Here is a 922,746-nt window from a genome sequence, read left to right as displayed (position 1 = left end):
AGTTAATATCAGTAACGCCATTTTACGACTTATGCCTTTACGGTCACTTAGCGTAGCTGTTGGCACCTCAACGATGGATACCAACGAGGTAATTGCAGCAAAAAATACCAGCAAGAAAAACACAAACGCAACAATTGATGCACCAACATAGCCAATATCAGTTTGTAGCGCGAGTAAAATCTTTGGTAAAAACTCAAAAATCATCGACACAGATGAGTCAGACAATTTAGTAGGATCAGTATCTGGGTTAAAACTAAAGATAGCTGGTAGCACCATAAGACCGGCAATAAACGCCACCAGTGAATCAGTCAGTGCAACCATTTTAGCACTGCCAACAATGTCATCCTTTTTCGAGATATATGAAGCGTAAGTCATCAATATACCCATACCCAACGACAATGAGAAAAACGCTTGCGCTAATGCACCGTTCAAGACACTGGCATTCATCTTAGAAAAATCAGGGATAATATAGTACTTAACGCCAGCCATAGCATTGTCTAGCGTCAATACATACGCCACTAATGCGATTAGCAATACGAACAATGCTGGCATTAAAAACTTAGCTGCTTTTTCAATCCCTTGCTTAACACCACCGACTAAAATCAAATTAACAATTAATGCCACAGCAGCCATATACGCAAACACGCTGGAACTATTAATAAACACCCCAAAGCTTTTTGGATCAGCCAACACATCTAAGTTACCAACCGCAACTTGGCTTAAATAACCAAAAATCCATACCGTGATAACCATATAAAACACAGCAATCATAAACGGGGTTAATACTGCTAAAAAGCCAGCAAAACTCCACTTAGTATCATTACCAGATAATAACTTGTAAGAGCCTAATGGATCTTTTTGTGCTTGGCGTCCCATTGCCATCTCTGCCATCATTACTGGCAAACAAATAAACACAACAAACAGCGCGTAAACGAGCAAAAAAGCACCACCACCATTTTTTGTTGCTGAGACTGGAAAACCAACCAAGTTACCAATACCGACCGCAGAGCCAGCAGCTGCTAATATAAATCCAAGGCGGGAGCTAAAATGCTCACGAGTATCGCTCATTTAAAAACCTTATTATTATTTTGTACCATTCAAGCGACTCTACCAGTGTTGTGCTGGGCTTTTCAAGCAGATTCCGCTTAAAAATATAATGATACTGTAAACCTTAGAGGTTGTTGTTCTTTTAAGATTAAAATTTGTTCAAGCTAACAGTGATTAAATCGCAGCATCAATTTACAGCCTCGAAAGTTAACTAAAAACTGCGTAAAGCTTTCGCGCTTTAATAGCGCTCTAAACTAATCGTAATTTATTCGCCTATTAATTTTGCTGTGCTAATATCAGCATAATTCCAATAATATTCAAATCCAGAGAACACACCATGTTGTATATGATTTACTCAACTGATGTTGAAAATAGCTTAGAATTAAGAAAAGCCGCCCGCCCTGCTCATTTAGCACGCTTACAAGAATTAGACGAGCAAGGCCGATTACTGACAGCAGGTCCATTACCTGCCATTGATAGCGCCGAGCCAGCTGACGCTGGTTTTACTGGTTCTTTAGTGATTGCAGAATTTAGCTCATTAGAAGCAGCTCGCGAATGGGCTGCAGCAGATCCTTACGTCAACGGCGGCGTATATGAAAACTCACAAGTTAAACCGTTTAAAAAAGTTTTTCCTGGCTAAGTAAAACCAACAATCAAACAGGATTATACTATTTAAATGAACCAGATTTTAATGCAATGGGTATAAGACTTTGAGTCAAATCACCACAATTCAGTGTTTGTTCACCGGATGTTAATTAAACTCTGCTGCATTGAATCATCAGATTTAGTGATTTTTCACTTGAATTATAGCTACTTGGTTCATTAAACTATTCAGGTCTGGTTTAGGAGTTTCTCATCATGCGTACTGTGTTAGCTCTCAGCGTCGCCATCACTGTGCTATTTTCGAGTGTTTTTTCGACTAGTAGCCAAGCTGCATCTCAAGTCAATAAAGCTGAGATAAATAAAAAACAAGCTGTTGAGCTTGCTAAAAAAGTCGAAGATGGTAAAACTCTTAAAATTACCGTACTTAACGATATTTATACTGTAAGAATATTAAAATCGGACGGCCATGTCGTCGACGTTCATGTCAATAAAAAGACCGGCGAAGTGAAGAAGGATTAAGAAATGCGAATTTTAGTAATTGAAGATGATTTACACTTAGCAGACAATCTGCGTAATGCATTAGAAAAAGAACGTTATAGTGTCGATCTCTGTCATGATGGCGAAGCTGGTTTATTTCACATCACAGAATATCCTCTTGATATGGCGGTAGTTGATTTAGGCTTACCAAAAATTGACGGTATTGAACTGATCAATAAAGCCCGCGCACAAGGGATTACAATTCCAATTCTGATTTTAACAGCACGTGACCGTTGGCAAGATAAAGTTGAAGGACTTGATGCTGGTGCTGATGACTATTTAACTAAACCATTTCATGTTGAAGAGTTAATAGCCCGGTGTAACGCGTTGATCCGTCGTAGCGCAGGCAAAGCAAATCCTGAAATGACTGCTGGGCCTATTAAAATTCACACCCGCTCACAACAAGTGTGGGTTGATGACCGAGAGCTAAGTCTCACCGCATACGAATACAAAGTGCTTGAGTATTTAATGGTTAATCCACAAAAAGTGATTTCCAAATCTGAGCTAACAGAGCACATATACGATCAGGACTTTGATTTAGATTCAAATGTAATCGAAGTATTCGTACTGCGCTTACGTAAAAAGCTTGACCCTGATGGTACTTTAAACCCAGTAGAAACACTACGCGGACGCGGTTACAGGCTTAAAAGTCAGTGGTAGCATCGCAAATACCGTTAAAAGTAAGGCAAGGATTTATCCTTGTCTTTGTTTTATTAGTCGCTTTACCCATTTTATTCTTCTCTATTGGTAAGGCATACTATGCTTCGTTAGTCGAAGCCACCGAAAAAACCCTCGAAGCCCATTTATATTCTTTAATTTCAGAAGTCGATTTTACTGAGCGCGGCATTATCATGCCCAGCACTATTTTAGCTCCTGAATTGAATCGTTTAAATTCTGATACTTATGCGATGATCTATCGTGAAGAACAGCCTGTATGGCACTCTGAGTCGGCGGTAAATGTTAACTTTGTGCCTGACGAACTAGAAACCAAAGCAGGCGCTGCCGACTTTCGTCGTGTGGAATATAAAAATACCGTGTATTGGCAACTTAGCCTAACCGTTATTTTAAATAACATTGACCAGTCAGAGCATGCTCGCTTTATTTTATTAAAACGCAACGATGCTCTACTGCGCTTAATGGATGGTTTTAAGCAAACCCTTGTAAACTGGATGTACGTCATGGGTGTAGCCATTGCAGCATTAATGGCTGTGGGCTTTGTGTGGAGCGCGCGGCCGTTGCAACGACTGGATAAAGAAATAAAAGCCATTGAGTCAGGTGATATTCAAGAAATTAAAGGACTTTATCCTGTTGAGCTGCAAACTATAAAAGCCGATTTAAATTTACTACTCGAAACTCAGCAACGCCAAAAAGAGCGCTATCGTGCGTCTTTAAGCGACTTAGCTCACGCACTTAAAACGCCACTGGCAGTATTAAAATCGAGCCCGCTTGCCAACGATGCCGATGCCCAAGAGCAGCTTGACCGTATAAATGTGATGATCGAACACCAATTAAAACGCGCTGCAACGGGTGCAGCTGATACATGGAAAAAACAAACAGCCATTAAGCCGGTGCTAGATTCAATCCTCAATGCAATGAGTAAAGTTTACCGCGATAAAGATATTATTTTTACCCATGCGGTTAAAGACAAAGATTACTTTTTAGGTGACAAAACTGATTTACTCGAACTACTCGGTAACTTAATTGATAACGCCTGTAAAGCTTGTCGCTCACAAGTCGATATCCAAGTCATTCAAAAACGCAACCTCACTATCGCTATTAGTGATGATGGACCCGGTGTGCCGGTTGATAAACGCGAATCCCTGCTTACTCGTGGTACCCGCTTGGACACCTACGAAAGCGGACACGGTGTCGGTATGGCGATTGTGTCAGATTTAGTAAAGTCGTATCACGGTACCCTGACTATTTTAGATGCTGATACCTTAGGCGGCGCGAAATTTATTTTAGAGTTTAATTATAATGATAAAAAATAACTGGTTAATAGCTGTATCTGGGCTGCTTTTAGCACTGAGTACAACAACGTTTGCAGCAGAAGAGCAATGTACAGTCGTTGAGCAAGCAACACCTGATGAAGCTAAAAAATATATTCAATGTTTAGATAAACAGATAGAGACCTTAACCCGTATTCAACAAACCTGGATAAATAAAATCACTTTAGATTTAAATAAGATCCAAGAAGATACCGGTAACTCTCAGTTGCTACCAATTTTTAAACGTAGCATTATCAATTACCAAAAATACCTGGAAGACAGCTGTAAATGGCGTTATTTACACAAAGTACCCAACGCCACCCAGGCTGCAATTGTATATAAGCGCTGTGAATTGCGTATATTAGAGCAGCACATTACTGTATTAAAACAACCTATCTGACCACCACGGTGGTTATTTAGAAGGTGACTCGATTTCTTCACCATTACCTAACAGAGTCGCTAACCAGCGCCCTTCGTCGCTGGCTTCTAAGGCTATTTTAACAATCATCGTCAATGGCACCGATAACAACATACCTACCGTGCCAATCAGCCAACCCCAAAAGATGAGTGATAAAAATACCACTAAGGTCGACAGTCCTAAACCTTTACCCATGTACTTTGGTTCAACTATATTACCCATCACGGTATTAATAGTTAAATACCCTACTGCTACAATCCCTGCGACCAATGGTCCTTGCGTGATCAAAGCTAATAAAACTGCTGGGATAGCAGCAATAATAGAGCCAATATTAGGAATGTAATTAAACATAAATGCCATTACCCCCATAACACGAAGTAGTCAACATTTAAGATCCACAGTAGTAGCCCAGCTAATATGCCTGTACCAACGCTTACCACTGTTTTGATCGCTAAATAAGAGTTAATAGAATTTAAAAAACGGTCTATTTGCTGCATTTTCATATCAGGATCGTCTAATGCCATATGAATTTTATGACTAAGCATAGGCCCTTCAAAAAGCATAAATACCACAGTTAAAATAATTAAGAACAAATTTGCCATCACGCCACCTAAGCCAGTCAGCATACCGGTGGCAACATCAATCATTTTTCCCGGGTCGAACATTGATATAACTTGCTCTTTATTGAGCAAAATATTGTACTTGGCAGCAACATCAACCAGCCAAATAAACTCATCCTGTAACTTACTTTTATATTCAGGTAAATGCTGTGAAAAGTCAGTCAATGATTGCCCGACTAAGCTGGCAAGGCTAACCCCTAAGCCAACCACCATCAACATCACTAGCATGATCGCGATGCCTTTAGGTATTTTGTAACGACCAAAAAACTTAATAAAGGACTACAAATAATGGCAATAAATGCTGCAAGTACAAACGGAATGACAATAACACTTGCCGCTTTAATACCAGCTAAAGCAATCACCAACGCTGCAAAGATAACTAAACTTTTGTTTACCCCAGTTAAACTAGCCAAACTACAATCCTTTAAAATATAAACTGCAGCTAGTGTATGTGAAAAGTCTGTAAAATGAAATATTTGCAAAGTGATCAAAGCAGCCTACTCTACGTATAACGATTACATAATTACTAAAAGAGTTTTATTGCTATGCATATCTTAATAACCGGCGCAACAGGCCTGATCGGTCGTCATTTGTGCCCTGAGCTAAACAAAGAACATCAATTGACAGTGCTCACCCGCAATCCTGCAAATGCGACAAAACTGTTAGGTGAGAACATTAATGCGACTGACTCCCTTGAAGAGGTTGATTTTAACAATCTCGATTGCGTTATCAATTTAGCCGGTGAACCCATAGTAAATAAACGCTGGAGTGAAAAACAAAAACAAATACTGCGAGACAGCCGTATTACGATCACTCAACAAATTAGCGCTGCAATTAACCAATGCGATACACCGCCGCATACTTACATATCAGGCAGTGCGGTCGGATTTTACGGTCGCCAATCAACCACCGTAATTGACGAAAGCTTTGTTGATGTGACCCCTGAATTTAGTCATCAGCTATGCCATGATTGGGAACAAGCCGCCCTGCAAGCAGAATCAATCAATACTCGAGTATGTTTATTACGTACAGGTATCGTTTTAGCTAACAATGGTGGTGCATTAGCCAAAATGTTACCGCCATTTAAATTAGCACTAGGTGGTCCTATTGCTGATGGCCAGCAAGGCATGTCATGGATACATATCGAGGATATGATTAATTTAATTATACAGATTATCAATAACGTGCAACTCAGTGGCGCAATTAATATGACCGCCCCAACACCTGTATCAAATAGCGAATTTAGTCAAAGCTTAGGTAAAGTATTAAATCGACCAGCAAAAATAACTATGCCTGCATGGGTTCTAAAATTAGTAATGGGTGAAATGGCAGATTTGCTGCTTTACGGACAATATGTACAACCAACTAAAGCTCTTGAAAGCAGCTATTGCTTTCGTTATAAGACATTAGATACTGCACTTACGAATTTATTAAAGTGAACGCAGTATTTATGCTAGATTACTATATGGCAATAGAACTAGTCAAAATGGGCTAGTTGGCCGGTATTTCTCATAATGTTTTCATTACTTAATGTTAAGGTCCACATTATGAGATACGATATTAAGCGAATTTACAGCATCTATCTAGAGCTCTATCGGAAGCTTCTAAAACGTTTATTTAGCTATAAGTATCTTTTTACATCTCGATTAGATGGTAGTTTAGCGTAAAATAACTAACGGCAATAGCGTGTTTTCTATCATTTTTAGGGTGTTACTGCCCAAAAAAGCATGTGCTATTTTTGAATGCGAAAAGGCCCCCATTACCAGCATTGCTATTTTATTTTTTAGTTTTATATGCCATTAAAGAACTAAAAATATTACCCTCTAAAATACTTGATTTGACTTCAAAACCACTTTCAATAAGCAACGCTTCGGTGCGTTTAAATTTTTCCAACAAATCATGTTTGCCATTTTCTACAGTCACCAAATGACACGTTAAATGATGCAACAAACCACCAGCAATAATCTGTTTAACCATTTTATCTGCTGTTTCTCGTCCATCATAAGCAAGCATAAAGTTGTTCGGCTCACTGAAGTGACGATTGGCAATTAAAATAGGTGTATGAACATGGCGAATAACCTGCTCAATATGCGACCCAATAGCTTTAAAATTCTGTTCGTGAGTTTTACCGCTTCGGCCAATAACAATCAGTCGCGCTGCATCTTCAAGGTCGCAAATTGCCTCAACAATACCGCTATGGCGCTGCTTACTTTCAATTGACTTACACCCTTGTTGGCTAGCAAATACACTCGCGTGATCTAACATTTCTTTGCCTATTTGCAATGCTAATTTACTGCGTTGCTCATCCAGTGTCGCCATCTCTGATAATAATGATGTAGTTGCACCAAAACCAATTATGCCACTTAAGTCGTCAATCACAGCAGCGTTTTGTTTTTCTATGGCATGCAAAAATAGCATCGATTTATTAAGTTTCTTGGCCGCCCAAATCCCCGCCTTACACACATCATCTGTGTAAACTGAGCCATCTATACAAGTAATAATTTTATTCATTGTGCTCTCCTTAATGGCCTGTCATGAGTTTTTCAACTTCTTCAGGGTCATTGTGAACGCCAAATTTGTCAACAATCGTTGCTGTCGCGTCGCTCATACCAATAATCTCGACCTCTGCACCTTCGCGTCTAAATTTAATCACAACTTTATCAAGCGACGACACTGCCGTAATATCCCAAAAATGCGAATGAGTTAAGTCAATCACTACTTTAGCAACGACCTCTTTAAAGTCAAACGACTCAATAAACTGCTCTGAGGATGCAAAAAACACCTGTCCAACAACCTGGTATACTCGTTCATCAGCCGATGATTGCGCTGGCTTTACAACCATAAAACGACCAATTTTATTGGCGAAGAATAGTGTCGCCAATAGCACACCGACCAATACTCCCATGGCCAAATTATGCGTTGCGACAACAACAACGACCGTAGCAACCATTACGATGCTACTTGATAATGGGTTTTTCTTTAAATCTCGCAGTGAATTCCAAGAAAAGGTGCCAATCGACACCATTATCATCACGGCAACCAGTGCCGCCATTGGAATTTGCTTTAGCCATTCATCTAAAAACACCACCATAAGTAGCAGAAAAGTACCCGCGGTAAAACTTGATAAGCGGCCACGTCCCCCTGATTTTACATTAATGATCGACTGGCCAATCATCGCGCAGCCGGCCATTCCTCCCATTAAACCTGAACCTATGTTCGCGATCCCTTGACCTTTACATTCACGATTTTTATCACTAGCGGTATCGGTTAAGTCGTCAACAATTGTCGCTGTCATCATCGACTCCAATAAACCAACGACAGCAAGGCCAAATGAATAAGGAAGAATTATTAGCAGTGTGTCGAGGTTAAAAGGCACATCAGGCCATAAAAATATTGGTAAGGTATCTGGTAACTGGCCCATATCGCCAACAGTTCGAATCTCAAGTCCTACCAACATTGCAACCAAAGTTAAAACCACGATACACACTAGTGGTGATGGAATTGTTCTGCCTATCACCGGTAAGTAAGGGAATAAATAAATGATCCCAAGACCCGCAGCCGTCATCGCATATACATGCCATGTTACATTCGTCAGCTCCGGCAGCTGTGCCATAAAAATAAGAATTGCCAACGCATTTACAAAGCCTGTAACCACGGAGCGAGACACAAAGCGCATTAAACTCCCCAGTTTTAAATAGCCTGCAATAATTTGTATCACACCGGTGAGTAATGTCGCCGCCAAAAGGTATTCTAAACCATGCTCTTTAACTAAGGTAACCATCAGTAAAGCCATAGCGCCAGTAGCGGCAGAAATCATCCCTGGTCGTCCACCCACTATCGAAATAACCACGGCAATACAAAATGAAGCATACAAACCGACTTTAGGATCCACGCCCGCTATAATAGAAAAAGCAATCGCTTCTGGTATGAGCGCAAGCGCCACCACAGTACCTGCTAGTAAGTCCCCTCGGATGTTAAAAAGCCAATCTCGTTTTATTTTTTCTAACATAAAAAACCTTGTCATGTAGTTAACATTAACGCCCATACAGCAGTCAATAAAACACCGACAATGCTTTTACTAAACGATGACAACCGCATTTTCATTAATGTTTTTTTATTTATTAAAACGGCACATAAGCGCCTACCAATGTTTGGTATATAGGTATCACGCAGCGGTGATTTAGAGGAGGAATAACTTAGGGCGGCGTTAAACGCAAAACATTGTTCCTTATGTAGAATGAATAAATTGTCGTCTTTATTCTTGCATCTAACGTATTTTTAAGCAAGCCAAGTAACTTTTGTGTAGGCGCTGACAGCTGCTGTCACTCCTTACCTTGCCAATAAAAACACATAAAAAAACATGCCATCATTTACCCGTTCCTTCTCAAACGGCTGCAACGATAAACATTGTAAATACATTTTAGTTATCGTCTTTTTAAGTTGTTAAATACATATATGCGACTAAACTTTAAGAATAATTACAAAAACTTATCAAATAAATGAAAAAGTACTTAGTCTTTCTATTGTTGTTTAGTGGATTCGCGAAAGCGACTATGACCCCTGTTTCTTACCAAGTCGGTGATCAAACAATCGTTGCTCCAGCAGTACGATATGAATATGGCTATGCTTACAATATTGAAGCAAAGAAACTTTTAAAACTAGTCACTTTAAATTGGCCCCCTTATATTGATGAATCACTTTGTAACAACGGTTGGCTATTTCAACTAACCGTTAAACTACTACTACAAAAAGGTTATGGAGTGCATATAGAGTTTCTCCCATGGGCCCGAGCACTAAGAGCGGCCGAATTAGGTCATGCAGATATTTTATTTCCTGAGTATTTTATTGATAATAATGTTATGTCAGAGAATAAGCCAAATAAAACGCGCAATGATTTAATGGCTTTATCCTCGGCTATTCCAGGTGGAAACTTGTCACTAGTCGCACTAAATGGCAGCCACTCAAACTATGACGGCAGTGTAGAGTCTATAAAAGATCAAATTATTGGTGTTGTCCGAGCATATAAAAACACCCCAGAACTCGATAAACTAATTGACTCAAAACAAATTAATACCATTGTTGCCAATAATGAGTTTCAGCAAATTCATTTACTTATGGGCCTACGGGTAGACCTAATTGTAGCTGATTTTGACGTGTTGATTGCCAGCATTGAAAAGTCTGCTGCCTCCGAAAAAGAAAAACAGCAAATGAAAACTGCTCTAATGGTATTGTCCCCACCTTTAGGTTACAAACCCCTCTATTACACAGTAAGTAAAGCAAACCCATATTGGCAGGAAATTTTAGCCGATCTCAATAACGAGATAAAAAAAATGAAAGAGCAAGGAGCACTTTCAAGCTATATTGAAGAAAAAAAACAATGTAGCAGCTAAAAATAAGGCGCTTAAATGTTAGCAAATAAACGCCTATATATTATTAAAACAACGACTCAAATGTCCCATCAGGAAATAATATACCAGGAACCCCTCTTACCGCTGTTACATCTGCGATTTGTGTATCGCCAAAATATAATCCACCACTGTAGTTTCGACCTTTTTGCTTAACATCTAACCAGCGACCTTGAGCACCGTGGATCACGGCATTAATATTATTGCCAACAGTACGTAAGTTAATTTCAAGTGCTCTATCCTTTAGCCGTAAGGCAATCTCTGCATTGCTAATATCAGCTAAACGATTCAAACGACCAACATAAGCAAACTGAAAATCCGGTGCGCCATTTAATGGCGTTATCAATTGCACAGCAAATGCAAGATTCTGTGTAGCTTCATTTATAAATGGCGTTGCTTCTATTGCTTGTAGGTTAAACTGTGTCGTTTGATTTTCACTAACAAGCTGACCTTTAAAGTCAAAGCCAGATACCACTGTCACAAGCTCTTCAAAAGGAGTAACGAAGCGATCAGCGTTTAGCTTTATATCACCGGTTAAGACGCCGCTATTGGCACTTTCTAATGAAACCTTTGTCTCTATATTCAGCTGCCCGAGTTGTTTCACTTTGATCATTTGAAAATGGATCGTCAGTTCCATCAAATGACAACACTAAATCACTCACATCGGCGTTTAGTTGAGCATCTTTGCCTATCACTTTCGCACTAATAATACCGGATACTTTATTACCCAGCAGTCCACTTACTTGCCATTGTGGAATATTTAAATCTAGCTGTACGTCATGCTCATCATACTGGCCACTAATAGCCCAAGAATAAGGGGATTGTTGGTAGTTTATTGTCAGTCCCTGTAAATTATAAACTCCTGCGTCGGTATTATTTAATGGCGAAAAGTTATAGAGCACGTCATAAAGCACATTCGCTAAAACGATAATAGTTTGTTGCGAGTCTTCGCCTAATATTATTTCAAATTCAGTTAGCTTTTGTTTGAGCTCATCACTATACGTTTGCTCTTGTAAGCGTGCCACACCTATTATATTACGCACATCTTCGAGTAACTCACGAGAGTGTAATTGCTCTTCATCTCGTTCTAGTGGCGAAATATTGCTAGCATTCCCAATCATAACTAGCTTTTGTTTGACCTCTCCAACGACGGATTGCAATAATTGATTACCATCTTCATTAAGTAAATTCTCTGACACATAGCGATCTGCAAAAGTACGATAAAGTGGCAAACTTGCTAACTGGGCCTGTTGTTCTACCACCGTATTATTGGCTGTATTTAAACTCGCCTCGATATCCGCAGCTCTTTTTAAGATCACACCAAAAGTCAGTGCATTAGTAAGCAACTCAGCTTCAAGGCTGTCATTCAACTGACTATGAGTGAGGTGATAAAAAGGTGTCGCACTCAAGCTTTGTGTGGTTATGCTTATGTCTAAGTTATTGTCGCTAATCACTGAGCTGATCGGCGATAAATAGACCTTATTTTCGCCCGGGGCTGCAAAAAAATCAGCACGGTAACTTAATGTCATATCCATCACTTCTTGATAATCAATGCGACGATTAGAATTCTGATCATTCGGGTTGTTTCTCACTGTGCGACCACAACCTGCAAAACTTGGACATGTTAACGTCGTTGCATTTGAGGTAAATTCAACATGATGAAAATTTAAAGTTGTGGTTGGTAAAGTCACATCATTAATATTTGCAACGTCAATATTTTCTATAGAGCCCGTGTTATCATTAATGAGTGTTAACGTACCCGCAGTGGATTGCCAAGGCGCAATATAAAAGCTTACCGAGGAGGACGTCAGCATGACAGGCAAAGTGTTTGTTGTGCCATTATCTGATGAGTCACCACAACCAACTAATGACATAAGTAAACTAACTGATATAAGTTTTTTAAACATCACAAGTCCTTAAAACGCTAACTTCAGAGTACCAATTTACATTGGCATAATACGCTTTATCAATATCGAGATTATCGGTCTGTATATTAAAACCAAAATAATCGTTCTCAATACCCAGCAAAAATGCTTCACTTTTTATTTCATAACCACCAATAACTGCCCAATGATCCCAAAAGTGCATGCGTGCTTTTAATTGAGAAAACGTATCTTGATCAAATTGTTTAACCATCAGCTCTGAAGAAAACAAATCATTAATACGATAATCCGCATAAACCTTAACGCGCACCGGCATATCAAATTTATGTGTAACTTCATTACCATACTCTGACGTTGCTAAGCGTATTGTAGGCTCAGTAGCAATATCGCCATCATCGTTTTCAGTAAACGGGAGCTCTGTTGTATAACCATTTGCAAAACCACTTTTTTATACTCGGTTTCATACAGTAAGTCTTGTGCGAGAAGGCCGATGGTTAAGTCTTGATTTATTTTCCAATTAACTGCTAAATCAACGCTGTACCCTAAGCCGGATGGGTTCTCATCAGGAGTAAATCGCTTAAATAAAATATCTTTCGAAAAATAAGAGTCAACTGTTAATGCGCCTTGGATCTCATCACTATAAACTGTACCTTCTACATTTATATCTTGAAAATGCGTACTAGCAAAAACCGTTAATTTAGGCGTTATTGTTAATGCGTCAGAGTCTAAAAATTTGAAATCATATGAAACAAACAATCCATTGGTGGTTGATTGCTTACCGTCTAGGTAATAAACATAATTTCTATCTTCAAAAGGAAGGTCATTTTTTTCGGTATGAAAGTAAACAGCAGTATCCGGATCAAAACTTAAAACATAATCAAAACGACTTTGATAACCGACTTTAAAATTTCCATAACCAACGCCAAACTCAAACACATTATAAGTAAATGCGCTATCACCTGATGTAAGTGGAGCATCAAAGTCGTCAATAAAGGCAGTGACAGGTTGTGCTTCTGTATACACTTCTGAATCGAATGTGGTAAAGACTTGAAACTGCTCTGCAGCGTAACTAATAGGGGTAATTAAAAAAGCGGAAAATCCTAACGTGAGAATTTTTTTCATACTTATTTCACTTGTTATTATTTAAGAGGGAGAACGACTCTCCCTCTTATTTTTACGTTACTTCGATGAATCTAAAAAACTAATATCAGTGTAATCGATAACTTCACCATCAATATACTCTACAGAAATACCATTTGTGATCTCTGTTACTGTACCAAACTTCATCATCGCACCTGCGAAGTTAGCATTTACGCTACCCATAAAGTCCTCCCCTCTTCTGCCATCAAAGATAGTGTATAGCCAATACTATTATGTAACTCGATATCAACGGCATAATTATCATTTTCATTTGCCCAATCAACAGATAACATCGCAGTGAAATCAATATCACCTGTAACACCTGTTGCGCTGATCATGCCAAGCTCTGTTACATCTGCGCCAGATATGCTTAATGTACCAATAAATCCTGAATCACCGTCAACTATTTCAACACGACTCCAGCCATCTACTGATAACACATTTCCATCAACAGCCGTATCGCTTGAAACTTCCTCTTCAAAGTTAATTACTAAACAAGAATCTGATAGATCTTTAGGAATAGTCCCACTGTTAGCGTCGATACAATTCTGTAAAGCCTCACCCATATCATCAAGTGTTTCAATACTAACTTTTGCACCATCAACTGTTTCAATCATACCGCCAAACGCAAATACAATTGCTTTATTATTGATAGAACCATTAACGTTGATCTTATTGCCATTTTCACTATTAACAAGATTTAGCTCTAATGCATCTTTATCAAAGCTATACGTCCAATTAGGATATCGTGTAGAAACAACACCAGTGGCTTCATCTCCTAAGTCCCAAGCTTCTGTTAGCACATCATAAATAACTTCGGCAGTATCAAATAATGCCCGACCGCCTGTTTTCGTTACCAAAGTTGCATTTCGAATACTCTCAGTGCCTGCTTTAACATCAACTAATACTGTAAATGTTGCAATTGCTGCTTGGGCATCAGATTCAAGTGAGGTTGCACTGCTCAAAGCAGTATCTGCTTCGTTGCTAACGCTTGTGGCTAATGTAGCACTGAGTTTAGCTTCTGCAGATAAATTTGTAGCAATCTCTTTATCACTCGCTTCAGCGGCAATATCCATTAATGCAGCAGCAGCAACCTCAGCTTGTACTGCCGCATTAGCGAGTTCGGCTGCTTTTGCACTAGTCGCTGTAGCCACGGTAATTGCAGCTTGAGCGGATGACAAAGCAAGTTCTGCATTAGCTTTGTTGTCAATCGCTGCAGCGGCAACTGCAATCATAGCTGTTGCTAAATCACTTTGCGCAATCATTGCCGCAGAATCAGCAGCATCTAGGTTATTGCTTGCGATAGTCACATTGCTTTTTGCAACGTCGATATCGATGCCTAATGCAGTCACAGCCTCATTAGAGCGAACCACCTCAGCATCAATCCCCGTAATTAAAGTTGAAACCGCTGCGAGTTGGGTTGCAACAGCGCTACTTAACGAGTTTGCTTTATCAACTAATTGTTGATATTGCTCACCTAAACTTGCGGCGGTTGTTGCAATCCCTTGTGTTGAAGCAAGTGCAGCAGAAAGCTCTACTTGTAACTGGCTATATTCCGCCTTGCTCCCTGATAACGTAAACACATCAGCACTGTAAGCCAAAACCTGCTCGGTTGTTTCTAAACCAGCATCACCCAACGTTTTAACTTTTGTCAATTCAGCAGTACCAACAGCGATTGAGTCGGTAGACGTAGTTAATGCAGCAGTTGTTGCAGTAACTTGTAATTCTAACTCAGCCGCTACTTTAGCTGTTAGATCATCACCAGCATCACAGTTATCTTCACAGCCAATTTTCTCTAATGCTTTTTTAACTTCTTTTGCGGTTTCTTTTAAATCTTTATCAAGCCCTTTATCTTTTGCTTTTGCTTGCACATCTTCAACAGCTTTGGTGGCTTTATTTTTGAGTTTTGCAATTTCATCAGGATCGGTAATACCTAAGTTTTCAGCAACTTTAGCAAATGCTTCATCAATACCTTCACCTGTAACTACTGCGGCAAAAATAAGGCTGGTATTCTCAACTGCTTTTTGTAACTCAGCTGCAATCTTCTGGACAATTTCATTGTCACTGTTGCTTACTTTGCCTTCTTTAACAGCTGCAGATAGACTTGCAATCAGGTCTTTTAATGAGCCATTGGCACCCGCCCCCGCGACAGACTGCAATGAAACGGCAGTTTGAACTAACGCCAAAGTACCTGCATCCAGTGAATCACCTTCGCCAATATCACTGAAATCAACCGCACCACCAAGAGAAATATCACCAAGTAAAGAAGCGGCTTTAATTGCTGTATCAGGCCCTAATACTTGAATTAATGTTTTTAAACTTGCCGCTGCAACTGCTTCATCTGAGACTGCTGAACCATCTTTAGCACCGTCTAACAACATTTTTGCTGCGATACTCGTATATAAAGTCACATTAGCAAAGTACTGCTGCACACCAGTACCATCACCCTCCGCGAAATTAATACCACGAGCACTTGCTGGTGCTGGTGAAGCTTTAATAAACTTAACAACTTGTAATTCAAGATCATCTTTGTACCATTCGCCAAAATCAATCGCGGCATCGCCATTATTGATCATCCCAGCGACTTCAGATGCTGCTGGGGTTTCATCATAGCTGCCACAACCGGTAAATGAATCACACTTGACCATGCTGTCATCTTCTTTCGACGTACTCACCGTAATATAAAGCGGACCCGAAAAGCCGTCTTCTAGATAAATATTATAGGCACCACTGGTTGACGTCATTGTCTCTGTTGGATTAGCTGCCGCAACCAATGCCAATGCTTTGGCATCAGCGTCTGCTTGTGAAGTTGTCGATTCTGCAGTATAGCTTGCATCAGATGCAGCCTCTAAACGATAAGCTACTGGGACAGATTCCCCCGCATCATCAACAGTAGATACTGTCACTTTGGCATTTTTTAACGCGCCTTTTACAGCTTTCCCCGATACTTGGGTATTAAAATTAGTGCTGACTTCGCCTTTGTATACTGTAACTGGTTCAGGCTTGTTATAGTTATTATCATTTTCTGAGCCACAACCGGTCAGGCCGAGAGTCAATGCAACCGAGGCTGCAATTGGGGTAAATTTAATTATTCTTTTCGCCATGAAAATCTCCTAGGGTGCTTGTTAGCAAATAGCATTACTGAAATCGTAGCCTATATTAATATCAACAGTCATTTAAGTTAAAATTATGTATAAAACCGTATCAAATTAACGTAATTAACCACATTATTATTACATGTTATCAACTTACCACCAATATATGACAATTTATAAAAAAATGTAATTTTAATTACACCTGTAAATATGCATCTAACTAGCACTGCCATTTTTAACACAAGTTAAAAGAAATAAAATAAAAAACATTTAAAAACAAAGAATTAAAAAAACACTGTTTTTTTTTGAAACTCATTGAGGGACTAACTTTAGGGGAAATATCAACCAAAGAATACAATTTGACGCAATGCTGTTTACATTTTTTCACATAAATATGGATGTAAAAGTGGCCTGACTGCCACTTTTAGTTTTATTTCACTAATTAATTGACCTCAGGTACTCGGACAACGCCTTCCATTAGCACACGAGCACTGCGACTCATACTGGCCTTGGTAACCTGCCACTTACCGTTTTGAAGTATCGCTTGCGCGCCTACAGTTAATGTACCTGACGGATGACCAAAGTTAACTTCGCTCAACTGACCGCCACCAGCTGCAAGATTAACGAGCGATCCTGCTATCGCAGCTGCGGTGCCGATTGCAACAGCGGCAGTACCCATCATGGCATGATGAAGTTTCCCCATCGACATGGCACGTACCAGTAGGTTGATATTATCACTGTGAATTTCTTTACCGCTTGAAGCTAGATATGTCATCGGTTTATTAATAAATGCCACTTTTGGTGTATGTTGACGCGCTGCCGCCTCACTAATATGAGCGATCAAGCCCATTTTAACTGCCCCATGCGCTCTAATAGACTCAAGCTTAGCTAATGCTTGTTCGTCATTATTTATATCATCTTGAAGTTCAGTGCCGGTATAGCCGATATCTGCTGCATTAACAAAAATAGTAGGGATACCCGCGTTGATCATAGTGGCTCTAAGTACACCAAACTCAGGGACTGCTAGTTCATCTACCACATTGCCTGTTGGAAATAGCGCACCATCGCCGTCCGCTGGATCAATGAACTCTAATTTCACCTCAGCGGCGGGAAATGTCACCCCGTCGAGTTCAAAGTCACCCGTTTCTTGTACTTCACCGTTGGTCATTGGCACATGCACTAAAATGCTTTTTTTAATATTAGCTTGCCAAACTCGCACTATAGCCACACCGTTTTCTGGAATACGGCTAGCATCAACAAGACCATTACTAATTGCAAATGCGCCAACTGCAGAAGTTAAATTGCCGCAGTTCCCGCTCCAATCAACAAACGCTTTATCAATAGCAACTTGGCCAAATAAGTAATCAACATCGTGATCAGCTTGCTCACTTTTACTTAAAATAACGGTTTTACTGGTACTAGAAGTAGCCCCCCCATACCATCGGTTTGTTTGCCATATGGATCTGGGCTACCAATCACTCGCAGCAATAAATTATCTCGCCCAGAACCTGCCACTTGTGCAGCCTCTGGTAAATCGCTGAGATTAAAGAATACCCCTTTACTAGTGCCACCGCGCATGTAGGTGGCAGGTACTTTAATTTGTGGTTTAAATGTCATGACTGTTTTCCTTATACACTTTGCGTGGCTTCTAAAAAGTCTTGAGCAAAGCGTTGTAATACGCCACCTGCAGCATAAATGGATAGTTCTTCTTGAGTATCAATACGGCACTTTGTTGGCACATTTAATACTTCACCATTAGTGCGGGTAATCGTTAAATTAACGCTCGCACCTGGTGTTAATTCACCAGTTACATCGTAACTTTCACTACCATCTAGCTTAAGCGTTTTACGGGTGGTGCCCGCTTTAAATTCCAGCGGTAATACACCCATACCAATTAAGTTAGTACGGTGTATACGCTCAAAACCTTCTGCAGCAATAACTTCAACGCCTGCTAAACGCACGCCTTTGGCTGCCCAATCACGAGAAGAACCTTGTCCATAGTCAGCTCCTGCAACAATAATTAATGGTTGTTTGCGCTGCATATAGGTTTCGATTGCTTCCCACATCCGAGTAACTGTGCCCTCAGGCTCAATACGGGCATATGAGCCTTGTTTCACTTCGCCATTTTCAATCACCATTTCATTAAGTAATTTAGGATTAGCAAAGGTTGCACGTTGCGCAGTTAAATGGTCGCCGCGGTGCGTTGCGTACGAGTTAAAGTCTTCTTCTGGCACACCCATATGCGTTAAGTACTCACCTGCTGCACTACTGGCCATAATTGCATTTGACGGTGATAAATGATCAGTTGTGATGTTATCGCCAAGTACCGCTAATGCGCGCATACCTTTCATGGTACGCTCACCAGCGAGTGCGCCTTCCCAATATGGCGGGCGGCGAATATAAGTACTTTGTGGGCGCCAATCGTAAAGTGGGTCGTTATCTTCACCGTAATCAACGGTTAAATTAAACATCGGCTCGTAAACCTTCTTATACTGCTCAGGTTTTACGCTTTGTTTAATCACTGCGTCAATCTCTTCATCTGATGGCCAAATATCTTTTAAGGTTACATCATTGCCCTGCTGGTCTTGTCCGAGTACGTCTTTTTCAATATCAAAACGAATAGTTCCTGCAATAGCATAGGCAACTACTAATGGCGGAGACGCTAAAAATGCTTGCTTAGCGTATGGGTGAATACGGCCATCAAAATTACGATTACCAGAGAGCACAGCCGTGGCGTATAGGTCGCGATCAATCACTTCTTGTTGAATAACGGGATCAAGCGCACCACTCATACCGTTGCACGTAGTGCACGCAAAGCCAACAATACCAAAACCAAGTTGCTCTAATTCTGACAGTAATTTTGCATCTTCAAGATACGATTGCACTGTTTTTGAACCCGGTGCTAATGAGGTTTTAACCCATGGCTTGCGAGTTAAGCCCTTCGCATTTGCATTACGCGCAATAAGACCAGCTGCTATGACGTTACGTGGATTACTGGTATTCGTACAACTAGTGATAGCAGCAATAATACAGGCACCGTCCGGCATTAAACCGTCTTCATTTTCAACAACCCCAGAGATCCCCTGCGCTGCCAAATCACTGGTTGAAACACGGCGATGCGGATTTGACGGTCCAGCAATATTGCGGCCAACGCTTGATAGATCAAATTTTAATACCCGATCGTACTGCGCTGTTTTTAGGCTGTCGCTCCACAGACCGGTAGTTTTTGCGTAATTTTCAACTAAGGCAATTTGCTCTTCTTCACGTCCTGTTAGGCGTAAGTAATCAATGGTCATCTGGTCGATATAAAACATCGCTGCGGTGGCACCAAATTCTGGTGTCATATTTGAGATAGTAGCGCGATCGCCTAATGTCAATGCATCTGCGCCTTCACCATAAAACTCTAAATAGCTTGATACGACACGCTGGCCACGTAAAAACTCAGTGATCGCAAGCACGATATCCGTTGCTGTAATACCCGGTTGACGTTTGCCACTGAGTTCAACACCAATAATATCAGGCAAACGCATATAAGAGGCGCGGCCAAGCATCACGCTTTCGGCTTCAAGGCCGCCAACACCTACTGCAATGACACCTAACGCATCAACATGCGGTGTGTGGCTATCAGTACCGACTAAGGTATCAGGAAAAGCAATCCCATCGCGGCTTTGGATCACCGGCGACATTTTCTCAAGGTTGATTTGATGCATAATGCCGTTACCAGGTGGGATCACATCAATATTTTTAAACGCAGTTTTGGTCCAATTAATAAAGTGGAAACGGTCATCGTTGCGTCTATCTTCAATAGCGCGGTTTTTTTCAAATGCATCAGGATCAAACCCTGCGTATTCAACGGCTAATGAGTGATCAACAATCAGCTGTGTTGGTACTACTGGGTTAACTTTAGCTGGATCGCCGCCTTTGGCTGCAATGGCATCACGCAAGCCAGCTAAATCAACCAGCGCTGTTTGTCCCAAAATATCGTGACAGACTACGCGCGCGGGATACCAAGGAAATCTAAATCTTGTTTGCGCTCGATAAGCTGCGACAGTGCTGCGGTTAGCATTTGCGGCTCACAGCGGCGTACTAAATTCTCTGCTAAAACACGTGATGTATAGGGTAAGGCTGCGTACGCACCAGCCTTAATTTCATCAATTGCAGCTTGGGTGTCAAAATAATCGACATTAGAGTTAGGTAAGGGTTTTCTGTATTTAGTATTGTTTATGATAGTCATTACAAGACTCGCTAATTTGGTGACGGTGGTCGCACACGTATAGCGTGTTTAAGGGATGTATGAAAAAAGAGGCCTTAAAAACTATGCGCTAGTGGCAATGTGCAAAAAATAAAAGGTGAGCGTATTTTCGCCCACCTTTAATAGTCTTAACGTGATTCGATTGGCGTATAACTACGCGCTTCTGGCCCAGTGTAATCTGCACTTGGGCGAATAATACGGTTATTAGCGCGTTGCTCTTTTACGTGTGCGGTCCAGCCTGTTACACGGCTCATAACAAAAATAGGGGTGAATAACTTAGTTGGAATGCCCATAAAGTGATACGCCGATGCATGGAAAAAGTCTGCGTTACAAAATAACTTCTTCTCACGCCACATAATTTCTTCACAGCGCACTGATACTGGATAAAGTACCTCGTCGCCTAGCTCTGCAGCGAGTTTTTCAGACCACTTTTTAATGATCACATTACGTGGATCTGATTCGCGATAGATTGCGTGACCAAAGCCCATAATTTTATCTTTACGCTCCAGCATGCCCATGATTTCTTGCTCTGCATGGTCTGCATCTTTAAAGCCTTCAATCATATCCATTGCCGCTTCATTCGCGCCGCCATGTAATGGGCCACGTAACGTACCAATTGCACCTGTTACACAAGAGTGAATGTCAGATAATGTCGATGCACAAACGCGACCAGTAAAGGTTGAGGCATTAAATTCATGCTCTGCATATAAAATCAGCGATACATTCATCACTTGAGCAAATAACTCTGATGGCGCTTTATCATGTAGTAGCGTTAAAAAATGCGCGCCAACTGAGTCATCATCAGTTTGTGTTTCAATGCGCACACCGTCGTGAGTAAAACGATACCAGTAACAAATAATGCTTGGGAATACCGCAACCATACGGTCAATGGCATCATTAGCCTGACTAAAGTCATGCTCCATTTCAAGGTTACCTAGCATAGAGCAACCTGTACGCATGACATCCATTGGGTGCGCGTCTTTTGGAATGTTTTCAAGTACAGTTTTCAGTGCCGGTGGTAAACCACGTAAACTTTTTAGTTTAGCTTTGTATTCGCTAAGCTCTGCAGAGGTCGGTAATTCACCGCGCGAAAGTAGGAAAGATACTTCTTCAAACTGCGCTTTTTCAGCAAGCTCTGCAATGTCGTAACCACAATACGTTAAGCCTGAACCGGTTTGCCCTACTGTACAAAGTGCTGTTTGGCCTGCTACTTGTCCGCGAAGTCCTGCGCCGCCTAATGCTTTATCTACCATGATGTGTCTCCTGTTGAATTTATTATTATTTATCAGATTTTGCTGAAAAAAGGTTATCGAGTGTATTTTCATACGAGTGATAATCTAAAAAGTCATAAAGCTCAGCACGTGTTTGCATATTTTCAATTTGGCTCTGTTGAGAGCCTTCATTTAAAATTGCTGAATAGACGTTAAGTGCCGCTTTATTCATTGCTCTGAACGCGCTGAGTGGGTAAAGCACCATTTCTACGCCTACATCACTTAGTTGCTCTTTAGTATAAATTGGCGTTTGGCCAAACTCAGTAATGTTGGCCAAAATAGGCACATTAATCGCTTTGGTAAAGGCTTGATAGTCGGCAAGATCGTGTACGGCTTCTGCAAAAATCGCATCGGCGCCAGCTTCAACACAGGCTGCTGCACGTTCAATCGCGGCATTTAAGCCTTCTTTTTGAAACGCATCAGTACGCGCCATAATGTAAAAGTCACTGTCAGTTTTAGCATCAACAGCCGCTTTAATACGGTCAACCATCTCGCTTTGCGAGACAATTTCTTTGTTCGGGCGATGGCCGCACCGCTTTTGCGCTACTTGATCTTCAATATGAAACCCCGCCGCGCCGGCTTTGGTCATCTCTTTGACTGTGCGAGCAATATTAAATGCTCCACCCCAACCAGTATCGGCATCAACAAGTAATGGTAAATCGCTGGCACCTGTGATGCGGCGAATATCTTCCAAAACATTATCAAGACTGGTCATCCCCAAATCAGGCATACCAAATGAAGCATTCGCGACACCTGCACCTGAAAGGTAAATTGCTTGATGACCCATTTTTTCAGCCATCATCGCCGTGTAAGCGTTGATTGTGCCGACGACTTGTAATGGATGATTATTGGCAATCGCCTGTTTAAATTTTAATCCTGCTGACATTACATTCTCCTAACTTTGAACGGGGTTGCTTTATGACAACTTATATTTTTTAATGGTTTAATATGACGTTTTTACTGCTCCGCGCGCTCATTTTGCGCGGCATGTAAATTAAACTTCGTTTGTATATTGGCTTGCGATGCACTGATATGGCGCTTCATCAATAACTCAGCTAATTCCCCATCATGGTTTTCAATCGCATTAATAATGGCTAAGTGCTCATCAAACGCTTTTTGATACGCGAGGCCCAACCATGCCCATTTGCACACGATACATACGAATTAACTGATAAAGTCCGTTACTCAATAAGTGAATAAGGTGGTCGTTTTTACTGCCTTTAATAATGCGATAATGAAAATCCAGATCGCCGGCTTCTTGATAGTAAGACTCACCCTCTTTTACACGTTGTGTTTTCAGATGCTGATTAAGTAATTGCTTTAAACTTTGCACTTCATCCGGTGCCATATTGTCGGCAGCTAAACGACACGCTAAACCTTCAAGCGCACTGCGAACTTGATATACTTCTATTAAACGTTCAGCTGTAAGTGCCACAACACGACAACCCACATTCGCTTTACGCTCAACTAAATAACAACTTTCAAGGCGGTTAAGCGCTTCACGAAGCGTTGCACGGCTTACACCATAACGCTTTGCCAGTTCTGGCTCGGATATCTTGCTACCTTGAACAATACTGCCTTCGACAATTTCTCGACGCATATCCACAAATACCTGATCTGAGGCGGTAGTAATAGGTGTTTCACTAAAAGCATCTTGCGTCATTGTTCACCTTCTAAGATTGTCGACAATTTACGGATACACTATGGTCTTTAGCTGTAAATGTGTCAACCCTAAATCAGTAAAAACTGCGTTTAAAAACGGCTATTGTCGACATAAGTATAATAAATAATGTTTAAAAACACTTAAAACACACATTTATGCACCAAGTGTCGACAGGTTTGTATACTTTAAAAGATTATTTAAGGCACTGCTCTGAGCCACTAATAATGCTAGAATACAACTTTAAAATTCTCTGTGAGCACTGCCTTGGACGCCAATACCTATATTCCCCAGCATTTTATAGATGACGTAAAGACCTATTTACCAGCACACCTAACATTGGATGACTTTCTCAATGCCTGTCGCAGACCGCTTCGTAAATCTGTACGTGTCAATACGCTTAAAATGTCGGTTGAGGATTTTCAGCAGTATGCCCTTGATAGAGGCTGGACATTAAGCCCAATCCCATGGTGTAGCGAAGGTTTTTGGTTAGAGCGCAGTGAACATGAAGAGCAAGCTCTGGCACTGGGTAACACGGATCTACATTTAAGTGGCGCTATGTATGTACAAGAAGCCAGTTCGATGCTGCCACCAATAGCACTTAAAGACGCATTAACTGATGCAACTCATGTGCTCGACATGGCATCCGCTCCTGGCTCTAAAACTTCTCAATTAGCAGCATTAATGAATAATCACGGGGTATTGGTTGCCAATGAACTGTCGTCATCTCGTTTAAAAGTACTCAGCGCAACCTTAAAGCGTATGGGAGTTGGCAATTGTGCATTGTCGCATTTTGATGGGGCTATTTTTGGCGATTATATGTATGAATGCTTTGACAGTATTTTACTCGATGCCCCATGCTCTGGCGAAGGTACGGTTCGAAAAGATGCTGATGCCTTAAAGAATTGGTCAATTGAGTCAAACATTGATATTGCCAAAGTGCAAAAAAACTTAATAAAAAGCGCTTTCTATGCATTAAAACCAGGCGGTACATTAGTCTATTCAACCTGTACTTTAACCCCGCTCGAAAATCAGCAAGTGTGCGAATATCTTCTCACTGAGTTTGCAGAGCATCTTGAAATACAACCATTAGATCATTTGTTTGCAGGTGCGGAGCGAGCCACAACCAGCGAAGGCTATTTGCATGTCTGGCCGCAAACATTCGACAGCGAAGGCTTTTTTATTGCTAAGTTTAAAAAGCTTGCTAGCTGCGATAATCCAAATCAAAAAGTAAAAAAAGGTGCATTCCCTTTTCAGCCGTTTGACAAAAAATCCAGCCAAGCATTTTACACTGAGCTAAAAAAACAATTTGACCTGACATCACTCAGCGGCTCACTAATGCAGCGCGATAAAGAACTGTGGCTATTCCCTGAGCAGTTTGCCGCCATTGAAAACAAAATAAAATACGCGCGACTTGGTATCCACCTCGGCATGATCCACAAAAATGGGGTGCGTCTTAACCACGAATTTGCCACCGTATTTGGTGGCCAATGTAAGGCTAATGTAATTGCACTAAGTAACGAGCAGGCCAATGACTACTTTCAAGGTAAAGATATTCGTTTAAGCGAACCTAGCAACGCACTTGGCGAAGTGGTTTTAACCCTTTGTGGCTGTCCGATAGGGCTTGGAAAATGGCAAAAAAATAAAATTAAAAACTCCTTACCTCGAGATTTAGTACAAAACACTCAACTGATCAGCTGGTGATAATAATAAGGTGTGGATAAGTTGGCAACAACCAATGTATAAAATTTAAGCTTTGCGCTTCGTTTTAAGACAAACAGTTGTTTTATAAGCAGTATAAAAAATCATCATTTATTGGGTTTTTTTACATATGTTAACTACACTTAATATTACTTTCTACTTCTCCCTTAATGAACTTAGAAGGTGTTTTTAAAGTTAGCGCAGGCTCATTAGAGCCATCCCTAAGCCCAGAACAATGCGGATTCGTTCTGGGCGTTTTTTTGTCTATAAATAAGCTATCGTCTTGAAATTTATTCAGTCTCAGTCACATAGGTAATCATTGCTTTATTACACATAACTTGTTTCTATATATAGACTAAGAAAGTGTAAGGACTACCATGTTAAAAATATCTTCATTGATCATGACTATTTCAGTACTGTCATTCTCTGTTATTGCCAATCCTGAGTCGCAAAAATACCTTGGTTTTAATTACCCGCATAAAGCGCAAAATGCTGTGAGTATCACGTTTGATGATGCCCGTCACAGCCAAGTCGATGTTGGCGCTGCGATTTTGAACAGGCACCAAGTCAAAGCAACTTTTTATGTTTCCCCTTTTAACGTCAAGCAGCGCCTAACTCAGTGGCAAGACGCGGTAAAATCGGGCCATGAAATTGCAAATCATACCAGCAGCCACGTATGTACAGGGAATTTTGAATGGTTAAGAGCACAAGACTTATCACTTGAACACACTACACTCAAGTGGCTTGAAAATGATATTTTATCAGCGCAGCAATACCTAAAAGATCATTTAGGAGTGACCCCTCGCGCCTTTGCTTATCCGTGCGGCAATACATTTGTTGGCCAGGGCATTGATACTAAGAGCTACGTGCCTTTAATCGCTAAACATTTTGACAGCGGCCGAACTTGGTTAGATGAGTCAGCTAATAATCCTAATTTTACTGATTTTGCACAGCTAACAGGACTTAGGATCGACGGAATGAGTTTTGATGAAATCATTACCATGCTGGATCAATTACGGGAAAATAATGCTTGGTTGATTTTAGCGGGCCATGAAATTGGTAACGGAGATCAATATACCACTGACGCAAAAGTACTCGAGCAATTGCTTGTTTATCTGAAAGATCCTGCTAACGGTTATTGGTTAGATACAGTAAGTAACGTTAGCGACTATGTAAGACAACAGCGCAAACCATTAAATTAATCATTGCTTAAATCAAACTCTGTGGTGCGATTATCGGGATGGAGTAACTGATAACGCGCCAGCTTTCCTTGTTGTAATTCAATCAAACTAATCGCTGAATCACTCACCAAGTATTTTTGCCCCTCCCCGATGGTTTGATGTTTATCGACTTCCATCTGCCAACGCTTTGTAAAAAAGTTTAACGGGCTTTTCGGCGCGTATAAAATCGAGTCTAACTTATCCAGCACGTTAATTAATCTACGCGGAAACTCATTTTTAATACCACTGGCAGTAAGTTGCCAAATTCTATTGGGGTGCTTACCAAAGCGTTTCTGTACGGAAAAACAGAATGAGTAATGTACATCACCCGATAAAATAAGCGTTTCTTTAGGGGTATCGTCACGGCGAAAGGTATCCAGTAACTTTTTAGCTGAGCCTTCGTGGGCCATCCAGTTTTCAACATCAACTAATAATGGCTGTCCGCAAATATTAAACAATGACTGAATAGCTTCAATTGATTTAACGCCAAACACCGGTGCGGGTGAGACAATGATCACTTGTTCATGAGTCACTAAACTGCCTTCTAGCTCAGTGAGACGCTCCCAATCAAGTAGACCAGAGGGCTCATTAAAGTTTTGCTCATTACGCCAACGATGAGTGCGGGTATCCAGCACGACCACTTTAGGCACAGTATTCAGCTCATAATGCCAATGATTAAACTCGAGAATGGTTTTATCAAACGCTTTAAATTGCCATTGTTTTTGCTCAGAAAAACTCGTCTTAAACGCATCAAGTAAAGCGGCTGTTTTATGACCTGCATCATTGCCAAAGCCTTGCATCAGCCAATAACTGATCAAGCCATTATTAACAATACGGCGGCTAACTGGATGTTGGTAAATAACCTGCTCCCAACCAGCCGTCAAGTTCCAATCATCGGTAACATCATGATCGTCAAACATCATTAACGTTGAAATATTTGCCAGTAGCACCTGAACGTGTACTAAGCCATTTTTAAAATCCGTTAAAGCTGCTTTTTCATTATCAAAAACTTGCTGGCATTTGGGCGAGCTTGCTTGATAGCTAATACTATCAAAGTCAATTAAGTCCCACAGTAACGGGCTAAAATTGAGTAAATAAAGGGCTATAAACTCTTCAAAAAAGATCAAGTGATTTGCAGCTTTTAAGCTTGAAAAATGTGGCTCATCTTTTTTTAGCCAATAGCCAACCCCTATTTTATTGCGTTTTTGCCAAGGGACCGTCGGTAAATATAAGTGGCGCTGATAAAGTTGTTCACTTAACTGTGCAGGTAAATCAATTGCCAGTGGTTGCTCTTGGTATATTCCTAATACGCTGATCAGTCGTTCAATTGCTAATAACATCGCACCAGCAACATCATCGGCATACACTTGATCACCAGAGAGCAGTAAAACATCCGCCCCGGTTTGATTTACACTGCGATTTTGCTGTTGAAAATCATTCGCAGCCACTAAGCTATCTTTTGCAGGATGATGTGGGTTACGGCATGAGCCATGTAAAATCTGCTCAAGTTTTTGCGGGATCACAAATTCAGGGGTGGCTTTTCCTTGATAACAAAAATCACTTAAATCAACGTCTAAGTTGCTGTTTAATAGGCGGTAGCTGATCAGCTGATTAACAGGCAATGTTGCGGCAATCGGTTTTACGATCACAAAGTGCAAGTAAAGATGAGTACCTAAAGCAATGCTCTGTTGCTCACTAAAAACGTCTATATCATCAAATTCAATACTAAATTGTGATGCTACCGACGTTGCAAACTGTATGCAAACCTCTGCAGCATCAGCTCGGCGCACCATCGGCCCCATTATTAATAGAGGGAGTGATGCTGTGCTCATATGCTAATTAACCTTTGTTCACTAAGTTGAACAATGAGTAGAAGTTTTCCGTAGTCGCTTTGGCTAGCTCTTTGTAGCTAATACCTTTTAAATCAGCAATGTAATAAGCAACATCTTGCACATAAGCGGGCTGATTAGTTTTCCCACGATACGGTACTGGCGCTAGATAAGGCGAGTCTGTTTCGATTAATAATCTATCAAGAGGGATTTGTTTAACAACATCTTTAAGCTCTACGGCATTTTTAAAGGTCACAATGCCAGAGATAGAAATATAAAAGCCTAAGTCGATGGCTTTTTTAGCCATATCCCAATCTTCAGTAAAGCAATGCAATACACCACCACACTTTTGTGCGTTATGTTCACGCATTAAGTTTATGGTGTCGTCGCGCGCATCGCGAGTATGAATTATAAGTGGTTTTTGTAACTCGTTCGCCACTTCAATATGACCCACAAAACTTGCTTGTTGCACGGCATGGGTGTCTTTCGAATAATAGTAATCAAGCCCTGTTTCGCCAATTGCTACTACTTTATCGTGGCTTGCTAAATCAATTAAGCGTTGTTTATCAAGTGCGTCTTTTTGATCAAGCGGGTGAACACCACACGAGGCAGAGACATCACTATAGCCTTGAATTTTTTCTAGCATACTAGGGAATTGATCAAGTGTGACACTCACACATAAAAAGTGTTCAACTTGTTTAGCCCGTGCACTATCAAGTACTTGGTCTAAGTTTAAATCGAGTTTATCAAAATCGAGTCGGTCTAAATGGCAATGAGAATCTACAATCATGTTACTGCTTACTACATGGTATAAGTTGGATTACCAGAGTTTAACATAGTCCCTAGTAGTTTTTCGATCTTCACATTTAGGTTAGTTTTATCATCGATAAAACTAATACCAATGCCCAGTGGGTTAGAACTTTGCGCGCCTTGTGGCGTGATCCATGTAACTTTTCCGGTTATTACATCATCTTCAAGCGCATCCGGTAATGTCACTTTTAATGCCAATGAATGACCCATCTCATAACGCATATTAGTGCGCACAAATAGTCCACCATTTTTTAAATACGGCATATAGCAGCGGTATAATTCATCTAGATCATCTAAATCGACTAATAATTCTTGCACAATAATCCTACTTATAGCTTTTACGTAAACGATACGCTAAACGAGACACTGCCAACGGCAAGTTCAATCCTAATATCTGTGTACTGTTTTGCACAAATTCGGCCAATGCATTTTGCGCACTCTGATATGAATCAAAATCCATTCCAGCAATGAGTTGTTGTTTTAATTGTTCGCTTAAAAATAAACAAAAGATGCGAACACGCTCTGTATCTTTACTGATAATATCAACTAACGCACTGAAATTATGGCCTTGTTTTAGCTCAGTTGCAAACTTATACAATTCATCGATGACCTCCAGCTGCTCATCTTGTTGCCAACGGGCAATCAATAATGGCTGCTGGGTAAACATTTTTAACCATGGATATGCAGGAACGTGCAGTTGGGAAATCCAATTCATAGCAACATTGGCGTCATTCACTTTTACTTGTGTAAGCGCGCAGCGACTTAAAATAGTGGCCGGTAATTGCGTTGTCGCACTCGTTGTTAGTAACAAAAATCGCTGCGGGCTAGGCTCTTCTAACGTTTTAAGTAAGGCATTGGCCGCCGCGGTGGTCATTTTATGGCAATCATTGATCACCACCACTTTATTGGCATTTTGCGCCGCTGATTGATGCATGAAATCGCTGACACTGCGAATATCATCCACACCAATGCTTTGTCCATCAGCTTGCACTACATATTTGTCAGGATGAGTAACCGCTTGATTTAAATGGCAGCTCTTACAATGCCCACAAGGGACTAAGTTAGTTGCAGACAAGCACAATAATGCATTAGCCAGCTGCTCCACTAAGGCGCGCTTACCAACACCTTGTTGACCATTAAATAATTGTCCATGGTGAAAACGCCCAGCATTAAAACTGGCTGCTAATTGCTGCTCAACATTGCTAAGCCAAGGATAAATCATGTTAATTGTTACTTTTCATAAATTGTTCAAGCACGGTAATAATATCTTGATGTACTAATTGCATACTTTGACCTGCATTAACTGTTTTAATAGTGTCATCACTATTTGCGAGTTCTAAATAGCGTGCGCGGGTACGTTCAAAAAAACTCAATGCTTGTTGTTCTATACGATCCAGTTCACCGCGTCCTTTCGCACGGGCAAGGCCCACCGCAGGTTCAATGTCCAAATAAATGGTCAGATCTGGTTTTAAACCTTTTAATACAATATTGGCGAGAGAATCTAACGTAGTAGCGGCAATTTCACGTCCGCCGCCTTGGTAAGCCTGCGATGATAGATCGTGACGATCGCCTAATACCCATTGTCCTTTAGCAAGTGCTGGACGAATAACATTATGTAGCAGTTGCGAACGGGCTGCATACATCAGCAGTAATTCTGTTTCGCTGGCAATCTGTTCGACATGGTTATCTTTTACAATAGTGCGCAGTGCTTCAGCGATGGGTGTGCCGCCGGGCTCGCGTACATTAATAAAATCAACTTTGTGCTGCTCTAAAAACTGTTGGCAAATTGCTATAGCTGTCGATTTACCGGCCCCTTCTAAGCCTTCAATCACAATAAATTTTGCTGCTGTCATGATCTCTCTTTTTAGTTTGAAAAAGCATTAATCGGCTTTCTCGTTTTATATTCTTTACTCTGATTTGCTTAACTGTTTTTGATAACGTAAGTAATCTTGTACTGCTTTGTTATGTTCTTTTAAGGTTTTAGAAAATTGATGGCTACCATCGCCTTTGGCAACAAAATAAAGGTACTCAGACTCAGGTGGATTGACTGCTGCAAGTATTGCCGCTTTTGACGGCATAGCAATCGGCGTAGGCGGTAAGCCATTAATTTTATATGTATTATACGGAGTATGATTAGTTAAATCTTTACGTTTTATATCACCATCAAAGTCAGCACCAATGCCATAAATCACGGTTGGATCAGTTTGCAAGCGCATTTTTGTATTTAGTCTATTAGTAAATACAGAGGCTATTAATGGCCGTTCGCTGGCAAGGCCTGTTTCTTTTTCAATAATTGAGGCCATAATCAATGCTTCGTAGGCCGTTTTAAACGGTAAATCAGCAGCCCTGTTTTGCCAAGCCTCATCAAGTACATTTTGCATTATTTTATGCGCTCGTTTGAGCACTGAGCTTGTCGTATCATTAGCATGATAATAATAGGTATCAGGAAATAACCACCCTTCTAAATGCTGCTCAGAGCCGACTATTTGCTGAGATAACTCACCAAGACTTAAATCTTGACGAAGATACTGGGCTTTACTTATTGCCGCTAAAACGTCACGAAGTGACTGACCTTCAATAATTGTAAAACTAAAGCTTACTTGTTTACCTTGATTGATTTGCCGAATGTTATCAAGCACCGTGGCGTTATTAAGTTGATATAAACCAGCTTTTAAATCCGTCAGTGTCGGATCGAGTTTCGCGAGTATCTGATAACGTAAGCACCCATCTAACCATTTTTTAGCTTGCCACTGTTGGCAGAGTTGATTAAACCCCGTGCCTTTTTTAACTTCAAACAACGTATTCGCTGGCGCTTTTAAACTACTGTTAATAGTAGCTTGCAACTGTTGATAACCAACTCCAGTTACCAATAATGCTAGCAACACAATCGATATAATCACTCTTAACACGCATACTCCTTGGTAAATAAACCATGCAATAATACTAAACTATTTGCTAACTCAAATTGCATACCATCAATCGCTGTAACAGGCACAATTCCCATTAAGCTATTACAACTAAATACTGCCTCCATTTGCAGCAATTGTTCTAGCTTAATATCAGTAAATTCAATGGTTAACTTATCACACAGTGATTGCAGATAAACCCCTTGAATGCCACAGTTTTGCAAACTTGGACTAAAAACTCGACCATTTTTAATAGCAAAAATATTTGCCGCAGAGGTTTCAATCACATTATTGTGATAATCACACACCAGTACATCATCACAATCTTGCCCTTGCATGGCGCGTTTGATCATTACTTGCTCTAAACGATTTAACGTTTTCAAACCAGCAAGCAATGGTTGCGATGCAAGTTGCACAGGGCTAATAGCGAGTTTAATACCTTGTTGTGCTAATTGAGCGTAGTGTGAAGGAAACGGTAATAGCGACAGTACAATCAATAAATTGCTTTGTTCAGGAAGGCCATAACCACGCCCTCCTTCACCACGTGTAACCACTATTTTTAATACGCCCAGCGAAACCGTCTTAATATACTCAGCGATTGCTTGCTGCAGCGCCGATAAATCCAGCTCACCAAAACTAAGTCGCTGCGCGCATTCAACTAATCGTGCACTGTGAAGTGGCCAATGCTCTACTTGAGCATCAACTATTTTTGCAGTTGTAAAAAAGCCATCGCCATAATTAAAGCCGCGATCATTGCTACTTATGCTAACGCCTTGCTGTGGCGTGACTAATTTTATTGTTTGCGCTATGTGAGTTTTTTGTTTTGGCATATTTTGCATATAAAAAAGCCCAGTAACAACTGGGCTCTTATTTTGTCTCGTTGTTAAAAAAGATTATACCTTTTTAAATACCAACGAGCCATTAGTACCACCAAAACCAAATGAGTTACATAATGCGTAATCAAGTTTCGCATCACGAGCCGTGTGTGGAACGTAGTCCAGATCACAGCCTTCATCAGGGTTATCAAGATTAATTGTTGGTGTTACTTTTTGATCTTGTAACGACAAAATAGTGATAATTGATTCAACAGAGCCTGCTGCACCGAGTAAATGACCCATCATAGATTTTGATGAACTCACCATCACATCTTTGGCAGCATTACCAAAAATTGACTTAACCGCAGAGGTTTCTGCTTTATCGCCAGCGTTAGTCGATGTACCGTGAGCATTAATATAACCCACTTGATCTGCATTGATTTGCGCATCGTTTAAAGCATTTTCCATCGCCAAGGCTGCACCGGCACCATCTTCTGGTGGCGACGTCATGTGATAAGCGTCACCGCTCATACCAAAACCAACCAACTCAGAGTAGATTTTTGCACCTCGGGCTTTCGCATGCTCGTATTCTTCAAGTACGATAACACCAGCACCATCAGCAAGTACAAAGCCATCACGGTCTTTGTCCCATGGACGTGATGCAGCTTGCGGATCATCGTTTCGGGTTGATAACGCACGTGCAGCGTTAAAACCACCCATACCAATTGGCGTTGAAGCTTTCTCTGCACCACCGGCAACCATCGCATCAGCATCACCATAAGCAATCATGCGCGCAGCGTGACCAATGTTGTGTAAACCTGTTGTACAGGCTGTCACGATAGAGATATTTGGACCACGTAGACCGTGCATAATCGATAAATGACCAGAGATCATATTGATAATGGTCGACGGCACGTAAAAAGGAGAAAGCTTACGTGGGCCACTGTTTAATAACTTTATGTGGTTTTCTTCAATAAGCGTTAAACCACCAATGCCCGAACCCACAGCAACACCAACGCGGGCTGCGTTTTGCTCTGTGATCTCAAGGCCAGAATCTTGTAGTGCTTGTACACCTGCTGCAATGCCATACTGGATGAACAAATCCATTTTTTTAGCATCTTTTGCCGGCATATAGGCTGACGCATCAAAATCATTCAGCAAACCAGCGAACTTGGTGCCAAAACTAGATGTATCAAAATGAGTGATAGTTTGGATACCACTTTTGCCATTTAACAAGCCTTGCCAGGTTGATTCAACATCATTACCTAGCGGCGTCAACATTCCTAAGCCAGTTACGACGACTCGACGTTTAGCCACGGTTTGCCTCCAATAAGGGAATTATTATTTTTCTGGTGGGTATTAATACCCAAATGCGTGGAAATACAGGGTATAGATAGATTAAGGGCAGCGAACGCTGCCCTTAATATGCGATTGATTACTCAGCGTGAGCCGTTACGTAATCGATTGCAGCTTGTACTGTAGTGATCTTTTCAGCTTCTTCATCTGGGATCTCAGTATCGAACTCTTCTTCAAGAGCCATTACTAATTCAACAGTATCAAGTGAATCTGCGCCTAAGTCATCAACGAAAGAAGCTTCATGCTTTACTTCTTCTTCTTTAACACCTAGTTGCTCAATGATGATTTTCTTTACGCGTTCTTGGATGTCGCTCATTCTTCTTTCCTTTATTAAAAACGCCAATGCGTTATTTTCAGATTGCGGCGTAGTTTACGGCGCATAATTCTGTGATTCAAGGATTTGCTGATAATTTTTTATCTGGTCAAACCTCTTGACGGTTATTTGTGTCTTTTATCGCTTATTTTCAGCACGAATTCAAGTATGTTTAAAGCAAGTTAACAAAAAATTCAACATTTTTCGACAAGCCGCCTCAAAACAAAATAGGAACAAAGTTCCTTACACCATGTACATCGCACCATTTACGTGCAAAGTTTCGCCTGAAACATACGCTGCTGCATCAGATGCTAAGTAACATACTGCGGCGGCAATTTCATCCGGTTGGCCTAAACGCCCAGCAGGAACATTAGCAAGCGTAGCTGCTTTTTGCTCGTCAGTTAAGCTGTCGGTCATATCTGTTTGAATAAAACCAGGAGCAACTACGTTGACTGTAATACCACGAGAAGCAACTTCACGCGCTAACGACTTAGAAAAACCAATTACACCCGCTTTAGCTGCTGCGTAGTTAGCTTGCCCTGCATTACCCATTGTACCAACAACTGAACCTATATTGATAATTCGACCGTTTTTCTTTTTCATCATCGGGCGTAACACTGCTTTAGATAAACGAAAAACTGAGCTCAAGTTAGTATCAATGATATCGTCCCACTCTGCATCTTTCATACGCATAAGTAAGTTATCGCGGGTAATACCGGCATTATTTACTAATACGTCGATATCGCCTAAATCGGCTTTTATCGCAGCAAGTGTCGCCTCGATCGACGCAGGATCAGTTACGTTTAACGCATAACCTTTACCATTCTCGCCTAAGTATTCGCTGATATTTGCAGCACCGGGCTCGCTGGTTGCAGTACCGGCAACTTTAGCACCTTGTGCTACCAATGTAGTAGCGATTGCTTTACCAATACCGCGACTAGCGCCTGTAATTAGGACAACTTTGCCCTCTAACGAAAATAAATTTGCCATTTTTTCCTACTCTTATTTTGCTTCGTCAATGGCAGTTTGGCTATTCACCGAACCACATACCATTGCTTTATCAATGCGTTTAGCAAGACCCGTTAACACCTTCCCAGGACCAAACTCGTAGCTTTGGGTAATGCCCTGCGCTACCAATGCTTGTACTGTTTCTGTCCATCGTACTGGACTGTATAGTTGACGTACTAATGCATCTTTAATAGCATCCGCTGAACTTGCAGCTGTTACATCAACATTATTAATTACATCACACTTAGGTGTATTAAATGTTAAAGCAGCTAAATCTTTTGCTAATTTTTCTGCCGCTGGTTTCATTAGTTCACAATGTGAAGGTACGCTTACCGATAAAGGCAACGCACGTTTTGCACCGGCTTCTTTACACGCTTCTGATGCTCTGTCTACTGCGGCTTTATGACCTGCAATCACAACTTGACCCGGTGAGTTATAGTTTACTGGTGCAACCACTTCACCTTGTGCTGATGCCAAGCACGCGGCTTTAATTTCGTCATCACCTAAACCAATGATCGCAGCCATTGAACCCACGCCTGCTGGCACAGCTTCTTGCATATATAAACCACGGTTTTCAACCAATTTTACAGCTTCGCCTAAGCTCAACACATCAGCACATACCAGCGCTGAGTATTCACCTAAACTGTGACCTGCCATCGTTACGTCTGCATCTGGATTTGCAGCAAGCCATTGGCGGTAAATTGCCACTGATGCTGTTAATAATGCCGGTTGCGTACGATGGGTTTGATTTAATTCTTGTTCTGGACCATTAAGTACTAATGCAGCCAAATCATAACCAAGTGCCGCTGATGCTTGCGCAAACGTCGCTTTAACAATATCAGATTGCTCTAATAGTTCACTTAACATACCCACAGATTGTGAGCCTTGACCCGGAAAAACAAGTGCAATTTTTTGTGCCATACTTTGCTCTTTTAATTAAACAAATAAATAAATGTTTAAGTACACACCTGACATAGTAATTAATCGTCAGTTGCGACTTTTTTAGTTGAATGTGTTTGCTCGAAGATAGCTGCAATTTTTTCAGGAAGTTGACGTTCCACCTCTCTAGCAGCTTCGTCGATAGCAGCATGAAATGCTTTAGCTGAGGCATTTCCATGGCTTTTTACGACAATACCGCGCAATCCTACCAGAGAAGCGCCGTTATACTGGTCGGGGTTCACCCGTTTATAGAGTTTTTTTATTACTGGCTGTAACATAAATGCTAAACATTTATAGAAAAAGTGCTTTTGCAGTGCTTTAGTAAGCTTAAACATAATCAGCTTGGCAATCCCTTCACAGGTTTTCAAAGCCACATTGCCCACAAAACCTTCACAGACGATCACATCTGACTTACCAGTAAAAATATCACTACCTTCGCTGTAACCAGTATAATTAAGGTAGCTACATTGTTGCATCAGTTGTGCAGCTTGTTTGATATCTTCATGACCCTTAATGTCTTCGGAGCCAATATTTAATAAACTCACTTTTGGACTATCACAGCCCAGTGCTTGCCCTGCGACAACCGAGCCCATAATGCCAAATTGATATAAGGTTTGTGCATCACAATGCACGTTCGCACCTAAATCAAGTAAGTAAACCGGATTTTTTCGCTCAGTTGGCACAGCCGAGATCAATGCAGGACGTTTTACGCCTGGCAACATTTTCAGCACATAGTGAGCCATAAATAATAATGCACCGGTATTTCCGGCACTAACGCACGCTTGTGCCTCACCTGATTTAACTAAATCAAGGGCAACGCGCATTGAGGAATCTTTTTTAGATCGCACAGCAGAAGACGGTTCACAGCTATTGGTGACTACTTGACTACAATGACGAATTATTAAACGAGGATGAGATAGAGAATCGAGAGACTCGAGTTCTTTAGATATTACTTGTTCGTTGCCACATAAGATCAATCTTAGATTGGCATTTGCATTTACCGCGTTAACGGCTGCGGGGATAGATGAACGGGGGCCATAATCGCCCCCCATCATATCTAACGCAATTGTTAGATTGGTCAGCATAAAAGCAATCTCTTATTTAGAAATTACTTGAACGCCTTTGTAGTAACCATCTGCAGTCACATGGTGACGACGATGAGTCTCACCAGATGTTTGGTCTACAGTTAAAGTTGGACCACTGATCGCATCGTGTGAACGGCGCATGCCGCGTCTTGCACGAGACTTTTTGCTTTTTGTACAGCCATAGTCTTCTCCTAAGAATCTTTCTTAAGTTGTTTCAAAATATCAAATGGATTTGGTTTATCATCTTCCGCTTTTAAAACACCAAAGCTGGCAGGCTTTGCTGAATAACTGCATGAAGCTTCGTTGTGGGTAGCAACTAATGGCACGGCTAAAATTAGTTCGTCTTCGATTAAATCAAAAACGTTAACTTCACCATTTTCATCAAGCGCTACTTCATCGTAGTCTTCTGGAAAAATCTCTAACTCTGTATCCTCACCGACTGGTGAATAAACAAAGTCTTGAACCAAATCCAACCCTAAATCACCATTACAACGTTGACAAGTGACAGTAACATGTGTGGACAAATTGCCTCTAATCACAGCGAAACCTTGATCATCGTTTTTGCAATGAATTTTTACCGCTATTTCACCTACTTCTTCCTGCACAACTTCCCGTAAACGGGTAAGTTTTTCAAGCGGTACAATGCCGTTATACTTTAAACGGTGTTGCGCTGCCTTGCCTGGATGAAGAGTGATGGGAATTTTCACCTTTTGCATAGGGGCTGCATCATATAGATAGTTACTTGGTTAGTCAAAGTAAAAAACCAATTTTAGCTGGTTTTTCGCGATTCATTTCTTTGTTTTGCCAACGGATCTGATTTATCCTAACTCAATCTAATTTTCATTAGGAAAACAATCCATGCAGCACCCGCTTATTTTAGCCTCAAGTTCACCCTTTCGTCAGTCTTTATTGCAAAAATTTAATCTGCCGTTCGACAGTTTTTCACCTGATATTGACGAATCAGCACTACCCAATGAAGCCCCTGTTGAACTTGTAAAACGCTTAAGTGAACTCAAAGCACGCGCAGCCACTGCCCTTTTTAAACAAGGCTTAGTAATTGGCTCTGATCAAGTTGCCGTATTTGAGCAACAAATCTTAGGTAAACCACACAACAAAGAAAATGCCATTAAACAACTGAGTTTATTTAGCGGTAATACAGTCACATTTCTAACGGGCTTATGTGTTTATGATATTCAAAGCAATAAAACAAAAACCCTAGTTGAACCCTTTAATGTTACATTTAGAACACTGACACAAGCACAAATATCTGCTTACTGTGACGCAGAGCAACCCTACAATTGTGCAGGCAGCTTTAAAAGCGAAGGCTTAGGTATTTGTTTATTTGAAAAGCTTAGCGGTGATGACCCTAATAGCTTGATTGGTTTACCACTTATCAAACTCAGCCAATTATTGACTGAGTTTGGTATGGATGTGTTAAGTAATCAAGACTAACTATTTATTCACTACGACTTAAACTAAACGCGCAGCTAGTTGCTGATACGAATCAACTGTCGCAATCGGTGTAAACTCGTTTAGCTGCTGGGCGTTATGCACCCCCATAGTTACACCTAAACGGTCAATATTGGCCGCTTTTGCCATAGCCATATCTATTTTGGTGTCGCCAATCATCAGCGCATCATCATGGCTAATATTGAGTTCATCGAGCAGTTGCAACAACATATCAGGAGCTGGTTTTGACAATGCATCATCACTGGTGCGGGTCGCTACAAAGTAATCCCGTAACTGTGTTTCATCCAGCAAGCGTTCAAGGCCGACTCGGCTTTTTCCGGTAGCAACAGCTAACAATACGCCACGGTTTTTTAATGCCGCTAAAGTCTGTTCTACATCAGCAAATAAAGGCGTAGGCGTGTTATCAAGATGTTTATACTGATGCTTATAACCGGCGATTAAATCAGCGTGTAAATGGCTCTGCTGAGGAAATAACACCGTCACGGCCTGCTCAAGTGATAAACCAATGATATTTTTAACCGCCTCGTCAGTGGGGCAAACTACACCACAGACTCTCGCGGATTGATGCATACAGTTAACTATTTTAGCCACTGAATCCATCACCGTGCCATCCCAATCAAATATAACTAATTTATAGGGTTTCACGGTTTTGCGGCACGTAACGTTTTAATACAATTAGCCAGCGCTTTATCAAGCGGCGCTTCTACTCGCATAGTAGTTTCATTTTTTGGATGATAAAAACTCAAATCGTGCGCATGTAAAAATAATCGCCCTAATCCCACTTTACGCATCGCCGCATCAAATGCTTGGTTGCCATATTTATCATCACAAGCAATTGCATGACCTTTACATTGTGTATGCACACGAATTTGGTGAGTACGACCGGTTACTGGTGATGCCTGCACTAACGAACATTCAGCAAAGCGCTCCAGTACTTTAAAACGAGTATGTGAAGGTTTACCTTCAACGTTATCCACACGTACTACTCGTTCACCTGATTGTAGGGTGTTTTTACGCAGCCCTTCGGTGACATTTTTAGTTTTAGAATCCCATTGCCCATCAACCAATGCCCAGTAATTCTTTTCCATGGTTTTTTCACGTAACTGTTCATGCAAGCTGGTCAACACTGAACGACGTTTCGAGATTAACAAACAGCCTGATGTATCACGGTCTAAACGATGTACAAGCTCTAAACTGCGCTCATCTGGGCGCAATACGCGCAATGCTTCAATTAAACCATAACTGAGCCCACTGCCGCCATGCACAGCCATGCCTGATGGTTTGTTAATGACGATAAGGTATTTATCTTCAAATAAAATAGCCTCTTCAAGTTTGGTCACTACATCAAGATTTTTAGGCACAAACTCTTCACGTTCAGCTATTTGTATTGGTGGAATACGAACGATGTCATCGAGTTGTAATTTATACACAGGTTTGATGCGTTTTTTATTAACCCGCACTTCCCCTTTGCGAAGAATTCGATACACAGCGCTTTTAGGCACCCCTTTTAAATGAGTAATAAGAAAGTTATCAATCCGTTGACCTAAATGGTCTTCGGTAATCGTGACGAAAGATACTTGTAAGCCGGTTTTTTCTGACATTGCCTAATCACTGATTTAAGTAAAATAATTTTAGTTGCTAACACAGTTATAATAATGGGATAATCACCGTCGCAAATATATATTTGCAAATAACAACGGTGCTTTTTAACACATTAAAACATTCGTGATGCACATTCTGGGTAATTGATCATACAGATCCGAGATAAGTTTTCCAAAGCTTTTATACATACCCAGTTTACACGTGCCTTCAATTAACTCCGATGCGTGTAATATATCGCCAGTTAAGTTTGAGCATGAAGTGTTATTTAATGTTGATGAAAAAAGCAATTTGAACAGATAATTTGTCTGATCGTGACGGCGTACAATACGCCGTTCAGCAGATGTGTTGTAACCGTACAAGTTAATTTAATTAATGGTCGACTCTGGACAGAACTCGAATACGTCACTGTAAAAAAACAGCCGATAGTTTTGGCACCATAATAGAATTTAATAACGTGACAACACGTTATTGTCAGCCAGCACCATAAAGATACTTAGAGCACGGATACAGTACCAAGCTCCCCCACAGACCCAGTCGTGAGATTGTACAAAAAGAAGCGATGGGAGCAACTGAACAGGCGAAAAGTTTCGTCATGTCAGAGACATAACACAGTAGAGTAACAATATGAAACGTATGCTAATCAATGCGACGCAGCAAGAAGAAATGCGCGTAGCACTGGTTGATGGCCAGCGCCTGTATGATTTAGATATCGAAAGCCCGGGTCACGAACAAAAAAAGCCAATATTTATAAAGGCAAAATCACTCGTATAGAACCGTCATTAGAAGCCGCCTTTGTTGATTACGGCGCTGATCGTCACGGATTCCTTCCTTTAAAAGAAATAGCCCGTACTTACTTCCCACAAGGTTATACTTTCCATGGTCGTCCGAATATTCGTGACGTGATCAAAGAAGGTCAAGAAGTTATTGTCCAAGTAGACAAAGAAGAACGCGGCCAAAAAGGCGCAGCCCTCACCACTTTCATTAGTGTTGCAGGTAGCTACTTAGTCTTAATGCCTAATAACCCTCGTGCTGGCGGTATTTCTCGTCGTATCGAAGGTGATGAACGCACTGAACTTAAAGAAGCTTTAAGCCGTTTAGAACTGCCTAAAGGCATGGGTTTAATCGTGCGTACTGCCGGTGTTGGTAAATCGTTTGAAGAACTAAACTACGATTTAAAAGCGCTGCTTGTTCATTGGGATGCGATTCAGCAAGCCTCTGATGGCGGTAAAGCACCGTTCTTAATTCATCAAGAAAGCAACGTGATTTTCCGTGCGATTCGCGATTATTTACGCCGTGACATCGGTGAGATCCTAATTGATAAAGCCCGTGTATTTGAAGAGGCTAAAGCGCACATTGAGCGTTTTCGCCCTGACTTCATGAGCCGTGTAAAACTTTATCAAGGTGAAGTGCCTCTTTTTACTCATTATCAAATCGAAAGCCAAATTGAGTCTGCGTTTCAACGTGAAGTACGCTTACCTTCTGGTGGTTCAATTGTTATTGACCCAACTGAAGCACTTACTTCTATCGATATCAACTCATCTAAAGCCACTAAAGGCGGCGATATCGAAGAAACTGCGCTTAATACCAACTTAGAAGCTGCAGACGAAATTGCTCGCCAATTACGTTTACGCGACTTAGGTGGCTTAATCGTTATCGACTTCATTGATATGACACCACCGCGCCATCAACGTGAAGTAGAAAATCGCTTAAAAGATGCTGTTCGTCCAGATCGTGCCCGTGTACAAATTGGTAAAATTTCGCGTTTTGGCTTACTTGAAATGTCGCGTCAGCGCCTACGCCCTTCATTAGGTGAAGCGAGCCAAGGCCCATGCCCACGTTGTAGTGGTCAAGGTACTATTCGTTCAAACGAGTCGATTGCATTGTCAATCCTACGTTTAATCGAAGAAGAAGCGATTAAAGACAATACCTCACAAGTTAATGCCCAAGTACCTGTAGCGGTTGCCTCATATCTGTTAAATGAGCAACGCCGTAGCGTGCATCGCATCGAAAAACGTCATAACTGTGATGTGGTGATCATTCCAAATCAACATATGGATACACCACATTATGAAGTAATGCGTTTGCGTAAAGATGAAACAATTGAAGCAGCAAGCTACGAGCAAATCACATTACCTGAACAAGAAGTGTATGAAACATCAAAAACACCAACGGTCGCGGTACGTGAAGAGCCGGTGTTAAAAGGCGTAGTTATGCCATCGACACCAGCACCACAAGCTCAGGCTCAAGCAGCCCCAGCAGCGGCACAACAAAGTGTTGCAGCCCAGCCGCAGGTAAGTTTATTTACTACCATCAGCAATTGGTTTAAGGCTTTATTTGCAACGCCTGCTGAGCAAACAGAAAGTGAAGAGCAACAGCAGCAAAAAACAGCGAGTGAATCTCGTAATAATCCACGTCGTAAAAATGACGGTGATACACGTCGTCGTAATAACCAACGTCGTCGTAACAATAATTCACGTACTAAACCGCAAAGCGAGCGTACAGAAAGCGTAGCTGAAGAAACGCCAGCAGTTGAAAACACGCAAAACAACGAGCAACAGGAAAGAAACGATAACCGTAACAAACGTCGTCGCAATCCTAACTCACGTAAGCGTAACGATAACCGTAACGATGACAGCAAAGTAGTAGCAGAAAAAACCGAAGCAAAAGCTGACGTAAAAGACGTTGCACCAAGCCAAGATGTCGTTGTTGAAGCAACGGATCAAAAACCTAAGGTTCGTCGTCAGCGCCGTAACTTACGTAAAAAAGTTCGCCTACAAGATGAAAATGCACAACCGGCTACAACCAACAATGACGCAGAGCAACAAGCTACGCCAGTTGTTGATGACAAGCCAACTAAGCCAGTTGTAACTCAAACTGAAGAAGTTAAAGCACCTGTTGAGGCTACTGCTGTTGAAACAACGGCTGTTGAAGCGCCTGAGCAAAAAGCTGAACAGAGGGCACCAAACGAGCAAGAGACAGTAACATCGACTGATGAAGAGCAAGGCCAAACGCGTACGCGTTCACGCCGTTCTCCACGTCATTTACGTGCTGCTGGGCAACGCCGTCGTCGTCCTGAGGGTGAAGAAGCTACGCCAACGCAAGGTACACAACCACCAGCATTTATTCCAGTTGCAGATCAAGCCGCTGCTGAATATGAAGCTGAGTTAAAAGCCAAGCAAAATAAGCAAGCTGCAGAAGTAGTTGAAGAAAAACCTGCCGTTGCTGAATCAGCTCCAGAAGTGGTTGAACAAGCACCTGTTGCTGCTGAACCTACTCCAGAAGCGGTTGAACAAGCACCTGTTGCTACTGAACCTACTGAAGAAGTGGCTGAACAAGCGCCTGTTGCTGCAGAACCTACTGAAGAAGTGGTTGAACAAGCACCAGTTGCTGCTGAACCTACTGAAGAAGTGGTTGAACAAGCGCCAGTTGCTGCTGAGGCAACTGAAGAAGTGGTTGAACAAGCGCCAGTTGCTGCTGAACCTACTGAAGAAGTGGTTGAACAAGCACCTGTTGCTGCTGAACCTACTGAAGAAGTGGTTGAACAAGCACCTGTTGCTGCTGAAGCAACTGAAGAAGTGGTTGAACAAGCACCAGTTGCTGCTGAACCTACTGAAGAAGTGGTTGAACAAGCGCCTGTTGCTGTAGAACCAACTCCAGAAGTGGTTGAACAAGCGCCTGTTGCTGCTGAAGCAACTGAAGAAGTGGTTGAACAAGCGCCTGTTGCTGTAGAACCAACTGAAGAAGTGGTTGAACAAGCACCAGTTGCTGTAGAACCAACTCCAGAAGTGGTTGAACAAGCGCATGTTGCTGCTGAACCTACTCCAGAAGTAGTTGTTGAGGAAGCACCAATGGCAGAGACTAAGCCTACTGCAAAACCTGTAGCACACACTAAAACAGTGATCACTTCAGGTAAAGCAAGTGCGCCAATGGCACAACCTACTGCTGTTGCAGATAGCGAAGTCGCCCATACGCCAAAAGCGATGGCACACGACAAACGTGACGCTATTCCAGATAGCGGCTTACGTGCCGGTTCTATCAAACCAGCTGGTCGCGCGAATGCTGCAATGACTAAAACCATGAGTGTTGACTAACACTTTTGGTTTAGCTTAAAAGCACACTAAAAAGCCGCGTAAATGAAAATTAACGCGGCTTTTTTAATAGCAGTTTTAAGGTTAAAGAGAACGATTTACTAGGCTCTAGCTAAAGCAAACTAGCCTAAGCAGATATATTAGATAAATAGTGATGGAAAAACAAACAGCACATTGCACTTGTTATTTATAAAAAGCGCATGAAGGATAATGCTATATTTATCCTTGTTTTAGCATATACTCATGCAGCAATTCAGGAAACTTTTCTTGCGGTGGAAACTTACAAAAACTGTGCTTTGCCCCCGTACTCGCCCACTCAAGTTTTTCATCCGTGTAAGTTTCAATGAATGGTTTGTAGGTGCGAGAGTCATCTAGCATTGTTGAGCGAACATTTACAAAATCATCCAAACCTTCTAGGTGGGTAAATAACCAGCTCATACAATGTCCACAAAAAAAGTGCTGCGTACTACTGTCATGCAGCCCGCCAATAACAGGCGCTCCAGATGTAATAGAAAAGGCAGCTCGTTGAAATAATGAGCTTAAGCTAAATGCGCTAGACGTCATTTTCTGACAGCCAGTGCAATGACAAGCCATAGTGATCATTGGCTTTGCGCTAACTTCAAACTTTACCTGTCCACAACGACAATGGCCTTTTGTTTTATGAGATGTACTGTCCATTATAATCTTCCTTTAAGTTCAATTTTATCAACGCCGATGCTACGTTGAATGTATCACAAATAACCTTAGCACATGCTACAGGGTTTGATTGCGCTATAAAATGTCCGCCTTCAATCTCAACTTGGCTGAAGCTGGAACACATTGACGCTAAGTACTTCACCGCACTCGCGCTTACCAGTAAATCTCTACTAGGGCGAATATAAGTCACTGGGCAATCTAACTCGCACTGTTGTTTTGAAAGGCCAGCTATGTTGCCTAATCTTAATTTGAGTTTACGTTTATTCGCTGTTTGCAGCGAAGCAAATACAGGATAAACCAACGTTTGGCCACCCGTTAAACTAAAACCAAACAGATAAAGTAGCTTTTTACTTAAATAATTTGCTGACAGTAAGCTAACAGGTAAAAAGCCTGCCAACTTAGATAACAAAGAAGGCGCTGAGATAAAGCTGGCCAAAAATACGATGCCTTTCACACGACTGCCAAGTAGCTTATAAAGCTCACAAGCCACCGGCCCAGAATAAGACTCCGCGACAATATAAATATCAGTATCTTTAAAACGCTTTGATATTTCTGCCGCTTGTTTAGCATAAGTTACGCCTTCAAGTGATTCATATGAGATCACTTCAGTATTTATATTTTCAGGCAAGTTTTTTGTCAATTTAGCAAACAGACGGCCAGTACCATCAAGGCCAGGAAGCAGTATAATTTTCATATTTAAATTCAGCACCCAACGTTAGCATTCAAATACTTGAACTTTGATTTTGGCCAAGTGCTTTTGTGCACAAAAATCATGAGCAAGAAATATGAAAAGTGTAAAAACAATTTAGCTTTGCTCATAAACACCTAGACTCGTTAAATTATACAGTAACTAATTGATTATCTAAAACGATGGCAAGTCGAAGGCTCATATTATTAGGGATGTTTGTTATTTTTTCTTTTCTTGTATTGCGGTGCCAACTGAAAGACCAATGCCAGCGCCAACAGCAATGCCAATAGCTAAACTAAAATGTAATATGTTAAATATTACACCAATAACCACACCGATAGCAGAGCCAACTCCACACCCTATTGCCATATATACACCTAAGGTTTTATTTGCTGATTTACCTTCCTTTTTATTACTCATATCAGTCCTTAAATCATCACAGCTATATCGGCTTATCTACAAGTCTAAAAAATGACTCGATTTGATTTATTTTCATTTGTAAACCAAACACAGCCTAGTTACTATTTTGGTTAAATTATTTGTAAGCACATAGCTAACTATACCGTCTCATCGCTTACTGCAGCGGCAAATCATGTAAATCAATTCCTGCATTTATTAGTCTTTAATTCTTTTCAATAATTCAATTACTTCTTGCACCACCCTATCTGGTTCATCATTTTGAGGATAATGATAGCTCTTATCTGTTAATACAGCTTTACCTTGTGGAAAAGACTCAGCCGAAGTTGAATGCAATTCGCCCCACATTTTTCGGCCTTCATCGGTAAAAAAGAGTAATGGCGGATTTTTATACTTTTTCACGGATGCAATAACGGTTACAGGAATATCTGGGATCTGTGGATAATCTGGCAATGGTCTTTTCCCCAAAAGTCCAGATACTGGTTGGACATACCATTAGCCATATCGCCTAATTTCACTTGTGCTATTTCTTTCTCAGCTTTTGCAAGATCAATTTGGCGCATGATATCAACATCATGCTCCAAAGCAGGCTCAATCAGCATGAGGGCTGAAACCCACTCAGGGTAAGTTGCAGCGAATCGTCTTGCGATATAAGCACCATATGAATGAGCAATATAGACGATTGGTTTTTCAACGTGTAACGCTTCAAGTAGCATGAGAGCTTCGTTTGCATACTCTTCCGAGCTGTAGTTTTTTCTCAATTGCGTAGAACCGCCGTTACCAATTTTTAAATAACGAATGATGCGGGCTTCCTTTGCAAGCTTTTCAAAAACCGGCTCCCAATCAAATAACCCCGCAGAGCCACCAGCCTCTAAAAATAGAGTATGCTTGCCACTCCACGCGATTTCGTACTCAATATCATAGCCATTAACCTTAATAAAATTAGGCTTGGCAAACACACTTGCCGTGACAAAAAACAGCAAAACATTAATCCAAATTTCACTTTTCCTCCTTAACGACTAAACCTGTAGATAAACTCATTTTATAATTCACTTTTATTAATAAACCATAGCCAAGTTACTATTTTGGTTAAATTATTTTTTGTATTAAAAGCTAGAGTAATAATCTTATTCGCGGTGGTTTTTTCAGACAACTTAATTAATTTAGTATCGACTGTAACTATGCTTCGGCACACAGCAAAAACAAGAAAGCGCGGTGTAAACACCACGCTTTCAACTAATTCAAATCTGCTTAAAACTTACTGCTTATGGCTTATGGCTCTAATCTTCACTTTCCATAAACCGTTGCAATTGGTCTTTAAGGTTCGGCGGTATGCCTTTAATAACTAACGTATCAGTGGCCTCGTTGTACATTACCCGTTCGCCTAAGTGTTTGCGCTCAAAGCTGATGCTAACACCGCCGCCAAGGCCAGAGAATTTAACCATACTGGTAACTGTTTTTTTATCGACCAGGAATGACTCTTCTAAATCATAGCTTTGCTCTTTGCAAAAGCTTTCAAATGGGTTGTCGTCACCTTTGGTAAGCGTTGCTGATAACTCGCTGACGTTAGCATCTTCACCAGTAGTAACGCAGTCATTACAGTAATCAAATACTTGTTTACGCAGATCGTCTTTTTCAGATTTATCAAATTGTTGCTCTGATAAATAATCTTCAACTGCATTGAGCATTACTTGGCTTTGCTGTTTAGGATCGATGCCTTCTTCGCAACCTAAAAAGTCTAAGAAGAAGTCGGCGACTTTGCGCCCTGCTCGGCCTTTAATAAATGAGATATAACGATTGTCTTCTGCTTGGGTGTCCCACGCAGTTAAATCGATGCGTGCAGCTAGTTGCATGCGGGAAATATCTAAATGGCGTGACGAGGCTAAATCAAGCTCCGAGGTAATAGAGTAATGCTCTTTGATGTTGATCATTGCAATCAGCATATAATCGGTTGCTACGTATTGATAATGACAAAATACTAAATAGCCAGTTTCGTTAAACGCGTACTTATCAAGTTCCTCTTTAAGTACAGCTGAAGCTTGCTCTGTCATGTGCCAAAAGCCAAGCTCGCTGTTGCGGTAACTTTGCATGGCTGATGCAACTACAGAGTTTTTATCACCACTAAAAGCACAGTACCCTTTTCCTGGTTTGCCGTTGTATGCGTGATGAAGTTGCTCGATGAATACAGCGACTTTATCATTCACTGCCATTTCGTCATTGCGCAAATGAATTTGCGTATCGTCGTCTTTTTTGTCTACATAATGAACGACTAACTTTTTAACATCTATTGCCATCTTTGTTTTTCACGCCTCTGGTGTTAAAATGTGAGAATATAACTCTTTTATTGAACCAACTGATGCCAATCTTATCAAAATATTCTAATGATGAAGTAGAACAAATCGTCGATCAGCTCATTGATGTGTTAACTAAGCACAATGCGCCGGTTGATTTAAGTCTTATGTGTTTAGGAAATTCTATCACGCATATCTTAAAAGAGCATGTACCAACAGGGAAAAGACAAGCGGTTGCAGACAATTTTGCCAAAGCACTTGCGCAATCGGTTAAATAGACTTTATGAATTTATCGCAGCACAATCAGTTTTCGTCTAAAGCGAGTCAATTATTAAGTTGGGGGCATTTGTTTACTTTTGCCAATATCGGCTTAGTGTTGCTCATAAGTTTAAGTTACTTATTTGCTGACTCTCCACCTACCAGCTTTATGGGTATTCTTTATATGCTAGTGACATGGCTTAGTCACACTAGTTTTATTACCTTTATTGCCTTTGTACTGACGATATTTCCGCTAAGTTTAATATTTCCTTATCCACGTCATATCCGCGGTATGGCTGCAATATTTGCCACTTGTGGTGCATCACTACTGACGCTTGATGCCTATGTGTATTTTAACTTAGGCTACCATTTAAGTAGCTCTGCGTTACCTGAGATTATTACCTTATTGTGGCATCGTTTAACTAGCTCTCCAGCGCTGACAACCCTGCTCGCTGGGGGAATTGTAATGCTTATTTTTGCATTTCAGTTATTAGCAAGTAACTATACATGGCACCATTTAGCTCGCTTAAAACAATATAAATTTGCTCGCTACGCCGGCTCATTGTTATTGGTATGTTTTGCGATGAGCCACAGTATTCATATTTGGGCTGATGCAAATTTGAAGTTTGACATTACTAAGCAAGATAATGTTTTACCCTTGTCCTACCCAACGACAGCAAAAAGTTTATTGGCAAAAAATGATTTACTTGATATTGAAAGTTACGAGCAAGCACATAACGTAAAGGTTAATACACAAAATGTAGATTACACGGCTCCAACACCAATTGCTCGCTGTGAAGACTTTAATGCTGCGACAGTCGATATTTTAGTGTTTAGCTCTGCACCTGCGTTAACTAATTTTGCTAAACAGCACAAAAATTTAAATAAAACAGAGCAGTTTTTACAACCCGTTCACCATCAAGATGTACTATTTAGCTTGATTTACGGTTTACCTGCATACTACAAGCCAGCCTTAATGACAGAGCAAACATTGCCGGTGTGGCAAAGTAATCGTCGTAGTATTAGTGTCAGTGGCTTTGATGATTTTAACTATATCAATAATACAACAGCGGGTGATGCAGCAATTCGTATCATTAAAGCCGATGAAAACACTGCGCTTCGAGAGGGAGTCAATCAAGTATTTGCATTTAGTTTAGCCGATGTTGATCACGGTATTGTGAGTGCTTCATCTTTATACAGCACAGATAGAAAAGTAACCCGCACTGAAGGCTTGATCCAGCCAAGCGATTTAATTGCCACAAGCGTTGGCCAATATTTAAATTGTGCTGATATCGCAAAGCAAAGCATGCTAGGCGTTAATCTGTATAACAAAAAAGGCGATATGGGCGTTAATTATTCGCAAGGCGTATTTATTGCCTATAAGAAAGACCGTATTACATTAATTGATTCTGATGGTAATTATAAAAATATCTCTGCTGCTCAAGGCTTTTCAATAGAGCAAGGTTTAGATATTCCGTTTTTAGCACAAAGCATTAAAAAGCTAAAAACCTTTACCGAATAACTGCCACTGGCAATTTACCCAAGTTAGGTTATAGTTTTTGTATATGATTATGCCCTAACTAGGGAAGGCTAGCGTAATGAAACTGTGTACTCTTTTCGTTATTTTTATTAGTTTGCTATTTGTTGCTGATCAGGCGGCTTCCGCAGATCAATATTACAAGTGCGTAACCGACAGAGGTACTACTTTTAGCCAATTTCCCTGTGGCGGGCAGGCAACGCAACATAAAATAGCAGTGTCGCCCAACGTCACTCCGGCTACTGTAAATCATGTCAAAGCGCTTAATTCCCTTGAGCGTGAACAAATTATTCGTAATCTCAACGCTGAGATACGCAGCGTTAAATATAAACTCGCCATTTTGAGTCGCGACCGTGACCGTGCTGAATACGAGCAACTGCAACGGCTTAATCGTTTAATGAGTGATGATGATAAAAAAAAGCTTAGTAAAGAGATAAAAAAGCAGCTAAAAGTGATCAATAAAACGTTTGCCAAAAACACCAAAACGACCAACAAACAGCTCTCTGCACTCGAAAAAAACTGAAACGTTATGAATAAACTATTGGGTTTTACCAATATTTAGCATACTCTTAACATGTGTAGAGCATATACTCTACAGGTCATTTTGGAGTACCCGTTCATGCAACCACAAAACATTGCCGAGCTAATTTTAAATGGCTTTAAAAAGCATTATAAATTATTTCAGCAGATCACCGCACAAGCACCTCTGGCATTTGCAAATAAAAACTGGACAAAAATGCACGACATTAGTCGCTTGCGGATCACTTATTACGATGATCGGGTTAACGAAACCACCCAGCAACTACAAAATCAGCAATTAGCCAATCAACTGGATGAATCACTCTGGCTGCAAACAAAACAAACCTACCAGCACTTTTTAACGTTTCATCCACAAGCAGAATTAGCCGAAACATTTTATAACTCTGTGTTTTGCCGCTTATTTCATCGACGTTATTTTAATAATGATTTTATTTTTGTAAAAGCCACCTTAGCAGATGCCCCTGCGCTTCCTGTAGAAGCAGAATACCGCAGCTACTTTCCTGTTGTAGACGGCTTAAAGCCCACTATCCGTAAAATAATTAATCAATTTGATTTTAAAGCCGATTTTGTTAATTTAGAGCGCGATATACGACTTTTAGTAAAGGCGTTTTATAAACAAGCACCCGACACCCATCACCGTGCGTGGCAAATGCGCTTTGACATATTACAAACGCCGTTTTATCGCAACAAAGCAGCCTATATTGTCGGCCGTGTGGTATCACAAAGTGGTGTGCAGCCATTTATTATTGCGGTGTTACATCATCAAGAGCAAGGTCTGTATCTCGATGCTTTACTGACTAACTCATCGCAAATGCGGGTTATTTTTGGCTTTGCTCGCGCTTATTTTATGGTTGAAACCCACGCTCCTTCCGCATTAGTTCGGTTTTTAAACCAACTAATGCCCAACAAAACCTTAGCAGAGCTTTACAATGCCATTGGCTTTCATAAACAAGGTAAAACCGAGTTCTATCGCGAGTTTTTAACCCATTTACAACGCTCCAGTGATGATTTTGTGATTGCCCCTGGCACACCGGGCATGGTGATGATGGTATTTACCCTACCTTCATTTGATTATGTATTTAAAATAATTAAAGACAAATTTGGTGAAAGTAAACCATTTGGCCGCGATACCGTTCTCAAACGCTACCAATTAGTTAAAAGCCATGATCGGGTTGGTCGTATGGCAGATACCATAGAGTATTCTAACGTCGTATTCCCTGTTGCGCGTTTTAACGCTACATTGCTTGCACAGCTTAAACAAACTATTGGTTCATCAATGATCATCGAAGGCGACTTACTGATCATCAAACATATGTATATTGAGCGACGCATGACGCCACTGAATTTATATTTAGAAAAAGCTAATACTGAAGATGCCGCTGTTGCCATTGCAGAATATGGCCAAGCACTCAAGGAAATGATCGCCGTTAATATTTTCCCAGGCGATATGTTACTTAAAAACTTTGGTGTCAGTAAACACAAACGCATTATTTTTTATGATTATGATGAAGTGCAATATTTAACAGACATGAACTTTAGGGCATTGCCTAAAGCAAAAAGTTATGATGACTACTTAACCAATGAGCAAAGTTACTCTGTGGCACCACAAGATGTATTTCCAGAGCAGTTATGCACTTTTGTAATGCCAAACCCGCAATACAAAGCAGTTTTCAGCCAAACACATCCAGAACTATTAGACGTCGCATTTTGGCAGCAAGCGCAACGAAATATAAAAGCAGGGGTCGTTAGCCATATCTACCCTTATCCAGCAGCGCAGCGTTTTATCCATCAATGGTAGACGAAAGGACACACAATGAATATCAGTAAAATAGATTTAAACTTACTCGTTTATCTCGACACCTTATTACGCGAATGTAATGTTACTCGCGCCGCAAACCAGCTTAGCATTACACAGCCGGCAATGAGTAATGGTTTAAAACGTTTACGTAACCTGTTTAACGATCCGATCTTAGTACGCACCAGTGATGGTATGGTGCCCACTGAACGAGCTATTGAATTGCAGCCGGTGATCCGTGGCATCTTAATGACATTAGAAGAAACGCTTGCACCAAACCGTGAATTTGAGGCCAGCCAAAGCAAACGGGTATTTAGGATTATGGCCAGTGACTATGCTGCCAGCACCTTAGCACCTAAGCTACTGAGTAAATTACACGATGAAGCGCCGGATACCACACTCGATATTCTCACTCCAAGTGATGTTACTTTTCATGATGTAGAAAACGGTAAAGTTGATATGGCAATAAATCGTTTCGAAAACCTACCGCAGTCGTTTCATCACAAACGTATTTGGAAAGATAGCTTTTGTTGTTTAGTAAAAGCTGACAACCCGATCATTGAAAATTTTAGCCTCGATAGTTATTTAAAAGCGCGGCATATTTGGGTAAGTAAAACAGGTTTTGGTGTCGGGGTTGGTATGGATCCTAAAGACGTACAAAAACTTGGCTGGGTTGATGAAGCGCTCGCCCACTTTGGTAAACACCGAAATATTGCCACATTCACCCGTAATTACCACGTTGCAATACATCTAGCGAAAGAGAAGAACCTGATTGCGACACTCCCTTCAAAAGCCGCTAATATTTATTTAGATGATCCTGGTTTAAAAATTTTGGAACCTCCCTTCCCTATACCACCATTTGAGTTAGATATGATTTGGAGCCCATTACTTCACAGGGATGCCAGCCATATTTGGTTACGCCAAAAAGTAGCCGAAGTTGCAGATGAATTAAAGTAACGCTCTTACAAAAGCCCTGTAAAATTTGCTTACTGGTATTTTCAAGTAAGCAAACATCAATTTAAAAGTATTAATAATCATGATGTTAAAATAATTTAAAAATGGAATAGCAATTGCTTTAAGTTACTTGAACTTTAATATTCATTTAACTTAAAGAGGTCAATATTATGAATGCCCAGCAAGGAAACGAAGTAAATCATATCACTGACATTATCCAAGTAATGAACAGCGGCATCGACTTTTATGAAAAGGCGCAGGAAAAAGTACAAGATCCAGCCATTGGTGCGCTATTTCAGCGTATGATAGACGCACGTAAAGTCAGCGTTGAAAACTTACAGCCTTACGCTATTAATCAGCAAGGTGAACGAGAAGATGGTTCGTCTTTTGCTGTTGAAGCTCGCCGAGCATATACCGCACTGATCACAAAATTTAGTGCCAACAACGACCAAATTTATGTCAAAGAGCTTGAAGAAGTGGAAGATAAAACACTTGAAGAAATTAAAGCTGCCATGAAAAAACCACAACCGCACGATTGTGAAGCCGCCCTCGCTAAAGTATTACTGACCATGCAAAGCTGTCATACGGAGATGAGCCGTATGCAGAAGCATTAACCACAATGCTTAAATGAAAGCCCTGCCACGCGCTGGGCTTTTTTATGCTCATAATTATAGTCAAATGATTTTTATAACAAAACAATGCAAATAATTAATAAAAATAGCATATTTATTTAACCACAGCATGATTTTAATCGTCTAGGCTTATTAATAGGTACCTACTATCCCGCTGTGGCGCCGCAGCATTTTATCAAAAATAACAAGGTTCCATTATGAGAAATAAACAACATGTAAACCCACAAAACGCTGACGTTGATATGACGCCGATGCTTGATATTGTATTTATACTTTTAATATTTTTTATTGTTACAACTTCATTTGTAAAACCTGTGGCAATAGAGCTGCAACGGCCTGTAGATAAACCCAGTATTGATAAACAAACTAAAAGTGCTCATTTTAGTATTGACCAAAGCAATGCGGTGTATTTTGCGGGGCGATTAATTGACTTAAACCAAGTTGCCACTAACCTTGCGATGTTTGCTGCGAAGTATAATATCGCCACAGTACAAATAGCCGCTGACGAAAACAGTACGCATCAAACTTTAATGACAGTAATGAATAATATCAAAGAGTATGATAACTACCCCATCGCACTCACATCACACTAAAAGCAAAAAAAGGGCCAGACGGCCCTTCAAAACTAAATAACGTAGGAGAAGTTATTTTTAGAATCGGTATTCAGCACCTACATAGTAGTAAGCACCGTTAAAACCAAATGGTGCTGAACGGCGTGAGTACTCAAATACACCGGTTGAACTGATAATAGTATTACCAGAAGCATCAACAATTGTGCCTGAGCGAGAATTACCTATGGTATTTTTATCAGGGTAAACGTCAAATAAATTGTTTGCACCAATATTTAGTGACAAGTTGTCTGTGACAAAATAATTTACTTTTATATCGGTAAGAATTTCAGCGCCGTAAGTCTGGCGACCGCCATCTTCAACCGTGTATTCGCCATAACGATTGAGCGATAAGTTTACCGTCCAATCTTCAAGGCGATATAATGCACTTAAGTTTACTCTGTCTTGTGGTTGCCATTCTTCGATGATTGAGGTTTCTTGCGAAGAAAATACATCTTCGACAGGGATCGTTTCCAAACCACTGCCCGCAGGAGTAAATAAATCAACCACATCGGTTTCAGTAAAGTTAGCCGCTAATGTAAAATCTAGGGTACCGCCTAAGCCTTCCGTGTTCCATGTCGCAACAAAATCCACACCTTGCGTTTCGGTATCTGCACCATTTAAGAAAAACTGCCCTGCACCTGCGCCAGAACTAACCAATGCAGCATCTAGCGTTGATGACAACCCTTTACCTAAACGGTTACTGATCACAATACGGTCGTCAATATCAATTGAATAATAATCAACGGTAACATTAATATTATCCGTCACGTTATACACAATACCTAAGCTCATGTTTTGTGACTTTTCTTCTTTAAGTTTTGGAATACCAATACTCTGTGCAAGCGTGCTGTCGTTTCTAAAAGTACCAACTTCTTCTGCAATTAGATCGCCATTAGGACCAACTACAAACTGGGTACTGATATTATTGAAATACAATTGCTGCATTGATGGTGCTCTAAAACCAGTACTCACCGCACCGCGCAGTGAAACGTCATCAGTCACCGACCAGTTACCCGCTAACTTAAAGTTAACCGTATCACCAAAGCCTTTGTAGTTATCGTAACGCAGTGCGCCAGAGATAATTACATCATCAATAATGTAAGTTTCAGCATCAAGGTAAAACGAAATCACATCACGTGATTCATCCACAGAAGATTCCGGCGATGAACCACCAAAACCTTGTGTACCACCTGCTGCATTTTCGCTGCCAATACCACCGCTCATACCATCGTAAATATTAACACCATTATTAGTATCATAATCACGGTAAGCGTATTCACTGCCTTCTAAAATACGATATTCATCGGTGCGAAGCTCGGCACCCATTGCCAGTGAAAAATTATCATAGTCTTGTGTAAAATCAAGATTGATTGTTTGCAGTGATAACTCCATGCCATACGCATACGCTTGGCGAGGAATAGTGGCACGAATATCATCAGCACTTAAACCTTGATCATAACGTAATAAATTAGCGTATGAACCATTGATAGTGTCACTAGTGGTATAATCGATGCTGTTTTCACCATAGGTGTATGACAGGTCAAGACTAGAGCTATTATCAAACTCTTTTTTAAAGCCAAAGTTATACGAGATATCATCAATGGTGGTGTTGATCATTGGCAAAAAGCCCATCGGGATCACCGCATCACCATCTTGTAAAACTGGGTTGCCATCAGCATTGGCATTATGACGGAAGAACGCCGCTGATTCATTATCTCGGGTTGAATAAGTAATAAAGCCATAGAGCTCACCACCAGCAAGTTCATAACCGGTATTCACCGTTAAAGCAAATTGTTGCGAGTCTGCATCGCCAATTCTAAATGTATCACGTGGTGCAGTCAGCTCACGAGGATCGCCCGCTAACAGCGTGCCATCATCAAGCTCTGTGCAACCATAAAACTGGCAAGAGCCATGTAAACCGGCACGATTTGTAGGTGCTCGGTCGCGGTAGTTGATAGTGGTATTTAAATAACCATCATCGCCTAAGGCAAAGCCTTTATTAAAATCAACCGTAACGGTTTCGCCATCACCTTCAGAATACTGGCCATAATTAACCGCGGCTTTACCGCCTTCATCAGCATCTTTTAATACGATGTTGATAACACCCGCAATCGCATCTGAACCATATTGCGCAGCCGCACCATCACGTAATACTTCGATACGTTTAATTGCAGCAGCTGGGATCGCATTCATATCTGTACCTGCGGTACCACGACCTACAGATGTATTAATATGGATAATGCTGGCCTGGTGACGACGTTTACCATTGATAAGTACTAATGTTTGATCTGGCCCTAAGCCACGTAAAGTAGCAGGTCGTAGTGCATCAGTACCGTCACTGATCGATGAACTTGAAAAGTTAAAAGACGGTGCGATAGCTTGTAACATACGGCCGACTTCTGTTTGTCCGGTATTTTCTAGCGCTTCAGCACTTAAAATATCAACAGGTACGGGTAAGTCTTCGACCGAACGCCCTGCTACACGGCTACCAACGATGGCGATTTTTTCAATATTTTCTTGAGCGGCTTGTTCTTGTGCATTAGCAACTTGGCTATTGGTTGCCATTAAAAGTGGTATTACAGCAGCACTGACCCCTGAAAGCTTTCTCATGTTGTTATCATTCCTATTGATTTGTTTGAGTTTTATACTCAGTAAACCATTTTGATCAACAACCGCATCGAGTTCAGTATTTTTCAGCATTGTACTAAGCGCTTCTAACTGAGTGTAATAACCATACACTGATTGAGCTTGGTATTGTTTTGCTAAATCAAACGAAAAAACCACGGTTTGTTCTGTTTGTTTTGCAAACTCTATCAATGCTTGATCTGCTCGCTGCGCTTTTATATCAAATTGTACCATCTGTGGATTTGCAGCCTCAGCCTGAACTTTTAGGCTAAATACTAAAGGTGCTAATACAATTAACCCACAAATTGGATACGTTTGGTTACTGCGCAACTTATACAAACAGTTGAGAAAGAATAATCCGCTATGCAATCCTATTTTTTTATTAATTATTTTTTTACTTTTTATATTTACCATTGTAACTTCTGACACTTTAAATCAAAGAGCAAGCATAAAGCTTAGCTGTGATCACCGTGTTTTAGGCTTACGATATGTTCACCTAAACGTTCATGCTCAATGGCTAAATTGATACGCAGGCTATCAAGTAAACCGATAATATCACCGGCTTTAAACACCCCAGCCACTTTTAAAGAAGCTAATGCAGGATCAGCAAGTTCAAAACGCGTTGCGGTATAGCGACTCACTTCTTGCAGTGCTTCGCTTAACGACTCGCCATTAAAAATTAGCATACCTTGTTGCCATGCTAGATCCCGTTGTACATCATCTTGTGTTAACCGTTTGATTGGCTTGGTAATACTTTCTTTAATTAATGCTTTTTCGCCAGAGATAACAATACTAGCATTAATTTTTTTCACACTGTCTGTATCATTACTAGCACTTTGTAATTGTACAAAATCATCAGCATTTACGGCAACCGAAGGATCCGTGATCATCACTTTACCCTCAGTAACAACCAGCTCAAGATCCGATGCTGCATTACGTTGCACATTAAAAACAGTCCCCAGTGCGGTAAATGACTTATCGCCTGCCATCACCGTAAATGGACGTGCGGCATCTTTAGCAACATTAAAACGTCCTTCGCCTCGACTTAAAATCAGTTGTCGGCGGTTTTTTGTATACGCAACTTCTAATAAGCTATTGGTATTTAATTGCACAATCGTACTATCTGGTAGCACAAACGTTGCTTGCTCACCGACTTTAGTACGGTAAATTTTACTGTACTTGGCTTGTTCTTGTGGTGTTGTTGGCCACTGCTCAATACCAACAAATATAAAGCTGGCAACTAGCAATGCGGCAAAGACACTTGCCGCAATCGAAAAATTAATTTCTCTGCGGGCAGGCTTATTGATGCTGTTTTTATTGGGAAATAAGCTACTCAACTCATTTAATACGCTCAGTTCATCCCATAACTGGGCTAACTCAAATACCGCATCTTGATGGGCTTTATTTTGTTGCACCCAGTGCTGAAATTGCATACGTTCTTGCTTTGATAAGCCCCTATCCATAGCACTTATCCAACGACTGGCATCTGCTTGAATAGCATCTTTAGACGAAAATTGATGGATATTACTCATTTTCCCACCCTCCTGGCAGGTTCAATAGTGGCACTGCTGTGCTCACCTAACTGCTCATGTTGCTGCATGTAGCGCATAGATTGTAACAAACCTTTGGCAATATGTTTTTCAACCGTACTTTCACTTAACTTCATTTGCGCTGCGATTTCTTTTTGGCTCATGCCATATACTTTCTTTAAAATAAAACATTTTCGCACTGGCTGGCTTAGTTGCTCAGTAGCACGGCAAAACAATAAAAAGCGCTCTTTTGAGGTCACTTCATCCTCAAGCTGCATAGATCGCAACGACTGCTGATAATCATCAGAGGTATCTAATGAATCGCAATGCTGATTATCCCATTTAGCAATGTGGTTAAGCGCCAAATGCTTAGCAGTCTTTAGCATATAACTGCGTGTATATTTAATATCTTGTTTTAAATCAGCTTGATAGCTCTTAACAAAGGTTTCTTGTACTATATCTTCCACGTCATCTGGTTGTACAATGCGCGAAACAAAACGTCGCAACTGTGAAGACAGATCAATAAATGTTGTAGATAATGTCGGCTTGCGCGTCATTATTAACTTTACCCTTGCTATTATTATTACTCCTAGGGTACGAGTTTTAGCGCCAATTACAAGGCAATTTGTTAATTTTGTGGTTATTAAAGCTGTTTCGCTAACAAAGCACTTACAGCACTTTATAATTAAGCTATTGTCATACAAAGTAATGACTTCATTACTTTATAAACAGCTTTACAGAATATCTAAATTCTAAGGTATCAAACTACTTTGAGCTTTAAAAAATACTGAAAAATAAACACGAGCCTGTACCTGTAAAAATTTAGGGTATACACTCGTATGTAACTAAGCTATAGGGATTAAGCACCACGTAAGCCATGCTTTTAGCTTATAAAACATTATAAATTATTCATACTTAACAATTGGAACTGTGGAGTAACCATGCGTCTGTCTTTCGCACTATCAAAATTATCTTTATTCTTATTTACTTCGGCTTCGCTGTTTCTACAAGGTTGTAGTGAAGCACCTAAAACTGAGCAAGCAGCAATGCATCCAGCAGCTGTGGCAACAACTATAGCAACCTATGAAGATGCCCCATTCACTATTGAACTACCGGCAACCTTATCAGGTTCTAAAGAAGTTCAAGTACGTGCCAGAGTAACGGGGATCCTAGAATCTCGTAACTTTGATGAAGGCCAGACAGTTAAGCAAGGGCAGTCACTTTTCACTATAGATTTAGCCCCTTACCAATTGGCGGTTGAAAGCGCGCAAGCTGCTCTTAATGGTGCAAAAGCATCTTTAGTGCAAGCCGAACGTGAAGTGAAACGATTAGCCAAACTACGTGCTGAGAAATCAGTCTCACAACGAGATTACGATAACGCCAGCTCCACCCAAGATATTGCTAACACGACGTTAGAGGCCGCGAAAGTTGCATTAAAAGAAGCCCAACTGAATTTACAATATGCGCAAGTAAAAGCGCCTGTCGCTGGAGTAATGGGCCGTGAATTTGTGTCGGTAGGCACTTTTGTATCAGGTCCCGATCTATTATTAACGCAAATTACCCAGTTTGACCCTATTCGTTTACGATTTGGTATTTCTGAGCGTGAACAATTACAAATGCGTCAAGATGTTGCAAATGGCTCATTAACGCTGCCAGAAAAAGGTCAGTGGCACACGAGCATTAAATTGCAAGACGGTTCACTCTCCAATAAAAGTGGCAAAGTTAACTTCTCCGATGTACGTATTAACCCAAATACCGGCACCAGCGAACTACAAGCAATTATCCCCAACACTGATTTCGAACTTCGCCCAGGTCAATTTGTGCGAGTGATGTTAAGTGGTGCGGTACGCAAAAATGCATTTGTAATACCGCAACGTGCGGTACTTGATAATGGCACTGGTAAATTTGTTTATGTAGTTGCTAAAAATGAACAAGGCAGCACGATTGCGCGCCCAGCTCCCGTTGAAGTAGGTGAGTGGATCCAAAAGCCAGATAATCAAGGTGATAAAAACTTTTGGTTGATTAAATCAGGCATACAGCAAGGCGATGAAGTGATCATCGATGGTATGGCAAAGATTTTCTTCCCGGGCATGCCAGTGGCCGTTAACAATGCAACAAACAACGTAAGCGCAGAATAGGCGCAGGGAGTTTTATGTTTTCTCGTTATTTTATCGACAGACCTATTTTTGCGTTTGTGATCTCAATTGTTATTGTGCTGGCGGGCCTGGCTGCCATGCGCAGCTTGCCGATCGCACAATACCCTGAAATTGCCCCACCCGTTGTGCAAGTGACAGCAGCCTATCCGGGTGCGTCGGCTGAAGTACTCGAACAAACCGTAGCCGCGCCGATTGAAAATGCGATTACCGGTGTTGAAGGCATGATGTATATGTCTTCAACCTCGACAAGCTCTGGTGCAACAACCATTGAAATAACGTTTGAAATTGGCACCGATATTGACCAAGCAGCAGTTAACGTCAATAACCGTGTAAAGCAAGTTGAAGCTCGTTTACCTGAAGAAACACGGCGCCAAGGCGTGGTGGTGCAAAAAGGTTCATCGAGTTTTTTGCAAGTTCATGCGTTTTATTCACCGGACGGCACTCGTGATAGTCTATGGACTTCAAACTATGTCACCCTGAATATTTTAGACCGTATTAAACGTGTTCCTGGTACAACGAGCGTACAAATTTTTGGCGCGAAAGATTACGCCATGCGTATTTGGCTGCGCCCTGATGTAATGAGTCAGCTCGGTGTTACTGTTGAAGAAGTCGCAGGGGCAGTTCGCAGCCAAAACTCTCAATATGCAGCAGGTTCGATTGGTGCAACCCCCACTTCACAATCAGCGCAAGAGCTGGTTTACAGTGTTACCGCTCAAGGGCGTTTATCAGAGCCTGAACAATTTGAAGAAATCATTATTCGTTCAAACCTTGATGGCAGTAGCTTACGTTTAAAAGACATTGCCCGTGTTGAACTTGGTGCAAAAGATTATAACTTCAGAGGCACTATCAACGGCAAAGAAGCAGTATTATTAGGTATTTTCCTACAACCTGGTGCCAATGCACTTGATGTAGCAGCAGAAGTTAATGGCGTATTAGCAGAGTTAACTCAGCAATTTCCCACTGGACTTGCTCACTTAAATTCGTACGATACCACCCGTTTTGTTGAAGTCTCGATCCGCGAAGTAGTGAAAACACTACTTGAAGCAATGGTGCTGGTTTTCTTAGTGGTGTTCTTATTTTTACAAAATTGGCGCGCCACACTGATCCCAACTCTTGCCGTACCGGTGTCATTACTTGGTACGTTTGCTGGCATGTATATGCTTGGTTATTCTATTAACTCATTGACTTTATTTGGTATGGTACTGTCTATTGGTATCGTAGTGGATGACGCCATAGTGGTACTTGAAAACGTAGAGCGTATCATGCACGAAGAGCATGTGAGCGCCCATGAAGCCGCAATAAAAGCAATGAAAGAAGTATCAGGACCTGTTGTTGCTATTGTTCTAGTACTTTGCTCAGTGTTTGTGCCAATTGCATTTCTAGGTGGCTTAACTGGCGAACTATTCCGTCAGTTTGCGATCACCATTTCAATTGCTGTGAGCTTATCTGGCATAGTTGCACTAACAATGACCCCTGCTTTATGTGTGCTTATTTTAAAACAAGAGCATAAACAAACCGCAAGCTTCTTTTTATGGTTCAACCGTGTATTTACTAAAATAACCAGTAAGTATGTGGGTGCTGTTGGTTTTATGGTGCGCCGTGGCGCATTAGGTTTATTGCTGATGATTGGTATGGTGTCAATTACCATTGGCCTTTGGAAAAGCACTCCAGGTTCATTAGTGCCTGATGAGGACCAAGGCTACTATATTTCAGCTATTTTCTTACCTGATGGCTCATCCCTTGAGCGTACAGAAAAAGTAGTGGCTGAAGTTATTAGCGCCGTACAATCTAATCCTGCCAATGAAAATGTGGTGGCATTTACAGGCTTTGATTTTATTGGCGGCGGTTATAAAAACAGTGCAGCCACCTTATTCGTCACCCAAAAACATTGGGATGAACGAGAGATTGATACTAAAAGTTTGGTTAATGAGCTGTTTATGAAAACTGCGCATATCAACGAAGCACTTGTTTTAGCGTTTAACCCCCCTGCTATTTTTGGTTTAGGGAGCACTGGCGGATTTGAATTTTATATTCAAAACAAAGGCGCAGGTGGCCCAGAAAAACTGCAACAAGCCATGGGCTCAATGATGGCTGAAGCACAAAAAAGCCCTATTTTAAGTGGCCTACAAACGTTGTGGCGACCAAATGCACCGCAACTTAAAGTTGATGTAGATCGTGAACAAGCCCGCGCGATGGGCATTGAAATTGACGATGCCTTTACAGCCCTTGCCGGCACACTGGGTACATATTATGTGAACGACTTCAATAAGTTTGGCCGAGCTTGGCAAGTACTTATGTCAGCAGAAGCTGAATTTAGAATGAAGCCTGATGACATTGGACGAATTTATGTAAAAAATAGTCAAGGTACTATGGTTCCTATGTCTGCGTTTACTAATATTGAATATAGTCGCGGACCAGAAAGTCTAAATCGTTATAATAACTTGCCTGCGGTAAAACTGCTCGGTAATGCTGCACCTGGTTACAGCTCTGGCCAAGCAATTGCTGAAGTTGAACGTATTGCAAAAGCAGTATTACCACCTGATATGACCTACGACTGGACCGGCTCTGCGTATCAAGAAAAACGCAGCTCAGGTACCACAGGAATTGCTTTAGGCCTTGCGGTGATCATGGTTTTCTTAATCCTTGCAGCACTGTATGAGCGTTGGTCATTGCCACTCTCGGTGATGCTAGCATTGCCATTTGGAACCTTTGGCGCATTGGTATCAATCTGGTTAGTAGGCATGACTAACGATGTGTACTTCCAAATCGGCTTAGTGACCTTACTTGGTTTAGCCAGTAAAAATGCCATTTTGATTGTTGAATATGCATTGATGAAACATCAACAAGGTTGGAGCGCAAGCGCTGCAGCACTTGAAGCTGCCCGTCTTCGATTTAGACCCATCATCATGACTTCGATGGCCTTTATTTTAGGTGTAGTGCCATTAGTATTGAGCTCAGGCGCCGGTGCAGGTGCACGTCATAGCGTTGGTACTGGCGTTATGGGCGGCATGATGGCAGCAACCTTCCTTGCCGTGTTCTTTGTACCACTGTTCTTTTATTGGTTAACTGAGCGCAAACTTACTGAAAAACGCTCGCGAGCAGATTTATCCGATGAAATTGCAAGCCACCACAAGCGTGAACATGTCGACACCCAAGAGGGTAATTTATGATTTAAGCTCAGCTACAAAAATATAAGGGCAAACAGTGGTTTGCCCTTTTTTATGGTAATTTGATAACTAGCAATTTTATACTGTCGGCGCTACTATTAAACTATTGCGTCGAGGAGCCTTATGATGAATAGTGAAAAATTAACCGAGTTTGAGCAGTACTTTCAGATTGATGAAAGTAATCGAGTAAATTTATTTGCTGTTGACGATAGCAAAGTGCCTACTACCTTAGCGCAACTAGAAGCAGATATCCCACCGTTATTTAAATTGGCCAATGAGGTTAGTGAATTAGAGCAAAGCTCGTTAAGACCATTGCGTAGCCTTGGTGATTTGGCACAAGAGCTTGCCGTATTTTTACAAGCACAATCGCGTAAAATCGACTTGATCATGAGCCATATATTGGCCTCAGAGCAGCCCGAAGATAACGCCATTTATTGTGATAGCTACGGCGGTGGCGGTGTCAAACTAACCGATACAAAAGTCTACTCTATTGGCCAAGCATTTCGCACTAAATTATTTTTACAGCATGAAGCCTCTGCTATTTATTGTTACACCGAGGTAGTTGCAGTTAATAAGATTGACGATGAATACTACCAATACACCCTACTTTTTAAAGCCATCCGCGATACTGATCAAGAACTTGTGGTACGTGCTAGTTTACATGCACAAACCAGACAACTGAAAAAGCGTCAGCTGCTGCAACATGAAAGCGACAACTTTGATACCCAAGACACAACAGAGCCAACAAAACCAGAATAATATAGCTACTAGCAACCCTCATTTTGAAGTGGCTTGGCTATAGTTGAAATGCTAAACTAATAGCACCTTTGTTTGTTTATTAAATTCATGAACTTTAGACTTTTACCCGAATGGGCTGAGCAAGACGCCGTTATGCTCACTTGGCCACACCAAGCCACTGATTGGTGCGACAATTTAACCGCTGTAGAGCCTGTATACGTGCAATTATGTCAGCATATTTGTAATGCAGAGCAATTAGTGATCATCGCTCATGATGAAGCCTTAAAAACACACATTAGCCAATTATTGCGCAACAACGCTGTTGATTTGAGCCGCGTGCATTTTGTTGTTACTCCCTGTAACGATACGTGGGCACGTGATCATGGCCCATTAACCTGCGCCGCAGTTGCTGATAATAGCCAACTAAAAATTGTTGATTTTATCTTTAATGGCTGGGGTAATAAATTTACCAGTGAATTAGATAATAAAATTAATGCGGTACTAGTTAAACAACTTGCCGATACGCGCAATCAATACCAAGCGCTTGATTTGGTTCTTGAAGGTGGCGGTGTAGAGATTGATCAACACGGTGTACTATTGACCACCAGTGAATGTTTGCTTAATCCAAATCGTAATCCAGATCTAACCCAACAAGACATTGAACAGTGCTTGCGTGAACAACTTGGCGCCACCGACTTTTTATGGGTTGATCATGGCTATTTAGCTGGTGACGATACCGACAGTCATATCGACACTTTAGTGCGTTTTGCGCCTAATGATACCTTAGTGTATGTAAAGTGTGATGATAAAAATGACCAACACTTCAGCGCTCTTGATGCCATGGAAAAGCAGTTACAAGGTTTTAAAGCAACAACAGGTAAACCTTATACCTTAATTGATTTACCATGGCCAAAAGCCGTATTTAATGATGATGGCGACAGGTTACCTGCCACCTACGCAAATTATTTAATCATTAATGGAGCTGTACTTGTGCCTATTTATGCTGATGCCAATGACGAATTAGCCTTAGCACAAATTCAAACGGCCTACCCTGAGCATCAAATAATAGGCGTAAACTGCTTACCAATTATTCATCAATTTGGTAGTTTACACTGCATTACTATGCAATTACCCCGTGGATTTTTAGCTGGAGCATCATTATGAGCAGCCCTGCAAATTTAACCGTTGCCTTAGTGCAGCAAAGTAACAGTGATAATGCCGCACAAAACATGGCAAAATCAATTGCCGGTATTCGCGATGCCGCAAGCCAAGGTGCACAACTGGTGGTGTTACAAGAATTACATCGCAGTCTGTACTTTTGTCAAACCGAAGATGTTGATGTATTTGATTTGGCAGAGACTATTCCGGGCCCAAGTAGCGACACTTTAGCTGAGCTTGCAAAAGAATTAAGCATTGTTATTGTTGCCTCTTTATTTGAAAAACGTGCCACAGGGCTTTATCACAATACTGCGGTAGTGCTTGAAAAAGACGGCACAATTGCGGGTAAATACCGTAAAATGCATATCCCTGACGATCCAGGCTTTTACGAAAAGTTTTATTTCACTCCGGGTGATTTAGGTTTCGAACCAATTCAAACTTCTGTCGGCAAACTTGGTGTCTTAGTGTGTTGGGATCAATGGTTTCCAGAGGCTGCGCGTTTAATGGCAATGGCCGGTGCTGAACTATTAATTTACCCAACCGCAATTGGCTGGGATCCACGTGATGACGAAGGCGAGAAAACACGTCAAAAAGATGCTTGGGTAATATCGCAACGCGCACATGCGGTTGCCAATGGCGTACCCGTGATTAGTTGTAATCGTGTCGGTCATGAAAGTGATCCAAGTGGTCAAAGTGAAGGTATTCAATTTTGGGGTAACTCGTTTATAGCGGGTCCTCAAGGTGAACTGCTAGCAGAAGCCAACAACACTGATGAGCAACTGTTACTTGTTGAACTTGATCAAAAGCGTTCTGAAAATGTAAGACGCATTTGGCCGTACCTACGCGACCGTCGTATAGATCATTACCACGATTTAACCAAAATATATCGCGATTAAGAATAAATTAGCGCCTCACTAGAGGCGCATTAAAGGAGTAGTAAATGGCGTTTGCGCAATGGGCAGCCTTGCCTTGGGTAAAATCTCAAAAAGATAAAATTCAATGGGGGCAACTCACTGGCAGTGGTTTAAGTATTGCCATTGCACAAGGGGTTAAACAACAAGATGGCTTAGTGCTTATTGTTACCCCTGATACACCCAGTGCATTGCGCCTTGAAACAGAGTTGGAGTGCTTGCTACCCGAGCATCCAGTAATGATATTCCCTGATTGGGAAACGTTGCCTTACGATCATTTCTCACCCCATCAAGATATAATTTCATCGCGCTTAGCCACCTTAAATACTTTAAAAAAAGAACAACAAAGTGTATTAATTGTGCCTGTGTCTACCTTGATGCTACGTACCGCCCCTGCTTCGTTTATTTATGGTTCAACCATTAATTTTAAAGTCGGTGATATTCTCGATACCCACAAACTTCGCAGTAACTTAGAGCAAGCAGGCTATTTGCATGTGCAACAAGTCATGGAGCATGGTGAATACGCCATTCGTGGCTCGATTGTTGATTTATATCCAATGGGCAGTCCGCATCCATTTAGACTCGATTTTCTTGATGACGAACTTGATACCATTCGTTTATTTGATGTTGAAAGCCAACGCTCGGATGAAAAAGTCGATAAAATTGAATTACTACCTGCTCATGAGTTCCCTACCAACGAAGCCGATATTGAACGATTTAGAATAAACTACCGTGAAAAATTTGGTGCCAGCTCATCGCAAGATTCCGTGTATATGCAAGTGACCAAAGGCAATTGGCCTGCTGGTATCGAATATTATATGCCGCTGTTTTTTGAGCAATTAGCCACTATCTTTGATTACCTGCCAGATACTGCAACAGTGATGCAACTAGGAGATTTAGAAGATGCTGCGGAGCATTTTTGGCATGATATTAATGTGCGTTATGAAAACCGTCGAGTCGATCCATTGCGCCCGTTACTTGAGCCAGTTGCACTTTATCAACCCATTAATGAACTGTTTGAAAATTTAGGCAACTTTGCTCGCATTCGGTTATCGCAAGCAAAACTCGCGACAAAAGCAGGCAATAAAAATCTAGTCACCAGCGAGTTACCCGCAATACGCATTGATCATAAACTACATGAACCCTATCAAGCATTTATAAATTATGTAGCAGCGCAAAAGAAACAAAAAGGCCGTATCTTACTGTCAGTAGAATCCGATGGTCGCCGTGAATCTCTGCTCGCTATACTTAAACCCAGCGGCTTAAAGTTTAAAGAGTTTTCATCATTCGATGAATTTGTAAATAGCAGTAGCGATGTTGGCTTAATTGTCAGCCCACTAGAACAAAGTGTAGTACTTGGTACAAAGCCCGCATTATCCATAGTTACTGAACAAGAATTACTTGGCATTAAAGTATCCCAGCGTCGCCGTCGTAAACATAAATACGAAGCTAGCCAAGATGCGCTCATCCGTAACTTAGCTGAACTTAAAGTTGGCCAACCGATTGTACACTTGGACCACGGTGTAGGCCGCTACCAAGGTCTGCAAACGATTGATGCGGCGGGACTGATCACTGAGTTTGTAACCATTACCTATGCCAATGAAGCAAAGTTGTATGTGCCAGTGTCAGCCCTGCATATGCTCAGTCGTTATTCTGGTGGCGAAGAAGCCAGTGCACCGCTGCATAAACTGGGATCTGATGCTTGGGAGAAAGCGAAAAAACGCGCGGCTGAAAAGGTACGTGATGTGGCCGCTGAATTACTCGATATTTACGCCCAGCGTCAAGCTAAAGCTGGTAATGCATTTGCCCTTGATGGTGCTGCTTATCGCGTATTTAGTGATGGGTTTCCATTTGAAGAAACTGACGATCAGCGTAACGCTATCGAAGCTGTGCTAGGTGATATGCAAAGTAAACAAGCAATGGATAGGTTAGTCTGTGGTGATGTAGGTTTTGGCAAAACTGAAGTTGCGATGCGCGCCGCCTTTGTTGCTGTAAACGACAATAAACAAGTAGCGGTTTTAGTACCAACTACCTTGCTTGCACAACAACACTTTGAAAACTTTAAAGATCGATTTGCCGACTTACCCATTGAAGTCGGTGTGCTGTCTCGCTTTAATTCGCCTAAAGAACAAAAAGACACCCTAGAAAAAATGGCTAAAGGTACCTTGGACATCGTCATTGGTACTCACAAATTGATCCAAGCCGATATTATATTTAAAGATCTTGGCTTGCTCATTGTCGATGAAGAACACCGGTTTGGGGTACGTCAAAAAGAGAAGATAAAATCACTGCGTGCCGATGTTGACATTTTAACACTCACTGCAACACCAATCCCACGTACATTAAATATGGCCATGAGTGGTATGCGTGATCTTTCAATCATCGCGACCCCTCCTGCAAAACGCTTAGCGGTTAAAACATTTGTTCGTCAACGCGATGCAGATTTGATCAGAGAGGCGGTATTGCGGGAAATAAAGCGCGGTGGCCAAGTATACTTTTTACATAATAACGTTGAAACTATTGACCGCGTGGCAGAAGAAATTAGTGAGTGGGTACCTGAGGCAAGCGTCGCTTCTGCCCATGGCCAAATGCGCGAACGTGATTTAGAACAACTGATGAGCGAATTTTACCACCAGAAATACAACGTACTCGTATGTACTACCATCATTGAAACGGGAATTGATATCCCCACAGCCAATACAATTATTATGGATAGAGCCGATAAACTAGGCTTAGCGCAGTTACATCAGTTACGGGGTCGAGTTGGTCGCAGCCATCATCAAGCTTATGCTTACTTATTAACGGGTAATCCTAAAGGGCTGTCGAAAGATGCTGTAAAACGCCTTGAAGCCATCGAGTCACTGGAAGATTTAGGTGCCGGTTTTGCACTCGCAACCCACGATTTAGAGATCCGTGGTGCTGGTGAGTTGCTTGGTGATGATCAATCAGGACAAATGCAAACCATCGGCTTTAGCTTATATATGGAAATGCTTGAGCAAGCTGTGAAATCTCTTCGTGAAGGCAAGGAGCCTACCCTTGATAACTTGCTACAACAACAAAGTGAAGTGGACTTAAAATTAGCCGCTTTACTCCCTGAAGATTATATTCACGATGTAAATGCGCGACTAGGTATTTACAAACGGGTTGCCAGCTGCGCTAACCTAGATGATATGGACGAATTACAAGTTGAGCTGATTGATCGCTTCGGTCTGCTGCCTGATGCAACTAAAAACCTATTTAGTTTGCAGCAACTGAAACTCAAAGCCAGCGAATTAGGCATCAAAAAAATTGAAGCAAATCCAAAAGGTGGCTATTTTGAGTTTAGTCAACATACTAAGGTTAACCCTAGCTTCATTATAGGTTTGATACAAAGTGCACCTAAGGTGTATAAAATGGATGGTGCAAATAAGTTGCGCTTTGCGATCAATGAAGCGAATGCCCGCGAACGCTTAAAAATGGTCACTGCAATGATTGCGGATTTCGAAAAAAGGTTAGCCATTAATGTTGCTTAAAAAATCTCTTATCCTACTATGCTGTGTATTTAGTAGCACAGCATTTGCAGAACGTTGGTTTGAAGTAGAAATACTGATATTCAAACAGCGCCCAGCCCCTTATTTGCAAGAAGACTTTAGCTTAGCTAAAGAACCAATTAACGCTAAACGTAGCATTGATTTACTGACACCACTTTATATTGAACAAGCTAAGCAGGAATGTATCAACGGCGACACTCGCTTTAATTCACAGTCGTTAACCGATTCTGTGATTGGTGTAAACCGCTCTAATTTGTGCGATAACAACATCGATTACCTGCGCAGTTATTCAGTGTTACCACTGAGCCCATTAGCGCCTGTTAAAGATGATATGGAGCAAACCTACTTACTTGCTCCCGAACAGCTACAATTTACATCACAGCAACAAGAACTACTGCGTAAAGGCCTCAAACCTATACTTCACACCGGGTGGCGTTTTGAAGGGGCGAGCCAATCTCGTTCTGAAAGTATTAAACTGTTTGGTGGTAAATTATTGCACGCACCTGTGATTGCGCAAACGCCACAGTATACAAATAATGACTTTATTAGTTTAGTCAGTCCTAATCAGTTCATAGCCCCTGCAATTGAGCAAAATGCAGATAAGTGGGAATTAGATGGCACTTTTAATATTTATTTGCGCCATTATTTATTTATTAATGCCAGCTTTGACGTAAATGAAATCCAAGTAACTGGTGAAATCCAACACGCTCGGTTCTCACAATTCAAACGTGTGATAAGTGGCGACATTCATTATTTTGATCATCCAAAAATGGGCATGATTGTACAAATTAGAAAATTTAACCACTAAATAAAGGAAGATGACCGAATGAAAAAACTTTTAATTATTGCTGCAACATTAAGCCTAGCAGCTTGCTCAAAAGTAAACTTAGATAATTACGAGAAAATCGAAATTGGCATGGACAAAACTGCAGTAGAAGCAATTTTAGGAAGCGCTGATAATTGTGTAGAAAAACCCTACACACAAATTGCACATGGGGCGATGACAGTAAAAACATTGAAATAACCTTGGTATCAAACAAAGTATCTTTGTATAGTAAAACTGGTTTAGAAAAATAAACCATTGCAGTAGGTAGTAACGATGTTGCCACCTACTGACAGTTATTACCACCAATAGACAGGATAATGACGCTTAGGGTTACGTGATAAATTATTAACTAGCAACCCAACTAACAGCATAATTGTCGTACCAAACAATACAGGGCTTACGACATAGTAATAACCTAGCTGTTGTATACCGCTACCACCAATAACCGCAATCAAAGCAGTAGCGCCACCCGGTGGATGCAAAGTACGCGTTAAGTGCATAACCGCAACTGATAGTGAAACAGCCAAAGCACTTGCCAACATTAAATCGGCAGTTAGCAGTTTTGCCACAGTAACACCCACCAACGCACTGAGAACATGACCGCCAATAAGATTACGCGGTTGAGAAAACTCTGCCAATGGCGCACCGTAAACAAGCACAGCAGTTGCACCTAAAGAACCAATTAAAAATAAATTAGTTAACGGATCAAACTGTAAGCTTTTGCCAATTATTGCAACTAAATAAATGCCTAAAAATGACCCAATTAAAGACCAGATGATTTTACTCATCGGTTTACGTGGTGGACATTGACTGGTTGCGGCCATCCTGAAATCAGAAAGCGCATATCACTCCCCTCAAGCTGTGTAAAAAGAGGGAGATAATACCTGATAGATAAGAAAATCGACGACAACATTTATTCCATTTCGCTATAAATCAGTTCAATGCTAACTATTTTACTTCTATTTAAGGTGATTTTATAACGCTGGTACTTTATCTCTTCGTCATTTTGATATGAAAGCACTACATTTAGTTGATAGCGCCGCTCCACACTTTGTTTAGATATTTTATTATTATCAAGATGATACAGTTTACCTTCGCCTTTTTTTAAGTTCCGCGCAAACGCCGCTAAACTAAACTGCAAGGTCTGTTGCAAGCTATCATAACCAGGTAAGAACTCTTTTGCATTAACCCGTATTTCACTGGCAAAGTGCAGCCATTGCGCTGCTTGTTTATTTTGTTGACGTCGTTTTGAAAATATTTTTCGTACATCCTCTGGAATATGTTTAAAGCGTGTATATTCAAGCCAGATGTATTGTGTAGCTATTTTATCCTTGGTTACACTATTTCGAAATTGAAATCGCCATTTTGGGCGCCCTTTCACAATAGCTCGCCAAATAACTCGTGTTATGTCTTCTTTAAAAATTTCTCGCATCCCGTAAATAGCGCCCAAAATGATCACTAATGTTGCAGTCACTTCGGTAAATGAGATCCGCGCATTCAGAACCACAACCATAACAAGCGCCATTATAATCGCTGTAACGGTTCCTTTAACCAATCGTTTTAAATAACTATTAAGGTAACGAGTATTACGATTTAACACCACACCATGCTCAATCAAACGCTGTAGAAGACGCATCTTATTGGTGATCCGGTTTGCATCCTGAAGGGTTGATTCCGAGTTATATTGCAGCTCATGTCGATAATCTTGCTCGGCTTTACAAAAATTCATCAGATCATTACGCTCTTTCGCGTAATCACTGCTACGTGGCCCTTCGTCAAGTAATTTTAAAAACGACTGCTCAATATGCCAACTCAGATAGTTATCTGCATTGGTATAAAACGAGATCAGTTTTTCATCATCAGGTGTGTAACGCCTTAGCTTTTTAAGTAAGCTTTGACTTTGTTCACATAATTCAATAGCGCGCTGATAAAACTCATCAACTTCTTCAATCTTTATTGTATCTTTGATATCAGTATCAATCGCTAGGCGGACTTGATAACAATACAAATTGAGGTTTTGCCGATAGTCTTGTTGTTCACCTTTATTTTTACTAACAAAGCGACTGCGCACTAAAGGTAAATGGATATTATTGGCGTTATACGCTAAATACGATTTGAAGTGGTTATTAAAATACGATTCTTCTGTTAACGTTTGCGGATTGATGCCCATTTCATTCGGAATAGAAAAGTACATATCAATGCGCTGTTCAGAGCGCGGGCTCAATTCAGGTTCAATTATAAAGGATAAGTTTTCATCCTGTTTTAGCAATCAGCTCTCCTAATAAGTAAAAAGATGCATCTAGTTTACTGCCACACTTTCATTTGTTCAATAAAAAAGGCCTAGTAAACTAGGCCTTCATAAGAATCCAATATTCTTTCTAATTAGAATTTAACATTCACACCAGCGAAGAAACGACGACCCAGTACATCGTATGTGTACGGGTCAGTGTTTGAATCATTATTACCTGTGTAGTAAGGAGGTTGCTTATCAAATAAGTTGTTTACACCTGCAGATAATGCAACAGTTTCATTGATCATGTATGAACCACTGATGTCATGGTAGATAACAGTTGGTGTAGACGGCGCATAACACGTGTCTTTACCGATACATGAGTAACTATCCATACCAGAGATGTAACGAGCTTGATACTGTGCATCCCAGTTGTCGCCAGCTGCATTTAGTGTAAAGTTAGACTTAAGATCTGCATAGCCACCAATGTTTGAAGTTATCAAACCAGCGTAATCAACAGTATCATCAAGAACAGTTACAACATACTCGTCTAGGTAAGTAGTGTCTAAACCTGCTTTCCAGTTAAGGCCTGCAACTTCAAAGCTATATGATAAGTTTAAATCTACGCCAGACGTTTCCTCAGCACCAACATTTTGCAGCTGATTGTTGAAACTAATTCGACCTGTGCTATCCATGCCGATATTAGCTGACTGACATAATACAGAATCAGCATTTGCAGTTGTTGCTAAACATTGATCGACAATATATTGCTCGTTAACTGATGCAATCGCATTATCAATCTCAATTTTGTAATAATCAATTGTCATGCTGGAAGCCGTCAAACCACTCTGGCTCGTATACGATACCTGCTGTGAAAGTATCCGCTTCTTCAGGAGTAAGTAATGAGTTACCACCTACTGTTACTTCAGCTTGATCTTGTGCACCAGGGAAAGTTACACGTTCAAAAGAAGGTGAATTACCTGAATAAAGCTCAGAAACGGTTGGTGCTCGGAATGCTGTAGATACTACACTACGGAACATTAGTTCGTCATTTGCTTTCCATGTTAAACCTAGCTTCCATGTTTCGTCAGAACCAAATGTGCTGTAATCAAACGCACGGATTGCAGCGCTAAGCTCTACGTTTTGAGCAAATGGTGCATCAGCAAGTAATGGGATTGCAAATTCAACATACGCTTCATTTACGTCAAAGCCGCCAGCGGTTGGTTCAACCATAGGGTCATTTGCAAGGCCTTGCGCTGTTAGTGAATCTGGTGTGTACCATGCTTTCTCTTGACGGTGCTCAACGCCCGCAGCAAAAGCAGCATAACCTGCTGGTAATTCAAACATTTCACCTGATACAGATGCTGAAACTATAAATAACTGACTACCACCATTGTTTACTTCAGTGTAAACATTTTTACGGAAATCTTCAGATGTCCATGCAGCTTGATCAAGCGGGTTAAATGTACCTTCAGTGATTTGTTCTTGGATAGCACCCATATTGTGAAGGTTGGCTGTCTTATCAACAGAATCGTTACGACCGAAGTTAGCTGACACATCCCATGAGTAATCACCTACAAAACCTTCTGCACCAATTACCGCACGAACAGTGTCTACTGACTGTTCGAAATAACGAGGGCCAGTGTCTGACATACGACGCCCATAAGAGATATCATCACCATATGCGTAATTTAATGTGTCAGTAATATATTTACCGTCTGCATCACGATCTGCAAGACCATCGCCATTGCGGTCAACTTTACCTACATAAGTTTGACCAAGTAATGAATCGCCCATATTTTCATTGTACTTGAAATCAAACCATACTGGCTGTGCAGCCATTTGCTGTTGCGACCAACGTTTTGTGTAGGTAAATTCCGTAAATACACGTGTATCGTTTGAAATTTCATAACTTGCAAGGCCAGTTAAGTTCAAACGCTCCATTGGCGTGTATAAGTAGCTATCTGGCGCAAAGTTATAAAGGTCTGAATCTGTATACGGATGGAGTCCACCAAGGCCGCCTAAACCATCATCGGTTGGGGCAAGACCTGAAGTAACAGGGTTACCATCAGCATCAACTGTTGAACCATCTTCATTTACATCACCAATTACACCACCTTGCCAAATATGGCCACCTGGGCTGTATGGAGAACCACCGTTACAATTTAGACCGTTAGCACCTTCTGCAATAGGACAACTTGAGAAATCACGATCTGATTGCTTTGCTTTACCACGGTCAGTGTACTGCATACCGATAACAATGTTACCTTTATCGAATGAAGAACCAACTGTAAAATCGAATGAACTTTCAGTTGCATCGCCTTCGCCTGTGATTGCCGAGTTGACGTTCATATCAAGGCCTTCGAAATCATCTTTTAGGATGATATTCACAACACCTGCAACCGCATCCGTACCATATACAGCAGATGCACCATCTTTAAGTACTTCTACAGATTTGATCATTGAAACAGGGATCGTGTTTAGGTCAACAGTTGATGCAGCGCCAGTACCTGAGGCAATCATACGACGACCGTTTACAAGTACTAATGTTCTACTAGAACCTAGTCCACGTAAATCAATACGTGCATTACCACCAGAACCATTGTTAACGCCAGGGTTTGTCATTGCACCGCCTGTGGCGGTCATTTTTTGTAATACGCTATCGATGCTTGTGGCACCCATTGCTTTAATATCATCTGCGCCAATTAATGTAACTGGGCTAGCGTTTTCCATATCTGAACGCTTAATGCGAGAGCCCGTAACTTGGATTTTTTCAATTGATTGGGCGCCATCTTCCGCAGCCACTGCTTGCATTGTTGAAAACATAGGGATAGCTGTAACTACAGCTAAACCGATAATAGATTTTTTCATGTGAAACCCTACTTGTTGGAGAAATACCTTGCTCAGGTAGCGCTCGTTTTATTTGAGAATATCGAGTCAGCGAGGGCAACTTAGGCGGACTTAACTGAATGAAATCTGAATGAGCGGTTAATAATTACCTTCGAAATTATTGATAAACCCACAATAGGTACATTGGTTAATGAATGTTTCATTGTTAACTAGTTAATACATTTTATATTCATATACTTAAGTGCAAAGAAAAACATTTTAAACATGTATGAAATCAAACTAATGGACTTTGTAATTATATGTAATTAACGTATAAAAATACCTAAATCAGAAAATTTCACAAGTTAATCACATCATTTTATTAAAACTGCAAAACTGACCAACAACTGCTAACCATAGTTATGCAATAATTTTGCGTATTTAAGCTCTATGCAACTTTTTTGATAGCAATATAGTGGGGTTTAGCTTTGTTCATTGCAGCTTAATGTCAAAATAAGGTGGTTTTATGCGCACTCTATAAATTTAACTGAAAATATAAAAATTCAAGGCGAGACTTAAACTAGAAACCCTGATTTACAAATAGATACTCAACTTAATATTCAGCGTATTATTTCAGTAAATATTGCTTTGAAGTGTTTTGAACCGTTAAAGGATCAATTAAGAAATGGGCCCAGTGCATTGTTAATGCATTAAGTCAGTTAATACTTAGCAAATGAAGGTAACAAAAATAGCGTGTTTGGATAGGTAGAATAAGTGATAACGGACATTTGTAACTCTATGCCCTAAGCTTCGGATAGCAACTTTCTTAACCAACACTCCGATTTAATATGGATTAAACTGATATCAATAAGTCGCATCAAAGTAATAAAATACATGCTTAAGTTGACCCTGTGGATTTTTAACTTCGAGTGTCAATTTCCAGGTCATATTGCGCTCAGAACAAATACCAACCATACTTTGTGCGACAAAAATATCGTCAAGCGGCTTAAACAACACCGGAATATATCCCATATACATAGTGATGCCTTCAAGTTTTGCACTGTGAACTAACAATGAGCTTGGTAACGATAAATTTATCTCAAAAGGCGTTTCTGGCGTTATTTGTTGCTCACTCAACCAAATTTTCACCTGATTATCATACTCGCATAACTGATTTGGCTGACAGCTTGCACCTTGGCGTTGCTCTTCTATACTTAGCGATTGTGGGCCACATGCAATTAACAGGTTCAATACGCTTAAAAACACAACTAAAAGCTTAATTGGCATAATATTCCCTAGATAAAGTAAAGGCTGATACTAATCAGCGCAGTGTTAAAATACAACCACAGAACTAAATTCTTACACAAATGTACAAAAGTGCATCAAAAAATAACCAACTGCATGTGAAAAATTGATTGATGTCATAATTTTATGCAATTGACCTATCTTTTTTAGGCCAAAAATTTTATCATTTCCCCGCAAAAATAAGGGTTTCTCGAGTTTGTTTTCTGAAGCAGTCAAAGCTTTGAGGGTTTTTGATAACATACTTAAGAATAATAGTAGGCCCCACTTTATATAGTGGGTAATTCATTTCTAAACGCATTTATTGCAGCGGAAGCCAGAAAATGAGCCAAACAGTAGCATCACAAACTGAGTACAACTATAAGGTTGTACGCCAATTCGCTATTATGACAGTGATTTGGGGCATCGTTGGCATGAGTATTGGGGTTCTGATTGCTGCCCAATTAGCTTGGCCAGCACTTAACTTTGATACACCATGGTTAACATACTCTCGACTACGTCCGTTACACACGAACGCAGTTATTTTCGCATTTGGTACAAGTGCACTATTCGCGACATCATATTATGTCGTGCAACGTACTTGCCAGACGCGCCTTCTCTCAGACAAATTAGCCGCCTTTACCTTCTGGGGTTGGCAGTTAGTTATCGTACTTGCGGTAATCACTCTACCTCTAGGTATAACAAGTTCAAAAGAATATGCTGAGCTTGAGTGGCCAATCGATATCTTAATTGCTGTAGTGTGGGTTACCTATGCGGTTGTGTTTATGGGCACCATAGCTAAGCGTAAAGTATCGCACATTTATGTCGCTAACTGGTTTTATGCTGGCTTTATCATTACTGTTGCAGTGCTTCACATTGTAAATAGTATGGCTGTGCCTGTATCGTTAACTAAATCATACTCAATCTACGCAGGTGCAGTAGATGCGATGGTTCAGTGGTGGTACGGTCATAACGCTGTAGGTTTCTTATTAACGGCTGGTTTCTTAGGTATGATGTATTACTTTGTACCAAAACAAGCAGGTCGCCCAGTTTATTCTTACCGTTTATCTGTTGTTCACTTTTGGGCTTTAGTATCACTTTATATTTGGGCAGGCCCTCACCACTTACACTACACTGCACTTCCTGATTGGACACAGAGTTTAGGTATGGTTATGTCAATCATCTTATTCGTTCCTTCTTGGGGTGGTATGATCAACGGTATCATGACGCTATCTGGCGCATGGCATAAACTACGTACTGATCCAGTACTACGCTTCTTAGTTGTTTCATTGTCTTTCTATGGTATGTCTACCTTTGAAGGCCCGATGATGGCGATCAAGTCTGTAAATGCCCTTTCTCATTACACTGATTGGACTGTTGGTCATGTTCATTCTGGTGCACTTGGTTGGGTTGCGATGATTTCTATCGGTGCTATTTACCACCTTATCCCAGCATTATTTTCTCAAGGTCGTATGTATAGTATTAAACTGGTTAACACACACTTTTGGTTACATACTGTAGGTGTTGTTTTATACATTGTAGCAATGTGGATTTCAGGGGTTATGCAAGGTCTAATGTGGCGCGCAGTAAATGCTGACGGTACATTAATGTACAGCTTTGTGCAGTCACTTCAAGCATCACATCCATTCTATGTTATGCGCTTCCTAGGCGGTGTGTTCATCGTGGTAGGCATGCTGGTTATGGCTTATAACGTTTACCGTACTATTTCTGCGAAGAATGATTCGTTGAAATTAGATGCGCAAGCACAGTTAGCATAACGGAGTGAGATGATGAGCAATAATAATTCACAAAACAAACATGAAATAGTCGAAAAAAATATCGGCCTTATGGCTATCTTGACTGTTTTTGCTATCAGCTTCGGCGCACTAGTAGAGATAACTCCACTGATGTTCCAAGATGATACAACAAAGCCAGTCGATGGTTTACGCCCACTAAACGCGCTTGAAATGGAAGGCCGTGATATCTATGTACGTGAAGGTTGTTATAACTGTCACTCACAAATGATCCGCCCTTTCCGTGACGAAGTTGAACGTTATGGTCACTACTCGGTTGCTGGTGAGTCGGTTTGGGATCACCCATTTCAATGGGGTTCTAAACGAACTGGTCCAGACCTAGCACGTGTGGGCAAACGTTACTCGGATGACTGGCATTATGCTCACTTAGTGAATCCACGTGCTGTGGTTCCTGAGTCAAACATGCCAGGTTTTCCTTGGTTAGCAGAGGATCGCGTTGATACTAGCCTTACTCTGAAAAAGCTTAAAATTTTCCGTGATACATTTGCTATTAATCCACAAAATCCAGCTCACCCTGGTTTAGGATATGGTAGTGATGAAGAACTAATCGCTGACGTTGCTAAAGTTGATGCTATGAATGACGGTAAGGGTGCAACAGAAATGCAAGCCCTCATTGCTTACTTGCAACAACTTGGCACGCACTTGAAGTAATTAATTATGGATTACGGAACATACAGAGGCATTTTAACTCTGGTAATTTTAGTACTATTTATTGTCATTGTTGTGTGGGCATATAGTAAGCGTAGTAAAACACGTTTTAAAGACGCCGCTAATGTCATCTTTGAAGATGAGAAAAAACATAATGATACAATCTCTAACGAGGAAAAGGGGTCTGAGAAATGACTAGCTTTTGGAGTATATGGGTTATTGTATTAACCCTTGCATGCTTATTTATCATTTTTGGATTACTAGTGTGGAATTTAACAAACTACACTGGTGTTAAAGAAGGTGAAAGCTGCGGGCACGAATTTGATGGTATTGAAGAACTAAATAATCCACTACCTAAGTGGTGGACTTACATGTTCTTTGCAACATTTGTATGGTCAGTTTATTACTTAGCAGCATATCCTGGCCTAGGTAACTGGGAAGGTATTGCTAAGTGGAGCAGTTCTAACCAGGGTATAACCTCTTTAGCTGAATCTAAAAAAGCAGTTGAAGAAGCTAAAGCGAATGGCGAATTTGTAAAGCTTGATGCGGAATATCGCGCTGCAGATGAGCGTTTTGGTCCTATTTTTGCGGCTTATGCTCAGCAAGATATTGAAACACTTGTTACTGATGAAAAAGCACTGGAAATTGGTCAGCGTTTATTTGCTCAAAACTGTTCACAGTGTCATGGTTCTGATGCTCGTGGTGGTCAAGGCTTCCCTAACCTAACTGATAAAGATTGGTTATATGGCGGCACGCCAGATAAAATCAAAGAAACACTTTTATATGGTCGTATTGCTGCAATGCCACCTTGGGGTGCTGCATTGGGTGAGCAAGGCGTTAAAGAAATGACTGCTCATGTACTAAGCTTATCAGGTCGTACCGTTAACCAGAAAGATGCAGCAGCAGGCGCAGCTAAGTTTGCAATGTGTGCCGCGTGTCATGGTGCTGATGGTAAAGGTTCAGTTGCACATAACTTACCGTTTGGTGCACCTAACTTAACTGATAACATCTGGCTGTATGGTGGTTCTCAACGTGCTGTTGAAGAAACACTTAATAACGGCCGTGCCGGTGTTATGCCTGCGTGGAAAGATATTTTAGGTGAAGAAAAAATCCACCTATTAACTGCATACGTTTATAGTTTATCGCAAGATAAATAATTAAAATGTTAATGGGTTGTTTATATTTTAATGTTTTAATTCAATAGATTAATTAAGATCAAAAAAGCCTCCATCTGGAGGCTTTTTTTAGTCTTTTCAATTTAAATCCTATAAAATGCCCTTATCGCAAAACAAATTAAGTGTATTTATGACCTCTACTCCTTGGTATAAAAATTTCTGGCCGTGGTTTTTAATCTTTTTTCCGCTAGTTGCCATCATTGGCTGTATTTCCCTCTTTATAACTGCGATCGGCAATGGCCCTGATATGGTGGTTGATGATTACTATAAAAAAGGCAAAGCAATTAATTTAGAATTGAGCAAATTTGATAAAGCCAAAGCGTTATATTTACATGGGGAATTAAACGTCGAAACAGACAAAGTAAGCTTTAAATTCAATAAAGGGGATACCAGTAATATCCATTCTTTAAAGCTATCGTTTTACCACCGTACAATCCAGGCCCATGATTTTAGTACTCATTTAACCCCTAATGCAAATGGTGAATTTACAGCAATTATTGATCCATATAGTGATGGTACTTATACTGTATTTATTGAGCCAATAGACGGTAGTTGGAAGTTAAAAGAAAACATCACTTTGCCAAGTAAGCAAAGTATTACCATAAGTCCTGAATATAAGTAGTAAAGCTATCATGTCTAATAACTGCTTTCATTGCCTTGAAAGTGTACCATCTGGTTTTAGCGCGACTGTTGTTATAGACGCAAGCGCGCAACCGATGTGTTGCATTGGCTGTCAAACCGTTGCCGAGACAATTGTTGCTCAAGGTATGACAGATTATTATAAATTCAGAACCGTACGCGCTGGTAAAGTAGAACAGCTAGTACCAGAGCAATTAGCATTTATTAGCAGTTACGATAATCCAGATATTCAAGACGAGTTTATTTCTCAAACCAACGACATCAGTGAAGTGTTATTGACCGTTGAAGGGATCACTTGTGCCGCCTGTGCATGGTTGATTGAAAGGCAGCTGTTAAATATACCCGCAATCAAACGCGTTGACGTAAATACATCAACAAACCGTGCGATGATCCAATGGCATAAAGATCAGACACCACTAAGCGACATTATCAAATCGTTATTAGAAATTGGCTACAAGGCCTACCCGTTTCAAGTCGATATTGAAGCAAGTCAAAAGCAGCTAGTTGCCAAATCGTACATTCGCAGGCTCGGCGTAGCAGGCTTAATGACAATGCAAGTGATGATGTTTGCTTTCGCCATGTACTTTGGCATGTTTTCTGGCATGGAAGAAAGCTTTGAACAGTATTTTCGATGGATCAGCTTAATACTCGCTTCACCGGTTATTTTATACAGTGCTATGCCCTTTTTAACCAATGCAATTAATGGCTTAAAAGCCAAGCAGTTAAACATGGATCTTCCTGTATCCCTGGCTATTTTTGGCGCATATGGCGCAAGTAGTTACGCCACAGTGATGGCCGTGGGCGAAGTGTATTTTGAATCAATTTGTATGTTCACCTTCTTATTATTGCTAGGTAAATATTTAGAGTTTAGGGCTCGACTGAAAGCCAGTGAGTTTACTGCTAACTTACAAAAGTTATTACCACTTACAGCCCGTACTTTGGATGAAAACGGCCACGAACATATTATTGCAGCTAAAAAATTAAAACTCGGTGACCGAGTCTTAATTAAAGCCGGAGAAACAATTCCTGCAGATGGTGTTATTTGCTCTGGCAGCACCACCGTTGATGAAGCAATGATGACAGGTGAGCATTTACCAGTTAGTAAGTACATTGATCATCAAGTTTTTGCCGGTACCGTGAATCATGATGGTGTAATTGAAATCCTTATCAATAAAATTGGTCAAAATACTCTTTTAAACCAAATAATTAAATTGCAGCACAGTGCGCTTGCCACCCGTCCTAAACTGGTGGAAATCACCGACAAAGTGGCACAGTGGTTTGTTGCCTGCTTGCTGGTATTTGCCTCACTTACCGCCATCGGCTGGTATCAAGTTGACCCTGAACATGCCTTTTGGATCACCATTGCGGTCCTTGTTGCAACTTGCCCATGTGCGCTAAGTTTAGCAATTCCAACCGCCTTAACCTGCGCGGTGGCTACCTTAACCCGCAAAGGAATACTCATTAAGCAGTCTCATGTGCTAGAAACACTACCACAATTAACGCGCGTTGCTTTTGATAAAACAGGCACGTTAACACAGGGGCGTTTTAGCCTAGATGCTGTGGACTTATTAGCAAATTCTTTATCTAAAAAACAGATTTTGGCTCTTGCAGCACAACTTGAAAGTTACTCCGAACACCCTATTGCGACTGCATTTAATGAGTTCACACCCACACAGCGCGACTTAACGAATATTAAAATTCATCCTGGCTGTGGCATCACCGGTGAAGATGACAATCATAACTATGCAATTGGTAAAAGTGGTTGGTTCAACAGTAAAAAAGTAATGCTCAAGCAACGTTCTACATTGATCAACAACCGGTTGCTAATTTTTACTTTGTAGATGAAGTAAAAAGTAATGCTGCAAACTTAATTACCTCTTTACAACAGCAAGGCTTAACCTGCCACATGCTAACTGGGGACGCCTCAAATGCAGGGCAACAAATTGCTAAGAAGCTCAAACTTGATAGCTTTAAAGTAGGCTGTCTACCAGAGGATAAACAAAGCGAAGTGAAGCTGTGGTCAAGCCAAGGTGAAATTGTTGCCATGGTAGGAGATGGTGTCAACGACAGTCCAGTGTTTAATAGCGCACATTTATCTATCGCAATGGAAACCGGCGCTGATATTTCCAAAAACACCGCCGATGTGGTATTACTCAATAGTGATTTAGCCGCTATAGAGCATTTATTGACGGTATCGAAAAAAACACGCCGAATAATAAAGCAAAATTTAGCGCTTTCATTGCTCTATAATGGTTCAATCTTACCGCTTGCGGCATTAGGCCTAGTTGCACCTTGGATGGCTGTGATTGGGATGTCTGCCAGTTCCATCATTGTGATCAGTAACTCACTAAGGTTATTAAAATTATGAGTATAATTTATATTCTAGTTCCAATTGCTATTTTATTTGTACTGATCGCGATTGGAGTGTTTTTTTGGGCCGTTCGCGGTGAACAATTTTCAGATTTAAACAAACAAGGTCATAGCATTTTGTTTGAAGATGATAAAGAGCAGCACAAAAAAAGTAATGATTGACCCCTTATTTGTCAGCGCTTTTATCATGGGCCTTATTGGCAGCGGACATTGCATAGCAATGTGTGGTGGTATTGCCAGCTCCTTACAATTAGCCACAGATAAAACCCGACCATTGCAGTACTCCATTGCGTATAACATCGGTCGTGCCGGCAGTTATATGCTCGCAGGGGCGCTCGTTGCTGGGATCAGCAGCCATTTTGCCACCCAAAGTCATTGGTTCGCGTTAATTTTAGCGTTTTTAAGTGGCCTGTTTATGATTTTGGTTGGCTTGTATATCATGCGGTTAGGCGCAAGCTTACAATGGCTGGAATCGCTAGGGAAAACCTTGGTGTGGCAGCACTTGGTAAAACTAAATCGTTTTATAATGCCAATCAACTCATTACCTAAAGCAATGGCTTATGGCGCATTATGGGGTTGGTTACCCTGTGGTTTAGTTTATTCAGCGCTAACCTGGGCGATGACCAGCAACACAGCCCTTGATGGCGCTCTAGTCATGCTATTTTTCGCGCTTGGTACGTTTCCCGCGATGTTAAGTATCGGCATGGGCGCACAAGTATTACATAAAGTATTAAATCACCCATGGGCACGAATAGCACTGGGCAGTGTACTTATTTGGTACGGGATTTATTTACTTATCATTGCAACTGACAAGCTGCTGCATTAATCTTAACAAATTAATGTGACAACATTTAATGGACTGAACTAATGGATTTATATCAAAACAAAGCCAAAAATAATTGCACAATCAGCTGCAATGACTGCAGCATAAGTCAACTGTGCTTGCCTTTTACCCTCAATGGGCAAGAAATGGATAAACTTGATGAAATCATTGAGCGTAAAAAACCATTACACAAAGGGGATTTTCTTTTTGAATCAGGAGCGCCACTGAACGCTATTTTTGCTGTTCGTTCTGGTTCATTTAAGTCCTACACCCTTTCAGAGCAAGGTGACGAGCAAATTACTGGCTTTCACCTCGCAGGAGATTTAATCGGCTTTGATGCAATAAATAAAATGGCACACCAAAGCTTTTCTCAAGCGCTCGAAACCTCAATGGTATGCGAAATTCCATTTGAAACACTTGATGATCTAGCGGGTAAATTACCAAAACTACGCCAGCAGATTATGCGCCTGATGAGCAGTGAAATTAACTACGACCAAGAAATGTTTTTGTCACTGAATAAAAAATCAGCCGAAGAGCGCTTAGCTAGTTTTATCTACAACTTGTCAAATCGCTTTGGCGAACGCGGGTTTTCTCGTAAAGAGTTTCGCTTTACCATGACCCGGGTGAAATTGGTAATTACCTTGGTTTAACCGTTGAAACGATTAGTCGTTTACTGAGTCGTTTTCAAAAAGCTGCTTTAATAAAAGTGGAAGGTAAATTTATCACTATTCTAGATAGTGATGGGTTATCCGCAGCTGCAGCAATTCACCCAAAATAAACTTGATCTAGCGCAACAAGTTGTTAGCTGTTACTTTAACTACTCACGTTATACGTTACACTCTAGCTATAAAGTAGTTAAAGGAGCAGCTTATGAACACCATCAAACAAATACTCGCCATTATTGATCCAACCGCTGAGTCTCAGCATGGTTTATCTCGCTCTATCGAATTAGCCAAAAAGTCCGGGGCCAGTATAACCGCCTTTATGAGCATTTATGATTTTTCCTATGAGATGACGACCATGCTCTCTGGCGATGAGCGCGAGGCAATGCGCAATGCCGTCGTTAAAGACCGTCAGTTATGGCTGGATGAAATTTTGCAACACTACCCAGACGTCGATATTAACAGTCAAGTGGTTTGGCATAATCGCACTTATGAAGCGATCATCGATACGGTAATAGACCAACAGTTTGATTTGGTTGTAAAAGGAACTCACCAGCACGATACACTTAAGTCAGTAATTTTTACTCCAACCGATTGGCATTTAATTCGTAAATGCCCAGCCCTGGTATTATTGGTAAAAGAACACGCTTGGCCTTCGCAGGGTAATATTTTAGCTGCTGTTAACGCTGTAAGTGAAAACCAACAGCACCTTGATTTAAACCATCGTATTATTCAAGATGCGCAGTTTTTATGTGAACTGGCTAACGCAAGCCTTAGTATCGTTAACGCCTACCCTGCGACACCGGTAAACATTGCAATTGAAATCCCTGAGTTTAACCCCAGTATTTATAATGAGTCGGTTAAAAAGCACCATATAGAATCGACCCATGAGTTAGCAGCTAGTCATCAAATCGCCCAGCAAAACTGTGTCATAGAAGAAGGTTTACCAGAGGACGTGATCCTGGATGTAGCAAAGCGCCTTAATAGTGAATTAGTGGTGATTGGTACGGTTGGCCGCACTGGATTAAGTGCAGCCTTAGTAGGTAACACCGCAGAGCATGTCATTGACAGCCTTGATTGTGACGTATTAGCCTTAAAACCCGACGGCTATGTGAGCCCGCTGGCAAAAGATTAAATAAATTTTGTTGATTGAAACTTTAGGCATATAATACGCCCCTTTATTTTACCCATAGTTCTAAAGGGGGCGTAATGTCGCATTCTGTTCAAGCCAAAGCTCAACATAGCTTATCTAAGTTACAAAAACGCTTACGTCGTCAAACCGGTCAAGCGGTGATGGACTTCAATATGATTGAAGAAGGCGACCGTATCATGGTGTGCCTCTCTGGTGGAAAAGACAGTTATACTCTACTTGACATGCTGCAGCATTTACAGCGTGTTGCACCTATTAAATTTGATTTGTTTGTTGTTAACCTTGATCAAAAGCAACCAGGCTTTCCTGAACATGTATTGCCAGCATATTTAGACACTCAGAATATTGAATACAAAATTGTTGAAGAAGACACCTACAGTATAGTGACTGATATTATTCCTGAAGGTAAAACAACCTGTTCGCTATGCTCACGCTTACGTCGCGGCATTTTATACCGTACCGCAAATGAAATGGGAGCCACTAAAATCGCCTTAGGTCATCATCGCGACGATATGATCGAAACCCTATTCTTAAATATGTTTTATGGTGGCAAACTGAAAAGCATGCCAGCTAAATTAATGAGCGATAACGGCGAGCACATGGTAATTCGTCCATTAGCCTACTGTAAAGAAACAGATATTGAACAATATGCTATCAGCCAAGCATACCCTATCATTCCATGTAATCTGTGTGGCTCACAAGAAAATCTGCAACGCAAACATACAAAAGCGATGCTTGCACAGTGGGATATTGAGCACCCTGGTCGTATTGAGAGTATTTTTACTGCAATGCAAAATGTTGTGCCTTCGCATCTAGCAGATAATGAGTTATTTGATTTCACCAACTTAAAAACCGGTGAAGTAATTGATGGCGGCGATATTGCGCTTGATAAACCAGACATACCAAAACAACCTGTACTTAACGATGATGAAACAGCTGATGTTGTGACAATTAATTTAAGTTAACAAATTAACTTAAAGAATAACAATGCCGCGTATATCGCGGCATTTTTGTTTTCCGTTGATAAAGTCAGTTACGGCATATCCATCAACGCTTGGCTTTGCTCATCGACCTTAACTTGATAGTTTTCATGCCTTAAACCAAGTAACTGTGGTAACGTTGCAGCAATACAAATTGACGATAATGTTCCCACAACAATTCCTACAAATAGTGCGATAGAAAACCCCTGTAACGGCGCACCAGCCAATAACCACACACTCGCCACTGTTGCAAGAGTAGTGCCTGAGGTGATTAAAGTACGGGTCAAAGTGCTCTTAATTGATTCATTGATCACCGTATTCACGCTAGCTTGTTGTGTTGTGGAATCTAAGCGCAGTAGCTCGCGTACCCTGTCACCGACAATAATTGAATCATTTAATGAATAACCAATGATTGCCAGTAAACTCGCTAATACGGTTAAGTTAAAATCAAGCTGTAACCATGCAAATAAACCAACTACCACCACCACGTCATGCATTAAAGCCACAACCGATCCCAACGCTAAACGCCACTCAAACCGTAGCGCTAAATAAATCATCACGGCAACCATTGCCGCAAATAATGCCAAACAGCCTTGTTCAAATAATTCATCGCCAACTTGTGAGCCTAAGTAAGAAGATGACAACACTTCAGCACCCAATGTCTCATCTTGCGTAAGCGTTGCTAACCAAGGCGATGTACTGGCTTGCTCTGCCTCTCTTAACTGAAAGTGCTGGCTAGATTGAGCGCTTAAGGCAAAGTCATCATGGTGATAATAACTAATTTTTTTCGCCAGCTCAGCCTCACTAATTGGCACTGCAGTGGTAAACTCCGTTAAATAGCCACCAGTAAAATCAAGGCCGAAATTCAATCCTTTTGTAGCAACCCCTATTACAGAGAGCAGCACTAGTAGGATAGATAAAACCAACCCCGATAAACGTAAGCGGGTTGTGGTGCTCATTTTTTCATTTGAATTGCTCATGCGCGAGCTCCTCGCTTATTTGCCAATTTTAAATACAAAGTCTGACTCAACGCCTTAGAAACATACACCCCGGTAAATACGCTAGTTATTAGCCCTAACGCCAGCGTAATTGCAAAGCCTTTGATTGGCCCATAGCCAATACCATATAAAATAATTGCCGTGATCATAGTGGTAATATTAGCATCAAAAATTGTCGCAAATGCTTGTTGGTAGCCCTGCTCTATCGCTTGATATGGTGCTCGGCCTTTACGGCGCTCTTCTTTGATCCGCTCAAAAATAATAACATTAGTATCAACAGCCATACCGATTGTCAGTACCAGCTCGGCTATGCCCGGTAAAGTTAGCACCACACCAGGCAGCAGTGACATTAATCCTACTAAAGCTGTTAAATTCAATAATAAGGCAATATTTGCCACCAGCCCTAAACGTCGATACCACAGCGCCATAAAGGCTAATGTAATACCCATTCCCAACATTAAGGCCGCGAGCCCATTATGTATGTTATCTGCGCCCAAGCTTGGCCCAATGGTTTGTTCTTGTACGATTGTCACCGGCGCAGTTAATGAACCTGCACGTAATAGCAATGCTAAATCCTGCGCCGCTTGTGGGCTTTGCATATTAGTAATACTAAATTGGCTACTCAAATGTTGAGCTATATTGGCAACATTAATCACTTCACTTTTTTAACTACTTCACCTTTGACATTTTTATAATATTCAGAATACACCGTTGCCATTGGTTTACCGATATTACGTTTGGAAAATGCCGACATCGCCTCGCCACCTTGGCTATCAAGGCTAAGTTGCACTAGCGGCTTGCCCCATTCATCGCGCCCTGCATGGGCATTATTGATGTGTTGTCCCGAAAAAATAGCAATTGGGTCTAAATTGATCGAGCCACCATTTTGCAGGTTAAAGGTTTTTCCGCCGATTTCTTTAAGCTGATAAAAATCAAGCGACGCTGTTGCACCTATAATACGTTTTGCTTCACTTGGATCTTGTACACCGGGTAACTCAATACGAATACGTTGTTTACCTTGGCGCTGGGTAACTGCTTCAGTAATGCCTAATTCTTCAATACGGCCTCTTAAAGTGGTTAAGGTTTGACTCATTACTTCTTTATCAAACGCATTACTACCTTGTTCACTAAAACTAAATGCCACCGTTGTTAAATTACCCTGTGAATGCGCAGTTGCAATTAAACGCTCAAAACGCTTTAGTACATTCGCCTGTACTGCGGCTAAGTCACTTTTAGCAGCAGGCAACGCATGTAATTCAAAACCATGGGCATTTTTTTGTACACGAACACCTCTGGCTTTTTCATCACGAATAATTGTTTTAGTTTGTTCATACGCACTATCAAGTTGCTCTTGTTGCGCTTTCACTAAATCAACATCTAAAACAAATAACACACCACCATTAAGATCAAGACCTAATTTTATAGGTGCTAATCCTAAGCTTTGTAACCAATCGGGACTTGTTTGATGCGTAACTATTTTTGCATTCAACTGCGTAAATTCACTTTTTAACGCTTGTTGCGCTGCGGCACTTTTGGTTGGCTCTTGTAGTAACACATTTAATGAAAGGCTGTTTTGCGCCACTTGAATTGATTGCTCAACCAGAAACCCATGTTGATTTAAAAAATCAATAACAGATTTTTGCGAAGGAGTATTCGCTAGTAACTGCTGTGAATGTTGCTGGCTCTGCGTTGTACTCAGATGCAGCCACGATTTTGCTGGATATAAATTTGGTAAGGCACTGATAGCTAATAATACCAGCGCCAAAAACATCGCCATATAGCTTATTTTAAAACGCTGTAGCTGCGGTTTTTTTGATGAATTTTTTAACATATTGCTTCCTTTAAACCAATGCAAGCATCGGTTTCTCGCCTCATAGGCGCAGTAATTTATTTGCTTTAGTTGAATGACTAAAACATCGAAAAAATTAGTAGGAAGAGTTAACTGAAGTAAGTAAGTACTGCACGGTATTGTAAGTTGGCGTCTTTCCAACCACTAATCCGTGATTTTTTACCTTCGTAGGCTACAAACCAAGGTAATGTTATTGGCGGTTCAAGGGGTTGTAAGTAAAGTTGGCGCGCAAGGCTAGGTACAAAAAACTCAAATATTGCCACATAACTTGGCTCAACTTGGCTTTGATACAGAAATAACGATGAATTACTCGCTGAAAAGCGTGGCTGTAAAGACTCAAACCCCGCGCCTTCTGTTTGTTGATCAGCCGCCGTAATTGGTATCTTCTTGGTAAAAGGGGTGCTATCTGATACTGAAGTATCAAATACCTTAACCTCTAAAACACTCAAATCACATAACATCGCCGACTGAAAAAAAGCGGTAGGCTGGCTCACATTAGTCTCAGCGTTGCTCACAGCATTAGCCTGCACACTAAAAAGTGCAGTAAACAGCAGTAATACAGTAAGGACTAAGCGAAAACGGATCATTTTATTATCTAAATAGTAAGCTGGTATTATAAATGGGGAGTAATTGCCCTATTTCAATAGCTAATTTGCAATTGAACAAAAAAAACCGCAAGTAAAACTACTTACGGCCAAAAATCACAGTCGATAATTAAGCGACTTCAAGTGAGGACATGTCAATGACATAACGATGAGACAAGTCACCTTCTTTTAAGCGTTCAAAAGCCTGATTAATGTCTGCCATGTTGATCATCTCTACTTCCGGTAAAATATTATGTAGCGCACAGAAATTAAGAATTTCTTGAGTTTGTGCAATACCACCAATCAAAGAGCCAGCCACGCGGCGACGCCCCAATAATAATGGCACCGAGTTTGATTCAGCCATCTCACCCACTTGTCCTACTAATACTTGAGTACCATCAATATCTAATAGAGGCATATAAGGGGTAAAGTCATGCTTAACTGGAATAGTATTAATGATCACATCAAACTGATTAGCGTATGCTTTCATGGCTTGTTCGTCTTTAGATACCAGTAAACCTTCAGCGCCATATTCCAACGCTTGCTGTTTTTTATCATCTGATCGACTAATAGCTGTCACATGGGCCCCCATTGCCGCAGCGATTTTAATTGCCATATGGCCTAACCCACCTAAGCCAATAACGCCAACTCGGCTACCAGGCCCGACATTAAAAGTACGTAGCGGCGAATACGTGGTAATACCCGCGCATAAAATTGGCGCACACTTAGCAAGATCAAGTGATTCTGGAACGTTTAAAACAAACTCTTCGCGCACTACAATGTGTTTGGCGTAGCCACCTTTGGTTGATTCACCAATGATACGATCTTTTCCTGAATAAGTTCCGACCATGCCTTCGCGACAAAATTGCTCTTCGCCTTTGTGGCATTGGTCACACTCAAGGCAGCTATCAACCATACAACCAACTGCTACATTATCGCTAACTTTGTATTTAGTCACTTTGCTGCCAACCTCAGTGACACGACCGACAATCTCATGTCCTGGTAAAATTGGGTAACTGGTGCCACCCCAATCATTATTTACGGTATGTAGATCTGAATGGCACACCCCGCAATATAAGATTTCAATCGCAACATCTTCATCGCGCAAATCGCGTCTTTCAAAATGAAATGGCTCTAATGGCGTATTAGCTTGATGTGCTGCGTATCCGATAGTTTTCATCTGCTTTCCCTTCTATGTTAAAAAACTGAGTTTAATTAACCACTCTAAAACATTGTCTTAAGCTGCCTAAACTGTACTATGTGCTGTTAGTAGTATAGCCCTAGATACAAACTGTTAAAGTTTATACTCTAGGCTACTAGAAAAAGTTTAATGCAGACTTAATAGAGTTAGAGAAAATATGCGCGGAATGGGTAAACAAGAAGCAATAAAACATCATGATGCGATGAATTTAAAGCAAAGCATTGTCACCTTGTGGCCTTACTTAGTTGCTTTTAAAGGCCGTGTAACACTTGCAACACTGGCATTGATCGCCGCAAAGGGTGCCACTTTATTAATGCCATGGGCGCTGAAAGAAATAATCGACAGTGTTGATCCAAGTTTACAAAATATAGTCATCGTACCCATAGCTTTACTGTTACTGTATGGCGGACTACGTTTTGCGAGTGTGTTTTTTGGTGAAGTACGTGATGCGTTGTTTGGTCGTGTAACTGAACATGCTATGCGCCATATTGGCCTAAAAGTATTTAATCACCTACACAGCCTTGAGTTGTCGTTTCATCTTGATAGGCAAACTGGCGGCATTAGCCGTGATATAGAGCGTGGCACCAGTGGCTTAAGCTTCTTAATGCGCTTTTTAATGTTCAATATTGTGCCAACTTTATTTGAAATAGCCGTAGTTGCGATTATTTTTGCAACTTTATTTTCGCCGTGGTTTGCCGTAGTTACCCTGCTTGCAGTGGCTTTATATATTACCTTCACGGTTGTTGTAACACAGTGGCGCAACCGCTTTATTCGCGAAGCAAACCAAGCCGATAATAATAGTAACAGCCGTGCTATTGACAGCTTACTTAATTATGAAACCGTTAAATATTTTAATAATGAAAAGCATGAAGCACAAACATATGATGGCTTTTTAGCTAGTTGGGAGCAAGCCTGGCTTAAAAACCGCTTATCGTTGCTTGCCCTTAATTCAGGTCAAGCCTTGATCATAGCAGCAGCGATCACCGCTTTAATGTGGCTTGCTAGTATTGAAGTGGTTAAAGGCACACTCTCTATTGGTGAGTTGGTAATGATCAACGCCTATATGATCCAATTATTTTTACCGCTCAATTTTTTAGGCTTTGTTTATCGAGAAATTCGCCGCGCCTTAACCGACCTTGAAAATATGCTCGGACTATTAACCCGTAAACCACTCATTTCAGATAAAGCAAATGCACAACAGCTCAATATACAACACGCTGATATAGAATTTAAAAACGTTAACTTTGGCTACCATCCATCAAGACCTATCATTAAGCAGCTTAGTTTTTCTATTAAAGCAGGCAGCAAAGTCGCGGTGGTGGGCGCCAGCGGTGCAGGAAAAAGCACCCTAGCCCGTTTACTGTATCGCTTTTATGATATTGACAGCGGTGAAATACATATTGATGGTCAACAACTTACTAGCGTCACACTCAACAGCTTGCGACAAGCGATTGCCATTGTGCCACAAGATACTGTGTTATTTAATACCAGCATTCGCGACAACATTGCTTATGGCCGTCCAGATGCTACAGCACAAGACATTGATAATGCTATTAATATGGCGCATTTACGCAGCTTTATTGATAGTTTAGATAAAGGTGATCAAACCCTCGTTGGTGAACGAGGTTTAAAAGTTTCAGGCGGTGAAAAACAACGCATTGCCATAGCCCGAGCCATTTTAAAACGCTCCCCTATTATCATTTTTGACGAAGCAACATCAGCGCTAGACTCTCATTCCGAGCAAGCAATATTAAAAGCCATGTCTGCACTAGCCTCTAATCATACCAGTTTAGTTATTGCCCATCGCTTATCAACAATAACAGATGCAGATACGATTATTGTGCTCAAAGAGGGCCAGTTGATCGAGCAAGGCAAACATGATGAGTTACTTAAATTCAATGGTGAATATGCGCGCATGTGGGAACTTCAACAAAAAACAGCATAAACATGGAGACTCATCTTCGGCGCGGGATACACACTGTATGCCGCGTAGTTTGTTGTTTCACCTAACTGAGAAGTAATTCACCTCAAAAGTTTGTCTGTTTTTAGGTTATCAATAACAATCTGAGTTAGAAAACGTGCAATAAAAATAATTAAATTACATTCAGGGGAAGTCCAATGAAAAAAACACTTATTGCAGCAACACTTGCTGCCACATTTCTGACCGGCTGTTCAGAGCCTAAAACAACACAAGCGCAACAGCCTAGTACCGAAACCCAGCCAGCAAAAGCTGAATTAGGTGGCTTTGGGGTAGATTTAACAGCCCGCAATGAAGCCATAAAACCAGGTGATGACTTTTTCATGTACGCCAGTGGCACATGGTATGACAACTACGTTATGCCTGCCGATAAAACTCGCTACGGTGCATTTGCAGGATTGGCAGAACGTAGCGAAGAGCGTGTTAAGGCAATTATTGAAGAGATCGCAGCCCGTAAAGATTTAAATACTGAAGAAAAGTTAGTTGCCGATTTCTATAACGCGTATATGGATACCGATACCCTTAATAAGCTTGGTGTGTCGCCAATTAAACCACTACTAACGGAAATTAGTAACGTTTCATCAACCGATGATCTAACCAAATTATTTGGCCAATCGTGGTTAACGGGCGTTAACTCGCCTATTGGTGGTGGCATGTGGTTTAACCGCTTAGACCCAAATAAATATGAAATGTCATTAGGCGCTGGCGGCTTAGGTTTACCAGATCGTTCTTACTACCTTGAAGATTCTGAACGTTTTGTTAAAACTCGTACTGCTTATGTAGCCCATATCGCCGACATGCTTAAATTTGCAGGTGTTGACAATACAACTGAACGTGCTGAGGCAATTTTAGCCCTTGAAACCAAAATAGCACAAGGCCACTGGCCACGAGAAAAACGTCGTAACCGCGACCTTACCCTAAATCAAATCGAACGCAGCGAGCTGAGCTCTAGCTACCCTGATTTTAATTGGGATCTGTATTTTGAACAAACAGGATACCAAGTACCACAGTTAAATGTATCGCAACCAGAGCCGATCAAAGCCATGATTGCATTGATCAATCAAGAAGATGTTACTGTATGGAAAGATTACTTAACCTATCACGCACTAAGCTCTAATGCAGAGCTACTGTCTGAAGATGTATTCAATACTAACTTCGCATTTTACGGAAAAGAGCTAAATGGCCAGCAAGAGCCTCGCCCACGCTGGAAACGCGCTATCAGCCAAATGTCGAGCACTGATTCATTAGGTTTTGCCATTGGTAAAGTGTATGTAGCACGCTACTTCCCTGAATCATCAAAACAACAAATGTCAGCATTGGTAGAAAACCTGCGAACAGCTCTGGGCGAACGTATTGACAACCTAGACTGGATGGGAGCAGAAACGAAAGTAAATGCCCGCGCTAAACTCGCTGCGTTTGTGCCTAAAATTGGCTATCCCGATGTATGGCAATCATTTGATGGTTTAAGCATAAGTAGCAATGATTTGATGGGCAACATCAAAAATACCCGCGAGTTTTTCCGAGCTGAAAGCGCTGCAAAAGAATTGCAAAAAACCGACCGTAACCGCTGGGGCATGACACCACAACGTGTTAACGCTTACTACAACAGTTCGTTTAACGAAATTGTATTCCCTGCAGCAATTCTACAACCACCATTTTTCGATCCTAATGCCGATCCGGCAGTAAACTATGGTGGCATTGGTGCCGTGATTGGTCATGAAATGGGCCATGGTTTTGACGATCAAGGCTCTAAATCAGATGCTAACGGCGTACAACGTAACTGGTGGACAGATGCCGATCGTGCTGCATTTGATGCCAAAGCCGACCAACTTGCTGCACAATACAGTCAATACGAGCCAATCCCTGGTAACTTCGTTAATGGTCGTAATAGCTTAGGTGAAAACATCGGTGACGTGGGTGGGTTAGCAATGGCTTATCACGCTTACAAACTCAGCCTAAACGGTAAAGAAGCGCCTATTATTGACGGCCTTACGGGCGATCAACGGTTCTTCCTAGCCTGGGCACAAGTATGGAAAGAAAAACGCACTGAGCAAAGCATGTTAAACCAGCTTCGTGGTGGCACACATGCACCCGGTCGCTTTAGAGCACAAGCACCACGTAACCACGATGCATGGTACAAAGCATTCAATGTACAACCGGGTGATGCCTTGTATTTACCAGAAGATCAACGCGTACGTATTTGGTAATAACCCGATACATTTCGATTGAAAATATAACCCGCAACTGCGGGTTATATTTTTTGTGCTGCTTGCTCACTCAAAGCAACTTTAATTCCCACTGAATTCTGTATTTCCAAGCGAGTTGGGTATAGAATACGGCACTACAAAATTTATACTTTTAAAAACATATTTAAGGCGAAACGCAGATGGGAAGAGCTTACCAAAACAAAAAAGATTCAATGGCTAAGACTGCGGGTGCTAAAACTAAAGTTTACTCAAAGTACGGTAAAGAAATTTATATTTGCGCAAAAAATGGTGGTATTGATCCCGATGGCAACCTATCGCTACGTCGTTTAATTGAACGCGCTAAAAAAGATCAAGTACCAGCACACGTAATTGACCGCGCAATTGATAAAGCCAAAGGCGGCGGCGGTGAAGACTACTCAGCAACTCGTTACGAAGGCTATGGCCCTGGTAACTGCATGATCATTGTTGATTGCTTAACTGACAACAACAAACGTACCTTTGCTGATGTACGTGTATGTTTTACTAAAGCAAACGCTAAAATTGGTGCACAAAACTCGGTATCTCACCTATTTGATCATTTGGCTATTTTTGTATTTGATGGCGATGATGACGAAGCCGTGCTTGAAGCACTAATGATGGCTGACGTTGATGTTACTGACGTAGAAGTTGAAGCCGGCAAAGTCACTGTTTTTGCTCCGCATACTGAGTACAACAACACCCGTACCGCACTTGAAGAAATGGGCGTTACTGAGTTTGATGAAGATTTGATCTCTTTTGTGCCGCAAGTTGAAGCACCAATTGCAGGCGAAGACGTAGAAGTAATGGAACGCTTTTTAGCGATGCTTGAAGATTGTGACGACGTACAAAACGTGTATCACAACGCACAATTTTAATTTTATTGACTAAAATTATGACTAAGGCCAACTTGATTGGCCTTTTTATTTTCTTATTGTTAAACCCCTAAATAAATGGATTTGTATTTTGAATACCGTTGAACAGCTTCGTAGTGGTAAATTAGCTGGCACTAAACGTTTACAGCTAGTTGAAGAGCTAACCACATTCCCAGACGAAATTTTTACCCTTGCAGATACCCTCGAAGTACTCGATTTATCAAATAATAACTTATCTGATTTGCCCGACGAATTTGCTAGTTTAACTAAATTAAAGCGGGTGTTTTTATCATTCAATCAGTTCCAGCATATTCCTGCTGTATTGGCAAAATGCCCTTCCCTTATTATGATTGCATTTAAAGGCAATAAAATCAGTGAATTTACCGAGCATAGTTTGCCGCTTTCGACACAATGGTTAATTTTAACTGACAACCATATTGAACAATTGCCAGACTCTTTTGGTGAACTTACGCAACTGCGTAAACTTGCCCTTGCTGGTAATCGACTAACGACTTTGCCACACAGCATGCAGCAGTGCCAAGCGCTTGAACTCGTGCGTTTATCTGCGAATAACTTAACTGATGTTAATGACTGGCTGTTTGAATTACCAAAACTCAGTTGGCTGGCTTTTGCAGGCAATGACTTTAATAAAGCACAAAGTTTACAACAAGTTCAATTAGCAGCCGTACAACTAAACGAGTTTTCACTTGTTGAAAAAATTGGTGAAGGTGCGTCTGGGATTATTCACTTAGCACAGTGGCAGCACAATAATGTGGCGTTAAAACTGTTTAAAGGCGCGATCACCAGTGATGGCTATCCACTTGATGAAGTAAACTGTTGCTTGCAAGCGGGCGAACATAAAAACCTAATAAACGTTCTCGCCTATATCGATAACCCAGAGCAACTTGGTCTGGTTATGGAGCTTATCAGCAAGGACTATCAAAACCTCGGCTTACCGCCGTCACTTGATACTTGCACCCGCGATACCTTTTTTGAGCATACACAGTTTACTGCTCACGCCATTAAACACATAGCTAAGCAAATGGTCAGCACCCTTGCCCACTTACATATCAACAACGTAAGTCATGGCGATGTATATGCGCACAACACCATGATAAACGATGAATACACAGTATTGTTTGGTGACTTTGGCGCAGCAACTAACTTAGACTCTCTGACCGACTATCAGCGCCAACAAATGCAGCGTATTGAAGTCAGAGCGATTGGCTGCTTAATTGATGATTTACTGAGCGTGTGTTCTGAAGTTACGAGCGATGCAACACAGCTAAGAACACTTGCTCAACAATGTATGAATGCAGATATGAGCCAACGACCAACTCTTAAAGCACTAATAGAAAAACTATAACTTTTATGCGCGACTCTACCTCTGAGTCGTGCTTTACCGCCTTGCTTTGCTACATAGCTATAAAATAAAACTGAATATAAATAAGCCTTGGTCTACTTATATGGCTTTCGTGTCTGGTATGCTTTTATAATATCAGTAACTTTACTGAGCTTTGGTCAAACTAATTCACCCAAAGCTCAGTTGGTTAATAAAATAGCGTTAATCAAGCGTTATTGTAATGACTTCGTTGGCAAATTCGCTATACACCACAAGGTGTTTTTCAGAAATAGTCTCAAAATGAAAGTCTTTCATTGAATAACTTTCCCATGACACATCAGCTTTGATCAAATACTCTTTATCCGCAGATAGGGCCCACAGTTGCCCCGTAGATTGATTAGATGACGCATCACCTACATAAACCAATAAATAGCCTTGTTCACTCACAATAGGAGTTATTTTTTTAGTATTACTTCGTGCATAACTCGCAATTGTGCGCCATGTTTCATTATAAACTCTGATCGGTTGAGTGGTATTTAACCGTGATTGCAACTGCAATTCTGACTGCTCTGTACCAGCCTTACGTAAATATTTAAGCACGGCATATTTTATCGATGCTGTCTCAACAAAATCACCCGCTAGTAAAGTATCTAAGTCGCCGCCAATCCAATCAGGAGTTATTTGTCTTAACGCGGTTAAATCGAATGCAGTACTTGTCTCTACTTGTTCTCGTGTGAATTTAAACTGTTCAATGCCACTGTCTTGGTTTGTAAATAAGAACTGGTTATTACCATTTTGCCAAATAGTAGCATTGCGTACATTATTCAATGAAAACACAGCGTCATCGCGCGCACTTGGTATAACGTCCATTACATTTATAAGCAACTGCTCATCAGTACCAAAACCTAGACCAAATGTGATGTCATCATATTCAAAAAATGGTGTATGACTAAATGTACTGATCTGCTTACTCAATACAGTTCTCCCTCGGATCTGAGCATTTATGATCTGTATATACGATTTTGATGAAACCTCATTATTATCTTCAAGCGCTAGATAATGGTCTTGATTATTTGCAATAAATTCACTTTTCAAAACCCCATCGTTGATTAGGTTAGATACTGCTTTCCATTTACCACTTTGCCAACTATAAACACCATCAGGAAAAGACGTTAACGCAAATAGTTTACCGCCTGAAATAGCTAGACTTGAAGCGTTAATATCATGGATTTTATAATTACCTAATTGGCCATTATCAAAAGAAGCAGAGTGTAATTTGTATTGCGTAGAGGCGCCTTCAGTAATAAACCAAACTTGCTCATCAAACCATAAATATTCAGATTCAATTAACCGCTCTTTGTCGGGGTTATCAAACAATAATTGCTTTTCTTGTTCACTAAACACCAAATACAATTTACGTTTTTCATACACCACAGTATAAGGACGGCAAGCTACTTTAAACTTAAGATTAGAGGAGTCATCAACTTCACAAATCTGTGGCCCGCCAAGCGCTGTAATTTCAGGCTCAATCATTGTAAGTGGTGGAACCGAGACTGGAGAGTCTTTTAACTGAATACTTTGCTCGCCATAACGAATAGTTACAGGGTATGAATAAGGGGTTGTTTGCGCAAAACTCGCCTGAGAAGATACACATTTAACAGCAAGGCTATAATTCAACGTTGTTGTATTGCTCAGCTGTGTGTCGCACGTGATACTTTCTGGTATAGCTAATAAGGTTGGTTGTACAAATGTTTTTGACGTTGCGCTCAGTTCAATAACCTTGTCTGCAGTAAGCTTCGCTTTGTTATCCATCCATGACACTTCAAGTCCTGCGGCAACACCATTGGCTGTTATTTTGAGCGTAAACGTTTGCTCTGAAATAGCAGGTGGCTTTGTGTCTTGACTGTCTCCAGAAGAGCCACCGCATCCACTTGCGGCTAAAATAGATAAGCTCACTAAAAATGATTTAAATTGCAAAATAGAATCCTTGTGTTTAATTAGTTTCAAAAAAGTCGCTAGTAATACATATTCCTTCAGTTATCAATTATTACTACTAGTACCTTTTTTAGCAATATATTTTTTGGTTATTATCTGTCCATACCAATACTCGATAAAATATGACTACTATCGAAAACACTAAATTGAAAGGATTCCCATATCGCGACTATTTTTGCTTTTTAAACGGAAACAGCTGCTGTTTTAACATCCCAGTTGGTACATAGTCCCCGACTACGCCATAAGCTTCTGGCCATTCTTGTTGGCCTTTTACGGCTGTGCCAAAAACATAATCTAACAATGAAAAGTGCGCAGCATAATTACGGTCAATGGCCGCTTTATCTGAAGAGTGATGCCAATGATGAAACTGTGGCGTAACCAATAAATATTTCAACCAACCAAATTTCACCCGTACATTGGCATGGTTAAATACCGCCTGAAAACCCACGATTATCACATATAAGCTGATCACTTGTTGCGAAAAACCCAGCACGAAAATAGGCGTAAGTACTAAACTGCGCGTCACTAAAATCTCTAAAATGTGCTGGCGAGAGCCTGCAAGCCAGTCCATTTCTTTTGCACTGTGATGAATACCATGAAAACGCCATAAATAAGGCACTTCATGATAAGCGCGGTGTACAAAGTACTGCATCAAATCAGCGACTAAAATAATTAACAGCACTTGCAATATAAAAGGTAATTTACTGATGTAGCCCTGCACAGTGCTTGACACTGCCCAACCAAAACCATAATGCACAAAGTGATTAGTCACTAATAACACAAACCCAATAATCAAATGGTTAACAAAAAAGTGGTTTAGATCACCGCGCCATTCACTACGTAATATCTTTTGTTCTTTGCGGTGCGGTAACAGCTTTTCAATGAGAATAAATATTAAGGTTGAACCCAATAAATCTAATATAAACCAGTCTAGGCCTATATAGGGTGTGTTATCAGCAAAATCATTCACCTCAACATTAGGGCCGCCAAACGCAATGGCCAGCACAATAAAAAACCACGCAGTTGCACCTAAACGTTTATTTTTGTTACGTACAAAGTTAAGTAATCCCAAACTACCGGCCACGATAAGCGCACCAAACATCAGTTGACGTAAAAATTCTACACTGTAGCTCTTTCTCAGTTCCGGTGTGGTTAAATATTCTGGAAAATGAAAGGCGAGCACGCCTAAACAAGACAGCATCGCTAAAAAGCAGCCGATATAACCGCTAATATTACCTTCACCTATTTGTAGGTGGTTAGTACGGAACAGGTGAGTTTTTAGAGTATTTTTCATTAGTAATTCCTTTTATACCAATCGTGTTAAGTTACTAACCATTTATAGCGACAGATAAATACAGTGATAACAAGGCGTAAATTTTGACATGTAGTTGTTCTACATGAAAATCATAACGCAGATAGCGCTTTATTTAGCTCGCTAGCATGGTTAAATATTTAAGTCGATTGGTATTAAAACAGCTCGCAGAATACCATATCTACAGCCCAGCGCTAGACACAAAAAAGCCGCGATAGTCGCGGCTTGGTTGGATAAAGCTAAATTTTTACGTAGTACTTATTACAAGTACTGACCTAACGCTTTAACTTGGTCTAACATACGGTTTGAGAAACCCCATTCGTTATCGTACCAAGCCATCACTTTAACTAGTTTGCCATCAGCTTTCGTTTGCGTAGAATCAAAGATTGACGACGCTGGGTTATGGTTAAAGTCAATAGAAACAAGCGGTAGCTCGTTGTATTGTAAAATATCTTTCATAGAACCAACAGATGCTGCTTTCATGATTTCATTGATTTCTGTAGCAGTTGTTTCACGCTTTGTAATAAACGTAAAATCAACCAATGATACGTTGATTGTAGGTACACGAACTGACATACCATCAAGTTTACCAGCAAGCTCAGGTAACACTAAACCAACCGCTTTAGCAGCACCAGTTTTAGTTGGGATCATTGACTGCGTTGCACTTCGCGCTCGATACAGATCAGGATGATAAACGTCTGACAAGTTTTGGTCATTAGTGTAAGCATGGATTGTCGTCATGCTACCTTGCTCAATACCGACTGTATCGTTAATTGCTTTGGCAATTGGTGCTAAACAGTTAGTTGTACATGAAGCATTAGAAATAATGTTGCTATCTGCAGTGATCACATCACTGTTTACACCGTGAACAACAGTTGCATCTAAATCAGTACCAGGGGCTGAAACGATTACTTTTTTCGCGCCCGCTGTAATATGTTTTGCAGCATCTTCACGCTTAGTGAAAAAACCCGTACATTCTAAAACGATATCAACGTTTAATGCTTTCCATGGTAGGTTAGCTGGATCGCGTTCTTGGGTAAGAGTAATAACGTCGTCGCCAATCAGCATGGTGTTATCAGCAAGCGTTACTTTATGAGAAAATTGCCCATGCACTGAATCATATTGTGTTAAATGTGCATTAACATTAGCGGGTGCTAAGTCGTTAATTGCGACAATTTTAATTTCATTATTTTGTGCAGACTCATAAAGCGCGCGTAGAACATTGCGACCGATACGGCCATAGCCATTAATTGCTACATTAATCATTTCAAAACTCCACTTAAATTATTTAACTTCACTTGCTTGGCGAGCAAGCGCTTCAATGGCTTGCCAGTCTTTATTTTCAATTAGTTGTTTATCTAGCATCCAGGTACCACCAACACAAATAACATTGCTAAGTGCTAAGTAACTTGGTGCTGTTGCTAGGCTAATGCCACCGGTTGGACAAAATGTTACTTGTGGTAATGGCCCACCAATCGATTTAAGCATTGCTGTTCCACCTGCAACTTCTGCTGGAAAGAACTTTAAAAACTTAAATCCGTGACTGGCTAATTTCATCACTTCACTTGGCGTTGCGGCGCCCGGTAGAAATGGAATATCAGTGCCTTTTGCCAGTGCTAAAAGTTCATCATTTACGCCTGGGCTCACCATAAAATCAGCACCTGCGGCAACTGATGCATCAAAGCTTGCTTTATCTACCACAGTCCCGGTGCCAACATAGGCTTCTGGTACTTCGGCTTTCATTAGCTTTACAGCTTCTGCAGCAATCGGTGTACGCAGTGTAATTTCAAGTGCTTTTAGACCGCCGTTATATAGCGCTCTTGCTAGTGGCGCTGCATCTTCTAAATTATCAATTACCACCACTGGCACTACCGGTGCCGATGATAATATTTTTTCTATGCTCATAGTGTGTTCCTCATACCCAGTTTGGCGAATTATTATTCTATTCCAAAGGCGCTAGCGCCCATGTCTGCGCTACTTACGATATTTCTAAATCCGGTGAACAACTCTCGGCCCGTACCAAACGTTAAGCTAGGTACGCTAAGTTGTAATTCACGTTGTGCTAATTCTTCATCACTTACATGTACTCTTAAGATACCTGCTGGTGCATCAAGAGTAATTAAATCACCTTCCTGAATCTTAGCAATAATGCCGCCTTCAACAGCCTCTGGTGCTAAGTGGATTGCCGCTGGCACTTTACCTGATGCGCCTGACATACGACCATCAGTTACGATCGCTACTTTGTAACCTTCATCTTGCAAGGTTGCCATTACTGGCGTGAGCTTATGCAGCTCTGGCATGCCTTTGGCTTTTGGACCTTGCTCTTTCAGTACAGCAATAAAGTCTTGGTTTAGCTCACCGCGTGTATAGGCTTCTTGTAATGCACTTTGTGAAGCAAAAACTTTTGCTGGTGCTGTAACAACTTGATGTTCAACTGCAACCGCAGACACTTTGATCACGGCTTTACCTAAGTTACCAGTTAGTAACTGTAAGCCACCTTGTTTACTGAATGGGTTGTCAATTGGACGAAGCACATCTTCGTCTAATGAATTCTCTGGACACGGTACCCATTTAACTTTGCTTGGGCCTGTTGCGCTCGTCATGATCAGGTTACTGTCAGTATCTAAACGTGGTTCTTGGGTATACGCCTCGAGACCTTCGCCAACAATGGTTTTAACGTCATTGTGCAAGAACCCTGCACCAACGAGTTCTCTCATAAGGAAACCCATGCCGCCGGCTGCTTGGAAATGATTTACATCAGCAGAACCATTTGGATAAATACGTGTTAGCAGTGGCACCACTTCTGATAAATCCGACATATCTTTCCATGTCAGCTCAACGCCTGCCGCTTTGGCAATTGCCACTAAGTGAATTGCATGATTCGTAGAGCCACCCGTTGCTAACAAACCAACTAAACCATTAATAATGGTTTTTTCAGTTACAACATCCGCTAAGCAATTAGCATCTTTACTTTGAATCAATTGTTTAAGCATGGTTTCTACCGCATTACCGGTTAAACCATCACGCAATTCTGTATATGGATTGATGAACGAGCTACCAGGAAGGTGCAAGCCCATAATTTCCATCAACATTTGGTTACTGTTTGCAGTACCGTAAAACGTACAAGTACCCGCGCTGTGATAAGACGCACTCTCCGCTTCTAAAAGCTCATCACGGCTTACTAAGCCTTGAGCAAACTTTTGACGAATACGGGCTTTTTCTTTATTTGGAATGCCTGACTGCATCGGGCCTGCTGGCAAAAAGTACACCGGTAGATGACCAAATGATAAAGCACCAATTAATAGACCAGGGACAATTTTGTCACACACACCTAAGCAAAATACGCCATCAAACACATCGTGTGATAATGAAATAGCTGTCGACATCGCAATTACATCACGAGAAAAAAGTGATAACTCCATGCCATCACGGCCCTGAGTTACGCCATCACACATGGCTGGCACGCCGCCTGCAACTTGAGCTGTGGCATCGTACTTTGTAGCAATGTCTTTAATTAAATCTGGATAATCTTTGTATGGCACGTGCGCAGATAGCATATCGTTATATGAATTGATAATCGCTAAGTTTGGTTGCTCATCAGCTTTTAAACGTGCTTTATCATCACTGCTACACGCAGCCATAACATGGGCGATATTGCCACAACCTAAACCAGAACGAACTCTTGTTTGTTTTTTTGCATGATTGATGCGTTCTAAATAGGCTTGGCGAGTAGCTTTACTGCGTTCAATGACGCGTTCGGTGACTTCTTGAATACGAGGATGTAACATAAAATTCGACTCATCTCTAAGGTTAGAGGATAAAGGCTCAGTGGCAAGTGCATACTCCACGAATGAACTTGCACTGAGCATCTTTGATTTACCCGTTCAAAGGTATACGTTGGCAGGTTGTCTCTCACAATCAACCTGACACCGGTGTCACTGTATTAACGCATGACTGTGACACCGGTGTCAACCCTATCCTATAAATTTAGTTTAAATATTTTAAATGACCAAATAATGAACGAAAATAATTTTTCATAAGGGGATCTAGCTTGGTCGCTAAATTGTGTTGCTGGAGTGCTAGAAAATGTGAGGAGTTTTTACTTTAATTTATTGATTATAATATCTTTTTATAATCTAAATGATATCAATCGTAAGTACCTATGAGCGGATAAAAAACCCAGATAGCAACAACATGCAGACTACTTTGTTAAGCAAAAAAATGCCCGAGTAAGCGTCACTCAAACTCGGGCAACTGTGAAAAGCCTTTATCTAACTTGTGCGGTAGACTCGCGTGTGATTAATCGCGCTTCAAGCGTAACCTGATACGGTTGCTCTTGCGGATCACCAATATGCTCAATCAGTTTAGTAACCGCTTGTTTAGTCATTTCTTCAACCGGTTGCGCTATGGTAGTAAGACCAGGCCAAATATGACGAGCGATTGGCGCATTATCAAACCCCGCGATAGAAATATCATCGGGTACTTTAAATTGACGTTGTGTTGCCAATTTTAATACCGCCGCAGCCATGTAATCATTTGATGCAAATACCGCGGTTGGACGTGGGGTTAAGTCTAAAATGCTGCGCGCACTATCGACCCCAGAATGATAACTAAAGTTACCCTCTTCAACCAAACGTTCATTAAATTCAATGCCGTGCGTACTAAGTGCTCTGCGATAACCTTTGAAACGCTGCTCAGTGGCACTGTGATCTGGGTGGCCTTTAATAAACGCGATCGCTTTATGACCAAGCTTAATTAAGTGCTCAGTGATCTCAAATGCGCCCTGCTCATCATTACTGCGTACTGAAATTGAATCGTCTTCAAGCACTGCTGATGCAACTCGTGCATACGGAATTTTTTTACTTTTGAGAAAATCGACTAATACCTTAAAATCTGAAAATGGCGGCGTCAATACCAAGCCATCAAGACGAGAAAGATTGTAGTAAATGCTCAATATTACTGATCAACGCATCACCACGTAAATCACATGGGTGGATTAACAAGTTATAGTTGTTTTCTTGACACGCAGCAAGCGCACCGGTTTGCACCTGGGTGATATAACTTTTACTCGGGTTATCGTAAATGCAACCAATAATAAAACTACGATTTTGCGCCAAACCGCGGGCGATCGGGTTAGGAGTGTAATCTAGCTCTTTAAAAACCTTAAGAACTTTTTCACGGGTTGCATCACTAACATTAGGTTCATTATTTAAAACCCGAGACACGGTTTTTTTAGAGACCCCAGCATAACTTGCAACACTATTTATTGTAACTTTCTTCATCCAACCTTCCCAATAACACCCCTATGAGCGATGTATTATGACTGCTCATTGACGTGCAAACATGCAGCAGCACCAATAAGTGGAATATTATCTTGTGTGACTAACGTCACTGGTATTTGGCTCACATACTGCGACATGATCCCTTTAGCACCAAAACGCTCAACAAAACGACTAGCAAGTAAACGAGCTTGCATACGCGGTAAAATACCGCCACCAATATACACACCACCTAACGCACCAAATGCCAGTGCTAAATCGCCTGCGACACTGCCAATCCAATCACAAAATTGATTTAACGTAGCATCGCAAATTGCACATTCACCACTATTTGCTAATTCGCTAATTTGTGCAGCGGTTAAATTCTTAGCATCGACACCTTTTACAGCTGCCATGGCTTGATACAAATGAGCAATACCCGGCCCTGAAAATACTGTTTCGACCGATACATGTGGCAATAGCTTACGTAACTCGATGATCAGCTGAGTATCTAATTCACTCACTGACGCCAACGTTATATGCCCACCTTCACAACTCAAAACAGCACGTGATTGGCTAGTACGTACTAAACACGCCGCACCAAAACCAGTGCCCGGACCCATGACTGCAATATTTGCATCAGTATCGGCTTGTCCTGCTTTAACTGCAATGTTTTGTTGTGGATCTAAATAAGGTGCTGCATAGGCAAACGCAGCAAAATCGTTGATCACTTCCAGTTGAGCTAAATTAAACTCAGCTTTTACTTGTTCGACACTAAAGTGCCAACCTAAATTAGTTAAATGTACTTGGCCTGCTTTTATCGGTCCAGCCACGGCTAGACACGCGCGTCGAGGTTGAATATGACTAACTTGAGATAAATAATGCGTTATTGCCGCTTCCAATGAACCAAAATTGGCACTGGGGAAAATGATATTATGCTCAATAACGAATTGTTTTTCTTGTAGGTTAAAAGCAGTAATTAAAGCAAAACGGGCATTAGTGCCGCCGATGTCGGCCACTAAGATAGGATCGAATTCTGAATTTGGCTTGGAGTTCATCGTGTTTTCTCTTTTGTCTAAGCGGTTTATATACTTAGCTATAACCGTGCTTATTATTTTAATTTCAATGGTCTTGCTATCGCTATGAGATAAACTTTGAGCTATCACCTCAAAGTAGTTACTCTAGTATAAAAAATGCTGCCCAACTAAATGGGCAGCCAATACGTTTTGACAACAAAATGATAAAACACCCGCATTATGACACCGGTGTCAGGGTTGAATCAATAAAAATTTTAAATTACTGATAAATTACTGATAAATAGCTTGTAAAAATCAGCAAATAAACGAGAATGACACGAGTTATTTGCACTTTAGTTAATTGAAATAGTTAGGTTGTGTATGAAAGGTAAAGCTACATCGTTTGACATTGCACACTACGCAGGGGTATCACAATCCACTGTCTCGCGCGCCTTGCGCAACAGTCCATTGGTTAATGAAGAAACCCGCAAACGTGTTTTTGAGGTAGCCAAACAGCTTAACTACAAAGTAGATAAAAATGCGAGTAACCTTCGAACTCAACAAAGTAGTACATTGGCTTTGTTACTGTTTGAAGATCCCACAGCAGATGAATCACAAATCAATCCGTTCTTTTTAGCGATGCTGGGCAGCATAACGCGTGCTTGCGCAAAAGAAGGGTATGACTTATTGGTATCGTTTCAATCTGCAAGCTCAGATTGGCAAGCGGACTACGAAGACAGTCACCGTGCTGATGGTATTATTTTATTAGGTTATGGCGATTACATTGATTTTCAGCCTAAGTTTAATACCTTGCTTGAACAAAACACCAAATTTGTATGCTGGGGAGCAACGGTAGATAATCGTGCCGATTTAACAATTAGCTGTGATAACTATGGCGGCGGCCAACTTGCTGCTACGCATTTAATTTCCCAAAACCGCACAGACTGCGCTTTTATTGGTGATGCATCTGATCATAGCCCTGAATTTTTTGCCCGTTTTAATGGCTTTAAAGACAAGTTAAAACAACATGCTATTACCTTAAGCGAGCGAAAAATAGCGAATGCGATTTCGACCGAAGAGTCTGGTTATCATGCCACACGTTCGCTTATTGCCAACAATACTACCTTTAATGCCCTTTTCGCAGCTAGCGATCTGATTGCTATAGGTGCAATACGCGCCTTAAAAGAAGCCAATATTAACGTGCCAAAAGATGTAGCCGTGATAGGTTTTGATAATATTTCGATTGCCAGCTATGTAAACCCGCCACTCACAACCATAGAGCAAAACACCACAATTGCAGGACAAATGTTAGTTGAAAACTTACTAAAACTAATTCGTGGTGAACAAGTGCAAAGCACCCTACTAACGCCACGATTAATTGCACGAGGTTCCAGCTAACTACATATATTTTATTACATTATTTACGGTCTTTTGTCCTTATTTTTTTATAATTACACGCTAGGTAAACGTGCTATTAACAGCCAATTCACACGTTAATTTCACATTAGTTTTTTTTATCTGAAACTGAGCATTTTTAGTGTAATTTCTCACTCGTCTTTTTATTAGTTTCTCTCTACAATCGCACTTTTATTTTTGCTCTTAAAAATTCAAGTGAATATCTTATGCTATTAACTATTGTTTATATTATTGGTATTACAGCCGAAGCCATGACCGGTGCGCTGAGTGCTGGGCGCAGAAACATGGATTGGTTTGGGGTTATGTTAGTAGCCAGTGCCACTGCAATTGGTGGTGGCAGCGTACGCGATATTTTACTTGGCAATTACCCTTTAACTTGGGTAAAACATCCAGAATATTTATTGATCACCTGCGTTGCCGGTATTATTACAACTTGGCTTGCAAAATGGGTGGTTAAATTTAAAGGCATTTTTATGCGTTTAGATGCCCTTGGGCTTGCCGCATTTAGTATTATTGGCTGCCAAGTAGGGCTTAATATGGGTTTGCACTATGGTATTTGTGTAGTCGCTGCTATTGTTACCGGCCTATTTGGTGGATTATTACGTGATTTAATTTGTCGCCAAGCGCCGCTAGTATTACATCATGAGCTTTACGCCAGCGTAGCACTGATTGTAGCTTGTTTATATCTAGCACTACACCACTACAACATTGATGACAACATCAGCGTTATTACAAGCCTAGTTGTAGGGTATTTAATACGCATGGCATCGGTACGCTTCAAATGGCGCTTACCGACGTTTAGTTTATTAGAACCAGCTAATTTGAAAAATGAACAGTAAAGGCAGTCGTTTATTAACCCCTGCTCATAAGCTTTTCAATAGTCCAATTACTTTTTAGGCTATTGAAACAGCCAAAAAATATTATTTTCATACGTTAAAACTAAATAGTTTTACCGGCTGTTTTATTTTGAAAGTAATTATTGAGTAATAAAGATTGCAATAAACTTGTACCACTTGATGTTGCCCAATATAAACCAATAGCAGAGGGGAAGTTTATTAAGGTAATAACACAAATCACAGCTGGAATAATAAATAATAAGGTACTGGTTTGCTCAGCAGTTCCAGGCATCATCGCCATAGAAAAATAAGTGATCACACCCACCAACAATGAAAGTGCAATATCGGGTTTTGCTATGCTCGCAATCCACGCAAACTTACTATTAAACACGATTTGTTGAAGAGCTTGAAACGTACCAAAGCCAAATAAACCTTGACCTGCCATATTTAACACACTCTTTTTATCAATAAATTTAATGTTGTGCTTTTTATAGAGCGCCATTGTAGATTTAGCTATTGCACTGGGTTGATCTTTATATTTGTTTTTTATTTCATCAAGCTCAGGCTTTAATACAGCTATCGCCTTTTTGTTACTAACGGTTTTGGCCATCGCTAACAAGTTAATCGGCATTAAAACTAAGCGACCAATTAGTGTAAATAAAATAATAGCTAAAGCTTGGCTTAGCCCGACTTCTTGAGTAAAAAAGGCGATAGACTGCACGATAAAGTTCGTAAAAAAATTCCAAAGTTCCATTTAAACTTCCCTTTCAGTTTGATGTATTAAAAGTAAACACCTCGACATATTATGTCAAGCAGTTTATTAATGTCCATTATCGCGCTGATGGATCTTTTTTAATGATATTTACCAAATAAGGCTATTTTTTATCATGATAAAGACATTTAAACGTTTCTTACTTATGAGCTATATCGAGTTTCTAAAGCTGAGCAAATAACCTCAAGTAAGCGAAGATTGGGAGCTAGTTTAACTCTCGATCACTTATTGCTAACTAATATTTGCACAATAAATTCAAGTAAATTATTCACTGCAGGGAAGATTAACGAATTTTGTATTAAGATCGTTTTCTAGCTCAACCCAGTACTTAACTTCTATATTTAACACAGCCTTTGAAACTAATTTCTCCTTAAAAATCATGGGTATGTTGTGAATCTGCTTTTAAGTAGATGACATTTCCTTTAGTAAGCCCAGAGGCGGATAAGCAGTAGTCGTAGTAATAAATAGCAATGTTTTCTGTGATGCACAGAACAAATTCTTTAGTTATTTCACATAAAATCATGAACCTAAATGACACCATCAGTACTTGATAGCATATAGTTATTTAATAAGAGGGTGTTGCAAGCATAGGGTAAGTAAATAAGAAAAAGTGAAACACATTAACGAACCAATGGCATAAAATAGCCCACTCTAAACGCTGAGTTTTATAAAAAATGTATCCATAGCCAAACCTGCAACAGCTGCCACTAGCATGTAACTAGCTCCAGCTGAAAAGTGTGCGAGTGAAAATAAACCAGTAGTGACCACAGGCGCTAGTAATGCAAACCGAGCCGAGATTATCACTTTCGAAAGCTTAGTTTGTATTATCCCTCTAAATAACGCCTCTTCTGCAACGCAGGTAAAAAATAGATTAATTGCTATAAATAAAAACCAAAATTCGGGTACTTTAGGCGCAAACTCCATAAGGCCCAATATTAAAGCAGTGATGAGTGCAGCTAAAATCGTGATAGCAATAATCAAAAGTGGATGCCCTACCATTATTGGTTTTAGCGTTTTATTTTTTGTAAAAAAATAAGCGCTCAGCATCAAACCCGCTAATGCTTTATCGAAATTAGCATACAGGGTAAATGTAATCGCATTGCTAGTAAGCTGTTCATTAACAACAATAGGCTGGTTATTAAAACCGGAACCAATGTAAGGCTAAACCAAGTGAGGCTATTACAAATAAAGGCGTTAAGATACTGCGTATTAACGCAGAGGTTGCAGATACCGAAAAGTGCAATAAGCCTAAATAAAACACAATAACAATAACTGCGTATAAGTTTATATATTCCTGATAATAGGCAGTTATAACACTTAGCAGCAGTAAGTATTGCCAAATTGGTTAGCGTAAAATTACTATCTTACAAAATGGAAAAACGCATAAAATAGATAGCGCTAGGAAACAAAAAGCCATGAATGTGTAATCTTATGTTTTAGATTTTAAAAAGGCTTTTTACTTTAATTAACGCCTTTTACAGATCCGACCAGCAGCATGGCATTTATAAAAGTAAAAAAGTTCTATCCGCTTTTTGCATTTAATATCAATGATACAAAGCACTATAAATGGCATTAGTATCGAAATAAATAACACCATTGAAGTACCAATAGCGCTAAAAATAGGGCTACCACCAGTAACTACGTCCCATTGCTTACATCTGGAAAATTATGGCGATTTTAAATTCAGTACCAATAAGTAATAAAATATAAAAACCGCCAGATACTTGAAGATAACTATTAACGCCATAACTTATTTGTTAGGGCTGTGATTCAAGGGACTGCTTTTCTTTGAGGTAAAGATAAAGTGGAAGCCCAAACGACACACCCACAAACAACGTGCCCAGCACAGCAAAATATCGATATGTCACTTTATTTCTGCGACCATCGACAATGATAAAAACCAACAAAACAACGGCAGACACTACAACATCAAGCCAAGCAAATACGCTGATAGAATTTGTCACCGCATCATTAAACAAGAGACCAAGATCTAAGCCATTTGTAACTACCCAAGGAACAAATGCGCCATAGGGCAATAAAATGCCTAATAAAGTAAGTACTAGATAAAACCTAACCATTTCACCATCCTTGCAACTATTTTTAGTAAGCCATAATCAATCTGTAGAATAACTCGTATTTAATTTATTTTTATTGATAGTTTAACCATAGGCGAGTTCCTATTTTGATTCAATCGGTTACTTCGATTTACGTAAAATATAAAAGGTTGTCATTGCCTCATTGACAGTCTATTTTGACCATGAATTTATCTAACAAGTTAACCGTAGGTTTAGAATAATATTTATTACGGAAGATGAACCATCCACTGCACTTCCTGTTAATTAAAAGCGCATCATAGATGTTGTTGGGCTAGGGATTAGAAAGCTCAGGCTAACCGATTATCTGCTCTTTTCTGGAGCGGAGGTAAAGACTATATTTATCACTACTTTTTTGTCTGCTTTACTTATATTTGAAATATCAAACGGTTCCTATACTTAAATAGCTTTTAACGCTTCTTTTTCTAGCTATTTTTAGCCTGTAGAACACACAACTTAGAAAAATTTAGATAACCATTATCTTCAAGGTTTATATGTACCTGCACTTTTTGACCAAAACAAGTTTCGCAAACAAATAAATGTGATTCAATTATACTCTTATTCTTACTAGCCCAATTTGGAACATCAGATTTCTCGTTAAAATCCACAACCTTTCTAGTTGAGAACTTCCTCCAGGTAGTTAATGCTTCATGGTTGAAGCACAGCCTATCATGAGCAAAACAAGATATAGTTTGATTAGATGTTTCATAATTCGCTAGAGCATATATCAAGCCAATTACTTGATTTAAATTTGACCGTCACGGTATGAGGACGGCCAAAAAAACTCTAATGTCTAATGACAGTAGTTAAGATCAATATATGCTATATTTTTGTGACTAGCTCTGTTTTTACAGGAGCAATTAACTCTTTAAATTTAGGGTGTGTAATTAAATCGCGAATCAAAAGCTGAACAGCAGGTGAAAATTCTTGAGCAACTTGTTGACAGGCTTTATCTGCGACCCAATTGGTTGAAAACTCATGTCTGGTCGATATTTTCACAGCGTTATCATTGTTTGATGATGCCGTAAGTTCAAACATCCATTTCCCATTGCCTATATTGGAGTTGAAGTCTATTTCAGTAAAATGTCCATTTAAAATAATCTCCGATTGCTCTTCGTATACACCTGCAACTTTCAACTCTGAAACAAATGCACTGTGAATGTAACTTTCAAAAGACTCTTTATTAGGAGTCTCAACTGAGCCAGCTCCTCTACATGATATGCCACTTTGTCCTGGCTTTACTGATGTAAATGGCTTAACAGCAACTTGTACACCCTTATAATTTTTAAGTGTCTCTATATTTTCAAACGATGCGCCATATTTTGAGGCATGGAAAGAACAACCTGAAATATATATAGCAGTAATCCCTATAATCATTATTTTTATTGTTTTATGCATTCTACCTTCCCTTTTGTATTTAAAAAATTCAGTTTACGACCAAATTAAATAAAAAATATAACGAGCCTATAGAATTACTCGTTTTAAATTTATTTTTATTGATGTACCGACCATAGCTGAGTTCCTATTTTGATTCAATCAGTTACTGCTATTTCACGTAAAATAAAGAGGACTTAGCTATGTTTTAATTGTTTTTTGCAAGGTGTTAGAGTGACGTCTTTGAGTGGATAAGCACTTCCCTTTCTTAATGTATCGTGTTTTGCAGTGTTTCTAGAAAATAGAATAAATAAAAAGAGTAAATAAAAAGAGTAAATAAAAAGGACAGACACATATTTTGTGTCAGAAAATTTAGCACCTCTTCCGTTGTGGGTAACCGTATCATTATTTTTTTGCACACTGCACACTGCACACTGCACACTGTTAGTTACAGAACTTAGAATTCAGTGGCTTGGAAGGAGTTTTAGGCAAATAAAGGCAAAGCTAGGTCATCACTTTATTTAATATCGTGTTTTTTAAACAAACCAATAAAGATGCAACTGTTCAACCTGCGCCTTTGTACCATTTTACATCGTTGCTGGCGGCTTGCTGCTTTAACCGTTGTTTGCTGCCTGCAAAATTTGAGTACTGCTGCCTGAAACGTTGAATTGATTCAAGCCATTGCGCTTCTTCTATATTCAACGTCAGGAGCACTTTTGGTATGCTTTTGTTGATATGCCCTTTTTTCTTTGGATCTATCTGGCGGCCACTCCAGTCGACTAATTCAATGTAATCCAGTAAGGCAAAGGGGATCGTGCCTTTAATATGATTACCACCAAATTGCTTTAGCTGTGCTGGTTGACTTTCATGTTGAACAGTATCTTTTTGTTTGAGGGGTTTATTTGCTTTGACCGTGTCTGTGGTAAAGGCTTTGAAATGCGCTATACGCTCTTGAATTGAGGTAAAATCACTGTCTTCAAGCGTATCGGCTATGTTTGCTCTGATAGGATTCAAATCAACGTAGGCCATGCAACTGAGTACTGCGGTTTGATCTAATAATGCCTGTGACTTATAGCGCCCTTCCCAGTACTTGCCCGTGCAGTTATCTTCCTTATTGGCCTCGCGGGCAATGTACTCATTAAGGTTTTTCATATACCAGCTGATGTCATAAAGCCTTGCGCGCCATTTAGCGATGATCTCATCAAAAAAGAGCACACTCGCCTTATCTAGCTGCTCACCATTTAAGTAACGATCAACTAAAACATGGCCGTTATAAAGTTGATACCAGCGTTCAATTACTTCATCATCAGACCAATCAAGTGCTTGACGTCTATTGACGTTCACAACAAGGTGGTAGTGATTGCTCATTATCGCGTAGGCAGCTATCTCTATAGCGAAAACGCTACTTAGTAACTTAATTCGCTCTACTAACCACACTCTACGGTGATCAAAGTTTTTACCTGTGTATTTATCATCACCACACAAAAACGCTCGCCTAACGCATCGTGAAATTAAGTGATAATAAGATGTGGACGCTAAATCAATAAGCTTTTTCTTGCCCGAGTCATACATAGCAACTCCTGTTAAACTGTATATAAAAACAGTAGTTGATACTATGGATTTTGCAAAAAATTTGCAAAAAAATGCGCCTGTCCTATTTTTCTGCTCCTTTTCCAGATATACATCTAAAAAAACGAATACCATTACAAGCGTCACTTGGACAATGCAGCTGAATGTCAGGTGTATTCAAGATGTTACGGCAGTAACCATTAACAGACTTATGCTCAGAAAGATCTGAAATATGCGACACACGATTTGGCGGCGTGGCTTCTAGGAAATCCGAGACGTTTTCAAATTTCGGCTCTTCAGCTACATCCTGTCCTTTTTCTTCTGACATGTTCTCTATTACTCTCAGATAAGGCTAACGCATACAATAACGGGAAAAGCCGAGTGCTTGGCACGAAGTGCCAGCGAGGCTTGTTCCCAATGAGCGAAGCGAATGATGTTTATTGTTTTGTTAGTGTTCATTGTCTGATTCAACCGTTTCAAACTCAATACCACCAACACGCTTTGCAATAAAATTGTACCCGAAACACATGAGTCTATTCATTATGTAAAACATAAAACCGTATAGTAATGGTGCTAATGCAAAAATTAAAAACGGAAAATTAGGAATACTTTCACCAGTGCTTGTTTTCATTTCTGGAGCGACGAAAAAACCAATGACTCCCATTATGGAAAAAGGAATTGTGAATAGTGCGAACGCTAAAGCAATAACTTTACTAGTTTGGTGCGATGAGAAAGATTTTATCTGGACTTTCATATTTCCTCCATGAACACTAACGCTTGCCGTAAACGGCACAAAATAGCAGGCTAAAATTGGCGACGAAGGAGCACAAGCCTGCTGTTTTGTGTCCACGGTTTTACGGCCTTGTTAGCATTCAGATCACTCCGAGCTGACACTCGGTATGCCTAAATTTTTAACTAAGGTTGTAAACTGCTCGTTTGTATATGGCCCAAACACAAATTCGTTGTGCTCTGCAAACTCGTGATCTTTGGTTTTATCGATGTAATAAAAAGAACAAGTTTTATATGGGCAAGCATAAACTGATATGTATTTTTTATTAGCATTAATATTTATAGGCTCATCAATGCGACCAATATATGCACCTTTACCAATGCTATAACCTAACGTTTTAGTACCATCAATGTAGTAAACTTCGTACGGCGTCTCTTCCCAAACTGGTGAGCAACCAATCAGAGTTAATGACACCAAAACTAGAATTATTCTCAAAAACTTCCCTGAATGCTAACGCTTTGCTAAGGGGCAAATTATGGTTGGTTATAATGCGCGAAGCGCCAACCAACTGTAATTTGTCCGTTTGAGCAACTTGTTAGCTGCTTGATTTATTGACTATAACTGAAAGTTCTTTACCGCCAATATTTATAGTTGCTTCTTTACCTAGCTCCACAACTAGAGAAGGTGCTATATGCTCTCCACCTAACTCTAATTCGGTTGCCAAATTTACCGTTGAATCATCGACTGGTGTCAATGTAAGAGAAAAACTATATAAATCATCAATTGAAATCGATGCTTCCTTGTTTGGGTTAACAACTAAAGTTGGTGAACCAATCAGTTTTTTATTATCATAAAATTTTGCGTTTACTGTAAAGTTATCATTTGCTTGAGCAATTGTAATAAAGCCAAATAAAGCAACTAATCCGATTAATTTTTTCATTATTATCTCCGTATATTGAATGATACTGCTTAAAGCAGCTAACAGCTTATTGAACACCCAGGGCAAGATCACGAACTTTACCTTGACTTAAAAGTATGATCTTATACTCCTTTTTAAGGAGCCCCCATGCCTGATATTCAACTATTTAAATATTTCGAATCAATTGACGACCCTCGCCAGCAGGGTAAAGTTGTCCATAAACTTTTTGATATCATATTCTTAGCTGTCAGCGCTGTCATATCTGGGTGCCAAGGCTGGGAAGATATTGAAGATTTTGGCCATGATAGATTAGATTGGCTCAGGAAGTACGTTCCTCTTGAGCAAGGTATCCCTCGCCATGACACAATCGCTCGTGTGATGAGTCGCATTGATATGACGCAGTTTCAAGATTCTTTTTCTTCTTGGATGAAAGACTGCTCTAAATTAACTCATGGCGATGTAGTTGCGATTGATGGTAAGCGATTGAAAGGTTCATTTAATCAGTCAGATAGGCGCGATGCACTTTATATGGTCAGTGCATTTGCGTGCGAAAATGGTGTTGTTTTGGCGCAATGCCCTGTTGATAAAAAGTCGAATGAAATAACAGCGTTACCAGAGCTTCTTGAATTACTGGAGATAAAAGGCTGCTTAGTCACGATTGACGCGATGGGGTGTCAAAAATCAATTGCAGAGACAATAGTGGATAAACAAGCCGATTACCTACTTGCAGTAAAAGCGAACCATAAAGGACTACTGTCACAAATAGAGAATGCTTTATTACCTGAGGTCACACGACAAGCGTCCGAAGGAGTTTTGTTTAATGAAGCCGATTATCATAAAAACAGAGAAGAATTCAGGTGTTGTGCTGTTAGTCATAACGTAAGTGATTTATCAGAAACGAGCAATTGGAAAGATGCTAAAACAGTGGGAGTTATTGTTTCTTATAGGAAAGAAAAAAACAAAGTAAGCAATGAGTTATGCTATAGATACTACATCAGTTCAGCATATTTATCGGCGGAAGAACTCGCAAGATCCGCACGGCAACATTGGCAAATAGAGAATGGATTACATTGGCGTTTAGATGTCGGATTTAAAGAAGATGATTGCCGAATTAGGCGTGAAGGTGCAGCACCTGTATTTGCGGGGCTGAGACACATCGCATTTAATCAGCTAAAAGCAGAAACAAGCTTTAATAAAGGCATGCCCGCAAAACAGAAAAAAGCTATGCGCAGTACAGATTACCTTGAAAAGATATTGAAATCATAGATTTTTTTCATGCTCTTGCCCTGATTGAACACCACTTTGGGGGATTATAACACCCCAAAACGGCGTATATTACATAGCTCAATAATTCCACTAAATAACTCAATTGTAAACATGTAATTACGTGCTATATAAAATAACTCTTGTGCAATTACACCAAAACGACTTTTAATAATGTTATTGGACAAAACACTAACAACTGTCTATACATACAGTACCTTTTTATTGGAAATTGAATATTATTTATGAAATCTCTTTTTCTAAACATGATTCAAGAGCATATGTATAGCAAGCGTTATGCTAAGAGCACCATTGAGGCTTATCTTTTTTGGATAGCTGCCTATATTCGCTTTAATAATATGCAACATCCAAGTTGTATGGGGGATACGGAAGTCGAATTATATTTAAACCATTTAGTAAACACCCAAAATGTTGCTCAAGGCACACAAGCTCAGGCGTTGAATGCGCTTAGCTTTCTATATAAAGAAATAATTAAGAACCCTCTGTCGTTATCATTAAATTTTGTAAAAAGTGAGCGTCCGAGAAAATTACCCGTTGTGCTTACGCAAACTGAAGTAACCGCACTATTTAAACACTGTATTACAAAGCACTATTTAGCTTGTGCGCTACTTTATGGCAGCGGTATGCGGCTAATGGAAGCACTACGTTTACGGGTACAAGATATTGACTTTGATTATAGCTGTGTTCGAATTTGGGATGGAAAAGGAGGCAAAAACCTAGTTGTAACACTGGCAATAGAGCTTGTTCCACAGTTGCAAACGCAAATACAATTAGTTGATAGTTACCTACAACTGGATCTTAACAACCCTTTATATAGTGGCGTTTATATGCCCCACTTATTACGTAAAAAATACCCAAATCATAACAAGCAGCTGGGATGGCAATATTTATTTCCATCTTATAAGCTCAGTGTTGATCCTGAAAGTAAACTGTTGAGAAGGCATCATATAGATGAAAAGCAAGTACAGCGTGCGGTTAAAAAAGCAGCTAAGGATGCCAACATTAATAAACACGTTACCCCACATACTTTACGCCATTCTTTCGCTACGCACTTACTCCAAAGTGGCGCTGATATTCGAACGGTTCAGGTACAATTAGGTCACACTGATGTGAGAACAACCCAAATTTACACGCATGTTTTGCAGCAAGGCGCCAATGGCGTAATTAGCCCATTTTCACGAATTGGGGCTAACATATGTTAGCCCCAACGGATAAATTTTATTTAAAGTGTGTTATTCAATAACAACAAACCATAAGCTGCGAGTTGCTCGTCATTGAGATCGTGTTGCCAGCTAGGCGTTAACCCCTGACGTTTTATACCGCTGATGCTTTGCGGGTTAGCGGTTAAATTAAGTATAAACATCGATTTACTGCCGTTTAACTCGCGGGTTATTTCAACTAGGCCGTTATCGTATTGAGTTAACGCATAACTGCCTTTTATACCCAGCTCTGGGCGCTGTTTTTTCTGCGAAATTAAGTGCTGATATAAACGCCAAAGTGAATCAGAGTCTGCTTGCTGTACTTTAACATTGCGATCGCCTGCGCTAAGCTGCTCGGCTAAAAATTCAGGCCACCAGCTGGTAAAGTCTTTACCAAATAATTCACTTTGTTCAACCCAGCTCGTTTTAGCTTTGGTAAAACCGGCTTGATTGCTGTTGTCCCATTGCATAGGCGCACGTTTATAAACATCATGGCCTGTGCCACCTTGTGTTAAGCCAATTTCTTCGCCGTAATAAATATACGGTGTACCAGGGGAGCTAAATAACATCGCAGCGGCAAGTTTTGCTTTATCGTCGTGCTCTGCAAGTTGATAAGCGATACGTTCTTGGTCGTGATTAGTTAAAAACGGCGCAAAAAAATCAAGCGGTGCGGCTGAGTCAATACGTTGCTGTAAATTTTGTTTGAGCACATTGGCATCAACTGCGTTGATTTGTTGGTTAGATTGCATGGTGCCAAATTGCGCTTCGCCACTGGCATCTGGTTTTAACAAACCCAGTATTTTATAGCCCACTTCAAAATCAAAGCCCTGATCAAGCCCCTTCCCTGCACCATAATACTTGGCTGCCACAGGAATATCGGCCCAGGCTTCACCTACTAAATACGCCTCAGGGTTCACACTTTTTACATACTGATTAAAGTGCTGCCAGTAAGCTATGGTTTCGTCTGTGTCGGCCTGTGCATTGCCGCCGCTTTCCATGGCAAAGCGCACAGCGTCTAACCTAAAGCCAGCAACACCTTTATCAAGCCAAAACTTGGCCATTTTTTCCATTTCAGCAATAACATCAGGGTGGCGTAAATTTAAATCAGGTTGGCTTGCACCAAACGCACCGTAGTAATACTGCTGGCGGGTTTCATTCCAATGCCATACGGCATTGGCCTGGTCGTTATCACTCCATGCGTGGCCCCAACCGCTACCGGCTTTTGGCATATCGTCGCGCCAAATAAAGTAATCAGCAAAAGGGGCTTGTTGTTTTGCTGAACGCTGAAACCATTCATGGTTACTTGATATATGGTTTATAACTAAATCAAGTATGACTTTCATGCCTTTGTCGTCAGCAGCTTTTATAAAGGCTTCAAACTCTGCCATGCTGCCGTAGTCTTTTTCTACTTGGTAAAATTCAGTAAAATCATAACCATGATACGACGGTGCTTCAAACATCGGGGTTAACCACAATGCGTTAACGCCGAGCTCTTGTAGATACGGGAGCTTTTGGGTCATACCATTAAAATCACCATGGCCATCAGCATCGCTGTCGTAAAAACTGCGGGGCCAAATTTGGTAAAAAATGGCGCTTTCCCACCACGGGCTTGCTTGTTGTTTAGTATTTAATTGCGATGTTTCGGTGTTATTCGTGTTGTTATTTAATGATGGTGCGCTTTGGCAGCCTGTTAGCATGATTGCTAATGCTAATGCGCTCAAGGTAAATGTTTTCATTTCAGCCTCGTTATTATTGTAATAAATAACATAGCCGTATTTTACTACGGCTATGTTAATTAACCTGAACTGCGGATAGTTTGTGGTTATTTTAGTGCTTTAGTTACCACCGGATAATGATCCCATACTTGCTTGTCACTTAGTGAGCGCACTAGCTTCACGTATTCAGCATGCGTCCACGCCAGTGGTGTGGCTGAGTTAGTGCCCTCGCCTAACGTGTATCCTGCTTTATTTACGCCTACGCCATCCCATACTTGTTCTGGTAGCATCATGCCTTCGTTAGCAAAATGCTCTAGCCCTTTTACATAGCTATTTTTAATAGCCTGCTGTTTAGTTGAATCCAACGTATTATTGGCATTTGCGGCGGCAATTTCATAATGGCCCCGTTCACCGGTAAAAAATGGCCAAACTCGCCCACGTTGCCCTGGGCTGTTTTTTCCGCCTTGCGCATAATTAGCGCCGGTTACTTCATCTTCACCGTATCCGTCGTTACCATAACGGCGGTAGCCTGCAAATGTGCCGCTGCCATCAGTAAACTCAAAGCTGTATTTAACTTGTAGGTTATCGATGAGCGTTTCATCGTCGTACTCAGGTAAGGTTTTAACTATGCTGGGCGCTAGCGCATCACGTACGCCATAGCGAACTAACTCTAAAAAGCCACCATCAAGTATTTGCTTTTTATTAAACCCGTCACGGCCATTATTAGCGTTAATTTTGGTATTTGAGTTGGCGTTTTTATCTTGGCCAATGCGAATAAAATACTCGCCGTCTGAAGCGTTTGATTCTAAATTACCTGCGGTGGTAAACATCATACTTTCTATATCGGCGTTGTAACTTTTTGCTGTCGCAAGGTAGCGTTTAGCATTCACCTCATCTCCTGCCATTTTTGCAATATCAGCAGCGGTAATTAAACCGGCAACAACAGCAGCGGTGGTTGATGGTGAATACCCTGCTTGCTCTTCCCAACGCTCTTGTTGAGTCGCAGGTGGGGTTATTTGCATGTCGTTCCATAGGATTTTAGCGCGCCCACCGCCTACCAAAAAGTCAGCGGCCGGTTTTAACATGCGGGTATACCAATCAGTTAGCTCAGCATCACTTAATACATCAGCCTGATGAAGCTTCCACGCTAGCATAATAGGCATAGCGGTTTGGTCTAGCTGTACGCCTACCCATTCAAGTTCGCCATCTACGTGTGTTTTTTGTAAAAACCACCCTGTGTCGCCGTTGTTGCCCGGGTTTTGCTGTTTACTTGTACTTTTTCAAGGTATTCAAATGCGGTTTTGGCTGTTGCAGTATCGCCCATGGCCATAAATGCCATGGCAACTTGATAAAAGTCGCGTACCCATACCGCTTTGTAACCAGTAGAGCCGGTTTTAGCAGATACGGTTTCGCCCCATGGGTTAGATAAAGACGCAATAAGCGCCCCTGCATGGGTTTTGTCTTCTTGGGCTTTTAACACCATAGCACTGGTATAAAGTAACTTGCCGTTATCAGCGGTTTGCTCGCTCATGCTAGTCAGTGGTGCAAGGCTTTGCAGGTAGTCTTGCCAACCAAGGGCTTCGCCTTTACCGTTGTAATTATCAAGCACAGCTTGGTAACCTTTGGCTAGCGTAGCTTGGCCTTGTTTAAAGCTTGCTTGCTGGTTGTTGCCAAAACTTAGGCTTAAATCGAATTGACTGTTTTTACCAATTTCACCTAGCTCTGCTAATAAACTAACATTCCCCGATTGTTCACCGGTAGTTTTATAAACGCGGGTAAGCTGCTGAGTTGTTTTAAGCTGGCTTAAACCATCACTCACGCCCGTAAAACCGACACTTGTTTGTTTAAATGGCTGTGCACCTTGCAATGACAAGTAATTATCGCCCTGCCACGCTACCAATCCTTGCTCGGTGGTTTTTGCAAAGTCATCTAAGCCGTTGTTGTTTATATACGGGTTAACCGTTACATAAGCTTTTACACCGTCGAGCTGGGTATTAAAAATACTGCGTACAAATAAGCTTTGCCCGTCTGGATCGGTAAATATATGTTTTTCTAGGCTAAAGCGACCTTGTTTGTCTTTGCTTACTACTTTGTATGCTAATGATAACGGGCGGCCTTTATCGTCTTTGTATAAGTAGTCAATAGTAACGTCTAAATCATCAGCTTCGGTGACTGTAAAATCTTTTCCTACTACAACAAATTGCATGTCTTTAATTTGCGCTTGATGAATAAGCCCAAACATGGTTTCGGTGATCATCCCTTTAGCAATCGAAAACCATACTTTTGACACTTTAGCTGTTGGCGCGTCGTCACTGTAATGGCCATTTTGGTATTGCTCAAAAGACGTGCCTATCCCGGTTTTACCTGCGTATGCCCAAAATGGGGCTTCGCCTGGTGCGCCTGGCGCATTCACTGATGTTTGCGCTTCTGTGCTGGTTTGCGTATTTTGCACGCCACAACCGACAAGGCCTGCGGCCAATATTGTCGCGGTAATTAGGTTATATTTTTTCATTTTAGACCCTTAAATTAAGACTGTTTAACACGCAGTACGGCAACCGCTGCAAGTACAAAAGACACAGCACCTAGCATCAATGCGTAAATAGGTTGATTTTGGAAAAAGTGACGAAGTATCAGGCCAAGGACACTGGCGGCTAATAATTGTGGGATCACAATAAAAAAGTTAAATATTCCCATATACACACCCATTTTATGACTCGGTACTGAGGTACTTAACATGGCGTAAGGCAAAGACAAAATAGACGCCCACGCAAAACCAATACCTATCATTGGCCAAATAAGTAAGCTCGGATCTTGTATAAACATAAAGCTCGCCAAACCTAACGCACCTAAAATAAGGTTAAGTGCATGCGCTAGTTTTAAACCAACACGCTTAACGATGATCGGGATACATAAAGCCGCCAATGCAGCAAAACCGTTGTAAGCCGCAAATAAAATACCCACCCAGTCTGCACCATTGTTATACGCCGCTGAACTTGTGTCGCTGCTACCATAATGAAAACTGGTTACCGCTGAGGTGGTGTAAATCCACATGGCAAATAATGCAAACCAGCTAAAAAACTGTACCCAAGCAAGTTGTTTCATCGCCTCTGGCATAGTGAATACATCGTTAACGACTTGGTAAAAGCCACCGCTGGTGTGGTTTTTTGCCTGAAGTGTGGCTGCAATAAATTGAATTACGCCAAAACTCACTAAGCCAGCTGCCAATAGGTACAGCTCTTTTTCTAGGTTTAATCCCATGACTAAACCAAGTACGGCAAGCCCTAAAACAGTAAATACACTGCCGCCTTTACTAAAGTTAATTTGTGCAGATACAGCCTGTTCAGCCTCAGTTTGCTCTTGTTGATTAAATGCGGCCAATTCTTCAGGTGAATATTCTTTGGTGGTTATAATTGTCCAGCCCACTGCGACCAGCAATACAACTGCACCAAAGTAAAACGAGTACTTTACTGAATCAGGAATTTGCCCTGCAGCGGCGGTGTTGGCAATATCAAACCAGTTCGTCATCATCCAAGGGAGTGCAGAAGCAACCACGGCGCCTACGCCTATAAAAAAGCTTTGCATTGCATAGCCAGTAGCACGCTGTTTGTTTGGTAGGTTATCGCCTACAAGGGCGCGAAATGGTTCCATAGTGACGTTAATCGATGCATCCATGATCCATAACATGCCCGCTGCAATCCAAAGTGTTGGTGAGTTTGGCATAATAAATAACGATAATGTGGTTAAAATAGCGCCGTATAAAAAACGGACGACGGCGGCCTAATTTGCCCCAGGTTTTATCGCTCCAGTAACCAATAATTGGCTGTACAATTAACCCTGTGAGTGGTGCTGCTACCCACAAAATAGGAATGTCATCTACATTAGCCCCAAGGGTTTGAAATATTCGGCTTACATTACCGTTTTGCAGTGCAAAGCCAAATTGAATGCCTAAAAAGCCAAAGCACATGTTCCATATTTGCCAAAAACTTAAATCTGGTTTGTTATTTTTCATTATGAGCTCCAGTGGTTAATACTGCACTGCTAAGCGCATTTAAAGTTAAACTAATGTGTGCCTGCTCAGCTGTAATAGTTAGCTCGGCGTTTTGATTCGCCTCTAGCAAATCAAGCAATTGTAATTTTTCGCTGGTATTTTGCATCAGTGTGTTAAGTGGAATATCAATACTGATCTGACTGACTTGCTCAGCAAAATTACTCACCACCCAAATTTGTTGATTACCGATACTGCGGCTAAACGCAGCAACTTTTTCGCTGCCAGTAACCATCAGTGGTTGCATGTCACCAGCTACAACTGCTGGATGTTCACTCAACGCCATAACGGCTTTGTAATATTCACGTAATTGACCTTGTGCCGGTGTTAATAAAGCACCATCAAACTTGCCGTTGTTCATCCACGCTTGATGCGCTGGCACGCCAATGTAGTCAAAAATACTGGTGCGAGTTGGTTTGCCAAAGCCGGCATCTTCAGAGCCATCTTCACCCACATCTTGAGCAAAATATAATAGTGTTGGCGCACGGCTAATAAGGTTTGATACTACTAATGCGGGTTTGCCCTTTTCACTACTACCTGCAAAGTCAGGGCTGGCGATACGTTGTTCGTCATGGTTTTCTAAAAAGTGCAGCATATGCTGCTCTATGTCAGCCACTTTTTGCTGAGCATTAAAAATAGTGTCTGCCGGTTGCGTGCCTTGCATAACAGCTTTTAAGGTGTCGTAAAAGCCGACTTTATCGTACAAGTAATCCATTTTTCCTTGCTGGATATACGGGCGATATAGTGCGGGATTGTATACTTCGGCTAGTAAAAATGCCTCTGGGTTGTGCATCTTGATTGATGAGTTTAGAAAGCTCCAAAACTCTACAGGTACCATTTCGGCCATATCATAGCGAAAGCCATCTACGCCTTTATCGAGCCAATATAGCGCGATATCACGAAACTTATACCAGCTGTTTGGCAACTCTTTATCCTGCCAAAACTCAAAGTGCGCGCGTAAATCTTTAGTAGCATACTCATCGGGCAGAGTTGGAAAGTCATAACTACCGTCAGGTTTTACGCCATAATTTACTTTAACTGTTTCGTACCAGTCGTTTATATCAGGCTTAGCAGCACGGGCACCATTACCAGTCCATTTTGCAGGCGTTTCAGCAAATAAGCTATCAGCAAGTGGGTGGGCATTACCGCCTAGCACTTGGTAGTTTTCAATGGTTGGTACTTGAAATGACTGCCCAGTAACGTAATAAAAGTTATTATCGCGGGCATACTCTACGCTGGTGTCATCTTGCTCACCAAAATCTTTAACTCCAGCGGGTTTAGCGGTTGATTGATAATGACGCGCCACATGATTTGGCACAATATCAATGACCACTTTCATACCGTGTTGATGGGTGCGCTCAATTAATGCAGCAAACTCTTCGAGGCGGCGCTCTGGATTAATGGCTAAATCTGGGTTTACATCGTAATAATCTTTAATTGCATACGGCGAGCCGGCACGACCTTTCACTACATCCGGATCATCTTGGCTAATTCCATATTGGCTGTAATCGCCTACCAAAGCATGGTGTAACACGCCGGTATACCAAATATGGGTGGTACCAAGTTCTTTAATGCCACTTAAAGCAGCATCATTAAAGTCACTAAATGTGCCTACGCCATTTTGCTCTTTGGTTCCCCACGGAATATTGACTGTTTGCGTATTACCAAATAAGCGCGTGAATACCTGATACACAACCGGCTTTGAATGCTCGTTAACTTGTTCAGCTACCTTTTTGTCAGTACTGGGGGTTGTGGGCTCATCTGAGCAGCTCGACAATAACAAGCTACTAGCTAATACCCATGAGCCATATTTGAATGTACTAATTGTGGTTTTATTTGTTGTCATAATGTTCTTACTTAGATCTGACGTTTTAATGGGTTGTCATTTAAACGTCATTTTTATTATAAATTTAATACTAAAGTGAACTGCCACTGACTGACAGCGGCTGCATACGTATTCACACAGGCTTTATTCAATTATTAATACCGTTGCACTCATAGGCGCTAAGGTCACTGTATCTGTTATATTTATTTGCTGTTCAGTAAAAAGACTCACAGCCTGTTTGTATTGCCCAATAACCTCTTGCAGATACGCTAATGACCAGTTTTTTGCTGCGGTATTTTTATTTAAAAACACCAACAAAGTTTGCTGTTCACTTATCCGCGCGTAACTGTATATACCTGATTTAGGACTAAAATGAACCAGTTTACCTTGCGCTATTGCTGGGCTTTGCTTTCTAAAATTAAGTAAGGTGGTGATGGTTTGCTGCATATCACGCTGCTCATCTGATAACCCTTGTCCTGTAAAAGCATTACTTGGCTGACCTTTAAAACCACCGGGAAATCAATACGGATATCACCGTGATCATTACTGCCCGTATTATCAAGCAATACTTCGGTGCCATAATACACTTGTGCAATACCACGAGTGGTAAGCAACATAGTCATCGCCATTTTCGTTTTAGCAAGATCTTGCTTAAGCTGAGTGTAAACTCGGCTCATATCGTGGTTATCGGCAAACACGAGCAAGTTGTCTGGATTTGGGTATAAAAAGTCATTGGCGATTGATTGATACACTTTTACCCAGCCAGTGTTCCAACTCTCCTCTTCATTAAGTGCTTGAATAAGTGACTCTTGTAATGAAAAATCCATCACGCTTGGTAAGCTTGAGGTATAGCCGTCGTTATTTACCTTTCCTGCTTGCCAATATGAAGCAATCGCAGGATTGGTGGTCCACTCTTCGCCAACAATATTAAAAGCGGGATACTCAGTCATTATGGCTTTAGTCCAGTCAGCTAAAAAGGCTTTGTCTGAATATGAATAGGTATCAACGCGAATACCGCTTAAGTCGGCGTATTCAATCCACCAAATAGCATTTTGGATAAGGTAGTTTGCTAATAACGGTTGCCGCTGGTTTAGATCCGGCATTGTGGCTACAAACCAGCCATCGCTAAACTGGCGTTTATCAAACTCACTTGCATGTGGGTCTTGAATGGTTTGACGAGCATGGCTGGTAGCATGTTTACCGTTTGCAAACTCGCCATTAAAATTGATCCAATCTGATGTGGGTTTATCTGTCATCCATTCATGCTCAGAGCCAAAGTGATTAAGCACTAGGTCCATCACTATACCAATACCGTGTTGTTTCGCTTTGGCTGATAACTCGCGATATAACTCATTTGAGCCCATGCGTGGGTCGATAGTGTAAAAATCGGTAATTGCATAACCGTGATAAGAGTAGCTGGGCATATCATTTTCAAGCGGTGGTGTTAACCAAAGCTGGGTTACGCCCAGTTTTTGCAAATACGGCAGTGCGTTAATTACACCTTGAATGTCGCCACCGTGACGCCCACCTCGCTCAATTGGATTTGCAGCCTCAAGCATTCCTTTTACTGTGTCGTTGCTGCTATCGCCATTAGCAAAGCGATCCGGATTAATTAAGTAAATGGTATCACTGCTATCAAAACCGTTACGTTTACTGCTATTAGCTTTACGTGCATGCAATTGATACTCAAAACGCTCCCCTGATTTGCTGCTAAACACTAAAACACCTGGCTTTGCGATTGGATTTATTTCAATATTTAAAAAAGCGTAATTTGGGTTATCTGTTTTAGTTACACTTTTTAAACTCACCCCTGAGTAAGATGCTAATTGCCATTGTTGCTTAGCAATACCTTGATCATGCAGCATAATTTGCAAGGTATTATTTTGCATACCAACCCACCAGTTTTGTGGTGATATAGTTATTGCATTGGCGTTTAAACACATCCCTAAAAGCGTGCTTAATAAAAAGATATGAATGAGTGATTTCATATTAATTATTTTTCATCCTCGCTAAAAATTCACTATGAGTCGGCAATTTGTTTACCGTACCACTAATCAGAGTTTTTAAATTACCAAATAACTCTGCGAGTTGTTCATCACTCAGTGCATCTGCGAGTGGGTGATAATCCTGCGCTCCAAGCCCTTGACCTATCATTACTTGCTGCCATGCAACTTCGGCAAAAAGTTCATCATCTTCTCTAATTAATTTACCTGTTTGCTTAAATAAATCGATTTTAGTTTGCAGTGATTTAGGTATATTCATTTGCTTACACTGGCGCCAAAATGCGCTGTCAGTGCGCTCAGTCAATTTGTAATGCAAAATAATAAAGTCGCGGATCCGCTCAATTTCGATTTGGCTTTGCATGTTATATGCATCTATTAATGACTGCTTAATTCCATTATTCGGAAAAAACTTTATTAACCGAATCACGGCGGTTTGAATAAGGTGGATACTGGTCGATTCTAACGGCTCTAAAAAGCCGCTAGATAAACCAATAGCGACCACATTTTTATGCCATTGCTTTCGCCTTCGCCCTGTTTTGAAACGAATCACTCTAGGCTCTGTAATTGGTTCACCGGAATATTATCAAGCAGTTTCAGCTTCGCTTGCTCATCGGTTAAGTGTCGACTTGAATATACTAGGCCATTACCTACACGATGTTGTAATGGTATTTGCCACTGCCAGCCTGCGCTATGTGCAATAGAACGCGTATAAGGCACTGGCTCTGTAGCCGTTTTAGTTTGTACCGCAATAGCACTATCACATGGCAGCCAATGTGACCAATCCTCAAACCCCGTATTTAAGGTCTTTTCGATTAGCAGTGCGCTTAGCCCTGTGCAATCTATAAATAAATCGCCTGAAATTATTTGCCCATCTAACAGCTCAAGTGCCTTTACAAAACCGGTCTCTGGGCATTGCTGAACATCAGCAATTTTACCCTCAATGCGTTTAACACCGCGTGATATAGTCAGCTCTTTTAAAAATTCTCCGTACAAGGTGGCGTCAAAATGATAAGCATAACTTAGACCTGCTAGCTGTGTATTAGGTATGTATTTTAAATGAGTAAACTTATGCTGTTTTGCTGCTTGATAGTTAAGTGAAAAGTCCCAAAAATCTGTCTCACTACCTTGCTGCTTAGCCTTCAGCCAAAAGTGGTAAAACTCACAAAATGGGAAGTCTTTCCCAACATCACCAAAAGCATGCATATATTTGTGATGCTTTTCGCGCCAATTTTCAAACTCAATGCCGAGCTTAATTGTTGCTTGTGTTGCTTTGATAAACTCACTCTCGTGGATTCCTAATGCCGCGTTTAGGTGAAGTATCGGCGGAATACTAGCTTCCCCAACTCCGACCGTACCAATTTGATCCGACTCAATGAGGGTGATATTAACTACTTTACCTAGCACTTTATTAAGTAACGCCGCAGTGATCCAACCTGCAGTACCACCACCGGCAATAATTATGTGTTTTAACTTTTGCTTTTGCATTCACGCTTCCACCGTTATGTACTTTTATCAGTGTAGTTGAGCGATATAAAAAAGCCCTTGTAAAACAAATTACAAGGGCCTTTCAACGCTAAAAAAATTATAGCTTATAGCTAAAGCCAAGTAGGAAAGTACGGCCGTAATCTTGGTAATCACGTACTTGTAAATCACTGTTGCCTTGAAGCGATACAAATGGTTCTTCAGTGATATTTTGCACTTGGAACGTAACACTCAAGCCGTTCAAACTTTCAATGCTACCTTCACTAAAGTCATAACCAATTTGAGCATCCCAGATAGTTTCGCCTTTGATATCAACCTGTGTTGTCGCAAAACCCAAACCGTAAACATCGCCTTTGAAGTCGCTACGTTTTCTCATACTTGTACGTGCTTGAAAAACCGCTACGCTCAAAATAAACCGTTAAGCTGTCAATTTGGTCTGATAACCCTGGTAGTTCATACTCGTTACCATTTTGATCAGTCAGGTCTTGCTCTACACCAGTATGACTTGCAATTAAGCCAAAACCCTCTAACGATGAGTGAAAAATATTAAACGGTAATGCCAGTGATAGTTCGTAACCCCAAAGATCACCTTCGCCACCATTTACTTTACCTGAGCCAGAGCCAGTTGAGTTAGCCGGAATTTGACCTGTTGATGGGTCTGCAACTCCAGACATATCAACTTCATAACTACCATCAAAAATCCATTGCGTAATATCTTTATAGAAAAACGCTGCAGCAAAGTAACCTTCTGCATTAAAGTAATTTTCATAGCTTATATCTAAACCTGTGGCTTCTTTAGGCTCAAGCTTCGGATTACCACCTGATACGCTCCAATAATTACCATTTTCATCTGGTTGCTGATTATATGAAGCATTAATTGATGCATTCATTTCGTCAAGACGAGCACGTGAAATAGTTTTTGCAGCACCAAAACGAATGGTTTGGTCTTCATCAATTGCAAACGATAGATTTATACTTGGTAAAAAGTGGCTATAGTCATGACTTACATCTGTAGATGAAACAACCACTAGACCATCAACAGTATTTGCTGCAAAACCTTGCGAGGATTGATCTGTTTGTACATAGCGAGCACCAATATTACCTCTGACCGGTATTGATCCGAGTTCAGCATTGATATCGAGTTGTGCGAATACTGCAGTAACTTCTTCTTTGACTGTCCAAGATTGCGTTTTATGTTTTTGATCAGTCAGGCTTTCTTGTAGTAAATCATAGTAACCGTCGTTTACTAAACCGTTAGTGTCATAAGCAACCATGTTGCCCATGCCGATAAAATCAAGGCTAGCTGTACCTTTACGATATTGTTCAGGAATCGATAGCATACCTGGGTTTGATAATGAAAAGTCTTTTAAAGTCATGAAGTAACCTTCAGACACTTTACTCTTTTCGCGGTCACGGTATGAAATACCAAAGCTTACTTTACTAAAATACTCGTTTTCAAGTAATTTGCTTGCCGCTAACTTTAATGTAATTAGTTCATCATTAATTTCAGGGGCATTAATAAAGCCATCTTGTGCAGTATTTTCGTAAGCTGTTCCTGATAAGCCATATTTATTGTTTAGAGCTGCACTTTGACCCCCATGATAATGGACCACCTAATTGAATTAAGCCATAATCACTGTAGTCTAGCTGAGGAGAAAACTGTGCACCGGTGTTCCCACCATCAAACTCATAACCAATGTTATCAGCAATACCATTTGCATCGCCTCGGCCAGTACCAGAATAGCTTTCGATACTCCAAATTTGGCGTTCAACTTCAGAGCGGCTGGCGTCAAGTTCAACTGACCAAGAATCATCTATGTTATATTTAGTGTTAAAACCAAACTGCGTTAAATCAGCATTACGCTCTTCGTAGTCATTACGTACTACTACACGTTGGCCTTGGGTTACAGCACTAGTAATAAAGCCACTTTCAGAGTCAACTACGGCTGAGTTAGGATCAATTGTACCTTGTCCCCATGCAAATGGAACTTCAATACCACGAAGGATTTTTTCATCTGAAAAATCAACATAAAGCGCATCAAATGTCATACTTAAACGATCAGTTGGTGCTGCTTCAACGACTAACATTGCAGAATCGCGTTCTAGAGTAGATGATCGCACGAACGGTTTTGCACCACCGAGTATTGAATACGTTTGGCCGTCATCACCCGTAAACTCAGGATAACCCCAAGAGTTCCAGCGTTTTTCTTGGTTTGGTGAGCTCATTTTGTTGTAAGCAAATGCAACACCAATTGTATCGTCTGCAAATTGGTCGATATAAGATACTGTACCTCGAAAACCTTGGTCATCACCATCTGGATTTAATTTATCAAAACCTGTTTGCTCTAATTGACCATTAAACATGATCACGCGCTCACCTTTACTTAAAGGCTTTACAGTTTGCATGTCGATAACACCGGCGATACCTTCCGCGTCTAGGCTTGCACTTGGCGTTTTATATACGGTTACACCGCTCATTATTTCTGACGGATAAAGGTCAAACTCAACACCACGATTGTCACCAATCGATACTTGCTCACGACCATTAAAGGTTGTAGCACTTTCATTTTCGCTAAAACCACGCACACTTACTCGGCTTGCTCGACCATCTAAACGCTGTGCAGTAAGGCCTGGTAAACGGGCAATTGACTCTGCAATTGATGAGTCTGGTAATTTACCAATATCTTCTGCAGAGATAGATTCAACCACCTCTGAAGAAAAACGCTTTGTATTGATTGACTCTACAACGCTGCCGCGAAAACCTTTAACTTCGATGACTTCAACGTCATTCTTTGCGGTTTGTTGCTCTTCTTGTGCGTATGAAGAGAAACTGCTAATACCTGCGGTTGCAAGTGCAATTGTTAATATACTTGGTTTGAACATAGACATGATGTGTTTCCCGTTACCCAATTTTATATTACTAACTTTTAGCGAGTTGCTTGTGATAGAAGCAAACCATTTGTTAGCTATTTTGTTGTCAGGATGAATATTAACGCCCGTTTTATTTTATTAACAACTTTATGCATACGTATTCAGACTAGTGCAAAACCAATAACTTTAACAAAAAATTCACACAAATAATGGCAACACCTTGTTTTTATAGGTATAAAGATGAGGCAATTGATCATTCTATTTTATAAAAGAAATATGCACTGCTTCGAGCTCCTTTGGTGCGGCAATTTACAGTTTAATACCTTAATTATTAGTGCATTCACACTTTACATTCGAGTCCTGCTCGCTCCTCTTACAAAATGCCAATTGGTAAGACCATTAATTGCAATGCACCATAACGCTACAGAACCCATATAATATGCACCAAGTTGGATTTGCTACTTTGTTAATGATACGAAAACGAGAATTGGTAAACATTCATTTGCCGCTCACATACCTTTATTCGTAGGTTTTTCAGAAGCTGTTTTCCTTATTAAAGCGATCTATTTAGCATGCATACGTATGCATCCTTTTTACAGTATCAAGCCCTTCACGTATGCTTTTTAAAAAATAACGTAGTTCGTTTCAATCGAACTGCTAACAAGATTACGAACACACCATTTCTAAACAGTAATAATTAAATGGGAAGTGTTGTCACGATGGAGAAAAAAATGGCTCAACAGCAGTGGTATAAGGGCGCCGTGATTTATCAGGTTTATCCGCGCAGTTTTCAAGATACCAACGGTGACGGCATTGGTGATTTAAAAGGGATCATCAGCCGGATAGACTATATTAAAAGTCTGGGTGTTGATGCTATTTGGATCTCACCATTTTTTAAATCACCAATGAAAGACTTTGGCTATGATATCAGCGATTATCGTGACGTAGACCCTCTTTTTGGCGATCTTAATGACTTTGACGAGCTCATTGCACAAGCTCATCAACGTGATATTAAAATTATTATTGATCAAGTATTGAGCCACACATCAGACCAACATCAATGGTTTTTAGATAGCCGAGAAGACAAAACTAACGACAGATCTGATTGGTATGTATGGGCTGATGCAAAACCAGATGGCACCCAGCCAAACAACTGGCTTTCAATTTTTGGTGGCCCTGCTTGGCAATGGGAGCCTCGTCGTGGCCAGTATTATTTACACAACTTTTTTACTGAACAACCGGATCTTAATTTTCACAATCCAGATGTACGTCAAGCAGTATTAGATAATGTTGAGTTTTGGCTTAAAAAAGGCGTAGATGGTTTTCGCCTAGATGCAATTAACTTTTGTTATCACGATGCACAGCTACGTGATAACCCAGCCAAACCGCCAGAAAAACGCCAAGGCCGTGGTTTTAGCGAAGATAATCCATATGCATTTCAGTATCATCATTATAATAATACCCAACCTGAAAATATCAGCTTTATGCAAGATATTCGTACCCTGTTAGACAAATACCCTGGTACCGTGTCTTTGGGTGAAATATCATCCGAGGATTCACTTGCTACTATGGCTGAATACACAGCTGGTGGCGATAAATTGCATATGGGTTACAGTTTTGAGCTACTAACCAATGATTATAGCAGTGAGTATATTCGTACAACAGTTAAAACATTGGAAGAACGAATGACAGAAGGCTGGCCATGCTGGGCCTTTAGTAACCATGATGTAGAACGTGTTGCTAGTCGTTGGAGTAACAATGGTGAAGTAAACTCAGAGCAGTGTAAAATGCTTACCGCCCTACTCGCTTCATTGCGCGGTAGTGTATGTATGTACCAAGGTGAAGAGCTAGGTCTTGGCGAAGCAAGTGTGGCGTTTGAAGACTTACAAGACCCATATGGGATAACTTTTTGGCCAAACTTTAAAGGCCGAGATGGCTGTCGTACGCCTATGCCATGGCACAATGATGACGGTGAACAGGCCGGATTTTCTGCAACGAAACCTTGGTTACCTGTTGACGAAAACCACAAACGCCAGACTGTAAGCAAACAAGATAGCGATAGCGATTCGATTCTAAATGCGTTCCGCCATTTTATGACATGGCGTAAGCAACAAGCTATCTTACTCGAAGGCGATATTGAATTTATTAATACCCCTGAGCCATTGTTAGCTTTTTACCGTCGTTTTGCAGGCGAGACTATGTTGTGCGTATTTAACCTAGCTCAAGAGCCTGCAAGCCTCAACATTGAACACACTGATATTGTGCAACATACAGAATTGAATCATCACAATGGCAGCTTAGAGAAACAAACCCTTACCCTACTCGGTTTTGGTTGTTTTTACGCAGCAGTTAGTTAATTCCTGTTTTAAAGTAAAAATACTTGATGCTCTTATTAATGAGGTTATGGAAAAATAATCGGTCATAATCTGTATTATGGCCGTTTTTGTGGTTTGTTTATAACACTGAGAAGATATAAATAATTAATCTAAGTTCAGCTTGGTAAACAACCAATTAATTGATATATAATCACTTAATTAACTATCACTTTTTTCATTCGCGATAATTAAAAACTAAATGAAGCGAGTTCTGATTTTACGGTCACTGAATGGTGTCGTACTTTAGAGGTCAAAACAAGTTCAGTGACAAATTAACTAGACAGCATGAAGAAAGATTAAGTACCGTATGATTATAGCTAAGTACACCTAGCCTTACTTAATGTTCCAAGGCAATATCTGGCTGCTCGACAAGGTGCTATTAACAAATAGAAATATAGTCATACATCATAAGATTGTTAGCCTTTGTAGTTTCAACAAGACTATAAAGCATGGCGCTGCCATGTGCATAATTACTGATATCTGAGAACAGCCAGTTTTTGCCGCCTATTACGAATTCTTTCATTGCTCGCTCTGTCCAGTTGTTATCAATACTGACCAAGCGGCCATCAAAGTAACGCCGAAATTTTTCAAACTGATTTATCGCGTAGTTGATGGCTTTCCCAAGCGCCATTTGGGATGGGACTTTATCTTTGTGCTTGAGCTGCCATTGGTACAATTCACCAACGATTAGTTTGGCCTTTTGCTGTTTAATGATAAATTTTAATCGCTCGTTTTATCTTTGATCGCTTACTAAGTCACATAGAACATCACGATGTAAGTAAATAGCTTCAGGTTTAACAGTCATTATCACCAAGCAAACTAGGGTAACAATTGGCTAAGGTAAGATACAGGCACTTTTTGCTTTTCCAAGTATGCAGATGATTGAGTATTGCTGCACGGTGGCGTCAAGGTGTTTAGTTACTTTGCGCTCTTATGAGGTATCAAGCCTACTTCGCACAGCATAAAAAGTTTTTTTATAATGAATACTGCTGGCAAAATTCAGTAATAGTTAAATCGCTGGCCTGTTTTTCTTCGATAATGTTCTACCACTGCTCAAGGCTGCGTGTTTTTCTCATGCCTATATCCTAATTAAAATTTAGAAATAGCTTAATAGTTTTGCGTGAACTGCAGCATATTGGGCTTTAAATTATAACTATTAAAAAAATGTGATCCGGTTCTAATGTGTGACCTACCTACTCTTGCTTTCCTTGGTTAGAAAAAGCTTGCAGGCGGAGTTAGAATAAATATTATTTACACATTGTTTTTAATCCCATGAAGCATGTATGAAAATACTTTATTCTCTATTAATACAGGTTCAACTTTTATTTCTATACCTTCTTCAATAAATTTACTAATCAAAGTGTCCATACTATCGGCATCAAAACCTACATCCATCTGCTGTTTTATTCTAATTTTATAATATCTATAGTTTTCCCATGTGGCTTCTAGTTGCGATAACGATACTCTCTCATTCGAAATATTAATAAAGGCAAAATATCTTCTACAACGCCAGAACTTGCTACGCCGCCATTACTTAAAACATCAATATTTTTAAGCTCGTCAATTATCTGTTTTGCAAGTTTGAGAATACCATCTTTATTTTTTTCCTCCTTCCGTGCTAGCTTCAAACTTATTATCTGAAAAATATTATTATATAACTCTTTATTTTCTTGAATTTTTTCTAAAGCATCATAAATACTGGTGGAGACATCGGATACCAAAGAACAATTTGAATGGACATTATACAAGAAACAACCACCAGGTTTTAGTACTCTAGCAGTCTGTTTAATAGCCTTTGAAGTCTCTGCGTATTCAAATGCGAAGTTTGAAAATAATACATTTATTGAACTGCTTTCATAAGGCATTAACTCAATTGATGTTTCGTGGACAATATTTACTTTATTATTTTTTTTAATCAGTAAATCATTAAGTTGAACTTTACTATAATCCATAACGTTTAATGTAAAATTTTTATCAGCAAGCGTATCGATTATAATCGAAGTTAAAAAACCATTGCCGCAGCCTAACTCTAATAAACAAGCATTACCTGGTATTTCAATTTGGTTAATGGCTTTCCTCCACGTTAGCTCTAATTGCTTATCCGCAGTGCTGTTTTTAGGGAAACAACTTTGCAAACCAGAACTCCAATAATTCTCCCATGCTTTTTCTGACATATACCCGTACCTAAAATTAAATTCCACTTATAAAAGTAATGCAATTAAAATCATTTTAAGAAATGGAGCCGAATTTCATTTGACCCATTGCTTCTAAATAATTTTAATTAATAATAACAAGTTTACATTTCTTTACTATGTTACTTATTACAAACTGTGCTTCAAAGCATATAAAAAAGGGGGAAGCAAAGCCCCCCTAAATATTATTTAGCTAGATATTAGAACTTAATACTATACCTGGCGAATAACTCTCGGCCATAGTGGCCGCGTATGTAAAGAGAATTATCTATCCAGTTATCATTGTCATCACGAAGTATACCTTTATCAAAAATATTACGTGCACCAACAGTAACTCTACCGAATTTATCAAAATCATAAGCTGCTGTTACATTATGTGTAATATAAGTAGGCCTATTACCTGTAGACTCATTTAAAATAGAACCATCAGCGTTGATTACAGGAGCACTAACCATACCTGTAGAGGCTATTGCATCTGTAACCCAGTTCACACTTAAGTTGTCGATATTATAACCTAATTCAAACTGCGAACGCCATTTTGGATAACCTGGGTGTCCTTTATAATCCTGAGAAGGACCTCCAAAGTATATATCTTCTAAAACTTCTATCATGTAAGTAGTTTGAGAGCGAAGACGGAATTCACCGAAGTCAGTTTCTAGTCTGTAAGTTAGCTCTGAGATCTAAGCCAGTACGACCACTTACTGCCCCGTTATCCGATGTCGTGACTATATTCTCAGAAAAAGCGCCATTTTGATCGCGTTCATACGATAATGTAGGATAATTTGTTAATAATTTGTCTAATACACCACCGAACTCTGCATACATTAAATCTTGAACTGTAATATCTGCTACAACATCTTCAACTTCTACATCGAAATAATCAAGTTTAACCGTCAAATCTTCTATACCCGAGTAAACAACGCCAAGATTCATATATGTTGAAGTTTCTGGTTTAAGATTACTATTACTTTTAATTGTATTATCATACTGAGCTTCTGCACACTTATTTAGCTCAATGTTTTGCGCTTTACATGCATTGTAGTCGGTTGCAAACGTCGCAGAAAAAGAATCCTGTCCCAGAAGCTCATCCAATGAAGGTGCTCGGAAACCTTTAGAATAAGAACCGCGAATTAGTAGATCATCCATTGGGCGATATTCAACTTTAAAGCTTGGCACACCTTTTGAACCAACATCGCTATAATCGTCATAACGGTAAGCACCAGATAATAAGATTTCCTCAGTTACTGGTAAGCTTATCTCATAAAAATATGCATCGTTTGTTCGGCTTCCAGCTGAACTATTACCTGCACTACCACCTACTAATCCAGCTTCAGACTGAGAATCGAAAGTTGAACTATACTGAGTTTCATAACGCTCGATACCTACGTAGTGAGATATCATTCCGCCTGATAATTCACCTAGCTCAAAACCAGCACCCGCAAAGATGTGATCAAAAACATTTTGGTTTTTACGATATGTGGTCAATGACATATTAGCCTGACCTTCATCAGTACCTAAAGAAATATCATTAGCAAGGTTGTAATATAAACCACCGTAGCTTAGGTAATCACGACCCGTATCATGGTAATCTAACTTAGCTCTATGGTAAGAAACTTCCCATTCAACGCTATCAGCTAACATACCTCTGAAACCAACAATGTAATCTTGCTGATAATCTTCAATTAGCGTTCCACGTGGACCTATGCCGTACCAACGGAAATTACCTTTAATTTCAACATTATATGGGTTATGTTCATTACCTACAGGAATACCATCCCAGTTTGCAGCTGCTGGCGCATACTGACCATACGATTCGTTTTTACTAAACATTGCACGTGCATAGATTTCTACATCATCAAGGATTTCATAATCCATAGATGTCATTACCGCATCACGTTTGGTAGAAGCGCTGTTAGTTGATACATTTGCGTAAGCGTATCCACAGACTTCACCGCCACCTATACCACCTTCCCAGGTTCCTTGGTCAATTGCACCAACAAAGCCTGGTACTGTAGCTGCTAATTGGTCACAGATTGGTGATGCTTCTTTTTTACCCGTTATAGGGTTAATTATTGTTGCACCGTACTTGCTAATACCAACTGTATCATCAGCAAGTGAAATTATTCCATCACCATTTTTATCTACCATAGACGCTGACGTATAATCACGCATTGAATCTGAAATCAAACCTTGTTCTTGATGATCATATACAAATGTAATGCTGCCTTTGTCACTGGAAACACCTGCAGTAAAGGACATTGTTTTTGTGTCCCCGCCATCTGCGTCCGGTCGACCAAATGACATATCGAAATTAATACCTTCGAAATCTTTTTTCAAAATTACATTAATTACGCCAGCGATAGCATCAGAGCCATAAATAGCAGAAGCGCCATCTTTTAACACTTCGATTCTTTCAACAGCAGCTGCTGGAATACTACTTAGGTTGGCGGTTGAACCACCTAAACTTGGAGAACCGGCTAATCTCTTACCGTCTAATAAGACTAGTGTACGACCTGAGCCAATACCAAGTAAGTTAATAGTTGATTGTGATTGAGCTCCTGAACCTGAGCTTGGTAGCGTAGCACCAAAACTATTACCAGTTAGCGATTGGAGAGCATCAGATACAGATAAACGACCTGCATCTTTCATATCACTAAAAGTAATCACTTCTACTGGCGATGCACCTTCAATATCAGTGCGTTTAATGCGAGACCCAGTAACTTGAATACGCTCAACTTTTTCTACTTTTTCTTCTTCTGCTGCAAAGAACTTGCTGAAAATACAGCTGTTGATGCTGCACCAAAAGCGATCGCTAAGCGAACTGCTTTTGAAACTTTGTTATTTAACATTTGATTCTCCCTGGTCATATTAATATATGATTTTATTAGTTTTAATTACTCATAAAAAAGCTAATAAGTATCCATAAAAGATACTAAGTACCTAATTGAGCGAAGGAATAGTAATATCAGGTACAGCCAAAGGTCAACACTTATTTAACTTTAAATCCATCAACTTTACAGTTAAGGAACAAAAAAACACAACTAATAAACAATATAAGCAACTGTTTTTATTGATTATTAATTTTATATTTACATTTATCGAAAAGACTAATACAAATAAATTAACAAGTAATACATTCAATAATTGAATCAAAACCCTTAATTCTTTAATTTTATTAGTTAAGACGATTTCTGTATGAAGGAATAAAACTGAGTTAGCGGCAAATTGACGGAGATTTTTCAAAAGGTAGTTTTGTAACAGTATTTGAAGACCATACCTCATCATTCAATAATTTAAGACAGAATTTTGCTACATGTTATATGACTCCGTTTAATATTTTTTCAAATACTGAAAGGTAAAAACTTAGTTGAAAATCAGACATAACTATTAAAAGGCGTTATACATGTAATAGCATCATAAACTAGTAATTCTACATTGGTTATTAACAGTTCTACTTAGCTTTTTTCAGTATTGAATAAAACATAACAATAATTAACGAATTTAAAAAAGTTAACCTAGTTTAATATCGATAAGTTTTTCTTAATGTAAACTTACCCTTCATTTATACCACTTCAATTAAAATAATTTTTAGTCAATTAAATACAAGCCGAAAACTACCATATTTTCGTTATAATACTAATTAATTATCGCTGCTTAAATTTAGGTAAGTTCCCGACCTGCTTTAATAAAAAAATAAAAACCAAAAGATGCCTTAAATATAAGGCTAAATTACATTAAACCAACCAGTAATAGAATATCTTGGATACTTTGCGAAAGGTGTTACGTAACTTACTGAATGTGGTAAATTTACATCAAATAAACTAAGAGTATTATTTTTCGGAAAAAACGTATCAATCATCCCCCTTCAGCATTAAAAAGTGTAGTAAACCACCCCAATCAGGATGCCAGTTTGGTGTAAAACCAAATACATAGGCAATAGCTCTACCTTCACTAGGTAGCACATCATTATGCCTTGTTAAAAAATTACCTGATATATAGCGTGTCACTTGTACACTTGCACTAATTACATTTTCATTACCAGTGATCTCGTCGAATAAAATTAAGGCAAACATCTGAATTCAGATAATTAAAAAGAGCTTTATATAAAGAAAATTCTGTATTTTTATTGATATTATGTCGCCCATAAAAAAGCCAATTCCATTTGAAGCATCTTTATAGATTGTCCTTTGGAGTTCTCTTTTTCTTCTGTAGTCATATTCCCTAATTCACGATCTGAAGATTGAATATATTTACCATCTATAGCAAAAGCATTTAGAAAACTCGTCTTATTTTCGATCGCTTCGTGCAAAAGTGATGCACTTTCATCTGTCCATACGTCTGAGAGCATGACCCTTTTATTTTTCATATACTCTTCTTGTATACTCTCCAGCTTTTCACTTATATTTTTTAACTCAACCATTTTTTACCTCATAAAAAAAGCCACTCTAGAGTGGCTTTAAATTAAATTAAATTAAATTATTAATAATGCATTAAAATTTAATAGTTGCTCGTAAATATACAAAGCGATCCATATTTACATCATACTCAGTAACTGAGAAGTTGTTTGTAGATATTGCTACATCGTTATTGCTATATTCTGGTGATGGTTCTTTAGCGAATAAATTCTCAATACCTAGTGTTAACTTAGTATTATAAGCATCTAATGCGTAGCCTACTGAAACATCATGTACAAAGTAAGAACCGATCTCCGCTGCCATACCTGGGTAGTTTTCAGCACCATATAAAACATCGTAATAGTTCTGTAAACGATCTACATAACGAGTTTGCCAATGAGCGTCAAAATCACCCATCGACCAATCAACTGCAAATGTACCTTTATATTCAGGGTAACCAGCATCACCATACTGAATCCCAACTTGATCTTCACCATCAAATTCATTCGTCATCACATATGACAAGTCTAGTGACGTTTTAAAGCTACCGTATTCAGTATCAAATTTATAGGCTGTAAAGAAGTCAATACCTTCTACGTTGTATGAACCTGAATTTTGTAGGAAGTTACGTAAATCAACAACATTACCGTTTGCATCGCGATCAATATAATCACAAGACTGAGCATTATCACCTGTTGAACATTCATTCAGAAGTCTTGAAGCACCATAACGACCGATTGAGTTTGTAACTTCAATATCATAATAATCGATTGTGAATTCTAAACCATCAACATAACTTGGGTTATAAACAATACCAAATGTTTTTGATTCTGACTCTTCCGGCTTAAGATCTGGCGATGATACATTTGTAATACGAATTTGAGTATTTGCTTGTGCATAACCATCTGGTACACCAGCACAACCTGGAAGGTTAGGAACTGCACCCTCAACTGAATTACATGGATCTGTTAGTGTTGGATATGAATCAGCATTACCTGCATATAAATCCGAAATTGAAGGAGCTCTATAACCTTCAGCCCATGTACCACGAAGTAAAATGTCGTCGATTGGACGGTATTCTACACCCACTTTAGCAGTAGAGTTGCTACCATATGCACTGTGATCTGAGAATCGAATTGCTGGTGAAATAGTTAAGCCTTCAATAACAGGAATTGATAGCTCAACATATGCCTCGTCTAAGCGGAAACCACCAGAAGTAGCATCACGTTGGTTACCTGACGTTTCACCACTTTGCGTTAGTGGATCTGGAGTATCATAACCACTCTCTTCACGACGCTCTAAACCGATAGCCATACCAACTACACCAGCTGGTAATTCAAATGCATCACCCGCAAAGTTTAATGTGTAATCTTTTAGCTCTAAACCTTCACGCGATACGCTATCAAACGTTACGAAATCAACCATTTCCGGTGTAATTGAACCAGCACCACCAAATAAGTTAAGCGGTACACATGACGTTGATGCGTTACAGTTATCACCAAGTGCCTGATTAATACGCGTTAAATTTAATAGACCTGTTGTTAATACGTCTTGGCTATTTTTACCGTATATATATGATGCATCCCAAACCCAAGATGTATCGCCAACATTACCCTCTAAACCAACCATTGCGCGGTATGTTGTATCATTTTGTTTGTAAATACGATTACCCGCTTCTACAAATCGACGTTGACCTGCATAAGGTACATATCCGTCAACACCAGAACGTGCGCCATCACCATATAAAGTTTCACCGAAAGGGTTATAGATATTATTTGCATGAATATCTACTTTACTTGCAGATGCACCAAAAGACGCACCAATAGTAAGTGGCATTGCAGCTAATAACTGAGATGACTCACGGTTTGTCATCATGAAATCAGATACTACTCTAAGATCATCAGAAAGGTCATAAAAAGCTTGTACGTACATACTATTACGTACTTGTGGAGTCGACAAATAGTTTTCTGGTGCATAGTTATACACATCACCACTGCGATCTCTGAATGAATCAATGCCTACACCTGAACCAGCACCATTTGGAACTAAATCGAAGCCAGCATTAGATTTTCCAGCGTTATTTTCAGTATAACCTTGAGCTAGCAAATCATTTCGAAGTGAATCAGAAATAGCACTAGATGTTAAACGAAGACGGCCTTTTTCTGTTGTTGAACTGTTACCCATTGATGAGATATCACGATCACCAGCCCAAATTTCAGCTTGAGTAACGTGGCTAAGGTTCATCATTAAGCCACCTTTATCAGAGGTGGTACCAATTGTTAAATCAGCTGAATATTGACGGCCATCATTATATTTTAAGTTTTCACCACCATAAACTGAAAGCTCTGCACCTTCAAAATCTTTACGTGTGATGATGTTCACAACACCGGCTATCGCATCTGAACCGTAAATTGCTGATGCGCCATCTTTAACAACTTCAACACGTTCAATTGATGCTGCTGGAATGGTATTTAAATCAACTGTTGAACCTAAAGATGATATCCAACGTTTGCCATTCACTAAAACCAATAGACGCTGTGCACCTAGGTTACGCAAATCCATGTTAGTGGCACCGTTACCGCCATTATTAAATGCAGTATTCAACGCAGCACCTGCGGCAGGGATTTGCTGTAAGATATTACCGATACTGATCTGGCCACTTGCAGCAATATCTGAACGGTCTAGTACAAGTACAGGACTAGCACTTTCTAAATCGGTTCGTTTAATACGAGAACCAGTAACTTGGATACGTTCTACTTTATCAACACCTTCTTCTTCTGCTGCGAATGAAGTTGCTGAAAATGCAGCTGTTGATGCTGCACCAAAAGCGATCGCTAAGCGAACTGCCTTTGAAATTTTATTATTTAACATTTGATTCTCCCTGGACCACTATATTGTGGGTTATTTTTATTTAGTTTTTGTAAACTATCGCAACACTTAATGTTGCAACTGCACAATGATAGTAAACAAAAAAACCAAGATGCCAACATTTGTTCACATTAATTTAATTTAAATGTGGGGTAAAATCGATAACATACTGAAAAAAGGTACTAAAACGACTAAAATAGCAACAGTGATATTTAAAACACTTTCCTATGTATACTTTTTAGCAACAAAAACAGCTCAATAATACCCATATTTGGAACTATCTAAAGGAGTTGTAATTGTATTTTATTAGACGAGTTAAAATCTTTATTCAAGGGAAGCAGGATCATTTGTGCGATTGGTTTGAGTTGTTTTTCTACATAAATTGCATAGTCATATTTTTGACTTGTCTGGGTTTGCTGCATGTTTGCATAGAGCTCTGCACCAATATGGGTGTACACATATTCAACAATTTGGCCTTTATTAATGACAAACTCAGGGTGAATTGCTTGGTATTTTTTGACAGCTTGGACTTGAGGAGGGATGTTTTTTTGATAATCAGCCAAGTGTTGGCCGAGTTTTTTTCTGTATACGAGTTTGTCGTCAAATTCCCCAGCATACAAACGCGTAATGTAACTTTCAATAATCGGTGTTAACATTTCAACAGTAAAACTGTCGCTGAATAAAGTTTCAAACAGTTTGGTTTGAAATTCATGCGCTAATTCTGTCCAGTCACTTCGCACGGTTTCCATGCCTTTGAAAATTAGCTCTTTTTTATCTTCGCATTGTACCTGGCCAACATAACGTTTTTTTGAGCCAGTGGTTTTGCCACGGATAGTCGGCATAAAGAATGGGCTATAAAGTGTTTCGAATTCTATTTCTAAATAACTTTGTGTCGCAAAGCGCTGTTTTATTGTTTGCTGCCATTTTTCATTAATAGTATTCGCTAATTGCTTGCCAATTTCTTTGCAGTTATCTGAATCAAGTTCATCTGGTAGGCTCACAAATGTTGAATCGGTGTCACCATAAATAACAGTATAACCAAGCTCTTCGATCCACAGTCTGCTAGTTTGCATTATTTCATGACCACGCAAAGTAATAGAGCTTGATAAGCGTGGATCGTAAAAACGACACCCTTTGAACCTAACACCCCATATAAACTGTTCATGATGATTTTTATAGCTTGCGATAGCATGGGCTGAGCAGTGTTTTTTGCATGTTGCCTTGATGAGGCTAACTTTTTTATTAAATTAGGAAGGTGATGCTCAGTGCGAGAAAAAAAGCGTCTTTAAAACCTGCAATCGCGTTATCAGGCTCCTCTAAGCCGCGAATTAACCCAAGCGGATCAATACAAAACGTTTGCATAATCGATGGATACAAGCTTTTAAAATCCAACACGATAACATTTTTATAAAGCCCAGGAATTGACTCCATCACAAAACCGCCAGGGCTTTCAAACGATAAGCCATGATCGCCTAGATTCGGTGCAACATAACCGCTTCGATGCAATAACGGTAAATATAAGTTAGTAAAAGCAGCCACTGAGCCACCCATTCGTTCTAACTCTAATCCTGTTAACTGCGTGCGAACAATAGCAAATTCAATGAGTTTTAACTTTGCAAAGATACGATTAACTAACACACAATCTTGACGATTATACGCCGCTAGCGAGAGCTTATCTTCATTATATTGACGAATAATTTCACTCAAGCGGTTATCGCTTTGGATTAACTTTTTCTCGCCTAGTATTTTATGGCTCACATTAGCCAGTGAGAAACTATCAAAATGATAAGTAGCATTTTTTAGCGTATCTATGCCATCGATAACACAGCGCCCAGGCAGAGTTAAACGGGTAAAATGTCCTTCTCTGATCTGTAATTGACCATTACCTCGACCCAATAATAATTTAACGCCAAGGGCATCCGCGCGTCGATTAAGTACATTAAAATCAAATTCAATGACGTTCCAACCAATAATAATGTCAGGATCTGCTTGTTGTACCAGCTGTTGTAATTGAGTCAGCAAATCAATTTCATCATGGCACCAATGAATAGTCTGTTCACTCTGTTGTGGCTCGCCAACCATAATAACGCAATCAATCCCCTCACTTACTAAACCAACTGAAAACAACACGCCTTCACCACTGCACTCAATATCCAATGACAGCGTTTTAAAACGTGGTTTATACGAATCAGCTGCTTTTAACTGGGCATTGTCGATTTGGATAAAGCCAACTTGTTGAGTAACGTCGCCTGTCACCCACACCCCACCTCGAATAAAACGCTCCATTAAAAAGCGATCGCTGTGGCGTACATCACCTTCATATACTGTGATCTGGTTTTCTAGGGGTTGGTTTTCTAAAAGCTGCCTTGCTTGATATAACGCTTGTGAGCTTGAAAAATAGCAAGCGATGCATTGTTCGCCACTAAAGTGTTTAATCGCAACGTCTTTAAATTCGACATTGATATTGTGCTTTGATAACAACTGAGCAGCTAAAGCACGTTGTTTTATTAAAATAAAAAATACCGCTTGTTGATTTGGCACTAACACTTTTATTGGACCGTGATCAGAGCTTAGCCAATAGCACAGTGTGATCCCGCTATGGCGGCTATACTTATCAGCAGAATATTGTTGCCTAGAAAGTATAAAGCCTTGATAGATTGCTTGTGTCAATGTTCGATCCCAATTAATATACAGCACTGTGATTATATACATACTTTAGGTTATTAACCCATGCTTTCTGATGCATTAAAAACAACGATAAGAAAAATTCACAAGCATGTGGCCGATAACCTCAGTGATTATCGCCCTCGCAGTAGCCAAAATTACTTAGTAGCCGAAATTGCAAAAACACTGGCGGGCGAGTACCACAAAAAACAGCGGATCTGTGTTATTGAAGCTGGTACTGGTACGGGTAAATCGCTGGCCTATTGTTTAGGTGCATTACCGCTGGCGCTTGCACAAAAAGAAGTTAATTATTTCTACTGCAACGGTAGCCCTTCAAGAGCAATTAATAAGTAAAGAACTCCCCTTTTTTAAAAAATATTCAGGCCTTGATTTCAAGTTTGATTTAGTCAAAGGCCGCCAGCGCTACCTATGTGCTCACAAACTACATAACGCGGTCAACGGTGATAATCAAACGCAAATGGACTTTATGCCCACCCTTACTTCGCCACTGAGTGCGATGGAAACTAAATGTTTGCAGCAACTCTATGATGCTTACACCAATAAAAAGTGGCAAGGCGATCGAGACAGCTGGGCAGATACTATCCCTGATCGCGTTTGGGGATTAATTGCTTGCGATAAACATGCTTGTCAAAGACAAATGAAAGCACATCAAACCTGCCCTTTTCAACTTGCTCGTCAACGCTTGATGCAAATGGATGTATTAGTGATTAACCATTCATTATTATTAGCTGATCTTGATTTAGGTGGCGGGAAAATTCTGCCCGAGCCAGATAATAGTATTTACGTTATTGATGAAGCTCATCATCTTGCGCATATTACGCGTGACTTTTCATCTGCCGCAGCGACGATTAAAGGCACCATTGATTGGCTTGATAAACTCACTAAATTTAGTGGCAAAATGGCCAAAGTATTAGTAGGTCAAAAAGCCATTGGGCAAAATTTTAAGCTCTGTGACAGTATTAATGATGCCAATAAAGACTTAAAAGTTGTTCGCGATATTTTGGATAATGCCAATTTTAACTATTCAAAAGACGATACATACCGATTTGAACATGGTGAAATACCTGAATCGTTACACGCTAAAGCCAAAGATATCAGCGAGGCGACCCTCGATGCTCTGCGCTGCTTAAATAAAATGCACGATACCTTAGTACAAGATGTCAGTGATGGTGATATCAAACCCTATGTTGCCGATCCTATTTTAGGCGAAAGCGGTCATTACATTAATCGTTTAGAGCAACTAAACAAACTTTGGTATAGCTACGCCACCAAGGGTGAAGGCACACCACATGCACGTTGGATAAAGCGTTTAGAATACAAAAACCATCACGACCATCTACTCAGCGATTGCCCTATTGAAGTTGGCTACTATTTAAAAGATAAACTGTGGCGACAATGTGCCGGTGCGGTTTTATGCTCAGCGACCCTGACTGCACTTGGTTCATTCGATCATTTTGCTTACGAAAGCGGTCTTACTAAAGAAGAAGGTGTAAAATACTTAAAAGTACCTTCTCCGTTTGATTATCCTAATCAAGCCACTTTGCACATACCAACATCACACATCGAGCCGACCGATAAAGAATTTAGTGATCATCTGGCCAAAGTATTGCCGGATCACTTAAATACGCAACATGCTAATTTAGTGTTGTTTGCGTCTTACTGGCAAATGGATCATGTAGTAAAAGCTTTGCGCGCTAAACACCTCGACATTTTAGTACAAGGTGAAATGTCGCGTGAAGCACTGTTAAAGCAACATACAAAGAATATAGATGCGGGTAAAGGCAGTATTTTATTTGGCACACAAAGCTTATCCGAAGGACTCGACTTACCGGGTAAATACCTTGAGAACTTAGTGATCACTAAAATTCCATTCGCGGTACCCACCTCCCCCATTGAAGAGGCACAAGCAGAGTTTGTACAAAGTAAAGGGGGTAATCCGTTTTTATCTATCACGGTGCCTGATGCGGCTAAGAAATTAGTGCAAAGCTGTGGTAGACTGCTGCGTAAAGAGAACGATCAAGGGCGCATTACAATCCTAGATCGCCGTTTAGTGACCAAGCGATATGGCAAAGCCATGCTTGACACATTACCACCCTTTAAAAGACAAATAGATTATTAATGTTTGAACTTGCACTAGACCCAACAACCTGGGCACTTCTTTGCGCAGTGGCACTTGCCGCAGGCTTTATAGACGCAATAGCCGGTGGTGGTGGCATGTTAACCGTGCCAGCACTTTTAACAGCAGGATTGCCGCCCCATTTAACACTTGGCACTAACAAATTAGCCGCTAGCTTTGGCTCACTCACAGCAAGTGTTACTTACTTCCGTAAGCAATTATTTAATCCTCGATTCTGGGCAGCGTCAATTATAGCAACCGCCATTGGCGCTTTACTTGGTACCCTTATTGTTGACTACCTGAGTATTGAATTTTTAAACAAACTACTGCCTATTGTTATCATTATGGTAGCCTGCTACAGCTTATTTGGCAGTTTAAGTACGGTAGAACATGATCAATTACCACCATTGAACAAAACAACTAAAATAAAACAATGGCTACAAGGCTTAAGCTTAGGGTTTTTTGATGGCTTGGCAGGCCCTGGGACCGGGACTTTTTGGACTGCATCAAATAGTTTACTCTACAAAATGAGTTTACTGCTAAACTGTGGTTTAGCCCGTTCAATGAATTTTGTGTCAAATTTTGTATCACTGATTACTTTTGTAGCGCTTGGTCATGTTAACTTTTTACTCGGTATCACAATGGGCTTCTTTTTGATGTTTGGAGCCTGGCTTGGAGCTCATTCAGCAATTCGGTTTGGCAGTAAGTTTATTCGTCCTGTTTTTAATACTGTGGTGATAATTTTAGCGTTAAAACTAATTTACGAGGCTTATTTATAAAATGCGAACAGCTTCTTTTGATAAGCTTTGCCAACAAGTTGCAACCTTAAAGCAGCATGCTGAGCAATTTGATAAAGCCAAGTTATTTGCTAAAAACCGCTATATGCAGGCACAACCCAGTTTATTTGACCGAGGTGTGTTTACTACTAAAAGCATGAAATTAGTTGATTATGTGTTAGAAATTGAAGATGAAGTTAATAGCCTTCCACCACTGGAGCGTCGCCATGCTCATAATTATGCTTTAGAGCGTATCGGTAATCAGGTGCAAGCCGTATTTAACGTCATTAAATCAACCCCTATTTGGGAAAAAGAAAACAAAAGCACTTACAAACCCCGTAGTAAAACCAATAATAAATCGGCACCTTACCAACAAGCTGTAAAACAAATTATGCAACCCGCCCATGAGCTATATGACGAACTCAAACAAAATCATGAGTTCGAGCGTCGCTTAGTGCTAATGGTTGAAGAATGTAAGCTAAGAATGCAAAATGTGGGTCCTGTAAAAGCAAAAGCCATTAATTTAGAGATCCTTGCTCTTCATGGCCGCCTTGGTCGCTGCCGTAAGGCAATATCTGCCACCGAAGAAAAAATTCAAATAGTTGAAAAACAACAATTACGCTAGCTATGACTGTTTTTTATCATCCACTATACTCTGCGCTTGAACTGCCTTTACGACATCGTTTTCCAATCGCTAAATATAAATTGCTAAAACAAGAAATTGCAGAGCTTGGTTTTACTGACTTTATTAGCCCAAATAAAGCGACTAATGAACAGCTCCAGCTTTGCCACAGCCATGAGTATGTTGAACGCTTTATTAGCGGGCAGTTAACTGACAAAGAAATAAAGAAAATGGGTTTCCCATGGTCAAATCAACTGGTAGAGCGCACTTTATTTTCTGTTGGTGCAAGTATTCAAGCCTCTGAATACGCTTTAAAAACGCAGCTGGCGGTAAATCTCAGCGGCGGATATCATCATGCTTATAATGCTTACGGCAGTGGTTTTTGTATTTTCAACGACCTCGCGGTTGCCGCCGCTCATCTCATTAACACTGAGCAAGCATCAAAGGTGCTGATTTTTGATTGTGATGTACACCAAGGTGATGGCACAGCAGAAATTTGTGGCTCTCTTGATGGAGTGATTAGCTGTTCGATTCATTGTCAGCAAAACTTTCCACGTTTAAAGCAGCATTCTGATTATGATTTCTCACTCAACACTGGTTGCAGCGATAATGAATATTTAAAAACAGTCGCTAATGCCTTGGATTTTTGTATCCGTCTTCATCAGCCTGATATTATTTTATATAACGCCGGAGCTGATATTTGTAGCCAAGACGAATTAGGCTATTTTGATGTTAGTTTAGAGGGTGTATATCAACGCGATTCGCTGGTTTTAGCAACCTGCAAACAGCACTCAATTCCTTTAATGTGCGCGCTCGGTGGCGGTTATCAGCGAGATACACAAAAGTTAGTTGAGGTTCATAAGTTGCTTTTTCAAGCGATTGTCGATTTATACCCGCACTTGGTATAAACTAAAAACAGCTTAATACTACCAAGGTAGATAACACAGTGCGATTACATGACGACATACACAATTACTATGAAAAAATTATGATTGAAGAAATCATTAAACGACAACTTGAAAAGCATTATAATGAAGACGTAATGGCTGATTTTTGCTGTACTGTATTAAACCAACTACCTGCCCGATACATTCGTTATGATGTGGATATGGAATTTTACTTACCACAGGTCGAACGGATCCATATGGAGGAACGAGTAAATATTGCCATTGATGTAGCAATCAGCCAAATAGCGAAAAAAAGGGCGGACATGAGTAAAGAGTTAACCCAAGCACCTACACACGTAAAATTAGCCGTAGACTTAATAATGCTGCTTGAACAACATGAAGTTGCCGCTGATGATGTGCTCAAAGCACTTGAAATAATCAAAAGCGATTATGAAAAAAAGCGCCTCAATACTAACATACAGCCAGCATAATTTTCTGGCTGTAGTACATTTGCATAATCGTATTATTCGTCTTTAAAAATTGCCACGTAGGTCGCTTGCGTATTCGATTTACTGGCCCGATACATACCACTAGTATTAAACGGTAAACTGATATTACCTTTACCATCAACGATGATCACTCCTCCAGTACCACCAATGGGCTTTAGCACACTATTAATCACTTCATCACCCGCTTGTGTAATAGTCTTACTTTGATATTTAACTCGTGCGCAAATATCAGCCGCGACGTTATAACGAATGAAATACTCGCCGTGGCCAGTGGCAGATACCGCACATGACGCATTTTCAGCAAATGTACCTGCACCAATTACAGGGGCATCACCAATGCGACCAAAACGCTTTGCAGTCATCCCACCCGTTGAAGTACCTGCCGCCAAGTTACCATTTTTATCAAGTGCAACAGCACCCACAGTGCCCATTTTATAATTGACGGGTAACGCCTGATGCGCAGCTTGATAATCTTTACTGGTAGCTTTGGCTTTATCTAGTTTTTCTTTTGCTTTTAATAACGCTTTATAACGGTTATCCGTATCAAATAAGTTATTTTCGACCAATGGAACGCCCTGCTCTTTGGCAAACTCTTCAGCACCTTGACCACTGAGCATCACATGAACCGATTCTTCCATCACCAAGCGCGCTAAATTAATCGGGTTTTCAATATGTTTAACACCCGCAACAGCGCCCGCTTGACGATCACGACCATCCATAATTGACGCATCTAATTCATGGCCGCCGTCATAGGTATATACCGCACCTCGACCGGCATTAAAGTATGGCGAGTTTTCTAATACATTGATTGCAGCGGTTACTGCATCTAGGCTTTCGCCACCTTGCTCAAGTACTTTATAGCCAGTTTCTACCGCCTCTTTGAGTTTAGAGCGATAAGCTTTTTCTTGCTCTGGAGTAAAACGGCTTTTTTCAATCGTGCCCGCCCCACCGTGAATAGCTATAGCCAAAGGTGTACTAGCGCTTATGGCTAATGGGCTAAACGTTATACAGCACGCACTAACTAAAGCGCTAAAAAGTGACTTGTTCATACAGGTAGCTTGTGTTGGAAATAAGTATAACCAATGTGAATAAATTGGCGCTAAATTACAACCCTAACCAGATAAAAGACATAAAAAAAGCGCCCAAAGGCGCTTTTTAATATTTCGTTTAAATTACGCTTGTTGCGCTTTCAAACGAGCTAAACGTGCTACTTGATGCGTAGACGTTAAGAAAGAGAAAATAGGCGCTAAATAACCACGCTTACGAAGCTCTAAAAAGTCTTCGTCGCTTAACTCGTTAAGCTTTTTCTCATCAATAAGGTAAATACCATTGATGTCTTTTTTCTCGCCTTTAATATCAACTGTTAGTGTTTGCGCTACTAAAAGCTCTTTATCAGCAAGATATTTTGTGAATGCTTCAGTTACATGAGAAAACTCAATAAATGATACAAGTGCTTCTTTACGACGTTTTAAGTAATCTGTCTCTTCACCGTTTTCAAATAATGCATTTCCTTCAGTTTCACCCACTAATGGGCTTGCTTCGTCAATCACAATACCATATTGATCTTCTTGTGGGTGTTTAACTAGACCCAGTGGGTAGCGTGTTGTTGCCATAGGAGCAAACGCTGCAGTCCACTTACCGTCTTTTACAAAAGGTTTTCGCCAGGCTCTAAACCAAACATAGCTACAGCTTGAAATTGACCAGTCTCGTTATTTTTTACGAAAGACATTGGAAACTCATTTGCTACACGCGCGAACTCATGTGCAACGACAGGCACTAAGTGTTGAGTTTTTAAAAATTCTACATTGATGCCGTTTTGAATTTTAGTGTTGGCATGCTTTTCATTGTGTAAAGGCTGTACTTGTTGCTCCGCCATGTTACTGCTCCGTTATTAATAAGTTTATATTTTTGCTGTTAGTACCCTAAGGCTAAAGGTTTTGCTACAAAAATGGAAGTGAAAATTTTGTGTCAATTTGCATGTTACCAAGTAAAATAAGCCTCTCAAACAGTTGCATACAGATAAAAAGTTTATCGTTGTTTTATAGCTTCCTAAAAAGTATATGGCTGGTAATAACCATTTTTAAAAAAGCTATGAATTAATTAGTTGACGTTGAGTACTATTAGCTAAATTCCTTAATACTGCTCTCTGTATAGCTTTTTCTTAAATCAATTATATTTTATTCATAAAAAATAAAATTACTGTTAATTTTAATTTTAATTTTTCGTTATATTAAGTATTTGCAGATAAATCTATAACACGTTGAAATTGACCAAGTGAAACAAGGTGTGAATATATCGCCTCTAGCATCCCTTGTTTTTGCAAAGATAATAAAGACTCATCATCTAGAGATTTTAATAAATCCCTATCAACAGAATAAAGGCCTGAAATTTGCTTTTTTTGACCATCACCTAAATCAAATTTAAAAGAACATTCAGTGAGTAGCCCAAGTTCTACCAGTCGACTAGTGAACTGTGTTGATAACTCCTCTTGTCGAGCAAGTTCTTTTAGTTCAACTTGCTTATAAATCAAATAGTCAGAAGGTTCTCCTACATTGTCAAATAGTGCTTCACCATTTTTTTCTGTATTTAATGCAGCGGTTTCAACAGCAAGAAAAACTTGACCTTCTGGGGTTTTAGCTAGCGTGAATGGGTGTTTTTTAACATGTTGAGGCACGTACATTGCTTTGAAATGACCATCGTTGTAAAAAACATTTCGACCCGATTCAAGCCCTAAAATAGCAACCATTTTAAATGGGTTCTCATCGCTTGATTTCATAAAGCATACAGGAAAATTGAGTGCTACTTTTGCAATTTCAATAGGGGTGATAGGAACAACATGCTGATCCTTTATATGTGAAAAATTAGCATCAACTTTTACATACTGCCCTTTGTGTTTTTCCACGTTAAAAATTTCAAATTTATCTGACATTAAACACCTATTAATATATTATTATTTACTTAAAAATAGCACGTATAAGAGGTAATTTAAAGTATGCAAATAGATAGATTAAGTATTAATAACATAAAAAATATACAAGAATTTTTGTGCAATTTAAATGAGCCAATTATAATAACAGATTTATTTTCTAATTGGCCAAGTGTTACACTTGCAAAACAATCACCTTTAGCACTTCTTAGAAGCCTTGTTACTCAAGCATCTACTGAATTAGTGGATACTTTAATTATTGACAAGAAGTATAAAGGCCTAATTGGTTATACTGATAATAAATTTAAAAATTACACTTTCGAAAAACACAATGCACCACTTATTTCTGTACTTAAAAAATTAATAATTAATTTTAATAATCAAGGTTCAGATACTATTGCAGTGCAAAGTGCACTAATAAATGAATGTTTACCTGATTTTTGTATTAAGAACTCTGCACCTAAATTTTTAGCTAACGTTCCTCCTCGTATCTGGCTAGGCAATGCTGCTACGGTTCCTGGACATTATGACACTGAACATAATATAGCCCTAAACCTCTGTGGTAAAAGAACTTTTTATTTGTTACCCGCAAATGAAATAAAAAATCTTTACGTAGCACCCATTGATAGAACTGTGGCTGGCCCTGCAATCAGCTTAGTGGATTTTGAAAACCCTGATTTTGAAAAGTATCCAAAGTTTAAAGCCACAAAGGAGAAAGTGTTAACTGCAAGTTTAGAGATCGGTGAAGCTCTCTATATACCTCCACTTTGGTGGCATAATGTAAAAGCCATTGATCCTGTTAATATACTAGTAAATTATTGGTGGGATCCGACATCTACAAAATCGGATTTAGGATTAGAGGCAACAGATAGTTTATTACATAGTATATTAACACTTCGTAATTTGCCTGAATCACAGAGACTTGCTTGGCAAGCTATTTTTTCTCATTATGTATTTGAGAAAACAGATGAATTTAAAAATAAAAGTAATGAATATCACGGTATTCTTTCAAACTCTCATGAAAGTCTAAAGTCAGTTGCAAGTGCATTAAAAGAAAGAATGAAATAGTAAAAATAAAAATGCCGCTATACAGCGGCATTTTTTTACACTCTGTTCAATTAGAATCGGAAGTTTGCACCTAGTACGAATCTACGACCATTTTGGTAGATAGATAGTACACGATCTTCACTAGTGTTGAACTCAACAACTTTTTCATCAGTTAAGTTTATAGCTTCTAATACAACCGAAATATTTTCAGTTACATTATAAGTAGTACTAAAATCTAACTGACCGTAGTCATCATTCCACAATTCTGTACCTGATGAATGAAGTCCTTTGTACCATTTAGTACGATAGTTATACATTGCACGAACAGAAAACATATCATTTTCATAAAATGCAGAAGCGTTTAACATATTTTCTGATGCGCCCATAACTAAACCTGAACCAGGATTTGCTACATCACGTTCGCCATCATTATTTGCATCTGTGTATGTATAGTTAGCAGACACACCAAAACCATTACCTAAATCATACTGAAGTGATGCTTCTAAACCTGTTGTAGTACCACCTTCACCATTTGCAGGACGAGAAACTGTTGCTGTAACCCAGCTAGAAGTTTGCTGATCATAAAAATCTTGTGAAGATGTAGCTGTAGTTTGATAACTTTCAATATCTTTATAGAATAACGTTACAGCGAATAATGACGCATCATCAAAATAGAACTCCCAAGCGGCATCAAACTGATTTGCTATTTGTGGAGCTAGATTAGGATTACCGGCTTGTGCTGTAGGGTTGGTTTCACCTAAATCACCAGGCGCTGTAATTGGTGATATATCAAAGAAGTTAGGACGAGCCATTGTTCTAGCAGCAGAAAGGCGGACAATTTGGTCTTCGGCTAAGTCATATGACAAGTTAAAGTTAGGTAAAATCTCTGTATAGCTGCGAGATTCAGTAACCCATTCTAGTGTCGCAGGTGCTAAATCTGCATTTTCACCTGGATTTTTAACTGTTAATAGACTAAAAGAGTCTGAAGAGTATAAGTAACCTGAAGAGTCTTGATCTGTTCTCGCTACACGAATACCGATATTACCGCGGTAATCATCGCCAGAAAAATCACCTTGTACATAATAAGATGTTTTCTTTTCAACTACCTCAAAGATCTCGCCTAAATTTTTATGTACAGCATAAGATGCATTTGGACCTAAGCCAAGTTCTATCATTTGAGCGCTGTTATGGGTTAATTGTTGAGTGATATCACCGTTAACAACATCGGCACCAACGCTATCAGTACCTACCGCAAGATCACATTTAGCTAAGGTATCACATTGGGAAGACAAAATCTGGGCCATGTAATTAGGGCTTGTACCATCAGTTGCAACACCCCAATGCCAGCTATATGCATTTCTGTCTTGTGTACGTTTTTGATCGCGATATTTCACACCAAATTTAACAGCTGTGAATGCACCTAACTCTACAGGAACATCAAAGTCTACTTGTCCATATGACTCATCATCAGTTGTTGGTTTATTTCCACCCCAAATCCAACCACCATTAAATTTAGAAGGATCAGTACCATCAACCCCAGCATTTACTGTAGGTGTAGAGCCTGTTAGATCGAAGTTATAGTCACCTTGTCCACCATATTCCCATGATGTTTCATTCAAAGTACCACCTTCAGCTGCAGTAGTACCTAACTCAACATTCATAGAGAAAGAATCAGTTGCAAAGTCAACATCTAGGTGAATTGAGTTTGTATCTGTTTTTGAAATACGGTTGATGTGGTTCCAGCGAACATCGGTACCACCAGTGCCTTTTACTGCATTACTGCCTACGTATGTTAAGTCAGCCCCTGCGCCAGGATTCATAAGTAAGAAATTAGAGTTAGTGTTATTAACATCCATTTTCGAATCTAAGATGTTTAATGTTGCGCTAAAATCATCAGAAGGTGCAAACTGAATTGAACTGAAGAAAGTTGTTCTTTCACGATCTTGACGGAAAACAGGAACGCCCATAGTACGTGGAGTATAAGTACCGTCTGCTGAATTTGCATCCCAACCTAGTACTTCAAAACCTTCACGACGAACTGTACGGTCAGATTTTGAACCTGAGATCAAAATACCAAACTTTTCGTCTTCGTTTTTCCAAGAATAAAAGCCTTCAACTAATGGATCATGTTCTTCTGATGATTCTGAGTACTGGCTCTGTAACGTGATATGAGTAGTGCCAGAATCTAAATCGAGTGGTTTACGAGTTCTTAAAATAACAGTACCACCAATTGAACCTTCATCTAAGCGGGCTTCTGGTGATTTGTATACTTCAAGGCTACTTACAAGTGAAGAAGGTAGCATAGTGAAGTTGAAACTACGAGATGGGTTATCAAGTATAAACCAATCTGCTGTACCTACGTTTTGACCATTTAATAAAGTACGGTTTTTAGTCGGATCTGAACCACGAACAGTAATTTTTTCACCTTCACCAAACTCACGGCTAACACCAACACCTGTAATACGTGAAAGTGATTCAGCAACGTTTTTATCTGGGAATTTACCAATATCTTCTGCAGTAATGGAGTCGACAACAGCATTTGCAAAACGCTTATTGTTAATATCAGCTTTAGCTGAAGCGCGAATACCACGTACCTCAATGACTTCTACGTCTTCTTGAACTTTTACTTCATCAGCTGCGAATGCAGCACCAGTTAATCCGGCACTCATTACAAGACCGATATTTACTGCTAATAAGCTTTTTTAAAATTTTTAGCTAACACAGGATTCCCCTTGAATCATTTTGTTTGTTTTATTTATCACTTCTGCCCAGTGATGATGACAGCGTTGTCATCTAGTAACAAACCATACACTCTAAATTACATTTGTGCTACATCTTTTTAGCCGTTTTGTGCAAAAAAATAGCTATAAAAATGCTAACCAATTGAATATTAATAGATTAAAAAAATAGAGTTTATAAATTGTTACAGTTTTACGGCGGGAATATAGCATGGTTAAGTTCAAAAAGAGAAAACCAAATGCACTGTATTAGGTAATTTTATGATTTTAGATAAGTCTTAGTGTAAAAAAACGTTCCACTTCAACTATACAGAAATGACATTTCGCTTATTTGCTGATAAAGATATAACTTTAGCTGGATGAACAAAAACACATCTTTTCACATTAATATTGCAGAAAAATTAGGGCAAATAATTTATCAAGGGGAATTTATTAATAGTTATCAATATCAATGACAGCGTTGTCATTTTGTATTTTAAAGAGTTACGCTATTAATGTCTACCTTTATTTTCCCCCATAGCCTACCCTTTTCATTGAAAATTTTAGAGAGCTATAGGAACCGTGAAAATTACTCATATAATTGTTCTATATGGATAATTTTTAATGTAGTTAGTGAAGTTTTTTAAACCACTAAGATGCTCATGTTTTTAATAAAGTAGGCATAAGTAGCCACATTTCAACAAACAACTAGTTAACTCACACTATTTGTGAGGCTTGTTATTTAGTGAAGATAAGTCACTTACAGATAGATCACATTACGCTCCAAACTTAATAATTGCCGGGCGTTATATAATAACAATCGACTTAAATATTTAACCATTCTAGCGAAGCTATAAATGGTCAGTAACTTAACACGATTGTATAACTGTTGTTTTCGATAAAAATAAATAAGCGAAAATAATAAAGATCTTGCAAGTGCGATACAGATAAATTTAGAAGAGAAACAAAAATGCAGGCTTTATAGCCTGCATTTTAAAGTTTGGGTCGATTGGGGTCGTTACGGAGCCCAATAAACTTCAATATTTATTGTTGGGTGATTTAAAACTGCACGTAGTGGCATGTCGTTTTCATCTCCACCGGCTTTTGCTGCTTTATATACAGCAAGCTTTTCTTCTCCACTGATCAGTAACTTAACCACTTTAGACTGCGCAATCGCTGCTAAAGTTAACGTCATACGTTCGGTAATATTCCCTGTTACTTCACTTTCAATAGCATTAATTGCACATACCAATTGTGATGTTTCAAGCCCTTGCTGTAAACCGCCCGCATGTGGAAATAATGAAGCGGTATGACCATCCGGTCCCATGCCTAATATAGTAACATCAAATGGACGTTTCAGTTGTTGGTACGCAGCTTCACATTCTGCACTACCCTGTTGCGCAGTCTCGGCATTATTTTTCATAGTAATGAAGTTAGCTGCCGCGCCATGATTTTGTAATAACGTGCTCTTAATAAACGCTTCATTACTTTTTTCATGTGCTACATCAACCCAACGTTCATCAACCATAGCAACATCTATCTTTGCCCAATCTAATGCTAGATTAGATAAGTGCTTATAAGCGGGTGCAGGTGATGAACCACCTGATACCATCAGTACGGCACGGCCATCAGCTTCAATACCGCTGACTAAACTTTGTTCAAGTGTTGTAGATAACTCAGCGGTTAATGCATCTTTTGAATCAAAAAATTTCTCTACGATGGTTGCCATTGTTATGCCTTATCGCCAGTGTTAAACCAAACATGGTTATTTTCAGCTAATAGTTCATCAGCATCATCAGGCCCCCAGCTACCAGCACGGTATAAAGCAGGCTTACCTTTTTCTTGCCAGCGCTCGATAATTGGGTCAATCCATTTCCAAGCTTGACGTACTTCATCACGGTGAATAAACAGGGATGGATTATTTGCAGCCGCATCTAACATCAAGCGCTTGTAAGCATCTGAATGGAAACCATTGCTATAAGCTTGCGATAGTTCAATGTTCATGGTTACCGGCTCTAATTGCATCTCTAAATTATCAAGACGCTTTGACATCAAGGTTAATTGAATTGTCTCTTCAGGCTGAAGGCGGATAACCAAACGGTTTGGTTCAATATTGCCAACATTATCACCGTAAACATTGTGTGATACTTTTTTGTATTCAACGACAATTTCGGCACAACGTTTTGCCATACGTTTACCTGTACGAAGGTAAAATGGCACGCCCGCCCAACGCCAGTTATCAATATGAGCACGAATAGCAACAAATGTTTCTGTTTTACTTGAACCTTCATTTAACTCTTCTAAGTAACCTGGGACAATTTTGCCATCCAAATCACCGGGTACATATTGACCACGAATGATGTTGTCATCTACATCCGTTGCAACAAGTGGGCGCAATGATTCTAATACTTTCAGCTTTTCGGTGCGAATGCTGTTTGCATTAAGTTTATTTGGTGATTCCATCGCGACTAAACATAACAATTGTAATAAATGGTTTTGCACCATGTCACGTAAAGCGCCGGCTTTATCATAAAAACCAGCACGGCTTTCAAGGCCAACAGTTTCAGATAAACTGATTTGAATATTATCGATTGATTTAGCATCCCACATATTTTCAAATAATGAATTTGAAAAACGCAGTGCCATTAAGTTTTGTACCGTTTCTTTACCTAAGTAATGATCAATACGGAAGATTTGCTCTTCGCTAAAATATTCAGCAATTTTTGCATTGATCTCTTCTGCTGAATTACCGCAATAACCAATTGGTTTTTCAACAACGACACGTGATGTAGCAGTGATCAGACCTTTGCTAGACAGTATTTCACAGCAGCTACCATATACCGCAGGTGGAAGTGATAAATAGAACACCCGAGATTTGTCTGCATCATGCTCATCTAGTATTGTTTTTAATTTATCCCAATCATCGTCTGCTTCGGTTACATTCGTGACTACTGGCACCAAGCACGCTGAAAAAGCTTTCCAATCTTTGGCATTAAACTCACCTTTACCTAAAAATTCTTTTAGTGCTTGATGAGCTGTTTCTATGTATTCCGCACGTTTACTTTTCTTCACGAACCGTCGGTAAAATACGCGAACCTTGTGGAAGGTTGCCTTCTTGATATGCGCGATACATTGCAGGTAATAATTTGCGTAATGCAAGATCACCACCGCCCCCAAAAATTACAATATCAAAAGGATTTAGCATAATTTACTCTCTACGTTTGCTATGCCCCGTTGTCGACTATCCACTATTGATAGTGCGGGCATACATTCTTGTTGTTTAGTTGATGTCAGCTTTTTGGCATCGTACTCGAGAAAAAGCCTGTTGAATTCGCTTGTTTTATCGCTGAATATTGGTTCAGCTGTATTCATTTCAAACTGGTAATTAAATGAGTCTTAGGGGCTCTGTATATCCTCTCACAAATATACAGGCCCTAAGAACTCCAGCGCTACCCGTTCAAAGGTATTTGGTTGCACAGCACAATTGATTGTGCTGTGCGAATTTTTTACTGCTCTCGACGTTGTTTATAATAGCTCATTAAGCCATTTGTCGAACTATCATGTGGATGGTTTATATTATCATCCAGTAACTCAGCTTCAATTTTTGAGGCTAAGCCTTTACCAAGTTCAACACCCCATTGATCGAAAGAACAGATCTCTAAAATGATGCCTTGGCAGAAAATTTTATGCTCATATAAGGCAATTAAGCGACCCACCGTTTTTGCATCAACCGTATCTAACAGCATTGATGTTGTAGGACGGTTACCACGGTGGATTTTATGATCAATTAGCGCGGCTATTTCAGCCTCTGATTTACCTTTTGCGGTTAAATCAGCGCGAACTTGCTCTGCATCAACCCCCATCATCATCGCTTCTGTTTGTGCAAAAAAGTTCGATAATAAAATGTCGTGATGCTGACCAATATTAACCTGAGGTTTAATAGAGGCAATAAAATCAGCCGGTACAATCACATTGCCTTGGTGCAAACACTGATAAAAAGCATGTTGACCATTAATTCCGGTCATACCCCAAATAATTGGCACTGTAGTATACGGTACGGTATTACCCGCAAAATTAACGTGCTTACCATTACTTTCCATTTCACCTTGCTGCAAATAAGCTGGCAACATGTGTAATGCTTGATCGTAAGGTAAAATAACCTGTGAGTCGAAACCTAAAAAGCTGGTATTCCATACGCTCAACAAAGCCATTAATAATGGTACATTTTCTGCAAATTCGGCCGTTTTAAAGTGTTCATCAACTTCAAAAGCGCCTTCAAGAATCGCTTCAAATGCATCAAAGCCTAAATACAATGCAATTGGTAAGCCTATCGCACTCCATAATGAAAAGCGACCACCTACCCAATCCCACATTGTGAATACGTTTTCATCAGCAATACCAAACGCTGCCGTTTTTTCTAAATTAGTGCTCACTGCTACAAAGTGCTTAGCAATAGCTTGCTTGTCATCGGCTGACTCTAAAAACCATGCAACGGCGGTTTTTGCATTGGTCATGGTTTCAGATGTAGTAAAGGTTTTTGACGAAATCACAAACAAAGTTGTTTCAGGATCGATGTCTTTCAATACTGACGCAATTTGTACGCCATCAACATTTGAAACGTAATGTACTTTTAATGAGTCATCTGCATAGCTTTTTAGTGCTTCAGTGGCCATTTGTGGGCCTAAGTTTGAACCACCAACACCAATGCTCACAACATCTTTCACGGCTTTACCGGTATAACCTAACCATTTCCCGCTACGTACTTTTTCAACGAACAACTTAATTTTTTGTAATTCAGCGTTAACCACCGAACTTACATTCTCGCCATCTACAACTAATGATGATGCACTACGGTTACGAAGTGCAGTATGAAGCACGGCTCTATCTTCGGTGATATTAATTTTTTCACCGCTGAACATTTTATCTCGCCAGTTAGCGATATCGCACTCTTGTGCTAAAGACAGTAACTGTGTCATCACACTGTTATCAATCAATTGTTTTGAATAATCAAATAAAACACCTGGGATCTGAGTCGAAAATTGCTCGAATCGCGTGCTGTCATTGGCAAATAAATCTTTAAGATGAACTTCCTTCATCTTATTTGCACTTATTTTTAATGCTTGCCAACTAGCTAACTGTGAACGACAACTCATTTTTAACATCCCCTTAAACTTGCAACAAACTGATTTATAACTATGTTTATATTAATAAAGTGAACTGATAGCGTATTAACTTACAAAGAAAATTAACGATAAGTTAGAATGACAACGCTGTCAACAAGCTACTTTTATATTTTACAATCGAGATAATAACGCACTTTTACTCATTTGACACCGGTATCATAAAAATTATCTCAATTATTTTACTGCTAATTTTACTGAACATTAGATACACTAACTGGTCTTGATGAAGAAATAATGAATAACACGTTTGTTAAGTCTACTTAGGTGTATTCTTATCAGGACCATGACAACACTAAAACAATAACCTAAAAGTAACTCTATGAAAGTAACTATAAATGATGTAGCGAGGCTCGCCAGGGTTTCGATGAAAACGGTTTCACGGGTAATAAATAAAGAACCATCTGTTCGTAAAAAAACTTACGATACAGTCATGGATGCTGTAAAAGAGCTGAACTATCAGCCAAATCTTGCAGCACGAAACCTAGCTGGTACGTCATCATTTACGGTAGGCTTAGTTTATGACAATCCTAATGCGTATTATGTGATTGATATGCAAAATGGTGTGCTTTCTCGCTGTAAAGATGAAGGCTATGAATTGGTGATCCATCCATGCACTTATACAGATGCAAACATGAAAGATGAATTTATTACCATGATAAAGCGCTCTCGCTTAGCTGGGCTTGTACTTACACCGCCATTGTCAGAGCAAAGTAGCATCACCAATTTACTCGATGAGTTAAATATTCATTACGTTAGGGTGTTATCTGGGCGACCATCAGATGATGATCAAGACACCTGTATTTATGTTAACGATTATAAAGCCGCGTATGAGATCACCACTCACCTTTTAACTCATGGACATGAAAATATTGGCTTTATCTGTGGCGATAAAGAACATAAATCGACGTCTGAACGCCTTGAAGGTTATAAAGCAGCGCTGGCAGATCATCATAAAGAATTTGATAAACGCTTTATTTACGATGGTAAATATTCGTTTGAGTCGGGTGTTGAAGGTGCAAAGCATTTGTTAGCAGAGAATAACACCTTGGCTATTACTGCTATATTAGGTGGCAATGATGAAATGGCCGCTGGCGCTCTATTTGCGTCACGCTTAATGGGTATTGCCATTCCTGAACAGTTATCTATTACTGGCTTTGAGGATTCTCCTTTCTCCCGTCAGACATGGCCAAAGTTAACTACCGCTCATCAAGCAAACGATGTTATCTCTCAACATGCAGCACGGTTATTATTTACCAAAACTCGCGGTGCTCGTAACCAAGATAAAGACATCATCACATCATTTACACCATCAATTGTGATCCGTGAAAGTTCAGGGCCTAAACAGTAGCTACAGCCTTCACTGATAATAAATAAGGCGCTAAAAAGCGCCTTATTTCCCTGTAGTCAATCGCCAGTCTTCTACACTTGTTATTATAACAGTGCCATTCCACCGCTGAGATTATACACGTCAGTAAAGCCAAGCTGAGATAAGTTAGTTGCCGCTTGTTTTGAACGATTACCACTGCGACAAAGTAAAATATACTTACCCTGTGGGCTCAATTGCCTGTCCACTAATGCATTTGCCATTCTACTTAGCGGAATATTCATCACTCGCGCAGGGCTAACTGCAAATAACTGAGGAATATTGTTTGCCCCATGTTCATATGGTTCACGGGTATCAATTAAATATACATCGCTTGCAGTTAACATATCTTTTGCTTGCACGGCGTTCAGTTCGTAAGCTCTACTGTATTTCAAACTGTCAGCATAACCACACAAAGTTGCAAATTTACATAAATTGTCTTCATCGCTGCGCTGCTTGTTGTTAGCAAATTCAGTATCACTTAGTTCATTGTTCAATAATGCATGCAATAACGGCGTTTGCTGCTGTTGAACTTGCCAATTAATAGCAAAACATTGCTGGTAGTCATGACCAGAACAAATAACTGTCGACTCTGCTAAGCATGTTGATAGTTGACGTAATGAGTGTGCCATAGCTAACGCATCCCCACCGTCAATTGCAGTATTACCAAGCCCAGCAGGCAGCAGCAAATCACCGCAAAAGCAAAATAGCACTTGTTGAGAGTTGTTACACCGTAATAAATAACTAACACTATCTTGGCTGTGCCCGGGTGTTGCTAAGCGCTCAATGGTGCATTCAGGTAATGCAATACTCGTTTGCTGCACTGGCCACCCCAATTCATGCTCGTCTTGCAAACTGAATTTTAAGGCCTGAGCCAACAATGTAGTCGCACAGCATCGCTCTTGATGGGCATGTGTGTCTAAAATGGCTGCTACCGTTAAATTTTGTGTGTGTACTATTTTTTCAAGCCGCGGGATAAGCTCAATAATTGGGTCAATGATCACTGCTTGTTTATCTTGACTGACATACAACCAACAACACGCACCTTGATGTCTAAATTGTGTTAACCCTAATGCACACGCTTCTTGCTGTGGTGATGACGAATCTGAAACCACCAAACAATTAGCTTGTAATATTGGTTTAAGTGAACGAATACGCGCACAGGCAGTGGTTATTTCAGCCTGTGTTGTCGCCGGTCCAAATGATAAACGTATTGCATTTTCACTACGCCAATCACTCACGCCCATGGCATCTAACACAAAACTACGATTTGCGCCTGAGCTACAGGCTGAGCCACCACTGATACGAATACCTGCCGCATCGAACAAATCCATCACTTCTTTACTACTGAGTTCATCAACAGCAAAATTTAACGTTGTTGGTACTGACAATGCAAAAGTATGATTAAAGGTTATATTACCAAAGGTATCTACTAAAGCCTGATGTAATTGTTCACGATAGCCGTTTAACACATCGATTGATTTAAACGTATCGTTTGTTTTATCCAGCAATAAACAAAACAGTTTGTTAAGACCTGCTATACCTGGCAGGTTTTCAGTACCGGAGCGCATGCCACTTTCTTGACCACCACCGGCAATAAATGGCGTATAAGCACTGCCTTGACGAATATACAACACGCCTATACCTTTCGGCGCGTAAAGTTTATGGCCTGAAAATGGCGCGTAGTCAATCGTTGTATCACTAAGGGCCAATGCGGTTTTCCCTAGCGCTTGTACGCAATCCACCATCCACGCAACTTCCGTGTTATGTGCTCGTATTACCTTTTCAATCGCTTTTAAATCTTGATAAACACCGGTTTCATTGTTAACCGCCATGGTACAAATCATCAGTGCATCACCAGCGTGTTGAGCAATAAAATCTAAATCTAAAAGGCCATCACTCGATACCAGGATCGCAAGCACGGTTGCGTTTATACCCAATACGGCATTCCAATGTATTAATGTATTAGGTACTGCTTTATGTTCAGTCGCGCCATACAGTAATACTGGATTTGGTTTAGCATGATCTTTAGCTGCTATGAGCGTAGACACAACAGCTGTTTGAATTCCTTCGGTAGCCCCAGAAGTGAATAAAATATCCCCCTGCTGTGCACCTATCACATCACGTGCTTTTTGACGTGTTTGCTCTAATAAGTGTTTAGCTTGAATACCGGTAATGTGTGAAGAAGAAGGGTTACCAAAGCAGATTTGCATAGTATGCGAAACAACCTCTGCAATACAAGGTAGCACCGGTGTTGTTGCGTTTGCATCAAGGTAAATTTGTGACGATGAGTCAGTAGGTAATATTAAATCAGACATTAAAAAACGCACCATATTACTAAAAGATATATCTTATAACCCATTCTACATAAAATTAATGGGCCGCGTAAGAATCAATTAGTCTCTCAGGTGCGTTTTCTATACCATTTGATACTATACCCAAAATACCTAAATCTTCAGGTGATTTAGGTATAAAGCTAATTAACCAAAGTTCGTGTTAGCTATGCTCAATCAGTTGTTCTTCTTGTTTCGTTGACCAAGCATTGAGTAAGGCTTTTACCAATGACGCTAGTGGAATTGCAAAAAACACGCCCCAAAAACCCCATAAGCCACCAAAAAACAGTACCGCAACAATAATAAATACCGGGTTCAGATCAACCGCTTCAGAAAATAGTAACGGCACCAGCACATTACCATCTAATGCTTGAATAATGCCGTAGATGATCAGTATGGTCCAAAACTGGGTTTCTAAACCAAATTGAAATAATGCCACGGCCGCAACCGGTATGGTAACAAGTGCCGCACCCACAAAAGGGATCAATACTGATAAACCCACTAATACGCCCAATAGCGCTGCATAACGTAAATCAAAAATAGTGAACGCGATAAACGATACTGAGCCTACAATCAAAATTTCAAACACCTTACCACGAATATAATTCATGATTTGTTGGTTCATTTCGTGCCATACCTGCAGGATTAAGCGTCTTTGTTTTGGAACGAGTTTTTCTGCACTTCTGATCAACTCCAGCTTATCTTTGAGCATAAAGAACACCAGTAATGGTACTAAAATAAGATAGATCAACCACGCCACTACATCTTTTAATGATGTCAACGAGACCGACAATAGTACTTGGCCAAACTCAATTGCTTTGGCTTCAACGCTGCTGACCACTGATTGTACTTGCTCTGCATTAATTAAACTGGGGTATTGCTCAGGCAAGTGCAGTAGAAAAGATTTTCCCTGTTCTATCATGTGCGGGCTTTCTTGCACTAAATTACTTGCTTGCTGCCACAGTATTGGACCCATGCCGATCACTAAGGTCAGCATCAACCCTGAAAAAATTAACATCACAATAATAGTGGCAGTAAAGCGGTGTAAACCAAAACGCTCTAAATGCGCAACCGGCCAATCAAGCAGATAAGCAATCACTAAAGCAATCAAAACAGGTACAATAAGTGCACCAAAGAAATAAAACATCGCCATTAAAGCGAGTAATAAAAACAATAGAGTTACTGAATGTGGATCTGAAAACTTCCTTTCGTACCAAATTTTTACATATTCAAACACGATTTAGCTCCACGATTAACAACCCACGTTGTTGATCTAATTTGTACGGATAATGATTTTTTAGCAAAAAGCGCTCCATATCTTGAGTTGGTTGATCCACTAATAATGTAAACTTTATCGGTTGCGCAGTTGCTAAAGCTTGGCGTAAAGTCAACTTAAACTGGATAAATTGCTGCGGACATTTGAATCCGCGCAAGTCTTGCTCTAGCATAACCAATTATCTGCCCTATAAAAATGAATAATAATACGGTCTTTGTCAGCGTTGTTAATAACAAATGTAACTTTTTCTTAAAACACGCATCGCAATAGTTTATCCTTATAGCATAGTTAGTAGTAAGGATAAGTTAATGTCTGGCACGCATAATAAAGCGCAACTACCGAGTAATCCAACTCTTAAAGAAATTAACTGGTATAAAAAACAAATAAACTGGGGCGAACTTCCGCCCTTCTATCACCTTGTCGCCTCATCAGTGAGCGAGTCAGAGGGGATATTAGAACATGGTTTTGATAATGCCGTAAAAAAAATAATTGATAGGCGCAATTGGAACCTCGATTTACTCGGAGGTCATGAAGACGCTCTTGGAGAGATATATTGTGAAAACAAGCCAAGAATTGCGCTGCACCAAGTATTTACCGACCAGGGCTTTGAATTATGGGCACTGCCTTATGCAAAAGACGTTACAATAGATAAATACGTAAAAGATAACCGCTTTATAGAGTTTAACGAGTGGGATCCAGTGTCAATGAAAAGTTTGATTCGGATTAATCAATTACATAAGTTTATTGGCTTTTACTTTGAGCGTGGTGACAAAGCAGATAAAGCACTTATTCTTCATGCGCACAAAGTAGTACATAAAATCATTAGTTTTTTACAACGAGAATTGAACGTTGTAAAGCTAGATGGGGTCACAATCAAAGAATTGTATCAATTGTGCGAACGAGATAGCAGAGCATGCAGTGATGAAATTGACATTGCTAAACTCATGCTAGGTGAAGATCATAACAAGGAATAAAATGCAGCTTAAATCAGCCTTTATTACATTACTCACTACACTTTTAACTTTTAGTGTGCTGGTAAGTGAGCCATTAAAGGCACAAACTAATTTTACATTACCCGATCTTGGTACTTCAGCATTGCAAGCTTTGCCTCTAGAAAAAGAGCAAGCAATCGGGAAAGTAATGATGATGCAAATTCGTGGCTCATCACCGGTTGTTAATGATCCTGTGCTTGATGAGTATTTAACAACGATCGGCCACAAGCTGGTTGCTAATGCAAATGATGTTCGCTTTCCGTTTTCATTTTTTGGATCAACAATCCGGAAATAAACGCATTTGCTTTTTATGGTGGCCATGTTGGGGTACACACCGGTTTAATTGCACAGTCCGATAACGAAAGTCAGTTTGCCTCAGTACTTGGTCACGAAATTGCCCACGTTACCCAGCGCCATCTTGCACGTCGCATGCAACAACAACAAGATAACAGCGCCCTCACTATTGCCGGTATGATTGCCGGTATTTTAGCATCAGTTGTGTCACCAGATGCCGGTATCGCGATTATCTCAGCTAGTCAAACACAAAGCGCATTTAGTCAACTCACTCACAGCCGTTCAGCTGAGCAAGAAGCCGATCGAATTGGTATGCAAACACTCAATAATGCAGGATTTGACCCATACGCATCCAGTGAATTCTTAACCAAACTTGCTGCGCAAATTCGTTATAAATACAAGCCACCGGCCTTTTTACTTACTCACCCATTACCTGAGAGCCGCGTGTCTGATGTGCGCTTGCGTGCACAGCAATTTGAAAAACGCCAACTTCCGGATAGCTTAGAATTTAATCTTGCCAAAAGCCGCGTGATTGCTCGCTACCACCAAACACCAGAAGCAGCTGAAAATTTCTTTAGAAAGCTCATACGTGAAAACAGTTTTTATAATAAAACAGCGCTTAATTATGGCTTGGGTATTAGTTTATTGGATCAAAAAAAGCTCGATGAAGCGGCGCCTATTTTAGACGAACTTTTAAAGTCTGATCCTAAAAATTTATTCTACATTGATACGCATACTGATCTACTGATAGCACAAAAAAAGCCGCCGAGGCAGTAAAATTTTTAGCCGCATTGCATGAAAATCGTCCTAACAATCAAGTTATTACCTTAAACCTTGCCAATGCAGCACTTGAAGCTGAGCAATACGATGTTGCAGTGCAAATATTAAAATCATTTTTACTCGAAAAACCTGAACATAATTTAGGCATGCAACTTCTTGCAGATGCCTATAAAAAGCAAGATAACTTAGCCGCTTATCATGAAGCAAATGCCGACGTTCTTGCACAATACGGCGCCTACTTAAAAGCCGCTGACGAAGTACAAAAAGCACTCAACTTTGTAGAACCGCAAGAGCTAATTAAACAACAACGTCTCAAAGCATTGTTAACGCAATACCGACAAATGCAAAAAGAGCTCGCAAGACTTTAAGTCTGGTGCTGCTTGCCCTAAAATAGCCTTACTTTATCTAATTGGATTGTTACTATGTCTGTTACTATTTTTCATAATCCACGTTGTTCAAAATCGCGTGAAACATTAGCTCTACTTGAACAAAAATCGATTCAGCCAGAGATAATCGAATACTTAAAAACTCCACTGAATCATGAGCAAATCAGCATTTTAGTTAAACAGTTAGGGTTTTCTTCAGTTCGTGAACTAATGCGCACTAAAGAAGATATTTACAAAGACCTAGACCTTAAAAATGAGCATGATGAAAACGTACTCATTGCAGCCATGGTTAGCAATCCAAAATTAATTGAGCGCCCTATTGTGGTAAATGACAATAAAGCCGCTCTGGGTCGCCCACCAGAAAACGTACTAAGCGTACTTTAATGAGCGTCACTATTGTTGTGTTGTATCATTCAAGTCACGGCTCTGTTGCAGCCATGGCACATGAGATTGCAGAGTCGATTGAATGCCAAGGCGGTACTGCACTGCTAAGAACCTTTGTAGCAAGAGAACCTCACGATATTGTGATCAGCAAAGATGACTTAATCCAGTGTGATGGGTTAGCATTTGGCACCCCTACTCGCTTTGGTATGATGGCCTCACAAGCCAAAGCTTTTTGGGAAACCACCAGCGACTTATGGTTAAAAGGGCAATTAATAGATAAACCAGCCTGTGTATTCTCATCATCAAGTAGCATGCATGGTGGCAATGAAGCAACGTTGCTTAATTTGTCACTGCCGTTATTACACCACGGTATGCTGTTAATGGGTGTGCCGTATGAAGTACCTGAGTTACTTGCCACACAAACCGGTGGCACTCCCTATGGTGCAAGCCATGTTGCTGGTGCACAAAATAGCGCGCAATTAAGTAAAGACGAAATTAAAATTTGCCAAAGCGTTGGCCAACGCTTAGTTAAAATTACGAGAAAATTACAATGACATCGCACAGCGATTTAAACCCACAACTGACGCCGAAAAAGGCTATCACTATCCGTTTTCAACGTATTGCAATAATTGGTTATATTGGCTTGTTACTGCTGATGCCACTTTGGTTGTTTTTATTAGAGCCTAGAGAAGGTCATAGCAATGGATTTATTTTTGTTGTGTATATTCTGCCGCTTTTACTGCCGCTAAAAGGCATCATTCAAGATAAACCTTATACGTATGCGTGGGCAAACTTTATCGTTATGTTTTATTTTATTCACGGTTTTACCCTACTGTGGGTCGCACAAGAACAACTAATATGGGTCGTTTTAGAGCTGCTGTTCGCCAGTATGATGTTTATTGGTTGTACTTATTATGCACGTCACCGCGGTCAAGAGCTGGGACTAAAAATTCAAAAACTAAAAGATGAGTTAGCAACAGAAAAAGCGGCTCATGAATTTAATAAAAAAGACTAAAGTTAATACCAAACGACTTAAATATTTAACCATTCTAGCGAGCTAAATGGTCAGTAACTTAACACGATTGGTATAACAACTAAAAAACGCGCTTAATTAGCGCGTTTTTGTCTACGGTGCATGCAAGAAGCTTAAACAACTTCACTTAACGTTGCCAATGCCACAATACTTGCTAAGCCTAGCTGCCCAACTAAACTGATCAATGAGCAACAACGCAGTACAAATAACCCCCATGGGTGTTTAATATGCGGGTATAAAGCGCAGCGCTTCAAACTCATTGCAAAAAAGAAGCAAACTATAGCTAATATAGTCAAGCAAAGCGTCAACTCACTTTTAATCGCAAGTGTATCATCAAAAAAGAAAAACAACTGTAGCGGCAACAATAAAGTCACGATGGCATGTAAGGCGTGAACTTTTTTGATCCGCGAAAATTGTCCATCCGGCGATAATTCTTTAATACCAAAATCACGCTCTAAGCATTTCACTAACTGACTGGCTTTAACACTCACTGCTAAACGATAACAACTTAAGCCATCACAGTTACGAACACGAAAGTCATAGCCAGACTTCAATAATAGCACCATCAAAGGTTCATTTTTTGCTAGTACCGCATAATGTAAAGCACTGTTACCAAGGGCATCACGTTGTTTTTTATCTTGTTTATCTAATAAGGTTTGTACTAAATTAACAAACCCTTTTTCAACTGCCCACATAAAGGCCGTTTTACCATTTTCATCCGCCAACGTGCCTGTTGCACCTTGCTCTATAAAACGCATCGCCATCGTTTGTTTAGCTGTGTCAAAACGCAAATGCGCCAACAGTGCTTGTTCTAATAGCACCACTGAGTCAACATCTGGTGATACTTGGGTCAATAAGGTGAAATAATCCTTTCCACCAGCAACTTTTTTCGCCGCTAATTCACTTAACGCATTAACGTCATCGATTGAGTCAGGTATAAAGGTGCTAAAACGTTCACGAAAATCAACTTCTTTCCACAGTGCCAAAGCATCTTCAGCACTCATTTTACTGCCCGCATTGAGCGCATACTCGATGATTGTAAAATAGCGTTTTGAGAATAACTGAGATAATAACGTAACGGGTGTTTCTATCGTTGTTTGTGACGCTACAGCTGCATATTTTTCAAGGCGTTGGCAAAGTAATAGCACTAAACTCTCTGGGCTATACTCGTTATCAAAATAGTAATCTTTAGCTGCCGAAATATACTGTTGAGCGGCTTCATCATATTCACAGATATGTTGGAAAAAACACTCTTCAAATGGCTCAAGGGGAGTTAACCAGGTTAAATAATAGATAGGCGGTAGCACAGTGGTACACACGCCATTGTCTTCTTCAGTCGAGCGACAAGCCGGCCATGCTTCTAAAGCGTCTAAAATAAATGCACCGTTTTGCTCAATAAGTCCTTTGACTAATAACGGGTATTCTTTAGGCCAAATAAGTACATTTTCCATTAAAAAAACACAACTCCAGTGTCTATCTTGCTCGGTACAAAGGTCAGTAAAAGAGTTTAACAACTACAAACTGACACTGCGCTTAATATAATTTTAAGTACCCCAGTAAATTAGTGATACCAGTGGGTATGTAAGCGCTTATTCTAGCATACCCAAAACCACACGCTATAGCCAAACAGTGTGATTTTAAAAGAAAATAACAAAGCACCATGCAGTTAACACTGCATGGTGCTTTAGGTTGGAGACTTACTTGGAAATGATTACTTACTGTTAAGCTCAGCTGTCACTTGGTCAAGGCCAACTTCTGAAATTCGTTGAATAACTTCTTTTTGCTTTGCACTGAGTAACGAAATACCTTCAGCGACAATATCATATACTTTCCAGCTACCATCTTTACCTTGGCGAAGCTTAAAGTGTAAGTCAATCGTTGGCGCATTATCTGCAATAATTTGCGTCTTAACCGTGGCAAACTCACCCTCTGCAGCATCGTTACTCTCTTCGAATTTTATTTCTTGCCCGGTATATTTCATTAATGCACTAGCATAGGTAGTGGTTAAGTAATGCTCCACTGCACTTATAAATGCAGTCGCTTGTTGGCGATCGATACCTTTAATGTGCTTACCTAATAATTTATAGGAAACAAATTTAACATCTATATTAGGCATTAAATACTGATCAACAATGTGTGCCATGTCACTTTTACTCGCTGTGCCTTGGCTGTTTATTTTGCCAATTTCACTAAACAGCTGATCGCCTACCTGAGTTAATAACTGATTAGGTGACTGTTGTGTTTGCGCAAACAAGGAAGCACTAAAAACTAGCGCGATTAATAATAAATAACGACCAAGTGAAATCATTGTTGATAAGTCCTAAGTAAATCTTGTAGCGTAATTTACGCTGTTCATAAGAGATTAAAAAGCCTCAAAATAGCACCTTATTAGTGCCAGCATGGCATCAATTGATTTAATCTTTTTATTTCATATTGTTAGCTAAGCTCATGCAATAACACACAGAGTCTGTGAATTTATGCCACTTGAATTAGCCTCCCCCACGCCCTTATTTTGTAAATAACGTTTTCATCTAAAGAGCTTTACCATGTTATTTAAAACATTAACTGTATTGATTTTATTATCTATTTCCATGTTCAGCAGACTATCTTATGGTGCGCCCTATACACTTTCCCCTCATGGCTATGCCATTGATTACATTCAGGGGGAAGGTGATGTTAAAGGCTTAAAATTGGCATACCAATACCATGCTCCGGCACTACAATCATTAATTGAAAATACCCATATTTACTTAGAATCAAGTATTAATATTTGGGAATACGGCGCAGATAATAGCCATCAGACAAATGTTGTCCTTGCAATGTCCCCGGTATTTCAACATCTGATCAGCTCAGTGCGCAGTATTCCTCTGTATTTCGAAGCCGGCATAGGAATTTCATTAGTCAATGACACTCACTTCGCCGGCAAAAATGTGAGTACCCACTACCAGTTTGAAGACCGACTAGGCTTTATTGCTGATTTTGGAAAAACCAAAGCTGCGGTGCGTTATTTACACTATTCAAATGCAGGGTTTAAAAGACCAAACCCAGGTCTTGATTTTATTTCGCTGTCGTTTTCTAGACGTTTTTAACCCTAGAAATCTTTGCTACACTGAGTACTTATAAATGACTCATTAGAGATCACCATGCAAATTTGGCATATACTCATCATCATCTTAGTGTTGGCAATCATTATCGGTAATATTTTGCTGATCAAACACTCAGCAAAAATGGATTTTAAAAAACCAACCGATGAAGATGAACTAAAATCAGAGCAACAAAAAAAGCCCTAACTAAGTTTTGTTAGGGCTTTACATCGTAGGAGATGTTCTTTACTGCAGCTCCTCACGCAGCTCTTTGGTTGCTTTAACCATATTATCAAGAGCTTGTCGCGTTTCTTCCCAACCACGGGTTTTCAAACCACAGTCCGGGTTTACCCATAAACGCGCAACCGGTATTTTTCGTGCGGCTTTATGGATCAACGTTTTCATCCATGCAATATCCGGTACATTCGGAGTGTGAATATCATATACACCTGGACCAATATCATTTGGATAATCAAAATTCTCAAATGCTTCAAGTAGTTCCATGTTAGAACGTGAGGTTTCAATGGTGATCACATCGGCATCCATATCTGCAATCGCGGCAATAATACCGTTAAATTCGGCGTAACACATGTGAGTATGAATTTGTGTTTCATCTTTCACACCGCTTGCTGAGACCCTAAATGCATACGCTGCCCATTCTAAATATGCTTGCCATTGGCTACATTTAAGCGGCATACCTTCACGAAATGCAGGTTCATCAATTTGAATAATATCAATACCGGCATTTTGTAAATCGACCACTTCATCACGTAACGCAAGTGCAATTTGATTAGCGATGGTGGGTTTGTCTAAATCATCACGAATGAATGACCAAAACAGAATAGTTACAGGACCTGTTAGCATGCCTTTCATTTTCTTACTCGTCAGCGACTGTGCGTATTTTGTCCACTGAACCGTCATCGCTTGTTCACGTGATACATCCCCCCAAATTACAGGTGGTTTCACACATCGCGAGCCGTAGCTTTGCACCCAACCAAACTGGGTAAAAGCAAAGCCTTCTAATAGTTCAGCAAAGTATTCAACCATGTCATTACGCTCCGCTTCGCCGTGCACTAACACATCTAAATCAAGCGCCTCTTGCTCTTCAACAGCGTAACGAATTTCTGCTTTCATTTGCCTTTGATAATCATCCGCAGATAATTCACCGGCTTTATAATCACGGCGTGCTTGACGAATTACTTGAGTTTGTGGAAATGATCCTATGGTGGTGGTCGGCAGTAGCGGTAAATTAAGTGCTGCATGTTGTTTTTCAATACGTTGAGAAAATGCATGATTACGCTTACCGTCTTTTGCGGTGAGTGCAGTTACACGCTTTTGTACAGCTGTATTATTTACACGAGTAGAGGTTAAGCGTGCTTTAATAGGTGCTGAATAAGCAACGAGCTCACTGCTATCATTGCTTTCAAGCGCGGCTTTTAATAATGACAACTCTTGGCCTTTTTGTTTTGCAAATGCAAGCCATGAACAAAGCTCATCATCGAGCTTTTCTTCTTGCTCTAAATCAACCGGTGTATGCAGTAAAGAACAAGATGGAGCAAGCCATAGATTATCACCGCGCTTTAGCGCAATGTCTTTTATGCTATTAAATACAACCTCTAAATCAGTACGCCAAATATTACGGCCATTTACTACGCCTAATGATAAAACTTGATCTGTACTTAATAATATATCTAGTTTTGCAACATCAACATTTGTTGCAACACAATCAAAATGTACGCCATCAACAGGGTAACCTGCAATATCATCAAAGTAGGCAGTGACCGAGTCAAAATAACTAGCAAGTAACAACTTCACGCCTTGACCTGCAAGTGCACGAAAGCTTGTTTTTAATGCCTCTTGATAATCTTCTGTCAGCTCTAAACCTAATATAGGCTCATCAACCTGTACCCATTCAATCCCTTGCTGCGCTAATTTAGCGAACACGTGTTGATAAACAGCTAATAGTTTTTCAAGTAAGCTAAGTTTATCAAACTCCTCACCTGCACTTTTTGCTAAGTAAAGATAAGTGACTGGGCCGACCAATACTACTTTTGCATTGTGCCCCAATGCTTGTGCTTGAGTAACTTGCTCGAATAACTCAGTCCAGGTTAGTTGAAACTGCTGATCATGAGTTAGCTCTGGAACTATGTAATGATAATTAGTATTAAACCACTTTGTCATTTCGCTTGCTGCACATGAACAACCGCTTGGTGCGCGACCACGCCCAATACGAAATAATGTATCAAGATCAATGCTACCATCCGCTTTTTGATGACGCTTGGGCACTGCGCCAATCAATAAAGAGGTAGATAACACATGGTCATACCAAGCAAAGTCACCTACCGGTAATAAATCAATCCCAGCATCTGCTTGAAGAGCCCAATTTTCTGCGCGGATCGTCTTACCTTGTTCAAGCAACTGCGCTTGGCTGATTTTACCAGCCCAGTATGATTCTACTGCAAATTTTAGTTCACGCTTTCTACCTATGCGAGGAAAACCTAAGTTATGTAATTGTGCCATGTTGAAATTCCCTTCCAGCTGTTTAGATAGCTAAAACCATAAACCTATACCTGACATCAAACAATTGATGCTTCCTCAGTTTCAACTTGAGGTAAATTCATGGAAATATTTTTTTGCAAACTCAAAAAATATAATGACAACGCTGTCAAATATGATGCTATGGTATATTTGTAAATTTCACGTAAAAAAATGGGGTTTATAGCCATCTAGACGTTGATGCATCTTAATTTAAGGCGTATTATGGCTGTAATCTGAGTTAAACTCACCTTTACCATGAGAATTATTAAAGATGATTGATGTAAAACACTTAAAGACCATCGCAACCTTGAAAGAAACCGGTTCCTTGGTAAATACTGCGCGCGAATTATTTTTGACTCAATCCGCTTTGTCTCATCAAATCAAAGATTTAGAAAACAAACTTGATTGCCAACTATTTGAACGTAAAACTCAACCGGTGCGCTTTACCCCACAAGGTATGCTATTACTTGAACTTGCCAGCGAAGTACTCCCGCGTGTTGAAGCAACCAAATGCCGTTTAAAAGAAAGTCTTAATCAACCAATTTCACAATTACGACTTAGTGTTGAATGCCATGCTTGTTTTCATTGGTTATTACCAACAATTAAAGAATTCAATAACTTTTGGCCTGATATCAAAGTTGATTATGAGCGCGGCTTTAGTTATGACGCTATTCCTGATCTGCTCAGTGATGAATTAGATTTAGTACTCACTTCAGACATTCGTGAACCAGATAAACTTGAATACGCACATTTATTTGATTTTAAACTTAAATTAATTGTTGCTCCTGATCATGAACTAGCGAAAAAAGCCTATGTAACGGCACTTGATTTGAAAAACGAGACGATTATTTCGTACCCTATTCCACGAGAGCGTCAGGATATCTTCAAACATTTTATTCAAAATGCACGTTTTGATGGCACCTTGAAAACCGTAGATCAGGGCTTGCTCATTTTTCAGCTTGTCAGTGCCGGAATGGGGGTTGCAGCATTACCGGATTGGTTAGTAACACCATATGAAAGCCAAGGACTCATTAAGTCGATTCCATTAGGCGCACTGGGATTAACCCGTCCAATGTATTTAGCCATGAAAAAGAATATGAAAGATAACCCAGTGTATCGCCACTTTTTAAATACCTGTAAGTTAAATAACGGTCGATAAAATAGGTTTAACCCAGTAGCATACAGAAAACCCCTTTATGTGTGCTACTGTGATGTTTGAACTGAAAAAAATCCTCGGTGCAATGCTGATGCCATTGCCTCTGTTTGCTCTACTGTGCTTTGTTTGCTTATTAATCGCACTGCGTACCAAGAAAGTCAGCGTATTTGTTGGTTTAATCGCAATCACCAGTTTATTGCTGATTAGTACCCCTTTTATTGGTCAAAAAATAATTGCTCCAAATTCACAGTTAAAGTATATTTTTGATACAAGTAAACAGCCGATACTCGATAAAATAGTGGTACTTGGTTGTGATATAAATCCTAACCCAAAACTTAACGCCAATAGCCAACTTGGTAATTGTGCTAAAAGCCGCCTAATCGAAGGTATGCGCTTAGCATATGTGTACCCACAAGCTCAACTTATTGTTTCAGGTGGCGGTTACAATAAAGTGACCAACAGTAGTTTGATGCAACAAACCGCGATAAGTTTAGGTATTGATGCGCAGCGTATTAAACAAAATCCTACGGCTATGGATACCGCCGATGAAGCACGGCTTTTAGCACCTGCTCTAGTTGATTTTAAAGTTGCACTGGTAACTTCGGCAAGTCACATGGCACGAGCAAAAGATCTATTTAATAGCCAAGGCGTTGATGTTATTCCCGCCGCCACTGATTTTTACGATTTCTCAGCGTGGCCTCATCGCAAACAATATATTCCGAGTGTTGAAGTATTAAAGGCAGTCACAAGTTATTGGCATGAAGTAATCGGTAGTACGTGGATAAGTGTGCGCCGCTGGATTGATCCAGAAGCGCTTTAACATCTCACTCACTTAAAGTGAAGTAGCTGGCAACTCAAACTGGGTTGTCTATATCAATAAAGGTTACATCAAAGCCATGTTGCTCAGCCAATAACTCACCGAGCGCTTTTATGCCATAGCGTTCGGTGGCGTGATGGCCTGCGGCAAAAAAATCGATCTTTTGCTCACGAGAACTGTGAATGGTCTGCTCTGAAGCCTCGCCTGTTAAATAGGCATCAATCCCCTGGCTAGCAGCCAAATCAATATAACCTTGACCACCTCCAGTACACCAAGCGATGGTCTCAATTAGCTCATCACGTACTAGGCTAACTAAAGGTTCACGAGCGAGCACTGTTGATATTTTTTGTGCAAATTGCTCACCACTCATTGGGATTTTTAAACGCCCTTTGACTGCGACACTATTTGCTACAGGCTCCAAACCATCGAGTATTTCTAAATCAAGTAGCTGTGCTAATTGCGCGTTATTACCGATTGCTGGATGCACATCAAGAGGTAAATGATAGGCAAATAAATTGATATCATGATTAAGTAACGCAGCTATGCGACGCTTTTTCATACCGGTAATAGGTTGCGCTTCACCTTTCCAGAAGTAACCATGATGAACCAATATTGTATCTGCGCCATGTGCAATTGCAGCATCGATTAATGCTTGACTAGCAGTGACACCTGTAACAATTTTTTTAATCTGTTCACGTCCTTCGACTTGTAGCCCATTTGGGCAAAAGTCTTGAATAGAATCAGGTCTTAAAATGGTATTTAGTAATTGGTTAAATTCTCTGCGCTGCATTTTTTTATTCCAGATTAGCGTTAAATTTTGTGCAAATTTTGGCGTTTATAGGGCTAAAATGGAAGGAAAATCGCAAAAAATTGAAAAGTAAGTCAAAAATAGGTATAAATAAATATTCTCAATCTGTGTTTACAACGTATAGGGCCTCTGATGAGCAAACTAGACAAAACAGAAGTATTAAATGCCTTTGAAGCAGCATACCAAGCAGCCAATGGTAAGAAACCTGAAATCACCAGCAAACCTGGTTGGTACAGCATCGACGGCGGCAAAAACTTGCGCCTTGCAGAAGTTGCTGAATTAACAGAGCAGCTAACTTCAGGCAATACGTCTGCACAACCTGCAGCAACAGCACCGGCTAAGAAAACTAAAACTAAATCAGCAGTGCCAGCTAAAGCAGCTGTTAAAAAACCACCATTTACTATAACAACAGCTAATGAAGAAGGTTACACTGCCGAAGAGTTTTGGATTGTGTACCTAGCTAAAAAAGATCACGATTGCCGCTTACCTCGCGGTGTTGTGTAATAACTTTAGACTCGTAGCATAAAAAAACCGCTTTTAAGCGGTTTTTTTATGGCCAACAACGTTGAGTTTTGTATTCAACCACCCTGATATATACCCACAGATAACAATAAACACGGTACCAACAAGAACTGGCATAATCAAAAAGTCCCAACTTTGACCACTGACCATAATCAAAATAGGGTTGGCCCCTGTTGCAGGATGTATGGTGTTAGTCAACATCATTACGGTCACAGCTAATCCAGTCGCAATAGCAATACTGATCGGATCCACGCCTATAAAACTAATAAAAACCAAACCTATCACGGCAGTGATGAAATGCCCTACAATAACATTTTTTGCTTTTGCTAAAGGGCTGTTTGGTACACCAAACACCAGTACCGCAGTTGCGCCAAATGGTGCCATAAGCCATACACCATAATTCCCTAAACTTTCTAAATATGCTAATACCGAAAGTGTCAGTGCTGAAAAGATACCCGCGATAACGGCTTTGTAAAATACATCATTCATTAATATTACTTCCTTCAGAGGTAGACCGACTTGTCTACATTTAGATGATAGACAAGTCGGTCTACTTATGTCAAGCTTACTTTTTGACTAGGAGCAACCATGGATAAACGTACCCAGATAATTAATACCGCACTCAGTGCGTTCTATCAAAGAGGGATCCATGCGGTAGGCATTAATGAAATACTTAAAGAAGCAGGTGTTGCAAAAAAAACGCTTTATAATCATTTTGTCAGTAAAGATGAGTTGATCTGTGCGTGTTTAGAGCTCAGAGATCAGCGCTTTAATCAGTGGTTGTATGAACAATTAGAAAACTGCAATACCCCTTCGAAGTGGCTGATGCACTTTTTAGCGCACTCTCCGCTTGGATAGACAATAAAGTCTCTGAGCTTGGACCTTTTAATGGCTGTTTTTTTATTAATACTGCAGCGGAGTTTCCACACAGCGAGCACCCTATCGCGATGCTTTGCAAAGCACACAAAGAATCAGTTTTACAGTTATTGTTCGATAAACTCTCACACACAGAACAACTTAAAGGTCAGTTAGAAAAAACCATACAGTTAGCACAATTATTAATGACCTTAAAAGAAGGTATGATCTGTCAGGCTAGAGTGACGCACTCCAGTAATACACTAATGCAAGACCCAGTATTATTACGCCAACTTATAGCAAGTAGCATATAAAAAAAGCGGCTATTCAGCCGCTTTTGATTGGTTTATAACACTAATAATTACTTATCTTCAAAGTACAATTTGTCGCGTGCTTTTTTGCCAACTTCATTCATAGTCGCGGCATCAAATAACCGACCGTTGATCATCGTATAATCAACTTTATCTGTATCACGAATATTAGTCAGTGGATTACCATCGATCACCATTAAGTCAGCCAGTTTACCGACTTCCAATGAGCCGATATTCTGATCAAGGCCGATGTACTTGGCCGGATCAAGCGTCGCCGCACGAATAGCTTCCAGTGGACTCATACCACCTTGAGCAAACATCCAAATCTCCCAGTGCGCTGCAAGGCCTTCGCGCTGACCATGTGCACCTAGATTCACTAAAACACCTAAATCTTGTAGCTCTTTTGCTACCCGTGCATTGTTAAAGTGATTATAGTGGTGATCGGGTGCTTTAACACGGCGCATTGAACGTGGTAGTAATTGGTTTTTTGGCACAAATTTACTTAAGCGCGGGTGATTCCACACATCAGTCTTATCATACCAATAGTTTTCTCCCCAGATGCCCCCATATGCCACACCAAGTGTTGGCGTGTAGCCTACATCACTTTGTGACCAAAGCTGCTTGATATCATCATAAATATTCGCCACGGGAATTGAGTGCTCAATGCCCGTATGACCATCAACCACCATCGTTAAATTATGCTGTAATAATGAACCACCTTCTGGCACCACCATCATTTCAAGCTCTCGGCCAGCTTCAATTACTTGTTGGCGTTGTTCACGTCGTGGTTGGTTGTATGATTTAACACTAAACGCGCCAACTTTCTTTAATCGCTCTAAGTGAAATTTAGCATCATCTAACGAATCAATGTGTGATGTATAACCTGGCATATTGGCACCATATAAAATAGTACCGGTTGAGAAAATACGTGGGCCTACAATAGTCCCCGCTTTTTGCATTTCGCTGGCTGTAAAAATCTCTGTTGTATCGTTTGATGGATCGTGAATTGTCGTGACGCCTAACGATAGGCCCGCTAAGTTTTTCCAATTTTGCTCAGGAATGATCTCATCGCTGCCTTGTGAACCATGCGCATGCGCGTCAACAATTCCTGGCATAATTGTTTTGCCAGATACATCAATTACCTGTGCGCCTTTTGGAATGTTAATATCAGCAGCTGTGCCAACGGCTTTAATATGTTTACCATCGGTTAATAGTATTCCATTTTCAATGACTTGCTCACCTTTCATGGTAATAATACGTGCGCCCGTTAAAGCTATCATGCCTTTTGGTTCAGCCATTTTGCTACTAAAGCCAATGTTATCGCCACTTTTTACTTTGAAGTCAGCGTCATCCGCTTTATTGATATCAAATAAACCTGCCAAACTTGCATGATAAAGCTCTGGGCCTAGCGTCCAATACAGTTTATCGCTGCTGGCGCTCCAGCTGATATTCTCACCGGCACGAACAGATAACTGCTCAATCGGAAATTGGCTGTCTTTAGGACCAATATTGATGGTTTTACCACTTTGCACTAATGGCGTAACAAACACTTTAAAACGTTCAGCAAAAGCGAGGTACTTGCCATCAGGCGATACTCTAAACTCAGTAGCATGCTCTGACTCATAAAGCTTAGTGATTTTTTTCGAATCAAGTTCAACCACACTTAGCGTTGGCTTAGGCCATGGGCTCATCACAAAAACTCGATCATTAGCTGATGCAAACTGCGGCTGATAACCACTTTTAGAAATCAACTCAGCTTTCCCGCCTTTGCTACTCACTGCATAAATACCCGGATGCAGTGACCAATCAGGGTTTAAGATGCTGCCTCCTGAGGCTTTACGGTACACCACTGTTTTGCCATCAGGGCTGAATGTTGGCTCAACATATTTACCTGGCTCTGTGGTAATATCATCACCGCGACCACTACGCGCAGAGACAACTCGAACAGCACCCTGTTCGTTATCATCCCAGGTTACATAAACTATTTTTTTACCATCACGGGAAAACTGCGGGAACAACTCAAAGTGGTCATCTTGTTTAGTTAAACGCTTTATTTTTCCTGACTCTAAATCGCGTTTATAAATATGTCCTAGCGCTTCAAAAATTGCTGTTTCACCATCCGGCGAAATCTGTACATTACGCAACATTTTTACAGCAAATTCATCGCTATCAATGTTTTGTGTAAAACGCACTGCTTGTTGAATTTTTTTACTGGTTTTTACTTCAAATGGTACGGTTTCTACATCGCCATCTTGCACATCAAGTTTATGAATAGTACCGCCAGCCCAAAATACCAGTTGGTTATTATCTGGTGTCCATGCAATGGTTGGATACACGCCATGAATAGCCCAAGTCTCTTGCATATCACGTTCAAGCTTGTCATATAGCTTAGTATGCTTACCGCTGGTTAAGTCATATAGGTAGAGGCTAGTTTGAAAATCATCTCGTTTAATATACGCAAGCTTCTTACCGTCTGCCGACGGGGTTGGTCTAATCGCGCCGCCCATACCATCAATAATCGTTTCTATCTCACCCGTTTCGCGATCGTAACGCTTGATTTTATAAATGCCAGCAACCGAATCTTTTGAATAATGAAAGGTTTTACCCGGCGTCGCATCATGTGAAAAATAAACATATCGGCCATCAGGTGAAAACATCGGCTCACCTAAATCTTTTTGATCATTCTCACGTTTAGTGAGTTGTACACCTTTGCCACCCGCTTTATGATAAAGCCATACTTCACCTGCGCCTAATGAACGGCTCGCTGTAAAATGCTTACGAGCAACAATATAGTCGCCGTCGGGACTCCATGCGGGACTGTTCAATAAGCGAAACGTTTCATCGGTTACCGCGGTTTGATTCTCACCGTTTAAATCCATCAACCAGATATTATCGCCGCCACCTTGATCAGAGGTAAACGCAATATGTTTACCATCAGGACTAAAACGCGGTTGCATTTGCCATGCGATATCAGAGGTCAGTTGAGTGGCAGTGCCACCAGCCATCGGCATAGTGTAAATATCGCCCAGCAAATCAAACACAATGGTTTTGCCATCAGGACTGACATCGATATTCATCCAAGTGCCTTGAGAGACACTAATATTAGCATCAACAAATTGCCCTTGTGGCGCATCCACTTGCCATTTTTTGTCATCATTATCTTGTGCCTGAGCCTGACCATATAGCGCCAGTGACACAGCTACAGCCATTGCTGTATGAAGCATTTTTTTCATCGCCTTCTCGCTTATTTTTATTGCGGTTTTCATCTTATAAACATGATTGCAACAAAAACGGCAGCAAGTTACCAGCGATATCTGATAAAGCGTCGTTATTTGGCGGTTAATGCCATTTTATTGGATCAAACTGATAATAGCCGACCAATAAACTGTATATTTCAGGATCATAATGGCGCAGCTCACTGGGCTTTTCGAGAAAAGTTTCGGTGATCACGGCAAAAAATTCGGCTTCATTTGTTGCACCATAACTATGAATAACATGCGGCATATTATACGCAACATGCGTTTTTAACTGATTATAAGCGCGGCTAAAAACACGCCCCCACTGTTTATAATCTACTTCTTTAGCTAATATAGGCGTGCCTGTGGTTTTACCTGTTTCTTGATCGAGTTGGTGAGCAAATTCATGAAACACTAAATTATGTCCGTCACTGGGTAAGCGGTTCCCTTCAAGCACATCGTGCCAGCTCAGCACTAAAGTCCCTCCAGGCCATGACTCGCCTTGACGAACAGTATTATGATAGCTTACTAATCCGGCACTATCACGAGATGTCTGCGGCGCGTAATAAGCACTTGGGTACAGCAAAATTTCTTTCACATTTTGATAAAGTGGCCATGGTTTATTAAGCACCAACACACACGCATCCGCAGCAATTATTAACTTCATACTCTCGTTAAGAATTAAACCATCACAACCAATAAAGCGTTTTTCATTTAGAAACCAGACAATATGACGCTCTAATTTTTCCCGATCAGCATCCGTCATTTTTTGATAGATAGGCATATACCGTAACAATAATGTTTTTTGCTTTTCATCTAAACGATAATCTTGATACTTTTTTTGCCACAAGCGGTTTTGAATAACCGGCCAACGCCAATAAACAACTACAAACGCAATCAGCGCAAATATTAATAATCCATTTACCATTAAAAGGTCCTATCAACAGGTGTAGCTTATTAATATGTCCTGTGAGGATAAAATTCAATCATCTAGTCTAGCAACAGCTAAAAAAACCGCCCATAACTATGTTATAGGCGGTCAGCTATATTATTTCGTAAAATCAATTATATTAACGATATAAACGGTCCCAAGCACAAGTACGGTAGCCATTACGTTCAAAGTAAAAGTTATTACAATTGTCATCGTAGTTGCTATTGCCGACATCAATACGATGACCACTAATATATTGATTATGTAATGACACCTGCTGGCCGTTATACAACAAAGTAAAATGCACGTGAGGACCTGATGATTGTCCCCCTTCACATAGTGCTTGGTAATAATTGTTCGCATAACGACCGAGCCATGCACCTGGCTGCACAAAATCACCGCTACTATACTGCAGATTAGACATATGATAATAGTTGGTTGAATAACCACTCGAATGCGTTACGCGGATATTACATGACGAAAAACGTGTGATAGTACCACCATGCGCCGCTTGAACATATGGTGTATTTGCGCCCCAACCACCAGAGCCATTATTAAAATCAAGCGATGAATATGGATAACCAGAGCCAGTATTAGAGTGAGCCCCACCGCTGTACCAATAATAACCTGATGACCATGGTAAGTTCATTGAAAAACTAGCCGCAGCAAACTGCTGATTGCTACTTTGTAGTGCACTTTTAGAGGATCTTTGTAACTGAGCGCGACTATCAGGGAATAGACGCTCAAACGTCGCTAAAAAGCCGGTCAGATCGCTCTTAGCGAAATTAACATTATCTTTGCTTAATGCTTGTTTTTTAAGAACACTGACCAATGCTACTGTCGCTGCAGTACTGCTGTTGGTATTGACTCTATTCGTGATTTCCTCGCCCGCATACTTTGATGTTTCCGGGGTGGCTTGGCTATCTTGCCACTGTTTATATGCATAAAAACGTTGACTTAACATCATTACCACATCTTCTAGCTGGGCATCAAAACCGTGTTCGTCCGATAAACCTGCAAAAGCATTATTAAGATCTGCGTCAGGATCAGAAAGTAAGCCACTTTGCAGCTCAATCAAGGCTAAGATAACTTTAGCGTTGATACTTGTATAACCTGCCCAGTGCAAAACACGCTCTTTTTTATCTTCCAGTACTGGCGCATGCAGAGCAAAGAAATTATCCCAATCTTCACGCAACAAGTCATTATTGAACACAAACTGAGTATCGTCCACAGCCACCAAGGAGGTTAACTTAAGTGACTCAATGGACTGTGCAGTAAAGTTAAAATCATTCTGCTTATGGCCTTGTGCAAACACCGCTGGCGACACACCTAAAACACCTGCTAATGCTACATATATCATCTTACTTTTCATCTTTTGTTCCTTCTGTTCACATCAAAAGACCCCAAAACGGGAACAAAAGGTATAGCATCAAACCCAATTAAATGTTAATAAAATGTTTTAATATATGTATTAGTATATATTATGTACCCGAAAAGCAATGGCCTGTAGCGTGTTTTCCTAAATACTCTACTATAACTTTTAGAGTGTTATAACTTCGACTCGATTTCGCCCATTACTTTTTGCTTGATAAAGCGCTTGATCAGCTTGCGCCAGTAACCTGTCATAGTCATTAACTGCCAATGAATCAGCGACTCCAAAACTAACCGTTACCGATAACCCGCTAGCGATGTTTGAAAAATCGTAGTTTGCAATTTGCACACGTAATTCTTCACATAATTGAGCGGCTTGTTGCGCGGTTTTATGAGGGAATAGTAATGTAAATTCTTCACCTCCCCAGCGAGCAACTTGACTATCATCACTCTCATTGAGCTCTCCTAGCATATGAGCAACCACACAAATTACACGGTCGCCAACAATATGTGACCACCCATCATTAATTCGCTTAAAATGATCAATATCCATAATCGCAATAGCGAGAGGTGAACCATGCTGTTTAAAATCAGCAAAATTGTCCGCAAGCCAACAGTCAAAGGCACGACGGTTTGGTAAATCAGTTAGTTGATCATGGGTTGCTTGATGAGCAAAGGCATCTGTTTGTTGTTGCAGATCATTAGTTTGTTGCTCAACCCGCTTAATCAACTCTATCTCTATTTTTTTATAATGATAAAGCCGGTATCTATAAAGCCCGTAGACTAATGCTAATAAACCGATAAAAACCATTATTTTAAAAGTAGTTTTTTGCCAAAAATATGACTGAATCACAAACGTTAAGGTTTTATCATTATTTTGCCATTGCCCATTAGGGTAGCCCGAACGTACCTTAAAAGTATACTTTCCCGGTGGTAAATTAGTGTATTCCGTAATGGTTAATTGATTACGATTAACCCACACATTATTATAACCAGTCAATTGGGTCTGGTAATTCAACCGATGAGGCATAATAAAACTTAGGCCAGCATAATGAAAAGAGAGCCGCGAAACACCAAGCGGTAAAATAATTTCTTCATCTTGCTGCACCAAGGGGGTCATTTTGCCATCTACATACATTGCCTCAATAATTGTCGGTAATGTTTTCTTTGTAGCTTGCTTTAATCGTTCAGGGACGATAGTACTTGCCCCTTGCGCTGTAGCAATCCAAATACTGCCATCTTTGTGCAGCACTGCAGAAGGATTAGACCCGCCATTAGCCTGAGCGCTTAGCATGCCATCTCCTTCATCATATAGCTGATACTGGATTGGCAACGCATTATTTTGTGCTAACTGCGCTAGCCGCTGTTTGACCTGTTTTTGATTTACTTGGATCACACCGCGATTACTAGATAACCAAAACGAATCTCCCTGTGCCACAACTTGAAACAACTTATCAACTGGCAAGCCTTGTTCACGCCCAAGAATACTCATTTCTCCAGTTGGGATATGACACCGGACAAGACCACGGTCTGTCGCCATCCAAATATATTCAGATTCAGCATAAAAACCAAAAGCATATTCAGCATCAAAATGGGCAGGAAACACTTTAGCCGTAAATTTTTCTAAATTTGGGCTAAAAGATGCTACTCCAACGCCGGTTCCAATCCATACATTGCCATAATTGTCTTCACTAAGGGCTATAATAAAATCACCAGGTAAACCATCTGTACTTGAAAACTGCTTCAGAGAGCCATCCACGTCTATTCGTGTCAAACCTGCTGCAGTTCCCACCCATAAGCGCCCTGAACTATCAAATAACAACGCCCTAACTTCATTACTGGCTAAGCCATTTTGACGATCCAGAACAGGATAAACTTTACCATTGATAATCCGCATCAAACCTGAGGTATAGGTCCCGAGCCAAATTTGACCTTGCGCATCTTCGGCTAAACTTAAAACCGATAACGGATCATTCCCATAAGCAGGAGGGAATGTGTTTACTTTATTATCTTCAATGCGATTTAAACCAAGGCTGCTGCCTACCCATAAGCTACCATCAGAATGCGACAACACGGTACGGACATAATCGCCTGTCAACCCTCGTTTTGTGGTCCAAGTCGAAAAAGCGGCTTCACGCAATCGGTATAAACCGCCATTTGTGCCAACCCAAATACTATTTTCACGATCTTGTAATAACGATAAAATCCGATTTGCAGGTAAACCAGCGTCAGCATCAAGTTGTTCAAGTCCTAACGGGCTTAATCGAAACACCCCTTTATTGATCGTACCAAACCAAAGATCATCATGGTCATCTTGTAAAATACTTGAGATAGCCTCATTTTTAAGTTGAGCATGAATACTGATAAAACGATTGTTTACCTGTTTCCATGCACCTTGTTCACTGCCGACTATGAGCTCACCTTGGCGGGTCAAATACAAGGTGTATATTGGGCTTTGTGGTAAACCGGAATCGGGAGTGATTAAACGCGCTGTTTTATTATTAATTTGATACAAGCCATTGCTGGTTGCAACCCAGATAATACCTGCATTGTCTTCTATTAGACGATAAGCACTGAGGTTTTCTAAAATCGCCGTGTCCGGCGCACTATCAAACTCTCGATATACAACACCTTGGCCCTCAAGGGCTAACCAAGTTTCATCTGAAGGCGTTTTTAATACGTGATTTACCATCGCAGTCGCATTTGGCTTGGCATGCCATTGCCCTTGATATAAATGACTGATCCCCCTCGAGCGCCCACTATGTATAGACCGCCATCAGCTTGTGGGGCTAAACTACGTAAACCAGAATCTGGTAAACCAGTTATTTCCGTACGTGTAAACAGTTTAAACTCTCGGCCATTAAATCGGGCTAATCCTTCCCAAGTGGCAATCCACACGTAACCATCATTTGTTTGTACCACGCTATTGATACTATTATGAGGCAAACCAGAACGGGTATTCCAGGTTTCAGCAAAGTAGTCATTAAGAGGTAAGCGGGTTTGCTCAGCAGCAAAGCAACTAAAAACAACAAAAAAGAAAAAGCAAAGACCTAAACGAATCATTATACTAAACGCCTTCGTAATTATGGCGAGCTAACAACTTAGCATGAACGCAAATTAAATAGATAATGATTTTCCAGTAGTTAACTATCATTATGTTTTCTTGTATATGAATTATACTAACATAGTCTGAGTTTTATTTTCATTAACTAAATAACACAATTCGTTTACGGCCACGCTAAGCACACAGAGCGTCTATACTCTGCTGCAGCTGTTCAATAAACTTCGCTACATGTAAACCATCCATCAATGCATGGTGCACATCTATTGAGATAGGCATTGTCCCCTTTTGTGCATCAAACTGTCCAAACACTAATTTAGGAATGCCGAAATGATTACCTTGTGTATGTGCATGAGAGAAGCTTGTAAAGTTCAACCACGGTAAAACCGAAATATGGATCAAATCAGTCTGACCTTCGGTTTGCGCAAAAGCAGTTGAGAATAATGGCTGTTGCTTTGCCGCTAAGCTAACTCTGTTTGCATGTATTTGAAAGTCGTTCAACGTAGCTTGTTGTGAAAAGTAGCTAAACCTAAAGGTATCATCATCAGCAAGCTCTACAACACTGGCACGTTGAGCAGCTAGTTGCCAAGGTACACCGTCAATGATCCTCAGTAACATTGGTTGATAAGTATTACTTGCCTGCAATGTCGCATAGATATAGGCATGAAAAAAAGAGCATTGCTGTGATTTACAATGCTGATACAACGCCCCCATATCTAATTGTACACATACATTAAAGTAGGGTTGCGTAAACTCTTTAAACAGTGAGAAATGTTGTTCGCGTGGCCATGTGGCTAAATCGATGGGCGTCATATCTTTAAAAACTATACAGGTCAGGATGACCGTATCGTGAGGGATTTACTGAATAATGTAAAGGCGTGCAATTGCACGCCTATAACGCGTTTATTATAAACCGTTTTTGATGATCTCTTGTGCGAGTTCGTCTGCGATCAAATGCGTTGATTTTTGCTCTTTCTCACTTCGCGAAAAAATTTCAGTTAAGGTTTTGAAGATCCCCTCAACATGTTTATTTGATGCCTCAGCACTGTAACCTTCTGGCGCTGTTTCATAATAAACATTAATAATACCACCTGCGTTAATCACATAATCTGGTGCGTATAAAATACCTTTTTCACGAATGATCTCACCGTGACGAGACTCGGCTAATTGGTTATTTGCACAACCAGCAATAATTGTCGCTTTAATGCGTGGAATAGTCGCATCATTTACTGTTGCACCAAGTGCACACGGTGCATATACATCGACATCAAGGTCGTATATTTCATCAATGCCTACAGCAGTCGCTGCAAAATCATTCACGACTCGATCAATTGCCACTTGGTTGATATCAGTTACAAACAAGGCCGCACCCGCGTCATGCAAATGTTTACACAAGCCATAAGCAACAGCGCCTAAGCCTTGTACTGCCACTTTAATGCCACTCAAGTCTTGGTGACCACGTTGATGTTGTAACGCCGCTTTAATTCCTAAAAATGTGCCATACGCTGTAAATGGTGATGGGTTACCACTTTTACCTTCAAGGCCTAATACATAGTTAGTTTCTTTATTCATGATAGCCACATCATCACAGGTGATGTTTACATCTTCAACGGAATAGTAACTACCATTTAAGCGCTCTAATTGGCGACCAAATGCACGGAATAATTGTTCAGACTTAATTTCTTTGGCATTTCCAATGATCACAGATTTACCACCACCAAATGGTAAACGTGCTACCGCATTTTTGTAGGTCATACCCTTTGATAAACGAAGCGCATCGACAACAGCGTCGTCATCACTTGCGTAATCCCACATTCTGCAACCACCAACAGCAGGACCTAAATTAGTATTATGAACGGCAATAATTGCACGAAGGCCTGATTCTTTATCTGAACAAAAAACCACTTGTTCGTGGTTATCAAAATCAACTCGATTGAACACAGCCACTTTATCTTACTCCGAAATTTGTAACCCGTGAGAGGGTATGCACGCTGAAATTGCCGAGACTCTACCACTTCATATTACAGCTTGCCACTATATGAGATGATAAAACCTATCAATATCAGGCGCCGTAATGAACAAGCTAAATTATCGCAATTTTAAACATTTTAAATTCAAAAATAGTCACTTTTTAGAATAGTTAATTAACTTAACTAAAAATATAGCATGATAACGTTTACGTGAACGTCAATTTAAATATTATTGTAAAGTTTAAATTACAAGGCAATAAACAGCAACAAGAGAGTAATGATGGGTCTTTGCGGGAGGTTAGGTGGTTTACATCCAACTGGTCAGAGCTGATAAGCGGTATCTGAGAAAACTCAAATACCGCATAATAAAGCGAATACTTATTTTAATTTAGCGTCTAACTCTGCAATTTTAGCTTTCCAAATTGCTGGGCCTTGGGTATGCGCATTTGCGCCTTCACTATCCACTGCGACAGTGACTGGCATATCTTCTACTTCAAATTCATAGATAGCTTCCATACCTAAATCTTCAAATGCCACTACACGGGCTTTTTTGATTGCTTTAGATACTAAGTAAGCTGCTCCACCTACGGCCATCAAATACACAGATTTATTGTTTTTGATAGACTCAACTGTTGCAGGGCCACGTTCCGCTTTACCAATCATGCCAATAATGCCAGTTTTTTCTAGCATCATGTCAGTGAATTTATCCATCCGCGTTGCTGTTGTAGGACCCGCTGGGCCCACTGCTTCATCACGTACCGCGTCAACTGGGCCAACGTAGTAAATAAACTTATTATCAAAATCAACACCTGCAGGTAACCCTTCACCAGAATTGATCATATCTTGCAGACGTTTATGCGCTGCATCACGACCAGTTAATATAGTCCCTGACAGTAATACTGTTTCGCCCATTTTCCATTCATGCGTGTCTTCTTTAGTTAGCGTATTTAAGTCAACACGACGCGTGCCCTCACCCACTTCAAATGTGACTTCTGGCCAATCTTCAAGTTTTGGCGCTTTTAAGTTTGCAGGACCTGAACCATCTAATGTGAAATGTACATGGCGAGTCGCCGCACAATTAGGGATCATAACCACAGGTTTTGAGGCCGCATGAGTCGGTGCGGTTTTTATTTTCACATCAACCACTGTTGTTAAACCGCCAAGGCCTTGTGCGCCAATACCGAGCTTATTTGCGCGCTCAAATATTTCTAAACGAAGTTTCTCTTCGGTGGTTTCTGCGCCACGTTCCATAAGCTCATGGATATCAACTGGATCCATAAGTGATTCTTTTGCCATTACTGCGGCTTTTTCTGCCGTTCCGCCAATACCTATACCTAGCATGCCTGGTGGACACCAACCAGCGCCCATGGTCGGCAAGGTCTTTTCGACCCATTCAGCCACATCATCAGATGGATTAAGCATCACCATTTTACTTTTATTTTCAGAGCCGCCGCCTTTTGCTGCCACCATTACTTCAACATTGCCGCCTGCCACTAAATCAATGTGCACGACCGAAGGCGTATTATCTTTGGTGTTTTTACGGCTACCTGCAGGATCTGCAACAATAGATGCACGTAATGGATTATCTGGATTCAAATAAGCACGACGCGTCCCTTCGTCAACCATTTGCTGTACGGTTAAATCTGTTTTGTCCCACTTAACATCCATACCTACTTTCACAAAACAAGTAATAATACCTGTGTCTTGGCACAAAGGACGTTTGCCTTCTGCCGACATCCGCGAGTTAATTAAAATCTGCGCAATGGCATCTTTTGCCGCTTTACTTTGTTCTTTGTTATAGGCTTTTTCGAGCGCTTGAACAAAATCAAGTGGATGATAAAACGAAATATACTGCAATGCATCTTCAATGCTATCAATAAAGTCTTGCTGACGAATTGTACTCATAGGGGTTCCTTAAATTACCTTTACGTGAGAACACGTAAACTAGGCCAAACCAGTGACGGTGGTTTGTACAGCGCTTAGGCAACGTCACTAAACGCTGCCAAAAAATTATAACTTATGATACCCTCCTAGCCCGTTTCGAGCCAGTTCTTCAGGGTAAAAAAATAGATGATAAAGCAACAAAAAACCTGTATTCAATTAGACATTTCGCTCAACTGCCTAGAGGTTTTCGCCTATTTTGCCCATTTACCTTATGCCGTTCTGCTGGATTCAGCCAACAGCGACCATATAAATAGTCGTTACGATCTGATTGCTATTGCGCCAAAAATGCGCCTAGAAGTTAAAAATAACCACACGTTTATTGATGACAAGGCAACTGAACAAGATTGTTTTAGTATCATTAAAGCACAGCTAAATACTCTAGATAGCAGTAAAACTAAGCCTAACCTACCTTTTAGTGGCGGCTGGCTCGGGTATTTTGGTTACGACCTTGGCCGAGTCATTGAAAAACTTCCCAGCCAAGCTATCGATGATATCGATATGCCACAACTAGCTATTGGTCTCTATATGGATGCACTTATCTATGATAAAAAGCTGCACAGTTGGTTTTATGTCGCACAGCCTGATGTTGATAGATCAGCAATGTATCTACAGGAGTTAGCTCACGCCTCTCCAATTACCTCGCCATTTGAAATCACCCGAGGCTGGTCATCAAATATGAGCCGCGCACAATACAGCGCTAAGTTTGCAAGAATTCAGGGATATTTAAAAAGTGGCGATTGTTATCAAATTAACTTAGCACAGCGTTTTACAGCGCAGTATCAAGGCTCACCGTGGCATGCTTATTGTACTTTGCGCGAAGCTAACAAAGCACCATTTTCAAGTTTTATTAATCATCCTGATGGCGCTATTTTATCTATTTCCCCTGAGCGCTTTATTGCCATTAATGATAATCAGGTTGAAACCAAGCCAATCAAAGGAACGCTGCCACGGTGTCTTGATAAAAAAGAAGATGCGTTACAAGCAACTCGATTACAAAATTCAGCGAAAGATCGCGCTGAGAATGTGATGATTGTTGATTTACTGCGCAACGACTTAGGTAAAGTTGCCAAACCTGGTACCGTGCAAGTCCCGTCACTCTTTGCGATTGAGAGTTTTCCTGCAGTACACCACTTAGTCAGTACCGTGACAGCGCAGTTAGCTGACGATAAAACTGCGGTTGATCAGTTGTATGCTGCTTTTCCGGGAGGGTCAATCACCGGTGCACCCAAAATTCGTGCGATGGAAATCATTGAAGAATTAGAACCGCATCGGCGCAGTATTTACTGTGGTTCAATCGGTTATTTAAGCGCTTGTGGCAATATGGATACCAGTATTACCATCCGAACTTTAGTGTGTCACAAACAGCATATTTATTGTTGGGCTGGCGGCGGCATTGTTGCTGATTCACAAGTGGATTTGGAATACCAAGAAACTTACGATAAAGTAAATAAAATCTTACCTTTTATTGAAGTAACCTGTGTGAATAGCAAACAGCTTATGGCTCGTTTTCAGCTAACTGCGCCTGCCAATGAGTATATACAGCCAGCTGATAAGGAGACATTTTAAACAACGTCCTCAACGAGCCAGTGCCGTTATGTTACCGCTGATTGATGTAGATAACAGCGCGCACATATTACTATGCAAACGCCCAATGTTCTTAAATCACCATCCTGGGGAAATTTGCTTACCAGGCGGTAAGCATGAGTTGAGCGATGCAAACTTACGCCATACTGCACTGCGTGAACTAAGTGAAGAGCTAAATATCGCCCCATCAAATGTCACTGTCATCGGTCAATTAGGCGATTACTCTACTCTTACCGGCTTTACGATTACACCGTTTGTTGGTGTATTAGCCCCAGATACACATTGGCATGCAGACCAAAATGAAGTGGCCGCCAGTTTTTTGCTGCCCGTCAGCGCACTCGCTGATGTAAACAATTGGCAACCCTTACCTTTTCATCGCTTTGGCAAAACTATTACTTTACAAGGTTTTTCAACTCCTTACGGACTACTTTGGGGAGCCACTGCTAGCATTATAAAAAACTTTACAAAACAGCTTGCCATACCAGTTTAAATCTCTATTGCAAAGGGTTACAAGGGTACAATTACGCGTTATTATGTGCGACCGTTCAAAGGCAGCAATCGTGCTGAGTAAAAGTAGAGTAAAGTTATTATGATCAGTGCATTCGATATGTTTAGTATTGGCATTGGCCCGTCATCATCACACACCGTCGGCCCAATGCGCGCATCGCGTTTATTTGTTAACGAACTACAACAACAAAACTTGTTAACCGATGTCACCAGCATTAAAGTTGAGCTATATGGCTCATTGGGACAAACAGGTATCGGCCATGGCTCAGGCAAAGCAGTTATCCTCGGACTTGCGGGTTATGATCCGGAAACCATTGATGCCGATTTAGTAGACGATATTCTCGCTAAAATTGAAAATGAACAAGTGATCCACTTAAATCAAGTGCATCAAGCAAAGTTTCCAAAACAAGGAGCGATTGTATTCCACCGTCGTAAAACTTTGCCAAAACACTCAAATGCAATGGAGATCATTGCTTTTAAAGGCGACGAAAAACTCCATAGTAAAGTTTACTATTCAATTGGCGGCGGTTTTATTGTTACCGATGAAGAATTTGAAAACGAAAAACAAGCTGCGCTCACTGTCCGTGAAGAAAACCCAGCCCTTTCCATTTGGCAGTGCCAAAGAATTATTAGAAATGTGTAAGGAGTCAGGTTATAGCGTATCAAGCTTGATGATGAAAAATGAAAAAACCTTACGCACAGAAGATGAAATAAAAGATGAACTATTCAATATTTGGCAAGTAATGAAAGCCTGTATTGAACGCGGTATGCGCACCGAAGGAATTTTACCTGGTGGTTTGAAAGTAAAACGTCGCGCCCCTAGCCTGTACTTAAAGCTCAATATTGAAGTCAGCAATGACCCCCTTCGCGCAATGGACTGGGTGGATTTATTTGCCCTTGCTGTTAATGAAGAAAACGCTGCAGGTGGCCGTGTAGTTACAGCACCAACTAATGGCGCAGCAGGTATTTTACCTGCGGTATTAATGTACTACCACACATTCATTAAAGAAATAGACCGCGATATTGCAACTCGTTATTTATTAACTGCCGCCGCAATTGGCATCTTATATAAAAAGAATGCCTCAATTTCAGGTGCTGAAGTTGGTTGCCAAGGCGAAGTTGGCGTCGCATGTTCAATGGCTGCTGGTGCACTGACTGAAATTGTCGGTGGCAGTGTATTACAAGTAGAAAATGCCGCGGAAATTGGCATGGAGCATAACTTAGGGTTAACCTGCGATCCTGTCGGTGGATTAGTACAAGTGCCGTGCATTGAACGTAATGCTATGGGAGCTATCAAAGCAATTAATGCATCGCGTTTGGCTATTCGTGGTAGTGGCGAGCAAAAAGTATCATTGGATAAAGTTATTAAAACCATGCTTGATACTGGTAACGATATGAAAACTAAATATAAAGAAACCGCTCGCGGTGGCTTAGCTGTAAATATAATTGAGTGTTAGGTTTATAGTCATTAAAAAAGCCGCAATATGCGGCTTTTTTGTTTTCAACAGATTAAAGTCACTTAACCGGTAATTCTATATCTTCAAACAGCTTATCTACGTCATCTTGATTACGTAGTAAACTCGCTCGCTCAACCCGCTCTTTGGTCAGATGTGGTGCAAAACGCTCTATAAAGTCATACATATACGTACGTAAAAAGCTGCCTTTTCTAAAGCCAATTTTAGTGGTGCTGGCTTCAAATAAATGGCTGGCATCAATACACACTAAATCGGTATCTGCAATTTGATCAATCGCCATTGATGCTACAACACCCACACCTAAACCTAAGCGTACATAGGTTTTAATCACATCGGCGTCAGTTGCAGTAAATACAATGTGTGGTTCAAGTCCCTGCGCATTAAATGCTTTATCAAGTTCTGAACGGCCAGTAAAACCAAATACATAAGTAATAAGTGGATACTGGGCAATATCGGCAACGGTTAGCGACTCTGCTTTTTTAGCTAGTGGATGGTCTTTTGCCACCACAATACTGCGATTCCAGTGATAGCAAGGTAACATCACTAAATCAGAATATAAATGTAGTGCTTCAGTGGCAATTGCAAAATCAGCATCGCCACGAGCAGCAGCATCAGAAATTTGCTGCGGCGTACCTTGGTGCATGTGCAATGACACCGCAGGGTACTTTTTCATAAATCCTTGGATCACACTTGGCAGTGCATACCGTGCTTGGGTATGTGTGGTGGCAATATTCAACTTACCTTGATCAGGTAGTGTATGCTCATTTGCAACCGCTTTAATACCCTCTACTTTAGAAAGGATCTCACGGGAAATATTAATTATTTCAGTGCCCGCGCTGGTAACATGGGTTAAGTGTTTTCCACTTCGCCCAAAAATCTGCACGCCCAACTCATCTTCCAACATACGTACTTGCTTAGAAATACCTGGCTGTGAGGTAAACAAACTTTCAGCGGTTGCTGAAACATTAAGTTTATGATTTTGGACTTCGACGATGTATCTGAGTTGTTGTAATTTCATGGCTGCATTTTTTAGTGTAGTTATACTGCTTATTTATAAATGCTACATCGCGTCAAGCCAAGTTTTTTCTGATTAACAATAGAAAAAGGCTGTCTGGAATCGTATTTATAAGGTTATCTGCTTAGGCTAGCATAATCCCTCGCCTTGAGGTAGCCATCTTTTAAGCTGATGCTCAAAATGAAAAAATATCATACGCAGATAGTAATAAATGATGAGAAAGTGAATTCTTTTACATAAGCCGCGCAAAACTATCCTGTTAGCATATATTTAATGTAAGATTAAAATTATTAGTTTGTGAAATTTGAGACCTAAACCATGATCGTTTCTATTATTATTATGTTGATTGTTGCACTGATTGTCATTGCCCTCTGGGTCAGTGCGGTACAACAGCATAAAGAGAAACAAGAAACAGAACGCCGCAAAGACTTAACCAAACAAAAAAAATCATTGAAGAATCAGAAGACGTTCTATTAAATAGCGCAAACATCCCTATGTCAGAACATATTTTACGTATTCTACAACGGCGTATTCATGATGCTTTAGTCGCTATGGTGCAGCTATCACCCAATTCGAAAGAGTTAAAGAATCGCTTAAAGGAAGCAAAAGAACGTTTAGGAGACTCAATCGACACCACTAACTTAGAAAATTTAGTGTTACCCGATAACGACAAGCAATTAATAGCACTAATCCAAGGTATTAAGAAAGTACGCGCAGTACTTCGTTCAGAGCATGGCAAAGGGAAAGTAGACAGCCAAATTTTTATTGCTGAAGACAAGCGCTTAGAAAAACTCCAATTACGAATTAATATTGAAAGCCAGATTAAACGAGGTATCTCCGCACGCTCTGCGAATATGGTCGGTTCTGCACGCCAATACTTTGAAAAAGCCTACGCTACTGTATCTGCAGTCGCTTATAGCGATGACTATATAACCACTAAACGCCAAGAGCTCGAAGGTTATTTAGAAGCAATAAGCACAGAGCTTAAAGCATCTAATGCAACAGCACTGAAGAAAAAGCAGAGCAAGAACAAGACGATTTAGACGTACTTTTTGCACCAAAGAAAAAGTGGTAAACCACTTTTTCTTTGTATTAACTTAGGGTCTGTTGACCTTTGCGGATTAATATTTGTTCAAACTAGGGGCAATTTAATCGCGGCGCGAGGTTTGTAACCTAGTGGGCTAAGTAAAAACCGAGCAAAGCTTCCGCGTCCTGCTCACGCCCCTTACTTACATCCAAAGTAACAAAGAGTTAATTGCCCCTAGGCAGAACCCTTCGGGCAGCGCCTGTTTGGCATTGATGCTGCGTTATCACCTATTTATGGGGAATGACCACATCACATAGGTTCTGCCTTGCCTAAATACCAAACAGACTGCTGAAAATTCAACCTTGATAAGTCAACAGACCCTAGTAACTCACTAAGATAAAAACGCAAATTTGATCACAAACATCGCAGTCAATATCCACACACTGATGCTTACTTGTTCTCGTTTACCACACAATACTTTAACGACTGTATAAGAAATAAAGCCCAGTGCAATGCCATGAGCAATGGAGAATGTTAGCGGTGTCATCAGTAATACCACACTCACTGGAATGGCATCTGTCATATCATCCCAATTTACAAACTTAAGGTTTTGTAGCATTAGCACCGACACATATAAAATAGCTCCCGCAGTTGCATAAGCTGGCACCATTTTCGCCAAGGGTGCAAAAAACATCATCAATAAAAAGCACATTCCTACAACCACAGCTGTAAGTCCGGTTCTGCCACCCACAGATACTCCTGCAACTGACTCTATATATGAGGTTGTGGTCGAAGTGCCCAATACTGAACCGGCAATGGTTGCGGCGCTATCAGCACTTAATGCTCGTCCTAAACGAGGCATATTACCTTGTTCATCAGCAAGACCTGCTTTTTGAGTTACCGCAACTAAGGTGCCTGATGTATCAAATAAATCAACGAACAACAATGCAAAAATGACGCTAAGCATTGACAACTCAAACGCCGCTGAAAAATCAAGTTGCATAAAAGTAGGCGCAATTGAAGGAGGCATAGATATCACGCCTTGATACTCTACCAAACCCAGACTTAGCGCGATCACAGTTACTAATAAAATGCTGATCAAAACACCACTTTTAAAATCACGATAAAGTAGCGCTGCAATAACAAAAAAGCTAAAAATAGCCAACAATGGACCGGCAGCCGTTATATCACCCAGTTGCACTAATGTTGCAGGGCTGGCCACAATGATCCCGGCATTTTTAAGCGCAATTAACGCTAAGAACGCTCCAATTCCTGTTGCAATGGCTTGCTTTAACACCAATGGAATAGCATTAATTATCCACTCCCTGACTTTGAACAAACTCAGGAACAAGAAAATACAGCCCGACATAAACACAGCCCCTAATGCTGCTTGCCAGGTATAGCCCATGCCTAACACAACACCATAAGTAAAAAAGGCATTAAGCCCCATACCAGGAGCCAAAGCTAACGGATAATTTGCCCAAAAGCCCATGATAAAACAGCCAATAGCCGCAGCAATACAAGTTGCCACAAACGCAGCACCTTGATCCATACCAGCTTCAGCCAACATAGCAGGGTTGACAAACACAATATAAACCATAGTAATAAAGGTAGTGAGGCCGGCAATACATTCGCGGCGCACAGTCGAGTTGTGGTCGCTAATTTTAAATAACGCGTCGAGCATAAGTGAGTTTCATTTTAGATGACAATAATTGCGTGATTTTATCATATATTTCAAGAATAACAGGACAATTAACCTGATATTAGACTAAACTGAGCAGGTAAATGACAACAATAATATGTGTGGCACTATGACAGATACCTCGCCAATTGGCTTAGATTTAGAACAACAGTTAGAAAACGTATTATCGTTTATCACCCAACCGAGCAAAGCCCCACACAGTGCGGTTAAAGCTGATACTCCTGATAACACTGTTAATAAAGCCCTGTATTATTTAAAAAATGATCAACCTCCTCTCGCTGCTAAATGGATGCGCTTAGCTGCAATGTCAGGTAATCAGCGAGCCCAATTTTATCTAGGATTATTTTTTATCAAAGGCCAGGGCGTACCTACTAGTGTTTTTCATGGCGCAGTATGGCTAAGTTTAGCCAGTAGCCAAGGCTATGAGCCTGCAACAACCGCCTTAACTGATTTACGTAAACATCTAGCCACCCGCCGCTTTAAAGATGCCCAGTGTTATGCTGCAACACTGTATGAACAAATACACCAACAGCAGTTTGCTCACCTGATCCCCAACTCACCTTGAAAAGGGACTAATCTACCCTTTTCGTTAAAATCAATTGCCACCTCAATTTAAATAATTAATACATTGTTTTGTATAGTATTATTTAATTTTCTGCACATTTTCAAAGCTGATGGTATCAAATAAATTTAAAAATCGTTCAAAAAGATAGCAAAAAACACTTGCACACAAACACTGTATAAACTACTGTATATGAGTACTGTATAAACAACCAGTGAGTGAAACTTATGTTACAGCCAATTACCATCAGAACAGTTAAAAGCTATCAACAAGATAATTTAAGCGCATCAGTAAATTTGATTCAGATAGAAGATGAGATCTCTGCAACTTTTGAACTTCTAAAGGTGTTACACCATTACAATAATAAAAACGCATGGACGTTACTGATTGCACCGGATCACGTACCAAGTAAAGCTTTACTTGATTCATGTTCTATTGATACCAGTAAACTATTAGTGATTAGGCAAAAGCATCTGGTTAATTTAGAGTATGTACTAAATTCAGCACTACATAACGGTAACTTTGCAGCGGTGATCACCTGGACAGACATTGTGAAAGACAATCAAATAGCTAACCTGTCATTAAAGTTAGACCAAGCGAGTGCAAAACTATACTGTTTTACTAAAACCCAACAAGCTACAGAGATAGCATTAGCACAATAAGCTGTTAAAATGCCGTTTTTTAATAAAGCGTATTTTATTTATGACCTCACTCACTGACAGTCTTTGCTTATGTGGCAGCGAACAAAGCTATAGCGATTGCTGTGAAAAATTGCACTTAGGCAATATACAAGCAACAAGCCCAGAGCAACTAATGCGCTCTCGCTTTGTTGCTTATGCCTTAAAAAATGCTAAGTATATTTACCAAACTTATGCACAAAAAAAACAAGCAGCAAACCCAATCAAAGAAATTGCTGATTTTGCTAATAGTTGCCGCTTTATAAAATTAGCTGTGATCAGTGCAGACCAGCAAGAATACACTGGTTGTGTTGAATTTTGTGTTAGCTATTTTTATCAAAACTTGTTTTGCCAGCTGCATGAAAAATCAAGCTTCATAAAAGAAGATGGCCAGTGGCGTTATCTCGATGGTGAGATCTTCCCTGTTGCAGATATAAAAATTAGCCGCAATGATGAATGCCCGTGTGGTAGTGGTAAAAAATATAAAAAATGCCACAGCGTGTAACACTTTCTTAGAGTATAGTTTTTACCGTAAGTATTTATAAATAATCATAAATTCAAAAAACTCGCAAGCCAACGTGGTCTGTCTAAGTGCGATTAACTCTTTGTTGCTTAACCTAAATTTTGGTTCATGTGTTTTCTAACGCATTGATTTAAAGCACTAATATTACTTTTACTCTCCAGCCAAAATTTTCAGGGAAAATAAGGCGAATTTACGCGTCAATAGCATGCCTATTACAAATAAATTCAACGCAGTTAACATTGAAAAATAGCCGCTGGAGATAGATTTATTATCCGAAGCTCAGATTACTTCCGCCAGTAGAATAACGCGGTAGCAGTAGCGAGCCCACTAGGTTAAAAACCTCTTGTCACGATTAAATCACTCCTAGATTAAACAAATTTTAATTCTGAAAGGTCAACATACTCTAGTACTTCACAACAACACCTGTAAACAACTAACTCATCCATAAAGCATATCAATATTGCGTTAGAACCAGCCCCGTAACATGCAAATATCTAGTCATATCAAAAAACAATAAAGGAACAAATGTTAACTAAATTTCAAGTATCAAAAAACACTATAATAAAAACTAGAAAATAAATCGTTATTATTTTTATATTTTTTAAAATAATTAAAACAAAACCTAACCCATTAATTTTAATTAAATATATTTATTTAAAACGCATAAAAACAAAACTAAATGATGAAATTAAAACTAATCAATCAGTAATTAGCATTGCAGAAAGTCATTTTTAGCGCAATAATGCCACCGGTAGCACTGCGGTACAAGCATAAACAGGACTTGATTGTGTTAACATTTTTAACAATTAATTTATTTGATTGTTTTGATCTGAACATACAGTAATTAGGAACAACCAATGAATAAACGTACGTTATTTAAATATTCTTTGCATGCTTTGGCCATAACAACTGCTATATATGGAAACAGTGCACTTGCTAATGCGTCAGGCTTTGCCGCAACGAATGGTGGTACAACAGGTGGTGCTGGTGGCGATGTTGTTTATGCAACAACTGGAACCCAAATTCATCAGGCTTTATGTAACCGAGCATCAAGTGACACACCAATTATCATCCACGTTGAAGGCACCATAAATCATGGCAACACCAGTAAAGTATCTGGAGATAGTTGCAATACTGGGCCAGATCTAATTGAACTAAAAGAAATTAGTAATGTTTCTATTATCGGTGTTGGTAGCGGTGCTCTTTTTGACCAATTAGGCATCCATATTCGTTCATCTTCAAATATCATTATTCAAAATGTTCACGTTAGAAACGTCAAAAAATCAGGCTCCCCCACCTCCAACGGCGGTGATGCAATTGGCATGGAGTCAAACGTCAGAAATATTTGGGTCGATCACGTTACACTTGAGGCCAGTGGTGGCGAAAGTTCAGGATATGATGCTTTGTTCGATATGAAGAGTAATACCAAATACGTGACATTATCTTACAGTATTTTGCGCAACTCTGGACGGGGTGGTCTCGTTGGCTCAAGTGATAGTGACGATACTAACGGCCCTGTTACTTTTCATCACAATTACTATGAAAATATTAATTCTCGCACGCCTTTACTAAGACACGCGACAGCGCATGCTTACAACAACTACTACTATGGACTCGTGTCATCGGGCATGAATCCACGAATTGGCGGTAAAATGCGCGCCGAAAACAACTACTTTAAAAATTCCAAAGATCCACTCGGCACTTTTTATACAAATGACATGGGTTACTGGCAAGTCAGCGGCAACATTTGGGATAATATCGATTGGTCTGAACAAGAAAACAAGCTTCACCCAGCAGGCCCTAATCCAACCTCAACCACAACAATCAACATCCCTTATAACTATCAGCTTGATAATGCACAGTGTATACCCAACATCATTGCAGCAACGGCTGGCGCGAACAAAGGCTTGCAAACATCGAATGGCCAATGTGGCTCGACTACCCCAACTGATCCAACACCGGATCCAGATCCAATACCTGAGCCAACGCCATCAGGGGAAAATCTTGCTATTAGTGCCGGTGTTGATGGCAGTTCTAAAGCCAGTGGCTCGAGTTATGGCAATGTGAACGACGGCGATATGTCAACTTACTGGTCACCGTCAGCTACCACGGGCACGATCAATATTAAAAACCTTAACACCACCATAAATGCGATTAAAATAATTGAAACCCCAGCCAGTAAAGGAAGCATTACAGCTTGGTCTTTAGTGAACTACGATACAGGTGTAACACTTACTAACGGTGGTGCTGTGCCAAATGTAATCACTTTTTCTAACACTAACTTATCCAAAGTAAGTTTTGTGATTCATTCCGCCAATGGCGTACCGCAAATTGCAGAGTTTGAAATCTACAATGGTTATACCGACGGCAATAATGGCAACCCAACCAATACACAAGTCAATGGTACTTACCGCATTACCCCAAAACACAGTGGTGCATCATTAGATATTGCTAACTGTCAAAGTGAAGATGGGGCAAATGTTAGGCAGTGGTCTTGGCTTAATAATGATTGCCAAAAATTTAATATTTCAACAGTCGATGGGGTGTGGCATCGTATTTCACCTGTCAATGCTCCTTCTAAAGGGTTAGAGGTCTATACGCATTCAACTACAGCGGGTGAAAATATCAATATCTGGACATACACAGGGAGCTATAACCAGCAGTTTCGTTTGCAAAGTGCCGGCTCTGGTAAGTGGCGTATCATCAACCGAAATAGTGAGTTGTGCTTAGACGTCGCAGGTAGCAAAACTGCCGATGATGCTAATATTCTGCAATGGACATGTACCTCAGGAGCAGAAAATCAAATGTTTGAGTTAACCAGACAATAACTAACATTTACTGTGAAGGGCTTTGTTAAGCTCTTCATTATTAACCATGTTCAGTCAGCGCCTCACGGGTAAAGCGTTGTTTATGTAGTCTGTAGATAGTCGATATATTAATAACAATTACAGTCGCTTCCAATAACACGCCGCCAATAGATCCAACAATTATATTATTTGCCAACCATAGGCACGATCCTGCAAACAGCAAAACACGCATTTTGATGCCCGTTAAGCAAAATAGTGCAAAACAACCCAAACAAGCGGCAACAATCGCAAGGTAATCCGTCCATTGCTGGGCTGTTAGATAACCGATAACCACGGTTAAAATAATAAAAATGGCTGCTATCCACACCGATTTTACCCGCATTGATACGGCTGTACGCCCCGCTGAAAATAAACAGCACAATGATGAAGTGATAGCATTGAGTAAATAAAAGTGCAGTGCATGATTTAGATTCATCACCACCATCATTATTTTTAAACGACGATCATCCTTTTGATAAAAGCACACCAATGCTAAAACAAAGCTGAGTAAACCAAACCCTTGGGCAATCCAACTATCAACCACCAGCACTACACCTCACTAAAATAAATATCTCAACCGCTATTGTGGTTAATATACAATCAAACATCTACACGCTATTACAGATTATTTTCAATCATGGTTTTAATGATCCGCGCTTTAACAAAGTGATCTAATTGGTGGGTTTGTATCCACCATGTCGCAGCTTCCATAAGTAATTCTGGATCATCATTTTTGTTGGCAAAAAAAGCATAAAACGACAGCCCAACATTATCTCCCTTCGCCGCTATTTTTTTGTCGCAAACTTGAATGATCTTAGTCCTTAATTCGTCGCGCATTACGGCGTTACCTCACTTCACTTTTTAAACTGCATTGCATTTCAATAAGTTGGTGTTCGCCAACTATTTCAACATCTTTAATATATTTAAAACCATAACTTTCGTAATAGCCTTGCAAATAGGCATGTGCATGAATTTCAATGATCTCAAGGCCAATTTTACTAGCATGTGATAACAAGGCATTAATAACCAATTTAGCAATGCCGGATCCTCGGTATTGCTTTAACACTGCAATCCTTGCCATAACGCCACACCGTCGATTACGTTTCACTAACCGCGCAGTAGCGACTAAAGCACCGCCATCTGTTACCACCACATGCACAGCTCGTTCGTCGAAACCGTCTAAATCTAACTGCTTAGGAATACTTTGTTCGATCACAAATACCTGGTGGCGAATAGCATGCGCTTGCGCAATCAGTTCAGGGCTAGTGCCTAGCGTAACATCCATTTATTGTGACCTCTTAAACATAATCAACGAGCTAATTTTACTGTAATTGTTGTAGTAGCTGAGCTATTTCAGCCTTCAGCGCTTTATCAGGAATTTTATTTGCGCTAACCTGCGCAGCTTGTAAACTTACGATAGCAGCTTCGGTTTGCCCTAGTTCAACATGCATAGTTGCCATCGCATAACCAATTGACGACATATAATCTTTCGCATTGATGGCGTTAGCTTTAGCTAATGCTTTTTCATAGACCAACAACGCATCGGCAAACTCATCGGTAAAATCAGCGAGCGTTTCCCACTGTACAGGATGATCTTTCTCAGTATTTTCATGCTCAATACACAGTGCTTTTAGCTGCCCATAGAGTGAATCGAACGTAACTTGATCTTGCTGCTGTGCAGCATTCATTAGCTCACCGGCTAAGTTCAATACTGATTTATACAGTTTTGTATTCATTATTCTTTCATTACCTTTTGTTAGAAATTACAGCCAAATTAACTATCTTGCATGGCTAAGAACAACAACTCAAAGCGAAACGAAAGAAAATACAAGGCCGAGAGCGTACTATTCTAATACACTCGAGACTAAAATGATTCATTCTAAAGCGTATCAAGCCTAAGGCGGGGAAAAAATCTCAGCTCAAATCAGGTGATAACCCCCTGTTACAAGTTATCACCTCAGCCAAATTTTTATTGTTTCAAGGCTAACTCTCAGTTTTTGCTGTATCTTTACCACTTGCATGAATAAAATACAGCGCAATACCCAAACATATTACAGCGCCAATACGACTTGGCGAAAAAGCAATCACATCGTTACCAAGCCAACCAAAATTATCAATTAACATACTCATAAATAATTGACCGAATATTACCGCAACCGTTGCGACTGCGGTGCCAATTCGCTGCACAGCAAACACCATTATCACGATATAGGGTACTCCACACATTGCCCCTAATAATTGCCACTTTGGCACATCCAACAGGGTTAGCGCATGCCTAGGTTCAAAATAAAAGATAAGTAACACGGTGATCAACGCCCCCACCGAAAAGGTTAAAAATGCGCAGCGAAAAACACCTACTTTACTTCCTAATTGGCCATTAATGGCAGCCTGAATACTCAAGGTTGCACCACCAATCACCGCCAGAATTATCATAATTATAGTCATTAGCGTCCCCTAACCTTGTGCCATCAGAATTAATGCAATGACAATAAAAAATAGTGCCATAAGCCGTTTACGGTCAATCTGGCGATGTTGACTACCAAATAAACCACAATGATCTATCAGCAAACTTTTCGCTATTTGTCCCATCAAGATACTGATCATCGTCATAGCAATACCTATCACAGGTGCTGTGAACGTCAATATAACGACATAAACAGGCCCCAACACGCCACCTAACAATGTCCATGATGGTTGTTTGAAAAAAGATGGGCTATTGCGAGGACTAAAAAATAGCATCAACATAAAGGTAAGAGCAGCACCAACACCAAACACACTAAATGTGGCCCATAATTCTCCAACCTCACCACCTAAAGGGCCCAATAAGCCTGCTTCTACAGACAGCCCCATTCCTCCCATAACGACAATTAAAATCAAAATAAACTGCATGCAAATCTCCTATTAATAAGGAATAAATAATAACCTAGAGCTTTAACGCGAAAAATGGGATTATATAAGAAACACTTTTGCAGGATTTGCACAAATGAATGATTTCAGTTCGATCAATATCAGAGCGTTAAAATTTTTTATCGCCGTGTATAAATGTAAAAGCTTTTCTGTTGTTGCTCGACATGAAAATGTATCGCCTTCTATGGTCTCTAGAGTAATTTTGCAACTTGAAGATGCCCTTGGTCAGCAACTTTTTTACCGTAACACAAGAGCAATAATGCCAACCGAAGCGGGCCGAATTTTTCATGATTATGCGCGCTCAATGACCGAGCAACTCAACGAAGTACGTAACGAGCTGCAAGATAGAGCAACTCAACCCAAAGGGTTAATAAGAATTAATGCGCCGGTTTTTTTCGGACAAAAACACATAGCGCCTTGGCTTGGTGAGTTTTTAAATCGCTATCCGAAAATTCAAGTAGAGTTGACTCAAACCGATGATTTTATCGATCCGCATATTGATGCCGCTGACGTGATTTTTCGTATCGGATCTCTTGCAGATTCATCGTTACATGCTAAAACATTAGGACTGCAAACTTATCATTTAGCCGCATCCCCTGCTTATCTGAAAAAATATGGCACACCAAAAGTACCGGCTGATCTTAGTCAGCATCAGGGCTTAATTTATAGCGGTTCATCGGGGCAAAATCGTTGGTTATTCAAAATTAATTCGTCATGGCAGCAGCAAAGTGTAATACCGACTTTAGTATCTAACAACGCTGAAACGCTGTTTATCGGGGCTTTGAACGACATGGGAATTGTATTATTCCCTGATTGGTTAATTGGTGAAAGCTTAAAAACAGGCGCTCTTGTTTCACTCTTAAGTGAATTTGCGCCAACAATAAAAACAGGACCACAAAACATTACTGCAATTTACCCTAATACACGACAACCACCGTTAAATGTTCGAGTATGTATTGATTACTTTAGTGAAGTTTATGGCAACCCGCCGTACTGGAAATACCAAAATTAAGTATCTGCGTTATGCTCTAACGGGTGCAAACAGACCAATAGTGATACCTAAAAAAACACACCCGCTCAGCACACAATTGCATGTAGCTAAGTGACGCAGTTACTCACTGATTTTTTGGTGAATAATTTAGTCTGAGGGTAGATTTATACACTACAACTAGGGGTATACTGGAAATAGGTTTTCAATTGTGGAAAATAGTATGCTCCCAACAACACACCCTATTTTTTGGCGCGACCCCGAGTTACCATTTGTAGAGCTGCGCCAAGTATTAGATGGCCGCAAAGTCACTTATGCTCCCCACTCCCACCAGCAATGGTCAATTGGCGCAATTTTAGCGGGGCAAAGTGAATTCATTTGTGAAGATCGTCTACATCAAGTAACACATGGTAATTTAGTATTAATGAACCCTGATGAAGTCCACGCCTGTAATCCAAAGCAAAACTCAGTGTGGGCTTATTACATGATGCATATAGATAAAAATTGGTTAGCAGCGTTATTGTTCGAGTCTGGCGTCACAAAGCAACAAAACTGGCAAGGAAGTCGCTTGGATACAGTGCTACTACCACAGCTTTATCAGGACTTTGTTATCTTGTGCCAAAACCTAATGACAAATACGTTTACCGCAGCACAAAAGCGCACGTTGCTAAGTAGTTACTTCGTGCAATTATTTACGTACCTTGATTGCGTTGAGCCATTACACGAGCAAACGTTATTACCTGCAAATAAGCTATATCAAGTAGCGAACTACCTGAATGAGCACTGTTTTGAAGACCAATCAATTAACGCAATCAGTAAACTTTTTGGCTTTAGCAGCAGTTATTTAGTGCGCGCTTTTAAACGTCATTTTAATATGACTCCGCACGCTTATCGGTTAAATCGTCGTATTCAATTAGGTCAGCAAGCACTAAAACAAGGCCAGCCAATAGCAAGTATCGCTCACAGTGCAGGCTTTAGTGATCAAGCGCATTTTCAGCGGGTCTTTAAACAACGCGTAGCGGCAACTCCCGAGCAATATCGCCGTACTTTATCACTGTAAATTAAAACCACTAAATCAATAATAAAAAGCAGCTGCCAGCCAGTAATAGTGCAAGAATTTTATTCATCACTCGCATTTTAGCTGGGCTTTGAAAATGCTGCCCGAGCCGTATACCTAGCCAAACCCAACAGCCAAGTGATAACCAACAAATAGGTAAATATAAACTTGCAAAAGTAACCAGTTCAAATCCTTGCGCCCCTGGACTATATGCTGCAATGCCTGATAAAGAAGCCAACCACGCTTTAGGGTTAAGCCATTGCATGATCACACCTGTCATAAAGGTAGGGGCATTTTGCTTAGCGTCAGCTGTGAGGCCGCCATCATCGATAAATAATTGATAACTGAGATAAAGTAAAAAAGCGATACCGAGCCACTGTAATACACCAGTGATCCAGGCTAATTGCGCAATGAGATAATGCAAACTAAAACCAATAAACAAAAATAATGCAATGAAACCAAAGGTAGCACCAGTCACAAATATTAAGCCTCTTTTTGCCCCATATCGCGCACTACTACTTAACGAAACAAGGTTAACTGGCCCGGGTGATATAGACGCCGCCAAGGCAAATAGTGCCATTGAGATGATCACTGATAAAGTCATAACGTATACTTAGGTTATTTAAAGTGGCGTTTATTATCTGTTGTTGCAATAAGCCATGTATTGAACAAAATTGACCTTGTTGTAAATAAAATAGCATCTGACAAATTACCCCTGCAAAAACACAGCTGCACTAAAAACAATCGGTGATACACTAGAATTAGTCCATCTTACAAATTAGCGAACCATGAAAGAATGTAATCAATGTGGTAAATGCTGTATTAAATACGGTGGTGGCGATCTGAGCGCCACGCAAGAAGAGATTGATCTATGGGAGATATTTAACCCCGAAATCTTTGAGTTCGTTAAAAATAACCAAATATGGCACGACCCACAATCGGGAGTAAAACTAAGCCAATGCCCTTTTCTTGAAATAGCACCAAAAATAAATCCCCTCGCCGCAAATAAATATACCTGCAGTATTTATTTAGACCGCCCTGAAGATTGCCGCCACTATCCTAGCCTTATCACCGAAATGGTAAGAGACGAATGCGAAATGATTGAAGTAATCGATTTAGATAACTATAAAAAAGCACAAAGAAAACTTGATCTATTAATGCAAGACAGTCGCCCTGGCGGCTATACAGAATAAAACAGAGCTTAGCTTTGAGTGAGCTCCTAGCCATTAGACTAAAGACTTAGCACCCAGTAATTCATTAATGCGTGCCGTATAACTGGCTTTTTTAAAGCAATAAACAACAAATATGAAAATAAGGTATTGATTATTAACAATAGAAATTAACTTTTGAATATTTTCTTCTCTGCTGGCTATACCTGCGCCAAGCTACTTTAATCCGTCATGCTCGACCTTTGCCTAATCGTAATTGATAAACCTCTACTTTATTCTATCGATTCAATATTCATTGCTTTATACAAGCTGTTTTTTTATTTTGAGTTAGCAACAATGTTGCAGGAGAATTCATGACAACCACGCCAAAAGATGACACGTCATCCCAAGCTGAGCAGGTAAGCGATACTCAAACCGTTTCCGATAGCTATAAAAATCTTCATAAACCAAGCTCTGAGTTTGCCAGTCGAGACGATTATCTCGAGCATGAACTGCAAATTATGCAGCCAAAGCGCTGGCGTCCTAACTTGCCTTTTCGGGATTACCGCTTCGAATTTGAAGACACAATTCCCGCGATGGCAGGGACAATTGGTAAAGTTGTTATGGTAGGCGCTATTGCCGCCACCTTTGCCGCACCGCTTGGTTTAAGTGACGCCTTTGTGTTAGAAAACGTACGCTATGAGTTACTCATAGTGGCTATTTTTATCATCTTGTTTTCAGGTTTTATTTTACCCACTGCTAACTTAGCGGGAACCCACGGACCACTCATTCCATTAATTCCCATTGTTGTTGCGGCAGGCGGACACCCAATGGCATTCGGGCTACTCATTGGCGCCTTAGGGTTACTGCTTGCCATCAGTAAAGGCGGCAGTTTGTTGGCACGACTAACCAGTAAAGGGGTGTGCGGCGGATTATTACTTTACTTAGGATTCATAGGCACTATATCGCAAGTAAAGAAACTGTTTGCATGGGCTGAACAAATTCAAATGACCCACATTGCCTTCATCGTTATTTTGGCCACTATTTTACTGTACGCGCTACTCGAACATTTTAAAAAACGTTGGTTAGCTGTGCCGCTCAGCTGCCTTATTGGTGGTTTAACGGCCTTTGCCTTAGGTGCGCCGTTTGAATTTAAAACCGCCCCGGGTTACCAAATATGAACCCTATGTATTGGTGGGGTGAAAACACCGGTTGGATGTTAGGTTTGCCGACTCTTGAAAGCTTTGTAGTCGTATTGCCCTTTGCCATACTGGCAGTGGCCATGTGGTCGCCAGACTTTTTAGGCCATCAAGTATTCCAAAAGATCAGCTACCCAAAACGTACTGAAAAAGTGCAAATGAACATTGACGATACTATGCTCAGTGCATCAGTTAGGCAAACCTTTGGCTCTATTTTAGGTGGGTCTAACTTCACCTCATCATGGGGCACGTATATTGTGCCTGCCGCGATTGCTAAGCGCCCTATTCCAGCGGGTGCAATTTTAACCGCACTTTTTTGTGTAATTGCAGGTATATGGGGTTATCCAATGGATCTCGCCATTTGGCAACCGGTACTGTGTGTAGCGTTAATAGTGGGTGTATTTATCCCACTGCTTGAGGCGGGTATGGAAATGACTCGCGAAGGTAAAACCACGCAATCAGCAGCTATTGTGGTATTTGCTTCAACGTTAGTAAACCCAGCGTTTGGCTGGTCACTGACCATGCTGCTCGATAACTTAGGCTTAATTGGCTGTAAAGAGCGCAGCTCTGAGCTGACCCATATGAGTCGCTGGATCATTCCGCTGTTTATGTTTGTATTATTGACCAGTGTTATGGCCATGGTGGGCATGCTGCCAGGTATTCCAGCGTTGCTAGAAAACTTTAGGCACTAATACAAAAAGGGGGAAGCCAGTACAGCGCTCCCCCTTTTTAATAACCGTGACTTCGTTTTATTCGTCTTGCAACGCCATAGCAGCAAGTTTCATGGTACTTGCAAATGATTCTGCGCCTGCGATAAACAAGCCATTGTGGCAAAACATTGCGTCATCAATGCCCGTTTGCGCTTGAAATGCAGCATCTGATAAACCAGCCCATGCTTTTGGTAGTGACTTTCTGTCTTCAAATGAACCCGGTTCAACAGGCACCGTTTGCAAAATCCATTTGCCTGAATGCGATGGATAAACCATGTATAACGCTTCTTGCGATAAAGCATGCACGGTTTTTTTCCACGGCGTGTATTGCTCTAATACAATCACTCTTGCATCATCTGCGTTATCAATCGCTTTAGCGACGATTGCTTTAGCATTAATGCCGCCACTGGCTGCTGCAATAAAACGTGTTAAAACACGCGATGCAAATTCAACCGCCTCATCAAAACAACGATCAAAGTCACTTTCCTCTTGCCATGTTGGGTTAAACATTGAAATTGTTTGGCTAAGACTAATCCCTTTCGATACACCTTCAACATGACCGCAATCAATCGCATCAATGGTCGATACCAAACCAGCATCAACTGCATTCGCAACATCTTGGTCACCCTGACACAGCTCTAAACCATATTTTTGCCAAATTAAACCAAATGATGAGTATGGGATGCCATTTTCACGCTCACCGGCACCGCCACGTTGGTGATGATCAAAACGTCCAGCAGCTGGGTCATATTCGCCGCCAACATCAATCACTATGTCAGCTTGCGCGATTAATTCTAAATCACGGGTACGTATAAGTTTAAAAGTAGGAAGAATATGCCTAAGTGCGGCGATACTAAACACATCATCCGCATGAAAATTACCGTTATGAGTTGCTACTGTTATATCATTCATTTATTTAATATCATTTTAGAAAGGAGTAAGAAGACGGCGAAATTTAAACTGATCCGTTAGCACAAAATAGATAAGTCAAAATTACAAGCACAACAGTATACGCTATCGGCGAGCAGCCCACAAAAACAGTGAACCACTTTGTGGTAATTAATCGTCTAGAGGAAGATAAGCGACAGTAATAACAAAGCAACAGTAGATTGATGGTAAAAACATAACCAATCCATACATGAACTGTCTTCAGTAAAACTTTCTCCTCGAGCGATACCTCAGTCTTTGCTAAATAAAATTGCCGAACCCACGGCCATTAAACTAAGTATATTATTTAAAGAGCAAGTTAAATAATATTGTTGCCTTGCTCAGGATCGCGAGAGCGCTCAGCTTGTTCACGAATTTCATCAGCATCACTGCTCACATCATCAATACCAGCATCCAGATGCGCAATCGGTTTGACTTTTTGATCTTGCGTAGTGGGTTGTTCCGGAGTCTTTTGTGCTTGCTCACTTGGTGCATTTAAAATAATCCGTTCACGAGCATCATCAGGCATACTAATACCATGCGCGTTAAAGCTATTAACCATTTCACGCATCAATTGCGACGCTACCTTAACCGGGCTGTTTTGCTCACTATTAACCCAAAAGTAAATACTGAGATTGATAGTGGCTGAGCCTAATTCATCAAGTAACACCTGTGGGGCCGGATCTTTTAGCACAGCAGCTTGTTTATCCATTAAACTCAGCGCTAACTGCTGAGTGTTACGTATATCGTTATCGTAACCTATGCCTATTTTATAGTGACCGCGCATTTTCGGATTAGCAGTAAGGTTTTTAATCACATTTTTATAAACAGTCGCATTAGGTATTTGAATATGATTACCATCAAAATCAACTAATGTGGTCGCCCGCGCAGTGACCTTTTTACTACCCCTAAGCAGCCATCGACTTCAATAACATCATCAATACGAAAAGGACGTTGCACACTTAATAGCATGCTCGATATAAAGTTCTCTGCAATATCACGAAATGCAAAACCTAAGATTAGCCCGACTAATCCAGTACCGCTCATTATCGCCACGGCAAATTCACTTAAGCCTGCTAAGCGTAAAAATAAATAAACTCCAAACAAAATGATCACAGTACTAATAAAGCGACGAGCAACAACATGCAATAACCGCCTTTCACTTACATAGCCAATAGGTTTCACTAATAAATAAGACACAGGCTTTGCTAAAAAATAGCACACGATTATTGCTGCTATACCTAAAGTGAGAGCGGGTAACATTTGCCAAGCACTTTGTAAAAAATGCGCAATTTGTGAGTTTATACCTTGCCAAGATACTGGCGCTAAAGGATCCGCGTTGGTACTCGTTGTTTGTATTTTTAATGCGCTAATAATTTGATTATTAATACTATTCATTATTTCCATATGTAACTCATGCGCTCTTTATTGATGAAACCATTAATTCTGTAGAAGCAAATTAAACGCCAACTTAAGCTGGCAAGCACCTTGCACCCTAACTTCTAATAAATAGTGACTAATAACCATCAGCAAGGAATAAAATATGGCACATAAACCACGTGGCTACACAGCAGATAAACCAACCGAGATCCCCTTGCTGGGCTGGTGGGATATCAGCAAGCGGGTATATCAAAGTATGTCGCAAGATAACTTATCCTTTGTTGCCGCTGGTGTCGCCTTTTACGCATTACTCGCTATTTTTCCAGCACTGGCAGCCTGTGTTTCGCTGTATGCTTATTTCGCCTCTACGGCGGATGTTAGTGAACAGATTAGTAAGTTTATTACTTTATTGCCACCAAGCAGCCGAGAAATCGTTCTACAACAGGTATCTGAAGTTACCCAACAATCACAAAAAGTGTTAAGTGTTAGTGCAATAAGCACGTTGTTATTAACCACATGGAGTAGCAGTAAGGGCTGCCAAGCACTGATCACAGCCTGCAATATTACCTACCATGAGCAAACCAAAAGGCAGTTTTTCAAAGCGCTTTTAGTACGCTTTCTATTCTCTATTGGCGCTATATTGGTCGCAGTAATCGCATTATTAATCATTGGTATATTGCCTATCGCACTCAATATTGTTGGTCTAGAAAACAGTATCGATACGGTGATCAAATTACTCACTTGGCTATTACTAGCAGCGACTTTTCATTTTGCTTTAGCTTTTGTATATCGTTATGCACCCCATAGAAAAGCGGCAAAGTGGCGTTGGGTTACAACTGGTTCAGTAATGGCGACAGGACTTTGGATCATCGCATCATTAGGGTTTTCATATTATGTGTCACAGTTTGCTTCATACAATGAAACGTATGGTTCGTTAGGCGGGGTCGTGATCATGTTGATGTGGTTGTATATCAGCGCCTATATTATTATTTTTGGCGCTGCGATTAATGCCAGCACCGAACAACAAACCATGGTTGATAGCACCGTAGGACCTGCACATCAGTCTGGCAATCGCGGGGCTTTTGTAGCGGATAACCTAACGAAAAAACAAAAATCAGAACGTTCTGTTAAAACGAATGAATAGTGCTATTTTTACCCATGGTTGTTTAATTTTATTGTGTTTAAATAATACCATACAAGATTCGGAGCAAAGCAATGAAAGTAATAAAGCAACTCAATAGCCATGCAACCCAAGATGGTGATGGCGTAAATATTAGCCGGATACCAGGCTTTGATGGTAAGCATTTAGATCCTTTTTTAATGATCGACGAATTAAAATCCGACGATCACAGTGACTTTATGGGTGGGTTTCCTGCCCACCCGCATCGTGGTATCGAAACCTTTACCTACATTATTAAAGGCGGCTTTGAACACCAAGATCAAATGGGCAATAAAAAAGCTATTCGCGCAGGTGATGTGCAATGGATGAGTACCGGCTTTGGCGTTATCCATAGCGAAATGCCACTTGCCGATGCGATTGAGGGGATGCATGGCTTTCAAATTTGGCTCAATATGCCAAGCACTGAAAAGCTCAGAGCACCGAAATATCAAGATACTACTGAGCACCCTGCACCTGAACATAAAAATAGTCAAGGTGTTGAACTAAAAGCACTGGCTGGCAATTGGCAATTTGACCAGCAAACTCAGGTTTCAAGCCTACAAGAACTAGCAGCCAATGGCATGCTAGCAGATGTAACATTACCTGTAGGCACTGAGTTTGCTCATCCACCACTGACACAAAGCAAGGTGATGATTTATATTCATACCGGCTCAATCAACACCGAACAAGGTGGTCCAGTAATGGCTGGCAGCCTACTTATTTTAGAGCCCGGTAGTGATATTAAATTTAGCTCGCAAAGCGGCGCTGGGGTACTTATTTTAGCCGGTGATCCGCTTAATGAACCTATTGCTCACATGGGCCCGTTTGTGATGAATACGCAAGATCAATTACGAGAAGCAATTAGTGATTACCAAAGCGGTAAATTTGGTAGCTTTTAAAACACGATATAGGAGTCAATTATGGGATTACTAGTCAACGGTAAATGGCAAGATAAATGGTACGACACCGATAAAAGCGATGGTGAGTTTAAACGCGAGTCTGCACAATTACGTAACTGGGTAACCAAAGATGGCAGCGCAGGCCCAACTGGTGAGGCGGGCTTTAAGGCACAGAAAGGCCGTTATCATTTATATGTTTCATTAGCATGCCCATGGGCGCACCGCACCTTGATTTTTAGAAAATTAAAAGGCCTTGAAGACTATATTGATGTCTCTGTGGTTAGCCCAGATATGTTAAATAACGGTTGGACGTTTGATAAAAACAACCACAGCACTGGAGATGCACTTTTTGATAAACAATTTATGCATCAAATATACACCGAAAATAAAGCAGATTATTCCGGAAGAGTAACTGTGCCTGTGCTTTGGGATAAACAGCAAAATAAAATAGTCAGTAATGAATCTGCTGAAATCATTCGCATGTTTAACAGCGCCTTCAATGAGTTAACTGGCAATAAACTAGACTTTTACCCAAATAACTTGCACGCTGAAATCGATGCAATTAATGAGCTGGTGTACAACAACATTAATAATGGCGTGTATCGTACTGGGTTTGCGACCACTCAAAAAGCCTATGAAGAGGCATTTAATGACTTATTCACTGCATTAGACAAAGTCGAAAGTATTTTACTCAAGCAGCGTTATTTGGTGGGCAACACCCTAACCGAAGCAGATTGGCGATTATTCACCACTCTAATACGCTTTGACAGTGTGTATGTTGGGCATTTTAAATGTAATCTGCGTACTATCGAAAATTACTCGGCACTGAGTGAATACTTACGTGAGCTTTATCAAGTTGCTGGCGTTAAAGAAACCGTTGATTTTTATCATATCAAACGACATTATTATTTTAGTCATACCATGATCAACCCAACGCAAATCGTCCCTAAAGGGCCCAATATTGATTACGCTCGCGAGCATAATCGCGGTTAACCAATTTATACTACCCCTGCAAAATGGCAGGGGTAGTTTAAGCCTTTTATAACCACCACAAATCACAATAATGCCTTTTAAAGCTTTGATCACCACTGTATTGTATTGATAATATAACCAAAATAACTTTTTTCACCGACCAGATTTACTCTTTTATTCTTGAGCGTTAATAATTCAGCTTTATCTAAATACCATCTTATTGAATGTGTTTCTTCACTTGCTAAATCGGAAAACTTTAATTCTACGCAGTGCGGCTCATAGTCACTACTACATGTTGTTGCCTCAACTAATAAATATTCTTGCGACCAATACTCAGCCAATTGATAATTTGCCCATAACTGTATTGGGATATTAATGAATGTCCAAAAGTAAAAGTAAATAAACACTGGACTAAAAAGCAGCGTAAAATACTTAACTAAACGTCCCTCAGCAATAAAATGCTCATCTAAACTTTCCTTCACTTGAGCAAAATTCTTATACTGACTAAAAAGGTAACCAATCGTCAGCACTGTCAGCGAGGGTAAAACCCATTGTAAAATAAAATTGTAATTAGCATTAGGGATAAATGCGGGATCCACACTTTCATACCAGATGAAAAAACCGCAAGGCATAAAACAGGTAATCAATAATATTAAAATAATCCAAAAAAGCTGAGGTTTTGCCATAGAAATTTAAAATCCTTATAAATTATGACCTGAGATAGCGTAACAAATGCCTATTATACAAACTGTTGCAGTTATAGTTTAATACTCTCAATATTAATATATTTATTATTTGAACAAACTCTTTAAATTTTTACTATAGGTACGACTGACTTTAAGTGTTTTACCACTTTGTAATACAGCCGTGTATTCAGAGTTTCTAAGTGGGTTAAGTTGCTTTATATGGCTTAAATTTACAATCGTTGATTTATGTATTCGCAGGAAATCTTCAGGCAAGGTGTTTTTTTCAAGCTCTTTTAAACGCGCCCGCATTACGTGTGTTTCAGCAGGTGTGTGTACACACATATAATCCCCCGCCGCATCAATCCATAAAATATCTTTAAACGGAATAATTTGAATTGGGTTTTTAGCATCTTGAATAACTAAATTCTCAGCTTCAAACTTATAGTCAGAATTACCCGCCACTTCAAGTGGTTGCGATTCATTGATCACCAGCGATTGGTGCACTTCAATAAGTTCGGTTTTTCTGTTTAGCTTTTCTGTTTTAATAACTCTTTCAATGGCTTCTGCAAGGCGAGCTAACTTAACGGGCTTAAGTAAATAATCCAGCGCCCTCACCTCAAAAGCTTTAACAGCATGTTGATGAAATGCCGTAACAAAGATAACCGCAGGGCAGCTCTCTGGTTGAAAATGTTTAATTAATTCAAAACCTGACTTTGTTGGCATTTCTATATCTAGAAACACTAAATCTACATCATATTCGTTAAGTACTTTAATTGCTTCATCAACACTTTGTGCACTGCCAATCACTTCAATTTCAGCAAAGGCTTCTAAGCGAATACGCAAACCTTCAATAGCACTGTATTCGTCATCAACGAGTAACGTTTTTAATTGAATCATGATTGCAAACCATTAATTGGAAGAGAGATACAAAACCACGCACCACCGGTAGTCGCATTGCCTTTTTCAATTCGGTGACTATTACCATATATTAATTTTAAGCGTTGCTCACAATTAGCCAAGCCGATGCCTCTTTTGGTTTTTTTATTATCATCAAAGCCTTTACCAGTATCAGCAACTTTAATGAGCAATGCGGATTTTGTTTTTTCAACATTAATTGTGATCACCATTTTTTGATCTGCTCGCATACCATGTTTTAACGCGTTTTCTACCAATGGTTGAATTAATAAAGAAGGTATTAATAAATCGTTGCATGGTTCATCAACGCTAATATTAACCTCTAGCTTGTCAGCAAATCGGCATTGTTCAATATCTAGGTAGGTTCTTAACATTGCGATTTCTTCTTTGATAGCTACTTTTTCAAGTGGGTCGGTATATAAACTATGGCGCAATAAGTCACATAGTTTTTCAAGCATGTTTACTGCCTGCAAGCTTTCTTTTTTCAATATTAACGTGCAAATGGCGTTAATACTATTGAACATAAAATGCGGGTTAAGCTGATATCGAAGCATTTTTAGCTGTGACTCTTTCGCTAAATGGGTTGCTTCTGCGGCCTTTTGAGTTTGCTCAAGATTATCTAAATAAATTTTGATCCCGTAATAAAAGGCAGTCCATGTTGAAAGCATGGTTAACGAGGCTGACGTCCATGTACCAAAGTCAAACCATGACATTGAAAGCCACCAGTTACCATATAACCACTGCAAGGAAATCCATTTAATTTGCGTCCAGAGTAATGTTGCAATTAGAAGCAGCATAATACGTAACGCGACTTTAACTTTGAGCTCTTGCTGACTAAAACAGTTGTAAAATCGTCTTAACGTTAAAGTGATCAAAAAGCCACACGCTACATCAATAATTAAATGCGGTATATGTATTGTCCATGGCTCTTCGCTTGGTATTTTTATCATTAATTCGGTCAGCATTGCATAGACAATCCAACCACAACTTTGGAATAACCAGAACAACTGACTTCTAGGGTTATTACTATTCACATTATTAAATCCAATGTTATAGGCTGTTGATTAATAAACGTTAATCAACAGCCATAGAGTATTACTTTGCACACGTTAATGATAATGAGTCATTACTCGGTTTTATAGTCAACGCCACATCAGCAATTGCTAAACTTAAATTTTGACTGGTAATGCGCAGCGCGTCTGTTATTTTTTGCTCAGCAAGTCCGCTATCACCACAGTGCAAAGGGATTGCTAGAGTATGCCAACTTTTGTCTGTCATTAATTGTGAAAACGATGAAAAATCAATATTCCTTAAGCAATGATTTTCGCTACACATGACTTGCAAGTTTGCTCCTTGTTCAGGAGCTTTATCTATGCGCATTTTTAATTCAAGGTAACCTGCACTAAATTTACTATCTAGCTGTTTAGGCTCTAGGTGACTCAAGCTAACAGCGGCTTGTGCGCGCCAATTAAAGCCACGGCCATCTTCTTGATAAGATAAATTGACTGATTGCATAAGTAAACTTTGTTTATCGCCACTGGTTGCTGATGCACCACTGGCTAACACCTTTTCTGTGCTTGTATCTGCCAGTTGCCAAGTCATATTTTTGGCTAAGTTTCTTACAAACAGGGGATGTGAGTCACTATTAACCATTTTTTTAGGGCTGGTTTTCTCACTCAAAACAGACACATTTATTTTGTCCTGATAAGTTAAGCCATAGCCATAAGCAAATAATGGATCATAGTCAGCATCGTTTAAGTTTAACGTAAATTGGTCATCATATTTAGGCCATGAAAAACTCAACTTACCGCTGAAATCAAACTGGGCTTTACCTTGGCTATTAGTTAATAGTACATCTGCAACGCCCTCACCTTCAGAGCCTGGTAGCCAAGCAGCAACAAAGGCATCCGATGCGTTGAGCTCTTTATTAACCCACAACGGGCGGCCGCTTAAGAATACCGTTACTACAGGAATATTATCAGCTTTAAGCTGCTTTAATAACGCAAGTGCATGTTTAGTTTCATGCTGAAACTCAAGCATCTCGATGTCACCAAACCATTCTGCATAAGGTTCTTCACCAATAACAACAATGGCTACATCTGGCTTGGTTTTATACTCACCAGACTCGCTCAAAGTGATCTCACCACCCGCTTTTGTTACTTGCGACTGTAAACCCGCATAAATAGAGGTTGCATTTGGAAAGTCACTATTGGTATTGTCTGTGCCCTGCCAAGAAACACTCCAGCCTCCTGCTTGCATATTGATTGCATTTGCGCCTTTGCCGGCAACTAAGATGCGGCTACTCGCTTTGATTGGCAGCACGTTTTCGTTGTTTTTTAATAGAACGAGTGACTTACGAACCGCTTCTCTTGCCAAAGTACGATGCTCATTAGCACCTAACCACTGCGGGTGTTGTGATTCAGGTCGCGCTGATGGTTTACCCTTTGTAAACACACCCCAACGGATTTTAGCCCTTAAAAAGCGCCTAACGGCATCGTTAATTCTTGATTCTGCGATTACACCGTCTTTCACTTGCTTAACAGTATTATGATAAAACGCTTCAAAATGCTCTGGCACCATGATCACATCAACGCCCGCGTTAATTGCTTGCGCACATTGCTCTAAATCGCAGCCTTCTACAAACTTGTGAGCATTCCAATCACTGACTACAAACCCATCAAAACCAAGTTGGTTTTTAAGTACATCCGTTAATAAATGTTTATCGCCATGTACACGTTTGCCATTCCAACTATTAAATGATGCCATCACTGATTGCACACCTTCATTAATAGCCGAAAAATAACCTGCGCTGTGAATATCTCTTAATCCTTTTTCATCGATAAGCGTATTTCCGCGATCAACGCCTCGCTCTGTACCACCATCGCCCACAAAATGTTTTGCGGTTGCAATACGGTTACTGCCTTTTAAAAAGTCAGCGCCTATATCACCTTGAATACCTGTCACCATACTACCTGCATACAGCCTAACTAATTCAGGGTCTTCTGAGTAACTTTCATAGGTTCTGCCCCAGCGTTCATCTCTGACTACAGCGACAGTAGGAGCAAAACTCCATTCAATCCCAGTGGCTGAGACTTCTTTCGCTGTTGCTTGGCCTATGCGCTTAATTAAGTCGGCATCATGCGCAGCTCCTAAGCCAATATTGTGCGGAAATAACGTAGCGCCATACACATTGCTATGTCCATGCATGGCATCAGTACCCCAAATAGTCGGTATTGCAATACCGTCTTTCGTTGAGTCCATTGATGCTAGGTACATTTCATCGGCATATTTTAGCCATGTCGCCTGATCAGCGCGTTTGTCGCCATAGGGCGCAGTATTACCGCCATTGAGGTATGAACCAAACCCATATTTGCGCATTTGTTCAACACTTAAATAACCAATTTCGGGCTGAATCATTTGCGCCACTTTTTGCTCTATGGTCATCTTTGCGAGCAGTTGTTCAATTTGCGCTTCTACAGCGGGATCGCGTTTGAGCTTAGTGTTCACATTCGGCCAGTTGACTTGCTCACGCTCTGCACTGAATGAATATTGACAAGTAAGCGCCCCAACTACGGGCAATAAGCAAAATAATAATTTAGAATATTTGATTTGAGACATTAAAAACCTTCGAGATTAAATTCTATTTATAGATACAAACTTCTTAATTTTATTGGGGAATGTACTCAATAAAATCATAGTACGCCCACGAAGGGCTGCCATAGTATTGACTAGGGAAGTAATAGCCTTCGGTTGAGTTATCACCATTCCATTGGTTAATCATTATTTTTGTATTATCCATCGGCCATGCATACGCGGGAATTTCATTTTCAGCTAAATGACCATCGCCATTGTCTTTGTAGAGCACTCTTAATGTTTGCTCATTTCCTTGAGCGTCGTAAAGGTACCAACGAATCGAGTTGCTAGACCAATCAAAGCCAATAGTTAATAAGTTTTCTCTGTAATCAAGTCCGTATTGACTTAAGTCGATGTCCTTTTCCCAGCTTTGATAAGTGCCACCTTGCGGCTGATAAATCACATTGGTATGAACAACGTTCCCAAGGGAGGGTAAAAGCTCAATATCTATCTCTTGCCATGCTCTGCCGGGTGAATCCCACCACGATGTGTAAGTAAAAATGGAAGACACAGTGCCTTGCGTATTCCCTGACTTAACACTGCCTTGCACCTTGCCAAAGCCATAGAAATTATTACTTTGCAGCTCAGCACATGCGCCTTGTGATAATGAAAGCGTGATCCCCTGTTGGCTTGGGTTAATCATGGCAGGGGAAAATTCACAGCCAAAAGGCGAGCCATTGTCGCCACTTCGCGCATTCCAAATGGCATTATCGTAACCCCATGAAAAATTATCTTTAAAATAATTGGCATATGTAAAAGGTGAGATAAACACACAACCTGCAACTAACGAGCTAATAAGCTTAGTTTTCATTATTGATCCTTATTTAAATTGTACACCTCCCACAGTGGTATATTGACTGTGGGAAGTTTAATTGGGGTTAGGTTATCTAGAATGAAAAACCAGCTCTTACACCGTAATACCTTGGCATGCCAAAGCTGCCTTTTGGAATTCCTTTGCTAGTATTATTCCAATATTGAATAGTTTCATCAGAGGCATTATTAACGAATACTTCTGCGTACCAGCTTTGTCCTTGCGGCTCATATTTAATTGACGCGTTATAGACTGCAAATGCATCTCGGCTATCGTCAATGTATTTTGTCGCCTCGTCCGACACGCTAAAGTCCATATCATCTAAGTGTTTATCAACATTCCATACTGTTGAGTACGATTCATCTTTCCAGCTCGCATTAAGCCAACTATGGATAAAACCATATTCACCTAAATCAAATGTATGTGTGTAGCTGATGTTTGCCGTGAACTTAGGCGTCATCGCTAGGTTATTGCCTTTAAGATTGGTTGATAGCAGTGTATTTTCAGGATTTTTTGATTCCTCATAAGAAATATCAAAAAGATACTCAGCATCGTAATCCCACTTAGTATTCCAATCGTCCGTCACTTTGGCATCGGTCCAGGTTACATAACCGGTGATACGCCCACTTGGATATGGCTTCCAATCAAACTCAAGCTCAATACCTTTGATTGTTGAACTAGGAACATTTTGTGTGTAATAAGCAATCACAGGCTTGTTTTGAAAATCAAGTACAGGCTCGCCATTGCTATCTAAAACGGGAGAGCCATCTTCATCTTCTACCACAGATAAACGTTCTACGTTACCGATTGAGCCCACTGATGCGTATTGCATGTCGGTGTAATCTGTGTAGAAAAACGCGGCTTTTAAGTTTAATGAATTATCAAAAAAGCTCGATTTAGCGCCAAGCTCCCATGTAAGTACTTCTTCTGGGTCGAACTTAGTTTCAAAGCGTGTTACGTCGCCGGTTCTATCATTTACGACTTCATATACATCACCAATTCCGCCGGCTTTAAAACCACTGGCAAGATAGGTATAAACCATCGTTTCAGGTGAAATGTCGTAGTCTAAACCAACACGAAAGTCATGATGCTGCCAACTTCCTTTATTATCGTTTGCAAAGTATGACGCATAAATTGAAGGATCTTCGTAGTAATCAACTGGTAAGTTATTTAGATCTGTTCTATTTAACCAACCAACAGCGCAACCATCGGCATTAGAGCAGCGGTATGTTTTGCCTCCTTTATCTTCTTTCGTTTCATCACTAAAACGATAACCAAGTGTTAGATGTAATTTTTCAGTTAAATTGTATGTACCTTGGCCAAACAAAGCGAATGCGTCTGTAGAGCGATCAGGTTGATCCCAAAAGGCTTTATCGTCCATTGGGTTATCGTAATAACCTAAGGTCGTGGTTTTTTCGTGGAAATAGTTAGCACCAACAATCCAAATAAAATCGCCGTATTCGTCAGATTGTAATTGCACTTCTGTAGAAAAAGATTCAGCACCAGTGCCATCTAAAAAGTACGTTGCCCCATCCCAAGGATCGAGGCCGACTTCGCTATCTTGTGCTGAAGAGCGTTCCATATCCTCATAGCCAAGTAGCCACACAAGCGAATATTCATCATTTATGTCGTAATTAAGGGTATTTCTAAGATAGGTGATATCTAAATTAAGCTTACCTGGCACATTCACAACAGCTTGATATGTATTATCACTGGGTAAAAAGTTTGTGCAATCGCCGCCCAGCTCTTCACTTCTACCACGAATTTTATCGCAGTTAACTAAATCGAGATTGTTATTGCTGTTATTAACGTACTTTTGAAAAACGGTATGATTTGAAAAGCCACCATCTAACGGCTCCCAAAGCGTACTAATTCTAAAAGAGTATTCATCAGCGTTGTTATAAAAGTCGTCTTTTTCTGCGGGGGTTAATTGGCGAACTTTTTGCGCCTCTGGATTTGTGCCTGCGCCATCTATCCACCAGTTTTCTCGCTGCGTGACTGTTTGACCAATACCTTGATAAGAATCCTCTGAGATAACAGGAGCATTGAGTATATCGTCGCTTAATCGTCTTGAGTCGTATTGGTTAGGATCGTAGTAACCCTCAAGGTAAGAATCTCGTTTTAATCCTTTGCCAGAAAACCGTACTGCAAATTCGTCATTAATTGGAATATTAATTACGCCATCAATATTTTTGCTGTTGTATTTTCCTGCTTCAACGTTCACATTGCCGTATAAATGAGTGAATTCAGGCTTTGCTGAAATAACATTAATACTACCAACTGTAGAGTTTCGACCAAATAATGTGCCTTGTGGCCCCCTTAATGCCTCAACTCGTTCAATGTCATACATTAAAGCAAGTGCACCTTGCATTCTTGGTGAGTAAATACCGTCAAGGTGAACGCCAACAGCGGGGTCGCCAAGCTCAGTAATATTGGTCGAGCGTACGCCACGCATAGAAATAACTGGAGCTGATTGATCGGTAGCTGTGGAGATATCTAACCCTGGCACTAGGTTGGCAATATCTTTAACACTATTTACGCCATTTTGCCTGAGCTCAGCCTCCGTTAATGCTGTAATAGCAACAGGGGTTTCCATTAACTTTGTTTTACGTTTGGTTGCTGTTACAGAGATAATCTCTAAGGAGGTACTTTGTTCTTGCGCAGTGTTGCTTTCATTCGTATTTGTTGGATTATTCGTAGCAGCTTGTTGGGCATGTAACGGGAATGAGCAAGCCAATGCTACCGCAATTGATAATGCTTTTTTATTTATTGTGTGCATATTCGACCTTTTGATGTGTGTGTAAAACGTTAAGCTTTGTTACTTTTATTTAACAGTCTCACAGTATCCATAGGGTCTTTTTTGATTACTAGTCAAATACGCTAAGGCGAGTTAGATATAATACAAGCCGAAATTAAATCTTGGACAATAAATAAACTGACTCCTTGATTTAGTATCAACAGTCAAAAAACTTAAAAATTTATTGCATGAAAGTAAAACTGACCACCGATGCCATAAACACAAATAAAGCGGATATAATCAGTGAGCGATGAAAAATACCATGGCATAACTTTATATACCCAAAAACGCAGGTCAATACATTAGGTAAGTTATCAAGGCTCACTCATTGTCACCTGCTAAGGCGTGATTAAAGCCATGCTTAACATGCTAAGCTCGATATAAAATACGTGGCTTTAAACACTGCCCCTATATACCCAAACCACCTCAAGATGCGAGTTTCAGTTGGAATTAAAAGCGATTTAGGCAAGGCATTGATTGCAAATAATAGTGGTTCTATTGTTAAAATCAATAACGCAGTATAAATCGCTTTTAAACCAATCCTTTAGGCGTTTCACAGGCACTTACTCTCAGCGTTGTTACTTCTTAAAAGGGACGGCCATTCTTGCAAAGTAACGCCTTGATATTAAGCACCTGTGAAACGCTGAATTCTGCATCTTGAGGTGGTTTGGGTATATTATTAACCAATCGTTTTATACACATCAATATTACTGTGAGTAAGTAGAGCACCAGCCTGTTCACCAAACGTTTTAAAATGTGGCGCTAACTTATGCTCTTCAAAGTGCTCATTTGTAGCCCATTGTTCAGTTACAATGTAATCTGTTTGCGTGTCATTATTTTTCACAGCCAGCTCGTAGCGTAAACACCCTACTTCTTTGCGCGATAACTTTTGTAAGTTATCAAGTGCACTAAGTAACGTAGCTGCATCAGCGTTTTTACATGACAGCATTGCTATAACGGTTAACATAGTTATTCCTTTGCATTAAAAAGTGCAGACTCACTGCACTTTATATTGAACACGCTTAAAACGTGTCTTGATCCCACTGCGGTGCAAAACTTGGGGTTGCTTGACGGTCGCCGCAATCGAGAGCATCAATACGCGCAATGTCTTCTTCATCAAGCTTTACGGCTTTATCATTAAAGTTATCTTCAAGATTTTTACGCTTAGTTGATGACGGAATGGTCGTCATACCCTTGGCGTTTACCCATGCAATAACTACTTGTGCAGGGCTTGCATCATGCTTCTTAGCAATATCAATAATGGTATGATCGTTTAACACTTTACCTACCACAAATGGCATATAGGCGGTGACATGAATGTCATGCTGCTGACAAAAAGCACGTAGCTTGGTATTGGTTAAATAAGGGTGTACTTCTATTTGGTTGGTGAATATTTCACGTGAGTCCAGTGTTTGCATGGCTTCTTTTAAATTCGCAATAGTGAAGTTCGATACACCAATATGCTTAGTTAATCCAAGCTGCTTTGCCGTTAATAACTCAGTTAAATACTCGCTCATTGGTTCATCGTTTGATGGCGCAGGCCAATGGATCAACAATAAATCGACAGAATCGAGTTGCAGCTTGTTAAGAGACTCTTTCACACTGGCGATAAAATCGCTTTTATTCAGTTTGTTATTCCACACTTTGGTGGTAATAAATAGCTCGTTTCTAGGGATATTGCTGTCTTTTATCGCTTGGCCAACTTGCTCTTCATTGCCATAAATCTGTGCGGTATCAATATGGCGAAAGCCAACTTCTAATGCCATTTTTACAGATTCATAAGCTGTTTTTCCTTCTAAGCGGAATGTCCCCATGCCTAAGTCTGGCATTTCAATTACACGTTGTGTCATAACTTTATCCTTATAAAAATAATCGGTTTAAATACAAACTTATTAGATTTCTAACCTAAGTTTTTCGAAATACACCTGTTACTTTGTTCATTTAAAAATTTTTGACCTCGTAAAAGGTATGAGGCCATTAACCTTAGTTTCAAGGGCTAGAGCCTATTTATCTTTCACAGTTACTTTTACATCCGTATGTTTGGTTTTTAGATAAGCCAGTATTAATGTAGCTAGAGAGCCAGAATAAAGTGCGGAAGTTTTACTTAATTTTTTACTTAATCCACCAGATTAAAAACCTAGCGCCGTGATCAAACAGCTTATAAATTGAACAGCTTTTAATCCTGTGAGGTTAACCGGCCCTAGAACCTAATAATTATATTTATAAATGGCTGCTTTAAAAAAATTGAAAGTGCATCTCTCAAGGCCGCTATTTTCAACACTGTTAGCGCTGAAAGTAGTGGCTCAAAGTCGATTTATTCTACTGCGCTTTAGTTACTTATCTCTATGTTTTTGTAACATTTTCATTTCACTGTAGCTGCTGTGTTCCATCATTTGATCCATCATCACTTGCATCATTCTCAGCTGACCTTCCATTTTATTGATACGTTCATCGCCCTCAGTTTCTGACTTTGAATCATCACCATTTCCATTTAGGTCGTTTATCATCCGCATATTTGCACGCATTGAGTTCATATGTTGTTCCATTAGCTGCTCACGCTTTTGTGGATTATTTTCGTTTTCGATCTGTTGCATTAGCGAAAACATTTGCCGCATTTTTGGTTCCATATGCGATGTTTCTTTATCATGCATCATCTTGCCCATCATCATATGGTGTTCGCCTTCGCGTTCATCTTCTTGGGCAACTGCTGTAACAGCAAAAACAGCGGTTATAAACCCCACGATTAGATATCCTTTCATAACGAACTCCTTTTCACAGTCAGTTCATCATGAATAGCATGCGTACCTTCAGCACCTTTGGCGATTAACATTGCTGAGTCAATTTGGCTTTGGCTATCAACAATACCAATTAAACGCACATCACCTTTATTCGTAATGACTTCGATATTAAATGCTCTGAGAATAGGATCATTCATTAAAGCCATTTTAACGTTTGTAGTTACATCGATATCTAAAACATTGTTAGCCACCGTACTTTTTGGCGGCTTTTCCGCAGCAATTTCTGGGGATTTATAGCAACCAGTTAATTGTGAAACCATCAGTATTGCAACAACACATAGTATTTTTGAAAAGTATTTATCCATTAGGATATCCTCAGTATTAAGTGGAGCGATCACCATCGGCGGTAAAGTGTATTCTTCACTACCTACCATCACTTTATTATGTAAGAGGCTAACGTTCTGTTCGTTATCGAACTCAAAACAACTGTGTGTCAATAATAAAAAGCAGCGATTCATACTGGTCATTACTGCATTCATGTAATTAACTCGCTAATTTGGCTGTGTACTGCAGCGCACAGACAACCGCGGCAAATAAGCTAAAACTAAAGCGGTTCATTCAAATCATCGCCTAGTTGGCAACCTCAATATCAGCTCTAAAACACGCCAACACTTTATACTGTCGACCCCATTAAAAAGGATAACTACTATGTTACGTAGCATGAAAGATCTTGAAAATTGCGCTATCGCTGCTACCGATGGTGTGATCGGTAAAGAAAAAGATTTTCTATTCGATGATTTAGCATGGGTGATCCGCTATTTTGTTGTTGAAACAGGTTCTTGGCTATCCAGCCGTCAGGTTTTGATCTCACCAATTGCGGTTCAAAAACCAAACTGGATAGAAAAAATTCTGCCAGTGTTGATCAGTAAAGAACAAGTTAAAAACAGCCCAACTATCGATAACGATAAACCCGTGTCACGGCAAAATGAGGCCAGCTTACTCGATTATTATGGCTACCCTTATTATTGGGTAGGCGAAGGATTTTGGGGAGGCGGTATTTACCCTTATTTATTGTACCGTGACCACCAACACCTCCCACATACAGAAGCAGGTGCACGCAGCGCACAACTAACTCACCATAATGTTAAAAGTGAAGATAATAAAAAAGCCGATCCAAATTTACGCAGTTGCAAAGAGGTTATTGGCTATCATATGAATGCAAATGATGGTGATATTGGTCATGTATCTGGATTATTAGTAGAAGAAACAACGTGGGCGGTGCGTTATCTGATCATCGATACCAGTAATTGGTGGGGTGGACATAAAGTGCTAGTGCCACCAGAGTGGATCAGCGAAGTATGCTGGCTCGACAATACCATCAGCGTTGATCTCAACCGCCAAGTAATAAAAGATGCGCCAGAGTATGATTATAACCTGCAAATAACTCCCGAGTTTGAAACAGCTATATATCAACATTACGAACTAGCGGGTTACTGGGCAAAAGTAGCCAAAGCTAAAAAGCTGGCAACCAATTAAACAAAACATCCCCCAAAACGCCAGCTTGCTGGCGTTTACTGTCATCTCACTAACCTTCCTATTTACACTGTGACCTGCGACTAATTATTGCCTGGTATTGGTTGTGTATCGGTGTTTTTTAAATACTTAAATAGCTCACTGTCGGTTGATAATACCAGTGTCGTATTGTCATTGAGTACCAACTCATATGCTTGTAATGAGCGAATAAACGCATAAAATGCAACCGCTTGTGCATTTTGATTATAAGCGTCGGCATAAATCGCCGCAGCTTTTGCATCGGCTAAACCACGGATCTCTTCTACTGCGCGGTATGCTTCTGACTGAATTTTATTTAAATCTCGCTCACGATTACCTAAAATTCTAGCCGCTTCACCTTTACCTTCTGATAAAAAGCGTTCAGCTATTTGCCGACGCTCGCTGATCATTCGCTCATAAATTTTCGGGCGGACACTCTCATTATAATTAATACGCTTAAAACGAATATCGAGTAACTCAATACCAAACACTTTGACTTTTTCTGCCGCTGCATTAAATATATCTTGCTCCACCAGCAAACGACCAATATGTATTGGTACTAAACTTCCAATATCTTGCGCCTTTTCGGCCTCAGTCAATAGCTTATCACGAAGAGGCTGGCGGTCTTTAGAGGTACGAATAATTTCAATCAGCTCATGTTTAGCAACTGCATTACGTGTTTCACTGCCAAAAATATCATCGAGCCTTGATTGTGCACTGCGTTCATCACCTAACCGTAAAAAGTATTGTAATGCATCGGTCACTCGCCAACGGGCAAACAAACTGACTGAAATATAAAGCTTATCTTTAGTTGGCATATCAGAAGGAGTGCCTTCCCATTCCAGCACACGTTTATCAATTGAGTTTACTTGTTGAATAAATGGCATTTTAATTTTGATACCCGCATCAGTGATAGGGTTGCCAACAGGACGGCCAAACTGAGTAATAATAACTTGCTCTACTTCGTTAACTGTATACAAAGCGTTATTTAATGCCGCTAAAATAAATGCTAATAAAATACCAAGAAAAAACAATAGATAATGTCTCATGCTCACTGGCCTTTAAGTGGTGTTAGATTAAGCAAAGGCAGTACATCTAGCGCACTGCTATCAATGATGATTTTTTCGCTAACTGTGGGCATTACTTTTTGCATTGTTTCTAAATAAATACGCTTTCGAGTCACCTCAGGCGCTTTTTCAAACTGAGCAAATAAGGCGTTAAAGCGCAGCGCATCACCCTGCGATTCATTTACACGTTTTAGTCGGTAGCCATCAGCCGCACGGATACGTTGGTCACGCTCACCTTCAGCCAATGGAATAATGCGATTGTAATCACGTCGCGCTTCGTTGATCAGCTTTTCTTTTTCTTGTTGCGCTTGGTTTACTTCATTAAAAGATGCTTGTACGGCTTTTGGTGGATTAATATTTTTTAGCTGCACTTGGTCAATGCTGATCCCCATCACATATTTACTCGCTAATGCTTGCATCTTACGCAGTGCTTCAACTTCAATCTCTTGACGACCAATGGTAATAACTTCATCAACGGTACGATCGCCGACTACTTCTCGCATCACCGATTCTGATACATAGCGCAAGGTACCGGCAGGATCACGCACTTCAAACAAATAATTTTTAGGATTTGCAATACGATATTGGATCACCCACTCAACAAGGGCTGTATTTAAATCGCCAGTCACCATTTGCGTTTCGCCCAATTGATTACGTAACTGCACGTCACGGCGCTTGCCAGTAAAGAATATATTATTATTAATAGTCACATTTTGATTAGGATCGGTTGCGCCTGGAGTAGAAAAGCCAAACTCTTGTTTTAGTTGGCGTTTGATTGGCACAATATGAACTCTATCGATACCAAGAGGCAGTTTAAAGTGTAAACCCGATGGTAAAATAGTGCTAAATTTGCCAAATCTTAATACTACCGCCACCGAATCACTGGGTACAGTAAACAAAGCGGTGTATAAAGCACTAAAGCAAAACAGCACTGCTAAAATAACAAAGCTGGTTTTATACTTGCCATTGGGAAGCCACAACTGATATTTACCTAGCCGTTTAATTAGACCATTACTTTCATTATTTTTGTCTTCTGTTATTAATGACATAGCGCTCTCAGTAGCCTTAAACAACAAGAATATGATCCCTCACCAACGAGTGAAGAACCACAAATAGTAGAGAACATCTATTATCTAGCTCCTTGTATATTTATCGAATTTACCTGTCGATAATGCCACTCAATCCTTAATTAAGCTCAAATAATGCTTTGCGAAAACTGGTTAGATAATTAACGACTCTATTATTTTTGCTGGGGTTTTCTGTATGATTTTTTCGTGTCAGGTTCTAAAGCTGCGCGCTTGCTTGCCGCTTCTTTTTTTAGTGTTTCAGCAGACTTTTTATCATCTACTTTTTTATCATGAGTTGGATTTTGCATAGTTGCCTCAGAGTTCTCGCCTCTCACGTTAATGTAAAAGGCCGAGATTTAAAGCCTAGTTTATAAAGCTCCCCAACTCTGTGCGCTACAACACTTAAATACTATATTTGGTTTTATTTTCGCTGGGTGCTCAATGGACGCTGATTTATCACTACTATGCTCGCGACCTGCATGAACGATGGTGTGATAACTGGAGGTTAGAAACCTCAGGCTAGCCGATTATGTTTCGTGAAACCTATGTTAGTTTTATTTTAAATTCTTCTGATGTTTACGAAACTCTTTTACTTTCATATCACCTAACTCCTAAATAGGTGTCTAGTTTATAGCTACTGTAAATTTTGAAAAAATTTGTATCAGCCCTTTTTATATCTGACCCATGTTGTTACATCATGAGTATAATTCGCCTCAATAACTTAAAAGTAAGCCTCTGAATAAGTTTATCTTTAGATAACAACGACAACTCAAACCTTAACAAAAACATATAAATAAAGTGCAATCTGCTGTTATACTGTTTTTATTCAGAGAGGGTCTTATTCTAGTATGGTTACAATTAAGCAAGTCGCTGTTCACGCAGGTGTTTCATTTAAAACTGTATCGCGAGTGGTCAATAATGATCCAACAGTCAAAGATATTAACCGCGAGAAGGTTCTTAAAGCGATAAAAGAATTAGGTTATCGTCCTAATCGTGCGGCAAGTTTAACGCGACGTAAAAACTCAAACATTTACGCAATTATTGCTGATGAACTGCTTAGTGTTCCTTATACTTTTGATATTATTCGTGGTGCCCAAGAAATTGCGTGGCAAAAAAACAAAGAATTATTAATTCTCAATGTTAACGAAACCCAAGCGAGTATAGACAGAGCTATAGAAAGCCTTTTAGAGTATCGCGTAGAGGGCGTTATATATTCAGCAATGTATCATCGCCAAGTTGTGGTAGCTGATGAACTAAAAAAAATACCAACAATTTTAGCTAACTGTTTTCCTGCTTTGAATAATTTTCCTTGTGTAGTCCCTGATGAACAGCAAGCAGGTGAAGATATTACCGATGCATTAATATGCAAAGGCTATCGCCGCATTGCTTTTTTAAACTTAAATGAGCATATAATTGCAGCCAAAGGTCGCAAACAAGGCGTTATAAATTCATTTAAAAAGCACGGCTTACCACTCGATGATTTACTCATTGAATCGGTGATTATTGGTCAAGCCGATGGTAGTGAGATTTCTACTTCGAGAGAGTCTGCAGCGAGAGTAATAGACGAGTTTAAACCTGATGCTATTATTTGTGGTCAAGATCCCATGGCGCTAGAAATTTACTTTGTTGTGCATGATAAAGGAATGATCGTTGGTAAGGATATTGGTATAGCAAGTTTTGATGATTGGGGCAGTATTCCACAATTATTACAACCGAATTTAACTACCATGGCATTACCCCATCATGCAATGGGACGTTGGGCAATGGAATACCTCATAGACCAGCGTACTGATATTGTTCATCACAGCCTACCGTTTAAATTGATTGCTCGTGATTCGTTTTAATAACATCTTTTTTTAATGTAAAAAGCGATAATACAATAAACACACAGATAACCAAACCCAAATACTGGTAGGCTAACGCAAAGCCTACATGATCATATACAACACCTACCGCGACGGCTAACATTGACGCCACCAATTGCGTAGTAAATTGAAAGCCAATGATATAGATCATCGCTGAATAGCGCGCGTCAAAATGCATATTTATATATTTAAATAACGCAATCAGCATCAGCGGTAATTCAATGGCGTGTAATAATTTCAATAAACTAATGCTGATAGAGTCACTAACAATCCCCGAGCAATATATTCGTATCGCCATCAATACACCACTTAACAGCAACGAATTTTTAATGCCCACATAATTCACCCATTTAACAGCTAAATACAAAATAGCCGCTTCAAGAATAACTTGCGCTGAAGTTAAATAGCCAAAAAACTCTCGACCTTGCTCTGGGGTGTCAAAAAAAGAGGTGTAATAAATAGCAAATTGCTGATCAAATACCGCATAAATACAACTAACACCGATCACAAATACACTTAAACGCCAAAGCCCTGCGATTTTAAAAAATGCTGTAAGCTGTTTTACAGGAGAAAAAGTTCGAGAAGGCGCTATTTCACGCTGATTTTGTGCGACCTTAACAAAGGCTAAAAAACCCATTAAGCAAACCGCCGCAATGCTTGATAACCAATAATTTAAACTAGGAGATAAATTAAAGGATAAACCGGCAAAGTAGCTTGCCATAGCCCAACCCAGTGACCCCCACATTCGAGCTTTACCAAATTCAAAGTTGGTCGAGCGACTTTGTTTATCAATATAACTTTCAAGCGTTCCTACTCCAGCTAAAAATGCACATGAAAAAACGGCACCGCCTAAAATAGCAGCCAGATAAAACTGCGTTTGTAGTAGTGGCGCGTATACAAAACTTACAAACGGGCCAATCAACATGATGAAAAATGCAATGAAGTAAAGCAGTGTTTTTTGTAAACCGAGTTTATCTTGCAAAATGCCGTAACAAGGCATCACGAGTAAAGCCATGATGGAATTAATGCTAAAGATAATCCCGACTTTAGCACTATTGAGGCCGACTTCTTGACTAAGCCAAATAGGAAATAATGAAAATGAAAAAGACCATGCCATAAAATAAACAAACAAAATGACACTTAATAGTCGATAATTGCTACTCATATATCGCATAGCCTTAGAGAATGATTAATGACTCTATAATAATATAGAGTCATTTTGGAAGTTATTTTTCTATTGCTATATTATTTAACTTAACGTCACTAAGCGACAAAGGCTGCTCAGCACTCACTTGTATTTTATTGTAAGGAGAGGTTGGAAAAACAATCGACGTCATAGAGCTAACCCCTTTATTTACAAACACTTCTACCGACGCTTTATCTACCCATATCTCAACATCGTAATACTCAAGGCCTTTTTGTAATGGCGCTGTTTGTAAAGAAGCAAACCCATCTTCAAAGTCTTTTAAACCCGATTGTCTACGGTCAAGTACAAGTTGTCCTTGAGCTGGGTTTAACTGCAGCTTAGTGTATTCACCTTTATCAGAGCTAAGCACAATATCAGTAACTTGCTCAGCGTTTGATAAACTAAAGCTCACCTTAAATTGCCCAGGTTCGACAGTAAAAAGCTCATCTAACTGGTAGCTATTTGTGCCAGTTAGGGTTGCCTTTTGCTGTGTGTTACTCAGTAAACTATCGAGTTCTTTGATAGGTTGAGATGCCAAACGCACTCCTGCTGGCGTTTGTAATAACTTTAATTCTCTGGGAATCGTCATTGCACTGCGCCATACCTCAGTCGGTACTTGGTTTGCGTATTGCCAGTTACTCATCCATCCCATAAATAAGTGTCTACCGTCTTGAGCATCAGAAAAAGTCACGCCAGCATAATTATCTGTTCCGTAGTCTAGCCATATTGACGGTTCATACTTTTCTTTTGCTGCTTTATCAGAAAATACGATATCAGCAATTTTTATATGCCCCCAATCACCTCGTTCATTGTCTACCACTTTAATATAAGCTTGCTGGCCTTTTAATTGACTCACGTTCCAAGAACGCTCGGTCATTGTACCTGTATTGTTTCCGCTTGCGGTTTTAACTATTTCACCATTAACTAACAACTGTATTGCGGTACTGTTATGATGCTTTCCGCCTGCAATTTTAAAGTTAATGAAATCATGATCAATCGCAAATGATTTTGAGGTTAAGGTACCAATTGCCTCATCCGAGCCTTTAAAAGAACTGGCAATGGTATTTGCTGGTTGATCATTTACTATATGAAATGCTTCACCCGATACTTGCCAATTTTTTAAGCCATTTTTGAAGTTAGAAAAATCAAGCCCTTGAGGGAAAACGGCAGGTGTTGTTGTAAGCATTTTTTGATAATCGCTATCCAACACAAATTTTTCACCGTCGAAATCGCCAACAAAATATTGTGTACCAGAGCCGCCATTTGGCGCGCCAGGGTTGATACTCACTAATAAAACATATTTATATTCATCGGTGCCTTCAATACGCACGCGAATAAGATCTGGACACTCCCATACACCTGCGTGACTTCCCCAATCAGCGCCAAAGTTACTTTCAAATTGCCATGTTTTTAAATCTTTTGAGCTGTAAAAGCCGATATGATCATCTTGCGCTAATACCATGACCCATTGCTGAGTATCTTCATGCCAACTTACTTTAGGATCACGGAAATCGCGGATCCCAGGGTTTTTTAATACCGGATTATTAGCGTATTTTATCCATGTACGGCCTTTATCGGTGCTATATGCTATACCTTGCGTTTGAAAATCAATCGCCCCTTGTGCCGCCTTTTTATCATCGTGATAGGTAAATATAGCCACTAATGGTGGGTTTTCTTTACTGCCAAAGCCGCTGCTATTTTGCCAATCAACCACCGCACTGCCAGAGAAGATAGTACCGTGCTCATCAGGAAACAACTTAATTTCTTGATGCTGCCAATTAACCATATCTTTACTAATTGCATGTCCCCAATGCATTGGCCCCCATACCGATGAGTCAGGATTATGCTGGTAAAACAGATGATATTCGCCTTGGTAGTAAACCATACCATTAGGATCGTTCATCCAATGCTTTTCAGGAGTAAAATGAAAAGCAGGTCTAAACGCCTCTTTGCTCGGTTTATCTGCCCCCTTAAGGGCTGTTTGTTCAGTTGGGTTTGTCATGCTACATGCTGCCAAAAATGATGAAATTAAAACTAAATTAACGGTTCGCATCTAATGCTCCATGCTTATTATTGGTATCTAATGAAATTGCTTCTAAAGAACGCCCTTTTGTTTCTGGCATAAACCACGCAACAAAAATCAATTGCCCTAACATCATTAAAGTAAAGAAAGTGAATACTTCAGTGGCACTAAAACGTTCTAAGAAAAATGGCATAAGTAAAGTGATTGCTGCGGCAAAAAACCAATGCGTACCGGAGCCTAAAGACTGCCCTTTTGAACGTACTTTGTTCGGGAATATTTCTGCAATGAAGACCCAAATAACGGTACCTTGGCCAATGGCATGAGCGGCAATAAACACAAATACAAACGCTACAACCGTTAAGCCTCCAGAGTCAGTACTAAATGCCCACGCCACAACAGAGAGGAAATAACGTAGCCAATTGAGCCGATATACATCAGCGAACGTCGGCCAAATTTATCAATCAACGATAAACCCAGCATGGTAAAACATAAGTTAACCACGCCAATTCCAGCGCCTGAAAGTAAGGATTGATTTACATCCAATCCTGCAAGTTCAAATACGCGCGGTGCATAATAAATAATAAAGTTGATGCCAGATAATTGATTAAATGCGGCAAATAAAAATGCAAATAAAGCCGCCTTATTGTAACTACCACCAAATAGCTTTGATTGACTGTTTTGTAACTTGTCGCGTTCAATGTCATTTAATACTTGGTCTGGGTTTTGTTCACCTAAAGTCACTAAGATTGAACGCGCTTTAGCTTTTTCGTTTTTCTTTTGCACTAACCAACGTGGGCTTTCAGGTGCCTTAATGATCATTAATAAATAAGCTAAGGCCGGTATTGCCTCCACGCCTAACATTAAACGCCAGTCAATTGCTGATGTTCCTGCAATTAAAAAATTAGAAACAAACGCAACTAAAATACCAAATACAATTTGAAACTGATAAAGCGCGACCAAACGCCCACGGTACTTAGCAGGTGCAATCTCAGAAATATAAGCAGGTACAACAATTGAAGAAATACCCACTCCCACGCCACCAATAAACCGTAGTAAGGCGAAGCTATATGCGTCAGGCGCCATGGCGGAGCCAAGCGCCGAAACTAAAAATAACACACCGACTAAAATCAATGTGGGTTTTCTACCCCACTTATCGCATGGGTAATTACCAGTTAAGGCACCAAGTAGTGTTCCCCATAAAGCTGAAGACATAATAAATAAGCCATGAAATAACGAGCTCGTATTCCATAATGCTTGAATAGGTTTATCCGCACCGGATATAACAGCAGTATCAAAGCCGAATAAAAAACCAGCAACTGCAACAGTGACTGACCAGTAAATAATTTTTTTCATAATCACTCTTAAAACTTAAAGCTTAAAAGGTGGGCCGAAACCCACCACTATTAATAACCTGGGTTTTGTGTGTACGACCCACCACTTAAAATAATTTGCTGGTTTGGAATAGGTAAATACTCATGCTTACCTTTAGTGAAAATAGCATCGACTAAATAAGGTTTACGTACAGCTTCAATTGCCAAGTAACTATCAATAGTTTCTTTTGCTATTCCCCAACGCACTAAGTCAAAAAAGCGATGTCCTTCAAGCCCTAACTCTAAACGTCGCTCAAAGCGCAGTGCTGCTCTTGCTTGTTCTTTAGAACCAAAACTTGTATATAAGCCAATGTTATAAATACTCGCGTTATGCAATTTATCGGTGCTTTGTTTAGCGCGTTCACGAATACGGTTAATGATTGGCAATGCTTCGTCATATCTGTCTAACTCAATTAATGCTTCTGCTTTCCAAAGCAATACTTCAGCGTAACGAATGAGTGGGGTATTTAATGAAAAGATAGGAAAAGGGCCATTCTCACCACGACAACTACAGTCAGGGTGTTCAAGATCTTTCATTGCCGTAAAGTTGCCATATATACCAGGGGCACGTGCCCAGCTATCACCGCCATGGATCAAATTTTCGTCATACTTAAATGGTTTACCTTCCATTGCCACAGTGTGATCTAGGCGAGGGTCAACTGAGTCAGTCGTCATGTCATAATTAAAGTCGTTAAAAGAGCCAAATAACGGCAAGCCTTGTTGGTCTGTTTTAAACGCATTAACAAAATTTTCTGTTGGTACATGAAAACCACAACAGCCAAAACCACCAGCCATTGGCGCATTTAATGCACTAGGCCAGCTACCACGTCCATCTGGAGAGCCGTCATTTAGAGAGCGCTGAATAGCAAAAACTGACTCTTTACCATTCTCACTTTCAAACAAGAAGTTATTCGCGTAATCATCAAATAAGCCATAGACGCCGGCCTCTTCAATTTCATCAACTAGAGCCACTACTTTTACAAGTTTATCTTTATTAATATTGATAACTTCATGTAGCTCATTCTGCTCATACGCTTGGTAGAGCAATGTTTTAGCTAGATATGCCTTAGCTGATAACGCTGAAGCGCGCCCTACATCTTCTTGGGTTTGTGGTAAATTGTTTGCAGCAAACTCAAAATCTGCGGCAATTTTATCCCATAGCTCCTGATCGCTCAGCTCACGATTAGTAGCGCTAAGAATTTGATCTTGAGTCATTGTTTCATCAATCCACGGGATATGCTTATGATGTATTTTTAAATCAAAGTAGAAAATACTGCGAATGAACCGCAGTTCGGATTGTTTTGCAGCACTGTTTTCAATAGCATCTGGCGCATTTGCGATTACCGCTAATGCTGAGTTTGCTCTTGAAATACCGGTGTAATTACGTACCCATTTCTTATTGTTCAAATCAATCAAATCTGGCGGGAAAGACTCCATATCAGGCACTATTGGTTGATATAGAGACAAAGCATGATAAGCAAAGATATCACCAGGTCCATTACCGCCTTTGTGAGCGTCTCCGGCACGTAAGTTTCCTGTCGGCCATAAAAAGTTAGGGGCAGTATAATGATCATTGCCTAGATATGAGTAGGCAGCAATGACCAAAGCATCTATATTTTCACTGTTAGAAACTTGCTCTTCGGTTAATACCCCAGAAGGTGCAACATCAAGATCAGAACCACCACACGATGCTAAAGAAAGCGCGAGTGTAGCTGCTGTAAATAGTGTTTTAATTTTATTCATAATATGTGCTCGTATCGTTGTCGTTTTAATAAATCAAAAAGAAAGGTTCACGCCTAACGTGATACGTTTTGGAATTGGGAAGTTGCCGTTTGGAGTTTCTGGATCTTGGCTTAGCGTCCCCGATGGCGTAATGGTCAATAAGTTACTGCCCTGCAAATAAATTCGTGCAGAACTAATACCGTATTGATTTAACCACTGTTCATCAGGTGTATAACCGATAGATAAGTTGCGAAGCTTGAGGTAGCTACCATCTTCCCAAAACAAACTTGATTGACGGCCTTCACCATTGTTATCGATTAAAGTTAACGCCGGTACATTACTGTCAGTATTATTAACTGACCATGCATCAAGAACGCGATCACCGTAGTTAGAACCTATATTTAATGATGTAAAGTCAGTAAACCCACGCCAGCTATTACGTATCTCACCTCCCTGAACACCTTGCCAGAACATATTGAAATCCCAATTTTTGTATTTGAAATTCATGTTCAATCCATACATAAAGTCAGGATCAGTATCGGTGAAAAAGCTTTGATCGTTTTCATCAATCACGCCATTACCGTCTAAATCTTTCCAGCGAACTCGACCTAAACCGGCCCCAGATTGCGCTGCGTGAGCATCTATTTCATCTTGATTTTGGAATAACCCATCAGCGACATAACCATAAATAGAGTTAATAGAATGACCAACAATCGTTTTATCAACTCCATTGCCACCAAATGAATTCACAACGTCTCCAGGTAACGAAACAACCTTATTTTTAGCCGAAGAAATGTTAAAGCTAATATCGACATCGATATCACCATCTAAGCTATCAAAAGTAAGATAGTCGGCGTAGCCAATAAGAAACTCAAAACCAGAGTTTTCAATTGTGCCACCATTAACCCATTGCTGAGCACCTTCGCCCAATGTTGCAAGCGGATTGGTTAACGTTAAAATATCTTCTGTGGTTTTTTCAAACCAATCGATACTGCCGTATATGGTTTCGTAACGCATACCAAAATCAAGACCAATGTTTGTTTGCGTTGATGTTTCCCACTTTAGGTCATCATTCCCTGTCTGTGCTTTTACAAACCCAGATGGAAGCGTGCCGCCATTAGCACCGCCTATATCATAAGCGGTCCCTTCATCTTGCCGATCAGTGAATAATGACTGTGTTGCATAACGACTTAAATACGTTGTGTATGTTGCATCGGTAGGTATCTCTTGATTACCCGTTTTGCCCCAACTAGCACGAAGCTTTAAGGTAGATAAAAATTCAATATCATAGAATGATTCATTGCTGATCACCCAACCTGCAGAGATAGCTGGGAAATTTCCATAACTATTATTACTACCAAAACGAGATGAGCCATCACGACGTATTGTTAAGCCTGCTAAATAGCGGTCATCAAAGTTATAGTCCATACGCGCAAAATAAGAATTAAGAGACCATTTATCACCATCCCCTTCTACACGAACATCACCTGTTGCTTGTGATAAATGTGCGTAATCACGATCATCAGACGCAAAACCTGAACCAAAACCAACAGACCCTTCATACTCATAATCTATTTGTTCTGTACCGATCAAAAACGTAAAATGATTTTCGTTTAAATCAAGCTTATATTCGGCGGTATTAGTCCAGCTAAAACTACTATTCCAATTTTCTGTCACTGACAGCTGATCACCATAATTTAGTGAGCCTGCTTGAAAAGCACGGGTATAGTTTCTGAAGTAATATTGCCCGTAGTCTAAACCGATAGAGCTTTTTAACGTTAAGTCCTCTATTGCTTCATATTCAACAAAAATATTTCCCATTAATTTATTGAACCTACTAACATTATCACGGTTCATTTCGATAATTCTGACAGGGTTATCTCGGTCAGTTACGCCAGGAACCGGTCCTCCCCAGCCACCTACCTCGTTGTACACAGGAACGATAGATTGTTGCTCTATAGCCAAACCCAATATTTCACCAGCTCTAGCATTGATTAGGTTTGACTCTTGATTGGTTACAGTGAAATTTTCACCTATTTTTAATTTATCTGTTAGTTGGTAATCAGAATTGACCCTAAAACTAATGCGTTCAAATTCAGAACCATCAACAACACCTTCTGAATTAAAGTAACCTAATGAACTATAAATAGAGGCGTTCTCAGAACCACCTGAAACTGAAAAGTTAAGATCAGTGACCTTAGCTGTACGAGTGACCTCATCAAACCAGTTAGTGTCAGCAGGACGCTGAACTTGTTGAGGATCGGTATACGTGGGCAATATTACTGAGTTTAGCTGTGGGTTATTGTAGTCACCATTCCAATCATAGCTATATAATGGGCTCGCTGCATTTGGATCTGAACCATCGTTAACAGCAGCCTGCCATACAACCTGCCCACGTTGTTTGGTATTTAGCGGATTTAGGTCATAACTATAGGCATCTTGAGATTGATTAACTGAAAAATTGAAATCCAGCCCTTCATTCCCTTTTTTGGTTGTGATAATTATGACTCCATTACCAGAGCGAGCACCAAAAATACTTGCAGCTGCTGCATCTCTTAGTACCTGTATATCAGCAATATCATGGCTATTAAGTTCATGCATTCCAGATTTAGTTGGTACGCCATCAATAACATATAATGGATCGTTATTTCCAAGTGGCCCTAAGCCTTGACCACGTATTCGTACCGTCGCAGTAGAGTCAGGTGAACCATTCGTTGTAATTTGTAGACCTGGCACCCTCCCTTGCAAGTTTTGCATTATATTGCCTGAAGGCTGGTCTACTAAATCTTCAAGGTCAACCGTACTCACTGCGCCTGTTAAATCTTGTTTTTTAACACTTCCATAACCATATGAAACTTCAATAACTTCAATACCAATCTTGGCCGACTCTTCTTCTTGCAGTTGTTCAGCAGCGAAGCTGTTGGATGGCAGCCAACAGCCTAACAATAATGTACTAACACTCGCAGCAAGCTGGTTTTTCCTAAATCTGAGCATTGTGTGTGTCCTCATTTTAATTTTATTTTTTAATGTTGATTTCATCAGTCAAATTAACAACGTTGTCTTTTTAGTGCAAAAAATATCTTTTTACATTTTGTTGTTTAGCTTGGCAGGCCCAATAAAAATAAACAACGTTGTCTTTTTAACATTAAAAAAACATCTATTCAATATAAATAACAAAATATTTTGTTAAAAATATGTATAACTTGAAATACAACACTATACGCTAACATGGTTCAATAAATTCTAGGATTTGCTGATACGTTATATCTGGTGTTGCCCCTGGCTGCTGAGCAACCATAGCTCCGGCAGCACAAGCAAAATCAATTGCCTGCTGCGGATCGTTTTGAATGCACAGTTGATAAATTAAAGCCCCCAAAAACGAATCCCCTGCACCAACAGTATCCACAACATCGATCAGGTAGCCTGAGTTATAGTAGTTTTTACCTTTAATCGATAATAAAGCACCATGGTTTCCTTTCGTCACGCACAAAAACTCTGTGTTGGTTTGCTTTGCTATAAATGCTAAGTTTTGCTCTAATGAATGGTATTTACACCCCATTCCTTTTGCTATTTCATATAGCTCTTCATCATTGAGCTTGATAAAGTCAGCTTTATTCATCAACTTAATTAAGCTTTCTAACTGATAGTGAGGTGCACGTAAATTTACATCAAACACTTTAAATTTTGCCAAATCTAAAAGTTGCTCTAATGAACTCATAGAGCTTTCTGTTCGAGCAATTAAACTACCAAATACAAACACATCTGCACTTTGCACCTTATCTATAACTCGTTGCGATAAACTTATATTGTCCCATGCAGTATCAAGCACAATCTGATAATTGGCCGATCCGCTCTGATCAAGCTTCACTTCAACCACACTCGTTGGCTTAGACTCATGAACATAAATAAACTCTTTAGAGAGCCCTTTTTGCTCAATCTCAGATAGTAGTGCTTCACCTAATTTGTCATTACCAACAGCACTTATCATATGTGCCTTTAGGCCTAGTGAATTAAAACGAAAGCACATGTTTAAAGGAGCACCACCTAAACGCATACCGGACTCAAAGCAATCCCACAGTACCTCTCCAAAACATGTTAAATTAATTTCTTCAGCCTTTTTGCTGCTTATTACAATACTCACCGAGTTGCTCCCTTTATTATTTAGACCATTTCCAAATAAATTTTCACACTATAAATTCGTAACAATATCCTCTAGATAAATCAGGGAGAAATGGCCACGAATAGTAAAAGTTGTATTTAAATACACAATTACAGCCATTGTGTAAAATACATGTTGCAAAAAATAAAGATAACATCTACCTTAAAAAAAGACAACGTTGTTTATTTTAAAAGTATTACTCTGTAACAATAAGAAAAGTTAAGGAAATAAAGTTTTTAACCAATACATTCAATAACTTAAACACACAAAACACAACAATAATAGTTGTGGAGGAATAAGCATGAAAACAAAGCAAGACATAGCACTTTGCTGGAAAAAAACGGGGCTCGCGTTACTTATATCTTTAACGACAGCCTGCTCTGGTGATCACAAAAACCAACAAGAAGATGATTACAAACTGATCATTCTAGAAGAAGGACAAACCGCTGCTGACGTTATTAATAAAGATGAAAGCGACAGTGATGATGAACCAAATACAGATGACATTCCAATAACTTCCAACCCTGAAAGCGAAGGTCAACCATTATTTTACAACCCTGAAAATACAGAGCAAGTACTATCTGGCTTTGAGTTTTGTTGTGGTGGTAATAACACCTTTCAAGCTCATGGGTTTGATAAATTAACAGGTGATTTTTCTAAATTTGATGGTGGTTTTTGGGCTGCAGATATTTCAGGTCATTTAGGTGAGCGCGTATTTTCGAGCTTTGCGGATGGCTTTGATTTAGAAGGTGAAGCACTTGGGCAACTAGGCTTTTCCGCTACAGGTTCGATGATAAGTCCTAAATTTACAATACAATCAAACTATATCAATTTTTTAATTGGTGGTGGCAATAATGGCATAACAGACGCAAATACAACCGCAATTGCACTTGTTGTTGATAATAAGATAGTTCGTCAAGCAAGTGGAAGCAATACTGCAATGCAAGTTGACTGGCAAACATGGGATGTCAGCGAGTTTAGCTCTCAAGAAGGGCAAATTAAATTTATTGACCATCATGCTGATGATAATTCAGATACTGACTTACCATATTTATTAGTCGACGAAATTCGCCAAGCCGACAGTGCAGCCAAAGTTCCTAGTCAAAATAGTAAGTTGATAAAGAAAATAAAAAAACCACCGCACCTGCTAGTACTGGCCAATCCGCATTCACTCGTGTATCAAATGCTGAGCAAAATATTGCGGGTTTTGAATTTTGTTGCGGTAAATTTAATACCTACGCAAACCATGACTTTAGAGCAACTGGCGATATGGCCAAATTAGATGGTGGTTGGTGGGTTGCAGACATCACAAACCATGTTGGTGAGAGAGTTTTTTCTAGCCGCGCCGATGGTTTTTTAGCAGATGGGAGCCAATTAGGCTGGATTGGTAACGAAGCTACCGGCACACTTTCTTCGCCCCCATTCACGATTACACATGACTATGTAAACTTTCTAATTGGTGGTGGTACAAACCCATTTGATACTGAAAAAGCGACAGCAATTGTCCTGCGAATAAATGGCAAAATTGTCAGGCATGCCACAGGTAACGGGCAATCAGATAAGCTCGATTGGTTTACTTGGGATGTTAATAGCTTAATCGGTGAAACAGCTGTTATTGAAATCATTGATCAGGATGACACTGCAGACGAAACTGCACTTGCATTTATTATGGCTGATGAATTTAAATTATCAGAGTATGCAGCCGTTGACCCGTCGAGTGAAAGTATTGTCACCCAACTGGATCAACACACGATACCTTTACCATTAACGATGGCTGACCCTAACCCTGTATTTTTAAACGGTGAGTTTTATATTTATTATTTAATTGATACCGCATTTCATGATTGGTATCTAACCCGAACCACAGATCTAATTAATGGTACATTCCCACAACGTGTTCTAGAAGCGACGGGAGATGCACAAACACAAGACCAATGGACCGGATCTGGTAGTGTTATTAAAGATAAAGACAATGTAGCTCATTTATTTTACTCAGGACACAATCTCGATTTTTCTCCTGTCGAAGCTGTTATGCATGCAAAAGCAACAGATAACACGCTGACTAAATGGGAAAAACAAGTTAATAGCACATTCAGTGGTACAGGATCATATAGCGACTTTGACTTTCGTGATCCTGACGTTTTTTATAACGAACAAAGCAACAACTATTGGATGTTATTAACTAGTCGATATAACGCAGATGCAGCTATTGCTCTTTATACTTCGAGCGATCTCAAAACTTGGGAAGCGCAAGAGCCGATTTATACTGCAAACAAACCACTTAACTTTGAGGTTCCTGATTGGGTGAGCTTCAATAACGGACAAGCAATAATTTACTCTGATCAAAATAATAATGAGCGCGATGTAAAATATTTAGTAAAGAATGAAGACACATGGGTACCTGGTCAATACCCTTCACTAGATGGAGAATTTTACTACGCAGGAAGAACTGCAAGCTCCCCTACTCAAACCCTGATGTTTGGTTGGGTCGCCCATAAAAATACCCGCTCAAATATAGGCAGTGCTGATTTTGGTGGTGACTTAGCAATTCATCAAGTATCAATGACAGAATCGGGAGAACTAGCGGTATCAATTCCCGAGCAATACTTAAGCGCATTAGCAACACCAATAGATGAAAATGCACAAACCAATAATGATAATTCACTATTAGTCTCACCAGGTGATCAAGTATTACTAGGTAGTAACAATAAAATCAACCGTCTTCACTTTAGTATTTCGAGTGAAGATACCGACAACCGATTTGGTCTGATATTTCCCGCTTATGAAGAGACTACGCAAACGGCTAGTATAGAAATAAACACAGCCACAGAAACAGCTACTTTTTACTTCGGCGATTCACTTACTCAATCAAACTCTAACATCACCCTCACACCTGAACTAGAAGGCAAACCTCTATTCAATCGAGAGGAAGACCTGACTCAGTATATAGCTGGTTTTGAATTTTGCTGCGGCGGTTATAACACCCTCCAAGCCCACGGTTTTAATAATCTAACTGGAGACTTCTCTAAACTAGATGGAGGTTGGTGGGGGGCCGATGTAAACAACAACGTTGGCGAACGAGTTTTTTCCAGCTTTGCAGATGGCTATGATGAAGATGGAACTGCATTAGGGTGGATAGGTTACTCAGCAACAGGAAAAATGGATAGCCCGTCATTTGTAATCTCACAGCAATATATTAATTTCAAGATAGGTGGGGGTTCAAATCAGTTTGACCACCCTAAAGCAACTGCAGTTGTGCTTATAGTGGACGGTAAAGTTGTACGTAGCCAATCTGGTAAAAATACACAACCCGATGAGAATAATAAACTAACAATGCAATGGGCAACCTGGGATGTTGAAGAATTCATAGGGAAAACAGCCTTTATACAGTTTATTGATCTTCATAATGACGATGGCTCAGACAACAGCTTAGCTTACCTTCTAGCTGATGAATTCAGGGCAGCAGCATTACCTGCGGTACTGGGTGAGCAATCTGCACCTACTTCAGAAAGTCGAATCGACTCACAAGTTACTGTTCCTATCAATTTACAACAAGGGGTAACCGTGGATCTTCTTTTACAACCAGAAAGTGGCTTTGGTACCGCATATATCAATGATTTTAGAGCACTAACCTTTAGGCTTTATGACTTAGATAAACGCCAAGTAGGCATCTATAGTAAACAAGGTACACTCAACGTAAGTGAAATGTCACGCTTCTCTGAGGCAGTAAACCCTTAATAAACTACCTCAGAGGTTTGCAACTAGAGCCTCTGAGGTTTAATTCCTATATTGTAATGCCATGAAAAATTTTGCTTTGCTGATTTGCGGCCCATATCAGTAAGGCACTAACCATGTAACGATCGACTAGTTTTGGCCAACATTGAAATACATTGACACCCACCATAATTATTTTTTGAAAACAATAAACACATTTTGTATGGGAGATGAACCGCCCATTGCACTTCCTACTAATAAAAAGTGCATGTTAGATGCTGTGGTGCTCCCCCTGTGTCAGGATAATTGTGCATTTACTTTCGTTTGTCCGCGCAAGGTCAACTGCTCATGCTTTTACCAATAATGAAACCAGCGCCTTGAATAATGCCATGATGAGGTTAACCGATGAATGTCTCGGCTCTGGCATCCTGCTTCGCTCTACCTTCTAAATCCATTTAGTCGTAGTGCCCCAGCGACCCCAAAAGGATATGGGAAAAACCTGGCTGCGATGAGCTCGCAATAATCGATTACTGCGTAACGCACATTATATGTGTTTGCCGTAAGCTACTTGCTTAACCGCCGCATCGGCCGACGAAGTAAACGAATTTGTTTATTGAATTAGAGTTGATTTTGAATTGACCGTCAACTTATAAAAACGGTCAAAAAAGATACTAGTGCCTATTGACAGAGTTAAGGCTCATATGTGTTAGTTGCCTGGTACTATGAACCTTTATTTTTTAAAAACTAAAATCAGACTAAAAAATTGCAGGGTCAGTCACATCCCATATTTTAAGTTTAGTTAGGATTTTCGGTATTTCGTAAGTAAAAACATTTGCATCGAGTGAAGAGCTATTACACATACCAACAAAGGCTACTTGCTCCTTGGGTCTACGGATATAACTAGTGCTTGTACCCATCCATCCGCCATTGTGCAGCGTATAATTCGGCTCTATATATTGCCCATTAGCATAAAAAGTTATTCCATTGTTTTCGAATGAGTGTTGACTATTTGGCGTATTAAATTGAGCCATCAATTTGTTAGGAGCATCACCTAATTTCGGGGTATAAAAGTGATTATCCCAAATCAACATATCTTCGAGTGTCGTGTAAAGACCACCGTCACCCACAACAAAAATATTTGTTTCATAACGTTTTAATCCAATATCTTTGAATGTTCTATACCCTTCGGCACGGTTAGGTACTATCTCTCGCATATCATCAGCGAAAAAAGTGTCGTGCATACCAAGCGGTTCAAATATATATTTTGTAGTGTACTCCCGCATGGACATGCCGCTGACTTTAGCGACTAACTCCGACAATAAAAAATAAGCGAAGTTACTATAAGCCTGTTGCGTATCAGGCTGATGCTCTAAAGGAAGCGATTTTATGACATCGTAGTATTCTTCTTTGGTCAGGTAGTCCTCATCACCAAGTCTGAACGGACCACCTGCGGTCGACAGTAGTGGTTTGGGTAAGAGCGATTGAAGTGTATCGTAATCTGCCATTCCTGAAACGTGACCTAACATTGAGTTGATAGTTACTTTTACACCGTAGTCTTTCAAATCAGTAAGATATTTCCGTATATCATCATCAAGGTTAATTTCCCCTTTTTCTGCTAACAACAATACCGCAAGTCCGGTGAATTGTTTGGATACAGAAGCCATACGAAATACTGATATTGAACTGAGTGGAACCTGATGTTCGATGTTTGCCAAACCATAGCTTTTCTTGAATAAAAATTGCTGATTCTTAATAACACCTACAGAGCATCCCGGTCCATTAACAGGTATAGACTCTCCTGCAATTCTATCAATTTCCTTTTCCAGTAGTGTTAATTGTGTTTCGCTTCCCATAACGGCAAATGAAAATAACAAAAGAACCCCAGCGATTGCTTGAATACTTTTATACATTAATTTCCCCTTTTTTATTATTAACTATTCTAATAGCTGAATAGTTTCAACACTTCCCTTTACAGCAATCAGTCCAATTATCTACGCACTTCTTCGTAGGTTGGCTTTTTTTGTTGAAAAAGTCAACAAAGTGATGAAATGAGCAAAATCGGATGATCACAATTATTGTTATTGGCACTGAAGACATATTTCGAAATTTTGATTACGGCAGCTTTAGCCTTACAGTGCCTTAAAATTAATAAATATCAGATTTTCTCTTGCCAACACTTACATTTAAAAGTGGCAAACCAAAATGCAATTGGATGGTTAGGCTTGATGCAATTGAGTGGCACTAATGGTAGATATTTTCCATCAAAACTCGATGCCTACGCCTAGGGCAACTAACGCTTTGCTAATGGGCAAAATACCGTTTGCTAAAATTGGCGAGGTACGAGCCGAGCAAACTGTTTTTTGTCCTGTTGAGCAACTTGTGTACGCCCGACATGGGCATTGACTTATGAGGTGAAAGTCCTCTGTAGGAAGATCACCGTTTAAATAACATTCTGTTATTAAACGATAACTACTAGCGAATGGCAAGGGCTAAATCGCGAGAGATAGTCTGGAGGAAGCCGTTAGCAAATCTGCGAGCTGATGAACAAAAACATCATATGAGGCGTAGGCTGAAGACGAGCTAGCACAAGATAGCGAAGTCATGTGATCTAACGGCCACCGTAAATGATGCAGTTGTGCAGAGAAAGTCGATGCACCTTATTCGGGGAGATCTGATAAACACGCATCCGCGCTAACGCTTGGAGGTTACCAGTTAGGGGCTGGTTGATCAACCCTTGGCGCTCTGGTTGCTGCGACCTACAGCGAGCGAAATAGCAGTAAACAAGCGTTAGTTTAGACGCGCTTTATCGAGTAATCGCTAGAGTGATTTATCAGAAGTCAGCAGACGGCATAGTAGCCAAACGCCCATCGTAATGGAGGGGACACGGTGAAGGCCTGAACATCTTAACCAGAGGAGATACTACAAATGAACTTGAATTCACATAGATCACCGTGTTGTGATGGTGATGAACAGCGTTCGACTGTGAATAATACCTCGAATGAATATAGCCAAACAGATCATGACCTGATGACAAGGGTACTAAGCAACCACAATATTAGTGCAGCATGGCAACATGTTAAGCGCAATAAAGGGGCTGCGGGTATTGATAATATGAGTATTGAAGAGTTTAATCACTTCGCTAAGTTACATTGGCTGGGTATTAAACAACAATTACTTAACGGCACTTATCAACCCTTGCCAGTCAAACGCGTGATGATACCCAAACCCGATGGCGGTGAGCGAATGCTTGGGATCCCTGCTGTTATCGACAGAGTGATCCAACAAGCCATTGCTCAAGTGATCAGCCCTTACTTTGAGCCTCAATTTTCACCACATAGTTATGGTTATCGCCCTCATAAAAGAGCCAGTCAAGCAGTGAACCATGTTCAATTTTGTGTTAAACAAGGTTATAAAACAGCGGTTGATATCGACTTGTCTAAGTTCTTTGATGAAGTAAACCATGACATGCTGATGAATCGTGTTGGTCGTAAAATCAAAGACAAAGCACTCATGCGCCTACTCGGTAAATACCTACGAGCGGGAGTAGCAGAGTGCGAAACAGGTCTGTGGTTTGAGTCAACCAAAGGAGTCCCTCAAGGTGGGCCATTATCCCCTTTACTTTCCAATATTTTACTCGATGAATTAGATAAGAAGCTAGCCTACAAACACCTTAAGTTTGCCCGTTACGCTGATGACATAATCATTTTAGTAAAAACGAAAAGCGAAGGACTAATAATCCAACGGGAAATTACTGCGTTCATCACTAAGCGATTAAAACTCAAAGTGAATGAATCGAAAAGTCGGGTCGGTCCAGTATCAGGCTCGAAATTTCTCGGGTTTACCTTCCGCTACGGTCAAGTGCAGATCCACGAACAGGCGCTAAAGAAATTTAAAGCAAATGTCAGGGAGCTCACTAACCGCAACTGGGGGATCTCAATGACCCTACAAATTCATAAACTCACACAGTATTTGCGCGGCTGGGGACACTACTACCTAATAGCCAACGCTTATCAGCTAACGGTGGATTTAGATCACTGGATCCGCCGTAGGATAAGAATGTGCTACTGGCGGCAATGGCGTAAACCTCGCACCAAAGTACGCAGTTTAATGAAATTGGGTGTTAGCGAACGACTCGCCATTGCATGTGGTATCACCAGTACCAAAAGTAGGCGCTTGGAAGCGAAGGTCCTTGTAGAAGCTCAAAAACAAAAGGAATTAACATTGCGATAGGCAATGACTATCTAGCGTCACAAGGTTTAGCGTCATTAAGAGATATTTGGATAAATATTCATTACGGGAGATGAACCGCTCATTGCACTTCCTACTAATAAAAAGTGCATGTTAGATGATGTGGGGGCTCCCCTGTGTCAGGATTTGTGCATTCACTTCTATTTGTCCGCGCAAGGTCAATTTATTCAGCGAAATTGATTGGAATGAATTTATTTTGGTAGGATAAGTCTCGCTTGACTCCTCACCCAACGAAAGAGCCATAACGATTTACCGTGGGTGAATAATATTTACTAGATCATAGCTTGATAGTAGATTCAAGGTTAAAAGTTGAACAACTAAAAGTAGGTGCATTCGTTCCTGTAAAGAGTAATTCTACAGCCTCAACGCCCGCCATCTGCCGCGCGGGGTAAGATAAGAACGTCAGCTGCATGGCATTGTTATAGCGAAACAGGTTCATCACGCATTTTTTCCCATGTTTGTACCATAAGCTTCTTGGCTGGCCCCCAACGGTAACCACCAAGTGCACCACTGTGCTGTATTACCCGATGGCAGGGGATCAGTAAAGCAACAGGATTTGCTCCAATGGCGTTACCAACCGCTCTTGCAGATTGGGGCGCATTGAGTGCTGTGGCTACCTGAGAATAGCTAGCCACTGCGCCCGGTGGTATTTTCAGCAGCGCCCGCCACACAGCTACCTGAAAATTCGTACCTTTCACATGAAGCGACAGCGGACCATGTTTGGCAGCTGTATCACTACTAAAAAACGCATCAATAACATAGTGCGTAGATGTGATGCTTTCAACAATCGAACTCAATGGCCAAGCGTTACGCAAGTCATCCAGCAGCTCTTCAATGTAATTGAAGTCCATGAACTCAACCCTACAAACACCACGCTGTGTTACAGCTACAAACATAGGCCCCAGTGGTGTAGGGTGCACACCGTATTCGATACGTAGCTCCTTACCCTTATTTTTATACTCCCCTGGTGTCACTGCCTCCAGCTGCACAAAGTGATCATGCAACCTTGAACTACCGCTTAAGCCAATCTCATGTGAAACGTCGAGCAGAGAGCGGGATTTATCCAACAACTCCTTGCTACGCTCCAATGTCAGGACCTGCAAAAACCGCTTTGGCGTGGTACCCGCCCAACGACAAAACAACCTCTGAAAATGATACGGACTCAGATGCACATGGGCGGCTATCTCTTCTAGAGCGGGCTGGGTAGTTGCACGATCTACCAAGTATGCCATAGCACGTGCGATACGGTCATAGTCTGACACACTCTGCCTCTCAGACACGATTTATGGATACACCGCCATCTACCAACATCGCAGAACCAGTTGTGAAACTGGATGCATCGGATGCTAAGTACAATGCGGATTGAGCAATTTCATCTGGTGTCGCCATACGCTTGAGCGCATGCAGGTTACGCACAAACGCCAATGCTTCTGGCGTATTAGCAAACTCACGTCCCGCTGGCGTATCAGTACCACCAGGCAAAAGGGCATTGACCCGGATATTCTGAGGCCCATGCTCTGACGCCAGCACTTGAGTCAAACCAATAAGACCAGCCTTACTGGCTGCGTAGGCAGCCATGCCTGGCATACCTGCGGTGTAACCAACGAAGGTAGAGGTGAAAATTAACGAACCTCCTTTTCGGGCAGCCATGGCGGGCAGCTGGTACTTTGCGCCCAAAAATGCACTGGTTAAGTTGGTCGCAATAACTTGATTCCAGTCCGTGAGCGACATCTGCGGCACAGGGCACATAGCACCCAGAATGGCAGCATTGTTAAAAGCGATATCCAGGCCACCAAAGTGGCTTACAGCCTTATCTACCAAAGCTTTGGCAAAAGCTTCTTCGCCAACATCACCGGCTAGTGCCAGTGCCTGCCCACCTTCAGTCTTGATTAATTCCACCAGTTCATCAAGCTCCTTCTGTCGCCTTGCTGCCACCACTACGGCAGCACCTTCTCTCGCAAAAAGCTTCGCGGCTGCGTAGCCAATGCCGGTGCTGGCACCAGTAACAATAGCAACTTTGTTGGCCAATATGTTCATCGATTATTTCTCCTAGCTCTGCTGACAATTAAAGGGCATATGCCCGAACAGATGCTATATTAGGAGGCCGAACGATTAATGCCGACCCGAATCTTGCTGAATTTCAATTGCGCTATAACATTTTAGTATTTATGCGACACGCAGTTTGTGTTGCATAATCGCTTGTCGGACTGAGGCGCTACCTGCTCGATGTGTAGAGTTGGTGTTGTTTATGCTATGGACTTTACATATATAGAAAGGCTTTTTATGACCTAAGCTATAGCAAACAAATTTAATTAGTGTGCCTGTCGTATCTATGCTGTCCCTGCGTTACTCAGTGTTTATTATCTATCCATTAAACCTAATGTTTAACCCTTAAGCAATTATATTTTTCGTATGCACAGTCGTTACTGACCTGAGCAGTTAAGCAGGTTAATTAGCTGATTTGATGCAGCAAGCTAGGCCGCTAACTCGTTCGAACTATTTAATTTGTCGCTACATCTAAATTAATCGCAACATACTAGCTTGGCAGTGCTGGCAACTTATTAGCTTGTCTAATCAATGCTTCGATTACTGGCTTTGTTTTATTACTAGGTACTTTCGCTAGCATTACATACCTAGAATGTCGTTCAACTAAGGTCGCGATAAAGCTGTTTTCTGAGCCTTGGTTCAAGTCCACCTCCCAGTGATCTGGAACAGCTCTGTCTTCAACATTTGATGACCTTTCACTATTGGTACAGCGTCGACTATCTTTCCTAACCCTTTACCTTTCAGCAGCAACTAAATAAGAGAGCCACTCTAATTGAACAAATAAAACTGTGTCACTAAATTTACTTTTCAGGTTCAGAATTTATCTTTTATTGCGGGGTTATTTTTATTTCACCTATTAAATAAGTCATTAGCCCTATTAAACCTAAATTACACGCATGAAGATGACTGCAGAAATAGAAACGGAAATAAAAAGGACAGACACATATTTTGTGTCAGAAAATTTAGCACCTCTCCCGTTGTGGGTAACCGTATCATTATTTTTTCACATACTGTTAGTGTTAGTTACAGAGCTTAGAATTGAGGTGCTTGGAAAGGATTTTAGGCAAAAAAAGGCAAAGCTAGGCCGTCACTTTGTTCAATAGTGTATTTTTAAAACAACCTAATAAAGATGCAACTGTTCAGCCTGCGCCTTTGTACCATTTTACATCGTTGCTGGCGGCTTGCTGCTTTAACCGTTGTTTGCTGCCTGCAAAATTTGAGTACTGCTGCCTGAAACGTTGAATTGATTCAAGCCATTGCGCTTCTTCTATATTCAAAGTCAGGAGCACTTTTGGCATAGTTTTGTTGATATGCCCTTTTTTCTTTGGATCTATGTGGCGGCCGCTCCAGTCGACTAATTCAATATAATCCAGTAAGGCAAAGGGGATCCTGTGTTTAATGTGATTGCCGCCAAATGGTTTTAGCTGTGCTGGTTGGCTTTCATGCTGAATATTATCTTTTTGTTTGAGAAGCTTATTCGCTTTAACCGTGTCTGTGGTAAAGGCTTTAAAGTGCGCTATACGTTCTTGAATTGAGGTGAAATCACGGTCTTCAAGCGTATCGGCTATGTTTGCTCTGATAGAGTTCAAATCAACGTAGGCCATGCAACTGAGCACTGCGGTTTCATCTAATAATGCTTGCGACTATTCTTTATAAGTAATGCGCCCTTCCCTCAAATTTATAAGGAATAAATTTGAATGCCGTCAGGCAGCCCGAAGGGTGAGCGCCAAGGATGGCAGCGAATAATACTTACCCGTGCAGTTATCTTCTTTATTGGCCTCGCGGGCAATGTACTCATTGAGGTTTTTCATATACCAGCTGATGTCATACAATCTTTCTCGCCATTAGCGATGATCTCATTAAAAAAGAGCAAACTTGGCTTATCTAACTGCTCACCTTTTAAAAGGCGGTCGACTAAAAAGTGGTCGTTATAAAGCTGATACCAGCGGTTAATTACTTCATCATCAGACCAATCAAGTGCTTGACGCCTATTGACGTTCACAACAAGGTGATAGTGATTGCTCATAATCGCGTAGGCAGCAATTTCAATGGCAAACACACTACTTAATAACTTAATTCGCTCTACTAACCACTCCCTACGGTGAGCAAAGTTTTTACCTGTGTATTTATCATCACCACACAAGAATGCACGTCTCACGCATCGTGAGATTAAGTGATAATAAGATGTCGATGCTAAATCAATAAGCTTTTTTCTTGCGCGAGTCACAACACACCAACCACTGTATGTAATGACAGTGGTTAATACTATGATTTTTGCAAAAAATGTGCCTGTCCTTTTTTACTCGTAGCCACCATCAATAACTGCAATTTTCTTAATAATCACACTAATAATCTCTCTTGTTGATATGTATATAAATTAAAATGACGATAAATGGTCTGATCAATCAATGTCACTGTTTGGCGACAGCGGTTCCCAAGTGCAATATAATGCTAAACCCACTGATTTTGCCACTGAGATTGAAGCCTCATTATCCTGTTGGCAACGATACTGCGGTTCAAAATTTTGCGCGCAAATATCATGACTTATCGCTCGAACAACTCTAGTTGCATAACTTTTTCCCGTTCAGTCGGCAACGTAATGACACCAATATCAGCCATCTTATCGTTCTCTCCGTGATAAGCACTCGCGATACAAACTAAGCGGCCATCATTAAATAAACCGTAGACCATCCAGTCATCGAGCTCGACGGAAGCATTATCGAGTTCGGACTCAGAACATTGACGTTGAAACTCAGAAAAATCGGCGGCATCATCTTGGTTAAGCTGACGCACTGCGACATCAGGAGCAAGTGTTAGCTTCTGTGTGGCGCTAAAGTAAAAAATGTAATCTGCGCTATGCAGAATCAAGCCAGCCTTAGCCAGTTCACTGCGTAATTGTGATAAATTAACAGACTGAGTACGATTTAAACACGGTAATTGAGCTGCAATTTCAGGTAGCATTATTGCCTTATCCGGCCCAGTAACTGTGCCCAAAAGCATAAACCGCTCCTCTGCCTCTAACTTAGTATTGCTACGTACCTCAATACTAGAAGTGGTTAACACATCATCACCTGTAGCAAATCGAGCCTGCCAATATTTCGCAACTTCAACTGATGCTTCCGTTGCCTTAAGCAGCGGAAGGTTATCAAAACTATCTTTCTGATTATGGTTTAACTGCCCCATATTTATCTCTCTTATTATATTAATTTGGCTAAAACAGCTGTCAACCAACCGCTCCGACCAAATGATGGAATCACCTTTAAATAAAGGTGATCACTGTTTTATATCTATTAGTAATTGATCCAATTAAGAACGCTACCAAAGGCGCAAACTTGACTCCATTTTATGATATCTCTTCTGCTTCGCAAAAGATCACCTCTCCCAAATCCTCTATTAAAGTGTCTGGTTCACGGCTCACACCCCGCCTCAATGGGAGACAATGAAGTCGAACGCTATTTAGAGTCCTTAGTGAAATGCCAAACAAATAGAATCCAAATCCTTTCTGACTCTAAAATTTCAGAATATGATTCATTACTTAAATACTCTAATATGGATCGAATTGTTGTTTGAAGCATAAGTTGACATAAGAACATACGTTTTTACTGGGCTACAGCGCCGTAAGTGAAGTGTAACTTGGCATAAAATTGAAGCATATAATGCCATAAAGTTACCAAATACAGGCTTTATGAGGTCAATCCCATAAAAATACTGCCAAGTTTAGTTGGCTGCTATGTGCCATGAGCGGACGGTCAGGAGAATAATGTCTGAAGTCAAAATTTGATCCCTCAGGCCATGGGCAAAATTGGAGCGCAGCGGAAATTTTGTCCCAATGCCTGCGGTTGTTAGGCATTTAAGCTACCACCTTAGTCAAAGTTCTTGGTTCAGATACAATTTTGTTTTCGGCTTTTCCATGAAAAGTAGCCATACCAAGCATGGTAGTACCATCATTTTGTACAGTAAAAACATATGTACCGGTGTCGAATCCGACTCCTTTTACGTCCTCAAACATGAGAGTAATTTGCTTGCCGCAAGTAAAACCGTGATATTTGAAGTGCCTCTCAGATTTTTTGCCATCACGTGTTTTCGTTCGGGTACTTGACCCAGTTATGATGCGACCTTTCTGTTTTAAATGAATCTTACCCGCCTTGATAGTTTTACCATTTCGCTCTTCCGAAATTTCCCATGTTCCAGCGACCCGAATACCCTTGTATAAGCACTTATCTTGAAAGCTAGGCCATATCCATTTTGTGACTGCCGCAATAATTATTGCTGTCACGATACCTGCAAGTATGGCCATAGAAAATTCGATCATATTTGGTATTCCCTCGGGGTAAAGATGCCTAACGAGGCTGTAGATAACTCCAACACCCAAATTCATTTAAAAAACGAGCACCTGAAATCAACGCTAAGCGCATTTAAAGCATTAGGTAATGTATTTTGGAACCCATAAAACAAGCTGTTTTATAAAAAAAGAGTAATTCTACAACCTCAACGCCCCACTAAGAGGCGAGTAATTGTTGGCTAAAATGTGTAGCGAAGCGGAACCGAGCCAACTGTTACGAGTCCTGCTTTAGTAGTTAGTTTGGTGCGTTGTTAACCAAAAAACCAAAGTCTATGCCAAACTCTTTTACACTAGTAATTTCAGTTTTGAATACATCAAAAACTGTAGGCATAATAATACTTGAAAACTCCAATCTAGACATTAAAACATTTTGCACATCTTGATCAGACAATTCTAATAACTCAAAGAATAAATAATCAATAAACTCAGATACAGCTTTTAAAACTTTTAGCGAGCTATCTGCTGACCAAAACAAACCTCGTTTGGGGATTATTAAACCTTTCCATTGATCCCCCGTTAATTCCATTAGTAATGAATATTGCTCGCCAATGTCTTCCATTTGACCAATTTCTGTTTTTATACTGGCAACTTTAGGATGAACAAATTCATTTCGCAGTTTTATCAACTCTACAATTTTTTCTACTTTATTATTGCCTCGATCAAACGTAGCAACATTGTTAAACCTTAGATAAGTTTCGAACTTTGCAAGAACGGTAAGTTTATCTATATCTCCACCTAACTTAGACGAAATATCCAGCGAATTTAGTAAGCAGTTTGCACAGCTTTCTATTACAAGAGCTGAAGAAATAATTGATGATCTAGCGTGCCTATTTTCATAAAAGGAATTTGATTCCTTATCAGCTAACTTATGCTGATATATGGCATCACATACTAAATCATAGAAACCTGGGTATTTGAAATCTGCTGGAATTTTCATTAGCACCTAAAAGCTTTATCAGAGGACACTTTCCCTATTTTAGTGCGAAAACGTACTTATTCTGTGAACTCACATTAATAGCAAATAGTGTAAGTTATTGCCAGATATAAATATTATACTTTATGTAGCTTATATAAACATGTAAAAAGAGGAAAGTTTCTTTTTATCTTTACTGAGTTAATGACGACTCACCTGAATGTCCGATTATCGCTCCTAAGCCGAACTTCGCAATTGTGCCATGAGAGGGCATTAGTAACGCTTTGCTAAGCGACTAAAATTTTTGTGGAAAGTGGGCTCCACCTCAGGTTGGATTGTTATGTGACTTGTAGTTTTAGCCCTGATTGTCCTTTACACACTTATCGAATTGTAAATTCCAAATTTTTTCACTTGTATTTCCTTGTAAGCTTATTGCTTTGCTAATAGATTCTATTTCAAGCTCTTTAACGAGCTTTAAAGTAGCTTTCTCCGCAGCACCTTTAGTTATATTTTGGTGATTTTTAATGGCAATAACCATAGGTGAGAAATCTTTAGAAGTTACTTTATTGAGTTCTTCTATTGATGCTGCAACAGCTATCGATTTTTTAAGGAATGTTAGCTCATTTAAAGGTAATTCAGATAACTTCCGAATAGAATCTATTTGGGCTTGGCACCATTGGTATTCATCAACATCGGCTATTGAACTAAAACTAAAAAAACTGTGATTAATACAAATAAAGGTTTCAATTAACTCCCCCTGATAAAGTCACATAATAATTTATCGAGCACCATTTTGGTAGTTTATAGCACACCAAAATGACGTATATTAAATACTCTGATAATTCACCAATAATTACATTTGTAAACAAGTAATTAAAATGACTATAAATTAAGCATGTTATTTTGCCCCTAAACGGCGTTTAATAATGTTATTGGACAAAATTAGGCTCCTACTCGAAAGAGCGGGGAAAATTTAATTTTTTCAGTGTCCGGTAATCACTCAAAGCTAGCTTCAGCAAAGTGGCAAAAGCGGTCATATTGGACGCTAGAAAAGCTGGTTTGACGATCTTGTTTGCCCCCATTGCGTCTATAGGTCTATGCATCAGGAACTAACCGTTTGTTGAACATTTAAGTAGGTTGTTCCATTTTGGAACATACTGCAAATGTGTACAATTTGCGACCTCAAGATTTGATCCATTTGAGTTTGGGATTTTAAAATAGTCGAATTCGACCAGTTTGATTATTAGATCGCAATATAATCCGACTGACAACTGATCGCTCTTTGCCGAAGTTCGGCTCAGTGCCATTTGCAGTCATTCATGATCAACTCGTTTCTGCCCCAAGATGAGTTAACGTAATTGCTCTTAAAACCAGCTTTGAGCGAAGCAGGCATTCAAAGTGTTAATGTATAAATAATCATTTCTCGTTAAAATTTTCATAAAATTTAAGCTACTAATTTCCATGCTATTTTTTATGCTTGTTCTCGTAATGTAATTCTATCCATTCTCGAATAAGTAAATTCTCGGTTATAGAGTAGCCTAAACAATTGTAATTCCTTTTGGTTATGTGTAAGTTATTAATAATTAGATTATTAATAACTGTATTTTATATTTCTGGAAATTGATACATTGAGTGTTAACGGGAATTCTCGGTAATACACTGTTAAGCGCCTATCAAGTATTGTGCATAAGGATTGAGCATGAGTAATCACCAAATAATAATTTTTGCAAATTCAGTGAAGCATCACCAACACTGTGTAGCAGGTAAAACGTTAGATGGTAAATATTGGGTCAGGCCTGTTTCTAATAGAGAAGGTGGTGAATTAGACCACGAACAAGCAAAATGCAGAAACCCACATGGCTTATTCAATGTAAAGCCACTGCAAAAAGTTACAATTGGTCTTGCAGAACATGTCTCTCTAATAAATCAACCAGAAAACTATTTAATCGATGATAGCGAGTGGCGACAAAACTATCGATTGGATGAAAGTGAAATTGTCAATTATCTCGAAAGCCCAAATGATATTTGGGGAGCAGGTGACAGGGTTGATTTTTCATTAATTAAATCTGGGGTTACAAAGATTGAGCAATCTTTGTATTTGGTAAAAGTTTGCAATTTGAAACTTTTCGTTAATCAATACAACAAGCGTAGAGCTTCGTTTTCATATAATAATATTGCATATGAGTTGGCGGTGACAGATCCTCTTTTTGACCAAATTATTGCAAATAATACCGAATGCAAAGGTATACTTTGTGTTAGTTTAGGTGAGGCATTTGAAGGCTGTTGTTACAAATTGGTAGCTACAATTTTCTAAGGTGAAGTTATGGATATATTTACAATAGGTTTTACAAAAAAATGCAGAGACATTTTTTAACTTTTTACAATCATCGAAAGTAAAAACACTGATCGATGTAAGGCTAAACAATGTCTCACAGCTAGCTGGTTTTGCAAAAAGAGATGACCTTAAATATTTCTTGAAAGAACTTTGCAATGCTGAGTATGTGCACTCACCAGAGTTGGCACCAACAAAAGACATTCTAAATGCTTACAAGAAAGGTGATATGCCTTGGAATGTATATGAAGATAAATTTTTAAACTTAATGGGACAGAGAAATATTGAGAAATCAATAAAACCCGTACTACTTGATCACGGTTGCCTATTGTGTAGTGAGCATGAACCGCACCTTTGTCACAGACGACTTGTTGTTGAATACCTTAATCAACATTCAGATTTAGACTTAAAAGTTAAGCATTTGTACTAATGGCTAGTATTCTAATCCTGTATCCTAAACAATTTCATTGTTATTCCAAATTCGCGAGAAAAGTTAGGAAAATAACTTCTACTCTTGAAAATGTCTCATTTATCTGCCCATACGACCATAATGCTTTTGTAGAAAAGCTTTGCAATGAAGACTGTGAAAAGAGCTTTAATGCGGATTTGGTTGACTGGAATATTAACGAAATAACTCACGCTATCGTTTTTGACGATGGAGAGGAATTTGTTGAAGAAACAGCCCAATTAAAAGCGTGTGGTAAGCCATTTAGGCTTATTCAAATAACTATAACAAGAGTTATAAATATCAAAATAGAGACTGAATTCCAAGCACAGAAAAGCACACCAACTTACGAGTATATCGGGCGGGGATCATATTGGGGTAATCCCTACTCTATGTATGAGGAAGGTGATGATCGTGACGAAGTTATAAGAAAATACAAATATGATTTTGATTATGAGAAGTTCCCGAATAAAGAGAAATCGGAAGTATTCAAATTAGCTGGTAAACGGTTGGGTTGTTTCTGTAAGCCGCAATCCTGTCATGGTGATATTCTTGCAGATTTTCTAAATGCATGGGATGACGGGCAGTAGGCGCTTAACAAGCGCCTCAACAAGGACGAAAAAAGCTTTGCTTGCGCTCCTTCGTCGCTAATTATAGCCAAACCTTTTGCGCCTGTTAGGCAGTCGTTAGCCATAGAAATATGAACCTTAAACTCACATTTAGCACGAAAATCCTAACTAGGATCTGTCCAAAAATGAGTTTACATGACCGTCTGCTTCTCGCTCTAACCCGACTATCAGCTGGATAGCAGGAGTGCGATTATTAAATATAACTTTTATTTGGCTTTAAGGTATGTATGCCTAGCGATATTCAACCTAGTGCTAATCATAAATTTGTAGAGATGCTCAGCAATGGAAAAGTTAATTTAAGCTCAAGCCCTTTAGATGAAATTGAATTAATTCATCGTGGTTTAGGTATTAACAATGTTGAGAAGTTTAGGCTTGAGTTACGTTGGGATATTCAAGAGGATTCAACTAAACAGGTAGATTTATTTTTTTGACTAGCAAATTTATGGAGGTTTTTTACACGGGAGTGTTTGAGTTTTCTTCTGTACATGTGAGTCAACCATCTAACCATTTGGTTAAATACTAGACTATGCCACCTTATACTTCCAATTTATGCCATCTTTTAGTACAAATATGTCAACTTATACTTCAAACAACACCAAATGAGGAATTTGGGTGGCAGTCTTACCAGCCACATCTCGGCACACACGTCACAAACTGTGGCTGCTCCCTTCCGGGCCTGACCAGGTTCGCCTGCTAGTGTTGCGAGAGGACCAATAAGACTACCATTGAGGGCCTTGGTTGGCGCGGGAGAGATTATCTCTACTTTTGCTGTGTTATTCAAGGGGAAACACAAAAAGAAAGTGCGATTGCATGTTAAACATACAATCGCACTGTTTTTTAAACGATTTAAGTAAGATTATTGATTATCTAACTCTTTTTTTACGTTACGTAGTACAGCTTTTATTTTTTTCATGTTTTCAGGGCCCATGCGTAGCAGTTGTTTTTGTGCCGCCGGTAGGCGTTCCCATTCTGAGTAAGCATATTGATAAGTTACTGAATCACGTAACAGTGGCATATCCCCTTTTGGCTCTGGGGTATCTAGCAGCAATTCTATGGCGTCAGTAAGTGTTTGATTAAACGCATCACCTTGATAGCCAATTTCTGTATACGCATCATTGATAAGTGGTTTGTACTCATCGTATAAACGTACGATTTGTGCTGCACTCATGCTAGTAAAGATTTTTACATAAGGGGTATAACGCTCATAGCTGTTTGGATCAATGGTAAGAATATCACCCTCTACTACACTAAAGCCTTCTTCTAACTTAATAACAGGAGTGTGTTTTTGGGCAATTTTACCTTTGGCAAGATTATCTATAAATACCACACCGCGACGAATAACATCGTCGTTTATAACCAAACTCATAGCTGCATCACCTAAGTATTCGTCTAACTTAGCAACAACGACAGGATCGCTTTCATCAAGAGTAGGTAGTGGTTCTACTTGCGGCTCAGGCTCTACTGGGCGTGGTGTTGGCACGGCTAAATCAGCAGGCTTTTCAGGATTAACAGATGGGGCATTAACAACCGGATCGTTCTCTGGTTTTAGCTCCATCATGGGGCGCTCTGCTACGGGTTGCTCAACTTCGGTTGCTGTTTGTGACTCATCACTTGAGTTTAATAACACAAACGCTGCAGCAATAATGATAATAATTAAAATGATGCCTGCAAATAAAAGGTTATTATTCGGTGGACGTTTTTGAACATCTGACGCTGATGGTTGATCTGACATACGAACTCCATAAATATTAAAATGCGATAACAGTAAGAGTACCCTAAATGGATTTAATTCATAGCCTACACTAATAATTATTAACGTAGCTAAGGTATCCTTTGATTCTTCTAGCTTAAAGACTTACAGTTAATAAATAAAGTAAAGACGCTTAACCGCTTAATTGCAACGACGAAACTCAACTATGAAAATCAAGCAAATCGATAAAAACAAACCTAAAGTTGCTCTGTTACTGACCGGTGGTGGTGCACGTGCCGCTTACCAAGTTGGGGTTCTTAAAGCGCTCGCGCAAAGTATGCCGCGTACCGCCCCGCTGCCATTTACTATTATTAATGGTACATCTGCCGGAGCGATCAATTCAGCTGCGCTAGCAAGCTATGCTTCATGCACCCATTTGGCGGTACGTAAACTGGAATCTGTTTGGAAAAACTTTTCTACGTCAATGGTATATAAAAGTGATTTTATCAGCGTGTTTGGCCATTTAATGCGTAACATGCTGACTAGTTTTCAATCTGAACATATTAATCATCCACCAGCGAGCTTGTTGAATAATCAGCCTTTACGTAATTTACTTAATGAAATTTTAGATTTAACTCGCATTGAGCGTAATTTACACCGAAATTATTTAGATGCGCTGTCAATCACCGCATCAAGCTATACCACGGGTGATTCTGTGGCGTTTTTTCAATCTAATACACAGTCACCTTGGCGGCGCGCTAAACGCGAAGGCCAAGCGGCACGTATTAACGTTGAACATTTAATGGCGTCCAGTGCAATTCCTATGGTGTTTCCGAGCGTAAATGTATACAACCACTACTTTGGTGATGGCTCTATTCACCAATTATCGCCACTGAGTCCATGTGTCCATTTAGGCGCTGAAAAAATATTTATTATTGGTGTTGATCAGCCCAAAGAAGCTCATCCGCCAGGTTATCTACCTCACTTCCCAGGGTTATCCTCGATTGCGGGCCATTTGCTCGACAGTGTGTTTACCGACACCTTACAGTCAGATCTTGAGCGCCTTGAACGAATTAACCGAACTTTAGGTTTGTTACCTGGGCGTGATAAACACCAAGAATTAAAGCAAATACAAAGTTTTGTGATCAATCCATCAGAAAACTTTAATGCCATTGCTGCAAACTATTACAGTGATATGCCTTTAGCCATTAAAATATTACTGCGCATGATCGGGGTTAAAAAACGTTCTCAATCGAGTTTAACCAGTTACTTATTGTTTGAAAAACGCTATACCCAGCATTTGATTGAAATTGGTTATAAAGATGGTTTAGAGAAACTGCCACAGATACGCGAATTTTTAGAGCTCGATTAACAGTTAACTATTCACTAATCCGTACCATCGAGTAAATAGCACTCTACCCGCTCTACTCGTCGGGGTTTACCTTGTAGTACAAGAATATCTCCGGCGAGTAAAACAGTGTGCAGCGATGGACTATCAATTTCACGGTCTTTGCGTCGTAATGCTCGCACTGATACTTTACGTTTTTCGAGATTTAATTCATTAATATTTTTAGCAACCGCAAAGGCGTTTTCTGGCAGTGCCATAACGTGTAAATACTCAAGCCGCTCGGCGTTGTTTTCTTCACTATCAAATTGATCTCCAGCAAAAAAACCATGTAAAAATTGGTAACGGTTACGCCGCTCTTTGCTAACCCGCCTAACAATACGCGACATCGGCACGCCCGACATAGACAACACGTGCGACACTAACATTAAGCTCGCTTCCAGTGTTTCTGGCACCACCTCAGTCACGCCAAGCTCTTTGAGTGCTTCGAGATGACTATCATCGCGCATGCGTACCAGTATTTTCACGTCAGGAGCTATTTGCTTTATCGCATCGATCACGATTTGCGCATGTTCAAAATCGGTGAAAGTAATGATCACTAGTCGAGCTCGTTCGACTCCTGCTGATTTTAAAATATCTTTTTGTTTTACATGACCAAAAATAACGGGCTCTCCAGCTGCTTTGGCCTCTTGAACTAGTATTGGGTTACTTTCAACAGCAACGTACTCTATTGCTTCTGGCTTTAAAAACCGCGCAATAGTTTGCCCAACCCGAGAGAACCCACAGATCACTACATGGTTTTGATACAAGGTGCTACTGTTAGGCTGTTGCTGCCACTCACCGTTGGGATTTTTTAATACCCCAAGTTGTTTTAATAACCAAGGCGTCGATTCTATTAAATAAGGCGTTAAGCCCATCGACATGACTGCAATAGCAATTAAAAATGAGGCGTGATCTAAAGCTAATAATTGGTGTTTAGTAGCAAGCGCAATTAATACAAAACCAAACTCGCCCATTTGCCATAGCATGATGCCTGCTGCAATTGCATCTTGTTTTCGCTCGCCCATCAGTTGCGCTAAAAAAGTAATAACACCAATTTTTAATACTAGCATTAGCGCTAATGCAGCCACTATCCAATACCATACGCCAAACACATATAAAATATCGAGCTGCATACCGACAGTGACAAAAAATAGGCCCATTAAAATATCGCGAAATGGTCGAATATCAGCTTCTAATTGATGTCGGTACTGGCTTTCGCCGAGCATCATTCCTGCTAAAAATGCGCCCAGCGCCATCGATAAGCCAAATAAATACGTTAAGCCTGCGGCAAATAAGGCAACCACTAAGGTGGTCAAAACAAACAATTCATCGGTGCGCATTAATGCAACTTCGCTAAAGACTTTTGGCAATACCCACTTGCCTATCATCCATAACAATAAACATACAAATGCGCCTTTAGTTAAAGCGAAAGTCAGGGCCCAGGCAATGCCTTCAGTATCACTGCTTTGGGCCAGTAAAGGTAAAGTAATCAGTAACGGCACCACCGCAATATCTTGAAATAATAACATTCCGATAGCGAGCTGCCCTCGCCGCTGTTTAAGTTCGCCGGTTTCTTTAAGTAATTTAACCACCACCGCTGTTGATGACAGCGCCATTAATGTCGCAATAGTGAAACTGCTCAACAAAGACAAATCCATCAACAATAAAATCAGCATAAACACAATACTTGTGACAATTACTTGCAACGTGCCCAAGCCAAATACAATATTGCGCATTGCCATTAAGCGGCCAACAGAAAACTCCAGCCCTAAACTAAATAATAAAAATACAATACCAAGCTCAGCTACAAAATGTATTTCATGACTTTGCGCCATCCAGCCAATGCCATGACTACCCGCTAATAAGCCAGTAGCAAGGTAGGCGAGGATCGGCGGTAAGCCAATGCGCTTAAATAACCATACCAGCACCACAGCAGCCAGTAATAAGCCAAATATTTGAGCCAATACACTTTGCAAATAAACCTCCTATTTATACTGTTGCCATACCGTCAAAATTTTAGCTACTTAAGAGTTAACTATAGCAACTATCTGTTTTTCAGCCAGTTTGGAATAGTGGCACAAAAATCGCTTAGAAAAGTAATAACAAACTCCTAGGGGAGAAAACCATGGAAAATGTCCATATTTTGACGCAGCGCATCTCGGCACGTGGCGAGTTTCTGCCGTTTTCGGCAGAGCATTACCGTAATAATGAACCTGCTGCTATTCATAGTTTGCTCGAAAAACTGCAAACAACGTTAAATATAGAAGAGCTATTAACTATTTATGCTGAGCATGCAAAACAAATCATAAATTTTTCAGGCTTGCAGTTTCAGTCGTCTCTTGGAGTGGCACAAATCCCTAATAGTGATAATAGTAAACCGCCATATTCATTTAATTTAGACATAAATAATGAACATTTAGGGCAGCTTATCTATTTTTGCCAATACCCGCTTTCGGGAAGTATCAAGCAAAAGTTAGTTGGCTTACACAGCGTATTGGTTTATCCATTACGTAATGCATTAATGTATAGCCGCGTGCTAAAGCTAGCTACTAAAGACACTTTAACAGGACTTAATAATCGTAGTCAGTTTGATGCTATTTTGGCTCAGAAATTAGAGCGTTTTCGCCGCCATCATCGTCCATTTAGTCTAATGTTGTTAGATTTAGATAACTTTAAACAAGTTAATGATAGCTACGGTCATAAAATTGGCGATGACGTATTACAAGAGTTTGCCAACGTTTTATGCAGTAGTATTCGCGGGACTGATTCTGTATTTCGTTTTGGTGGTGATGAGTTTGCAGTATTAATCGATGATCCTGAATTTACCACAAATAAAGTGATTGCTCAGCGAGTAATGCAGTTAGTGACTCAGTCAAGTTTAATGAAACAATATGAAGTCACCACCAGCATTGGATTTACTTTGGCAAACAGCAAAGATTGTGAGAATGAGATTTTTGCCCGCGCCGATAAAGGTTTATACAAGGCCAAAGCATCAGGGCGTAACTGCGCTAAAGCGTATTAATTAAAGGTAAGCCTAGTTCCCCCACTAGGCTTTCTTTTATAATTATACTAATTATCTGACTTGGCTAATAACTTATAACCTAATAGTGCTAAGCAAAAACCAAAAAAGAAACCACTAATTAGGTATAACAAAGCAGCCATGCTGGTTAGTGGTACAACAATGACCATTAATAATGGAATACTCACCCCAACAATAAAAAATAGTCCACCTTTACCTAACCAGTACGCAATTAAAATAATTGCACACACCAAACCACCTAAAACCGAATACGCTAACGTTAATAGCTCAAGCTCAAATATTACCGTGGCAATGCCCGCTATAACGGCTGTAACTATTAGCCCTAACGGTGCTTTATTGACTAGTGATAAACCAACGTGTGGCTGTGACGTTGTCATGTTTTTATCTCCCAAAATATACCTTTTTCATCGGCGTGTTCTGCACTTATAAAATGCCCTACGACATAAACTAATTGCTCATTATAAAAAATAAGTGGCACATTAGCACGTAACCATGGCGCTACTTTTGCATCTTTAAACCAATGTTTAATGCTGTTGTGACCCGGTTTTTTAAGCGGTTTAATACGCGCCTGTGGACAATTAAACTGGACAGAAACGTGTTCATCAAGCAATGGTTTTCTAACTCCTATACCTGATAATTGTATTAGGGTACGACCATCTGAAAGTAACTGATTTTGAGCAGTTAGTGATTGGCTGTCAGGAACGGTTGTTTCACGTACAAAATATAAAAATTTTTGATGCCGGCGAACTTGCCCTTCGGTTAACTGAATAAGTAGCTGCGCATCAGCTTTTGCTGTTAAACCTTGTGTAAGTATTTGCTGAGTTTGTTGTTGTGATGGCATAAGCGTCGTAAATTGTCCAAGCCAACAACGCAAAACATTTGCTTGGCGCGCAGCGCTAAAATTTGCTAGCTGTAAACAACTTAACCCTTGCTGGGTGTTTTGGCATTGCCTTAAATCTAACTGAGTGTATTCATCAAGTACATCTTGCTGCTGTTGAAGAAGGTTAACACTACGCGCTGCGCTTTTCTCAAAGCCGGTAAATCGTTCACTTAATAGAGGCACTATTTGCTGACGAATAAAGTTGCGATCAAAGCGCTCATCCGTATTTGAATCATCGGTAATATGATCAAGCTTAAACTCGGTAGCAAATTGTTCAATACTGTGTCGTGTGGTGTTCAGCAGTGGCCTTAAACATTCTCGCCCAGAACTCAAGGTGCGAGTTTGCCGCATCGATGCTAAGCCTTGTAATCCTGAGCCCCGTTTTAGTCTCAATAAGAACGTTTCTAGTTGATCATTTAAGTGCTGCCCTAGCAAAATAATACTGCCGCTTGGGCTATGCTGATCAAGTGCCTGATACCGAGCATCGCGGGCGAGCTCTTCTAGACTCGTGCGTGATTTATTGGTGATTTTTACCTGAGCCGAGTAAAAAGGAACTTTTACTATTGCACATAGTTTTTCGCAAAAATGCTGCCAATCGTCGCCATACTGACTTAAACCATGATTAACATAAACTGCGCTTAATTGCAGTTGCGGTATTTCAGCTTTTAGCGCATTCATTATATGCAGTAATACCACCGAATCCACACCACCAGAGAGCGCTACCGTAAATGCGGTTTTGTGCTCATCGGTATAAGGCGTAATGGCATTTTTTACTTGTTGGTATAACGATGTTGTTTGCATGAGTAACCATCAACTTAAATTTAGTAGTGCTCCAAGCTCCAAAGCATTCTAAAACAAAAAAGCCGCAATAGCGGCTTTTTTTCATCAATTTGGTTGTTTTGTTTATCTTAACAATAGCCAAACGACATTAAACGTTTATAGCGTTGATCAAGCATCTCATCCAGTGACAGAGCTTGTAAATCAGCTAAATCGCGCTTAAGTTGATTTTTCAGGTTACGCGCCATACCTTCGTAGTTACGGTGTGCGCCACCTAATGGCTCTTCAACTAAGCTGTTGATCAAATCAAGCTCTTTAACACGCTCAGCGGTTACACCCATCGCTTCTGCAGCAAGAGGGGCTTTATCAGCGCTCTTCCACAAAATTGATGCACAACCTTCTGGTGAAATCACCGAGTAAGTACTGTACTGCAACATGTTAACGCGATCACCTACACCAATGGCTAGAGCGCCACCTGAGCCACCTTCACCAATAACCGTACAAATTGTTGGCACTTTTAATGCTGCCATCACTTTAAGGTTACGTGCGATTGCTTCAGATTGGCCTCGCTCTTCAGCGCCAACACCAGGGTATGCACCTGGGGTGTCGATAAAGGTCATAATTGGCATTTTAAAACGCTCTGCCATTTCCATTAAGCGTAATGCTTTACGGTAACCTTCAGGCTTTGGCATACCAAAGTTGCGTTTAATTTTTTCAGCTGTGTCACGGCCTTTTTGTTGGCCAATAACCATCACTGGTTGACCTTCAAAGCGTGCAACACCGCCTAAAATTGCCGGATCATTCGCAAAAGTACGATCGCCAGCAAACTCGTCAAATTCCGTGAAAATACGCTCGATATAATCTCGAGTATAAGGACGCAACGGATGACGGGCTAACTGAGAAACCTGCCAAGCACCTAATTTAGAGAATATTTCCTCTTTCATTTTAGCGCTTTTCTCTTTTAATCGACTGACTTCCTCTTCTAACTCAAGGTCTAAATCGCCAGCGCGGCTTATATTTTGTAACTCTTCAATTTTTGCTTCTAACTCTGCGATTGGAAGCTCAAAATCAAGATAATTGAGGCTCATGCTCTAAACTACCTAATTAGTTAAATTCTAGTTCTACATCTTGCGCCGCCATTAACGATAACTTATGAATTAAGTCATCGCTAGGCGTAACACACCATTCTGTCCCGAGGGTTAACTGTGCCAACGCATCTGGACGCTGATAGTAAACCTTAATCGGACAAGTACCAAACTTATAAGGTTCGAGTACTTTTTGTAATTTATCGAAGAAGTTGGCTTCGATTTGCACCATATTTAGCGTCATTTTAATCGCTTTAATACGTTTTTCGCGCGCTTGCGCGATGGTGCATATGTCTCTGGCGGTCATTGTAATACCACCGGAGAAGTTATCAAAGCTGACCTGTCCAGATATTACCAAGATATTGTTGATTTGCAGCATATCTTGGTACATTTCAAACTGTTCTGGGAATAAGCGTACATCAATACGGGCACTCTTGTCATCTAAAGTTACAAGCCCCCAACGATTTCCTTTTTATTTACTAGTGTACGTGCAGCTATAACAAGGCCTGCAGCGGTTGATTGCACATCACGATTAGTTGGCTGTAAATCCACTAATTTACCACTGGTGTAATATTTCAGCTCTTTACGATACTGATTTATTGGGTGCCCGGTTAAATATAAGCCTAAGGTTTCTTTTTCCCCATCAAGCCATTGGTTATCAGTCAGTGGCGTGGCTTTTATAAATGCTTGCTCGACTTCATCCGGCTCTGTCGCTAATAAACCAAATAAATCAGTTTGCCCTAACGACTCTGCTTTATGATGCTGATCAGCCGCTTTCATGGCGTCTTTTAAGCTTGCCAATAACGTAGCACGCGCTGGTTGCGTTTTCTCGGGACCGAGTTGATCAAGCGCACCGGCGTAAATAAGTTTTTCGGTTACGCGTTTATTGATACGTTTTAAATCTACCCGCGCACAAAAATCGAATAGGTCTTTAAATGGCCCACCGTTACTTCGCGCTTCTAAAATTGCATCTACAGGCGCTTCACCCACGCCTTTGATAGCACCAATACCATAAACAATTTCACCATTGAGGTTTACTGTAAACTTATAGGCACCGGCATTTACATCAGGCGGTAATAAAGTGAGTTTCATATTCTCACATTCATCAACCAAGGTGACGATTTTTTCAGTGTTATCCATATCAGCCGACATCACCGCCGCCATAAATTCAGCAGGATAATGGGTTTTCATCCACAGCGTTTGGTACGATACTAACGCATAGGCTGCGGAGTGCGATTTATTGAAACCGTAGCCTGCGAACTTCTCTACCAAGTCGAAGATTTTAATCGCCAGTTCGCCGTCAATGCCGTTATTTCGCGCACCATCTTCAAATGTTGAACGCTGTTTTGCCATCTCTTCTGGCTTTTTCTTACCCATTGCACGACGTAACATATCGGCGCCACCTAGGGTGTAACCAGCCAGTACCTGAGCAATTTGCATTACTTGTTCTTGATACAAGATAATGCCGTAAGTCGGCTCCAAAATAGGCTTTAAGCTTTCGTGTTGATATTGTGCATCTGGATAAGAAATTTCTTCGCGACCAAGTTTTCGGTCGATAAAGTTATCTACCATGCCTGACTGCAATGGCCCAGGACGAAACAAGGCTACCAAGGCGATCATATCTTCAAAGCAATCGGGCTTTAAGCGCCTTACTAAGTCTTTCATACCACGGGATTCAAGTTGGAATACCGCGGTAGTTTCTGCTCTTAATAGCAGCTCTATACTCTTTTTATCATTCAGTGGAATGGTGTTGATATCTATTGACTCTTTGCCCTCTCGGGTTAAGCGCTCATTAGTCATATCAACTGCCCATTGCAAAATGGTCAGGGTTCGTAGACCTAAGAAGTCAAACTTTACTAATCCGGCTGTCTCTACGTCATTTTTATCAAACTGAGTAACCGGAAACTTACCTTCATCGTCACAATACAGGGCGGCAAAATCAGTAATTGTAGTCGGTGAAATAACCACACCACCGGCATGTTTACCAGCGTTACGTGTACAGCCTTCAAGGATGCGACACATATCGATTAAGTCTTTTACTTCTGTATCGCCATCGTAAGCTTCTTGCAGGCGCGGCTCAACATCAAACGCTTTTGCCAACGTCATGCCAGGATCGCCTGGGATCAGTTTTGATATACGGTCAACAAATCCGTACGGGTGGCCAAGTACTCGGCCAACATCGCGTATTACCGCTTTTGCTGCCATAGTACCAAAAGTAATGATCTGTGATACCGCGTCTCGTCCATATAGAGCCGATACGTGATCGATTACTTCATCGCGTCTATCCATACAGAAATCGACGTCGAAATCCGGCATTGATACACGTTCAGGGTTCAAGAAGCGCTCGAAAAGTAAATCAAATTCAAGCGGATCAAGATCGGTAATTTTCAGCGCGTACGCCACTAACGAACCCGCACCTGAACCACGCCCTGGCCCAACTGGAATATTGTTATCTTTACTCCACTGGATGAACTCCATTACGATCAAGAAGTAACCAGGGAAACCCATTTGGTTAATTACATCGAGCTCGATTTGTAAACGCTCGTCGTATTCAACACGTTTTTCTGCTCGGTCAGCTTCATCAGGGAATAAAAACTGTAGGCGCTCTTCAAGACCGTCTCGGGATACTTTCACCAAGAAGTCTTCAATTTTTAATGAGCCGGTTGGGTAATCTGGTAAGAAATACGTACCAAGCTGCACCGTCACATTACAGCGTTTGGCGATTTCCACACTGTTTTGCAGCGCTTCTGGGATATCACTAAACAGCTCAGCCATTTGTGCTGGGGTTTTTAAGTACTGCTCTTCAGAGAAGCGCTTTGGTCGGCGTTTATCATCAAGCGTATAGCCGTCAAATATTGCTACGCGTATTTCGTGGGCCTCGAAGTTTTCAGGCTTCAAAAATACCACTTCGTTGGTAGCCACAACTGGCAATTGCTCAACGGTTGCAAGCTCAACCGCTAAGTGTAAATAGTCTTCTTCTTGTGTACGCTTAGTACGTATCAACTCAATATAGTAGTTATCACTAAAATGCTGTTTATAAAAACTAACCACCGACTCAACTGTGGCTGGGTTGCCTTTTAATAGCGCTTTACCTAAATCGCCATCTTTGGCACCAGAGAGTAAAATAAGCCCTTCTTTGTGCTCAACTAACCAATCTCGTTCAATAACAGGGCGATGAAATAAATGCCCACGTTGATACGCTTTAGAGATTAAAAGGGTAAGATTTTTATAACCGACATTATCTTTAGCTAAAATAACTAACCGACAAGGCCCTTCTGGAAACTCTGGGCTGTGTAACCAAAAATCAGCACCAACAATTGGTTTAATACCCGCATTATGAGCGGTGTCATAAAAGCGCACTAAACCACATAAGTTCATTTGGTCGGTAATGGCCAATGCCGGTAATTGTAATTCCTGCGCTTTGGCGACAATCGGTTTAGTTTTCGCTAAACCATCGACCATTGAAAAGTCTGAATGTACCCGTAAATGCACAAAATCTGGAGCTGCCATTACTTCTCCTGCATCGCCAGTACACGTTGTACTGGTTTAAAGCTTTTACGATGTTCACTAATGGCGCCGTACTGCTCAAGAGCAGCAAAATGTGCCTTGGTTGGGTAGCCTTTATGACCTGCAAAACCATATTCTGGATAGCGTTTATCAAGCTCAATCATTTCATCATCACGGGCAACTTTAGCAATAATGGATGCTGCTGAGATCTCTGCCACTAGACTGTCGCCTTTTATTACGGCTTGTGCCGGCATACTGAGCGCAGGTAGGCGATTGCCATCGACAAATACAAACTCAGGGGTGGTACTTAAGCCTTCAACCGCACGAGTCATTGCCAGCATAGTGGCATGGAGAATATTTAACTCGTCGATTTCTGTGGGGCTACATCGGCCAATGGACCAACACAGCGCTTTTTCTTTGATCTCAATTGCCAGTGCTTGGCGTTTTTTATCGGTTAACTTTTTTGAATCCGCAAGACCAGCTATCGGTTTAGCTGGATCGAGGATCACCGCAGCGGTCACTACATCGCCAACTAATGGCCCACGGCCGACTTCGTCAACGCCAGCGATAAAGCTGAGGTTAGGTCGTTCAATTTGCATCTATAATCTCCGCAACAGCAGTGGCTGCTTGCTCACTAGCATTTAAGCGTATTTGCTGGTGAATGGCTAAAAAACGCGCTTTTAACTCGCGATTATCACTATTTAGCATTGGTTCAAGGGCGTTCGTTAGGTTTTCAACGCTGCAATCATGCTGCATAAATTCAGGCACTAGCTCTTCGTCAGCTAATAAGTTTGGTAACGAAAAGTATTTAATATTAAAAGTGAATAAACTTTTAAAAATCCAATAACTTAGGGCTTTTATTTTATAGCCAACCACCATAGGTTTTTTATAAAGCATCCCTTCCAGGGTCGCGGTACCTGATGCAATTAAAATCACATCTGCCGCTTGCATTGCAAGGTTCGATTGCCCATCCAACAACTGAATATTTAGTTGTGGCGCTGTAGCTGCCAAAATAGCACTAAATTGTGCTTTGCGTTGCTCATTTACTAATGGCACCACTATTTTTAAATCAGGATTTTTAGCTTGTAGCCCGCCGCTGTTTTAAGGTAAGTTTCACTAAGCAACCCTACTTCTGAGCCTCGACTACCTGGCAATAATGCCAGTACTTTATCATCAAGGCTTAAACCCAATTGTTGACGCGCTGCGCTGTCGTCATGCTCAAGGGCAATATCATCAGCCAGTGTATGGCCAACAAAAGTACATGGCACATTATGTTTATCATAAAATGCTTTTTCAAACGGTAATAAAGCCAGCACCATATTGGTTGCAGCGCTGATTTTGTGGATACGTTTTTCTCGCCATGCCCACACTGATGGACTTACATATTGAATCGTTTTAATCCCAGCATCTTTTAACGGCTTTTCAACCCGTAAATTAAAGTCAGGTGCATCAATACCTATATAAACGTCTGGCGGGTTATCAATAAAGTGTTGGACTAGTTGCTTGCGAATTTTTAATAACCGCGGTAATCGGCCTAGCACTTCCACTAAGCCCATTACAGCTAACTCTTCCATATCAAATAAGCTACTACAGCCTTGCGCCTGCATTTTCGGCCCTGCAATACCTTCAAAAATGGCATCAGGGTAGCGCTGTTTCAATGCTTTAATTAGGCCTTCACCTAAAATATCACCAGAGAGCTCTCCAACTACAATCGCTATACGTAGTGGCTGTTTATCTTTATTCATGGCTGTTTTTTATTCACAAGTCAACAAGACGGTCATAGGCAGTAGTCTAGCTTGTTTTACTGCGCGATTAAATGACACACCCTGAATAAATTAGAGAAACCTTCAGCAACGTACCTTTACTGATACAATCAGAACTATTTGCCTGTTTTTCAAACATATATTGGTAAATAGTTAAGCTCTGTGTTTCACTAACTAAAGCCGATTAAAAAGCGTCGCATTAATCATAATGGGGTAATATTTATCCATGTTGTGATTGACAATAATTAACCAAAAGAGAATAATGCATAAAGTTTCAATAATTACTGAAACTTAATTAACTAACTTTTGCTTACTTTATTTGTTTTGTGACTCGCCCGCACATACAAGGAGCTATAAAAAATGATAGATGAAACCTTTGTGGATCTATCGCGATTACAGTTTGCTGTCACCGCCCTGTTTCACTTTTTATTTGTACCACTGACTCTAGGTATGACCTGGATTTTAGTGATCATGGAGTCGGTTTATGTAATGACCGGCCGAGAAATCTACCGTGATATGACCAAGTTTTGGGGTAAACTATTTGGCATTAACTTCGCCATTGGTGTAGCCACAGGCCTTACCATGGAGTTTGAATTTGGTACTAACTGGTCTTATTACTCTCATTATGTGGGCGATGTATTTGGCGCTCCCCTTGCAATAGAAGGGCTAATGGCATTCTTTTTAGAATCGACCTTTGTAGGTATGTTCTTTTTAGGCTGGGAGCGGCTCAGTAAACGCCAGCATTTAGGTGCAACCTTTTTAATGGCTATTGGTACTAATATGTCTGCGCTGTGGATATTAGTCGCTAATGGTTGGATGCAAAACCCTGTCGGTGCTGAATTTAACTATCAAACTATGCGCATGGAAATGACGAGTTTTGCCGAGCTTGTGTTTAACCCTGTCGCACAAGTTAAGTTTATTCATACTGTGTCTGCGGGCTATGTTGCCGCATCCATGTTCGTATTGGGGATCAGTAGTTGGTATATCCTTAAGGGCCGTGATCTCGCTTTTGCAAAACGCTCTTTTTCAGTCGCTAGCGGCTTTGGTTTAGCCTCAGTATTGTGTGTTATTTTACTTGGCGATGAATCAGGCTATGAAGTCGGTGAAGTACAAAAAGTAAAACTGGCAACCATTGAAGCTGAATGGCACACCGAGGAAGCACCCGCTGCGTTTACGTTAGTGGGGATCCCTGATTCTGATAAACAGGTGACCCATGCCGCCGTTAAAATCCCGTATGCGCTTGGCTTAATAGCGACCCGCTCGTTAGATGAGCAAGTTACCGGCATTAATGATTTAGAAAAACAACACGAAGTGCGTATTCGTAACGGTATGATCGCTTATAAATACCTTGAAAAACTGCGCAGTGGTGATGACTCAGCTGAGAATATTGCTAAGTTTGACACCCTCAAAGCTGATTTAGGCTACGGCTTATTGTTAAAGCGTTATACACCAAATGTAGTGGATGCAACTGAAGCACAAATTCAGCAAGCCGTTAAAGATTCGTTCCCTCAAGTAGGCCCGATGTTTTGGTCATTTAGGATCATGGTTGGCTGTGGTGTGATTATGCTGGGCGTATTTGTATTGTCTTTTTATTACAATGCACATCGTGTGATTGAACAAAAACGTTGGTTATTGTGGGCTGCGGTGTGGAGTATCCCTCTACCTTGGATAGCAATTGAATTTGGCTGGATAGTTGCCGAGTATGGCCGTCAGCCGTGGGCAATCTCTGAAATACTGCCAACCTTTTTAGCGACCTCGTCACTGACTGTCAATGATATTTTAATAAGCTTAACCGGCTTTATCGTCTTCTACACCGGCCTTGCTATTGTCGAAGGCTGGCTGATGCTGCGATTTGTAAAAATAGGACCAAGTTCATTGCACACTGGTAAATATCACTTTGAACATTTAGATGACCATACTAATGGCGACCAAATAACTGACGAGCAAGGAGCAAAATCATGATTTTCGATTATGAAACGTTAAAGTTACTTTGGTGGGTTATCATCGGCGTATTGTTAATTGGTTTTGCAATCACCGATGGTATGGACATGGGCGTGGCTATGCTTATCAAGTTAGTTGGTAAAACCGACAGTGAACGCCGTGTGGTGATCAATACGATAGGTCCACACTGGGATGGTAACCAAGTATGGTTTATCACCGCAGGTGGTGCCTTATTTGCAGCGTGGCCGATGGTTTATGCGGCTGCATTTTCGGGCTTTTACTTTGCTATGATGTTGGTATTGTTTGCCTTATTTTTTAGACCTTTGGGTTTTGACTATCGCAGCAAAATTGACTCTCCACGCTGGCGTAACAATTGGGATTGGGGCTTATTTGCTGGCAGTGCCATTCCTGCTCTGGTATTTGGCGTGGCCTTTGGCAATCTGTTTTTAGGTGTGCCATTTAGTATTGATGAATACCTTAGAACCAGCTACCAAGGATCTTTCTTTGCATTATTAAATCCATTTGCCTTATTAGCCGGCTTGATCAGCGTAACTATGTTACTTGCCCATGGCGGTATGTGGTTACAGCTGCGTACAGACAGTGATGTTGCTCGTCGCTCAGCGCAATATGGTCGTTATGCACTGTTAGCATTCATCGTGTTATTTGCTGTTGCAGGTATTTGGATTGCTAATCTTGATGGTTACCAAATAATCTCGATGGGTGATACGCAAGGCTTTGCAAACCCACTAGATAAAACAGTAACCACCTCTGCAGGTGCTTGGTTAAACAATTATCAACAACTGCCTTTAACTATGCTGTTCCCTGCGGTCGCTTTTTTAATGGCTGCATTAGCGTGGATATGTTCAAAAATTAATAGACCGGGCCTGGCATTAATAGCAACAAGCTTAATGCTTGGCGGTGTGATCATGACGGCTGGAATGTCCTTATTCCCATTTATTATGCCATCAAGTAATCACCCTGATATTAGTTTAACAATATGGGATGCGGTTTCTAGCCATAGAACATTGAATGTAATGTTTATTGCAGTAAGTATTTTTGTGCCACTTATTTTACTTTACACCACATGGTGTTATGTGAAAATGTGGCGCAAAGTAACCGTAGAAGAAATTGAAAATAACAGCCATGGCAGTTACTAAGGAGATTTGATCTATGTGGTATTTTGCTTGGATACTCGGTGTTTTATTAGCCTGTACGTTAGGTGTGATCAACGTTATGTGGTACGAATTTGGCCAGAACAAAGACAGTATCGCTGACGACGAACAAGAATTACACGATAGGCTTAATCGCCAAAATGACGACTAACCCCCGACCAAATCGCGCGCAGCAAACTACGCTACGCGCGTTTTTAAAAACGCATTCCAATCACGCTGGCAGTCTTTTAAAAATCAGTATTGCGCTAGGAACATTTAACGCATTATTGATGATTGCCAGTGCTTATTTAGTGGCACGATCAATTCATTTAGTGATGTTTGAACACGCCAATTTAGCCACTATTACCCCTTTACTTTGGCCATTAGCAGCATTGATTTTAGGGCGCGGAATATTGCTTGGATTTTCGCAGCGCATAAGTGCCCAAGCCGCACTTAAAATTAAAACTGCAATGCGCCATGCTTTACTCGAGAAACTCACCTTACTTGGGCCAAGTTATATTGAACAACAAGGTCATGGCGCGACTTTAAACACCCTACACAATGGTGTTGAAGCACTGCACGATTATTATGCTAATTATTTACCGAGCGTGGCTTACAGTGCGCTTATTCCTTTGGCTATCCTGATGGTGATTTTTCCTACCGATTGGAAAGCTGGGTTGATTTTTTTATTCACCGCCCCCTAATTCCGTTTTTTATGATTTTGGTTGGCCACAAAGCAGAACAACTGAATCAACAACGTTGGCAACAACTAGCTGTGTTGGGTAATTACTTTTTTGACCGCTTACAAGGCTTAACCCAACTAAAGTTATTTAATGCGACTACGCGCGAACTAAAACAAATTGCCAAAATTTCCGATGACTTTCGCCATGCGACTTTAAACGTATTAAAAATCGCATTTTTATCATCTTTCGCACTCGAGTTTTTAGCGACCATTAGTGTCGCGTTAGTAGCGGTGATAATCGGTTTTCGGTTGTTTTTTGGTACCTTAGATTTTTCGACCGGCTTTGTTGTACTGTTACTTGCCCTGGAGTTTTATTTACCGCTGCGCCAACTCGGCAGCCATTACCATGCCCGATTAGAAGGGATTAGTGCCGCCGCTGATATGCTAAAAATATTGAATGAGCCACTCCCTGCTAAGGCTCTTGAGAACATACAACCAAATACTCAAAATAGCTTAAACTTACCAAGTATCGAACAACTAAATATTGATAATTTAAATTTTCATTACCCACAAAGTAATGAAGGCGTTAACAATATAAACCTAACATTTGCAGGCACAGGCCTGTATGCCATCGTTGGTCAAAGTGGTGCTGGTAAAAGCACCTTACTCGATTGTTTATTAGGGTTTCATCCTCAGGTGATCGGTGCTGTTACGGTAAATCAACAACAATTAGCCGCATCACACATTAAGCAATGGCAGCAACATATTGCCTGGATCCCACAACAACCTACTTTATTGTTTAACAGTATCAAAGCTAACTTACTATTGGCCAAACCGGATGCCACACTCACGCAGCTAGAAACTGCAGCAGAGCAAGCTGGTGCACTTGAGTTTATCAATCAATTACCAGAGGGCTTTGACACTCAAATTGGTGAACAAGGCGAAGGACTCTCAGGCGGGCAAAAGCAGCGGATCGCTTTAGCTCGGGCATTTTTAAAACAAGCGCCAATTTTGATCCTTGATGAGCCAACCGCACACCTCGATAGCCAAACTGAGCAACAGGTGCAAGCGGCTATCAATCATTATGCACAGCAACATCTCGTTGTGGTGATAGCCCATCGCTTAAATACCATTGCACAAGCTAAACAAGTTATTGTAATGAAAGATGGTGCTGTTATTGAACAAGGTAGCTTTAAAACCCTCATCGATAACCAAGGCGCGCTGTTTGATTTAGTGCATGCAAGGAGTAAACAGCATGACTAATTTTTTACGTTTATTAAAACTGTGTAGACCGCACCTAGGTGCAATGCTGTTAGGGGCATTTTTAGCAACCTTAACAGTACTGGCAAACGTTGGCTTATTGGCTATTTCTGGTTGGTTTTTAGCCGCCATGGCTGCGGCTGGCTTGGCCGGCACGCAAATGAATTACTTCACACCAGCCGGCACAATTAGATTTTTGGCAATCGTAAGAACCGCCTCTCGTTACGGCGAGCGATTGGTAACCCACAACGCCACATTTTTATTATTAAGTGAAATTCGTGTCAGTGTTTTTAACACGCTAAGCCAGCTAAGCAATGTTGATTTAGCCATGAGCCGCAGCGCCGATCTATTTAACCGCATGCAAAATGACGTTGAAGCGCTCGATAAATTTTACTTAAACGTATTATTACCAATGATTGTTGCGCTAATCAGCGTGCCAATTGTGGTTGCAATTATGGCAGCCTACAACAGTAATGTAGCGCTACTATGCTTTACTGCACTCTTAATAGTAGGCGTTGCCCTGCCGATCATACTGAGTAAACAACTTCAGCAAACTGCCGACCTCGAAACTCACTATTCGGCGACTTTACGTGCTGAATTATCAGATACCCTAAGTGGCTTACGAGAGCTGGCTATCTATCAAGCCACCGAGCAACAAATTGAGCAATGTCGGGCAGCCAGTGAACGCTATAATCGGCAACTATTTGTTCGCCATAGCGCCGAAGCACATAGTAATGGCGTATCACTATTAATAGTACAACTGAGTATGCTCGGTGCCATTATGATAATTGCACCGCTAGTTTACAGCGGAGCTATGGCCAATGTTGAACTGGCAATGCTTAGTTTATTTGTGCTTGCTAGTTTTGAAACGGTGCTAACGCTGCCAAATGCGTTTATTCAATTGCCCGTAGCGCTAAGCGCTGCAAAGCGTATTTTTGATTTAGAAGATAAACTGCGCCCTGAAACTACAAGCGTTCAGGAGTCGTTATCAGTGCAACCTTTAGGGCTTGAATTTAAAGATCTTAGTTATTGTTACCACAGTGATACTTTTGCGCTTAACAACTTAAGTTTTGCGATTGAGCCACTGCAAAAAGTCGCGATTGTGGGGCAAAGCGGCAGTGGGAAAAGTACGCTGGTTAATTTACTCAGTGGTTTATGGCCACAGCAAAATGGTGAGATAAATCTAACTTCAGCAGACAAAACCATAGCAATTAACACGATCAGTCAACAAAATCGCTGCGAACTGATTAACATAGTCGCACAACAACATCATATTTTTGATGGCACCATTGCTGAAAACTTACGCTATGCGGCGCCCTCAGCAACTAAACAACAAATGCGCACAGCCTGTCAACAAGCACAGTTAGGTGATTGGCTTAGCGAGTTAAAACTAGGATTAGACACCCGCTTAGGCACAGGTGGCAGAAGTTTGTCGCGTGGGCAATCGCGGCGTTTAGCGTTAGCGCAAGCCTTACTCAGAGCACCGGCTATTTTAGTGCTTGATGAGCCAACCGAAGGCCTCGACAATCAATCGAAGCATCAAGTTATGGATGCGATATTAACCAGCATGCAGCACTGTACTGTGATCAGCATAACTCACGACCCTGCCTTACTTGCCAATATGGATAACGTAATTTGGTTAGAGCAAGGGCAAATAAAAGCGATTGCAACGCATCAGCAACTATTAGCAGAGCAACCTGAGTACGTGAACTTGATCACACGCTTTTAATCAATTACTTCAACGGTTACGTTAATAACGCCCGAGCTTGGCTCTGCGAGTTGCTCAAACGCATGCTTTGTTAAATCGATGATACGGCCGCGAATAAAAGGACCGCGATCATTCACTCGAACGACCACTGAACGGTTATTTGCTGTGTTTGTGACTTTAACTTTGCTGTTAAAAGGAGCTGTTTGTGCGCCGCAGTCATGGCTTGTTGGTCAAACTTTTCACCACTAGCGGTCAGCCGACCATGGTATTTATCGGCATAAAAGCTAGCATTTCCCTGCTCACGAATACCTGTGCTTGTTGCAGAATAGTTTGTCGGCGAGCTACTACAGCCAGCTAAAATAGCCAGTGCTAAGCTAATTAAAAGTGCTTTAATCAAAATTCAACGCTCCCTTAGAATGCATAAAGGTAGCAGGTATCAACTGAGCTGCAACTGAATTAAAGTAAATACAAAACAGTGAATACAAAAAAGCCACCAAGTTAACTTAATAACTGGTGGCTTTTATACACAGCATAAACGAATTAACGAATAATACCGCGTTCAGAATTTTTCACAAAATCAACCATTAACTGTACTGCTGGGTACTTAGCGGCATCATCAGCAAGCGCTGCAAGTGCCTCTTCAACACCTAAGCTCTTGCGGTATAATGTTTTATAAGCACGACGTGTTGCCATTACTTCATCGCTTTCAAAACCACGGCGTTTCATGCCTTCAGTATTAATTGCAACAGGACCTGCTGGCGTACCTATGGTTGTTACAAACGGCGGCACATCTTTGTTGACGCCAGAGTACATACCTACAAAGGCATGTGCCCCCACTTTACAGAATTGATGAATACCTGAATTACCCGCTAAGATAACCCAGTCACCAATATGTACATGGCCTGCAACAGATGCATTATTAGCAAAAATAACGTTATCGCCAATCACTGCATCATGAGCTACGTGAGTGTAAGCCATAAATAAATTATTGCTGCCAATCTTAGTCACACCTTGGTCTTGAATTGTACCTCGGTGGATAGTCGCGCATTCACGAATAACATTGTTATCGCCAATGATAAGTGTGGTTGGCTCATTATTATATTTTTTGTCTTGGCAGGCTTCACCTACAGACGCAAATTGAAATATATGATTTCCTGAACCTATTGTTGACGGACCTTTGACCACAACATGGGATTCGATAATGCAGTTGTCACCAATAACCACATCGTTGCCAATGTAGCTGTAAGGGCCAACTGATACATTATTACCTAACTTTGCACCTGATTCGATTATCGCTGTAGGATGGATCACAATTAAAGCTCTCTTCTCGCACACATGATTTCGGCACTACATACTATTTTGCCATCAACTTTTGCTTCTGCTGCAAACTTCCAAATATTACGACGCTCTTTTAAAAATTGAACGTGTAAATGCATGGTGTCACCAGGCGTTACTGGTTGTTTAAAGCGCGCATTATCTATCGCTGCAAATAAGTATAGTTCATTTTCACTGCGATTTTCGACAGTTTTAAAACCCAATAAACCGGTTGCCTGTGCCATGGCTTCTAAAATTAATACACCAGGAAAAATTGGCTGGTTAGGGAAATGGCCGGTAAAAATCGGTTCATTAAAAGTTACGTTCTTAATTGCATGTAATGATTCACCAGGGGTGTAATCAAGCACACGGTCAACTAGTAGCATCGGGTAACGATGCGGAAGTAAGCTTAAAATTTCTTGTATATCAAGGCTATTTAATTCGTTTGCCAAAATAGCATCCTTATTAATGATCAACGTTTAATGACTTAGTCAGAGTCTCTAGCGCTTTAAGGCGAACTTTCATCTCTGGCAGATTACGTAAATGGGCAATGTTTCTGCGCCACTCTTTATTTGAAGAGTGTGGAAGCCCTGAGGAATAAACACCAGGTTCCGTAATCGCTTTAGTCACCATGCTCATACCCGTAAGTATAACACCATCACAGATATCTATGTGACCATTTATGCCTACAAGCCCCGCAATCTGGCAATTTTTACCAATAGTTGTACTACCAGCTATCACGGTACAGCCAGCAATTGCTGTGCCTGAACCAATTTCAACATTATGAGCAATTTGACATTGGTTATCGATAATCACATTGCTGTGAATAATCGTGTCGTCTATTGCGCCGCGATCAACCGTAGTACCTGCACCAATTTCAACCTTGTCACTAATAATAACGCGACCAAGCTGAGGGATTTTTATCCATTGTCCTTTATCGTTTGCATAGCCAAAGCCATCACTGCCGATTACGCTACTTGATTGAAATAAACAATCATTGCCAATCTCTACATCATGATAAACACTGACATTTGCCCACAGTTTTGTGCCATTGCCAATTTTTGTGTTTTCACCAATAAAGCAATTAGCACCTATTTGCACGTTATCACCAATTACCGCTCCGGCTTCAATCACCGCATTAGCGGCAACAGCGGCTGTGCTTGCAACCGTGGCATCAGGGTGGATCACCGCACTTGGGTGTATACCTGATGACGCTGAACGTGGCGTGGTATCGAGTAACTGAGCTAATTTCGCGTAGCAAACATAGGGGTTAGCAACGATGAGCTTATTACCTTGATAATACTCTGCATCTGCGGCAGATAAGATCACTGCCCCCGCTTGAGTATCACTAAGTTGTGAGCGATATTTCTTATTCGCTAAAAATGCAATATGCCCAGATTGGGCATTTGCAAGTGTAGCAATTTTTGAGATTTCCCAAGCGCCGTCACCGTCAAGCTCGGCGCCTAGAAGTTCCGCAATCTGCGAAAGCGTATAATTATGCATATAATAAGTTCTATTGCTTACTTACTTGATCAACAACTTTACTTGATAAATCAACTACCGTTTTAGGGTTAAAGTAGATAGTAGTATCTTTAACTTTAACTTCATCATATTTACCATCTTTGGCAATATCTTCGATTGCTTTGATGATAAGACCTTGAACTTTAGCTAATTCTTGATTTTGACGAACTTTAATTTCTTGCTCTAAAGGACGACCTTTTTCAGCAAGATTTTTTTGCATACCTTCCACTTTTTCACGTAGGGCATCTTTTTGCGCTTGGCTCATCGTAGTGCTTTCACGCTTGAATTTTTCTGCTTCAAAGCGGATATCGCCCTGCAACTTCTCAAGCTCTTGACGACGCTCAGCAAATTCAGCTTGTAATGTTTGCTCAACTTTTGCCATTTGTGGGATTTGTTTGTAGATTTCTTGCATATCTACGATACCTACTTTATGTGCAAAAGCACTTGCAGAAGTACCCATCATAAGTGTAGCTAAAATGGCAATTGCCGATGATTTAAATGATTTTTTCACAAAAAACTCCTTTAGAATGTATTACTAATGTTAAAGCTGATGGTCTTCGTATCGTCATCTTCTTCTTGTTGCAATGGATACGCAAAACTAATCAACATAGGACCCATAGGTGAGATCCATTGTAGTGATAAACCGGTTGATACCCTAAAGCGCAGCGGATCTGAATAATCCTCAAGCTTAGCGCGTTCATCCGGCCCTAAATTTTTATAACGATCAACGTTAAATTCAGTATCCCATACGTTTGCAGCATCAATAAAGAAGCTGGTACGTACAGAACTGGTATTATCTTCATCCAAGAATGGAGTTGGCACAATTAACTCCATGCCAGCAACCGCTTTAGCATTACCACCAATACGCCCTTGTGGTGTTAACACATCAAACTCTGGCGAACCGCCTATATTGCCTGTTAGGCCACCATCTGGCAACGAAGTGCCCGGAATTAACTGTGGCGTACGTGATATTGCGCGCGGCAATATAGTATTACGGTCAAAACCGCGTAATTCCATTTCTGTTATACGAAAGTACTCTTGGAATGGCAATGTTTGGTCGTAACCATTGGTTGTGCCATAACCGTTACCATAACCAAGCGCAGCACGGGTTGAGAATACCCAACGATGGTTATTCGAAAGCGGCCAATAAAAACGCGAGTCATAGTTTAACTTAAAGTAAGTTAAATCAGAGTTTGGCGTAGTACCTGTTAAGTTTAATGTTTGACGCGAACCTGCAGTTGGGAATAAGCCACGGTTTACTGTCACACGAGACCAGCCAACGCTGAGTTCGTACTTAGTAAAATCAAATCCTTTATCTGGATTATTCGGGTCTAAGAAGGTCTCACGCATAACACGAGTTTGCTCATATTCAGCAATTTCAGATAATTCTTCTTGGATCCAACGTACACCAAAGTTGATACGGTTTACCGCATCAATCGGGAATCCTATATTAGTACCAATCCCGTAGCTTTTCGATTTGTAATCGATGAGGCTAAACTTACTTGCATCGTAATTACTGTAGAAAATACTACTGCCTTGCGACACACCATCTGGGGTGAAGTAAGGGTCGGTATACGATAAACTAACACGTTCTGAACCACGCGAGGTATTGATGTTAAAGCCAATCTGGTTACCCGTGCCTAAGAAGTTAGACTCAGTAACACCGATATTAAATTGCAGACCTAAGTAAGAACCATAAGCAAGACCTGCATTAAAGCTACCTGCTGATTGCTCTTTAACAGTAAAATCGACATCAACTTGGTCATCTATACCAGGGACTGGCACAACATTAAAATCAACACTTTCCATGTAAGGAAGACGTTGAATTTGTAGCTTTGAACGCTCAAGATTCTGATTCGATAACCAGGCGCCTTCCAGCTGGGTCATTTCACGACGTAATACTTCATCTGCGGTATTTTGGTTACCACCAACGATAATACGACGAACATAAACACGCTGACCAGGATTAACTGAGAGTGTTAACTGAACTTCTTTGTTTTCATCGTCAATTTCAGGAATGGTGCGAACTTCCGCATTCGCATAACCGAAACGCGCTAAATAACTTTTGATAAATTCTTCAGATGAGGTAACCACTGAGCCATTATAAAGTTCACCGGCACGAAGTGGAATAACGCTTTTGATCAGTTTTTCACGGCCAAGTAAATCACCAATGAAGTCAAAGCCTTTCACTTTGTATTTTACGCCTTCGGTGATGTTAGCTGTTACATACACAGATTCACGCTCAGGACTAACTGATACTTGTGTTGAGTCAATATTAAAACGTAAGTAACCACGGTCTAAATAATAACTACGAATTTTCTCGAGATCGCCTTCAATGGTTTGTTTCTGGTAGCGATCGCTGCCCATAAACTGCCACCAAGGTAAATCTTGTTGTGACTCAGCAAGTGCTAACAAGTCTTCATCACTAAATAATTCATTACCAACTAAGTTGATCTGACGAATAGATGCGGCATCGCCTTCATCAAACTCAAGTTTTAGCTTAACGCGGTTACGCGGTAACTTAGTGATACTGACATCAATTTTAGCGTTGTATTTACCAATACTGTGGAAAAACTCTATTAAGCCTTTCTCGATGTTATCCACCACAGTTTTATCCAGTGGTTCACCTTGGCGAATATCTTGCTGATCAAGCGACTGAGTAAGCTGCTCGTCTTTAATGTCTTTATTACCTTCAAACTCAATAACACTAATTGTTGGGCGCTCTGTTACTTTAAAAATAACATTATTGCCATCACGTAGTGCCTTGATGTTGTCGAAGTGACCTGAGTTATACAAAGACTTAATCGTTTTTGAAATTGTGTAGTCATCAACATTATCACCCACATTAATAGGAATATGTGTTAATGCCGCTCCCAACGCAACGCGCTGTAAGCCTTCAACTTTTAAATCGTCAACAATAAAGGAGTTTTGGCCTAGGGCTGCAAAGCTAGCACCTAATAAACTTGTTACTGCCAAATGTTTTTTTATAGCCATTTTATTATCTTTATCCTTTACAACGGTATTACCGCTCAACACCTTAAAATTATACTTTAGCGGTGTTTTACAATCGTGTTTTAATTCGAGACTGTCGCAATTGCTTACAATCGCGATACATCATTGAACAAAGCGAAACATGTAAGAAAAATGAGTAGCAAGGCACCCACTTTAAAACCAAATTCTTGTGTCTTTTCAGAGACCGGCTTTTTACGAAAAAGTTCAATTATGTAATACATTAAGTGCCCACCATCAAGCACTGGTAAGGGCAATAAATTAAATACGCCCAGGTTTACACTTATCAATGCTAAGAAGCCTAAAAACGCTACTAAGCCATAGCTTACGCTAGTTCCCGCTCCAACAGCAATACCAACTGGACCACTTAAATTCTTCACTGATACTTGACCAGTAATTAAGTTACCAATCATATCAAAACTTAGGCTGATCAAGCGCCATGTTTCACTTACGCCCAGCACCATACTATCGAGTGGACCATAATGTCTAGTTTCAATGTAACCATCTGGCCATGTTTCAACCACCGGCGCTACACCTAAAAAGCCTTGTAGCAAGCCATCACTATTACGTTGTCCTTTCGGCGTAACATTTAGCAGCTCTATACTATCTTGTCTTTTTACACTAAATTGTAATGATTTGTTAGCGGATTGCTGAATAACATTAACTAACTGCGTCCAACTGGTTATTGTTTCACCATTTACTGCGATAATTTCATCGCCTGCTTGTAAATTAGCGTCTGCTGCAGCAGAGTTTGGCGAAATTGTGGCAACGGTTAAAGTCGCCTGCGGACGAAACGGTACAATACCTAATGAAGCTAATGGTGGCACATCTTGTTGATCAAGTTTCCAACCATCAATATCAAGCATTTTAACCTGTTCTTGAAATTGCTCGTCACGCACGGTAACTGCAACGCTTTTATCACCTAGGCTGGCCATTAACGCAAACGTAGCATCTTGCCAGGTAGCAATATCATCATCGCCAATTTTTATAATTTGCTGACTTGGCGTAATACCGGCTTGCTCAGCGCGGCTACCCTCATTTACTGAGCCAACCACCGGCTTCACCGATTGAACCCCAACCATGTACATCGCAGCTAAAGCAAAGATAGCAAATATAAAGTTAGCCAGCGGGCCTGCCGCTACAATCGCGATACGCGCTTGTACTGACTTGGCATTAAATGATAAGTGACGTTGTTCAGCTGACACCTCATCAACACGTTCATCAAGCATTTTCACGTAGCCACCTAAAGGAATTGCTGCAATGACATATTCAGTGTCGTGTTTATCGTGCCATTTTATTAGCGGTTTACCAAAGCCAATAGAAAACCTTAACACCTTCACACCCGCTTTGCGGGCAACCCAAAAATGGCCATATTCATGCACTGTTACTAAAATTCCCAGCGCTAGAATAAAAGAACCTAAATTCCACAGAAAATCGAACATATTAGCGTACTACCTTTGCAATGAGTTGCGTCGCTTGAAGTCGAGCTAAACGGTCACATTCAAGAATTTCATCGAGCGTGTGTACGTTTACATCAACCGTTGTGTCTAATGTTTGTGCATTAATGCGGTATATATCAGTAAAGCCTATCTGCCCTTGTAAAAATGCCTGCACAGCAATTTCATTGGCAGCATTAACTGTCGTTGTAGCACCTTGTCCAGCATTACACGCAGCAATAGCTAATTGTAAATTGGGATAGCGGGCAAAATCTGGTTTCGTAAAAGTAAAATCAGCAAGCTGTGAAAAATCCAGTGGTGTTACTCCAGCATCAATACGCTGTGGGTATGCTAAAGCATGAGCAATCGGTGTACGCATATCTGGATTCCCCATTTGCGCTAGCACCGAGCCATCTTGGTATTGCACCATTGAATGAATAATACTTTGCGGGTGAATGACCACTTCAATATCGTTTGCCTGGCAGTTAAATAGCCATTTAGCCTCAATAAACTCAAGGCCTTTATTCATCATAGTGGCTGAATCAACAGATATCTTTTGTCCCATAGACCAATTTGGATGCGCCACGGCTTGTGCCACAGTAACGTCTTTTAAAGAGGCAATATCACACGTTAAAAAAGGCCCACCAGAACCGGTAAGTAAAATTTTACTTACCCCATGCTCATGTAACTGTGCATTAGTTTTAGAGCCTTGCAGTGCACTTGGCAGGCACTGGAATATGGCATTATGTTCACTGTCAATCGGTAGTAAAGTGGCTTTATGTTGTTTTACTTTATCAATAAACAACTGACCTGACATGACTAAAGATTCTTTATTCGCCAGTAATACTTTTTTACCTGCTTCTACCGCACTGAGTGTAGGTATGAGCCCTGCTGCACCAACAATCGCCGACATTACCGCGTCAACGTCTGGGTGAGCGGCCAGTTCACTCATGGCGGCAATGCCACTGCGGATCACTGTTTTGCAGCCACTGCCCGATAAGTGTTGGCTTAACTTAGCTGCAGCGCTGTCATCTGCCATCACTGCAAAGCGTGGTTGATGAGCAATACACAATTGCGCCATCAATTCACTATTATTACCTGCCGCAAGTGCAAATACAGCAAACTGTTCTTGATTACGCGCAACAACATCTAAGGTACTTAAACCAATGGAACCTGTCGCGCCGAGAATGACGAGTTGTTGTCTACAACTCATAAACTAAGTGTCCATGCATAGCACAACACAAAAATGGGGGCTGCAGCAGTTAGGCTGTCAAGACGATCTAAAATACCCCCATGGCCAGGCAAACATGAGCCACTATCTTTAAGACCAGCTTCGCGTTTAAACATACTTTCGAGTAAGTCGCCAATAGCTGAGAATAACGCGATGAATACAGTCATAATCGCGTAAATTGGCCAAACAGACATATCTACATTGGTAAAATGACAAAACGCTAAAACAAAAATTACCGCAGCAACTAAGCCACCAGCTAAACCTTCAATGGTTTTATTAGGGCTCACTTTTGGCATTAACTTATGCTTGCCAAAGTTTTTACCCGTAAAGTATGCACCAATGTCAGCACTCCATACGATCCCCAGTACCACTAAAATAAGCATCGAACCAAAGTGCGTTGATTGCTCATAGTTAGCACTGCGCAGTGTATTAAGCGCAAGCCACAGCGGTACTAAGGTGAGAATACCGGCAATAGCGCGCATAACCACTCCTTCGTTCCATGCTTTAGCCATTGCTGGGTAGCGCCATACTAGGTAGGTGGCTACAATCCACCACGAAAATGACAGTGTGAATATATAATTTGCGTCTCCTACGAGCTGGCCGTCGACCCACAGTCCATCAATTGGCCAATGCCAATTAAGCAGTACCAGTAACAAGCCAATAAACGTCACAAACGAAAAACGTTTAACTTTATCGCATAACCCCATAAATGCCGACCATTCCCACGCGCCTAATAAAACAATCGCGCCAGCAATGTAACTAAACAATGTAAGAGGTGTATAAAAAACCAACACCAGTGCCAAAGGCGCTAGCACTAAAGAGGTTAAAATTCGTTGTTTTAGCAAAGTGTTACCCTTTTTAATTAGGTTTCAGCGAGTAATTGTTTTATTTGTTCGCCAGTACAACCAAACCGTCGCTCTCTGGCAACGTAACAAGCGATAGCATCAGCAAAAGCTGCTTCATTGAAGTCAGGCCAAAGCGTATCGGTAAAGTAAAGTTCAGCATAAGCAGCTTGCCACAATAAAAAGTTGCTTATGCGTAAATCGCCACCAGTACGGATCAACAAGTCAGGTTCAGCCTGATCTTGCATACTCATATGGGCGGCTAAATCGTGCTCTGTAATATCATCAGGGTTTAACGTCCCTGCAGCAATCAGCTTACCTAATTGCTTTGCAGCATTTGTTATATCCCATCGACCACCATAATTTGCCGCTACATTCAGTTGCAAACCAGTATTATTAGCCGTTAATTCATGTGCTGCATCAACCTTGCTGCGCAAAGTATCTGAAAAACGAGATAAGTCACCAATAATGGTTAACTTAACATTATTTTTGTGTAGCTTTTTAACTTCCTTACTCAGCACAAACAAAAACAGCTCCATCAAGGTACTGACTTCATCTTCGGGGCGATGCCAGTTTTCACTACTAAAAGCGAATAGAGTCAATGACTCTACTCCTAATTTAGTACAAAACTGCACAGACTGACGAACCGCATCCACGCCTTTTTTATGACCGTACACACGTGGCCTATTCTTGGCTTGTGCCCAACGACCATTGCCATCCATGATTATAGCGACATGCTTGGGTAAACATTGCTGGGAAATTTTATCAGCGTTAAGAACCATAAATATCGAGTATTCCATAAAAAAACGCCGCCTAGTATACCCCAGACGGCGTTTCAAAACTAATAAATTTACTAGCTTAGATTTCCATCAACTCGGCTTCTTTCGCCGCTAATTGAGTGTCCATCTCTTTAATGAATTTGTCCGTAAGCTTTTGAATTTCATCATCAGATTGACGCGCTTCATCTTCAGAAATATCTTTATCTTTCAATAAGTTTTTAACGTCACCGTTAGCATCACGACGAATATTACGGATTGCAACACGGCCGCTTTCAACTTCACCACGAACGATTTTAATTAAGTTTTTACGACGTTCCTCAGTTAGCGGAGGAAGTGGTACACGGATCACAGAACCTGCTGACATTGGGTTTAAACCTAAGTCAGATGCCATGATTGCTTTCTCTACCGCTTGTGCAAGCGATTTATCAAATACACTTAACGCAAGTGTACGTGAATCTTCAATTGTTACATTGGCAACTTGGTTCAATGGCGTTGGTGCGCCGTAATATGGCACCATAATGCCATCTAATATTGCCGGATGAGCACGGCCAGTACGGATTTTAGATAGTTGACTGCTAAGTGCCGTTACACTTTTCTGCATACGTTCTGCAGCATCTTTTTGAATATCGTTTATCACGGTTCAATCCTAATCTAGTTAATAACTTCATCTGAGGCTTGTGAAGAGATAAGAGTGCCTTCTTCTTCGCCCATAATTACACGCTTTAAAGCGCCTGATTTATTCATATTAAATACGCTCAACGGCATCTTGTGATCACGCGCAAGAGTGAATGCCGCAAGATCCATTACTTTTAATTCTTTTTCAATGATTTCATTGTAGCTCAAGTGACGGTAAAGTGTCGCCTCTGGATTTTTTACCGGATCATCACTGTAAACACCGTCAACCTTGGTGGCTTTAATCACGGTATCGGCTTCAATTTCAATACCACGTAAACACGCGGCCGAATCCGTTGTAAAGAATGGATTACCAGTACCGGCTGCAAAAATAACTACACGGCCCGTTTTTAATAAGCTAATTGCCTCAGCCCAATTGTATGCATCACACACACCGTTAAGTGGGATAGCTGACATTAAACGACAATTTACAAATGCGCGGTGCAACGCATCACGCATTGCAAGACCATTCATGACAGTTGCTAGCATCCCCATATGATCGCCAACTACGCGATTCATGCCTGCTTCAGCAAGTGAGCCGCCACGTAAAAAGTTACCGCCACCGATAACTAAACCCACTTCTACGTCGAGTTCTACAAGCTCTTTGATTTCTTGCGCCATACGATCTAATACTTTTGGGTCGATGCCGAAGCCTTCGTCTCCCATCAGTGCTTCACCGCTTAATTTGAGAAGAACGCGTCTAAAAATAGGTTTACGATTGATTGTCATAGTATTTGGGCCAACTTTATAAAAAAAGGATAAAAAATAACCGCGCTTATGATTTTCACATAAAGAGCGCGGTTATTTTAAAGAATTTTCAGCGATGACGCAAAAGCAAATAACAGAATAATTTCATCTAACTCACTTTTTCGTCAAAGGAAATCGATTTTATTGACCTTTAGCAGCAGCAATCTGTGCAGCAACTTCAGCAGCAAAATCTTCAGTTTTCTTCTCGATACCTTCACCAACTTCTACACGTACGAAGCCAGTAACTGTTGCGTTTTTCTCTTTAAGAATTTCGCCAACAGATTTTTTAGGTTCCATGATGAAAGCTTGACCAGTAAGAGAAACCTCACCAGTGAATTTTTTCATGCGACCAACAACCATCTTCTCAGCGATTTCAGCAGGCTTGCCTTCGTTCATCGCGATTTCGATTTGTACTTGCTTTTCTTTTTCAACAACGTCAGCAGGTACATCTTCAGGTGCTAGGTACTCTGGGTTTGAAGCAGCAACGTGCATTGCAACGTGCTTAAGTGTTTCTTCATCAGCAACACCAGCAACAACAACACCAATACGCTCACCGTGACGGTACTCAACTAGTTGCTCACCAGCAATGTACTGTAAACGACGTACGTTGATGTTTTCGCCAATTTTAGTAACTAGTTCAACACGATCTTCTTCGAACTTAGCTTGTAAGTCTTCGATAGAAATCGTTTCTGCAATAGCAGCATCAGCAACTTTGTTAGCAAATGCTAAGAAACTTACGTCTTTTGCTACGAAGTCAGTTTGACAGTTAACTTCAACTAGTACTGCAACACCTGCATTTTGCTTGATGATGATAGTACCTTCAGCAGCAATGTTACCTGCTTTTTTAGCAGCTTTTGCAGCGCCACTTTTACGCATATTTTCAATCGCTAACTCGATGTCACCATCTGTTTCAGTTAACGCTTTTTTACAATCCATCATGCCAGCGCCGGTACGCTCGCGTAATTCTTTAACTAGGGCAGTAGTTACAGCCATTAGTAAATCCTCAAATCTGAATTCAGGTTTAGATAAGCGGGTTACCCGCTCTACAAGAATAGCAAGTCTTCATCTAAAATTAGATGAAGACTTGATGACAGCTAATTACTCAGCTTCTACGAAGTCGTCTTTCTCAGCTTGAGCAACGATATTGCTCTCACGACCTTCAGTGATTGCTGCTGCAACTGCGCCTGTGTAAAGGTTGATTGCACGGATAGCATCATCATTACCAGGTACGATGAAATCAACACCGTCTGGGTTAGAGTTAGTATCAACGATCGCAACAACTGGAATACCTAGGTTGTTAGCTTCACGGATAGCGATGTGCTCGTGGTCTGCATCGATAACGAAAAGTGCGTCAGGAAGACCACCCATGTTTTTGATACCGCCAAGGCTCTTTTCAAGCTTTTCCATTTCGCGGTTAAGCATTAACGTTTCTTTCTTAGTTAACTTCTCGAAAGTACCGTCTTGGCTTTGGATCTCAAGGTCTTTAAGACGCTTGATTGATTGACGAACTGTTTTCCAGTTAGTCAACATACCACCTAACCAACGGTGATTTACGTAATACTGATCACTAGCGATAGCGGCTTCTTTAACCGACTCGCTTGCTGCGCGCTTAGTACCAACGAAAAGAACTTTACCTTTGTTTGACGCAGCACCAGTTAAAAACTTAAGTGCGTTGTTGAACATTGGAACAGTTTGCTCAAGGTTGATGATATGAACACGGTTACGTGCGCCGAAGATGAAAGGCTTCATCTTAGGATTCCAGTAACGTGCTTGGTGACCGAAGTGAACACCAGCTTGAAGCATGTCGCGCATTGAAACGTTTGCCATTTTGTATTTCCTCTGTTTAGTTTAGGGTTAGGCCTCCACATACCCCATAGCACCAACACCGCAGTTAAATGAAACTGAAATGCACCCAAGTGTATGTGACGATACGTGTGTGTGTTAAAATAAAATTGTGTTTGCCTTAAATACAAAAAATCATTTAAGAATTTATTTGTAAAAAGACGGCGCGCTTTATACCATATTAAAAACAAATATTCAACGTCGCGTGCAAAATTTGTGCGACGATAAATGTGTAAAACTCGACAATGGAGCCTCCATGAGTGCTGTGATCAAGACCCCTGAAGAAATAGAGAAAATGCGTGTAGCCGGGCGCTTAGCGGCAGATGTCCTGGAAATGATAGAGTCACATGTAGTTCCCGGTGTAACCACTGATGAACTAAATACAATTTGTCATAATTATATTGTCGATGTGCAAAAGGCAATTCCTGCCCCACTAAATTACCATGGTTTTCCTAAATCAATTTGCACCTCAGTAAACCATGTAATTTGCCATGGTATTCCTAACGACAAAGCATTAAAAGATGGCGACAGTGTCAATATCGATATCACGGTTATCAAAGATGGCTACCACGGCGACACATCAAAAATGTTTCATGTTGGCACGCCAAACATCCAAGGCAAGCGTCTTGCTGAAGTAACGCAAGAAAGCCTTTATTTAGCAATAAAAATGGTTAAACCAGGCGTGCGTTTAGGTGATATCGGCGAAGCGATTCAAAAATATGCAGAGAGCTTTAACTACTCAATTGTTCGTGAATATTGCGGCCATGGTATTGGTGCAGAGTTTCATGAAGAACCACAAATAATGCATTATGGCCGCGCTGGAACTGGCGAAGCCCTAAAAGCAGGTATGTGTTTGACTATTGAGCCAATGGTTAACGCGGGTAAACGCCAGTGTAAACTACTAAAAGATGACTGGACTGTGGTTACTAAAGACCGTAGCTTGTCTGCGCAGTGGGAACACACCTTATTAGTAACTGAAAATGGTGTTGAAATTTTAACGCTTCGATCAGATGATACGATTGACCGGATCATTGAACATTAAATACTGACTCACCCGACTTAGGGTGAAATTAGTATGCTAAGGAGCCAGCCCACGTGGCATTACCCAATAAAGTTAAAAAATTGCTCAGCGATGCTGAGCAATTAACCGATTATCGCGATTGTTCTAATTATTTTTATAAATGGTTACAAAACGAGTTTTCAAAACAGCCAGTCGGTAATTTGATTAATGCCCGGGCTGAGTTTATCGACCGCTTACTGATTAAACTGTTTCATGTTTATGATTTAGCCCATGAGCCAGATTTAGCCTTGATCGCCGTTGGCGGTTACGGTCGCGGTGAGCTGCATCCCTATTCAGATATCGATTTTTTACTGCTAGTTACTGAGCAACCTAGTGATGCCGTGTGTGAAAAAATCGGCCAATTTGTGACCATGCTCTGGGATCTTAATTTAGAAATTGGCCACAGTGTGCGTACCATTGAGCAAGCGATTGAGCAAAAACGTGCCGACGTAACTTTTGCCACTAGCTTGCTTGAAAGTCGACTACTGTTCGGTAATCACATTGAATATGAAAAACTCAAAGAGCATATTCTTGATACGCCTGTATGGCACTCTGACGAATTCTTTTTAGCAAAAGTACATGAGCAACAACTGCGTCATAAAAAATGTCACGGTACAGCATACAACCTCGAACCAAATATCAAAGAAAATCCTGGTGGCCTGCGAGATCTGCAAACCATCATTTGGGTTGCTAAAAAACATTTTAGAGCCGAAACCTTACAAGAGCTTATTAGCCACGGCTATCTCACTCATGAAGAATACCAAGAGCTCCTAGAGTGTTTAGAAAATCTCTGGAATATCCGTTTTGCGCTGCATTTAGCGGCTGGACGCTCTGAGAACCGGTTGTTATTTGATCATCAACCACTGGCTGCTGATTTACTTGGCTTTGGTAGCGATGGTAAAGCCTCAGTTGAGCGGATGATGAAGCGATTATTTAGGATCATGAGCCGGGTCCGTGAGCTAAATCAAATGTTGTTATCATATTTTGAACAAAGCATTTTACCGGAAAGTAACGAACAAGCAGTGGTTGAACTCGATCGTAATTTCGAACGTGTTGGCCATCAAATTAGGGTAAAAAATCCGTCCGTGTTCTTTCGCCGTGATCAACTATTTGTATTGTTCGAACACATTGCCGATAACCCTGAAATTACCCATATTTACCCAAGTACTATCCGTACCATTCGCCAAGTGCGCCGTCGCCTGTTAGGAGATTTGCAAGATTATGCCGCCTGTCGCGAAGCATTTTTACGGTTAATTAAACACCCTAACGGCATGGGTCGTGCATTTACTTTAATGCACAAGCACGGCATGCTTGCCGCTTATTTACCCCAGTGGCGAAACATTTTTGGGCAGATGCAATTTGACTTATTTCACGCTTATACTGTGGATGAACATACTCACAAGTTGATCAATAACATTTATCAATATTTTGATAAAGCAAACGTCAGTGAGTTTCCTATTTGTTGTGAAATAGTCACCCGCATGGACAAGCCCGAGCTACTGTATTTAGCGGGTATCTTCCATGACATTGCCAAAGGCCGTGGCGGCGATCACTCAGAACTCGGTGCTGTTGATGCCATTGCTTTTGCCAAATTACACCGTTTTTCAACTTCCGATGGCAAATTGATTGCTTGGCTAGTTAGTAACCATTTACTTATGTCTGTAACTGCACAGCGTAAAGATATTAATGACCCAGATGTGATCAAAGACTTTGCTACTCGAGTTAAAACCGAACGACAACTTGATTATCTATACTGCTTAACCGTCGCAGATATTCGCGCCACTAACGACAACTTGTGGAATGATTGGAAAAACACCTTGTTGCGTGAGCTTTACCTGCATACTCAAAGGGCGTTACGGTTAGGCCTTGAAAATCCTATGGATCAGCGCGACCAAATTCGCGATAAAAAGCATCAAGCCAAACAACGGTTAATCAACAATGGCTATGATGAAAATCAGATTGATTTAATTTGGAGCCGTTTTAAAGCAAATTACTTTACGGCCTTTAGTGAACAACAACTATCATGGCACACCGAACATTTACTAAACTGCGTTGATTTAAGCCAACCCAGTGTTGCGGTATCAAATACAGCCATGCACGGCGGTACACAGATTTTTGTTTATAGCCCCTACTCCGGCGGTTTATTTGCCCGTTTAGTAAGTGTGATCGGCTCTAAAAAAGCGCAAATTCAACATGCTCAAGTGCTCACCACTCGCGACGGCTATGTGCTGTTTAGCTTTGTCGTACTTGAAGTCAGTGGCGACCCGATTGCCAGCGCTCAAGCGCAGTCAATCAAACGCGGCCTTGATCAAGCGCTTGCTGATCCGAAAAAGAAAATTCGCTTTAAAAAGAACCGCTCACAACGCTTTAAAGATTTTAATATTAAACCAAAAATTATCCTGCGCCCTCACCCGCGTAGAGACCGCAGCTTAATCGAAATTCAAGCGGTAGATATTCCTGGCTTATTAACCAAAATTGCCGAAGTGTTTCAAGCCCATTTATTACATATACACGCCGCGCGGATCACCACCGTAGGTGAACGTGCAGAAGATTTCTTCGTGGTATCGAATAACGAATACCAAGCTCTTACCGACGAAGAACAAGCAAAAATTCATCAAGCATTGCGTAAAAAACTCAACGCAGAAACCGAATAAGAGGATCTTATGTCAGATTTAAAAACCACCATTGAAAACGCCTGGGATAACCGTGATAGCATCAGCCCGAGCACAGTACCTAGTGATGTAAAACAAGCCATAATCGATGTACTTGAGCTACTTGATAGTGGTGCCGCACGCGTTGCTGAAAAAATCAGTGGTGAGTGGGTTGTCCATCAATGGCTAAAAAAAGCCGTGTTACTGTCGTTTCGTATTCGTGACAATCAACCAATGAACGACGGCGTAAACCAGTTTTATGACAAAGTACCACTGAAATTTAGCGACTATACACCGGAGCAATTTCAGCAAGGTGGCATGCGCGTTGTACCAAACGCTGTTGCCCGTAAAGGCAGCTTTGTCGGTAAAAATGTAGTATTGATGCCATCATATGTAAACATTGGTGCTTACGTTGATGATGGCACTATGGTTGATACATGGGCCACTGTAGGCTCGTGTGCACAAATTGGTAAGAACGTACACTTGTCAGGAGGTGTTGGCATAGGTGGCGTTTTAGAGCCATTACAAGCCAATCCTACTATCATTGAAGATAACTGTTTTATTGGTGCACGCTCTGAAATTGTAGAAGGCGTGATCGTTGAAGAAGGCGCTGTTATTTCAATGGGTGTTTACATCAGCCAAAGTACTCGCATTTACGACCGCGAAACTGGCGAGATCCACTACGGCCGCGTACCAGCAGGTGCAGTGGTTGTTCCAGGCGCACTGCCATCAAAAGACGGTACTCACAGCTTGTACGCTGCAATTATCGTGAAAAAAGTAGATCAGCAAACCCGCGAAAAAGTAGGGATTAATGCATTATTGAGATCGATAGACGAATAATAGAGAGCTGAAAAGTTCTAAACGATAAGCTGATTGACATTAACAGTAAATAAATGAAAGCCCTAAATCTATATAGATCTAGGGCTTTTTCTATCTGTGTTATTTTCTCTTTTATGATAAATATCACCTTTAAATACAACATACTTGATAGCTAAGAACTTATTCTGGTTTATTAGCTTTGATTTGTATGACTGCGGCAACTATAATTATCAATCACATCATTAAGTAATTGAGATCAAGTTGTTACGGCTTTTCGTTATATGTTGGTTCCTGTTACTTGGTTTTCAGCAAGCTTTTGCTACTGAACTAAGCACTTTTGAAAATAAGTTAAACGAAGCTGAAGACTACCTTGTGGTCAACCCAGCGCAATCTATTATTATTCTTGAAAATCTTGACGATATCGATAAAGTTTCACCTGAGTTATTTATTCGTTGGCATCTTATTAACGCCCGAGCAGCCGTTCCGACCAGCCAATTTGACCGCCTTCATCAGTCTGTAGATGCGATATTTAGTCAGCAGCAAGTCCCTTATTTCAAAAAGAGAATAACGTCTATTATGAGTGCGTTAGGTATTTGGCTACGCTATGCAGAGTATTTAGACGATGCCCAACTAAGTTTTCAATGTGGTTATAAATACGCTGAAAATGATCGTCAACGCTTGACGCTTACCAACAGTATGGCACTGGTCGCTATGGCACAAAATAACAATGACGAAGCGCGTAACCTATATGCCGAAAGCTATAATTTCACGGTGCGTTTAAACCTCCCTAATGTTGTCGCCATGATAGAAAGTAACTTGGGCTATTTGGCACTTGATGAGAATAAAATCCCAGAAGCTGAACATTATTTTCGTAGTGCCTTAAGCCGTTATCAAATTATTGACAAGCGAGCGGGACAAATTTCTGCAGGATTAAATCTGTTAATGGTATTTTTGATCCAAGATCAAACAATAAACTTTGAAAGGTTATACGGACCCACATCCACTTTAACCCATGCCTTTCCCAATGAGGCTAAACAAGCTTTATTACTGTGGCTGGAAATGCGTTTTAAAAAACTTAAAGGAAATTATGTTAGCCGAAAGGACATAGCACAATTGCAAATAGCTTACGAGCAATTAGAAAGCGATCAAATGAAAACCTTTGTACACCGTTACTTTGCTAAAAAGCTCGAAGTCCCTATCGTACCACCAAAGAAAATCCTCCCTAAAAAGTTTACTCGTTCTTGGTTTGAGTTAGTTAAAAAATGTCAGTGGTAATTGTTGGTGGCACTTTACAACATTTCCTTTTTTCTTATTACCAACTGGGTGGATTTAATTTCGCAGCGCTGGGGTTCACGCCTGAGCAATTTGGTTACAGTGAGATTTTTGGGGACTTGGCTCACTGCTGGGGAGAACGGCTTGCTGGCGAAGCATGTGTCGCAGCATTTGCTGTTGCAAGCTGCCGCGACTTTACTCACGTTGGGTGCTGTCGGTGTTTACCTAATACAAGATTCGATTTGGTTTATCACACAGTGCATTAAGCACTATAGTCGTTGAACAAATCGATTGAATTTAGTGACGCGGCAACGAGCTGATCTTGGGATAGATGTTAAGTTCATTTTTAAACGATAGTCAGGTTATACCAATCGTGTAAAGTTACTGACCATTTATAGCGACAGATAAATGCAGTGATAACAAGGCATAAATTTTGACATGCAGTTGTTCTACTTGAAAAAATTATAACGCAGTTAGCGCTTTATTTAGCTCGCTAGGGTGGTTAAATATTTAAGTCGATTGGTATTAAGTACTCTTTACCACTTCGCATAGTGGTCTTCGGTAAATCCCCATTCGCCGTTAAGTGTGATAACTTCGTCTGCAAGAGTTATTTCACCATAGTAACGGCCAAAGTATTGAGTGAAGTTAGTCGCGATAATAATTAAGTTGGTTTTATCTTGGCGTTTACCTGCTGGTTCGAAGTATAAATTGATGATACCGTCGTTTGAACGCAGCCGCCATTTACTCGTTGCTTTAGCATTACCATAGCGCTCAAATTGAAAATCGACCATATCAATTTTATAAAGCGTGCCATCGAGCCACAAGGCGTTTTCGGTAAAACCTGTTTCAATAACCCCGCACTTAAATTTAAACCTAAGCGGCGGCCATCAGCTAATGTGCAGGCTAAACTCCCCCAGTTCCAAAAGGTTTCGCGACGCATGAAACCCGCGCTCCAATCAACACTTGCCAGTACTTTAAGCTCTTCAAATACATATTTGTTACCACGCCACTGAAGTGTTCCAGTACAGGGTAATGCGGCAGTTTTTTGGGTAAAATGAAAGCCTGTAAAACCGGCACGAACACACACCGCAAGCGGGTTATAATTTATCGATTCATCAATACAGGCACTAATTTTCAGCCCGGACTTTAAATTTACCTCTACCGAGCGTATTTGCGGCTTAGCGGTTGTATTAATAGTTACGCTGTTACGCCCTTTTCGAAAAGTCGCTTGCCCGGTGTTTGGTGTGCTATCAATACACGTATTTAAAGCCAGTAAGCTGATAAAACTGACTTCATCGAATTCTGTCGTTTGTGGGTCGTATACATATACAAAACATTGACTCGCAATTTTTAAATCAACGATCGCTAAACCAATAATTAACTGCTCGCAACTCAAACTAATAAATTGAAATTGATTAAAGCTTAACTTTTTAAAAAGCGTACTTCTGGATTTACCCATAGTACTACGCAGGTCAAAATCCAAGTAATTGATGTCATCTACTCCATCTGGAAAAATACCAAAGTCGGCTTGTCCATCTTGGTCAATCAGCTCATGCTTTTTCATGATAAGCTCCTTGCTTTTTAAACAACATTTTATCGATTAAAAATATTGTTAGTAAGTCTAACTCAAAACAACTTAAAAATGATCGCTTAAAAAAGTGCCACCGAATTTATACTTAAAGTGTTACAAGTTATTACAAAATTGCCTCTTTTGGCGGATTTAGTGGTTTCTTGGTTACTTTTTGACATACATTCTATTTATGATAGTGGCGCTTTTTTTACATATCACTACAATGCACAAAAACAAATATTGGAAGACACACAATGAACCTGACACGTAGTTCGCTAAAAAACCCTGCGAGTGTCATTGTTATCTTGGTGCTAATTATGTTGTTTGGCATATTAAGCATTTTTAAGTTGCCGATTCAATTAACCCCTGATATTGAACAACCGCAAATTACAATTTTCTCTGGTTGGCGACAAGCTGCACCCGAAGAGATTGAATCGGTTATCATTGAGCCCATTGAAAATGCAGTTAAAAATACACCTGGCGCATTAGAAGTAAATACCAATATCAACCGAGGCAATGGCGCTATTACGCTAACCTTTGCTGTTGGCCAAAATATGCAACAAGCCATGCTTGATGTATTAACCAGCCTTAATCAAGCTCCCCCTTTACCTTTAGACGCATTCGACCCTGTTGTATTCGCTGGCGGAAATAATGGTGAGGCGGCAGCAACCTTACTGATCACACCTAAAGATTATCAATCGGATAGTTTAGATTTTGATATGTCGCAGTTTCAAAAACAAATTGATGAGTTTATCGAACCACGATTAGCGCAAATTCCAGGTGTTGCGCGGGTGGATCTGGCCAGTGAACGCCCGAAAGAATTGCGTATTACGTTTGATCCGCATAAAGCAGCAGCCTTAGGAATAAGCCTAGATAAAATTAGTAACGTACTTGCCAGTTCACGAGATACTTCAGGTGGCTTAGCTAATGTAGGTAGGCGCCAATATACAGTGCGTTTTACGGGACAATATGACTTATCTAGCATGGCACAAATGCGCGTTGGTTACTCAGATGATAGGCCTATTTATTTAGGCGATATAGCCAGTGTTGAACGGACTTACTCTGACCGCTTAGGTATGAGTGGACGTAATGGAAAACCAGCCTACTACATCCGTATTTCTCGCGCTAATAAAGCCAATACGGTTGCGTTACTTGACGATATTAATCTAGCAATAAAAGAGCTAAATGAAGGGCCGCTGGCAGCGAATGGACTCTCTATTGAGCTTAGTTTTGATGCCTCGGTGCATATACGCAATGCACTGTCGTTAGTTAAAAGTAACTTAGGCCTTGGCGTTATTTTGTCTTGCTTAATTTTATGGTTATTTTTTAGAGGCCTGAAAGCTACTTTAGTGATTGCAGCGACTATTCCAATCTCATTGATGGTGGCATTTTTAGCGCTTAATGTTTTTGACCGTAGTCTAAATGTTATATCACTCGCGGGTCTGGCATTTGCTGTTGGCTTAGTGTTAGATGCGGCTATTATAGTACAAGAAAATATCGCCAGACTTCGCGCTGAAGGCCTAGATAATAAAAAAGCGGCGCTTAAAGGAGCGGCCCAAGTTACTGGGGCGTTATTTGCATCAACAACAACGAGTGTTGCAATATTTTTACCTATTTTATTTATGGCTGGTATTGAAGGGCAATTGTTTTCTGATTTAGCACTGACACTCTCTGTAGCGGTTATCACATCAATGATATGCGCAATTACACTTATCCCATTAGCGAATCATCTATGGCCCGATGCGCAAATCAAAGCGGACCCATATCATTACTATTGGCAAAAGCTCAGTAATTTTATTATGAAGTTAACGAACACTCGCGTTAAGCAAATTATGTGGATTATCGTATTACTTGGCGGCTCAGTGATAGCAACATTAACTATGCTACCGAAAACCGATTTTATGCCACGCGCGCCTACTGATGGCTTCTTTTTCAATTTGGTCACGCCACCAGGTGGGAATGTGCAATTTATGGAAGAAGAGCTCTTACTCAGAGTTAAAAAACGACTCATGCCCTACTTCAATGGCGAAAAAGAACCTGGCATTAAAGATTTTAATTTTTATGCTTTTGGCTCAAATGCAGGTGGCTTTATTTACTCAGCCGATCCACAACGAGTCGAAGAGTTAATGAAAGTAGCCAAAGAAGAGATTTTTATTGATTTACCCGACACGCAAGTATTTTTCTTTCGTGGTTCAATGATCCAAGTTGCAAACGGTGGTGATGGCCGCGATATCAATATTGACCTAACCGGGCCGAACATGGATGACTTAGTTAATGCAGCACAAATTGCACTAAACGCCGTCAATGAAGTTCTACCAGATGCTACCGCCCAGCCACAGCCTCGTCTTGATATGGCTGAACCTGAACTTAGACTAACACCTAATGATCGCCGTATTACCCAAGCAGGCCTGACTCGTCGAGATGTATCGCAAGCAGTACAAGCATATACTGGTGGTTTATTTGTGAATGAATATTTTGATGGTAATGAACGCATGAATGTCATTTTACGAGGCATTCCTTGGCAAACCCCAGAAGAACTAAAAGCACTGCCGATTGTTACCCCACAAGCAGGTATACAAAGCCTTGGCGAGCTTGCCAACATTGAACGTACTGTGGGACCCACTCAGTTACGTCGGGTAAATGGTCGCCGTACAGTGAGCATAGTAGTAACTCCACCTGCTGATATGAGCTTACAACAAGCGCAAGCAATTTTAAGCGAACAGGTAATGCCTAAAGTCAGAGCTAGCCTGCCAAGTAATGCGGGAGCAATATTGGCTGGCAACGCACAAAAAATGAATTCGGCGATGACCGAAATGGCGCTGAATTTTGTGTTGGCGTTGTTTATTTTATTTTTATTAATGACAGCACTGTTTAAATCCGCAAAAGACAGTGCGTTGGTTTTACTGGTTATGCCTCTAGCCATTGCTGGTGGCGTATTAGCGCTGTTTATTTTAAACCTATTTACTTTTCAATCGCTTGATTTGCTCACCATGATAGGGTTTATCATTTTGTTAGGGTTAGTAGTTAACAATGCCATATTATTAGTGGATCAAACTAAGGTAGCGATGACATCAGGTTTAAGTCGTGAGGCGGCGGTCAAACAAGCGATATTACTAAGGGCAAGGCCTGTTTACTTAAGTACACTTACGAGCTTATTTGGCATGCTGCCATTGATGCTAATGCCAGGTGTAGGCTCTGAAATTTACAGAGGGCTTGCAACCGTTATAGTCGGTGGTATGGCGATCAGTGCGTTGTTCACTCTCATTTTAATGCCTAGTTTGTTACAGCTAGGCCGAAGCACACCGCCTGCGTCAAATAATAAATCAGTAAACAATACAGCAAAAAGTTTAGCTACAAGCCAATGAGTATAGAGAACCTAATCATGAATAGAATTAAACTAGCCATGCAGTCTTTCATCCTATGTAACTGTTTATTTATAGCACCTGTTTTTGCCGTTATTCCTGTGACTGTTGCACAGGTCACTAAAGCGCCGTTAACCAGTGAAATAGAAGTTAATGGTACACTGTTTGGCAAAGACGATGTTACTTTAACAGCAGGCATTAGTGGCCGTCTTATCTATGTTGCCGAGCCTGGCAGCGTGATTAAGAAAAATGATATTTTAGTTCGTATGGATACCTTACCTTTAGAATTAGATAAAGCACGCCAAGAAGAAATGCTCAATCGCGCTAATATTAATTTACGTTTATATCAACAAGACCTAAAACGCTTAAAAGAGTTAGAAAAATCTAGCAGCGCCGCACTAAGCCAAGTAGAAGAAGTGCAAAATAAGCACGATCTGGCTCGCTCTGACATAGCACTTGCGAAGATCGAACTTAAAGTAATCGATGACAAACTAACAAGAGCAACTATTCGTGCGCCATTTGCTGGCGTTGTAAGCGAGCGCTTTAAGCGCGCAGGTCGTGAAATAAACCGTGCTGATGAGTTACTTACGCTACTTGATATCCATCATTTAGAAGTACGTATATATGTACCCGTTAGATACTTAAAATATTTACGAACAGGCATAGAACTTCCCATTAAAGCGGGTGACTTATCGCAACCAGAAACAGCTGCAGCAATAATAACTGCGGTAATTCCATCTACAGATCCACGCTCTCAGACAGTTGAAATACGCGCCAATTTACAAGCAGATGCACAACACGCTTGGGCAATTGGCCAACTTGTTGATGTAACCGTGCCATTGACCAGCAAAAATCCGGTATTATTGGTAAATCGAGATGCGTTAATCATCCGTAAGCAAGGCATACATGTGGTTAAAATTGATGCGAAAAGTCAAGCGATAAAAATACCTGTAACCGTTGGCAGTGGAAAAGGGCCACTTGTCGAAGTCTCGCCAATTGCAGATAACGGTTTAAATGCAGGAGATAACGTGGCTGTGCGTGGTGCTGAACGTTTACAAACAGGGCAAGATGTCGAGATACAGATAAAATAATCAGAACTCTAACTAGTAGGCCGTCTCATCCAGCAACTTTTCCCAAAGTTGCTGGGTACAACTCAGTATTTACAGCCAAATCCACTGATATCTATTGGTTTAATTTGTTCGCCTTTACCACTGTGATCGTCATGCTTGATGATTAAGGTATTCGCTTTTTCACTAAATGTGAACGACCCTAACCAATCGAGGGTGGCTATCGGTGTTAAACTATAAAAGCCATTTTTATCAGTGCATTGATAAGAAAAATAATGCGTTGCTTTGCCAAACGCGCCAACATCCGAGGTATACACACTAATATTCCCCTGTTGCCGGTAGTCGTCGGCTTGAGTGCCAACCACTAGATACAATGCACTAATGATTGCTAGGACAATAAATTGGATCCCTGCCAATATAAAAAAGCTGATATCAAATAATTTAGCATACCAAACTCGGGGCTCGTCATGATGGGGATGACCGTGGCTTGCTAACAAAAAGCCACCGATAGTCACCAATATTAATTTAATCGGCATCATATAAGCACTGAGTAAATACATGCTTTTTGCATTATGCCATTGCAGCCCAAAAGCCGTTGGTATAAATAAACTATCTAGCAACGGCAATAATATCAGCAAGCACGCGATAATAAGTTTTTTATGTTTTAGCATTTATAAGTGATGGCAGTTGATGATAGGTTTGAGTGTACAAATAAAAATCGTGAATAAAAAGCCCGTTAAAGTAACTTAACGGGCTGATATTAATCTTCAATCTTCAATCTTCAATCTTCAATCTTCAAAAAATTAATCGTCTTCGATGTTATCCAAACCTTTGGTGCCATCCTTAGCTTTTAGTTTATGGTGTATTGCTGATTTTATTAGCATGTAACCGCTGATCGGTGCGGTGATCAATAAGAAAATTGAGATCAATAATTCTTTGACACTAACGCCATCTTGCGTGTTACTAAAAAATACCATCGCGGCGATTAGCATTCCAGCCATGCCAAGGGTTGTTGCTTTTGTAGGACCATGCAGACGCATAAAAAAGTCCGGCATTTTGATAAGGCCTATCGAGCCTATTAATATAAATGCACCACCGATTAATAATAATATAGAAACTATCCATTCACTGATCATGTTATTACCCTTTATTCGATGATGTCGCCACGTAACAAGTACTTACATACCGCTACTGTACTTACAAAGCCAAGCATCGCGATTAACAGTGCAGCTTCAAAATACAACCCTGTGCCCATACTCATACCGTATAAAATAATTAACGCTATGGTATTAATATACATAGTATCTAGCGCTAAAATGCGATCAGGTACCGAAGGGCCTACCACCAAACGCCATAAGTTAAGCAGTAACGATAAACCAATCATTGCAAAAACAATTAAAAAGACCGTTTCTAACATTGAAATATCTCCTTAAGAGGTGCTTCGTAACGTTGTTTAATGGTGTCGATCAATGCTTGTTCGTCATCTAAATCTAATACATGAATAAGCAAATAACGCTGCGTTGGTTGCTCACCCTCAGCGAGAGATTCAGGTATCGGATATACCTCTGCACTTACGGTGCCCGGTGTGAGCGATACTGTGCTTGCCAAAATAGTTATAGGCATAGCATGGCTGAGCTCTATTGGTACTTTTACAAACGCGGGACGCAGTTTTTTAACTGGCCCAAGAATAAGCAATGCGACTTGCATATTGGCGGTAATAATGTCGTACATCACGATAATTAACTGCTTTAGCGCTAAACCAGGCTTAATAATAAGCGGTTGCGGTTCGCGAAATGGAAAACTGACTAAAGGAATTAAAATAGCGAATATCACAGCCAACACTATATGACCTGCCGATACGCTGTTATTAAGTAGCAGCCATACGACAAACAATAATGCACTGCGAAAAGGTGTTGGTAACCAACGAAAACGTGATTCTAAACGCATTATAAGCCCCCTCCAAGTACCGTATTGATACCACCGGTAATATCATGCAATTGCGTAGCAGCAGCAATCATATATTCACTTACTGCGCCGCCAAAGATCACTAACAAAGGCAAACAAACTAATAAAGCAATTATTGCCGTGATCTGCAATGGATGCGCTTTTACTCCTTCAGTCGGTTCACAGTCTTGGTGTTTGCGTTCCCAAAACAAGGTAGTACCCGCTCGAGATAATGCGACCAATAATGCAAAGCTGGCAAGCAAGTAAACAGGCCAAAATAGCAATGCTTTTTCGCTATCTAAGGTGGTTTTTAAAATCCACACTTTACCAATAAACCCTGACAGTGGTGGCATGCCGACTACAGCTAAAGCAGCAATAATAAAGCACGTGCCTAATAAGTATGGTTGCGCTACGCCGCGTCCTGGCGCAAAACGATCCGCAACTTTACCACGCTGATGAGCAATCAGGTCGGCCACTAAAAATAATGCCGCGCACACTAAGGTTGAATGCACTAAGTAATACAACAGCGCCGCTGTGGCATTAATGTTTTGTAATGCGACTAAGGCGACTAACGTCCCCACCGATACAATCACTAAATTAGCAGTGAGCTTACGTAAATCTTGCGCGGCAACAACACCAATGGAGCCAACTATAATAGTTGCAACGGCCAAGCCCCACAACCATGGTTGTGCCATGTGTGCAAGTTGTCCTGCTTCATCACCAAAGATAACGGTATAGACACGCAGCATTGCGTATACACCCACTTTAGTCATAATTGCGAATAATGCTGCCACCACAGGCATTGCACTAGCGTAAGTATTGGGTAACCATAAGTGCAGTGGTAACAATGCGCCTTTTAGCGCAAAAACAACCAGCAGTAATAACCCACCAATTTTTGCAAGGTAGACGTCATCGCCCTGTAACTGCGACACTTTTTGTGCCATATCGGCAATATTCAAGGTGCCTAATACACCATATAAAATACCCAGTGCAATCAAAAACACACTCGATCCAATCAGGTTTAAACTCACGTATTGAATGGCTGATCGCGTTTTGTGTTTATCACCGTCATGCATTAGTAATGAGTAGGAAGCAATTAACAGCACTTCAAAAAATACAAACAGGTTGAATAAATCCCCTGTTAAAAACGCACCGTTAACACCCAGTACTAAAAAGTGTACTAAAGGATGAAAAAAGCCCCCTTTTTCATCATCTCCCATACAGCTGTAAACAGTAACAGCCAAACCTAGAAATGACGTTAGTAACACCAGTAGGACTGACACTAAATCAGCAACCAGCACGATCCCAAATGGGGCTTGCCAGCCGCCGATGGCATACACAATAATGCCTGACTGGAAAACTTGCCATAATAATAGCGCACTGACGAAAGTGTTTAATAATGCCATGACTACAGAGGCAACACGACGAATAGGAATACTTTTCCCACAGGGAGGTAACAGTAAAATAATGCCGGCAAGCATAGGTAATAAAATTGGCCAAGAAGCTAGATGCTGGATCATTTGTGCTCCTTGTGTTCAATTTTACCTAAGTGACCATCTACATGATCATTTCCTAAATCAGCACGACCACGAATTGCCAAAATCACGACAAAGGCGGTCATTGCAAAACCAATTACAATAGCTGTCAATACCAACGCTTGCGGCAGCGGATCGGCATAGTCAGTGCCTGTACCAAGCACGACGGCTTTATTAATAGTTAAGCGCCCCGCAGAGAATAAAAATAAGTTCACTGCGTATGACAGCATCGTTAACCCTAATACTACCGGAAAAGTCCGTGCTCTTAGGATCAAGTACACCCCACAAGTCACCAGTACACCAACGCATGATGCGTATAACAGTTCCATTAAATATTTACCTCTTTCTTAGGTGTATCTGCGGTTAACTTACCTAGGCTTGCGAGTATCATTAAGGTCGCGCCGACTACGGTCATGTAAACACCTAAATCAAATACGATGGCACTGGCCAGTTCTACTTTGCCGATAAATGGCACATCAAAATATTCAAACCAAGTGGTTAGAAACGGTCGTCCAAATGCCCAACTTCCTAGCCCTGTTAACATTGCAATGGCGATACCCGAGGCAATGATCTTTCGATAGTTCACATCAAAGCGCTCAGAGATCCAAATTGAACCATGAGCCATATACTGCAAAATAAAGGCAATTGCAGTGACTAACCCGGCAATAAAGCCCCCACCAGGTAAGTTATGACCGCGCAAAAAGATATACGCAGAGACTAATAACGCCAATGGCAATAAACTTTGTGAAATACTGGCTAATAACAGAGGATGACGTTCTCGCGCCCAAGGGCGACCTTCACTGTCACTGGCTGGCATAAACAATGGTAAATTAGTTAATACTTTATAAATACCTAATGCTGCAATCCCCAGTACCGTGATTTCCCCTAGAGTATCAAAGCCCCTGAAATCAACCAAAATAACGTTTACGACGTTGGTACCGCCTCCGCCAGTTTTTGCATTGGCGATAAAGAAATCTGAAATTGACTCAAGCGGACGCGTTAATAATGCATAACAAATACTGGCAATAACCACCCCCACTGCTGAGGCAATCCCTAAATCACGTAAAATACGTAATGAACTCGACTCTTTAGGTGTGCGTTGCGGTAAGAAGAATAATGCCAGCATTAATAAAATGACTGTCACTACCTCTACGGTTAACTGTGTAAGCGCTAAATCGGGCGCTGAGAAGCGAGTAAATGCCACTGAAACCATTAACCCAACGATTGATATCATCAATAACGATACCATCCGTGAGCGATGCCAAATCACAGTGCTAATGGCACCGATGATCATTAAACCTGCACCAATGGCATTATGAAAATCGATCGGCGTACGTGGCGCAGTACCCGCCAAAGCGTTCATTTCAAACAATGGCCAACCAGCACACAACAATACGACCCCCAACATCACAACAATGTAACGTTGCAGAGAACCATTTTCGGTGCTGCTGATTTTTCTTGACTCCACTTAATGATCGTATAGACAAACCGCTCAAAGGTTTTTTTAGCATTTAATGGAGGTAGTGATGCTTGAAACTTAAATAAGTGCTTGCGCTGAATATATATAAATACACCGCCCACGACAGCCATCGCACTCATAAGCAATGGTAAATTAAAACCATGCCAAATTGACAGTTTAAACTGTGGTGTCGCTTCCCCAAGGACTGCTAGCGACGCCGCTGACAAAATACCATCAACCACAAAGTTTGGAAACATACCGACTAGTAAACACAACACAACTAGTATTTCGATTGGCACACGCATATAGCGAGGAGGCTCATGCGGTGTTTTTGGTAAATTGATTGGGTCGCCATTAAAGAATACATCGTGAATAAAGCGTGCCGAATATGCCACAGAAAAAGCAGCCGCTAGAGTTGCTAATACAGGAATAAGCCACGACATAGAACCTAGTATTTGTTGATGTAAGGTTTCTGCAAAAAACATTTCTTTTGACAAGAAACCATTTAATAGCGGCACCCCAGCCATTGCCGCTGCAGCAACCATTGCCAGTGTCGCTGTATAAGGCATAAATCGCCACATACCATTGAGCTTACGCATATCTCGCGTACCAGTTTCATGGTCAATAATACCGGTGGCCATAAATAATGATGCTTTAAACGTTGCATGGTTAATAATATGAAATATTGCCGCTACTGTGGCAAGTTCAGTATCTAACCCAAGTAATAAAGTGATCAAACCTAAATGGCTAATGGTTGAATACGCCAGCAGCCCTTTTAAATCATGCTTAAATAAAGCGATGTAGGCGCCGACCAATAACGTTGTTAAGCCGGTCATGGCAACCAAAATAAACCAGATATCTGTTCCAGCTAACGCTGGATAAAAACGTGCAAGCAGGAAGATACCGGCTTTTACCATAGTCGCTGAATGCAAATAGGCACTCACTGGCGTTGGGGCTGCCATTGCGTGCGGTAACCAAAAATGAAATGGGAATTGAGCTGATTTAGTAAATGCACCTAGCAATACCAACACTAATGCAACTTCGTATAAGTCATGTGACTGGATCAATGTTTTGCTAGCTAAAATAACGTCTAGATCATAGCTACCAACAATATCACCAAGCAGTAGTAAGCCGCCTAGTAGAGCTAATCCACCGGCTCCAGTGACTGCTAATGCCATACGTGCCCCTTTGCGGGCCTCTGATTTATGCCACCAAAAACTGATTAACAAAAATGAGCTAATACTGGTTAATTCCCAAAACAGCCATAGTTGAATCACGTTATTCGACATCACAATACCGAGCATTGCAGTCATAAACAGCATTAAGTAACAGTATAATTTTGGCATCGAGTCATTATTACTTAGGTAATAACGAGTATAAAAAATAACCAGCAACCCGATCCCTAAGATCATAAAGATAAACAATAAGCTTAAGCCATCTAGGCGAAAAGCCAGCTCCATACCCAGCGCTGGTATCCATTGAGTGGTAAAGCGAATTGTCTCACCCGCTAAAACCGCTGGCGTGTGATAAATCGCAATTGCTAAGGCGCATAAAGGCGCTAGCATAGTTAAGCTCGTAGATTGATTACGAGTCAATTTGCCGGTGCAGGAAGAAATAACACTGCCAATTAAGGATAACAGGGGTATCCAGAGCAAAGTCATAGAGAGAAACCTTTTGAAGTCATAAGAGTATCAATACACTGCTAGTTAGTTTTAGTTTAGTACTGGTCATTTCGGATGGTTTTAATTTTAGCTTCAATAAACGCTTTATAGGTATATAGTTATACTGATCAGCGACGATTTTGTCTATAGTAAGCCCTTCTACCTGCTGTTATTTTGTACTATTTTAGTGCTGACAGCATATTATTTACAACTTTATCCCTCAATATTTTTTTTTGTCATTTTGTTTATAAAGTTCATAGGTGCTTTAAATTGCTGAAAATAGTCGCTAAATCGTAGTGGTTGATAGCTCGGATCAGTAATTTGTTGCAACCATAATTGTTGATAATGCACTGACAAAGGGATTTGTTGATATTGCATTATTGACCAGTTATGACTTGGTTTATATGCTTTAATTGGTGTTTGACAGCTATCACTTAGCTGCCAGCCAGCCGGTGGTGTAAGATCATTGGCAATAAAAAGGTTCGGCGCCACCAAGCCTTTTTGATTACATAACCACGCCTGCTTCGCTGCGGGTAATGGATACTCATCTTCAAAGCCGTTAAAGTGCATCAGCTCATGTAAAAATAAACCGTAATAACTCGCCGAGTTTAAGTGCATTATGCCACCTTGCACATTGCCTGAGCCAGTTGCGGTCATCATCACTATAAAATCAAAGCCCGTTGGCCAAGCTTTATTGTGAGCTAAAGGCTGCCAATCACATTTAGCGGCATGTTGCGGCTGTTGTTGGCAGTTTATGGAGTCCCCTAAATAAATCGGCTTACTAAAACAAAAACTGCCTGAGCTCGGTTGGGGGTGTTGTTGATAACGAATTTTAAATGCATTAAGTTTTGCTAAACCTTGGCGATGATCTGTCATCATCAACACATTAAACTGACACTGCGGTTGCGCTTGCAGCTGTGAAAAGGATAATAAAAATCCCTCATGACTGGCAAAGCTTTGGTCAATACTCGCCGGTGTGGCGCCATGGTGTAATTTTAATTGTTCTGCCGCATGACTTGCAGGCAACAGGTGTTGCTCTGCCAGTGATGTTAAATCATCCCAACGTTCTGATTGCAGTAACAATGCACTGAGTCTGCGGCGCTTATCAACACTTTGCTGAGCCACGCTAACACGCCAAAAAGGTAAAGCCGATTGTGCTTGATCATTTGTTAGTAACCGCAGTGCCCAAGCAAATTGTGCATCTGTAACAGCATTTATAGCTAATAAGTATAAGGTAGCATCAGTCAATGAATTAAGCTGAGCATTAAAATCGTCAATAAAACGATAATAACTAATAAGAATAGAATCTGGGGTATGTTTTACATGCCAAAAGGCAATATCGCGATGCTGATTAACTGAGCTTGGTAAATATCCCAAACTCAGCATAACAACAACGCTAATAAATAATTTAACTGTCGTTTTCACCAGCCATTAACTCAAGCTCTAAACGGGCATATTTATATTCCACAAACTCATGCACATTGGTGGCAAGTGCTAAACGAAAGAAATCTGCGGCTTGATAATCAAGCCCTTTAGCTTGATATATTTTAGCTAAATAAAAGTAAGCTTCGCATAGCCGCTGCGCATATTCTTGTTCAGTTTTAACACCATCGGCAAGACTTGTTAAAAAGCTCTGCTCGCTCATATCGCCCAAATAAAGTGATATTAAACTATACGCCCATTGACTATCATCCAGCCCTTGTGCGTTGGCTTTTAAGTTTGCTATAGCTTGCACAGGATCAGCGCTTGCTTGCGCTAGATAAAGCCATAATACCCGGTAAGGATCACTTGGCGAACGTGATAAAAACTCTTTAAGATCAGCCGCTGCAAGATTTGCTCTATCGCCATAGTAAAGAGCAATACCACGATTTAAGTAGGCATATTCGTGTTGCTCATTGAGTTCTAACGCTGAATCAAAAAATTCATAGGCTTTTTCAAATTGTTGCATCAAGGTATGGTGAATACCTAAAAAGTTATACACTTCGGCTAAATCGGGCTTCAATTGCACAGCACGATTAAAATCAATCCGCGCCAAGGTAGACATACCTAAACTATCAAATAATACGCCACGGTCATAAAATAATTTTGCTTGTTGATCTGGCGCTAGATCAGCACGATTTAATAATTCAGAATAACGAGCTATCGCTATTTCACTACGAAAATCAGACGCTAAAGGCGCAGTGAAAGGCACATTCACAATCGCAGTCGGTTGTGCTTGCGAAGTAGATTGACAGGCGCTTAAAGACAGAATAGCAAACGATGCCAAGGCTATGTGTTTAAGTATCATTAAAATCCTTTATACCAAGATAAGTAGCAAACTGATAGGACAAGTGCTATCCAAAGAGGTTTCATTAAAGCATAAAAAAAGAGGCTATACAGCCCTTTTTATATTATCCAGAGAATATCTGGATTAAATATCAACAATTAAGCGTCAGTTGGTGCATCAGCTGATTCCATTGCTTCTTTGATACTTAAACGTACACGACCTTGACGGTCTACTTCTAGTACTTTAACTTTAACTTCTTGACCTTCAGATAGGTGATCTGTCACGTTATTTACGCGCTCAGTACTGATCTGAGAGATATGCACTAGGCCATCTTTACCAGGAAGAATGTTTACAAACGCACCGAAATCAACGATACGTACAACTTTACCTTCGTAGATAGTACCTACTTCTAGTTCAGCTGTTAATTGCTCAATGCGGCTAATTGCATTTGCTGCGCTTTCACCGTCTGTTGCTGCAATTTTGATTGTACCGTCATCACCGATTTCAATCGTAGTACCTGTTTCTTCAGTAAGTTGACGAATAGTTGCGCCGCCTTTACCGATAACTTCTGCGATTTTCTTCTGTGGTATCTTCATAGTGTAGATACGTGGAGCAAACATTGAAAGCTCTTCAGATGGTGCAGAAATCGCTTCGTCCATCACACCTAAGATGTGTAAACGTGCAGCTTTTGCTTGTTTAAGCGCAATTTGCATGATTTCTTGAGTGATACCTTCAATCTTGATATCCATCTGTAGTGCAGTGATACCTGCAGCAGTACCAGCTACTTTAAAGTCCATGTCACCTAAGTGATCTTCATCACCTAAGATGTCAGAAAGAACTACGAATTTTTCGTCTTCTTTAACTAGACCCATCGCGATACCCGCAACAGACGCTTTAATTGGCACACCCGCATTCATAAGTGCAAGTGAAGTACCACATACTGATGCCATTGAAGATGAACCATTTGATTCAGTGATCTCAGATACAACACGGATTGAGTAAGGGAACTCAGTCAATGTAGGCATTACAGCTTGGATACCGCGCTTAGCTAGGTTGCCGTGGCCGATTTCACGACGCTTAGGAGAACCTACAAAACCTGTTTCACCTACGCAGAACGGAGGGAAGTTATAGTTAAGCATAAAGTGGTTTTTGTGCGTGCCAGTTAAATCATCTATTAACTGTGAATCACGTTCTGTACCAAGTGTAGCTGTTACCAGTGCTTGTGTTTCACCACGCGTAAAGATTGCAGAACCGTGAGTACGTGGCAATACGCCAGTCATTACGTCAAGTGCACGGATCATATCTGGTTCACGACCATCGATACGTTTTTCGCCAGCAGTGATGCGCCCACGTACGATTTTCTTCTCAAGAGAACCAAATACTTTGCCAACTTCTTGCTTGTCTAGTGACTCGCCTTCAGCAAGCTCAGCTGTTAATACAGCAACAACTTCGTCTTTAGCTACGCCAAGTGCTTCTTTACGAGCCACTTTATCAGTGATGCGGTAAGCTTCGCCTACTTTATCAGCTGCGATTGCTGCTACTTTATCTTCTAAAGCAACGTTCTTTTCAGGTGCTGCCCAATCCCATGTAGGCTTGCCAGCTTCTGCTTTGAATTCGTTAATTGCGTTGATGATAGCTTGAGATTGCTCATGACCATATACAACCGCACCTAGCATAACGTCTTCTGCAAGTACGTCAGCTTCTGATTCAACCATAAGTACTGCGTTATCAGTACCAGCAACAACTAAATCAAGTTGGCTTTCTTCAAGCTCTTTTAGCGTTGGGTTAAGTACGTATTCGCCGTTGATGTAACCAACGCGCGCTGCACCAATTGGACCACTGAATGGGATACCAGAGATAGCAAGTGCTGCTGAAGTACCGATCATCGCAACCATATCAGGTTGAATTTCAGGGTTAACAGAAACAACAGTAGCAATAACTTGTACTTCGTTTACAAAACCATTTGGGAAAAGTGGACGAATTGGACGGTCAATAAGACGTGCAATAAGTGTTTCACCGTCGTTAGGACGACCTTCACGCTTTAAGAAACCACCAGGGATACGACCTGCAGCGTACATACGCTCTTGGTAGTTAACTGTTAGTGGGAAAAAATCTTGGCCAGGTTGTGCTTCACGCTTACCAACAACAGTAACTAATACTGATGTGTCGCCAATACTTGCTAGTACTGCGCCGTCTGCTTGACGAGCGATTGCACCGGTTTCTAGGGTAACTGTATGTTGACCTAGTTGAAATTCTTTAATAATTGCTTGCACTTAAAATGTTCCTTAAATGTGTTCTAATAAGTTACCATCAAAGTACCAATTACAGTACATAATTGTATTCAGTTGGAAATCAATTAAGTACTACAATTGGCAATGATGTGAATAAGCGTAGATAAACCTTTTTATCTACGCGCATAGTATATAACAAAGTAATGCAAAATTGCGAGCTTAGTCCCTAGATAAAAGTGGTGATAATAGGCGCGCTAAAAAGTGTGCTTTGCTGTCACTAACTATGTGGCTTTTATTTGATATTTCAAGAGAATTAATTGTTGTGGACAGAGAGAGTGAGAAATTTCAGGCACAAAAAAAGGAGCTATAAAGCTCCTTTCTATGTAATCTAGTTCTTAGCGACGTAGGCCAAGTTCTTGGATTAACGCAGTATAACGTGCAATGTCTTTACCTTTAAGGTAATCAAGCAGTTTACGGCGAGTGCTTACTTTACGAAGCAGACCACGACGTGAGTGGAAGTCATGCTTGTGATCAGCAAAGTGACCTTGAAGCTTGTTGATATCAAAAGTAAGAAGTGCAACTTGTACTTCAGGTGAACCAGTGTCGCCTTCTGCACGTGCGAATTTTGCGATGATATCGATCTTTTCTTGATTGCTTAGTGACATAGTAACTCCAAAAATAAAATTTAAAAGGTGTCTTAGCCGATCACTAATTCAGCCAAAACGATTAGCGGGCGTATTCTACCAGCTACGGCAATAACTACAAGCTAAACTTTACGCTGTTGTTTCTTGCTGATTTGATAAGCCACGTTTTGACTTTAAATGGCCATCAGGATTACGTTCACCAGTGCCAATAAACACACCATCAGCGAGCACTTTAATTGCCCCTTCTGGCAGTTCAATATCAAGTACAACCGCCTGACCATGGCTAAAAGAACTACCTTGCTCTTTACTGAGCTCAACCACAGGTAGACCAACTAATGCGGTGTCCATTGGCAGTAATAGTTCATCAAGATAAGTAGAAGGCGTAAGCTCTTCTTGTTTCGCTTTTACTAATAACGCTTCTAACTGCTCAAGTGACACCATTTTGTCAGCAGGGTAATGCCCTACCGCACTGCGATGCAACATGATCACATGCGCGCCACAACCCAGGTTTTCGCCTAAGTCATCGACGATAGTACGAATATAAGTACCTTTTGAAACATGGGCGGTCATTTGCACTTCGTTATTAGCTTCATCGAACTCATCTAGTGTTAAACTAAATACGTTGATTTTTCTGCACTTGCGAGGTACTTCAATGCCTTCACGCGCATATTTATATAAAGGTCGGCCTTCATATTTTAACGCTGAATACATTGACGGGTATTGATCTGACTCACCTAAAAACTTAGCAATTTCTTCGCTAAGTTGCTCAGCCGTCACATTGACATCTTTAGTACTGACAATTTCACCATCAGAATCTGATGTTGTCGTACGTTCACCTAATTTAGCGCGAACTACATAGGTTTTGTCAGTATCGAGTAAAAACTGAGTAAATTTAGTCGCTTCACCAAAACAGATAGGCAGCATACCCGTTGCAAGCGGATCAAGGGCACCGGTGTGCCCCGCTTTTTGTGCAAAATACACACTTTTAGCTTGCTGTAGCGCTTTATTTGATGAAATGCCTATTGGTTTGTTTAACAACAAAATACCGTCAACTGGACGGCCTTTACTGCGCTTTGCCATCTGTATTAGTGCCTTCTTCGCTGTCTGTTTCGTCGATATGCTCTGCATCATCTACGCTATCAACTTCGTCATCTACATGCTTTGCTTTATCTTCACGAATAATAGAATCAACAAGGTTTGAAATACGCATGCCTTCCATCAGTGAATTATCAACCACAAACTTAAGCTCTGGCATAATACGGGCACGAATGCGTTTGCCAAGTAGTGAGCGAATATAACCGGTCGCTTCATTTAATACTTTAGCACTTTGCTTTGCAGCATCTTCATCTTGGGTGTTAAACACAGTAATAAAGATTTTTGCATAAGATAAATCACGTGATACTTCTACAGCAGATACTGTAACCATACCTAAACGTGGATCTTTAATTTCACGTTGCAAAATAACAGCAATTTCTTTTTGAATTTGCTGAGCAACACGATCAGTACGAGAAAACTCTCTCATTAGACTCTACTCTAAAAATTATAACTCATTGAGAAATATAAATAAGTTATTTAAATAATGGATACACAAATGGGGGCTGAGCCCCCATTTATTATCTTAGCTTACGAACAATTAAAGTGTACGTTGTACTTCAACTGTTTCGAATACTTCGATTTGGTCACCAACGCGAACGTCGTTATAGTTCTTAACGCCGATACCACATTCCATGCCGTTACGAACATCAGCAACATCGTCTTTAAAGCGACGAAGTGACTCAAGCTCACCCTCGTAGATAACCACGTTATCACGAAGTACACGAATTGGTGCGCTACGTTTAATAACACCTTCAGTAACCATACAACCAGCGATAGCGCCAATTTTAGGTGACTTGAACACGTCACGAACTTCAGCTAGACCAATGATCTCTTGCTTGAACTCTGGTGCTAACATACCAGACATAGCTTGCTTCACTTCGTCAATCAAGCTATAGATAACGCTGTAGTAACGTAAGTCTAAGTTCTCAGACTCAATTACTTTACGTGCCGATGCATCAGCACGAACGTTAAAGCCAACCACGATTGCATTAGATGCTGCAGCAAGGGTTGCGTCAGTTTCAGTGATACCACCTACGCCTGAGCCTACAATCTTCACTTTAACTTCATCTGTTGACAGTTTAGTCAATGAATCAGAGATTGCTTCGATTGAACCTTGAACGTCTGCTTTAAGTACCACATTAACTTCAGATACATTGCCTTCAGTCATGTTAGTAAACATGTTTTCAAGCTTCGCTTTTTGCTGACGTGCTAGTTTAACATCACGGAATTTACCTTGACGGTAAAGTGCAACTTCACGGGCTTTACGCTCGTCTTTAACTACAGTTGCTTCGTCGCCCGCTGCTGGAATACCAGATAGACCTAAAATCTCAACTGGGATTGAAGGACCTGCAGACTTGATGTCTTTACCGTTTTCATCGCGCATTGCACGAACACGACCATACTCAAGACCACATAATACAATGTCACCTTGGTTAAGCGTACCAGATTGTACAAGGATAGAAGCAACTGGACCACGGCCTTTATCAAGACGAGATTCAATAACAACACCAGCAGCCATACCCACAGTTGGAGCAGTAAGTTCTAACAACTCAGATTGGTTTAATACCGCTTCAAGAAGGTCATCAATACCTAAACCAGTTTTAGCAGAAATATGCACATACTGTGTATCACCGCCCCACTCTTCAGGAATAACGTCTAGTTGAGCAAGCTCATTCTTAACGCGATCTGGGTCTACGCCTTCTTTATCCATTTTGTTAACAGCGATAATTAAAGGAACACCAGCTGCACGCGCATGCTGAACCGCTTCTTTAGTTTGTGGCATTACACCATCATCTGCTGCAACCACTAGGATTACGATATCTGTTGCTTTAGCACCACGAGCACGCATTGACGTAAACGCCGCGTGACCAGGAGTATCCAAGAAAGTGATCATGTTACCATTTACGTCAACATGATAAGCACCGATATGCTGTGTGATACCACCGGCTTCGCCAGAGGCCACTTTTGCTGAACGAATATAATCAAGCGTTGACGTTTTACCATGGTCAACGTGACCCATTACAGTTACTACTGGCGCACGTGGCTCAGATTTACCATCTTCATGACGGTCATTTAGTACTGTTTGCTCTAATTCGTTTTCTTTAACAATGATAACTTTGTGGCCCATTTCTTCTGCAACTAACTGTGCAGCTTCTTGGTCGATCACTTGGTTAATGGTAACCATGTCACCCATTTTCATCATTGTTTTTACAACTTCAGCGCCCTTAACGGCCATGCGTGATGCAAGCTCAGCAACTGTAATTGTTTCGCTAATACGCACTTCGTTTTTCACGTCAACCGTTGGCTTTTGGAAGCCATGTTGTAATGAAGCTGGTGCTTTTAGCTTGCTTTTCTTGCCTCTTGAAGGAACAAATTTCTCCTTCGCTGGGGCTTTTTTCTTTTTCTTAGCACGGCGTGTGCCTTGCTCATCACGCGCATCAGCAACATCTTCTGCTTCACGTGCGTAAGTAGAAGTCGTAAGGTGGTGATCAGCGGTTTCTTCGCGCTTCTTACGTTCTTCTTCTTCTTTCTTCCAGCGAGCTGAATTTTCTTCTGCTAGCTTTCTTGCCTCTTCTGCTTGACGTTTCGCTTCTTCTTCAGCTTTCTTCAATGCGGCCTCTTCTGCTTCTCTTTGCAGACGCTCAGCTTCAACGCGATCTTTTTCAGACTTCGCGGTTTGTTCTGGGGTCATCTGCTTCTGTTTTGCTACACGTTCAGCATCTGCTTTACGTTTAGCTTCTTCTTTCACTTTACGGTCAGCCTCTTCTTTGGCTTTGCGCTCTGCGTCTTGTTTTGCTTTAAGCTCAGCTGCTTCTTTTGCAGCTTGTTGCTCAAGTTCACGACGAGCGGCTTCTTCTGCTGCTATACGCGCTTGCTCTTGCTCTTGCTCAACCGCGCTTTTCTTCACGTAAGTACGTGTTTTACGTACTTCAACTTGAACTGACTTTGCTTGACCTGTAGAACCCGTCACACTTAATGTGCTTTTGCTCTTACGTTGCAATGTCATACGTGCTGGGCCATCTGAGCCTGTGCCGCCGTGCTGCTTGCTTAAATGATCAAGTAACTTTGCTTTTTCAGCTTCAGTTACATTATCACCCGCTTGCTTAGTGATACCGGCTTGCGATAATTGTTGAAGCAATTTATCAACAGTTGTACCAATATCCCCAGCTAGTTTTTCAACATTTACTTCTGCCATAGTCTCTAATACCTCCGTTAATAACTTACTCGTCTGCGAACCAACAAATGTTGCGCGCAGCCATAATTAGCTCACCCGCTTTCTCTGGAGAAAGCTCTGTAATATCGACTAATTCATCAATACCTTGCTCTGCTAAGTCTTCTAGCGTAACAACCCCTTTGCTTGCCATAACAAACGCAAGGTGACGCTCTAACCCTTCTAGTGCTAATAAGTCTTCAGCAGGCTCTGCACCATCAAGGCTTTCTTCTGTTTTAAGTGCTTTAGTCGTTAATGCATCTTTTGCACGTGAGCGTAACAAATCAACAGTATCTTCATCTAAGCCATCAATTTCTAAAAACTCAGACGCAGGTACATAGGCAACTTCTTCAAGGGTTGAGAAACCTTCGTTGATAAGTAATGTTGCAAAGTCTTCATCGATGTCTAAGTTTTCAGTGAATAAGTTGATTAACTTATCAGATTCCGCTTCGTTCTTAGCGCGCATTTCTTCAACTGTCATTACGTTTAGTTCCCAACCAGTTAACTGGCTAGCAAGACGTACGTTTTGACCATTACGACCAATTGCTTGTGCTAGGTTATCAGCTTCAACAGCGATATCCATTGAATGGGTGTCTTCATCCATTACAATTGAAGCAACTTCAGCAGGTGACATTGCATTAATAACGAACTGGGCTGGGTTGTCATCGTAAAGTACGATATCAACACGCTCACCACCAAGTTCAGTCGATACTGCTTGTACACGTGCGCCACGCATACCAACACACGCACCAATCGGATCGATACGTTTATCGTTAGATTTAACGGCGATTTTAGCACGTGAACCTGGATCACGTGCCGCTGCACGTAGTTCAATCATCTCTTCGCCAATTTCTGGCACCTCAATGCGGAATAATTCCATCAGCATTTCTGGCTTAGAGCGTGTTACAAATAACTGTGCACCACGAGCATCAGGTTTTACTTCATAAAGTAAACCACGGATGCGATCGCCTGGACGGAAGTTTTCACGTGGTAACATGTCATCACGGTAAATAACCGCTTCAGCATTGTTACCTAAATCTAATACGATTGCGTCACGCGTTGCTTTTTTCACAACACCTGTTACTAACTCGCCTTGTTGATCTTTATAAGCTTCTACAACAAGTGCGCGCTCAGCTTCACGTACTTTTTGTACGATTACTTGTTTCGCCATTTGTGTAGTAATACGGTCAAATTTAATTGACTCGATTTGCTCTTCGATGAAATCACCAATCTTAAGATCTGGGTCATCAACCTGAGCCGCTTCTAACGTGATTTCGCTGTAAGGGTTTTCCAGTGAGCCATCTTCAAGTACTGCAGCAATCTGCCAACGACGGTAAGTGTCGTAGTCACCTGTTTTACGGTCAATTGCAACGCGTACTTCAATTTCACCAGTATGTTTTTTCTTAGTCGCAGTCGCTAATGCGAACTCTAACGCTTCGAAAATCTTTTCTTTTGGAACCGCTTTCTCATTGGAAACGGCTTCAGCAACCAATAATATCTCTTTTGCCATGGGTTATGCCTCGCTTGCCCTATTCCTTCGCACTCGGATTAAAACTTTGCGATGATGTTCGCACGTTCAATGTTGCTGAGCATAATTAACTGCTCAGTACCGTCATATGAAAGTGTGATCATATCACTGCTAACTGCTATTAGATCGCCTTTAAAATTACGGCGACCATCTTGTGGAAGCTTAGTACGCACGCGTACTTCCTCTCCTTGTGCCTTCTCGTAGTGATCTTGTTTGAATAATAGACGATCAACACCAGGAGACGATACTTCCAAATCATATTCATTTGTAATCGGGTCTTCGACATCTAAAATTGCGCTTATTTGACGACTTGCATCAGCACAATTATCAACCGAGATCCCCGCTTCGTGATCGATATAGACCCTAAGCGTAGAATGGCGACCCGCTTGCACAAACTCTAGACCATGTAATTCAAAGCCTAACATTTCAACTGACGGTGAAAGCATGGTTAATAAATCTTGCTCAAGTTTTGTCACGAAAATTCTCCATACAAACAAAAAAAGGGCTTATAGCCCTAAAATACTTAGCTTTTACCTTGATTTAAAATCAAGAGGTGCAGATACAACAACGCCCCGAACCAAGCGGGGCGTCACACCTAAAGCATAAAACTGTGTGGCCATGGGCCAAGCTTGGTTGCGGATAGCTAACACCATCTAAATTAAACCCAAAGGCTTAAACGCAAAACGCGCATTACATAGAATGCGCGACTTCAAATCAGTAACTAAAATCGCTACTCAAAAGCATGGCTTCAAGAATTTAGAAATATTAATTAAACTAATAATTTATCTAAAAACTTGGTTGCGGGAGCCGGATTTGAACCGACGACCTTCGGGTTATGAGCCCGACGAGCTACCAGGCTGCTCCATCCCGCGCCAACTGGTATCAAAATACCTGATACCTGCCTAGCAGCTAATTAAGTGAGCTAGACAATGGCGGCTATTATAAAGAGGCTTGGCGTAATTAGCAACCAAAAACTGGTAAAGAATGACTAGACTATAAAGTACAAAATTATAGGTCAGAAGAATTCGCTATAACGGAACACCAAGTGCGATTTTTAAAAACCAACATAAAGGCCCTAGCCTTATTGGCATTAATAAAGCACGCTATTGCGCAATTTCCATCGATTTACTCACTCTTTCCTACACAGCGTCTATACTAAGTTTTTAATGGCAATCTGCATATTTAAGGCTATTTAGAGAGGGCTTATTATGAGTATTTCTGCTCATCATCAAAAAATGTTATTACGAAGTATCGCAATAATAAAACCCAACTTTCACTGTTTTACTGTTACCTTTCATATGCAATTAAAACGTCATGCATTGACAATGCAATGGCCTAGCAGTGATGAAATAAGTGAAAAAAGTTATTTGTTGTATTGCTCATTGGAACGCACTATTACCCACTTAGATCGCTTATTGTCTGTATTACCTTTTATTCATTATCATGCCAACAACCTAAGTAAATCTGGCCTCACTTGTCTGGATGTTGATTTATTATGTGATGCTTTTATAGCTGCGCTAAAAATTCATTTGGGCCGAGAATTTACGCTAAACCTAGAACAAGCGTGGCGTTATGCACTCATGATGTTTAACAGCATAGTGAAAAGCTATTTATTTAATACCAGTAATATTGTTGCAATTAACAAGTCCGTGCAGCAGCAAGTGAATTCATAGCAAATAACCTACATGCATTATTCTATACTGGCTAACTCTTGTAGAAGACGATCTATTTGGTGCTGTTCAACATCGATTAAAGTTGCATATTTTGATGTTAACGCACTCATTTTTCTAGATAAGGAGTTATCAAAAGTCGCATCAGTTAAGTTATTCGGTTGCTCTTTAGCCTGAGCTTCGAGGGCTGCTATTTGGCGATCCATTTGAGCTTGGTAAGTATCTATTTTTGATTGTCGCTGTTCAACATCTCGTTTGATTTCTTGTGACCGAATGAACGAATCAATACCTTTGCTCTGGGTTGATTGTTGGTCAATTTCAGACGTGTTTTTCGACGCAGGCAAAGCGTGTTTTTCTTTTAAGAGTCGATCAATATCCCGCTGTTCACGTGCAATTAAAACGTTATAGCGCTCTGAAATACTGGTCATTTGATTAGCTATTGCAGTTTCTTTTTTTGCACCAGATAAATTATTTAACTGCGCATCTGATTGCTCACCTAAGGCGGCAATTTGCTGATTCATTTTCTCGCTTAAGCTATCAATTTTATCTTGATGCTGTTGAATATCAGCATCAATTTGCCGAGTCCGAATATAACTATCAACGCCCGAGGTATCAATATTTTCATTAGCAACAATCTGACTAGATAAGCTTGGGTTTTGCTCTTTTACAGAGATTAGTTTCGCATCATCACCACATGGAAATTGACTAAATTCCACGACGCCTTTTTTCACACTGATAGACTGTGGCATGCAAAGAACTAACATGGCAAAGTGCAATGAGACAAGGTAAAACAATTTTAAATTTGCAAATAGCATACTGATATTGATTCATAAGGCGACACTCCTTTGTTTACGTATTAATACCTATACCACGACTATCAGTATTAATAAATGCGATCTAATCGACAATTTAATTCGTATAAAACAATTTTGAGCAAAATTAATGATCTATAAAACTCTGAGATTTATTTTTGGCGACCAACTTAATGCCAATCACAGTTGGTATAAAGAAGAGGATCAAACACAATACCTTTATGTCATTGCTGAATTAAAACAAGAAACAGATTATGTAAAACACCATATACAAAAGGTAGCGGCGTTTTTTGCGGCAATGGAGAACTTTGCGACTGCGCTCAAACAAGCACAATTAAATGTGCTTCATTTAACACTCGATGATACCCACGATGACGCATGCATTACCTCATTACTAACACGCTTGGCGAAGCAATATCAGTGTCAACAAATCCAATATCAGTATCCTGATGAGTATAGATTAAAAACTCAACTGCAAGAGTTTGCAAACAGCAGTGACTTTAATGTTAGTGCCACAGACAGCGAACATTTTTTATTACCTTTTGCTGATATCAGCGACCATTTTAAAAAAGATAAGCATGTGAAAATGGAATTTTTTATCGCATGATGCGCAAGCGCTTTGACATATTGATGCAAGATAATGCTCCACTAGGCGGGCAATGGAACTTTGACCAAGACAATCGTAACAAATTAAAAAAAACTGATTTAGCTGCTATCCCTGAACCAAAAATATTTACCAATAATATTGAAGCTATTTTACAGCGCATAAAAAAACACCAGGTAAATACCCTTGGCCATTGTTCAGCAACTTTATTATGGCCAACCAGTCGTGCTCAAGCAAAACAATTACTCGATTACTTTTGCACTCATCTACTCCCCTGTTTCGGAAAATTTCAAGACGCGATGACCTGTCAGAGCTCATACAAATGGAGCTTGTATCATAGTCGTATCGCGTTTGCACTTAATACAAAAATGCTGCACCCAATGCAAGTTATTAAGCAAGTACTGGCTGAGTTTGCGGCACGCCAAGAACAGATCACGCTTGCCCAAGTTGAGGGGTTTATTAGGCAAATTTTAGGTTGGCGAGAATATGTAAGAGGTATTTATTGGCAAAATATGCCTGATTACGCGAGTAAAAATGAACTTGAGGCTGCTCGTCTGTTACCAGATTATTTTGGAGTGGCAAAACAAAAATGAACTGTATGAAACAGGCAATCACGCAGAGCTTAGAGACCGCCTACGCGCATCATATTCAACGCTTAATGATCACCGGAAACTTTTGCTTATTAACCGGTATTGATCCAAATGAAGTTGATAGCTGGTATTTGGGCATTTACATCGATGCCATTGAATGGGTAGAAATGCCTAACACCCGTGGTATGAGTCAATTTGCAGATGGCGGCCTAATCGCTACAAAACCGTATGCCGCAAGCGGTAACTACATAAACAAAATGAGTGATTACTGCACCAGCTGCCACTATAACGTAAAACAAAAAAGTGACGACACGGCTTGCCCTTTTAATAGTTTATATTGGCAATTTATGCACACCCATGAAGCCCGCTTAGCTCGTAACCCACGTATTGGCATGGTCTATAAAAATTGGCAAAAACAAGATACATCACAACAGCACGCTATTTTAGAGCGAGCGCAATGGTGCCTAAATAATATAGAAAAACTCTAACAGAAGTATCATATTAGGTAATATTGTTAATTAAATGTTTAATTAATTTGTAATTATAGTGTAATCACCCTACTTTCTAATATTAGAAATTACTCCACAACACTATGAGAACACGATGAAAAAACAGTTTTTAACGGCATTATTACTGATCAGTACAAGCCAAGCACAGGCATTTAGCCAAGAAACACATAAACGTATCGTCATCGATGCAGTGAACTACATGCAGCAGCACCCAAGCAGCACACAGTTTTCGGCATTAAGCCAATACGCTCAACAAAATAATATGACGGTAACCCAGTTAGCCGAAGTACTAGGCCAAGCAGCCTATGATGTGGATGACTTTGAAGACACCTTCTTTTGTGGTGCTGTAACGGGGTCATGTGTTCAAGCACCAATATGGGGAGCAGCAGAGAGTATTGTTAAATATACCAGCTATTGGCATTTCCAAAACCATACCCAAGGGGCTGATCAACACGGTAACGACTTTGGTGGCTACAATTACCAAAAACTGACGGTATGGGGCACCGTTGATAACTTGGCTTCAAGTTGGTTAAAAGGTGACTACCTTGATGACGGTCAAGGCGGTGAAACAGGCTGGTTTAATGCCGATTCATCAAAGTACAACAGCTATGGTATTACTGAAGCTAATTACCGAATTGACAGCCAATCAAATTACAACATGTACGATGACTTTGAAGAAATGCCTTTTCAGCCAATTGATAATTTAGGTCAATACTGGTATCAAAGCTATTTGCAAAGTGGCAACCCACAAGTGTTAGGTTTTGTTTTCCATACAACTGATTTACTACAACCACACCATACTTGGACCACATCTGATCTCAATCATTCAAGCTGGGAAAGCTGGGTAAAAGACTACTATGATCAGGAACAACTCAATGACTCTGCCCTTATTACACAAGCCATGCAAACATTTTCAGCACTGGATATAAACAGTCAAGACGTACGCCCTTTACTGACACAAGGTGGCGCTTTTTCTTATGCTCAAGGCGGTATTGTGCTTAATTCACAAGACCATTACGACCGCTTAAATACGGCAAAACAAGTGATCCCACATGCGATTGCCATGGTTGTGCACCTACTTAATCATGCCATGGTCGTGCGCCAATGAAAGCGCTGAGCAGTTGTATTTTGTTATTATTAGGACTGCTTTATAGCAGCCTAACAATGGCATCATTTAACCAATATAACGATGCTGAAGTGCGTTTAATGCAGCAAGTTTATCAACAACACAATGCCAACATTAGTCGCAAAGACGTTCGTAAACATATGTTTGAAAATCAATTTTTATTATATCAAGCAGAACAACATATGCCTGAGCTGCTTGAACGTCAATCTGCGGTAGGCTTTAGCACGCAGTACCATGTTGAGCGCTATTTGATGAACATATTTGACACGCAACTAAATTTATCAACATCCTATGTTAAAGGAGGTAATCTCACACAATATAATGCCCAGTGGCTGCTCAAAGTATTGCCTAGCTACCCTGCTGATGGCCAATACAACGCTGAACAAATCAATAAAATGCAGCGCACCGAGCTCAGAGGGCTCTTTACAACCGCCGTCAATCTTTATGAGTTTATAGCCCCTTTATCTATGCAAGTACGCTTTCGACTGCACCAAGGTGAAAGTGACTTATTCAAAACTGAAGTAATAAAAAAGCAACTATTTGAGGCGTTGCTTTTAAAAGCAACGCCATTACTTTTAAAGCAAGGGATCAGTATCGCGCACCTAGAAGAACTAGCAAAAGGCGATATTTTAAGGCCTTCGATTCAAAGTTGGCTAGGTATTAAAGACATGATGCACGTTCAAAGCCCAATACTAGACAGTCTTGAACAACAAATATCCGATAAAGAAATAAAATATTATTATCAGGCAAATAAAGCGCGCTTTAAATACCTTAGTGAAGTGACAGCTTACGGCGCTGCGTTTACTGAGCGAGACCAAGCGGTTCGCTTTAGAAGTACAGTACAAGCAAGCTCTTTTACAGATGCATTATATATATCACAGCAAAACGACATTTATGCTAAGTATCACAATAAACTAACTCGCAAAAATAAAAGTAATTGGGCTGTGCAACTGGCTTATACGCTAAAAGCAGAAGAATTATCTGCGGTGATGCGCTCACCTGAAGGTCTATGGGTCGTCATAATTAGTGATAACCATCAGTATAACTACTTTAGCGCTACTGACGAAACTGTTCGCTATCAAGCTAAAAAAGCCATCGCAATACAAAAAGCGCAGCAACGCTATCAGCAAAATTGGCTGGCTTGGCAACAACAAAATGCTGTAAAACTATGAATAAAAAAGCTATCTACATAATTACAGGCGTCGCTTGTTTAGGTTTTTTAGTAATAAATTTAACAACAGAGCGAAAACGCGAAATAGCTCCCATCCGCGCTGCTGATGATTTAACGCCAGTAACGCCCGCGCCACAAATAAATAATGCGTCGGCACCGACAGCTATTAATCCAGATATGACTGCTGAAGCGGCGATTGATAGTCACACCTCATTAAAAAATACTGATGCCAGTCAACAACTGCCGCCCATTACTACACCGAGTTACTTGCCTGTCATCGCAAAAAATCCAATCAGTGCGAGTCAGTTTCAAGGCGACTTAACCGATCATCAAGCTTACCTCGATTTTCATAAACAGCAGCAAACTCAGCTTGAGCAACGCTTTGTAATAGCTGCTCAACAAAAAATAACTAACCTTGAAAGCTTGCTCGAAAAAGGCCGTCAAAAAGGCCTCCCTCAACGGCAGCTGCAAGTTGCTATTGATAAAATTGCTGCCTTAAAAGACATGCAAGCCAAATTAAAAAGTAAAGATACTAACTGAACACAGCATCATTAATCATCTGCGATTAATGGTGCGCTAAGCGGAACCGATGTTTGAGCAAAGCTAAAAAAAGCCGCCTCAACTGAGGCGGCTACTAAAAATAACAAGTAAATTAGGGGAAAAACACTGTCAAAGGGATGGTTATTTACCTTCTAGCAAGTTACCACTGCCAATTTCAATTTTACGTGGTTTAAGTGCTTCAGGGATCTCGCGTTGCAAGTCGATACTAAGTAGCCCATTGGCTAAATCAGCGCCGAGTACTTTAACGTGGTCACCTAGCTGGAATTTGCGTTCAAAGTTGCGCTCAGCAATGCCTTGATGAATAAATTTGCGCTCTGCGCTGTCATCTTTATTGGCTTTAATGCCAGCAACTTTTAAGGTGTTATTTTCTGACTCTATCGTCAGCTCATTATCACTAAAACCGGCAACAGCCATAGTAATGCGATATTTGTCTTTATCGAGTGCTTCGATGTTATACGGAGGAAAACTTGGCTGCTTGTCAGTGCGAGCGGCCGCATCCATTAAAGATGCTAAATGATCGAAGCCAATGAATGAACGATAAAGTGGTGATAAATCTACTGTACGCATAATAATATCCTCATATTTAAGCGATATTTTGCATGTGCTTTTCGGTTGAACAAGCGCAAGCAAAGTTTAATTAATAATATAAATTTCAATTACTTCTGTTTAGTTAGGACCCATCAGGCGTCCTCATTAAACTATATATGGACGGCGAAATTGTTTTCAAGATTATTTTTGAAAAAAGTTTTATTTTTTTCAAAATCTCTTTTTGCCTACTCAATAAAGTGAGGACTCAAAGTTTGCTTTTCAAGTCTTTAAATAGTAATAAGGGGAATTAGCTTTAGAGGTCAATATGAAAAAAGTAACGAGTTTGCTGCTCAATATAATTATGTTAGTTGTGGTGTTTTTTGTAGTGACTACATATCAGCAACGCAATTTACTCAGCTCAGATAGCAGCCCTGCTCCATATTTTAATTTACCTGTGCTCAATGACAGCGAACAACGTATTGATATTGCGATGCTTAAAGGTAACACCACCGTGGTTTATTTTTTTGCGCCATGGTGCACAATCTGTCGTTACAGTATGCCAAACCTAGAAGCGGCATTGGTTGATTCTAATATCAACGCCATTGGCATTGCACTTGATTATAAAAATGAACAAGCAGTTGCGCAGTTTGTTAGTGAACTTAAACTCACAATGCCCATTTTACTAGGCGATAAAAATACCCAGAGTAATTATAAAATCAGCGCCTTTCCTACTTACTATGTAATTGATCAACAACTGCGAATAACCGCACGCTCAATGGGCTATTCAAGCCAATTAGGTATTACTATCAGAGCTCAAAACTAAATGTAACAGCTTGTAACACCTCCCTACATTTTCGTACAGTTTACTACGTATTTTTATATATTTTCTCATTACTATAGGTCGCAGTCACACTTACTCATAACCATGGAAGAATCATGTTAGCCACCTGCTTGCCATCACTTTACCGTTTAACGCCACTGGCGTTGTGTTTGCCATTTTTAACGCACGCCAACGTTGATGCTAATGAAGAAATAATAGAGCGTCTTGAAACCGTTTATAAACGCAGTAGCATTACCAGTGAAATAACCGAAAATACTGAAAAACTGATCACTATGCCCGGTGCTATGGGCGATCCATTGCGGGCAGTATTTGCATTGCCAGGCGTTGTCGCCGCTGGCGGCTCAATGAGTGAACCGGCGGTACGTGGCTCATCGCCCGATGATAATTTGTTTGAAGTGGATTTTATGCCTGCAGGCTATATTTTTCATGATTTCGGCAGTTCTATTTTCAACAAGTACATTATTCAAGATTTTCAACTTTACTCAGCCGGCTATGGCACCAGTTACAGCAACGCCACCGGTGCCGTATTTGACGTAACACTGCGTAACCCTAAATATCAACCGATTACTACCACGCTTGATCTTACAATGTTTAATGCCGGTGTCTTTGTTGAAGGGCAACTCACGCAGAACACCGCGTTTTATTTATCAGCACGTAAAAGTACATTACCACTGTTCTTCTCTAAAGGTGAAGAGCTTGAAAACGACGATGGTGAACTCAGTGGTATCACCATCAATGACCCCCCAGATGATCATGATTACCAAGGCAAATGGATCTGGGATATAAACAATCAAAACGCCCTAACAGTGTCATTTACAGGCGCAAAAGACTCGGTTGCAGCAGGCTTTAATCAACGCGCTGAACTTTCACTAAAAAATCCTGAGTATCAAGGCGATGCTGATTTTATTCGTGAATTTACCAGCCAAAGTATTTTATGGGATCACTTTAATAAAGACTTTCATTTACGCTTAGGCGTTGGTTCGCTCGAACATTCTGGCCGATTGGAATACGCTAAACGTGCCACGCTAAGTGATGGCTATTTTGATGAAGAACAACAAAAGCAAATCACTTATAAAGGACGATTAAATTGGCGTGTTACTAAAGCCCAGCAACTGGTGTTTGATGCCGCCTATTTTGATAACGACAGTACTTACAGTTACGATAGTTTTCAATATCTTTGTACCGAGCTCGATCCTGATTGCGATCTAAACAAAGGTGAGCGAATAACGGGCAAAGACAAGCTAGCCCTTGATAAGTACTTTGTTGGTGTGAGCCATGTTTGGGTTATTAACGAACAATGGCAAAGCGAAGTCGGCGTGCAATATCAAAGCAATGATTACACTGATGAAGATTTTGTGATGCCGCGTCTTGCGCTTAGCTATTTTATTAATGATCACAATAGCATCAATGCTAAATACGGGCATTATAATCGCATGCAAGATATTGACACTCTATTGCCTGAACACGGCAACCCGAATTTACGTTCGCAAACCTCAAAACACAGCAGTTTAGGTTTTGCACAAGAACTTGCCGATGAATGGACATGGTCTATTGAAGGGTATTACAAAACCATGGACGATTTACCGTTGGCATTAAACAATTATTCCGATGCAGCAATTCGTTACAGTAATGATGTAACTGGGCGAGCTTACGGTGTTGATCTATTAATAAACAAAAATAAAACTGATAAATGGTATGGCTGGCTTGCAGTTAGTTATGCCAAAAGTGAACGTATTGACCAACGCCAAAATATCACTCGGGATTATTACGCTGATACCCCTTTAGTTGTCAACATGGTGTTTAATTACCAAATCAGTGAAAAATGGCAAGGCGGCTTTAACTTTACTGCCCGCAGCGGCCAAGCTTACACCCCGATTGTTGGCGTCACAGAAAATTCCGAATTCGAAGGACGTTTTTTACCACAATATGGTGATCCATTTTCTGAGCGTTTCGATGTTTATCATCGGCTTGATCTTCGTTTTGAACGTCAAACCGACTTTTGGGGCTTAGACGGGGTGTTAATTTTAGAATTAATGAACGCCTACGGCCAAGCAAACACCAGTAGCATTGATTTAGATTATCAGAAAGTAACCTCGACTAATGATTTAATTATCAAAGAAAACGAGGATGATTTTGAAATGCGCCCTTCAATTGGCTTTAGTGTTAAGTTTTAATTAGTCACCCCACATACACCTTTAATACTGATTAAAGGTGTATGTAATCATTAAAATAGAATTCATCAATCGTTTTTTTACGCTGTTTATTTTTTCTCAATTAGTTAAGATGAATGTAAATAAAATCGAGGAGAGCGATATGTTAACTGTAATTTTTGGCCGTGAAGGCTGCCCTTATTGTGTGCGTGCTAAAGATGTTGCTGCAAAACTAGCAAATGAACGTGATGATTTTAAATACCGTTATGTTGATATTATTAAAGAAGGCGTGAGTAAAGCCGATTTAGAACAATCAGCAGGTAAGCCTTGCCCAACCGTGCCACAAATCTTTATTGACCAAGCACACATCGGTGGTTTCACTGAGTTTGAAGCTTACGCTAAAGAAAATCTTGGACTTTATCAATAAGTTCTGTATAAAATTTGTTAATCAATTTGATTTACCCACAATCAAATTGATTAAATTATGACCAACATCAACTACATACAAATTAGTTTCAATTTATACAAGCATTTGCCTCGTAAATCCTATACAATGCGCGCCTCTTTAAATTCGTTGAGGCGTATTAATGTCAGAACCAGTCACGTTTGAATCTCTAAATCTTTCTCCTGCAATTTTGAAGGCAGTTGAAGAGTTGGGTTACAAGACACCATCTGAAATCCAAGCTCAATGTATACCGTTATTGCTAGAAAGAAAGGACGTACTGGGACTAGCTCAAACGGGTACAGGTAAAACCGCAGCATTTGCACTGCCATTACTTAATAATATTGACCCGTCTGTGAAGCAGCCGCAGATCCTTGTACTCACACCAACCCGTGAGCTTGCGATCCAAGTAGCTGAGGCATTCGAACAATATGCTAAACATGTTCGTGGTATTGAAGTATTGGCACTTTATGGTGGCCAGAGCTACAGTATCCAATTAAGTGCACTTCGTCGTGGCGCGCAAGTTATTGTCGCTACTCCAGGTCGCTTAATCGATCATATTAACCGTGGCACTATCAAGTTTGACAGCTTACAAGCTCTTGTACTTGATGAAGCCGATGAAATGTTACGTATGGGCTTTATCGATGATGTTGAAAACATCATGGAAAAAACGCCGCGCGAAAAGCAAACATGTCTTTTCTCTGCGACCATGCCTAAGCAAATTCAAAACATCAGCAGCAAATATATGAATAACCCTGAACAGGTTCATATATCTGCGCGTAACTCAACGGTATCATCTGTTGAGCAAGTGTTTTGGAATGCCAGCGTACACAAGAATAAAGCGATTGTTCGCTTTTTAGAAGCTGAACAATATGAAGGCGCGATTGTTTTCGTACGTACACGTAACGATACAGTACAACTTGCTGAGTTATTAGAGCGCGAAGGTTTCTCTGCAGCTCCACTTAACGGTGACATGAACCAGCAAGCACGTGAACGCACAGTAGAACGCTTAAAAAGTGGCATGCTAAACGTTGTTATCGCAACAGACGTTGCAGCACGTGGTCTAGATGTTGACCGTTTAAGCCTTGTTATCAACTACGATATCCCACAAGATTCTGAAGCTTATGTTCACCGTATTGGCCGTACAGGTCGTGCTGGTCGTACTGGTAAAGCGATTCTTTTCGTAAAACATAACGAACGTTATTTACTTAAAAATATCATTCGTCATACGAATTCAGATATTGTGCAAGTTGAACTACCAACTGCAAAAGTTGTTGAAGAAAAACGTATCGAAGCGTTACAAGCTAAATTAGCTATTGCGCTTGAAAATAAAGATATTACTTTCTTTAATGAAGTAGCAGCTAATATGGCGCAAAAGCTTGAACTTGCTCCTGAAGACCTAGCAGGTGCGTTACTGTGTTTAGCACAGCAACAATCACCAATTAAGGTTGAAGAAGTTAAGATCCAACAACGTGAGCGTAGCGAACGTAATGACCGTAACCCACGTGAGCGTAATGATCGTGGTGACCGTGGTCGTCGTAACGAACGCAGCGAACGCCCTGCACGTGACCGTGATGCTAAACCACGTGAACGTAATAGCCGTGATGCAGGCCCTATGGATACTTACCGTATCGAAGTAGGTCGTGAACATGGTGTTCAAGTTAAGAACATTGTTGGCGCTATCGCTAACGAAGCTGACATCTCAAGCAAGTTTATTGGTGATATTCGTTTACACGACAATCACAGTACGGTTCAATTACCGCAAAACATGCCTAAAGATGTACTTGATCATTTCCAAAAAGTGTTTATTTGTAAACGTCCAATGGGCTTAACATTAACACAAGATCAAGGTCCTGCTGAACCACGTGCTGAACGCTCTGAGCGTCCATCAGGTGACAAAAAACGCAGCTTTAACAAAGATGACAGTGCACGCGGTGATAAGCGTAGCGGTCCTCGTAAAGAACGTCGCCCAGTAAGCTTCACAGCTAAATAAGCAACGACTCTTTAATAAAAAAACCTTGCCACGAAAGTGACAAGGTTTTTTTGTGTTTGGAATAAAGTAAATCTTCGTGAGGGGAAGATTTTGTGAAGTCACAATAGTCGTTGATAGCAATTGCATTGAATGAATGAGTATTTGAATTCGCTAAAATAATCATGTTTTTAATAAAATTGGCATAAATAACGCTCTAACATCTATTTTTGCTTCTAAGCGAGCCGCAATCAAATATAAACCAGCAAGTTTACGGTGAATAAATAATGCATCCACTGGTGGTGTATGCCATTGCTGTGCTTGTGCACTAAGTTGCAACCCAGCATCTTTAATATTTGATGCCAGTTGGCTATTTTTAAAATCAAAATCACCATCGTGACGCAGTGGCTCACACGCCATTAAAAATAGCTCTATGACATTATCTTTATAACTGTCACGCAATGTATCTTTAAAATAACCAATCTGAGTGGCCGCATTTAATACCCCATCACGATTATTCTCACTGCCTGCTTTAAATAAAGCTAGATAAGCTTGGCTCAACTGAGGCGAAATCTCGCGGGTTGCCCCAAAATCAAATAAAACGATTTTTTGTGTGGCTGGTTGATAATGAAAATTAGCAAAGTTTGGATCTGTTTGTATCAGTCTAAATTCAAACATTTCTTTAAAAAATAACGCAATAAGTTGCTGTGCCACAAAGCTTTGCTCTGCTTTGGGTAGATCGGTAATTCCCTCTATAGGCTGAGCCTCAATATACTGCATCGTTAATATTTGTTTAGTACTGTGCTCTTTATAGACGTTAGGAACAATAAAGTGTCGGTTATTTGCCAATGCATTTTTATAACGTAATAAATACTGCGCTTCACGATGATAATCAGCTTCCGCTAATAATTGTATTTTAGCCTCTGCGACGAGTGGCTTAATATCAAGATCTTTAGGTAATAAACGAGACAATGTAAGCAGCGATATAACATTATCAACATCACTGACCACACTTTTTGCGATCCCCAGGTATTGAATTTTTACAGCTAATTGCTCGCCGTTTTCATGGTAGGCCAAATGCACTTGACCAATAGAAGCGGCAGCAAATGGCCTAAGCTCAATATGTGAAAAGCGCGATAACCAGTCATCTCCCCACTGCTCTTTTAATACAGTAATGAGTTGTTTGTGTGGCATGGGGTTAGCGTCTGATCGAAGTAATGCAAGTAATTCAGCAAGCTCTGGACTGAGTAGATCCCCAGCATCCATTGACAGTAGCTGTCCTAATTTCATTGCCGCACCGCGTAAGTGTGATAGTTCTGTCGCTAGGTTTTTTATGTTTTTAGGTTGCAGTAATAAGCTTTTATTATCCCAACCCTTTCCTGAAAGAGTACTTTTGGCTCCCTCAAATAACATATTACTCGCGACACTGGTTGCTAATGAGCCTAACTTTGCAAAGCGTGAAAATCGAGATGTAGGAACAGCGCGTTCATTGGCCATACTAAAACCTAGTTAACGAATATATTTACCGGTTTATACGTACCAAGCTGGGTATACGATCGAATTGACAACTGGCTGGATAAAACTAACCACAAAAAAACCTCGCCATTATAATGACGAGGTTTTTACACATAAATATTTAGCCGTGTTTTATTAAGGCGCGCCTGCTGGGTACACGTAACTTGCGTCTAATCCAAGCGGGATACCCAGTGCCCAGTAACCGAGTAAAAATAAGCTCCAGCCAATCATAAAAGCGATTGAATATGGCAGCATCATCGCGATAAGCGTGCCAATGCCCGTGCCTTTGACGTATTTTTGGCAGTACACCACAACTAATGGGAAATACGGCATTAAAGGAGTGATGATGTTTGAACTAGAATCGCCCACGCGATAAGCCGCTTGAGTTAAATCTGGCGAGATACCTAACTGCATTAACATAGGCACAAACACCGTGCCCAGTAGCGCCCACTTTGCTGAACTTGAGCCAACAAACAAGTTTACAAAACCAGTTAAAAAGATGATACCGACAACAGTCACCGCACTTGGTAACTCCATGGCTTTTAACAGCTGCGCGCCTTCAATTGCCAGCAGAGCTCCCAAGTTTGATTTACTAAATGCAGCAATAAACAAGGCACAAAAGAACGCCATTACAATATAATACGCCATGCCGCCCATTGCTTTACTCATGGCATCTATCATATCTTTAGAGCTTTTAAAGGTGCCAACGGTAAAACCATACACTGCACCAGGTATCCAAAACAGTAGGAAAATTAGCGGTACGATAGATTGCATTAAAGGCGAGCGAAAATTAGTTAAAGAGCCATCTTCGCTTCGCATTGCAGAGTCCGCAGGGGCTGACACATAGGCTAATAAAGCAAGACCTGCAATCATCACTGTACTTGCAATAAAAAACGCGCGTTTTTCGTCGCTACGGGCATCTTCAAATGCAGGTAAGTCTTCTTTATTACCATCTAATTCGGTATTTTTTAAACGTGGTTCAATAATTTTATCGGTGATGTACCAGCCTAATAAAATAATGAATAAACTTGAAGCCGAGGTAAACGCCCAGTTATTTAATGGGTTAATCGACATCGCGGGGTTAATAATTTGCGCCGCACTTTGGGTAAAGCTTTGCAGTAGTGGATCAATCCCCGACGGAATAAAGTTTGCACCAAAGCCACCACTGACTCCCGCAAATGCCGCCGCAATACCCGCCAATGGATGGCGCCCTGCTGCATAAAATATAACACCAGCTAACGGAATGACTAACACATAACCTGCATCGGTTGCTGTATGGCTGACGATGGCGACTAAAATAATTGACGGTGTTAAAAGTTTTTTAGGTGTCACCTTTAACATTAACTTAAGGCCAGTATTAATAAAGCCAGAATGTTCAGCAACCCCTACACCCAGCATGGCCACTAACACCACACCTAACGGTGCAAAACCGGTAAAAGTTTTTACCATTGATGATAAAAAGGTCGCTAACGAATCACTCGCCAGCATATTATTAATAATAATAGCTTCACCGGTACGAGGGTCGATAGCGTCAAAAGTAACACCTGAGAACCACCACGACAGTAGCCAAATTAGTAACATGGCAAACAAAAAGATGATTGCCGGATCAGGCAGTTTATTTCCTACCCGCTCAACAAAATTTAAAAATCGCGCAACTATGCCCGAGGGCATTGCCGCATCATTATTATTATTCATTTCACTTGTTCCCTAGAATTTAATCAGTGGTACTTTAGCGTATCTAGGGAATGAGGTAAATTTTAAGTGAACAGAAAATACATTTTTAGGAACTAAATAGTCTCAATGCACAAAAAAACGGCATTGTTGCCGTTTTTTTAAATAACTTTTTATTTAGTCTTTTAAGCGAGTGCTTTTACTTCTTCCCATAATCTTACTACTAGGGCTTTATCTTCTTCGTTAAGCTCACCATTGCGATACGCTTTCACTAAACTTTTTTCAACGGTTTCATTGAGCTCATCTATTTCAAGATTAAGCTCTTCAACTTGCGCATAGCCTACTGCTAAATCAAAATGGCCTCGTAAATAACCACCGGCAAATAACTCATCATCAGTGGCTTTGATCACTAAGTCATCAAAATACTGTTGGGCTGCGTCAATATAATTTACTAAACTCACTTCTACTTCTCCTGATTTTGCAGGGTCTTCTACCAATCAATCTTGATGGCCTACTGCATACATAATATGGTCGTTAAATCCGCAGGTTACACGAATATAACCGCTTAATTCATCATCCAGCTCACTATCGCCTGTATCGCAAATGAGCGGGCGGCCGTTTAAAGCCTGTAATTTAGTTTTGGTAGCCACCACAATAATATTATCCAGCCCTATCGCGCGAATAAGTGCTGGGCTTAACTGTTGATTGCCACGGCCAAAAATATGGCCTTGGCCACCAATTAGCGTGATCACTAATTTAGTGTCGCGCTGATGGGTCATCGCTAATAATTGTTCAGCTGTAAGATCTTGCGCAATTAAGCTTTGATCTGCAACTAAATCAACACCTAATAAGGTATTTTCAAGTCCCATTTCTTGCATAATAGCTGCAACTGTTGAGCCACTGCCCATTACATATAACGTATCTTCATCCATTTCACTGACGACATAGGCGGCGATATCAGCAAGTACCAGCTCGTCGGTTTCTTTACCGCCATTTTTTACGGCTTGTACATAACGTACTTCACTGGGTACTTGCATTTCACCATAACGTTTTGCTTTAACTGTGCCTTGACGAAACGCATCTTCGTCAATATCCATCACATCGGCATCGCCTAAGGTAACTAGTTCACCTTTGACCAGCATTTCGACTACCCGCCCTGCGGCCTTTGGCGTGATTGCATAAACCCCTGAATGAATTTTACAGCCGGCAGGAATGCCAAGTGCCGGTACGCTATCTTCAACCGCATGACAAATATTGCGCGCAGTGCCATCGCCACCAGCAAATAAAATTAAATCAACACCTAGCTGTTGCAATACCTTGGCTGCACGCTCAGTATCATCTGCACTACTGGGGTGCTCGCTTTGATACACAACTTCGGTATTAAAACCAAGATCTGTAGCGGTGCTTTCACCCATTGAGTGATTAACAGTATAAATTGTTATTTTATCTTGATAAGGCAATAACACCTCAAGCGCTGCTTTAGTGCGTAAATTAGCTTTTGGCTCAGCGCCAAGCGCCAGAGCTTTTGCCGCAACACCATCACTACCTTTGAGCGCCACACTGCCACCTAAACCAGCAACTGGGTTTACAATTAGTCCTAACTTAAACTGCATTACTTAACTCCTGAGGATGTTGCCATACAAACAGCCCGGCATTCAATGGCCATGGCGTATTGTAAAATTCGCTTAATGCTTTTAAAAGTGCAGTAGTCCGAGGATTAAAGCCTATTTTTAGTAACTGTAAAAGTTGCTTGTGTACTCGCGCCTGAAAATCAAACCGACAGGTTTGCTCACCATTTAAATTATCAACCGAAACATTAAACTCAAAACCTGTAGCAACACTCAACGCCCACTCGATTGCTTGCGGTTTTACTTCAACGGCTTCAAATTCTGCTTGCTGGGCTTTATCACGGCCATCGGGGCAATACCAATAACCGTAGTCTTCGAGTAAACGACGTTTATCACCCGCCACCAGCCAATGGGCTATTTCGTGCAGTGCACTGGCATAAAAACCATGGGCAAACACAATTTGATGATACGGCGTTTTAACATCAGCGGGAATATAAATAGGCTCATGCTCACCTTTGACCAAGCGTGTATTATGGCTGTGGTAAAAAGTGCGTTCAAAAATAGATGTTAAATCGGCTATTTGATGCATAAAAGTCTGATTAATTCGCCTCGGTAAAATGCAACAAATGCACATTAAAATCGAGGCGAATTGTACGGGCTTTTAGCAAGAATGTAAAAGTTGATAACGACTAAGCAGCCATGCGTTATTGTCTTGCCTTTACTTTGCAAATTTAGCTAAGCCAAAAATATGTATTCGCTGCAATCTAGCTCCTTTTATTTACTGTTCAAGTAATAACCCTTATCCTCTTTACACTTACTATCCGAATTTAAGAATAAAATTATAAACCCATGTTCAAATTACTTTTTATAAAACGACCGAAGCTTTTAGTTGTTACTTTAATTACACTGATAATTATCCCCCTGCCCTCATTTGCAAAAAGTGTCAGCATCAATGTGTTTGCAATCCCTTCCAAGTCAATCATTAACTTAGTTGAGCAAACTAGTGATGCATTAAAAAAAGAAGGGATCATGAGTTTTTATGAAAAAGGTAAGCCAGTGCACGCTACTTTGTATTTAACTGACTTTGTTGAAGGCTCAGAAGAAGACATTAAACGTGCTGTAAAAAGTATCATCGAGCAACATCAAGAGTTTGCTATAACAGCGCAAGGTTTTAGTGTTACGCAAAGTAATTGGGCATTTATTAACTTACAGTATTCGCCTAAGCTGCAAAGGCTATCGGACGAAGTAACACTGGCTCTTGAGCCATTACGTGACACAAACGCAGTCATACCTAGCTGGGTTAAAAGTTACCCCAACAAATTAACGGCCTTTGAGCGCTATGGTAGCCCCAATGTATTTCAAAACTTTCAGCCACATTTAACATTACTTGCGAACGAAAAAAGCCCTAAACTCGGTATTTTAAATAAACAAATGCAAGCCCACCCGCCTAAAGCGCAGGGTAAAATAATCGGCATTGGGATTGGCATTTCAGACCCGTTTGGTCAACAAAAACAAGTGATTGCTGAATACTTTTTTAATAACGATAAAAACTAACTTATTTTTATCGTTATTGTTTTACTAAGTAGCGTTTCAGGAGACGGGTATTGCGGGTATTTGCTTTAAAGTAAGCGTCAAAAATATCACCGACAAGCGGAATTAGGCCACCAAAAAAATCAATCAACATATTTATTACGATACGTAATTTTATACGCTTACTAACTCCTAGACGCTGGGCTTCAAATAGAATATAGCTAGATAAAATTAGCCCAGCTAGATCTCCAATACCAGGCAGAATACCGATCAGTGCCTCTACGCCAAACTTAAACCGAGTAAAAGGAATGCCAATACTGCTGTCGGTAAAGCGACTAAACCTTTCTAGCCGCTTTAATGTATCTTGGTGTGATAGCTTAATCTGTTCCATACATCCTCATAACCTTAGCGCTTGGCAAGTTACTTTAAGTAACATCAACCCCTGCTTCATCGCAAGCAACAATATCTGTTTCTTTTAGCGCTTCGGTGATCCACTGTTGTAATGTAGGGCAACTTAAAACATGCTGACAATAATGCTCCGCCAAAGCTGAAAGTGAAATTTGGTAGGTTTTTAACCTAAGTACTACAGGCGCATACATAGCATCTGCGATACTAAACTCACCAAACAACCACGCATTTGGGTAACTACGTTGTTGCTGGCTGAATATTTCATCAATGCGGCTAATGTCTTTTTTAGCCGCCGCAGATAACTCAATTAGGCGAGTTGCACGAATATTCATTGGCATTTCATTACGCAGCGCCATAAAGCCGGTATGCATTTCAGCGCTTAAACTGCGGGCTGTCGCTCGCTGCGCAGTATCAATAGGCCAAGCTGTATTAGATAAATAAGCATCATTGATGTATTCACAAATTGCCAATGAATCCCATACCTGCAAGTCGCCATCGACTAAGGCGGGTACTTTCTGTACTGCAAAACTGTTTTTAAGCGTTTCATAAAACTCAGGGGTGTCTAATACGAGTTGTTTCTCAGTAAAAATAACATTGAATTTACTCATTAAATACCATGCTCTAAGCGACCATGTCGAATAGTTTTTATTACCGATAAATAATTGCATTTGCGTTCCTTAGTAGTGTTTAATATCCCTAATATAGAGCAGTAGTAAATTAATTACTTACCAATAGTTTTTATACAATACATAAGTAAAATTGATAGATGAGTTAAATATGGATTTAGACGCCCTACGTACTTTTTGCGCTTTTGTTGAAACGGGCAGCTTTACTCGCGCTGCTCAACAAGTATGCCGCACCCAATCGGCAGTGAGCATGCAAATGAAAAAGCTCGAACAAGAGCTGGGTAATCCATTATTTATCAAACAAGGCAGGCAGCTTGTACTATCGTCAAGTGGCGTTCACTTAGCCAGCTACGCAAAACAATTATTAGCACTGCATGATGAAGCCTATAAACAACTTAAAACCGGTGGTGGGCAAACTCGCGTGCGCTTAGCATGTCCTGACGATTATGCAGGCACAGTATTACCTAAAGTTGTGGCTTTATTACATAAACATATACCGCAACTTGATTTACAAATCAGTTGCGCGCCGACCAACCAGCTTAAAACACAGCTAGATCAAGGCTTGCTAGACATGGTGATTGCGACGCGCTCGCCCAGCTCTGAAGAAGGTTATTTTTTAGAATCAAGCAAAGGTGTGTGGGTTAAAAGTGCCGAATTTAACTATCAATCCGCTATGACCCTGCCAGTTGCAATATTTCAACGAGATTGTAAATTTCATCAAGCGGCTATTGAAGGGTTACTAAAGGCTGAACGCCCATTTAACATTGTTGCTTGCTGCGGCTCGCTCAGTGCGCTCACAGCATTAGTAAAAGCCAATCTAGCCGTTGGTGTGATGGCTGAGGTAAGTAACACTCAGGAGCTGGTGACGGTTACTGACTCAACTCTGCCGCCCTTGCCCGTTATTGATATCGTACTATTACACGCAAACCACGCTCATAACCCGATAAAACGAGAGTTAGTAAAGCTAATAGCAGCAGATTATGCACTTACCTTGTGAATCTTGGGTTTTAAAGACTATCGCAGCCTTACTAAGGTGCGTTTTCGCTTTGGCTCAGTAAGATATAAAAGTTGCGTATTATCGTGTGAAGCATTAATTAACATATTACCTTTCTCGTTCGCGATATGGCGTATTTCTGAGTGAGCGCTTTGTAAATCAAGCATATTAAGCTCATAACCATCTTCTTGCTCTAAGGTAATACTCAACGTTTGCTCATCGACCGCCAGACCAATAATATCACTATCATCTGCGTGCCATACTTGAGCAAAATTGCCATCTTGATCGAGTCGAAATACCTGTTTGTTATTTGAAAAATAAATCTGATCGTGTTTGTCTAAAGCCATTGCATAACAAGCCAGCCGCTCTCCTTGGCCAGTGAATGGCGATAAACTTAATGTTTGCATGTCTAATTTTGCTGGGTGAAATGTAACGCCATCGTCAGCGCGATATGAAACCAAGATCGCATCTTCATTATAAAACTTCTCTCTGAGATAAAACGAATGATGATGGTGGGCTATTTCTTGATAATCGCCACTTTTTAAATCAATTCGAAACAGTTTATCTTTGCTTGCGGTGATCACTTCTTCGCCATTTTTTGACCAAACAACCCCAAACAGTTCTTCATTATTAGGGTTTGCAAAAATCAGCGTTTGTTTACCTTGCTCATATAAAAATAGCTGTTTTAAACCAAAACGATGGGATTCAAAGACAAACTTAGTTGAATCAGGTGAGAATACCGGCAAAAAATCAACCGACGAGGTATCGACGAGCTTTTCATACTGCTGAGGTGTTGCACTAGTTGCACGCAAAATATCAACATCAATATTTACAAGCTCCATCAATATCTCCTCACCAGATGGCGTGAATGCAGCATCTCGAATAACTTGATAATTATTAAATTCGATATCAGTTGAGTTGCCCTGACGATCAATAAGTAATAGATTATTTGTGTTGCTTATCAGCAAGTATTCACCACTTGGGTGCCAACTAAGCCCCTGAATACCATCTTCAATAACGGCAATTGTTTTACTACTATTATCCGTTAAATTCAGTATTTCAATACGGTAGTTATTTTGTCCTGCTTCATAACCAAGCGCTAGTTGCGTTTGATCTGGCGACAACGCATGTAACTTTAACCAGTCTTGACCCATTGAGGCTTTGATTACCTGTTTTTGTTTAGTTTCTATATTGACGGTCGAAAGCTGCGTATCATTTTTATGTTTTCGTCGCTCAATAAAATAAACCTGATTGTTATTAGTCCATTGTAATTGCTGGCTGGTAACTAAATATTCTTTAAATTCCAGTACGTTGGCGTAATTTAAACTCGTTAGAGTTACCATGTCTAAATTAAAATACGCTAATTGGCTAACATCATTTTGTTTTTCTATAAAAGCCAATGCGCGATTATCCGGACTCCAGCCTAGACTATAGTAGGTCGATGGGTGCTGGGATAATTGTACCTCTTTACCTGTCATTAATTCTTTTAGCCAGATATGCTGATTATCATTGTCACCGCGAACAAATGCTAAATAATTGCCGTTATTAGATTGCGATTGAGAGGATTCATTGGCTTCATTTGATGTTACAGGCACCAACGCAGAGAAATCAGTTTTAACAACCTGCGTTGCAAATGCGAACCAACCACCAACCAAACATACAATTGTCACGGCGATAAAAGCCAACAACGGCCACTTTACACAGTGAGAACGTGTTTGTTCGTTAAGCTCAAGGCAATAACCCCGTTTCGGGTGGGTAATGATGAATTGTGGATTTTTAGAATCTTCATTTAATGCTTTCCTCAGCAGTGCAATATTGCGTTGCACATTACTTGGGCTAAACACTGAATTAGGCCACACAGCTGCAAAAATTTCTTCCTGGCTAACCACATTGCCCCTATGAGAGTACAAAAATTGGAGCACATCCATAACCTTAGGTTCGACAATTTGTACGCCTTCAGCTGAGGAAATTTTACCACGGCTAACATCGACGTCAAAATTCCCGATTCGAAACCTACCCACTTACAACTCCAATAAATTCATACAAATCATAGATTAAGATTTTCTTAAGATAAACTCAAGGGTTATTACATTGCCGCATTAATTAGTTCAGTTAATGGTTAGGCACCATTTACTAAGTAATAAAAAAGATGCAACGGATATTATCGACATTCATTATTTTTGTGAGCGCGTTTCTACTCTTTCAAATTCAACCTATCTTATCTAAAGAGCTACTACCCGAGTTTGGCGGTGGCGCTTCGGTTTGGTCAACCAGCCTATTTTTTTATCAAAGCATGCTGTTACTCGGCTATTTATATGCTCATTTGTTAAGCCGTTATCAGCTCAAACGACAATTATTTATACACACATTGTTAGTGGCTTTATCGAGCATCATTACTTTTAACACAATTGAAGTCAGTCTATTTTTATCACTAACACCAGCGTGGTCAGTGATTGCTAAATTGTTTTTACAGGTTGGCTTAGTCTTTATGTTACTAAGTGCCACCAGCGTACTATTGCAGCGCTGGTATATTGAATCGACCGCTATGACTGTACCTTATCAATGGTATTCGCTTTCGAATCTGGGTTCACTACTTGCTTTGCTGAGTTACCCATTTATTTTTGAAGTTTTATTTTCAATCGATGAGCAAAAGAGCTATTGGACAGTGGGGTTATTTGCATACTGCATACTGTTATTGTGCCTAATTTATGTATTATTTAGTAATGGCAGTATCGCTGATAAAGCTATTACTAAGTCAAAAACGACTTTGCTCGTCAAACCTAATTGGCTGTGGATTGCGTTCTCAGCAACCAGTTCAATGATGTTGATCGCGACAACTCAGATGATCAGCATCAACATCCCGCCTATGCCTCTGATATGGGCTTTACCATTGGTAATATATTTGCTGACCTTCAGTTATGCGTTTGCATCCGCAAAAAGCTATAATCGCGCCCATTGGACGTACTTATTAATATTTAGCGCATTCGCAGGGCTGATGATGTTTTTCCTTGGCAGCCAATTTAATGCTTTAGCTCAACTGGTGATCTACAGCTTTATTTTATTCATTGTTTGTATGATCTGTCATGGTGAACTTCGAAAACTCGCGCCAGATGGCTCACTGCTTACTGTATTTTATTTATATATCGCTTTAGGAGGAGTGATCGGCAGTTTACTCAGTGCCTTAGTCGCACCGCTACTGTTTGAACAAATAACAGAATTCATTGTGGCGTTAGCTGTAGCGCTTTCATTATTTATATACACGCTACTCACCCAGACGACGAAAACGTCCTCTTGCTATAAAATAGCTTTACTGGCTACGCTGGTTATTTGGGGCACAGGATATAGCTATCTTTTTGTTAATTTTAATCAATACAACTTAGCGTCTGAGAGAAATTTTTACGGTTATGTCACTGTCAAAGACATTACAACGTCTGATCTTGCTGAACGACGCCTAATCGATGGCACAACGATTCATGGCTCACAGCCACTTAATAAACAAACTGAACTCACAAACAGCTATTACCATCACCATACTGGTATCGCTAAATCATTGTCAGCATTAAAAAAGCAACAAGATTTAAATATAGGTATTATTGGTTTAGGTGCTGGAGTTTTAGCAAAGTTTGGCGATAAGTTCGATAAAATCCGCTTTTATGAACTTAACCCTGCGGTTTATAACATGGCCATGAATTATTTTTCATATTTAACAGATAGCCCTGCACGCATTGATGTGGCTATTGGCGATGGCAGAATCACCTTAACTGAAGAGCAAAAAAATAATGCACCGTTAATGAATGCGTTAATTATTGATGCTTTTTCAAGTGATGTTATTCCTACCCATTTACTGACTGAGGAAGCTTTTCAGTTATATTGGCAGCGACTAACAAAAGGCGGCTTATTAATTATCCATATATCCAATAATCATATTGATTTGATGCCAGTGCTCCAAGCTCACAGTAAGCGCTTCGATAAATCTCTGATCAAATTTAACTATAGCGGTACGCAGTTAGGCTCACAATGGGTCGTAATGACGAATAACCAAGCATTTTTAAATTCGATAGCCATGACAGACTTATCACCGATAACACCTTATTCAACAGTACATTTGGCGCAATGGACAGATCAAAAACACAGCCTGATCCCGCTCCTGAAACTTTGATGTCTATCTTAAAATAACCACAACAAAAAAGCGCGATTAACATCGCGCTTTTAAATAATTCTAAATGCTTTTAACTAAACCCTAAACAGAGCCATTTATTGGCCCATGCTCATGATGAACATGCGGGTTTTGACCACGTTGACGTAGTAAATGATCCATTAAAGTAATGGCCATCATCGCCTCGGCAATCGGGATTGCACGAATGCCAACACATGGGTCGTGACGGCCTTTGGTGATCATCTCAACCGATTCATTACTCGTGTTAATACTATTACCAGGGATCGTAATACTTGATGTCGGTTTGAGTGCAATTGACGCGATTATATCTTGCCCTGTAGAGATACCTGCAAGCACCCCACCGGCATGATTTGAGGTAAAGCCATCAGGGGTTAACTCATCACGATGCTCAGAGCCTTTTTGCTCAACCACATCAAAGCCGTCGCCAATTTCAACGCCTTTTACTGCGTTAATACTCATCAGTGAGTGGGCAAGTTCTGCATCAAGGCGGTCAAATACCGGCTCACCTAAACCAACAGGTACATTCTTAGCCACTACTTTTACCTTCGCGCCGACTGAGTCACCTTGTTTTTTAAGGTCGCGCATATAGTCGTCAAGCGCGTCTAACTTGCTTGCATCTGGGAAAAAGAAAAGATTATTTTCAACTTCATCCCAATCGTAATTTTCAGCTTTAATTGGCCCAAGTTGACTCAAACACGCACGTACTTCAATACCATGAAATTGCTTTAGATACTTTTTAGCAATAGCGCCTGCGGCAACACGAATAGCGGTTTCGCGAGCAGATGAACGGCCACCACCGCGATAATCGCGTAGGCCGTATTTATGCCAGTACGTGTAGTCACCATGACCTGGGCGAAATACGTCTTTAATTTTGCCATAATCTTGTGAGCGTTGGTCGGTATTTTCAATTAATAAACCAATACTGGTTCCGGTGGTTTTACCTTCAAAAACACCCGCTAAAATTTTAATTTGATCGCTCTCACGGCGCTGCGTAGTGTAACGGCTTTGCCCTGGCTTACGACGATCTAAATCGATTTGTAAATCTGCCTCAGTGATTTCAAGGCCTGCTGGCGTGCCATCCACAACACCGCCTAAGGCGACGCCGTGGCTTTCGCCAAAGGTGGACACTTTAAATAACTGCCCTATGCTATTACCTGCCATTAACTTTCCTCATTCCTAATGACTACTAAGTACCGAGCCTGAGGCTCGGCTTTGATTTTGTGGTGATCAGTCTGCGAAATATGCAACGAGTTGTTTTTTGCTGATCACAAATACGCCAAATCCACCTTGCTCAAACTCAACCCATTCAAAAGGCGCATTTGGATAAAGGGCATCCATGTGTACCATAGAATTACCAACTTCGACAAATAACAAACCGTTATCAGTTAGATGATCGGCCGCTTCACTCAAAATAGTACGGGTTACATCAAGACCATCATGGCCTGATGCTAAACCAAGCTCTGGCTCATGGTGGAACTCACGCGGTAAATCAGCCATATCTTCGGCGTCTACATACGGAGGGTTTGCCACGATCAGGTCATATTTCTGCCCTGGTACACCGCTGAATACGTCGGATTGAATAGGTAATACACGGTCACTTAACTGATAATCAGTGATATTGATATCAGCAACTTCGAGTGCTTCATAAGAAATATCAACGGCATCAACCTGCGCTTCTGCAAAAGTTTGTGCTAATGCAATCGCGATACAACCAGAACCGGTACATAAATCTAAAATACGATTTACCGATTCAGGCTCAGCTAGCCAAGGTGAAAAGCGATTATGTATTAACTCTGCAAAAGGTGAACGTGGGATCAATACGCGCTCATCGACATAAAATGGCATATTAGCAAACCATGCAATATTAGTCAGATAAGGTACTGGCGTGAAATCATTTATACGTTCTGCAATTAATCCCGCAAGGCGGTTTTTTTCGGTGCTAGTTAACCGGGCATGCATTAATTCTTTTGGTGCATCAATGGGTAAGCTTAACGCGGGCAGTAACAAGTTGACTGCTTCATCCCATGCGTTATCAGTTCCATGACCAAAGAAAATACCACTGCTGGCAAATTGACTCGTGGTCCACCGTAGCCAATCGTGTAACGTTGACAGTTCTGCTACAGCTTCATCTAAGGTTGCTTCTTCTATTAATAATTCGCTCATATTCGTTATCTACCTGCTGCTTTAGAAAATATCAATTCAATCGAGGCGCAATTAAGGCCCCATGATTGCCCTATTGTAACGCTTTTTTACACAGTTTTTACTCTGTTTTCACTCGATTTCTAGCGTTTTTTTGTTTAGACTGCCGCTATGAAAAAAGATCCTCTCTCAAACGCAGATATTAGCCCTGACGACATCGATATGTTTCGTCAAAGTATTAATGGTGCCCGTGTATTTAAACAAGACACGCATCGCTTTGCTAACAAACCTAAAATCTCACAAGCTAAGCTGTTTGCCCAGCAAAAAAAGCAACATCAGGCAGAATTTTTCTTTTCTGATGAATATGTGCCAGATATTGATACCAACGGAACGGTTAATTATGTGCAAGACGGTCAAGATCGTTTTTTAGCAAAGCAGTTACGCCGAGGTGACTTTGTACCTGATTTAACCCTTGATTTACATGGTTTAAATAAGGAGTTGGCAAAAGATGAACTCGCAGGACTGATCCATGAGTGCAAAAAGAAGCATTACTACTGTGCGTGTGTAGTACATGGTATTGGTGGACATATACTCAGACACAAAGTGCCGCAATATTTAGTACAGCATCCAGATGTCATAGCAATACACCAAGCGCCACTTGAATACGGTGGTAAAGGTGCGGTACTTATTTTAATAAACTTACCACAAAGTGATGAATTTAGACGCTAAGCGTTAACGTTATCCCTATTTCAAGGCAACAGTGCAGTGCATATTTTCTCTATCATCTTTCCGCTGATTTTCATTGTTGCGCTTGGTTTTAGTTGTTGTAAATTAAAGTTTTTTGAACAGCAACACATTGCAGGGCTAAGTAAGTTTACTTTTTACATTAGCCTGCCGGCATTTTTATTTTTAAATATGTCGCAAATCGATTTACAGCAAAGTATTAGTTTATCGGCCTTTCTGAGTTTTTATATTCCTGTACTGAGCGTATTTGCCTTAGGTATTTTGGTTGACCGCTTTTATTTAGCTAAGCAAAAAAATTATCAACAACACAGTGTATTTGGCTTAGCGTCGAGTTACTCAAACATGGTGTTGGTGGGCATTCCTATCATCATCGCATCCCTTGGCAAAGAAATGATCGCCATCGCTTTTATGATCATTACCTTTCATAGCACATTGCTGTTTGCACTTACCTATTTAATCGGCGCAAAGGGCAGCGAACACGCATTTTCATGGTCAAGTTTTGCTAAGAGCATGGTACTGAATCCGATTGTATTGAGCATCGGCTGCGGGCTAATATTAAATGTCAGCGGCATTGTTTTGTTTGATAATCTAGCAAAGAGTTTAGAGCTTTTAGCGACCCCCGCCATTGCCTGCGCGTTATTTGTATTAGGCGCCAACTTAGCGTTTTACAAAATTGCAGCTAACTGGCAACCCGCATTAATCGCCTCGTTAATGAAGATTTTTTTACTTCCTGCTGGGGTATTTTTAATCGGTGCATACGCATTTGAATTAGATAGAGAGATTTTGAACGTGTTAGTGCTATTAAGCGCTTCTCCTGTTGGTGTAAATGCTTACCTTATTGCCAGTCAAATAGGTCAACATCAGGTGACATTAGCCGGTGCAGTTGTACTGTCAACGGTTTTAAGTGTGATTAGCTTTAGTTTTTGGTTATCGGTATTGCTTTAACCTTTACAAACCGCCAGCTACATCAACAAAGCTACCTGTGGTAAACGATGCCTGCTCAGAGGCTAAAAAGTAAATTGCAGCGGCAACTTCCTCAGGTTGTCCACCTCGACCCAATGGCAGCTTGTCTTTAAGACGCTCCACCCGATTTACTTCACCACCATCGCGGTGCATATCGGTGTAAATTAATCCTGGGCGCACTGAGTTAACACGAATACCTAACTTGGCTACTTCTTTGGCTAAACCAATGGTTAACGTGTCCATTGCTCCTTTAGATGCGGCATAATCAATATATTCATTTGGTGAACCGGTTTTAGCCGCTGCCGATGATACATTAACTATACTGCCGCCACTGGGCATTCGCTTAATCGCTTCACGGGCACATAAAAAAGCGCTTGTTACATTGGTGGTTAGCACTTCATTTATACGCGAGGCTCCCATCTCAAGTAATGGCATTTGCGGTTTCAAAATACCTGCATTATTTATAAGCACATCTAATTTGCCAAATAACTCATCTACTTTTGTAAACAGGGTCAGCACTTGCGTTTCATCAGACACATCGGCTTGCACTATTTCGGCTTTTACACCAAAGCCGCGTGCTTGCTCTGCTATTTTTTCTGCGCTGTGTTGATTCGTTTTATAATTAATACAAACATCATAACCGTGACTAGCAAAATAAATTGCGGTTGCAGCACCAATTCCTCGGCTTGCTCCGGTTATAAGTACTACTGGGTTAGAGTTCATTGTCTGTCCTTGTTTTTGCTTATTTAAAAAACTGGCCACTAAGTGATGAATTTAGACGCTAAGGGTTAACGTCATCTTTATTTCAAAACAATCGTTTAAATTTTTCATCGGCGCACCAGCATTTTATAAAATTGTAGCAAACTCGCAACCGGCCTTAATAGCCTCGCTGTTAAAGATATTTTATGTTGCGATCCCCGCTTCAGGGAATATATTGAGCAAATTCTTTATAGCCATCACACCAATACTATTTAATTAGTGTTCAAATATACCTTCTTATAAACAAAGACTTAGCTTCACCCAAGAACGAGATAGAATCGTTTCAAGTTATTTATGAAAGAAACTCTTCTAGCTTAAATAGATCATGTATTAAATCAAAATGGTATTAAGTTGAGGTAAACATCGCGCGTACATTACTGACAACAAGCGTGAGGTATTCAAAGGAGTAATTTAGACACTGCCAGTGTAATTCAACTCAACAAAAAGGTTCAAATGGACTGTGGAAATACTCACCTGACAGCAAAGTAAAATGTATCTTTATTTACTTCTTTAAAATCGTCAAACCGACTAGCTTTGTATTCATCACCTAATCTACTTTTATCTCCAAAAATTAAACCTTGATAACCGTTCATCACAGAACTTCCCCATTGCAAAGTGAAAATTTCATTAGTTCTATTATGATAAATATCCGTAATGCCGATTGCTTTCATTGCCGATAATAATTCGAGTACATCTTCTCTTTTCACTATAGTAGAAGGGATGAAATTGTTCGTAATGGTGTCCCAATTTTCGTATGCATTTTTTTCAGATTGTATATAGTAACTTTCATAAAACCCGCCTTCAGGAGCTATACCATACGTTTTCTTCTTATCATTTATTATAATATTATTAACGATGAAAATTTCTTCTTTAAGATAACTTAAGGTTACCAAGTTTAAATTTTCTAACTGTTGAGCTAAAGCTTTGGACTTATTCAGCGTAGAAGCTGATGTAATAAACTCTTCATTATAATTATCACTACAAGCGACTAAAGAAAACGTTAAAACAATAAGTAATAAGCACTTTCGATTTAAAAGAAACAACCCCATGAATTAATCCCCAAAGCAAGCGTAAATTTTAAGTTAAATTACTCATCCCCATTATGCAATCGAAAAGTATCAGCAATGTCTTTACAATACATGCACTGACGGACCTTGCCAATTGGTGAAGATAGCTATATCACCATTTTTTAGTATTGCTTCATTATGATGCTCAAAGCAAAATAAAAAAGAGGTAGTAGCTTTACCTCTTTTAATACAAAGGCTGCAAATTCATCGCATTAATTTGGATATATTAAGTCCTTAAATGCTTGGGGGTTACTTGATTGCAGCAACAACTGAAATCTCAACTAACAAAGCATCGCGGGCCATTTTAGCTTCTACGCAGGCACGTGCAGGCGCATGACCTGCTGGTACCCACGCATCCCAAACCGCATTCATATCGGCAAAGTAATCCATGCTTTTTACATAAATAGTGGCGCTGAGCATATGCTCTTTTGAACTTCCCGCCTCATTTAAAAGTAACTCAACTTTATCAAGCATGGTTTGCGTTTGTTCGGTGATGCCCTGCTCTGCGTCAGCACATACTTGGCCACATAAGTACACCGTACCATTGTGCTTAACGATACGACTCATGCGAGTTGCGGTTTGAATACGTTCAATTGTCATAAAATTGTCTTTGCTAAATTAGTGTGTCGCTAATTTAGCAAATTTGGTTCTGAACACAAGGTTACATACCCAAGTCACCTCAAGATTCGAGTTTCAGTTGGGCATTTCACTGGCACTTACTCTCATCGTTGTTACTTCTTGAAAGGGACTGCCATTGTTGCAAAGTAACGCCTTGATATTAACCCCCTGTGAAACGCTGAATTCTGTATCTTGAGGTGGTTTGGGTATGAGGTTAAATTTCGACATTGCTGGGAGCGTGAATACTTAAATATTGGCTTTTATGGCGACTTTCATCGTAACTCAATACGGCAACCGCTCCAGTGTTAAATATCGGCATATTCCCAGCACTCAATTGGTCAACTAAATAACTAACTATTGGCATGTGAGCTACGACCAACCAGGTATCGCATAGTGGATGCATCGCGATGAGAGTTTCTAGATAATCGGCGGCAATTTGTGGATTGCCTTCAGGGATTATATCGCTGCAAGTTTCTTCGAATAAAAAAGCATTATGCTTTTTTACTCCTTCAGCTGTTTGCTGAGCACGAATGTAAGGGCTTACTAACAATGCCGTTGGGGTATGCGTTGCTTGCAACCATAAACCCATTTTTTCGGCCTGTTGTTGGCCAACCGAGGTCAAATTTCTACTTGCATCGTCAGCTTGCATCGGTGTTGCTTCGCCGTGGCGCATTATTAAGATTGTTTTCATAAAAAATCAACCGATTAAAGAATATAAAACAGTAGCCAGTTTGCCTGTTTGTCCGCTATATTAAAACAACGTCACACATTTCGCTTATGATATTCAGGTAAAAATCGCCAAGCAATTTAATCGCAGCCCTGAAGTTATCATTGTTGTTAACGAGTAAACTTAACGTTTCAGGAGCATCATTTGAATATCAGCCGCAATGATAACAGAACATACCGTGCCCTCACACTGGACAATGGTCTAAAAGTCCTGTTAGTGCAAGATAAAGATTCAACTAAAGCCGCTGCATCGATGGCCGTGAATGCTGGTCACTTTGACGATCCTGTTGATAGACAAGGGCTCGCGCACTTTTTAGAGCATATGCTTTTTTTAGGCACAGACCAATTTCCGGAATCCGGCGGGTTTGGTAATTTTGTTTCCCAATCCGGTGGCAACACCAACGCATGGACCGGCACCGAGCACACTTGTTATTTCTTCGATATTAACAATCAAGAGTTTGCACAAGCACTGAGCCAATTTAGCCGGTTTTTTATTGCACCTTCTCTCAACCCTGGCGAAACTGAAAAAGAACGTAATGCCATTGATGCAGAATTTAAATTAAAAATAAAAGACGATGGCCGACGCATCTATCAAGCACACAAAGAAACCGTTAATCCTGCTCATCCATTTGCTAAGTTTTCAGTGGGTAATCAGCAAACCTTAGCGGATCGTAATGGCTGTGTAAGCAAAGAATTGCGAGATTTTTTTAACGCCCATTATCAAGCCCAGTGGATGAGCTTAGTGATCTGCGCTGATGCAGAAATTGACACTATGGTGCAATGGGTAACTACATTATTTAATGATATTAAAGGTCAGCAGCAACCAAAACCCGTCATTGAGGCATCACTTTATCGCGCGCAAGATCTTTGCAATGTGCTGCATATAGAACCGCATAAGCATATGCAAAAACTCATAGTAAGTTTTGCGATGCCTAATATTGATGATTTTTATCGCCATAAAACCGTTAGTTTTATTGCGCATTTATTAGGGTATGAAGGGCAAGGATCGCTTTACTCTATTTTAAAAGCGCAAGGTTGGATCAATGCCCTCTCTGCTGGAGGTGGCATCAACGGTAGCAACTTTAAAGATTTTAATATCAGCATGGCACTGACCGATGAAGGAATTGAATACTATGAAGACATCGTTGAAATGGTGTTTGAATATATTTGTTTAATTAATCAAAACATCGATAAATTACCGCGCTTATATCAAGATAAAAAGAATCTATTACAAATCGCCTTTGATAACCAAGAAAAAGCCCGCTTAATCGATTGGGTCAGTAATTTAAGCATCAACATGCAACACTACGATGAAGCCAATTATGTGCAAGGTGACTATCTCATGGATGGTTTTAATCAAACGGCTCATGAAACTGCAATGCAATGGTTAACGCCGCATAATATGCGCTTAGTGTTGATCCATCCTGATGTTGAACCTGAGCATACCACTCAGTGGTATCACACACCCTATCGGATCGAAAGTATTTCTAGCTGTTGGCTGGAAGCGCTGTGCGAAATTAATACTCCACTACCAGAAATGCTATTACCTACAGCAAACCCTTATTTAACCAAAGAAGTGTCATTGTATGACGTTGAGCAGCCACAAAATCACCCACAACTATTAGTAAAAGAACCTGGCTTTGATTTTTGGTTTAAACAAGACAACACTTTTCGAGTTGCCAAGGGGCACTTTTATTTGGCGATGGATTCTGACTTTGCTGTTAAAGATATCAAACACATGGCACTTACTCGTCTATTTGCAGACTTATTTATGGATAGTGTTGCAGAACAATTTTACCCGGCAGAGTTAGCTGGTTTAAGTTATCACTTAACCTCACATCAAGGTGGTTTAACCCTGCACACTGCGGGACTCTCATCGAGCCAATTAGAATTAGTTGATGAATTACTCCAAGCGTTATTTAACGTCGATATTTGCGCTAAACGTTTTGCCGAGTATAAAAAACAGTTAGTCCGCCATTGGCGTAACAGCAATCAAAATAAACCCGTTGGTGAATTATTTAGCGTGCTGGGTGCAAAAATAATGCCGTGGAATCCAGAACCAGAGCAGCTTGCTGTGGCACTTAAAGATACCAGCTTTCATCAGTTTAATTGTTTTCGCCGCGAGTTTTTTAATGCCTTGCATGTAGAGTCATTTTTGCACGGTAATTGGCGAGAAAGTGATGCAATTGAGTTTCAAAAAAAGATTGCTCACCACTTAGCTAAATCAGCAACTATTGAAGATCTAACCCGTCCGTTATTTGAAATAGACAAAATAACCCGCTCGCAACTGACCCTAAATTGTAGCGATCATGCGATGGTTATTTATTACCAAGCACAAACCGATGACGTTGTTGAAAAAGTAAAAATGATGGCGCTAAACCATCTTATTAATCAAGATTACTTTAATGAACTTCGTACCAAACAACAGTTAGGCTACCTAGTGGGCGCAGGTTATGCGCCCTTTAATACTCGTGCGGGCATCGCCTTCTACGTGCAGTCACCTAACTACAGTGCAACCGCGATTTTTGAGCGTCATAATGCGTTTCTTGAGCAATTCCTTGCTTCATTAGAGCAATTAAATGAAGAGCAATGGCAGCAACAAAAACATGGCTTAACCACCCACATCGCCGAAAAAGATAAAAACCTCCGGCTGCGTTCACAACGCTTGTGGCTTGCCATTGGTAATCAAGATCATCACTTTCATATGCAACAAAAATTGTTAGAAGCATTGGAAAACCTTAGTCTTGCGCAGATAGTTACTTATATTCGCGAGACATTTGCAGAACATAGACCAAGATATGAGCTACTAAGCGTACCTAAAACAAACAAAACGACAAAAAAGCTGATTTCTTCTCATTCTCTTTGACACAACACCGTGCTTCAATTAGATTATCAAGTGCAAAATACAGAAGTGCCCTATGATAATAATAAAAATAATATTCAACACATTCATATTCGCCTCATTATTACTCTGCTTTAGCCCATTGGGCTATAGCGAGCAATTAGTCGATCAGCAAACTTTAATGCTTTATTTACCGAGTGCATTTGTTACGTTAGTGCTGCCTTACTTATTATTCACAATCTACAAATTACGCCGCTCACGACGCCAATTATGTATTTCTGAACGGCGTTTAAAAAGCACGGTTGAAGGCAGTGGTGACACACTTTGGGATTGGAATATCAAAACTGGTGAAGTACTGCGCATTAACGATAAATACATGATGGATAGAAATACCATCATTGATGTTCCACCTAATAAAGCCCTTATTCACCCTAATGATATAGCGCAAGTTGAATTACTGTTAAAGCAACACTTTGCGGAGCAAACCGCTTTCTTTGAAGCCAGCTATCGCATTAAAGATAGCTTTGATCGCTGGCATTGGGTACTCGACAGAGGCAAGATCATTGAAAAAGATACCAATTTAAACCCGCTAAGAATGACTGGCACGGTACGCGATATCACGCAATTAAAATCAACCGAGGCACGCCTTAACTTATTCGCTAAATGTGTTGAATCACTCACTGATGCATTAGCCATTTACGATAAAAACTTTAACCTAGTTGATCTTAATCCCAGCTTTTTATCGCAGTTTGGTGGGAACCGAGATAACTATTTAAACAAGCCATTTACCTTACCAGGTTACGAGCAAAGTTATATTGATGATATTAAAAATACTGTTCGTCTTACCGACCATTGGCAACAAGAAGTTAAACTGCGCAACAGTGAGCGAAAACTACTACCGATTGAAATCTCAATCGATGAAATTAAGAATGAACATAATCAAATTTGTAACTATGTCATTGTATATTCAGATTTAACCGAGCGTAAAAAAGCCGAATCACAACTACATAACTTATCAAATCGCGATCGTACAACTGGCTTACCTAACCGAAATCTATTTTTTACCGATCTTAAAAAGCTGGCAAAACAAGACAGCCACCATGCATTACTAGTATTTGATTTAGATAACTTTAAAAAAATTAATGACTCATTAGGGCATCAACTAGGCGACAGTTTACTGGCAAAACTAGCAATGCGGTTGAGTAAACTCACCCGTGAAAAAGATGTGTTTTACCGCTTAGGTGGCGATGAATTTGCCTTAGTTATGTCTGGCACTAACGATATTCATACCATTACCAGAATGGCAAAACAGTTTTTAGCCGCCATTGCCACGCCATTTAAAATGGCAGGTCACGAATTAGTGATCACTTCAAGTGTCGGCATTGTGTTATTCCCAGAAGATGGCAATACCCCAGAACTACTGCTTAAAAATGCCGATACTGCGATGTACCATGCGAAAAAGAAAGGTAATAGCTACTTATTCTTTAACGACACCATGAACCGCCAAGCAGTAAAACGCCTGCAAATTGAAAACTTAATGCGATTTGGTTTAAAAGAAGATCATTTTGAAGTTTACTACCAACCAAAAATGAATATCCGCACCGGTAAATTCACTGGAATGGAAGCCTTAGTGCGTTTTATTACTCCGAAAAAAGGCATTATTAGTCCTGGCGTGTTCATTCCCATCGCAGAAGAAACCGGGCAAATCATCGAAATTGGTGAAGTGGTACTTCATAAAGCATGCCGTGATGTTAAAGCCTGGCTGGATGCTGGCTTATTTAATGGCCGAGTTGCGGTAAACTTGTCTGCTAAACAATTTAGCTTACCGGATCTAACTACTCGTATTGATGTGATTTTACAAAATCACGCCTTGCCATCGTACTTTTTAGAACTTGAAATTACGGAAGGTACGGTAATGGACGACCCACAAGATGCTATTTCGATCATGCGCTCTCTCAGTGCCCGTGGTATTCATTTAGCCATGGATGACTTTGGCACTGGCTACTCATCACTTGCATATTTAAAGCAGTTTCCACTTAATACCCTAAAAGTTGATAAAGCGTTTATTGATGATATGCAAACAGAGCGAGGCCGTAATATGGTTGACTCAATAGTTACCATTGCACATAACTTAGACTTACATGTGGTGGCTGAAGGGGTTGAGCAAGCAGAGCAAATTGCAATCTTAAAAGAGCTTAATTGCGAAACGATGCAAGGCTACTATTATTCAAAACCTTTATCGCGAGCTGAATTTACAGAATTTTTGAAGAAACAACAAAACCAAGCGGCACTTAGTTTAGTACAACAGGCATAGATGACAGCCTATGGTCGCCATGTGCACGCTTGTATACCAACACAGCGCACTAGTGCACGACGATAATGTAAGTTAAACAAGCACCATGCAACGGGGCCTAACAACCCTGCTAGCACCAACCAGCGTTTAACTGGCATACCTTTTTTAATTGCCTGTGAATACATAACGACAATAGATACTACGCTGAGCAGAAAATACAAAAGCAGCCTCGTTCTTTCAGTTTAAAAAATGAGCGCGCAGTGTAACCAAAGCATGCACTGATTTAAAGTACTGCGGGCAAATAATGAGCATAAATTATAATGATATAAAAAAACCGACAAAGATGTCGGTTTTTATCAATACAGGCAGCGTACTTATTTTTCAGCACGGCCCATAAATTTATGCTCTGCGGTATTAATACGGATGCGGTCACCTGTAGAAATATGCTCCGGCACTTGAATGATCAAACCAGTTGATAATCGTGCAGGTTTAGAGCGAGCGCTCGCTGAAGCACCTTTAATTGAAGGGTCTGTTTCTTCAACCACAAGTTCAACACTTGATGGTAAATCTAATCCCACTGGTGCGCCATCAATTACAATGACATGCACGCCTTGGGTTTCTTCGTTGACGAATAAAATTTCTTCGCTGATCGCTTCTTTATTAAGATTATATGGCGTGTAATCTTCGTTATCCATAAATACGTATTCTTCGCCATCTAAATACGAGAACATTGCTTCACGACGAGTTAAATCAGCTAGTTTTAACATGTCGCTATCTTTGAATGTTTCATCTACTTTGCTACCAGTTACTACATCGTATAAGCGCATACGGTACAAACTTCCACCAGCACGGCCTTGTGGTACAGAACGAACAATATCTTTAACCACTAAAACGCGGCCATTAAACTCAATCGCAGTACCTTTTTTAACTTCACTTGCCTTTGGCATCAGTGTATTTCCTATAATTTATAAATCCCCAGAAACATACCACGAACTGGATTTTCTTCAATAAGAAAATATCACATACCGCTATTTTTCTCGTAGGGCCTGTATTTACTCATAAATTTTACCTATTAATCGATTTTTCATGACTAAACTACGAAAAAGCTGCTATGGTTAAACTACCAAAAATGACTTCAAGGACTGGATCATGGATCAGCACACTGCACATGAGTATTTAGCAAAAAAACCTCTGGTTATGGTTACCCAACCTTTCGGCCAAGAAGTTGATGTATATAAAGTAAACCATAAAATGTTTGCCACTTTATCGGTTGGCAACGAAGGGGAAACTGACGAAGACGGCAACCCTATTTGGTGGATGAATTTAAAATGCGACCCGGATGAAGCGCAATCACTTCGTGATATTTTTCCTTCAGTGATCCCGGGCTATCATATGAATAAACGGTTATGGAATACTGTTATTTTAGATGGCTCAATCCCGCAAGGTGAAATTGAACGTATGATTGATAATTCATTTAACTTAGTGGTTGCCAATATGCCGGAAAAAGATCGCAAAGCGATTGAAATTCATATGTAAGTCACAATTTTAATGTTGTACTGCGCAAGCTACTTGTTCAGTACAACTTAGCCTTACTCCGTACACGTTAGTAAAAAATGATGATCATCAAATAATACCCCACCAATTTCGTAAGCTGACGGTTCAACGCTAACTAACTTAAAGCCACATTTAGCCAACACTTTTTCTGAGCCTACATTCCCTTTCGTAACCACAGCAGTAAATTGTTGAATGTTAAACGCTGTCGTCGCCCATGTTAAAAATGCTTGTAGTGCTTCAGTTGCATAACCTTGACCATAAAACTCCGGCATTAACAGATAACCAACTTCGGGAGTGTTTGATGAGGATGTTGTAAGCCCTGTAACGCCCACTTTTTTGCCTGTTTTTATTTCAATGATCATCAAACACAAAGACTTATTGGCTGTAGGGTGCCACGGCGCCAACCGCTGCATAAACTTACTACGTATTTGCGTATCAGAAGGCCTGTCAAAACATTTTTCAATAACGCATGGCTCATCATGCAAAGCTAAAAAAAACGCCCAATCGTCTTGTTCAAGGAGTCTCAATTGTAATCTTGCAGTGCTGATGTTCATTATTCGTCTTTACGCGGTATCAGTTAGGATGCCCCTGTTATAACAACAAAGCAAAATGATTTCAGCAACTAAATTTTTTAAATTCTAGGCATAAAAAAACGCACTTCAAACTATCAGTGCGTTTTTATAACTAGCAATTAAATACTATTTCACTTTATCATCGCTTGCATCAGCTGGGTGCGCGTCGGTTACCGATTCAGCTTCAGTAGCTGGCGCTGGCGGAACAATAACTTCTTGAGCCTCAACCGCTTCGACAGGTTCTACATCGGCAACGTCTTGCGTAGCCGCCACGGTTTGTTCTACCACAACTGCTTTACTTGGCTGTGGAGGCTCAGGCTGATAAAAGCTTGCACCAGCATCAGCCATCGCAACTAAAGCTGCACACGGCGCAAATACCGGATTAAAATTAGCAAAAGTAGCCATTTCTGAGCTTACTTTGTTTGCGCCAAGTTTATCCATATAGCTAAATGGACCACCTAAAAATGGCGGGAAGCCAATACCAAAGATTGCGCCAATATCACCATCACGAGGACTGGCAATAATGCCTTCGTCTAAACAGCGGGCAGCTTCGTTAAGCATTTGTGCCACACAACGTTTAGCAATTTCGCTTTTATTTAAACGCGGTGATGGGCTCACGCCGAGTAATTCGTAAACTGATTCGTCTACTTTTTTAGCTTTCTTATCGTAAAGATAAAAACCACGGCCAGTCTTCCGGCCTAAGCGTTTGGCATCAATTAAACGTGAAAACGCATCGGGTGCTTTAAAACGATCACCGAGTTCTTTTTCAAGAATTGGCGCAATCTTAGAGCCGATATCAATGCCGACTTCGTCTAATAGTGCTAATGGTCCAACAGGGAAACCAAACTCAACGAGTGCCGCATCAATCTTTTCAATTGGCTCACCTGCCAGTAATAAGTTAGCCGCTTCATTCACATAAGGCGCTAAAATACGGTTAACGTAAAAGCCTGCGCTATCTTTAACAACGATTGGTGTTTTACCTTGCTTACGGGCAAAATTTACAATCCGGGCGATAGTCTCTTCTGAGGTGCCTTCGTGTGGAATGATTTCAACCAATGGCATTTTCTCAACTGGTGAGAAATAATGTAAGCCAATTACATTCTCTGGACGGGCAGCTTCTGCCGCAATTTGTGAGATAGGCAATGATGACGTGTTACTAGCAAAAATTGTGTTTGCTTGGCATTCACGTTCTACATCTGCCACCATACCTTGCTTAAGGCTTAGGTCTTCAAATACCGCTTCAATCACTAAATCAATGTGTTTAAAACCACTGTAGTTAGTTGTACCAGTAATTCGGTTCATAGTTTGTTGCAGTTCAGCCTTAGATAAAATACGGCGCTTTTGCTTTTTATCTAAAATTTTATAGCTGTAATTCATGGCATTACTTATGCCCTGCTCTGCAACATCTTTGATACGAACTGGTACACCGGCTTTTACAGCACTAACATGGGCAATACCTGCGCCCATTAAACCACCGCCTAGTACGGCTGTTTTAGTGATTGCTGGAGCGTCGTCGTTGCGCCACTCTTTTTTCATTTCAGTGGTGGCAAAAAATATCCCACGTAATGACTTTGATTCGCTACTCATTACTAAAGTAGCAAAACCTTCCGCTTCTGTTTTATAAGCTTTTAGTTCATCCAGCTCAACACTTGCGCGTATTGCTTTGATAATAGCCAACGGCGCAGGATAATGACCACCGGTTTTTTTCAGTACATTTTCTTGTGCTTTTTTAAAGATGAAGTTTCGGCCAAACGGATTCGATTCTAATAATTGGCTAATACGATCAAGCTTAGGCTTGGCCGCTTTCGCTTTACCTTTTGAAGCAAATTCTTTTGCTACTTTTAGCAATACGGTCTGTGGTACACAATCATCTACCAAACCCGATTTTTTAGCTTGTTTAGCGCGAATTTGTTTACCTGTTAACGTCCACTCAAGGGCTTTTTGCAAACCAACCAGTTTAGGCAAGCGTTGCGTTCCACCACCACCGGGTAATAAACCAAGTTGTACTTCAGGTAAGCCTAGTTTAGTGATATCACTGTCTGTACATACGCGATAATCGCACGCCAAGGCAAATTCTAAACCACCACCCAATGCCGCACCATGAATGGCACTAACAGTTGGAAATGGCAGTTTTTTCATATCAAAAAATGCACGGTGGCATAATTCGCTGATCGCCAGTGCATCATCACGACTTTGCACGTTATCAAGCATTTTTACATCAGCACCAGCAATAAAGTTATCGCTTTTACCACTAATGAATACCATGCCCTTCACTGACTGCTGTTTTGCGTCATCAAGTAAGGCTGTTAAATCATCTGCAAAAGTGTCGCGCAGGGTATTCATTTTTTCGCCCGGCACATCAATGGTGACAACGGCAATACCGCTATCATCAACGTCTAAATTAAATACTGACTGTGTCATTACGCACTCTCCAATACAAAGGCTGCACCTAAGCCACCTGCGGCACACGCAGTTGTTAGTGCTAAGCCACCGCCACGGCGGTTGAGTTCATGTAAACTTTGGGTGATAAGTCGTGCGCCGGTGGCTGCAAATGGATGACCATATGCAAGCGAACCGCCTAAAACGTTAAACTTATCCATGTTAATTTCACCAATCGCTTTGCTGCGACCGAGTTTTTCTTGCGCAAACTTATCTGAGGCAAACATTTTCATGTTCGCTAACGTTTGTGCTGCAAAGGCTTCGTGCATTTCAATTAAATCAAGATCGGCAAGCGTTATGCCAGCTCTCGCTAAGGCAACAGGCGTTGAATGAGCCGGCCCCATTAGCATGTCTTCATTCACACCAATGGCAGAGAATGCAAAGCTACGTACATAACCTAAAATGTTATAGCCTAATGCTTTGGCTTTACTTTCGCTCATCATTAATACCGCTGCTGCACCATCAGTTAGCGGTGTTGAGTTTGCAGCAGTGACTGAGCCATGCTGACGGTCAAACGCTGGTTTTAATTTAGCGTACCCTTCAACCGTTGAATTATGGCGAATATTATTATCTTGTTCGATAAAACTTTTATACGGCGGTAAATGTGCAGTCATCACTTCATCAGCAAGTTTACCATCTGCCCATGCTTGGCTAGCAAGAGTATGTGAACGATGTGCTAAGGCATCTTGATCTTCACGGCTAATACTGTGAGTTTTTGCCATCTGCTCGGCAGTTTGACCCATAGATAAACCAGTTGAATATTCTGCAACCGCAGGCGGTACTGGTAATAAATCTTTTAAACGCAGCTTAGAGAATATTTTTAAGCGCTGACCTAAGGTACGTGCTTTATTGAGATCAACAAGGCTACCTGCTAATTTTTTACTTACGCCGATTGGCAATACCGATGACGAGTCTGCACCACCAGCAATACCCACTTGCACCGAACCTGCCATGATTGATTCAGCCACATTAGCAATCGCCTGAAAACTAGTAGCACAAGCACGTGATACGGAGTACGCATCAACAGATACTGGCATACCAGTACCCAATACGATTTCGCGGGCAATGTTTGGCGCTTCTGGCATTTGTACTACTTGACCAAACACTAATTGATCAATTTCAGATTTATCAAAGTTAAGGCGTTCAAGCATTTCGTTAACGACTAACTTCCCCATATCAAGGGCTGGTACATGATGAAATGCAGTTGCTTGTTTAGCAAATGGCGTACGTAAACCACTGACGATGGCAATACGATCGCCCTTTGCTGTTTTTAGTATATTTTGCTCAGACATTAATGCTCTCCCGCTGACAGGTCTGACCTGTTTGTTTTCCTCGATTCTAAACAACCCGTGTGCTAAAGCCAATAGCGAAATTGAAAATAGTATAATTAGTTACCAACCATAGGCTTTTTTTAGCATATTTACAAAAAATACTGCGCTTTCTATGCTAGGGTAAAAATCGTTAAAAAATAACGAACTATTTTGAAAACTTGAGTCTAACACTTGTGTTATAAACTATTTACCCATATTACTAGTTAAGCTTTTATAAACCTTGCAAATCAGGACAGTTTTTTTACTATGGCCACTAACGTATTTTCACAATTAAAAACTTATTTAGATAGCCAAATTATTGGCCAGCCAGAATTAACGCAAGCACTACTTATTGCTATTTTAGCCGATGGTCACTTATTAGTAGAAGGCCCTCCAGGGCTTGCTAAAACTCGCGCAGTAAATGCATTAGCCAAAGGCGTTGAAGGCTCATTCCAACGCGTACAGTTTACCCCAGATCTATTACCTGCTGACGTAACCGGTACTGATATTTACCGCCAACAGACCAGCGAGTTCGTTTTTGAGAAAGGCCCACTATTTCATAACCTAATTTTAGCCGACGAAATTAACCGTGCCCCAGCTAAAGTACAATCAGCCTTATTAGAAGCCATGGCTGAGCGCCAAGTCACGGTTGGTAAAAACACTTATCCGCTGTCGGATTTATTTATGGTGATGGCAACCCAAAATCCACTGGAGCAAGAAGGCACTTACCCGCTACCAGAGGCGCAATTAGACCGTTTCTTACTCCACCTAAGTATTGATTATCCAGGCGCCGAGCATGAGCTTGATATTTTACGCCTTACCCGTGGCGAAGCGTTGAGCGAGCATCAAGCACCAGCACAACAAATTAGTCAAAGCGATTTATTTGCCTCTCGCAAAGCAATTTTAGGGCTGTATTTAGCTGAGCCACTTGAGCAATATTTAGTGCAACTTATTATTGCAACGCGTGAAGGCGCAAAACTAGACGCCCAATTAGGTAGCTGGATTGAATATGGCGCAAGTCCGCGTGCCACCATCGCCTTAGATAAATGTGCCCGTGCTCATGCATGGTTACAAGGTCGTGACTTTGTTGCTCCAGATGATATTCAAGCTGTGTTACATAATGTTCTGCGCCATCGCATTATTTTAAGTTATGAAGCACAAGCCGATGGCGTTACTAAAGATCAAGTCATTAGCCGTATTTTAGAACTTGTTGCCGTGCCATAAACCATGCAAAGCCAATTAGATAACCAACAGTGGCTCAGCCTAAGTCATAGCCATGGGGTCGACTTAGGCTTGAAAGAGCTGATGTATTATAAAGCGAAAGCTCGCTTATTAGAGCTTGCGCCAAAAGTTAAAATTAGAAATAGCCTGACCGGCCAATATCTCGCGCCTCATAAAGGCCGTGGTATGGAGTTTGCTGAAGTACGTCATTATCAACAAGGCGATGATATTCGCTCAATTGATTGGCGCGTTACAGCACGTACTGGCGAAACACACACTAAGTTGTTTCAAGAAGAAAAAGAACGGCCAGTGTTTGTGTTTACAGACTTTTCTAATTCAATGCTGTTTGGCTCAAAGCTATTACTTAAATCTGTGCAAGCGGCGCATATAAGTGCCTTGGTTGCGTGGTCAGCGTGCCAACGCGGCGATCGCATCGGTGGCATAGTGTTTAATCAACACGGTCATTTAGAGCTCAAGCCCAGCGCCCGCGAAAAAGCCGTGTTAAAACTATGCCACAATTTGTGTAATAACCACCAGCAAGCACTCGCGCAGATTGATGAGCCCGCAGACAATAAACTCAGTGATAATCTAAAACGTTTGAATCATTTAGCCAAGCCGGGCAGCTTAGTCTATTTAGTGTCAGATTTTAGCGCCCTTGATGATGCCAGTTTTAAACAACTAGAAATACTGAGTCGACATTGTGAACTGATCGGCTGCCATATTAGCGACCCATTTGAGCATCAGCTACCGGCGTTTAAACAAACAGTAACGGTTAGCGCCAACGGCAGTGACTTTGCGTTACCGCTGATGGATAAAAGTTTTCGTGATAAATTTGCTAAAACTGCTGAGCAAGCATTTACCGCACGAATGCAACGCTTAACTAAATCGGGTCTTAATTTAATATCATTCAATGCAGCCACACCTCTTGAGCTGCAATTAGTGAGAAAGTAATATGCAAACCTCTCCATTAGCTGGCCTCCATGATGTGATTGTGCCAAGCCATGTTTCTTGGTGGCCTTTAGCACCTATTTGGTGGCTCATCATTGTCGTGTTACTCGTAACTGTAAGCTTTATAAGTTACCAATTGTACCGGGCACGGCAGTTTAAAAAAGCTAAACGCCAAGCTATTTCCCTCAGTGAACAACACGCAGAAGATGCCCAGCAACTACATATTTTAATTAAACGCCTGGTTTTACACTATTATCAGCAAAGTGCTGCATCACAAGGCACGAAACAATGGTGTATTACTCTAAATAAGCTGACCGGACAACAATTTACTGAACACGAACTGATGAGCCTTTATCAATCACAAAGCAATCAAACTGCGCTGGCACAGAAATTAAAACTCGCCATTGTGCAATTTAAATTAAAGGAGCCGCTGAATGTTTGAATTTAGCTGGCCTTGGTTATTTGTATTATTACCGCTGCCTTGGTTGTTGCGCTTATTTAAGCCAGTGCACAGTGAAGGCAATACCCGCTTACGTATTCCAAGCTTCGCCAAACACAATTTAGGCGCGCAAGTTGTCCAGCAACAGGCGCGTGGTATTAGTATATTTGAATGGTTGGTTTGGTTGCTTTTAGTCACCGCTTTAGCTAACCCAACCTGGCTTGATGAGCCAATTACCTTACCTAACGAAGGCCGCGATATCATGCTAGCTGTGGATTTGTCAGGATCAATGACCGAGCAAGATATGGCTTATCAGGGCCAATATGTTGACCGTTTAACTATGGTAAAAGCGGTATTAAGTGACTTTATTGAGCAACGTCAAGGCGATCGTTTAGGGCTGATTTTATTTGGTGATACGGCATTTTTACAAACACCACTAACGCGAGACGTTAAAACCGTAAGCCAAATGCTATCAGAAGCGCAAATAGGCTTGGTTGGCCGTGCCACCGCCATTGGCGATGCACTGGGCTTATCAGTAAAACGTTTTGCCAGTAAAGATGAAAGCAATCGCATTGTGGTGTTATTAACAGATGGTCAAAACACCGCCGGTAACTTAGATCCAGAAGAAGCCCTACTGCTTGCCCGCGAAGAAGGCATTAAAGTGTATACCATCGGCGTAGGCTCTGATAATCCGCGTGGCTTTAGCTTATTTAATATGGGAGGCATGAGCGGAGGTAGTTTAGATGAAACCCTGCTAAAACGTATTGCCGAACAAACTGGCGGCCTTTATTTTCGCGCAAAAGACGTTGCCGGCTTACAACAAATTTATCAAGAACTTGATAAACTTGAGCCGATCAGCGCTGATGAGCAAACCTTTCGCCCACAAAGTGCGTTATTTTACTTCCCTTTATTAATTGCACTGACCTTGATTGGTCTGCGCGTTATGTTTATCAGTGCAAAAGCATTAAGACAGGAGGCCTAATGGACTTTGAATTTATCCGCCCGACCGTATTGTGGTTATTAGTTCCTGTGTGTTTAGTGTTTACTATTGCAATAATAAAGCACAAGAAAACCAGCCAAGGTGAATTAATAGCAGCTCACTTAGCAAAATTTGTGATCAACACCAACAACCAAAAAAACACGCAACCCATGTGGCTAATTGCCCTCTTTGCAGTGTTAGCCGTCATTTTTAGCGCAGGGCCCAGTTTTGAAGAAAAACAAGTGCCGGTATTTCAAAGCAAAAATGCCCGTGTAATTGTGATGGATATGTCGCTATCGATGTACAGCACGGATATTGCGCCCAGTCGTTTAGTGCAAGCGCGCTTCAAAGCGCTGGATATGATCAAACTATTTAAAGAAGGTGACACTGCGTTAGTGGCCTATGCAGGCACTGCTTATACCATTTCGCCGCTAACCAATGATGCCGCGACGCTTGAAAACCTGATCCCAAGTTTAAGCCCAGATATCATGCCTGATAAAGGCTCCAACGTACTTGCTGGGCTTGATGCTGCAAAAGAGTTATTAACACAAGCCGGATACCTTGAAGGCGATATTATCTTAGTAACAGATGGTATTGAACAAAGTGAGCAACAAGATATCAGCCAATTTACAGACGCTAACCCTTATCGATTAAACATTTATGGTATCGGAACAGAGCAAGGCGCGCCAATTAAACTTCCTGAAGGTGGGTTTTTAAAAGATAGTTACGGGCAAATTGTGGTGCCCACCATCAACATCAGTATGCTTAATGGTCTAGCAAGAAACAGTGGCGGTAAATTTGCGACTTATCAACCTAGTGCCCGCGATATTCAAATTTTTGCTCCCAGTGCAAATAGTGAAATACTGAAAAATGAAAAACAAAGTCAAGCGCTCTGGCGTATTGATGCGGGGATTTATGGCTTGTTTATTTTACTGCCAATGATGCTGTGGATTTTTCGCCGAGGAGCTTTTGCAGCTGCATTTTTAGTGGTGAGCTTTTTACCGCAACACAATGCTTATGCAGTAGAGCTGCCTTCGGTATTTAAAAATCAAGATCAACGTGCGCTGGACGCCTATCAACAAGGTGAATATGAGCAAGCTGCCACAGCAGATTCTAGTCAACTAAAAGGCGCGGCGCTTTACCAGCAAGGTAATTTTGATGCTGCATTGGCACAATTTAGCCAAGATAAAAGCGCCACTGGTTTATATAATTACGGTAATGCTCTAGCAAAGGCAGGCAAGCTAGACGAAGCAATTGCCGCCTATCAGCAAGCACAAACTTTGCAAGACGACTTTACCCAAGCAAAAGAAAATCAGGCACTCGTTGAGCAATTGAAAAATCAACAGCAACAGCAGCAAAATCAACAAGGCCAAGACGGCGAACAAAACCAAGATCAAAAAAGCCAAGATGGTGAACAAGGTCAAGATCAGCAAAATAAAGATAAGTCACAGCAAGGTGAACAGCCAAATCAGGACCAGCAATCTCAACAAGGCGATCAATCTAAGCAAAGTGATGATCAGCAAGATGGCAAACCATCTGATCAACAAACTGACAAGCAAAACGAGCCACAAATGGAGGCGGAACCTGAGCAAGGTGATAAAACTGATGGGCAACAGCAACAAGATGCGCAAACCGAGCCCCAAGATGACTCTGCAAACGATGATAAGCAGGCGCAGCCACAAATGACTCCTGAACAACAGCAACAAGCTGAAGAAGCGGCAAAGCAACAAGCTATGCAAGCACAAACCGCAGAGCTTACCAACGAAGAGAAAGAGAAAGCGCAGCAGCTTAGTCAGTTATTGCGAAAAGTACCCGATGATCCCGCAATCCTGTTACGTAACAAAATGCAATTAGAAGCCCAAAAACGAAACAATCAACGCCGTCCACAAGGAGTCGAAAAATCATGGTAATGCGATTAATCTGTTGTTTATTGCTTATCAGCGCTATGCCCTCGTGGGCCGTTACGCAATTACAAGCCAGTGTTGATAAAAACCCGGTACTAGCGGGTGAATTTTTTATGCTCAATATCAGTGCAGATGACACCATAAAAAATGATCAACCTGATACCTCAGTCCTGTTAAAAGACTTCGTGGTTGGCCGCACCAGTGTCAGCACCCGCACAAACATCATTAATGGTAGTATTTCAAAAGAAACCACTTGGTCTATTAAACTTATGACCCGCACTGCCGGTGATTATACAATCCCAGCATTTAGTGTAGCTGGTGTCAGCTCTGCGCCCATTGCATTAAAAGTGGCTGAACGCAGTAAAGATGCGCAGCAAAACAACGATATTTTTATTAAAGCATCGCTTTCAAGTGACAGCCTATTTGTTCAAGAGGCAGGGCTTTACACGGTTAAGCTATATCTTGCCAAAGAGTTACTTGATGGTAATTTAAGTGCCCCCGCGATGCCCGATGCGCAGCTAAGTCAAATCGGCAAGCAGACTGAAAACTATGAACTTGTTGATGGTAAGCGTTACTTAGTGATCACTCGCGAGTATTTAGTACAGCCCCAAAAAAGTGGTAGTTACACGATTCAAGCACCAACTTTTCAAGGTCGAATTCGCCAAGACTATCGCCAATTAGATGTATCTGCACTGGGTGATAATGTCGATATTGAAATTAAACCGATACCAAGTGACTACCAAGGTGCATGGCTGCCTAGTGAATTAGTTAATTTAGATGAGCAATGGCAACCCGCTGACGACACAGTAGAAGTGGGTACACCTATTACGCGAACGCTGACCTTAACTGCACTTGGTATCACCAAAGAGCAACTACCTGATATTGAACTGCCTGAAATCAAAGGTATTCGCAGTTACCCAGATGAAAAAGAAAATAATCATTTGGTTCGCGATGGTCGGGTAATATCACAACAAACAGCCTCGTACGCTTTGTTACCGCAGATGCCAGGCACTTATACACTGCCAGAGGTAAGCGTCCCTTGGTATAACACTAAGATTAACCGGATCAGTTATGCAACATTACCAGCTCGTACTATTACAGTAACACCTAGTAGCACAAGCACTCCAGCAGCCGTTGCTGCGCAGCCACTTACGCCATCACAAAGCGCAACAACAGATGCTGCAGCAATAAGTTATCAAGCAACGCCGATAAATCAGTATCCGCTATGGTTAATTATTATCAGTGTGATTGGTTATTTATTATGGTTTATTACCTTGATTTTATGGTGGCGCAGTCAATCTCAGCGCAGCTTGATGCAAGCAAAGCCGACAGTAACCCATAGTGATTCATCAATTTCATTAGATGAATTAAAGAAACACGCTAAAAGCAATGATGTAAGTGCCTTTTATCAGGCGCTAAATCGTTACGCAATGCACTTAACAAAACAATCGAGCGGTGCAATAGACAAGCTCGAACAACTAGCTGATAATGCACAGCTTAGTCAACATATTGCTAAACTAAGGGCTGCACTCTATAGTCCTAATGATACAGATGTTGATTTAATTGCGATTGTCGGCATGTTAGAAGAGCAACGTAAAGTACAAAAAAATCACAACAAGCTGTATTAAAAGGACTTTATAAATAGAGTTTAAGTGACGGGGAGCAATCCCCGCGCTCAAATAGTAAATAACTTAAAATAAATAAAAAAAGTGCTTATGCTTGGAAATGAAAACTCTAAAAGTCAGGTCTTAGTTGATATGGCAGAGAAAAAAACACGCTATGAAAAACTTGTTCATGTTTATCATAGCGAATTATATCGCTTTGCTTATTGGCTCTGCCGCGACCCTAATATTGCCGAAGATCTTGTCCAAGAAACATTTTTACGTGCTTGGCGATCTCTGGATTCATTATTAGATCAAAAAGCAGCTAAGCCATGGCTATTGACGATTTTACGCCAGGAAAATGCCCGTCGTTTTGAACGCAAACAATTTGATTATAGCGATGTTGAAAACGACACCTTAGTTGACGAAAAAAGCGTCACCTTGGATGACGAAATGGAACAAACAGTGATCCAACGTCAAATCGCTAAGTTACCTGATGAATACCGCGAGCCATTATTATTACAAGTCGTTATGGGCTGCTCCGGTGAAGAGATAGCAGAAATATTAGATTTAAATAAAAACACGGTTATGACGCGTTTATACCGCGCCAGAAACCAGTTAAAAGAGGCATTGAGCCGTGATGATGAACAACTTAAAGGGGCATCAAATTAATGGATGATCTCGAGTTTCGTCGCCGAATTAGCGCACACCCAAACAGCACAGATAAGGAGCTTGTGGAGTTTGCAGAGCAACACTCTGAGCGACAAGAATTTATTAATGATATGCAGGCCTTTGATTTAGAGCTTGCCAATGCACTTGACGTACCGGTGCCAGCAGGTCTTGCCGAGCGTATTTTAGCAAACACCGCAGCGCATGCACAAAACGAGTCGGTCACAACTGAGCAACTCAACCAAGCACCAGCTGATACCAGCGCGCAAACACCGCCGCAACGAACAGATAATGTAGTTGAGGCAAGTACACGTTTTAAACGTGCTCGTTTACCACTTGCCATGGCAGCCTCAGTATTAGTGGCTGTGGGAGCATTTTTATTTAGCAGCGAACAAAATGTCGCGTACGCAGCTGGCGAACATGCGCTTGCTCATGTTTACTATGAAATTAATTCGCTGCAAAAGACCGAAGCAATCAGCTTAGCAACGGTAAATGAAAAATTTGCTGTGTTAGGCGGCCATTTAGATGAATTGCCAGGTAAAGTGACTTACCTAATGTTTTGTGACTTTAAAGGCCAAAAGGGATTACACCTGGTTTTGAATCAGACTATGGCCCGATGACGGTATTTATAGTGCCATCAAAACAGCAATCGTTTGGCATCGGCGACGATGATTTTCAAGACGATCGTTTTGAAGGCCATATTAACCGTGGTGCTGACGCAGATACTATTTTAGTAGCAAGTCTTGGTGCGCCATTAGAAAATTACAATGATCGTATTAATGGTGCGATCCGCTGGTTAAATTAACCTTCCTTTTGCATTGCCGTTATTATGGCGGCAATGCAATTTATACCTTCACGAAACAATCGTTATATACTTCCCGCTTTAACCAATAATTGCTTTTAAATTAGTCTATTGACCAAGCTACTGAGCATTTTAGAGCTAATTCCGTTTGTCGCTATTTATCTAATTCCTGAACTACTTTAGAATCGCCGTTCTAATTTGTTTTAAGGAACTTCATGAAAAACCTGATTGTTATATTTTCATTGCTTGCTCTACTATGTACTGCAAGTTTTGATGCACAAGCACGTAAAAAGTTTGGTAGTAAAAAACGTGGCCAAACACCAGAAACACAACAAACCGCACAAAAACAACAAACAGATACCAATACCCTCGCCCCTGCTGCAAAACCAAAATCAAGCAAAAAAGGCATGATGGCAGGTATTTTTGGCGGCTTATTAGCCGGTGGATTAATCGCCGCAATGATGGGCGATGACTTTGAAGGGATGCAACTACTTGAGATAATTTTAATGGCAGGTATTGCCTTTATTATCTTTAAACTTGTCATCGGTATAATACGTCGTAAAAACGCCCCTGTAATGGCGCACGGCCAAGGAGCATTTACTGCACCGCAAATGAGACAAACTGCGCCTGAGCACACCACTACAAGTGGATTTAGTCAAACCAATGACGTACCGTTTAATTTACCCGCTAACTTTGATACTAACGGCTTTTTACAAGGTGCGCGTAGCCATTATCATACATTGCAAACAGCATGGAATAATGCTGACTATGCAACGATGGCTGAATACTTAAGCCCTGAACTAGTCGCTGAATTTAAAGCGGAACGTGAAGCGATTGACAGCGTTGCAACTGACGTGATGTTTATTGATGCAGAACTTGTACGTGCCGATACCGACACACAAAAATGGCAAGTAAGTGTACGTTTTAAAGGGAAGTACCGTGACTTAGGCGATAATAAAGAACAGCCTATTTTAGAAATTTGGCACTTAGAGCGTGCCACCAGCGATGATGCGCCTTGGCTGATTGTTGGTGTTGAAGATTTAATTGACGCGTAGTTCTAGGTTCTAGGTTCTAGGTTCTAGGTTCTAGGTTCTAGGTTCTAGGTTCTAGGTTAAAAAATAAAACCGCGCCACAATAAGTTAGTGCGGTTTTTTATTTCAATAAACGCTATTTAAATAAGATTATTTACAAACATCTGCAACAGCATTTGCAAAGTAATCGATATTAGCTTGACTGATACCCGCTACGTTAACGCGGCTTGAACCAACAATGTAGATACCGTATTCTTTTTGCAGGCGCTCAATTTGTTCTTTATTAATACCTAAGAAAGAAAACATACCGTGTTGACGGTCAATAAATGAGAAGTCTTGAGCAATCTCTTTTGCCGCTAGACTGTCTTTGATCAAAGTACGTAGGCCATTGATACGGTTACGCATTTCATCAAGTTCACTGTGCCATTGTTGTGTCAGTTCTGTACTGCTTAAAATGGTATTTACAATGTCAGCACCGTGCGCAGGTGGCATTGAATAAATGCTACGTACCACACTTAACATAACAGAGTTTGAAATGTCTGCTGTTGCACTGTCTTTAGCAATAATTGAACATGCACCAATACGCTCGCGGTATAAACCAAAGTTTTTCGAACATGAAGAACAAATGATTAACTCATCAACTGCATTGGCTAAAATACGTAAACCATTTGCATCTTCTTCAAGGCTTGAACCAAAACCTTGGTATGCAATATCAACCAGCGGTGTAAAGCCAACATCTTTTGCCAGTTCAGCAACCGTGTTCCACTGTGCTTCGTTTAAGTCCATACCACTTGGGTTATGACAACATGCGTGCAGTAATACCACATCACCTTTTGGCACTTGGGTAAGGGTTTCGATCATTTCATCAAATAATAAGTCTTTGTTTTCATAATCGTAGTACGGGTATTCTTTAACTGTTAGGCCAGCGGCTTCAAACAAGCTAATGTGGTTTGCCCAAGTAGGATTAGTAACCCATACTGTCGCACCTGGATTACAGCGAACTATAAATTCAGCTGCAACACGCAGTGCACCTGTACCGCCTGGTGCTTGTGCTGTACGAACACGATTAGCTAATAACGCTTGGTGCTCACCTAATAATAGGTTTTCCATTTTTTGGCAGTAATCTAAGTTACCCGCCAAACCAATGTATGATTTGCTAGTTTCGTTTTCAAGACGAAACGCTTCAGCTTTTTTAACTGCTTTTAATACCGGCGTATTACCGAATTCGTCTTTATAAACACCAACCCCTAAGTCAATCTTATTTGGGTTAGTATCTTGCTTATAGGCCGCCATAAGGCCAAGAATAGGATCAGTGGGTAATGGTTTTAATACTGAGAACATTGACTATCTCTTTCATTATTTAGGGGTTAGCTGTTGCACTTAGCTTAACATAAAAGCTCACTAGATTGACTAGTGTTATTTACACTAAAAAGTGAGGAATTTTAATACAGCACGCAATTAATAGCGCTAATGTTTGCTGGTTGAAAAAATCGTTATTAAAGGCTTCGCCATCAACAATACCAACGCAGCGATTAGCACTGTCAAAAAGCGGTAAACAGGCTTCTGATTTTACTTTAGGGTCACAGGTATAATATTCACCACCCGCAGCCAAATACTGCTCAACGTTGTTGATCACTCGCCCTTTACTACTCAGTGCCACCTGCACATTATTACTACCAGCAGCAAATGCTTCAGTAAGAGGAAAAAGCGGTCGGCTTGGCGCGCCAAAGTAAGTCAGTTTAAGTAATTGCTGACCCTCAGGTGTTGCTGTACTTTGGTAAATGCCGTACCAATCAACCTTAGTTTGCGCTACAACGTAATCAACAATTAGTTGTAATTGAGCAAGCTTTTGCGTGGTGTGCTGATCTTGCGGTAAAAAATCAGTGAGTTTAAACGGCTCATCTTGTAAATAGCCAAATAAACTGCACGCCCCGCCTTCACCCAGTTCTGGTATTTGATATTGCCAGCGTACCTCAGGAAGCGACTGATTTGATAAATAGCTTTCGAGCTTAGTAAGCTCAGCAGAGACTAACTGAGCAGGCACATCTAACTGCGCAAGAGATAAATAAGAAGAAACCATTTAGCCATCCAAACATCTAAAAAACGAATCATAGCATGGCTAAACAACCACGACTAGCTTTGTTGCTGCGCTAATCGATAACACATTTCAATTTGATTACCCGATGAGTTATAAGTCACCTGCTCTGCTATTTCTTCTAATATAGATAGCCCACGACCGTGCTCGCGATTATTACTGTTAGCATTACTGTCGGTGCTTGCAAAACCATTGCCTGAATCGCAAATTGTAAAATAAAGGCTCAATGTATCAGGACAATAACGTATATCTACAATGATCAATGCATCAACGAGTTTGGCTAATGTTGCCTCTCGAAGTTGATAATACTCAATAAAACCATCCTCTTTATTTTTAATCGCTGAATCGAGCCCTAATACACCGTGATCAAGTGCATTATTATATGCCTCAGAGAGCAGTAAAAAAATATCAGAGCGGTGCTCTTTTAGCCCGCCAACTTGGGTGATCACTTCGACGATTTCAAGCACTGGATCGGTTTGTTTTATTTGCTGTGAATTAAGCGTTAAAGAAAAATTGAACGGTAATCGAGAGTAAGCGGCTTGCTCTTCAGCCGCAGCAGGAACCGCCATACAGTTAAAAAGCACTAAACTAAGGTCGTCCTGTTGTTTACTGCCATGAGCAAACTTGGTCACTTGATTGATCACATCTTTACAGCTGACTTGGGGCTTGCTTGCAAGTGCCTTTATAAAGCGTTGCTCTGAAAAAAATTCATCGTCTGCATTGGTAGTTTCTATAATACCGTCGGTGGCCAGTGCCAAACGCATACTGCTATCGACTTCAAAATGAATTAATTCACGCTCAAATTCATCGCCTTCTAAAATCCCTAAAGCCATGTGCTGTGACTCTAAGGTTTTTAATACGCTTCCTTGTTGATCAATTAAATAAGCATCAGGCAAGCCACCAAGCCAAGCAGAAACACTTTTACCGGAGCTACTTAACTCAATAATTGTCGCGGCACAAAACATATGCCCGGGCAATAATTGTACTAATACGGCATTAACTTCTGCGGCAATATCACTGACCGCCATGCCTTTATTAACCATAGTGTAAAACACTTTCGACGCCGGCAATGCCCCTACCGCTGCCGCTAAGCCATGGCCGGTAAAATCCCCCAGCATACAATACAAACTACCAATTGGACTTTGCCCAACCAAACACATATCACCATTAAACATAGAAGCCGGTGAAAGATGAAAATCAATGTTGTTGGTAAACTTATGTTGGTTTTCTAAGGCATTATTAAAAATATGCTCAACGATTTCGTGCTCGCGCTCGGTTTGATTGTAATGATATTCTAATAATTTATTTTGTTCGTGGGTTTTTAAACTCAGCTTGCGGGTGCGGCTATGAGCTTTTATTTTCGCGGTTAAAATTACTTTATCAAACGGTTTATGAATAAAGTCATCACCACCGACCTCTAAACAACGTTCAAAACTGTTTTGATCTTCCAAAGAGGTTATAAAAATAATTGGTAGGTGAACATCGTTGTATAACAGCTTAATTTTTGTCGCTGTTTCATAGCCATCCATTACTGGCATTATTACATCGAGTAGCACAATATCAATGCTTTGCTGTGCTAATATTGCTAATGCTTCAACACCGTTAGCGGCAGTCGATACCTCGTAATTTTGTTGCACCAGCATTACTTTCAAAAGCGTACAATTAAGTGGCTGATCATCAACAACGAGAATATGCATTAATCAATATCAAACTTTTTATCAAAACGTGATATTTGCAGGATTTTTTTCAGTTGCGGCTGACAATTACTGATTTGAATTGCATCAACTGAGGTACCCAAGGTCTTTTTCATATTCAGTAACATACCAAGGGCGGAGCTATCCATGTAATCTGTTTCTCGCAAGTCAATTACGACCTTAGCGGTTTTTTCATTGATATCGGAATACGACTGTCGAAATGACTGCACTAAATTAAAGTCGAACTTCCCTTTAATTTGAATAGTCAGTGTAGCACCATCTGCTGATGCACTCTTACTTAGACCCATTAGTTAACTCCTGCTCAGATTATCCATTCTTAATTAGTATTAAATATAACTTGTTAATGATAAATCACCAAAAATAAAACACCCTATGCACAAATTTGTTTTAGATTTGATATTATCTAGGCCATTGTTTATTTAACTTTTTAAATGCAGGTTAAGCATGAGTGATAGTAATCTCGTTTATTCAACCGAAACAGGCCGTATCAGCCAACCAAAACCAAGCACAGAAGTGGCTAGTAAAGTATTTAAAGACGGCGCCCTGCGCATCGAACGCCAAACCAAAGGCCGTAAAGGTAAAGGTGTTATGTTGGTAACTGGTATTGACAGCGAGCAACACGATTTAAAAAAACTCGCCAAAACCATTAAAAGTAAAATGGGCCAAGGCGGCGCGGTAAAAGACGGCATCATTGAAGTACAAGGCGACGACCGCGAAAAACTCAAAGTCATCCTAGAAGCACTTAAATTCAAAGTAAAAATTGCCGGAGGGTGAGCCGCTGGCTTGCCTATAAAAAGCAGAGACTTGATGACCTAATTGCATGTATGAACTTTCTTAATTTATGATCAATGTATTGTAATACAAAGAAAAACATTGGAGATAAAATTGTCTACTCCCACACAAAGAGAGCTTAAATGATATTAGATAATCTACCCAATAAAAAACTAGTCTCTGCTCTAAAAGCTAGTGCAGCTTTGGATATAGAGCTTTGTGAAGACGAATACCTAAGGTGCTTTTCTTACAAAGCTAATTGGGCGCCAGGGATAGACGTTGCTTCATATGAAAATGGTGGTGGTGATGAAATCGTCATTGTCATAAAAGGTGATGCTATTTTAATTAAAGGCTTCGATCATGAATCAGAAGTTAGTCCTCATGCTCAAGAAGAGTTTAGAATTTGGCCAGGGATGTATGAAGGGGCTCCTGAAGAACTGCTCGGCGTTTTAGATAACGATTTCTTCGAAATAGCTCATGTGACCTTTTGTTTTTGGCGTACTTCCAACTCAGGGTCATGGCAACAAGGAACTGTTAATTTCCAAAACAATGAAGATAACGGAGCTAATTGGCTGCTCCCGCAATCACTATAACTCCAGAATATTTTATTGAGTATGCGAAGGACTACTACCAAGATGACTTTAATAAAATAACACCAGCAAGGGTACACCAAGTATTCAGCGAATATGAATAGCACAAAACTTTATCGGTGCTGTTGATACAATAAAACAATGTAATAAAGTAATAAAGTAGCGTGGTAACTTGCTTCGCTTGTTCCTCGCGATTTAGCCACTCTCATTTTACCGCCAACTGCAGCGTTAATTTAACTGGAGCAACACTCAATTATGGATGATGTATCGAAGCAATTTAAACCAGTAAAAAAACGGTTTTATCTCATATTACTATTAACTGTTGTATGCTTTTCAAGTGGCTTTATTCTTCAATATTTTGATATTAAGTTTCTAAATCCTTTTTATGGTGCATTAATCGGAGTGCTCATATTTAACGTTGGTATTTGGTTGTATTACAGGTGTCCAAAATGTAACTCTATTCCATTTGCATCAGGTAGTGAAGGCGTAGAAATCAGACCTAAACTCTGCCATAAATGTGGTGCTAAATTCAGGTCAAAATAAACTAATAGATAGCAGCAAAGCCAAAGGCACTAATGCGGAGCAATAAAAGACGGCATCATCGAAATACAAGGCGACGACCGCGAAAAACTCAAAGCTATACAAAAAGCACTTAAATTCAAAGTAAAAATTGCCGTGGGGGAATCCCGGTTTTATGGTGTGTGGTACTTAGTCGTATGTAGTGGTATTTAATTAGTTGTCCGTGACGATCTGAGCGGCGGGATTAAGCGTGAAGCGGACAGTTAAGAATTTTGATATCTGAAGTCAAGATTTGTTGGCGAACTATACTTAATGTACTGAAACCCAACAATGGCAGATGCTGTATGGCTTAAAAGCAGTTTCAAAATGTATTACGTCACGTTATTAACTTAAACTACTCCCAACTAAAAAACTCCGTCATGAAGTTGAATCTAATATTGCTAATAACCAACTGGGTCAAGCCATTGCTGACCATGAAGAAACAATATCTCATTGTCCACATTGCGATTCACACGAATTAGATACTGACTATATTGAGAATTATCTGAGTTGGTTTAGAACCATGGAAGATAACACGGAATTCTCAGATCAAACATGGATAAAAGAGGCTTTATAAAATGAATTCTCGCCTAGCCACACTTAACTACAACATAGCCATATATAAACAGTCGTTGTATCTGGTTTTTTCAACAACTCGCGGGATTATTTCTTGTATTTTACAACAACAAAAAAACAACAAATATAAATCCCTTGATTTACATTTAGATACAGAGTTAGACTGAAAGTATTAAAAAACTCAAAGGATTTTCTCTCTGCAACTTGTGGGTTTAGATCCTTTGAATAAGCTGTTAGGGCTCAATCACATATGTATGGATATATATGAAAAAAATTAATCCTTTAGTTATCGTATCAAGTGTTATAGCTCTCATTGAAGTTGCAATGACTGTTTTATATCCACAACTAGATCATCCTTATGAAAAAATTCCAGTTCTGTTTATAATTGTGATGATTCCGCTTGTTGTTGTATTTACATTTGCATACCTATGGATTAAAAAACCTGGCTTTTTATATTCGCCGTCTGAAATGGCAAACTTACCCAAAGAACACTTTGATGTAGTTACTTGTCATTATTGTGGTGTACAAGCTAGATCTTCGGAAATCACCAATGGTGCTTGTGTCTTTTGCAATCAAGAGCCCTAATCGGGTAGCCGGAGGTCTCTAACCTCCAGCCCCCACACCACCCATCATGCGGGTCCGCAATGGGCGGTTCATCTCCCGTAGTGAATATTGATCCAAATATCTCTTAATGACGCTAAACCTTGTGACGCTAGATAGTCATTGCCTATCGCAATGTTAATTCCTTTGTTTTTGAGCTTCTACAAGGACCTTCGCTTCCAAGCGCCTACTTTTGGTACTGGTGATACCACATGCAATGGCGAGTCGTTCGCTAACACCCAATTTCATTAAACTGCGTACTTTGGTGCGAGGTTTACGCCATTGCCGCCAGTAGCACATTCTTATCCTACGGCGGATACAATGATCTAAATCCATCGTTAGCTAATTAAAATGAAGGTCAAAATAGACAGCCCAATGGCGCGACGACAGCTTTTTCTTGAAGGAATGGTAAAAGACTCGGTTGTATTGAGCCTGCTTTCCTTATGGTAAAAAGCGGAATATTACAGTTAACAAAGGCATGAATAAATTGACCTTACGCGGTCAAACGAAAGTGAATGCCTCACTTCATTCTGTGGCAACTGTATTGCTTAGTTCATAATATAGAAAAGCAGCAAAACACGATGCATTAATAAAAGTAAGCCCTTATCACCTCAAATAAGCTACTCAAACACCTTTGATACCTTCCAAAACGCCAATTAAAGCAACAGCAAATCCTCTTTTTATATTTTACGTAAAATCGAAGTAACTAATTGAATCAAAATAGGAACTCGGCTATGGTTAATGCATCAATAAAAATAAATTAAAAACGGGTTATTCTACAGGCTCGTTAGGGTTACTTGGAGATTTGGTGGAAAATTTAAAGGCGAAGCTCATCGAATTAGAAGAGCATTTATTTAAGGCTGAGACCAGAGCTTCATACGGCGAATTGGATGAACTAATTGCGGATGAGTTCACTGAAATTGGTGGCTCTGGAGTTCGATTTGGAAAAAGAAGCTCTGGAGCGTCTGCCATCAGAATTGCCACCTAAGATCAGTGCATCTGAATATGAATTGAGACATTTAGCGCCAAATTGTGCCCAGTTACTTTATAAAGCTGTAATGGTAAAAGGTGGTGAAACAACCGCTATTTACTCATTACGATGTTCAATATGGTCTCTGATAAATGGGAGGTGGCAAATGATCTTCCATCAGGGCACCTTATGCAAAGCATTTTAGTAGTAACCCTAAAAATTAATATGCGGTTCTTTGGGTCCGCATCATTTAACAGTTAAGCAAACAAGGATAGTCCAATGAAATTTTTAATATCGTTAATTACCTTAATTATTTTCTCACTATCTGCTCTTGCAGATGAGACACTGCCTGAAAGTGTATTAAAACAAAAGGCTGAAGCATTCATACAAGCAAAAAATGCGAGGCAACAGCCAAACACTACCGTCGAAGACATAGATCATTTCATTTCATTTTTGGCTGATGAATTTATTGATGAACATCTGAAATTTAATGTCACTATCACGAGTAAGGAAGAGCTTCGACAAGGGATGATTGCGAAGATGAAAGACAAAGTAACATTCAGTGAAATTAAAATTGACCAGATGATGATTGGAAGCAATGTGGTATTCGTCAAATATACGGAACACGCTAAAGTCAAACCAAGCCACATGGATAAGGTCATTGAGTATACAAGTACTAATATAATGTCTCTAGAGTTTGATGATAATGGTCTTATCAAACATATTCGTAGACATCATGCGTAAGTGTTTGCCTAATAAGTTAAATCATCGAAAAACCACTCGCTGGCTGCGCCAAAACGCTAGCGTTTTCCGCTGTTTAAAGCGTTAGCTGTACAAGGAGTTACATTGAGCATTTTTAAACAATCAAGCCTATTTACATCGTTTCTAATAGTTTTCGGTTTTGCCTTTCGTTACTACGCGGTCTATAAATCGGATGTTGATATTAATATTTTAGGTGTAGCATTAAGCGTTATAGTTGCTGGTTTAATTGGCGGTGTAGGTTTTTATTTTGGTCAGCTTAAAATACAAGAAACATTACCCGTAAAATACTTAGCATTTTCTGCGTTATTTGTTTTCTTTATGTCACATAATTTAAGTAATTTACTCGGTTTATACCAATTATCATGGTTTGCATATTTAGCAGTTGTTTGTTCTTTGGCTTTTGTAATGGCACTACGTGTACCTAAAATGCTTAACAAAGAAAAGTACAACTAATCGGGTAGCCGGAGGTCTCTAACCTCCAGCCCCCACACCACCCATAATGCGCTTTTCATTAACAGGAAGTGCAATGGGCGGTTCATCTCCCGTAATGAATATTGATCCAAATATCTCTCAATGACACTAAACCTTGTGAAGCTAAATAGTTATTGCTCAGCGCAATGTTAATTCCTTTTGTTTTTGAGCTTCGACAAGGGTCTTCGCTTCCAAACGCCTACTTTTGGTACTGGTGATACCACAGGCTATGGCGAGTCGTTCGCTAACCCCCTCCAAGCGTTAGCGCGGATGCATGTTTATCAGATCTCTCCCCTTTTTACCTATAAAGAACAGGTGCATCGACTTTCTCTGCACAACTGCATCATTTACGGTGGTCGTTAGATCACATGACTTCGCTATCTTGTGCTAGCTCGTCTCCAGCCTACGCCTCATATGATGTTTTTGTTCATCAGCTCACTTTTATTTATCATAAAGAATGCTAACGGCTTCCTCCAGACTATCTCTCGCGATTTAGCCCTTGCCATTCGCTAGTAGTTATCGTTTAATAACAGTATGTTATTTAAACGGTGATCTTCCTACAGAGGACTTTCACCTCATAAGTCAATGCCCATGTCGGGCGTACACAAGTCAATGCAGCCGACCGCTAACGCGTCGGCTGATTGAAGCGTTATACATCCAAGGGAAAGTGTTGTGTTAATTCGAGCGATCAATAGCCAAAGAAAATTAAAACCATACTTTTACTCACAGTCTGCGAAGGTTGGTGGTGTTGGATGCTTAGTTGGGTTTTCGGTAGCATACCCATTGTTCTTCGTCATTGCCTCAAGTTTTGGGATCGAGTCAGATATACCAATTCGCAGCTATGACGGCGGTACTGTCTTGTTAATGTTCACTTTGTGCTTTTTACTTCTTTGCGTATCGATGTATGCATTCTGCGCTTTATTCGCTTTCATTTTCTATGGCTTTAAGTTCAAAAAAGGACATATCAATAAGCAAGAACTTATTAATATCGTATTTAAAGGTGTTTATCCTCAACGATGGCAAAGTGGACTTTAATTCGGATGTATAACAAGCGCCTTATACTCACCCAACAAGTTGGGTTGGGACAATTATTCGCTGCAACTTCGTTGCAAAACACTCATAATCGCCCCATAGGCGAGCATTAGTTTTCTATGATTATATATCGCATATTATTTTTAAATTTAATTTTTGTATCGGTGGCAATATTGGCAAGTGATAAATCTGATGGTACTACTGATGAACAATGGAACAAGTATCTTGAGCATAAAGCCACTTGGGATAAAATGCTCAAGGATCGTTATGATAATGAGTTAAAGCATACTCCACCTAAACCTCCCTGGATTAAATATCCTAATCGTCATCCAACTGATATATTTTGGCGAATGGGGAACGGTGAGGATTATTTAGCTGATTATTTCGGTTTGTATTTTAAATACTCTTCTAAAGCTGAGATAAATGCTTATAAACTTAAATACCCAGAACACACAGACTGGCTTGGGACGTATGAAAGTATCGAAAACTAACAAGCCGCCAAGGTTCGCCGCAAAAAGCGCGGCTGGGACAAATACTCTCTGGGCAAAGCCCAACAACGTTCGCATTTGCCTCTTGGCAAAGCGTTAGCCGTACAAGGAGTTCACATGAAAATATGGATATTGTTTCTCATTTCGAGTATCTCTTTCTTTGCACAATCTAATAACGATATTGCTGTGAAAAAGGAAATTGATTTATTTTTGGGCGTTTCTGAGTGTTTAAGGAATATTCCCAGCAAAAAAATTATAAATCAAGAACACGATGAATTATCTTTAATCACTAGCGTAATTGAAAATATTACTCTTGAATTAGGCACAAATGATAACGAGCAAAAAGAATTCAGAGAATTATATAAAATAGCTTCCAAATACTGTTCAAAAGAAATAAATGACCTTAAAGCTAGTTATAAAAGTACACCTAATCGGGTAACTGGAGGTCTCTAACCTCCCTCCACACTACTCCATCATGCACTTTTCATTAACAGGAAGTGCTATAGGCGGTTCATCTCCCGTTATCAATATTGATCCAAATATCTTTCAATGACACTAAACCTTGTGAAGCTAAATAGTTATTGCTCAGCGCAATGTTAATTCCTTTTGTTTTTGAGCTTCGACAAGGGTCTTCGCTTCCAAACGCCTACTTTTGGTGCTGGTGATACCACATGCTACGGCGAGTCGTTCGTTTACACCCAATTTCATTGAACTGCGTACTGCGCGAGGTAAACTCGCGCCTACGAGTCACTCCCCTAACACCTAGTTACCTAGCTCCTAAAACCTTTTTGTAATTGGCCTTCGTTATCCTCACCCCAACTACAATCGCTTGATTTATCACCAAGCAATCTTACAACTTATGACTTACCGCTTAAAGCTGCAATCAAAACACCATCGCCTTACCGCGCCCTGACGCTTCTGAGCCGGCATCTAGTTTGCCATCACGTTCGATGATCACATGCATATCACCAAAATGGCGCTCGTCTAAGGTGTAGCCCATTTTCTCTAGTGCTTTAACAACGCTTGCATCTAACCCTGCATGATGACGTATGACATTTTTAGGCCAAAGTTGATGATGAAAACGCGGGCTATTTACCACTTCATCGGCGCTCATATTAAATTCAACCGCGTTTAAAATAGATTCGTACACCGAGCTTATTATGGTGGTGCCGCCAGGTGAGCCGGTAACCATTTTAACTTTATTGTCTTTAAGTAAGATAGTTGGCGTCATTGAACTAAGCATACGCTTATGCGGCTGGATTTCATTGGCTTTACCACCGAGCGCGCCAAATATATTCATCACCCCTGGTTTGGCACTAAAGTCATCCATTTCATCGTTAAGCAAAAAGCCCGCGCCAGCAACGACTACACCACTGCCATAACCTAAATTAATGGTGGTGGTATTCGATACTGCATTACCCCATTTATCAACTATAGAAAAATGCGTGGTTTGTTCGCTTTCATATAACCCAGGTTTAATGTTTTCAGTCGTCGATATTTTATCGAGTGTGATGCTGCTACTGCGCTTTTTAAGATAATCCATGGCGATTAATTCGCTCTTTGGCACATCAAAAAAGTCTGGATCACCTAAGTACTCTGCTCTATCAGCAAATACGCGTTTGCCAATTTCTGCTAATAAATGAATATATGCTGTGGAGTTATGCTCAAGCCCTGCTTTGGGTTTAGTCAGCTCGTACATTTTTAACCATTGTATTATTGCAATACCGCCGGAGCTTGGTGGTGGTGATGTAAGTACTTGGTAACCGTTCCAAGCTGCTTTCATTGGTGTACGTGATTTTGCTTGATAGGCTTTTAAATCCGCTTGCGTAATGATCCCGCCATGTTCAGCCATAAAATCGGCAATGATTTTAGCAGTTTCTCCTTCATAAAATCCTGCCTTACCTTGCTCGCGAATACGTTTTAACGTGGCTGCAAGCTCAGGTTGCTTAAAGTTTTGATTCGCTTTAGCGCTGGCAAAATAATCAGCAAAGTTAATTGTTACGTCTTTTTTAGCCATGCGGGCAATGTAGCGCTCAATACTGCTGGCTAATTTCGGGTGAACAATAAAACCCTGTTCGGCTAACTTTACTTGCAGGCTCAACAAGGGTTTTCCAATCAAGTGTGCCGTGTTTTTGATGAGCAAGCCACATACCCGCCACACTACCGGGTACCCCACTGGCGTGAATGCCGTATATCGATTTATTTGCAACCACATTACCTTTGTCATCCAAATACATATCGCGATGAGCGGCAATTGGAGCTGTTTCGCGGTAATCTATAAAGTCGCCTTGCCCGTCTTTTTGGATCAGCATAAAACCACCACCGCCAATGTTTCCCGCTTCAGGCAAAGTAACGGCTAATACAAATTGCGCAGCAATGGCTGCATCAACCGCGTTACCGCCCTGCTCCAAAATGGCTCTTGCTACGTCACTACTGTAACTATCGGGCATAGCCACTGCTGCTTGAGCTGTTTTGCCACTAGCTGCCAATGCAGTTATATGTAACTGCATTACAATGACACTAAAAATCAGTAAATGTTTTACACCTGCAAACATATTTAATTCCTTGTTGATTTTATTTTTTGATTATTTTATTAACCCCATTAATACACATTCAGTTAACAAGGGTCAAACTACAATGAACAACTTTACACAAATTTTCGATATAACACGGCTGGTAACTCGCCGAACTCGTCGCTATGGGTATAGTGTTCAATAAACTGCAGACCCAGCTTTTCCATCACTTTAATCGAGCCGTTATTGTCTTTTAGTGCAGTGGCGCTAAGTGCCTTGATCTCAGCATTGGCGGTGATCACATCGGCAACGGCTTGTGCGGCTTCACTGGCGTAACCTTTACCCCAACTTGTGCGTTTAAAACGCCAGCCAATTTCAATATCACTAAAATCCGGCTCTGCAGTAAAAAACCCCATTGGCCGAATTAATATCCAACCAATAAAGCTGTCATTATCATTAAGGTTAACTTGCCAAAGCCCCCAGCCCTGTTGTGGATTGCGGTAGGCTTGCATGCGCGGAATAAAAACGTCTTTGATGGTGCTCATGGTCGTCGTCTTGCCACGAGTAAGGTACTCCATAACCTGTGGGTCGTTATCGAGTTCAAACAGTAGCGCACTGTCATTTTCATCCATTAATTTAAAATTAAGTCGTGCTGTTCGAGGTATATTCATTTTCTAGCCTGTATATTGCTTGTTTTAAGATTGCCATCAATACTGTACCAGAGGAAATATTCCTCGGGACATCATTATTATACAAAGGAACAAATATGAACAAATTAGCAAGTTTAGTTTTATTAGGCTGTGTAGCACTAACCGGTTGCGAAGACGCCAGCGAAGCAAAAAAGAAGCGGCTGAAGCAAAAGCTGAGGTTAAAAAAGCACTTAATGATGCATGGGATGAAGTAAAAGAAACCAGCAATCAATTTAAAGGTGAATCACTTGATGAGCTACTGCAAGAAAGTAAAAAACTTGGCCTTGATATGTATGATGATGGCAAAGAGGTGGCTTTAGATGCCTGGCTTGAAAGTAAAGAAGCAGCAGGCGAGTTAACCGAAAAAACCAAGCAAAAAGCCCAACAGCTCGTTGAAGAATTACAAGCCGCACGTGAAGAACATGACAAAGAAAGTAATAACTAACCCCTGCACTTTAAACTGCTATTTTTATAGTTCGCTGCATTACTGAATTTCTCGTCAGAGTTGATGTTAACACCTATTTTATCTGATTAGGCTGCTATTAGGGCAGCCTACATTCGCAATATAATTAGATCAGCTCGGCTGATCGTACGGGTTGTTTTCAAGTTACCTACCACACTTACCTCATTTTAAAAAATACATATATAAAATCAAAATGATACTGTTAAATTGTCGATAATTCACATATTTACTCCTATACTCTAGCTGAAATCAACATACTAAAAACTTAGGATACACAATGAAAAAACTTCCTCTCGCAATTGCTTTATGTGCTGTATGCGCATCTGCAAGCTCATTTGCAGAAGTGCGTATTAATGGTTTTGCCTCTATTGTTGGTGGCAAAACATTGGATGATAATACAACTCGATACGGGTACGACAACGACATTTCATTTAAAAATGAAAGCGTTTTTGCTTTACAATTATCGGCTGATTTACAAGATAAGCTCAGTGCAACTGCACAAATTGTAGCCCGTGGTAACAATAGCTTTGATGCCGAATTTGAATGGGCTTATTTAACATACGAATTTACCGATGAGCTGCAACTCAGTGCGGGTAAAATGCGTGTGCCTTTTTATCGCTACTCTGACTTCTTAGATGTTGGCTATGCTTATCGCTGGGTAAGACCACCGCAGTCTGTTTATAGTATTCCATTTTCTACCTATGAAGGCTTGAGCCTACTGCACACTTCACAAATAGGAGATTGGGATTCAACCTTACAAGTCATTTATGGTGGCTTTGATGGTGACATTGCAGCAGTTACAAACAATGATGAAGCCAAACTAAACGACATCGCAGGGGTTAACTGGACTCTATCGTATGATTGGTTTAGTGTTCGCGCTGCTTACTTAGTTGCTGAAACCTCTATTGATTTAAGCAATGGTGAAGCTGGCGGACAAGCTATTAATGGCCTTGAACAATTACTGCGCGGCAACGGCCTAATAACTCAAGCTGATGATATTGCTATAAATGAAGATGACGGTACATTTATTGGTGTGGGTTTTTCGATTGACTATAACAACATATTATTTGATGCCGAATATACACAGTTTGAAGTTGAAAAAAGTATCTTAGCAAAACAATCACAATATTATGCGTCGATTGGTTATCGTATGGATGAGTGGATCGTTCATTTTACCTATGAAGATAATGACGACAAACATGACAAATCTCGCTTTGATCAAGTAACCCAAGTGCCTCCTCTCAATAATGGGATTAATCAGGCACTCGATGGTGTTCGTGCACAAAGTAATGTATACACTATCGGAACTCGTTACGACTTTCACCCATCTGCGGCACTAAAAGTTGATTTTAGCCGTTTTAATGATGATATCTCAGATACTGAAACGGATGTTATTGCCGTTGCTGTTGATTTGGTTTTTTAAGGGGATGGTTATGAAAAAACTAATTTTAGCGGGTCTTATGTCTGCCTGTTCATTTAGTGCGTTTGCAGGCGTTACTGTGATCGTAAATACAGGTAATGCCAACGCGATAGACCAAGATGAAATCAAAAAAATCTACCTTGGCAAAAGCAAGTCATTCGCGGATGGTGTGAAAGTAAATCCAGTAAATCAAAACGGCAACAGTATTGCAGATGAATTCAATGACAAAGTGGTTGGTAAATCAAGTAGCCAACTTAATGCCTATTGGTCAAAATTGGTTTTTACTGGTAAAGGTACACCGCCAGAAAAACTAGATAATGACCAAGCGGTGATCGACTTTGTTTCGAGTAATGCCGATGCTATTGGCTATATTGATAGCAGTAAAGTCAGTGATGCAGTGAAAGTAATCGCAACTTTCTAGCTGTTATAACTTAAATAAAAAACGCCTTGTGGTATCTAACCACAAGGCGTTTTTTATTATAACTACAAGGTTATTCGACTTTAAATTTAGCCGTCGCATCCAATAGATTATCAGACAAGTAATGTAAGTTCTTCGCCACATCACGAACTGCAGTAAGCGAAGCCATAGTATCTTCGAATGATGTATGCATATTAGATACATTTTCGACCACCATTGCCGCAACTGATGTTTGCTCTTCAGTGGCTGCTGCAATTTGTGAGTTCATACCATTAATTTCAAGCATTTGCTCTGCAATTTTTTCAATTGAAATACCTGTATTTTCTGCAGCTGTTGCATTATTACTGGCCATATCACGCGCCGATGTCATAGCGCTAACCGACTCGTTTGCAGCACTGGTTAAAGTGTTTAATAATTCACGAATTTCATTGGTTGATTTAGCCGTACGCGATGCCAACTCTCTGACTTCATCAGCAACCACAGCGAAACCACGTCCTTGTTCACCCGCTCGCGCAGCTTCTATAGCAGCATTAAGTGCTAACAAGTTGGTTTGCTCTGCAATCGAAGTGATCACATTAAGTATCTGAGTTACATTTTTTGTATCATCCGCTAGCTTGTTAATTGTCGAAGCGGCACGATTAATTTCAGCGCTTAACGTCTGAGATTCAGTGACCGATGTTCGGATCTGTGAACGGCTTTGTTCCACTTCTTGCTCAGCCGTTTGCGCTGCACGTGAGGCACTTGCTGCCGAATGTGAAATGTCTCCTACACTTTGCTTCATTTCTTCCATCGACTGTTTAACTATTTCAGCATCTGCGGTTTGCTTGCTGGTCGCATTTTCTGCTTGTTCCATGCCTTGCACTAAGCGCGTTGAGTTTTCCATCAAGGGTTCACACACCGCCATTACTTCGAGTACCGACTCTCTTAACAAGGCTATAAATGTATTGAAGTTAATTGCAACTTGGCCGATTTCATCTTCACTACGAACTGTAAGTTGCGTGCTAAGAGAGCCTTTCCCCTCACCTAATAAGCGTAAATTGCCAGCCGCATCACTGGCGGCGGCAGCAATTCCACGAGCAATCCAAATAGCCATAAATAATAGTAATAACAATGAAACAGATGACACAACCAGCATTAACGTTAATGCATGATCAGAGCGTGACTTGGTATTTTTTACCAACTCAAAAAAGCGCGCATCAGCACGTTGCTGAGCAGCTTTAAGACTTTGCAACACCGAGTTATACATATTGGTTTTAGATTGTGCTTGCTGCTGGATTTTACTAAAATCAGCAGTTCCACTGATCATATCGTTAGCAATTTTTGTTGATATAGCAGCGTATTCGGTTAACTGTGTGCGTGTTTGCCTATCAATGTAGGTACTATTGATATTATTTATTGCGTCAAGATTCTCAGTTAATGCTGTCAGCGTCTCTTTTGCTTTATCAACAATATCTTGTTCGCCAAATGTAACTGCTTGTGTATAAAGCTCATCTAATTTTTCAAGTAACCCGACGTTCGCTGATGTTAGTTTTACCACTTGATAAGATGTTTTTTCAAGTTCGTCTAATGAGCCCCGATTGTCCACCATCGAAATATAATTGATTAATACAATAACCACAAAAGCGATAACAGCAATACTCGTGATAGCGTGAATTTTTTTACTTATGCTTAGGTCCTGAAAAGACAAACTTGAAGCCATGCGATCTACCTTATTATTTAACTATGTGTATTATCGGCCTATTAGTTATAAGTGTTAACTATATTTTTAATTTATCTAGCTTTATTGCCATAAAAGTTCACAAAAGGTACAAAAAATAAATCAATCGCCCGATAAAAACTAGATAATTAGAGCAATCTGTTGTTTTTGTGCTTGCAAGGTTATTATTTGAGCACACAATCACTAACTAATATTAACAATATATACTCTCTTTATTTCAATATAGCAGAACTTATCGTTAAAAGAGCTGAAATATGGCTACACTATGCTGGAAATATCAACAAATATTACATCACCTTGACTATAAAAAACGTGTTACTCAATAACTCAACAAATTAAGATGCGAAATACGCAAATATCTTAGTTCTAACTTCATTTTGAGTTACAAGGCTTAATAGATTATTTAATCAGCATTCAAGTTAAGTAATTCATAACCTGCCAGTACATCGCTTAGCTCTGCATCAATAGAGCTTTGCCTTAGCACATGAAACTCTTTACCGAGATTGTCTAATAATTCTTCTATGTTTTTTTCTGCACGCTGCATCGCCGCAAGCCGGCTAGCATTTTCACTGGCCAACGACTCGGCACAGGCGCGATAAAGCGAAATAAATATGTATTCGCGGATCAATGCCCGTAGTGTCATATCATTACTACCTAAAATTTCGGGTAATCGTTTTGTCGGCCAAGGGATTTGTGCTAGCTCTCGTTGCCATTTTTGATCAAGCGGCAGTAATCGTTGTGATATTGGCTGATATTGAGCGCCCGATTGCATCTGATTATAAAATACATAAACACGGGCAGCGCTTGCATTAGCAAGGTGTGTTTCGCTATCAATTTGAATTTGCCCAACCAACGCGGTGATCTCATTTATGCTCGTGGGCACCGTAAAACTTTTTTCCATAGATAAACCGGCATCGGCGAGTCGTGAGTAGACTCGCTCACCCACCGCCCACACTTGCAGTTGTGTGGTCTGAGATTGCGCGCCTAAATCGGCCAGTGCTTTAATTGCAAAGTCAGCAATATCTTCATTGAACTGCCCAACTAAACCTTGATCGGAGCCAAACACAATAGCACTGACTATATTATCGCCCTGCTTATCTGTGTTCGATATTGCACCCACTGCAGGTAAATTAACATCAACCGCCTGTATCGTAGCGCTTAATCCTAATTCTACCGTTCGATAGTAATCCGTTAATGAGCTGACAGATTTTTCGTATTGACTAATACTCGATGCGGCAAGCGCCTTCATCGTCCGCACAACTCCTTTTAAATCGCTGGCACTGTCGATTTTATGACGCAAATTAGCAGCGGTATTACTCATGGTTGTTCAGAGCCGTCAGCCAGCAATGGCGCATTACTATCTTCAATACTCGCCAGCGCTTGTTTTGATAGGGCAATGATATTTTGATGATCCTCGTCACTTAATGATCCTGAGGTTGCTAATCGCGTTGATAATTCAGCAGGCAAACGATTAATAATACCTCGTAAAGCATTTTTTGCTGCGCTCATTTTTGCTAATGCAATGGTATCAAATAGGCCCGAAGTCAAAGCAAGTAATAATATGATTTGTTCAGCGACTGGAAGCGGAGATGATTCTGGCTGGCGTAAACTGGCGCGAATACGGCGGCCATGTTCAATTGATTTTGCGGTATCTTGATCTAAACGCGCACCAAAGCGAGCAAATGTTTCTAGCTCTTCAAATTGTGCATAAGTCAATTTTAGGTCGCCCGCTACAGCCCGAAACGCTGCCAGTTGAGCTTTGCCGCCAACACGCGAAACAGATTTACCAACATCAACAGCGGGTAAAACACCCAATTCAAATAACGATGGGGATAAATATATTTGCCCATCGGTGATCGAAATTAAGTTGGTGGGTATGTAAGCTGAGATATTTTGTGCTTCTGTTTCAATAATAGGCAGTGCAGTAAGTGAGCCACCGCCAAGTGCTTTATTTAATTGAGTGGCGCGCTCAAGTAAACGTGAGTGAATATAAAAAATGTCGCCAGGAAATGCTTCACGCCCAGGTGGACGACGAAGCAGCAACGACAGTTCACGGTATGCGCGCGCATGTTTGGTTAAATCATCAAAAACAATCAGTACATCTTGCCCCTGTTGCATATAATATTCCGCGATACTCATCGCTGCATATGGGGCAATGTACTGTAAGCCCGCAGGTTCATTGCCTTCGGTAACCACCACCACAGTATAAGCCATTGCGCCTTGTTCACGTAATGTCGCCACGGCCTTTGCCACACTCGAAGCCCGTTGCCCTATCGCGCAATAAACACAGAGCACATTTTTATCGTGTTGATTGAGAATAGTGTCGATGGCAATCGCGGTTTTTCCGGTCTGTCGATCACCCAGAATAAGCTCCCGTTGCCCTCGTCCTATTGGGATCAAGGCATCAATAACAATCAATCCCGTTTGTAACGGCACTGTCACCGCAGCGCGATCCATTATCGCCGTTGCCGTGCGTTCGATTGGTAAATGCTGCGTGGCTTGAATAGGCAACCCATCATCTAGCACCTGACCAAGAGGATTAATAACGCGCCCCAATAACTCATTACCCACAGCGATATCCATAACATGACCGCTGCGTCGAACCTCATCACCAGCTTGTAAATGTGCGTAATCGCCAAGTAATACCACGCCTAACTCTTCTATATCGACATTGAACACGATACCTCGCACATTGCCAGCAAAGATCAACATCTCTTCAAAACCGGCACTGGGTAATCCTGATACTTTGGCAATACCGGTTGCAATATTGGTAATTATACCCACCTCATACGATTTCATTTGGGGCGAAAATGCCTTACGAGCTTTTTCGATTAGAGCGAATGAGTTGTCGAAAATATTATCGAGTGTTTCGCTATGATAGGCTGTTGTTGCTTGGCGAATTAAAGCCGAAGATTGGCTGCTATTAGTTGTATTAGTTGTATTAGTTACATCACTCATGGTGGTTTTCAATGTTAGTAATGGGTTTGCTAGTAAGTACTTTGCCTTTATCTTGCTCTTGCTCTTGGTCAGGCAGCTCATCGTTTGGTTTATTATCACTACTGCGCTTGGTTTTGTTGTCAGCTGGTCCCTGCTCAACAGCTTTGCCATTTTGTTTTAGCAGCGCCACAACGTCTTGTTCAAGCGACTGCAGGTAGTCAGCAATATTCCAGCCTAATTTTTGGCCATTAGTACTCAACTCAATACCACTGATAAGCTCTGCTGAGGTGGCAAACTCTAAGTCAATGTCAGCGCCAAATGTTGCTTTAATCGCTTTATCAATAGCAGCGCGCTCTATATCAGGCAACTCAAATGCACTCGTTAATAATGCCGGTTTTTTGCTGGCTTTGAGTGCTTTTACTAGCGTCGTTTTTGCCGCTGGCTGCAACTCACTTAATTGCGCTATAAATACCTGAGTGACTTGCTGCTCTAAAGTTGCGCTTGCAAGGTCGTGTAAGGTTTTGCGGGTGATAGCAAATACTTCATCGCTGGTTTTACGCCTCAGTATATTGGTCAGATGTTCAGCATCTGCGGCGATTATTGCTTGATGTTTATCATGTAATGCAGCAACGTCTTGTTCTGCCTGAGCCAGTAACTGCTGACGTTTTGCATCAGCATCATCTTTTGCTTGCTGTAATAACGTGTCACGCGCTTGAGCAAATTGGTTATTTTTATCTTCAAATATAGCTCGCTCAGCGCTGGCCTGTTACTGTTTAGCCGCAGCAGCATCGAGCTCATCGGCAATGCGTTGCTCACGGTCGTCAATAGCATGCAAAATAGGTTGGTAAAGATAACGTTTTAACAACCATACCAAGATCAAAAAATTAACAGCCTGTGCTGCTACAGTGAACCAGTCAATTAACATGGCTTACAATCCTGTGGCTTGCGCGATGGCATAATTCCAAAACGGGTTTGCAAAAGTAAGATCATCGATACCACAAAACAATAAATCGCTGTGGATTCAACCATCGCCAGACCAACAAACAAAGTGCGCGTGATGGTCGTTGAAGCATCAGGCTGTTGAGCTAAGGCACTCAGTGCAGCAGCTACGGCACGTCCTTCGCCAAGAGCCGGACCTATACACCCAATACTGGTAGTGATGCCCGAAATAATTATCGAGGCGATTGCAATCATTGTCATACTGTCCATGTGATCTCCAAAATCTTTCATTGTTAAAGTAAGCAAAAATGTAATGTTAAGATTAATTGATGTTCATTATTGTGGCATTCACTTGCTGTCTGATCTGTTATCCGGTTGGCGAGTTTGTGTTGCGGCCGCAATATAGACGGCTGCAAGAATAGTAAAAATATAGGCTTGCACTATGCCAGTTAGTAGCCCTAGTGCCGTCATCACGATAGGGAAAATAAAAGGGGTGATGGTCAACAAAATACCAATAATCATCGCACCACTCATCATGTTGCCAAACAAGCGCACAGCCAACGCCAATGTGCGTGACAATTCACTAATGATATTAAATGGCAACATAATCATAGTCGGCGCCATATAAGATTTGAGATAGTTAACAACGCCCTGCTGTGCAATGCCAAACATTGGCACCGCAATAAATACACTAAGTGCCAGTGCCGCTGTCGTTGATAGTGACGCTGTTGGCGGCTCATAGCCAGGAAGAATAGTGAAGATACTTGCACTAACCAAAAATAAAAATATGGTACCAAGAAAATAGAGGTATTTTTTCGCCTGTTGCAAACCAACTTCTTCTATTTGCGTTTCAATCCCCGTGACTATAATTTCTAAAAAATTTTGCCAGCGCGAACGTTGCAAGTTAGTTGATATATTTCGAGTGATCAGCATAGAGCCAAGGGTCAACAGCAGCATCAGTGCCCATGTAAAAGCAATGGTTGCATTAATTTTCACAAAGCCAAGCTGCCAATAAATCACTACATCGGGACTAAGGTGCATGTTGCGATCCTTCATGTGGATTAAGCTGCTCAATAACGGCTACTTGCTGTACTGGTGTATCCAATTTAGCTGTCATTTTCGTAACCACGCGGGCTGTGATAAGTCGTGCGCAAATAAATCCAAACAAACAGATCAGTAAACGTAGCAATGACGCATTAGCCATTTCATGACTTACAACTAAGTAAAAGCCTGCGATAGTTACTGTCATACGCACCAGCAAACTGCTTAATAACCACCACGCCGGATGCGCTGAACGGATACTTTTTTGTACCGTCCACCAAAGACCTACGAAAAAAAACCACCCAATGCTAAACCTAAGCACCAGATCAGCATTAAGTTCACTGTATCACTCATCATTATGTTCCTTCTCTGCGGTGACTTTGTGCTCTTCACCTATTGCCAGATCTTCTTTCTCTATCCAATGCCATGCATTAAAACAACCAAGTGCCAAACCTGCGACTAACAAGGCTAGTGTCCAAGATCTTTCACTGGGATAATGACCATCAACATAGACTCCGATACTTGCTCCCACTAAGGTAGGTATCGCGACTGACCAGCCAATTAACCCCATCATTCCTAAGCCAAACCACACTCGTTGCTGCGAATGACTGCGCGCTTTTAACTTGCGCGTGGCTTTAATGCCGACTTTTGTCGCTAATGTCGGCTTTGCTTTAGTAGCTGTTTTCAACTTACGCTCATTCATATTATTTGCCTTGCTGAGGGCGCTTTACTGTTGTTTAAAGCTAACAAACTTATGCAGAAAACCGCTTTCCAATTTTGCCATTACTGCACGCACTTGCAGGGCTTGCTCATTGATTGCGAGAAAGTCTTGCTCTACAGCGGCGCGTAACTTAGTTAAATCGCTATCAACTAGGGCATTACGCACAGACACCAAAACATCGAGTCCTGTTTTCACCAACACTCCTTCATCTACGGCTACGAATATTTCGCCCTCGGCGATGGTTGAGAAAGTCAGAATACCCGGCGTAAGCACCGCCACACAGTCAAGCCGATGCGGTAATAAGCCGTACGACCCATTGCTCGTTTCAACAATAATGTTGCTGATATCGGTTTTATCAATAAAGATCTGTGAGGGTAAAAGCAGTTTAAGGTGCATGTTCATTGTCTGCTCCAGCCGTTTTGCCGGCGTTTTTCACTGTACTTGCGCTGTCAGTGGTACTTGATGCCTGTTTATTTGGTGTGCTCTTTAGTTTTGCTTCGTCGATATTGCCTATCATATAAAGCGCGCTTTCAGGATAATCTTTAAATTCATCGTTGAGGATACGCTCGCAGCCATCTAACGACTCATCAAGACTAACAAGTTTACCTTTATGATTAGTAAACTGTTCGGTGGTAAAAAATGGCTGAGTAAGAAAACGTTCCAGCCGACGCGCACGCCCAACGACAGAACGATCTTCCGGCGACAGTTGCTCTAAGCCAAGCATCGCAATAATATCTTTAAGCTCAGCATACTGAGCCAAAGTGCTGCGCACTTTTTGCGCCAGTTGATAATGCCGTTCACCAACAATACCTGGACTGGCCATTTTGGAGTTTGACTGTAAGGGATCAATAGCAGGAAATAGTCCTTCACTGGCGCGTTGTCGCGACAATACAATGGACGCAGATAGGTGAGAAAACGTATGTACCGCAGCCGGATCGGTAAAATCATCAGCAGGCACATACACAGCTTGAATAGAGGTAATAGCCCCATTATTGGTATTCGCAATACTTTCTTCTAAGCTGGCCAACTCGGTGCCCATCGTCGGTTGATAGCCGAGTCGTGACGGCATTTGTCCCATCAAACCAGATACTTCAGAGCCTGCCTGAATAAACCGAAAAATATTATCAATCAATAACAATACATCACGGTGTTCATCATCGCGAAAATACTCAGCCATGGTTAATGCCGCTTGACCAACCCGAAAACGACTCCCTGGTGGTTCATTCATTTGACCAAACACCATCACCATATTAGGCAATACACCTGCCGCTTTCATTTCCCGATAAAGCTCTTCACCTTCTCGACAGCGCTCACCTATACCGCAAAAAAATGCTCACCCCTTTATGCTTACCTACCATGTTATGGATCATTTCAGTGAGCAAAACTGTTTTACCGACCCCTGCACCGCCAAACAACCCTGCTTTGCCGCCTTTTTCGAGCGGCACGAGTACATCAATTACTTTGATACCGGTTGTGAAAATTTGCGACTGTGTAGAGCGCTCACTAAGTGTTGGTGGTGCTCGATGAACCGAGCGCCATTTAATATCTGTTAAACTGCCTTGACGGTCTATCGGTTTACCAAACACATCAAACATCCGCGATAAAATACCGCTGCCAACCGGTGCTAACAAAGGGTTACCACTGTCTTTAACTTGCATTCCGCGGGCGAGCCCTTGCGTTGGTGTTAAAGCTATACACCGTACCTGCTTGGCATTGCGTTGCTCTAACACTTCAATAACGACTTGCTCTGTATCACCTAGCGCGATATCACTCAGATCGACGGTCAGTATTGAATGAATACGCGGCAATTTTGTCGCAAAACTGACGTCAATGACACTGCCACGTATTGCTATTATGCAGCCAACATTTAACTTATTATCAGCGGGTTGCAGGACAGATGTGGTCATACTGATGAAGTCCAGTGCCAATCACGAATTTCTGGCATATCAAGGCCATTTTTGTTGATATATTTTTTATGCGCAATTAACTTTTCATGTAATAACTGCTTAAGCTCGATGCCTTTAGCGCCGGTTTGCGGTAATCGTTCGAGTGCATCAATAACCAAGTGAAAACGGTCAATTTCATTTAATACCGTCATATCAAAGGCGGTCGTAATTGTGCCTTCTTCCTTATAGCCGCGAACATGGATATTGTGATGATTAGTGCGACGATAAGTGAGTTGATGGATAAGTGATGGGTAAGCATGAAAAGCAAATATTACTGGCTTGTCGGTGGTAAACAACGCATCAAAATCTTGGCAATTTAATCCATGCGGATGTTCGGTTTCTGGCTGTAAACGCATTAAATCAACCACATTAACCACCCTCACTTTAACCGTTGGCAAATATTCACGCAAAATTGATACTGCCGCCAATGTTTCTGGTGTAGGCACGTCACCACAACAAGCCATAACCACATCAGGCGTTTGCTCAATGGCATCGTCACTAAGATTGCCAGCCCAATGCCAAATACCAATTCCTTGTGCGCAATGTTTTTCAGCTTCTTCCATTGTTAACCATTGCGGAGCCAGGTGTTTGCCTGCAATCACCACATTGACGTAATGACGGCTGCGTAAACAATGATCCATCACCGACAATAAACAATTCGCATCGGGGGTAAGTAAACGCGAACAATCTCCGCTTTTTTATTGACTACAACATCGATAAAACCCGGATCTTGATGGGTAAAACCATTATGATCCTGACGCCAAACATGAGATGCCAATAAATAATTAAGCGAGGCAATTTTAGGCCGCCACGACAATGCCGATGATACTTTTAACCATTTTGCATGTTGGTTAAACATAGAATCAATAATATGAATAAACGCTTCGTAACAGTTAAACAACCCGTGACGGCCAGTCAGCAAGTAACCCTCAAGCCAGCCTTCACATTGGTGTTCACTGAGCATTTCGACCACTCGGCCGCTCGGTGCTAAATATTCATCATTCGCATACGTGGTCACATCCCATTGCCGACGGGTGGTTTCAAACAAGGCAGCCAAACCGTTGGAAATAGTTTCATCGGGACCAAACACCCGAAAATTTTGCTCTTTATCATTTAACTTAGTGACGTCACGCAGAAATGGCGCAAGCACTCGAGTATCACCCACCGCGGCCTGCAAACCGTTACGATCCCCTTTATGGTCTCTTTCTCTGAGGACTTCATCTTCTTGTATCTCAAACTACTTCTCGTCGGCGGTTTTCCCCATGCGGCGCCTTGTTGTCAGCAGCGCGGCTCTGAAACAGCTGTTTTGTTCGTCTCTGCAACAGTTCTTAAAATTCGGTAACTACTCTCAATCCCTGCTCCAGGCATGTGTGAAACCGATTATTAGCTCCACTTTCGGCCATAACTAATTTAAAAACTGAAACCTGAAATTGGTTGTGGTGTCTCATACCAAAACTCTAGGCTATTCTGTACGGACTTCAATTTTATAAAAAATAAAATTTTAAATTATAGCATATATTGAAGACATGAAATTTTTTGACACACAATTTGCAACTAAATTAAAATTTCCATGCCAAAATTGCCATTCACTTTCTGTTCATCAATTCTGATCAAAATGTCTGTGACTTGCTTTTAAAAACTCATCTGTAAAACATTGTGAGTATGCACATTGTATAATGCACTGAAAATACTCACTAAAAGCCCGCTGCAAGTTCAAATTTATTTTTCTGTAAAATTTCGTAGATTTTGCCTGTGATCTAATGTATGTGAAAAACATGGCGTTTGCCCATCTTTCTTTATTCTACAAAAAACTAGCTTAAAAAATTGCAAACAAATGCCTTTGTATTGATGCTATGAAAACATAGTGCCAATCTAAAATTTAGCACTATCTATGTTTGAGCATAAAGTGAAAGCTGTAATATTATTCTCTGAAAAACACTCGGTGACGTGATTTCTGGCGTGCAATGTCGATTAAAAGCTTTTCTTCTTCGTAATAATATGTGCAGGCACTGCCGATGAATCTGGCGGCTCAATTTTGATTCAGTATATGGGCGGCTTCAAAAAACTGTACATGTGGCTACAAGTTTCTACGTTGCCGATGATCGCCGACTTAAAACCGATTGAATGGCCGATTTTGTCGTATAGTGACGTTGTGTATCCCGTTGTTAAAGCAATACAAGCAATGCGAGGTGTTCGTTTGTTGGTCGCCACCGGTGTTGTTGCTGAGCTTGGCGATTTAACGCGCTTCGATCATCCCCGTAAATTAATGAGTTATCTCGGTCTTGTACCCAGTGAACACTCGAGTGGTGGCAAACGCCATATTGGCGCTATCACAAAATGCGGAAATGGCCGAGCAAGACGCCTCCTTGTTGAAGGCGCGCACACTTATCGCTATGCAGCAAATATATCGACCGATATGCAAAAACGACAAGAAGGCTTACCAAAGCACATTATTGATATTGCGTGGAAAGCACAGATTAGGCTCTGCAAACGCTATAAAAAAATGATAGCCAAAGGGAAACACTACAATCTGGTTGTTACCGCCATTGCCCGAGAAATGATTGCGTACATATGGGCTATTGCAAGAGAAGTGGTGCTTACGCCAGTGAATACAAAACTTAGATTGGCAAGAGTACCCGCATGATAAACGAATTAGAGTTAATGCATGGGATCAAGCATCGGGTGTGACACAACCACCGACGGCGTTAGGATGGCAATGCAGCTAACGCTGCATTGAACCACGAACATAGACTGAAGACAGGTGCCACGACGAAATCAGTAAGGTCTGCTCTGTTACTAGAAATAGTAATAACCAACGACAAAATTGTCAGGAACAATTTTGAACAGCGCAGCTGATTCACGAAAGGCAGGACGCCTGTAGTCATATCAGCAAGATAACCGACGAAATTACTTGCTTCATCCTATGTATTAACTCGCTCTAATTCGAGCTAAAGTAATTATGGCTTAAAAAGTTAGGCAAGGATCTGTGTGTTTAACTTGACAGTGGGAGTCATACCAGGCTCTGCTCGTCAAAATGACTATCCGTGTGGGCAACATACGCCCACGCCAAACCAAAAACTCGTGGATACCCCGCAAAAGGGCCACTGGCTAGCTTTGGTAATTGGCGATAAAAACCATCTGGTAGATCATCTCTGACTTCACGAATTTGTTGCTCAATTAAATGATAATTATCCAGTAGCCATTCCGCCGCAGGAACGACACTGTGCCCTGCAGCCAATGCTTTGGCGTTAGCATGATAGGCTGCCAACAATACTGATGCATTTTGTTTGAGACGAACCTGTAATGATACAACTCTGGCAGTTGATTTTGACACTTCTTGTGCTTGAGCCAAACTGATTGCATGCTGCTCTAATCGCTCAACTCCGAAGAGTTCTTCGCGAACAGGCTGAACACTATTCCACGGTGGTTTTGCAAGTTGAGAGCAAAATAGTGAAGAAATGATATTTGACATAGTTGTCCCTAATTCTCTGCTGATTGGTGATCGCTAATTGAGAGTACTATTTTTAAAATGAGCTCATGTGTGTGAACAGCTTAACTTTCAGAGCCATACTTTCTGTGTTTCATTAGAGATAATGTAACTGGAAAATTTCTATGATTCGGTACGACAACGCACATAGTCACTATCTGTTGCGATATAGCGCAGAGCATTGTCTGCTATTTATAAATAGCTGATGTTTTTTGGTAACTATTCACCGCTGCAAAATAGCATTGACAGGATGACTGTTCGAGGCCAGCTCTGGACAAAATACTAATCTGTCCGCGGTTATAACTTATAATTCCCTGCTGCTGTAAATAACCTGCCGCAATCGTCACTGCACTGCGCCTTACACCCAGCATTTTCGCTAACAACTGATGTGTTAACTGCAGATGATCTGAATGAGTACGATCCTGTGTCATTAATAGCCATCGAGCAAGGCGTTGCTTCACTTCATGAGCGTTATTACATGCGCCCGTTTGAGCGAGTTGTTGCATCACCACGTAGAGATAATTAAGTATTAATTTTCTCACTAGCGGATTGCTTTCTAACCTGTGATTAAATTTTGCGGCGTCCATTCGTAGCGCACGTCCTGAACTTTGGACGATCGACTTCATAGCAGCGTTTGAGTTTTCAAGCGCAAGCGTGGCACCTAGCATGCCCTCATTACCAATTAATCCCATCGCAAAAGACTGTTTTTCGACAACCTCGATAAGTAATGAAATACAGCCCGTTACTGGAAAATAAACATATTTTATCGCTTCATCAGCAATATTGAGTGTTTCGCCAAACAACAGCTCTACTGGCGTGCAATTTTCAACAAACCATTGGTATTCGAGTCTAGGTAAATAGTTTAATAAATGATTGCTTACAACTGGTAAGGTGCACGTTGCAGTCACTCAGGCCTCCAATGGATAAATCCATATATCAAAGAACGTAATAGTTATTGATAACTTGGACTAACCGTCGTTTTTCGTCTGTGCGCTACAGCGCTATACTTGAAGTGATGGCTAATTTTAATACCAATCGACTTAAATATTTAATCATTCTAGCGCGCTAAATAAAGCGCTAACTGCGTTAGTAATTTTTCATGTAGAACAACTACATGTCAAAATTTCTGCCTTGTTATCACTGTATTTTTCTATCGCTATAAATGGTCAGTAACTTAACACGATTGGTATAATAAACAGGAGGAGCTAATCGAGGTGAGAGTCTGTGCTAATTGCAGACCACAAAAAGCAAAAAACCAGTAACATCGCTGTTACTGGTTTTTATAAGATGGTGCGGTTGGGGGGACTTGAACCCCCACGCCCGAAAGCACTACCCCCTCAAGGTAGCGTGTCTACCAATTCCACCACAACCGCATTGTTAAAGCTTTCGCTTTAGGTGTTAAACATATGATTTATTTGAGGATGATAAATCGTTTAACGATACTTTTAATAAGTATTAATTTGGTACGTCAGATTTCTCTTTCGTTGATGTTACTGGAACATCGTCAGTTGCAGGAGCAATTGTTTCAACTGCTGGTGCTGCTTCTAGGTTTTCCCACTCATCAGTCTTTTTGATCTGACCTGCAGTTAAGTTACCTAGTACAATACTTAGCACAAAGAAAACACTGGCTAAGATTGTAGTTGTTTTTGTCATAAAGTTACCTGCACCTGACGAACCGAAAACGGTTGCAGAGGCACCAGCACCAAATGATGAACCCATGTCCGCGCCTTTACCTTGTTGAATTAAAACCATACCAACAAGCGCTAAAGCAACAACTAAATAAACTACTAATAAAATTTCGTACATCTTATACGGTCCCTTTTGCACTTTCGCAGATTGCAGTAAATAACTCTGCTTTTAGACTAGCGCCACCAATCAGGCCGCCGTCTATATCTGGTTGTGCAAATAATAATTCGCTATTTTTTTCATTTACGCTGCCACCATAAAGAATGGTCAGCCCTTGTGCTAAATCACTACTGTTAGCAGCAATTTTATCACGGATAAATTTGTGCACATGTTGTGCTTGTTCAGGCGATGCAGTCTTACCTGTGCCAATGGCCCAAACGGGCTCGTATGCTATCACAGAATCTTTCAGTGCTGCTAGACCTAATTTATCAATTACTGCATCAATTTGTGCAGCAACGACTAATTCAGTTTGACCTTGTTCGCGTTGCTCTTCACTTTCACCAACACATAAGATAGGTGTTAAACCCACTTGTTGTGCACGAGCAAACTTAGCTGCAACAGTGTCATTGCTTTCGCCGTAGATACTACGACGTTCAGAGTGACCAACTAACGTATATTGGCAACCTAAATCTTTAATTAATTGCGCATCAACTTCACCAGTAAATGCACCTGGTTCATTTTCAGAAACCGTTTGTGCCCCAGTTGTTACACCTGTTGCTGTTAGCATAGGTAACAATGGGTAAGGTGGAAATACCACAACGTCTATCTGATCTGATTTTACGTTGTTGATAGCGTCAGATAATTGCTGTACTAACTCTTTCGAGCCGTTCATTTTCCAATTGCCTGCGACCATTGGCTTGCGTGTTGCCATTTTTCCACTCCACATTAGAAAGCGGGCGAGATAGTAACTCGACTCGCCCAAAGTTACAAGAGGTTATTGTTCTTAATCAGTTTGTTTGCTCATAGATTCGACAACTGCAGCAATTTTTTGTGCACTATCAAGGACTATTTTCTCTTCTTCGGCTTCTACCATCACGCGAACAACCGGCTCAGTGCCAGATTTACGTAATAACACACGGCCTTTACCAGCAAGTTGTTTTTCAACATCAGCAACCGCAGCAATAACCTCTGGTGTAAGTGTTGGATCTGTGCCCGCTTTATAGCGCACATTAATCATCTTCATCGGGTATTTAACAAACCCTGCGCCAAGATCTTTTAGCGTACGATTTTGCGCCACCATAGCAGCCAAAACTTGTAGGCTTGAAATGATGCCATCACCGGTGCTGATCAAATCCAGATTCAATACATGCCCTGAGCTTTCACCGCCGATTTTCCAGCCTTTTTCTTGTAGTAATTCCATTACATAACGGTCACCCACTTTACTGCGAGCAAACTCAATACCTTTCGCTTTAAGCGCGTTTTCAAGACCCATATTAGACATTACCGTGCCAACAACACCGCCGCCTAACATGTCATCATTGGCAGCTTGGCAGGCAATAATGTAAACAATATCATCACCATCAAATACACGGCCATTGTGATCAACCATCATTACACGGTCGCCATCACCATCATAGGCAATGCCAACATCAGCATTATGTTCTAATACTTTGCGTTTTAATGCATCAACATGGGTAGCACCGCATTCTAGGTTGATGTTTACACCATTTGGCTCGCAAGCATGGCTGATTATCTGCGCGCCTAATTCTCGCATTACTGATGGTGCGATATGATAAGTTGCACCATTGGCACAATCTAATACAATCTTTAAACCTTCTAACGACAGGCCTTGTGGGAATTGGCTTTTACAAAACTCAATATAACGGCCATCAGCGCTTTCTAAACGGCGGGCTTTACCTAGCTTATCAGATGCTACACAGGTCATTGGTTCATCAAGCATTGCTTCAATTTGTAGCTCTACTTCATCAGCTAACTTCAAACCTCGGCCACAAAAAAACTTAATGCCGTTGTCATGATATGGGTTATGAGATGCACTGATCACAATTCCAGCTTCAGCACGAAATGTTTGCGTTAAATACGCAACGGCTGGCGTCGGCATCGGGCCAAGTAACACCACATCGATACCTGCGGCGATCAAACCTGCTTCAAGTGATGTCTCTAACATATAACCAGAAATGCGAGTATCTTTACCAATAATGACTTTCTTAGTGCCATTTTTTGATAGTACCTTGCCTGCAACCCAACCTAATTTAAGTGCAAATTCTGGTGTAATTGGGTATTCACCCACCATGCCACGTACACCATCGGTGCCAAAATACTTTCTTTCTTTCATTTTTAAATTCCTTGTTCGCAAGCTTGCCACACGCCAAGCACATCTGCGGTTTCTTTTACATCATGTACACGAATAATTTTTGCGCCATTTTGCGCTGCAATTAATGCCCCTGCTAAACTGCCAGCAAGGCGCTCGTTTGTTTGTCTATTTAATAAGTTGCCAATCATTGATTTGCGCGATAGTCCTGCTAAAACAGGTAAACCAAAGTGGTTAAATTCATTAAACCGCGCCAGTAATTGGTAGTTGTGACTGAGGGTTTTACCAAAGCCAAACCCAGGGTCTAAAATAAGTTGCTGGCGCTGAATACCCGCTGTTTTACAGGCATTGATCCGCTGTACAAAAAAATCATTTATATCACTGAATAAATCATCGTAATGTGGAGAGTTTTGCATACTTCGAGGTTGGCCTTGCATGTGCATTAAACACACCGCAACGTCTGGATACTGAGCAACTGTTACCAGTGCGTTTGGCTCTTGTAAAGCACGCACATCATTAACAATATCAGCACCAGCTAGAATAGCTTGACGCATTACTTCACTTTTACTGGTATCAATCGAAATGATGCAATCATTAACGGCGCTATCACTGTGAGCACGAATTGCCTCGATTGCGGGTATTACTCTGGCTAATTCATCCTCAAGGCTAACATCAGGCGCACCAGGACGTGTTGATTCGCCACCAATATCTAATATGGTAGCACCATCTGCGAGTAACTTTTGAGCTTGTATGACAGCGCTGTCTGTTTGATAGTAGCGCCCGCCATCTGAAAAAGAGTCAGGAGTGATATTCAAGATCCCCATTATAACTGGGGTGTCGAGGTGTAAACTGCGACCTCTAGGTAACTTAACTGTGGTCATCTATCACCTTCAATACATCCATTGCATTGATATATATACTTTATTTAACCAGTTACAAAAAAGCCCCGACAATCGGGGCTTTTCGTTTAGCTATTTTAACTGTTATTCAGCTTTATCATCAAGATTTGTTTCATCTTTTTGAGCTGGCTTGTCGTCTTTTTCAGCAACTGGCTCTGCTTTGCTCTCTTCAACTGCTGGTTTTTTATCAGCAGTATCACGGCGGTCATGCGCATCACGTGGTTCACGTACAGGCTGACGTGCCATTAGATCATCAATTTGCTTAGCATCAATCGTTTCATATTTCATTAATGCATCTTTCATTGAATGCAGAATATCAATATGATCTTTCAAGATTTGCTCAGCGCGTTGATAGTTGCGATCTGAGAACAAACGAACTTCAGCATCAATTACTTTTGCCGTTTCATCCGACATGCTCATGGCACGACCACCGCCGCCACCCATGTACATCTCATTTTGATCTTCAGCGTATAGTAATGGCCCTAATTTTTCACTTAGGCCCCACTGTGTAACCATTTTACGCGCAATGTCAGTAGCACGTTCAATATCGTTACTAGCACCAGTAGTTACTTTATCTTCACCATAAATCAGCGCTTCAGCAATTCGGCCACCATATAAGCTTGAAATCATTGATTCCAATAGCTCTTTAGAGTGACTAACACGGTCTTGCTCTGGTAAATACATCGTTACACCAAGGGCACGGCCACGTGGAATAATCGATACTTTATAAACAGGATCGTGCTCTGGTACTATGCGGCCAACAATTGCATGTCCGGCTTCATGATACGCAGTCATTTCTTTTTCTTTCTCGCTCATCACCATGGTCTTGCGCTCTGCGCCCATCATGATTTTATCTTTAGCAGCATCAAATTCAGCCATGCTAACAACACGTTTATTACCACGTGCAGCATATAGAGCCGCTTCATTGACTAAGTTTGCAAGATCAGCACCAGAAAATCCCGGTGTACCACGCGCAATAACAGAAGCTTCTACGTTATCGCCTAATGGCACTTTTCGCATATGTACTTTAAGGATCTGTTCACGGCCACGGATATCAGGTAAGCCAACCACTACTTGGCGGTCAAAACGACCAGGACGAAGTAATGCTGGATCAAGTACATCTGGGCGGTTAGTCGCGGCAATAACGATAATACCTTCATTGCCTTCAAAGCCATCCATCTCTACTAGCATTTGGTTAAGTGTTTGCTCACGCTCATCGTGACCACCACCCATACCTGCGCCACGTTTACGGCCTACGGCATCAATTTCATCGATAAAGATGATACATGGCGCTGCTTTTTTCGCTTGCTCAAACATATCACGAACACGCGAAGCACCCACACCAACAAACATCTCAACAAAGTCTGAACCTGAAATCGTAAAGAATGGTACTTTCGCTTCACCAGCAACGGCCTTAGCAAGCAAGGTTTTACCCGTACCTGGAGGACCAACCATTAATACGCCTTTAGGAATACTACCGCCAAGTTTTTGGAATTTAGATGGATCACGTAAGAAATCAACAAGCTCTGTTAGATCGTCTTTAGCTTCATCACAACCGGCAACATCTGCGAAGGTGGTTTTAATTTGGTCTTCACTCATTAAGCGTGCTTTACTCTTGCCAAACGACATAGCACCTTTGCCACCGCCGCCTTGCATTTGACGCATGAAGAAAATCCATACCCCAATTAGTAATAACATTGGGAACCATGAAATTAAGATGCTCGCTAAGAATGATTGCTCTTCTGGCTTCACACCTTTTACATTCACATCACTTTTTAATAAGTCATTAAGAATGTCTTTATCATAAATAGGCATGATCGTTTGAAAGCGATCGCCATTGGTTTTAGTGCCAGTAATTGTGCCACTGGTACTTTCGATTGCCACTTCTTGTATAGCGCCACTTCGGGCATCTTTTACAAATTGACTGTAACTAGTTTGACGGTCTGTTTGATCGCCACCATTAAAGCTCTGAAATACTGACATTAGCACAACTGCAATGACCAGCCAGAGTATTAGATTTTTCGCCATATCGCTCAAGGGGTTAACCTCTTGTATCCAATTAATTTAAATTCAACTAAACGCCTGACAACTGTACTACAGTTTGTAGCCTGTCGCTACTATATATACTTCACGTGATCGCGCACGTGAGGCGTCGGGTTTACGGATTTTTACAGTTTTAAAGCTATCACGCACTGTTTTTAAGAATTCATCAAAGCCTTCACCTTGGAATACTTTAACAACAAATGCACCATTTTTCTTTAAAACTTGGCTACACATATCTAATGCTAATTCCACTAAATACATGCTTCCAGCTTGGTCAACGGAGCTATTACCACTCATGTTTGGTGCCATATCAGAGAGCACCACATCAACATTTTTACCATTAATGCGATTTAATAACGCATCTAAAACAGCTTCTTCTCGGAAATCTCCTTGCAAAAAATCAACGCCGGCCAATGAATCCATAGGTAATATATCACAAGCGATCACCTGCCCTTTATCGCCTACTTTTTCTGCTAAATACTGTGACCAGCTTCCTGGCGCAGCTCCCAAATCAACAACAGTCATGGCTGGGCGTAGTAATTTATCTTTATTTTGGATCTCGTCGAGTTTAAAAATCGCACGAGAGCGCCAACCTTTCTTTTGTGCCTCGTGAACATAAGGATCATCAAAATGTTCCTTCAACCATCGCTGTGAACTGGCCGAAAGTTTCTTATTCGTCATAAATTAACACGCAACTAATTAGTAATATTCTCTAGATGGCGTTAGAATACCCTTAATTCAAGCCATATTCAGCAAAATTTGTAACAACATGAAATTATCGAACAAACAAAAGCAGTTTTTAAAAGGTCAAGCACACTCTCTAAAACCAGTTGTACTTCTTGGTTCTAACGGTTTAACTGAAGGTGTATTAGTTGAAATTCAAAGCGCTCTAGAAATCCACGAACTTATTAAAGTAAAAGTACCTACTGATGATCGTGAGACTAAAGCACTGATTTTTGAAGCTATTATTCGTGAAACCGGTGCTGAGAAATTACAGTCAATCGGCCACACCCTTGTGCTTTATCGCCAAAGCGAAGAAAAGAAGATCCAATTACCACGTAATTAATTTTCTATTCCGCTATAAAAAAACCAGCAATTGCTGGTTTTTTTATATCTGCGACGCAACTGCAATAAGTTGTAAATAAATATATTACATTGCTCAAAAATTCATCTTCATATCACTCAACTGATAACCTTGCGCTTCGCTTTGTAAGATAAAATAGCGGTTAAATTCAGTTTCAGGCATCTTTTCAACATCTATTTGCGCTATTAATTTTGCCAATTCTGGCGTGGTATTACTATGGCCTACAATCACCACTACGCCATCTTGCGCTAAAACAGTGTGTTTAAATGCGGCTAAGTCACGAGGGTCGTAGCTTTGAATTGTAATATTAAAATGTTCAGCAATAGGAGTTGCGGTCTCGATAGTGCGATTATAGTCCGTACTAAAAACTGCTGTTGGCTGGACTTTACTAAGCAGACTCACTAACTGCTGCGCCCGTTGCTTGCCGGCATCCGTAAGATGGGGATCGTTGCCTGTTAATTTTTCACTATGGCGAAACAAAAAAATACTTTGCGGTGCTGCTGTTAAATTCGCAGTAAACAGTAATATTAAGCTCGCTAAAATATAGTTCATTTGTCTTCCTCTTTATACATTGCTAGTTGTTGTGAGCGTTTGAATAGCAACACACGATCAATAAACTCTGTCGTTAATTCATTAATGATACCGGTTTCGGCGTTAAGGATCAGACTGAAACCTATGTTTAAGTGCGGTATTACTACAAGGTCACTGCGATATCCTTGCACCCAGCCGCTATGATAGTAAATGGTTTCATTATCATATTCGTAAACCCGCCAGCCTAAGCCATAATAGGCCTCGCTAAGTTGCTTTTTCCACACTCGACGCCGTAACTCTTTTTTTGTATGCGTATAAGGACGAGTTTGACTGGCTAACACTGCACTGGATAATACCGTTGGGTAATATCCTAACTGCGCTTTTAACCAAATAGCCATATCACTGGCACTAGCATTAACGCCGGCTGCGGGAAGTACCTTGTAATAATTTTTTTCAATTTTGCGGTATGCCAGCGTTTGCGCCCTCTTACATGGGGATGAGCATAATTATCATCTGTTACCATCGCTGTATAACCCAGGCTTGCATCATTCATATTTAATGGTGAAAATATAAATTCACTCATCCACCGAGAGTAATCCAATTTAGTACTGCTTTTGATCACTTCAGCAATTAAGCTAAACATCACATTTTGATAGCCATAGCACTGCCCTGGCTGGCAAATAGGTTCCACACTCAACAACTTTTGCACTATATCAGGGTAACTCATTCTTGATTCAATCAAGTTATCATACGCATTAGGTACTAAACCGCTGGAGTGACTGAGTAAGTGAAAAACTTTTAAATTATTTTTGTAATCCGTATTGGCGAAGGCTGGAATAAATTTACTGACAGGGTCGTCTAAAGAAAACTTCCCCTCATTGGCTAACTTTGCACTGAGTGAGCCTGCAAACGTTTTAGATACCGATGCTAAGCGAAACCGAGTATGGGCATTGACTGCTAAGCCCTTATTTAGCTTTGTTACCCCAAACCCTTGTATATGCGTATCATCAGGGCCATTAACTATCGACAACGCAGCCCCTGGGATCCCTTTGCTTTTTAATTTATGTTCGAGATGTTGTGTGTAATCATTAACAAATTCTTGCCACTGTTGCTCGCTGGCATGAACCTGCGATTGAAATAACACTAACGTGATAACGAAAAAAAAGGAGTTGATTAACGACACAAAGGACTTCATTTTTTATTATTTTTATCTAGATTAAGACATTCTTAGCTTTATAATACCATGAAGTTTTATTAAGACTAACGTACAATATTCCGATTATCGAGCTTTCAAAGGGTTTTACAGTGTTTATACGTTATTTATCAATAGTTTTTTCACTTTCATTACAACAGCTTGTGTGACTGCGCCGCCACCTGCTGCGCCTTTAGAAATGCCACTCAAGCCGCAATTAAAAAGCCAAAGCTATCAAGTAGCCTATGAAACCGAACATGCTTCACCGAAAGTAAAATCAGTACAATTACCAGCGCATAAAATTACTCGTAACCAAACTGTGCAAGTTATTGCCGATAAAGCAAGTGTCACGGATACCCTATTTAAACAAATAACTGATGCATTAACGACTATGAACTTACGTGTCGTTGATCAAGGTAATAGTGATTATACCCTAGCTATACACCAGCTAGAGCTCAACTTTATTGAAGATACCGAATATCAAATACAACCACCAAATAAAGCGTATCCTTTATTTGCGCAAATAACACAACTGTATCCGATCCAACAATGCTCAACCATCAATGCAGAGGTTAGCATGCGCCTGATCCATCGTGCATCGGGTGATGTAGTGTGGTTTGGAAAATCCTCAATCGACAGTGCGAGCTTCCATCGCGAACCACTTATTTACAGCTTCAGTGATGAACAAGTGATCAGTAATGAACTTGAAGTAGCCACTTTTATCCATCAACAAAATACTGAACAAGCACGTCTTGCCCGCGCCAATCAGGAGATCAGTATACCAAGCTATAAAACCATTTCAAAAATGACCAGCTTAACTAAACTTCAAGGACCGTGTAATCGCACTGAAGTGAGTGCTCTAACACCAATGATGCACTATTATCTAAGTAGTATTTTGATCGATAAAATAAAAGTACACTAAGTCAATGTCCACAGAATGACTACTGGCTACAATTTTTTACAGATCAAAGGAACTCTTTGACAATATAATACACTTAACAACTGCTTAATTTATTTGGATCATGGATGCAACGTAAACAACACACTCTACAGAAACTACTGTTATTACTGATCAGTGTGAGTTTATGGAGCACCTCTAACAATGCCAGTAATCGCTATTATGCTGATAACACCTTAGAGCCAACCTCAGGCTTTGCTTGGGATTGGAGCGCGGGTGCGGGCTATTATGTTGAAGATTCTTATCTAGTTGGAATGGATTCTTACAGTGACGGTCTAGAACTTGATATTAACCTTGCTGTTTCTTACGAACGCTTTTATTTAGATATTGATCACAGCCAACTCAGTGGCGGCATCATTATTGGTTATAGCATCATCAATAAGTATAATTGGGATCTTGATATTCTTGGTACCAATATGCAAGCTGGGTTTGATGAAACAGGACTCGACTTTTATAGCAGTGGGGTGGTGCCTGAACTTAAAGGTATACGAACCAGAAAAAGTGACTTTGATACCGGCTTACGCCTTACCCGTCGCTTTGAAAACTCACAGATTTCCTTTGAATACTTACATGATATTTCTAATGCTCATAATGGTTGGGTCGTAAATAGCTTTTTTAGCCATATTTTACCGTGGCAAAACTGGGAGTTTCGCACCGGTGTTGGCATTAGCGCTTACTCAGCAGATTTCAGCAATTACTATTTTGGCATAACATCAGAAGAAGCCACCGCTACTCGTGCTGTCTATCAAACAGACGGCGCCATGAGTATGATTTTTGAATTCCACGCCGAGTACCCACTTAATCGACACTGGGTATTTTTAGGTGGCTGGCTGTCAACCTGGTTTTCAAGTGAAATTTCCAACAGTCCCATTGTATCTCAGGGTTATCAGCATAAAGCCATGGTAGGCGTGCGCTATGTATTTTAAAACCACAGTAATTTTATTACTGTTACTAAACGCAAAACAAATACTAGCCAATGGTGAAGAACCGCATGACAGTAGTTTAATTGCGTTGCCCGACACCTGTGTTGCACTGCGTGAAGGACGCAGTTGCTATGCTGATATAGAGCTAAGCTGGCAACAAACTAGCATCGGTAATTACTGTTTACGTGATGCAACATCGAAGCATATTATGCAATGCTGGCTTAGACAAAATAGCGGAAAGTTAAATTATGCTTTTGATTCTGTTGAAAGCATTTCATTTGAGTTAATAAACAGCGATACCGGTAAGATCATTGCATCAACACAAGTACAGTTGCAATGGGTGTATCAAAATCGCCAAAAGAAACGCCGCTGGCGGCTTTTTTAAAACGAGATAAAGCATGGATAATTACGGCACAATATTACTTGTTGAAGATGACGGCTCTTTAGCCCAGTGGGTGGCGGAGTATTTAACTGAGCAAGGCTACACAACTCATATTTGTGAGCGAGGCGACCAAGTTGTCAGTCATGTAAAAGAGCTCAAGCCTGACTTAATTTTACTCGATATTATGCTCCCGGCCAAGACGGTATTAGTGTCTGTCGTGAACTACGTCAATTTTACCAAAGCCCTATTATTATGCTAACCGCTCGAGACGAAGAAATGGACGAAGTGATTGGTCTTGAAGTCGGTGCCAGTGATTACATAATGAAACCGGTCAGGCCGCGTGCATTGCTTGCGCGGATCAAAGCGGCACTGCGCGCCAATAACGACAATTCGGAGTCGCAAACGGATGATACCATTATTCAAGTTGGCTCTTTAAAAATTGATACACAATCTCGCAACGTTTTTATTAATAATATTGATCAAGGAGTTTCCAGCGCCGAGTACTTATTACTGCATTATTTAGCCTGTAACGCCGGGCAAGTTGTGTCGCGAGATGCTGTATTCAAAGCAACCAAGGGTCGTGAATACGATGGCCTTGATCGTAGTGTCGATGTGCTTATTTCTGCACTGCGTAAAAAATTTAATGATGATCCGCAGCAACCTGAAAAAATTAAAACAATTTGGGGGCGAGGCTATTTACTCGTCGCAAGCGCTTGGTGATCGCCGCTAAGGTATACTGGCAAATGCTATGAAAAAGTTTTATCTCTCCTTATTAGCCAGTGCCCTGCTCTCGATCGTAATATTAGGTTGGTTAATTGATGCTTTTAGTCAGCAAACTCATACCTCGCAGGATGAGTTTGGCTTTCAAAGTAAACTTTTAATGGGCTTCAGCCAGCAAATTGCCAGCCAACCCTTCATGCAAAGAGCAGACTACACCGCCTTACTTGCACAACAGTTTTCGTTGGGATTAAGTTATCGAGCCACGCAATCTTTAGCGCTGCCACCATCACTGCTAGAAGAGATCAATGCTGAAGGCGGACTGATTTTAGAAGATCAAGAAGGGTATTACCTACTCTACAGTAATGATTTGCTTGCGCCTTTTCATCTTAAATTACGTTTGGAAAAATCCCACGAACAAGATCAACAAAATGATATGTTACTTACCTTAATGTTTTACGCTGGGTTATGTGTGTTTATGGGGTTTATTATTGCACCATTAGCTAAACGACTAGGCGTGGTTAATGACGCAGCTAAAAAGTTTGCCAGTGGCGACTTACATGCTCGCATTCGGGTATCCCATTTCACTTACATTAAAGATGTTGAGCTTACTTTTAACCGCATGGCAAGCCAGATCGAAAAATTACTCGATGAAAATAAACTGATGGCCTCGAGTTTATCTCATGATATACGCACCCCCATTGCCTGCCTACGATTTGGCTTAGATGCGGCACTAGATAGTCATAACGAAGAAAAAATAAAACATTATTTAAATCGTATGGAAGCTGATTTAGACCAAATGGAATCAATGTTGAAAAGTTATTTAGCATTTGCCACGCTTGAGCAAAAAGCCAACCAACTGACCTACTCACACACTGAGTTAAACAGCTACCTAAGCACCCTAATACAGCAACTAGAGCCTAAGTTAGTACAGCAACAACTTGATTTACAGCTTATCTGTCATGATAATTCTCATATTTATGCAGATTTACACTGGTTAGCTCGCGCAATCACTAATCTGCTTAGCAATGCCTGTGACTTTGCCAAACAAAAAATTATTCTCACGGCATCGATTAAAGAGCAAACACTTATTATTACCGTTGAGGATGATGGCCCAGGTATCGAAGAGCAAAATTGGCACAAAGTTTTTAGCCCTTTTTTTCAAGAACAGAGTCATCGCAATCGGGCCGATCAAAGTTATGGCCTAGGACTTGCCATTGTTGCTAAAGTAGCTGATTGGCATCATGGCAGTGTAAGCGTAAATCGTAGTAAACACCTAACGGGGGCATGCCTTACCCTTAAAATACATAACCCGGAACAGTTGTAACTTTTATGTTACAGTTTACAGCATCGTAAACCACCTCATTATGATTAGATAACAATAACTTAAACAAACAATGTTAACAGCATTGGCATTCTAAATTTTGTAAATACAGTCATGCGTTAATTCTGCACGGCTGCAGCTAAAAATAAGGGCTTTTTATTTTTTAACATTTACAGTAGATTGTCAGCGCCGTCACTATATAGAGAAGAAAAAATAATTATGAGCGCAGTCAGAGGGGAGTTTAGCTCCCGTTTTGGATTCATTATGGCCGCAGCAGGATCTGCAGTTGGTCTTGGTAATATTTGGGGTTTCCCTACACAAACAGCTAGCAATGGAGGCGCAGCCTTTTTAATTGCTTACCTTGTATTGGCATTTTGTTTGGCTTACCCAGCACTGATGGCAGAACTAACGATTGGGCGCCATGGTCAGGCCAATGCGGTTAGTTCATTGCGGAAAATTTCAAATAACCCGTTCCAAAAACGCTTTGCGTTTGTGGTCGGTTTTGGCGGTATCATATGTGCCGGACTGATCCTCAGCTTTTATGCCATTGTCGCCGGTTGGATGATCAGTGCCACTCTAGAGCCCATTGCGACTTTAGTGGGTAGTGAGAGCTCTTCAACTTGGTTAAGTGAACAGTCACTCTCTAGAAACCTTATATTTACAGCTGGGTTTATTATTCTTACTGTCGCAATCATTAGCCGCGGAGTAGAAAACGGCATTGAAAAGTGGTCGAAACGCTTAATGCCCGCACTGCTGACTATTTTATTTGCACTGATTGTTTATGTGCTGATGCAAGAAGGTGCTATGACAGGCCTTAAAGCCTATTTAGTACCTGATTTTAGCTCTATTTTAGACCCTGAATTACTTGTTAGTGCACTGGGGCAAGCATTCTTTTCATTGTCATTGGGCACCAGTGTGATGATCATTTATGGCTCCTACATTAGTAAAAAAGAAAATTTAGTCTCACTTGGCGCCTACGTTACCCTTATTGATGTGTTTATTGCTTTTGTTGCTGGGTTACTAATTATCCCTGCGATGTACGTTGCGCAGGCACAAGGGGTGGAAATATTCTCAGCTACTGGAGAGTTGCTTTCTGAAGACACTTTAGTATTTCAAGTATTACCCGCTCTTTTTGATGGCATGGGCACCATTGGTTTATTCGTTGGCTTTGCCTTTTTTGCATTGATGAGTATAGCTGCACTGACATCGTCTATTTCAATGCTTGAAGCACCGGTTTCGTATGCGGTAGAGCGCTTTGATCTTGGCCGTGTAAAAGCCACTTGGTTAATAGGAACGATTATAGCATTGGTGAGCTTTACGATAGTCCTGAACTTTAATGCGCTGTTTGGTTTAGTTATTGCGCTCACAACTAAATTTGGTCAGCCTATTCTTGGTTTAATGTGTTGCTTGTTTGTCGGCTGGATTTGGTATCGCAACTCACTATTAAACGAAATACAACAAGGCTGCCCAGAAGTTGCTACCAGCCTATTTTGGAAAATATGGCCATGGTATATTAAATTCATTTGCCCAATTGCAATTGGTTTAGTGTTTGTCAGCTCGCTATTAGGCTAACTCAAAAAACCGCTCTTTACACGGAGCGGTTTTTTAAAATCATATCTTGATGTGCAATACCATCTTCTAAATAAGGCTCGCCAATACACTGAAAACCCAGCGACTGATAAAACGCGAGTAAATAGGTTTGCGCGCCAATGTATATATCCTTGTTCGGCCAATGCGTAAAGCAACACTGGATCGCCTCTTTAACCAATAACACTGCCAACCCCTTACCCCGTTGTGATTTTTCAACCAGCACGCGACCAATAGCGCTGTACTGCTCATTTTTCTCATAACAACGTGCGTATGCAGCTAATTGTTCAGCCTCGAGCCAATAGAGATGCTGAGTTGTTGCAGTGCAATCGATATCGTCTAATTCAGGGTATGGGCATTGCTGCTCAACTACAAATACATCGACCCGCGTGCGCATGATAGTAAACAGTACCTGCGCAGACAGTTGAGAAAATGGTTTTGTTGTTAATCGCATAAAAACTCCTAACATAAAAAAAGCCCAGTCAATACTGGGCTACTTATTACGCTTAGCTAACTAACCGAGCTCTGAATAGCTAGGCAAGCAAACGTTCTAATTGATCACATAAATGCGAAAGATTAACGTGATCATGTTCAATCGTCAGGTCAACATAGCCATCACCACGAAAACCACGGTCAAGCTCAATTAAAACATGAGTTTTATGAGCTTCAGGCACAAACGATAGTTCAATCTCTTGAATACCGAACAAGCTACGGCTATTTGGTTTATATTCCAGCTCTTGATAACAACCAGAGACAGAGTTAAACGTACTAGCACGTAAGAAGCCCTTTTCAACATCCGCTTTTACCAAGCTAAAACCCAGTTTATCCATCGCTTGCATAAAAGTAGTTACGGCATCATTTGGATAAATATGAAGATGATCTTTATCCGTAGGATCAAGTGCTAAATCAATATCTAAACCTGTTTCAAGCCACACATGTGATTGGTTATAACCGGCGTTGATTTCGGTGATCGGTGTTTCTGAATGTAAGCGCGCTTCAAACGGAATGTGTTTTTGTTGACCAGGTTCAATTGTACCAATATCGGTTATACGCCACTTATCAATAATATGATTGGTAAAATAAGCACCGTCTTCACCTTCCACTTTTACGCGCGTCATTAATGCTAAATCAAGACCTGTTATTGCTTGGCTAACATCCCCTGCGGTGATCACTATTTGGGCATTAAATAGTTGCCCAGGTTGTAAATGCTCAGTTTCAAGCACGGTATCTACTGTTGCTGCACCAATACCGACTGATGCAAGAATTTTTTTAAACATCTATTTCTCCTTAAGCTTAATTCACCTAAACCTGAATCACGCTTAAATTCCTTTGTTACTGCATCTTAACCATATTTAAAAGCTGCTGTCAGTGAAAAAATAACTATTTTTTGAGTTTTTAGCAGAATAATTAACTAAACGAGTATTTTTCATACACAGGTATATCTCTATGCGCGCAATTTATATGCATAATATACACGAATGATTTTCAAAAATGCTGATATTTCGCTACACTAGGTAACCAAATGAAGTGATATTAAGAATTATGGAACTATTATATTTTGCTGTCGCATTTGTGTGTGGCTTTGCCGTGTACCAACTTAAACTTCCTCCGCTAATCGGTTTTTTGATTGCTGGCTTTGTACTGAACTTATCTGGCTTTAAAACCACTGAGCTACTTAATACGATTGCTAATTTAGGGATCACGTTATTACTATTTAGTATTGGTCTGAAACTAAAAGTTAGCCATCTTATTAAGCCACAAGTTTGGGCCCCTGCCTCTTTACATATTATTATTAGTAGCGCTATTTTTTGCAGTTTGATGCTGTTCTTAGGCGCACTTTCGTTGCCATTATTTGCAGACCTAAGTTGGCAAAGTGCGTTGCTTGTTGGTTTTGCTTTTAGCTTTTCTAGCACAGTTTTTGCTGTAAAAGTACTTGAAGAACGTGGCGAAATGGCCAGCCTTCACGGCAAAATAGCCATTGGTATTTTGGTTATGCAAGATATCTTTGCAGTGATATTTTTAGCCATCAGCACAGGTAAAATCCCCAACGGTTGGGCTTTTGCGCTATTAGTTGCCTTGCCATTATTACGCCCAGTCATGTTTTGGGTGTTAAATCGTTCTAAACATGGTGAGCTATTACCTTTGTTTGGCTTTTTCTTTGCACTTGTCGTTGGCTATCATGCATTTGAATTTGCAGGCTTGAAAGGTGATTTAGGCGCGTTGATCATCGGTATGATCTTTGCTCCTCATAAAAAAGCCAGTGAGCTTGCAAAATCACTACTTAATTTAAAAGAAATTTTATTAGTTGGGTTTTTCTTAACAATTGGTTTAGGTGCTGATCTGACGCTCAACTCATTACTTATAGCGCTTATTATTGTATTGGTGCTACCAGTCAAAGTTGCCTTGTATTATATACTAACGAATGCCTTTAAGTTACGCGCTCGTACCTCCTTATTGAGTGCATTTACCTTAGCTAACTACAGCGAGTTTGGCTTGATAGTCTGTATGGTTGCTGCCAGTAGCGGGTTAATCACATCTGAGTGGTTGGCTGTTATGGCTATTGCAGTATCAATGACCTTTATCATTGCATCCCCACTAAATAAACGTTCAAACGAAATTTATGTAAAAATCGAAGCTTGGCTCATACGTTTTGAAAGCCCTACTCGCTTAGCAGAAGAACTTCCTGTGAACTTAAATGACACCAAGATTGTTATTTTTGGTATGGGTCGTATTGGCACCGGTGCATATGAAACAATTAACATCACCCATCCTGGCGTTGTAGCTGGAGTAGACATCAAGCCAGAAGTGGTCGAGAAGCATGTTTCACGAGGCCGTAAGGCGCTCTTGGCAGATGCAACCGATCCAGACTTTTGGCAACGGGTAAATCACTCCCATGTAGAGATGATCATGCTCGCGATGCCGAAACATATGCAAAACATTTTTGCTTTGGAGCAATTGCGTGCTTCGGGTTACCAAGGTCAAGTTACTGCCATTGCTAACTATCCAGATCAGCAAAAAGAACTTGAAGATATGGGAGTTGACTCTACTTATAACTTCTATTTAGAGGCCGGTAGTGGCTTCGCTGAGCATGTAAAACAAAAATTATTTCCATAATATAAATAAAGTTCTCAGCACCACAAAAGGTACTGAGAACTATTTTCATTTAATTTTCATATCCTTATATATAACCGCCTGAAACAACGTCGCAAAAGTCCCCAAATAAGAGTCAAGCGCATTTACAAAGCTTTACATCCAGATTGGCATTTACCCATGAAAAAAGAGTAAACTGCATTTGTTGAGTAATACGTAAGTATCTATTTTTAGCACAAAAAAAGCCTTCTCGTGTTTTTGAATACGTATTTATCGGCATTTTGTCTTTTGCTATTAAATAAGGTTTTTAGATGAAGAATAAGTTTGCTACACAGTTTCAGACAGTGGCGGATGATGTAAATAACCCAAAACTGGTTGAGCTTCAAAATCGTCTTGATGAAATACAAAGAAATGGAATGACAGCGTTAACAATGCGCGCAGTGCTATTTCAAAAAATGCTCGATATATATCAAGTGCCGGAAAATCATTTCTTACGTGATAGCGAAACACCAAGCCGCATCGATGATCCGTCAATTATAAACAAACTTAAACAACTTGGATTTACCAAAAAGCATCAATATCAGATCCATTAGTAAATTATGAGGGCCTACTCCCCTCATTAAATAGGCTGTTTCTTGCCCGTCACAGCCTATTTTCTCACCCTCTTTTGTAATACACTTCACGCATAATCTAGCAAATTAAGTTAATCATGGATCCAGAGCTTTTAAAAACAGCGATCAATACAAAAATGCCATTTGGTAAATACGCAGGCCGCCCTTTGCTGCTATTACCAGAACCATACTTGGTCTGGTTTAAGCAGCAAGGATTTCCTCACGGCACACTCGGTGCTCAATTAGCAATGATGTATGAAGTTAAACTCAATGGCTTGGAGCAGATGCTCATGCCGCTTTTAAAAACACATAAATAAATTAAAAGTAATAAATAATGGAACTTACTTAGCAAAGTGAAGTCTACTCTTTTGCTACTTGTTGATTTTGGTTTTAACCGCAGAAAAGCGCCTATTAGGCGCTTTTTTTTGAGTATCAATTTAGCCACAGATATAGCAATAGAAAAGGAGTTACTTACCCTGAACTCTGGTTACTTAGGCAAATAGATTGTAAATTTGGCGCCACCTAATTCTGAATTCGATATCGTACAGCTGCCTTGGTGCCAAGACACTATTTTTGCCACAATGGCTAAACCAAGCCCAAAGCCTCCAGTCTTTTTATCGCGACTTTTATCAAGTCGGGCAAAAGGTTTAAACACTGCATCCCATTGTGATTGTTCAATGCCAGGGCCATCGTCTTCGACCGATAAAATTAACTGCCCAGTATTTTCAACTAAGCTAATTCGCACTTCGTGACGAGCATATTTCAACGCATTGCCTACTAAGTTTTGGATACTGCGGGCGATAAAGTGACTGTCACAAGTGTAACTGCATAAAGCTGGTAATTGCATATTGAGTTTTATTTGCGTAGCAAAATCAAGTTTAGTGACAACACTTTCTACTAGCTGCACTAAGTTACATGTTTGCACCGTAAGATTAGGTTGTTGGCTATCAAGGCGAGCATAATCAAGCATTTCTTTAACTAACGACTCTAACTCCACAATATCTAATTGCATGTTATCGATATATTCAAAGGCTTTTTCGTCAGCTACTTTATCCTCAAGCATTGCCAACGCAAATTTTAAACGTGCCAGTGGCGTTCTAAACTCATGCGATACCGACGATGTAAGTTCTTGTTGAGCGGTTAATAAATGCTGAATACGCTGCTGCATAGCACTTAAGGTGTCGGTAATTGGTAAAAAGAATGATTTCGAGGTGGCGCTCAGCTCAAAGTCTTGTGATCCACCAACGGCTTCACAGGCCAGTCGCAACTTAGCAAAATCACGCCACAGTAAAAAACTCCATAAGCCAACAGGGATCCCAACGACACACAATAATAATAGATAAGGCCAAACGGATGAGAATACTGGCGCAGAAACGGTAATTGGACCCACTTGCAATAATTGCTCATTATCAACAACGATATACCAGATAGCTCGCTGTTGTTGATCAAATAGATAAATATAATTATGTAGGTTAAGTTCTTGTTGTTGTTGTGCGGGCAACATTAGGTCTTGTTTTTGTACTATTTCACTTTGAAAGCGAGTGGCTATTTTAGTAAGCCCTTGCGGGGTTTGCGCTAATAGCCATAGGGATTGACCAAACTCATCATCGAGCGCAATTTGTTGTTGACTGTCTTCATAGGGCCAAAGTTGTTCAATTACCCCACTGACTAAAAACAGGGAAACTATAATATACACATATAAACTTGCAAATAGTTTCCCCATTAATAGTTACATACCCCATGCATCGGAGACAAATAAGTAGCCTTGTCCCCAAACGGTTTTAATACGGTATGGTTTATCGCTGTTATCACCTAATTTTTTACGGATCCGAGATACACGTACATCTACGGTGCGGTCTAATCCATCATATTGGCGACCAATCATGTGTTGATGAACATGTTCACGACTTAGTACTTCACCGGAATTTGAAGCTAATAACCACAGTAATTCAAATTCATGGGAAGTGAGGGTGATTTCGTTATTCTTTAAGCGAACAATACGGCTGGTTTTATCAATACATAAATCGCCAAATTGTAATTCTTCTGGCGCTTTTACTGATGCTTGGCCACGGCGTAATAGCGCATTAATACGGGCAAGCAATACTCTTGGCTCAGCTGGCTTAATAACATAATCATCGGCACCAAGTTCCAAACCAATGACTTGATCAAAGTCTTCACCTTTGGCGGTCAACATTAATATTGGTAAGCTAAATTTATCTCTGACTTGACGACAAACACTAAAGCCATCTTTACCTGGCAGCATCACATCGAGGATCATCAAATCAACCGGATTGTTTTCAAGGTAACTAAACACTTCATCGCCACGGTCTAGCACCGCCACTTCAAGGCCATTATTTTCAAGATAGTCACGGGTTAATTGCTGTAACCCTAAATCATCTTCTACAAGTAAGATCTTTGCCATTTGCAGCTCCAAGATTAAAAAAGCTCCACGGAGAACGTAATCGGCGCCGAGTTGTTTTAGCGCGAGTGCTCTGTACTTCAATGCGTGTTGTCGCCAGTAATTCATCCGTGTGAGGATTGACTAGGAGTATATGGTTTCAACCTGAACACGCGCTTTATGATTGAATTCTTCTAAGGTAACCTGTTGCCAACATTGCAGTTGTTGATCTTCGCTGTATAAACAAACGTCCATTTTATGGGGCATATTTAAAGCAAATTTTACATCAACATCGCAAAAGTCTTGTTGTTCGGAAACCACACAGACTTTTGGAGTAACTGTTAATATATCTTTTTTTGCGACAGCTAACTTTGGCCATACCAACAAAAAAATGACGCACGCACCAAGTTTTAAATACTTCATATTAAAAAATATGATCAAACCCTATAAAGGCAGTCAGAGAATACGTTTGTTCAAACAGCGGACTGTCGTCAGCTAAGGCGGAATAATCATAATAAGCCAGATGAAAACGCAATGAGTTGGCTCCATTTAAGGGCCAGCGGGCATCTATTTTAGCATAAGGCTGCCAACTACTGCCAACCTCAATTGCACGAACTGGAGACTCTTTTTCTGTTACGCCATAAAAATATGCATTCAGTGCTGCCGATTTATACCAGATGCCAATAGTCGGCTTAATCTGTAACTCACCAATGTTCTTGTGCATTTGCCACTGCAGTGCACTTCGCCACCCGTCATACACTCCGGATACATCAGCTAATGCCTGCACGGAAAATACATGCTGCTGATAGCTATAATGGTAACTCAGGCCAGCATCGAGTGCCCATTTACGTTTATCAAGCTCACTGATATCTAGACTAGGTTGTTGGATTTGAAGTTCATTTTCACTGTTCGTAAATGAACTTTCTGATCTAAATGCAAAAATGTTACTTGGATGCCAATCAACAAAAAAACGAGTTTCCGAATTAAACTCAGTGACTAAATTAAAGGTATGTGGGGAGTCTTGTATCAGGCTATAGCCTAAGCGACCATTATCAAAAAAGAACTGTTCACCGTAATAAGCTATATCTGGGATCAACACTAATGGTAAATCACCTCCACCAGCTAATGGATTTGTTATGACTCCTAATCCCGTGTTAAGGCTCAAGTGCCACTGCCCTGTTGTTATATCCTGCACAGGCTCAATTTCTGATGGCTGTGCAAAACAAGGTACTGTAAGCCATACAGAGATGCAAAGCGCAGTAAGAATATTAACTATCGACTTCATTGTTGTTATTTATGCCAAAAGAGACAACCCAATATCGTTATCATAGCAAGGTATTAATAACTAATCCCTAGACGATTACAATCATTCACACTTTTGATACATATGGAACGATTCAAGGTAAATAAACTTTACATCTGCGTATTTAGACTCGGCTAAGGAGCTAAGCTATTAACGTTTTTCAGTGATTGAGCAATCTCCCATAATGCATTTAACGCGGCATCTGGTAACTCTTTACGTAATACTGCCAAACCAATCTCAAACCCGGCAGGGGCCTCTTTTTGATCACTGATCACCTGAACGCGATCTTTTAATGGGCTATTATCTAAAACAATTTTTGGCACCATGGCAATGCCTAGCCCTAAACTCACCATTGACACCATAGCTTCATGCCCCGCTACTTGCGCATAGATCTTTGCATTAATACCGTGCTTACGCCACCACAGCTCTAACCTTTGACGAGTAAAACCTTGCTCTGGCACTATAAACTCAAGCTCAGACCAATCTATCTTATCGCCAAACTGGGCCAGTTTTTCAGTGAGCAACGACGGAATACGTGGCGCGATAAATACCAAGGATGAATAACCAATACTGGCAAATGCAATTTGCGTCGGTAATTTATCAGGCTTTGCGGCAATTGCCATGGCTTCGTGTCCGTCAAGCACACGGTTTATTGCCACTGCGGGATCGCCAGTATTAAGCTTTATTTCTATATGTTGATGTTGCAAACGCAGTTGCTCTAATAGTTGATGCAAAAAACTATAAGAGGCAGTTACTGAACAGTAAATGCTTACTTTACCGTAAATAGTTTGCTCAGGATTTTGTACATTTGCTCGAAAACGCTGCCAATTAGCTAACGTAGCCGTTGCATAGTCGATAAACGATTCTCCTTCAGCTGTTAGCTTTACACTGCGATTATCGCGACTGAATAATGCGACTCCCACTTCATCCTCTAACTGCTTAATATTGCGACTTAAGGTGGGAGCACTTATGTGGCATAACTCGCTGGCACGGGCAAAATGTAAGGTTTTGGCAAGAGCCTGGAAATAATGTAATCGTTTATGGTCCATAGTGATCCCAACCGTTAGCGGTTATTAATTAAAGCATTTCACTTTTTGAAATACTTTAATGCAAATATATCATTTTACGCAAGGGTAAAAATTCCTTATGGTGACTTTAAGCAAGGCAGCAAGCGCTTGCATCTAACAAATACGAAATTTATAGGATACTAACAATGGCGAATTATTTTAATACTCTTCCTTTACGCGAGCAGTTAGCACAACTAGCACAATGTGAATTTATGGATCCGGCTGAATTTGCCGATGGTGTTGAAGCACTTAAAGGCAAAAAACTTGTTATTGTTGGGTGTGGTGCACAAGGTTTAAACCAAGGACTGAACTTACGAGATTCAGGTTTAGATGTTGCCTACACATTGCGTGATTCTGCAATCAGCGAACGTCGTCAATCATTTCTTAATGCGTCAGAAAATGGTTTTACTGTAGGTACTTACGAAGAATTGATCCCTACTGCTGATGTTGTGTTAAACCTAACACCTGATAAACAGCATACTGCGGTTGTAAACGCAATCATGCCGATGATGAAACAAGGCTCTACGCTTGCTTATTCTCATGGCTTCAATATTGTTGAAGAAGGTATGCAAGTACGTGACGATATCACCGTAATAATGGTTGCACCTAAGTGCCCAGGTTCTGAAGTTCGTGAAGAATATAAGCGCGGTTTTGGAGTACCAACACTGATTGCTGTTCACCCTGAAAACGATCCTCAAGGTCATGGCTTAGCACAAGCAAAAGCGTATGCAGCGGGTACTGGTGGCCACCGTGCAGGTGTATTGAAATCATCATTTATAGCTGAAGTTAAGTCTGACTTAATGGGCGAACAAACGATTCTTTGCGGCATGTTACAAACCGGTTCAATCTTATGTTTTGATAAGATGATCGAAAAAGGTATAGACGCCGGTTACGCATCAAAACTAATTCAATACGGTTGGGAAGTGGTTACTGAAGCACTTAAATACGGCGGCGTTACCAATATGCTTGACCGTTTATCAAACCCAGCGAAAGTAAAAGCGTTTGAATTAAGTGAAGAATTAAAAGTAATCATGCGCCCGCTTTACAATAAACACCAAGACGACATCATCGATGGCACGTTCTCTCGTGTAATGATGGAAGATTGGGCGAATGATGATGCAAACCTTTTGAAATGGCGTGCAGAAACAGCTGAAACAAATTTTGAAAAAACCCCAGCAGGTGATGTTGAAATCACCGAACAAGAGTTTTTTGATAACGGTATCTTGATGGTTGCAATGGTGAAAGCCGGTGTGGAATTAGCGTTTGAGACCATGACTGCAGCAGGTATTATAGCTGAGTCAGCATATTATGAATCGCTACATGAAACGCCATTAATTGCCAATACCATTGCACGTAAAAAATTATTCGAAATGAACCGCACAATCTCTGATACAGCAGAGTATGGTTGTTACTTATACAATCACGCATGTTTGCCACTGTTACAAGACTTTATGCAAAACATCGATACTGATGTGATTGGTAGAGGCTTAGGCGAGCGCTGTAATCATGTTGATAACCAAACACTAATTGCAATCAACAAGTCGTTGCGTGAGCACCCTGTTGAAATAATTGGTACCAAATTGCGTGGCTACATGTCAGCAATGAAGAAAATTGTTTAACCCTGGAAAGTAACAATTTCGCTTGTTAGAAACCAAGCCCACATGCTAAACGCAGTGGGCTTTTTCATTTTATTAATTTGCCTAAAGACGCCTTAGCGTAAATTATAAACTGAGTACTTACTCTATTAGATGATGAACTGTATGAAAAAAACATGCTAAAATACCCTCATAATTTGTAAAGTCAGTACCCACAATGCCGTATAAAAGTCTTAGTATCACACGTAAGATCACTATTTTAGGGATCGCTATTGCCTTGTCAGTCGCCAGCTTAATTGGCATTACGGCGCTGTTATCCGCCAAAACCATTATCGAACAACGGATGATACAATCTGAGTTGCCCAGTAAACTACACGCAATCAATAACTATATAAGCTTAGAGATCAATGAATTACTCAGTGCGGCAGAACAAGTATCAAGTAATCATTTTATACTCGCGTGGGCAAATAGTCGTGATAACAATGATGACGTTTTAATCAAAGAATTAAATCGTCTGGTAAAACAATACGGCTTAGCAACCGCATCATGGGCAAATCGCGATACCGCGCAGTACTGGAATCAAGATGGCTTTTTAAGAGTATTAGATCGGCAGCAAGATGGCTGGTTTTTTGATTTTAAAAACGCCAACCAAGCTTACTCTATTAGCTTATATCAAGAGCCTAATGGCGACACAAAAATGTTTGTTAATCATCAACAGATCAATGGCATCGGCTTAACCGGACTGGCAAAAAGTATTGATGATATGCAGGCACTACTGAATAAATTTACTATCGAGCAGACTGGCTTTGTATTTATTACTGACGATAAAGGCGTAATTAAACTCCATCAAGACGTTAATAAAGTAGAAAAAACAAATCTAGATAGCTTGTATGGTCATCAAGTAAGTGGTCAATTATTAACAAGCAATGAATTTAACTTGCAAGAAGTCGAACTCAATGGCGACACTTTTTTCCTTGCGGCGAGTCCAATTAAAAACACTCAACTCTATGTGGTTGCACAAGTACCAAAAGCAGAAGTGTTTGCGGGATCACCACTTTACAATGGCAAATTTTAAGTTTTGCTATCGCAATTGCGCTGTTGGCATGTATCGTTAGTTTTTTACTGGCTCGTTCGTTAGCTTCACCGCTATCAAAAATGGCAGAGTTATTTACTCGTTTAGGGTCTGGTGATGCCAATCTAGCTTATCGTTTACCTCACAGTGACCAGCCTGAGCTATTAGCATTAACGAATGGTTTTAACCAATTCATTGATAAAATTGAAACCGCTATTGCGCAAGTCTCCCACGAAAGTTTAGAAATTCGTCAAAGCTCAGATCAGGTATTTACTCAAGCCAAACGTAACTCACAGGCAATGGACAACCAAAAAGAGCAGACTATCTCTGTTGCAGCAGCAATCAACGAAATGGGCGCGACAGTGCAAGAAATTGCCCACAGCGCCGCAACTGCCGCAAAACTGACCGAAGATAGTAAAGCGAATACATTACAGAGCCACCAGCAAGTAGTGCAAAGCCAACAAAGTATTACCGCATTAGCCAGTGATATTGACACAATTGCGGGACAAGTGACTGAGCTTGCTAATAAAACCCAGACTATTGCCAGTATTGTTGACTCTATTCGTGGTATTTCAGAGCAAACCAATTTATTAGCACTAAATGCAGCAATTGAATCAGCACGTGCTGGTGAACATGGCCGCGGCTTTGCCGTAGTTGCGGATGAAGTACGAGCCTTAGCCAACCGTACGTCACAATCAACGACTGAAATTCAATCAATGATTGAAGAGCTCGCGAAAACAGCTACCAATGTGGTTGAACATATTGCCCAGTCCAAAGATAAAGCTCAGTACAGCGTAGCAACAATGCAAAGCTCTGTGCAGTTGCTTGATGCCATTACCAATACCGCTAATGAAATTAATGATATGGCAACCTTGATTGCAACAGCTACTGAAGAGCAAAGTAGTGTGGTTGCTGACGTCGGCCGTAATATTGAACAAATTAGTGAGATCAGCGATATGGCAATGCGAGAACAAATTGATACCGAGCAGGCGATCAAAGGACTTGCAACCAGCGCACAAACCTTAGCAAGTTTAGTCGCCACCTTTGAAAAGTGCTGACACAGTTTGTAACATTTAACATCTACCTCGACTAAAAAACAGACTAAACTTAATAAGTCAGTAATTAGTTGGGGTATGATTATGACAATACTAACGCGGTTTTGTAAGTTAGCAGTCATTGTGCTGCTTTTTAGTATCTCTGCCTGTACCAGTGTGAGTAATCAAACAATACTCATCCCTCCACCAGTCACTGAAAACCAATCTTTCACGCTTTACCCGGTGGAAAGTAGTGAACAGATTTTTACCTTAAGCGATACAATAACACAACAACTCGATGCAGCCTTCCCAAGTACTAAACACAATTTAAACACAACTCGAAAATTACTAAACTTTTTGTTAGAAAATGGCGATGCATCCTTACTATATCAAGCAGGGGCTACCCTAACCGCCAATCAAGCCTACCGAGATTTAAATGCTAACTGTTTATCATTATCGATTTTGGCCTATAGTATTGCGGAATATTTAGGCATGCAGGGGCAATTTCAAACGGTTCATATTCCTGAGTATTGGGCGCTAAATAAAGGCTATAACTTATTGACTGGGCATATTAATTTGATCGTCACACAGCGTCGTAATAACCACACTAATGTGACTTATGTGTATGACGCAAAAACCTCATTAGTGATTGATTTTGATCCGAACTCGCGAGGTGAGAAATTTCAGACGACCCCCATCAGCAAACAACGAATTACCGCGATGTTTTATAACAATAAAGGGGCAGCGGCAATGCTCAATCAAAATTATGATTTAGCCTATAGCTACTTTTTAGCGGCAACAAAAGCAGATAAATATTACTCTGCTGCATGGGGTAACTTAGCCGTATTACTTCGCCTTGATTCTCAGTATGATAACGCCGAATTAGCCTATAATTATGCTTTGCTGCTTAATAACGACAACAATACAGCACTGGGTAACTTAGCTTTACTGTATCAACTCACCGACCGTCCTGAGCTGGCCGACAAGATTTTATATAAACTTGATTTGAAGCGCCAAAGTAATCCGTATTATCATGTGTCATTAGGAAATAACGCATACCTTGGACAAAACTATCAAGATGCCATCAAGCATTTCAATAAAGCAAAAAGAATTGATGATAATATTCATGATAGCTACTTTGGTCTTGCCCGCACTTATTATCAGTTAGGTGATTTTAAGCAAGCGTATCGCCAATTACGTTTGGCTAATAAACATGCCGATTTTGACCATGATAAGCAACGTTATCAAAATAAATTACAGGCACTAAGTGACATGACCGCGCGAGTAATTAATCATTAACTATTTTATTTTGCTATTGAGCCTCAGCTTTTCAACATTTTGCCAAAGTAATAGCAGCGCGCAGCAACAGCTGATCGATGATCTGAAGCATCTAAGCTCTAAGGCTCTAAGCGGTAGAAAAACCAATACAGATGGCGCGCGTATCAGTGCCCAATACATTAGTACGCGACTGCAAACGCTCGGTTACAATACGCAATTACAGCCGTTTAGTTACAGCCATGGCTGGTCTTCAAAAGCAACGGGGCAAAATGTCGTTGCGACTTTAAAACCACCGCACTTAGTCAAGACTCATTTGGTAATTACCGCTCATTATGATCACTTAGGTATGCGTGGTAACACTTTATATGCAGGCGCAAACGATAATGCCAGTGGCGTCAGTGCCTTGTTATTCCTAGCGCAACGCTTCGCACACACAAATCTGCCTTTCCAACTTAGTTTTGTTGCTACTGACGCAGAGGAAAATGGTTTACATGGAGCTGAATATTTTGTTAGTCAATTGCAAATCGACGACAGCGTAACCGTGCTAAACATTAATTTAGATATGTTAGCAGTAAAACCGCCAAAAAAATCTTATATGCCTTTGTCTCACATGCACAACGCAGTGCTTTACAAGCACAACTACAGCAGGTGCCTGAGCATAATTTAAAGATAAAAGTAGCTAGTTCATCAACCACAATGAACAGAATGACCCTCGGAGATAGTATTGATTGGCGCCGAGCAAGCGACCATTATGCGTTTGCTAAAGCCGGAATTGCTTATATTTACTTTGGTATGGGTCATGATCCCCACCATCATAAGAGTTCCGACCTACTAAGTAATATTGACCAAGCGCTTTATATTGACGCAGTTAATTATATTGCCGCATTTATTAGCCAACTTGATATAAACGATATCAACACTCTTTGAGCTAAATTGTAGATAGTAAATATATTTTAAACTGAATTCAGGTTAGCAAAATCCCAGAGCTAACAAACGCTCGCTTTTGTGCCTTACTTAAGCGTTTAATTTTTATCTCAAGCTTGGTGGCTTCACTGCGAGAACCGACTTCACATTGATATATTAAAGTCAGTGGCCCCTTCCCCTTTAAGTTTTTAGCCCCTTTGCCCGCTTGATGTGCGGCAAATCGTTTTGCCACATCCGTGCTGATCCCAGTGTACCAATGCCCTAAACGTGTTTGTACAATATAAAGTGACCACGTGGAGATCTTAGTTGTCATAGTATTTTCAGTAGTAGTTAAACTTTTAGCGGACTCTGAGGTCAAAATTACGCTCCAAACATCGATAGTAAAAATTAAGTCACAAACAATTACTCAAAAGGGTTTTACCTTAGGTGACTAATCGGTATCATGCAGTTTATAAAAAATAAGGATCCAAACAAACAATGCAGTCGTTAAAAACTTTTTCTCTTTGGTTTATCGTTGCTCTGACCTTAAGTGCAACCGCCGGTTGTTCTAGCTGGGTTTATCGTATCAACATCCCACAAGGTAACTTTTTAGAACAAACCGATGTTGACAAGCTTCGTATCAATATGACCCGTGAGCAAGTTCTTTATGTATTAGGTAAACCTGTTGCAGAAGACGCTTTCGATAAAAACACGTGGCATTACTTATATTCTTTTAACCTTGGCCGTGATAACGAACAACGTAAATCACTGACTATTAATTTTGAAAATGAAAAATTGGTATCGCTCAGTGGTGACTATGAACAACCCGCAGAGTTTAATACACCGCTTGAGCAATAACGCTCCAGTTCAGTAAATTACGAAAAGGTTAGCAACAGCTAACCTTTTTTGTTTGAGCTATTATTTAGCTTTATCAAGCGGTCGCCCACCTGTAATTTTATTAGCACGACCTTCGTCTTTAGCTTTTTCTGCACGTTTTCGTCGTGCGTCTTTAGGATCAGCAATTAAAGGACGGTAAATTTCAATTCTATCGCCATCCTCAAGCACTTGCGTAAGCTTGCAGGTACGGTTCCATATTCCTAAGGTTAATGCTAAGCCATCAATTTCAGGGCACTTAGCGAGGATACCTGATTGCATCACGGCATTTTCTGCCGTTGTACCAACAGGTACTTCAACAAGCAAACACGTTGCCGTGGTAGGTAATGCATACACAACTTCAACTTTTATCATCATCGCAGTCCATATACCTGTTTAGCGCGTTGAGTAAATGCATTCACCATGTTTTTTGCAACATCGTTAAATACGCGCCCAAACGCAAGTTCAATTAATTTACTCGCAAATTCAAACTCAAGCTGTAGCTGAACTTTACATGCATTGTCATCCAACACTTGAAAATGCCAACGCCCTTGCAAGGCTTTAAATGGTCCATCAACTAAGCGCAATGTTACTGTATTGTCATCTAAAAAGGTGTTTTCAGTAGTAAACCATTTTTTTATACCCGCTTTGGAAATTTCCAAACTTGCTGTCATGGTATTACCTTGCTGTGCAATAATTTTTGCATCCGAGCAATGGGGTAAAAATTCAGGATAAGCATCCACATCATTGACTAAATCAAACATTTCTTTGCTGCTATACATTACTAGCGCACTTTTTTCTATTTGTGGCATACTCACTCCCAACTGTGTGGGCGAATTTTAGCAAGCTTTGCGTTTTTCCCCAAACTTTCATGGCGCTTTATTTACAAACACTTTTTTATTAGCAAAAATAAAAAATCGATGTAAAAAGCAGAGCTTTACGTATAATATGGGCCACTATGGCTAAGAAAAATTCATCTAAATCGACAAGTAATACTATCGCGCTAAATAAAAAGGCGCGTCATGAGTATTTTTTACACGACAAGTTTGAGGCTGGTGTTGAACTACAAGGCTGGGAAGTAAAAAGTATCCGAGCTGGTAAAGTAAACATCTCTGAAACATACATTCACCTTAAAAATGGCGAAGCGTTTTTGCTTGGCAGTCAAATACAGCCTCTCAATAGTGCTTCAACCCATGTTATTTGCGATCCATTACGTTATCGCAAGTTATTATTAAGCAGACGCGAGCTAGATCGCTTAGTCGGTGCGACTGAGCGCGATGGCTATTCATTAATCGCCACTGCCATGTATTGGAAAAAATGCTGGGTGAAACTTGAGTTCCACCTCGGTAAGGGTAAAAAAATGCATGACAAACGTGAAGACGGTAAAAACAAAGACTGGTCTCGCGAAAAAGAACGGTTAATGAAGCACAAAGTTTAATCTATCTAAACAACCTCAAAAACGCCTAACCCTGTTAGGCGTTTTTATTTTTCAGCCCCTAAATCCCCGCAACTGTATAAATTATAGTACACAATCCAAATAAACGATTTGACAACAATTCATTTACATGATATTGATATTACTGGTTGATTTAACCAGATAAAATTAACATGACAACGAGGATTTAAGGATGAAGAACAGAACACTCCCATTTAAACCTAAGCTAATCGCTTGTGTAACACTTGCACTTTCAACAGCGGGTTATACTTCTCAATCATTTGCTGCGGACGAAGCAAAAAAAGTTGAACGTATTGAAGTGACTGGTTCTAGAATAAAGCGAACAGATATTGAAGGCCCTTCCCCAGTACAATCAATTAGTCGCGCCGATATCGATAATATGGGCTATGACAATCTACAACAATTACTAGAAAGAATGCCTGCTGCTGGTAATGGTACTTTTTCTACTCGCGGCAACAACCAAGACTCTACGGCCAATGGCTCTGCGGCAGTGTCGCTTCGTGGTCTTGGCGCAGATGCAACGCTTGTGTTAATTAATGGCCGTCGAGTAGCTATAAGCGCATTTGCTGAGAGTATCACTAACTCATTTGTTGATATTAACAGTATTCCGGTCTCTGCTATCGAACGTATTGATATTCTTAAAGATGGTGCCTCTGCAATTTATGGTTCCGATGCCGTTGCAGGTGTGGTGAATATTATTTTGAAAAAAGACATCGATGGTTTAGAAGTTAATTTAGGTTATGGTGGTACTGACGGCCCTAACTATGAAGAAACTTCAGCAAGCATAGTTTGGGGTACCTCAAACGAAAAAAGCAGTGCGTCTGTGATCATCGATTACTTTAAAAACACCTCTTTATCATCAGATGAAATGGGCCGCTTAGGCACTGCTAATCAAGCCGCGAATGGTGGTGAAGATTTCCGTTCATCTCGCGGATTCCCTGGTTATTTCTATGTTGACGGCGTAAAAACTATCGATCCTGATTGCCCAGCTGAAAGTGCCACATCTAGCGGCAGCTGCTTATTTGATTATGGTCCATTTGGTTATATTGCCCCTGCTTCTGAGCGAGTTGGTGCTATTTCACAATTTGAATACAACTTTGATAACGGCATTACAGCCTTTCTGGAAATGGCCATGCAGCATAATACCTCGATTGCTGCAGGTGCACCGACACCGCTAGACGAAGATGCGGGATTAACAGTTCCAGGCAGTCATCCAAACAATCCTTTTGGTAAAGATATTGAGATTGGTCGCTATCGTACCGTGGATGCAGGTGCCCGTCAGTGGGATATAGAATCAGATACGTTACGCTTTGTTGCCGGTCTTCGTGGTGAAATTAGCGATTGGAGCTGGGAAGCAGCTGTACAAAAAGGTCGAAGTAAATCAATGCAAACCGGTGATCGTACTCAAGGCTGGGTAAGAACTGACTTTTTACAACGAGAAATAAATGCTGGCAACTACAACCCATTTGGCGGCACTTATAATGATCCAGATGTAATAAATCGTATTACCACCAGCTTAGTTCGCCGTGGTGAATCACATATGACCTCATTTGATGCCAACATTACCGGCGAAGCGTTTAGTTTTGGTGACAGTGTCGTGATGATGGCGGCTGGTATTGAGTACCGCGAAGAGGACGTCAGTGATATCCCTGATGATCAATTTCAACGTGGTCTAATTTTTGGTACTGAGTCCGTTTCTGCTGCCGCTGAGCGGGACCAATACGCTGCCTATGTTGAATTCTCAATCCCATTAGCTGATAGCTTAGAATTACAACTTGCAGGTCGTTACGATGATTACAGTGACTTTGGTACCACAACCAATCCTAAAGTAGCGCTGCGCTGGGCACCTACTGATGAAATTACTGTTCGCGGCTCATGGGCACAAGGATTTAGAGCCCCTTCACTAGCACAAATCGGCCTAGGTCCTTCAGAGGAAAGTCAGTTTTTTATTGATAGTTACCGCTGTGCTGCAACGGGAGAAGATTGTGATGTACTCGATTACAACATCCAATTTGCTGGTAATCCTGATTTAAAAGCCGAAGAATCTGAGTCATGGAACGTTGGTTTTATTTGGGCACCTATGGCTGATCTTGGTTTCAGTATTGATGTATGGAGTATCACTCAAGACAATAAGATTGATGAACAAGCCTTTGGTCCTATTTATGATGCTGAATGTAACAACCAGAATAGTACCATCTGCGTTCGCCTGTCGCCACAAGGTGGACAAAGTCTTGGGGTGATCCAAAAAATTCATAGTACCTTTGAGAATGTCTCTTCGCAGGAAGTGTCTGGTGTTGATTTCTCAGCAAATTATAATCACTCCTTGGATGATCTTGGTTTACTTAAGTTCAACTTAGAATGGTCTTATCAAGACAAGTTTGAAAAAGACGGTCGCGATTATACTGGTGAATATGGTTACCCTGAACACCGCTGGATGTTCTCAACTAATTGGGAGCTTGGTGAATTCAATACTAATGTAAATATCAGCTATGTGGGTGAGTTTGAAGATACGCCTGATATTGATTTTGATGGCACCCTCGATTTTGATAGCAACACATCAAGAATGGTTGATTCACAAGTCTTAGTTGATTTACAAACGGCTTATCGTATTACCGAATCGACCAAGATCTTGATTGGCGTAAATAACTTATTTGATGAAGAGCCACCATTTGCAATTGGTGATGGTGATGGTGATTTATACGGTTATGCTTCCGCGGTTCACAACCCTCGCGGACGTTATATCTACACCAAAGTGTCATTCGCTTTCTAGCGACTACCCTAAATAAAAAACCCGCCAAATTGGCGGGTTTTTCATATTCTAAAACAAAGACCTAAATTATAGGTCGCTTTCGTTTTCAGAAAGGAACTTAGCAACGCCTGCTGGGCTTGCATCCATACCTTTTTTGCCTTCAGTCCAACCAGCTGGACATACTTCACCGTGCTCAGTGTGAAACGCTAGAGCGTCAACCATACGAAGCATTTCGTCGATGTTACGACCTAGTGGTAAGTCATTTACTACTTGATGACGTACATTACCTTCTTCATCAATTAAGAATGAACCACGAAATGCAACGCCGGCTTCTGGATGCTCAACATCGTATGCTTTACAGATTTCGTGCTTAACATCTGCAACTAGTGCGTATTTAACTGCACCGATACCGCCGTCTGCAACAGCAGTGTTACGCCATGCGTTGTGTGAGAATTGTGAATCGATTGAAACACCAATTACTTCTACGCCACGCTTTTGGAATTCTTCATAACGCTTGTCAAAAGCAATTAGTTCAGAAGGACATACGAAAGTAAAATCTAGTGGGTAAAAGAAGATGACTGCTTTTTTACCTTTGATTGTTTCGTGAAGATTGTAGCTATCTACGATCTCGCCGTTACCTAGTACTGCTGCAGCGGTAAAGTCTGGTGCCTGGCGGCCTACTAATACACCCATTTTATTCTCCAAATATTTGAGTTTGCTTTTAATTGCTTACGCAATGCTTGCCTTTAATATGGGATCTAAAAAGTAAATACCAAGGGCTAACATGCATAATTATCAAATTATTTTAGAGACTAAAGACTTAAAAGAACAATCGTATTTTCCGATTCACTTCATCGAAAAATGCGAACGACTGTTTGTCACTCGCTATTTGTCACTAATAACAGCAACAAAAAAACCTGCAGATGCAGGCTTTTTATCGGTATAACTACATATTAAATGCGGTATTAATCCATGATATTTTCAGGCATATCACCGCGAATTTTTTGCCAAATTTCACCTGTTTGATGACCATATTTTCGCATCATTGAAATTGCGCCGTCATGTTCGCGTTTCTCAGCAAGTATGGTTAAATCTTTATAGAATTGACGCGCTAACTGACGCGTGCCTGGATCTGAAAAGTAATGACAGCCAATCTTAGAGTAAAAACCTTTAAAGCCATTGAGAATAAGCACATAAATACGGTTATTACCTGCAACAGCTAACTCATGGTGTACCTTGTAATCATAATCAGCGAAAGCTTGTGCACTATCTTCAAGCTCATCACTTTGCGAGAGGATTTCTATCACGCGATCAGGTGCTAGCTTAATGGCTGCACGAGTGTAAATAGCGCTAATGTTTGTTCGCGCAGAAAGTAGCTGGTCGGTTAACTCGGGCATTTTATCTTCATCAAGACGCGCTAAGGTCTCTAAAATATTAAGTCCTGAAGTTTCCCAAAAGTTATTTACTCGTGTCGGTTTACCGTGCTGGATTGTTAACCAACCATCGCGCGCTAAACGCTGTAATACTTCACGTAAGGTTGTACGAGTGACACCGATTAATTCTGATAACTCTCGCTCAGCCGGAAGAATAGAACCTGGAGGAAAATCACCATTCCAGATTGACTCAACAATGTACTCTTCGGCAAACCCTGCTGGGCTTTTCGCTTTAAAAATTCTCATTCAATTCCCACTTGAGTTACCACATAATATTACTTTTAACGATTAACTGACTGATTGTACCAGATGAAGCCAAACTAACAAGTAAAGTCACCCCATTAATTCACCTTCGATAGCAGGTTAAAGCCTCTATCTAACTATGTTTTCTAAAATGGATAAAAATTAATTTATTGCTCTTTCATTGTCTAGTTCTTCGATATTAAATTAAGGTATTAACCCTAAAGAGTAATAGACTTTTAACTTCATTGTGCACACTATATACACCCATTTAGCTATTTCAGCTACACTAAATATAGCGCGGAACGCATAACAGATAAAAGGTACTCGATGTTGTTTATAGCTTTTTTGTTTACACCACAGCTAGACTACATTAACTTAACCAACAATAGTTATACTTAAATGCAAAATAATAAGGAACACCTATGCAACAGAGTGTTTTCAATGCAATTTTTAAGAATTTTTTAGGCTCGGCCCCACAGTGGTATAAATACACAATTATTGCTTTTTTAGCTATTAACCCTGTGTTGTTTCATATCAACCCTTACATGGCTGGTTGGGCATTAGTTTTAGAGTTTATCTTTACTCTCGCGATGGCGCTGAAATGTTACCCACTGCAACCTGGCGGTTTACTTGCGATTGAAGCACTATTCATAGGCATGACAACTGCAGGGCAAGTAGAGCATGAAATTGTTCAAAATGTAGATGTAATCTTACTGCTGATCTTTATGGTCGCAGGTATCTACTTTATGAAAGATTTACTGCTCTATATTTTTACACGCCTAGTGGTGTCAGTTCGAAGTAAAACAGTACTTTCCTTGGCGTTTACTATTGCGGCGGCATTTCTTTCTGCATTTTTAGATGCACTTACAGTTATGGCGGTGGTTATAGCTGTCGCCATGGGCTTTTACAGTATTTACCATAAAGTCGCCTCTGGGAAAGATTCCACTAGCGAACATGATATTAACGATGATAATCAAGTACGCCCGGTTAATCGTCAGGAACTTGAAGAGTTTCGAGCTTTTTTGCGTAACTTATTAATGCATGCCTCGATAGGTACAGCCATTGGCGGAGTTTGTACTATGGTAGGTGAACCACAAAACCTCATTATTGCAGAACGAGCAAGCTGGCAATTTGGGGAATTTTTCTTGCGTATGTTGCCTGTTACTATGCCTGTATTCATAGCTGGCATTATCACTACAATATTACTTGAAAAGACAAAAACGTTCGGATACGGCGCCAAATTACCAGAGACGATTCATCAAATACTAGCTGATCATGCAAAAGAGCTCGATAGCAAACGTACCAAACGCGATAAGGTTAATTTGATGTTTCAGTCATTAATTGCTGTATGGTTGATCATTGCATTAGCATTACACCTTGCCACTGTTGGCTTAATCGGCTTATCCGTCATTATTTTTGCAACTGCGTCCGCTGGTATAATTGAAGAGCACCAACTAGGAAAGGCTTTTGAAGAAGCACTGCCGTTTACTGCACTGTTATGTGTATTTTTCTCAATCGTTGCAGTCATTATTGACCAACACTTATTTACTCCTGTAATAACTTGGGTACTAACATTTGAAGGGCAATTACAGTTAGTTATGTTTTTTGTCGCAAATGGCCTACTCTCGATGGTCAGTGACAATGTCTTTGTTGGCACTGTTTATATTAATGAAGTGGCGGCAGCATTAAAAGCAGGGCAAATTAGCCGCGATCAATTTGATTTATTAGCGGTGGCAATTAATACCGGTACAAATTTACCAAGTGTTGCCACACCTAACGGTCAAGCTGCATTTTTATTCTTACTAACATCGACCCTTGCTCCCGTATTGCGATTATCCTACGGTCGTATGGTTTACATGGCACTCCCCTATACCATAGTGCTAACGGTTGTTGGCTTAGCAGGGACATATCTTGGCCTAAGTGAAATGACTGATTTATTCTATCAATGGGGCTGGATTGAGCACCATAGTGCAAGCTTACAAAGTATAGGAAGTTCTGGGCATTAAATAATCCAAACAGTAAATAAAGCTGCTTCGGCAGCTTTTTTATTGTTACAAATCATATTTATCCTTGCGCGTAGTTTAATGACTAAGTCATAATTCATCCACAAATTATAGACTGGATATTTTATGACTTGGTTAGCAAATTTAGCCCAACAACGCAGTGCTTGGTTACTACTCTCTTTTAGCGCTTTTATTTTTGAATTAATCGCATTGTATTTCCAATACCAAATGGGCTTAGAGCCATGCATTATGTGTATTTATCAACGTACTGCCATGCTAGGGTTACTAGCCGCAGGGTTAGTCGGCGCAGTCAGACCAACCAATTTAATTTGCCGTATAACAGCATTTTCAGCATGGGCAGTTGCTAGTATTTGGGGTTACTTAATTGCACGCCAACATATTGATATGCAAACGACAACCGATCCCTTTGCGTTTAGCTGCGAATTCGAGCCTAATTTTCCATTACCATTACATGAGTGGATGCCACATTTTTTTGCTGCGACAGGAGACTGTGGCAACATCGATTGGCAATTTGCAGGGTTAAGTATGCCAGCATGGATGGAGATCATTTTTGCGGTATTTACTCTGATACTGATAAGCGTTGTAGTAAGTCGTTTAATAATTAAAAAGTCGCTGTGATGATTGCATTATTTTCAAGTCAAGTAACGCAATTAAAATCGTTTAAAATACGTCAACGTCAGCAAATAATTGCGATTGCAGTGAGTATGTTAACTCCAATGCAAAAAATCAGTTTGCGTATTATAAAGCTGATTTTATTGATCCCAGTATTTCTATCATTAGCGTATATCGAAGGTTGGCTGTTACTTCCTGTATTACTGGTGGCTGGGTTAAGTTACCCGTTGTTAACCACCCCTGTTGAAATTCAATTCTCTAAACACTATTTGAGCAAGGCTATAAAGCAATTTGAACAGGGCGAATAATTCGCCCTGTAGTTTTTTAAAATGTAACTTTGCCATCCAGTTTAGCGACTAATTTATCGCCAATACCTTTCACCTGCGCTAGATCTGCAACAGACTTAAATTTGCCTTGCTCGGTACGGTAATCAACTATCGCTTGTGCTTTTGATTTACCAATACCTGGCAGCTGGGTAAGCTGCTCGACTGTTGCTTGATTAACATTGACTAACTGAACTTTACCCATACTTTCAGTAGCTTCGGTTTTAGTTACAGCGGCACCACTAGGCAATGATATAGCCAAGCCAAGCACTACGACTATTAAAGTTAAAAACTTCATGTTTCTCCTCCATGATGTCCATACGTGGACTCAATTAATAGTTGACTTTAATGCCTTCACTTTTGGACTACTTCCAAATAAAGTCATACTAAAAAAGTGCGACTATTTAAATAAAGTAAAGTTGTACCTCTTTGTCAAATCCTAATAGTAAAAAATAAAAATGTTCACTTGCAAAAAGACCAATAAACAATTACTGTACATAAAAACAGTAATCAATCAAGGTGAACTTGTTATTCACCAAGCAAATTGGCAGGAGAAATCATGGCTGTTGTTGTTAAATATGTTGTAGAGAGAAACGGAGTCGAGCGTATGACGTTTACTACTAAAAAAGAAGCTGACGCGTATGACAAAATGCTTGATATAGCAGAGTCGCTTGAGGTTATGCTTGAAAAAGTTGATGTACCACTAAGCGAACAACAAATCGAATCGCTCGCACTTGAGATTGCTAAAAGTAAAGACGACTTTATGAATGTACTTAAAGGCGGCAAAGAGGCAATACAGAAAGCACCAACGGCGAAAGTAAAAAAGAAAATGTAGCGTCTATTAAAGCCAGCACTGATAAAGAAGCAAGCTAAAAAATCATAAGTTAACTAACTAAAAAAGGGCAATTAATTGCCCTTTTTTGAGTTATAAAAATTACTACTCGTTATAGCCCTCGTTCAACTTCATCAAATAATTCGGTGATCTCTTTATTTGGTGGCGCTGTTGATAAGCTCACTGTAATGATTGCAATTGTTGCAAGTATAAAGCCCGGTATAATTTCATAAATGATACTGCTGAGACTCTCTCCATTTATGGTGATTGGCGCATATATCCAGATCAACACTGTCCCTGCACCCACAACCATACCACTGATCGCACCTTGTAGATTCATTCGCTTCCAATATAAACTAAGTAATACTAACGGGCCAAACGCAGCCCCAAAACCTGCCCACGCATTACTTACTAAATCTAAAATAGAACTGTCGCGGTCATAAGCCAAATAAATAGCAAATAATGCAACGAGTAGTACACTAATTCGACCAACTAAAACCAGCTCGGTTTGTGATGCATCACGGTTTAAATAAATTTTGTAGAAGTCTTCAGTCAAAGAGCTTGAACAAACCAATAACTGAGATGAAATAGTACTCATAATCGCAGCTAAAATAGCAGCAAGTAAAAAGCCGGCAATAAGTGGATGGAAAACCAATTCAGATAATACTAAAAATATCGTTTCTTTATCGTCAATCAACATTTGATTTTCGATCATGTAAGCAGCACCAAATAGTCCTGTTAACACTGCACCAATTGCTGATAAGGTCATCCACGACATACCAATACGACGCATAGTAGGCATATCTTTAACAGATCGTACTGACATAAAACGCACTATGATATGCGGTTGACCGAAATAACCTAAGCCCCATGCCATTGCAGAAATAATAGCGATGGTTGAACCGCCTGCAAACCAATCTAACATATTAAGAGAGTGGACTTCGCTCTCTTTCGGAGCGCTTAACAGCAAGTCATAACTGGCATTAGTAAGTGTGTCTAACACTGGCTGATCTAGCATCATATAAGTAACAATAGGTACAGCAAGTAGCGAGATGAACATGATGCAACCTTGCACAAAGTCAGTCAAACTCACAGCTAAGAAACCACCAAACAATGTATAAAGTACGACGACCACGGTTGTCACATAAAGCCCCGTTTCGTAACTCATCTGAAATGAGTTTTCGAATAATTTACCGCCAGCGACAACGCCTGAAGAAGTATAAAGTGTGAAGAAAACGATGATCACGATTGCCGAAATTACACGTAATATATTTTTATTATCAGCAAAACGATTAGCAAAGTAATCAGGAATAGTAATCGAGTCATTCGCTTTCTCAGTATAGACACGCAGGCGTGGCGCTACTAAGAAGTAGTTTGCCCAAGCGCCAAGTACTAAGCCTATTGCAATCCAAACTTTACTTAAGCCAAATAGATACATAGCACCGGGTAAGCCCATAAGTAGCCAACCACTCATATCCGATGCACCGGCAGATAGAGCAGCTACAGCTGGTGATAAACTTCTGCCACCCAACATATAGCCCGACACATCGGCGGTAGACTGCTTATAAGCGTACAAGCCAATACCTAGCATTACGATAAAATACGCAGCTAAAGAAATAATCATTCCAGTTTCCAAACTCGCCTCCAACTCTGAAGTTAAAACCTGGCTTTTAATCCTAATAATGACTCATAAATCAATACTATATAAAGTCATTATTGGTGTAAAAACCAACCTAGAGCTTGACTATATCACGCAAAGGGTGAATAACTCCAATTACTAAGTTAACCTTACAATGATATAGGGTTAAGCGGTTTTACCTAATGGTTAATTATTTGACTATAGAACATGGTAATTAATACTTAATTACCCTAGGATTAGATCGATGATTTTGCAATTAATCAATACTATAGTATTGATATTTTAAATATAGTTAATGCTATTTATGTTATTTTATCTTATATTGCCCAAGTAATCGCTTAACTGATGTGGACCCGCTGTTTATGTATTTTTATGCTGCACGCCAACCAATTTTAGATCGAAACAAACAACTTGTAGGATATGAGTTACTTTTTCGTGACGGCGTTGATAATGTATTCCCAGATATTGATGGTGACGAGGCAACTAGTCGGCTAATTGAAGGTAGTCAATTCAATTTTGGCTTAGAAGATCTCACCGATAATAAACCAGCGTATATCAACTTTACGCTTGAAACATTACAAAAAGGCTACCCAACCCTGCTTGGTAAAGATCAGATTGTTGTAGAAATACTCGAAACAATTCAACCAGGGAAACGCTTACTCGCGATCGTCAAAGACTTAAAACAAAAAGGTTATACGCTCGCCCTGGATGATTATATTCACCAGCCTGTATGGCGTCATTTTTATCCTTTTATTGATATTATTAAAATAGATTTTCTCAATTGTGAAGTTGACACTATCCACAGCATAATCGAAGAAATTAAACCTTATCCGCATATAAAATTATTAGCAGAAAAGGTAGAAACCTACGAAAAGTATCAATTAGCATTAGATCTTGGCTTTACTTACTTTCAAGGGTTTTTCTTTTCCAAGCCAGAAATGGTGCAAAGTAAAACCTTGCCGCCATCAGAGATAGCTCTTGCCGAGCTGCTTTATGAGACATCCACTGTTGAAGTCAATTTAAAGAAAATTACCGACGTATTTGAGCGAGATGTAAACCTCTCTTATAAATTATTACGTTATAGTAATTCAGCGGCATTTAAGCGCAGAGCTGAGATCAGCACCATCAAACAAGCACTAATTGTGCTAGGTGCAGCAGAAATTAAAAAGTTTTTATCCTTGTTGTTTGCAGCTCAAGTTGCTGGTGATAAACCCGCAGAGTTAATACGCTTATCGTTAACTAGAGCACGCTTTACTGAGTTGCTAGCTATAAACCATAGTAAACTCAAAGATACGGGAATGGCTTTTTTAACCGGTATGATGTCACTAATGGATGCCATATTAGATGAAGATATGGAAAGCGTGATGAATAAGCTACCATTATCCAACGACATAAAGTTAGCATTATTAGAGGATCAAGGTTTACTGGCACAATATCTGCGCTTGGTAAAATTATACGAACAAGCCAATTGGCAAGGTGCAAACGCGATTAAAGATGAGCTTGGTCTTACAGCTGGTAAAGTGCCAGATGCATACCATGACGCAGTTAACTGGGCTAATGAACAAATGAAAGTACTGGCTGGGTAATAAATAACGCCGTAAAAACAATGCCAGCTTAGATGCTGGCATTGTTATTTAACCCGAAAAATATAATATATTAAAGGCTTTCTAAAAAGTCTTCATCAAAATCTTCGGGCTCTTTTTCAACAGGTGGATTACCATCATACAGCTCATATAACTGACGTTGAAAGTAAATGTCTTTCATAAAAATATACGGATCGAGTGACTCATTCAATAAGCTTTCTTGCGGTATTAAAAGGCTCGGGCTTCTACGGCCTTTAATGCAAACACCAATACAGTTTGTGGCGTGGTTAAGGCAATTTTCGGTAACACAAAGCTATCAACAACATCACCCGTCAGGTTACGCGCTGTTGACGGTCCCATTCCCAGTAGCATTAAATAGGCACCGTCACCTATTCCCCACACCCCCAGAGTTTGACCAAAGTCTTCATCAACAATATTCAAACCAAGCGATGTAGCAACATCAAATAAGCCAAAAATACCCACTGTTGAATTAACTAAAAAGCGCGCTAAACTAACCCCTGCGTTACCCGCTTTACCTTGTAACGTGGCATTAATTACATCAGTTGGTGCACTAATGTTACCAGTAAAATTGACGATACTACGGCGCACCGGTGTTGGCGTTACAGCCACATACCCTACCGCAACAGGGCGCAGAACATACGCATCAAGTACATCCATATTAAAATCATACATTGGACGATTAAATGATTGTAGTGGATCTCGCTCATCTATTTTTTCGTCAGGCACTTGTGCGCATCCTGCTAGCACCAATAGTCCAAACAAAACTAAACTCTGTCTTAACATCTTTTATCCTTAAGGTATTAATTCATTGATAAGTAAATCATAAGCCTTGGTTTGGCTACGTTCTAACACATCTGAACGCCCTTCCAACTCACCCGTTGAAGGCATTACTGATGCATCCTTTGAAATGCGTGCAGTTAAAATAATTTTATCAACGCTCGAAAGCGTTAAACCTGCAACCATAGCATTACTATCACTTAACTGTACTTCAATTGGAAAACTATAATCTGTTAATTTTACCACTGCGAGTGGCATTGGTGGACCATTGGCGGCTTTTGCAAAGACGAATAAGGTTCCTTGCGTTGGAAGCTTGTCAGTAAACTGTGGAGCAAGATTAACAGTGATTTTAATAGCGCTAGTTTGGACTGCGTTATTATCTTCGTCACTGCTCTGTTGAACTTGTTGTTGTGTATTTTCAGCAGAAATATTTTGTTCAATTTCAGTAATCCTCTGAGCAATCATGCCATAACGAGAGTCTTGTTCGTCCATACTATTTAAAAGTACTTCGAATGCTGATTTTGCTTGTAACCAATCGTGACGCTCGTAAGCAATTAATGCTAACAATGAAATAGCATCAAGGTTAGTTGGATCGTCTTTAAGTACTTTAGAGAGCATACCCGCAGCGCGCGTCATATTTACCTCACTGCCTTCCAGTAATAGCACTTGGCTGTAACTGATAAGCACAGGCATATTGTCAGGATCCAGACGCAACACTTTATCAAATGACTGTTGTGCCATATCGTATTCATTCAATGACATAGCAACACGTCCTAGCAGCATCCAGGCCACTTGATCATCACCACTTTGATCTAGTTTAGTGCGTAGCCCTAACGCAAACGCTTGTAATTCATTTTGGGTTAAAGGCTCGCCTTTTTGCATCACTGCACGTTCACCGTAGGCAGGTAAATTATCCATAGCGCTGTGCCAGTTCTGTAATTGCTGTTGTGAGCCAGTAGCAGTATAAAATATAGCCGTAAAAGCAATTAAAAATGCACTACCGGTTAACGCAAAGATACGGTTATTACCCTTACTCATCAGTGATTTTTCAGGTGATAACTCATTTAGTAAACGACGTTTGAGCTCAATCACAGACTCATCATGGTTAGCTTGATCAATACGTTGATTTGCTAAATCATTCGCCAGCTCACCAAGGCGCTGATGGTAAATGGCAATAAGCTCTGAATTAGCATTGTAAGTGAGACTTTGTATGCGCTCTTTACTCAAAAAAGGCAATGCCACAAACGCCACAGCTAATAAGGTTAATAATGCAAAAGAAACCCACATTAGTATCATTTAAATCTGCTCCTGACGTTCATTTTTCGCAATGAGCTTGGCTAATAACGCCTCATCTTGCTCACTCCATGTTTGCTTAACCGCAGCCTTACGTTGTCGAAAAATAATAAAACCAAAGCCAAATACCACAATCAAAATAGGTAATACCCATAACACTAATGTTGCTGGCGTAACCGGCGGATCGTAGTGAACAAAATAGCCATAGCGGTCAATCATATATTCAATCACATCGTCTTTCGATTTGCCTTCTTTGACTAACGCCAATACTTTTTCGCGTAAATCTTTTGCAACCACAGCATCTGAATCTGCGATATTTTGATTTTGGCATTTAGGGCAACGTAATTCTTTAGTTAACTCAGTAAATCGTTGCGCTTGTTCGTTGTTATCAAATTGGTACCGATCTTGCTCTGCCATAGCTATGCCACTAGCTAATATCATTAAAGCAATTATAAAATATTTCATGGCTGTAATTCCTGCATCAAGGGAGCAAATTTAGCACGCCAAACTCGTGGGTTTATATCGCCAGTATGGTGCAATAAAATGGTGCCTTTGCTATCCACTAAAAATGTTTCAGGTGCACCTGATACACCTAAATCAAGCGAAAGTGTACGATGTAAGTCAAGAATATTAAACTGATACGGATCACCTGCACGACTTAACATTGACGCCACTTCTTCACGAAGCGCTGACATATCAAATTCACCATCAAAGTCAGCATCGTAACTTTGCACATAGTAAAGCCCGACAATTTTAACGCCTTGCTCTCGCAATTGGGTTAAATAATCTAATTCAGCCAAACAGGTAGGACACCAAGTGCCCCACACATTGAGTAAATATACATCGCCTTTTAATTGGCTATCTTGCCAACGCTTTGAATCCTGCATTAAATCTGGTAAATCAAAAGCTGGCATCGGTTGACCTAACCGACCAGTTTGAATTTCTCTTGGGTTTGAAAACAAACCTTGAAAATAAAAACACGCACACTAAAACAAACGCCAACAGAGGTATTAGCGCTAACAACTTGCGGTTCATACCAGCTTCTCCTGTGACTTATCAATGCTTTTCTTACTAGTGCGGTAACGTTTATCACCTAAAATCATAAAACCGGCAAGTGATATCAACACGCCACCAATCCACATCCAACGCACAAATGGCTTATGGTAGATACGCAGTGACCAACCACCGTTATTTAATTGCTCACCAAGGGCAAGGTATAAATCGCGGGTAAAGCCAGCATCAATTGCAGCCTCAGTCATAAATTGCATACCAATATCGTAACGGCGTTTTTCTGCATGCAGTATAGTAACTAGTTTATCATTTTTCAGGACACTCACTTCTCCAGCATGACCACTGTAGTTTGGTCCACGAATAGTGTTAACCCCTTCAAAGCGATACTGATATTGGTTTAACTGCACAATTTCGCCCGGCTTCATCGAAACATCACGTTCAACAGAGTACGCAGAAGTTAAAGTGACTCCTGCGATGACAAAGGCAATACCTACATGCCCTAGTACCATAGCCCAATAACTAAGTCCTAACCTTTTAAGGCCTTGGCTAAAGTTAGTTTGCACAGTAGCTTTAACATATAAATCAACACCGGTGGTGATCACAATCCATATCGCAAGCGTGGTCGCCAATAAAGTTAAAGGCGCTACGATGGCATAACTTGAATATAACCAAGTAGCACCGATTACTATGCTCATTAACGCTGAGACAAGGAGTTTATTTTGTAAAAAAGACAACTTGTTTTGCTTCCAACGCAACAGAGGGCCAATACCCATTAAGATGGCAAACGGCACCAAAATAATGGCAAACATTTTATTAAAGAATGGTTCGCCAATTGAAATACTGCCTAAGCCCATTTCTTTATGAACCATAGGTAATAAAGTACCTAGTAACACAATAAAAGTAGCAACCACTAAAAATATATTATTGAGCCATAATGCCACTTCACGTGATACCAGTTTATAGCGACCTTCGCTGCGTACTTGCGATACCCTAAATGCATATAACGTTAACGCACCGCCGACTACTATCGCTAAAAACGCTAAGATAAATAAACCACGATCGGGGTCGGTAGCAAATGCATGCACGGAGACAATAATGCCAGAGCGAACAATAAAGGTGCCCAGTAAACTTAATGAAAATGCAGCAATCGCAAGTAATACGGTCCATGATTTAAATACACCGCGTTTTTCAGTTACCGTCAATGAATGCAATAGCGCCGTAGCTACTAACCAAGGCATGAGCGATGCGTTTTCAACGGGATCCCAAAACCACCAGCCACCCCAGCCAAGCTCGGAATATGCCCACCAGCTTCCGATAGTGATACCTAATGTTAAAAATCCCCACGCAGTCATTGTCCACGGACGTGACCACTTAGCCCAAGTATTATCAAGTTTACCTGTTAATAATGCAGCAATTGCAAATGAAAAAGAGACCGATAGCCCAACATAACCCATATACAGTAAAGGAGGATGGATGATCATTCCAGGGTCTTGTAATAACGGATTAAGGTCGCGCCCTTCGACAGGAAAATACGGCAGTAATAATTCAAATGGGTTCGACATCCACAGAGTATAAAGCATAAAGCCAACCCCTAAAAAGCCTAACACACCTAATACACGTGCTCTTAATATCCAAGGTAATGAATTAGAGCGCAGTGCAACAACTGCAGTCCAACCAGCTTGCATAACTAACCATAATAAAATAGCGCCTTCATGGCCGCCCCAAGTTGAGGTGATTTTATAATACCAAGGCAAAGTACTACTTGAATGATACGCCACGTACGCGACGGTAAAATCATCAGTTAAACTTGCATAAATAAGGGCTGCGAATGACAACAGTACGAATACAAATTGGCCGATAGCTAATGAAGGAGCAGCACGCATTAACCGTAAATTACCAGTATGTGCGCCCCACAAAGGAAAAATACACAATAAAACACTTAGCACCATAGCCAGTGTTAGAGAAAAATAACCGATTTCTGGGATCATCTTAATTGCCACTTTCTAAGTTATATTTTGGTTTTTCGTGTTTGATCCCCTTCACCGCTTCCGCAACTTCGGCAGGCATATACTCTTCGTCATGCTTAGCCAAAACCTCGAACGCTTCTATTACATTAGGTTCAATCAACACACCTTGAGCAACAATCCCTTGCCCCTCACGAAATAAGTCAGGCAAAATACCTTGGTATTTAATCGTTACTAAGGGGCCTGTATCAATCAAGGTAAAGCTTACTTGTAGGCTGGTTTCATCCCGAATCACTGATCCTGGAACTACCATACCGCCAATACGCAACTTTTGACCAATATGCGGCTTTTCTTTATCTGGGCCTTTCCCCTCGATTAACTCACTTGGTGTATAAAATAGATTAATATTTTCTTGCAGAGCATAAAGTACTAAACCAATGGCGGCACCAATACCAAATACAATAGCGACGACGCCAAGCAAACGTTTCTTACGTCTTGGGTTCATGCATGATTCTCCTGCTTAGCGTGTTTAATGCGAGCTTCTCGTTCAGCTTGTTGCTGCACAGAAGCCATAATACGCTTTGTATCATTCAAAGAGCTTACTAAAATACCTAACAAAATCAGTGCACATGAACCAAAAGAAAGCCACACATAAAAGCCGTAGCCGCCCATGGCAATAAAATCAGAAAAAGAATCAAACTGCATAACTAACCCCTATTCAACAACTGGCGCACCCAAGGACGATGCTTTTCACGTTGTAAAATTTCATTTTTAAGACGCATCAAAGTCACCATACCGACAAAGCCGGCAAACGCGACTATATTTACCATTAATGGCCAAAACATACTTGGATCAATAGCTTTCGTATCAAACTTGGTAATACTGGCACCTTGATGCAAGGTGTTCCACCACTCAACAGAAAAATGGATGATTGGTAGGTTAATTACCCCCACAATAGCCAAAATAGATGCAGCTCGACCTGCTGCTTTTTTATCTTCAAAGGCATGATATAAAGACAATACCCCTAAGTATAAAAATAATAGAATGAGCTCAGACGTGAGTCGTGCATCCCATACCCACCAGGCCCCCCACATAGGTTTACCCCAAGCGGCGCCAGTAATAAGTGCAATTGCAGTTACACATGCACCAACAGGTGCAATAGCAATTACTGCTAACTCTGCATTACGAAGTTGCCATACCAAAGCGATCACTGCAGCTATGGCCATTGATGAATAAGCACCCATCGATAAAATAGCTGATGGTACATGAATAAAGATAATGCGATAACTGTCTTTTTGCTGATAGTCGGCAGGCGCATAGGCTAACCCCCAGACCCAACCAATAAGCATACAGACAACCGTTATCACGGTAAAATAGGGCAGTAACGTATTGCATAATTGATATGCACGCTCTGCTTTGGCGTAGGGATGTAACCACTTCCACATATTAACTTACACTCACTTTCAATGCTGACGATATGGCGATTGGTGCGCTGATAATTGCAATGACGAGCATCGCACCAAGGATGGCAAGCTGCCCACTATAATCCAGTGACATTGTACTGGTATCGATAGCAGACGTTGCAAAAATTAATACGGGGATATACAAAGGCAGGACCAATAAACTCATCAAAATACCGCCTTTTTGTAATCCCACAGTAAGCCCAGCGCCAATAGCGCCGATAAAACTAAGTAATGGCGTACCCAAGAGCAAGGTAAGCACCGTTGCAATCAATGCTTGATTGTCTAAATTTAATAACAAGGCGAACAGCGGCGTCATCAACACCAACGGCAAGCCAGTAATGATCCAATGGGCAACAACTTTACCGAGCACCGTTAACGGTAGCGGGTACGATGAAGCAATCAATTGCTCTAAACTACCATCATGATAGTCATCACGAAATAGTTTATCTAAGCCTAACATGGTTGAAAGTAAAGCGGCGACCCAGATAATACCAGGTGCCATACGGCTAAGTAGACCGGGCTCAGGACCAATTGCTAACGGAAATAATGTAATAACAATCAAGAAGAACAAAATGGGGTTTACAATTTCAGCACGCTGGCGAAATGCCAGCTGTAAATCTTTCTTACAAACGGCACTAAATAGCTGCCAATATGAATGCTGGCGTAACATCAGTGTCGGTACTCCAAAGTCACTGTTTGTAACTCATTAAAATGCGTAGTTAAATCTTGATGGGTAGTTAATAAAATCGCCCCACCTTGTTCTAGATGGGCTAAAAACCGTTGTTGTAAAAATGCAACCCTGGATTTGTCTAAGGCTGTAAATGGTTCATCCAGAACCCATAACTTCGCATCATTAAGCCAGAGCCTAATCAGCGCAACACGACGTTGCTGACCGGCTGATAGAGTACGCACAGGTACATCTTCAAGACCAACTAAGCCAATTTTAGCTAATAATGAGTAAAGATCTTGCTCAGTATTGTAACCTTGAATTTGCAACCAAAACCGTAGGTTTTCAATCGCACTAAGTTGACTATTCACCCCGGTTTTATGACCGATAAATAACAACTGTCGGGCAAATTCATCATAGTTTTTAGCAATTGATTCACCTTGCCACATAACTTGTCCTTCATCGGGCGCAGAAAAACCCGCAATTATACGCAACAGTGATGTTTTACCAGCCCCATTTGGGCCTGCTAATTGCATGATTTGACCTGATTTCAAGCTGAAATTAAGATCCGCAAACAAACAACGCTCTTGCTTGATGCAGGTGACGGACTTAATGTGTAACAAGATGATGATTCTCTATACCCAAAATTAGGCGTTAGTCTATCATAATGATAGGGTAATACGAATAATGCTTTGCACCTATTAACGAAAACTTGATTTAAATTAATGAACAAACCTACACAGATAACATTAGCGAATTCGCTTCCTATAAGTCATTCGTCACACAATGGCGTTGCACAGCAATTACCTGTTTTCAGCGAGCAAACACTCAGCGCTAAAAATATCGTATTCGCCAATGGCTCTGTGCAGATGGAAGTCTATATTGATAAGCATTGGCAAACATTGCGCTTAGCTACAACTGGCACTGAAACAAACACTCAAAAAATTGCCAGTGCCGATATTCAACTCAGTAATGATGGTAAACAACTCACTATTTTACCAAAACAAACTGAAATCAGCCTACGCCAAACAAACCAGCTGCAAAGTGTTTTGAATTTTATTAATAGTGGTGATCAGGTCGATAATAAACCATTGTCGTTGCAAATTATTTTACAACCTGCTGCAAAATTACTGTTAAACCAATTACACGCCAGTATTCCTATCAATAAAGAAGTCGCCCAACTACTGCACAGTGAACAAGGCCTAAAAGCAATAATTACTCCGAACCGCAATAATTTTACCTTAAGTGTTATTAATCGCTTTGCTGATACACTTCACCAACAGCCAATCAGTCAAGCAAAACTTGCTCTTTGGCTAAGTAAACAAGTGCCTAATGGGCAGCTACAGCTAGATAAAAACGCCGTAATACTGAGTTTTAATAACTATAATGGCAGTATTAAATTAGTACCTCAGCAGCCGTTACAGAGCCACAGTACACACACAACTCAGCTTGGCGGAGTAATTCAAAAAGTACAATTAAATGCGCTTAATGAACAATTAATAATAAAAACGCAGCTACCAAAAATAGCCTTGCAGTTAAAAAATTCATTAGCCCATACTTTTAATTCACTGGTACAAAAAAGCCATGTACCAGGCCAGTTTAATACCCAAACAAGTGCAGCACCTAGTAGCCCCTCATTGGTCAGTAGCAGCCCAATAAGCTCGTGGTTACAAGACAGTTTTGCTGACTTAAAAACCCGAATAAGTGACGCAGTACGCTATTTTGAAAGCAAACCATTTAGTCAATTAGCAATGATCAGCAATAAATCAGCTGTAGCACAATCGCTAACACCAACACATCAAACTGCACAAACCTTATTACCCAAATCACTCCGGCAAATAAACCTTGTGGCAATGGCGACAAGCAACACCCAACCATTACTGGCAGATATCAGTCAAGGTACCGCGCTGCCAAAGCATTATCACCAGTCGCCTCCCCTGGTACAGTTATTTCAGCGATTAAAAGCCGGTTTAGCAAGTATTACAGAGCCTAATGTGGTTAAAAATAACAGTACTACTGCGGCGCCACTGAGCAACGATACAGATAGCCATCAGCAATTAAATAAACTAGCCGCCGCGATTCAATCCAGCAAGCAAACTGCAGTAGCGCAAAATAAAATACCGCAGGTTACTGCTAATCCAAAACAAACAGCCGCTGATATTCATGCTCAACCGACTCAACCGGCTCAGCTAAATAAAGAACCTATCACTAAAGCGCCGGCACGCAGTTCCGAACAAATTCTACCCAGCAAAATCAATAGTACAACTGTCAATGTCAGTGATAATAGCGCTGCAGCCAAAACAGTTATAGCCGATGCTCAGCAAAAATTAAAAACAACTCCACCGTTTGCTGCTGGGGTAGATACCAAAGTAGCATCTCTAACAGCACAGTTAAACAACGACAATCTAAAAGCAAGTACCCACTCACATATCGATGCACCATTAAAAGGGCCGATAACTAGCGCTTTGCCAGCCAGCCAGATTAGCTTGCCACTGGAAGCCAAATTATTGGCACCACTTTTAAAAACGCCTATCGAAAAGCCGCTGCCTAATTTTAAATCAGCAGCAAACTACGATAAACAGCATATCGCTTCACAAATTGATAAACTAGCAACGACCAAAGTGAGTGATAATGTCGATTTAAATCGGCTAGTCAATCAAGCTTTTAGCCGCATGATTGACAGCCAATCGTTGCAACCGTTAACCATTCAACGAGAAATACTCAGTGTTTTACGTCCAGAAAGCTTAACAAATAGTGCCCTGCAAAATAGTTTTAGCCAATCTGTTGAGCATTTGGCCGTGGCTATTTTAGCGGCTCCAAGCTTAGCAAATATCAGCGCATTGAATTTTAATAGTCAAAGCTCACTTGATGCTTTACTCCAAGTATTGGTGCCTAACTTTAAAGCAATTAACCCACAGAAACTGCAAGAACAATTACTACAGCCACAATCACAAGCATTAGCGGCTGAGCTGAGCCAAATAAAAACTGCAATTAGCCAAATTAACACGACCCCCATAAATCAGCAGCCTGATAATAATCCGTTAGTACAATTTTTACTGCCGATGCGACTGCCACCGGAAACCGCACAGACAGAAATTTCATTAGGGCAATATAAAAAACCAAGCCAAAATAAGCTCGAAGATAAAAATGTTTGGTTTGTGCGACTTAATTTTGATTACGCAGAGCTAGGCCAATTACAGATCACCGCTGAATTAATGGATAAAGCACTAGATTGTCAATTACTTGCCTCAAGCCAAGATATCACCGCAATGGCTCATCCACACCTTGAGAGTTTGCGCCATAAATTAACAGCTCATGGCTTACAAGTTGGTGAAATGAAGCTAAGCCAAGGTGCGCCGCAACACCAAGCTTTTTATCAGTCCCATGCCATTATTAATATTAAGGTTTAAACCATGAGTGAGATATCAAAACATAAGTCTGCAATTGGTTTAGTTTACGAAGCCGGTCGCACTCCTACAGTCAGTAGTAAAGGGTTTGGTGAGCTCGCAGAAGAGATCATTAAAGCCGCAGAAGAAAAAGGAATTTTGATCCACAAAGATGAAGCTTTGGCTAAAACGTTATCGCATTTAGAGCTTGGCGAAGAGATCCCAAGAGAACTGTATTATGTGATTGCCGAACTGATTGCTTTTTCATATGTACTGCGGGGTAAATTTCCACCTGGCTGGCAAGACTTTCAAGGCAAGTTAAATATTCAGGCGTAAAAAATAAAAGGCGCTAATTAGCGCCCTTTTGATGATGTAACGACATTAATAGTTCGGCTTCGGCACGCGGAAGTTCACACTCTCGTATGATCTCTTCAATATCGGCACCTAGTTCAACCATTTTCACTGCTCGAGAATAAATTTTCGCATCAGGATCGTCATATTTTTGCGCATCTTGTAACTGCGCTAACTCTTGATTTCGCTGCTCTACAGCAACTAAGCGCTTACCAATACTTAGCATACCGGTGCGCATTTCTGCGACTTCACTGCGTAAAATACTGAGCTGTTGTTGAGTTTCTTGCAGTTGCAGTATTTTGCTTTTTAATGCTGCAGCGTACTTATTATTATTAATAAAAATTAGTCCCAGGCATACTAACACCAGTACAATTGAGACTCCAAGCAACGAGTATAACAACATAGTTTTTCCGTAAGCGTTATAAATCGCTCAACTCATCCCACTCTTCGTCATTTAGTAATTTATTTAAATCAACTAAAATCAATAATTCACCATCACGATTACTAACACCTTGAATAAACTTGGCACTTTCTTCAGTACCAATGTTTGGTGCACTATCAATTTCTGAGCTACGCAAATAAACCACTTCTGCTACACTGTCGGCTAAGATACCAATAACTTGCTCTTCAGCTTCAATAATTAATACTCGTGAATTGTCTGTTGCTTCTGCAGACATCAAACCAAATCGTGCACGCGTATCGATTACTGTTACAACATTGCCACGTAAATTAATAATCCCTAAAACATAGCTTGGAGCACCTGGTACTGGAGCAATCTCTGTGTAACGCAAAATTTCTTGCACTTGCATCACATTCACACCATAGGTTTCTGATTCAAGCTTAAAAGTTACCCACTGCAATACTTCATCATTGCCATCGGTATTTTTACTGCTTGATAATAATCTTTGTTCACTCATGTTATTACTCCAAATATCGTTACTGGTCGCGGCTATCTAAACCTTGCTCTAATAATTGACCTAAGCTTTGCACATCAATTAAGGCACACATTTTTTCTTTAATTACACCTGCAAGCCAAGGCCGCTTGCCACTTTTAGCTCGCCATTTTACATCTTCACTACGTAGTGTAATATTATTAACTAGCTTTTCAGCCAACAATCCCCATTGGCTATTACCTAAAGTAATTAAGTATTGGTAGTTTAATTTGTCTTCTAACTCTTGGGTATACTTTTCTGGCATCACCCAGCGAGCAGTATCGACTACATTAAGATTCTCATCACGATTTAGCATCACTCCTTTAAACCACTTGGGTTTACCAAAAAGCTGATTAACTTCACCTAATTGATGAATACCACCTAATGCTTTTAATGGTACAGCGAGAGTCAGCCCTGCCACTTCAAAGAATAACGCCTGAAACTCGCCGTCAAAATAATCTTCTTGACGCTGTACAGGAGTCTTGTCTTTAGCAATATTTAACTGTTCGCTCACTTTAGCTATATCTTTGATATTAGCTTGGATCTGTGGTTTCTCAAGGAGCGGTGTAATTTGCGCTGGTATTTCTTTCTCAAGGCTCGTCTTTGGCTCATCAAGTGCGTTTGGCTGCACAATCGTTTGCTGCGATGCCTTTAGAGGCATTTTATTGCTACTTTCTGTGGATGGAACTTGTTCGAGTAATTTTGCAACCGGGTGTAAGTCTGTTGACTCATCGTCTTCGCACAGTAAAGCCCCCAAGTACTGGGTCATTACTTTTTCATTAGCAAATAATTGCTTACTCATTCATTAACCTTGTTCAATCAAATAATCGAGTAATGCGCGATAAGCATAAACACCTCTTGAGCGTGGACAATACTGAATCGGTACTTGTTGAGCTAAACTTGCATCACGGAACTTAGTGTCTACGGGTATTACCCCTGGCCATACTTTTTCTTGGTACGTTTGCTGTAATGTCTTATATGCTTCAAGGGATGCATTTGTGCGCTTATCATACATTGTAGGGATAATGGTATATTGATACTGCTTTGATTGCGAGCTTTGCATTAATTCCATGGTCCGCATCATTCGGTCAAGCCCTTTGAGAGCTAAAAACTCAGTTTGTACTGGCACTAAAATGCGCTCACTTGCAGCCAATGCGTTAACCATTAAGACACCTAACACTGGCGGGCAATCTAAAATAGCATAATCATAATGCTCACTAATTTTTGCTAAGGCTTTTTTTAAGATAAGCCCCATTCCGGTCTTATTACCCATACTACGATCGAGTGTCGCTATAGCCATAGTTGCAGGAAGAATATCTAAGTTGTCTATGTTCGATGGACACAAAGCTTGCAATATTTCTTCACTTGCCATGGTGTTACCACGGGCAAATATATCATACACACTAACTTCTAAATCTTCTGAATCAATGCCAAAGTAATACGTTAAAGATGCATGAGGATCGGTATCAATCAGTAATACCCGCTTTCCTTGCAGCGCTAATATACCAGCTAAACTCACAGCCGTGGTCGTTTTCCCTACTCCGCCTTTTTGATTTGCTACCGTCCAAATTTTCACATCACACCTTATTTTTGTTCGTTGCGCGTTGTAATTCGTATACCACCGTGTGGGAGTTGGATCACTTTAATAGTGTTATCATCACTTGGCAACTCAATTGGCTGCTCAGCTTCAGTTTCTATTGCTGATTGCTCGATTGATACAATGGGCTTGGGTGGTAAACCATATTTTGATAATGCAACGACTACTTTACGATTTTCAGCGCGCCCTTGCTCTGTATCATTATCAGAAAAAGGAGAATACTGACCGTAACCTTCGATGGCCATTCGCGCAGGGTTGATACCCAATGCATCAAGTTCGACTAAAATAGAGGTCGCTCTTGCAACAGATAGCTCCCAATTAGAACGAAACATTTCATTATGAATAGTTTCATTATCGGTATAACCACGTACTCTGACGTAGTTATCTACAGGAGCAATAATATCGTTCACTAATTTTATTACTGCTTTCGCGCGTTGATGCGCCACAGCACTGCCACTGGAAAATAACATTCCTGAGCTTAACTCAATAATCAACCAGTCTTGGTGTAACTCTAAACTTGCTTCGCCATCGCGTATTTCATCGATCAAAGCTGATTGTAATTTAGTTAATAAACTATCTAGCGGTTTACCTAAGTGTTTTTGTTTTATGTTACTGGTGTCGCTTTGGCCATCAAGTAACTGCGGGCCAACTTCTTGCTTTTGAATACTCTCACCAAACAACAGTTCTTTTTCTGGGCTTACTCTGTCGGTTAATAAACCAGTACCGGTCACACCTTGGCCTTCTTGGCTATACTGACGAGCTGACTTGTCAAAAACCTGCTCCAGCGAATCAGATAAAATTTGGAAGCTTTCTTCTTTATTAATCGCAATCGCATACATCACTACAAAGAATGCAAACATAATAGTCATGTAATCGGCGTACGACACTAGCCAACGTTCTGTATGCTGACTTTTGGTCGATGAGTGACGAAGTCGACGGCGCATCATAATAATTATTCTTGCAGCTGACTTGGACGCTCTACACGATACGCTTCAAGTTTCAGCTCAATATTGACAGGGCTATCACCTTGGCTCATTGCAATAATTCCTTCAGCTAATAACTCATGAAACAGCATCTTTTGTTCTACTTGTTGTTTTAGCTTATTAGCCATGGGTAAAAACAGTAAATTTGCTAAACCAACCCCATAGATGGTCGCGATAAAAGCCGTCGCAACCCCCGCACCTAACTTTTCAGGCTCAGTGATAAATGACATTGCTTGGATCAGACCAAGCACTGCACCTAATATACCGATAGTAGGACTGTAACCGCCCAACGCCTCGTACACCCGGCTGGCTTCAAGTAAACGTTCCCTTTCTAACAATAAATCAATTTCTAACGCATCTCTAAGTTTTTGCTCGCTGTTACCATCAATCAATAAACTCAGGCCTTTGGCAACGTACGGGTCTGGATGTGTTAATGCTACTTCTTCAAGCGCTAAATACCCTTCTTGGCGAGCTTTTTGTGACCAACTTTTAACTTGCTCAATTGCTCTGTCGATATCATGACTTGGAGGAAAAAACACCCAATGACTTATTCTTAAGACTTTATTAAACGTATGTGCCGGTGTTTGTAGCATTACAGCACCTAACGTACCACCCAAAACAATAATTAATGCTGGGCCATTAAATAAAGCACTTACAACCCCACCCTCTAGTGAGTAACCATAGCCAATCGCCAAAAGTGCAACGAACAGGCCTAAAAACGACAACTTATCCACAACCAATTTCTCGAACTAACCGATTAGCAACCTCTTCAAGTGCGATACTTGCCGACGATAGCCCAGCGTTAGCAACCGCCTGTGGCATACCATATACCACACTGGTTTTTTCATCTTGCGCCCAAATAGTGGCGCCGGCTTGTTTGAGCATTCTTGCACCATCTCGTCCATCAGCGCCCATGCCTGTAAGTACCACAGCTAACACATCACCTTGAAAAGATTTGGCTGTACTAGCAAAAGTAACGTCAACACTGGGCTTATAAGTGATCCGCGCACTGTCGTCCTCAAAAACACGTAACGTGCGATTTCCACCTCGTCCCTCAACCAGCATCTGTTGACCACCTGGCGCTAGATAAGCGACGCCTGGCATTAATCGGTCGCCTTGTTGTGCTTCTTTTACTTTTATTTTGCACAAGCCATTTAAACGAGCGGCAAATGCTGGCGTAAACGCAGCTGGCATATGCTGTATTAACAAAATGGGATGTGGGAAATTGGCCGGCAACTTAGTCAAAATAGTTTGCAGTGCGACAGGCCCCCCTGTGGAGGTGCCTATTGCAACTATTTGATATTTCTTACCCGAAGCACGTGTATTAGCTGCAATGTTCGAAGCGGGCGCTGTGCTGCGGTTAAAACTTCTATCAGGTTGAGTTATCGCAGGTCGACTTGTTGTACCTGTGCAGAAACGGAAGGTATTGATGTCGGTGTCGGCCTACTGAAGCGTGATAGACGCTTGCGTCCAATTTCTTTTACTTTATTTTGTAATAACTTAATCGCATCTTCATTATTACGAGCAATGTCTTCAAATTTTTTCGGTAAAAAATCTAAAGCACCCGCATCAAGTGCGTCTAAGGTTGCTGTTGCGCCATCACGGGTCAAGGAAGAGAACATCAGAATTGGGGTTGGATTTGCTGCCATGATCTCTTTTACAGCACTAATACCATCAAGGACAGGCATTTCAACATCCATAGTGATTACATCTGGACGCAATTGATTTGTCTTGTCTACCGCTTCTCTGCCATTTACCGCAAAACCAATTACTTCAATATCCTTATCTTGCTCGAGTATTTCGCTCACCCTGCGGCGAAAGAAACTTGAATCATCAACAACTAAAACTTTAACTGCCATTGGCATACTCTATGTAAATTTTATCTGTGAGAGCCATATATAGCTCTCACAATAAGATAAGAATTGGACTAACCTGCGTAATGTTTTAACAGGTTTGGAACATCTAAGATTAGCGCTATACCACCGTCAGACGTGATCGTTGCACCTGCCATACCAGGTGTTCCTTGTAGTAAAGCATCAAGCGGTTTAATAACAACTTCTTCTTGACCAATCAATGAATCCACTACAAAACCAACTTGTTGCGTACCTATTTGTACAATTACAACATGGCCTTGAGCTTTGCGTAATGATCTGTCAGCACCTTTGACTAACCAATGTTCTAAATAAAACAACGGTCGTGCTTTCTTACGAACAATAATGGTTAATTGGCCATCAACTACATTCGTTTTAGTTAGATCTAGGTGGAATATTTCATTAACACCAGCCAGTGGTAATGCAAATGTTTGCTCACCGACAACCACCATCAATGTCGGCAAAATAGCCAACGTTAACGGAACTTTAATTTCTAGGATTGTACCTACACCTAGCTCAGATTGAATACTCACAGAACCATTTAGTTGGGTAATTTTGGTTTTCACCACATCCATACCCACACCACGACCCGAAATATCAGAGATCTGTTCTTTGGTGGAAAAGCCTGGTGCAAAAATAAGGTTATAGGCTTCTGTATCAGATAATCGAGCAGCTTGCTCGTGATCAAGCACCCCTTTATTAATTGCTATTTTTTTCAGCTTTTCGGGATCCATACCAGCACCATCATCTCGGATGGTAAGCAAAATATGATCACCTTCTTGCGATGCTGATAAAGTTACAGTCCCAGTCCTTGCTTTACCTGCCGCTTCACGCACATCAGGCATTTCAATACCGTGGTCTACAGAGTTACGCACCAAGTGGACTAAAGGATCTGCCAGTGCCTCAACTAAGTTTTTATCTAAATCAGTTTCTTCACCCACGAGCAATAAATTGATATCTTTTTTCAAACTGCGGGCTAAATCACGTACTACGCGAGGGAAACGACCGAACACTTTCTTGATCGGTTGCATCCGCGTTTTCATCACCGCACCTTGCAAGTCCGCAGTTACTACATCAAGGTTTGAAATGGCTTTACCCATCGCTTCACTTTCAGTATTGGTTGCTAAACTGACTAGGCGATTGCGCACTAGCACAAGTTCACCGACCATATTCATTATTTGATCAAGGCGTTTTGTATCAACGCGCACAGTGGTATCAGCTTGTGGTGGAACTGATTTTTTCGCAACAGCTGTCGCTGGAGCTGGCTTTTCAGCCGCTTTCGCAGGCTCAGACACTGCTGGTTTAGGCGCAGGTTTAGCTGCGGCAACAGGTGCTGGGGGAGGGGCTGGTTTTTGAGCGGGTGTTGGCTCAGTATCTGCAACTGCTTGTGGTGCACTCCCTTTGCCGTGCAATTCATCTAATAATGCTTCAAACTCATCATCGCTGATCTCGTCTGGACTATTACTTTTAGTTGGCTCTGATGACGCTTGGGGCGGTTTAGGCGCAGTATTTTCGGTGCTTGCAGCATCTTTATTACTGACCAAACCAAAGCTACCAACACCATGTAATTCATCTAATAAATTATCGAATTCGTCATCAGTAATATCACTATTTGATGACTCATTGCTAACTGTTACTGCTGGAGTTACAGGACTTTGTCCTTTTCCATGCAGCTCATCTAGCAAACTTTCAAATTCATCTTCTGATATATCATCGATTTGAACATCTTTTTTATCGCTATCAACTTGACCATCAAATAACAAGTCAAATGCAAATGGATCATCAGAATCATCTAAAATAGCATCAGCATCAACAACAGGAGTATCGTCTGCAGGCTCAGCAGCGCCAGTTAGTTCTTCAGCAGTTGGCGGCAATCCCAATTTATGTAAAACAGCCAGCAACTCTGGATTTGCAGGTTCTGGTTTTTCTCGGCTTTGGATGGTCGCAAACATTTCGTTGATAGTATCGAGCGCTTGCAAGATCACGTCCATCAGCTCAGAATTAACCTTACGAACACCTTGACGCAATAAATCGAAAACGTTTTCTGCACCGTGACAAGCGTCAACTAGCTCAGTCATGCTTAAAAAACCTGCGCCGCCTTTTACCGTATGAAAACCACGGAAAATTGCATTGAGTAATTCGGTATCATCTGGGTTATTTTCAAGCTCCACCAGCTGTTCTGACAAAAGCTCAAGAATTTCTCCAGCCTCTACTAGAAAATCTTGTAAAATATCTTCATCGACTTCAAAGCTCATGCAGTTCTCTCCTCTTAGAAGCCCAAGCTTGATAATAAATCATCAACATCATCTTGTCCTGAGACAACATCATCACGAGATTCTTTATCAATAATTGGCTCCTTCAGGGCCTGCAAGTGTATTTTCAGCAGGCGGTTTTTCAATGACTGGTGCTATTGTTTTTGTTTCGCTATCATCTTGGCTACCAAATGCTGTCAACAAGTGGATCAAGCTGTCTTCTACTTCTCTAACAAGCTCTATCACTCGACGGATCACTTGACCTGTTAAATCTTGAAAATCTTGTGCCATCAAGACATTGGTCATGAGTCCTTGCAACTCATCCGTTTTAGTTTGCGAGCTATTCATGAACTTATCTAAGCTGTGGCATAATGTTTTAAACTCACCTAGCTCAATTTCACGATTCATTAAACGATCCCAAGTGGGTTTAATGTCTGAAATATCATCTGCAAGCTGTTGGGCAATTGGTAAACTTGCTTCTACAGCATCCATGGTTTTATTAGCAGCGTTCTCTGTCATTTCCATAACATAGTTTAGACGCTGCTTAGCATCGGGGAGTGCGTCTTTGGTCAAATCAGCTAAACGTGTATCAAGCTCAAAATTTTTCAACGCATCATGAAGCTGACGCGTAAGTTTGCCTACTTCGGCAAATAATTCTGATTGCTCTTTTGACGCCGCATCAATAATTAACTGATCAGCTTTATCTTGTTCACCATTTTCAAGGTAAACCACAAGCTGCCGGGCTTGTTCTAAACTGATCTGAGGCGCAGCTGGTGCTGACATAAGCCTCTCCTATTTATTTAACCTAAACGCTCAAACACTTTTTCCAATTTGGTTTTCAGTGTTGCGGCTGTAAATGGTTTAACGATATAGCCGTTAACACCAGCTTGTGCAGCAGCAACAATTTGTTCTTTTTTAGCTTCTGCTGTTACCATTAAAACAGGGATGTGTTTCAGGCTGTCATCGGCCCTGATAGCGCGCAAGAGGTCAATTCCTTGCATGCCAGGCATGTTCCAATCTGTTACTACAAAATCAAATTCTTGATTCTGCAACATCGGTAAAGCTGTTGAGCCATCATCAGCTTCTTGTACATTTGTAAAACCCAAATCTCTTAACAGATTTTTGATAATACGTCTCATCGTCGAAAAATCATCAACAACAAGAATTTTCATGTTTTTATCCAAAACATCCTCCGGTGAGGTCTGAACCTATATTTACTTACTACTAGTTAATCCAGTCATTGATTTTTGCTTTGAGCTTAATCATCGCCTGACCATGTATCTGACTCACACGCGATTCGCTTACATCGAGTATATGTCCAATCTCTTTTAAATTCATTTCATCATTATAATAAAGCGACAATACTAACCCATCTCGTTCAGGTAAAGATTGTATAGCTGTTAATAATGATTGATTAAAACGTTCATTTTTAACGTTATTAAAGGGCTTGTCTAGTGCTAAATCATGTCCCACTGGTGTGATAACATCTTCATCAATTCCCAAGTCTTCTATACCTAAAACCTTACTTGAATTTACATCACTAAGAATATGATGGTACTCATCTAGCGTAATATCAAGTTTTTCAGCAACTTCACTATCTTTAGGTTCTCGATTCAGGCTGCTTTCTAGCTCACTAATCGCTTCAGCAACTCTGCGGCTATTACGGTGCACTGAGCGAGGAGCCCAATCACCTCGGCGCATTTCATCCAGCATCGCACCACGAATACGAATGCCTGCAAAGGTTTCAAAGCTTGCACCTTTAGTCGCATCAAAGTTTTTTGATGCTTCAATTAACCCTATCATCCCCGATTGAATCAAATCATCGAGTTGCACACTCGCGGGTAAACGAGCGATCAAATGACAAGCCACTTTTTTAACTAAAGAAGCATGTCGCTCAACAATCACATTTAAATTTTGTGTCGATTGATATCCCATCGCTTTATTCACCGATGCCGTCATAGTTAGCCGTTTACTAATTTTTCTATGAAAAATTCTAAATGGCCAGATGGTTGATTAGGTATAGGCCATTTAACTGCTTTTGTCGCTAATGTTTTAAATGCAATTGCCGCTGGAGAATTTGGAAATAAATCAACAATTACTTTTTGACGACGAGTTGCTTTACGCATGTTTTCATCATAAGGGACTGTTGCAACCAATTCCATTGAGACATCCAAAAAGCGATCCGTTACTTTTGAGAGCTTAGCAAATAGTTCGTGGCCTTCACGCATACTGCGCACCATATTAGCAACTATTTTAAACTTATACACACCATGCTCACGACTCAACACTTTGATTAATGCATAAGCGTCGGTTATTGAGGTCGGTTCATCACATACTACTACCATGACATCTTGCGCTGCGCGCGAAAAACTTAATACCATGTCAGAGATACCAGCAGCAGTATCAACAATTAATATATCAAATTCGGTATTCAACTCACTAAAAGCACGAATTAATCCAGCATGTTCTGATGGAGAAAGTTCCACCATACTTTGTGAGCCTGACGTCGCTGGTACTATTTTAATTCCTGCAGGCCCTTCAACTAAAATTTCATCGAGCTCACATTCACCTGATAGTACATGAGATAGATTACGTTCAACCCGAAGCCCTAACATCACATCACAATTTGCTAAACCCAAATCGGCATCCAGAACTAACACTCGGTTTCCGAGCTGACCCAACGCAATCGCAGTGTTAAGTGAGACGTTAGTTTTCCCTACGCCACCTTTACCACCTGTTACAGCGATAACTTTAACGCCGTTATTATTGTTTTGACTCATTTTACGCAGGCCACTTGCTTGATCTAATACTGTGTTAATCATACATCCCTACTGTGCTTGACGCTACTGCTTGGCGTCGTGAATGTTGTGCTTTTGTTCTTTTTAAATACAATTGTTCTGCTTTTTTTACTAATTTCTCTGCATTGGCGACCCGAATGTCCTCTGGAACGCGCTGACCGTTAGTAAGATACCCTATTGGAAGGCGATTTTGAATCGCTATACTAATAATCTCACCTAAACTTAATGATTCGTCTAATTTAGTGAAAATACAGCCACTTAATTGTACCTTCTTAAAATGTCTTACGGTTTCTTGTAAAACATTAATTTGTGCGGTCGCACTGAGCACTAAATAATTGCGAATATCGACACGTTGATTACGCATTAATGTATTTAGCTGCTCAGTTAAACGTAAATCACGTTGGCTCATTCCCGCGGTATCTATTAATACTAGACGCTTATTTCGTAAATGATATAAAACTTCTGCTAATTCATTGGCATCTTTAACTTGTTTTACACCACAACCGATGATCCGGCCATAAGTAGCTAACTGTTCATAAGCGCCAATACGGTAAGTATCAGTGGTAATTAGCGCAACTTTATCTGCACCATATTTTTGTGCGCCAAGGGCTGCAAGTTTTGCCACGGTTGTAGTTTTACCTACCCCAGTAGGACCAACAAGTGCATATACCCCGCCTTGGCGAAGGATTTCGTTATTTGTAGTATGCATTTGGTTTTCAACCATTTGCAATAGTGCTTGCCAGGCTTGCTGACGTGACACATCGTCCGGAATAAAGCAGGCCATTTGCTCTGCAACTTCACTGTCGATACCCATTCCAACTAAACGATCGATCATGCATGCGCGAGTAGGATCGCGACGCGCTAAATCTTGTTGCATCAAACCCGATACCTGATACTCAAGTAATTGACGCATCGCAGCCATTTCATCACGCATAGCGGTGATTTCATCTGTTTTGGCTGCACTTTTTGTTGGCATCGGAGTATCTAAATCATCAAAACCACTTTCTAGATCATCATCAAAACCTAAGCTATGTGCTTGCGTTTGTGGACGCGGCGCAGTATCGCGACGAGCAAAATCACTATGCGCTTGTGGTTCATGGCGAGCTTGCTGTGCTTGATGTTGTTGCTGTGGTTGATACTGAGTAGATGTATCAATCCCTGACTGGCTAAACATAGACGCAAGCTCAGGTGAGCGTGGACGCGGTGATTGGCGCTCTAATAATGCTTGTAAGCTATCAGCTACCGCAGCTTGCGGCTCATGCTGCGCACGTTGTGGCGCAGGTTTAACAAAGTTAGCATTCGTTTGCGGTTGCGCCTTAGCAACATGTGGTTGTGCCGGTGCTTTCGGGGCTGCTTTTTCATAATCAACGGCGGCAACAATCTCTACCCCATTGGCTAATTTTTTATTTGACATGATTACAGCATCTACACCGAGTTCATCTTTAACTTCTTTCAGTGCGGTGCGCATATCTTTAGCAAAAAAACGTTTTATTTTCATGGTTCAACCCCTTTAAAATCCGATTATTGGCCTACTGAGCTGACAATCTTGATCTGTCTTTCGTCTGGTACCTCTTGATAAGACATCACTCGCAATCCTGGAATGGTGTACTTAACAAAACGAGATAACACAGTGCGTAACATTCCTGACGTTAGCAATATCGAAGGTTCACCGGCCATTTCTTGGTTTTGATGCGCTTCATTTAATGATTGTTGAAGTCGCTCTGCAAGTCCTGGCTCTATTCCGGCACCTTCGTCGCCTGCATTTTGTAGTGACTGATGCAACATCTGTTCCAACTCAGGCGCCAAGGTTATGACAGGGATTTCTGATGACATTCCAACCGCGTCTTGAACAATTAATCTGCGCAGTGAAATTCGCACTGCTGCGGTTAATACATCAGGATCTTGGCTTCGAGGGCCATACTCAACAAGGGTTTGTACAATTGAACGCATATCGCGAATAGCAACGCCTTCATTTAATAAATTTTGTAATACTTTAACAATTGCTGTTAGTGGTAAAATATCTGGCACTAGCCCTTCAACTAAACGAGGATGACTTTTTGCCAGCATATCTAATAGATTTTGCACTTCCTCGTGGCCGAGTAACAAGGCCGCGCTGTTAGTTAGTAACTGACTAATATGCGTTGCTACCACAGTCGCTGCATCAACCACGGTATAACCGAGTGATTGTGCTTCATCTTTTTGATCTGGTTTGATCCAAATAGCGTCTAGACCAAAGGCAGGATCTTTAGTAGCAATCCCTTTTATTGGACCAAATACTTGGCCAGGATTAATAGCCAACTCATCACCGTGCTTAAGCTCGCCCTCACCACTTGAAACACCCATCATGGTAATTCTGTATGCATTTGGGTCTAACTCTAAGTTATCGCGAATATGCACCGGTGGAATTAAAAAACCAAGTTCTTGAGATAACTTTTTACGTACTCCTTTAATTCGGTTTAATAATTCGCCACCTTGTGATTGATCAACTAATGGAATTAAGCGATAGCCAACTTCGAGGCCAATTACATCAACTTGTTGTACATCATCCCAACCTAGCTCTTTTTGCTCTTGCTTGTTAGCAACACCAGTGCCTGTTGCACCGCCATTGGCAGCTTCTGCTTCCTTAGCAGCCGCTTCTTTAAGCTTACTTTGCTGGGTGTAATACGCTAAATAACCAAGTAAAGCACCAAGGCTTAAAAAGGCAAAATGTGGCATACCCGGGACCAAACCCATCACGATTAAAATACCCGAAGCAATAAATAATGATTTTTCGTTACCGAGTTGTTTCTTAAATTGATCGCCCATATTGAGCGATTCATTTTGACGAGTAACAACAATTGCAGTGCCAATAGATAACAGTAATGATGGTAATTGTGCAACTAGACCATCACCAATGGTCAGTAAGGTATACACTTCCATTGCGTTACCAAAGCTTAAATCATGCTGGATCATACCAACAAACAAGCCGCCAACAATATTGATGATCAGTATCACTATACCAGCAATCGCATCACCTTTTACAAACTTACTCGCACCATCCATCGAGCCATAAAAGTCCGCTTCACGGGTGACTTCTTCACGGCGGTCTCGTGCTTGCTCTGCACTAATAAAACCCGCATTCAAGTCGGCATCAATGGCCATTTGTTTGCCTGGCATCGCATCTAAGGTAAAGCGTGCCGATACCTCAGAGATCCTGCCTGCGCCTTTGGTGATTACCACAAAGTTGATGATGATCAAAATCAAAAACACCACTAAACCAACTGCGTAGTTGCCACCAATTACCACTGAACCAAAAGCTTCGATTACTTTACCTGCGGAATCGCCACCGTTATGGCCTTCAAGCAGCACCACTTCGGTACTGGCAACATTTAGTGCCAAACGCATAATAGTTGCAATCAATAGTACTGCGGGAAACATCCCAAATTCAACAGGCTTCATGGTGTAAACTGTCACTAACAACACCACTAATGCTAAAGCTATATTAAACGAGAAAAGAATGTCGAGTAAAAATGGCGGTAACGGTAAAATCACCATGCCCAGCGCAGCGAGCACCAGCAAAGGTGTACCAACACCTTTTAAATACTCTTTTTTATCTTTATTAAGTTGTTGTAATACAGCTTTAAATTCCATAATTCTACAATTTCAAAAAATTGACACTAAACGGAATTTGCAATAACTATTCCAAGTTATTAATTACGAGCTTAAAAGAATACTGATTATTCAAATCAATACTTATAGGCATCTGGAATTGGGAGTGTTTTATTCAATTTTGTAGGGCGTTTACCACGGCCTTTTTGAAAGCGTTTAAGCTGAAATACATAAGCTAAAACTTGTGCGACTGCAGTAAATAGTTGGTCAGGGATTTGTTCTCCTACTTCGGCAGTATGATACAGTGCTCGAGTAAGCATGGGGGACTCTACAATGGGTACCTCGTTACCTATGGCTATTTTTCTAATTTGCATCGCCATCTCATCAACGCCTTTGGCAACTAATATAGGCGCGCCAGCGCGCTCTGTGTCGTACTTTAATGCCACAGAGTAATGAGTAGGGTTGGTAACAACTACATCGGCATCTGGCACATCCTGCATCATGCGTCGCTGCGACATTTGTCTTTGCGTTTGTCTTATACGCGCTTTAATTTGCGGATCACCTTCAGAATTTTTATATTCATCTTTGACTTCTTGTAGAGTCATTTTTAATTCTTTGTGATGTTTATGGCTTTGATATGGCGCATCAATCGCAGCAATAATGGTTAAGGTGCAGGTCAGCCCTAAAAACATCCATGCGAGTATCTCTAAGGCATGAATGATATTGCCCGGCGCACTTTCAATACTCAGATGAAGAATTTCATCAAAGAAGGTGTTGATCAAAAAAATGGCAAAGCCCGCCACGACCACAAACTTTAAAATCGATTTCACCAACTCGACGCCCGCTTGTGGACCTAACATCCGCTTTATACCTTTTGCTGGTGACATTTTACTGGCTTTGGGTGCTGCCGCCTCCCAACTAAAGTTAAAACCACCTAACAAGGTATTACCTATGATACCCGCCAACACAATAATAAACACGAACATCGCCATCGGAAATACTAGCGCATCGGCCACCGCTCCCCACACAGAAAACATTTTCGTAGTATCGTAGGTTTCATTGCGGTTCAAACTGAGCATGCGACCCATTATATTATACAGTCCCTTGCCAATCTCAGGTCCGTACATAAGTAATGAAATCGCTGAAAAAATAAGTACAAACATGGTGCCAAGCTCTTTTGAGCGCGCAACCTGGCCTTTCTTTTTCGCGTCGTCTACTTTTTTCCCCGTGGGTTCTTCGGTTTTTTCTTGACCTGAATCTTCAGCCATCACTCTCTCCTATGGGGAACAACCAACTAAAGTACACATTAACTCAATCATTTTTAGCCATTGAAATTCAAATTGAGTAACAAAGTTACCTAAGGTTGCCCAAATAATGACTAAACCTGCAACCAAGGTAAACGGAAAACCGATTGAAAAAATGTTTAACTGCGGTGCTGCACGGGTCATCACACCAAACGACATATTAATCACCAGCATAGCTGTTAAAGGCGCCAAAGATAACACCAAGGCGGTAGTAAACATCCAGCCGCCCCACGTCACTATGTCCCAATAATGATCAACCGCCCACCAATTACCGTCGATTGGTAGCACCTCAAAGCTATGCACTACCATTTGGATCATCATTAAATGGCCATTAAATACAAAGAATAATAGCGTGGCTAGAATCAAATAAAACTGCCCAACAGCAGGCACACTCATACCATTAGAAGGATCAACAACAGAGGCGAAACCAAGGCCAGTTTGCATTGCTAATATTTGCCCTGCTAACACAAAAGTATTCAACATCAGTACAGAAGCAAAACCTATCGCAACACCGATTAACATTTGTTGAATAACTACCAATATCATCTCAAAAGAGAATAAGTTATTAAATGTCGCAGGCGGAAGTACTGGTACAACTAAAAAAGTAATCATTACCGCTAGACCCATCTTGATCCGCGTAGGCACATTTTTAGCACCCAGCCCCGCCATGATCATAATCATCGAGCTGATCCGTACTAGTGGTAACAAAAAATCACTCAGCCACTGAATAATAACCGAAAATGGGAATTCCATACTAGCCTGCAATTTCAGGAATAATTAACACTATTCGACTAAAAAAATCCATTAACTCTTGCGTTAACCAATGCCCTCCAACAATCAAGGCGCTGATAGTAATTAATAGCCGCGGCAAAAAGCTTAATGTTTGTTCATTGATTGACGTTGCGGCCTGAAATACAGCTACAACTAAACCCACTAATAAACCTGGTACCACAATTGCCGATACTAATTTAATAACTAAAAATAATGCATTACTGAGAATATCGACGAAGATTTCTGGTTCCATGGTGCCCCCTAGCCTTTGTAGGCAAAGTATTGTATTGCCATATCAAGTGCCTAAGCCAAAACTTTTAGCTAAAGTCCCCATCACTAAACTCCAGCCATCAACAAGTACAAACAACATAATTTTAAACGGCATAGACACAATCATCGGCGAGAGCATCATCATACCCATGGCCATCAAGACTGAAGCCACAACTAAATCGACTATCAAAAATGGAATAAAGAACATAAAACCAATAATAAATGCAGTTTGTAATTCGCTGGTTATAAATGCGGGGATTAATACAATTAATGGCGTTGCTTCAGGAGAATCTAACTTATCATACCCAGCAATTTTAGCGAAGGTTTCTAAATCTTTTATGCGCACCTGTGAGAGCATGAATTCCTTCATCGGCTCTTTGGCAAGTTCAAGCGCTTGAATCGAGGTCACCTGCTCATTTAAATATGGCTCAATAGCTTGCTGATTCACTTTTTGATAAACCGGCGTCATTATAAAAATACTTAGAAATAGCGACATACCTAACAATATTTGATTGGATGGTGTTTGTTGCAAACCAATTGCTTGGCGTAAAATAGCCAGTACTACGATTATGCGAGTAAATGAGGTCATCATGATCACCGCTGCAGGTATAAAGCTTAGCGCGGTCATAATAGCCAGTACTTGCAAGGTTACAGAGTAATCTTGTGAACCGTCTGGATTAGTCGTAATACTTAACGCTTCAATGCCTTCGGCGTTAACTGTGGGGATAAAAACTAATGCAAAAAGTATAAGCAGCCACTTAGTCATATTATTAATTCTTTTTAATGTGGTTAGTTTGTGGGTTTAAGAGTTTACCAAAACGTTGTGCAAGGGCTGGCAACTCTTTTTCTGTCAATGGAGTCTCTAATTTATGCAGGTAGTTAATACTGTGCGGGGTTACGCCTAGTAAGTGCTGACAATTATCAATTTCGACGACCATTAATCGCTCTCGCGCACTTAACGGTAAACTACGCACCACTTTAAATTCGTCGGTATTTGCTAAATTGGGGTTTAGTTTTTTAACCAAAAATGCCAGTACCACAATCAGTACTAGCACCATGATTAAAGACATTACCATTGAGAGTAAGTCGCCCATTGGTGTCGCTGCAGGCAGCGCTGAGCTTGCTGCAGTCGATAAAAAAGCCAACTGCTCATCGCAGCTTCTTGATCCGTTCAACTTGGCTGATCACGTCAGTCAGGCGGATACCAAATTTATCATTAACTACGACCACTTCACCATGCGCTATCAATGTACCATTAACTAATACATCCAATGGCTCACCGGCAACACGATCAAGCTCAACAACTGAACCTTGGTTAAGCTGAAGTAAGTTACGAATATTAATTTTTGAACGCCCGACTTCCATCGAAATAGTCACGGGGATATCTAAAATTGTATCGAGTTTGCGTTTTTCTTCGCCACTCATTTCATGTCTAGCATCACTTAACTCGTCAAGTTCAGTTACTTTGGCACCATCAGAACTATCGGTCCCTTCGGCTTCGGCTAAAGCAGCCGCCCATTCGTCCATTGTATCTTGGTCATCACTCATACTATTAAACCTTTTTATTCTCTTACCAGTCTAAATCTACGCCTTCGGAAAGGTGTAGATCATCTTCTAGTTCTGCTAATTCCGCATCTGAATCAAGCTTTTTGCCACCTTTTGTAAAGACATGCAACTCTGATTTGACTGATTCAGGACGTTTAATTTTTTCACTAATTTGCAGCGCGACGTTATCACGAGAGCGACCCATTTTAGCCCTAAAGGTTGGCAGCTCTTCGACAAACACCGTTATGTGCTCTGGCATCTCAACAGGAATAATATCCCCAGCCTTAAGCTCCATAATTTGCGCTAAGGTTAAATCAACTTCAAGCAGTTGTGTTGATATTCCAACTTCAACATCCATAATCTCATCACGTAAGGCTTTGCTCCAACGTAAATCGGTATCTTCAGTATCTGATTGCACACCAGCATCGAGTAATTCACGAATAGGTTCAAGCATTGAATACGGCAATGCGATATGGAAATCCCCGCCACCGCCATCCAGCTCAATATGGAATGAACTGATCACCACCACCTCGGTGGGACTGACGATATTAGCCATTGCCGGATTAACTTCTGAATCAAGATATTCAAAAGACACATCCATTACCGGCGCCCATGCTTCTTTGTAATCTTCAAAGATTATTTTTAATAGCATTTGTACAATACGGCGCTCAGTAGGTGTAAATTCACGACCTTCTATTTTCGCATGATAGCGACCATCGCCGCCAAAGAAGTTATCAACCAGGATGAACACTAACCGTGCTTCCATAGTGATTAACCCAGTACCTTTAAGAGGACGAAAGCGCACCATATTAAGACTGGTAGGAACAAATAAAGTGTGGATATACTCACCAAACTTTATCATTTGTACGCCATTGATAGAAACTTCAGCAGTACGGCGCATCATATTAAATAAGCTAATGCGCATGTGTCGAGCAAATCGTTCGTTCACAATCTCCAGAGTCGGCATGCGACCACGAACAATACGATCTTGTGAAGAAAAATCGTATTGCAACGTATTACCGCTACCATCATCACCGTCCTGTAGATCCTCCTCTTCGACTTCATCGACACCATGCAACAGGGCATCGATTTCATCTTGGGATAATAAATCACTCACGCTGACCCCTTATTGCATTACAAAGCCGGTAAACAACACCCGCTCAATTACTTTACTACCCTCTACATCAGTTAACGCGGCTTGTACTTTATCAAGCGCTGCTACTCGTAGGGTTTCTTTGCCTTCGCTAGTACCAAGCTCATCTGCGGTGGTGGTTGAAAACACACCAAGCAATGTGCCTTCAATAAGTGGAATATGCTTTTTAGCCGTTTCTTCATTCACATCACCGCGCACTAGTAATTGCACTTTTATTTGCACAATGCGATCACGACTGGCACCAGGTACGTTAAAAATAAAAGGTCGAGGCATCGCAACATATAAGGCACTGCCAACCTTTGCACCACTACCACTTACATCTGCAGTTTCAGTTGCTGATGCAACAGATTCATCCGCAAGTGTTTCAGGAGCAGCGTCGGAGCCAGACATCAAGAAAAAGCCAGCTGCACCACCAATTACCAATACCACAGCAATAATAATTATAATCAGCTTTTTTTTACTTTTACTACCGTCTTCAATTTCTAAGTTTGCTTCTTCAGCCATGCTGCTTTCCTTTATGCCTTAATAATAGCGATATTACGAGTGTCACCGCGCACCATCAAGTTATTTATTTTTATAGTCTTATACCTCATATAATAGCAGGTGTTAGGCATAGTAATCTATTGATGATGAAGATTGTTGCCCAGAGCCTCGAATTGGTTGCTGAGTTAATGCACTTTCCTCTTCATTTTGTTGCTGATTTGCCTGTTGACCACGACCATTTTGTTGTCCGTCACCACCAGTATCACTTTGACTATTTCCCTGCTGGATACTGCTTTCACCCAGTTCAATTCCCTGCTGTGCTAACATTTCTCGTAATCTCGGCATTGATTGCTCAAGAGCTTCTTTGGCTTGCTGATTTTGTACCACAAAGTTAATTTGAGCTTGTTCTGCATCGCTACGAATACGAATTTGCATACTACCCATTTCTGGCGGATCAAGACGTATTTCAGCTTCTTTATTATTGATACTTAGTAATGCACTCACTCGTTCTTGTAGTAATTTGGCTGCATCACTTTTCATGATATTCAATGCTTGTAACGCAGTTGGATCAAGATTTATTTGTCTTGTCTGTGATGTAGGGCTCGCTTGCTGGGCATGCATTACTTGCATATCTGCCAAAGCTTGTTGATAGCTTTGCTCACTTCCTTCTACAGCCGAGGCTGTCGTAACCGCAGTGGTTAATCCGGTGAGCTGGCCAAACAATTGATTTACACGTGTCAATGTGTTGTCGCGCACAGGGCTTTGCTCTGCTTTAATATTTTCAGCAAGTTGCTCACTTTTTAGAACATTATCTTGCACTGCCAGTTTCACTTCTTGCTCTTTGCTCGCGGCCTTTATAAGTGCATCTTGTGGCGCAGATACTTTATTTGTATCTGATTTAGCGGTGTTGCTATTGGTTGTTGTAGTGCTTACTAAATTATCTGTCATTGACTGAACCGTCAATTGAGCTTTTGACTCAGTCTTTTTTTCAATACTCTCTGGCTGAGCTAATTCTGCAATAGCCGTATTGATCTGAGTTAATAAAGCCCCCTTAGGCTGCTCAGTGCTCACAAAATTTTGTAATTGCTGGCTCAATGCCTGCTTTTGTACAGGACTCAACAGCGAAATATCTTTACTTAGTTGGGTTAGCTCTGCCGTGTTCATTGTCGCAACTGCCGTGGTAGGTTTTGCAACTTCTTTACTATTAAGCTCTACAAATTCAGCCAGCATTTTTTTTAAGTCAGTTACGTTAGCCGGTGATGGATCTTGCTGACGAATGACATCAACTTGATTTTGTAGCTGTTTTTGCTGCTCTGGTGTTAAGCTCGCCAACAATGGGTGTTCATTTTTTTGTACTGTAGTTGGTGAGTTAAGCAATACCTTACTGATTTGCTCTAATACAGCACTGTTACTATGCTTTGCCTGTGTAGCTGCTTTTTCAGCTACATCAGTTTGAGAGCCAATCGTAGTGGTTGATTCCACACCTTTAACTACTGGTTCTGCCTTTGAAGCAACGTCCATTGCTACTGCAGTAGCACTTGTGGTTGCTTGTTTGGCGTTAGCAGTAACGTTAGCTACAGTTGCGTGCGCATCTGCAGTTAACGCTGCACTCTGTTGAGGTTTTTCTTGCTGAGCAATCCTTGTGTCCGAATCTTTAACTAATACTTCACTTTCTTGTGGTTTAACTTGTTGAGCAAGCGTTACGTCCAAACCTTTAGCTAATACTTCACTGTTTTGTGGCTTACCTTTGCTTGTATTTTCAGCAATATTTATTTGAGCTGTTTCATTGCCAACTTCCCCACTCTTTAAGGTAGCTGCAACTTGTTGGTTTGTTGGCTGCATTGTCATCGCTTTATTTTGCGATATCTCTTTTGCCACTTGAATATCATCAATAATAGGAGTCACAGCATCATCAGGAGGGGTGTTTCCCTTCAGTTGAAGCTGTTTATCAATCGCCTCTGCCAGCACCGTTTTTTCAGTAAGTAGCGTTGGTTTTAGTTGTTTATCGACTAGTTGTGCAATAGGATCATCAGTGGCAGGAGTGTCTGTATCAATAATAGGCGTAACATCATCAATTGGACGAGGTCCAGTGACTTTAATAAGCTTCGGATCTATTTTTTCTTCACTGTATTTACCCAACGTTGAAAGTAATGAGGCATTTGCAACAGTTGGCGTATTATTTACCCGAGTGTCCATATTGTTGGCTGCCGTGATCTGAGCAAGCATTGCATCACCAGACATAGCATCACCTGACATCGTTTTCTCATCACTGCTGTCAGTGGGCGTTTTTTGCGCTTTTTCAGCAGCAACTTCGGCTTCACTTGCAGCTGACACAGCGCCAGATGAGTTAACTTTCATGGGTGTTTCTGCAGCATTATTAGCGTTTTGTAACTCACTAAAGAAATCACTATCGGTGCTTTCTTTACCTGTTGCCGCACTGCCTTTGGCACTGTCTTTTTTATTTAACTGAACATCCTGCTCAGTTGAGATAAATACTGAAAGATCACTAATAGCCATAATTCACCTAGATTAAAAGTGGCAATTTGCCGCCGCAGTTTGCCAGAATAAATACTTCATACGTTAAACAAGCAAATAATATGCCTAAGCTAATTTTAATAAATAAATAATGCTGTTTTGGGCGATGACTATAGAGCGCGACGTCTTTGATAAAATTGATTTGCAGAAAATTCATCAAGCATTTTTTGTTCATTTTTTTGTGCGATTACATTCGCTTTAAGCTGCTGTTTTTCTATTAATTTAGCAACGGCTTTAGCTTTAATCTGCTGTTTCAGCCATAAACTTTGTCGTTGTGAAACAACTTGTTTAGCAGTACTGACGGTATTGGCTTGTTGACGAATAGCTTCTTCTATTTTGGCTATAAAAGCATGGTATTGACTAAACCCTGCACTACTTAAACCAGACTTTCCTTTTAAATGTAATTGCTGAGTATACTCCAAACGAAAGTTATTCAAGCCTTGCAATTTTTGTTGATTGCCTTGCAAGTTTTGCTGCGCTTGTAAATAATTTATCCGTAAAGTTTCTTCTTTATCATTTTCTATTTTCAGCAATAGATTGAGCTTATTTGTTGCCATTATGCTTGTCCTAATAATTGCGCAAGCCCTTGTAGGCCATCGTCATAGCTAATCACATCTTTCATGCCTTGTTGTAGAAATGCATTCACTCTTGGCATCATATTAATGGCCTGATCAAGCATTTGGTCGGTGCCTTTTTGATAAGCACCTAAAGTAATCATATCTTTATTTTGCTGGAACATTGAATACACTTGTTTTAACACTCGCGCTTGTTGCATGTGTGCTTCTGAGACAACTTGTGGCATCACCCGTGAAATCGATTTTTCTATATCAATAGCAGGATAATGACCACTGTCAGCGAGCTCTCTGGATAACACGATATGACCGTCTAAAATGGCTCTCGCCGCATCAGCAATCGGATCTTGCATATCATCCCCTTCACTCAGTACAGTAAAAAACGCTGTGATAGAGCCTTGCCCTTCGCCGCCATTACCAGCACGTTCCACCAGCGCGGGTAGCTTTGCAAATACTGAGGGCGGATAACCTTTAGTCGCCGGTGGTTCACCAACCGCAAGCGCTATTTCGCGCTGAGCCATGGCATAACGCGTTACAGAATCCAGTAGCAATAAAACATTTAAGCCTTGATCGCGAAAGTACTCCGCGATAGTTACCGCACTTTCACAACCTTTTAATCGCATTAATGGCGATGCATCGGCGGGAGCAGCAACTACGACAGAACGCTTACGCCCTTCCACACCGAGTATTTCTTCGATAAATTCTTTTACTTCGCGGCCACGCTCCCCCACTAAACCAACAACTATTACATCAGCTTCTGAGCCTCGGGTCATCATACCCAGTAATACCGACTTACCCACGCCTGAGCCTGCAAATAGCCCCATGCGCTGGCCTTGGCCAACAGTTATCACTGAATTAATAGCGCGTACGCCAACATCCATCGGCTGCGTAATTGGTCGTCGAGATAATGGGTTAATGGAATTTTGTGCAAATTTTAAGTAATGCTCTGCTTTAATAGCTCCAAGCCCATCCAACGGACGCCCTAAGCCATCAACAACACGACCAAGTAAACACATACCAACAGGCAGTCCGGTATCATTTACTTGTGGGATCACTCGCGCTCCAGGTAGTACACCAGAAATATGGTCATTTGGCATCAAGTAAAGCGTCTGATCATTAAAACCAACAATTTCAGCATCAACAAAACCATGCATGGTTTCAATTTTACATTGGCTGCCAACTGGCGCGCGTAATCCTTTCGCCTCTAATGTTAACCCTACAACACGGGTTAAAATTCCCGCAACAGCAGGCGTTGGACTATGAATATGTTTTTGATACTGTTGTAAACGTTCACTTAATGGGCGTGGTTGAGAACTCATTGCAAACCAAAAATAGCGTTAGATACCACTACTATGCAAAAAACTATCCAACGTTTCTTTGACGCGGGTTTTTATAGTCATATCAATAGATGACTGAGGTGTTTTTACTTGGCAACCGCCGCGATCTAAAGTCGGCTCTGCAACTAACTGCCAATGGTTTTCAGCTAGTGCAGCTTCACCATAACTATTTTTAACCAGTTCAATGTCTTCAGGATGTAAATGAATACGCACACTTTGCTGCTCATTGGCTAACGCATCGATACACTGCTTTAAACTTTGCAAAATGATTTCAGGGGAGGTTTTAATTTCTTGATAAACTAACGCTTCGGTTAGCATTACGGTTAACTGTACAAGTTGCTTTTCGGCGTCATCATCGACTTTAGCTAATGGCGCTGACAAACTATCCAACAATACTTTTAGACCCGTTAGTTGTTCTTCAATCAGTGGTTTTACTTCTTCTTGACCTTGTGTTTTACCAAGCTCAATGCCTTCTTTATAACCGGCTTCTTTTCCCTCACCTACGCCTTTTTCAAAACCATCAATATAACCCTGCTCGTGGCCTTGTTTTAAGCCTTCTTCGTAGGCATCTTGACGAATTCGTTCCAGCTCAGCCATCGTTAACGAGGGCAGCTCAGGCTCTTCGGGCTCTAGTGCTTGTTCACTTTCTTCAAGCTCTTTACGATATAAATCGGCCAGCGGTGTACCAAACGCCGTTGAACGACCATCGAATTTTCGAGTGTCTTGCGTAACATCTGGAATTGGCCAGTTTTCTAATAATTCATCAACTGCTTCACTGGCACGTAAAGGACGACCTTGATATTGAGTAGGTTTGCTCATGGTTTACAAGAACTCCTCACCACCACCACCACCAAGCATAATTTCACCTGAATCAGCGAGACGACGTGCCGTAGATAAGATCTCTTTTTGCGCGGCTTCAACTTCGCTGATCCGCACAGGTGCCATTGCTTCTAAATCATCAGCAAGCATCTCTGCAGCCCGTTTTGACATATTGCCGAGGATTTTCTCTTTCAATGCATCATCAGTACCTTTGATGGCTTTCATCAGTACATCTTGTTGGACTTCTCGCAAGATAGCTTGAATACCACGATCATCAACATCCATTAAGTTTTCAAATACGAACATTAAATCTTGGATTTGTTGCGACATCTCTTCGTCATGCTCACGGATAGAATCCATCAACTGACCTTCAATATTAGTATCGAGATAGTTCATGATATCTGCCGCCGCTTTCAAGCCGCCCATTTTTGCAGCTTGCGCACCAGCTTGTCCGGCAAATTGTTTTTCCATTATCTCGTTCAACTCTTGTAAAGCCGCAGGTTGAACTTCTTCAAGGTTGGCGATTCGCATGGTTAAATCTAAGCGCACTTTTTCAGGAAACTGCGCTAAAATTTCGGCCGATTGCTCAGGCTCCAAATACGATAAAACGATAGTTTGTATTTGCGGATGCTCATTGCGAATAATATTGGCAACCTGCTTTGAGTCCATCCATTTCAATGAATCAAGACCCTTGGCACCAGATCCCATAACAATTTGATCTATCAGGCTTGCCGCTTTATCTTCACCAAGTGCCGCAGTAAGCGCTTTTTTGATAAAATCTTCTGATTGGAAGCCAATCATACTAAAGCTTTGTATTTGTTCTATAAATAAATTGTGCACGGCACTGATTTTGGCTTGCGATAGATCATCTATCGCCGCCATTGCCATACCCACTTTTTGCACCTGTTTAGGTTCAAGGTGCTTTAATATTTGCGCTGCATCTTCTTCGGATAAGCTTAGCAATAAAATTGCGGCTTTATCTACACCGTCTAATTTATCAACATCAAACGCTGCTGGCAGTTGTTTTTGTTCTTGATCAGTCATCTTCAGTTAACCACGCTTTCACAACTTGTGAGGAGAGTTCTGGCTCATTTGCTACTAAGGCACGAACAGCTTTTAATAAGTCTTCATCGCCATGTAGGTCTGGTAACTGTAGTGTACCATCACTTGAGAAGCCAACCGAAGCAGAATCAAAATCTTTATTTAGCATATCTAGGGTGTTATCACCAATATCTACACCAGAACTAAGCGCATCATCATCATACTCTTCAAGGGTATCATCTGGGTAAATCAAGCGTTTCAGCATAGGTTTAACCACCGCCATGATTAGCACTATAATAACCAATGCGCCAAGCACTAAACGCACAACTTTCATAAACCAGTTTTGTTCCCACAGTGGCACTTCAATAGCTAAGTCCATCGGTTCACGTACAAACGGTACTGTCACTACTTCTAATGCATCACCACGCTGTAAGTCAAAACCCACACCACCTTGCAGTAAACGACGAATATTTGACAGTGCTTCAACTGAGCGAGGCTCCATAGTCGTTTCACCATTTTCACCCACTTTTGCCACATAATCGACTGCCACAGACACACTAATTCGACGAATAACACCACTTTGCTGACGTGTGTGGGAGATAGTAGTATCAAGTTCATAGTTACGTGTCGCTTCTTTGTGAGTGCGACTGGGTGATGAACCAGAGCCTGCACCACCTTGACCGGCAATTTCAGGAATATTTGAATCTGTTGGAGGCTGATTTGTCAGCGCGCCAGGAATACCGATAGCTAACCCGCCGATGTTGTTTTCTTCAAAGGTGGTTTCACTGCGTACCGCCGGTAAATCAGGGTTGTAGCGTTTTTGAGTTTCTTCAATCGCACTAAAGTCCATACTTAAATCGACTTGTGCAGTGTAGTTACCCATACCAATAACTGGCATTAAGATACCATCTATTTTATCTAGATATTCTTGTTCACGTTTACGTTCAATATCGTATTCTTTGCGTGAGCGAGCAGCTAACGCACTTTGCGATCCTGAATTAAGTAATCGGCCATTTTGGTCTGTTACAGTTACTCGTGACGGCTCTAAACCTTGCACTGCTGAACCAATAATATCAACAATGGCGTCCACTTCTTCACTACCGAGCATACGACCACGTTTTAAAGTTAATACCACTGTTGCGGATGGTTTTTTCTCACGACGAGCAAAAACATTTTCTTTCGGTATTGCCAATAATACTTTAGCACGCGTGACATTTTGTAGTTCCTCAATCGTACGCGCTAGTTGTTGTTCACGACCATGCTTTAAACGTTCACGCTCTAAACGCTGACTAACACCAAAACCCATATCTTGCATGATAATATCAGTACCCGAGTTCGGCGCTTGCTCAATACCTTCGCGGGTCATTAACAATTTAATATTTTGATATTCATTTTCAGGAACAGAAACCACATTGCCATCAAGTTGATAGTCAATTTTTTGTGCATCTAAAAAGTCGAGCGTTTGAATTAGCTCTTCCGTTGGCATTTTTCCAAGTGGACGCATATCTGGTTGACGTGCCCAAATAATCACAAAAATAGCAATCGCTAAACAAATCGCTAATGCAATAATTAGAGTAACCTGACGCAATACATCAACGCCGTTTAATGCACTTAAATAGCCTGACTTTTGTTCTTGTTGATCGTCATTATCAGTTTGGTCGATACCGCCGCCGGCCAAAGCAAGATCTGTTGATTGATTAGATTGCGCCACAATAATTCTCCACTACCTAGTTAAACAGGCATGTTCATGATTTCTTTATAGGCTTCTACAAGTTTGTTACGAACTTGCACCGTAGCTTCAAAGGCAACTGACGATTTTTGTGATGCGATCATTGCATCCGCTAATGACACATTTCGATCGCCCATTTCAACCGCTACGACTTTTTGTTTCGCATCAGCTTGAAGGCCATTCACTGTATTGAGTGCATCACTTAACAAATCGCCAAATTGGGCGCTCGAAGTAGGCTGCGCCTGAGTCGGTAATTTGTTTACTTGATTACTACGACCAGCTTCGAGAGCCATAGATTGCATTTCTTGAAATAATGCGCTGTTTTGAATTTTCATAATTGTCTCTGACGATGCAGTTTACTAATAACTTAATAAAGCACAAAGCATGCCAACTAATAAACCAATAAATATCAGAAGCTTAAGATTTATTTTAGTTGTCAGAGTTTTGACAAGTTTACGCCCAGCAAGGCTGAGCGTAAATTAAATAGTGAAGGAAAACAAAAATTATAGAGGCTTAAGCAGGTAAGGTGATCCCCAAATCACGCATTTGAGCCAATTTATAACGTAATGTTCGTGGGCTGATCCCTAATGTTTCAGCTACATCTTTACGCTTGCCTTGACAACGATTTAGGGTTTCTAAAATAATTCTATGCTCTTTATCTTTAAGTTCATCTTTGTAACTTCCCGAATCCAAGCTTGGTAATTCTTCACGCAGCTGATTGCGTTGTGCTGTGGCTTTTATTGCTGGCGCTTGCAGATCATAATAAGCATCATTAGTTGGTGAACTTGTAACCGCCGAAGTAGTGCTTTCTGGTGCTGAATTAGCCGGCACTAAACTTGCTGATAAAGCCGCAGTTAGAGGAGTCTGGGTTAAATTTTCAATAAAAATAGCACTTTCGTCAATCATATCACCGTGGCGTAATATCAGCGCACGCTGGATCACATTATCCAGTTCACGCACATTACCTGGCCAAGTATGAGCTAATAATTTTTTCTCTGCCGGTTCGCTAAGTACAGCGATAGGCTCTTTGCTTTTATTGAGATGACGTTCAATTAAATGCTTTGCCAACACGACAATATCGCCTGGACGTTGACAAAGTGGACGCCACATCAACGGAAATACATTTAATCGATAATATAAATCTTCTCTAAACTGGTGCTTAGCCACAGCCTCTTTTAAATCACGGTTACTGGTAGCCAAAATACGCACATCCAGCTTAATAGTTTTGCGACCACCTAAACGTTCAACTTCGCGTTCTTGTAATACACGTAATAACTTAGCTTGTAGGCCTAAATCCATCTCAGTGATTTCATCAAGTAAAATTGTGCCACCTTGTGCTTGCTCAAATTTACCCGGACAAGCTTGAATCGCACCAGTAAACGCGCCTTTCTCGTAGCCAAATAATGTAGCTTCGAGCATATTTTCAGGGATCGCAGCACAGTTTATTGCGACGAATGGCTGCTCTGCACGATCTGATTTATCATGGATAAACCGTGCGAGTACTTCTTTACCTGAGCCACTAGGACCAAGCACCATCACACTAGCATCCGATTTAGCAACCCGACTTGCAAGTTCTAATAGCTGAATACTACTCGGATCAGCGACAATCGGCCCGTCAGTTTCTTTTTCCGGCTCAGGTAGATAGCGGCTTACCATATTAAGTAGCACTTCGGGCGCAAACGGTTTGGCCATATAGTCAATTGCCCCTAACCGCATAGCCTCAACAGCATCATCAATAGTCGCATACGCTGTCATCATTAAAACCGGTAGATCAGGGTAATTAAGATTTATGCTGCGCAGTAAATCAAGACCACTCATCGCGCCCATTTGCACATCGCTCACGACCAGCGAAAAGCTGTCTTTTTTAAGTAGCACCATAGCTTGCTCGGCACTGTCAGCCGCAACGCAATCTATTCCAGACATTTCAAGCGTATCAATCAAGGCTTCACGAAGCCCTGCATCATCTTCAACCACTAAAATCGTGTTGTTCATATTGCCTCCGCCGATGTTGACTTTGTACAAATAGGTAACAGTAAACTAAAGCAGGCTCCGCCTTGAGCATTGTTCGTTACTTCAACTCGTCCTTGGTGTGCATTTGCGATTGAACTAACCACCGCTAAGCCTAAACCTGTGCCTTGGCTTCGGGTAGTAAAAAATGGTTCAAATAATTTATCAAGTAAGCTTAAATCGACCCCAGGGCCATTATCACTTACAGTAATACACACTAGCTCGGGGTCACTCGCATCCCGCTGCGCACTTAATTGAACGAGTGCATTACTGCCAATGACTTGAATACTATTGTGAATAAGGTTTTGAATGGCACTGGCAAGCGCAGTTTTATTGCCCATTATCTCGATATCAGGCTCAGGTAAACTGACCTGAAGTTCACTATTATTAAGTGCGACCATAGCATCAGCGCCAGTTTTCACTTCAGTTAATAATTGCTGCATGGAAACATGTTCAACAACTTGCTGATCGCCACTTTTTGCGAACAACAACATATCGTTTACTTGGGTTTCGAGATCTTTTAAACGCGACATTAACTTAGTATGAAAATTGCCTCGAGAGCTTTCGGGTAACCGCTTTGAACCTAAATTAGCGGCATACAAAATCGCAGCAGACAGTGGTGTTCGCACTTGATGTGCCAAAGATGCCACCATTTTACCCAATGCACTTAAACGCTGCATATGTGCAACGCGTGTTTGTAGACGACGCGTTTCGGTTAAGTCAGTCATTAAGATTAATTGCCCTGGCTCTGGCGCTAATGCCGTTATTTCTAACTTAATTAAGCGTCCATCTTTTAGCGATACTTCATGGCCATCATCTTGTTGGGGCCGAAACGAGCGCTGGATCACACTGAACCACTTTTCACCTTCGAGTGGTTCCCCTAACATGTCTGTTGCGATTTGATTAGCTTTAGCGATCAAACCGCGACCATCAAGCACCACAACACCCGCAGGCATTGTATCTACTAAATGACTTAACCAACTGGCTTGCTGGCGTAATTCACTTAACTCACCAATGTACTCTTCTTGCAGTAAGCATGGGTTATACTGGGTCGCTGTGATAAATTGTGGTTTTAAGACATTAGCTAAGGCCATAATGCATTCTCGTTTACAGGATCTAACTAGCTAAATGCACAAATTGTACCAACAATTATATTGATTAATTTCATTTGCTTAGCGTATAAATAACGCGACAAAAAAATGACAAACTAAAATAAGCAAAGCAAGGAGACACTATGAATTCAACAAATTTATGTCGCTGCCCTTGGCTCGATACCAGTAAAGATGACTATGTTGCCTATCACGATGATGAATGGGGGATCCCAGTATATGATGACCAAACACTTTTTGAATTTATTACTCTGGAATCAGCACAAGCAGGATTAAGTTGGTATACGATTTTAAAGAAACGTGATGGCTATCGTCGTGCATTTTTGGATTTTGATGTAGAAAAAGTCGCACAAATGAACGAGCACGATGTTGAACGATTAATGCTTGATGAAACAATTATACGTAATCGTTTAAAAATTGTAGCAACTATAAATAACGCCAAACGTTTTATTGAAATTCAGCAAGAATTTGGCAGCTTCAGTAACTATCAATGGCAGTTTGTAGGTGGTAAGCCGTTAGTGAATGAGTTAGATAAACTTAGTGACTACCCTGCAATTACAGAGGCCTCAACTGCATTTGCAAAAGATTTAAAAAAACGGGGATTTAAGTTTTTAGGTCCAACCACAGTGTACGCCCATATGCAGGCCTGTGGTATGGTGAATGATCATAGTAATGATTGTTTTAGAAAAGCAGAGATTATTGAAAAATACTAGGTGAAAGGTGCTAGGTGCTAGGTGCTAGAAAATCTTCTCTTTGCGCAATTAATCTTGTAGGCGCGGGTTTATCCCGCGCAATTAAAATGTATTCACAAAGAGGTTAAGAGTGCGCTGCGCTTATGAGGTAAAAATAAAGGTATTAGATTTTAGGGTATTCGAAGCTCGTCGCTCGAAGCCCGTGGCATTTTTCTTCTCATTTACCCTCATTGTCTTCTCTTTGTGCAAAAGGTTTTTAGTGATATTCACCATAGCACACCCCGAATTAAAGACGGTGTGCGCGTCAGCAAGCTTAACGCCTACAAGTAATGACGAAGCCCATTCTAAAGGTGTAATTACCATCGTACTTGGTTAATTTCTGCCTAAAACCTGCTACCTGACACCTAAAACCTGCTCTTAGCTGTTAATCTCGTGATAGGTTATATTTTTTCATTTTTTCAACTAAGGTTGTGCGGCGTACACCCAAGATCTCCGCAGCACGCGCTACGACATAATCATAACGCTCTAAGGCCTGAGTGATCAGGCTAATTTCCAGCTCAGCTAAATAATCTTTTAGCTCAATCCCTTCGTCGGGTAAAAGGTCTGCTGATGGCTGAATTGCTTCAACTTCTGGCTCATCGTCGTAATCACTAAAACCAGTACTGAAAATATCATTGAAAGCATCACGCTCCATAAGCTCTTCGGGATATTGTGGTTCATAAGCATCAACTTCAATATAACGATATTTTGCTGGTAGATCGGGAATATCAACCACTTTATCTGGTAACATGATCACCATACGCTCAACTAAGTTCGCTAACTCGCGAATATTACCCGGCCATGTATGCTCTTTTAAACTATCAATTGCGCGCTCGGTAAATTTAGCGGTAGTACCACTTTGCTCATTAATACGGCGCATTAGCTCTTTTAATAATAATGGAATATCATCAGCACGTTCTGCAAGTGATGGGTTTTCGATAGGAAAAACATTGAGTCGATAATATAAATCTTCGCGGAAACTTCCTTGCTCTATCATTTTTTCAAGATCACGGTGTGTTGCAGCAATCACCCGCACATCCGCTTGAATTGGTTTTGTACCACCAACCCGCTCATAGCTGCGCTCTTGTAACACTCGTAATAACTTTACTTGCATTTGCAGCGGCATATCGCCAATTTCATCTAAAAAAAGCGTCCCACCTTGGGCAAGTTCAAAGCGGCCTTTACGCGCTGAAATAGCACCAGTGAACGCGCCTTTTTCATGACCAAATAACTCACTTTCTAACAGCTCCGCAGGTATCGCCCCACAGTTAACGGGTACAAATGGCCCTGTATTACGTTTTGATAGTAAATGAACATTACGAGCAACCACTTCTTTACCAGTACCTGATTCGCCTAAAATTAATACATTAGCGTCCGTTTTAGCAACTTGTTCAATTAAAAAGCGTACATCTTTAACCGCTTCAGTTTCACCAACTAAGCCATCAAAGGTTTTGTGCGGTTTTGCGTGTTTATGCTCATTTGGTAACATCCGTTGATACTGTTGGCAATCATGCAGTAATTGAGTCGTTACATCATGGTTAAAAGGTTCACAGATAAGGCCAACTACATTGGCAATGCTCAACAGTGATTTAAGGGTTTCACCAATTAATAGAAATGGTATTGTTGGATGGCGCTTGATCACGCTCTCATGATCTAAACTTTGTAATGCGCCGAGGATTACCATACATGACTGCTTTTGGTATTTTTCACATTCTTGTTCAAGGCTTGCATCATCAAGCAGTTGCACTGCCTCACCAATAAAGGTAAGCGCAGCATGTAAACCAATCGCACGATTATTATTATTATCTAAGATCAAGATCATTATTTAGCGAACCACAGTTACTACAAGCTATTAATAATTTAAATTGTAAGCGAGTTTGGGAGGGATGCAAGCACTAAGCGGCAGTTTTTTGACAACCATGCCAAAAAATAGACGCTTAGCTAATTGCAAGTAATACTTAAGAATTACCGCAGTATCTTTAATATTAAAGCAAGCCTAAAATAGATTCAGCCGATTGGTTGGCTTGTCCACGCAGTGCAACTGACGCTTGTGCTAAAATATCATTTGATACTTGCTGTGAAACCGCCTGAGCATAATCGGTATCTTGAATTCGACTTTGGCTCGCGGCAATATTTTCTTGCTGAGTTCCTAAGCCTTTAATGGTACTTGCCAAAATATTTTGAAAAGCACCAAGTTCAGCTCGCTGGGCGTTAATTTCGTCCGCCGCTTGGTCACTAATATCAATTGCAGCTTGAGCACCTGCTTGAGTAGAAATATCAATTGTTGATATTACTGATGCAAAACTACCGTCCGAAGGAGTAATCGTTTGATTTGCATTCGCATCTGGACCAACTTGAAACGACACCGACTGACCATCAAACATAGGTTTTCCTGCAAAATTAGCATTTTCAAACGTCTCTGTAATTTGACTTTGTAACTGCACTACTTCTTCTTGCAAAGCAGCACGGTCATTATCATTTAATGCCCCATTACCTGCTTGGATAGATAATTCACGAATACGCGAGACAGCATCGTTGACACCCGACAAGTTTGACTCGGTCGCTTGCGAATAAGAAATACCATCATAGGCATTATTCACCGCTTGGCTGTAACCGTCTTGCTGGGAGGTTAATCTATTAATTATTTGTAATGCAGCGGCATCATCTGCCGCAGAGTTGACTTTTTTACCCGTAGCAAGTTGCTCTGCAAGCTTGTTACTGGTTTGCTGTGTTTGGTTTAAAAAACTAGTTGCTGGTGATTGAATTTTCATAACAGGCTCCGACACGCTGATTGGTTAAATTATAGCTTAATTTGCCAAATTTTGCACTTTGTACCATTGTTTAATTAAATTAACTTGGCATCGTGCTTGCTAACCTACTCTGTTAATAGGTAAAGTACTGAGCAGTGTATTAAATTTCACTTTTTGCGTATTTAATTTTTTACTATAACTACGCCAATGATAAATAACTTGGGTAAAACTATGTTCGATAACAAAACAATTTTAATTACCGGTGGTACCGGATCATTCGGTAAAAAATACGTAAAAACGTTACTTGAGCGATACAAGCCAAAAAAATAATTATTTTCTCTCGTGATGAGTTAAAACAATTTGAAATGCAGCAAGACTTTGATCAACCATGTATGCGTTACTTCATCGGTGATGTACGCGACAAAGACCGCTTACGCCGTGCAATGCGAGGAGTAAATTACGTTATTCATGCTGCAAGCTCTTAAACAGGTCCCTGCCGCAGAATATAACCCGATGGAATGCATCAAAACTAACATCAATGGTGCTGAAAATGTCATTGATGCTGCCTTAGATAATAATGTTGAAAAAGTCATTGCGCTTTCTACTGATAAAGCAGCCAACCCAATTAATTTATATGGTGCGACAAAATTAGCATCCGATAAATTGTTTGTTGCCGCTAATAATATTGCCGGTGGTAATCGCACCACATTTTCAGTTGTTCGCTACGGTAATGTAGTCTGCTCGCGCGGTTCAGTAGTGCCTATTTTCCAAAAGTTTATTGACCAAGGCCGCGACCATATCCCTATCACCCATGAAGAAATGACCCGCTTTTGGATAAGCCTACAACAAGGTGTTGATTTTGTTTTAACTAACTTTGAGAGGATGTTAGGGGAGAAATTTTTGTTCCCAAGATCCCATCAATTCGTATTACAGATTTAGCAACAGCTATGGCACCAAACCTGCCACAAAAAAATATTGGTATTCGCCCAGGTGAAAAATTACATGAGGTGATGTGCCCTTCTGATTTGTGTTTTGATACCTACGAATTTGATGATCATTTTGTGATTGCACCTGGTATTAAATTTAGTAGTCGCAGCAATAGTTTTGATACAAACGCATTAAATGAGCGCGGTAAAAAAGTTGAAGTCGGGTTTGAGTATAGTTCTTTAAGTAACCCCCACTTTTTGACAATAGAAGAAATAGCAGCTTTTAATATTCAGGCACTTTTATGATCCCATATGGAAAGCAATCTATTGACCAAGCAGATATTGATGCGGTACTCAATGTTTTACAATCTGACTGGCTCACGCAAGGTCCTAAAGTACCTGCATTTGAAGCTGGCATTGCTAGTTACTGTAAAGTAAAGCATGGCATTGCAGTAAATAGTGCAACATCGGCGTTACATATCGCATGCCTAGCATTAGGCGTTGGAGAAAACGATATAGTCTGGACATCTCCTATTTCTTTTGTAGCATCAAGTAATTGCGCACTTTATTGTGGTGCTAAGATTGACTTTGTTGATATTGACTTAGATACCGGCAACATGTCGATTAAGGAACTTGAGCAGAAGCTGATCATAGCAGAAAAAAATAACTGCTTACCTAAAGTTGTCATACCGGTACACTTGGCGGGTCAATCATGCGATATGCAAGCCATTCATCAGCTCGCTACTAAATATGATTTTAAAATTATCGAAGATGCCTCTCACGCCATTGGTGCTAAATATTTAGATAAACCTGTTGGTAATTGTGAGTTTTCAGATATTTGCGTATTCAGCTTTCATCCTGTGAAAATCATCACGTCAGCTGAAGGCGGTATGGCGGTTACAAATGATGATAATTTAGCAAAGCGTTTAAAACGATTAAGAAGCCATGGGATCACATCAGATGAAAGTGAAATGACCGATGCAAGTCATGGACCTTGGTACTATCAGCAAATCGAGCTTGGCTTTAATTATCGTATGACTGATTTACACGCAGCGTTAGGGCTTAGCCAACTAAGTAAAGTTGACGAATTTGTTAAGCAGCGACATCACCTTGCTAAAATATATGATACACATCTTGATTTAAATTTGGTTCGTCCATTACAGCAAATTGATACCTGTTATTCCGCTTATCACTTGTACATAATTCAACTAAATAATAGCAATACAACTCGTCATAAAAACGCTGTAACTCAGCTTCGAGCAGCTGGGATCATTGGCCACGTTCATTATATTCCAATACATTTACAGCCATACTATCAAACTCTAGGCTTTAAGGTTGGTGACTTCCCTAATGCTGAAAAATATTATCAAGGTGCTATCACCCTTCCTCTTCATCCATCGTTGAAAGAGCAAGAAGTGCATTTTGTACTGAACACTCTACAGCAAATCTTAAATTAAAGTTTTCAACCTTTTTGACGATATAAACATATTATTTAATGAACCTTGAGGCAACTATGTTACAAACTCACCCGACTTTCAAACTTGCTTTTATTGGCGGGGGTAACACGTCAGCTGTTGGTTATGTGCACTTTTGCGCAGCTCACATGGATCATAAATTTCAAGTTGTTGCCGGTGCCTTTTGTCGTAATCAAGAAAATAATCAAGCTACAGGTATTCATTGGGGGATCCCAGCAGAACGTGTTTACGCAGATTGGAAAGAAATGGTCGAAGCTGAAAAGGGTCACATTGATGCTTTTGTAGTGCTCACTCCAACACCGCATCATTTAGAAGTTTTACAGTATTTATTCGAAAAAAATTACCCGTAATCTGTGAAAAAGCGATGGTTTGTGGACCACGAGAAATTGCAACTCTTCGCCCTTATTATGATCCAAAGAAACAATTTTTAGCTGTTACTTTTAACTACAGTGGCTATGCAATGGTACGTGAGTTAAAGCATTTAATAAATTCAGGAAAGCTGGGAACAATTCAAAAAATTCACTTAGAAATGCCGCAAGAAGGCTTTCGCCGCCCCCCGATATCGCGGGAAAAACATCACAACCGCAGGCGTGGCGTCTGCGAGATGCTGAAGTACCAACCATTTGCTTAGATTTAGGTGTTCACCTTCATCACCTAAGTAGCTTTTTATTGGGTGAGGAACCAACTCACACATTAGCTGAATTTAGTAACCACTCTCAATATGCTAATTTAGTCGATGACGTACAAATGCTAGTAAAGTATGCCAGTGGCGTCAAAGGCAGCATGTGGATGTCAAAAACGGCTATTGGTCATCGTAACGGTTTACAGATCAGAGTGTATGGAGATACCGGAAGTGCTAAATGGTTACAGCTCAACCCCGATGAGTTAGAACTAAATTTTAATGATGGTAGGCGAGAGATATTAGACCGAGCGGGTCAGTGCGACTACGCCCACCAATTTAGATATAACCGCATGAAACCAGGCCACCCCACTGGTTTTGTAGAAGCATTTGCAAACTTATACAGCGACATCGCTGAAGATTTACAATGTTTTCAACTAGGGCAAGAAAATAACCAACCATACGTATTTGGTTTAGAACACGCCGCAGATGGCTTAAAGTTATTTGCTGCTGCTAAACGTTCGACACAAACACTTGGCTGGGAAAGCGTGTAATACGCTTAATTACAACTCTCTAGATATGCCTGCTTGATACTCGGTTTATGGATTTTACCCATTTCGGTTTTTGGCAGTCTTTTCATCTCAAACAAAATTCGCGGTTGCTGATAGTCAGTAAGTTCTTTGAATAAATGCATTTGCAACTGCATTTTTGCATTCACTGGCGCAGTATCATTACAAACAAAAGATAATAAAATGACTTCTCCAAATTTATCATCACTTACTCCAAAAGCCGCACACTCAGCAATCCAAGGTAAGTAATTAGTTACCAACTCAATATCGCTCGGGTAAACATTGATCCCGCCCGATTTAATAACTTCTTTTGTTCGACCAACATAATAAAGATAATTATCATCATCCAAATAACCAAGGTCACCAGTAAAAAAATAACCATCACTGTCGTAACTCTGCGCAGTTTGCTCTGGTAAGTTATAATATTGTGCAAACGCAGTTGGTGAGCGACAAGCTATTTCACCGATATTACCATTAGACAAAGTATTACGTTCAGCATCACATATTTTTATTTTCAGATTTGGTAAAGGCTTACCTACACTATTGATCGGTACATTCGGCTCGGTTATATCAAAATCACTGATCACCCCCATTTCTGATGCCCCATAACATTCATGAAAACGGCAATTCAAGGCTAATAACAGTGACTTTTTGTCGTCGCTTTCAAGCGTTGCAGAAGATGATACAACACACTTCAAGCTTGTTAACTGCGCTTTTGCTAACTCTGGGATCAAGGCCTTTAGTTGACTTGAAACAGCAAATAAAAAACTAATTTTATGAGTATTGATTGCATCAAGCCAAGCATTAACTGAGAACTTGGGTAAAATAACTACACTTGCGCCCAACATTAGTGGCATCAGTAAAGAGCGCTGTGCAAGTGAATGATATAAAGGTGTTGAAACCAACACAACATCGCTTTTATCTAATTGGTAATACTGAGCCGTCGCATCAAATGCGCGAACAATTTTAGTCGCTTGAGTAAATACTATTGGCTTAGGTTGACCAGTAGAACCTGAAGTCATGGTAAGAATATAAGGTAAATTGATATTTTCTACTGGAAACTCATCATATTGCGCCGTGGATGCAGACATTACATTGACCAAATCAATCAAGTTATCACTATTGCCACCTATCGTAATTATATTGTCGGAAGCTAAAACATCATTATTAACAAGTTGTTCAGCCACACTTATCCATGCTATAGCATACTCGCAATCAGCTACTTGTAACGCTTTTGATAAAGCCTGTCCTTTAAGAGTTAGTGGTAATGGCGCAAGCGCAATACCCAGTTTAGCCGCAGCTAATAAACAATATGTAAACTCGAGGTTATTTGGACAAAATAACGCAACTTTATGTCCTTGCTTAATTCCTAACTGAGTCAGGCCAGCAGCTAAAGAATCAACCTTATTTATTAGTTGTTGGTAGTTAATTTGGGTCTGTTGATATATACACGCAATTTTCTCAGGTTGAGTAACCGTATGTGATTGAACAAGCTGGTATATATTTTTATTGTGCATTTGGGTCCCACATTACAAAATTAAACTGCTCATCGGCCAAAGGAAATAACTGTTGCGTTACTTTATATTCTTTTGAATGTATTGGTATTGCCACAAATCCCATATAGCGATTTAGCAAATTTACAAATTTGTTGTCTTTATGGATCACCGCAAGCCAAATAGCATTGGGATGACTCGCTTTACAAAACTCAAGTTGCCATTGAAGGGTCAGCATAGCCAAATTAAAAGGCACATCATTGCACGCCGTAAACCATCCACCATATAAATAATCATTCGATTTTTCAGATATATGCTGATGCCATACATAAACAGCAGGAATACCTCTTTGTTCAACAACGTATGATTTCCTTTCACTTCGAAACCACCATAGGTAATGATCGAGTCTTGGAATATCATTACTGACAGTCATCTTCTGTGAATTATTTGGTAAGTTCCTAGCAATTAAGTAATTATTTACATCGCTATCCTCAACCTCACGTACTGCATATTCTGTTGTAAGTTGGGCAATGTAGTTTACTGCTCCTACTTGGACATTTATATCAGTGACGTGATACGGCTGCGCTTGCAAAATTGCAGCAACTCTCTTTACACCTAAGCCATCAACAGTAACGGTAGCTTTATGGCGTAGTCTTTTAATACGAGGTAAATAACTAATAAGATCTGCCAAACGAGTACCCAATAAGGTCGCATGAGAATCTAAAAATTTATCTAAATGTAGAAAGTGTCCTAACTGTTGTAAATGGGTAATATCATTTTCTTGATTAACTGCAATAGAAAATGTAATTGCAGGTACTTTTAATGCGGCCAGTTCATATAATGATGTACCCAATGCTCCAATAAATGAATCAGTATTGCGATATTCATTTGCTAGAGACAAGGGAGAACATAAAATCGTTATGTTTTTAAATTTCTCTTCAAGGCGAGTAATCGCTTGTTTATTTTCTGCTTTCGGACCAATTACAATCGTAAACTGGACCCGACTATGTAGATAATGAGGTACAGAATTAACTAATGATGCAAAAATGCAAAGATCGCCACCGCCACCCAAAGAGCAAAAAATATTCGTTTTATTTTTACTTTGCGAAACGTGCGTATCCAAAGCCAACGCTTGGCTAAAAGAGGGAGCTAATAATGAAAAATCCGGCCCTAAAAAATGACGAGTTTTTGCTGGTGATTTTTTATCATAACGTTTTTGGGTTAGCTCCCCCATCCACTTAGCATCGAATAAAAAGTCACAATAATGGTCTCTGCCAAGGTCATCAAAAACCGCTAATTTATTGCCCTCGCTATAAATTTGTTTTTCATATTCAACGTCTAAATCGTAATGATCCAGTATTACCAAATCAGCATTTGAGGTTTTTATTACTCTTAATAAAGTAGCAATATCTTGTTGAGACGCCGTTTCAACAAAATGTATATCATCACATACTAGTTCTTGTATAAAAGGCGCTACATCAGCTTTTTGAATATCCAAAACCAAAGTTATACTTGCCTGAGCATTTGACTGCAACTCAAGCAACAGCCATTTTATACGCATTAAATGTCCAATGCCTAAACACGTAGAAACTCGAGCTACAATATTCATTGCTTACTCAATAGCGTTTCAATCAAACCACCCACGGTTGCATTATTCTCATCCATAAGTTCATCTGGACTCAGATGAATATTTGTAAGCATCTCAAGCTCCATGATCATGCTAAGAATTTCAAATGAATCAATGCTACCTGAGCCAATAAAATTAAAATTATTAATATTTTGCTTTGAAATACTAATACCTCGTGCGATTAAAAAATCACAAAAAAACCCTGCAACAGCTCTTCGTTTATCATGCTAATTATTCCATATCCTGCCAACATAACTGTGTACCACGAGGTAAAAATAGGCGCGCTTTCCTACCAATAACATTCGGTAATTCTTTCGGGGCTAACTCACCACCACCAGGTCGAAGGTTCGCAACATTATCAATGGTTAAAACATCTCCTGATGCAACATCTTTAGTCGTGTATAAGCAACGGCGATTAGGTGAAGGTTTAAGGGGATAATGTATTGTTCCAATAGCTTTTTCGACTTGTCGAACACCATGTATTAATGCTTTAAGTTCATCTGGTGTCATTGAAAAAAAACTATCAGCCGTTTCATTATCTTTGCTTAATACAAAGTGTTTTTCGATAACATGGGCGCCAAAAGCGACTGATGCTATGGGTACATCATTCCCTAAAGTATGATCAGAAAGTCCTACAGGACATTTAAAACTATCCGCTAGATGAGGAATTGTGGCTAAATTTATCGACTCCGCGGGAGCTGGATAAGTACTAGTACATTTTAATACACACAGCTCTTTAACGCCTGCTTGCTCTGCAACTTGAACCGCATCAGTTATTTCAGCTAGGGTTGCACCACCTGTTGACATAATCATCGGCTTTCCAGTCGCAGCCACCTTTCGAATCAGATCATGATCTATCAACTCTGGCGAAGCTATTTTATATGCAGGTGAATCAAAAGATTCCAATAAATCGACTGCAGAATCATCAAATGGTGAAGAAAAAATAGTGATACCGATTTCATTCGCCAGCTGAATTAAAGGGGCGTGAAAATCCCATGGCATATATGCCCCTTCGTATAAATCATATAAATATTGTCCTTGCCATGGACCTGTTGCTTCAAAATGCGGTAATTTACAATCCATTGTTAAAGTATCTGCGCGGTAAGTTTGTAACTTTATCGCATCAGCTCCGGCCTCTTTTGCGGCTCTAACTAACGCTTTCGCCTGCTCTAAATTTTGACCATGGTTTGCTGACATTTCGGCAATAATATACACAGGATGACCTGGCCCAATTTTTCTACCATCGATGGTAATTTCAGAATTAAACGCCATTTGCGCCCCTTAAATTGCACTGTCAAAAAATCATTAAATCAAAGCAAATTTCATACCTAATTATCTACAATAGCTTACAATTTGATAAACTATATTGATCCAAAAGGATTTTAACTTTTAAGTTATGTGCAAGAGTGTAATGATTTGCTATATTTATCTCAATAATAATTACGATTACCAGTGACCATGTCTGATGTATTAATAATAATTCAAGCACGTATGACATCAACCAGATTGCCTGCCAAAGTGATGTTGCCGCTGTGTGGCAAACCAGTGTTACAAATTATGCTTGAACGCTTACCAAACTGGCACGATCAAATCATTGTCGCAACAACTAATGATGGCACTGAGCAGCCTATCTTGGATTTATGCACACAGCTGAATATTAAAACCTACCAAGGGGATACACAAGACGTACTAAGCCGCTATTATCTGGCTGCTAAACATTATAATGCTCAATCATCTACAACCATAGTTAGGCTAACGAGTGATTGTCCACTGATTGATGAAGAGCTATGTAACAAAGTGATTAATGAAAGAGTGACTCAAACCTATGACATGGTTAATTTAGGTCCTCATAGTGGTTACCCTAGAGGACTTGACTGCTGCGCATTTTCATTTGATTTACTAGAGAATACCCATCTAAAAGCAACATCACCGGACGATCGTGAGCATGTTACGTTAGGCATGGCAAAATTTAAGACTATAACGACTCACACATTCAGTGCGTATGAAGATTATAGCCACTTTCGCCTAACACTTGATGAACCAGACGATTACAAAGCAATTACCGCTGTTTATGAGCATTTTTTGAATAAAGTAGATTTTTCCTATAATGATTTAATAAAAACATTAAAGGAAAACCCTCACATCACCGATATAAATAAACATGTAGAGCAAAAATCTACTTAAGTTAGGCATAATAATTGTATGTCATTGAACATTATATTTATGACTACCAAAGAATTAGAGAATATTAAATGAATCCAAAAACAATATTAGTTACCGGTGCAACTGGCTATAAAGGAACTGTACTGGTTCCAAAACTACTGGCTTTAGGCCATCGCGTAATCGCGTTTGACATCCAATGGTTTGGTAATTTTTTGCCCTCTCATGACAACCTCTCAGTCATTAAAGGTGACGTACGCGACACTGATACGATTAACTTAGACGGTGTGGATTCTATTATTCATCTTGCTTCTATCGCAAACGATCCCTGTGGTGATTTAAACCCTAAATTAACATGGGAAGTGAGTGCGTTAGCAACTATGCGCTTAGCCGATAAAGCAAAGCGCTGTGGAATAAAACAGTTTATTTATGCGTCATCGGGTAGCGTATACGGCGTTAAAGATGAAGAGCAAGTAACTGAGGACTTAACGCTTGAGCCTATTTCTGAATACAACAAAACGAAAATGGTTGCAGAGCGTGTACTTCTTAGTTATGCCGACGACATGGCGGTACAAATTGTACGCCCAGCAACTGTATGCGGTTTATCTAAACGAATGCGCTTAGATGTTTCTGTCAATATGCTGACAATGCAAGCTCTAAAAAATGGAAAAATCACAGTGTTTGGCGGCGATCAAGTCAGACCAAATATTCATATTGACGATATTACTGATCTCTATATTTATATGCTGGATAATCCAGAGAAAGTCTCTGGTGTCTTTAATGCAGGGTTTGAAAATATCTCAATTATGGATATAGCAAAAATGGTACAGGCTAAAATAGCATGTGAGATTGAGGTTACTCCTTCAAATGACCCTCGTTGTTACCGTATTAATTCAGATAAGTTACTATCTACCGGTTTTACACCCAATAAAAATGTCGACACAGCCATTACCGAAATTATTACAGCTTACAAACAAGACTTACTTAAAGATGAAGACCATTTTTACAACCTTAAATGGATGCAAAGAGAAGTTTTATGACTAACAACCAATCTGCAACCACTATAGCCAAGGATTCAGTGAAAAACCTGACAACAAACTATGTGAACACCCTAACGGATGTATTAAAACAGTTAGATAGTGAACAAGTTAAGAGTCTTGTTGATACCTTACTTACTATGAAGGCAAATAACGGCACTTTATATTTATGTGGCAATGGCGGCTCAGCAGCAAATGCAATCCACCTTGCAAATGACTTTACATTTGGTATTAGCCCAGAAGGTAATGCATTAAAAGTTGAAGCATTACCAGCAAACAGCTCTGTTTTAACTTGCCTAGGCAATGACATTGGTTATGAAAATATTTTTGCACATCAGCTAAAAGTTAAAGCAAACAGCAATGATATTTTACTTGTTTTATCTGGTAGCGGTAACTCTGAAAATATAATTAGAGCGACTCAACAAGCACTCGACATTGGCATGAAAACAGTGGGCATTTTAGGGTTTTCTGGCGGTAAAGTTAAGCCGATGCTTGACCAAGTTTTCCATTTCGAAGTCCAAGATATGCAGATATCAGAAGATACCCAAGTTATTGTCGGGCATATTTTAATGAAAGCTCTATATCAGGAATTACAGAATGACTGATTCACCAATTATTGTAATAGGAAGTAATTCATTTTCTGGCGCTTCGTTTTGCTCGCACATGCTAAAGCAAGATAAAAAAATAATCGCGATCAGCCGCTCAGAAGAACCTGTGAATGCATTACTTCCTTATAAGTGGCTAGATCACCAAACACAAAACTTAGCGTTTAAGCAACTCGATCTAAATTATCACTTAGATGAAATATTAGCACTCATCAAACAAGAAAATGTTGGCACAATTTATAACTTTGCAGCGCAAAGTATGGTTGGCCAAAGCTGGGAATATCCTGAACATTGGTTTATGACCAACGCAGTATCAACCATAAAGTTACACAATGCACTTCGTCAACTCGATAGTTTAGATAAATACATACATATCTCTACACCTGAAGTATACGGCAGCTGCGAAGGATTGGTTCCTGAGCATAGGAACTACCAACCAAGCACGCCCTATGCTGTATCACGAGCCGCTGCCGATATGAGTCTTCATACATTTTCTGATGTTTATGATTTCCCAGTTGTTTTTACTAGGGCAGCCAACGTGTACGGTGAAGGACAACAACTGTATAGAATAATTCCAAAAACAATACTATCTATATTATTAGGCAAAAAGCTACCGCTTCATGGTGGCGGCTACTCTACCCGCTCATTTATCCATATTGATGATGTGTCTAGTGCAACACAGTTAATTGGAGAGCAAGGACGTAATGGCGAAATTTATCATATTTCAACAGAGCGTATGATCACAATCCGCGCAATTGTGGAGATGTTATGCAAAATGTTAAACGTCCCATTTGAACAGACATGTGAAATAACAGGTGATCGACTTGGTAAAGACGCTGCTTACCTGCTTGATACTCAAAAAATCAGATCAGAATTACAATGGCAAGACAGTATTTCACTCGAAGACGGCCTTGCCAAAACAATTGATTGGGTCAAAAGCAACCTTGATACTCTAAAAACACAACCACATAACTATATTCATAAAGCCTGAGGTATTCATGCTAGGAAAAGAATTAGATTTATTAAAAAACTACCCTAAATCAAAAAGAGACACTAAGGGAAGAGCCAATGTAATTACCGAAGCTGATAGAGAAATTGCTCGCCAATATGGTAAAGATTTTTTGATGGTGATCGTACCTATGGATACGGTGGTTTTAGCTACATGTCTCGCTTTTGGCAACCGGTTGTTCCTGATCTTCAATCTCACTTTCAATTAACAAAAGAAAGTTCTTTACTGGATGTAGGTTGCGCCAAAGGCTTCATGCTCTATGACCTGCAACAGCATATCAAAGGTATAAAATTAGCTGGGTTGGATATTTCTAGTTATGCTTTAGAGCATGCCAAAGAAGAAGTTAAGCACTTACTTCAACAAGGGGATGCAAAGAGTTTACCTTTCGATGACGACAGCTTTGATGTCGTTATGTCAATCAATACTATCCATAATTTAGATGAAAAAGAATGTGCTATCGCGTTACAAGAAATTGAACGTGTAAGTAAAGGAAAGTCATTTATAACTGTTGATGCCTATCGAAATGATGAAGAAAAAGAGCGTATGCTCGAATGGGCATTAACCGCAAAGACCATCATGCATGTTGATGATTGGAAGGTATTCTTTAAAGACCATGGTTACACTGGCGATTTTTACTGGTTCATACCATAGAGATAACTATGAATTTAGAGCAAATAGCAGCAAAAATTCGATACACATTATGTGACGTATCGAGTAAAACAAAAACCCCACACTTGGGTAGTTCACTGTCATGTACTGATATATTAACAGCACTTTATTGGCAAGTACTCAATGTAGAACCATCAACACCATCAATGCCAAGCAGGGATTACTTCTTGCTTGGTAAAGGCCATGCTGCAAGTGCACTTTATACCACACTTGCCTATAGGGGGTTTTACCCAGTGGCAGATCTTTATCAACACGGGCAAACCGACTCTGTTTTTGAAGAGCACCTCGGTATAAACTCCCTAAAGGAGTTGATACAGTTTCGGGATCACTTGGCCATGCACTTTCACTTGCAACAGGTATGGCATTAACCTGTAAAATTCAAAAAAGAACCAATCGCTTTTATGTTCTCATGGGCGATGGTGAGCTCAATGAAGGAACGATTTGGGAAGCGGCCATGTTTGCAGCCGGTAAACAATTATCCAATCTCGTTGCCATCATTGATTTTAATAAACTTCAAGGCACTGGTGAAAGCTGTGAAATAATGCACCTTGAACCATTAGAAGAAAAATGGCGGGCATTTGGCTGGCACACAATTCGCCTTGATGGTCATAATATTTCGGCTATCAGCGATGCTTTAATGGATGCGCAATCTTACGACAAACCGGTGTGTATAATCGCTGATACAATTAAAGGAAAAGGTATTTCTTTCATGGAAAACGATAACAACTGGCATTATCGTATACCAACCCAAGATGAAGTTGAAAAAGCAAAACAGGAGTTGGGGTTAAAATGAGAAATGCATTTGCAAATTGTTTGACTGAATTAGCTAAATCCGACACCAGTTTAATGCTTTTCTACGCTGATATCGGTAATCGTTTATTCAATAACCTAAAAGAAATTGCTCCCGATAGAACAATCAATGCAGGTATCGCCGAAGCAAATATGGCCTCAATGGCTGCGGGCTCCGCAATGATGGGCCAAAAACCTTTTATTTATACTATTACGCCATTTACTACAGCGAGAAACTTTGAACAAATAAAAATAGATATCGCTTATCAAAACCAACCCGTTATCATCGTTGGCACGGGCTCAGGCTTATCGTACGCAAATTTAGGTCCCACCCATCATTCGTTTGAAGATATCGCATTAATGCGAAGCTTGCCAAATATGAATATTGTATGCCCTGCCGATTCAGACGAACTCAGCGTATTGATGCCCCAATTAATCAAACTCAACCAGCCGTGTTACTTTAGAATTGGTAAAAAAAATGAGCCAAAGGTTCACAAAATTTTACCTAACCTAAAGTTTGGACATGCATATACAATGCAAGAAGGTCAAACAGTCGCAATATTAGCAACGGGCACTATTATGCCACTCGCGCATGATTTACTCATTGAACTTCAAAGTAAAGGCATTAACGCCGAGCTTGTTAGTTTTCACACAGTAAAACCCCTTGATACTCAATATTTAGCCTTAGCTTGTGAGCGCTTTGAACATATAATCACTCTTGAAGAACACAATGTGAATGGCGGCTTTGGCAGTGCCGTACTTGAATATATTAGTGAACAACCTAAAACACCAAGAGTACACCGTTTTGGTATCCCAGATAGGTTTATTGATCAAGTTCATAGTACTGAAGATGCACGTAAAAAAGCAGGTTTAACTGTTTTAGATATAATCACAACACTAAAAAATAGAGCTGTAATATGATTATCGGTATCGATTTTGATAATACTATTGCCGACTATACAGGTGTGTTTCATCGCGTTGGAGTGAAATTAGGCTGGCTTCCAAAACAAGTGGGACAAACAAAAGACGATGTGAAAGCATACTTTATTAATACTGGAAATGAACCAAAGTGGACTGAATTACAAGGTATCGTATATGGGAAAGAAATTAACCAAGCTAAACCATACCTAGGTTGCCTAGAGGCAATAAAAAGCTTAAAAAAAGAAGGCCATAGTATTTTCATCGTGTCGCATAAGACTAAATACCCAATTATTGGTGATAAAACTAACTTTCATATTGCGGCCACTAATTGGCTAAAAAGTCATGGTTTTACTAATTGTACCGATGGACCTATAGCCTCTGAAAACATATCATTTCATGAAAAACAAGAAATAAAAATAAAGCGGATTTCAACTCTCCAATGTGATTTTTTTATTGATGATCTTAGTAGTGTCTTAAATAGCGCTTTATTTCCATTACCAACAAAAAAAATTCTTTTTAATCAAAAGCCACATCCGAGCATTGAGTTAAATACGAGTGATTGGAAGAAAGTTCATCCAATGATTAACTCTTTCATAAATAGGAGGAGTTAAAATGGTGATTTGGCTAACAGGTCGTCAAGGTGCAGGGAAGACAACCTTGGCAAAAATATTGCATAACATATTGGATGAAAAGTTAAATAAAGTAATCCTTCTTGATGGAGATAAACTGCGAGAGGTTTTGGGTAATCATAATTACGATAATGACTCTCGCTCAGCACTAGCAATGACCTATGCTAGGCTATCAAATATGCTATCTCAACAAGGAGCTACCGTTATATGTGCAACAGTATCCATGTTTCACAGTGTCAGGGAATGGAACAGGTTAAATAACGAACAGTATTTTGAAGTGTATATTAAAGTTGAACCTGACGTATTAATTAAAAGAAACCAAAAACAGCTATATTCTGAAGCTGCGCTAAATAATAAGAATTATCTACATGGGTATGATATTCCTTTTGAAGAACCATTAGCACCGGATTTAATACTTAATAATAACGGTCTAGAAACGCCGCTTGAAGCAGTCAACAAAATTGTAATGGAATTAATAAAATGAAAAAAACTTGGTGATTTCACTGGCCTAGCAAAAAATTACTCATTATATAGACCTAGTTACTGCCCTTTAGTATGTAAAGCCATTTTAGGGTTAGTCGATAAGAATAATAATGAGATCGATTTTGTAGATGTCGGTGCTGGTACTGGTATTTGGACTCGTATGATCAACCACGCTGGCTTAAATAGTACTGTCGCAATTGAGCCTAATGATGATATGAGAAAGCATGGTATTTTGGACAGTCAAAAAACAAACATCACCTGGGTAAATGGCTCTGGTGAAAATACAACGCTAAATGACAACAGTGCCGATTTACTTTCCATGGCTTCATCATTTCACTGGGTAGATTTTGAAAAAGCAATAAAAGAATTTTCTCGAGTACTACGCCCGGGCGGTTTTTTTACAGCAGTATGGAATCCTCGACATATTGAGTGCAATCCATTACTTGTCGAAATTGAAGAAAAGTTATATGAAATAGCGCCTCATATAAAACGCGTATCATCTGGGAACTCTGATTTTACCGATACACTAACTGAACGTCTAAGAAATGCCGATGTATTCTCCGATGCTATTTACTTAGAAGGGTTTCATACTATAAAACAAACACCTGAAGAGTATTTAGGCGTCTGGTGGTCAGTGAACGATATTCGAGCACAAGCAGGTGAAGATAAATTTATACAATTTATGGCTTTTGTCGAAGAAAAAACAAGCAACTTAGATTTTATTGAAACAACCTATAAAACAAGAGCTTGGCTAGCTAGAGTCCGTTAGAATGATTTTTACTACCAAATCGCAAAATCTAATGTCTTTACAGAACATTTTAACAACTGCGAAGATACTCCCGCAATTCTGTTTTACAGCAGAACAATGGAAAAATGAATCTAACGATGTTCTGAATAGTTTTTTTACATTATATAAATGGAGTGATAAAAAGCTAATTGTAAGGAGTAGTGCTGTCTGTGAGGATAGCGCCTTTCAATCATATGCTGGTTATTATGACTCCATACTCAATGTCGTAGGAGTAAAAAAACTAGAAAGTGCGATAGAAAGTGTTTATCAATCATTTGAAAACTACACCCCTAATGATGAAATATTCATTCAACCAATGCTGGAAAATGTAGACATTAGCGGAGTCGCTTTTACAAAAGATCCTTCTAACAATACGCCTTACTATGTTTTAAACTACTCATTGTCCAGTTCAACTGACGCCATAACCGCAGGTACTTCCAATGAGAATGTCAGTTATATATCAAAGCAATTTGATGGATTAGATAAAGATTCTTGGCAATTTAAATTATGCTCTCTATGTAAAGAACTCGAAAAAATATATGGGCTTGATGCACTAGATATTGAATTTGCAGTTGATAAAAACAAACATTTATACCTATTTCAAGTTAGACCCTTGATAATTAAAAGCCTAGATAATTTTTGCGATCAAGAACATTTTAAAAATATTAAAAACGCTAGAAGCGACTATAAGCAGATTCATAAAGCCACACCCTTATTTAAATGGAGAACGCTCTGTTTTAGGCATTATGCCTGATTGGAATCCAGCCGAAATTATTGGTGTTCGACCTCGCCCACTCGCTCTTTCTTTATATAAAGAGTTAATTACCGATTCAACATGGGCATATCAAAGAAATAATTATGGTTATAAGCAACTAAGAAGCTTTCCTCTTTTACTTTCCTTAGCTGGCTTACCTTATATTGATGTAAGAGTAAGTTTTAATTCATTTATACCTAAAGATACACCTGATAGGCTTGCTGAAAAATTAGTTAATTATTATATAAACGAATTAAAAAATGCCCCCGAAAAGCATGACAAAGTTGAGTTTGATATTATATTTTCTTGCTTTACTTTAGATTTGAATGAGCGTTTAAAACGCTTAAGTGAAGCTGGATTTTCCGAATCTGAATTAATAACATTCACTGAATCACTAAAAAAATTAACAAATAATATAATTAAAAATGATGGCTTATGGAAAAAAGACATCGAAAAGATTAACACACTCCCTAATCGTCGAATAAAAATATTAAGTAGCGACTTATCTAAAGTAGAGAAAATCCACTGGTTACTGGAAGATTGTAAAAGATATGGCACACTTCCATTTGCAGGGCTTGCGAGAGCTGGTTTTATTGCGGTGCAATTTTTACGCTCAATGGTTGCTAAAAATATAATAACAGAGCAAGACTACAATAAGTTTTTGTCTTCAATTGCGACTGTTAGTTCCACATTAAAACAAGATTTCATTAACCTCCCTCTATCAAGTTTTTTACAGCAGTATGGGCATCTTCGCCCAGGCACATACGACATACTTTCTCCTCGTTATGACAAGGCACCAGAGCGTTACTTTAATCAATCAGATAAAAATGTTGAAGAGCAAACTTTCGATAACTTTACTTTGAGTTTAGAACAGCTTTCCGCCCTTAAAGAGTTATTAGAAAAAAGTGGCATTGAACATGATGTGATATCTCTGTTCTCATTTATAAAAGGTGCAATAGAGGGAAGAGAATATGCCAAGTTTATCTTCACTCATAGCCTAAGTGATGCCCTTGAGCTTATTACAGAGTTAGGACTTGAACATCAGTTAAATACAGATGATATGTCATATGTTGATATATCATCCATACTTAAAACTTATTCAAGTAGCGATGATCTACTAAATATTATTAAAAGCTCTATCGATACTGGGAAAAAAATCACCTAAAAGCACAACAGATCACACTCCCGCCACTAATATCGAGTCCATCTGATGCATACTTTTTTAACATGCCTGAAGGTGAACCTAACTATATTACACAAGGTAAAATAGTTGCCGAAACAACGATGAACCCAGCTGCACATGAAGAACTGGCAGGAAAAATTGTTTTTATTCCTTCAGCAGATCCTGGATTTGATTGGTTGTTTTCTCATCCAATTGCAGGGCTTATTACTAAATATGGGGGATGTAATAGCCATATGGCGATTAGAGCTGGTGAACTTAATATACCTTCAGTTATCGGCGCGGGGGAAATTTTATATGCAAAATGGCTTAAAGCCGAAAAATTAGAGCTAGATGCAAACAATAAAAAAGTGATAATTATCAGATGAAATTAATTGGTATAACACAACGAGTTGATATTCATCCAACCTATGGTGAACGTCGTGATGCTTTAGATCAGCGATGGTATCAATTCTTTTTATATTGCGGATTCATACCAATTCTAATCCCTAACTGTATAAAAACTTGTCGTGCTCTGCTTGCTAGAGTCCAGTTAGATGGCTTTGTTTTCACAGGAGGCAATTCGCCAATGCACTATGCTGGGGATGCCCCAGAAAGAGATGATGTAGAGGCTTTTCTAATAGAACATTGCGAAACTGTAGGCTTACCTATTCTAGGCGTATGCAGAGGCATGCAAATGATACAACTTCATTATGGTGGCTCGTTAGACTGTATAAAAGGCCACGTTAATAAGATAATTGAAATAAAAACGGATGAAGAGCAGTTACCTAGATTTGTAAACTCATATCATACTCTAGGGACGACTATAACAAAAAAGCCTTTATTAACAAAAGCTAAAAGTAGTGACAATATAGTCAAAGCAATAGAGCATAGCCACTATAGTATCTTTGGGATTATGTGGCACCCTGAAAGAAATACCCCCTACTGCGATGAAGATATACAACTTTTCAAGGATATATTTTAAAATGAAAGCCATTATACTTGCCGCAGGTACAGGCTCAAGACTCGAGCATTTAACAACAGATAAGCCAAAGTGCTTAGTGGAGTTATGGCACGAACCATTGCTTAAAAGGCAATTACGCCAACTCAACTCTTTAGGAGTAAAAGACACATTAGTCATCACAGGGTTTAAAAGTGAAGCAATATTAGAGTATACAAATAACATTGTGATTAATACTGAATACGATAGCTCGAATATGGTATTCAGCTTAGCTAAGTCAATCGATTGGATTAAAAAACATGCTGACGAAGAATTCATTATTCTCTATGCAGACATTGCCTATCATACCGATACATTAAAAGAACTAATTAAGCATAAGTCTTCATTCCCTTTAACTGTCCTTGGTAATTTAAAATGGCAAGAACTTTGGGAAATGCGTATGGAAAACCCATATGATGACGCTGAAAGCTTTATATACAATGATCAATTAACATTAATAAATATTGGTAATAAGCTTACAAGTCAATCACAAGCAATGGCCCAATTTATGGGGATGTTTAAAGTAGAAGCAACAGTGCTAATAGAGCAACTGCAACTATTTATTAATGAATCTCATGATTTTAGTGTAAAAAATATGTATATGACTTCGCTTTTACAAAAATTAGCGAACCAATATTTCGTCGACGTACTTTTAATCGATGGTCGCTGGATTGAACTTGATACATTAGCTGATTACACTCTTTATAATAAACAAAATCGCCTTTTCTTTGGCTTAGACTAAGAATAATAAATGTATACAATAATATATGGTATAAGTTCACCGACAGAACTATTTTTAAAATCTTCAATCAATACAGGTAATAATCTATTTGCTTGTACGGATGGTGGAGAGTCCTACAAAGGCACTCAAGCTCTTAGCCTTGAAGATTTGGCGTTAGTCCCTCATGATCAAATTGATAGAATTATTATTTGTTCCATGTTTGTTTCTGAAATATGTAATGGTTTACGTGAAAAAGGCCTGCCATTAGAGCGCACTTATTTTTTTGACCATACAAAGAAAAAACTAATTCATTACAATGCATTATTAGCTAAGCAAGTCAGTAGTGAAGATATCTTATATGCCGTTTACGACCTATCAGTTCATTTAGCATGTTTTGATGTAATTAACTTTGTGGTGTTAGCTGAAATTGCGAGAATAGAGCAACATAAAACACATATTCAATTTATTTTAGTCCACGATCGTTCAACAGTCGGTGAAAACTTTAATACACTTCGATTTCATGATGCTGATGATTACGTATGGCGGATTGAGAAAATAGTCAAAACAGTTTTTACCTGTGTTCCTAGCTACATATCTATTACTGAATTTCCTTTTAAAGAGGACGCTTTTATTTTCCTTGCAACAAAAGAGAACGTCTTCCCTGAATCGTATTATACAAATAAAAAGTCACCTGCTATCAACACTCTATTACTCAGAAGTGTACCTTTGAAATATGATATGAGCGTCCTCAGCGCACCTTTAGTAGGTAAAAATCTTGCTGCATCTTTTTTAAATTCATTACCCGATAATAAAAAGATCATCGTAATAACACTTCGAGAATACGAAGCGCAGCCAAAAAGAAATAGTGACATTGCTCAGTGGTCTGCATTCCTTGATTCACTTGATTTGACAATATATTGCCCTGTGATTATAAGAGATACATATCAAAGCACTGAAAAACCTGACGACAGGTTAAAAAAATACATCCACTGCCCCCAAGCTTCAATGGACTTTTGTGTCCGTTTGGCACTGTACGAACTAGCCTATATTAATATGGGAGTGTCTAGTGGGCCTAACTACAGTATTAGCTTTGTTAAGGGGGCCCGCTCTATAATTTTCCAAATGATTGATGAAAACAACCCTGCGAGCTCATCTTGGACAGCAAAGCGTTCGGGTTTAGAAATAGGAAAAGATTTTTTCTTTAATGATAGTAAACTTCAAATGACTATTTGGGAAAAAGACGACTTGAATCATCTACAGCACGCTTTCGATATATTAGTAGCGCGTATTAATACATTAACAAAAATCAATCCTCAACAAGCAGGTCAGTAATATGAACTTTAAAGTCGCGGTCGGAGTATGCTATGGCAGAGGGGGCTCTTTTTTCTCCACTCACTCCTTGATGGGCATCCAGAAGTCATTAGCCTCCCCCTTATATGATGAACTTGGCTCAGCATATTTTTAATACAGCGGATCTTGAAAATAAAGAATTTACCGAACAATTCATCTTAGACTTTAACAATCTATTTGTTGAAAGTTACTCTCAATGTGTTAGTAACCAGTATATTAACTTTAATAATAATATGGCTAGAACGCAAACAGGGTTACTAAATTTAGATAAGGAAAAGTTTAAAGAAGCGCTTATTTTAGAGTTAGAAAATAAGCCTAAAGCATTCAACATTCGATTTATAGCTATTCATATTATTATCTATCAGCTTCTAGGCATTAACACTTCAGATAAAAAAGTTATTTTTTATCAATTACATACTCCTAATTATACTGTAATGAGGAAAATGTATGACGAGTTCAATCACTTATTAGTTTGCCATTCAGTAAGAGATCCTATCGCGTCTTTTATTAGGATGTCTCTTGCTCATTGCAATGACTTGCAAAAGTTACCTGACTATGAAATATCGTTAGGGAGATCTACGGTTGAGTCATGCTTTAGACATTTCTTATATGCTGGAAGCGATCTAACTGGATGTGAAAACAGTAAGAGCCTAGCGATAAAGTTAGAACAACTCCATGCAACCCCTCAACAAACACTTCAACTGGTTACCTCATTTTTACAAATAGGATGGCATGATATTTTACTTGCTGAGACGATTAATCATGGTCAAAATTGGCAAGGGATCATCGGGGATACTACAGGCTTTAATCTTGAAAAAACATTAAACAATAATAGAAAGTATCGCTCTTATGTTGATGAATATGACTTAATTCGATTAGAAAAAATTGCTCGCCAACGTTTTTTAAAATGGGAATACCCTCTGCAATATGAAGATATCACAGAAAAATTAGATTTTGAAAAACCCTATGCTTTCGAGACGTTTTCATTAACTGTATCGAATAAAAATAAAAACCTAACAGATAGAAATGTTGATGCCGATATAACAGTCTGTAGAGGCGAATTACATACAGCCATCCTTAAAACGATCAATTATATGCCAGAGCAATTTGGTGCATTTACCTCAATTTCAACAAATGAGTAATTATTATGGATAACCAAGAACCAACTTATATAGAAGACTACCATGACTTTTTAGACGAAACAGAGCAATCAAAGTTGGGACTAATGAGTAATGGAACGTGGGATCTAGATCCAAGACGCCTCGGTATTATGCTTTCACGATATAAATTTGTATCAAAGATGCTCTCTGGACATAAAAAAACGGTGGAGATTGGTTGTGGTGATGCATTTGGTAGTCGTGTCGTCAGACAAGAAGTTAAGGAACTAACCGTTGCCGATATAGAGCCTCGTTTTATCGAAGATATTATTAAACGTAACTCTGTTAAATGGCCATTAATCCCTGTTGTACATGATATTTTAGAGAAGCCATTTAAGAGCACATTTGATTCGGCCTATTCCTTAGATGTACTTGAACATATTCCTGCAAAATTTGAAGATACATTTATCAATAATATAAAACTATCGCTCAACAATGACGGGGTTGTCATTTTAGGTATGCCATCGTTAGAATCTCAACAATATGCATCACCAGCAAGTAAAGCAGGCCATATCAATTGTAAATCTGGCCATGAATTTAAAGCGCTATGTGATAAGCATTTTAAGCATGTGTTTTTATTTTCTATGAATGATGAAGTTGTCCATACAGGCTTTTATCCTATGGCACACTATTTACTTGCTTTGTGTGTTAAATAATTAAATGAACGATTTTTTATATAAGCATTTAAAAGCTCCCTGTCATATAAATGAAATTTCAGGCGGTGCAAATAGTCGTGTGTTTAATGTTAGAGATAGTGAGAATGAGTATATATTTAAGCAATTTTTTACTAAGAACAATGATTATAAAGCTAAATGTGAGCGAGAATTTTCATTTTTAAAGGCACTAACCCAATATAAAAAAATAACACAGCTACACCAATTGCCTGCGATATTGAATTGGGTTATTTACTTATGTCAAAACTACCTGGTGAGAAAGTAACTCAACCAACAGAACAAAATATAAAAAGTGCATTTAGTTTTATTGTTAATTGTAACTCTCAGCAGCAACAATTACAGATAATAAATGCAAAAGATGCAGTAAAAAAACTAGCTGACTTTGAATTACTTGTTACCAATCGTTTTTCAATAATTCAAAAGCAAGAGGTTATTTCATCAGCTTTTTTAAGTTTAGTTGAAAATAAAATAATGCCTTTTTTTTATAAAGTACAAAAAGACAACCGTCAACTTAATGGACAAATGTCGCTTGACTGCAATTACTTATCGCCTTCAGATTTCGGTTTTCATAATATTTTAATTGATCACAATGAGCTTTATTTTTATGATTTTGAGTATGCTGGCATCGACTCACTTTGGAAACTTACAGCCGATTTTTTCTCTCAACCTCAAATCCCTGTGCCTATTGATAAAATAAGCATTATTAAAGAGTTGCCGTTATTTGGTTTTTTAACTAAAAACAAAAGAGAATTTATAAGCGCTTTTCAAATGACTAGAATTAAATGGTGTTTTATTATTGGTAATGTCTTTATTTCAGAAATATATAAAAGAAGGGAATTTGCGGATAAAGCACATATTTTAGATGAAGAAAACACCATAGCAAAAATAGAATGTTATTTAATTGAAACGCATTTTCAAACAAAAATATTAGAAGATATTCTTTAAGGATTATAGCTTGTGAAATGTATCATTTGTAATAATAAAATATCCTCAAGTGTGGATATGTTACATATTAATAAACCAATTGCATCTGATTGTCGAAGCGTAAGTTTTACTGCTGATATTTTCCAATGCCAACATTGCCAGCATTACCAAAAGAATATAGACGCTCATTATTTAAATAACATAAATGAAATCTACACTCACTATCGACCTTACTCAGTTCAAAATGGTAAAGAGCAGCTTAATTTTACTTGCAGATATCCCATTTACTCGTTGTAGTGAAATACTAAAAATATCAGAGGAATTTTTGCCTCACGCAAATGCTCAATTTATTGATATAGGTACTGGCAGCGGTGTAATGTTAGAGGCTGTTTCACAGCGTTATTCAAACTGGACTAAAAGTGCACATGATGTATCGGGTGATTACCAGTTAAACTTAACTCAGAAATATAACCTTGCCTCTTTTTTTAAAGGCGACTTAAGTAAGATAGATCATCGTTTTGATATAATTACATTGATTCATGTTTTAGAGCATATTACCTCACCACCTCAATTTTTAGATAGTATTAATGCCTTATTGTCTAATAATGGCATAGCCGTAATTCAAGTGCCTAATATTGCTGAGAATGAATGGGACTTTTCTATTTATGATCATGTTTCACATTTCACAAAACATACATTAAAAACACTACTTGATCAGCATTTTAAAAACGTATTCTTTCCTATCAAACAATTAAATAAAGAAATTACTGTTTTAGTATCAAACACCCATGCCTTCCCAAAACAAGCGACAAGCCCAATAAAAAATGAGCTGCCACTTTTAGAATCATTTAATCTAAAAATACAGCAGCTGAAAAAATTACCAGCCTGCCACATCTTAGGGACGGGTCCAGCAGCGAGCTTTTGTGCTCATTTTTTAGGTGAAAAATTTCTTGGCTGGGTCGATGAAGATCCTTTAAAAATAGGCAAGGTTATGGCAAATAAAACTATACAAGATGCGAGTGAGCTTCATACATCTCCAATCTTTCTACCTTACCCCTTGTCACAAGTTGAGCAAATAAAAAATCGACTTCCGCAAAATAATTATATTTACTAAATGGAAATACATAAATGAAAGCTGCAGTGTTATTTAAAACAGGAGAGCCTTTAAGAGTGATAGATAACCTCGTTGCTCCTACACTCATAAGAGGGCAAATAAAAGTAGATATCATCTATACTGGGTTATGCCACTCACAACTAATGGAAGCCAAAGGGCTTAGAGGTGAAGATAAATACTTACCTCATTTATTAGGTCACGAAGCTGTCGCAAAAGTAAAAGAAATTGGTCCGCAAGTAAGTAAGGTCGCGATTGGTGATATTGTTGTGCTTGGTTGGATAAAGGGGGAAGGAATAGATGCCCCAGGTGGTATTTATACATACAACGACATTAAAATTAATGCTGGTAGCGTAACTACATTCTCTGAAGAATCCATTGTTTCTGAAAATAGAGTCGTTAAGCTTCCAGAAGGTATGCCATTACAGCTTGCTATACTGCTGGGCTGTGCGTTACCAACAGGTGCCGGGCTAGTTTTAAATCAACTAAAGCCCAAAGAAGACACTAATATTGCCATATTCGGTCTAGGCGGCATTGGCCTAAGTGCACTGATCACAACAACATTATTCAAACCAAATAAACTGATTGCTGTTGATATTGAGCCTGAAAAGCTTGAGTTGGCTAAAGCCTTAGGTGCCACTCACTGCTTTAATGCAAATTCACCAACTTACTTAGAAGAAATTAAAGAGTTAACTTCGGGCGGATGTGATTATACCGTTGAGGCGGGGGGGACATGTCGTTCCATAGAAGCTGCTTTTGAAGTAACAAAAGAGCAAGGAGGTGAATGTATTTTTGCCTCTCACCCTAAAGAAGGTGAAAAGATAAGCTTAGAGCCACACGCCTTTCATCGTGGAAAAAAGATATCTGGTAGCTGGGGTGGTAATTCGAACCCAGACTCTGATATACCCAAACTAGTAAATTTATACAAAGAGCATAATCTACCTCTTGATAAACTACTCTCAGCTAGCTATTCATTAGATGACATAAATAATGCGCTGAACGACCTCGATGAACGAAAAATAACTCGCGCATTAATTTCTATCAACCCACAATTAGATCCAATTAATAACTCATGAATATAGATAACCCAACATTAATAATTGGCGGTGATTCTGTTGTTGGTCGTTATCTACGTGATGAAAATCCCGATTACTTTTATACCTCTAGAAAAGAGAATTGCGAAGCTATTTACTTTGATTTACTGCAACTAGACAGTTTTAACATAGTTGAAGCAGCAGTTATTGAACACAATATCAACACAGTAATTATCCTTGCCAGTATAACATCCATTAAACAATGCGAACTGCAGCCTGAACTTACCCTACTCGTAAATGTACAGCGAACTAAATTATTACTTGAAAAAGTGAATAAACTCGGCTGTTTTGTTGTTTTTATATCTACTAATCATGTGTTTGATTGTAAATCAGCTTACAGTGTATGGGATGGGATTAAATCACCCTGCTCAAATTATGGACAGCAAAAGCTTCAGGTTGAAAACTATATCGTCGAAAATAATTTTAATGCGAGTATTATTAGACCATCTAAAATTATTCATCGCCCATACTCTTTAATTGAAAGCATGATCGAATCTCTTAACAAAAAGCAGGTGTTTAATGCATTCAATGACCATTACTTTGCACCAATATCAATTCAATTTTTTTCAACACTGTTAAAACTGATCATCCAAAATAAAAAGAAAGGGATTTTTCAAATTAGTGGAAAATCAGATCTAAGCTATTATGTTTTTTTAAGAATGCTTGCGAGTAAATTAGACTTAAACTCATCTTTAATCACACCTGTAAGTGCACTCTCAAAAGGTGTTACTCCAAATAAATATGGAACCCTTGAAGCGTATAATCCTCTAAGCAATACTTTACTATATCAATCTATTGAAGATACCATAAACGATTACTGCCAAGAAAATTAAGGTCATAAAGTGAAAAGAAAAACGGTTTTAGTCATCGGCAATTTCGATATACTCCATCCAGGGCATATTAGGTTGCTAAAGTTCGCTAAAGAATGCGGTGATTACCTTATAGTCGCAGTGAATAATGACAGCAATATGCTAATAAAAAGTAGGGTATCAGAATTGCATCGCCTTGAAATGGTTCAATCACTTGAGTGTGTGGATGAAGCATTTTTGACTGAACTATGCAGTAATTCTTTAATTGCAAATTATCAGCCTTACGCAGTTGTGAAGGGTAAAGAGTTTGAAGAAAAAGAAAACCCTGAATACAAAGCACTGAAAACATATGGGGGAAAGTTGATTTTTGGCTCTGGTGAGTTTGAATCTAATTCCGAACAATACATTACAAGAACAATAAGCCATGGTCATAACTTTGATTACAAAAAATGTCAAAGTTATGCAACAAGGCATCAGTTTGATTATCAATCAATCAACACGGTATTCTCTCAATTTCGTAAAAACCGTGTTGCTGTAATTGGCGAAATAATCGTTGATGAATATATTCAAGGTACGGCTGTAGGTTTATCTCAAGAAGATCCTACCATTGTAATGACACCAGATAGAACAGATACTTTTCTAGGCGGGGCTGCAATTACAGCAGGCCATATAAAAGGGCTTGGAGCAAAAAATGTAAAGCTTTTTTCTGTACTTGGTAAGGATGATAAGGCTGAGTACGTAAAAAGTCATATTAAAAAGTACAATATTGAAACTGTACTTTTAGATGATAGCAGCCGTCCTACACCATTAAAGTCGCGGTACAGAGCCGGAATAAAACACTTCTAAGGGTAAACCAAGTTCGCCAACATAAAATATCTAAAGAAATTCAAACTGACTTATACCACCAACTTCAAAGTAACATCCAGAATTTTGATTTGTTGGTATTTTCTGATTTTAATTATGGATTACTACCTCAAACGCTTGTCGAAAAAATCATTCTATTATGTAAAAAAAATAATGTACGTATTGTCGCTGACAGTCAAACATCATCTCAAGTTGGTGATATCGCGCGTTATAAAGATATGATGCTAGTTACACCAACAGAAAAAGAAGTCCGTGTTGCTCTGAATAATATTGATGATGGCCTACCTATTTTAGCGCAAAAACTTTGCGAAAAGGCAAATCCAACATTTTTAGTTATTACCCTTGCAGGAGAAGGTGTTTTTATCCATCTGCCAGATCAAAACGGTCAATGGGAAAATGATATGCTGCCAGCTATTAACAGTAATGCGGTTGATCCTGCGGGTGCTGGTGATTGTTTCTTAGCGGCTAGCAGCCTTGCTTTATGTTCAGGCGCTACGCCATGGCAAGCATTTTATATTGCCAGTATCGCAGCTGCTTGCCAAGTTGATACACTCGGAAACCAGCCACTGTCTTTTAACACTCTGCAACAACGTGTTTTGGAGTCATTTAAACTATGAAAGCAATATTATTAGCAGCAGGATTAGGCACTAGACTCAAACCTCTAACCAATACGATTCCAAAATGTTTAGTGCCTATATCTGGCCGCCCTCTTTTATCTTACTGGTTAGAAAAATTAGCTAATTTGGGTATAAATGAAATACTTATAAACGTTCACTATCTCGCTGAACAAGTAGAAAACTACATAAGCCAATCCCCCTATAGAGATAAAATAACCATCGTTAAAGAAACCGCATTACTTGGCACTGGCGGAACATTAAAAAACAATGCTCAATTTTGGAAAGATGAACAAGTAATCGTTATTCATGCTGATAATTTTTGCCTCAGTGATTTAAGCGGCCTTATTAATTCACACAACGTTAAACCTGCTCATGTAGATATGTCGCTATTACTATTTACGTCGAATCAACCAACTCAATGCGGCATTGTCGTTATGGATGCTGATAATGTTATCCATGAATTCCATGAAAAAGTGAGTAACCCACCAGGAAACTTAGCAAGTGGAGCGTTGTTTGTTTTTTCTGACTCTGTTTATGAGCGGTATTTTAAAGAATTAAAAGAACATACCTTTTACGATTTAAGTAAAGATATAGTGCCTAATATGATTGGAAAAATGCAAGGATGGATCGTAGATGATGAGTATATAGATATCGGCACGCCCGAGAGCTATGAGCGTGCCCAAAAACTAATATAAAAAATTTACACGCCTTTATTCATCACTTTAAGTTGTTCGTCATTGAGAAAATCACAGGGCTTTTTGTAATTCTCTTCAAAGTAGCTTTTCATATCAAAAATGTAATCTTGCCAAAGCGAGAAAAGTTCATCAAATTGTTCTAATGTAAATGCTTCATTTTCATAACTATAAAGCAATGTAATTAGTGGGCAGTGATAATATAACAATGACCCTTTCATCATATGATAAATATGACCTAATGGTGAATTTTTAAATGAATACACATACCGTTGCTGTCTTTTAAGCAAATCTGCAGCTTCTTTGATTGTTGTATAATGCTCGTTACTAATAACTAACAGATGGTCACACATATCAATAAAGCGCTGTATTTCGTAATCTTCATCGTTTAATTTATCCAAATTCAGGTTTTCAAAATATCGCGTCTTGATTAACTCCAGCAAAGGAGGCTTATCTAAGCTGTTTTCTGAATCAATTAATATATCAGCAGCTAATGAAATAGCGCCTTTAATTTTAGCCCCGTTACCAATATTGAATACATCAACTGCAAGGAAATATTTCCAACAGCTTTTCTATTTGGCTATGCGATACTTTGTATAAATCATTAGTGTAAACAAAGCTATCACTTAAATTACCAGGTAAAGTTTTTTCCGTGACAGGTGCACAACTGATTCCTTTTTCATCATCTTTATATTTTTTATAAAAACTGTGATCACTATGATGTTTACCTGTGGGTAAGCTTCCATTATCAACACCAAATAAATACACATTTTTAAAACCAAAATTTAAAAATAACGAGAGTGCAGTATTAGATACAAGTGGATTACTATATGGAATTAATGGCAGTGTTTTAGAGCGATTTTTTAATGATAAAAAATTAATGAAATCAGTACCACCTTCATTCCCTTTTAATGCTAACCCTGACCACTTATATAGCTCGGTTGTCTTAGGATGGACCATATTAACGGCTAGTAAATTAACTCGTTTATACGCTTCGATCGGTAAGGAATCAGCGACTATTTTGTAGTTTGCATAAGGTCTCTCTACTAGTACATGAAAGTCCGCCTGGATCCCCAATCGCTCTAAAGAAACAATGGCAGATCCTGCAGCTACAACAATCCCTTTATTCTGATTATTTTTCAAATATTCAACAGCTTCATCTAAAGATGGGCCATTGCCAATTATAAATACAGGTATATCTAATAACGAAGCAGGTAAACTCGCTTTATTTGTAAGAAAAGACTGATTACTTTCAATATGAGCTATCGAGTGTGCAAACCCAGTTATTGCATCATTGAAAAAGCCGTGCCCCATTTGAAAACGAAAATAATCCGCAGCCCAGTTGGCTATTAACTCATTAATTTCACGTCCAGGTGTATGCTGATAACAAAAGCTTCTTACAGCGGAAAATGCTCCTATATCTTCAACTACATTTTCTAAATCTTGAATAAACGTGTTTTTATCTGCTCCCAGATTAAAGAAAAGGCAGTTTCCTTGGTCATCAATTTTTTTAATAACATCAAACCAATCAATACAAAATAAGCTTGCATAAAACTGCTCGATATCTGGCTCAATAATAAATAAATAATCAAACTCAGTATGATTTAATAATTCAGGTATGTGATAGCCTAATCCCACTCCAAAAATAATTCCCGATGGGAAGTGACAAGGTAATTGGGCTATTTTTTTCTCGTCATACTTGCGCAATTTACGCATAAACTGACCAAGCTTAACCATATACTCTGTATGAAGACGTTTATCAGAACTGCTATCTGGGTAGCCTGTATAATCTGTTAAGCTAAAAACAGGATGTTCAATCTGACGCCTAACCTGCTCCTGGCTCTGCTCGAGAGGGTTTTGAGAATAAAGGGGAGCTAATGCATTTTTAGGTATAATATTTCCATGACCACTTTGCGTGACATGAATACAAAAATCATCGCGGAGTTGCAGCTTAGATAAAGCTGCTACAATCTCAGGGTAATAATGAGTGAAACATTGCCAATTCTTTTCAAATCGCTCATTTGCTTCTGTAGCAAAAATAGCCTCTCTTTCTTGATGTTTAATAGTTTTTTCAAGTTTTTCTGAGATGTGCTCAAGCTCGTTATTAATATCTATATTCTTTATCATGTCGGTTACCTACTTGATATTTTTATACACATTTATTTTTTTTGCGTATTAATATGAACACCAAGTTCTTTTGCAGCCTGCTGTTTTTTGAGGCTTATTTCTAATACCGTAGTATTCAATTTGATTGAAAAATCCGATAAAAATAACACATCGTTTTCGCTGAGGTTCTCAGGTGAGGCAAAGAGTGCTTTCAATGTTCTATCAATTAATAGTAACTTGCTTTGAGCTGACTCTATATCACCTTCAGCTAAATATTGATTAATTACAGACAAATCTGGGGCTAACTGAGACAATAAACTAGCCGACATTAGCATCTATACCATTTTCACTAAGTGTTTTTTCTCGAACGTCGTGAGGAATAGCATCCCAAGCAGACTTTATTTCTTTTAATAAATTAGATACTTCTTCAACAATTGCAGGATCATTTTTTATTGTTGCATCAACTAAGCGATCTATCATATAAGAATAAAGTGCATATAAATTATCAGTCACTTCACCACCAACTTTAAAATCTAAACAGCCCCTTAAGGCTTCAATAATAGCAGTCGCTTTAGATAAATGTTCGGCCTTCGCTTCCATATGTTTTCTTTCAATAGCAACTTTAGACATCACCATTTTTTCAATCGCACCCGCCATTAACATTTGAATTATTTCATAGCGATCAGCACCCGCAACACGGGTCTTGAGTGCTTCTTTCTGATAATTTTTTACTTTGGCGTTATACATATTAAAACCCTTTTAAATCAAAATTAATTTATGATTTGTTTCTTGTAAATCCAGGTAAGCTCGCAAGCTGCGCTCCTAAGTACTGTTGTGTTGATTGCATTTGCGCCAGTAACACATCTAAACCCGCATATTGCTTTCTAAGCCTACTTTCTAATTCGGTCATTCTAAATTCATGCTTTAGTACATCATCTTCTAAATCAGTGACCTGTGTATTTAAATTATCTTCTCTTTGCTTTAAAATGCCTTTTGAACTTACGTAATTATCTAAAAAAGATTCGAACTGTTTAGCAACACCATTTTCACCAGCAAAAGCCTTTCCGATATCATCAAAATTTTCATCCATTGCTGTATTTAAACTGCGGACTAAAGTTGATTTTTCTAGATAACCTTTCTTATCAACACCCAAGCCAATATCGAAAATACTTGTGAAAGGCCCTGCATCCGTTAAATTTGTAGAAAGCATATTGACCATTTGCGAGCTCAAAGTACGAATGGTTGCATCGCTATTTAAAGGTTTACCGACTCTCGATTGCAGACCTAACTGCCCTATAGCATTGTTATAATTAGCAATAAATTCATCAATTAATGTTGTAACGCTCTCACGGTCATAGCTAACAGCCAACTTTGCAGTCTCTCCATCAACGCTTTGTCGTTTAGCGGTGATCGTCATATCTTGTACAGCATCTTTAAAGGTATTGGTGTCATTTGTTATTGTTATGCCATCTACTTTTATAACTGCACTTTTTGCTTCATTTCCAGCTGTTATACCAATACCACCGCTACCAGAAGCTCCACCATTAGCATCTGTAGATACATTGTCTAGCTCAGCATTATCATTGGTAATTACCAAGTCATTACCAGCGCCACTCACACTCGAAGTAAGAACCAACTTTGACTCAGTACCAGTATTTATTATATTTGCTGTTACACCAAAATTATCATCCGAGTCATTAATTGCGTCACGCAAATCAGCTAATGTCGCACCCGCATCAAGAGTTAGGTCAAAGCTTTTGTCTCCAGCAGCAAATGACAAGGTGCCTCCAGAAGCAGTGACCACATCGTCAGTAGATGTAAACAAAGGAGGTACGGCATCGTTTGACGTTGCACGACTGCCTTGAGCAAGTGCAACAACTTCAATTTTAAAATTACCAGGCGTAATATCTTTTGTTGGGGTAACTGAGACGAGATCACCGTCATCACTTGTTGGTTGAGTGATATTAGCAATACGTTTATTAAAATTATCAGGATCTGCTAGCTTTTTTATTGTGTCTTGTAGCTTGGATAACGCAGACTTGATCTCTCCGATTGAAGATAATTCAACTTCTAACGACTTGTCCTTTTTTGCAAAGGCATTCATTTTTGGAACATTTTCGGCATCAACAGATGCTGTAATGATACTTTCGAGATCCAGCCCAGATCCAATACCTGCGGATGTTATAAGTGGCATACTTCTCTCCTACTATCTGTTCCAAAAAATATTATACAGTTTGATTTAGTAACAAACCTTTGTTAGTTAGTTTATCGGCAAATTCATCTAAAGCTTTAGCAACTTCTCTAAACTCTTCAGTTGGAATTTCACGAATAACTTCTTCGCTTGTTTTATCAAACACTTTAATTATTGGTGGATCACCCTGCTCATCAAATTCAAATTTTAAATTTGTTGCCGTCACAGGAATATATTTATTTAATTTCTCTAAGTTTTCTTTCACTTCGTCGATCAGTGCTTTTCTTTCACTTTCAGAATCAAGTTGCTGACTATTATCAACAAGTGCGGGCTCTCTACCAGCAATTTTTGTACCAGCTTTTTCAACAGTTGCTTTTTTACTTGCTTCGTTTAACTCATTTTTATTTGTAAAAGATGAATTAGCGGTGAAGTTTTCACTCGATTTAATTATTCCACCTAAGTCAGCCATAGTAGCTCTCCTTCAAAATACAAACAAAGTATAAGTCATTATCGAGACAATATCTCAATAATGACCTAATTAACCGTCTAGCCTAGTAACGATAATGCTACTTGTGGACGCTGGTTTGCTTGACTCAAAATAGATTGGCTTGCTTGTTGTAATATTTGAGATTTAGTCAAATTAGCTGTTTCGGCAGCGAAATCAGTATCTTTAATACGTGACTTAGCAGCACTCAAGTTTTCTGAAATGTTAGATTGGTTACGAATAGTTGATTGAAAACGATTTTGCACAGCACCGAGTTCGGCACGCTTTTTATCAACTACTGCAATCATTGCATCCATACCAGCCATTACCGCTTGTGCGTTAGCTTGAGAAGATACACTAATACCACTTGCTGTAAATACAGTTGCAAAGTCGGTATTATCAGCTGAAGCACCAACCTGCGAACTAATTGTTCCCGCAGTAGCACTTAAGCTTGCACCTGTCACAGCACTTGCTACACCTGCAATACCTGACATAGTAAAGCCATTATTACCCGCAACCGAGTTTGCAGTGCCACCAACAGAAGCCATACTAAAGCTAATATTCTGTACAGCATCAGCACCAACTTGGAAGTTAGCTGAGAATGAACCATCTAGGAGATTTTGACCACCAAATGTTGTATCTGCAGCAACACGATTCACTTCTTCTGATAATGAACGAATTTCTTCTTGTACTGCTAAACGATCTTCATCTGTATTTGAACCGTTTGAAGCTTGTTGAGCAAGAGTACGAATACGCTGGAACATTGACGTAGTCTCATCAAGTGCGCCTTCAGCAGTCTGCGCAAGTGAGATCCCATCATTAGCATTTCGGTTACCTTGATTCAAACCATTTATTTGACTAGTTAAACGGTTAGATATTTGCATGCCTGCAGCATCATCTTTTGCACTATTAATGCGAAAACCTGATGATAGACGTTGAAAGGATGTATCGAGCTGGTTACCAGATTTCATCAACTGGCGTTGTGCGTTCAATGAACTCACATTAGTATTTACATATAAAGCCATAATAGCCTCCGCTTTATCATTTTAAATAGAATAACAACGGGATACCCCTACCCTGTTATTACTCCAGACTGAGAGTCCTAGATTTTTAGTTCTCTAAGTCAGTTATCGTCAGATAAAACGGAAACTTTAGCTTTATTTATAAGTTTTTAACAACGTTATACTATTTTAACCCTGTAACAAGCTTAATGCAGCCTGAGGCCTTTGATTTGCTTGGCCTAATATTGTTTGGCTCGCTTGTTGTAAAATTTGGTTTTTAGTTAAGTTAGCTGTCTCCATTGCAAAATCAGCATCTTTAATTCTTGATTTAGCAGAGGCTAAATTTTCAGAAATATTAGCTTGATTTCGTATTGTCGACTGAAAACGGTTTTGTACCGCACCTAATTCAGCGCGTTTTTTATCAACCACCGCTATTAGAGAATCCATACCCGCAAACACAGCCTGTGCATTTACTTGTGATGACACACTAATACCTGCAACTGTAAATACAGAAGAAAAATCTAATGTTGTTGATGCCGTTGCGCCATCAACTGAGCTTACATTAGCTGCGAGCGTTGAAAGTGCTTTACCACCCACGGCTGAAGCAACACCGGCAACACCTGATATAGTAAAACCACCATTAGCAGCAAGAGAATTAGCTGTATCGCCAACAGACTGCATACTAAAACCAATAGTCTGTACAGCATCAGCACCAACCTGAAAGCTTGCAGAATAAGAGCCATCCAATAAATTTTGACCACCGAATGTAGTGTCCGTGGCAATTCGGTTAACCTCATCAGATAACTGTCTAATCTCTTCTTGGATAGCGAGCCTATCTTCATCTGTATTAGAGCCATTTGCTGATTGCTGAGCAAGTGTTCGGATACGTTGAAATGTAGAAGTAATTTCATCAAGCGCACCTTCAGCCGTTTGTGCCAGCGAGATACCGTCATTCGCATTACGGTTGCCTTGGTTTAAACCCAAGATTTGCGATTGCAAACGATCCGATATTTGTAAACCAGCAGCATCATCCGCCGCGCTGTTAATACGCAGACCAGATGATAAACGTTTAAAGGAAGTATCTAAGTCGTTTCCAGTTCTTTCAAGCTGTCTTTGCGCATTAAGCGCACTAACATTCGTATTTACAAATAAAGCCATAATAAACTCTCTTCTTATCTGTCAAATTAAAGCCACTCTAAAATGAGTGGAGTTTTGACAAAGTGACTAGTTACAGCAGCCAAGTAAGATTGGCCCGGGCAATAAACTGCCACTTTGCAGGTTAATTTAAAAACTTAATAAGTATTGAGCAATCTTTAGGCCAACTTTATAGATAGAGTTGCATTGAATTAGAAAAAAAGAGAAAAGGGCCTATAAGGCCCTTTGAAGATAAGTTTGAGAGTAGGTTTTAATTATTGGCATATTTTATGCTTAATAATTTATGTTCTTACAAATGTTAGAACAATACAGGATTTTTAAGCGCCTCCGCTTTATCAATCCGTTTCAGCGCCTTTGTTAATACCCCATTAAACAAAGGCGCTACATTCTTAGTCAATTAATTGACTATTTCCAACCAATTATCCTAGAAGACTTAATGCAGCCTGTGGACGTTGATTAGCCTGGCTAAGAATTGTTTGGCTAGCCTGTTGTAGAATCTGCATTTTTGTTAAGTTTGCAGTTTCTTGAGCAAAGTCAGTATCTTTAATACGTGATTTTGCAGCACTTAGATTCTCTGAGATATTTGATTGGTTACGAATCGTTGACTGAAAACGATTTTGTACCGCACCCAGCTCAGCTCGTTTTTTATCAACAACCGCGATAAGCGAATCCATACCAGCCATTACAGCTTGCGCATTAGCCTGTGAAGATACACTGATACCACCAGCAGTAAATACTGATGAAAATGCTGTTTGGTCTGCTGATACACCTACTTGCGAGCTGATTGTTCCAGCTGTCGCACTTAAACTAGCGCCGGTTACCGCACTGGCAACACCTGCAATACCTGACATGGTGAAACCACCATTAGCTGCGATAGAGTTAGCAGTACCACCAACCGATGCCATACTAAAGCTGATATTCTGAACGGCATCTGCACCTACTTGAAAGTTAGCCGAGAAAGAACCATCTAATAGGTTTTGACCACCAAACGTTGTATCTGCAACAACACGATTCACTTCTGATGAAAGAGAGCGAATCTCTTCTTGCACCGCTAAACGGTCTTCATCAGTATTTGAGCCGTTAGCTGCTTGCTGTGATAATGTTCTGATACGTTGGAACATTGATGTTACTTCGTCTAATGCACCCTCAGCTGTTTGTGCTAGTGAAATACCATCGTTCGCGTTACGGTTACCTTGGTTCAAACCGTTAATTTGTGATGTTAAACGGTCAGAAATTTGTAGGCCAGCCGCATCATCTTTCGCACTGTTAATACGAAAACCTGATGATAAACGTTGGAATGATGTATCCAGTGCATTACCAGAATTATTTAATTGTCTTTGTGCGTTTAACGCGCTAACATTTGTATTTACATATAAAGCCATGATATCTCTCCAGAAGTAAACTTATCATTTACTCTCAAACTTACTAGATTAAGCAGTGGTTGTTATTTACAACGCTTTGCTTGGTTAATTAAGTTATCGGTCTAGCAAAAAAATCCTTTAGCTTTTTTTAATTTTTTTAACTTTATTTTTTAAGCTATTGTAATTTAATGAATTTTTAAATTGTTTAATTAATGAATTCCATTAAACGAATAAAAGATTATTGTACAGGTCTTTTTCTTCAGGAAATTATTAAGCTGTTAAATAGTAAGGAGATGATCTTAAAAGGCTGGAGAAATACGAGAGTAAGGCAATATATTGCCTTACTCCTTTACTTACTTATAAGTAATCGAACAGTGATAATTTAGCCAAGCGGCCAAAAGTTGCCTGCGAGGCTTGTAGTGCAGTTTCTTGCTTCGTGAGTTCAGTAATGGCCTCAGCCATATCGAGTTCAATTAAATCTGCACGAGAAGATTTGTTATTTACATCAAGGTCACTATTAGATTGCGTGATTTTTTCAGCTGTATTTAACCGCCCACCTAAACCAGCCTGCGTTAAAGAGACCTGATTTTTACTATTGTCGATCTGGATCATGGCCGCTGCCAATACTTGCTCATAATCTTCTTGGCTAATTGTTGGATCAGTCAGTCCTGCGATCAAATCATTTAAGGTGTTTAAAATATTTTCTTTTTGCGGTGCTTCTAAAGTAAAGTCTATCTGCCCATTTGCCACGGGGCTAATGTCGATTTCCAACCCTGCAAATTTAATTTGTGATCCCTCAAAGCTGCCAGAGCTGATCACACTTCCACCTTGTTCAACCTGATAAGTATTAGGTGTACCTGCTGTCGTTATAATATTAAACGTATTTGCTCCGACTGCGGCAGCAGGATCAGCGTTATAATTTGCTTTATGAAAAGAGTCAAACTGAGCTTGTTCACGCACATACACTTTTGCACTAGTGATCCCTCCTGATGCAACACCATCATTCGAGGCGACGTCTAAACGTGCATTGACCTTTTCAAACGTATCAACCCCATTATCACTGGATTTAATTTCAACTCCTTCCGCTACTTTAATTTTATGCTGGCCTTGGTCGCCACCATAAACATATTTGCCAGTTGAAGAATCAAGCGAATAGGTTTGGGTATTATCTTGATAGCCTGAAAATATATACTTCCCATCTTCAGTTTTAGCATTCATTAAATCAAGCACACTACTTTGTATAGATTTAATCTCTTCAGCAATACCTTCACGATCTATATCTGTATAAACACCATTACCAGCTTGAATTGCTAATGTATGTGCTTTTTCAAGCGAGCCTTTAATATTCTCAAGTACACTTTCTTGGGTATTTAAACGACTCGTCAGCATAGTAATATTTTTACTGTATTGCTCATTCGCTTGTATACGATCGGTATACAGTAACGCCCGTGCTGTTGCCGATGGATCATCTGAAGCTGTAAGCACTCGCTTTTGGGTATTAACTTGCTCTTGTGCTTTATTGACATTTTGCTGATTATTCAAAATCGAATTAACACTGTTTTGGTACATCAAATTATTAGATAAACGCATAATTACCTCGCAGCATTAAGTAAAGTATCAAAAATTGTACGGGCTGTTGATAGCACTTGTGCAGACGCCGCATAAGATTGTTGAAAACGTAATAAATTGGCTGCTTCTTCATCAAGGTTTACTCCCGAGAGTGACTCATACCAGGCTTCAGACTGTTGAGCTAATGCCTCAAAAGCAGCGCCATTAGTCTTCGCTTGATTGGTTACAACACCAATATCAGTAACTAACCCTGCATAGGCTTGATTAAATGTTTTATGATTATCTGCAGTTGAAGTTGTGGTCACATTTTGTCGAACTAACTCACCACTTTGTAACCCAGCCAACATTAAGCCATTGCGGTTATCATCAAAACCACCTTCATTAAACTCCAGTGTAAAACTATCGCCTGTTGCTGGTATGCCTTCAATATTAAAGTCAAAGCCATATAATTCGAAACCATTCCCAGCTTGTGAAAGCATATTTTCAGCAGGCGGAGTGACTGTAAAAGTACTTGTATTGACCCCATCTGATATTGTGTATTCATCTGGGTTAGCAGTTTTCACTATCGTGATATCGCCATTAGCAAGATCCGGAGGTGTCGTAGTTGTAAAACCACCTGAAGTCACACTACTTACACTACCTACTGAAATATTGGCATTGCCAGTGTTGTTTATGTTATCAGCCGTACGGATTGGTGAAGCAAGCGCTAACGATTCAGGCCTATCGGTGGCAAGTGTTAAACTCGATGCAGCCTCTGCATTAAGTTTTACAGCAAATTGATCGCCAACATTACCGGTTCCTGTAACATTTAATTGTAAACCAAAAGATTCCCCACCGGTCATAGTCGATGAATCAATAACGCCAGCAACTATATTGGCGGTTGAGGGAGAGCCTAATGGTTCACCTTTATTATCGACAGGTTGTATTTCTACCGTTGTACCACTGGTATAAGTAACAATAAAGTCACTAGCAGGAATTTCACTGCCTTTACCAGGCTCTAGGGTAGCCGTCATGCTTGAGTTACCTGTATTAGCTTGATAGGCGTAACCGCCAACCGTTGGAATTGTAAAAATGTCCCCACCAAGTTCACCGTTGCCGTCCATCCCTAAACGGTTTTGTTGGTTAAAAGCATCAGCAATTGCAAGCCCCATTTGGCCAAGCTGGTTTTGTGCTGGCACTAAAATATCATCACGAAATGCTAGTAACCCACCAATCTTACCTTTAAGTTTACTTACATCAACATCAAGCGGCACAGCTTTGCCGCCATTTATATCTAAACGTAATTCTTTAAAATTAGGATCCGGATCACCCGCCATCGAAAACAAATTAAATGCGCCGTCTTGCATTACGAGTGATTCACCGGTGCCCATAAATACCAGCTTTTCACCGTTGGGGCCATCAAGAGTCTCTACATCTATTAATTCCGATAACTTACGAATAGCAAGGTCTCGCTCGTTATACATGGTGCTTGAGTTTGCCTCATTGCGCGTACCATTTACCGTAGCTATTTGCTTATTCAAACTGCTAATATTTTGAATCAATGTATTCGCTTCATCAGAAAAAATTTCTAACTGCTCATTCACGATGTTTTTTTGATCAAATACAATGCCTGACAAACGATCCATTTGATCAATCAAATTTTCTGCATCTGTCATAACCAACGAACGTGCAACTGTTGATGATGGCTGATTTAAGCTTTCCTGCACATTGTTGAATAACGAATTCATACTGCTCGATAAGCTATTGGATTCTTGAGAAAACAAGCTATCAACCCGGCCTGCTTCTGTAACAAATTGATCAAAAAAGGTTTTATTTGAAGTATCGCGATTGAGCTGCTTTTGAGCAAATTCATTCAATAATCGATATGTTTCACCACGACCAACTTGATTGTCGATCATGGTCATATGCTCTGTACGCTCACGTACATAACCAACTGTATTTATATTGGCAATGTTTTTACTGGTCGTTTGTAGCAATTCTGAATTAGCGCGAACGCCTGAATTTGCAATGTCTAATAAATTAAACGACATCTTAATTTACTCCTTGGCGAACCAATGTTGTCGCCAGTGTTTTAAGTTCTGTACGATTAAGTACTTGCTTAATTTTTTCGGCATAATTGGGGTCTGTGGCATAACCTGCTTTTTGTAAAGAGTCTAAAAAAGCGGCCGGTTTTGCGGTATTTTGTAATGCTTCTTGGTAGCGTGGGTTTTCCGTTAAAAACTGCACAAAGTCATTCACGCTGTCTTTAATCGAATCATATGCTCTAAAGCTGGCTTGTCTTTTTACTGGTGTACCTTGCTCAAATTCGAGTGTCATTTTATTGGCTTTCTCACCCTGCCAGCTTCTATCTGATTTGATATTGAATAAGTTAAAGCTGCTGTTACCATCACTTTTATTAATAATATGCTTACCCCAACCAGTCTCAAGAGCTGCTTGTGCAACCATCACAGCAGGGTTCAAACCAATTTTTTCAGCTGCTGTTTTTGCATGCTCCCAAACACTACTAATAAAATCTTCTGCATTTTCAAACTGAGGTTTTTGCGCTGTTGATGGGCTGCTATTAACAGCCTTGGTGTCAGCCGTGTTTTCAGTATTCGTACCTGTTGCACGCTGATCACTGGTAAAATCATCAACAGTACGCAGCACTGAACTAGGGGTAAAGTTTTTTCCATCAGGAGAAAGTTGTTGCACTATGAGATCGGCTAAACCCAATGACCCTTTTGAAGATAAATCAACTGATAACTGTTGATCATGCATTTCTTCAAAAAACTTTACACCACTGGAATTAAAAGGACTGTCTTCGTCTTCAAACGCTTCATTTGCTTTACGCATACTTTTAAGAAGCATCTGCGTAAAAATAGATTCAAATTGTGCCGCTGCTTTTTTTAGCGCTTCTTTCGATGCTTCAGGTGAGGCACCACTTTTAAGGCATCTTGACGTAACGTATTAAGATTGCCTAAATCAAAGAAGTTTTGTTTATCGAGATGATTAGTATCCATCAGCAATTTGACACAGTGATTAATAATATTATTAACAATGCAATAATTGAGCCAATGCGAGTTTGCGAGTTTGCGAGTTTGCGAGTTTGCGAGTTTGCGAGTTTGCGAGTTTGCGAGTTTGCGAGTTTGCGAGTTTGCGAGTTTGCGAGTTTGCGAGTTTGCGAGTTTGCGAGTTTGCGAAAGTATAAAAGCGTTGATTAATTATGCAAGTCAAGCCCCCCTAAATGCGAGTTAACGCAAACTTAGGGGTCAATATGGTTAAATAACCACGAGTTGACCGCTGATGGCCCCCGCTTCTTTTAATGCTTCTAGTATTGCCATTAAGTCACCGGGCGCTGCGCCGACTTCGTTAATTGCCCGTACTAAATCGTCAAGACTAACACCTGGGTTGAATACAAAGGCTCGAGAATCATCTTCGTTAACATCAATAATACTTTGATTAGTAACGACCGTTTCCCCTTCACTTAATGCGTTAGGCTGAGATACATTTTGCTGTTCCGCAATCGTAACAGTCAAGCCACCATGGGTAATTGCCGCCGCTTGTAACTTTACATTTTTACCGATCACTATGGTACCAGTACGTGAATTAACGATAATTTTTGCCGAAGTATCCGCTGGTTTAAACTCTAAATTTTCAAGCGTAGATAAATAAGCAACACGCTGCGACGCATCACGCGGTGCAATAACACGTATTGAAGCGGCATCAAGTGCATGTGCACTGTCTGGGCCGATAAGTTCATTAATAGTTTGCTCTAAACGTTTAGCGGTAGTGAAATCTGGACGATTTAAATTAAAGGTTATGTAATCACCTTGCATAAAAGGACTTTTAATTGCCCGTTCAACCGTTGCGCCATTAGGAATACGCCCTACCGTAGGCGTGTTCATTACGATCTTACTACCATCGGCTCCTTCAACACCTAATCCACCAACAATTAAGCTACCTTGTGCGATAGCATAAGTATTCCCATCAACCCCTTTTAGAAAGGTTTGTAGTAATGTTCCGCCACGTAAGCTACCCGCACTACCTATTGACGATACAGTAATATCGATTGTCTGCCCTGGCTTCCTAAATGCAGGTAACTCAGCATGCACAGCAACCGCAGCTACATTTTTGATTTTGGGTTTTAAATTCGATGCCATGGTAATACCAAAACTATTTAGCATGGCTTTAAAGCTTTGTTCAGTAAAACGACTTTGCTCACCGGTGCCAGGTAAACCAACCACGAGACCATAACCAACCAGCTGGTTTGAGCGAACGCCTTCAACCATTGAGACATCTTTAATACGTTCAGCGCTTGCACTAAAGTGCCAACTTAATAAACATATACACAGCAACGCTTTCAAGCTATTCATATCAACATCCTTTAAAAAGGGAACAGAGAGCTGGTGAAGAATCGAGTTAACCACCCTGCCGTTTGAGTCTCTTGCATTTGCCCTTTACCAGAATATTGAATCCGAGCATTCGCGATTCTATTAGAGGTCACAGTATTATCTGCAGTAACATCTTGTGGGCGCACAAGTCCTTCCAGACGAATAAATTCTTCGCCGGTGTTTAAAGTCAGCCATTTTTCACCACGGATCACTAAATTACCATTAGGTAATACACGCATAACATTCACGGAAATATCACCAAATAAACTATTAGATTGGTTTGACTTAGTATCACCTTTGAATTTTGCACCGCTGCCCACACCAAACTGAATACTATCACCACCAATATTAACCGGTAGTCCGCCTAACCCAATGACAGGGTCTAAGCTGGCATCACTTTGTTTATCCGTTTCAGTTTTAGCTGCTTTTGATGATTGCGTCGATTCTTGCAGCTTAACTGTAATAATATCTCCAGTACGTAAGGCTTTTTTATCTGAATATAAATCATTTGATAAATTACTATCAAACAATGAGCCTGTCGGCACGATTTGCTCTGCGGCAGGCTCTGGATACATGGGAGCATAGTATGGATCATCTTGAACCACGCTGTGGTTTTGAGTTGTCATACAACCACTCAATATAAATGCACCCGTTAAGACTATAGATAAATTACGCATAACTTTGCTCCGAATTAATTAAAGTTGCTGACTGATATAACTCATCATTTCATCAACCGCTGAAATCACTTTTGAATTCATTTCATAGATCCGTTGAGTTTCAATCAGGTTAACTAATTCTTCAGTTACATTTACGTTAGAGGTTTCAAGTGCACCTTGCACAACAGTGCCTAATCCTTCTAGGCCAGGGTTACCTTGCACAGGTGCGCCACTGACTGCCGTTTCGGTATATAAGTTTTGACCTACCGGCTCTAGACCTGATGGATTGATAAAATCACTGATCGTTAACTGACCTATTACCACATTCTCTGGCTGCCCTGAGATACGTACTGATACCTCTCCATCTTGCGATACAGTAATGGACTGTGCGTCATCAGGTACATTCATTTCTGGCTGTACGGGAAAACCAGCGCCGGCAGTAACAATACGGCCGTCTTCATCCGTGGTAAATTGACCATTTCGAGAGTAAGCGATATTGCCATCAGGCTGTAAAACTTCAAAAAAACCGGGCCCTGATATCATCCAATCCAATGAATTTTCTGTGGTTAGCATATTGCCTTGAGAAAAGTTTTTCTGATTAGCAACCACTTTGGTACCAGCACCAAGCATTAAACCTGAGGGCATTTCAGTATCTTGTGATGAACGTCCACCTGGCTGATTAATATTTTGATAAAGTAAATCTTCAAACACAGCACGGCTTTTCTTATAACCAACGGTACTGGCATTAGCTAAATTATTTGAGATAACCGAAATGTCAGTTTGTTGGGCATCAAGCCCCGTTTTACTTATCCACAATGCAGGATTCATATTAATATCCTCTCAATAAAGTTAAACAATACGCAGCAATTGAGTTTGACGTTCGTCAATTTCTTCAGCCGTTTTCATTAACTTAACTTGTAATTCAAATTGGCGTTGATGGTTTATCATATCTACCATCTCGTGTACCGGATTCACATTTGACATTTCCAAAGTGCCACTCATCACTTTCACATCATTAGAGATGTCACAAAATCCACATATATCATTATCCAGTAATTCAGGCTTTGGCCGAAATAAGCCATCATTACCTTTTTCAAGCTCTGAATTATTTGCCTTGATCACCTTCAAACGATCAACAACTTCTAAAAAGTTAGCTGGAGCTCCTTGCGGGCGAACTTGGATAGAGCCATCTTCACTAAATTCAATTTTCTCCACTGGCAATGGCAAAATAATTGGTCCACCTTCGCCAATAACTTGACGCCCGTGACTGGTGATCAAAGCGCCGTCAGGAGTGATATTCAACGTACCGACTTTTGTATATGCCTCATTACCTGAAGCATCTTGCACCGTAAGCCATCCTTTATCGCTCATAGCAATATCTAGATCACGTCCAGTCTCAACAATACCGCCGGAAGTCATATTGGAACCAGGCCGCTCTTGCATGGTAAATACACGTGTCGGCAGGCCTTCGCCAAAAGCTTGCATCGAACGCGCTTGTGCGAAGTCAGCTTTAAAGCCTGTGGTATTGGCATTTGCTAAATTATTTGCTTTAAGCTCTAGGCCCCGCAAACTTTGCTTAGCTCCAGACGCTGCAATGTAGACCATCTTGTCCATAACATCGACTCACGTTAAAAATCTATAACATGACAAATGCAAGATAAGTGCCACAATAAACTGACGTGATAAGTTACAAAAAATAATCAATCGCAAATAAAAAAGGCTGCTAATAAATAGCAGCCTAGGTGTCGGATTATAAAAAATATTAGAACGAGATTAGCGGATCTGCAAAATAGCTTGCTGTAGTGTTGAATTCACTTCAAGCGCACGTGAGTTTGCTTGGAAGTTACGCTGTGCACTGATCAAATCTACGAGTTCATTCGTTAAATTCACGTTTGATTGCTCAAGCGCTGTAGAGTTAATGGAACCTAAAGTACCAGAACCTGGTTCGCCAGCGATTGGCTCACCAGACGTCAAACTTTTTTTCCAACCTGTATCACCAGCTTGTTGTAAGCCTTGTGAGTTAGAAAAGCGCACCATCGCTACTTGTCCTAAGAATGAGGTATCTCCATTACTGTATGAAGCGACAATCTTACCATCACTACCAATATCAATACCGGCTAAACGTCCAACAGTAGCACCATCTTGCTCAAGTGCTTTAACTTCAAAACGACTAGCATATTGAGTCGGGACTTTATTATCGGTGGCCGCTTCATCGCGCCAATTAACAGTAACATTTTCAGGGAAGCTGGCACCATTTGTTAATAAATCAGATAGCCCTACTGCCGCACCAGCACCGCTTGGTATTGCTAATGGATTGAATGTGTTATCTGTATTCGCGACACCATCTGTGTTTAATGGCTTACCACTAGAATCAAACTGAAAGGTTGATAATGGTGTGTAAGGAGGAGCAGTCTCTTGAACACCTGCAGGGCTAAATGGCTTTTCATCTAAGGTCGCATAAGTTTGCCACTCATTGTCATTACCCGTTACTGTAGAATTTGTTTTAACAAAGAAAAACTGTAAAACATGCGGCTCACCTAACGAGTCGTATACTGTTGTTGATGTTGAGCTATTATATGATGCGCTCGTTGTAGGATCAAAAGTAGTTATTGACGGCGAGGTTGCACGCGAGTCTAAGTTAAACGACGAGTAAACATTCGTCGTAGCTCGCGGTGATCCTGATGAATCAGGGATCTGTAACGCTGATGACGTGCTTAAACTTACCGATGTTGTATCACCTGTAGCTTCATCAACAGGAAAACCCTGCAAGTAATTGCCTTTAGCATCAACAATAAAGTTATCTTTATTAAGTTTAAATGCGCCTGCACGCGAATAAGTAAAATCTTGTGCCCCTAAATCTTGGCTCATGGCAAAGTAACCTTCACCTGTGATAGCTAAATCTAATGAGTTTTGAGTGAACTTTAGTGAACCTTGGTGAAACTGTTGTGCCACCATAGTTGTCTGTACACCATCACCATTTTTTGTCTTGCCTGAACTAAATACCGAAGATGCGTATACATCAGCAAATTCAGCACGTGACTCTTTAAAGCCTACCGTATTTACGTTAGCAATATTATTTGCTGTTACATCTAAGTCTTTTTGTGCGGCAGCAATGCCAGTTAATGCAATATTGAAGCTCATAATTCACCTCTAATCTGTCAATGTTTAGCCTGTGGCTAACTAATAATTAAAATTTTTACGCGATTTCTGCAACGTCAGCTAGCCTAACCGCACCTTCTTTAGTGTTTATAATAATGCCGTTTGCACCATTAATATTAACACTCTCGATATTCTTAAAAGTAGCTATAGGTAAAGCCGTGTACTCACCATTTAACTGCCCTTCAGCTTTAATTTTATATTCACCTGGTGGTAAACGTTCTTTATTATCATTCATGCCGTCCCACTCGAAACGGACAGCGCCCGCTGATTGCGCACCTAAATCAATACTACGCACCAACTGACCAGATGAATCTTCAATTCGTAGAAATAAGTTTTCTACAGGCTCTTCTGCAACCACGGTTCCTTTAGCGCTACCAACATCGTTTAGGTCTAATGTATTAGACTCTAGTAATGCTTGTTTACCCACTAAAGTCGATGCTTGTAGTGCTGAGTTAGATGTCATCGATGCGGCTAATGACTGAAAATTACTATTAAGGTTTGAGATACCTTCAGCCATGGTGAAACTTGTCATCTGCGCGATCATTTGATCATTGTCAGCTGGTTTGCTGGGATCTTGAAACGACAGTTGCTGTGTTAACAATGAGAAGAAATCTTCTTGGGTTAACGCATCACTTTTCTTATCACTGCTAACCTGTTTATCTTGCCACTTAATCGAATCTAAATAAGTTGACGATGTGCTGCTGATATCGTTACTCATAATCTTTCCTCAATTACCGCTGCCCAAGCAACAGTGTTTTACTTAACATTTGCTTCGCTGCATCAGCAACTTGCACATTGGTTTGATAAGAGCGTGAGGCAGAAATCATATTAGCCATTTCTTCAACGACATTAACGTTAGGTTTGTAGATATAACCGTTTTCATCCGCACTAGGATGATTAGGGTTATATTCAATTTGTAATGGTTTATTACTCTCTACAATACCTAACACTTTAACGCCAACAGACGACCCCTGAACATTACCGCTTGATTCTGATGCTTTCATCAGTTCAGCTGCAAAAACAGGGTGGCGCGCCCGGTAAGTTTTGTCTTGGCTTGAGCTAATGCTATTAGCATTTGAAATATTACTCGCGGTTGTGTTCAAACGCACATTTTGCGCACTCATACCACTACCTGAAATATCAAAAACGTTATATAAACTCATGCTTAGGCTCCTTGACTACCGAGGGCTTTTTTAAGGCCTTTAATTTTACTACTCATAAATTGCAGGCTTGCCTGATACTCTAATGAGTTCTTTGTATACAAGTTTCGTTCCACTTGTATATCAACCGAGTTGCCATCACCTGTATCTGCTTGATTTGGCGAGCGAAACATTTCACTATTACCAACATAACGACTGCCACCGGCAATGTGGTTTGGGTTAGTTGTTACCATGTTATTGCCGCCTTGTTGGTGGCTTTTTGCCGCTTTCAATGCTGAGGCAAAGTCGATGTCTTTCGCTTTATAGCCCGGCGTATCAGCATTAGCGATATTGGTTGCTAATAACTCAGCACGTTGCGAACGGATCAACATTGCATGAGGATGAACCCCAAATGCTTTATCAAAACTGATAGCCATAACCATCTCCAAAAAATTGACTTAAGATGATTAATGCAAAAGTTGAGCCAATTAGGTTGATGTTTTATGGTTCGTTTAATTATTTGATTTAAAAAGAAAAACGATGTGGAGCCACATCGTTTTATAGTATTCAAGATTCGGTTTTACCACCGATGAGATTTGAGTAACTTGTGTTTTAGCGCGTTAAATACGCTGGTAAGCTATTTCTTTTGATAAATAATACCTGGATTACAGCGTACCATGTCAAATTCGTCACTTAACCCTGACATAGACTCTGATGCGCCTAAAAATAAATACCCTTTAGGATTTAGTGCTTGAGCAAACTGAGCAATAATTTTGGCTTTAACCTCTGGTGCGAAATAAATCAGCACGTTGCGGCAAAAAATAATATCAAACTTGCCCATTAGCGCGTATGAATCTAATAAGTTAAGATGTCTAAAACTCACTAATTTTTTTATTGAGTCGTTTACTTGCGCCATGCCGTTGCCACTATCTTTAAAGAACTTTTTCCTGCGCTCTACCGACAGCCCTCTAGCTAGAGCAAGGGAGTCATATTCTGCATGCTTACACATATCTAACATAGTATTAGAAATATCAGTGCCGATTATCTGCGCGCCCATTTTTAATACACCCGGCTGTTTAGCTTGAAACTCAGCAACCGACATAGCAATAGAATATGGCTCTTGTCCAGAGGAACTTGCCGCAGACCAAATTTTCAACGGACGACGTAACTCTTTATGTTCCGGAAATAACTTACTTTGCAATAGTTCAAACGGGTATTGATCCCGAAACCATAAAGTTTCATTGGTCGTCATAGCATCAACGACTGCGGCACGTAACTGCCGCTCATGCGGACTCAGTGTTTTACTAACCAATTGTGACAATGATTCAACATTAAAACGAACCATTAGCGGAGCAAGCCTGCTTTTGACTAAATAAAGCTTATTATCTCCCAGAACAATGCCACATTGTTGCTCTAAAAAGAGCGAAACTGATCGTACTCGCTTTGCTGTAAATGCTTATTTTCCAAAGTAACACCGCCTTTTCAAATTAGTCACAATGAACCCATTTTTTCACTGCTGTAGCTAACTCATCCGGATTGAACTTAGCTATAAAGTCATCAGCACCCACTTTTTCAATCATCGCTTGATTGAATACACCACTGAGCGATGTATGTAAAATAACATGTAAGGGGGCTAACTTTGGATCTGCTTTTATTTCAGCGGTTAGGGTATAACCATCCATTTCTGGCATTTCAACATCAGAAATCAACAATCCTACTCGCTCGGTAATATCATGCTTACAATCAAGTGCAGCAATCTCACGAAGGCGTATTAATGCTTCTTTACCATTTTTAGCCAGCTCTGTTTGCACGCCTAACGGCTCTAATGCACGTTTGACTTGATTACGAGCAACGGCAGAGTCATCGGCAATAAACACAATGCGCTCACCTAAGTCTTTTTGAATTTCACCATCATTAGCTATTGCAGCACTGACTTCGGTATTCACCGGGCAAATTTCGTTTAATATTTTTTCTACATCAAGAATTTCGACTAACTCGTTTTCAATTTCTGTCACTGCAGTTAAATATGAATATCTGCCAGCTCCTGACGGTGGCGGCATTATTTTCTCCCAATTCATATTAACGATTCGCTCAACGCCACCAACCAAAAACCCTTGTACGGAACGGTTATATTCAGCAATGATTATAAAACTATCTTTAATATTTTCGATCGCAGGACCACCCACGGCCATCGATAAATCGATAACAGAAATAGTTTGCCCGCGTATATGTGCGACACCTCTTATATACGCATTTGACTTTGGCATGTTTGTCAAAGGAGGGCATTGCAGTACTTCTCTCACTTTAAACACATTGATGCCAAAGCGCTGCCGCCCTCTTAGCTTGAATAATAATAATTCAAGACGGTTTTGCCCAACCAATTGAGTGCGTTGGTTAACTGAGTCTAAAATGCCTGCCATTTCAATCTCCTGAAGAAAGCGAATAAGAACGGAACAATAATTGCTTTCTTTATGTAAAGCTACATAACTACACGGGAGCGTCTGTTTATTGACGCTAAATATTTATACCCTGTTTTCAACCATAAGCATAGTCGAAACATTATGAGTTTGTTAAAAAAAAGCCGAAGATACAGTGTTTTTTATTTTCTTGCTAGCTTATGCCTAGTAACTCCACTGTATGCGCAAACATATAGCAAAGAACAATTGCAAGAACTTGCTGTATCTCATGTCTATGATCAACTAGACCCTAATACTGCCGATGATAAGGAACTCAACGCCTTAACATTGGATAGCCGGATCCCAGATCGTGGCTGTAACAGCGACCTTGCATTTAATATTCCTACTGAGCCGCCATTTAATCGCCAAATAACCGTACAAATAAAATGTGATGACCTAAATGGTTGGAGTCAATATGTTCATGTACGTATGATTGAACTATCCCCTGTGATTATAGCCACTGAAAATTTAAGTCGGGGTGAAGTTATCGAACCCCATCATTTACGTTTGATTATGAAACCAAAACATTTCGTAAGAGCACAGTACTTACAAGATGAAGAACTGTTGATTGGTAGCCGCAGCAAACGCAATATCCGCAGTGGTTACCCTGTTGCTTTAAATCAAATCTGTATGGTCTGCAAAGGGGATAATGTCACTATTTTCGCAATAATTCGAGGATTGAAAATAAAAACTTCCGGTTTAGCCCTAGAAGATGGTACTTTAGGGGAGCAAGTAAAAGTTAAAAATGCAAAATCAGGGAAAGTTTTAAATGCCCGTGTTGACGGTGTTGAGTCTGTGCAGGTAATTATTTAAACTTTCGTATTTATGCTAAAGTTTCTAGCATGGTTGCCGATAACAAGGCATGTGTTGGATAATGTATAGGTTGAAATCATGGTAAGCCAAGTAAATAAAGGTCAGCAACAGGCTAATGTGTTGACCAATGCAAAACAGCAAAAAGTTGATTTACAAAACAATAATGCTAATACTGCGCAAGCAACTACGCCAAAAGCGACTGCTGATTCAGTAAGCTTAACACCACAAGCGCAACAGTTAAAATCTTTGCAAGACAAAGCACAGCAGTCTTCTGGTTTTGATAGCAACAAAGTGGCTGAGCTAAAAAAAGCAATTACTGAAGGTAAATATCAGATTGATGCTGAAAAGTTAGCAAAAAATATCGCTGCATTTGAGTTTGATGTGTATGGCTGATCACAACAGTCTGATCAGTTCTAAACTTGTTATGCAGCTAAATTGCTTAACATCCCTTGCTGATATCTTAGAAGATGAATTAACCGCTATAGCTTCCCGTCGTGGTGAGGGTCTAAAAGATGTCGCGAAACAAAAACTTGCATTTTTGAGTCAAATTCAAACTTTAGACAAAGAGCTCAAAACCTTACTTGCAAATAATGACGTTGAATCTGACGAAGTGACAAACTTAATTAGTGATGTGCGTAAATTATTAGAGTCATGTAAAAAGAAAAATGATGTTAATGCTCATGCAGCCCACCATGCACAATTAACCGTCAAACAATTAAAAGACATTTTAATTGGTGTGCCAACCTCTACAACATATGACCAAGGTGGTAGTGTTGTTCACGGTAACAGTAAAATTGTCCATAACTTAAAAGCATAACCCCTTCTTTGAGCTTCACCTGTGCCTACTTCTGATTAATTGATTTACCCTGCATTTATAGCTACCTTTCGCTAGATACTTTTATTGCCAGTTTGATTCTGTGACTGAACCAACATCGTTTGCCAATTACGTGCTATCGCTACGCGCGTTGGTCCAAATTGCAGGTTCATTTTTTCTAAAAAGACATTAAACTGGCTGGGGAGACGATCGGCAAAAACCACACTGGTAACTAATATAAACAATAGCGCAAAATGCAGTAACGGGCAGTTACTAAACTTTCGCAAAAGCACGCAGCCAAAGTGTAAAACGCTCACTGACGCGACCATAAGTATATTAATAAAAACCGAGTTATTTTTTTACGTGCCACAAGCTTTATTCAATAAAAACATTAAATAAAGCATAGCACTGAAGTATTCACTGTGAGATATTTTAGCGTGTATTTTGTTAGTTACTAACGTAAATAACAACGAATTTATTAGATCAAGCGTTTTAGTAATAAGTTACTTTTTTAACTTCGCGTGGTTTAATTTCACCTATGTATAAATCATGCACCCGCTTCATATCAAGTTGTAACTCAGTGGCATAGGTATCACCTACGGCATAGGTTTTAATTACTTGTGCGCCTTTAATAATCCCTTGTACTTGCCCTTGCAAGTGATCGTTTTGTGCAATACTGCCTTGCACTGTGGTACCTGCGGTAATTTTTTGCCCATATACTTGCTCTGCAAGCTCACGATACGCTTCTAGTTTTGATGCTTTAATCGCCATTAATGAGCGTTGTGATTGGTTATCACCTGGTTGCGCACTGATCGGCGCATAACCCACGGCTTTTAGAATTGGGTAGTTATCTGGCTCAATATACTTATATTCCACATGTTTATCAAAAATACTGCTACAGCCAGCTAGACCTAAGCTTGCTAATATACAAATTGAAATCACAATACGCATGGCTTTTCTCACGCTTTAAAAGAGACATTAATAACTAACTCAATGCACGATCAATGCCATAATTAACTGCTATGACGGTTTTAAAGCAACCTTACAAAACAATTGGTACAGTCCTTGCTCTGTCACTATTAATAGCAAATGTATATTCATGGGGTCAGGGTAATGAAGCGAATTTTATCAATGGTAGTAATCGCCAGCAGTTGGCTGAGTATTAGCCTATTTTCCTCCCATACAGTTGCTCAATGGTATGAATCAACCGGCCATGCAAGCATTAAAAATGATGATATAAGTGCGGCAAAATCGGCGGCAATAAAAGATGCTATCACCCAAGCTTTAGTGTTCTCAGGGGCACGCGTCAGCTCAATGCAAACCTTAGTAGATGGGGTGTTAACTCAAGATCAGCTAAAAATAAACAGCCATGGCGAAATTCAAAAGATAGAGATGATCAGCGAAGATCGTAAAGCCGATCAATTTGCAATTACTTTGCGCTTAGATATCTTCCCTCAACAAGAACACTGCCCTGCGAACCAATTTACTAAATTTGTTGCGATCACCCAAACACAATTAAATAATCGCGAACAAGCGAAGATGGGTCAAATATTTGACATTAACAAAGCCACCAGCGAAGCACTCTACAAAACGTTAAATCAATCAGCTATGAATGCTAAACCAACTGCCTATTTTAACTTTCCGATCCGCGTTGGCGAATTTTTTAATCAACAATACGATTACAGTAATGCCCTATTAGAAGAAATATCGAGCCGCAGTAATTCTCAGTATGTATTGTTAAGTCAAATTGTTGATATCTCAAATGGCGATAAACTCAATAACAGTTATGCTTTTTGGCAGGACGAAACCTACCAACGTTCATATAAAATAGATTTTGCCTTATTTGATGGCACCACTTACGAGCGAATGTGGCAAAAAAGTTATCGCAGTCAAGCTATCTGGCCATTTGAAAAAACTGCAATTATTGACGTGTTTAGTGATAAATTTTGGAATTCAGATTACGGCCAAAATATAGCTGACATAAACCAAACCGTTAGTTACGACTTACAAGCCGCAATGGCTTGCCTTGAAACCCAAGGTAAAATACTACATATAGAAAACAATAAGCTAATTATTAATTTAGGCAAAGCCCATGGTATTGAAAAAGGCCAACGTTTAAATATTGCACATCATAACTATTTAACGGATGCTGCGGGAAATAAAATGCCACACCTGATCACCACGCTCAATCAAATACAAGTTGAGCAGGTATATCAACAAAGTGCGGTTGCCGTCAGTATTGACCAACAACCACTGCCTAATATTCAAATAAATGATGTAGTAGAACTGACTAATTTAGAGCCTTAGTCAATTGTTGGTGTAAGCTTGGGTGCTCAATAAGCCAATTAGCAAGTAATTCAATGCCCGCTAAATGCGGGTAATGTTTACGACAGGCCAACACCACACTTCGCTGTTGAGTTGGGAAGATTGGCAAGTAGCTAATACCTGCACGCTCTGTGCACGCAAGCTTAGGCACAAAGGTTACCCCATCATCCATAGCCACCAATGCTAATAAGGTTTCTAAGCTATTACCTCGGTACTCATTGGACACATCAACCCCAGCGGCAAAACAAAATTGCTGGGCTTGATCTTTAAAACAATGACCATCGCTGAGCATCAATAAACTGCACTCTTGTAGCTCATCTAACGCTATTTTACTGCGTTTTGCTAAACTATTTTGCGCTGACATAGCGACCAAAAAAGTCTTCTTTATACAATTTAACTGTATGATAAAGTTTAAGTTCAGGCACATCTGCTAATATAGCTATATCTAACTCACCGTTATCCAGTGCGCTTAATATAGTCGCGGTTTGCATCTCAACAAAAGCAAATTGGCTATCAGCAAACGCTTCTTTCATCGAGGTGAGTAAGGTGGGTAATAAATACGGTGCAATCGTTGGAATAATACCTATTCTTACTTTACCTTGTAGTGGCGACGATGACGTTGCTGCTAGCTCTTTTAATATTTGGGTTTGCTCTAAGATCACTTTGATCTGTGTCAACAAACGTTCACCTTGAGTCGTTAAAGTAACCTGCTTAGTGGAGCGGTCAAATAAAGTAACACCAAGCTCTTGTTCAAGTTTTTTAACCTGTCCACTGAGAGTGGGTTGACTGACAAAACATGCATCGGCGGCTTTACGAAAATGCTTAAAGTGCGCAATCGCTTTTACGTATTCAAGATCTTTTAAATTCACTGCAAACTCACAATTAATCGGTAATACCTATCATACTAATATAAACAAACGATTGGAGCTATTATAACTTTCACGACATAATGGCTATCAACAAATCAAGAGGAACTAAAAAACATGTTAAAGAATATTGAAGGTCAAACAATTCCACAGGTTACATTTGCAACACGTCAAAATGACGAATGGAAATCAGTAACTACCGATGACATTTTTAAAGGTAAAACAGTGGTTGTGTTTTCACTACCCGGTGCATTTACACCAACCTGTTCATCAACTCACTTACCACGCTACAACGAATTAGCTGGTGTACTTAAACAAAACGGCGTTGACGACATTGTGTGTTTATCAGTAAACGATACCTTTGTAATGAATGCATGGGCTGAGCATCAAGAAGCACAAAACATTACCTTATTACCAGACGGTAACGGCGAATTCACTGACGGCATGGGCATGTTAGTTGATAAAAACGATTTAGGTTTTGGCAAACGCAGCTGGAGATACTCTATGCTGGTTAAAGATGGCGTAATTGAAAAAATGTTCATCGAACCAGATTTACCTGGCGACCCGTTTGAAGTATCAGATGCAGACACTATGCTTGATTACATCAACCCGAAACAAGTTAAACCAGAGCCGGTGAGCATTTTCACTAAACCTGGCTGCCCTTTCTGTAAAAAAGCGAAAGCATTATTAACAGAGAAAGGCCTAGTATACGAAGAAATCACTATGGGTGCTGGCGCATCACTGACTAGCCTAAAAGCTATTTCAGGCCGTGAGACCGTGCCACAAGTATTTATCGGCGGTAAGCACATTGGTGGCTCTGACGATTTAGAAAAATACTTTGCTTAATTAACTAATACCTTAAGCACATAATTAGGGGCATTAATGCCCCTACTTTTACCTTTTTACGTACCCATTTTATTAACTTATTTATGAACCAGTTTTTTAATAAAATTGGTATTGAGGACATCACCATGAAAGAACTAAACACAGACGTTGTTGTAATAGGTGCTGGCACCGCAGGTTTAAGCGCTTACCGCAATGCAAAACAACACACGTCTAACGTATTAATGATTGAAGCAGGCCCATACGGCACAACCTGTGCGCGTGTTGGTTGTATGCCAAGTAAATTACTGATTGCTGCCGCAGAAGCCGCCCACGCAATTGACGTCGCGCCAGCCTTTGGTGTGCACAGCTCAAAACCAACTATAAACGGTGTTGAAGTAATGGCGCGCGTACGTAACGAGCGCGACCGCTTTGCAGGCTTTGTGGTTGAGGCCGTAGACGAGTTACCCGCTGATGACAAAATTGTAGGTTATGCTAAGTTTTTAGATACCAATCGCGTACAAATTGACGACCATACAATTATTACCGCTAAGCGTTTTGTTATTGCCACTGGCTCACGTCCTGCCTACCCTGGCGTATTTAATAACTTTGGCGACAGATTAATAATTAACGATGACGTTTTCGATTGGCAAGACTTGCCAGAGTCAGTTGCTGTATTTGGCCCTGGTGTTATTGGCCTCGAAATTGGCCAAGCGTTGCATCGCTTAGGTGTTAAGGTAAAACTATTTGGTGTGGGTGGCGCGATTGGCCCAATTACCGACCCAGTTATAAAAGACTACGCAAATACCGTATTTGCTGAAGAGTTTTTTGTCGATACCGATTCAAACGTATCCGATATGAAACAAGTAGGCGATAAAGCGCAGCTTACCTATGTAGACAAAAACGGCAACAAACAAACCGAGCAATTTGATTACGTACTTGCCGCGACGGGCCGCGTACCAAACACCGACAAACTCGGTCTTGAAAACACCGGCATTAAGCTTGATGAACGTGGCGTACCAATCGCTGATAAACACACAATGCAATGTGGCGACTCCAATATATTTATCGCCGGAGACGCCAGTAACATGATCCCACTGCTGCACGAAGCGAGCGACCAAGGCTCCATCGCAGGGCAAAATGCAGGCCGTTTTCCTGATGTACGTATTGGCCTGCGCCGAGCGCCAATTGCAGCCGTTTTCAGCGACCCACAAATTGCTATGGTCGGTGAAACGTACAAACAAATAACGGCTCGTTATGGTGAGTGTGGTTGTTTTGAAGTTGGTGAAGTCAGCTTTGAAAACCAAGGCCGCAGCCGCGTAATGCTGAAAAATAAAGGTCATATGCGTTTATACGCAGAGCAAGGCACAGGCTTATTTTTAGGTGCTGAGTTTATTGGCCCGCAAGCTGAGCATATCGCCCACCTACTGGCATGGGCTGTACAAAACAAAATGACTGTACCACAAATGCTCGACATGCCATTTTATCACCCAGTGATAGAAGAAGGCCTACGTACCGCACTGCGTGATTTAAACGCCAAGCTTAAATTTGGCCCAGACATCATTAATCAATGTATGGAATGTGGCCGGGAAATTAGAAGCTAGTTTGCTAGTTTGCTAGTTTGCTAGTTTGCTAGTTTGCTAGTTTGCTAGTTTGCTAGTTTGCTAGTTTGCTAGTTTGCTAGTTTGCTAGTTTGCTAGTTTGCTAGTTTGCTAGTTTGCTAGTTTGCTAGGATAAAAATATAAACCAATAATCAAGGAGGTCTAGGCCTCCTTTGTTATTATTGGTTAACTCTATCACCATGACTTGGCGGCGTTGAGGTAACAATAAAAACCAAATCGTCCTCACCATAATTACATAATTGATGAACACACCCCGATGGCACATGTAAGCCTTGTTGCGGGTTTAATATATGGGTAACAGAGTCGACTACCAAAGTCGCCTGCCCATTAAGTACAAAAAGAACTGCTCTGCAAACTCATGCTTATGCGACTGCTCACAACAGCCCGGCGGCACTCGCTCTTGGATCACACTCAATGCTGCACTTTTCACTAAATGCCAGCCATCACAGTCATCACAGTCATCCCCCCAGTTATAATGTTCAGCGTTATCGACTGAAATAGGCATTGCCATATCTTCGCTATCCCTTAAAAGCTACTACACAACAAGGTAAAACATCACCGTTTAAATTGGTAGTAAATTTAATTCATACAACACAACTACACTTATTCGCGCATAAAAGTGTGGAAAATCGCATTTATTCGCGCGTAAAAGTGTAAACCAACATCTTAACAGATAGAGCAAAGTCTAAAATACAATCAGTTAGCTTGATATCAGGTCAATCTAAAGTTCTGATGTCTGAAGTCAGGATTTGACTCCTTTGGTTTTAAATAAATGCCAGCCTATCAAAACAATTAAACCCACAGGCACGCAAGGATCATCACCACTGGAAAAGGAATATATTGTCCTGCCGCTCTACTACAGTGAATATGTAGTAAGCAAACACCTGCAACTGATGAATTGATAAAAGATAGACCTACAAATTACACCAATTTATACGTCGCTGAGGAAACTGACGAATGCTCGCAAAGTTATTACGATAGTGAGCTAAGCCAAAAAATAAAAGGTATTTGGTTTGCAGGTAAAGCTGTATTTTTACAAAGTATTCGCACAAGGGCACTATTCATGGAAGGTAGAAAAAGCATAACCTAAAGCTGAAACGAGTTAGCTAAAGCTCTAAACTAAGCTTTAGCTCATATCAAGTAACATCATAAATCGAAAAAAACCTCTAGTTCTCTAGCTGCCAGAATGGCAAAAAAGTCTTACTTGGGTTATGTAATAAACTATGCTTAATTTAAAAACACTAGTTACATTCGAGTGTCTGTCCTAAAACCATCCAGCCCTAAAACCATCCAGCCCTAAAACCATCCAATTACGATCCACCTTGCGATCATTTGAAATAAAGAAAGAGTTCAGGGGGATATTAGAAACTACGCAAACTAACAAAGGGTAGTTTTAGCTCGGACTTATTTATTTTAATACGTTTCAACGGAATTAGTGGCAGCATTTTTGCTTTATTACGATTTTATTGCCAAGGATGACAAAATGCTGACGATCAATTCCACTTTTTTAAACACCCCTTCCTCACTCAGAACGAATACAATACAGCAAAGTAATTACGAGAAATTAGCCTCAGGAAAACGCATTAATTCGGCAAAGGATGATGCAGCTGGAATGCAAATTAGTCATCGTCTTAGTACACAAATCGCGGTTAAGCAGCAAACACTCAGAAATCTTCAAGATGGTATCAGTTATGGCCAAGTTGCGGATGCAGGATTAGGAGAGCTAACAGGTGTACTACAGCGTATGCGTACATTGGCGATTCAATCTGCCAATGACTCAAATTCAGCTATAGATAGAATCTGCATTAAATAAAGAGTTTACGCAGTTACAAGAGCATATAAACCAAATTGTTAAAGAGACAGAAATATTTGGTAAAAAAGCCCCTAATGTCAAAACCCGAAGTCGAAACCAATTTAGACAATGTCCCAGTACTTGATGAAATACTGGTTAATGGGGTTCAAGATACCTTAAGCTCAGGTCGAGTTTCACTTGGGTTAATACCTGCAGGGTCTACCAATGTTCGAATTCTAGTAAATGATCATGGTGCGAATGATGACATTAATATTTTTTCAGCAACTGGGGAACACTTAATTGGCCAAGATTTAGCAGCACTACAACCCTTAATCGAAAGTGAGTTATTCACACCAAATAATGGATATCAAGGTAACGAAGTTTACGATAATAGTAATTTATTCGATGGGGGAAACTTTAACTTCCCAGAGCAACAAATAGTCAGTCAATCAAGGGAATGGGGTTTACTTACTCAGGAAATGGTAATACTAATCAAACTAATCACTTGAATGAAGAGCTTATTATAGACAATGTTACAGAGCCTTTACTACTTACTGTGATTGGGAATGGTGTTTTTAGTATAACTGCCTCTTGGGACAATATGGGTAGCCTACATAAAGAGACAAGTATATCAAGCGATGGGCCCATGCGGGTTACAGCTACAGACAATGCTGTTGGTGAAGATGCTTTTATAACTTACGAAGACATTGATGCAAGTGCAGCATCTTTAAGTATAGGAGGAATAGCTATTAATACCCAACAATTAGCACAAAGTGCCTTATCACGAATTGACACTGCATTACTTCGTGTTGGTCAATTTAGATCAGAGGTAGGAGCTAAGATGAATGCAATCGAGTCAACTATACGTAGCCAAGGGAATCAATCACAGATGTTAAGTCAAGCGAATCAACGTATTGAAGAAACTGACTATGCTAAAGAAATAGCAAAGAAAGTATCCATTGACATAATTGAGCAAGCTAGCATGAGCATTGTCATGCAAGCTAGAAATATTACCAAAGATGGGATCTTAGGCTTACTTTCTCAACTATAAGTAGTGTTCAAATCTGTTTCATTAAATTAATAAGCGCCAGGTCACAGAATAAAGTTTTCGCTAGATATACTGTATATTTTGCGAACCTACATGGAGCTGAAATGTATGTATCACAGCCATATCTAGAAGAAAGAGAATTTGGTTTAGTAATTCAATAATATCTCTAAGTTTCTTTTTCAGGTCGACACTAATACTAATTTTAAGCCGAACGATAAAAGCTAAACCAATGCTAAAAATATGCTATAAAAGAAAACGTCAGTAAATAGCAACAACTTTAACCCATTGATTTAATTGGTAGCCCCTACAGGAATCGAACCTGTAACTGCCCCTTAGGAGGGGGCCGTTATATCCATTTAACTAAGAGGCCATTCTGATAGCTGATAGCTGATAGCTGATAGCTGATAGCTGATAGCTGATAGCTGATAGCTGATAGCTGATAGCTGATAGCTGATAGCTGATAGCTGATAGCAAAATTATAACGGTTTATCCTATTTACAATCAAGCAGTTAAATGGATTTTATAACGATGCTAGTTAATACTCGCGCGTTGTAGGTGAATATCGGCGTTGTTGAGTACGTAATAAGGCAGTATTTTGTTGCTACTGGCAACTACGCGTTTGCTGGTGATATCAATAATACGGGCGTTTACTTCAACACCGTTGCTGCGGTAGATCAAGGTGCCTGATAACACATGACTGGCGATGCGTTGATCCGCTAACTGCTCTATATCGCGTGAAAATACAAAGTCACCGCGTGGGTTCATAGTTATTTGGTCGGTGGTTTTAAAGTCAACAATACCATAACCAAATTTTTGCAGTTGATGAATAAAACTCTCTGATAACTGGTTGCCTAATTGGCTGCTGTTATTAAGGCTGGCATCTAAATCTACAAATGAAGTAACGGCAATCGAGGTATCAAGCTCTGTTTGCATTGTGTCGACTAAGTCTAACGCCATTTGCTCTACATAATTAACCAGTGTTTTATGGTGTTTGTTAGGACTAAACTGCGCTGAGTTATCAAGTGGCTCGGCACTATTCATTTGTACTTGTTTTAGCATTTGAGTAAGGTCATATCGGCTAGTCGTACTTTGTACAGGCTCAGCCGTATTATTGGTCATACTGCATGCGCTGAGAATGCTGATCACACCCCCTACGGTTAATAATTTAGCGCTGTGGATTAGCTTACTCATCATTGGCCTCACTTACTCACTTGTTTTAGCATTACGCCATCAGTGCGATAGCTACTGTCGAGTGCATCAACAACGGATTGCGGAATAAACCCTTGTGCAGAGCCAACTACTGCCTTACTTGTTAAACCAATAATTCGGGCATTGACTAATACACCACCTTGGTGATTTACCATAGTGCCCGCCAGTACGTAGTTGAAGTTTTGATCTTTACTTAGCTCTAAATAATCGCGACTAAATACAAAGTCGCCAGAGGGAGTAACACGCATATAGTCGGTGGTTTTAAAGTCGATCACCGGTACACCAAAACTGTGTAGCTCGTGCATAAAACTTTCGGCGATTTGATTACCTAACAATGTGCCGTCGTTGTAATCATCATCTAAAAAAATAAAGCTTGATACGGCCAGCGGCGTTTTGGTATTTACGTATTGTAAATTTTCAGCCATATCTTGCATTATGCCACGTACATAATGATTAATATTTTTACGTGTTGGGACTGTGACTTGGCTGCTATCGTTCATCACTGGAATATTGTTTTGATAAAATGTATTATTTTGCCCAGGAGCAGCAACCATTCTTTGATCACCCTCTAACTGCGCAGAGTTATCAGTTTGTGCTGTTTTGCCTGGTTCCATCATTTGCGCGCAACCAAAACCCAGTGGCAAACATAAAGTTAATATTAAGCGTTTCATGAGAGCTCCTAATTAGTATTCGCTGCGGTAAATATAACCGTCGCGCTGTTGTATTTTTTCATCGCCCCACATCACATTTATGGGGATCTCTGTACTGGCGGCAGATACAACGCGGCTATCTTGCGTATTTACCATACGGGCGTTAACTATATAGGCATGTTGTTGCCGTGTTAAGGTACCCGTGATAACAAAGTCAATATTCTGACGTTGGCGTAATTTGCTAATGTCGCGACTTAATATACCATCTGCGTTGCTGGCTAAATTAAGGTGTTTTTCAAGGCGATATTCAATAGTGTTATAGCCAAGTTGGGTAAACTGAGTAAGTAAGCTTTCTTGAATTTGCTGACTCAGCCCAGCGCCCTGCCCTTGTGCCAGCTCACTATCTAGCGCGTTGGCTAAGTAAAAGCTAGTAACGGCAATCCGTGCAGAGCTTTTAAACGGCCCTTGCACATGGCTCAATTGACTACTCAAGTCGCTCACATACTGATGCACAGTATAAGGTGCCATTGTTGCTTTTGGGGCATTGGTACTTGGTGCTGGCGGTTTTTCTTGCGTTAAACTACACGCAGTTAGACTCAGCAATAATAAACATAACAAAAGGCGCATAATTGCCATCCTCACTAAACATGGCAATAACAAAGCAAGTATTATGCCTATTTATAATTTTATTGGGTTATCTGTGTAGTGAGTCACCATGCAGTTGAGCTGTTGTAGCTTTAATTTATCACAATCAGCTTGGGCGTTTTTTTGATATTGGTATGCCCCGATTTTTAAGCGGTAATAAGTCATGCCTTTTACCTGAGCAGTTTCGACATTGGTGGTAAATTTATCTGACAATAAACTCGGTACTTTTTGTTGAATTGTTTGCCAGCTTGGAGCTAATTGCGATTGTTGAGTGACCGCAATAATTTGCAGCGCAAAAAGCGCGTTGTTAGTTATGTTTGACTGTGTTGCTATAGATTGCGCAGGTCTATCTAACGGTACTTGCTGTGATGCCAAGGCAGCAGATGAATGGCTCTTCTTACCTGTGTTCTCGTCATCATTTGCTATCGCGGTTAACTGTGCTATCAATAAATTCAAATCACTTTCAATCAGTAATAACCGTTCGAGATCGGGTTTAATCGCTTGCCACTGTGCAGAGCTAGTTTGTAACTGTTGTAGCTCTTGTTGCGTGATCTGCACATAGGTTTCATGATTAGTTTCAGCTGTACTGCTGGTACTTTTTTGCGCGCTATCCGTCGTGCTGATACAGCCAGATAATATAATTAAACTCATTATTAATACGGCTGATTGCATTACACTAAACGATTGTTTGATATTCATTGCTATTCCTTTAATGAAGTATTGTTCGTTGTTCAATATCACACTTCAATCTTTGTTTTATTAATGACTGACAAAGATCCGTAAATTCAGGCTGTGCTTGCTTAGCGTATGCTAAGGCGAGTATGTACTTACTTTGCTGTTGATCATGAATATAAAACACGTCTTGCTGTTGTAATTTTAAGCGTGGGCTTATCAAACGTAAGTATGCCTTTAACATCATTAACGATGAAAAATTCCCCGCATTAACAATAGTCCCCGACACTTCTTCGAGTGATTTTAAAGTAAAATCAACCCCAACCAACACATCCCCTTTTGCTGATAAATCAACTGTTACTTGCTGGGTGTTTTTTAATGCTTTACGTTCTTTAAAGCTATCGTCAACCACAGCCCGATACTGCCCTGGCCGTAGGTCGGTAAACAAATAATAGCCATCATAAGCCGCTTGGGTGTTGGCAACTTCTTTATCGTTTTGATCTAACAAGGTTATTTTTGCATAAGGCTGCACATAAGTGTGATCGCCTTGCTGCTGATACACCACCCCTTCAATTTCGCTGGCGTTATTTAGCGGGTAATCCATGTATTCAATAAATCCTGCTCTTGGCGTGATTGAAAAGCCCTCATTGGCAGGCACAAAAAACGGATCGGGGAAGCTGTCTCTATCGAGCACAATATCTGTGGTGCGATTAGCTGGCATTGAGGTTAACAATGCAATGCCATTTTCATCGGTTATTGCTTGGCGATAATTTTGCAGCCCTTTTACTTTTATACCTGCAACACCTTGCTCGTCAGGATCCATAATGCCGTTGTTATTTTGATCTAAAAATACTTTAACCAGTAGACTACCGGTACTGGTTAGACTGCGGTTTGACATAAAGGCGCGGTTATTTTCAGCGTCATAACCAAAACTAAAACGGCTATATAAACTAAAAAGCCAATTATCATTACTGTCGTAGTTAATGGTGCTGCTTAAATTAAAATCATCATTTTGCCAATTAAGGCCCAAGTCCGCTGATTGGATATTCTCATTTAGGGTATTTTTAAGTGTGAGCTCGGCTTGTAACTTTGCAGTAATACTGCGATTAAATTCAGTTTGGTAACTTAAAATATCACTGTCTGGCGATAATAAATAATCAAAACCAAAACGGCTATATAAACGCCCTATTCGTCCTTGCACACGGGTTGCCCCATATACTTTGCTTTGCTCATTTACATTTTGCCATTGCAATAGGTTGTTCACAGAGAAGCCTGAGTAACTATAATTAAAACGATTATAAGCTTGTTGTAGGTCGCGACCTGAGCTTGAATGCTGCAATAAAAAGTTGTTTTGATAATTAAGACGACCATAACGATTTTGCATCAACTCACCCGACATATCGAATTGATAACTTTGCAAGTCTTGCTGTTGATCCGAGCGATCTGTAACGGTAAACAGCAGTGATTGATCGGCCAGTTGGGTTCTTGCTGTGAGTTCTAATTCATTTTGTTGTTGGTTATTTTGCTCGTAGTCTAAATTAATCAACATTCTTTCAAACAAGTTGATATTAGTGCCAAAAGCAAATTGATAAAATTCATCGTCCTCACGCTTTTGCGCCATAGCCCCGGTGTAAATCGCGATATTATCAGTCAAACCACGTTCGTATCGCCCTGCCGCTAACCAGCCACTTTGTTGTGAATTACTTTCACTTCCTAGTAATTGTTTACCTTGTTCTGATACTGATATTTCGTATGCAGCTTCTCCTTGCGCCAATTGATTACCGTCAATAAAGTAATATTCTGTTTTGCGTTCAACTTGCCCTTGCGGACCATAAAAGATCAACTCAAAGTTATTTTCACCATACAGTAAATCAATACTATCAAATATATAACGGCCATCTGCAAGGCTTAACTGTTGTTCAATTAAAATGCCATTACGATAAAGCTCAACATCCCAACCAGGCTGGATAGCACCTGTGAGGTTAATCCGATTGTTATCTATTTTTCGATCTAACTGATAATTTGAAAACTTAAAACCACGGCCATATTGACCGTTATAACGGCTTCCTACTTTGCGTTGCAGTGATATCACCAAACTCCAACTCGCTGGCTGCAAAAACACCGAGTAAGCTGTTATTAACATCTTGTTTAGAGAATGTCAGCCGAGAGTCAGTCAATAAATCTTGTTCACGTCCTGCTAAAAAATATTCTGCTGAAAGGTACGCAAAATCTTGTGCGCCTAATAATGAATAACTTGTACGGCTGCTATCATTATCACGACGATAATTTAGCTGTAAATCAGCCACTGGCATTGAAACCGCCTGATAGGGACTAGCCTTCCAAGGTTGTGTAGGTTGGTTATCCCCCTTTACGCTGGTTGTTAAACAAACGCTTTTTGCCTTTGTTGTTGCGCAGCAACAGGAAACAATTGCTCCGTTGTAAGCTCTAGCGTTAAATTCGCATAATCAGGGATAATAGCAACTGAGAAGGCGCGCTGTAAAACGGCCGCATCAATATAAATATCATCATCAATTAGTAGTTGCTGCGAAGATAGCGTAACGACTTGATTATTAAAAATTAATTGTTTAGGTTCAGTAGCATTTAGTGTAAATAAGTTTGCTTCATTGATAAACCAACCTGAAGCGGTGCCATTTGCAATATCAACATTAATAGCCAGTTGTAATATTTCGACTAAACCCGATAACCCCAATAACACACCTTGTTCGCTTTTAATCGCAAATGCTTCACCAAGATATTCACCGTTTAAGTGCAGCGAAAAGAGTAAAAATTCACCGGCGGCAATGCGCTGTGCTGCAGGTTGCCTGTGTTCGGCTATAACGGGCTGCTGTGCACTCACTTTCGGGTGCGGTTGATTTAATTTAGTTTGAATAGCTTTAAGTGTGCGCAACACATCAGCAGTTTGCACAGCACTAGCAAAACTCATTGAGCTTAAAAATAAAAGCCCAAGAGTAAATATACGGATCACTTTATTCGCTTAATAACGCTTAAGATTATTTCCCAATAGCGAGTGTGTATGAAGCAAAATCAACCCCTTTATATTCTTCAGCACCTTGATAATCTAGGAAAATACTGCCCTGTGTTGACAGCTGTTTATCTTTAAATAGGCTCAGTGTTGCAATGGTAGTATCAACTTCTGGATACAGGCTTAAATTGCTAATTTCAGCCACTTTCTCATTCTCGCCTGATGCTGTTTTTATATAAGCGCTGAGTTTTCCATAACTACTAAAGTTGTTATGTCGTTGCAGTTGAACTTGAATTTTTGGCTTGGTCTGATTGGCATTTTTTATAATCTTTGCCTGAGTGATCGTAACATTAGGTTGTTCTGGCTGCTCACGGTAAACAACGGGAATACTAAAGCTCATAATCATGTTGATCTGTATTCCTGATTTTTGCTCTTTATTTTCGTTAGGTAGAGCTTGAAATAATAAGTGCGAGCGGTATTCGCCTTGCTGCAAACCTTTTGGCTTTCGAATAGCAATTTTAACGGTTTGTTTTTCACCTGCTGCTAAGGTCACTTGCTTAGGGGATAAACGTGTCATTGGTGATAAACTGTTTTCGGTCACTTGCGCTAAATTATTATAACCCCCACCTGGTAAAGCTTGTTTTTCACTCCAGACTACTCGGTACGTACGTTGTTCATCAGAATTATTGATCACCGTGACTTTAGCACTACGCTGGCGTTCATCAAAAGTAACACGGGTAGGTGAAATCAATAAGTTTGCCAAGGCCATTTGGCTAAAAAATGCTGTTAGTAGCACACACATCACTGTTAATTTATTGAACATCTCAGTCCTTAGTAGTCAATCGAAATTTCTAGGTTAGTAGTTGAGGAGTAGTCGCCATCTGAATAACTTTTACTACTAGGTTTTGTTATTAATGTGCCGCCAATAAACACTTTCGCCTCACCTAAATCATCAGTGATGGTAGATTTTGGAAAGCCATTAAGACGTACTTCAAAATCGGCGCTGCTGCTACCCTGTGCGTTGTGCTGTAAGGTTACAGAATTAACTAATTGCATAGTTAATTCTGTATGTGCAGGAAAATTGGTTAGTAATAGCTCAGCAGGTCGTCCTTTCTTAGTACATAAATTTTACCCATAGTATTTATGTCACCGTTCGCTTTGATTATCACGGAACTAACATTACTGTTACTTGGTATGACTAACGTGCCAAAATCAAGCGACTGTTGCTCTATGGTATTTGCGAAATGGTTAGGGCTGTAAATTAAAATACTTACAGCCACTGCATAAGGTAAAAGTCGCACTAGAAGCGATTTAATAAGCGACTTCGATTTGGAAAGTACCTGTGTATTCAACATCTTTGTAAGGTACTGTTGTTACTAAGTTATCTGTAGACAATGTGGCACCAATAGCAAATTCAACTTCACCTTTTTCACTGGCGATTAAGTTTGGCGTTGTCTCGTCATAAGCCGTGTTTATGTTTGGTCCACTAGTAATAAAGAACTTCCAACCATCAATTGAGAATTGCGGCTCACCCGCTCCTTTCGATGCAGATTCAAGCCTTCCTGTGCCTGGTTTAGTAATAGTAAGTGCCGCATTAGGTACTACATCTGACACTGTAAAAGTAGCAGGTGAACCTTCTTCAATGACTGAAATTAAAGCATCTCCGTCATCATTTTTAGTGGTTTTAATTGCTGCATTAGGGTTGGGGTTAATTGTCAGTGTCGCAAATTTGACGCCATCAGCTTGTGCTACAGCACGTATAGTACCAAAACTAAGATCTTCCCCTTACTTAAAACAACAGTGTTTTGTACTTTAACTGTTGCAGAAAAGTCAGCGCTTGTCGCTAATGTAGGAAAAGAGTGAATTAAAGAAAAAGCGCTAATAATAGCAAGAGATCGTTTCATATTAAATCCTTATAAAAATGGGGCATTACCATAAAGAGCCCCTATCATAAGATTTATCGGCAATTAGAACAATTACTTTAAGATTAATTACATAAAAATCAGATAAATAATTGGCTTAGTTAAAGTGGCTCACCAACAAACGGAGCACTCAGGCATTTTTGGCCTAAACTTTGCGCTAAAGAACAAAATAGATTGGCCTCAGTATAATTTTGAAACGGCCCAACTCGTAACCCATACATGGTAACACCTTTATTTTGACGCTCAGTCATTACAAAATCTAATTGGCTAAATGCCTGTGGATATTGCTGCTGTAACTTTGTTATTTGTGTTCTCACTCTTTGCGGTTTTAAATACAGCCCAAGTTGCGCGCCTGGCAGTGAATTGTTATACAGTGGCTGGGGGCGGTTTTCGATAGTTTTTGAGGAGTTAGCAGTATCAGGGGTCTGTATTTTTTCAGCATAATGAGCCACCGTAACATTATCTTCGCGAAGCACCGCTGGGTTTTCTGCAATATCAGTTTGAGAGGAAAGTGCCATTATTAATAGTTGCAAGTCTTCCTCCATCGCAGCTAAACGAGTAATACTCTCTTGTTGCGAGTGCCATTGCTGAACATACTCTTTGACTTGTTGATCAGAAATTAATGCAGGCTGCTGTTCCACCTAGTTAGCATTAATACTACTGCACCCACTAAGCCAGACAGTTGCTGTAACCAACACTGTGGTATACCAAGCTTGCTTTTTAAAACACATCATCTGTTAGCATCAAAAATAAATAATGCCATATTATAAGCAAAGTCAGTGCCAGTTTCAGGATTTTTAAGTAATAAAAAAGTGCCACTAAGGCACTTTTATAAGTTAGGCTCAATAAATGAGCTTAAACTAAGGTTTTAATAAAATCACTTAGTTCATCTTTAAATTCATCACGACGCAGTGCAAATTCAATAGTAGCTTTTAAATAGCCCAACTTACTACCACAATCATGACTACGCCCTTTTATCGCATAAGCAGCAACAGATTCTTTTTCCATCAACATAGCAATTGCGTCTGTTAACTGAATTTCGTCGCCGGCGCCTGCGGGAGTTTTTGCAAGTAATGGCCAAATATTTTTACTTAGCACATAACGACCTACCACAGCCAAATTTGATGGTGCGCTATGCACAGGAGGTTTTTCAACCATATTAAGGATCGCTGCGCTTTGCCCTTGTTCAAGCTTTACGTCGCCTAAATCGACCACACCAAACTTATCAACATCCTGCATAGGCACAGGCTCAACCATTATTTGGCTTTCGCCGTTTGCATTAAAGCGAGTAATCATTTCAGCTAAATTATCTTTTTGAAGATCGCTTTCAACGTCATCAATAATTACGTCTGGTAAAATAACCACAAACGGTTCGTTACCAATAATCGGCGCAGCGCAGTTTATTGCGTGCCCTAACCCTTTTGCTTCACCTTGGCGAACGTGAATAATTGTCACATCTTTTGGACAAATAGCTTGTACTTCAGCAAGTAACTGACGCTTAACCCGCTTCTCTAGCGTTGCTTCTAACTCAAAGCTGGTATCAAAATGGTTTTCAATAGAGTTTTTACTAGAGTGAGTCACTAATACAATTTCTTTAATACCCGCAGCAACCGCTTCATTAACTACATATTGAATCAAGGGTTTATCTACAATCGGTAACATCTCTTTTGGAATAGCTTTAGTAGCTGGCAACATACGGGTGCCAAGTCCTGCAACTGGGATCACTGCTTTCATTATTCTCTCCTTAAAACTATGATGCTTATTAATTGTTACACTGAAAACGGGTATTTAATTGCATTGTGGCATTGATAGCCATTTACCTCAAAGTCATCACGGGTGACCCACGTTTCGATATCTTCGAGTGATTTAATATTTGGATTAATCGTCAACGTAGGTGATGCAAATGGCTCACGCTGTAACTGCACATCGCGCATTAATTCCAGTTGGTTCTCATAAATATGGGCATTAACGATTTTATGGTAGGCCTTACCTGCTTTGTGGCCAGTGATCTGCGCGACCAGTGCAAGCAATACAAAACATTGGATTTGATTGAAGTTCAAACCAAGTGGCACATCACAACTACGCTGATACGAGGTTAAATAAAGCGTATCGCCAAGAAGCGAAAAAGTATGCGTGTGCATACATGGGCGCAAACACCCTAACTCAAATTCACCCGGATTATAAAAAGTGATGATCTCGCCTCTGTCATCCACACCATTTTTTAAATTATCAATGACTTTTTTCAACTGATCTAACGCAGTGCCATCAGGGCGTTGCCAATCACGAGCTTGTACGCCATATACTCGGCCCATGTCATCCTCACCTATGGCGGTTCGGATTATTTAACCATGCTTGGTTTTCATTGGCATTAGCATCCCAAGTCATGCAACCTATGTCACGAAATTGCGCAGCGCTACTATAACCACGTAAATAACCTAACAATTCAGCTATCGCCGCCTTGTAGTAACTTTTACGGGTAGTGATCATTGGGAACTTATTATTTGCCACATCATACTCAAGCTCGGCATTGATAACCGTTAAGCAACGAGTTCCTGTACGTTTATTTTCAACCCACACGCCTTCATCAACGATGCGCTGACATAATTCTAAATATTGTTTCATTGTTAACTTCTTTTATTAAGCTTTGCTGGCTGTGGCTTTTTATACGCCCATATTATCAAACCTAGGCCTGCGATGACCATCGGCAATGACAATATTTGCCCCATTGAAATAAAGCCGCCAAATAAACCTAAATGCGCATCGGGTTCACGTACGTACTCAACGCAAAATCTAAATACCCCGTAGCCTAGTAAAAATAATCCGCCTACGCTGCCCGCTGGACGTGGCTTTTTTGTAAACACATACAGAATAATAAACAGCACTAGGCCTTCTAAAAATGCCTCATACAACTGTGATGGGTGACGCGCCAGTGGACCACCAGTTGGGAATACCATAGCCCATGGTACATCGGTAGTTCTGCCCCATAATTCGCCGTTAATAAAGTTACCAATACGCCCTGCTAAAAGGCCAACCGGCACTAGCGGAGCAACAAAATCCCCCACTGCAAGTAACTGTTTTTTACGTGTCCAGGCAAACACACAAATAGCGGTTATCACCCCTAAAGTGCCACCGTGGAAAGACATACCACCTTGATCGATTCTAAATAAATACAGTGGATTTTCTAAAAAATAACTAAATTGATAAAACAGTACATAGCCAATCCGACCACCCAGAATGACTCCCAACATACCGTAGAACAGTAAATCACTGACCTCTTCTTTTGTCCACCCCGAGTTAGGTTTAGCCGCTTGCCTATTTGCCCACCACATCGCAAAAGCAAAACCAATTAAATACATTAAACCGTACCAACGTACGCTGAGAGGACCGACAGAGAAAATAATCGGATTGATGTCTGGAAATTCAAGAGCCATAAAAATTAAACCTTAACTAAAACCATTTGAAGCGCGATAATAACCAGTAACACCGCGAACACTTTTTTTATCGTTGAAACAGGTAAATAATGCGTTGCTTTGGCTCCAATTGGTGCCATAAACCACGAAGTTATTACTATACCTAATAATGCTGGTAAATACACAAAACCTGCAAAGCCATGTTGTAAATCGGTTACTTGCCAACCAGCGCTGATATACCCCACAGAGCCAAATAACGCAATCACAATGCCACATGCTGCCGCGCAGCCTATGGCTTTTTTAATATCAACTGAAAAATAATGTAGTAGCGGCACAATCAATGCGCCGCCACCAATACCAATCAAACCTGATAATCCGCCCATCACTGCACTAATAGCGCCAATAATTGGGCCTCTTGGCATAGGTTTGACCGCGACAGGTTTATTACGAGCAGACAACACCATACGAGCAGCAATAAACACCACACTAACAGCAAAAACGATGCGTAATAACTGTTCTGGAATTAAACTCGCGGCAAAACCACTGATCAGAGCACCAAGTCCAACGCCAGACATAACCCAAGGCGCAATTTCCCATGGCACATTTTGATTCTTATGGTGCGCTAATGCAGATGACGTTGAAGTGAATAAAATAGAGGCAAGCGAGGTAGCAATAGCAATAACCAGTACATGATCAACCGCAACAACATTAAAATGCACTAATAATGAACTCAGTACTGGCACAATAATTAATCCGCCGCCAATGCCTAATAACCCAGCTAAAAAACCAACCACACAACCTAATAGCGCGCAGCTGATAATCAGGATAACTAAATCATGCATCGTACACTCTTATAAAATTGAATTTATTATATGCATATACTAATCGATTATATCGAATCTTTACAGCACTCGTTTAGGCTACTAAGAAGCCTGATTTGGGGTATAAAATAATTCACCAAGTTGATGCTCAATCATAAAATTACGCGTTAACCTAAGCACTTGTTTTGCAGTAGATTGTGCTAAACACTCCGCCAGTAATGCTTCCATATCGCTGGCTTTTAAACGTCTTAATACCCATTTAACTTTACTTAATGATGAGTAGTTCATACTCAAGCGTCGATAACCCATCGCAATCAGCAGTATTGCACCTTCAGGATCGCCACCTAATTCACCACATAAACTAAAGGACATTTCATATTGCTGACACTCTTTTGCAACTTTTTGCAGTACTCTTAATACCGCAGGATGATAGGGATTAAATAAATCAGCAACACGCGCATTAGAACGATCGACGGCAAGTAAGTATTGCGTCAAATCGTTACTACCCACAGAACAAAAATCTACTTTTTTAGACCATTCAGGGAGCATAAATACACTTGAAGGGACTTCTAACATTACGCCAATCTCTGGGCGTTCAATGGCTTGCTCTGGGTATTTTTCTTCCAGTTCAAAATAGGCTTGCTCTAACAACGCTAAAGATTCATCAACCTCTTCGGTACCGCTTATCATTGGCAGCATAATTTTTAAATTACCTAAACCAATATTTGCTCTAACCATGGCTTTGAGCTGATCTAAAAAGATCTCTGGGTGGTCCAATGTGACACGAATACCCCGCCAGCCTAAAAATGGGTTTTCTTCAGTAATATCAAAGTAATCAAGTGCTTTATCACCACCAATATCAAGCGTACGCATCACTACAGGTTCTGGATGATAACTGGCTAATACTTCGCGATACCAATTCTCTTGTTCTATTTGTGATGGAAACTGGCCTTTTTGCATAAACCAGGCTTCAGTTCGGTATAAGCCAACGCCATCACAGACTTTGGTGTTAGCTTTTTCAGTATTGAGTTCCAAACCAGCATTGAGCAACAAGCTAATATGCTCGCCATCTAATGTCACTGCATCGCATTCTTGCTCAGCCACAAACTTGTCGTTTAATAGACTTTCTTGGTGCTGTAATTGTAAATACTCATCTTGTAGCATTTGCGAAGGCGAAATATATAATCGCCCTGCGTATGCATCTAAAATCATTGGTTTACCATCAAACTGCAATAACGGTAAATCTTCAATACCCCAAATTGCAGGGATCCCCATGGCACGGGTTAAAATTGACGCATGACTATTTGCCGCACCGTTAACACTCACCACGCCAACTAAATGGCCTTTAGGCACTTCTGCAAGCATGGCTGGGGTTAAAGTATTAGCGATCAGTACTGTATCTTTAGGATAACTTTTTACTGCGTGTTCAGTATTTACGAGGTGATGCAGTACGCGCAGGCCGATATCTTTAACATCAACCGCACGCTCTTTGATATAAGGATCCTGCATGGCATTGAATTGGGAGATCAATCGTTCGATCACTATTTTCAATGCACTTTTTGCACACCAGCCCTCTTGCAGCTGTGCTTCAACATTCTGCCCTAAACTTTTTGCATCCAGTAGTTGCTGATACACCTCAAATACTGCCAACGCTTCTTTAGGGATGGAATCGCTAAGAGTCATCGACAAGGTGTTAAATTCTTTGCGGGTTGCAGCAACAGCTTGAGTAAATAAGCGGCGTTGCTCAATACAGTTATCGTCTTTTTTTAATTCTATCGATTTAAAGTCAAGTTTCGGCAGAATAACAAACGCCTGCCCTATCGCAATTCCTGGCGCGCTAGAAACCCCTTTTAGCACCGAGGTCTGATGAGAAAACTCATCTTGGCGAAGAACTTCTTTGATTTCTGCATGGGCTAATTGCGACGCTAGTTGCGCAGATAACGTAATTAAAAAAGACTCTTCATCTTGACTAAATACACGGGCAATTTTCTGTTGTACAACAATAACGCCCAGTACTTTTTTTTGATGAACTACAGGCACAGACAAAAATGCGTTGAAGCCTTCTTCGTCCACTTCAGGAGAGAGTTTAAAACGGGGGTGAGACTTGGCAAAGGCAATATTAATAGGTTCTTCTCGTTGTGCTACTAAGCCAACTAAACCTTCGGTAAAACCGATTCTAAACTTACCCACGGCTGCGGGATTAAGCCCTCTGGTTGCCATTAATACAAAATTATCTTGACTGTAATCAGCAAAATAAATGGAGCAGCACTCAGTTTTCATGGCATCTTTCACCATTTCAACAAAACATGCTAGCGCACTATCCAAACTCGCTTGTTGCGAAACGGACTCGGCAATAGCTCTGAGTGTAGCCAGCATAATACTGCTCCTTTATATTATTTACCTTTATGGCGCCAAGTATCTTTGGACTGTTCACGTTTATTAAAAGGCATCGCAAAGGGTGCGAATTCTTTCATAACACGGCGATAAACATCGCGTTTAAACGATACAACTTGCCTTACCGGATACCAATAACTTACCCACCGCCAATCATCAAATTCCGGATGATGTGTTTTTAGTAAGTTGACGTCTTCGTCTTTACAACGCAGTTTCAATAAAAACCATTTTTGCTTTTGCCCAATACACACCGGACTGGAGTCTCGGCGGATCAAACGCTTGGGCAATTTATAACGTAACCAATGTTTTGAACTTGCGACAATTTCTACATCTTCAGGACGCAAGCCGACTTCTTCGTGTAATTCACGAAACATGGTCTGCTCTGCTGTTTCGCCACTATCAACACCACCTTGAGGAAACTGCCAAGAATGCTGACCATAACGTCTGGCCCAAAAGACCTGTCCCTGATTATTGCAAATTACAATTCCGACATTGGCACGAAAACCTTCGGCATCAATCACCTTAGTGCCTCATTTGTAAGTCGATTTTTAATGATTGTTCCACATTACCTGCAATACGGCAAACAATATTCAGAGTTTTACGCATCTTACTCACAGCTTGTGCATAACTTTAGTTTATACAGCTCATTTTGCAAACAAATCCACAATAACAGATCCAATAACTTGCCTTTTCCACAGTTTCTGTGGATAACATTGTTCATAGTTATGTATTTATCCCAACAAGTTTTCAACACAGCTTAAAGGCTTTGCAAATTTAACAGTTAAAAACCATTAAATTCAATACATTAAGCTTAAAGTCAGCAAGTTTCACCTTGCCTAAAAACACAGCAAACTATCACTGAACAAAAAACACCCAAACGCAAAGATATCCACGGTTAAACTCTTTTGCTATCATGAGTAGTGAATTTATACAACCAAATAACTCGCTATGAAACCGATAAAACCACATTCAATCAATGAATTAATGCAACGTGTTAGCAACATTTCAGGGCTGACATTAGGCCAATTAGCAAGTCATTATCAGTTTAAAACACCTGAGCATTTATTAAAGGAAAAAGGCTGGACGGGACAATTGATTGAATATGCATTAGGTGCAACGGCAGGTTCCAAACCAACCCCTGATTTTGAAGAGCTCGGGATTGAACTTAAAACGTTACCAATCTCATATAAAGGCAAACCATTAGAGACCACTTTTGTGTCTGTGACACCGTTATTGAATGTCACAGGTATGACATGGCAGCAAAGTAATGTGCGTAAAAAACTCAATCATGTCTTGTGGCTACCCATTCTAGGCGAGCGAGACATTGTGCCATTTGATAGGACCATTGGCAGTGGCTTTTTATGGCAACCCTCCGCTGAGCAAGATGCGCAGTTACAGCGAGACTGGGAAGAGCAAATGGAGTTGATTGCACTGGGACGTATTGATGAGATCTCAGGGCATTTAGGGGATGCGATGCAAATTCGCCCAAAAGCAGCTAACAGCAGAATAGTCACCGATGCAATCGGTCCAAACGGGCAAATTATTAAAACCCTACCCCGTGGTTTTTATTTAAAAACCAGCTTTACAGGGCAGATTTTGAAGCAGCAATTTCAGCTGTGATCATCCGTTAAATGTTAATCTTTATGCCATATAGATGCGCGTAGCCAAAATGGCTTCTCTCGCATCCACAGCGTACATATCCATTTTTCCCCCGATAACACTGGTTTACCGCTATGTACTGACTTTTTGTCCACTTTATTATCAAACATATTATTGAACTTAATAATTTGCCCTTGTTTAGCTTTTACGCTTATATTCCAATCTTTAAAGGCCGTTTCTCCGCCGCCAAACCCCTCATTTAAATTAATAATACGTGTACGTTGCCTTTGCCCGAAAAAATTTAGCTCATTTTTAGCATCTTCGTTTGAGGGAGTTATAAAATCATAGTGCCACTTATATTGTTGGCCTTTAACATAACGGTAAACCACCATAGGTTCAGCATAAGCTAAATCAGTATAGTCATCAGAGCACATGAGGCGCTGTAGTATAGCAACCGAAATATCATCTACAGGTAATTGCGTTATAAGTTGCTCGTTATCCCTAATATCTGCAACTCTCTGTCTAGTAGATGCCTCTGCATAGACAGCAGCTAAACTTAAACTCTTCGCAGCAAACTTAATTATCTCGTTGGCCAATTCTTCCGTTAGCATACTTTCTATTATCGTCACGGGTGTTGATTGCCCACTAGATTGAGGCACTGCTGGGGTAATTAAGCTAGACCACAAATTTATCAAATCAGGTTCTGCATATTGCCTTATAACATTAGGCATACTCGATAAATGCTTTGCAAAACTATCAACTGTATCATGGTTAACTATTCTCTTTGGCCAAAAATGAGTCAATATCTGAAGCGCTTTAATTTCATGGTGCTTAGCTAAACACAAAACAATTGCGAGTTCTTGTGGACAGCTTGAGCATGACACAACATGACATAACCAATGATAGACAAATTCGGAATCTGTAAGAGCAAAATCTAAAATTCTTTGTTGTGGTGGGAGCTCACCATGATACTTTGCATTAAGTAGATGAGTAATCTTGTTATTTTTCATAATCTGCTAACTGTTATTTTTTACACCAATAAAATAACAATTAAACAACAAAAAAAGAACCTTAAACCCCTATTAAATTTAAACTTTACACACCTACAACCTTATTGCATAAAATATCATCTAATAAAACAAAAAAATCCCCGCATTTGCGAGGATTTTTCAAAAGTTTAAATCAGCTTCTTATAAAAGAATTACTGACCTTTAACTTCTTTAAGACCATTAAAAGGTGCTTTAGCGCCTAATTGCTCTTCAATACGTAGCAATTGGTTGTACTTAGCTACACGATCAGAACGGCTCAATGAACCTGTTTTGATTTGACCAGCTGCAGTACCCACTGCTAAATCAGCAATCGTTGAATCTTCAGTTTCGCCTGAGCGATGAGAAATAACAGCAGTGAAACCAGCGTCTTTAGCCATTTTGATTGCAGCTAACGTTTCAGTTAGTGAACCAATTTGGTTAAACTTGATTAAGATTGAGTTAGCAATACCGTTGTCGATACCACGCTTTAAGATCTTAGTGTTTGTAACGAATAAATCGTCACCAACTAATTGGATCTTATCGCCAAGTAATTTTGTTTGGTGTGCAAAGCCGTCCCAATCAGACTCATCAAGGCCATCTTCGATAGACACGATTGGGTACTGTTCAGTTAGATCTTTTAAGAAGTAGTTAAACTCTTCTGAGGTGAATTTTTTACCTTCGCCTTTAAGGTCGTAGATATTTGCTTCTTTGTCGTAAAACTCAGACGCAGCACAATCAAGTGCTAGAGTAATGTCTTTGCCTAACTCGTAGCCTGCATTAGCAACAGCAACTTTAATTGCTGCAAGTGCCGCTTCGTTAGAGGCAAGGTTTGGTGCAAAACCACCTTCATCACCCACTGCGGTTGAATGACCATCAGCTTTAAGTACTTTGGCAAGGCTGTGGAATATTTCTGCACCCATGCGAAGCGCTTCACGGAAGTTGGCAGCGCCAACTGGCTGGATCATGAATTCTTGAATATCAACTGAGTTATCAGCATGCTCACCACCATTGATGATGTTCATCATTGGTAACGGCATAGAATAAACACCTGGTGTACCGTTTAAGTCAGCAATGTGCTCATAAAGCTCTACTTTTTTAGATTGTGCAGCAGCTTTTGCAGTTGCTAATGACACTGCTAAGATTGCATTTGCACCTAGTTTTTCTTTATTTTCGGTACCATCTAAATCTAGCATTACTTGGTCAACAGTGCTTTGCTTTAGTGCATTTTGGCCAGCTAAGGCTGTCGCGATTTCATTATTAATAAAACCAACCGCTTTTAATACACCTTTACCTAAGTAACGTGCTTTATCACCATCACGTAATTCTAGTGCTTCGCGAGTACCTGTTGATGCACCTGATGGTGCAGCAGCGCGGCCCCATGAACCGTCAGCTAAATGAACATCAGCTTCTACAGTTGGGTTACCACGCGAATCCATAATTTCGCGACCGATCACTTTTACGATATTTGACATCTTGATTCCTCTTTTCCCAAAATGGTGAGTCTACTCCGACTTTATTAATTTTCCTTAATGCCGTCGGCTTTGAAAACAAATAAGCCGTGCATAGTGCACGGCTTATTCATATTACGATGACGCTTTTTGATGAATATGCGCAGCGGCAACAAACCCTTCAAATAGCGGATGACCATCACGCGGTGTTGAGGTGAATTCCGGGTGGAATTGAGCCGCAATAAACCACGGGTGATCTTTATTCTCGATGATTTCAACTAGCTTCTTATCTTCCGATAAACCAGTGAAACTCAAGCCAGCTTTTTCAAGCTGTTCAACAAAATTATTGTTTACTTCGTAACGATGACGATGACGTTCAACAATCTCATCACTACCATATACTTCACGTACTTTTGAGCCTGGTGTTAAATGACATTTTTGTGCGCCTAAACGCATAGTGCCACCTAAATCAGATTTTTCGCTACGTGTTTCAATGTTGCCTTCCGCATCTAACCATTCGGTGATCAAACCAACCACAGGGCTTGACGAGTTAGCATTAAACTCGGTTGAGTTTGCATCTAATAAGCCTGCAACATTACGTGCATACTCAATTAGCGCAACTTGCATACCTAAACAGATACCAAGGTAAGGTACTTTATTTTCACGGGCATATTTTGCCGCTAAAATTTTACCTTCAACACCGCGACCACCAAAACCACCAGGAACTAAAATAGCATCAAGGTTAGCTAGTAACTCAATACCTTTACTTTCAACATCTTGTGAATCAACATATTGAATATTTACTGTTAAACGATTTTTAAGACCTGCATGTTTAAGTGCTTCGTTTACAGATTTATAGGCATCAGGTAGTTCAATGTATTTACCAACCATACCGATAGTCACTTCACCCGTTGGGTTTGACTCTTGGTATAACACTTGTTCCCACTCAACTAAATCAGCTTCAGGGCAATCAAGATGGAAGCGACGACATACAAAGTTATCAAGCTCTTGCGATTTTAATAGCGCAGGAATTTTATAAATGCTGTCTACATCTGGTAATGAAATAACCGCTTTTTCTTCAACGTTAGTGAAAAGAGCAATCTTTGCACGTTCGTTATTTGGTAATTTACGATCTGAACGACAGATAAGAATATCTGGTTGAATACCAATCGAGCGTAACTCTTTAACAGAATGCTGTGTTGGTTTGGTTTTCACTTCACCCGCAGGGCCTAAGAATGGCACTAACGTTAAGTGAATAAACAATGCGCGCTCACGGCCAATCTCTGTGCCAAGCTGACGAATTGCTTCTAAGAATGGTTGTGACTCAATATCACCAACCGTTCCACCAATTTCAACGAGTGCCACATCATGGCCTTCAGCACCGTCATAAACACGTTGCTTAATATCGTTGGTAATATGTGGAATAACCTGAATTGTTGCACCAAGGTACTCACCACGACGCTCACGACGCAGCACATCTTCATATACACGACCTTGTGTGAAGTTGTTACGGCTTGTCATTTTGGTACGGATGAAACGTTCATAGTGACCTAAATCAAGATCGGTTTCAGCGCCGTCTTCGGTGACAAATACTTCACCATGTTGAATTGGGCTCATTGTGCCTGGGTCAACGTTGATATAAGGATCCAGCTTTAAAATGGTAACATTTAAACCACGGGCCTCTAAAATAGCTGCCAACGATGCTGCTGCAATACCTTTACCCAACGAGGAAACAACCCCGCCGGTAACGAAGATAAATTTTGTACTCATGCGAACCCTAGAATATCAGGAATTAAAAGGAAAAATATAGAATCAAGACGGGGCGAAATTATAGCAAAGGCACTGCCATCAATCCAGCGAAAGTTAGTAATTCTCTGCACAAAAAACGCACTCAGCGTTTCGCATTATTTACTGCTGCTTTTTTATCGCATCCCATGCGGCATCCATTTCAGCAAGGGTTGCTGTATCAAGCGATTGCCCACGCTCACATAAATAGGCTTGTACTTTTTCAAATCGCGCTGAAAACTTATCATTGGCGCTACGTAATAATTGCTCTGGGTCACGTTTAATATGCCGTGCTACATTAACTGTAGCAAACAATAAATCGCCGATTTCTTCTGCGCTGTGTGCTGAAAATGGATCAACGGCTAACGCTTCTTTTACTTCATCAACTTCTTCAGCCACTTTATCTAATGCACCATGATAACTAGGCCAATCAAAGCCTAATCCTGCAACCCGCTGCTGAATTTTTTTGGCTTTACTCAAACTAGGCAGATTTGCAGGTATATCTTGCCATAATGTGTTGCTCTGCGGTTCAGCTTTTGCTGCCCGCTCCTGTGCTTTTATGGTTTGCCACTGCTCACTGAGTTGTTGTTCAGTCAGCCCTTGCTGATCGGCAAATACATGTGGATGGCGACGCACTAACTTATTATTTAGCCCAGCCATTACATCATTAAAATCAAATAACCCTTGCTCTTGTGCCAATTGCGCATAAAAAATCACTTGAAGAGTAAATCACCCAGTTCATTTTTGAGCTCACCGAAATCACCTTTTTCAATGCAATCGGCTACCTCGTATGCTTCTTCTAAGGTATGCGGTACGATGGATGTAAAGTCTTGCTTTAAATCCCACGGGCAGCCTGTTGCTGGATCACGTAATTTAGCCATAATGGCTAATAACTCAGTTAAGGTATTCGTCGAGGTATTAGTTGTCTGGTTCATTTACATTCCTAGTGACTACGTTTTGCTTCATGCACGCCTTCGATTTGATCTAATTTTGATAGTAATCGATTGGTACTTGATAAATCATGTACTTCCACTTGCATGGTAAACAACGCTAATTGGCGGTCGTCCACGGTTTCCATATTCATATTCAGCACATTAACTTTTTCATTGGCCAGTACCGAACTAATATCACGTATAAGCCCAGCTCTGTCACTTGCTTCAATTTTAATACACAGAGCATAAGAGCCGTTAATTTCGTCTGACCAACTAACCGCAATAACACGCTCAGGATGTTGTGTTCTTAGATTATTAAAAGAATCACAATCAGTCCTATGCACACCTATGCCACGCCCTTGCGTGATATAACCGATTATTGACTCACCAGGAACTGGGCGGCAACATTTAGCCACATGGCTCATTAAACTACCAACCCCATCAACCACGATACCATTTTTATCACCGCTGATTTTAGTCGGGTTCTTAAAGCGGATGACGGGCTCGTCATCAGAGCGATCCGTGATAAAATTCAGCAACTGATTTAAACGCACATCGCCGGCGCCAATCGCAACCATTAAGTCATCTAACTCTTTAAAGTTATAGCGAATAATAGCCGGCTCTAAGTTTTTGTAGGTCAAATCGAGCTTTTGCAATTCGTTATCTAGAATTTCTTTACCAGCACTGAGATTTTTATCGCGATCGAGTTGTTTAAACCAGTGGTGTATTTTCGCTCTCGCGCGGGATGATTTAATATATCCCAGTGATGGATTTAACCAATCGCGGCTAGGATTCGGTTGTTTTTGGGTTAAAATTTCAACCTGATCGCCAGTGTGTAATTGATGGGTAAAAGGCACAATTTTGCCAAATACTTTTGCACCAATACAACGATGACCGACATTTGAGTGAATATAATAAGCAAAATCCAATGGTGTTGCGCCCAGCGGTAAATCAAAAATATCGCCTCGAGGGGTGAAAATATACACCCGATCTTCGACCACTTGATTTTTTAGCTCTTCGGCTAAATCGCTGCCATCAACCACCTCTTCTTGCCATTGCAATAATTTACGCAACCAGCTAATTTTTTGCTCATACCCAGAACCACGCCCAGGTAACGCCCCTTCTTTATACATCCAGTGCGCAGCGACTCCGAGCTCAGCATCTTGGTGCATCGCGTGGGTACGAATTTGGATTTCAACCGTTTTGCCTTCTGGGCCAAATACTACGGTATGAATAGATTGATAACCATTTTGTTTAGGGGTGGCAATATAATCATCAAATTCTTTATTTAGATGGCGCCAATTGGTGTGTACGATCCCCAGCGCACCGTAACAATCTTGCAATTCATCCACCACAATACGCATGGCGCGAATATCAAATAACTGGTCAAACTCGTAATTCTTTTGCGCCATTTTTTTGTAAATACTGTAGATATGTTTTGGCCGACCATATACCTCGCCTTTAATACCTGCTTGAGCCAGTTTAGTTTTAACTTGCTCAACCATATCTACCATATAAGCTTCGCGACCTAGGCGCTTATCATCCAATTGCTTGGCAATATTTTTATACACATCAGGGTGCAAATAGCGAAACGATAGATCTTCCAGCTCCCACTTTAATTGCCCAATCCCTAACCGGTTAGCAAGTGGCGCAAAGATATCAGCGGTTTCTTTTGCAGCAATCACCCGCTCTTCTTCGTTGGCGTTTTTAACCTCTCGTAAATGACATACCTGCTCAGCAAGTTTAATAACCACAGCGCGCACATCTTCAACCATCGCCAATAACATACGGCGTATATTATCAACTTGAACGGTGCCAGTACCTTGATGAGCCAAAGTGCTAATAGTAGCCATTTGTGCAACACCCGTTAGCAGAGTTGCCACATGGCTCCCCATCACATCGCTTACTGTATCGATGTCGATTAGATTAGCCAAAAAACTCGGCGTAATATATGCGGTAGCGAGGGTGTCTGCATCGAGATTCATTTCCACCAAAATTTCGACCATTTCCATGGCAATATTTTGTTGCTGATGATTATGCAGTTCAGCGCAAAGGGTATTCGCTTTACTTAATAGTTCGCGCTTTTCTTGCGTTAAGTTAAGTAAACCAAGTCGTGTGCTAAAATCACCCGGTTTGTCGTGTTGGTGTGATTGCCGAGTAGCTACCATAATGCGCTCTACCTCCGTTGAAATAACGCCATCGTTTCGATATGCCCCGTGTGTGGAAACATATTCATTAGCCCTATTTTTTCAAGTGAAAATGCAGCTTGCGTAATAATTGCGCTGTCACGGGCTAAAGTCACAGGGTCGCAAGATACATATAAAATCGTTTTAAATTGCTTCAGAGGCAGTTGCTCTAAAATAGCTAAGGCACCGGTACGTGAAGGGTCCAGTACTAATACATTCAACTCTTTACTAAACCACGGAGCTTGCTGCATTGTTTGTGTTAAATCAAAACAATGAAAATGAGCATTGGCTATATGGTTAGTTTGCGCATTTTGCGCCGCCATTGCAACCGCAGAAGCCACTCCTTCAACACCAATTACACTTTTTGCGTTGTTTGCCAGCGCTAAGGCGAAGTTACCAATCCCACAAAATAGGTCTAGTACCTGTTCGTCCCCTTTTAAATTCAGCCAGTCAACCGCTTGAGAAAGCATCGCTTGATTTACCTGCGCATTGACTTGAATAAAGTTTTCCAGCCCAAACGTAAATTTTAGTCCAAGTTCAGGTAAGCTATAAAACGGCATAGGTAAATGGCTGTGATTAATTTGCTGAGTATCTCCTTGCCATATTATTTGCCACTGATGGTCAAGCCCCTGCTGCTCAACAGTTGCTTTTAGCTTATCACTGATGCTTTTAGTGTGGCGGATCACCACAAAATTTTGCTCATCTGCTTGGCATAATTGTATATGGCTAACACTGCGAAGTTCGCCATATTGGTTTAATAACTGATCAAAAACAGTAAAAATTGCGGCAAAATCGTCACTCAGTACTGCACACTGCTGCACACTGACAATTTGTTTAGAACCTTGCGCGCGATAACCAACCCGCATTTTTTTTGCGGTTTTATCAAACATCACCGCTAACCGCGCACTGCGACGGTAGTGCGTCGGCTCGCTCAATAACGGGGCTTGCCAGTTCATTGCATCAAGCTTGGCAAACTTTGAAAACAGCTGGCTCACCGCCACTTGCTTTTCAACTAATTGTTGATCAAGTCGCAAATGCTGTAATTGGCAACCACCACATTGTTGATAATGTTCGCAAAACGGTTTAACCCGTGCTTCACTGGCCTGCTCAACTTTTATCGTTTTAGCCGCGCTATAACGAGCTTTATCTTCAGTTAGTTTGGCCTTAACCGTTTCACCTGTCAGTGCACCGCTAACAAAGCACACTTTATTATTATGCTTGGCAATCCCCCGACCTTGATGATCCATTCCTGAAATGGCTAAAGTTAACGACTGCCCAGAAAGGGTTTTCTTTTTTGCTTGGAAAAACTGCGCCATCGGGCAACACCTTAAATATTGATTCTACGAGGGTGATTGATTACTAGCTTATAAGTATATACTCTTTAACTAACTAATAATGATAACAACGTTCACTTATGACTAAACTTGGTTTGCGCGACTCAGTTTTAACGCTAACACTTATTCCCACAGTGATTATCGGATTACTACTTGGCGGCTATTTTACAATAAATCGTTACATTGAGCTTGATGAAATTTTATATCAGCAAGGTGCGACTATCTCAGAGCCACTGTCGATTGCCATTGAGCAGCCATTATTAGCAAAAAATAAACAGCTACTAAACCGTTTGATCAGCCATGCGCATAATAAACACTCTCCAGCAATTAAAACCATCGCAATTTTTGACGAGCATAATGAACTGGTATTAACCAGTAACTATCACCGTGACTTTGATGATCTACTGCACAATGAATACTTGCAAGCAGGAAAAAACACCAAGGTACTGCCCAGCGATCACCTAATTACATTTTTTACGCCGATCATCAATCACTCAACGCCAGACGCTCAATGGAATAATGCAGCGTTTCAAACATCTCTTGGCACTGTGGTGATTCAGCTCAACAAAGACCAAGCGATTATTGGTCAGCAACAAGCATTATTAGTCAGCGGTATCGTGATTATTTTAGCCTTAGTGTTAGCGGCTATTTTAGCCATCAGGCTTAGCCATATGTTTATGACCCCATTAAATAAGTTAGTACTGGCTACTGACAAATTAATCGAAGGGAAAAGAGAAACCGGCCTAACCGCTCCGATGATGGGCGAGTTTGAGTTATTACGCCAAGGGCTAAACACCATTTCTGATACTATGGTGATGCAAAAAGATGAAATGCAGAAGCACATCGATCAGGCAACCAGTGACTTGCGCGAGTCGTTAGAATTATACGAAACACAGAATATTCAGCTCAGTATTGCTAAAACCGATGCCCAAGACGCCAACCGCGTAAAATCGGACTTTTTAGCGAAAATGAGTCACGAATTACGCACACCACTCAATGGTGTCATTGGCTTTACTCGTCAATTACATAAAACACCGCTTAATAAACACCAAAAAGATTACCTCGATACCATCGAACTATCAGCCAATAGTTTAATGACTATCATCAGCGATATTTTAGATTTTTCAAAGCTTGAAGCGGGCGCTATGGAACTTGAGTCCATTCAATTTCAACTACGAGACACAATAAACGAAGTACTTACACTACTGGCACCTAGTGCGCATGAAAAACAATTAGAGCTATCGATTTATATCAACTCACTAGTGCCTGACAACATAACAGGTGATCCAACCAGGTTTAAGCAAGTCCTGATCAACTTGATTAGTAATGCAATTAAGTTTACTGAAAAAGGCTCAATTAAAATTGATGTTGGCCATCGTTTACTTGATGAAGAACGTACCTCAGTGTTAGTGTCAGTAACCGATACTGGCGTTGGCATTCCAATGGATAAACAAGATGCTTTGTTCACTCCTTTTGGCCAAGCTGATTCAAGCATTACCCGTAAATTTGGTGGCACAGGCCTTGGCTTAATTATTACCAAGCACATAGTTGAAACCATGGGTGGCCGTATTACTTTAAACTCAGCGCCGAGTAATGGTACCTGCTTTACTTTTAATGGCGTATTTAGACTACCAAGCCATATTTATAACAGCGACTTGCCAAGTAAATCTCTCGCAAATAAACGTATTTTATACCTAGAACCCCATGAACATACCCATCATGCAGTGCTCTCTTTACTCACCGAGTGGCAAACAAAGGTCACAGCGTGCTTTGATCAAGAAACTTTTTTACAAGAGTTAAATAAAGAGTTTAATTACGATATTTGTATTATCGGCCATGTTGCCGCAGTTGACGAAATGCAACGCTTAAAAAGCTATATCAAAGCAGTCCGTGAATCGACTGACTATCTGTATTTAATGCTTAATTCGGTATCGCACAATATGCGCGAAGCTTATATTGGCTGTGGTGCAGATGCGTGTTTAAGTAAACCGCTCAACCATCGCAAGCTCTGTGAAGTGCTTGCAGCACCTTATCGACTCGATCATCCCGTGCATAATATTGAAGAAAATGACGAGAAATTATTACCACTAAAAGTATTAGTCGTTGATGATAATGATGCCAATTTAAAGTTAATTTGTACTTTACTAGAAGAGCAAATTGAAACTATTGATACCGCTCATAATGGCTCACAAGCCTATAGTTTGAGCAAAAGCCATAAATACGACATTATTTTTATGGATATTCAAATGCCAATTATGGACGGTATTACCGCCTGTAAACTGATCCTAGAATCATCCTTAAACGAAGATACTCCTATTATTGCTGTCACAGCGCATGCCTTAGCGGGCGAAAAAGAGCAACTTATTACCGATGGTTTTAAAGGCTATTTAACTAAACCTATTGATGAAGATATGTTGAAACAGATTATTAGTGATCATAGCCCGCAATCACCGCTGCGACGTGACAAAAGCCGTAATGACCTGATTGCTAGTGAGCCTCCTTTTGTTAGCTCATCACTAGATTGGCCATTAGCATTGCAACGTGCCGGCGGTAAAAACGAACTGGCGCTTGAAATGCTTAATATGTTGTTACTCAGTGTGCCAGAAACTCTGCGATTACTTGAAGAAGCGACCGCCAGCCAAGATTGCGAACATGTGCTAAGTATTATTCATAAATTTCATGGTGCTTGCTGCTACACTGGCGTACCCAAGCTAAAAACACTTGCTGAAGCACTGGAAACCGCGTTAAAAGGCGATTGTGATTTAAGTTATATTGAGCCAGAACTTTTTGAGCTGCAAGACGAACTTGAAAACTTGATGACCGATGCCGGCTTAGCCGAAAATTAACGGCAGATCCGCTTGAGTGGTTTACCACTTTTTAAACTGTTGATCTGCCAAGTTACATCTGTATCTTGTTGCACCAAACTCACTTTGGCAATGTCACTAAACATAAAATCACCGGGTACATTGAGCCGCGTTAAATTTTCGGATAATGGTTGCTGACAATAAGGGCCTGTATCACCGTGGATCACTAATACCGGCTTTTTTACTGTGTTTGCAAATTCCGCCAAAGCATCGCGATACACTTTAAAACCATCACACTGTTCTGGCTGAGTTTTACTGCATGCCGGTTGTGCTGTTCGATGGGTGTAAATATCTGCCTGAAAAGCAATCACATAACCTTTGGCTGTTGGATTTGCTTGCGCTAACCAGTTAAGGTTGTTGGCGTCTCTTGTGTCAGCTTGTTGATAAGCAAGTTGTTTATCACTTTTTAACACCTCTCGACGGCCATTGTGGGTCCCTGCAATATGCAGCGTGATAAACTCTACATCAGCAAGGCGCCAACGCGCATTTTCGTGCATGCTAGGCTGTTGCTGAAAATCAACTAAGGTATTGGCTTTTTCAAGGTATTTATCATCAAACATCAAGGTTTTTAAATATACCAGGCGCTCTAATTCATCATAACGAGGAATTAGATTTTTTCGGTCGCAATCAGCCCATTCATTGTCACCGGGGTGTAAATAAATGGCTGCGTAGTTAAAGAGGTAAGTAACTGTTTATTCTTCTCAAGCAACTCATTTTTACAAGGCTCAGAACCGGATTTCATATCGCCAACATGGATCAAAAAAGCATGCTCAGTCGTTTTTATTTTTTTACCCAAAGCCCCTGTTGGCGCTAAATTCATTTCATCAATTGGAGTATATGGCATATCCCCCATCACCAAAAACGCATTACTGGACAGCGCCCAAGTCAAACCAATTAAACTAAACATCACCATCCCCTGTCACGCATATAGATCTTAAGCCCTCATAGTAACAAACAAATGAACATTTAAAAGAACGGCTTTTTGCGACTAAGCTTGCTAAAATAACCGCACAGTAATCCCGAATTTGTAAATCATGTCATTTAGTACCACTTATACATTAGATAAACCCTACTTTTACGAATGTTTTGATGAGTCTCTGCCTTACAGCGCACAAGCAAAGCCGAAATATGTTTTTTTAGTCTTATTGGTTAGTTTAGGACTTACAGCTATTTATTGGTTAGAAAAACACTATTTAGGAAATTTCTTGATCATGGCCGCAGTACTTGAATGTGTTGCTTTTTATTATCGCAGGCCTTGGTGGGTAACGCGGCAAATGCTTAGTCGAGCATCAGGCTCTGAGGCAACTTTAACTATTGATGAAAGCGGTTTTAAAAGCGAAAACCCACATAAAAGCTATCAGCTAGCATGGCAAGATATCGATGAAGTAATTTTTACTGTTCGCGGTATTATTTTAAAAAGTCGTCGCGGCATGCAGTACGTTTCAAACAGCGTACTGAGTGATGAGATTATTGAATACATAAAAAAAAGAGCCACTAAATAGTGGCTCTTTCATATCAATTAAATTGATTAAGCATTGCCCGGATTCGGGTTAGACTTTTCAGCTTGAATACGCATGTAAATTTCTTCACGGTGTACCGAAACGTCTTTAGGTGCATTAACACCAATACGTACTTGATTTCCTTTAACACCTAGTACAGTGACAGTTACTTCGTCACCAATCATTAGGGTTTCACCTACTCGACGAGTTAGTATTAGCATTCTCTTGCTCCCGTATTCCAATAAATTAAAAGATTCCGCGTCTGTATATTAAAGAAAATAAGCCTTAATAGTAAGTAAAAACTCTAAATCGATTCATTTTCTGTTAAAAAAACTCTTTATAATGCGCCTATTGCCAATTCTAAGTATGTTTCATCTATTCAAACTAATATTTTAATATCAGATCTTGATACGTGTTTACGTTAATGTATAAAAACAAACTTACTACACTAGGATATGATTTCATACTCACTGCCTCAATGGCGACTTTAGCAACTGAGCAACCAACAGAAATCTCTTTACTGTTAATATAATGGTGGCTGTCATCTAATACTTCAAGTAGTTACTAAAATCTTTTCTGTGCACTATAACGGTAGTCGATATAAGCATAGCCTATTTTTTCAAAGTTATGATTAATCTTAACTATTTGGATGCAGTTATCGAGAAAAAGTTTCAATAAAAATTAGTTTTATCATCGCTGTAAAGAATTTATGGAGATGGTTCAGAGTTTTTTCGTAATTAAGGTAAATCCAGTGGCAATAAAAAATGCGGTAGTGTGTATTTAGTAGGGTATGCCGTTTTAGCCATAAATTTAGGACGTGACTTAGTTGTTAAAGCAGATTTAGAATAAACACTTTAGGAGACTCAATTGAGCCTCCTAAAGTGTTAAATCAACTTTACGTACTGAGCTATTAAGTACGCTCAGTTAACCAAGCGGTTACGCTATCAAGTGCTGCAGTTAAGTTTTGCGGCTCAGAGCCACCAGCTTGCGCCATATCAGGACGACCGCCGCCTTTACCACCAACTTGTGATGCCATGTGATTTACCAGCTCACCGGCTTTCACTTTGCCAGTTAAGTCTTTAGTCACACCAGCAATTAAGCTTACTTTGTCGCCATCAGCAACACCAAGTGCAATAACACCTGAGCCAATCTTGTTTTTAAGGTCATCAACCATGCCGCGTAAGGCTTTTGATTCAGTGCCTTCAACGTTTGCCACAAGTAATTTAACACCGTTAATTTCAACAATTGAATCAATTAATGATGCACCCGCAGCACTGGCTAGCTTGTCGCTTAGCTGTGCTATTTGTTTTTCAAGCCCTTTTGACTTTTCAAGCAAGGCTGTTACTTTTTCAAGTACTGATGCGCTGTCGCCTTTAACAAGAGCCGCTACGTCGTTTAGGTGTTGCTCTTGCTCACTTACATAAGCAATTGCATCAGCACCCGTTACCGCTTCAATACGACGCACACCGGCAGCAATACCGCTCTCAGAAACTATTTTGAATAAACCGATATCACCAGCACGATTTACGTGAGTACCGCCACACAGTTCTATAGAGTAATCACCAATAGTCACTACGCGAACTTCATCATCGTACTTCTCACCAAATAACGCCATTGCGCCTTTTTCTTTGGCGGCATCGATTGCCATCAGCTCAGTATTTAGCGCAAAGTTACGACGGATCTCGTCATTCACAACTCGCTCAATTTCACGTAGTTCAGCTTTCGTGACTGCTTCAAAATGCGAGAAGTCAAAACGTAAACGTTCAGGGTCTACGAGTGAACCTTTTTGCGACACATGATCGCCCAATAACTGACGTAGTGCTTCGTGTAAAATATGCGTCGCTGTATGATTCTTTTTAACACGATCACGGCGCTTATCATCAATGTTAGCGTCAACTTTATCATTCACACCAATACGGCCCATCACTGTTCCGTGATGCGCGAATGCATTACCAAGTTTAGTAGTATTAGTTACTGTAAACTCACCGCCAGCTACCGTTAATGTGCCGGTGTCGCCAACTTGGCCACCAGATTCAGCGTAAAACGGTGTGCGATCTAGTACCACAATGCCTTGTTGGCCATCTTCAAGTACTGATACAGCTTCACCTTGCGCGAACATTTCAATCACAGTGCCACTATAGTGCGTTGCGTCATAGCCTTTAAAGTCAGTGTGTTTGTCAGACTTTAATTGCTGGTTATAGTCAGCACCAAATTTACCAGCTTGTTGTGCAGTTTTACGCTGTACAGCCATGCACTCTTGGAAGCCTTGCTCATCAATCGTCATAAAGCGCTCACGCGCTACATCTGCGGTTAAATCGGCAGGGAAACCATAGGTGTCATATAATTTGAATACCAATTCACCTGGGATCACATCGCCAGTTAAATCAGTCAGGCTTTCTTCTAAAATAGCTAAACCACGCTCAAGAGTTTTGCCAAACTGCTCTTCTTCAATACGCAGTACTTTTTCGATGATTTCTTGCTGTTTTGCAAGCTCTGGATACGCTTGACCCATTTGCTCGATTAGCGCAGCAACTAACTTATAGAAGAACGAACCTTGTGCGCCAAGCTTGTTACCATGGCGAACTGCACGACGAATGATACGGCGCAGTACATAACCACGGCCTTCGTTTGATGGCATAACCCCATCAGAAATTAAAAACGCACATGAACGAATATGATCCGCCACTACGCGCAGTGATTTATCATCCATATCTTGTGCATTGGTAACTTCTGCAGCAGCTTTAATTAAGCCTTGGAATAAATCGATTTCGTAGTTTGAATGCACGCCTTGTAAAATTGCAGCAATGCGCTCAAGACCCATACCTGTATCAACAGACTGCTTAGGAAGCGGCTCCATCGTACCGTCGCTTTGACGGTTATACTGCATAAATACCAGGTTCCAAATTTCAATGAAACGGTCGCCATCTTCTTCAGGTGAGCCTGGAGGTCCGCCCCAAATCTGTTCGCCATGATCATAAAAAATTTCAGAACATGGACCACACGGGCCAGTATCACCCATTGACCAGAAGTTATCTGAAGTAGCAATACGAATAATGCGATCTTCAGGCAAACCAATTTCGTTAGCCCAATAACCAAATGCTTCTTCATCATCATGATAGATAGTAACAAGCAGTTTTTCTTTCGGCAGTTTTACAACGTCAGTCAAAAACTCCCACGCAAACTTAATCGCGTCTTGCTTAAAGTAATCACCAAAGCTGAAGTTACCTAACATTTCGAAAAATGTATGGTGGCGTGCTGTGTAGCCTACATTTTCTAAATCGTTATGCTTACCACCGGCACGCACACAACGTTGTGAGCTAGTTGCGCGGTTATAAGGGCGGCTTTCGGCGCCTAAAAATACATCTTTAAATTGCACCATGCCGGCGTTATTAAATAATAACGTCGCATCGTTACCCGGAATAAGCGAGCTTGATGGAACAATTTGGTGTTGTTTAGAGGCAAAAAAATCTAAAAACTGTTGCCTGATCTGTGCGGTAGTCATGTGCTGCATGTGAACGTCTCACCCATTTTTACTGTGCTTGCATTGCAAAATCTATTTGTTCGTAACTGAACCCTCGATACATTAAGTAGCGCACGCGCTTAGCTTTTTCTTTGTGATCGAAGTCGTCCTGTGAATTTGAATACTTCTTTAAATACGCATCCTGCGCTAACCCAAACCAATCAATTTCGAATGATTCAATCACACTTTCTAACAGTGCTCGGTCAATCCTTTTGCCCATGGCTTCGCTTTGAATACGTTTTAAGCCATGTTTTTTAGCAATGTGGCGACGTACAAAACCTTCAACATAACGCTGCTCATTTATAAAATTGTGCTCTTCACACCAATCTAATAAAGCTTCGATAAATTCAGGCGTCGCCTCTTTTTGCTGTAATTTTTGGGTTAACTCTCGACGCGAATATTCTTGGCGCCCGAGTAACCAAAGTACATAATTTTTTAACTTCTTTTGTAATGCTTCATCCATTTCTTCAGCCATTATGCGTCAAAACGACCGCTTTGATCATTATGCTGCGGCGCAACAGGCTCTGCCTCTGCAGGCGGTACGATCGGCATAAAAATAGCTTGATAAGAAACAAAAAAGCTAATGTAGCAAATTGGCATTAAAACCAACAGCGGCAAGAATGATAAAAACATTGAAAGCATCATCAAGCCTGCAGTAATTGCCCCATATACACTCAATGGTGCCATGTTGTGGTAAAACACCATAAGTGAGCTTTTTAGCACCTCAAAAATACGTTTTTGTTGATTAAAATAAACCAACGGCACCGCATAAGAAAAAGCCGTTAAATACACCGATAACGCAATTAAAAACAGCGCCAAATTTGCCATCGAGATGCTATCAATTACTTGCTGCAAGGCAATGTTAGGATCGACATTCGGATTACTCATAATCTCAATCGCTTCGGAAAATAAACCCCCAGCTAGCAAAGCCATCAATACACCGGCCGCCATTTGATAAAGCGCTAAACGAAGCAGCCCCATGCGATTACCTTTGGCGGTAAACGGTTTTAGGATATCGGCCAACATAATTTTGCCGCCTTGCTGTTTGGTGATCACCGCTTGATAAAACCCCGCAGTTAAAAACGGCGTGGCGATGGCTGCTATAATTTGTAAGAAAGGTAAAAATAGCGATAGTAAACCAATAATACCTATAAATAAGTGCATAAAAATAAAGGTAAAAGGCTGAGTTTTAAAAATAAGCCAGCCTGCTTTAAACCATTTCAGCCCTGCATCGGCCTTAAATACTCGTAATTCAATTGACATACTTGCTCTTAAATTAACAACAAAAACACGCCGAGTATAACTCGGCGTTGGATGGGATTACATAGACGACAGCTTAAAATTACGGTTTTTTAATCTTCTTTATATCTAACATATGCGCACCATGCTTAATTTTCGTCTCTAGGTATGCTTTATTGCCGGCTAAACCAGCTTTAATGTGTGCATGCGTGCCAACCACTGATTCAACTTCAATACCTGCATCTTTCAAGGCATTAAGCTTTTTAGGATTATTGGTCATCAGCTTTACGTGAGCCAACCCCATCGCTTCTAGCATTAATACCGCGTCAGAAAAGTCACGTAAGTCATCAGCAAAGCCCAAATGATTATTTGCTTCATAGGTATTCATACCTTGTGATTGCAATACATAGGCGTCAATTTTATTGTATAAACCAATACCACGCCCTTCTTGGCGTAAATAAAGTAAAATACCACCTTGTTGATGCATCATTTCAATACATTCGTTGAGTTGTTCACCACAATCACACCGTGATGAATGAAATACATCACCGGTTAAACATTCAGAATGCATACGAATAAGCGGCACAGACTGCTCGCTATCAGCACGATTAAACACCAAAGCAACATGCTCTTGGCCATCTTTTAAATCGCTAAATGACACGATTTCTGCGGGTATATCACTGTTTTTGCCAACATTTAGCTGGACTCTAGCTCTTACTTGCGCCACGACAAATCCAAAATTAAAAAGTAATGCGATAATGCAAACGTGATAATATCACAAAAACAAACTGCATTGAAAATAATACAACACCGCAATGAGTAATAACTATATTGAGGCAGTTACTCGCAATTCAAGCATTGCCTTGCGCTAAATCGACAATTCCACCCCACCAAAAACAAAATTCTTACCCGATACTCTAAATCAATGACATAGTTGTACCTATTTGGTATAATTTAATTAAACATAATAATAAGGAACATTATGAAAGCCTCCTCTTTACTACTTTGTCTTGCCATCGCCTATTCTGGTTATAGTCACGCCGATGAATCTATACATAGTCAATTTAAAATAGTTTACCAGCAATACCTTGATGCACAGCAACAAGGCAAAGGCGCAGAAGATAAAGCTGAACAAGCCTATTTGCTAGGTAAGCAAATCTATGGAGATAAATCAGATAACACTGCAAATTTAGCCATAAACTATGCTAATGAGCTTCATCAATACCCCGCAGAAAACAAACAAAAACGTTTTACCTTGTTTGAGCAGGCTTACACTATTTTAGCGGCTAATCATCCAGCAAGTAGCATTGAACTCATCGATGCATTGCTTGGTATGGCAACCAATACTGATTCGGTAAATAGAGCCGACGCCCTATACAAACAAGTTATTGAAATCGCTGCAGTCCAAAAAGTCCCAAAATTAGTAGCAGATATGAAACTGGCTGCTGCACAAGGATTAGCGTATGGCTTTCAAGGGAAAAAATACAACCAAGCCAAACGTTACCTACTTGAGGCAGACGAGTTTTACAGCCAAAACTTACCTGAGAACTCAGTAGAGCGGATCAAAGCTGACTTTTTAGTTGCCGCTTTTGCAGAAGGTAAAAGACAATATTCTAAAGCGATTGAGCGTTTAAATCGAGTTGTAAGTGTATTTGATAATGCGCTTAGCTTCGATCATGAAACAGAGCTTAGTGCTCACTCTAAATTAGTTCACCTTTATGAAAAAACAGGTAAAAGTGACGAAGCGACCAAACATTGTTTAGCTATAGCTAAAATGGTGCCGTGGCAAGAAAACCAGCAACAAACCCCACTTTATCGTCAAGAACCTAACTACCCAGATAGTAAAGCAAGGTTTAGGCAAGATGGTTCAGTGCAAATGGAATTTGACGTTAACACCGCTGGCTTTGTAAAAAATATCACCATCATTAAATCTGAAGGTGGTGAAGCATTTGAACAAGAAGCCATTAAAGCAATGGAAAAGTGGCGTTATGCCCCTAAGTTTGAAGACGGAAAAGCAGTGGTTGCAAAAGCTCAAGTACAGCTAGACTTTAAAATTGGCAGGTAAATACATACACGTAATTACTAATAACATCAGTGTTTGTAATACTGTTTATAAACACGTTTTAAGCCCAGCATGACTGGGCTATTTTTGTAAGGTATCGAGTATTTTGTCACTGGCATCCTCGATTAAATCAAGTACCTGTTCAAAACCATTTTCGCCACCATAATAAGGGTCGGGGATCTCATCAACGCAGGTTCCATAAGCTAAAAATAACGACAGCTTATACTGCAAATGCGCCGGACAAAGTGCAGTTAGATCAGCTAAATTGGCTTTATCTGCAGCGAGGATCAAATCAAAGTACTCAAAGTCATGAGCGTTGACTTGTCGTGAACGTATCCCCTCAAAGCTATAGCCACGTTTAAGTGCCGCCGCTTGCGAGCGTTTATCGGGAGGATTACCAATGTGGTAGCCTGCGGTACCTGCTGAGTCAATTTCAAACTGTGATCCACGCTGTAATGCTTTAGCCTTTAACACCGCCTCCGCAGTCGGTGAGCGGCAAATATTACCTAAACAAACGATCAGTATTTTTTTCATGATTAAATTTCATCCACTAGCATCAACATGCATTCATAAGATACCAATAAAATTAAAACCTGCATACCTAGGTTACTTCCAACCTTGTAACCAGCGCTGTTGATCTTTTAAATCATGCCAATTTATTTCCATCGAACGCTTTGACATCACCGCTTCAATAACACAGCTGATAACAACGCCCTCTTCGTCAAACTCCATTTCCGTAATCATAAAATGCTTTTCTTTATTGACGGGGAAACTGCCGTCCATTTACTGTTTAATAGTTTTCTGTGGTTAATTTTATTCATATGATTCCTATCTAAAATCATTACGTATTGATCATCGTGATACGTAAACACCACCCACTGCGTTTACATTTAACTGAATAAAATGTGATTTTACAGCTAACTAATCACAGCTGCATAGAGGTATAAGTCTGGCTCGACCATCAAGTGGGTTGTCTATTTTCAGGTAGTATTTACCAAGCAGGGTTGGAATTTGCGGTGCTAGTAAGAGGAATTAAATAACCAGTTACATCAGATGACTCACTATGTATTACAAGGTAGAGGTAGGCTTTAATTTATCACTAAAGCCTATATAAGCTAATGCAATTATTAAAATTCGTAACTAATACTCACGCCACCATCAGCGCGTTTTTCATTACTGTTGCTGCCTTCACCGTAGCCTAATTCAAAACGAACGCGCCAACCGCCTTCATTTAAACCACTAAAAAGGTAACTATAACTCACGCCTACACCGTTGGTCGTTTCTGTATCAAACATACCTGATAGCGCACAGCCAAAAATATTACCAAATGTCTCACCAATGTCTTTATCATCAGTATCCGGACACTCACGACCATCATCTTGTGCACCAATGGCGCCAACAACTAAGCCTAAAGCATGCTTTTTATCGCTCGTTAGCGCATGTTCAAACCCGACAGAAAAACCATCATCTAAGCCTATTTTATAGTTAGCATACCAGCGCTGTGTACCTTGTGCTGCTGATAATGATACCTCTGGTATAACAAAGTAAGGGTAGCCGCCACCGATTGAAAAATTAACATCGTTTGCATTAGATGAAAAAGTACAAATCGTTAGCAAAGCACCTAGGCAAAGCTTGTTTAATGTCATTGAAGTTCCTTTTAAGTTTTTTATTATAAAGCGAATGCTACTTTACACATTCTAGAAACAAAAAAGCAACTAAAATTGCTTTAAAATAACATCATCATAATCATCAACGTTTAACGTCACATTAAACTTAGCCGCCACATTATCAAGCTCAGCTTGCTTAATAGCTAATTCATCCATGGTGATAGTGTTATCGTCTAGTTGCCATAATAACCGCGAGCCCGCATAACTATAATGAATTGCTAACAATGCTTGAGGATTCCCCTCTCGCCCCGCCGCTTTTAATTTTGCCATTTTACGGGTGATTTTATTCAATGCTTGTTTGAGATCCCACACATACACCACTTCGGTCATATAATCATGCGTGCGGTATTTATTCAGCGCCCAGCCAATTGTTAGGCTAGTAATAACTACACCTATTAAATTCCAATGAAAATGACTGCCACTTTCATCAGGGAATAACGCGATTAGTAGTTGTGAGATTGCTAAACTGCCAATAGCCAACGCCAAGCCGCAGCCGATAATAACGCGGTTTAAATGCTTACGATAACGAGCTTTATCAATTTGAATAAGTTGCATAACTGCCTAATAAAATAAAAACCAAAATTCACAGCCGCCATTGTAACCAATGCCCATAAGCAAACACGAAACTTTTTAAAAATATTTCACCCCTTTTTAATCTAGCGCACGTTTTAGTGATGAATACCACTTAACTTATTGAGGATTTGCTTATGCAAACAGTAGCTTTACCACACACTAATCATGCTTTAAAAACATCAACGGCCATTGTTGGTGGTGCAGCCATGACCTTTGCGGCATTTGCATTTATGCAGTACTTAATTAGTGGCGAGCAACGCGCGCCAAGCTTTATTGATGACAGCATCATTGTAGAAATATTCCAAGCACCTGAAGATTCTAAAGTGCAGCACAAGCAAACCTTGCCGCCGCCACCTAAAATGCAAACGCCGCCTAAAGTGCCGCCGCGTACACCGCCAAGTACTGATACTAATATAGTAACAACCGCAATAACGCCAGATATAAGTATTGATAAAATAGGTGGCGATATAAAAGCTAACTTACAGCGACCAACCGGTGATGCGACCCCCATAGTACGTATAAATCCTAAATACCCGCCCATTGCCGCACGAGAAGGCATTGAAGGCTGGGTACAATTAAGCTTTAATGTATCTCAAACCGGTGAAGTAATAGATGCACAAGTAACAAACGCAGAACCAAAACGCATTTTCGACCGTGAAGCACTACGGGCAATAAAACGCTGGAAATACCGCCCAAAAGTGATTGATGGCGTAGCACAAATGCAAACGGGGCAAAGTGTACAACTTGATTTTAAGTTAGACCAAACGCAATAAAAGCTCATTAACGGATAAGGGTGCCTATGCTTACAAGCTTAAAGTCATGGTTTATTAGTCAGCCCAGTAACGACTACTTGGCTGACTACGCAAAAAGTGGCGACAATCGCCACTTAACTAAACTCGTTACCTTGTTTGGCAACGATTTGTATCATTACTTAGTCACGCAAAGTAATGAGCAACTCGCCTTTGATATAAGCCAACAAACATGGTTAAAAGTAATGGAAAAACGCCATTATTATCAAAGCCAAGACAACCCGAAAGCCTGGTTGTTCCGCCTTGCCCGTAATGCGTTAATCGATGAGTTTCGCAAACAACAGCGTTTTGTAGAATTAGCAGACGATACTGCAATTGCAGCACCTAATACTCAGCAAAGCTTTGATTACGAAGCCTTTAACCGCGCTTTAATGCAGCTGAGCTTTGTACAACGCGAAGCGCTCAGCTTACAGCAAGAAGGCTTTTCGCTTGAAGACATACAACAGATCACCCAAAGCAATCATGAAACCGTAAAAACGCGGCTACGTTATGCAAAACAAAACTTAAAAACATTATTAGGAGGCTACCATGAACAAGCATAACGAACAGTTTGAGCAGCAACTTAACCAGCATTTTAGTGAGCGTAAAAAACGCCACACACTGACGCCAGAACAACAGGCATTGTTTACGCAAATGCCGAATCAAAAAGCTAATAAAAAGCCGACTCGATTTTTATTACCCCTGCAAATGACCAGCCTCGCCTGCGCTTTAGTAGTACTGGGCTTTACCGTGTTTAATACCACAGATAACACCACTGAACAACAACACACACTTAACAACACCTTTGCCGCACAGCAAAACAATTATCACTTTATTGAGGTACACCAAGTAGATAATGCAGGCAGTTATTCAAGTGAGATCACCCGCCAAAAACAACAACTCGATGACAAACTCGCCGCCGACCTGCGCCTACACCAACAACGCTATATAGAATACGGGCAATTAGTAAAAGTGGATAACGACTGGTACATCGCCAGCTGCCACAGCGAAGTACTCATTCAAATAAAAGACTCGCTATTGAATAACTTAAAAACCAAACACGCTATAGAGAGCAATATAATGAAAGGCGACATGCTCGCCATGGCCCACAACAGCCAAGGCCAGATCATAGCGCTTAAACATGCAGGGGATGGAGTTAAGGTGTGTAGGGGGTGATTTTTACCACTGAGGGCACAGAGGCGCTGCGCGCTACACAGAGATAATTAAAGTTATGGAGTATATTTTAGTTATCTCCCATATAATCCAGGGGGGATGACAGTTCTACAAACTCGCGATAGCTCTCTGTAGTGAGTTTGTCATATCCGTCTTTTTTATATATATAGTCGATCCATAACAAAGTAACTTCTGGAGATAATTCTATTGAATGTTGAGCTAGATTACTCTCTGCTTCTTGCAACTCACTCATCTTATCTCCGTCATATGAATCAAAAAAAGCATCCCACATGTCTGTTTTTGAAAAGTAAACATTGCAAAAAATATCCTCTATAAATTTAGATAGTGGGATAAAATAATCCCCCGTAGTATAGCTATTTATTTTTGGACCGAAACTATCATTGTCAAGTTGATTAATATATGACTGTGGCTCAATAAAATAGGTCAACTCAGCTGATAAATGTTCCTCAGATTTATCCCTTTTTAAAAAGTCAGCTAGGCTTATATTTATAATCTTATTTTCACTACCTTGTTCTGTCTTTTTAAATCTGCCACTTACTATTTCCTCATAAAGTGGATGATCTTTTTCATAGATACAAAACAAAGTAGCCAACACAAGAATATCTACTTTTTTACCACTCGGTAAATTAGCAATAATAGCTGTAATACGCTCAGTGATTTGAATTGCTGTCCTTGCTGATACTTGAAAGGCATCTAATACAGCAGAAATATTAGCTAAAGCAATTTCAGGTGTCTCTGTCCGCGGGAGTAGCTCAATATTTTTACTTTCTAAATACGCAGATTCAAATTTAGTCATATCGCTATGTACTGATAAAAAATCCTTTAAAACAGGTCGTTTTAAGCTATAGCGGCTATTAAAAAAACGTCCGAGGTAAACTTTAGCGTCAAAGCCTTCACCGTAAATTGATTTGATTGTATGTTGGAGTTGCTCAGTATCTGTTGCCACAACAAATACGATGCCTTTAACATCAAATATATGCTTTATAGTTTCAAGCATTTCAACAGCATAACTTGGGCGACAACGATCTAACTCATCGATAAAAACAAAAATAGGTAATTCTTTACCTTCCTGCTGCTCAAATTTACTGACCCAATCTGCTAGCTTAGACTTTATGACCTCGATGCTTTTACTTTTCGCTTCATGCTCTTTAATAAGGTTCTGCGCAAGAGCTTTGACTGCGGGTGAAAAAGCTGAGCTATTTTGTTTGCTAGGTTCTACCTCAGGGCAAGAGCATGAAAAAAATCTATGATTTCAATATCTTTTCAAGGTAATCTGTACTGCGCATAGCTTTTTTCTGTTTTGCGGGCATGCCTTTATTAAAGCTTGTTTCTGCTTTTAGCTGATTAAATGCAATGTGTCTCAGCCCCGCAAATACAGGTGCTGCACCTTCACGCCTAATTCGGCAATCATCTTCTTTAAATCCGACATCTAAACGCCAATGTAATCCATTCTCTATTTGCCAATGTTGCCGTGCGGATCTTGCGAGTTCTTCCGCCGATAAATATGCTGAACTGATGTAGTATCTATAGCATAACTCATTGCTTACTTTGTTTTTTTCTTTCCTATAAGAAACAATAACTCCCACTGTTTTAGCATCTTTCCAATTGCTCGTTTCTGATAAATCACTTACGTTATGACTAACAGCACAACACCTGAATTCTTCTCTGTTTTTATGATAATCGGCTTCATTAAACAAAACTCCTTCGGACGCTTGTCGTGTGACCTCAGGTAATAAAGCATTCTCTATTTGTGACAGTAGTCCTTTATGGTTCGCTTTTACTGCAAGTAGGTAATCGGCTTGTTTATCCACTATTGTCTCTGCAATTGATTTTTGACACCCCATCGCGTCAATCGTGACTAAGCAGCCTTTTATCTCCAGTAATTCAAGAAGCTCTGGTAACGCTTTGATTTCATTCGACTTTTTATCAACAGGGCATTGCGCCAAAACAACACCATTTTCGCACGCAAATGCACTGACCATATAAAGTGCATCGCGCCTATCTGACTGATTAAATGAACCTTTCAATCGCTTACCATCAATCGCAACTACATCGCCATGAGTTAATTTAGAGCAGTCTTTCATCCAAGAAGAAAAAGAATCTTGAAACTGCGTCATATCAATGCGACTCATCACACGAGCGATTGTGTCATGGCGAGGGATACCTTGCTCAAGAGGAACGTACTTCCTGAGCCAATCTAATCTATCATGGCCAAAATCTTCAATATCTTCCCAGCCTTGGCACCCAGATATGACAGCGCTGACAGCTAAGAATATGATATCAAAAAGTTTATGGACAACTTTACCCTGCTGGCGAGGGTCGTCAATTGATTCGAAATATTTAAATAGTTGAATATCAGGCATGGGGGCTCCTTAAAAAGGAGTATAAGATCATACTTTTAAGTCAAGGTAAAGTTCGTGATCTTGCCCTGGGTTCTACCTTCTCACTCTCTTCAACTTCGTCATCTGAAAATAATAATGTATTTAACTCATCTAAATCGATACCAGTTATTTTTTTCGTTAAACCTTGCGCAATAGCAGGTGCAACTGCTTTAAACATCGACGCTGCTTTATTCGGGATAGTAATAGTGAAATGAGCCTGTGCGCTAAGCTGCTTAATAATGCCAGCAATAACAGTTAAAAAAGGATCGTCAGAATAATCTTGTTGCCAAGCATCGATATAAACAACTGGAAAGTTTTTAAGTTCTTGCGACCAACGCTTGAGAAAGTATGTTTTACCTGCGCCCCACTCAGCATTTAAATTTAATACGTAGTTTCTTTTTTGCTCTTCTTGCGGCCTATTCTCGTCAAAACCTTCTTGAATTAATAACCTTGTGAGAAATGTTGCGTATTTAGCTCTATCTAACTTATCAGCAGGAAAGTACTCATCTATTTTATTATTTGGTGGTGTACTCCAATCAAAGTCTTTTATATCGCTCATCCAATTCCCTCTTAAATATCTATTTTTTATATAGTGCCATACAAAGTCAGGTAAATATAATTCTTCAATAGATCTCATAAAAATGCACTGAGGAAGACCTTTTGTCTTGCCTTGAGCAAACTCAAATCTCACGTTTAACACCCTTCCCCCGTCATCACGCCCTGAAAATAAGTAATTGATGAGTAATATCACGCATGGAAGCGCGTTAAGCCGTGACTTCGCCATGGACGGCGAATACACGGCGTTTACGTTCACATCAATTACTTATTTGAAGGATTAAGTGTGATGCTCGGGGCGCCGTGGGGTTCCAAGGGGCGACCGGCGGCAGCCGCCCCTTGGTTGCCGCCAGCAATCTGGCTAAAACCTTGAATAAGGTTTTTAATGTAGGTCGAGGATTTATCCCGACAAGAGTTAGCAAGCTCAGCGCCTACGGTGGTTAACCCTAACATTGGTGTTAAATCATTCGCGGCTAAAGCCAGCTCCTACTTCCAATATTTAACCTCTGTGTAGCGCAGCGCCTCTGTGTTCTCAGTGGTGAAAATTCACTTTTTTCGCCCTAAAGGGCGACCTAAAATATAAAGTGGCTAGGCTCTAGGAAGTGACTAGGTACTAGGATTGTTCCGTAGTTCGTCGCCCGCCGCACGAAGCCATAGCCACACGCGCCAGCAAGCTCAGCGCCTACGGTGGTTAACCCTTACATTGGTGTTAAACCCTTCGTGGCTAAAGCCAGCTCCTACTTCCAATATTTAACCTCTGTGTAGCAAAGCGCCTCTGTGCTCTCGGTGGTGATATTCACTTTTTCGCCCTAAAGGACGACCTACAATTTAAACGCCCCATTGATTTTATCGTTGCACTTTAGCCAACCAAACCACGCGCGCCAGCAAGCTTAGCGCCTACGGTGATGAACTTATCACTGGTGTTAAACCCTTGGTGGCTAAAGCCAGCTCCTACTTCCAATATTTAACCTCTGTGTAGCGAAGCGCCTCTGTGCTCTAGGTGGTGATATTCACTTTTTCGCCCTAAAGGGCGACCTAAAATATAAAGTGGCTAGGCTCTAGGAAGTGACTAGGTACTAGGATTGTTCCGTAGTTCGTCGCCCGCCGCACGAAGCCATAGCCACACGCGCCAGCAAGCTTAGCGCCTAAGGTGGTTAACTTATCACTGCTGTTAAACCCTTCGTGGCTAAAACCATCTCCTACATCCACTATTTAACCTCTGTGCAGCGCGAAGCGCATTTGTGCTTTCGGTGGTGAAATTCACTTTTTCGCCCTAAAGGGCGACCTACTGTTTAAACTGGTAATCTTTTATATAACGATAATCAAATTCAGTGTCGTCTAACACTTGGCAGTGGTCGTTAAAATCATCGCTGAGCATGCCATAGATATCAATTTTTACTGATTGTTCTTCAATATTTTTAGCAAAGCTGGTGAGTAACTGCCTGCCTTTTTTAGCGTCCATATAACAACCAAATTCATAAATACTGTAAAGCCTTGCAAAGGTATCGCCGCCCTCTTCTGCTTGCGTGATAAGTGCGTCACCTGTTTTACTATCGAGTATTTTTCCTAGTATAAATTGAGCGCGGGGGTTGCTTTTTTGCTCTGCTAAATAACGCAGTATTAATTGCGCTTGATAGCTATCTTGCGGGTAATTACCTAAGTAGCGCCCTTGAACATCAAACTGCCTACCTGAATAGTAAGCAAAAGCATAAGTAAGTGCTTTATGCTGGCTTATTGCAGCGAGCGCTTCATCACTGGTATCAATGTGCTTATCGCGAAACTCGGCTGCGCGCGCTGCTTGCTGATTTTTTTCATTTTCCATGTACTGTACCTCTTGAAAAATGAGCACCGCAATGGCAACAATATAACCAACCACAAAAGTCAGCACTAGCAACAAAGGTAAAACAACAAACCACCTGTTTTTTAACTTTTTTTGTTGTAGATAATCAGGGCACGCAAAATAAGCATCAAATGCTTTATAGTCATGCATTGAGATGTTGATACGTGATAGATAGGCAGCGCTCCAGGCGCCGAGTACATAAACGCCAATCAAAATAACGGACAACACATTGCCGCCGACCACTATTTGAAAATCCCATGCGAGTAAAACAATACACGCATGAGACACAAAACCTATTACAGAGAATAATCGTTCATAGCCACGACCATGAAATCTAACAGCTAAACCTATTAACGCGCCGCTGAGCCATAGCATAACAGCTCCTGCTGCTGGCTTTAATTCATAAATAAATACCCACAGCACTAAAATAGGTATACACCAAAAGACTGTGCCTAATGCGGCTGCCAATGCATTTTGTTTTGTTATTTTTTCTATTACATTGTTTTGAAAGTTGCTCTGAGCTGACACGGTAAATCCCTATACGATTGTAAAAATTGTTAATATATTCTATTTCTAACTTCAATACATCCCCAGTACAACGCAAAGCATAAGTAGCAACTTACTGAACCCTTCTATACTTCCTCCTATCTCATTTTTTCTGTTACTAATCGCACTTTAGTAAATGTTAATAACAATTAAACTATTAACACGCTACTCTATTTACATCGTTTTTAAAAAATTGGAGTCATCATGAAGACGTCTTTTTACACCAGTTTAGCTATTGCTATGGTCAGTTTATCTACCTTGCAGGCGTGTGCGCAGCAAGCGGAACAAGAAATCCCTGTCGCTAAAAGCGCTGATAAGTATCAGCTTGAATTAGTTGCTCAAGGGGTAAATATTCCTTGGGGAATGGCGTGGCTTAACGAGCAAGATTTATTGGTAACAGACCGCGCTGGTGAGCTTAGGCTAATTCGTAATGGCAAACTGCTAGAACAAAAAATTGCAGGGCTGCCTAACATGCATGCGGAAGGTCAAGGCGGCTTATTAGATATCGAGCTTGATCCTAACTTTAAAGACAATGGCTGGATCTACTTTTCTTACTCAGGTTATGAGGGCGATGAAGAAGGCTACAATACATCCATTATGCGTGCGCGCTTAAAAGATATGGTACTAGTCGACTCGCAGCTGCTGTTCGACGGCACGCCAAACACCACAACCAGCAAACATTACGGCTCGCGTATTGAATTTGATAAAGACGGTTACTTGTACTTTCCGATTGGTGATCGCGGCGCGCGTGATGTTCACCCACAAAGCTTAGAGTATGATGCAGGAAAAATTCACCGCATTAATGCTGATGGCACAATCCCTAAGTCAAACCCGTTTGTTAATCAGCCAAACGCACGTAAGAGTATTTACTCTTATGGCCACAGAAACCCACAAGGCATGGCTATGCATCCAGAAACGGGGGCAATTTGGAGTCATGAACACGGCCCTCGTGGTGGTGATGAAATCAATATTATTAAAGCGGGTGCTAACTACGGCTGGCCAGAAGTAACTCATGGCATCAATTACATTGGTACCAAAATTACTGATGAAACAAGCCGCGAAGGTATGCAACAACCCGATTGGGTGTGGGTGCCGTCTATCGCCCCTTCTGGGATGGAGTTTGTTACAAGCAGCAAATACCCGCAGTGGCAAGGTCATGTGCTTGTTGGCGCTGTGAAGTTTGCACACTTAGTATTGGTTGAACTTGATGGTAATAAAGTAACGGGTCACAGCAAGCTATTTGAAGGTGCTGGCCGCGTGCGCAGTATTGCAACCCACCCTAATGGCGATTTATATCTGGGTATTGATGGTATGGGAATTTACCGTATCGTGCCTAATAGTAAAATCTAACGATTAATACACGCAATGTGATGAAGCCCTCTAATTGAGGGCTTTTTGCATTTTTAGATGGTTTGGATGTATTACTGCGGCCCTGTACCGCCGTCAACTTGACTGCCTAAGCTATTGGCATTGTCTAAACTGTATGGGTATAACTGAATATCGTTAAAGATGTTAGCGCCATTGTCGCAATACTGATCAGTTGCTGATACGCCAGTATACACATTTCCTGACGCGCTAAAGTAGCCTGAGCCTTGGTTCCAATGTGGTTTTGCACTGTTTTCAAAGTAATTGTTTTCAACTAATACTTCAGCGCCATTACCTGCGCTAATTGCAAAATAAGTAATGTTTTTCCAATAGTTATTAAACATGTGTACACGTGAATTATAACCATCTACTTTAGGGTTGCGCCCTGCTGCAGTGTCCCAAAAGTTATGATGCGCTGTGACTTGTGAGTTTTTGAATAAATGAGTGTACCAATGTTGGTTAGCACACACTTGCGTATTATAACCATAAAAGCGGTTCCAGCTTAAAGTGACATTTTGGCTATTGCCAATATCAATATAACCGTCACTAATTTTATTAAACGCCATATGATCAATCCAGATGTGGCTACTGTCATCAACAGAAATAGCATCCCCCGCTTCAACTAATGCAGGGTTAATATCTTCAAGTAAAATATTACGTATGATGATATTTCGATCATTACTGATCACTAAGCTTGCGCCGATAATTTTTGAGTTTTTCCCCAATCCTTCAAGGGTTTTATTTGAGCGAACACGAAGACGAGAGTCATTACGTGTAACGTTAACCGTGTTGTTGGAGCTGCTACCTAATTCACTACAACTTTGGTTACCAACCGGTAAGCGATACCAGGTTTTACCATAATCGCCCCATGTGCCACAATCGAGTGGACATGCTGCAACAGTTCGGTTTGCCGTATGGCAGTTAATCGTTGTATTGTCAGGAACTTGAATAACCGCAGTTGATGTTGAGTTTAATGCGGCTGTTAAAGCACTGCAGCTAGTAACAATCGTCGGTGATACATTACCGCCACCTGTGGTGGTCGCCAGACCATCGCTGCCTGGTTGTGCTGCAAAACCAATTAAACCAGCTGTTGTTTGACCACCACCACTGCTGCTACCACAACTACCTGAAACAGGGTTGATATACCAGCGCTGTGAACTGCCACCCGCATCATCATTTTGATACACATTGGCACCGTTTTGCGAACCCGCCACAGTTAATGACTTTTGCGTAAGTTTATTAACAATATTAAAGCCACCCTATGAAGACACCTTCAGCTGCCAGCGCTGATTATCACCTTGCCAATCGTCATACACCACAATATTAGCGCCATTAGACTGTGACGAGTTGAGTACATCAAGTACTTGGTTATTATGTTGCGAACGAATAGTCCAGTAACCATCACTGCCTTTAGTGAAAGCAAACTTCTGGTTTGCACCACCCCAATATTGATAGCTAATTACATCCGGTGCGCCACTAGTATCAGACGTATTTACATCTAATGCCAAGCTAGAGCCACGGTTAATTACAGAGTAAATCCCACCTGAGGTGGGCATAGTTGTACAATTTTCTGCCAATGTAGCAAAGCTACAAGTAGATAACAGAAGTAAAAACAAAGTCTTTTGCCGTTGTATCAGTGTTGTCATAACGCTCATTCTTTTGCTCCAATTTATGCCATTCCTTGAATGGTGTTTTGTAAAATGCGAATCCTGCACTTAAGTACAAACGGTTAATAATTATCGTTTGCGCACTTATATTAGGATCATTTATATTACAAATAAAGTTAATTGTTAAATAAAAGTAAATTAACGCCATTGTCGATGTGAGCTTTTTAAAGCTTAAGAGCTAAATTAGTATTGAAATTCGCTAATTTTAGGGTGTAAATATAATATATCAGCGACTTATACCGTTTTATTATTGTGTAATAGTATGATAAGTCTTTAGCGAGGTACGACTACACTAAAAACAAATCAAAAAGTCGTTTTTTTACAATTCTTTTTATTTATCCGTCAATAAACTAGCTAGTAGTTATTTATCGATTTGGAACTATTATGAAAAGAGCGAATTACTTTAATATCGAACCCGAGTTAATGACCTACTTGATTGATCAAGAAGTACTGATCAAACAGAAAGTCGAGGCTACCTTTGGAGTGACAATTTGGGAGCTGCTAAAACTAAGAGCGTCACAGTTAAACCAATGTGCATATTGTTTAGCCATGCATAGCAAACAAGCACTGGAGTATGGCGAGAGCATTAACCGCATTATTGCCCTCAATGCGTGGCAAGACACGCCACTTTATAACGATAAAGAACGTGCTGCATTAGCGCTTTGCGAAAAATTGACTTTGTCACAGAACATTGATGATGACTTTTATCTTGTGCTTGCCGAGTTATTTGATCAACCCAGTTTAGTGACCCTCACCGTAGCAATTAATGCTATAAATAGCTGGAATCGTATGGTGAAAATGTTTAAACCGACAGTCGAGTTTAATGAACGATAAACTATTTACAGCCCAACGGGCGATATCGCTGATTATGTACAAGCAATTTGGTTTGCTCGCGCTCAGTGTTCAGGGAGAGCTGGCTCCCCTGCGATGGCGCAAAAGGCGTTATATTTTTGCTATCTGGGCGTCTTAATTTAGCTGGAAAACCATTAAATCCCCCTATTTCATGCAAACCATATCTATACAGTCAGAAAAAGTAACGTTTACTGCTGGCTCCGTCTTTTGTGGGATCCGGTTTAAACCTGCTGGACTTGCCCATTTACAAAAGGTAAATCATTCGCTTGTGGCGCCTGCAACCTTAACAGGTTTAGCACAGGCGCTTGACCAATATACTAACTTAGATTCGTTTATTGATTTGTTGTCGGCGCACCTCAATGCACCAAAAATACACCATCAGGCTATTGAGCACACACAAAAACTGATCCATAAAATAATCAATCTTACCCCACTAAGTACTGCTTACGAGCACACCCCTAAAGGTAAGCGGCAATTAGAGCACTACGTTAAAAACACCTGTGGCATCACTGCCAAACACCTAGCACGTATTTACAGAGTCAGGCAAGCCAGACAACTTATAAAAGCAAACCCACAGCTAAGCTTGGCACAACTCGCCCTTGAGTGCGGGTTTTCCGATCAATCTCACCTAAACAATGAGTTCAACGCTATTTTACAAATACCCCTGCTAAGTATAAAAAGTTAATTCAGCAATAAAAAAGCCTGCAAAATTGCAGGCTTTCTCGTTAACTTTACTCTCGCTAACTTTACTCTCGCTAACTTTACTCTCGCTAGCTTTACTCTCGCTAGCTTTACTCTCGCTAGCTTTACTCTCGCTAGCTTTACTCTCGCTAACTCTTTACAACACAATAATGCTCGTAACTAGGTAAGCTACAAACGTTAAGCCACCCGCGAATAATGCATACGGCATTTGCGTTTTAACGTGAGTAAGCAAATCACAGCCGGAGGCAATAGCTGACACCGCACTGGTATCTGATATTGGCGAGCAATGATCGCCAAATACGCCGCCACCTAAAATTGCCGCAATCACTAATGACGGTGGTAGGCCGAGCGCTTGAATTAATGGCACACCAATCGGGATTAGTATTGCAAATGTACCCCATGAGGTGCCTGTTGTGAAAGAGATCACCGCACCGGTTACAAACAACACTGGTACGACTAAGTAAATAGGTAAGTAATCACCCACTAAGCCCGCAACAAAAGTGCCAGTACCTAAATCTTTTAAACTGGCGCCGAGAGTCAATGATAGTAATACGATCGCGACTAACGGTAATAACTCACCCATGCCTTTAAAGCCAATATCAACCAGTTTATGGTGAGTAAATTGACGAGAGCTTACCATTAATAAGTAGGCGACAACGCAAGCTAAAATAGTTGCATACAATACCGACTTAGAGCCACTGCCGCTGGCAATATCACCATTACCTGACCAATACATAAAGCCGACCATACTACCAATTAATGTAATTAGTGGTACTAACATGTAACGTGCTTTAGTCCCTTTGACTTCTTCTTGCAGCTCAGTTTTTTGATATTCCACTTGCTCTTCAGCCTTTTTAAGCGGGCCGTGCACTTTATCAAACGAGATAGTATAAAACACAATGAGTAAGGTGATGATGGCGTAAAAGTTATAACCTATGCTGCCCCATAACACCGAGACTGCCGACTCTGACAGTTCATAATTACCAAGCAAGCCAAGTATGTATGCCCCCCAGCCATTAAGTAAAATCAAAATACACACAGGAGCACTGGTACTATCAATAATGTATGCTAAGCGAGCACGGCTCATTTTAAATTTATCGAATAAACCCCGCGATAAAATACCCGCAGTCAGTACACTTAAGTTAGATTCTATAAACACCGCAATGCCTGAAAACATGGTTAAATAACCCACTTGGCGTTTGCTCTTTGCCACACCTTTGTTCATCAACACATTTACTGTTGCAGCCACACCGCCCGATTCGCGTATGTAAGCAAGTAATGCACCGATTAAGATACTAAAAATGAGGATACGACTATTACCTGGCGAACTTGCTACGCTCACCACGCGCTCTATGGTATTTATAAATGTATTAAAAAGTGTATTACCGTTACCTTGCAAGGCCAGCAAAAACTCTGAAGAAGCAACAGCGACGAGTAGCGCCATAATGACTTCTTTGCGCCAAAATATGATCAAAATCGCAATTAGTGGCGGTAAAATTGAATACCAAGACATACTGTAACCTTTTTTGTGGTGAGTCTATGACTCACTCTAATTATTATCAGGCCTTTGTTATAAAGGCTGGAACAAACTCATTAGCTTAATCTGTTCGTCAATAAACACAACTTAAATCGATTAGCGATAAGTTGAACACTGCCATTTAGATCAATGCTTATTTAATATTGCTTCATAAATTAGCGAAACAATTGAGCCATATTTACCGGTTTCAAACTTTCTCCCCATAAATTCATAATCTGTTTCATTCCCTTCAATCGGGGTATGGCGAGCATTGGTAAGCAAAATTATCGCCAAGTCATAAGCGGGATCAATCACAGTAACCGTGCCCGTCCAGCCAGTGTGACCATACGCTTGTGGGCTCGCGTACGGGCCAAAATGCCATTGTAAAGCACCGTTACCGGCACGACGCCAACCTAAACCATAACTTTCATCGCTGGCTTGCGGGGCAATGAATTGCTCTAATACTTGCGGGGTAAATATTTGCTTATCACCATAGCCACCGCGATTCAGCAATAACTGCGCAAGCACAGCTAAGTCTTGACCTGTACTAAAAAGTCCTGCGTGACCTGCGACCCCACCTAAGGCATAAAATGCTTTTTCGTCATGTACTTGTCCTTGTAAAACGTCGGTACGAACATTATCAAAGCTGATCCGTCCGTCACGAGTGTTTCCCATTAACTCAGTGGCAGCTATTTGGTTTTTTATAAAGCCCTTTTGCAATGGATTATAAACGGTGTGGGTTAAACCAAGCGGTTGATAAATTTGCCCTTCAACATAATTATCCAGCGACTGCCCGGAAAGTCGCTCCACTAATACACCGAGTAACATGTAATCAATATCTGAATATAAATGTTTAACGCTACGACCCGCAACAAATGGCACGCCTGTCAGTAATAAGTTTTTAGTACGTAAGCTATTTTGTGAAAAGAATCGCTCACCAAACTTATTATCTTTACGATGAAAATCAACTACCGCTGGATAACCTGCACTGTGGGTCAGTAAATCTTTGACTAACCGCTGCTCACGGCCCGCCCCACGAAACTCAGGTAAGTAATAAAATAGCGGTTTTTCTACATCAACTTTACCTTCACTGGCTAATTTCATTAACGCTAAATTTGTGGCAAACATTTTTGAATTAGAGGCAATATCAAATAATGTATCGCTTTTCATCTGCTGTTGCTGCTCTAATAATGAGCCATCAGCAAGGTATTTTTTAGCATCGCCATAGTGGCTTAATTTAATTAACTTACCATCTTTGATCACTGCCAGTACGGCACCGGGAAATCCTGCCGCGACTTCTTCGTTGATCAATTTATCCACGTTATTAAACTGCACTGACTTTACGGGCTTAGTTACTAAAGTTGGGTAAGAAAAACGTAATGTTAAACTTGCCCCTTCAGGCTGCACATTTTCAACCTTGAACGTATTTGTGCCGTTGTGAGTCCGTTTAGATAAGCTGTATTTGTAGCTATTATTTGCCATAAGTGGCTGAGCAATATTTATTTTTTCACCATTGATAAAAATATCCGCGCTCGTTACGGTGTTATTTTCAATGATAATTTCGCCTCGGCCTTTATAAGCTTTAAATGTACCACGGTCATTAACCAGTGCCCGAGAACTTGGATTAGGATTTGGTACCTGCAACACAACCTGCGCATTTGCTAAAGGCTTAATAATCGGTTCTGGGGCAAGTTGCTGTTGTTGATATTGCAACATTAACTTAGCTGCTTTTTCGGAAAGTACTTCTGCATCAAAGCAAACAATACCGCAGCGCTGCGCGCATCTGCATTACCGCTTACATGCCAAGGTAAAAAGTGCATTTGAAAGGCACTTAATGTATCAAGGGTTTGTGGATCAAGTTGATTAGTCACGTGTACATCATAACCATAACCACGTAACGCTTTTTGCATTAAACTAATGGATGGTTTAACTAAACTAAATTGCTGCCAATATTTATCAACCGTGTCACTGTCATACCATGCACCAATACCAGCTTGGTACAATTGATACCATGGAAAGCGCGGACCTGGATCGTTTTTTCGTGTAGGCGCTATATCAGAGTGGCCTACAACTTGAGTTGGGCCAATATCAGGGTTACGGGCTAAAATACCTTTACTGAGCTCAATCAATAACGCTATTTGTTTAGGGTCAAAATCGGGGAAAATACACAGTTTTGAGGCGTCATTTTCCATTTGCTCATCAGGTTTAACTTCGGGATAGTGACAGCTTGGTACGTTAACAATTTCGATACCAATTGATTGATCATTTAAATCTTCACGGCCTTGCCAAAAGCTTGTCCCGCATGCCACGCCCTATCATGTTCATCAACTAGTTGAATTACTTTTAATTCATCCTCAGGGTAGCTAGGATCATTTAACTCTGGTAATAAATAATGAGCACTTAAACCACCTTCATCGACTAAAGCACGCATCGATTTTTCAAAATCAATAGCGGTGTAATGCATGACTAAAAAACTTAACACGATGACTGTAATTGGCAGATTGTGTAAACTCGTAAGGTGTTGAAGCGCAACTAGTCAAAAGTGCGGCAGTTGTAACTAAACAAAGTTTTTTAAACCAAGATAAAAACGTCATAGCCTTCTCATTGCTGATCAAAGTAAATAAGCGCAATCCCAAAACCACGATTAGCGGTATGTGCTTTTAGTAAACAATACATTAAATAAACCCAGTTCTCATATTGTTATTATAGTTTGGACAACTCGATTTGAGTTGTATAAACCAAACCCTATCACAGTAAAATGATTTGTAAATAATTTATTTCAACAAGTAAATTAAATAAAGATATTTTATCCCACCATAAAAACAGTGCCCAAGCGACTAGCAAATAAATCTGTTAGTTCGTGCTATTGGTGTTGTAAAATTAGATAATTAAAACTATATTATTCCAATTATTCTTAAACAATATTCCAAAACTTAATTGCGGCTATTGGGAATAATTTATTTTTTGTACGCCTAGGAACAAGAGTAAAAACAAAGATGGTTACATTTGAACCTAGAATAAGTACAAATTTATTTCGATTAATGCTATAAATACGCCAAATATAAAAATAAGCGGGTAGTATGTCTACATTTGTAAAAATTAAAGCCTTACGTCAGTCCCTATCGAGCAGCGAAGCTAAGCTAGCCGACTTCACATTGAACTCAGCTAATGCTATTCGTAATCTTTCGTCTGTAGAGCTGGCTAAAGTTGTCGGCGTGAGCCAGTCAAGCGTTGTAAAATTTTCGCAAAAACTGGGCTACAAAGGCTTTCCAGCATTTAAGCTGGCTGTCATTGATGCACTCAATGATGAAACATCAGAACCAAAACTGCATGGTAAAATCACCTTAAGTGATTCACTAGAGCAAATAGCAGAAAAGCTACTCAGTAGTAAACTTGCTGTGCTTACTGAAACAAAAAACCTCAATGAAGCGCTAGCCATTGAACAGGCTGTTAGCTTGTTAAAATCAGCTAAACGAATTTTAATTTGTGGTTTAGGGGGCTCTGCCCTGGTGGCTAAAGACTTCTCTTATAAGCTGCAAAAGTTAGGTATGCCAGCAATAGCTGAACCTGATGGTCATGCGCAGCTCGCCTATGTATCAACCTTTGCAAAAGGCGACTTAGTTATTGCGATCAGTGAATCGGGTGTCACCAGAGAAATCGCTGAAGTGGTAAAGCAGGCTAAAAAGAACGACAGTTACGTGATCTCTGTCACTAAATTTGGTAGTAATCCTGTTGCTGATCAAGCCAATGTTAGGCTTTACTCTGTGGCAGAAGAAGAGTCAGTCCGTTTATCATCGATACTTGCCCGTACTGCGCAAGACTTTGTTATTGATATTCTATTTATCGCTTTAACGCAATCGAGTCGTCAAGGTCGTAAATTACTAGAGCATTCAAATGACGTTGTTGGTGAATTTAGAAATCACTAACCAACGACATCCTAAAGAATTAAGGCCACTATTGTGGCCTTTCTTATTATAAAAACCACTTTAACAACAGCCGTGCAATAATAACCTATCTCTCGTTTGCTAATTTATAAATTATTTCTTTATTCCATGCCAACCAAAATTTTTTAGTTCATAAACAATAATTATTATTGTAACTCCAACAGTATTGTTCCAACTCAATAAAAAATCCTCCTTCTTTAGAATCAAAAACACAAAAACATGTCATTTCAATATATTAAATATGATTAACTACGCTAAATATCGCGAAAACACTCCCCCAGCCTTACGCTTATATTGACAAAAAATATAACGAAACCAGTTTTTATATATTTTATTTATAGATACAACACAAATAAGGAAGAGTTTATTCTTGACCATTAATAGCAACGCATGTTTAATGGAATAGCAACAATTGATCAAAGTTTATAACTCTGTTTGGGGAATCAACAAAGTTCAGAGCTATAAGTTAATTATAATAAGGACGGGGAAAACAATGAAAAAACAGGTACCAACCTTCACTATAAGCTCGTTAGCGCAGGCCACACATCGCGCTCTGCGAGTGCCAAAAACTGCAATAACCACCGCTATAATAGCTGCCTCGCTAGCAAGTGCTCCTGCATTCGCGAATTTAAACGGTAGCATTAAAGGTAAGGTAAAAACCGAGCAAGCAAACCAACCACTAGCGGGTATTACCATTACTGCACGTAGTAACGTCATGCCAAAAGCGCGTACGGTGGTAACCCGTGAAGATGGCAGTTATGATCTCCCGCAACTAAAACCAGGCACTTATGAGCTGACCTTTGAAGACAGCAGCGGCGTTACACAAACAATAACTGTTGATGTACTGCTAGAGCAAACCTCAAGTGCTAATGTTGTTCTTGGCGGTAAAAAAGATAATGTTGAAGTAATTACAGTGACAGGCAGTAAACTATTTCGCCAAGGTAAATCAGCACTCACAAACTCATTAGGTGAAGAGGGAATTAATAATGTCCCTGTAGGTCAAGATTACCGAGACCTTTTAAAGCTTGTCCCTGGTATAGAACTTTCGGCAAATTCAACGTTGGGCCCATCAGCTGGTGGATCAGGTGTTGATAACTCATATGGCTTTGATGGTGTTAATGTGTCATTGCCGATGTATGGAAACTTAGCTTCAGAGCCATCAACACACGATGTTGCCTTTGTTACTATGGACAGAGGTGGTGCAAAAGCGGTTGGCTTTAACCGTTCTGGTGGCTTTTCAATTGACACAGTATCAAAATCTGGTACGGATGAGTTTCACGGTAATATAGAATACAAAATACAACCAAAAACCTTTGTTGCAACGCCAGTAGGTGAAGAGAGCTTTGAGCTTGATAAAAACTGGTTAACCGCAAGTTTAAGCGGTCCACTGATTGAAGATACATTATATTTTTATACCTCTTATTACCGTCCTGAAGAGACCAAAGCAAACAAAAACACAGCCTATGGCGAAGTAAAAGATTATGAGAGTATCCGCGACGAATACTTTGGTAAATTAACCTGGGCACCAACTGATGATATTTTGATAAATATCTCACAACGTACCTCAGATAAAGAAGTTAAAGGCGATTCGATTGGTGCTTACGAGATGGACACTGTATCTGTCGGCAGTAAAGCTGATCAAGATATCTTTACTTTAGATGGTTCATGGATCTTAGGATCAGCAACCACACTTTCGTTCCAATATAGTAAGTTTGAATTAGAAACAGGCTCACAACCTGATACACCATTGAGTGTAATCCCTTCTTTATCAAGCCAACTTGGTATTGATGACTTAGCTCAAATGGGTTATTTCTCTGTCCCAAGCTTAAGAAGTTATGACCCAGATGAAGGATTTAGCGAAGCACAAATCGCCGCATATAATGCTGGCGCAAATGCATTAATTAATACCTATGGCTATCTTGAAGACGCAGTGATGAAAGGCGGTGGTGGTGTTGGTGCATACGCAACTTATGACAATCAAAACTTTTATCGTGATTCCTTTGAAGTTAGTTTAGAACATGAACTTAGCTGGGGCGATGCATACCACATACTCCATTTTGGTGCAAAATGGGAAGAAGGCGAAGAGCAACTAACCAGACTCTCTAACGGTTGGGGTTCAATTGCATACATTGGTGGCTTAGTTGATGCTGATGCAAACACTGATGGTTTTGACCCTGCAAATGCTATCTACCGTGCTCGAGTCCAACAAATGAGTTTAGCAACTGCAGATGGCTCACCTGTATCAGGCATTAACTCTGAAACACGCAGCCTAAACTTTGAAATTAACGATACTATAGAATTGGGTGATTGGACTTATAACTTAGGATTATTGGTCAGCCAAGACACTTGGTATGGTCAAGGCTTAAAAGCTAAATCTGGTACTATTTCTGGCTATGAAGTTGCTCCTGGTCACAAGTACCAAATGTACCAAACCAACTGGAAAGATATGCTGCAACCTCGTTTAGGTGCAACATGGACTTATTCTGACGAAGATTCCGTATTTGCAAACTTTGCGATTTATAATCCTGAAGCGAGTTCATTATCTCGCGCAGCATCATGGGATCGAAACACTCGTGCCGAAATTGAGTTATTACTAGATGAAGCTGGTAATATTTTATCATCTTCACCTAGAAATGGTTCATCTGGTAAAGTATTCCAAGATGATATGAAACCACGTCGTATTAACGAATTTACTATCGGAACCACTAAGTATGTTGGTTCTGACTTAGTATTACGTGCCCATGTTCGTCACCGTAAAGGCATGCACTTTTGGGAGGATATGCCAAACAATGCGCGTCTAACTGATTACTCAGGTGTTGATGCCGAAGGTGTACCGCAACACATTGCAGATAAAGGCTTATATGTAGCTAACTTAGCTGATATTCGCGACGAAATTGGTGGTTCATCGTATGTAATTGCAGAGGTTGATGGCGGCGAAACCAAATACTGGGAAGCGAGTATTGAAGCCGAATACTTGGGTGAGAATAGCTACGTAAACGCTTCATATGTGTGGAGTCACTACTATGGCAACTTTGACCAAGATAACACCACAACAAGCAATGATGCGAATAACTTTATTGGTTCATCTTATTATGGTGATGGTCGCGGTCGTTACCCTTGGGATAATCGCTATGGCACACTCTCAGGTGATAAACCTCACCTGTTAAAAGTATACGGTTACTATACTCTTCCTTGGGAAGCTAACTTAGGGGCGTACTTCGTATTCCAATCAGGTAAAGCATGGGAAGCATGGGATGGAACAACATACGGATACCCTACAAGCCATATTAGCCGCTATGCAGAGTCTGCTGGTAGTCGTCGCACTGCTAGCCATTGGCAACTAGACTTAAACTATACGCAAGACTTTAAGTTCTCTGGTGATATGGAACTACAATTTCGTGCTGATCTCTTCAACGTATTTAATCGTCAAACAGGTTATAACAAAAACCCGTATGTACTTGAAGAGAAATTTGGTGAATCGCGTAGCTACTACAATCCACGTAGCTTGCAGTTATCAGTTAACTTTAAGTTTTAATCTTATGGATTAAAGTAAGCGCTTAATGGGCGCTTATTTCCCCATCCATGGTAAGGCCACAATTGTGGCCTTTTTTATTGCAAAAATACGTGTATTACTGCATAAATCGCTGTTCGTCGCTAATTTCACATTGTGCTATTTCTATTGGTTGATTACTTCTATCAACCAGCCAACATTCGTCATAAATAGAGCAATAGCACAGCTCGATTGCAATCTGTTCATCCATTTTAAGAATTTCTGTTAAATAAGCCTTATCTTTTATGGAAACCGCACTAAAATTCGCTTGACTTGGTAGAATACGTGTACCGATATGTGATTGAACTAAGTTCGTTGCAGCTATAAAATCAGACCATTTCTTAATGGGCTTCTCATTATAGATTACTTTGACATATTTAATAATTGCCGGACCTGTGCCGTTATTCATTATACCGTAACTAAATAGCTCATCCTTAGGTGAAAAACTCCTATACAACTCAACTCTCGGCCAAACCGAAGCCCTTGCATAAGAGCGATCAATCATCGTTGAGTAAATACCTATTATTGTTGTAACAACGCTTATCAATAACGCTGAAAAAGCAACTATCATTTCCGGCTTTTTATACCAAATGTCTTTTTTCATTATTATTCCTTTAAATTTTATTTATAGAACATACAGTTGAACTTTTCTAAGCGCAATAAAAAAACGCAGCCTAAGCTGCGTTTTAAAGGTTTATAAATGAAAATAGTCTTATTGATATAACAAATATGCTGCGCGTTGCTGTTTAAAGCGAGCTAGATCTTGTTGCCAGCTTTGTTTGATTTGCTGCTCTGTTTGGCCGGCTTCGATAGCTAAGCGCAGCTTATCAGTGCCTGCAAGTTTATCCATAAAGCCAGCACGTTCAAAGAACGTTTGCTCTTTTTGCATTAAAGTTTTATAGGCTGTAATAAATAAACTTAAATCTAGTCCTTTGATTGTACTGTCCCGTAAATCAAGACCTTGCACCTCTATCCCTTTAAATTTAGGGTTCATTGATGCTCCCTCAATAGCGCGCGGAGTAAAACTAAACTCCCCTAACGCAATCGGTGAATAACCTATCACTTGAAATGGAAAGTCTGTACCACGGCCAATTGTAATTGGTGTTGCTTCAAAAAAGCATAATGATGGATACAACGCAATTGACTGATCATTTGGTAAATTAGGGCTTGGCTGAACAGGTAAACTATACGTCATATCGCGGCTATAATGCGCCACAGGCACAACCGTCAAGTTTAGTGACGAAGCTTTATTTATCCACCCTTCACCTTTGATCATTTTTGCCAGCTCGCCCACTGTCATACCATGTAATACAGGAATTTCATGCATGCCAACGAAAGACTGAAATTTTAAATCTAAAACTGGCCCATCAACATAAGCAATATTCGGGTTTGGCCTATCAAGTACAATAAAATCAATGTTATTCTCAGCAGCAGCTTCCATCATGTAATGCATTGAGCTGATATAAGTGTAAAAACGCACACCAACATCTTGAATATCAAAAATAATTACGTCTAATTCGCTTAATACAGTGGTATCTGGCTTTTTATTACTGCCGTAAATAGACACCACATCAATACCGGTCTTTGCATCCACCGTACTTTTTACATGCGCGCCGGCATCGTGGTCGCCACGAAAACCATGTTCAGGGGCAAATATTTTAGTAACATTCACGCCTTTATCACGCAGTAAGTCGACTATATGGGTGTCATTAACTTGTGAAGTTTGATTAACGACTAAGCCAACTCGTTTGCCCTCAAGTTGTGGTAGGTACTGCTGATATTGTAAAGCGCCAACACTTAAATTTACTTGCGGTGTATCAGTTAAGATTGCATCGTCAGTGCTGTTGTGGGCGCATGCGCTCAAAATTAGGCATTGTAATATAACCAATAATCTAATTAACATTTATAGTTCCACCGCTTTTCGTAAAAAACCATCCGCTTGGGTTAACATTTGCTCAGCTTGGGCGGCATCTTTGCCTGTTAAGATGATTAAAATAGCCAATTTAGCACTTTGTTTTGCTTGGGCAAGCGCATCGACTCCTTGCTGATGAGTGCAATCGGTTGCTTGCATTACGATGCGGATCGCACGAGCATGCAGCTTTTCATTGCTGGCATTCACATCAACCATCAAGTTTTTATAGACTTTACCGGTGCGGATCATACTGGCTGTGCTGAGCATATTTAATACTAACTTTTGTGCAGTACCCGATTTCATACGTGTTGAACCAGTTACCGCTTCAGCGCCAACTACCGGGCAAATGCCAATATCAGGTAGTTTCATTACCGCGGAGTTAGGATTACAGGTTACTCCAACGGTGATACATCCTATTGATTTTGCATACTCAATGGCTGCTCGCACATAAGGTGTACGGCCACTAGCGGCAATCCCTACCACGACATCTTTAGCCTGTAGATTAACCGCTTTAAGATCTTCTACGCCTAATTTTAAGCTATCTTCGGCACCTTCAACTGCTTTTTTAAAAGCCGTTTCGCCACCCGCAATTATTCCCATTACTTGTTGATCGCTGACACTGTAAGTTGGCGCGCATTCCACAGCATCTAAAATACCTAAGCGACCACTGGTGCCGGCACCAATATAAATTAAACGACCGCCTTGCTTAAATGCCGTTACAATATGATCGACCGCTTTGGCTATCTCTGGGATCACTAACTTTACAGCAGCGGCAACTTTTTGATCTTCCAAATTTATTTTGGTTAAAATTTCGCGACTATCGAGTAAATCTATATCCAACGTATCTAAGTTTTGTCCTTCTGACACAATCCCGTTCAGCTCTTCTAAAAGTGCACGCTGCTGATTAAAATTAGACTCAGGGCTCATTGTGTAATCCTTGTGTATTCAATTTGTTTAATGCGGTCGCTGGCTAAAATCACCGCACCGGCTAACGAATCCCCTTGACGGGGAGATAAATTCAGTTGTGTATTTTCATTTAATAATGCAATGGTTACGTCCGCTAAACCGCCAATAATTATGACTGGTAACTGGCTCTGACCACGACATTTTTTAATCAATCTCTCGACTTGTCGAACATGCTCACTAAGCACCGTATCGGCTATTATACACTGTGTTTTTAAACTAAAGATTAAAGGACTAAAACGCGCATAATCTAACGCTTTGGCCTTCATTAACCAACTTGATATTTGTTCTCGCTCACGGCCAACTTGTTCACTCAGCTGTTGCGTTAGCAGGCTTTTAGGTTGCTCAAAGCGGTCTATTTCATCTAACAAGCATTGCACAGCACTTAACCCTAAGCGCGCACCACCGCCAAAATCATCAACCGAAAAACCCCAGCCGCCAATTAATTTTGTTTCTCCATCAGCGGATAATCTTGCTGCTACAGCGCCCGTTCCTAACGCTAACATTGCAACTGGCTGACCTAGATTTGCACCATATAATGAGGTGATTGCATCACTTACAATACTCAATTGCGCAAATTTAATATCACAGTCTAGCTGTAAGCTTGCAGTTACTCGCTCAGCCAACACTTTAGACGAGCCGCCCGCAAGTCCCATTACCGCCAAAATTTGGCTATGCTTAGCGCCACTTTGTGCACATACGCTAGTGATCACTTGCTGTAAACTAGTAAGCGCCGTATTAAGATCGTTATAAACTGAGGCTGCACCAGCCTGCGCAGTAAATTCTTCAGCGCTATATAAATTCACTAATTTCGCCAGCGTTTTGGTGCCCCCGCCATCAATAGCCAGTATATAGTCAATGTTCATGCCTATTGGGCTCCTACAGCTGACTGGCCGCGCTGGGCAAGTTGAGGTTTACCTAAACAACACACTAAAGTCGACAACGCAGTACCAATACATAACTGCCAAGTAAAGCCTAAATAGAAGCGATCTGCTGCCGGCAATAACCAATCAATCATGTATGGTTGCATGAATAAAGTGATCATAAAGCCGACAATTAACGCCGCCAATACTGAGCCTTCACTGCCACGTTTAGTAAATAGTGTTGTAAAATACACGCCCAGTAAACCACTGTACGAAAACACCATGACACTCAGCGCAAACTTAAGAAGCGGCATATCACTGTATTGCTGCCAGAAATAACAAACTATGGCCATTAATGCTAATGATAGGCTCACAACCGCCATGCCAATACGCCCAGCTTTAACAAAATGGTTATCGGCAACTTGCTTATTTTTAGCTGCTAAATAAGGTCGATATAAATCTTGTACAATGACCGACGACATCGAACTTAAACCGGAGTTTAATGTTGAAATGGCCGCGGCAATGATACCGACGCTAACTAAACCTTTAACACCAGCAGGGGCCTCATTAAGTACGTAGTACATAAAAATAGTGATTTTTTCACCATTAAATTCTTGTACGACTTGCGCACCGTCACTGTTCATTAATGCTGGCTGTTGATAAACGATATAAAGTAATAAACCAATAAAGATAAATACCAACATCACGGGAATAACCATCACGATAGAAAGTAGTAATGCTTTACTGCCTTCTTTGTCACTCTTACACGTCAGTAGACGCTGTGTCATATCTTGATCAAGACCAAAGGCGGCAATGTTAAGTAATACAAAGCCGGTTAATACCGACGCCATATTGAACACCCCACTTGGGCCAAAATCTAAATCAAATTTGAAAATTGCCAGCTTTGAATCAGCACCAGGGTTGGCTCATTTAAGGTTGCTAAAATAGTTGAAAAATCAGCGGGGATCAGTACCAACAAACACCAGATAACGGCAATCGCAGCACTGACATATACGACACTTTGCAGCACATCAGAATAAATTACACTGCGAATACCACCAAATACGGTATACAACAAACCCGCAAGTGCTAATAGCAAAGTCGCTATAATCACACTTTCTGCGGCTATATTACCGTATAAAATCATCGCTACTGCAATCGCGGCCATATATAGACGTGCGCCACTGGCGAACACTCGGCCAAATAAATACATTAAGCCGCTGCGGCGTTTAGCTTTTGGCCCTATGCGCTTTTCAAGCAGTTCATAAACGGTGTACACTTTTTGTTGATAAAACTTAGGGATCAGAAAAATAGAAACAATAAATGCAGCTATGAATGCGCCAATGTTCGTCGCTAAATACGATAAATCACCTTGATAACCCTGATCAGGTCCACCAATAAAAGTGGCAGCAGACTGTGAAGTAGCTAATACCGAAATAGCCACCATCCAGGTCGGCATACTATTACCGCCTAAAAAGAAGTCTTTACTTGAGTTGGCGCGCTTACGGTTAAACCACCAACCACTGAGTAATAAAATTGCTCCGTAGCTTGCGAATACGAGCCAATCTAGCAAGGTGTATTGTGCACTCATTTATTATCCCAATTTCAAACCAATCAATGGAATATATTATTCCATTAAATTAATAAAAAGAAAACAATTTTATTATTTACTTTGTAAAGCCACGTGATCGCGTGGCTGTACACGTATTATTTAATCGCTGGTAACTTCCAAAGCAATTGTTTTTGTTGATATTGTTCGCTAGGTAAGCTCACTAACAATGGTTTTTTCTGTTCATCTAACCAAGCTAACAAGGTATCCATATTCTGCTCAGTCATTGCAGTACAACCGGCAGTTGGTTTATTTTCTGCGCGCCATAAATGCATAAAGATACAACTGCCTGCACCATCAACATTTTGACTATTGTGCTTAACCACTAAGCCTTTTTTGTAAAGGTTATCTTGGCTGTAAATATCACGGCGCATCCACTCTGACGAGTCTTTGACAGCAGCCTCTCCTACCACTGACTTATTAACTAGCTGGTTATAAAATGGCGAACCTTTGACATCAACACAATAGTCGTCAGCAGTCATGCCTTGATAGGTCATATTGGTTTTTAATGAATCTAAATAACCAAACGCGGTGCCGAGTTCAAAAATACCAGCGGGAGCTTTACCATCGCCTTCTTGTTTTTGTTCGCCCGCTTGAGCTGGGTGTAAACCAATACCCCACGCAAGACCGGTGCGCCCAAGTACCACACTGTGACCTTGGCCTTGTTGTTGCCATTGTCCTGCAACACGCTCAAATCGATACAATTGTGCGGCAATGGCTTGCCAATCATCTGCAACCACCACCACTAACTGTTGGCTTTGCTGTGGGATAACTGCAGCACTTGCAGCTGCTGATGTACTTGCACTATTTGCACAGCCGCTGAGGGCTGCTGTGGTGATTAATGTTATTATTATTTTTTTCATAACGGCCAAATTCCATCGTTTATCGGTTGTAATGTGTCGATACTTTTAATCCCCAAGCCAGGACCATCACTTAACGTGATCGCTGGGCCATTAAATTCCACACCGCCTTGCACCGGATCATATTGGCCAAGCGCTGGACCGTCTAAGTCTATTTTACTGATCTGCTGGGCTTTTGCAGACGCTAAATGCGCTGCACCTGCAACGGCAATACTGCCTTCTAACATGCAACCGATCATACAATCAGCTTGATACTGTGCAGTAATATTGGCAATTTCAATAGCACGACTTAAGCCACCCGTTTTCATGACTTTGATGTTGATAATATCAACAGCATTTTGCTCTAATAATTGAATTACTTGCTTGGGCGAAAAGGCACTTTCGTCAGCCATGATCGGCGTATTTACCCGCTCAGTAATATACTTTAAACCTTTAAAATCATCACTTTTCACTGGCTGTTCAACAAGTTCTAATTCAACATTGTGGCTTTCTAATTGCTGTAAAGCAAACACCGTTTGTTTAGCATTCCAGCCCTGATTTACATCCAAACGAATTTGCGTTTGCTGGCCAAAACCTTGATAAATCGCCTTCACTCGTTCGATATCTTGCTGTAAATCATTGCCAATTTTTACTTTTAAAATATCAAAACCTTGCGCTACAGCCACAGCACAATCACTGAGCATTTTATCAATATTATCAACGCTAATAGTGATATCAGTTCGTAATGTTTGACTACCACCGCCGAGCAATTTATACAGCGGCGCTTGATATAATTTACCCCACAAGTCATAAACAGCCAGCTCGAGTGCGGCTTTAGCGCTGTAATTTGCCACCACACTTGATTGGATCACTTGGCAAATTTGATTGAGGTTTTCGATTTCCATACCAATTAGTTTTGGCGCTATAAATTGTTTAATAACGCTAAGGATACTTTGGTGAGTATCACCGGTTATTACTGGCGTAGATGCCGCAGCACCATAGCCAATTTCGCCTTTATCGGTTTCAATTAACACCACTAAGTCTTCAATATAGCTCACTTCACGCAGCGCTGTTTTGAACGGCGTAACTAATGGCACTTTAAGTTTGGCAAAACGTATCGCCGTAATCTTCATTTTTAACTCCTAGCGAATACGCTTAATATTATAAGTACGGTCTAAATAGCTCTGAGTTTGCGATAAACGCAGTGGCAATAAAGGCGTTACCGATACCCCATTAAGTGAACTTGAATAAAAACTACCATCAGCCTTGTTATAACCCAACCCTTTAACATCATGGATCACATACGGTTGACCGTCTTGTTCACCTAAGTACATCATTACATGGCCTGGTATATAAATTAAATCGCCCACTTGCATGTTATTAACTACCGCTAATTTATCGCTTTCATTGCTGGTTTTATCAAAACGGTGATTTGTTCCATACTCTCCCTTCCCCTGCTGACCTGAATTACGCGGCATTAATAGACCAAATGATTTATATATTTCGCCAACAAAACCAGTGCAGTCACGGCCATTATAGTCGTGTCCCCAACCGTAGCGTTCGCCTAAAAATTTAAACCCTTGTTTTATTAAATGCTGTTGGGTGTAAGGTAAATACCCTAAATGCACATCACTGCTGCGACTGATCAAGGCAGGCTTAATAACTAACTGACCTTGTTCCCCGCGGGTTGGCAGTTGCACAACATAATTAGCGTAGGTGTTTTGGCCATTTAATAAATGAGGGGTTTTATCTGCCAGCATTAAAGGCAGACGAACGCCCATGTCCAATTGCACTTGCGATGTAGTGGTATCATTAGGCACGTAAGCGGTATTTACTTTTGCGCCAGTTATCAATAAAAAGTCATCGTTATTTTTAAATTCACGAAGTGTGCTTTTATTCGATATCGCAATATCAGCTTTGGGCGCCCATGCTAGATAGTTATAAGCGCGCACAAGTAACCATTTCTTATCGGCACTTTCATGCAATATAGCCACTGTGTCACCAGGGAATAATCCGCTTTCTTGAAAACGATCTAAGTCATTATCTAAGCCACTATTTAATACTCGGTCCGACGTTGGAAAAGTACGCAGGACTGAGCGCTTTACCACCATGGCATAACTAACTTGATTATTATCTGTCACAGCGTCTAAATTCAAATTGGCTAGATATTTTGCAAAATGCTTATTACTTAATGCCACGCCATTAGGGTAAAAACGCGGGCTTTTTGGTACCGCACTAATACTGAGTATATATGCCTTTAACTGCTCACGAGTTAGCTGAGAGGCAAAATCGAGTGGATCGACAATATGTTCATTGTCAGCAATCAATTGTTTATTAAATGCCGCAATTTGCGCTGCACTCATCAGAGTTTTATCTGTCACTTGGCTTAACCAGTGCTGCGGGGTTAATTGAGATTGAGTGACCCCGATGACATCTGATTGCCACGTGTTAGCCGCCGCAATGACGGGTGCCATGGTAATAATACTTGCTAATGAAATACTCAGGGCGATAAATGTATGTCGCATTCGTAGGTTCCCTATTATCAATTTGCTTGGTAAGTCGTGCTGTGTGCTACTTATTATTGCTTTTGCGGTATCAGTAACTGTTTAAATGCATGCGTAAAATTCGCCTGCATTTTTAAGCCAACCACGGCTAAATTTTTTTCACTTGCACCTGGCACACTATTTTGTGCCGCTAAGGTAAATTCGCGTCCACCTTGAATAAACGGTAAGTAAACATGAGCCAACATGACAGTTTCTGTGGTTGAGCGTGTTTCGCTTGGACCCCAACCTATTTTTTGCCAAACTCGCCATTGCCCCTGCGTTAACTCGTCTAAAATTTGTTTTGCTGGGCGAGTATCGTCTGGTGCAAGCGCTTGCGCTAAAGAGTCAGTGATCATTTGACTGAGCCCTTGCATCATACCACCCACTTTAGCGGTTTTATCCGTATTGCCGGTGCCATTAAATAGCACATCAATGTCTTGTGCTTGTAGTAAAGGCTGCTGAGTTAAGGGCTCTCGAGTGTGGCTTTGCTAAACGTTTTAACCACTCAGCTTGAGCCAAAGTTGTCATGGCTTTATTACCAGATAAACCACAGCCATCACACCGGTAGTCTAAATAAGCAGGATCATCGGTATTAACAGTAAAATAAGCGATATTGCTAGCAATAACATCACTATCAGTACTTTGCCAACGAATCGTGCTAGGAGTAAAAATCTCTGTAGCATAAGCACCTTTAAACATAATGCGAGAATCATTAAGCTTTAGCCAATTATCTGCAAATAAATTACTTAAATAATCACGCCCAGCAACATTAATAAAGTAGCTCGCTATTGCATTAGAGTTTCCATCAGCGCTGCCAAAATGCTCGTAGCTATTAATACTAGTGATCAAATCAGCAACATTGCTATCACCTATTAGCGCATCTGCACCAAGCTCTGGGTTTATTTGCCGTACTTTTGCAATTGCACCGCTAAAAGCTTGAATTTTAGATGAACTCCATGGCTCATATAAATCATTCTGGGTACCATTTGCTAAATAACGATACGCCAGGTGGTTACCTTGCTGTTGGTAATCAATTACTAATAACTTACCCTGCGATGTCGGAATATCAAAATAGTGCCAATCTGCTGCCACGCGTTGCTGCCATCCTAACTGACTGTAATTAACCTGCGCCGCCGTTTTATAGTGCGATTGCGCAACACGATTAGCAACTAAATGCGCCTGCATAGGAATATTTGTTAAATCAGCCGGTAAGACAGGCGCAGCCAACATCACCTGTTGATAGAACTTCTCATGTTGCTCTTGTAACGATGCAACAGTCTCTTGCTGTGGCTGACTCTGACAGCCAAAAAGCCCAGTTACTAAGCTCACACTGAAAACATTCAGCCCCGCTTTTTTCAGTTTCATTACAATCAAAATTAAATTCCTTATGATTTTTATTTTTGGAATATTTTATTGAAAATAACATATTTTCCACAGCAAGCAAATATTTGCATCCGATTAACATCGTAAAACGTAATTGTATTAAATATAAACATTTCGACCTATTTATAAGGAAATGATAATGCGCACTTTTTTAATTCTATCTGGTAGCTTACTTTGCTCTACCAATGTACTTGCAAACATTGAAGAAATTACCATATACGGACACCGCACGGGACTTATTGGTGAGGCTATTAGTGCATCAAGTGGCGTAATTGGCCAAGGTGAAATAGAAAACCGTCCAATGTTACGTAGCGCAGAAATGCTAGAACTGATCCCAGGTATGGCCGTCACTCAGCACAGCGGCTCAGGTAAAGCTAATCAATATTTTATTCGCGGTTTTAATCTCGATCATGGTACTGACTTTGCCACCAGCATTGATGGTATGCCAATTAATATGCGCAGCCATGGGCATGGTCAAGGCTACACCGACCTTAACTTTATTATTCCTGAAACAATTTCGACTATAGATTATCAAAAAGGTGCGTATGGCGCCGCTCAAGGTGACTTTTCGACCGCTGGCAGTGCTGAATTTAATCTAGCTGATAATCCAAAACATCAACAACTTGACTTTACAATTGGCAAAGACAATTACCAACGCGTGATGGCATTAGGCTCGATTGGAATTGCTAACGGGAAAATAATTATTGCCAGTGAGTGGCAAGGTTATGATGGCCCTTGGCAAGATATCAATGAAGATGTAGATAAAAAAAATGCCCTAGTACGCTATGTAGGTAAAGCATGGGATGGCGATTTATCTGTCACGGCAATGGCTTATGACAACAGCTGGAATTCCGCAGATCAAATTCCACAACGGGCTGTAGACCAAGGTATTATCAGTGCGCTAGGTTCACTCGATACGACCGTAGGCGGCAGCTCTAGTCGCTATAGTTTATCGGCAAACTGGCAAGGCCAGCACATTAAAGCCAATGCCTATGTGATCAACTACGACATGGACTTGTTTTCTAACTTCTCTTACTTTTTAAATGATCCTATTCATGGCGATCAGTTCCAACAAGTCGATAGCCGGACAATTAGTGGTGGCGCACTGAGTTATCAATTTGCTGATACTCTTGCAGATATGCTAATCCAGCATACAGCTGGTATGGAATATCGCCGCGATGATATTGATCAAGTTGGTTTATACAATACCAAGCAGCGCCAACGCTTAAGTACTGTGCGTGAAGATGCTGTAGACGAAGCCAGCTACTCAGCCTATTGGCAATCACAAGTAAATTTAAGCCAAGCACTCGAAGCAACATTTGGCGTGCGTTATGATTACTTTGACGCAGATGTTGATAGCAATAACAGTATTAATTCAGGCAGTGCAGATGATGATTTGGTTAGCTTTAAAGCCAGCTTAAATTACCTGTTTAATGACAACCTAGCCGGTTATGCCAACTGGGGGCAGTCGTATCATTCAAATGATGCGCGTGGAGCGACCATTAAACAAGCTCCTGTGACACTTGAGTCTGCTGATAAGGTTGATTTACTGGTGCAAAGCAATGGCGCAGAGCTGGGTTTACGCTACTTTGATCAACAACGGTTTAATTTATCAGCGGCATTATGGTGGCTAAGCTTAGATTCTGAATTATTATTTGTGGGTGATGCGGGTAACACTGAAGCCAGTGATGCATCAAAACGTTACGGTTTAGAGCTCAGTGCGTATTATTGGCTTAATGATGCCTTGAGTTTAGACGCCGAGGCCTCATTTACACATTCACGCTTAGATATCGATTCAAATGACGATCGAATTGAAGGCGCAGTGCCTGTGGTTGCCAGTACTGGCATTAATTGGCATATTACCCAGCAGTGGCAGTCTTCACTGCGCGTACGCCACATTGGCAAACGTATACTCAGTAGTGATGGCGATAAACGCTCAGAGCCGCTTACAGTCGTAAATGGTTTAGTAAGTTATCAACAAACGCATTGGAAAGTGGGCCTTGAGCTATTAAATATATTTGATAGTACGGATCACGATATTGACTACTTTTACACGTCACGCTTAGCTGGCGAACCTATTGAAGGCGTTGAAGATCATCACTTCCACCCGATTGAGCCGCGTACCCTGCGCCTAAACTTCAGCCTGTTATTTTAGTTTGGTTATTGTTACTAATAATTGAGCTAAACACTTTGCTGATCCGGTTTATACTTTAAGGTATGAAGCGGATCAGCAAGGCTGCATTTTAAATTAACTCACTTAGCACTACTAAATAGCCATAGTGCACTTGTATATAAGCATTAAATAATCACCAGTTAGCCTTTAAAACTCTGCCATGGTCCTGTGATCGCTAATGTTTTTGTTGGTGAATACACATTAACAAATAAGGTGTTGCCATCAGCAGAAAAACAAGCTCCCGCCAACTCGGTTTGCGCTGTTAAGCGGGCAAAATTATATACATCACCACTAGGTGTTACGCCACGTAAATGGTTATCAACCACGTCGGTATACTGATCTTCACAAACGATCAAGTGCCCGTTAGGTGCAACAGTGAGATTATCACCAAAGTTAAATAACGACTTATCTGTGCTTTCTACAAATAGTTGAACGTGTCCTGGAGCTAGATGCTCTTTATCTGTTCCTTCAAATGCTGATGGTTGATACTTCATCACTTGACCAAGCTGCTTTTGACCACCATTAGTGCAACAAAAATAAAGTTCTTTTTCACCCCAATGTATCCCTTCACCACGAGCGAAAAGTGCAGCGCCTTGTTTGTGACCGCGTATTCTTAAATCGTCTTTTGGACTTTCAGGTTGCGCCAAATCAACCCATTCAACGGCCATATTGTGTTGTAAAGGCATGACCCCTGTAACCCAATTACGAGTATCAAACTGTGGCTGTGCTTTAATCATCATAGCTTGAAGTTTACCGCCTTTACTCAACTTACCGTATTCATTAGGAATAAAACGATAAAATAAACTATCGCCTTTATCTTCTGTCAGATAAACAATACCGGTTGTTGGATCAACAGCTGCTGCTTCGTGGTTAAACCGCCCCATTGCCTTGAGAGGCTCAGGGTTTACTAGTCCTTTAGCGTTGGCTGGTATCTCAAAAATATAGCCGTGATCTTTATTAAAGCCATCCGCTTTAGTCAGAACAGTCTCTTCGCAAGTAAGCCAACTACCCCATGGGGTAATACCACCTGCACAATTGCGGATCGTGCCAGTGAGTGACAAATATTCTTGCTCTTTTTTACCGGTTTTTAAATTATAAATAATATGACTTGTGCCTCCTGGCAAAGCAACACCTTGCGCAGTAGTGTCATAAGCAAATGACGTTTTATGCGTTTGTAAGCTAACATCTGCTTTTGCTAAATCAGTTGGTTTTAATTCATGGTTTCTGACTAATGCAACCCGCTCATCATCAAGGGCAATACAGCCCATACCATCGGCTTTATCTGGCACTGTAAAGCCATCATCCATTTTATCACCCAGTTTTGATAGAACTTGATAGCTAAACCCTGCTGGTAAATCGAGTAACTTGTTAGGATCAGTCACTAACGGACCATAGGCACTTAAATGCTCACTCACGTCAAGAAATGGTACTTTGCCAAAAGTACTACGAGAAAGCCCCATAAAAGCGAGTGTACCGGCACTAATAATAAATTGTCTTCTAGAGATCATCGTAAAACTCATAATGAGATAAAATAACAGGCATATAATAAATGAAATTATCCTATAAAAACGGCCTCCATAAAAAGTTCATACAATTGTCATATCTCAAAGCAAACCTCATTGACACTTGATCTATTAAATTTCAGGCATAAAAAAACCGACTCTCGTCGGTTATCTTCTATTAACTTTAATAGTAATAGAAAGTGGTGAGCGCAGGACGTATCTTCAAAGAGTGAACCTCTGACCGATCGGTTGGTGGTTTATACTTTTAAGTATGAGGCAAATTTCAGGCATAAAAAAACCGACTCTCGTCGGTTACCTTTAAATAGAAAGTGGTGGGCGCAGGAGGATTCGAACCTCCGACCGCTCGGTTCGTAGCCGAGTACTCTATCCAGCTGAGCTATGCGCCCACATTCTATTTTGATTTTAAAGTCTTACTTTGACTGACGCATTAAGCTAATTAATAACAAAGCTTAGTACGAATTTTAAAAATAAAAAAACCGACCATGTGTCGGGCTCTTTATAAATTAACACTAATAGAAAGTGGTGGGCGCAGGAGGATTCGAACCTCCGACCGCTCGGTTCGTAGCCGAGTACTCTATCCAGCTGAGCTATGCGCCCACATTCTATTTTGATTTTAATGTCTTCTCTGACATATTAGTATGCAATAACTAATATAACTCTCAGTAGTAAATAAAAAGTGGTGGGCGCAGGAGGATTCGAACCTCCGACCGCTCGGTTCGTAGCCGAGTACTCTATCCAGCTGAGCTATGCGCCCACTTTTTTATACTCTAATTCGAGTTTCTTACTAATAAGTAAAAGATGGTGGGCGCAGGACGTATCTTCAAAGAGTGAACCTCCGACCGCTTGATTTACTAAACCAATCACTTTTACTTGCTTATTTAAACTCTAAGCAGAGTGTGTAAAGGATGGTGGGCGCAGGAGGATTCGAACCTCCGACCGCTCGGTTCGTAGCCGAGTACTCTATCCAGCTGAGCTATGCGCCCATTCTTTACTTTACAAGATAACCATTTATAAAATAAATGGCGGAGAAGGAGGGATTCGAACCCTCGATAGAGCTACAAACCCTATACTCCCTTAGCAGGGGAGCGCCTTCGGCCACTCGGCCACCTCTCCGTCTTGTGGGGCGTATAATAAAGATTTCAGAAAATATGTCAAACACTTTTCTTGTTTAAAGTAACTGTATGGTTAGAGAACACCCATAACAGCCAAAAAAGAGTCAACTTTGTTTAATCGTTAATCAAATTAAGAGGTTTTAATATCAGCGGATACACCGAGAACAGGCACTAATTCGTCAGTTAATTGTTCGAGATATTGATCTTGGTAGCCTAATTGCTGAAATTCAGCAATACATGCTCGATAATAGGTTTCTCGTTGTAATTCAATACTGAGTACTTCAGAGGGTGAATCAGGTTTATTATCTTTCATATAAAATCCGTTTATATAAGTCCTTTAGATTGACGTGAGTTTAAAAAACCATGCTTTATGCTGTTTTTTCAGTCAATAGTTTAGCTAAACTTAGAAATAATGCTCGTTCATTTTGATGATTTTATATAATTAATTTTTATTTTCACATAATTCAATACGTTAAAATTAAAATTTTATTATTGCCAGTATAATTTCCATTGGCGGGACCCGCTACAGACACAAAAACGCCGCTATTAAAGCGGCGTTTATAATATCAACTTAATCTAACATAGCATTAGTCAGCTTGTGGGCGCATATGCGGGAACAAGATAACATCTTTAATTGTTGATGAGTCAGTAAATAGCATCACTAAACGGTCGATACCAATCCCCTCACCTGCCGTAGGCGGAAGGCCATACTCTAGCGCGCGAATGTAATCTTCGTCGTAGTGCATTGCTTCATCATCGCCGGCGTCTTTTTCTTCCACTTGGCGAGTAAAGCGCTCGGCTTGATCTTGTGCATCATTAAGCTCAGAGAAACCATTTGCAAGCTCACGGCCACCAACAAAGAATTCAAAACGGTCAGTAACAAATGGGTTTTCATCGTTACGACGAGCAAGTGGTGATACTTCCCACGGGTAACCGGTGATGAAAGTCGGTTGAATAAGCATGTGCTCTGCTGTTTCTTCAAAGATTTCACATAAGAACTTACCTGGGCCCCACACACAATTTTCAGGAATTTTAACGTGCACTTGCTTTGCGTACGCTTTTAATTCGTCAAAGTGATTTTCTGGATCATTGAATACTGCAGCATCAAACTCAGGATTATATTTTAAAATCGCATCCGCCATACTTAAACGGGTAAACGGTTGGCCAAAGTCATACTCTACTGAGTCAACCACTTCGCCGTTCTCGTTTTTAGTCGTATTAACAACGATTGGGCTGCCCAATACGTTAGTCGCAACAGTACGCAACATGTCTTCGGTGATGTTCATCAGGTCGATGTAATCAGCGTAGGCTTGGTAGAATTCAATCATAGTGAATTCTGGGTTGTGACGCGTTGATAACCCTTCGTTACGGAAGTTACGGTTAATTTCAAATACGCGGTCAAAACCACCTACCACTAAACGTTTTAAGTAAAGCTCTGGTGCAATACGTAAGTACATATCGATATCAAGTGCATTGTGATGAGTCACGAATGGACGCGCAGATGCACCACCAGGGATAACCTGTAGCATTGGCGTTTCAACTTCCATAAAGTCACGATCTGCTAAGAAGCGACGAATACCTTCAACTACTTGTGAACGAATACGGAACGTTTCACGGGTTGCTTCATTAGTGATCAAATCAACATAACGTTGGCGGTATTTAGTTTCTTGATCAGATAAGCCATGGAATTTTTCAGGAAGTGGACGTAGTGACTTAGTCAGTAATTGATACTCTGTCATTTCTACGTATAAATCGCCTTTACCTGATTTATTAAGCGCGCCTTTAACACCAATGATATCGCCGGTGTCTAATTGACCGTATTTTTCTTTCAAATCTTTTTGGACATCTTTTGATGCATACGCTTGCACACGACCTTTCATGTCTTGAATTACAAAGAATGGTCCGCGTTTAGCTAGGATACGACCCGCGATAGACACAACGTGGTTAAACTCTACTAATTCTTCTTTACTCTTATCACCAAACTCGGCCTGTAAGTCTGCCGTGTAATGCTCACGACGGAATTGATTTGGATGACCGTTAGCAGGGCAATTGGCGCGAATAGCGTCTAATTTGCCACGACGCTCAGCGATTAACTTATTTTCGTCTTGGATTTGATCAGTCATTTTTTAGCTCTTTTTTAGCTTGGTGGTTATAGGCCAGATTTTAAGCTGGCTTCAATAAATTTATCTAAATTGCCGTCAAGTACCGATTGGGTATTACGGTTTTCAACGCCGGTACGTAAATCTTTAATGCGCGCATCATCAAGTACGTATGAACGTATTTGACTGCCCCAGCCGATGTCAGATTTGGCATCTTCTTGGGTTTGCTTTTCAGCATTTTGCTGCTGTAGCTCAAGCTCAAATAACTTCGCTTTTAACTGCTTCATCGCTTGTGCTTTATTTTTATGTTGAGAGCGTTCGTTCTGACACTGCACTACCGTATTTGTCGGTACGTGGGTAATACGTACCGCAGATTCTGTGGTATTTACGTGCTGACCACCCGCGCCTGATGCACGGTATACGTCGATACGTAAATCAGCCGGATTAATATCAATCTCAATATTATCGTCAACTTCTGGATAAACAAATGCAGAAGCAAACGAGGTATGACGACGGCCACTTGAATCAAATGGGCTTTTACGTACTAAACGATGAACCCCAGTTTCTGTACGTAACCAGCCATACGCGTATTCACCAACAAAGCGCACGGTTGCGCCTTTAATACCGGCAACATCACCGTCAGTGGCCTCTACCAGTTCAACTTTAAAGCCTTTGGCTTCACCCCAGCGTAAATACATGCGTAATAACATGTTACACCAGTCTTGAGCTTCTGTACCGCCTGAGCCTGATTGTAAATCAAGGTAAGCATCATTTGCGTCATGTGCGCCAGAGAACATGCGACGAAATTCTAAACCTTCAAGCTGTTCGTTTAGGTCTGTCAGTTCGCTTTGTGCTTCATTGAAGGTCTCTTCATCTTCTGCTTCAACTGCAAGTTCAAGCAACCCTTCAACATCGTCAGTACCAGTTACTAGATTATCGATAGTTTCAACAACCGCTTCTAATGCTGACTTTTCACGACCTAGTGCTTGTGCTCGCTCGGGCTCATTCCATACGGCTGAATCTTCAAGTTCGGCGTTAACTTCTTCTAAACGTTCTTGTTTAAGAGCGTAGTCAAAGGTACCCCCGAAGCAGTTCAGTACGTTCGCGAATTTCCTTGATTTGATTAATCACAGGATTCACTTCAAACATGTACATTACTCCAAAATGGCTGGTTTACGCGGCTAATCGCCAGGTAAAATTATGCTAATAATTATTTAAATTTCGCTTTAAATAATAAAACGCCCGATTTTAACAAAAAACCGTGCGTTTTATTAGTACTTTATGCATCGATAATAGATATTTTTTAAGCTACTTTTTGCAGCTCACGGACAATTAACTGTAATGAAAATTTACCTCTAAACTCATTGATATCGAGCTGATAGGCCAATTTCACCAAGCGCGCTTCAGTATCAGGCCACTCGCGCACATCAATACCGAAGGCAATAGCATCAACCAAACGCCCTGAACGGTGTTTTAATACCAGCTTTAAGTGCTTTTCACCAACAATGCGCTGCTGTACGAGTTCAAAAGTGTGTTCAAACACGGGTTCTGGAAATTGCTGCCCCCATGGCCCTGCTTGTTTGAGTACATTTGCAAACTCCATGCTAAAGCAGTCATCAGCAAGCTCGCCATCGGTTAAGATAATACAGCGTTTATGCTCTTCACTTAACTGCCCACTTACCGCCTGCTCAAACTCACGTTTAAACTCACTAAAGTGCTGCTCATTAATGCTCAGACCGGCCGCCATAGCATGACCACCAAATTTACTGATCAAATGTGGATGCAAGGTATTTAAGCGCTCAAGCAAGTCACGCATGTGCAAGCCTTCAATCGAGCGGCAAGAGCCCTTTATTTCACCGTTGTCGCCACCAGCAAAAATTACTGTTGGGCGGTGGTATTTCTCTTTTAAACGTCCCGCTAAAATACCGATCACACCTTGATGCCAGTCTTCTTGATATAAACAGATAGCATCAGGTGTTTGTTCATCGCTAAAAGCAAGCCTATCTAGCACGGCTTGTGCTTCAAGTTGCATGCCCTGCTCTATCTCTCGACGCTCATGGTTTAAACTATCCAGCTCAGCGGCTATGCGTCGCGCTTGATTGATATCAGTAGCAAGTAAGCAAGCTATGCCTAAACTCATATCATCTAAACGCCCAGCGGCATTTAAGCGTGGTGCAAGCGAAAAACCAAAATCACTGGCGCTTAAACGCGCTGCGTTACGATTAGCGACCTCAATCAGCGCTGTAATACCTGGGCGTGTTTTGCCGCTACGAATTCGCGCTAGACCTTGGTGAACTAAGGTGCGATTATTGGCATCCAGTGCCACCACATCAGCAACCGTACCTAGCGCTACAATATCAAGCAGATCGGCTAAGTTAGGCGGTGGTTGCTGCGCAAAATGACCAACATCACGCAATGCACTTCTAAGCGCAATCAATAAATAAAATGCAACCCCGACTCCTGCGATTGATTTTGATGGAAACTCACAATCATGGCGATTAGGGTTAACGATAGCGTCAGCATTGGGTAGTTGTTCGCCTTGCAAGTGATGATCGGTAACCAGCACTTTAATGCCCGCGGCTTTTACAATTGCGATGCCAGCAATACAGGAAATACCATTATCAACAGTGATCACCAGATCTGGTGCCATAGTGACTATTTGCTCGGCCAACGCGGGACTTAAACCATAGCCTAAGCTGAATCTGTCTGGCACTAAATAGTCTAAATGAGCAAAACCAAACATCGCTAAGCCTTGCATTAAGGTAGCGGTGCTGGTTGCGCCATCGGCATCAAAATCACCCACGATCAGCACTTTACTTTGCGCTCGCAGAGCATGTTGAAGTAAAGCGGTGGCTTTATCTATGTCTTTAAATAATTTGAAGTCATGTAAAGTGGCTGCGCTATTATTTAGCTCATCGGCATGATTAACTTGGCGGCTGGCATAAATTTGTTTAATAACAGGGTGCAAATGGCTTGGCAGGTGTGAATCATCATGATGATCACGAGCAACAATTAATTTTTTCATGCAGGCGCGGTACTTTTAGATTAAGGAATAAAGACAAAAAAAGGCCTTAACGGCCTTTTTTATAAAAAGCATAATACTATGACGATTTATTAGCGTCTAACGCAGCAGCTAATGCGGCCGCAGGCTGATAACCTGGGATCATCGTACCATCTTCTAAAATAATTGCTGGTGTACCGCTAATGCCAAAACTTTGGCCAAGCTGATAATGTTCTGCAACTGGGGCATGACAACCGGCCATTACTTTTGTATCAGCGCCCGATTTTGCTGCTGTCATTGCTTCTTGTTGATCTTTAGCACACCAAACATTCATTAGATCTGCATAGCCTGAGCCTTGTAAACCACCACGTGGAAACGCTAAATACTTAACGGTAATACCCGCTTCAAGTAAATCATCAAGCTCGCGGTGTAACTTACGGCAATAACCACAGCTAATATCAGTAAACACAGTTATGCTATGTTTCTCATTTTTAGCTTTGTAAACAATCATTGAGTCTTCGTATTGCGCTAGGCCTTCTTTACGAACGCCATTAAGCGCTTGCTCGGTTAGATTGTTACGGTTATTTAAATCAATCAAGGTGCCTTGCATTAAGTATTGACCATCTGCGCTTGCATACAGCACGCCTTTATCAGTGATCAACTCTTTTAAACCGGCCACTGGGCTTGGGCTAATTTGCTTAACAGTAACACCTAGCTCTGCAAACTTAGTCACGATTGGATCGTTGGCATCAGGAATGGCTGCAACGCCATTGGCAAACGCACTTATACTGGTGCCTAATATCGCACCGGCTAATACTAACTTTTTCATAATGTTCTCTTATATCCTGATAATTCTTAACTACTCAGACCGCCGAAGTACGAAAAAATTCTCACTAAGCGCGCGGATGATGTTGTTGATGTACCAATTTTAACCGTTCATTAGCTACATGGGTATAAATTTGTGTGGTTGATAAATCACTATGCCCTAACATCATCTGTACAACCCTTAGGTCAGCACCATGATTTAGTAAGTGTGTTGCGAACGCATGGCGCAACGTATGGGGCGATAAAGGCGATTCAACTGCTGCCAAAATAGCATAGTGTTTAATACGATGCCAAAAAGTTTGTCGAGTCATACCGACTCCACGCTTTGACGGAAACACAAAATCAGTGGCATGTTTGATCATTTGCGCGCGCCCCACTTTTAAAAATTGCTCGAGCCAATACATAGCCTCTTCGCCAAGCGGCACCAAACGCTCTTTATTACCTTTACCTTTAACAAACACCACTGCTTGGCGCAAATTAATTTGTTCAATACGCAACCCAACTAACTCGCTAACCCGTAAACCCGTTGCATATAATAGCTCTAACATAGCTTTGTCGCGCAAGCCCATCGGCTCTTCAACATTAGGCGCCGCCAAAAGTGCTTCTACTTCATTTTCTGACAACGTTTTCGGCAATGATAGGCCCGCTTTAGGCTGAGCAATATTTACCATTGGCGAATCAGTAATGTGTTTTTCACGTACAAAGTATTGGTAAAAGCGCTTTAACGCGCTAATACTGCGCGCCGTACTGCGAGGCTTTAAACCTAAATCAACACGATGCGCTAAATAGCTTTCAATATCTTGGCCACTGACGGTGAGCAAATCTTGACCTTTTAAAAAGTGGCAAAATTTATCCAAGTCGCTGCGATACGCAGATAAAGTGTTATCGCTTACGTGTTGTTCTAAATAGAGGTTATCTAAAAAAGATTCAAGATAATCACTATTACCGAGTAGTTCGTCGTGATCTGTAATGGCTGAGTCTAATGACTCATGATCAGGTAACGTGGTCACAGTTATTCTCATAGTTATCAAGGTATCAATTAATAATACCTTACGGTAAACTTCAGCCTATCATATCAGGCAAATACACAGTGATAAATACGATGCAAATTGGTTTATTTTATGGTTCTACCACATGCTATACAGAAATAGCAGCAGAAAAAATTCGCGATATTATCGGTCAAGACATTGTCAGCCTACATAACATCAAAGATGAACCATTAAAAAATGCAGAAAATTACGACTTTATCATCTTTGGTATCTCCACATGGGATTTTGGCGAGTTACAAGAAGATTGGGAGTCGATTTGGGACGACATTAAAGATGTTGATCTCAATGGCAAAACCATCGCTTTATTTGGCATGGGCGATCAACAAGGTTATGGTCAATGGTTTCAAGATGCACTTGGTATGTTACATGATGAAATAAGTAGCCAACAATATACTTTATTAGGATTGTGGCCGAACGACAGCACGTATGAGTTTGAAGCCTCTAAGGCACTCACCGAAGATGGCAAACACTTCGTTGGTTTAGCCCTTGATGAAGACAGCCAATACGAACACAGTGATGAGCGTATCGCTAACTGGGTTGAACAGATCATGACTGAGTACAGCCAGACATTATAAATCTCGCTGCGTAACACTGATACCCAAACCGCCTCAAAATGCAGAGCTTACGGTTTCATAAGGGCTTAATATCAAGGTGTTGCTTTGCAACAGTGGCAATTCTATTTAAGAAACAACAACTAATTACTAAGTTTATATCCAACGGTACGCTATAAACTTTATCCAAGCTGCTTGTTTAAAATGCTATTAATAACTTACTCTGCTTCTAAACAGCTCAGTTATCCCTCAAAAATAAATCAGCGGCCTTTTAGGTCGCTGATTCATTTCCAACTCAATAGCTTACAAGCCAAATACCACTTTTTCACTTTTCAGCATACGCGCGCTTAAAAAACTAAAGGCTACACATAATACCAGTGTGATCACTGTTGATAGCAGTAACTGCGGGATAGGAATGGGATTACCTTTAATAAATTCCATTAATGCAAACTGCTGTGCTGCTATCGGCAACCACTGCACCTTATCTGTCGCAATATCATAAGTAGTTATCATGCTTAACGCCATTGGGATAAATAACACCATAGTGACGTAAGATTGTGCTTCTTTAAATGACTTAGCCATAAAAGACACAAACACTTGTAAGCTTGCCGACATCAACGCGATAGGTAGGCATATTGCGATACTAAATAACATAAACGCAGGGGTAATAGTGATGCTAAAGCCCATTTGCTGCCACGGCACCATTGCATACGAAAACTTAGAGACAACTAAAATTACCACTAAACCTAACATCGAAAACGTCGTGATAGCGCCTATTTTAGCAAGCACAATATGTAAACTATGTAATGGATGACTCAACAATAACGATAAAGAATTACGCTCTCGCTCACCCGCACTGGTATCAATTGCCAAATTCATCGCCGCGTAAAATAAAGCTAAAATAAGTGTTAATACGACAATACCCAAAATCATGCCACCTTTTGAATCAGGTGTAGCTTGATCATGTACTTCAATCACGATTGCACGCATCAAACTCGGATCCACACCACGAGAGACTAATCTCAGGCTCGCTATTTCAGAGCTGTACAATGCTATTGCTTTTTCAACTTGGTTGATATGTTTACGCAACTTATCATCAGATTTATCTGCAATTAGCGTTACCGTAGCTGGGCGCCCTTCGCTCATTTTTTGTTGATAGTCATCACTGATTGATAAAGTAATATCTTTACGCTCATTAGCATCAGTACTGGCAAAAATATCACGACTATTAAGGTGAGCAATAAGTCCTGGTGCACTATCGCTATTTTCAATATTAATTTTTAGTGCTTCAGGCGATGCTAATTGCTGTAGCAAAACACTCATTAATAAGCACACACCAATTGGTGCACCTATCGCATAATACAGCCCCGCCATTATCGAGCGTTTATCACGGCTGGCATCCATCACTTCTTTTTTAAATAACACTGTTAATAAATTAATCATGCTGCAATCCCCTCATCACTACCAATTAAGGCGACAAATGCTTCTTCTAATGTCTCTTTACCTGCATGTTCACACAGCTCAGCCACTGAACCTTGTGCAATCACTTGACCATTGGCCATGATCACCACGTGATCACATAACGCTGCAACTTCTTGCATCACATGCGATGAGAACAAAACACAATGCCCTTGTGCTTTAAGTAGCAATAACAGCTCTCTTAAAATACGTGTACTCATTACATCGAGGCCACGGGTTGGCTCATCTAAAATAATGTTTGTTGGGTTATGAACAACCGCTTGTGCTAATGCCGTTTTCATTCGCTGCCCTTGCGAAAAACCTTGGCAACGGCGATCGGCAATATCATTCATACTCAATTTATCAATTACTTGCGTAGTGGCTTCCTTTGCTTGCGCAGCACTAAGGCCGCTAAGCTGAGCAAAAAAAGTAATGTATTCCCTTGGTGTTAATCGCTCATACAAGCCACACGGATCAGGAAACAATCCTAGTTTTTGCTTTGCTACCATCGGCTCTTTGGCAACATCAATGCCGTCAATTTCAGCATTTCCGCTATCAGCCTTTAACAATCCAAATACGGTGCGTAAACAAGTGGTTTTACCTGCGCCATTTGGCCCTAGGAGGCCAGTTATCTTGCCGTCCTGTGCAGTAAAACTTAAACCATTTAGCGCATTAACATCGCCAATCTTCTTATTTAGGTTGGTTACTTTAATCATCACTTACTCCTTGTTAGCTGCATCAGCTGGGTGGCTATTGGCAACGGCTACGCCGTTAATATTCATAAAAAACGGTTTGTCATTTGCATCATTAATACAGGTTTTGTCAATGTCTTGCATACTTTGCTGGTCGATAAACTTGGCAATGATTTTCGGCGCACAGGTTTGTGAGCCAATGCCATGGGTGGCAGTCGGTGCAACTAAGTGGGTGGCATTTGTCATCTCAACCATCGCAAGCTCGGCCCAACTTGCAGGTGTAGCAGGATCGCGTCCACCAGAAAGAAGTAACGTTGGCGTACTGGTTTTTAGCGGCTGATAAAATGTTTCGTCAACGGCTTTTACATTCAGAATTGGGCACGCTATATCCAACCCCGCAATCATTGCTTTGCCCATATAAGTTTTACTGTACTGAGCGCGGGTTTGCGTTGTTAAGCGTGGCCAATCTTCACCACAAACGATGGCGTTATGCATACCCATTGCTAAAGATTGTGTTAAATCAACATTCGCCATCATGCCAGCCAATGGTGAATAGTCACCCCTTAGTGCTTTTTCAATAACCATTGGTACAATCGCACGTTGTGCATGGCCGTAAAGCGCAAATCGTATCGCACTGTAAAGCTTCATTTTAGTGATTGTAAAATCAATAAGGTCATTGGTGCGTGGGTGTCTAACCTGTGTTTGTACAGGCTGTTGTTCAAGCCTCGTAAGCAATGAATTAAAGTTATTTGCTAAGTTAGGGTATTGGGCTGCGCATAAAGCATCAGTTTCGCAGCGCTTGAATAATGCAGCCAGTGAACCATCAACCGCTCCGCCTATGGCAGCCAGACTTTGCTGCATTGGCACAACGCCATCTAAGGTACTCGTTAAAACAGCATTAGGAAATTGGCGCATGTATTCTTGCGCTATACGTGTGCCGTATGACACCCCATATAAATGAAAGCCTTTATAACCAAGAGCAACACGCACAGCTTCAAAATCCTTTGCCGCAACAGGCGTAGTAAAATTGCTCAAATCAATATTGAGCTTTGCTTTACATTTTTGCGTATCTTCTGCTCCCATGGCTTGAAGATCGGCAATCACATCATTAAAAGCAAACTGGGTTTTTAGGTCATCACTTTCACATTGCAATTGATGTGAATAACCCGTGCCACGCTGGTCAACCAAGACTATGTCTCGAGTTTCGCGAGCAAAACGTAAGTTATGGTCAAATATTCTCGCTAAATCTATAGCCCCTTGTCCTGGGCCACCGGCAAAACCAAGTACCGCTTCATCAGGATGACTGGGCTTGATTGCAGGTATAACTGCAAAGTGGATATCAATCTCCCCTTCGCTTGGATCATCTGACAATGGTTGAGCAATACTGCCACACATCAATCGATCAGACAGCCCTTCCATATAGCATGGCGTCAGTTTTGGTTGGTTATTTTGATTATTTTCTGCGTATGACGCAGTTGATGCAACCATTAAAATTGGCATCATCACTTTAATTATCAGTCTATTAAAACAATTTGATATGCTTTTCATCACTTTTCCCTTGTTTGCATTTTACACTTAATGTGATAACTTATTACTTAGTGTATCGGTGTATTAATGTATTAATACAGTAGAGAAAGAGTAATGCTAGAATTTATTAATGTCAACCCCAATAGTGGCGATCCCATTTATAAGCAATTACATGAACAAATTGTGCGTTTAATTGTTGGTGAGCAAATAGCTGCAGGTGAAGAGCTTCCGTCCGTGAGAAAAATAGCGGATCACTTTGCTGTTAATCCTATGACAGTTTCCAGAGCGATTGGTCAATTAGTGGATCAAGGTTGGTTAGAACGACGCCGTGGCCAAGCAACCCGTGTCGCACAAAAAACAGCACAACAAACCGATCAACAAGAGAGCTTACTTTTTAAAGCTATCGATCAACTTATTCAGCAAGCCAAACAACTCGATGTGCCACAACCGACTTTAACCGAACTAATAAAAAAACGGTGGGAATTATAACAATGACACAACCACTTCTTAGCTATAAAAATGTCTCTAAACATTACAACCAACGTCTGATATTAAACAACATCACCCTTAATGTTGAGCCTGGCATGGTGATTGGTTTATTAGGTAAAAATGGTGCAGGTAAAACAACCTTATTACGTAGCGCGCTGGGTTTAGTAAAGCCTGATGAGGGTGAAGTACAAGCATTAGGTGAATTAAGTCATCAATTAAGTGCCAGCAGTAAACAAAAAATTGGTTATGTCGCCCAGCAAACGTTTGGTTATGAAGGTTTTAAAATTGCTGACGCTTTGGCATTACATCGCAGTTTTTACCCAAATTGGGATATGCAATTAGAAGCAAAATGGCTCGCGCGCTTTGAATTGAATAGCAAGGATGCGATTAATGATCTCTCAATCGGCCAGCGTCAAACTTTAGCCCTTATTATGGCCATGGCCTACAGACCCCAGCTACTTATTTTAGACGAGCCGGTGGCGAGCTTAGACCCAATTGCTAGACGCGAATTTATGAGTGATCTTTTCGATTTAGCAATAGATTCGGGCTCCGGAATTTTATTTTCATCACATATCACCTCTGACATAGAGCGCGTCGCCAGCCACATTGCACTTATAAAACAAGGCGAGTTACTTTTACTCGACGAATTAGATGTCATTCGCGACACCGTTAGAAAAGTCAGCTTTAAAGAGTCGACGATTGATCTCAGTGCATACAAGGTACTTAACAGGCAGCAAAATTGTGCCATTATTTATGGCTATACAGGTGAAACTGTTGTTGGTGCTCTAGCAATCAATACACTGTCTCTTGAACAGCTGTTTGTGGAGTTACATGGATGATGCAAGCCAGTAAATGTCCATGGTATCAAGGTGCTGTCAGTTTTTGGTTAAAAGACGTCGGCTGTGCCAGTTATTTCATCGCTGCAATTATAACGACATTACTATGCCTTTTAGCTACAGGTATTGAAGATCTGATCGGACTAATGATCATGTTTTCAATTATTTGTATGTACAGCGCGATAGCTTGGCAAAGTATTCGCTTGCAAGCAACTGAATGGCAGAGTTTAGTTGTTGGTTACCGTAAACATGTGATGTTTCAAGGTAAAGTATTCATTATATTGAGTAACTTAATTTCTATCTTGAGTATCATAATTGCGGGCAATATCAATCTATTAGCAACGCTCACGATGGCCAATCTTGTTGGCATTATTATCTGGTTTTTAAATCGCTCATTCAGCCATTTATTTACCTCTGTTTGCTATTTCAGCTTCTTTATAGCTACGTTAGTGTGTGTGCTTATTGAGCAACTGCCAGTTTGGCTAATACCCGTTAACGTCGTTGCTTTTATTGCTATCGTGTTATTTCATAAAAGCTTTACATCTGCGTACAAATGGCGCCCCGATTCATTACTAAATTATCGTAATGGTCTGCAATCTGGTTGGTCGCCAGTTCCCAGTGGTTTTTTATCAAATTACGGCAGCTCAATTAATAAAGGGTTATTCCCTCTTAGCTACTTTGTTGGCTCTGGACTCTCTCAATACCTTATTTTAATTACACTTTTATGTTTTTTCGGTGTAGTGGCGAATCTATTTTATAATATCACTGAGCAGGCCATTTTTGTTTTAACGCTGAATTTATTCGCGATTGTTACATTAAGTTTATGGAGCAAAGTACAAAAGCAAAACTCATGGGAGCTGTTATTTACCCTACCAATTTACAACACTAGCTACAGCGCAAAAGTCGCACTTAGTTACAGTGTTTTAAAATTAGCAGCACTCGTAGCTTTACTGTGTTTTAGCACAGCAGCTGCGCTTACTCTTGCTAACAAAGAGTTGTTACTAATTAATGCTTTAAGTTACTCGTTAGCCTGTGCTGCTGGTTTACTACTTAGCTTTGCGATCGGTAATATTTGCAAAAACATAAACTTACTAAGTGTAATTTTATGCTTAACGTTTGGATTAAATATGGGCCTAGCAAACTATATGTTTGACCACGGTGATAGCTTAACTCTGCTTGTATTAATGAGTCTCTATGCGACAGCTATGGCGGGAGCAAATCACTTAACCGCTAGGTACTTATAATAATTAAGGCCAATCATTGAATTGAACTTCGTCGTTAATAAAGTTTAGCGCATGTGATTGGCGCCCAGCCCATTTAAAAGTATTTGCCCATGGTAGCTCTAGCAGTTGAAGAATAAACTCATAAACAGCACCTTAAATTATCGAAAAACGATAATTTTTTATTGTTTAAAGTTCATTTTAATGGCATCTTAGTTTTTTAACTTAAAGGAACTAAAATGAAAGCTCTCTGTTTAAACCTCGTGCTATCGATGACCCTGTTGATCCTAACGGCATGTACAACAATAGAAGTTAAGGAGTCACACTTTATTAAACCAGATCAGGGGATTGATCTAACCACACTCCAGAATATTAATAATACAGCAAATTTAAACCCTATTGAGATTACAGCGCTTTGATGGCATTAAACTTCGCGGAACTCTTATAACCGTCGCAAACGCTAAAGCCACTATAGTCTACTTTGGGGGAAATCAGTTCAGAGTTGATATTGCTGCAAAACAACCCTTAGAGGCACTATTGCCACTACAAACAAATATAGTGATGTTTGATCATCGTGGCTATGGAAAAAGTGATGGCTCACCTACCGTTAGTAACCTAAAGCAAGATGCACTTAGTATATTTGATTACGTAAAACAGAATCCTCGCATTAACAACAAACCAATTATTTTGCATGGACACTCTTTAGGAAGCGTAATAGCAGGCTATGTCACAACGAAAAGAAACATTGATGGCTTAGTACTCGAAGGCAGTATTACTAATGTTCAAGAAATGACCGACACTAGAGTTCCTTGGTACGCAAAACCTTTTATCACTATTAACTACTCTGATGGCTTACTTGAGTTTGATAACCTTAAAATTGTAAAACAATATAAATCACCGCTGCTAATTATAACGGGTGAAAATGATACACAAACACCAATATCATTGGCAAAGTCTTTATTCAAACATGCTGCATCCAGTCAAAAGCAATTATATATCGCATCTGGAAAACACCATGGCGATACGCTAAATGGAACTGAATTAAAGCCTCATTATGAGGTATTATTAACTCAATTAACGTCAAGCAGCTTATAACAATGAAGAAAATAATTTGGATGAGCAATATCATTTTAACCTTACTATTACTCAGCTTATTCACTATATTGATCACCCTAAGTATGGTGTTATTCACTAGCTCAGAGCTAAATTTAGGCGTCGAAGGTAGCGCTCATATGTGGATAGGTCTTGAAGTCAATGGCTCATGGAGCAACGCAGCTAAACAATTAACAGAAAATCACTATAATGCTTTAGTTTGGCTCGGTTTAATCCAAGTCCTGCCATTTATCATAATAAATATTATTTTACTTCGTTTGTTTTCGCTTTATCGCAAGGGACTGTTTTTAGCGCTAAAAACATTCGTTGCTTCACATGGCTCGGTGGTGTGTTACTTCTACAATTTGTGATTACTGCCATTTATCCTGCTTTGCTTGTGACCTTAATCAATACTATAACGAGCGACGAGCTTACCCGTATTATATTCATCAGCGATACCGACATTATAGGGTTACTCGCTGGGCTTATAATTTACGTAATAGCATGGGTAATGAAACAAGCACACCAATTACAACAAGAACAAGAGCTTGTGATTTAATGCCGATAATAATAGATTTAGATGTCATGCTAGCAACACGTAAAAATGAAATCAAGCGAGCTGGCTGAAGCCATTGGTATTACACCACAGAATTTATCAGTATTAAAAGCTGGCAGAGCGAAGGCTGTGCGCTTTAGTACCCTTGATGCCATATGTAAGCATCTAGAGTGTCAACCAGGCGATATACTTAGGTATATTGAAGAGGATAACGAATAAAAAACGGCCATTTTTATAATGGCCGTTTTGCTGTTTAAATAAAATAATTTAAAACACTTATAGTGAGAATGTACGGCCTATCGACAATACAATACGCTCATCTGCAGTATCAATATCTAGGCTGGTGTTCTCGCCCGCTACCTCAATATCAAAACCCGCTAAATTTGTTTGATAAGCAAGACGATAGTGGTTATACGATTTACCATCGGTATCCCATGCGAACTTATCGCCATCGAGTGAATTTGAAATATCAAAGCTGGCACGCAGTGCGTGATTAGGTGCAAGTTCAATGGTGTGTGCAACCATAGAAATCACATGACCTGCGCCGGTACCAAAATAATCCCAGCTATACCAGAAGTTAAGCTCTGTTTGCCCTAACTCACTTGCGTAACCAAATTTAGTGTAAGCTTCAAAGTAGTTACCATCGCTTGAGTTGCTTTGCCCATGGTAACTGTAATACGCAAGGCCGTAATCAATACTGAGCGCTTCATTTAACTGCGCATAGCGACCGAAGTAAGCATCCCATTCAATATTTGTGTCGTCACCAAAGTCAACGTTTGACGCCCACGTGCCAGCATACATGCCTGATTCGCCAAATGAATAATCAAGGCTACCTTGTAACGCTGGGTCGTTTTGCGTTTGGCTCACACCATTAAAGGTATAATCTGATGCGCCGGTTACGGTTGCTGACCAATCAGCCAATACTGAGGTTGAAAAAAGTGCAAACGGTAATGCGACTGCTAATAATGTTTTTTGTGTTGTCATGTTAATTCCTTCGCTACTGTATAAGCTAATATCTAGCTAGCTGATTCAATTTTTGTGTAGTCAATTTTGTTGTCTTTCGGCGAACTATCAATGTTACTCACAGTTTTAACTTTGCTATAGGCAATATAGGCTGCACACGCAAAGAACAAACCAATCACTAACACTCCGACCCACTGGATTTGTAGAAAGTTCTGCTTAAATAATAGGGTTAATAATGAAAGAGCGACAACATTTAGCGCAATATATTTAAATTTACCTAAACGTTTAACCGTCATACCCATATTGTCGGTGTATAAACGGATCAGTGAATCAAGCGAGTTGATCACAAACACTACGCCAACAAATACCATTGCTATATTTTTGATCCCTTGTGTATCAATGCCTGCTTCGTGATACTGATAAAGCACGCCAAACCAAATTGCGATTGGGATTGAAGGGAAAATTAACATTGCCCCCAATACTTGATAGGTTTTTAATCCACCGACAAAACGTGAAGTGAATTGACCAATCATAATACTCCACGCAAACCACCAAAATAAATAAAACTCATGGTAATCATTGAGTGGCAGTACAAACTGATTAATATTGCCAAAGTAACTACCAATTAACGTTAAATTATTTGTAAAATCTGACACTTGGCCATTTTCGCCCATAAATGCGCCAAACCACATAAAACCAATTAGTGCTATAAATAACCAGGTAGTTGAAATACTTAGAAAACGTACATATTTAATATCGGTGCTTGAATACACCGCAAAGCAAATAGCTGCGAATACAATTAAATAAAATGACGGAATAATCGACTCACCATCACCAAGACTAGGTAAATACCAAGGTAGGTTAGAGAGCAATAAGAAAGCGGTGAAGGCACAAGTACCAATAATAACTACATTATTGATTAATTTAACCCAAGGAATTTCGAAAAATTTCACTTTAGGTTCTATTACACAGAAATAAAAGCACGTAAGGAAATAGAATCCCCAGATCAGAAAGCCCCAATAACCAAACTCGATAGCTAGTGGATTGGCAAACGCGTACTCTGGGCTTGCTTTTATGTCTGCATAACCTGCAAACTCAGTGAGTGGAAACATGATCAAGCCAACATCTAAGCCTGATGTAAATAAGATGGCGATAAAGGTAAATGTTCTTACCGGTGTGACGCCAACACACTTTACATTGCCCCATTTTACTAAAATTGCAACAATTGCTAGTAGGGTGAAAATAATGCCTGCGCTAAGCCATAAGGTCATAATTCCCTCCCCAAAATAAATGAAAATACATCATTACGTCTCCGTGTTTTTAGTCTCGCATTAACGCACCACAAACAACTTATGATGCGCGCCACTGCAAGCCCCAAGGTACAAAATGTGCCCCAGGTGGCCTGGTTAGATCTCTCGAACTACGCTGCACAGTTTGCCATTGAGATTCAACAGCAACCTTTGCTTGCGATTTACTAAGTGGTGGCTTACCTAAAATTAGATCAGCCGCTTTTTCTGCCACCATAATGGTTGGCGCATTTAAATTTCCGTTAGGAACCGTTGGGAAGATTGATGAATCCACCACATGCAGTCCCTCAATGCCATGTACTTGAGTATTTGAGTTTACTACTGCCAGTTCATCTTCACCCATTTTGCATGAACATGAAGGATGGTAAGCACTCTCAACTGCCTGACGTACAAAAGCATCTATTTGTTCATCGGTTTGAATCTCTTTACCTGGTTGGATTTCGCCATCGCGGTAATCATCAAACGCACTTTGCTCAATGATTTCACGCGTTAAACGCACACAGGCTCTAAACCCTTCAATATCATCTTGATGCTGTAAATAGTTAAATTGGATCTTAGGTGCAACCGTTGGATCAGCCGATTTAATTGTTACTGCACCGCGGTTTTTAGGCTTGTTATGCCCTACATGGACCTGAAAACCATGGCCATCAAAAGCACTTTTACCGTCATAACGAATTGCCGCAGGTAAAAAGTGATATTGAATATCAGGCCACTCAACCCCTGGTTTTGAGCGAATAAATGCACAAGATTCAAAATGATTAGTCGCCCCAAGACCGCTGCGGTTTAATAACCAACGCGCGCCAATAAGGCCCTTTGAAATAAGGCCAAGCTTGCCGTTTAAGGTAATTGGCTGCTTACACTTATACTGGAAATAAAACTCCAAGTGATCTTGCAGATTTTGCCCAACCCCGGGTAAATGGTGCTTAACCTCGATACCCGCTGCTTTAAGTATTTCGCTGTCGCCAATACCAGAAAGTTGCAATAAATGCGGTGAACCAATCGGACCGGCACTTAAAATAACGTCTTTACTGGCCTTTGCTTTAACAATATCGCCATTAACTTTGTACTGCACACCAACGGCTTTTTTGCCTTCAAGCAACACCTTTTCAGCCAACGCACCAGTAACAATAACTAAGTTTCTACGTGACTTCACTGGGTCTAAATATTCACGACTTGCAGAGCTGCGCACACCGTCTTTAACGGTCATGTGCATTGGACCAAAACCCTCTTGCTGCGCTGCGTTATAATCGTCAGTGGCTGCATATCCGGCTTGCTGGCCCGCTTTGATAAAGGCTTTATAAAGCGGGTTCGCCATTTCGTTACCGTTGTTCACACCCAAAGGGCCGCTATCACCACGATAGTCGTTTTTACCTAAATAGAATGATTCTGCTTTTTGAAAATACGGTAAACAGGATTGATAATCCCACCCTTGTGCACCATGTTGTTGCCATTCATCAAAGTCTTTAGCATGGCCACGTACATACACCATGCCATTGATAGATGATGAGCCACCTAACACTTTGCCACGCGGGCAGTGCATTTGACGATCATCTAGATACGGTTCAGCTTCACTATGAAACTGCCACGCGTATTTATCTGAATTCATCGGAATTGATAGCGCGGTAGGCATTTTAATGAAAATGCTTTTATCGCTGCCGCCAGTCTCTAATAATAAAACGCGGTTGCGGCTATCTTCGGATAAACGATTAGCCAGTACACAGCCCGCCGACCCTGCACCCACTATGATGTAATCATACGTTAGTGCAGTCATTAAAATGGGCTCTCTATATTAGTCATACCGACATAAATCGATTTAGTTTGGGTGTAATGATCAAGTGTTTCAATGCCATTTTCACGACCGATACCTGACTGCTTATAACCGCCCACAGGCATTTCTGCTGGCGAATTGCCGTAGCTGTTGATCCAACAAATACCTGCTTGCAGCTGATGAATAACACGGTGTGCGCGCTTAATATCTTTGGTAAACACGCCTGCAGCAAGGCCTAAGTGAGTATCGTTAGCACGGTGAATTACATCATCTTCGTCATCAAACGTTAATACGCTCATTACGGGACCAAAGATTTCTTCTTTGACGATCGTCATATCATCAGTGCAATCAATAAATACCGTTGGTGCAACAAAGTAACCGTTTGGTGCAGAGGCTGGGCTAAGCGTTTTACCACCCGTTAATAACGTTGCACCTTCGCTGATGCCTTTATCGATATAGCTCATCACTAATTGTTGATGCTTTTTGGAAATTAATGCGCCAAAGTTAACGTTAGGATCGAGTGGATCGCCCGCTATAATATTTTCTTCAGTGCGTGTTTTAAGCTCATCAATAAATTGCTGATAAACATTTTTGTGTACATAAATACGGGTGCAGTTAGTGCAAATTTCACCTTGCGTATAAAAATTACCTAACATTGCAGCACTTACTGCCTGTGAAATATCGGCATCATCAAATACTAGCAGTGGTGATTTACCACCAAGTTCCATGGTGACATCTTTTAATGAACCCGCAGCACTAGCAACTACTTTTTTACCTGTGCCTACTTCGCCGGTAAACGATACTTTCTCAATATCAGCTGATTGTGTTAACCACTGGCCGACTTCTGCTGCACCTTGCACCACGTTGAACACGCCTGCAGGTACACCCGCTTCGATGAATATTTCGGCAAGCTTAATTGCGCCAAGTGGCGTTTCTTCAGAAGGTTTAAAAATAAATGCATTTCCGGCAGCCAAAGCTGGGCCGGATTTCCAACAAGCGATTTGCAGCGGGTAGTTCCACGCACCGATTCCGGCACAAATCCCTAATGGCTCTTTACGGGTATAATAAAAATCTTCGCCAACCATTTGCTGCTGGCCAACTTGGGCAGGTGCTAGCCCTGCAAAATACTCGATTACATCAGCGCCAGTTTGCACATCAACACACTCGGCTTCTTGCCATGGTTTACCGGTATCTAGCACTTCTATTTTTGCAAGTAAATCATTACGCTCGCGCAATAATGCAACCGCTTTTAGTAAAATACGACTACGTTCAATCGGACTCATAGTTGACCATGCAGCAAATCCTTGTTTAGCACTTTGAATAGCCGCATTTTGAATAAACGCATCTGCCACTTCTACATAATAAATTACGTCATCTGTTGCTGGGTTTTTAACTGCAAATGTTTCGCCACTTTGATTTTTTAAAAAGTGACCATTGATAAAGTTTTGATAAACAGGTGTTGTCACATTAAGCTCCATACTGTTTGATAAGTGAACATACAAAGTTTTTTGCTAGCTGTTCACAATGTGCAAATTGATCTTGATCAGACTTACTTAGTACCGCTCTTAACCATAAGCCATCGATCATTGCCGCACATAATTGCGCTGCAAGTTTGGCTTCATCATCACCCATCAATTGTTTAAATGAGCTGACTAAATTACTAAGAAGTCGTCGGCTATTTACGTTCTGTAAGCGATGCAACTGAACATCGTGCATCGATTGCGCCCAAAAGCTTAACCAAGTTTTAGTGGTATCGCTGCGCTGTTGTAATCTGGCAAAGTTAGCTTCTATTATCAGCATTAACCTTTGCTCAGGGGTAGTTGTTGGCGTTACTTGTTTGATCAGCTCGTGTTTTAGATTGGTTAATAAATAACGCACAGTGGCTTCTATCAAGCCCTGCTTACCACCAAAATAATGACTAATAATGCCCGACGATAATCCTGCTTTTTTACTGATACTATTAATGGTTGTTGCTTGTAAGCCAAATTCAGCAACCGAACTAATAGTAGCGTCAATTAACTGCTGACGACGGACAGGTTCCATTCCAACTTTAGGCATATTTTTATTAATTGAACGTTCAATAAAAATAAAGGTTAAAGTAATGGAACTGATAATTCAAGGTTGACAAACTGTGAATAGGCTAAAATGAAGAGAGCTAAGTGACCCTAAGTAACTGTCCTAGCGTTGATAAATCGGCTTAGAAAAAAGTTGCGAAAAAATCGAAAAACAGCTGCTTTTTAAGTAAATGCGAAAAAAATCAGCTATATTAGGTTGAAAATCATATCTGGTTAGTCTCAGGTTCACTTTTAAAATCACAGAATTATCTATCAAAAAAACAAACTACAGGAAACTCGATGTCTAATTTTAATGAATATAAAGTATTGCATGTTGTTGAGGGTGGCTGTGGCACATTGCTGCTAGGTTCGAGCGGGTTACCACTTAAAAGGCTAGAAGCAACACTTAATGATGAAGCACAAAATGGCTGGCAACTGGTATTTCAGGTTATCGAAAGCAAACGTTTTTTGCTATTTTGGTCACGCGAAGCTGTGATCTTAACGTTAGGCAGAAACCGTGCTTAAAGCAATGACGCTTAGTGCAATTCGCCGCTATCAAAAAAATGGCGGCGCTAAGGCACATTTTAATATTAGTTGTAATTTCAGTCCTTCCTGCTCAGAGTTTACTCATCAAGCAATTACTAAATATGGGCTAGTGAAAGGTCTGTTTATTGGCGTAAAAAGAATACGGCGTTGCAATAACCCCGACTGTGTAACCGTAAAATCCGATCCACTTCCTTGAGGCTTATTAATGCCATGACATCAGAACAACTAAATGCTCAAGAAGAGCAGCTTCGTTCAGAAGTAAATGCATTGTCCCCTGAACAGCGTAAACTATTTTACCAGCAAGAAAAGCGTCTCGTTAAAGACCCTGATACTTATGCGGTACTGAATTGGTTTTTTGCCGCAGGTTTACACCACTTTTACTTAGGTAGATTTCAACGTGGTGCGGTGAATTTAACGCTGATGCTAATTGGCATACTCACTATTTATAGCTTTGGCGTATTTTTAATCATCGTCGTTTTGTTAATTGAATTACCACAGCTTTTTAAGAGTCAACGCATCGTCCATCAATATAACAATCAAGTTATGGCTGATATTCTAAAACAACTAACCGACTCTTGATTACTTAAAGCAAATGCTAGATACTGTTTTTTTATACAGTTACGGTGTGTGTTATGAAAAAAGAATTACCCGGAAAATATTATTTAGCCCACTTTAAAGAGCTAATAACATTTATCGACACTCAATGCAGACACTTATTAGAGCAAAAACACGTCGATTTCATTAATAAAGCAAACCGACTTACTGAGCAAGGCCAGTGCATGCTGGCACGCATTTATTCTCGTAAACCTTTACTCGTAGCAATCACCACACTTAATTATAATGAAATAGACAGCCCTGCACTGGCACTCGAAGAGCTAAAAACAGCACAGCTCATTAGTCATCCAAATTACACCGACTATCAACACGTACTCGCACATCTAACTAAACCCGCATTGCTAGCACTACTCGCGCCTTTCGATATCCAACCTAGTATTAAAAAAAGCGTCACTAAAGCACAACTGGTAGCACAGACTTGCGATTTTTTTGCTACTAAGCCGGAACATTTAACCTGCCTTTATAACCAGTTTGTTATTAATAACCGCTTTGCTGTGTATGAATACTTTGAATTTCTATACATAGGCCGCTTAAGCACTGGTGATATTAACCATCAAAATAGCTTTGTACTGCGTGATTTGGGCCTAAGAACCACACGAGAAAACCATACAGTAAGTTTAGCTCGCTTTGATACACGTGAAGAGGCGCAATCTAACTACGCGCTAAATCGTTATCGCATGGCATTTAAAAGCGCGCAAAGTGATGACGAATATCAAGCTTTAGCTATTGAGCTTATTAATCAACCGGCCGAAGGTACATTAGCAGTCAACCTTAAAAACAAGCTCCTTTTACGACTTCACCAACAACTAAAAAAATATAATATTGAGCTGTGTTTTACACTTTTAAATGCCTGTGAAAATAGCGCTGAAGCAACTGAATTACAAATACGCGAGCAATACCGCCAAGGTAATAAAGAGTGGGTAAAAATCCAGCTTGAAACCATCATCGAAGATCCGCTCACTGATGATTTACTGTATTTTGCTGATGACTTTTTAATGCGTAAATTTAACAAGCAAACTCGCTCTCGCTTAAGTGCAATGCTCGCCGATACGCAATGTGTTATTGAAATTGACGAAGTTTATCGAAACGATGTAGAGCAAGGTGTTACAGAACACTACACTCAACAAGGGTTAACTGTTTTTTATACCGAAAATACGCTTTGGCAGAGCCTTTTTGGTTTAGTTTTTTGGCGCGAGCTTTATATAGATACTCCCACCCCACCTTGCAATGAGTTTGATATGTTTCCACAATCATTGAGAACCGACTGCTTTTATCATACCCAACACCAACAAATTGAAGCACTACTAGCAAACTGGCAAACACCGGATGATTTACTAAAACACGTTTGTAAAAGTGCCGCCCGTTATTTTGAGCAAGCTAATGGGCTGTTTCGCTGGCATAGCGAGCTATTACGACCATTAGAAGTGCTGATTTTAAATAGCTCATTAGCAGCGCTAAAAAGTCACTTAAAGAATATGACCATGCGCTTTATGCAGCTTAAAGATGGTTACCCTGATTTGATGGTGCTAAATGGTAATAAACTCCATTTTGAAGAAGTAAAAGCCCCAGGTGATAAATTAAGACGTAATCAGCTAACAACGATTGATTGCCTCAAAAATAATGGATTCAATGTACACATTGCGGCCGTAAAATGGGTTAATGATCCCAATCGTATTTACAGCGTGGTCGACATTGAAACCACTGGTAGTTTAAAAGGCGGCAATCGGATCACCGAAATTGGCATAGTTAAAATGCAACACGGCAAAGTAATTGATACTTGGTCAACACTTATCAACCCGCAAATGCGCATTCCTAAGTTTATAGTGTCTTTAACCGGTATTAATGACGCAATGGTAGCAACTGCACCACGCTTTACTGAAATAGCTGAGACTTTACTTAATAAACTAAAAGGCACTATTTTTGTGGCTCACAATGTAAACTTTGATTACGGCTTTATTCGTAAAGAATGTGAAATGGCAGGTATCCACTTTAAAATGCCCAAATTATGTACTGTGGTTGAATCTCGCAAAGCGTTTCCTGGTTTAAAATCATACTCTTTAGGTAACCTCAGTGCGCATTTTGACTTAAACCTGACAAGCCATCACCGAGCACTCGCTGATGCCAGCGCAACCGCTGAGTTACTTTTGCTTATAAAAAATTTAACTAAATTAATAACTTAAGCTTTTAGCGCAAATGACCCAAAGCCAGCTTTTGCTAAATAAAAGCAAGGTATTGATTGCAACCCTCCCAGTACCTCGCTATAGAAGTCAACGCGTCTGTCTAATACTTACCGTTAGCATTAATAACCCAACTGCAATACCCAAAAAGTAATAAGGCATTCCTGCATCCCAACTCGCTTGACTGTTCCCCCTAAAAAGTCTAAATATAGTCCACCTTGCAGAGGCCCTATGTACCAAATGACTAGAAACACAACTTCAAACATTCGTTTTGACTGCGTAAATGTACCGCAAAAATAGGCCAACGAAACCATAAACGAAATAGCCACAAACAATTGCACCAGCAACAACCACTCAGCTATGACTACAAACCGCGCAATACTGCCTATACAGGCAAAGGCTAACAATCCCCAACCAGCACTGAAACTAGCCATACTTTGTAATAGCGGTGATTGCTTGCTATAAGCCATAATTTCAATAGTATTTGTTTGCCTCTCTAGCTGCCCTAACGGCGATATAACCAATACACACCACAACAATGACATAGGTAAAAAAAGACTCAGCAACAGGTTCTGATCAACAAAAACTTGGCACACATTCAAAATGACCAATCCGATGAGCCACAGATTTGTTTGCCCTTTAAGCATTAACTTAAACTCTAATCGTAATAAGCGTGTAACAGCGAATGACTTAGTTGCGCCAACAAATATTCTATCGAGTATTCCTGTGACTTTTTCAATTACGCTAACTATTCGCCATTGCTTTTTAATCTCGTTCATTGAGCCATTACTAAAACGATCAAAAAATAAAAATGCTAAGCTTAGAGCTATTGAGCTGACTATCAATAAAGGCAACATTCCTTGGAAGTGCACAGCACTTGGCTCAAACCCATGCCAAACAAATGTTTTTACAGATTCACTAGCTGTTATGCCAACATTGGTACCACCCTGCTCTGTTGGAAAACGCGCAGCAACCTCTATATCTAAACTTTCAAGCACTGCACCAATGCCTGATACTCCTTCAATACTTTGCGTTATCGAGCCAACCCACAAGAAAAAATATACCACATTACCTAACCCCCTTTGAGCCACGTTATCGACTCAAATAAAATAGCGATTGATGCAATTGCTAATAACAAAGGTAAAACAAACACTAATTGCGGCCAAACGAGTGCCCACACATCAACCTGATAGCTTTCGCCATAATAAAGCTGTATCAATACACTACTGAGCAACATCGCCAATACAATTGAAAGTAAAATCAGTACATTTACCCCCACTTAGCGAATAGAAAAGCCTGTTTGCTAATCGACGTTGCTGCAATAAGCTCACACGTTTTTGATTGCCTGTCTAACTCAAGTGCATTTTTAACCAAGTAAAAGCAAATAATTGGTAAGAACATAACATTTAGCATAGCTAAACATACACCAATCCACGCGCTGTTATAAATGCCGCGGTAGCCATTAATCACTAGTGTTTGGTACTGCGCATCAGGGGACGGAAAATACAATAACGTTAATACAGACATAGCCAACAAGGTCACCATATAACTTTGTTGTCGTGTACGTTGTTTAAAGTCAGCGACCATACATTGCCAAATCTGTTTCATTAACCGATCCTCGCTGCGCTGCGAGGTGCTGGTTGCTCGCTAGTAAAATACAAGTAAGCATCTTCGAGTGATGCCGCCCGTACCGTGGCTTTAGAATCAGGGCAATGATCCGCAACAAGGTTTAATTCAAGCTTTCCTTCTTTTCGAATGCTGTGGCTAACAATATACTCATGCTGGATCTGTTTCAGATCCGATGGTTCAATCGTTAATGTCCAACATTTTTCAGCCACTTTTTGCTGTAATACATTCGCTGTTACTGATTGAATAAGTGTGCCACCGCGCATAATGGCAATGCGGTCCGCAATCGATTCAACATCTGACACAATATGCGTGGAGAATATAATGCAACGATCCGCCGCAAGCTCAGTCAATAACTGCCTAAAGTTGGCTCGTTCATGCGGATCAAGACCAACCGTCGGCTCGTCAATGATCAATAATTTAGGATCATTTAATAACGCCTGCGCAATTCCAATGCGTTGTTTCATGCCTCCAGAGTAACCTTTTAGCGGCTGATGTGCGGCGTGGGTTAAATTAAGCTTATTCAGCAAATCATCAATAACACTATTGGCATGTGCATTTTCAAGCCCTTTAAGCCCTGCCATATATTGCAAAAATTCAAACCCCGACAGTTGTTCATACACGCCAAAATCTTGAGGTAAATAGCCCAGCTCTTTGCGTAACAATTGTGGTGATTTAACAATATCTTGGCCTTGCCATAAAATAACACCTTGTGTTGGCTTAGTAATGGTAGCCAGAATTCTCATCAAACTAGATTTTCCAGCTCCATTAGGGCCTAACAAGGCTAAAATCCCAGGTTCAACTTGCAAAGATAATGTATTAATTGCGCATTTTGCATCTTTGCTTTTATTATATTGATGACGTAATGATTGAATATCTAATAGCATGAGTGTCTATTCCTAATTAAGTTACACTCATTCAGCAAATATTAAGCCATGTAAATAACAATTAATAATCAACAACTTAAGCTTTAAACTTTTTAAATAAACAATATTGAATAACAACTCTTACCAAATAATGGCGAAAAACATCAACGTGATAAGTTAACGTGTAGTCATTTTTCTCACCCGCTGATGCATTTAACTTATTCAGTCTAACCGCAGTAAAAACTAAAACAAACTTTGATACTGCTCTATTAGATAATCTGTGTAAGCAATATCGCCACGATAACGCGATAAATGCGTGGTATCACGGTACATTTGCGGGGTTATTTGCGGTATATTTTGATGGTTTTTCATTTTAATACCAGTGGCTTGCTCTATTTGCGCTATTACTTCTGCTAAACGTTTTTCAGCCTCTGGTGTTGTTTTTATCCACTTACTGTTTTTTGGCAGCATGATCACTTCAACGTTCTCAGATACACGTTGAAAGTTTTTTACAATATTAATAAAATGCGTAACCAATAATGGTTGAAAATGAAGCTGCTCTATATCTGCACTGCGAATACGACTAAGGCGATCGTTTTTCATTTCGTTATCAGTTTGCGTAACGTGGTAATAGTCGTTAAATATAGCTAACGTTTCTGCTGTTCGCTCTTGTGGGATTGTACCGCCCCCTTGCCATTCATAGCTCCATTCTGCGCCCTTATAATTAGGATATTCTTCTACAAATTTTTCACCGAGTAAACGTCCTAAGCGGCGACGCTGCGCAATAGTTTCATCATCATCTTTAAACGTTTGATGCGATTTAGGTGGAAACATCTCTCGACCCAAAAAACTGGTGATCATTTCAGCTGAAATATTGCCGCGCAAATATTTTATATTGAATAATCGTACGCCACGAGTAAGATCATTTTTTGCAATTACCATTAACTCCTGATCATTAGCGAGTAAAGTTAAAAATGAGTCTAAAACTGGGGTCGCTCTGCTCCAGCGCGTTTGCGTGGTTTGAAAAGGATTAAACTCAATCATGGTTAGCTTTATTTTGCGATCTTCTTTGACAAATTCATCCGCAATACGTCGTGATAAAAAATCTTGAAAGTACGGGTTTAGCCCACCAAAGCCAAAGTTAAATGATTTAACTTGCTTACCCCGCTGCGCTAAATCAGCATCAAATTTTCGTGGCGAAAATCCGGCACGCGTCATTGATGAGCCAAAAAACATCACAACATCGTTTGGTTCTTTCACTATTTGTGGCAAAGCTACACGTGACTCAGTAACCCTTGCTATTGCGCCTTGAGTATTTGCTCCCATCCCATGCAAAATAAGATGAATACCGACAAGTGCGAAAGCCATGCATAAGCCAATAACAAGAATCGACTTTCCATATAATTTTTGTGATGTCATTGCTACTCTACCTTGATGATTAGAATTGGAAATAGATAAACTCATTGCTTGGCTCCCCGATAAATAAACATACCCCTTGCCCTAACATCATTAACAGCCAAAATAACCAGGGTTTATTTTCCAGCTTGTCAGCGCCCTTTATTACGTAAAAATCCATAATATGTACAAGTAATACCCACACACTGGTCATTACAAAAATAGTCATTGCGTTGCTTCCAGCTGCTATTGTTGAATTAAATACATGTAAATTAGTAATAATATCTATGGCAGAAGTTAAGTCGTTGGCTGCAAAAAACACCCAACCTATAAGGACTAAATAAAACGTGATGGCCCACTTAATAAAAGTTAAAAACAGTGCATTGGATTGATTAAAACGTGCAAATATTTTCAGCCCTGCTAAATAGTGCGTAGCAGTGATAATAGCGCCATGAAATGCGCCCCAAGCAACAAAAGTCCACGCTGCGCCATGCCATAAACCACCCAGTAACATAGTTAAAAACACATTACGGGTGCGGTTATTATTTCTGTTCCCGCCTAATGAAATATATAAATAATCTCGTAACCAAGTCGAGAGTGAAATATGCCAACGACGCCAAAAATCAACCGGAGAAAGTGCGAAGTAAGGCACTCTAAAATTAAGTGGAATACTAAAACCGAGTATCAGCGCAATACCAATTGCCATATCGGTATAACCCGAAAAGTCACCGTATATCTGCCCTGCAAATGCCAATACGCCAGTCCAAAGCTCCAGTGTGCTTATGGGGCCTTTTGCCTCAAAAGCATGTTGTGCAGGGATAGCCAATATATCTGCACCAGTTTTTTTAATCAGCCCCACAGTGATCAGCAAAAAACCATGTTTTACAGCAGTGTACTTAGGCAAGGCGATGGCGTGCATTTGTGGCAAAATATGACTTGCACGAAGAATTGGGCCTGCAACCAGTTGTGGGAAAAACGATAAAGCAGCAACAAATTCAACTAAGCCTTTACGTGGTTTCATATCGCCACGGTAAACATCAATGGTGTAACTTAAACTTTGAAAAGTATAAAAAGAAATACCAACAGGCAGTACCCACCCTAATGTCTCAATGGAGGCATTGTAACCAAGCGTAGATAACAGCTCAGACACAGAATTGAGTACAAAGTCAGCATATTTAAACACCGCTAATAACCCTAAATTAAGCACCACAGATAACGTAACCCATTGCTTTTTACGTTGCTGCGTTGATGCTTTATATATAGCTTGAGCAATAAAGTAATCGGCTACCCCACTGCCCACCAGCAAGGGAATAAAACTATAATTCCACGCGCCATAAAAAACTAAGCTGCCGACTAAAATCAAATACACTTTGGGTTTTTGTTTTAAAAAAACAAAACCGTAAAACAAAATAAAAATGGCAAAAAACCAAAAGAATATGGGGGTATTAAATATCATGTTGCCCCCTTATATTTTGTTCAATAATTGTTCTTTGGTAACGAGTAAACATACTGTTTTCCTTTATTCAGAGCGAGTTTGGTTGACCCACTAAAAGTAGGGGAAACCCAATCAATAATTAATTGAAGTAATTTAAATAAATTTGACGCAGGCTGACTTGCATTCGCTCATCAGCCAAGTTAGATCAACGCATTCAGGGGGGCGAGTGAAGTAATATGTGATTCATTGGCGTGCTCCATTAGCTATTAGTAACGCTTTAATTGACTCTGTGCGAGCACGATTAAGGGGGTACGTCGCTGGTAACCATCAGATGCTCCTGTAGTAACCGCTAAGTTTACATCAGCGCCCCGTGATATTAATAATTGGCTCATATCGTAAAAACCAAAATATGCAGCATTTATAAGGGCCGTTTCATCACGCGGTACAATTGCATTTATATCAGCGCCGTTATCAAGTAAAAGCGTAGCCAATTCAATGTTATTATTCATCGCAGCAACTATCAGCGGGTTACCATCACCACTTGATGACTGATTTACATCCGCGCCTAAGTCAATTAATGCCTGAGTCATTATTTTGTTATTTTTTTTCACGGCAATCATTAACGCAGTGCCATCACCAATCACTGGTACATTAATATCAACCCCATCATTTCGCAGCACACGTATCGCATCAATATCATTACGCGTGACCGCATTAATTAATAAAGTGCTCTCGAATTGTGGTAACAGTGAATAATGTCGGGCATCTGCTACGGTATGTTTAATACTAATTTTGGGTGAAAATGCCTGCGTTGCTTGAATCGTTGTAGCAGCGAGCACTGCACACACCAAAGCAATTACAGCGATACTTGGCTTTTTAAATTGCTTATTTTCTAACACTGCACCAATGCGATAATTTAGCTCTTTTTTCTTACTAAAAAGCCCCATTGCCAGCACACTCCTTTGCTGCATTACCATTAATTTTGCACAATCAATCAGTGATTGCGCATATTGTTGAGTATTTTTAATTTCATTTACTGCACGTAAGTCACAGGCTATTTCGCGTTCTACATGAATTTGCTTGTTAAGCATGCGTATCACCAGGCTCCACCAAAATAGAATCGCGATGACTTCTTGAAATAAACCAAACCAGTTATCTTTGCGTTTAATATGCGCGTTTTCATGAAGCACTATCGCCAGTAATTGCTCATGCTTGAGTTGCTCGGTAAGGCTTTTTGGAAGAATAATTTTAGGTTGTTTAAACCCTACAACTAAAGGAGAGGATACTTTAGTTGAAGTATAAACCTGTGTATCAATATGGGCAGATAAATGTGGCGCTTTTTCAATTGTTGAGCTTATCAAATAGCGTGTTTGAATATATGATGACAATACTGTAAATACTCGCCAAACGCTGCCTGCAAGCCAGATTAAGACGGCTATACTTAGCAAAAATGAAAAATTAAATACGATTTCACTAGGCAAGTGCCAGCTGTTATTCGGCTCATTAATAATACCCGTACTAGCTGTGTTCAACACATTAGGATCTTGTTGAGAAGCAATGGTTTGCGCTGTTGTATTGATCTCTGTATTTTCGTTTTCATTCCCGGTTGTGATCAAGGTAAAAGGGATGACTGTTGCGGTAATTAACGTCGTCATCCACAACCAGCTTTTCAACTCAGCCCCCGATGGAACACATTTATTAATCAACGTAAGTCCCAATAAAAGTATAAAACCAATAACAAGGTGATGAAATGCTAACGTTGTTAATAAGGTATATTCAATCATCATTGTCCTGACGTCCTTTTCTAGGTTTGTTAATCTTTACTTTGGTCAACTTTACGCTGTAATGCTTCTAAATCATCAAGATCAATGTCAGTCTCTTGCATTAAATGCTGTGCCAATACCTTAGGTGAGCCTCCAAAAAACTTATTCAGCATCGAAGTTAATGCACTTTGCCGCGCTTCTTTTTGAGTAATCTTTGGTGTGTAAATAAACGCTTTTCCTTCTTTTCTAAAGTCGGCGTAGCCTTTTTCAGCAAGGATCTTACATAACGTTTGTACTGTGGTATAAGCGGTTTTTTTCCTTTGATAGTTCTTCTGTTATATCGCGCACAGACGCCTCACCACTTTCCCAAAGCACTTCCATAATACTTTGCTCACCATCGGTAAGCTGATTTGATTTATTTCTAGCCATCGTATTTAACCTTTTTAAAGTTCTACTAATTAATTAGTTTTAAATACTATAGCGTGCCCAACTCAATCTATCAACTAATTAATTAGTTTTTAATAATTTAGTAATTAGTACTCGTAATCCAGGCTAAAAAGTTCTTTAAAATTTGTAAATAATGGCTACATGTTCTAAACCTTAAGAGTAGCCTTTAGAGGAAGCTCCTTATGCCGTCAACAAACACAATAGATAAACACTCCGAATTTGCGCGCTGTTTAGAGTGCAATAAGGTCAGCACTTTTGCAGCATTTCATTGGCTGGCACTGGCCTTTAAAGATATGGCCAGAGCACCTATTTTAAGCTTGATTTATGGGATTGTTTTCACTCTGATCCCGCTGGCAATTGTCTATTTCGCGGTGTTCACTGACAGCTACTTAGTTGTTTTACCAGCCAGTGTCGCATTTGCTCTGATCGGCCCGGTATTTGCGGTCGGTCTCTATGATGTTGCTTGGGAGCTAGAAAAAGGCCACACACCAACACTTAGCCATTCTCTAAAATCAATGTTCAGAAACCCGGTCGGTGAATGGGGATTTGCAATTTTACTGATGGTAATAATGATTATATGGATGCGTCTGGCAGCGATAGTTCATGCACTTTACCCCAGTCATGCTAATCCTACATTTGAAGAACTCTCCGCTTTTTTAACTTTAGGTACCATTATCGGCGGAATTTTGCTGGTTACTGTATTTGCTATTTCAGCATTTACTCCACAAATTATGATGGAAAGACGGGTCGATATAATGACCGCGGTTATGTCATCAATGAATGCCGTTAAAACCAACTTTTCAGCGATGATTGTTTGGTCTGCATGTATTTTTATACTCGTAGCCCTTGGTTTTGTCACTGGTGCTACTGGTTTTATAGTTATTATGCCACTACTTAGCTATGCCAGCTGGCACGGCTATATTGCCGTAATTAAAACCAAAAAAGCCCGCAGCTATGAATAAACTAAAATGCATAAAGGCCAATAAAACTGGCCTTTTTCTTGGAATGAATACCTAAGTGAGCTTTATTACAGCTACTTTTTGCCTGTCAGCATTGCGCTCATAACGCCATCACGTTTGATTAAACCATGATAAAGCGCGGCACTGATGTGCATAAAAATCATTGCTAAAAACAACCAAGCTACAATGCCATGCATTTCTCGGAAAAATGCAAAGTATTTAATATCAGCGTCAAGCAAATTAGGTAACTGAAATAACCCAAAAAACTGCACCACACGCCCGTCCGCATTTTGCATTAACCAGCCAGATAGCGGCATCAGTATCATCGCGCAATAAAGCCCAAAGTGAGTGATATGAGCTGCAAACCGCTGCAACCTAGGTAACTCAGTGGGTAAAGTAGGCGTGCAGCTGTACACTTTATTTATTAATCTCAGCACAACTAAAATGAGCGCTAAAATACCGGTAGATTTATGTAAGGTGACAGCCTCAACCTGCCAAACGGCCAAGCTTTGTACCATTGATAACCCTAAAAATAGCATCGATATTAACATCAGCGCCATCACCCAATGTAATAACCGACTGCCTGCTGAGTAGCCCTTATTTGCTGACATTATTCACCTCCATTTGTTGCGCTAACTTTAGCACCTAACAATGTTTCTTTTGCACGACGACGATAGGACTGCGCATACGCGGCACCACGCGCACGTAAAATCGGATCGGCTGTCGCACTCATACCCTGCGGTAACACCAACGGATCAAAGTTTGCGTCGCCACAGGCTGCGTTTTCTTGGTTGTGCCAAGAAACGATTGATAATGTGCCAGCATTTATCGTCTGTCTATCTGAGGGCCACGGTATGGTTGGATTATTCTCATCATCATTAGACGCCGCTAAGGTAAAAATTAAATCCAATTTAACAGCGTTTTGATCTAAACGTGATGCCAACTCTTGTTGAAGTGCGTTGGCCGATGACGTATCGAGCATCGCAGCATTATTTGTCGCTTTGTGCGGACGCGCAACCCAACGCACAGCTTGTTTATCACCTAGCTCATTATGTAAATAAAACGCATTGATACTGTGATAACGTTCTGCGGCAAAACTATTGGCAGGCACATAGTCAGCTTTCCAATCATTAAATGCTTTACTTTCTGGATGTGCTTTAAAGAACGCAGTTATTTTTTCTGGGTCTCGTTGTTTTGTTATAGGATCCGGTGATAATGCCTGCAATTGCTGAAAAAATGCCTCAGGTGTAGCAACTGCCATTACAGGAGGCGTATTCATAGCAACACGCCATTCATCGACTGTGCCACTGTTTACTGCAAATGCTAGACTGCGCACCGGTGCTTTTAAATCTGGCGCGGTTGGATTATTACCTGCAATTGAGAAACGCCCATAAAATGGCGTACTGCCCTTTTTAAACACCTCTGCGGTCGAGTAAGAAGATAGTGCCCCTGTTGATTCAAAATTACCCGTTATACATATACCCTTAGCATGCGCACGACGAAAACCGGCATGTGGTGTGTCACCTTGCTGCAAATCAACAAATTTTTGTGCTGTTACTGCATCACGATTAAATGCGCCTGCAAAATAAAGTGTCGCCGTTGCAAAAACAGCCATCGACCCTAGTAATAAGCTACCTCGATAAAGTATCGCTGGCATACCCAACCTACTGCGTTTAACTTTAGTCATCCTACTCACGACCTCTTGAAATGATTATTGATTATTAGTGCCCACATGCAAAGACCGACGAAAGAGGAAAACTATTTCAACAAATTAAAAAACTTCGCTCTAAAGTTAACTATTACCTCTGTTAGGATTTATTTTTAGACCTAAAGTTGTGCATATTTAGGAGAGATATTGCAATATTCTATATTGGATGAAGTCAATATTTATATCTATGCGCAGGACAAGTGTTGCCCAGGACCATACAAGCAAGTTAGCCTTCAACATGGCTATCAGCAAACATTGAATTTAAAAAGCACCTTGATAACCCGCTTTGCATTAACTGTTTTAAATAACCTAGCAGGTCATCCTATTAAAATGACAATGCCACACTCAGTTCATAACTTTGTGGCTCTTTCCTTACGTCATAGTAGCTATCTGGCGCATAGGTAGGGTTATAATGCTGTTTATCAAACATATTTTTTACACCAATAGTCCATTGCCACGCACTTTGCTTACTAGGGCGATAACTCAAGTGAGCATCCAAAGTCCAGTAGCTAGCTTTATTATCTCGTTGTGCAATTTCTGGCACTTTTACACTGGTATGATAGCTTAGGCTTTGGTTACGCCGACTAAGGTAATTAATTCCCGCATAAAATGAAAATTGCTCATCCTCCATAAACAGCAGCCAATTTAATGTATCTTTTGCCAATGACGCTTGCTCTGAATTAACTCGGGTATAATTAAATGAAGTACTAATGCGGTTAAAGTGAGACCAATCTGCATAATATTGATTATTCCACTCAACTTCATATCCAGGAACGTGTAATTGCTCACTGCTATTTTCGTAAGGCTTACCATTTACAGACTGAATAAACTCACTCAAATAACTGCTAAACCCTCGCAGAGTAATATTATTATTAGCTGAAAAATGATAAACCCACTCACCTTCAAATGTCTCTATTTGTTCAGGATTTAGATTTGGATTTCCTGATATATTATTGTCACTGCGCACTTCATATTGCTGTAAAAAAGTAGGCGCTCGAAAAGCCGTTCCCCATATCAATTTACCAGACCACTGTTCATTACCTTGATAAGTCACAGCAATCCGCGGAGAAGTTTCTGAGCTGAACTCAGGGTAGTCATCAACCCGCACACCAACCGTCAATCCTAAGCGTTGCTCAAAAAATAGTGATTCTTGTTGAAAGTAAATAGCCCGATTATGGCTTGATGGTGTTAAGTCACCATCTCGAATCACCCTTGATTCATACTCATTAACTTCTACCGCGTTTTGTTTTTTTATCGTCTCATGATATTCACCGACTTGACGTTGTTGAAAGGTCAGCCCCACAATAGCATGGTGATTTGGATTAAACGCGTAACTCCACTGACTGCGCACACCATTTGATGTGGAATCCAAGTCTGAGTCAGAATAAAAATCAATATTGCCCTGCAGATCGGTAATCGTACGTTCAAAGTAGCGCTTCACCTTGTAGGTATACAATTGATTTTCTATCGATAATTTATCAAAGCTAAGTTTATTTTGGATGTGCGCACTGAGTGTTTGATAGCGTTGAGATTTATATTGATTTGACGAGTAATGAGGATACTCTGTCGTGTAATCATCATAATTTATACCAAATTGCCACTGCTCATTGCGTAAAGACACTCCCAGACTTTTAGCATCAACATTATTATCATGCGTTGATGCAAAACCGTTGCGGTCATATTGTTGAGGATAGCCTTTGCTATCTAAGAGTCGCCCTGACAAAACAAATGTTCCGCCCGCAAACTCTTTCCCCGTATTGATAGTAGCTGATTTACGATCGTAACTGGCAACCCCTGCTGAGATGCGAGTTCGTTCAGGCGCTTTTGCTTTCGTAAAAATAGAAATCAAACCTGAATATGCATCACCACCATATAACGCAGATCCAGGTCCGCGGATAACTTCTATTCGCTCAATATTATTTATTTGTATCTGTTCATCAGGAGACCAGCCTCCAATTAAACCTTCCCGCTGAGGTACGCCATCAATAGTTAACATTACTTTGCTGTTTCGACCTGATGGAATGCCTCGGATCCACACCATGTCTCGGCCATTTCGCCGCGATAGTATTTGTACGCCAGGCAACATTTTCAATATATCTGATAGCGTTCGCGCGCCCATACTTGCAATTTGAGTGGCGTTAACTGAGCTAATAATATTCGGCGCTTGGCTTATCTTTTTTACGGTTTGTGAAGGGCTCACAACTTCAATGTTAAGTAAGCTCTCAAGCGGGATCTCAAATAGGTTAGTATCTTGCTCATTACTATATGAAAAACTTGGCAAAGCTGCCAAGCACATAACTAATGAATTAAGCGGCAAATAACGAGTCAAACGTTTAGGCTTCATATCATACTTAATAAAACTAATAACCATAAAAAGGCTAGCTTAATTACCACTATATTGCCACAAGACAACACCAAGTTTTTACTCTAGCTGATTAATTTTTTTGAAATTAATAGCAAAACAACTATAAAAATAAATGCGCAGGAAGGTACACTTCTTGGCGCAGCAACTCTCGTCCTTGTTTAAGTGCATTGTTATACGAAGGTTTATTATCAGCATGAATGTAACCAAAGAAAAATTCAAAACCTTGCATATGCTGTTGATAATATAAACGCTGCATTGGGGATGCAAAGCCCTGTCCTCTAAATTGCCCAGTAATAAAAATATCACTGATTAGTAAACCGTTAAACCCTAGCTCATCGCTCGACTCAGCCATTATCATACCCAGTGGCTTGCCTCTATAAAACGCCGCGCTGCACAATCCGGCTGCAATAGCTTCGCTGATATCGTCTTTTTCGCTAATTGGTACTATTGTTGCCATTTCAGGATGCTGCATTAAAAACTGAGTATAGTCACGCTCATACCAAGGCCAATCTTTATCAAGTTCAAACGGCTGCAATGCAATATCTGCACAGAGTAATTCATCAACAGTCAGTTTAGGATCTTGTGCTGCTAACAATGAATCAACAGCGCGGCTACCGACCAAACTTAGCAGTTGTTTGGCTGGTATTGATCCTGGTGCTGGCCATACACAAATATATCTAGGCGTACACCAGCAAAATACCTTACTAATATAGCGGACCAGCTTTGCAAGTAATGGTTCTGATAACGGATGCTCACTAAACACTTCAAACATAGTCTCGTCATCATCATTACGACAAACACTGACTATAAATAAGCTACCATCATCAGCTTCTACAACTTGCGCGTATAGATCATCATCTGGCACGCTGTCACTAATTACCCGCCTTTGACGAAGCTCGGCAAAATGCTCTGCATTACAATCTTCATTCAGCGCAAGTAAGTCTTCACACTCTTTAGCGATTGCTTTTTCAGTATCTAAACCTATAATTTTATTTAAATTATAAGTTTTTAAAACTCCCTGACCTAAGCGACGCAAACATTTTTCATCAATTTTATATAATGGATAATGACGCATAACTTCCCTTTAATGACTGTTTTTAGTTAATATGGGGACAATAAAGACGTAAATCAACTAAATGATAATTAAGTGATTAATGAGCTCTTTGTAATACGCAATAACGGTTGGTTAACGCATCTAGCAGCAACATATAAAATGCCTGAAAGATTATATTTATTATCTTGCTATCGGCCTTATTCACTCCTATAGTCTGCAAATTATCACTCCTTAATTTTGAATTACTTTGTCTATTAAATCCCGCGTTCCTGTCAGTCAGTTTGGTGAATTATTAGGTTATGCGCCTGGTAATGTTGCTGTTTATTCGTCTGATTACGATACAGCTGACGAAACAATTTATCCTAACCGTAGCGCCTATCGTAGTTACCTCGATGGTATTTACATGGGCTATAAATGGCAATGTGTTGAATTTGCGCGACGCTGGATGTATCTCAATCATGGCTATATTTTTGATGATGTTGCAATGGCTTACGATATTTTTGAGCTACGCTCAGTGCGTGACATAAACAATCAAACCAGGTTGCCTTTACAAGCATTTCGTAATGGTGCAAAACACCACCCAGTGGTAGGAAGTTTACTCATTTGGGAAGAAGGCGGTGAATTTGAAGAAACTGGCCATGTTGCGGTGGTGGTTGAAGTACATCAGGATAAAATTCGTCTTGCTGAACAAAACGTGGCCCATCAGCTATGGCCGCAAGATCAACAGTGGTGTCGCGAACTCAAAGCGAAAGTCACAAAAGAAGGTGACTACTGGATTGAGTGCTCTTACAGTGACGCCACTATTTTAGGCTGGATGACACAAACTGAGTACAGCGAATTTAGTGAACCTACGCCTGAAATAAACACTGATCTGTTTGCCATAAAAGCCCAATATGCAACTGATTATGGGCAAGCCACTAAGTCATGGCTTAACATTGCCAATGACGATGAAGCAGCCTACGTAGAAATGATGCAAGGGCATAAATTGACTTCAGTTAATGCTGATCAACATCATTATTTTACAATTTCAAAAACCGCTCAACAAACTATTGAACATGCTACCAATGAATTACATGGCTTGTTTATGCATGCAACAGACTATGTACTGCAGCATCCTGAGCTATTAAAAAAGTTTAATTTACCCGATGCGGTGCTCACTAAGATTCGCCAATCATGGGGTAATCGCTTAAATCAACTGATCACCAGTCGATTTGATTTTGCATTAACTCCCGCAGGCTTGAAAGTCTATGAATACAACTGCGATTCAGCATCGTGCTATATGGAAAGTGGCAAAGTACAAGGTAAATGGGCCAAACACTTTGGTGTTAAAACGGGTATTGATGCCGGCCATGATTTATTTAAAGATTTAGTAAGGGCATGGCGAAAAAGTGAAGTAAACGGCCTTGTCCATATATTGCAAGATGATGAGCCAGAAGAACATTACCATGCATTGTTTATGAAAGAAGCTATTGAAGCCGCTGGTTTTGAGTGCAAAGTAATCATTGGTTTGACTGATTTACACTGGGACGCAGCGGGTAATATTGTTGACGCTGATGGCGAAAAACTCAGTTACGTTTGGAAAACATGGTCATGGGAAACCGCTCTTGATCAAATAAGACTAGAGTGTGAGGCTGATCAATCCCAAAGCGATGATTTTGAGCCGCACTGGCAATCTGGTAAAACCCCACGTTTGGTCGATGTATTACTTCGTAAAAATGTGATGGTTTTTGAGCCGCTGTGGACATTAATACCCAGTAATAAAGCAATTTTGCCAGTACTGTGGAGTTTATTTCCAAATCATCCGTTTTTACTCAATACTGCATTTGATTTAAATGATGAACTATTGCAAACAGGCTATGTCGTTAAACCGATTGTTGGTCGATGCGGTGCAAATATTCAACTCGTTGATGAACAACAACACGTAATAGAAAAAACAACGGGTCATTTTGCCTCTCAAGAGCAAATATACCAGCAGTTATTTGCCCTTCCTAAAGTAGCTGATTACTTTGTGCAAATATGTAGTTTTACCGCAGCAGGTAAATACGCCGGTGCTGGCGTACGCGTTGATAAATGCATGATTATAAACGGCCACAGCGATTGTATGGCATTGCGTATCAGCGATGATAGTTACTTTTAATTAAACGTGCTTTAACCTCAATCTTGAGCGCATATCAAACCCAACAAGTAGCCTGTTTACTGCTACTTGTTGGGTAAATAAAGTGACATAAACCACCAAACAAGGACTCAGCATAAAATTAAAAGTGGCATCGCACCGTTAGCGCTAGCATTTACGCCCGCTCATCTTTTGGTGAGTCCATCACTACATGCGAAGTGATCGTTCGTACCTGGGGGATTGATCCTAAAACATCAGCATGGAATGCTTTATAAGACTTAATATCAGCGGTTTCTACTCTAAGTAAATATTCAAATGCTCCTGTGACATTATGGCACTCTTTAACTTCATCAATAAACTCAAGTGCTTGTTCAAAAGCTCGTTGAGATTTCGTAGAGTGCTCATTTAAACCCACCCCCACATACGCGACAAAACCAAGTCCAAACGCTTGATTATTAATAACTGCTCGGTAGCCTTTGATCACACCTGCTTTTTCTAACTCTTGTACACGGCGCAAGCATGCTGATGGGGATAAACCAACCAAATCAGCAAGTTCAGCGTTGGCAATTCGACCACTGCGCTTTAATTCTTGCAATATCCTGTCGTTAATTCGATCTTTTTTCATATTAAGTTGCTAAAGTAAATTTATAATAGATTAATAAGCGCAAAAATTGCGAGCCATACAAAATATAATTGCACAATCATTATCAACTGAGCAACTATAAATGAATATTGAATTGGTATCAGCATTAGCATTATTTGCACTTGTATCTTCCATCACCCCAGGTCCTAACAACCTGATGTTAATGAACTCAGGCGCTAACTTTGGTTTTAAACGTTCATTGCCACATTTACTCGGCGTAACAATTGGCTTTGTGATCATGCTCGTATTGGTTGGTTTAGGTGTCATGCAATTGTTTGACTTTTTTCCATGGAGTTACCAGCTATTAAAAGTGCTTTGCATGGCTTATTTGCTTTATCTTGCTTATAAAATTGCCAGTAATAAAACTCCTATCGGTGCTAAAAATAGCGATACTAGACCTTTTTCTTTTGTACAAGCATCTTTATTTCAATGGGTTAACCCGAAAGCCTGGACTATGGCATTAAGTGCAGTAAGTGTTTATGCCCCATCCAAAGGAATTGGCGCAGTGGTACTTGTAGGCCTTATTTTCGGTATAGTTAATTTACCCTGTGTCTGCTCATGGACGTTAGTCGGACAAAGGCTACAAGTATGGCTAAAAGATCGCAAGCGCCTACGAGCATTCAATATTTTTATGGCTGTATTGTTAGTCGCCTCGGTACTTTTTAGTATGCTGTGAGTAATAAAACAAATAAACGCCTTAACAATGGCAACTTGGTTAAGTTGCCATTGTTAACCTCAATTTCGGATAACAAATCAATTTCCAGCAGCTAACTTATAAACCCCTCGCGAACTAAAACTTTGATCTACTGCAACATGACTATGCTTGCCTCGTGCAATTATGGAGAGACTTGCAAACAGTACTGACACTTATCTATATTCATGAAAAGGGATGGCTAATGACGAATAAAGCAATAGCGAAGTTTAATATTTCTGCAACCGCAGCAAGTAATTTCCAACATGAAGCTGACGCAACGGCTGATTTTTGGAGCAATAAATCACTTAATACCTTGCCCCTCATGATTTTATTGCTCCTTATGCACGTCATAAAACGCTGCCTACACCTGGTATAGAAAAACGTAATGCTTGGATCATTGGTGGAGGTATTGGTGGCCTAGCAGCGGCATTTTATCTGATTCGTGATGGCCATATGAGCGCTGAAAATATTACCATTTTGGAAGAAATGGATATTGAAGGCGGTTCAATGGATGGCGCGGGTAACCCTGATGACGGCTATATTATTCGTGGTGGTCGTGAAATGAACTGGAATTACGACACCTTGTGGGATCTGTTTCAAGACGTTCCCGCTGTTGAACTGCCCGAAGGCTATTCTGTGCTTGATGAGTACCGTTTAATTAATGATAACGACGCTAATTACTCACAAGCCCGTTTAATAAATAAATGCGGTGAGATACTCGATGCAAGTGACTTTGGCCTGAATAAAGCCCAGCAATGGGAGCTGATCCGTTTAATGCTCAAGCGCAAAGAAGAGCTTGACGATCTCAGCATTGAAGACTATTTCAGCAAAGGTTTTTTACAAAGCAATTTTTGGTTTTTATTTCGTACTATGTTTGCCTTTAAAAATTGTCATAGCTTGTTAGAAACTAAACTGTATTTGCATCGCTTTCTTGATTCTATTGATGGCTTTGCCGACATGTCTGTTTTACTTTTTCCTAAATATAATCAATACGATACCTTTATTAAACCGCTTGCTAATTTATTACGAGACAAAGGCGTAAATTTTCAATTTGCAAGCCGTGTAAACGATCTGGATATAACATTTACTGGTAATAAAAAAACCGTAACGGGGATCCATGCCACTGTAAAAGGTGAAGCACAGCATATTAACGTTGCTTCAGACGATTTAGTTTATGCACTAACGGGTTCAATGACAGAGCATACAGCTTATGGCGACATGCAAAATGTACCCGAACTGAACTGTGAAAAACATGATCCTGGCGAAAATAGCGGGTGGAATTTATGGAAAAACCTCGCGAAGAAATCAGCTGTTTTTGGTAAACCCGAAAAATTTTATGGCGATATTGATAAGTCTATGTGGGAGTCAGCCACACTGACTTGCAAGCCATCCCCACTTATAGATAAGCTAAAGACATTATCAGTAAACGATCCTTACTCTGGTCGCACGGTAACTGGCGGCATTATTACTTTTACAGACTCTAACTGGCTATTGAGTGTAACGTGTAACCGCCAACCTCATTTTCCAGATCAACCCGATGATACGTTAGTACTTTGGGTCTATGGTTTATTAATGGACAAACAAGGTAATCGTATCGTTAAAACAATGCCACAATGTAGCGGTGAAGAAATAATTACGGAGCTTTGCTACCATTTGGGCATTGAACAGCAGCTTGATGAAATCATTGCCAATACCAAGATACGTACAGCGCTAATGCCTTATATCACAGCTCAATTTATGACTCGTGCAGCTGGTGACAGACCCACCTCAGTTCCTGAAGGTTGTACAAACTTAGGTTTGATTGGTCAATTTGTTGAAACCCACAACGATATTATATTCACGATGGAAGCCTCTATTCGTACAGCACGTATTGGGGTATATAAGTTACTTAATATCCCTAAACAAGTGCCCGACATTAGCCCAACCCAATATGATATTCGTAACCTAATTAAAGGAGCTAGAGCGCTCAACAGCGGCAAGCCCTTTATTGGCGAGCGGTTATTACACCGCCTGCTTGATAAAACCTACTTTGCTCATATTTTACCGCCATTACCAGAGCCAAGTAGTAAAGAACAAACCCATTTTGAAGCAGAAATGCATGAGCTACTGGGCAAAGGCAACTCGGCGATACATAAATTTTCAAACTGGGTTGGTACACTAAGGGATAATTTTTCGCATAAAGATAAATAATCTGAGCTTCGGAGAGTAAATATATCTCCAGTGGCTATAAATCTAAACCAGCTGATGACCAAGCTAAAAACTATTCCTATACAAAAAACCAAAGCCTTGATCTTGATAAAGTGCAATAAGAAAAAATAAGGCTAGAATGATTAATAATATGAGCTCTGGATAATCCATCTATCTCCAGTAGCTATTTTAGTAAACCTTTTAACCAAAGTTCTAGTTAGTGATTTCACGGGAGCCAAAATGAGCCAAACAGTTGCAGATTTAATGACATCAGATCCATTTGCCGTAAGTGCAGAAAACACCCTACACGACGCACATAATCTAATGAAGGAAAAAAATATCCGCCATATTCCGGTAATTGATAACAATGGCGAACTAGTGGGTATGTTGACACAAAAAATCATGATTGCCCAAGTGATGAATATTATGGCTAATTACAGTCCTAGCGCACTTGAACGAAAGGAAAAACAAACGAAAATACACACTATTATGGCAACCGATTTTGCCACTGTACTAGCAACCCAACCACTGCAAGATGTTGCTCGGTTTTTTGTTGATAACCGCCATGGTTGCATGCCTGTGATCACTGAAAAAAATAAACTCGTGGGTATACTTACCTCGTCCGACTTTGTGCGCCTAGCGGCCGCTTTATTATCTTAATGCAAGGTGATAATAAGACCGCTATCCGTATAAAATGAATATAAACTCGTATAATAGTGTATGCCAAGTATTCATTGGCACACACTACAGCCAGCCTTTGTGTTTAAAAAATAAATAAGGGGCAAAGCCCGATAGCAACATAATGCCAATTGCAAATGGGTAACCCCATTCCCATTGCAGCTCAGGCATTATATTAAAGTTCATCCCATATACACTGGCTACTACGGTAGGTGGTAAAAAAACCACCGAAGCAATAGAGAAGGTTTTGATAATTTGATTTTGTTCAATGTTAATAAAACCTTGTGTTGAATCCATCAAAAAGTTCACCTTATCAAACAAAAAGGTACAGTGAGACATTAGCGTATCTATATCAAGTACAATTTCTCGTAGTGATTCGCGATCCTCATTTTGTACACCTAAACGACGTATTAAAAACGAAATATTGCGCCGCGTATCCATTAAACACAAACGCACTTTCCCATTCGCATCCTCTAAACGCGCGATACGACTAACCGCTTCTTCTAGATCAGAGTCATCTTCTTCTAGTACATATGCACTGAGCTTCTCTAACTGATGATGCATATCCTCGAGCATATCAGCATGGTTTTCGACTTTTTGATCGAATAATGTAACCAATAACTGTTTTGGCGTATCACACATTACTTGACCTTTACGTGCTCTTAAGCGTAACAATCGAAAGTCAGCCAGCTCGTCATCGCGAATGGTCAGCAAACAGTTATCCTGTAGTAAACAGGCAACTGTTACCGTATTAAAACGTCCTTCATTGGGCGACATAAACAATGCATGCACATGCAAGCCTTCATTGTCGATAAAACATCGCGATGAAGCTTCAATCTCTTGCACATCCCCTGACTCAGGAAAAGTTATATTGAGCGTTTTTGCGAGCGTATTTCGCTCATCTTCCGTTGGGTTGATTGTGTCAATCCAGTGTGCATTTCTGATTGATACTTCAAGAGAGGTATCGGATGAAGGCTCTAACTCTTTGATCACCCCCTGCTCGATAGAAAAAAATCTCAACATGCACTTCTCCTTTAATAACAAGATGAGTTGAGTATATGTAAGTGATGATTAATCAACAATGACAATACACTCCTGCATCTCAGTTATTATTAATAGTAAGCAATTCGCTAACACGTAACAGCACCTTTTGTTTTGCAGATTTTACAAAAAAGTGCATATTTTTCATGGCATATCAAAGAAAGCTTTCATCCCCCTCCTTTGAAAAAATACAAAACATTAAATATCAGCAACTTAAAAAATAATTTTTATCGGCACAACCATTGCTTTATATAAACTAACGCATGTTCATAGACTTTATTAGACGCTGTGAACATTCCTTATAAATCAGGAGGAATAATGAGTAACAATAACGAAACAAACAAAATCGCTGAATTTACTGCCCCAGGTATAAATGAAGAATCTGCAAAAAATACCATTGCTACACTTGATAACCGCATGGTCGCACTGATCGATTTACAATTGACTCTAAAACATATTCATTGGAATGTAGTTGGCCCAAATTTTATTGGCGTGCATGAAATGCTCGACCCTCAGGTTGAAGTGATCAGAGCAATGACCGACACCATCGCCGAGCGAATCGCTACGTTGGGCGGAGTTCCAGTTGGTACTCCAAAATCGATAGTTGATCGTCGTTCATGGCAAGATTACTCAATTGGTAAGGGCTTGGTAAAAGATCACTTAGTTGCGCTTGATAAAGTATATAATGGGATTAATGGCGATCACCGAAGTGCGATTGGTAAGCTATCAGAGCTCGATCCGGTATCTGAGGATATGCTAATTAGCCAACTTGCCGATTTAGAACAGTTTCAATGGTTTGTGCGTGCACACTTAGAGTCGTCAACGGGCAAACTCAGCAGCTAATCTAGCGGTTTTGTGTTCAGTTTAAACTGACTAATTTATATTTAAAGTCAAAGATCGGGCTATTTAAAGCCTGATCTTTATTTATTACTGATCAACAATAATATCGCCACTTTTTGTTTATATTAGATCTTAAACTGACCTACTAAATTGCCTAAACTCTCCCCTCGACCAGCTAAGTGATGACTAACTGATGAGGTTGTTTTAATTGAACGTGTTAGCTCATTAACGATTTCTTGAATCGCAAAAACGTTACGGTTAATTTCCTCAGTTACACTACTTTGCTCTGTGGCAGCTGTAGCTATTTGCGTGCTCATATCGTTAATTGTGGTAACCGAGCTGGTTACCGCCCCTAAACTTTCAGAAATTGCGCGAGATGACTCAACTGAGCGATTGCAGCTTTGCTGGCTTGCCAACATTGCCTTTACCGCTGCTGTGACTAGCGTATGTAACTCATTAAGCATTTCATTAATCTCTAACGTGCTCTCTTGTGTACGACTGGCTAAACTTCTCACTTCATCAGCTACAACCGCAAAACCACGGCCTTGCTCGCCAGCCCTTGCAGCTTCAATAGCCGCATTAAGGGCCAATAAGTTAGTTTGCTCAGCAATGCCACCGATAACACTTAATACACTGTTAATTTTTTTAGATTGTTCACTTAATGAATTAACCTGTTCAGCAGCTTGATTAATCTCACTCATTAAATTTGAAACTTCTTCTAAAGAAACATCTACACATTTTTGAGCATTGGCAACATCTTGCGTGGCTGACTGAGTTGATACCGCCACTTGTGTGGTATTTTGCGCGACTTCCTGAGATGTTGCTGACATTTCGGTGATCGCCGTTGCTACCAGCTCAGTTTCATGATTATGGTTTACTAACTGATTTTCAATTAACTGTGTTTGTGTATTGATATCATTTGATGAATCTTTTACATCACGAGTTACATCTGCCACATTGGTGATAATGCTATGTAGTTTACTAACAAACACATTAAATGAATTACCCAATTGACCAATTTCATCATTACTATGCACTTCTAAGCGCTTAGTCGGATCACCTTCGCCTTTTGCTATATCATCTAAGTTTTGCACCATATTTTGGATAGGCTTTACCATATTGTTTGCCGCAATTAAGGCAAAAAACACCGTCAACATCACCCAAAATAATGCAATTAATAACAGGGTCGTTACTTTTTCATTCATATGAGCTTGTATTGTTGCTTGGTACTTTGTTAGCTCAGCTTCAATATCATCCATATAAGCGCCCGTTCCTAGCATCCAATCTGTACCAGGAACCATCGCTGCATAACCCATTTTTTCAACTAACCCCGTTGTATTAGGCTTTTGAAAATCATAATAAAAAGCACCGCCACCTTGTCTTGCTTGCTCAAGTAATCCAACAATTATTTTTTTACCATTGGGATCGGTCATGGCTATTTTATTTTGCCCTTCAATTGCATCACCCAATAGAGCATGGAAAATACTAACGCCTTTTGTATCATAGATAAAAAAGTAACCATCTTTGCCAAAAGTGAGATCTCGCAATGCATTTTTTGCATCTTCTTTAGTCCCCTTGGCTAGTTCGTAATTAATTATTTGGCGGCCTATCTCAACCTCAGTTGCTAATAAACTTTCTTTGTCAGCAATTAATTTTGTTTTAAACGATACAAAATTTTGCTGCTGATTTTGATACTCTAAATAATATGAGCTGGCCATTAAACTAATTAAAAGCAGCGTGAGCGGCAAAATAGCTAATAGCAACAGCTTGTTTTTCAGACTTAGATTACTCATTTTTCCTCACGTGTAACAATGTAAAGCTCCATGGTATTGATACATCGAGAGCTTATAAAAACTGTAATTATACTGCCAATTACAATTAAGTGTTTATTTGAAATCAGAAGCTATTCAAATACCATATTCACATATATATATATATATAGATTCTGGATATAAGACAAACGTATAATAGCTGCAAGTTACCATAATAAATTTTTACTAGTACAGTAAACGTAAAAATTGCAAGCCAACTAAAACACAATTGCACAATAATTACACAGCAAGCAACTATAAATGAATATTGAACTGATTTTGGCCTCGCCATTAGTTTGATGAACTGACGTTTAATATTTTTAATGGCTATGTTATTTGTGATCTCCATGCTATCTATCAATATAAGCTTTTCATCCACCACGTTTTCACATAGTCTGAAGCAGACTGAATGTAAAACAATACAAATTATAACAAGGTAGTTTTATGAGCAATCAATAAATGTATTAGGTACGCGCTTGCATTTGTGCTGCGGGAATACAGGCTACACTCGAGAAGGGTTTTGCTATGTCCCTGCATCTGATTTTGGTAACCACAGTGTATGTGCCATCATGACTGAAGAATTCTTACAGTTTTCAAAAGCACAAGGCAATGACTTGATAACGCCTAATCCAATGTACGATTTTGCAGGCCTAAAGGCTGGTGATAAATGGTGTTTATGTGCCGTGCGCTGGCACCATGCGGTTGCTGAAAACGTAGCTCCGCCGGTTATACTTGAGGCCACCCATGAAAAATCGTTACAAGTAGTCTCTCTTGAAGTATTAAAGGCTCACCAATACTCTGCACGTTAAAAGTTTCCAATAGGCATTTACACACTCTAAGATAAAGCCATTGCGCTGGTTTTATCTTATTCACCATCTAGTATGATATTAGCAATGTGATAACACCAACCAGCTAATATCGCTCAACCTTAAACTTTTTCATCAGACTTAACACTCAATCAAAAGCAGTCCTAAGCCTAAGTATCTGCTATTTATTAAAAAAATCCTCACCCCTGAGCTATACTTGTTAATATATTAAATTTACTATCCAAGTGTGCTTACGATTAAATAAGGAAACTTTAGTGCTGTCGCGTTTGTATGATTTTATGCCAGGTTTAAACACTTTACTTCATTATGAACGAAAGTGGTTTGCTGATGATGTGAGGGCTGCATTATCCGTTGCCGCCGTTGCTCTACCTGTTGCTATCGCGTATGCACAACTTACCGGGTTAACGCCGCTGTTGGGCTATATTCATGCATATTACCCATGATTTTATATGCCTTGTTTGGTACTTCCAAACAATTGATTGTCGGACCCGATGCTGCAACATGTGCGGTTATTGCTGCGGTGGTGACACCACTTGCAGCTGGAGACAGTGTTAAACACTGGCAACTCGTTGTAACTATGACCGCGATGACCGGCTTTTGGTGCTTTATTGCTAGCCGATTTAAATTAGGGGTATTAGCAGACTTCTTATCTAAGCCTATTTTAATGGGCTTATTAAACGGTGTTGCAATTACGATTATTGTCAGCCAATTTTCTAAAGTATTCGGTTTTACCTTCGATGACAGATATTTACTTGAACGATTAGGAGGTGTGCCTACTTATTTATCACAAACCCACATCCCTACTCTATTAATGGCCCTGTTTACCCTCGGTGTTTTTTGCCATGAAGCGACTAAAACCGACTTGGCCAGCATCTATGTTTGCTATCGCATTTGGTGCCCTATTAGTGTGGGTTTTTAATTTAAAGCAGTTTGATATCAACACAATTGGCACTGTAACCGGTGGCCTTCCAGTGTTTAACACCCCTATTTATGATATTGGTATTATTCGTGAACTTGTCGTGCCTGCACTTAACTTAGCAATAGTTAGCTTTGTCAGTATGATGCTAACCGCTCGCAGTTTTGCAGCTAAAAATGGTTACGACATAGATGCTGACAAAGAGTTTAGAGCGTTAGGTATTGCGAACATTGGATCTGCTTTATCACAAGGTTTTGCTGTCAGTGGTGCAGACTCTCGTACAGCTGTTAACGATGATTCCGGTGGTAAAACGCAATTAGTGTCGATTATCGCAGCGGGAATTATTGCTGTTATCGCCCTATTTTTAACCGCTCCCCTAGAATTTATTCCCAGTGCAGCATTAGGTGTTGTGCTTATTATTGCTTCAATCCATTTATTAGACTTAAAAGCCATTTGGCTATTAAAGCGTAAAGACAAACAAGCATTTTACCTTGCGCTAGCCACCTTATTCGCAGTGTTATTTATTGGCGTAATACCAGGCATCACTCTCGCTGTACTATTGGGGTTATTCCAGTTTATTCGCACCGTAATGCGCCCTACCGACAATATATTAGGTGTTGATATTAAGGGCGTTGTTAGGAGCCTTGATGCCACAGATAAAGCAAAGTCAGTACAAGGAGTCTTTATTTATCGTTTTAATTCTCCTTTTAACTTACTTTAATGCCGGTTACTTTAAACGGCGTTTGCTAGAACAATATGCGCGGCAAAAAGACGACACGCAATGCGTTATTATCGACGCAGTCCCCTGCTTCACCCATTTAGATTTAAGTGTCATGGCCATGCTCGCCGATTTAGACGTGATATTTAAAAAACGTGGTATTCGATTAGAACTTGCTGGCAGAAAGCGGCAATTACTATCATGGTTTGAAATTGCTGGTATGACATCCGGTAAAGACGGCATCTACGTGCATTCAGATCTCTATATTGCCTTACAAAAAACAGCGTCAGCCAACCAAGTGCACAAGTGAATTTATTTACAACACATCCAAATGAGGGTACTGCAGAGCAGTTATAAACATGCGTATGTAATTATGATTGTTGCAAGCAACTAAGGCGATAGTCCTTGCTTCCCCTAATTTAGTAAGGACTTTATACAAACCATGTTTTTTCGTAAATCACTCAGTGCAAAGCCTGTTCAGGCTTTTTTAACAAATTTAGCAGTCACTATCATTTCGCCTACGCCATCGACCTTACAATCGAGCTGATGATCTTTAGCATCTTTTATCCAGCGTATAACCGCTTTACTGCCAATTTTTATCACTTGTGAGCTACCTTTGATTTTTAAATCTTTTACTACAGTCACTTTATCGCCTTCGCACAAAAGCGTGCCATTGGCATCTTTTACGCTAATCACATCATTTAACAGTATCGCATCTGGATCCCACTCATAAGCGCACTCAGGGCAGATCAACAAGGTTTGATCTTGGTATACAAAGTCAGATTGGCATTTAGGACAGGAAGGTAAAGACATAAATTAGCGTGCGTAAGTAAATTTATAACAATGGTAATGGCTAATAATGATTTTGTCTATTTGTGGAGTTATTACGATATAAAGTTAATAAATGCATTGCTAAAGCATACCAATGAAGACTTTAAACTACTTGGAAAACATCCCTAGTTATTCTAGTATCTATTGGTCAAAGCTTATTATTTGCATTTAAATGAAATCATTTCCGTCACTATATTTTGCTAATCTATTTTTAATTATTGGCACCGGTTTACTCACCACCTATTTAGCCCTCTATTTAGGGAAAAATGGCATCTCGACCTTTTGGATTGGGTTAATGACCTCGTGTTATTACATGGGTTTGTTGCTTGGCTCAAAGCTTGGTTATCACCTTATTAAATCGGTCGGCCATATTAGAACCTTTGCAGCCAGTACCGCCGCTGTTTTAGCGTGCGTTGCAGCACATGGCGTTAGCGATAATATTTATTTATGGTTAGCCCTGCGGCTATTTGTAGGCCTTGGTATGATGTGTAATTACATGGTGCTCGAAAGCTGGCTCAACGAACAAGCTGCACCAGAGTCTCGCGGGCGAGTGTTTTCGTTTTATATGATCACCTCTTATCTGGGTATGATTTTAGGTCAATTTGCATTAGCCGAATTCCCAGAGCTTGGCTATGCACCACTATTTTTAGTGTGCATGGCGCTGGCAATTGGCATTATTCCTATTTCAATCACTCGTAGGATTCACCCCAAGCCATTAAAACCAATTCAAGTCAGTCTGTTTGACTACTTTAAAAAAGTACCGCAATCACTTACAGCTGTTCACTTTGCGGGTATTATAAATGGCAGCTTTTACGGCCTTGCACCAACATTTGCCAAGTCATCTGGGTTTAATTCGTCAGAAATTGCCATTTTTATGTCTGCCACTATTTTTGCAGGTCTGATCGCGCAATGGCCAATGGGGATATTGTCGGATAAAATACGTCGTAGCGTGTTGATCCGCACCAATGCGGTTGCGATTGGTGTAGTTAGCTTGGCTTTATTTTTGCTACCTATTACGCAAACACTCGCCTTTGCACTCACTTTTATGTTTGGGTTGTTCGCCTTTACTTTATATCCATTATCCTCAGCCTTAGCTAATTCACGCGTTGAAGATGAAGAGCGCGTTGGCGTGTCATCTGCGTTATTAGTTGTTTTTGGAGCCGGTGCAGCACTTGGTTCAACTGCCAATGCACAAGTTATGACCTATTTTGGTCACCAAGCCCTTTATGCCTCCATCGCATTATTAACGGTGATAATGTACTTATTACTCACTTACATTAATTCGAAACAAAAAGTAGAACAACCGGAGTCGAGTGATTACGTTGTAGGCACATCAGACGTTACCAACTCGCCTCTGGCTGCGACCATGGATCCACGAATAGAAGAAACGACTGCCCACGAGCAAATGTTGGTGGTCGATGAAATTGATGATGAATATGAAGAAAACAATGCAGTCTTTGATACCGATGATCCGCAGGGTGACCTGTTTAAAGACTTTCAAACGCAAGACGAAACCGCAGAACTAAAAAAATAGCGATTCATTTTCGATATAATAAAAGCAGGTAACAGCCTCTATTTACCTGCTTTTATTTAGCTTTATAGAGCAGCTATCGTCATCTACGTAAGCTTTAGACTCGGTACTTAGTTACGAGTCTATTGCGTAGCAAAAACCTTACATGTACCCTTATCAAACGTCCCAAATCAGTAAACCACTATGTATAAGCGCAAACTTTTTTATTTTGGCCTGACAACTGCTTTTATTTTATTTTTGGCACTACTGAGCACCGCAATTTCCGCTCATTTAACTCGCGAAAACCTGCTACAAAGTAATATTGCTCAGTCATTATTAGTTGAGCATGAAAAGCTATCGAGTATCTCTTACCGACTTTTTAAACAGCTAACCGATGAAATCATTTTTGGTCAAAATGCCAACCAAGCCTATGTACGAAAAAAACAAAACCTGATCCAGCAATCAATTAACCAAATCAAAAAACTGGAGATTGAGCAACGCAATGCATTAGGCCTATCCTTCACTAAAGGCAGCGTTGAAGACACCGATGAACTTGTAAGGCTCATTGATGAAATAACTGTTGAATTTAGAGCCGTAGTAAGCAGTGATAACAAAGCGCCTTTAAATCAGCAAGCACAGCTAAAACGCTTACTTGAAGTAACCATAGACGATCAATTTAGAGAGGCAATCAACTCGGCAGTAGCGCGTCAGGCACGTGTTGTGGCGGCGATCAATGCAAAAATTGAGATGCTTAATACCACTATTTTATGGTTTGCGATTGGCCTAGGTGCCCTCTCAATTCCGCTAATATTATATGGCTGCTATTGGCTGTTTAATCAACTTTATCAACCACTGATATTAATCGCTAATGCAACTAACTCGATTGCGTTAGGACACTATCAAAAGCCAATCTCAGTAAAACTAGATGATGAGTTTGAAGAGCTTGCAACATCGATAAACCAGCTTGCACTGCGCCTGCAAGAACACGAAAAAAACGCAATAAAATCAAGAAAACAATTAGAACTTGAAGTAAAACAGCGCACCAGTGAGCTCACTGAAGCCAACCTGCTGCTCACAAAAACTGACTCTCGGCGCCGCCAGTTTATCGCTGATGTATCACATGAACTGCGCACACCACTGACGATTATCAGAGGTGAAGCGCAAGTTACACTAAGAATGCAATCGGTATCGGTTGATGACTTTAACCAAACCCTCACATCAATACTTGAGCAAGCTGTAAGCCTAAGCCGCTTAGTTGATGATTTATTACTATTAACACGGGCAGAGATGAATCAAATAAATCTCGAAGTTATACCGACCAAAATCATGTCGTTGATCGCATCAGAAGTTGCTAAATGGCAAAAGCTCAATCCAAGTCGTGCTATAACCTTCGAAGCCAGCACAGAACTAAATGAGCAACTGGTCACCATAGATATACGACGGATCCAGCAAGTACTGGCTATTTTATGCGATAACGCGATCAAATATTCAAAGTCAAATCAACCTATTGATATTAGCCTACATAGAACAGATTTATTGATCACTATTGCTATAAAAGATTATGGCGAAGGGATCTCAGCAGCTGAAGTCGATAATATTTTTGAGCGCTTTGTGCGCTTTAGTAAACACAGTGAAGGGCTTGGGCTTGGGTTGCCAATTGCAAAAGCCATTATCGAAGCTCATGACGGCAGTATTAGCGTTACCTCAACCCAAGGGCAAGGGTCTATATTTTCAATCTCTTTACCGGTAGGACACAAATGATGAATATTCTTCTCGCAGATGACGAACTACCACTGTTAAACTTTCTATCACGGGGATTACGCAGTGAAGGCTATGAATGTACAAGCATCAATGAATTACATGAAGTCCTGCCGTTTATTAAAAAACTCACCGCAAATAGTGATACTCGATAGATTATTTGGTTCACAAGATAGTTTATCAATATTGGAAGCGGTCAAAGCCCTCCCAACCCACCTATGGTGCTAATGCTAACTGCCTTAGACGAAGTCCCTGAACGCGTCAAAGGATTAGAAATGGGAGCGGATGATTATCTATGCAAACCTTTTGATTTTGACGAACTATTAGCCCGTGTATTAGCATTAAAACGCCGTATGACGGCACCGCAACAGCAAGACCAAACAACGCTTAATATTGGCTCATTAGCATTACTCATTCAGCAACGTATTGCATTACTAAATGGTGAAGAATTAGCACTGACAAAAATTGAATTTGAGTTACTGCTGTACTTTGTAGAAAATCAAGACAAGGTGCTGTCTCGTGAGCGGATACTTAGCCGTGTATGGCAAACTTACAGCGAACCCAATACTAATATTATTGACGTGTATGTCAGCCGATTAAGAAAAAAATAGAAACAGATCCTAATTTAACTATTCAAACGTTGCGCGGAAATGGTTATAGGATGAATCTAAAATAGTGCGAGTTGACTACTCGCACTTTAAATACAGGATTAAATCACTGAGAAATAGGTGATAACAACTTAGGGTTTTGCACTAAATTACGCACCCCATGGGCATGATCTTCGTTAAATACATTCTCATCACACCACTTACCAACGCTGTTGATATCGACTACGGCAACGTGTGGTCTAACACTCCAACTAACTTGTAATGGCGATGCTTTTTCATTATATGCAGGGCCCGTTGTTGAACCTAAATACTCAATAGGGATGCCGGTATTAGTAGGAATATTAGGTGCTTGGTAATAACCATTAACTTGCTCAACATTTGCAAGCTGTGCAAAATTAACAGCATCTTTGTCATTGGCTAGCACGATTACTTGTCCTTCAACTCTAAGAGCTGGATTCATTGTGCTTTGAGCTAAACAAGCCCCCAATGTCGGGCCAGGTGTAACTTGTGCTGATGAATAAACAAAGTGTACTTCTAGAGTATCACCCACCTTTAACGACTCACCTTTTGCCGCACAAATTTTACTTTTTACAGGCTGTAATTGAGCAGCTGATAATTTGCGCTCAGAAAGGTAACCTGTATGATGACCTTTGCCATCTCCATTGCCAGCATAAGTGGTAAACTCCCCGCCTTTATGCTCCGCATTTTTATGAAAATGAATGTTGCATAAATTAAGCTCACTACGGCTTGGCGCCATCCCAAAGCTACGTAAGTTAGTACCATAATTTTGGTCTATATCGCGAGGTGATTGTGGCCCAAAACCTTTACCCTGAGTGTTTTTATCAAGTGCTTCACGTTGCTCGGCCACAATACTATCACTAACATTCTTTGCGCTCACAACCGCACTAGTAACTGCCAATGTAGACAAACCAATGACACATGCACATTTTACAAAAACTGCTGTTTTAATCATTTTCACTTTTATTTATGCCCTTTATAAAGTTAATAAGGCCATGTTATTGAAAGTATCTAAAAAAGACTTAACTGGAACATTAAAATAAGATTAAAACCCAGCGAATAATAATCAATGTATTTGAAGAGCCTAAAGCCTTCCCTTTAAATATATACTAGCTGCTTATTTTATTGCTCGACAAACAAACAATTAAAGTTAAAAATAAGTCTTTCATAAGAGGGACTTTATGTATGGTAAACCGTGTTTTATACCTTTTTTTGCTTATTTTTATCTCATGCGGTGTATACGCAAAGACTGAGAGCCTTCAATCACCTAATGTTAATATCAAGACCGCTAATGTTAATTTAACTCAATTTCCTATGGGTTACTTTATTGATACAAGTCTAGAAATGCCTTTCGAACAAATACAACAGCAACAATTCACCCCAAGTAAAAGTGAAGTAACCTTAGGGCCAAACGCAAAAATAACCTGGTCTAAAATAATCATTAACAATGAGTCTCCACAACAACTGCGGCTATTTTTGCATAACTCAGATGCGTATCACCTACAAGACGTTGATTTTTATGAGACAAAAAATGGAGAGCTATTAAAACAAATCAACATTCAATTAGATAAGCCAGGACCACATCCCAATATATTTGGCGGTAGTGCCATATTTTCATTTCATCTTGCAGCAGGTGAAAATAAGACAATTTTTGTTAGAAGCGTCACTTTTTCTCACCAGTGGTATGCCCTCGCTCTTTTCGATGAGGAGTACTCAAAACGCGCATTAGTTGGCAGTAGTAGCTACATTGCTTTGCTTGTGGGAATGATGCTGGCATTAATGCTTTATAACTTTTTCTTATATTTATCGGCAAGAAAAATTGAAAACATTGTTTATGCCTTTTATTTAATTTCCGGCATCATTTGGGTATCACTTTCCTATGGTTTAGGCGCTAACTTTTTTGGGATTTTTAGTGCCGACCTTCTGCAATTTAACTCGACTTTGTATAGCATGCCTAGTTTTTTAATCCTATTTATGATGCTTATATTTGAAACCAAAAAGCGCTACCCCAAAGAGCATATTGCACTGTGTATTATTTTAACTATATTAGTAGCCGAATTTTTTATAGTCTATTCGACTTGGTTAGCGCATTAAAACCTGCGAGCAGTTTAGCTGCACTAATGATGACTGTGACTTTAGGAGTATCGATATCTTTATGGCGAAAGCGAGACCCCCTCGCTAAGTACTTCTTTTTGGGTCATGCAATGTTTATTATTTTTAATATGTTGGCGGTGCTTTATTACAAGGGCATAACCGAATCAAATCAAATTAATAGTCATGGCGTGGGTATAGGTATTGTACTTGAAGCGCTAATGATGGCATTTATTTTGTCATACCGGATCAGAACATTAGAAAAAATAAAATCAGCACAATCTGAATTAAAGCGCCTCGCAGATACCGACCCTTTAACCAAACTATACAACCGCCGCTACTTTGACAAAGCCTGTTCGCAATTGCTAGCAAAAAGCAAAACTGCAAAAAAAGAGCTGTCGATAGTTATTGCCGATCTCGACTTTTTTAAAGGCATAAATGACACTTACGGCCACGATATTGGCGATCGCGTTATTATCGAGTTTGCAAATATTTTAACAAAGCAACAAAAAGTAGATGATATTGCATGTCGATTTGGTGGCGAAGAATTTATATTATTACTGAACTGTGATGCTGACAATGCCAAGATTATCGCACAACGTATTCGCAGTACCGCTGAAAAGTGTATTGTGAAAACAGAAAATAACCAAGAAGTTCGCTTTACTGTCAGTATTGGTATCAATCAGGTATCGCAAACGGCTAACAATATAAAAGAAAGTATATCATTGGCCGATCAAGCTCTTTATAAAGCAAAAAAACAAGGCCGAAATTGTGTTGTTGTCATTAAAGAGTAAGTCTATTAATAACTTTTACCACAAAAGGTTACGGCTGATTTTCAATTGCCTTTGCAAGATTAATGTAACTTTTTAGGCCCACTACGAACAAGCTCTTTACCGTTTTCAAACACATCTTGTGTTACCCAGCGACCTAACAACAACTTGTGGTTATCATCAAGTACTGCTACAAACGGGCGACCATTGGTATTATTGGTCGCCAGTGCCACACCGGCTACATTTTTTAAGCCCAATCCACCGTTATCAATCAATAACAAAAAAGCCTCTAGCTCTGCGAGGGTGTCAATTACATCGTTATCATTAATCATGCTGTTTACTCAATTACAACTTAATAAGTGAAGGATAGCAGTTTATGAAAATAGGCTCTAGAGGCTGATTAAAAGTTAAAGATGAGAGTTAAAGCCCTAATCAACGTATTTATTTGCGCTTACTCGCTCTAAATCAGATAGTAGCCTTTGCATTCAAACTATTAAAACAGCTTATATAGGAAAACCATGATCAAACGACTTTTAGCCGCGAGCTTAATCTTCTCTTCCGGCTCTGTTTTTAGTGCTAACCCAACAGTTGAAGAGCTACGTATTAAGCAAGCCACAACCGCTATGCCACAAGTTTTAGATATCTTTTCTGAGGATATAGCGCTATTTGAACAAAGCTGGAAAAGCCTAAGAAACTTTAAACAGGCAACTGACTTACTACATGATTACTCAACCCAACTCTGGCTCAACGCCAAACAACACATTACCGTCACTAAAAGCTACGATGACAGAGCACTTTACTGGGCTCGCCTACTTTCAAGTAAAATAATCCGTACAACAAAACCTGAATTTGCATTAACAACTGCCGAGCAAAGCACATTGTTAACAATGCTAGAAAATGGCAGTCGCGGTCGCACCGACCTTGCCTACTCTAAAAACACCACCAAAAAGATTTTACTAACAGGCTTTGACCCATTTTTGTTGGATAGTAACATCAATCAAAGTAATCCATCCGGTGTGGCCGCATTATTACTCGACGGCCAAGTAATTACTTATCAAGGCATCAGCGCTGAAATAAATACTGTAATGGTGCCTGTTCGCTATGAAGACTTTGATCAAGGTATTATTGAAGAATTACTCGCCCCCTATTACGCACTGAACAACGTAGATATGATAGTTACCGTTAGCATGGGTAGTAAAGACTTTGACCTTGAACGCTTTCCAGGTAAGCGGCGCAGCGTAACCGCCCCCGACAACGCAAATATTGTCTATGGCGGCACAGCAAAAGCGCCACTTATTCCAAACCTAAACGATCGTCCATTGCCTGGCAGCGAATTTGTGCAGTTTAGTTTGCCCATTACGCAAATGCAGCAAGCCAAAGGGCCCTTTCCGATAAATGACAATCACAAAGTTGTTACACTGGAAAAAGCCTTTGAGCCTAAAATTTTAGCTGAACTAAAAGGTGCGATTGCAGTAAAAGGCGGCGGTGGCGGTTACCTGTCTAACGAAATTTCGTACCGCAGTATTCGCCTGCGTGATCAACTCAATTCAGATATTCCTACTGGGCATATCCATACACCGCGCATAGCGCAGTTTGAACCAGAAACAGAAGCTAAAATAGTCAAACAAATTCAAGCAATGTTAGAGCAAAGCTTAGTGGCTTTATAAACCAATTTATAAGAAGATATGACTTCAGGCTTCCTCCTCTAAAGAGGGAAGTCTGAAGTGGGTGGACTATGTCACGCCTGTTACAAGTGGTAATACTCTAAACTAATTACTTATTTCATTTAGCCGCAGCACTTTTACACATTGAATTAAACAAATCAATGATATCACCCCATGTTCGTTTGTTCCCTATAAAGGCGAAAATACCTATAAAAACAAACTGATTTAAACTATCCTTCGTATAGATAATACAATCATCAAAAGTTGAGTAGCATGGAACGTATTTTTCAAAACAGTCGGTTTTTAGTTATAATCGCCGTCATCACCGCAGCAATATCATCATTACTTGTTTACGTTTCATGTATCAACATCGTTATTCATATAGTAAAAAGCACTATTATGAGCCTCCCTGATTCAGCAAAGGATGGCAAAGAATTAATAGTGGAACTTTTAAAAATTCTTGACTTACTGCTAATTGGCATCACGCTACAAGTAATTGCTATTAGTTTATATCGTCTATTTATCTCGACCACAAAACCTAATGAGAGCCAGTTCTTAGCTGCATTTAACATAGAAGATTTTCATGATTTAAAAATAACTTTAGTACAAGTTACCTCAGTTGTATTAGTGATTTTATTTTTAGAACATGCTGTGGAATTTGGCGGAACTATAGAAACGCTTTACTTAGGTATTGCAATTGCTATCGTCATTGCAGCATCAACATTTGCTTGGCGATCGATGAAGTGACGATGCTAAATAAATATGTTTATTGCACCTAATTAACCTGTTCTTCGGGAATAAATCTATCTCCAGCGGGTATTTTCAACGCTAACCATGTTAAATTTACTGACAATAAACTCGATATTAACACCTCAACTCGCCTTGTGATCCCTGTAAACATCTTAACCAAAGCTCAAACTGATAAAAGTAAGTGTAATGGGCTGTTATTTCTAAATAGTATAAACACGTCCTAGCGAGTAACCAGCTAAGCCTTGCCTTTATAGTTTGTTATTTAGTTATTCTACTGTATATATTACCGGCTAGCACTTATCAAAAAGCAAAGTAATTTTCCGTAAACATATCGCTTGGGATTAGCTAATTTCAATCTTGATAAACCTATTATTGGCAAAAATGAAGAACCTTATCAAAACGCGAATTTAATAACCATGGCTGCAATACTTGATTGAATTATTATTAATGAATAAAAATGTTAATGAAGTGTTTATTTTGTGTATTAATTGATATATTGTTGTATCTGAAAAACAAACAAACATAAGGACGAAAAAATGAAAAAGGTATTAACAATAGCAACTTTACTAGCCGCTAGCGTATTTTCTGTTCAAGCAAGTGCAAGTTCAATGGAATGCTATGTAGACACTCAAGCATATGATCAATACACACCAAATAGATGTATGGCACTCATCTATGGTCAAAATAAGGCAACAGCAGTATTTCGTGTTATCGGCAATGGGTCTGCTATCGATAGTGTAATTTGGTCCAATGCAGCCCAATCTTGTGGCACCTCAGGTACTTCTTGCTCATTTGAAATAAGGTCTTTTAAACCTTATAAAGCGGAAGCAACAATCCTTTATACAAATGGCAGCTGGAGCAAAGTTTCTGCAATTGCATCATTTGAAGATGGTCGCTAAAAGTTGATAAGTAATTATTAATCATGTGAATTTAGGGCTTTTTAACACCATTTAATAAAGCCCTATAAGATGCAAAAAAACTCATATTTAACCCTTTCACACTATCAAACATAGCAGCTCAGTCTATGTCACTGTTGACGTTGTCACTCATAACGACAGCCTATAAATTATCGTTTTTGGGTAAAAAGCGTTGAACTGATAAAAAAATGGCAAACTAACTAAGCAAAGCCTATTCCCTGATTGATGTCTGATCTAGAGGTTTTATTTATCAAAATAAAACATAAACCACTGATTATAAATAACAAAGTAAAAACTTATAATTAAACAGATTATTTTACTTATTCAGCTCTCGACATTGCAAAAAAAACAACGTTATACTATCACCTAATGAAACACATGAATTTACACTCATTCAGACACAATAAAACACTATTAAAATATTTAATGGTGCTTTTACTGCTGATCAGTGTTTTTTCACAGTGGCACTCAACTGTTCACGCAGTACAAAGCAGCACAGAGTGCCAACTCTGCATAAGTTCGTTTGATTTTGACGATTTAATATCCCCTACCACCAGCATATTTGAACCTGAAAGTAACCGCTACGGCGCTGTTTTAGCTTTACACTCCCCGCAATTTAGCGCAACCGTTGCGTTTTCAGGTAACCGTGATCCACCGAATACTCTTTAAAGTTCACTGCTAAAAAACCGTTTTATAAAGACTGTTTACCATTGGGTAAGCAGCCAGTTTTAGTGCAAATTTTAGAGATTAAACAATGAAAATTAAGTATTCACCATTAGTTTTGGCGGTATTAACTGCTATCAGTACACACGCAATGGCAGCAGAGAAACAAATACAAAAAGATGAAAGCGATTTAGAAAAAATTGTTATTACAGCTTCACCACTTAAACGTACCGTACTTGAATCAAGTACACCTGTATCTATTTTGAGTGGCGAAGAGCTTGATCAGCACCAAGCAGCAACCCTTGGCGAAACCTTAAAAAATGTGCCGGTGTACACAGCTCTTATTTTGGACCCGTTGCCAGTAGTCCAATTATCAGAGGATTAGATGGACCTCGAATCAAAGTTGTACAAAACGGATTAGGCGCATCTGATGCATCACGCGTTGGCCCCGATCACCAAGTATCAACCGAAACCTCTACGGCCACACAAATTGAAGTATTACGCGGCCCTGCTACTTTGCTTTATGGTAGTGGTGCAATTGGCGGCGTTGTTAATGTGGTTGATAACCGCCTTCCCATTGAAAGACAACAAGGTATTACTGGAGAAGTATTTGCTCAGTACGATAACGTAGCAGATTCAAAAACAACATCTACTGATTTAAATGCCGGAACGGGCGACTTTGCTGTTCATATAGATGCTTACAACCGTAATACCGGTGACTATAAAATACCTGTTCCCGCTGATATTAATGAACATGGTGGCAGTACTAAACTCTCAAACTCAGCAATCGATGCACACGGTTATAACTTAGGAGCTGGCTGGATCACTGACGATACTCGGGTTGCTTTTGCCTATGGCTCAATGGACTCAGAATATGGTTTACCGGGTGAAGATGGTGTATTTATTAAGTTAAAACAAGACCGCTATCAAGGTGTTGTTGATTGGAATAATCTTGACGGTTTTATAAAATCGGTGCATTGGCAAAATGCATATACTGATTACCAACACTCAGAAATTGAAGGGACTGAAATAGGCACTACTTTTAAAAATGAAAGTATCGAGTCTAGACTATGGGCAGAGCACAGCGCGGTTTATGGTTGGCACGGCATAATGGGCTTACATTATAACAAAAGTGATTTTGAAGCGATTGGCGAAGAAGCATTCACACCACCAACAAAAACCGATAGTTTAGCCGCATTTTTAATGGAAGAAAAACAAACAGGTGCTTTATTGTGGCAGCTTGGTACACGCGTGGAGCAACTAACCCATAAAGTGAATAACCAATTTTTTGATGAGCTATCAACCGATAATAGTATCTCATTTGCAGATGAAGATTACACGGCGGTTTCAGGCTCTGCAGGAGTAGTTTGGAGCATTAACGACAAGCACTCATTAGCATTTAATTATGCATATTCAGAACGCGCCCCTCTTCATCTGAAATTTTTGCATACGGCCCACACATTGGCTCTGGCACTTACGAAGTAGGTGGTGGTTTTAATCTTACTAACGATAACGGTAATTATTCGGTGGTGCAAAACGGCCAAAGCATGAATAAAGAAGTGTCTAATAATATAGATGCAACCTATCGTTATAATACTGACAACTGGAATGCAAGCTTAAGCCTGTTCCAAAACCAAGTGAATGACTACATATACGAAGACGTTAGTAACCTTGTTCTCAGTGATGGTGAGTTTATTACGGCGCAAGATTACCAACAACTACAAAGTAGCGGCGCAGGATCAGAGGAAGAAACCGATGGTTTACCTGTTGTACTCTTTGCCCAGCAAGATGCACAGCTGTATGGTTTTGAAGCACAAGTTGACTGGCACTTAAACGAACAATGGCGTCTGGATGTGTTTTCGGATTATACCCGCGCTAAACTAGATAAAGGCGGTAACGTACCAAGGATCCCACCATTACGTGTTGGTTCTTCAATACATTATGAATACGGTAATTGGCACACTGGAAGTAGAAGTCACTCGCAACAGTAAGCAAGATAAAATTGCTGCAAACGAAACCACCACCGACGGCTATACCATGCTATCAGCCGCTGCTAACTACTACCTTAATTTAGGTAACGTTGACATGACATTGTATTTAAAAGCCGACAATCTAACCGATCAAGAAGCGCGCGTGCACTCATCTTACTTAAAAGACGAAGCACCACTTCCTGGCCGCTCAGTTAGCCTTGGCGTAAGAGCGCGTTTTTAAAAAGACGCCTAGCCACAAATTAAATTAACAACACAAAATCCCCCAGCATGTAAATGTATGCGGGGGATTTTTTAATAAGTAATGTGATTGTTTAGTAGAACAACTCAAGTATGAAAGCAGGATGCTGCTTCATACGATCTGGTCTCTCAATTTCATCCCACCAGCAGAGTAAGTAAAGTGACCAAGAAACATTTAAAATGCAATTTAATCTGATATTTAATTTAAGTCACTGCCAAAGTTGTTACCCATCTACAAGCTCGGTTATAATCGGTTTTTATGGCTACATTTTTAGCCTCTAATTGGATTAAAACGATGAAAAAACTCTCTGCGGTGCAAATAAAACAACAAGCACTGGTACTTAAAGTTACTGATGCAATTGAAGAGCAAGGCCGTAATGAACTCTCTGGCATGCTGCAATGCTGGTTTGACGTGGAATATCACTTATTTCCGGGCTCTTTGTTAATGTGTTTTCAATTTGCAAATGAGCAAGCATTAGCAGCGGCAGAGCCCAACCTATTAAAGTGGCAAAAGCGTTTAAGCGGGGCAATGTTAAAAAAAGGCGTGATTTTAAAAGATATGCGCAAACATTTAGTTTTCACCCTAAAAGGGCCTGATGATTAAGTCAGATATTAGCCCTCAATCAAGCCGTTTTTATTATGATGCGGCCTTTTTGGGTCAGAATTTATTCCATCAAAAGCTAATTATCAACATCGCATCATTTTAAGCTAAAGCCTGACCTACATTTAAAAGTTTCCACACTAGCATCGTGAGCTCCTTCAATATCTCGTTGATTTACATACTTAATCAATTCCGGGAAAAACGCTAAGAATATGGCATCTAATTCAGTGTAGTGCTGGGCTATATCAGCAGCAGCGCCAGAAAAAGTATTAGTAAAGCGAATGCGCTTGGCAATATTATCAAGTGCAACCCCGACCCCTTCGACGGTTTCGTATTCTTTAAACCAATCATTCTGCGTCATATGTTTTACAACACTTTGCATTCTTGGCGGCATAACTGCAATACGGTTATTCAAAAGCTGATAGCTGGCTTGCTTAAAGTCACTTAGCGGTTGGTCGTTAAATCGTTGCCAATGCTGAATTAAAAAATGATCGAACACTACATCAATAGCTACAGCCGCAAAGCGCTTACGCTGAGACGAAAAATATTGTTTAGCTTCCTTTACTAGAGGGTGAGCATCTGTAAATTTGTCGACTAAATAGTGGTTCTCTAGTGCATTTTTTACCGTGATTGGCAATTGCTCTACATGCCTATTACCGCCAAAATCACCAAGCAAGTTGCCAAAGTGTGAATCTGCTGTAGGCTGCGCCAAATAAAGATGAGCTAAGTAGTTCACACTGTTCTCGGTTATTGTTAATACAATGCAGATAATACTCTAAGTTTGACTAAATTACTCATTCACTATAGCTATCTAATATTCTTGATTAACTATAAAAACAAACCTATAACTCGCTAATCAACAAGCTCCCGTATACCTTCATTATAGTAGTCACCGTTTTGTTTTCGATATTCATTAGGAATGTCACCCACAATACTTTTAAACACCCGGTTAAAAGTCGCAAGAGAAGAAAAGCCACTCTCAAGTGCTATGCTTAAAATACTCCACTCTTTGGCCTGATCGCATATCAATAACTTTTTTGCATACTTAACGCGGTATTGGTTAATAAATAAATTAAAGTTAGCTACTTTATAGTGATAGCGAATGGCTCGGCTAACTTTGTACTCAGGCACCGTTAGCGCTTGTGCAAAATCTGAAATTTTGAGGCTGGCTTGTAAGTAAAGCTGCTGCTCATTGATAAGCTTTGTAATGCTAACTATCAATTCAGGCTCTACATCTTGATTGCCGCTTTCATTTAGATGACTCGTGTCATTGTTAATAGTGCCAATATCATCTTCTTGCTTTAGCGCTTGGTCATTTTTCACTCTTGCTTGAAGGGCCATGACTGCTTGCATCGCTAATACAATTAAAAGCGCAGATGAAGTAATAATTATGGGATTGTAAAGCTCAATTTCAGCCGCACTAAATATGAACTTTGGCAGAATGCTGGCATTAAACACAGCTAAAAAGAATGCACTAGCAAAGAGTATTGATTGCAGTTGTTGTGATTGTGTTTTACCTCTGTAGCCCCTTATCGCTTCCCAAAAAGACAGCGCAAGGATACTTGATGAAAGCAATATGGTGACCTCATTCACCCCTTGCTTTAAGCGCCACATTATATCGCTAGTAGGTAAAGGCTGAGGATCAAGGCTCACTAAGTAATGCCATGTTTGATTAAACATGATCAAGCCAGCAATGGTTACTGCAAAAGCCACATGCCTGCGGGAAATTGGCGAGTGCTCACGAAATAACGTTCTTGCAATCAGCCATGAAACATTACATGTTGCGCAAGTAAACAACCCAATTAGATATTGATACGCGCCAACACTTTGCGCACTGAGCTTTTGTGCTGCCACCATACAAAGCGAGCCACAAAATATCACAAATAAATAATGAACCAGCTGCTTATCTTTTTTCAACGCATTTAAAAACATTAACCCCAAACAAACAAAAAGAAGAAGATAATAAGGGGAATAATTTTGCATAATAGCGTGCTCTTAAAGTGACGTTTAAACCAACAACGTTGTCTAAATCACATAGTACAAAGTAACGCTCATATTAGCAAAAAGACTTTGTTAGAGAATGTGTCTATAACTAATTAGCTAAAGCGCAAAAATTATCAATATATCGTTGCTCAAGTTTCGAATTTGATAAGCATTTGCCATGTAAGTCTTTATATTTGGGTTATTGAAAGGTTTGATGGAAAAATATATGTTGATGCAAAAAATGAAAATAACCCCCAAAAAGCTCCTCGATAACAGTAAAAAATTGTGGTTTATTTGCTTGCTCATGGCACAAGGCTGCTTTGTAACTTACCTTATATTGGGATATGGCCTGACCAGTGTCACCACAGGTTTGTCAGGGTGGAGTCGTCTTAACAATACAGCATATGCTGCGAGTGACCCCACCGGTAATATACTGTATGCGACGCATGTGTTACTGGCCATAGTGATGATAATTGGCGGTAGTTTACAGCTAATACCCGCATTAAGAACGAAGTATAACAAATTCCACCGCTACAACGGACGCGTATTCGTTTTGTTAGCATGTACTATCTCAATGGCTGGCATGTATCTCATTATTGTTAGAGGAACAGTGGGTAACACATTAATGCATAGCCTTACTATATTTGCTGGTTGCGTGGTCATTTTATCGAGTATATTAGCAGTACAAGCCGCCAGAGGGCGTAATATCAATACTCATCAAATATGGGCGATCCGTTTATACCTTGCAGCAAATGGTGTGTTATTTTTTAGGCTGATGATTTTTGCTTGGTTTTTAACATTCGGCTCACTTGGAATTGATACCGCAACGTTCACAGGCCCAACGGTATTAACTATTAGCATATGTTCTTATGTGATGCCGCTGCTCATAGCTGAGCTAGTAAGGTACGCAGGTAGAACAACGAATAAAGTGATAACAACCGTCACAGCAGGCTTAATGGTGTTGATATCCTTTGTATTTTTAGTAGGCTTATTTGGTGTAGTGTTAGCAAATTGGTACCTGGCGATAGTTGGCTAATAGCCACATAATTAGTTAGCAGTAATACCTGCAGAGTGAAATATAACGCAGCTGGGTCGGTTAACAACCCAGCTTTATTTATATCAATGAAGTGAGCTTCGCCTTGGTAATTTTTATTGCTCAAATAGAACAGAGTGCTCTTACTTAGTTATCGTGTATTGCTGAATGGCGCATTGCTAAAACGGTTTTCCTCATCTTGCCTTTAAAAATTTAAGGCCTAAGCAACCGTCTATTTCAGGGAGATGTAGGCTATTTTTCGGTAGTTTCTAAATTAACATTTGGGTTAGTAATGCGGGCAAAAATGAGTCCAAGCTTCTCTAGTGGAAATCGATTGCTGAGTTGTTGATAAGGGCCAGGGATCAACTGCTGATCTTTTTGCTGTGCAACCACAAATGAAAATACATAATAACCTTCAAGACCCATTCTTAAATCACTCATAATTACTTGCTCATCTTGTTGATAAACACCATAAAGGCCTTTAGTAAATGCTTGCAGTAGCTTGATCTGTTTGGCATCTTTAAGCTGTGTTAGCAGCGCATTTTCGGTTGGGTAAAATTGCATATCAACGTTTTCAACATCATCAAACACCGACGTATAAACCTCATAATGGCCCTGCTCAGTAACGACTACCGCCCGCCACAGCAAAGTATTAAAAGGAGTTGGCGTACTTTCAAAGTCTGTAAATGTGATATTTTGCGTATTCAACGCCTTATAAACCTTATCATTAATGTGCCATTTAGCCGCTAAACCCCACGTTAAATATAGCGAACTGATAATTAATGCATTAGTAATAATACGCTGTGCATAAGGGCGCATGCTTACAAATAAAAGCACTATACAAGAGAGCAACAATGGCAAAGTATACGCAGGATCAATAATAAATATGCTCGATATACCAAAGGGGTAAGTCGTCAGTGGCCACAGCAACTGTGTACCATAGACGGTAAAACTATCGAGCAATGAATGGGTACTCAAAATTAAAAACATGGCAACCGACCAACGCGTCAGGGACACACCCTTAGCCCAATTCATTTTAAGTAAAAGCCACGCAAATAAAGGGCTCACTAGCAGCTGTATAAGCAAAGAATGACTAAAACTGCGGTGATAGACAAAGTTTTCGACATCGCCACCAAAATTAATTAGCACATCTAAATCAGGTAACGTGCCAAACCCCGCGCCGACCAATAGCGATTTTCGGCCAAGCTTATTGCCTAAGACTGAATAAGCAACTGCGCTACCAAGTACAACTTGTGTCAGTGAATCCAATGAAACCCCCTTTATAACTATGTAAGTACTGACCATATGATACGGCCTTATCACGACAGTCGATCGCTATAAGTATTTAACTTAAAAAATTAGCAAAGCTAAACCAGCAACTTAACAACAAGCCAAGTTTACCTGTTCAATTACAATTGTATTTTGTTAATTCAGTAACCAGTCAGCCCTATTTTGTTATCACTATTAGCATGTTTTTTCGGTACTGCATGAACCATAAAACGTTTTGCTTAACCTATTGCTCAATTTAATTGTAACTAGCTTATAGAGGCCCCCATCACATTATGACCACGAATTTTCTAAGTAAACCACAACAAGTCGCACTGCAACAAGCGCTTATCAACAGCAAGCTGCTAAATGGTTACACAATAAATAGTGATAACACGCCCTCTGCTGAGCAGCAAATATATAGCCATATCGCCGTCACACTTTACCGCTTTAATTTACAAAAAATAAAATGGTCATCTTTTTTCAAAACAGCAATCAGCATAGCAAGTAATGAATGCCAATGGTTATCGAGCGAACTTGCCAGATGCCAACAAGACTACAAAACCCAGCCTAATGAAAGCGTAATACTAGAACAAAGTGCATTTTTTAGTGGTATTTTTAGCGAAGAACTCTCCTACATTGATGCTTTACTTGGGACAGCAGCGTAAGCTGAATAAAGGACCTAGGTTTTAGGTGCTGGAGTGATTTGCAGTATGGTAGTTGTGTCGTTTGTGAGTGTTTTAATTTGCACAGAAAGGGTAAGAGTCACTGCGCTACATCGAGGGGAAAAGCTCAATGACCATGCTATTTTGAAATATGGGCGTCCTTAGGGTTTAGCTGATTGGATGTTGCCTAACGTTAAAAATTAATACGGTTATTGCCCTAAATAAAGCCTTAGGCAGTAATAGTATTTCTACCACTTCTTTTGCTGCATATAAATTAATATCAGCACGTTTTGCAGCTTGTTCAGGCGTTTCACCTGGTGCAACTTCCACAACTCCCATACTCACCGTAGCCTTAATGTTTTTTGCTGTATGAGTTTGTTGCTCAATAGAGCTTCTAATTCTTTCTGCGACTTCTAAAGCATGTTGCAGTGATTGTTGCTCAAGTACAATTAAAAACTCTTCTCCGCCAACCCGACCAACGTTATCTGACGAGCGTACTCCTTGTGAAAGTGTATTAACCACTGACTTTATCAGTTCGTCACCAATATCGTGTCCGTACTGATCATTAACCGCTTTAAAGTGATCAATATCAATCGATATAAGTGAGTTAGCAGTGCCTGTACTTTTGCTCTTACTAATTGCCCTTTTCTTCATGTCTAAAATAGCCCGGCGATTGGCAACACCGGTTAACTCATCTTTTAATGCCAATACTTTATAATGTTGCTTATGTTGAACTTGCTTATAGGCATACACAGCCAACATTAAAAGCATCACACAAGCAAAGGCTAAAGTCAGTCGCTGCCAAAACGCCTTATCTACAGCTACAGCCAGTAACTTTTCTTTAATATCAGCAACTTCTTCGAGCCGAGCTATTTCTCGGTTTTGCTGATTTAAATTAAACATTAACCGTTCAGAAAGTAACGCCCTATCAGCCACATTATTCACTTGGGTATTTGCAATTGTTAGCAACTGCTTTTGTACAGCTGCTTGTGTTTGGTAATCACCTTGTCGCATAGCTAAAGCAGCATAAAACTGCAAATATCGCTCTGTAAAACTTGCAGGCCAATTTTGTTGGTCTAATTGAGCTAGCACATTATTTTCACGTACTGCATTGGATATCTGATCTGTTGCTAAAAACCACTGAGCAAGTGCCATTGTATGCAATTGCTTTATCCAATCACTCGTAATATCAAGCGTTTGTACTTGACTAAAATATTGCTGTGCTTTTTCAAACTCATTCAACTGAGTATAAAGCTGGGCAACTTTTATTACCAAGTACCCAAAACCATCATCATTTTCATATTGACGCACCGCAGCAAAGATCGATAAATATAGCTCAAGAGCTTTGCTAACTTCACCCTTTAGTTCATACACGTAAGCAATTTCGTCAGTCACTTTATAATGTTCTTGCACATTAAATGTTGCTAACTCAGACTTTGCACGAAGTAACTGTTCAATCGCTAAATCATAGTTAAAAAGAGCTAAATGTATAGCTGCTATTTCTCTAAGAGTTAAAGCTCGTTCGTAATAGTTTTCAGCCAGTTCGTAAGCTTGGTAAGATTTTTGTGCAGTATCGAAAGCCAACTTATATTGGCCTTTCGCTAAATAAACGCGGTTCAAGACAAAATTAGCAAAACCAATAGCAGAGGTTTGTGATTTATCATCAAGCTCGGGATTTAAAGCAACTTCAGCGATTGGCTGCAAAATCATTTTTGCGCGTTCATATAAACCTTGACTATAAAGGTGGAAGGCCTCACAGACACTAAGATCTTGCGAAAGCACTGCATCCCCTGAAGAGCTTATAACCTGCTTAGCCTCAGCTAAAAACACTTTAAATGCTTGGCGCTTATCTAGCGTATCGGTATCAAGAAAAAGGCACTTAAACGCCATAACCCTAGCATCGTCTAAGTTATCACTGTATGGCATACCAGCTTCAAGGGAAGCTAATAAAGCCATAGATTCAGGCGTGGTGGTATACCCTTGATAAACGCGATCGATACTGTTTTTTACATCACTGGCAAAAAGACTGGTTGAAAAGAAAAAAAGTAACAACATCCTGTACATACTCTACAATCCCTTAGTCCACAGCGCGATATTTATTATTTTTGTTATCGCCATTAAAATTCAAACGATTATTGCACTAAATTGAATTTGATAACAGATTGAAATAACAAATTTAATCAACCAGTCCTTCGAATAACCATTTACCTCAACGGCACCTTTATTAATCATTACTTATATATGGTTATTTCAGCTAATTAGTTGGTCGCTGTTTACTGAATGATTAGTACATTATTACCCATTCACATGTAAAAATACGGAAGGTGTTGTGTTGTGCCATGACAAAACTACAGTCATACATTTAACACTATTATCCCGTTATCTCGTCCTGAAATAAGCAATAGATGAGTAATTCTTTTCAAGAAGGGTTTTGTTCGCGACAAACTCTAAATACCTAAACCCATGAAGGTAATGACTTTACCAGAAGTAAAAAGTACAGCTTTAAACGAGAGGCCATGGCGCAATGCACCTATGTGTTCTCCGTGGTGACATTCATTTTCTCGCTTTAAAGCTAGACCTATAAGTGAAATCAAAATCCACTGGGGTTCGTTAAACTATTCCCAACCTACAAATTCAGTAATTATTTTAAAATACTTAACCCTTTAGACTTGCATTTACCTAATAAGTGAACTTAATTTGAAGAAGTAATGGAACTCCAATTAAAAGGAATTTGCAATGACTAAACTCATCATTATTGCTTGGTTACTTTTTGTTCGCATGCTTACGCGACAAATATTTTTCAGCTTAACTCACAATCTAAAAATGTAGATTTAACTTCTATTCAACCAAACCACCCACAATGGAATGCCAGCTCAATTTATGTAGCCGGCGATGTTGTGACTCACAACAACAGCTTATTTATTGCCGCTTTTTGGGTTAAAGGCATTGAACCGATAGAAAACCAACCCCATTGGGATGGTTGGATTTGGCTGCAAAATACTGTGATAGAAAAATGGCAAGCAAACAAAGTGTATCAAGCCGGCAACCTTGTAAAACACGGAGCCGACTACTACCTTGCCCGCTACTGGAATGAGAATAACGAACCCGCCCCCGCAGTAGTTGGCAAAAAATTAAAGATTTATTTTACCAAACCCCAGATTTACCACCTGAACACCCTGACGACTATAAAACGCTGGACGGTGTTGATCAAAATGACAACGGTATCCGTGATGATTATGAGCGCTATGTGTATGAAAAGTTTGATTCTCCACAGCTCATCACCTTTAGTTTAGGTGCCGCTTCAACATTACAACTGGTTATTGATATTGAGCAAGGGCGCATACCAAATTTAGATGCTGAGATTGGTAAGCAGATTATTTTGGATATGATCAACATAAGCTACTGTGTTCGATATTTACAATATTCACACCCACACTTTAGAGAACCCGAAGTTTTATACTTTAATACGATAGATAGAGCTTACGCTAACCGGAAAAGCCAAAATAAAATTAGTGACTATATTGCTTGGGATGACGACTTTCATTACGGCGCTGATAGAGACTGCAAAATCCTTAAGTTGTAAGAAATACTTAGGCTTAGGTCCTGAGAGAGCCTCATGGTTTGCCGTCATTACTAGGTGCGTATGTAGTGGTCAATAAAATTGAGTTTAAAAAATAAGAACACTTGGTTTTTGAATTAAAAGATCAAGCACAGCTGCCTGCTTGACCGGAACTTTCTAATGGGTGACCACTTTGCTCTACATCGCTAGACGCCTAATTTTTAATTAATAAGGCAAATCAACAATAAAAAAGGGCTCTGTGAGCCCTTTAAATCAGTTTTATGGATAAACCCAAAGGGGTCAAATCTTGACTTCAGACATCAAACCATTTCGAAGTTTTTCATATTGTAATTTAACCTTTTTATCTTCAACCATTAATGTATTCAACCTACCCACCGTTTTAGATATTGCAGAATAATGCTGAACATTATAAATATCTGCTAATACCTGCAAATTTAACCCCGATAAGTCTTGCCATAATTTAATAGCAAACCAACGTGGTAAGTTTTTCTCTTTTCGCCCCTTTTTAACCGTTATAATCTCATCAACTTCAACATTAAAGTGTTGAACTAAGTAAGCAATTACATCATCTGCTGAGTGCTTTTTTGCTACAAGCTTTCTTTCGCTATCTGACTTGGCAATATAGTCTTTTATGTTTTCAATAAAGTCCTCACAACCCAAAACCGACAATAACTTTTTAGCACTATAAAAAGCGCTTATTTCTTTATTATTTTCAAATTCAAGAAACTGTTTATAAGCAGCATATTTACGCTTTTTGCTTTGCAGCGAAAATATAAAATCTCGAACGAGCCATTTGGGCGTCGCTACCCTTCTAATGAAGGTTGAATAGCTAGACCACTTATATTTAACAAGTTCTTCTACCAACGGTGTACTCGTTTCAATTGGGTTACGATGAATATATCGACTAACATGCAATAAGTAGTTATCAGCATCCACCAACACAGCTTTGTACCGCCCCCTAAACAGCGCACCATCTGTGTTATGTGTTCGATTAAAGTATTGAGTATAAAGGCCATTAATATGCTTCATGGCTCGACCTAAATTTGCATCTGGGGTTTTGATTAGCAGGTGGTAATGATTGGCCATTAAACAATATGAATGCACTTCAATATTAAAGCGAAGGCTTGCTTGCTCAATGCAATGTAAAAAATACTCAAAGTCGTTATCATTTAAAAAGATATTTTCGCGCCCTCTTCCACGATTCATTACATGATAAAACGCATTGTCATACTCTATTCGCAGCGGCCTAGACATAGTAATTCACTCAATGAGTAGTAAACTATAAATCTAGACCTTTGATGTCTGAAGTCAAGATTTGACCCTTTTAACCGTTCTTTTAACCGTTTTTCTCCATTAATGATGCTAATGGGGCCGAAATATCAGCATTCCTATCGGCGCCGTGCTGTTGGTTTCTTGCATCAATGGTCTGCAGCGAATGACATCCTGCCATCAATAGACATGCCATTATTATGAGAATTATGTTCATCAAATTTTCCATATCTATTGTTTGATAGGGTGGCTTCTGATTGACAATCACTAAATTTATCTTCCGGTCTTGATCAATTGCAAAGCTTCCTATTCCCCAGTTAGATTTATATTCGCCAAGGGGCAAACTATGATAAAAATGAACGCTGGTAATTTACTAGTCGGTTTGAATGGCGTAGTAAAAGGCGGTAAGTCAAATATTTCGAGAAGCCCCCGTGATCACAGCGAAGTCACGGGGGGAAAGTTACTATTGCTTAATTGCTTGATGTTCGACCATTTGGTTGTAGCTAAAACCAGTGATTTGATTTTTATTATTACGGGTAAATTTAAGAGTTAAATCTTGATGCTGCTTTATAACATACCCGTCAATAAGTAACTTATCACCCTCTATGCTGAGCAGTTTAGATGTAAAACCATTCTCTTCTTTGGGGATTGGTGAGGAGTTTTGAATGCCTTTAATTTTTCCATCTTTATCGAAAAAGACCGACATATCTACAATGCCTTTTTCAAAAATTAGTCGCTGCTGGATCTCGTCATTATCATTACTTTTTGAAAAGCTATAGTGATTTTCTAAAGCGCCAAGTTCTGCTTCTAATTGCTGCCAAAACCCTTGAAAAACATCGAGCGGTGCAGAGGCCATTTGCTCATCAAAAATTTCAGCCAATTTAGTTAAATTGTTGTTATTAAACAGGTTAAATAATTTTGTAGCTGTGTCCGTGAATTGATCTGGTGGTAGGTGAGTCACTTGCGCTAAGTTATATAATGTCCAATTTTTTAAGCCAATGGTGTTAATTTTCAAAGTATTATCTTTGAGTGTTATCGCTATTTGATGGTCATCATCAAACGCATAACGGCCTACATATTGCTGTAAATCTAGGGTGTTATTGCTTACTAAAGACACTATATCGGGCGTTTTATGGGCTAACAAAATCCCTGAAACTTGTTGAATAATTTTTTTCTCATATCAATTGAGAGGTCAATATTACTAACATTATGTACATGATTCATATATATTATAATGGTTATATTTCGCTCTGGAAGGTAAATAAAATCTGCCACTGTGCCTGCAGTTGCACCATCATGGCGATAGGCTTTTTGACCCCATAATGTTGTCATTTCCATGCCATAACCATAAAACTCATTATTTCTTCTCAAATCCACAGGGTTAGAAAGTAAATAATCAAACTTCTTGTCTTTGAATATTTTATGGGCATTCATTGCATCTACCCATTTGAACAAATCTCCTGTGGTTGAATAAAGGCTTGCTGCACCGACTAACCAACTGTTGTCTATTTTAGTGGTGTGTACTTTGTCGGAACCTATGCCGCTATAGCTCTCGACTAACAGCGGGCTATTGTCAGGTCTGGATGCACTGGTATTTTTCATGCCAGCAGGTTCGAAAAGGTAGGTTTTTAGGTAATCAGCGTAAGTTTTTCCTGATGCTCGCTCAATAATGTCAGCTAATAAAATATAGCCAGTATTGGTGTATTCATAACGGCTGCCTGGTTCAAATGAGTTAGGCAGATCTTTAAAGCTATCAATTAATAACTTGTTTGAGATGGGTAAGGTTTTCTCGTGCATGAGTGGATCATTATCACCGTCAATACCTTTGCCCGTATCCATAGGATCTGGAATACCGGCAGTATGAGTTAACAGTTGGTAAATAGTCGCTTTTTGACCCACTTCATTTTGATAATAGGGTAGGTATGTCGCTATGGGGTCTGCTAATGATAATTTACCTTGTTGCGCTAATAATAATATGGCGCTAGCGGTAAATTGCTTTGAAATTGAACCTATTGCAAATACTTTATCACTATCATTGTTAACTTCAGTTTTTACATTCGCGAATCCATAACCCTGGCTATAAATAATTTTATCGTCTTTTTTAATCGTTATTGCACCATTAAAACGACCAAGTTGCTCATATGAAGCCATTAATTTTGAAACTTCGGTTACGTCATATTCATTAGCTTGGACATGGCTTATTAAACCCAAGGTTAGAATTATAATGGCTATATTTTTAATATTCATTTGATCACCTGAAACCCATACTATGTACATTGCATTACTAGGTAGTCTAGTTCAATAAAATATACATAGCAATACAATGTACGTAGTTAAATTTATTTGGCATAGTAATCATGGGGTTTAGATGATATGTTTATCAAGTAACCTAGGTTATCTTCGACTAATAACAACATTTTTAAAGTAATACCGAACAGAAATTGCAATGGTATGTATATCGTTTTACTATGTAGTCATGATTAAATTATTAAAGATAACTGTGCCATGCTTTCCGATCAGATCATTGACCGATGGTTGCCTCAATTTCGTAAAGGTTTACTAGAATTTATTATCTTATTAAAGTTAAAACAAAACATGAGTTATGGTTACGAAATAGCGTCGGAGATTAAAAATCTTACTTCAATAGAAGTCGTTGAAGGAACACTTTACCCGTTACTTAACCGTTTAAAGCGTGATGGATTAGTTCAAACAGAATGGAAAACAGCCGAGGTTGGTACACCACGTAAGTATTACCAAATTACCGACGCTGGTATTGAGACTTTAGATAAAATGAAAGTAATTTGGACTAATACACATAGCTCAGTGCTAAAAATGGTGATGCAATCATGACACATCAATTTCCTATTAAAAGTGAAACATCTAAAAAATTATGGAGTAACTTTGAGCGCGAACTTAATCACAAGTTAGCACCTTTATCGGTAAGTGAAAAAGATGATATTAAGATGGAAATTTTAAGCCATCTATATGAGTCAGCTTTAAATGATGGCGCTGAAAGTGAAGAAAAAAGAATTATTAATGCTATTGACCGTTTAGGTGAGCCTGATTTATACCTGACACCATTAATTTCAGATATTTTGCATGCGCAAAGTGTCGCTAAAGGGCACCCCAAAGCGATATTAAAAAGCTTATTACAAATTACTCAAAAAGCTTATTACACTTGTCTTTAACTGCTATTTTTGGCTTTGGATATTTTATTTCGTTTATCTTTTTTATTATGGGAATAATGCATATATTCAACCCTGAAGTTGGCATTTGGCTGGATAATAATGGCGGGTTGCTATCACTCTCTTTTTCTCATCAAGATAATGCAACTCAATGGTTGCCTGCGCAGTTTTCATTTATCGCCATTTTAGCTAGTGCGTTTGCCTATTGGGGATTGAGTAAGCTGTTATATCTGTTGATTTTTAAACCTAATCTTACAAAAAAAGCTCATATTAAGTGGCTAGCATTTTGTGAAGATGATTGCACTATTTTAGTGATATATAGAAGTTTACTTAGCGCGAGTTTGAAACCAAATGGGGTCAAATCTTGACTTCAGACATCAAACCATCTCGAAGTTTTTCGTATTGTAATTTAACCTTTTTATCTTCAACCATTAATGTATTCAACCTACCCACCGTTTTAGATATTGCAGAATAATGCTGAACATTAAAAATATCAGCAAACCCAAAGGGGTCAAAATGCAGAGAGTCAGGTCTTGTTTCTTGCCAAGACCAAACACCAATCTCACGTTTAACACCCTCCCCCGTCATCACGCCCTGAAAATAAACAATTGATGAGTAATTCACTTCATGGCAAGATTTTTGTTCCCGACAAATCCTAAGTACCTACATCCATGTCATAGGTAAGATCTTAAGAAATTGAGTTGAAGCTCAATTCATGATCAAATGGTTGTTACCACACAAACCACAGAATCAAGAAAAGAGCTTCAAATGAATGCTAACATTTTTATTAATAAGTTAAAAAGTTTCCTAAGTGAAAAAAACTGAACCGACTTGGTAAACAAGTAGCATTTACTAAAAGAGAAAGAAATATTACGGCATTTCATATGGTTGTTAGTCTTGTTGCTGCGCTTGGGGATAAAAAACGATTCTATTTATCCGAAATATTAAGAGTTTATAATCAGCTAACAGGGCAGTCTATTAAGTATAAGCCTTTTCATAACCAGTTAGTTAAACCTGAACTAGCTGAACTAATGCGAGAGGTAACAAATAGAGTTTTTAATTGTTGGATAAATGATGCGCTTAAGTACACGAAAAAAGATTTGTTCAAGTTTGAGAATATTTTAATTCAGGACGGTAGCTCTATTATGCTTCATCGTTCTTTAAAAGATGTTTTTCCTGGGCGATTTTCAAATACGTGTCCAGCAGCTATTGAATTGCATGCTACTTTAAATTTAACGCAAGGTTGCTTTGAAAAAGCAGGTATAACACCAGACAGTTACTCTGAACGTGAAGAACTTCCAAAATTTAAAGAGTTGAAAGGACAGTTGTTACTTGCTGATAGAGGATATTATTCAGGTAGTTATATTCATGAATTAGATAAAGCAGGAGGATTTTACGTATTAAGAGCGAAGGGATTAAAAGCAGTCAGAGTACATAATGCTTTTAAGCAAAATGGACAGGAATTAACAGGAAGTCATTCCCCAAAGTTATGTGAGTTGCTCCCCGAATTACCTAAAAATGCTCTTATTGATATGAATGTTAGCATAAAAAACAAGCTAACAAGAGTCGTTGGGTATTGGTCAAAAAAAGAAAAACAATATACATTTTTAGTCACTAATTTATCTATTGATGAATTTACAGCGACTGAAATAGGCAAATTATATAGGTTACGCTGGCAGGTTGAATTACTTTTTAAGGAGTGTAAGTCTTATAATAATTTACGCGGCTTTCAAACATCAAACGCAACCTTACAAGAGGCGCTAATTTATGTAAGTTTAATAGTAACCACGCTTAAAAGGTTTTTAACTGGCTGTATTGAAAAGATATTCAAAACTGAAATGTCTACAATGACAGTAGCAAAAACAACGGGGGGTTGGTGGATTGGCATATTAACAGCGATTATTAGGAAGCATAGGAAAGGATTGTTAAATGCAGTTAATGGAGCATTTGACTTTCTGAGGAAAAATGCAGCTAGGGCGCACCCCAAACGCGATCGAAAAACAGGAGTATTTCAGTATGGGGTAGAGCCAAATTTTTAAGGCTGTACTTAATATTTTTCTTAAGTACCTACCTATGACATCCATGTAGGCAATGCGAGATAAGACGAAACTTGGCCATGGATGAAAAGCATAGCTTTGAACGAGAGGCCATGGATGGCTGAACTGAGGGAGCGTGAAAGTCTGGACTATCTTCGCGTTTGCGTTAACTGCTTATAAACAGAAAGCCCCATAGCCTTAAAGAATTGTTCGTTTACATTACAAAAAAAAGTGAGAATATCGACTTTCAGCACAGGTCAAAAAAGGAACAAGGAAAGTTATGAGCTCATCAAAAGAAATGAGTGTTGTGAAAAAAGCAGGTATTGCCGGTAGAATCGCTTCAGTAGGCCATTTCGTATATCGCCAGTTCATCGGTAATCATAAAGATGCAAATGAAGCATATACTAGAGTTTACCCTACCATAAAACTTACGATTCAAACTTATGGCCGCAGCTCAAATGAATCTACCAATTTATTAAAAATACTAGCAAACCTTGCGCCAGCAGGCGCGATAAGAAGAAACTTTACTAAACGATACATAGATGACAGTGAAGGTTGGTCAAAGCTACCAAAAAATCCGAACGATATACCTTATGGTTATTGGTATTGATACTATGAAAAGCAATATATTTTGGTACTTGTTTCTCCTATTGCTTTTACTTACCACAAGCTATGACATCTATAACTCCTTTTTCAATATAAGTTTGCAAACAATTCATCCAGTATGGCTGAGTTATCTTACATTTACGTTTGATACTCTTACTATCGGCGCATGTTTAGGTATTATATATAAACGTTATATTTTACATCATATCATTTGGTTACTCATTATATACGCTCAAATAACAGCTGTTCTTTTGACGCTTTATTATGAGTTTGCTGCTGGAGGTTATACTACAAGTGAAATGTTGTTATTTTCTAACATCATTTTTTTGTTGCTTTAATCTTCTTATATCCACTTATTAAATATTATCAATTAGTTAAAAAACACTCAAAACAATGTAATTCTTAATTAGGTGCATAAAGGCAGTGTGCATTTCTATGACTGGAAACCGCGGGGCTAGGTCTTGCATATTGCCAAGACCAAAAACCAATCTGGCGTTTAACACCCTTCCCCCATCATCACGCCCTGAAAATAAGCAATTGATGAGTAATATCTCGCATAGCATGATTTTGTTCCCAACAAATCCTAAGTACCTACATCCATGTTGGCAGTGCGCGATAAGGCGAAACTAGACCATGGGTGAAAAAAGCGCAGCTTTGAACGAGAGGCCATGGATGGCCGAACTGGGAAGCGTACATGAATGTGAAAGTCGGCCTATCTTCGGCGTTTACGTTTACATCAATTGTGGTTTGCAGGAAATAGCGTGATTGCTCGGATGGAAAAATCGCGGCTAAAGCCAGCTCCTACAGAGAGTCCAGAAAGGGGTCAGCGGCAGCCCCTCTTTGGCTACGGTCGCCAGCGCGACAATATATGCAAAGATTACACACGCGTCAGCAAGCTCAACGCCTACGGTGATTAACTCTGTCACTAGTGTTAAATCATTCGTGGCTGAAGCCATCTCCTACAACAATACTTAACCTATATGTAGCGAAGCGCATTTGAGTTCTCGGTGGTGAAATTCACTTATCGCCCTAAGAACGACCCCACACCAGAAGGGTTTCGTTGCACTCTCCCCAACCTACGCCACTTGCGTTGTAAGGCGAAAGTTAAGTGCTTTTATCACTTGAAAAAGTTTCGCAACGAGTTTTGGTTTTACCATTCACCGCCTTATACGAGCTTTCACGATTTAATCCTGTTGCGTTAGCAATATCGCTCACGCCATGCTTTTTCACCAAAGATCTGAAAGGGGTCACCCATAAGAAGCTTCCGATCATGCTGACGACTGTGTTTTATTGATCTCTGTATTCAAAAACCAAGTATTGCTACTTTTCAAACTCATTAATGATTTTGAAATATTTAATCCTCCCACCTTGCATTTACCTAAAAAGTGAACTTAATTAAAAAGTAATGGAACTTCATCAAAAGGAATTTGCAATGACTAAACTCATCATTATTGCTTGGTTACTTTTTTGTTCGCATGCTTACGCGACAAATATTTTTCAGCTTAACCCAGAATCTAAAAATGTAGATTTAACTTCTATTCAACCAAACCACCCACAATGGAATGCCAGCTCAATTTATGTAGCCGGCGATGTTGTGACTCACAACAACAGCTTATTTATTGCCGCTTTTTGGGTTAAAGGCATTGAACCGATAGAAAACCAACCCCATTGGGATGGTTGGATTTGGCTGCAAAATACTGTGATAGAAAAATGGCAAGCAAACAAAGTGTATCAAGGTGGCAACCTTGTAAAACACGGAGCCGACTACTACCTTGCCCGCTACTGGAATGAGAATAACGAACCCGCCCTCACAGTAGTTGGCAAAAAATTAAAGATTTATTTTACCTAACCCCAGATTTACCACCGGAACACCCTGACGACTATAAAACGTTAGACGGTGTTGATCAAAATGACAACGGTATTCGTGATGATTATGAGCGCTATGTGTATGAAAAGTTTGATTCTCCGCAGCTCATCACCTTTAGTTTAGGCGCAGCTTCAACATTGCAGCTCGTTATTGATATTGAACAAGGTCGTATACCAAATTTAGATGCTGATATAGGTAGGCAAATCATTTTAGATATTATGAATATCAATTACTGCACGAGGCAATTACAAAATGAATTCTCTGATTTTCGTAATCCTAAATCATTGTATTTCAATACAATTGATCGAGCTTATACGAACCGGAAAAGTCAAAATAAAATAGCAGATATTCTACGTTTTGAACCTAGCTACCACTGGATGGCTGATCAACATTGTGAAGCATTAATAGGGGCTAAAAAATGAAAATATACATTTTAATTATGGCCTTAATTTTTTCATACTCTGCATTTGCTAACTTACAAACTCTTGATAGACACTGTAGTAAGCAAGTTGATTATATACGCTTTTTCCATGTAAATGGAATGCTCACAAGTTATGATGAATTTGAATCAAATCTTGCTTGGATCGATAATTTTCATGCTGTTTGGTTAGGTAAGTACTACCGAGGAGCTAAAGCAGATGGTAACTATAATAATAATGAGGTTATATATGAGCAAATTTATGAAGTTGCTCAACAAAAATATAGCGACCTATCTATATTTTCACCGAAATATAGAATCATTACCGCCATACTCAATGGTACTGTTTCTGTCTTAAATAAAAAAGATTTAATGATTTTACAAGAAGTTATCTTAGAGTCTGTAATTGATGCAAATTACAGTATCATAAACGAAACTGATTATAACAATGCTTACCAAAAACTAAATTTTCATATGAATTCATGCAATAGAATTATTTTACTGGGTCACTCCCAAGGTAATTTTTATACTAATGTTTTATTCGAAGAAATAATTGATAACTACATTTACAGTGACGGTTATTCTACTGCAGATTATCCAATGATCAGCCTTTCTGCAATCGCTCCCCCAACAAGTTCATTACCCAAAGATGAGAATAAAGCTCTAGTTTCATATCTCACTTTAGATGATGACAGTGTCATTGATATAGTAAGAATATTATTTGGAAGTCTACCACCTAATTTTTCTGCTAAATCATACTTTGACGACTCACATCATGGTTTAATAGATTCATACCTTAGAAGTAATCCTGTTGCGAGTAAAATTAGTGAAAAAATTGAGTTTTCTATACAAAACCAAACCCCCTTTCCGTTATTTGAACAACATCCAGTAAAATCTGATGCTTTTTCACACATCGGCTATTCAAAAATAAGTAAAATTCTTGACCTCAAATTTGAATCTGGTGGTGTTTATCGTTATTACAATATACCAATCTTATTATGGGATGAGCTGTATTACTCAACATCAATGGGGAAGGTTTTTAATGATAATATTCGAGTTCAATACCCTTTTGATAAGTTAGATATTGAAAGTATGACTTACCTGAAAATGACAACCATTGAACCTTTTGCAAAAGTTGAAAAGTAATGAAACTTCAAAGGAATTTGCAATGACTAAACTCATCATTATTGCTTGGTTACTTTTTTGTTCGCATGCTTACGCGACAAATATTTTTCAGCTTAACTCAAAATCAAAAAATACAGATTTAACTGATATTCAACCAAACCACCCACAATGGAATGCCAGCTCAATTTATGTAGCCGGTGATCTAGTCACCCACAACAACAGCTTATTTATTGCCGCTTTTTGGGTTAAAGGTATTGAGCCGATAGAAAACCAGCCGCATTGGGATGGCTGGATCTGGGTGCAAAATACCGTGATAGAAAAATGGCAAGCAAACAAAGTGTATCAAGGTGGCAACCTTGTAAAACACGGAGCCGACTACTACCTTGCCCGCTACTGGAATGAGAATAACGAACCCGCCCCCCACAGTAGTTGGCAAAAAATTAAAGATTTATTTTACCAAACCCCAGATTTACCACCTGAACACCCTGACGACTATAAAACGCTGGACGGTGTTGATCAAAATGACAACGGTATCCGCGACGATTATGAGCGCTATGTGTATGAAAAGTTTGATTCTCCACAGCTCATCACCTTTAGTTTAGGTGCCGCTTCAACATTACAACTGATTATTGATATAGAGCAGGGCCGTATACCAAATTTAGATACTGAGATTGGTAAGCAGATTATTTTGGATATGCTCAACATAAGCTACTGTGTTCAATATTTACAAAATTCACACCCACACTTTAGAGAACCCGAAGTTTTATACTTTAATACGATAGATAGAGCTTACGCTAACCGAAAAAGCCAAAATAAAATTAGTGACTATATTGCTTGGGATGACGGTTTTCATCGAAGTGCTGATCAAGACTGCAATATCCTTAAGAAGGACATAAAATGAAAGCTATATATATTTTAAAAGGTATTTTCACGCCCTCTTCCACGATTCATCACATGATAAAACGCATTCTCATACTCTATTCGCAGCGGCCTAGACATAGTAATTCACTCAATGAGTAGTAAACTATAAATCTAGACCTTTGATGTCTGAAGTCAAGATTTGACCCCTTTGGTTCTAAAGGCGGGTGATGTGTATCCATTAACCACGGAATTGCCATGTATAGGAGATCTATAGGGAGATCTAAGATCTATAGAAGATCTATAGGGTCAAATCTTGACTTCGCATATCAAACAATCTCGAAGTTTTTCATATTTTAATTTAACCTTCTTATCTTCAACTATTAATGCATTCAACCTGCCGACAGTTTTGGATATAGCTGAATAATGCTGAACATTAAAGATACCTGCTAATGCCTGCAAATTTAATCCTGTTAAATCTTGGCACAATTTAATGGCAAACCAACGGGGTAAGTTTTTCTCTTTTCGCCCCTTTTTAACCATTACTATATCATCTACTTCAACACTAAAGTGTTTAGCTACGTAAGCAATTACATCATCTGCTGAGTAATTTTTAATAACAAGCTTACTTTCACTATTTGATGTTGCAATATAGTCTTTTATGTTTTCAATAAAGTCCTCACAGCCCAGAACCGACAATAACTTTTTAGCATTATAAAAAGCGCTTATTTCTTCACTGTTTTCAAATTCCACAAACTGCTTATAAGCTGCATATTGACGCTTTTTACCTTGCAGCGAAAATACAAAATTTCGAACGAGCCATTTAGGCGTCGCTCCCCTTTTAATGAACGCTGAATAGCTAGACCATTTATACTTAGCTAGGTCATCTACCAACGGGGTGCTCGTTTCAATTGGGTTACGATGAATATATCGACTAACATGCAATAAGTAGTTATCAGCATCCACCAACACGGCTTTGTATCGGCCCCTGAACAGTGCACCATCTGTGTTATGTGTTCTATTAAAGTATTGAGTGTAAAGGCCGTTAATATGCTTCATGGCCCTGCCTAAATTAGCATCGGGAGTTTTTATTAGCAGATGGTAATGATTGGTCATCAAACAATACGAATGCACTTCAATATTAAACCGAAGGCTTGCTTGCTCAATGCAATATAAAAATACTTGAAGTCGTCATCGCTCAAAAAGGTATTTTCGCGCCCTCTTCCACGATTCATTACATGATAAAACGCATTCTCATACTCTATTCGCAGCGGCCTAGACATAGTAATCAACTCAATTAGTAGTAAACTATAAATTTAGCCCACCAATGTCCGAAGTCAAGATTTGACCCCTTTGGTTCTTATTTTTAATAAAAAGGTCAAGAAAACACAGCCGCCTGCTTGACCGGAACCTTTTGTTGGGTGCCCCTTTGGTTTTAATAATTACTATAAAATACTAAAGTATTTCCTGGATGACTTAATCATTTGAAAAATAAAATAACTGTTAACTACACGAGTGAACCAATCAAAAATATAAAACCACTCCCCTCCTTTATAGCTAATTGATTCCATTCTATGTGTTGGGTTCAGCAATGTAATCGCATCAATTACATTAAGAAGCGGAAGCTGGCTTAGGTTTTCTAAACTGATCCCCTGAGAGGTAAACCCAATAATAGTTATAATTAAATTTACAAATAAAAATAGTACTAGATTGATACCTATAAAACCTATCAAAGATGTCTTAAAACAACTCCCGTGTTTAGAAGCGCTATACCCAAGAGTTAATAATAGTTTATCGAACTTGCTAGAAGTTGTTGCTCTGGTATTTTCTAAGATTGCTACTTGCGCATTTTGTAACTTTATTAATTGCCCTTCATTTTTATATCTGATTTGGACAAACTTAAAATAACATGAATTAGCTAAACTGTAGTCTACACCTTCCAGTTTCCATGATGTATTTACAGATAATACTTCACTGAGATCAGTATTTTTCAACTCAAAGTTATTAACCTCATCTATTGAACAGTTAATAAAGCTCTTATTGTACAATCTTGAAGAAGATATAAAAAAGCTTTCTTTAACAATCACATCCCTCAATTCAAAATTTTGTTCTTTATTAAAATTACATTTACCTACTCTATAGTATGAAATATTAACCCCAGTAACTTTCAATTTATTATTGAAGGTAGAGTTTTCAAAATTTAACCTTTTAATTGATATCTCAAAAACGTTAATATCACTAAATATCATAGCATCATCAATCGAAAATCTGTTCAACTCTACTTTTTCAACGGTAGAAAAATGTAAATCTTCGTGCAGGTCACTCTCTTCGATTAAATCTCGTTCCAAGCTTTCCTTAAGACTTATTATCTCAATACCTTGTGAAAAAAGTATTTTCCCTCTCAAAGTAATATTATTTTCTAATCCAATTCCTGAATTTCCTATAATAACTATTAATTTTGAACCTGTAACATTTTCTAAAATTAAAGTTCTATTAATAAGAACTATTATGACAGTGGCCTTAAACTCGCTTTCATAAATAGAAACTAAATTTTTGTTTTTTGAGCTTCCACTATCAAATAATTTAAATCCATCTAAGTATGAATTTCTTATAGAAACCCTCTCAATTTCTGAATCAAAGCTAAACTTTAAACCTCTTATTAAATCAGATCTATTGATAGTCAAGTGTTTACAGGTTAATGATCGAAATTCAACATAGCCACAAAATTCAGAGTTATCTTTTATTAATTGAATTTCATCCATACTTAGGTTAACAAGAAAATTTCTTTTCTTAAATAAAGCATCAGATCCTAGTAGGTAATTTTCTTTAATTTTATAATAGTTATCTTTACTAATTCTTAGGTTTAATCTCTCAGTGCAATATCTAATGTCCGAAATAACAGTAACCTCACCTTTTTTATAAAGTGAGAAAAAGTATTAGAATTCAACAATCCTAATACTTTTTCTTGATCTATATCGTCTATATCGTCTATATCGTCTATATCGTCTATATCGTCTATATCGTCTATATCGTCTATATCGTCTATATCGTCTATATCGTCTATATCGTCTATATCGTCTATATCGTCTATATCATTACTAATTAAAAGTCCTTTCAATTTTTTTCCTTTATTATCTAATTAACTGAAAATATGTGGTAATTTATTGTTTAAATTCAGGTTGTTAATTTACTCTTAAATATTACTGATAATATTACATATTCAAAAATATTTGTTGATAACTACAATAATAGATCTTTTTTGCAGTGGCTAATGAACTACCATTAATAGCCTAGTGAACATAAAATCTAGAGCGTCAAGTTTTTCTTCTTGCCAAAATCCACAGTAAAGTTTAACACCCTCCCCGTCATCACGCCCTGAAAATAAGCAATTGATGCGCGATAAGGCGAAACTATGCCATGGGTGAACAGGGCAACTTTGAACGAGAGGCCATGGATGGTCGAACTGGGGAGCGTACAAGGATGTGAAATATGACCTATCTTCGCCGTTTACGTTCACATCAATTGTGTTTTGAAGGATTAAGCGTGATGCTCGGGTGGAAAACATTCGCGGCTAAAGCCAGCTCCTACACAGAGTCCAGAGAGGGATCAGCGGCAGCCCCTCTTTGGCTCACCAAGCCAGCGCGACAAAACCTTGAATAAGGTTTTTAATGTAGGTCGCGGATTTATCCCTATAAAAGTTAGCAAGTTAGCAAGTTAGCAAGTTAGCAAGTTAGCAAGTTAGCAAGTTAGCAAGTTAGCAAGTTAGCAGTAAAAACCATCAGCCAAGGTGATACAACTTTTTGGGCTAAAGCCCAACCTACAAACCCACGCGCCAGCAAGCTCAGCGCCTACGGTGGTTAACTCTAACAATAGTGTTAAACCATTCGTGGCTGAAGCCATCTCCTACAACAATACTTAACCTCTGTGTAGCGAAGCGCCTCTGTGAACTCTGTGGTGAAATTCACTTTTTCGCCCTAAAGGGCGACCTACAATTTAAACTAACCCTTTGGGTTTCGTTGCACTGAATCCCAGCCTACGAGCTTATATCGAAAGCTCCTTTCCCCTTTCTAACTCGCTAACTTTCCCCTCGCCTCTTATTCCACGCATAAAAAAGCCGTTACATTGCTGTAACGGCTTTTTTAATTATTTGAGTTTAATCAAAAAATTAATCTCTGTATGTCTCTACCGCTGGGCATGAACACACTAGGTTACGGTCGCCGTATACGTCATCGATACGCGTTACTGTAGGCCAGAATTTGTTTTTGGCCACTGCAGGTACTGGGAATGCAGCGTAGAATCGGTCGTACGCGCGGTCCCATTCGTTACCAAGTACGTCGCCTTGTGTATGCGGTGCAAACACTAGCGGGTTGTTTTCGATAGACCATTCGCCAGAGATCACTTTGTCGATTTCGCCTTTGATTGACACCATAGCTTCGATGAAACGGTCGATCTCAACTTTAGACTCAGACTCAGTAGGCTCAATCATCAAGGTGCCCGCTACTGGGAACGACATAGTTGGTGAATGGAAACCGTAATCTTGTAAGCGCTTAGCAACATCCATTTCAGTGATGCCCGAAAGCTCTTTAAGTGGGCGTAAGTCAACAATACATTCGTGAGCAACACGGTTGTTGCGACCACGGTATAAAATTGGGAAGTGCTGGCTTAACTCATGAGTTAAGTAGTTAGCACTTACGATTGCCATTTCAGTGGCTTGTTTAAGGCCTTCGCTACCCATCATGGTGATGTAAGCCCATGAGATAGGTAAAATAGCTGCTGAGCCGTATGGCGCTGCTGATACTGCTCCGTTGCCGATACTCGTACCTGGTACGTTAATTACGCTGTGGTTTGGCATAAATGGCGCTAGGTGTGATTTAACACCGATTGGGCCAACACCTGGGCCACCGCCGCCATGTGGGATACAGAACGTTTTATGCAAGTTTAAGTGCGATACGTCTGAACCGATAAAGCCTGGGCTTGTTACACCTACTTGTGCATTCATGTTCGCGCCGTCCATGTAAACTTGGCCGCCATGTTGATGAATGATGTCACAAATTTCACGAATTGTTTCTTCGTATACACCGTGCGTAGACGGGTATGTGATCATGATACATGATAGGTTTTCTGATACTTCTTCTGCTTTCGCTTTAAGATCAGCCATATCAACGTTACCGTTTTTATCGCAATCAACAACCACAATTTTCATGCTTGCCATTTGTGCAGATGCAGGGTTAGTACCGTGCGCTGAACTTGGGATCAAACATACGTTACGGTGCGCGTCACCACGTGACTCATGGTATTTACGAATTGCGATTAAGCCTGCGTATTCACCTTGTGCGCCAGAGTTTGGCTGAAGTGAAACGGCGTCGTAACCGGTGATGTTAACTAACCAATCATGTAGTTCGCCCATCATAATTTGGTAACCTTCTGCTTGGTCTAGCGGGCAGAATGGGTGCAGGTTAGCGAACTCAGGCCAAGTGATTGGGATCATCTCTGCGGTCGCGTTTAGTTTCATAGTACATGAACCTAACGAGATCATCGAGTGGTTAAGTGCTAAATCTTTGTTTTCAAGGCGTTTGATATAACGCAGCATTTCAGTTTCGCTGTGATACGAATTAAAGTTAGGGTGCGTTAAGATTTCATCATCGCGTTCAAGGTTTGCAGGGATTGAATCGCTACCGTTTGCTTCGATGTCTGCTGCGATTGCATCAACACTTAAGCCGTGGTCTTCGCCAAGAATGATATCGAACAACTGTGCTACGTCTGCGCGCGTTGTGGTCTCAGATACTGAGATTGAGTATTCGCCATCATGGTTAGTAGCAAAGTTTACGCCGTTTGCTACAGCACGTGCTGTTACGTCTTCTTTGTTATCGCTAACAACTGTTAGGGTATCAAACCAGGTGCTGTGCTTAAGGTTTACACCTTTAGCTTTAAGGCCTGCGGCTAAAATATCAGCAAAGCGATGAATACGCTGTGCAATAGTTTTTAAGCCTTGTGGGCCATGGTACACCGCATAAAACGCAGCCATGTTAGCTAGCAATACTTGCGCTGTACAAATGTTTGAGTTGGCTTTGTCGCGGCGAATGTGTTGCTCGCGGGTTTGCATTGCCATACGTAGTGCATCGTTACCTAAACGGTCTTTAGACACACCAATGATACGACCTGGTAATGAACGTTTGTATGCATCACGTGTTGCGAAAAATGCAGCGTGAGGACCGCCGTAACCCATTGGTACACCAAAACGCTGGGCAGAACCAAGTACTACGTCTGCGCCAAGTTTACCTGGTGCTTTTAATAATAATAAGCTCATGATGTCGGCTGCAACACAGGCAATCGCTTTTTTGCTTTGTACGCCAGCGATTAAATCTGTGATATCGACTACTTCACCTGATGTTGATGGGTATTGAAATAACGCACCAAAAATTTCGTGATTTACAGCATCAGCAGCAGGACCTACAACAACTTCAAAACCAAATTGGTCGGCACGGGTTGCCACAACGTCAATAGTTTGTGTGTGTACGTCATCAGCGATGAAGAAGATGTTGGCTTTTTTAGCTTTAGATACACGCTTTGCAAGGCCCATGGCCTCGGCAGCCGCAGTTGATTCATCAAGTAATGATGCACTTGCTAAATCAAGACCGGTAAGGTCTAAGGTCATAGTTTGGAAATTAAGTAATGACTCTAAACGCCCCTGAGCAATCTCTGGTTGGTATGGAGTGTACGCTGTATACCAGCCTGGGTTCTCAAGCACGTTACGTAAAATCACGTGTGGTACATGAGTTGGGTGGTAGCCTTGACCGATGTAAGATTTAAACACTTTATTTTTGCTTGCTACTGATTTTAAGTAGCTTAGTGTTTCAACTTCAGTGCGGCTTTCGCCCACTGTTAGGCCTTGCTCTAAGCGGATGCTTGCAGGTACAGTTTGACCGATCAGCTCTTCAACACTCGATACTCCAAGAGCACTTAGCATATCGCTTACTTGTGCTGGGCTTGGCCCAATATGGCGGCGAATAAAATCTTGCGTTTGCTCTAATTGTTCAAGAGATTTGGCGTTTGACATTTGTCCAGATTCCTATGATCCAAAAAATAAATGGTTATTACTAATGGGTGACCAGTAATAACTTAAAAGCTTTTGATTTAATAACTTACAGTGTATGGAAAAGTAAGCAGTAAAATCATAAAAGCCCCAATTATGTTAGGTATAATGGGGCTTTTAGTACGGCGATAAACTAATTATTAGTCTTCGTCGATGGTGTTTGCATAGCCTTCAGCGTCAAGCAAGTTTTCTAGCTCAGACTCGTCAGATGCTTTAATGCGGAATAACCAACCGTCGCCGTAAGCGTCGTTGTTAACTGTTTCAGGTGCATCTTCAAGGTCTTCGTTGATTGCAACGATTTCACCGCTGATTGGTGCATAGATGTCTGATGCCGCTTTTACTGACTCTGCTACTGCACGGTCTTCGCCTGCATCTACTTCATCGCCTACTTCTGGTAATTCAACAAATACCATGTCGCCAAGTAGTTCTTGTGCGTGCTCAGAAATACCTACAGTGAAAGTACCGTCACCTTCGTTGCGAACCCACTCGTGTGAAGAGGCATACTTTAACTCGCTAGGGATATTGCTCATTTTATTCATCCTTTGGTTTTGATACCAATCAACTTAAAAATTTAACCATTCTAGCGGTCTAAATAAAGCGCTAACAGCGTTATTAATTTATCAGGTAGAACAACTACATATCAAAATTAATGCCTTGTTATCACTCTATTTATCTGTCGCTATAACTGGTTAATAACTCAACATGATTGGTATTATTGGGTGATAACACCAAATTTTTTAATTAATACTTTAAAGTACAGACTTACCGTTACGTACAAAGCTTGGTTTAACTACTTTTACGTTAACTAATTTTTTACGCATTTCTACTTGAGCAGTTTCGCCAGTTGAACGTGGTACACGTGCAAGGGCAACACTAAAACCAAGTGTAGGTGAGAAAGTACCAGAGGTAATGACCCCTTCGCCACCATCAACAATTACTTTAGAACCACTACGCAATACGCCTTTTTCTTCCAGCACTAGGCCAACAAGTTTATCAGTGCTTTTGTCAGCGCGTTGCTGTACTAGTACGTCACGACCGATAAAGTCACGATCTTCAGGTTCCCATGCAATGGTCCACGCCATGTTAGCAGCAAGTGGTGATACGCTCTCGTCCATATCTAGGCCGTAAAGGTTCATACCCGCTTCTAAACGTAGTGTGTCACGTGCACCAAGGCCCGCAGGCGCAACACCAGCATCTAGCAGTTGTTGCCAAAGATCCGCAGCTTGCTCGTTCGGTACAACAATTTCGTAACCGTCTTCGCCAGTATAGCCTGTTGTAGCAATAAATAAATCACCAGTTTGCACACCAAAAAACGGCTTCATATCTGCAACAGCTGCTTGTTGATCAGCCGTTAAGATAGTGGCAGTTTTTGCTTTAGCATTAGGGCCTTGTACTGCAATCATGGCAAACTCTGGGCGCTCTGTTACTGCAACGGCAAAATCAGCTGAAACTTTAGCCATGTGCGCTAAATCTTTTTCACGAGTTGCAGAATTAACCACTAAGCGATAATCAGTATTTGAGAAGAAGTAAATGATAAGGTCGTCAATTACGCCACCTTGCTCATTCAGCATGCCAGTGTAAAGCGCTTTACCAGGAACGGTTAATTTAGCAACATCGTTAGCGACTAGTTTACGAAGGAATGCTTGTGCTTGCTCGCCTTTGACATCAACAATAGTCATGTGTGAAACGTCAAACATGCCTGCATCGGTGCGCACTGCGTTGTGCTCTTCGATTTGCGAACCATAGTTGATTGGCATTTCCCAGCCATGAAAATCAACCATTTTTGCTTTTGATTCTAGGTGCTTTGCATGTAAAACTGTTTTAGAAGTCATAATATTCCTTCACTTTATAATTAACCCAAGATTGGGCGTGGCCTCAATTTAATGAGGGGAATAACATGGGCGGCGATTATACATAAGTTGTAATGCACCTAACACCCAAATTGCGATTTGTTCTAACAAATAAATTACAAAAGCTGGCAACTAAAAAATACGCTAGCCAGCTTATCAATTTATGTTTAAGCAACGTCTGGTAGTGACATATCAAAACCGCGTTGCTGTAAATATGTTTGCCATTTAGTCAGCTCAGGCGCTTTGGCCACCAGCTGAAAATACTGTATTGATTGTTTATCAATAGCGGTAATAAATACCTCACCACTTTGCGCACCGTAGCAGCTGTTGGCGTCTGACAAGCGCAGTCCAGGGGTGAGTTTAAATGCTTCGACTAACGCGTCAAATGCCTGCTCACCAGATAAAGTTAAGGTCGCTAAATCAGTGCGTGTAACAAACTCAATATCGTAGCGCAGTTGCTGTTCACTGATCAGTGCTTGTAATTGAGCCGCTGCATCTGTGTGCAACACGAATCTAAACGCTGTTGCACTAAAGTAATATAACGCAAAGCTATAATTGCTGTTTAGGTCACCATCTAAGGTGCCTTTCACACCTAAACCACTGGCGGTTAGTTTGTTTAAATCTAACCCTAATATAGTGGTTAAAAACGGGATTGCTTCAGTACCGCTAAAATCGATCACTACGGTGTTTTTATTGACCTGTAGCATATTGCTATCAGCTGCTTCAATCTGGCTATGACGAGCAAACATTATCGGGCTAAAAGTCATTATCGACACCTATCAATCTTTAATGGCAAAAGTATATTGTGCAAGTCTAGCAACAACAAATTGTAATTATTAATCAATTGATAAATAATACTTATCAATCTACCCCCATAAATTGTAATTTTTAATATGAAAAATATCTCAACAGACAGCTTACGCACGTTAGTTACTGTGGTTGAAGTAGCAGGTTTTGCTAAAGCAGGTGATTTACTTGGCTTATCGCAACCCGCTGTAAGTTTACAAATAAAGCGGTTAGAAGAAATGCTCGGCCATAAGCTATTTAAAAAACAAGGTCAGCGCCAAGTGCTCAATCAATACGGTGAACTGCTGCTGCCGATGGCAAAGCAAATGCTGCTGCAAAACGACACCATTTTGCAATTATTTACTAAAGAGAATGTGACCGGTAAGGTACGTTTGGGAATACCCAGCGAATTTGCAGCTCGGATCTTACCCGCTATTATCGGTGACTTTGTGGCACTTTACCCAGAAGTATCGTTAGAGGTTAAATCGCGTTTAAGTAAGCATTTATTGTCGGTTTCACGAGAAGACCAGTTTGATTTAGTACTGGCGTTAAATGAAGATTTAAACTCTGAAAAATTCCCTGTTTTTATGCAAGACCAACTGGTCTGGGTTGGTGATTTATCAATAGCACAAAATGACGTTGTTACGCTTGTGACTGCACCGGAAGGTTGTATTTATCGACGCCGCGCCATCGAGGCATTGCAACTTGCGGGTATTAAGTACCGCATAAGTTATAGTAACGCTGATTTAACAGGCCTTACTGCGGCTTTAAAAGAAGGATTAGGGATCACCGTTTTGGCTAGAAGCACAGTACCTAATGAACTTAATTATGAGTTAAACACCGCTATTTTACCGAGCCTAGGTAAAATAGGTATTAGCTTAACAAAGCATGCAGAACAAGCCGAGCATGCGGTAGATAAACTTGCCGAGTTTATTGCATTACGCTTGACCTAATAGCTAACAAAAATCCGCCTTTAGTTACCTTTTGATAATTTAAATTAACGCAATTAATATAGTAATACAATATTGATAAAGGTGGATTTTCATTTTTGTATTCAAAAATTTACTTAACGATCGAGATTGTTACAAATAGGATTGATTCGTATTATTTTACATGTTTAAATTGCGCCAGTTTAAATTAGACATATACAGGATCAACAATGACCCCTAAGTTTATTGTTTCAACACTTTCGATGGCTGTTGCTTTATCACTAAGCGCTAATGCTGTTGCAAAGGATGCAACAAATAAAGAAAAGAACTTTGAGCAAATTACCGTAATTGGCTCGCAAGCTGCTATTAACGATATTCCGGGCTCTGCTACATTTATCTCAGACGAACAATTACAAAAATTCGAATTTACCGATATTTCTCGTGTTTTAGCATCTGTACCAGGTGTTTACGTGCAAGAAGAAGATGGTTATGGCCTGCGCCCTAACATTGGTATGCGCGGAACAGGCACTGGCCGTAACGATAAAATATCTGTAATGGAAGATGGCGTTCTCGTAGCACCCGCTCCTTACTCAGCGCCATCGGCTTACTACTTCCCTACTATGGGCCGTATGGAGTCTATTGAAGTATTAAAAGGCGCAGCCTCTGTTAAGTATGGCCCACGCACTACCGGTGGTGTTTTAAACTTACTTTCGCGCAGCTTACCGACCGAAGGTTCAACGGGTTTAGTAAACGCCGAACTCGGTAGCGATGGTTTTTATAAGGGCCATGCTTACTTCGGTAAAGAAAAAAACAACGCAGCCGGCCTTATTGAAGTTTTCAGCTATGGCGCAGATGGCTTTAAAGAATTACCTGTAGGTAGCGACAACACAGGCTTTGAAAAGAACGACGTTCTACTTAAATTTGGTTATAAGTTTGGTGAAAACAACGCGCATAACCTAGAGATGAAAATTAAGTACTCTGATGAACAATCTGATGAAACTTACATGGGTTTAACAGAAGAAGATTATAAAGCGTCACCAAACCGTCGTTATGCCGCATCACAAAAAGACCAAATGAACACGCAACATAATGCATACCAATTAAATTATGCTTATCGTTTTGGTGATGGTTATGAGTTATTAGCGACAGCTTACCTCAATGATTTTCATCGTAATTGGTACAAAGCGAGCAAAGTAAGTGAAAGCTATTTAGCACAGTACAGTGAGTTTGAAGCGGCACCAACAGCTGAAGGTGTTGAAGGCATTGGTATTAAAGCAAATAACCGCGACTACCAAGCCAAAGGTGTGCAATCAGAGTTGCACATTCCTGCGGGCGATCACTATGTGACTGTTGGCGTGCGCTACCACGAAGACGAAATGGATCGTTTTCAGTGGGAAGACAAATACACACTTAATCAAGATTTAAGTATGACCTTAACGTCTCAGGGCGTTCCGGGTTCTGACAGCAATCGTGTAGATAGTGCAAAAGCAACAACGTTATTCATTCAAGACCAGTGGTCAATCGATGCATTAGTGATTAATGCAGGCCTTCGTTATGAAGACATCACAATTACCCGCGTAGAGTGGTCAAAGTCTGATCCTAAACGTGAAAATGGCTTAACTAAAGACGTTTCAAACGATACACAAATCTTAGTGCCATCACTGGGTGCAACTTACACCGTAAGCGACAGCCTAACGCTACTTGCAGGTATTCAGCAAGGTTACGCTCCTGCGGCACCAGGTAATGCTGACCAAGAAGAAGAGGAAAGCGTAAACATTGAGTTTGGTGGCCGTTATAACGTTGCTGGTTTTAATGGTGAAATCATTGCATTCTTCTCTGATTACAGCAATATGCATGGAAATTGTACTGCATCTGTAGGCTGTAGTGATGAGAACATTGGCGACCAATACAACTACGGCGAAGTAGAAGTATCGGGCTTTGAGTTCTCTGCAGGTCGTATTTTCGAAACTAATAGCGCAACATTCCCTGTACGCTTAACTTACACTTATACGGATTCACAGTTTAAAAATGATTTTGCATCTGATATCTGGGGGCAAGTAAATAAAGGCGATGCAATGCCTTACGTTCCAGAGAATCAAATCGCTCTTTCATTTGGTGCCGTGCTTTCAAGCTTTGCATTTGATACGCAAGTGCGTTATGTATCTGACGCACATGCTGATTTAAGTACTGACGGCTTGAATGCAATCGACAGCCGTGTTGTGTGGGATTTAGCCGCTAAATATTTAATTGATGACAATCAAAAAGTATATCTAACGGTTGATAACTTGTTTGATAACACTTACATCGCTAACCGCGCAAACGGTGGTATTCAACCAGGTAAACCACGCACAATCCAAATGGGTTACAGCTTCGCGTTTTAGGCTAAAGGCTAAAGGCTAAAGGCTAAAGGCTAAAGGCTAAAGGCTAAAGGCTAAAGGCTAAAGGCTAAAGGCTAAAGGCTAAAGGCTAAAGGCTAAAAAATTATAAAAGCCGTGTTTGATAAATCAAGCACGGCTTTATTATTGGTGGTGATTAATCACAAAAATGGCGCTTTAATAAAACAGATGAGTAAGCTCAAACCGCAGTGATTTTTCGGCTAAAGCCGAACCTACAGATAAACACCGAGCTAACTGTAGGTCATGATTTATCACGAAAATAGCGCTTAAATAAAACAGATTAGTAACCTCAAACTTCAGTGCTTTTTTCGGCTAAAGCCGAACCTACAGATAAACACCGAGCTAAATGTAGGTCGTGATTTATCACGAAAATGGTGCTTAAATAAAACAGATTAGTAAGCTCAAACCTCATTGCTTTTCGGCTAAAGCCGAACCTACGGCCATAAAAAAGCGCGGTATTAACCGCGCTCTTGGTCACTTACAAACTCTCTTAACTAGCTAGCTTTAATCTCGCTAACTTTACTCTCGCTAACTCGCCAACTTTAATCTACTTCCAACTTCTCATTTTATGGCCTTTAAGCGCATAGAATAAGATGAATAAGTAACTTGGGATCATCAAGGCGTAAGCACCTTGCACACCTAAGCCTGCTACGTTACCTAAACCAATCAGTAATGGGCCTAATGCACCACCTGCAATACCCATAATAAGTAAACCGGATGCAGTGCCAGTTAAACTACCTAAGCCAGTTAATGCTAACGGCCATATTGCCGGCCACACCATGGCATTGGCAAAACCAAGTAGGGCAATACATAACAATGGATCTGGCAGCTCAGGGCCACCAAATGGTACTAATAATATGTTAGCAAGAATAAATGAGTCGTTACTTCCCATTATTACTGCAAGTACAGTTACAATACCTGCAAGCCCAGACATAACGAGCGCATTTTGCTGCGACATAAAACGGGGAATAAGTGCAATACCAATGGCATAACCAACCAACATGCACGCCATGGTGTATGAGGTCATCACTGAGTAATCGGCAATCCCAATCTGTAATGCGTAAGAGCCAATGGTATCTGCGGCAATCACTTCAACAGCAACATATAAGGCAATACCAATTACACCCAGCACTAGGTGAGGATGTTTTAGTGCTTCTTTTACTTCGCCTTTACCATTACCTTCAGACTCTTCAAAAACCAAATCAGGTAGCGATGAAAATTTAGCAAATGCTGCAAACGCAAAGATCAAACCTGCAATTGCCATATAAGGTAAAATAAGACTATTCGCCATCGCATCTTTTTGCTGTTGTGATAATTGCTCACCATCAGCGACTACACCGCTGACAACAACGGCAGCAAAAATAACAGGCACGATAACCCCAGCAAATTTATTCAGTAAGCCCATAATACATACACGAACTGCCGCTGATTTTTCAGATCCCATTTTAACAACATACGGATTTACCGCTGTTTGTAGGATTGTTTGCCCAACACCTATCATTAGCTGTGCGAATAAAAATATTTCAATCATCTGCATTTTAGCGGCAGGAATATACATCAAGGCTGACGCGGCCATTACTGCACAGCCAATTGCCATACCATTTTTGTAACCTACACGCTTAATAAGCATTGCAGATGGGATGCCAGCGACTGTTACGGCAATATAAAATGAGGAAATAATAAACGAGGCTTGCAGTGGCGATAACACCAACATTTGCTGTAAAAACGGTGTAATAGCGCCATTTAGCCAGGTTATACAACCTAGAATGAAAAACATTGATCCTGCCAATGTCATTGGCAGCCAAATACTATGTTTAGTGTTTGCTTCACACTCGACAGTTGCTTCCATAAATTTATCTCAACAGTTTATTTTAATTAATTATTTTAGCATTACGCCGTGAAAGCTCTATAAACCAAGGCGCTGCAATCCTAAAATCATTTTTATTACATTAAATTAATCATACACCAACAAAAATGACAGCGCTATCATTTTTAAAAAGCAAAAAATCGACCCTGTTTGTTATAAGGCTTTATAATAAGCAACGCTTAAAAGGCTTTTATTTCACCGCCAATGATCGCCCTTTACGGATACCTCTTTGAGAAAGCGTACGAACTTGCTTTACATCAGTGGCTTTATTTTCATCATCATAAATGAGCCAATTGCCAAGACTATTTTGATATTCGATGACAATCCCTGGATACAAAGTAAATGCATCTAAGCCTTCACTTTGTTGTTGTGCAGCTACGCTAGGTAAACGATAAAAGCGCCCTGCTTGCTCTAGCTTTGCAAATTCTTTAAAGCCAACTAACGCCGCAAAACGCTGCCAATCAGCTGCTTTTTGTTGCTTAAGCGTTGTATTAAAATGGCCTGTATTTTGATCATACTTAGCGCCTTGCCCGTTATAATCTAATTCCCATGGCGCTTTATGCCAAGCTCGCTCTGCAAGCGCTAATAACCGTGGATATAACATGTACTCAGCTTGCCTGTCACTGCGAATGAGCTCTGACCATAAATGCCCTTGCAAACCAATAAAAGGTTTTGTGCGCATCGTTTTACGATCATCAGCACTGTAATGATGATTGTTTACCGAACGCCAAATTTCAGCATGCGCAGGCAAATTATCCGGCATAAACTCAAACACTTTTTTACTGTCAATCGCGCGACTCGCCCAGTGATTCCGGGCTCTTGCGGATGCGACTGATATGGGAAGTCAAAATAAGTTACATCCAGGCTTGATAACACCACATCCCAGCCTTGGTTAGCATGACGATGCGCAACCTCATGCCCACCATCGCTCAGCGTTGCCCACGCATTTGACTGCACATTTGCTGGCATGCTCTTTAGCGTAACGTCGTTCATACCGTCGCTCCATCCGGCCACTTTAAAGCCTTTTTTAGCGACTAGGCTACTCACTTTTTCAATAAAATAGCCATTAAATGAATGCAGCGCCGGTTGTTGGTTTTGCAAACGCCGACAGCTTGGAGAGTCAACCCACGCACCAGCCGTCTCATCGGCGCCAATATGGTAAGTTTTAAGAGGCACACCGGCTTGCACATGTAATGCGTTTACTTCATAGAGCACTTTATCGATAAATTGATAAGTCGATTCTAAACAAACATTTAAGGTGTTATCTTGATAATGCTGGATTGAACTGTACTGAGTTTTATCAGCGGGTTCGACTAAACGATACTGAAGCGCCTGTACGCTTTTGCCTTGGCCTATTAAACGGTTGAACCTTGCCTCCATTGCAACAATTGCCGCGCGCGAATGCCCTGGCATATCAAGTGATGGGATCACTTCAATAAAGTGCGCTTGAGCATATTTTAATATTTCAATATAGTCATTCTGGCTGTAGTAACCATTTACCGCTGATTGACTATCAAGTCCTGCGCCTAGCTGTGGTAACAAACAACGCTGTTCGGTTAAATCTAAGCAACGCTTGGCACCGACTTCCGTAAGCTCTGGTAAGTCGTTAATAGCCAATCGCCAGCCTTCATCATCCGCTAAATGTAAGTGTAATTTATTAAGCTTATAGGCGGCCATTTGCTCTATGGTATTTAAAATAAATGTTTTTGAACGAAAATTGCGTGCTACATCAATGTGCATGCCTCTAAATTCATAACGCGGCGCATCAGTAATATTAAGTGCTGGGATAGTTAAATTATCAAGGCTGACTAACCCTGCGATGCTCTGCAACGCATAAAATATCCCTGCAGAACTCGTTGCGCTAATCGTTATTTGCTCATGTTGAATTTTTAACGTGTAAGCCTCTGGGTTATCAGCTGCTAAATCTAACTTGAGCGTGGTTTTAATCCCTTGGCTATGCTGCTTAATACCAAAACGTGCTAAGCGTGCTATTGCCGCTGTAAGTTGTACTTGATCAATATCATTCGCTAGCTGTAGATTTAGGCCTTGGCTTAAATCTACAGCCTCACCTGATAATAAAGTTAAAGCGACCGGCTTTGGGATCAAACTCAGCGGTGGCGTATTTAATATAGGCCGAGACTCACTTTCATATAAATACTCCGCATCCATCCATGGTGTCGCATCGTCGTTACTCGTTTGTAGTTGTTCATAGGTTAAAAATGGTGCTAAATATGGTTGTAACTCTAGCTTAGTGTCAGGATCAATCGCGGTTTTAGTACTGTTAATAACCTGGCTTGTTAAACCCGCACTTGCCAATATGTAATTAGGCATAAACTCAGCGCGAGTAATTTGCGATTCTTGACTATAAAACTCTATACTTATCGGCGTATTTTGTTTAAATCCGGCAAATGCCGAGGAGGGCTTTATTTGGTGTAAATCGCCATTGATATGCGTAATGGTAAACTGCGACGAGTCAGTGCTATAAATTGGCATTAGCTGACTAAAATAAATTGACCACTGTTGACTGTTTGCATCAAAAGGTGTGCTGAACGTCAAACGCGATAAGTAACACTGCTTTTGATGAGGTGCAGGGCAAGTATCGGGCTTTGCCGAAAGTAACTCATATTTTACCAATAACTGCTGCGCGAGGGTATCTAACTCAGTCTGCGATGGTGCTTTAGCAAAAACTGCAGCCGAACATATGGCAAGCACCAATAATATAATTCTACGCATAGCTAGCTCCCAACGATTGCTCATAAGCCATGTCGTTTATAAATAACGCATGGCTGCCAAATAATGGAGCATCGTCGCCAAGCTCACTAATACGAATATCTAACGACTGCAAAATAACTGGGTTAACTAACTTAGCTAACTGAATATGCAAACTAGGTAAAAAGCACGCTGATGATTGTGCAACCGAGCCACCTAGTACAATAACGTCAGGGTCAAACGCGAGTATCACATGGTTTATTGCATGAGCGAGATGCTTGCCAAACTCATCAAATAAACGTTGTGCGTGTGCGTCATTTGCCAATGCCTCTTGGTAAGCTTGCTTGCCCGTTGTACCTTGATTAATAAAAAACTGCCCAGAGGTAAAGTGCTCAATAATCCCTTGTAAATAACTAAAACTGCCAAACTCTCCTGCGGCTGAGTGCTTACCCGTATATAATCGACCATTAAGCACCAGCCCGGCGCCAAGTCCAGTGCCTAGGCAAATGCCAATTAAATTCGTATCTGATTTAAAATTACCTTGAGTAAATTCTCCCATAGCAAAACAATTTGCATCATTATGCACCCGTACGGGCAGTTTAAAATGTGTGCTTAATAGCTGCTTTAACTGCACATTTTTCCAATTGGGGATATTAACCGTTTCGATCACTTCGCCAGTTTCCATCAGCACCATGCTAGGTACACCTACGACGATACCAATGCAAGTATTATCAACCACTTGCTTGATGATTCGACATAAAAAGTCGTTTGTTTGCTGCTTACTTGCTGAGCCGTCCACATCAAAATAGCGTTTTTCTATTACACCTGTTGCGGTTACTTTTGCGACCAGCGCTTTGGTGCCACCAAGGTCAACACATAATAAAGTTTGTGACATTACAACCTCTTTTGTCATTAGTTACTTTCAGCAAGCTTTGCTGTCTGTGGATTACTTTTAAGCGTGTGATTAGCAACCAGTGGGTTAGCCCAAATACCGACACTAAAAATATAACCAAGCGGCATTAACAGCAGTAATAGTGATATTTGTAAGCTACCTGTAAGCTCACTCACCGCACCAATAATAGGCGAGGCAAATGCACCGCCGACAATCCCTGTGCATAAAATACCAGATACAGTGCCATGCCCTTTTGCAACTGAGTTTAATGCCAACGAAAATATCACCGACCACATAATTGATAAGAAAAACCCAACCGCAGGAAACGCCCATAATGCCAGCTCAGTATGTGCAAATAATGCGGTAAATAGACTGACCACCGCACCAACACTAAAAGTAAGTAACACATGTTTAGCATCAAAGAGTTTTAACAGCACGATGCCCAATAAGCAGCCTAATGTCAGTGATAGCCAAAACTGACTCACTATCTGTGCTCCGCCTGTATTTGGGTCAAGTTGGTGATAGGTTTGTAAAAATACTGAAATTGAATTAGCCACTCCTTGCTCAAGCGCCACATAAGCCACGATGGCAAAAAAGAACTTAATCACGGTGGGGTCTTTAAATAATTGTAAGCTTTGTTTGATACTGCCTTGTTGCGGATTTTCTGCTTGGGTGTTGTGTTTTATCGGTAACACGCTAATAACCACCAACATCACTGTGCATAACAGTGCAAATAATAAGTACATACTTAGCCAAGTCATATCGGCGGGTACTAATTGCAATAACCAGTTTTGGCTCTGTGCTTGTGAATCTGCTTTAACAAGCGCGCTATATACCAGCGGTGATAAGGTCGCTGCACCACCAAACATTAACTGGGCTGAGACCGAAAAAACCGCAAAATGTTTAGAGCCGCCACTGGCTCGAAGTAACGGATTAATTGCCACTTGCAATAGAGCCATGGCGGTACCGATCAAAAATAATGCTGACATTGCAACAGCAAAAATCGGCAAGCTAACAAATAACACACTGCCAAATAATGCCAGTGAGAATGCTATGAGCATGACCTTTTTTTCACCTAAGCTTTGCACTAACAACCCTGCGGGGATCGACATCACTCCATACGCGATAAAAAATGCAAATGGGAAAAAACCAGCAAGGGTTAAGCCTATATTATAACTTTGGATCAGAGCCGGAAATATCGGCGCTAATAAGTTCGTTATAAATGAAATAACAAAAAAGGTAACCAGTACTAGTAGCACTATCAAATAATTTCTTTTCATAATTGTTCTACCTGAAAGTCTCATTCTAAAAATAAATAGAGTGGTGATAGTCATCTGTTCGTGGGCATACAAACAAAATGATTCAAGGGAATAATTAATCACCACTCTTAATTAGCTAAGTCTGCCATCATAAAATGAGTTATGCGGCACTACTCTACGGCTTGTTGATACTTTTCAACTCACTTTATGCAGTCTTCATTGCATGTAGTTGCTCTGCATGTGGTTTACAATGCTTATTACACAGTTCATGCAAATACATTTTTGCGCCATTACAAATTGCAGCGCAAGCGGGTTCAAATGACTGCTGGCACCGCGAGCTTTGGTAGTCCATGCCACCAAGTAAGCAATACCAACTAGGTCTAAAATAAACTTGCTGTTGGGTAAGCTTTGACAAATACGCATCAAAATCATCGCCATTAAGCCACGCTTTTAGTAAAGACTTTAAAGCACTAGAGCTGTGATTCAGTTGCTTTGCTGTAAGCCAGTATTCACTGTCGGTGCGTAAGCTAGTTGCATAATGCGCAACCACATAATCTTTAATGCCATACACTAATTGATGGAGTTGTTGATTGACGTGTTCAGCTACTTTTAATGACTGCTCGTTGTTTTTTAGCTTTGTTAAGGCTTGGCTAAATAACTTAATACTATGTTGAGTAACCATCAAAGATGTCGCTTCGATGGGCTCAATAAAGCTCTGCGCCAACCCTATAGCCATGACATTGCTTTGCCATGCAGACTGCATACAGCCGACTTTCATTTTTAAATGCCGAAACGCGCTATTTTGTGGATTTATGTTTAATTGCAGGGCAAGCTCATACTGGGCTTGCTCATCAGTGATATGTTTTGAGCTATATACATAGCCGTTACCAATACGGCTAGTGAGCGGAATTTGCCAACACCAACCGGCACTTAACGCCGTAGATTGAGTGGCACATGGCATCACAGCATCGCTAGAAATTGGCGTCGCCACGGCTACAGCACGGTCGTTAAGTAGTTCATCAGCAAATGAATTAAAAGGTGTACCCAGTGTTTGCTCAATTAACAGTGCATTAAAACCACTGGCATCGATAAACATGTCGCCATTAATTTGTCGTCCATCAAACAGCGTAATATCAGCTATATTGCCATTGTTGTTTATATGCGCGTGGCTAAACTCACCATCAATGTGTTCAACCCCATTCTCTTGTGCATAGGCTTTTAGCACACCCGCTAATTTTATGGCATCAAAATGATAACCATAAGTTTGCTCTTTGAGCATAGGTGTATGCACTTTTGGACTTAAATTTTGTTTTGCGATATGGCCTGTTAAAAAATACTCATCTGGGGCTTGCCAATCGCCATTACCGCGCCTTCGGGCATTAGCGTTTACAAAATAAACTTCGGCAGTTTTTTCATCCATGTCGCTATAAAATGGATGGAAATAACAACGTTCATCGCCATTCCAATTATTAAAGTAAATGCCTGCTTTGTAGCTTGCATCGCACTTGGGCATCCATTGTTGTTCACTAATACCGAGTGAATCCATGAAGTTTTTTAAGTGTGGTGTTGAACCTTCACCAACGCCAATACTGCCAATTTTACTCGATTCAATAACACTAATAGCTAATTCAGGATGCTGCTTTGATAAATACGCAGCGCACATCCAACCCGCACTACCACCGCCTAAAATTACTAATTTATTTATGATAGCCATAACTAAAAAAGGCCACCAAGTGGCGGCCTATCTCCATTAGAATTTATAACTTACACCAAGGTAATAACGTGAACCAAACTCGATAGTATTTTGCGTTAAAGCAAAGTTAGTATCGTACGATTGCACCACTTCGTTGGTTAAGTTAACGCCTTCAAGGCTAACATCTAAGTTTTCCATGGCATGCCAGATGATTGACGCATCAATTTGTTGATAGTTATCGTTTTTAACTGCTTGGGCTGCACCAACACCAATCCATTCACTGCGCCAGTTATATGCTAAACGAGTGCTGATAATATCGTTCTCAAAGAACACTGATGCATTAAAACTGTTTTCAGAAACACCTGGTACCATTTCTTTTGAGCCATCTGGCGTGGTTGTTTCACTGTCTACGTACGTATAGTTAGTCACCACCCCAAAACCGTTAGCAAAGCTATGCTGTAGTTGCAGTTCAATACCATTTACAGAGCCTTCGCCGTTACTACGAGGACGAGTAACACGGCATTGCTCATATAGATCTGGACTGGCGCCACAGCCATCTACAAATTCAACCGCTTCAGTCGAAAAAACAACGTTATCAATTTGTTTGCTGAAAAATCCTGCTGATGCCATAGAAGCGCTTGTAAAGTAATACTCTATAGCAATATCGCCCTGGTTAGCTTCATAGGGTTTTAGATCAGGATTTCCCCCTGTGGCGCTACCAAAATTGGCATTAATTGCTAAGCCAGGTTTTAAATCACTGTAGTTTGCGCGAGACATAACTTGTGATGCTGCCGCGCGAATAATAATGTCATCCGATAAATCATAAGCAAAGTTTACGCTAGGGAGTAAGTTATTATAATCGACCGTCTCTTTGAAAACCGCGCCGTCGGCGTAGCCGCTCGATGTTTGCTCAGTCTCAACGTAACGTAAACCAATATTACCTCGGTAGTTTTCGCCACTAAAATCAGCCTTCGCGTAAATGGCGATCATATCTTCATCCACTGAAAAAGTATTACCTAAGTTAGCGACTTCGGTCAGTTCGCCAGCTGCATACTTACCGCTGATGAAATCCCACCATTTATCTGTATCAAGTGAGGCATATGCATCAAGCGTATGACCAGAGCTTTGTGAATGCAGCCCAGTTAATACGCCATCACTCCAATTTGATAAATTACCATCGGGAACAAAACCAAGTACTTCGTCTGGATTACGGTTAAATGCAATGCGCGAAAATTCGCTACTATTAAATTTAATGCCGGTCTTGATTGCAGTAAAGAAATTACCATCTAACTCAAATTTAACATCAGCTTGAGCATAACTCACATCATGCTCTTGCACTGTGGTATCAAAATTTGCTTCTTGCGCATGTTTAAATTGCGTTGCATCGGTAGCATCTAGCGAAGTTAGCCAAACTTGATAAGGACCAGTAGCATCATAAGTAAAACCACCATCAGTGCTGTTTTGTCCATTAGGAAATGCAGGATCACCTATTTTACCTCCTTCATCTGAGGCTGGGATCCACCATGAAGATGCGCCAAATTGCGTGCCGCCATCTGATGTTGATTTGCCAATTACACCACTGAGTTCAAAGCCATCACCTTGAAACTTACCAGTTAGGTTTAGTACATCAGCTTTCATATTAACGGCATTACGCACTACTGGATTATAAATAATAGAAGCATATGCAGGTAATATAGTTGCTTGCTCGGTACCGCCTAATGCATTGTTGGTTACATTAGTAGAACCCGCACCACGGGCGCCAACCGTCAGAAAGTTATGGTTTACATGCGGGTTATCAAATTCAAAACGAAAATAATCAAGCACAAACTCCATATTATCGGTTGGTGCAAACTGCGCGGTTAATTGCGCGCTGGTCCGCTCACGCTCAGACTTAAATGCTTGCGAACCTAAACTCCATGCACCGACTGTCGATTCTTGTCCTGTTGCTTGGTTTTCTGCAAAGTACTCATAGTAGCCGCCAATAGACTCAAGTACATGGCGCCCTGAAGTTAATTGTTCATAAGAGTACGCTGCTAAAATACCAAATTTTTCATCTTCATTTTTCCAACTAGCAAGAATTGATGCACCAGGATCAGTCTCATCATACAATGAACTTTGTGCCAACTCTGCAGAGAGCAGTAACGTATTTGCATCTAACTCCAGAGGTTTACGAGTCGTTAAGTTAACGGTTCCTCCCAGTGCTCCTTCTTCGATATCTGCTTCCGGTGTTTTATACACTTGCACACCCGACACTTGCTCTGCTGATAACAATTCCATATTAAAAGTACGTGTCGCTGGGCCTAAATCGTACCATGAGGTGCTTGCTACTGTTTGACCATTGAGTAATATTCTTGATTGCTCTGGTGCAGTACCACGAATAGTTACGCCATTTACCTCACCATATTGGCGGTCAACCGTCACTCCTGAAATACGTTGTAGTGCATCACCAATGTTTTTATCCGGAAATTTACCAATATCTTCTGCGGTAATGGCATCTACCACTCCATCTGCAAAACGCTTAGTGTTCATTGACGCTTCTAAAGAGCGACGAATGCCACGCACTTCAATGGTTTCTATATCACTGTCAGCTTGAGTTTGAGCTGCAGCTAATGCCATTGGACTGACCTATAGTGCTGAGATACATATCGCCAATGTCGATAGTTTAAGCGATGCTTTGTTGATGTTTTTCATTCCTAGTCCCCTATTTATTGTTATTGAAAGCGTTACTAGGGTATCGCGCCGCATTCGTGTTAAGCAGTACAATTGACACTTTATCCGGTACTTTCCTATCAAAGGAATGTTAATTTTGATGGCAAAATGTTCAATGTCCTGTTAGCAAAGAATCGCGTGCAATAGATTAATACTAAAAGTGAATTGAAAAGTATTACTTAGACTGCTAAAAATTGTTCAATATAGGGACTAAAATAAATAAGGAGGTCGTCATGCGGGCAATGTGTGAAAAAGTCATTCCTAATACCAATTCATCGTGGCGCTATTGTAAATATACGCTTGATTACATTCCATTTAATTGGCATTACCATCCAGACTTTGAGATTTGCCTTACTTTAAACAGTCAAGGGGTATGCCATATTGGCGATTACATTGCTCCTTATGGCGAACTTGATCTAGTGATCCTTGGTGCTGATTTGCCCCATACTTGGCAATCGTCACCGAATATAGATAACAGTGTACAAGTTGTTCACGTTGCACAAATTCCAAAAAAATGGCTTAGTCAGCAAATTACTAGTCACCCTGAATTTGCCATACTTGAAGAGTTATTAATCGCTGCGCGACAAGGCCTTAAATTCTCGACTAAAACAGCGATGATAGCGAAATCATATTTTGAAAAAATCGAGGTCAGTAACCCTTTTGAGCAATATTTAGGTTTATTTAAATTACTGTATTTAATGAGCCAAGAAGCAGTCCCTCAGCAGCTTTCTAGCGCGAGTTTTTGCTACACTAATAAAACTGATCCCGCAAAAGATAAATTTGATAAAGTGATTGATTATATTTACCGCCATTACACTGAGGGCTTAAGCGCAGAACAATTAGCTAACATGGCGCATATGAGCACTAACCACTTTCACCGCTTTTTTAAAAAGCGCATGGAACGCACTTTAACAGAATTTATTAACCAGTTAAGAATTGGTCAAGCTTGTAAGCTATTGATCAATACTAACCGCGCTATTACGGCTATCAGCGATCAATGTGGGTTTAAAAATACCTCTAACTTTAATCGCCGCTTTTTAACACTAAAAGGGACAACACCAAGCCAATTTAGAAAGCGCTTAAAACAAAAATCATTAGTGTGAAAGAGTAAAAAGGTAGGGCTACCTACCTTTTATAAATACCGTTATTTTTCAAGTAACCACAATGCAGGCGTGCTGGAAGGCTGCCAATTACTTTGGGAATAATGTGCTTGTAACACAGAATAAATTTTATCTTGATAACTTACAAAATTAGTAGCTTCGTATTGCCTGTTTTGTTGCCATTGAGGCGCATAATTATCAAGTGTATCAAATCGATAACCTTCTGCTCTTGCGTACTCAACAAAGCTTTTAATTTTGGGCAAGTTAATCGTCGCACCTTGCCCGCGCGGACCATCTTCAAACAAAAAGTCATGGGTGAGTATCACTACTTTATTCGCTGCTAATCCATCGCTGCAATCTAAGTTTTGCGTGCGGCTATTGACAGGATCCATTGTTTTGCCAGGGCAAGTATTGACGATTTGATTAATGCTTTCGACCATTTGAATACCATCTGCCATTGTTTCTGCAGGGTAATCAACGCCCCAGTTCACTGGGCCCCAATCAAAATCCCAACCATAAACCTTATAGTCTTCGCTTGCTAATTTATCAGATATTTTTACTGCGACTTGTGAGCTATTGGTAGAAACCTGTGGATCACAAGAAAAAGCTGGATCCCAAGGTGGTAAATTATCAGATGTTGCGCATAAACCATCACCTTTAAAAGTTTTCGTAACACGCCACGCATTGGTATACGGCAAGCGTGCCATTGTTCTCATTTTAAAGTTTGGGAAGCTTTCTGCATTAGGTAATAACGCCAAGACCTTTTGAGTATTAAGCTCAAAGTAATCATAATCGATACTTACATCTTGGTAGGATTTAACTGGCCATAAACCAACTTCGTTACAATAAACAGCACCAGAGCGCTCTCCATCCGTGCAATTATGCAACATATGGTCATAACTATGGTTAGCTAAAAGGTGACCGCTATTTAAAAGCTTAGCTAATGCTAATTGTGAGTGTTGTTCATTTTCATCGCCTTCACCATACATGTGAAAAGCATTGATAAAAAATGTCGCTTTTATTTGTGCCTCATCTAAAGTATCAATTAGCCCTGAGGTGGCATTAATCGGGCCATCATCAAACGTTAAATAGATAACCTTGTCGTCATCTGCAAAGCTGTAAGTTGAGCATAAACTTGCACACAATAGCGTTACTGCCGTTTTATTTTTCATTTTGTTCTCCATTAATTAACACCTAATTAATATTGCATGCTATTTAGCCATCGACTGATACGAAGCAATGCAATTTAGGTATTAATCAAACAAAATGAATCTCTGCTACTTCCCTATCGCTTGCTTGGCAAACAGGTGCTTAATTGGGCCTAAGTTATCAACCAAGCTTAAACCCACACCACGTACCAGTTTTTTAAGTGGGTTAGCGCCTGCAAATAATTCTTTTAAGCCTTGCATCATGGCAATATGCTTTTGTGCATCAAGCTTGCGGGTACGCTCGTAATCACGCAATAGTCGATTACTGGCAAACTCTTTATTGTCAGCAGTTAACAGCTCAATAAGGTAAGCGGCATCTTTAAGGCCTAAGTTCATACCAAGTCCTGCTAACGGATGAATGGTATGTGCGGCATCGCCCATTAATACCACTTTACCTGTCACCCATTGCTGCGCGTAACGCATTTTCAAAGGGAACGCTGTGCGCGCACTTTGTACCTCACATAAACCGCATTGGCCATCAAGGGCTGCCATAACTGCTTTATTAAAATCGCTATCATCCATGGCTAGTAACGTTTGGCAATGCGCAGGACTGGTTGACCATACAATTGAGTGCGTATTGGCATCTGGCAGCGGTAAAAACGCCAGTGGTCCAGTAGGTAAAAATACTTGGCGCGCAGTATTATTATGTGGCTCAGTGGTTCTTACCGTCGCAACGATGGCGTTATGATCATAATCTTTAAACGTAATGGGCAAATTAAACTGTTTCCGAATCGCTGAATTTGCGCCATCGGCTGCCACTAATAACTTGGCTATAACCGGCTCACCAGAGTCTAAGGTTATAAAGACGTCATTGTCAGTTTGGTGTATTTGTTGATAGCGTGTATCAAACATAAGTGTTGCTTGGCTGTGTTGTTCTAATTCATTGATCAGTGCATAACGAATGATGTCGTTTTCAACAATATGACCTAAATGAGGAAGGTCCAGTTCATCGCTGTTAAAAGCAATTTTGCCAAAGCTATCTTGGTCGCGCACATCCATATGGGTATAAGCGCATGCTCTTTGAGCAATGATCTCAGGCCACACTTGCAAAGATTCAAACAAGTGTTGGCTGGCAAGGCTCAGTGCACTTACGCGTAAAGCGTATTCATCGCCTGGCAATACTTGTTTTGCTGCAGCATCAATTACTACTACACTGATATTGGCTTTAACAAGCCCCAGCGCGAGGGTTAAGCCAACACAGCCGCCCCCCACAACACATACTTGTGTCTGTTTCATAGTCGTTTACCTTGTTTAACCTGACCCATTAATTGCTTAGCTAAAGGTGTTTTTAAAGAAGCACACAAATCCATGGCGAATAGACCACAGCTGCGACCAAATGCGAGTATTCGTGATGAGTTTGAAAATAACCGCACTAAAGAATCTGTTAACGTCATTACAGTGGTTATATCTTGGTTACGTTGTTTGGCATATTCACGGGTAAATAGGTAACTGCCAATTGCCAATTCGCTAGTTACTAATTCACATAGAAGTTGCACATCGCGCAGGCCTAAATTAAAGCCCTGCCCTGCAATAGGATGAATCGCATGCCCTGCATTGCCAATTAGTACCGTACGGTGAGCACTTAATGACTCAGCACGGCCATACACCAGTGGATAGTTTGCTCGCATGCCGACTTTAGTAAATTGCCCGCCACGATAACCAAATGCAGTTTGCAAAGCACTTACAAACGCGCTGTCGTCAAGCTGCATATGCGCGTCAATATCGGCTTTATCCATACACCATACTAACGAGTAACGGTTATTACTCATCGGGAGTAATGCCATTGGTCCATGCTCAGTAAAGCGCTCAAAAGCATGGTTATGATGACCACCTGCCACTTCAATATTGGCAATGATCGCCCCTTGTGAATAAGGCTCAGGAGTAAAATTGATCTTTGCCAGCTGGCGAGTAGCCGATTGCGCACCGTCAGCAATCACCACTAATTGGCCATTAAGTTGAGCACCAGACTGCAAAGTAATACTTGCAAAGTCATGATGATAGGTAATATTTGCAACACTGTCAGGGCAATACATGACCACTTGGGTAGCTGCAAGTTGTTGATGTAAAGCACGACCAAACGGATTTACCTCAACAACATAACCTAGAGCTGACTGCGAAAATTGCGCACAATCGATCTGCGTTTTACCGAAGTGACCGCGATCCGACACGGTCACTTTTTTAATTGCCGCAGCAAATGAGGCATCAATATCAAAGGCATTAATGGTCTGTAAAAATTGCACCGATTGTTGTGCTAAGGCGATACTTCGGTCGTCAAAACTAGGATGGTGTTCAGTGCTTGGTTGATTTGCTTCAACCACCGCAATCGTTAATTGCGGCGCATGTTTCGCAAGACTCAGCGCACAACTGGCACCCGCTAAGCCACCACCGATAATAACAACATCAAACTGCTCTGCCACGTCCTGCTCCTAGCGGTTAATTGCTTGCTTTTGCATTAACGCTTCAATCTCGCTGATACTTTTTGGCACACTCAAGGTAAGATTTTCGTGACCTTGCTCGGTCACTAACAGGTTATCTTCAATACGAATACCAATGCCCTTATATTGCTCAGGTGCTTGTGCATCTAGGCTAACATACAAGCCAGGTTCAATAGTGAGTACCATACCAGCTTCAAATGGGCGTTCTTTTTCGTCTTTTTTATAGTCGCCTACATCATGCACATCAAGGCCAAGCCAATGACCAAGGCCATGCATATAAAATGCTTTACATGCTTGGTTATCAAGTAACTCTTGTAACTCACCTTGCAAAATACCTAAATCAACTAAGCCTTGGGTGAGCACTGTCATCGCTAATTTATTAGCCTTTGATAAGCTACCACCGGGCTTTACTTCAGTAAACGCTGCTGCTTGCGCCGCTAGAACAATGTTATAAAGCTCAGCTTGAGGCTGGCTAAATTGCCCATTAATAGGGAAAGTACGCGTAATATCTGCCGCGTAACCTTGCAGTTCAGCGCCAGAATCAATCAGCACTAAATCACCGTCGGTCAGCACATCACTGTTAGCAGTGTAATGCAATATATTGGCGTTATCGCCACCGCCGACAATGGTGCCATAGGCGGGATGACGCGCACCATGCATAGCGTAATGATGATGAAGCTCGGCTTCTAGCTGATATTCGGTAGCGCCTGGCTTTGCAAACTGCATAGCACGAATATGTCCTTGGGCACTTATTTCACACGCTTGGCGCATAATATTCACCTCAGCAGGTGATTTAAATAAACGCATTTCGTGCACTAAACCACGAATATCTTTAATCGTATGTGGCGCTTTATAACCTTTTTTAGGCGCGCCACGCAGCGTATTTAATAACGCCCACACTTTATCGTCAAACTGTGGATAAGTACCTTGTGCATAAAATAAAATCTGCTGGCCGTTCACCAAATTCAATAATTGTTCAGTTAGTTCACTCAGTGCACATGTTTGGTCGAATAAATAATCTTTTTTAGCTTTTTCAAAACCAATACGACGACCATGCCAAATTTCCGCCAGCTTATCTTTGTTCAAACAAAACAGCGTACTCGGTGTATCGCTGCTTGGGCAAAGCACTAACACTGCATCGGGTTCATTAAAGCCAGTTAAGTAGAAGAAGTCGCTATCTTGGCGAAACGCATATTCAGTATCACGGCTGCGGGTTACTTCACTTGCCGCAGGAATGATAGCCACACTGTTTGGTTCCATCATGGCAAGTAAACGATCTCTGCGTGCTTTAAACTCTGCTTTTTCTATTTTAACTGTTGGCATTATAAACCCTGTTTGTACTGTTAATTTTAACTTAGTGAAGTGTTTTTTTAGTGCTTTTTGGCGCTTGCTCTTGACCAAGTTCAGCAAAACACAACAGCGCAGAAACTCGCACATATTCAATTACTTCGTGCAATGCTTGGCTGTCTTCTTCGGTTTCATCAAACATGGTATCTAAACGCGTAATTTCACTAAAATCACTGATCACTTCTTTTACATCAGCTGATAACTTGCCATAGTCTTTTTGCTTTAAGCCAAAACCAAGCATAAATCCAGCGACCCATGACACTAAACCATTCGCTTGATCTACTAAGGTTTCGTCATCGCTTGGTAAAAATAAATCAAATTGAAACTCTTCGTTGTTAAAACTTTCTACAACTTGCTTATAAATAATGGCAAAAAATTCTTTCAGATCATGGCTAAATGCTTGGCCATCATTAAACACATCGCTTAATAAGCCTAAGTATTCTTTGGCTTCAATATTCAAGCCGCAGGCTAATAATCCACTGATCACGCCGTGTGCTTCTGAAGGAGTGACAAATATTTCGTTTTTTTCCAATAGTAATTGGGCTTGTTGGTAATCTGGTAATTCGTTCATGCTGAGATCTTCGCTTGGCTAATTAAGTCAATGCTACCACTCGATAAATAGCAACTCCAATGAAAAGTATGATTGAGGTCAAAAAGCAATCCGAAAAGTAAATAGCCAGTTACCAGTGCTGGAAAATCACTCGAACAGTATAATTATTTTGAATTTGGGGTGTAAGGATTGGCTTATGTCTTATATACTGAATTTGTTCCCTAGGGTGTTGGAGCTTGGTTAAGTCCCTGAGCCGATAAATTTTATGTTAGGGTTTCTGTTCGTCTGCTATTGTGCAAGCTCGGCATGTACCGAGAAGCCTACGGCAAACCGCAGATTCCCGCCCTGAGACCTTATGGTTTCAGGACTGACACCGAGTGCCACATACTTGGGGAACACCTTTCTTACCTTCCTTTATACTATCTGCTGTTGTGCTTTAAACCATTGATAATAATATGAGCCAAATGTATTTAATAGCGTCGCAAATGCAATTAAGCTCGTACCCAGAATTTGCATCAAACTCATTACGGTACTAAAAAATAAAAACTGGAATAACACCGCAAAGATTAAGTTAGTATAAATTAAAGGCGCCAGCTGTGAGTTTGAATCAACTAATCTATATGCTTTGGAACGAAAAAACTGAGTTGCAGCAGTTGAAAGTCCTAAAAACAATAATAACAATAAGATCCCCTGCTCGAAATTGACTATCATTATTATACTTTGTTGATACTCAACTTGGCTGGTAAAAATAACCATCACAGGTAAAACAAACAATGCTGCAATTGCAAAACAGCACCCGTTTATTACCAAGATAGGTAAATTTATTTTACTGGCTCTAAATAAAGCAACTTGCGAGCAACCATTAAAAAAACCAGCCGCTAAACCTATTAATAATTCCCAGCGCCACGTTATCCCTTGTACGGTTAAGTTTTGCATCACCACGCCAATGCCCATTAATATTAAGGTAGGTAAAACCATTCGACTGATTTTGGTTTTATAAAAATAGCGCTCAAGTAGCGGAATAAATAACGGCCCAGTACTAAATAATACCACGGCCTCAATTAACGTTAAGCGACTTAAGGCCAACATAAAACAACCTTGGCAACTGGCAATAAAAATGGCACGTAAGATAAATGCACCCCAAGCTGCTTGATTTGGCATCACCCAGCGGCTGCATGCAGCAATAAACAACATAACTAACGCAGGAAGTAATAAACGCAACATCACTAATATTGCATCACTAAAATACTCAGTTAAAAGTTTTGAAAATAAACTATTCAACGCTAAAGTAAATGTGGATAACAGCATAAACATACTGGGTCGTAATAAAGCAGCCATAACAACTCCTTTCTCAACGAGAAATACGTTTCACATTGAGAATAATAAGCTTAACATTAATCTGAGGCGCTAAATTAGCGTAAATAGGTAGAATGAAAAAGCGAGTAATTATGCACAAACCTGTAAGTAAAACTTAACAAAGAGAAACTATGGCTAACTCTATTCCTTTAAAATCGCTTCATAGTTTTATTGCAGTCGCAGAAACTGGAAGTATGGTCCTCGCTGCTGAGCAATTAAATATTAGTCATTCTGCAATAAGCCAAGCAATTAAGTCTCTTGAATCGCAACTAAACACTCAATTATTTACTCGTATCGGCCGACGAGTTGAGCTAAATAGCACGGGTAAACGCTATTACCTGCGAGTACAGCCAGCTCTAAATGAGATTATAGCTGCAAGTTTTGAGATCTCTGCGAGTCAGCTCTGCGCGCACTTAACTTTAAATATGGTGAACTCGATGGCATTGCATTGGTGGATCCCACGAGTAGCGGAACTACAAGCTTACGCGCCAGAGTTAGATGTGCGTTTATCTAATTTAGTCGGAGAGTTTAACTTAGAGCAACATGGCGTGGATGTCGCTTTGGTGCATGGTAAACAACAAGATTGGGCGCAATATCACTGCGAAAAACTGGCTGATGATGAGCTTATTTTAGTATGTAGTCCTGAATTAATAAAAACCTTGCCCACAGATTGCCAAACTGGCAAAGAGCTACTTACTCGTTTCCTGGCTATTTTTGCCATAAACCCACGCCGCGATAACGATTGGCACGTATGGTGTAACGCCCATCAATTAGCAATACCGAAACAACATAAAAACCTCACTTTTAATATTTCAGTACAAGCAACGCAAGCGGCAATGCGCCAATTAGGTGTTTTGGTCACCCATAAACAATTTGTAAAAGATGATATTCAACAGGGTATGCTGGTGCAAATAGGTGAGCCGGTATTAAACCCACATCAACAGTTTTATTTTGCTACCAGCCATAGCAAGCGTGAACAAGCCACTATATTGATATTAAAAAAATGGTTAAAATCGCAGTTTTCTAATCAATAAAAGTTTATCAGCCTACGGCTTACTAAAAGTTAATTTTTAACTTTTAGTGCACCTAATACGATACAGACAACACCACCGACCATTCCAGCCCAAGCCTCAATGGGTGTATCACCACTAAAAGTTCGCGTAATTTGCGCACTTGCAGAGTCATAAACGTCATAACCCCAAAAAGCCAGTGCAGCTCCAATACAGATCAGCACAATACCAATTACTTTATTCATTTTAATTCCTATTAAAGCTAACAGAGGTAATCTCTAAAAATACGCTAAGATATTGATTTAAGCAAAAACTAAAAATAACCTTCACACCGCTATTTAAAAATTACTCATGGTATTTACGGATCACCGCAATCTTACCGTTTTCAATTTCCAGAACATCCATCAACGTTTGGGTGTATTCAATCAGTTGCTTGTTTTGCGGGTGCACACCTTTCGCGTGTTGCGTGTAACGAATCGCAATCGCGGTATTATTAAATATGAAAGTATCAAGTAACTTTGCTTCATATTCAGTGTGGGCACCTAGATAAAAAGTCATACCTTTGCGCATCATGGCCTTACCGTCAGGTGAACGAGAATCATCGCTTTGATAAGGTAGGTGTTGATTAGCAACATCGTCAGTGAGTAACGCTAAAAAAGCTTCTAGTTCTTTACTGCTAGCTTTAGGCGCCTGAGTTGCCGTCATGGTGGAAAAATATTGCTGGGCGAGTCCTTCTAGTTCGTTATTTTCGTCTTTTGCATGTAAGTTAAAAGTTGCGATAACAGCTAACAATAAAAAAGTAACGTATTTCATTATGCTCTCTTGCATTGTGTTTAATTATCACTCTATCAAAACAGCAACAAACTAAAATGTATAGTCTTTTTATAATAAATCACGCTTCGCCGGATGGTTTTATAAAATACTCTTATAAAATATCATCTAAAAGGCTGGCTTGTTCTGGACAATCTCAGTAAGCATGTAGCGAATCTTCTACAACTTAAGACCCATACCTTTTTAATTAAATTATTTTAATGTTCACCGGCACTTTCAATGCATAATAAAATTAACACACTCAATAACTTATTTAAATAAAAAGTCATTAGACTAACAACCAGCCTATAATTTACTTTAAAATAAATATAAAACTTAATGACCATTTAATATAAAAAAGTGATTGATTTAGGGAGAGGATAAATAATAGGGGTATTACGACTACTAAGCAGCCGTAATAGAAATGCGTTGAAATAGATAGTTACGAGTTATAGGTGTGAAGAACTACCAGCTGATTCATTGAATGATAAACCTGATACAATGCCTTTAGCATTAAAACGGATTGTTACATTCTTTGTCTCATTTTGAGAACCACCGACATGGCCTGCGTATGGAATAAAGCCTACACCACCGCCTTGACCTTCGCTGTAGCTGTATGTCCATACAACTTCGTCATTACCTATATCATTAACGCCCATAGGGTCGCCAATCGCTTCTTTGACTTGCTCTTGAGTTGTTTCGCCTTTTTTGAAGCCTTTTACAACTTCCATATCAAAATCACGGCCTTGTGAGGTGCTATTACATGCGGCCAAAACAAACGCCATTGCAATTGTTAATAATATCTTTTTCATGTCATTCCTTAATAATTATCTTTTAAATTCCATTTCAACGCGATTAAGCGCGTTAATTATGAACAAAAAAATAAAATATCAACCCCAAATGGAAACATATTAAAGATAAAAAAATTAATCAGTAAAAATGTATAATAAAATAAAAAAACAAATACTATAATTATAAATGTTTCAATCCCACTTATGATTAGATATTACTTTCCAACCCACTATAGCTACCATTTTATACCATGATTTCATTTGGATAACTTACTCACTAGTAGAGCGCAACAATCCACAACTAAAGTAAATTAATGCAACATCAGCAACAATAAATATCATTATCATTATTTTATTTTATTTTATTTTATTTTATTTTTGTAAACTCCAATTTTTAATAATTATTTTATATTTTTTATTTCGTTAAAAAATACAGCTGTAGTAATAATAGGTTAATTCACTGGATAAAATAACCAATCACTTGCCATTGCTCAGCAGATTTTTTTAATGTCACGGTTTCAATCGACTGTGCTTTATTTTCAAAATCAGTTTGAAACTCTAAAATCACATAATCACCGTCGGGCAGTTGCGGTATTGAGGTTAACACTTGACGACTGATACCTTCGCGAGATGTAACAGCACCTAGCGGCGTACGAACTTGCTCTAACTTAGATACCCAAAGCGCTTGCGGTACATTTTTTTGAAAAACGCCCCAGCCTGCTGCCAACTGTTTGCGTATTTACCACTATCAACAACTTCTAACCAGCTAGTCGCAGGGGCGATTTCTGTTGATACATCAACAACCCTTAGCGTCTGAGCCCACGTTAATGTGCTTATAAATAAACATAAAACAACAATTATATTTTTCATGGTGAGTCCTTTTTTCTATCAAGTTATTTTGCCTCAAGCACAAAATCACTGTTCAACTTTGCCATAAATGATTTTCAAAAAACAATCTGCACTGTCGAAGCATCGCTCACTATGTTCTGCTTAAAGCTGGCTTTTATTACAATATGTTGCCTTTTCAAAGTCACTGACATTCATTGCAATATTGTCGATATGTGGGAACATCTGAGTAAGTTTAGTCACTATCGCTTTTGATAATTCAGCTTTTTGCTCAGTCGTTCGCCCCTCCATTATATATCCAAAAACATGAATAAATTCGTACTGTTTATTACCCACTAAATAACGATTATACGGGTTTACTCTGACTTTAATTTCATGCTCAGCGAACAAATCCGATGCGTTTGCAGTGTGATGAATTTGTTCATTAATGGTATCTTCATCATGATGAGTCAAGATACTCTGCGAGCAATCTATAATAAAGTGTGGCATTAAATAACTCCTTGTTTATGCAGTCAATAAGTATTTAACTTACCTTTTTTAAACTATAAAACACTGCTTAATGGTCAATTTTACTCTTGCTAACTTTGTCCTCGCTAGCTCCTTCACATCTTACTTTTAACTTTACTCGTAGCCACACTGGTGGCGGGGTTATCAGGCCAAAAGTGTTTTGGATAACGACCTTTCATTTCTTTTTGCACCTCCCGATAGCTGGTTTGCCAAAAGCCAGCAAGATCTTGTGTTAGTTGTAAAGGTCGTCTTGCTGGTGAGAGTAGTTCCATTAATAAGGGTAACTTGCCTTGCGCTAATATTGGCGTACTGGTCATGCCGTACACTTCTTGCATACGAACACTGAGTTTTGCAGGGCCGTCGAGTTGATATTCAATACGAATATTTGAGCCACTTGGAACTGACACTCTCAGCGGGAATAAATCATTTAGCGCATTTTGTTGTTGCCAATTAAAACAACTTTGCAAGGCATTAAAGTAGTTAAACTTTTTCAACTGTTCGAGAGTTTTTATATCTTCCAGAAAAGCACCTAACCAAAGCTGTGCGTCATCGATTAAGCTTTGTTTAGTGACGACAGGAAATTGCTCCGGCACTAAATTACTGGCTAAACACATACGAATAAGTAACTGCTCACTGTCGCTTTGTTCATTAAATAATTCAAAGCCTTGTTTTTGAAATAAAGCTAACCACGCTTTCGCCCGCTCACTTTTATCAAGCGGATGTTTACTCGGTTGGCTAGTAACTGTAATTGCCCCTAGTTTGACTTCATCTTGATGAATAAAGCGCCCTGTTTTTTCGTCAAATTCACAGCGCGTTTGTGCAGTAAATAAGTGTGTCAGTTCATCCTCAATCTCTGTAGGAGTAAACGCAACAGCTGCAAAAATACGACTGCCTTTTTGGCCTCCCATTGAAGCAATTGCAAGGTAGTCCTCGTTATGCCAATGCTCGTTGTTTAGCTCAGCACCTGCGCCATTGGCAAGCAAGTAACCATTGCCACGCTTTTTAGCTAATCGATCAGGAAAAGCAAACGCCACCAGCAAAGCCAAATAAGTGGTTTGTAGTTCGCGTACTTCAGTTAGCTTTAATCGCTTTAACCAAAATTTCAGTTGCTGTTTAAATACCGGATGTGGCCGAGCATGTTGACTGTGTAATGCTAAGCTTAAATCTGCGGCATGGCTTATCCGACTCTCTAATAACGCAATTAAATACGCCGCTAATGTATAAATACCTGGCATCTGAGGTTCGAGTTGCTGCGCTTTAATTAGCATGTGCGCTAGGCGAATATCCGCGCCAAAACTTAGCATGCGTGTACCGAGGGGGGTCAATTTATTGTTATTATCGAGCGCCTCTAACATTTGCAGTAATTTTGTTGCTTGCTGTATTTGTTGTGCTGTTGGACTATCTAACAAGCTTAGATCAGTTAACTCCGCGCCCCAGCATTTTGCCTCCAATAATAATTGGCTAATATCAGCACTTAAAATTTCTGGCGCATCATGGCTATTACGCCGCTCAAAGGTTTGTTTTGAACCAAGCCTATAAACTACACCGGGCTCAATACGCCCAGCCCGCCCAGCTCGTTGAATTGCCGATGAGCGAGAAATACTTTGTGTGGTGAGTTCAGTAACGCCAGTTTTTAAATTAAAACTAGCAGCGCGGCGCTTGCCACTATCAACCACAATACGAATACCTTCAATGGTTAAGCTAGTTTCGGCAACATTGGTGGTCAGCACCACTTTACGAGTACCTTTTGCCGCAGGGGCAATTGCAGCTTGTTGAGATGCTTTATCTTGTTCACCAAACAGAGTAACTACATGGCAATTTGCAGGCAAATCTGACAGCGCTTGTTGTACGCGGTTGATCTCATATTGACCGGGCAAAAAAACTAACGCACTGCCTGTTTGTTCAACTAAAGCTTGTTTGATAATACTGGCCATAGCGTCAAGCCAGCGGCTTTCATCTTTAATGGGTATGTAAATTTCATCGATGGGAAAGCTACGCCCGTGGGAACTAATAATTGAACAATCAAAAAACTGCTGATAGCGTTCGCTATCAAGGGTTGCCGACATCAATAAAATCGTTAAATCATCACGCAGTGCAGCTTGAGATTCTAATGCAAACGCTAATGCGGTATCGGCCGCAATAGAGCGCTCATGAAATTCATCAAATATCAGTAGGTCAACGCCACTGAGCTCTGGGTCGTTTTGTAGCATACGCGTGAGCATGCCCTCGGTAACAATTTCAAGGCGGGTATTAACACTGACTTTGGTTTCCTGCCTGATACGTAAACCAACGCTTTGCCCTACGGTTTCGTTTTGGCACTGTGCTAAATAGTTGGCAATATTACGTGCAGCTAAGCGACGCGGCTCAAGCATGACAATGTGCTTAAAGTGCCCGTCGCGCATCAACTGCAATGGTAACCATGTTGACTTACCCGCACCTGGCGGCGCTTGTAGTAAGGTAATCGGATCACTTTGTAATGTAGTAACGAGTTGATGATATATGTCTTGAACCGGCAGCACAGCTATTTATCCTAAATTGCTTTGTTAGCATTGTAACAAAAAACAATTGTGTGGCAGCGATTGATACTATTAATATTTAATACACATCGGCGTTTTGTGTTATCAAATTAAATATTATTGAAACAGTAAACCGACTGAGCGCAACTACCTTTATTTATGAAAGACTTAAAAAACTTACAACAACATTTCAAAAAATAAAGCCGCGAGCTCATGCCTGCCAGTTACATCAGCCTTTTTATAAATAGCAGATGATTGATTACTAATGGTTTTTTCTGATTTATTTCGAATACTAGCAATCTCTGATGTTGATAATCCCTTTACTAAAAATAGTGCAATCTCTTTTTCAGCAGCCGTTAATCCCCACTTTTGGAACTGTCCTTCAATTTCATTAAAAAATGCGACTTTAGAGTCTTCTAATTGCTGATTAAGAAGCCTTATATTTTCTTTCGAGACCTTTAACTGCGCCAAGTTTAACTTTTCATTAATAGTGCGCTTATGAATATCAATCACTAAATAAACGAACAATGCTAACGATAAAGCAATTAGCGTGATTTCTTGCCAAATATGCTTAGGTTCTATATTGCTTGAAATATCAGTTGATAAATCAATCAACTTAAAAATAACGATCATAATCAATGTGAATGAAATTAACTTATCTTTATGCATCATTTTTACCTAGCCATAAAAAAAGCCACAATAATGTGGCTTTATTTATTGTAATACGTTTCTTTACTTTAGCTCAGCTTCAGAAACAAGGATATATTTATTTTCCACCCATTGACCTTCAACTTCAATGGTACGACCCACGGCTAATGCCTCCATAAAAGTTATCAAATTTACATCTCGATCATTTAGCTCTAATTCTGCATTTTCCGATAACTGCACTTCGTAACCATTTAGCATAAAGCTCTTATTTGTTAAAAGCTGAGTAATGGTTCCTTCTAATTCAACATAGCCGACATGCTTATCATTGTTGCCATTGTCATCATCACCATCGTCACCTCGGTCTGCATCGCCTCCATCATCGTCGCTGCCATCATTATCATTGCGGCCAAGTTCAACCTTACCAAGAATAAATAAGTTATTAGTGTCGTATTGCCCTTCGACTTCAACACGATCTCCAACAATTAGTTGACTTAAAAACGTTGTAAAAGAAACTAATGCATCATCTATGATGTATTTTGCATCAGTAACTAACACTATTTCAGCACCGTTAACCGTAATTATATTGTTTGAAATTGCAGTTACTTGCCCTTTCATTTCCCATTCTTGTTGATATTCGTGTTGATCTTCTTTTTCAATTTTTAAAACACTAGGCAGTGGTGATGTTTGCAGGTAGGCAATTTCAACATAATCATTAATATTTAAAGTGGCAAAACTAAAGTACTGCTCATCATCATCTTCAAAACGGCTAAATTCATTAATTACATATACCACAGCATTAACGGTGATAGTTTTGTTTTCACGGTCTATATCTTCTATAACGCCTTTTACTTTACCGTCTGATGAATAAGCAGACTGTTTAAATTCGATAGAAGTGACTAAATTGTTATTAACATAAACCTCAACAAACATACCCACAGTTAAATCATTCAGTGCAGCCCCTTCAATCTCAACATCATTTGCATAGTCAAATATTTGCCCATTAACCCCAATAGATGTTGCGCTTACTTGGGTAATTAACCCCTCTATTTGGTAACGTAATACGCTATCATCATCAATATCAAGTGACTCTTTAACGGTTCTAGCATCAACCTTATTGGCAACCATTACCCCGTCAACTAAATTGCCTTCAACTTTAACATAGGTATTGTTTGCTAATACGCCATCAATTACAGCCGAGCTATAATCAATAACAACGCCATTAATAGTAAACTGTAATGTTGCCTCGTCTAAATTAGATACAATCCCAGCGGTATATTCATGCCCATCATTACTTTCATCGGTGTCGGCTTTAATGTATGACGCTAAAAAAGTACCGTCTGCTTGCGGGTAGCCGCTTATCTCGACCCTTTGCCCAACACCAATCAGTGTCTCTGAAGTATCAATAAAGTGCGTTAAATCATTATAAAAAACAACTGTATTCGCAATCTGTATTTGACTATTGTTACGATCAATACTTTGAATTACACCTTCAACTTCAGTGTCGTATGCCACGTCTTGCGCAACCCATTCGTCTGAGTCATTTTGTTGCGCTGAAAAACTAATTTTCATACCAACACTAAGCGCGCTTAATTGAGTGTTTAAGCCATTTTTCCTAATATTACTCGTATCAGTATTATATTTAATACCATCAACATAAATACTCCCAAAGCCAGTGATCGTACCTTGTGTTACAACAAGCTTAGGAGAAATTGAAACGGGAGGGGTTATCGGATTAACAACTATAGAGTCTGGTTGTTCACTTTGATTAGAGCCACCGCAAGCGGTCAATATGGTAAGTGCGCTTAAAGTGAATATATGTTTACTCATTTTTTTCATACTAATAATCCTAGGGTTAATTGTATTTACTGAATACATACTTCAACAACACTATTGACCTAGCTATTGCTTTAGTAAATAGGTGATTTTACCTACGTTTTTAACATGCTGTTTTTTATAAAAGAAAAAGCAAGCTAGGGGTATTAGGATTAAGGTAACCACAATAATGAATAAAAACATCTGCTGTTATGTAATTAACAAAAAACTGAAAACATCGAGTTATGCATAGCCACTATTTAGAAAAAGGGAAGCAAAACTCAAAGTTCGAATAGGTTACTAATTATTCTCAGGCAACTTACATAAGTAATAATATGTAATAGACAACAATATTTGCCACCGGTAGCATTGATATGTAGAATCAACTCAACGTTAACAAAATTGGTAGAGTCAAATGAAAATCGCATTAATGAACGAATTCAGTCAAGCGGCAAAAAACCCTACAGTACTTGAACAGCTTAACACTGTGGCTAATGCCCAAAATCACCAAGTATTTAATGTAGGTATGGATGGCGATAACGATCATCGATTAACCTATATTCACCTTGGGATCATTGCAAGCCTACTGCTCAACTCAAAAGCGGTAGACTTTGTAGTTACCGGTTGTGGTACTGGCCAAGGCGCGTTAATGGCGAGCAATGCATTTCCTGGTGTAACATGTGGCTACTGCATTGACCCATCTGATGCCTACCTGTTTGCGCAAATAAACAATGGCAATGCACTCGCTTTACCCTATGCCAAAGGCTTTGGCTGGGGCGCTGAGCTTAATATTAGATACATATTCGAAAAAGCATTTACCGGCGAAAAAGGCCAAGGGTATCCTGCAGAGCGTAAAGAATCTCAAGTAACAAATGCAGGTATTTTAAATCAACTAAAAGCAGATGTAGCTAAAGATTACTTAAGCGCACTTGAAGCCATTGATCCTGAGCTGATTAAACAAGCCATTGGCGGCCCACGTTTTCAAGAGTGTTTTTTCACACATTGCCAAGACGACGCAATTGCTGCATTTGTTAAAGCGCGTATTTAAATATATCCGGTATTCGTACTGACTCTAATTAATACGCACACGCCAATGTAATATATAAATTTCATTGGCTTTTTTATATGAAATAGTTAAAGGAAAATTCTAAAAAGTGAATTACCCACACAAATATTAATAATCAATCCCTACTTTTCAAGGTCGTAATAATTACACACATTAACGTAATAATTAAGCACACAATCTAATAGCTACCGAGAGAATAGATCGTAAAGCAATGATTTAAAATGAAATAAAATAAATATCTAGCATGGTATAGAGTTTGCTTTTTAATAACTGAACACGACAAGAAAATCACTTATCTATACAAGGAGTAAATTATGAATAGCGATCGTATTGAAGGTAATTGGAAAGAACTTAAAGGTAAAGCGCAACGTAAATGGGGCGACCTTACCAACGATGATTTAGATAAAATTGAAGGTAGTCGTAAAGAGCTTGTTGGTAAAATTCAACAAGCATACGGTAAATCGAAAGAGGAAGCTGAGCGCGAAGTTGATGAGTTTGAGAAAGGCCATTAACCTAAAGCATAGCAACTGCTTTTATGAAAAAACCGCCACTTGGCGGTTTTTTATCTATAGTAAGTTATTTACTATAAATTTGTCGGCGTCTACCAAGAAGAGAAAACGATAGCAATGCAATTAGATAATAGATGCCACCACCTGAGCTTGAACTAGACTCAGATGAAGGCGCACCTTGCTTACCTTCAACATTCACGGTGACAGTTTGAGTCGCAGAGCTAGCAAACTTATCTTTAGCGATATAGCTAAAAGTAATCGTATGACTTTCTTCTTCTGTTGGAGTTAATTTAAACAACCCAGTATCAGCTTCAAAGCTAAAACTCCCTGAATTAGGCTCAGTAACTAGCTCATATTCAATCGTATCATCGTCATTATCTAGTGCTGAAAAACGGCCATTTACTTCGCTATTATAAGACGTTTTATAGGTTAAATTTTGAGCTTGTGGAGTCGTATTTTTAAACTCGATAACTACATTATGTATTTTAGTTTCTATTAAAGAATCTCTGACTGTATAGCTTACTGACACTGGCTCAAGTGACTCCCCACTTGGCGAAAATGTAACACTCCCAGATGCAGCATCGATTAACTGAATCTGCCCATGCGCAGGCGTATTTTTAATATCAAATACCAGATTTTCTTCATCTTCATCTAGCCCCTCAAGGTTAAAATTAAGTGGCGTATTCCAATGTGTTTGCAGTGTCATGTTATTTGCAACCGGAGCCGTATTTGTCAAATCTAATGTTAAACTTGCTACAGCCGAACGCGCACGCCCTTTAACGGTGTAGTAGTTAAGCACATCAGTACCGGTTGTAACTCCAGAAGGAACATAAGTCAACAACCCCGCTTTCCTATCACTGAACTCTACTTTGCCTAAGGCTGGTCTTTGATCCAATACAACATAGTCAATATCATCAGCAACAGGTAAATCTATTTGAATACTTGATAACACGTGACCTGAATAGCTAATATTATCTGGTTTAGCTAAAGGTACAGCCGTTTGGTTAGAAAACACTTCTAATGACTTACCTGACAACAGTGTATAGTCAACATTATTGAACGTCGTACTTGCTAACCAACTAGCTTCGTTAGCTCTGTCGATCCTATATGAAATCGTATTATTATCTAAATAGTACTCACCAAATTGATCTGAACACGAATATTGCACAAATCCCGCTCTTACTGATACCAAGTTATTTAAAGTGCCTTGGCACACTTCAGCGATTAATGTTTCTTGACCGTTTAAAGCTACCTTATACAGCGACCCACTAGAGCTAGACGCTACTAAAGATTGTTCTCCGTTAGCAATAACATTAACTAAACCGTTAAAGCTTTGGCTTAGGGTAACCTTCATAATGGTATTGTTAGAATAATCATAACCAACTAGAGAACCATCCACTAAACTAACAATGTCGATATTGTCATTGTTAATAAAGCTTCCAGTTACTATTGAGCTCATTCCACGCCAAGAAAAACCCAAACTAGGCGATATTTTTAACACTTCCCCTGTTTGTCCATTTAAGACCTTGAAAAAATTCCCTTCACTGCCGGTATGTTCAGCACCATTGCCTACAATTATTTCTAGCTTGCCATCATTGTTGATATCAAACGCAGTTAACGCACTGACATAATCACCGCTACCAAGCTTTGTTTGAAATATCTCCTCACCACTATCAGGAGAAAAAACCTGAACATTTGCATCATATATTGCAGAACTACCAGAAATTATATAATTTTTACCGTCATTGAATAAATCAGCGGTAGTAATCAAAGTATTACTATCCCAGTCATTTTTCAGCTCAATATTTGTAAGAATTCTAGTTTTTGTTTTTGTATCAACAACATATAGAGAATTACTATCAGTTAGTGTGTAAAGTACATCTAAACTTCCATTATTATTGATATCAGCAAGCGCTAAAGATTTATTAGAATATTGCTTAATTTTTTTAGACCATTGCTTAGTTTTATCATCCACATTGTGGATCTGAAACTCATCTTCACCTGAAGATGAGTAACCCGCTCCCCAAGCAATATCCTGTTTGCCGTCACCGTTAAAATCGTCAACGACAATACCTGACACACCATGTCCAGGATTTTTATACTCCAAAACTCAATACCAGTTGTAAGTGAAAGCGCGTACAACTGACCCCACTGGCCGTCACCGTAAACTAAATCATCGATGCCGTCTTTATTGATGTCTGCAACAATAACTTTATCAATATCTTGGCCACTCTGAGCTGTCCACAAAACTTTTTCTGTACTTGGGCTCAACATCTCTATGCTTTTCCAACTCTGCCCATTAATTACTTCGTCTAAGCCATCGTTATTTATATCCACTGCTATCAGGTGTTCGCCACTAGCATTTAAATTAAGTTGTTTATGCAGCACAAACGTATCATTTTCAAACCGAAAAACCGCACCATCACTAAATAGGATTTCTTTTAACGTTAGCTTGAGTAAATGATCCCAGAACAAATTTTTGCTGTGCATTTTTAAGTGCTGCTAACTCAGACAGATCAAGAGCATTGAGCACTAACAGCTCATTGTTTCTATAAACAATAATCTCATCTTTGCCATCATTATTTATATCAAAAGCATCGACTGAATCAGCATTATAATAATCAAAAGTTAGCTCCGTGCTTAGTTCAACCTTTTGAGTGACTAAATTAACCTTTTTTAAAAATTTGCCTTCTAATACATATAAATAATAGGTATCAGTCACATTATCCTTTAACAGTGCTGTATCTTGAATACTGCTGTCAAAATCATAACGAGCTGTTACCTGATACTCATCCTTCGTATATTCAATGATATTAAAGCTGCTCTGTTGGGCAGATATAATATGCATACTATTCAACCCTGTTAGCGCTGTAACATATAAGCCTTTTTGACCCATAGAGTTGTCTAATGAGAAATCACGAAATATACTTGTAAGTTCAATATTTTGGTTGTTAGTAGCAGTTTGAAAAGATGTATTATTTTTTGAAGGTGTAGATAATTTAGCTTTTGTAGTTAAGCTATCGAAGTGTGACTTATCAAAATTTATTTTTTGACCGTTAACTAAAACAGCATCACCATAGGTATTTTCTTGAGTATTTTGTAAGTGTTCTGCATCAGTAGCATTAACTGAATAAGCACTCATCATGAGTAAAGTAAAGCAAGATAATTTAATCAATTCCCTAATCCTTTGTATTTTATTTTTAATTATAATGATCCATTAGCACCAGCATTATATAACCAAACATTTAAAAATAAAGAACCCATTAACAAAATTCAACAAAGATTAACAAAGTTAAAGAGTGGCTAGCACCGAGTAATGCATAACCATAACTTCGCAAATTTAAAACCAAACTCAATGGCCAATAGGTAACGAACTATTCATATGTATCTTAAATCAACTAAAAGCAGATGTAGCTAAAGATTACTTAAGCGCACTTGAAGCCATTGACCCTGAGCTGATTAAACAAGCCATTGGCGGTGCTCGTTTTCAAGAGTGTTTTTTCACACATTGCCAAGACGATGCAATTGCGGCATTTGTTAAAGTGCGTATTTAATAAAATAGCGCCCTATATTTAAGGGAAGCACACTCCCCTTTTTGCATCTAAGATAATTAACTTTTAACTTCCAGTGTTTATAATATCCTGAGACAAAATACGCTTATCGTCTTTGTATACTTCAAGCCAACCTGGTGGCGAGGTATCACAGCCGATCACTGTAACTTGTAATACATAGCTGTAACGGCCATTGTTAAATGTGTAGCTATGGTTACCACCGCTACCGTCAAACTTTATATCGCCATTAACTAAAACAATATCTGGTTTATCACTGAGTTTTTTATCAATACTCCACGATACATAGCGGAAGTTTCCATCCCCTAAGTCATCGATACGAATACGGAATTTAGCCGTTTGCCAATCTAAAATAGGCTCTGCAAAAGTATTAACACTTGGGTGCAGCGCTTGTTTATCAGCTGCTATTAAACGTTTCGCTAGCAACTGCTCTTTGGCTGTTTGGTAATTTATACCGATAATTTTACCGTTGCTATCAACCCAAACGATGCCACTATTTAGCATAATGCCGCGCCAGCCCACCTTATCCCAGTCAGTATCGATATTTGAATTAGCAATCTGTGCAATCAGCTGCGGATCAAATACCTGCTCGAAACGTTCGACTAACTCAGCTTGATTATTAATAGCAGGCACTGGATAGCTGCGCTTTAACGGATAACTAACCAGCGCAGCAACCGCCGCTTTATCATCATCTTTAAACGCGGCAATAATAGATGAAATATTTTGATGATACTGCTGCTCAAGCGCAAACGTATTTGATGCGAAAAGTAGAGATAAGCACAGTAAAGTGAGATTTAGAAACTTCATGTGTAGCCCTTTAGTTAAAATATTGATTAATAAGGAGACGTAAAGAAACTAGGCGTTAGGTAAAAGTCAAAGACAAGAAACAATCCCCTTATACCTACAGTTATAATTACAGTTTTTAAGTCGTTGCGAATCATTATAAGTTTACGCCTAGATAAACTCATAATGCTATTTTAGTGACTTATCCCCTACCAACATGACTTAAATTGCATCATTGAATAACTCCACCAAACAAAGGTAATAAATCACCAGCTTATACAATTATTATTCATAAAAAAACGAGCCTAATTTGACTCGTTTTTACTTATCACTTACCGCTTAAAGCTGCCCTATTCCGGCTCATACCCCAAATTAGGCGACAGCCACCTTTCGGCCTCTTCCAGCGTCATGTTGGTACGTTTAGCGTAGTCTTCAACCTGATCCTTTTGTACTGCCGCTACGGCGTAGTATTTAGCCTCAGGGTGAGAGAAGTACCAGCCTGATACCGCAGCACCGGGCCACATGGCGTATGAGCTGGTGAGCTGCATGCCAATGCGCTTTTCAGTGTCGAGTAGTTGCCAGATTTTCTTTTTCTCAGTGTGCTCTGGACACGCTGGGTAACCGGGTGCTGGGCGAATACCTTGATAGTTTTCACGAATAAGATCTTCATTCGCAAGGTTTTCGTCTGGGGCAAAACCCCAATATTCTTTACGCACTTGTTCGTGTAAGTACTCAGCAAAGGCTTCGGCGAGTCTATCTGCCACCGCTTTTACCATTATTTTGTTGTAGTCATCTTGCTGTGCATCGAACGCATCAGCTAAGTCGTCTTCTTCAAGACCGCCGGTTACCGCAAATGCACCAAAGTAATCAGGCGTGCCTTTCGGAGCGATATAATCAGCTAAGCAGTAGTTAGCAAAGTCGGTTTTTTCTGTTTGCTGACGTAAATGGCACGATGTGGTTAATAGTTCAGAGCGAGTTTCGTCTGTGTATATTTCAATATCGTCACCCACGCGATTAGCTGGGAATAAACCAATTACGCCAAGCGGTTGCAAACTGCCTGACTTTTCAAGGTCGTCAAGCATGTCGTTAGCGTCTTTAAATAAGCTTTGCGCCTGCTCGCCAACCACTTCATCAGTCATGATACGTGGGTATTTACCGGCGATTGACCAGGTCATAAAGTACGGCGTCCAGTCTATGTATTGTCGTAAAGTGGCTATCGAGACATTTTTAAACTCTGTCACGCCTAGCTTTTTCGGCACCGGTGGAGTGTAATTATCCCAATCAAACTTGGCGGCGTTGTCGCGGGCACGTTGAATAGTAACCGGTTTTGAACGTGGTTTTTTGCGTGCTTGCTGCTCGCGTACTTTGACATATTCAGCGCTGGTTTTTGCTAAAAATTCAGCTTTATGCTCTTTCGACAATAAGTTAGAAACCACGCCTACAGCGCGACTGGCGTTATTTACATACACCACGCCTTTGTCATATTGTGGCTCGATTTTAACGGCAGTATGCGCTTTTGAGGTAGTCGCGCCACCAATCAATAGCGGTAGTTCAAAACCACGGCGCTTCATTTCTTTGGCAACATGCACCATTTCATCAAGCGATGGTGTAATCAGCCCTGATAAACCAATGATATCGGCTTTTTCATCAATCGCGGTTTGCAGTATTTTATCGGCAGGCACCATTACGCCTAAATCGATAACTTCATAGTTATTACATTGCAGTACTACGCCAACAATATTTTTACCAATATCATATACGTCACCTTTAACGGTGGCCATCACGATTTTACCGTTAGTAGCCCCTTCTTCTTTTTCTGCTTCAATGTAAGGGTCTAGGTAGGCCACTGCGCGCTTCATCACTCGCGCTGATTTAACGACTTGCGGTAAGAACATTTTACCTGCGCCAAATAAATCGCCTACCACATTCATGCCGTCCATTAACGGCCCTTCAATCACATGAATAGGTTTATCGGCAGCAGCACGGCATTCTTCGGTGTCTTCATCTATAAAGGTAGTAATGCCTTTAACAAGAGCATGTTCAAGGCGCTTTTCGACCGGCCAAGTACGCCATTCTAAATCCTCTACGCGTTCGGCTTGTGCCATGCCTGAGTATTTAGGTGCCAACTCAACTAAACGTTCACCTGCACCTGGATCGGTATTTAAAATAACGTCTTCAACCGCTTTTCGCAGCTCCGCTGGAATATCATCATACACAGCGAGTTGCCCTGCATTAACAATTCCCATATCCATACCCGCTTGAATTGCGTGATATAAAAATACTGAGTGAATAGCCTCTCGCACGGGGTTATTCCCACGAAACGAGAACGATACATTCGACACCCCACCCGACACTTTACAGTGTGGCAAGTTTTGCTTAATGCGACGTGTACCTTCAATAAATTCAACTGCGTAGTTGTCGTGCTCTTCAATACCGGTTGCTACCGCAAAGATGTTGGGATCGAAAATAATATCTTCTGGCGCAAAGCCAATTTCATCCACCAAAATGCGGTAACTACGCTGACAAATTTCAAACTTGCGATCGGCTGTATCTGCTTGGCCGTCGGTATCAAACGCCATAACCACTGCAACGGCGCCAAAACGTTTAATAATTTTAGCTTGGCGAATAAATGGCTCTTCACCTTCTTTTAGCGAGATTGAGTTTACAATTGCCTTGCCTTGAATACACTTTAAGCCCGCTTCAATGACTTCCCACTTAGAAGAGTCGACCATAATTGGCACGCGAGAAATATCAGGCTCGGAGGCAATCAAATTTAAAAATTTCACCATGGCGGCTTTTGAGTCCAGCATGGCTTCATCCATGTTGATATCAATAACCTGTGCGCCGTTTTCTACTTGCTCGCGGGCAACATTAAGCGCACTCTCGTAATCTTCTTCCATGATCAAACGTTTGAACATGGCTGAGCCGGTCACATTGGTACGTTCGCCAACGTTGGTAAATACTGCTATTTTTTGTGTCATCTCGGCTACCTTAGTTTAAATTACACGCTTCAAGGCCTGATAAGCGCATACGCACTTCAAGCTCTGGCAATAGGCGAGGTTTAACACCTTCAAGCCCTTTCGAAAATGCCCTGATGTGTGCAGGTGTGGTACCACAACAACCGCCAACAATATTGATAAAGCCAGACTTGCCCCAATCGATAATTTCTTGAGCCATTTCAGGTGCTTCTAAATCATATTCCCCAAACTCGTTCGGTAAACCAGCATTGGGGTGAACAGAGACAAAGGTTTCGCAAACACGCGATAGTTCTTCTACATATTGGCGCAATAAATCTGGACCTAGCGCGCAGTTCAAGCCAATTGAAATTGGCTTTATATGACGAATAGAATTATAAAATGCTTCGGTGGTTTGCCCTGACAGCGTACGGCCCGAGGCATCGGTTATGGTGCCAGAGATCATCACAGGCAACTTGCGCCCTGCTTGTTCAAACGCTTCTTCAACCGCGAATGAAGCCGCTTTTGCATTAAGCGTATCAAAAATTGTTTCTATTAAAATGAGATCAACACCACCTTCCATTAAAGCAAGGGTTGATTCAACATACGCGGTGACTAACTTATCAAACGTGACATTGCGATAACCAGGGTCGTTCACATCCGGTGAGATTGAACAGGTTTTTGAGGTTGGCCCTAAAACACCCGCAACATAGCGTGGTTTAGCTGGATTTTTAGCAGTAAACTCATCACAAATACTGCGTGCTAATTTAGCTGACTCTAAGTTTACTTCACGGCTGATGCTGGCCATATCGTAATCTTCCATCGAAATTGTAGTCGAATTAAAGGTGTTGGTTTCGATAATATCGGCACCTGCATTTAAAAAGCCACGATGAATATCAGCAATAATTTTTGGTTGTGTAATGCTTAATAAATCATTATTACCTTTAATTAGCACATGCCAGTCTTTAAAGCGCTCGCCACGGTAATCGTGTTCTTCTAATTTGTGTTCTTGGATCATGGTACCCATAGCACCATCAAGAATTAAAATACGCTGTTTTAACGCTTCAATTAACTCGGCGCTTTTGTTTTCTAAATTATTCGGCATAGTTGTTAGTCCTTACGGCTTGGCTAACTAAATTAATATCATAGGGTGTGGTTTGGTACACATAATAATTTAACCAATTCGAAAACAGTAAAAGGCATGGCTTTGCCAAGTTTTCGACGGTTCGTTATCAGGGTTGTTCTCTGGAAAGTAATTTTCAGGCAATGGCGCATCAGGGCCTTTTTCTAAATCGCGCTGATATTCGCCTTTTAAAGTGTCTGCATCATACTCAGGATGCCCGGTAATATACACTTGGCTGCCGGATTTATTTTTTATTAAGTAAGCGCCTACTTGCTCTGAACCTGCCAGCACCACTAAATCATCACAAGCGTTAATTTTTTCAATATCAATATGGCCATAACGCGAGTGCGGCACTACAAAGGTATCGTCAAAACCACGCGTTAAGGCTCCATGTTCAAAGTAACACTTATGGGTAAACACGCCACAGAGCTTATTTTCTTTTAGTTCACGCTTTAGATTATAATGATGAAATAAACCCGCGTGAGCCGCCCAACACGAAAATAATGTTGAGGTTACATGCTGCTCCGCCCAATCTAAAATTACTTTTAGTTCATCCCAGTAGGCTACATCGTCATATTCTAAATGTGCCAATGGTGCGCCGGTAATGAGTAATGCATCGTAATTGTTGTCTTTCACTTCAGAGAAATAACGATAAAAAGTGTCTAAATGCTGCTCTGAATTGCTACTGCTGCGATGAGTGTCTAAACGTAGTAGCTCTACATTCACTTGTAAGGGTGAATTAGCGAGCAAACGAATAAATTGCACCTCGGTTTCTACCTTATTAGGCATTAAGTTTAAAATCGCCAAGCGCATCGGACGGATCTCTTGGGTTTTAGCGCGGCTTTTTGGCATTACGAATACGTTTTCTTGACGTAACTTCGCAATTGCGGGCAATTCATCTTTAACGGTAATAGGCATACTCATCTCCAAGGCATAATTAACCAATGGCTAATTATGAACGGATAGCTGGAAATTTCAACCTCTAGATGTTTAGATGTCCAAATGAGTTTATTTTAACTATTCTTTTGCATTCTAAAAACCGCTCGCCATAATGCGCCTGTTGATTTTATTTTAAGGTGGTAAACGTGATTGATTGGCTAGGCTTAGGAGAACTTTTTGCTATATTAGCAGCTATTGTTTGGGCGCTTTCGACCATTTTATATAAAGGTTTTAGCCATCACTTAACGCCTATGCAGCTAAACATCAGTAAAGGCGTGTTAGCAAGTGCCATGATGTTAGTGACTATTGCGATTACTCAAGACGCTGCACTACCACATCATCTGATAAGCTGGCTTTGGCTAATTGCTGGCGGGGTGATTGGGATTGCGATTGGCGATAGCGCCTATTTTACTGCGCTGCGAAATATTGGCCCTGCTCGCACGTTAGTTATTGAGTCCCTTGCTCCAGCCCTTGTGGGGGTTTTTAATATCCTGCTATTAAATCATTATTTATCGCCATTTGCATGGTGCGGTATTGTACTTACAACCATTGGCGTAGTAATAGCAATCAAGCCTGAAAAAACATTGCCACAGGTTGATCATCAACATTATCGCAAAGGTGTTTTATGTGCCCTTGCAGCTGCTATCTGCCAAGCGCTCGGTATGGTGATGTCTAAAGGCGCACTCAATAATGAGCATATGAGTAGCTTATGGGCGGCATTAATTAGATTAGCAGCAGGTACGATGACTGTGGCCTTAGTTGTTGCAGTATTTAAAAGCAGTGAATTTAAACAAGCACTAACTCTGAGGGAATTAGCGGCAAACAATGGTTTTTTGCGGCTGTGTTTTTAGGCACTTTCCTTGGTTTATGGCTTCAACTTGGCGCAGTTAAATATACCGATCCAGCCATTGCACAAACGATTTTCGCAACCGCGCCATTAATTGTAATGAGCATTGGTTTTATAAAGCGCGAGCCCGTTACCAATAAAATGTTAATAGGCGGCTTGCTTGCTTTAATCGGTGTAGGAGTATTGCTCGCGAATTAGCACATTGTTATTTGGTTGATTCGTTGACTGTTTCACCTGTGAGCCACTACAATACAACATTGAAATTTTTATTATTATTTGAAGGCTCCTTCCATGGTTTTACCTGATAAGTTTATTTTCTCGATGAGTCGAGTATCTAAGGTTGTGCCACCTAAGCGCACTATCTTAAAAGATATTTCTTTGCATTTTTTCCCGGGCGCAAAAATTGGTGTACTTGGTTTAAACGGTTCTGGTAAATCAACGTTGCTACGTATTATGGCCGGCCTTGATCAAGAGTTTGAAGGTGAGGCATATCCTCAACCGGGCACTAAAATTGGTTACTTACCGCAAGAGCCTATTCTAGATGAAAGCAAAACGGTTCGTGAAACTGTGGAAGAAGCAGTCAGCGAAGTTAAAAACGCGCTTAACCGTCTTGATGAAGTATATAACGAATACGCGATGGAAGATGCTGACTTTGACGCACTAGCCAAAGAGCAAGGTGAGCTTGAAGCAATTATTCAAGCCCACGATGGTCATAACATCGACAACGTATTAGAGCGCGCCGCAGATGCCCTGCGCTTACCTGAGTGGGATGCTAAAATTGAATTCTTGTCAGGTGGTGAGCGTCGCCGAGTGGCTATCTGCCGCTTATTGCTTGAAAAACCAGATATGCTTATCCTCGATGAGCCGACTAACCACTTAGATGCAGAATCTGTAGCATGGCTTGAGCGCTTCTTGCATGATTACGAAGGCACTGTTGTGGCGGTAACCCATGACCGTTACTTCCTCGATAATGTAGCTGGCTGGATCTTAGAGCTTGACCGTGGTGAAGGTATTCCATGGGAAGGTAATTATTCTTCTTGGCTTGAGCAAAAAGATGCGCGCCTGCAACAAGAGCAAAAGTCTGAAAAAGCCCGTCAAAAATCAATTGCACAAGAACTTGAGTGGGTACGTTCAAACCAAAAAGGTCGTCAAGCTAAGTCAAAAGCGCGTATGTCGCAATTTACTGAAATGCAGCAGTCTGATTACCAAAAACGTAATGAAACCAACGAGCTATTTATTCCACCTGGACCACGTTTAGGTGATCAAGTTATTGAAGTTAAAAACTTGAAGAAAAGCTTTGGCGATCGCGTGTTAATTGATGATCTAAGCTTTACTGTGCCTAAAGGCGCAATTGTTGGCATTATCGGTGCCAATGGCGCAGGTAAATCAACGCTGTTTAAAATGCTCAGCGGTGAAGACAAACAAGACAGCGGTGAAATTAACCTAGGTGAAACGGTTGAACTGGCAACCGTTGATCAGTTCCGAGGCAATATGGATGACAGCAATACTGTTTTCCAAGAAATTTCAAACGGCCAAGACGTACTAAAAATTGGTAACTTTGAATTCCAAAGCCGTGCCTATGTTAGTCGCTTTAACTTCAAAGGTAACGATCAGCAAAAATTTGTTAAGGACTTGTCAGGTGGTGAACGCAACCGCTTACACTTAGCTAAGTTATTAAAAGCCGGTGGCAACGTTATCCTGCTGGATGAGCCAACCAATGATTTGGACGTTGAAACATTACGTGCCCTTGAGAACGCTATTTTAGAATTCCCAGGCTGCGTTATGTGTATCTCGCATGACCGTTGGTTCTTAGACCGTATTGCAACACATATTCTTGATTACCGTGACGAAGGCCAAATTAACTTCTTCGATGGTAACTACACTGAATATGAAGAATGGCTTAAAAAGACCTTAGGCACTGCGGCTACGCAACCTAAGCGTATTAAGTACAAAAAGATAGGTTAAGTTCTAGGTTCTAAACATTTTTTAAGCCCCACATTTATGTGGGGCTTTTTTTATTAACCTGGAATATAGATCAGAGATTCACGATCCAGAGTTCAGCTTATACCAATCGTGTTAAGTTACTGACCATTTATAGCGACAGATAAATAGAGTGATAACAAGACATAAATTTTGACATGTAGTTGTTCTACATGAAAAATTTATAACGCAGTTAGCGCTTTATTTAGCTCGCTAGAATGGTTAAATATTTAAGTCGATTGGTATTAATTACACATGCTGACTAAAAAATAGGCTACACTTAATCCTAATACTCCTAAAAGGAATAATGATGGAAAACCGCCGACATTACACGCGCATTTTATTTTCAACTCCCGCGCATTTAACCAATAATACCCATAGTTACCCCTGCCAGTTGCTCGATATATCATTAAATGGCGCTCTGGTTAGTCGCAATAATGACTTTAACTTTACAAAAAACAGTAGTGCTATTCTTGCCTTTAAACTCCCGCAAAGTGAAGTAATCATCGCGATGACTGTCACTATTTGCCATATCGAACAACAACATATAGGTTTAAAATGTACCCATATTGATATAGATAGTATTACCCATTTAAAGCGTTTAATTGAGTTAAACCTCGCTGACGATACACTACTGCACCGTGAACTTGAGAGTTTGATCCACAGTGCGTAAAGCAAGTAACTGGATTGAAATTGCCCTGTAGGTTACCCTAGAGAAAATTCGCAACGCAATCTGACTATGGCTCTTAATCAACACTTACCGCTGGTTTATCACCCTAACTATTCGTTTAACTTTGATCCTAACCATCGTTTTGTAATGAGTAAATTTGCCCATTTATACCAACAAGTAAACGCACTTGGTTTGGCGAATAGCAACCTAATCACACCTGAACTTGGCAGCCCTGAGGCGCTTGAATTGGTACATTGTGATAATTACATTCAAGATTTATGGCATAACCGCTTAGATGATAAAGCGATGCGTCGTATTGGGCTACCTTGGTCAGAACAATTAATGGCACGAACTTTTACCGCACCTCAAGGCACGTTGCAAACTGCGCGCTTAGCTCTTGAGCACGGCATTGCATGCCATTTAGCCGGCGGTACACACCACGCTCACAGCGATTTTGGCTCTGGCTATTGTATGGTCAACGACTTAGCCTTTACTGCACAAACGCTGATTCAATCAGCTGAAGTAACCAATGTATTGATTTTTGACTTAGATGTACACCAAGGCGATGGCACCGCAGCCATATTACAACACCAACCTTATGCATATACTTGCTCGATTCATTGTGAAAAGAATTTTCCATTTCGCAAATCCGCCAGCGATCTCGACATTGGTTTAGCTAATAATATGCAAGATGATGAATATTTAGGGGTTGTTGATGATACCTTGCGCTTTTTACTCAGAGAACTTAACCCTGATTTAGTGCTGTATGATGCCGGAGTTGATATTTGGCAACAAGATGGCTTAGGTAAGCTTGATGTTAGCTGGCAAGGCATTGAAAAACGTGATCACTTAGTGTTTAAGCGCTGTATTGAGCACAATACGCCAGTGGCAAGCGTGATTGGCGGAGGTTATGACAGAGATCACTTGCGCCTTGCAAAACGCCACGCAATTGTTATAGAGCAAGCTGCGCTGTTTTAAAAGCAGAGTATAAAACTGCTAAAACAGTATTTTTAACTACACTTTAAATTCATACCTTTATTGAGATCATTATGCGACTGTTGTTTATTTTGTTACTTGCATTTATGTCAAGTATTGCCAACGCCGAAGAAGAAGCTGTAAAAGAAGAGCTTCCGCCGATTAACCCAGCTTACAATGCAGAGCATGCTATGGTGCTCGTTAATCAAGGCTCGCGTATTTTTGCAGTTAGCCTACCGACTTATAAATTACCTCACGATGTGCAAGTTGTTTATCAAATTGAAAACCCAGATGTCGCTTTTTTAAGCCTGGTACGTGATGCAGAGCTTATTACTATCAAACCACAACCATTTAATATTCAACGGCTAATGCGTGGCGAAGAACTAACAATTACGGCAGATGTGTATGCCGGACACTACCAGCGCGATGGCAGTTTGGTTTATCAACATAGACCTATTGTAATGAGTAAATTACTTTATGCGCGGGAATTAACTGATTTGAACGAATCATCGCAGTGGCAAGAATACGACATGATCACCCTCAAAAATAATGAGCGAATTTATATCCATAAAATTACCCAAGCACCGAGTTTTAATCACCTTATTTTTGCAGATTTAACCAATGCCTGTTTGCAAAAATTTCGCACATCAAAACGCGTCCCAAGTATTGGGGAACTCACCTATAAATTTGCCAACTGTGGTACTTTAAAGCCGCTCTATTTTGATGTTGAAGGTTTGCAGTAAAAAATTATTTACTCGAAAATAGTTGCATAGTTATAAACTTTAACCCTTGCTGCATCTTCTCGCTCGATTGTCCTGCAAAACCAAGCCGAGCATAGCTATAGTTTATGGGCTTTAAACTACGTACTGAGTTGGTAAAGTAAAACTCGGCTTGGGTTTGTAAATATATACCTTGCTTTGCTAACTGCGCTTTTAAGTACTGAGTGTCTTTATTAAAGTTGACCCACATCGCCATGCCGCCGTCGGGCTTTTTATACTCGATTGGGTAGCCTGATGTTTGCAACTGCGTAAGATAATCATCCATCGCTTCATAGCGCTGTTTATACAGTTTGGTCATACGCTTTAAATGGCGTTCAAAGCCACCTTCTTTCATCCAGTGCGCCACAGCTAATTGCATGATCACATCGTTCTTATGGTTCATCAGCTGCTTCCACGCAGTTAATTGCGCTAATACTTCAGGCGCTGCGCAGATATAACCGATACGTGCGGCTGAAAACATAATCTTTGAAAACGTCGATAGATAAATAACAATGCCCGCGGGGTCATCGGCGGCCATGGGTTGTAATGGCTGACAGCGATAATGAAATTCATGGTCGTAGTCATCTTCGATGATCATCACGTTATGGGCATAACACAGTTGATAAATTTGCAAGCGCCGCGTTGGCGATAAGGTCACGGTAGTTGGGTATTGGTGCAGCGGCGTTAAGTACAGCATTTTAATTGGATAACATTCCAGCTGGGCTTTTAAATCATCAACACATAAGCCTTCATCGTCTTGTTTTATATCAATCAATTGCGCGCCACAAGCTGCAAATGCTTGCCTTGCTGGCGGATAACCTAACGTTTCTACTGCGACAAAGTCATCTTTTTTTATAAACGCTTTTGCGATTAAAAACAGTGCTTCTTGCGAGCCATTGCAGATCAATACGTCGCTTACGTTTAAATTACGCGCTTTGTATAAGTAATCACAAATATGAGCTTTTAATTGCTCGTTACCACTGACCTGCCCATAATGCAGTTGATTGATATCTAAGTGATTACACACATGGCTGATGGAGCGTTTAAATTCTTTTTGTGGGAAACTGGCAAGATCAGGCAAGCCACCAGCAAAGTTATATTTATACGCAGTTAAATCCATTCCAGCAGCAGGCACAGCCAATGTTTTAGCAAATTGATAAGGTTTTACTTTCAGTATTGGAGTACTTGAGGTACTAACACTACTTTGAATGGGCAATGACTTGGTGATCCGATAACCTGAGCGCTGCTGAGATTCAAGCCAGCCTTCCGCTACTAATAATTGCAAAGCATTCATCACTGTATGGCGATTGAGCTGATAAGTGTTTGCCATGACACGCGCCGAGCTGAGTTTTACCCCTGGCGCAAGCTTGCCTTGCATTATGGCACTGCGTATCGCGCTGGCTAGTTGCAAATATTTGGCAGGCTCTGACTCATCAAATTCAATAACTAACGGCTGCATTACGACTCCAAAAACACTCTAAACTGGTCTAGTTAAAAAGCTAAAACTGGTTGTTTATTACTGACCAAAGTAGCGTACCTTTGTTATTCATAAATAGCAAAATATGGGGCTTATCATGTTTACAAAACACATTCATCAAACCAGTAAGCTGGCTTTAGAGCCACTAACACAAAACCACCTCGAGGGGCTATATCAAGCAGGCCAAGATCCACAAATATGGCGTTGGGTTTTAATAAATTACACCCAAACCCGTGCAATTCTCGATGATTGGTTTATCAATACAGCGCAGTTTAATGCCGAACAACAAATAGTCTACGCCATAGTTGATAAAGTAAGTAAGCAGGTGCTTGGTACTACACGTTTATTTAGGTTAGATAAAAAAAATTACAGCGCCGAGATTGGCCACACATTTATTGCTAAAAAGTGGCAACGTAGTTTTGTAAATACCCACGCTAAATACTTGCTACTGCAATATGCGTTCAAAGAATTAGGCTTAGTGCGTATTGCTTTTAATACCCATGAACAAAACCAAAAATCGCGTAATGCTATAGCACGCCTTGGCGCGCGCTTTGAAGGCATTAGTTATAAAGACAGGTTACTTGCTGATGGCTCATACCGAAACACCGCTCAGTTCAGTATTATAGACGAGCAATGGCCGACAATAAAATCTCAGTTAGAAGGAAAACTATAATGTACCCAGCGGCCCATTTTCAACAACATGATAGCAAGCAATTACAACAGTTAGTAAATAGCTATCCACTGGCGACCATTTTAATGCCTAATACACAAAACCAACTCAATGATATATGCCGCGTGCCGTTATTATATGACCCAGCTCGCGAGGTTTTTATCGGCCATGTGGCCAAATATAATCCCCTGTCATCATTTGATGGTCAATCAGTGAAGCTATTGTTTAGTGGCGATGATTGCTATTTATCGCCCGCTTACGCACACAATAAAACCCTACCTAGTTGGCTTTATTCGAGTGTTTATGTGACAGCTAAAGTGCGTATTGTTAAAGACCAACAGCACAAAGAACAGATCATGCAACGACTAACCGATCACTTTGAGCAACACTTTACTGAGCATGCTACAGATAAATGGCAAATTAATGAGGTACCCGTACAGCAGCGCAAGGCAATGTATCAACAATTAAGTTTTATTGAATTTATTACCATTCATTGGCAGGGCAATTTTAAACTTAGTCAAAACAAGCCAGCTGAAATACGTGCAGCCATAAAGCAAAGTTTAATGTTAGCGGGGAAACTCAGTATTGCTGAGTTAATCAATTAGCGGTGCTATAAAAATGAAAAAAGGCTCCTCGGAGATCTTAGAGCCTTTGGTTAACTTTGAAATAAACTCGGTTTAGTAATTAGTTAAAAGCAAACAGATGCGGGGCAATATTTTGGTAATCAACTGCCATGGCGATACTCAGTGCAGTGATATTCACAATTGAAAACGCAAATACTTGGCGTGCCCAACCACTAATATCAATATTACGACGATAACCTCGCAGCGCCATTAATAACCACCAAAAACTAGTAGTGCAAGCAACAGCTAAAAAAGCCATACCGGTATAACCGCCGATGGTTAATAACATTACCACTAACGCATATACCGCGATATACAACACAATATGATGTTTAGCTTTATCAATACCTTGCGCTACCGGTAATACCGGAATACGCGCAGCTTGGTAGTCTTTATAGCGAAAAATAGCAATCGCATAAGAGTGCGGCATTTGCCACAAACTAAACATTACTAATAAGATCAACGCGCCAACATCAAACTGTGCTGAAACAGCACAGTACCCTACCACTGGTGGTACTGCTCCTGATAAACTACCGATAAACGTGCCATACACTGAGCGACGCTTCATATATAAGCTGTAAACACCCACGTATATGACATAACCAAACACAGCAAAAAATACCGCAATCCAGTTAGTAAAAACCATTAGTAAAGCAAAGCCTAGTAAGCCAAGTACTGTGCCATGCAGCAAAGCCGTGGTTGCAGACATTTCACCGGTAACGGTTACCCGTGTTCGCGTACGCGCCATGCGAATATCAATATCACGGTCGATCACATTATTGATCACGCAACCTGAGGCTACCACCAGTGATAAACCAACTAATGTAGCAAGCATTAGCCAGCCATCAATATCACCACGCGAGGCGAGTAAAAACCCACCCGCAACCGAGATCAAATTACCCATGATAATACCGGGCTTAGTGACCTTTAAATAACGACGAAACATCTGCAGTTCCCCTATTCTTTGCTTTACGAAAACGTACTAGCTGGGGCTAGTACATCATCATGGCGTTCGATTCGTAGATGATCCATACAGACAGGCCAACCACCATGACGATGATCAGCGCACTGAAGATGAACGATAACGAACTGGCTTTACCGTCTTCGGTGGTAAAGTTCAGGTGCAAGAAGTATTTTAAATGCACCCAAATTTGCACAATGGCCATTACGACAACACAGGCAAATGTGGTTGGTTTTGACAATGTACCGCTCATCACCGCCCAAAATGGAATGGCCGTTAGAATGATTGATAAAACAAAACCTATTAAATAGTCTTTAACACTGCCATGTGAAGCATCACTATGGCTTTGTGTATGTAGCTCATTAAATACATGTGATTCACTGTGGCTCATTACATCACTCCCATTAAGTAAACAACGGTAAATACGCAGATCCATACCACATCTAAAAAGTGCCAAAACAAACTTAAGCAACTTAAACGTGTAACGGTTGCTGAGTTTAAACCACGACGTGATACTTCGATCATCATCGTCGCCATCCAAATTAGACCAGCGGTTACGTGCATACCGTGTAAGCCTACTAAAGAGAAGAGCGAGGTTAAAAATGCGCTGCGCTGCGGGCCATTACCATGGGCAATTAAATGATGAAATTCATAAATTTCCATACCAATAAACACAGCACCAAAAGCAAAAGTAATTGCCAGCCACGTTAATGTAGCGGCCTTCTTTTGCGCATGAGCTGAGATCATCGCAAAACCAAAAGTGATACTACTTAGTAGCAATGCAGCAGTTTCAACCGCTACAAAGTCCAGTTCAAAAATATCTTTGCCAGATACGCCACCCGCTGTATTCATATAAAGCACAGCGTAGGTGGCAAAGAAAGAAGCAAACAATAAGCAGTCGGTCATTAAGTAAAGCCAAAAACCAAATACCGTATCGCCACCAGTATCATGATGCTCGTGAGCATGGGCATCATGATTGATGATATTTATATCTGCAGAGGTAGCACTCATGCGCTGAACTCCTTACCTTGGTTAAATGTTGTTGCACTTTTATTATGTGCACTTTCAATTTCAAGAATTTCTTCTGGTTGCACGTAGTAATCAACATCACTGGTGTAACAGCGCTTAAAGAATACCGTGATGCCAGCAATAACACCGACAATCGCTAACCACCAAATATGCCAAATCATGGCAAAACAGAAAGTAGTAAAACACGCACTCATCAACACGCCAGATGAGGTATTTTTTGGCATGTGTATAGGTGCATAACTTTCTTGCTGTTGATACGCTTGACCTTTTTCTTTCATGTCAGTCCAAGTATCAATGTCATGAACATGTGGGATAGTAGCAAAGTTGTAATACTGTGGTGGTGACGATGTTGACCACTCAAGCGTATGACCATTCCACGGATCGCCGGTTGTATCTTTTAGTGATTCACGATTTTTAAAGCTCACAATAAGCTGTACAACTTGGAACAAAATACCAAACATAATGATCACCGCACCGACAAAGGCAATGTATAACCAGATATTCCAATCTGGGTTATTGGTGTGGTTTAAGCGACGTGTCATACCTAAGAAACCAAGTACGTATAACGGCATAAATGCAACAAAGAAACCAATTAACCAACACCAGAAAGACGCCTTGCCCCAACCTTCGTGAAGTTTAAAGCCCATTGCTTTCGGGAACCAAAATGCGAAACCAGCCAAGTATCCAAATACCGCACCGCCGATGATGGTGTTATGAAAATGTGCAATCAGGAATAGGCTGTTGTGTAATACATAATCAGCACCTGGGATTGCTAGTAGTACTCCTGTCATCCCGCCGATTGTAAAGGTCACCATAAAGCCAAGTGTCCAAAGTACAGGAACTGTGATGCGTAAACGACCACGATAAATAGTAAATAACCAGTTAAACAGTTTCACTCCGGTGGGCACCGCAATGACCATGGTCATTACGCCAAAGAAGGCATTAACATTAGCACTGGACCCCATAGTGAAGAAATGGTGTAACCAAACAATAAAACCTAAGATAGAAATTGCACCACTGGCATAAACCATAGATTTATAACCAAATAAACGTTTACCAGTAAAGGTCGAGATAACTTCAGAGAAAATACCAAACGCAGGTAAAATCAAGATATACACTTCAGGGTGACCCCAAGCCCAAAACAGGTTGATGTACATCATGGCGTTGCCGCCAGCTTCATTAGTAAAGAAGTGGAAGCCTAAATAACGGTCTAGCGTTAACATAGTCAACACCGCAGTTAAGATTGGAAATGACGCAGCAATTAAGATATTTGCCCATGTACATGTCCAGGTAAAAATTGGCATTTGCATTAAACGCATACCAGGGGCACGCATTTTAAACACTGTTACTAAAAAGTTTACTGCCGTTAATAGTGTACCAATACCTGATATTTGCAGTGCCCAAATATAATAATCGACCCCGACTCCAGGGCTAAAAGACATCTCCGATAGCGGCGGATAAGCCACCCAACCTGTTTTTGCAAATTCACCACAGAACAATGAAATATTAATTAATATTGCACCACCGGCAGTAAGCCAAAAACTTAGATTATTTAAAAACGGAAATGCTACATCGCGCGCACCAATTTGCAGTGGCAATACAATATTCATTAGACCAATCATAAATGGCATCGCCATAAAGATGATCATAATCACCCCATGCGCGGTGAAGATTTGGTCATAATGCTCTGGCGGCAAATAACCCGTTGCGCCTCCTGTAGCAAGCGCCAATTGTGCCCGCATCATAATGGCATCTGAGAAACCACGAAACAGCATGATCAAGGCAAGGATAATGTACATCACACCTAAGCGTTTATGATCGATTGAGGTGATCCAGTCGTGCCATAGCACACCCCATTTTTTATATTTTGTGACTAAAGCTGCAATCAATGCCCCTGCAATCACTACTACCGCCATTGTCACCATCAAAATAGGTTCATGAAACGGAATGGCATCTAACGATAATTTTCCAAATAACGACATAATTATTCCTCGCCCTCGCTGTGCATTGTGTGATTTTCATGACCGCTGTGCTCAGGCATTGCACTGTGCATTTTGTTCATATCACCATGTGCTTGCATATATTTCATAATGATGGTGTGGAACAAGCCATCATCAACATCAGCAAAATAAGTCACTGGGTTGTTTTCACTCGGTAATGCCAGTGCATCATAATTCGCTTTAGTGAGCGTATTAGCTTGGCTTTTCACCTTGTTTACCCACGTATCAAAGTCAGCTTGCGTTGGCGTAGCTATGGCATTAAATTTCATACCAGTAAAACCTGCGCCGCTGTAGTTAGCAGAAAAGCCTTTAAACGTACCTGGTTCATTAGCAATCAAATGCAACTTAGTTTCCATGCCCGCCATCGAGTAGATTTGGCTACCTAGTTGTGGGATGAAAAATGAGTTCATGGTACTTTCTGAGGTGATTTTATATTCCACCGGTACATTGGCTGGAAATACCAATTCATTAACCGTAGCAATACCTTGCTCAGGATAAATAAACAGCCATTTCCAATTCAGTGATACCACTTCAACTGTTAAGTGTTTGCCTTTACCTTCAAGCGGTTTATAAGGGTCAAGCTGTTGCGTTGATTGCCAAGTAATGACACCCAGTACAATCACTATCACAATAGGAATGGCCCAGACTGCGGCTTCAATTTTTCCTGAGTGTGCCCATTTTGGCGCATAAATTTGCTGCTCTTGGCCATCACGATATTTCCACGCAAAGTACAAGGTCATCACAATCACAGGAATAACCACAATTAACATCAGCACAGTGGCAATGATGATCAGATTTTTTTCATCTATCCCAACTTGCCCTTTTGGATCAAGCACCCCGCCTTTACAGCCAGTCAGTGCGAGCACAGTTGTGCCCAGAGCAATATTACAGAGGTTTCGAATTAACAAAGGACTATCCTACAACCTAAAATTTGATATGTGCTGCCCCTACAACTCTAAATAAAAGCGTAAAAACAACGGTTTGAATATTCCTCAGGTAACTTTTTAGCGCCATAAAAAATACTAAGCATCAAAAAAGTAATAAAGGAATTTGAGGGTGTTGGTTGAATCGCAGGTACACTGCGGCTAAGCGTTATTACAGCGGACAGAATCAGCAGAATAGTTAAAAAGCCAAACTATCTATAACGAGTAGCGTTCAACCATTAACAAGAGGTGGAGCACGACAACCATGAGCGCTGTGTACTACTAAAGATGTTTTTGTTTGACGAAAAGCAAAGGCTGCTTTGCGTAAAATAACCCCAGCACGACGCCCTGGGAAAAAGTGAAAAATCAACCAACATAAACCAATAAGTAACTGGCACGACACAACTGGATATGCCAAAAAGCCCAATACATTAATTAAAGATGACTCATATACAGCCCCTTCAGTTAATAAGCTTTTTAGCTCTGTCGCATCTTCAATACTACCATTTACCAGCATGGCTGAATTAATTAATAAAATAACTAATACAGAAAATAGCTCTCGTCCGGCAAAAAGTGCACGCGCACGCAACTGCCATCTACTAAGCGTAGAGTGCGTTTTTGCTGGCGGACAATTTTGCGAATTCAAACGTATATGGCCTTATTGGTTATATATTACGAAGTAAAGAGATTGGCTTTACGCTATTTTCCACTTCGTTGTTATGATCTTAATCAATAAAGTTTCAGTAATTACTGAAATTTCGGGAGGATTATAACAAAGTCAACACAAGCTACAAGTATAAAACAACATAGCGGGCTAACTTTTTATTAATATATTGAATTACAGCTATAAAAAAAGCGCCATACTGGCGCTTTAAAAATAACTTAAATGATAATTGGCGGCTTTTATAAAATAAAAAGCAACTCAAGCTAAGTTATCCCCTAACTTGAGTCGTCTTTTTAACAACATCTTCACACACAATTATAAAGATTCGTTTAATAGCGTATTCGCTATTGAATTTGGTATTGGCTGCTTCGCCATCTAACTGCATGTCGGTTAAAATAAAAAGCAACTCAAGCCAAGTTATCCCCTAACTTGAGTCGTCTTTTTGACAACATCTTCACACACAATTATAAAGATTCGTTTAATAGCGTATTCGCTATTGAATTTGGTATTGGCTGCTTCGCCATCTAACTGCATGTCGGTTAAAATAAAAAGCAACTCAAGCCAAGTTATCCCCTAACTTGAGTCGTCTTTTTGACAACATCTTCACACACAATTATAAAGATTCGGTTCTAATATTTTTCAATACGTATTGTAGATTCACTGATGAACAATAAGTTCATTTAATCGCGTGGCAGTAAATAAAAGCAGTTCAAGCTCAGGTTAACTAAACTTGAACTGTCTTTTTGACAACATCTTCACACACAATTATAAAGATTCAGTTTTAGCGTTGTTCAATAAACACTGTAATTCAGTGACAAACTTTCAGTTCGTCCAATCATGTGGCAGTAAAATAAAAACAGTTCAAGCCCAGTTTGTACTAAACTTGAACCGCCTTTGACAACATCTTCACACACAATTATAAAGATTCTTTGTAAGCGGCTTGTTCATTTCGCTTCCTTGAAACTAAATTTAGTGTAATAGCTCAAAGCTTACAACTGATAAAAATAAATCTGATAGATGAAAAAAATTAACTCATAGACTTTAGTCTAAATTTTAACCCTAAAATCAACTTAAATGTTCACAAAAAACTTTATCAAAAGATATTATTTTATAATAAACAATCAATTGAAAACAAAGCCCGCTAAGCATCACAGTTATGAGAAATGATTTCACTTAAAGTGAAGATAATTTTGGATCGATCCATTTTAATATTATATTCTCAAAAAATTGCAAAATAAGAATAACAGGATATTAATATGATTCGCAAAACCATACTAGTTGGCTTACTTAGTTACTCATTTAGCTTAACTGCCGCACCAATCGCAATGCACCAAATTAAAGGATTAAACAAAGCAGCGATTACACACGCTGATCTTGCTCCTTTACTAGATACGTTAGCTGCTCACCCCAGCATAGAGCGAAAAAATTTAGGTCAATCATTCTTAGGTAAATCAATTGATGCATTTTATATTGGCTCGGGGCCAATCAAAGTTATGATGTGGAGCCAAATGCATGGTGATGAAAATACGGCAAGTGCCGCATTAACGGATTTTTTAAGCTATGCAATCGAAACAAAAAATGATGCATGGCGAGAAAATTGGCAAAACAAACTATCACTGATGATCATTCCTATGGTCAATCCCGATGGGGCACAGCTGCAAACCCGTTTTAATGCGCAAGGAATAGATTTAAACCGCGATGCTAAAGCGTGGAGCTAAAGCACACTTTTTACTACGCAACGATAAACACATCGAATACGCCGTATTAGGTAGTCAACTTATAAAACTTTAAATTTAAGTACGTTAGCCCTGTTCTCAGGGCTTGTTATTTTTTGCGATCTTTTTTGGCTGTATTTTTACGTAGATAATAACGATACCAACCTAGCCAAGCCAACCCTAAACTTGCCAACGAGGCGATGATCCATAGCACTTTAAGGCTTAGTCCACCTACACTGCCATTATGCAGTGGATGTAGCCAGTTTTTGATTTGGTTACTTATTCCTTGCTGCCTAAGATCGAAGACCTTCACTACCTCACCTGAGCGCGGATTAATATCAATATAACTGTTTGGAAAACGTGTCGATTTATCATCACTTACCTGCATGCGCAGTCGATAATAGCCTTGGTTTACGCTGGGAGTTTCTATCCATGCAAGTCGCGCTTTAGGCAGTTGTGTTTGTGCTATTTTCACAGCCTGAGTAACACTAATTTGCGGGTTTGAAAAAGTTAACTGTGGTGCTGGTCTTGCGGCACTTTCGACTTCACCCAGTGCCCAGCCAAGCAAGCCATTGGTCTCTTTGGGCAAGGCTAGCATCGCACCGGTACTAGTAAGAATAAACAAGGGTAACAACATCACTAAACCGATTGTTTTATGCCAATCGTACATGTGTCCTAATAAAGCAGCGCGGCGCTTAAAACGCAATTGCCTCAACCAAAAACCTGACTTAGGCCACCACGCAACTAAACCTGTGAGTAATAAGAGCGCGCTGCCAATTCCAAGGTAACCGACAATAATTGTCCCTGTACTGCCAAGTAGTAAAGTAAAGTGCAAGTTATACAGCCAAGTTACTAGGTAATCGCCCCAAAATGACTGTCTGAGCAAGGTGCTGCCATCAGATGACAACCACACCATCATAGGTGCAAAATCCTGCCCTTGAGTCTCTTGAGGGTTATAATAGCGCGCCGGAATGAATTGTTGTTCAGGGGTCACTTCAAACCGCCACGGTCCCAGCTTATCTGGATACTGCATGCGTAATGTTTTTAATGCAGTGTTGTAATCACACGGTTGCTGCGCTGCATTTGCTAATTCCGGATGCAACCAGGTATCTATTTGCGGATAATAAACAAGTGCAGCTCCTGACAAGCAAAGGATCACAAAAAACATGCCAAGGCTTAACCCCAACCATAGATGAAGTCGCCTTGCCAACTTGCGCCACGCGAGTAACTGCTTACCCATTAATACTTAAACTTAATTGCAACAGATATAGCACGACCTTGTGCTGGGCTATGCAGAGTTTACGAGTCATCCCACTATACATATTCATAATACTCATCAGTTAAATTATCAACTTGCGTGCTTAACATCAGTGCCGAATTAACGTCATAACTTGCTTTAAGCCTAAGTAGTGAAAAGTCACCATATCGTCCTTGGCTATTACTTAGTGCTAATTCGTAATCAGAAAGCGCACGCAGTTTCGCAGCCAAGTTTAATTGCGTTGTTAATTAAGTTGTTAATTGATAATCAATGCCTTGCAGTGAATAAACGATTAGGAATACATCATATTATACAGTCCATACGAGCTTCACTGGGTGTGACATATTGTCGCAGTGGTCGATTACTTGCCACATTTTAGCCGTAAGTGGGCATTAAAAAAGCGCCTGTTATTAAAGAGGCGCTTTTTTAATGTATATTTGCTAGCTATCACGAGCTTATAAAATTTGGTTTTCTTTCCAAACTTGCTCTTTTTCCATACGCTTTTTACGCTTGTCGCATGGATCATCGCAATCACAGGCCTTATCAATACCTACAGAGCCTAAACCACCACAACTGCTGGCCATAGATTTCTTTTGTACCATCATGCCCACAGCCATCGCCGCAACTATTAAAAGCAATAAACCAAATGTAAGAAGAAAAAGTGACATTGCTTAGCCCCTATTGATCAGCAATAAAATAATGCTTGATGATAATCACCAAGCTGTTGCTATTATAAACTGATTTAAACCGCGCTACAAATAGGGTTTAAATGCAGGGCTCGAATAAGTCACTAAGCCATCTTTTGATTTGCCGATCAGATAAACCGGTAAATCATTTTTTTCAGCATAGGCTTTGGCTTTATCCATCCCCATCACAGTCAGTGCTGTTGCAAGGCCGTCAGCTGTCATCGCTGATGGATGCAATACAGTAACCGATACTAGATCATGACGACTTGGCATACCGGTTGCTGGATCAATTAAATGGCTATAGGTAATACCATCCATCTCATAGTAAATGCGATAATCACCCGATGTCGCAATGCCGTTATTACCCGGCGCTAATACACGGTGCACTTTACGCACACCAGGCTCTGCGTCCGGTTGTTCTATCGCAATGCGCCAATCTTGATCATTTGGTTTTTTACCCGCTACTCTCAGCTCGCCACCGATTTCAACCATATAATTAGCTAAATCGTGACTTTCTAATAACTCAGCCACTTTATCTATGCCATAGCCTTTTGCAGTAGCTGAAAACGACAACTCCAAACCATCGATTGTTTTTGCTAAACCTTGCTCAGTCAGTATTAATTTATCAACGCCAATTTGTGCAACCATCGCGGTTAGCTCTGCGTCAGTTGGACGTTTTGTTGGTTTTTTATCAGGGCCAAAACCCCATAAATCAATTAATGGGCCCATAGTTACATCAAGGGTTTTAGTTGATTTACCTAGTCGAATAGACTCACTAACAACTGCTCTAAAATCACTGCTGATTGGCATTACTTGTCCAGCAGATAGACGATTAAATGTATTGATCTCTGAATCCGGTATATAGGTCGACATTGATTGATTAATGTCTTTAAGAAGCTGTGTTATCTCTGGTAGTAAATTCAGTGAATCCAATTTTTCTTGATTGGCGAACACCTTTATATGGTAGGTAGTCCCCATCGTTTTACCTTCGAGATAAAGCTCTTGTGGTTCATCGCTCTGGCCACAACCACTAATGAGTAAAGTGAGGGTAAGGAAGAATAAGGCAATGATGCCTTGCGGGTGAAAAACTCTATTCATTGCAGCCTACTTAGTTAAGTTAATAATATAAAAAAGCCTCGTAACAATGATTGTTACGAGGCTAGCATTTTAACTAATTTTAATTAGTTTTGGTATTAACCACCGAAATCATCTAGTAAGATATTTTCGTCTTCAACACCTAAGTCTTTCAACATAGTGATAACCGCAGCGTTCATCATTGGAGGACCACACATGTAGAACTCACAATCTTCCGGTGCTTCGTGATCTTTAAGATAGTTCTCAAATAACACGTTATGGATAAAGCCAGTGTAGCCTTCCCAGTTATCTTCAGGTTGTGGATCTGAAAGCGCTGTATGCCATACAAAGTTATCATTTTCAGCCGCTAGGCCGTCAAAATCTTCTACGTAGAACATTTCACGTTTAGAACGTGCACCATACCAGAAGCTCATCTTACGCTTAGAGTTTAAGCGCTTAAGTTGGTCAAAGATATGTGAACGCATTGGCGCCATACCAGCACCACCACCTACGAATACCATTTCAGCGTCAGTGTCTTTTGCGAAGAACTCACCAAATGGACCAGAGATAGTTACTTTATCACCTTCTTTAAGTGACCAAATGTACGATGACATTTTACCACATGGAAGGCTTAAGTCTCTTGGTGGCGGCGCAGCGATACGCACGTTAAGCATAATGATGCCTTCTTCTTCTGGGTAGTTCGCCATTGAGTAAGCACGAATTGTTTCTTCGTCTACTTTAGACTCCAGCTTGAAGAAACCAAAATGGTTCCAATCGCCACGATACTCTTCTGGTACATCGAAATCAGCATATTTAACGTGGTGCGCAGGGGCTTCAATTTGAATATAACCACCGGCACGAAACGGTACTGACTCGCCATCAGGAATTTGTAGCTTAAGCTCTTTAATGAAGGTTGCTTTGTTATCGTTAGAGATAACTTCACAATCCCATTTTTTAACACCGAAAATTGACTCTTCAAGCTCAATTTCCATGTCGTTTTTAACATTTACCTGACACGCTAAACGACAGCCTTCACGGGCTTCACCTTTAGAGATGTGATCAAGTTCTGTTGGTAAGATATCGCCGCCACCTGAATGAATGTGTACACGACACTGACCACAAGAGCCACCGCCACCACATGCAGATGATACGAAGATACCTGACTCAGATAACGCGCCTAAAAGCTTGGTACCTGCTGATGTTGTAATGGCTTTATCTGGATCGCCATTTACGCCGATGATGATGTCACCGCTTGCAACTAGCTTAGATTTAGCACCAATGATGACTAAAACTAGCAGTACAACGATAGCGATGAAAACACCAACGCCTAAGAAAATCTCATAACTCATGATTTATCCTCGCTACCTATTAAAGTGAAATACCAGAGAATGACATAAAGCCAAGACCCATTAAACCAACAGTGATAAAGGTAATACCTAAACCACGTAGGCCATCTGGCACGTCTGAATATTTCATTTTCTCACGGATACCAGCAAGTAAAGTAATTGCCAGCGCCCAACCCACACCAGAACCGATACCATACACCACTGACTCAGTGAAGTTATAGTTACGTTCAACCATGAAAGATACCGCACCGAAGATTGCACAGTTAACTGTGATCAACGGAAGGAAGATACCTAACGCGTTATAAAGTGCTGGGAAGAACTTATCTAATGCCATTTCAAGAATTTGTACTAGTGCTGCAATAACACCGATAAACGTCAAGAAACGTAAGAAGCTAAGATCCGCTTCAGGGTAACCAAGCCACTCAAGTGCACCAGGTGCAAGAACCGCATGATAAACCAAGTTGTTAACTGGTACTGAAATACCCAATACCACGATAACTGCCACACCTAGGCCGATAGATGTTGTTACTTTCTTTGATACTGCAAGGAAAGTACACATACCTAGGAAGAAGGCTAAAGCTAAGTTTTCAATGAAAACTGCTTTTACGAATAAACTAATATAATGTTCCACTGTCTGCCCCTTACCCTTTCGCTTCTACTTGGTCTTTCTTATAAGTACGAAGTACCCAAATGAATAAACCAATGATGAAGAATGCACTAGGAGGTAAAATCAATAGACCCATAGGTTGATACCAACCGCCATCTTGTACAAGAGGGATGATTTCAACACCAAATAATGTGCCTTTACCAAATAGTTCACGAATAAAGCCAACTGTAAGTAACACTACTGAGTAACCTAAGCCATTACCGATACCATCAAGGAACGACATAACTGGCGGCGACTTCATTGCGTATGCTTCAGCACGACCCATTACGATACAGTTAGTGATGATTAGACCAACGAATACTGACAACTCTTTTGCCGTAGCATAAGAGAAGGCTTGTAATACTTGGTCAACCACGATTACCAGTGACGCAATGATGGTCATTTGCACGATAATACGTACAGATGACGGGATCTGGTTACGAATAATTGAGATAAAGAAGCTTGAAAAAGCCGTTACCAAAGTCAATGCGATTGACATGATTAACGCATTTTTTAAGCTCGACGTTACCGCAAGCGCAGAACAAATACCAAGTACTTGTAGTGCGATTGGGTTATTTGCCAGTACCGGACCAAATAGGACCGACTTCATTTCTTTAGTATCAGCCATTATTTCAACGCTCCTTCACGTACTCTCGCAAGGAAAGGACCAAAGCCGTTTTCGCCAGTCCAAAAGTCAACTGCGTGATCAACACCATTAGACGTTAAAGTTGCACCTGATAAACCATCAATTTGATGATCGTTTTTAGCGCCACTTTTTACAACATCGACAGGTAACTCTTTACCTTCCCATGTTGCAGTCCATTGTGGGTTTTGAATTTCCCCACCTAGACCTGGTGTTTCATTATGCTTGTAGAAGTTAATATCTTTAACCGTTTCGCCATCGCTTTCAAGCGCTAAGAAACCATACATAACACCCCAAAGGCCGTAACCTTGGATTGGTAGAATGATAGCATCTGTAGAACCGTCTGCTTTTTTCGAGATATATACAGGTGAGTTGTCAGTCATACGCTGGATACCAGCAATATCTTTAACACCTTTCTCTTTTAAAGACTTACTGATGTTCTGGTCGAACTTGCTTTTTTCGAAATCAAATGAGTTTGGATCAACATCCACAAACTCACCGGTTTCCATATTAACAACACGCGCTTCGATTTTAGCGTTAAAGGTATCAGAGATATTTTCTACTGCAGTAATACCTGCTGCTGCTAAGATATTTTTTTGAATATCTTGCGTTTTGTTAGCTTGCTGTAAAGGGCGAAGCTGAACTGAAGCAAACGATACGATGATTGCACACACTAAACATAGTGCAACAACAACGGTAAGCGTTTTGCCGATTGATTCGTTATTACTAGACATTACGTGCCAACCTCCGCTTGATATTAGCTTGCACTACGAAGTGATCAAATAATGGTGCAAATAAGTTAGCAAATAAAATTGCTAGCATCATACCCTCTGGGAATGCAGGGTTAATTACACGGATCATTACAACCATCACACCAATTAGCGCGCCGTATGCGAATTTTGCTTTATCTGTAAATGCCGCAGACACTGGGTCTGTCGCCATAAAGAACATACCAAAAGCAAATCCACCCAATACTAAGTGCCAATGCCAAGGCATTGCAAATGCTGGGTTAGTATCTGAGCCAATTGCATTTAATAAGAATGCTGTAGCAACCATACCCAAGAACACACCTAGCACGATACGCCATGAAGCGATACGTACGTAGATTAGGAATAAGCCACCCACTAATAGCGCAAGCGTAGATGTCTCACCTACAGAACCTTGAATGAAACCGTAAAATGCATCCCACCAAAGCGCCATGTTGCTGTAATCAAGTGAACCAACAAACGCTTGACCTAGCATAGTTGCACCAGAGAATGAATCTACTGCTGTCCATACTGTGTCACCTGAAATTTGTGCAGGGTATGCGAAGAATAAAAACGCACGACCCGCTAATGCAGGGTTTAAGAAGTTACGACCAGTACCACCAAAGATTTCTTTAGCGATTACTACACCGAATGTAATACCTAGTGCAACTTGCCATAAAGGAATGGTTGCAGGTAGGATAAGCGCGAATAACACAGACGTTACGAAGAAACCTTCGTTAATTTCATGCTTACGCACTGAAGCAAATATAACTTCCCAGAAACCACCTACAGCAAATGTAACTGCGTAAATAGGTAGGAAGAAACATGCGCCATAAAACATTTTAGCGCCCCAGCCGGATTCAGCAGTTAATTCACCACCAAATATCTGGAACAGGCCAACTTGCCAAGAATTTGCTAGTTCAAAACCTTGTGCTAATGCACCAGCGGCCTGATGACCGATATTGAACATACCAAAAAACATTGCAGGGAACGTCGCCATCCACACTAAAATCATCATGCGTTTTAGGTCGATGTTATCACGAACGTGTGTCGCGCCTTTATTTACGTGACCAGGGGTATAAAAAATAGTTGCAGCTGCTTCATACAGCGCATAAAACTTTTCATGTTTACCACCGGCTTCAAAATGCGGCTCGATATCTTCTAGAAATTTCTTTAAACCCATCTCTCTAGCCTTCCTTCTCGATCGTAGTCAAGCAATCGCGTAGGATTGAACCATACTCGTATTTGCCTGGACAAACGAAGGTACATAACGCTAAATCTTCTTCATCAAGTTCAAGCGCCCCTAATGAAATTGCACTATCCAAATCACGGGCAATTAAGTCACGTAATAAAGGCGTTGGCAAAATATCTAAAGGCATAACACGCTCATAGCTACCAAGTGGTACCATGGCACGTTTTGAACCGCCTGTAGACGTTGTCATTTTAAATAAACGACTCGGTGTTAGGTGTGATAAGAAAGTACGTGTTACAGAGAATTTATCTGTGCCTGGAGCAATCCAACCAAACAACTCTTTTTCGCGACCTTCAAGTAATACCGATACTTGAATGTGGTAACGACCTAAGAATGCTTGAGGACCTTGTGAAGTAGCGCCCGCTAAAACAGAGCCAGAGATAACACGGTTATCGCCGTCTTCTAATTCGCCTGCAACTAAATCATCTAAAGCAGCACCCAGTTGAGTTTTCACTAAACGTGGGTTTTTAACACGCGGACCAGCAAGAGAAATCACACGGTCTGTGCTAATTTCACCAGTTAGGAATAAGTGACCAAAGGCAATAACGTCTTGGTAACCGATATGCCAAACTTGCTTGCTTACCGATACTGGATCTAAGTGATGGATATGTGTGCCAACAAGGCCAGCCGGATGTACGCCACCAAACTCATGTACTTCTACTTGAGGAATTGATGAGCTAGGTACTTGGCTACCTGCTTGTTTACAAACAAATACCTTACCATCGGTCAGACGTGATACTACAGCTAAACCTGCTTCAAATGCTTGTACATTTTCAGCAATAATCACTTGCAGGATCTGCAGCAAGAGGGTTAGTGTCGATAGCCGTCACAAAGATCGAACTAGGATTTGCATCCACAGCCGCTACTTTGCTGAATGGGCGAGCACGTAATGCTGTCCATTGACCTGACTGGATTAGTACTTCTTTGGCTTTTTCACGATCGAGACTCGAAAGTTGCTCAGTCGAGAAAGCGTCAAAGGTGATTTGCTCACTGCCGTTTATTTCAATAACGACAGATTGCAGCACACGTTTTGCACCACGATTAATTTCTTTTACTGTACCAGCAGCTGGAGCAGTAAATAATACACCTGGGTTCTTTTTGTCTTCAAAAAGTACCTGGCCTTTTTTAACTTGGTCATCCACACGAACATGCATGGTTGGACGCATACCAATAAACTCTTCACCTAGCACAGCTACACGTTTGACGGTAGAACCATCATGAATAACTTGCTGAGGCGCGCCCTCTATGGGTAAGTCCAGACCTTTTTTATGTTGATCATACGCACTTGCACTACATTAACGGAAAGAAACTGAAAAATCGTACCGACCACGTCGCTTTTCTTGATAACCCTAAGCCAAATTCAAGATAACGAAGAACCGCCTGTTTAAATTACAAAACAAGCAACGCAGTAAAATTCCTCACATATATTGCCCGAATTTTAACATCAATCAGGGTCACTATGCGAGTGTAATTATGAAATTTATACGACAGGAGCAGTTATTTAACCTATTAGCCGCATTTGAATAAAATTCAATATAGACCAAAGTGCTATTGCTTGCGAGGTGGGATGGAAATTAATCCGCTAAATAACGATAAAGTAAAATTTATCAATAAAAAAAGTCGCCATAGCGACTTTTCAAATAAACATGGCTGAATTAATCAATCATGTTAGCTATAGCGGCAACTGGATCGACATCTTGTTCATAATCAACAGCATCAATACCAAACCCAAATAAACGTAAAAACTCATTGTGGTAACCCACGTAATCAGTTAATTCGTCTATTGTTTCTGTAGTTACGCTGTCCCACACAGTTTGAATACGCGCTTGTACATCATCTTCCAGCTCTTTGTAGTTTTGGAATAAATGACCGCCGTCATCAAAGCGTGGTGAGTCTCCATAAAGGTTCTCTGTAAATAACGCGTGAATTTGCTCGATCGTGCCTTCATAGGTCCCATCCGCTTTCATTACTTTAAATAGCGCTGAAATATAAAGCGGCATAATAGGAATTGCAGAACTTGCTTGGGTAACCACGGCATTTAATGATGATACATAAGCTTCACCGTTTAATGCTTTAGTTGATTCTTTGATTGCTACGGTTGCGCGATCTAAATCTTCTTTCGCTTTACCAATAGTCGCGTGACCGTAAATTGGCCATGTTAGTTCTTTACCGATATAAGTATAAGCACTGGTTTTAAAGTTATCAGCTAGTACATCAGCCTCTTTTAATGCATCAATCCACATTTCCCAGTCTTCGCCGCCCATCACTTTAATAGTGTTATCAATATCATCTTGGTTTGCAGCTTCTACGGTAATAGCATCAATTTCACGTTTTGAGGTGTTTAAGTTTTTAGTCGTAACTGAGTTACCAATTGGCTTAAGCGTTGATGAGTAAACTTCGCCGGTATTTGGATCAGTTCGACGCGGCGATGCAAGGCTATATATAACTAGGTCTACTTTGCCTAGATCCGCTTTAATTGTATCAATCGCTTTTTGTTTGATTTCGTTAGAGAACGCATCGCCATTAATATTTTTTGACCATAAACCTTCAGCGTCTGCGGCCGCTTGAAATGCAGCAGTATTATACCAACCTGCAGAACCGGTTTTACGCTCAGTACCTTCTTTTTCGAAAAAAATACCTAAAGTTTTAGCACCGCCACCAAATGCAGCAGTAATACGAGATGCAAGGCCATAGCCAGTTGAAGCACCGATAACTAATACATTTTTAGGGGCATTTTTTAATGCGCCTTGTTGTTTTACATAGTTAATTTGTTCTTGTACGTGCTCTGCACAACCTACTGGGTGGGCGTTAGTACAAATGAAACCGCGAATTTTAGGCTTAATGACCATTGATCATCCTATATTTATCTCAATAAAAATTAGCGCTAGTTTAAAGGCTAATTGTAAAAATACAGGTCTGATGAGTTTTGTGTACTCTCAGACCTTGCCGTTAATCTAATTTAGAGCCACCTAAACAAGTCGGTGAGTCAGCAACCTGACCACTTTGCTCTGTAAATTCATCAGGCGTAAAAGTATGGATAGCCAATGCATGAATATGATTCGCTAACTCATCTTTTAGCACTTCATTAATTTGACGATGGCGTTGCAATAAACGTTTACCGCTAAACTCTTCACTTACTACAATCACTTTAAAGTGTGAATCGCTACCACGACTATGCATATGGCTTTCGTTCACCACATTAAGGTGCTTACACGCAATCGCATCAGCTAACTTGCTTTCAATCTGTTGTTGCATTGACATAAAACACTCATATTTTACTGGTTATTTATGTGCTTACTATATCAAGGCCACTACTATAAAGGCCAACAAATATTCATTTTTGAAAAATTGTTCGAAAAGTTAAGTTGATTCGAGGGTGTGCCAAACGTGTTTGTTTAGGAAGCGCATGTAGATATTGTTGCTGGCTAAGTCCATTCATAACCAAGCAACTCCCGCTGTGTAACGTAAGCGAAGTGACTTCCTTGGTTACTTTATGTTTTATTTTAAATACTCGTTCAGCCCCTAATGAAATCGATACAATAATAGGCTCATAGCCAAGTTCTGCTTCATCATCGGCGTGCCAGCCCATGCAATCATTCCCATCACGGTATAAGTTAACTAATAAGGCATTAAATCCAACATCAAATTGTTTATTTAATCGCTGTCGCATGGCATCTAATACATCAGGCCATGGTTCAACATTTAATGTCGAACCAGAATAACCGTAACGTACACCAGCATCAGCAATAAAACATTGCATACGTGGAATGGGGTTCGTTTTCCCAAACACGGTCGTTTTTGGTTGCTGCCAAGTCAGTGAGTCGCGTAAATAGTAGAATAAATCGAGACTTTTTTGCGCACTTAACGCTTTTGCTTGGTAGTAAAAGCCATTTGGTAACATATGGGGGTTGGCCTTTTGCCGTTGCATGTTAGAATTTACCTATCATTTGATTACTGATCACTAACTATTATGACCACGCAAGCACAGTTCGGCGATAAAACATTTACTCTTGAACGTTTTCCATTGGATCAAAAAAACCGTAGCTTACAAGCTTGGGATTCAGCAGACGAGTACCTAATTGACTATGTTACTGAACATTATCCTGATTGTCGCTCTTTGCTGATTTTAAATGATAGTTTTGGAGCCTTGTCTTGTTATTTTAGTAAACAACAATTAACGGTTTGTTCAGTAAACGATTCTTATATTAGCCACCAAGCGGCGGCTTACAACTTAGCAGAAAATAAAATACCAACCACCGCATTTAGCCAGCTAGATAGCTTATCGGCTTTGCCTGAACACGTTGATTTAGTTATCTTAAAAGTGCCACGCACATTGGGCTTCTTGCAATATCAATTATCTGAGCTCAGCGAAGTACTTGCACCTGGCACTCCGGTTATTGGCGCAGCAAAAACCAAAGATGTACATAATTCAACAATTAAAGCTTTCGAGCAATTTATTGGTGAAACTAAAACTAGTTTAGCAGTGAAAAAATCTCGCCTAATTATTAGCCAAGCGGAAGGTGGTTATAAAGCTGCTGATTTTCCTGTTAATTGGCCTCTTGAAGGCACTGATTTTACCATTAGTAATCACGCCAATGTGTTCTCGCGGGATTCTCTGGACATTGGTGCACGGTTCTTTTTTGACTTTTTACCACAAACCAATAAAGCAAAAAGTATTATTGATCTAGGTTGCGGTAATGGTGTGGTGGGTTTGATGACACTCGCACGCTGCCCTAACGCTGAAGTTACCTTTGTGGACGAATCATATATGGCGGTTGAATCAGCACGATTAACTGTAGAGCTCAATATGGAAGATAAGTTTGAGCAATGCCGCTTTATTGAAAATGATTGCTTAACGGGCTTTGAACGTGAAAGTGTCGATGTAGTGTTATGTAATCCGCCTTTTCACCAAGCACAAGCCGTGACAGATCACATTGCATGGCAAATGTTTAAACAAGCCAAAGACACATTAAAAAATGGCGGAGAATTACGTATTATTGGTAACCGCCACCTGGACTACCATGACAAACTAAAACGTATGTTTGGCAATTGTGAATTACTTGGTTCAAATAAAAAGTTTGTAGTATTAAGTGCCACTAAAAATAATGGAATGCTATAGCTATGATGAAATATGTTTTACCTTGTTGTGCTTTATTATCACTGTCGGCTTGCAGTAGTCAGCCTAATCAATTGATCTTAAATCCGCTCTATCAAGGTGGCAAATTAAGCTCAATTAATCAAAGTTTAAGTACCAGTGTTATTGATCTTAGAGGTGACCCAGCAACATTAAAATTAATAACCTCAGACAAAACCCAAACAATTGCCAGCCAAGGCCTTACTGAATCAATTAAAAGTGCCCTTGATAGCGCTCTTAGCCGAAACGGTGCAAGCATTTCAAATCTTGCGACCACTCGTTTTGAAGTTGATATTCATACACTGCAAGCCGTAGTAACTGAAAAAATGATGTCGCATACCAGCAATGCAAAGATTGAATTAGGTGTGCGTGTTATTCGCAGCGATAGTAACTTCAGTAAAATTTACCGTGGTAATGCAAGCCTTGAAGGACCACTAGGTCACGATAGAGCAAAAATTGAAGGACAACTCAATAAGTTGACTGAGCAGTTAATTACCCGGATGGTATCAGACCCTGAATTACTCGCATTTTTAGAAGGTTAACCATGAAACGTCTATTTTTATTATTTATATTAGTGCAACTTAGCCAAACCGCAATGGCAGCGACCGAAGGACGCTTTGTGCAAAAAAACAATATGTTCCCACGAGTTGAAATAACTACCACAATGGGGAAAATCATAGTCGAGATGGATCGCTCAAAAGCCCCTATCACCGTCAATAATTTTTTAACTTATGTGATGGATGGCAGCTATAAAGGCACCGTATTTCATCGTGTTGAACGTGATGTAGAAAACGACCGAGACTTTGTCATTCAAGGCGGTGGCTACGATAAAGAATATGACGGGGTTTATGAAGGCGAACCTATCTTTAATGAAAGCGGTAACGGTTCAAAAAACGATATGTACAGTATCGCCATGGCCTATCAAGATCGTCAACCTCATTCTGGTACTCGTCAGTTTTTCTTTAACATGGACAATAACGACCACCTAAACCCAGGTAAAGACTGGGGCTTTGCCGTGTTCGGTATGGTAATGGAAGGCTACGAAACGCTTGATAAAATCATGCAAGTTGAAACGGGATTTAATGAAAAAATTGGTTATGACTTTGTACCAAAAACCCTGGTTGTTATTTTAAATATAACTGTATTAGAGCCAACCCCACTATAACAATAAAAATAGCGGCCAAACCGCTATTGCCAATGAAGGCGTTATGACTAAAAGCTTGTCGGTATCAGAATATTTTTCGTACTTTAAAGATAAACGACTTATAAATGTGTTTATTTTTGGTATGAGCAGCGGTTTTCCTTGGGTCCTCATAGGCTCCGTGATGTCTGCGTGGCTAAAAGATGAAGGCCTCAGTCGCAGCATGATTGGCTTATTTGGCATTGTATTTGGTGCTTACAGCATTAATTTTTTATGGTCACCCTTAGTCGATAGAATAAAACTGCCGTTGCTATATAACTGGCTAGGCCAGCGCCGTAGTTGGATACTATTTTGCCAATGCTTTATTTTGCTAGGAGTTATTTTACTGGCAGGATTAGATATCACCGCGCATTTAGCCATCGCAGCTGCGTTGTGCTTATTAATTGCTATCGCCTCAGCGACTCAAGATATTGCTATTGATGCTTTTCGTATCGATACCCTCAGTGAAAACGAAAGCCACAAAGCAACCGCCGCAGCAGCAATGGCTACTTCTGGTTGGTGGAGCGGTTATGCTCTGCTAGGTGCTATTCCGTTTTATATGGCAGATATGCCAAGCATTGACTGGCCACAAGTGTATTACTTTTTAGCTATTGTGATGTTATTACTTATGAGTTGTGTATTTTGGGCAAAAGAACCTGAATCTAACCGCGAAGTTGTACATGCAGAGCTAGAACGTATTTATCGGCAAAAGCTGGCGCTTGGTAAGCAAACACAATTAACTAAAGTTGCAGCATGGTTGGCTGTTACTGTACTTGATCCTTTTAAAACATTCTTCGCGCGTAATGGCGTGAAGACTGCACTTGCGCTGCTCGCTTTTATCTTTTTATTTAAAATTGGTGAAGCATTTCTGGCCCGTATGTCGATTGTGTTTTATAAAGAAGTCGGCTTTTCAAACACTCAAATAGCAAACTATTCAAAGCTCGGCACGGGGCTTATCACCATTGTGTTCGCATTTTTAGGCAGTATTTTTAATCACAAGTACGGCATCGTTAAAGGTTTGTTTATTAGCGGTGTGGCAATGGCTGCTTCTAACTTAATGTTTTCTTGGATCGCTCTCGCAGGCCCGCAAGAACACTTGTACGCAATGGCAATTGTCGTCGATGGCTTTACTCAAGCATGGTCATTAGTTGCTATGGTAGCATTTATATCTATGCTATGTGATCGCGCTTTTAGCGCAACACATTATGCTTTATTAGCGTCATTGGGAAATTTAGGACGAACCTTACTTTCAAGTTATAGCGGTGTGGTGATTGATGATTGGTTAGGTGGAAATTGGTCGTTATTTTTTATTTTGACTGCCCTGATGGTAATACCATCACTCATATTCTTATATCTTATTCGGCATAAATTGTATGAATTAGAAAATAGTTATCACGGTAGGAATTAATAAGGGAAAGAAATCATTTCACATCAATGAGAGCGCTTCCCTGCGCTTACAAAAAGAAACTAAATATTAGTCTTCTTTTAATAAGCCTAAACCTTCATACGGGTCGACTTCTAATGCATCACAATAACGTAAAAATTCAATTACGTCTAAACGGCGCTCTTGGTTTTCAATTTTGCCAATAAATGAATGTGGTGTACCAAGTACTTGAGCAAGACTTCGCATTGTGTGACCTTTCTCGTGACGCTTAGTTTTAAGCCACTTGGTTAGTTTTGAGTTTTCTTCAGAAGAAACTGTTTTACCCATCATAAAAAACATCTCCTACTAGATGATTTAAAGTTAATTAATTAAGAGTGAAATTTGCCCGTCTCACTCTTGGATACATTATATACTATTCAGACTCATGTGAAATAACTAATTTCAGCTGAGTCCCCATTTAAGGAATCAGCTATTATAGATGAGCAGCTTTATTGTCAAAGTCACAACAAAACGCGCGTTCTATAATTAGTTCCTTTTTAATGTAACAAATAATTAATTTAAATAAACCTTTTTTATGATTAATTATTTTTGACTTATAAATTAAATAGTTACATTATTAACTGTCCCTTTATTGTTAGGAGCAAGCGTTTATGTTCAGATTATTGTTTTTACTACCCATTATCCTCTGCTTAGTTTGGTATTTTTTTCTTAAAGCAAATGGCGTTCCGATCAAACAAGGTAAGAAAGGCTTTATATATATTTTAGCGTTTTCTGCAATAGTGTTAGGTTTTTTTATTCTAATGCTCCAAGTCACTCACCCTACATAAATGAGTGACTTAGCCTAAAGCAAGCCAATTTGACGTTCAATTAGCATCTATAAACAAGAAATAACGGCTAAAGCCACATAAGGTACAAAGCTCAGGCCACCAGCAACAGCATCTATTAATGACAATAATCTAGAAGTATTAACTCTGAATAATTGTATGAACTCACGTAAGTATTTTAATCTTGCTACGCGGATCTAGACCTTGTTTTTAAGGAGGATTATTGAGTGGGGAATACTTCAGTAAGCTGTTCAGCTACTTTTTGCCCGCGTTAAAAATCATTACGAAATCGGTTTCATTTAATGAAATAATAGCTACGCAGTAATTTTAGATAATAAGATGTCTTAGGTAATAAAAAAGCCGCTAGCTGCGGCTTTAATCAATTGCTTTAAACGCTGAAACTAGCGCCACACCCGCAGGTGGTAGTTGCATTGGGATTGGAAACAAAAAAGCGTGCGCCTTCAAGTCCTTCGGTGTAATCCACCTCACCATCAACTAAATATTGAATACTCATTGGGTCAACCACTAAGGTTACGCCATTTTTTACAATTTCTAAATCGCCTGGGTTTGCTTTTTCATCAAAAGTAAAACCATATTGGAAACCTGAACAACCTCCGCCTGTTACATAAACACGCAGCTTTAGATCTGGATTTTCTTCTTCGTCGATTAACTGTTTAACGCGAACAGCAGCTGCATCGCTGAACTTAATGGGTAATTCTTCTGACATACCATAACCCTCTATACCTACATTGTTTTGATTATCTAATACCCGAGTGTTTTAATCAAGTATAGCGTTTACTTACTAAGCTTTGACGCTATATGCACATTTAAAATCTCATACCAATTAAGCCTGACAACAGAATAATGGCAACGAGCACAATCAGCAGAAAAAGCGCGGTTTTAATTTACTACTTTAATACTTTTTTGGTATCAAAATGGGTAGCTATAGATGGCATAGCCCCATACGGTAGTAAATATACTTAACGATATAAATACTGCTGCTGAGCCAAGGTCTTTCGCTCGACCAATGAGTATATTGTGATCTAGCGTAACTGCATCAGCAAGCGCTTCAACAGCCGAGTTGATTATTTCGGCAAATAAAATGAACACTAAGCTACTGATCAATAAAAACAAATGACTTATCGAAGATGACAAGATGATAGCAAATGGTAGTAATATTATAGCCATTACAAACTCCTGCCTAAATGCTGATTCATATTGCCATGCAGCTATAAACCCCTTATAAGAGCAATGTGTGGCTTTAATAATTCGATTGATCCCTTTACCATTAGGCTTATTTACACTACTGATTACGTTTTTCATCGTTATTCCTAATTATAGTTAAAATGAATTTAAAGACTTTGTTTTACTTGCACCCGCCACTGCCAACTATCAACATTAGGGCCCATCGTAAGAGGTTTAATAATATCCATATGAACGACATTGCCTTCACTTGAATGAGATGAAAACAACCTTGCACCAATACCGATACTCTGTAAGGTTGTATCATTACTATTAATTGCTGGTGTTTGCCCCCACGCCTTACCGCTATCGACAAATGCTGCCCATGCAACATTCACCAACTGATATAACTCCCAATGGGGGTTATAACGCAGCTCGGCGCTTGCTGACCATAAATGCTCACCATGTTGATATTGCTCTGCATAACCACGAACTCCGGTGTCTCCACCTAAAGCAAGCGGTATATCAAGATATTGATTTTTTTCTGCTTGCCATTGCGCTTTAAAGTAACCGGCCCAACGAGGTGTTAGGTATTGATACAATTCAAACTCTGCTGCTACTTGTTGGTGATCAGGTTGCTCCCTCTGCCAATAAGCTTTGTAATTTGTAGAAAACAGCATTAGCGTGTTTTGCCATTGCATACCTTTGGATAAAATATTTTCAAGGTGAACACCTTGGCTTTCATCAGTATTTAATGAGCTAATATCTACACCTATTTTGCTTATTAACTGCCAGCCTAAATTAATATCCTCACGATGATCGATAAAGCGAATGTTAGAGAAAATCTGATAATCTGCTTGGCTATATTCCAAACCTATCCAAGGGAAGGTGAACCTTCTATCTGAAGGTAATTCGGCTAATATCGCGCTATCCAAACTTGTAAAACGATGTAACTCTTTGTTGATCCCTAAATGCATTCGCACCGCTCCTAATTGATGCTGAGTTATTAAATGCCCGAAAGCTAAAGTAGACTGCTCAACTTCATGAGAGAATTGCCATGCAAGCTCACCATTTTGATAAATACTGTCACGACGATTTTCTTTGAGTATTGACGCCAAATGTTGCTGCTTAGATGATTGCTGATAAAAGGGCTTTGAATAAGCAAGGTAGGTTTTTTGTCCATCATCATTATCAGCAAATTCAAGTTCAACAGTTGATTGTTTAGGAAAACTAAGCGGCATACTAAAAGCAACTTGATAGCCTGATCGCAGGTGGTCTTTTTTATATTGCACACCTGCATGAACCCCTAAGCCTAAGAAATTATCTTCTTTAAAACCAAAAGCATATTTATTATTGCCGGCACGACGACCAAAACTAATATAAGGTACTAGTGACCAAGTATCCCACGTTTCAACTTTAAGCTCATTTTCTTGCTGACTCTCGCAATCCTCAATCAAGCTAACTCGACTTTTACGCAAAAACGAATACTGATTAAGTATGCGCTCAGTCTCAGCAAACTGCGCTCTAGAAATAACGTCAGCCTGAGCAAAAGGAAGTAGCTTTTCCACAACATGCTGTTGGGTATTAATATGTAACCAGTTAGCTAAACTGTGCAGATATAAGCTGTCTGGTTGACTCTCATCAAATACAGGATGGCTAATAAGTGTGAGCTTATCTATCGTAACAGACTCTTCACTATCAGCTTTTGACGCGCACTCAACTTCCTGACCACTTACAGTAAAGCTATTAATAAAAAACGCTATAAAGCTGGCTTTAATTCCTTGATTGATTAGCTTTTTAAATCGAGAGCTTAGCTCACTACCTATATTAAACTCACCATGGTGCAACTGTTGAGACAATTTTATAGTGTTCATTTATCGTCCCCCTTCGGCTTTAGATAAAAAAGAGGCGGGGTTACTTTAAACTCATCAGCAATGTTGGTATTAACTTCAAAAAAGGTCAGTAGAGTATTCGCAATGGTGTCATGTGAATAAGCGTCATCCTGATGTGCTTTAGTTTTTTCAATATCAATATAAGGAGCTGAAAACCAAGAAATAATAGGGACATGTGTTTGTGCATCGGGCGCAAAAGCATAAGGCATACCATGTAAATAAAGCCCGTTTTCACCAAGTGACTCACCATGATCACTGACATACAGCATAGCGGTGTTATATTGCACAGAATTGGCTTGCAGAAGCTTGATCACTTCAGCCAAAAAATAATCTGTATAGCGGATTGCATTGTCATATGCATTAATTATTTCGTGCTGACTGCACTCTGATAACTCTGCTGATTGGCAAGCAGGTGTAAAAAACTCAAACTCGTTCGGGTAACGTTTAGAATAAGCAGGCCCGTGATTACCCATTTGGTGTAAAACAATAACGGTGTCTTGGGTGTGTTGATCAACGTATTGCTGTAAATTAACCAACATGCCAACGTCACGGCATTCCACATCACATACTGTATTAACCTCTGAACTGCGATAGCTTTGATACATCAGCCTATCGGCAACACCCTTTGAGCTAGAGTTGTTGTCACGCCAGCTTACTCTCACTGAACTTGCAGCGAGTACATCAAGAACGTTTTGAGTATACTTAGCTTTGCTCACAGTAAAATCATCACGACCAAAAAATGAAAACATACAAGGCACAGACACTGCTGTTGACGTACCGCAGGAACTCACTTGGCTAAAATTAATGAGTCCCGCTTGCTTTGACATATTTGGCGTAGTGTCGCGTGAATAACCATTTAAACTGAGGTGGTCAGCCCTTACTGCTTCACCGACCACTAAAATCATTAATTTAGGTTTTCGCGTGCTGCTACTTTTAGTTATCTGTGTCGTGAGGTTGATAAACTGTTTCGAGTTTAGTGATGCGGTTTGTTCTGCTAAATAATCGAATACCGAGTAAATTGGATATAAAGGATTAGTGTAATAACGAAGCTCTTTATGTAGACGAAAAAAACTCGGTGTATTGCGCACTAAACGGCGCGATAAGTATGGGGATCAACACCATAATCATGGTAATACTGATAGCCTGTTGACGCAGTCGTTGTAACCAAGTGATATTTTTCACTTGTATAAATAACAATAAAGCCGCGGGTAAAATAGCCATAAATATAACTCGACTGAACAATCCTAAATTAATTATTTCTTGTGCTTCAGCGAGGTTGGTTTCAGCAACATTTTGGATCATCGTTTTGTCAATCAGCACCCCTAATACAACGCCATAATAATCAACCATTGCAGCAATCAATAGCATCACAAACACCACGACTTTGGTGGGTAGTAAAATATTAAGAACAAACATCACGAAAAGAATAAGACTCAAAAGCAACAGACTTAACGAGATAATAAAACTCAAGTTTTCTTGCCAAGCATATAAAGCGTTGAGTTTGTCAAAGAACACTGTATTTGCCATTAAAACGATAAATACTGAGCAGCTGAGTAATAAAGTAAAGAGGAGATAATACGTTGCTCTTTAGCTTTCCCCATGGTTTCATTTAGTGAATAAAACTTTGATAATAAATAAGTAAATGTAATTTTTTGCATCTTGTTTTTAGCCCATTCCATTGTTAGGAAATAGCTTAACCTGATGAAAAAATCAGAGCTGTATGAAGATGTTGTAACATGTACGGATGTGCGTTCAAAACTTTTAGAATGTAGCTTTATGTACAAATTTGTTGCGGTAATTTATGAGGAATAATTAACTTTGATTACGACACTCTGATACAACATCTTCTTTGCAAAGTATGCCAAAATGATGAAACTTTAAGAAAGGAAACGCCATATGTGAATTAAATAACCTGAACTTTGGTTAAGATACTTGCTAATAAATTGATTTAAAATGAATATTTTTATTCTTCAGCCGGAAGTTCTCAGGGAGAACAAGGCGAATTTACGCGTAAATAGCTCGCCCATTGTAAGTAAATTCACGCAGTTAGCGTTGAAAATAGCTGCTGATGATAGATTTATTATCCGAAGCTCAGGTTCAGTACTTAGCAGCGATGAGTTTTTAAGTCTAATCAGTGTGATGCTCGCTTAAAAACCACCTTAAACTTAGCTCCACCTAACACTTCTGATTGACTAATAGACACTTTGCCACCATGCCATGCGGCAACTCTAACAACAATAGCTAACCCCATTCCATAACCTTGTTGAACGGTGTCGCTTTCACCTCTGGTAAACGGTTTAAATACGTGTTCGCGCATTTCTTTTGAAATGCCTGGGCCATCGTCTTCAATACACATGCTCACACTATTACATGTTTGCTGTGTTGTTATCCGCACGTGCTTAGCTGCATATTGCTGTGCATTTGAAAGTAGATTATTAATTAACATTGCTAAATAATTCTCATCACCATCAATGATTATATTTTCCTTGGCTAATTTGGCTATATCCATTGCAACCGAACAAGCATCACTTGAAGTAAGGTTACGCACAGCTGATTTTATCAAAGCATTTAAGTTTAGAGGCATGCGTTTAACTTTAATCATTTTCTGCTCTAAACTGGCGTAATTAAGTAAAACGGCAACGAGATTTTCCATTTCTTGAATATCTCGACTCAAATGACGGACATACTTTTCTTTGTTTTTTGGGTTATTCGTCTCGCCAAGGGCTTCAATACCAAAGCGCAATCGAGCTAATGGAGTTCGTAAATCATGTGACACCGCGTTACTTAATAATTTGTTATCCTTAATTAGAGTATTTATCTGCTCCGCCATAAAATTAAACTCATTTTCAATATCAATTATATAAGACGAATTTGAAATATTAATACGAGCGGAGAAATCACCTTCACCAAAGCGTTTTGCCGTATTTCTTAGTAGCTGTAATCGTTTAATTAAAGGGCCAAGCCAAATAAAGGCACACAGTAAAACCCCCAAATAAAATATGGTTGTTAAAATAATTTGTAGCGCGAGATTATCTTGTTGCTTGCCTTGCTGTGGGATACTGAGCGTCAATACTTGTTGCTGAGTTTGTAATAGCTTATTTACGGTGATCAACTCAGCAGATTCAAGAACCAGAGGATGGCCCTGACTGAAACTATCTCGCAAACTAATAGGTAAAGGAAATTCAGATATGGGCGTTAGTGTTAGTTGTTGCTGGTTTTGCTGTTGCCAGGCGCTTACAAATTGTGCAAGATTACCCGTTTCTTCAAGCGTATTTGCTAATGAGTTAATTATTTGCCTATAAGGGCTAAATTCATCCGTGTTTTTTTATGCTGATACTCGTTAAAAAAACTATCTAAACCCCAGCCTAAAAATATAATTGCAGAGAGTATTACGACGACTAATGAGACGATCAGCTTCTTCACATTAGGACCAAGCGTCTGCTACAAATAAATACCCTTTACCCCACACAGTTTTGATCCTGCATGGGTTATTAGCATCATCACCAAGCTTTTTCTTAATCTAGATACAATAATATCAACACGGCGATCAAACCCGTCATAATCAATACCACTGAGTTGATTAAACAACTCCGCACGGCTAACAACTTGACCTGCAGATTGCGCTAGATACCAAAGTAAATCAAATTCGTTAGATGAAATTGCAACAGGCTGATCGTGTAGCCTAGTAGCACGAGAATTAGCATCAATACTCAACTTACCAATTTGTATATGATTTTCGGTTAGATTTGCAGTGTTATGATGGGTTTTTAAGCGTCGTAACAAAGCTTTAATTCGAGATAGCAATACCCTTGGTTTCACCGGTTTTGTTACATAATCATCAGCCCCTAATTCTAACCCCAAAACTTCGTCCATTTCATCATCACGGGCAGTCATCATTAAAATAGGCCCATGATAAAAGTTACGTACTTCTTTGCATACATCAAAACCATCTTTTACAGGCAACATAATATCTAACACAACAAGTTCTGGAATATCGCTTTTGATTAATTCAACCGCCATATCCCCCCGATTAACTAAAGTAACCAAATAACCATGTTCAGTTAAGTAATCACTAAACCATTCGGCCAAAGACATATCGTCTTCAACTAACATTATATGCTGAGGATTTATCTGTTCGATCAAAATAACTTCCACCTTGATTTAGGCCGTTTAGAGGATTCAAATACCCATGACACTGTAATAATAACCGTAGCGATATTGTTATTCTGTTTACTTTTTCGAAGCGCGTAGTGACGAGTTGAATCTGATTGAAAATCAAAACTGAATTCAGCATTGTTGACTTGCGTCCAACATTCTACGTTACGCAACTCAGACAGCTCGACTAAGCAATAATCGCCAAGCTCTTCTTGATGCCATTTAAAAGTAACCTGCTGATAACACGTTTGCCCTTTTCGCAGTGCAACACAACGCTTAGGTGTAACAAGTAATTCGTTTTCTTTGCGCGAATGGTTCGCTGCGTATGCACTACTCATTGCCAACTGAAACAGAAAAAATAAGCCCAAGTAAATAATAAGTTTACTCTGTAAGCTTGTTTGATTAGTTAGCGTCATTGTTTATCCACTTAAAATACATAACTAATGCTTGAACTTATACCAGTATAAAAGTCTTGTTGCTTACTAAATAGCGGGCTTTCGTTGTAACCGAATTCCGAACCAAAGAAAACTTCTGCACGCAGCAATACGTTTTCTGAAATAGGATAAGTTAAGCCTATTGATGAATCAAAATTGAGGGAGGATTTGCCGTCATATGCTGCAAAATTAGTCCTTGCAGCTTCTTCTTCTGAAACGCCATAATAATAGTCATTAAGCTTGGCTTGGCGAAACGACAGCGCGAAAATGCTATGAAAGTTCAAATTTCTTATTTGCCAGTTGCGACCAATGAGAGCAGAGGCTACAGCACCGCCATTTCTGCTCGTTAAACCTTGTTTAAGAGTCAATTGCACAACATTTTCACCAATGTAGCCCGTTAATCGACCTCCGATCATAGTGTTCACATCCCGCTCTTCTATACCTTCAAAATTAACTTGGTTTTCTTTTTTTCTTAACCCTGAGCCTGGTCCTGTTAAAATAACATCGAATGACCAGTTTTCTCTATTGTATGCGGTGTAGCCAAAAACAAGTGAATCAGGCGCTTGGTTGGCAAAATCGACAAAAAAGTTATGCCAATTATAACTTCCGATGAGTGTGATACCGATATCAAGATCTTCTTTATCATCAACATTAATAATTGAACGATTAAAAGCATTTAGTCCTAAACCGACTTCAAAAAAATTTTCAGGCTCACTGCTTTTATCGATATTTAAACCAATCTCTCTTGTTAAGTCTGCGGCATAACTAAAAGACGAAAAACAAAATAATAAAATAACGACTAGTAGGTGTTTGAGCGGTGAATACATTTACGCCGACTTCCTTATTGATTAATCACCCATCCATTATATTCTTTGATACCTAAAAAAACGTATCAAGATGCTGAGTATGTAACAAAATGTAGACTCTAAGATTACATTAGCTAAAATAAAAGTACCTAAATAATAAACAACCTAGTTAATCTAATCAATTTAAAAAATTGCTTAAGTACAATTGATAAACCTAAATTAAGCTAATAAGAAGTTTTGCTAGGAAGATGGCGGTGCAGCTATAACTGATCGATAGAGCTGCGACCTAACTTTTACTTTTAATATGACCTGTAAAATATTTTCTTTCATTACTAATATCGGGCCTCTAGTCATCACTCGGCCCACTAATTTAACCAAGAGTAAATCCTTGGTTATGTGTAGATAATTCTAAAATCAAAAGGACTTACTGTCACACTTTTGATAAACTGCCCGCTGAAATAGGTGGCGAGGAAATATGCATGTGGCTTGAAACGCTTAGGCGTCGCTTGGCAAAGCCAAAAACATCGGTGCAATTGTGCTTACTCGGCGTAAGTGCTGGACTCATTGCGGCGTTTTTGATCATTCTATTTCGCTTAACTATTCTATTTTTCCAAGGTTTGTTCCTTGAAAATCCTGACGATTTTACTACCTTACCGCCTCTTGAGCGGGTTTTAATGCCTATTATTGCTGCCTTTTTAATTGCGCTATTTGCTGCTTTGACTGGTTTTAAACATTATCGATTAGGTATTCCCTTTGTTATTCACCGTATTAAACGCCATTACGGGCAAATGCCGTTATACAACACGGTAAATCAATTTGTCGGTGGTGCACTGGCATTGATCAGTGGTTTCTCGGTTGGCCGTGAAGGGCCATCTGTACATATGGGCGCAACCGGTGCAAGTTTGCTGGCCGATAAATTACATTTGCCTCATAACGCCATGCGGACACTCAGCGGTTGCGGGGTTGCAGCTGGTATTGCCGCATCATTTAATACACCACTTGCAGCTGTTATTTTTGTGATGGAAGTGGTGCTTAGGGAATACAAAGTACATATATTTGTGCCAATAATGCTCGCTGCAGTCACTGGTGCACTGGCGACGCAGTTTGTATTTGGTGACGCATCAGAATTAGCACTGATCACAGTGACGGCATTAAGTGGCTGGCACTATCCATTTTTAATCCTGTTTGGTATGGCTTTGGGCGCGGTTGCTTATGCTTTTAACCAAAATCTAATGTTGATCATTCGTACCTTCAAACCTTTGAGTATGTTTCCACGTTTATTGCTGGCAGGTCTGATTGCTGGCGGCATTGCTTATATGGTGCCACAAGCGATGGGTTCTGGTATGAGTGCAATAACTTTGGCCGTAGAAAGCCCTGATGATGTGCAACTATTAACCACTATTTTAATTGCTAAATTACTGGCGACATTATTTGCCATTGGCTTGGGTATTCCTGGCGGGATCATTGGCCCAGTGATTGGTTTAGGCGTACTGATGGGCACTTTAATGGCCTTTTTTGCACAATTTATTAGTCCTGGCGTTGATATCTCTGGTACTTATAGCGTCTTAGGCATGGCAGGCTTATTAGCTGCCACCTTACATGCTCCACTGGCTGCTTTAACTACGGTAATGGAGTTAACCTCAAGTCCTGAAATAATCGTGCCGGCCATGTTAGTTATCTCAGCGGCATACGTCACCGCATTACAAGTATTTGGCAATCGGTCGATATTTTTACAGCAGCTCGACTTTCAAGGTTTAGCCTATCATGTCTCCCCTGCCACCGAAGCACTGCAAAAAGTCGGGGTGATGGACGAGATGGATGAAAACTTCAAACTACTCTATTCAGATGATAAAGAACAAATAGAAAGCACCTTAAATGCTGTTGATAGCCAAACCCCATTAATTGTTTATGATCCTGAAAATGGTTATCGCCTTGCAGAATATGATTTAAGTTTAATGTCAGATCAAAATATTTCGATCAACTACATCAGCTTGCAAGGGATCAGCAGTCAAGCCACTTTGGCCGATGTGTTTGATGTATTAAAAGATAAGCGCAGCGGAGCTGTGTATATTTATAACTTACTCGATAATCAACAAATTATGGGAATAATGCGCTGGGATCAGATCCGCCACATTCTTACCATACGTAATAGCTTACTGTAACTAACAATAAGAGAACATTATGAGCGCGCTACTGATCTATAAAGCCTTACATGTATTTTTTATGATTGCCTGGTTTGCTGGCATATTTTACTTACCCCGCCTCTTTGTTTATCACGCTATGAGCGAAGAAAAGTCCTGTAACTCCATGCTCAAAGTGATGGAGCGACGGTTACTGTATTTTGTGACGCCATTTGCAGTACTAACGGCGGTGTTTGGCGTGCTGACAATTGTTGAATATGGCCGCGACTGGTTTAAATACAGCATGTGGATGCACTACAAATTAGTATTAGTGATCGTGCTATACATTTACCATGGCTATTGTTTTAAATTACTGGCGGATTTTAAACACGACCGTAATACTCGCAGCCACCGCTTTTATCGTATTTTTAACGAACTACCGGTATTAGTGCTATTAGTCATCGTATTTTTAGCTATAACTAAACCCAGCTTGTAAAATTTGCTATATAACCAAACCACTTCAAGATGCAGAAACTCGCTTCTTGAGGTGGTTTGGGTATAATATTGCGCGATTGCGTGCCCATCGAAGATGGTTAATCGCGCCCCTTTTGAATGTGATAGGAACAGCCCCCATGTTAAGTTTCCAAGGTGAAAATATTCTTTCTGTCAATCAGCTCGATCGCGACTGTATTGAACGTATTTTTGCAGTAGCCAAAAAAATGGAGCCGTATGCTAAAAAGCAAAAACGCACCAATGTATTAGAAGGCGCAATCTTAGCAAACTTATTCTTTGAGCCAAGTACCCGTACCCGCGTAAGCTTTGGTACAGCCTTTAATTTATTAGGTGGTTTGGTTCGTGAAACAACGGGGATGCAAAGCTCTGCATTAGCCAAAGGCGAGTCTTTATACGATACCGCGCGCGTTATTTCAGCTTACGCCGATGCGGTCGCTATGCGCCATCCTGATGCAGGCTCAGTGGCTGAATTTGCTACTGGCTGCTCAGTGCCGGTGATCAATGGTGGCGATGGCCCTAACGAGCACCCAACTCAAGCATTACTTGATTTATTGACAATTGAGCGTGAACTACATCGCTTCGATCAAAAAATAGATGGTATGCATATCGCCCTTGTTGGTGATTTAAAATACGGTCGTACCGTGCATTCATTATCAAAATTATTATGTCATTATAAAGATATAAAATTTTCGATGGTGGCACCTGATGGCTTACAAATGCCTAGCTATATTCTTGATGCCGTCGATAATGCGGGCCATAAAATTGAAATCGTCGATAAAATGGAAGGTAACTTAGCCGCCGATATCGTCTATCAAACCCGTATCCAAGAAGAACGCTTCCCATCGCAAGAAGAAGCCAATAAATACCGTGGTGGTTTTAGAATTAGCCAATCAATTTATAACACCCACTGCAAACCAAACTCCGTGTTAATGCACCCATTACCACGCGATAGTCGTATAGAAGCCAATGAGCTTGATAACGATTTAAACCTTAATGACAATTTAGCTATTTTCCGCCAAGTACAAAATGGCGTGTTAATTCGCATGGCGCTGTTTGCATTGACACTCGATGTTGCCGATAAAGTAGAGCAATACGAAGTTGCTGTGCCTTGGTTTAGCCGTAAACGCGATAGTTAATTTTAACGTGACAACTAATAGGATTTTTTATGACAATTAGCCAAGATTTATTTGCCCGCGCACAACAATCGATTCCTGGTGGCGTTAACTCTCCAGTACGTGCATTTAATGGCGTTGGCGGCACACCGCTATTTATTACCAAAGCCCAAGGCCCATTTACATTTGATGCTGACGGCAACCGTTATATTGATTATGTTGGCTCATGGGGCCCGATGATCATGGGTCATAATCACCCAGCTATCAAACAAGCAGTGCTTGATGCGGTAGAAAATGGCCTAAGTTACGGTGCGCCAACAGAAGCTGAAATTCTAATGGCTGAAAAAGTAAAAGAGCTAGTACCATCAATCGAAAAAGTTCGTATGGTAAGTTCTGGCACAGAAGCGACCATGAGTGCAATTCGCCTTGCTCGCGGCTTTACTGGCCGCGATAAAATTTTAAAGTTTGAAGGCTGTTACCACGGACATGCTGATTCATTATTAGTGAAAGCGGGTTCTGGCGCATTGACTATGGGCGTACCAAACTCGCCAGGTATCCCTGAAGATTTTGCCAAGCATACATTAACTGTTTCGTTTAATAACCTTGATGAAGTAAAAGCTATTTTTGCCAAATACGCTGACGAAATCGCCTGTATTATCGTAGAGCCAGTTGCTGGTAACATGAACTGTATTCCACCAGTACCAGGCTTTTTAGAAGGCCTGCGTGCAGTATGTGATGAATATAAATCAGTGCTTATTTTTGATGAAGTAATGACCGGCTTTCGCGTAGCCCTAGGTGGTGCACAAGCCTATTACAACATCATTCCAGACTTAACCTGTTTAGGTAAAGTGATTGGCGGCGGCATGCCAGTAGGCGCGTTCGGCGGTAAAACTGAGATCATGGATTACATCGCTCCTGTTGGCCCAGTTTACCAAGCAGGCACTTTATCAGGTAACCCAATTGCTATGGCTGCGGGTCTAAAATCGCTAGAGTTACTGTGCGTTGAAGGACTACATGCTGATCTTGAAGCAAAAAGTAAAGCAATCTGTGAAGGTTTTGAAGCCGCAGCAAAAGCTGCAGGCATCGCCCTAACAACTAACTATGCCGGTGGTATGTATGGCTTCTTCTTTACTGAACAAGAGAAAGTAACCACTTACCAACAAGCAACTCAGTGCGATTTAGAACGCTTTAAAAAGTTCTTTCACTTGATGCTTGAAGAAGGCGTGTATTTAGCACCATCAGCATTTGAAGCTGGTTTTGTTTGCTCTGAACACTCTGAGCAAGAAATTGCCGATACAATTGCAGCAGCAAAAAGAGCTTTTGCTAAGCTTTAAACTATTAAACATAAAAAAGCCCGCAAGGGCTTTTTTATGTCTAAAATAAATACCTGCTCCAGTAATTACTTTACTGACAGCTAGGCCTTGGCTCAAATTCACTGGCTCTAAGTGGCAGTTGAATTACTTTACCGCAGCCCGGTGGCGCTTGCTTACCCGTTAATTCATTAATAAAAGCCCAGCGAATTGAAGGCGGACGAGTATCTGCTATTGCCTCAGGGTTGAGCGGCTTAAGATAACGAATATACGTTTCTAATGCACCAACACTACCCGTTAAGCCTGTACTTTTATTATCATCACGACCAAGCCAAGCAACGGTTACTGTATTTTGATCAAACCCTGCATACCAACTATCACGTAGATCATTACTGGTGCCCGTTTTACCAGCCAGCTGAATTGATGGGAAATGGGCATTTAAACGTTTAGCAGTGCCATCTTTTGTGACTCGCTTCATCGCGTATTTAGTCATATAAACAGCGGCTTTATCAAAACGCGGTTCAGAACTAACTTGGTGCTGATAAAGCACACGCCCAACAGAGTCGGTTAATGCCGAAATAGATGTTAATTGACGGTATTCGCCATCAGCCGCCAACGTGGTATAAAGCTGTGCGACTTCAAAGCTCGACATTTCAACGGCACCAAGCAGTAATGATGGATAATGTGATATTTGCTCTTTAGCGCCGAGTTTATTGAGTGTGTTCGCTACTTTATCAACCCCGACATCAAGTCCCAAGTTGACCGCAGGAATATTGATACTTTGACTAAACGCTTTATATAGTGGCAGCATACCGCGATATTGATGATCAAAATTCTCTGGTTGCCATACTTTGCCTTGCTCATTAGTCACTTGTACTGGCGAGTCATCTAACAAAGTAGCTAAGTTATAGTGCGGTAAACCCAAAGCTGTTAAATACACAGCCGGTTTAACTAACGAGCCTATGTTGCGCTTAGTATCAAGTACGCGGTTAAAACCTAAAAAGCGCGGATCGCGTCCCGCAACTAAAGCAGATATACCGCCTTTCTCTACATTCACTGAGATCATCGCCGCTTCAAGCTGCTCTGTCGTGGCGCGTTTTTCAAGGTAAGGTAGGCTTTTTTCAATTGCCTCTTCCATTGCCGCTTGTTTTTGGAGATCAAAATAAGTGAATACACGCACGCCCGCATCGAGTACTTCTTGGTCCGGTAGTAATTTTTTCAGCTCACGATCCACCAGCTCTAAATAACCAGGATACGATTTAGGCAAGCTGTCTTTCATAGGTGCAATATCAATTGGCCGCTTTAATGCAGCACGGTATTCGCGGGTATCAATTAATTTATTATCAACCATCAAACGTAGCACTAAATCACGACGTTCCATAGTGCGTTCAGGATAACGGCGTGGATTATAATATGAAGGGCCTTTCACCATCGCAACGAGTAGTGCAATTTGATCGAATTCAAGCTCATCAACAGGCTTAGAGAAGTAAAACTCAGAAGCTAAGCCCATGCCATGCACACCTTGGTTATACGATTGACCAAGGTATACTTCGTTTAGATAAGCTTCTAAAATTTGATCTTTTGAATAGCGATAATCTAAAATTAACGCGATCAACGCTTCGTTAAATTTACGGACCAGCGTACGATCACGGGTTAAATAAATATTTTTTGCCAGCTGCTGGGTTAACGTACTACCGCCTTGAACTGTACGCCCTGCTTTAATATTGCTGTATAAAGCCCGCATAATCGAAAACACGGATACACCGTGGTGCTGATAAAAGTTCTGATCTTCAACCACTAATAATGTATCTGTAAGCATCGGCGGGAATTTATCCAACGGCACAAACTCTCGATCTTGTTTTGAATCATTGCCTATGCGCGCAATTTGTACTGGCTCTAATCGAGCATTGTTTAAACGCCTGCCAAACTTATCTTTAATACTCGCGAGTTTTTGTCCTGCAAAGCGTAACTCAATAACCTGTGCTTGCTCTAAGCCATCATAAAATTCAAATTCACGACGGAAGATTTTAATACTATCGCCCGCTTTTACATACTGACCAGTTCGACTTAACTGATTGACCGATGAATAGTTTAGCCTATCAAGCTCCCACACCACTTCTTGGCTAGATAAGAATTGTCCTGGGTAAAAACCCATTGCTCGTGCATAAACTTGTGCTGGTAATTGCCATTTATTACCTTCAAATTGACGCGTAATTTTGGCATCTAGATAAATTAAATATAAGCCCATCGCAACAATACCAGCTAAGCTTAGTTTCCAAAAAATAGACCAGACTTTGCGACCAATTCCACGTTTTTTTATATTCGTTGCAGACGTATTTTTAGTCGAAGTTTTTTTCACCGACTTAGACGCTGTGCTTGGTGCTTTCTTTGCTGGGCGTTTTGATGGAGTTTTAGTGGAGCGGGAGTCTTTTTTATCAGCCATTGACGTTGCTATTTATTTCCAGAGTTAAATTTACAGGTGCGAGCTTAGCATATAGCCTAACACCTGCAAAATTAACCTTGACTGAAACTACTTGCCCCGAACTTTGGGCATTAAATCTTTTAACCTCAGTTGCGGTGGCTTAATTTTAGCGTGTACACAACCACAATGAGTGGATCATTGCCGGTATAAAAAATATAAAGCACAAGACAATATTAATAATCAAATCTTTACCCACACCCGCTTTCAAAAACACAGCAACAGGTGGTAAGAATATAGACAAAATAATCAGTAATAGTTTGTTATCCATGCTTAACCTTATTTGTAGTTGGACTAATTTTAAGCATAGTTACTTATTGTGATTTTTGCTGTTTTAATAAACTTTAATTAAAAAAATTTAGCCTCTGCGTAAGTACAAAAAAAGCCCTAATCTAAATTAGGGCTTTGTATTGAACACACAATGATTTTAAAACTTTTTACTTTTAATTAGTTACTACGTACCGAAACAAACTCAGGGTAAGCATCAATGCCACAATCGTGTTGATCCATACCGTTTAGTTCTTCTTCCTCTGTTACCTGGATACCCATGGTTTTCTTAAGTATTGTCCACACAATAAGTGAAGCAATAAATACAAAACCTAAGATACATACTAAGCCAATTAACTGGTTCAATAGGGTTGCATCAGTATTTGATACTGGCACTAAGAGAATACCCAAGATACCGCACACACCGTGCACTGAAATAGCACCTACAGGGTCATCAATTTTAACTTTGTCTAGTGCTACAATGCTAAACACCACTAATGAACCACCTAAAATACCCAGTAAGCAAGCAAGTAAAGGTGACGGTGATAATGGATCAGCAGTGATAACAACCAAGCCAGCAAGCGCACCATTAAGTACCATAGTTAAATCTGCTTTACCCCACAACACTTTACAAACAAACAGTGAAGCAATGGCACCGGTTGCCGCAGCAGCGTTAGTATTTAACAATATTTTACCTACTGCAGTCGCGTTTTCAGCATCAGAGATAAGTAATTGTGAACCACCATTAAAGCCGAACCAACCCATCCATAAAATAAATGTACCTAATGTAGCCAATGGTAAGTTAGAGCCTGGAATTGGATAAATTTCACCATTTTTACCATATTTTCCTTTGCGAGCGCCGAGCATTAATACACCGGCAAGTGCGCAGCAGCGCCTGTGCCGTGAACAATGGCAGAGCCTGCAAAATCAACAAAACCCATTTCAGATAAGAAACCGCCGCCCCATGTCCAGTAACCTTCAACTGGGTAGATAAAACCAGTTAACACTACCGCAAAGGCTAGAAAAGCCCACAACTTCATGCGTTCAGCAACCGCACCCGATACAATCGACATAGCGGTTGCAACAAATACGACTTGAAAGAAAAAGTCAGATTCTAAAGAATGATTTGCATCAGCGGCTTGGGTGCCAATAAGCCCACCTAGAGATGGAATTAAGCCACCTTCAGCGTTGTCTACATACATAATGTTGTAGCCAACTAGTAAGAACATGGTACATGCGATGGCATAGAGCGCCACGTTCTTAGTTAAAATTTCAGTGGTATTTTTTGAACGCACTAAGCCCGCTTCGAGCATGGCAAAACCTGCTGCCATCCACATTACTAAAATACCCGACATTAAAAAATAAAATGTATCTAACGAAAACTTGAGTTCTACGATCGTGTTTTCCATAAAGCCCCCTTAAATTGCTTCTTCATCTAATTCACCCGTACGGATACGGACAATTTGATCTAAGTCGTAAACGAAAATTTTGCCGTCGCCAATTTTGCCTGTTGATGCAATTTTGGTAATGGTCTCAACGACCCGTTGACAATTTTCGGTACGAGTAGCAATTTCCAGTTTAATTTTAGGAATAAAATCAACCTGGTATTCAGCTCCGCGATACAACTCTGTATGACCTCGTTGACGACCAAAACCTTTGACGTCAACAACTGTCATCCCCTCAATGCCTAAATCAGCTAGCGCTTCTCGCACATCATCTAATTTAAATGGCTTTATTATTGCACTAATCATTTTCATAGTGGCCCCTTCGGACGCTTATTGTTATCCTGTTTGCTAAGACAATCCAACCTTTGTGCCACTATTTTTAACGTTTTAAAAACAACAAATTACATAATAAAAACAAATTAACCGCATAAAAAATGCACCATACAGGTGCATTTTTTTAACATATTAGCTGAACTGGTGCAGCAGCCTAGCTTTGTCTGACGACACAGTCTCTACTTTGTTCTTTAGCTTGATACAAAGCCTTATCAGCTAGGCGCATGGCACTTGTTAACGTAACATTTTGAAATTTTGTTAAACCTATACTTACCGTAATTGCAAATACATCACCATTGATCACAAAATCATACTCAGACAACCGCACTCTAAACGCTTCAAGTAAAGAGTACGCTTGTTCCAAATCTAAATTAGTTAATACAACCGCAAACTCTTCACCACCGACACGGGCAACGGTAAAATCTTTAAACGAACTGCGTAATAAAGACGCTACTTGCTTTAAAGCCTGATCCCCAGCTTCATGGCCAAATTTATCATTGATCGCTTTGAAAAAATCAATATCGAGTAATGCTAAACTATTGTTAGACGATGTTTCTTTTAGCAGTTTTTCGGCAAATTGATAAAAATAACGGCGATTATAAAGATTAGTTAAATCATCGCGAAAGGCACTTTCTTTAATATCTGCTATCAGTGACAGCTGCTCCATAGTCTGTAATACACGACAATGGAACTCTTCATTCATAAAGGGTTTGGTTAAAAAATCATTCGCGCCAAATTTAATAAACCGTGCAGATAAACCATGCTTACCCGCACCTGACAAACCAATAATAGCTAAATCATCACGACCACGAAAATTTCGCACCGCCTTAACAAGCTCAAAGCCATCCATTGTCGGCATCGCATAATCAGTTAGTAACAATTTAATCTCGGGATCATTTTTCAGTATTTTTAGAGCTTGCTCACCATCATGCGCATCTTGCACATCAAACAGCTGCTTTTCGAGCATTTGCTTCATTAATGAACGACTTAAAACTGAATCATCGGCGATTAAGGCTTTGCAACCTTGATTACGTAATAGCTGCGCCACTAATTTAACCGCATAATGATATGAATCACGATTATCTTTAATTACATAATCAACGACCCCAAGCTCTAATATTTGCTGGCGCTTATATTCATCGATGGTAGATGTTAGTACCACTGTAGGGATAGCTTGCGCCAAGGTATATTTAACAACTTCGCCATTCATCGCATCAGGCAGGGTTAAATCGACCAAAGCAAGTGTGTACTGATGCTTCGCAATGAATTCTTTGGTCTCGGCAAGTGACCAGGCAAAATCGACAGCAACATCAAGATAATGAGCTGATAAGTGTCGCAACACCTGCTGGACCACTTTACTATCTTCAACAACTAAAACTCTTTGCATATATCTTCTCTACACTTCAGGTGGACATTGCGAGGGTAAACTTTTTACGAATAAAAAAACTAAAAGTCATAACAGGCGGTAATATACTTTATTATTAGCTTGAGCAAAATATATTGCTGAAAATATACGCATAAAAGCATAGCCTTTGCATTACTGATAATATTTATGTCTAGTGCTCACCGATTAATATCGTCGTCTAGTCTCATTCCCTTTGTTATTTGCTTAAAAATTATCTTTAATAGGTTAACTATTGTTTAAAGGATCCACCATGAAGCTTATTAGTATCATTAGTGTCTCTGTGGCCATACTTACTTTGAGTGTAAGCACAGTCAGTTATGCAGAAAATCAACGTCGTATCGATGTCGATAGTAAAGTTGTCACTGAACATAAAGCGCGCATCAATGGCGAGCGTTTTTCATATACCGCAACCACAGGCACACAACCGGTATGGGATGACAAAGGCGATGCCGTTGCTACATTGCAATACACTTATTATGAACGCGACAAAGTTGACGATCGCACTAAACGCCCATTATTAATTTCATTTAATGGCGGACCTGGTTCTGCATCAGTATGGATGCACTTAGCCTATACTGGACCACGGGTATTAAAAATTGATGACGAAGGCTACCCTATTCAACCGTATGGCGTCAAAGATAACCCATACTCAGTGCTTGATGTTGCTGATATCGTTTACGTTAACCCAGTAAACACTGGCTACTCGCGTATTCTTGAAAACGATAAAGGTGAATTACCAAGTAAAGAGGCGCAAAAAAGCATGTTTTTTGGTGTCAATGCCGACATTAAATACCTAGCAGAATGGTTAAACACCTTTGTAAATCGCACAGAGCGCTGGCGCTCACCTAAATTTTTAATTGGTGAGAGCTACGGCACAACCCGCGTATCAGGCCTTGCCCATGAATTACAAAACAGTCAATGGATGTATATCAATGGTGTTGTGCTGGTTTCACCAACAGACATTGGTATTAAACGCGACGGTCCGATAAAAGCAGCTAACCGTCTACCTTACTTTGCTGCAACGGCGTGGTATCACAAAGCTTTAAGCCCAGCATTGCAAGCTAAAGATTTAGATGAATTACTACCAGAAGTTGAAGACTTTACCGTTAACAAGCTAATTCCTGCACTTGCTAAAGGTGGCTTTATTAATGATGAAGAAAAACGCGCTATCATTAAACAAATGGCACTGTATGCCGGTGTATCTGAAAAGTTTGTTGCGCAAAACAACCTTGATATTCCTACCAACTTCTTTTGGAAAGAACTACTACGTGAGCGCGGTCAAACGTTAGGCCGTCTAGATTCGCGTTATTTAGGCATGGACAAGCGTGACGCTGGCGAATCTCCAGACTACTGGGCTGAGCTAACATCATGGTTGCATTCATTTACACCAGCCATCAATCACTACTTACGTGAAGAGCTTAACTATAAAACTGACGTAAAATATAACCTGTTTGGTAATGTACACCCGTGGGATCGCAGCAATAATAACACTGGTGAAAATCTGCGTTTAGCAATGGCGCAAAACCCATACCTCAATGTGATGATCCAATCAGGATACTATGATGGTGCCACTAACTACTTTGATGCTAAATACACTTTATGGCAACTAGATCCAAGTAGTAAAATGCGTGATCGCCTAAGCTTTAAAGGCTACCGCAGTGGCCACATGATGTATTTACGCCATGCAGATTTAGAAACATCAAATAACGATTTACGTGATTTTATTTTACAGTCACTACCAAAAGAAGGTGAAGCTGCGAAGTATTAAACAGCGCTTAAAACCACTGGATTAAAAAAGCCCGTTTTTACGGGCTTTTGTTTATCGATAATTCGGATATACTCAAACTATTGATTTTACGTTTTTGGAAAACACAGATGACTGAAAACTTCCGTGTTATGTATGCAGGTCTAGCTCAAGATATTGAGCAATCGAATGCAATTAAACAACTGGCTGTAAAGCTCAAAGCCCCTGAAAGTAAAGTAGCTGCATTTTTTGAAAACAAACCCCTATTTGCGCCTTGTGAAAAAGAAAAAGCACTCAAGCAAGCAAAGCTACTTGCCAGCGTAGGCATCAAAAGTAAACTGCAACCAATAACCAACAACACACCAGCGGTAAGTAGCAGCGATACAACCAACCAGCGAGATGAGCGTATTTTTAACGCCCTTGATTACATCACCAGTAGTTTAATTCGCATCGAAGAAAAACTCGACGACCTAGAGCAACGCTTACCAGCCACAACCCAACAACCAGATCCTGATGAAGGCGACGAGTGGCAAACTGACGACCTATTGCTAGATGAAGAGCTGACAACGCCGATCAAAAAACGCAGTAACATGCTGCTGTATTCACTTATAGCTATGGTTGTTGTCTTGCTTGTAGTACTAGGATTGTCGTTTGCATTCCCTGATTTATTCAGTTTTATGGATAATTAACAGATAAAGCAAAAATAAATATGAGCGAAAAAAGAGCACTGATCCGCCAACAAATCCGTAAAGCACGTAACTCACTGTCAAAATTCGAGCAAAAAATTGCCGCAGAATCGCTTAAAGTGAATTTTACTCAACACTTAAAACAGCAAAAAACTATTGAAAATGCCCATATTGGCATTTATTTTAGCAATGACGCAGAACTAGATACCTCATTGTTAATAAAAGATCTTTGGACTAAAAACCACGCCCTTTACCTACCTGTAATCCACCCATTTAACGGCACTACTTTATACTTCCAGCGCTATGAAGAAAATTCACCCATGAGGGCAAATCGCTATGGTATCTTGGAGCCTAAGTTAAATTGTAGTCAGATATGCCCACTAGCGGAGCTTGATTATCTGCTAATGCCATTAGTTGCATTTGATGATAACGGTAACCGGTTAGGGATGGGGGTGGCTTTTATGATAAAACTTTGGCGCGCTACGAAAAAGAAAACTGGCAAAAACCACAACTGATTGGCCTTGCACATCAATGCCAACATGTTCCAAGTTTACCGGTTGAATCGTGGGATGTACCATTAAATTACATAATCACACCACAGAAAATCTACCATTGGTAAGCAATTTATTTATATACTAATGGCAATCCCTCTCACCTATTGAGCACATAATCATGACACAAGATGAATTAAAAAAAGCAGCTGCTTGGGCTGCACTCGAATTTGTAAAAAAAGACACCATTGTGGGTGTTGGCACAGGCTCAACTGTAAACCATTTTATTGATGCATTAGGCTCAGTAAAAGACACCATACGCGGTGTGGTATCAAGTTCTGACGCTTCAACCGAAAAACTAAAAGCACTCGGTCTTGAAGTATTTGAACTCAATGATGTTGATGCCCTTGACGTGTACGTTGATGGCGCAGATGAAATAAATGCGCTGAACGAAATGATCAAAGGCGGTGGCGCAGCACTAACCCGCGAAAAAATAGTCGCAGCTGTAGCAAAACAATTTGTATGTATTGTTGATGAAACAAAAATAGTGGACACCTTGGGTGAATTTCCACTGCCGGTAGAAGTTATTCCAATGGCACGCAGTTATGTTGCTCGTGAATTGCTTAAACTAGGCGGCGATCCAGTTTATCGCCATGGCGTGGTAACAGATAATGGTAACGTTATTTTAGACGTACATAACTTGTCGATCAGCCAAGCAAAAGATTTAGAGCTGACAATTAATCAAATTGTTGGCGTAGTAACCAACGGCTTATTTGCCCACCGTGGCGCAGATAAAGTGATTATCGGTACCAAAAATGGGCCGCAAATTAGATAAATAGGATGAGGATATGAGTAAGGTATCGTTAGCAAAAGACAAAATTAAAATTCTTTTGCTTGAAGGTGTACATCAAAGCGCTGTAGAAACGCTAAAACGTAACGGCTACAGCAATATTGATTATGTAAAAACCTCATTGCCTGAGGACGAACTAATTGAGCGCATTAAAGATGTGCATTTTGTAGGCCTTCGTTCTCGTACTCATATTTCTGAAGCTGTACTTGAAGCGGCAGAAAAACTGGTTGCCGTTGGTTGTTTTTGTATCGGCACTAACCAGGTTGATTTAAGTGCCGCACGCAAGCGCGGTATTGCAGTATTCAACGCACCGTTTTCTAATACCCGCTCTGTTGCTGAGTTAGTACTTGGTGAAATTTTACTATTGTTCCGTGGTATTCCAGAGCGTAATGCCATTGCCCACCGTGGCGGCTGGTTAAAAACCGCCAATGGCTCATTTGAAGCCCGTGGTAAAACTCTAGGTATTATTGGTTATGGCCACATTGGTACGCAGCTAGGTATCATGGCTGAAAATATCGGTATGAACGTTGAATTTTACGATATTGAAGACAAGCTAACCCTAGGTAATGCCACACAAGTACATAACCTAACGCAGCTACTGCAACGCGCTGATGTTATTAGCTTACACGTACCTGAAACACCGCAGACTAAAAACCTGATTGGTAGCGCGGAAATTTCAGTGATGAAGCAAGGTTCAATTTTGATCAACGCCTCACGCGGCACTGTAGTTGATATTGACGCCCTAGCAGAAGCACTTCGTGATAAAAAAATCAGCGGCGCTGCCATCGACGTATTCCCAGTTGAGCCAAAATCAAACGATGAAGAATTTGTATCGCCACTACGCGAATTCGACAACGTAATTTTAACACCACACATTGGTGGTTCAACTCAAGAAGCGCAAGAAAACATTGGTATTGAAGTAGCGGGTAAACTAGCAAAATACTCAGATAACGGCTCAACTATTACTGCTGTTAATTTCCCTGAAGTATCACTGCCAGAGCTTGCTAACCGTAGCCGTTTATTACACGTACACCACAACCGCCCAGGTGTGTTAACCCAAATTAACCAAGCGTTTGCCCAGCACGGTATCAACATCGCCGCGCAATACTTGCAAACAGACGAAGCGATTGGTTACGTAGTAATAGACGTAGATACCGACCACTCTGAAATTGCACTAAAAGAACTAAGTGCAGTAGAAGGCACGATCAGAGCACGTATTCTTCACTAACAGCTGTCAGCTGGTCAAAAAATAAAAGCCGTGCTTGTTAAATCAAGCACGGCTTTTATTTGGATGAAGAATAATACTTTTTTCAACCTTAGCCGATGAAATATTGCCAGTTTTATTGTCTGTATTAAACAAGTTTCACTTAAGTTACATCTTACTGTATTTGCTATAACGGCTCGCTTTTAAGAATATTTTCACAACTCGGTCAAAGATTTCTCTATTACTAAATTCCTCAATAGAGGCGTTAGCGAGGGTTTTCCTCTACCAAAGCCTTATTGAGAAACGACGCAAGTACGCTGCGCATTTCGTCTACCCAAGGGTGAAATAGCCAAAAGGTGTGCGGTGTATCGGGTATGGTATACACTTGTTGATGGACGTTGTTTTTAATTAGCTGCGCTACAAAAGCATCTCTGCCAACATGAAAACGGTCATGGGAAGAGTTAATAAATAATGTTGCTGGAGTATGTTTACTTAAATATTCTACCGGCGAAACCGCATGCCAACGCTTTGGCTCTTGTGCATAACGCCCACCTAACCAAAGCGCTGCATAAGAAATCTTTCCAGGTTTATCTTCAAACATCCTCGCCGCTGTTGAGGTTAAATCAGCCACGCCGTCAATGTTCACGATTGCTTGCACTGCTTCGTAAGGCGATTTTGTATCGTGATTGGTACTCATGGCCCCGAATAACGTGGCCATATGAGCACCAGAAGACGCCCCTAACACCGCGATTTTTTTGGTATCTATCATATATAATTTATGATGTTGTTTTAGCCACTTAATCGCATCGTTGATATCTGCCATTGCAGCTGGATAGAGCGCCATTTTAGAGGTTCTATATTCGACACTTACCGCCACAAAACCTTGGCCAGCTAACCAGCGTGCCGTTGGCGTTTGATGAGACTTGTTACCAGTCCTCCATCCGCCGCCATGGATCATTACGACCAACGGTTTAGCCTGCTCTGCTTTATTAGGATAAAATAAGTCAAGGTGCAGCGTTAAGCCATCCACCGTTTTGTAAGCTAAGTTGTAATGTTCGCTGATGGACTGTGCTGTTTGCTCGATATTTTCCGGTTTGTTTATCGGACTAATAAAAGGAAACTGTTTCTTGTTTTTTCGATACTCACTTTCAATGGTGTACTCAGCCATTTCACCACTGAGTGAACTGACAACCTCACGCGTCGATACCTGCTGTATTGCTTGTTGAATACGGGGAGATTGATACCATTCACCCAAGATATTTTCCCAAGTAAAAGGTGCTGCTTTACTCTCATTTAGCTGTCTTCTATTCGTTGTTATAAATGCCCCAGGACCGGAAGAATTGTACTCAAAAAAACGAGCATCTTCTGCACGAAACACCTTTTTCCCACCGGCTCTAGCTGTTCCTTCCATTGGATGCCAAGCTTGTTGTTGAATATGCGCTCCCATCCAAGTATCTATAAATACTGTTTGTCCTATTGCATTAGGATCTGCATACCTTCCATCAGGGAATGTAGTTGTAGGATGCCAAGGTCTTCCTAACCCCATACTATTGTCTTGCACCCCTTCCTCTGCGCTAAGAGCACAATCAATAAAAACCAGACCAAATGCTTGCTCAATATTAGTACTTGGTGCAGTAATAAAACCTATCGGTAACTGTTTGTTAGGTCTAGCCCGAGTCACTATGTTCGACTTATAAAAAACGGCGGCTCCGCCCCCAAAAATAAAGTCAACATGACCACTTATGGTATTATTGATAAATAAAGATCTCCCTGCTTTCGTGTAAAGAGTATCTTGATATCCACTGATTTTTACATGATTAAACAATGCTTTATCACTACCATAGTCGGTCAATACAGCCACTGCTTGTAGACCTGATACGCGTTTTGGATCCTCGTTACTCAGCGCATCGTAATACGCAAAGTCAAAGGTGTTCTCAATATGCAAGTTTTCAACACTAAAATTGGGTGATTTAATAGTTAACGTGGCTGAGTTTGATGTTCCTAGGTTGCCACCATTTACTGTTGCTTTTCCTGAATAGTCATCAAAATATAATCGAGTAGTATCAGCCCCTGCACCTGATAACGTAATAAAAGGTTTGTTAATAACGAGTTTTTCATAATAGTCACCAGAGGCTATTTTAATAATATAGGGCTGAGATAAATTATTAGGTGCTTGCTCAATAGCTTGTGCAATGGTGGCAAAAGCGTGTTCATTGTTTTTATCAACAATTGCATCAACTCGTGGTGATACGAGTTCATTCGCAGATAAGCTTTGACATATAAGTCCAAAGAAAAATAATAAGCCCTGAATAGTACCGCTTATTGTTTTTAACCGACCATGTAACTGCATGTGAAGTTTTCCTTACATAGTAAAAATAGCATGTTTAAAGTAGGCCTGTGGCGAGTAAGTAAGATCATTTTTTACTAACTATATTTGGCTGCCAGCCACGCATCACGTTTTTAATGGTGTAGTCTTGCGCTTCGACTTGACTCAGTTGATGCGCCCAAGCCACTCGCTTAATACTATTAGTCCCCTGCCCTGAGTTATTAAACTCAGCATAAAAAACGGTTTCCTGTTTACTAACATCCCCCCAATTTTGCCAACCTTCAGGAGCAATATGCAGACCTAAGTCAGAGTTAATGAACACAGTTTTAGCGTGGTGTCTCCAAGGACGGCCAAGATAAACTTTATCAACAGCAGCACTGGCAGTTAGCTTCACACGATTAAACACAAATCCAAACGCCTGATTTTTAGGGGTAGAAGCAGCTGTAATATAAGAGTTACTGAGTGACTTAACTTCACAGTCTTCGAACATTGCTGTGCCTTCACCAAAAATAAAGTCTGTGGTGCCTTCGATATAACAATCTTTGAAATACGAGCGAAACCCTTCGCCAGCTAGGTACAAGGAATCTTGATGGCCTTTGATAGCTACGTTATTTATGCTTACTCGATCAGCCTCGATATGCAAAGCAACAGCCTGCCCAACCGCGCCTGCACTATTAATAATAGTCAAATTTTGGGCGCTAAAGTCATTCCCTCGCACCATTAATGTATATGTGTGAAAGGTACTATTTCGACCTAAATTTATCTTATTAAAATGGTCGCCATAGGTAATAATTGTATTTTCTTTACTTTCACCTATTAGTTTTATTCGTGTATTCCATGAGTAAACTTCTACCTTTTCTGCATAAACGCCATTTTTAACGAAAATACTTATGTCATGCCAAGGGTAAGTTTTACTTGCATTGATTGCTGCCTGAATGGAAGTAAAATCGCCCGAACCATCTTTGGAGACTACCATCTTTGTGGCGTACTCTTGAGCCACTACCGATCGCGCCCCAAATAATACAAGCAGCAATGTAATTAAAAGAGCTAAAGGACTTGTTCTTTTGTTTTGTGTAATCACTGTCGTAACCACCCTTTTATTATTGATATCACAATCTCTCTCATCTTATGGGGACAATGACAGAACACCTGTAGCCATAACTTCTACATAGCAGTCACAGTTTGCAACATAGCTGATTATCTGTGAACGAAGTTAGCATGTAACGCAATTCCAACTAATTGGACTGGTATTTATCCAAAAAATCTTCTTCAATACTTATTTCTAACAAATTATGCTACCGGTGGCAAATTTATTTAAATATCATTCCCTAAAAAAATCATCGTGTTATTTTTTACAAAAATAAAGCTCGCAGATCTAACGATACAAATCATACATTATATTAACAAACAACTTGACACCAAACTGCCACCGGTGGCAACCTAATAAAAATAAATTTTATTAGTGGTAACTTATGTAAACAAAGTAACAGCATCTCTACTTTTAATTTAACGCGCTACCTTATCAAATAGTGCGCAATTTAATCTTTCTTTGTTCCAAGGAAGCAATAATGAAACTAACACACACATTTATAAAAAGCTTAATTGCTACTAACGTGCTTGCCGCCCTTACCGTAAGTTCATTCTTTAGTAACGCTCAAGAATCTCAACCAGCAGCATCTGAGGATGTTGAGGTCATTGAAGTAAAAGGCTTTCGTGGTTCTTTAATTAAAGCCTTAGAAGCCAAACGAGATGCAGCTAATACTCGTGAGTCAATTATGGCTGAAGATATTGGTAAGTTTCCAGACTTGAATGTGGCAGAAGCCATTCAGCGAGTTCCTGGAGTGGCAATATCGCGCGAAGGTGGTGAAGGTCGTAATATTGTTCTACGAGGTTTTAGCCCGGGTTTTACCCGAACTACGCTTAACGGTATGGAAGTACCCGCAGGAAGTGATGGTCTCGATTCTGGCGGCGTAACTGTTAACAATAGTCGAGCCTTTGACTTCCATGTATTTGCATCAGAGCTTTTCAACCGTATAGATATTCAAAAAACGCAAACAGCATCGATTGAAGAAGGTGGTATTGCTGGTACAGTCGATATGTACTCTGCACGCCCTTTTGATAACCCTGGCTTCAATTCGACCCTGTCACTTAAAGGTGGCTATAATGATTTAACCAGTGAAGTTGACCCTAGGTTTGCTTTCTTAGCCAGTAATACATTTGCTGATAATACCTTTGGTGCACTTTTTTCGGTTGCAGTATCAGATAGAAGTGTGCGTCAAGAAGGCTTTGGCAGCGTGCGCTGGGAGCCAACAAATCGAATTGGTAATGGCACATGGGGTGACACTTCTGGGCTATCGACCATCAACGGAACGCCTAGTAATTACTGTGGTGCTGAAGAAGCTATATCCTGTTTATGGGTACCTCGGTTACCGCGGGCTGATTTTTTCGGGAATGAGCAAAAACGTATTGGGGTTACCGGTTCTTTGCAATATAAGCCTAATGACGACATGTTATTCACATTGGATATATTGCATTCTGAGTTAGAAAATGATCGCAGAAACTACAACTCTATGGAGTGGCTAGTTAATCGTGGTGCTCCGGGTGATTTCCAAGGTCAAAGCCCCGTTTCGTTTACGGTCGATGAGTCGGGTAAAGTCCTTATTGCTGGCAGTTTTGAAAATGTCACCTCATGGTACGAAAGCCGATACCAGGTGTCCGATTCGATATTTGACCAGTATGTGTTATCTGGCGATATTCAACTTAATGATCGCTGGTCGCTTGACCTTATGGCTGGTATGGCTAAAAACGACGCTGACAGAGAAGAAATTCGTTATTACTACCGATCGGTTCCCCACTTCTACTCCTATGATTACAGCAGTGGAAATGCAGCGACAGTAGATTATGGCGATTACGATACGACCGATCCTAATAACTACCTTGATGCAGTCAATGCCTCTAATCGTAGTGACGATGTTAAAAAATCAAATACCACAGTGAAACTGGATCTCGCTTATGCCGGAGATAGCTTTGATATAAAAACCGGACTTGCCTTTAATGACAGAGAAGTAGAATATCGAACGGCAGATGGTGACTTTACTCCCTTTGACCCTTCAAAATATACAACCCCATTTCCGTATTCGGATTTTGGTAAAGGCTTAGATGGCGCTACTTTGGCTCCTTTTCTTGTTGCTGACTTTGATAAGCTAGAGGCCGACGGTATTCTTACTCATAATTATACCAATAATGCAGCTCAAGGCTGGGTGGTAGGTGAGAAAACACAAGCCCTTTACCTTGAATTAAACAGTGATCATGAAATTGGTGACATGTATCTTCGTACTAACTTTGGCGTGCGCTATGTCAATACTGAGGTCACTTCTGAAGCCATTATAAACAATAGTCCTTTGTCGGTTACGCGCGATTACAATAACTTCTTACCATCGATGAATTTAGCACTTGAAGTCACCGATGATATAGTGACTCGTTTTGCTTATGCTCGCAGCATGACTCGCCCAAGTCTAGGTAGTTTAAATATTGCTTCACCGCAGTTTGGGTATACGACTTTTACTGTAGGTAACTTAGGTAATCCTGGACTGAACCCTTATGAATCAAATGATGTTGACCTGAGTGTTGAATGGTATTTCGCTGAAGAAGCTGTTGTTGCTTTTAATGTTTTTAATAAAGACATAGTGACCTCTCTTGATACTGAAGAAGTAGAAAAACTGGTAGACGAAGAGTTTTGGCCATCTATTTACGCTGATCCTCAGTATATAGCCACAGCCCCCCTAGGTGACCCCGCATCGCAAACCTATACACACCGCATACCAGTCAATAATAACGACGGCTATAGCGTGACTGGTTATGAGCTGATGTATCAACAACCCTTTATCTTTTTAGACGGTTGGCTGTCTAACTTTGGTGTGGTTGCTAACTTTACACATGTAAGCGCACAAGACTCTACAGGCTTGTCACCCAATTCTTATAATGCAACATTGTATTATGATGAAGAAAACTATGGCGCTCGTATATCATTAAACAAACGCGATGATTACCTACTTCAAGAGCCAGCCGGAAACGGCCATGCTCAAGAGCGTAAGTTTGGTCCGACTCATGTAGACGTATCTGCATTTTATAATGTGAATGAAAACATTTCGCTTTCACTGGAAATTATTAATTTAACAGACGAAGTTGAACGTATATATGGTACCGGAGACGGAGATCTCAACTTAACGAGAGAATACAGCCATACCGGTACACAATACTTTATCGGCGCAAGTTATACATTTTAGTAAACTGCAACGAATCAGTGTCTATTTGAGCTGATAAAAAAGCCCGCAGATACATAAAATATGCGGGCTTTTTTGTATCTAGCTTTTATGTAATGTTTGTAAAAACCCATAAAGATATGCAAAAAGTAGACTGCGATGAGCTCGCAATAATCGATTACTGCGTAACGCGCCTATATGTGTTTGCCGTAAGCTACTTGCTTAACAGCCACATCGACATACGAAGTAAACGAATTTGCTTATTGAATTAGAGTTGATTTAGAATTGACCGTCACTGAATAAAAACGCTCAAAGAAAATACTAGTGCCTATTGACCGAGTTAAGGCTCATATGTGTTAAGTGCTGATTACATTCAATACTTTTTAAAATATTGCAAAACCTCAACTTTAGTCAGTGCAGTTGGATCACATGTATACTCAAACTCTTCCATTTGCTCTGCACTATGCTTATTTGGTGATGACAACACAGATCCTTTGGGGGCATAGGCTTTGAGCAATACACCACCTGACTCAATAGAATTTAACCCACTAGCAAACATTTCAGCGACACTACGTTTTGGAGTCCAACAAAAACCAATTTTATTCTGTTCATGTAAAAATCTACATTCACCGCGATATAAAACCAAATCATCACCATCGTATTTTGGTAATGAAAGCTTAAGGATCTTAAGCAAAAGCATATCATCTGATAGCTTACGTCTTATATGGCCACCATTTTCAGTCCAAAGAAGATGTATTTTATCTCTTTTAAAATCAAGTGAATCAGACATTTTCAATATAAAACTAAAAGCCTGAGTCCAAATCTCCCCATCGATATCACATGTATATATACCGCGAATAAACTTGCGCGCGATTTCTTCGGATAACTCCATGACTCATTTGCCTTATAAGTATTTAATTAACACTTTTTAATTTACCTAAATAAACTTTATGTACTTTTGCAACTTCAATAACCTGATAATTTGTTAAGCCACACAAACAACCAACACGAGTATGCCCCTCAACTAAATGTAAATCTATTTCTGGCTTCCCTAGTACTTCACCTTTAATAAATATAGGAGGTGTAATCCATGTTCCGTGTTGCTTCCAGTGCTCTAAAACATTTTCTCTGCAATCTATTGCTGAATCACCAATTTCGTCATAGTGAGAAGCGTCTTCTGAAACTTCTAGAATAAAATCAGGGTGGGTAGCAGAGCGACCTAAATTAAGCATTTTACTTGTAGGTATTTCTACAAGTTGCCACTCGATCGAGTTTAAGTCGATTGCACCATACAGCTCTTGAAATTGAAACTTATCACTATGGTCAATATAAAATTGTTCAATTACTGATTTAGGAGCATCGATTCCATATTCATTTTGCAGTCGTTTAATAGAACTTTCCGCTTCAAACCTTAGAAAATTGATATTTTGTAAGTCGCTAAATTTCAACGCATCTCCCATAGGCACTTAACGAGGCTGTAGAATAACTCGTTTTTAATTTATTTTTATTGATGCATTAACCATAGCCGAGTTCCTATTTTGATTCAATCGACAACTGACTTTTACGTAAAATATAAAAAGAGGATTTGCTGTTGCTTTAATGGGCGTTTTGGAAGGTATGACAGGTGTTTAAGTGGCTTATTTGGAGAGGTAGCAGCTTACCTTTATTAATGCGTCCTGTTTTGCAGCTTTTCTATATTATGAACTAAGCAATACAGTTGCCATTGGGCATTCACTTTCGTTTGACCGCGTAAGGTCAATTTATTCATGCCTTTGTTAACTGTAATATTCCGCTGTTTATTTAAAGGAAAGCAGGCTCTATACAGCCAAGTCGTTTGCCATTTCGTCAATAAAAAGCTGCCGTCGCCCCATTAGGCTGTCTATTTTGACTTTGATTATTATAGCTAACGGTGGGTTTAGATCTCTGGATCCGCCGTAGGGTAAGAATGTGCTACTGGCAGCAATGGCGCTATTTATAAGGAATAGCACGCACTAAAGTACGCAGTTTAATGAAACTGCGTGTAAGCGAACGGCTCGCCATTGCATGTGGTATCACCAGTACCAAAAGTAGGCGCTTGGAAGCGAAGGCCCTTGTCGAAGCTCAAAAACAAAAGGGATTAACATTGCATTAAGCAATGATTACTTAGCTTCACAAGGGTTAGTGTCATTGAGAGATATTTGGATCAATATTCATTACGGGAGATGAACCGCCCATTGCACTTCCTGCTAATAAAAAGCGCATGATGGGTGGTGTGGGGGCTGGAGGTTAGAGACCTCCGGCTACCCGATTATGTTTCGTGACATTTAAATGGTCTTTATTTTAAAGATGAATAGCGAATTACCTTTACCTGTCGCAACCAATAGATGTTGATTATCTTCGGTAAGAGTAAGGGATGAAATCCTCTTTAATTCATTATCATGAACACTTAATAGCTTATTATTATAGCTAAGTCGTCCATCAACTCCCGCACTAAATAAATATAGACCGACACCCGAATCCCTGGCTGCATAAACTTTTGAGCCGTCAGACGATATCGCTAAGCTACTTGCTCCCTCTAGACCGGAACCGCCAACATCTAAATGATCTATTGCCTGCAAAAATGTATATTGTCCAGTATCTAGTTTATGAAAAACAACAAGAGAATCACTTCCTGCGCAAGCGACATACAAAAACTCTCCATTTGGTGAAACAACAATTTTTTGTGGATTAATAAATTTCTCCACACCCGCAACGCCATTTTTTAATACTTGTTTTACCAATAAGTCACCTTTGTCATCTCTATCAAAAATAGTTAATTGATGACCATCAAAACCTAGAACATATAATTCATTATTTAATGGAGATAAAGCTACAGCAATAGGTTTCCCCAAGTTATTGTCAAGCGGTCTGGCGTCTTTTATTACTCGATTAAAAGTAACCTTTTTATCCGCCATTATATCTAAAATGGAGATGGCATTGCTCATATAACTTGCAACAAAGAGTTGCTTTTCGTTGCTAGTCTTGACGATATCCCAAGCACCTAGAAGACCAAGGTTATCCAATTCACCCACTGGCACATCACTATCAAATACTCTGTCATAACTTAGACCGTCACTGATAAATTGGCTAAAACGGTAACTACTATTATTTTGAGAAAATCTGCTTAAGGCACCATCATAGAAGCCAGTAACAACTACTTGATTACCACGATCAAAATAGGTAACACCAGAAGCACCTTCTAAACCATTTATATTGGTAGAGGAATTTTCAAACACTTGACTGAAAGTCAATTTAAAATCCTTGTCCAAATTGAAAACAGCGAAAGCATTATCGTCTCCACTGGACACAAAAACCTTAGAATTATCTGAAAGAACTTTAACGCTTCTGGGGTTACCCAAACCATCAACATCGTTAACATCATCTTTTAGTATTTGGATGAGCTGAAGACTCTCTATCCCACTAGCAGTAACATTAGCAACATTGAAGTTAACTAGCATTATGAAGATGAGTAATGAAATCAGCTTTTTATTGTTACACATTAACTCTACACTCTCTCAGAAACATAACGCTTTAAACAGCGGAAAGTCCGAGCGTACAGGCCGTTGTTTGGCCTGCGAGGGATTTTCCGATGATTTAACTTGTTATACAACGATTTCACCACTTTGTGATGCAGAAGATTGTCTAATTAATATTAACCCAGCGATGAAAAGTAACGAAGTTTCCATAGAGAAATATATAGTAGTTGTAATGGTATAAAGTACACCTTCGTCAGGTAGCAAACCATAAATTGATGAGCCAATATAGAGAGTTGAACAAATTACACAAACTACCTTTAACCATATCCGCTTTTCAATTTTAGCCAGATAAAACAAGGCGGCTACGTAAATAATAGAAACAAATGGGACATACGGCTGAAATGCATGAAGAATGTCTCGGCTCTTTTCTGGTTCTTCCAAAACTAAAGCAGCCCAAAATGGATTGATAAACCCAATAAGATTGATAAGAAAAGGATTTAGCAGCAAGCCAACTAAAAACAGTTTTAACGAAATATTCAGCAAATGCAGTTTCCTAAGTTGTATAACGAGGCTGTAGAATAACTCGTTTTTAATTTATTTTTATTGATGCATTAACCATAGCCGAGTTCCTATTTTGATTCAATCGGTTACTTCGATTTTACGTAAAATATAAAAAGAGGATTTGCTGTTGCTTTAATGGGCGTTTTGGAAGGTATGACAGGTGTTTAAGTGGCTTATTTGGAGAGGTAGCAGCTTACCTTTATTAATGCGTCCTGTTTTGCAGCTTTTCTATATTATGAACTAAGCAATACAGTTGCCATTGGGCATTCACTTTCGTTTGACCGCGTAAGGTCAATTTATTCATGCCTTTGTTAACTGTAATATTCCGCTGTTTATTTAAAGGAAAGCAGGCTCTATACAGCCAAGTCGTTTGCCATTTCGTCAATAAAAAGCTGCCGTCGCCCCATTGGGCTGTCTATTTTGACTTTGATTATTATAGCTAACGGTGGGTTTAGATCTCTGGATCCGCCGTAGGATAAGAATGTGCTACTGGCGACAATGGCGCTATTTATAAGGAAGAGCACGCAATAAAGTACGCAGTTTAATGAAATTGGGTGTTAGCGAACGGCTCGCCATAGCCTGTGGTATCACCAGTACCAAAAGTAGGCGCTTGGAAGCGAAGGCCCTTGTAGAAGCTCAAAAACAAAAGGAATTAACATTGCATTAGGCAATGATTACTTAGCTTCACAAGGTTTAGCGTCATTAAGAGATATTTGGATCAATATTCACTACGGGAGATGAACCGCCCATTGCGGACCCGCATGATGGGTGGTGTGGGGGCTGGAGGTTAGAGACCTCAGGCTACCCGATTAGCTTTTAATGAATTGCACCATATCATCCAGGTATGAATAAAATCCGCTTCTCCATAAATAGCCTGGATGGTATGTTCTTAAAGTCTTCTCTGGCAAATGATGCGATGAAACCTTTGCTAGCTGTCTTTCTGAACGGTCGTTGATACTAGAGAACGAAACATCATCAAATATGTTAGAAATATGTTTGTCGTAGTTTGGACCAGATAGAAAAATTACAATATCAGGCTTATAGTATTCTAACTCTTTCTTAGTGAGCTCTAGCACGGAATTTTGCCATTCTAAAACAACTTTAGATGGTGCCCCAACTTCCCCACAGCGTCCGATTTTAATCACATTATTCCAGACAAATCCAACAGTTTTAGAATCAAAAGAAAATTCATGCCTGAGTCGTTCCTGTATTTTTGAGAAAGCATTCCAAAACTGTCCGCTATAACTAAAGCACTTTCCTTTGTTGAAAAAATCGTCGTATACATTCAGCAAATGGGATACTCCACCTGAGTGTGGAAACTCACACTCCCAATCGTTGGTTTCTTGACCAAAAATCATTACCTTCACATCGGCCTCAACGAAATCATTACTAGCTTTCAAGCATAACAAGTTCGTTGGACTATCAGAGGAAACTTGTTCCGTGAAAGTATTTTCAAGATGGGTTAATACGCCCTGATAATCTATTGAGTGCACAATGTCTCCTAAAAGCTAACGCTTAACATATGGGGATTTTAGGAGCGCTTTACCAGCGAGTAAAATTCCCACCATGATGTTTTTGTTAGCAGTCAATTGCACTTGATTTCAGCTTTTTTCCAAGGATGAGAAAATGAAACACCAGCAGTGCCGAGAGCCACAGAATTGTTTTTTCCCAATTCGGAAGTTAATTCTGTATATCCTTTAGGGCATAACTCGTTTGCTCGACGTACCCAATATTCATTAACAGTTTCTGCCGACGTTGTTCCATTACCCAAATATTCAACATAATAGTGATTCTCACTTATCACTTTATCGTTATAGCCACCCGACCAAGTGTGTGCTTGGTAGCCAGTTGCACATGCTGTTAAGAATATTGTCCCGATGAGTACTGCGATGAATTTCATTTTATCTCCATGTCTAATTTTGACTGCTAACGCTCCAAACACTGGCGGAGCGCAGCGACGTCCGAGTGCTTTGGCTTGTTACATGCTCTCATTAGTCGCTACGACAGCTAACCTATCAAAGATTATTTTTTGGTATAACCCTTCAGAAAATGCTATTGAATTGGAGCCCGTTGGCTCACCGTGTACATCCTCGACAAAAAGTTTGCATTGAACACTTTGCCCCCAGTACGTATTAATTAGTTTTCGATCCTCTTCAGGAAGCTGGGAAATATCTGTCGAAGAAAAACTACCCACAACTGTAGAGTTTGGAGAAATTTCAGATTTAATTTCGAAATCTGAAAGAGTCAACTTAAGATCAATATAGTTTTCTTTCCCAATGTAGACACGAAAAAGAGCAGGCTTTTTAATTGATGTATTTAGCCTTCAGGAATTTATTAATGTTGCTGATATTTCAAAATATGATCTCATTTTCAATAAGTTCACTTCTGATCTGGGCCACCTTCCTTTCAATTTCAGGAATAGTAGATTGAAGCTCATCATATTTGTCTTTTATTGTTGTATAACGCTCTTCATAAGATTGCTGGAACTCTTTTAGCGTTGCAGCAACATCATCCGCGTTGAAATCTATTTCTGGTGCAATTGGTCTATTGAGCTTATTGCATTCGTGTTTGGTAAAATTATCTACGTTGAAAGCATTAACCTTCTCCATATCGGATTTACGATCAGCGAGCTTTTCCGGAAAATCTTTTAAATCCTGCTTTGCTCTTTGAAGCAACTCTTCTAATTCATCTAAGGAGACAGTTCTATCTTGATATTGCCTTTTAGGCTCTTGTCCCATTAGGATGAATCTGGGGTTATCACCTTCTTTCATCTTTCTTAAATAAGCTAGCTCAGAATGTTCATCTAAAGATACCTTTGCTTTGTCTGAAACCTTCCTACTTATTCCATTAACCTCCAAAGCCAAACTAGATTGTTGTACTACATATGTCTGCCAAACCGGTATTAATAGAGCAACTAGAGCCCCAACAACAGCCGCTATGAAGGAAGAATAATCGCCGACCTTAATTATAAGGGCATAAGAGAGCATACCTAAAATAAGACCCACCACCAAAGCCACAGCTAGTCTTATAGCTCCAGCCATACTTTTATCATGTTTTTTCATAAAATCTTCCCTTGAATCTCATAAGACACATAACACCTCAAACACCGGAATGGTGAAGTTGGCGGCTTTTTTGGAACAAAAAAGATGACAGCTTTACCATGTCCGAGTGCTTTGACATGTTAGAACCTATTGGCACTGAACTAGACCTCTACTAGCTCGGCTATTTTTTCTGCTACAACTGTCATTGAATCCTCTGAAGTATCCAAACCAGTTCTGGAGGCCAGCATAGGACTGACATTTCGTAGAGCTTCATATGTTGTGTTATGTACTATAGGGATAAGTTGGTTACCTGCTAATAGAGTAGAAAGCTCTTTGTCTGCCACACTTTCTTGGGGCAAACGCTCCAACATTGCTGGGGTAACCAATACAAGTCCAATTCTGGAATTAGCTAACCCCTTGTCAATAGCTCGCATCATTGGCACCCCAAGCCCAAGGTCGTTTTCGCTGAACCAAACTTTGACACCAGCAGCTACAAGTAAATCATGCAGTTCTTTAGCTGCTTCTTTGCGATCGCCCCAAGCATGACATAGGAATACATCACGAAGATCAGGTTGCTGTGCTGCTCGTGCCTCAACAGTTTCTCGAATTGGTTCAAGTGATTGAATTTGAGAAGGTGTATACGATACAGACGAGCCAGATTTAGACCAGCGCGGCTTCGTGCTACGGCTTGACCCACCGCCGCTACTCCGACTACCGCCACTGCTACTCGACGGGAAGTAAGAAGGAGTTGAGTATGAGCTATAACCACCACCTCCATATCGACCGTATCGCCCACCACATGCGGGGCAATTTGCTGCTGCCGCAGCCGAACGATGTCCTCTTGATGGTGCTGTACATCTTGCCATGTTTCCTTACCTCGCAATTTATTTGAGTAGTTCTAAAGCCCCAAGCAGCGGAAAACGCGAGCGTTTTGGCGCAGCCAGCGAGTGGTTTTCCGATGACTTGGTTTGTTATATGTTTTATTGAAGCCATTCATCTTTATGCGACTCTATTTTGATTTCTTTGACTTCGGGTAACTCACTGAGCTTCCAGTGAGCAATGATTGCAACTTACTGCCCACATGCCACTTTTTGTATAAAATGAACCACTAAACAATATATTACCTAAACTGTAAAATTTATGGCTGCACCTAGGACAGGTTGACAGTGATAACCGGTATAACAAAAAGATCCAAAGATACATTCCAGCCGGTGCCAATATCCCTAAAGGTGGAAATACAGCGGAAATTAGTAGTCCAATAAAGAATATATAAACGCACGGCCACCTGTAAGAATGAACATTATCAGATCTAGTCTTAATTGTTCTCAATCCATCGAAATATTCTTCCAACGCTTAATTCCTCGTGAACATATAACGAGGCTGTAGAATAACTCGTTTTTAATTTATTTTTATTGATGTATTAACCATAGCCGAGTTCCTATTTTGATTCAATCGGTTACTTCGATTTTACGTGAAATATAAAAAGAGGATTTACTGTTGCTTTAATGGGCGTTTTGGAAGGTATCACAGGTGTTTAAGTGGCTTATTTGAGGTGATAAGGGCTTACGCTAATTAATGCATCGTGTTTCTCAGCTTTTCTAGATTATGAACAAGGCAATACAACTGCCATTGCGCATTCACTTTTATTTGACCGCGTAAGGTCAATTTATTCAGCGAAATTGATTGGAATGAATTTATTTTGGCAAGATAAGTCTGGCTTGACTCCTTACCTAATGAAAGAGCCATAACAATTTACCGTGGGTGAATAATATCTACTAGATCACAGTAACCAACTCGCTTCAAGGTTAAAAAACAATCAAGTCAATTGTGTAGAACCAGTTCCTAAAAAGAGCAATTCTACAGCCTCAACGCCGTTTTAAGCGGCGAATAATAGTTTGCTAAAATACGAAACGAAGTGGAACCGAGCAAACTATTACGAGTCCGACTCGAAAACCCTTGTTAGGCGATATCCTGCTTCGCAGCTTGCAACCTCTTGCGTTCCGCTGTGTAATCCCACCAAGCCTTTGGTTCATCACCATTGAAAAAGCGTGTAACTGAAATAAAGACATCAATGACGCAAGGATCATGTTTGCTACCAGTTAAAATGCAGAGCCTCTCATACATTTCATACGGATCATGCCCCTCGAGATCGTCGGGTTTAATTATTCCAAGCAATTCAAGGTCAGCGGCACCTGCTTTTCCTATATTTGGAAGATCAGTGAGCTTCCTAACATTTTCACGGACAACTTTACTCGGATTCATGATTCGCCTAACGAGGCTGTAGAATAACTCGTTTTTAATTTATTTTTATTGATGTATTAACCATAGCCGAGTTCCTATTTTGATTCAATCGGTTACTTCGATTTTACGTAAAATATAAAAAGAGGATTTGCTGTTGCTTTAATGGGCGTTTTGGAAGGTATCACAGGTGTTTGAGTGGATTATTTGAGGTGATAAGGGCTTACGCTAATTAATGCATCGTGTTTCTCAGCTTTTCTAGATTATGAACAAGGCAATACAACTGCCATTGCGCATTCACTTTCGTTTGTCCACGTAAGGTCAACTTATTCATGCCTTTGTTAACTGTAATATTCCGCTGTTTATTTAAAGGAAAGCAGGCTCTATACAGCCAAGTCGTTTGCCATTTCGTCAATAAAAAGCTGCCGTCGCCCCATTGGGCTGTCTATTTTGACTTTGATTATTATAGCTAACGGTGGGTTTAGATCTCTGGATCCGCCGTAGGATAAGAATGTGCTACTGGCGACAATGGCGCTATTTATAAGGAAGAGCACGCAATAAAGTACGCAGTTTAATGAAATTGGGTGTTAGCGAACGGCTCGCCATAGCCTGTGGTATCACCAGTACCAAAAGTAGGCGCTTGGAAGCGAAGGCCCTTGTAGAAGCTCAAAAACAAAAGGAATTAACATTGCATTAGGCAATGATTACTTAGCTTCACAAGGTTTAGCGTCATTAAGAGATATTTGGATCAATATTCACTACGGGAGATGAACCGCCCATTGCACTTCCTGCTAATAAAAAGCGCATGATGGGTGGTGTGGGGGCTGGAGGTTAGAGACCTCCGGCTACCCGATTAGGGCTACCATACATTGCCCACCATATTACTTTAAAGTTTCTTTCGTTTTAAATATGTACGCAAGTTCATGTCCGTCTTGCCAACTTTTCATATCATGGTGCTTCTCAGCTATATTAATTGCTACTTTACCTAATTCAATTGATGCCGCAGTTATTGAGCCAACAACAGGTCCTCCAAACAAACCAGCAACGAGCCCCGTACCTACTGCTGCTTGTAGAGATTTGGCATCTAGAAGCATTGATAAAGAGGATGTTACTGTTTTAAAACCAAATTTCTTACAAGCTTGTTCATAACAATCTAATCTTCGACACAAATCATCTTCAATATAGGTTATTGGTTTTCCGTCGAAATTTTCGTGTATGAATAACTTCAATCGTGTAAGTTGTTTACTAGATTGAATATCCTTTCTAATTTCCAACACCTGTTGCCAATCAGCTTGGTCAGCATCAATTAGATTTAGATTTGAAAGAGTAATAGCTGGGTCTGATTGTTCTTGTTTATCTGAAACAGGGATTGCTACTGAATAATTTTGAAAACCAACGTCTTTCGCATAGTTAGTAACTATGGAACGTATAGACATTTCATTTGGCAAAGTTGCGCCTGTAAAATAAGCTTGCAAAAACTTTTGGTGTTCGAATGTGGGATCATAATGCTCGGAAGAACCAGATAAAACTGCATAAGGCCTAACTTTTTTAGCAAAATCAGTCCAATGTTCATTGACCACTTCAAAAATTCTGGTGGCATGGCTATAATTTTTGTCACCTTCAACGCCATCAATTAAATGAGAAAACGCAACTGATGGAATTTCTTCAGGGTAGCCTACTAAGACGTCTCCGACGTCACTATCTCCGCGCATTCTTCCTAAGTTAATAGGGAGTACTCTATCAAAATAAAGGGCAGCCTCTTTAAAGTTACCAAAACATAAAGTAGCGCTTGATCTGATGTACGACATATTTCCCTGTAGCCCTAACGCTCTAATAAACCGCGCAATAACGCGGAGCTTTCATTGTGTTACTTCGCGAAGCGAAACACAATGAAAGCGGAGTGTTTTGCGTCGATTTTAATTAGCTTTGTTATATTTTGTTTATATGCTGATACAATTTTCTAGCTTCGAATGGTACTACATGTTTAATAAATTCTTCTTTAGTAGCCCCAAATAATTCAAAATTTTCTTTAGCTTCGTTCAACGTCATTCCATGATTACAAACTGATGGAATAGTTACTCTGGAGTCAATTTCTGAATCGTATTCCCAGAAACATACCTCACAAATTTCACCGCAACCACCATATTTTAAGGTGATGTAACCACAGCAAGGACAATCAACAGTTGGATTATTCTGCTTACTCATAATTTAATAACCGTGTCAGTAAAAATATAACGCCCACTTAAGCGGACAAAAATTGTTGGTTATAATGTGGAGCGAAGCGGAACCTAACCAACTGTTTTTGTTCCGTTTGAAGTGCTTGTTATATGCCTGCACCACCATGCAGGATAATTTCATTCTCGTTGCTATTTAATAGTTACAAAAAACTATCAGAGAACTATTTTACTTTATGGTTTCTTAGTTGGTGTTCACCCAATATTTTTCGAATTTATTCTTCTCTGTAATGGTATATGGATAATCGGCTAATTATAAATAAACACCAATAATTCATTTATTTTAGTAGGTAAAAGTACATAACATCTAATTAAAAATGTTTCTAAGTATTCACTGCTGTTAGATTTAGACCCTAATAATTTTACTTTTCCAACCATTTCAGATGCAAGTTGTTTAAGGTTTGGACTAAACTTCGTTATTTCATCTATGTTAAACCATGCCTCCCCAAAACCTGAAAAAGCATTTAAATTCAGTTTACCTATGAAAACGACCGCATAATAGTCAAGATTTAAAAAATTTCTCGTTTTTAAGAAAGAATGCAAATTATGAGTTTACCACATAGGAGACGCTTATTATTGAGGTGATTCTGGTTCTCCTACTATTTTTTGTAATATAATGCTAGCTACAATACTCGCCATGATCGGCCACCAAATAAATGCATATAGTGCGTAAACGTGTAGACAAAGATAAGCAATAGACGTAGTGATGTGAAATGTAGTGACTATAATAGAATCATTACTATCTTTAGTAATTAACCTCCCTAGTATCGAACATAGCCCAAGTAAAACCAGAAACCCTGCAATTGGATAGATAAGATAATTTAAAATGTCTAGTGTTGGATAGATAAGATCGTGTAAAATTTCCATTTTTGCATTGTTCCATCCCTTGAGCGAGAAATAGCTATATAAATCTATAAGAATAGCGACCAGAAAACCACCAGTTAATATAAATACCACTGGGTTTTTGAATATATTTGATTCTTCCCCCATTTCTGCACCTCCATAAAGGTAATTTGAGGTAATATCTTTGCCACAATCCTTAATTTCATAATCATACCTGCCAGCCTCTACGTTAATAGCAGAACCATTTTCATTCATTTCTTGGAGTTTTTGATAGCTATCTGTTTGTACTTTCTTCAATTCGTCACGATGGGTCATATTTGTTTTTGAAATAACTACATGATAAATATCTTTAGTAGAAATAAGTTCATTATTCACGATGACTTTACCTCTTTTAAAAGGTTCGATAAAATCATCCCTTACTTGCACTTCTGACAAATCTTTAAATATACACTTCCAAGAATTATCATTTTTCATTTTTAACACTATGTGAAACTTACTCAAGAGTAATACCTGTGCCATAAACGCTCAGAATGAACTTGGATTTGGTCATGTAAAACTGTAACCGATTTCTCTGTATATTTCATATATCCACCAAACCCTATATTGCATATAAACGCTAAGCTAAGTGGCTGCAAACCACAACCAAACTCAAAATAACCACCTTAAGCACACTAGCCAATTTGAACTAAAACCGCCATGCGTTTGCAGTCCGACTTAAGCGCCTTGTATGTTCGTAGCTATTTGAAACCACTGATATTTACAAAACTAGGTATGGTCGATGCAACAGACTTGCTCAAGCTAGGTGCTGCAACACTTCAATTTGAATGTCTCTCAGTAAGTTTTGAGTATGCTCCGACTGTAAATTAAGTTCGTACCAGCCATCAGTTCCCATATATTCAGCAGAAATATAGCTGATATTTTTAATACCTCTTTCATTGTTGATGATTCCAGATAGTCGGAAAATACCTAACTTTGTGTAGATTCTGCTAATTTTGAAGTTTTCCATAAATCTCCAAGAACATACAGCTTATTCAAAGGATCTAAACCCACAAGTTGCAGACAGAAAATCCTTTGAGTTTTTTAATACTTTCAGTCTAACTCTGTATCTAAATGTAAATCAAGGGATTTATCTTTGTTGTTATTTTGTTATTGTAAATCACAAGAAATAAACCCGCGAGTTGTTAAAAAACTCAAAACTGTTTGTTTATGAATACAGGAAAATAAAGCAGATAAAGATACGCGTGTCGCTCATTTTCCTGAATATGGGAGCAAACAACAGCTTGATTATTCAATGAGTATTATCCTAAACCTATATCAACGTCAGTTTCCCACTTGAAACCATCTCTAAACTTTAATTTTCACCGTTGGGTTTCGTTGCTATGAACCACAACCTACGATAATAAATTTTACGCCGACCTGCTTTGGTTTTTCCTAGTTCCTAGCGCCTAAATCCTAGTCCCTCACCCGAATCGCCCATAAAAAAGCGCGAGATTAACTCGCGCTTTGAAATGACTCAAAACTGTATTTTGTCTTAAACTTACCGCTTAAGACTTACAACTTATAGCTCTACGAGCTATTCGCCCTTCGCTTTTAAATTTATAAACTCTGCCAGTTCTTCTGGTTGCCCCATTAGGGTGAAGATCTGTTGGTTAATTTCGGTCATGGTTTGCCCTTCTGGCAAGCTTGCTGACACGGTTAATGAGCTTAAGCCTTGCGTGAAGTTTTTAATCGCTTCACTCAGTTCCTCGCTGACTGGCGCTTGTTGTAGCTGCATGTTGACCATTTGCTGCATTTGCTCCAGCGTCATACCTTGCTTTTCAAGCGTTTGTTCGACGAGTGCTTTAAATTCACCTTCGTTATTGAGGGCAATTTCGATGCTGCGTGGTTCAAGCTCTGCAAGCGCCTCCATTAGTAAGGTTTGTTGCTGTAATTGCTGCTCTAAAGTCGGCTGTTGACTACCTAGTTGTTGCTGCATTTTGCTCAGCGCCAATGAAGCATTCATCAGTGCGGTTGATTTTGCTAGACCGAGGTTAAAATTAAGGCCTACAATATTTTTAGCATTAAGCGCAAAGTCGATATCACTATCACCTGATTTTTCATCATAGTTCATCAATGTATGAAGATCATAACTAGCAGCAGCGAGTTTATTGTTAGCGTCTGGTGGTAACTGCGCTAAAAAATGCTCACTGAAGGTAAAGTTTTTTATGCTCAACTCGGTACGAGGAGCAATTTTATCTACTTCGTATCCCGCCACTTCAATGCTCGCAATATTAGCAACCGGCTGCTGATCAAACCCAGTGATTTGCATATTTGATATTTCAACACTTTGCCCAAGCACGCTGGCCGAAATATCTTCATAACTGGCTGTTATACCCATTTGCTGGCTCATTAATGCAAGCTGACGATCAACTTCTACTTTAACTTCTTGAGTCAGTGCATGATTTGCATAGCTAACACCACCGATAGCCGCAGCGACAACAACAGCAACAATTGCGAGTTTTTTCATTCTATTTCCTTATTACGATTTCTATTATCACCGTTGTTATTTAGCTTAGTCTCTAACGGCTTTAGACTTAAGATTTTGCTAAGCGTATCATTCAATAATACCTTTGATAAGGCCTAGCATAAGTAAGTGCAAATTGATTTGCACTTTTTTGAGCGTGGCTAATTAATTAAACTTAGCAGTTCATGCACTGTTTTAACTGGGGTTATTTTAGCGCCCAGCCCTTCCATTGATTTATGGTAATTACGAAATGGAATAAATATTTCGGTAAAACCATGTTGGGCAGCTTCTTTAACGCGTGGCACGCCACTGTCGATTGGCCGTACGTCACCGTTTAAACTCAGCTCGCCCATTATGCAGGTGGTACGCGGTACAACAAACTCATTTAAGCTACTGAGTAAGGCAGTCACTAAGGCTAAATCGATACAGGTTTCGGTTTCATCAATTCTCAGCCCGCCAACAATATTAAAAAACGTATCATGAAAGATTTTGGTTTTAGTGTGCTTGCGTAAAATACCAGTGAGCATTTTTATTCGGTTCATATTTAAACCTACGCACACTCGCTGTGGAAACTCCGCCTCGGTTTCGGTAGTTAAACATTGTATTTCGAGCAACAAGTTGCGGTTACCTTTTCGAATGCAAGTAATGGTTGAACCGGGTGAGTCGGTACTTGATCCCGATAAAAATATTTCACTGGGGTTATCAACACTTAGCATACCGCGTTCGCACATTCTAAAAATGCCTACAGTATCAATGTCACCAAAGCGGTTTTTATTGGCGCGCAAGGTACGTATTTGCCCATCGTTAGTGTCGATATGTAATAACGCATCAACAATATGCACTAAGGTTTGCGGCCCCGCTATTTCATTATTTTTATTTACGTGGGCAATAATAAACATAGTGACGTCGTTTTGCTTACAGTACTGTGTAAGCGCTTGCGCGGCACTTTTAACTTGTGACGGTGAACCTGGGCTGCCGTTTGCGGTATCAGTAACAACCGCTTGAATAGAATCGATTACTGCAAACTTGATGTTATTTTTTTCAAGCTCGTCGATAATGGTTTCAACACTGGTTTCTGATAACAAATACAGTTCGTCTGGGTTGTAATCGAGCTTTAAACGATTAACACGGTTTTTAAATTGCGATAACGACTCTTCTGCGGTGCAGTAAAGTGATGGCATACGCTGTGACATGCGCGCGACTAAATCCGATAATAAAGTCGTTTTACCTGCTCCGGGATCGCCTGAAATAATATTCACAGAACCTGTGGTTACGCCACCTGATAATACTCGATCAAGTTCACCAATACCGGTTAGTTGCTTTTCGGCTTCGGTGGTTGCGATGTCATTAATTTTTTTCGAGCCACCGCCAACGCCACCAGCATAGCCGCCAACAACGCTGCGCGTTGCTGCTTTTTAGTTTGCCCTGCTGAGGGCTTAAATTCGGCTAAGGTATTCCATGCGCCGCAGCGACACTGTCCTTGCCAGCGTTGGTAGTTCATTCCGCATTCGGTGCAAACAAACTCTATTTTTGCCGCTTTTGCCATTAACTTTTGCCTACCTTCGTCATTTTGAAATCATTTATGTCCATACTAGAATGATCTTTAATTTATTGTTGCGTTATGGTGCGCTGAATATTGACCTTGCCAATAAGGCAATTCAACGCCACAATCGAGATATATAAAAAAGCAAGGTTTATCACTTTTACTTTAGGGCATATTTTTTGCTTAATCTTTTTAGCTTGGGCTTTTTTGATTAATAAACTAAAGTAATGAGCCATTTATTTGGCAATCTCATAATAATAAAAATTAAAGATGGTAACTCATTACACCGCACATGCTGCAAACCAGCAACCAAGTGAGTGTGTAAATACATGTGCAGTATACCAACTTTTTAGAATAGACGGTGATGGTTTTATAAATGACTGAAGACACTCTGCTTAAATATGAAAGTTTAGTTGATGAGCTTAAATCATATTTAGGTAATGCCAAATTTGACACGATCTTTAAATCGAAGACAGCGGGTTTAACAAAACCTGAGCAGTTCTTGATCAAGATGGAAATGTCGCGCTTGTCGCAACCTATCGCCCGTTTTATTGATTTACGCGGCCAAGTAACAGGCCAAGTTAAACCTTATGAGTATGAAGGCAAACAACACTTTATGGATGAAACCGCTATTGCGGTATTTGAACAAGCCATAGAACGCCATGGTGGTTATACCCTTGCTGTTTACGAAGCTGTAATGAACACCGATAATAACCATCGTGTAATGCAAAAAAAAGCCGCTGAACAAGCTAAGCAACCTGAGTTACAGAATGAACAAAAATTAGATTGCCAGGTTATTAAATTTGCCTCTTATGAAAGTCGCCGTGAAGAACGGATGAACTATTCAATCAAAATCACTGTAGAACTCAACAAAGACAACACCATTGCAGCAACCACCTCAGATATATCTTTAAGTGGCGCAAAAATAAAGCTCTCACCGCGCTATCAAGTCAAAAAAGGGCAGTTATTAGGACTGCGTTTAGTCGGTCTTGAGCAAGATTTTGAATTAGGTTTAAAAAACGGCATTCAATATGAAGTTGTTGCAGTTGAGAAAATCTCTGCGGAATTTAATCATATTCGCTTAAAACGTACTTTTATAGAAAATAACGCAAAATTTGATGAGTTTTTAGAAAGCTTTATTCACGGCAATAAGCGTCGCTATAAAGTAAATTTAGATAATACTTTAGATGCCGTCGTCTCAAAAGGCTATGAGCAGTACTATATTCCCTGAGTGACTTCGTTATTTACTTTTTTTAGTTTGCAAAACGATAAACTCTACCCAAGTTTAGTGCTGACCACTGAAAACAATATTTTTATTCAGCGTTATTTTTGCGATGAGCGAAAGCTGTCATGTTTATACACTATTTTAAATCAGCAACGTTTAAGTCAGTTACTAAGTAACCCAGCCCCAGTTAAAGAAGAGTATTTATACACCTTTACGCACGTGGTTGCTGGAAAAGTATATTATTACTCAGCAACACGCACGGAGTTGACTGCAGAGCCGCAATTAAGCGCATTATTTTTTGGTTTTGGTAGCCAAAAAGAAAGCTGGCAATGTTTTAAAGTACAGTTAATGCCAAGCCATCCAGAAGATTCATTTATTCCATTAAGCTTACCAAATACCGCTGGCAAAGATATTGAAAAATTAAACAAGCCACCAACGCCTCGCGTACAAGGAATGATCAAAGACGTAAAATATCTAGTGATTTTAACAGCAGTCGGAACAGACGTTGAACGAGCGCATTATCAAAGTTTTAGTTACGATAAAAGTATAGTTAATCAGCTCAAGCACTTTGGCCATGGCAAACATAAAACCCCACCAAAGCTTGAAACCGTGGATTTAGAGTATGTAAACCTACGCTCTCACAAACGCTATTTGTATAAAACCGATGTAGTATTAACAACTCAGGATGAGCAAACACATACCGCTCATAGTCGTGATTTCTCGGTGATGGGGTTGCAAATTGAGTGTGACCAACCGGTTACTTTTCAAAAAGGTGAAGTTGTTGAATTAAGCTTACCTGAGCTGCAAAAAATAACCAAAAAGCACACGCTGAGTAAATTAAAGTACGAAGTGATGGCGGTCAGTAAATCGTTCACCACTATCAACTTAAAAGCCTTACGTATTGTTGATAACCCACACGAAGGGGTGAAATTTTTACGCAGTTAATTGAAAATAATAAAGATAAACTAAAAGTATCTGAAGAAGCGCCAAAGGTGCCAGGATTATCGACAGCGCTGCGAAATATGGTAACTAAAAGTGTCTGCCAATTTCCGTTTTATTTACATAAAGAAGCTGCACATTTTAAAACAGGAGCAATTGGTCAAGGCTTGTACCCGAGCCCATTGCATATTATTTTGCAAAACTATGGCTTGCTTAATAATACCACCAGCATTGATGCTTTTTTATCGCCAGAGCAGCTCAATGGCGTGATCACACCGCTTATAAAAGATCGCAGTCGTCAAGATCCTCCTCTACCTTTCACTTTATTTATTCGTTTTGATCCTAAAAAACCGACCATTAAAGACGCTATAAAAAGCAAGTGCAGTGCAGGCGAGGATTATGCCCCACAGTTACTCTTTTTAAAGAAAGGTCTCAAATCTGAGTTGATCTTTATAATGCGTATTTATATTTCACGCACTGGCCGCCCTGATACAGATTACTTATCTAACGAGTTAAAATACGTAAGCCAATATGCATTGCACAAAGCAAAAGATCTTGAAGAGGCACTGTGGGCAGTAACAGGTGTTGGTGACATGGTTGATGTAACAGATGAAACGCTTAGTCATTTGGACTTTACCGCAGAGCTGGTAGACCAAATGAATAAGCGCAAGCAGACTTGGCTTAAACGGCTAACTTAACTCCGTTACTTAATAACAGGAATAGTTAATAAATATAACAGTTGTAATAGCGAGCCTTGGCAAATTGCAGCTTGGGCTTGTTCAACAACTTTAGGTTTACCGTGTACGGCAACACCGAGTCCTGCCGCAGCCATCATGGTCAAATCATTCGCACCATCACCAATCGCCACTGTTTGTTGCGTAGGTAAATTTAATCGTTGCTGTAATTGGCTCAACACCACGGCTTTTTGCTGCGCATCAACAATCATGCCTAGCACTTTACCTGTTAACTTATTATCTTTAAATTCCAAAACATTGGCATGTACTTCGTCTAGTTCAAGCAGTTTTTGCACTTGTTCAGCAAATGGCACAAAGCCACCTGAGGCAATGGCTAAATACCAATTATGCTGCTTTAGCACTTGGCATAGCACTTTGATCCCTGGCATTAATGGTAAACTATTTTTTAGTTCATCAATTAAGCTTTGCTCAATACCCGCAAGTTTAGCGACTCGTTGATGTAAGCTTTCACTAAAATCTAACTTACCAGCCATCGCTTGTGCGGTTACCGCTGCGACATCATCATATACATCAGCAAGCCTTGCGATTTCGTCAATACATTCAATCGTAATGGCGGTTGAGTCCATATCCATTACTAATAAACCGAGCTTAGTTAAAATCGGTGGCTTACTAACTTGTACAAGTTGAAATCCCAATGGATGGGCAAATTCATTCAGTACCAAAGGATTAATGCTTGGACTTAGTGTCTCGCTGTAAAAACACAGTGCGGGGCTTAAGTTTGGCTCTGGTTGATAACGACAAAATGCACTGACAATAAACTGCTGCTGAGCTAAAAAGTTAATTATATTAGCTAGTTGTTGGCCGCTAAAGTCCCCTGCAAAAGCAATACTAAACATTCCTTGCGGATCAGTTGGTAAGCTTGTTGGTACTAATAAAGCATCTTGATAGTGATACCACATACCTAACGACAACTGTGCCGATAACTGCTCTGATGAAAGGCTCGCAAAGCGCTCCAATGTCATGATAACTCCAAAAATGATACTAATGTCTCCCCTGTAAAATAACAATTATACCAATCGGGTTAGGTTATTGGTCATTTATAGCGACGGATAAATAGAGTGATAACAAGGCATAAATTTTATATGTAGTTGTTCTACATAAAAAACTTATAACGCCGTTAGCGCTTTATTTAGCACGCTAGAAAGACTAAATATTTAAGTCGATTGGTATTAATTCGCCATAAAGGGGGATTTAAGGTTATAGTTACGCTTAGTTGTAACATCAAAAACAAAAGCTGTCAGCAGCGTAAACGGTGACTATGAAAAATAACCATCTTAAAAACCCTATTTCAGCATCTCTTAGGCAACGCCTAGTGCGATTAAGTATTGCTGCGGCATGCTTTGTATTGCTGACTTGGGTTGCTGTTAATGGTAGTTTTCAAAGCCACCAGTTGCTTTATGATAGTGCCGACAGCACAGCAAAAAGCTTAACTCGTTTTATGGCTCTCAATGCCAAAACGCCGCTACTTGAAAAAAACAAACCTGAATTAACAGCCTTATGTAACAGCATAAGCAAAGATGAGTTTGTACTGGCTGCAACGATTTATGATCAGCAAGGCATACTTATCGCCAGTAGTGATAATTGGCAAGCTCACCATATTTTAGGTAAGCTGCCCAACTCCACTCCAGGTATTAGTAAACTTAAAACCCCGTTTGTTGAACCGATAATCAGTGATGACGATCGCCCACTAGGATTTGTTGCAATAACTTACTTGACCCGCTCAGCAGTAGCAACCAGTCATAGCAGCTTTCATGACTTAGGCCGCCAAGTATTACTAATGCTAGTGATAACCTGCATTTTTACTTGGCAATTAGGCCGTGGTTTAAAGCGCTGGCAAGTAAATCGTTATATCCGAAAAAGTTCTGAGCACGAATCATAAAGCTGCTTTTGAAAACCAGCCTTATAAGGTGTTGTGATCTGCTTTAATTGACATAACTGCTCAAACACTAGGGGTAACTGTAACGGCGTGTTTATTTGCCCTTGAAAGCCCGCTAACGGCATTGCAGGTGCATCTGTTTCAAGTAGTAAGTGTTCAGGTGCTATGTGAGCAACAACGGAACGTGTTTTTTGTGCTCGCTGATAAGTGATCACCCCGCCCACCCCGAGTTTAAAACCCTGTTTAATATAATACTGTGCTTGTTGTAATGAGCCTGAAAAAGCATGTATAACACCACCATATTTTGGCTTACAGCGCTTAAATGACTGTGCAATAAGGTCATGGCTTTGTCGATGATGCACAATCAATGGCAATTCAAGCTGATTAGCAAGATCGATATGGTGCTCAAATATCTGAGTTTGCAAAACAATATCGTCAATACTGCGGTCAATACCACACTCGCCAATAGCGACCAATTGCTGGCGATGTTGCACAGCAAACTCAGTCAGTTTGGCTAAATGACTGTGGTGATATTCTGCTAAAAAGTAAGGATGTAAACCTGCACCGATGCGCACTGCAGAATGCTGTTTAGCAAAAGCGCATAAAGAAAGAGATTGTGCCAAAGTGATCCCTGGCACGATCAATTTTTCGATCCCCAGCTGCTGACATTGCTGAATTAGCTTGGTGCGGGTGGCATCAAATTCAGTAAAATCTAAATGGCAGTGGGAATCAATAAACGCCATAATAAACTATGGGTTTAAACGTGTAATTTGCCAGCTGTTATCAGCTTGACGCTGATATATAAAACGGTCATGCAGGCGGTGTGCACCACCTTGCCAAAACTCAATTTTTGTTGGCACAACACAGTATCCCCCCAAAAATCTGGCAATGGTATTTCGCCTTTAGCAAACTTGGTTTTCATATTAGCAAAAGTTTCCATCAACACTTTACGCGATGATACAGGACGGCTTTGCTTTGAAGCCCATGCAGCTAACTGGCTTTCTTTGGGACGTGACAAAAAGTACTTGGCAACCGCTGAAGTTGGCAGTGGTTGTGCTTCACCATAAACAATCACTTGGCGCTCCATATGGTGCCACGGAAAATGCAAAGAGATTTTATTATTGCCTTTAAGCTCTTGTGCTTTACGCGAGCCGGTATTGGTAAAAAACACAAACCCGTTATCATCAAGATGCTTTAACAACACAATACGTTGCGAAGGCTGACCGGTTTCATCAACCGTTGCCACCACCATCGCCGTTGGATCTGGCAGCTTACTAGCTACCGCATGCTCAAGCCAGGTTTCAAATTGCTTGAATGGATCATCAAGTAAATTCTCTTCGCTCAGAGCATCTTGCAAATACTCACGACGGATATCTTCAAGTTTCATAAAATTCCCTCTAGGTTCTAGGTTCTAGGTTCTAGGTTCTAGGTTCTAGGTTCTAGGTTCTAGGTTCTAGGTTCTAGGTTCTAGGTTCTAGGTTCTAGGTTCTAGGTTCTAGGTTCTAGGTTCTAGGTTCTAGGTTCTTCAAAAATTTATAAACAACTATCTGTGTGTCAAACTATTCTTAGAACCTAGGGCCTATTTCTTCCTAGTACCTTGTCACTTTTGTATGTGACTTAGGCTAAATAAACTCATTAACGCAGCTAAAGCGAACTACACGCAGCAGACGTTCACCTAAGTAGTTTAGTCTAAGATAAGGCGGACACTCGACTTATCCCTATGAGCATACGTATTTGTATGTGATTAGGGTCAGTAACTAAGTGCCAAACTACACATCTGCAAGTGTAGGAGCGCTAGCAAGGCAGTGAGTTTATTTATGCCAAGGAGCATACGTATTTTGTATGTGACTTAGGCTAAATAAACTCATTAACGCAGCTAAAGCGAACTACACGCAGCAGATTACATTTGCTCCATGACTTCGATGCCTAGTAGATCTAAGCCTGTGCGCAGCGTATCCGCTACCAAATTACACAGCACTAAACGGCTATCGCGTACACTTGGCTCTACGCCTTCTTTAAGTACTGGGCAAGCTTCGTAGAAGGTCATGTATAGGCTGGCAAGCTCGTATAAGTAACTACATAATACGTGTGGTGTTGCCTCACTGATCATTTGATCAAGTACTTCTTCTAATTGCAGTAGTTTAAGCGCAAGGGTTTTTTCTTGCGGCTCAACAATAGCGACATCTGCGTTTAAACTTGCTGCGTCTACGCCTGATTTACGGAAAATACTGCGTACACGAGTATAAGCATATTGTAAGTAAGGTGCTGTTGCCCCTTCAAAGCTAAGCATACTGTCCCAGTTGAAAATGTAATCACTGGTACGGTGCTTAGAAAGGTCAGCATATTTAACTGCGCCAATACCTACTTTACGGGCAATTTCACTGCGCTCTTCATCAGTTAAGTCAGACTCACGCTCAGCAAGCTTAGCAGCAGCTCGAGTGATTGACTCTTCAAGTAAATCAGCAAGTTTTACCGTGCCACCTGTACGCGTTTTAAATGGTTTGCCGTCTTCACCCATCATGGTGCCAAATGGGCAAAATTCGTAGCTAGTCTCATCGCGTAGTAAACCGGCTTTACGTGCAGTAAGCTCTACTTGATTGAAGTGTAGGCTTTGACGCGCATCAACAAAAATTAAAATGCGGGCTGCGCCTAACTTGTTTGAACGGTAATCACAGGCGGCTAAATCGGTGGTTGCGTATAAGAAACCGCCACCTGATTTTTGCACGATAAACACTGATGGCTCACCATCTTTATTTGCCAGCTCATCTAAAAAAACCACCTGTGCGCCTTGTGACTCAACGGCAATATTCTTATCTTGTAATAACTTAATGATATTGTTCAGTTCACTGTTATAAGCACTTTCAGCCATGATGTCGTCTGGTGTAAGCGTTACATTTAAGCGTTTGTATACTTCTTCAGAATGCTTTACCGAGGTTGCGATAAACAACTTCCATAGTTTTTCACAATGCGCGTCGCCACCTTGTAGTTTTACTACGTAATCACGCGCTTTATCTGCAAAACCTTCTTCATCATCAAAACGCTTTTTAGCGTCGCGGTAGAAGGTTTCTAGATCAGCAAGTGCCACAGAATCTAAATCAACACCTTGGCTGATTTGATCTTCCAGATGCGCAATCAGCATACCAAATTGCGTGCCCCAATCGCCCATATGGTTTTGACGAATAACCGTGTCGCCACGAAACTCCAGTGCGCGTACTACTGCATCGCCAATGATCGTTGAACGTAAATGCCCAACGTGCATTTCTTTAGCAAGATTAGGTGATGAGTAATCAACCACTACTTTTTGCGGTTGTGCATGCTCAGCAACAGCCAGCTTTGCATCTTGGTTTGCCGCTTTTAAGCTTTGCGCTAAAAACTCAGGTTTTAGGTGAATATTGATAAAACCAGGGCCGGCAATTTCTGTTTTATCTGCGATATCACTTACATCTAAGTGATCAATAATTTGTTGTGCAAGCTCTCGCGGGTTGCTTTTCATTTTTTAGCAGCGCCCATTGCACCATTAATTTGGTAGTCACCAAATTGTGGGCGGGTACTCTGTGTTACCGCAGGGTTAGTATCTGCTGGTAAGCCAGCGCCAGTCATGGCTGCGATGGCTCTTTCAATTAGTAGGGTACGAATATTCATGTAATTTATTACCTTTACCAGCCCGCGTTAGCGGGCTTTAAATTAAAATTTGAGTCTAATTTTCACGCGTGTGGTTAAATGTCACTTCTGGATAGCGCTCAATTGATAAGTTAAGATTTACACGACTCGGCGCTATGTAAGTTAAGTTATCGCCGCCATCAAGCGCTAAGTTGCTTTCGCACTTACGTTTAAAATCTTCAAACTTTTTAACGTCAGTCGAACTTACCCAACGTGCGGTATTTACATTTACGCTTTCGTATAAAGCATCTACGTTATATTCTGCTTTCAAACGCGCTACAACCACATCAAACTGCAATATACCAACCGCGCCTACAATTAAGTCGTTATTAATAAGCGGTCTAAATACTTGTACTGCCCCTTCTTCAGATAGCTGCACCAAACCTTTTAATAATTGCTTTTGCTTAAGTGGATCACGCAGACGAATGCGGCGGAATAATTCCGGCGCAAAGTTTGGAATACCAGTAAATTTAAGCTTTTCACCTTGTGTGAAGGTATCACCTATCTGGATCGTACCGTGGTTATGTAAACCAATAATATCACCTGCAAAAGCATCACCTGCACGCTCACGATCACCCGCCATAAAGGTTACCGCATCAGAAATACTGACTTGTTTACCTATACGCACATGGTTCATTTTCATGCCTTGGCTGTATTTACCCGACACAATACGCATAAACGCAATACGGTCACGGTGCTTAGGGTCCATATTCGCTTGAATTTTAAATACGAAGCCAGTGAAGTTCTCTTCTGTTGCAACAACAGTACGGTCTTCTGTTTCACGCGGTAATGGCGTTGGTGCCCACTCAGTTAGGCCATCAAGCACATGATCAACACCAAAGTTACCAAGCGCAGTACCAAAGTACACTGGTGATAACTCACCCGCTAAAAATAGCTCTAAATCAAATTCGTGCGATGCACCAATAACAAGTTCTAACTCTTCACGCAGTTGCCCAGCAAGCTCATCGCCGATCGCTGCATCAAGCTCAGGATTATCAAGCCCTTTAATGCTGCGTACTTCTTGAATAGTATGACCTTGGCCGGTTTTGTATAACAAGGTCTCTCCGCGGTGAATATGATAAACACCTTTAAACTCTTTACCACAGCCAATTGGCCATGTGATCGGTGCACAAGCTATATTTAGCTCTGTTTCAACTTCGTCTAACAACTCCATCGGATCACGAATATCGCGGTCACATTTATTCATAAATGTGACAATTGGCGTGGTACGTAAGCGCGTTACTTCCATTAATTTACGAGTACGATCTTCAACACCTTTAGCCGCATCGATCACCATCAAACATGAATCGACCGCAGTTAAGGTACGATAAGTATCTTCAGAGAAGTCTTCATGTCCTGGGGTATCAAGTAAGTTTACTAGCGCTTTATTGTATGGGAATTGCATAACAGAGGTCGTGACCGAGATACCACGCTCTTTTTCCATTTCCATCCAGTCAGACTTGGCATGTTGATTAGAGCCACGGCCTTTAACGGTACCCGCTTTTTGAATAGCTTGTCCGAACAACAGTACTTTTTCGGTGATGGTAGTTTTACCAGCATCCGGATGCGAGATGATCGCGAACGTGCGTCGCGTATTGATTTCGTTTAATAAATTAGACATGTAAGCCGCTTTAAGTCATAACAAGGCGCAACCAAAAACAAACCTAAGCACAGGTCTTCGCTACGCACTGTAAATATAAAATAGAATTAGTCACATTATACCTTGTTTGTCTTAGCCAAAAAAGCAACGATTGCAAGTAATTAGCCGATAACTTGGTTTAAAATCAGCTCAACCCGTTTGCTGCAGCGAACGCACTAAACTTGTGTAATTTTACGCTAACGCATACTATTGATAGATTACATGGAGGATATTTTGTTTGGGTATGAGAACAAGTAAGTTAAGTATAAGATTATTATGGTATATCACGCCTTTGGTGATTTTACCGTTATTGTTTTTAGGTGGCTTTACTCTCACCAACGTTACCAGCTCCACACAAAAACAAGCCGAGCTCATTGTTAGCCGTTTTGTTGAACAGCAACAACAAAAAATGTTCAATTACATCGATTCATTCCACTCTACTACAAAGTTACTCTCGGCCTCCCCTGTACTAAGTGACTTTTTAGCAGATGACTTACGCGATAACGGCAATTACACCCGTCGTCTAGGCGCACTAATGGATGTATTTGCAAGCTATTCAGAAGCTTACCCCGATATTGTTAGCGTAAATTTAGTCTCTCCGGATGGTCAAAGCGACGCCTATTACTCCAGTAATTTAAATACCGCACCAACCAGCTATCCATTTTTCTCACAAGTTTTACAAAGTAACTTACGCCAACAACAGTTTATGGTGCAAAAACAAGATGGCACTACCAGCTTGTATTTTATTCAACGTATTTACAGTGCTGATTACTACCTTAAACGCCCGCAACAACTAGGGTTTATTGTGTTGCATGTTGAGCCATCGATTTTAAATACCAGCATTTTAGAAGCGCCCTATAACAATACCTTAAATTTATTACTGACCAGCAATGGCAAAATATTATTTAGCTCAGACTACAATAAGCGCGGTCAATATATTAGCGAATATGAGCTGCAACAAATTCACGACTTAGCCGATCTAGGTAAGCTCTCAACCATAGAGTTATCGAGTATTGATAAAGTTGAACGGATGATTTACGCCATCCAAATGAGCGGCGGTTATTATTATGTCTCGACCATCCCCAAAGCCTTGCTTTATCAATCCGGCAAAGCGATCAGTTTGATCACCGCCTTGATCGTGATTATTTCAGTGATCACCCTACCGATGCTGATTTTTATTGTGGTACGTAATTTACTACTAAACCCAATTGAGTTACTTGGGGCAGCCAGCCATCGAGTAGGTGACGGCGATTTGTCGGTATATTTGCCTGCCCATAATAATGATGAGGTGGGGGTATTATTTAATGATTTTAATCACATGGTGAACCAAATTCGTCATTATCAAGACGAACTTGAAGAATATAAACATCACCTAGAAGATAAAGTCGAAAGCCGTACCAAGGCACTTGAAACCATGAATAGTCAACTCGAGGTAGCCATTGCCCAAGCGGAACAAGCGAACCAATTAAAAAGCCGCTTTTTAGCCAATATGAGTCATGAGATACGTACACCACTAACCGCTATCATGGGCTTTACTGAGCAGCTATTACACAGCCAAAATACAACCGGCGACGCTTGGCACCTAAATACTATATTACGTAACTCTAAACACTTACTTGAACTCATCAATAATATTTTAGACTTGTCGAAAATCGAAGCCGAAAAATTAGCTGTTGAAAAAGAACCGCTAGATATTGTGCAGTTAGTTCATGATATTGATTCGATTATTCGTCCTTTATCACAAGAGAAAAACTTAACTGCAATATCAATTTTCACTTACCATTACCGCGTATAATTAATAGTGATAGCACTCGTTTAAAGCAAATTCTCATTAATATTGCCAGCAATGCAGTGAAGTTTACCGAGCAAGGTTTAATTGAATTAGATATTACCTATAACAGTGATTTACAACTCATAGAATTTGCCATTAAAGATAGCGGTATTGGCATGTCAGAGCGAGAAGTTGAACGGGTATTCAAACCTTTTGAACAAGCTGATACAACAACAACACGACGCTTTGGCGGCACTGGCTTAGGCTTATGTATTTCTAAAAATTTAGCACAATTGCTCGGTGGTGATGTTTATGTAACAAGCACGCCAGGCCAAGGAAGCTGTTTCTGCGTGCAAATTGCCTGTAACTTACCTGCTGATAAACAACAAACGGTGCCAATGCTGACTGAGTTAAGCCAATTAACTCCCGCTAAGGACTTACAGCTTTCATTCGCAGAAAATAGCTTTGATGCCAATATATTAGTCGCCGAGGATAACCCTGACAACCAAGTACTAATCAAGTTATTACTGCAAACATGGGGGCTTGAGCCTGATATAGCCAACAATGGTGCAGAAGCTGTTGAAATGGCGCTGGTGAATGACTATCAATTAATCATTATGGACATGCAAATGCCGGTAATGGGCGGCTTAGAAGCCACACAAATGCTCCGCCATGCAGCCTACGATGGGCCGATCATTGCACTTACCGCGAATGTAATGAAAGATGACGTAAACACCTATTTGCAAGCCGGTTGCGACGAAGCACTGGCTAAGCCTATCGATAAAGATGCCTTAGAAAGTGTGCTTGTTAGCTATTTAAATATTGAAAAAGACAGCCAAAATAAATGGGATAGCTTGCTAAACAGCGAAAAATTTCAACAGATCAACGACAACTATCGCTTAAAACTGCCAGGTTATTTAACCGACGTTACGCAGCTATACAATAATGGTGAGTGGGAGCAGCTCAGAGCACTGGCCCATAGTTTAAAAGGCAGTGCTGGTTGTTTTGGTTTTAGTAATATTCACCATGCGGCGGCCACACTTGAAGATAATTTACGTGGCCGTGATCACAACCGCCGTGATTATTTGGCACTGAGCTTAATTGAAGCGATAAAATATACCTTGCAACAAGAACAGTCATTAACCAAAAAGTAATGTCATTCCCATTAAGATAGCATCTTCATGGCCATTTTTTGATGGGTCACTACTTGGGTAGTAATTTTTACGTACCGACATTTCACTAAAGCCTGCCTGCTCATATAAGGCGATGGCACGAGTATTGGTTTCACGTACTTCTAAAAATAAGTTTTCAGCGTGATGCTTTTCGCCGTATTCAATAAACGCTGCAAGCAATTGTTTGGCAATCCCCAGCCCCTGAAAATCAGGTGCCACGCAGATATCCATTAAAGTAAAATCAGGCCCTGCTTTTTCACCGATATAAAAACCAATAATTTGCTGCTCATTAAACGCAGCTAAATTAAAGTAACGCCCAGCGAGACATGATTGCATAGTGTTTACTGTCCACGGATGAGTGTGACACGCGTTCTCAACACGCATCAGCGCATCAATGGATAATTCATTAACAGATTCAAAGGTTATCAAGGTGTGTGCTCATCAGCGCCCATAGCGCGCGTTTATTATCAGCATTAAGCTGCTGGGTTGGTAAGCTCAATTGACCATCATGCCATGCAAGCTTATCGCTTTGCACTACTTGGCTAATTTTTAATGGGGCAATAGCGCGATTTAAATCAGCCAATAGCGTTGTACTTAGCTCTATATTTACCTGCGGCGCTGCACTTGGTGCATCAGAACGTTGTTCAGCGACTGGCTGTAATCGGAAATGCTGATTTAGTTCGAGGTTTTCTATACCAAAAATAGCTGCGTATCGTGGATGCATAAAAACTCAGTAGATTTAAACACTGGAACAATATAAGAAGTAATCAAGGCTATGTAAAGAAGAAGTGGCAGGGGCGGAGAGACTCGAACTCCCAACCATCGGTTTTGGAGACCGCTGTTCTACCAATTGGAACTACGCCCCTGCAATGACGACGAATTATAGAGAAGTTTCGCTAAAGGTAAAGAAAAAAATCACTCTTTTAGTTTAACTGCTTTTTAAATAAACAAAACGGCGAATTAGCCAACTAATTCGCCGTTTTTATAATTACTTACCTAAACTAGGATAAGCCTTCATATATATCCATGCTCAGCATTTTTTACTTTTTGCTACTCGCAGACGTTTTAGTTCAGCTTTGGCCCAGACTGAGGATTCGGCCATATCACAACGAAGCCCATGCTTCTTTTCAGTAGTAAGCGCGGTTAAGTTCAATTCTATTCACTTTTTATACTCAACTTGTTGTCCATTTTTAAAGCGTATCAAAACATGAGCGACCAGCTACATATCAAGTCATACTAAGTGATGCAGACTCTTGTTGTTAAAACTCATAACTCGCTTTTGCCTAAAAGTTATTTAACGCTCGTCGATATAAAAATATCCTTACTATTCTTTTCTTATTGTTTTTTAAACGAAACTTTGTTGTTTATGCATGTACATAAAACCTTTCAGGTTGCTTAATAGCATCGGCAGTACGATCAATGCGAAGGCAATGTTAGATAAAGGGACGGCTAACCAAACACCATCGATACCTAGGTATTTCGGCAAGATGAATAGGAAAGGAAACTGTATCAACATATTGCCGACGGAAACAAACAGGGCTTGTCCGCTTTTACCAACGGCGACGAAGTAGATGGACGCCATGAATAAGAAGCCATCTAAAAACAATGCCATTAAGTGTAAACGAATACCGTTTTTGCTTGCTTCAAGTAATGCATCATTGCCTGTGGTAAAGATGCTGATAAAGATTTCTGGAAAAATGTTAAACAGTATTACCAAAGCTATACCGGACCCAACGGTAACAGAAAAAGCCAGTTTTACGGTTTCGCTAATGCGTTTGTATTGCTTGGCGCCTAAGTAGTAACTCACTGGTGGCTGCAAGCCGCTGACTAAGCCTTCAGCGAAGAAGTAATAACAGCTCGCTAAGTAGCCAACAATCGCGAATGCGGCTAACTGCGTGGTGTCTCCGTAGGCCATAAATTGCATGTTATGGAACGCCATGACGAAGCTGAAGTAGATAAACATCACTAAGTTTGACGACCCTAATTGCACGATACGAGCGGCGATGGTCTTATCAAGTTGTTTGACCGATAGCTTGGTTTTAGCTTTTGACGACGTAAAGTAACGTAAACACAATATACAAGTGGTTAATTGAGCAATTAAGGTAGCAATAGCTGCACCTTTTAATCCCATATCAAGATGGCCTAAGAAAACATAGTCCAAGACAATATTGGTCAAGGCACCAACAATGATGAAGACCGTCGCAAGGTTTGGGCTATCGTCATTTCTAACCAACATCGGCATGGCACTAGCACCAATCGAAATAAGCGCCCCAAACGACATGATCTGCACATAACCCCAACTCATCTCTAAGGTGACGCCGGTCGCGCCTTGAATATTGAGCAGGCTCTGACCAAAAACGATAAACACAACTGTGGCCAATAAGCCGATCAAAATAATCAAGAAAAGCGCTGTGATGAGTGTTGCTTGAGTGGCTACGAGGTTATTCTCGCCACGATATTTAGACAACACGCTGCCGCCTCCCATACCAACAAGCAAACCAAAGCCCATGATTAAACCAAGCAATGGAATTGCCATGTTGATACCTGCAAGTCCGTTTGCCCCAACATAGTGACCAACGAAGAAACCATCAATGATCTGATATAGACCACTGACTAACATAGCGACGATGGAAGGAATGGCAAAACGCCAAAACGTGCCTGCGACGGATTGTGACGGTTGAACTTGTGGGGCAGCTTGCATCTTAAATATCCAGAAGGTAATAATGCGGGCATAATATATTTAATTGAGATATAAGAAAGTCAGTTACCATCCGCTTAAAGGATGGATTAAAAAACTTAACTAGCCGCTAAATGGCCGTTTAGGAGATAGGAATGAATTGGACATTGGATCAATTACTGGCTTTTGTTACCGCCGCTGAGCAGGGTTCTTTTTCTGCAGCAGCAAGGCAATTACAAAAGGCACAATCACGAATTAGTAGCGCCATAGCCAATTTAGAATTGGATTTAGGGTTTGAGTTATTTGATCGCAGCTCTAAATACCCCGTATTAACGCCTCTGGGGAAAGAGATGCTTCCCGAAGCTCGAGCCGTGCTTAACCAATGCCTTCGATTAGATTCAAGAGCACTTACAGCTGCGAACAAAGAGCCCATTTCGTTACGAATCGCCCTGGATGAAGCCTTACCACTGGAAACCATCCATTCTATTTTTTCTCAAGTAGGCGATTTGTTTCCTAACACTCATTTGGTTATTACCAATGGCTCACAAGACGACATTGCCAATGCCATTGCTAATCAAAAGGCCGACATTGGTTTTATGATTAGCAACAGTGCTTTGCCACCCAAGTTAACCTTACAGTCTTTAGGATATTTTAGAAAAATCCTGATTGTCGGTAACAAGCACCCTCTTGCTAAAGAAGATGTATTGACCCTTGCGCAACTACAACAATATCGTCAGTTCGTACTCTGCAACCGCTCAGGAGAAAACCGCGAAAATGCCCTAAGCCCAGATCATTGGGATTTAGACAGTTATTATTTGATTTGTGAATTGGTAACGCAGAATCAAGGCTGGGCCATCGTGCCTGAGCATATCGCCAAGGCGCATTGGTTTTTTGAACAAATAAAAATAGCTCAAGCCGACTTCTTAACGGATCAATTAATTGAAATAGGCATAGTAAAACGACTCGATAGCCCAAGCAATAAATTAACAGATTGGATTACAGAGCAAATGCGCCACTTAATGAACAATCACGCTATATAAAATCTTCCTGCGCAATCGAAAGGCTCTGCTCTTATATTTTGACTTATAGAACAAAGTATCACAGCATTTTTTCAGTGATGTTCCGAACAAAAAAAGTCCGCAATTACGCGGACTTTAGTTTAATGCCTGTTAGTGCCAGACGTTTCAGGCCTAAAAATTATTCCCACTCGATTGTCGCAGGTGGTTTTCCTGAAATATCGTAAACAACGCGTGAGATACCGTCGATTTCATTAATGATGCGGTTTGAAACCAGACCTAAGAACTCATACGGTAAATGTGACCAACGTGCAGTCATAAAGTCGATAGTCTCAACACAACGAAGACTTACAACCCAATCATACTTACGTGCATCACCCATAACGCCTACAGACTTCACCGGTAAGAATACCGTGAATGCTTGGCTTACTTTATGGTAAAGCTCGGCTTTGTGTAGTTCTTCGATGAAGATCGCGTCAGCACGGCGTAATAAGTCACAGTACTCTTTTTTGATTTCGCCAAGTACACGCACACCTAGACCAGGCCCAGGGAACGGGTGACGATAAAGCATGTCGTACGGTAAACCGAGCTCTAAACCAATTTTACGTACTTCATCTTTAAATAATTCACGCAGTGGCTCAACTAAGCCCATTTCCATGTCATCTGGTAAGCCGCCCACATTATGGTGAGACTTGATCACATGCGCTTTACCAGTTGCAGACGCTGCTGACTCGATAACATCTGGATAGATAGTACCTTGACCTAACCATTTTGCATTTTTAAGCTTTTTAGATTCGCTATCAAATACCTTAATAAATGTATGGCCAATCGCTTTACGCTTGTCTTCTGGGTCTGATTTACCAGCAAGATCCGCTAAGAATAATTCTTCGGCATCCACTTTGATAATGTTTAGGCCAAACTTATTGCCAAACATATCCATTACTTGCTGACCTTCGTTTAAACGCAGTAAACCGTTATCAACAAATACACAGGTTAAACGGTCGCCAATCGCGCGGTGAATAAGCATAGCCACCACTGATGAATCAACACCACCAGATAAACCTAAGATTACTTCGTCATCACCCACAGTATCTTTAATGCGCTCTATGGCGTCATCAATGATTTTTGCAGCAGTCCACAGTTTTTCACAACCACAAATATCAATCGCAAAGCGTTCTAGTAAACGTTGGCCTTGATGAGTGTGGGTTACTTCTGGGTGGAATTGTACGCCGTAAAAACGTTTTTCTTCGTTAGACATTGCCGCATGTGGGCAAGTAGATGTTTTAGCAGTGGTTTTGAAAGTATCTGGAATTTCCATTACTTTATCACCATGGCTCATCCACACGTCTAAAATGCCATTGCCACCATCAGTAATATGATCTTCAATAGCGTCAAATAATGCACAGTTACCGACTTTTTCAACTTGCGCGTAACCAAACTCTTTCTTATCAGAGCTATGAACGCTACCGCCAAGCTGAGTAGCCATTGTTTGCATGCCGTAACAAATACCAAGTACAGGTACGCCTGCATTGAATACATACTCAGGGGCACGCGGGCTGTTTTCTAAGGTTGTTGACTCAGGGCCACCAGATAGAATGATACCTTGTGGATTGAACTCACGGATCTGCTCTTCCGTTACGTCCCATGCCCACAGTTCACAGTAAACACCAATTTCTCGCACACGGCGGGCGATCAATTGCGTGTATTGCGAACCAAAGTCTAAAATAAGAATTCGTGAATCGTGAATGTCTTTGCTCATTGAGGGTCTCGTTAGTCAAGAACTAGCACTCAGGTTACCTGAATGACTATAATAAATAAGGGCTAGCGAAGCTAGCCCAGTAATTTTAATAGATTTGAAGCTATTAACCTAAGCGGTAGTTAGGTGCTTCTTTGGTGATTTGCACATCATGAACATGTGACTCACCCATACCTGCTGAAGTAACACGTACAAACTGAGGTTTAGTGTTTAATTCTTCAATCGTGGCACAACCGGTTAAACCCATTGCGCTGCGCAGGCCGCCAACTTGTTGGTGAATGATTGTCGCGATTGGACCTTTATAAGCCACACGACCTTCAATCCCTTCTGGCACAAGCTTGTCTGCTTGATTTGATTTTTGGAAGTAGCGATCTGATGAACCTTCTTTTTGGTTCATCGCACCAAGCGAGCCCATACCACGGTATGACTTGTAGTAACGGCCTTGGTAAAGCTCGACTTCACCAGGCGCTTCTTCAGTACCCGCTAGCATTGAGCCAACCATCACACATGATGCACCAGCAACAAGTGCTTTTACAATATCACCTGAGAAACGAATACCACCATCAGCAATCACTGGAATGTCACGACCTTTTAGGCCATCAACAGCATCAGAGATAGCTGTGATTTGTGGTACACCACAACCAGTAACAATACGCGTAGTACAGATTGAACCTGGGCCAATTCCTACTTTAACTGCATCAACACCGGCGTCGGCAAGCGCAATCGCACCTTCAGCTGTTGCCACATTGCCAGCTACAATTTGTAGTTCAGGGTAAGTTTGACGAGTTTGTGCAACACGGTCGATAACACCTTGAGAATGACCATGTGAGGTATCAATTAGTAATACATCAACGCCCGCTTCGACTAATGCAGCAATACGCTCATCAGTACCTGGACCTACACCAACGGCAGCACCTACACGTAAACGACCTTGTTCATCTTTACATGCATGTGGTTTGTCTTGTGCTTTTTGATAATCTTTTACTGTGATCATGCCTTTTAATTTAAACGCATCATCAACAACAAGGATTTTTTCGATACGGTGTTCGTGCATTAATCCTAAGATTTCATCACGCGCAGCACCTTCTTTTACAGTGACTAACTTTTCTTTTTTAGTCATCACTGTTGAAACCGGTTGCTCAAGCTTGGTTTCGAAACGCATATCGCGGCTGGTAACAATACCAACAAGGCCGTTTTCAGCGTCCGTTACCGGAAAACCTGAAAAGCCTTTTTCTTCAGCAAGTACAATTGCATCTGCAATGGTTAAATCCGCTGTCACAGTAACAGGGAAAGAAACAATACCCGCTTCATACGTTTTAACTTTACGTACGTTTTTGGCTTGTTCTTCAATTGTCATGTTTTTGTGGATAAAACCTAAACCGCCCTCTTGCGCTAGCGCAATCGCTAAGCGTGCTTCGGTAACAGTATCCATAGATGCTGAAACTAGCGGCAAGTTAAGTTTGATACCACGCGTTAAGCGAGTTGAAATGTTTGCCGTGTGTGGCAAAACAGTAGAATGACCGGTACTAAAAGTACGTCATCAAAGGTAAGAGCTTCTTTAGCAATTCTAAGCATTTTGGCAACTTCTCACATGTGGATCTTGTTTAAGGAATTGCGGCCAAATTTTATCAGCGTTGTGGGCACGAGTAAATAAGATTTCACAATTATTTATGATAAAATACCCCCATCATCGCTTTTTAGAGTCGCTTTATGGCCGTAACATCCCAGCAGCAAACGATTTATACCGTTTCTAGGTTAAATAGAGAAATAAGAACCGTACTCGAACAAGGATTCGCATCGTTAAATTTAACCGGCGAAATATCAAATTTCATTACACCAGCCTCTGGTCATTGGTATTTCACGCTCAAAGATGATCGCGCTCAAGTAAAAGCGGCGATGTGGCGAGGCAACAATCGAGGCCAACGCTATCGCCCTGAAAATGGCGCACAAGTGACAGTTCGAGCCCGAGTATCGCTGTATGAACCGCGTGGTGACTATCAGCTGATTGTTGAACACATGGAAGCTGCTGGCGAAGGGCAACTAAAGCAACAGTTTGATGAATTAAAAATGCGCTTAGCCGCCGAAGGTTTATTTAGCTCCGCCCATAAACAACCATTGCCTGGGGTTGTGCATCGTGTTGGTGTTATTACATCAGCCACCGGGGCGGCTATCAAAGATATTTTAACGGTACTTAAGCGTCGAGCGCCACAACTTGAAGTCGTGATCTACCCTGCTATGGTGCAAGGTAAAGACGCGCACCTACAATTAATTGATAAAATCAATATTGCTAATGCCCGCAATGAAGTTGATGTAATTATTTTAGGCCGCGGTGGTGGATCACTAGAAGATTTATGGTGCTTTAACCATGAGCTACTGGCACGCGCTATTTTTGCCAGTAACCTACCAATTATCAGTGCTGTCGGTCATGAAATTGATACCACCATTAGCGATTATGTTGCCGATGTGCGCGCCGCAACGCCAAGCGCGGTTGCAGAGCTTGTTAGCCCCAATAGCAGCGAACTTTATAATCAAATCCAACAACAATTAAATCGCTTAGCCAATGCGTTTAAACATCAGTTATCTGCAAAGCAAAGCGTTGCAACAGCACTTGAGCACCGTTTAACATTATGTCATCCGCGTAATCAGTTAAATCAACAAGCGCAACGTTTAGATGAATTGACAGTAGCATTACAGCAGGCGATACAAAATCGGCTCTATCAATATGAGCGCCGCTTAAATAATCTAACGCCGCGACTAATGCAGCGCTCACCAGATCGCAAAATTACTCAGGCAAGTCATCAATTACAGCAACTGCAAGGGCGTTTAACACAAACCATGCAGCAACAATTACACAGTGCCCAAAATACCCTCGCAATGCAGGCTAGCCGATTAGAATCTGTAAGTCCGCTCAATGTACTCGCTCGTGGTTATAGCATCACTAAAAATGAGCAAGGGCAAGTGATTAAGTCTATTAAGCAAGTAACTCAAGGTGATTTAATTGTAACCGAGCTTGCTGATGGCGTGATTCAAGCTCGTGTCAGCTGAGGCTCGTTATTCTGTCTCAGTACTTAATAATAATGAAAAATCGCGATCGCTTGATTTTGAAGTACTGACTTTAAATTGCTGCCAAAAGTCTTGTTGTACCAACTTATCGTTGAGTTCGCGCCATTGGGTATGATCAAAATCATCTACATCCTTTGGCGCTGCAAGTTCAAATTTACATACCGAACTTTTACACTGCGCACTAACTAATTCAGGGGTGATGCCAAGATCAGCAATCTGTAAAAAGTCTTTCATAGCAGTCTCGGTACGATAAGCCCACTCTTCATTGCGACTTTGCTCAGTAAACTTGTCTAGCAAAGCTTGTTCAAAATCGGACGGTGCTTGTAATTGTTGTTCGTAAGCTTTTACTAATTTTTGCTGTTTCAGTAACTCACGCTTGAGCTGTTGCACTTGTTGCTCAAGCGTTTGTTCATCCGTTGTTTGCGCTGATGTATCTTGGGCAGACGAGGTAATATCAGTCACTTGTTGAGACTGGGATACTGTATCTAGCTCTGCAGCTACGGTACTGGCAGGCATTATTTTGACTTCTTGTTCAAGTACCTGTGTTTGTGTTGTAGTCACAGGAGCTGCTTCGTCAGAGCTCAACGCAAAATAACTCCACGTTAGAACAACACCTGTGATAAATGCTAACAACAGCGAAAATGGATCATTTTTACTCATACTTAATTCCTTTTAAGTTTTTTACTTAGAGCATTGCACTGGTGTGTGATTCGTTTTGCGGCTCATCAACCTCTAAAAAATTCTGATTCATACTTTTCGCTGGACAGGGGCAATTTGGTTTACCAACAATTTTAGCTGGTACGCCTACAACCGTGGTGTGTGGTGGTACGGCGCTCAGTACCACTGAGCCTGCGCCAATTCGGGCGCCCTCGCCGACCTCAATATTGCCGAGCACTTTAGCCCCAGCACCAATTAAAACACCGGCGCGAATTTTCGGATGACGATCGCCTTTTTCATTACCAGTACCACCTAGAGTAACTGATTGTAAAATAGAGACGTTATCTTCAATAACAGCTGTTTCACCAATCACTATACCAGTTGCATGGTCAAACATAATACCATGGCCGACTTTACAAGCAGGATGGATATCAACGCCAAATACTTCTGAGGTACGGCTTTGAATAAAGCGAGCGAGCTCTTTACGGTTTTGTAACCATAAGCAATGGGCGAGTCGATGTGCTTGAATTGCATGGAAACCTTTTAAATTTAATATCACAGTTAAATATGTATCGGCAGCGGGATCACGATCTTTAACGGCTTTTATATCATGGGCAACATGAGTAAGCATTCGATCACATTCAACAAAAGCCTGATCAAATAACTCCTGGATAGTAAATGCAGATACCACAGCATCAGATAACTTATTGGCAACGATAAAACTCAACGCAGACCCTAAACACTCATGATTTAAAATGCATGAATACACATGACTTGCTAATAGAGGTTCACGGGTAACGACTTCTTTTGCTTCGGTGCGGAGCTGTTGCCAAATTTCATGACGCATAGGACGGCCTTAGATTAATACGAAGATAAGCTTTTATGCAGTTTAACGGATTTCAAGTCAGATGTGTTAACGCTGCGGTTATTTGTTCTAGTTATTAGATATAACTAAATTTCAAAATCATTCTTTAATAATCTCATTATAGTTTTACATAATGAGTTACGACAGTAGATAAAATTAACGTGTAGCCATAAAAAATATAAAACTTTAAAATTCAATAACTAAACATCAATGACAGTTATACTGTCATATGACAAAATAACAACTGGCGTAAAGCTGACGGCGTAAAAAATAATAATAAACGCTAAATTAGCATCATCAACTTAATAAGGAATACGATGATGAACAATGACATACTCAATACAAAGAAACTAGGCTATAAATTTTACTTTCAAGATGGCGACGATCAAATAGCCTGCTTTGGCAGTTACTTCACCGGTAAGGAAGAAGTCTATATTAATGATGAGCTAGTTAGTGAAAAGCGAAGTATTAATGTCACAAGTAAACACCAATTTGAACTATCAGGTAATACTTTTAATGTTAAGTTTGAAATGCACAATATTTTAACTGGTAGGCTTGAGTGCTCACTGTTTAAAAATAAAAAGTTAGTTAAAAGCTTAGAGCAAACAACTTTATTTAGTAACCCTAAAAAATCAGCTCTTTTTATTGCTGGATGTTTTGTTGTTGGTTTTACTGTTGGGTATATTATTTCAACATTAGCTTTGGGAAATAATCATGCAATTAAACCCCAAAACTATAAAAGCATTAAGGCAAAAGCTTGATTGGACTCAACAACAGCTTGCAGATGCCTGTGACGTAAGTTTACGAACTATTCAACGGGTAGAAAAAGAAGGTGCAGCGTCTAAAGAAACCACCATGGCCTTGTGTGCAGTGTTAGAAGTACGTCAAGGTGAGTTAATAAAACTTGAGGAAAATACAGTTTCAGTTGCTCAGACACACACTTTAAATACGCAAAGTATCACAACAATTTTAGCGCTGTCGTCCATTGCCAGCTTTGCGCTTGGCATGATCACCGTGTTTTTAATTATGAAATAAGGAGATTTAAATTATGTCAAAGGAATCGCGAGGACACATCACCTTAGTGCTTATCGTCAGTGCAATTATACTTTTTGGATTAGGTGTAAAAATTGGCGCAATGTTATAAAAATGCCCCAAATTTGGGGCATCTAAATTAAGCTTCTTAGTTATTTAAATGCTCGTTATTCAAACACCTTATCTACAGCAAGTACTTCAATATTTTTCGCTGGTATTGCCAGTTTGTAAGTAGCGATTACTTTATCCTCAGCAACTAATTCAGCTGGTTTCTCTGCATTATATACCATAGGGGATGTTTGCTCTGACGCTAGGCGCTTTTGCATATCTTTTCCGTCGCCGGTGATAAACACATACTGAATATCATCCGTTTGTAAGTTCTCTTTTATGACACGATTTACATCAGCTACTGTCAGTTTTTCAAGCTTGCTCGTTACATACTTTACGAAAGTATCGGTGTTGTAAAACTCACTATCTAGCGCATACCCTAATTGACGGTTTTGGCTTGCTACCATTTGCGGCACAAAGTTAATTAAGAAGTTACGCGTTGCGTCAAAGTCTTTTTCTGTCATGCCATTTTTGATTAGCTTATCAAGTTCAAATAAAGCGGTACGCGTTGCAAAATGAGCGTCATTGTTCGAGCGCAGCGGGCGAAGCCATACTTGAAATATTTGCTCAGAGCGGCCTAAGTTTGCATCAGGCTTAGTCTGGAACATACCTCGTGGGAAATACTCAATATATGCGTAATCGCCGTAGTTCATACCGCGGGTTTGACGAATGCGCTCATAAAGATATGAGTTTGAACTGCGGTGCTCGCCAAAGTATGAGCGAACTAACCACAGTGCCGTCCAGTCTTCACTACTACGAATGGTATCAATTGGGAAGCCAAACGATACCGCAGTCGATTGCGCTGATTTTTCTACAATTGTAGCGTGATGACCTTTTAGCGCTGGTGCATCAGGAATCGATAAACGACTTTGCTGACCTTTAGGCAAAGCACTTAAATCGCTAAACATGGTTGCTTTAAGTGATTCAGGTACTGCGCCAATTAAACCGACAGTCAGTTTAGCTTGAGTAAATTCTTTCGCATAAAACGCTTTCACGTCATCAAGTGTTAATGCTTCTAAATCAGATAGATCACCGTAGTTATAGCTCTCATATGGGTGACCTTGATACAGCTTATGATAAAGTACTTCTTTACCTAGCTCTTCGTCATTTGAGGCTTTTAGGCCAGATTTTATACCGTCGATGAGCTCTTTCTTTAGGCGTTTAAAGTCATCTTCTCTAAAGCCAGGATTTAGTAACTGCTCACTAACCAGTGCATACCATTGTGCAGCGTTATCTTTATGGACACGCCCTTGTAGCGAAATCATTTCTTTATCTATCTGATAACCAAAGCTACCTGCCAATGGATAAAGTGCCTGTTTAATGTCGTTGTAGCTCTTCGCCTGTGAACCACCTTGAGCAAGCATGGCCGCAGTGAGTGCAGCTACGCCTTTTTGACCTTTAGGATCAGCCGCAGCACCGGTATGGAATAACCAGTTAATATCAATCAATGGCGAACTATTGGTTTTATCTAGCACTTTAAAATGACGCTGTTGCACAGTTTGCTTGCTAGCAACGAGAGTGTTTAAGTCCACTTCTTGTTCAAAGCCAGCCACTTTATCCAGTGCAGACATAGTCACAGTAGTACGACCACTGTCTACAAAATACTTATTAGCAATGTCTTTAATATCTTGCGCGGTGATGCTATCTGCCGTTGCATATAACTGATTGACGACTTCTGGATCGCGCTCAAAATGCATATAACTGGCAAGGGTTGAACCTATAGCTTGTGATGAGTCTAGGCCGTTAATAAAGCTGTATTTAAGATTGGATTTTAAATCAGCTAGCTTTTGGCTATCAACCAACTCAGTGCGAGCTTTTGCGTAGGTGCTATTAATTGCATCACGAGCAACCGCTAAATCAGCCTCATTTTCAACTTTCACAAAAACATGTAATAAGCCGGGATCTTTGGTATCAGGATTATAGCTAAACATTTGGCTAGCAATTTGTTTATCAACCACTAACTCTTGGTAAAGCTCTGAGTTGGTTGAAAAATAAAGCTGTGACAGTAAATCAAGCGCGGCTCTGTCTTTTTGTTTTGGCTGCCAGGCTGTGCCTTTATAAGATACTAATAACCAATGCCCTGGTAAGCCTTCGTTTTGCTCATGTTTATATTTCGCCGCTTGCTGTTTTGGTTCGGTTGGAATATCAGCAACGAAATCGCCTTTTTGCCATTGGCCCCAGTGTTTTTTAACCATAGCCATAGTTTCAGCTGGATCAACATCGCCTACAATCACTAATGACACATATTCAGGTTTATAAAACTTAGCAAAAAACTCTTTACCGTATGCCATTTGATCCGGCATGGCTTCAATATCTTCAAAAAAGCCCATGGTGGTATGTTTATAAGTATGTTTTTCGAATGCTTCATTACGTACTGCAGAAAGTAACTTACGAACCGAGCTGGCATTATTTTTAAGGTATTCGCCTTTAACTGTTAATGCTTCGGTACGAAATTGCTCTTCTGAATAAGTCAGGTTTTGAAAAATATCCGCTTCAATTTCAAGTACTTTATCAAGATGTTGCTTTGAAAAGTTTAAGTGATAGTTAGTGTAATCATTGGTTGTATAAGCGCGATTATCAACCCCAGAATTTTTTAGAATATCAGAATACACATCTTGCGGATATTTTTCAGAGCCTTTAAACATCATGTGTTCAAAAAAGTGTGCAAAACCGGTTTTACCTGCTTCGACTTCATTACGAGAACCGACAGACACTGGAATTTGTAGTGATACCACATCAGGGTAATCAGTTTTCACCACCATAACGCGTAAACCGTTATCAAGCTCTTCTAATAAATAATCTTGTGAGAACACCCGATCATTACTACTGGCAACCGTTGACTGTTCAATCTCAACCTCTTTGACCATGTTTGAGACGCTGGTATTTGCACAGCCGCCCAGTGCAAGCGTTACCGCAAGGCTCGTTGCTAATAATTTAAATTTCATTGCTATCCCTTGTTAGTTGAATAAATTTCTTGTTTTTAGTCATCCGATTATGCAACAAAGCAAGTCAATATAAGACCCCTGAGGTAATAAATTATGTAAACAGTTGTGTATCAGAGAACTCTTCATTCAGAGCAACATGAATAAAACTCACCTTCGTTGAAAAAGTTTCACTAAAAAAATCTATCTAGACGTCTAAATGGCTGCTATATTATTTGTCATAGACACTAACTTAGCTGGAATGAGGATTATGGCTTTATCACTACAAGAGAAAATTGAAGACACCAATCAGGGTGTGTACTTAATTGGTACCACCCCACCACGTATTGGTACTGATAAAGCGCAGCTTGAAATTATCGCCCAAAAGCTCTTAGCTCGTTTGCATGAAATTGAATACGATGGCGTGATTATTTATGACATTCAAGATGAAAGTAGTCGCACTGAGATGCCTCGCCCTTTTCCGTTCAAGCAAACAGTAGATCCTCGAGAATACAGTAACTTACTACGTAATTTATCGCATCAAGAAGTGATCACTTATAAAAGTGTTGCACAGCGCGGTGTGGCCGAATTTAAACAGTGGTTAAGCGAAACTAAAAACCAGTTTAATTTAAAAAACCTAGTATTAGTCGGTAGTCCATCATCTGACGGGGATATTAAATTAAGCCTGCCTGATGCTTATAAAGTCTTAAGCGAACAGCCTCAAGACTTCTTTTTAGGAGGCGTTACCATTGCCGAGCGCCACGCAAGTAAACGTAATGAACATGAACGCTTACTTGAAAAAACCACGCAAGGCTGTAAATTTTTTATCTCACAAGCTGTGTATAACGCGCAAGCAACCGTGGATTTGATCACCAGTTATGCGCGCAGCTGTAAAGCTCAAGGTATCGAACCTAAACGTATTATTCTAACCTTTACACCCTGCGGCAGTGAAAAAACCTTAGAGTTTATGCAATGGTTAGGAATTTCCGTACCTGATGCAACTAAATGGCGGATGCTTGATTCGCAAAACCCACTGAGTGAATCTGTACGTATTTGCCGTGAAAACTTAGATTTAATACTAAGAAGTTGCGCGCATTTAGACGTGCCACTGGGGTTAAATATTGAAAGTTTAACCAACCGTAAAGAAGAAATTGATGCATCTATTAATCTTTACCGCTTATTAAAAGCGACGATGGAATTAAACTTAGCTGAAAAACAAATTGCGTAAGTATCCGTTTTTATAATTTATCACTCAAAGTAAGCATATCCGTTTGCTTATTTTGAGCTTGATAATAAATACTATACTATGCAATGAATTAATAAGTCACGACTGAGAACGATTATTTGCGTCTTCTGTTTGGTGTTTTTTGCCCTGTAATACGTTTTTTGTCGCGCTCTTTACGTGATTTATTGGTGTTTTTACGGTTGTCTTTTGGCTTTTTATTTGGATCAGGTTCATAGCCAGCTAACCACTGCGGCGTTAGACGAGTATCAAGCAACACTTCAATTTCTTCAAGTAACCACTGCTCGTCAAGGCTGACTAATGACATCGCTAAGCCTTGCTCGCCAGCGCGCCCTGTGCGGCCAATACGGTGGACATAATCTTCAGCTATATAAGGTAATTCAAAATTAATCACATACTTTAACGAGACTATGTCTAGACCTCGAGCTGCAACATCGGTTGCCACTAGCACACGAGTGGTACCTTCTTTAAAATCTTGCAGTGCTCTATCACGTGCACCTTGAGATTTATCACCATGAATTGACTGTGTTTTTAAGCCATCTTTACACATTTCTTTGGCGAGTTGATCGGCCATTTGCTTTGTGCGAGTAAAGATCAGTACTTGGCGCCAGTTTTTCATGCCAATCATGTGCGAGACAAGCTCACGTTTACGGTCTTCATCAACCGCGTAAATGATTTGCTCAACTTCTACAGCCGCAGAATTACGTTTATTGACTTCAACAAGTTTTGGATCTTTTAATAACTTTTTACTGAGCTCAAATACACTATCGTCAAAGGTCGCTGAAAATAGTAAGGTCTGACGATCACTGGGAACATGGCGCAATATACGTTTAATTTCGTCAATAAAGCCCATATCAAGCATGCGATCGGCTTCATCAAACACCAGTGAATCAACACTTGATAGCTTAATGCTGCCTTTGATTATATGATCAAGTAATCGCCCTGGCGTTGCCACTACAACTTGTGCATCTTTCATGGCTTTAATTTGCGGGCCAATACTGGCACCACCATAAGCGAGTGCACCTTTAATATCAGTACCTTGCGCGTATTTCTCAAAGCTAGCGAAGACTTGCTGAGCAAGCTCTCGAGTTGGTGTCAAAATAAGTACTCTAGCAGTACCCGGCTCATCTTTACTTGGTGTATTAAGTAATTTATGTAACAGAGGTAATACAAAAGCAGCTGTTTTACCTGTTCCTGTTTGTGCACTCCCCATAACATCATGACCAGCTAAAATCAGCGGAATAGTTTTTAGCTGTATCGCCGTAGGGGTATGATATTCATTTTGTTCAAGTGCATTAAGCAGTTCAGGATCGAGTTTTAACTCAGAGAAAGTAGTCGCAGACATAAGTTTAGCTTTGTGTAACAAATAATGGCGCTATTGTACGCCCAAAGCGAATAACAAAAAAGGCGCTTTGCGGCGCCTTTTTAAGCTTGCTAAATGTTCAAGCTGGTTTGAGGATTTCTTTACGTTGGTTATAGAACGTAATTAGATCATCCACCGTATCTTGGCAATATTGTTGAATACCTGATACCAACATGTGCTTTTCACCACAGCCGACTTTTACGCCATTTTCTAACAAGTTAAAACGCAAAGTGATTTTTCCACGCTTGCCTGTATATTCAAAACTCGGCTCTGCGTATTCTAACGTAGGTGCATGGATCTCTAATGTATCGAGATTAATCAACATTGACTCATAGATAACCATAGGGCGAGCAGGGTTGATCATGACATCTTGCTTGCCCATGAGTGGAATAATAACATGCGGAAAAGTTGTACCTGAAAACTCAACGTAATTTTTTATTAGACTATCTGTGAGTGTTTGGCACTGGCTAGTTTTACCTTCACGCTTAACCTTCAGCATGACTTTATCGCCACTGGTAATATCAAACTCATCTGCCCCCTCAGGGAAGTTGAGTTTGGTATTCTCATCAACCATGCCGGCAAAGGTAAATTCCATTTTTTCACTGATGCCATAACGACTTAATACCAATGAAAATAATAAATCTCCAGGCACACAAAAACGTTTTGCATCTTTATCATGAAGTGGATTGTAATCATCAGCAACGCACTTTGCGAAACGACACCCTTGTTCACGAGAAATAGAGACATAGTCAGCATGTTGCTGATAAAAAGGACTTAACATAGTTGTTCACTGCTTAAACTGCTTATAACCTGCCTATTCTACCAGATAAAATTACAATAGAGGTCGAATCTGTTAAACTTTTGTTTCAGATACAAAAAAGCCGCGATATCGCGGCTTTTTTAATGATTTATTATAACTTATAAACCAGCACGTTCTTTAATAGCTGGTATTAATGCAGAACCGCCATGACCATTTGCTTCGGCCCATGCTATGTCAGCTCCATCTTCTAAAGAGCTTTTAGATAAGTTTTTCACAATGTATTCACCAGTATCAACTGCATTACTGGCAACCGCATGGCGTAGCAAGTTAAGACCATTACATTGTACTGCATCATAAATATTACGAATTTTCACACGTGAGCTTTTTAATTTATCACGTAGACGGTTTTTATCATCCGCAGCTATGTATTCACAGATTGAAACAGCTAACTGATCATCCGCTTTAACTGGCGCGCTAAAAGCAACAGAACCAGAAATAACAGCTGCAGCAATAACGAGTGTTGATAATTTAATCATTTTATACCCTTGTGTAATACTTTATAACTACCTTAGTTGTTTAATATTGTATCAACCTATAAGCTTAACCGCAATAATGTTACTTAACTTTATCCAATGTGACGAATTTATAACCATAAATGTTTTTATCGTCAGGTTGATTATACAGCTCTTCTACAACTTGCCAGTTTGCTGATTGTTCATAATCAGGGAACTGAGTATCCCCTACAACATCAAGGTCAATAAACGTTAAATAAAGTGTATCGGCACTTTTTAAAAATTGTTGATATATATTCCCGCCACCAATCACCATTACCTCATCAGACTCACACAGCAATGAAATTGCGGCTTCAGGAGATGTTACTACATCAACCCCAACTGCAGTATAGTCTGTATTTCGGCTAATAACGATGTTGCGTCGACCAGGTAAAGGGCGACCAATTGACTCAAATGTTTTACGTCCCATGATCACGGGCTTATTCATTGTAACCGCTTTAAAATGCTGTAAATCAGCAGGTAAATGCCATGGCATATCATTATCTTGGCCAATCACTCTATTTTTAGCCATAGCTGCAATCATTGAAATTTTCACATTAAAACCCAATACTTTTTTATTATAAAAAGAAAAAGGAGCACCAGCTCCTTTTAAAATATTTTACTTTAGTCTAACGCTCATAGACAACTTCAACGTCATAATCGTCATCATCCCAACTATCCCAGTCGTCGTCATCATTCTTCTTAGTGGCATCTTTATGATAAGTATCCCATTTAAATTCAACTTCTTCATCTTCAACTGGTACAAACTTTTCTTTTGGCATGCTATCAAGTAGCGTCATGATGTTATGAATTAATGGCTGAGTATTTAGCTTATTAATTGCAGAAATATGATAAATATTTTCAGTCTCGCCTAACTCTTCAGCGATTTGCTCACATAGCTCCTGAGCTTCATCTTCAGGCAATAAGTCTATTTTATTAAAGACTAACCAACGTGGTTTTTCAGCCAGCTTCGGGCTGTACTGATGCAACTCATTGATGATCGCAAATGCATTATCTACTGGGTTTGAACCATCGGCAGGCATAACATCGATAATATGCAGTAATACACGGCAACGCTCTAAATGTTTCAAGAAGCGAATACCCAAGCCAGCGCCATCAGAGGCACCTTCAATTAACCCTGGAATATCTGCAATAACAAATGATTTATTTGCTTCTGGACGTACCACACCTAAATTTGGAATCAGCGTAGTAAATGGGTAATCAGCTACTTTTGGTTTCGCTGCCGATACACTACGAATAAAAGTAGACTTACCTGCATTTGGCAAACCTAATAAACCAACATCAGCTAATAATAATAGCTCTAGTTTAAGGTTACGTACTTCACCCGGTGTGCCTAATGTTTTTTGACGAGGCGCTCGGTTAGTACTTGATTTAAAACGCGCATTCCCCAAGCCGTGGAAACCGCCTTTTGCAACCAAAATTCTTTGACCATGTTGAGTTAAATCACCAAGACCTTCTTGGGTATCAACATCCATGATCCGAGTACCTACAGGCACCATCACATATAAGTCATCAGCCTTTTTACCGGTACAGTTACGACTGCGGCCATTAGTACCACGTTCAGCTCTATGAAAACGCTCAAACTGATAATCGATTAGGGTATTTAAGTTTTCATCAGCTTGTAGATAAACACTACCACCATCTCCACCGTCACCGCCGTCTGGTCCACCATCTGGGACATATTTTTCACGACGGAAAGATACGATGCCGCTGCCACCGTCTCCAGCTTCTGCGCGAATTTCTACTTCATCTACAAACTTCATGATTACTCACTTTAGGGATTGGCTTGTTAATTTCACTATTATATACCTAAGCCAAGCTGATTGCAGGCTTGGCTTAGGTATATATTTATTTTCAAAACAAAAAACCCCGCAAAGGCGGGGTTTTTTAAGAACCGATTCTGATTACTCAGATACGATGCTTACGTATTTACGGTTTAAAGGACCTTTTTGTTCAAACTGAACTTTACCATCTGCTTTTGCGAAGATAGTGTGGTCTTTACCGATACCTACGTTTGTGCCAGCATGGAATTTAGTTCCACGTTGACGAACAATGATGCTACCCGCTAGAACTGATTCGCCACCAAAACGCTTAACACCAAGGCGTTTGCTTTCTGAATCGCGACCGTTACGAGTACTACCAGCTGCTTTTTTATGTGCCATTTCTAAGTACCTCTAATTAAGCGCTAATGCCAGTGATTTTAACTTCTGTGAACCATTGACGATGGCCCATTTGCTTACGAGAATGCTTACGGCGTCTAAATTTAACAACCTTAATCTTCTCACCGCGACCATGTGAAACAACCTCAGCTGTTATTTTACCACCGTTTACGAACGGTACACCGATCTCGATTTTCTCACCATCAGCAACTAAAAGTACTGAATCAAATTCAACTGCTGCACCAGTCTCAACGTCTAATTTCTCAAGACGAATTGTTTGACCTTCAGTCACACGGTGCTGTTTACCACCACTTTGGAAAACCGCGTACATAATTAACTCCGTCTGTGCGCCCTCAAATCGACGCAACTAAAATATTATTCAATAGGGCGCGAAGTTTACGCTAATGTGCAAAAACTAGCAAGCCTGTTTTATTAATTAAATGAATAAAAAATAGCTGCATTGAAGGCGATTCAATATTTTCACCTATTTTATATTAAATTGGCATTATGCCAAGCCTTTTTAGCGTTTCATGACAAATAAATTACACCACGAACAAACACGCACTAAGAATAAAAAACAACCATGTTGAATTAACGTAAATTTTCTCAAATAAAAAAGTTATCTTTCCAAATTAAGGCTAAATTAAGCTGCTTAACCGTGTTTTTTCAGCGAATCGTCACAAACTGTCGAGCAAAGCTGTTTTTTGTTGTACAATCAGCCCCGTATACCCATTAAAATTGGCTCGGAGATCAATGGATATAAAAGCTATCCAGGCGTTAATCGAAAACGATATGAATGACGTCAATCAACTAATTTACGCGCAAATGCGCTCTGATGTAGCATTAGTCAATCAACTAGGCTTATATATAGTAAACAGCGGCGGCAAGCGTGTTCGCCCTATGTTGGCTATTTTAGCGGCTAAAGCACTTGGCTATGAAGGCAAAGATCATGTTACTTTAGCAACTATTGTTGAATTTATTCACACAGCTACATTACTGCATGATGATGTCGTTGATGAATCAAATTTACGCAGAGGAACACCGACAGCAAATGCTGAGTTTGGTAATGCAGCCAGCGTACTTGTTGGTGACTTTATCTACACCCGCTCATTTCAGCTGATGGTTGGTATTGGTAAAATGCAAGTTATGCAAATACTCGCTGATGCAACCAACGTGATTGCCGAAGGTGAAGTGCTGCAATTAATGAACTGTAACGACCCTGATACCACCGAAGATAGCTACATGCAGGTAATTTATTCTAAAACAGCTAAATTATTTGAAGCTGCAACAGGCCTTGCTGCGATTATTACCGAAAAAGACGACTCTACGCTGCAAGCGCTTAATCTTTATGGTATGCATTTAGGAACCGCTTTTCAATTGGTGGATGACGTACTTGATTACAATGCTGATGCTGAGCAGTTAGGTAAAAACATCGGTGATGATCTGGCCGAAGGCAAACCTACCCTGCCACTACTTTATGCTATGCGCCACGGTAATGCTGAGCAAGTACAGTTGATCCGTGATGCCATTGAGCACAGTAATGGTATGGACCACTTAGAAGCTATTCTAAGTGCCCTCAATGAAACCAAAGCACTTGAGTTTACGATGAATAAAGCCAACGAAGAAGCTGATAAAGCGATTGCGTGTTTATCTGTATTAGATGAATCACCGTATAAAGAAGCACTCGTTAGCTTGGCTCGTATTGCCGTTGATCGTAATCACTAATAAACACCTAATGTATAAAAATCCTTCGAGCATAAAAAAGCCTGCAAATGCAGGCTTTTTTGTATCAATCGACTTAGCAATTAAGCGTTGATGAAATCAACACCTTCTTGGATGTCTTTTTTCAGCGTATCAAGCATGTCGTTTTTAGCTTGCTCTTCAAATGCGCTTAGTTCACCGTAAGAAAGAATTTCTTCTACGCCGTTTTTACCTAAACGTACTGGGTGTGCAAAATATGCAGCATCGCCATTTTCAACAGCAACGTAAGCGTAATCTACAACGTCTTCACCTTGTAAGCCTTTAACTAAAGACATACAAAAACGTGCAGCAGCAGCGCCCATTGATAATGTTGCAGAACCACCGCCCGCTTTTGCATTTACTACTTCAAGTACCTGCATTTTGGATACGTGGAGTAAGTGCAGCAACTTCTTCATCAGTGAAAGTAACGCCTTCAACTTGAGATAGTAACGGAAGGATTGTTGTGCCTGAGTGACCACCAATTACTGGTACTTTCACAGTTGCAACGTCAACACCTTTAAGCTCAGCTACAAATGCTTCTGAACGGATCACATCAAGAGTGGTAATACCGAAAACACGTTTCGCGTCGTAAGTACCTGCTTTTTTGAATACTTCCGCAACAATTGGCACAGTGCCATTTACTGGGTTAGTGATAATACCCACTAATGCTTTTGGACAGTTAGCAACAATACCTTCTGCTAATGTTTTGATAATACCAGCATTAACATTAAATAAATCAGCGCGGTCCATACCAGGCTTACGTGGCATACCAGCAGGGATAAGAACGATATCACAACCAGTTAACGCTTGATCTAGTGCATCAACACCAAAGCCTGCAACTTTAACGTCAGTTGGGATATGAGAAAGATCAACAGCAACACCAGGAACAACTGGAGCAACATCATAAAGTGATAATTCAGAACCAGCTGGTAAGCCTGTTTTTAATAATAAAGACAACGCTTGGCCGATACCGCCAGCAGCACCTAATACAGCAACTTTCATTGGAATTCTCCGTAATTTGAGGTAGGAAATATTTGTGGCTCTAAAGATAATGAAATTAACGACTAAAGACAAATTTATCCTGCTTATTTCACATATAATTTAGACCATAGTTGTAAACTTGCTGGTTTACAGCACTAAAATCCATCGCAAAAGCAAACAACTACTGCATAAGTATGCAACATTGTGTACAATTAGCGCATCACTTATGAATAAGAACCTATAATATGCAACCACAAGATAAACAAGAAGCATTAGTAAAGGCCTTTAAGGCACTTTTAAAAGAAGAAAACTTTGGTTCACAAGGTGAGATTGTTGACGCCCTAAAAGAGCAAGGCTTTGATAATATTAGTCAAAGTAAGGTGTCGCGGATGTTAAGCAAGTTTGGCGCGGTACGCACTCGTAATGCCAAACAAGAAATGGTCTATTGTTTGCCTGCTGAAATGGGCGTACCTACAGCGAAAAGCCCATTACGTCAGTTAGTGATTGATATAATGCATAACGAAATGATGATCATTATTCGAACCAGCCCAGGAGCTGCACAATTAATTGCTCGACTATTAGATTCATTAGGTAAAGCAGATGGCGTACTAGGTACCATTGCTGGTGACGATACTATTTTTATCGCTCCAGCTAAAGTATCTGAAATTGATGTAACTCTTGAACGTGTGCGTATTTTATTTGATACGGTATAAATCTACCGATTCAAACTTTTTACAGCTGCTTTAAAAAGTTAATTGATGGGGCAAAAAACGCAGAACCCATATCGGCTTGAGTAAAATCAAGCCAATGATCGTAGCAATCGGCATCACCTAATCGACTTCGTAATACTTGCTCAAATGCATTTCCCTGTGCTGCATAACTAATCGCTAATATACCCTGTTCGTAAACGTCACCATAAGGCATGTTTTGATTTAATTGCAGTGGTTGCCCTTGCTCATCTTTTAACTCAGTGCGTACAGCATGACTATTCTCAGTCGCAGGCATAATCAAGGTATTATCTAAGCGAGTGCGTCCCATTATTTGCTCTTGCTCACTCAGAGGTAAATTTTGCCACACACTTAAGTCATGCTTATAGCGCTGTATATGTACGTAACTGCCTTGATCTTCAAAATGGTTGGGTTTATTGATTAACGCTGTGATGCGCTTTTGGCGACCATGAGGAGTGTCACCACCGAGTATAAAACCATTAAAATCGCGACCATCTAAAAATCGAAAGTTTCGCACTTGCTCAACCAATTCAACATCGGGGGCAAATAACTTAAGAATTTGCAAAGCAAATAAATGGTTTACATCTTCCCTATCGGAACGAATTTGGACAAATAAATCAAAAGGCTGAGCCCCCATAATATGATCATTATGAGGAATATTAGGAAAGCTCTGTAATTCACTAGGCAGAAATTCAGGCAGAATGTGCGGCCAATACTGTGCCCCCACTGCAACTAGGCTGGAGAGCATCGATTCAGAAAACTGATCTGAAAACTCATCTTGGATAGCGCTAACGTATTTTAACTTTTTGCGTAATGACTCATCGTGGCCATCAAATACATTAAAAAACAAATGTAAACCGTGCAAGTTTGCCTCAGCACAAATTCCAGATTGCGCTTGCGCCATGGTATTTCCTTAACTCAAAATCTCATACACGGCGTTTTTAATGAAATTAAAAATACTAAAGCACTTAATCTGCGAAAAAGTTAACCGTGTGTGGTGTTATTTTTATTGTCACCTGTTCATTTGCTAAAAATGAATGGCCCAACTGAGCAGCAACTTCAATTTCTTGTCCATCAACCATAACCTTATACACAAAATGCGAACCAACAAAACGACTGTTTAAAATAGTCACCGTATTTGCACTACAGCCTTGTGATTGAAAAGGTATTAACTCAAGATGGTGTGGGCGAACATAAAGTTTCCCAACTTGCTTAACATGACGATGCGTAACTAATGACTCAACACATCCGAAAGCAGTATGATATTCAGTTGCTGTTAATACTTCTGCATCTAAGTATATGCCCTGACCAAGAAATTCTGCAACTACCTTTGAGCTTGGAGCACTAAATAGCTGCTCAGACGTACCTTGTTGAGCAATTTTCCCACAGTGCATTACCGCTAATGTATCAGCAAACGCAAATGCCTCTTCTTTTGAATGAGTAACAAATACAGCTGATACTTGCTGGGTTTTAATAATACGACGAATATCTGCAATTAACTCAAACCGTACTTGCGTATCAATATTGGAAAACGGTTCATCTAATAACAATAAACTAGGTTTATAAGCCAGTGCCCTAGCAATTGCCACTCGCTGCTGCTGACCCCCAGATAACTGATGCGGGAAACGTTCTGCACAATTAATTAAATGCACTAACTCAAGCATTTCAGCAACGCGCTTTAACTTATCCGCTTTTGTCATATTGGTTAAGCCAAAGGCAATATTATCAGCCACAGTTAAATGTGGAAATAGCGCATAATCTTGAAACATCATGCCAATATTTCGATACTCTGGCGCTAAAAAAGTATGCTCATCACTGACTAACTTACTATCAATAAATACTTTTCCTTGCTTTGCTTCAATCAGCCCAGCAATAGCTTTTAATGTGGTGGTTTTTCCACAGCCACTAGCACCGAGTAAACACACTATTTCATCTTGTGCGACAGTTAAATCTAAGTGCTCAATCACGGATGTGCCGTTGTATTGATACGATAAATTTTCTAATACTAAACTGCTCATTAACTGCGTTGCTCCATCGAGCGATTAATAAAGTATAAAGGAATTAACCCCACCAAAACAATTGCTAACGCTGAAATAGACGCCAGCTCTAACTGCTCATCACTGACATACTGAAACACATGAGTCGCTAAGGTTTCAAAATTAAATGGCCTTAATAACAATGCGGTAGGTAATTCTTTCATGCATTCAATGAATACCAACAATCCTGCGGTTAAAATACCACGACGTAATAACGGGATATGTACTTTGCGTAGAGTTTGGCCTTGGCTTTTCCCCATTGATTGACTCGCCATATCAAGCGATGGGCTTATCCGCATAAAACTAGCTTCAATTGCACCATGAGCTATAGCGTAAAAGCGCACCACATATGCAAATATAATTGCAAACAAAGTACCGCTCAATAATAGCCCCGGTGTAATACCTATTGGCTCTAACCAAGTATTTAATTTATCGTCTAACAAGGTCAATGGTAACAACACTGCAATAGCGAGTACTGTTCCAGGTAACGCATAACCTGTACTGGCTAATCGCCCAGGTACAAGTGGATATTGCTGCTTAGCAATGCGCTGATAAAATACCACTAACAGACTCAAAATAATGGTGATAATGCTCACGATGGCCGCGACTTTAAAGCTTTGCCATGCATAGAGAAAAAATACGCTATTCCATGCTTGTCCGAAATATGAAATGGCATAACCCATTAACACAGCGACAGGTAATATAAAGGCAAAAAATAACACTGCAATACAAAAGATAGTTGCCAGCCATGCACTTTTGCCCGTTAAGTTATATAGCGCATCACTGTTGACGCTTGGTTGGCGCTCAAATACAGCTTGATTACGACGACTAAAACGCTCCATCGTTAACGCTAAAAACAATATAAGTAACATAATACCTGAAATTTTAGCCGCAGCTGTTAACGAATAATACCCTAACCAAGTATCATAAACCGCTGTGGTTAAAGTACTTACCGCAAAATAATTAACGGTTGCAAAGTCAGCCATTGCTTCCATACTGATCAGCGTCAGTCCAGCCACAATCGCCCCTCGAGCAAGTGGTAAACTAACTTTGAAAAAGCTCTGCTTAGGTGATAATCCCATCAACTGACTCGCCTGCACCAATTTAAATGACTGTTCGCGTAATGCAGTTTTAAAAATCAAATACAAATAAGGATAAAGCACTAAGGCAATCATAATAATCGCACCAGATAAAGTACGAATATCAAAAAACCAATAATCATTAGGTGATTGCCAACCAAACCATTCGCGTAACCCTATTTGCACCGGACCGGCATAATCAAACAGATCAGTGTAAACGTAAGCAATAATATAGGTCGGCATCGCAAGGGGCAGCATAAGCGCCCACTCAAACTGTTTACGGCCGGGAAAATCACAATAAGCGGTTAACCAGCCAAGCGGAAGGGCAATAATACAACTGACAACGCCAACACCCAAAATAAGTAACAGTGTATTGCGGGTATAATCCCATAGCACGGTATCCCAGAGGTGGCTAAATACGTCAGAATCGCCTTGTAGTGATTCGAACAATAAAAAACACAATGGGGTTATCAACACTATGCCAATAACCCACGCGAATAACTGCCATCGCGACAGTGAAAATTTTAAACTCATTAAAGGTCGAACTTCACCTCATCAATTAGCTTAAGTGCTAAAGGACGATATTTGCTAATTTCATCAAGCGCTAAGCTATCTTCCTTAAAGCTACCCCATGATGCTACTAAGCTTGATAATTCAACGCCCAGCCTTACTGGATATTCCATATTGACCGAAGCGTACATATTTTGCGCCTTATTGTCGGTCATAAACTCGATTAGTTTCAAGGCATTTTCAGGATTTTTAGCGTACTTGGTCATAACTACACCAGATACGTTAATATGTGAGCCTCTGTTATCTTGATTCGGAAAGTTAATATGTACGGCATCAGCCCATGGTTTTTGCTCGGGATCTTCCATCATCTTACCAAAGTAATAACTATTACCGATCGCTAAATCACATAAGCCTTCTTTTACTGCCTTTACTTGCCCGCGGTCATTACCTTGAGGTTTACGAACTAAATTTGCTTTCACACCTTCAAGCCATTTTTTAGTTTCTGCTTCACCATGGTGTGCAATCATTGAAGCGACCAAGCCTAAATTATATGGGTGCTTACCCGAACGGGTGCAAATTTTGCCTTTGTATTTAGGATCGGCTAATTCTTCATAGCTTAAATGCGCTAATGCACCTATGCGCTCTTTTGATGAATAAACGTTACGCACCCGCTTAGTTAATGCAACCCATTGTCCTTCAACATCACGAAACTTAGCCGGTACATTACTATTAACGGTTTCACTATTAATTGTTTGGGTTAAATCTAATTCATCTAGCTGCACTAAATCACTAAAATTAGAGGTTAAGACTAAATCAGCTTGGCTATGCTTTCCTTCACGCTTAACACGCTCTATTAATCCTTTTTTAGCAAACACCACATTTGTTTTAATGCCTGTTTGCTTAGTAAAATCATCTAATATTGGCTGAATTAAAAACGGTTGTCGAAAAGAGTAAATATTTACTGCTTCATCTGCAAACACAGGGGTTGTTAACACTAAGCCAACTAAAGCCGCTAATGTCTTTTTCATAAATCGCTTCCAACTAAATAATAACTATTATCATGTAATGATAACTTGCTCCTTGAAAAAGTGCACTTATTAAATCTTAATCAATGATGACCATGCCCATAATGGAAATCACTTGTGCGATATATCTCACGGTTATGACAGCTATTGAGTATAAAACATCATAAAAAAAGTCTAAAAACAAACTAACCACATGAAATATAATAACTATTATAAAATTTCAAAATAATGACTGTATTTTCGTTACTGTTTTTAGCCTATTTTGTTTGCAGATACTCTATATACTTACTTCATCGGTTAAGCAGTGACGCTTAAATGAGTAAACGGACAAGGAATGATTACTCATAAACCTCGAATTAAAGGTTACGTTAGGAAAAAATGGATTCACGGACAGGCTCAGGATGAGTAGCACTAAGGATAGTAAATACACGGACAGCGTCAAGATGATGCGAAAAGGAATAACAACAGGGCTCGCAAGAGAGTTGTTAGACAGGATGTTATAAAAGCGGACAGATGGACAGGCCCTAAAGGGTATCACAATGGAACTGTTAACTAAGGGATAGCATCAGGACGATGCGTAAAGGACCGGTAATAGAGATTATCAAAAAGGATCAAAAGGAAGCACATAGGACAGAGGCACGGATAGCCTATATCACGCAGAACGAATAAGTAACAGTGTGATCACATGGATTAGTAAAGTTTAGGAGTTGATTAAGTTCAATTGCAGGATGCAGAAAATTAGAAGATTCCGCAAGCGCGACTAGCGATAGTTCGCGCTTTTCTTTTGCCCAAAAATACCCTTTGCTTAACGACTACTTGCCAATTAACTCGCTCATTAATACTCTCGCGTCTAATCTAATACGTTATTGATTGTGTATAAGCGATGACTTCTCTAAAATAGCGCGCTCATAAATCATTGAGGTCGGCCGTGTTAATTAACTACAATCCTCCATTAGATCCGTATTTAACCATTTTATTTCAAGATGATGATTTACTGATCGTCAACAAGCCCAGTGAACTTTTGACTGTGCCAGGAAAAGATCCTAAACACGCCGATTGTTTGATAGCTCGCGTTAACCGTGTTTTTCCTACGGCAAAAATAGTTCACCGCTTAGATATGGCAACCTCTGGAATTATTTGTTTAGCAATGCATAAAGCGGCTCATCGTCATTTAAGTATGCAGTTTCAAGAACGCCAAACTGCAAAGCGCTATATTGCACGAGTGTACGGTAAATTAGAGCCATTAACGGGATCAGTCAATTTGCCACTGATCTGTGATTGGCCAAACCGCCCTAAGCAAATGGTTGATCATGACAAGGGGAAGCCCTCTTTAACTCATTACACTGTACTGGAGCATGAGTTGCACGCCACTCGTGTGGAACTTACCCCTATTACCGGACGCTCACATCAATTACGTGTGCATATGTTGTCATTGGGGCACCCTATTTTAGGCGATAGGCTCTATGCTCACCCTGATGCCCTGGCTGCTGCCCCGCGCTTGCAATTGCACGCACAAATGCTACAGCTCACTCACCCAGGAACAGCACAAATTATGACTTTTGAAGCTGAGCCAGAGTTTTAATTACGAGCTTAAAATCACACTAAACTTTTTGCTGTACACGCCGATAACAACTTATTGATTCATCGTGGTGGTTTATATGGCTATCGGCAAACAGTTTAAAGTATGGCAATTAATTAGTTTGGTTTACGCGACTTTCTTGGCCATGCCAGCCCAAGCAGCCGACTTTATTGCACCCACACCATGGTCAACAATCAGCAGTAATGATTTATCACGCTTAATGCCGCAAGATGAACTAAAACCGCTACTTGCCGGTGATACTGAGTTTTTAAGTTTATATCGCCAACACATGAGTGCCCAGCAGCGCGGTGTGGTGTTGATTATCCCTGATTGGCAACACTTACCTACCAATAACAACGGGCTCAACTTTTTACGTACGCAACTTAACGATTTAGGCTATGCCACAATTGCTATGACGGTACCCGATATTGATTGGCAAGCAGCGCCATCTGCGGATGCAAGTGAAACAACTGAACCTGCAACGGCTAAGCAAACTACAAGTTTAGACAATGGCGAACCATCAGCTGACACAGCTACTCCTGTTGTACATGTTGATGCTATCGCTCATATAAGCAATGCGATAATAGATAATTATAAACTCAACTTAATTGCACGCTTTAATGCGTTGTATCAAAGTGCATTGGATGAAGATGGAAAAATTGTTGTTATTGCACAAGGTGCCTCTGCTGGAGTATTGCTCGAACACTATGGCGAATATCCAAATACCAACATAGATGCATTTGTCAGCCTTAGCAGTTATTTACCAAACAGTAGACGTAACCAACAACTTAACGCGATTATATCGACTATTAGCCCGCCGTTATTGGATATTTACTACAACATAGATAACCCAGACTTACTGCTGAGTGTGGCGGATAGAAAACGCTGGGTTAAACGTCACAGTAAATATGATTACCGCCAACGTGAGCTGTTTGGTTTGCGCTCTGAGCCTGAGCAACATGAGCGCTTGACCAAAGAAGTAGACGGGTTTTTACGCCGCCTTTTTTAAATATTCGTAAGCGGCTTGAATATCTTGGCTTTTCTTGACTGCCAGTTCCATCATATGTTTAGGTAAACCTTGAGAAACTAATTTATCAGGATGGTGCTGCGCCATTAATTTACGGTACGCTACTTTTACTTCTCGTTCACTCGCCTCATTATTTAGCCCCAGCAAAGCCAGAGCTTGAGTACGGCTCATGCCACTATTTGGCGGTACATGATGCCCTGAGCCTTCACGATAACTACTGCTTTGCCCTTGTTGACGTTGTTGCTGCTGTTGATAGCGTTGTTGTTGCTGACGAAATGAAAATTCAGCTTGGTAACGTTTAAGTACAAATGCAAAGTGAGTTTTAGAGATCCCTAATAACTTACTTACATCTTGGAGTAGCTCCTTTTCTTGCGCAGCTAACACCCCATCAGAAAACGCCATTTGGATTTGAATTTCTAAAAACAGTTGTAATAAATCATGGCGACGAGCAAAACGCTCTTTAAAATCGAAAACAGTTTCTTTTAATGAAAAATCAGCGTCTTTTCCCGCTTTAAATGCATCTTGTGCCTCTTTGCGATCATCACCAGTGAGTCCCATTTCATCCATAAATAAACTGGCAGCACGGATGTGGGTTTCGCTTACGCGGCCATTTGACTTAGCAATGTGCCCCATTACTCCAAAACAGCTGGTAAAAAATAACGCTTGGCGCTGATTAATATCATCATCGCCTTTAAATAAGCTTGAAAAGCCGCCGGCTTTATCAAAGTTCTGCTTTAAACTCTTGTCAAACATATGGCCCAGGTATAAGCCTATAAATAAGCCTATAATACGCCCAAACATAAAGCCAAAGCAGGCACCTAAAATTTTACCCCACATGAGGCGCTCCTATTATATGTGAATTACTTAATGAGTTTTTTGTTGCTCTATCAACAACTCATTCAATTGAGCTAATCGTTCTGGAGTTCCGATATCGTCCCAGTTACCTATGTACAGCTCCGTAGAGACAACATGCTCAGCCAATTTACTTTTTAATAATGGCCCTAAGCGATGAGTACCCGCTGTAATTCCTGCAAAAAATTGCTGATGAAAGCGACTAATACCAGAAAATGTATACTTGGGGCTATCTGCGCTTAGATGACGCAACGTAAAGTCACCATTTGGGTTGTGGGCTGGATTTTCAACCAACACAATATGTGCCTCGCCCGCATCTAAGTGAATATGCAGTAATGAACTAACATCATAGTCGGTAAATATATCGCCATTAATAACAATAAATTGCTCACCAAGCAAAGGTAATGCTTGAATAATACCACCTGCAGTTTCTAATCCCTGCTCAGGCTCTTGGCTATACTCAATATGTACACCAAGCCGGCTACCATCGCCAAAGTAAGCACGGATCTTATCTCCTTGCCAAGCAAGGTTAATAATAAAATCAGTGATCCCTGCTGTTTTTAGTCGCTCAATATGATGCTCGATTAATGGTTTTCCTTGCACCTTTAACATAGGTTTAGGTAATTCTGCGGTAAGTGGCATCATTCGCTGACCGCGACCCGCGGCTAAAATCATCGCTTTCATTATTTAGTTGGCACTTTATTAAGTGCGACTAAGGTAGCAGGAATAATCTTACTGTTGATCCATTTACCCAGCTCCACCAACGATGAATGATCTTGCGCCACATCACTAATGTAGCGCAGTGTCGGTAATACATTATCCATATAACCGAGTTTACCATCGCGTAAATTTAACCGGCAAAAAATACCCGCCGCTTTTAAATGGCGTTGAATACCGGTTAAATCAAACCATTGTTTAAAGGTTGCAAAGCTGATGTTACTGAGCAAGCCCTGTTGCTCAAACTCAGCAAATGCATGCTCAAGTAAGTATTCAAGTTCATCGTGAGGAAGTTTAAAATAACAATCACGCAGTAACGATACCAGGTCATAGCATACCGGGCCTTGCACGGCATCTTGATAGTCAATAATTGCCCATTGCTGTTCACTGTGCATAATATTACGGCTATGAAAATCACGGTGTACGGTGACGCTAGGTTGCGCGAGTATATTTTCAATTAATAACTCACAGCTCGTTTGCCATAAAGTACGTTCTGCAACAGTAACTTCTAGCTCTAAAAATCCCTCTACCAACCATTCTAAAAAAATACTTAGTTCTAATTCTAAAAATGCCCGATCAAAATCTTTCATGTGCTCAACAGGCGGCATTTTTGCCCATTGTGCACTAAGTTTTATAAGGTGTTTATAGTGATTAATACGTTCTTTATCATCTAGCATATCAGCAAGATGTGTGTTGCCTAAATCGCTTAATAAGAAGAACCCTTGCTTTTCATCAGCATGTAATATTTTTGGTAGTTTGAAACCATGCTCAGAAAAAACTTTGTTGAGTTCTATATAAGGAGTGTTATCGAGCTTAGCTGGATCTGAGTCCATAACTATATAGCTATCTTGACCGCGATTTAGACGGAAATAACGACGAAAGCTGGCGTCTCCGGTGATCGCAGCTAGCTGGTATACTTCATCTTCGAAGTGCGGATTTAAAAACTGCTGTAAACTTTTATAACGATTCATTTTACAAGATATCTATTTTTCACTAAGTCAATTACTGTATTTGCCATTGTTTTCCTTTATTATGTCATTCTTACATCCAACGACAGCATATTAAGGTTAATAAATGAGCAAAACCTGGGGCATGATGATGCTAAGTGTGATCAGCGCACCATCGTTCGCCGAAACTGAACTGACACACAACTTTTGTGGCAATTCAATGCAAACCAGAGCTTGGCAACCGCTTGCTGGCCTTGACTTAGGCATGATCGATATCCGTTCAGATGATATTGAACTGCTTGGCACCCAAAGCGCAGAATTTACCGGTAATGTTGATATTAACACCCTTACTATGAGTTTGTCCGCACAAAGTGCGCTAATTGACAAACAGCGTGGGTTACTTAATGCAACTGGCCCTATTACTTACCGTGACACTATCAGTGAAGTAAATAGCTCAGGTCTTAATGCTGATTTAAATAGTTCTGAAATCAGCCTACTTGGTGCCGATTATAAGCTGACGGATCAACAAGCACACGGCGGAGCGGAAAAGCTCACTATTAATAAGTCTGGCTTAGATCTGCTGAACGCAAGCTTTACTACCTGTCCAAGCGATACGCCCGTGTGGGCAATTCAAGCTGAACAAATTTTATTATCCAGTGATGAAGGCTGGGGCGAAACCCATGATATGGTATTGCGTATTATGGATACGCCTGTACTTTATTTACCCTATTTCACTTTCCCAATTGATAATCGCAGAAAGTCGGGCTTATTAACACCCAATATTTCCAGTTCAGATCGCTACGGCGTAGAAACAGTTACTCCATATTATTGGAATATTGCACCAAACTTTGATGCCACGATTACACCACGCTATATGTCTAAAAAAGGCTTGCAGCTGCAAACCGAATTTCGTTATTTGAGTGATAGCAATGAAGGTCTCGTAGCACTTGAATACCTTGACAAAGACGACTCCGAACCAGAACTCAAAGAGCGCTTTCTATTTCACTGGCAACAACAAAGTTATTTTGCCGAAAATTGGCGTGCTAATGTTGATATAACCAACGTCAGCGATGATAACTATCTCACTGATTTGGGTTCTAATTACGCAACACGTACTGACACACAACTGTACCGTACTGGCTCGTTATCACACTTAGGTGATACTTGGCGTACAGATATAAAAGTACAAAACTTTGAAGTGCTCGGTGATCATGTTGAATCGTATGCGGCGTGGCCACAAATTAGCTTTTCGCAAACAGCACCATTTAGTTTTCAGGATATTGAACTTACCCTAGACGGTGAACTGAGCCACTTTACAAATGACACTCAAGTTATTGAAAAGGCAACTCGTTTACACATCGAACCAAAAGCAAGCTACGGCTACCAAGAGCATGCATGGTCGTTTTTATCTGAATTTAGCGTATTGCACACTAACTATAAGCAAGAAGGTGATTTGGCAAATACTGATTATGCTAAATCAGTATCGCGTACTTTGCCTAAAGTGCGTTTATACAGCCAATTAAACTTTGAGCGTGAAACCACTATCTTCGCTGATGATGGTATTCAAACCTTAGAGCCACAACTGCAGTATTTGTATACACCGAATAAAGATCAATCCAATATAGGTTTATACGATACAACAAAATTACAAGATGATTTTTTTGGTTTATTCCGTGATAGTCGTTTTTCAAGTGTGGATCGTATAGCCGCAGCAAATCAATTTACATTAGGTGCAACCACGCGTTTATTTAATAATAAAAGTGAAGAGTTGTTTAATTTTAGTGCTGGTCAAATATTTTATTTAAGTGACTCAGCCAAGCCAACATCGCAAGGGTTAAACTCAGATACCAACTATAATGCCTTGTTTGCCGCACAAACCATGTTACATTGGCACCGCCGCTGGTATTTATCAGGCGGAATTCAATATGACACCGATGGTAAACAGATTATCCAGTCAAATGTGACCTTAGATTATAAAGGTGACGATAATCAACTCGTTCAATTGAACCATCGCTATGCAAATGATGTCTCAGGCAATACAATCGAACAAGTTGGCTTTTTTACTAGCATTCCGCTCAGTGATCAATGGCAGTTTGTAAGTAGCTATCACCGTGATTTAGAAAACGGTCGTAGTGTCGAGGTGTTCAGCGGATTGCAATATGAATCATGCTGTTGGGCCTTTCAAGTTACCGCCCGTCGCCAAATCGCAACTGATTTAAATCAAGCGATAGGCCAAGAACAAGCCACTTTTGATTCAAGTATTGGATTTAATATTGTCTTAAAAGGGTTAGGTAGTAAAAGCCGTTATGATGCACAAAAATTATTACAACAAGGTATTTTTGGCTATCGTAGACCGTATTTTCTTAATAACTAGTATCACCGTACTATTAGCAAGAGTATTAGAAAAAGTATGAATTTAAAAAAATTATTAGCATCAGCATTTTTGACGCTTGGTTTATGCCAAAGCGCTTTCGCAGCCCCTGTTGAAATAGATAAGGTGGTTGGTATTGTAAACCAAGGGGTTATTTTACAAAGTGAAGTAAACACTATTGTTAACCGCGTAAAAACCCAAGCCAAAGAGCAAGGACAAGAATTACCTTCGGATGATACGCTACGTATTCAAGCAATGGAGCGTTTAGTAAATCAAGCGTTGATGATGCAATTAGCTGAGCGTATGGGGTTAGAAATCTCTGATAGCCAACTGGACCAAACTTTGGTTGGTATGGCGAAAGAGCAAGGCGGAACAATCGCAGACCTACGCCGTACTATTGAATCATCAGGCGAGAGTTTCCAATCTTATCGTGAAGAAATTCGTAAAGAGATCACAACTCAACAAGTAATGCGCGCAAACGTAGACCGTCGTATTTATATTAGCCCACAAGAAGTTGATAATCTCTTAAAAATAATGGAAAGCCAAGGTCAAAATACGGAAGAGTATGACATTGGCCATATCCTCGTTGATATTCCAAATAATGCCACTGCGGATGAAATTGCTAGCGCAAAAACTCGCGCAGATAAAGTTATTGAGTTTTTACAAGACGGGAAAGAATTTAAACGTATCGCCATTTCATCATCAAGTGGTTCAAAAGCACTTGAAGGTGGTCAATTAGGCTGGATGAGCATTAATGAAATGCCATCACTCTTTGCTGAAGCAGTTAAGGGCACCAAAAAAGATGCCATTATAGGCCCGCTTCGTTCAGGCGCTGGTTTTCATATTATTAAAGTTCAAGACATTCGTGGTCGCCAGGTTGTTGAAACAACCGAAGTGCGCTCTCGCCATATCTTAATCAAGCCGTCAATCATCTTAAGCGAAGAAAAAGCCCGCAATATGCTTAATGGCTTTGCTAAAGATTTACGTGCTGGGACTGCTGACTTTGGTGAACTTGCTAAAGAGTATTCAGAAGATCCAGGCTCTGCACTTAAAGGTGGAGAGTACGATTGGACAGATCCTACGACCTATGCGCCACAGTTTAGAGATGCCCTACTATCACTTGATAAAAATGAGATCAGTGACCCGTTTAGAACCACATTTGGTTGGCATATAGTGCAGCTATTAGACAAACGTATAGCTGATAAAACCGAACTAGCTAAACGTAACCGTGCTCACGGCATGCTCTTTAATCGTAAATTTAAAGAAGAAAGCTTTAACTGGCAGCAAGAAATGCGTGAGCAAGCCCATGTTGAAATTTTCCCAATTGATGAATAACCAATGATCCTACGTATTGCAATTACTCCTGGCGAACCTGCCGGGATCGGCCCAGATTTACTGTTGCAACTTGCACAGCATGATTGGCCTGCGCAGCTGGTTGTGATTGCTGATAAGCAATTATTACAACAGCGAGCCAAACAGCTTGGTTTAACAATCAATTTAATTCCATTTGATGAAAATGCACCAGCTGTAATCGCCCCTGCAGGAAGTGTCTATCTGCACCAAGTTGATTTAGGTGCCGACGTTGAGATGGGTGTGTTAAATGATGCCAACGGTCAATACGTACTCGATACCTTGCGTATCGCGTGCGAAAAGAATATGAATGGTACGTTTGCAGCCGTTGTAACTGGTCCTGTTAATAAAGGTATTATCAATAAAGCTGGCATTTCATTTAGTGGCCATACCGAATACTTTGCCCAGCAATCAAACACCCCTGATGTGGTGATGTTATTAGCTACTGAAGGCTTAAGAGTTGCACTAGTGACCACGCACATCCCACTGGCTTATGTATCACGTGCTATTACAAGTGAGCGTTTAAGTAAAGTTGCAGGTATTTTAAACCATGATTTACAAACTAAATTTGGTATCGAAAAACCACGTATTTTAGTCTGTGGGCTTAACCCTCATGCGGGTGAAGATGGCCATTTAGGGCGTGAAGAGATTGACACCATCACCCCAACCATTGAACAGCTAAATAGTGAAGGTATGAATTTAATCGGGCCATTGCCTGCTGACACCTTGTTCCAAGACAAATATCTATCACAAGCTGATGCAGTGCTTGCAATGTATCACGATCAAGGTTTACCTGTGCTAAAATACAAAGGTTTTGGCAAATCAGTTAATATCACCCTTGGTTTGCCGTTTATACGCACCTCAGTTGATCACGGTACGGCGCTCGATTTAGCAGGTACTGGTGATGCTGATGTAGGTAGTTTTGAATTAGCGATCCGCGAAGCAATTAAGCTCGCCCATGAAAAAGCACAAAATCAATGACAGATAAAGTACATTTAGGACACCGCGCCCGCAAACGTTTTGGGCAAAACTTTTTATGTGATGAGATGATCATCGATAAAATCGTCACCGCGATTGATCCTAAACCTGAAGATAATTTAGTTGAAATCGGTCCTGGTCTAGGTGCTATCACTGAACCGGTAAGTGAGCTAAGTGGCCACTTAACGGTTGTTGAACTAGATAAAGATTTAGCCCAGCGCTTAACTGAGCACCCATTTTTAGGGCCTAAGCTTACTGTGCATCAAGGTGATGCGATGAAATTTGATTTTTCAAGTTTGATCAAAGCTGACCGCAACAAACTAAAAGTGTTTGGTAATTTACCATACAATATTTCAACACCATTGCTGTTCCATTTATTTGAGTTTGCCGACAACATTGAGCATATGCACTTTATGCTACAAAAAGAAGTGGTGAAACGCATGGTAGCAGGACCTGGTAGTAAAACATTTGGTCGCTTGAGCGTAATGACACAGTATTACTGTAATGCAATGCCTGTCATCGAAGTACCACCAGAGTGTTTTAAACCAGCACCGAAAGTTGATTCTGCCGTTATTCGTTTAATACCGAAAAAGCCAGAGCAACGTACAGCAAAAAGTACTAAAATTCTTAACACTGTGTGTTTAGAGGCCTTTAATCAGCGCCGCAAAACACTGCGCAACAGCTTAGCTAATTTACTCACCGCAGATGAATTAACTAGCATTGGTATAGATATCACGTTGCGTGCTGAAAGCCTTTCGTTACAACAATTTATTGATATAGCTAATTGGATTTATGACAACAAGCAGTAATTTGGGCTCACCCATCAAAGTATCGGTAGAAACATTTTATGTTGAGGGTCAATCACAACCTGAACTTGATAAATATGTATTTGCTTATTCCGTTACCATTAAAAATCACAGTCTATGCAGCGCAAAGTTAATTAGCCGCTATTGGTTGATCACTGATGCAAATGGTAAAGAAATCGAAGTACAAGGTGAAGGCGTCGTCGGTGAAAAACCAACTATTGGTCCTGGTGAAAGCTATAAATATACCAGTGGTGCAGTGCTAGATACTCCCGTAGGAACGATGCAAGGTTATTACACCTTGAAGAATGAGTTCGGTACAGAGTTTGATGCACCTATTAATGTTTTTCGTTTATCACTGCCTAATATTTTACATTAAATAACCTGAAATCGGGTTAAGATATTTATTAACGCATTGATTTAATGATATAACTAGCCTTTAAGCTGTCCTGTCGGAGATTTTCAGAGATAACAAGGCGAATTTACGCGTCAATAGCTGGCCTATTGCAAGTAGATTCAACGCAGTTAGCGTTGAAAATAGCCACAGGAGATAGATTTATTCTCCCGAATTTAGGTTAAATAATGGCAAATTATGCGATAGGTGATCTACAAGGTTGTTATAAAGAATTTCAAGCTTTGTTGCTGCAAGTTGACTTCAACCCAAGTAAAGACAACCTTTATTTAGTGGGCGACATTGTCGCCCGCGGCCCCGACTCTCTTGCCTGCCTAGATTATTTATATACACATCAAGATAGTATCACCGTTACCTTAGGTAATCATGACTTACATCTGATTGCCAATTATATGTTAGATAAACCCGCTAATCCAAAAGACAAGCTCACCGCCCTGCTTGGTTCAGCAAAACTACCTGCTTATATAGCCATGCTAAAGCAGCAACCATTGGCTCTATGGCTTGAAACAGAACAGGTATTTATTAGCCACGCCGGCCTCAACCCCGCATGGTCCATTGAGCAGGCTCTGCAACATGCTCAATTTGCTGAATCCTGCTATCAAGGTGAGAATGCGCGCGATTTTTTCAAACATATGTATGAGCAGCACCCAGGCCTTTGGAGTGAGCAACTCAATGAGTTTGAGCGATTTCGTTATATTGTTAACTACTTTACCAGAATGCGATTTTTAACCCTTGATGAACAATTAGAGTTAAGCTATAAAGGTAGTATTACTAACGCTACTGCAATGATGCCTTGGTTTGAGCACCCAAAATTTACAACTTTTAAACAGCATATTGTATTTGGACATTGGGCTGCTCTTGAGGGCGTAACTAATCATGCAAATATCCATGCTTTGGATACAGGCTGTGTATGGGGTGGGAAGCTGAGCTTGATGGAGTTAAAAAATAAGCAATACTTTAGCGCTAATTCTACTGATTTCATCTAATTTAACTGAAAAATTAATCATCTTCTGTTAGATTTATAGTAACGAATGTTAAAAGTAATTGAATTTAATTACTTAACTTATCCGCAATAAAGCCGATAAAGTCTAATTGCTACTCTCTTTATGGAATTTTTATATGAACTTAACTGTCAGCCAACGTATTTGGGGTGGTTTTATTTGTATCACCTTATTACTTCTTTTAATTGGGGGTAATTCACTGTTCAGAATCGCAAATATTAATAATTCAGCACAGCAAGTAAATCAATTATCATTGCCGGCATTAGAACAAAGCTCAGAACTACAGGTTGAGTTTATCCTGATGAGTAAAGCCGCCCAAGCTAGTTTTTATACCTCTTCAGCAGCAGAGCTTGCGCCAATTGAAAAGTTGGTGTTCGAACAAAAACAACGCTTTGATAAAGCTTATTCACAGTTAAAACTCGTTGTACGTGACAACGATCAACTAAATCAAAATAGTCAAAACGTTGAGCGAACTTACAAAAGCTTTATTAAATTAGTAGAAGATTTATTAAAAGATAAAAAAACCCAATTAGAACTCAATAAATCATTACGAGCACAATTAGAAACGATAGAGCTTGCAGCGGAAGATGCTAATTCTGTGGTTTTGGATATTATCGATATTGATGGTTTAGAAAGCAGTGATAGCAGAGCCTATCAAGCGGCTAATAAATTAGAAAATAACTTTTTGTCTTTAGTCACCAACAGCACTGACATGCTGACAGTTAAAACCCAAAATACCTTAGATATCGTCAAAAATGAGCAGCTTTATTATTTAGAGGAGATTGAGCGTAGCTTAAAGCTACTAAAACCGGTTGTTGAAGCAGCAGAGCCTGGTTTATATAACGATCTAAACAATTACTTCGTCTCTCTTCGCGATAACATTCTCGGCAACAATAGTATTTCAGCTAACAAAAAGCGTTTAATTGATGTAATCGCAATGACTGAAAAGGAACTTACAGAGGCAGAGCAAGCTACGGCAACTGCAATAAAACAACTTAATGAATTAGTTTCTCAAGCTAGTAATGTTGCTTTTGAATTGCAAAAAGAAGTTAGGACCGACGTAGATTCAGCTAATTTATGGACCTGGGTTGGTATGATCAGCGCAACTTTGTTAGCCATAATCGTAGCTTATATAACGGTTAACCGCATTATTAAACCGCTTGCAGAAGTAAACCGCATTCTTGATATTGTTGCTAGTGGCGACATGACACAACGTCTAGACGATACAGCTAAAGATGAATTTGGTGAACTATCGCGTAGCTGTAATACACTTATAGCCAGCTTACGCAGCTTGATCCAAGGTATTATATCTCGTTCCACACAACTTGCTGCGGCCTCAGAAGAAACGTCTGCTATCACCGGTGAATCAAGTCAAGCAATTCGTAATCAACAAGCACAGGTAGAACAAGCTGCAACAGCGACAACGGAAATGAGCAGTACCTCACAAACAGTAAGCAATAGCGCACAACAGGCACTTAAAGAAATCAAAAATGCCGATAAAGAAGCTGAGCGTGTTAAGGGTATTTCTAGCCAGAATAAATCGACCATTGAGCAGCTAGCTCGTGAAGTTGAATCAGCCTCACTAGTCATTAATAAGCTTCATCAAGATAGCGCCTCAATTGGTAGTATTCTTGATGTTATTCGTGGTATCGCGGATCAAACTAACTTACTAGCACTTAATGCAGCTATTGAAGCAGCACGTGCTGGTGAACAAGGTCGTGGTTTTGCCGTTGTTGCTGATGAGGTTCGTTCATTGGCTAGTAAAACACAAGCCTCGACTCAAGAAATTCAAGCCATGATCGAATCATTGCAAACAGGCGCGGAAGCAGCCGTAACTGCAATGTCTAAAGGCAAGCAACAAGCTGATTCTTGTGTTGAACAATCAGACCTAGCCAACGCAGCACTGGATTCAATCACCTCAGCGGTTGCTTTAGCACATGATGTGAGTGAAGAAATATCGACAGCAGCACAAGAGCAACAACAAGTCTCACAAGAGATTAGCGAGCGCCTTGAGTCTATCGTAGCCATTGCTGAACAAACCGCTGAAGGAGCTAATCAGACTAATATATCAAGCTCTGAGGTCGCTAAACTTGCCGAAGAGTTACGCTTGTCTGTAGATGAGTTCAAAGTCTAGGGCAAAGCAAATTAAAACAACAAAGCCGTGTTGATTTAAAACACGGCTTTTTTTCGAAAAATAAACCACCGATACCCCACTTTTCACTGCTGAGCTAACAAATTGCGTGAGAACAGCCAACTGTTATAATTTCATCGTCCACACACTAGCTTTGCTTGTTGGCAATACTCCATTATTTTTCCACAAAAAAGCCGAACTCCACGTTAATAAAGTTCGGCTTTTAATGATCATCAAGCTTAGCTAGATTACTTTACCTATGCAGCAGGATACTCGCGATACGCACGCTCAATATTCTTCGCTTGCTTTTTAGAGATACCTAAATGCGCAAGTGCTACACGTAAACGTGCGCGCGATAGATCTGAGCCTAATATTTCCATTGCATCAAGTACTGATGTTGAAGACGTTTTGCCAGTAATAGCGACAAATATCGGCTCTAAAAAGTCTTTAATCTTCAGCTCATGGAAAGTAGACACCGCTTTAGCTATAGCAAATATTGCTGATTTCTCCCAGCTTCGTAAGCCCTCAAGCTCCCAGATAAAGAACTGTAAAGCTTGGCGAATTACATCTTCATCGGCTTTACCAGCGGTCAGTAACGCAGGGTCGTAAGTTGGAATACCACCGACAAAATGACCGGCTAAATCAACCATATCTGATAGGGTATTAATGCGGGCTTTCGCCTCTGGTAATACTTTAGCAAGCATTGCCCCATTAAACTTCCAATCTACAAAGCGCTGAATTAGCTCTTCGTTGCTGAAGTTTTCGCGGATCCACATGCCGTTTAACCAGCTTAGTTTATCAACGTCAAATACTGGGCCACCGAGAGATACACGCTTCATATCAAAATGTTCAATCATTTCAGCAAGCGTGAACTTTTCACGCTCATCCGGCATTGACCAGCCCATGCGTCCAAGGTAGTTAAGTACCGCTTCAGGTAAGTACCCCATTTCTTTATAGTAATTAATAGAAGTTGGATTTTTACGCTTAGATAGCTTTGACTTATCTGGATTACGTAATAGTGGTAAGTGACCAAGCACCGGCGCTTGCCAACCAAAATCTTCATATAATTTTAGCAGCTTAGGCGCAGAGTTGATCCACTCCTCACCACGGAAAATATGGCTAATTTCCATATGGTGGTCATCAACCACGTTAGCTAAAAAGTAAGTTGGGAAACCATCGGCTTTAAGTAACACTTGCATATCAACGTTTTCCCACGGGATCTCAATTTCACCACGTAAGTAATCGTTAAATTTAAAGGTACCTTCGCTTGGAATATTCATACGTATAACGTAAGGCTTACCGGCAGCTAAGTTGGCTTTAATTTCGTCATCCGTAAGGTTTAAACCACGACCATCGTATTTAGGACGCAGGCCTTCAGCCATTTGCTCTTCACGCATTTGGTCCAGCTCTTCGCTGGTTGCAAAACAATAAAATGCTTTGCCATCATCAACTAACTGATGTGCATATTTTTTATATAAATCGCTACGCTCTGATTGACGATAAGGACCAAACTCACCACCGACATCAGGACCATGATCCCATTCAAGCCCTAACCAACGAAGACTATCCATAATCGCTTGCTCTGATTCTGGTGTGCTACGTACTTGGTCTGTGTCTTCAATACGAAGTACAAATTCGCCACCTTGCTGCTTAGCAAAACAGTAATTAAATAAGGCGATATAAGCGGTACCAAGATGCGGGTCACCAGTTGGTGACGGCGCAACACGTGTACGAATTGTCATGGTTATGTTCTCTTTCAATGGACAATAAAATATGCGCTAAATGCTAACACAGCAAATGCGCTTGAAAAATGAATATTAAGCTGCAGCTTTATTTAAGTAAGCAATGATATCGTTTGATTCATATAACCAAGTGACTTGGTTATCTTTTTCGATACGTAGACACGGTACTTTTATTTTTCCGCCTTGTTCGAGCAATTCTTGACGATACTGTTCATTACTTTTCGCGTCGCGCGTTTCAACTTTTAACCCTTCGCGTTTAATTGCACGGCGCACTTTTACGCAGAATGGGCAAGCTTTGAATTGATATAGTTTAAATTGTGCAGTGAGTTGATCAAGCTGAGCTTGCTCTCCCGCAGGACGTTTTTTACTACGTGGTGTAAAAACAAAATCAAAAAATAAGATCAAACTACCTAATAACCAACGAACTAATTTCATCAACTGGGCCCTGTTTACAACAATTTAAGGGCACAGATTTTAGCACAAAATATAAAGCTAAAATAGCATCAAAGAACGCGAATCCATCTCCTAAAAGGTAAAGCAATCCACGTTATTTTAAAAATATAAAGCAAAACTCAATACCGCAGTGAAAAGGCCGGCATCAAAGAATAAAAGCTTGAGTCTTGCTGTATTATTAAACTATTCATTTATATCCTCAAGGGATGACTTTAATGTTTTACAATGTAGTAGCTTGATAATCTAAAACAACACCAAATCATCTCGATGGATCACTTCACTACCGCAATCAAAAGCTAGCAACTTTGTAATTTCACTTGAATGACAACCTTTAATAGTATCGGTTTCAGCTTTACTAAAACGTACTAACCCACGGGCCACTAATTGTTGATCACTGGTGACTAAATCAATCAAATCGCCACGTTCAAACTGCCCGCGCACACCGCGTACGCCTTTGGCTAATAAACTAGCGCCTTGTTGCTGTAAAGCATTTACTGCGCCATCATCAATCACTATTTGGCCACTACTTTTAGGTCCAGCTAACAGCCATTTTTTACGGCCATCTCTTGGCGCTGTTAGCTTTACAAAGCGTGTTCCTGGTAACTGTTCGCTCATACAATTAAGGATCACATTTTTACCAGCACCTTTGGCTATAATCACTTCCACCCTGGCTCGACGAGCGATATCAGCGGCTTGCAATTTCGTTGCCATACCACCCGTGCCTAGACTAGTTCCACTGCCACCAGCAAGCTGGCGTAACTCATCATCAATATGTGCCACTTCGTCAATTAATTGCGCATTAACATCAGTACGTGGATCACTGGTAAATAAACCTTCTTGGTCGGTTAGTAATAATAATTTGTCGGCATTAGCTAATATAGCGACCAGTGCTGAGAGGTTGTCGTTATCACCTACTTTAATTTCAGCAGTTGCGACCGCATCATTTTCATTAATGATTGGCACCACGTCATAACTTAATAATGCAGTTAAAGTATCGCGGGCATTGAGGTAGCGTTCTCGGTCATCAACGTCAGCGCGAGTCAGTAGCATTTGCCCTACATTGACGCCATATAAAGCAAATAAGCTTTGCCAAATGTGGATAAGCTGACCTTGACCAATCGCGGCAAGCATCTGTTTATCAATCAAAGAACGACCGCAGGGTTTTAATAGTTGCTCTCGGCCAGCAGCCACCGCGCCACTTGATACCAGCACAACTTGATGACCTTGCTTTTTTAATTCACAACATTGGCGAACTAATTCAACCATGTGTGCTTTGTCGAGTTTATCGGTTCCACCAGTGAGTACACTCGTTCCCAGCTTAACCACTATTACCTGTGCCCTTTGCATGCTTTTTACTACACAAAAATATTGAAGGATTTATTTATACCAGTTATCGATTTTTGAACAAGTTAAAAATATTCAATCACGGTGCTGACGTGCTAGGATCGTGTTTTAATTCACTTTAAAGCGACCTTCATGCCAGCCAGTTTATGTTTAATAATCGCCACCTTTTTATGGGGCAGTTCTTTTATCGCGCTGAAATACGCGATCGCCATTTATGACCCTGCACTGGTGATTTTTTTACGCATGTTAACCACCTTAGTCATGGCATTGTGCTTATGGCGTTACGTTATTCGCTTTAAATATCATCAAGGTGACTGGAAATATCTGGTGGGGATGTCGCTGGCTGAGCCCTGTTTGTATTTTTTATTTGAAGGCCATGCGATGGAATATACTTCAGCTTCTCAAGCGGGAGTTATTGTATCGTGCTTACCGATTATCGTAGCACTTTTAGCGTTTTTTATGCTCAAAGAGTACATTAGTAAGGCCATTGTTATTGGTTTCACTTTTTGTATTGGCGGCAGTATCTTATTAACTTTAATGTCGCCAAGCTCAGAGCAGGCTCCCAATCCATTGCTGGGTAACTTTTTGGAGTTAATGGCAATGGTCTGCGCTGCATTTTATACTATTTCAGTTAAACATTTAGTTGCTCGCTACTCACCATTAACCTTAATTGCACTGCAAGGTTTTAGCGGTAGTCTGTTCTTTGCGCCATTTTTACTGTTTATTGATTTACCCAGTGAAAATCAACACGACCTTGGCGCATTATTAAGTATTTTATATTTAGGCTCTTGCGTCACCTTAGGCGGCTATGGTTTGTATAATTACGCAATTAGTAAGGTGTCGGTGCTCACTGCCGCAGCCTATTCAAATTTAATACCGATTTTCACCCTAATATTATCAGCAATTATCTTGGGAGAAGTGCTTTCTCTTAGCCAATGGCTCAGCATTGGCGTGGTATTTGTAGGTGTAATGATAAGTCAGCGTCATCAAGAATTGGTAGTAGACATAGATAATACCGATGCAGGTGATGGCAATTTATCGGCAGAGACTAATAATCGTAATTCAGTCCCGGAGGCTAAAGAGTCAAACGGATAACAGGTTAATAAATACAAGCCTTTATGCGCTAAAAAATCGTACTGGGACTGATGAATAACCGCAATCCCACGCACTCGATAGCGATCAATTTGGCCATTTTGCGTTTGTAAGCTAAATTGCTCACCTACATTCACTTTTTGTAAGAAAGCAAAGTGAGTGTCATTATGTCCAGCAATTAACACGCCTGCTTGCTCAGAGCCTAGCTCTGCACTAGCTAAAAAGTGACTCGGGGCAAACGCTAAGTTACGGCCACTGGCTCCTGCTAATATTGTTAAGGTTTGCTTTTGGCTTGGCCAATTCAGTTGTGCAGTTACATAACTATCAGCATAGAACCAGGGTTTAACTTGTTGCTCTGGCGTTGTCAGTGCCACTTGCCAAGCCTGCTCTATAAGGTGTTGTGCCAGCCACGCTTTAGCTTGCATATAACTACCATGACCAAGCAACGCCAAGCCAACAATCAACAATATAGCGCCAATCACTGCTTTCATTTTTTCAGTCTCAACACTGCAAATCCAGCCAACAGCATGCAACCGAGTAAAATATGTAGTCTGCTTTGCCCATCAGTTTGTGGCAAACTCATTGCTAGACCCTGAGGTCGTTGATTAGCCACTTGCACATTCTGCTCAGCAACAGTGCTCGATGGTGTCTGTTCAATCGCTACAAAGGCGGTAAACGGACTAAGTAATTGATGTTCAAGCGCTAGACTCTCAACCTGTGCTTTAACCTGCTCTTGCTCGTTATAAAGTAATAATGATTTAATTTTTTGCCGTGCCCACAACCTTGCAATTCCATGGGCCGGTCGCCCTTGTTGTGTATTTAACTTTATCGACAACGGCCCTTGCGCCGTTTGCCCCGCTAAAGTAACGCCGGCATTATTATCAAGCTTTATAGCAACCATCACCGGCTCTGAAAAATACAGGTCGGGTAACGGCGATGGCCAATATTCAAGAGCTTGATTTGCCAAATCACTGCTAAGCGCAAGTTGAGTAATTGCAGGATGAGCTAACTTATCAAATAGTTGCTGCATTTTTGGTTGCACGTCACTACTGCTGCCAATATAAGTAAACGTTCCGCGTCCAACATCTGCAGCTCGACGCATAAAGTAACTATTAGGCGCACTACCGATACCAATCGTAAACAAACGACTATCACCTAGTTGCGCACTAATATGTTTAAACAATGCATCTTCATTACTGACACTGCCATCGGTTAAAAATACCACTTGACGCACATACCCTAGATGCTCACGAGCATCTAGTACACCATCTAATGCCCCTTTAATATCAGTGCCGCCATCAGCTTGTAAATTATATACAAAGCGCTCAGCACGGCGTAAATTAAAATCATTAGCCGGCACAGGTTTATCGCTCATAGGCATAATTTGATCGTCAAAGCCGACAATATTAAAGCTGTCGTTACTATCAAGTAACGATAACGCATAATGAAGTGCACTTTTGGCTTGCTCCATTGACTGTCCGTGCATAGAGCCGGAAGTGTCGACTACAAAAATTATTTCTCTTGCTAGACGCTGAGTCTGCGTAAAATGATCATCCGGCGGCAGCAACATTAATAATCCATAACGTTCACCATTACTGAGCTGCTCAGTAAAAAATGCGGCTTGCGCTTGCTCTTTTTGCAGCGGTTTAAACTCCAGTAAAAAATCACGCTTCACGGCACGTTGTTCATTTAAAGTAACTTGATACTGACCAAATGCCAGATTTTCGGTATTAATACGATGATATTTAGACTGAATATCCACCAGCTCTAGGCCAACATCAATATTAACCGTTAGCTTAAACTCGCCTTGAACCGCGCCTGCATTTTTAGTGGCCATGTAAATCGGTGCTATCCAACCGGTGGCAGCAATACTCGCTGATGATAACTCATTACTCTGCGAGTCAATCATATCCTCTGCTGTTTCATTTAATACCCCATTAATCGGATGGTAACGCGGCGTTATCGTGGTTGGAAATCGTAGTGCAAATGTACCACTGCGATAATCAATCACTTCTTGATATTGCAGCTCTATTTGCACTTCTTCGCCAGGGCCGATGTTTGCCACATTAGTGACAAACATGTTTGCACGCTGCTGGCGCACTAAAGCGGCTTGTTTACCCGCTTGTTGCGCCTGTTGAAAGCGCAGCTCGGCTTGTGCTTTTTTATCAATTTCACCTTTGATCACTCGCTCACCAATGTGCATAGTCATAGCATGCACCGCACTTTCCTCTGGCAGCGGAAAGACATAGCGTGCATTAACAGCAAACGGGTTTTCATTGCGATAATGTTGAGTTACCAAGACATGGTTTATCAATCCGGTGACTGTCATGGTGGCATCACTTTTTAAGATAACGCCAGGCGCTGCCTTTGCACCATTGCTGTCGAACATAGTTAGTTCTGGCGATGTGCTGGCGTTACTCGCACAGCTAACAAACGCGATGAAGGTAAAAGGCTTCCCCGTAACCATAAATGGCTACGGGTCAGCACTTTGCTTGGTTTACTCAACATAAAAATCACTCCCTTGGCGGCTACTTGGCAAAATGGCGATTAGTTACTCGCGGTTTGGTTATACGGCTGCGTGCTTGGACGAGTTGTTAACGTTACACGGCGGTCAAACATGTTTTCTTCATAATTATCGCTATCTGCCACAGTTTGTTGCTCACCAAATGCGGTAGTCGTTAAGCGGGTATGGCTAATACCTTGCTTTATTAAGTAGCTTTGTACATTTGCGACTCGCTGTTTTGAAAGCGCTAAGTTAGCGAGCTCATCACCACGTTGATCGGCAAAGCCATTTAAATCCAGCTGCAAGTCTGGCTGGCTTTGAAGTAAATTCACTAGTTGATCAAGTTGGCTGGCAAAGTGCGGGGCAATCTCACTTGAACCGGTTTTAAATTGAATGGTCATTGCCATTAGGTTGTGCATTTTGGCTAATGCAAGGCGTTCGTTATTACTCTCAAGCTTATCGAGCTGCTCACTCATTTGCGTATTTTGAGCAAGTACATGCTGGTAATCATCGGTTTTATCTTGCAGCACAACTAAAGCTCGTTGTTGCTCGGCAATTTTATCTTCTGCCACTTCTTGCTCGCCAATCAAGCCTCCGGCAAATGCACCAACAAAGGCACCAATTGGGCCGCCAACAATACCGCCAACAATTGCCCCCGTACTTAAACCTATCACCGTTTCTTTATGAGTTTCTTTTGCTTTAACTGCAACTGTGTCAGCGTGGGCTAAGTTAGGTGCTGCAAAAATAGTAGCGACAGTGCAGGCGATAATCATTTTTTTCATGGTGTAATCCTTTTTTGCTTAATTACTTAATAGTTGGCAACTCATGGGTTGGTAGCTGCCCGATTTGGTATAACGCCATTAAAGCAAGCTCAAGTGGCAACAAAGGGGAGCAAAAAAGGCAAACTGCTGAGCAATTGTGGCAAAAAAAGGCAATTGCTTTTTCGCCAGTGCGAAAGCAAAAAAATTAGGTATAGTGCAACTAGAATATAAGAAGGTGCTGTAAATGAAGAAGATTGCAATTATTGAAGACGAACCCGCGATCCGCGAAAATTACATGGAAATGCTCAGCGCGCAGGGTTATCTGGTCAGCGGCTATAGCAACCGTCAAAGTGCAGAGCATGCTTTTAATGACGCACTACCAGACTTAGCGATTGTCGATATTGGTTTAGGTCATGAAATTGATGGCGGTTTCTTACTATGCCAAACTCTGCGTTCGCTTTCTAAAACCTTGCCGATTATTTTTTTAACCGCCCGCGACAGCGAAATAGATACTGTGTGTGGCCTACGCATGGGCGCTGATGACTATCTCACTAAAGATATCAGCATGGCGCATTTGGCGGCTCGTATCGGTGCACTGTTTCGACGTATGGAAGCACTCGAGCAACCCGCTGATCAAAATGCTTTACTCAATCGCGGCCCGCTCACGCTTGATACTAAACGCATGCAAGTATTTTGGCAGCAGCAAATAGTCGATTTAACCGTAACTGAATTTTGGATGCTGCATTCACTGGCACAGCGCCCTGGGCATGTAAAAAGCCGTAACGAACTAATGAGTGATGCAAAGATTTACGTTGATGACAGCACTATCACTTCTCATGTTAAACGTATTCGCAAAAAATTTATCGCTTTAGATACTGACTTTGATTGTATAGATACCGTGTACGGTATGGGTTATCGCTGGGAGCAAGTGTAATGCTGCGTTTTGGTTTGCGCAGTAAATTTATATTGCTGTCGTGTTTTTTATTTTTACTGCCTTGGCTTGGCTATGAATACGTGTGGGAAATGGAAAAATTTCTGCGCCAAGGTCAAGAAAAAACCTTAGTCGGCACTACTCGAGCACTCGCCACGGCCCTGCATGAGCGCCCAGCATTATTTGACTCGCAAACCAATTTTTTAGATCAGGTTATAAAAGGCCGTGATCTCTACGCCTATAACCTTAGTAACCCCATTCAACTTGATGGCAAACTGTCGGACTGGCAGCCTTATCAAAGTCTTTTTGGCATTACGACGAGCGCTATTTACAAACTAATAAACCAGACCATCAGCTTGAGGACTTATCGTTTGAGCATATGGTTGGTAAATATGAAAACTTTTTATATGCAGTATTTAAAGTTACCGATGACTCGGTGGTTTATCGCGCTAAAAACACCCTAAGTTTAACCCGTAATGATCACTTACAGATCATGTTAAAAACCCCACAAGGGGAATTTAAGCACTATATTGTTGCCGCTCGCCAAGATGGCTGGATCAACGCATTTGACGCACAAAGCAAAACCCCAATAACAAAAATTCAAGGCTATTTTGTCAGTACAGAGACTGGCTACAACATAGAGTTGCGGTTTCCGCTAACTATGCTTGGCAATAAGCTCGGCTTTGCGATTGAAGATTGGGATCAAGGCAAGCCTGAGCCACAGACTATGTCGACTTCAAACTTACAAAACCCCAATGATATTGGCTCAGTGCTGGTGCCCTCCCCTGAAATAAATCGTATATTAAAAGGTATGGGTCACAGCGGCAGCCGAATTTGGGTGGTTGATAATCATCACCGCGTGTTAGCACAGTCGGGATCAATTCATCATGCCGACGGCGTTTGGGCTGATGGGCTTAACGACCAGCCAGCAAAAACCTGGTGGCAACGATTTGAGAAAAACTACTTACATCCACTTTACTATAAAGTACTTACCCGCCCTGAAAATGAATTTTTAGATACATTGCACGATGTCGCAGCAATGCAAGGCACACATATAGGTAAAGCACTCAGTGGCACACCAGCATCGTCTTGGCGACTCACTCCAGATAACAAAGCGGTTATTTTATCAGCCGCATATCCTATTTGGATCCAAGATAAGGTCATTGGTGCTGTAGTGGCCGAAGAGACTACCAATGGTGTTCGCACATTACGCAACAAATCGTTAGAGAAACTATTTAATGTGATTTTAGCAGTGATGCTAATAGGCACAGTAACGTTATTCTTTTTTGCATCAAGGATATCCAGTCGTATTCGTCGCTTAAGAGATACCGCAGAGCAAGCCATTGATGCTCAAGGGCGAGTAACTGGCACTATTAATTACAGCGATTCAAACGATGAAATTGGCGATTTATCTCGCAGTTTTGCAAATATTGTAAGTCGCTTAGGTGGTTACACTAACTATTTAGAAACCATGTCGTCACGATTATCTCACGAACTCAGAACACCCGTTGCGGTCGTACGTAGTTCCCTTGAAAACTTACAAATGCAGCCACAAAGTGAGCTGAGCCAAAAATACCTTGATCGTGCCAGTGAAGGGGTCGAGCGTTTAGGTAAAATAATCACCACCATGAGCGAAGCAACTCGCCTTGAGCAAAGTATTCAAAGCGCTGAAGCTGAACCATTTGATTTGCGAAATGTGATCAATGGTTGTATGCAAGGCTACCAGCTAACCTATGCAAAGCAACAATTTAGCCTTAATATTTGTCCGCAACCATTACTACTTAGCGGCGCGCCTGAGTTTATTGCTCAGTTGCTAGATAAACTAATCAATAATGCCTTAGAGTTTAGTGTTGAAGATAGCGCTATAAGTGTCAGCCTTGATCAACATGATAATGAAGCCCTGTTATGTGTCAGTAATCTAGGTCCACTTTTACCCGAGGGATTAACAGAGCATATTTTTGATTCAATGGTGTCGGTACGTAGTCAACAACTGCAGCAGCAACCACACTTGGGTTTAGGGCTTTATATAGTACGTTTGGTATGTGAATACCATAAAGGCACAGTTAGCGCGGCTAATAATCAACAAGCTGATGGTGTGACTTTTACCGTTCGACTGCCTATTAATAATAATTAAGGATTACATTTATACACATTTTGTACGGTTAATGTTCACTTACAATTCAGTCGCGCAGACATATGCTTACTACTTAACTAAGTTGATAAGATAGGAGGCAATATGCAAGCGATACTGAAACGTGAAGAAATTGATTTTATTTTTGATTTATACAGCTATGAAGATAGTGATGAGTTAAACAGTAGCGAACCTAACTCTGATACTGAAAAACATGACATAACACAATCAAAAGTAATTTATCAGCCTAGTTGTTTGACCTAAAAGCGGTTTGCTCATTACAATGGCGCACCTTGTAAAAGTACTGCCTAATAATGAAAACTCATTCTGCTAAAAAAGAACTTATTTTATTACCGATCTTACTAATTGTTATTTTACTGTGTATTGCTGGGCATTTTTTACTACAAGCCAGCTTCCAAGATAGCAATGTTACCGAGTATATGCTTGCTGCGTTACCTTTTGCTATGTTTGGCTTAGTGATTATCGCTTTTAAAATTGCCAGTAACAGTGAAGACAAAGAGCGTGCAGAACAAAGTGATAACGGCTAACGCTTGCACTACACACTCTCTTGATTATTTATAATATATGGTAACCAAACCAATCGGGCTTAATCGCTTGAGATTGCTCGCTCGGGGTTAGCTTGATATGTAATTGACTGTCGAGCAAGTCAATTGCAAAGCAATCATCTACATCATGTAAGTCATCTTTATGAATATGACTTAAACCAGCTAGTAAATCCTCTTTTGCTCTTTGTTTAGCTTCGTCGCTACTACTTGCTACATATAACGCAAAGTCATGCTGCTCAGCTAAGCTATCAGCACGATACGCTCCTAAATTTACAAAGTATAACTGCTGCGATTGGGCCACGGGTTCATCAACCACGGTTACTGCAAAGCCATCAATGTGATTTACCGCCATATAGCTGTCCATGTGCACGCTACTTTTATCACCGACCCACTGCGCTTTTAATTTTGAGTAAGTTTGTTCAATCGATTCCCCAACAACAAAACGAACATCATGCATTTCAATATGGCAGCCCTGAATACGCCCACCTAAATACACCATAAATAACTGCATTTTCTCTCCTAACAAATAGTATCAACGTCAATGTTGTGTTTTTTGATCAACTTATAAAA

At 40.3% G+C, this 922,746-nt stretch carries 778 protein-coding genes, 9 tRNA genes, 2 other RNA genes and 89 pseudogenes (2 of these 878 only partly in view); 328 read left to right on the top strand and 550 right to left on the bottom strand.

Features of this window, described 5'->3' with window-relative positions:
* On the bottom strand, positions 1-1,068 hold the 5' portion of the coding sequence (locus P4S61_RS16670; protein ID WP_145233634.1) for a sodium-dependent transporter. Its footprint begins 357 nt before the window's first position; the window shows 1,068 of its 1,425 coding nt (coding positions 1-1,068); it begins with the start codon at positions 1,066-1,068; the stop codon falls past the left edge of the window.
* Between the two features lie 316 nt (positions 1,069-1,384).
* Between P4S61_RS16670 and P4S61_RS16665 the strand changes: the two genes are divergently transcribed.
* From P4S61_RS16665 to P4S61_RS16645, 5 genes are all read left to right on the top strand, one after another.
* The gene (locus P4S61_RS16665) at positions 1,385-1,687 is read left to right on the top strand and encodes a YciI family protein (protein ID WP_145233632.1); all 303 of its coding nucleotides are present in this window, start codon (positions 1,385-1,387) and stop codon (positions 1,685-1,687) included.
* 218 nt (positions 1,688-1,905) lie between these two features.
* Complete coding sequence (locus P4S61_RS16660) at positions 1,906-2,169, top strand: PepSY domain-containing protein (RefSeq protein WP_145233630.1); 264 nt, start codon at positions 1,906-1,908, stop codon at positions 2,167-2,169.
* 3 nt (positions 2,170-2,172) lie between these two features.
* Entirely contained in the window at positions 2,173-2,847 is a 675-nt protein-coding gene (locus P4S61_RS16655; protein WP_016709350.1) for a response regulator transcription factor, read from the top strand.
* Positions 2,841-4,178: an ATP-binding protein gene (locus P4S61_RS16650; protein WP_145233628.1), complete on the top strand. Its 1,338-nt coding sequence runs from the start codon at positions 2,841-2,843 to the stop codon at positions 4,176-4,178. The genes P4S61_RS16655 and P4S61_RS16650 overlap by 7 nt, the downstream gene beginning before the upstream one ends.
* Positions 4,165-4,575, top strand: coding sequence for a hypothetical protein (locus P4S61_RS16645; protein WP_145233626.1), 411 nt, complete (start codon positions 4,165-4,167; stop codon positions 4,573-4,575). Before P4S61_RS16650 ends, P4S61_RS16645 begins: the two co-directional genes overlap by 14 nt.
* A 12-nt stretch (positions 4,576-4,587) precedes the next feature.
* Here the strand turns inward: P4S61_RS16645 and P4S61_RS16640 are convergent.
* A pseudogene (locus tag P4S61_RS16640) lies at positions 4,588-5,626 on the bottom strand (AI-2E family transporter).
* Positions 5,627-5,758: 132 nt separating this feature from the next.
* On the opposite strand from P4S61_RS16640, the gene P4S61_RS16635 reads away from it, so the two are divergent.
* Complete coding sequence (locus P4S61_RS16635; RefSeq protein WP_182731441.1) at positions 5,759-6,652, top strand: TIGR01777 family oxidoreductase; 894 nt, start codon at positions 5,759-5,761, stop codon at positions 6,650-6,652.
* A 337-nt stretch (positions 6,653-6,989) separates the two neighbouring features.
* Here P4S61_RS16635 and P4S61_RS16630 read toward each other — a convergent pair whose 3' ends face one another.
* Together P4S61_RS16630 and P4S61_RS16625 are read right to left on the bottom strand one after the other, a co-directional pair.
* Complete coding sequence (locus tag P4S61_RS16630) at positions 6,990-7,724, bottom strand: universal stress protein (RefSeq protein WP_337118689.1); 735 nt, start codon at positions 7,722-7,724, stop codon at positions 6,990-6,992.
* Positions 7,725-7,734: 10 nt separating this feature from the next.
* Positions 7,735-9,222, bottom strand: coding sequence for a SulP family inorganic anion transporter (locus P4S61_RS16625; protein ID WP_182734848.1), 1,488 nt, complete (start codon positions 9,220-9,222; stop codon positions 7,735-7,737).
* 544 nt (positions 9,223-9,766) lie between these two features.
* Here P4S61_RS16625 and P4S61_RS16620 point away from each other — a divergent pair.
* The gene (locus P4S61_RS16620) at positions 9,767-10,603 is read left to right on the top strand and encodes a substrate-binding periplasmic protein (protein WP_259397135.1); all 837 of its coding nucleotides are present in this window, start codon (positions 9,767-9,769) and stop codon (positions 10,601-10,603) included.
* Between the two features lie 43 nt (positions 10,604-10,646).
* Here the strand turns inward: P4S61_RS16620 and P4S61_RS16615 are convergent, their stop codons facing one another.
* From P4S61_RS16615 to P4S61_RS16565, 11 genes and pseudogenes are all read right to left on the bottom strand, one after another.
* The gene (locus tag P4S61_RS16615; protein ID WP_337118688.1) at positions 10,647-11,222 is read right to left on the bottom strand and encodes a hypothetical protein; all 576 of its coding nucleotides are present in this window, start codon (positions 11,220-11,222) and stop codon (positions 10,647-10,649) included.
* A complete protein-coding gene (locus tag P4S61_RS16610) occupies positions 11,164-12,525 on the bottom strand; it encodes a hypothetical protein (protein ID WP_337118687.1) in 1,362 nt (453 codons plus the stop codon). The genes P4S61_RS16615 and P4S61_RS16610 overlap by 59 nt, the downstream gene beginning before the upstream one ends.
* A complete protein-coding gene (locus tag P4S61_RS16605; protein WP_337118685.1) occupies positions 12,518-12,817 on the bottom strand; it encodes a hypothetical protein in 300 nt (99 codons plus the stop codon). Before P4S61_RS16605 ends, P4S61_RS16610 begins: the two co-directional genes overlap by 8 nt.
* A 41-nt stretch (positions 12,818-12,858) precedes the next feature.
* Positions 12,859-13,623, bottom strand: coding sequence for a hypothetical protein (locus tag P4S61_RS16600; protein ID WP_337118684.1), 765 nt, complete (start codon positions 13,621-13,623; stop codon positions 12,859-12,861).
* Positions 13,624-13,680: 57 nt separating this feature from the next.
* Positions 13,681-13,824: a hypothetical protein gene (locus P4S61_RS16595; protein ID WP_337118683.1), complete on the bottom strand. Its 144-nt coding sequence runs from the start codon at positions 13,822-13,824 to the stop codon at positions 13,681-13,683.
* Entirely contained in the window at positions 13,812-16,745 is a 2,934-nt protein-coding gene (locus P4S61_RS16590) for a hypothetical protein (RefSeq protein WP_337118682.1), read from the bottom strand. The genes P4S61_RS16595 and P4S61_RS16590 overlap by 13 nt, the downstream gene beginning before the upstream one ends.
* Before the next feature lie 433 nt (positions 16,746-17,178).
* Positions 17,179-18,353: pseudogene (prpF, locus tag P4S61_RS16585) on the bottom strand (2-methylaconitate cis-trans isomerase PrpF).
* 11 nt (positions 18,354-18,364) lie between these two features.
* Positions 18,365-20,970 (bottom strand): annotated as a pseudogene (gene acnD / locus P4S61_RS16580) (Fe/S-dependent 2-methylisocitrate dehydratase AcnD).
* A gap of 146 nt (positions 20,971-21,116) precedes the next feature.
* On the bottom strand, positions 21,117-22,241 hold the full coding sequence (prpC, locus tag P4S61_RS16575) for a bifunctional 2-methylcitrate synthase/citrate synthase (protein WP_145233600.1): 1,125 nt from the start codon (positions 22,239-22,241) through the stop codon (positions 21,117-21,119).
* A 25-nt stretch (positions 22,242-22,266) separates the two neighbouring features.
* Positions 22,267-23,145, bottom strand: coding sequence for a methylisocitrate lyase (gene prpB, locus P4S61_RS16570; protein WP_145233598.1), 879 nt, complete (start codon positions 23,143-23,145; stop codon positions 22,267-22,269).
* 71 nt (positions 23,146-23,216) lie between these two features.
* A pseudogene (locus P4S61_RS16565) lies at positions 23,217-23,922 on the bottom strand (GntR family transcriptional regulator).
* Between the two features lie 264 nt (positions 23,923-24,186).
* Here P4S61_RS16565 and rsmF point away from each other — a divergent pair.
* Together rsmF and P4S61_RS16555 are read left to right on the top strand one after the other, a co-directional pair.
* The gene (gene rsmF, locus P4S61_RS16560; protein WP_145234083.1) at positions 24,187-25,623 is read left to right on the top strand and encodes a 16S rRNA (cytosine(1407)-C(5))-methyltransferase RsmF; all 1,437 of its coding nucleotides are present in this window, start codon (positions 24,187-24,189) and stop codon (positions 25,621-25,623) included.
* Positions 25,624-25,997: 374 nt separating this feature from the next.
* The gene (locus P4S61_RS16555; protein ID WP_337118679.1) at positions 25,998-26,822 is read left to right on the top strand and encodes a polysaccharide deacetylase family protein; all 825 of its coding nucleotides are present in this window, start codon (positions 25,998-26,000) and stop codon (positions 26,820-26,822) included.
* Here the strand turns inward: P4S61_RS16555 and P4S61_RS16550 are convergent.
* The 14 genes and pseudogenes from P4S61_RS16550 to yceD all read right to left on the bottom strand — a co-directional run bounded on the left by P4S61_RS16550 (position 26,819) and on the right by yceD (position 38,617).
* Positions 26,819-28,672, bottom strand: a complete 1,854-nt coding sequence (locus P4S61_RS16550; protein WP_182819407.1) for a metallophosphatase — start codon at positions 28,670-28,672, stop codon at positions 26,819-26,821. The two genes, P4S61_RS16555 and P4S61_RS16550, sit on opposite strands and share 4 nt — an antisense overlap.
* Before the next feature lie 7 nt (positions 28,673-28,679).
* Positions 28,680-29,459 (bottom strand): TatD family hydrolase, encoded by a 780-nt coding sequence (locus P4S61_RS16545; RefSeq protein ID WP_145233593.1) that lies wholly within the window; start codon positions 29,457-29,459, stop codon positions 28,680-28,682.
* A gap of 11 nt (positions 29,460-29,470) precedes the next feature.
* Entirely contained in the window at positions 29,471-29,797 is a 327-nt protein-coding gene (locus P4S61_RS16540) for a PilZ domain-containing protein (protein ID WP_337118678.1), read from the bottom strand.
* Between the two features lie 7 nt (positions 29,798-29,804).
* On the bottom strand, positions 29,805-30,701 hold the full coding sequence (gene holB, locus P4S61_RS16535; RefSeq protein WP_182757675.1) for a DNA polymerase III subunit delta': 897 nt from the start codon (positions 30,699-30,701) through the stop codon (positions 29,805-29,807).
* 1 nt (position 30,702) lies between these two features.
* A complete protein-coding gene (gene tmk / locus P4S61_RS16530; protein WP_149982364.1) occupies positions 30,703-31,332 on the bottom strand; it encodes a dTMP kinase in 630 nt (209 codons plus the stop codon).
* Between the two features lie 54 nt (positions 31,333-31,386).
* Positions 31,387-32,388 carry an endolytic transglycosylase MltG gene (mltG, locus tag P4S61_RS16525; RefSeq protein WP_149982365.1) on the bottom strand — a complete coding sequence of 334 codons (1,002 nt, stop codon included), beginning with the start codon at positions 32,386-32,388 and terminating at the stop codon, positions 31,387-31,389.
* Positions 32,382-33,224, bottom strand: a complete 843-nt coding sequence (pabC, locus tag P4S61_RS16520; protein WP_337118677.1) for an aminodeoxychorismate lyase — start codon at positions 33,222-33,224, stop codon at positions 32,382-32,384. Before pabC ends, mltG begins: the two co-directional genes overlap by 7 nt.
* 54 nt (positions 33,225-33,278) lie before the next feature.
* Complete coding sequence (fabF, locus tag P4S61_RS16515; protein WP_149982366.1) at positions 33,279-34,517, bottom strand: beta-ketoacyl-ACP synthase II; 1,239 nt, start codon at positions 34,515-34,517, stop codon at positions 33,279-33,281.
* A 118-nt stretch (positions 34,518-34,635) separates the two neighbouring features.
* On the bottom strand, positions 34,636-34,872 hold the full coding sequence (gene acpP / locus P4S61_RS16510; RefSeq protein ID WP_016707440.1) for an acyl carrier protein: 237 nt from the start codon (positions 34,870-34,872) through the stop codon (positions 34,636-34,638).
* 240 nt (positions 34,873-35,112) lie between these two features.
* On the bottom strand, positions 35,113-35,859 hold the full coding sequence (gene fabG, locus P4S61_RS16505) for a 3-oxoacyl-ACP reductase FabG (RefSeq protein WP_337118676.1): 747 nt from the start codon (positions 35,857-35,859) through the stop codon (positions 35,113-35,115).
* Between the two features lie 12 nt (positions 35,860-35,871).
* Positions 35,872-36,798 carry an ACP S-malonyltransferase gene (gene fabD, locus P4S61_RS16500; RefSeq protein ID WP_145233586.1) on the bottom strand — a complete coding sequence of 309 codons (927 nt, stop codon included), beginning with the start codon at positions 36,796-36,798 and terminating at the stop codon, positions 35,872-35,874.
* Positions 36,799-36,857: 59 nt separating this feature from the next.
* Positions 36,858-37,901: a phosphate acyltransferase PlsX gene (gene plsX / locus P4S61_RS16495; protein WP_145233585.1), complete on the bottom strand. Its 1,044-nt coding sequence runs from the start codon at positions 37,899-37,901 to the stop codon at positions 36,858-36,860.
* 12 nt (positions 37,902-37,913) lie between these two features.
* A pseudogene (rpmF, locus tag P4S61_RS16490) lies at positions 37,914-38,072 on the bottom strand (50S ribosomal protein L32); the annotation flags it as partial.
* A gap of 20 nt (positions 38,073-38,092) precedes the next feature.
* Positions 38,093-38,617 (bottom strand): 23S rRNA accumulation protein YceD, encoded by a 525-nt coding sequence (gene yceD / locus P4S61_RS16485; RefSeq protein WP_337118675.1) that lies wholly within the window; start codon positions 38,615-38,617, stop codon positions 38,093-38,095.
* A 142-nt stretch (positions 38,618-38,759) separates the two neighbouring features.
* On the opposite strand from yceD, the gene P4S61_RS16480 reads away from it, so the two are divergent.
* Positions 38,760-39,353, top strand: coding sequence for a Maf family protein (locus P4S61_RS16480; RefSeq protein ID WP_182735232.1), 594 nt, complete (start codon positions 38,760-38,762; stop codon positions 39,351-39,353).
* Positions 39,354-39,371: 18 nt separating this feature from the next.
* Here P4S61_RS16480 and P4S61_RS16475 read toward each other — a convergent pair whose 3' ends face one another.
* Positions 39,372-40,016 carry an HAD-IA family hydrolase gene (locus tag P4S61_RS16475; RefSeq protein WP_145233582.1) on the bottom strand — a complete coding sequence of 215 codons (645 nt, stop codon included), beginning with the start codon at positions 40,014-40,016 and terminating at the stop codon, positions 39,372-39,374.
* On the bottom strand, positions 40,013-40,972 hold the full coding sequence (gene rluC, locus P4S61_RS16470) for a 23S rRNA pseudouridine(955/2504/2580) synthase RluC (RefSeq protein ID WP_145233581.1): 960 nt from the start codon (positions 40,970-40,972) through the stop codon (positions 40,013-40,015). Before rluC ends, P4S61_RS16475 begins: the two co-directional genes overlap by 4 nt.
* A gap of 625 nt (positions 40,973-41,597) precedes the next feature.
* Here rluC and rne point away from each other — a divergent pair.
* Positions 41,598-45,064 (top strand): annotated as a pseudogene (rne, locus tag P4S61_RS16465) (ribonuclease E).
* A gap of 216 nt (positions 45,065-45,280) precedes the next feature.
* Here rne and P4S61_RS16460 read toward each other — a convergent pair.
* From P4S61_RS16460 to yejK, 5 genes and pseudogenes are all read right to left on the bottom strand, one after another.
* Positions 45,281-45,739, bottom strand: a complete 459-nt coding sequence (locus tag P4S61_RS16460; RefSeq protein ID WP_182718597.1) for a GFA family protein — start codon at positions 45,737-45,739, stop codon at positions 45,281-45,283.
* Complete coding sequence (locus P4S61_RS16455; protein WP_337118674.1) at positions 45,720-46,451, bottom strand: alpha/beta fold hydrolase; 732 nt, start codon at positions 46,449-46,451, stop codon at positions 45,720-45,722. The genes P4S61_RS16460 and P4S61_RS16455 overlap by 20 nt, the downstream gene beginning before the upstream one ends.
* 213 nt (positions 46,452-46,664) lie before the next feature.
* Positions 46,665-46,865 (bottom strand): hypothetical protein, encoded by a 201-nt coding sequence (locus P4S61_RS16450; RefSeq protein ID WP_182757732.1) that lies wholly within the window; start codon positions 46,863-46,865, stop codon positions 46,665-46,667.
* 195 nt (positions 46,866-47,060) lie between these two features.
* Positions 47,061-47,854 (bottom strand): annotated as a pseudogene (locus P4S61_RS16445) (alpha/beta fold hydrolase).
* A 288-nt stretch (positions 47,855-48,142) separates the two neighbouring features.
* On the bottom strand, positions 48,143-49,156 hold the full coding sequence (gene yejK, locus P4S61_RS16440; RefSeq protein ID WP_337118673.1) for a nucleoid-associated protein YejK: 1,014 nt from the start codon (positions 49,154-49,156) through the stop codon (positions 48,143-48,145).
* A gap of 62 nt (positions 49,157-49,218) precedes the next feature.
* Between yejK and P4S61_RS16435 the strand changes: the two genes are divergently transcribed.
* The 7 genes from P4S61_RS16435 to P4S61_RS16405 all read left to right on the top strand — a co-directional run bounded on the left by P4S61_RS16435 (position 49,219) and on the right by P4S61_RS16405 (position 55,462).
* Positions 49,219-49,431, top strand: a complete 213-nt coding sequence (locus tag P4S61_RS16435) for a DUF1414 domain-containing protein (RefSeq protein WP_016707302.1) — start codon at positions 49,219-49,221, stop codon at positions 49,429-49,431.
* A gap of 5 nt (positions 49,432-49,436) precedes the next feature.
* Positions 49,437-50,933, top strand: a complete 1,497-nt coding sequence (locus P4S61_RS16430) for a DUF3413 domain-containing protein (RefSeq protein WP_337118672.1) — start codon at positions 49,437-49,439, stop codon at positions 50,931-50,933.
* Positions 50,934-51,009: 76 nt separating this feature from the next.
* Entirely contained in the window at positions 51,010-51,471 is a 462-nt protein-coding gene (locus tag P4S61_RS16425) for a DUF4124 domain-containing protein (RefSeq protein ID WP_337118671.1), read from the top strand.
* Between the two features lie 96 nt (positions 51,472-51,567).
* Positions 51,568-53,286: a bifunctional isocitrate dehydrogenase kinase/phosphatase gene (gene aceK / locus P4S61_RS16420; RefSeq protein ID WP_337118669.1), complete on the top strand. Its 1,719-nt coding sequence runs from the start codon at positions 51,568-51,570 to the stop codon at positions 53,284-53,286.
* Between the two features lie 15 nt (positions 53,287-53,301).
* Positions 53,302-54,240 carry a LysR family transcriptional regulator gene (locus P4S61_RS16415; RefSeq protein WP_337118668.1) on the top strand — a complete coding sequence of 313 codons (939 nt, stop codon included), beginning with the start codon at positions 53,302-53,304 and terminating at the stop codon, positions 54,238-54,240.
* Positions 54,241-54,407: 167 nt separating this feature from the next.
* On the top strand, positions 54,408-54,851 hold the full coding sequence (locus P4S61_RS16410; protein ID WP_145233559.1) for a ferritin-like domain-containing protein: 444 nt from the start codon (positions 54,408-54,410) through the stop codon (positions 54,849-54,851).
* 215 nt (positions 54,852-55,066) lie between these two features.
* Positions 55,067-55,462, top strand: a complete 396-nt coding sequence (locus tag P4S61_RS16405; protein WP_145233557.1) for an ExbD/TolR family protein — start codon at positions 55,067-55,069, stop codon at positions 55,460-55,462.
* Positions 55,463-55,519: 57 nt separating this feature from the next.
* Here the strand turns inward: P4S61_RS16405 and P4S61_RS16400 are convergent, their stop codons facing one another.
* From P4S61_RS16400 to P4S61_RS16390, 3 genes are read right to left on the bottom strand one after another with little or no spacing between them, the layout of a single operon-like run.
* Positions 55,520-58,519 carry a TonB-dependent receptor plug domain-containing protein gene (locus tag P4S61_RS16400; protein ID WP_409072547.1) on the bottom strand — a complete coding sequence of 1,000 codons (3,000 nt, stop codon included), beginning with the start codon at positions 58,517-58,519 and terminating at the stop codon, positions 55,520-55,522.
* A 41-nt stretch (positions 58,520-58,560) separates the two neighbouring features.
* Positions 58,561-59,637, bottom strand: coding sequence for a FecR family protein (locus tag P4S61_RS16395; protein ID WP_145233555.1), 1,077 nt, complete (start codon positions 59,635-59,637; stop codon positions 58,561-58,563).
* Positions 59,634-60,191 (bottom strand): RNA polymerase sigma factor, encoded by a 558-nt coding sequence (locus tag P4S61_RS16390; protein WP_145233553.1) that lies wholly within the window; start codon positions 60,189-60,191, stop codon positions 59,634-59,636. The genes P4S61_RS16395 and P4S61_RS16390 overlap by 4 nt, the downstream gene beginning before the upstream one ends.
* A 384-nt stretch (positions 60,192-60,575) precedes the next feature.
* On the opposite strand from P4S61_RS16390, the gene P4S61_RS16385 reads away from it, so the two are divergent.
* The 8 genes and pseudogenes from P4S61_RS16385 to P4S61_RS16350 all read left to right on the top strand — a co-directional run bounded on the left by P4S61_RS16385 (position 60,576) and on the right by P4S61_RS16350 (position 72,371).
* Positions 60,576-61,772 (top strand): efflux RND transporter periplasmic adaptor subunit, encoded by a 1,197-nt coding sequence (locus tag P4S61_RS16385; RefSeq protein WP_337118667.1) that lies wholly within the window; start codon positions 60,576-60,578, stop codon positions 61,770-61,772.
* A 14-nt stretch (positions 61,773-61,786) separates the two neighbouring features.
* Positions 61,787-64,960, top strand: a complete 3,174-nt coding sequence (locus P4S61_RS16380) for an efflux RND transporter permease subunit (protein WP_337118666.1) — start codon at positions 61,787-61,789, stop codon at positions 64,958-64,960.
* A 123-nt stretch (positions 64,961-65,083) separates the two neighbouring features.
* Complete coding sequence (locus tag P4S61_RS16375; protein ID WP_145234077.1) at positions 65,084-65,716, top strand: PilZ domain-containing protein; 633 nt, start codon at positions 65,084-65,086, stop codon at positions 65,714-65,716.
* A gap of 87 nt (positions 65,717-65,803) precedes the next feature.
* On the top strand, positions 65,804-66,859 hold the full coding sequence (locus tag P4S61_RS16370; protein ID WP_145233546.1) for an agmatine deiminase family protein: 1,056 nt from the start codon (positions 65,804-65,806) through the stop codon (positions 66,857-66,859).
* Positions 66,856-67,749 (top strand): carbon-nitrogen hydrolase, encoded by an 894-nt coding sequence (locus P4S61_RS16365; RefSeq protein ID WP_145233544.1) that lies wholly within the window; start codon positions 66,856-66,858, stop codon positions 67,747-67,749. The genes P4S61_RS16370 and P4S61_RS16365 overlap by 4 nt, the downstream gene beginning before the upstream one ends.
* Positions 67,750-67,793: 44 nt before the next feature.
* Complete coding sequence (gene mfd / locus P4S61_RS16360; protein ID WP_337118665.1) at positions 67,794-71,276, top strand: transcription-repair coupling factor; 3,483 nt, start codon at positions 67,794-67,796, stop codon at positions 71,274-71,276.
* Positions 71,266-72,102, top strand: coding sequence for a peptidoglycan binding protein CsiV (locus P4S61_RS16355; RefSeq protein ID WP_145233539.1), 837 nt, complete (start codon positions 71,266-71,268; stop codon positions 72,100-72,102). The genes mfd and P4S61_RS16355 overlap by 11 nt, the downstream gene beginning before the upstream one ends.
* 18 nt (positions 72,103-72,120) lie before the next feature.
* Positions 72,121-72,371: pseudogene (locus P4S61_RS16350) on the top strand (DUF3862 domain-containing protein).
* 45 nt (positions 72,372-72,416) lie between these two features.
* On the opposite strand, the gene P4S61_RS16345 reads toward P4S61_RS16350, so the two are convergent.
* From P4S61_RS16345 to P4S61_RS16330, 4 genes and pseudogenes are all read right to left on the bottom strand, one after another.
* A complete protein-coding gene (locus P4S61_RS16345; protein ID WP_442961574.1) occupies positions 72,417-72,908 on the bottom strand; it encodes an HPP family protein in 492 nt (163 codons plus the stop codon).
* 125 nt (positions 72,909-73,033) lie between these two features.
* Positions 73,034-74,389 (bottom strand): hypothetical protein, encoded by a 1,356-nt coding sequence (locus P4S61_RS16340; protein ID WP_337118662.1) that lies wholly within the window; start codon positions 74,387-74,389, stop codon positions 73,034-73,036.
* A gap of 113 nt (positions 74,390-74,502) precedes the next feature.
* A pseudogene (locus P4S61_RS16335) lies at positions 74,503-77,221 on the bottom strand (TonB-dependent receptor).
* Positions 77,222-78,043: 822 nt separating this feature from the next.
* Positions 78,044-78,466: a hypothetical protein gene (locus tag P4S61_RS16330; RefSeq protein WP_337118661.1), complete on the bottom strand. Its 423-nt coding sequence runs from the start codon at positions 78,464-78,466 to the stop codon at positions 78,044-78,046.
* Positions 78,467-78,804: 338 nt separating this feature from the next.
* On the opposite strand from P4S61_RS16330, the gene ccoN reads away from it, so the two are divergent.
* The 11 genes and pseudogenes from ccoN to ttcA all read left to right on the top strand — a co-directional run bounded on the left by ccoN (position 78,805) and on the right by ttcA (position 88,706).
* Positions 78,805-80,238: a cytochrome-c oxidase, cbb3-type subunit I gene (ccoN, locus tag P4S61_RS16325; RefSeq protein WP_145233514.1), complete on the top strand. Its 1,434-nt coding sequence runs from the start codon at positions 78,805-78,807 to the stop codon at positions 80,236-80,238.
* A 12-nt stretch (positions 80,239-80,250) separates the two neighbouring features.
* Positions 80,251-80,925, top strand: coding sequence for a cytochrome-c oxidase, cbb3-type subunit II (ccoO, locus tag P4S61_RS16320; RefSeq protein ID WP_145234075.1), 675 nt, complete (start codon positions 80,251-80,253; stop codon positions 80,923-80,925).
* 6 nt (positions 80,926-80,931) lie between these two features.
* A complete protein-coding gene (locus P4S61_RS16315) occupies positions 80,932-81,117 on the top strand; it encodes a cbb3-type cytochrome oxidase subunit 3 (RefSeq protein ID WP_064667100.1) in 186 nt (61 codons plus the stop codon).
* Positions 81,114-82,079: a cytochrome-c oxidase, cbb3-type subunit III gene (gene ccoP / locus P4S61_RS16310; protein WP_145233511.1), complete on the top strand. Its 966-nt coding sequence runs from the start codon at positions 81,114-81,116 to the stop codon at positions 82,077-82,079. Before P4S61_RS16315 ends, ccoP begins: the two co-directional genes overlap by 4 nt.
* Before the next feature lie 148 nt (positions 82,080-82,227).
* Positions 82,228-82,719, top strand: a complete 492-nt coding sequence (locus tag P4S61_RS16305) for a FixH family protein (protein WP_145233509.1) — start codon at positions 82,228-82,230, stop codon at positions 82,717-82,719.
* A 10-nt stretch (positions 82,720-82,729) separates the two neighbouring features.
* Positions 82,730-85,104: pseudogene (locus P4S61_RS16300) on the top strand (heavy metal translocating P-type ATPase).
* Positions 85,101-85,268, top strand: coding sequence for a cbb3-type cytochrome oxidase assembly protein CcoS (gene ccoS, locus P4S61_RS16295; protein WP_145233504.1), 168 nt, complete (start codon positions 85,101-85,103; stop codon positions 85,266-85,268). The pseudogene P4S61_RS16300 and the gene ccoS overlap by 4 nt, the downstream one beginning before the upstream one ends.
* The gene (locus P4S61_RS16290) at positions 85,261-85,932 is read left to right on the top strand and encodes a sulfite exporter TauE/SafE family protein (RefSeq protein WP_182731415.1); all 672 of its coding nucleotides are present in this window, start codon (positions 85,261-85,263) and stop codon (positions 85,930-85,932) included. The genes ccoS and P4S61_RS16290 overlap by 8 nt, the downstream gene beginning before the upstream one ends.
* A 41-nt stretch (positions 85,933-85,973) precedes the next feature.
* Positions 85,974-86,707: pseudogene (locus P4S61_RS16285) on the top strand (FNR family transcription factor).
* Positions 86,708-86,799: 92 nt separating this feature from the next.
* On the top strand, positions 86,800-87,726 hold the full coding sequence (gene uspE / locus P4S61_RS16280; protein WP_337118659.1) for a universal stress protein UspE: 927 nt from the start codon (positions 86,800-86,802) through the stop codon (positions 87,724-87,726).
* A gap of 74 nt (positions 87,727-87,800) precedes the next feature.
* Positions 87,801-88,706, top strand: a complete 906-nt coding sequence (ttcA, locus tag P4S61_RS16275) for a tRNA 2-thiocytidine(32) synthetase TtcA (protein WP_145233494.1) — start codon at positions 87,801-87,803, stop codon at positions 88,704-88,706.
* A gap of 68 nt (positions 88,707-88,774) precedes the next feature.
* Here the strand turns inward: ttcA and secF are convergent, their stop codons facing one another.
* From secF to P4S61_RS16255, 4 genes and pseudogenes are all read right to left on the bottom strand, one after another.
* The gene (gene secF, locus P4S61_RS16270) at positions 88,775-89,701 is read right to left on the bottom strand and encodes a protein translocase subunit SecF (RefSeq protein WP_337118658.1); all 927 of its coding nucleotides are present in this window, start codon (positions 89,699-89,701) and stop codon (positions 88,775-88,777) included.
* Positions 89,698-91,550: pseudogene (secD, locus tag P4S61_RS16265) on the bottom strand (protein translocase subunit SecD). The gene secF and the pseudogene secD overlap by 4 nt, the downstream one beginning before the upstream one ends.
* A 107-nt stretch (positions 91,551-91,657) precedes the next feature.
* The gene (locus tag P4S61_RS16260; RefSeq protein WP_337118657.1) at positions 91,658-92,155 is read right to left on the bottom strand and encodes a hypothetical protein; all 498 of its coding nucleotides are present in this window, start codon (positions 92,153-92,155) and stop codon (positions 91,658-91,660) included.
* Positions 92,156-92,282: 127 nt separating this feature from the next.
* Entirely contained in the window at positions 92,283-93,332 is a 1,050-nt protein-coding gene (locus P4S61_RS16255) for an NAD(P)-dependent alcohol dehydrogenase (protein ID WP_337118656.1), read from the bottom strand.
* Positions 93,333-93,555: 223 nt separating this feature from the next.
* Between P4S61_RS16255 and P4S61_RS16250 the strand changes: the two genes are divergently transcribed.
* The 4 genes from P4S61_RS16250 (at position 93,556) to P4S61_RS16235 (ending at position 99,794) form a co-directional block, all read left to right on the top strand.
* On the top strand, positions 93,556-95,298 hold the full coding sequence (locus P4S61_RS16250) for an ABCB family ABC transporter ATP-binding protein/permease (RefSeq protein ID WP_442961599.1): 1,743 nt from the start codon (positions 93,556-93,558) through the stop codon (positions 95,296-95,298).
* 173 nt (positions 95,299-95,471) lie between these two features.
* Positions 95,472-97,538 (top strand): M13 family metallopeptidase, encoded by a 2,067-nt coding sequence (locus P4S61_RS16245; RefSeq protein ID WP_337118654.1) that lies wholly within the window; start codon positions 95,472-95,474, stop codon positions 97,536-97,538.
* Positions 97,539-97,717: 179 nt separating this feature from the next.
* On the top strand, positions 97,718-98,431 hold the full coding sequence (locus P4S61_RS16240) for a YebC/PmpR family DNA-binding transcriptional regulator (RefSeq protein WP_145233481.1): 714 nt from the start codon (positions 97,718-97,720) through the stop codon (positions 98,429-98,431).
* An 88-nt stretch (positions 98,432-98,519) separates the two neighbouring features.
* On the top strand, positions 98,520-99,794 hold the full coding sequence (locus P4S61_RS16235) for a leucine-rich repeat-containing protein kinase family protein (RefSeq protein ID WP_145233479.1): 1,275 nt from the start codon (positions 98,520-98,522) through the stop codon (positions 99,792-99,794).
* Between the two features lie 198 nt (positions 99,795-99,992).
* Here the strand turns inward: P4S61_RS16235 and P4S61_RS16230 are convergent, their stop codons facing one another.
* The 7 genes and pseudogenes from P4S61_RS16230 to glk form a co-directional block, all read right to left on the bottom strand.
* Positions 99,993-101,747: a hypothetical protein gene (locus tag P4S61_RS16230; RefSeq protein ID WP_337118653.1), complete on the bottom strand. Its 1,755-nt coding sequence runs from the start codon at positions 101,745-101,747 to the stop codon at positions 99,993-99,995.
* Positions 101,748-101,934: 187 nt separating this feature from the next.
* A complete protein-coding gene (locus P4S61_RS16225; RefSeq protein ID WP_145233475.1) occupies positions 101,935-103,059 on the bottom strand; it encodes a sterol desaturase family protein in 1,125 nt (374 codons plus the stop codon).
* Positions 103,060-103,338: 279 nt separating this feature from the next.
* Positions 103,339-104,343: a type I glyceraldehyde-3-phosphate dehydrogenase gene (gene gap, locus P4S61_RS16220; protein ID WP_145233472.1), complete on the bottom strand. Its 1,005-nt coding sequence runs from the start codon at positions 104,341-104,343 to the stop codon at positions 103,339-103,341.
* An 18-nt stretch (positions 104,344-104,361) separates the two neighbouring features.
* On the bottom strand, positions 104,362-104,982 hold the full coding sequence (gene eda / locus P4S61_RS16215) for a bifunctional 4-hydroxy-2-oxoglutarate aldolase/2-dehydro-3-deoxy-phosphogluconate aldolase (protein ID WP_337118652.1): 621 nt from the start codon (positions 104,980-104,982) through the stop codon (positions 104,362-104,364).
* A 32-nt stretch (positions 104,983-105,014) separates the two neighbouring features.
* A complete protein-coding gene (edd, locus tag P4S61_RS16210; protein WP_182757652.1) occupies positions 105,015-106,865 on the bottom strand; it encodes a phosphogluconate dehydratase in 1,851 nt (616 codons plus the stop codon).
* Between the two features lie 479 nt (positions 106,866-107,344).
* A pseudogene (locus P4S61_RS16205) lies at positions 107,345-108,359 on the bottom strand (LacI family DNA-binding transcriptional regulator).
* A gap of 35 nt (positions 108,360-108,394) precedes the next feature.
* On the bottom strand, positions 108,395-109,393 hold the full coding sequence (gene glk / locus P4S61_RS16200; protein WP_145233464.1) for a glucokinase: 999 nt from the start codon (positions 109,391-109,393) through the stop codon (positions 108,395-108,397).
* A gap of 339 nt (positions 109,394-109,732) precedes the next feature.
* Here glk and P4S61_RS16195 point away from each other — a divergent pair, with 339 nt between their 5' ends.
* Both P4S61_RS16195 and P4S61_RS16190 read left to right on the top strand, forming a co-directional pair.
* Positions 109,733-110,749 carry a LacI family DNA-binding transcriptional regulator gene (locus P4S61_RS16195; RefSeq protein WP_182819416.1) on the top strand — a complete coding sequence of 339 codons (1,017 nt, stop codon included), beginning with the start codon at positions 109,733-109,735 and terminating at the stop codon, positions 110,747-110,749.
* A gap of 224 nt (positions 110,750-110,973) precedes the next feature.
* Positions 110,974-111,606, top strand: coding sequence for a trimeric intracellular cation channel family protein (locus P4S61_RS16190; protein ID WP_337118651.1), 633 nt, complete (start codon positions 110,974-110,976; stop codon positions 111,604-111,606).
* Positions 111,607-111,706: 100 nt separating this feature from the next.
* On the opposite strand, the gene P4S61_RS16185 is transcribed toward P4S61_RS16190, so the two are convergent.
* The 9 genes from P4S61_RS16185 to P4S61_RS16145 form a co-directional block, all read right to left on the bottom strand.
* Positions 111,707-112,357 carry a YidC/Oxa1 family membrane protein insertase gene (locus P4S61_RS16185; protein WP_182735209.1) on the bottom strand — a complete coding sequence of 217 codons (651 nt, stop codon included), beginning with the start codon at positions 112,355-112,357 and terminating at the stop codon, positions 111,707-111,709.
* Positions 112,358-113,026: 669 nt separating this feature from the next.
* Positions 113,027-113,299, bottom strand: a complete 273-nt coding sequence (locus tag P4S61_RS16180; protein WP_337118924.1) for a CPBP family intramembrane glutamic endopeptidase — start codon at positions 113,297-113,299, stop codon at positions 113,027-113,029.
* A gap of 833 nt (positions 113,300-114,132) precedes the next feature.
* Positions 114,133-114,453 (bottom strand): DUF2834 domain-containing protein, encoded by a 321-nt coding sequence (locus P4S61_RS16175; RefSeq protein ID WP_145233452.1) that lies wholly within the window; start codon positions 114,451-114,453, stop codon positions 114,133-114,135.
* 837 nt (positions 114,454-115,290) lie between these two features.
* Entirely contained in the window at positions 115,291-115,866 is a 576-nt protein-coding gene (locus tag P4S61_RS16170; protein WP_182735207.1) for a hypothetical protein, read from the bottom strand.
* Positions 115,867-116,406: 540 nt separating this feature from the next.
* Positions 116,407-117,327 (bottom strand): transposase, encoded by a 921-nt coding sequence (locus P4S61_RS16165; RefSeq protein ID WP_145234071.1) that lies wholly within the window; start codon positions 117,325-117,327, stop codon positions 116,407-116,409.
* A 169-nt stretch (positions 117,328-117,496) separates the two neighbouring features.
* Positions 117,497-117,739: a hypothetical protein gene (locus tag P4S61_RS16160; RefSeq protein ID WP_337118649.1), complete on the bottom strand. Its 243-nt coding sequence runs from the start codon at positions 117,737-117,739 to the stop codon at positions 117,497-117,499.
* 120 nt (positions 117,740-117,859) lie between these two features.
* A complete protein-coding gene (locus P4S61_RS16155; protein ID WP_337118648.1) occupies positions 117,860-118,261 on the bottom strand; it encodes a hypothetical protein in 402 nt (133 codons plus the stop codon).
* 27 nt (positions 118,262-118,288) lie between these two features.
* Positions 118,289-118,636: a hypothetical protein gene (locus P4S61_RS16150; RefSeq protein ID WP_337118647.1), complete on the bottom strand. Its 348-nt coding sequence runs from the start codon at positions 118,634-118,636 to the stop codon at positions 118,289-118,291.
* A 100-nt stretch (positions 118,637-118,736) separates the two neighbouring features.
* Positions 118,737-119,081, bottom strand: coding sequence for a hypothetical protein (locus tag P4S61_RS16145; protein ID WP_337118646.1), 345 nt, complete (start codon positions 119,079-119,081; stop codon positions 118,737-118,739).
* Positions 119,082-119,207: 126 nt separating this feature from the next.
* Here P4S61_RS16145 and P4S61_RS16140 point away from each other — a divergent pair, with 126 nt between their 5' ends.
* Complete coding sequence (locus P4S61_RS16140) at positions 119,208-120,326, top strand: ISAs1 family transposase (protein WP_337117620.1); 1,119 nt, start codon at positions 119,208-119,210, stop codon at positions 120,324-120,326.
* Positions 120,327-120,568: 242 nt separating this feature from the next.
* The gene (locus tag P4S61_RS16135; RefSeq protein WP_337118645.1) at positions 120,569-121,546 is read left to right on the top strand and encodes an integron integrase; all 978 of its coding nucleotides are present in this window, start codon (positions 120,569-120,571) and stop codon (positions 121,544-121,546) included.
* Positions 121,547-121,566: 20 nt separating this feature from the next.
* On the opposite strand, the gene P4S61_RS16130 is transcribed toward P4S61_RS16135, so the two are convergent.
* The 7 genes and pseudogenes from P4S61_RS16130 to P4S61_RS16100 all read right to left on the bottom strand — a co-directional run bounded on the left by P4S61_RS16130 (position 121,567) and on the right by P4S61_RS16100 (position 135,502).
* On the bottom strand, positions 121,567-123,279 hold the full coding sequence (locus tag P4S61_RS16130; protein WP_337118644.1) for an alpha-amylase family glycosyl hydrolase: 1,713 nt from the start codon (positions 123,277-123,279) through the stop codon (positions 121,567-121,569).
* An 86-nt stretch (positions 123,280-123,365) separates the two neighbouring features.
* Positions 123,366-125,770 (bottom strand): annotated as a pseudogene (locus tag P4S61_RS16125) (glycoside hydrolase family 15 protein).
* Between the two features lie 14 nt (positions 125,771-125,784).
* Positions 125,785-127,267 (bottom strand): annotated as a pseudogene (locus P4S61_RS16120) (MFS transporter).
* Positions 127,257-129,149, bottom strand: coding sequence for an alpha-amylase family protein (locus tag P4S61_RS16115; RefSeq protein ID WP_337118643.1), 1,893 nt, complete (start codon positions 129,147-129,149; stop codon positions 127,257-127,259). The pseudogene P4S61_RS16120 and the gene P4S61_RS16115 overlap by 11 nt, the downstream one beginning before the upstream one ends.
* A gap of 123 nt (positions 129,150-129,272) precedes the next feature.
* Positions 129,273-131,116 (bottom strand): annotated as a pseudogene (locus P4S61_RS16110) (glycoside hydrolase family 13 protein).
* Between the two features lies 1 nt (position 131,117).
* Positions 131,118-132,616, bottom strand: a pseudogene (locus P4S61_RS16105) (tryptophan halogenase family protein).
* 97 nt (positions 132,617-132,713) lie between these two features.
* A pseudogene (locus P4S61_RS16100) lies at positions 132,714-135,502 on the bottom strand (TonB-dependent receptor).
* Between the two features lie 713 nt (positions 135,503-136,215).
* On the opposite strand from P4S61_RS16100, the gene P4S61_RS16095 reads away from it, so the two are divergent.
* The gene (locus P4S61_RS16095; RefSeq protein WP_337118642.1) at positions 136,216-137,841 is read left to right on the top strand and encodes an alpha-glucosidase family protein; all 1,626 of its coding nucleotides are present in this window, start codon (positions 136,216-136,218) and stop codon (positions 137,839-137,841) included.
* 397 nt (positions 137,842-138,238) lie between these two features.
* On the opposite strand, the gene P4S61_RS16090 is transcribed toward P4S61_RS16095, so the two are convergent.
* The 9 genes and pseudogenes from P4S61_RS16090 to P4S61_RS16050 form a co-directional block, all read right to left on the bottom strand.
* Complete coding sequence (locus tag P4S61_RS16090; protein WP_337118923.1) at positions 138,239-138,571, bottom strand: IS66 family transposase; 333 nt, start codon at positions 138,569-138,571, stop codon at positions 138,239-138,241.
* A 733-nt stretch (positions 138,572-139,304) separates the two neighbouring features.
* On the bottom strand, positions 139,305-140,033 hold the full coding sequence (locus P4S61_RS16085; RefSeq protein ID WP_337118641.1) for a class I SAM-dependent methyltransferase: 729 nt from the start codon (positions 140,031-140,033) through the stop codon (positions 139,305-139,307).
* Between the two features lie 218 nt (positions 140,034-140,251).
* Positions 140,252-140,662, bottom strand: coding sequence for a hypothetical protein (locus tag P4S61_RS16080; protein ID WP_337118640.1), 411 nt, complete (start codon positions 140,660-140,662; stop codon positions 140,252-140,254).
* Between the two features lie 37 nt (positions 140,663-140,699).
* On the bottom strand, positions 140,700-142,718 hold the full coding sequence (locus P4S61_RS16075) for a TonB-dependent receptor plug domain-containing protein (RefSeq protein ID WP_442961573.1): 2,019 nt from the start codon (positions 142,716-142,718) through the stop codon (positions 140,700-140,702).
* Between the two features lie 1,057 nt (positions 142,719-143,775).
* The gene (locus P4S61_RS16070) at positions 143,776-143,910 is read right to left on the bottom strand and encodes a 2OG-Fe(II) oxygenase family protein (protein WP_337118639.1); all 135 of its coding nucleotides are present in this window, start codon (positions 143,908-143,910) and stop codon (positions 143,776-143,778) included.
* Complete coding sequence (locus tag P4S61_RS16065) at positions 143,903-144,124, bottom strand: 2OG-Fe(II) oxygenase family protein (protein ID WP_337118638.1); 222 nt, start codon at positions 144,122-144,124, stop codon at positions 143,903-143,905. The genes P4S61_RS16070 and P4S61_RS16065 overlap by 8 nt, the downstream gene beginning before the upstream one ends.
* Positions 144,125-144,183: 59 nt before the next feature.
* Entirely contained in the window at positions 144,184-144,471 is a 288-nt protein-coding gene (locus tag P4S61_RS16060; protein ID WP_337118637.1) for a hypothetical protein, read from the bottom strand.
* A 70-nt stretch (positions 144,472-144,541) separates the two neighbouring features.
* A complete protein-coding gene (locus P4S61_RS16055; protein ID WP_337118636.1) occupies positions 144,542-147,316 on the bottom strand; it encodes a TonB-dependent receptor plug domain-containing protein in 2,775 nt (924 codons plus the stop codon).
* A gap of 278 nt (positions 147,317-147,594) precedes the next feature.
* Positions 147,595-149,983 (bottom strand): annotated as a pseudogene (locus tag P4S61_RS16050) (DNA polymerase II).
* Between the two features lie 60 nt (positions 149,984-150,043).
* Between P4S61_RS16050 and dinG the strand changes: the two are divergent.
* From dinG to P4S61_RS23010, 5 genes and pseudogenes are all read left to right on the top strand, one after another.
* Positions 150,044-152,117, top strand: a pseudogene (gene dinG / locus P4S61_RS16045) (ATP-dependent DNA helicase DinG).
* Positions 152,117-152,893 (top strand): sulfite exporter TauE/SafE family protein, encoded by a 777-nt coding sequence (locus P4S61_RS16040; protein WP_145240961.1) that lies wholly within the window; start codon positions 152,117-152,119, stop codon positions 152,891-152,893. Before dinG ends, P4S61_RS16040 begins: the two are co-directional and overlap by 1 nt.
* A 1-nt stretch (position 152,894) precedes the next feature.
* On the top strand, positions 152,895-153,515 hold the full coding sequence (locus tag P4S61_RS16035; protein WP_145240963.1) for a primosomal replication protein: 621 nt from the start codon (positions 152,895-152,897) through the stop codon (positions 153,513-153,515).
* A 2-nt stretch (positions 153,516-153,517) separates the two neighbouring features.
* The gene (locus P4S61_RS16030; RefSeq protein WP_182819930.1) at positions 153,518-154,420 is read left to right on the top strand and encodes a histone deacetylase family protein; all 903 of its coding nucleotides are present in this window, start codon (positions 153,518-153,520) and stop codon (positions 154,418-154,420) included.
* A 38-nt stretch (positions 154,421-154,458) separates the two neighbouring features.
* Positions 154,459-154,890 (top strand): DUF2496 domain-containing protein, encoded by a 432-nt coding sequence (locus tag P4S61_RS23010; RefSeq protein WP_442961572.1) that lies wholly within the window; start codon positions 154,459-154,461, stop codon positions 154,888-154,890.
* 32 nt (positions 154,891-154,922) lie between these two features.
* Here the strand turns inward: P4S61_RS23010 and P4S61_RS16015 are convergent, their stop codons facing one another.
* The 3 genes and pseudogenes from P4S61_RS16015 to P4S61_RS16005 all read right to left on the bottom strand — a co-directional run bounded on the left by P4S61_RS16015 (position 154,923) and on the right by P4S61_RS16005 (position 157,837).
* Positions 154,923-155,957 carry an isoaspartyl peptidase/L-asparaginase family protein gene (locus P4S61_RS16015; protein WP_145240971.1) on the bottom strand — a complete coding sequence of 345 codons (1,035 nt, stop codon included), beginning with the start codon at positions 155,955-155,957 and terminating at the stop codon, positions 154,923-154,925.
* Positions 155,958-156,080: 123 nt separating this feature from the next.
* Positions 156,081-156,784: pseudogene (locus tag P4S61_RS16010) on the bottom strand (SapC family protein).
* Positions 156,785-157,138: 354 nt separating this feature from the next.
* Positions 157,139-157,837: a SapC family protein gene (locus P4S61_RS16005; RefSeq protein WP_337118634.1), complete on the bottom strand. Its 699-nt coding sequence runs from the start codon at positions 157,835-157,837 to the stop codon at positions 157,139-157,141.
* A 63-nt stretch (positions 157,838-157,900) separates the two neighbouring features.
* On the opposite strand from P4S61_RS16005, the gene P4S61_RS16000 reads away from it, so the two are divergent.
* Positions 157,901-158,902, top strand: coding sequence for a cupin-like domain-containing protein (locus P4S61_RS16000; protein WP_145240977.1), 1,002 nt, complete (start codon positions 157,901-157,903; stop codon positions 158,900-158,902).
* Between the two features lie 50 nt (positions 158,903-158,952).
* Here P4S61_RS16000 and P4S61_RS15995 read toward each other — a convergent pair whose 3' ends face one another.
* From P4S61_RS15995 to pgi, 4 genes and pseudogenes are all read right to left on the bottom strand, one after another.
* Positions 158,953-161,550 (bottom strand): TonB-dependent receptor, encoded by a 2,598-nt coding sequence (locus tag P4S61_RS15995; RefSeq protein ID WP_337118633.1) that lies wholly within the window; start codon positions 161,548-161,550, stop codon positions 158,953-158,955.
* A 1,066-nt stretch (positions 161,551-162,616) separates the two neighbouring features.
* Positions 162,617-163,327, bottom strand: coding sequence for a 6-phosphogluconolactonase (pgl, locus tag P4S61_RS15990; RefSeq protein ID WP_145240981.1), 711 nt, complete (start codon positions 163,325-163,327; stop codon positions 162,617-162,619).
* A 2-nt stretch (positions 163,328-163,329) separates the two neighbouring features.
* Positions 163,330-164,803 (bottom strand): annotated as a pseudogene (zwf, locus tag P4S61_RS15985) (glucose-6-phosphate dehydrogenase).
* Between the two features lie 301 nt (positions 164,804-165,104).
* A complete protein-coding gene (pgi, locus tag P4S61_RS15980) occupies positions 165,105-166,751 on the bottom strand; it encodes a glucose-6-phosphate isomerase (protein ID WP_182734932.1) in 1,647 nt (548 codons plus the stop codon).
* A 349-nt stretch (positions 166,752-167,100) separates the two neighbouring features.
* Between pgi and P4S61_RS15975 the strand changes: the two genes are divergently transcribed.
* Positions 167,101-168,129, top strand: coding sequence for a LacI family DNA-binding transcriptional regulator (locus P4S61_RS15975; RefSeq protein ID WP_337118632.1), 1,029 nt, complete (start codon positions 167,101-167,103; stop codon positions 168,127-168,129).
* A gap of 83 nt (positions 168,130-168,212) precedes the next feature.
* Here P4S61_RS15975 and P4S61_RS15970 read toward each other — a convergent pair whose 3' ends face one another.
* The 3 genes from P4S61_RS15970 to P4S61_RS15960 all read right to left on the bottom strand — a co-directional run bounded on the left by P4S61_RS15970 (position 168,213) and on the right by P4S61_RS15960 (position 171,925).
* The gene (locus P4S61_RS15970) at positions 168,213-170,462 is read right to left on the bottom strand and encodes an aminotransferase class V-fold PLP-dependent enzyme (RefSeq protein WP_337118631.1); all 2,250 of its coding nucleotides are present in this window, start codon (positions 170,460-170,462) and stop codon (positions 168,213-168,215) included.
* A 178-nt stretch (positions 170,463-170,640) separates the two neighbouring features.
* On the bottom strand, positions 170,641-171,714 hold the full coding sequence (locus P4S61_RS15965) for an AI-2E family transporter (RefSeq protein ID WP_145240991.1): 1,074 nt from the start codon (positions 171,712-171,714) through the stop codon (positions 170,641-170,643).
* Positions 171,707-171,925: a hypothetical protein gene (locus P4S61_RS15960; protein ID WP_145240993.1), complete on the bottom strand. Its 219-nt coding sequence runs from the start codon at positions 171,923-171,925 to the stop codon at positions 171,707-171,709. The genes P4S61_RS15965 and P4S61_RS15960 overlap by 8 nt, the downstream gene beginning before the upstream one ends.
* A 136-nt stretch (positions 171,926-172,061) precedes the next feature.
* Between P4S61_RS15960 and P4S61_RS15955 the strand changes: the two genes are divergently transcribed.
* The 5 genes and pseudogenes from P4S61_RS15955 to P4S61_RS15935 all read left to right on the top strand — a co-directional run bounded on the left by P4S61_RS15955 (position 172,062) and on the right by P4S61_RS15935 (position 175,604).
* Positions 172,062-172,727: a hypothetical protein gene (locus P4S61_RS15955; protein ID WP_337118630.1), complete on the top strand. Its 666-nt coding sequence runs from the start codon at positions 172,062-172,064 to the stop codon at positions 172,725-172,727.
* A gap of 1 nt (position 172,728) precedes the next feature.
* A pseudogene (locus P4S61_RS15950) lies at positions 172,729-174,187 on the top strand (M48 family metalloprotease).
* Between the two features lie 54 nt (positions 174,188-174,241).
* Positions 174,242-174,589, top strand: a complete 348-nt coding sequence (gene arsC / locus P4S61_RS15945) for an arsenate reductase (glutaredoxin) (RefSeq protein WP_145240999.1) — start codon at positions 174,242-174,244, stop codon at positions 174,587-174,589.
* On the top strand, positions 174,589-175,143 hold the full coding sequence (gene wrbA, locus P4S61_RS15940; RefSeq protein WP_145241001.1) for an NAD(P)H:quinone oxidoreductase: 555 nt from the start codon (positions 174,589-174,591) through the stop codon (positions 175,141-175,143). The genes arsC and wrbA overlap by 1 nt, the downstream gene beginning before the upstream one ends.
* Positions 175,140-175,604: a DUF2069 domain-containing protein gene (locus tag P4S61_RS15935; RefSeq protein WP_145241003.1), complete on the top strand. Its 465-nt coding sequence runs from the start codon at positions 175,140-175,142 to the stop codon at positions 175,602-175,604. Before wrbA ends, P4S61_RS15935 begins: the two co-directional genes overlap by 4 nt.
* 131 nt (positions 175,605-175,735) lie before the next feature.
* Here P4S61_RS15935 and P4S61_RS15930 read toward each other — a convergent pair whose 3' ends face one another.
* Positions 175,736-177,073 (bottom strand): ankyrin repeat domain-containing protein, encoded by a 1,338-nt coding sequence (locus P4S61_RS15930; RefSeq protein ID WP_145241005.1) that lies wholly within the window; start codon positions 177,071-177,073, stop codon positions 175,736-175,738.
* A gap of 260 nt (positions 177,074-177,333) precedes the next feature.
* Positions 177,334-177,930: an MlaC/ttg2D family ABC transporter substrate-binding protein gene (locus P4S61_RS15925; protein ID WP_145241007.1), complete on the bottom strand. Its 597-nt coding sequence runs from the start codon at positions 177,928-177,930 to the stop codon at positions 177,334-177,336.
* A gap of 238 nt (positions 177,931-178,168) precedes the next feature.
* On the opposite strand from P4S61_RS15925, the gene P4S61_RS15920 reads away from it, so the two are divergent.
* Both P4S61_RS15920 and P4S61_RS15915 read left to right on the top strand, forming a co-directional pair.
* Positions 178,169-178,711 (top strand): acyloxyacyl hydrolase, encoded by a 543-nt coding sequence (locus P4S61_RS15920; protein ID WP_337118629.1) that lies wholly within the window; start codon positions 178,169-178,171, stop codon positions 178,709-178,711.
* A gap of 54 nt (positions 178,712-178,765) precedes the next feature.
* Positions 178,766-178,912: a DUF2897 family protein gene (locus tag P4S61_RS15915; protein WP_145241011.1), complete on the top strand. Its 147-nt coding sequence runs from the start codon at positions 178,766-178,768 to the stop codon at positions 178,910-178,912.
* Between the two features lie 39 nt (positions 178,913-178,951).
* Here the strand turns inward: P4S61_RS15915 and metE are convergent, their stop codons facing one another.
* On the bottom strand, positions 178,952-181,225 hold the full coding sequence (metE, locus tag P4S61_RS15910; protein WP_145241012.1) for a 5-methyltetrahydropteroyltriglutamate--homocysteine S-methyltransferase: 2,274 nt from the start codon (positions 181,223-181,225) through the stop codon (positions 178,952-178,954).
* A gap of 289 nt (positions 181,226-181,514) precedes the next feature.
* Here metE and P4S61_RS15905 point away from each other — a divergent pair, with 289 nt between their 5' ends.
* Both P4S61_RS15905 and P4S61_RS15900 read left to right on the top strand, forming a co-directional pair.
* The gene (locus P4S61_RS15905) at positions 181,515-182,402 is read left to right on the top strand and encodes a LysR family transcriptional regulator (protein WP_145241014.1); all 888 of its coding nucleotides are present in this window, start codon (positions 181,515-181,517) and stop codon (positions 182,400-182,402) included.
* A 52-nt stretch (positions 182,403-182,454) separates the two neighbouring features.
* Positions 182,455-183,219 carry an ElyC/SanA/YdcF family protein gene (locus P4S61_RS15900; RefSeq protein WP_337118628.1) on the top strand — a complete coding sequence of 255 codons (765 nt, stop codon included), beginning with the start codon at positions 182,455-182,457 and terminating at the stop codon, positions 183,217-183,219.
* Between the two features lie 34 nt (positions 183,220-183,253).
* Here P4S61_RS15900 and P4S61_RS15895 read toward each other — a convergent pair whose 3' ends face one another.
* Positions 183,254-184,006, bottom strand: coding sequence for a Nif3-like dinuclear metal center hexameric protein (locus P4S61_RS15895; RefSeq protein ID WP_149982830.1), 753 nt, complete (start codon positions 184,004-184,006; stop codon positions 183,254-183,256).
* Positions 184,007-184,156: 150 nt separating this feature from the next.
* Between P4S61_RS15895 and P4S61_RS15890 the strand changes: the two genes are divergently transcribed.
* Entirely contained in the window at positions 184,157-184,528 is a 372-nt protein-coding gene (locus tag P4S61_RS15890; RefSeq protein WP_337118627.1) for a hypothetical protein, read from the top strand.
* 33 nt (positions 184,529-184,561) lie between these two features.
* Here P4S61_RS15890 and P4S61_RS15885 read toward each other — a convergent pair whose 3' ends face one another.
* Entirely contained in the window at positions 184,562-185,035 is a 474-nt protein-coding gene (locus P4S61_RS15885) for an HPP family protein (RefSeq protein ID WP_337118626.1), read from the bottom strand.
* 99 nt (positions 185,036-185,134) lie between these two features.
* On the opposite strand from P4S61_RS15885, the gene P4S61_RS15880 reads away from it, so the two are divergent.
* Together P4S61_RS15880 and P4S61_RS15875 are read left to right on the top strand one after the other, a co-directional pair.
* Positions 185,135-185,404: a TetR/AcrR family transcriptional regulator gene (locus P4S61_RS15880; protein WP_337118625.1), complete on the top strand. Its 270-nt coding sequence runs from the start codon at positions 185,135-185,137 to the stop codon at positions 185,402-185,404.
* Positions 185,365-185,715 carry an LmrA/YxaF family transcription factor gene (locus P4S61_RS15875; RefSeq protein ID WP_337118624.1) on the top strand — a complete coding sequence of 117 codons (351 nt, stop codon included), beginning with the start codon at positions 185,365-185,367 and terminating at the stop codon, positions 185,713-185,715. The genes P4S61_RS15880 and P4S61_RS15875 overlap by 40 nt, the downstream gene beginning before the upstream one ends.
* A gap of 47 nt (positions 185,716-185,762) precedes the next feature.
* On the opposite strand, the gene P4S61_RS15870 is transcribed toward P4S61_RS15875, so the two are convergent.
* From P4S61_RS15870 to P4S61_RS15835, 8 genes are all read right to left on the bottom strand, one after another.
* Positions 185,763-188,945 (bottom strand): amidohydrolase family protein, encoded by a 3,183-nt coding sequence (locus P4S61_RS15870; RefSeq protein WP_337118623.1) that lies wholly within the window; start codon positions 188,943-188,945, stop codon positions 185,763-185,765.
* A 106-nt stretch (positions 188,946-189,051) separates the two neighbouring features.
* Positions 189,052-189,876 carry a M90 family metallopeptidase gene (locus tag P4S61_RS15865; RefSeq protein ID WP_145241028.1) on the bottom strand — a complete coding sequence of 275 codons (825 nt, stop codon included), beginning with the start codon at positions 189,874-189,876 and terminating at the stop codon, positions 189,052-189,054.
* Between the two features lie 142 nt (positions 189,877-190,018).
* Complete coding sequence (locus P4S61_RS15860; protein WP_182819925.1) at positions 190,019-191,251, bottom strand: M23 family metallopeptidase; 1,233 nt, start codon at positions 191,249-191,251, stop codon at positions 190,019-190,021.
* Positions 191,252-191,419: 168 nt separating this feature from the next.
* Positions 191,420-193,942 carry a two-component regulator propeller domain-containing protein gene (locus tag P4S61_RS15855; RefSeq protein WP_337118622.1) on the bottom strand — a complete coding sequence of 841 codons (2,523 nt, stop codon included), beginning with the start codon at positions 193,940-193,942 and terminating at the stop codon, positions 191,420-191,422.
* Positions 193,936-194,313, bottom strand: coding sequence for a two-component regulator propeller domain-containing protein (locus P4S61_RS15850; RefSeq protein WP_337118621.1), 378 nt, complete (start codon positions 194,311-194,313; stop codon positions 193,936-193,938). Before P4S61_RS15850 ends, P4S61_RS15855 begins: the two co-directional genes overlap by 7 nt.
* 175 nt (positions 194,314-194,488) lie before the next feature.
* Entirely contained in the window at positions 194,489-195,124 is a 636-nt protein-coding gene (locus P4S61_RS15845; protein ID WP_182734942.1) for a CatA-like O-acetyltransferase, read from the bottom strand.
* 93 nt (positions 195,125-195,217) lie between these two features.
* Positions 195,218-196,258: a Leu/Phe/Val dehydrogenase gene (locus P4S61_RS15840; protein WP_337118620.1), complete on the bottom strand. Its 1,041-nt coding sequence runs from the start codon at positions 196,256-196,258 to the stop codon at positions 195,218-195,220.
* A gap of 401 nt (positions 196,259-196,659) precedes the next feature.
* Entirely contained in the window at positions 196,660-198,186 is a 1,527-nt protein-coding gene (locus P4S61_RS15835; RefSeq protein ID WP_145241038.1) for a fumarate hydratase, read from the bottom strand.
* A gap of 165 nt (positions 198,187-198,351) precedes the next feature.
* On the opposite strand from P4S61_RS15835, the pseudogene pabB reads away from it, so the two are divergent.
* The 3 pseudogenes from pabB to P4S61_RS15820 form a co-directional block, all read left to right on the top strand.
* Positions 198,352-199,695, top strand: a pseudogene (pabB, locus tag P4S61_RS15830) (aminodeoxychorismate synthase component I); the annotation flags it as partial.
* Between the two features lie 9 nt (positions 199,696-199,704).
* Positions 199,705-200,299 (top strand): annotated as a pseudogene (locus P4S61_RS15825) (NUDIX hydrolase).
* 99 nt (positions 200,300-200,398) lie between these two features.
* A pseudogene (locus P4S61_RS15820) lies at positions 200,399-201,773 on the top strand (L-serine ammonia-lyase).
* Between the two features lie 58 nt (positions 201,774-201,831).
* Here the strand turns inward: P4S61_RS15820 and cysB are convergent.
* Positions 201,832-202,809, bottom strand: coding sequence for an HTH-type transcriptional regulator CysB (cysB, locus tag P4S61_RS15815; protein WP_145241047.1), 978 nt, complete (start codon positions 202,807-202,809; stop codon positions 201,832-201,834).
* Between the two features lie 315 nt (positions 202,810-203,124).
* Here cysB and P4S61_RS15810 point away from each other — a divergent pair.
* A pseudogene (locus P4S61_RS15810) lies at positions 203,125-203,881 on the top strand (hypothetical protein).
* Between the two features lie 343 nt (positions 203,882-204,224).
* Here P4S61_RS15810 and P4S61_RS15805 read toward each other — a convergent pair.
* Positions 204,225-205,517: an NCS2 family permease gene (locus P4S61_RS15805; protein WP_145241051.1), complete on the bottom strand. Its 1,293-nt coding sequence runs from the start codon at positions 205,515-205,517 to the stop codon at positions 204,225-204,227.
* Between the two features lie 127 nt (positions 205,518-205,644).
* On the opposite strand from P4S61_RS15805, the gene P4S61_RS15800 reads away from it, so the two are divergent.
* The 4 genes from P4S61_RS15800 to P4S61_RS15785 all read left to right on the top strand — a co-directional run bounded on the left by P4S61_RS15800 (position 205,645) and on the right by P4S61_RS15785 (position 210,125).
* Entirely contained in the window at positions 205,645-206,100 is a 456-nt protein-coding gene (locus P4S61_RS15800; RefSeq protein WP_145241053.1) for a sel1 repeat family protein, read from the top strand.
* A 224-nt stretch (positions 206,101-206,324) separates the two neighbouring features.
* A complete protein-coding gene (locus P4S61_RS15795) occupies positions 206,325-206,759 on the top strand; it encodes a SulA-like leucine-rich domain-containing protein (protein WP_145241055.1) in 435 nt (144 codons plus the stop codon).
* A gap of 40 nt (positions 206,760-206,799) precedes the next feature.
* On the top strand, positions 206,800-207,279 hold the full coding sequence (locus tag P4S61_RS15790) for a YchJ family protein (protein ID WP_182732198.1): 480 nt from the start codon (positions 206,800-206,802) through the stop codon (positions 207,277-207,279).
* A gap of 875 nt (positions 207,280-208,154) precedes the next feature.
* Positions 208,155-210,125: a pectate lyase family protein gene (locus P4S61_RS15785; RefSeq protein ID WP_337118617.1), complete on the top strand. Its 1,971-nt coding sequence runs from the start codon at positions 208,155-208,157 to the stop codon at positions 210,123-210,125.
* 40 nt (positions 210,126-210,165) lie between these two features.
* On the opposite strand, the gene P4S61_RS15780 is transcribed toward P4S61_RS15785, so the two are convergent.
* The 6 genes from P4S61_RS15780 to P4S61_RS15755 all read right to left on the bottom strand — a co-directional run bounded on the left by P4S61_RS15780 (position 210,166) and on the right by P4S61_RS15755 (position 213,032).
* Complete coding sequence (locus P4S61_RS15780) at positions 210,166-210,687, bottom strand: YgjV family protein (protein WP_182732200.1); 522 nt, start codon at positions 210,685-210,687, stop codon at positions 210,166-210,168.
* Between the two features lie 74 nt (positions 210,688-210,761).
* Positions 210,762-210,980, bottom strand: a complete 219-nt coding sequence (locus P4S61_RS15775) for a DUF6500 family protein (protein WP_145241061.1) — start codon at positions 210,978-210,980, stop codon at positions 210,762-210,764.
* A 7-nt stretch (positions 210,981-210,987) separates the two neighbouring features.
* Positions 210,988-211,428 carry a GNAT family N-acetyltransferase gene (locus P4S61_RS15770; RefSeq protein ID WP_337118616.1) on the bottom strand — a complete coding sequence of 147 codons (441 nt, stop codon included), beginning with the start codon at positions 211,426-211,428 and terminating at the stop codon, positions 210,988-210,990.
* Between the two features lie 37 nt (positions 211,429-211,465).
* Entirely contained in the window at positions 211,466-211,882 is a 417-nt protein-coding gene (locus P4S61_RS15765) for a tetratricopeptide repeat protein (RefSeq protein WP_337118921.1), read from the bottom strand.
* A gap of 244 nt (positions 211,883-212,126) precedes the next feature.
* A complete protein-coding gene (locus tag P4S61_RS15760; RefSeq protein WP_337118614.1) occupies positions 212,127-212,588 on the bottom strand; it encodes a DMT family transporter in 462 nt (153 codons plus the stop codon).
* A gap of 9 nt (positions 212,589-212,597) precedes the next feature.
* Positions 212,598-213,032 carry a DMT family transporter gene (locus tag P4S61_RS15755; protein ID WP_337118613.1) on the bottom strand — a complete coding sequence of 145 codons (435 nt, stop codon included), beginning with the start codon at positions 213,030-213,032 and terminating at the stop codon, positions 212,598-212,600.
* 94 nt (positions 213,033-213,126) lie between these two features.
* Here P4S61_RS15755 and P4S61_RS15750 point away from each other — a divergent pair, with 94 nt between their 5' ends.
* Positions 213,127-214,062, top strand: a complete 936-nt coding sequence (locus tag P4S61_RS15750; protein ID WP_149982852.1) for a LysR family transcriptional regulator — start codon at positions 213,127-213,129, stop codon at positions 214,060-214,062.
* Positions 214,063-214,261: 199 nt separating this feature from the next.
* The gene (locus tag P4S61_RS15745; RefSeq protein ID WP_145241073.1) at positions 214,262-215,098 is read left to right on the top strand and encodes an AraC family transcriptional regulator; all 837 of its coding nucleotides are present in this window, start codon (positions 214,262-214,264) and stop codon (positions 215,096-215,098) included.
* 10 nt (positions 215,099-215,108) lie between these two features.
* Here the strand turns inward: P4S61_RS15745 and P4S61_RS15740 are convergent, their stop codons facing one another.
* A complete protein-coding gene (locus P4S61_RS15740) occupies positions 215,109-215,699 on the bottom strand; it encodes a LysE family translocator (protein ID WP_182732204.1) in 591 nt (196 codons plus the stop codon).
* 184 nt (positions 215,700-215,883) lie between these two features.
* Between P4S61_RS15740 and P4S61_RS15735 the strand changes: the two genes are divergently transcribed.
* Together P4S61_RS15735 and P4S61_RS15730 are read left to right on the top strand one after the other, a co-directional pair.
* Positions 215,884-216,288: a YkgJ family cysteine cluster protein gene (locus P4S61_RS15735; RefSeq protein ID WP_145241077.1), complete on the top strand. Its 405-nt coding sequence runs from the start codon at positions 215,884-215,886 to the stop codon at positions 216,286-216,288.
* Between the two features lie 329 nt (positions 216,289-216,617).
* A pseudogene (locus P4S61_RS15730) lies at positions 216,618-218,134 on the top strand (DUF3360 family protein).
* A gap of 57 nt (positions 218,135-218,191) precedes the next feature.
* On the opposite strand, the gene P4S61_RS15725 reads toward P4S61_RS15730, so the two are convergent.
* Both P4S61_RS15725 and P4S61_RS15720 read right to left on the bottom strand, forming a co-directional pair.
* Entirely contained in the window at positions 218,192-219,064 is an 873-nt protein-coding gene (locus P4S61_RS15725; RefSeq protein WP_182734948.1) for an MYG1 family protein, read from the bottom strand.
* 334 nt (positions 219,065-219,398) lie between these two features.
* A pseudogene (locus tag P4S61_RS15720) lies at positions 219,399-220,468 on the bottom strand (mechanosensitive ion channel family protein).
* Positions 220,469-220,622: 154 nt separating this feature from the next.
* On the opposite strand from P4S61_RS15720, the gene P4S61_RS15715 reads away from it, so the two are divergent.
* The 3 genes from P4S61_RS15715 (at position 220,623) to P4S61_RS15705 (ending at position 223,510) form a co-directional block, all read left to right on the top strand.
* Positions 220,623-221,603, top strand: coding sequence for a YihY/virulence factor BrkB family protein (locus tag P4S61_RS15715; RefSeq protein ID WP_145241085.1), 981 nt, complete (start codon positions 220,623-220,625; stop codon positions 221,601-221,603).
* 71 nt (positions 221,604-221,674) lie between these two features.
* Positions 221,675-222,517, top strand: a complete 843-nt coding sequence (locus P4S61_RS15710) for a pirin family protein (RefSeq protein ID WP_182734950.1) — start codon at positions 221,675-221,677, stop codon at positions 222,515-222,517.
* Positions 222,518-222,538: 21 nt separating this feature from the next.
* Positions 222,539-223,510 carry a glutathione S-transferase family protein gene (locus P4S61_RS15705; protein ID WP_337118612.1) on the top strand — a complete coding sequence of 324 codons (972 nt, stop codon included), beginning with the start codon at positions 222,539-222,541 and terminating at the stop codon, positions 223,508-223,510.
* A gap of 89 nt (positions 223,511-223,599) precedes the next feature.
* Here P4S61_RS15705 and P4S61_RS15700 read toward each other — a convergent pair whose 3' ends face one another.
* The 10 genes from P4S61_RS15700 to P4S61_RS15655 all read right to left on the bottom strand — a co-directional run bounded on the left by P4S61_RS15700 (position 223,600) and on the right by P4S61_RS15655 (position 235,608).
* Positions 223,600-224,175, bottom strand: coding sequence for a hypothetical protein (locus tag P4S61_RS15700; RefSeq protein ID WP_182718958.1), 576 nt, complete (start codon positions 224,173-224,175; stop codon positions 223,600-223,602).
* 105 nt (positions 224,176-224,280) lie between these two features.
* A complete protein-coding gene (locus P4S61_RS15695) occupies positions 224,281-225,072 on the bottom strand; it encodes a LytR/AlgR family response regulator transcription factor (RefSeq protein ID WP_145241093.1) in 792 nt (263 codons plus the stop codon).
* Complete coding sequence (locus P4S61_RS15690; RefSeq protein WP_246175609.1) at positions 225,069-226,124, bottom strand: sensor histidine kinase; 1,056 nt, start codon at positions 226,122-226,124, stop codon at positions 225,069-225,071. Before P4S61_RS15690 ends, P4S61_RS15695 begins: the two co-directional genes overlap by 4 nt.
* 61 nt (positions 226,125-226,185) lie before the next feature.
* Positions 226,186-228,708: a glycoside hydrolase family 3 protein gene (locus P4S61_RS15685; RefSeq protein ID WP_337118610.1), complete on the bottom strand. Its 2,523-nt coding sequence runs from the start codon at positions 228,706-228,708 to the stop codon at positions 226,186-226,188.
* 49 nt (positions 228,709-228,757) lie between these two features.
* On the bottom strand, positions 228,758-229,534 hold the full coding sequence (locus tag P4S61_RS15680) for a family 16 glycosylhydrolase (RefSeq protein ID WP_337118609.1): 777 nt from the start codon (positions 229,532-229,534) through the stop codon (positions 228,758-228,760).
* 76 nt (positions 229,535-229,610) lie between these two features.
* Positions 229,611-232,313 (bottom strand): TonB-dependent receptor, encoded by a 2,703-nt coding sequence (locus tag P4S61_RS15675; protein WP_337118608.1) that lies wholly within the window; start codon positions 232,311-232,313, stop codon positions 229,611-229,613.
* Positions 232,314-233,010: 697 nt separating this feature from the next.
* Positions 233,011-233,298: a putative quinol monooxygenase gene (locus P4S61_RS15670; RefSeq protein ID WP_149982864.1), complete on the bottom strand. Its 288-nt coding sequence runs from the start codon at positions 233,296-233,298 to the stop codon at positions 233,011-233,013.
* A 55-nt stretch (positions 233,299-233,353) separates the two neighbouring features.
* On the bottom strand, positions 233,354-234,181 hold the full coding sequence (gene dkgB / locus P4S61_RS15665; RefSeq protein WP_182820005.1) for a 2,5-didehydrogluconate reductase DkgB: 828 nt from the start codon (positions 234,179-234,181) through the stop codon (positions 233,354-233,356).
* A 483-nt stretch (positions 234,182-234,664) separates the two neighbouring features.
* On the bottom strand, positions 234,665-235,090 hold the full coding sequence (locus P4S61_RS15660; RefSeq protein WP_337118607.1) for a hypothetical protein: 426 nt from the start codon (positions 235,088-235,090) through the stop codon (positions 234,665-234,667).
* Positions 235,087-235,608 (bottom strand): BON domain-containing protein, encoded by a 522-nt coding sequence (locus P4S61_RS15655; protein ID WP_218939791.1) that lies wholly within the window; start codon positions 235,606-235,608, stop codon positions 235,087-235,089. The genes P4S61_RS15660 and P4S61_RS15655 overlap by 4 nt, the downstream gene beginning before the upstream one ends.
* A 169-nt stretch (positions 235,609-235,777) precedes the next feature.
* Here P4S61_RS15655 and P4S61_RS15650 point away from each other — a divergent pair, with 169 nt between their 5' ends.
* On the top strand, positions 235,778-236,605 hold the full coding sequence (locus tag P4S61_RS15650) for a PRC-barrel domain-containing protein (RefSeq protein WP_337118605.1): 828 nt from the start codon (positions 235,778-235,780) through the stop codon (positions 236,603-236,605).
* A gap of 80 nt (positions 236,606-236,685) precedes the next feature.
* On the opposite strand, the gene hflC is transcribed toward P4S61_RS15650, so the two are convergent.
* The 3 genes from hflC to P4S61_RS15635 all read right to left on the bottom strand — a co-directional run bounded on the left by hflC (position 236,686) and on the right by P4S61_RS15635 (position 239,062).
* Complete coding sequence (gene hflC, locus P4S61_RS15645) at positions 236,686-237,669, bottom strand: protease modulator HflC (protein WP_182732214.1); 984 nt, start codon at positions 237,667-237,669, stop codon at positions 236,686-236,688.
* A 2-nt stretch (positions 237,670-237,671) separates the two neighbouring features.
* Positions 237,672-238,736 carry an FtsH protease activity modulator HflK gene (gene hflK / locus P4S61_RS15640; protein ID WP_145242832.1) on the bottom strand — a complete coding sequence of 355 codons (1,065 nt, stop codon included), beginning with the start codon at positions 238,734-238,736 and terminating at the stop codon, positions 237,672-237,674.
* A 191-nt stretch (positions 238,737-238,927) separates the two neighbouring features.
* A complete protein-coding gene (locus P4S61_RS15635; protein WP_257326201.1) occupies positions 238,928-239,062 on the bottom strand; it encodes a hypothetical protein in 135 nt (44 codons plus the stop codon).
* A gap of 540 nt (positions 239,063-239,602) precedes the next feature.
* Here P4S61_RS15635 and P4S61_RS15630 point away from each other — a divergent pair.
* Entirely contained in the window at positions 239,603-240,598 is a 996-nt protein-coding gene (locus P4S61_RS15630) for a LacI family DNA-binding transcriptional regulator (protein ID WP_145242830.1), read from the top strand.
* On the opposite strand, the gene P4S61_RS15625 is transcribed toward P4S61_RS15630, so the two are convergent.
* The 6 genes and pseudogenes from P4S61_RS15625 to P4S61_RS15600 form a co-directional block, all read right to left on the bottom strand.
* Entirely contained in the window at positions 240,570-241,784 is a 1,215-nt protein-coding gene (locus P4S61_RS15625; RefSeq protein ID WP_145242828.1) for an oligosaccharide MFS transporter, read from the bottom strand. The two genes, P4S61_RS15630 and P4S61_RS15625, sit on opposite strands and share 29 nt — an antisense overlap.
* A 61-nt stretch (positions 241,785-241,845) precedes the next feature.
* Positions 241,846-243,858 (bottom strand): glycoside hydrolase family 32 protein, encoded by a 2,013-nt coding sequence (locus tag P4S61_RS15620; protein WP_182732217.1) that lies wholly within the window; start codon positions 243,856-243,858, stop codon positions 241,846-241,848.
* Positions 243,845-245,181, bottom strand: a pseudogene (locus P4S61_RS15615) (sugar porter family MFS transporter). The gene P4S61_RS15620 and the pseudogene P4S61_RS15615 overlap by 14 nt, the downstream one beginning before the upstream one ends.
* 50 nt (positions 245,182-245,231) lie before the next feature.
* Positions 245,232-246,941 carry a RagB/SusD family nutrient uptake outer membrane protein gene (locus P4S61_RS15610; RefSeq protein WP_145242822.1) on the bottom strand — a complete coding sequence of 570 codons (1,710 nt, stop codon included), beginning with the start codon at positions 246,939-246,941 and terminating at the stop codon, positions 245,232-245,234.
* Positions 246,942-246,974: 33 nt separating this feature from the next.
* Positions 246,975-249,914 carry a SusC/RagA family TonB-linked outer membrane protein gene (locus P4S61_RS15605; protein ID WP_337118604.1) on the bottom strand — a complete coding sequence of 980 codons (2,940 nt, stop codon included), beginning with the start codon at positions 249,912-249,914 and terminating at the stop codon, positions 246,975-246,977.
* 229 nt (positions 249,915-250,143) lie between these two features.
* Positions 250,144-251,061: a carbohydrate kinase family protein gene (locus P4S61_RS15600; protein WP_182732221.1), complete on the bottom strand. Its 918-nt coding sequence runs from the start codon at positions 251,059-251,061 to the stop codon at positions 250,144-250,146.
* A 319-nt stretch (positions 251,062-251,380) separates the two neighbouring features.
* Between P4S61_RS15600 and P4S61_RS15595 the strand changes: the two genes are divergently transcribed.
* Entirely contained in the window at positions 251,381-252,361 is a 981-nt protein-coding gene (locus P4S61_RS15595; RefSeq protein WP_337118603.1) for a hypothetical protein, read from the top strand.
* Positions 252,349-254,817 (top strand): hypothetical protein, encoded by a 2,469-nt coding sequence (locus P4S61_RS15590; RefSeq protein ID WP_337118602.1) that lies wholly within the window; start codon positions 252,349-252,351, stop codon positions 254,815-254,817. Before P4S61_RS15595 ends, P4S61_RS15590 begins: the two co-directional genes overlap by 13 nt.
* Positions 254,818-255,548: 731 nt before the next feature.
* Here the strand turns inward: P4S61_RS15590 and P4S61_RS15585 are convergent.
* Positions 255,549-256,703: a serine hydrolase domain-containing protein gene (locus P4S61_RS15585; protein ID WP_145242813.1), complete on the bottom strand. Its 1,155-nt coding sequence runs from the start codon at positions 256,701-256,703 to the stop codon at positions 255,549-255,551.
* Positions 256,704-257,718: 1,015 nt separating this feature from the next.
* Between P4S61_RS15585 and ltrA the strand changes: the two genes are divergently transcribed.
* Positions 257,719-259,023, top strand: coding sequence for a group II intron reverse transcriptase/maturase (ltrA, locus tag P4S61_RS15580; RefSeq protein WP_337118601.1), 1,305 nt, complete (start codon positions 257,719-257,721; stop codon positions 259,021-259,023).
* A 437-nt stretch (positions 259,024-259,460) separates the two neighbouring features.
* Here the strand turns inward: ltrA and P4S61_RS15575 are convergent, their stop codons facing one another.
* From P4S61_RS15575 to P4S61_RS15540, 8 genes and pseudogenes are all read right to left on the bottom strand, one after another.
* The gene (locus tag P4S61_RS15575; protein ID WP_182718934.1) at positions 259,461-260,303 is read right to left on the bottom strand and encodes a bifunctional transcriptional activator/DNA repair enzyme AdaA; all 843 of its coding nucleotides are present in this window, start codon (positions 260,301-260,303) and stop codon (positions 259,461-259,463) included.
* A gap of 10 nt (positions 260,304-260,313) precedes the next feature.
* Positions 260,314-261,078, bottom strand: coding sequence for an SDR family oxidoreductase (locus P4S61_RS15570; RefSeq protein WP_149982876.1), 765 nt, complete (start codon positions 261,076-261,078; stop codon positions 260,314-260,316).
* 514 nt (positions 261,079-261,592) lie between these two features.
* Positions 261,593-261,828 (bottom strand): annotated as a pseudogene (locus tag P4S61_RS15565) (transposase); the annotation flags it as partial.
* Positions 261,829-262,226: 398 nt separating this feature from the next.
* Positions 262,227-263,314, bottom strand: a pseudogene (locus P4S61_RS15560) (alpha-amylase family glycosyl hydrolase).
* A gap of 317 nt (positions 263,315-263,631) precedes the next feature.
* On the bottom strand, positions 263,632-264,270 hold the full coding sequence (locus P4S61_RS15555; RefSeq protein ID WP_337118600.1) for a hypothetical protein: 639 nt from the start codon (positions 264,268-264,270) through the stop codon (positions 263,632-263,634).
* 667 nt (positions 264,271-264,937) lie between these two features.
* A complete protein-coding gene (locus P4S61_RS15550; protein ID WP_337118599.1) occupies positions 264,938-265,399 on the bottom strand; it encodes a hypothetical protein in 462 nt (153 codons plus the stop codon).
* Between the two features lie 265 nt (positions 265,400-265,664).
* Positions 265,665-266,366 (bottom strand): hypothetical protein, encoded by a 702-nt coding sequence (locus P4S61_RS15545; protein WP_337118598.1) that lies wholly within the window; start codon positions 266,364-266,366, stop codon positions 265,665-265,667.
* A gap of 331 nt (positions 266,367-266,697) precedes the next feature.
* Positions 266,698-266,880 (bottom strand): hypothetical protein, encoded by a 183-nt coding sequence (locus P4S61_RS15540; RefSeq protein WP_337118596.1) that lies wholly within the window; start codon positions 266,878-266,880, stop codon positions 266,698-266,700.
* Between the two features lie 1,161 nt (positions 266,881-268,041).
* Here P4S61_RS15540 and P4S61_RS15535 point away from each other — a divergent pair.
* The 4 genes from P4S61_RS15535 (at position 268,042) to P4S61_RS15520 (ending at position 270,179) form a co-directional block, all read left to right on the top strand.
* Entirely contained in the window at positions 268,042-268,656 is a 615-nt protein-coding gene (locus P4S61_RS15535; RefSeq protein WP_337118593.1) for a dual OB domain-containing protein, read from the top strand.
* Between the two features lie 88 nt (positions 268,657-268,744).
* A complete protein-coding gene (locus tag P4S61_RS15530) occupies positions 268,745-269,104 on the top strand; it encodes a DUF488 domain-containing protein (RefSeq protein WP_337118920.1) in 360 nt (119 codons plus the stop codon).
* On the top strand, positions 269,104-269,709 hold the full coding sequence (locus tag P4S61_RS15525) for a DUF4326 domain-containing protein (protein ID WP_337118592.1): 606 nt from the start codon (positions 269,104-269,106) through the stop codon (positions 269,707-269,709). The genes P4S61_RS15530 and P4S61_RS15525 overlap by 1 nt, the downstream gene beginning before the upstream one ends.
* A 266-nt stretch (positions 269,710-269,975) precedes the next feature.
* Entirely contained in the window at positions 269,976-270,179 is a 204-nt protein-coding gene (locus P4S61_RS15520) for a hypothetical protein (RefSeq protein ID WP_182778715.1), read from the top strand.
* A 188-nt stretch (positions 270,180-270,367) separates the two neighbouring features.
* On the opposite strand, the gene ffs is transcribed toward P4S61_RS15520, so the two are convergent.
* Positions 270,368-270,464, bottom strand: an RNA gene (gene ffs, locus P4S61_RS15515) — signal recognition particle sRNA small type.
* Positions 270,465-270,604: 140 nt separating this feature from the next.
* Positions 270,605-271,480 (bottom strand): DUF3014 domain-containing protein, encoded by an 876-nt coding sequence (locus P4S61_RS15510; RefSeq protein WP_145240520.1) that lies wholly within the window; start codon positions 271,478-271,480, stop codon positions 270,605-270,607.
* A gap of 184 nt (positions 271,481-271,664) precedes the next feature.
* Between P4S61_RS15510 and P4S61_RS15505 the strand changes: the two genes are divergently transcribed.
* Positions 271,665-272,810 carry a patatin-like phospholipase family protein gene (locus P4S61_RS15505; RefSeq protein WP_145240518.1) on the top strand — a complete coding sequence of 382 codons (1,146 nt, stop codon included), beginning with the start codon at positions 271,665-271,667 and terminating at the stop codon, positions 272,808-272,810.
* Between the two features lie 14 nt (positions 272,811-272,824).
* Here P4S61_RS15505 and P4S61_RS15500 read toward each other — a convergent pair whose 3' ends face one another.
* Positions 272,825-274,801 (bottom strand): monovalent cation:proton antiporter-2 (CPA2) family protein, encoded by a 1,977-nt coding sequence (locus P4S61_RS15500; protein WP_145240516.1) that lies wholly within the window; start codon positions 274,799-274,801, stop codon positions 272,825-272,827.
* 149 nt (positions 274,802-274,950) lie between these two features.
* Here P4S61_RS15500 and P4S61_RS15495 point away from each other — a divergent pair, with 149 nt between their 5' ends.
* A complete protein-coding gene (locus tag P4S61_RS15495; protein WP_145240514.1) occupies positions 274,951-275,847 on the top strand; it encodes a GGDEF domain-containing protein in 897 nt (298 codons plus the stop codon).
* 47 nt (positions 275,848-275,894) lie between these two features.
* Here P4S61_RS15495 and P4S61_RS15490 read toward each other — a convergent pair whose 3' ends face one another.
* The 6 genes and pseudogenes from P4S61_RS15490 to lpxB form a co-directional block, all read right to left on the bottom strand.
* Positions 275,895-276,242 (bottom strand): hypothetical protein, encoded by a 348-nt coding sequence (locus P4S61_RS15490; protein ID WP_337118591.1) that lies wholly within the window; start codon positions 276,240-276,242, stop codon positions 275,895-275,897.
* Positions 276,239-277,546 (bottom strand): tRNA lysidine(34) synthetase TilS, encoded by a 1,308-nt coding sequence (tilS, locus tag P4S61_RS15485; RefSeq protein ID WP_337118590.1) that lies wholly within the window; start codon positions 277,544-277,546, stop codon positions 276,239-276,241. Before tilS ends, P4S61_RS15490 begins: the two co-directional genes overlap by 4 nt.
* 107 nt (positions 277,547-277,653) lie before the next feature.
* Positions 277,654-278,610 carry an acetyl-CoA carboxylase carboxyl transferase subunit alpha gene (gene accA / locus P4S61_RS15480; protein WP_145240508.1) on the bottom strand — a complete coding sequence of 319 codons (957 nt, stop codon included), beginning with the start codon at positions 278,608-278,610 and terminating at the stop codon, positions 277,654-277,656.
* 16 nt (positions 278,611-278,626) lie between these two features.
* Positions 278,627-282,117, bottom strand: a pseudogene (dnaE, locus tag P4S61_RS15475) (DNA polymerase III subunit alpha).
* A complete protein-coding gene (rnhB, locus tag P4S61_RS15470) occupies positions 282,117-282,713 on the bottom strand; it encodes a ribonuclease HII (RefSeq protein WP_145240504.1) in 597 nt (198 codons plus the stop codon). The pseudogene dnaE and the gene rnhB overlap by 1 nt, the downstream one beginning before the upstream one ends.
* Positions 282,703-283,859: pseudogene (lpxB, locus tag P4S61_RS15465) on the bottom strand (lipid-A-disaccharide synthase). The gene rnhB and the pseudogene lpxB overlap by 11 nt, the downstream one beginning before the upstream one ends.
* Positions 283,860-284,237: 378 nt before the next feature.
* On the opposite strand from lpxB, the gene P4S61_RS15460 reads away from it, so the two are divergent.
* The 5 genes and pseudogenes from P4S61_RS15460 (at position 284,238) to cydC (ending at position 290,640) form a co-directional block, all read left to right on the top strand.
* On the top strand, positions 284,238-285,839 hold the full coding sequence (locus P4S61_RS15460) for a cytochrome ubiquinol oxidase subunit I (RefSeq protein WP_182731386.1): 1,602 nt from the start codon (positions 284,238-284,240) through the stop codon (positions 285,837-285,839).
* The gene (cydB, locus tag P4S61_RS15455; protein ID WP_337118589.1) at positions 285,836-286,975 is read left to right on the top strand and encodes a cytochrome d ubiquinol oxidase subunit II; all 1,140 of its coding nucleotides are present in this window, start codon (positions 285,836-285,838) and stop codon (positions 286,973-286,975) included. Before P4S61_RS15460 ends, cydB begins: the two co-directional genes overlap by 4 nt.
* Before the next feature lie 13 nt (positions 286,976-286,988).
* Positions 286,989-287,141: a cytochrome bd-I oxidase subunit CydX gene (cydX, locus tag P4S61_RS15450; protein ID WP_064667585.1), complete on the top strand. Its 153-nt coding sequence runs from the start codon at positions 286,989-286,991 to the stop codon at positions 287,139-287,141.
* Positions 287,131-288,914, top strand: a pseudogene (cydD, locus tag P4S61_RS15445) (thiol reductant ABC exporter subunit CydD). Before cydX ends, cydD begins: the two are co-directional and overlap by 11 nt.
* The gene (cydC, locus tag P4S61_RS15440; protein WP_182731384.1) at positions 288,907-290,640 is read left to right on the top strand and encodes a thiol reductant ABC exporter subunit CydC; all 1,734 of its coding nucleotides are present in this window, start codon (positions 288,907-288,909) and stop codon (positions 290,638-290,640) included. The pseudogene cydD and the gene cydC overlap by 8 nt, the downstream one beginning before the upstream one ends.
* Here cydC and P4S61_RS15435 read toward each other — a convergent pair.
* The 14 genes and pseudogenes from P4S61_RS15435 to rpsB form a co-directional block, all read right to left on the bottom strand.
* Positions 290,637-291,019, bottom strand: a pseudogene (locus P4S61_RS15435) (septal ring lytic transglycosylase RlpA family protein). The gene cydC and the pseudogene P4S61_RS15435 sit on opposite strands and share 4 nt — an antisense overlap.
* A gap of 140 nt (positions 291,020-291,159) precedes the next feature.
* On the bottom strand, positions 291,160-291,930 hold the full coding sequence (gene lpxA / locus P4S61_RS15430) for an acyl-ACP--UDP-N-acetylglucosamine O-acyltransferase (protein WP_145240493.1): 771 nt from the start codon (positions 291,928-291,930) through the stop codon (positions 291,160-291,162).
* Between the two features lie 2 nt (positions 291,931-291,932).
* Positions 291,933-292,385, bottom strand: coding sequence for a 3-hydroxyacyl-ACP dehydratase FabZ (gene fabZ / locus P4S61_RS15425; RefSeq protein WP_145240491.1), 453 nt, complete (start codon positions 292,383-292,385; stop codon positions 291,933-291,935).
* Between the two features lie 13 nt (positions 292,386-292,398).
* Complete coding sequence (lpxD, locus tag P4S61_RS15420; RefSeq protein WP_182731382.1) at positions 292,399-293,436, bottom strand: UDP-3-O-(3-hydroxymyristoyl)glucosamine N-acyltransferase; 1,038 nt, start codon at positions 293,434-293,436, stop codon at positions 292,399-292,401.
* A gap of 10 nt (positions 293,437-293,446) precedes the next feature.
* Positions 293,447-293,965, bottom strand: a complete 519-nt coding sequence (locus P4S61_RS15415; RefSeq protein WP_145240487.1) for an OmpH family outer membrane protein — start codon at positions 293,963-293,965, stop codon at positions 293,447-293,449.
* An 11-nt stretch (positions 293,966-293,976) separates the two neighbouring features.
* The gene (gene bamA, locus P4S61_RS15410) at positions 293,977-296,448 is read right to left on the bottom strand and encodes an outer membrane protein assembly factor BamA (protein WP_337118588.1); all 2,472 of its coding nucleotides are present in this window, start codon (positions 296,446-296,448) and stop codon (positions 293,977-293,979) included.
* 104 nt (positions 296,449-296,552) lie between these two features.
* Positions 296,553-297,905 carry a sigma E protease regulator RseP gene (gene rseP / locus P4S61_RS15405; RefSeq protein ID WP_337118587.1) on the bottom strand — a complete coding sequence of 451 codons (1,353 nt, stop codon included), beginning with the start codon at positions 297,903-297,905 and terminating at the stop codon, positions 296,553-296,555.
* A 1-nt stretch (position 297,906) separates the two neighbouring features.
* On the bottom strand, positions 297,907-299,112 hold the full coding sequence (gene ispC / locus P4S61_RS15400) for a 1-deoxy-D-xylulose-5-phosphate reductoisomerase (protein ID WP_145240482.1): 1,206 nt from the start codon (positions 299,110-299,112) through the stop codon (positions 297,907-297,909).
* Positions 299,109-299,975 carry a phosphatidate cytidylyltransferase gene (locus P4S61_RS15395; RefSeq protein WP_145240480.1) on the bottom strand — a complete coding sequence of 289 codons (867 nt, stop codon included), beginning with the start codon at positions 299,973-299,975 and terminating at the stop codon, positions 299,109-299,111. The genes ispC and P4S61_RS15395 overlap by 4 nt, the downstream gene beginning before the upstream one ends.
* Before the next feature lie 17 nt (positions 299,976-299,992).
* Positions 299,993-300,772 (bottom strand): isoprenyl transferase, encoded by a 780-nt coding sequence (locus tag P4S61_RS15390; RefSeq protein ID WP_145240478.1) that lies wholly within the window; start codon positions 300,770-300,772, stop codon positions 299,993-299,995.
* 58 nt (positions 300,773-300,830) lie between these two features.
* Positions 300,831-301,352 carry a ribosome recycling factor gene (frr, locus tag P4S61_RS15385; RefSeq protein WP_442961598.1) on the bottom strand — a complete coding sequence of 174 codons (522 nt, stop codon included), beginning with the start codon at positions 301,350-301,352 and terminating at the stop codon, positions 300,831-300,833.
* Between the two features lie 50 nt (positions 301,353-301,402).
* Positions 301,403-302,152 (bottom strand): UMP kinase, encoded by a 750-nt coding sequence (pyrH, locus tag P4S61_RS15380; protein WP_145240474.1) that lies wholly within the window; start codon positions 302,150-302,152, stop codon positions 301,403-301,405.
* A 159-nt stretch (positions 302,153-302,311) separates the two neighbouring features.
* Positions 302,312-303,163 (bottom strand): translation elongation factor Ts, encoded by an 852-nt coding sequence (gene tsf / locus P4S61_RS15375; protein WP_145240472.1) that lies wholly within the window; start codon positions 303,161-303,163, stop codon positions 302,312-302,314.
* 105 nt (positions 303,164-303,268) lie between these two features.
* Positions 303,269-303,997 (bottom strand): 30S ribosomal protein S2, encoded by a 729-nt coding sequence (rpsB, locus tag P4S61_RS15370; protein WP_145240470.1) that lies wholly within the window; start codon positions 303,995-303,997, stop codon positions 303,269-303,271.
* Between the two features lie 271 nt (positions 303,998-304,268).
* On the opposite strand from rpsB, the gene map reads away from it, so the two are divergent.
* The 4 genes from map to P4S61_RS15350 all read left to right on the top strand — a co-directional run bounded on the left by map (position 304,269) and on the right by P4S61_RS15350 (position 309,817).
* Positions 304,269-305,054: a type I methionyl aminopeptidase gene (gene map / locus P4S61_RS15365; protein ID WP_145240468.1), complete on the top strand. Its 786-nt coding sequence runs from the start codon at positions 304,269-304,271 to the stop codon at positions 305,052-305,054.
* 53 nt (positions 305,055-305,107) lie between these two features.
* Positions 305,108-307,726: a [protein-PII] uridylyltransferase gene (gene glnD, locus P4S61_RS15360; RefSeq protein WP_337118585.1), complete on the top strand. Its 2,619-nt coding sequence runs from the start codon at positions 305,108-305,110 to the stop codon at positions 307,724-307,726.
* Positions 307,727-307,735: 9 nt separating this feature from the next.
* Positions 307,736-308,563, top strand: coding sequence for a 2,3,4,5-tetrahydropyridine-2,6-dicarboxylate N-succinyltransferase (gene dapD / locus P4S61_RS15355; RefSeq protein WP_145240464.1), 828 nt, complete (start codon positions 307,736-307,738; stop codon positions 308,561-308,563).
* Positions 308,564-308,803: 240 nt separating this feature from the next.
* On the top strand, positions 308,804-309,817 hold the full coding sequence (locus tag P4S61_RS15350; RefSeq protein ID WP_337118584.1) for a tetratricopeptide repeat protein: 1,014 nt from the start codon (positions 308,804-308,806) through the stop codon (positions 309,815-309,817).
* 533 nt (positions 309,818-310,350) lie between these two features.
* Here the strand turns inward: P4S61_RS15350 and P4S61_RS23005 are convergent.
* Both P4S61_RS23005 and P4S61_RS23000 read right to left on the bottom strand, forming a co-directional pair.
* A complete protein-coding gene (locus P4S61_RS23005; protein ID WP_442961568.1) occupies positions 310,351-310,605 on the bottom strand; it encodes a DUF2804 family protein in 255 nt (84 codons plus the stop codon).
* A 119-nt stretch (positions 310,606-310,724) separates the two neighbouring features.
* Positions 310,725-311,378, bottom strand: a pseudogene (locus P4S61_RS23000) (DUF2804 family protein); the annotation flags it as partial.
* Between the two features lie 260 nt (positions 311,379-311,638).
* Between P4S61_RS23000 and P4S61_RS15340 the strand changes: the two are divergent.
* Both P4S61_RS15340 and P4S61_RS15335 read left to right on the top strand, forming a co-directional pair.
* Positions 311,639-314,749: an efflux RND transporter permease subunit gene (locus P4S61_RS15340; RefSeq protein ID WP_182778707.1), complete on the top strand. Its 3,111-nt coding sequence runs from the start codon at positions 311,639-311,641 to the stop codon at positions 314,747-314,749.
* A 17-nt stretch (positions 314,750-314,766) separates the two neighbouring features.
* Positions 314,767-315,837, top strand: a complete 1,071-nt coding sequence (locus P4S61_RS15335) for an efflux RND transporter periplasmic adaptor subunit (protein ID WP_246175619.1) — start codon at positions 314,767-314,769, stop codon at positions 315,835-315,837.
* Between the two features lie 62 nt (positions 315,838-315,899).
* Here P4S61_RS15335 and P4S61_RS15330 read toward each other — a convergent pair whose 3' ends face one another.
* The 17 genes and pseudogenes from P4S61_RS15330 to P4S61_RS15250 all read right to left on the bottom strand — a co-directional run bounded on the left by P4S61_RS15330 (position 315,900) and on the right by P4S61_RS15250 (position 334,259).
* On the bottom strand, positions 315,900-316,484 hold the full coding sequence (locus tag P4S61_RS15330) for a hypothetical protein (protein ID WP_337118583.1): 585 nt from the start codon (positions 316,482-316,484) through the stop codon (positions 315,900-315,902).
* A gap of 132 nt (positions 316,485-316,616) precedes the next feature.
* A complete protein-coding gene (locus tag P4S61_RS15325) occupies positions 316,617-316,949 on the bottom strand; it encodes a Na+/H+ antiporter subunit G (RefSeq protein ID WP_145240456.1) in 333 nt (110 codons plus the stop codon).
* Between the two features lie 11 nt (positions 316,950-316,960).
* Positions 316,961-317,230 carry a K+/H+ antiporter subunit F gene (locus P4S61_RS15320; protein ID WP_016707651.1) on the bottom strand — a complete coding sequence of 90 codons (270 nt, stop codon included), beginning with the start codon at positions 317,228-317,230 and terminating at the stop codon, positions 316,961-316,963.
* Positions 317,224-317,760 carry a Na+/H+ antiporter subunit E gene (locus P4S61_RS15315; RefSeq protein ID WP_145240454.1) on the bottom strand — a complete coding sequence of 179 codons (537 nt, stop codon included), beginning with the start codon at positions 317,758-317,760 and terminating at the stop codon, positions 317,224-317,226. The genes P4S61_RS15320 and P4S61_RS15315 overlap by 7 nt, the downstream gene beginning before the upstream one ends.
* Positions 317,760-319,277 carry a monovalent cation/H+ antiporter subunit D gene (locus P4S61_RS15310; protein WP_337118582.1) on the bottom strand — a complete coding sequence of 506 codons (1,518 nt, stop codon included), beginning with the start codon at positions 319,275-319,277 and terminating at the stop codon, positions 317,760-317,762. The genes P4S61_RS15315 and P4S61_RS15310 overlap by 1 nt, the downstream gene beginning before the upstream one ends.
* Entirely contained in the window at positions 319,274-319,621 is a 348-nt protein-coding gene (locus tag P4S61_RS15305; protein WP_145240450.1) for a Na+/H+ antiporter subunit C, read from the bottom strand. Before P4S61_RS15305 ends, P4S61_RS15310 begins: the two co-directional genes overlap by 4 nt.
* Positions 319,621-322,412, bottom strand: a pseudogene (locus P4S61_RS15300) (monovalent cation/H+ antiporter subunit A). Before P4S61_RS15300 ends, P4S61_RS15305 begins: the two are co-directional and overlap by 1 nt.
* Positions 322,413-322,625: 213 nt before the next feature.
* Positions 322,626-323,837, bottom strand: a complete 1,212-nt coding sequence (locus P4S61_RS15295) for a hypothetical protein (protein WP_182718694.1) — start codon at positions 323,835-323,837, stop codon at positions 322,626-322,628.
* Entirely contained in the window at positions 323,821-324,699 is an 879-nt protein-coding gene (nlpI, locus tag P4S61_RS15290; protein ID WP_182731379.1) for a lipoprotein NlpI, read from the bottom strand. Before nlpI ends, P4S61_RS15295 begins: the two co-directional genes overlap by 17 nt.
* 137 nt (positions 324,700-324,836) lie before the next feature.
* The gene (gene pnp / locus P4S61_RS15285; RefSeq protein ID WP_337118581.1) at positions 324,837-326,951 is read right to left on the bottom strand and encodes a polyribonucleotide nucleotidyltransferase; all 2,115 of its coding nucleotides are present in this window, start codon (positions 326,949-326,951) and stop codon (positions 324,837-324,839) included.
* A gap of 353 nt (positions 326,952-327,304) precedes the next feature.
* Positions 327,305-327,574, bottom strand: a complete 270-nt coding sequence (gene rpsO, locus P4S61_RS15280) for a 30S ribosomal protein S15 (protein WP_016707659.1) — start codon at positions 327,572-327,574, stop codon at positions 327,305-327,307.
* 108 nt (positions 327,575-327,682) lie between these two features.
* Positions 327,683-328,633 carry a tRNA pseudouridine(55) synthase TruB gene (gene truB, locus P4S61_RS15275; protein WP_145240440.1) on the bottom strand — a complete coding sequence of 317 codons (951 nt, stop codon included), beginning with the start codon at positions 328,631-328,633 and terminating at the stop codon, positions 327,683-327,685.
* Positions 328,617-329,075: a 30S ribosome-binding factor RbfA gene (gene rbfA, locus P4S61_RS15270; RefSeq protein WP_145240438.1), complete on the bottom strand. Its 459-nt coding sequence runs from the start codon at positions 329,073-329,075 to the stop codon at positions 328,617-328,619. The genes truB and rbfA overlap by 17 nt, the downstream gene beginning before the upstream one ends.
* 111 nt (positions 329,076-329,186) lie before the next feature.
* Positions 329,187-331,844, bottom strand: coding sequence for a translation initiation factor IF-2 (infB, locus tag P4S61_RS15265; protein ID WP_182731377.1), 2,658 nt, complete (start codon positions 331,842-331,844; stop codon positions 329,187-329,189).
* A gap of 25 nt (positions 331,845-331,869) precedes the next feature.
* Positions 331,870-333,369: a transcription termination factor NusA gene (gene nusA / locus P4S61_RS15260; RefSeq protein WP_145240434.1), complete on the bottom strand. Its 1,500-nt coding sequence runs from the start codon at positions 333,367-333,369 to the stop codon at positions 331,870-331,872.
* Positions 333,370-333,407: 38 nt separating this feature from the next.
* Positions 333,408-333,863, bottom strand: coding sequence for a ribosome maturation factor RimP (gene rimP / locus P4S61_RS15255; protein ID WP_145240432.1), 456 nt, complete (start codon positions 333,861-333,863; stop codon positions 333,408-333,410).
* A 319-nt stretch (positions 333,864-334,182) separates the two neighbouring features.
* Positions 334,183-334,259: transfer RNA gene (locus tag P4S61_RS15250), tRNA-Met, on the bottom strand.
* Positions 334,260-334,595: 336 nt separating this feature from the next.
* On the opposite strand from P4S61_RS15250, the gene P4S61_RS15245 reads away from it, so the two are divergent.
* Positions 334,596-335,060 (top strand): globin, encoded by a 465-nt coding sequence (locus P4S61_RS15245; protein WP_337118579.1) that lies wholly within the window; start codon positions 334,596-334,598, stop codon positions 335,058-335,060.
* Between the two features lie 17 nt (positions 335,061-335,077).
* Here the strand turns inward: P4S61_RS15245 and P4S61_RS15240 are convergent, their stop codons facing one another.
* The gene (locus P4S61_RS15240; protein ID WP_337118578.1) at positions 335,078-335,806 is read right to left on the bottom strand and encodes a hypothetical protein; all 729 of its coding nucleotides are present in this window, start codon (positions 335,804-335,806) and stop codon (positions 335,078-335,080) included.
* 193 nt (positions 335,807-335,999) lie between these two features.
* Here P4S61_RS15240 and P4S61_RS15235 point away from each other — a divergent pair.
* The 4 genes and pseudogenes from P4S61_RS15235 to P4S61_RS15220 all read left to right on the top strand — a co-directional run bounded on the left by P4S61_RS15235 (position 336,000) and on the right by P4S61_RS15220 (position 340,409).
* A pseudogene (locus tag P4S61_RS15235) lies at positions 336,000-337,551 on the top strand (cryptochrome/photolyase family protein).
* Positions 337,552-337,666: 115 nt separating this feature from the next.
* Positions 337,667-338,680: a phospholipase gene (locus P4S61_RS15230; protein ID WP_145240424.1), complete on the top strand. Its 1,014-nt coding sequence runs from the start codon at positions 337,667-337,669 to the stop codon at positions 338,678-338,680.
* A 56-nt stretch (positions 338,681-338,736) separates the two neighbouring features.
* A complete protein-coding gene (locus tag P4S61_RS15225) occupies positions 338,737-339,870 on the top strand; it encodes a peptidyl-prolyl cis-trans isomerase (RefSeq protein ID WP_259399571.1) in 1,134 nt (377 codons plus the stop codon).
* Positions 339,867-340,409, top strand: a complete 543-nt coding sequence (locus P4S61_RS15220; protein ID WP_145240420.1) for a hypothetical protein — start codon at positions 339,867-339,869, stop codon at positions 340,407-340,409. The genes P4S61_RS15225 and P4S61_RS15220 overlap by 4 nt, the downstream gene beginning before the upstream one ends.
* 141 nt (positions 340,410-340,550) lie before the next feature.
* Here P4S61_RS15220 and P4S61_RS15215 read toward each other — a convergent pair whose 3' ends face one another.
* On the bottom strand, positions 340,551-340,997 hold the full coding sequence (locus tag P4S61_RS15215; protein WP_145240418.1) for an Hsp20 family protein: 447 nt from the start codon (positions 340,995-340,997) through the stop codon (positions 340,551-340,553).
* Between the two features lie 286 nt (positions 340,998-341,283).
* On the opposite strand from P4S61_RS15215, the gene P4S61_RS15210 reads away from it, so the two are divergent.
* The 4 genes from P4S61_RS15210 (at position 341,284) to P4S61_RS15195 (ending at position 346,384) form a co-directional block, all read left to right on the top strand.
* Positions 341,284-341,781 (top strand): TlpA family protein disulfide reductase, encoded by a 498-nt coding sequence (locus P4S61_RS15210; RefSeq protein ID WP_145240416.1) that lies wholly within the window; start codon positions 341,284-341,286, stop codon positions 341,779-341,781.
* A 113-nt stretch (positions 341,782-341,894) separates the two neighbouring features.
* Positions 341,895-343,973, top strand: a complete 2,079-nt coding sequence (locus P4S61_RS15205) for a TonB-dependent receptor plug domain-containing protein (RefSeq protein WP_337118577.1) — start codon at positions 341,895-341,897, stop codon at positions 343,971-343,973.
* A 139-nt stretch (positions 343,974-344,112) separates the two neighbouring features.
* Positions 344,113-344,376 carry a GrxA family glutaredoxin gene (locus P4S61_RS15200; protein WP_145240412.1) on the top strand — a complete coding sequence of 88 codons (264 nt, stop codon included), beginning with the start codon at positions 344,113-344,115 and terminating at the stop codon, positions 344,374-344,376.
* Positions 344,377-344,536: 160 nt separating this feature from the next.
* On the top strand, positions 344,537-346,384 hold the full coding sequence (locus tag P4S61_RS15195; RefSeq protein WP_145240410.1) for a DEAD/DEAH box helicase: 1,848 nt from the start codon (positions 344,537-344,539) through the stop codon (positions 346,382-346,384).
* 159 nt (positions 346,385-346,543) lie between these two features.
* On the opposite strand, the gene P4S61_RS15190 is transcribed toward P4S61_RS15195, so the two are convergent.
* From P4S61_RS15190 to P4S61_RS15170, 5 genes are all read right to left on the bottom strand, one after another.
* Positions 346,544-347,857: an ABC1 kinase family protein gene (locus tag P4S61_RS15190; RefSeq protein WP_337118576.1), complete on the bottom strand. Its 1,314-nt coding sequence runs from the start codon at positions 347,855-347,857 to the stop codon at positions 346,544-346,546.
* A 153-nt stretch (positions 347,858-348,010) separates the two neighbouring features.
* Positions 348,011-349,570, bottom strand: a complete 1,560-nt coding sequence (locus P4S61_RS15185) for an AbgT family transporter (RefSeq protein ID WP_337118575.1) — start codon at positions 349,568-349,570, stop codon at positions 348,011-348,013.
* Between the two features lie 161 nt (positions 349,571-349,731).
* Positions 349,732-350,007: a YfcL family protein gene (locus tag P4S61_RS15180; RefSeq protein WP_145240403.1), complete on the bottom strand. Its 276-nt coding sequence runs from the start codon at positions 350,005-350,007 to the stop codon at positions 349,732-349,734.
* 36 nt (positions 350,008-350,043) lie between these two features.
* Entirely contained in the window at positions 350,044-351,159 is a 1,116-nt protein-coding gene (locus tag P4S61_RS15175) for an ATP-NAD kinase family protein (RefSeq protein WP_149983017.1), read from the bottom strand.
* Entirely contained in the window at positions 351,149-351,703 is a 555-nt protein-coding gene (locus P4S61_RS15170; RefSeq protein WP_145240399.1) for an elongation factor P hydroxylase, read from the bottom strand. The genes P4S61_RS15175 and P4S61_RS15170 overlap by 11 nt, the downstream gene beginning before the upstream one ends.
* Positions 351,704-352,068: 365 nt before the next feature.
* Between P4S61_RS15170 and P4S61_RS15165 the strand changes: the two genes are divergently transcribed.
* On the top strand, positions 352,069-352,668 hold the full coding sequence (locus P4S61_RS15165; RefSeq protein WP_261375610.1) for a 2'-5' RNA ligase family protein: 600 nt from the start codon (positions 352,069-352,071) through the stop codon (positions 352,666-352,668).
* A gap of 13 nt (positions 352,669-352,681) precedes the next feature.
* On the opposite strand, the gene P4S61_RS15160 is transcribed toward P4S61_RS15165, so the two are convergent.
* Together P4S61_RS15160 and P4S61_RS15155 are read right to left on the bottom strand one after the other, a co-directional pair.
* On the bottom strand, positions 352,682-353,035 hold the full coding sequence (locus P4S61_RS15160; RefSeq protein ID WP_145240395.1) for a DUF4112 domain-containing protein: 354 nt from the start codon (positions 353,033-353,035) through the stop codon (positions 352,682-352,684).
* Between the two features lie 34 nt (positions 353,036-353,069).
* Entirely contained in the window at positions 353,070-353,720 is a 651-nt protein-coding gene (locus P4S61_RS15155; protein WP_145240393.1) for a glutathione S-transferase family protein, read from the bottom strand.
* A gap of 109 nt (positions 353,721-353,829) precedes the next feature.
* Here P4S61_RS15155 and P4S61_RS15150 point away from each other — a divergent pair, with 109 nt between their 5' ends.
* Complete coding sequence (locus P4S61_RS15150) at positions 353,830-354,675, top strand: LysR family transcriptional regulator (RefSeq protein ID WP_145240391.1); 846 nt, start codon at positions 353,830-353,832, stop codon at positions 354,673-354,675.
* Between the two features lie 17 nt (positions 354,676-354,692).
* Here the strand turns inward: P4S61_RS15150 and P4S61_RS15145 are convergent, their stop codons facing one another.
* On the bottom strand, positions 354,693-356,693 hold the full coding sequence (locus P4S61_RS15145) for a winged helix-turn-helix domain-containing protein (RefSeq protein ID WP_145240389.1): 2,001 nt from the start codon (positions 356,691-356,693) through the stop codon (positions 354,693-354,695).
* Between the two features lie 128 nt (positions 356,694-356,821).
* Here P4S61_RS15145 and P4S61_RS15140 point away from each other — a divergent pair, with 128 nt between their 5' ends.
* Positions 356,822-358,831: a fused MFS/spermidine synthase gene (locus P4S61_RS15140; RefSeq protein ID WP_182758343.1), complete on the top strand. Its 2,010-nt coding sequence runs from the start codon at positions 356,822-356,824 to the stop codon at positions 358,829-358,831.
* A gap of 81 nt (positions 358,832-358,912) precedes the next feature.
* Here the strand turns inward: P4S61_RS15140 and aroC are convergent, their stop codons facing one another.
* A complete protein-coding gene (gene aroC, locus P4S61_RS15135) occupies positions 358,913-360,010 on the bottom strand; it encodes a chorismate synthase (protein ID WP_145240385.1) in 1,098 nt (365 codons plus the stop codon).
* A gap of 66 nt (positions 360,011-360,076) precedes the next feature.
* On the bottom strand, positions 360,077-361,012 hold the full coding sequence (prmB, locus tag P4S61_RS15130) for a 50S ribosomal protein L3 N(5)-glutamine methyltransferase (protein WP_145240383.1): 936 nt from the start codon (positions 361,010-361,012) through the stop codon (positions 360,077-360,079).
* A gap of 147 nt (positions 361,013-361,159) precedes the next feature.
* Between prmB and smrB the strand changes: the two genes are divergently transcribed.
* Together smrB and P4S61_RS15120 are read left to right on the top strand one after the other, a co-directional pair.
* A complete protein-coding gene (gene smrB / locus P4S61_RS15125; protein ID WP_145240381.1) occupies positions 361,160-361,717 on the top strand; it encodes an endonuclease SmrB in 558 nt (185 codons plus the stop codon).
* Between the two features lie 36 nt (positions 361,718-361,753).
* On the top strand, positions 361,754-362,677 hold the full coding sequence (locus tag P4S61_RS15120; RefSeq protein WP_145240379.1) for an AEC family transporter: 924 nt from the start codon (positions 361,754-361,756) through the stop codon (positions 362,675-362,677).
* Between the two features lie 3 nt (positions 362,678-362,680).
* Here P4S61_RS15120 and P4S61_RS15115 read toward each other — a convergent pair whose 3' ends face one another.
* The 4 genes from P4S61_RS15115 to sixA form a co-directional block, all read right to left on the bottom strand.
* Complete coding sequence (locus P4S61_RS15115) at positions 362,681-363,418, bottom strand: SDR family oxidoreductase (RefSeq protein ID WP_182758345.1); 738 nt, start codon at positions 363,416-363,418, stop codon at positions 362,681-362,683.
* A 506-nt stretch (positions 363,419-363,924) separates the two neighbouring features.
* A complete protein-coding gene (locus tag P4S61_RS15110) occupies positions 363,925-364,503 on the bottom strand; it encodes a hypothetical protein (RefSeq protein ID WP_145240375.1) in 579 nt (192 codons plus the stop codon).
* Positions 364,504-364,770: 267 nt separating this feature from the next.
* Positions 364,771-365,121, bottom strand: a complete 351-nt coding sequence (locus tag P4S61_RS15105) for a RidA family protein (RefSeq protein WP_149983028.1) — start codon at positions 365,119-365,121, stop codon at positions 364,771-364,773.
* A gap of 232 nt (positions 365,122-365,353) precedes the next feature.
* Positions 365,354-365,830, bottom strand: a complete 477-nt coding sequence (gene sixA, locus P4S61_RS15100) for a phosphohistidine phosphatase SixA (protein ID WP_337118573.1) — start codon at positions 365,828-365,830, stop codon at positions 365,354-365,356.
* A 180-nt stretch (positions 365,831-366,010) separates the two neighbouring features.
* Here sixA and P4S61_RS15095 point away from each other — a divergent pair, with 180 nt between their 5' ends.
* Positions 366,011-368,731, top strand: coding sequence for an insulinase family protein (locus tag P4S61_RS15095; RefSeq protein ID WP_337118572.1), 2,721 nt, complete (start codon positions 366,011-366,013; stop codon positions 368,729-368,731).
* A 157-nt stretch (positions 368,732-368,888) separates the two neighbouring features.
* The gene (locus P4S61_RS15090) at positions 368,889-371,021 is read left to right on the top strand and encodes a putative bifunctional diguanylate cyclase/phosphodiesterase (RefSeq protein WP_257326390.1); all 2,133 of its coding nucleotides are present in this window, start codon (positions 368,889-368,891) and stop codon (positions 371,019-371,021) included.
* A 353-nt stretch (positions 371,022-371,374) separates the two neighbouring features.
* Here P4S61_RS15090 and efpL read toward each other — a convergent pair whose 3' ends face one another.
* Positions 371,375-371,947 (bottom strand): elongation factor P-like protein EfpL, encoded by a 573-nt coding sequence (efpL, locus tag P4S61_RS15085; protein WP_145240366.1) that lies wholly within the window; start codon positions 371,945-371,947, stop codon positions 371,375-371,377.
* A gap of 202 nt (positions 371,948-372,149) precedes the next feature.
* Between efpL and P4S61_RS15080 the strand changes: the two genes are divergently transcribed.
* Positions 372,150-372,536, top strand: coding sequence for an MmcQ/YjbR family DNA-binding protein (locus tag P4S61_RS15080; protein WP_145240364.1), 387 nt, complete (start codon positions 372,150-372,152; stop codon positions 372,534-372,536).
* A gap of 53 nt (positions 372,537-372,589) precedes the next feature.
* Here the strand turns inward: P4S61_RS15080 and P4S61_RS15075 are convergent, their stop codons facing one another.
* The 3 genes from P4S61_RS15075 to fadI form a co-directional block, all read right to left on the bottom strand.
* The gene (locus P4S61_RS15075; RefSeq protein ID WP_145240362.1) at positions 372,590-373,108 is read right to left on the bottom strand and encodes a GNAT family N-acetyltransferase; all 519 of its coding nucleotides are present in this window, start codon (positions 373,106-373,108) and stop codon (positions 372,590-372,592) included.
* Positions 373,109-373,252: 144 nt separating this feature from the next.
* Positions 373,253-375,547, bottom strand: coding sequence for a fatty acid oxidation complex subunit alpha FadJ (fadJ, locus tag P4S61_RS15070; RefSeq protein WP_337118570.1), 2,295 nt, complete (start codon positions 375,545-375,547; stop codon positions 373,253-373,255).
* Complete coding sequence (gene fadI / locus P4S61_RS15065) at positions 375,547-376,857, bottom strand: acetyl-CoA C-acyltransferase FadI (RefSeq protein ID WP_145240359.1); 1,311 nt, start codon at positions 376,855-376,857, stop codon at positions 375,547-375,549. The genes fadJ and fadI overlap by 1 nt, the downstream gene beginning before the upstream one ends.
* A 285-nt stretch (positions 376,858-377,142) precedes the next feature.
* Here fadI and P4S61_RS15060 point away from each other — a divergent pair, with 285 nt between their 5' ends.
* The 9 genes and pseudogenes from P4S61_RS15060 (at position 377,143) to P4S61_RS15020 (ending at position 386,493) form a co-directional block, all read left to right on the top strand.
* Positions 377,143-378,099: an AAA family ATPase gene (locus P4S61_RS15060; RefSeq protein ID WP_064667661.1), complete on the top strand. Its 957-nt coding sequence runs from the start codon at positions 377,143-377,145 to the stop codon at positions 378,097-378,099.
* Positions 378,100-378,102: 3 nt separating this feature from the next.
* Positions 378,103-379,047, top strand: coding sequence for a DUF58 domain-containing protein (locus P4S61_RS15055; RefSeq protein ID WP_337118569.1), 945 nt, complete (start codon positions 378,103-378,105; stop codon positions 379,045-379,047).
* Position 379,048: 1 nt separating this feature from the next.
* The gene (locus P4S61_RS15050; protein ID WP_145240353.1) at positions 379,049-379,486 is read left to right on the top strand and encodes a DUF4381 domain-containing protein; all 438 of its coding nucleotides are present in this window, start codon (positions 379,049-379,051) and stop codon (positions 379,484-379,486) included.
* The gene (locus P4S61_RS15045; protein WP_145240351.1) at positions 379,479-380,465 is read left to right on the top strand and encodes a vWA domain-containing protein; all 987 of its coding nucleotides are present in this window, start codon (positions 379,479-379,481) and stop codon (positions 380,463-380,465) included. The genes P4S61_RS15050 and P4S61_RS15045 overlap by 8 nt, the downstream gene beginning before the upstream one ends.
* Entirely contained in the window at positions 380,465-382,372 is a 1,908-nt protein-coding gene (locus P4S61_RS15040; protein WP_145240349.1) for a VWA domain-containing protein, read from the top strand. Before P4S61_RS15045 ends, P4S61_RS15040 begins: the two co-directional genes overlap by 1 nt.
* The gene (locus P4S61_RS15035; protein ID WP_442961567.1) at positions 382,366-383,994 is read left to right on the top strand and encodes a BatD family protein; all 1,629 of its coding nucleotides are present in this window, start codon (positions 382,366-382,368) and stop codon (positions 383,992-383,994) included. The genes P4S61_RS15040 and P4S61_RS15035 overlap by 7 nt, the downstream gene beginning before the upstream one ends.
* Before the next feature lie 87 nt (positions 383,995-384,081).
* A complete protein-coding gene (locus tag P4S61_RS15030) occupies positions 384,082-384,639 on the top strand; it encodes a sigma-70 family RNA polymerase sigma factor (RefSeq protein WP_337118568.1) in 558 nt (185 codons plus the stop codon).
* A pseudogene (locus P4S61_RS15025) lies at positions 384,639-385,441 on the top strand (DUF3379 family protein). Before P4S61_RS15030 ends, P4S61_RS15025 begins: the two are co-directional and overlap by 1 nt.
* A gap of 212 nt (positions 385,442-385,653) precedes the next feature.
* A complete protein-coding gene (locus tag P4S61_RS15020) occupies positions 385,654-386,493 on the top strand; it encodes a Tim44 domain-containing protein (protein ID WP_337118567.1) in 840 nt (279 codons plus the stop codon).
* Positions 386,494-386,619: 126 nt separating this feature from the next.
* Here the strand turns inward: P4S61_RS15020 and P4S61_RS15015 are convergent, their stop codons facing one another.
* The 4 genes from P4S61_RS15015 to P4S61_RS15000 form a co-directional block, all read right to left on the bottom strand.
* Entirely contained in the window at positions 386,620-387,810 is a 1,191-nt protein-coding gene (locus P4S61_RS15015; RefSeq protein ID WP_149983417.1) for an amino acid aminotransferase, read from the bottom strand.
* A gap of 79 nt (positions 387,811-387,889) precedes the next feature.
* On the bottom strand, positions 387,890-388,549 hold the full coding sequence (locus P4S61_RS15010; protein WP_182731054.1) for a histidine kinase: 660 nt from the start codon (positions 388,547-388,549) through the stop codon (positions 387,890-387,892).
* Positions 388,550-388,602: 53 nt separating this feature from the next.
* Positions 388,603-390,261: an ATP-binding SpoIIE family protein phosphatase gene (locus P4S61_RS15005; protein ID WP_337118566.1), complete on the bottom strand. Its 1,659-nt coding sequence runs from the start codon at positions 390,259-390,261 to the stop codon at positions 388,603-388,605.
* Positions 390,261-390,566: an STAS domain-containing protein gene (locus tag P4S61_RS15000; RefSeq protein WP_145240332.1), complete on the bottom strand. Its 306-nt coding sequence runs from the start codon at positions 390,564-390,566 to the stop codon at positions 390,261-390,263. Before P4S61_RS15000 ends, P4S61_RS15005 begins: the two co-directional genes overlap by 1 nt.
* A 157-nt stretch (positions 390,567-390,723) precedes the next feature.
* Between P4S61_RS15000 and P4S61_RS14995 the strand changes: the two genes are divergently transcribed.
* From P4S61_RS14995 to P4S61_RS14985, 3 genes are all read left to right on the top strand, one after another.
* Positions 390,724-391,053 carry a stress response translation initiation inhibitor YciH gene (locus tag P4S61_RS14995; protein WP_337118565.1) on the top strand — a complete coding sequence of 110 codons (330 nt, stop codon included), beginning with the start codon at positions 390,724-390,726 and terminating at the stop codon, positions 391,051-391,053.
* Positions 391,054-391,193: 140 nt separating this feature from the next.
* Complete coding sequence (locus P4S61_RS14990; protein WP_337118564.1) at positions 391,194-391,643, top strand: hypothetical protein; 450 nt, start codon at positions 391,194-391,196, stop codon at positions 391,641-391,643.
* Positions 391,644-393,038: 1,395 nt separating this feature from the next.
* Positions 393,039-393,359: a hypothetical protein gene (locus P4S61_RS14985; RefSeq protein WP_337118563.1), complete on the top strand. Its 321-nt coding sequence runs from the start codon at positions 393,039-393,041 to the stop codon at positions 393,357-393,359.
* A 68-nt stretch (positions 393,360-393,427) separates the two neighbouring features.
* Here P4S61_RS14985 and P4S61_RS22995 read toward each other — a convergent pair.
* A pseudogene (locus P4S61_RS22995) lies at positions 393,428-393,710 on the bottom strand (group II intron reverse transcriptase/maturase); the annotation flags it as partial.
* A 12-nt stretch (positions 393,711-393,722) separates the two neighbouring features.
* Between P4S61_RS22995 and P4S61_RS22990 the strand changes: the two are divergent.
* The 7 genes and pseudogenes from P4S61_RS22990 to P4S61_RS14950 all read left to right on the top strand — a co-directional run.
* Positions 393,723-393,964 (top strand): annotated as a pseudogene (locus P4S61_RS22990) (hypothetical protein); the annotation flags it as partial.
* A gap of 218 nt (positions 393,965-394,182) precedes the next feature.
* Positions 394,183-394,362, top strand: coding sequence for a hypothetical protein (locus tag P4S61_RS14975; protein ID WP_337118561.1), 180 nt, complete (start codon positions 394,183-394,185; stop codon positions 394,360-394,362).
* Between the two features lie 261 nt (positions 394,363-394,623).
* Entirely contained in the window at positions 394,624-395,088 is a 465-nt protein-coding gene (locus tag P4S61_RS14970) for a nuclear transport factor 2 family protein (protein ID WP_182759147.1), read from the top strand.
* Positions 395,089-395,190: 102 nt separating this feature from the next.
* Positions 395,191-395,559, top strand: a complete 369-nt coding sequence (locus tag P4S61_RS14965; protein WP_182759148.1) for a hypothetical protein — start codon at positions 395,191-395,193, stop codon at positions 395,557-395,559.
* 690 nt (positions 395,560-396,249) lie between these two features.
* Positions 396,250-396,612, top strand: coding sequence for a hypothetical protein (locus P4S61_RS14960; protein ID WP_182759149.1), 363 nt, complete (start codon positions 396,250-396,252; stop codon positions 396,610-396,612).
* Positions 396,613-396,728: 116 nt separating this feature from the next.
* Entirely contained in the window at positions 396,729-397,100 is a 372-nt protein-coding gene (locus tag P4S61_RS14955; RefSeq protein ID WP_182759150.1) for a hypothetical protein, read from the top strand.
* A gap of 114 nt (positions 397,101-397,214) precedes the next feature.
* Positions 397,215-397,550, top strand: a complete 336-nt coding sequence (locus P4S61_RS14950; RefSeq protein ID WP_149981424.1) for a hypothetical protein — start codon at positions 397,215-397,217, stop codon at positions 397,548-397,550.
* A 430-nt stretch (positions 397,551-397,980) separates the two neighbouring features.
* Here the strand turns inward: P4S61_RS14950 and ggt are convergent.
* Both ggt and P4S61_RS14940 read right to left on the bottom strand, forming a co-directional pair.
* Positions 397,981-399,652 (bottom strand): annotated as a pseudogene (gene ggt, locus P4S61_RS14945) (gamma-glutamyltransferase).
* A gap of 92 nt (positions 399,653-399,744) precedes the next feature.
* The gene (locus tag P4S61_RS14940) at positions 399,745-400,281 is read right to left on the bottom strand and encodes a GNAT family N-acetyltransferase (protein ID WP_145242886.1); all 537 of its coding nucleotides are present in this window, start codon (positions 400,279-400,281) and stop codon (positions 399,745-399,747) included.
* Positions 400,282-400,376: 95 nt separating this feature from the next.
* Here P4S61_RS14940 and P4S61_RS14935 point away from each other — a divergent pair.
* The 3 genes and pseudogenes from P4S61_RS14935 (at position 400,377) to P4S61_RS14925 (ending at position 402,603) form a co-directional block, all read left to right on the top strand.
* Positions 400,377-400,744, top strand: a pseudogene (locus tag P4S61_RS14935) (hypothetical protein).
* A 295-nt stretch (positions 400,745-401,039) separates the two neighbouring features.
* Complete coding sequence (locus P4S61_RS14930; protein ID WP_337118559.1) at positions 401,040-402,185, top strand: porin; 1,146 nt, start codon at positions 401,040-401,042, stop codon at positions 402,183-402,185.
* A 10-nt stretch (positions 402,186-402,195) separates the two neighbouring features.
* On the top strand, positions 402,196-402,603 hold the full coding sequence (locus tag P4S61_RS14925) for a phosphate ABC transporter substrate-binding protein (protein ID WP_145242880.1): 408 nt from the start codon (positions 402,196-402,198) through the stop codon (positions 402,601-402,603).
* Positions 402,604-402,673: 70 nt separating this feature from the next.
* Here the strand turns inward: P4S61_RS14925 and P4S61_RS14920 are convergent, their stop codons facing one another.
* The 13 genes and pseudogenes from P4S61_RS14920 to P4S61_RS14860 form a co-directional block, all read right to left on the bottom strand.
* Positions 402,674-404,299, bottom strand: coding sequence for a methyl-accepting chemotaxis protein (locus P4S61_RS14920; protein ID WP_182731043.1), 1,626 nt, complete (start codon positions 404,297-404,299; stop codon positions 402,674-402,676).
* A 421-nt stretch (positions 404,300-404,720) separates the two neighbouring features.
* Positions 404,721-405,638: a F0F1 ATP synthase subunit gamma gene (locus P4S61_RS14915; RefSeq protein ID WP_182731042.1), complete on the bottom strand. Its 918-nt coding sequence runs from the start codon at positions 405,636-405,638 to the stop codon at positions 404,721-404,723.
* Positions 405,635-407,275: an alternate F1F0 ATPase, F1 subunit alpha gene (locus tag P4S61_RS14910; RefSeq protein ID WP_337118558.1), complete on the bottom strand. Its 1,641-nt coding sequence runs from the start codon at positions 407,273-407,275 to the stop codon at positions 405,635-405,637. The genes P4S61_RS14915 and P4S61_RS14910 overlap by 4 nt, the downstream gene beginning before the upstream one ends.
* Positions 407,268-407,702, bottom strand: a complete 435-nt coding sequence (locus tag P4S61_RS14905) for a F0F1 ATP synthase subunit delta (protein WP_337118557.1) — start codon at positions 407,700-407,702, stop codon at positions 407,268-407,270. Before P4S61_RS14905 ends, P4S61_RS14910 begins: the two co-directional genes overlap by 8 nt.
* A 318-nt stretch (positions 407,703-408,020) precedes the next feature.
* Positions 408,021-408,179, bottom strand: a complete 159-nt coding sequence (locus tag P4S61_RS14900) for a F0F1 ATP synthase subunit B family protein (protein WP_337118556.1) — start codon at positions 408,177-408,179, stop codon at positions 408,021-408,023.
* A complete protein-coding gene (locus P4S61_RS14895; RefSeq protein WP_337118555.1) occupies positions 408,173-408,463 on the bottom strand; it encodes a F0F1 ATP synthase subunit C in 291 nt (96 codons plus the stop codon). The genes P4S61_RS14900 and P4S61_RS14895 overlap by 7 nt, the downstream gene beginning before the upstream one ends.
* A 78-nt stretch (positions 408,464-408,541) precedes the next feature.
* The gene (locus tag P4S61_RS14890; RefSeq protein ID WP_337118554.1) at positions 408,542-409,234 is read right to left on the bottom strand and encodes a F0F1 ATP synthase subunit A; all 693 of its coding nucleotides are present in this window, start codon (positions 409,232-409,234) and stop codon (positions 408,542-408,544) included.
* Positions 409,224-409,556, bottom strand: a complete 333-nt coding sequence (locus P4S61_RS14885; RefSeq protein WP_337118553.1) for an ATP synthase subunit I — start codon at positions 409,554-409,556, stop codon at positions 409,224-409,226. The genes P4S61_RS14890 and P4S61_RS14885 overlap by 11 nt, the downstream gene beginning before the upstream one ends.
* 24 nt (positions 409,557-409,580) lie before the next feature.
* Entirely contained in the window at positions 409,581-409,937 is a 357-nt protein-coding gene (locus P4S61_RS14880) for an AtpZ/AtpI family protein (protein WP_182731038.1), read from the bottom strand.
* A gap of 24 nt (positions 409,938-409,961) precedes the next feature.
* Positions 409,962-410,357 (bottom strand): F0F1 ATP synthase subunit epsilon, encoded by a 396-nt coding sequence (locus tag P4S61_RS14875; RefSeq protein WP_259398191.1) that lies wholly within the window; start codon positions 410,355-410,357, stop codon positions 409,962-409,964.
* A pseudogene (gene atpD, locus P4S61_RS14870) lies at positions 410,341-411,862 on the bottom strand (F0F1 ATP synthase subunit beta). Before atpD ends, P4S61_RS14875 begins: the two are co-directional and overlap by 17 nt.
* A complete protein-coding gene (locus P4S61_RS14865) occupies positions 411,859-412,542 on the bottom strand; it encodes a hypothetical protein (RefSeq protein WP_337118552.1) in 684 nt (227 codons plus the stop codon). The pseudogene atpD and the gene P4S61_RS14865 overlap by 4 nt, the downstream one beginning before the upstream one ends.
* On the bottom strand, positions 412,542-413,066 hold the full coding sequence (locus P4S61_RS14860) for a hypothetical protein (protein WP_337118551.1): 525 nt from the start codon (positions 413,064-413,066) through the stop codon (positions 412,542-412,544). Before P4S61_RS14860 ends, P4S61_RS14865 begins: the two co-directional genes overlap by 1 nt.
* Positions 413,067-414,056: 990 nt before the next feature.
* Between P4S61_RS14860 and P4S61_RS14855 the strand changes: the two are divergent.
* Positions 414,057-414,545 (top strand): annotated as a pseudogene (locus tag P4S61_RS14855) (transposase); the annotation flags it as partial.
* Positions 414,546-414,911: 366 nt separating this feature from the next.
* Here P4S61_RS14855 and P4S61_RS14850 read toward each other — a convergent pair.
* From P4S61_RS14850 to rlmE, 9 genes are all read right to left on the bottom strand, one after another.
* Positions 414,912-415,373: a hypothetical protein gene (locus tag P4S61_RS14850; RefSeq protein ID WP_220493095.1), complete on the bottom strand. Its 462-nt coding sequence runs from the start codon at positions 415,371-415,373 to the stop codon at positions 414,912-414,914.
* Positions 415,374-415,576: 203 nt separating this feature from the next.
* The gene (locus tag P4S61_RS14845) at positions 415,577-416,296 is read right to left on the bottom strand and encodes a Crp/Fnr family transcriptional regulator (RefSeq protein WP_182759900.1); all 720 of its coding nucleotides are present in this window, start codon (positions 416,294-416,296) and stop codon (positions 415,577-415,579) included.
* Positions 416,297-416,676: 380 nt separating this feature from the next.
* A tRNA-Leu gene (locus P4S61_RS14840) sits at positions 416,677-416,761 on the bottom strand.
* An 82-nt stretch (positions 416,762-416,843) separates the two neighbouring features.
* Positions 416,844-417,194 (bottom strand): preprotein translocase subunit SecG, encoded by a 351-nt coding sequence (gene secG / locus P4S61_RS14835; RefSeq protein ID WP_337118549.1) that lies wholly within the window; start codon positions 417,192-417,194, stop codon positions 416,844-416,846.
* Between the two features lies 1 nt (position 417,195).
* Positions 417,196-417,945, bottom strand: coding sequence for a triose-phosphate isomerase (gene tpiA, locus P4S61_RS14830; protein ID WP_337118548.1), 750 nt, complete (start codon positions 417,943-417,945; stop codon positions 417,196-417,198).
* Positions 417,946-418,017: 72 nt separating this feature from the next.
* Positions 418,018-419,367 carry a phosphoglucosamine mutase gene (glmM, locus tag P4S61_RS14825; RefSeq protein ID WP_337118547.1) on the bottom strand — a complete coding sequence of 450 codons (1,350 nt, stop codon included), beginning with the start codon at positions 419,365-419,367 and terminating at the stop codon, positions 418,018-418,020.
* A gap of 2 nt (positions 419,368-419,369) precedes the next feature.
* The gene (folP, locus tag P4S61_RS14820; RefSeq protein ID WP_337118545.1) at positions 419,370-420,224 is read right to left on the bottom strand and encodes a dihydropteroate synthase; all 855 of its coding nucleotides are present in this window, start codon (positions 420,222-420,224) and stop codon (positions 419,370-419,372) included.
* Positions 420,225-420,326: 102 nt separating this feature from the next.
* A complete protein-coding gene (gene ftsH, locus P4S61_RS14815) occupies positions 420,327-422,270 on the bottom strand; it encodes an ATP-dependent zinc metalloprotease FtsH (protein ID WP_145239198.1) in 1,944 nt (647 codons plus the stop codon).
* A gap of 66 nt (positions 422,271-422,336) precedes the next feature.
* Positions 422,337-422,966: a 23S rRNA (uridine(2552)-2'-O)-methyltransferase RlmE gene (gene rlmE / locus P4S61_RS14810; RefSeq protein WP_145239201.1), complete on the bottom strand. Its 630-nt coding sequence runs from the start codon at positions 422,964-422,966 to the stop codon at positions 422,337-422,339.
* A gap of 88 nt (positions 422,967-423,054) precedes the next feature.
* Between rlmE and yhbY the strand changes: the two genes are divergently transcribed.
* Complete coding sequence (gene yhbY / locus P4S61_RS14805) at positions 423,055-423,351, top strand: ribosome assembly RNA-binding protein YhbY (RefSeq protein ID WP_016707974.1); 297 nt, start codon at positions 423,055-423,057, stop codon at positions 423,349-423,351.
* 93 nt (positions 423,352-423,444) lie between these two features.
* Here the strand turns inward: yhbY and P4S61_RS14800 are convergent, their stop codons facing one another.
* Positions 423,445-423,921, bottom strand: a complete 477-nt coding sequence (locus tag P4S61_RS14800) for a SixA phosphatase family protein (RefSeq protein ID WP_145239204.1) — start codon at positions 423,919-423,921, stop codon at positions 423,445-423,447.
* A pseudogene (locus P4S61_RS14795) lies at positions 423,918-425,095 on the bottom strand (serine hydrolase domain-containing protein). The gene P4S61_RS14800 and the pseudogene P4S61_RS14795 overlap by 4 nt, the downstream one beginning before the upstream one ends.
* Positions 425,096-425,258: 163 nt before the next feature.
* Here P4S61_RS14795 and P4S61_RS14790 point away from each other — a divergent pair.
* The 6 genes and pseudogenes from P4S61_RS14790 to P4S61_RS14765 all read left to right on the top strand — a co-directional run bounded on the left by P4S61_RS14790 (position 425,259) and on the right by P4S61_RS14765 (position 430,968).
* A complete protein-coding gene (locus P4S61_RS14790; RefSeq protein WP_442961566.1) occupies positions 425,259-426,014 on the top strand; it encodes a hypothetical protein in 756 nt (251 codons plus the stop codon).
* 104 nt (positions 426,015-426,118) lie between these two features.
* Positions 426,119-426,976 carry a MipA/OmpV family protein gene (locus P4S61_RS14785; RefSeq protein ID WP_337118544.1) on the top strand — a complete coding sequence of 286 codons (858 nt, stop codon included), beginning with the start codon at positions 426,119-426,121 and terminating at the stop codon, positions 426,974-426,976.
* The gene (locus P4S61_RS14780; protein WP_145239213.1) at positions 426,966-427,358 is read left to right on the top strand and encodes a DUF3019 domain-containing protein; all 393 of its coding nucleotides are present in this window, start codon (positions 426,966-426,968) and stop codon (positions 427,356-427,358) included. Before P4S61_RS14785 ends, P4S61_RS14780 begins: the two co-directional genes overlap by 11 nt.
* 13 nt (positions 427,359-427,371) lie before the next feature.
* Positions 427,372-428,075, top strand: a pseudogene (locus tag P4S61_RS14775) (response regulator).
* Positions 428,076-428,103: 28 nt separating this feature from the next.
* On the top strand, positions 428,104-429,399 hold the full coding sequence (locus tag P4S61_RS14770) for a sensor histidine kinase (protein WP_145239220.1): 1,296 nt from the start codon (positions 428,104-428,106) through the stop codon (positions 429,397-429,399).
* A gap of 216 nt (positions 429,400-429,615) precedes the next feature.
* A complete protein-coding gene (locus tag P4S61_RS14765) occupies positions 429,616-430,968 on the top strand; it encodes a sodium-dependent transporter (RefSeq protein WP_145239223.1) in 1,353 nt (450 codons plus the stop codon).
* 16 nt (positions 430,969-430,984) lie between these two features.
* Here the strand turns inward: P4S61_RS14765 and P4S61_RS14760 are convergent, their stop codons facing one another.
* A complete protein-coding gene (locus tag P4S61_RS14760) occupies positions 430,985-431,437 on the bottom strand; it encodes a GNAT family N-acetyltransferase (protein ID WP_145239226.1) in 453 nt (150 codons plus the stop codon).
* Positions 431,438-431,516: 79 nt separating this feature from the next.
* Positions 431,517-432,260, bottom strand: a complete 744-nt coding sequence (locus P4S61_RS14755; RefSeq protein WP_145239228.1) for a sporulation protein — start codon at positions 432,258-432,260, stop codon at positions 431,517-431,519.
* 265 nt (positions 432,261-432,525) lie between these two features.
* Here P4S61_RS14755 and P4S61_RS14750 point away from each other — a divergent pair, with 265 nt between their 5' ends.
* The 3 genes from P4S61_RS14750 to P4S61_RS14740 all read left to right on the top strand — a co-directional run bounded on the left by P4S61_RS14750 (position 432,526) and on the right by P4S61_RS14740 (position 435,001).
* Positions 432,526-434,097, top strand: coding sequence for a cation:proton antiporter family protein (locus P4S61_RS14750; protein ID WP_145239230.1), 1,572 nt, complete (start codon positions 432,526-432,528; stop codon positions 434,095-434,097).
* Between the two features lie 287 nt (positions 434,098-434,384).
* The gene (locus P4S61_RS14745; RefSeq protein ID WP_145239233.1) at positions 434,385-434,666 is read left to right on the top strand and encodes a hypothetical protein; all 282 of its coding nucleotides are present in this window, start codon (positions 434,385-434,387) and stop codon (positions 434,664-434,666) included.
* Positions 434,667-434,782: 116 nt separating this feature from the next.
* The gene (locus tag P4S61_RS14740; RefSeq protein WP_145239236.1) at positions 434,783-435,001 is read left to right on the top strand and encodes a DUF3820 family protein; all 219 of its coding nucleotides are present in this window, start codon (positions 434,783-434,785) and stop codon (positions 434,999-435,001) included.
* A gap of 170 nt (positions 435,002-435,171) precedes the next feature.
* On the opposite strand, the gene P4S61_RS14735 is transcribed toward P4S61_RS14740, so the two are convergent.
* The 5 genes and pseudogenes from P4S61_RS14735 to ilvY form a co-directional block, all read right to left on the bottom strand.
* Positions 435,172-436,407 carry an ATP-binding protein gene (locus P4S61_RS14735; RefSeq protein WP_145239239.1) on the bottom strand — a complete coding sequence of 412 codons (1,236 nt, stop codon included), beginning with the start codon at positions 436,405-436,407 and terminating at the stop codon, positions 435,172-435,174.
* A 6-nt stretch (positions 436,408-436,413) separates the two neighbouring features.
* Positions 436,414-437,106: a response regulator gene (locus P4S61_RS14730; RefSeq protein ID WP_145239242.1), complete on the bottom strand. Its 693-nt coding sequence runs from the start codon at positions 437,104-437,106 to the stop codon at positions 436,414-436,416.
* Positions 437,078-437,505, bottom strand: a pseudogene (locus tag P4S61_RS14725) (DUF3019 domain-containing protein). The gene P4S61_RS14730 and the pseudogene P4S61_RS14725 overlap by 29 nt, the downstream one beginning before the upstream one ends.
* A gap of 1 nt (position 437,506) precedes the next feature.
* Entirely contained in the window at positions 437,507-438,367 is an 861-nt protein-coding gene (locus P4S61_RS14720) for a MipA/OmpV family protein (protein ID WP_337118543.1), read from the bottom strand.
* 152 nt (positions 438,368-438,519) lie between these two features.
* A complete protein-coding gene (ilvY, locus tag P4S61_RS14715; RefSeq protein WP_337118542.1) occupies positions 438,520-439,434 on the bottom strand; it encodes an HTH-type transcriptional activator IlvY in 915 nt (304 codons plus the stop codon).
* A gap of 164 nt (positions 439,435-439,598) precedes the next feature.
* Between ilvY and ilvC the strand changes: the two genes are divergently transcribed.
* The 5 genes and pseudogenes from ilvC (at position 439,599) to P4S61_RS14690 (ending at position 445,358) form a co-directional block, all read left to right on the top strand.
* Positions 439,599-441,071 (top strand): ketol-acid reductoisomerase, encoded by a 1,473-nt coding sequence (gene ilvC, locus P4S61_RS14710; RefSeq protein ID WP_182731024.1) that lies wholly within the window; start codon positions 439,599-439,601, stop codon positions 441,069-441,071.
* Between the two features lie 193 nt (positions 441,072-441,264).
* Positions 441,265-443,177 (top strand): annotated as a pseudogene (locus P4S61_RS14705) (methyl-accepting chemotaxis protein).
* 81 nt (positions 443,178-443,258) lie between these two features.
* Entirely contained in the window at positions 443,259-444,452 is a 1,194-nt protein-coding gene (locus tag P4S61_RS14700; protein WP_145239259.1) for a tetratricopeptide repeat protein, read from the top strand.
* A gap of 10 nt (positions 444,453-444,462) precedes the next feature.
* The gene (locus tag P4S61_RS14695) at positions 444,463-445,098 is read left to right on the top strand and encodes a M28 family peptidase (RefSeq protein WP_337118541.1); all 636 of its coding nucleotides are present in this window, start codon (positions 444,463-444,465) and stop codon (positions 445,096-445,098) included.
* Positions 445,080-445,358, top strand: a complete 279-nt coding sequence (locus P4S61_RS14690) for a M28 family peptidase (RefSeq protein ID WP_337118540.1) — start codon at positions 445,080-445,082, stop codon at positions 445,356-445,358. Before P4S61_RS14695 ends, P4S61_RS14690 begins: the two co-directional genes overlap by 19 nt.
* Before the next feature lie 37 nt (positions 445,359-445,395).
* On the opposite strand, the gene P4S61_RS14685 is transcribed toward P4S61_RS14690, so the two are convergent.
* Complete coding sequence (locus P4S61_RS14685) at positions 445,396-445,713, bottom strand: GIY-YIG nuclease family protein (protein WP_145239261.1); 318 nt, start codon at positions 445,711-445,713, stop codon at positions 445,396-445,398.
* A 119-nt stretch (positions 445,714-445,832) separates the two neighbouring features.
* On the opposite strand from P4S61_RS14685, the gene P4S61_RS14680 reads away from it, so the two are divergent.
* A complete protein-coding gene (locus P4S61_RS14680) occupies positions 445,833-446,192 on the top strand; it encodes an outer membrane protein assembly factor BamE (RefSeq protein ID WP_145239264.1) in 360 nt (119 codons plus the stop codon).
* Between the two features lie 60 nt (positions 446,193-446,252).
* On the opposite strand, the gene P4S61_RS14675 is transcribed toward P4S61_RS14680, so the two are convergent.
* Together P4S61_RS14675 and P4S61_RS14670 are read right to left on the bottom strand one after the other, a co-directional pair.
* Positions 446,253-446,582, bottom strand: coding sequence for an RnfH family protein (locus P4S61_RS14675; protein WP_145239596.1), 330 nt, complete (start codon positions 446,580-446,582; stop codon positions 446,253-446,255).
* Positions 446,582-447,019, bottom strand: coding sequence for a type II toxin-antitoxin system RatA family toxin (locus tag P4S61_RS14670; protein WP_145239267.1), 438 nt, complete (start codon positions 447,017-447,019; stop codon positions 446,582-446,584). Before P4S61_RS14670 ends, P4S61_RS14675 begins: the two co-directional genes overlap by 1 nt.
* A 146-nt stretch (positions 447,020-447,165) precedes the next feature.
* Here P4S61_RS14670 and smpB point away from each other — a divergent pair, with 146 nt between their 5' ends.
* Complete coding sequence (gene smpB, locus P4S61_RS14665) at positions 447,166-447,645, top strand: SsrA-binding protein SmpB (protein WP_064666579.1); 480 nt, start codon at positions 447,166-447,168, stop codon at positions 447,643-447,645.
* 190 nt (positions 447,646-447,835) lie between these two features.
* Positions 447,836-450,433, top strand: coding sequence for a TonB-dependent receptor (locus tag P4S61_RS14660; RefSeq protein ID WP_337118538.1), 2,598 nt, complete (start codon positions 447,836-447,838; stop codon positions 450,431-450,433).
* A gap of 66 nt (positions 450,434-450,499) precedes the next feature.
* On the opposite strand, the gene P4S61_RS14655 is transcribed toward P4S61_RS14660, so the two are convergent.
* The gene (locus P4S61_RS14655; protein ID WP_145239274.1) at positions 450,500-451,105 is read right to left on the bottom strand and encodes a peroxiredoxin C; all 606 of its coding nucleotides are present in this window, start codon (positions 451,103-451,105) and stop codon (positions 450,500-450,502) included.
* A 91-nt stretch (positions 451,106-451,196) separates the two neighbouring features.
* On the opposite strand from P4S61_RS14655, the gene P4S61_RS14650 reads away from it, so the two are divergent.
* Positions 451,197-451,358, top strand: coding sequence for a hypothetical protein (locus P4S61_RS14650; protein ID WP_337118537.1), 162 nt, complete (start codon positions 451,197-451,199; stop codon positions 451,356-451,358).
* A gap of 19 nt (positions 451,359-451,377) precedes the next feature.
* Here P4S61_RS14650 and fadR read toward each other — a convergent pair whose 3' ends face one another.
* Entirely contained in the window at positions 451,378-452,091 is a 714-nt protein-coding gene (gene fadR, locus P4S61_RS14645; protein WP_064666576.1) for a fatty acid metabolism transcriptional regulator FadR, read from the bottom strand.
* A 419-nt stretch (positions 452,092-452,510) separates the two neighbouring features.
* Here fadR and nhaB point away from each other — a divergent pair, with 419 nt between their 5' ends.
* The 3 genes from nhaB (at position 452,511) to P4S61_RS14630 (ending at position 455,032) form a co-directional block, all read left to right on the top strand.
* The gene (gene nhaB / locus P4S61_RS14640; protein WP_145239277.1) at positions 452,511-454,094 is read left to right on the top strand and encodes a sodium/proton antiporter NhaB; all 1,584 of its coding nucleotides are present in this window, start codon (positions 452,511-452,513) and stop codon (positions 454,092-454,094) included.
* 123 nt (positions 454,095-454,217) lie between these two features.
* Positions 454,218-454,730: a disulfide bond formation protein DsbB gene (gene dsbB / locus P4S61_RS14635; RefSeq protein ID WP_337118536.1), complete on the top strand. Its 513-nt coding sequence runs from the start codon at positions 454,218-454,220 to the stop codon at positions 454,728-454,730.
* A complete protein-coding gene (locus P4S61_RS14630) occupies positions 454,730-455,032 on the top strand; it encodes a DUF6170 family protein (RefSeq protein WP_145239283.1) in 303 nt (100 codons plus the stop codon). Before dsbB ends, P4S61_RS14630 begins: the two co-directional genes overlap by 1 nt.
* A gap of 16 nt (positions 455,033-455,048) precedes the next feature.
* Here P4S61_RS14630 and P4S61_RS14625 read toward each other — a convergent pair whose 3' ends face one another.
* On the bottom strand, positions 455,049-455,345 hold the full coding sequence (locus P4S61_RS14625) for a ComEA family DNA-binding protein (RefSeq protein WP_145239286.1): 297 nt from the start codon (positions 455,343-455,345) through the stop codon (positions 455,049-455,051).
* Positions 455,346-455,606: 261 nt separating this feature from the next.
* Between P4S61_RS14625 and P4S61_RS14620 the strand changes: the two genes are divergently transcribed.
* Entirely contained in the window at positions 455,607-455,882 is a 276-nt protein-coding gene (locus tag P4S61_RS14620) for a YebG family protein (RefSeq protein WP_442961565.1), read from the top strand.
* A gap of 109 nt (positions 455,883-455,991) precedes the next feature.
* Here P4S61_RS14620 and putP read toward each other — a convergent pair whose 3' ends face one another.
* Complete coding sequence (putP, locus tag P4S61_RS14615) at positions 455,992-457,503, bottom strand: sodium/proline symporter PutP (RefSeq protein ID WP_337118535.1); 1,512 nt, start codon at positions 457,501-457,503, stop codon at positions 455,992-455,994.
* A gap of 377 nt (positions 457,504-457,880) precedes the next feature.
* On the opposite strand from putP, the gene P4S61_RS14610 reads away from it, so the two are divergent.
* Positions 457,881-459,104: an EAL and HDOD domain-containing protein gene (locus P4S61_RS14610; RefSeq protein WP_145239295.1), complete on the top strand. Its 1,224-nt coding sequence runs from the start codon at positions 457,881-457,883 to the stop codon at positions 459,102-459,104.
* 70 nt (positions 459,105-459,174) lie between these two features.
* Here P4S61_RS14610 and P4S61_RS14605 read toward each other — a convergent pair.
* From P4S61_RS14605 to ccmA, 10 genes and pseudogenes are all read right to left on the bottom strand, one after another.
* Positions 459,175-459,905 (bottom strand): annotated as a pseudogene (locus P4S61_RS14605) (MlaA family lipoprotein).
* A 9-nt stretch (positions 459,906-459,914) separates the two neighbouring features.
* Positions 459,915-461,195 (bottom strand): c-type cytochrome biogenesis protein CcmI, encoded by a 1,281-nt coding sequence (ccmI, locus tag P4S61_RS14600; protein ID WP_145239301.1) that lies wholly within the window; start codon positions 461,193-461,195, stop codon positions 459,915-459,917.
* A complete protein-coding gene (locus P4S61_RS14595) occupies positions 461,196-461,657 on the bottom strand; it encodes a cytochrome c-type biogenesis protein (RefSeq protein ID WP_145239304.1) in 462 nt (153 codons plus the stop codon).
* A pseudogene (locus tag P4S61_RS14590) lies at positions 461,654-462,227 on the bottom strand (DsbE family thiol:disulfide interchange protein). Before P4S61_RS14590 ends, P4S61_RS14595 begins: the two are co-directional and overlap by 4 nt.
* Positions 462,224-464,191 (bottom strand): heme lyase CcmF/NrfE family subunit, encoded by a 1,968-nt coding sequence (locus P4S61_RS14585; protein ID WP_145239311.1) that lies wholly within the window; start codon positions 464,189-464,191, stop codon positions 462,224-462,226. The pseudogene P4S61_RS14590 and the gene P4S61_RS14585 overlap by 4 nt, the downstream one beginning before the upstream one ends.
* Before the next feature lies 1 nt (position 464,192).
* Complete coding sequence (ccmE, locus tag P4S61_RS14580) at positions 464,193-464,672, bottom strand: cytochrome c maturation protein CcmE (protein WP_145239314.1); 480 nt, start codon at positions 464,670-464,672, stop codon at positions 464,193-464,195.
* On the bottom strand, positions 464,669-464,872 hold the full coding sequence (ccmD, locus tag P4S61_RS14575; protein WP_145239317.1) for a heme exporter protein CcmD: 204 nt from the start codon (positions 464,870-464,872) through the stop codon (positions 464,669-464,671). Before ccmD ends, ccmE begins: the two co-directional genes overlap by 4 nt.
* 2 nt (positions 464,873-464,874) lie before the next feature.
* A complete protein-coding gene (locus tag P4S61_RS14570; RefSeq protein WP_145239320.1) occupies positions 464,875-465,612 on the bottom strand; it encodes a heme ABC transporter permease in 738 nt (245 codons plus the stop codon).
* Position 465,613: 1 nt separating this feature from the next.
* Complete coding sequence (gene ccmB / locus P4S61_RS14565; protein WP_145239323.1) at positions 465,614-466,300, bottom strand: heme exporter protein CcmB; 687 nt, start codon at positions 466,298-466,300, stop codon at positions 465,614-465,616.
* Positions 466,300-466,920 carry a cytochrome c biogenesis heme-transporting ATPase CcmA gene (gene ccmA, locus P4S61_RS14560; RefSeq protein WP_337118533.1) on the bottom strand — a complete coding sequence of 207 codons (621 nt, stop codon included), beginning with the start codon at positions 466,918-466,920 and terminating at the stop codon, positions 466,300-466,302. Before ccmA ends, ccmB begins: the two co-directional genes overlap by 1 nt.
* 102 nt (positions 466,921-467,022) lie before the next feature.
* Here ccmA and fliK point away from each other — a divergent pair, with 102 nt between their 5' ends.
* Both fliK and P4S61_RS14550 read left to right on the top strand, forming a co-directional pair.
* Positions 467,023-469,707, top strand: a complete 2,685-nt coding sequence (gene fliK / locus P4S61_RS14555) for a flagellar hook-length control protein FliK (RefSeq protein WP_337118532.1) — start codon at positions 467,023-467,025, stop codon at positions 469,705-469,707.
* A gap of 3 nt (positions 469,708-469,710) precedes the next feature.
* Entirely contained in the window at positions 469,711-470,019 is a 309-nt protein-coding gene (locus P4S61_RS14550) for an EscU/YscU/HrcU family type III secretion system export apparatus switch protein (RefSeq protein ID WP_182731015.1), read from the top strand.
* A gap of 13 nt (positions 470,020-470,032) precedes the next feature.
* On the opposite strand, the gene P4S61_RS14545 is transcribed toward P4S61_RS14550, so the two are convergent.
* From P4S61_RS14545 to P4S61_RS14395, 31 genes and pseudogenes are all read right to left on the bottom strand, one after another.
* On the bottom strand, positions 470,033-470,437 hold the full coding sequence (locus P4S61_RS14545; RefSeq protein WP_145239332.1) for a DUF2802 domain-containing protein: 405 nt from the start codon (positions 470,435-470,437) through the stop codon (positions 470,033-470,035).
* 16 nt (positions 470,438-470,453) lie between these two features.
* A complete protein-coding gene (locus P4S61_RS14540; RefSeq protein ID WP_145239335.1) occupies positions 470,454-470,951 on the bottom strand; it encodes a chemotaxis protein CheW in 498 nt (165 codons plus the stop codon).
* A 19-nt stretch (positions 470,952-470,970) separates the two neighbouring features.
* A complete protein-coding gene (locus P4S61_RS14535; RefSeq protein ID WP_145239338.1) occupies positions 470,971-471,768 on the bottom strand; it encodes a chemotaxis protein CheW in 798 nt (265 codons plus the stop codon).
* 3 nt (positions 471,769-471,771) lie between these two features.
* Entirely contained in the window at positions 471,772-472,542 is a 771-nt protein-coding gene (locus P4S61_RS14530) for a ParA family protein (RefSeq protein WP_145239342.1), read from the bottom strand.
* An 8-nt stretch (positions 472,543-472,550) separates the two neighbouring features.
* On the bottom strand, positions 472,551-473,510 hold the full coding sequence (locus P4S61_RS14525) for a flagellar motor protein MotB (RefSeq protein ID WP_145239345.1): 960 nt from the start codon (positions 473,508-473,510) through the stop codon (positions 472,551-472,553).
* 5 nt (positions 473,511-473,515) lie between these two features.
* Complete coding sequence (locus P4S61_RS14520) at positions 473,516-474,280, bottom strand: flagellar motor protein (RefSeq protein WP_145239348.1); 765 nt, start codon at positions 474,278-474,280, stop codon at positions 473,516-473,518.
* A pseudogene (locus P4S61_RS14515) lies at positions 474,273-475,405 on the bottom strand (protein-glutamate methylesterase/protein-glutamine glutaminase). Before P4S61_RS14515 ends, P4S61_RS14520 begins: the two are co-directional and overlap by 8 nt.
* A gap of 68 nt (positions 475,406-475,473) precedes the next feature.
* On the bottom strand, positions 475,474-477,672 hold the full coding sequence (locus tag P4S61_RS14510; RefSeq protein WP_337118531.1) for a chemotaxis protein CheA: 2,199 nt from the start codon (positions 477,670-477,672) through the stop codon (positions 475,474-475,476).
* Positions 477,673-477,686: 14 nt separating this feature from the next.
* A pseudogene (locus tag P4S61_RS14505) lies at positions 477,687-478,452 on the bottom strand (protein phosphatase CheZ).
* Positions 478,453-478,469: 17 nt separating this feature from the next.
* On the bottom strand, positions 478,470-478,853 hold the full coding sequence (gene cheY, locus P4S61_RS14500) for a chemotaxis response regulator CheY (protein WP_016708035.1): 384 nt from the start codon (positions 478,851-478,853) through the stop codon (positions 478,470-478,472).
* 40 nt (positions 478,854-478,893) lie between these two features.
* Entirely contained in the window at positions 478,894-479,604 is a 711-nt protein-coding gene (locus P4S61_RS14495; protein WP_145239602.1) for an RNA polymerase sigma factor FliA, read from the bottom strand.
* 26 nt (positions 479,605-479,630) lie between these two features.
* The gene (locus tag P4S61_RS14490; RefSeq protein ID WP_145239360.1) at positions 479,631-480,491 is read right to left on the bottom strand and encodes a MinD/ParA family ATP-binding protein; all 861 of its coding nucleotides are present in this window, start codon (positions 480,489-480,491) and stop codon (positions 479,631-479,633) included.
* Complete coding sequence (gene flhF, locus P4S61_RS14485) at positions 480,484-481,965, bottom strand: flagellar biosynthesis protein FlhF (RefSeq protein ID WP_182759892.1); 1,482 nt, start codon at positions 481,963-481,965, stop codon at positions 480,484-480,486. Before flhF ends, P4S61_RS14490 begins: the two co-directional genes overlap by 8 nt.
* A gap of 23 nt (positions 481,966-481,988) precedes the next feature.
* The gene (gene flhA, locus P4S61_RS14480) at positions 481,989-484,097 is read right to left on the bottom strand and encodes a flagellar biosynthesis protein FlhA (RefSeq protein ID WP_337118530.1); all 2,109 of its coding nucleotides are present in this window, start codon (positions 484,095-484,097) and stop codon (positions 481,989-481,991) included.
* Positions 484,098-484,192: 95 nt separating this feature from the next.
* On the bottom strand, positions 484,193-485,323 hold the full coding sequence (flhB, locus tag P4S61_RS14475; protein WP_145239369.1) for a flagellar biosynthesis protein FlhB: 1,131 nt from the start codon (positions 485,321-485,323) through the stop codon (positions 484,193-484,195).
* 9 nt (positions 485,324-485,332) lie between these two features.
* Positions 485,333-486,112 carry a flagellar biosynthetic protein FliR gene (fliR, locus tag P4S61_RS14470; RefSeq protein ID WP_145239372.1) on the bottom strand — a complete coding sequence of 260 codons (780 nt, stop codon included), beginning with the start codon at positions 486,110-486,112 and terminating at the stop codon, positions 485,333-485,335.
* A gap of 1 nt (position 486,113) precedes the next feature.
* Positions 486,114-486,383 (bottom strand): flagellar biosynthesis protein FliQ, encoded by a 270-nt coding sequence (gene fliQ, locus P4S61_RS14465; protein ID WP_145239376.1) that lies wholly within the window; start codon positions 486,381-486,383, stop codon positions 486,114-486,116.
* Positions 486,384-486,425: 42 nt separating this feature from the next.
* Positions 486,426-487,166 carry a flagellar type III secretion system pore protein FliP gene (gene fliP / locus P4S61_RS14460; RefSeq protein WP_145239379.1) on the bottom strand — a complete coding sequence of 247 codons (741 nt, stop codon included), beginning with the start codon at positions 487,164-487,166 and terminating at the stop codon, positions 486,426-486,428.
* 4 nt (positions 487,167-487,170) lie between these two features.
* Positions 487,171-487,494, bottom strand: coding sequence for a flagellar biosynthetic protein FliO (fliO, locus tag P4S61_RS14455; RefSeq protein WP_337118918.1), 324 nt, complete (start codon positions 487,492-487,494; stop codon positions 487,171-487,173).
* A gap of 55 nt (positions 487,495-487,549) precedes the next feature.
* Positions 487,550-487,948, bottom strand: coding sequence for a flagellar motor switch protein FliN (fliN, locus tag P4S61_RS14450; RefSeq protein WP_145239385.1), 399 nt, complete (start codon positions 487,946-487,948; stop codon positions 487,550-487,552).
* 22 nt (positions 487,949-487,970) lie between these two features.
* The gene (gene fliM / locus P4S61_RS14445) at positions 487,971-489,062 is read right to left on the bottom strand and encodes a flagellar motor switch protein FliM (protein WP_145239389.1); all 1,092 of its coding nucleotides are present in this window, start codon (positions 489,060-489,062) and stop codon (positions 487,971-487,973) included.
* Between the two features lie 9 nt (positions 489,063-489,071).
* Complete coding sequence (gene fliL, locus P4S61_RS14440) at positions 489,072-489,602, bottom strand: flagellar basal body-associated protein FliL (RefSeq protein ID WP_145239392.1); 531 nt, start codon at positions 489,600-489,602, stop codon at positions 489,072-489,074.
* Positions 489,603-489,704: 102 nt separating this feature from the next.
* Positions 489,705-492,098 carry a flagellar hook-length control protein FliK gene (locus P4S61_RS14435; RefSeq protein WP_337118528.1) on the bottom strand — a complete coding sequence of 798 codons (2,394 nt, stop codon included), beginning with the start codon at positions 492,096-492,098 and terminating at the stop codon, positions 489,705-489,707.
* A gap of 128 nt (positions 492,099-492,226) precedes the next feature.
* Positions 492,227-492,673, bottom strand: a complete 447-nt coding sequence (gene fliJ, locus P4S61_RS14430) for a flagellar export protein FliJ (RefSeq protein ID WP_145239397.1) — start codon at positions 492,671-492,673, stop codon at positions 492,227-492,229.
* Positions 492,673-494,007 (bottom strand): flagellar protein export ATPase FliI, encoded by a 1,335-nt coding sequence (fliI, locus tag P4S61_RS14425; RefSeq protein ID WP_145239400.1) that lies wholly within the window; start codon positions 494,005-494,007, stop codon positions 492,673-492,675. Before fliI ends, fliJ begins: the two co-directional genes overlap by 1 nt.
* 18 nt (positions 494,008-494,025) lie before the next feature.
* Positions 494,026-494,844: a flagellar assembly protein FliH gene (gene fliH, locus P4S61_RS14420; RefSeq protein ID WP_182758310.1), complete on the bottom strand. Its 819-nt coding sequence runs from the start codon at positions 494,842-494,844 to the stop codon at positions 494,026-494,028.
* 3 nt (positions 494,845-494,847) lie between these two features.
* Positions 494,848-495,888, bottom strand: coding sequence for a flagellar motor switch protein FliG (gene fliG, locus P4S61_RS14415; RefSeq protein ID WP_337118527.1), 1,041 nt, complete (start codon positions 495,886-495,888; stop codon positions 494,848-494,850).
* On the bottom strand, positions 495,881-497,596 hold the full coding sequence (gene fliF / locus P4S61_RS14410) for a flagellar basal-body MS-ring/collar protein FliF (protein WP_145239410.1): 1,716 nt from the start codon (positions 497,594-497,596) through the stop codon (positions 495,881-495,883). Before fliF ends, fliG begins: the two co-directional genes overlap by 8 nt.
* 20 nt (positions 497,597-497,616) lie before the next feature.
* Positions 497,617-497,949 (bottom strand): flagellar hook-basal body complex protein FliE, encoded by a 333-nt coding sequence (gene fliE / locus P4S61_RS14405; RefSeq protein ID WP_145239413.1) that lies wholly within the window; start codon positions 497,947-497,949, stop codon positions 497,617-497,619.
* Positions 497,950-498,127: 178 nt separating this feature from the next.
* Positions 498,128-499,606: a sigma-54-dependent transcriptional regulator gene (locus tag P4S61_RS14400; protein ID WP_182731009.1), complete on the bottom strand. Its 1,479-nt coding sequence runs from the start codon at positions 499,604-499,606 to the stop codon at positions 498,128-498,130.
* A complete protein-coding gene (locus P4S61_RS14395) occupies positions 499,603-500,715 on the bottom strand; it encodes a sensor histidine kinase (protein ID WP_337118526.1) in 1,113 nt (370 codons plus the stop codon). Before P4S61_RS14395 ends, P4S61_RS14400 begins: the two co-directional genes overlap by 4 nt.
* 140 nt (positions 500,716-500,855) lie before the next feature.
* On the opposite strand from P4S61_RS14395, the gene P4S61_RS14390 reads away from it, so the two are divergent.
* Positions 500,856-501,443 (top strand): DNA-3-methyladenine glycosylase I, encoded by a 588-nt coding sequence (locus P4S61_RS14390; protein ID WP_145239421.1) that lies wholly within the window; start codon positions 500,856-500,858, stop codon positions 501,441-501,443.
* 403 nt (positions 501,444-501,846) lie between these two features.
* Here the strand turns inward: P4S61_RS14390 and P4S61_RS14385 are convergent, their stop codons facing one another.
* A complete protein-coding gene (locus P4S61_RS14385) occupies positions 501,847-503,283 on the bottom strand; it encodes a sigma-54 dependent transcriptional regulator (RefSeq protein WP_182731007.1) in 1,437 nt (478 codons plus the stop codon).
* Positions 503,284-503,446: 163 nt separating this feature from the next.
* A complete protein-coding gene (locus P4S61_RS14380) occupies positions 503,447-504,232 on the bottom strand; it encodes a flagellin N-terminal helical domain-containing protein (protein ID WP_337118525.1) in 786 nt (261 codons plus the stop codon).
* A gap of 210 nt (positions 504,233-504,442) precedes the next feature.
* On the opposite strand from P4S61_RS14380, the pseudogene pseB reads away from it, so the two are divergent.
* The 5 genes and pseudogenes from pseB to P4S61_RS14355 all read left to right on the top strand — a co-directional run bounded on the left by pseB (position 504,443) and on the right by P4S61_RS14355 (position 507,785).
* Positions 504,443-505,443 (top strand): annotated as a pseudogene (pseB, locus tag P4S61_RS14375) (UDP-N-acetylglucosamine 4,6-dehydratase (inverting)).
* Positions 505,440-506,594 carry a UDP-4-amino-4,6-dideoxy-N-acetyl-beta-L-altrosamine transaminase gene (gene pseC, locus P4S61_RS14370; protein WP_337118524.1) on the top strand — a complete coding sequence of 385 codons (1,155 nt, stop codon included), beginning with the start codon at positions 505,440-505,442 and terminating at the stop codon, positions 506,592-506,594. Before pseB ends, pseC begins: the two are co-directional and overlap by 4 nt.
* Before the next feature lie 38 nt (positions 506,595-506,632).
* Positions 506,633-506,962, top strand: a complete 330-nt coding sequence (locus P4S61_RS14365) for a Gfo/Idh/MocA family oxidoreductase (RefSeq protein ID WP_337118523.1) — start codon at positions 506,633-506,635, stop codon at positions 506,960-506,962.
* Between the two features lie 14 nt (positions 506,963-506,976).
* Positions 506,977-507,243, top strand: coding sequence for a hypothetical protein (locus P4S61_RS14360; protein ID WP_337118522.1), 267 nt, complete (start codon positions 506,977-506,979; stop codon positions 507,241-507,243).
* Entirely contained in the window at positions 507,174-507,785 is a 612-nt protein-coding gene (locus P4S61_RS14355) for a Gfo/Idh/MocA family protein (protein WP_337118917.1), read from the top strand. The genes P4S61_RS14360 and P4S61_RS14355 overlap by 70 nt, the downstream gene beginning before the upstream one ends.
* A 5-nt stretch (positions 507,786-507,790) precedes the next feature.
* On the opposite strand, the gene P4S61_RS14350 is transcribed toward P4S61_RS14355, so the two are convergent.
* The 3 genes from P4S61_RS14350 to pseI form a co-directional block, all read right to left on the bottom strand.
* Positions 507,791-509,317 (bottom strand): class I adenylate-forming enzyme family protein, encoded by a 1,527-nt coding sequence (locus P4S61_RS14350; RefSeq protein WP_337118521.1) that lies wholly within the window; start codon positions 509,315-509,317, stop codon positions 507,791-507,793.
* A complete protein-coding gene (locus tag P4S61_RS14345; protein WP_337118520.1) occupies positions 509,307-510,902 on the bottom strand; it encodes a hypothetical protein in 1,596 nt (531 codons plus the stop codon). Before P4S61_RS14345 ends, P4S61_RS14350 begins: the two co-directional genes overlap by 11 nt.
* Positions 510,903-511,151: 249 nt before the next feature.
* Positions 511,152-512,192, bottom strand: coding sequence for a pseudaminic acid synthase (gene pseI / locus P4S61_RS14340; RefSeq protein ID WP_337118519.1), 1,041 nt, complete (start codon positions 512,190-512,192; stop codon positions 511,152-511,154).
* Between the two features lie 186 nt (positions 512,193-512,378).
* Between pseI and P4S61_RS14335 the strand changes: the two genes are divergently transcribed.
* The 26 genes and pseudogenes from P4S61_RS14335 (at position 512,379) to P4S61_RS14210 (ending at position 532,938) form a co-directional block, all read left to right on the top strand.
* Complete coding sequence (locus tag P4S61_RS14335) at positions 512,379-513,104, top strand: cytidylyltransferase domain-containing protein (protein WP_182778321.1); 726 nt, start codon at positions 512,379-512,381, stop codon at positions 513,102-513,104.
* Positions 513,105-513,172: 68 nt separating this feature from the next.
* On the top strand, positions 513,173-514,120 hold the full coding sequence (locus tag P4S61_RS14330; protein WP_145239453.1) for an NAD-dependent epimerase/dehydratase family protein: 948 nt from the start codon (positions 513,173-513,175) through the stop codon (positions 514,118-514,120).
* The gene (locus tag P4S61_RS14325) at positions 514,117-514,722 is read left to right on the top strand and encodes an SIS domain-containing protein (RefSeq protein WP_337118518.1); all 606 of its coding nucleotides are present in this window, start codon (positions 514,117-514,119) and stop codon (positions 514,720-514,722) included. Before P4S61_RS14330 ends, P4S61_RS14325 begins: the two co-directional genes overlap by 4 nt.
* The gene (locus P4S61_RS14320) at positions 514,715-515,713 is read left to right on the top strand and encodes a GDP-mannose 4,6-dehydratase (RefSeq protein ID WP_149981523.1); all 999 of its coding nucleotides are present in this window, start codon (positions 514,715-514,717) and stop codon (positions 515,711-515,713) included. The genes P4S61_RS14325 and P4S61_RS14320 overlap by 8 nt, the downstream gene beginning before the upstream one ends.
* Before the next feature lie 7 nt (positions 515,714-515,720).
* Entirely contained in the window at positions 515,721-515,939 is a 219-nt protein-coding gene (locus tag P4S61_RS14315) for a hypothetical protein (protein ID WP_337118517.1), read from the top strand.
* Complete coding sequence (locus tag P4S61_RS14310; RefSeq protein ID WP_337118516.1) at positions 515,885-516,382, top strand: class I SAM-dependent methyltransferase; 498 nt, start codon at positions 515,885-515,887, stop codon at positions 516,380-516,382. The genes P4S61_RS14315 and P4S61_RS14310 overlap by 55 nt, the downstream gene beginning before the upstream one ends.
* An 8-nt stretch (positions 516,383-516,390) precedes the next feature.
* A pseudogene (locus tag P4S61_RS14305) lies at positions 516,391-517,193 on the top strand (transketolase).
* The gene (locus P4S61_RS14300; protein ID WP_149981527.1) at positions 517,190-518,110 is read left to right on the top strand and encodes a transketolase family protein; all 921 of its coding nucleotides are present in this window, start codon (positions 517,190-517,192) and stop codon (positions 518,108-518,110) included. Before P4S61_RS14305 ends, P4S61_RS14300 begins: the two are co-directional and overlap by 4 nt.
* Complete coding sequence (locus P4S61_RS14295) at positions 518,107-518,721, top strand: HAD family hydrolase (protein ID WP_337118515.1); 615 nt, start codon at positions 518,107-518,109, stop codon at positions 518,719-518,721. Before P4S61_RS14300 ends, P4S61_RS14295 begins: the two co-directional genes overlap by 4 nt.
* 1 nt (position 518,722) lies before the next feature.
* A complete protein-coding gene (locus P4S61_RS14290) occupies positions 518,723-519,223 on the top strand; it encodes an adenylyl-sulfate kinase (protein ID WP_337118513.1) in 501 nt (166 codons plus the stop codon).
* Positions 519,224-519,304: 81 nt separating this feature from the next.
* Positions 519,305-519,991, top strand: coding sequence for a class I SAM-dependent methyltransferase (locus tag P4S61_RS14285; RefSeq protein ID WP_337118916.1), 687 nt, complete (start codon positions 519,305-519,307; stop codon positions 519,989-519,991).
* Between the two features lie 31 nt (positions 519,992-520,022).
* Positions 520,023-520,763 carry a PEP/pyruvate-binding domain-containing protein gene (locus P4S61_RS14280; protein ID WP_337118512.1) on the top strand — a complete coding sequence of 247 codons (741 nt, stop codon included), beginning with the start codon at positions 520,023-520,025 and terminating at the stop codon, positions 520,761-520,763.
* Complete coding sequence (locus tag P4S61_RS14275; RefSeq protein WP_337118915.1) at positions 520,645-521,928, top strand: hypothetical protein; 1,284 nt, start codon at positions 520,645-520,647, stop codon at positions 521,926-521,928. The genes P4S61_RS14280 and P4S61_RS14275 overlap by 119 nt, the downstream gene beginning before the upstream one ends.
* A gap of 62 nt (positions 521,929-521,990) precedes the next feature.
* Positions 521,991-522,311, top strand: coding sequence for a PEP-utilizing enzyme (locus P4S61_RS14270; protein WP_337118511.1), 321 nt, complete (start codon positions 521,991-521,993; stop codon positions 522,309-522,311).
* On the top strand, positions 522,308-522,907 hold the full coding sequence (locus tag P4S61_RS14265) for a gamma-glutamyl-gamma-aminobutyrate hydrolase family protein (protein ID WP_149981534.1): 600 nt from the start codon (positions 522,308-522,310) through the stop codon (positions 522,905-522,907). Before P4S61_RS14270 ends, P4S61_RS14265 begins: the two co-directional genes overlap by 4 nt.
* Before the next feature lies 1 nt (position 522,908).
* Positions 522,909-523,664 (top strand): phosphocholine cytidylyltransferase family protein, encoded by a 756-nt coding sequence (locus tag P4S61_RS14260; RefSeq protein ID WP_179959173.1) that lies wholly within the window; start codon positions 522,909-522,911, stop codon positions 523,662-523,664.
* A gap of 9 nt (positions 523,665-523,673) precedes the next feature.
* On the top strand, positions 523,674-524,975 hold the full coding sequence (locus P4S61_RS14255; RefSeq protein WP_337118510.1) for a hypothetical protein: 1,302 nt from the start codon (positions 523,674-523,676) through the stop codon (positions 524,973-524,975).
* A gap of 113 nt (positions 524,976-525,088) precedes the next feature.
* Positions 525,089-526,135 carry a hypothetical protein gene (locus P4S61_RS14250; RefSeq protein WP_337118509.1) on the top strand — a complete coding sequence of 349 codons (1,047 nt, stop codon included), beginning with the start codon at positions 525,089-525,091 and terminating at the stop codon, positions 526,133-526,135.
* Positions 526,136-526,140: 5 nt separating this feature from the next.
* Entirely contained in the window at positions 526,141-526,806 is a 666-nt protein-coding gene (locus P4S61_RS14245; RefSeq protein WP_337118508.1) for a class I SAM-dependent methyltransferase, read from the top strand.
* A gap of 255 nt (positions 526,807-527,061) precedes the next feature.
* Positions 527,062-527,769 (top strand): hypothetical protein, encoded by a 708-nt coding sequence (locus tag P4S61_RS14240; RefSeq protein ID WP_337118507.1) that lies wholly within the window; start codon positions 527,062-527,064, stop codon positions 527,767-527,769.
* Between the two features lie 184 nt (positions 527,770-527,953).
* Positions 527,954-528,862, top strand: a complete 909-nt coding sequence (locus tag P4S61_RS14235; RefSeq protein ID WP_337118506.1) for a class I SAM-dependent methyltransferase — start codon at positions 527,954-527,956, stop codon at positions 528,860-528,862.
* Positions 528,863-528,876: 14 nt separating this feature from the next.
* A complete protein-coding gene (locus P4S61_RS14230) occupies positions 528,877-529,935 on the top strand; it encodes a zinc-binding dehydrogenase (RefSeq protein ID WP_149981545.1) in 1,059 nt (352 codons plus the stop codon).
* Complete coding sequence (locus P4S61_RS14225; RefSeq protein WP_337118505.1) at positions 529,932-530,786, top strand: sugar nucleotide-binding protein; 855 nt, start codon at positions 529,932-529,934, stop codon at positions 530,784-530,786. The genes P4S61_RS14230 and P4S61_RS14225 overlap by 4 nt, the downstream gene beginning before the upstream one ends.
* A gap of 9 nt (positions 530,787-530,795) precedes the next feature.
* Entirely contained in the window at positions 530,796-531,608 is an 813-nt protein-coding gene (locus P4S61_RS14220; protein ID WP_337118504.1) for an adenylyltransferase/cytidyltransferase family protein, read from the top strand.
* A gap of 89 nt (positions 531,609-531,697) precedes the next feature.
* Entirely contained in the window at positions 531,698-532,243 is a 546-nt protein-coding gene (locus P4S61_RS14215; RefSeq protein ID WP_337118503.1) for a PfkB family carbohydrate kinase, read from the top strand.
* Positions 532,240-532,938: a nucleotidyltransferase family protein gene (locus P4S61_RS14210; RefSeq protein WP_337118501.1), complete on the top strand. Its 699-nt coding sequence runs from the start codon at positions 532,240-532,242 to the stop codon at positions 532,936-532,938. The genes P4S61_RS14215 and P4S61_RS14210 overlap by 4 nt, the downstream gene beginning before the upstream one ends.
* Positions 532,939-532,943: 5 nt before the next feature.
* Here P4S61_RS14210 and P4S61_RS14205 read toward each other — a convergent pair whose 3' ends face one another.
* The 22 genes and pseudogenes from P4S61_RS14205 to P4S61_RS14100 all read right to left on the bottom strand — a co-directional run bounded on the left by P4S61_RS14205 (position 532,944) and on the right by P4S61_RS14100 (position 554,546).
* A complete protein-coding gene (locus tag P4S61_RS14205) occupies positions 532,944-533,336 on the bottom strand; it encodes a hypothetical protein (RefSeq protein ID WP_337118500.1) in 393 nt (130 codons plus the stop codon).
* A 139-nt stretch (positions 533,337-533,475) separates the two neighbouring features.
* Positions 533,476-535,062: a motility associated factor glycosyltransferase family protein gene (locus tag P4S61_RS14200; RefSeq protein WP_337118499.1), complete on the bottom strand. Its 1,587-nt coding sequence runs from the start codon at positions 535,060-535,062 to the stop codon at positions 533,476-533,478.
* A 32-nt stretch (positions 535,063-535,094) separates the two neighbouring features.
* Positions 535,095-535,370, bottom strand: coding sequence for a hypothetical protein (locus tag P4S61_RS14195; protein WP_337118498.1), 276 nt, complete (start codon positions 535,368-535,370; stop codon positions 535,095-535,097).
* On the bottom strand, positions 535,360-535,788 hold the full coding sequence (gene fliS / locus P4S61_RS14190; protein ID WP_149981556.1) for a flagellar export chaperone FliS: 429 nt from the start codon (positions 535,786-535,788) through the stop codon (positions 535,360-535,362). Before fliS ends, P4S61_RS14195 begins: the two co-directional genes overlap by 11 nt.
* Positions 535,789-535,816: 28 nt before the next feature.
* A complete protein-coding gene (gene fliD, locus P4S61_RS14185) occupies positions 535,817-537,235 on the bottom strand; it encodes a flagellar filament capping protein FliD (RefSeq protein ID WP_182734918.1) in 1,419 nt (472 codons plus the stop codon).
* Between the two features lie 31 nt (positions 537,236-537,266).
* Positions 537,267-537,701, bottom strand: a complete 435-nt coding sequence (locus P4S61_RS14180) for a flagellar protein FlaG (RefSeq protein ID WP_149981560.1) — start codon at positions 537,699-537,701, stop codon at positions 537,267-537,269.
* Between the two features lie 77 nt (positions 537,702-537,778).
* On the bottom strand, positions 537,779-538,741 hold the full coding sequence (locus tag P4S61_RS14175; protein ID WP_149981562.1) for a flagellin N-terminal helical domain-containing protein: 963 nt from the start codon (positions 538,739-538,741) through the stop codon (positions 537,779-537,781).
* Positions 538,742-538,906: 165 nt separating this feature from the next.
* Entirely contained in the window at positions 538,907-539,875 is a 969-nt protein-coding gene (locus P4S61_RS14170; protein WP_337118496.1) for a flagellin N-terminal helical domain-containing protein, read from the bottom strand.
* A gap of 416 nt (positions 539,876-540,291) precedes the next feature.
* Entirely contained in the window at positions 540,292-541,254 is a 963-nt protein-coding gene (locus tag P4S61_RS14165) for a flagellin N-terminal helical domain-containing protein (protein ID WP_337118495.1), read from the bottom strand.
* A 336-nt stretch (positions 541,255-541,590) separates the two neighbouring features.
* On the bottom strand, positions 541,591-542,823 hold the full coding sequence (flgL, locus tag P4S61_RS14160) for a flagellar hook-associated protein FlgL (RefSeq protein ID WP_337118494.1): 1,233 nt from the start codon (positions 542,821-542,823) through the stop codon (positions 541,591-541,593).
* A 2-nt stretch (positions 542,824-542,825) separates the two neighbouring features.
* Positions 542,826-544,832 (bottom strand): flagellar hook-associated protein FlgK, encoded by a 2,007-nt coding sequence (gene flgK / locus P4S61_RS14155; RefSeq protein WP_145239522.1) that lies wholly within the window; start codon positions 544,830-544,832, stop codon positions 542,826-542,828.
* A gap of 1 nt (position 544,833) precedes the next feature.
* A pseudogene (flgJ, locus tag P4S61_RS14150) lies at positions 544,834-545,801 on the bottom strand (flagellar assembly peptidoglycan hydrolase FlgJ).
* A gap of 258 nt (positions 545,802-546,059) precedes the next feature.
* Positions 546,060-547,154, bottom strand: coding sequence for a flagellar basal body P-ring protein FlgI (locus tag P4S61_RS14145; RefSeq protein WP_145239528.1), 1,095 nt, complete (start codon positions 547,152-547,154; stop codon positions 546,060-546,062).
* An 11-nt stretch (positions 547,155-547,165) separates the two neighbouring features.
* The gene (flgH, locus tag P4S61_RS14140; RefSeq protein ID WP_145239531.1) at positions 547,166-547,849 is read right to left on the bottom strand and encodes a flagellar basal body L-ring protein FlgH; all 684 of its coding nucleotides are present in this window, start codon (positions 547,847-547,849) and stop codon (positions 547,166-547,168) included.
* Positions 547,850-547,867: 18 nt separating this feature from the next.
* The gene (gene flgG / locus P4S61_RS14135; protein WP_145239534.1) at positions 547,868-548,656 is read right to left on the bottom strand and encodes a flagellar basal-body rod protein FlgG; all 789 of its coding nucleotides are present in this window, start codon (positions 548,654-548,656) and stop codon (positions 547,868-547,870) included.
* 21 nt (positions 548,657-548,677) lie between these two features.
* Complete coding sequence (locus P4S61_RS14130; protein WP_145239537.1) at positions 548,678-549,442, bottom strand: flagellar basal body rod protein FlgF; 765 nt, start codon at positions 549,440-549,442, stop codon at positions 548,678-548,680.
* Between the two features lie 159 nt (positions 549,443-549,601).
* Positions 549,602-550,969, bottom strand: a complete 1,368-nt coding sequence (gene flgE / locus P4S61_RS14125) for a flagellar hook protein FlgE (RefSeq protein WP_145239540.1) — start codon at positions 550,967-550,969, stop codon at positions 549,602-549,604.
* A gap of 55 nt (positions 550,970-551,024) precedes the next feature.
* Positions 551,025-551,705: a flagellar hook assembly protein FlgD gene (locus P4S61_RS14120; protein ID WP_145239543.1), complete on the bottom strand. Its 681-nt coding sequence runs from the start codon at positions 551,703-551,705 to the stop codon at positions 551,025-551,027.
* 13 nt (positions 551,706-551,718) lie between these two features.
* Positions 551,719-552,150, bottom strand: coding sequence for a flagellar basal body rod protein FlgC (flgC, locus tag P4S61_RS14115; RefSeq protein ID WP_145239546.1), 432 nt, complete (start codon positions 552,148-552,150; stop codon positions 551,719-551,721).
* Between the two features lie 2 nt (positions 552,151-552,152).
* Positions 552,153-552,563 carry a flagellar basal body rod protein FlgB gene (gene flgB, locus P4S61_RS14110; protein WP_145239549.1) on the bottom strand — a complete coding sequence of 137 codons (411 nt, stop codon included), beginning with the start codon at positions 552,561-552,563 and terminating at the stop codon, positions 552,153-552,155.
* 200 nt (positions 552,564-552,763) lie between these two features.
* A pseudogene (locus P4S61_RS14105) lies at positions 552,764-553,593 on the bottom strand (CheR family methyltransferase).
* 20 nt (positions 553,594-553,613) lie between these two features.
* Complete coding sequence (locus tag P4S61_RS14100; protein WP_145239555.1) at positions 553,614-554,546, bottom strand: chemotaxis protein; 933 nt, start codon at positions 554,544-554,546, stop codon at positions 553,614-553,616.
* A gap of 141 nt (positions 554,547-554,687) precedes the next feature.
* Here P4S61_RS14100 and flgA point away from each other — a divergent pair, with 141 nt between their 5' ends.
* The 3 genes from flgA to flgN all read left to right on the top strand — a co-directional run bounded on the left by flgA (position 554,688) and on the right by flgN (position 556,212).
* Positions 554,688-555,395 carry a flagellar basal body P-ring formation chaperone FlgA gene (flgA, locus tag P4S61_RS14095; protein ID WP_145239558.1) on the top strand — a complete coding sequence of 236 codons (708 nt, stop codon included), beginning with the start codon at positions 554,688-554,690 and terminating at the stop codon, positions 555,393-555,395.
* Between the two features lie 78 nt (positions 555,396-555,473).
* Positions 555,474-555,788, top strand: a complete 315-nt coding sequence (gene flgM / locus P4S61_RS14090; RefSeq protein ID WP_145239561.1) for a flagellar biosynthesis anti-sigma factor FlgM — start codon at positions 555,474-555,476, stop codon at positions 555,786-555,788.
* Entirely contained in the window at positions 555,781-556,212 is a 432-nt protein-coding gene (flgN, locus tag P4S61_RS14085) for a flagellar protein FlgN (protein WP_145239564.1), read from the top strand. Before flgM ends, flgN begins: the two co-directional genes overlap by 8 nt.
* A 489-nt stretch (positions 556,213-556,701) precedes the next feature.
* On the opposite strand, the gene P4S61_RS14080 is transcribed toward flgN, so the two are convergent.
* Positions 556,702-557,160: an LPP20 family lipoprotein gene (locus P4S61_RS14080; RefSeq protein WP_145239567.1), complete on the bottom strand. Its 459-nt coding sequence runs from the start codon at positions 557,158-557,160 to the stop codon at positions 556,702-556,704.
* Between the two features lie 162 nt (positions 557,161-557,322).
* Here P4S61_RS14080 and P4S61_RS14075 point away from each other — a divergent pair, with 162 nt between their 5' ends.
* Complete coding sequence (locus tag P4S61_RS14075; protein WP_145239570.1) at positions 557,323-558,516, top strand: flagellar assembly protein FlgT; 1,194 nt, start codon at positions 557,323-557,325, stop codon at positions 558,514-558,516.
* Here P4S61_RS14075 and P4S61_RS14070 read toward each other — a convergent pair.
* Positions 558,500-559,403: pseudogene (locus P4S61_RS14070) on the bottom strand (LysR substrate-binding domain-containing protein). The gene P4S61_RS14075 and the pseudogene P4S61_RS14070 sit on opposite strands and share 17 nt — an antisense overlap.
* Before the next feature lie 114 nt (positions 559,404-559,517).
* Here P4S61_RS14070 and P4S61_RS14065 point away from each other — a divergent pair.
* The gene (locus P4S61_RS14065) at positions 559,518-560,246 is read left to right on the top strand and encodes a glutathione peroxidase (RefSeq protein WP_145239576.1); all 729 of its coding nucleotides are present in this window, start codon (positions 559,518-559,520) and stop codon (positions 560,244-560,246) included.
* Positions 560,247-560,371: 125 nt separating this feature from the next.
* Complete coding sequence (locus tag P4S61_RS14060; RefSeq protein WP_337118492.1) at positions 560,372-561,826, top strand: dihydrolipoyl dehydrogenase; 1,455 nt, start codon at positions 560,372-560,374, stop codon at positions 561,824-561,826.
* 176 nt (positions 561,827-562,002) lie between these two features.
* Here P4S61_RS14060 and P4S61_RS14055 read toward each other — a convergent pair whose 3' ends face one another.
* Complete coding sequence (locus P4S61_RS14055; RefSeq protein WP_337118491.1) at positions 562,003-562,158, bottom strand: cupin domain-containing protein; 156 nt, start codon at positions 562,156-562,158, stop codon at positions 562,003-562,005.
* Complete coding sequence (locus tag P4S61_RS14050; RefSeq protein WP_337118490.1) at positions 562,152-562,349, bottom strand: hypothetical protein; 198 nt, start codon at positions 562,347-562,349, stop codon at positions 562,152-562,154. The genes P4S61_RS14055 and P4S61_RS14050 overlap by 7 nt, the downstream gene beginning before the upstream one ends.
* A 978-nt stretch (positions 562,350-563,327) precedes the next feature.
* On the opposite strand from P4S61_RS14050, the gene P4S61_RS14040 reads away from it, so the two are divergent.
* From P4S61_RS14040 to P4S61_RS14030, 3 genes are all read left to right on the top strand, one after another.
* A complete protein-coding gene (locus P4S61_RS14040) occupies positions 563,328-563,657 on the top strand; it encodes a flagellin N-terminal helical domain-containing protein (protein ID WP_337118489.1) in 330 nt (109 codons plus the stop codon).
* A 74-nt stretch (positions 563,658-563,731) separates the two neighbouring features.
* Positions 563,732-564,145 (top strand): hypothetical protein, encoded by a 414-nt coding sequence (locus P4S61_RS14035; RefSeq protein ID WP_337118488.1) that lies wholly within the window; start codon positions 563,732-563,734, stop codon positions 564,143-564,145.
* Positions 564,142-564,687, top strand: a complete 546-nt coding sequence (locus P4S61_RS14030; RefSeq protein WP_337118487.1) for a flagellin — start codon at positions 564,142-564,144, stop codon at positions 564,685-564,687. Before P4S61_RS14035 ends, P4S61_RS14030 begins: the two co-directional genes overlap by 4 nt.
* A 292-nt stretch (positions 564,688-564,979) precedes the next feature.
* Here P4S61_RS14030 and P4S61_RS14025 read toward each other — a convergent pair.
* The 18 genes and pseudogenes from P4S61_RS14025 to rppH all read right to left on the bottom strand — a co-directional run bounded on the left by P4S61_RS14025 (position 564,980) and on the right by rppH (position 579,911).
* Positions 564,980-565,054, bottom strand: a tRNA-Arg gene (locus P4S61_RS14025).
* A 161-nt stretch (positions 565,055-565,215) separates the two neighbouring features.
* Positions 565,216-565,875 carry a FlgO family outer membrane protein gene (locus P4S61_RS14020; protein WP_145240951.1) on the bottom strand — a complete coding sequence of 220 codons (660 nt, stop codon included), beginning with the start codon at positions 565,873-565,875 and terminating at the stop codon, positions 565,216-565,218.
* 8 nt (positions 565,876-565,883) lie between these two features.
* A complete protein-coding gene (locus P4S61_RS14015; RefSeq protein WP_145240939.1) occupies positions 565,884-566,564 on the bottom strand; it encodes a FlgO family outer membrane protein in 681 nt (226 codons plus the stop codon).
* Between the two features lie 12 nt (positions 566,565-566,576).
* The gene (locus P4S61_RS14010; protein ID WP_145240937.1) at positions 566,577-567,170 is read right to left on the bottom strand and encodes a FlgO family outer membrane protein; all 594 of its coding nucleotides are present in this window, start codon (positions 567,168-567,170) and stop codon (positions 566,577-566,579) included.
* Positions 567,171-567,221: 51 nt separating this feature from the next.
* Positions 567,222-567,887, bottom strand: a complete 666-nt coding sequence (locus P4S61_RS14005; protein ID WP_182757985.1) for an SPOR domain-containing protein — start codon at positions 567,885-567,887, stop codon at positions 567,222-567,224.
* Between the two features lie 10 nt (positions 567,888-567,897).
* Positions 567,898-569,952: a hypothetical protein gene (locus tag P4S61_RS14000; protein WP_337118484.1), complete on the bottom strand. Its 2,055-nt coding sequence runs from the start codon at positions 569,950-569,952 to the stop codon at positions 567,898-567,900.
* A complete protein-coding gene (locus tag P4S61_RS13995) occupies positions 569,915-570,172 on the bottom strand; it encodes a hypothetical protein (protein WP_337118483.1) in 258 nt (85 codons plus the stop codon). Before P4S61_RS13995 ends, P4S61_RS14000 begins: the two co-directional genes overlap by 38 nt.
* 68 nt (positions 570,173-570,240) lie before the next feature.
* On the bottom strand, positions 570,241-570,846 hold the full coding sequence (locus P4S61_RS13990; protein ID WP_337118482.1) for a hypothetical protein: 606 nt from the start codon (positions 570,844-570,846) through the stop codon (positions 570,241-570,243).
* Between the two features lie 25 nt (positions 570,847-570,871).
* A complete protein-coding gene (locus tag P4S61_RS13985; protein ID WP_337118481.1) occupies positions 570,872-571,666 on the bottom strand; it encodes a fimbrial biogenesis chaperone in 795 nt (264 codons plus the stop codon).
* A gap of 8 nt (positions 571,667-571,674) precedes the next feature.
* Positions 571,675-571,899: a hypothetical protein gene (locus tag P4S61_RS13980; RefSeq protein ID WP_337118480.1), complete on the bottom strand. Its 225-nt coding sequence runs from the start codon at positions 571,897-571,899 to the stop codon at positions 571,675-571,677.
* Between the two features lie 255 nt (positions 571,900-572,154).
* Complete coding sequence (locus P4S61_RS13975; RefSeq protein WP_337118914.1) at positions 572,155-572,604, bottom strand: DUF4402 domain-containing protein; 450 nt, start codon at positions 572,602-572,604, stop codon at positions 572,155-572,157.
* A 262-nt stretch (positions 572,605-572,866) separates the two neighbouring features.
* Positions 572,867-573,406 carry an SPOR domain-containing protein gene (locus P4S61_RS13970; RefSeq protein WP_337118479.1) on the bottom strand — a complete coding sequence of 180 codons (540 nt, stop codon included), beginning with the start codon at positions 573,404-573,406 and terminating at the stop codon, positions 572,867-572,869.
* Positions 573,407-573,620: 214 nt separating this feature from the next.
* On the bottom strand, positions 573,621-574,499 hold the full coding sequence (gene galU / locus P4S61_RS13965; RefSeq protein WP_145240925.1) for a UTP--glucose-1-phosphate uridylyltransferase GalU: 879 nt from the start codon (positions 574,497-574,499) through the stop codon (positions 573,621-573,623).
* 35 nt (positions 574,500-574,534) lie between these two features.
* Positions 574,535-575,387: pseudogene (locus tag P4S61_RS13960) on the bottom strand (thymidylate synthase).
* A 2-nt stretch (positions 575,388-575,389) separates the two neighbouring features.
* On the bottom strand, positions 575,390-576,196 hold the full coding sequence (gene lgt / locus P4S61_RS13955) for a prolipoprotein diacylglyceryl transferase (protein ID WP_337118478.1): 807 nt from the start codon (positions 576,194-576,196) through the stop codon (positions 575,390-575,392).
* A 5-nt stretch (positions 576,197-576,201) separates the two neighbouring features.
* Complete coding sequence (locus P4S61_RS13950) at positions 576,202-577,017, bottom strand: sulfite exporter TauE/SafE family protein (protein WP_337118477.1); 816 nt, start codon at positions 577,015-577,017, stop codon at positions 576,202-576,204.
* Positions 577,018-577,098: 81 nt separating this feature from the next.
* The gene (ptsP, locus tag P4S61_RS13945) at positions 577,099-579,372 is read right to left on the bottom strand and encodes a phosphoenolpyruvate--protein phosphotransferase (RefSeq protein ID WP_145240921.1); all 2,274 of its coding nucleotides are present in this window, start codon (positions 579,370-579,372) and stop codon (positions 577,099-577,101) included.
* A 17-nt stretch (positions 579,373-579,389) separates the two neighbouring features.
* Complete coding sequence (gene rppH, locus P4S61_RS13940) at positions 579,390-579,911, bottom strand: RNA pyrophosphohydrolase (RefSeq protein ID WP_145240920.1); 522 nt, start codon at positions 579,909-579,911, stop codon at positions 579,390-579,392.
* A 427-nt stretch (positions 579,912-580,338) separates the two neighbouring features.
* On the opposite strand from rppH, the gene mutH reads away from it, so the two are divergent.
* Positions 580,339-581,010, top strand: coding sequence for a DNA mismatch repair endonuclease MutH (gene mutH / locus P4S61_RS13935; RefSeq protein WP_145240919.1), 672 nt, complete (start codon positions 580,339-580,341; stop codon positions 581,008-581,010).
* 14 nt (positions 581,011-581,024) lie between these two features.
* Here mutH and P4S61_RS13930 read toward each other — a convergent pair whose 3' ends face one another.
* The 6 genes and pseudogenes from P4S61_RS13930 to rlmD form a co-directional block, all read right to left on the bottom strand.
* Entirely contained in the window at positions 581,025-581,999 is a 975-nt protein-coding gene (locus tag P4S61_RS13930) for a prolyl hydroxylase family protein (protein WP_182820043.1), read from the bottom strand.
* 191 nt (positions 582,000-582,190) lie between these two features.
* The gene (gene eno, locus P4S61_RS13925) at positions 582,191-583,489 is read right to left on the bottom strand and encodes a phosphopyruvate hydratase (RefSeq protein WP_337118476.1); all 1,299 of its coding nucleotides are present in this window, start codon (positions 583,487-583,489) and stop codon (positions 582,191-582,193) included.
* A gap of 111 nt (positions 583,490-583,600) precedes the next feature.
* Positions 583,601-585,235, bottom strand: coding sequence for a CTP synthase (locus P4S61_RS13920; protein ID WP_337118475.1), 1,635 nt, complete (start codon positions 585,233-585,235; stop codon positions 583,601-583,603).
* Between the two features lie 138 nt (positions 585,236-585,373).
* A pseudogene (gene mazG / locus P4S61_RS13915) lies at positions 585,374-586,185 on the bottom strand (nucleoside triphosphate pyrophosphohydrolase).
* 8 nt (positions 586,186-586,193) lie between these two features.
* Positions 586,194-588,350 (bottom strand): GTP diphosphokinase, encoded by a 2,157-nt coding sequence (gene relA, locus P4S61_RS13910; RefSeq protein ID WP_182731179.1) that lies wholly within the window; start codon positions 588,348-588,350, stop codon positions 586,194-586,196.
* 8 nt (positions 588,351-588,358) lie between these two features.
* Entirely contained in the window at positions 588,359-589,684 is a 1,326-nt protein-coding gene (gene rlmD / locus P4S61_RS13905; protein ID WP_145240912.1) for a 23S rRNA (uracil(1939)-C(5))-methyltransferase RlmD, read from the bottom strand.
* A 98-nt stretch (positions 589,685-589,782) separates the two neighbouring features.
* Between rlmD and barA the strand changes: the two genes are divergently transcribed.
* Positions 589,783-592,548 carry a two-component sensor histidine kinase BarA gene (gene barA, locus P4S61_RS13900; protein WP_337118474.1) on the top strand — a complete coding sequence of 922 codons (2,766 nt, stop codon included), beginning with the start codon at positions 589,783-589,785 and terminating at the stop codon, positions 592,546-592,548.
* Here barA and P4S61_RS13895 read toward each other — a convergent pair.
* Together P4S61_RS13895 and P4S61_RS13890 are read right to left on the bottom strand one after the other, a co-directional pair.
* Positions 592,545-593,126, bottom strand: coding sequence for a hypothetical protein (locus tag P4S61_RS13895; protein WP_337118473.1), 582 nt, complete (start codon positions 593,124-593,126; stop codon positions 592,545-592,547). The genes barA and P4S61_RS13895 overlap by 4 nt on opposite strands.
* Before the next feature lie 47 nt (positions 593,127-593,173).
* Positions 593,174-593,473 (bottom strand): hypothetical protein, encoded by a 300-nt coding sequence (locus tag P4S61_RS13890; RefSeq protein ID WP_337118472.1) that lies wholly within the window; start codon positions 593,471-593,473, stop codon positions 593,174-593,176.
* A gap of 127 nt (positions 593,474-593,600) precedes the next feature.
* On the opposite strand from P4S61_RS13890, the gene P4S61_RS13885 reads away from it, so the two are divergent.
* Positions 593,601-594,068, top strand: a complete 468-nt coding sequence (locus tag P4S61_RS13885) for a YcxB family protein (RefSeq protein WP_145240906.1) — start codon at positions 593,601-593,603, stop codon at positions 594,066-594,068.
* A 26-nt stretch (positions 594,069-594,094) separates the two neighbouring features.
* On the opposite strand, the gene csrA is transcribed toward P4S61_RS13885, so the two are convergent.
* From csrA to P4S61_RS13860, 5 genes are all read right to left on the bottom strand, one after another.
* Positions 594,095-594,286 (bottom strand): carbon storage regulator CsrA, encoded by a 192-nt coding sequence (csrA, locus tag P4S61_RS13880; protein WP_004587515.1) that lies wholly within the window; start codon positions 594,284-594,286, stop codon positions 594,095-594,097.
* A 689-nt stretch (positions 594,287-594,975) separates the two neighbouring features.
* Positions 594,976-597,576 (bottom strand): alanine--tRNA ligase, encoded by a 2,601-nt coding sequence (gene alaS / locus P4S61_RS13875; RefSeq protein WP_145240904.1) that lies wholly within the window; start codon positions 597,574-597,576, stop codon positions 594,976-594,978.
* Positions 597,577-597,595: 19 nt separating this feature from the next.
* A complete protein-coding gene (locus P4S61_RS13870; RefSeq protein WP_182718042.1) occupies positions 597,596-598,048 on the bottom strand; it encodes a regulatory protein RecX in 453 nt (150 codons plus the stop codon).
* Positions 598,049-598,059: 11 nt separating this feature from the next.
* Positions 598,060-598,848 (bottom strand): BPSS1780 family membrane protein, encoded by a 789-nt coding sequence (locus P4S61_RS13865; protein ID WP_337118471.1) that lies wholly within the window; start codon positions 598,846-598,848, stop codon positions 598,060-598,062.
* 79 nt (positions 598,849-598,927) lie between these two features.
* On the bottom strand, positions 598,928-599,551 hold the full coding sequence (locus P4S61_RS13860) for a GTP cyclohydrolase II (RefSeq protein WP_145240900.1): 624 nt from the start codon (positions 599,549-599,551) through the stop codon (positions 598,928-598,930).
* A 255-nt stretch (positions 599,552-599,806) separates the two neighbouring features.
* On the opposite strand from P4S61_RS13860, the gene P4S61_RS13855 reads away from it, so the two are divergent.
* Complete coding sequence (locus P4S61_RS13855) at positions 599,807-600,889, top strand: energy transducer TonB (protein ID WP_149981692.1); 1,083 nt, start codon at positions 599,807-599,809, stop codon at positions 600,887-600,889.
* A gap of 78 nt (positions 600,890-600,967) precedes the next feature.
* Here P4S61_RS13855 and P4S61_RS13850 read toward each other — a convergent pair whose 3' ends face one another.
* From P4S61_RS13850 to P4S61_RS13835, 4 genes and pseudogenes are all read right to left on the bottom strand, one after another.
* Entirely contained in the window at positions 600,968-601,420 is a 453-nt protein-coding gene (locus tag P4S61_RS13850; protein ID WP_145240896.1) for a low molecular weight protein-tyrosine-phosphatase, read from the bottom strand.
* A gap of 72 nt (positions 601,421-601,492) precedes the next feature.
* Positions 601,493-601,707, bottom strand: a pseudogene (locus P4S61_RS13845) (TIGR02450 family Trp-rich protein).
* A 306-nt stretch (positions 601,708-602,013) separates the two neighbouring features.
* Positions 602,014-602,532 carry a hypothetical protein gene (locus P4S61_RS13840; RefSeq protein WP_145240892.1) on the bottom strand — a complete coding sequence of 173 codons (519 nt, stop codon included), beginning with the start codon at positions 602,530-602,532 and terminating at the stop codon, positions 602,014-602,016.
* A 69-nt stretch (positions 602,533-602,601) separates the two neighbouring features.
* On the bottom strand, positions 602,602-603,108 hold the full coding sequence (locus P4S61_RS13835) for a DUF3087 domain-containing protein (RefSeq protein WP_182718023.1): 507 nt from the start codon (positions 603,106-603,108) through the stop codon (positions 602,602-602,604).
* Positions 603,109-603,260: 152 nt separating this feature from the next.
* Between P4S61_RS13835 and P4S61_RS13830 the strand changes: the two genes are divergently transcribed.
* The 3 genes from P4S61_RS13830 to P4S61_RS13820 are packed head-to-tail and all read left to right on the top strand — an operon-like array spanning position 603,261 to position 605,090.
* Complete coding sequence (locus P4S61_RS13830; protein ID WP_182731172.1) at positions 603,261-603,899, top strand: energy transducer TonB; 639 nt, start codon at positions 603,261-603,263, stop codon at positions 603,897-603,899.
* Positions 603,900-603,925: 26 nt separating this feature from the next.
* The gene (locus P4S61_RS13825; RefSeq protein ID WP_337118470.1) at positions 603,926-604,477 is read left to right on the top strand and encodes an RNA polymerase sigma factor; all 552 of its coding nucleotides are present in this window, start codon (positions 603,926-603,928) and stop codon (positions 604,475-604,477) included.
* Positions 604,464-605,090, top strand: a complete 627-nt coding sequence (locus tag P4S61_RS13820) for a hypothetical protein (RefSeq protein ID WP_337118469.1) — start codon at positions 604,464-604,466, stop codon at positions 605,088-605,090. The genes P4S61_RS13825 and P4S61_RS13820 overlap by 14 nt, the downstream gene beginning before the upstream one ends.
* 67 nt (positions 605,091-605,157) lie before the next feature.
* Here P4S61_RS13820 and P4S61_RS13815 read toward each other — a convergent pair whose 3' ends face one another.
* The 5 genes from P4S61_RS13815 to P4S61_RS13795 form a co-directional block, all read right to left on the bottom strand.
* A complete protein-coding gene (locus P4S61_RS13815) occupies positions 605,158-606,222 on the bottom strand; it encodes a KAP family P-loop NTPase fold protein (protein ID WP_442961597.1) in 1,065 nt (354 codons plus the stop codon).
* 130 nt (positions 606,223-606,352) lie between these two features.
* A complete protein-coding gene (locus P4S61_RS13810) occupies positions 606,353-607,471 on the bottom strand; it encodes an ISAs1 family transposase (RefSeq protein ID WP_337118468.1) in 1,119 nt (372 codons plus the stop codon).
* 40 nt (positions 607,472-607,511) lie between these two features.
* Complete coding sequence (locus P4S61_RS13805) at positions 607,512-608,180, bottom strand: P-loop NTPase fold protein (RefSeq protein WP_337118467.1); 669 nt, start codon at positions 608,178-608,180, stop codon at positions 607,512-607,514.
* A gap of 899 nt (positions 608,181-609,079) precedes the next feature.
* The gene (locus tag P4S61_RS13800; protein ID WP_337118466.1) at positions 609,080-609,253 is read right to left on the bottom strand and encodes a hypothetical protein; all 174 of its coding nucleotides are present in this window, start codon (positions 609,251-609,253) and stop codon (positions 609,080-609,082) included.
* Positions 609,254-609,329: 76 nt separating this feature from the next.
* Positions 609,330-610,412 (bottom strand): hypothetical protein, encoded by a 1,083-nt coding sequence (locus P4S61_RS13795; protein WP_182731164.1) that lies wholly within the window; start codon positions 610,410-610,412, stop codon positions 609,330-609,332.
* Positions 610,413-610,634: 222 nt separating this feature from the next.
* Here P4S61_RS13795 and P4S61_RS13790 point away from each other — a divergent pair, with 222 nt between their 5' ends.
* A complete protein-coding gene (locus P4S61_RS13790) occupies positions 610,635-611,780 on the top strand; it encodes a PQQ-dependent sugar dehydrogenase (RefSeq protein WP_337118465.1) in 1,146 nt (381 codons plus the stop codon).
* Positions 611,781-611,851: 71 nt separating this feature from the next.
* On the opposite strand, the gene P4S61_RS13785 is transcribed toward P4S61_RS13790, so the two are convergent.
* Together P4S61_RS13785 and P4S61_RS13780 are read right to left on the bottom strand one after the other, a co-directional pair.
* Positions 611,852-613,009 (bottom strand): pectate lyase family protein, encoded by a 1,158-nt coding sequence (locus P4S61_RS13785; protein WP_337118464.1) that lies wholly within the window; start codon positions 613,007-613,009, stop codon positions 611,852-611,854.
* 45 nt (positions 613,010-613,054) lie between these two features.
* On the bottom strand, positions 613,055-613,441 hold the full coding sequence (locus P4S61_RS13780) for an RICIN domain-containing protein (protein WP_337118463.1): 387 nt from the start codon (positions 613,439-613,441) through the stop codon (positions 613,055-613,057).
* Positions 613,442-613,846: 405 nt separating this feature from the next.
* On the opposite strand from P4S61_RS13780, the gene P4S61_RS13775 reads away from it, so the two are divergent.
* Both P4S61_RS13775 and P4S61_RS13770 read left to right on the top strand, forming a co-directional pair.
* Complete coding sequence (locus tag P4S61_RS13775; protein WP_182757975.1) at positions 613,847-614,296, top strand: carboxymuconolactone decarboxylase family protein; 450 nt, start codon at positions 613,847-613,849, stop codon at positions 614,294-614,296.
* A 286-nt stretch (positions 614,297-614,582) separates the two neighbouring features.
* Positions 614,583-614,999 (top strand): helix-turn-helix domain-containing protein, encoded by a 417-nt coding sequence (locus P4S61_RS13770; RefSeq protein ID WP_337118462.1) that lies wholly within the window; start codon positions 614,583-614,585, stop codon positions 614,997-614,999.
* A gap of 153 nt (positions 615,000-615,152) precedes the next feature.
* Here P4S61_RS13770 and P4S61_RS13765 read toward each other — a convergent pair whose 3' ends face one another.
* The 4 genes from P4S61_RS13765 to P4S61_RS13750 form a co-directional block, all read right to left on the bottom strand.
* Positions 615,153-616,529, bottom strand: a complete 1,377-nt coding sequence (locus tag P4S61_RS13765) for a Na+/H+ antiporter NhaC family protein (RefSeq protein WP_337118461.1) — start codon at positions 616,527-616,529, stop codon at positions 615,153-615,155.
* Positions 616,530-616,679: 150 nt separating this feature from the next.
* Entirely contained in the window at positions 616,680-618,248 is a 1,569-nt protein-coding gene (gene pbp4b / locus P4S61_RS13760) for a penicillin binding protein PBP4B (protein ID WP_337118460.1), read from the bottom strand.
* Positions 618,248-618,841: an N-acetylmuramoyl-L-alanine amidase gene (locus tag P4S61_RS13755; RefSeq protein WP_337118459.1), complete on the bottom strand. Its 594-nt coding sequence runs from the start codon at positions 618,839-618,841 to the stop codon at positions 618,248-618,250. Before P4S61_RS13755 ends, pbp4b begins: the two co-directional genes overlap by 1 nt.
* The gene (locus tag P4S61_RS13750) at positions 618,799-618,996 is read right to left on the bottom strand and encodes a hypothetical protein (protein WP_337118458.1); all 198 of its coding nucleotides are present in this window, start codon (positions 618,994-618,996) and stop codon (positions 618,799-618,801) included. Before P4S61_RS13750 ends, P4S61_RS13755 begins: the two co-directional genes overlap by 43 nt.
* Positions 618,997-619,612: 616 nt before the next feature.
* On the opposite strand from P4S61_RS13750, the gene P4S61_RS13745 reads away from it, so the two are divergent.
* Both P4S61_RS13745 and P4S61_RS13740 read left to right on the top strand, forming a co-directional pair.
* Positions 619,613-620,458, top strand: coding sequence for a MurR/RpiR family transcriptional regulator (locus P4S61_RS13745; RefSeq protein ID WP_145240869.1), 846 nt, complete (start codon positions 619,613-619,615; stop codon positions 620,456-620,458).
* A gap of 511 nt (positions 620,459-620,969) precedes the next feature.
* Positions 620,970-624,011 carry a TonB-dependent receptor gene (locus P4S61_RS13740; protein ID WP_337118457.1) on the top strand — a complete coding sequence of 1,014 codons (3,042 nt, stop codon included), beginning with the start codon at positions 620,970-620,972 and terminating at the stop codon, positions 624,009-624,011.
* Positions 624,012-624,105: 94 nt separating this feature from the next.
* Here the strand turns inward: P4S61_RS13740 and P4S61_RS13735 are convergent, their stop codons facing one another.
* From P4S61_RS13735 to P4S61_RS13690, 10 genes and pseudogenes are all read right to left on the bottom strand, one after another.
* A complete protein-coding gene (locus P4S61_RS13735; protein WP_182735262.1) occupies positions 624,106-624,630 on the bottom strand; it encodes a hypothetical protein in 525 nt (174 codons plus the stop codon).
* Positions 624,631-624,738: 108 nt separating this feature from the next.
* A complete protein-coding gene (locus P4S61_RS13730) occupies positions 624,739-625,929 on the bottom strand; it encodes an exo-beta-N-acetylmuramidase NamZ family protein (protein WP_337118456.1) in 1,191 nt (396 codons plus the stop codon).
* Positions 625,930-626,865, bottom strand: coding sequence for an N-acetylmuramic acid 6-phosphate etherase (gene murQ, locus P4S61_RS13725; protein WP_145240861.1), 936 nt, complete (start codon positions 626,863-626,865; stop codon positions 625,930-625,932). It abuts the gene before it with no gap.
* Complete coding sequence (locus P4S61_RS13720) at positions 626,862-627,767, bottom strand: BadF/BadG/BcrA/BcrD ATPase family protein (protein ID WP_337118455.1); 906 nt, start codon at positions 627,765-627,767, stop codon at positions 626,862-626,864. The genes murQ and P4S61_RS13720 overlap by 4 nt, the downstream gene beginning before the upstream one ends.
* 2 nt (positions 627,768-627,769) lie before the next feature.
* Positions 627,770-629,355, bottom strand: a pseudogene (locus P4S61_RS13715) (sodium:solute symporter).
* Positions 629,356-629,471: 116 nt separating this feature from the next.
* On the bottom strand, positions 629,472-630,236 hold the full coding sequence (locus P4S61_RS13710) for a L,D-transpeptidase family protein (RefSeq protein ID WP_145240855.1): 765 nt from the start codon (positions 630,234-630,236) through the stop codon (positions 629,472-629,474).
* A complete protein-coding gene (locus tag P4S61_RS13705; protein ID WP_145240853.1) occupies positions 630,233-631,345 on the bottom strand; it encodes a dipeptide epimerase in 1,113 nt (370 codons plus the stop codon). Before P4S61_RS13705 ends, P4S61_RS13710 begins: the two co-directional genes overlap by 4 nt.
* 9 nt (positions 631,346-631,354) lie before the next feature.
* The gene (locus tag P4S61_RS13700) at positions 631,355-632,737 is read right to left on the bottom strand and encodes an NlpC/P60 family protein (RefSeq protein WP_337118454.1); all 1,383 of its coding nucleotides are present in this window, start codon (positions 632,735-632,737) and stop codon (positions 631,355-631,357) included.
* 53 nt (positions 632,738-632,790) lie between these two features.
* Positions 632,791-633,183 (bottom strand): hypothetical protein, encoded by a 393-nt coding sequence (locus tag P4S61_RS13695; protein WP_182759513.1) that lies wholly within the window; start codon positions 633,181-633,183, stop codon positions 632,791-632,793.
* A 1-nt stretch (position 633,184) separates the two neighbouring features.
* Positions 633,185-634,129: a hypothetical protein gene (locus tag P4S61_RS13690; protein ID WP_337118453.1), complete on the bottom strand. Its 945-nt coding sequence runs from the start codon at positions 634,127-634,129 to the stop codon at positions 633,185-633,187.
* Positions 634,130-634,277: 148 nt separating this feature from the next.
* On the opposite strand from P4S61_RS13690, the gene P4S61_RS13685 reads away from it, so the two are divergent.
* Entirely contained in the window at positions 634,278-636,293 is a 2,016-nt protein-coding gene (locus P4S61_RS13685) for a TonB-dependent receptor (RefSeq protein ID WP_337118452.1), read from the top strand.
* A gap of 158 nt (positions 636,294-636,451) precedes the next feature.
* Here P4S61_RS13685 and P4S61_RS13680 read toward each other — a convergent pair whose 3' ends face one another.
* The 12 genes from P4S61_RS13680 to xerD all read right to left on the bottom strand — a co-directional run bounded on the left by P4S61_RS13680 (position 636,452) and on the right by xerD (position 645,893).
* A complete protein-coding gene (locus P4S61_RS13680) occupies positions 636,452-637,819 on the bottom strand; it encodes an alkaline phosphatase PhoX (RefSeq protein WP_182735270.1) in 1,368 nt (455 codons plus the stop codon).
* A 324-nt stretch (positions 637,820-638,143) separates the two neighbouring features.
* Positions 638,144-638,220, bottom strand: a tRNA-Arg gene (locus tag P4S61_RS13675).
* 134 nt (positions 638,221-638,354) lie between these two features.
* Positions 638,355-638,431, bottom strand: a tRNA-Arg gene (locus tag P4S61_RS13670).
* Positions 638,432-638,511: 80 nt separating this feature from the next.
* Positions 638,512-638,588: transfer RNA gene (locus P4S61_RS13665), tRNA-Arg, on the bottom strand.
* Between the two features lie 152 nt (positions 638,589-638,740).
* Positions 638,741-638,817, bottom strand: a tRNA-Arg gene (locus P4S61_RS13660).
* Positions 638,818-638,854: 37 nt separating this feature from the next.
* Positions 638,855-638,947, bottom strand: a tRNA-Ser gene (locus P4S61_RS13655).
* 129 nt (positions 638,948-639,076) lie between these two features.
* On the bottom strand, positions 639,077-639,259 hold the full coding sequence (locus tag P4S61_RS13650; protein WP_145240843.1) for a hypothetical protein: 183 nt from the start codon (positions 639,257-639,259) through the stop codon (positions 639,077-639,079).
* A gap of 274 nt (positions 639,260-639,533) precedes the next feature.
* Complete coding sequence (lysS, locus tag P4S61_RS13645; RefSeq protein ID WP_337118451.1) at positions 639,534-641,069, bottom strand: lysine--tRNA ligase; 1,536 nt, start codon at positions 641,067-641,069, stop codon at positions 639,534-639,536.
* A 26-nt stretch (positions 641,070-641,095) separates the two neighbouring features.
* Positions 641,096-642,194, bottom strand: a protein-coding gene (gene prfB, locus P4S61_RS13640; RefSeq protein WP_145240838.1) for a peptide chain release factor 2 whose coding sequence is annotated in 2 segments (ribosomal slippage) — positions 641,096-642,118 and positions 642,120-642,194 — 1,098 coding nt in all. Because the reading frame shifts where the segments join, the coding sequence is not laid out codon by codon here.
* A gap of 154 nt (positions 642,195-642,348) precedes the next feature.
* Positions 642,349-644,070: a single-stranded-DNA-specific exonuclease RecJ gene (gene recJ / locus P4S61_RS13635; protein WP_182784557.1), complete on the bottom strand. Its 1,722-nt coding sequence runs from the start codon at positions 644,068-644,070 to the stop codon at positions 642,349-642,351.
* Positions 644,071-644,146: 76 nt separating this feature from the next.
* Positions 644,147-644,875, bottom strand: a complete 729-nt coding sequence (gene dsbC, locus P4S61_RS13630; RefSeq protein ID WP_145240834.1) for a bifunctional protein-disulfide isomerase/oxidoreductase DsbC — start codon at positions 644,873-644,875, stop codon at positions 644,147-644,149.
* A gap of 64 nt (positions 644,876-644,939) precedes the next feature.
* Positions 644,940-645,893 carry a site-specific tyrosine recombinase XerD gene (gene xerD, locus P4S61_RS13625; RefSeq protein ID WP_220491296.1) on the bottom strand — a complete coding sequence of 318 codons (954 nt, stop codon included), beginning with the start codon at positions 645,891-645,893 and terminating at the stop codon, positions 644,940-644,942.
* Between the two features lie 80 nt (positions 645,894-645,973).
* Between xerD and fldB the strand changes: the two genes are divergently transcribed.
* Positions 645,974-646,495, top strand: a complete 522-nt coding sequence (gene fldB, locus P4S61_RS13620; RefSeq protein WP_145240943.1) for a flavodoxin FldB — start codon at positions 645,974-645,976, stop codon at positions 646,493-646,495.
* 279 nt (positions 646,496-646,774) lie between these two features.
* Here the strand turns inward: fldB and P4S61_RS13615 are convergent, their stop codons facing one another.
* From P4S61_RS13615 to P4S61_RS13605, 3 genes are read right to left on the bottom strand one after another with little or no spacing between them, the layout of a single operon-like run.
* Entirely contained in the window at positions 646,775-647,914 is a 1,140-nt protein-coding gene (locus P4S61_RS13615) for an ABC transporter permease (protein WP_337118450.1), read from the bottom strand.
* The gene (locus tag P4S61_RS13610) at positions 647,911-648,645 is read right to left on the bottom strand and encodes an ABC transporter ATP-binding protein (protein ID WP_337118449.1); all 735 of its coding nucleotides are present in this window, start codon (positions 648,643-648,645) and stop codon (positions 647,911-647,913) included. Before P4S61_RS13610 ends, P4S61_RS13615 begins: the two co-directional genes overlap by 4 nt.
* A 3-nt stretch (positions 648,646-648,648) precedes the next feature.
* Positions 648,649-650,169 carry an alpha/beta hydrolase gene (locus P4S61_RS13605; protein ID WP_182731149.1) on the bottom strand — a complete coding sequence of 507 codons (1,521 nt, stop codon included), beginning with the start codon at positions 650,167-650,169 and terminating at the stop codon, positions 648,649-648,651.
* Between the two features lie 93 nt (positions 650,170-650,262).
* Here P4S61_RS13605 and P4S61_RS13600 point away from each other — a divergent pair, with 93 nt between their 5' ends.
* From P4S61_RS13600 to P4S61_RS13570, 7 genes and pseudogenes are all read left to right on the top strand, one after another.
* Positions 650,263-650,637, top strand: a complete 375-nt coding sequence (locus P4S61_RS13600; RefSeq protein ID WP_145240826.1) for a GntR family transcriptional regulator — start codon at positions 650,263-650,265, stop codon at positions 650,635-650,637.
* A gap of 2 nt (positions 650,638-650,639) precedes the next feature.
* On the top strand, positions 650,640-651,476 hold the full coding sequence (locus P4S61_RS13595; RefSeq protein WP_145240824.1) for an ABC transporter ATP-binding protein: 837 nt from the start codon (positions 650,640-650,642) through the stop codon (positions 651,474-651,476).
* Positions 651,473-652,717 carry a hypothetical protein gene (locus P4S61_RS13590; RefSeq protein ID WP_337118448.1) on the top strand — a complete coding sequence of 415 codons (1,245 nt, stop codon included), beginning with the start codon at positions 651,473-651,475 and terminating at the stop codon, positions 652,715-652,717. The genes P4S61_RS13595 and P4S61_RS13590 overlap by 4 nt, the downstream gene beginning before the upstream one ends.
* Positions 652,718-653,092: 375 nt before the next feature.
* Complete coding sequence (locus tag P4S61_RS13585) at positions 653,093-653,788, top strand: alpha/beta hydrolase (protein WP_337118447.1); 696 nt, start codon at positions 653,093-653,095, stop codon at positions 653,786-653,788.
* A 2-nt stretch (positions 653,789-653,790) separates the two neighbouring features.
* Positions 653,791-654,156, top strand: coding sequence for a hypothetical protein (locus P4S61_RS13580; RefSeq protein WP_337118933.1), 366 nt, complete (start codon positions 653,791-653,793; stop codon positions 654,154-654,156).
* Positions 654,108-654,344, top strand: a complete 237-nt coding sequence (locus tag P4S61_RS13575; RefSeq protein WP_337118912.1) for a DUF2975 domain-containing protein — start codon at positions 654,108-654,110, stop codon at positions 654,342-654,344. The genes P4S61_RS13580 and P4S61_RS13575 overlap by 49 nt, the downstream gene beginning before the upstream one ends.
* Positions 654,344-654,560, top strand: a pseudogene (locus tag P4S61_RS13570) (helix-turn-helix domain-containing protein). The gene P4S61_RS13575 and the pseudogene P4S61_RS13570 overlap by 1 nt, the downstream one beginning before the upstream one ends.
* Positions 654,561-654,617: 57 nt before the next feature.
* Here P4S61_RS13570 and P4S61_RS13565 read toward each other — a convergent pair.
* From P4S61_RS13565 to betI, 5 genes and pseudogenes are all read right to left on the bottom strand, one after another.
* Positions 654,618-655,325 carry a TorF family putative porin gene (locus tag P4S61_RS13565; protein ID WP_337118446.1) on the bottom strand — a complete coding sequence of 236 codons (708 nt, stop codon included), beginning with the start codon at positions 655,323-655,325 and terminating at the stop codon, positions 654,618-654,620.
* 32 nt (positions 655,326-655,357) lie between these two features.
* Positions 655,358-656,575 (bottom strand): BCCT family transporter, encoded by a 1,218-nt coding sequence (locus P4S61_RS13560; protein ID WP_145240812.1) that lies wholly within the window; start codon positions 656,573-656,575, stop codon positions 655,358-655,360.
* A gap of 145 nt (positions 656,576-656,720) precedes the next feature.
* Positions 656,721-658,382, bottom strand: a pseudogene (gene betA, locus P4S61_RS13555) (choline dehydrogenase); the annotation flags it as partial.
* Positions 658,382-659,845: a betaine-aldehyde dehydrogenase gene (gene betB, locus P4S61_RS13550; RefSeq protein ID WP_145240808.1), complete on the bottom strand. Its 1,464-nt coding sequence runs from the start codon at positions 659,843-659,845 to the stop codon at positions 658,382-658,384. The gene betB and the pseudogene betA, both read right to left, overlap by 1 nt.
* Position 659,846: 1 nt before the next feature.
* Positions 659,847-660,437: a transcriptional regulator BetI gene (betI, locus tag P4S61_RS13545; protein WP_145240806.1), complete on the bottom strand. Its 591-nt coding sequence runs from the start codon at positions 660,435-660,437 to the stop codon at positions 659,847-659,849.
* Positions 660,438-660,733: 296 nt separating this feature from the next.
* Here betI and P4S61_RS13540 point away from each other — a divergent pair, with 296 nt between their 5' ends.
* The 4 genes from P4S61_RS13540 to P4S61_RS13525 are packed head-to-tail and all read left to right on the top strand — an operon-like array spanning position 660,734 to position 663,774.
* Positions 660,734-660,958, top strand: coding sequence for a DUF4177 domain-containing protein (locus P4S61_RS13540; protein WP_145240804.1), 225 nt, complete (start codon positions 660,734-660,736; stop codon positions 660,956-660,958).
* Positions 660,959-660,962: 4 nt separating this feature from the next.
* Positions 660,963-661,175, top strand: a complete 213-nt coding sequence (yidD, locus tag P4S61_RS13535) for a membrane protein insertion efficiency factor YidD (RefSeq protein WP_220491300.1) — start codon at positions 660,963-660,965, stop codon at positions 661,173-661,175.
* Positions 661,176-661,189: 14 nt separating this feature from the next.
* Entirely contained in the window at positions 661,190-661,558 is a 369-nt protein-coding gene (locus tag P4S61_RS13530; RefSeq protein ID WP_182718001.1) for a TM2 domain-containing protein, read from the top strand.
* A 53-nt stretch (positions 661,559-661,611) separates the two neighbouring features.
* Positions 661,612-663,774, top strand: a complete 2,163-nt coding sequence (locus tag P4S61_RS13525; RefSeq protein WP_337118445.1) for an exonuclease domain-containing protein — start codon at positions 661,612-661,614, stop codon at positions 663,772-663,774.
* A gap of 119 nt (positions 663,775-663,893) precedes the next feature.
* Here the strand turns inward: P4S61_RS13525 and P4S61_RS13520 are convergent, their stop codons facing one another.
* The 8 genes and pseudogenes from P4S61_RS13520 to P4S61_RS13485 form a co-directional block, all read right to left on the bottom strand.
* Positions 663,894-664,838, bottom strand: a complete 945-nt coding sequence (locus P4S61_RS13520) for a hypothetical protein (protein WP_337118444.1) — start codon at positions 664,836-664,838, stop codon at positions 663,894-663,896.
* 5 nt (positions 664,839-664,843) lie between these two features.
* The gene (locus tag P4S61_RS13515) at positions 664,844-665,050 is read right to left on the bottom strand and encodes a hypothetical protein (protein WP_337118443.1); all 207 of its coding nucleotides are present in this window, start codon (positions 665,048-665,050) and stop codon (positions 664,844-664,846) included.
* Complete coding sequence (locus P4S61_RS13510) at positions 665,041-665,379, bottom strand: hypothetical protein (RefSeq protein ID WP_337118442.1); 339 nt, start codon at positions 665,377-665,379, stop codon at positions 665,041-665,043. Before P4S61_RS13510 ends, P4S61_RS13515 begins: the two co-directional genes overlap by 10 nt.
* Positions 665,379-666,284, bottom strand: coding sequence for an ABC transporter ATP-binding protein (locus tag P4S61_RS13505; RefSeq protein ID WP_337118441.1), 906 nt, complete (start codon positions 666,282-666,284; stop codon positions 665,379-665,381). The genes P4S61_RS13510 and P4S61_RS13505 overlap by 1 nt, the downstream gene beginning before the upstream one ends.
* Before the next feature lie 222 nt (positions 666,285-666,506).
* Positions 666,507-667,682 carry a hypothetical protein gene (locus P4S61_RS13500; RefSeq protein WP_259399548.1) on the bottom strand — a complete coding sequence of 392 codons (1,176 nt, stop codon included), beginning with the start codon at positions 667,680-667,682 and terminating at the stop codon, positions 666,507-666,509.
* Between the two features lie 19 nt (positions 667,683-667,701).
* Entirely contained in the window at positions 667,702-669,114 is a 1,413-nt protein-coding gene (locus P4S61_RS13495) for an MBOAT family O-acyltransferase (protein ID WP_337118440.1), read from the bottom strand.
* Between the two features lie 245 nt (positions 669,115-669,359).
* Entirely contained in the window at positions 669,360-670,880 is a 1,521-nt protein-coding gene (locus tag P4S61_RS13490) for a M56 family metallopeptidase (protein WP_337118439.1), read from the bottom strand.
* A 26-nt stretch (positions 670,881-670,906) separates the two neighbouring features.
* Positions 670,907-671,237: pseudogene (locus P4S61_RS13485) on the bottom strand (BlaI/MecI/CopY family transcriptional regulator).
* A 248-nt stretch (positions 671,238-671,485) separates the two neighbouring features.
* Here P4S61_RS13485 and P4S61_RS13480 point away from each other — a divergent pair.
* Entirely contained in the window at positions 671,486-672,265 is a 780-nt protein-coding gene (locus P4S61_RS13480; protein ID WP_145240784.1) for a DUF2189 domain-containing protein, read from the top strand.
* Between the two features lie 71 nt (positions 672,266-672,336).
* Here the strand turns inward: P4S61_RS13480 and P4S61_RS13475 are convergent, their stop codons facing one another.
* From P4S61_RS13475 to P4S61_RS13460, 4 genes are all read right to left on the bottom strand, one after another.
* Entirely contained in the window at positions 672,337-672,873 is a 537-nt protein-coding gene (locus P4S61_RS13475; protein ID WP_145240782.1) for a cytochrome b, read from the bottom strand.
* Positions 672,873-673,919 carry a catalase family peroxidase gene (locus P4S61_RS13470; RefSeq protein WP_337118438.1) on the bottom strand — a complete coding sequence of 349 codons (1,047 nt, stop codon included), beginning with the start codon at positions 673,917-673,919 and terminating at the stop codon, positions 672,873-672,875. Before P4S61_RS13470 ends, P4S61_RS13475 begins: the two co-directional genes overlap by 1 nt.
* Positions 673,920-674,295: 376 nt before the next feature.
* Positions 674,296-676,314, bottom strand: coding sequence for a TonB-dependent receptor plug domain-containing protein (locus tag P4S61_RS13465; RefSeq protein WP_337118437.1), 2,019 nt, complete (start codon positions 676,312-676,314; stop codon positions 674,296-674,298).
* A gap of 121 nt (positions 676,315-676,435) precedes the next feature.
* Positions 676,436-677,410, bottom strand: coding sequence for a hypothetical protein (locus P4S61_RS13460; protein WP_337118436.1), 975 nt, complete (start codon positions 677,408-677,410; stop codon positions 676,436-676,438).
* A gap of 232 nt (positions 677,411-677,642) precedes the next feature.
* On the opposite strand from P4S61_RS13460, the gene gss reads away from it, so the two are divergent.
* Positions 677,643-679,526 carry a bifunctional glutathionylspermidine amidase/synthase gene (gene gss / locus P4S61_RS13455; RefSeq protein ID WP_337118911.1) on the top strand — a complete coding sequence of 628 codons (1,884 nt, stop codon included), beginning with the start codon at positions 677,643-677,645 and terminating at the stop codon, positions 679,524-679,526.
* A 151-nt stretch (positions 679,527-679,677) separates the two neighbouring features.
* On the opposite strand, the gene P4S61_RS13450 is transcribed toward gss, so the two are convergent.
* Positions 679,678-680,127: an Lrp/AsnC family transcriptional regulator gene (locus P4S61_RS13450; protein WP_149981764.1), complete on the bottom strand. Its 450-nt coding sequence runs from the start codon at positions 680,125-680,127 to the stop codon at positions 679,678-679,680.
* A 100-nt stretch (positions 680,128-680,227) separates the two neighbouring features.
* Between P4S61_RS13450 and P4S61_RS13445 the strand changes: the two genes are divergently transcribed.
* From P4S61_RS13445 to P4S61_RS13435, 3 genes are all read left to right on the top strand, one after another.
* Positions 680,228-680,821: a LysE family translocator gene (locus P4S61_RS13445; protein ID WP_182731132.1), complete on the top strand. Its 594-nt coding sequence runs from the start codon at positions 680,228-680,230 to the stop codon at positions 680,819-680,821.
* A 348-nt stretch (positions 680,822-681,169) separates the two neighbouring features.
* Positions 681,170-683,029 carry an oleate hydratase gene (locus P4S61_RS13440; RefSeq protein WP_337118910.1) on the top strand — a complete coding sequence of 620 codons (1,860 nt, stop codon included), beginning with the start codon at positions 681,170-681,172 and terminating at the stop codon, positions 683,027-683,029.
* Between the two features lie 237 nt (positions 683,030-683,266).
* A complete protein-coding gene (locus P4S61_RS13435; protein WP_145240773.1) occupies positions 683,267-683,686 on the top strand; it encodes a CBS domain-containing protein in 420 nt (139 codons plus the stop codon).
* An 84-nt stretch (positions 683,687-683,770) separates the two neighbouring features.
* Here the strand turns inward: P4S61_RS13435 and corA are convergent, their stop codons facing one another.
* Positions 683,771-684,727: a magnesium/cobalt transporter CorA gene (corA, locus tag P4S61_RS13430; RefSeq protein ID WP_145241796.1), complete on the bottom strand. Its 957-nt coding sequence runs from the start codon at positions 684,725-684,727 to the stop codon at positions 683,771-683,773.
* 336 nt (positions 684,728-685,063) lie between these two features.
* Between corA and dps the strand changes: the two genes are divergently transcribed.
* Positions 685,064-685,588 (top strand): DNA starvation/stationary phase protection protein Dps, encoded by a 525-nt coding sequence (dps, locus tag P4S61_RS13425; RefSeq protein WP_337118435.1) that lies wholly within the window; start codon positions 685,064-685,066, stop codon positions 685,586-685,588.
* Between the two features lie 122 nt (positions 685,589-685,710).
* Here the strand turns inward: dps and P4S61_RS13420 are convergent, their stop codons facing one another.
* Positions 685,711-687,378: a methyl-accepting chemotaxis protein gene (locus P4S61_RS13420; protein ID WP_337118434.1), complete on the bottom strand. Its 1,668-nt coding sequence runs from the start codon at positions 687,376-687,378 to the stop codon at positions 685,711-685,713.
* A gap of 473 nt (positions 687,379-687,851) precedes the next feature.
* On the opposite strand from P4S61_RS13420, the gene P4S61_RS13415 reads away from it, so the two are divergent.
* The 4 genes and pseudogenes from P4S61_RS13415 to P4S61_RS22975 all read left to right on the top strand — a co-directional run bounded on the left by P4S61_RS13415 (position 687,852) and on the right by P4S61_RS22975 (position 690,167).
* Positions 687,852-688,205, top strand: coding sequence for a DUF2237 family protein (locus tag P4S61_RS13415; RefSeq protein ID WP_337118909.1), 354 nt, complete (start codon positions 687,852-687,854; stop codon positions 688,203-688,205).
* A 296-nt stretch (positions 688,206-688,501) separates the two neighbouring features.
* Positions 688,502-689,142: pseudogene (locus tag P4S61_RS22985) on the top strand (SulP family inorganic anion transporter).
* Positions 689,099-689,860 (top strand): SulP family inorganic anion transporter, encoded by a 762-nt coding sequence (locus P4S61_RS22980; RefSeq protein ID WP_442961596.1) that lies wholly within the window; start codon positions 689,099-689,101, stop codon positions 689,858-689,860. Before P4S61_RS22985 ends, P4S61_RS22980 begins: the two are co-directional and overlap by 44 nt.
* Positions 689,787-690,167 carry an STAS domain-containing protein gene (locus P4S61_RS22975; protein WP_442961564.1) on the top strand — a complete coding sequence of 127 codons (381 nt, stop codon included), beginning with the start codon at positions 689,787-689,789 and terminating at the stop codon, positions 690,165-690,167. The genes P4S61_RS22980 and P4S61_RS22975 overlap by 74 nt, the downstream gene beginning before the upstream one ends.
* Before the next feature lie 167 nt (positions 690,168-690,334).
* Here P4S61_RS22975 and P4S61_RS13405 read toward each other — a convergent pair whose 3' ends face one another.
* On the bottom strand, positions 690,335-690,670 hold the full coding sequence (locus P4S61_RS13405) for a zinc ribbon domain-containing protein YjdM (RefSeq protein WP_145241806.1): 336 nt from the start codon (positions 690,668-690,670) through the stop codon (positions 690,335-690,337).
* 190 nt (positions 690,671-690,860) lie between these two features.
* Between P4S61_RS13405 and P4S61_RS13400 the strand changes: the two genes are divergently transcribed.
* From P4S61_RS13400 to P4S61_RS13385, 4 genes are all read left to right on the top strand, one after another.
* Positions 690,861-692,222, top strand: a complete 1,362-nt coding sequence (locus P4S61_RS13400; protein WP_145241808.1) for an MFS transporter — start codon at positions 690,861-690,863, stop codon at positions 692,220-692,222.
* A 180-nt stretch (positions 692,223-692,402) separates the two neighbouring features.
* Entirely contained in the window at positions 692,403-693,959 is a 1,557-nt protein-coding gene (locus P4S61_RS13395) for a HAMP domain-containing sensor histidine kinase (protein WP_182757958.1), read from the top strand.
* Positions 693,956-694,111, top strand: coding sequence for a hypothetical protein (locus tag P4S61_RS13390; RefSeq protein ID WP_337118433.1), 156 nt, complete (start codon positions 693,956-693,958; stop codon positions 694,109-694,111). The genes P4S61_RS13395 and P4S61_RS13390 overlap by 4 nt, the downstream gene beginning before the upstream one ends.
* A gap of 72 nt (positions 694,112-694,183) precedes the next feature.
* Positions 694,184-694,567, top strand: coding sequence for a response regulator transcription factor (locus tag P4S61_RS13385; RefSeq protein ID WP_337118432.1), 384 nt, complete (start codon positions 694,184-694,186; stop codon positions 694,565-694,567).
* A 103-nt stretch (positions 694,568-694,670) separates the two neighbouring features.
* Here the strand turns inward: P4S61_RS13385 and P4S61_RS13380 are convergent, their stop codons facing one another.
* Positions 694,671-695,537, bottom strand: a complete 867-nt coding sequence (locus P4S61_RS13380) for a delta-class carbonic anhydrase (protein ID WP_182735721.1) — start codon at positions 695,535-695,537, stop codon at positions 694,671-694,673.
* A 230-nt stretch (positions 695,538-695,767) separates the two neighbouring features.
* On the opposite strand from P4S61_RS13380, the gene P4S61_RS13375 reads away from it, so the two are divergent.
* Complete coding sequence (locus tag P4S61_RS13375) at positions 695,768-696,676, top strand: 7TM diverse intracellular signaling domain-containing protein (RefSeq protein WP_337118431.1); 909 nt, start codon at positions 695,768-695,770, stop codon at positions 696,674-696,676.
* Between the two features lie 26 nt (positions 696,677-696,702).
* Positions 696,703-697,467: a GGDEF domain-containing protein gene (locus tag P4S61_RS13370; protein ID WP_442961563.1), complete on the top strand. Its 765-nt coding sequence runs from the start codon at positions 696,703-696,705 to the stop codon at positions 697,465-697,467.
* Between the two features lie 59 nt (positions 697,468-697,526).
* Here P4S61_RS13370 and P4S61_RS13365 read toward each other — a convergent pair whose 3' ends face one another.
* A complete protein-coding gene (locus tag P4S61_RS13365) occupies positions 697,527-697,775 on the bottom strand; it encodes a hypothetical protein (RefSeq protein WP_145241816.1) in 249 nt (82 codons plus the stop codon).
* A gap of 186 nt (positions 697,776-697,961) precedes the next feature.
* Here P4S61_RS13365 and P4S61_RS13360 point away from each other — a divergent pair, with 186 nt between their 5' ends.
* The 6 genes and pseudogenes from P4S61_RS13360 to P4S61_RS13335 all read left to right on the top strand — a co-directional run bounded on the left by P4S61_RS13360 (position 697,962) and on the right by P4S61_RS13335 (position 704,269).
* Positions 697,962-699,110 carry a hypothetical protein gene (locus P4S61_RS13360; RefSeq protein WP_145241818.1) on the top strand — a complete coding sequence of 383 codons (1,149 nt, stop codon included), beginning with the start codon at positions 697,962-697,964 and terminating at the stop codon, positions 699,108-699,110.
* Between the two features lie 270 nt (positions 699,111-699,380).
* Positions 699,381-699,854 carry a YqhA family protein gene (locus P4S61_RS13355; RefSeq protein ID WP_145241820.1) on the top strand — a complete coding sequence of 158 codons (474 nt, stop codon included), beginning with the start codon at positions 699,381-699,383 and terminating at the stop codon, positions 699,852-699,854.
* Positions 699,855-700,393: 539 nt separating this feature from the next.
* The gene (locus tag P4S61_RS13350) at positions 700,394-700,756 is read left to right on the top strand and encodes a hypothetical protein (protein WP_145241822.1); all 363 of its coding nucleotides are present in this window, start codon (positions 700,394-700,396) and stop codon (positions 700,754-700,756) included.
* 396 nt (positions 700,757-701,152) lie between these two features.
* Positions 701,153-701,443 carry a hypothetical protein gene (locus P4S61_RS13345; RefSeq protein WP_145241823.1) on the top strand — a complete coding sequence of 97 codons (291 nt, stop codon included), beginning with the start codon at positions 701,153-701,155 and terminating at the stop codon, positions 701,441-701,443.
* An 85-nt stretch (positions 701,444-701,528) separates the two neighbouring features.
* Positions 701,529-703,648 (top strand): annotated as a pseudogene (locus P4S61_RS13340) (TonB-dependent receptor).
* A 312-nt stretch (positions 703,649-703,960) separates the two neighbouring features.
* Positions 703,961-704,269, top strand: coding sequence for a hypothetical protein (locus tag P4S61_RS13335; protein ID WP_337118908.1), 309 nt, complete (start codon positions 703,961-703,963; stop codon positions 704,267-704,269).
* A gap of 94 nt (positions 704,270-704,363) precedes the next feature.
* On the opposite strand, the gene P4S61_RS13330 is transcribed toward P4S61_RS13335, so the two are convergent.
* Both P4S61_RS13330 and P4S61_RS13325 read right to left on the bottom strand, forming a co-directional pair.
* Entirely contained in the window at positions 704,364-705,002 is a 639-nt protein-coding gene (locus tag P4S61_RS13330; protein WP_337118429.1) for an acyl carrier protein phosphodiesterase, read from the bottom strand.
* Between the two features lie 116 nt (positions 705,003-705,118).
* A complete protein-coding gene (locus P4S61_RS13325; protein ID WP_337118428.1) occupies positions 705,119-706,249 on the bottom strand; it encodes a helix-turn-helix domain-containing protein in 1,131 nt (376 codons plus the stop codon).
* Positions 706,250-706,475: 226 nt separating this feature from the next.
* On the opposite strand from P4S61_RS13325, the gene P4S61_RS13320 reads away from it, so the two are divergent.
* A complete protein-coding gene (locus P4S61_RS13320; protein WP_337118427.1) occupies positions 706,476-707,285 on the top strand; it encodes a DUF2306 domain-containing protein in 810 nt (269 codons plus the stop codon).
* A gap of 249 nt (positions 707,286-707,534) precedes the next feature.
* Here P4S61_RS13320 and P4S61_RS13315 read toward each other — a convergent pair whose 3' ends face one another.
* Complete coding sequence (locus tag P4S61_RS13315) at positions 707,535-708,551, bottom strand: metal-dependent hydrolase (protein WP_182735728.1); 1,017 nt, start codon at positions 708,549-708,551, stop codon at positions 707,535-707,537.
* 293 nt (positions 708,552-708,844) lie between these two features.
* Here P4S61_RS13315 and P4S61_RS13310 point away from each other — a divergent pair, with 293 nt between their 5' ends.
* Positions 708,845-709,216: a hypothetical protein gene (locus P4S61_RS13310; RefSeq protein ID WP_337118426.1), complete on the top strand. Its 372-nt coding sequence runs from the start codon at positions 708,845-708,847 to the stop codon at positions 709,214-709,216.
* Positions 709,217-709,381: 165 nt separating this feature from the next.
* On the opposite strand, the gene P4S61_RS13305 is transcribed toward P4S61_RS13310, so the two are convergent.
* Positions 709,382-711,268 (bottom strand): GGDEF domain-containing protein, encoded by a 1,887-nt coding sequence (locus P4S61_RS13305; RefSeq protein WP_337118425.1) that lies wholly within the window; start codon positions 711,266-711,268, stop codon positions 709,382-709,384.
* Between the two features lie 704 nt (positions 711,269-711,972).
* Here P4S61_RS13305 and P4S61_RS13300 point away from each other — a divergent pair.
* Positions 711,973-712,506 carry a hypothetical protein gene (locus P4S61_RS13300; RefSeq protein WP_337118424.1) on the top strand — a complete coding sequence of 178 codons (534 nt, stop codon included), beginning with the start codon at positions 711,973-711,975 and terminating at the stop codon, positions 712,504-712,506.
* A complete protein-coding gene (locus P4S61_RS13295) occupies positions 712,461-712,796 on the top strand; it encodes a hypothetical protein (protein WP_337118423.1) in 336 nt (111 codons plus the stop codon). Before P4S61_RS13300 ends, P4S61_RS13295 begins: the two co-directional genes overlap by 46 nt.
* A gap of 276 nt (positions 712,797-713,072) precedes the next feature.
* Here the strand turns inward: P4S61_RS13295 and P4S61_RS13290 are convergent, their stop codons facing one another.
* The 3 genes from P4S61_RS13290 to P4S61_RS13280 form a co-directional block, all read right to left on the bottom strand.
* Positions 713,073-714,047, bottom strand: a complete 975-nt coding sequence (locus P4S61_RS13290; RefSeq protein WP_337118422.1) for a transposase — start codon at positions 714,045-714,047, stop codon at positions 713,073-713,075.
* 478 nt (positions 714,048-714,525) lie between these two features.
* A complete protein-coding gene (locus tag P4S61_RS13285) occupies positions 714,526-715,179 on the bottom strand; it encodes a DUF3887 domain-containing protein (protein ID WP_337118421.1) in 654 nt (217 codons plus the stop codon).
* A 20-nt stretch (positions 715,180-715,199) separates the two neighbouring features.
* On the bottom strand, positions 715,200-716,309 hold the full coding sequence (locus P4S61_RS13280) for a serine hydrolase domain-containing protein (RefSeq protein WP_337118420.1): 1,110 nt from the start codon (positions 716,307-716,309) through the stop codon (positions 715,200-715,202).
* A 258-nt stretch (positions 716,310-716,567) separates the two neighbouring features.
* Here P4S61_RS13280 and P4S61_RS13275 point away from each other — a divergent pair, with 258 nt between their 5' ends.
* Genes P4S61_RS13275 through P4S61_RS13265 form a run of 3 tightly spaced genes read left to right on the top strand, consistent with a single transcriptional unit; the run spans position 716,568 to position 717,615 of the window.
* On the top strand, positions 716,568-716,912 hold the full coding sequence (locus P4S61_RS13275; protein ID WP_337118419.1) for a PadR family transcriptional regulator: 345 nt from the start codon (positions 716,568-716,570) through the stop codon (positions 716,910-716,912).
* Positions 716,909-717,250 (top strand): hypothetical protein, encoded by a 342-nt coding sequence (locus tag P4S61_RS13270; protein ID WP_337118418.1) that lies wholly within the window; start codon positions 716,909-716,911, stop codon positions 717,248-717,250. The genes P4S61_RS13275 and P4S61_RS13270 overlap by 4 nt, the downstream gene beginning before the upstream one ends.
* A complete protein-coding gene (locus P4S61_RS13265) occupies positions 717,241-717,615 on the top strand; it encodes a hypothetical protein (RefSeq protein WP_337118417.1) in 375 nt (124 codons plus the stop codon). Before P4S61_RS13270 ends, P4S61_RS13265 begins: the two co-directional genes overlap by 10 nt.
* Here P4S61_RS13265 and P4S61_RS13260 read toward each other — a convergent pair.
* A complete protein-coding gene (locus tag P4S61_RS13260; protein ID WP_337118416.1) occupies positions 717,605-717,871 on the bottom strand; it encodes a hypothetical protein in 267 nt (88 codons plus the stop codon). The genes P4S61_RS13265 and P4S61_RS13260 overlap by 11 nt on opposite strands.
* A gap of 197 nt (positions 717,872-718,068) precedes the next feature.
* Between P4S61_RS13260 and P4S61_RS13255 the strand changes: the two genes are divergently transcribed.
* Positions 718,069-719,286, top strand: a complete 1,218-nt coding sequence (locus tag P4S61_RS13255; protein WP_337118907.1) for an IS4 family transposase — start codon at positions 718,069-718,071, stop codon at positions 719,284-719,286.
* 277 nt (positions 719,287-719,563) lie between these two features.
* Positions 719,564-719,893 carry a hypothetical protein gene (locus P4S61_RS13250; RefSeq protein ID WP_182732628.1) on the top strand — a complete coding sequence of 110 codons (330 nt, stop codon included), beginning with the start codon at positions 719,564-719,566 and terminating at the stop codon, positions 719,891-719,893.
* A gap of 1,100 nt (positions 719,894-720,993) precedes the next feature.
* On the opposite strand, the gene P4S61_RS13245 is transcribed toward P4S61_RS13250, so the two are convergent.
* The gene (locus P4S61_RS13245) at positions 720,994-721,161 is read right to left on the bottom strand and encodes a hypothetical protein (protein WP_337118415.1); all 168 of its coding nucleotides are present in this window, start codon (positions 721,159-721,161) and stop codon (positions 720,994-720,996) included.
* Between the two features lie 160 nt (positions 721,162-721,321).
* On the opposite strand from P4S61_RS13245, the gene P4S61_RS13240 reads away from it, so the two are divergent.
* The 4 genes from P4S61_RS13240 to P4S61_RS13225 all read left to right on the top strand — a co-directional run bounded on the left by P4S61_RS13240 (position 721,322) and on the right by P4S61_RS13225 (position 724,200).
* Positions 721,322-721,738 carry a carbohydrate-binding protein gene (locus tag P4S61_RS13240; RefSeq protein WP_337118414.1) on the top strand — a complete coding sequence of 139 codons (417 nt, stop codon included), beginning with the start codon at positions 721,322-721,324 and terminating at the stop codon, positions 721,736-721,738.
* A gap of 95 nt (positions 721,739-721,833) precedes the next feature.
* Complete coding sequence (locus P4S61_RS13235) at positions 721,834-722,178, top strand: hypothetical protein (RefSeq protein WP_182831631.1); 345 nt, start codon at positions 721,834-721,836, stop codon at positions 722,176-722,178.
* Positions 722,175-723,320: a KTSC domain-containing protein gene (locus P4S61_RS13230; RefSeq protein ID WP_337118413.1), complete on the top strand. Its 1,146-nt coding sequence runs from the start codon at positions 722,175-722,177 to the stop codon at positions 723,318-723,320. The genes P4S61_RS13235 and P4S61_RS13230 overlap by 4 nt, the downstream gene beginning before the upstream one ends.
* Positions 723,321-723,342: 22 nt before the next feature.
* Positions 723,343-724,200 carry a chitodextrinase gene (locus tag P4S61_RS13225; protein ID WP_182757947.1) on the top strand — a complete coding sequence of 286 codons (858 nt, stop codon included), beginning with the start codon at positions 723,343-723,345 and terminating at the stop codon, positions 724,198-724,200.
* A 266-nt stretch (positions 724,201-724,466) separates the two neighbouring features.
* Here P4S61_RS13225 and P4S61_RS13220 read toward each other — a convergent pair whose 3' ends face one another.
* From P4S61_RS13220 to P4S61_RS13210, 3 genes are all read right to left on the bottom strand, one after another.
* Positions 724,467-725,273 carry a transposase gene (locus tag P4S61_RS13220; protein WP_337118906.1) on the bottom strand — a complete coding sequence of 269 codons (807 nt, stop codon included), beginning with the start codon at positions 725,271-725,273 and terminating at the stop codon, positions 724,467-724,469.
* 329 nt (positions 725,274-725,602) lie between these two features.
* Complete coding sequence (locus P4S61_RS13215; RefSeq protein ID WP_337118412.1) at positions 725,603-726,919, bottom strand: hypothetical protein; 1,317 nt, start codon at positions 726,917-726,919, stop codon at positions 725,603-725,605.
* Positions 726,920-727,020: 101 nt separating this feature from the next.
* Complete coding sequence (locus P4S61_RS13210) at positions 727,021-727,275, bottom strand: hypothetical protein (protein WP_337118411.1); 255 nt, start codon at positions 727,273-727,275, stop codon at positions 727,021-727,023.
* Positions 727,276-727,646: 371 nt separating this feature from the next.
* On the opposite strand from P4S61_RS13210, the gene P4S61_RS13205 reads away from it, so the two are divergent.
* Positions 727,647-727,817, top strand: a complete 171-nt coding sequence (locus tag P4S61_RS13205; RefSeq protein ID WP_337118410.1) for a hypothetical protein — start codon at positions 727,647-727,649, stop codon at positions 727,815-727,817.
* 505 nt (positions 727,818-728,322) lie between these two features.
* Here P4S61_RS13205 and gcvP read toward each other — a convergent pair.
* The 4 genes from gcvP to P4S61_RS13185 form a co-directional block, all read right to left on the bottom strand.
* A complete protein-coding gene (gcvP, locus tag P4S61_RS13200; RefSeq protein ID WP_337118409.1) occupies positions 728,323-731,214 on the bottom strand; it encodes an aminomethyl-transferring glycine dehydrogenase in 2,892 nt (963 codons plus the stop codon).
* Between the two features lie 176 nt (positions 731,215-731,390).
* Positions 731,391-731,780, bottom strand: coding sequence for a glycine cleavage system protein GcvH (gene gcvH, locus P4S61_RS13195; protein WP_337118408.1), 390 nt, complete (start codon positions 731,778-731,780; stop codon positions 731,391-731,393).
* 219 nt (positions 731,781-731,999) lie between these two features.
* On the bottom strand, positions 732,000-733,082 hold the full coding sequence (gcvT, locus tag P4S61_RS13190) for a glycine cleavage system aminomethyltransferase GcvT (RefSeq protein ID WP_145241861.1): 1,083 nt from the start codon (positions 733,080-733,082) through the stop codon (positions 732,000-732,002).
* Positions 733,083-733,267: 185 nt separating this feature from the next.
* Positions 733,268-733,867 carry a hypothetical protein gene (locus tag P4S61_RS13185; RefSeq protein ID WP_337118407.1) on the bottom strand — a complete coding sequence of 200 codons (600 nt, stop codon included), beginning with the start codon at positions 733,865-733,867 and terminating at the stop codon, positions 733,268-733,270.
* A gap of 126 nt (positions 733,868-733,993) precedes the next feature.
* Between P4S61_RS13185 and P4S61_RS13180 the strand changes: the two genes are divergently transcribed.
* Both P4S61_RS13180 and P4S61_RS13175 read left to right on the top strand, forming a co-directional pair.
* Positions 733,994-734,839, top strand: a complete 846-nt coding sequence (locus P4S61_RS13180; protein ID WP_145241866.1) for a LysR family transcriptional regulator — start codon at positions 733,994-733,996, stop codon at positions 734,837-734,839.
* 206 nt (positions 734,840-735,045) lie between these two features.
* Positions 735,046-737,196, top strand: a complete 2,151-nt coding sequence (locus P4S61_RS13175; protein WP_337118406.1) for a TonB-dependent receptor family protein — start codon at positions 735,046-735,048, stop codon at positions 737,194-737,196.
* A gap of 562 nt (positions 737,197-737,758) precedes the next feature.
* Here P4S61_RS13175 and nagP read toward each other — a convergent pair.
* From nagP to P4S61_RS13140, 7 genes are all read right to left on the bottom strand, one after another.
* Complete coding sequence (nagP, locus tag P4S61_RS13170) at positions 737,759-739,060, bottom strand: N-acetylglucosamine MFS transporter NagP (RefSeq protein ID WP_337118405.1); 1,302 nt, start codon at positions 739,058-739,060, stop codon at positions 737,759-737,761.
* A 208-nt stretch (positions 739,061-739,268) separates the two neighbouring features.
* Positions 739,269-739,841, bottom strand: a complete 573-nt coding sequence (locus P4S61_RS13165; RefSeq protein ID WP_337118404.1) for a family 20 glycosylhydrolase — start codon at positions 739,839-739,841, stop codon at positions 739,269-739,271.
* Positions 739,796-741,811 carry a family 20 glycosylhydrolase gene (locus P4S61_RS13160; protein ID WP_337118403.1) on the bottom strand — a complete coding sequence of 672 codons (2,016 nt, stop codon included), beginning with the start codon at positions 741,809-741,811 and terminating at the stop codon, positions 739,796-739,798. The genes P4S61_RS13165 and P4S61_RS13160 overlap by 46 nt, the downstream gene beginning before the upstream one ends.
* Positions 741,804-742,682, bottom strand: coding sequence for an ROK family protein (locus P4S61_RS13155; protein WP_145241877.1), 879 nt, complete (start codon positions 742,680-742,682; stop codon positions 741,804-741,806). The genes P4S61_RS13160 and P4S61_RS13155 overlap by 8 nt, the downstream gene beginning before the upstream one ends.
* Positions 742,683-742,699: 17 nt before the next feature.
* Positions 742,700-743,959, bottom strand: a complete 1,260-nt coding sequence (locus P4S61_RS13150) for an MFS transporter (protein WP_337118402.1) — start codon at positions 743,957-743,959, stop codon at positions 742,700-742,702.
* A gap of 184 nt (positions 743,960-744,143) precedes the next feature.
* Positions 744,144-745,652 carry a tryptophan halogenase family protein gene (locus P4S61_RS13145; protein WP_337118401.1) on the bottom strand — a complete coding sequence of 503 codons (1,509 nt, stop codon included), beginning with the start codon at positions 745,650-745,652 and terminating at the stop codon, positions 744,144-744,146.
* A gap of 36 nt (positions 745,653-745,688) precedes the next feature.
* Complete coding sequence (locus P4S61_RS13140; RefSeq protein ID WP_337118400.1) at positions 745,689-748,247, bottom strand: TonB-dependent receptor; 2,559 nt, start codon at positions 748,245-748,247, stop codon at positions 745,689-745,691.
* 326 nt (positions 748,248-748,573) lie between these two features.
* On the opposite strand from P4S61_RS13140, the gene P4S61_RS13135 reads away from it, so the two are divergent.
* Positions 748,574-749,443, top strand: coding sequence for an AraC family transcriptional regulator (locus P4S61_RS13135; protein ID WP_145241883.1), 870 nt, complete (start codon positions 748,574-748,576; stop codon positions 749,441-749,443).
* Between the two features lie 41 nt (positions 749,444-749,484).
* Here the strand turns inward: P4S61_RS13135 and P4S61_RS13130 are convergent, their stop codons facing one another.
* The 5 genes from P4S61_RS13130 to P4S61_RS13110 form a co-directional block, all read right to left on the bottom strand.
* A complete protein-coding gene (locus P4S61_RS13130) occupies positions 749,485-750,612 on the bottom strand; it encodes a polysaccharide deacetylase family protein (RefSeq protein WP_337118399.1) in 1,128 nt (375 codons plus the stop codon).
* A 105-nt stretch (positions 750,613-750,717) separates the two neighbouring features.
* Entirely contained in the window at positions 750,718-751,884 is a 1,167-nt protein-coding gene (locus P4S61_RS13125; protein ID WP_149983222.1) for an FAD-dependent monooxygenase, read from the bottom strand.
* Positions 751,881-753,065 (bottom strand): 2-octaprenyl-6-methoxyphenyl hydroxylase, encoded by a 1,185-nt coding sequence (gene ubiH, locus P4S61_RS13120; protein WP_337118398.1) that lies wholly within the window; start codon positions 753,063-753,065, stop codon positions 751,881-751,883. The genes P4S61_RS13125 and ubiH overlap by 4 nt, the downstream gene beginning before the upstream one ends.
* Before the next feature lie 9 nt (positions 753,066-753,074).
* Positions 753,075-754,406 (bottom strand): Xaa-Pro aminopeptidase, encoded by a 1,332-nt coding sequence (gene pepP / locus P4S61_RS13115; RefSeq protein ID WP_145241892.1) that lies wholly within the window; start codon positions 754,404-754,406, stop codon positions 753,075-753,077.
* A gap of 31 nt (positions 754,407-754,437) precedes the next feature.
* Positions 754,438-755,001, bottom strand: a complete 564-nt coding sequence (locus P4S61_RS13110) for a UPF0149 family protein (protein WP_337118397.1) — start codon at positions 754,999-755,001, stop codon at positions 754,438-754,440.
* A gap of 194 nt (positions 755,002-755,195) precedes the next feature.
* Here P4S61_RS13110 and ssrS point away from each other — a divergent pair.
* A non-coding RNA gene (gene ssrS, locus P4S61_RS13105) (6S RNA) lies at positions 755,196-755,379 on the top strand.
* Between the two features lie 15 nt (positions 755,380-755,394).
* On the opposite strand, the gene P4S61_RS13100 is transcribed toward ssrS, so the two are convergent.
* Positions 755,395-756,318 (bottom strand): DMT family transporter, encoded by a 924-nt coding sequence (locus tag P4S61_RS13100; RefSeq protein ID WP_149983224.1) that lies wholly within the window; start codon positions 756,316-756,318, stop codon positions 755,395-755,397.
* A gap of 149 nt (positions 756,319-756,467) precedes the next feature.
* Here P4S61_RS13100 and P4S61_RS13095 point away from each other — a divergent pair, with 149 nt between their 5' ends.
* Entirely contained in the window at positions 756,468-757,370 is a 903-nt protein-coding gene (locus P4S61_RS13095) for a LysR substrate-binding domain-containing protein (protein ID WP_337118396.1), read from the top strand.
* Positions 757,371-757,399: 29 nt separating this feature from the next.
* Here P4S61_RS13095 and P4S61_RS13090 read toward each other — a convergent pair whose 3' ends face one another.
* The 8 genes and pseudogenes from P4S61_RS13090 to P4S61_RS13055 form a co-directional block, all read right to left on the bottom strand.
* The gene (locus P4S61_RS13090; protein WP_149983225.1) at positions 757,400-757,591 is read right to left on the bottom strand and encodes a DUF3185 family protein; all 192 of its coding nucleotides are present in this window, start codon (positions 757,589-757,591) and stop codon (positions 757,400-757,402) included.
* Between the two features lie 100 nt (positions 757,592-757,691).
* Positions 757,692-758,159 (bottom strand): nuclear transport factor 2 family protein, encoded by a 468-nt coding sequence (locus tag P4S61_RS13085; RefSeq protein ID WP_145241905.1) that lies wholly within the window; start codon positions 758,157-758,159, stop codon positions 757,692-757,694.
* 446 nt (positions 758,160-758,605) lie between these two features.
* Positions 758,606-758,968 (bottom strand): outer membrane protein assembly factor BamE domain-containing protein, encoded by a 363-nt coding sequence (bamE, locus tag P4S61_RS13080; RefSeq protein WP_145241390.1) that lies wholly within the window; start codon positions 758,966-758,968, stop codon positions 758,606-758,608.
* 436 nt (positions 758,969-759,404) lie between these two features.
* Positions 759,405-759,817 (bottom strand): annotated as a pseudogene (locus tag P4S61_RS13075) (DUF4019 domain-containing protein).
* A gap of 120 nt (positions 759,818-759,937) precedes the next feature.
* Positions 759,938-760,282 (bottom strand): 5-carboxymethyl-2-hydroxymuconate Delta-isomerase, encoded by a 345-nt coding sequence (locus P4S61_RS13070; protein ID WP_149983228.1) that lies wholly within the window; start codon positions 760,280-760,282, stop codon positions 759,938-759,940.
* 113 nt (positions 760,283-760,395) lie between these two features.
* Entirely contained in the window at positions 760,396-762,819 is a 2,424-nt protein-coding gene (gene hrpB, locus P4S61_RS13065; RefSeq protein ID WP_337118394.1) for an ATP-dependent helicase HrpB, read from the bottom strand.
* Between the two features lie 174 nt (positions 762,820-762,993).
* Positions 762,994-763,488: a helix-turn-helix transcriptional regulator gene (locus tag P4S61_RS13060; protein ID WP_257324018.1), complete on the bottom strand. Its 495-nt coding sequence runs from the start codon at positions 763,486-763,488 to the stop codon at positions 762,994-762,996.
* Between the two features lie 60 nt (positions 763,489-763,548).
* Positions 763,549-765,300: a DUF5666 domain-containing protein gene (locus P4S61_RS13055; protein ID WP_337118393.1), complete on the bottom strand. Its 1,752-nt coding sequence runs from the start codon at positions 765,298-765,300 to the stop codon at positions 763,549-763,551.
* 391 nt (positions 765,301-765,691) lie between these two features.
* On the opposite strand from P4S61_RS13055, the gene P4S61_RS13050 reads away from it, so the two are divergent.
* Both P4S61_RS13050 and P4S61_RS13045 read left to right on the top strand, forming a co-directional pair.
* Complete coding sequence (locus P4S61_RS13050; RefSeq protein ID WP_145241380.1) at positions 765,692-766,324, top strand: RpiB/LacA/LacB family sugar-phosphate isomerase; 633 nt, start codon at positions 765,692-765,694, stop codon at positions 766,322-766,324.
* 332 nt (positions 766,325-766,656) lie between these two features.
* On the top strand, positions 766,657-766,854 hold the full coding sequence (locus P4S61_RS13045; protein ID WP_145241378.1) for a CsbD family protein: 198 nt from the start codon (positions 766,657-766,659) through the stop codon (positions 766,852-766,854).
* Positions 766,855-766,918: 64 nt separating this feature from the next.
* Here P4S61_RS13045 and P4S61_RS13040 read toward each other — a convergent pair whose 3' ends face one another.
* Both P4S61_RS13040 and P4S61_RS13035 read right to left on the bottom strand, forming a co-directional pair.
* The gene (locus tag P4S61_RS13040) at positions 766,919-768,958 is read right to left on the bottom strand and encodes an FG-GAP repeat domain-containing protein (RefSeq protein WP_337118392.1); all 2,040 of its coding nucleotides are present in this window, start codon (positions 768,956-768,958) and stop codon (positions 766,919-766,921) included.
* A gap of 318 nt (positions 768,959-769,276) precedes the next feature.
* Entirely contained in the window at positions 769,277-770,026 is a 750-nt protein-coding gene (locus P4S61_RS13035) for a hypothetical protein (RefSeq protein WP_337118391.1), read from the bottom strand.
* Positions 770,027-770,213: 187 nt separating this feature from the next.
* Here P4S61_RS13035 and P4S61_RS13030 point away from each other — a divergent pair, with 187 nt between their 5' ends.
* Positions 770,214-770,405, top strand: coding sequence for a hypothetical protein (locus tag P4S61_RS13030; RefSeq protein WP_337118905.1), 192 nt, complete (start codon positions 770,214-770,216; stop codon positions 770,403-770,405).
* Positions 770,406-770,468: 63 nt separating this feature from the next.
* Here P4S61_RS13030 and P4S61_RS13025 read toward each other — a convergent pair whose 3' ends face one another.
* The 4 genes and pseudogenes from P4S61_RS13025 to P4S61_RS13010 all read right to left on the bottom strand — a co-directional run bounded on the left by P4S61_RS13025 (position 770,469) and on the right by P4S61_RS13010 (position 776,198).
* Positions 770,469-771,227, bottom strand: coding sequence for a hypothetical protein (locus P4S61_RS13025; protein ID WP_337118390.1), 759 nt, complete (start codon positions 771,225-771,227; stop codon positions 770,469-770,471).
* A 326-nt stretch (positions 771,228-771,553) separates the two neighbouring features.
* Complete coding sequence (gene metH, locus P4S61_RS13020) at positions 771,554-774,184, bottom strand: methionine synthase (RefSeq protein ID WP_337118389.1); 2,631 nt, start codon at positions 774,182-774,184, stop codon at positions 771,554-771,556.
* Positions 774,185-774,194: 10 nt separating this feature from the next.
* A complete protein-coding gene (locus P4S61_RS13015; protein WP_337118388.1) occupies positions 774,195-775,262 on the bottom strand; it encodes a homocysteine S-methyltransferase family protein in 1,068 nt (355 codons plus the stop codon).
* Positions 775,252-776,198 (bottom strand): annotated as a pseudogene (locus P4S61_RS13010) (homoserine O-succinyltransferase). Before P4S61_RS13010 ends, P4S61_RS13015 begins: the two are co-directional and overlap by 11 nt.
* Before the next feature lie 167 nt (positions 776,199-776,365).
* On the opposite strand from P4S61_RS13010, the gene P4S61_RS13005 reads away from it, so the two are divergent.
* From P4S61_RS13005 to P4S61_RS12980, 6 genes are all read left to right on the top strand, one after another.
* Entirely contained in the window at positions 776,366-777,070 is a 705-nt protein-coding gene (locus P4S61_RS13005) for a DMT family transporter (RefSeq protein WP_337118387.1), read from the top strand.
* Complete coding sequence (locus tag P4S61_RS13000; protein WP_337118386.1) at positions 777,061-777,264, top strand: EamA family transporter; 204 nt, start codon at positions 777,061-777,063, stop codon at positions 777,262-777,264. Before P4S61_RS13005 ends, P4S61_RS13000 begins: the two co-directional genes overlap by 10 nt.
* Before the next feature lie 93 nt (positions 777,265-777,357).
* Positions 777,358-779,031, top strand: coding sequence for an energy-dependent translational throttle protein EttA (gene ettA / locus P4S61_RS12995; RefSeq protein WP_145241364.1), 1,674 nt, complete (start codon positions 777,358-777,360; stop codon positions 779,029-779,031).
* Positions 779,032-779,356: 325 nt separating this feature from the next.
* On the top strand, positions 779,357-779,719 hold the full coding sequence (locus P4S61_RS12990; protein ID WP_182734665.1) for a PilZ domain-containing protein: 363 nt from the start codon (positions 779,357-779,359) through the stop codon (positions 779,717-779,719).
* Between the two features lie 66 nt (positions 779,720-779,785).
* Complete coding sequence (locus tag P4S61_RS12985) at positions 779,786-780,694, top strand: histone deacetylase family protein (protein ID WP_337118385.1); 909 nt, start codon at positions 779,786-779,788, stop codon at positions 780,692-780,694.
* A gap of 71 nt (positions 780,695-780,765) precedes the next feature.
* Positions 780,766-781,434: a hypothetical protein gene (locus tag P4S61_RS12980; protein WP_337118384.1), complete on the top strand. Its 669-nt coding sequence runs from the start codon at positions 780,766-780,768 to the stop codon at positions 781,432-781,434.
* Between the two features lie 4 nt (positions 781,435-781,438).
* On the opposite strand, the gene pdxR is transcribed toward P4S61_RS12980, so the two are convergent.
* Positions 781,439-782,908 carry a MocR-like pyridoxine biosynthesis transcription factor PdxR gene (gene pdxR, locus P4S61_RS12975; protein ID WP_337118383.1) on the bottom strand — a complete coding sequence of 490 codons (1,470 nt, stop codon included), beginning with the start codon at positions 782,906-782,908 and terminating at the stop codon, positions 781,439-781,441.
* Positions 782,909-783,023: 115 nt separating this feature from the next.
* On the opposite strand from pdxR, the gene P4S61_RS12970 reads away from it, so the two are divergent.
* Complete coding sequence (locus P4S61_RS12970) at positions 783,024-783,599, top strand: GNAT family N-acetyltransferase (RefSeq protein WP_337118382.1); 576 nt, start codon at positions 783,024-783,026, stop codon at positions 783,597-783,599.
* The gene (locus tag P4S61_RS12965; protein WP_337118381.1) at positions 783,599-784,201 is read left to right on the top strand and encodes an FMN-binding negative transcriptional regulator; all 603 of its coding nucleotides are present in this window, start codon (positions 783,599-783,601) and stop codon (positions 784,199-784,201) included. The genes P4S61_RS12970 and P4S61_RS12965 overlap by 1 nt, the downstream gene beginning before the upstream one ends.
* Positions 784,202-784,280: 79 nt before the next feature.
* Here P4S61_RS12965 and cyoE read toward each other — a convergent pair whose 3' ends face one another.
* From cyoE to P4S61_RS12935, 6 genes are all read right to left on the bottom strand, one after another.
* Positions 784,281-785,165: a heme o synthase gene (gene cyoE / locus P4S61_RS12960; RefSeq protein WP_145241352.1), complete on the bottom strand. Its 885-nt coding sequence runs from the start codon at positions 785,163-785,165 to the stop codon at positions 784,281-784,283.
* Positions 785,166-785,211: 46 nt separating this feature from the next.
* On the bottom strand, positions 785,212-785,571 hold the full coding sequence (gene cyoD / locus P4S61_RS12955; protein ID WP_145241350.1) for a cytochrome o ubiquinol oxidase subunit IV: 360 nt from the start codon (positions 785,569-785,571) through the stop codon (positions 785,212-785,214).
* Complete coding sequence (gene cyoC / locus P4S61_RS12950; RefSeq protein WP_337118380.1) at positions 785,571-786,191, bottom strand: cytochrome o ubiquinol oxidase subunit III; 621 nt, start codon at positions 786,189-786,191, stop codon at positions 785,571-785,573. Before cyoC ends, cyoD begins: the two co-directional genes overlap by 1 nt.
* Positions 786,188-788,191, bottom strand: a complete 2,004-nt coding sequence (gene cyoB, locus P4S61_RS12945; RefSeq protein WP_337118379.1) for a cytochrome o ubiquinol oxidase subunit I — start codon at positions 788,189-788,191, stop codon at positions 786,188-786,190. The genes cyoC and cyoB overlap by 4 nt, the downstream gene beginning before the upstream one ends.
* 2 nt (positions 788,192-788,193) lie before the next feature.
* Positions 788,194-789,117, bottom strand: a complete 924-nt coding sequence (gene cyoA / locus P4S61_RS12940; RefSeq protein ID WP_145241343.1) for a ubiquinol oxidase subunit II — start codon at positions 789,115-789,117, stop codon at positions 788,194-788,196.
* A 247-nt stretch (positions 789,118-789,364) separates the two neighbouring features.
* Complete coding sequence (locus tag P4S61_RS12935) at positions 789,365-789,778, bottom strand: hypothetical protein (protein ID WP_337118378.1); 414 nt, start codon at positions 789,776-789,778, stop codon at positions 789,365-789,367.
* Between the two features lie 1,274 nt (positions 789,779-791,052).
* On the opposite strand from P4S61_RS12935, the gene P4S61_RS12930 reads away from it, so the two are divergent.
* Positions 791,053-791,514 carry a M14 family zinc carboxypeptidase gene (locus P4S61_RS12930; RefSeq protein ID WP_337118377.1) on the top strand — a complete coding sequence of 154 codons (462 nt, stop codon included), beginning with the start codon at positions 791,053-791,055 and terminating at the stop codon, positions 791,512-791,514.
* A gap of 106 nt (positions 791,515-791,620) precedes the next feature.
* Here the strand turns inward: P4S61_RS12930 and P4S61_RS12925 are convergent, their stop codons facing one another.
* The 13 genes and pseudogenes from P4S61_RS12925 to P4S61_RS12865 all read right to left on the bottom strand — a co-directional run bounded on the left by P4S61_RS12925 (position 791,621) and on the right by P4S61_RS12865 (position 803,090).
* Entirely contained in the window at positions 791,621-792,751 is a 1,131-nt protein-coding gene (locus P4S61_RS12925; RefSeq protein ID WP_337118376.1) for a PepSY-associated TM helix domain-containing protein, read from the bottom strand.
* 74 nt (positions 792,752-792,825) lie between these two features.
* Positions 792,826-792,999 carry a hypothetical protein gene (locus P4S61_RS12920; RefSeq protein WP_337118375.1) on the bottom strand — a complete coding sequence of 58 codons (174 nt, stop codon included), beginning with the start codon at positions 792,997-792,999 and terminating at the stop codon, positions 792,826-792,828.
* Between the two features lie 225 nt (positions 793,000-793,224).
* Positions 793,225-793,437 (bottom strand): (Na+)-NQR maturation NqrM, encoded by a 213-nt coding sequence (nqrM, locus tag P4S61_RS12915; RefSeq protein WP_064665619.1) that lies wholly within the window; start codon positions 793,435-793,437, stop codon positions 793,225-793,227.
* A gap of 84 nt (positions 793,438-793,521) precedes the next feature.
* Entirely contained in the window at positions 793,522-794,553 is a 1,032-nt protein-coding gene (locus tag P4S61_RS12910; protein WP_337118374.1) for an FAD:protein FMN transferase, read from the bottom strand.
* A gap of 95 nt (positions 794,554-794,648) precedes the next feature.
* The gene (gene nqrF, locus P4S61_RS12905) at positions 794,649-795,878 is read right to left on the bottom strand and encodes an NADH:ubiquinone reductase (Na(+)-transporting) subunit F (protein ID WP_335677659.1); all 1,230 of its coding nucleotides are present in this window, start codon (positions 795,876-795,878) and stop codon (positions 794,649-794,651) included.
* Between the two features lie 19 nt (positions 795,879-795,897).
* Positions 795,898-796,506, bottom strand: coding sequence for an NADH:ubiquinone reductase (Na(+)-transporting) subunit E (gene nqrE / locus P4S61_RS12900; protein WP_054205555.1), 609 nt, complete (start codon positions 796,504-796,506; stop codon positions 795,898-795,900).
* Between the two features lie 10 nt (positions 796,507-796,516).
* Positions 796,517-797,149, bottom strand: coding sequence for an NADH:ubiquinone reductase (Na(+)-transporting) subunit D (locus P4S61_RS12895; RefSeq protein ID WP_064665615.1), 633 nt, complete (start codon positions 797,147-797,149; stop codon positions 796,517-796,519).
* On the bottom strand, positions 797,149-797,898 hold the full coding sequence (locus P4S61_RS12890; protein ID WP_337118373.1) for a Na(+)-translocating NADH-quinone reductase subunit C: 750 nt from the start codon (positions 797,896-797,898) through the stop codon (positions 797,149-797,151). Before P4S61_RS12890 ends, P4S61_RS12895 begins: the two co-directional genes overlap by 1 nt.
* On the bottom strand, positions 797,891-799,093 hold the full coding sequence (locus tag P4S61_RS12885; protein WP_337118372.1) for an NADH:ubiquinone reductase (Na(+)-transporting) subunit B: 1,203 nt from the start codon (positions 799,091-799,093) through the stop codon (positions 797,891-797,893). The genes P4S61_RS12890 and P4S61_RS12885 overlap by 8 nt, the downstream gene beginning before the upstream one ends.
* 4 nt (positions 799,094-799,097) lie before the next feature.
* Positions 799,098-800,441: pseudogene (locus P4S61_RS12880) on the bottom strand (Na(+)-translocating NADH-quinone reductase subunit A).
* Positions 800,442-800,817: 376 nt separating this feature from the next.
* Positions 800,818-802,011 (bottom strand): enoyl-ACP reductase FabV, encoded by a 1,194-nt coding sequence (gene fabV / locus P4S61_RS12875; RefSeq protein WP_145241317.1) that lies wholly within the window; start codon positions 802,009-802,011, stop codon positions 800,818-800,820.
* 100 nt (positions 802,012-802,111) lie between these two features.
* Positions 802,112-802,423: a BolA family protein gene (locus P4S61_RS12870; protein WP_145241315.1), complete on the bottom strand. Its 312-nt coding sequence runs from the start codon at positions 802,421-802,423 to the stop codon at positions 802,112-802,114.
* A gap of 73 nt (positions 802,424-802,496) precedes the next feature.
* Positions 802,497-803,090, bottom strand: a complete 594-nt coding sequence (locus P4S61_RS12865) for an alpha-ketoglutarate-dependent dioxygenase AlkB family protein (protein WP_145241313.1) — start codon at positions 803,088-803,090, stop codon at positions 802,497-802,499.
* Positions 803,091-803,132: 42 nt separating this feature from the next.
* Here P4S61_RS12865 and P4S61_RS12860 point away from each other — a divergent pair, with 42 nt between their 5' ends.
* From P4S61_RS12860 to P4S61_RS12845, 4 genes are read left to right on the top strand one after another with little or no spacing between them, the layout of a single operon-like run.
* Complete coding sequence (locus P4S61_RS12860; RefSeq protein ID WP_145241311.1) at positions 803,133-804,281, top strand: methyltransferase; 1,149 nt, start codon at positions 803,133-803,135, stop codon at positions 804,279-804,281.
* Between the two features lie 2 nt (positions 804,282-804,283).
* A complete protein-coding gene (locus P4S61_RS12855; protein WP_182731490.1) occupies positions 804,284-804,838 on the top strand; it encodes a YajG family lipoprotein in 555 nt (184 codons plus the stop codon).
* Between the two features lie 2 nt (positions 804,839-804,840).
* Positions 804,841-805,461 carry a peptidylprolyl isomerase gene (locus P4S61_RS12850; RefSeq protein WP_337118371.1) on the top strand — a complete coding sequence of 207 codons (621 nt, stop codon included), beginning with the start codon at positions 804,841-804,843 and terminating at the stop codon, positions 805,459-805,461.
* A 43-nt stretch (positions 805,462-805,504) separates the two neighbouring features.
* Positions 805,505-806,884: an AmpG family muropeptide MFS transporter gene (locus P4S61_RS12845; RefSeq protein WP_145241306.1), complete on the top strand. Its 1,380-nt coding sequence runs from the start codon at positions 805,505-805,507 to the stop codon at positions 806,882-806,884.
* A 66-nt stretch (positions 806,885-806,950) separates the two neighbouring features.
* Here P4S61_RS12845 and P4S61_RS12840 read toward each other — a convergent pair whose 3' ends face one another.
* The 10 genes and pseudogenes from P4S61_RS12840 to P4S61_RS12795 all read right to left on the bottom strand — a co-directional run bounded on the left by P4S61_RS12840 (position 806,951) and on the right by P4S61_RS12795 (position 816,174).
* A complete protein-coding gene (locus tag P4S61_RS12840; RefSeq protein ID WP_016708680.1) occupies positions 806,951-807,190 on the bottom strand; it encodes a helix-turn-helix domain-containing protein in 240 nt (79 codons plus the stop codon).
* A gap of 882 nt (positions 807,191-808,072) precedes the next feature.
* Entirely contained in the window at positions 808,073-808,411 is a 339-nt protein-coding gene (erpA, locus tag P4S61_RS12835; RefSeq protein WP_058560150.1) for an iron-sulfur cluster insertion protein ErpA, read from the bottom strand.
* A gap of 203 nt (positions 808,412-808,614) precedes the next feature.
* The gene (locus P4S61_RS12830) at positions 808,615-809,007 is read right to left on the bottom strand and encodes a diacylglycerol kinase (RefSeq protein WP_145241304.1); all 393 of its coding nucleotides are present in this window, start codon (positions 809,005-809,007) and stop codon (positions 808,615-808,617) included.
* A gap of 29 nt (positions 809,008-809,036) precedes the next feature.
* Positions 809,037-810,740, bottom strand: a complete 1,704-nt coding sequence (locus tag P4S61_RS12825; protein WP_145241302.1) for a ShlB/FhaC/HecB family hemolysin secretion/activation protein — start codon at positions 810,738-810,740, stop codon at positions 809,037-809,039.
* On the bottom strand, positions 810,737-811,846 hold the full coding sequence (locus tag P4S61_RS12820) for a phosphoethanolamine transferase (RefSeq protein WP_337118370.1): 1,110 nt from the start codon (positions 811,844-811,846) through the stop codon (positions 810,737-810,739). The genes P4S61_RS12825 and P4S61_RS12820 overlap by 4 nt, the downstream gene beginning before the upstream one ends.
* Positions 811,812-812,273, bottom strand: coding sequence for a DUF1705 domain-containing protein (locus P4S61_RS12815; RefSeq protein WP_337118369.1), 462 nt, complete (start codon positions 812,271-812,273; stop codon positions 811,812-811,814). Before P4S61_RS12815 ends, P4S61_RS12820 begins: the two co-directional genes overlap by 35 nt.
* A gap of 616 nt (positions 812,274-812,889) precedes the next feature.
* A complete protein-coding gene (locus P4S61_RS12810) occupies positions 812,890-813,921 on the bottom strand; it encodes an ATP-binding protein (protein WP_337118368.1) in 1,032 nt (343 codons plus the stop codon).
* A 261-nt stretch (positions 813,922-814,182) separates the two neighbouring features.
* Positions 814,183-814,871, bottom strand: a pseudogene (locus P4S61_RS12805) (response regulator).
* A 26-nt stretch (positions 814,872-814,897) separates the two neighbouring features.
* On the bottom strand, positions 814,898-815,329 hold the full coding sequence (locus P4S61_RS12800) for a DUF3019 domain-containing protein (RefSeq protein WP_259398234.1): 432 nt from the start codon (positions 815,327-815,329) through the stop codon (positions 814,898-814,900).
* Between the two features lie 11 nt (positions 815,330-815,340).
* On the bottom strand, positions 815,341-816,174 hold the full coding sequence (locus P4S61_RS12795) for a MipA/OmpV family protein (RefSeq protein ID WP_145241294.1): 834 nt from the start codon (positions 816,172-816,174) through the stop codon (positions 815,341-815,343).
* 458 nt (positions 816,175-816,632) lie between these two features.
* On the opposite strand from P4S61_RS12795, the gene P4S61_RS12790 reads away from it, so the two are divergent.
* The 4 genes from P4S61_RS12790 (at position 816,633) to hemL (ending at position 821,232) form a co-directional block, all read left to right on the top strand.
* Positions 816,633-818,315, top strand: a complete 1,683-nt coding sequence (locus P4S61_RS12790; protein WP_145241292.1) for a chloride channel protein — start codon at positions 816,633-816,635, stop codon at positions 818,313-818,315.
* Between the two features lie 19 nt (positions 818,316-818,334).
* A complete protein-coding gene (locus P4S61_RS12785; RefSeq protein WP_145241290.1) occupies positions 818,335-818,769 on the top strand; it encodes a CopD family protein in 435 nt (144 codons plus the stop codon).
* A gap of 136 nt (positions 818,770-818,905) precedes the next feature.
* Positions 818,906-819,922 carry an aspartate carbamoyltransferase gene (locus tag P4S61_RS12780; protein ID WP_145241288.1) on the top strand — a complete coding sequence of 339 codons (1,017 nt, stop codon included), beginning with the start codon at positions 818,906-818,908 and terminating at the stop codon, positions 819,920-819,922.
* A gap of 29 nt (positions 819,923-819,951) precedes the next feature.
* Complete coding sequence (gene hemL, locus P4S61_RS12775) at positions 819,952-821,232, top strand: glutamate-1-semialdehyde 2,1-aminomutase (RefSeq protein WP_149982051.1); 1,281 nt, start codon at positions 819,952-819,954, stop codon at positions 821,230-821,232.
* Between the two features lie 70 nt (positions 821,233-821,302).
* Here the strand turns inward: hemL and mrcB are convergent, their stop codons facing one another.
* From mrcB to P4S61_RS12750, 5 genes and pseudogenes are all read right to left on the bottom strand, one after another.
* On the bottom strand, positions 821,303-823,651 hold the full coding sequence (gene mrcB, locus P4S61_RS12770) for a penicillin-binding protein 1B (protein ID WP_337118367.1): 2,349 nt from the start codon (positions 823,649-823,651) through the stop codon (positions 821,303-821,305).
* 145 nt (positions 823,652-823,796) lie between these two features.
* Complete coding sequence (locus P4S61_RS12765) at positions 823,797-823,958, bottom strand: YqaE/Pmp3 family membrane protein (RefSeq protein ID WP_145241282.1); 162 nt, start codon at positions 823,956-823,958, stop codon at positions 823,797-823,799.
* Between the two features lie 176 nt (positions 823,959-824,134).
* Positions 824,135-825,363 (bottom strand): annotated as a pseudogene (locus P4S61_RS12760) (ammonium transporter).
* A gap of 9 nt (positions 825,364-825,372) precedes the next feature.
* The gene (locus P4S61_RS12755; protein WP_016708666.1) at positions 825,373-825,711 is read right to left on the bottom strand and encodes a P-II family nitrogen regulator; all 339 of its coding nucleotides are present in this window, start codon (positions 825,709-825,711) and stop codon (positions 825,373-825,375) included.
* Between the two features lie 175 nt (positions 825,712-825,886).
* The gene (locus P4S61_RS12750) at positions 825,887-827,119 is read right to left on the bottom strand and encodes a GGDEF domain-containing response regulator (RefSeq protein ID WP_182731495.1); all 1,233 of its coding nucleotides are present in this window, start codon (positions 827,117-827,119) and stop codon (positions 825,887-825,889) included.
* Positions 827,120-827,387: 268 nt separating this feature from the next.
* Between P4S61_RS12750 and P4S61_RS12745 the strand changes: the two genes are divergently transcribed.
* The 5 genes and pseudogenes from P4S61_RS12745 to serA all read left to right on the top strand — a co-directional run bounded on the left by P4S61_RS12745 (position 827,388) and on the right by serA (position 832,136).
* A complete protein-coding gene (locus P4S61_RS12745) occupies positions 827,388-828,905 on the top strand; it encodes a S10 family peptidase (RefSeq protein ID WP_145241276.1) in 1,518 nt (505 codons plus the stop codon).
* Between the two features lie 107 nt (positions 828,906-829,012).
* On the top strand, positions 829,013-829,570 hold the full coding sequence (locus tag P4S61_RS12740) for a hypothetical protein (RefSeq protein WP_145241274.1): 558 nt from the start codon (positions 829,013-829,015) through the stop codon (positions 829,568-829,570).
* Positions 829,571-829,590: 20 nt separating this feature from the next.
* Positions 829,591-830,186 (top strand): annotated as a pseudogene (locus tag P4S61_RS12735) (5-formyltetrahydrofolate cyclo-ligase).
* Between the two features lie 53 nt (positions 830,187-830,239).
* The gene (gene rpiA / locus P4S61_RS12730; RefSeq protein ID WP_145241270.1) at positions 830,240-830,893 is read left to right on the top strand and encodes a ribose-5-phosphate isomerase RpiA; all 654 of its coding nucleotides are present in this window, start codon (positions 830,240-830,242) and stop codon (positions 830,891-830,893) included.
* A gap of 13 nt (positions 830,894-830,906) precedes the next feature.
* Positions 830,907-832,136: a phosphoglycerate dehydrogenase gene (serA, locus tag P4S61_RS12725; protein ID WP_145241268.1), complete on the top strand. Its 1,230-nt coding sequence runs from the start codon at positions 830,907-830,909 to the stop codon at positions 832,134-832,136.
* Positions 832,137-832,377: 241 nt separating this feature from the next.
* Here serA and P4S61_RS12720 read toward each other — a convergent pair whose 3' ends face one another.
* Together P4S61_RS12720 and P4S61_RS12715 are read right to left on the bottom strand one after the other, a co-directional pair.
* Complete coding sequence (locus P4S61_RS12720; RefSeq protein WP_337118366.1) at positions 832,378-834,462, bottom strand: pectinesterase family protein; 2,085 nt, start codon at positions 834,460-834,462, stop codon at positions 832,378-832,380.
* Between the two features lie 64 nt (positions 834,463-834,526).
* Positions 834,527-835,519, bottom strand: coding sequence for a pectinesterase family protein (locus tag P4S61_RS12715; protein ID WP_337118365.1), 993 nt, complete (start codon positions 835,517-835,519; stop codon positions 834,527-834,529).
* Positions 835,520-836,006: 487 nt separating this feature from the next.
* Between P4S61_RS12715 and P4S61_RS12710 the strand changes: the two genes are divergently transcribed.
* Positions 836,007-838,724: a TonB-dependent receptor gene (locus tag P4S61_RS12710; RefSeq protein ID WP_145241265.1), complete on the top strand. Its 2,718-nt coding sequence runs from the start codon at positions 836,007-836,009 to the stop codon at positions 838,722-838,724.
* A gap of 349 nt (positions 838,725-839,073) precedes the next feature.
* Here P4S61_RS12710 and P4S61_RS12705 read toward each other — a convergent pair whose 3' ends face one another.
* From P4S61_RS12705 to P4S61_RS22970, 3 genes and pseudogenes are all read right to left on the bottom strand, one after another.
* Positions 839,074-839,592 carry a hypothetical protein gene (locus P4S61_RS12705; protein WP_145241263.1) on the bottom strand — a complete coding sequence of 173 codons (519 nt, stop codon included), beginning with the start codon at positions 839,590-839,592 and terminating at the stop codon, positions 839,074-839,076.
* A gap of 22 nt (positions 839,593-839,614) precedes the next feature.
* Positions 839,615-840,148 (bottom strand): hypothetical protein, encoded by a 534-nt coding sequence (locus P4S61_RS12700; RefSeq protein ID WP_182734691.1) that lies wholly within the window; start codon positions 840,146-840,148, stop codon positions 839,615-839,617.
* Between the two features lie 218 nt (positions 840,149-840,366).
* A pseudogene (locus tag P4S61_RS22970) lies at positions 840,367-840,595 on the bottom strand (transposase); the annotation flags it as partial.
* Between the two features lie 14 nt (positions 840,596-840,609).
* On the opposite strand from P4S61_RS22970, the pseudogene P4S61_RS12690 reads away from it, so the two are divergent.
* Positions 840,610-840,905, top strand: a pseudogene (locus P4S61_RS12690) (hypothetical protein); the annotation flags it as partial.
* Positions 840,906-841,003: 98 nt separating this feature from the next.
* On the opposite strand, the gene P4S61_RS12685 reads toward P4S61_RS12690, so the two are convergent.
* The 3 genes and pseudogenes from P4S61_RS12685 to P4S61_RS22965 all read right to left on the bottom strand — a co-directional run.
* Entirely contained in the window at positions 841,004-842,218 is a 1,215-nt protein-coding gene (locus tag P4S61_RS12685; RefSeq protein ID WP_337118364.1) for a beta-propeller fold lactonase family protein, read from the bottom strand.
* A 102-nt stretch (positions 842,219-842,320) separates the two neighbouring features.
* Positions 842,321-842,737 (bottom strand): hypothetical protein, encoded by a 417-nt coding sequence (locus tag P4S61_RS12680; protein ID WP_182731500.1) that lies wholly within the window; start codon positions 842,735-842,737, stop codon positions 842,321-842,323.
* Between the two features lie 220 nt (positions 842,738-842,957).
* Positions 842,958-843,186, bottom strand: a pseudogene (locus P4S61_RS22965) (transposase); the annotation flags it as partial.
* Between the two features lie 14 nt (positions 843,187-843,200).
* Between P4S61_RS22965 and P4S61_RS12670 the strand changes: the two are divergent.
* A pseudogene (locus P4S61_RS12670) lies at positions 843,201-843,496 on the top strand (hypothetical protein); the annotation flags it as partial.
* Positions 843,497-843,564: 68 nt separating this feature from the next.
* Here the strand turns inward: P4S61_RS12670 and P4S61_RS12665 are convergent.
* From P4S61_RS12665 to P4S61_RS22955, 7 genes and pseudogenes are all read right to left on the bottom strand, one after another.
* The gene (locus P4S61_RS12665; RefSeq protein WP_182734696.1) at positions 843,565-844,248 is read right to left on the bottom strand and encodes a hypothetical protein; all 684 of its coding nucleotides are present in this window, start codon (positions 844,246-844,248) and stop codon (positions 843,565-843,567) included.
* A gap of 92 nt (positions 844,249-844,340) precedes the next feature.
* Positions 844,341-844,655, bottom strand: a complete 315-nt coding sequence (locus P4S61_RS12660) for a CC0125/CC1285 family lipoprotein (RefSeq protein ID WP_337118363.1) — start codon at positions 844,653-844,655, stop codon at positions 844,341-844,343.
* 451 nt (positions 844,656-845,106) lie between these two features.
* Entirely contained in the window at positions 845,107-845,817 is a 711-nt protein-coding gene (locus P4S61_RS12655) for a hypothetical protein (RefSeq protein WP_337118362.1), read from the bottom strand.
* Positions 845,818-845,957: 140 nt separating this feature from the next.
* Entirely contained in the window at positions 845,958-846,662 is a 705-nt protein-coding gene (locus P4S61_RS12650) for a toll/interleukin-1 receptor domain-containing protein (protein ID WP_337118361.1), read from the bottom strand.
* 706 nt (positions 846,663-847,368) lie between these two features.
* A pseudogene (locus tag P4S61_RS22960) lies at positions 847,369-847,470 on the bottom strand (transposase); the annotation flags it as partial.
* A gap of 285 nt (positions 847,471-847,755) precedes the next feature.
* The gene (locus P4S61_RS12640; RefSeq protein WP_337118359.1) at positions 847,756-848,058 is read right to left on the bottom strand and encodes a helix-hairpin-helix domain-containing protein; all 303 of its coding nucleotides are present in this window, start codon (positions 848,056-848,058) and stop codon (positions 847,756-847,758) included.
* A gap of 208 nt (positions 848,059-848,266) precedes the next feature.
* A pseudogene (locus P4S61_RS22955) lies at positions 848,267-848,495 on the bottom strand (transposase); the annotation flags it as partial.
* 14 nt (positions 848,496-848,509) lie between these two features.
* Here P4S61_RS22955 and P4S61_RS12630 point away from each other — a divergent pair.
* Positions 848,510-848,805, top strand: a pseudogene (locus P4S61_RS12630) (hypothetical protein); the annotation flags it as partial.
* A gap of 110 nt (positions 848,806-848,915) precedes the next feature.
* Here P4S61_RS12630 and P4S61_RS12625 read toward each other — a convergent pair.
* The 6 genes and pseudogenes from P4S61_RS12625 to radA all read right to left on the bottom strand — a co-directional run bounded on the left by P4S61_RS12625 (position 848,916) and on the right by radA (position 855,160).
* Entirely contained in the window at positions 848,916-849,842 is a 927-nt protein-coding gene (locus P4S61_RS12625; RefSeq protein ID WP_337118357.1) for a hypothetical protein, read from the bottom strand.
* Between the two features lie 121 nt (positions 849,843-849,963).
* Positions 849,964-850,239 carry a CPCC family cysteine-rich protein gene (locus P4S61_RS12620; protein WP_182740223.1) on the bottom strand — a complete coding sequence of 92 codons (276 nt, stop codon included), beginning with the start codon at positions 850,237-850,239 and terminating at the stop codon, positions 849,964-849,966.
* A gap of 602 nt (positions 850,240-850,841) precedes the next feature.
* Positions 850,842-851,585 (bottom strand): hypothetical protein, encoded by a 744-nt coding sequence (locus tag P4S61_RS12615; RefSeq protein WP_337118356.1) that lies wholly within the window; start codon positions 851,583-851,585, stop codon positions 850,842-850,844.
* 319 nt (positions 851,586-851,904) lie between these two features.
* On the bottom strand, positions 851,905-852,117 hold the full coding sequence (locus P4S61_RS12610) for a hypothetical protein (RefSeq protein WP_149982065.1): 213 nt from the start codon (positions 852,115-852,117) through the stop codon (positions 851,905-851,907).
* Between the two features lie 567 nt (positions 852,118-852,684).
* Positions 852,685-853,617, bottom strand: coding sequence for a hypothetical protein (locus P4S61_RS12605; RefSeq protein ID WP_337118355.1), 933 nt, complete (start codon positions 853,615-853,617; stop codon positions 852,685-852,687).
* Between the two features lie 158 nt (positions 853,618-853,775).
* Positions 853,776-855,160, bottom strand: a pseudogene (gene radA, locus P4S61_RS12600) (DNA repair protein RadA).
* 373 nt (positions 855,161-855,533) lie between these two features.
* Here radA and P4S61_RS12595 point away from each other — a divergent pair.
* Positions 855,534-858,019: pseudogene (locus tag P4S61_RS12595) on the top strand (PilZ domain-containing protein).
* 5 nt (positions 858,020-858,024) lie between these two features.
* Here P4S61_RS12595 and serB read toward each other — a convergent pair.
* Positions 858,025-859,038, bottom strand: coding sequence for a phosphoserine phosphatase SerB (gene serB / locus P4S61_RS12590; RefSeq protein ID WP_337118354.1), 1,014 nt, complete (start codon positions 859,036-859,038; stop codon positions 858,025-858,027).
* Between the two features lie 296 nt (positions 859,039-859,334).
* Between serB and P4S61_RS12585 the strand changes: the two genes are divergently transcribed.
* Positions 859,335-859,955, top strand: a complete 621-nt coding sequence (locus P4S61_RS12585; protein ID WP_145235511.1) for an AhpA/YtjB family protein — start codon at positions 859,335-859,337, stop codon at positions 859,953-859,955.
* Here the strand turns inward: P4S61_RS12585 and P4S61_RS12580 are convergent.
* From P4S61_RS12580 to prfC, 4 genes and pseudogenes are all read right to left on the bottom strand, one after another.
* Positions 859,922-860,695: a TatD family hydrolase gene (locus P4S61_RS12580; RefSeq protein WP_337118353.1), complete on the bottom strand. Its 774-nt coding sequence runs from the start codon at positions 860,693-860,695 to the stop codon at positions 859,922-859,924. The genes P4S61_RS12585 and P4S61_RS12580 overlap by 34 nt on opposite strands.
* A gap of 6 nt (positions 860,696-860,701) precedes the next feature.
* A pseudogene (gene pdxH, locus P4S61_RS12575) lies at positions 860,702-861,339 on the bottom strand (pyridoxamine 5'-phosphate oxidase).
* A 513-nt stretch (positions 861,340-861,852) separates the two neighbouring features.
* Positions 861,853-863,594, bottom strand: a pseudogene (gene argS / locus P4S61_RS12570) (arginine--tRNA ligase).
* A gap of 55 nt (positions 863,595-863,649) precedes the next feature.
* The gene (gene prfC / locus P4S61_RS12565) at positions 863,650-865,233 is read right to left on the bottom strand and encodes a peptide chain release factor 3 (protein ID WP_145235504.1); all 1,584 of its coding nucleotides are present in this window, start codon (positions 865,231-865,233) and stop codon (positions 863,650-863,652) included.
* A gap of 262 nt (positions 865,234-865,495) precedes the next feature.
* On the opposite strand from prfC, the pseudogene P4S61_RS12560 reads away from it, so the two are divergent.
* Positions 865,496-868,176, top strand: a pseudogene (locus P4S61_RS12560) (ATP-binding protein).
* Here the strand turns inward: P4S61_RS12560 and rimI are convergent.
* From rimI to P4S61_RS12540, 4 genes are all read right to left on the bottom strand, one after another.
* Positions 868,162-868,623, bottom strand: coding sequence for a ribosomal protein S18-alanine N-acetyltransferase (gene rimI, locus P4S61_RS12555; protein WP_337118352.1), 462 nt, complete (start codon positions 868,621-868,623; stop codon positions 868,162-868,164). The pseudogene P4S61_RS12560 and the gene rimI overlap by 15 nt on opposite strands.
* Positions 868,610-868,918, bottom strand: a complete 309-nt coding sequence (locus P4S61_RS12550) for a hypothetical protein (protein ID WP_145235500.1) — start codon at positions 868,916-868,918, stop codon at positions 868,610-868,612. The genes rimI and P4S61_RS12550 overlap by 14 nt, the downstream gene beginning before the upstream one ends.
* Before the next feature lie 65 nt (positions 868,919-868,983).
* Positions 868,984-869,060, bottom strand: a tRNA-Trp gene (locus tag P4S61_RS12545).
* Between the two features lie 479 nt (positions 869,061-869,539).
* Entirely contained in the window at positions 869,540-870,895 is a 1,356-nt protein-coding gene (locus P4S61_RS12540) for an MATE family efflux transporter (RefSeq protein WP_337118351.1), read from the bottom strand.
* 131 nt (positions 870,896-871,026) lie between these two features.
* On the opposite strand from P4S61_RS12540, the gene P4S61_RS12535 reads away from it, so the two are divergent.
* The gene (locus tag P4S61_RS12535) at positions 871,027-871,911 is read left to right on the top strand and encodes a LysR family transcriptional regulator (RefSeq protein WP_337118350.1); all 885 of its coding nucleotides are present in this window, start codon (positions 871,027-871,029) and stop codon (positions 871,909-871,911) included.
* A 157-nt stretch (positions 871,912-872,068) separates the two neighbouring features.
* On the opposite strand, the gene guaA is transcribed toward P4S61_RS12535, so the two are convergent.
* Together guaA and guaB are read right to left on the bottom strand one after the other, a co-directional pair.
* Positions 872,069-873,646: a glutamine-hydrolyzing GMP synthase gene (gene guaA / locus P4S61_RS12530; protein WP_182739811.1), complete on the bottom strand. Its 1,578-nt coding sequence runs from the start codon at positions 873,644-873,646 to the stop codon at positions 872,069-872,071.
* Between the two features lie 103 nt (positions 873,647-873,749).
* Positions 873,750-875,218 (bottom strand): annotated as a pseudogene (gene guaB / locus P4S61_RS12525) (IMP dehydrogenase).
* A 135-nt stretch (positions 875,219-875,353) separates the two neighbouring features.
* On the opposite strand from guaB, the gene xseA reads away from it, so the two are divergent.
* Positions 875,354-876,688, top strand: a complete 1,335-nt coding sequence (gene xseA, locus P4S61_RS12520) for an exodeoxyribonuclease VII large subunit (protein WP_337118349.1) — start codon at positions 875,354-875,356, stop codon at positions 876,686-876,688.
* Between the two features lie 6 nt (positions 876,689-876,694).
* Here the strand turns inward: xseA and P4S61_RS12515 are convergent, their stop codons facing one another.
* Positions 876,695-877,366 carry a hypothetical protein gene (locus P4S61_RS12515; RefSeq protein ID WP_337118348.1) on the bottom strand — a complete coding sequence of 224 codons (672 nt, stop codon included), beginning with the start codon at positions 877,364-877,366 and terminating at the stop codon, positions 876,695-876,697.
* Positions 877,367-877,391: 25 nt separating this feature from the next.
* A complete protein-coding gene (gene cysE / locus P4S61_RS12510) occupies positions 877,392-878,210 on the bottom strand; it encodes a serine O-acetyltransferase (protein WP_337118347.1) in 819 nt (272 codons plus the stop codon).
* Positions 878,211-878,548: 338 nt separating this feature from the next.
* On the opposite strand from cysE, the gene P4S61_RS12505 reads away from it, so the two are divergent.
* Both P4S61_RS12505 and P4S61_RS12500 read left to right on the top strand, forming a co-directional pair.
* Positions 878,549-878,989 (top strand): hypothetical protein, encoded by a 441-nt coding sequence (locus P4S61_RS12505; protein ID WP_337118904.1) that lies wholly within the window; start codon positions 878,549-878,551, stop codon positions 878,987-878,989.
* Positions 878,943-879,263, top strand: a complete 321-nt coding sequence (locus tag P4S61_RS12500; RefSeq protein WP_016708636.1) for a helix-turn-helix domain-containing protein — start codon at positions 878,943-878,945, stop codon at positions 879,261-879,263. Before P4S61_RS12505 ends, P4S61_RS12500 begins: the two co-directional genes overlap by 47 nt.
* A gap of 164 nt (positions 879,264-879,427) precedes the next feature.
* On the opposite strand, the gene P4S61_RS12495 is transcribed toward P4S61_RS12500, so the two are convergent.
* Positions 879,428-882,313 (bottom strand): M16 family metallopeptidase, encoded by a 2,886-nt coding sequence (locus P4S61_RS12495; RefSeq protein WP_337118346.1) that lies wholly within the window; start codon positions 882,311-882,313, stop codon positions 879,428-879,430.
* 247 nt (positions 882,314-882,560) lie between these two features.
* Here P4S61_RS12495 and P4S61_RS12490 point away from each other — a divergent pair, with 247 nt between their 5' ends.
* Positions 882,561-883,517: a methylenetetrahydrofolate reductase gene (locus P4S61_RS12490; protein WP_145235486.1), complete on the top strand. Its 957-nt coding sequence runs from the start codon at positions 882,561-882,563 to the stop codon at positions 883,515-883,517.
* Between the two features lie 112 nt (positions 883,518-883,629).
* On the opposite strand, the gene P4S61_RS12485 is transcribed toward P4S61_RS12490, so the two are convergent.
* From P4S61_RS12485 to rplU, 7 genes are all read right to left on the bottom strand, one after another.
* Positions 883,630-884,877, bottom strand: a complete 1,248-nt coding sequence (locus P4S61_RS12485) for a DEAD/DEAH box helicase (protein ID WP_337118345.1) — start codon at positions 884,875-884,877, stop codon at positions 883,630-883,632.
* A 97-nt stretch (positions 884,878-884,974) separates the two neighbouring features.
* Entirely contained in the window at positions 884,975-885,676 is a 702-nt protein-coding gene (locus tag P4S61_RS12480; protein ID WP_337118344.1) for a DUF3581 domain-containing protein, read from the bottom strand.
* Positions 885,677-885,813: 137 nt separating this feature from the next.
* On the bottom strand, positions 885,814-886,191 hold the full coding sequence (locus tag P4S61_RS12475) for a DUF3718 domain-containing protein (RefSeq protein ID WP_145235479.1): 378 nt from the start codon (positions 886,189-886,191) through the stop codon (positions 885,814-885,816).
* Positions 886,192-886,270: 79 nt separating this feature from the next.
* Entirely contained in the window at positions 886,271-886,762 is a 492-nt protein-coding gene (gene folA, locus P4S61_RS12470) for a type 3 dihydrofolate reductase (RefSeq protein WP_182758172.1), read from the bottom strand.
* A 73-nt stretch (positions 886,763-886,835) separates the two neighbouring features.
* The gene (gene cgtA, locus P4S61_RS12465; RefSeq protein WP_145235477.1) at positions 886,836-887,990 is read right to left on the bottom strand and encodes an Obg family GTPase CgtA; all 1,155 of its coding nucleotides are present in this window, start codon (positions 887,988-887,990) and stop codon (positions 886,836-886,838) included.
* A 141-nt stretch (positions 887,991-888,131) separates the two neighbouring features.
* Positions 888,132-888,389, bottom strand: coding sequence for a 50S ribosomal protein L27 (gene rpmA / locus P4S61_RS12460; protein WP_064665557.1), 258 nt, complete (start codon positions 888,387-888,389; stop codon positions 888,132-888,134).
* A 16-nt stretch (positions 888,390-888,405) separates the two neighbouring features.
* Positions 888,406-888,717, bottom strand: a complete 312-nt coding sequence (gene rplU / locus P4S61_RS12455) for a 50S ribosomal protein L21 (RefSeq protein ID WP_006794538.1) — start codon at positions 888,715-888,717, stop codon at positions 888,406-888,408.
* A 422-nt stretch (positions 888,718-889,139) separates the two neighbouring features.
* Between rplU and ispB the strand changes: the two genes are divergently transcribed.
* On the top strand, positions 889,140-890,111 hold the full coding sequence (ispB, locus tag P4S61_RS12450; RefSeq protein WP_145235474.1) for an octaprenyl diphosphate synthase: 972 nt from the start codon (positions 889,140-889,142) through the stop codon (positions 890,109-890,111).
* Between the two features lie 80 nt (positions 890,112-890,191).
* On the opposite strand, the pseudogene mdh reads toward ispB, so the two are convergent.
* Positions 890,192-891,128: pseudogene (gene mdh, locus P4S61_RS12445) on the bottom strand (malate dehydrogenase).
* A gap of 224 nt (positions 891,129-891,352) precedes the next feature.
* On the opposite strand from mdh, the gene argR reads away from it, so the two are divergent.
* Entirely contained in the window at positions 891,353-891,820 is a 468-nt protein-coding gene (gene argR / locus P4S61_RS12440) for a transcriptional regulator ArgR (protein ID WP_145235470.1), read from the top strand.
* A gap of 19 nt (positions 891,821-891,839) precedes the next feature.
* Here argR and P4S61_RS12435 read toward each other — a convergent pair whose 3' ends face one another.
* The 4 genes from P4S61_RS12435 to P4S61_RS12420 all read right to left on the bottom strand — a co-directional run bounded on the left by P4S61_RS12435 (position 891,840) and on the right by P4S61_RS12420 (position 896,488).
* Entirely contained in the window at positions 891,840-892,739 is a 900-nt protein-coding gene (locus P4S61_RS12435) for a Dyp-type peroxidase (RefSeq protein WP_145235468.1), read from the bottom strand.
* A gap of 64 nt (positions 892,740-892,803) precedes the next feature.
* Positions 892,804-893,853 (bottom strand): ABC transporter ATP-binding protein, encoded by a 1,050-nt coding sequence (locus P4S61_RS12430; protein ID WP_182819728.1) that lies wholly within the window; start codon positions 893,851-893,853, stop codon positions 892,804-892,806.
* Positions 893,853-895,484 carry an ABC transporter permease gene (locus P4S61_RS12425; protein ID WP_145235464.1) on the bottom strand — a complete coding sequence of 544 codons (1,632 nt, stop codon included), beginning with the start codon at positions 895,482-895,484 and terminating at the stop codon, positions 893,853-893,855. Before P4S61_RS12425 ends, P4S61_RS12430 begins: the two co-directional genes overlap by 1 nt.
* Entirely contained in the window at positions 895,484-896,488 is a 1,005-nt protein-coding gene (locus tag P4S61_RS12420; RefSeq protein ID WP_145235462.1) for a Fe(3+) ABC transporter substrate-binding protein, read from the bottom strand. Before P4S61_RS12420 ends, P4S61_RS12425 begins: the two co-directional genes overlap by 1 nt.
* A 925-nt stretch (positions 896,489-897,413) precedes the next feature.
* Between P4S61_RS12420 and rluA the strand changes: the two genes are divergently transcribed.
* Together rluA and P4S61_RS12410 are read left to right on the top strand one after the other, a co-directional pair.
* Positions 897,414-898,067: a bifunctional tRNA pseudouridine(32) synthase/23S rRNA pseudouridine(746) synthase RluA gene (rluA, locus tag P4S61_RS12415; RefSeq protein ID WP_149982086.1), complete on the top strand. Its 654-nt coding sequence runs from the start codon at positions 897,414-897,416 to the stop codon at positions 898,065-898,067.
* A 76-nt stretch (positions 898,068-898,143) separates the two neighbouring features.
* Positions 898,144-899,073, top strand: a complete 930-nt coding sequence (locus P4S61_RS12410; protein WP_337118343.1) for a DUF3530 family protein — start codon at positions 898,144-898,146, stop codon at positions 899,071-899,073.
* Here P4S61_RS12410 and djlA read toward each other — a convergent pair.
* The 3 genes from djlA to P4S61_RS12395 are packed head-to-tail and all read right to left on the bottom strand — an operon-like array spanning position 899,056 to position 901,631.
* Positions 899,056-899,928, bottom strand: coding sequence for a co-chaperone DjlA (djlA, locus tag P4S61_RS12405; RefSeq protein ID WP_145235456.1), 873 nt, complete (start codon positions 899,926-899,928; stop codon positions 899,056-899,058). The genes P4S61_RS12410 and djlA overlap by 18 nt on opposite strands.
* Positions 899,929-899,955: 27 nt before the next feature.
* A complete protein-coding gene (murU, locus tag P4S61_RS12400; RefSeq protein WP_145235454.1) occupies positions 899,956-900,627 on the bottom strand; it encodes an N-acetylmuramate alpha-1-phosphate uridylyltransferase MurU in 672 nt (223 codons plus the stop codon).
* Positions 900,627-901,631 carry an aminoglycoside phosphotransferase family protein gene (locus P4S61_RS12395; protein WP_337118342.1) on the bottom strand — a complete coding sequence of 335 codons (1,005 nt, stop codon included), beginning with the start codon at positions 901,629-901,631 and terminating at the stop codon, positions 900,627-900,629. Before P4S61_RS12395 ends, murU begins: the two co-directional genes overlap by 1 nt.
* Positions 901,632-901,734: 103 nt before the next feature.
* On the opposite strand from P4S61_RS12395, the gene lptD reads away from it, so the two are divergent.
* From lptD to P4S61_RS12360, 7 genes are all read left to right on the top strand, one after another.
* Complete coding sequence (lptD, locus tag P4S61_RS12390) at positions 901,735-903,981, top strand: LPS assembly protein LptD (RefSeq protein ID WP_145235450.1); 2,247 nt, start codon at positions 901,735-901,737, stop codon at positions 903,979-903,981.
* A gap of 36 nt (positions 903,982-904,017) precedes the next feature.
* Positions 904,018-905,313 (top strand): peptidylprolyl isomerase SurA, encoded by a 1,296-nt coding sequence (surA, locus tag P4S61_RS12385; RefSeq protein WP_145235448.1) that lies wholly within the window; start codon positions 904,018-904,020, stop codon positions 905,311-905,313.
* 3 nt (positions 905,314-905,316) lie between these two features.
* On the top strand, positions 905,317-906,309 hold the full coding sequence (pdxA, locus tag P4S61_RS12380) for a 4-hydroxythreonine-4-phosphate dehydrogenase PdxA (protein ID WP_145235446.1): 993 nt from the start codon (positions 905,317-905,319) through the stop codon (positions 906,307-906,309).
* The gene (rsmA, locus tag P4S61_RS12375) at positions 906,306-907,115 is read left to right on the top strand and encodes a 16S rRNA (adenine(1518)-N(6)/adenine(1519)-N(6))-dimethyltransferase RsmA (RefSeq protein ID WP_145235444.1); all 810 of its coding nucleotides are present in this window, start codon (positions 906,306-906,308) and stop codon (positions 907,113-907,115) included. The genes pdxA and rsmA overlap by 4 nt, the downstream gene beginning before the upstream one ends.
* Positions 907,099-907,488, top strand: a complete 390-nt coding sequence (gene apaG / locus P4S61_RS12370) for a Co2+/Mg2+ efflux protein ApaG (RefSeq protein WP_145235442.1) — start codon at positions 907,099-907,101, stop codon at positions 907,486-907,488. The genes rsmA and apaG overlap by 17 nt, the downstream gene beginning before the upstream one ends.
* Positions 907,489-907,691: 203 nt before the next feature.
* Complete coding sequence (locus P4S61_RS12365; protein ID WP_337118341.1) at positions 907,692-908,507, top strand: symmetrical bis(5'-nucleosyl)-tetraphosphatase; 816 nt, start codon at positions 907,692-907,694, stop codon at positions 908,505-908,507.
* Between the two features lie 133 nt (positions 908,508-908,640).
* Positions 908,641-910,656, top strand: coding sequence for a methyl-accepting chemotaxis protein (locus P4S61_RS12360; protein ID WP_182731791.1), 2,016 nt, complete (start codon positions 908,641-908,643; stop codon positions 910,654-910,656).
* Positions 910,657-910,910: 254 nt separating this feature from the next.
* On the opposite strand, the gene gltX is transcribed toward P4S61_RS12360, so the two are convergent.
* From gltX to proB, 3 genes are all read right to left on the bottom strand, one after another.
* On the bottom strand, positions 910,911-912,395 hold the full coding sequence (gene gltX / locus P4S61_RS12355; protein ID WP_145235434.1) for a glutamate--tRNA ligase: 1,485 nt from the start codon (positions 912,393-912,395) through the stop codon (positions 910,911-910,913).
* 75 nt (positions 912,396-912,470) lie between these two features.
* Entirely contained in the window at positions 912,471-912,830 is a 360-nt protein-coding gene (locus P4S61_RS12350; protein WP_145235432.1) for a glutaredoxin family protein, read from the bottom strand.
* A gap of 261 nt (positions 912,831-913,091) precedes the next feature.
* The gene (gene proB, locus P4S61_RS12345) at positions 913,092-914,195 is read right to left on the bottom strand and encodes a glutamate 5-kinase (RefSeq protein ID WP_337118340.1); all 1,104 of its coding nucleotides are present in this window, start codon (positions 914,193-914,195) and stop codon (positions 913,092-913,094) included.
* A 129-nt stretch (positions 914,196-914,324) separates the two neighbouring features.
* Between proB and P4S61_RS12340 the strand changes: the two genes are divergently transcribed.
* Positions 914,325-915,287: a DMT family transporter gene (locus P4S61_RS12340; protein WP_145235428.1), complete on the top strand. Its 963-nt coding sequence runs from the start codon at positions 914,325-914,327 to the stop codon at positions 915,285-915,287.
* Here the strand turns inward: P4S61_RS12340 and P4S61_RS12335 are convergent.
* From P4S61_RS12335 to pdsO, 3 genes are all read right to left on the bottom strand, one after another.
* A complete protein-coding gene (locus P4S61_RS12335; RefSeq protein WP_145235426.1) occupies positions 915,179-915,775 on the bottom strand; it encodes a class GN sortase in 597 nt (198 codons plus the stop codon). The two genes, P4S61_RS12340 and P4S61_RS12335, sit on opposite strands and share 109 nt — an antisense overlap.
* Positions 915,772-917,751 (bottom strand): marine proteobacterial sortase target protein, encoded by a 1,980-nt coding sequence (locus P4S61_RS12330; protein WP_442961562.1) that lies wholly within the window; start codon positions 917,749-917,751, stop codon positions 915,772-915,774. The genes P4S61_RS12335 and P4S61_RS12330 overlap by 4 nt, the downstream gene beginning before the upstream one ends.
* An 80-nt stretch (positions 917,752-917,831) precedes the next feature.
* Complete coding sequence (gene pdsO, locus P4S61_RS12325; RefSeq protein ID WP_145235421.1) at positions 917,832-918,569, bottom strand: sortase-associated OmpA-like protein PdsO; 738 nt, start codon at positions 918,567-918,569, stop codon at positions 917,832-917,834.
* Positions 918,570-918,792: 223 nt separating this feature from the next.
* Between pdsO and pdsR the strand changes: the two genes are divergently transcribed.
* The 4 genes and pseudogenes from pdsR (at position 918,793) to P4S61_RS12305 (ending at position 922,158) form a co-directional block, all read left to right on the top strand.
* A complete protein-coding gene (pdsR, locus tag P4S61_RS12320; RefSeq protein ID WP_145235419.1) occupies positions 918,793-919,482 on the top strand; it encodes a proteobacterial dedicated sortase system response regulator in 690 nt (229 codons plus the stop codon).
* Positions 919,482-921,613: pseudogene (pdsS, locus tag P4S61_RS12315) on the top strand (proteobacterial dedicated sortase system histidine kinase). Before pdsR ends, pdsS begins: the two are co-directional and overlap by 1 nt.
* 102 nt (positions 921,614-921,715) lie before the next feature.
* Positions 921,716-921,874, top strand: coding sequence for a hypothetical protein (locus P4S61_RS12310; RefSeq protein ID WP_179959192.1), 159 nt, complete (start codon positions 921,716-921,718; stop codon positions 921,872-921,874).
* A 50-nt stretch (positions 921,875-921,924) separates the two neighbouring features.
* Positions 921,925-922,158, top strand: coding sequence for a hypothetical protein (locus P4S61_RS12305; RefSeq protein WP_145235415.1), 234 nt, complete (start codon positions 921,925-921,927; stop codon positions 922,156-922,158).
* A gap of 28 nt (positions 922,159-922,186) precedes the next feature.
* On the opposite strand, the gene P4S61_RS12300 is transcribed toward P4S61_RS12305, so the two are convergent.
* Positions 922,187-922,687, bottom strand: a complete 501-nt coding sequence (locus P4S61_RS12300; protein WP_145235413.1) for a DUF1543 domain-containing protein — start codon at positions 922,685-922,687, stop codon at positions 922,187-922,189.
* An 8-nt stretch (positions 922,688-922,695) separates the two neighbouring features.
* Positions 922,696-922,746, bottom strand: the 3' portion of a protein-coding gene (locus P4S61_RS12295) for a sigma 54-interacting transcriptional regulator (protein ID WP_182758178.1). The gene runs 1,299 nt beyond the window's last position; only the last 51 of its 1,350 coding nucleotides appear in the window; its start codon lies beyond the right edge, outside the window — the gene reads right to left on this strand; its stop codon occupies positions 922,696-922,698.

The organism is Pseudoalteromonas sp. B160 (assembly GCF_037162485.1).
GTDB classification, from domain to species: domain Bacteria; phylum Pseudomonadota; class Gammaproteobacteria; order Enterobacterales; family Alteromonadaceae; genus Pseudoalteromonas; species Pseudoalteromonas rhizosphaerae.
The sequence above is the reverse complement of the archived record's forward strand: the minus strand, read 5'-3'. Positions and strand labels throughout refer to the sequence as shown.

Bases quoted from the DNA above. Each gene is read 5' to 3' on its own strand.
- P4S61_RS16665 (WP_145233632.1), top strand. From the start codon at position 1,385: ATGTTGTATATGATTTACTCAACTGATGTTGAAAATAGCTTAGAATTA.
- P4S61_RS16660 (WP_145233630.1), top strand. From the start codon at position 1,906: ATGCGTACTGTGTTAGCTCTCAGCGTCGCCATCACTGTGCTATTTTCG.
- P4S61_RS16655 (WP_016709350.1), top strand. From the start codon at position 2,173: ATGCGAATTTTAGTAATTGAAGATGATTTACACTTAGCAGACAATCTG.
- P4S61_RS16645 (WP_145233626.1), top strand. From the start codon at position 4,165: ATGATAAAAAATAACTGGTTAATAGCTGTATCTGGGCTGCTTTTAGCA.
- P4S61_RS16635 (WP_182731441.1), top strand. From the start codon at position 5,759: ATGCATATCTTAATAACCGGCGCAACAGGCCTGATCGGTCGTCATTTG.
- P4S61_RS16630 (WP_337118689.1), bottom strand. From the start codon at position 7,724: ATGAATAAAATTATTACTTGTATAGATGGCTCAGTTTACACAGATGAT.
- P4S61_RS16625 (WP_182734848.1), bottom strand. From the start codon at position 9,222: ATGTTAGAAAAAATAAAACGAGATTGGCTTTTTAACATCCGAGGGGAC.
- P4S61_RS16620 (WP_259397135.1), top strand. From the start codon at position 9,767: ATGACCCCTGTTTCTTACCAAGTCGGTGATCAAACAATCGTTGCTCCA.
- P4S61_RS16610 (WP_337118687.1), bottom strand. From the start codon at position 12,525: ATGTTTAAAAAACTTATATCAGTTAGTTTACTTATGTCATTAGTTGGT.
- P4S61_RS16605 (WP_337118685.1), bottom strand. From the start codon at position 12,817: ATGCCGGTGCGCGTTAAGGTTTATGCGGATTATCGTATTAATGATTTG.
- P4S61_RS16600 (WP_337118684.1), bottom strand. From the start codon at position 13,623: ATGAAAAAAATTCTCACGTTAGGATTTTCCGCTTTTTTAATTACCCCT.
- P4S61_RS16595 (WP_337118683.1), bottom strand. From the start codon at position 13,824: ATGGGTAGCGTAAATGCTAACTTCGCAGGTGCGATGATGAAGTTTGGT.
- P4S61_RS16590 (WP_337118682.1), bottom strand. From the start codon at position 16,745: ATGGCGAAAAGAATAATTAAATTTACCCCAATTGCAGCCTCGGTTGCA.
- prpC (WP_145233600.1), bottom strand. From the start codon at position 22,241: ATGGTAGATAAAGCATTAGGCGGCGCAGGACTTCGCGGACAAGTAGCA.
- prpB (WP_145233598.1), bottom strand. From the start codon at position 23,145: ATGTCAGCAGGATTAAAATTTAAACAGGCGATTGCCAATAATCATCCA.
- P4S61_RS16555 (WP_337118679.1), top strand. From the start codon at position 25,998: ATGTTAAAAATATCTTCATTGATCATGACTATTTCAGTACTGTCATTC.
- P4S61_RS16550 (WP_182819407.1), bottom strand. From the start codon at position 28,672: ATGAGCACAGCATCACTCCCTCTATTAATAATGGGGCCGATGGTGCGC.
- P4S61_RS16545 (WP_145233593.1), bottom strand. From the start codon at position 29,459: ATGATTGTAGATTCTCATTGCCATTTAGACCGACTCGATTTTGATAAA.
- holB (WP_182757675.1), bottom strand. From the start codon at position 30,701: ATGATTTATCCTTGGCTTAGCAATGTTGAGCAGCAATTAGCAGCCAGT.
- tmk (WP_149982364.1), bottom strand. From the start codon at position 31,332: ATGACAGCAGCAAAATTTATTGTGATTGAAGGCTTAGAAGGGGCCGGT.
- pabC (WP_337118677.1), bottom strand. From the start codon at position 33,224: ATGCAAAATATGCCAAAACAAAAAACTCACATAGCGCAAACAATAAAA.
- acpP (WP_016707440.1), bottom strand. From the start codon at position 34,872: ATGAGCGACATCCAAGAACGCGTAAAGAAAATCATCATTGAGCAACTA.
- fabG (WP_337118676.1), bottom strand. From the start codon at position 35,859: ATGGCAAATTTATTTTCGTTAGAGGGCAAAGTTGTCCTAATTACAGGC.
- fabD (WP_145233586.1), bottom strand. From the start codon at position 36,798: ATGGCACAAAAAATTGCACTTGTTTTTCCGGGTCAAGGCTCACAATCT.
- plsX (WP_145233585.1), bottom strand. From the start codon at position 37,901: ATGCTGACCAATCTAACAATTGCGTTAGATATGATGGGGGGCGATTAT.
- yceD (WP_337118675.1), bottom strand. From the start codon at position 38,617: ATGCAAAAGGTGAAAATTCCCATCACTCTTCATCCAGGCAAGGCAGCG.
- P4S61_RS16480 (WP_182735232.1), top strand. From the start codon at position 38,760: ATGCAGCACCCGCTTATTTTAGCCTCAAGTTCACCCTTTCGTCAGTCT.
- rluC (WP_145233581.1), bottom strand. From the start codon at position 40,972: ATGTCAGAAAAAACCGGCTTACAAGTATCTTTCGTCACGATTACCGAA.
- P4S61_RS16460 (WP_182718597.1), bottom strand. From the start codon at position 45,739: ATGGACAGTACATCTCATAAAACAAAAGGCCATTGTCGTTGTGGACAG.
- P4S61_RS16455 (WP_337118674.1), bottom strand. From the start codon at position 46,451: ATGAAAATTATACTGCTTCCTGGCCTTGATGGTACTGGCCGTCTGTTT.
- P4S61_RS16450 (WP_182757732.1), bottom strand. From the start codon at position 46,865: ATGAGTAATAAAAAGGAAGGTAAATCAGCAAATAAAACCTTAGGTGTA.
- yejK (WP_337118673.1), bottom strand. From the start codon at position 49,156: ATGGCAATAGATGTTAAAAAGTTAGTCGTTCATTATGTAGACAAAAAA.
- P4S61_RS16435 (WP_016707302.1), top strand. From the start codon at position 49,219: ATGCCAATCTTATCAAAATATTCTAATGATGAAGTAGAACAAATCGTC.
- P4S61_RS16430 (WP_337118672.1), top strand. From the start codon at position 49,437: ATGAATTTATCGCAGCACAATCAGTTTTCGTCTAAAGCGAGTCAATTA.
- P4S61_RS16425 (WP_337118671.1), top strand. From the start codon at position 51,010: ATGAAACTGTGTACTCTTTTCGTTATTTTTATTAGTTTGCTATTTGTT.
- aceK (WP_337118669.1), top strand. From the start codon at position 51,568: ATGCAACCACAAAACATTGCCGAGCTAATTTTAAATGGCTTTAAAAAG.
- P4S61_RS16415 (WP_337118668.1), top strand. From the start codon at position 53,302: ATGAATATCAGTAAAATAGATTTAAACTTACTCGTTTATCTCGACACC.
- P4S61_RS16410 (WP_145233559.1), top strand. From the start codon at position 54,408: ATGAATGCCCAGCAAGGAAACGAAGTAAATCATATCACTGACATTATC.
- P4S61_RS16405 (WP_145233557.1), top strand. From the start codon at position 55,067: ATGAGAAATAAACAACATGTAAACCCACAAAACGCTGACGTTGATATG.
- P4S61_RS16400 (WP_409072547.1), bottom strand. From the start codon at position 58,519: ATGGTAAATATAAAAAGTAAAAAAATAATTAATAAAAAAATAGGATTG.
- P4S61_RS16395 (WP_145233555.1), bottom strand. From the start codon at position 59,637: ATGAGTAATATCCATCAATTTTCGTCTAAAGATGCTATTCAAGCAGAT.
- P4S61_RS16390 (WP_145233553.1), bottom strand. From the start codon at position 60,191: ATGACGCGCAAGCCGACATTATCTACAACATTTATTGATCTGTCTTCA.
- P4S61_RS16385 (WP_337118667.1), top strand. From the start codon at position 60,576: ATGCGTCTGTCTTTCGCACTATCAAAATTATCTTTATTCTTATTTACT.
- P4S61_RS16380 (WP_337118666.1), top strand. From the start codon at position 61,787: ATGTTTTCTCGTTATTTTATCGACAGACCTATTTTTGCGTTTGTGATC.
- P4S61_RS16375 (WP_145234077.1), top strand. From the start codon at position 65,084: ATGAATAGTGAAAAATTAACCGAGTTTGAGCAGTACTTTCAGATTGAT.
- P4S61_RS16370 (WP_145233546.1), top strand. From the start codon at position 65,804: ATGAACTTTAGACTTTTACCCGAATGGGCTGAGCAAGACGCCGTTATG.
- P4S61_RS16365 (WP_145233544.1), top strand. From the start codon at position 66,856: ATGAGCAGCCCTGCAAATTTAACCGTTGCCTTAGTGCAGCAAAGTAAC.
- mfd (WP_337118665.1), top strand. From the start codon at position 67,794: ATGGCGTTTGCGCAATGGGCAGCCTTGCCTTGGGTAAAATCTCAAAAA.
- P4S61_RS16355 (WP_145233539.1), top strand. From the start codon at position 71,266: ATGTTGCTTAAAAAATCTCTTATCCTACTATGCTGTGTATTTAGTAGC.
- P4S61_RS16345 (WP_442961574.1), bottom strand. From the start codon at position 72,908: ATGAGTAAAATCATCTGGTCTTTAATTGGGTCATTTTTAGGCATTTAT.
- P4S61_RS16330 (WP_337118661.1), bottom strand. From the start codon at position 78,466: ATGCCAATTAAGCTTTTAGTTGTGTTTTTAAGCGTATTGAACCTGTTA.
- ccoN (WP_145233514.1), top strand. From the start codon at position 78,805: ATGAGCCAAACAGTAGCATCACAAACTGAGTACAACTATAAGGTTGTA.
- ccoO (WP_145234075.1), top strand. From the start codon at position 80,251: ATGAGCAATAATAATTCACAAAACAAACATGAAATAGTCGAAAAAAAT.
- P4S61_RS16315 (WP_064667100.1), top strand. From the start codon at position 80,932: ATGGATTACGGAACATACAGAGGCATTTTAACTCTGGTAATTTTAGTA.
- ccoP (WP_145233511.1), top strand. From the start codon at position 81,114: ATGACTAGCTTTTGGAGTATATGGGTTATTGTATTAACCCTTGCATGC.
- P4S61_RS16305 (WP_145233509.1), top strand. From the start codon at position 82,228: ATGACCTCTACTCCTTGGTATAAAAATTTCTGGCCGTGGTTTTTAATC.
- ccoS (WP_145233504.1), top strand. From the start codon at position 85,101: ATGAGTATAATTTATATTCTAGTTCCAATTGCTATTTTATTTGTACTG.
- P4S61_RS16290 (WP_182731415.1), top strand. From the start codon at position 85,261: ATGATTGACCCCTTATTTGTCAGCGCTTTTATCATGGGCCTTATTGGC.
- uspE (WP_337118659.1), top strand. From the start codon at position 86,800: ATGAACACCATCAAACAAATACTCGCCATTATTGATCCAACCGCTGAG.
- ttcA (WP_145233494.1), top strand. From the start codon at position 87,801: ATGTCGCATTCTGTTCAAGCCAAAGCTCAACATAGCTTATCTAAGTTA.
- secF (WP_337118658.1), bottom strand. From the start codon at position 89,701: ATGAGCAATTCAAATGAAAAAATGAGCACCACAACCCGCTTACGTTTA.
- P4S61_RS16260 (WP_337118657.1), bottom strand. From the start codon at position 92,155: ATGATCCGTTTTCGCTTAGTCCTTACTGTATTACTGCTGTTTACTGCA.
- P4S61_RS16255 (WP_337118656.1), bottom strand. From the start codon at position 93,332: ATGAAAACTATCGGATACGCAGCACATCAAGCTAATACGCCATTAGAG.
- P4S61_RS16250 (WP_442961599.1), top strand. From the start codon at position 93,556: ATGAATTTAAAGCAAAGCATTGTCACCTTGTGGCCTTACTTAGTTGCT.
- P4S61_RS16245 (WP_337118654.1), top strand. From the start codon at position 95,472: ATGAAAAAAACACTTATTGCAGCAACACTTGCTGCCACATTTCTGACC.
- P4S61_RS16240 (WP_145233481.1), top strand. From the start codon at position 97,718: ATGGGAAGAGCTTACCAAAACAAAAAAGATTCAATGGCTAAGACTGCG.
- P4S61_RS16225 (WP_145233475.1), bottom strand. From the start codon at position 103,059: ATGAAAAATACTCTAAAAACTCACCTGTTCCGTACTAACCACCTACAA.
- gap (WP_145233472.1), bottom strand. From the start codon at position 104,343: ATGATTAATGTAGCAATTAATGGCTATGGCCGTATCGGTCGCAATGTT.
- eda (WP_337118652.1), bottom strand. From the start codon at position 104,982: ATGAGCATAGAAAAAATATTATCATCGGCACCGGTAGTGCCAGTGGTG.
- edd (WP_182757652.1), bottom strand. From the start codon at position 106,865: ATGTTACATCCTCGTATTCAAGAAGTCACCGAACGCGTCATTGAACGC.
- glk (WP_145233464.1), bottom strand. From the start codon at position 109,393: ATGAACTCCAAGCCAAATTCAGAATTCGATCCTATCTTAGTGGCCGAC.
- P4S61_RS16195 (WP_182819416.1), top strand. From the start codon at position 109,733: ATGAAAGGTAAAGCTACATCGTTTGACATTGCACACTACGCAGGGGTA.
- P4S61_RS16190 (WP_337118651.1), top strand. From the start codon at position 110,974: ATGCTATTAACTATTGTTTATATTATTGGTATTACAGCCGAAGCCATG.
- P4S61_RS16185 (WP_182735209.1), bottom strand. From the start codon at position 112,357: ATGGAACTTTGGAATTTTTTTACGAACTTTATCGTGCAGTCTATCGCC.
- P4S61_RS16180 (WP_337118924.1), bottom strand. From the start codon at position 113,299: ATGGAGTTTGCGCCTAAAGTACCCGAATTTTGGTTTTTATTTATAGCA.
- P4S61_RS16175 (WP_145233452.1), bottom strand. From the start codon at position 114,453: ATGGTTAGGTTTTATCTAGTACTTACTTTATTAGGCATTTTATTGCCC.
- P4S61_RS16170 (WP_182735207.1), bottom strand. From the start codon at position 115,866: ATGCATAAAACAATAAAAATAATGATTATAGGGATTACTGCTATATAT.
- P4S61_RS16160 (WP_337118649.1), bottom strand. From the start codon at position 117,739: ATGTCAGAAGAAAAAGGACAGGATGTAGCTGAAGAGCCGAAATTTGAA.
- P4S61_RS16145 (WP_337118646.1), bottom strand. From the start codon at position 119,081: ATGAAAAAATTAATCGGATTAGTTGCTTTATTTGGCTTTATTACAATT.
- P4S61_RS16140 (WP_337117620.1), top strand. From the start codon at position 119,208: ATGCCTGATATTCAACTATTTAAATATTTCGAATCAATTGACGACCCT.
- P4S61_RS16135 (WP_337118645.1), top strand. From the start codon at position 120,569: ATGAAATCTCTTTTTCTAAACATGATTCAAGAGCATATGTATAGCAAG.
- P4S61_RS16130 (WP_337118644.1), bottom strand. From the start codon at position 123,279: ATGAAAACATTTACCTTGAGCGCATTAGCATTAGCAATCATGCTAACA.
- P4S61_RS16115 (WP_337118643.1), bottom strand. From the start codon at position 129,149: ATGACAACAAATAAAACCACAATTAGTACATTCAAATATGGCTCATGG.
- P4S61_RS16095 (WP_337118642.1), top strand. From the start codon at position 136,216: ATGGCTCAACAGCAGTGGTATAAGGGCGCCGTGATTTATCAGGTTTAT.
- P4S61_RS16085 (WP_337118641.1), bottom strand. From the start codon at position 140,033: ATGTCAGAAAAAGCATGGGAGAATTATTGGAGTTCTGGTTTGCAAAGT.
- P4S61_RS16080 (WP_337118640.1), bottom strand. From the start codon at position 140,662: ATGATAGAAGTTTTAGAAGATATATACTTTGGAGGTCCTTCTCAGGAT.
- P4S61_RS16070 (WP_337118639.1), bottom strand. From the start codon at position 143,910: ATGATTGATACGTTTTTTCCGAAAAATAATACTCTTAGTTTATTTGAT.
- P4S61_RS16065 (WP_337118638.1), bottom strand. From the start codon at position 144,124: ATGTTTGCCTTAATTTTATTCGACGAGATCACTGGTAATGAAAATGTA.
- P4S61_RS16060 (WP_337118637.1), bottom strand. From the start codon at position 144,471: ATGGTTGAGTTAAAAAATATAAGTGAAAAGCTGGAGAGTATACAAGAA.
- P4S61_RS16055 (WP_337118636.1), bottom strand. From the start codon at position 147,316: ATGTTAAATAATAAAATTTCAAAGGCAGTTCGCTTAGCGATCGCTTTT.
- P4S61_RS16040 (WP_145240961.1), top strand. From the start codon at position 152,117: ATGTTTGAACTTGCACTAGACCCAACAACCTGGGCACTTCTTTGCGCA.
- P4S61_RS16035 (WP_145240963.1), top strand. From the start codon at position 152,895: ATGCGAACAGCTTCTTTTGATAAGCTTTGCCAACAAGTTGCAACCTTA.
- P4S61_RS16030 (WP_182819930.1), top strand. From the start codon at position 153,518: ATGACTGTTTTTTATCATCCACTATACTCTGCGCTTGAACTGCCTTTA.
- P4S61_RS16015 (WP_145240971.1), bottom strand. From the start codon at position 155,957: ATGAACAAGTCACTTTTTAGCGCTTTAGTTAGTGCGTGCTGTATAACG.
- P4S61_RS16005 (WP_337118634.1), bottom strand. From the start codon at position 157,837: ATGTCAGATAAATTTGAAATTTTTAACGTGGAAAAACACAAAGGGCAG.
- P4S61_RS16000 (WP_145240977.1), top strand. From the start codon at position 157,901: ATGCAAATAGATAGATTAAGTATTAATAACATAAAAAATATACAAGAA.
- P4S61_RS15995 (WP_337118633.1), bottom strand. From the start codon at position 161,550: ATGAGTGCCGGATTAACTGGTGCTGCATTCGCAGCTGATGAAGTAAAA.
- pgl (WP_145240981.1), bottom strand. From the start codon at position 163,327: ATGGCAACCATCGTAGAGAAATTTTTTGATTCAAAAGATGCATTAACC.
- pgi (WP_182734932.1), bottom strand. From the start codon at position 166,751: ATGAGTTGTCGTTCACAGTTAGCTAGTTGGCAAGCATTAAAAATAAGT.
- P4S61_RS15975 (WP_337118632.1), top strand. From the start codon at position 167,101: ATGAAAGTAACTATAAATGATGTAGCGAGGCTCGCCAGGGTTTCGATG.
- P4S61_RS15970 (WP_337118631.1), bottom strand. From the start codon at position 170,462: ATGTCTGATTTAATATTACCTACTGACTCATCGTCACAAATTTACCTT.
- P4S61_RS15960 (WP_145240993.1), bottom strand. From the start codon at position 171,925: ATGCTAGAGCAAGACTTGCGCGGATTCAAATGTCCGCAGCAATTTATC.
- P4S61_RS15955 (WP_337118630.1), top strand. From the start codon at position 172,062: ATGTCTGGCACGCATAATAAAGCGCAACTACCGAGTAATCCAACTCTT.
- arsC (WP_145240999.1), top strand. From the start codon at position 174,242: ATGTCTGTTACTATTTTTCATAATCCACGTTGTTCAAAATCGCGTGAA.
- wrbA (WP_145241001.1), top strand. From the start codon at position 174,589: ATGAGCGTCACTATTGTTGTGTTGTATCATTCAAGTCACGGCTCTGTT.
- P4S61_RS15935 (WP_145241003.1), top strand. From the start codon at position 175,140: ATGACATCGCACAGCGATTTAAACCCACAACTGACGCCGAAAAAGGCT.
- P4S61_RS15930 (WP_145241005.1), bottom strand. From the start codon at position 177,073: ATGGAAAATGTACTTATTTGGCCTAAAGAATACCCGTTATTAGTCAAA.
- P4S61_RS15925 (WP_145241007.1), bottom strand. From the start codon at position 177,930: ATGATTTCACTTGGTCGTTATTTATTATTAATCGCGCTAGTTTTTAGT.
- P4S61_RS15920 (WP_337118629.1), top strand. From the start codon at position 178,169: ATGTTATTTAAAACATTAACTGTATTGATTTTATTATCTATTTCCATG.
- P4S61_RS15915 (WP_145241011.1), top strand. From the start codon at position 178,766: ATGCAAATTTGGCATATACTCATCATCATCTTAGTGTTGGCAATCATT.
- metE (WP_145241012.1), bottom strand. From the start codon at position 181,225: ATGGCACAATTACATAACTTAGGTTTTCCTCGCATAGGTAGAAAGCGT.
- P4S61_RS15905 (WP_145241014.1), top strand. From the start codon at position 181,515: ATGATTGATGTAAAACACTTAAAGACCATCGCAACCTTGAAAGAAACC.
- P4S61_RS15900 (WP_337118628.1), top strand. From the start codon at position 182,455: ATGTTTGAACTGAAAAAAATCCTCGGTGCAATGCTGATGCCATTGCCT.
- P4S61_RS15895 (WP_149982830.1), bottom strand. From the start codon at position 184,006: ATGCAGCGCAGAGAATTTAACCAATTACTAAATACCATTTTAAGACCT.
- P4S61_RS15890 (WP_337118627.1), top strand. From the start codon at position 184,157: ATGAGCAAACTAGACAAAACAGAAGTATTAAATGCCTTTGAAGCAGCA.
- P4S61_RS15885 (WP_337118626.1), bottom strand. From the start codon at position 185,035: ATGAATGATGTATTTTACAAAGCCGTTATCGCGGGTATCTTTTCAGCA.
- P4S61_RS15880 (WP_337118625.1), top strand. From the start codon at position 185,135: ATGGATAAACGTACCCAGATAATTAATACCGCACTCAGTGCGTTCTAT.
- P4S61_RS15870 (WP_337118623.1), bottom strand. From the start codon at position 188,945: ATGAAAAAAATGCTTCATACAGCAATGGCTGTAGCTGTGTCACTGGCG.
- P4S61_RS15865 (WP_145241028.1), bottom strand. From the start codon at position 189,876: ATGGTAAATGGATTATTAATATTTGCGCTGATTGCGTTTGTAGTTGTT.
- P4S61_RS15860 (WP_182819925.1), bottom strand. From the start codon at position 191,251: ATGAAAAGTAAGATGATATATGTAGCATTAGCAGGTGTTTTAGGTGTG.
- P4S61_RS15855 (WP_337118622.1), bottom strand. From the start codon at position 193,942: ATGGTAAATCACGTATTAAAAACGCCTTCAGATGAAACTTGGTTAGCC.
- P4S61_RS15850 (WP_337118621.1), bottom strand. From the start codon at position 194,313: ATGATTCGTTTAGGTCTTTGCTTTTTCTTTTTTGTTGTTTTTAGTTGC.
- P4S61_RS15845 (WP_182734942.1), bottom strand. From the start codon at position 195,124: ATGACGCCCATCGATTTAGCCACATGGCCACGCGAACAACATTTCTCA.
- P4S61_RS15835 (WP_145241038.1), bottom strand. From the start codon at position 198,186: ATGAGTACAATTCGTCAGCAAGACTTTATTGATAGCATTGAAGATGCA.
- cysB (WP_145241047.1), bottom strand. From the start codon at position 202,809: ATGAAATTACAACAACTCAGATACATCGTCGAAGTCCAAAATCATAAA.
- P4S61_RS15805 (WP_145241051.1), bottom strand. From the start codon at position 205,517: ATGCTCGACGCGTTATTTAAAATTAGCGACCACAACTCGACTGTGCGC.
- P4S61_RS15800 (WP_145241053.1), top strand. From the start codon at position 205,645: ATGACAGATACCTCGCCAATTGGCTTAGATTTAGAACAACAGTTAGAA.
- P4S61_RS15795 (WP_145241055.1), top strand. From the start codon at position 206,325: ATGTTACAGCCAATTACCATCAGAACAGTTAAAAGCTATCAACAAGAT.
- P4S61_RS15790 (WP_182732198.1), top strand. From the start codon at position 206,800: ATGACCTCACTCACTGACAGTCTTTGCTTATGTGGCAGCGAACAAAGC.
- P4S61_RS15785 (WP_337118617.1), top strand. From the start codon at position 208,155: ATGAATAAACGTACGTTATTTAAATATTCTTTGCATGCTTTGGCCATA.
- P4S61_RS15775 (WP_145241061.1), bottom strand. From the start codon at position 210,980: ATGCGCGACGAATTAAGGACTAAGATCATTCAAGTTTGCGACAAAAAA.
- P4S61_RS15770 (WP_337118616.1), bottom strand. From the start codon at position 211,428: ATGGATGTTACGCTAGGCACTAGCCCTGAACTGATTGCGCAAGCGCAT.
- P4S61_RS15760 (WP_337118614.1), bottom strand. From the start codon at position 212,588: ATGACTATAATTATGATAATTCTGGCGGTGATTGGTGGTGCAACCTTG.
- P4S61_RS15755 (WP_337118613.1), bottom strand. From the start codon at position 213,032: ATGCAGTTTATTTTGATTTTAATTGTCGTTATGGGAGGAATGGGGCTG.
- P4S61_RS15750 (WP_149982852.1), top strand. From the start codon at position 213,127: ATGAATGATTTCAGTTCGATCAATATCAGAGCGTTAAAATTTTTTATC.
- P4S61_RS15745 (WP_145241073.1), top strand. From the start codon at position 214,262: ATGCTCCCAACAACACACCCTATTTTTTGGCGCGACCCCGAGTTACCA.
- P4S61_RS15740 (WP_182732204.1), bottom strand. From the start codon at position 215,699: ATGACTTTATCAGTGATCATCTCAATGGCACTATTTGCCTTGGCGGCG.
- P4S61_RS15735 (WP_145241077.1), top strand. From the start codon at position 215,884: ATGAAAGAATGTAATCAATGTGGTAAATGCTGTATTAAATACGGTGGT.
- P4S61_RS15725 (WP_182734948.1), bottom strand. From the start codon at position 219,064: ATGAATGATATAACAGTAGCAACTCATAACGGTAATTTTCATGCGGAT.
- P4S61_RS15715 (WP_145241085.1), top strand. From the start codon at position 220,623: ATGGCACATAAACCACGTGGCTACACAGCAGATAAACCAACCGAGATC.
- P4S61_RS15710 (WP_182734950.1), top strand. From the start codon at position 221,675: ATGAAAGTAATAAAGCAACTCAATAGCCATGCAACCCAAGATGGTGAT.
- P4S61_RS15705 (WP_337118612.1), top strand. From the start codon at position 222,539: ATGGGATTACTAGTCAACGGTAAATGGCAAGATAAATGGTACGACACC.
- P4S61_RS15700 (WP_182718958.1), bottom strand. From the start codon at position 224,175: ATGGCAAAACCTCAGCTTTTTTGGATTATTTTAATATTATTGATTACC.
- P4S61_RS15695 (WP_145241093.1), bottom strand. From the start codon at position 225,072: ATGATTCAATTAAAAACGTTACTCGTTGATGACGAATACAGTGCTATT.
- P4S61_RS15685 (WP_337118610.1), bottom strand. From the start codon at position 228,708: ATGTCTCAAATCAAATATTCTAAATTATTATTTTGCTTATTGCCCGTA.
- P4S61_RS15680 (WP_337118609.1), bottom strand. From the start codon at position 229,534: ATGAAAACTAAGCTTATTAGCTCGTTAGTTGCAGGTTGTGTGTTTATC.
- P4S61_RS15675 (WP_337118608.1), bottom strand. From the start codon at position 232,313: ATGCACACAATAAATAAAAAAGCATTATCAATTGCGGTAGCATTGGCT.
- P4S61_RS15670 (WP_149982864.1), bottom strand. From the start codon at position 233,298: ATGTTAACCGTTATAGCAATGCTGTCATGTAAAAACGCTGATGCAGCT.
- dkgB (WP_182820005.1), bottom strand. From the start codon at position 234,181: ATGACACAACGTGTAATTGAAATGCCAGACTTAGGCATGGGGACATTC.
- P4S61_RS15660 (WP_337118607.1), bottom strand. From the start codon at position 235,090: ATGAAAGGATATCTAATCGTGGGGTTTATAACCGCTGTTTTTGCTGTT.
- P4S61_RS15655 (WP_218939791.1), bottom strand. From the start codon at position 235,608: ATGAATGCAGTAATGACCAGTATGAATCGCTGCTTTTTATTATTGACA.
- P4S61_RS15650 (WP_337118605.1), top strand. From the start codon at position 235,778: ATGTTACGTAGCATGAAAGATCTTGAAAATTGCGCTATCGCTGCTACC.
- hflC (WP_182732214.1), bottom strand. From the start codon at position 237,669: ATGAGACATTATCTATTGTTTTTTCTTGGTATTTTATTAGCATTTATT.
- hflK (WP_145242832.1), bottom strand. From the start codon at position 238,736: ATGTCATTAATAACAGAAGACAAAAATAATGAAAGTAATGGTCTAATT.
- P4S61_RS15635 (WP_257326201.1), bottom strand. From the start codon at position 239,062: ATGCAAAATCCAACTCATGATAAAAAAGTAGATGATAAAAAGTCTGCT.
- P4S61_RS15630 (WP_145242830.1), top strand. From the start codon at position 239,603: ATGGTTACAATTAAGCAAGTCGCTGTTCACGCAGGTGTTTCATTTAAA.
- P4S61_RS15625 (WP_145242828.1), bottom strand. From the start codon at position 241,784: ATGAGTAGCAATTATCGACTATTAAGTGTCATTTTGTTTGTTTATTTT.
- P4S61_RS15620 (WP_182732217.1), bottom strand. From the start codon at position 243,858: ATGCGAACCGTTAATTTAGTTTTAATTTCATCATTTTTGGCAGCATGT.
- P4S61_RS15610 (WP_145242822.1), bottom strand. From the start codon at position 246,941: ATGAATAAAATTAAAACACTATTTACAGCAGCTACACTCGCGCTTTCT.
- P4S61_RS15605 (WP_337118604.1), bottom strand. From the start codon at position 249,914: ATGCTCAGATTTAGGAAAAACCAGCTTGCTGCGAGTGTTAGTACATTA.
- P4S61_RS15595 (WP_337118603.1), top strand. From the start codon at position 251,381: ATGAAAACAAAGCAAGACATAGCACTTTGCTGGAAAAAAACGGGGCTC.
- P4S61_RS15590 (WP_337118602.1), top strand. From the start codon at position 252,349: ATGGCCAAATTAGATGGTGGTTGGTGGGTTGCAGACATCACAAACCAT.
- P4S61_RS15585 (WP_145242813.1), bottom strand. From the start codon at position 256,703: ATGTATAAAAGTATTCAAGCAATCGCTGGGGTTCTTTTGTTATTTTCA.
- ltrA (WP_337118601.1), top strand. From the start codon at position 257,719: ATGAACTTGAATTCACATAGATCACCGTGTTGTGATGGTGATGAACAG.
- P4S61_RS15570 (WP_149982876.1), bottom strand. From the start codon at position 261,078: ATGAACATATTGGCCAACAAAGTTGCTATTGTTACTGGTGCCAGCACC.
- P4S61_RS15555 (WP_337118600.1), bottom strand. From the start codon at position 264,270: ATGGGGCAGTTAAACCATAATCAGAAAGATAGTTTTGATAACCTTCCG.
- P4S61_RS15550 (WP_337118599.1), bottom strand. From the start codon at position 265,399: ATGATCGAATTTTCTATGGCCATACTTGCAGGTATCGTGACAGCAATA.
- P4S61_RS15545 (WP_337118598.1), bottom strand. From the start codon at position 266,366: ATGAAAATTCCAGCAGATTTCAAATACCCAGGTTTCTATGATTTAGTA.
- P4S61_RS15540 (WP_337118596.1), bottom strand. From the start codon at position 266,880: ATGGTTATTGCCATTAAAAATCACCAAAATATAACTAAAGGTGCTGCG.
- P4S61_RS15535 (WP_337118593.1), top strand. From the start codon at position 268,042: ATGAGTAATCACCAAATAATAATTTTTGCAAATTCAGTGAAGCATCAC.
- P4S61_RS15525 (WP_337118592.1), top strand. From the start codon at position 269,104: ATGGCTAGTATTCTAATCCTGTATCCTAAACAATTTCATTGTTATTCC.
- P4S61_RS15520 (WP_182778715.1), top strand. From the start codon at position 269,976: ATGCCTAGCGATATTCAACCTAGTGCTAATCATAAATTTGTAGAGATG.
- P4S61_RS15510 (WP_145240520.1), bottom strand. From the start codon at position 271,480: ATGTCAGATCAACCATCAGCGTCAGATGTTCAAAAACGTCCACCGAAT.
- P4S61_RS15505 (WP_145240518.1), top strand. From the start codon at position 271,665: ATGAAAATCAAGCAAATCGATAAAAACAAACCTAAAGTTGCTCTGTTA.
- P4S61_RS15495 (WP_145240514.1), top strand. From the start codon at position 274,951: ATGGAAAATGTCCATATTTTGACGCAGCGCATCTCGGCACGTGGCGAG.
- P4S61_RS15490 (WP_337118591.1), bottom strand. From the start codon at position 276,242: ATGACAACGTCACAGCCACACGTTGGTTTATCACTAGTCAATAAAGCA.
- tilS (WP_337118590.1), bottom strand. From the start codon at position 277,546: ATGCAAACAACATCGTTATACCAACAAGTAAAAAATGCCATTACGCCT.
- accA (WP_145240508.1), bottom strand. From the start codon at position 278,610: ATGAGCCTCAATTATCTTGATTTTGAGCTTCCAATCGCAGAGTTAGAA.
- rnhB (WP_145240504.1), bottom strand. From the start codon at position 282,713: ATGCAAATTGAACGACCTAACCTCAGCTTTATCGCTGGCGTTGACGAA.
- P4S61_RS15460 (WP_182731386.1), top strand. From the start codon at position 284,238: ATGATAGATGAAACCTTTGTGGATCTATCGCGATTACAGTTTGCTGTC.
- cydB (WP_337118589.1), top strand. From the start codon at position 285,836: ATGATTTTCGATTATGAAACGTTAAAGTTACTTTGGTGGGTTATCATC.
- cydX (WP_064667585.1), top strand. From the start codon at position 286,989: ATGTGGTATTTTGCTTGGATACTCGGTGTTTTATTAGCCTGTACGTTA.
- cydC (WP_182731384.1), top strand. From the start codon at position 288,907: ATGACTAATTTTTTACGTTTATTAAAACTGTGTAGACCGCACCTAGGT.
- lpxD (WP_182731382.1), bottom strand. From the start codon at position 293,436: ATGCATAATTATACGCTTTCGCAGATTGCGGAACTTCTAGGCGCCGAG.
- bamA (WP_337118588.1), bottom strand. From the start codon at position 296,448: ATGGCTATAAAAAAACATTTGGCAGTAACAAGTTTATTAGGTGCTAGC.
- rseP (WP_337118587.1), bottom strand. From the start codon at position 297,905: ATGTTCGATTTTCTGTGGAATTTAGGTTCTTTTATTCTAGCGCTGGGA.
- ispC (WP_145240482.1), bottom strand. From the start codon at position 299,112: ATGAGTTGTAGACAACAACTCGTCATTCTCGGCGCGACAGGTTCCATT.
- P4S61_RS15390 (WP_145240478.1), bottom strand. From the start codon at position 300,772: ATGGAATACTCGATATTTATGGTTCTTAACGCTGATAAAATTTCCCAG.
- frr (WP_442961598.1), bottom strand. From the start codon at position 301,352: ATGCAGAAAAGTGTAACGGCACTTAGCAGTCAACTATCTAAAATCCGT.
- pyrH (WP_145240474.1), bottom strand. From the start codon at position 302,152: ATGACAATCAATCGTAAACCTATTTTTAGACGCGTTCTTCTCAAATTA.
- tsf (WP_145240472.1), bottom strand. From the start codon at position 303,163: ATGGCTGTAACTACTGCCCTAGTTAAAGAATTACGCGAGCGTACCGGC.
- rpsB (WP_145240470.1), bottom strand. From the start codon at position 303,997: ATGGCAAACGTTTCAATGCGCGACATGCTTCAAGCTGGTGTTCACTTC.
- map (WP_145240468.1), top strand. From the start codon at position 304,269: ATGAGTGCTGTGATCAAGACCCCTGAAGAAATAGAGAAAATGCGTGTA.
- dapD (WP_145240464.1), top strand. From the start codon at position 307,736: ATGTCAGATTTAAAAACCACCATTGAAAACGCCTGGGATAACCGTGAT.
- P4S61_RS23005 (WP_442961568.1), bottom strand. From the start codon at position 310,605: ATGGTCGATTTTCAATTTGAGCGCTATGGTAATGCTAAAGCAACGAGT.
- P4S61_RS15340 (WP_182778707.1), top strand. From the start codon at position 311,639: ATGAACCTGACACGTAGTTCGCTAAAAAACCCTGCGAGTGTCATTGTT.
- P4S61_RS15335 (WP_246175619.1), top strand. From the start codon at position 314,767: ATGAATAGAATTAAACTAGCCATGCAGTCTTTCATCCTATGTAACTGT.
- P4S61_RS15330 (WP_337118583.1), bottom strand. From the start codon at position 316,484: ATGCTAAAACATAAAAAACTTATTATCGCGTGCTTGCTGATATTATTG.
- P4S61_RS15325 (WP_145240456.1), bottom strand. From the start codon at position 316,949: ATGATCAGTGAATGGATAGTTTCTATATTATTATTAATCGGTGGTGCA.
- P4S61_RS15320 (WP_016707651.1), bottom strand. From the start codon at position 317,230: ATGTTAGAAACGGTCTTTTTAATTGTTTTTGCAATGATTGGTTTATCG.
- P4S61_RS15315 (WP_145240454.1), bottom strand. From the start codon at position 317,760: ATGCGTTTAGAATCACGTTTTCGTTGGTTACCAACACCTTTTCGCAGT.
- P4S61_RS15310 (WP_337118582.1), bottom strand. From the start codon at position 319,277: ATGATCCAGCATCTAGCTTCTTGGCCAATTTTATTACCTATGCTTGCC.
- P4S61_RS15305 (WP_145240450.1), bottom strand. From the start codon at position 319,621: ATGGAACTGTTATACGCATCATGCGTTGGTGTACTGGTGACTTGTGGG.
- nlpI (WP_182731379.1), bottom strand. From the start codon at position 324,699: ATGATACTTAAACACATAGCCTTGGCATCGTTTGCTATTCTGTCTTTA.
- rpsO (WP_016707659.1), bottom strand. From the start codon at position 327,574: ATGTCACTAAGCAATCAAGAAAAGATCGATATCATCGCAAAATTCGCA.
- truB (WP_145240440.1), bottom strand. From the start codon at position 328,633: ATGGCAAAGCGCAGTAAAGGCCGTCCAGTTGACGGTATTTTGTTGTTA.
- rbfA (WP_145240438.1), bottom strand. From the start codon at position 329,075: ATGAGAGAGTTTTCTCGTACTGATCGTGTTGCTCAGCAAATTCAAAAA.
- infB (WP_182731377.1), bottom strand. From the start codon at position 331,844: ATGGCAGAAGTAAATGTTGAAAAACTAGCTGGGGATATTGGTACAACT.
- nusA (WP_145240434.1), bottom strand. From the start codon at position 333,369: ATGGCAAAAGAGATATTATTGGTTGCTGAAGCCGTTTCCAATGAGAAA.
- P4S61_RS15245 (WP_337118579.1), top strand. From the start codon at position 334,596: ATGAGTATTTCTGCTCATCATCAAAAAATGTTATTACGAAGTATCGCA.
- P4S61_RS15240 (WP_337118578.1), bottom strand. From the start codon at position 335,806: ATGCCACAGTCTATCAGTGTGAAAAAAGGCGTCGTGGAATTTAGTCAA.
- P4S61_RS15230 (WP_145240424.1), top strand. From the start codon at position 337,667: ATGAAAAAACAGTTTTTAACGGCATTATTACTGATCAGTACAAGCCAA.
- P4S61_RS15225 (WP_259399571.1), top strand. From the start codon at position 338,737: ATGGCATCATTTAACCAATATAACGATGCTGAAGTGCGTTTAATGCAG.
- P4S61_RS15220 (WP_145240420.1), top strand. From the start codon at position 339,867: ATGAATAAAAAAGCTATCTACATAATTACAGGCGTCGCTTGTTTAGGT.
- P4S61_RS15215 (WP_145240418.1), bottom strand. From the start codon at position 340,997: ATGCGTACAGTAGATTTATCACCACTTTATCGTTCATTCATTGGCTTC.
- P4S61_RS15210 (WP_145240416.1), top strand. From the start codon at position 341,284: ATGAAAAAAGTAACGAGTTTGCTGCTCAATATAATTATGTTAGTTGTG.
- P4S61_RS15205 (WP_337118577.1), top strand. From the start codon at position 341,895: ATGTTAGCCACCTGCTTGCCATCACTTTACCGTTTAACGCCACTGGCG.
- P4S61_RS15200 (WP_145240412.1), top strand. From the start codon at position 344,113: ATGTTAACTGTAATTTTTGGCCGTGAAGGCTGCCCTTATTGTGTGCGT.
- P4S61_RS15195 (WP_145240410.1), top strand. From the start codon at position 344,537: ATGTCAGAACCAGTCACGTTTGAATCTCTAAATCTTTCTCCTGCAATT.
- P4S61_RS15190 (WP_337118576.1), bottom strand. From the start codon at position 347,857: ATGGCCAATGAACGCGCTGTTCCTACATCTCGATTTTCACGCTTTGCA.
- P4S61_RS15185 (WP_337118575.1), bottom strand. From the start codon at position 349,570: ATGAATAATAATAATGATGCGGCAATGCCCTCGGGCATAGTTGCGCGA.
- P4S61_RS15175 (WP_149983017.1), bottom strand. From the start codon at position 351,159: ATGCAGTTTAAGTTAGGACTAATTGTAAACCCAGTTGCTGGTTTAGGT.
- P4S61_RS15170 (WP_145240399.1), bottom strand. From the start codon at position 351,703: ATGCATCAAATAGCCGATTTAACATCTATTTTTGAACGCACTTTTTAC.
- P4S61_RS15160 (WP_145240395.1), bottom strand. From the start codon at position 353,035: ATGGAACAGATTAAGCTATCACACCAAGATACATTAAAGCGGCTAGAA.
- P4S61_RS15155 (WP_145240393.1), bottom strand. From the start codon at position 353,720: ATGCAATTATTTATCGGTAATAAAAACTATTCGACATGGTCGCTTAGA.
- P4S61_RS15150 (WP_145240391.1), top strand. From the start codon at position 353,830: ATGGATTTAGACGCCCTACGTACTTTTTGCGCTTTTGTTGAAACGGGC.
- P4S61_RS15140 (WP_182758343.1), top strand. From the start codon at position 356,822: ATGCAACGGATATTATCGACATTCATTATTTTTGTGAGCGCGTTTCTA.
- aroC (WP_145240385.1), bottom strand. From the start codon at position 360,010: ATGGCAGGTAATAGCATAGGGCAGTTATTTAAAGTGTCCACCTTTGGC.
- prmB (WP_145240383.1), bottom strand. From the start codon at position 361,012: ATGAGCGAATTATTAATAGAAGAAGCAACCTTAGATGAAGCTGTAGCA.
- smrB (WP_145240381.1), top strand. From the start codon at position 361,160: ATGAAAAAAGATCCTCTCTCAAACGCAGATATTAGCCCTGACGACATC.
- P4S61_RS15115 (WP_182758345.1), bottom strand. From the start codon at position 363,418: ATGAACTCTAACCCAGTAGTACTTATAACCGGAGCAAGCCGAGGAATT.
- P4S61_RS15110 (WP_145240375.1), bottom strand. From the start codon at position 364,503: ATGGGGTTGTTTCTTTTAAATCGAAAGTGCTTATTACTTATTGTTTTA.
- P4S61_RS15105 (WP_149983028.1), bottom strand. From the start codon at position 365,121: ATGACAATTGAACGTATTCAAACCGCAACTCGCATGAGTCGTATCGTT.
- sixA (WP_337118573.1), bottom strand. From the start codon at position 365,830: ATGAAAACAATCTTAATAATGCGCCACGGCGAAGCAACACCGATGCAA.
- P4S61_RS15090 (WP_257326390.1), top strand. From the start codon at position 368,889: ATGCTTTATTTACCGAGTGCATTTGTTACGTTAGTGCTGCCTTACTTA.
- efpL (WP_145240366.1), bottom strand. From the start codon at position 371,947: ATGCCAAAGGCAAGTGAAGTTAAAAAAGGTACTGCGATTGAGTTTAAT.
- P4S61_RS15080 (WP_145240364.1), top strand. From the start codon at position 372,150: ATGGATCAGCACACTGCACATGAGTATTTAGCAAAAAAACCTCTGGTT.
- P4S61_RS15075 (WP_145240362.1), bottom strand. From the start codon at position 373,108: ATGAACATCAGCACTGCAAGATTACAATTGAGACTCCTTGAACAAGAC.
- fadJ (WP_337118570.1), bottom strand. From the start codon at position 375,547: ATGACACAGTCAGTATTTAATTTAGACGTTGATGATAGCGGTATTGCC.
- fadI (WP_145240359.1), bottom strand. From the start codon at position 376,857: ATGTCTGAGCAAAATATACTAAAAACAGCAAAGGGCGATCGTATTGCC.
- P4S61_RS15060 (WP_064667661.1), top strand. From the start codon at position 377,143: ATGGCCACTAACGTATTTTCACAATTAAAAACTTATTTAGATAGCCAA.
- P4S61_RS15055 (WP_337118569.1), top strand. From the start codon at position 378,103: ATGCAAAGCCAATTAGATAACCAACAGTGGCTCAGCCTAAGTCATAGC.
- P4S61_RS15050 (WP_145240353.1), top strand. From the start codon at position 379,049: ATGCAAACCTCTCCATTAGCTGGCCTCCATGATGTGATTGTGCCAAGC.
- P4S61_RS15045 (WP_145240351.1), top strand. From the start codon at position 379,479: ATGTTTGAATTTAGCTGGCCTTGGTTATTTGTATTATTACCGCTGCCT.
- P4S61_RS15040 (WP_145240349.1), top strand. From the start codon at position 380,465: ATGGACTTTGAATTTATCCGCCCGACCGTATTGTGGTTATTAGTTCCT.
- P4S61_RS15035 (WP_442961567.1), top strand. From the start codon at position 382,366: ATGGTAATGCGATTAATCTGTTGTTTATTGCTTATCAGCGCTATGCCC.
- P4S61_RS15030 (WP_337118568.1), top strand. From the start codon at position 384,082: ATGCTTGGAAATGAAAACTCTAAAAGTCAGGTCTTAGTTGATATGGCA.
- P4S61_RS15020 (WP_337118567.1), top strand. From the start codon at position 385,654: ATGAAAAACCTGATTGTTATATTTTCATTGCTTGCTCTACTATGTACT.
- P4S61_RS15015 (WP_149983417.1), bottom strand. From the start codon at position 387,810: ATGTTCTCAGTATTAAAACCATTACCCACTGATCCTATTCTTGGCCTT.
- P4S61_RS15010 (WP_182731054.1), bottom strand. From the start codon at position 388,549: ATGGTTTCTTCTTATTTATCTCTTGCGCAGTTAGATGTGCCTGCTCAG.
- P4S61_RS15005 (WP_337118566.1), bottom strand. From the start codon at position 390,261: ATGCATATTCTCGTTGTTGATGATCAGCCACTTAATTGTACGCTTTTG.
- P4S61_RS15000 (WP_145240332.1), bottom strand. From the start codon at position 390,566: ATGGGTCTAAGTAAGAGTGCATCAGCAGATGGTGCTACACTGACTATT.
- P4S61_RS14995 (WP_337118565.1), top strand. From the start codon at position 390,724: ATGAGTGATAGTAATCTCGTTTATTCAACCGAAACAGGCCGTATCAGC.
- P4S61_RS14990 (WP_337118564.1), top strand. From the start codon at position 391,194: ATGATATTAGATAATCTACCCAATAAAAAACTAGTCTCTGCTCTAAAA.
- P4S61_RS14985 (WP_337118563.1), top strand. From the start codon at position 393,039: ATGAAAAAAATTAATCCTTTAGTTATCGTATCAAGTGTTATAGCTCTC.
- P4S61_RS14970 (WP_182759147.1), top strand. From the start codon at position 394,624: ATGAAATTTTTAATATCGTTAATTACCTTAATTATTTTCTCACTATCT.
- P4S61_RS14955 (WP_182759150.1), top strand. From the start codon at position 396,729: ATGATTATATATCGCATATTATTTTTAAATTTAATTTTTGTATCGGTG.
- P4S61_RS14950 (WP_149981424.1), top strand. From the start codon at position 397,215: ATGAAAATATGGATATTGTTTCTCATTTCGAGTATCTCTTTCTTTGCA.
- P4S61_RS14940 (WP_145242886.1), bottom strand. From the start codon at position 400,281: ATGAATATACCTCGAACAGCACGACTTAATTTTAAATTAATGGATGAA.
- P4S61_RS14930 (WP_337118559.1), top strand. From the start codon at position 401,040: ATGAAAAAACTTCCTCTCGCAATTGCTTTATGTGCTGTATGCGCATCT.
- P4S61_RS14925 (WP_145242880.1), top strand. From the start codon at position 402,196: ATGAAAAAACTAATTTTAGCGGGTCTTATGTCTGCCTGTTCATTTAGT.
- P4S61_RS14920 (WP_182731043.1), bottom strand. From the start codon at position 404,299: ATGGCTTCAAGTTTGTCTTTTCAGGACCTAAGCATAAGTAAAAAAATT.
- P4S61_RS14915 (WP_182731042.1), bottom strand. From the start codon at position 405,638: ATGAGTAATACCGCTGCTAATTTGCGTCATAAAATCGACAGTGCCAGC.
- P4S61_RS14910 (WP_337118558.1), bottom strand. From the start codon at position 407,275: ATGAGTGATGTAACTAATACAACTAATACAACTAATAGCAGCCAATCT.
- P4S61_RS14900 (WP_337118556.1), bottom strand. From the start codon at position 408,179: ATGTTAATTGACTGGTTCACTGTAGCAGCACAGGCTGTTAATTTTTTG.
- P4S61_RS14895 (WP_337118555.1), bottom strand. From the start codon at position 408,463: ATGGACAGTATGACAATGATTGCAATCGCCTCGATAATTATTTCGGGC.
- P4S61_RS14890 (WP_337118554.1), bottom strand. From the start codon at position 409,234: ATGCACCTTAGTCCCGATGTAGTGATTTATTGGCAGCTTGGCTTTGTG.
- P4S61_RS14880 (WP_182731038.1), bottom strand. From the start codon at position 409,937: ATGAATGAGCGTAAGTTGAAAACAGCTACTAAAGCAAAGCCGACATTA.
- P4S61_RS14875 (WP_259398191.1), bottom strand. From the start codon at position 410,357: ATGAACATGCACCTTAAACTGCTTTTACCCTCACAGATCTTTATTGAT.
- P4S61_RS14865 (WP_337118552.1), bottom strand. From the start codon at position 412,542: ATGGATCATTGTTTACGCAGCCGTCATTACGTCAATGTGGTGATTGCA.
- P4S61_RS14850 (WP_220493095.1), bottom strand. From the start codon at position 415,373: ATGTCAAATATCATTTCTTCACTATTTTGCTCTCAACTTGCAAAACCA.
- secG (WP_337118549.1), bottom strand. From the start codon at position 417,194: ATGTACGAAATTTTATTAGTAGTTTATTTAGTTGTTGCTTTAGCGCTT.
- tpiA (WP_337118548.1), bottom strand. From the start codon at position 417,945: ATGGCAACACGCAAGCCAATGGTCGCAGGCAATTGGAAAATGAACGGC.
- glmM (WP_337118547.1), bottom strand. From the start codon at position 419,367: ATGAAAGAAAGAAAGTATTTTGGCACCGATGGTGTACGTGGCATGGTG.
- folP (WP_337118545.1), bottom strand. From the start codon at position 420,224: ATGACCACAGTTAAGTTACCTAGAGGTCGCAGTTTACACCTCGACACC.
- ftsH (WP_145239198.1), bottom strand. From the start codon at position 422,270: ATGGCGAAAAATCTAATACTCTGGCTGGTCATTGCAGTTGTGCTAATG.
- rlmE (WP_145239201.1), bottom strand. From the start codon at position 422,966: ATGACGAATAAGAAACTTTCGGCCAGTTCACAGCGATGGTTGAAGGAA.
- yhbY (WP_016707974.1), top strand. From the start codon at position 423,055: ATGAAATTATCGAACAAACAAAAGCAGTTTTTAAAAGGTCAAGCACAC.
- P4S61_RS14800 (WP_145239204.1), bottom strand. From the start codon at position 423,921: ATGAACTATATTTTAGCGAGCTTAATATTACTGTTTACTGCGAATTTA.
- P4S61_RS14785 (WP_337118544.1), top strand. From the start codon at position 426,119: ATGCAACGTAAACAACACACTCTACAGAAACTACTGTTATTACTGATC.
- P4S61_RS14780 (WP_145239213.1), top strand. From the start codon at position 426,966: ATGTATTTTAAAACCACAGTAATTTTATTACTGTTACTAAACGCAAAA.
- P4S61_RS14770 (WP_145239220.1), top strand. From the start codon at position 428,104: ATGAAAAAGTTTTATCTCTCCTTATTAGCCAGTGCCCTGCTCTCGATC.
- P4S61_RS14765 (WP_145239223.1), top strand. From the start codon at position 429,616: ATGAGCGCAGTCAGAGGGGAGTTTAGCTCCCGTTTTGGATTCATTATG.
- P4S61_RS14760 (WP_145239226.1), bottom strand. From the start codon at position 431,437: ATGCGATTAACAACAAAACCATTTTCTCAACTGTCTGCGCAGGTACTG.
- P4S61_RS14755 (WP_145239228.1), bottom strand. From the start codon at position 432,260: ATGTTTAAAAAAATTCTTGCATCAGTCGGTATTGGTGCAGCAACAGTA.
- P4S61_RS14750 (WP_145239230.1), top strand. From the start codon at position 432,526: ATGGAACTATTATATTTTGCTGTCGCATTTGTGTGTGGCTTTGCCGTG.
- P4S61_RS14745 (WP_145239233.1), top strand. From the start codon at position 434,385: ATGAAGAATAAGTTTGCTACACAGTTTCAGACAGTGGCGGATGATGTA.
- P4S61_RS14740 (WP_145239236.1), top strand. From the start codon at position 434,783: ATGGATCCAGAGCTTTTAAAAACAGCGATCAATACAAAAATGCCATTT.
- P4S61_RS14735 (WP_145239239.1), bottom strand. From the start codon at position 436,407: ATGGGGAAACTATTTGCAAGTTTATATGTGTATATTATAGTTTCCCTG.
- P4S61_RS14730 (WP_145239242.1), bottom strand. From the start codon at position 437,106: ATGGCAAAGATCTTACTTGTAGAAGATGATTTAGGGTTACAGCAATTA.
- P4S61_RS14720 (WP_337118543.1), bottom strand. From the start codon at position 438,367: ATGAAGTCGATAGTTAATATTCTTACTGCGCTTTGCATCTCTGTATGG.
- ilvY (WP_337118542.1), bottom strand. From the start codon at position 439,434: ATGGACCATAAACGATTACATTATTTCCAGGCTCTTGCCAAAACCTTA.
- ilvC (WP_182731024.1), top strand. From the start codon at position 439,599: ATGGCGAATTATTTTAATACTCTTCCTTTACGCGAGCAGTTAGCACAA.
- P4S61_RS14700 (WP_145239259.1), top strand. From the start codon at position 443,259: ATGACAATACTAACGCGGTTTTGTAAGTTAGCAGTCATTGTGCTGCTT.
- P4S61_RS14680 (WP_145239264.1), top strand. From the start codon at position 445,833: ATGCAGTCGTTAAAAACTTTTTCTCTTTGGTTTATCGTTGCTCTGACC.
- P4S61_RS14675 (WP_145239596.1), bottom strand. From the start codon at position 446,582: ATGATAAAAGTTGAAGTTGTGTATGCATTACCTACCACGGCAACGTGT.
- P4S61_RS14670 (WP_145239267.1), bottom strand. From the start codon at position 447,019: ATGCCACAAATAGAAAAAAGTGCGCTAGTAATGTATAGCAGCAAAGAA.
- smpB (WP_064666579.1), top strand. From the start codon at position 447,166: ATGGCTAAGAAAAATTCATCTAAATCGACAAGTAATACTATCGCGCTA.
- P4S61_RS14660 (WP_337118538.1), top strand. From the start codon at position 447,836: ATGAAGAACAGAACACTCCCATTTAAACCTAAGCTAATCGCTTGTGTA.
- P4S61_RS14655 (WP_145239274.1), bottom strand. From the start codon at position 451,105: ATGGGTGTATTAGTAGGCCGCCAGGCACCAGACTTTACCGCTGCAGCA.
- P4S61_RS14650 (WP_337118537.1), top strand. From the start codon at position 451,197: ATGCATAATTATCAAATTATTTTAGAGACTAAAGACTTAAAAGAACAA.
- fadR (WP_064666576.1), bottom strand. From the start codon at position 452,091: ATGAGAATTTTTAAAGCGAAAAGCCCAGCAGGGTTTGCCGAAGAGTAC.
- nhaB (WP_145239277.1), top strand. From the start codon at position 452,511: ATGCAACAGAGTGTTTTCAATGCAATTTTTAAGAATTTTTTAGGCTCG.
- dsbB (WP_337118536.1), top strand. From the start codon at position 454,218: ATGACTTGGTTAGCAAATTTAGCCCAACAACGCAGTGCTTGGTTACTA.
- P4S61_RS14630 (WP_145239283.1), top strand. From the start codon at position 454,730: ATGATTGCATTATTTTCAAGTCAAGTAACGCAATTAAAATCGTTTAAA.
- P4S61_RS14625 (WP_145239286.1), bottom strand. From the start codon at position 455,345: ATGAAGTTTTTAACTTTAATAGTCGTAGTGCTTGGCTTGGCTATATCA.
- P4S61_RS14620 (WP_442961565.1), top strand. From the start codon at position 455,607: ATGGCTGTTGTTGTTAAATATGTTGTAGAGAGAAACGGAGTCGAGCGT.
- putP (WP_337118535.1), bottom strand. From the start codon at position 457,503: ATGATTATTTCTTTAGCTGCGTATTTTATCGTAATGCTAGGTATTGGC.
- P4S61_RS14610 (WP_145239295.1), top strand. From the start codon at position 457,881: ATGTATTTTTATGCTGCACGCCAACCAATTTTAGATCGAAACAAACAA.
- ccmI (WP_145239301.1), bottom strand. From the start codon at position 461,195: ATGATACTAATGTGGGTTTCTTTTGCATTATTAACCTTATTAGCTGTG.
- P4S61_RS14595 (WP_145239304.1), bottom strand. From the start codon at position 461,657: ATGAAATATTTTATAATTGCTTTAATGATATTAGCTAGTGGCATAGCT.
- P4S61_RS14585 (WP_145239311.1), bottom strand. From the start codon at position 464,191: ATGATCCCAGAAATCGGTTATTTTTCTCTAACACTGGCTATGGTGCTA.
- ccmE (WP_145239314.1), bottom strand. From the start codon at position 464,672: ATGAACCCAAGACGTAAGAAACGTTTGCTTGGCGTCGTCGCTATTGTA.
- ccmD (WP_145239317.1), bottom strand. From the start codon at position 464,872: ATGCAGTTTGATTCTTTTTCTGATTTTATTGCCATGGGCGGCTACGGC.
- P4S61_RS14570 (WP_145239320.1), bottom strand. From the start codon at position 465,612: ATGTGGAAGTGGTTACATCCCTACGCCAAAGCAGAGCGTGCATATCAA.
- ccmB (WP_145239323.1), bottom strand. From the start codon at position 466,300: ATGTTACGCCAGCATTCATATTGGCAGCTATTTAGTGCCGTTTGTAAG.
- fliK (WP_337118532.1), top strand. From the start codon at position 467,023: ATGAACAAACCTACACAGATAACATTAGCGAATTCGCTTCCTATAAGT.
- P4S61_RS14550 (WP_182731015.1), top strand. From the start codon at position 469,711: ATGAGTGAGATATCAAAACATAAGTCTGCAATTGGTTTAGTTTACGAA.
- P4S61_RS14545 (WP_145239332.1), bottom strand. From the start codon at position 470,437: ATGTTGTTATACTCGTTGCTTGGAGTCTCAATTGTACTGGTGTTAGTA.
- P4S61_RS14540 (WP_145239335.1), bottom strand. From the start codon at position 470,951: ATGAGTGAACAAAGATTATTATCAAGCAGTAAAAATACCGATGGCAAT.
- P4S61_RS14535 (WP_145239338.1), bottom strand. From the start codon at position 471,768: ATGAGTAAGCAATTATTTGCTAATGAAAAAGTAATGACCCAGTACTTG.
- P4S61_RS14525 (WP_145239345.1), bottom strand. From the start codon at position 473,510: ATGATGCGCCGTCGACTTCGTCACTCATCGACCAAAAGTCAGCATACA.
- P4S61_RS14510 (WP_337118531.1), bottom strand. From the start codon at position 477,672: ATGAGCTTTGAAGTCGATGAAGATATTTTACAAGATTTTCTAGTAGAG.
- P4S61_RS14495 (WP_145239602.1), bottom strand. From the start codon at position 479,604: ATGGGATATCAATCGACACAAAATTTAAATGTGATTGTTGAGCGACAT.
- P4S61_RS14490 (WP_145239360.1), bottom strand. From the start codon at position 480,491: ATGATTAACACAGTATTAGATCAAGCAAGTGGCCTGCGTAAAATGAGT.
- flhF (WP_182759892.1), bottom strand. From the start codon at position 481,965: ATGAAAATAAAACGTTTTTTTGCTAAAGATATGCGCACCGCACTGAAA.
- flhA (WP_337118530.1), bottom strand. From the start codon at position 484,097: ATGGAATTTAAAGCTGTATTACAACAACTTAATAAAGATAAAAAAGAG.
- flhB (WP_145239369.1), bottom strand. From the start codon at position 485,323: ATGGCTGAAGATTCAGGTCAAGAAAAAACCGAAGAACCCACGGGGAAA.
- fliR (WP_145239372.1), bottom strand. From the start codon at position 486,112: ATGGAATTCCCATTTTCGGTTATTATTCAGTGGCTGAGTGATTTTTTG.
- fliQ (WP_145239376.1), bottom strand. From the start codon at position 486,383: ATGGAACCAGAAATCTTCGTCGATATTCTCAGTAATGCATTATTTTTA.
- fliP (WP_145239379.1), bottom strand. From the start codon at position 487,166: ATGACTAAGTGGCTGCTTATACTTTTTGCATTAGTTTTTATCCCCACA.
- fliO (WP_337118918.1), bottom strand. From the start codon at position 487,494: ATGGGCGACTTACTCTCAATGGTAATGTCTTTAATCATGGTGCTAGTA.
- fliN (WP_145239385.1), bottom strand. From the start codon at position 487,948: ATGAGTGATGACCAAGATACAATGGACGAATGGGCGGCTGCTTTAGCC.
- fliL (WP_145239392.1), bottom strand. From the start codon at position 489,602: ATGGCTGAAGAAGCAAACTTAGAAATTGAAGACGGTAGTAAAAGTAAA.
- P4S61_RS14435 (WP_337118528.1), bottom strand. From the start codon at position 492,098: ATGGCTATTAGTGATCTTTCAGTATTTATCTCAACTGAGCAGGATGTT.
- fliJ (WP_145239397.1), bottom strand. From the start codon at position 492,673: ATGGCAACAAATAAGCTCAATCTATTGCTGAAAATAGAAAATGATAAA.
- fliI (WP_145239400.1), bottom strand. From the start codon at position 494,007: ATGAGTTCTCAACCACGCCCATTAAGTGAACGTTTACAACAGTATCAA.
- fliH (WP_182758310.1), bottom strand. From the start codon at position 494,844: ATGAGCAAACCTACTCAATATCAAGGTCGTCCTTTACGTGCCAGTGAA.
- fliG (WP_337118527.1), bottom strand. From the start codon at position 495,888: ATGACTGATCAAGAACAAAAACAACTGCCAGCAGCGTTTGATGTTGAT.
- fliE (WP_145239413.1), bottom strand. From the start codon at position 497,949: ATGAAAATTCAAAACAGCGCATTATTTCAAGAAATGCAATCTATGGCT.
- P4S61_RS14400 (WP_182731009.1), bottom strand. From the start codon at position 499,606: ATGAACAACACGATTTTAGTGGTTGAAGATGATGCAGGGCTTCGTGAA.
- P4S61_RS14395 (WP_337118526.1), bottom strand. From the start codon at position 500,715: ATGGCCTTAGCTAATGTCTTAAAACCACAATTTATCACAGCGACCCAG.
- P4S61_RS14390 (WP_145239421.1), top strand. From the start codon at position 500,856: ATGAATTCAACAAATTTATGTCGCTGCCCTTGGCTCGATACCAGTAAA.
- P4S61_RS14385 (WP_182731007.1), bottom strand. From the start codon at position 503,283: ATGATCTTGATCTTAGATAATAATAATAATCGTGCGATTGGTTTACAT.
- P4S61_RS14380 (WP_337118525.1), bottom strand. From the start codon at position 504,232: ATGAAAATTCAATCACCAGCAACTAGTTTTTTAAACCAAACACAGCAA.
- pseC (WP_337118524.1), top strand. From the start codon at position 505,440: ATGATCCCATATGGAAAGCAATCTATTGACCAAGCAGATATTGATGCG.
- P4S61_RS14365 (WP_337118523.1), top strand. From the start codon at position 506,633: ATGAACCTTGAGGCAACTATGTTACAAACTCACCCGACTTTCAAACTT.
- P4S61_RS14360 (WP_337118522.1), top strand. From the start codon at position 506,977: ATGGTTTGTGGACCACGAGAAATTGCAACTCTTCGCCCTTATTATGAT.
- P4S61_RS14350 (WP_337118521.1), bottom strand. From the start codon at position 509,317: ATGCACAATAAAAATATATACCAGCTTGTTCAATCACATACGGTTACT.
- P4S61_RS14345 (WP_337118520.1), bottom strand. From the start codon at position 510,902: ATGAATATTGTAGCTCGAGTTTCTACGTGTTTAGGCATTGGACATTTA.
- pseI (WP_337118519.1), bottom strand. From the start codon at position 512,192: ATGGCGTTTAATTCTGAAATTACCATCGATGGTAGAAAAATTGGGCCA.
- P4S61_RS14335 (WP_182778321.1), top strand. From the start codon at position 512,379: ATGTCTGATGTATTAATAATAATTCAAGCACGTATGACATCAACCAGA.
- P4S61_RS14330 (WP_145239453.1), top strand. From the start codon at position 513,173: ATGAATCCAAAAACAATATTAGTTACCGGTGCAACTGGCTATAAAGGA.
- P4S61_RS14325 (WP_337118518.1), top strand. From the start codon at position 514,117: ATGACTAACAACCAATCTGCAACCACTATAGCCAAGGATTCAGTGAAA.
- P4S61_RS14320 (WP_149981523.1), top strand. From the start codon at position 514,715: ATGACTGATTCACCAATTATTGTAATAGGAAGTAATTCATTTTCTGGC.
- P4S61_RS14315 (WP_337118517.1), top strand. From the start codon at position 515,721: ATGCTAGGAAAAGAATTAGATTTATTAAAAAACTACCCTAAATCAAAA.
- P4S61_RS14310 (WP_337118516.1), top strand. From the start codon at position 515,885: ATGTCTCGCTTTTGGCAACCGGTTGTTCCTGATCTTCAATCTCACTTT.
- P4S61_RS14300 (WP_149981527.1), top strand. From the start codon at position 517,190: ATGAGAAATGCATTTGCAAATTGTTTGACTGAATTAGCTAAATCCGAC.
- P4S61_RS14295 (WP_337118515.1), top strand. From the start codon at position 518,107: ATGATTATCGGTATCGATTTTGATAATACTATTGCCGACTATACAGGT.
- P4S61_RS14290 (WP_337118513.1), top strand. From the start codon at position 518,723: ATGGTGATTTGGCTAACAGGTCGTCAAGGTGCAGGGAAGACAACCTTG.
- P4S61_RS14280 (WP_337118512.1), top strand. From the start codon at position 520,023: ATGTCTTTACAGAACATTTTAACAACTGCGAAGATACTCCCGCAATTC.
- P4S61_RS14270 (WP_337118511.1), top strand. From the start codon at position 521,991: ATGCCTGAAGGTGAACCTAACTATATTACACAAGGTAAAATAGTTGCC.
- P4S61_RS14265 (WP_149981534.1), top strand. From the start codon at position 522,308: ATGAAATTAATTGGTATAACACAACGAGTTGATATTCATCCAACCTAT.
- P4S61_RS14260 (WP_179959173.1), top strand. From the start codon at position 522,909: ATGAAAGCCATTATACTTGCCGCAGGTACAGGCTCAAGACTCGAGCAT.
- P4S61_RS14255 (WP_337118510.1), top strand. From the start codon at position 523,674: ATGTATACAATAATATATGGTATAAGTTCACCGACAGAACTATTTTTA.
- P4S61_RS14245 (WP_337118508.1), top strand. From the start codon at position 526,141: ATGGATAACCAAGAACCAACTTATATAGAAGACTACCATGACTTTTTA.
- P4S61_RS14240 (WP_337118507.1), top strand. From the start codon at position 527,062: ATGTCAAAACTACCTGGTGAGAAAGTAACTCAACCAACAGAACAAAAT.
- P4S61_RS14235 (WP_337118506.1), top strand. From the start codon at position 527,954: ATGAAATCTACACTCACTATCGACCTTACTCAGTTCAAAATGGTAAAG.
- P4S61_RS14230 (WP_149981545.1), top strand. From the start codon at position 528,877: ATGAAAGCTGCAGTGTTATTTAAAACAGGAGAGCCTTTAAGAGTGATA.
- P4S61_RS14225 (WP_337118505.1), top strand. From the start codon at position 529,932: ATGAATATAGATAACCCAACATTAATAATTGGCGGTGATTCTGTTGTT.
- P4S61_RS14210 (WP_337118501.1), top strand. From the start codon at position 532,240: ATGAAAGCAATATTATTAGCAGCAGGATTAGGCACTAGACTCAAACCT.
- P4S61_RS14200 (WP_337118499.1), bottom strand. From the start codon at position 535,062: ATGATAAAGAATATAGATATTAATAACGAGCTTGAGCACATCTCAGAA.
- P4S61_RS14195 (WP_337118498.1), bottom strand. From the start codon at position 535,370: ATGTCGGCTAGTTTATTGTCTCAGTTAGCCCCAGATTTGTCTGTAATT.
- fliS (WP_149981556.1), bottom strand. From the start codon at position 535,788: ATGTATAACGCCAAAGTAAAAAATTATCAGAAAGAAGCACTCAAGACC.
- fliD (WP_182734918.1), bottom strand. From the start codon at position 537,235: ATGCCACTTATAACATCCGCAGGTATTGGATCTGGGCTGGATCTCGAA.
- P4S61_RS14180 (WP_149981560.1), bottom strand. From the start codon at position 537,701: ATGGCTGACTTAGGTGGAATAATTAAATCGAGTGAAAACTTCACCGCT.
- P4S61_RS14175 (WP_149981562.1), bottom strand. From the start codon at position 538,741: ATGGCTTTATATGTAAATACTAATGTGAGTTCATTGAACGCACAACGC.
- P4S61_RS14170 (WP_337118496.1), bottom strand. From the start codon at position 539,875: ATGGCTTTATTTGTAAATACGAATGTTAGTGCGCTTAATGCGCAAAGA.
- P4S61_RS14165 (WP_337118495.1), bottom strand. From the start codon at position 541,254: ATGGCTTTATATGTAAATACAAATGTTAGCGCGTTAAACGCACAAAGA.
- flgL (WP_337118494.1), bottom strand. From the start codon at position 542,823: ATGCGTTTATCTAATAATTTGATGTACCAAAACAGTGTTAATTCGATT.
- flgK (WP_145239522.1), bottom strand. From the start codon at position 544,832: ATGTCGTTTAATTTATTAGACATTGCAAATTCAGGCGTTCGCGCTAAT.
- P4S61_RS14145 (WP_145239528.1), bottom strand. From the start codon at position 547,154: ATGAATAGCTTGAAAGCGTTGCTGTGTATATGTTTATTAAGTTGGCAC.
- flgH (WP_145239531.1), bottom strand. From the start codon at position 547,849: ATGCGTAATTTATCTATAGTCTTAACGGGTGCATTTATATTGAGTGGT.
- flgG (WP_145239534.1), bottom strand. From the start codon at position 548,656: ATGAATCCTGCATTGTGGATAAGTAAAACGGGGCTTGATGCCCAACAA.
- P4S61_RS14130 (WP_145239537.1), bottom strand. From the start codon at position 549,442: ATGGACAAGATGGTCTACATTGCAGCGTCTGGAGCTAAGCAAAGTTTG.
- flgE (WP_145239540.1), bottom strand. From the start codon at position 550,969: ATGAGCTTCAATATTGCATTAACTGGCATTGCTGCCGCACAAAAAGAC.
- P4S61_RS14120 (WP_145239543.1), bottom strand. From the start codon at position 551,705: ATGAGTAACGATATCAGCAGCACATCGTCAACTTATTTAGATTCGATT.
- flgC (WP_145239546.1), bottom strand. From the start codon at position 552,150: ATGAGTTTATATAACGTTTTTGATATTTCAGGTAGTGGTATGAGTGCG.
- flgB (WP_145239549.1), bottom strand. From the start codon at position 552,563: ATGGCTATCAGTTTTGATAAAGCATTTGGGGTTCATCCTCATGCAATG.
- P4S61_RS14100 (WP_145239555.1), bottom strand. From the start codon at position 554,546: ATGGCAGGCATTTTAGACTCAGTTAACCAACGCACTCAATTGGTTGGG.
- flgA (WP_145239558.1), top strand. From the start codon at position 554,688: ATGAGTTTGTTAAAAAAAAGCCGAAGATACAGTGTTTTTTATTTTCTT.
- flgM (WP_145239561.1), top strand. From the start codon at position 555,474: ATGGTAAGCCAAGTAAATAAAGGTCAGCAACAGGCTAATGTGTTGACC.
- flgN (WP_145239564.1), top strand. From the start codon at position 555,781: ATGGCTGATCACAACAGTCTGATCAGTTCTAAACTTGTTATGCAGCTA.
- P4S61_RS14080 (WP_145239567.1), bottom strand. From the start codon at position 557,160: ATGCGTATTGTGATTTCAATTTGTATATTAGCAAGCTTAGGTCTAGCT.
- P4S61_RS14075 (WP_145239570.1), top strand. From the start codon at position 557,323: ATGAAGCGAATTTTATCAATGGTAGTAATCGCCAGCAGTTGGCTGAGT.
- P4S61_RS14065 (WP_145239576.1), top strand. From the start codon at position 559,518: ATGTTAAAGAATATTGAAGGTCAAACAATTCCACAGGTTACATTTGCA.
- P4S61_RS14060 (WP_337118492.1), top strand. From the start codon at position 560,372: ATGAAAGAACTAAACACAGACGTTGTTGTAATAGGTGCTGGCACCGCA.
- P4S61_RS14050 (WP_337118490.1), bottom strand. From the start codon at position 562,349: ATGCCTATTTCAGTCGATAACGCTGAACATTATAACTGGGGGGATGAC.
- P4S61_RS14040 (WP_337118489.1), top strand. From the start codon at position 563,328: ATGCTGACGATCAATTCCACTTTTTTAAACACCCCTTCCTCACTCAGA.
- P4S61_RS14035 (WP_337118488.1), top strand. From the start codon at position 563,732: ATGTCAAAACCCGAAGTCGAAACCAATTTAGACAATGTCCCAGTACTT.
- P4S61_RS14020 (WP_145240951.1), bottom strand. From the start codon at position 565,875: ATGAGTAAGCTAATCCACAGCGCTAAATTATTAACCGTAGGGGGTGTG.
- P4S61_RS14015 (WP_145240939.1), bottom strand. From the start codon at position 566,564: ATGAAACGCTTAATATTAACTTTATGTTTGCCACTGGGTTTTGGTTGC.
- P4S61_RS14010 (WP_145240937.1), bottom strand. From the start codon at position 567,170: ATGCGCCTTTTGTTATGTTTATTATTGCTGAGTCTAACTGCGTGTAGT.
- P4S61_RS14005 (WP_182757985.1), bottom strand. From the start codon at position 567,887: ATGAATATCAAACAATCGTTTAGTGTAATGCAATCAGCCGTATTAATA.
- P4S61_RS13995 (WP_337118483.1), bottom strand. From the start codon at position 570,172: ATGCCAGTGGCTGATTTACAGCTAAATTATCGTCGTGATAATGATAGC.
- P4S61_RS13985 (WP_337118481.1), bottom strand. From the start codon at position 571,666: ATGTTCAATAAATTAACAGTGATGTGTGTGCTACTAACAGCATTTTTT.
- P4S61_RS13980 (WP_337118480.1), bottom strand. From the start codon at position 571,899: ATGCAATTAGTTAATTCTGTAACCTTACAGCACAACGCACAGGGTAGC.
- galU (WP_145240925.1), bottom strand. From the start codon at position 574,499: ATGAAAGCAGTGATCCCAGTTGCAGGACTTGGCACCCGTATGTTGCCA.
- lgt (WP_337118478.1), bottom strand. From the start codon at position 576,196: ATGGCTCTTGAATTTCCAGACATCAATCCGATTATTTTCTCTGTCGGT.
- P4S61_RS13950 (WP_337118477.1), bottom strand. From the start codon at position 577,017: ATGCATGATTTAGTTATCCTGATTATCAGCTGCGCGCTATTAGGTTGT.
- ptsP (WP_145240921.1), bottom strand. From the start codon at position 579,372: ATGCTGGCTACACTCAGAGCTATTGCCGAGTCCGTTTCGCAACAAGCG.
- mutH (WP_145240919.1), top strand. From the start codon at position 580,339: ATGAAACCGATAAAACCACATTCAATCAATGAATTAATGCAACGTGTT.
- P4S61_RS13930 (WP_182820043.1), bottom strand. From the start codon at position 581,999: ATGAAAAATAACAAGATTACTCATCTACTTAATGCAAAGTATCATGGT.
- eno (WP_337118476.1), bottom strand. From the start codon at position 583,489: ATGTCAAATATCGTAAAAGTGATCGGTCGCGAAATTATGGATTCGCGT.
- P4S61_RS13920 (WP_337118475.1), bottom strand. From the start codon at position 585,235: ATGAGTACAAAATTTATCTTCGTTACCGGCGGGGTTGTTTCCTCGTTG.
- relA (WP_182731179.1), bottom strand. From the start codon at position 588,350: ATGGTAGCTACTCGGCAATCACACCAACACGACAAACCGGGTGATTTT.
- rlmD (WP_145240912.1), bottom strand. From the start codon at position 589,684: ATGGCGCAGTTTTTCCAAGCAAAAAAGAAAACCCTTTCTGGGCAGTCG.
- barA (WP_337118474.1), top strand. From the start codon at position 589,783: ATGACTAAACTTGGTTTGCGCGACTCAGTTTTAACGCTAACACTTATT.
- P4S61_RS13895 (WP_337118473.1), bottom strand. From the start codon at position 593,126: ATGTTTGATGATAAATACCTTGAAAAAGCCAATACCTTAGTTGATTTT.
- P4S61_RS13890 (WP_337118472.1), bottom strand. From the start codon at position 593,473: ATGTTTAGTTTAATTGGTTTGACTTGGGCGCTGTCCAGTAATGCGTTT.
- P4S61_RS13885 (WP_145240906.1), top strand. From the start codon at position 593,601: ATGTCATTTAGTACCACTTATACATTAGATAAACCCTACTTTTACGAA.
- csrA (WP_004587515.1), bottom strand. From the start codon at position 594,286: ATGCTAATACTAACTCGTCGAGTAGGTGAAACCCTAATGATTGGTGAC.
- alaS (WP_145240904.1), bottom strand. From the start codon at position 597,576: ATGCAGCACATGACTACCGCACAGATCAGGCAACAGTTTTTAGATTTT.
- P4S61_RS13870 (WP_182718042.1), bottom strand. From the start codon at position 598,048: ATGGATGAAGCATTACAAAAGAAGTTAAAAAATTATGTACTTTGGTTA.
- P4S61_RS13865 (WP_337118471.1), bottom strand. From the start codon at position 598,848: ATGTCAATTGAATTACGAGTATTTAAGGCCGATGCAGGGCTGAAATGG.
- P4S61_RS13855 (WP_149981692.1), top strand. From the start codon at position 599,807: ATGAAAGCCTCCTCTTTACTACTTTGTCTTGCCATCGCCTATTCTGGT.
- P4S61_RS13850 (WP_145240896.1), bottom strand. From the start codon at position 601,420: ATGAAAAAAATACTGATCGTTTGTTTAGGTAATATTTGCCGCTCACCG.
- P4S61_RS13840 (WP_145240892.1), bottom strand. From the start codon at position 602,532: ATGACATTAAACAAGCTTTGCCTAGGTGCTTTGCTAACGATTTGTACT.
- P4S61_RS13835 (WP_182718023.1), bottom strand. From the start codon at position 603,108: ATGCAACTTATTCAAATTGATAAAGCTCGTTATCGTAAGCATTTAAAC.
- P4S61_RS13830 (WP_182731172.1), top strand. From the start codon at position 603,261: ATGCAAACAGTAGCTTTACCACACACTAATCATGCTTTAAAAACATCA.
- P4S61_RS13825 (WP_337118470.1), top strand. From the start codon at position 603,926: ATGCTTACAAGCTTAAAGTCATGGTTTATTAGTCAGCCCAGTAACGAC.
- P4S61_RS13820 (WP_337118469.1), top strand. From the start codon at position 604,464: ATGAACAAGCATAACGAACAGTTTGAGCAGCAACTTAACCAGCATTTT.
- P4S61_RS13810 (WP_337118468.1), bottom strand. From the start codon at position 607,471: ATGCCTGATATTCAACTATTTAAATATTTCGAATCAATTGACGACCCT.
- P4S61_RS13790 (WP_337118465.1), top strand. From the start codon at position 610,635: ATGAAGACGTCTTTTTACACCAGTTTAGCTATTGCTATGGTCAGTTTA.
- P4S61_RS13780 (WP_337118463.1), bottom strand. From the start codon at position 613,441: ATGACAACACTGATACAACGGCAAAAGACTTTGTTTTTACTTCTGTTA.
- P4S61_RS13775 (WP_182757975.1), top strand. From the start codon at position 613,847: ATGAAAAGAGCGAATTACTTTAATATCGAACCCGAGTTAATGACCTAC.
- P4S61_RS13765 (WP_337118461.1), bottom strand. From the start codon at position 616,529: ATGTCTTGGTATTCAATTTTACCGCCACTAATTGCGATTTTGATCATA.
- pbp4b (WP_337118460.1), bottom strand. From the start codon at position 618,248: ATGTTGCAATATCAACAACAGCAACTTGCCCCAGAACCGATTATTAAG.
- P4S61_RS13750 (WP_337118458.1), bottom strand. From the start codon at position 618,996: ATGCATTACACCGCTATTGATTTTGAAAAATCGATGCGTGCTTTAGTC.
- P4S61_RS13745 (WP_145240869.1), top strand. From the start codon at position 619,613: ATGTCTACATTTGTAAAAATTAAAGCCTTACGTCAGTCCCTATCGAGC.
- P4S61_RS13740 (WP_337118457.1), top strand. From the start codon at position 620,970: ATGAAAAAACAGGTACCAACCTTCACTATAAGCTCGTTAGCGCAGGCC.
- P4S61_RS13735 (WP_182735262.1), bottom strand. From the start codon at position 624,630: ATGAAAAAAGACATTTGGTATAAAAAGCCGGAAATGATAGTTGCTTTT.
- P4S61_RS13730 (WP_337118456.1), bottom strand. From the start codon at position 625,929: ATGTTAATTAGATTATTGGTTATATTACAATGCCTAATTTTGAGCGCA.
- murQ (WP_145240861.1), bottom strand. From the start codon at position 626,865: ATGAGCCCTGAGTCTAATTTTAATCAGCAGCGTGCACTTTTAGAAGAG.
- P4S61_RS13720 (WP_337118455.1), bottom strand. From the start codon at position 627,767: ATGAACATTGACTATATACTGGCTATTGATGGCGGGGGCACCAAAACG.
- P4S61_RS13710 (WP_145240855.1), bottom strand. From the start codon at position 630,236: ATGAAAAAAATAATAATAACATTAATCACCACAGCAGCCCTCAGCGGC.
- P4S61_RS13705 (WP_145240853.1), bottom strand. From the start codon at position 631,345: ATGAAGATTACGGCGATACGTTTTGCCAAACTTAAAGTGCCATTAGTT.
- P4S61_RS13700 (WP_337118454.1), bottom strand. From the start codon at position 632,737: ATGCGACATACATTTATCGCCCTGAGTATTTCATTAGCAAGTATTATT.
- P4S61_RS13685 (WP_337118452.1), top strand. From the start codon at position 634,278: ATGCGCACTTTTTTAATTCTATCTGGTAGCTTACTTTGCTCTACCAAT.
- P4S61_RS13680 (WP_182735270.1), bottom strand. From the start codon at position 637,819: ATGATCTCTAGAAGACAATTTATTATTAGTGCCGGTACACTCGCTTTT.
- P4S61_RS13650 (WP_145240843.1), bottom strand. From the start codon at position 639,259: ATGAAAGATAATAAACCTGATTCACCCTCTGAAGTACTCAGTATTGAA.
- lysS (WP_337118451.1), bottom strand. From the start codon at position 641,069: ATGACTGATCAAATCCAAGACGAAAATAAGTTAATCGCTGAGCGTCGT.
- recJ (WP_182784557.1), bottom strand. From the start codon at position 644,070: ATGAAAAAATTAATTGTTGCTCGTGATCATCATGATGATTCACACCTG.
- dsbC (WP_145240834.1), bottom strand. From the start codon at position 644,875: ATGAAAAAGTTAGTATTAGCCGGTGCGATATTAGGCACCAGTATAAGT.
- xerD (WP_220491296.1), bottom strand. From the start codon at position 645,893: ATGAGAATAACTGTGACCACGTTACCTGATCATGAGTCATTAGACTCA.
- fldB (WP_145240943.1), top strand. From the start codon at position 645,974: ATGCAAATTGGTTTATTTTATGGTTCTACCACATGCTATACAGAAATA.
- P4S61_RS13615 (WP_337118450.1), bottom strand. From the start codon at position 647,914: ATGATTAATTTATTAACAGTGTTATTTAAAAAAGAAGTGATGGATGCC.
- P4S61_RS13610 (WP_337118449.1), bottom strand. From the start codon at position 648,645: ATGATTAAAGTAACCAACCTAAATAAGAAGATTGGCGATGTTAATGCG.
- P4S61_RS13605 (WP_182731149.1), bottom strand. From the start codon at position 650,169: ATGAAAAGCATATCAAATTGTTTTAATAGACTGATAATTAAAGTGATG.
- P4S61_RS13600 (WP_145240826.1), top strand. From the start codon at position 650,263: ATGCTAGAATTTATTAATGTCAACCCCAATAGTGGCGATCCCATTTAT.
- P4S61_RS13595 (WP_145240824.1), top strand. From the start codon at position 650,640: ATGACACAACCACTTCTTAGCTATAAAAATGTCTCTAAACATTACAAC.
- P4S61_RS13590 (WP_337118448.1), top strand. From the start codon at position 651,473: ATGATGCAAGCCAGTAAATGTCCATGGTATCAAGGTGCTGTCAGTTTT.
- P4S61_RS13580 (WP_337118933.1), top strand. From the start codon at position 653,791: ATGAAGAAAATAATTTGGATGAGCAATATCATTTTAACCTTACTATTA.
- P4S61_RS13565 (WP_337118446.1), bottom strand. From the start codon at position 655,325: ATGACAACACAAAAAACATTATTAGCAGTCGCATTACCGTTTGCACTT.
- P4S61_RS13560 (WP_145240812.1), bottom strand. From the start codon at position 656,575: ATGACCTTATGGCTTAGCGCAGGCATTATTTTCACCCTACTAGCAATT.
- betI (WP_145240806.1), bottom strand. From the start codon at position 660,437: ATGCCTAAAGTTGGAATGGAACCTGTCCGTCGTCAGCAGTTAATTGAC.
- P4S61_RS13540 (WP_145240804.1), top strand. From the start codon at position 660,734: ATGTCTAATTTTAATGAATATAAAGTATTGCATGTTGTTGAGGGTGGC.
- yidD (WP_220491300.1), top strand. From the start codon at position 660,963: ATGACGCTTAGTGCAATTCGCCGCTATCAAAAAAATGGCGGCGCTAAG.
- P4S61_RS13530 (WP_182718001.1), top strand. From the start codon at position 661,190: ATGACATCAGAACAACTAAATGCTCAAGAAGAGCAGCTTCGTTCAGAA.
- P4S61_RS13525 (WP_337118445.1), top strand. From the start codon at position 661,612: ATGAAAAAAGAATTACCCGGAAAATATTATTTAGCCCACTTTAAAGAG.
- P4S61_RS13510 (WP_337118442.1), bottom strand. From the start codon at position 665,379: ATGAAACAGATTTGGCAATGTATGGTCGCTGACTTTAAACAACGTACA.
- P4S61_RS13505 (WP_337118441.1), bottom strand. From the start codon at position 666,284: ATGCTATTAGATATTCAATCATTACGTCATCAATATAATAAAAGCAAA.
- P4S61_RS13500 (WP_259399548.1), bottom strand. From the start codon at position 667,682: ATGACATCACAAAAATTATATGGAAAGTCGATTCTTGTTATTGGCTTA.
- P4S61_RS13495 (WP_337118440.1), bottom strand. From the start codon at position 669,114: ATGATATTTAATACCCCCATATTCTTTTGGTTTTTTGCCATTTTTATT.
- P4S61_RS13490 (WP_337118439.1), bottom strand. From the start codon at position 670,880: ATGATGATTGAATATACCTTATTAACAACGTTAGCATTTCATCACCTT.
- P4S61_RS13480 (WP_145240784.1), top strand. From the start codon at position 671,486: ATGCCGTCAACAAACACAATAGATAAACACTCCGAATTTGCGCGCTGT.
- P4S61_RS13475 (WP_145240782.1), bottom strand. From the start codon at position 672,873: ATGTCAGCAAATAAGGGCTACTCAGCAGGCAGTCGGTTATTACATTGG.
- P4S61_RS13470 (WP_337118438.1), bottom strand. From the start codon at position 673,919: ATGCCAGCGATACTTTATCGAGGTAGCTTATTACTAGGGTCGATGGCT.
- P4S61_RS13465 (WP_337118437.1), bottom strand. From the start codon at position 676,314: ATGAAGCCTAAACGTTTGACTCGTTATTTGCCGCTTAATTCATTAGTT.
- P4S61_RS13460 (WP_337118436.1), bottom strand. From the start codon at position 677,410: ATGCGTCATTATCCATTATATAAAATTGATGAAAAATGTTTGCGTCGC.
- P4S61_RS13450 (WP_149981764.1), bottom strand. From the start codon at position 680,127: ATGAAAAAAGATCGAATTAACGACAGGATATTGCAAGAATTAAAGCGC.
- P4S61_RS13445 (WP_182731132.1), top strand. From the start codon at position 680,228: ATGAATATTGAATTGGTATCAGCATTAGCATTATTTGCACTTGTATCT.
- P4S61_RS13435 (WP_145240773.1), top strand. From the start codon at position 683,267: ATGAGCCAAACAGTTGCAGATTTAATGACATCAGATCCATTTGCCGTA.
- corA (WP_145241796.1), bottom strand. From the start codon at position 684,727: ATGTTGAGATTTTTTTCTATCGAGCAGGGGGTGATCAAAGAGTTAGAG.
- dps (WP_337118435.1), top strand. From the start codon at position 685,064: ATGAGTAACAATAACGAAACAAACAAAATCGCTGAATTTACTGCCCCA.
- P4S61_RS13420 (WP_337118434.1), bottom strand. From the start codon at position 687,378: ATGAGTAATCTAAGTCTGAAAAACAAGCTGTTGCTATTAGCTATTTTG.
- P4S61_RS22980 (WP_442961596.1), top strand. From the start codon at position 689,099: ATGTTTGCTATCGCATTTGGTGCCCTATTAGTGTGGGTTTTTAATTTA.
- P4S61_RS22975 (WP_442961564.1), top strand. From the start codon at position 689,787: ATGCCACAGATAAAGCAAAGTCAGTACAAGGAGTCTTTATTTATCGTT.
- P4S61_RS13405 (WP_145241806.1), bottom strand. From the start codon at position 690,670: ATGTCTTTACCTTCCTGTCCTAAATGCCAATCTGACTTTGTATACCAA.
- P4S61_RS13400 (WP_145241808.1), top strand. From the start codon at position 690,861: ATGAAATCATTTCCGTCACTATATTTTGCTAATCTATTTTTAATTATT.
- P4S61_RS13395 (WP_182757958.1), top strand. From the start codon at position 692,403: ATGTATAAGCGCAAACTTTTTTATTTTGGCCTGACAACTGCTTTTATT.
- P4S61_RS13390 (WP_337118433.1), top strand. From the start codon at position 693,956: ATGATGAATATTCTTCTCGCAGATGACGAACTACCACTGTTAAACTTT.
- P4S61_RS13385 (WP_337118432.1), top strand. From the start codon at position 694,184: ATGCTAACTGCCTTAGACGAAGTCCCTGAACGCGTCAAAGGATTAGAA.
- P4S61_RS13380 (WP_182735721.1), bottom strand. From the start codon at position 695,537: ATGATTAAAACAGCAGTTTTTGTAAAATGTGCATGTGTCATTGGTTTG.
- P4S61_RS13375 (WP_337118431.1), top strand. From the start codon at position 695,768: ATGGTAAACCGTGTTTTATACCTTTTTTTGCTTATTTTTATCTCATGC.
- P4S61_RS13370 (WP_442961563.1), top strand. From the start codon at position 696,703: ATGATGACTGTGACTTTAGGAGTATCGATATCTTTATGGCGAAAGCGA.
- P4S61_RS13365 (WP_145241816.1), bottom strand. From the start codon at position 697,775: ATGATTAATGATAACGATGTAATTGACACCCTCGCAGAGCTAGAGGCT.
- P4S61_RS13360 (WP_145241818.1), top strand. From the start codon at position 697,962: ATGATCAAACGACTTTTAGCCGCGAGCTTAATCTTCTCTTCCGGCTCT.
- P4S61_RS13355 (WP_145241820.1), top strand. From the start codon at position 699,381: ATGGAACGTATTTTTCAAAACAGTCGGTTTTTAGTTATAATCGCCGTC.
- P4S61_RS13350 (WP_145241822.1), top strand. From the start codon at position 700,394: ATGAAAAAGGTATTAACAATAGCAACTTTACTAGCCGCTAGCGTATTT.
- P4S61_RS13345 (WP_145241823.1), top strand. From the start codon at position 701,153: ATGAATTTACACTCATTCAGACACAATAAAACACTATTAAAATATTTA.
- P4S61_RS13335 (WP_337118908.1), top strand. From the start codon at position 703,961: ATGAAAAAACTCTCTGCGGTGCAAATAAAACAACAAGCACTGGTACTT.
- P4S61_RS13325 (WP_337118428.1), bottom strand. From the start codon at position 706,249: ATGCAAAATTATTCCCCTTATTATCTTCTTCTTTTTGTTTGTTTGGGG.
- P4S61_RS13320 (WP_337118427.1), top strand. From the start codon at position 706,476: ATGTTGATGCAAAAAATGAAAATAACCCCCAAAAAGCTCCTCGATAAC.
- P4S61_RS13310 (WP_337118426.1), top strand. From the start codon at position 708,845: ATGACCACGAATTTTCTAAGTAAACCACAACAAGTCGCACTGCAACAA.
- P4S61_RS13305 (WP_337118425.1), bottom strand. From the start codon at position 711,268: ATGTTGTTACTTTTTTTCTTTTCAACCAGTCTTTTTGCCAGTGATGTA.
- P4S61_RS13290 (WP_337118422.1), bottom strand. From the start codon at position 714,047: ATGTCTAGGCCGCTGCGAATAGAGTATGACAATGCGTTTTATCATGTA.
- P4S61_RS13280 (WP_337118420.1), bottom strand. From the start codon at position 716,309: ATGAATATTAAAAATATAGCCATTATAATTCTAACCTTGGGTTTAATA.
- P4S61_RS13275 (WP_337118419.1), top strand. From the start codon at position 716,568: ATGCTTTCCGATCAGATCATTGACCGATGGTTGCCTCAATTTCGTAAA.
- P4S61_RS13270 (WP_337118418.1), top strand. From the start codon at position 716,909: ATGACACATCAATTTCCTATTAAAAGTGAAACATCTAAAAAATTATGG.
- P4S61_RS13250 (WP_182732628.1), top strand. From the start codon at position 719,564: ATGAGCTCATCAAAAGAAATGAGTGTTGTGAAAAAAGCAGGTATTGCC.
- P4S61_RS13245 (WP_337118415.1), bottom strand. From the start codon at position 721,161: ATGATCGGAAGCTTCTTATGGGTGACCCCTTTCAGATCTTTGGTGAAA.
- P4S61_RS13240 (WP_337118414.1), top strand. From the start codon at position 721,322: ATGACTAAACTCATCATTATTGCTTGGTTACTTTTTTGTTCGCATGCT.
- P4S61_RS13230 (WP_337118413.1), top strand. From the start codon at position 722,175: ATGAAAATATACATTTTAATTATGGCCTTAATTTTTTCATACTCTGCA.
- P4S61_RS13225 (WP_182757947.1), top strand. From the start codon at position 723,343: ATGACTAAACTCATCATTATTGCTTGGTTACTTTTTTGTTCGCATGCT.
- P4S61_RS13220 (WP_337118906.1), bottom strand. From the start codon at position 725,273: ATGACCAATCATTACCATCTGCTAATAAAAACTCCCGATGCTAATTTA.
- P4S61_RS13215 (WP_337118412.1), bottom strand. From the start codon at position 726,919: ATGGATGAAATTCAATTAATAAAAGATAACTCTGAATTTTGTGGCTAT.
- P4S61_RS13205 (WP_337118410.1), top strand. From the start codon at position 727,647: ATGACCTATCTTCGCCGTTTACGTTCACATCAATTGTGTTTTGAAGGA.
- gcvP (WP_337118409.1), bottom strand. From the start codon at position 731,214: ATGTCAAACGCCAAATCTCTTGAACAATTAGAGCAAACGCAAGATTTT.
- gcvH (WP_337118408.1), bottom strand. From the start codon at position 731,780: ATGAGCAATATCCCTAGCGAGTTAAAGTATGCCTCTTCACACGAGTGG.
- gcvT (WP_145241861.1), bottom strand. From the start codon at position 733,082: ATGACTTCTAAAACAGTTTTACATGCAAAGCACCTAGAATCAAAAGCA.
- P4S61_RS13185 (WP_337118407.1), bottom strand. From the start codon at position 733,867: ATGACTTTTAGCCCGATAATGTTTGCTCGTCATAGCCAGATTGAAGCA.
- P4S61_RS13180 (WP_145241866.1), top strand. From the start codon at position 733,994: ATGAAAAATATCTCAACAGACAGCTTACGCACGTTAGTTACTGTGGTT.
- P4S61_RS13175 (WP_337118406.1), top strand. From the start codon at position 735,046: ATGACCCCTAAGTTTATTGTTTCAACACTTTCGATGGCTGTTGCTTTA.
- nagP (WP_337118405.1), bottom strand. From the start codon at position 739,060: ATGGAAGCAACTGTCGAGTGTGAAGCAAACACTAAACATAGTATTTGG.
- P4S61_RS13165 (WP_337118404.1), bottom strand. From the start codon at position 739,841: ATGCCGGATAATTTGCCTGCGCATGCTGAAATTTGGCGTTCGGTAAAC.
- P4S61_RS13160 (WP_337118403.1), bottom strand. From the start codon at position 741,811: ATGCGTAGAATTATATTATTGGTGCTTGCCATATGTTCGGCTGCAGTT.
- P4S61_RS13155 (WP_145241877.1), bottom strand. From the start codon at position 742,682: ATGTCACAAACTTTATTATGTGTTGACCTTGGTGGCACCAAAGCGCTG.
- P4S61_RS13150 (WP_337118402.1), bottom strand. From the start codon at position 743,959: ATGAAAAGAAATTATTTGATAGTGCTACTAGTACTGGTTACCTTTTTT.
- P4S61_RS13145 (WP_337118401.1), bottom strand. From the start codon at position 745,652: ATGGCTATCATAAATAAATTAGTAATTTTAGGCGGTGGTAGTGCGGGT.
- P4S61_RS13140 (WP_337118400.1), bottom strand. From the start codon at position 748,247: ATGGCATTAGCTGCAGCTCAAACTCAAGCTGACAGTGATATAGAAACC.
- P4S61_RS13135 (WP_145241883.1), top strand. From the start codon at position 748,574: ATGCGGGCAATGTGTGAAAAAGTCATTCCTAATACCAATTCATCGTGG.
- P4S61_RS13130 (WP_337118399.1), bottom strand. From the start codon at position 750,612: ATGAAAAATAAAACGGCAGTAACGCTATTGTGTGCAAGTTTATGCTCA.
- P4S61_RS13125 (WP_149983222.1), bottom strand. From the start codon at position 751,884: ATGAAACAGACACAAGTATGTGTTGTGGGGGGCGGCTGTGTTGGCTTA.
- pepP (WP_145241892.1), bottom strand. From the start codon at position 754,406: ATGCCAACAGTTAAAATAGAAAAAGCAGAGTTTAAAGCACGCAGAGAT.
- P4S61_RS13110 (WP_337118397.1), bottom strand. From the start codon at position 755,001: ATGAACGAATTACCAGATTACCAACAAGCCCAATTACTATTGGAAAAA.
- P4S61_RS13100 (WP_149983224.1), bottom strand. From the start codon at position 756,318: ATGGCTGCTTTATTACGACCCAGTATGTTTATGCTGTTATCCACATTT.
- P4S61_RS13095 (WP_337118396.1), top strand. From the start codon at position 756,468: ATGGCTAACTCTATTCCTTTAAAATCGCTTCATAGTTTTATTGCAGTC.
- P4S61_RS13090 (WP_149983225.1), bottom strand. From the start codon at position 757,591: ATGAATAAAGTAATTGGTATTGTGCTGATCTGTATTGGAGCTGCACTG.
- P4S61_RS13085 (WP_145241905.1), bottom strand. From the start codon at position 758,159: ATGAAATACGTTACTTTTTTATTGTTAGCTGTTATCGCAACTTTTAAC.
- bamE (WP_145241390.1), bottom strand. From the start codon at position 758,968: ATGAAAAAGATATTATTAACAATTGCAATGGCGTTTGTTTTGGCCGCA.
- P4S61_RS13070 (WP_149983228.1), bottom strand. From the start codon at position 760,282: ATGCCACACTTTATTATAGATTGCTCGCAGAGTATCTTGACTCATCAT.
- P4S61_RS13060 (WP_257324018.1), bottom strand. From the start codon at position 763,488: ATGATGCATAAAGATAAGTTAATTTCATTCACATTGATTATGATCGTT.
- P4S61_RS13055 (WP_337118393.1), bottom strand. From the start codon at position 765,300: ATGAAAAAAATGAGTAAACATATATTCACTTTAAGCGCACTTACCATA.
- P4S61_RS13050 (WP_145241380.1), top strand. From the start codon at position 765,692: ATGAAAATCGCATTAATGAACGAATTCAGTCAAGCGGCAAAAAACCCT.
- P4S61_RS13045 (WP_145241378.1), top strand. From the start codon at position 766,657: ATGAATAGCGATCGTATTGAAGGTAATTGGAAAGAACTTAAAGGTAAA.
- P4S61_RS13025 (WP_337118390.1), bottom strand. From the start codon at position 771,227: ATGAAGTTTCTAAATCTCACTTTACTGTGCTTATCTCTACTTTTCGCA.
- metH (WP_337118389.1), bottom strand. From the start codon at position 774,184: ATGACACAAAAAATAGCAGTATTTACCAACGTTGGCGAACGTACCAAT.
- P4S61_RS13015 (WP_337118388.1), bottom strand. From the start codon at position 775,262: ATGCCGAATAATTTAGAAAACAAAAGCGCCGAGTTAATTGAAGCGTTA.
- ettA (WP_145241364.1), top strand. From the start codon at position 777,358: ATGGTTTTACCTGATAAGTTTATTTTCTCGATGAGTCGAGTATCTAAG.
- P4S61_RS12990 (WP_182734665.1), top strand. From the start codon at position 779,357: ATGGAAAACCGCCGACATTACACGCGCATTTTATTTTCAACTCCCGCG.
- P4S61_RS12985 (WP_337118385.1), top strand. From the start codon at position 779,786: ATGGCTCTTAATCAACACTTACCGCTGGTTTATCACCCTAACTATTCG.
- P4S61_RS12980 (WP_337118384.1), top strand. From the start codon at position 780,766: ATGCGACTGTTGTTTATTTTGTTACTTGCATTTATGTCAAGTATTGCC.
- pdxR (WP_337118383.1), bottom strand. From the start codon at position 782,908: ATGCAGCCGTTAGTTATTGAATTTGATGAGTCAGAGCCTGCCAAATAT.
- P4S61_RS12970 (WP_337118382.1), top strand. From the start codon at position 783,024: ATGTTTACAAAACACATTCATCAAACCAGTAAGCTGGCTTTAGAGCCA.
- P4S61_RS12965 (WP_337118381.1), top strand. From the start codon at position 783,599: ATGTACCCAGCGGCCCATTTTCAACAACATGATAGCAAGCAATTACAA.
- cyoE (WP_145241352.1), bottom strand. From the start codon at position 785,165: ATGTTTCGTCGTTATTTAAAGGTCACTAAGCCCGGTATTATCATGGGT.
- cyoD (WP_145241350.1), bottom strand. From the start codon at position 785,571: ATGAGCCACAGTGAATCACATGTATTTAATGAGCTACATACACAAAGC.
- cyoC (WP_337118380.1), bottom strand. From the start codon at position 786,191: ATGAGTGCTACCTCTGCAGATATAAATATCATCAATCATGATGCCCAT.
- cyoB (WP_337118379.1), bottom strand. From the start codon at position 788,191: ATGTCGTTATTTGGAAAATTATCGTTAGATGCCATTCCGTTTCATGAA.
- P4S61_RS12930 (WP_337118377.1), top strand. From the start codon at position 791,053: ATGATTCGCAAAACCATACTAGTTGGCTTACTTAGTTACTCATTTAGC.
- P4S61_RS12925 (WP_337118376.1), bottom strand. From the start codon at position 792,751: ATGGGTAAGCAGTTACTCGCGTGGCGCAAGTTGGCAAGGCGACTTCAT.
- nqrM (WP_064665619.1), bottom strand. From the start codon at position 793,437: ATGTCACTTTTTCTTCTTACATTTGGTTTATTGCTTTTAATAGTTGCG.
- P4S61_RS12910 (WP_337118374.1), bottom strand. From the start codon at position 794,553: ATGAATAGAGTTTTTCACCCGCAAGGCATCATTGCCTTATTCTTCCTT.
- nqrF (WP_335677659.1), bottom strand. From the start codon at position 795,878: ATGAGTTATGAGATTTTCTTAGGCGTTGGTGTTTTCATCGCTATCGTT.
- P4S61_RS12895 (WP_064665615.1), bottom strand. From the start codon at position 797,149: ATGGCTGATACTAAAGAAATGAAGTCGGTCCTATTTGGTCCGGTACTG.
- P4S61_RS12890 (WP_337118373.1), bottom strand. From the start codon at position 797,898: ATGTCTAGTAATAACGAATCAATCGGCAAAACGCTTACCGTTGTTGTT.
- P4S61_RS12885 (WP_337118372.1), bottom strand. From the start codon at position 799,093: ATGGGTTTAAAGAAATTTCTAGAAGATATCGAGCCGCATTTTGAAGCC.
- fabV (WP_145241317.1), bottom strand. From the start codon at position 802,011: ATGGTCATTAAGCCTAAAATTCGCGGTTTCATTTGTACTAACGCCCAC.
- P4S61_RS12870 (WP_145241315.1), bottom strand. From the start codon at position 802,423: ATGTCAATGCAACAACAGATTGAAAGCAAGTTAGCTGATGCGATTGCG.
- P4S61_RS12865 (WP_145241313.1), bottom strand. From the start codon at position 803,090: ATGCAACGGCAAAAGGCCAACCCCCATATGTTACCAAATGGCTTTTAC.
- P4S61_RS12860 (WP_145241311.1), top strand. From the start codon at position 803,133: ATGACCACGCAAGCACAGTTCGGCGATAAAACATTTACTCTTGAACGT.
- P4S61_RS12855 (WP_182731490.1), top strand. From the start codon at position 804,284: ATGATGAAATATGTTTTACCTTGTTGTGCTTTATTATCACTGTCGGCT.
- P4S61_RS12850 (WP_337118371.1), top strand. From the start codon at position 804,841: ATGAAACGTCTATTTTTATTATTTATATTAGTGCAACTTAGCCAAACC.
- P4S61_RS12845 (WP_145241306.1), top strand. From the start codon at position 805,505: ATGACTAAAAGCTTGTCGGTATCAGAATATTTTTCGTACTTTAAAGAT.
- P4S61_RS12840 (WP_016708680.1), bottom strand. From the start codon at position 807,190: ATGATGGGTAAAACAGTTTCTTCTGAAGAAAACTCAAAACTAACCAAG.
- erpA (WP_058560150.1), bottom strand. From the start codon at position 808,411: ATGTCAGAAGAATTACCCATTAAGTTCAGCGATGCAGCTGCTGTTCGC.
- P4S61_RS12830 (WP_145241304.1), bottom strand. From the start codon at position 809,007: ATGAAAAACGTAATCAGTAGTGTAAATAAGCCTAATGGTAAAGGGATC.
- P4S61_RS12825 (WP_145241302.1), bottom strand. From the start codon at position 810,740: ATGAACACTATAAAATTGTCTCAACAGTTGCACCATGGTGAGTTTAAT.
- P4S61_RS12800 (WP_259398234.1), bottom strand. From the start codon at position 815,329: ATGACGCTAACTAATCAAACAAGCTTACAGAGTAAACTTATTATTTAC.
- P4S61_RS12795 (WP_145241294.1), bottom strand. From the start codon at position 816,174: ATGTATTCACCGCTCAAACACCTACTAGTCGTTATTTTATTATTTTGT.
- P4S61_RS12790 (WP_145241292.1), top strand. From the start codon at position 816,633: ATGTGGCTTGAAACGCTTAGGCGTCGCTTGGCAAAGCCAAAAACATCG.
- P4S61_RS12785 (WP_145241290.1), top strand. From the start codon at position 818,335: ATGAGCGCGCTACTGATCTATAAAGCCTTACATGTATTTTTTATGATT.
- P4S61_RS12780 (WP_145241288.1), top strand. From the start codon at position 818,906: ATGTTAAGTTTCCAAGGTGAAAATATTCTTTCTGTCAATCAGCTCGAT.
- hemL (WP_149982051.1), top strand. From the start codon at position 819,952: ATGACAATTAGCCAAGATTTATTTGCCCGCGCACAACAATCGATTCCT.
- mrcB (WP_337118367.1), bottom strand. From the start codon at position 823,651: ATGGCTGATAAAAAAGACTCCCGCTCCACTAAAACTCCATCAAAACGC.
- P4S61_RS12765 (WP_145241282.1), bottom strand. From the start codon at position 823,958: ATGGATAACAAACTATTACTGATTATTTTGTCTATATTCTTACCACCT.
- P4S61_RS12755 (WP_016708666.1), bottom strand. From the start codon at position 825,711: ATGAAAATGATTAGTGCAATAATAAAGCCATTTAAATTAGATGATGTG.
- P4S61_RS12750 (WP_182731495.1), bottom strand. From the start codon at position 827,119: ATGCAAAGAGTTTTAGTTGTTGAAGATAGTAAAGTGGTCCAGCAGGTG.
- P4S61_RS12745 (WP_145241276.1), top strand. From the start codon at position 827,388: ATGAAGCTTATTAGTATCATTAGTGTCTCTGTGGCCATACTTACTTTG.
- P4S61_RS12740 (WP_145241274.1), top strand. From the start codon at position 829,013: ATGACTGAAAACTTCCGTGTTATGTATGCAGGTCTAGCTCAAGATATT.
- rpiA (WP_145241270.1), top strand. From the start codon at position 830,240: ATGACACAAGATGAATTAAAAAAAGCAGCTGCTTGGGCTGCACTCGAA.
- serA (WP_145241268.1), top strand. From the start codon at position 830,907: ATGAGTAAGGTATCGTTAGCAAAAGACAAAATTAAAATTCTTTTGCTT.
- P4S61_RS12720 (WP_337118366.1), bottom strand. From the start codon at position 834,462: ATGCAGTTACATGGTCGGTTAAAAACAATAAGCGGTACTATTCAGGGC.
- P4S61_RS12710 (WP_145241265.1), top strand. From the start codon at position 836,007: ATGAAACTAACACACACATTTATAAAAAGCTTAATTGCTACTAACGTG.
- P4S61_RS12705 (WP_145241263.1), bottom strand. From the start codon at position 839,592: ATGGAGTTATCCGAAGAAATCGCGCGCAAGTTTATTCGCGGTATATAT.
- P4S61_RS12685 (WP_337118364.1), bottom strand. From the start codon at position 842,218: ATGTGTAACAATAAAAAGCTGATTTCATTACTCATCTTCATAATGCTA.
- P4S61_RS12660 (WP_337118363.1), bottom strand. From the start codon at position 844,655: ATGAAATTCATCGCAGTACTCATCGGGACAATATTCTTAACAGCATGT.
- P4S61_RS12655 (WP_337118362.1), bottom strand. From the start codon at position 845,817: ATGAAAAAACATGATAAAAGTATGGCTGGAGCTATAAGACTAGCTGTG.
- P4S61_RS12650 (WP_337118361.1), bottom strand. From the start codon at position 846,662: ATGGCAAGATGTACAGCACCATCAAGAGGACATCGTTCGGCTGCGGCA.
- P4S61_RS12640 (WP_337118359.1), bottom strand. From the start codon at position 848,058: ATGAATCCGAGTAAAGTTGTCCGTGAAAATGTTAGGAAGCTCACTGAT.
- P4S61_RS12625 (WP_337118357.1), bottom strand. From the start codon at position 849,842: ATGTCGTACATCAGATCAAGCGCTACTTTATGTTTTGGTAACTTTAAA.
- P4S61_RS12620 (WP_182740223.1), bottom strand. From the start codon at position 850,239: ATGAGTAAGCAGAATAATCCAACTGTTGATTGTCCTTGCTGTGGTTAC.
- P4S61_RS12615 (WP_337118356.1), bottom strand. From the start codon at position 851,585: ATGAAAAATGATAATTCTTGGAAGTGTATATTTAAAGATTTGTCAGAA.
- P4S61_RS12610 (WP_149982065.1), bottom strand. From the start codon at position 852,117: ATGGAAAACTTCAAAATTAGCAGAATCTACACAAAGTTAGGTATTTTC.
- P4S61_RS12605 (WP_337118355.1), bottom strand. From the start codon at position 853,617: ATGAAAAAACTCGCAATTGTTGCTGTTGTTGTCGCTGCGGCTATCGGT.
- serB (WP_337118354.1), bottom strand. From the start codon at position 859,038: ATGACATTGGAGCGCTTTGCGAGCCTTTCATCAGAGCAGTTATCGGCA.
- P4S61_RS12585 (WP_145235511.1), top strand. From the start codon at position 859,335: ATGAAAAATAACCATCTTAAAAACCCTATTTCAGCATCTCTTAGGCAA.
- P4S61_RS12580 (WP_337118353.1), bottom strand. From the start codon at position 860,695: ATGGCGTTTATTGATTCCCACTGCCATTTAGATTTTACTGAATTTGAT.
- prfC (WP_145235504.1), bottom strand. From the start codon at position 865,233: ATGTCTAATTTATTAAACGAAATCAATACGCGACGCACGTTCGCGATC.
- P4S61_RS12550 (WP_145235500.1), bottom strand. From the start codon at position 868,918: ATGCATCCACGATACGCAGCTATTTTTGGTATAGAAAACCTCGAACTA.
- P4S61_RS12540 (WP_337118351.1), bottom strand. From the start codon at position 870,895: ATGCAAGCTGCCCCACAAGTTCAACCGTCACAATCCGTCGCAGGCACG.
- P4S61_RS12535 (WP_337118350.1), top strand. From the start codon at position 871,027: ATGAATTGGACATTGGATCAATTACTGGCTTTTGTTACCGCCGCTGAG.
- guaA (WP_182739811.1), bottom strand. From the start codon at position 873,646: ATGAGCAAAGACATTCACGATTCACGAATTCTTATTTTAGACTTTGGT.
- xseA (WP_337118349.1), top strand. From the start codon at position 875,354: ATGGCCGTAACATCCCAGCAGCAAACGATTTATACCGTTTCTAGGTTA.
- P4S61_RS12515 (WP_337118348.1), bottom strand. From the start codon at position 877,366: ATGAGTAAAAATGATCCATTTTCGCTGTTGTTAGCATTTATCACAGGT.
- cysE (WP_337118347.1), bottom strand. From the start codon at position 878,210: ATGCGTCATGAAATTTGGCAACAGCTCCGCACCGAAGCAAAAGAAGTC.
- P4S61_RS12505 (WP_337118904.1), top strand. From the start codon at position 878,549: ATGAACAATGACATACTCAATACAAAGAAACTAGGCTATAAATTTTAC.
- P4S61_RS12500 (WP_016708636.1), top strand. From the start codon at position 878,943: ATGCAATTAAACCCCAAAACTATAAAAGCATTAAGGCAAAAGCTTGAT.
- P4S61_RS12495 (WP_337118346.1), bottom strand. From the start codon at position 882,313: ATGAAATTTAAATTATTAGCAACGAGCCTTGCGGTAACGCTTGCACTG.
- P4S61_RS12490 (WP_145235486.1), top strand. From the start codon at position 882,561: ATGGCTTTATCACTACAAGAGAAAATTGAAGACACCAATCAGGGTGTG.
- P4S61_RS12485 (WP_337118345.1), bottom strand. From the start codon at position 884,877: ATGTCTGCGACTACTTTCTCTGAGTTAAAACTCGATCCTGAACTGCTT.
- P4S61_RS12480 (WP_337118344.1), bottom strand. From the start codon at position 885,676: ATGTTAAGTCCTTTTTATCAGCAACATGCTGACTATGTCTCTATTTCT.
- P4S61_RS12475 (WP_145235479.1), bottom strand. From the start codon at position 886,191: ATGATTAAATTATCAACACTCGTTATTGCTGCAGCTGTTATTTCTGGT.
- cgtA (WP_145235477.1), bottom strand. From the start codon at position 887,990: ATGAAGTTTGTAGATGAAGTAGAAATTCGCGCAGAAGCTGGAGACGGT.
- rpmA (WP_064665557.1), bottom strand. From the start codon at position 888,389: ATGGCACATAAAAAAGCAGCTGGTAGTACTCGTAACGGTCGCGATTCA.
- rplU (WP_006794538.1), bottom strand. From the start codon at position 888,717: ATGTACGCGGTTTTCCAAAGTGGTGGTAAACAGCACCGTGTGACTGAA.
- ispB (WP_145235474.1), top strand. From the start codon at position 889,140: ATGGATATAAAAGCTATCCAGGCGTTAATCGAAAACGATATGAATGAC.
- argR (WP_145235470.1), top strand. From the start codon at position 891,353: ATGCAACCACAAGATAAACAAGAAGCATTAGTAAAGGCCTTTAAGGCA.
- P4S61_RS12435 (WP_145235468.1), bottom strand. From the start codon at position 892,739: ATGGCGCAAGCGCAATCTGGAATTTGTGCTGAGGCAAACTTGCACGGT.
- P4S61_RS12430 (WP_182819728.1), bottom strand. From the start codon at position 893,853: ATGAGCAGTTTAGTATTAGAAAATTTATCGTATCAATACAACGGCACA.
- P4S61_RS12425 (WP_145235464.1), bottom strand. From the start codon at position 895,484: ATGAGTTTAAAATTTTCACTGTCGCGATGGCAGTTATTCGCGTGGGTT.
- P4S61_RS12420 (WP_145235462.1), bottom strand. From the start codon at position 896,488: ATGAAAAAGACATTAGCGGCTTTAGTTGGCTTAGTGTTAACAACCCCT.
- P4S61_RS12410 (WP_337118343.1), top strand. From the start codon at position 898,144: ATGGCTATCGGCAAACAGTTTAAAGTATGGCAATTAATTAGTTTGGTT.
- djlA (WP_145235456.1), bottom strand. From the start codon at position 899,928: ATGTGGGGTAAAATTTTAGGTGCCTGCTTTGGCTTTATGTTTGGGCGT.
- murU (WP_145235454.1), bottom strand. From the start codon at position 900,627: ATGAAAGCGATGATTTTAGCCGCGGGTCGCGGTCAGCGAATGATGCCA.
- P4S61_RS12395 (WP_337118342.1), bottom strand. From the start codon at position 901,631: ATGAATCGTTATAAAAGTTTACAGCAGTTTTTAAATCCGCACTTCGAA.
- lptD (WP_145235450.1), top strand. From the start codon at position 901,735: ATGAGCAAAACCTGGGGCATGATGATGCTAAGTGTGATCAGCGCACCA.
- surA (WP_145235448.1), top strand. From the start codon at position 904,018: ATGAATTTAAAAAAATTATTAGCATCAGCATTTTTGACGCTTGGTTTA.
- pdxA (WP_145235446.1), top strand. From the start codon at position 905,317: ATGATCCTACGTATTGCAATTACTCCTGGCGAACCTGCCGGGATCGGC.
- rsmA (WP_145235444.1), top strand. From the start codon at position 906,306: ATGACAGATAAAGTACATTTAGGACACCGCGCCCGCAAACGTTTTGGG.
- apaG (WP_145235442.1), top strand. From the start codon at position 907,099: ATGACAACAAGCAGTAATTTGGGCTCACCCATCAAAGTATCGGTAGAA.
- P4S61_RS12365 (WP_337118341.1), top strand. From the start codon at position 907,692: ATGGCAAATTATGCGATAGGTGATCTACAAGGTTGTTATAAAGAATTT.
- P4S61_RS12360 (WP_182731791.1), top strand. From the start codon at position 908,641: ATGAACTTAACTGTCAGCCAACGTATTTGGGGTGGTTTTATTTGTATC.
- gltX (WP_145235434.1), bottom strand. From the start codon at position 912,395: ATGACAATTCGTACACGTGTTGCGCCGTCACCAACTGGTGACCCGCAT.
- P4S61_RS12350 (WP_145235432.1), bottom strand. From the start codon at position 912,830: ATGAAATTAGTTCGTTGGTTATTAGGTAGTTTGATCTTATTTTTTGAT.
- proB (WP_337118340.1), bottom strand. From the start codon at position 914,195: ATGCAAAGGGCACAGGTAATAGTGGTTAAGCTGGGAACGAGTGTACTC.
- P4S61_RS12340 (WP_145235428.1), top strand. From the start codon at position 914,325: ATGCCAGCCAGTTTATGTTTAATAATCGCCACCTTTTTATGGGGCAGT.
- P4S61_RS12335 (WP_145235426.1), bottom strand. From the start codon at position 915,775: ATGAAAGCAGTGATTGGCGCTATATTGTTGATTGTTGGCTTGGCGTTG.
- P4S61_RS12330 (WP_442961562.1), bottom strand. From the start codon at position 917,751: ATGGTTACGGGGAAGCCTTTTACCTTCATCGCGTTTGTTAGCTGTGCG.
- pdsO (WP_145235421.1), bottom strand. From the start codon at position 918,569: ATGAAAAAAATGATTATCGCCTGCACTGTCGCTACTATTTTTGCAGCA.
- pdsR (WP_145235419.1), top strand. From the start codon at position 918,793: ATGAAGAAGATTGCAATTATTGAAGACGAACCCGCGATCCGCGAAAAT.
- P4S61_RS12310 (WP_179959192.1), top strand. From the start codon at position 921,716: ATGCAAGCGATACTGAAACGTGAAGAAATTGATTTTATTTTTGATTTA.
- P4S61_RS12305 (WP_145235415.1), top strand. From the start codon at position 921,925: ATGAAAACTCATTCTGCTAAAAAAGAACTTATTTTATTACCGATCTTA.
- P4S61_RS12300 (WP_145235413.1), bottom strand. From the start codon at position 922,687: ATGCAGTTATTTATGGTGTATTTAGGTGGGCGTATTCAGGGCTGCCAT.